Here is a 916,247-nt window from a genome sequence, read left to right as displayed (position 1 = left end):
TCTCCATGTTCGGCCTGGCCCACCGCCTGCTGGGCGACCGGGCCCGGCCGGGCGAGCTCTACACGGTCCTGCGCGGCCTTCCGCACAACGTGACCACCGAGATGGACCTGGCCCTGTGGCGCCTGGCCGCCCGGATCCGCAAGGACGAGCAGGCGGCCTCCCTGCTGCTGACCACTCCCGCCGCCGAGCTCGCCGCCCGCTTCCACGCGGGTTCGCTGCCCGCCGTCGTGGACGGCGGCCTGCGGGAGTTCCTGCGACGGTACGGCGTGCGCGCGGTCGCCGAGATCGACCTCGGGGTGCCCCGCTGGTCGGAGGACCCGTCGCACATCATCGGGGTGCTCGCCAACTACCTGCGCCTGGACGACCCGGCGCTGGCCCCGGACGCGGCGTTCGCCAGGGGCGCCGCCGAGGCGGCCCTCATGATCAAGACGCTGTCGGCCCGCGCGGGCGGCCTGCGCGGGCGGGCGGTCCGCTTCGCCCTCGGCCGGGTCCGCGCCCTGGCGGGCCTGCGCGAGCTGCCCAAGTTCCTCATGGTGACGACGTTCAGCGCCATGAGGTCCGAACTGCGCGCCGTCGGCGCGGAGCTGACGGCCAGGGGCGTCCTCGACTCCCCCGACGACGTCTTCTTCCTCACGCTGAAGGAGGTGCGCGCCGCGCTGGCCGCCGGGTCCGCCCCGGACGAGGCCACCCCTTCCCCGGCCGCCTCTTCCCCGGCCGTGCCGCGCGCGCTCGTCGCCGAACGGCGCCAGGAGGCCGCCCGCGAGTGGCGTCGCAGGCACGTACCGCGCGTCATCCTGTCGGACGGCACCGAGCCGGAGGCGGTCTCCGCCTCCTCCTCGGCGGACCGCGCGGCGGACGGCGTGCTGACCGGCACCCCTGCCTCGGCCGGTACGGTGACCGGCCGCGCCCGGGTGGTGCTCGACCCCGCCGGGGCGCGTCTCGAACCCGGAGAGATCCTGGTCTGCCCGTCCACCGACCCCGGCTGGACCCCCCTGTTCCTGACCGCCGGCGGCCTGGTCATGGAGATGGGCGGGGCCAACTCCCACGGCGCGGTGGTCGCCCGCGAGTACGGCATCCCGGCGGTCGTCGGCGTCGCCCGGGCGACCGAGCACGTCGTCACCGGCCAGGAGGTCACCGTGGACGGCGCCTCCGGCACGGTCGCCGCGGCCCCGCCCGCGCCGAGGGATATGGAGCGCCAAAGGATCACTTAAGGCGCCGTTAAGCCCTGCTCTGCCAGCATTTCCGGCCGTACGGAGTTCCCATCCACGGCCGGTCGTGCCGCACAGAGGAGTGATCGAGTGTCGAGACAGCGCATCCTGGCGTCTCTCGCGGGTGTGGCGGCCGCGGGCGCGCTCATGGTCGTCATGCCGGCGTCCCCCGCCTCCGCGGCGGACTGCGCGACGGCGTGGAGCTCCGCGAAGGTGTACACCGGCGGCGCGACCGTCTCCTACAAGGGTCGCAACTGGTCGGCCAAGTGGTGGACCCAGAACGAGACCCCCGGCGCGACCACCTCCGGCGTCTGGGCGGACAAGGGCGCCTGCGGCGGCGCGACCGCCCCGGCGCCGGGCCCGACGTCCGCCCCGGGCTGCAACCACCCGAACTGGGCGGCCGGCAAGACCTACAAGACGGGCGACGTCGTCCGTTATACCGACGGCAGGTACTACCGGGCCGAGCACGACAACCCCGGTTACGACCCGGTCATCAGCACCTGGTACTGGGAGCCGTACACCTGCAGCGGCACCTCCACGCCCACCCCCGCCCCCACGCCGAGCGGACCCCCGGCCCCGTCGGGCTTCGTGGTCAGCGAGGCGCAGTTCAACCAGATGTTCCCGAACCGGAACCCCTTCTACACCTACCGGGGGCTGACCGCGGCGCTGAGCGCCTACCCCGGCTTCGCCAAGACCGGCACCGACACCACCCGCAGGCAGGAGGCCGCCGCCTTCCTCGCCAACGTCAACCACGAGACCGGCGGCCTGGTCCACGTGGTGGAGCAGAACACCGCCAACTATCCGCACTACTGCGACCGGAACCAGCCCTACGGCTGCCCGGCCGGCCAGGCCGCCTACTACGGTCGCGGCCCGATCCAGCTGAGCTGGAACTTCAACTACAAGGCGGCCGGCGACGCCCTCGGCATCAACCTGCTGGCCAACCCCAACCTGGTGCAGACCGACGCGGCGGTGGCCTGGAAGACCGCCCTGTGGTACTGGAACACCCAGAAGGGTCCGGGCACGATGACCCCGCACGACGCCATGGTCAACGGCCGCGGCTTCGGCGAGACGATCCGCAGCATCAACGGCGCGCTGGAGTGCAACGGCGGCAACCCCGCCCAGGTGCAGAGCCGGATCGCCTCCTACCAGAAGTTCACCCAGATCCTGGGCACCACCCCGGGCTCCAACCTGAGCTGCTGAGACCTCCCCCTCACAGCAGGGTTCTCCGGGCAGGGCGGAAGGGCGCGGACCGTCGGTCCGCGCCCTTTCCCGCGCGGCCCCGGTCCGGCGCTACCGGATGGGCGAGGGCCGTCCCTGCTCGTCCTCGGAGCGCTCGGTGTCCCCGCCGCGCTGGGGCGCCTGGTAGGCCCACTGCCAGAGCAGCTCCAGCGGGCCCCGGTCGAAGCGCCGCAGCCAGAGCGAGGCCAGCGTCATGAACAGCAGGCAGATGCCCGCCCAGGCGACCGGCACCCACCACGGCCGCAGGCCGTCCAGGCGCTCGGCCAGTCCGAGACCCCAGCCGTAGCAGAGCACGGCTCCCGCCAGGTTCTGGAAGACATAGCAGCTCAGCGCGGTCCGGCCGACATCGGTCAGGCCCCGCCGCAGCGGGCCGGGGGCGCCGGTCATCCGGTGGGCGACAGTGACGACCAGGCCGAGCAGGCCCAGCGCCACCACCGGAGGCAGCAGGTAGCGGTCCACCAGGAACCAGCCCTCTCCGGCGAAGGAGGTCAGCAGGTTCAACGGGACCCCCGCGCCGAGCCCGGCGATCATCAGCCTGCGGCGGAGCGTGCCTCCCCGCTCGGAGCCCTCGAACACCCCGGCCCGCATCAGCCGCGAGCCGAGCAGGAACAGCACGATGCCCATCGGGACGATGAACACCGCCTCCAGCCGGTAGAAGCCGAACAACTCCACCCGGGTGAGAACCTGATCGGCGTAGCTCCCCCGGGAGAACAGCGTGCTCTCCTGGGCGGCCTGCCCGGCCGCCGTGTCCTCCGCCGCGAGCAGGGCGGCGGTGAGCAGGCCGACCACCACCGCGAACACCGATCCCACGCCGACCATCCAGGCCCGGACGGCACGGTCGCTCCGGCCGATCAGGTAGGCCACGATCATCGAGGTGATCGCGTAGCCCATCAGCACGTCGAACTCGAAGATCAGGAAGTAGTGGATCACCCCTTCGGCGAACAGCAGGGCCGCCCGCCACAGGTACCAGCCCGGCCAGGGCGTGCCGCGCCGCTGCGCCGAGCGGTACTGCAGCTCCAGGCCGGCCCCGAACAACAGCGTGAGCAGGGCCAGGAACTTGCCGTTGGTCAAGAACCGCAAGAAGGTCTCCACGGCGCCGGGCTGGGCCAGCGCGCCCAGGACTCCCGCCGGGCCACCGGGATCGGTGAAGATCCAGATGTTCGTGCCCAGCGTGCCCAGGATCGCGACGCCCCTGAGCACGTCCAGCACGTCGATGCGTTGATTCGTCACGTTCCCACGATCGCCCCGGGATCGGCGCGGGACATCGTCGCACGGACCCAGACGGGCCGTACATCGATGGATGTACGGCTTCCGCCTTCGGTCGGTCCCCGCCCCGGGGCGCCCCCGTCAAGGCGGTGGAGCGGCCCGGAGACGACGGCAGGTCAGAGGTGCTCGCCGAGGAAGACGGTGACGGCCTCGACGGCCTGGGTGACATACGGCTCGGCGTCGTAGAGGTCGATGTGCAGCCGGGCGTCCAGCCAGACGAGCCTCTTGGGCTCGTCCATGCGCTTGTAGGCCTCCTCGGCGCCCTCCGGGGAGCAGAAACGGTCGACGACGCCGTGCACGATCAGCCCCGGCTTGGGGGACAGGAAGTCGGCGCCGGTCATGTTGTCCACCGTGACCAGCTCGCGCAGGGAGGCCCGGGTGACCTCGTTGCGCCAGTGCGGCGAGGCGCTCCGGGAGGTGCCGTAGTAGGCGAACGGCTCGTCGCCCGGCATCGCCGCCTCCCCCTCCTCCGCGACGACCGGCATGTATTCGACCGGGCCGCCGAGGTCCTGCCGCTCCAGGACCTCGGTGAAGGAGGCCAGCGCCCCCTGGTAACCGGCCGGGGACATCCCGGCGCGCATGGCGTAGGGGTTGTTGTAGGCCCCGGCGATCCCGGCGAAGACCTTCACCCGGGGGTCGAACGCGGCGAACCGCAGGGCGTAGCCCCCGCCGAGGCAGATGCCGATCGCACCGATCCGGTCGCCGTCCACCTCGGGCCGGGCGCGCAGCAGCGAGACCGCGGCCCGCAGGTCGTGCAGCTTGCCCTGCGGATCCTCGTGCCGGCGCGGCTGCCCGCCGGACTCGCCCCAGTTGCGGTGGTCGAACGCCAGCGTCGCGTATCCGGCCTCGGCCAGCCGCGCGCCGTACACGCCGGTCACCTGGTCGCGGGTGCCGGTGAACGGCCCGGTGAGGACCAGTGCCGGGTGCGGCCCCGGTCCTTCGGGCACGCGCAGGTCGCCGACGAGCGCGACCCCGTCGGCGGTGAACTCAACCGTCTCGATCATGCCTCCCAGTCTGTACGGCCCGCGTCCCCGAAGCGAGCCGGGACACCCGCGCCTGTGGACGGCGACGGGCATCCGGGCAGCCCTGTGGACGGACGCGGGCCGTACGGAGCCCTCCCGGAGGGCCTTCCTAGGAGTCGAACCCGAGACCCATCCGGTCCAGGGTGCGCAGCCAGAGGTTGCGGCGGCCCTGGTTGAGATCGGCCCGGGCGATCGACCAGCGCGTCATCTGGATCCCGGCGGATCGGACCGGCTCCGGCGGGAAGGGGATCGGCTTCTCCTTCACCATCCGCAGCTCGGTCCGTTCGGTCCGCTCCCCGCTCAGCAGGTCGAGCATGACGTTGGCCCCGAAGCGGGTCGCCCCGACGCCCATGCCGGTGTAACCGACGGCGTAGGCCAGGCGCCCGCCGTGCGACGTGCCGTAGAAGGCACTGAAGCGGCTGCAGGTGTCGATGATCCCGCCCCACCTGTGGGTGAAGCGCAGACCGGACAGCTGGGGGAAAGTGGCGAAGAAGTGCTCGGCCAGCTTGACGAAGGTCTCGTCACGCTGCTCGTACTCCGGTTTGATCTTTCCACCGTTGTAGTAGACCGCGTCGTAGCCTCCCCACAGGATGCGGTTGTCGGCGGTCAGCCGGTAGTAGTGGAACTGGTTGGCCGAGTCGCCGACCCCCTGCCGGTTGCGCCAGCCGACCGAGGCCAGCTGCTCCGCCGACAGCGGCTCGGTCATCAGCGCGTAGTCGTAGACGGGCACGAGGAAGTGCTTCAACCTCCGCAGCAGCGGCTGGAACACGCCGGTGCCGAGGGCGACCCTGGCCGCCTTCACGGTGCCGTAGGGGGTGATCAGCTCCATGCCCGCGAAGTCGTCCTTGATGGAACGGACCGGCGTGCGCTCGTAGATGCGCACGCCCGCCTCCAGGCAGGCGCGCCTCAGGCCCCACGCCAGCCGGGCGGGGTCGAGCATGGCGCAGCCGTCACGCTCCCACATCCCTCCGACGTAGGTGGGCGAGTTCACCTCCGCCCGTACCTGATCGGCGTCCATCACGTCGAACCGCACACCCAGCTCGCGGGCGACCTGTGCGCTCTCGTGCATCTCGTCGAGCTGCCACGGCGCGGTCGCGACGTGCAGTTCCCCGGTGCGCTCGTACCCGCAGTCGATGCCGTAGCGGGCGACGGTCTCGCCGATCTCGTCGAGGTTCCGCAGACCCATGTGCTCCAGGACCGAGATCTCCTCGGGCCAGCGTTCCAGCCCGTTGGCGATGCCGTGGGTGAGGGTCGCCATCGCGAACCCCCCGTTGCGGCCGGAGGCCGCCCAGCCGATCCTGCGCCCTTCGAGCAGGATCACATCGAGCGACGGATCGCGTTCCTTGGCCATCAGGGCCGTCCACAGCCCCGAGAAGCCGCCGCCGACCACCGCGAGGTCGGCCGTGGTGTTTCCGAAAAGCCGCGCCTGCGGCTCCGGTTTCGCCGGACTGTCGAGCCAGTACGGCTTGCGCTCCGCATCAGTCAGTGCCTTCAGCGGATCCACAATCTCACTTCCCAACGTGAGTGTTGAACATCTCCATTAATTGATTGCTCGATCAGTCAGTTGATCGGGCGCGGGTTCCCCCCGCCTGATTCCGATCTCGCCTCCCTGTTCCTTGTCGCGGTTGGTACGCCGACGCCCCGCGCCGTGCGGCGCGGGGCGTCCGGGGTCTCAGGTACGGCGCCGGCTCGCGATCGCGTTGGCGATCGCGATGGCGACACCGATGCCGAAGATGAGCGTGCCCATCACGTTGACCTGCGGCGGAATACCCACCTTGACCGCGCCCATTATCCACAGCGGGAACGTCAGCGTCGAGCCGTTGACAAAGCTCGTCACGACGTAGTCGTCGATGGACAGCGCGAAGGCCAGCATGGCTCCGGCGAGCACTCCCGGCATGATCGCCGGAAGGGTGACCAGTCGGAACGTGGTCCACGTGCCCGCCCCCAGGTCCCTGGCCGCCTCCTCCATCGAGGGGTCGAGCCCCACCACCCGGGCGCGCACCGTCACCACCACGAAGGACAGCGAGAACAGCACGTGCGCGACGGTGATGGTGACCACACCCCGCGGGGTGTTCCCCGAGACGAACAGGGACAGCAGCGAGGCTCCCATGACCAGCTCGGGTGTCGAGATCGCCGCGAAGACCAGGAAGTTGCTCGTCCCCTGGCCGCGGAAGCGGTGGCGTCCCAGAGCCAGGCCCAGGGCGGTGCCGATCACGGTGGTCAGCACGGTGCTGACCACCGCGACCTGCAGGGAGTTGACCAGCGCCTCGGTGAGGGAGCTGTCCGCGAACAGCTCCCGGTACCAGCGGAACGTGAAGCCCTGCCACGAGGTGTTGGACTTGCTCTTCTTGTCGTTGAAGCCAAAGATGATCATCACGGCGATCGGCGCGGTGAGCCACGCGATGATCAACCAGGTGTAGCCGTGCAGGAGCCTGTCGCCGAACTTGCCTCTCATCGGGCTGCCGCCTCCAGCACGTTCTCGGTGCCGAGCGACCGGGCGTAGGCGAAGATGCCCACCAGCAGCACCGCCATCAGCGTGAACGACAGGGCCGACGCGGTCGGGTAGTCGTTGTTGGTCATGTACTCGGTCTGGATGATGTTGCCGATCATCGTGTTGCCGGTGCCGCCGAGCACCCGGGCGTTGACCGGGTCGGCCGTGGCCGGCACGAAGGTCATCAGCACGCCCGCGAAGACACCCGGCAGCGACAGCGGCAGCACCACCTTGCGGAAGGCCGCCCACCGCGAGGCGTACAGGTCGTAGGCGGCCTCGATCACCCGCGGGTCCACCCGCCCCAGCGCCACGTAGATCGGCAGGACCATGAACGGCAGGAAGTTGTAGGTCAGTCCGCCGATCACCGCCACGTCCGTGGCCAGCACGTGGAAGTCCCCGGGCAGCAGTCCCGCCGACTTCAGCGGCCCGAACAGGATGCCGTCGTCGGCCAGCAGGAAGCCCCAGGAGATCGTGCGCAGCACGAACGACACGAAGAACGGCAGCAGCAGCAGGAACAGGTACATCGACTTGCGCCTGCCGCCCTTGAAGGCGATCCAGTAGGCCACCGGGTAGGCCAGCAGCAGCATGATCACTGTGGCGGTTCCGCCGTAGATCAGCGACCTGATCAGCTGCACGTGGTACTGCCCGACGGCGTCGGCGTAGTTGGAGAAGCTGAGGGTCTGCTGGAAGCCCTCGAGAATGTTGCCGGTCGTCAGCGAGACCGAGGCCATGGCGGCGATCGGGACCACGAAGAAGATCGCGAACCAGATCCAGGCCGGCAGGGCCAGCAGGTACGGCGCGACGGCCGCTTTGGCTCTTCTCATCCCCTAGCCCTGGGTGACGGCCTGGAACATGCCCTGGAAGGCCTCCTGGTCGGCGGGCTGGGCGGGCGAGACGTAACCGTGCAGCTTGGTGTAGTCGGCCTCGGACGGGAAGACCAGCGGGCTCTCGACCATCGCCTCGAGGGCCTTCTTGTCCTCGCCCTTGAGCCCCGCGGCCTTGGCCGTCAGGAGGTCCTTCACCGCGGGCACCGGCGTGACGTACTGGATGTACTCCGTCAGCTCGGCGGCGACCTCGGACCTGTAGAGGAAGTCCATCAGCATGAGCGCGTCGACCGGGTTGGCCGCGCCCTTGGGGATCATCATGTTGTCGGTCCAGATGGTGCCGCCCTCCTCGGGCACCACGAACGCGACCGGTTCCCCGGCGAGCTGACGCTGGAAGACGTCACCCGACCAGCCCATGGTCAGCCACACGTCGCCCTTGGACACCGCGTCGATGTAGTCCTGGTCGTAGTACTTGCGGACGATGCCGCCGTCGCGCTGCTCCTTGAGCTTCGCGGCGGCCTTCTCCCAGTCGGCCTTGGTGGCCTTCTCCGGCTCGATGCCGAGCGCGAACAGGCCGAAGTTGGCGATCTCCTGGGAGTCGGCCATCATGCCGACCTTGCCCTTGTACTTGGGGTCGAACAGCGCCTGGATGCTGGTGATCGGCTCCTTGACGTACTTGGTGTTGTACGCGATGCCGGTCAGCCCGGAGGTGTAGGGGATGGAGTAGGTGTTGTTCGGGTCGTAGGCCGGGTTCTTGTACTTCGGCGCGGCGTTGGCGGCGAAGTTCGGCAGTTGCTTGTGGTCCAGCGCGACCAGGTAGCCCAGCGCCTGCATGCGGGCGAACTGCATGCCGTTGGTCATCACGACGATGTCGTAACCCAGCGGCTGCCCGGCCCGCAGCTGCGGCTCGGACTTTCCGAAGAACGAGGCGTTCTCCTCGATGACCTCGAGGTACTCGAACGCGATGCCGGTCTCCTGCTGGAACTTCTTCAGCGGGCCCCGGTCCTCGGGCATGTACTCCGGCCAGTTGGCGAAGACGACCTTGCCGTTCTTCTGCTTGCCCGACCAGAAGCCGGCGACCTCCGACGGCTTGGGAGCGGCCTTCTTCTGGCCCTGGACGCCGCAGGCGCTCAGGGCGAGCCCTGCCGCGGTGAGCCCGGCGAGCCGGAACACGTCACGGCGGCTGGCGGCACGGCTGCGCGTCATCCCGCGCAGGAACGCGGGGTCGATGAAGGGGGAGTTGTGCGGGGTGTTCATCGGGGGAGGTCAACTTCCAATCGCGTAGGAGTGCTGCGGCTGCCAGGACAACCACACCGAGTCACCGCGCTCGGCGGTACTGCTGCTGTCGTGGGCGTTCTGCTGGAAGACGGTTACCTCGGCGCCGCCGGGCAGACCGACCACGTAGCTGTTGTAGGTGCCCAGGTAGACCACCTCGGAGACGGTGCCGCGCACCGCGCTTACCTCCCCCGCAGGCTCCTCGGTGGAAATCATGATCTTCTCGGGACGGACGGTGATCGCGACCGGGTCCCCCGCCCGGTGCGCACCGCCCGCCACCAGGACTCGGCCGTCCTCGCCCGCCTTCAGTACGGCGTGGCCGTCGGCGACCCGCTCGACCTCGCCGGTGAGCAGGTTGGAGGTGCCGATGAACCCGGCGACGAACGTGGTCGCCGGCCGCTCGTAGATCTCGCGCGGCGGCGCGAGCTGCTCGATCAGGCCGTTGTTCATGACGGCGATGCGGTCGCTCATGGTGAGCGCCTCGCTCTGGTCGTGCGTGACGTACACGAACGTGATGCCGACCTCGCGCTGGATGCGCTTGAGCTCGATCTGCATGGCCTGGCGGAGCTTGAGGTCCAGCGCGCCCAGCGGCTCGTCCAGCAGGAGCGCGCGGGGCCGGTTGACCAGGGCCCGGGCCAGCGCGACCCGCTGCTGCTGGCCGCCGGACATCTCCCGGGGGCGGCGTTTCTCACGCCCGGTGAGGTCGACGATCTCCAGCATCTCCCCGACGCGCCGCTTGATGTCGGCCTCGGCGACCTTCCGGCGCCGCAGGCCGAAGGCGACGTTCTCCCATACGTTCATGTGCGGGAACAGCGCGTAGGACTGGAACACCATGTTCACGTCGCGCTTGTTCGGGGGGACGTCGGTCACGTCCTGGCCGCGCAGGCGCACCGCGCCGCGCGACGGATCCTCGAACCCGGCGATCATGCGCATGGTGGTGGTCTTGCCACAGCCGGAGGGGCCGAGGAGCGAGAAGAACTCGCCCTCGGCGATCGACAGGGTGACTCCCTTGACCGCCTGGACGACCTCACCGTGGGCGAGGTACTCCTTGACGACTCCGTCGAGCTCGATGGCGGGCACCTGGGGTGCGGCGGAGGGGGCCGTGGCCCCCTCCGCGCCCGCCTGGGTTTTGGTCATACCAGGCTTATCCCTCTGTTCGCGGCTATTCGCCGATGTAGTGCATTACGTGCTTGACACGCAGGTAGTCATGCAGACCGAAGACCGACAGGTCCTTACCGTAACCGGAGTGCTTGAAGCCCCCGTGCGGCATCTCGGAAACGAACGGGATGTGGGTGTTGACCCACACGACGCCGAAGTCCAGCTTCTTCGACATCCGCATCGCCCGGCCGTGGTCGGAGGTCCACACCGAGCCCGACAGGCCGTACTTGACGCCGTTGGCCTTGGCGACCGCGTCGGCCTCGTCGGAGAAGGTCTGGACGGTGATGACCGGGCCGAAGACCTCGTTCTGCACCATCTCGTCGTCCTGCTGGAGGCCGTCCACGACGGTGGGGGCGAAGAAGTAGCCCGTGTCGCCGATGCGGTGGCCGCCGGTCAGGACCTTGGCGTGGCCGGGGACGCGGTCGAAGAACGCCGCGACGCGCTCCAGCTGGGCGGCGTTGTTGAGCGGGCCGTACAGGGCCTCCTCGTCCGACAGGTCGCCGGTCCTGGTGTTCGCGGCGGCCTCGACGAGCGCGGCGGTGAACTCGTCGTGGACGTCCTCGTGGACCAGCACGCGGCAGGCGGCGGTGCAGTCCTGACCCGCGTTGTACAGGCCCGCGGTGGCGATGGCCTCCGCGGCGGCCCTGAGGTCCTTGACGTCGTCGAAGACGACGACCGGGGCCTTGCCTCCGAGCTCCAGGTGGACCCGCTTGAGGTCGTCGGCCGCGGTCTTGGCCACCGCCATGCCCGCACCGACCGAGCCGGTGATCGCGACCATCTGCGCGGTCGGGTGGCCGACGACGAGGGCGCCGGTCTCGCGATCGCCGACGACGACGTTGAAGACGCCCTTCGGCAGGATCTCACCCATGATCTCGGCCAGCTTGACCGTGGAGACCGGAGTGGTGTCGGACGGCTTGAGCACGACGGTGTTGCCAGCGGCGAGCGCGGGAGCGATCTTCCAGACGGCCATCATCATCGGGTAGTTCCAGGGGGTGACCTGGCCCACGACGCCGATCGGCTCGTGCCGGATGACGGAGGTGTGGTCGGCGAGGAACTCGCCCGAGGTCGGCCCCTCCAGCGTGCGGGCGGCGCCGGCGAAGAAGCGGAAGTGGTCGGCGGCGACCGGCGTCTCGTCCTCGGCCATCCGGGCCCGGGGCTTGCCGGTGTTGCGGCACTCGGCCTCGTTCAGCTCGTCGGCACGCGCCTCGATCGCGTCGGCGACCTTCAGCAGCAGGTTGGCGCGCTCGCCCGGAGTGGTCTGGCTCCAGGACTCGAACGCGGCGGCCGCGGCGGCGTAGGCTGCATCCACGTCCTCCGCGCCGGAGATCGGCGCCCGGAGATACGCCTCTCCGGTGCACGGGTCGATGATGTCGGAGAACCGGCCGCTGGCAGCCTCCACCAGCTCACCGTTGACGTAGTTGCGAAGACGGGTGAGCTCAGGGTTCTCAACCGGGGTGGTCACCGTCGACCTCCTAGGACATGGGGGCTGAGTTGTCGCGACTCTTACAGAGCAAGAGCCTCGCGACAAGGGATTTCGTTGTGAAGATACCAAATTGCTACGGAATCGCTTGACATGACGGTCAAAACTGACAACATGTCGCACCGTAGATGCAACATGACAGCCATCTCCCCGAAACATGACGCCAGGGAGCGCGGATGACGACGCCACCCAAGGTACGCCGCGAGAACGACGCCAAAGCCGGCACCGTCGTGCTCGACGAGATCTCCAAGAGGATCATCGAAGAGCTGCAGGGCGACGGGCGCAAGCCGTACGCGGCGATCGGCAAGGCGGTGGGCCTGTCCGAGGCGGCGGTCCGCCAGCGCGTCCAGCGCCTGCTGGACGCGGGGGTGATGCAGATCGTCGCGGTCACCGATCCGCTGACCCTCGGGTTCTCCCGCCAGGCCATGATCGGCATCAAGTGCGAGGGCGACCTGGAGATGGTGGCCGACGAGCTGTCGGCCATCGAGGAGATCGACTACGTCGTGCTGACCGCCGGCTCCCTCGACATCATGGTCGAGGTGGTCTGCGAGAGCGACCAGCACCTGCTGGAGATCCTCGGCAAGATCCGGGCGATCCCCACCGTGCGCGCCACGGAGACCTTCGTCTATCTCAAGCTCCACAAGCAGACCTACTCGTGGGGCACCCGCTGAGCTTCCCGAGACCGCCGGACCGGCGGCCTCACCCGGTGGTGTAGCGCTCCAGGACCTCGGCCATCTCGGCGAGGAACCCGTCGACCTGGCTGACGGAGTAGCCCGTCCTGAACACCACCGTGCCGAACTTCGCCTCCCGCACGTCGTGCGGGGTGAGCGGCTGCTCGGTGGTCCCCCGCAGGGTCGCCACGAGCCGGTCGAGGAAGACGTCCACCTCACCCTCGTCGTAGCCCATGCCCAGCCGTCCGGGCCGGAAGGCGACCCGCTCGACCCTGACCGCCTGCTCCTCGCGTCCGGCGACCGCCAGGCTCGCCGGGAGCGGAGGCTTCGGCCACAGATCCCGGGGACGCCCGGACTCGGCGGCCGGGGCCGCGGAATCCCGGATCTCGGGAGAACCGATCGGGGAGGGACGCGTCTCGGCCTCCCGGAACCCGGGGGCTCCGGCCTCGGCCTCTCCCGGCCCGGCGGCGCGGGCCCCGGCGGCCGGGGCCTCGCCGTCGCGCGTTCCGGCCACCCATATCTCGTCGGTGCGGGCCGTGTCCGCAGGAGACCCGTCCTCCCGCTCTCCGGCATCCGCGGGCCCGTCGGTCCGCGCGTGAGCCGTACCGGCCCCGCCGGCCCGGACCTCACCCGTCTGCGGCCCGGCGGGGGTCCCGGCGGTCCGCTCATGGGGGACCTGCGGCTCGGGGACCTCTGCCGCCTGTGCCCCGCTCACCCGGACCTCGCCCGTCCAGGGGCCGCCGGCTCGGGGCTCCGCGGCGGGAGCGACCGCGGAGGCCCCCGTGGAGATCCCCGCGAAGGACTCCGCGGCGGGGGGCCTCGCGGCGCCGGCCTGCTGGGCCGCCCGGGTCTCGACCGCCACGATGAAGGCCTCCAGCGCGAAGTCCACCGCGGTCTCGTTGTAACCGCCCAGCTTCGTGCGGAAACGGGCGTCACGGATCTCGTCGGCGGTGATCGGCTCACCGACCGGCGCCCCCCTGCCGAGCGTGCCCTCGATCCGGCGGATCAGCGCATCCACCTGGTCCGGGTCATAACCGGAGCGCACGCCCAGCACCCGTGGAAAGCGGTTCAACCCCGCATCCTTTCCGTCCTATTCACGTCAGACCCACCATTCTGAGGGGACTCGATCGGGAAAGCGAGTGTTCACGGTAGGGTGACGGGCCTATGCAGCTCTCCGGTGTGTCCTTCCGGTACTCCCGCCGAGGTCCCTGGGTCCTGCGGAACGTCGACCTCGACCTGCACGCCGGATCCGTCGTGGAGGTCACCGGCCGCAACGGAGCGGGCAAGTCGACGCTCCTGCGGCTCCTGGCCGGGATCGTCCGTCCCTCCCGGGGCTCCGTCGCCGGCCGGCCTCCGGTGGTCGGTTACGCCCCCGAGGTGTTCCCGGTGGACCAGCCCTTCACCGTCGCGGCCTACCTGGCCCACATGGCCCGTGCCCGTCGGGTCTCCCCCGCGGCCGGTACGGCTCTGGCCGAGCGGCTGGGCGCCGCCCGCCTGCTCGGCCTGCCGCTCGGCGACCTGTCCAAGGGCAGCGCGCAGAAGGTCGGGCTGATCCAGGCGCTGCTGGCCCCGCCCGGCCTGCTGATCCTCGACGAACCCTTCGCCGGGCTCGACGAGCAGACCCGCGCGGAGCTCCCGGAGATCATCGAGGAGGTCGCCTCCGGCGGGGGCGCGGTCGTGGTCAGCGACCACCAGAACCAGTTGCGGGGCTTCCCCGGCGCGCGGCGCTGGCTGGTCGCGGACGCCGCAGTCGCCGCCCTGGACGGAGAACGGCCACCGCGAGCCGGCGCCGAGGCCGGGAGGGCGGCGTACCCGGTCATCGGACGCAACGGCGATCGGGCGCCGAAGCCGGACGCCGAAGACGACGGCGAGCGGGAGCGGCACGCGGTCATCGAAGTGATCGTCGATGCGGACGAGGCCGACGAGGTCGAGCAGAAACTCCGCGCCGACGGCTACCTCACCCGGCGGACCGCATGACCCGTCACACCCGGCCCGGAACGCCCGGCGGCAGGAGACCCCGAGTGATCGTCCCCATCATCCGGCCCTGCGGCGGAGGTCCGGCGGCAGGGGGACGTCGATGATCGCCCTCGTCCGGTTCAAGCTGGCCGCCTACGCCCGGTCCCACCGGCTGCTGCAGCCCGCGATCGGCCTGTTCGTCATGATGGTGATCTTCTACTCCTCGACGGTCCCCCCGGGCAAGGAACTGGCCTCCTACGCCGACTCCGCGGGATTGCTGATCGTCGTCTTCGCCTGGGCCGCCCGGGGCCTGCTCGACACCGAGCCCCCGGCGCAGCGGCTGGTCTCGGCGACGTCGGCCGGAGGCTCGCGCCGGGAGGTCGGCGCGGGATTGCTGGCCGCGCTGGCCGTCAACCTCGGGCTGGCGGCCGTCGCGGTCACCCTGCCCCTTCTCCAGGGCTTCGCCGCCGCCCCGTCCGCGGGTGACCTGGCCCGGGGCGCGGGCCTCCATCTGCTCGGCCTGAGCGCCGGGACCGCACTGGGGGCGCTGACCAGCAGGCCGATCCTGCCCTCCCCCGCGGCCTCGATGCTGGCCCTCTTCGGCGGCTATCTCGCGCTGCTGCTGGTCAGCCTCACCCCGGCCGGCGGGTTCACCGTGCCGGTCATGCCGTGGATGCGCGCCGCCAACGCCGGAACGCTCGACGGGATCCTGCTCCCGATCACGGCCGCGACCCTCTTCTGGTCCGCGGCCGGCGCGGCCGTCTACGTACGGCTGCGCCGTACCCGGCCGTAGGGCTCCCGCGCAGGGCTTCCGCCGCCGGGACCGCTTGACGCGGGCGCCGGGGGCGGCGTGACACGATGGACGGCGGTGAGGCCCCTTGCGTCCCCGTCCGTGGCCGCCCGGCGAAAAGCGCTTGTGGCCTCGCCGGGACGCGCCCTAGGCTGCGGCCAACGCGTTGACGGAGACAAGTAGTCCGGAAGACCACGCGGGCCGGAGAGAGCCGCCGGAAGCTGCGAAGGCGGTCCCGCGCCTATCGGACGAAGACCCTCCCGAGCGCGGGGAGGAACGGCTCCGCCGCCCGAGTGCGATCCGGGACCCGATGCCCCGCCGGCCGGCCCCCGTCACCGGGCCAGAACGAGGCCGCCGCCTCCCCCGTCCGGCACCGCGGACACCCCGCCACGGCGCGGGCGCCCGCGGACCCGCCGGGGCCGCGGCGGCGGCGAAAGTGCGGTGGCACCGCGAGTTGCCCTTCTCGCCCGCACTCCCAAGGGGTCAGCTCATGCTCCGTGAGGGAATGTGATGATCCGTCGAGTCCTCGCCGCCGACCTGCCCGCGCACGTCGGCCGTACCGTCCGGCTCTCCGGCTGGCTGCACCGCCGCCGCGACTTGAAGTCCGTCTCCTTCCTGGTCGTCCGCGACCGCTCCGGACTCGCCCAGGTCGTGCTCCGCGAGCCGGTGCCGTACCCGGAGGAGACCGTCCTGCAGCTCACCGGCACCGTGGTCGCGAACCCGCAGGCCCCCGGCGGCGCCGAGCTGACCGGGCCGGTGATCGAGGTGCTGTCGGAGGCGGTGCAACCGCCGCCGTTCGACCTGTACCGCCCCGCGGTCCCGGCCGCGCTGCCGACGGTTCTCGACCACGCCCCGGCCGCGCTGCGCCATCCCCGGCTGCGTGCGCCGTTCGAGATCGCGGCGGCCGGAGTCGCCGGGTTCCGCGCCGCGCTGGACGGGCTGGGGTTCGTCGAGACCCAGACCCCGAAGATCGTCGGGACCGCCACCGAGTCCGGGGCGAACGTGTTCGGCATCGACTACTTCGGCCGCCCGGCCTTCCTCGCCCAGTCGCCGCAGTTCTACAAGCAGGCGCTGGTCGGCGTCTTCGAGCGGGTCTACGAGGTGGGTCCGGTCTTCCGGGCCGAACCGCACGACACCGCCCGGCATCTGGCGCAGTACACCAGCCTGGACGCCGAGCTGGGGTTCGTCCGCGACCACCGGGACGTGATGGCCGCGCTGAGGCAGGCTCTGGCGGGCATGCACGCGGCGGTGTCCGAGCGGGCCGGGGCCGCGCTCGCCCTCCTGGGAGTCCCGCTGCCCGAGGTGCCGCAGGAGATCCCGGCGATCCACTTCACCGACGCGCAGGAGCTGATCGCCCGGCACACCGGCGAGGACCCTCGGGGAGAGCCCGACCTCGCGCCGGCGCACGAGCGCTGGCTGGGCGAGTGGGCGCGGCGCGAGCACGGATCGGAGTTCCTGTTCGTCACCGGTTATCCGATGGTCAAGCGCCCGTTCTACACCCACCCCGACCCCGAGAGGCCCGAGTTCTCCAGGAGCTTCGACCTGCTCTTCCGGGGGCTGGAGCTGGTCACCGGCGGGCAGCGGCTGCACCGGCACGCCGACTATCTGGCGGCGCTGGCCTCGCGCGGCGAGGACCCGGGGGCGTACGCGGGCTATCTGGCGGCCTTCGCCCACGGCATGCCCCCGCACGGCGGCTTCGCCATCGGGCTGGAGCGCTGGACCGCCCGGCTGACCGGCGCGGCCAACGTCCGGCAGGCCACGTTGTTCCCGCGCGACCTGCACCGCCTCAGCCCGTGACGACCTACTTCTTCTTCTCCAGGCCTTCCAGCTCGAGCCTGGTGTCGGCGAAGGGGATGTACGGGGCGGCCTCCTTCGACATGTGCAGGTAGCCCACCGTGTCGGCATCGACCCAGTAGCAGCGGGTGCCCTCGCCCTCGGCGAGGTTCTGGCAGGCGGCCGCGGCGGGGGACAAACCGGGATTCACCGGGACCCAGTCCGTCCTCGCCCCGGCCGGCTTCCCGGCCTTCTCCGTCAGCCAGTCCAGGGCGCCCTTGAGGTCGCTCACCTGGGCCTGCGATCCGGTGGCGGTGACCTGCTGGCCTGCGGTGACCCCCTCACCGCTCCGGTAGGTCACGGTGAGCTGCTTGCCGGTGGCCTTGTGATGCGTTCCGTCCGGGATCACATCGTCCCCCGCGGCGGGCACGACGGAAACGCGATCCATCGTGAACAGCCTCTCGGGGAACGGCTCGGCGAAGGAGCCGGGCGCCTTGGTCGCCTCGGTCGCCTCGGTCGCCTCGGCGCCGGCCGTCAGGTCGGTCTCGACGGTATAGGTGCATCCCGCCAGGACGCCCACTGTGAGCGCCGTGAGGGAGATTCTTGCGATGTTCACCCTCTGAGGATCCATCAGCGCACTTGTGGGGGACTTGGATCCCTCTGGTAACCGGCGTCCCGCGGCGTCCTGTTCGGGAGACTCCGCGGAGCCGCTATTCAGCGGCGGCGAGTTGACCGCAGGCGCCGTCGATCTCACGGCCGCGGGTGTCGCGGACCGTGACCGGGACGCCGTGGTGCTCCAGGCGGCGGACGAAGGCCCGCTCGTCCTCGGGGCGGGACGCGGTCCACTTGGAGCCCGGGGTGGGGTTGAGCGGGATCAGGTTGACGTGCACGAGCTTGTTCCTGATGAGCTTGCCGAGCAGGTCGGCACGCCACTCCTGGTCGTTGATGTCCTTGATCAGGGCGTACTCGATGGAGACGCGGCGCTTGGTCTTCGCGGCGTAGTCCCAGGCCGCGTCGAGGACCTCGGCGACCTTCCACCGGGTGTTGATCGGCACCAAGGTGTCGCGGAGCTCGTCGTCGGGGGCGTGCAGGGAGAGCGCGAGCGTCACCGGCAGTCCTTCGGCGGCCAGCTTGCCGATGGCGGGGACCAGGCCGACGGTGGAGACCGTGACGCCGCGGGCGGAGATGCCCAGACCCGAGGGCGAGGGCTCGACCAGCCGGCGGACGGCGCCGATCACGGCCTTGTAGTTGGCCAGCGGCTCGCCCATGCCCATGAAGACCACGTTGCTGACCCGGCCGGGACCGCCGGGGACCTCGCCGGCCGCCAGGGCGCGGGCGCCCGAGACGACCTGCTCGACGATCTCGGCCGTCGACATGTTTCGGGTCAGGCCCGCCTGGCCGGTGGCGCAGAACGGGCAGTTCATGCCGCAGCCCGCCTGGGAGGAGACGCACATGGTGGTGCGGTCGGTGTAACGCATGAGCACCGACTCGACCAGCGCGCCGTCGAACAGCCGCCACAACGTCTTGCGGGTGGTGCCGCCGTCGGTGGTCAGCTCCCTGACCGGGGTGAGAAGCGTGGGGAACAGCGCGGTGCCGAGCTTCTCTCGCGCCGTGGCGGGCAGGTCCGTCATCGCGGCCACGTCGCCGTTGAGCTTGTCGAAGTAGTGCCGGGAGAGCTGGTCGGCGCGGAACGGCTTCTCACCGAGCTCGGCGACCGCCGTCCGGCGCTCGGCCATGGTCAGGTCGGCCAGGTGGCGCGCGGGCTTGGCCCGGCGGGGCGCCACGAAGGTGAGCTGGCCGGGGGCGGGAGTCCCGGTCGGGCTGGCGGTCGACACGTGCGAAGCCTTCTCTCGACGATTGCGCGAATACTCGAAGCGGTGCTCGGCCCTGATCTAGAGTCCGGATGTATGGCGACATTCCGCTCCGCAGGGGCGCGGGGAGACGGCGTCGAGGTCGTGCTCACCGACGTCAATCCCTACGGGAGCCGGACCCTGGTGGTCGAGCGCGACGAGATCTCCTCGGTAGCTTACCTGTGCGCGCCCACGGGGACGGTGCACGGAGCGGTATGGCTGGCCAACCACGTGCCGGCTCCGCCTGCCATCGACCTGAACCGGCTGAACTCCGAACTCCCCCCGGTGGCGCCCCGGGCGAACACCCGGCACCCCTCCGGACGGCCGCCGCTGGGAACGCTGCGGCCCCTCTGGTTCGAGGAGGGCGACGGCGTCGCCCTCTACGAGAACGACGAGCTGCTCGCCGTCATTCCTGGCTGGGCCGACATGAGGCGGGCCATGCCGGGCTACTCCCGTGACGCGATCGGCGAGACGCCGTTCGCCTGGTCTCTGGAGGAGGCCCGCGAAGGGCTGGTGCCCCGCCTGGAGGCGGCCCGCGCCTACTGGCAGTGGCGGGGCGGCGACGGCGCCTGGGCCTCGTTCCAGCAGTTCGTGATGGGTCACCTGGACCGGGCCGTCGGCGCCGCGGGCCGCTTCTGGGACGCCGGCGGGGGACGACTGCCCACCGTGGGCATCACCGAGCGGCCTCCGGAGCGGGGCCGCGGGCACACCATCCTGTCCACGGTCGGGATGAGCTGCCAGCGCATGCCCACCGTGGAGCAGTACATCGACCGGCCGGACGCCTACGCCCGGGTCGAGCTCGCCGTCGCCACCCCCCGTGACCCGCGCGAGGCGGCCCGGCTGCTGGTCTGGCTGGGGCAGTACCCGTGGCACTCGGTCACCTGGCTCGGCCACGGCCACACCGCCCGGTGGTATCACCGGCCGGAGACGTTCCCGCTCGGCTCCGGCTACAGCGGCGTCATCATGCTGACCGGGATGCCCGGCCTGCCGGACCTGTCGGGCTTCACCTTCGGCGGGGACGCCGTGCAGTGGCTCTGGCTGGTGCCGGTCACCGAGGACGAACTGGAGCTGGTGGCCGCCGACGGGTACGAGACGCTGCTCCCCCGCCTCTCCACAGGCCGGCTCACCCGGGCGACGGCGTAGGGCCACCCGCCGGACCATTCGTACGGGACCGGAAGCGTGTGAGCAGGGTCAGGTGAGCAGGGTCAGCAGCGCCCAGACCGGGACCAGAGCGGCGACGAGGGAGTCGAGACGGTCCATCATCCCGCCGTGGCCGGGCAGCACGCTGCCCATGTCCTTGACCCCGAGATCCCGTTTGATCACCGATTCGACCAGGTCGCCGAGCGTGGCGAAGACCACCACGACCGCACCGATCAGCACGCCCTTCCAGAGCTCCGCCTCCAGCAGCCACACCGTCAGCCAGCCGCCCACGGCCATGCAGGCCAGCGCCGAGCCGGCGAAACCCTCCCAGGTCTTCTTCGGGCTGATCACCGGGGACATCTTGTGCCTGCCGAAGGAGATCCCCGCGAAATACCCGCCGATGTCGCTCGCGACAGTGGTGGCGATGAAGACCACCACCTGGTCCGGCCCCTCGGCCGGATGCTTGAGCAGGAGCGCCACGAACCCGGCGAGCATCGACGGGTAGACCGTGACCAGGATCGTCGCGCCGACGTCGCGGACGTAACCCTCGGTCCCCAGGAACATCCGCCAGATCATCAGGGCCACCACGGTCGTCGCGAAGATCCCGAGCAGCCATCCGGGCCCGCCCCAGTAGGCGCCGCCGACCATGGCCACCAGGCCGGCGAGCACCGGGACCATGGGGACCCGGGCGTCCCTGGCCGCGAACGACCGGACGAGCTCCGTCACCCCGACGCCCACCGCGGCGACCACCACGATCAGGAAAAGCCACTTGAACGGGGAGTAGAGGGAGCCGATGACGGCCGCTCCCAGGCCGACGCCCACCGCGATCGCGGCGGGAAGGTTCCGGCCGGTACGGTTACCGCCCGCCGCTGGTTCCACAGGTCCTACTCTCATACGCAAAATCCTTGTCCCGCGCGTCAAAGCCCGCGCAGGACAAGGATCATGGCTCAGACTTCGAGCAGCTCGGCTTCCTTGTGCTTGAGCAACTCGTCGATCTTGGCGACGTGCTTGTGCGTGAGGTCGTCGAGCTCCTTCTCCGCACGACGCACCTCGTCCTCGCCGGCCTCGCCGTCCTTGACCATCTTGTCGAGGGCCTCCTTGGCGTGGCGGCGGATGTTGCGCACCGAGACCTTGGACTGCTCGGCCTTGGTGCGGGCGACCTTGATGTACTCCTTGCGGCGCTCCTCCGACAGCTCGGGGAAGGCCACCCGGATGACGTTGCCGTCGTTGCCCGGGTTGACACCTAGGTCGGAGTCCCGGATGGCGCGCTCGATCGCGCCCATGGACCCCTTGTCGAAGGGCTGGATGATGACCATGCGAGCCTCGGGGACGTGGAACGAGGCCAGCTGCTGAATGGGGGTGGGGGTCCCGTAGTACTCAGCGGTGATCTTGTTGAACATCGACGGGGTGACGCGGCCCGTGCGGATGCCGGCGAAGTCGTCCTTCGCCACCGCGACGGCCTTGTCCATCTTGTCCTCGGCTTCGAGGAGGGTTTCGTCGATCACAGCGGCTCCCTGTCTTCTACGTCACTCACCGTTCCTCGCGCGCTTCACGGCCCGCTGTCGTGCCGGAGGCGGGCCTCCGGTGAACACGTGTCGCGTACCGCTCCGCTCGCTCCGTCGGGCTCGCACCTGTATGCCGGGCACTCACCCTCCTCACTCACATCACGGGCCGCTCCTCCGTCGCGTACCGCTCCGCTCGCTCCGTCGGGCTCGCACCTGTATGCCGGGCACTCACCCTCCTCACTCACATCACGGGCCGCTCCTCCGTCGCGTACCGCTCCGCTCGCTCCGTCGGGCTCGTGTCCTATTTTCCTGCCGGGCTCACCAGCGTGCCGATTTTCTCACCACGCACGGCCCGCAGGATGTTGCCCTCGCCCATGAGGTCGAAGACCACGATCGGCAGTCCGTTGTCCATGCACAAGCTGATGGCCGTGGCGTCCATGACGCCGAGGCCGCGGGTCAGCACCTCACCATATTCGAGATGGTCGAACCTGACGGCGTCGGAATTCTTCCTGGGGTCGGCGTCGTAGACGCCGTCCACCTGGGTGCCCTTGAGAAGCGCCTCCGCGCCGATCTCCAGCGCGCGCTGGGCGGCGCAGGTGTCGGTGGAGAAGAACGGTGAACCGAGCCCGGCGCCGAAGATGACCACGCGCCCCTTCTCCAGGTGGCGGATGGCGCGGCGGGGCAGGAAGGGCTCGGCCACCTGCTGCATGGTGATGGCGGTCTGCACCCGGGTGTCGATGCCCCGCTTCTCCAGGAAGTCCTGGAGCGCCAAGCAGTTGATGACGGTGCTGAGCATGCCCATGTAGTCCGCGCGAGCCCGGTCCATGCCGCCCTCGGAGAGGGCGGCGCCGCGGAACATGTTGCCTCCGCCGACCACGACCGAGACCTGCACGCCCTCACGGACGGCTTCGGCGATCGAGTCGGCCAGGTGGCCGACCACCACGGGATCGATGCCCATCGGCTCGCTGCCGGCGAAAGCCTCGCCGGACAGCTTCAACATGACGCGCTTCCAGCGAAGCATGCCCGAATACGACGAAACCGCCGACGTAGCGGGTCCTGGATTCTCCTGCACGACGGCGGCCTCCTCGTAGGGTGTTCTGCTGAGAGAAGCTGGGTTAAGCCTAAGCCTGGCCGACCTTGAAACGGACGAAGGCCTCGACCGTGACACCGTTCTCGGCGGCGTACTTCTCGATCGTCTTCTTGTTGTCCTTCACGAAGGCCTGCTGGAGCAGGGTGAAGTCCTTGTACCAACCGTTGACGCGACCCTCGACGATCTTGGCGATGGCGGCCTCGGGCTTGCCCTCCTCGCGGGTCATCTCCTCGAAGAGCGCGCGCTCCTTGTCGATGACGTCCGCCGGAACCTGCTCGGCGTTGAGGTACTTGGGAGCCATCGCGGCGGCATGCTGCGCGATGTCCTTGGCGACCTCGGCGTTGGCGGTGTCGAGCTGCACGAGAACGCCGACCGTCGGCGGGAGCTGCGGGTCGCTCTTGTGCATGTAGGCGCCGACGAAACCGCCCTCGAGAACCGCGAAGCGCCGGACCTCGATCTTCTCGCCGAGCGCGGCGTTGGTCTCGTCGAGCAGCTCCTTGACGGTCTTCTGACCGTCGATCTGCGACTCGAGCAGGGTCGGCACGTCCGCCGGCTTGGTGGCCAGGACGTGTGCGACGACCTGGGCCGCGACCTCCTGGAAGCGCTCGCCCTTGGCGACGAAGTCGGTCTCGCAGTTGAGCTCCAGCAGTGCGGCGGTGGAGTCGCCGTCCTGCTTCAGGGCGACCAGGCCGTTGGACGCGGTGCGCGCCTCGCGCTTGCCGACGTCCTTGGCGCCCTTGAGGCGCAGGAGCTCGACGGCGCGGTCGAAGTCGCCTTCGGACTCCTCCAGCGCCTTCTTGCAGTCCATCATGCCGGCCGCGGTCAGCTCACGAAGCCGCTTGACGTCGGCCATGTTCACGGAAGCCATTGTCTTTTCCTCGTGGGAATCATCACTGATCTCAGAAGTCGGCATGAGATCGGTGTCTGGGTGGATCGGGTGGGCGCCCCGCAACGGGCGCGCCCACCCGGAAAGAGCCTTTCGAGTCGTACGGCTGCGCGCCGTACGGAAGGACTAGGCCTGCTCGGCCTCGTCGGCCGGAGCGGCCTCAGCCTCGGCGTCGTTCTCCGCGACCGGGGCGGCCTCAGCCTCGGCCTCGTCGGCCGGAGCGGCCTCAGCCTCGGCGGGGGCGGCCTCAGCCTCGGCGGCCGGGGCGGCAGCGCCCTCGAGGAGCTCCTGCTCCCACTCGGCCAGCGGCTCGACGCCACCGGCGACGGCCGGCTTGTCGTCGCCGCCACGGCCGGCGCCGGCACGGGCCATGAGGCCGGCGGCGACGGCGTCGGCGACGACGCGGGTCAGCAGGCCGACGGCGCGGATGGCGTCGTCGTTACCCGGGATCGGGTAGTCGACCTCGTCCGGGTCGCAGTTGGTGTCGAGGATCGCGACGACCGGGATGTTGAGCTTGCGGGCCTCGCTGATCCCGATGTGCTCCTTCTTGGTGTCGACGACCCACACCGCGCTGGGCACGCGGGACATGTCGCGGATACCGCCAAGGGTGCGCTCCAGCTTCTCCTTCTCACGGCGGCGCATGAGGAGCTCCTTCTTGGTGAGCCCCGACGCGGCGACGTTGTCGAAGTCGAGCTCCTCGAGCTCCTTCAGGCGCTGAAGCCGCTTGTGCACGGTGGAGAAGTTGGTGAGCATGCCACCCAGCCAGCGCTGGTTGACGTACGGCATGCCGACGCGGGCGGCCTGCTCGGCGATGGCCTCCTGGGCCTGCTTCTTCGTGCCGATGAACATGATCGTGCCACCGTGCGCGACGGTCTCCTTGACGAAGTCGTAGGCACGGTCGATGTAGGACAGCGACTTCTGCAGGTCGATGATGTAGATGCCGTTGCGCTCGGTGAAGATGAAGCGCTTCATCTTCGGGTTCCAGCGACGGGTCTGGTGACCGAAGTGCACGCCGCTCTCGAGCAGCTGCCGCATGGTGACGACGGGGGTGGACATGTGATTGTCCTCCAGATCGGGGCGCCCATCGCTGGGCGCGGTTCCGGTTGACGCGACAGCCCTCGGCTGTCGCCCTGATGCCCCCGGACCGCTCCCGCCGAACTCTCGTCCGGACCGGGGGAACGGCCCCTGATGGGGCATGCGAAGTCGGCCCGCCAGTGACAGGCCATCGGAAATTGTACCCGTAGCGGCGCCGCCCCCCGACCTTTCGGGGCGAGCCACGCCCGGGAGCGGGGTCAGCCGTCGGCGGGGAGCCCGTGCGGCCGACGTTCGACGCGGGGGAACAGCGTGATGTGGGCCTCGGCGACCCGCGCGCCCGACGGGGCCTCGCTCCGGCTCCTGGCACTGAGCAGGTAGGGGCCGAGGAGCTCGTCGATCCGCGCCATGAGCTCCTTCATCTCGGCCGCGTCGAGGAACAGCGCGGAGCGGGCGAACGTGCTCGCCTCCTGCCACTCCGGCGACTCCCGGTCGAAGTTGCGCAGCGCCCGGGTGGCCGCGGCCGCGGCCTCGTCGCGGACCACCTGGATCAGCGCGTTCTTGGCCTCCCGCACCTCCGGCTGGTCGTCGATCTCGGGGCTGACGGTCCAGCTCGTCCGGACCCCCCGCCACAGGCGCTCCCTGCCGTCCCCTCGCGGCGGCGCGTCCTCGACGAACCCGTACTTGGCCAGCATGCGCAGGTGGTAGCTGGCCGCACTCGGAGTGACCCCGACGACCTCGGCGACCTCCGTCGCGGTGGCGGCGCCGTCCGTCTGGAGTTTGTTCAGGATGGCGAGCCGCGCGGGGTGGGCCAGCGCCCGCATCGCCCTGGGGTCGCTGAGCGGCTGCTTCTCCTTGGTCATGCGCCAACCGTACCCACCATCCAAATATGAAGCATTGCCTTCACAACTCTGAAGAGTTACCTTCATAAATATGAAGCGAACCCTTCAGAAAGACCCGTGAGATCCGATGCTCCAGCCCACCCCCTTGCGCAAGCAGCGCGACTACCGGCTGCTGCTCTCCGCCCGAGCCGTCTCCGAGACCGGCACCGAAGTCTCCCGGCTGGCCGTACCGCTGACCGCGGCCACCCTGCTCGACGCCTCGCCCGCCCAGATGGGAGTGCTCACCGCCGCCGCCTCGATTCCCTATCTGCTCATCGGCCTCCAGGCGGGGGCGCTGGCCGACCGGACGCGACGGCACCGGCCCACCATGGTCGCCTGCGAGGCCGTCTCCGCCGCCGCCGTGCTCACGATCCCGCTCGCCTGGCTCACCGGTCTGCTGACCGTGACATGGCTGATCACGGTCACCTTCCTCGTCGGGACCTGCTCGGTGGTCTTCCGGGCGTTCAACTTCCCGCACCTGGTCTCGGTGGTGCACGAGAACCAGCGAACCCAGGCCCTGGCGGGGTTCCAGTCGGCCTACTCGGTGGCCGTCGTCGGCGGGCCCGGTCTCGCCGGAGCCCTCGTCCACCTCATCACCGCGCCGTTCGCGATGCTGGTCGACGCGGTGTCCTTCCTGGCCTCGGCCTTCCTGATCCGGAGCATCAGGGCTCCGGAGACCCGCACCCCGACCGAGCCCCGGGGCATGTGGACCGAGATCCGTGAGGGACTGGCCACGGTGACCCGGCATCCGGTGCTCCGCGCGCTCTGCGGCGCAGGAGTCACGATCAACTTCTTCGGCAGCGCGTACACGGCCCTCTTCGTCGTCTACGCGATCACCGTCCTCGGCCTTCCCGCCGGCATGATCGGCGCGCTCACCGCCTTCTTCGGCGTGGGCGGCCTGCTCGGTGCCGCTGTCACCGCGCGCCTGGCCAAACGGATCGGCGAGAACCGCATGCTGGTCTACGCGGCGCTGCTCTTCCCTCTCGACTTCGTGACCGCCGCCCTGGCCTCCGGACCGGTCTGGACGAAGTTCGCCCTCATGTCGGCCAGCGCCCTGATCACCGGCATGGCCATCGTCGCCTTCGCCGTCTGCTTCGGCGCCGTCGTCCTCCGTGAGGCCCCCGCCCACCTGCATGGCCGGGTCAACGCCACGACGACCTTCGCCCTCCAGGGCATCGTCGCCCTCGGCGGGCTCACCGGCGGCCTGCTCGGCGAACTGCTGGGCCTGCGGCCGGTCCTGTGGGTCTGCGCGGCGGGAGTGCTGCTGACGATCCCGATGCTCTGGCGCTCCCCGCTCAGTCCCGTCTCCGAATGGCGCGCACGAGCCGCCGCCCGGGCAGAACGCAAGCGGCCGCTGCCCCGTCTCGGCACCGAGTTCCGCCTGTACGGCGGCGGGTCTGCCTGGTACGACGATGAGCTCTCCCGCCGCGGCAGGAGGCTCGTCCGCGACGACAGCGCCCTCACCCGGTGCGGCAGCAGCCCGTCCACAGCGCCGTCCGACCATCCACAGAATCCCGATCGGTTCCTCACGCACATGCAGTCGATCTCATCCTTGCGAATGTGACTCCTCGACCCTTCGTCATGCTTGCCCTCCTGTCCTCCCTCCCGGCCGCCGTTCCCGTCCTGGCGGCCGCCACTCCGGCGCCGGCCGCCACGGCCCCGCCTCCCTCAGGGAGAGCGCCGGCCCCAGCGGCCCACCGGGAAGACCTCCTCACCGCCTCCGCGAGGACGGCGGCACCCCTGTCCCGATGGAGGTGGCCCCTCACCGGCCGCTCCCGGGTCCTGCGGGGTTTCACCCCTCCGCCACAGCCCTGGCTGGCCGGACACCGAGGCGTCGATCTCGCCGCCTCCCCCGGGGCGCGGGTCCACGCGGCGGGCCCCGGCAGAATCGGCTACGCGGGACCGCTCGCCGGACGCGGAGTCGTCACCGTGATCCACCCCGGCGGCCTGCGCACGACCTACCTGCCGGTCCGTACGTCGGTCCGGGCCGGTCAGGACGTCTCCGCCGGCGAGGTGATCGGCGTGGTCGAGGACGCTTCCGGGCACTGCCCGGCCGGCTGCCTCCACTGGGGCCTGCTCCGGGAGCGCGACTACCTCGATCCGCTGCTCCTGCTCGGCCTCGGCAAGGTCCGCCTTCTGCCGGTCTGGCCCGCCGGGCCCTCCTGACACGGCGGCCGCCCGTCCAGCCGCCGCCGTCTCAGCGCCACAGCAGTCCGGCCCCAGCCGGTCCGGCCGGGGCCGGTCCGATCAGGGCCGGTCCGGCACGCCCCCGGGGCGCAGGCGCCAGCCTCGGGGGACGCGCTCGACGTATCCGGCCGCGGCCAGGCCGCCGAGGCAGGAGAGCACGGTCTCGAGATCGACGCCCGCCGCCACCGCGATCGTCGCCGGACCCGTCCCGGTCCGTGCCGGCACGGCCTCCAGCACCCGGCGGGTCTCCGGGGCGAGCAGGTCACGGGGGAGCACCGGACCCCGGGGATCGGGGGCGAGGTCGTCTCCGATCACACCGACGAGCTCGGCCATCTCCGCGGGAGTGGTGACGCAGGTCGCCATGCCCTGCCGGATCAACCGGTGGCATCCTGCCGAGGTGTCGGAGGTCACCGGCCCGGGCACGGCCGCCAGCCTGCGGTTGAGCTCTGCGGCGTGACCGGCCGTGTTCAGCGCCCCGCTGCGCACCGCCGCCTCGACGACCACCGTGCCCCGCGCCAGCGCGGCGATGAGCCGGTTGCGGACCAGGAAGCGGGGCCGGGTCGGCCGCATGCCCATCGGGCATTCGCTCACCAGCAGGCCCTGCCCGCGCACGGCCGCGAACAGGTCGTGGTGCGCGCTGGGGTAGGTGACGTCGGCGCCGCAGGCGAGCACCGCGACGGTGGGCGCGCCACCTGCGAGGGCGCCGCGGTGCGCCGCACCGTCGACGCCGTACGCGCCTCCCGAGATCACCCCGTATCCCCGCTCGCTCAGCCCGGCGCCGAACTCGGCCGCGACGTACGTGCCGTACGGTGTGGCGGCCCGGGAACCGACGATCGCGACCGAGCGGACGCAGGAGAAACGCAGGTCCGCCTCGCCGCGCAGCCACAGGGCATGGGGCCGGGACTCCCCCAGGTCGTCCAGCTGGGTCGGCCATTCGGAGTCTCCGGGGATGATCAGCCGGGCCCCGGCGCGCTCGCCCCCGGCCAGGTCCCGGACGGGATCGGCCTCCGCCAGCCGGGCCCGCCATGAGGCCACGATCCGGCCGAGCCGTTCCGCCGCCTCTCCCGGATCGGCCGCACCCCGGTGGCGGAGGCTCCCGAACCACCGGACGACCCCGGGATCCAGCCGCCCCTCGCGGACCTGCGCGACGGCGGCCTCGGGTCCGCACGCGGCCACGAGCCTGCCCATCACCGCGTCGTCGGGCTCTGCCAGCCGCATCAGTGTGACCCGTGCGAGCCGGTCGTTCATCGTCCCTCCCCGGACCGCCGCCCGAACCCGGCGTCGATCCCGCCGCTCATCGCTCCTCCCCCAGCCACAGCCCGAGCGCGGCACTGGTCTCCTCGACTCCCGGCCTCGCCCGGTCCGTGAGGTCGGCCAGGGTCCAGGCGACCCTGAGCACCCGGTCCAGGCCCCGGGCGCTCAGCACCCCGCTGTCGAGGCATCTCAGCAGCGGGGCCATCGCCTTCCCCGGCAGGCGGTATTCGCCGTGCAGGACGCCGGTGGGCATCTCCGCGTTGCACCGCCAAGGCGTGCCCGCGAACCGCTTGGCCGCGCGCTCGCGAGCCAGGAACACCCGTTCGGCCACGACCCGGCTCGGCTCGATGAACCGGCGGTCGGCGAGCAGCTCCCGGCGGGTCGCCCGCAGGATGGAGACCTTGACGTCGATGCGGTCCAGCAGCGGACCGGAGAGCCTGGCCAGATAGCGGCGGCGGGTCATGGGGGTGCACCGGCACGGGTCGTCCTGGCGGGACGGCTGCGCGCACGGGCACGGGTTGGCGGCCAGCACGAGCATGAACCTGGCCGGGAACGTGATCGACCCCAGCGACCTGGACACCGTCACCCGGCCCGACTCCAGAGGCTGGCGGAGCGCGTCGAGAACGTTCATGGGGAACTCGGGAGCCTCGTCCAGGAAGAGCACGCCCCGATGCCCGAGTGTGAGTTTAAGTGTCTAGGGGGATGCGGAAATTCCGTCCACACAGGGATATACATGTTCGGTTCGACGGAAAAGTGGATACTTCGAGTGTCGGCAGTGACATGGAGCAGTCAAGCAACTACCATCTGACATCTAGGTCCTACCTAGCGTGGGGAGTCCAGACGGCAACATCGCCGGCAGCGCAATCCCCACCGCGCGATAGGCCGGCGATGTTGCCCCCCAGAAGGGGGAAGGGCGGGGCCCCCGACAGGGTAGATGTCGGGGGTCCCGCGTCGTTCCCGGAGGCAAGTTGCCCTCGGGAGCTATTGTGAATCCTTCTCGGGTTCAGTGTTGATCGCTCCCAGAACAAAGCTTCCAACCTGGGGCTCTGTGTAGATCAGTCCCTCTTCACGCAGCTTCGCTGTGACCTTTCTCGCCGTTCCGCGAGCTATGCCGAACTCCTGGACGAGGTCCGTCTCTGATGGGAACTGGCCCGCCGGTTGATAGGTCCCGTCAGCGATCCGGGCGCGAAGCTCATCCGCGACCCTCACCCATACTTTCCTACTCGGCGTCGTCACGACGGCACCGTAAACGAGCATGCACGTGCCCTGACGTGCATGTACGTCCATGTACGAGCATGGACGAGCATGGACAAGTACGCCTCCCCGGGAAGGGTGCGCGGCCAACGCCGCGCCAGGTCAGCGGACAACCTGGACGCTACGCCTCCACCGGATGGCGTCTAGGGGAGAAAGCCCCCGGAGACGCGAGAAGGCCCGGCCAAACGGCCGGGCCTTCTCGCCTTGCGACGGGATCTACATCAGCAGATGCATCCCACTGTACCCACGACCCGCGCCGTCGTCACGCCTCCCCAACCGGCCCGGAGTACCCCAGCTTGGTCGTCTCCGCGGGGACGACGATGTCGCACACCTCGACCGGCCGGCCGTCTGCCAGGTAGGTGCGGTCGATCGTGAGGACGATGGAGCCGGGTGCGATCCTGAGACGTCTCGCTTCCTCCGGCAGTGCGGCCCGCGCGCCGACGTCCTCGACCCAGTCGTCGACGATGACGCCGATCTCTGCCATCCGGTGGGTGACACCCATCCCCGCGAGTGGACCATCCTCGGGGAGCGCAACGATCGTTCCCTTCGTGAGGCTCAAGGGCTCATACGAGTCCGACAGCATCCACGGCTCATCGTCGGCGGTGAACACGTACCGGGTGTGCATGACGTCCGGCATGCCCTCCTGCGGCTCGTCCAGGGCCAGGCGTGCCCGCACCTCAGACGATGCCTGTTCGGTGGCGGACTCGTACTCCCAGCCTCCACGACGGCCCTGCTGCTCCAGCATGTCCGTCCGGAACGGCGAGCCCGAGCGGCGTTCGCGGTGCCAGGACCGGGTGAGGCGCCGCACGGTGCGCCGCTCCCGAACGAACACGCCCGCGCCCGTCCGGGAGATGACGTGCCCTTCCTGGGCGAGCTGGCGGATCGCTTCCCGCGCCACTCCCTCGGCGACGCCGTACTCGGCGGCGATCTCGTGCCGCGCGGGCAAGCGAGCGCCTGCCGGCAGGTCGCCGGAGACGATTCGTCGCCGTATGTCCGCGGCGATCTGGAGAAAACGCGGCTCGTTCACGCCCCCAGCTTGACAGGCCGGATATCCAGCTAACAAGCTGGACGTACGACTAGCGAGCCGGATATCCGGATCGCTCTCCCCTGGTGGTGATGCATGGCGACCTGGACACAGGACTACCCCCCGCTCCCCGGCTCGGTGGACGCCGCCGTCCTGCACGCACGCACGATCGCAGAGCAACACCAGCCCAGCCGGGTCGACGACGCCGCAGAGATCGTCCGAGCGCTGTTCCGTGACGCGCTCACCCGCACCGGGCCGGACGGCAACATCAACCTGATCACAACCGTGGACATCGGCCTCATCCGCTTCGAGGTCCACGACCCCAACACCCCCACCGGGGCAGTACTCGACCCGGACGTACACCGCCTGGCCTCCGCCCGCGCCGACTGGTACGGCTCCACTGGCACGCGCGCCGGACACATGGTGTGGGCTGAGCTGGGCGCACGGCGGGCGGTGGCGTCATGACCGGCCCCCGTGACTGGCGCAAGGGCGACCCGACCCCCAAGGAGTGGGCGCGGTCCATCACGGCGGGCTGGGACGATGTCTGGCCGCGGCCGGCGCTCAAGCCTGTACTCGTCCACGCTGGCCCCACAGAGCCGCCCTGGCGCGAGGTATGGCTGCCGTGAAGCCCGGCCGCACTCCCGCCCGATGGAGACCGGCACGGGCGGGAGACCGGGTCACCGTCGTCAACCTCCTGCACAGCCACGCACGCAGCAGGGCCGCCGGATCAGCACTCCTCGGCCAGACCGGTGTGATCCTGCGCCGGGTACGTGACGGCGTCCTGGTCGAACTCGACGAGTGCCCTCGCGCCCTCGGTGGGGTGTGGCGCTGGTACCTGCATCTAGAGGACCTGATCGTGGAGTGCGTAGAGGAGATTCCGTGGCGTCCCCGCCGTCACGGCGTCGGTATCGGCGCAAACCGCATCCGCCACGTCATCGCGCTTCCTCTGAGCGGATCCCCAGGGACTATCTCCGCCTGCGGAGAGCCGGCCTCTCCTGTCGTGGCCGCCGGGTGGGTGCCGCCGTTCTCCGCCGACCTGACAGACGCCTGCCCTGAGTGTGTGCGCCTGCTGGCTGCGGAGCCATAGACCCCCGTCCGCCGCGTGCCTTGGAAGGGTGCCGCGGCGGGCGGGCTACCACGTGGCCTCGCCTCCGAAGCTTGGAGGGGCGGGGAGCCGAGGCCACTCGTCCGGGAGGGGCAATCCCGGGCATGCAGGAGCGGCCCCCACCCCGATCGGGGTGGGGGCCGTAGTCGTCAGGAGATGCAGTGAATCAGCTCTTGAGCCGGCCGGTGGCTTTGGCCCAGTCGAGGACGTCGGAGAGCCACCACCAGTCGCGCCCGGAGATGGCGCCGGCGGGGTCGGGGAACTTGGCGACATTGACCCACTCTTTCGCCGAGCGGCGACGCCAGGCCACGACGGTGTTCTCTGACACGCCGAGGTGTTCGGCGATGCCGTCGACGCCGACGGGGATCCAGGGCGTGGTGGGGCGGGTCATGGCGATCAGTGTACGCACGCACGGGGCGCATGTCATTACCATGCGGCGCATGTTCAAAGTCTACGCATGTTCAAGGTTGACGGGTGTATGCCCAAGGCATACGGTTGAGTCATCAGCACGGCTCCCCCGGGAGAAATCCCAGGCAGTCCGCAGGGTGGGTGCTGCTCTGGTCGTCCCGCCCGTCATCCCTGGCTACCCGCTTGGGGCGGGCCGGCCTGAGGAGGACCAGACCCCCTCCGAGACGCAGAAAACCCCCGCCCGGCGGCTACCGGACGGGGGCCCCTCTACAGCCCCGCACCTGCTCTGAACAGGACACGGAACCGATGCAAGACGTACACCAGCAGCCCCATCCTGCGCCAGTCGCACCGGCAAACCCGCGCCGCATGTGGCGGACTCGCGCCGAACGGCAGGCGGACGCAGCCCGCGCCCGAGCCGTCGCCGAGCGCGCCAGTATCGAGGCCCAGCGCGCCCGTGACCAGCGGGAGATGGAGCACCTCGAAGCCGAGCGGGAGATGCTCAAGGTCCGCGCCGAACTGGACGCTGAGCGTGGCCGGCTCGCTGACCAGGAGAGCGACAAACGTAAAGCCAAGAGCCGTCTCCTGCGCTCCCGCATCAGCCTCGCCGTGGTCCTGGCCACCGCCAACGTCGGCGTCAATGCCACCGCGGTTCTCGGTCAGGTCCTCGCCCTGGTGTACGGCCAGCACTGGAGTTGGTGGGCCGCCGCTCCTGTTGCAATCGTCGTGGAAAGCGTGGCGGTCAATGTCGGCTACTTCGCCCACGACAAGCTCATCAAGGGCTACAACGCGTTCTGGCTGCGCCTCATGTCGTACGGCATCGGCGCCGGCGTCGGCCTGTTCAACTACACCCACAACAAGGGCCTGACCGAGACTGGCGAATTCGCCGGCGTGTTCGGCGTCGCCTCCCTCTTGTCGCCGGTGCTGTGGCAGATCTACTCACAGTGGCGCCGATGGGAGGACATGCGCGCTCAAGGGCTGCTGGAGGAGCGGACACTGCACTTCCCGCTGCTGCGGTGGGTCATCCCCAGCCTGCGGGCGGAGACGTGGGAGGCGTTCAAGTACGGCGTCGCCGAGGGTATCCGCTCCCCCGAGGCGGCGCTGGCCGAGGTCCGGGCGAGGAACGCCACGGGAAACGCGCGCGACCTGATCCGGGAAACGCAGCAGGCCCTCATCGACACCCAGCAAGACGCACTGCGCCTGGCGCTGACGCACCTCGCCTGGGTCTACGACGACCTCGATGGGGCGGACCCCGTAGGGAGGGCCGCGCGGGAACGCGTCGAGCAGATCACGAAGCGCTTCCAGCCCTTCATCCCCCCGTTCGTACCGGGCTCCCTGGTTGCCGATCCGACCCCCGCGGGTGGGAACGAGACGGGAACGGACCCGGAACCGAAGAAGCCCTCTGAGCAGGACAACAGCGACGCAAGGGACCGCGTCAGGGACGTCATCCGCAACCGCAGGGTCGTTCCCACCAAGACCGCGATCGCGGGCGAGTTCGGGTTCTCCGAGAGCTGGGGTTACGACCGCGTGAAGGACGTCAAGGACGAGCTCTCTGCAAAGGGTTGGACGTTCCTCAAGGACGGCTCTGCCGTACCCCCGCCTCGTTCCCGCCGCGGTTCCGGCACGGTTCCGGCCAACGGCGCCGATCTCCGCGCCAATTGAGACCCCATCTGGAGCTGTGGATCATGTTTGAGATTGCTCTCATCCTTGCGCTCATCGTGACCGGCCCCACGCTCGTCCGCATCGTGGTTGCCGCGGTCGTGATCCGGCGGAGCGAGTAGCCGTGTACGAGCAGCAGACGCGACCGGAGTCGGTGCCGCGGATCCTGTGGGGGCTGGTCGTCCTGGCCGCCCGGGTCGCCTACATGGCTGTGCGGTGGGCGACCTGGGCGGCAGCGTGGGTGTGGCGTCGCCTGGTGTGGCCGCGGCGGGACCAGCTCGCCCCGCTCGCTCTGGCTGGGGTCGGCATGGCGCTCGGCGCCGCCGGACACCGGGCCGGCGTGCCGTGGTGGGTGACGCTGCTGGTCGCTTCGGTCGCTGTCGCCGTCCTCCGCGGTCTGCTGCACCGTCGCGGAGTCGACCCCGTACACCAGGACTCGATCACCGGCGCCGCCGCCCTGTACGCGCTGTGGGCGACGACCGCCACCGGGTGGGGTCTCAACGTCCACACGCTGCGAGCGTGGATCGCCATCACGGCCCTGGTCGTGGCGGCGTGGGCGCTGCACCCCACCCCGCGCGCGTGGCGGGCACTACGGGCACGCTGCCGCGCATGGGCCGCCCAGATCCCCGCCGTCCTGGCCGGTCTCGCCATGGCCGGTGTCGTCGTCACCGGCATCACCATGCAGCCCGGCGGGCGGGTCCTGTTCCACCTCAGGCTGCCGCTCGGCGTCACCGAGTCCCGGCTGACCAGCGAGCGTGAGCGCATCTGGTCCGGGATGGGCTGGCGGAAAGACTCCATCGAGATCCGCCAGGACCCCGACCACAGCGCCGCAGACCGAGTGGTCCTCGCCTATCAGGCCAAGCAGGACGTGGCACGTCACCAGGTCATATGGGACCCGGCCAAGGCTGCCGGCTCAATCCTGCAGGCGCAGTGGTGGGGCGTCGATCAGGACGGCCACGACGTGTTCGTGCCGGTCTATGTGCCGGGAGCCGGTTCGACCCGCGGCCTCTACCAGGGAGTCCCGAGCAGCGCGAAGTCGAACCACCTGCGGATGATCGCGGTCAACGGGGCGCCGTGTGACTCCACCATTTACCTGATCATCGACCTGAAAGCGCAGGCGGCGTCCTTGCGGGGGTTCCTGCCTCGGACGGCGTGGCTGGCCACGACCGAGGAGGAGGCCACGATCCTGCTGGAGGCTGCCGCCGAGATCATCCGCAGGCGGGGCGCACTGCTAACACCTGAGCACAACGGCGTGCTCCCACCCACCCCGGAGCACCCGGCGATCATCATCCTTGTCGACGAGTTCGCGCCGATCTGGGGAAAGAAGGTCCGCAACCAGCGGGCGGTAGAGGCCGGCCTGATCGTCACCCAACAGGGGCGGGCACTCGCCGTCGGCATCGAAGGCGCTGCCCAGTACCTCTCCGAGAACGCGATCCGCCCCGACCTGAGAGCCCTCTTCGACTCCCATAACGCCTGCTACCGAACAAAGAAGAAGGAAGACGCCCAGTTCACCATCCCGGACTGGCGTGACGTCAACACCACCAGGCTCCCCACCGGCTCGTCGTATCTGACGCTCGCCGGGGAGGAGTACCCGCGCCGGCTGGACGCCCCGGAGGTCACCGAGGCGATCCTGACCGCCACAGCCCGGGAGACCGCGGACATCGCCCCCGACCTGGAGGCGTCCACCGCCGACGGCCTACCCGGGTGGGCGGACCGGTGGTCCCGGCTGCCGGAACACCTCCTTGCCTACTGCTCGGACGCCCAACGAGAGCTCGCGACCGCGGCCCCGCCGGCGGGCGTGACTCCTCTCCGTAGGACCGCGGCCTCCGCTCCCCCGCGGCGGCTGATGGTGTCCGAACGGATCGACGTCACGGCGCCGGCGGACATCGCCGCGGACGTCCGCGCGTCCGCCGGCGTGGATCCGGCGCTCGCGGCGATGGCTGCGGTGTTCACGGACGCCAGGGGAGCGGACGTCCGAACGGGCGATGTCGTCGCCGCGGCGGCCGACAAGGGGAGAGGCCGAACCTACGCCACCGACCGGCTTGCGGCGTGGCGAGGGGAGGGGCTGATCGCCCCGGCGGGGAGGGGGGTGTGGCGCCTGTCCTGCCCCCCTGAGGGGCTCTTAGGGGCCGTTACGGGGGTGGAGGCGTCCCTTGGGGGGCGTCGGCGGGGTGACGGATCGTGACCCCGCTCGGCGTCTACCCCTCCCCTCCCCCACACCCCCGCGGGGAGGGGGCTCCACACGCGCGCACGCACGCGGGGGCGCGGGGGGATGTCCGGCGGACAAGTTCCGCGGACATTCGGCGGACATCCCGCGGACAACACACCGAACCAGATTCGATCACGGAGGGTGACATGAATGCGGACACGCTCGCCACCATCACCGACCTCATCCACGGAGACGACTGGATGCGCCTGGCCCTGTGCGCCGAGGTCGACCCCGACCTGTGGTTCCCCGAGCAAGGCGAGTCCAACAAGGACGCCAAAGCCATCTGCGCCAGATGCGAGGTCCGCACCGAATGCCTCACCTACGCCCTGGAACTCGGCGATGAGTTCGGCGTATGGGGCGGCCTATCCGGGACTGAACGCCGCCCCCTGACCCCCGCCGCGCTCGCGGCCTAACCCTTGGAGGAAACCATGATGCGGAGACTGCTCGACCGGATCCGGCCGCGGACCGGCGTCATCGTAGACGACCCGCACCCGATGCTTCTGGACGACGTCCTCGCCGCGTTCCAGGCCGAGGGATGGCTGACCATCTGGACGCTACGAGACCGCCTAGAGGAGAGGCACCCGGACGTGTACGGCGGATGGATGGCAGACGAGCTGAGGACCGCCCTACGTACCCACGCGATCACCGCCGTCAAGTCCGCCACCCTGGACGAACAAGGCATTGTGCGGGAAACGCTCGGCGTCTCTCGCGACACGGTCCTCGCTGCGGTCCTGAGGTCCCGCTGATGGACGCCGGTCTCATCGTCCTCGCGCTCCTGACGGCCTGGTACCTGATCTCCTGCCTGGTCTACCCGTTCAAGCCGTGCCCGATCTGCGGTCGCGGCGGCGAGGTGAGATCCACGTCCTACCCGGGCGCGTTCGGCAACTGCCGCATCTGCAAAGGCAGCGGCCGGCGGCGGAGGACGGGCGCCCGGCTGTTGGGCCGTGGACGTTGACCCGCCCGGTCCTGGTGCTCTCCCGGTACCGGGACCGCCCCACTTGATTCGATCTTGAGAGGACATGATGGGCCACCTACTCGGCTACGCCCGGGTCTCCACCGACGACCAGGACCCGGCACTGCAGCACGACGCGCTCACCGCCGCGGGCTGCGACCGGATCTTCTCCGATGTCGCCTCCGGGGCGAAGGCCGAACGCCCGCAGTTGGCGAAGTTGCTCGACTACGCCCGGGAGGGCGACACGGTGGTGGTGTGGAAACTGGACCGGCTCGGGCGGTCGCTGCCGCACCTGATCGAGACCGTGGGCGCGATGCGGGACCGCGGTATCCACTTCCGGTCGCTGCAGGAGGCGATGGACACCTCGACGCCGGGCGGGAAGCTCATCTTCCACATCTTCGGAGCGATAGCGGAATTCGAGCGTGATCTCATCCGGGAGCGGACGAACGCCGGTCTGGCCGCAGCGAGGGCGAGAGGGCGCTTTGGTGGACGGAAACGGGCGATGACGCCTGTTCAGGTTGACCTCGCCCATGAGATGCATGCCTCGAAGAAACACACCCTTGCGGAGATCGCACGGACATTCGGGGTGTCTCGGGCAACGCTGTATCGGGAGCTCGACCGCCGGGTGCATCAAATCTCATCGGAGCCCGATGGGGTGAGACGTTGATTTCGGACACGGGTTCCGTACGCCTCGGTGCGAGTAGCCGACGCCCGGGTGTCCACCTGTGCGCAGTCGAGCGTTTTCGTACATGCCGATAGCTCGGATTATCGGCACGCCTACACGATCTTGGTTGGGTCGGGACTGCCGGCCCCGCCGTACCTGGTTGTAGAGAGAGGGGCCCGCTCGGGTCCCTTGGAGAGGGGAGCGACTCATGGAGACCACGTTGGAGACGGGCGTCCCAGACCTGAGGGACACGCCGCTCGGTGAGCTGACCGGAGTGGAGGCGATCCTTGCTCGGGTGCTTGGTGAGGACCGACGCGTGGAGGTGGCGGCGTTCAACAGCTCCGTGTGAGGCGAGGCGTGTGCGGCGCTCCTGCCCGGGAGGGTGGGGGCGCCGCCTGTGTTGGCGCTCCAACTACTTGAATTAGAGGGGTCGTTTATCTTGCACATGACCCCATGGCATCGATACATTAAAGGGGTCGGAAAATAAAGCGATGAGGGAGTGGGCATGAGCGACATCACCGTCACCACCGAGAACGACAAGGTCCTCACCCACACCCCCTACGACTCCACCTTCGTCGCCAAGGCCAAGACCATCGGCGGAAAGTGGAACGCCACCGCCAAAGCGTGGGCCTTCGACTCCCGCGACGAGACCCGCGTCCGCGACCTGCTCCGCGAGGTCTACGGCACCGACGGCAACCCCGTCGAGGGAGCCGACCTGGTGACGGTCCGGGTTCGCCTCGCCGACCACGAGAGCAGCAAGTACGAGTCCCACGCGACTTTCGCCGGCCGCCGCATCGCCAACCGGCCCGGACGGGACATGCCCGTGAAGCTCGCCGCGAACGTCGTCCTCATCGAGGGCAAGCTCCCCGGCTCCGGCGGCTCGGTCCGTTACCCGCAGATCAGCGCGGGCAACGACGTCATCGTCGAGGTCCGCGACATCCCCCGCGCATCCCTCGCCCTGGAGCACGAGACCAGCTACGAGATCGTCGGCGAGACCAGCAACGTGAACATCGACGCCCTGCTCGCCGAGCGGGAGGCGCTGCTGGCCCGACTGGCGGAGATCGACGAGCTGCTTCCCGAGCCGGAGGGCACCGAGGTCTCCACCCGCGAGGCCGCGAAAGCACTCGGCGTCTCGGTGCGCACCGTGCAGCGGTGGGCCGCCTCCGGCAAGGTCGAGGCCAGCAAGAACGCCGCCGGGCACTGGGTCGTCACCATCACCGTGACGCAGTCGCCCGCCTGAATGGGCCGCGCGGAGGGCCGCCCGTCGAGACGATCCCTCCGCGTACAAGCAGACAAACCATGGTCATTGTTGCGATCCTCGCTGGCCAGGCCAGCGCCACAGGGCCCAGGGCCCCGAACACACCTAGGAGTACCCCATGGCACGCGTCAACGTCTACAGCCGCGACCCCTACGAGGAGAAGACCCTGCTCGGCTGGTTCGACCCGAACACCTGCGTCGAGCAGATCGACGAGGACACCTACTGGGACGGCAACAACCACCGCGGCGTCATCTCTGGCGGACAGGTCGGCTACGAGCGCCTGTACCGCACCAAGGGCGGCCGGTGGGTCCGCTACTACAACTTCACCGCCGAATTCAACGGCCCGGAGTACTACGAGTTCCTCGACGACGAGGCCGCGCAAACCTGGCTGCTGAAGAACAGCAGCGACGGCATCGTCGAGAAGTACTTCGGTGAGCTGGAGGAGGAGCGCGGCCCGGGCCGGCCGGTGACAGTGGGCGGCAAGCCCATCAAGATTCGCCTCGGTGAGGACTTGGAGAAGCGGGTAGATGCTGTCCGCCAGGAGGGCGAGTCTCAGGCGGCGGCGATCCGGCGGCTGCTGGAGCAGGCACTGACGCAATGAGAAAGCCCCGCCTACGGGCGGGGCTTCATCCCCGCCAGAGCGGGGCCGACTGTCTTTTCAGACAGGGCCACGGATCATCCCCGCGTGCGCGGGGCCGAGGTGGTTCCGACCGTAGCACCACCGCCCGACATCCGTCCCCCGTACGCTCGATACCAGACCCCAGAAGAGGAGCCGTGGACCGCGCCGAGCACTCCTGCAACCCTCCGGTGGACCCGATCCACGGCCCGGACGAGTGGATGTGCCCCGCCTGCCGGAGGGTATGGGAGCGCCGCGAGGGGTTCAGCGTCATCGGCGGCGAGGAGTTCTTCGACACCTGGTTCCAGCCCCGAGACGAGTAGTACCTCAGACAGCAGTACGGCCCCCGCACCCGTAGGTGCGGGGGCCGTACGCGTGCCAGGGGTCAAGCTTCGGCGAACTCCGCCTTACGTGCAGGCGGGAAGTCGTTCTCCGCAGGCTCGTAGTTCGGCCAGCCGGCCGTGTGGCATCCGGCCGCGTGGAGCGCGCACCGGACGTTGGCCATGAAGAGACGGTCTGCGTCCTGCAGAGTGGATGCCTCGATGCCCAGCAGGATGGACATGGTGCGCTCCGTCAGGCTGGCGGTGATGTCTGGGTCGCCGACGATACCGACGTCGCCCGACATCTGGAGTTTGATGAGCTCGTCCAGGACCCGGTCAGAGAAAGCGTCGAACGCGTCGTCGGTGTCACCTGGTCCCTTGCAGACGAAGCCCAGATCCATGATCAGATAGTGGGTCATGCTGCTCCTCACCAGCAGGTCACTCGGTTCAACTGACCTAGTAGGTTTCTCAGGTAGTTCGGGTCGGATGGCGTACCCGCCATGGTCTTCTTGCACTTGCGAGGGCACGGACAGTACATCTTGTAGTGACCGTTCCCTCCTAAGGTGACGGTCCAACCTTTGGCTTCGGCCTCCTTGAGGACAGCTTCGAACTCCTTGGTCTTGTGTCGTGGTCTGCCCACTTATGTCACCTGTCGAGGACTTGAGTGTACGTACCGGCCCAACCCCCGTATAGACCGCCCCCGCCACACTTTGGCATGCAGGAGGACGCTGAGCTCGCATTTCCCGTTGTCAGCTAGGCAAAGCTGGAGCGCCGACTATCGATGTGTCGGTTCGGTAGATCTTTGCGCCGCTACGGGCGGAACGTCTCCAAGCACGACGAAAACGCCCGCCCCTCCAAAGAGGGACGGGCGCTGGGTATGGCTGCGGAGCCCCAGGCCATCGGCCGGACGACCAGGGGCTCCACTGAGCAGGGTAGCGGGTCAGTCGGGGTGACAGACGAAGGAGCACAACTCCGAGCCGGAGACGAGGCAGTCTCCGTTGCAACCGTGACCGCATTCGGACGGGTCATCGCCGGGCGCCGGAATCAGAACGCGCGGGTGGAGTTCCGCCCGCCACGCCCGCTCCTCCCTCCGACGCTCTACCCGCACGGCGCGGGGCCCGTTGCAGCACATACAGGGGATGCCGTAGTAGGCGCCGGAACCGAGCATGCGGGCCATCGCGCCTCCCGTTTTGTCCTTTTTCCCAGATCCGGGAAAAAGGGGCTGACCTGCCTTTTTGCCGTATCTGGCAATAAGACGCCCCCACCCCCGGGGTGATGGGGGCGGGGGCACGCAACAGCCCGAGGGCTGGCACTCGACCGCCAGAAGCGGACGAGGGGATGAATGCGGGGAGCTGACCCCCGCCGGATCTCGATACGGCCTGGCCGCGCGTAGCGCTGTGCCGTCCCGCCCGACGCCTCACGACGCCAGGGTTCTCCCGGTGTTGGCAGCACCCTCAGGTGCCGTTACTCCTCACCCGGCAGAGACGTCACGATCAGGCTACGTCAGTACGGGGCGCCGTGGTCGCCCCGGTAACCCGGCGTCCGACCGTCGTTCTTGTTCGGCACCAGGTACACGCCGACCGCGGTGAGCGCAGCGATACCCAGGTTCACCCACTCGTTGTCGGTGACGACGGAGTCATCGACGATGGCCTCGGCGGCGACGACGGTCGCGCCGAGCGTGGCCAGGACGCTCTTCCAGTACTTGGAGATCTGCATGTGTTGCCCCTCCTCAGGGACGGCCCGCCACGGTGGCGGGAGACAGGGGTTACCGCTTCTCAGTTGCGGATCAGTTGGTCAGGCGACCCGGAGCAGCACGGCCCACGTGTCGTTCCCGACGAGGCCGTCAACGTCGATACCGGCCGCCTTCTGCAGGCCGCGGATACCGGCCTCATGGGCGCCGGTGAACGTCATGTCATCCACGCCGTCCAGGCCGGCGTAATCCCGGGCCAGCAGCAGGTAGTGCATGGTCTTGACGTGGACGCCCTTGCTGCCCTTCTTCAGGAGCGGGAGCTTCTTCACCATCGCCTCCGTGGGGTTTGTGGACTTCGGGCGAGGCGCGCCGGCCTTCACCCACGCGTAGAGCTGCGGCCCGGGGCAGGAGGTGCTGTAGCCGTCTCGGTGCCCCTTGATCTCGTTGCCAGCGCCGTACTTGCGCAGGTACTCGATCGCGTCCCGGAGACCGTCCAGGAGCGCGTCGGTGGGCTCCGTCAGCCCCTTCGACCCGATGAGGGCGCACACCGCGTAGTGGCCGGAGTTGAGGCCGGGCCCGTTCGCCGCGCTCATCACCCGGGCACCACGGCCTTCCCAGACGACACCGTGCTCGCAGACAAGCAGGTTGTACGCAATATCGGACCAGCCGTTGCCGTCCATGTGCTGGCGCTGGATCGCCCGGATCTTGTTGCGGCAACCGGTCGCGCACTTCACCGCCGGCACGCTCGTCACCGGGGACCCGACGTAATGGACCTTGACACCGCGGGCAGACGACAGCCGGGTCACGGACTTCGGGCCACGAGCACCCCAGCCCGATCGGGACACGAACTTCATGGCCAACCTCCTTGCGGGGTAGCGGGGGTTACTTCATGAGGCCGAGCACCAGGGCAACCAGCAGGCTCGCGGCGGTGAGCATCACGCCGACGATCGCGATGATCTGCCGGGTCCGCTCTGCGAGTTGCGGGCGGGTGACGGCGTCCCGCTCCAACGCGTCCAGACGCTTCTCTGCGGCGTCGTTGCGTACTGCGGAGACCGCCCGGTCCTCGTCCACGCGCCGGACCAGCTCGGCGTGCCTGGCGTCAACGTGGTCGAGCCGCTGAATGACCAACGCGACCTGGCCGTCTAATTTGGCGAACCCCTCTTTCAGGAGCCCCCTCAGCTCAGCTAGGGCGACATCGACTCCAGGCTGCTCGGTCACACCGGCGCTCCTTGCTATAGGGGTACGGCCCGAGGCCGATCGAAGAAGAAGGGGGCGCCGCCCGCGCGTCCCTTTGGGTGGAGTTTCAAGCCCCGCGCGGGCGGCACCGGTTCAGGAGGAGATCTGGTCGCTGTTTTCAAGCGACGTGATCAACGCGACCACCGCCGTGTTCAAGGACTGCACGGCGTTGACCAGCGATTGGATGTGCGACTGGTCATACGACGCCGGAGCGGACGACACCGACACAGACGGGTCGGAGACCGCGGCCCCGCGCCGGTGTCGCATCGACCACACCACGCCGGAGGAGTCGACCGCGTACGGCTGCCCTCCGGAGGCGAAGATGTGACAGCCGGCCGCCGCCGCACTGGGGGTGGCCATGTTGTGGAGGATCCACCCAAGCGTCGCCTCCGTTAGGGGCTGGCGCTGCTGGGTGGCCTGCTGCTCGCCCATGGCCCGCTGCAGGTCTCGTAGGTCCTGCATGGGGTCGCCCGGGTACCGGTTCTCACTCAACGTCGGCTCCTTCGAGGATGAGTCGGGCAACCTCTTTGCCGTGCTGCTTGCTGGTGGGGGTGATGCCGACGCCGATGATCCGGCGGGTCCTCCACGAGGCTTCGTGCCATTCGTTGTCGAGGTAGATCCGCGCCGCATCCCCCAAGCTGTTGGGAGTGAAGCTCGGCTGTGCGCCGAGCGCAACGGTGATGGAGTCCACCCGCAGCGCACCCGGGGCGACCGTGGCCCAGTAGGCGGCGTAGTCCTCCAGCGTCTGCTGTACCGTCACGCTGGATTTGGAGAGGGTGCGGTCCAGTCGCGGCCAGCCGGCCGCCAGGTGCGCGCTCGCCTCATGCACCGCCGAGACGAGCGGCGTGGACACGGTGGAGGCGTCCCCGGAGGAGGGGGTGCCGCCGCGGGCCCGCCACCGGGTGGCGCCACGCAGGGCGTCGATCTCCTCGCGCCACTCCAAGATGTCACCGCCATGCCGGCCGTCGGAGAAAACATGCAGGGCTGGTGATTGCTGGCCGAGCTGGTCCGCCCACACCCAATGCCGCTCGATGCCGGAGGATCCGGCGGTGATGTTGATGCCCCACTCGAAGCCGTCGTCCAGCTCGGCGAGCTCGACCAGGCGTTGGCCGTAGGTACCGCCGTCGCTCTCCCGGTAGCTGATGGTGCGCAAGGCGCCGGACACGCCGGACTGCAGGATCAGTCCGAGGTCCGCGTAATCCTGGGAGGCCATGTGCTCGATCAGGTCTCGGGCGATGTCGACCTGGTCTTGGCCGGTGTAGGTGAGGTCGTCCTGCAGCTCGACGTGCAGCAGGTACGCCTCCAGCGTGGAACCGCGGAGCTGGATGGAGGGGGTGCCCTCCCCGGATCGACCGACGGTCGCCCCGGTGATCCAGTACTCACCCCACGGCTCTCCGGCCCGCCAGATGTCGCACACGATGACGCCTGGCCCTGCGGTGAGGGTGGAGGCGTCTCGCGGGATGATGGAGGCGACGACGTCAGCGACCGTCCGATTCGGGATGTCGATCTTCGCGCTGAGGCTGCCCGGCTGCAGGATCCGCTTGTCGAACGACACGTCCGACAGGTCCAGCGCGCCCAAGAACTGTCCGTCCAGCAACCGCCGGAACTGGTAGGAGTACAGGGCGGTGCCGCGGCCAGGCGTGTAAGCCGGATACTCCGGCGGCGTCGGCTCCGTCGAGGCCGCCGACGGCACCACGATCGTGAACGCGTGCGAGACGAACGCGCTCGGAGTTGGGACGAACGTCGCCTGGCCGAGTGCCGTAGACGACGACAGTGCCCGCGAGGCGAGCACCGCCGACGTCCACACCGATGCCTGTTCGTCGACCAGCTCCGTATACCCGGTCGGTACCGTCCACGAGATCGACGCAGGCACCGACTCCAGGCCCGCCGCGTACCGCAGATCAAGGCCAGACCCGGTGCCCGGGGTGGCAGGGGGCGCGGTCGGGCCGCTGTCGGAGGTGATGACGATGTCGTCGAGGTCGCCGGCGCCGCGGATCGCGACGATCGTCACCACACCATCGGCGGTGGATGTCTGCCCGACCCCGTACACCTGCTGCTCGGAAGCGGTAGCGACCCGCCCCCAGACTTTCGTGCCGGCCCACGAGCCGCCCGCGCGCGAGGACAGCAGCTCCCAGCCGCCGGAGATGGTGAGCTGCGAGAGGCTGCCGCCGTCCACCGAGTGGATGGCCAGCAGCACATCCCCCTCCCGGGCCTCTCCACGGATGACGCCGGCCGACCCGGAGGACACCACCGTGACGGAGGTCGAGCGGACAGAGGCGACCATCACCCACCTCCAAGCGGTGTCAGGTGCGTGCGTCGCGCCACAGGAAGTCGGCGCCCTCGGCGCCGCCGGAGTCCGCGCTGTAGGTGATCGTGTTCGTGCCGGCGGCCAGCACGAACTCGCTGACCGGAACGGAGGAGCCGGTCAGTGAGGAGATGGAGGACACGCCATCGATGTCGGCGGTACCGGCGTCGGTGTCGATGTCCAGGCGTTGCGAGCTGGTCAGCGACAGCTCGAACGCGAGCGTCCGCGTGCCCGCCGCGGTGTCGCACGTCAGGGCCGGGTTGGTGACCGGCCCCTCAATGCGGACGATCGGGTGGGTGGCGGCGTTGCCGGCGTTGCTGAGGTCCGTCGGAGTGTCGAGCGGGACCGTAGTCCCGTGCCGGGTGAGCCCGTACAGACGCGGATCGGAGCAGGCGATCAGCAGCCCGACCGTGGGGGCGCCGACGTTGTAGTCCCCCTCCATGGGCAGATCCCGGTCAATGACCGCGCCATACGCCAGCAGCGGCGACCCGTAACCCTTGATGACCAGCGGGAGTTCGGTGCCGTCCTCGTCCAGGCCGGTGACGAGCGCGAAATCGTCGATCAGGTCGTCGATCGCAGTGGGGTCGGTGATCGAATCCAGTTGCAGGCGGATCGTCACGATCCGCTGGTTCGCCAGCTTCCGCGCTGGCCAGGCCCCATGCCGGCTCGGCCGCTCAACGTTGAGGTTGTTGACGCCCGGCAGGGACGCCCACCCTTGGACGGACTGCACCCGGTAGTCGGTGCCGGCCCCCCACAGGGTGCCGTTCCACTCGATTTGCCCCGCCGCGGTGATGTTCTCGCCCGGCAGGATCGGCGTGGTGACCGTCAGTGCAGGCCACTCGGCTTCGGTCTCGAAGGCGCTCAGGGTGAACTGCTGCTCATACGACAGCGTCAGCGCGGGCCACTCGGCCTCGGTCTCGAAGGCGGCGAGCAGGACGCGTGCATCCGGCGTGGTGATCGTGAGCGCAGGCCACTCGGCCTCAGTCTCGAACTCCGCCAGTGTGATGGAGGCCGAGATGGGGTGTGTGGCCGGGCCGACGATACGGGCCGGGGCGGGATATGCGCGGCCGAGACGAGCCACCGGGCCTCCCTCCTACCAGCGTGAGGCGCGATGTGCCGCAGTCGGATATGGCGGCGGGAGGGTGGGCGGGTTCGGCAGGATCGGCCCCAGCCAGTCCACATCGCTCCAGGCCACAGAGTCGATGTGTGCAGTCCCGCCGAATGAGACGTTGTAGCCGAAAAGCGCCTGGCTCCACGTGCCGGTGGTGATCGCGGTGGACGCGTCCGTGATCGTTTCGCTTGGGGTGAGCGAGTCTGCGTCGTTGTACAGCCGCACGGTGCACGATGCCGGGGATGATGCCGGGGTGGAGACCTGTATCTCCAGACGAATCCACTGGCTTGTGGCGGCGGCGACCGCGCCAGTCGCCTGCAGTGAGTCCGACGACCCGTTGAAGTATTTGATCTCCACGAGTCCGGAGGCATTCGGGCGGGCCGAGAAATACCTAGTACCGAAGATCATGCGCATCGACTCGATGCTGCTGGGGTTGGACCACGATGTGGCACGGATGTACATGCGCGCCCACCGCGTGCCCGATCCCGACATAGCCAGGGCGCCGTACCCGTTGCTGCCACACGAGCCGGACAGGGCACCATGCGCAGCCTGGGCGTTGGCGTAGGTCAGGCCGCTGACCTCGTTGAACGCATCCCCTGACGCCCCGCCGGAGTTGCCGACGCTGACGGCGACACCGTTGGTGCCGCCTTCGAAGCTGTTGCTGCCGCCAGCCACTAGTGACCCTCGCGCCAGTACAACTGTGCGGTGACGTTGACGGTCGCGGCAGCCGTGACGACCACAGCCAGCCGGCCGGACGCTGCGACGACGATCTCGTCACCCAAGGGGATGTACTCGCCCCAGCCGGCCTGAGGGTGGATCTCCTGCGCCCACACGACCTCGCCCGCGGTCGGCTCGGCCGTCCACGTCCCGGATGGACCCTTGAGGCAGGTGACCGTGGATGACGGACTGCCCGGGTCGAGCTTGTTCGGCCCGTAGTTCGACGTGAGCGAGCTGCCGCCGGTCCCCGCGGAGGACTGACGCATCAGCACCGTCCGCACCGGCTCCGCCGTCGAGGACGTGCCCTTGAAGGAGACGCGAATCCCGTACACAACGGTCTGCCGGTTGGCGTCGTTGGCGATCTGCAAAATCGTCTTGAGAGCGGTACCGGACGCCACACCCTCAGCGATAGCGGTGTACCTGGCCATCTAAGGCCCCCTTTACATGCGAAAACCCCCGCGCACAGGCAGGGGCAGAGAGTCGTCAGAGATGGTCAGGCAGTGCCGCGGAGCTTCTCGCGCCAGATGCCGTCAGCGTGGAACGTGATCTGGAAGTCGCCGTCCGAAGTGGGGTACGCCTGGCCGAACCAGCGGTAGAGCACGGCCCGGTTGCTGAGGCCGGGCACGTAGACGAGTAGCCCCTCCGCGGTGATCGTCGTCGCCGTCCAGAGGAGTGTGGAGAACTTCCAGCCGACTTTGTTCGCAGTGGCCAGCACCGCGAACGACGTGACGGTCATGTTGATGCCGCCCGCCGTATAGCCGGGCCCGCTGGCCTCATTGGCGTTGAACGGGCTACTACCGTAGGCAGGGTTGGTCGCATCGAAATCAATCGTCCCGCTAGACACACTGCCCGTAAACAGCGCGCCCTTGTTGGTTCCCGCAGTGGTGTCGCCCAAGTCCAACGCGATGTCGTTGGACAGGGCCTTGATGTAGGTGTCGCTGAACCAGCCGTCCTGCAGCGCCACAGGTTCCCCCTATCTGAGGTTGATGCGGACGTGCTGCCGCTCACGGCCGTCCGAGGTGGTCTCGCGGACGATGTTGTGACCGAGCTGGTCGGTGACGTGCTGAACGCGAGTACCGTCCTCACGCCGGCCCTCGTGCACCTGGTCTCGGGTGAGCCACGTCGGCTCGGTCGTGATGACGTCCGCGGTACGGCCCTGGCCGAGCGGCGCACCGCCACGCAGCCACTCACCGAACGTCTGGCCTGAATTCGGGTCCCAGGGCATGGCTGAGCCCGCCTCCTTTGCTGGGTTGGTTGCGGGCTCAGCCGCGGGACATTGCCTTGAAGTGCAGCCGCTCGGCGACGAGATCTGCGTCTGCCTGCTCACGGACCACCAGGTCCCCCTGGACGGTCACCATGGAGCCCGGCCTTCCGCCGCCGCCGTACTGGCCGCCGGCGGACTCCCCCGCCGGAGCAGGGGCCGCACCGCTGCCACCAGACCAGGAGCCGGACATCTGCACCGGCCGGGAGACACGCGAGCTATTGACCGTCGAGGACCGCGCCCCGCCGATCGTCATGGCCGTGCTCGATATGAGGTTGCTGACCGATGACGTGTTCGACACCGAGGACGGGACGAGCGTCTGACCCATGATGTTCGCCGTCGCGGAGAGAACCTCCAGGCCACGCGCCCGCTTCGCCGGAGACAGCGGAATGTAAGCCTCGGCGCCGGCCTCCCCGAACACAACATCAGGACCGGACCGTCCGGACAGCCGATGAGGAGACCGGACGATCATCGCCGGAGCGCTGGCACCCAGGTCCCGGATGCCGCCCGCCGCCATGTACTCCGTACCGGAGACCGAGGAGATACCGCCCCATGCCTTCGGTTTCGACCCGGGCAAAACCGGTGCGGTCGACCCCTGCGCCTGCAGGTAGTACGGGATCGCGATCGGCTTGATGTTGAGCAGGCTCTTGAGGAACGCGTCGAGCTGCTCTTTCGCGGCCTTCGTGTCCGCCTCGATCTTGATCTCTTTGGACTTGATCTTGTCGAGGACTTCCTTCAGGTCCTGGCCGCCGCGCATCGCCTTCTTGGCGTCCTCGGCAGAGAGCCCATACGCCTGCGCCAGCAGGAGAATCTGAGCCTTAGCCTCGGTCGACTTACCTGCCAGCTCGGCGAGCTTCGGCAACTGCTCCGCGATCACTCGGGAACCCTCGGTCTGCTTACCCGACAGCGTTGCCGCACCGTCAGCAGCCGTCTTGATCGCCGTGATGTAGCCGGAGAACGCCTCGCGTGCGCGAACCACCGCGTCCCGCTGCTGATCGTTCATGCCCTTGCTGACCGACAGCTTGCCGTTCGCAGCTTCGATCGCCACGGCTGCGTCCTCGTAGGACTTCTTCACATTGGCCATGGCCTGCAGCACGTCCGTGCGTGCGGTGAACGCATCCATCGACGTCTGGAACCCGTCGAGCTTCTGCTTGGCCTGATCAATGCCGGCGGCGGCCTCGGTGGAGGCGTGCCCCGCAACCCGTACGGACTGGCTGTACAGCGGGAACAGCTCCTGTAGCTTCTCGACCGGCACGCCGGCCTTGGCCGCCTCCTCCGTCATCTGGGCGAACGCGGCCTGCGCGCCGGCCAGGTTTCCGGAGGACACCATCCCGGCGAGCGTCTGGTCCATGTCAGCGAAGCGCTGCTCCAACCGGTCGACCGCAGAATCAATCCCGGGCAGAACCGCGCCGAGCTCGGTGAACGGGTGATCTATCAGCCGCTCATACAGCGAGGGGTCGTTCAGCTCCCGCAGGCCGTCACGGAACCCTTCGGCCGCCGTGCCTGCCTTGTCGAACACGCCGACCCACTGGTCCTCCAGGTCGCCCGCCCACTTGCCGGTCTGCCCCAGCTCGGTGAGGGCCAGCGTCAATCGGTCGATGCCCTTCGACTGCCCCTCGATCGCGCTGACAGCACTACCGACGCCCTGCAGGACGAGGACGCCGGCACCGATGCCGAGCATTGCCTTGCCGAGCGCGGCAACCTTGCCAGTGGTCTTGCCTGCGGCGCCGCCGAGAAGCCCGACGTTGTCCGCGAGGCCCTTCCATGCGGAGACCGCGGACAGGCCGGCATGCGCGACCTTGATAGCAACCAGGGCGACAGCGATTGCCTGGATATGGCCCGGGTCCATACCAGCAACGAGCTGAGCCAGCAGGTTCAGGCCGGCCATGGAGCCGACACCGAGGGGGGCGACAGCCTCGACGATGTTGCCCAGCGCGCTCGCGAGATTCTTGATCAGCTCCCACGCCTGGGGGGCATTGACCTTCACGAACTCGATGAACTCGGCGAACTCCGGACTGTTCTTGAGGCTCTGTCCCCACTCCGAGAACGCAGCGGTAGCGGACTCGATCCCTCCGACCACGGTCGGCGCGAAGGGCAGGAAGGCGTCGATGATCCCGGCAACGCCGGTCGTGATGTTGCCGAACGACCGGCCGAGACCGATGATCGCACCCGGCAGAACAGTGTTCAGGTTGAACGCGAACTGCGTCCAGAAGGGCCCTGCTAGCGCCTTCTCCGCTTCTGTCAGCAGCGTCGAGAATGCGGCCGAGCTGGACTGAACGAACGGCGTCAATCGCGGCAGGGTCTGTTCCATCAGACTGAGCCCCTGCGAGATGACGGGCAGGACGTCCGGTTGCAAGGCTCGCTGCCAAGCAAGGTAGGCGTCCCCGAAGTCCTTCATGTCCTTCAGGAGCGCCCGCTCGGCCTTGGACAGCTTGGCCATGGCCTCGGCGAGCTTGTCCAGGCCCCCGCCGCCGCCCCCGCCGCCTCCGCCGGATGACTGCGCGCGGAGCTGCGCGAGTTGCATCTCCGCCTGAGCAACACGGTCTTGTGCCTGCCGGAGCTGGTCGAGGCCCTTCTGGTACTCCTTGGTGCCCTCGACGCCCTTCTTGTTCGCCTCCGCAGTGTCCTTCTTCGCCCTGGCGGTGCGGACCTCCTGCTCCTCCGCCCGCTGCTGCGCCTGCTCCAGGGAGAGCATCGCCCGCTCGATCTCCAGCGGGTCTGCGCCCTCGGCTTGGAGTTTCGCAAGGCGCGCCTCGGCCTCGCGGACGGCGAGCGCAGCGTCTTTCTGGCTGAGGACAGACCTCTCCAGCGAGAAGTTCATGTCCTCCAGGGCCCTACGCCCGGCTTCGCGCGCCCGGGTCAGATCCTCCTGCGCCTGCTTCTCGTCGCGCTGAGCGTCGGCAAGCCGCTTCTCCGCTGCTTCGAGCTGCATGGCCTGGACCGCGGCCTGAGCCGCAGACTGGCCAGCGCCGCCGGTTGCCCCGCCAGCCGCCTTTGCCGCGCTCTCCTGCGCTTTCAGAGCTTCGTTGACGCGACCCAAGCTCGGAACGGCCACCGCAGCGAAGCTGGCTGCTCCCAACCCCGCTGCGGCAAACGCGGAACCGAGCGCGGTCACGCCTACCGCGACCGTGGTCACGGCAGGCAGTGACGCGAGCGCACCCGCAACCGCGGCGATGCCCGCGAGAGCTCCGCCGACGTCGGCGTTGACGTTGACGTTCGCGGTCCGGCCGTCGACCTTGGAGACCTCACCGTCCAGCGCCCGCAGCTCCGACAAGGCCGTACCGAGATCGGCGCGGACGTTGATGTCCACCTCAGACCGCTGCAGCGCCTCCAGCTCGCGCTCGATCTCGGCGAGCTGCGCGCGGGCCGCGTCGGCGTCAATGTCGATGCCGATCCGCTTGTCCGCAAGGGACTCCATCTGGGCACGCAGCTCAGCGAACTTGATCTCAGCGGGGGTTGAGTCCGCGTCAATTTCGATCTTCGGGAGTGCGCGGGTCGCGGCCTCCAGGCGCTGCCGCATCCGATCCGCAGACGCGCCGGTCTCGACCATCTTCCGGCCGAGGTTGGTCGTCTCCTTCTGCGCCTGCCCCATCCCTGCGACGAAGCCGGCCACACGAGCACGGAGATTGATCGACACTGAGCGGTCGGCCACGACGACTCCCTCCGTTAGGTCACGAATCGAGTCGTTTCGGCCGCGCCAGGGCGTCAAGGCGTGTCATGCTCACGGGCGAATCGGGGTCCATCTGCAGCGAGAGGAAAAGCGCATGCTCCGCAACGCCGACAACCGCGAGGGTGGCCCCGGCGACCCGAAGACCGTCCGTGAGTGGTGGACGCACTTCAAGGGCTGGCCAGCGAAGATCCTCATTTTGTGCGTCGCGGTGATCCTGTTGGCTGGGCTGTATACCGTGCTCACGCAGGCGATCCGCTAGGAGATCCGCTTGACGATCCACATCAGTGCCCGCTCGCGGATGGTGCCCTTTTTCGTGTGCTCGTCCTGGGCGCGGATTGTCGCGTCGCAGGCGTGGCAGCGCCGTGGAGGCGGCACCTCGTAGACGTGGACCGGATCCCCGTCACGCATCGCCGTAGTCTCCGACAGTGGCAGGGTGCACCCGGGACATCGGTCTGCCCGCTCCTGCAGGTACGCGCGAGCCCACCACAGGTCCTCATCCAGCCAGCGCGGCTCCCACGTCGTCACCGCCCGGACGAGTAGCCCGCCCTCGTACACGTACTCCGTTACCGCCTGCGCCTGCCTGCCGAGTAGCTCGCTGCGCGGGACGCCCCACGCAGCGGCTACTTCGAGTTCTTCTTGGAGTTCTGGAGCACTGCGGAGGCGGCGAACGAGAAAGGGATGTCAATGTCCCTCTTGTTTACGCTGAACGCGGCCATGGCCAGCGCATCCCACTGCGCCTGCGTGAGGGCGTCAGCGAGTTGCCCGGCATCCTCAACCGTCATGGTCGGGGAGACCGCACATGCCGCCACCAGGGCCGGCGTAAACGTCGCCCAGTTCGTGTCCTGGTTCTTCTCTTTGTCCTCATCGGTCGGCGGATGCTGCGCGACGAGATCGCTGTACCCCTTGGACGACAGTCCGCGGAACCGGAACACTGTCGTGTGCTCCCGCATCTGCTCCTGCAGGTCCATGATCTGTTGGGCGACAGCCGCAGCCTCCGCACCACCGCCCGCGAGCGTGCCCTCAGAGGGCCGATCGCGGGCGGCTTTCAGAGCACGCTCCAACTCCTCAAACTCTGCCTGTAGGTCGCCCCGCAGGCAGATCGGAACGGTCTTTTCGGGCCGTTGGATCTGGCCGAGAATGTCAGAGATATCGGGGGTCCTGGCGCTCATCAGGCAGCCACCGTGGCCTCTCGCGTGTAGGTGCCCGACGGGAAGAGCTTGATCATGGCGCGGTCGTAGGTCTCCGCCTCCGGCGCCAGCTCGCTGGGCTCTCCACAGGTGACGGTGTAGACGGCCACCTTCTGGCCAGCCGAGTAAGCGGTCGCAGCGGCGACACCGCGGCGGACGACGAGGTAGCCGTCAGTGCCGTTGGTCATGTCGGACCACATGCGGTCGGAGGCCGCGGAGGAGTCCCGGAAGAACGTCAGGTCGATGCCCGCCTTGGTCCGGCCAGGCCCTTCGAACGTCTGCGTGGAAGCCAGCGTGTCACCGGTGACGGCACCCTGCTCGATGCCGATCTTCAGGCCATCAGCAGTGATGGTGTTTTCGCAGGTGATGTTGCCGGAGTCGGTCAGCTCCGCCACGGTTGGCGCGTTGATGTTCGCGATGGTGGAGACGAATGTGACCTTGGTGTTTCCGTCGCTCAGGCGCTTGCCCATGGCCTGCTACTCCTTGTCTTCCGAGGCAGGCCGAGACGCCGCCTTCTTGCTGGACTGAGAGGTGCCGGGCGTGGTGGCCGGCTGGGGGTCTGAGGTCTCGCCGAGCTCGGAGACTGGGTCGAGGACCGTGTAGCCCTCGCGGTGCTGCCAGAACGGCAGCATCCGGGGACTGATCTCGAACTCACGCTCGTATGGGTCGCGCATGCGGATCTTGTCCATGGATCAGATCCGCTTCACCGTGAAGGTCACCGACGTCGTCGCGCTCCACGTCAGGGCGATCAGGCCGTCCGACGGATCGACATAATCCGCGTACATGGGGATCGCCTTCGTGGCGCCGTTGGCGACGGTGTAGACCGGATCCGGATTGGCCTGGCCATACCTGGTGGTGCCGGGCGCTGCGATGGTGACGGTCATCGAGGATCCGGACCCGTTGGTCACTTCGATCCACACGTTCGTGTCTGGGGTGATCTTGTCTCCGGAAGCGGCCGACCTGCTGGTGAAGGTCGTGCCGGCCGAGGTGATCGCCTCAGCGGTGTAGGTAGCCATGCGGGCTCTCCTCAGGGCATGAAAAAAGCCCGCACGCTGGCGGGCTAGGAACAGGTACGGAGCGGGTTAGGCGGGGTCGCTCCGGGTGAGCCACTGCGACGTGGCGATGAATAAGACCTCGGACTCGTCATCCCGGCGGACCGGCTGCGAGCCCTGCTGAATGGCTGGCCACACGCGGCGGCCGGACACGGTCGGGACGGAGCCGAGGAGTGCGGCGGTCATCTTGTCGGCCATCCACGCCGCCTGCTCCGGGGTGGAGCCGACGCAAGTGACCTGGTAGAGCAAGTCAGTCGGCCCCGCGTTGAGCAGGTCTCGGTGGAACGCCGACTTCATGCCGGAGTTCGGGTAGACGACCGCGTACGCGGGCTCCGCCCCCGTAGCAGCCTGCGCGAGGTACACCTTGCGGGCCGCGGGAACACCAGCCTGCATGAGCGTGATCAGCGCGGTGACGAGCGGGCTGGACGCGAGCGTCACAGCAACCCCCGAGCGATGTCGTCGAGGGCCTTGAGGAGCTTCGGCTCCTGCGCGTTCGCAGCCTGCATCCCGTCCAGGTGCGGCGGCTGATTCACGCTGCCGAACTCGAACCCGCGCCCCATGCCGCCCTGCGGGAGACGGGACTCCGGCCCGACCTCCCACTCGATGTCCGCCGACGACGCCATCTGCTCGGCGGTGATCGCCCTCGGGTAGTGGCGTCCGTGCCGGCCTGCGGACTGGCGGGCATTATCCCGCCACTGGTCCCGCAGAGCTTGGGCGTGCTCTTTCACCACCGGGTAGGTGCGGCGAGCCGCATCCTGCTTGGCATTCTCGAACACGCCGATGAGGCTGTAGAGCTCGGTGGCGTCGATATCGGCCATCAGCCCTCCTTGTCCTCGACGAGGATCCGCCGCGCCGTGCTCGTGCCGTTGAGGCCGATCGCGATGACCTCCAGCGGCCGGTCTTCCAGCCACGCATCATCGGACGCGGTGACGGTGAGACGGTCCTCCCGCCGGATCTCCGGTGTCGCGTCCCACGGCAGGACGACCGTGTACTGGTGCAGGGTCACCTCGTGCTCACCCCACTCCGCCTCACGCGGAGAGCGGGGCTTGACCCTGCACGCACCCGTGTACACGGTCTCCCACGCCTGCGTGAGTTCGCCAGTCTCCTCATCCAGGGCCGGGTCGCCGTCTCTGCGCTCTACCGTGCAGGTGTCGCGCATGAGCTGCTCGGCCGCGATCCGGCCGCGGGAGAGGACTCCTTCGACGCTCACCGGTAGCCGCACCCCCAATACCAAGTGGAGGTGGCCACCGCGGACGGGCGGACCCGCACCGCGTACGCCGACGGCGGATCCCCGAGGAAGGCGCGTAGCTGCGCCTCCTCGCCGGGCAGCAGCCCGGAGGCGGTCTCCAGTGCGTCGGAGGCGTAGGTGACGGAGTAGTCGTCGATCTGCTCGGAGCGGACTCCGGTCTCCATGCCTCCGCCGGTGGAGGTGCCGAGCCGGGCTGCGATGGCGCACACCAGCTCGATCAGTTCCTCGGGGACGGTGGCCAGTCCGTGGGTGTAGGTGACGTTGACGTCTTTGTACCAGGCCACGCAGGTGACGCGGTCGCGGCCGTCCCACTCCCAGTCGGTGATCTCGTCTCCGCCGTCGGCAGCGAGTTTCTCGATGGTGGTGACTGCGGTGATTGGCGCACCGGGGAGGGTGACCACTCCACCGTCCACGGGGAGGCGGACGGTGGAGGTGGTGGAGGTGATCTGCTGTCCTGCGGCCCGCCGCACCCGGGCCGTAGCGCGGGCCAGCATTGCTTCCTCCTGCCCCGAGGGCAGGCTGTAGCCGTACCGGGCCGCGTCGGCTTGGGAGGCGAGCGAGGCCATCAGGTGCCTCCTAGGAGACGATGACCAGCGGGCACTTGGCCACGCCGGTCAGCGTGCCGGCCGCCGCGGGGAAGGTTCCGGCCAGCGAGGACCCGAACGTGAACCCGAGCGCGAGCGAGCCGGTGTGCACGCCCGCGGTGGCGGTGACGATCGGCGCAGCACCAATGAGCGTCTGCACGGTGGTGGCGGTGGTGGAGGTCGCGGCGATGTACCAGCCGTCCTCCTCGATGGTCTGCGCCTCGGACAGGGCCAGCTTCTTGGCGGTGTTCGCGGCCCATGCCGCGCTGCCCTGGTCGGCGGTCTGCGACAGGAGAGTGCCGTCCGGGTCGTAGAGGGCGTGTGCCCACGCGGTGAGCGTCGCCGCCGCGGTGTTGCCGCTGACGAAGGTCAGGCTGGTGACGACGTCGCCCTTGCGCAGGAACACGCGGGTGCCGATCGCGACGCTGGTGCCGGTCGCGGCCAGGTCGCTGGTGCAGGAGTAGACCGGGATGTTGGTGCGGACGAACGTGTCCTGGTCCACGCCGGGCAGGGCGTTGTACGGCCAGTCGAAGACCGGCGAATCGGCGAGGGTACGCGGGTAGCGTCCGTGGACCGTCACTGGTCCTCCTTGGCGTTTGCGCCGCCGCGGCGGCTGGGCTTCTTCTCGGGCTCGACCGCGGGCGCGGGCGGCTGGACGGGAGTGACTGGGAACCCGCGCCGGCGGAAGTACGCCAGCGCGGCCCGGTGGGCGGTGCTGTCGGCGGTGGCCACGCCCTTGGCGAACGTGACCCCGCCGATCTCACCGCTGAACCCCTCTTCGGGGGCGGTGACCTGGTACCGCACGGTCAGACCTTGATCTTTCGGATGACGCCGCAGCTCTTGGTGTTGCGGAGCACGCAGGCGACCGGGCCCATCTCGATCTCGCCGGACTTGACCGCGCCGGCGGTGCTGAAGTCCGGCATCCACGTCTGGACGAGCGGCACGCCGGCCATGCTCGCGCCATGAAAACTGTCCAGGCCGAACGAGACGGCGTACAGGTCGGTGAGGTTGGTGATGGTCGAGCCGCCGCCGCCCTCGTCGGCGTCGGCCGAGTAGGTGGAGATGATCGGGCCGGAGCCGGTGGCGTTGTCGCCGATGTCCACCAGCCGCCACGGGCCGTAGGACTCGACCTGGCGGCCGAGGTCGTCCTTCTCGGCGGTGTACATGCCGGCCCACCGGGCGATGGAGCGGATGCGGGAGATGAGCTGCGTGTTGCCGAGCAGCGCCTTGACGCCGGGCGGCAGAGCGCCGGGGGCTCCCAGGTCGCCGCCGCCGGTGGTGGACGGGACGATGCCGGACAGGAACTCGTCCAGGCGGGCGAGCGCCTCCATGGCCTCGGCCTGGGTGTTGATCGTGGCGATCGACCAGTCGAGGTAGCCGGCGGTGACGCCGTTGTCCAGCGGGTCGTACTCGGTGGCGGTGCCGGTGAGGATCTTGTCCAGGCCGTCGAAGCCGTTGTCGTCCACGGCGGTGTCGCCGTTGATCAGCTCGTGCTGGAATTTCATCCGCACCGAGGTGAGGAGCTGCTGCATCTGGAACGCGACTTCGTTGGTCGCGGCCTGGCCGAGCCTCGCCAGCGACCGGTCGATACTGAAGGCGCCGCCGAGGGGCTTCAGGTCGACGGTGTAGCGAGCGCGGGTCGCAGCCGACGCCGTGTACTCCTGGTTGTAGCCACGGAACGCGGCATCGCGGGCCGCGGTCAGGCGGGTGTAGCCGTAGGTCAGGGACCCGCCTCCCGTACCGGGGGTGACGGTGTCATCGAAGACGATCTGGTCGAGCAGCCACGAGTACCGGCGCAGGTTGTCGATGACGGAGTAGTTGATGTCATCGGCGGAGTTGATCTGCGCCTGCGCAAGAGTGACAGGCATGTAACTCTCCTAATTAGGAAGGCGAAAGCGCCTTAGTGACGGCCTCGGAGAGGCTCTTGGGACGGGTCGGCTTGGATGGCTTTGCGCCGCCGTCGCCGGAGCCCTTGAATCGCTTGCCATCGCCTTGCGCGGGCACAGCCAGGTAGGGCTTGTTCTTCAGGAGGTCTTCGATCGCGTCGGCGACCTCATCGGCGTCGACGTTTCCGTCGGCGTCCACCTCGAACTTGGACAGGTCGAGGAAGCTCAGTGCGTCACGGGGGTCGTTCAACTTGCCGGCCGCGGCGGCACGGATCTCCGCACGGATGATCCGCTCGTTCGCGCGGGCAAGCGCGGACTGCTCGGCCTCCCGGCGAATCTCCTCCGGGTCCGGAGCCTCGTCGGCGTCCTTGTCTGCGGCCTTGGGCTTGGCCCGCTCGGCAGCGCGGCGAAGCTTCGCCAACTCGGCCTCTGCCGCGTCAGCGCGGGCCTTCTCTACGCGAGCCTTCTCTGCAGCGGCTTTACGCTTGTCCTTCTCCGCCTGCAGCGCCTTCTCGCCGGCGGGACCGAGGGGCTTGTCCTCGTCGTCCGGCTCTTCACTGGTCTCGGTGTCCTCAGACTCGGTCTCCTCGGTCTCCTCGACATCGTCGGCGTCTTCGGAGCCGCCCAGGATCGGCCAGATGGGGTCGCCATTGCGGCGCAGCCCGAGAGCCGTGAGTCCAGTGAACGGGTGGACGGGAAGGTCAATCAGGGACATGCGAATCTCCCGTTGCGGGTGGGGGTAGAACCTGGCGTTGCGCCAGGTCAGACGATGTACGCGAAGCGTTTGAGTAGCTGGATAGCCAGCTCCCGGTCTCCGGCGGCGTCCTTGTAGATCTGCTCTGGAGTCGGGCGCGGGATCTGGCTGCGTCGGTACCGCTCGCCGCGCTGCTTCTTCAGCTCGCCGAGCCTGCGCCCGGCCAGACCTCGAACGGTGGTGCCTTCGGTGGTGATCGACCGGCCCGCGGCGGTCGTCATACCACGGCGGGCGTTGACGACCTGGCCGATGTCCGCACCGTCCCGGATCGCCGCCGCGCCAGCGTTGGTGAACGCCTTGTTCTGCTGTTCCGGAGTCATGTTGCGAAACAGCTCGGCAGGGTTAGGCGGGAGCGGCGACGAGTCGGTGTTGAACCTCGGGGTCATGCCGCAGTCACACCGCGGGTGACGAAGGAACCCGGTGGACCATGAGTACTCCTTGCCGGCGAGGATGATGCACCGCCCGCATGCCGGGAGCGTCACCGTCCGGATGTAAGTCACCCACCGGCGTTCAGTGGTCATGCCAACACTCACAGCGGCTCGACCCGCGTCAGCGACCTGCGTAGAGGTCAGCAGGGTCAGCATGGACCGCCCCCGCCTGAATGCCTCCAGGAGGCTAATCCCATCCCGTAGGAGGCTCTTTACCAGCAGGACCGGCAGGAAGAGCAGCGACGCCAGCGGCCGGCCGTCCGAGGCGACCCCTGCGAACGTGGACGCGATCAGCAGCGGCGCCGTGATCGACCCGCCTTGGGCCTCTGCCAGCTCCTCCAAGTAGGCCGGAGCCTGCTGTGCGGCGGCGAGCTGTGCTTGCGTCGTCGCTGTCACCACCGCGGGCCCAACGCCAGCCTGCCAGGACTCAGTCAGCCGGTCCCGGTCGAGGAGGTCCCACTGCCGCGCCGCGGCGACGGCTGCAGTGGAGGCGAGCGCCTTCTGCCTCCGGTAGTGGGCCTGCGCCACCTGCTCGGCGGTCGCCATGGCCTACACCTGAGCGGGGACGGGCTCCTCGGCCTCGTCCTCGACCATCTCGCCCGGGGTGGGCTTGGGGTTGAGCGCCTGCATCATCGGGTCGGATTCGGCTTCCTTCTCTCGCATCTTCATGACGCGGTCGACCTCGGTCGGCTCCAGCCCGTACTGTTCAGCGATCCATTCCAGCGGGAACCCGATCTGCCGCATCTTGACCAGCGCATCCACCTTCTGGGCCAAGGCGCGGAACTGGATGTCGGCCCATACGACCGTCCCGGACCGGCAAGCCTTGGCTTTCTCGGCGTTGTCCTGGACGAGTGCCATCAGCGCGTAGACCTCGCGGACGGAGGAGTCGACGTAGACGATCCGCTCGCCCGTCTTCGATACGAGTCCGGACTCAGCCGCGGTCAGTGCTTCCGCGCTGAGGTTGGCGAGCTTGCCGATCAGATAATGCGGCGGGGTCCGGGTCTGTGCGGCGACATGCTCCACACCGCGTTCGATGACATTTGAGTACGCAGCCAAGTCTGCTGGCGACCACTGTGCGACCCGGGCATGCTCGCCTGGCACCCACATGATGCGCTCGCTGTTGAGCGTGTCGAGTTCCACCGGACGCTGTCCGATGACTCGCCCATCGGAGTTGAGGACCGGCACCTTCGGGATGTCGGCGCCGAGGACGATGCGCTGCGGCAGTGACGCGTAGTCGAGGGCGTTCATCAGGTACGCCCATGTCAGGTTGATGGCGTCCTGCATGGCGATGACGCCGTCGATGTCGGAGACCGGGTCGTCATCCAGCAGCGTCTGGCTGCGGAACTCGACCATCGGCACCTGGCCGAGCGGGTTCGGTAGCGGCCATACGTCGTCGTTGCCTTGCCGCGGTTCCCAGCCGCCCCATGCGGAGGCGTTCACCAGCCCGGCGGAGGGGACGATCAGCCCCGACACGGTCAGGCCGGTCGTGGCGGACTTTGACCGCTGGAACTTCCACACGGTCTTGGGCTGGTAGAGGGTGGCGTACTCCATGGTGTCGTCGGCCCACAGCTTCAACGCTGCGGACCGGCGGCCGGTGTCGGAGTCGTAGCCGACGATCGCCTGATCGGGGCGCTCCCACGTCACCCGAGGGACGCCGTCCTCTTCCGGGTCGCTCCACACCAGGCAGTACGCGCGCGAGGATGCCAGCATGGTCACGAACGCCTCAGAGGAGCCGCGTTCGCAGTCCGCGGCCTTCCACGCCTGTGTCAGGTCCTTGTCCGCCGCCCGGGAGCCCTCATTGAGGCGGATCCCGAGGACGTTCATGCGCTCTGCGGGAACCGCCACAACTGGGGCGCACCAGTTGTCAGCAAACCCAGCAAACCGGTTGGCGAAGTAGTCCCGGAACTCCGGTGAGGCGTAGCAGAGCTTGTGCTTGCCGCGGTAGTAGTCCAGGCGCCGCTGAACCGGCTCCCGCCGGCGGTGGAGTTCCTCGGCGAGCCGGTTGAGGACCTGCGTGGCCTTGATCGCGTCCTCGGACATCTGGATCTCGGCCACGCGGTCACCTCCTGCGTAGTCGCGTCGAGGACGCCGTGTAGAGAATCGACTCGGTGATCGTGAACAGGCCGGCGGCCAAAGAGTCGCCCGCGGCCTCGTGTGCGAGGACGGAGCACACGGCGAGGTCGATCTTCTGCCCCTGTGACGGTTTGGCCAGCACGTACCGCTGCCCCGGTCGGGGTGCTTTCCGTGCGTTCTTGATGTGCGTGGCGGTCGTCGAACAGCCGTCATGGGAAAAGGTCGAGTCGGCCTTTGTCACGTCCACGTGCAGCCGCTGGGTAGCAGCGTGCATCTGGGTGGGCCGGTAGGTCTCCCACCGGACGACGACCTTGTCTCCGTACTTCTCCACCCAGCCGTCGATCTCGGACTTCCAGTCGGGCGGATCGCAGTACATGCGGACGACCTTGTATCGGGCCATCAGTTCGTCCACTGCGGCAGCGACTTCGAGCCGCGGCACCTGGCCGTTGTGCTCGGCAGGGTTCCAGAACGTCGGCTGGTCGTCGGGGCCGAATGCCGGCGTGAACTGGTAGCCGTCCGCGGTCTCAGCGCGGATGCCTGTCCAGTCGTCGGAGTCGGAACCGTCGAAGCCGAGGACAACCGGTGTCCCGGGTGGGACGTTCCGGATGCTCGCGCGTGCGTCCCAGACGTCTCCGTCCAACCATGCACCCTGACCGTAGACGATCTTGTTGCCGAAGAAGCGCTCCGCCTGCGCCGGGTCGAGTTCCATCAACTCGCCACATTCGGCCTCGATCATGTCGACGCTCGCGTGCGGAGAACCGGCGTAGTTGTAGCGGAGGATCTTCCGCCGCTCGGCCTTGTTCTTGAACGACCAGTTCGCCGGCGGCGGCTCATAGAACCGGAAAACGTCCTTGGCTTTTCCCTCGAACGTGCGCTGCGCCGTCGACTGCTCAGACGGGTCGAAGCAGTTCGTCGTCTCCATCGACCGGCCACCCATGCCGGCCGCGCCGCGCCGCATCGTTTCGGCGACCTTCACCAGCTTGTTCGTCGCGTTGTACAACTGCGACTCGTCTTGCAGGCAGAAGATCAGCGGGTTGCCGAGGCGGGACATCGCGCTGGAGGTGACGACCTCGATGATGCCGTCGTTCGGCAGTCGGATGAAGCCCTCGCGGACTTTCATCTGCTCCGCCAGCCGTGGACCCTTCGCCATCGACTGCAAGGGCCGGTAGACGTTGTCGACCTGGTCCTCAGACGTCGCCAGAAGCTGAATCAGCGGCGTCGGCCATGGCGTGCCCATCGGCTCGCCAGGCTCATACGAGTACGCCCACCCACACCCGCACCCGTGATCGGCGCAGGAGTATGTCTCCCCGCCCTGCGCCCAGCCGGCGAACACGACCGGCCCGACGGCCTCGGCACAGACGATCGAAGCCGACCACGGGCCTTTGCCGGTCTTCTGAGGGGCGATGATCTGCGATCGCCGGTAGAAGAACGCCGCACCTCGGGTCGGAACACCGTTCCTGTCCACCGCTTTGGCGCCCGGCTTGACCCGGTAGTGGTTGAGCGTGCACCAGAGCTGCCAGTCGTACATCCGGAACTGGCGGCCCTTGCTGAATCCGTCCGGGACGATGCAATGGCGCTGGATCCACGCCGGAACGATGAACAGCGTCGGGAAGTCGACGACGTACTTCTCAGCCGCCTGCGCCATTGGTCACGACCTTGAACCGCGACCGCACATCCTCAGCGTCTTCGGCAGGCTCGTCGTCCTTGTCCTGCCGTTTGGCGGCAAGGTCATCTTCGGCGATCTTCCAGCCGTTCTCCTTCAACCCTGCCGGCGTCAGCCCGATCTGGTCGGCGAACCTCACGACGACGTTGCCGAGCGCCGCCGAGGCGTCCTCAGCTTCCATCCGCACCGACCAGCGCACCCACATCGCGACCGTGCGCCACCGCCACGGCTGCACCGACCACGCCGCGGCCTGAGGCGTCGCCCACGCCTCTTCCCACACCTCAATCTCACGGTCGAGCGGGTCTGGCAGTGGAAACTCTGGGACCCCGCCGCGGTATCCCTCAGCGGGCAGCGCGGTGAACACCACGCCCCGCTGTTCCGACCGGCCGGACTGCTCGTCAGGCTGCGGGCCTGAACGATTCCGGGCGCCTCCACGGGCCATATTCGATCACTCCTCAGCCGCCTTGCGCGGCATCAGGCATCCGGTCACCTTGCGTAACCGGACAGAACGTCTGAACCCTTCACACCTTCGAGCGACCTCCCCCGCGGTCCGCTGTGAAGATCGGGGAGGGGGTCATCCCCCGGGGTGTGGTGACGTTGCGTCACGTGGTCTCGTGTTGCTCTCGTCCATCGAGGCTGTGGTGTACGACCACCCATGCGATGGATCCGTCACTGCGGGGCACGGGCTGCTCTTCGGTGCCGCATATGCAGTCCTTGTTGAGGTCGTGCTCTATGAGGTCATCGATGGGGGTGAGGTGGATGGTGTTGCTCACTGTGCTGCCCACCCGCCTGGTTGGTCTCGTGCGGTACGGCGTGAGTGGTGGGCGTGGGCCATGGCTCTGAGGTTGGTGGGGTCGTGACCTCGTGGGCCCTTGGGTCCTAGCCCGTCGATGTGGTCTACGTCTGTAGCTGTGGGCCTGGCGTGTATCGGTAGGGGCAGGCAGTCCTCGCACTCACATGTGGGGTGGGTGCGGAGGTATGCCTTGCGTGTGCGCTCCCATGCCCTGTCGTATCCACGCTGTGAGGCTGTGCCCCGTGCTCTGTCTGCTGCTCGCCTGTGCTCATCGCATCTGCCCTCTGCTGTGAGGGTGGGGCAGCCTGGTGTGGAGCAGACCTTGAGTGCTCTGGCCATCAGGTGTCCGTGATGGTGATCCATCCGTGGATGGCGGGTTCGGTGTCTCCACTCATCTCAAGGATGATCTTGTAGTACCAGGCTCCGGGAGACTCGGTGATCGTGGTGGGGATGTCGATCCTCACCTTGCCCTCGGATGCGGACGTGATGGTGATGCCGTCTCCCTCGGACAGGGCAACAGCCGAGGCGGCGTTGTCTGCCACGTGGGGAGACGGCTTGATCACAGCGGTGACGTCTGCGGTTGTGAGGTTGACGGCTGTATCGCTGGCGGTGATCTGCCAGATCCGGTAGGTGTCGGCGCCCTGGGGGACGTCGACGTTCACGATGGCCGCCATGCTCGCCCCCTCCTATACGAGTGATCCGCCGTAGCCGTTGTAGATGACGGAGCCGCCGAGGTGGAGTGGGAGTTCGGCCGGCTGGGCGCCTCCGGTGACGGTGAGCGCCATTGCGGTGGTCTGCTCTGTGGCTCTACCGAGGAGCGCCGTCTTCGAGACGGTGAGGGGGCGGGCGGTGTCCGTTGTGAACGCCTGCCCGACACTGAGCGCCTTCGTGACGATCACAGCTTGCGCGGTGGAGGTCTCGACAGCCCTACCGAGCGCCACGGCCTTGGAGACGGTCACAGCGCCGGCCGTGGTCGTCTCTGTCGCGCGGCCGAGAGCGATGAGACGGGCGGCGATGACCGGCTGTGCTGTGGTGGTCTCTGACGCCCTGCCGATCGCCAGGCTCTTGGAGACCGTGAGCGGCCGAGCGGTAGTCGCGTCGACCGCCTGGCCGAGCGTGATCGTCTTGGAGACGGTCACCGGGTTGGCGGTATCGGTCTCCGTGGACCGCCCGAGGGCGAGCGTCTTGGAGAGGGTGACCGCCCTGCCGGTGTCGGTCTCGGTGGCGCGGCCGAGAGTGACCGTTCCTCCGCCACCCGCAGCACTCTTGATCGCAACCGTGTATGCGTCGGAGTCGAACGACGCGACCGTGGTTGCGGTCTGGGAGCCCGTCGCCGCAGATGAGGACAACTGCTTGGAGACGGCGCACGCCGAGGTCCATGTGGTCGCCTGAGTGTCCGCGATCTCCGTATAGCCCGCGGGCGGTGTCCAGGTGACGCCGGAGACATTGGACGGGTTGCCGCCCCAAAAACGCAGCTCCAGGTCATCGGATCCTGTGGGGGTGACCGACGCGGACAGGTGGCTGCTGCCGGGCGCGTTGTCGGAACGCGCCTCAACGAGGACGGGTGTGGTGTCGGCGCCCTGGACGGCGACGACGATGACAACGGCGTCCGCTACAGCCTGCGTCCAGTCATAGGAGGCGGGCTCACTGCCACCGGCGACTTTGTAGGCGAGGACCGTGTGCAACGAGTTGTTGCCGTGGTCCAGGCTGTCCAGGACCGTCCACCCGGAGGGAGCGACGATTGAGGAGAACGCGCCGAAGTCGTTCGTGAACGACGCGACCAGGAGGTCGCCGGACGCGGTTCCGGTCGGTTTGGTTACGGTGATCGTCGTGGACGTGCCCGTCGCCGTCGATACGGACCGGACGGAGGCAGCCATTACGCGGCCCTGGCGAACCCGCCGGACGGGATCGTGACGGTGACCGTGGTGCCGTCCGTCGTCAGGGTGATGTCGTGGTGGGTCAACGGGATCAGGTCCGCGTCGGTACCGCCGGTGGTGTCAGGGTCGTAGCAGATCACGATCTTGCTGAGCGTGTTGTTGCTGGCGCCGCCGAGGCTCGTGTACGTCAGGTCATCGCAGTCGATATCCACCCGCTCGTTGGTGTCGTCAACCGTCACCGTGACACCACTGAGCGTTTTGCGCACGTAGTTCGTGGCGTCGGCCTCGTCGTTGCTCGCCGCGAGCAGCGCCGACAGGGTGTCGTGGTCCCGGAGCGTCGCATCCGCCTGCAGCCCCGAGGTCTTAATGAGGACCGCGATCAGGGCGTCGTTGGTGGCGGGCAGGCCCCCGTAATATGCGATCTTTCCGAGTGCAACGTTGAAAACGCCGTCGGCCATGGTCGCGGCCTCCTCCGTGTAGTGGGTGAGGCCGCGGGCCTCTCAAATGGTGTGGTGCCAGGCGGGCGACTGATGGCGTGGACCTGTCGCCCGCCCGGACGCGTGAGGGGTAACGAGGGGTCAGATCCACTGGTTGCTGATGGCGACGGCGATGAGCCCGGCGAGCGCGGCGACGCTGGCCAGCCACACCAGGGCGTGGTGCCACCAGCGGACGTCGATGTCGCTCTCGTCAAGGAGAAAGTTGAACGCGCCGAGACATCCGCAGCCCGCCACACATGTGGCGAGGACGTAGACAATGCCGAAGGCGATGGTGAGGAACATGGGGGTCTCCACAGGGGGTCTGTGTCGGGGGTGCGGCCCGATCCTCCGGACCCCCGAGGGGAGGACCGGGCCGCACGGCGCTACCGGTGACGGGGAAGAAACCGGTGCGCAGCGCCACTCCAGCGGAGGGCGCGATCAAGGGGTGAGAATCAGGCAGCCGGGCGCAGGGAGGCGCGGAGTTCGTCGCGCGCCTCCGGAGTGGCCGGTACGGGATCTCCGAGGTGAAGACAGCGGGCGATCGTCGCTAGATCGTTCCAGTCGTACCAGGCGGTTTTGCCGTACTTCAGGAGCCGGCGGGCCCGGTAGCGGGATGCCCAGACGCGGACAGTTGGCTCCGGCTTGCGGAGGCGCTTGGCGGCGTCGGCGATGGTGATTCGCTCGGACCTCTCCTGCATGCTGGGCACCTCCCAGACATGCGAATGGCCCCCGGCGACAAGTCGTCCGAGAGCCAGAAGTCCCACGATCACCTCCATTTGTAACAGGTCATAGGACGAAACGCTAGTTTCGGCTCATGCGCGGCGAGACCTCGTGTCGTCGCCTGCTCCGGCGAGGACGGTGCGACGGCGAGCACCGGCCTTCTTCACCACAGCTTCCTGTGCCTTCGTGAGGTCCCGGTATGCGTCGCCGGTGTACTCGTTGCCGCACCGCTTGCAGGTGGCGCCGGCGAACTGGCCGTCGTCGTCAAGGGCTTCGTACAGGTCGCAGAATCCGCAGTCGCAGGGGACGCCGGACATGTGGCGGGGCTTGGGCCGCGTGTCGGTCAAGAAGGAGCGGCATCGCCAGGTGAGGTTGAGAATCTCGATGCCGGCGTCAGCTCCGGACAGGTTCATGAACACGTCGGCGTAGCCCGCGGTGCGATGGACGAGACCTTTCGTGCCGGGCGGGAGGGCGGCGGCCTCACGTAGGGAGACGGCGCGCATCATCGGCTCCTCAGGGAGTGCGAGCAGGACGTCCAGGTGGGTGGCGAGAGTTGTCCACGCCTGCGTGAGTGCTACTCCGTCCCGCCGGTAGCGGGATGTGTCGGTGTCGAGCTCCACCAGGTTGGCGACCGCACGGACTCGCTCTTCCCATGAGACCAGGACGGCGAGGACCAGGCGGAGTAGTTCGTCCGCGGGCAGGGAGACGGGGACCGGCGCGGACTTGGAGACGGACACGACCGGGCCTGCCGAGGTCTGGCCGGACTTGTCGAGGCACGAATGGACGCGGATGAACAGTTCAGGCAGGTCGGATAGTGCTTTGGCGATGGTGAGCCGGCAGGAGTCACAGAACGCTCTCGGGGTGAGCGCGGGAAGCCTGGTCGTTTTGCCATCCGCCGTCTCGATGCGGGGGTTGGCGCACCGGTCGGCGCGGGCGCACTCCCGCAGGTCGTCGCGATAGTCAGACGGAGCGGAGTGGATCCAGTATCGGGACAAACGGGCCTCCCTGGTCGTACTCTGTGGGGAGCCCGTGGCGATGGGATGTGTATGGCGAGAGCGGCCTCATGTGCAGTGGGGCCGCTCTTCGCTTGTCAGCGTTTCGGCTGGTCAGTTGATTCCAGGGTGGGGGTGCTCCACCAACGGGAAAGAACGATCAAGGTGTCATTTCCCCGGGCGTCCACTCCAGGCGTTGCGGATCCCACACCATGCCGAGCGCCTGGCAGTTCAGCCACTCGGCACGCAACTCTCCGTACACCTTGCGGACTCGTTCGATGTCCCATCCACCGACGGACAAGCAGCCGAGACCGATAGGGCGGGGACTCCAGCGGTGCTCGATCCGGCGCGGATGCCCGTCGTAGTCGCGGGGAAGCGAGCAGATCTCCCGTGGGTTGACGATCGTGTGGAAACGACCGGGCCGCGCTTCGTACTGGCGTTCGTCGGGGTCTCCGGGGTACCAGTCGAGTGTGTGCCAGAAGCGAGTCTCGACCGGCCCTGCCTCGACCTCGAACTCTTCGACGTCGTCGGCGAGCTCGTACGCTTCGGCGTCCTCGCGGCGGGCGAACACGCGCCTCACCTCATAGTCGGAGTACGAGCCGTAAGTAGCGAGATAGACCTTCACGACGACGTTCCTTCCGGTGCCCACTCGGGGAGGTAGCCGCCACAGTGGCGACGGCCGGAAGCGAGGAACCGCACGACGATGTCCAGGACGGCCAGCTCGCGGAGCGCATCGCCGTAATCCCTTGCCTCGGCCGCGGTCGGGACTACACGGAGGGCGAAGAGCGCCGCGACGCGGTCACGGATCTTCCGGGTGTCGTCGTGTAGGTCGAGGATCGCCGACTCGGCCTCGCAGCGGGCGAATCGGTCGCGGGCGCGTGCCTCCTGGTCGTCCCAAATAGGACCGGACATGCCGCTCCTGCGGGCGGCATGGCTGACGTCCAGGTCCTCCTGGGCGTCAACCCTCTCTGCCTCTATCGTGCGGCGGAGCCAGGTGATCAGGTCCTCGGTCACGGATTCTCCTCCCCGGGCTGAGTGTCGTCGTGGCGGTACAGGCAGTGTGAGCAGCGTGGGCAGTGCGGGTGATCCGGTTTGCCGCAGTCCACGTCAGGCTGCCAGTGGCAGCGCTCGCAGTTCGAGCAGCGTTCCCGCGGCTGAAACCGCACGTCGCGGAACGCCTCACCGTCGATGACCCCATAGTCGTCGTGGCGCTCCCAGACGCGCCCGCAGACGGGACAGATCCACTCGCCTAGACCGGGGGCCTCATCGGCGGCCGGGACAAGCGTCGCGCAGGAATGCACGCTCACGGCGTCTCCTCAGGTGCCCACGGTGGTCTCGGATCACATGCCGCGACCGGGCACATGTCGGTGCGGTGAGCCCTGTCCACCGCTACGACTGTGTGCCCTCTCGGCGGGGTGAACTGGTTGCCATCCACGCCAGCGCCGCCCTGGAACAGCCACGAGCCGTTGAGGCGGCAGTACGGGCAGCGGGCGACGGTGCCGTCATCATCAACCTTGCGCCACGCGAGCAGTTCCTCAGGATCGTCCGGGGGGCGGCGGACCCATGCCCGGTGGCACTCCGGGCATCTCCACTCGTCGGGGGTGCCGGGTCCTACCGGCGGCTGACAGTCGTGTCCGCTCACGACGACGTTCCTTCCGGTGCCCACTCGGGGAGGTAGCCGGGACGGTCCGCGTACGGCAGGGCGAGGAGGCGGACCGTCGGGCAGGGCAGCTCGTGCTTGTCGTGCCAGCAGAAGTCCGGGTGCTGGCCGGGCATCGCACTGTGCAACCCGATGATGCGCAGCTCGGCCTCGCATCGGGCGATCACGTCGCGTGGGTCGTTGGCGGCGATGTGGTCGGCTTCCTCCTTGTTGAGGGTGCCGCCCGAGTAGCACCCGCAAGAGATCGCCATGCGTCCGCCGTCGCCCGTGTCGATGAAGCAGTCGGTGCGGCTGACCGCATTACCCACGCTCCAGTCGAGGGACCCGGCGGCCTCAGTGAGGGTCTTGCGTGCGGTGATCTGCTCACGCAACCAGGTGGTTAGGTCGGTCACCTCTCCTCCTTCGGAGGTACGGGAGACGGCTCGGGCAGGGTGACGACGACCTCGATCCCGATGATGTTGCCGTGCTCGTCCAGGTCGACGTTCACGACAGGATCGGCGCCTTCGAGAGTCTTGGCGACGGGCCCCCAGTCCTTTGTGAGGTTGAAGTACCAGGCGCCGGCCTCGGGGTCGTGGGTGTAGGTAGCGGTGCGGGGAGGTAGGGCGTCAGACATCGAGCTCGCCGCCCTTCACGCCGGCGACGAACGCCCGCCACTCGGCTTGTGTGAAGGCCAGCTTGGGGCCGTCAGGGTCCTTGGAATCACGGACCAGCACAGGGCCGCGATCGGGGCGGGCGACCTCCACGCACTCGTTGTTGGTAGAGCTGAGACTGCTCTTCACCCAGGAGACGTCGTCCGGGCAGTGCGTGGTCACGTGGTTCCCTCCGGGAAGTCGAGGGCGGCGAGGACTTCGCGGCCTGCGTCGGCGAACGCGGTGTCAGCCATGGAGTCGCCCCAGTCGTCGGCGGGGGCGAGATCGGCCCATCGGGTGGCGAGGTCTCGGACGCGGACGAGAGCCGTCTCGGCCTGCTCGGCGCGAGCCTGCCAGTCTTGGGCGATGCCCTGCTCACACTCGGCTGCCTGCTGAGCGAGATCGATCTGCCCGGACATGACGTGCTGGTGTTCGGACAGCGTCTTGATGACCTCGTGGGCAGTCTCCAGGTCTGCCCGGAGACCGGCGGTCTCGGCCACCAGGTCCGCGTACTCCTGGCGGGTCGTCTTGAGCTGGCCGCGGGTGATCTCAAGCGCAGACGGAGTCGTCTCCAAGTCGGCGCCTGGCTGGTAGCCGCCCGCGCGCTCGTACCGGGCCCGGGCCTCCCTCACAGCCTCGGCGAACCCCTCCGGGTCTCCCCCAGCGAAGTACTCCAGGACAAGGAGTTTCTCCTCCGAATGGAGGCTGTCGATCAGGGCGCTGATGTCGCTGCTCATACGGCCTTCACCACCACGTACTCGCAGTCGAACCGGTTCTCCAAGGTGTCCTTGGCTTCACGTCGGCGGGCCTCACGCATCGCGGACCTGTACCGCCAGTACTTTGGATACGAGTACAGGAACCGGGTCATCTCCTTGGTGCGGGTGTCGTCCCAGTAGGTGATTGAGAGGATCTGCCAGCGCTGGAAGAGGATCACGGGGTGTCTCCGGTAGAGGGGGCGGGATCGGTGAGCAGGAACGTGCCTCGGGACTCCAGAGCGTCCAGGGCGGAGCCTGGCCAGGAGGCGATCGAGTTGAGGCCGAGGATCGCTTCGGCGATCCGGTCGGCGTACTGGGGTGCGACGCCGTGGGGTGAGCACCAGCCCCGCATGTCCAGGGCGAGACGGACCACGCGGGCGAGGGCCTGCTCCAGAGCGTCAGCGCGCTCCTCTGCCTGCTCAGCGCGATCCGTGGCCGCGTCCAGCCTGCCGTCCACCGTCATCAACAGGTTGAGGGTCCGGTCGTACTCAGCGCGGGACGCGGCCAGTTCTGCGCTGGTGGTCTCCAGCGTGGCGAGGAGCTCGTCACGCTCCACCTCGACGTCCCGGCAGACTGCGGTGCATTCGCGGAGCGCGGCGATCCGCTTGGCGATCAGTGGAGCAGCAGCCTCCACCGCAGCGCGGGCCAACACCTCCTCGAACTCCGCTTGCGTGGACGTGACCGCGTCACACCACGCAGCCTCCACAGCGCGGGCAGCGGCCTGTACGGCCTCAGCGGGGATCTCCAGCTTGCTAACTACATGCTCGTTAGCATGCTCGTTAGCAAGTGAGTGAGCATGCGCGGGCTCGGACGGGATCTCCCGTACCGGGAACGGGCGGTCGGTCAGCCGGCCGAGGAGGTTCAGGGGGTCGTCGCGGTCAGTCATCACGGGTCTCCTTCTCCCAGCGGAAAACGATCTCCTCGTCGCGGCCGACGACCTGGACGGCGTCATCCCAGTCCGCGCGGTCGCCGAGCTCGTACTGGATCACGGAGATCAACCGGTTGATCTGGCCCCAGTTGGTCGGGTTCGGCAGCGTGTACTCCACCCAGGTTTGGGTGACCTCACGACGCGAGTAGTCAGCCACGGGGAGCCTCCTCGTCGTTGGTGAGCTGCAGCAGGAACGCCGCGTGGCAGTGGTCCGGCTCCCCTTCCGCCGGGAGCGGGCACCAGCAGGCCAAGTCCCGGCCGGCGATCTCGCCCAGGCGGAGCATCAGAGGCGGCTGCTCGATCAACCAGGCGGCGTACAGGTCGACGGCCTGCTCGGCGGTCATCGGGGCGATAGCGGCGAGGACGGCGGCTCCGCCGGGGACGGTTTCGGCGATGTACGGCCATAGGTCGGAGTCGCGGTGGATCTTCTCCCCGGCCTTGAACGGGTTGCCCCAGATGGTGGTGCGGTCCACGATGACCGCGCCTTCAGGGAGCCGGTAGCCCTTCGTACGGCGACGCTGGAGGCGGCGCGGGCCGGTCTCTCGTACCGGGGACTCAGCCACGGCGGGCCTCCGTCATGGCGAGAGCGCCAGCGACGGGCAGCCCGTTGACGGTCATGAGGGGCGCTGCCTTTTTCGCGATCTTCAGCGCGGTATCCAGGTCGAATCGGTGGGTCGCCAGCCACTCGTCATCCCTCGACGACGGCCTGGGCTCGTAGTCCTTGACGCCGTCTGCGTTGAGGGCGAACGGGCCGTCCATGACGGCCCAGATGTCGCCTCCGCGCCATTCGACGGTCAGCGTGTAGGCGTGGACGTTGATGTCGTCCGACGGGAGACAGGACACGTCGTAGCGGGTGACGCGCACCTCGGGTTCGGGGGTCATGGTGTCCTCCAGGATGTCGAGTAGGGAGTCGGGGTCGGGCCCCGCCGGCGCGTGGGGTGCGGACACGGAGCCGCGGCGACGGCGTGAGGCCGAGCGTCTTGCGGCAGTCCGGGCCTACGCCGATCACACGGGAGATCGGATCCGTGAGCGGGTGCTTGCACACCCGACACCGGCCCCGATCACGCGGGGCCGGGACGTCGTCGGCGGGGAACGGGATCATGCGGGGATGCGGTCCGGGATCTGCTCGTAGGCGGCAGCGAACTCCTCGGCCGTGCACGCCCACAGAGACCCATCACCGCCCCGAACCAGCCAGTCGTCGGCGTCGAGGTAGTTCCATTCGCCGTCCGTGTCGCGGGCCGCGGCCTGGCCGGTGGCGGGGTCGTAGTAGAGGCGGGAGCCGAGTTCGTCGGATCCGGCGAGGTAGTGGAGTTCGGAGAGGTTGTTGCCGTCCCATTGGACGGCGTACACGTCGACGGAAACGGTGCGGTAGCGGGCGGTCACTGCCCCTCCCCAGAGGCAGCAGGGACGGGGCGGCGGTCGATGGCCTTGGCCCACTTGGTGTCCTGGGCTGCGAGTTCAGCGCGGATCTGCTCCTCGATCTCGGTCAGGTTGGCGGTGAAGTAGCTCATAATCGGCGGGTCCTTTCGGACTACAGGGCGCGCTTGTCGGTGCGGAACCGGTCGAGGAGGGCGAACAGTTCGGCGCGGGCGTTGGGGGTGAGGAATGTGACGCGGGTCCATCCCTGCCTGTGGGGGCCGCCGTCGGTGACGACGGTGACGCGCTCCAGGTGGTCGGGGACGGTGTCGGGGGTGATCGGGTCGGTCATGAGTTCCCTTTCTGGGCTGATTCTGGATCATGAGTTCGGGACTGAAGGGCTGTAGGGTCCTGAAACAAGATCAGTCGTGCGGGTCCTGACTCGTGGACCGATCCGGCGTCTACGTCAGCGAGCGGCGATTCTGGCGGCCTTCCCGGGCCACTCCAACCCCGCCGCTCACCTCACCCTCACCCGTGTATCGCCGCACACCCGGCAGCGCTGCGTCACGATGCGGCCGATCGTCTCGACGGTCTCCCAGCGGTGACGGACGTGCATCACGAGGACTCGGGCGTCTCGGGCGGCAGCGGCAGGATGTCGCCGTTCAGGTCGCGGTCGTCGCCGTTCATCAGCGAGTCGTCCATCACCCACGCGGCCCGGTGCTTGGCGTCCTCGCCGAACTCGCGCCCGATCCAACCGAGCAGTCCGGCGAGGTTGTAGGCGTAGGTGCCGAGCAGCAGGTTGGCCAGCAGGATGTCCTTGTCCGTGGCGGCCCAGGTGTCGCGGCCCTTGCTGTGGATCTCCTTGCAGATCCGGTCCGACGCGTCGGCCTGCTGAAGCAGTTCCCGGCGGAGGTCGTCAGCGGAGGCGGCGTACATCAGCTCGCGGGTCTCGGTGGTCTCGCTCATCGCGCGGCGTCCTCTCGGGGGTCGGTGCCTACAGGGGCAGGAGCGGCGGGGTCGCGGTACCAGAACCACCGCTTGCCGGCCTTCTCCGGTGAGCTGACGTGCTTGCGGGGTTCCCTCGACATGCACAGGCCGTCGTGGTTCTCCTCGCGCTCGCACACGTCGCCGTGCTCGCTCACCGCGCCGCACTCAGTGGGGGTCATCGGAACGCCGCCTTCCCGTTGATCACGCGGGCCACGTTGAGGGCGTACCGGTCGGCGCCGCCGCGCTGCTGCGTCCACCAAGCGGCGCTCTTCAGCAGCTCGGCGAGCTGCGCTCTGAGCGGCTCGGACATGCCCTGCGTGGTGGTGACCGCCCACGAGGTGCCGCAGTGCTCGCAGTCGCCGGGCGCGAACAGGGAGCCCTCGGGAGGCTGGCAGGGGTGCGAGTGCTCGCACCGGAGCTGACGGATAGCGGAAGCGAGTTCTTCGGCGGGGCTCATCAGGTCTCCTCGTGGGGGTCAGGGGCAGGGGTGGCGCGGGCGAACCAGCACAGGACCGCCATCGCGTTGGACAGCTCGCAGTCCTGACGCGCCTCGATGCGGCTGATCGTCGAGAACGAGACGCCGATCTGGACGGCGGCGGCCCTCTGGGACAGACCACGCGCACGGCGGGTCTCGCGCAGCAGGAGCGGCAGCGAGGCGAGGACCTCGATCAGTGCGGCGTACGGGCTCGGCTTTCCGGCGCTCACGCGACCTCCTCAGACGCAGGGACAAGCGGGGTGATCGACAGCCGGTACATCGCGGTCACGTCCTCGATCCGGGCGATCGTCCGGGCGATCCGGTCACCGCACGAGGAACAGGCGAACGTGTACGCGCGGTCCTGTCCGCCTTGGGTGGTGGGCCGATAGCGGGCCAGCAGCTCGGTCGCCGGCGCGGTCTCACACCAATCACAGACCGGGCGGGCCGGGCGGGGCCGCGTCACGACATGCCCCGGCTGGGAGACCAGCCGTCGCCCGCCATGTCGGCGATGCGGCTGTAGTGGCCTTGGAAGGCAGCGGTGATCGTCGCGGTCGCGCCCTGTCGGTGCTTGTCCACGATCAGGTCGATCTCGCCCGCCCGTGGGGACTCGCGGTCGTAGGCGTCGTCACGGTGGAGCAGGACCACGATGTCCGCGTCCTGCTCCAAAGATCCAGACTCACGAAGGTCGGACTTGAGGGGACGCTTGTCGGTGCGCTTCTCGCAGTCCCGGTTGAGCTGGGAGCCGACGACGATCGGGACGTCCATGTCCTTGGCCAGCAGCTTCAGGTTGCGCGACAGGTCCGAGACTTCCTGTTGCCGGCTCTCGCTGCGGCGCCCTGACGACATGAGTTGCAGGTAGTCGACGAACACGATCGCGGCCGGCTCTCCGGTGCGGCGCATGCTCGACAAGCGGGCCCGCAGGTGGGCAATGGACGTCCCGGAGTTGTCGTCGATGATCAGGTGGTCGACGGCGGTCAACTCGGCGGTCTTCTTCGCAACGCGCCGCCAGTCATCATCGCTCAACGTCCTCTGCTGCAGGTTCTGCAGAGTGACCTTCGCCTCGTGGGCGACGATCCGGGTCAGGAGTTCGTCCTTGCTCATCTCCAGGGAGGCGAACAGGACCGGCTGGCCGAGACGGACCGCGACGTGCAGCGCCATGTTGACCATGAACACCGACTTGCCCATGCCCGGTCTTGCGCCGAGAACGACGAGCTGGCCGGGGCGGAGCTTCGTCACCAAGCCGTCGAGGTCCTTCCATCCGGTCGTCACGCCGATGTCCGGTGCTTCGGACTCCAGGCGGTCGAGGAAAGGGCTGATCAGCTCTGACAGCGTCGAGGCCGTCGACTTCTCCGTAGTCCCGGTGACCCGGTCGAAGATCTTGCGGGCTTCCTCTGCCAGGTCCTCTGCGTCGATGTCGCCCTGATGGCCGAGCGCGGCGAGCCGTGCCCCGCTCAAGATCAGATCGCGGCGGAGCCGCTGATTCTCTAGGCGTCGCAGGTTGAAGCCGATGTCGCTGACGACCGGGACGATCTCGACCATGTCCATCAGCGTCAACGGGTCGACCAGCGCTCCGCCGTCCTTGTGCCGCTCCAGTTCGGCCTTCACCGACAGCGGATTTACCGTGATCGACTGGTCGACCAGAGACACGATCGCTTCGAACACGACCTGATGGGACGGGCGGTGAAAATGCCCGCGGGTGAGGGACTCCACAACCAGTGCGGCAGCAGTCGGCGACTGCATGGCTGCGCCGAGGGCACTCATCTCCGCTTCCAGATCGTGCGGCAAGGTGTCGTTCACCGGCCGCCCCTCCGGTCTTCGCCCTCCAGGATCAGTGTGGTCGCGCCGTCGCGGAGCCGGGAGGTGAGGCGCTCGCCGAGGGTCTCGGTCAGCTTCCGCACGTTCGAGGTGATCACGGTGGGGCGGGCGTGCTGCCAGCGCTCATCGATGACGCCGAATAGGCACTCCCGTTCCCAGTCGTTGACGCGGGCGGAGCCGAGGTCGTCCAGGATCAGCAGGTCGAGGGTCCGCATCACGCGCAGCATCTCTCGGTCGACAGGCGGGGCGATGGCGTCGTGCCAGTCGGCGCTGGTGGCGAACTTCCAGCTTCCGATCCACCCGGCGACGGTCAGGCGCTCCAACGCTTCCCACGCGGACCAGGTCTTGGTGCGGCCGACGTCGCCGATCATCACCAGGTTCGCGGTGCCGCCGGCCAGCACGTCACGGATCCACTGCTCGATGCGCGGGTCCAGGTCGCCCTGAACCTGCAGCCGGGCAGGTCGGGCGTTGCGGACCGCGGCGATCCGACGGGCAAGCCGCTCTGCGTGCCATTCGTCGTCAAGGTTTGGTTCATTGCTCATTTCCACACGTCCTCTTCGCTGTAGGGGCCACCGGTTGCCATGGGGCCGGAGCCTCCGTGGGTGCCGGTCGGACGGAGTTGACGGACGTTGCTGTCTCGGTCCTGGATCTCTTGCGCCTTGTCGACCCAGTTGCGCCAGGCCGCAAGCCAGTCGCGGCAGAGGCGCTCTTTCTCGATCGCGTGGTTGATGAACCGGAAGGTCTGCCGGTCGAGATCGACCGTGTAGCCCTTTTCGTCGGCCCAAGCCCGCATTTCGGGGGTGACGGCGAAATCAGCAGGGACGGGGGTCTCGGGCTTGCGCCGGGACTTGGCGGGCTTCTTCGGCTCCTCGCTCGCGCGCCGCGAAGCGGCGTCTTCTACACCGAAGAGAGAGCCATCCGAGAGATCAGCTTCTTCACTAACCTCACTCCCCCTATACATATGGGGTGCCCCCCGGGGGGCCACCTGAGAATCCTCAGCAGGACCCCCGGGGGACATCCTGAGATCGGCCTCCTGAGGCTCAGGGTGCCGATTTCTAGGACCCTGAGAATCCTGCTCAGGGTCGTAGAAATCGGCCACCTGAGAATCCTCAGCAGGACCCCCGGGGGGCATCCTGAGAGGAAAGTTCTCAGCAGGGCCCCCGGGGGGCATGCTGAGAGGCTGGCCGTTGAACGCCGCAACATAGACCGCCGTCCGGTGCTTCTGCCCGCGGACGATCTGCACGAGGAACCCGGACTCCAGCGCGGTCTTGACCTTCTCCCCCACCTTCCGGGGGTCACGGCCGAGCAACTCGGCGAGATCCACGCGCGGCACCGAGACGCGACCGCTCGCATCCATGTGCAGCGCGAACGTCATCAGCAGGACGCGGATCGAGTCCGTGATCTGCTTCGTCTTGATGACGGTGCGCAGCCAGTGGGCGCGGGCGGTGCCGTCGCTCAGGGGGCCGGTGATGTCGTCGTTCACCGAGGCGGGGTGCCTTTCGTGCTGGTGGATCTCCTACAGGGGCAGCGGGAGCGGGCCCTGTCTTCGTTCGGGCGCGCGACAACTCCTTTCGAACGCGCTTTCCCGTACAGAGTTCAGGATATCACTTGCTGGATAAGTTGCGGGATATATCATCAGGGTGTGGTAACCCGAACATGAGACCCTGAAGGAGTGGATGACGACGTGAGGACCGAGCTCGAAAAGGCCGCCGAGATGTTCGCGGAGGCGCCCAAGAGACTTCGCGCCGCCATCGTCAGCGCCGGCGAACGGGGGGAAACCTCCCTGGAGATCGCCAAGACGATCAACTTCGCCTACTCGCCCGACTACGTCGCGCGGATCATCCGTGAGGCGATCGGCCCCCGGAAGCCCGGCCGGCGCGCTGCTGCGGGTGACTGACTCCCCAACCTGCGAGATCACGACGCCTCCCGTGCGGCCTGCCGACGACGCCTGTTGTTCTTCGCCCACGCCGCACGGATCGGCTCCCCCGCCGCATCGCATGCCTCGCACCGGCACCCGTACTCCATGAACCCGGTGACCGTCCCGTGGTCGATCAGCTCAGGGTTGGCGCGGGCCTGAGCGATCCGCTCCAGCCGCTGCCGTGCCTTGCGCGCCTTGCATTGCAAGCACCGGCACCGGGTCTCGTGCGGCGACCAGCCCAGCCGCATGCGGCGGCGCTCGTTCTCCGACCAGCCGCCGCAGATCCCGCCGGGGTCGTCCGTCTCCTTCAACGCCAACACCCACTGGCTGCACTCGGCGCGCACCGGGCAGTCCTCGCAAATCTGCCGAGCCCGCCTCTCGTCAGCGGGAGTACGGGCGGACATGATCGCGCCCTGGCCTCCGCACGGGGTGTCACGGTGCCATTCCGGCACCGGTGCCGGCAGGTTGAGCGGCATGTACTCGAACCGGGTCGTCATGACGCCCTCCGAACACCGGTGGGGGTCTCCTGCGGGTCGTCGATGTCCTGCCACGCCGCCGGCGACAGCCAGCCTTTGGCTGCAGCGAGGCCACGCAGCCGTTGAGCAACATCGGGGTCCACCCCGTAGGCGGTCGGGTTGGACTTCGTCAGCCGCCGATACGCCTCACTGATCTTCCGGGCGGTGCCGGCGGTCACCCGGGCCGGAGGACAATCCGACATGAGCGCCTGCACCCGCTTGCGGCTCACCCGGCTTTCCCTGGTGATCACCCGCTCCGGGTAGCCCATCGCCGACAGAGCGCGCACCCGCCGGCACGTCCCCAGCGACGACGTCAGCCCCGGACGGTTCAAGTCGCCGGCCTGGACGGCGAGCAGCGCCGCGTGGGTCTTCGGCCGGACCGTTTTCGTCCCGCCGTACAGCAGTTCCTTGACGGTGTTCACGCCGACGCCCGCCGCACGGGCGATGGACGGGACATCCATGCCGCGGTCTCGCAGCATCGTCACGTGCTCCCGGGCCGCTCGCGCGTCCTCGTCCGGCCGGTGGGTGCCGATGATGACAGCGACCCGCTGCCGGGCACGGTTCTTGGTGCTCGCGGCCCGGCACTTCCCGCACCGGCAGCCCTTCCCGGGCTGGTCGTTCTCGTCCGGGCCGTGTGTGTAGCGGAGGTGGTGACCGTGGGGGCGGCTCATGACGCCTCCGCCAGCAGCGCCTTGCCCGCCTTGGTCTTGCGGTACGACTGGCGCTCGCTTTCGGTCTTGCCGCCCCAGATGCCCTTCGATCCGGTCTTCAACGCGTACACCAGACACTCGGTGAGGACCGGGCATTCGGTCTTGCAGAACGCGATCACGGCGGCTTCCCGCTGCACTGCAGTGTGCGGGCCCTCACGATCACGGCCCGGACCGAAGAACAGCTCAAGGCCCATGCCGCGGCAGGCGGCTCGCTTCTGCCACTCCGCTGAGACGCGGGGGGTCGACTGCTTGGCGGTCATCTGTCCTCCTTCGGGAGTCGTGCTCGAATCCATGCCTTCATCAGGCCGTCGTTTCTGGTGTGGCGGCCCCCGGAAAGGAGCCGCACCTGCATGTGGGCCCGCAGATGGTCGATCCAGTCGGTGACGTCGTCGGGCTCGCCACGGAGTTCGATCTCCACCCAGCCCTCCCCTCGCGGAGCGGGCGGGTAGCCGCGCCGGTCAGCCAAGCGGAGCCTCCTCGCCGAGGCCGGCGAGCATCCGCACGACCCGGGCCGAGGACTCCAGCGTTGCCGCAACCGCCTGCGTCACCTCGTCATGCACCGCGGGCCGCATCGACAGCAGCGTCCGAGACGCATCCGCAGCGAACCGCTCCAACTGGTGCTCGCGGTGGCCGGCGAACTCCCGGGCCACCAGTTCGGTGACCGCGTCACGCAACGACGGCGGGGCAGGGGCGTCAGGAGACATCAGCGGCCTCCCGCAGCGTGTCCACGAACATGCGCGCGGGCCGCTCGTACGGCTCCCGCGGGCACAGCGTGAGCTGGCCGGGCGGGTCCGGAACCGGAGTCGGCTCATCCGGGCCGGGGTCGTCCTCGGGCCGGAACATCAGGCACTGGTAGCGGTCAGCCAGGCTGTACGGGTCGCTCTCCAGCCACTCCGCCGGCGTCTTGCCGGTCAGCGCGACCAGGATCAGCGGGCACGCGTTGGCGTAGTCATCCCGTCGAGCAGGCGCGTCATGAACGCACCGGCCGCACCAGTTACCCATCCACGTGTAGCCCTCAGTCCCGTTGGAGAACGGCGACCCTTCGCGGGCGCGAGCATCGGCTTCGTCGAACGTCGGCAGGCTCACAGCAGGGGTCCTCTCTCGTGGCGGGTCTCAGGGGCGGGGAACAGACCGTCATCGACGGTCTCGGGGCAGTCGTCAGCGTGCGCGTTGTCGCCCTCGAACTCAGCGACGGAGCAGCAGTACGGGCGGGTCACGCGACACGCTCCAGTGCGTCGATCGGCTTCAGCGTGATCTCGTGGCCGAGCGCGGTCAGATACCGGTCCGCAGTGGCCAGCCACATCCCCGGACCCGCGGTCCGTTCGATCCGGCTGACCACCACCTGGTGAATGAACAGGCGCTCTCCCATACGGGACTGGGTCAGCCCTGCGGCCCGGCGCAACTCCGGAAGGCGCATCACCACGTCGAGCAGACCGCCAGCCACATGCTCGTGACGGGAGACGACGGCCCGGTAGCCGAGCACTCCCGCCCACGCGATCACGCTCCGGACCTTCGGAGAACACCGGCCGGTCTCCCACCGGTAGAGGGACCGGTCAGCGATACCAAGAGCCGCGGTGATGTCGAGTTCGTGCAGGTCCCGATCGCGGCGCGCGTCTGCGAGCTGGACGGTTACGGGCTTCACGTCTCCTCCTTGGGGAACACGTCGTACAGGTCAGGGGCGGAGGCGGTCTGCAGGATGTGGTGGACCAGCCACACACCCCCGACAGCCACCGCGAGAGCGGTCGCCCGCGGGTACAGGCGCAGCAGATACGTGGCGGTCCCGTCGGGGATCTCGCGGTAGAGGGCGTGGCACTCAACGGCGATGCCGGCCGCGGCCAGGCCCGCCCACACCCAGCGGTGCCGAGACCGGGGCGGGCGGGTCACGACGTCCCCCAAGGAGGTGTGCCGAGGCCGTCCCAGTCCCTCAGATCCGCGAGGAGACGCTGCACGGGGTCCACGGCTCCCCGGCCCGCCCGGCGGAACCTCTCGGCCTCCCGAGCCGCTTCCAACGCCTTGCGGGCACGGCGCTCCCGAAGGGCCAGCAGCACGGCCCCGGCCGTAGCCGCGACCACCAGGGTCACGGCTACGGTGCGGGTGGACGAGGCAGGGCCGATCACGGCGTCACCGCCGACACGATCAGGCTGAGACCGGCAGCGATCATTGCCGTAGCCAGAGCCGAGACCCCCCACAGCAGGGCAGCGTCCCGCCAGCCCATCTCATGCACCGTCATGACGACCGCGACGAGGAGCGGGGCCGCGACGAGCACCGCACCGAGGGCGATCACGACGACTCCCGCGGGAGCTCATCCACAGTCGCCCGGGTCACGCACGGCCAGCACTCGGAGTGGTCGTGGCTGTCGACGCAATCCACCGTCTGGGAGTCGCCCGGAGCGCAGCACTCGCGGCAGATTGAGTACATGTAGGCGGAGCGGCACACCTCGCCGAGGTCGTCGACTATGACGGTGTCGGCGTCGTCGTCGTGGGTGTGGTGGCCACAGTCGTCGTAGATCTTGAACTCGGAGTGGATGTCGCTGACCTTGGCGAGCTTGGCCCGCAGGGCTGCATTCTCCCGCCCGAGGGCCTCGAACCCTGCGGTGTCCCGACGGGTGATCTCGGTCAGCCGCTCCACCTCAGCGCGGAGCTGGTTGATCTCGGCCTGCTGCTCCAAGAGCTTCTGTGCGGTGCCGACGTGATCGGGATAGCTAGCCACGACCGGCCTCCCCGGAGGAGTCCGCTCCCCCAGAGACAGCGGCGGCCTTAAGACCTTCCAGCCACTCCACGAACCACTCGGCAGGGACAGCGCGCGTTCCTCCCGTGGGGCGAACGCTCTTGATCTCGCCAGAGTCGAGCATCCTGTGGATGGCGGACTTCGACAGGCCGGTCTCAGCGACAAGGTCCACCACCCTCATCAGGGCGGGCAGCTTGGCGAGGCGTGCCGCGATGACGGTGCCACATCCGCATGTGGTCTCGGTGCTCATCGGGTCTCCTTCGGGGCGTACGGGGGCCGGCCGATCCGGATGAGGGCGGGCCGGGTGATCGCGGTGTCCACGACGGGACGCCGGCGAGCGGCGGACACGGCGGAGGCGAGCGCTGCCCAGCCCGTGAGAGAGCCGTGACGGGCGTGACGGGCCTTCCGGCGGGCGAATAAACGCATCAGCGGGCACCGCCCTCACGCGCGTTCTGAGCGTTGTGCAGGCTCTCCAGAGCGGCGAGATTTTTCATCGGATCCGCCGCCAGGTCTGGTGCCGCCTCGAACGCCGACGGGCGGGGCTCGGCCTGGCCGAGGATGTCGCCCATCGCCTGCTCAAACTCGGTGATGGTCCGCTTCATCCACTCCTGCGTCCGCTGCTCCTCAGCCCGCAGGGTGGCGATGCGCTCCTGCGCGGTCTTGCGGACGTTGTCGACCTCGGCGCGGACCAGCGCCTGCATGCGAGACACGACGTCGGGCGAGTACGACAGGCGGGGCTGGTCGACGGCGGGCATGGACTGCGTGTTCATGATCACTTCTTTCGGGGTGAGGGGTGGAGCCGCCCGCCCCAGCAGGCGGCTCCAAGAGGGGTTAGGGGGTCAGGGCTGGCTACTCGGCTACGTCCCAGGAGCCGTCGAGGTAGTTCGCGCGCCAGTCGACGTAGATCTCTTCGCCTGCCTGCTCGCGCTCCTTCTCCGACATCTCGGACCAGTCCTCTTCGGAGATCTCGGTGTCGATGACTTCCTCGCGATAGCTGTTGATGGCGTAGGAGAAGCCGAGGCTGACCCTCAACTTCACGGTGTTCTCGCTGCTCATCTCGATCTCCGGTCGGTGTTAGGGGGTCAGGTCAGACGGGGAGCCGTACCGCGGGTCGGCTTCCTGCGCGGCGATGCACTCGCGGCAGATCCCGCACGGGTCTCCGGCCTCGGTCGGGCACGGCATGGGCTGGTCCCACGAATGAGCTAGGAACCCGAACTGGTACGCCCACGCGGGCTCCGTGCCGATCTCCTCGTGATGAGGCCGGCACACAGCTCGGATGTTCGCGGGGTCGGTGATCGACCCCCCGCGTGCCCGGGTCAGGACCTCGTGCGCGTCGTTCGCCTCACGGGTGCAGCCAGGCACCTCACACAAGATCAACCCGTGCCCGTACTTGTCCTTCAGGACCTCACGACGCTTACGGTTCTCCGCCTGCCGCTTAGCCGACTGCCGCCGGATCGGCGTCCGCGCAAGACTCGACTCACCACGGGACATCGGCGACTTCGCCTTCAACGGGGTGTTTCGCTTCAGCGACCCGCCGCGCTTCACAACTGCCCCCCGGCGAGCTGCATCTCAGCCCGCGCGGTGGACTGGATCGTCCGCCCGACATCGATCCGGGCGTGCAGGGCCTTGATGTGTTCCTTCTGGAGCCGCACCGCCGCCGCGGCCTTGCCGTGGACCCGCCACAGAGCGTCGGTCTCCGCCGTCGCGATCTGCTTACGGTCCTCCACCGACCCGACCGCCGACTTGAACACCGCAGCGAACGCCACCTTGTAGTCACCTTCGGCCTCGACCGCGATGAACTCCAGGTCCGCGAGTTTGTTCACGGCGTCGTCCAGGTCCCGGGAGAGCTGGCCAAGCTGCTTGACGATCGTGAGCATCTCCGTCATGCCGCACCGTCCGTCGCCCACGGCCCGCCGTTGTCCTTCTCGGTGGACCGCTCAACGGGCTGCGGGTTGGAGGTGACGTCCTTGACGAGCTTGTTGTGCTCACGCTTCTGCGGGCCCGTCATCGTGCCGACCGCGGCGAGCTGCTCGTCAGTCACCTTCGAGCGGGCGATCGTGCCGTCCTGGTTTCGGGGCAGGCCATCGGCCGGCGCGTGCAACGCCGTCTGCTTGTCCTCGATCGCGGCCATCAACCGGTTTGCGGTCACCGAGTCGATCCGGTCGCCGCGCATCGCGTTGACCACGTCCTGCCGGAAGCTGGTGACGTTGTCCTTGGTCGCCTCGGCGAGGCGCTTCTCGAACACTTCCACCCACTGCGAATCCACGATGATCCGCGCGTTCGCCGCCTGCCTGGCCGGAGCCGCCCGCCGTCCCGCGTCCGCGATTGGGCTCTCTGACGCCGGGTCCTCGCGCTCGCCCTTCTTCCACAGGTCCAGCGCCACCCCGAACCGCATCGCGGCGTTCCGTATGGCATCGCCGATCAGGACTTTTACGGCGTCGTGCTGGTTCGACGGCACCGACCCGTAGCCGGGCCGGGTCATCCCGCACACCGTCAACCGGATCCACATGCCGACCGGGTTGCCGAACTCGTCGGTGTCCACGGCAGGCAGCCCGTCCTCACCGAGCGCAAACGGCTCCCACGACCACAGCGGGTCGACTTCAAGGAGGCGCTCGGTGGCGTCGGCGTGCCCGACGTAGTCGATGTGGCGGTGCTGGTTGGAGACGTAGGCGTTGCAGCCCCCGCAGCGTTCCTTGCGGTGCCCAGGCTCCGTGCAGTGCTTCTTCGGGTTGGAGCAGTCCTTGCAGTAGACACGGGGCAGCTTGCCGATCTGGTCTTCCCGGAACGGCGCCCGCAGCATGCGCAGCCCGTCGAGTCGCTCAGCTTCAGTCGTGGTCACTCCGGCTCCTCTCGTGGGCCGTCGGTGTCGTGGATGTCGTCGGCCCACTCGGCGTAGCGGTCGAGACGGGCGTTCAGGTCGTCCGGCAGGGAGCCCTGTACGGGCTGTCCGGGCTCCTGGAACACGACCGGCGGGACCTCGCGGCGGGACCTCACGACGCCTCCGCCCGAACAGCGACCGAGTCCGGGAAGTCCGTCACCGTCGCGGCGATGCACAGCAGCGGCACCAAATCCCGGTACACGAGCACCTGGACGCGGGTCCGCTTGGCGACCTCTCGGACCGCGTCATGCCGTGCCAGCCACGCCCCGAGGACCTGCGTCCACCGATCGGAGGCGCGGTCGTAGCGGTAGCCGAAATGGGTGCCCGCCACGTTGCCTGTGGGGCGGAACACCAGGACGACGTCCACATCCCCACCCGGGCGGGTGTGCTTGGCCGCGATCGACCACACGCCCCGCGGGGTCGTGAGGGTCTGACTGCGTCCGGCCTCAGCGATGTCCCGGGCGCTCACTGGCCTGCCTCCTCAGAGGCAGCGGACCCGGCGACGTCGAGCCAAGCGCGGGCGTCCGGGGTCGGCATCCCGTCCCAGTTCTGGCGGTCTCCGGCGATTGCACCTACGCCGGTCGCGGCGGCCAGGGCGAGCGTCGCGTGGATCTCGGCGAACCGCAGGAACAACTTGATGTCGTCTCGGTCGGCGCCAGCGTCGGCTTCCTTCGCCGTGGCAAGCATCTCCTCAGCGGCGCGGTAATGATCAGGGCCGGTCATGCGCGGGCTCCGTTCTCAGCGGGGAAGGACAGGACCGCGGCGACGTCGCGCATCCACTGGATGACCTGCTCGTCCGTCGGGTCCTCGTCGGAGATCCACCACGCGATGTAGTTGGCGAGGTCTTCGCCCTCCCACTCGCCGATGTGCGGCATCTCCCACCGCTCCAGACCGGCGACCAGCAGGTACAGGGCGGCGTGTCCGCTCTGGTACGCCTCGGTCTCCAGGACCGTCCAGTGCGGGTCCGTCCACACGCCCGGCGGCAGGCCGACCGCATAAGCGACCGCCCCGGACGGGTCGACCATCCCGGTTACGTCGTCCTCGTAGTTGTGGCGGCACAGGCCGTACTTCTCGACCAGGCCGGCGGCGTTGCCGATGACCTCGGCCAGCGTCAGGGTTCCGGTGCTCACAGGACACCGTCCCGGGCCTCGATCATCTCGGTGACGGTCCGGTACAGGTCCGGGAAGTGGAACTTCATCCACTCGTACGACTCGACCTGCAGCTCTACGTCGTGGGCGGTCTCGGGTAGTACCTTGTTCATGGCTTGCTCCTCAGTGACTTGAGGGGTGGGCGCGGGCCCGGTTGCTTTCATCAGCCGGGCCCGCGGCATGTCAGGGGGTGGGGGCCGGGTCGCCGGCATCCAGCGCGGCGAGCTCGGAGCAGCGGGCCATCAGCCCGGCGATCGCGTAGACCGTCGCGTCATCCAGGGATCCCGCGCGGGGCAGCGGCATGTCAGCGTCACGGCGGGCCATCACGCACCACCGAACGGCAGTTCAGGCCAACCAGGCGGGTCCATCCGCAGCCGAGCCTGAGCGGCCATCTCCAGCCGGATCTTCGTGGACTCGTACAGCCGGTACAGCGCCTCGATCCGGTGGCCGAACACCTCGTACGCGCTGCCGGTGTGCCAGAAAATCGCCTCATAGTCGACCTTCGGCTTGCCGTTCTGGCACAAGACCCCGCCCTGGCGGAGGACTCGCGTCAGCTCCGCGACCGGGACCTTCACGCCGAACCGCTGCCGGATCAGGACGACCGTGTCCGCGAGCGGATAGGTGACCGGCTCCGTCGGCTTCGGCGCCTCGATCTCCGCGACCGGCTCTGCCTCACGCGCCTTGGTGAAGTGCCGTTCAATGAGATCGGCGACCTCGCGCTGGTAGGCGACCAGGACCGGGCGGGCCTCTTCACCGACACGCCGCTCGTCGATCGTGGCCAGCAGCATCAGGAAGGTGCGGACATCCACGCTCGCCATCCCGCGGACCTTGCCGTCCGCGCCAACCGTGGGGGTCTCCCCCACAGTTGCCCAGGACTTCGCCTTGAGCTTCTGGAGCTGCCAGGAGTAGTCCAAGCCGATGTGCTCGACGGCGGGCTTGAGAATGATGCGGGGCTTACCATTCTCCTCGACGGCGAGGATCTCGCGGCCGTGGAACGGGATGTGGACGATCTCGCTCATGCCGCACGCTCCTCGCCGGAGGCGCCGGTGGGCGCAGGTGCGTCATCCACCTGACCGAGAAGGATGATCTTTGCGAGGCGTGCGAGGACGATGGGATCCGTGATGCGAGGCGGCAGGCCGCACGCCGCGCGGGACTCCGCAATGTGAGCACGGAACGCGGGGTCGGTGTGCCACTGCTCGCTAGGCAGGCTCATCCAACTGGGCTTGGCGTTCTTCTTGGCGGACGCCATCAGCCGTTGCCCTTCTCTCCGCTCGGGATGATCTCGAAGAGGTCCTCAAACTTGAGTCCAGGCAGGTGCCAGATAGCTGCGCGGATGAACTGGTGACTCGGCTCGACCTCGTGGCCGCGGGCGCGGCTGATGGTGGAGGTGCTCAGTCCGAGGAGTCGGGCGCATTCAGCGTCAGAGACGAGGCCGCGAGCACGGGTGTGCCGCTCCCACTCCGATGTCCTCAGCCTGAGCCGGAGGTTGGGCCGCTTGGCCCGTTCGGTTGTGCGCATGCATGCAACATACTCCGGTGTGTGCATGCATGCAACAGATCTGGATAGATCGTTTATGCAGGTAGACCGGCAAATCGGGTCAAATTGGACCGCGCCAAGCCACTGACAGCGCATGCATGCACAGTCATGGGGTTAGTCACATATCCCTCCACCTGCATGGATGGAAAAGGAAGGGCATGCTAACGTGCGTGCGTGCGTACAACTACCTGGGACCGAGACGCCTTCCGGTCCGCCCTTGAGGAAATTTGCAAGCATGCGCACCTGTCTCAGGCGGACCTCGCCCAGCTAGCAGGCCGCAGCCGGTCACAGATCAATCGCTGGACCCGATCAGAGAACCAGCCGGCCTATGAGGCGCTAGCTCAACTAGCAACCAACCTTGCAGCCCGGTTCCCCCACCTTGCCGACCTCACCCGTCGACTGGTCTCGGCGGCCGGCTACGACCCGATGCCCTTCATTGACGCCACCGACGCCACGCCAGTTGACCGCCCTGGAGGGGCAGGCAGCGAGACCATTGACGACCTGTGGGCAGCGGCGCGGGAAGGAGGCAAATCCCTTGGAGAGATCCTCGTAGAGCGCGGCCTAGCGCGACCAGAGGATCTGACCTTGAGCGACCAGAAGCGGAATGATCCCATTGTCACCCAGATCTACGCCCTCGACCTTCCCGAGCAAGAGAAGGACGAGATGCTGAAGGCGTACGCGCTCATGCGTCGGAGCACGTTCAAAGAGGAAGCCGAAGCAAAAAAAGGGCCGCGAGAGTAAACCTCGCGACCCTTTGATGCGTCTCCCCGCGCTATGTTGTTGGCGCTTCTTCGGATATCCGCTATGCCCCGTACCCGTTAATGATCTGGAACGGTCCAGTGTCATTGCTGGAGTAGGTTGCGGCGGCGTCCAGCTTGGCCAGAGCTTCGGCCCTCCACTTCAAGGTCACCAGCTCGTTGGCGCTCAGTACCTGCTGCCCCATCGTCTTCGCATGCTGGTGTGTCGCCGCCTCGATACGGTCCCCCAGACGGTCGCGCGACTCGTCAGCGAGTCGCGCGTGGCGTTCGATCCATTCCTTGATCTGAACGCCAAGGTAGCGGGTTGATGCCGTTATCGTGAGTCCCAGCGCGATGATGGCCGTACCGACGAAGATCCGGTTCGACATGAGGCCGATGGTCATCTCGGCGATGAAGAGGATCCATGCTGCCCAGCAAAGGCGGGTAATGGTTGCTCCGGTCGGGTGAACGTTGATCACAGGTGTCCCGCCCTTTCAACTACAGCAGAGCTGTAGCTTGCCGCGATGTCGTCCCCACGCACGCGATAGAGGACTCACTGTAGATGCCCAAGTGGCCGAATGTGAATAGGACTTAAGTCCCTATTGGGCGAGAGCGAATCTTGGTTCACCTGCGCGTTCAGGTAAAATCACGCAGAGTAGTTTAATGTTGAACATTGCGCCCGATATGCCCGACTGGTCCGAGTCGCGACACGCGAGGGGGTAAGCAATGCGTAACCTTAAAGAAAGGGTCAAATGAGCCTAGACCCTCCAAACAACCTGCAACCTACCCTCATCCAGGAAGTTACGCCCCTTCACGGCACGATGTACCACCACCCGGTCGATAAACCCCGACAGGAGCGACCGCTTCAGCGCCACAGGCACGTCCTCCCTCCCCAGCCACGCCCGCGCCTCCTCTCCCGTTTTCGGCGCGTCCTCCCACACCAGCACCGCCCGGTGGTCCTCCCTCGCCAGCCGCGCCCGATTCACCTGCAGCCGCCGATCTACCGGCTCTCGAGCGGCCAGCCACTCTCTGCGAGTCATGCGGCGCTCCCCCAGGTCGCGCGCCAACTCATCAAGCTCGGCCTCATCTCGCGCAATCTCCTCCAGGAGCGCGCTGGAGACAGCATTGCTCTGTCCCGCCTTCAACTGCCGCATGAACTCCGGGTCGTCCAGCAGCGAGGCCGCGGTGGCGTACAGGTACTCCTCCAACGTCGCCGCCAGGATGATGACCTTCCCACACCCTGGCCGGCCCGGAGTGTTGTCGCATACATACCGGCGCTGCCCCGCCCCGTTGGGCTTCCCGACGAGCCTGTAGTGGCCCTCACAGTGCCCGCAGTACAGCAAACCGGTCAACGGATAGCGTCCGTTGCGTCCGGGGCTCAGACGCCTGCTGGGGTCCATCAAGAGGGTTCGTAGGCGAGCCGACTCCTCTGGAGTGATGATGCCGGGCCAGACCGCGTCGGCGACTACCTCCCCGATCAGGGAGCGCTTCGTGACATGCCGCGGCCGGGGCTGGTGCTCGCGCTGTCCAGCGATCCGCGCGGAGACCATCATTCGCTTGAGGGTCTGAACCGACCACTGCCGGCCCGTCACCGTAGTGATACCGCGGCGGTTCAAGTCCTTGGCGACACCTCCCAGCGTCTCCCCCAACAAGAGGCGCTGGGCAACATTTCGGATGATCGCCGCTTCTTCTTCCACGATCGTGATCCGGTCCTCGGCGTAGCCGTACGGGCGAGTCCCTCCGCCGGAGACCTTCCCCGCCTTCGCGAGCTCCTGATGTTTGCGGGCCACCCGCTCACTCTTCTGGTCGGATTCATAGCGGGCATAGGAGCCATGCATCCGGGCGATCATTCGGCCGGCGGCTGTGGACAGGTCCAATTCTCCGGCCTGCACCGTCTGGACCCTCGTCTCTCGATCTTCCACCAGCTTGATGAAGTCCTCCAGTTCCGAAGGGGTGCGATGAAGGCGGTCGTTATGCCAGGCAATGATCGCATCCACTTGATCGGCTTCGATGTCGGCAAGCATCTGCCTGTAGGCCGGGCGAGGCTTCCCGGAGTAGGCCGAGATGTCGTTGTCGGTATAGATCCCGGCGACCTGCCAGCCGAGCCGGTCAGCGAGTTGGCGGCAGTCCTCTTCCTGGCGCTGGACTCCCATGCCGGAACCCTCCCTGTCCTCGCTGATACGGACGTAGATTGCAGCGCGGATGCCGGAACCTCTGGTCATCGGTCTAATGTACCTCTGCTCACACTCGGGTGCGCCAGGGAGACGGCGCCCGGCCGGATGACCCCGCTGCCGCCGCCGACCACGGCCGCGATGGTCGCCGTGTGGTGGGGCGAGACGAAAGGCGGACGCTCCAGCAGCGGCCGATCCACCGGCAGCGTCCCGGCGACCGAGTGGATCGCGGTCACCTCAAGGGCCTGGTCCCGGTCGAGGCGCGGCAGCAGGGTGGGCAGCCGCTCGGCGAGCATCGTCTTGCCTGTGCCCGGCGGGCCCAGCATCCAGAGGTTGTGGCCCCCGGCGGCGCAGACCTCCAGCGCGCGGCGGGCGAACGGCTGGCCCGCCACGTCGCCCAGGTCGGGGACGGCCTCGGCGGATCCCCGGTCGTCGGGACCGGCCGCCCCACATGGCGGAGGGCTCGCGCCGGCGGGCGGGACGGCCCCGCCGTCACATCGCAACCACTCCACCAGCTCACCGAGGGTCGTGACAGGGACCACCGTCACCTCCGGCACCAGGCTCGCCTCGGCCGCGTTGCGTGCCGGGACGACGATCGTGCGGGCACCTACGGCGACCGCCGCCAGCACGGCGGGCAGCACGCCCCGCACGGGTCTGAGCGAGCCGTCGAGTCCGAGCTCGCCGAGGAAGAAGGGCTCGGCGACCCTCTCCCCGGGCACGAACCCCGCCGCGGCGAGCAGCGCCACCGCGATCGCGAGGTCGAAGGTGCTGCCACGCTTCGGCAGACTGGCGGGGAACAGGCTCACCGTGATGCGGGCGTCGGGCCAGGGGCAGCGGCTGTTGACCATGGCCGAGCGGACCCGGTCCCGCGCCTCGCTCAGCGCGGTGTCCAGCATGCCGATGAGGTGCATGCCCGCCATGCCGCTGCCCACGTCGGCCTCGACGTCGACGACGTGGCCGGTCACCCCGACCAGGCAGACGCAGCGGGTGCGCGCGACGGCCACTCACACCACCCCCGCGGCGGCGCCGGCGGCCCACGACGGTCCGGAGCCCACTCAGCACACCCCCCGCTCGTGGCGGATGGCGAAGTCTCCGGCGAACCGCTCCAGCGCCACCACGTCGATCCGCACCGAGTCGAACCGCTCGGCCTGCGTGCTCAACCACCGTCCGGCGAGCCTGCGCAACCGGGCGAGTTTCACCGCGGTCACCGCCTCGAAGGCGGTCCCGTGGCTCCGGCCGGAGCGGGTCTTCACCTCCACCACGACGAGGTCCCGCCCGTCGCGGGCGACCACGTCGATCTCACCGTCCGGGCACCGCCAGTTGCGATCCAGGACCTGCATGCCGTGCGCCTGCAGGTAGTCGACGGCGATCTGTTCACCGTGCTTGCCGAGCTCGTCCTTCGCGGCCATGGAACCACCTCCGGTTCCCGACCCTGGCGCAGCCCGCTGCCCCGGAAAGAAACCGAATCCGCTTCTGTGGACACCCCGCCGGGGACGGCTTCAGCTGTGGAGAACCCGGGATGCTCCACGACCGCCGTGACCGGGCGGGTCGCCACCGGGAGCGGCCGGAACCCGGCCGCGGGAGCTCGGGGCGCCGGGAGCCGCCCGCTCAGCCGGAGAAGCCCTCCTTGGGCATCTCCAGGTCGGGCTTGGCCAGCTCCTCGACGTTGACGTCCTTGAAGGTGACCACGCGGACGTTCTTGACGAACCTGGCCGGTCGGTACATGTCCCAGACCCAGGCGTCCTGCATCTTCACGTCGAAGAACACGTCGCCGTTCTCCGCGGTGCGGACGTCCAGGTCGACGGAGTTGGTGAGGTAGAAACGCCGCTCGGTCTCCACGACGTAGGTGAACAGGCCGACGACATCGCGGTACTCACGGTAAAGCTGCAGCTCCATCTCGGTCTCGTACTTCTCGAGATCCTCTGCGCTCATCCCGTTCCTCCTGTCACACGCCTTCCCAGCCCGCCCGATCAGGCGACACCGGCCCCCACCTCATTCTTGCCCATCTCCATGCCCCGTCCCGACCGCTCCACCGTCGCAGAGCCGGGAGACGGGGCGGGGCACCAGCCCCGCGCGGGGTACGGGCTCCGCGACGGCCCGCCGCGTCCGGGCTGCCGCCCGGCGGGCAGGCCCGGCGTCGCTAGTCACCCTTGGTGAACTTCTGGTTGAACGTCTCCGGGGTGGAGAGCACGGCCGCCCGCGAGAACGGCCAGTAGATCGCGACGGCCCGGCCGATCACGTCGTCCTCCAGGATCGCGCCGTTCGCCTCCTGCTCCTCGTGCCCGCGGGAGTCGTAGGAGGCCGAACGGTGATCACCCATCACCCAGAGCCGCCCCTCGGGGACGACCTTCTCGAAATCGTCTCCCGAGGGGAAGTCGTCGGGGTGCAGGTAGGCCTTCTCGTCGAGCGGCACCCCGTTGACGGTGATCCGCTTCTGCGCGTCGCAGCACTTCACGGTGTCACCGCCGACCGCGATGACCCGCTTGATGGTGTCCTTGCCGTCCCACCCCTTGAAGACCACCACGTCACCGCGCTCGGCCGCGCCGTGCAGCTTGTTGACGACCACCCTGTCGCCCTCGATCAGGGTGTTCTCCATGGACTCTGAGGGGATCCAGAACGACTGGAAGACGAAGGCCTGCAGCAGCAGCGCCACCACGACGCCGGAGACGAGCAGGAAGAGTGTCTCGCGCAGGCCGCCCTTCCGGGAGGGCTTGTCCTGCTTGCTCTCGGGTTCGACAGTCATGAGGTACGGCTACCGCCTTGCACGCCGGCGACGACGCCACAGCACCAGCGGGACGGCACCCGCGACGCCCCCGAGGAGGGGGACGGCCCCTCCCAGGGCGGCCGCGGCGCCCAGCGCCGGCTGGCTGAACGTGTCGGGAATGGGGAGAGTGGTGGCCCGGGAGAAGGGCCAGACGATGACGAAGGCCCGGCCGATCACCTGGTCCACCGGGATCGTGCCGCCACCCGGGTCGCTCTGGTGCTCACGGGAGTCGAGAGAGACCTGGCGGTGGTCGCCCATGACCCAGAGACGGCCCTTGGGGACCTTGATCTCGAAGGATTTCTGGGACGGCACGTCACCCGGATAGAGGTAGCTCTCCTCGTCGAGGGGAACCCCGTTGACCGTGACGCGGCCCTTGTCGTCGCAGCACTTCACGGTGTCACCGGGGACACCGATGACGCGCTTGATGTAGTCCTTCTCGCCGGGCACCACGCCGAAGGCGGTGCCGACCGCGTGGAAGAACGCCGCCACCGGATTGGACGGCTCCTCGAACTGCACCTCGCCGTCCCAGGAGTCCACTCCCGAGAAGACCACCACGTCGCCGCGCTCGATGTCGCGGACGTGGTAGACGAGCTTGTTGACCAGGACCCGGTCGTTCTTCAGGAGGGTGTTCTCCATCGACTCCGACGGGATGTAGAACGCCTGGACGATGAAGGACTTGATCAGGAACGCGAGGACCAGCGCGACGACGATCAGGACCGGGAGCTCCCGCCAGAAAGAGCCCTTCTTCTTGTCCTTGCCGCCTTTGGCCGTCTTCTTGGTGTCTTCCGCGACCACGTCCACCTCGTCCTCGACAGGTCGACGCGAGGCTGCGTCGCACGCCTGGTCTTCGCTAGTCATCTCTGACGAGCCTAGATGATGACCGGAGTTCAGCGGCCGAGCCGGTGGTTAAGGACTCTTCCCGATTCCATCAGGTTTAGCGGGAAGACTACCGGGTTCTCCCCGCAAGACGATCATCCTCGGAGAATGTCCGCCCGCGTCCCGGCAGGTGCGGACGGCGATCCGGCCGCCGACTCCCCAGCCCTCGCCGCCTCCGGCCGGGCGGTCAGACGGAACATGATCGAGTCGGGCCCGACACGCCGCTGGCCCGCCCCCTCGCGGGAACGGGCCAGGACGGAGCCGTGGGCGCCTTAGCGGGCTTCGCGCTTCTCGCGGATGCGGGCGGCCTTGCCGCGCAGGTCACGCATGTAGTAGAGCTTGGCGCGGCGGACGTCGCCACGGGTCACGACCGCGATCTTCTCGATGACCGGGCTGTGCACCGGGAAGGTGCGCTCCACGCCGACGCTGTAGCTGATCTTGCGGACGGTGAAGGTCTCACGGGCGCCACTGCCCTGGCGGCGCAGGACGAAGCCCTTGAAGACCTGGACACGGGAGCGGTTGCCCTCGATCACTCGGACGTGCACCTCGAGCGTGTCACCGGGACGGAAGTCCGGGACGTCGCTGCGGAGCGTGGCCTTCTCAAGCTCGGTGATCAGCGTGTGCATGACAGTGGTACCTCATTTAGGCGAGCACGCGGAGGTCCACCCGGCCGCGACGAGGCGGCATCGCGGTGGACGCACATGCTGGGCTGGCTTTGTCTTGGGAGCCGGGCTCACGGGCCCGGCGGCGCGCGCCGGCCTGCGGGCAGTCGGCGGCAACGGTTCAGTGTGCCACATTTTCGCCGTCCACCGGAAATCCGAGCCCGGCCAGGAGCGCGCGGTCGTGCTTGTCGAGCCCCTCCGAGGCCAGCGCGGAGAGCAGTTCCGGGCGGTTCCTGGCGGTACGGCGCAGCGCCTCGTCCCGCCGCCACCGGGCTATCTTCCCGTGGTGCCCGGACAGCAGGACCTCCGGCACCTCGTGCCCCCGCCACTGGGGCGGCTTGGTGTAGACCGGGCCCTCCAGCAGGTTCTCCATGGCGCCCGGAGCGAACGAGTCGTCCACGGCCGAGCGGGCGTTGCCCAGCACCCCGGGCAGGAGCCTCCCGACGGCCTCGACCATCACCAGCACCGCCACCTCGCCCCCGGCCAGCACGTAGTCGCCGATGCTGACCTCGTCCACCCTCAGGCGGGAGCCGTACTCGGCCATGACCCGCGAGTCGATGCCCTCGTAGCGCGCGGGGGTGAACAGCAGCCAGGGCTCGGCGGCGTACTCCATGGCGAGCTTCTGGGTGAAGGGGACTCCGCTCGGCGTCGGCACGACGATCCGCGGACGGGCGGCGGGGTCGGTGGCCAGGACGTCGTCGAGGGCGGCGCCCCACGGGTCCGGCTTCATGACCATTCCGGGACCGCCGCCGTAGGGCGTGTCGTCCACGGTGTGGTGCACGTCGTGCGTCCAGTCGCGGAGCTGGTGCAGGCGGATGTCGAGGGTGCCGCGCTCGCGGGCCTTGCCGATGAGGGAGACGTCGAGCGGGGCGAAGTACTCGGGGAAGATCGAGATGATGTCGATACGCATGTCAGACGATCTGGTCCGGATCCAGCAGGCCTGCCGGGCCGTCCACCAGGAGCGTGCCCTGCTCCAGGTCGATCTCCGGGACCAGCGCCTTCACGAACGGCACGTAGACATCCCTGCCGGCGCGCCGCACGACCAGCAGGTCCTGGCCGTGGTGGAGCACGTCGACCACCTCGCCGGCCCGCTCGCCGTCGGGGGTGACCACGGTGAGGCCGATGAGCTGGTGGTCGTAGAACTCGTCGGGGTCGTCGGAGGGCGGGATGTCGGCCGAGTCGATGACGAGGGTGGTGCCTCGCAGCTCCTCGGCGCGGTTCCTGTCGTCCACGCCCTCGAAGCGGACCAGCAGGATCCCGGAGTGCCAGCGCCGCGACTCCACGACGAGCGGGCCTGCGGAGGCGGGGTCGGTGGACAGGGCCGAACCGGGCGCGAAACGCTGCTCCGGGTCGTCGGTACGCACCTCCACGGTCACGTCGCCGCGGAGCCCGTGCGGGCGGCCGATCCGGCCAACGACAAGCTGCACGCCCGTCTCCTGAAGTCATCGTGTGCGAAAAGAAGCGGAAAGAACGCAAACGGGTCACCCACGGCGTGGGTGACCCGTCCGCTCGATGGATCGCGTGTCAGCGGACCTCGTCCAGGTCGAGCAGGTCGACCCGGACGTACTTGCCGTCGCCAAGCGCGTTCACGACGGTGCGGAGCGCCTTGGCCGTACGGCCACCGCGGCCGATGACCTTGCCCAGGTCCTCGGGATGGACCCGGACCTCAAGCACGCGCCCGCTGCGGATGCGGCGGGCCCGGACCTGGATCTCGTCGGGATGTTCGACGATGCCCTTCACCAGGTGCTCGAGGGCCTCCTCGAGCACCTCAGGCCTCGCCTTCCGGCTTCTCCTCGGCGGCGACCGGCTCGGCCGGGGTCTCGGCGGGGGCCTCCTCGGCCTTCACGGCCTTCTTCGCCGACTTCTTCGGCGTGGTCGCGGCGGCGTCGAGGGAGAGGGTCTCCTTGGCCGCGGCCTCGTAGGCGGCGTGCCGGTCCGGCTTGGGCTCGGCGACGAGCTTCGGAGCCGGGGCGGGCTCGCCCTTGAACTTCTGCCAGTCACCGGTGATCTTGAGGAGCTTCATCACCGGCCCGGTCGGCTGCGCGCCGACACCCAGCCAGTAGGCCGCCCGCTCGGCGTCGATCTCGATGCGCGAGGGGTTCTCCTTCGGGTGGTACAGGCCGATCTCCTCGATCGCCCGACCGTCACGCTTGGTGCGGCTGTCGGCGATGACGACACGGTACTGCGCGTTGCGGATCATGCCGAGCCGCTTGAGCTTGATCTTGACTGCCACTGGTGTGGTCTCTCCTGCATTAGAGCGTGGGCGAGCGGCGTCTCATCGAGTGGGGCACGAGGAGCGGACCGCTACAGGGACAGGCACGACCGGCGGGGGTTAGAGGGCGCCCGCGTGGTCGGGATGTTCCAACATGTCATTGTGCCAGACACACGGGGGTGCCCCGCCACCCGATCGCACTCTCCCGTGGCTCCGCCGGGAAAAATCTCGGCAACGCGGGCCCCCGGCGACCTCCGCCCCGCCCGTCGGCCCGCCGTACGGCTCCGCGGCGCGCCGGACGGCCCCAGGAGAGGCGGCGGGAGAGGCGGCGGAGGTTTCGTGCACGCCCGCCGCCCGCCCGTCCTACTTGGGACGGACTCCCAGCAGCTCCAGCGCGGCCACCACGATGAACCCGATGATGATGATCATCCAGATCAACCGGGCCCGTCCGTGGAACCTGCCGTCGTTGTCGTCGCTCACTTCTGTCCCGGGAACTTGAACTTGGAGGGGTCGAAGCCGGGCGGCAGCTCCAGGCCGGGCGGGAGCTGGCCGGCGCCCAGGTTGCCGAGGGCTCCGCCGACGTTGGGGGCCTTCTCCGCGCCGCCGGACGCGCTCTTGCCGAGCGCGGCCTTACGCGGGTCGCCGCTGACGCGCCGGCCCTTGGCCGCCTTCTTCTGCGCGGCCTTGCCCTTGCGACCGCCCGGCATGCCGGGGATGCCCAGCCCGCCGGCCATCCGCTTCATCATCTTCTGCGCCTCGAAGAAGCGCACGACCAGGTTGTTGACCTCTGTCACGGTGACGCCGGAACCCCTGGCGATGCGCTCGCGGCGCGAACCCTTGATGATCTTCGGGTCCTGGCGCTCGCCCGGCGTCATGGAGCGGATGATGGCGGCGATGCGGTCCAGGTCGCGGTCGTCGACCTGGTTGAGCTGGTCGCGCATCTGCCCCATGCCGGGCATCATGCCGAGCAGGTTCTTGATGGGGCCCATCTTCCGGACCATCATCATCTGCTCGAGGAAGTCGTCCAGGGTGAAGCCCTCGCCCGAGGTGAGCTTGTCCGCCATCCTGGCGGCTTCTCCCTCGTCGAAGGTCTTCTGGGCCTGCTCGATCAGGGTGAGGATGTCGCCCATGTCGAGGATGCGGGAGGCCATCCGGTCCGGGTGGAAGGCGTCGAAGTCCTCGAGCTTCTCACCGGTGGACGCGAACATGATCGGCTTGCCGGTGATGTGGCGGACCGACAGGGCGGCGCCGCCGCGGGCGTCGCCGTCGAGCTTGGTGAGCACGACCCCGTCGAAGCCGACGCCCTCCATGAAGGCCTGGGCCGTGGAGACGGCGTCCTGGCCGATCATGGCGTCGACGACGAACAGGACCTCGTCCGGCGAGACCGCGTCGCGGATGTCCGCGGCCTGCTTCATCAGCTCCTGGTCGATGCCCAGGCGGCCGGCGGTGTCGATGATGACGATGTCGTGCTGCTGCCGGCGGGCGTGGTCGATCGACTGGCGGGCCACCGCGATGGGGTCGCCGACGCCGTTGCCTGGCTCGGGGGCGTAGACCGCGACCCCCGCCCGCTCGGCCATGACGGCGAGCTGCTGGACCGCGTTGGGACGCTGGAGGTCCGCGGCGACCAGCAGCGGAACGTGGTTCTGCTCCCGCAGCCAGCGGGCGAGCTTGCCCGCCAGGGTGGTCTTGCCGGCTCCCTGGAGACCGGCGAGCATGATGACGGTCGGCGGGTTCTTCGCATAGCGGAGCCGCCGGGTCTCACCGCCCAGGATCCCGATCAGCTCGTCATTGACGATCTTGACGACCTGCTGGGCCGGGTTCAGCGCCTGGGAGACCTCCGCCCCGCGGGCGCGCTCCTTGACCTGCGCCACGAACGTCTTGACGACGGGCAGCGCGACGTCGGCCTCGAGCAGCGCGATGCGGATCTCGCGGCAGGTCGCGTCGATGTCGGCATCGGAGAGCCGACCCTTGGATCGAAGGGAGGAGAAGACCGATGTGAGCCGGTCGGAAAGCGTCTCGAACACGTGATTGGCCAGCCTCTGCGCTACAGGTCTGCGACTCGACCTCCCAGCCTATCCGCTGGAAGGTACGCCCGGTGCCCCGGTGCGGGGGTGTCCGCGCGGTCGCCGCGGGCGGAGAGGCCGGATCATCCCGCCTAGCGGCCCCAGCCGGGAACGGCCATGCGCACGGTCAGCGCGTGCTCCACCAGGGTGATGAGCGTGGACTTCACCGCGTCGCGGGAGCGCGCGTCGGTCCGCGAGATCGGGATGCCGGGATCGAGCGTCAGCGCCTCCCGCACCTCCTCCTCCGCGTGCGGGTAGCTTCCGTCCCAGCCGTTGAGCGCCACGACGAAGGGCAGCTGCGCCTCCTCGAAGTAGTCGATCGCCGGGAAGCTGTCGGCCAGGCGGCGGGTGTCGACCAGCACGACCGCGCCGATGGCGCCGCGGACCAGGTCGTCCCACATGAACCAGAACCGGTGCTGGCCCGGCGTGCCGAACAGGTACAGGATCAGGTCGCGGTCCAGGGAGACCCGGCCGAAGTCCATCGCCACCGTGGTGGTGGTCTTGTTCGGGGTGAGACCGAGATCGTCGATCCCGGCGCTCGCGTCGGTCATCACCGCCTCCGTGGTCAGCGGGAGGATCTCCGACACAGCGCCCACGAACGTGGTCTTCCCCACACCGAAGCCACCGGCGACGACGATCTTGGTCGAGGTGAGGCCGCCGGGGCGGCTAGAGCCTGCGAAGTCCACTGAGCACCCTTTCCAGCAGGTTGAGATCCGGCTTGCCCGCGTTCAGCTGGGGCTGATGGAGCTGGATCAGGCCCTCAGCCGCCATGTCGGCCACCAGGATCCGCGTGACGCCGAGAGGAATGCGCAGCATCGCGGAGATCTCGGCGACCGAACGCACATGCCGGCAGAGAGCGCTGATCGCCTGGTACTCCGGCGTACGGGTAGACAGATCGTGATGGATCGACGTCGCCGAGGAGACCAGTGCCTCCATGGCGAGCTGGGTCCGGGGAGCGGTGCGTCCCCCGGTCACGGCGTACGGCCGGACCAGCGAGCTCTGCTCCGCCGGCGCCGGCTGCATGTGATGTGAAGGACCGCCCTGTTGCCGGTGGGCGTTGTCCATCGACTCGTAGGGCGGCCCGCTCAGCGGGCCCCCCTCATCGGTCCAGCCGCGGCCTGCCACGGCACCCTCCTAGGACAGTATCCATTGCGCACCCTCACCGGGGATGGGATGCCTGGAGCTCGGCGCGAACGGCCGGTGTCAGCACCTGTCCCGCCCGTTCGACGAGCAGGGTCATCTGGTAGGCCACCAGACCCATGTCGCAGTCGGCGGCGGCCAGCACCGCCAGGCAGGAGCCGTCGCTGATCGACATGATGAGGAGCAGTCCTCGCTGCATCTCCACCACGGTCTGGGTGACCGCCCCGCCCTCGAAGACCCGGGATGCGCCCTGGGTCAGGCTGATCAGGCCGGCGGCCACCGCGGCCAGCTGGTCGGCCCGGTCCCGGGGGAACCCGTCCGAGAACGCCAGCGGCAGACCGTCGGTCGACACCACGACCGTGTGCGCAACGCCTGGGACGTTGTTCACGAAGTCGGTGATCAGCCAGTTGACCCCCCGAGCGGCCTGGCTCAGTTCACGCACGCGCCTTCCTCCTTGCCGATCCTGCCGGACAGCTCACCGGTTCTCCCTGTCTGTTCCGGCGCCCCACGCGGGGCCGGGATACGTCTGGTCCTCGCCGATCTCGCCCTTGGCCACCGCCCTGCCCTGCCGTACTCCCCGCTGGAAGCTCGCCAGCCGGTTGCGCACCGCGTCCGGGGAGACGACCGGCCGCGGGGCGTGCGCCTGGGGGGCGCCCGCCGGGTCGGAGGGGGCCGCGCCGGGCACCAGGTTCGCCTTGGGCACCCGCTTGGGCAGCCCGGATCCGGTGAGCCCGCCGAGCGTCGGCTCGCTCGCCGCCCGGGCCGCCTGCCAGCCCGCATCCGCGGGAGAGGACCAGGCGTCCGGCTTCACCGGGGCCTGGACCGTCGTGGTCTCCCGGAAGTCCTCGCTGCGGTCCTGCGGCGCGGACGCCGGGGCCGGGGAGGGCTCGTAGGGCTCGGCCTTCTTGAACCAGTCGGACTCCACCGCCGCGAAGATCGGCAGGAACTCCTCCCGCTCCTCCTCCAGGGGGAAGGAGTCGTGTACGACGGGCAGCGGGCCCGTGCTGTCCGCCTCGGAGGCGAACCGGCGCGACCCCGGCGGCACGGCCGAGGGGTCCGGCCACGCTCCGCTGTCGCCGCGCATCGGCCCCGTCGGCCAGGAGGGCCCCGGCTCCTCCGTGAAGGTGTTCGGCCAGCCGGGACCGGATCCGGGTGCGGGCACGTGGCCCGGCCAGGGGGTGTCGACCGGGGCCTGGCCGAAACCTCCGCCCCCGGAGAAGGACTGGAAGGAAGCGGCCCCCTGCCCCGCGTCGAAGGAGTTGAAGTCCTGCCGGGCCGCTTCGAAGGAGGAGAACGCGGGCCGGGCCGCGTCCAGGGAGACCGGGCTGGTCAGCACCGGCGGCCGGTCCATCGAGGGGAACGAGGACGCCGAGGGCATCGAGGGCATCGAGGACGGGGCCGCGCCCCAGTCGCCGCTCTGCGGGCCGGGCTGCATCCCGGGCATCTGCATCCCGGGCATCTGACCGCCGACGGTGGCGAGCAGGTTCTCCGGGAGCAGCACCATGGCGGTCAGGCCGCCGCTGTCCTGCTGGCGGAGCTGTACCCGGATGCCGTGCCGCAGCGCGAGGCGGCCGACCACGAACAGGCCCATGCGGCGGGAGACCGAGACGTCCACGACCGGGGGGTTGGCCAGCCGCCAGTTCGCCTGCGCGAGCTCCTCCCCCGTCATGCCGATGCCGAGGTCGGTCACCGAGATCATCACGCCGCCGCCGTCGATGCGGTTGCTCGACACGACGACCTTCGTCTCCCGGGGGGAGAAGGAGATCGCGTTCTCCACCAGCTCGGCGATCAGGTGCACGACGTCGTTGACGGACGTGCCGGCCACCGAGACCCCGCCGGAGAGCCGCAGCTCCACCCGCTCGTAGCTCTCGACCTCCGACAGGGAGGCTCGGACCACGTCGATCAGCGGGATGGGCTGGCTCCACCGGCGCGCGGGCTCCTGCCCGGCGAGGACCAGGAGGTTCTCGCTGTTGCGGCGCATGCGGGTGGCCAGGTGGTCGAGGCGGAACAGGCTGCCGAGCCGGTTCTCGTCCTGCTCGCCCTGCTCCAGGCTCTCGATGAGCGCCAACTGGCGCTCGACCAGGGTCTGGCTGCGGCGGGAGAGGTTGACGAACATGGCGTTGACGTTGCTTCGCAGCGACGCCTCCTCGCCCGCCAGCCGTACGGCCTCGCGGTGGACCTCGTCGAAGGCCCGGGCCACCTCGCCGATCTCGTCGTCGGAGACCACCCCGATCGGGGGGACCTCCTTGGCGGTGACCTCGCCGCTCTCGCGCATGGCCTGCACGGTCTCCGGCAGGCGGCTGCCGGCGATGGACAGCGCCTCTGTGCGCAGCGTGCGCAGCGGCTTGACCAGCGAGCGGGCCACGACCACGGTGATGGCGAGGACCAGCAGGAGCAGCAGTGCGGTCAGGCCGCCGGCGATCAGGGCGCCGCGCTGCTCGGACTCCTGGAAGGCGCGGCTCTGCGCGATGACGGTGTTGGCGATCGACTTCTCCACCACGCGCATCCGATCGACGGCCTCGGAGGAGGCGTCGAACCAGACCGTCTGGTCGCCGGAGCCCGTGCCGCTCGCGTTGACGCGCACCAGCGGGGCGCCCTCGGCGGCCAGCGCGAGCGCGCGCAGGCGGATGAACTCCGCACGGTCGATCTTCTGCCCGGTGACGGTGTCGTCGTAGAACTGGCGCTGGGCGAGCGAGGCCTCGGCGCGGAAGACCGCGAGTTCGCTGTCGCGCTGCGCGCGCGCCGCGATGAAGGCGTCGAGGCCCTCAGGGGTGAAACTCTTGCCGACCAGCGCGACGGCGAGGTTGGCCCGCTCCTGCGACGCCTGCTCCTTCGCCCTGCCCAGGGCGGCGAAAGCGGAGGCGCTGCCGCTGAGCTCCTGGTCGGCGTCACCCTGGATGATCTCGTCGTGGATCACCAGGAACTCGCGGATCGCCTCCGAGTAGACGTTGATCATCGGCAGCGGAGGCAGCGAGGTGTCGGTCGCGGTGGTCCGCATGCTGGGAAGCTCGGTGATGCGACTGCCCATCCGGGCGATCTGCTCCCGCTCGCGGTCGGCGAAGTCGCCGCCGCCGACCAGGATGTCGATCCTGTCCGAGACGGACTTGGCCAGCTTGTCGACGACGTCGTACTGGTCCTTCAGCCGCTGCCGGCCGGCCTGCGGCCGGCCCTGCGCGACGAACCGGGCGCTGAGGTCGCGTTCGAGCTGGAGCCCGTGCACCAGATCGCTCAGGTCGGCGGCCAGCTCCGCGGTCGTGCGCACCTGCTCGTACTCGGCGGCCGTGCCGATGGCGGTGACGACCCGGAGCACGCCCAGGACGATCGCGGCGGCGGTCGGGATGGCGATGAGCGCCACCAGCCGCGAGCGCACCCGCCAGTTCCTGAGCGCGAGCTTCCCGCCTTTCCTTCCGACTCCCCTCCCCTTGGGATCCGGAATCTGACCGCCCTCCGGCGGCGCCCCCTGACCGTCGTCCCGGGCGGGCACCCACCCGTTTCCGCGTTCGGTGGGGATTGACGCTGTCCTCACTGGCCTCCGCTGCCTCTCCTCGGATCGTCTGCTTGGAGGGGATCGCGTCACGGAAAGGTGTGAGTGACGCCGACGCATCCATGGGGTAGGGGTTATTGGAGCACAGGCGGATGACTTCGGCCAATAGCGCATGAGTCACAATTCATCTGTAATCGCCCACATCGCACTTAAGTGGACATTCGCCTCGTGAGCCCGTCGCGCGAATCGAGAGAACGTTCTCTTGACACCCCTTTGGCCGGGCACTAGACAAACCCCAGCCATCATGCGTTTGCAGGTGCGCGGTAAGTAAGTCCGATTATGACCTATTTGGCCCATAAGGCCGATATTTGTAATTTGGTCGATCTTCTCCGCTACTCTGATCCGCGGTCGGCATACCCCTATGACATGTGCATCCCGGGGCGATCTCCATGCCATCCGAATGATGTTCGGCGAGATCCGGCCCGGACGATCGAAAGCAGCTAAGGAGACCCCCCATGAGGTTCAGGCTTGCGAGCCGGGCAGCTGTCGTCGGCCTCGCCGCGATGTTGTCGCTCGCCGCGTGCGGCGGCTCGGACCCCGAGACCACGGCCGCCGCGGCCGGAGGCGACGGGCCGGAGAAGACGACGCTCACCATCGGGCTGCTCCCCATCCCCGACGACGCGGCCGTCTACATCGCCAACGAGAAGGGCTTCTTCAAGGAGGAGGGCCTCACGATCAAGCCGGAGGTCATCACCGGCGGCGCCGCGGCGATCCCGGGCCTGATCAGCGGCACCCTCGACGCGACGATGACCAACTACGTCTCCACCTTCGTCGCCTCCGAGAAGGGCAACAAGCTCAAGATCGTCACGGACTTCTACCAGGCCGGGCCGAACGTCTTCAACCTCATGGCCGCCAAGGACTCCCCCATCGCCTCCGTGGCCGACCTCAAGGGCAAGAAGATCGCCGTCAACACCCTCAGCAACATCGGCACCCTGGCCGTCACCGCGACCCTCAAGGTCAACGGCCTGACCGCCGACGACGTGGAGTTCGTCGAGCTGCCCTTCCCGAACATGACCCCGGCGCTGCAGAAGGGCGACGTGGACGCCGCCTGGATGACCGAGCCGTTCCTGACGGGCGCGCAGAAGGAGTTCGGCGCCAAGAAGATCGCCGACACGATGACCGGCCCGATGGCCGACTTCCCCATCGCCGGCCTCGCCGTCACCGCCGACTTCGCCGAGAAGAACCCCAAGACCGTCGCCGCGATCCAGCGCGCCCTGGCCAAGGCCCAGCAGCTCGCCGCCTCCGACCGCAAGGTGGTCGAGCAGATCCTGCCGTCCTACACCAAGATCAACGCTGAGACCGCCGCGGTCATCACCCTCGGCACCTTCCCGACCAGCATCAACGAGCAGCGCCTGCAGCGCGTCGCGGACCTGATGGTGGAGCACCAGTACCTCAAGAGCCCGATCGACGCCAAGACGCTCCTCGTCGGTTCCGACGGGTGATCAGCAGCGTCGCCGGCAGCCGAGTGCTCTGCGGCGCCCTGGGCGTCGCGGGGCTGCTCGCCGCCGCTGAACTGGCCGGCCGGGCCGGCCTCGTCGACCCGGCCGTCCTTCCTCTGGCTTCGACGATCCTGGCCCGGACGGTCGAGCTCGCCACGGACGGGGAGTTCCTCGCCGACGTGGCCGCCACGATGCAGGCCTGGGCCCTCGGGCTCCTGCTCACCGTGGCCGTCACGGTCCCGGCCGGGCTCGCGCTCGGCAGCCTTCCCCGGGTCGAGGCCGCGGTGCGGCCGCTGATCGAGTTCCTCCGGCCGATCCCCTCGGTCGCGCTCATCCCGCTGGCGATCCTGCTCTTCCCCGACAGGCTCGACATGAAGATCGCGGTGATCTTCTACGCCTCCTGCTGGCCGGTGCTCATCAACACGATGTACGGCCTGCTGGAAGTCGACCCAGTCGCCAAGGAGACCCTGCGAAGCTTCGGTTTCGGCCCGCTGGCCGTCCTGTGGCGGGTCTCCCTGCCCAGCACGGCCCCGTTCATCGCCACCGGGGTCCGGCTGGCCGCCGGCGTCGCGCTCATCCTGGCGATCAGCGCCGAGCTGATCGGCGGCGGATCCTCCGGGATCGGGACCTACGTCGTCGAGGCCGGCAGCAGCTTCGACGGGCTGGAGTACATCCTCGCCGCCACCGTGTGGGCCGGAATGCTCGGCATCGTGACCAACAGTCTGTTCATCGGAGCCGAACGGCGGCTTTTCCGGTGGCACACCGCACGCGCGGAGGGAGCCCGGTGATGCGCGTGATCGCCCGGCTGTGGCTGGTTCCCGTCGTCGTGCTCCTGTGGGAGCTCGTCACCCGGCTGTCGGACTCCGGCTTCTTCCCGCCGCCCAGCGTGATCGCGGTGACGATGCGGGAGATGTGGCTGACAGGTCCGGCCTCCCAGCTCTGGCTGACCGACCTCGTGCTGGAGAACTTCCCGCCCAGCCTGGCCCGGCTGTTCGCCGGATGGGCCCTGGCGGGGGTCGCCGGCATCGCCCTGGGGATCATGATCGGCCGATCGAGGGCGCTGTCCCGCTTCGTGGACCCGCTCATCCACTTCGGCCGGGCCATCCCGCCGCCCATGCTGCTGCCGTTCTTCATCGCGGTGCTCTCGCTCGGCGCGCAGACACAGCTCGCCACGATCGTGTTCGGCGTGATCTGGCCGGTCCTGCTCAACACCATCGACGGCGCCCGCGCCGTCGACCGCCAGCACATCGAGACCGCCCGGGTCTTCCGGCTCTCCCGGAGCCAGCGCCTGTGGCGGGTCATCCTGCCCTCCGCCCTGCCGAAGATCTTCGCCGGGCTGCGGCTCAGCCTCTCCCTGGCCCTGATCCTGATGGTCATCTCCGAGCTGGTGGCCAGCACCAGCGGGATCGGCTACCAGCTCCTGCGTGCGCAGCGCGACTTCGACCTGCCCGCCGTATGGGGCACCATCGTGCTGCTCGGTGTTCTGGGATACCTGCTCAACTCGGTCTTCCTCGCGGCCGAGCGACGCGTCCTGTCCTGGCACCGCGCGGCCAAGCAGACGACCTGAGGACCTGCTGTGCTTGAGATCTCGAACCTGAGCCACACCTACGGCAGCGGCCCGTCGGCGCACACCGCCCTCGGCGGCATCGACCTGAGCGTCGCCGAGGGCGAGCTGGTGTGCATCGTCGGCCCCTCCGGATGCGGGAAGTCCACCCTGCTGCGCTCCGTCGCCGGGCTCATCACCCCCACCGGGGGGAGGATCCTGCTCAAGGGCGTCCCGGTGAACCAGACACCGGACGACCTCGCCGTGGTCTTCCAGGACTACAGCCGCTCCCTGTTCCCCTGGATGTCGGTGGCCGACAACGTCTCGCTGCCGCTGCGCCGCAGGGGCCAGGACAAGCGGCAGCGCCGGGAGTCGGCCATGGACGCGCTGGAGCAGGTCGGCCTGGCCGACGCCGCCGCCAAGTATCCGTGGCAGCTCTCCGGCGGCATGCAGCAGCGCGTGTCCATCGCCCGCGCCCTGGCCTACCGGCCCTCCCTGCTGCTGATGGACGAGCCCTTCGGCTCCGTGGACGCCCAGACCCGCGAGGACCTGGAGGACCTGACCCTGCGGGTCCGCGGCCACCACAACATGACCATCCTGCTCATCACCCACGACATCGACGAGAGCGTCTACGTCGGCGACCGCGTCGTGGTGCTGTCCAAGTCGCCGGGCGGGATCGCCGGCGACCTGCGGGTCGGCCTTCCCGGACCGCGCGACCAGATCACCACCAGGGAACACCCCGAGTTCGTGCGCCTGCGCGCCGAGGTCGGACGGCTGGTGCGCGGCATGCGCAGCCATCCGGCCGCGGCCTCCTGAAGGCCCCGAACCTTTTACCGGAGAGAGGATTGCGGATGAGCGACCCGCAGGGACCCGTCTGGGACGCGATCGGCGGGGTCTCCCGCTTCGCCGCCCTGGCCACGATGGCCGAGCTGGGCTGCGCGGACCACCTGGCCGAGGAGCCGCTGAACGTCGAGGAGCTGGCCCGGCGGTGCGGTGCGCACGCCCCCTCGCTGGGCCGGGTGCTCAGGCAACTGGCCTCGATGGGCATGGTGCGGACGGTGGGACCCGGCGTCTACGAGCTGACCGAGGCCGGTGCCACCCTCCGCACCGACGCGCCCGCCTCGCTGCGGCCCGCCGTACGGATGATCGCCGAGACGGGGTTCTGGTACGGCATGGGCACGGTGCCCCGGACCGTGCGCGAGGGCAGGTCGGCCTTCGTCGAGCGGTTCGGCCCGCTGTACGGCTACCTCAAGGAGAACCCCGGGGCCGGGCGGCTGTTCGACGACTACATGGTCGCCCGGGCGACGCCGTTCGCCGAGGCCGTGGCCGGCCGCTACGACTTCTCCGGCGTGCGCACCCTGGTCGACGTGGCCGGGGGCAGGGGACACGTGCTGGCGGCCGTCCTGAAGCGGCATTCAAACGTCCGCGGAGTGCTCTTCGACCAAGAAGAGGTGGTCCCGGGCGCGCGGACGCTCATGGCGGAGGCCGGTCTTGAAGACCGGTGCGGATTCGTCGGCGGCGACTTCTTCGTCTCCGTTCCCGCCGGGGCCGACGCCTACATGCTGGGCAGCGTGATCCACAACTGGTCCGACGAGGACGCGGTGCGGATCCTGTGCAACGTGCGGGACGCCATGGCGGAGGACGGCAGGGTCCTGCTGGTGGAGTTCGTGGTTCCGGACGACGACGGCCGCCACATCTCCAAGGACGTCGACATCCGGATGCTCGCCCTGTTCGGCGAGGGCATGGAACGGAGCACCTCGGAGTACGGCGAGCTGCTCGGCAAGGCCGGGCTCCGCCTCAGCCGTCAGATCGGGCTGACCGGAGGATCCAGCATCATCGAGGCCCTGCCCGTGTGAAGGACCCCTCGCCGAGACCGGGGCCGGGAGGTCTCATGCTCCCGGCCGCCCGTCTTCAGGAGACGCTCCAGGAGGCCCTGTCGTTGAGGAACCTGACGTCCATGTCGGTGATCCTCTGCTGCCCGGCCGCCATCTCCGCCAGCTCGCCGGCGGTGAGCACCTCGGCGATGTCCGCGAACCCCAGCGGTGCCCGCTCCTCCACCAGCGCGAGGGTCCGTTCCATCGGCATCTCCCGGTTGGCCAGGACCAGCGGGGTGGTGGCCGTCCTGCGCTCCTCCTCGTAGGCGGCCAGGCCCTCGACCGGCCCGTGGGCCGCCAGGGACCGCGCGAGCACCCGCGCGTCGAGCACGGCCTGCGAGCCGCCGTTGGATCCGACCGGGTACATGGGGTGGGCGGCGTCGCCGAGCAGCGTCACCCGGCCCCGGCCCCATGACGGCAGCGGGTCCCGGTCCACCATCGGGTACTCCAGGATGCGCTCGGCCCCGGCGAGCAGGCCGGGCACGTCCAGCCAGGGGAACTTCCAGCCGGCGAAGTACGGCAGGACGTCCTCCAGGCTCCCCTCGCGGGACCAGTCGGCGGCCGGAACCTCCCCGCCGTCGCCCACCTTCACCTCCGCGACCCAGTTGATCTGCCGGCGGTCGGCCGAGACGGGATAGGCCACGAACTTGCACGACCGGTTCGAGCCCGCGACGGCCAGCGTGCTCCCGTCGAGGAACGGCTCGCTCTCGGTGATCCCGCGCCACATCCGCACCCCGGACCACAGCAGCGGCCCGCCGCCGGGATGGAGACGCGCCCGCACGGCCGAGTGCACGCCGTCGGCGCCGACCAGCACGTCGGAGACGAGTTCGAGCGGCTCGCCGGTACGGACGTCCCGGAGCGAGGCGACGACCCCCTCCGGCTTCTCGGCGACGTCCTCGAAGCGCAGCCCGGTCCGCACCGCCGCCGGGCCGAGCCGCTCGCGCACCGCGTCGAGCAGCAGCATCTGGAGCACGCCCCGGTGGACGGAGTACTGCGGCCAGCGGTAGCCCGCCGCCCTGCCCCGGGGCAGGGCGAGGATGGTGCCGCCGAAGCGGTCGGTGTAGGTCTGGAAGCTGGTGGCGACGCCGATTCCGGCGAGCCGTTCGGCCAGGCCGAGTTCGGTGAGCTCCCTGACCGCGTGGGGCTGGATGTTGATTCCCACCCCGAGGGGGCGCAGTTTCCCTGCGGACTCGGCGACCGTGCACCCGATCCCGGCGGCGTGCAGGCTGAGCGCGGTGGTGAGGCCGCCGATGCCGCCGCCGATGACCAGAACGTGCATGCGCTCCCCCGATACATATCGCGGATTCGAAACAAATCGATCGTCGCGATCGTAACGGTGCTTGAACGGTTTCCGCTTTACGGCCACGGCCCCTCCAGGGCGCCGCACATAAGGAAGGAAGATAACAGTGATTTAAAGCGACCGAAATTCAATCCGGCTTCAGGTGACGGCGAACGCCTCCACCCCGTCGCCCGCCTCGCGCGATTCCGGTTCACGCGGGATTGCCGGCCACGCGTCGCGGAACGGTCCGCCCCGACTCGAATGATCATATTTCTCCGCGCCCATGACCGGCGCGCGGCGGAACTACAGGCGGATTCAGGAACCGGAGGCCGGAAGAGGCCCCCATGCCTTCCAGCTCGGCCTATCCCCGCATTCTCCGCCCGGCGGCGTCATCGTCACGCTGAAGCCCGGAGCAAGCGTCCCATATGACAAAAAAGCACCTGTGATCCGCTGCCGACTTGGGGCTACGCTGATCCGCCGTCGGCCCGCCCCCACCGGATGGCGCGATTCGCCGGACCCCGGCGGCGCGACCCACAGCCAAGGAGAGCCATGAGGATCAGCCGCCGCGTTCGCGCCGCGATCGGGATCATCGCCCTGTCCGCACTCGCCGCGTGCAGCGGTACGGAGTCCCCGCCCGCCGCCGGAGGCGACAAAGCCGCCGGGCCGGAGAAGACGGAGATCACGGTCGGCGTCCTCCCCGTCCCCGACAACTCCGCCGTCTTCATCGCCCAGCAGAGGGGCTTCTTCAAGGAGGAGGGCCTGAGCGTGAAGACGGAGATCATCCAGGGCGGGGCGGCGGCGATCCCCTCGCTGCTCAGCGGCACCCTGGACGTCAGCATGACCAACTACGTCTCGGCGTTCATCGCCGCCGGGAGGGGCAACAAGATCAAGATCATCACCGACCTCTACCAGGCCGGGCCCGACGTCTTCAACATCATCGCCGCCAAGGACTCCGCCATCTCCTCGGTCGCCGATCTGAAGGGCAAGAAGATCGCGGTCAACACCCTCAACAACATCGGCACCCTGGCCGTCACCGCGACGCTGAAGGCGGGCGGGCTCACCGCCGAGGACGTGCAGTTCGTCGAGCTACCGCTGCCGAACATGAGCGGGGCGCTGCAGAAGGGCCAGATCGACGCCGCCTGGACGACCGAGCCGTTCCTGACCGGCGCGGCGAAGGACATCGGCGCCAGGAAGATCGCCGACACGATGACCGGCCCGCTGGCCGGCTTCCCGATCGCAGGACTCTCCGCCACCTCCGACTTCACCGAGAAGTATCCGAAGACGCTGGCCGCCTTCCAGCGCGCGGTGGCCAAGGCTCAGCAGATCGTCGCCGCCGACCGCAAGGCCGTCGAGGAGGTCCTGCCCACCTACACCAAGATCGACGCGGCGACCGCGGCGGCCATCAGGCTGGGCACGTTCCCGACCGGCCTGGACCCGCAGCGGCTGCAGCGCGTCGCCGACGTGATGCTGGAGCAGAAGTATCTCGAGACCGCGATCGACGCCAAGACGATCGTCGCAGGCTCCGGCGGCTGAGCCGGCCGATCCGTGCCGTCCCGGGCGCTCCGGCCACGGCCGGGCCCCAGGACGGCGCGGATCAGACGCGGATGGTGAGGACGTGCTCGACCAGGGTGATCAGGGTCGACTTCACCGCGTCGCGGGAGCGCGCGTCGGTCCGCACGATCGGGATGTGCGGGGAGATCGTCAGAGCCTCCCGCACCTCCTCCGTGCCGTGGAGGTGGTCGCCGTCGAAGCCGTTGAGCGCGACGACGAACGGCAGCCCGGCCTCCTCGAAGTAGTCGATCGCCGGGAAGCTGTCGGCCAGGCGGCGGGTGTCGACCAGCACGACCGCGCCGATCGCACCCTTGACCAGGTCGTCCCACATGAACCAGAACCGGTGCTGGCCCGGTGTACCGAACAGGTACAGGATCAGGTCGCGGTCCAGGGAGACCCGGCCGAAGTCCATCGCCACCGTGGTGGTCCGCTTCGTCGGGATCTGCGAGAGGTCGTCGACCCCCGAACTGGCCTCCGTCATGACCGCTTCCGTGGTCAGCGGCATGATCTCGGAAACCGCGCCGACGAAGGTCGTCTTGCCGACACCGAAGCCGCCGGCGACCACGATCTTCGTCGACGTCATCCCGGCGTCAGAGCCTGCGAAGCCCACTGAGCACCCTTTCAAGCAAGTTGAGGTTCGGCTTTCCGGCATCCAGCGACGGATGGTGGATCTGCACCAGGCCTTCCGCCGCCATGTCCGCGATCAGCACGCGGGTCACGCCCAGCGGCATGTGCAGCATGGCCGAGACCTCGGCGACCGATCGTATCTGCCGGCACAACGAGGTGATCGCCTGATACTCCGTGGAGAGCATGGAGGAATCCACACCCGGAGCGGTCGCCGAGGAGACCAGCGCCTCGAGCGCGAGCTGCGTCCGAGGAGCGGTCCTTCCCCCGGTGACAGCGTACGGGCGAATCAGACGATTCCGCCCGCTCTTGGCCTGAGGCGGCGGCTCGTTCATCGGATGCTATCCCTCCTTTTCGGGTGTTGTCCTGAAGTTTCAGAGTGACGTTCGCCTACCGCTGCGACGCCTGAAGCTCGGCGCGCAGGGCCGGAGTCAGCGCCTGTCCGGCGCGCTCCGCCAGGAGCGTCATCTGGTAGGCCACCAGCCCCATGTCACAGTCGGGCGAGGCCAGTACGGCGAGCGCGGAGCCGTCGCTGATCGACATGGTCAGCAGGAGCCCCCGCTGCATCTCGATCACGGTCTGCACGACCGGGCCGCCCTCGAAGACCCGGGCGGCCCCCTGGGTCAGGCTGACCATGCCGGCGGTGATCGCGGCGAGCTGGTCGGCGCGGTCCTTCGGGAACCCCTGCGAGTAAGCCAGGGGCAACCCGTCCGTGGAGACGATCACCGCGTGGGCCACACCCGGCATCTCCTTGACGAACTCGGTGATCAGCCAATTGAAACCTCGGGCGGCCTGACTGAGTTGGTGGTTCACTGCTTCTCTCCCTCGGCGGCGTTGGACCGCTCGTTCATCTCAGCGCGGCCCTGCCGTATGCCTTGCTGGAAACTGGACAGGCGATTGCGCACCCGCTCGGCCGAGACCGGCGGCATCGGAGCCACCGGCGCGGCCGACGAGGCGGGGGCCGCGCCGGGGACCAGGTTGGCCTTGGGCACCCGCTTGGGCAGGCCCGCTCCGGTCAGGCCGCCCTCCGCGGGCTTCCTGACCGCCTCGGCGGCGGCCCAGCCCTGGTCGGCCGGGGTGCTGTTCCAGGCCTGCGGCTCGGCGGATGCGGCCGCGGGCCGCGCCGGGTCCGCTTCGCCCTCGCCCTCCGGCCGCCCGGAGCCCGGCCCGTCCGCCGGGACGCTGCTGCGGAACCAGTCGGACCCCACCGCGGCGAAGATCGGCAGGAACTCCTCCGGCTCCGGCTCGGTCACCGGCACCTCGACCGCGGGCAGCGCCTGGGTGTTCTCGGCCTGTTCGAACCGGTGCGGCGCCCAGGAGTCCGCCGCCGGCACCTCCGGCCAGTTCGGCGGAGCCTGTTCGGGAAGGGGGCGGACCGGCAGGGACTGCGCCGGCGGAGACTGGGCCGGCGGCATCGGCGGCGCGACCGACGTGAAGGGCGAGGACCACAGGCTCTCCACCTCCGAGGCCGACACCACCGGCTTGGACCACAGGTCCGCGACCGACGGCGGAGGAGCCGGCGCCTCCGGGGCCGAGGGCGGAGGCGGTGCGGTGTTCCGCACCGCCGGAGGCGTGCCGAACGGCGTGTCCTCCATCGGAGGCATCCCGAAGGGAGGACGCTCCTCCATCGGAGGCATCCCGAAGGGAGGACGCTCCTCCCGGGGCCGCCCGACCGGCGGGAGACCCGCCGGCGAGGGACCGGCGAGGCCGGTCTCCCCCTGCGGAGGGCCACCGAAGGAGCTGAGAGAGCCGAAGGACGAACCCGCCGAGGACATCGATCCGAACGGGTCGGGCCGCAGGCCCTCGGCGAACGGGTCCGAGTCGAGCGAGGGGGCCAGGGCCCGGACGGCGGAGGCCGCCAGGGCCATCTGCGGCGCCATGGACTGCGCGACCACCTGGGCGGGCAGCAGGACGACGGCGCTGAGCCCGCCGGTCTCCGGACGGCGGAGCTGGACGCGGATGCCGTGGCGCTGGGCCAGGCGGGCGACCACGAACAGGCCCATGCGACGGGAGACCGACAGGTCCACCGAGGGCGGTTCGGCCAGGCGCCGGTTGGCCTCGGCCAGCTCCTCGTCGCTCATGCCGATGCCCTGGTCGGTGACCGCCACGATGACGCTGCCCATCTCGTTGCCGTTGCTGGTCACCGTGATCTTGGTGTCCTGCGGCGAGAAGAAGATCGCGTTCTCGACGAGCTCGGCGATCAGGTGGACGATGTCGTTGACCGCCTGCCCGATGATCAAGGTGCCGGACTCGACCCTGAGGGTCACCCGTTCGTAGTTCTCGACCTCCGACAGCGAGGCCCGCACCACGTCGCCCAGCGGGACCGGCTCGCTCCACCGGCGGCTCTGCTCCTGGCCGGCGAGGACCAGCAGGTTCTCGGAGTTGCGGCGCATGCGGGTGGCCAGGTGGTCCAGCTTGAAGAGGCTGGCCAGCCGGTCCTCGTCCTGCTCGCCCTGCTCCAGGTCGTCGATGAGGTCGATCTGGCGCTCCACGAGCGACTGCGTGCGCCGGGAGAGGTTGACGAACATCGCGTTGACGTTGGCCCGCAGCCGGGCCTCGTCGCCCGCCAGCCGTACGGCCTCGCGGTGGACCTCGTCGAAGGCCCGGGCGACCTCCCCGATCTCGTCACGGGACAGCACGCCGATGGAGGGCACCTCCACCCGTGCGGCCGCCTCACCGGACTCCCGCAGCACGCGGACGGTCTCGGGCAGCTTGCTGCCGGCCACCTCCAGCGCCTCACTGCGCAGCCTGCGCAGCGGACGCACCAGCGTGCCCGCCACCCAGGTGGTGATGAACAGGATCAGGACCAGCAGGACCAGGATCGCACCACCGGAGATCATGGCGCTGCGCTCCTCGGCGGACTCCATCTCCTGGCTTCGCGCGACCACCGCGGCGGCCATGTCGCGCTCGACGGCCCGCATGCCGTCCACGGTCGCGCTGGAGGCGTCGAACCAGCTCCGGATGCCCACGTTGCCCAGGCCCTTGTTCTCGCGCATGCGCGACATGACGAGGGCGCGCGTGGCGTCGGCCCGGTCGATCTTCGGGCCGCTGACCGCCTCGCGCAGGCGCTTGATCTGGGCGGCGGAGGCGGTCGCCTGGAAGGCGGAGAGCTCGCTCTGCTGGCTCTTGTACGCGCCCAGGAAGTCGGCCGGGTCGTCGAAGTCGAAACCGCCCTCCAGCCGGGCGACGAGCAGGATGCCCCGCTGCCTGGCGACCTGCTCCTTGGCGCGGGTCAGCGCGCCGAGGGCGAGGGCGTCGGCGATCAGCCGCTCGTCGCCGCCGCTGCGGCCGAGGTCGTCGTGGAGGGTGACGAAGTCGGCGATCATGCGCGAGTACATGCCGAGGGCCGCGCGGGGGAGCACGCTCCCCTCGGTGATCAGTTTGCGCAGGCCGTTGAGTCCGTGCAGCCAGCGGCGCACCTGGGAGGCCTCGCTCCGGACGCGGGCGGCGTGCCCCTCCCCGCCGGCTGCGGCGACCGCCTTCAGAACCTCGGTGCCGGCCCGGTCGACCACCTCACGCTGCTTGCGGACCTGCGTGAGCCGGCTGGCCCGGCGGTTGTCGGCGATGTACCAGGCGGTGAGATCGCGTTCCTCGGCCATCTCGTGGGCGAGGGTGCCGAGTCCCTCGACGAGTGCGGCGACCTCGGACATCCGGCGGTACTCGGTGGCGGTGGACAGCGCGGTGGTGAACTGGAATCCGCTCAGCAGTACGGCCGCCGCGGTCGGCAGAAGGATCAGCGCGACCAGGCGGGGACGCACACGCCAGTTCGCCGGCAGCAGGCGGCTGCCCGCTCCTGCCATGCGACGGGTGCGGCGGTCTTGGGTCATCACTGGCCTACGTAACCCCTCGCCGAGTAGGGAAGCGGCGGAAGCAATTTGAGCACATCCTTTATGTCACTACGAATGGAGTAGATATCTACAAATCCCTACAAAAGGGACTTAAGTGCCGTAATGGGTGACAGTTCTATGCGGGCCGGAACGAGTCCCTCGCCTCCGGAGCCTGGTGTTTGATCATCAGATGGCGGGTCACCGAGTACTCCTGGACCGCCTCCTGGCTCATGTCCTTGCCGAAGCCGCTGCCCTTCACCCCGCCGTGCGGGGCCTCCGAGGCGATCGGCAGGTGGTCGTTGACCCAGGTCACGCCCACGTCGAGGCGGTGCGAGACGCGCAGCGCCCGGGACACGTCCCGGGACCAGACGGAGGAGGCCAGCCCGTAGGGGGTGTCGTTGGCCAGCCGTACCGCCTCCTCCTCACCGTCGAAGGGCAGGGTCACCAGCACCGGGCCGAAGATCTCGCCCTGGACGATCTCGCTGTCCTGTCGGGCCCCGTCGACCAGCGTCGGCGGGTAGAAGAAGCCGGGCCCCTCCCCCGGAGCGCCGCCGCACAGCACCGCGGCGCCCGAGGCCACCGCGCGCTCGACGAAGCCGTGCACCCGGTCCCGGTGCCCGGCGGAGATCAGCGGGCCGATGTCGGTGGCCGGGTCCCAGGGGTCGCCCGCCGTGATCCCCGCCAGCGTGGCGTGAAGCGCTTCGACGGCCTCGCCGTACACCTCCCGGGCGATGTAGACACGCGTGGCGGCGGTGCAGTCCTGGCCGGTGTTGTAGGTCGCGCCCAGCGCCACGCCCCTGGCCATCTCGGCCAGGTCCGCGTCGCCGAAGACCAGCGCCGGGGCCTTGCCGCCGAGCTCCAGGTGGACCCGCTTCAGCGCGCCCGCGGCCCCGCGCATGACGGCGCGGCCGGTCTCGGTGGAGCCGGTGACGCTCACCATGTCCACACCCGGGTCGGTGACCAGCGCCTGGCCGGCCTCGGCGTCGCCGAGCACGACCTGGAGCAGCCCGTCCGGCGCGCCGGCGCGGGCGAACAGCTCGGCCAGCCGGAGCGTGGTGCCCGGCGTCCGCGGCGCGGGCTTGATCACCACCGCGTTGCCCGCGGCGAGCGCGGGGCCGACCTTCCAGACCGCCATCACGAGCGGGAAGTTCCACGGGGCGATCGAGGCGACGACGCCGACCGGGCGGCGGACCAGCACCGAGGTGTAGCCGGAGCTGAACACCCCCGCCCCGGTGCCGTCCAGCGAGCGGGCCGCCCCGGCGAAGAAGCGGAGGTTGTCGACCGCGAAGGGCAGTTCGCCGTCGCGGAACACCGCCGCGGGCTTGCCGGTCTCGGTCACCTCCAGCCGGGTCAGCTCCTCGGCGTCGGCCTCGACGAGGTCGGCCAGGCGCAGCAGCACCCTGGCCCGCTCGGCCGGGGTCGCCGCGCTCCACTCCGCGAACGCCGTCCGGGCCCGCCGTACGGCCGCCGCCACCCCGGCGAGCGGCGTGGCGGCGGCCTCGGCGACGAGTTCGCCGGTCGCCGGGTTGATCAACTTGCTCATGGAACGTCCTCGTTCGTGCTCGGAAACGTCAGGCGCCGGCCTGCTCGATCAGGTCGGCGGCCTTGCGGAGGCCGTCGCGGCGGCGGATCTCCTCTCCGGCCGCGGCCAGGCGCTCACGCAGCCCGGTGTCGCCCAGAAGCCGCTCCAGCGCGCCGGTCAGCTCCTCGCCGGTGAAGGAGTAGGTCGCCAGGCGCACGCCGTAGCCGAGCTCGTGCATGCGCTGGGCGTTGTCGTACTGGTCCCAGAAGAGGGGCAGCAGGATCATCGGCTTGCCGAAGTGCAGCGACTCGGTGGTGGTGTTGTTGCCGCCGTGCGTGATGACCAGGTCCACCATCGGGAGGACCTTCGTCTGCGGGACGAACTCGGCGCCCCACATGTTGTCGGCGAGCTTGATCTCCTCGTGCAGCGGGCCCTTGGAGACGATGAAGCGGTGCGGGGTGGTGGCCAGGATGTCGATCACCCGCTGCATGAGCTCCACGTCGGCCGAACCCAGCGAGCCGAGCGAGAAGTAGACCAGCGCGCCCTCGCCGCCGAGCGACTCCGGCAGCTCGAAGCCCTCGTCGGTCTCGCGGACGGAGGAGTCCAGGCGGTGCCAGTTGGCGCCCAGCGGGCGGATGCCGGTGTAGTCGGCGATCTCGGGGAAGACGTAGAGGTTCTGGTCGCCCTCGTGGATGAAGTCCAGGTCGGGCAGGGGCGCGGTGCCCTGGGCGACGCACCATTCGTTGAACGCGGTCCAGATCTCGCGGTGGGTGCGGTCGTACTCGGCGCGGAACGCCTGCCATTCGGAGCGGTCGTCGGCCGGAAGGCCGGAGAAGACCGGAGGCGCATTCTCTCCGCGGATCTCCAGCGGATTGCAGGAGACGATCCTGACGAACGGCTTGCCCGCGGTGAGAAGCGCCGGGAAAGTGATGACGTTGTCCTCGACGATGACATCCGGCTGAACGCGCTCGATAATCGCCTTGAGCTGCGGTTCGCAGTACTTCACGCCGTCGATGAGAGCGTCCCAGATCGGCTTGGTCACCGTCTCCAGCTGCTCGGCCGTCGTCTTACGGTATTCGGGGGCGGTGTCCCGGATGAAGTCCTTCCAGAACTGCCCCGCGTCCTGCTCCTCCTCCGACGGGGGGGCGAGGTCGACCAGGTCCTCCTCGAAACCGAGCGCCTCCAGCTTGCCCTTCCACGACGCCTCCGCCGCGAAGACGACCCGGTGACCGCGCTTGCGCAGAATGTCGCCGATGCCGATGCAGTTGTTCGTCGGCCCGTAGGCGCTCTCCGGCATGAACAGGATGGTGAGAGACATCGCGGCCTCCAGGTCTCGGGGACTGTTTCTGTTGAATATGGTTTTAAAACTTCATCTAGCGGAAATGCCGGACAACGGTCACTATGGACCCCGGCATAAATCTTGAGTGTGAATGAACGGGGAAATATGGCGCGCAAGAGCCGGTCGGATCGGCGTGTGGATCTCATCGACGCGGCGCGCCGTGCCATCATCAGGCACGGCACGGACGGGGTCGGTCTCAACCATGTCGCCGAGGAGGCGGGGCTGACCTCCGGGGCGGTGCTCTACCACTACCCCAACCTCAGCGAGCTGCTGGTGGAGGCCCACCACGCCGGCATGGAACGCTTCTACGAGCTGCGCCTCAAACGGATCAGCGGCATGCGCGACCCCGCCGAGAAGCTCGTCGTGACCATCCGCTCGGGTCTGCCGCACGGCCCGGACGACCCGGACGTCCGGCTCCTCAACGAGCTCGGCGGCGCCGCCTCCCGCAACCGGATGTACGCGCTGCTGCTCACCACGCTCTACGACCGTCAGGTCTCGATGTACCAGAGCATCCTGGAGACCGGAAGCGTGCTGGGGATCTTCACGCTGACCGACGACTCCCAGGTCGTCGCGCGCAACCTGGTCGCGCTCGAGGATGCGTACGGTTACCGCATAACGGCCCGCCACCCGGTGATCGGACCGGAGGAGGCGGCGGAGCTCATCCTGTCCTACGCCCGGACGGCCACGGGCAACGCGTTGAAGACGTCTCATTGAGGGACCAGCACCCCGTCCCCGGGTGCCCAGGACAGCACCACGCGGGTGCCCGCCCGCACCTGGGTGGCCCCCTGCGTGGCCACCAGGACCGGCTCCGCGCGACCCGGGACGACGACCGAGACGTGCGAGACCCCGCCGTAGAAGCTCACGTCGGCGACCTCGCCGCGCAGCGCCCCTGCGCCCCCCGGCCCGCCGCCTGACGCGCCGCCCGGTCCGACGCCCAGCCGGAGCCGCTCGGGCCGTACGGCCAGCAGCGCGGGAGTTCCGTCCGGCAGGTCAGAGGCGCCCGGCAGCACGCCCAGGCCGTCGGCGGCCAGGCCGGCCGAGCACGCCCGGCCCGCGAACAGGTTGCTGGCCCCCACGAAACCGGCGGTGAACGGGGTGCGCGGGCGCTCGTAGAGCGCCACCGGCTCGTCCACCTGCTCCACCCGGCCGGCGTTGAAGACCGCGATCCGATCGGCGAGCGACATGGCCTCCTCCTGGTCGTGGGTGACCACGACGAAGGTGATGCCGACCTCGTGCTGGAGCCGCTTGAGCTCCAGCTGCATCTCCGCGCGCACCTTCTTGTCCAGCGCCGACAGCGGCTCGTCGAGCAGGAGCAGGCGCGGCCGCTTGACGATCGCGCGGGCCAGCGCGACCCGCTGGCGCTGGCCGCCGGACAGCTGCTGCGGTCGGCGCCCGGCCATCGCCGAAAGGCCCACCTTCTCCAGCACCTCACCGACCCGATCCCGGATCTCCGCCTTCGGCAGCTTCTCCCGCTCCAGGCCGTAGGCGACGTTCTTGGCTACGGTCATGTGCGGGAAGAGCGCATAGGACTGGAACATCAGGTTGACCGGGCGGCGGTGCGCGGCCTGGCCCAGCAGGTCGGCGCCGTCGAGGGTGACGGTTCCCGCGTCCGGCGACTCGAACCCGGCCAGGATGCGCAGGAGCGTGGTCTTGCCGCAGCCGCTGGGGCCGAGCAGCGCGAAGAACTCACCCTGGCGGATCTCCAGCGAGACGTCCGCCAGCGCCGTGACGTCGCCGAACCGGCGGCTGACACCTGTGATCTGCAGCATCAGGAAAGGGACTCCGTCAGTCGGGTCATCCGCTGGGCCACGATCACCACGGTGAAGCTCACGGCGAGCAGCAGCGTGGCCAGCGCGTTGATCTCCGGGGTGACCCCGAAGCGGACCATTGAGTAGATGACGATGGGCAGGGTCGGCTCGGTCGGCGCCGCGGTGAAGAACGCGATGACGAACTCGTCGACGGAGAGCGTGAAAGCCAGCAGCGCGCCGGCGGTGATGCCCGGCGCGAGCTGGGGCAGGGTGATCCGGAAGAACGTGGTCACCGCATTCGCCCCCAGGTCGCGGGAGGCCTCCTCCAGGGAGGTGTCGCAGTGCGTGAGCCGGGTGCGGACCACCGCCGCCACGAACGCCATGCCGAAGACCGTGTGCGCCAGCAGCACCGAGTGCAGGCCCAGGGTCATCTTGACGGAGGCGTAGAACACCAGCAGCCCGATGGCCAGCACCAGGTCGGGCAGGACCGCCGGGAGCACGCCGATCGCGTCCAGCACCTTCGACCTGCTGTGGCGCGCCAGCCCCACGGCCAGCAGGGTGCCCAGCACGGTGGACAGGACGGTCGAGCCCGCGGCCACCACCAGGGTGTTGACCAGGCCGTCGCGGATGCCGGCGTTGCCCGCCAGCTCGCCGTACCACTTCAGGCTCAGGCCCTCGAAGGAGTACGGCGAGTCGCCGGAGTTGAACGACATCACGACCAGCACCGCGATCGGCGCGTACAGGAAGAGGTAGGTCGCGTAGAACGGGACGTACAGCAGGCGGGATCTACGCACGACGGGCACTCCAGGCCTGCAGGAGCAGCAGGACGACCAGTACGGCGAGCAGCGCCAGCGCGAGCGTGGAGCCGAAGGGCCAGTCGCGCGCCTTGAGGAACTGGTCCCTGACCAGGTTGCCGACCATGATCGACCGGCCGCCGCCGAGCAGCTCGGGGATGATGAAGTTGCCGAAGCTCGGCACGAAGACGAACAGGCACCCGGTGACCACTCCGGGCAGCGTCAGCGGCAGCGTGACCGAGACGAAGGTGCGCGCGGGCCGGGCACCGAGGTTGGCCGAGGCCTCGCGGAGCTGCGGGTCGAGCCTCTCGATCGCCGCGTAGAGCGGGAGGACCATCAGCGGCAGGTAGGAGTAGACCAGCCCGGTGACGATCGTGCCCTGGTTGTAGAGGAACTCGAAGGGCCCCAGTCCCAGGCCCTCCAGCGTGGAGTTGACCAGCCCGGGACCGCTGAGCAGCACGATCCAGGCGTAGATGCGGACCAGGAAGTTGGTCCAGAAGGGAAGCACGATCGCGACCAGCGCGACGGTCTTCCACTTCCGCGGCAGCTGGGCGATCAGGTACGCCGTCGGGTAGCCGACCAGCAGGGCGATCACCGTGGCGATGGTGGCCAGCTTCAGTGAACTGGCGATGACGCCGAGATAAAGCGGGTCGAGCAGCCGCGTGAAGTTCTCCCCGGTCACCTCGTAGACGACGCCGCCGAAACGGCCCCGGCGGAAGACCGTGTAGCTGAGGAGCAGCGCCAGCGGGACCAGCAGCAGGACGATCAGATAGGCCAGGCCGGGGCCGAGGAAGGCCAGCCTCCCCGGCGCACGCGACCGGCGCGACCGCGGTGCCGCGGTCGCGCCGGAGACGGTGGAACGTGTCACTGCTGCGCCGCGACCTCGGTCGCGAGCTTGGTGAACTTGACCGAGTCCTCACCCAGGTCGATGATCGACTCGCCCTGGAGCAGGTCGGCCGGGGTCATCTGCAGCGGCGTGTTCTTGGCCTTGAGGTCGGCGTCGACGATGTCCATCGCGGCCTTGTTCGGCACCTTGTAGAGGATGTTCGAGGCGGCCCAGCCGTGGACCTTCGGGTCCAGGATGTGGTTGATGAACGCGTGCGCGGCCTCCTTGTTCTTGGAGGACTTCAGCACCACCATGGTGTCGACCCAGAGGTCGCTGCCCTCCTTGGGGATCACGAACTTGACGTTCTCCTCGGAGGTCGGGCACCAGCCGTCCCAGGCCACGACCATCGCGGCCTCGCCCTTGGTCAGGCGCGCACCGAACGTCGTGTCGTCGTAGGCGAGCAGGTTCGGCTTGGCCTCGAGCAGCTTCTCCTTGGCCTTGGCCAGCTCCTCGTCGCTGCGGGTGTTGACCGAGTAGCCGAGCACCTTGAGGGCGGGCAGGGCCAGCCAGCGCTCGGTGGTCATCATCGTGACCTTCTTCTTGGCCTCGGCCGGCGGGTTGAGGATGTCGTTCCAGCTGGTCGGCGGCGTCTTCACCAGGTCGGTGCGGTAGCAGATGCCGGTGGTGCCCCAGGTGTAGGGAACCGAGAAGGTGTTGCCCTTGTCGTAGGAGAGCTCCTTGGCCTCGGGGTAGAGGTTGGCCAGGTTCGGGATCAGCTCGGGGTGGATCGGCTCCAGCAGGCCGGCCTCGTTGAGGGCCTGGGCGTACTGGCCGGAGACGAAGGCCACGTCGAGACCGGTGTCGGCGCCCGCGGTGAGCTTCGCCATGATCTCTTCGTTGGTGGCGTGCAGAGTGACCTTCAGGTCGACCTTGAGCTTCTCCTTGATCTCCTGGGGCAGCTCCTTGGGCGTGTAGCCGTCCCACACCGAGATGGTGACGCTCTGCTTGGACAGGTCGGCGTTCGGGTTGAGCTGCGCGGAGGAAGCGCTTGCGGCGGGCGCTGCCGGGTCGGCGGCCTCCCCGCCGCACGCCGAGACCGCGAGCGCGAGACCGGCGGCCAGAGCGGCAGCCGGAAGACGACGGGTGTACCGGGAACGGGACACGGCCGCTACTCCTTCAAAATTCAGATTATGGGATGGTTCGGCCGTTACGGACACGACAGACCAAAGCAGGAGTGTTGCAGGCAACATCAACATCGGCAACACTTTTCACGACATCGTCACATGGAAGTTCGATCTGTTTCTTGAACCCACGTTCAGCATGGGAACTGCTCTCCACGGTGCCCCGCGCCGGCGACGGGCGGACCGCCGCACTCGTCGGCGCCCTGACCTCGGCCGTCCCCCCTCCGTACGCCGTCCGGCTCTTCCGTCCGCTCCCCGAGGTGCCGCCCGGGGCGGCCGAACGCGGCTTCGACAGCGACCAGACCAACCACTCCGTGATCGTCGGCGAGACCCTCGTCGTCAAGTGGCTCACCCCTCCCGCCCCGCTCCCCCATCCGGCTCCCGAGATGTTCGCCCATCTGGTCTCGGCCGGCTTCACCGCCACGGCGGAGCCGTACGCGGCCCTGTCCCGTGACGGGGAGCTCCTCGCCCTGGTGACCGCCTACCTGCCGGACGCCCGCGACGGCTGGGAGTGGTGCGTGGACGAGGCCGCCGCCGGCCGTACGGCCTTCACCGGCGACCTGGGCGTGCTCGCCGCCGACCTGCACGTCGCCCTGGCCACCCCCTCCGCGGTCTTCACCGACCCGGTACGGCTCTCGCGACCCCGCCCCGCCTGGTTCGCCCGCGCCGAGAGCGCGCTCCGCGAGGCCCTGGAGCTGACCGACGGCGAGGACGGCGAATGGCTGGCCTCCCGCGCGAGCCTCCTGACGAGCGCCTTCGGCACCCTCCAGGACCACGGCGCGACCCCGCTGATCCGCATCCACGGCGACCTGCACGTGGGCCAGATCCTCCGCTGGCGGGACGGGTACGCGGTGATCGACTTCGACGGGAACCCGACGGTCTCCGACACCGACCTCTTCCAGCCCGCCGCCCGCGACCTCGCCCAGCTCTCCACCAGCCTGGAACACGCCGGCCAGGTCGCGGTCAGACGCCGGGGCGCCGACTCCGCCGTGATCGGGGAGTGGGCGGCGGAGGCGACCCGCTCCCTGGAGGACGCCTACAGAGGGCGCCTGCTCGATCGCGGGCACTCCCACCTGCTCCACGGCGGGCTGCTGCGGGCCTTCGCCGTCGAGCAGGAGTGCCGCGAACTCATCTACGCCGCCAGGCACCTGCCCCGCTGGCGCTACGCTCCGATGGGCGTGCTGCGCTCCTGGTACCGCTGACCCCACAAGGAGAACGTGTGAACCCCGAGCTGTATCTCGCCGACCTGGAGTCCAAGCCGGAGGCGCTGACCCGGCTGGCGGACGCCCTGGAGGGCGCCGACCCGTTCGAGGGGGTCCCGTCCGGGATCCGGCGGGTGCTCTTCCTCGGCATGGGCAGCTCCCGCTACGCCTCCCGGGTGGCCGCCCTCGGCCTGCGCGCGGCGGGGTTCGACGCGGTCGCCGAGTACGCCTCCGCCGCGACCTCCTACCCGGCGACCCCGGACACCCTCGTCGTCGCCGTCTCCGCCACCGGCGGCAGCCGCGAGACCCTCGACGCGGTCGCCCGTTACCGCGGCCGGGCCCCCGTGGCGGCCGTGACCAACCGCCCGGACTCCGCGATCGCCGAGGGCGCCGACCTGGTGGTCCCGATGCTCGCCGGCGAGGAGCGCGGCGGCGTCGCCTGCCGGACCTTCCAGCACACGGTCGCCCTGCTCATGGTCCTGCGCAACCGCCTCACCGGCACCGACACCGACGTGCCCGCGCTGCTGCGCCGCGCCGCGGAGGCCACCGGCGACCTGCTGGACCGGCGCGGCCAGTGGCTCCAGGAGGCGGCGGACCTGCTCGACGGCCCGCACGGCGTCTACACCGTGGCCCCCGCCGAGCACCTGTCCTCCGCGGAGCAGTCGGCCCTGATGTTCCGCGAGGGCCCCCGCAGGGCCGCCACCGCCTGTGAGACCGGTGACTGGTCCCACGTCGACGTCTACCTCACCAAGACCCTCGACTACCGTGCCCTGGTCTTCCCCGGCTCCCGCTACGACGAGCAGGCCATGGACTGGATCCGGCAGCGGGGTTCGGCCGTCCTGACCGTGGGCGGCGAGCTCTCCGGCGCCGAGGCCGCCGTCCGCTACCTCCACGACGACGACCCCGGCGTCCGCCTGCTCACCGAGACCCTCGTCGCCGAGCTCGTCGCCGCCCGGTGGTGGCTCAGCCGGTCGCGGGCCCCCGAGGCGGCAGCCTCCGCATGACGCCGTGGGCCGCGCTCCGCCGGTTTCCTTCACGGGACCGTCGTTGACCGCGCTCCGGTGAGGCCGGCGCCGCCGGCGGGGAAAGCCGTCAGGGCAGGGAAAGCAGGTCGCAGAGGCGGCGGCACTCCTGGAGGAACCTGCTGCCGCCCTTCTGCCCGGCGTATCCGGCGACCAGCGCGGCCGTCGAGGGCTCGCCCCGGGCAGCGGTCCACCCGGCGACGTCGGCGGCCAGCGTGACGGCCTCGATGTGGGCGATCTTCGCGCGTTCCCCCGGCCGGGGCATCAGGACCCGGAGCAGGCGGGTCAGGACCGCCCACACCTCGCGGTACGCGCCCTGCCGGGCCGCCTCGCTCAGCGCGGCGACCAGCGGGCGCGGCTCGAACCCGGCGTGTTCGATCAGCTCGGCGAGGTGGTCGCCGAGTTCCGCGGCGGGCAGATCCCCGCGGGCGGCCAGGCCCAGCAGCGCGGTGATCCCCCGCGAGGGATCGCCCCGGAGCAGGAGGAGGGCCAGCGCCAGGCCCGTCGCCTCCCCCGCCGGGCCCTCGGCGTCCGGGTCGACGAGCACGGCCGGACCGTAGGCGTGGCCGCTCGGGCCGTTCCACTCGTTGAGCAGGTACGAAATCTGGTAGGCGGCGACGACCTCCCGGTGGGAGGGCAGGACGGCGGGCCACCATGGCAGGAGGGCACAGGTGTCCTGGATGCCGCCGCGTGGGCGCGGTTCCCCGGACAGCAGCTCGTCGACCAGGGCCAGCCCGGTGGGTTCCGCCGTCACCCGTGCCGTCGGCCGCATCCGCGCCCCGTCGCGCGGGGGCTCCCGGTCTCCGGAGGAGTGCCCGGTCCCGTGCTCCGGTGAGGACCAGCGCACCTCGACCAGCGGGTCGGGCAGGCCGCCCGCGGCCATCCAGCGCGCGGCCGTGCGGCCCGCCTCCGAGCGCAACCGCCCGGCCCGCTCGGCGACGGCGGGGTCGACGGCGCGGGGCAGCCGGAGCAGGGCCTGTTGCAGGTCGGCGGGGAGGGGTTCGGCTCCCGCCGCCTCGCACGCCTCGATCCTGGCGACCAGCTCGTCCGGGTCGAGGTGACCGTTGGCGCGGGTCGGGGTGGCCAGCAGGAGCGGGGGCAGGGCGCCGGCCTTCAGCGCGGTGAGGATCTCGGCGAGCCTCCGCAGCACGAACATGTGCGGCGGCGCCACCTGACCCGGCTTCGGAAGCCGGCGCCGCCCGGGAGCCAGCGTGGGCATCCCCGCCTCGGACAGGCTCCGGCGCTCGTCCCGGGGGTGGGCGAACTCCCAGGCGGTGGTGGTCAGCCAGGGCTCGGCCGACGTCCAGGCCTGTGTGCCGTGCAGGTGCGGCTGATCACCGTCCAGCCACCGGGGCAGCAGGACGCGGAGTTCCTCCGGTTTCTCTCCCGCCAGCCGGACGAAACCGGCCAGCCACCGCTCGCACGCCTGCCAGCCGTCCAGGTCTCCCGTCACCAGGGCTTCGGGCGTGTCCGGCGGCGCGGGCAGCGGCCCGGCCGGGACGGGTGCAGGCAGCGGCGGCGGGCCGGACGCCGGTGGGGCCGTGTTCCGGCCGGACGCTCCGCCCCGGCCCTCGGGGAGGGGCACGCCGGGGCGGGGCGGCAGGAGATCCGAGGCCTCCGCGAGGGTCTCCCGGTCTTGGGGGGCGAGGCGGTCGCCGTACCGGAGGGCCAGCCGCGCGGCACGTTCCCGGATGTCCGGCGACGGATGGGACAGGGCCGTGGCCAGCGCCGAGACCGGAGGCGGGGCATCGGCGGTCCCTCCGCGCAACGTCTCCTCCAACCAGGAAAGCCCCGTCCGCACCAGCTTGACCTCCGGCCGGCACAGCAGCGCCGCTGCGGCCTCGGCAACGTCATCGGCGTCCAGGTCGCGGCCCCGGAGCTGGGCCAGCGCCAGCGTGGCGACCGGGCCCGGGGCCGAGGGCAGCAGCCGCAGGTAGTCGACGACCCAGGGGGCGGTCTCGGCCGGGGCCGGGTCGAGCGCGTCGTGCAACCGGACGAAGAATCGCAGGTCGGGGCCGGAACCTCCGCGCAGGAACCGGCTCGCGCAGCCCCCCAGCAGGGTCTCGCGCCGCACCGCGCCCCGGGCGGCCAGCTCGGGCAGCATGCCCGGCCAGAACCAGTCGTCGCGCAGGAGCCGGCCCACCCCCTCGACCTCGAAGATCCTCGGGATCAGCGCGTCCAGCAGCGGGTCCTCGGCGATCCGCTCGACCTGCGTCTGCGGAGAGGCCTGGATGTACTGCCGCACCCAGGCGAGAAGCAGCGGGTCGTGCACCGGGGGCTCGGTCCCGGTGCACCTGAGCAGCTCCAGCGCCAGCACCGCGCCGGGGTCGGCCTCGTTGCGGACCGCATGCGTCAGCCGTACCGCGATCTCGGCCCGGACGTCGGCGGGGCGCGAGGCGATCATCCGTGCCAGCACGTCGACGTCGTGCTCCAGGAACCAGGAGGTGGCGAACTCGCGCCGGTTCAGCCAGGCCGTCAGCGCGCTCGGGGTCATCGTGCCCGCCCCGGCCAGTCGCAACGGCAGGGCCCGGCCCCCCAGGAGGTCCCTTCGGGTCGGGGAGGGCATCAGCCACCCCGTCGCCTCCCGGTGAGCCTCCCGCCTTTCCCGGTCGGACCGTCTGGCCCGTTCCAGGACCGTCCTCAGATGACCCGGCAGCTCCCCGGCGATCCGCCTGCGCTCGGCGTCGTCGAGTCTCTTCAGCCGTTCGGCGAGCTTCTCGACGTGTTCGGCGTCGATGAGGTCGCGGACCTCGTCCCAGGCGGTCACCGGGCCGCGCCTGCCGCCGGGGGAATCCCCGCGCGCCGGGTACGGCCCGCCTGCCCGGCGGGGAGGCCCGCCCACGCTGCGATCGTCATGCGCCGCAGAGTAGACGCTGTCACCGACACGCCGGCAGAGCAGGGCTGACGATCCGCGCCCGTCACAGGCGGCGCAGGCCGCTGAGGACGCGTTCGAGGAGACCGAGGTCGGGGCCGTTCTCGCGGACCTGAGGGTGGTAGACGCGGACCAGGCCCTCGGCCTCCATGTCGGAGATCAGGACCCGGGCGACGCCGAGCGGGACGCCGAGGAGCGCGGAGACCTCGGCGACCGAGCGGACCTGGCGGCACAGCTCGCTGATCGCGCGGTACTCACGGGTGAAGGACATGCCGAGGCCGCCGGAGGTCGCCGAGGAGACCAGTGCCTCCATGGCCAGTTGCCTGCTCGGGGCGGTCCTGCCGCCGGTGACGGCGTACATCCGGACCAGCGAGCTCTCCTCTTCCTCCTGCGGCCCTCCGTACCCGGGTGATTGCGGTCCTCCGTACCCGGACGCCGGGCCGTACCCCGGTGGACCGGCGGCAGGAACGTAGCCCGGCGGACCCGTGGGAGGGCCGTAGCCCGGCGGACCGGCGGGCATGTCGCCGCCGGGACCGGCGGCACCTGCGGCACCGCCTCGCGGATCGTCCCAGTAGGAGCCTGCCATGTCTCAGCTCTCCCGGTTCGGGAGCTCGTTGCGGGCCCGGCGCACACCCTGCTGGAAACTCGACAACCGGCTGCGCACCCGATCGGCCGAGATCGGCTGCCCGGGCAGCGGCGGCCGGACCTGCGCCTGCGGCACGGGGCCGGCCGGGCTCGCGGGAGTCACCGAGCCCGGCACCAGGTTGGCCTTGGGGGTGCGCCGGGGCAGGCCGGAGGAGGTCAGGCCCCCGTAGGCGGGGTCGCTCGCGGCCCTGGCCGCCTGCCAGCCGCTGTCCGCCGGGGACGACCACGTGTCCCCGGCCGGGGGCGCGGACGCCGCCGGGGCGGCGTCTCCGGGTGGGACCTGCTCCTCGTCCGCAGCGCGGTCGACCGTACGGAACCAGCCGGACTCGACCGAGGCGAAGATCGGCAGGTACTCGCCTCCGGAGTCCAGCGCCGAGGTCTCCACCCGGGGCAGCGGTCCGGTCTCGGCCGACTCACCGGAGGTCAGGAAGCGCTCCGGCGGGCGGGACACCTCGCGGGAGCTCGTCATGAAGCGGTCGAACGGCCCGAGCTCCTCGCCGGGACCGGCGGCGGAACGGCCGAGCGGCCCGGACTCCCCGTAGGGAGCGGGGGGACGGTCGAACGGCCCCGCCCCGTCCCGGGGAGCCGGCGTGGAACGGTCGAGCGGACCGGGGGGCGGAGGGAGGCGGTCTCCGCTCCGGGTCCCGGCACGGGCCGCCGGGTCCCACACGCTGGGACCGGTCGCACCGGGCGGCCTCGTCTGGGAGGGCACGGCCTGCGCGGCGGGGGGGACCGCGGCCGGCGCCTCCCGGAAGGGCGGCCCGCTCGCGAACGGGGAGCCCGGCGCCGCGCCGAACACGGATCCGGGGGCGGCGGGAGCGGTGGGGACGGCCGGGCCGGGCAGGGGGGCGAGGAGGGACTCGGGGAGCAGGACCATCGCGGTCAGGCCGGAGTCCTGGGGGCGGAGCTGGACCCGGATGCCGTGCTTGAGCGCCAGGCGGCCGACCACGAACAGGCCCATCCGGCGGGCCACGGAGGCGTCGGCGGCCTGGGGGGAGGTCAGCCGCGCGTTGACCTCGGCGAGCTCCTCGGGGGTCATCCCGATGCCCTGGTCGGTCACCGAGATCATCACTCCGCCGCCGTCGATCCGGCTGCTGGAGACCACGACCTTGCTCTCCCCCGGAGAGAACGCCACGGCGTTCTCCACCAGTTCGGCGAGCAGGTGGACCACGTCGCTCACCGCCGGTCCCGCGACGGCCGCCTCCGACTGGATCCGGGTGACCACCCGGTCGTAGTTCTCCACCTCCGACAGGGCGGCCCGGACGATGTCCATCACCTCGACCGGCTGCCGCCAGCGCCGCGCCACCTCCTGCCCGGCGAGGACGAGCAGGTTCTCGCTGTTGCGGCGCATGCGGGTGGCCAGGTGGTCCAGCTTGAACAGGTCGGCCAGGCGGTTGTCGTCGCGCTCGCCGCGCTCCAGCCGCTCCACCAGGGTGAGCTGGCGCTCCACCAGCGTCTGGCTCCGGCGGGAGAGGTTGACGAACATCGCGTTGACCGTGTTGCGCAGCCTGGCCTCGTCTCCCGCCAGCCGTACGGCCTCGCGGTGGACCTCGTCGAACGCCCGGGCCACCTCGCCGATCTCGTCGCGGGAGAGGATCCCGATCGGCGGCACCTCGGTGGCGAGCTCGCTGTCACCCGACTCCCGCACCCGCTGGACGTAGGCGGGCAACCGGTCCCCGGCCACCTCCAGCGCCTCCCTGCGCAGCCGCCGCAGCGGCCGGACCAGCGAGCGTGCGACACCGGTGGTGATCAGCAGGACGGCCAGCAGCAGCCCCGCCACCGATCCGGCGACCAGCAGGGCGCGGTTCTGCTCGGCGTCGCCGAGCTCCTGGCTGCGGATGACGATCCCCTCGGCGTGCCGCTGTTCGACGGCGCGCATCCGGTCGATCGTCACCGACACCGCCTCGTACCATTCCCGGGCGTCGTCCTTCTGGGCCAGGTCCAGTCCCTTGAGGGATGCTCCGGAGGAGGCGCGCAGCAGGACGAGCTCCCGCAGGAAGTCGGCCCGGTCGGCGGTGAGCCCGTTGACGGTCTCGTCGAAGAAGCGCCGTTCGGCGGTGCCCGCCTCCGCCGCGAAGGCCCGGCGCTCGTTCTGCTCGGAGGAGAGCGCGCCGAGGAACTTCTCCATCTGCTCCTGCTCGAAGCGCCCCGTGACCAGTACCACCGAGAGCAGGGCCCGCTGGAGGGAGAGGTTCTCCTTGGCCCGGGCGAGGGCGTCCAGGGTGAGGGCCTGGCCGAACAGCAGGTCGTCGGAGCTGCCCTTGCCGAGCTCGTCGTGGAGGGACAGGAGGTCGGCGATCACGAGGGTGTAGGCGTCGACGGCGGCGTCGGGCAGCAGCTTCCCCTCCAGCGCCTGGTCGCGCAACGGCGCCAGGGCCTCCAGCCGGGCCAGCGCGGCCCGGATCTCGTCACCGGTGCGGCCCCCCGCCGCGTCACCGAGCAGGACGCCGCCGTCCCGGACGCGGGTGGAGACGGAGTCCACCGCGTCCATCTGGTCGCGCACCCCCTTCACGCCGCGTTCCGGGCGGCCCAGGGCGATGAACCAGGCGGTGCGGTCACGTTCCTCGGCCAGCTCGTGGGTGAGGGCGCCGATGTGGTCCGAGAGCCGGGCCAGGTCGTTGACCCGCTGGTAGTCGGCGGCGGCGCTCATCGACGCGACGACCTGGACGCCGCCGAGCAGCACCGCGGCGGCGGTCGGGATCAGGATGAGCGCGACCAGCCGGGAACGCACCCGCCAGTTGCGCAGGCGGAGTCCGCTGCCCGCGTCCCGGGTTCTGTCTGTACTCACCGAACTCACCGACGACTGCCTCTCGGCGTGAACTCGCTGGCCGAATTAGCCGCACTAACGACAATTCGAGCACACCTCTACCAGTGAAGAACACCGACCATAGCCACCCAAATGCCTCCTGTGCCACGGGCAGCCTGAGAACCTGGAGCTCCATTTGGCGATTGAAACTTAAATTGCGGATGACCGAATACCCGCTTAGGTATTTTCCATACCCTTATGACCGTTTGTACCGTTCCACATCCGCCCTCCGCCGTAACGCAACAGAGGCGCGGCGGTCTCCAGAAGATCACAACATTGTTATTCCGGATAAAACCGTCTTATCGTTCCCCCTGCGCCCGTACCCTCACGGAATCCGGGCGCCGAGCTATGGAGGAGACAGTGACCTCACCCGACGGCGTCGCGATCGAGGTCCGTGGCCTGTGGAAGATCTTCGGTCCCCGCGCGGACCGCGTCCTCGGCGGCCCCGACGCCGAACTCGACCCCGACGCGCTGCGGGAGAAGACCGGATGCGTCGCCGCGGTCAGGGATGTGAGCTTCTCGGTACGGCCCGGCGAGGTGTTCGTCGTGATGGGCCTGTCCGGCAGCGGCAAGTCGACCCTCGTCCGCTGCCTGACCCGGCTGATCGAACCGACCGCAGGGGAGATCTCGATCTCCGGTGAGGACGTGCGCGCCGCCTCCCCGGCCCGCCTGCGGGACCTGCGCCGGCACCGGGTCAGCATGGTCTTCCAGCACTTCGGCCTGCTGCCGCACCGCAGGGTCGTCGACAACGTCGCCTACGGCCTGGAGGTGCAGGGCGTGCCCCGGGCCAGGCGGCACGAGCGGGCGCGGGCGATCCTCTCCCTGGTCGGCCTGGACGGCTTCGCCGAGGCCAGGCCGGACCAGCTCTCCGGCGGCATGCAGCAGCGGGTCGGCCTGGCCAGGGCTCTGGCCGTCGACCCCGAGGTGCTGCTCTTCGACGAGCCCTTCAGCGCGCTGGACCCGCTGATCCGCCGCGACATGCAGGCCGAGGTCGTCCGCCTGCACCGCGAGGTGGGCAAGACCATGGTGTTCATCACCCACGACCTGTCCGAGGCGCTCAAGCTGGGCGAGCGCATCGCGATCATGCGGGCGGGCGCGATCGTCCAGCTCGGCACCGCCGAGGATCTGGTCGGCGCCCCCGCCGACGACTACGTGGCCGACTTCGTCAGGGACGTGCCCAGGAGCGAGGTCCTGTCGCTGCGCTGGATCTGCCGCGCTCCGGCCGACGACGAGCACCTCGACGGCCCCGTGCTGCCCGCGGGGACGGTCATCCGCGACGCGGTCCCCGCCGCGCTGGAGTCCGCCCGGCCGATCCGCGTCGTCCAGGACGACGAGCTGGTCGGCGTGGTCGACCGCCTCGACATCCTCGCCGCCATGGCCGGTCACCCGGAGCCCGCCGTGCCGGGACCGCGCCCGCCGCGGGGCCCGGCCGCGGGCGGGATGGTTCCCGGAGCCGGAGCATGACCTCCCACGCGCCCCCCGCCCCGCCCGTCCAGGCGCCCCGGCCTCCCGCGCCCTCCGCCCGCCGCCGGGCCGTGCGGCCGCCGCGCTGGGTGCTCCCGCTCGCCGGGATCGTCGCGGCGACCGCCGCCTACCTCGCCTTCCGGGGGACCGCGACCCTGCCCCACGACGCCGAGGCCGCCCCGTTCCAGCTCGTCAACGACGTGCGGGCCTGGGTGGACGCCAACCGCAACCAGAGCCCGGTCTTCCTGTTCTTCGTCAACTACGTTCGCCTGTTCGTCGGGGGCCTCTACGACCTGCTCCACCTGGCGCTCTCCGCCCCCGGGTGGACGGGCCTGACCGGGATCGCGGCCGGGCTCGGCCTGCTGGCCGGCGGGTGGCGGATCGGACTGATCGCCGCGCTGGGATTCGGCTCGTTCGGCGTCCTGGGCGTGTGGGAGGCGAGCGTCGCCACGCTCGCGCTCGTGCTCACCGCGGTCCTGCTCTCCCTCGCCGCCGGCCTGCCGCTGGGGATCTGGGCGGGCCACTCCCCTCGCCTGCGCCGCCTGCTCGACCCGGTCCTCGACGTCATGCAGATCATGCCGACCTTCGCCTACCTGGCACCTATGGTGCTGTTCTTCCAGATCGGCCCCGCCTCGGCCGCGGTCGCCACGATGATCTACTCGATCCCGCCCGCGATCCGCATCACCGCGCTGGCGATCGGACAGATCTCCCCCACCGCCGTCGAGGCCTCCTTCTCCATGGGCACGACCCGCGGGCAGACCCTGCGCAAGGTCGAGTTGCCGATGGCGCGCGCCACCATCGGCCTGGCCGTCAACCAGACCATCATGATGGCGCTGTCCATGGTGGTGATCGCGGCGCTGATCGCCGCCCCGGGCCTGGGGTCGGACATCATCCGGGGGCTGACCCGGGCCAACGTGGGCGTGATGCTCCCGGCCGGCCTGGCCATCGTGGTCATGGCGATCGTGCTCGACCGGGTGACCACGTCCGCCGCGGCACGCCCGCCGTACGGCGCCGCGCGGAGCCGGACCGCCTCCCGCGCCCGCTGGGTCTCCGCGGCCGCGGCGGCCCTGGCCGGTCTCGCACTGGGCCGCGTCCTGCCCGCGGAGTTCCCCTCCGACTGGGTGCTCCGCCTCGCCGGGCCGGTCAACGAGGCCGTGGAGGCGGCCAAGTTCTCCTGGTACGGCGTGACCGAGGCGATCCGGAACCTCACCACAGAGGCACTGCTCAACCCGCTGCAGTCCGTGCTCACCGGCGCACCCTGGTGGCTCGCCGCGGCGGTCGTGCTCGCGGTCGCGTGGCGGGCCGGTGGACCCCGGCCCGCCGCCGTCGCCGTGGGCTGCCTGCTCGCCACGGCCCTGATCGGCCTGTGGCAGCACACCATGGAGACGCTCACCACCGTGCTCGTGGCGGTGGCGCTGACCCTGCTCATCGGGGTGCTGCTCGGCATCGCGGCGGCCCGTTCCCCGTGGTTCGCCGCCGTGCAACGTCCGCTGCTCGACGCCGCGCAGACCATGCCCGCCTTCGTCTACCTGCTGCCCGCGCTGGCGCTGTTCGGCGCGACCCGGTTCACCGCCGTCTTCGCCTCGGTGATCTACGCGGTGCCCCCGGTCATCCGCCTGGTCGAGGACGGGATCAGGAACGTCGCCCCGGCCGCGGTCGAGGCCGCGCGCTCCTGCGGCTCCACCGGATGGCAGCTGCTGCGGAAGGTGCGGCTGCCGATGGCCCGCCGGGCGATCATGCTCGCCGTCAACCAGGGCATCGTCATGACGCTCGCCATGGTCGTGGTCGGCGGGCTGGTCGGCGCGGGCGGCCTCGGCTACGACGTCGTCTCCGGCTTCTCCCAGCGCGCCGACTTCGGCATGGGTTTCGCCGCCGGGGCGGCGACGGTACTGCTCGGCATCATGCTCGACCGGATCACGCAGGGCGCCGACGCGCGCCCCTCCCTCCGCACCACCACCTGAAAGAAGAGGATCGCATGAGGATCGCACACCGGATCCGGCTGCTCGCCGGCGTGCTCACGCTGGGGCTGGCCGCCGCCGGCTGCGGCGGGGCCACGGTGGACACCGGCACCGGTTCCGCGCAGCCGTCCGCGGGCGCCGCCGGATCGTCGGCGCCCGCCGGAGGCGGCACCGTGAAGATCGCCATCAACCCGTGGGCCGGCTACGAGGCCAGCGCCGCGGTGATCACCCATCTCCTGGAGGAGAAGCTCGGCTACACGGTCGAGAAGAAGGAGCTCGCCGAACAGGTCTCCTGGGAGGGCTTCGAGACCGGCGACGTCGACGTCATCGTGGAGAACTGGGGCCACGCGGACCTGAAAAAGACCTTCATCGAGGAGAAGAAGGTCGCCGTCGAGGCCGGCTCCACCGGCAACAAGGGGGTCATCGGCTGGTACATCCCCAAGTGGATGGCCGACGAGTACCCCGGCATCACCGACTACAAGAACCTGAACAAGTACGCCGAGCTGTTCAAGACCTCCGAATCCGGCGACAAGGGGCAGCTGCTCTTCGGCGACCCCTCCTACGTGAGCAACGAGAAAGCGATCATCGAGAACCTGAAGCTGAACTACAAGGTGGTCGTGGGCGGCAGCGAGGCGGCCCTGATCGAGTCCGCCACCCAGGCCCAGCAGCAGAAGAAGCCGCTGCTGTTCTACTTCTGGGACCCGCACTGGCTGTTCAACAAGGTCGAGCTGGCCCGGGTCAACCTGCCGCCGTACACCGACGGGTGCGACGCCGACCCCAAGAAGGTCGCCTGCGACTACGCCGAGCTGGACCTCGACAAGATCGTGAGCAAGAAGTTCGCCGAGACCGGCGGCAAGGCCTACGAGCTGGTCAAGAACTTCAGCTGGACCAACGAGCACCAGAACGCGGTGGCCAACGACATCACCAACAACGGCATGTCCGCCGAGGACGCGGCCAAGAAGTGGGTCGACGCCAACCCGACGGTCTGGGCCGCCTGGATCCCGAAGTAACGTGACCCGGCCCGGCGGGCGGCCACCGCTCGCCGGGCCCTCCCGGAGGCCGTACGGCTCCCGCGTCCCGGCCGGTGCGGACCGGATGGCCGCGGCCCTCCACCCTGGAGGTACATGATGAGACGTGGCACCACACTCGCCGCGGGCCTCGCGGCGCTGCTCCTGCTCACCTCGTGCAGCGGGCCGCAGGCCGCCCCGGAGAAGACCGGCGGCACCGTGCGGATCGCCGTCAACGACTGGGTCGGCTACCGGGCCAGCGCCGCGGTCCTCGGCGAGCTCCTGGAGGAGAAGCTCGGCTACGAGGTGAAGACGGTGGAGCTCACCGAGGCCCAGTCCTGGGAGGGCCTCGAGAAGGGCACCGTGGACGTCATCGTGGAGAACTGGGGGCGCGAGGCGGAGAAGAAGACCTACATCGAGGAGAAGAAGGTCGCCGTCTCCGCCGGACGAAACGGCAACAAGGGGATTATCGGATGGTATGTCCCCCAGTGGATGGTCGAGAAATATCCCGACATCACCGACTGGCGGAATCTCAATAAGTACGCCCACCTGTTTCGGACCAGCAAAACAGGTGATTTAGGACAGATCCTTGACGGGGACCCGTCCTACGTCACCAACGACGAGGCCCTGGTGCGCAATCTCGGGCTCGACTACAAGGTCGTCTACTCGGGCAGCGAGGACGCGCTGATAAAGGCCGCCAGACGCGCCACGGAACGGCGCGAAGCGCTGCTCATGTACTTCTACGAGCCGCAGTGGCTGTTCACCCAGCTGAAACTCGTCAAGATCAACCTTCCTCCCTACGCGATCGGCTGCGACGCCGACGCCGCGAAGGTCGGGTGCGACTACCCTCCCTATCTGCTCGACAAGATCGTGAGCAGGAGGTTCGCCGACACCGGCGGCAAGGCCTACGAGCTGGTGCGTAACTTCGTCTGGACGAACGACCAGCAGAACGCCGTCGCCAACGACATGGCGGACAACGGGCTCAGCGCCGAGCAGGCGGCCCGCAAGTGGATCGAGGCCAACGAGATCGTCTGGAAGGACTGGGTGCCCAGTTGAGCTACGACTACGTCATCGTCGGCGGCGGTTCCGCCGGCTGCGCCCTGGCCGCCCGGCTGAGCGCCGACCCTTCGGCCCGGGTGCTGGTGCTGGAGGCGGGCCGGTCCGACTACCGGTGGGACGTGTTCATCCACATGCCGGCCGCGCTGATGTTCCCCATCGGCAACCGGTTCTACGACTGGAAGTACGAGTCCGAGCCCGAGCCCCACATGAACGGCCGCCGCGTCTACCACGCCCGCGGCAAGGTGCTCGGCGGCTCCAGCAGCATCAACGGCATGATCTTCCAGCGCGGCAACCCGCTGGACTACGAGCGGTGGGCGGCCGACCCCGGCATGGAGTCCTGGGACTACGCCCACTGCCTGCCGTACTTCAAGCGCATGGAGAATTGCCTCGCCGACCCCTCGACCGGCTTCCGCGGACACGACGGGCCGCTGACGCTGGAGCGCGGCCCGGCCTCCGGCCCGCTGTTCGAGGCGTTCTTCGCGGCGGTGCAGCAGGCCGGGTACCCGCTCACCGACGACGTGAACGGCTTCCGCCAGGAGGGCTTCGCCGCCTTCGACCGCAATCTCCACCGGGGCCGCCGGCTGAGCGCCGCCCGTGCCTACCTGCACCCGGTGATGGGCAGGCCCAACCTCACCGTGCGGACCCGGACCCACGTCTCGAAGGTCATATTCCACGGGAAGCGGGCGGTCGGGGTCGAGTTCGACGGAAAGCGCGTGCGCGCGGGCGAGGTGATCCTCTGCGGCGGCGCGATCAACTCCCCCCAGCTCCTGCAGCTGTCCGGCGTCGGCGACGCGGACCTGCTCAAACGGCTGGGGATCGAGGTCGTGCACCACCTGCCCGGGGTGGGCGAGAACCTCCAGGACCACCTGGAGGTCTACGTCCAGCACGCCTGCCTCAAGCCCGTGTCCATGGCGCCGTCGCTGGCGATGTGGCGGCGGCCGTTCATCGGCGCGGACTGGCTGCTGCGGCGTTCGGGGCCGGGGGCGAGCAACCACTTCGAGGCGGGCGGTTTCATCCGCTCCAACGACGAGGTGGCCTACCCGAACCTGATGTTCCACTTCCTGCCGATCGCGATCCGCTACGACGGCTCCGCCCCGGCCTCCGGCCACGGCTACCAGGTCCACATCGGCCCGATGTACTCCGACTCGCGCGGCAGCGTGCGGATCAGGAGCGCCGACCCCCGCGACAAGCCCGCCCTGCGGTTCAACTACCTGTCCACCGCGCAGGACCGCCGCGAGTGGGTCGAGGCGATCCGCAAGACCAGGGAGATCCTCTCCCAGCCGGCCTTCGCCGAGTTCGACGGCGGCGAGATCTCTCCCGGCCCGTCCGTGGAGAGCGACGAGCAGATCCTCGACTGGGTCGCCCGCGACGGCGAGACCGCCCTGCACCCCTCGTGCACCTGCCGGATGGGCACCGACGAGACGGCGGTGGTCGACCCGGCCGACATGCGGGTCCACGGCGTCGAGGGCCTGCGCGTGGTGGACGCCTCGGCCATGCCGTACGTCACGAACGGCAACATCTACGCACCCGTGATGATGCTGGCCGAGAAGGCCGCCGACCTCATCATCGGCAACACCCCCCTGCCCCCCGAGCACGTGGAGTTCTACCGCCACGCCGGGTGAGCCGTCCGTCCGCGCCTTGCCCGGTACGGCTCCGCGGAGCCGTACCGGGCAAGGGTCAGACCGACATGCCGTAGGCGGCGCGCACCCGCAGGACGTGCTCGACCAGCGTGATGAGCGTGCTCTTGACGGAGTCGCGGGAGCGGGCGTCGGTGCGCACGATCGGGACGTGCGGGGCGAGCGCGAGGGCCTCCCGCACCTCCTCCTCCGAGTGCGGGAACTGCCCGTCCCAGCCGTTGATGCCGACCACGAAGGGAAGCTTGGCCTCTTCGAAGTAGTCGATCGCCGGGAAGCCGTCGGCCAGGCGGCGGGTGTCGATCAGGACCACCGCGCCGATGGCGCCGCGGACCAGGTCGTCCCACATGAACCAGAACCGGTGCTGACCCGGCGTACCGAACAGGTACAGGATCAGGTCGCTGTCCAGCGAGAGGCGGCCGAAGTCCATGGCGACGGTGGTCGTCGTCTTGGTCGGCGTGAGACCGAGGTCGTCGACCCCCGAACTCGCCTCCGTCATGACGGCTTCCGTGGTCAGCGGGAGGATCTCGGACACGGCGCCCACGAATGTGGTCTTGCCGACGCCGAACCCGCCCGCGACGACGATCTTCGTCGACGTCAGGCCGCCGCGGTTAGAGCCTGCGAAGTCCACTGAGCACCCTTTCGAGCATGTTGAGATCCGGTTGTCCCTGGTCGAGGCGCGGCTGGTGGAGGCGGACGAGTCCTTCGTCCGCCATGTCCGCCACCAGCACACGGGCCACGCCGAGCGGGACCCTCAGCAGCGCCGAGATCTCGGCGACCGACCGGAACGAGCGGCAGAGCCTGATGATGGCATCCTGCTCGGGGGTGAGCAGCGCCAACTCCTCGTCCATGATGGCCGAGGAGGAGACCAGTGTCTCCATCGCCATGTGATAGCGCGGCTCGGCGCGACCGCCGGTGACCGCGTACGGACGGAACAGGGGCTCCTCGTCCCCGGTTCCGTCAACGCCCAGCAAGGCCCTCTCCTCGTCCAGCCGCCGAGCGCGCTCCCGCCCGGGTGGCGGGCGCGGTCGCGATCCTGCTCATCATCGCCCCCGGGAGGACTGCAGCTCGGCCCGGAGCGCCGGGGTGAGCACCTGGCCCGCCCGGTCCACGAGCAGGGTCATCTGGTAGGCCACCAGGCCCATGTCGCACTCGGGAGAGGCCAGTACGGCGAGCACGGAGCCGTCGCTGATCGCCATGACCAGCAGCAGGCCGCGCTCCATCTCGACCACCGTCTGGGTGACGGCACCGCCCTCGAACACGCGGGACGCGCCGACGGTCAGGCTGAGCAGCCCCGCCGCGACGGCGGCGAGCTGGTCGGCGCGGTCGTCGGGGAACCCCTCGGAGCTGGCGATCCGCAGCCCGTCGGCCGACACGACCACCGCGTGCGCGACACCGGGCGTGCCGCGGACGAACTCGGTGATCAGCCAGTCGAACCTGCGGGCCTCATGGCTCAGAGTAGTCACTGGCCCTCCTCCTTTTCCGCCATGTTCCTGGCGGTGTCCTCATATAGTTCCGCGCGGCCCCGCCGCACGCCCTGCTGGAAGCTCGACAACCGGTTACGCACCCGCTCCGGGGAGATGGGCGGCATCGGCGTCACCGGCGCGCTGGAAGCGGCGCCGGGCACCAGGTTGGCCTTGGGGGTTCGCTTGGGCAGGCCTGCGGCGGTGATGCCGCCGAGGCTGGGGTCGCTGGCCGCCTGAGCGGCCTGCCAGCCGGCGTCGGCCGGGGTCCGCCAGTTCTCCGGCTCGCGGACCTGCGTCTTCGCCCTGGCCGGCACCGGCTCCCTGAGCGGAGCCGGGCGCGCCTCCTCGACCGGCGCGGGGGCCGAGACGCCCGCCACGGGGGCGGGCTCCTCGGCCTGAGCCTCGGCCGCCTCGGCGACCGGCTCGGCGGCGGCCGGCTCGTCCTCCCAGCCGGAGTCCTCGACGAGGTCCTCCAGCTCCTCGACGCTCTCCGCCCGGCGGAACCAGGCCGACTCGACGGAGGCGAAGATCGGCAGGAACTCCTCCTGCTCGGGTTCGAGCGGGGAGACGCCGACCGCGGGCATCGAGGCGGTGGCGGGGTCGTCGTGGGATGCCTCTCCCCAGGCTGAGAAGGAGCTGCCGGGGCCGTCCACGGAGGCGCCCATGCCGCCGGCGCCGTTCAGTCCCCCCAGTCCCCCGGCCTGGCGCTTGGGAAGAGCCGGCGCCTCGCCGAGCGGGGCGGGCGCGCCGAGCGGCGCCGCGGGGAGCGGCTGCCGCTGGTCCGGGATCGGGTGGCCGGCGGGGATCGAGCCGAAGGAGGGCGCCGGCGGCACCGAGCTCTGGCTGAAGGAACTCTGGCTGAAGGAGCTCTGGCCGAAGGACGCATCGGCGAAGGAACCCTGGCCGAAGGAACCACTCTGTCCGAGAGAGGCGTCGGCGAAGGAACCCTGGCCGAAGGAGTTCTGCGAGGCGGGCGGCTCGACCCCCCACGACGGGTTCGGGACCTGCTGGGCGGCCGCGACGATGAGCTCCGGCGGGAAGAGGACCATGGCGATGAGGCCGCCGGCCTCCTGCGGACGGAGCTGGACCCGGATGCCGTGGCGCAGAGCCAGGCGGCCGACCACGAACAGCCCCATCCGCCGCGACACGGACACGTCCACGACGGGCGGGTCGGCCAGGCGCCGGTTGGTCTCGAGCAGTTCCTCGCCCGTCATGCCGATGCCCGCGTCGCTGACCGCGAGCAGCGCGCCGCCGCCCTCGATCATGCTGCTGGAGACGACGACCTGACTGGCCCGGGGGGAGAACTGGATGGCGTTCTCCACCAGCTCCGCCACCAGGTGGACGATGTCGTTGGCGGCGCTTCCGGCGACCGAGATCGCGCGGTGCACCTTGACCTGGACCCGCTCGTAGTCTTCGACCTCCGACAGCGAGGCGCGCACGACGTCGACGAGCTTGGCCGGCTGGCTGCGCCTGCGGGTCGGCTCGTGCCCTGCGAGGACCAGGAGGTTCTCGGAGTTTCGGCGCATGCGGGTGGCCAGGTGGTCGAGCTTGAACAGGTCGGCCAGGCGCCCGCCGTCCTGCTCGCCCTTCTCCAGACCGTCGATGAGCGAGATCTGCCGCTCCACCAGGGTCTGGGTACGCCGGGAGAGGTTGACGAACATCGCGCTGATGTTGGAGCGGAGCTCGGACTCCTCGGCCGCGAGCCGTACGGCCTGCCGGTGGACCTCGTCGAAGGCCTTGGCGACCTCCCCGATCTCGTCCCGGCTGTCCACCGAGATGGGCGCGACCTCGGGCGTCCGGGTGTCCCCGGAGACCCGGAGCTGGCGCACCACCTCGGGAAGCTTGAACCCCGCGACGTCCAGCGCCTCGACGCGCAGGCGGCGCAGCGGCAGGACCATCGAGCGGGCGATGATGACGGTGAGGCCGAGGACCAGCAGCAGCAGGGCCAGGATCAGGCCCGCCGCGATGATCGCGTTGCGCTGCTCGGTGTCCTCCAGCTCACGGGCCCGGGTGACCACGTCGGTCGCGACCTCGGTCTCGACCTTCTTGATCCGCTCGAGGACCACGGTGTTGTCGTTGAACCACTGCTTGACCTCGTTGAAGTCGGTCAGCAGGCGGCCGCTGGAGTGCGTGTCCCTGGCGAGCGCGATCGCCTTGGACTTGGTCAGCTCGGAGCGGTGCACCCGCTCGTCGACGAGGGCGGTGCTGAGCCGCTGACCGTTGCTGGCGCCCGCCTCGATGGCGAACTCGGTCAGACGCTCCTGCAGCCGGGACCGGGAGGCGATGAACTCCTCGATCCCCTGCTCGTTGACCAGCGTGGGCGCGTAGTACCCGGCCAGCAGGCGGGTCCGCTGCTTGGAGATCTCCTCCTTGGCGTAGGCCAGCGCGCTGAGACCGCGGGTGTTTCCGATGATCTCCGAGTCGTCGCTGACCAGCGTGAGCTCCTCGTGGAGCTGCAGCAGCGGGTTGACCAGGTCGTCGTAGCTCTCGGCACGGGCCGTACCGGGCAGCTGGCGCTTCTTGTTCAGGCTGTCGAGCTGGTATCCGGCGTCCCTGGCGGCCTTGACCGCTCGCGGACCGTAGGAGTCGTCGATCGCCTGCAGGTCCAGCCGGACCTGCTTCACGAGCTCGTCGACCGTCTTGCGCTGGGCGTTCGCGCTGGTCTCCAGGCTCTTGTTCGTGCTCTGGAAAGCCGCCCAGGTGCTCCTGTCCCGTTCCAGTCCCATGGCCTGCGCGAGATCGCGCAGGTGCCCGGAGTACTCCGCCGCGGACGCCGTGCGCTGGTACACCGCGACGCTGTCGATGGAGGCCACCACACGCGTTCCGGCGAGCACGACGCCCACCGCGGTCGGCACCAGGATCAGTGCTGTAAGGCGCGACCGCACACGCCAGTTGCGCAAACCGAATCGGGCGGCAGGCCGCTTGCCGCGGTCGCGCACCGATGCGTGCTCGCTATCGGTAGGTCCCGTCGTCACCGCTCTCGCTACCCTTCACCATCACGACATAAGTGGTCATCATCAGACCACACACTCACGGGACAGAACCGACAAAACCGACAAAACGGACTTAATCGTTACAGAGGTGACTAGAGACTGATTTCCGATGGTTATCGCAACGCTGTCAGTACTTGATCACGCACCTGTGCACGCTGGGCCTCGTCCGTAAGCGGACGCCCCGCCCTGTCGACCACGTAGAAGACGTCCACCGCCTCTGCGCCGAGAGTCTCGACGCGCGCGGCGCGTACGTCAAGACCACATTCGCCAAATGCTCTGCCAATTCGCCACAATAGCCCCGGTCGGTCGTGAACGCGTACTTCCACCACAGTGGCCGTGGTGGACGCGTCGTCGACCAAGGTCACCCGGGGCGGCGCGACCGGCACCCGCGCGGGCCGCAGGGAACGGGCCCTGCGGGCCAGGCGCTGCTCGATGTCGAGCCTGCCGGCCAGGACCAGACGCAGGTCGGCCTCCAGCGTCGCCGGATCGGGCGGCGTGCCGTACTCCGGGACGACGGAGAACTCGATCACGGCGGTGGACCCCGCGGAGGCCGCGGAGGCGGACCGCACCACCATGCGGTGGGCGGCGAGGACCCCGGCCGCGTGCCAGAGCAGCCCGGCCCGGTCCGGCGCGACCACGGTGACCGCTCCCCCGTTGACCCGGATGGCGCCGCCGCCGTGCCGGGCCAGGGACGCCTGCTCGGCGGAGAGCGAGGGCGCGGGCGGAAGCGGGGTGCCCGACAGCACCGAACGCGTCCGGCGCACCAGGTCGGCGACCAGCGAGGCCTTCCAGGCGTTCCAGGCGGCCGGGCCGGTGGCGTTGCCGTCGGCCACGGCCAGGGCGGCGAGCAGTTCGAGTACCTCCCGCGAGCCGACCGCCTCGGCCACCCGGGAGATCGTCACCGGGTCGTCGAGGTCGCGGCGGGTGGCGGTCTCGGGCAGCAGCAGGTGGTGGCGGACCACGGTCTCCACGGTCTCCACGTCCGCCGGGGGCAGGCCCATCCGGGCGCCGATGTCCCGGGCGACCACCGCTCCGGTGGCGGAGTGGTCACCGGGGTAGCCCTTGCCGATGTCGTGCAGGAGCGCGCAGATGAGCAGCAGGTCGGGACGGGAGACCTCGCGCGTGAACGCGGCGGCCCCGGCCGCGGTCTCGATCAGGTGGCGGTCGACGGTGTAGCGGTGCACCGGGTTGCGCTGCGGGCGGTGCCGTACCCGCTCCCAGTCGGGCAGCAGCCGCACCAGCACGCCCGCCTGGTCCAGTTCCTCCCAGACCGGCACCGCCGCGCGCCCGGCCCCGAGCAGCGCCACCAGCGCGTCCCGCGCCTCGTCCGGCCAGGGAACCGGGAGCGGCGGCGACTGGCTGGCCAGGGCGTTGACGGTGGCGGGGGCGAACGGCAGACCCGCCTCCGCGGCGGCGGCGGCCGCGCGGAGCACGAGCACGGGGTCCTTGCGCGGATTGACGCCGCGGGCGAGCACGACCTCGCCGCCGTGTTCGACGACGCCGTCGGCGAGCGGGCGGCGGCCTCTCGGGGCGGGACCGGACAGCAGCCGGTCCACGGTGCGCCAGGTGGTGTCGAAGGCGTGCGCGATCGTCCGGCCCGCCTCGGCGAGCCTGCGCATGAGCGCCTCGGCGTCGAGCAGGCCCAGGGCCCCGGCGACCGCGTCCTGCTCCTGCAGGACCAGCCGGTCGGAGCCGCGGGCGGTCACCAGGTGCAGGCCGTGCCTGATGTCGAGCAGGAGTTCGTAGGCCTCTCGGACCCGGGGGCCGGGGGCCGAGGCGACCCAGGCCGCGGCCACGGCCTGCATCGCCTGCACGTCGCGCAGGCCGCCGCGGGCGTCCCTCAGGTCGGGTTCGAGCAGGAAGGCCAGTTCCCCGCCGGCCTCGGTACGGCGGTCCGCGGCCTCACGCAGCTCGCCCAGGCGGCGGCGCGAGTCGGCCCGCCACTCGGCGAGCACGATCTCGCGCGCGGCCCGCGTCAGTTCGGGGTCCCCCGCCACGTGCCGGGCCTGGATCAGCCCGAGCACCGCCTTGAGGTCCTCCCGTGCGACTTTGGCGGCCTCGCTCACCGTCCGCACCGAGTGGTCCAGGCCGATACCGGAGTCCCAGACCGGGTACCAGACCCGGTCGGCGACCCGGGCGACGTCCTCGCGGCCGTCGTGGAGCAGGACCAGGTCCAGGTCACTGCCCGGGGCGAGCTCCGAACGCCCCAGGCTGCCCACGGCGACGAGCGCGATCCCGCTCAGGGCCGCGCGCTCGTCCGTTCCTCGCGTTCCCCCGTCGCGCCCGTACGGCGTGCCGCAGGCGGTCCGGAGCAGATCCGTCAGCCAGCGGTCGACGTCCGCGGCCCGCTCCTTGCGGGCCGCGGCGTACGAGCGGGTGTCGCCTCTCACCGGTCAGAGCGCCTCGGGCCCGCGTTCCCCGGTGCGGACCCGGATCACGGTGTCCACCGGGACGGACCAGACCTTGCCGTCACCGATCTTGCCGGTCTGCGCCGCCTTGACGATGACGTCGATCACGTCGTCGGCGTCCTCCTCCTCGGCGAGCACCTCCAGCCGGACCTTGGGGACCAGGTCCACCTGGTACTCGGCGCCCCGGTAGACCTCGGTGTGGCCGCGCTGGCGGCCGTACCCGCTGGCCTCGCTGACCGTCATGCCCTTGACCCCGAACTGCTCCAGGGCCGCCTTCACGTCATCGAGCTTGAAGGGCTTGATGACCGCGGTGATGAGTCTCATGCGTCCACCTTCTTACCAGCCGGAGCCGCAACCGGGCCGTTGGGGGAGGCCACACCCGAGGCGTGGAAGGTGCCCAGGTCGTAGCCGGTCTCGGCGTGCGTGGTGATGTCGATGCCCGCGACCTCGTCCTCGGCGGTGATCCGGAAGCCCATCACCTTGTCGATGATCTTGCCCAGGATGAAGGTCACGATGAACGAGTAGGCGCCGACCGCGACCGGGCCGAGCACCTGCAGCCCGAGCTGGGTCCAGCCGCCTCCGTAGAGCACGCCCTTGTTCTGGCCGTCCAGGAAGGGGTAGGCCGCGACGAAGCCGAGCGCCACGGCGCCGATCACCCCGCCGACCAGGTGCACGCCGACCACGTCGAGCGAGTCGTCGTAGCCGAGCTTGTACTTCAGGCCCACCGCGTAGGCGCAGGCGATGCCCGCGAGCAGGCCGATCGCCATCGCCGCCCAGGGGTCGACGAAGCCGCAGGCCGGGGTGATGGCGACCAGGCCGGCGACCGCGCCGGAGGCGGCGCCCAGGGAGGTGGCGTGGCCGTCGCGGAACTTCTCCACGACGAGCCAGGCGCCCGCCGCGACGGCGGTGGCGATCTGGGTGTTCATGAACGCCAGGCCCGCGGTGCCGTCCGCGGCCAGCTCGGAGCCGGCGTTGAAGCCGAACCAGCCGAACCACAGCAGGCCGGCGCCCAGCAGGACCAGGGTGAGGTTGTGCGGGCGCATCGGCTCCTTGCGCCAGCCGGCGCGCTTGCCGAGCACCAGGGCCAGGGCCAGGGCCGCGGCTCCGGCGTTGATGTGCACGACCGTGCCGCCGGCGAAGTCCTCGATGCCCAGCTCCGTCAGCCAGCCCCCGCCCCACACCCAGTGGGCGACGGGGAAGTAGACGATCGAGGCCCAGACGATGCTGAAGACCACCCAGGCGCCGAACTTGGCCCGGTCGGCGATCGCACCGCTGATGAGCGCCACGGTGATGATGGCGAAGGTCAGCTGGAAGGCGGAGAAGACCATCATCGGGAAGGTGTCGTTGTAGGCGACCTCGTTGACGCCCATCAGCCCGATGTTGTCGAGTCCTCCGACGATCTTGTTGAGGAAACCCTCGCCGTCGACGGGATCGAACGCCAGCGAGTACCCGAAGAGGACCCAGGTGATCGTCACCGTGATGATGCTGACGAACGACATCATCATCATGTTCAGGACGCTCTTGGCCCTGGTCATTCCCCCGTAGAAGAACGCGAGGCCCGGGGTCATGAGCAGCACGAGCGCGGTGCTTATGAGCATCCAGGCAGTGGAGCCGCTATCGATCTTCATTCGACGCGACCCTCCTTCCGATTGGCGTGTGGCCGGTTGCACAAGGCGCAGTAGACGCTTCCAGGGCTCCTTCGACCGGCCGCGCACTGACGTTCCTGCCGGGAGGGCCCGGCCGTTCCCGGCCCGGGCCGCTCTCCCGTACGCCACAGCGTGTTCCCCGGTGGTTTCGGGCCACGACCTTGCGTGTTTCACATCTGTGAATCTCGGCGGAGTGGCGTTTCAGCCTTGTTTCGGATGCCTCACAGCCATGGTTCAGGATGACCGGAAACCGGCCCCGGACATGCGAGAACCCGGCACGGCTCTCCTCGGGGCCGTACCGGGTCCGGAAGGTCAGGCGGCCGTGGCCATCTTGCGCAGCCGGGCCAGGGCGTCGCGCTCGATCCTGCGGGCGCGGTCGCGGCCGATGCCGTAGCGCTCCCCGACCTCGGTGAGCGTGTGCTCGCGGCCGTCCATCAGGCCGTAGCGCCAGCGGAGCATCTCCCGGGTCTGCCCCTCCAGGCCGGTCAGCCACTGCTCCAGGCGCTCGCGCTCCAGGATGTCCATGGCCTGCTGCTCGGGGTCGGCCCACGTCTCGTCGGCGATCATGTCACCGAGCTCGGTCTCGTCCTCGTCGCCCACACCGAGCTGGAGGGAGACCGGGTCGGAGGCCCAGCGGCGCAGCTCGCGGACCCGCTCGATCGGCAGCTCCAGCACCGCCGCCAGGTCGGCGTCGGTCGGCTCGACGTCGAACTCGGCCAGCATGTCCCGGCGGACCCGCATCAGCCGGGTCATCTGCTCTCCGGCGTGGGTGGGCAGCCGGACCGGCCGGGCCTGCTCGTGGATCGCGCGCCCCACGGACTGGCGGATCCACCACGTGGCATAGGTGGAGAACTTGTAACCGCGCCGGTAGTCGAATTTCTCCACCGCGCGCACCAGTCCCAGGTTCCCCTCCTGGACCAGGTCGATGAGCGGCATTCCCCGCCCGGAGTATTTGCGCGCGACCGCCACCACAAGACGTAGATTGGCCTGGATGAATTCGTCCTTGGCCCTTTGTCCGGAAATAGCGAGTCGTTCAAGCTCCTCGTCTGCGGCGTCCGCGATCCGCGGCTCCGTCAGCCCGCCGTCCAGCAACTGCTCCGCGAAGAGGCCGGCCTCGATCCGCTTCGCGAGCTCGACCTCCTCCTCCGCGGTCAGCAGGGGGACCCGCCCGATCTCCGCCAGGTAGGTCCCGAGCAGGTCCCGGTCCGAGACATGCTGCTCCTGCGTGCGATTCCCCGTCGGCCTTGCCATTCGATGGCACCTCGTTCCGCCTGCTTATGACGTCCCGCCCGCTCGCCCAAGGCCCCGCGCGCACGGACACGTCGCTTGCCCAATCAACGCCCGGGCCAGGGCAAAGATTCCCTAAAGAACTACGCCCGCAGAACGGTTTCGTTTTCCTCCTCAAGGAGGATGCCTCCGGCGACGGCGGAATCAGTCGACCGGGCGGAATCCGCCTCAGACGAGGCGGCGGCCCTCCTTCCACACCTGCGTCACCAGGGGTACCCCGGGCCGGTAGGCCAGGTGGACGTAGGACGGAGCCTCCAGGATGACCAGGTCGCCCCGGGAGCCCGGCCGGAGCGTGCCGACGTCCGTGCGGCGCAGCGCCCAGGCCCCGCCCCGGGTGGCGGCCCTGATCGCCTCCAGCGGTGTCATGCCCATCTCCCTTACGGCCAGCGCCAGGCAGAACGGCATGGACGAGGTGAACGAGGAGCCGGGGTTGCAGTCGGTGGCCAGCGCGACGGTCACCCCCGCCTCCAGCAGCCGGCGGGCGTCCGGGTACGGCGAGCGGGTGGAGAACTCCGCACCCGGCAGCAGGGTCGCCACCACCCCGGCCGAGGAGAGCGCCTCGACGTCGGCCTCGGTGAGGTGGGTGCAGTGGTCGGCGGAGGCGGCGCCCAGTTCGGCGGCGAGCTGCACTCCGGGCCCGTGGCCGAGCTGGTTGGCATGGACCCGCGGCAGCAGGCCGGCCTTGATCCCGGCGGACAGGATCTCCCTGGTCTGGTCGGCGTCGAACGCGCCGCGCTCGCAGAAGACGTCCACCCACCTGGCGTACGGCGCGCAGGAGCGGAGCATCTCCCCGGTGACCGTGCGGACGTAGTCGTCGGCGGAGGGGGCGTCCGGGGGGACGACGTGCGCGCCGAGATAGGTCGTCTCCTCGGTGAAACCCCGGGCGATCTCCAGGGAGCGCCGCTCGTCTGCCACCGTGAGGCCGTACCCGCTCTTGATCTCGACCGTGGTCGTGCCCTGGGCGAGCATCTCGGCGACCAGGGCCGCCGTCCGCGCCGCGAGGAGGGCGTCGCTGGCCGCGCGGGTCGCCGCGACCGTGGTGCGGATGCCCCCGGCGGTGTAGCGCTCCCCCGACATGCGCGCGGTGAACTCCGCGGTGCGGTCACCGGCGAAGACCAGGTGGGCGTGGCTGTCCACGAACCCGGGGATCACACAGCGGCCGTCGACGTCCACCCGCTCGTCCGCGCCCGGGTCGTCCCCGGACGGGCCGGTCCACACCACCCGGCCGTCCTCGACGACCAGGGCGGCGTGCTCGATCTCCTCCCGCCCGGGGTCCCCGGTGTACAGCAGGCCGATCCGGTCGAACAGCGTGCTCATCGGTGGTTCACCGCTCCTCGTCCGCCGCGCCGGCGGCCCCGTGCGTTCCGGCGGTCTCCCCCGCCGTCATACTCGCTCCTTGCGCGCTTCGGCGACCGCTCCGGCGATCAGCGCGCCCACGTCGCCCAGGACGTGGCGGCCCTCTGCGACCACCTGCCGCCCGCCCGAGACCACGGAGTGCACGTCGGAGGCGGTGGCGGCGAAGACCACGGTCTCGGCGGCCGGGCCGCCGCCCGCCGTGCGGGCCGAGTCGAGCCGGACCGAGACCAGGTCGGCCCAGGCCCCCGGGCAGAGCGTGCCCGCGTCGGGGAAGCCCAGGGAGGCGTGACCCGCGGCGGTGGCGGCCTGGAGCAGCTCCGCCGCCCGCCAGTGGCCGCGCCGCTCGCTCGCCAGCCGTTCGTTCAGCTCGACCGCGCGGGCCTCCTCGAACAGGTCGACCACCGCGTGGCTGTCGGAGCCGAGCGTGATCGGCGCTCCCGCCTCGAACATGGCCCGCGCGGGGCCGATCCCGTCGGCCAGGTCGCGCTCGGTCGTCGGGCACATGCACACGTACGTCCTGGACTGGCCGAGCAGCGCGATGTCCACCTCGGAGACGTGCGTGGCGTGCACGGCGGTCGAGCGGGGGCCGAGCACGCCGTGCTCGTGCAGGACCTGGACGGGGGTGGCGGAGTACCGCTCCACGCAGGAGGCGTTCTCGGCCCGCTGCTCGGAGACGTGGACGTGCAGCGGGACCGCGTGGTGGTGGGAGAAGGCGACGATCGTGGCCAGGTGCTCGGCGGGAACCGCGCGGACCGAGTGCACGGCCACGCCGATCTCCACGTCGGGCTGCCCGGCGTAGGCGGCGGCGAGCGCCTCCGCCCGCACCGCCCACCGTTCGGCGTCGCCGTCGCCGAAGCGGAGCTGGGGCCCGGCCAGCGGCTCGCCGACCCCGCCGGTCAGGTAACAGGTGTCCAGCAGCGCGATCCGCAGGCCCGCCTGCCGCGCGGCCGCCACGAGCGCGTGGCCCATGGCGTTCGGGTCGTCGTACGGCGTGCCGCCCGGCGCGTGGTGCAGGTAGTGGAACTCCCCGACGCAGGTGATCCCGGCCAGCGCCATCTCGGCGAAGGCCGCCGTGGCCAGCCGGAGGTAGGCGTCGGGGTCGAGCGCCTGGGCCACGCCGTACATCTGCTCGCGCCAGCTCCAGAAACTGCCCTGCTCCGCCTGGGCCATCCCGCGCAGCGCCCGGTGGAAGGCGTGGGAGTGGGCGTTGGCGAGCCCGGGCAGCGTGAGCCCGGCGAGGCGCGTCGCGCCCGGCGGGGGCTCGGCCACGCCGGGTGTGATCGCGGCGATCCGCGAGCCCTCGACCTCGACGAGGACTCCCGCGACCGCCTCGCCCGGCGGCAGCCAGGCCAGCTCGCACCAGTAGGTCAGCTCTGGCACAGGTCCTCCAAAATGGCGGCGAGGGCGGCCACTCCCAGGTGGCAGTCGGACGCCTCCGCATGTTCTTCCGGAGAGTGAGAGATGCCCGTTGGATTGCGGACGAACACCATCGCGCCGGGAACCCCTGCCGCTGCGAGGATTCCGGCGTCGTGCCCGGCGCCGGTCGGCAGCACCGGCACCGGTGCCACCGCTCCCGCCGCCCCGCCGGCCGCGTCCCGAGCACTCCGGGGCGGCCTCCCGCGCCCGTCCGCCGCGTCCGGGGGCGCCGTACGGCGGGCGACCGCCTCCGCGGCGACCAGGGCAAGCCGGTCGCGCAGGACGGCGTCGAAGTCGACGGCCGGGGTCCAGGACTCGTTGCCCACCTCCGCGCCGGAGAACGCGGTCAGCTCGGCGACCAGGGTCCGGACCGCGGTCTCGTCACCGCCTCGGGCGTCGAGCCAGGCGCTGACCAGGCCGGGAACGGCGTTGGCGTTGCCGGGTGAGACGCGGAGCCTGCCGAAGGTGGCCACCACGCCCCCGCGCTCGGCCAGCTCGCGGGCGTGCAGCACGGTCCGGGCGAAGGGCAGCATGGGATCGTCGCGGTCCTGCAGGCGGGTGGTGCCCGCGTGGTTGGCCTGGCCGCGGAAGTCGAACCGCCAGCGGCCGTGCGGCCAGATCGTGCTCGCCACGCCGACCGGGGCACCCGCGTGGACGAGCCCCCGGCCCTGCTCGACGTGGAGCTCCACGAAGACGCCGACGTGCCCGAGGGTCTCGTCGTCCCGGCCGAGCGCGCCGGGGTCGCGTCCGGCCCGGCGGAGCACCTCGGCCATGGAGTCGCCCTCGTCGTCGGTCAGGCCGCGGGCGCGGTCCGGATCGAGCGCCCCGGTGAGCAGCCGGGAGCCCGTGCACGGGACGCCGAACCTGGCGCCCTCCTCATCGGTGAAGCAGGCGATCCCCAGCGGCCTGGCGGGCTCGAAGCCCTTCGCGGCGAGCGCGTCGAGGGCGGCGAAGGCCGACACGATCCCGAGGGGGCCGTCGAAGGCGCCGCCCTGCCGCACCGAGTCGAGGTGACTGCCGGTGACCACCCCCGGGCGGTCCGACGGGTCGCCCCACCAGGCCCACAGGTTGCCGTTGCGGTCCTCGCGCACGGCGAGGCCGCGCCGGGCGGCCTCCTGCCGGAACCACGCACGCAGCTCCAGGTCGGCGGGCGACCAGGCGTCGCGCAGGTAGCCCCGGGTCCGGTCGTCGCGTCCGAGGTGCTCGATGGCACCCCACATCTCGTCGAACACCCCTCCATTATGTGAATGGAGTCATTCATCCGCTACCCGGCCCGTCCCGACCGGCGCAGGCCGCCCCCGGCCGCGGACCGGCGGATGCCGTACTCAGCCGGCGGGCCCCGCCGACGGGCGGAGGGTGATCTCGGTGACGTGGGCGTCCGGGGAGGCGGTCACCGCCGCCAGCACGGCCCTGGCCACCGAGTCCGGACGCAGGTACTTCTCCGGCTGGTAGTCGCCGTTCTCCTGGGCGCGGACCCCGCGCTGCATGTCGGTGTCCACCCGTCCCGGGTAGACCGTGGTCACCCGCAGCCCAGGCTCCTCCAGGCGGAGCACGTCGGCGAAGGCCCGCAGCGCGAACTTGCTCGCGGCGTACGAGGCCCAGGTCGGGTTGGCCCGCTGCCCGGAGCCGGAGTTGACCAGCACGACGTGGCCGCCGACGGCGCGCAGCGCGGGCAGCAGCAGCCGGGTCAGCTCCGCGACCGCGACCACGTTGACCTCCAGGGTGCGCCGCCACACCTCGGCCGGGGTCTCCTCGACCCGCCCCAGTCTCACCACGCCGGCGCTGTGCACGAGCACGTCGAGCCGGTCGAGCCCGGCGACGTCGGCCTCGGTGACGGCGGTCAGCTCCACCGGCCAGGGCCGGGCGCCAGGCAGCTCCACGCAGAGCTTGTCCAGGGCCTCCCGGTCCCGGCCGCCGAGCAGCAGGTCGTGCGTGGGGGCCAGAGCGTGTGCGACGGCGGCCCCGACCCCTCCTGAGGCTCCGGTGACCAGCGCGGTCGGGCGTTCGAACATGCGCCCAAGCCTATTGCCCCGGCCGGAAGACCTCCGGTCCGGGGCGCTCCGGGGTGAGCGCGTAGACGTCGTACGGGTAACGGCGGTCATCCGGCCGGACCCTGGCCTCGCCGGGGGCGGCCTCCGGGATCACGCACCGGTACCGCTCCCCGTCCTGACGGAACCACCAGGGCCTCATCGGCATCTCCAGCCCGGACCGGTGGATCTCCTCCGGCGCCTCCTCCTCCGCGCACCGCCCACCGGGCGGATAGCCGAACACGGTCAGCGGCTCCCACCCGCCCTCCGCCTCACGAACGAAACCGAGCGGGGCGCCGCCGTCGTCACGCCTGATCTCTCACATGATTGACATGGTACGCAAATTTGAATAAAAACTTGAATATGTCCTCTACGCGTGTTCTCCTTCTCGGTGTGCTCCTCGACGGTCCCCTGCACGGATACGAGGTACGGCGCCGCCTGGAGATGTGGGCGGCCGACGGATGGGCCAACGTGGCCTACGGCTCGATCTACCACGGCCTGGGCAAGATGGCGGACGAAGGACTCCTGCACCGCGTGGAGGAGGGGAGAGGCGGCAAGACGCTCTACGAGATCACCGAGGCCGGCCGGGCCGAGTTCATGGTGCGGTTGATGAACCACTGGTGGGAGATCAAACCCATCGTGGACCCCTTCCAGGTCGCGCTGACCTTCATGGACCGCCTCTCCCCCGCCGACCTGGTCGTCGCGATGGAGGCCAGGTCCGCGCAGCTGAAGGCCGCGATCGGGATGCTCGGACGGGCCATCGAAGCCAAGCGCGCCCACGGAGCCCCCCGGCACATCGACGAGATTCTCCGTCTCAACGCGGCTCAGCTGGAGGCCCAGCGGAACTGGATCGGCGACGCCCTCGAACGGGTCAGGCGCGGCGAGCTGCCGTAGCCGCGGCCCGCCGTCCGGAAAACCACTTGCCCTTCCCGCAGGGGGAGGGTTCATGCTCGACATCCCCCGACACACGGAGATAAAATGATCATCGAAGCGCACGGCCTGCGCAAGACCTTCGTCGCCAAGCGCGGGCGGGGCAAGACCGAGGAGGTCGAGGCGGTCCGGGGCATCGACCTGTCGGTCGACGAGGGCGAGATTTTCGCCTGCCTCGGCCCGAACGGCGCGGGCAAGACCACCACCGTCCGGATGCTCGCGACCTTCACCGCCCCCACCTCCGGCACCGCCAGGGTGGCCGGGTTCGACGTGGTGAAGGAGGCCGCCAAGGTCCGGGAGAACATCGGCTACGTCGGCCAGGGCGGCGGGGTCGACGACAACGCCCCCGGCCGGGTGAGCCTGGTGATGGCCGGGCGGATCGCCGGGCTCTCCCGCGCCCAGGCCGCCGCCCGGGCCGACGAGCTGATGGCCTCTTTCAGCCTCGCCGAGATCGCCGACCGGCCGGTGAAGACCCTCTCCGGCGGCCAGAAGCGGCGCTTCTCCCTGGCCATCGGGCTGGTCAACCGGCCGCCGCTGGTCTTCCTGGACGAGCCCACCACCGGCCTCGACCCGCAGAACCGCGCCAACCTCTGGGACGAGATCCGCGCGCTGCGCGACGCGGGCACCAGCGTGCTGCTGACCACCCACTACCTCGACGAGGCCGACGCGCTCTGCGACCGGCTGGTCATCGTCGACCACGGCAAGATCGTCGCCGAGGGCACCCCGGAGAAGCTCAAGAAGGAGGTCTCCGGCGACGTCGTCACGCTCCGCCTCGACGACCTGGAGGGCGCGCGCAAGCTGCTGGCCGCGCAGCCGTACATCACGGAGACCCAGGTGGAGGGAGAGTCGCTGCGCGCCTACCTCGACGACGGCGAGCACAACCTGCCCACGCTGCTGCGCGCGCTGGAGGCCGGGAACCTGGCCATCCGCTCCATCGCGCTCGACCGGGCCACGCTCGACGACGTCTTCCTCAAGCACACCGGCCGCTCCCTGCGCGACGCCGCCTGATCTCTCCCCACCCTCACGAGGAGTCCCCCCATGCTTCGACACACCATGTTGTTCACCGGCTACGAGCTCGGCGTCCTGCGCCGCAACCTGGCCTGGCCGATCATCGGCATCATGCAGCCCATCCTCTATCTGCTGCTGTTCGCCCCGTTGCTGACCAGCATCGCCCCGAACGGGAGCCTCTCGGAGGCGCTGGTCATGTTCACCCCGGCCGCGCTGGTGATGATCGCCCTGTTCGGCTCGATGTTCGCCGGCTTCGGCATGATCAACGAGACCCGGAACGGGGTGCTGGAGCGGCTCGCGGTCAGCCAGGCCTGGCGGCCCGCGATCATCCTCGGCCGGGTGGTCAAGGACATGATCATGCTGGTCCTCCAGTCACTCCTGGTCCTCGGCGTGGCGGCGCTGATGGGGCTGCGGATCAGCCTGACCGCGATGGGCCTCATGCTGCTGCTCATGGCGGTGACCGGCCTGTTCTCCGCCAACCTGTCCTACGGCCTGGCCCTGGCGGTGCGCGACGAGAACGGCATGTCGCAGATCGTGCAGTTCTTCCTGCTCCCGCTGATGCTGCTCTCCGGCCTCATGCTGCCGATGTCGCTGGCTCCCGAGTGGATGCAGACCGTGGCGAAGTTCAACCCGCTCTACTACGCGGTCGAGGCGGGCCGCGCCATGTTCGTGGACGACTTCACCCACAGCACCGTCCCGGTCGCCTTCGGCCTGTTCCTGGTCCTGGGCGTGCTCACCCTGACCTGGTCGGTGCGCTCGCTGCGGAAGCTGGCGGGCTAGCCCGTCCCGCGCCGCCCGGCCGGCGCCGATCGCCCGGCGCCGGTCAGGCGGTGAAGACCCCGGCCTGGTCGGTCATGCGCTCGTACTCCTCCAGCCGGGCCTGGGTGCGCAGCGGCGCCGCGTCCGCCATCGCCTCCACCAGCACCATGGCCAGGGCGAGGGGCGCCGCGTGGGAGTCGAACACCAGCCGCTCGCCGACCGGGGCCGCCAGGACCGCGTCCGCGGCGAACGGCACGTCCTCCCGGTCGGTGATCACCGCGGTCCGCAGGCCCAGTTCCTGGGCGTTCTTCAGGGCCTGTACGGCCTCGGCCGGATAGCGGGGCAGGACCACCGCGAGCAGCCAGCCCGCCCCCGCCCGGCGCGCGGTGTGCAGGCCGTCGGCCAGCTCGGAGCCGCCGTGGGTCAGCAGCCGGACGTCGGGGTGGATCCGGCGGGCGTAGTAGGCGAACGTGGTGGCCAGGCCGCTGGAGACCCGCAGGCCCAGCACCGGGAGCGGCTCGCACGCCGCCAGGGCGGCGCCCAGCTCCGTGACGGCCGACGGGTCGGCCAGCCCCTCCCGGACCGCGCGGAGGTTCCCGATCTCCACGTCGATCGCGGTCTGCAGCTCGTTGGCGCGTGACGCCTCCTGCCCTCCGACGACGAAGGGGCGCAGCGCCTGCCGGAGCTCCGGGTATCCGGCGAAGCCGAGCACCATGGCGAACCTGGTCACCGAGGGCTGGCTCACCCCGGCGCGCTCGGCCAGCTCCACGCTGGACAGGAAGATCGCCTCGGCGAGGTGGTCGCCGAGGTAGCGTGCGATCCGCCGCTGCACCGGCGAGAGCCGCCGCCCCTCCAGAAGCCGATCGAGTCCGCCGCCCACGTCCCCTCCAACCGATCGACCGCTCGTGATCATTCCCGGCCGGAGCACCGGGAACGCCCCACCGTACCCAAGCGCCCGGTCCGATCGCCCTCCCGTCTCACCGCGGGCGTCCGCCCTCCGGAGCCGGGACCGCGCGGGGTCCCGGCCCGTCCTGCTCCGCGGTTCCGTCCTCAGGACTCGCGCATCGGGATGCGGACGTCGCGGGCCCCGGCCACGGTGACGGCCTCGTCGTAGCCGGCGTCGACGTGGCGGATCACGCCCATGCCGGGGTCGTTGGTGAGCACCCGGGTGAGCTTCTCGCCGCCCAGCCTGGTGCCGTCGGCGACCGTGACCTGGCCGGCGTGGATGGAGCGGCCGATGCCGACGCCGCCGCCGTGGTGGATGGAGACCCAGGCGGCGCCGGAGGCCACGTTGAGCATCGCGTTCAGCAGCGGCCAGTCGGCGACGGCGTCGGAGCCGTCGAGCATGCCCTCGGTCTCGCGGTACGGGCTCGCCACGGAGCCGCAGTCGAGGTGGTCGCGGCCGATCACCAGCGGGGCCTCGATCTCGCCGGAGGCGACCATGTCGTTGAACCGCTCGCCGGCCAGGTGGCGCTCGCCGTACCCGAGCCAGCAGATGCGGGCGGGCAGGCCCTGGAAGTGGACCCGCTCCCCGGCCATCCGGATCCACCTGGCCAGCGGCTCGTTGTCGGGGAACAGCTCCAGGATGGCCCGGTCGGTCTTCGCGATGTCCGCCGGGTCGCCGGAGAGCGCGGCCCAGCGGAACGGGCCCTTGCCCTCGCAGAACAGGGGCCGGATGTAGGCGGGCACGAAGCCGGGGAAGTCGAAGGCGCGGGTGTAACCGGCCAGCTGCGCCTCCCCCCGGATCGAGTTGCCGTAGTCGAAGACCTCGGCGCCCGCGTCCTGGAAGCCGACCATCGCCTCCACGTGCCTGGCCATGGACTCGCGCGCCTTCATGGTGAAGCCGGCCGGGTCCTTGTCCCGCTCGGCGGCCATGTCGTCGAAGGCGATCCCCAGCGGCAGGTACATCAGCGGGTCGTGGGCCGAGGTCTGGTCGGTGACGATGTCGATCTCGGCGCCCCGGCGCAGCAGCTCGGGCACGGCCTCGGCCGCGTTGGCCTCGACCCCGATGCTCAGCGGGCGGCGCTGGTCGCGCGCCTCGTAGGCCAGGCGGAGCGCCTCGTCGAGGTCGGCGGCCTTCACGTCGAGGTAGCGGTGCTCGATGCGCCGCTCGATGCTGCGCGGGTCGCAGTCGACGCAGATCGCCACGCCTCCGTTCATGGTCACGGCGAGCGGCTGGGCGCCGCCCATGCCGCCGAGCCCCGCGGTCAGGGTGATCGTGCCGGCGAGGGAGCCTCCGAACCGCTTGGCGGCCACGGCGGCGAAGGTCTCGTAGGTGCCCTGCAGGATGCCCTGGGTACCGATGTAGATCCACGAGCCGGCGGTCATCTGCCCGTACATGGTCAGGCCGGCCGCCTCAAGGCGGCGGAACTCCTCCCAGTTCGCCCAGTCGGGCACCAGGTTGGAGTTGGCGATGAGCACCCGGGGCGCCCACTCGTGCGTGCGGAAGACCCCGACCGGGCGGCCGGACTGCACGAGCAGCGTCTCGTCGCCCTCCAGGGTGGTCAGCGTGCGGGTGATCGCGTCGAACGAGCGCCAGTCGCGGGCCGCCTTCCCCGAGCCGCCGTAGACGACGAGCTGCTCCGGGTGCTCGGCCACCTCGGGGTCCAGGTTGTTCTGGATCATGCGGAGCGCCGCCTCCTGCGGCCACCCCTTGGCGGTGAGCGTGGTGCCGCGCGGCGCGCGGACGGTCCGGCTGCCGGTCATGCCTGAGCCTCCCCATCGACCTGAATGAATGCATTCATATTTGTCACTCGAAGGCCACAGGTCAACCCGGAGACGGGCATCCCGGGCCGTCTGCCCGGGATGCCCTTCCGGTCGCGATCCCGGCCGCGCCCCGCACGGGCGGGCGGGGACCCGGGCCGGAGCGCCCGGCGGGCGCTCCGGCGCGAAGGAGAGGCTTCGCAGGATCGGGAGTTCCCGGTTTCCGGCACGGCCAACCGAGCCGCCGGACCGCCTTGCCCGAACCGCCCCGCTAACGGCCCCAGGAATTTGCCAGGAGTCTACGTAGCCCGCCGCGGGCGGGGCGGGTCCTCAGGTGGAGAGGAGGAACTGGGTGGCGGCGAGCTCGCGGTAGAGGTCGTCCTCGTCGAGCAGCTCGTCGTGGGTGCCGACGGCCCTGACCCGGCCCGCCTCCATCACCACGATCCGGTCCGCGCCGGTCACCGTGGAGAGCCGGTGCGCGATCACCAGCACGGTCGTCTCCCTGGCCACCTCGGCGATCACCTCGCGGAGCCGGAGCTCGTTGACCGCGTCGAGCTGGGAGGTGGCCTCGTCCAGCAGGAGCAGCCGGGGGCGGCGCAGCAGCGCCCGCGCGATGGCCACCCGCTGGCGCTCACCGCCGGAGAGCATGATGCCGCGGTGGCCGACCTTGGTCTCCAGGCCCTCGGGGAGCCGGGCGACGAGGTCCTCCAGGCGGGTCAGCGCGAGCACCCTGCGCAGCTCGTCCTCGGCCACGCCGGGTGCGGCGAACAGGAGGTTCTCCCTGAGCGAGCCGTCCAGCACGGGCGCGTCCTGCTCGACGTAGCCGAGGGCGGCGCGCAGCTCGGCCAGCGGCCACTGCCTGATGTCGCGGCCGTCGATCGAGATCGTCCCGCCCTGCTGCTCGTAGAACCGCTCCAGCAGCGCGAAGACCGTGGACTTGCCCGCTCCCGACGGGCCGACGAGCGCGGTCATGCCACCGGCCGGGACGGCGAAGGAGACGTCCTGGTGCACGACCGGCCGATCGTCGCCGTAGCGGAAGGCGACGGAGTCGAACCTCACCCCGGCGGGGGCCGCGCCGGGAGCGGGAACCGTCCCGGCCACCTCCTCCACGGGCAGGGCCTCGATCTCCCGGATCCGCTTGACCGCCGCGAGGCCGCTCTGCACCTGGGTGGCCCCCTGGACCAGCTGACCGACCGGCGCGACCAGGTAGAACAGGTAGAGCAGGAAGGCGATCAGCGAGGAGACCTCCATCGCCCCCGAGGCCACGCGTGCCCCTCCGACGCCCAGCACGGCCACGAAGGCGAGCTGCGCGGCGACCCATGCGGAGATGCCCGCGATGGAGGTCCACCAGGCGACGGCGACCCCGCGGTCCCTCGCCTCGCGGGCCGCGGCGCCCACCACGGCGATCTCCCGGTCCTCGGCGCCGCTGGCCTTGACCGTGCGGAACGCCTGGAGCACCCGGTCGAGCACCGCGCCCATCTCGCCGACCGACTCCTGCGCCTGGACCGAGGCTCGCTGGATGCGCGGCATGACCAGGCCCACGAGCCCGCCGACCAGGATGAGGACCGCCAGCGTGATGAGCAGCAGGACCCCGTCCATGAGGGCCATCATCACCACCGCGCCCACCAGCATGAACACCGCGCCGACCGACTCGACGATCCCGTCGGTGAACACCGCCCGCAGCAGGGTGGTGTCGGAGGTCACCCGGGAGAGCAGATCGCCCGGCTTGAGGCGGTCCACCTCGGAGACGCGCAGCCGCATCATGCGGTCCACCAGGCGCCGTCTCGCGGAGAACACGATGCCCTCGCCCATGCGTTCCAGCACATATCTGCCGAGTGCTCCGACGGCCGCGCCGAGGACCACGGCCACCGTCAGGCCGAGCACCGGCCCGGCCAGGGACTGCTCCTGGCCGAACGCGTCGACCACCAGCTTGGCCAGGAGCGGCATCGCCAGCCCGGCCAGCGCGCTGACGAGGCTGAGCACTCCGCCGAGCAGGAGCACGCGCCGGTGCGGCCGGACGTAGCCGAGCAGCAGGCGCCACGGCGCCGGCTCCCGCGCGTCCCCCGGCCCGGCGTCGCCCCCCGGTGCCGTCACGCTCCCGAGCGCTGCCGGACCCCCGGCCTCTACAGCGCTCCCGGGCTCCTCGATCCCGGATGCCGGTGCGGTCACTGTCATTCCCTCCGAAAGGACGCGACCGGCCCCCGGTCGTCGTTCTTCCTGTCTACTGCGCACGTCTTCTCCCTGAGCGTTTCGCCGGGTTTCATAGACCAAAGTCGATATTGTCAACATAGGTTGACGATTGCCTTTGTGTCAACCCAGGTTGACTACTCGATGCCCCCGGCCCGGCGGGAAGGCGGCATACAGGTGGAGCGCACGGCGCGGGAGGGGCGGCGCACGGGGAGGGAGGTGAGCGGGGAGGGAGGTGAGCGGGGAGGGAGGTGAGCGGGGCCGCCCGGGAGCGGGACGGGCGGGCGCGATACGGCGGCCGGCCGGAACGGCGGGGAGCGCCGGACCGCCCGCGGGAGGGGTGCGGCGGCCGGCGCTCCGGAGGCGGAGCCGTACGGCTAGGACGGGGTGAGGACCAGGCAGGCGTTGCTGCCGCCGAAGCCGAAGGAGTTGGAGAGCGCGGGGGCGGCGGGGATCCGCCGCGGGGCGCCGTGGACGAGGTCGATCAGATCGGTGGCGGGACCCGAGGTGAAGTTGGCGGTCGGGGGGACGAGCCCCTCGCGGGCCGAGAGCAGCGCCATGACGGCCTCGAAGGCGCCCGCTCCGCCGACCAGGTGCCCCGTCACGCCCTTGGTGGAGGTCACCGGCGGCGTACGGTCCCGGAGACGGCCCGGGGAGCGGCCGCCGAAACAGGCGCGCAGGGCGAGGGCCTCGGCGTCGTCGTTGTGCGGGGTGGAGGTGCCGTGCGCGTTGACGTGGCCGATGTCCGACGGGGCCAGGCCGGCGTCGGCCACGGCGGCGCGCATGCAGTCGGCGGCGGCGGAGCCGTCCCGGAGCGGCGCGACGATGTGATGGGCGTCGCAGTTGGCCGCGTAACCGCTCACCTCGCCGTAGACGCGGGCGCCCCGCGCCTCGGCGAGGTCGGCGCGCTCCAGGACGAGGAAGGCGGCACCCTCGCCCATGACGAAGCCGTCGCGTTCCCCGTCGAAGGGGCGCGAGGCCTCGGCGGGCGCGTCCAGCCGCTCCGACAACGCGCCGACCTTGGCGAACGCCTCCATGACCAGCGGGGAGAGCAGCGCGTCCAGGCCGCCGGCGACGGCGGAGCCGACCGTTCCCGAGCGGATCGCGCGCAGCGCCTCGCCGATCGCGGTGGCGCCGCTCGCGCAGGCCGTGTTGAAGGTCAGGCACGGGCCGCGGCAGCCGTACCGGATGGCGATGCGCGCGGCCGTGGAGCTGGACATCAGCGCCGGTACGGCGTGCACGGGCACCTTCTCCCGGCCGAGCGTGTGCCCCACGATCAGACTCTCCAGCGTGGCGAACCCGCCGCCTCCGGTTCCCACGTAGACCCCGCAGCCCTCCGCGGGCGGCTCTCCCGCGTCGGCGACGGCGTCGATCGCGGCGGCCAGCCCGATCTGCGCGGTGCGGTCGAGGGTGCGCAGCTCCCGGCCGGTGAAGTAGTCGAGCGGCTCGAACGGGGCGAGCGGGCACCCGATGGGCACCGGTCCCCCCGCGAGTGCGGGGACCACGGTGGCGAGCGGCTTGCCCGCGAGCACGGTGGTGAAGGCTTCGGCGACGGTGTTGCCCGCCGGGCTCTTGACTCCGAGGCCGGTGACGACGACACGCGCCGTCGCGCCCGCTCCCGGCCCGCCCGCTCCCGGCCCGCCCGCTCCCGGGTCGCGCGTCACCGAGCCGCCAGCGCGGTGTGCAGGATTCCGGCCATGTCCGCCACGGTCCGGGCGCCGGCGAAGTCGGCGGGTTCGAGCTGGATGCCCAGTTTCTCCTCGATGATGACGGCGATCTCCACCCATTCGAGGCTGTCGATCTGATGGTCGGCGATGGTGGCGCTGGGCTTCACCTGATCGCTCGGCACGCTGAGCACTTCGGCGATCGCCAACCGGACGACGGATGTGGCTGAATCGAGGCTTGTCATTCGCCCACCTTCGGAAAGATCGGTCCACTCGCGCCCCTGCAGTCTCCGGACTATGCATTCCAGACAGATGTTCTGTCTAGGGCCCCGGAGGCGAAATTCCCCGGGCTTCCGCTCATTTGTCGATGAGCCGGAGCCCGCGGGACGCCGGCGGGAACGGTCGCCTCACCGGTCGTCCGCCAGGCGGGCGGCCCTGGCGTAGAGATAGCGCTGCTGCGGGAAGGCCATCGTCCGCCGAGCCGCCTCCAGGTAGGAGTCACGGGCCGCCGCACGGTCGCCCGACATCTCCAGCAGGTGCGCTCGGACCGCGTGCAGCCGGTGGTCCCCGGCGATCCTCGTGTCGGCCTCGAGCTTGTCGACCAGGTCCAGCCCTTCCCGCGCGCCCCGGGCCATGGACACCGCCACGGCGTGGCTCAGCGCCACCACGGGGTTGTCGGAGATGCGCATCAGCAGCTCGTACAGTGCCGCGATCTGCGGCCAGTCGGTCGCCTCGGCGTTCGGCGCCTCGTCGTGGAGCGCGGCGACGGCGGCCTGGAGCTGGTACGGGCCGGTCGCCCCCCTGCCGAGCGCACCGGTGACGAGCGCCACGCCCTCGGCGATGCGACCGGCGTCCCAGAGGCCCCTGTCCTGCTCGGCCATCGGGATCAGCGCACCGTCCGGCCCGGTGCGCGCCGGCCGGCGCGCGTCGGTGAGCAGCATGAGCGCGAGGAGTCCCGTCACCTCGCCGTCGCCCGGCAGCAGCCGGTGGACCGTACGGGCCAGCCGGATCGCCTCGGCCGACAGCGCGGTGCGCTGCAGGTCCGGCCCCGAGGTGCTGGCGTAGCCCTCGTTGAAGATCAGGTAGAGCACGTGCAGGACCGCGTCGAGCCGTTCGGCGCGCTCGGCGCCCGAGGGCATGCCGAAGGGGATGCCGCTGTCCTTGACGCGCCGCTTGGCCCGGCTGATGCGCCGGGTCATGGTCGCCTCGGGGACGAGGAACGCCCGGGCGATCTCCGCCGTGGTCAGCCCGCCCACCGCCCGCAGGGTGAGCGCGATCTGCGAGGCCGGCGAGAGCGAGGGGTGGCAGCACATGAACAGCAGGATGAGCGTGTCGTCGGAGTCCGACGCCGGCCTGCCGGCCGCGGGCTCCGGCCAGTGGCGGGGCGGCTCCCAGCGGGCGACGGTGTCCTCGCGGTGCCGGCGGGCCTGCTCGCTGCGGAGCAGGTCGGTCATCCGGCGGGAGGCGACCGTGATCAGCCAGCCGCGCGGGTTGTCCGGGACGCCCTCCCGCGGCCACTGTACGGCGGCCGCGAGGAGGGCCTCCTGCACCGCGTCCTCGGCGGTGTCGAAATGTCCGTAGCGCCGTACCAGCGCGCCGAGGACCTGCGGAGCCAGCGGGCGCAGCAGGTCCCCGGCGCCGTCCGCGGCCCGGTCCCCGGTCATGTCACCGCCACCGTCCCCGATCACGCCGGCGGTCAGGCCTCCAGCTCGTCGTATCCTCCGACGACCGGCCGCACGTCCACGTACCACTCGCGGTTCAGGGCGGCGCCCTCCGGATGCGGCGTGTCCGCCAGACGCGCGGCGATCGCGGTCGCCCGGTCGAAGCTCTCGCACTCGACGATCGTGTAGCCGGCGAGGACCTCCTGGGTCTCGGGGTACGGCCCGTCCGTCACGACGGGGGCCCCGTTCCGCAACCGGATCCTCCTGGCGTGCACGGGGGCGGCCAGGCCCTGGCCGTCGACGAACTCCCCCGACTCGGCCAGGTCCTTGTTCCACGACTCCATGAACGCGTGCATCGCCGCGACGTCCTCCGCGGACCAGGTCACGGTGTCGGTGGGCTTCCCGGCCAGCATGTCGTAGTCGCGCTGCGAGCCGTACATCATGATCATGTACTTCACGGTGTCTCCTCTCCACCGGCGCCCTTGGCGGCGCCTCTCACCGGAGACGTCGGAGACACCCGTCCGGCCCGGACATCCACCCGCCGCCGAATCACAAACTATTTTCGGCCGTCCGCGCGCTCAAGGCACGGGGACCGGCGGAGGTCCGGGGGCGTCAGCGGACGCGGCGGCGGATGCCGTACTCCCGGCGCATCTCGGCCACGGCGTCCAGGATCTCGTCCTGGGTCTTGAGCAGCTTCGCCTCCGCCTCCTCGGTCCGCCCCTCGGCGGCCAGGCGGCGGTTCCCGGTCCGGTGGCCCATCTGGCGCTTCGCCCGGGCCTTCAGCTCCCGCAGGTTGAGTTTCTCCATGAGACTCACGGTTCCCACCCTTTCGTCAGGATGCACCGGCATCTGCCCCAAGCCTGGGCAATCATGTGTCTTCGGGCATCCTCAACCCGGAACGCGGCCTTCACGAGCGCGCCCCGGCCCGTCAGTCGAGATCGGGGACGTCGGAGTCGTACTCGGCGTCGCCCTCCTCGGCCCGGCGGAGTTTGATGTCCTCCACCCAGGCGGCGGCGAACAGGCGGATGCGGCGGATCCGCTCCTCGTCCAGGCCGTACGCCTCGAACTCCTCGTCGGCGATGAGGTCGACGAACTCCAGCCGCATCACCAGCTCGGCGAGGGAGAACTCCTCGTTGTGCAGGCGGGCGAGGCGCTCCAGCTCGCGGAAGCCGTACAGCTCCGAGACGGCGGCGACGTCGATGACGTCTCGGGCGAGACTGCGCTCGTGCAGGGCCCGCATCTTGAGCCCGACGGCGTCCTCCAGTCCGATGACGGACAGGTTCCCGAAGGTGACGGGCCCGTTCTGCAGGGCTTCCCGCAGCAGGTCGAACCCGCAGCTCTGCCCGGTCACCGGGTCGGTGACGACCAGCCGGCCCGCGCGGGGCGTCACCTCGTGCACGACGACCTCCAGCCCCGCCTTCCGGAAGGTCTCGGCCATGCCGTCCGCGACGTCCGGCAGCGGCCTCTCGTCCGCCGTCGCGAAGTCGAGGTCCCTGCTCGGCCGGTCGGTGAGGCCGTGCACCCTCATGGCATGGCCTCCTGCGAGCACCAGCCCGAACCGGTCGCAGGCGGGCAGCGCGATCTGCAGGATCCGCTCCTGGAACGGGGGGAAGCCCATCACGCCCCCAGGGCGGAGATCCTGTCTTCCCAGGCCCTCCGGTAGCTCTGGCCGAGTCCTCTGCGGAGCAGAGGCCAGTCGGCGACCAGGATGTCCGCGTTCAGATACCGTTCGGCGTCGGCACGCCCGCCACCGGTGATGACCGTGCGGTACATGCTCATCCGGAGCCGCAGGTCCGCCAGGTCGAACCGGGTCAGACCGGACCAGACGAGGTGAGGGGGGAGGGAGACCACTCCCGTGGCGGGGCCTCGCAGGTCGGCGAGGGAACCGGGGACCCTCCGGCCCACGTCCTCCCAGCGGGACAGGAGTGTGCTCACGTGTTCCAGTATGCCTGCCCGGCACGGATCCGAAAGGGTGGTCCGGATCGTCACCGGCGGGTGCGCAGGCGGGTGGAGGGGAGGTCGTGACGGCCGGAGACGAACTCCTGGAAGGCGATCTTGGCGCGGATGACCGGGCGGCGCCAGCGCTCCTCACGGCGTACGGCGCGGGCCATCCTGCCGGGGTGGGGGCGGCGCGAGCCGGGGGCGAAGAACCAGTGGGCCCAGGGTGAGCCGGGGCGGGCCAGCCGGATCGCCCCGGGGATCAGCAGGACCGGGACGAACAATCCGACCAGGCCGGTCCAGATCTTGCCCTTGAGCAGGGTGACGACCGCGAGCAGGAGGTTGACCACGATGAGGCCGACCGTCAGCCAGGTGCCCTCAGGGGTGCCGTCGGAGTCCTCCCAGCCCAGCGGGCGCAGACCGAGCAGGAGCAGGCCGGTGACCGCGATCGCGACGAACACCGCGTCGACCGAGGTGCGGCCCTCCTCCTCCCAGTAGACGTCGTGCAGGTGCAGGATCAGCGCGAACTCGTCGAGCACCAGGGCCGCGCCGACGCCGAAGACGGCGGCCGTCACGGCGTACCAGCTCTGGGAGACGCCCGACACCAGCAGCCCGGCCACGCCCCCGAGCAGGCTCAGCACCACGCCGAACACCACGTGGTGGATGTGCATCTCACCGACGTTGACGTTGCGGAACCAGCCGACCTTCGCGCGGATGAGCCGGACGTTGATCCGGGTGAAGACGAAGGCGAGGATCAGCGCGACGAAGAAACAGAACAGCGGCAGCCGCCCTGTATCCATGATCCGTTGCTGGAACCACTCCCCCATTGCATGTCCAGGTTATGGCCTTAGACCGGGCCCGCGCACAGCCCGCGTAGTCTGCCGGCGTCGCAGGGCAGGCCGTTGTAGCGGAGCACCTCGTGCAGGTTGGCGTCGAGGATCCACGCGGCCCGGGCGTCGGCGCGGCGATGGACGTCGAGAGGCGTGAACTCCACGGTGGCGCGTTCCGAGCCGTCGGCGCCGAGCAGCGGCCTCCGCCACCGGCCCGTCGGCGGGCCCTCGGGGCGGACCCTCCGGTCATCCTCCGCGCGGTCCTGCGACCGCGCGCCTCCGGCCGGGGTGAGCGAGTCCATCCTGTCTCCTCGGTTCGTCGTGACGCTCCCGCCCGAAGCCACCGTCAGCCGCGCGGCAGGAGGAACCCGCGCAGCAGCGCCGCGGTGCCCTCCAGATGCTCGGCCACCGCGCGGCCGGCGGCGTCGGGGTCGCCGGTCAGGATCGCGGTCACGATCGCCTCGTGCTGGACCGCGGCGTGCTCGATGTTGCGCTGGAGCACCGGGATGGCGTTGAGCAGGTCGGTGACCCGCAGCCGGGCGTCGGCGCAGGTGGCGGCCAGCAGCGGGGAGCCGGTCAGCTCGGCGATGGCCAGGTGGAAGGCGGTGTCCAGGCGGCGGTAGTCGTCCGGGCTCGCGGAGTTGACCTCCGCCAGGCGGTGGCGCAGCATGTCCCGCCGCTCCGCGGTCAGCTCCCCCGCCAGCGCGGCGGCGGCCAGCACCTGGGCCGCACCGCACTCGACGGCCAGCCGGAAGGTGAGCGCGTCGGCCAGCTCGTCGGCGCCCATGTCGGCCACGGCCTTGCGCAGGTCCTCGCTGCGGGGCGGGGGCGGGGTGTAGGTGACGAACGCACCGCCGTACCGGCCGCGCCGCACGTCGAGGTAGCCCGCCTCCTGCAGCGCGCGGATCGCCTCGCGCAGGGTGACGCGGCTGATCCCGAGTCGTACGGCGAGCTCCCGTTCGGGCGGAAGCTTCTCGGCGACGACACCGAGCTTGATGGCCTGGAGCAGCCGCTCCACGGTCTCCTCGAAGGCGTTGCCCGACCGGACCGGCCGCAGCACGGCCGTCAGTCGTGCCGACTCGTCCACTGTCTCCCCTCCGGCCCTTGACAACTCAACCTTGGTGCACATCAATGGTCTGACACTAGCCCAATAAGACTCCGGCGAGGAGGGCGCGTGGACCTCAGCGAGCTTCGCGACGAGGTGGCGGCGGGACGGATCGACACGGTGCTGCTGGCGGTCGCCGACATGCAGGGGCGGCTGCAGGGGAAACGGCTGTCGGCGCGGTACTTCCTGGAGGAGGTGCTGGAGCACGCCTCCGAGGGCTGCAGCTACCTGCTCGCGGTGGACGTGGACATGAACACGGTGGACGGCTACGCCATGTCGTCGTGGGATCGCGGGTACGGGGACTTCGTGATGCGGCCCGACCTGTCCACCCTGCGCCGCGTACCCTGGCAGGAGGGCACGGCCATGCTCATGGCCGACCTGGTCTGGGAGGACGGCACGGACGTGGCGGCCTCGCCCCGGCAGATCCTGCGGGGGCAGCTCGCCCGGCTGGCCGAGCGCGGCTGGCTGGCGTTCGCCGGGACCGAGCTGGAGTTCGTGGTCTACAACGACACCTACGAGGACGCCTGGCGCAGGGCCTACCGCGACCTGACGCCGGCCAACCTCTACAACGTCGACTACTCCCTGCTCGGCACCGCCCGGATCGAGCCGCTGCTGCGCCGGATCAGGCTCGGCATGGAGGGCGCCGGCATGTACGTCGAGTCGGCCAAGGGCGAGTGCAACCTCGGCCAGCACGAGATCGCCTTCCGCTTCGCCGAGGCCCTCACGAGCTGCGACAACCACGCGATCTACAAGAACGGGGCCAAGGAGATCGCCGCCCAGGAGGGCATGTCGCTCACCTTCATGGCCAAGCCGAACCAGCGGGAGGGCAACTCCTGCCACATCCACCTCTCGCTCAGGACTCCCGGCGGGGAACCGGTCATGGCCGGGGCGGGGCCGTACGGGCTCTCGGAGACCGGGCGGCGTTTCATCGCCGGGCAGCTCGCCTGCCTGCGCGAGCTCACCCTGCTGTACGCCCCGAACATCAACTCCTACAAGCGGTACGCGCCGGGCAGCTTCGCCCCCACGGCGGTCAAGTGGGGGGTGGACAACCGGACCTGCGCGATGCGGCTGGTCGGGCACGGGCCGTCGCTGCGCGTCGAGAACCGGGTGCCCGGCGGTGACGTCAACCCCTACATGGCGGTGGCGGCGATGATCGCGGCCGGGCTGCACGGGATCGACAACGAGCTGGAGCTTGAGGACGCCTTCGGCGGGAACGCCTACGACTCCGGCGCCGAGACCGTGCCGCCCACCCTGCGGGACGCCCTGGCGCTGTGGGAGGGCTCCGGGCTCGCAGGACGGGCCTTCGGCAAGGAGGTCGTGGCGCACTACGCCAACAACGCCCGGGTCGAGCAGGCCGCCTTCGACGCGGCGGTCACCGACTGGGAGCTGCGGCGCGGATTCGAGCGGATGTGAGCATGAAGATCGTGAATCCGGCGACCGAGGAGGTCGTCGCCGAGGTGGAACTCGCGGACACCGCCGAGGTGGACCGCGCGGTGGAGCGGGCCAGGGCGGCGTTCGCCGCCTGGCGCAGGGTCGCGCCCGGCGACCGCGCCCGGCTGCTGCGCCGGTTCGCCGCGCTGGTGGACTCCCGCGCACAGGAGCTGGCCGCCCTGGAGGTCTCCAACGCGGGCCACACCGCCGGAAACGCCCGCTGGGAGGCGGGCAACGTCCGCGACGTGCTGGACTTCTACGCCGGGGCGCCCGAGCGCAACCACGGCAGGCAGATCCCGGTGCCCGGCGGGCTGGACGTGACGTTCGCCGAGCCGCTGGGCGTGGTCGGGGTGATCGTGCCGTGGAACTTCCCGATGGTCATCATGACCTGGGGGGTCGCCCCGGCCCTGGCGGCGGGCAACACGGTGGTCGTCAAGCCCGCCGAGCAGACGCCGCTGACCGCGCTGCGCCTGGCCGAGCTGGCGCTGGAGGCCGGCCTGCCCGAAGGGGTGCTCCAGGTCGTGCCGGGCGAGGGCGAGACGGCGGGCGCCCGGCTGGTCGAGCACCCGGACGTGGCGAAGATCGTGTTCACCGGATCGACCGAGGTCGGCAAGCAGATCGCCGCGACGTGCGCCGGGCAGGTCAAGCGGATCACGCTGGAGCTCGGCGGCAAGAGCGCCAACATCGTCTTCGCCGACGCCGACCTGGAGCGGGCCGCCGCCACGGCGCCGTACGCGGTGTTCGACAACGCGGGCCAGGACTGCTGCGCGCGCTCCCGGATCCTGGTGGAGCGCTCCGTCTACGACGAGTTCATGGAGCGGCTCTCGCGGGCGGTGCTCGGCGTGAAGGTCGGCGACCCGCTCGACGAGGCCACCGAGATGGGCCCGCTGATCAGCGCCGCGCACCGCGACCGGGTGGCCTCCTTCGTCACCGGCACGCCGTACCTGCAGGGCTCGTGCCCGTCCGGGCCGGGCTTCTGGTTCCCGGCGACGGTGCTCACCCCCGAGGTGACCGATCCGGCCTTCACCGAGGAGATCTTCGGCCCGGTGGTGTCGGTCGCCCCGTTCGACGGGGAGGCGGAGGCCGTGCGGATCGCCAACGACACGCGCTACGGCCTGAGCGGGTCGATCTGGACCCGCGACGTCGGACGGGCGCTGCGGGTGGCGCGGGCCGTCGAGGCGGGCAACCTGAGCGTCAACTCCCATTCGTCGGTGCGCTACTGGACGCCCTTCGGCGGCTTCAAGCAGTCGGGGCTCGGCCGCGAGCTGGGCCCGGACGCCCTGTCGGCGTTCACCGAGACCAAGAACGTCTTCATTTCGGAGGAGTAATGCAGCGTCTGCAGGACCGGGTGGCCGTGATCACCGGGGCGGGTAGCGGGATCGGCCTGGCCACCGCGCACCGCTTCGCCCAGGAGGGCGCCCGGGTGGTGTGCGTGGACGTCGACGAGACGGCAGGGGCGAAGGCCGCCGCCGAGGTGGGCGGCCTGTTCGTGAAGGCGGACGTCACCAGCGAGGACGACGTGGCGCGGATGTTCCAGACGGCGTTCGACGCCTACGGCAGCGTGGACATCGCCTTCAACAACGCGGGCATCTCCCCGCCTGACGACGACTCGATCCTGGAGACCGGCATCGACGCCTGGCGCCGGGTCCAGGAGGTCAACCTGACCAGCGTCTACCTGTGCTGCAAGCACGCGATCCCGTACATGCGGCGGCAGGGCAAGGGCTCGATCATCAACACCGCGTCGTTCGTGGCGGTGATGGGCTCGGCGACCTCCCAGATCTCCTACACCGCCTCCAAGGGCGGGGTGCTGGCCATGTCGCGGGAGCTGGGCGTGCAGTTCGCCCGGGAGGGCATCCGGGTCAACGCGCTCTGCCCGGGACCGGTGAACACCCCGCTGCTGCAGGAGCTGTTCGCCAAGGATCCCGAGCGGGCCCAGCGCCGCCTGGTGCACATCCCGCTCGGCCGGTTCGCCGAGGCCTCCGAGATCGCCGCCGCGGTGGCGTTCCTGGCCTCCGACGACGCGAGCTTCATCACCGGATCGGAGTTCCTGGTGGACGGCGGCATCTCCGGCGCCTACGTCACCCCGCTGTAGAGGCCGGACCCGAGAGAGCTGCGACCCCGGACCTGGGAGAGGCGCCGTGTCCCGTCCCGTCATCGGTATCACCTGCTACGTCGAGCCCGCGCGCTTCACCGTCTGGGAGGCGACCGCCGCGCTGCTGCCGTACGGCTACGTCGAACACGTGGTCCGCGCGGGCGGCCAGCCGGTGATCCTCCCCCCTGCGGGCGACCCGGCCGTGCTGATCGGCCGCCTGGACGGGCTGATCGTGGCCGGGGGCGGCGACATCGACCCGGCGCGGTACGGCGAGCGGCCACACGAACGGACGGGCTACGTCCGGGACTTCCGCGACGAGGCCGAGCTGGGGCTGGTCCGGGCGGCCCTGGCGGAGGGCCTGCCGTTCCTGGGCGTCTGCCGGGGGCTGCAGGTCCTCAACACGGTGCTGGGCGGCACCCTGCACCAGCACGTGCCCGATCTCGTCGGCCACGACGGTCACGCCCCGGCCCCGGGCCGCTTCGGCCGCATGCCGGTGCGGCTCACGCCGGGCAGCCGGATCGAGAAGATCCTCGGCCCCGGGAGCGCCGACGTGGCCCACTACCACCACCAGGCCGCCGACCGCCTGGGCGAGGGCCTGACCGCGACGGCGCACGCGGAGGACGGCACGGTCGAGGCCGTGGAGCTGGCCGGCCACCCCTTCGCGTGCGCGGTGCAGTGGCATCCGGAGGCCGACGACGAGTGCGCCCTCTTCGCCGCCCTCGTCGACCACACCCGCGCCTGACCGTCGGCCTTCCCTTCATCCGGCGACCGTCCCGGGGTCTTCCGGGACCCTGACCCGGCCGGGCCCGGTTCTCACATCGCGGTGCCGCCGGAAGGCCGCCGGAAGGCCACCGCACGCCTTCGCGCAGGCGGTGCGCCCGTGATTCCTATCGCCGGCGCAGGGGACATGCTACGGTTTCACGTGTAAGAAATTTCTTTCACGTGAAGGAGCGGCATGACAGCGCCTCGGCCGACAGGAGACGACCTGGTCGAGATGCTCGCCGCGCTGGCCAACCCGCTGCGGCTGCTCATCGTCGCGAAGCTGACCGGCGGCCGCGACTACGTGAGCCACCTGGCCCGGGAGATCGGGGTGAGCCGCCCCCTCCTCCACATGCACCTGCGCCGGCTGGAGGCCGCCGGCTTGATCACCGGCACCCTCGAACTGTCCGAGGACGGCAAGGCCGTGAAGTACTACGAGGTCACGGATTTCGACCTGCGCCTGACCGCGTCGGCGCTGGCCGAGGCGGCCGAGACCCTTACCAGACCGGACCCGGAGAAGGGTCCCGCACGCAAGGAGCAGTCCCGATGAACCTCAGCGCGGCCGAGACGACCTGGCCCGGCACGGTCCTCACCCTCGGGCTGGTGTTCCTGGCCACGATCTTGATCATCGCCGTCATGGCGAGCCTCCAGGAGTTCCGCAAGCTGAAGGTCTCGGCCGCCCGGGAGGAGGAGCTGCGGCAGCTCGTTCGCCGCTACGAGCACCTCGCCGAGAACACCCTGGACGCCCAGCAGCGGGTGGCCGCCGACCTTGCCGAGCTGCGGTCGCGGGCGGCGTCGATCGAGCAGATCCTGCGGACCGTCGATTGACCGGCCCGGCTCCGGCGCGCACGCCGAGCCCACCAGTTCAGGAGAACATGATGAAGGCAATCGTCCAGCGCAGGTACGGCCCACCCGACGTCCTGGAACTCGAAGAGATCGACAGACCGGTGCCCAAGGACGGCGAGGTGCTGGTGCGCGTCCGCGCGGCCGCCGTCAACGCCGCCGACCTGTTCCTCATGAGGGGCCTGCCCTACCTCATCCGCGCCTCGGGATACGCCCGGATAGGGCCGGCGGGCCGGGTCCGGGGCAGGGACCTCGCCGGTCAGGTCGAGGCGGTCGGCGGGAGCGTCACGCGGTTCCGCCCGGGTGACGAGGTCTACGCCGAGGCCGAAGGCGCCTTCGCCGAGTACGTGTGCGTCCCGGAGGCCTCCCTGGCGCTGAAACCGGCCAACCTGACGTTCGAACAGGCGGCCGCGATGCCGCTGTCGGCGGGCACCGCCCTGCAGGGGCTGCGCGACAGGGGCCGGATCCGGCCGGGGCAGCAGGTCCTGATCAACGGAGCGTCGGGAGGCGTGGGCACGTTCGCCGTGCAGATCGCCAAGTCGTTCGGGGCGGAGGTGACCGGCGTGTGCAGCGCGAGGAACGCGGACCTGGTCCGTTCGATCGGCGCCGACCACGTCGTCGACTACACCCGGGAGGACTTCACCCGGAGCGGCCGGCGCTACGACCTCGTCCTCGACCTGGTCGCCAACCACCCGCTGTCCGGATTCAGACGGGTGCTGACCCCGAAGGGGACCCTCGTGCTGTCCTCGGGGAACGGCAGCCGCTGGTTCGGACCCATGGGCCGCATCCTCAGAGCGCTGGCGATGTCGCCGTTCACCGCCCGGAAGCTGCGCCCGCTCGTGGCGAAGCCGAACGGCGAGAACCTGGTCTTCCTGAAGGAGCTCGCCGAGTCCGGGGAGGTCACGCCGGTCGTCGACAGGACCTATCCGCTGAGCCGGACCCCCGAGGCGGTCCGCTATCTCGAACAGGAGCACGCGCGGGCGAAGGTCGTCATCACCGTGTGAGACGTGGATCGCGGCGGAATCCGCTCCGAGGACCGCCTGGCCGCGCTGGCCGCACGCGCCGGAGCCGTGCACGCCGTACGGCCCGGCGCGGCGGACGGCGGTCCCGCCGGGCAGGACCTGCGTGCGCAGGCCTGACCCCGGCCGGGGACCGGCGACATGGAGGCGGTTCGCCCCGCCGGAGGGATTTCGCGCAGTGGGTCCGGGCCGTTAGGCTGGCCGCGACACCGATGAACCCGTGCGGGAGAGCGTCCTGACATCCAGGCCAGGACCCCTGAAGGAGCAAGCCCTCCCCGCGAACCTCTCAAGGCAAAGGACCGTGCGGGTAGGTGCCCTCTGGAAAGCAGGTCTTCGAGGCCTCGCCGAAGGTGAAAGTCCGGTAAAAACTGGGCGAAGCTCTCAGGCAACCATGACAGAGGGGGAGGATGCTCTCATCCGACCCCTGTCTGAGGTGCGAACATGTCCCGACCCACGCCGCTGCGCGGCGTCCACGAGGCTCTCGGCGCGACCCTGACCGACTTCGCGGGCTGGCTGATGCCGCTGCGCTACGGCAGCGAGTCCGTCGAGCACAACGCGGTCCGCCAGGCGGCGGGCCTGTTCGACCTGTCCCACATGGGCGAGATCTTCGTGACCGGGCCGCAGGCCGGCGAGGCCCTCGACTACGCGCTCGTCGGCCACCTGTCCGCGCTGGAGCCCGGCCGCGCCCGCTACACGATGATCGTGAACGCCGAGGGCGGCGTGCTGGACGACCTGATCGTCTACCGCCTCGCCCCCGAGGAGTTCATGGTCGTCGCCAACGCCTCCAACTACGCCGTGGTCGCCGCGGCGCTCGCCGAGCGGGCCAAGGCGTTCGACGCCGCCGTGGACGACCGCTCCGACCGGTACGCCCTGATCGCCGTCCAGGGACCGCGCTCGGCGGAGATCCTCGCCATGCTCACCGACGCCGACCTCGACGGCCTCAAGTACTACGCGGGCCTGCCCGCCACCGTCGCCGGCCGCCCGGCGCTCATCGCCCGCACCGGCTACACCGGCGAGGACGGGTTCGAGCTGTTCATCGAGAACGGCGACGCCGAGCCCCTGTGGGCCGCGCTCACCGACGCGGGCGAGCCGTACGGCCTGCGCCCGGCCGGGCTCTCGGCGCGCGACACCCTCCGCCTGGAGGCGGGCATGCCGCTGTACGGCAACGAGCTCTCGGCCGGCCTCACCCCGTTCGACGCGGGCCTCGGCCGTGTGGTGAGGTTTGACAAGCCGGGCGACTTCGTCGGCCGGTCAGCCCTGGAACCGCTCAAAGACGTCCCGCCCTCCCGCCGCCGGGTGGGCCTGGTCGCCACCGGCCGCCGGGTGCCACGGCACGGCTACCCGGTGGTGGCCGACGGCACGGTCGTCGGCGAGGTCACCAGCGGGGCGCCCTCCCAGTCGCTGGGCAGGCCCATCGCCATGGCCTACGTCGACAACGACCGGGCAGAGGGTCTGGCGGTGGACATCCGGGGCAGCCACGAGCCGGTCGAGGTTGTCGACCTGCCTTTCTACAGGAGGAACAAGTGAGCAGCATTCCCGACGAACTGCACTACACCAAGGAGCACGAGTGGGTCGCGGGCGTCGACGACGGCCTGACCCTCACCGTGGGCATCACCGCCTACGCCGCCGAGGCGCTCGGTGACGTGGTCTACGTGCAGGTCCCCGAGGTCGGCGCCTCGGTCGCCGCCGGTGACGCGGTCGGCGAGGTCGAGTCGACCAAGTCGGTGAGCGACATCTACGCCCCGGTCGGCGGCGAGGTGATCGAGGTCAACGCGGCCGTCGTGGACGACCCGTCGCTGGTCAACAGCGACCCGTACGGCGAGGGCTGGCTGTTCCGCGTCCGCCTGGAGGGCGACGTCGACGACCTGCTCTCCCCCGAGGAGTACACCGCGCTCACCTCCGGTAGTGAGTCCTGATATTTCCCCTCTTTCGCTGTGATCGTGCGCGCCACCGGACGCGCACGATCACGGCGACTTAAGGACCCGATCAATGGCGATCAGCGTCTTCGACCTCTTCAAGGTCGGCATCGGCCCCTCCAGCTCCCACACCGGCGGGCCGATGGCCGCCGCCCACAAGTTCGCTCGGAGCCTCGACCACGACGGCCTCCTGGACAAGACCGCGCGGGTCGAGGCGATCCTGTACGGCTCGCTCGGCCTCACCGGCAAGGGCCACGGCAGCGACAAGGCCGTCCTGCTCGGCCTGTCCGGCGAGAAGCCCGAGCTCGTCGACGTCGACGGCGTGGAGGACCGGCTGGCCGCCATGAAGGCGTCCGGCACCGTCCACCTGTACGGCTCCCGCGAGATCCCCTTCGTCGTCGGCGAGGACCTCGTCTTCGAGCGCAAGATCTCCCTCCCCGGCCACCCGAACGGCATGCGCTTCACCGCCTTCGACGACTGCGGGGAGATCCTCAGGCAGAAGGTCTACTACTCAGTCGGCGGCGGCTTCGTCGTGGACGAGAACGCCACCGGCGCCGACCGGATCAAGGCCGACGACACCGTGCTGCCGTACCCCTTCACCACCGCCGCCGAGCTGCTCGCCCACTGCCGCGAGACGGGCCTGTCGATCTCCGGTCTGATGCTGGAGAACGAGAAGGCCTTCGGCCGTACCGACGCCGAGATCCGCGCCGGGCTGCTGCACCTGTGGCAGGTCATGTCCGAGTGCGTCGACCGGGGCATCGCCAAGGAGGGCGTGCTGCCCGGCGGGCTGAAGGTCCGCAGGCGCGCCAACCAGCTCCACCGGCAGCTCCAGACCGAGTCCCCGGAGAAGGACTCCCTGCAGACGATGGACTGGGTCACGCTGTTCGCCCTCGCCGTCAACGAGGAGAACGCCGCCGGCGGCCGGATCGTCACCGCCCCCACCAACGGCGCGGCGGGGATCGTCCCGGCCGTGCTCACCTACTACGACCGGTTCGTGCGCAAGGCCGACGACGACGGCGTGGTCCGGTTCCTGCTCACCGCGGGCGCGGTCGGCGTGCTGTTCAAGGAGAACGCCTCCATCTCCGGCGCCGAGGTGGGCTGCCAGGGCGAGGTCGGCTCGGCCTGCTCGATGGCCGCCGCCGGGCTCACCGAGGTGCTGGGCGGCACCCCCGAGCAGGTGGAGAACGCCGCCGAGATCGGCATCGAGCACAACCTGGGCCTGACCTGCGATCCGGTCGGCGGCCTGGTCCAGATCCCGTGCATCGAGCGCAACGCGGTCGCCGCGATCAAGGCCATCACCGCCGCCCGGATCGCGCTGCGCGGCGACGGCCGCCACTTCGTCTCACTCGACAAGGCGATCAAGACGATGCGCGACACCGGCCGCGACATGCTGGACAAGTACAAGGAGACGAGCCGCGGCGGCCTCGCCGTCAACGTCATCGAGTGCTGACCCCTCCTCCGCGGCACGGCAGCACGAAGTTCACAATCCCGTCCAAGAGTGTGCGGTCCTCCGGATATCGTTTATGACCTGCTTCGGAGCTCAGGAGGTCTCGGTGACGACGGGAGCCCACCCGGTGGTCCGCTTCCTCCGCGACCACTGGCTGTTCGCCGCCGCGCTGCTGCTCGGCGGCGGCCTGCGCGTCCTGGCCGTGCTGGGATACCGCCCCGCCCTGTGGTTCTGGGCCGACTCCTTCGCCTACCTCGGCACCGCCCTCGACCCCCGGCCCATGGAGTCGCGCCCCTCCGGCTACTCGCTGTTCCTGTGGCTGCTGGGCCCCCTCGAAAGCGTCCAGGCCGTGGCCGTGGTCCAGCACCTGCTCGGCCTGACCTCGGCCGTCTGCGTCTACCTGCTGCTGCGCCGGCTGGCCGGCCTGCCCGGCTGGGGCGCGACGCTCGCCACCCTGCCCGTCCTGCTGGACATCCACCAGATCCAGCTCGAACACCTCGTCATGGCCGACCTGCTCTTCCAGTTCCTGGTCGTGCTGGCGGTCACCCTTCTGCTGTGGCGCCGCCGCCCGCCCGTCTGGATCGCCCTGCTCGCCGGGGTCCTGCTGGCCGCGGCCACCACCACCCGGACCATCGGGCTGCCGCTGGTCGCCGTCGTGCTGGCCTGCCTGGCGCTGCGCCGCGCCGGATGGCGGGCGCTGCTGGCCACCGCCACGGCGAGCGCGCTCGTCCTCGGCGGGTACGCCGCCTGGTTCGCGTCCGAGCACGGCGAGTACGGCCTCACCCGGGGCAGCACCTTCCTGTGGGCGCGCACGATGACCTTCGCCGACTGCGCGAAGATCCTGCCCACCGGGCCGGAGGCCGCGCTCTGCCCCACCGAGCCGCTGAGCGAGCGCCGGCCGCCCCCGGTCTACATCTGGGGCGCCGACTCCCCCATCGGCAAGGTCCGGGGCGGCTGGGCCGAGCGCGACGCGCTCGCCGGCGACTTCGCCATTCAGGCGATCAAGGCGCAGCCCCTGGACTTCCTCCGCGCCGGCCTCACCGACCTGGCGCACGTCTTCGACTGGAACCGCCGGGTCTACCCGACCGAGGGCGACCAGAGCGCCTACGTCTTCCCCGACACCGCCTCCTCCCTGCCCGACGCCACCGCCTCCCGTGGCCGCACCGCCGAGGAGATCGCCCTCGCCTACCAGAAGGAGTCCGGCGAGCCCTACCTCGCCGAGCCCTACGCGGGCTGGCTGCTCGCCTACCAGGAGCACGGCTTCCTGCGCGGCCCCTTCCTCGGCGTCATCCTCGCCATCGGCCTGATCGGCGTCCTCACCCGGCTGCGGACCTCCGCCGAGGGCCCCTTCGGCGGGCGCTCCGCCGATCTCCGGGAGACCTCCGGGGACGGATTCTGGTCCGAGGACCCCGGCCCCCGCTCCGAGGCGGGCGCCCACCGCGCCCACGACGACGCCTCCTCCCCCGCGGAGCGGACCCCCTGGGCCCTCGGCGGCGCGGTGCTGGCGCCGTGGGCGGCCGCCGTCACGCTGATCGCGCTGCCGATGTTCATCGCGGCCTTCGACCACCGCTACGTGGTGCCCGCCGTGCCGCTGGCCTGCCTGGCCGCCGGACTCGCCTTCGGCACGCGCGTGCCGTACGGGACCGGGTGGGGGCGGGAGCCGTACGGAGCAGGGTCCGAGAGTCCCGGACGGGAGCCGCGGCCGGAGTCGGACGAGCCGGTCCCGCCGCCGATGACGGCGCCGTCCCGGGCGTCAGCGGCGGCGGACGTGCAGACGGACCAGCGCCCCCAGCTGCTCGTCCCCAAGCGTCCGGCGGACCCTGTCGACGGCGTCCTTGTTCATCCGATCCACCAGAGCGCCGATGTCGGCGGCGGGCCCGCAGCTCACCGTGATCCTGACCCGGTCCCCCTCCAGGGCCCTGACCCGGATCCTGCCGAGTCCTTCGACTTCTTTAAGCGCGACGCCCAGCATCGCGGTGCCGCTCCCGCTCAGGCTCCCCCACCGCCCCCAGCCCAGGGAGCACAGCAGCCAGCGAACGGATACCAGCGCCAGTACTACAAGTACTAGCGCCACCACCCACCCCGGCCACGGGTCCTCCGCCAGCCGGGCGGGAAGCCCCCGGTCCAGGATCGGCTGCCCCGCCGGGTGGCCGGGCAGCTCTCCCTGCCCGCGCAGGAAGGCGTACAGCCCGCCCCCCGCCAGCACCGTCCCGGTGACGGCCAGCCCGATCCGGTTGCCCAGGTAGACCTTCATCAGTTCCCCCGCCCGCGCAGCCGCACCACGACCTCACCGCCGTACATCGCCCCCACGCCGGCCAGCCGGTCCCCGACCGCGGCGCCGACCTGGCGGAGGAGCTGGCCGGTCCGCTGCGCGTCGGTGATCACGACGACCTCGACCTTCCGGGACCCCAGACGCACCCGCGCCCGCCCCACCCCGTCCACCGACTCGGCCGCGGCCCGCAGCGTACGGCGCAGCCCCGCTCTGGTCATGCCGATCACCGTCAGCGGATCGCCGGTCTCCAGCGGCACCAGCCGGGTCCGTCCCGGCACCGCCGCCAGCGTCACCAGCAGCAGGCCGGCCACGACCACCAGCACCGAGGCGACGGCCACGTCCGGATCCGACCAGCTCAGCGCACCGACTCCGGACGCGAGCTTCTGGTACGGCACCAGCCCGAAAGGCGAGCCCGTCAGCAGGCCGACCGTCGCGCCCACCGCCGCCGACAGCGACACCGAGACCGTCAGGGCGACCGCCACGCCCGCGGGGCTCCGGTTCGGCCGGAGCATCCGTACCGACCTGCGGCGGACCGAGCGGGGACGCTCTTCCAGCGTGCTGCTTCCCGCGCCCGCCAGGGTCCCCTGGAGAGTAGTCATCACCCGGTCAGGTGTAGTGCCCGGCGGCACCCTCCGCAGAGAAGCGGCTCGGTCGCTTGCCGGAACCCGGGCCCGGCCCGGCGGAAGAATTTACCGATGACGATCAACGTGAGCAATATTCATATTCGGCCGGGCGGAGTTATCCTGCCCCCATGGACGACCGTCAGCGCTACGACCGGGCCACCGCGCACCTGGATCCCCCCTTCGCCGTGCTCGACCTCGCGGCCCTGCGCGCCAACGCCGCCGACATGGCACGGCGGGCCCGCGGCAAACCCATCAGGGTCGCCAGCAAGTCCATCCGCTCCCGTCCCGTCCTGGAACGCGTGCTCGCGCTGGACGGGTTCGCCGGGATCATGGCCTTCACCCTGCCCGAGGCCCTCTGGCTGGTCTCCACCGGGCTGCGGGACGTGCTCGTCGCCTACCCCACCGCCGACCGGACCGCGCTGGCCGCCCTGGCCGCCGACGCCCGTGCCGCGCAGGAGATCACGGTGATGGTGGATCGTTCCGAGCACCTGGACTTCATCGAGTCCGCGGTGGCCGACGTCCACAACCGCCACGAGATCCGGATATGTCTGGACATCGACGCCGGGTATGTCGCCCTCGGCGGCAAATTCCGGGCAGGCGCCCTCCGCTCCCCCATCCGCGAAGCCGACCAGGCGGCCGACCTCGCCGCCGACACCGCCAAACGCCCCGGTCTCCGCCTCGTCGGACTCATGGCCTACGAGGCCCAGATCGCCGGCGTCGGCGACAACCCACCCGGCAGGCCCGCCCTCACCCACGTCATCCGCTGGATGCAGACCCGCTCCCGCCACGAACTCGTCATGCGCAGAGGCCGCATCGTGCAAGCCGTCCGGCAGATCTCCGACCTCGAATTCGTCAACGGCGGCGGCACCGGCAGCATCGGCACCACCACCCGCGAAAAGGCCGTCACCGAGCTCGCCGCCGGATCCGGCTTCTTCCACCCCCGGCTCTTCGATTTCTACCGAGGCTTCACCGGCCACCCCGCCGCCCTCTTCGCCCTCCCCGTCGTCCGCCGCCCCGCCCCCGGCGTCGTCACCGTCCTCGGCGGCGGCTACGTCGCCTCCGGCGCCCCCGGCCCCGACCGGCTCCCCCAGCCCTACCTGCCCTGCGGCCTGCGCTATCACCCCGACGAGGGCGCCGGCGAGGTCCAGACCCCCCTCACCGGCCAGGCCGCCGAAGACCTCCGCCTCGGCGACCGCGTCTGGTTCCGCCACGCCAAAGCAGGCGAACTCAGCGAACGCTTCGCCACCCTCCACCTCATCGACGGCGACGTCGTCGTCGACGAGGTCCCGACCTACCGGGGCGAGGGCCGCACGTTCCTCTGACGCCCCGGCTCACCCGCGGCGGCGACGCCACAACACGACCGCCGCCCCGACCACCAGCACGGCCCCCACGCCGACCAGCACCGGCGCCAGCCCCGGCCGCTCATCCGCCCACAGATCATCCGGCTCGCCCTCCGGCTTCACCGGCCGGGGCGCGATCCCCACCGCATCGCTGATCCGCTCCCCCAGAGAGACCACGAACTGCCTCGCGTTCGACTCCGCCCTGGCGACGGTCCGCCGCGCGACGTTGCCCGGACTCACCCGGTCCGCGATGGCGTCGACCGTCCGGGCCAACTCCGCACGCGTACGCTCGATCCGCCGCTCCAGCTCCGCGGGATCGGTGTCCGCCATGGCTCTCCTCTCATCGCCCTTGACATTGATCAGTCTGTCAGGTCCAGCGCGCCGACGACACTTCGGACAGGCCGCTAAGTTGACCAGAGAACCGTTCCATGGAGGAAAATCATGAAACTCGAACCAGGCGACGCCGCCCCGGACCTCGCCCTCCCCGCCGCCGACGGCACCGTCGTCTCCCTGGACGCCTACCGCGGCAAGCGGGTCATCCTCTACTTCTACCCCGCCGCGATGACCCCCGGCTGCACCAAGCAGGCCTGCGACTTCCGCGACAGCCTCGCCTCCCTGACCGCCGCCGGCTTCGCCGTCCTCGGCGTCTCCAAGGACACCCCGGCCAAACTCGCCAAGTTCGCCGAGCACGACGCCCTCACTTTCCCCCTGCTGTCCGACCCCGGCCTGGAGGTCCACAAGGCCTACGGCGCCTACGGCGAGAAGACGATGTACGGAAAGACCATCGTCGGCGTCCTCCGCTCCACCTTCGTCATCGACCCCGACGGCAAAATCGAGAAGGCCCTCTACAACGTGAAGGCCACCGGCCACGTGGCCCGGCTCCGCCGCGAACTGGGACTCGACTGAATACAGTTCTTCACCGTTTGGTACGGCCTGCGCGTGCCCCAGGAAATGACGCATGAATTCTCTGGCCTTGGGGCATGCAAGACAAACTCGATCGACGCATGCCGGCCGAATACGAGTACACCCCGGAAATGCCGGCCGAGGCGGCGGCCGACTCCCTCGGCATCGCCGACACCCTCCGCCGCCCCGGCACCACCATCGCGGGCGGGAACCACACCCGCACCAGCCGCCGTCTGAAGCGCTTCGGGATCGGCACCTCACACTTCTCGGGACAGGCCGGCGACCGAGAGCGGCGATCGCCGAGGCGCCTGCGTCCGGCCGAAACCCTCCGCATACGACCCGAGGGCTCCCCCAGGACCGGCCCCCGGTGCTCCGGCGAGCGCTTCAGGAAGCAGGCGTGCCCTACCGCTGCAGTCCATGTAAGATCGAGGGCGTGTGAGAAGGAACACCTCTCACGCTGCACGTCGGCCACATCAGTGGAGACTGGCTCGACAAAAGAATAGAGAGCCTGCGACGCCTCTGTCCGAACCGTCATTCACAGACGGAGGATTCCGCAGGAAAGAATAGGGGTTGTAGCCCAGCGGCAGAGGCGACGTCTTTAGGTGGCGTAAAGCGCGGGTTCGAGTCCCGCCAACCCCACGGAATCCCGAGAAGTCATACGGTAAGCCTTAAATCGATTACCACCAGCACAACTTTCTCCCCTCAGGACGACCTGTTCGTCAAACGCCACGGTCTTCACAGAAGATCTGCATCGTGATCCGCGGTGATACGTGAAGCGGTCAACCTTCTTCGACGGAGATTCCTAGAAGAGGGACACACCGCCGCATTTCCCCAGGCGGACGGCGATGAGGACGTCGGCCCCACCGCCGGGGACGGCGCTGGCTTGTCCCTGTCTTTCTGGAGCGCCGCGTCTTTCTGGAGCGCCGCGCGGAGGTCAGGAGGACGGCGAGGGCGTCGGCGCGGTGGGGGCGGGCGCCGGAGTGGCGGGGCCGGCTTCCGGGCTGCGGAGGGTGCATTTGAAGCCGCCCTCGATGGGTTCGCAGAAGCGGGGCAGGTGGGAGCCGTCGCCGCGGGGCATCCGCATGCGGGGGCCTTCCCGGTGGCCGCGCTCGCCGTCGGGGTTCCAGCGCTCGCGCCAGGGGGCGCGGTCGCCGTCCTGCGGGCCGCGGCGGTCGTCCATGCGGCCGGGGCGGTCGTCCATGCGGCCGGCGATGTGTCCGGCACGGTGGCGGTCGCCGATCCTGTCGAGGACGGCGACGGTTCCACCGCCCAGGAGGGCGCCGACGAGGGCGGCGGCGATGATCTGGAAGGTCTTGCCGCGGGTGGTGCGGGCATATCTGCCTGACCTGGGCGGCCGAGGTGCCGTGGCTGTCGTGGCTGCCGTCGCGGTCCAGCCGGGGGCGCTCCAGCCGGGGCCTCCGGGGCCGTAGGGCCCGTAGGGTCCGGCGGCCGGGCGTGGCCCGGCGGGGCCGGGTGCCGAGGGGCCCTGCTGCTCCCCGCTCTGGCCGGTGGCCGGCAGTGCGGTCGTGTCACCGTCTCGGACCGCCGGGTCGCGCGGCGCGTCCTCAGAACCGCGCGACCCGGCGTCGTTGTGATCCGCCATCACAAACATTCTCCCTTTACTCACCCCGGAGGGTGCTCCCGGAAACCATGGTGTCGTAGGGGGCGTAAGTGCCGCGTAAGCGGCGGGCGGTGTGCGACCTGGGTCGTAGGCGGGTCTCCGCCTTTTGGGGGAAGGGCGCTGATCTGCGGATACGTATGGTGGAGGTGTGTTCGGGAGATTTCGCGACTGGGGTCGGCGCCATCCGTGGATCGTGGACGTCTTGTGGCTGACGCCGTTCGTGGTGCTCTGCCTGATCGTCCTGGCGTCGTATGCCTCCGGGCCGGGGGCCGGTTCGGGGGTTCTGCCGTTCTGGTGGTACGTGGTGCTGGGCGCGGTGCTGGTGGCGCCGTTGTTGTGGCGCCGGCGGTGGCCGCTGACGGTGTTCGGGGTGGTCTCGGCGACGAGTTTCGTCCAGTGGGTGTTCGGTGTGGAGGCGACGCCGTTCAATCTGTCGGTGCTGGTGGCGATGTACACGGTGGCGTCGTGCCGCGGGGTGCGCTGGGCGGTGGCGGCGGGTCTGGTGGCGGAGCTGGGGCTCGCCCTGGCGTTCGGGCAGGTCACGAGGGATCCGGACTTCGAGACGTGGGCGAGCATGTCGGTGTTCGTGGTGGCGATCTGGATCTCGGGGATCTACGCCAATACGCGCCGCCGTTACCTGGAGGGCCTGGAGGAGCGGGCGGAGCGGGCGGAGCGTGAGCGGGATCAGCAGGCGCGGCTGGCCGCGGCGGCGGAGCGCGCGCGGATCGCGCGGGAGTTGCACGATGTGGTGGCGCACAACGTGAGTGTGATGATCGTCCAGGCGGACGGTGCGGGGTATGCGATCGATCAGGACCCGGAGCAGGCGCGTGAGGCGGTTCGGGTGATCTCGGCGACGGGGCGGCGGGCGCTGGCGGAGATGCGGCGGATGGTGGGGGTGTTGCGGGCCGATGACGGGGGTGTGGAGGAGTACGCCCCGCAGCCGGATCTGTCGCAGTTGGACGGTCTGGTGGAGCGGGTGCGCGCTTCGGGGTTGCCGGTGGAGCTCCGGGTGGTCGGGGTTGTGCGGGAGTTGCCGGAGGGTGAGCAGCTGACGGTGTACCGGATCGTTCAGGAGGCGCTGACCAATACGCTCAAGCACGGCGGTCCGGGTTCCGGGGCGGTGGTGGAGATGGAGTACGGCGTGCGTGAGCTGGTGGTGCGGGTGTGCGATGACGGCCGGGGAGCGGCGGCTCGGTCACGGCCCGGCGGGCATGGTCTGGTGGGGATGCGAGAGCGGGCGGCGATGTTCGGCGGGACGGTGGAGGCGGGGCCTCGTCCGGGGGGTGGGTTCCAGGTGGTGGTGCGGCTGCCAGTCGGAGAGCCGGGCGGGAGCCGGGCGGCATGACGGAGCGGTCGGGGATCCGGGTGGTGCTGGTCGACGATCAGGAGTTGCTGCGGACGGGGTTCCGGATGGTGTTGCAGGCGCAGCCGGACATCGAGGTGGTGGGGGAGGCGGCGGACGGCCGGGCCGCGGTGGAGGTGGCGCGGTCGGGTGGAGTGGACGTCGTGCTGATGGACGTGCGCATGCCGGTGATGGATGGGGTCGAGGCGACGCGGTTGATCTGTGCCGGGGTGGAGGGGCCGCGGGTGCTGATCCTGACGACGTTCGATCTGGATGATTACGCGTTCGCGGCGTTGAAGGCGGGGGCGTCGGGTTTCCTTCTGAAGGATGTGCCTCCGGCGGATCTGGTGAGTGCGATCCGTTCGGTGCACAGCGGGGATGCCGTGGTGGCGCCGAGTACGACGCGGCGGTTGCTGGAGCGGTTCGCGGTGCATCTTCCGTCGCCGGGCGGGGTGGAGCCGTCGGCGTTGTCGGGCTTGACGGCGCGGGAGCGGGAGGTGCTGGTGCTGGTGGCACGGGGGTTGTCGAACGTCGAGGTGGCGGCGCGGCTGGACTTGGCGGAGGCGACGGTGAAGACGCATCTGGGGCGGGTGCTGGCGAAGCTGGGGCTGCGGGATCGGGCGCAGGTGGTGGTGTACGCCTACGAGTCGGGGCTGGTCGTTCCCCATTCGGCGGGTTAGGCGGTCGGGCGGGTCGTCGTGGTGGTGCCTGGGCGGGTCTGGCGGGTCGTCCGCCGCGGATGGGTCGTCCGAATGGACGAGGCGGGTCTCCCCCGCTGGTCGCACGGGGGGTACGGGGCCGGTCGTTCGGTTGAGGCGAAGTCCGTCCGTGAGTCCGATGGATCGCGTTTTCCCTGGCAATAGCGTCTATCTCGTCAGATCGCAGCCGTTACTGAGGAGAGATCGACGTGACCATCACCGGAGAGGTCGGCGCGCGGAGCGCTCGGGGGGATGTGGCGCCCGCCGTGGTCGCCAGAGGGCTGACCAAGGTCTACGGTCAGGGTGACGCGGCCGTGCACGCCCTCCGAGGGGTGGACGTCGCTTTCTCGACGGGGGCCTTCACCGCGATCATGGGTCCTTCGGGGTCGGGCAAGTCGACGCTGATGCACTGCCTGGCGGGACTGGACACGGTCAGCGCGGGGCGGGTGCACATCGGTGACGTGGAGCTGACGGGGCTCGGCGACAAGCAGCTGACGCTGCTGCGCCGGGAGCGGATCGGTTTCATCTTCCAGGCGTTCAACCTGCTGCCGACGCTGACGGCGGAGCAGAACATCCGGCTCCCGCTGGAGATCGCGGGGCGCCAGGCGGACCAGGAGCTGTTCGACCGGGTCGTGGAGACGGTGGGCCTGCGGGACCGGCTGGCGCACAAGCCGACGGAGCTGTCGGGCGGGCAGCAGCAGCGGGTGGCGGTGGCCCGGGCGCTGATCAGCAAGCCGCAGGTCATCTTCGCCGACGAGCCCACGGGGAACCTGGACTCGCGGAGCGGGACCGAGGTGCTGTCGTTCCTGCGGACGTCGGTGCGGGAGCTGGGGCAGACGATCGTGATGGTGACGCACGATCCGGTGGCGGCGTCGTACGCGGACCGGGTGGTGTTCCTTCGGGACGGCCTGCTGGTGAGCGAGCTGGCGCAGCCGACCCCGCAGTCGGTGCTGGACACCCTGATGAGACTGGAGGCCTGAGTTGCTGAAGACGACTCTGGCCGGATTGCGGGCGCACAAGGTGCGGCTGCTGCTCACCTCCCTGGCGATCACGCTGGGGGTGAGCTTCATCGCGGGCACGTTCGTGCTCACCGACACGATCGAGGCGGGTTTCCGGCAGAAGTTCGCGGCGGCGGCGGACAAGATCGATGTCGCGGTGCTGCCGCCGGAGCGCGAGGGGCGCGAGCAGCCGCCCGTCCGGGCGGCGCTGCTGGAGAAGATCCGTGCCGTCGAGGGCGTGGCGGACGCCCAGGGCATCGTGCGGGGTACGGCGGCGCTGGTCGGAAAGGACGGCAAGGCCGCGGGTGACTTCCCGACGTCGGGGATCTCGATCCCGGAGGGCCGGCTGAACCGGACCGAGATCGTCAGCGGCCGGGCGCCCCGGGGGGCGGCGGAGGCCGTACTGGACGAGAACACCGCCAAAACGCGGGAGTTCGCGGTGGGTGACACGATCACGGTGCTCGACTCGGAGAACGCCAAGCACGAGTTCGCGCTGGTCGGGTTGTTCGACATCGGGGTCGACCAGGGGCTGGCGTACACGGGGGCGGTCGGTTTCACGGTCGAGACCGCGGCCAGGATGACCGGGGAGAAGGACTTCCAGGAGATCGACGTGGTGGCCGCCGACGGGGTGGACGCCGAGGCTCTGCGCAGGTCGGTCGCCGCGGCGGTGGGCGCCGGGGGTGAGGTGAAGACCGGTGCGCGGCACGCCGAGGACCTGGCCGCGGCCAACGGTGCGGACACCACGGTGCTGATGGTGGGCCTGCTGCTGTTCGGTCTGGTCGCGATGTTCGTCGCGGCGCTGGTGATCTACAACACGTTCAACATCCTGGTGGCGCAGCGGACGCGTGAGATGGCGTTGCTGCGCTGCATCGGGGCCACCCGCAGGCAGGTGTTCGGCTCGGTCGTGCTGGAGTCGGCGGTGGTGGGCGTGATCTCGTCGGTGCTCGGCCTGCTGGCCGGCCTGGGGCTGGGTGCGGGGGCGCTGGAGGTCCTGGGCCGGACCGGGCTGGAGGTGCCCTCCGGTGGTGTGGCGCTGACCTCGCGCACGATCGCCGTCGGCTTGGTGCTGGGCGTGCTGGTGACGGTGGCTGCGGCGCTGCTGCCGGCGCGGGCGGCGACGAGGGTGGCGCCGATCGCGGCGCTGCGCTCGCAGGTGGAGGAGCAGACCTTCCGGACCGGCGTGCTGCGGAGTGTCTTCGCGGGGCTGTTCCTGCTGGCCGGGGGCGGCGCGACGGCGTTCGGGGTGAGCATGGATCCGGGTGAGGCCGCGCTGTACGTGGTCATGCTCGGCGGTGCTCTCACCTTCCTGGCGGTGCTGATTCTGGGGCCGGTTCTGGTCAGGCCGCTGAGTGCGTTCGCGGGGTGGCTGCCCCGCAAGCTGTTCGGGGTGCCGGGCAGGCTGGCGGTGGACAATTCCCGGCGCAACCCGAAGCGGGCGGCGACCACGACGGTGGCGTTGACCATCGGGGTGACGCTGATGACGTTGATCTCGGTGCTCACCTCGACGTCGCGTGCCACGTTCGGCGCGAAGCTGGACGAGCAGTTCCCGGTCGACTACATGGTGCAGGCTCAGGGCGGCCAGGAGGCCGGTCTGCCCCGGGCGCTGGCGGAGGAGCTGCGGGCCAGGCCGGAGCTGGCCTCGGTGGTGGCGCTGCGGGCGACCACGGCGAAGGTCGGTGACAACGGCGAGGAGGTGGTCGGCACTTTCACCCCTGCCGAGGGTTTCGCGCCGAAGGCCGAGACGGGTTCGTTCGCCGGTCTGGGCCCGGGTGCGGTGGCCCTGAGTGACGAGGTCGCCAAGACGCTGGGGGTGAAGGTCGGCGGCACGGTCGCGGTGAAGACGACGGAGAGCGGCACGGTCCGGCTCGAGGTCGTGGCGACGTTCTCCGCGGAGAGCAGCGTGCTGCCTCCGGTGACGGTCGCGGAGAGGGAGTTCGAGGGATACTTCGGCCGGCTCGGCGACAGCCAGATCATGGCCAACGCCAGAGACGGCGTGGCGGAGGACAAGGCGCGCAAGGCGGTCGAGGCGGCGGCGCAGCCGTACCCGACGGCGAAGGTGGCCAGCTCGACGGAGGTGCGGGGCGAGTTCGACGAGGCCCTGGACATGATGTTGATGATCATCACGGGTCTGCTGGGCCTGTCGATCCTCATCTCGCTGCTGGGCATCGCGAACACGCTGTCGTTGTCGGTGCACGAGCGGACCCGGGAGTCGGCGCTGCTGCGGGCGCTGGGGCTGACCCGGCCGCAGCTGCGCGGGATGTTGTCGATCGAGGCGCTGGTGCTGGGCGTGATCGGCGCCCTGGTGGGTGTGGCGCTGGGCGTGGTGTTCGGCTGGGCCGCGACGAACACGATGACGACGGGAGTCATCTTCCGGCTCCCGGTGGCGCAGGTGCTGGCGTTCGTGGCGCTGTCCGGTCTGGCGGGCGTGGTGGCCGCGGTGCTGCCCGCCCGCAGGGCGGCCCGCGCCTCGATCGTGGGATCGCTGGCGAGCGGCTGACCGGAGGCGGGACTGCCGGGGCGGCCGCTATCGGGGGCGGCGCCCCGGCCACTGTTCTGCCACGGTCTCGGGGTTGAGGAGGGGGCGGATGGCGATCTCGCCGGTGGCCTTGTCGATGACGATGCATCCGGCGCCGACGGTGTCGGGCAGGACGGCGGGGTCGTCGGGTTCGGGTTCCTTGGGCCAGGCGACGTAGCCTTCCTTGAAGGCGTATATCCCGATCTCGAGGGCGTCGTCGAGGGGGCGGACGCCGTTGATGTATTCCTCGGCGACGGCTCTGGCCTGTTCGAGGTTCACAGTCTCCTCCCGTCTCTGTCGATGACCGCGCAGAAGACGCCGGTCACGGAGTCGTAGGGCGGTTCGACGGCCATGTGGCCCCGCTGGGCGTCGATCCAGATGACCTCGCCGCCGGAGTTGACGGCGTTCCACGCGTGGCTGCCGCCGCTCGGCCACCGGGTGACGATGAGGGCGGCCGAGCCGTGCCCGCCGGCCAGCAGCAACTGCGCGATGGGGGTGTAGGCGCGGCGGCCGTGCCCGATGTACTGGAGGCGGTGCCCGAGCCAGCGTTCGGCCCGGGCCGGGCCGCCGCTCTCGCCGGTGAGCAGCGGTTTGCCGATGCGGTCGTATTCGGGGTACCGGGGCGCGGCCGCGGTCGGCGCGCCGTACCAGGTGGCCAGGACGGCGAGCGCGCAGTCGAGGGCGTTGGCCGCCCGGAACGGGTCGTCGGCGGCGCCGGTCCCGTTGATCAGCCGGATCCACATGCCGCGGGGGTCGGGGAAGCGCCTGGGCCGGCCCCGGTCGTCGGGCGGCACGGCGCGTTCGATGTCCGTCTGGGCCTGTTGCAGCGGCGGGGTGAGCCCGCCGGTCACGCCGTACGGCCGGTAGCGGTCCAGCGGCGGCGGCCGCCATGGTTCGCGCTCGGGTTCCCTGGGCGGGGCGACGACCACCGGAGCCGGGGTCTCCAGCTCGAAGTCGCGCCACCGCTTGCCGTCCGAGGTCACGACCGGGTTGTAGACCCCCGCGGGCAGAAGCCATCGCGTCATACGAATCCCCCTTGTCCCACCCGTTTCGCTGCCCGATGGTAGGCCGCTCACCTGCACGGCGGGGCGGAGTTGACCAGATCGGGGGGAGGAGTCTTCCCGGGTCGGATCAGGCGACCGTGACCTCGACCGCGTGCCAGCCGGTGGCTCCGTCCGGGGCGACCGGGGCCTTGGCGGCGGTCTGGGTGTAGCCGGTGGCGTCGGTGGCGCGTACCTCGATGGTGTGCCTGCCCGGGGCGGCGTCCCAGTCGTCGATGACCCACTGCCGCCAGGTGTCGGCCGTCGGCGCCTCGGCGAGCCTGGCCTGCCGCCACGGCCCGCCGTCGATCCGCACCTCGACCGCGTCCACGCCCTTGTGCTGGGCCCAGGCCACGCCGGCGATGACCGTACGGCCCGGCGGCAGGGTCGTTCCGGGCTTGGGGAGGTCGATGCGCGACTGCGTCTTGACCGGTCCCTTGGCGGCCCAGCCCTTGGGCGTCCAGTACGCCTCGTCCCGGTCGAACCGGGTGAGCTTGATCTCCGTCACCCATTTGGTCGCCGAGACGTAGCCGTACAGCCCGGGGACGACCTGCCGGGCGGGGAAGCCGTGGTCGACGGGCAGCGCCTCGCCGTTCATCGCGACGGCGAGCAGCGCGTCCCGGCCGTCCATGACGACGTCGACCGGGGTGCCGCAGGTCCAGCCGTCGTCGGAGGTGCTCAGCAGCATGTCGGCCTCCCGCTGGACACCGGCCTCGCGCAGCAGGTCGGCCAGGCGGGCGCCGAGCCAGCGGGCGTTGCCGATGTACGGCCCGCCGACCTCGTTGGAGACGCAGCAGAGGGTGACGTCCGCCTCCACCAGGGGCCGTCTCATCAGGTCGGCGAAGGTCAGCTCGACGGGCCGGTCGACCATGCCGTGGATCTTCAGGGTCCACTCTCGGGGGTCGACCCGGGGGACGATGAGGGCGGTGTCCACCCGGTAGAAGTCCCGGTTGGGGGTGAAGAAGGGCGACAGCCCTCTGATCTTGAGATCGGCCCCGGCGGGGACGGGCCTGGCGGAGGTCGAAGGCGTCGGGAGCGCCAGTCCGGCGCGAGCCGCGTCCACCTCGGTGCCCCCCGACAGCAGCCGCCCCGCAGCCCCGGTGGCCCCGGCCACGACCACCCCGCCGAGCAGCCCGGTCAGCAGCCCGCGCCGGTCGAGGGAGTAGCGCTCCTCCCCCGCCTGCATGACCGGCGGGACCGGCGCGGTTTCCGGGTCCCCGCCGAACCACGGGCGGGGGGAGCCGGGACCGGAGGCGAGGGAGCGGCGGACGAACCTGGGGCGGATGAGCCTGGAGAGGGCCACCATGCCGGCGGCGGTGCCCGCGAGGGCCGGGACGGCGTCGGCCGGGCCCGCTCCGGGGCGGGTCAGGACGGCCAGGAGGCCGATCCCGCCGAGGCAGGCCAGGACGGCCTGGCCGTACCGGGTGTCGCGGGAGGACAGGACGCCGACCCCGGCGGCGAGGGCGGCCAGGACGGTCAGGACGCCCGCGAGCAGGACGGTCTTGTCGGCTTCGCCGAAGGTCCGGATGGCCCAGTCCTTCAGCCAGGGCGGGGACAGGTCGACGGCCGCGTCGCCGACCGCCAGGACCGGGAAGGCGCCGGGCTTCACCACTCCCGCGGCCAGCAGGGACACGCCTGTCGCCACCGCGCCCGCGACCAGGCCGACCAGCGCCGCGGCCCAGGCGGGTACGCGCCTGTTGCTCTCCATGGTCTCGACGCTACGCCCCCCGGGGCACCGAGGTTCTTACGCGCCGATTACGTCAGCCGAGGACGTCGGCCAGAATCGAGGCCAGCGCGCGGAAGGCGCGGCCCCGGTGGCTGATCGCGTCCTTCTCGGCGGGGGACATCTCGGCGGTGGTCCGGGTCTCGCCGTCCGGGACGAAGATCGGGTCGTAGCCGAACCCGCCGGTCCCGCGCGGGGCGTCGATGATCACGCCGTGCATCGTGCCCTCGGCGACCCGCTCCTCGCCCGAGGGCAGGGCCAGCACCGCCGCGCACGCGAAGTGGGCGCCGCGGCGATCCTGCGGCACGTCGGACACCTGGGCGAGCAGCAGGTCCAGGTTGGCCTTGTCGTCGCCGTGCGTGCCGGACCAGCGGGCCGAGAAGATGCCCGGCATGCCGTTCAACGCGTCCACGCACAGGCCCGAGTCGTCGGCGATCGCGGGCAGGCCCGACGCCTGGGCGACGGCGTGGGCCTTCAGCAGGGCGTTCCCGGCGAAGGACAGCTCCGTCTCGGCGACGTCGCCGATCTCCGGGAACTCCTCCAGCCCCACGATCTCGACCGGCACCGAGGCGTCGGCCAGGATGCGGCGGAGCTCGGCGATCTTCCCGGTGTTCCGCGTGGCCAGGACGGCCCGGCGGGCGGGCCGTCCCGCGTCCGCGGGTCCCGCGAGGCCGCTGTGCCCGGTCACGCCAGGGCCTCCTTCTGCAGGCGGGTCAGCTCGGCGCACCCGGTGACGCCGAGGCCGAGCAGCTGGTCGAGGGCGGCCCGGTTGAACGGCTTGCCCTCGGCGGTGCCCTGGACCTCGACGAACTCGCCGGAGCCGGTCATCACGACGTTCATGTCGGTCTCGGCGGCGACGTCCTCGGTGTAGCAGAGGTCGAGCAGCGGGACCGACTTGACGATCCCGACCGAGACCGCCGCGACCGAGTCGACCAGGGGGTCGCCCTTGCACATCTTGCGCTCGCGCATCCAGCGCACCGCGTCCACCAGCGCGACGTACGCGCCGGTGATCGCGGCGGTGCGGGTGCCCCCGTCGGCCTGGAGCACGTCGCAGTCGATCACGATCGAGTTCTCGCCGAGGAGTTTGTAGTCGACGCAGGCCCGCAGGGAACGGCCGATCAGGCGGGAGATCTCGTGCGTCCTGCCGCCGATCTTCCCGCGGACCGACTCGCGGTCGTTGCGGGTGTTCGTGGCGCGCGGCAGCATGGCGTACTCGGCCGTCACCCAGCCCAGGCCGCTTCCCTTGCGCCAGCGTGGCACGCCGTCCTGCACGGAGGCGGCGCAGAGCACCTTGGTGCCGCCGAACTCGACGAGCACCGAGCCCTCGGCGTGGGCGAGCCAGCCGCGGGTGATGGTCACCGGGCGGAGTTGATCGGGGGTACGTCCGTCTGCACGAGCCATGGGAATCACCCTAGGTCATATACCGCCCCGCTCCGTGCCAGCTCGACGCGCCCGCCGAAACCTCCCCGGGAGGCGTCGCCGAGGATCCGGTCGGGGTCGTACCAGGGGACGAGGTGGGTCAGCACCAGGGAGTCCACGGCGGCCTTCGCGGCGTGCTCGGCGGCCTGGCGGCCGTTGAGATGCAGGTTGGGGGGCAGTCCCGGCTCGTCGAGGTAGGAGGCCTCGCACAACATCACGTCGGCTCCGGCCGCCAGCCTGACCAGTTCGGAGGACTCGCCGGTGTCGGCGGAGTAGGCCACCGAGCGGCCGCCGTGGGAGATCCGGAAGCCGAAGGTCTCGACCGGGTGGTTGACCCGCGCCGCGGTCACGGCGAACGGCCCGACCTCGAAGACGCCGGGCGTGAGCCGCACGAAGTCGAAGGCCGTCTCCAGGCCCGGCTCCTCGGGCATGCCGTAGGCGGCGGCCAGGCGGCGGGGCGCGTCGGCGGGGGCGTAGACCGGGATCTTGCCGAACGGGCCGTGCGGGGAGTAGGTGCGCACCACGTGGTAGGGGCACAGGTCCAGGCAGTGGTCGGCGTGCAGGTGGGACAGGCAGATCGCGTCCACGTCGTAGAGGCCGATGTGCCGCTGGAGGGCGCCCAGGGCGCCGTTGCCGAAGTCCAGCAGCATCCGGAAGCCCTCGGCCTCCAGCAGGTAGCAGGATGAAGGGCTGTCCGGGCCGGGGAAGCTCCCCGAGCACCCGATGATCGTCAATTTCACGGCGGCCTCCTGTTCGTCACGACGCCGGGCGTCGCGCTCGGGTGCGGGGTGATGCACCCTCACATGTTCGGTACGGCGCTGCGCCCCGGCTCGCCCCCTCGCGGCCGGAGCGCGTTCACCGGCGGTGTCCGTTGCTCACGGCGTCCCCCACCGCCGCGAGTTCGACCTCCTGGATCTCCGGCCCGAGGAAGCGCCGCCCGAGCTGCGCGAACAGGTCGGTGTCGCCGGTGGCGCGGAACCGGTGGCGGGGCGTGCCGGTCGCGGCGGCCAGGCCCCGGTCGTGCAGGATCCGGAAGACGTCCTTGGCGGTCTCGTCTGCACTGGACACCAGGGTGACACCGTCTCCCGCCACGTAGGAGATCGCCCCGGTGAGCAGCGGATAGTGCGTGCAGCCGAGAATGAGCGTGTCGCAGCCGTCGGTCAGGACGGGCTCCAGGTAACCGCGGACGGTCTCGATGAGCTCCTCGCTCATCGTCTCCCCGCGCTCCACGAACTCCACCAGCCGGGGTGCGGCCACCCCGGTCAGCGTGACGTCGGGGGCGGCGGCGAAGGCGTCGTGATAGGCCATCGACTCGATCGTGGCCCTGGTCCCGATCACCCCGACCCGGCCGTTGCGGGTGGCCCGCACGGCTCGCCGGGCAGCCGGTTGGATCACCTCCACGACCGGTACGTCATAACGTTCCCGGGCGTCCCGCAGCACCGCCGCGCTGGCACTGTTGCACGCGATCACCAGCATCTTGACGTCGTGCTCGACGAGGTGGTCCATCACCTCCAGCGCGTAGGCGCGGACCTGCGCGATCGACTTGGGCCCGTACGGCTGCCGCGCGGTGTCGGCCACGTAGAAGACCGATTCGCCGGGCAACTGATCGATGATCGCCCTGGCCACCGTGAGGCCGCCCACACCGCTGTCGAAGATTCCGATACTCGTTTGCGACACGGTTCCCAAGGTTAGGCGAGCCGGAAGGAACGCTCATGGTAAGAATCCTCACAACGAGCGTTCCGGTGTCGCAGTCCCTCGCGGGCGGGGTCAGCCCCGGCCGACCCGGGCGAGCTGGCGGGACTGGGCGACGAGCCTGCCCGCGGAGTCCCAGACTTCGACCTCCTCGTCGAACCAGCCGTCGCTGATCATCCGGCCGCTGCCGAGCAGGGTGAGCCAGCCGGGGGCCGGCAGCGCGCGCAGGTGCCAGGTGAGGTCCACGGTCGGCGCCCAGCCGCGGGCTCCGGCGGAGAAGACCACGGGCGGCAGGGCGTCCACGGCCAGGGCGAGGACGTAGGGGTCGGGGTCCTGCGGCTCGGCCATCCGGAAGTAGGCGCGGCCCTCGGGGCGGCCGGTGGGGTTGCCGTCGAGCCAGCCGATGGTGGGCGGGTCGAACGCCATGTCGATCTGGGCGTTGAACGTCATGTTCGACTCGGGCTTGGGGTCGGGCAGCTTGACGCAGTCCTCGACGGGCGGCATGGCGGCTGACGGCCCGTCCGTCCAGTCGGGGGCCACCTCGGCGAGGGTGGCGGTGGTGACGAGCGTCTCGATGAAGGACGTGTCGCCCTGGATCAGGGTGGCGCGGGTCATCGTCGCGGTGCGGCCGGTCTTGATCTGCTCCAGCCGTACCCGGGCCGGTCCGGCTTGGGGGGCGCGCAGGAACTGCGCGCTGGTGGTCACGGGGTGCTCGTGCGGGGAGGCGTCCACGACGGCGCGCAGGATCACGGCCATCAGGTAGCCGCCGTTGAGCGGCCCGCCGATCGAGTAACCGGGGTCCAGGCACACGTCGTAGGTGCTCTCGTCGACCCGGATCGCCTGCGTCGCCTCGTCGAACTTCGTCATCTGCTGTCCACTGCCTCGTCTCACCCTGCGGACCGGGCGCCGGACGGCCGGGCCGCCAGACTCCCGGCGTGCCCGTGGGCACCGTCCCGAATCTTATTCTAGTCGGACCACTCTATCCATCCCGGACGGCTCGCGCCCCCCGACCTCCGGCGCACCGTCTCCGCTCTCACGCCCCGCACTCCATGAAACCGGTCGAATCATCTATTAAAGATTCTTTCAGGACTTTCCATGCTGATGGTGATGCCGACTCGCGTCACGCGGTGTCGCCGCGTCGTTCCCCTCGGCCAGAAATCTCGTACGGCGGCGGCCGATCCACGCCGAAGACGCCGGTCAGCGACCCGCGAAGGAGCGATTCGCCCTTAGACGCAGCAAAGAGGCAGTTAGTTCAATGCAAGCGGTTCGCTAGAAAGATGCACTAACTTCTACGTATCCGCGAAGTCCACCTTGTGAGTGAGCATGCCTGCCAACAATCCCCCCGACCAGTTCCCCGGATCGGGCCAGCAGCCCGACAGGACGATCGCATACCGTCGGAACGAGGGTGCGCAGCAGCACAACCAGCCGCACACCCAGGCCTACCCCCAGCCGGGCTACCCCCAGAGCCAGCCCGGATACCCCCAGCAGGGTGGCGGCCACCCACAGGGTCAGCCCGGATACCCCCAGCAGGACGCGGGCGGGTACCAGCAGGCCCCGCCTCCCTACCCCCAGCAGGGCCAGCAGCCCGGCTACCCGCAGCAGAACTACGGCCAGCAGGCCTACGGTCAGCAGAACTACGGCCAGCAGAACTACGGCCAGCAGAACTACGGCCAGCAGACCCACCCGCAGCAGCCGTACGGCCAGCAGGCCTACCCTCAGCAGGGCGCCGATTTCCTGGGCTCCGGCCAGCCGCCCGTCCCCGCGCGCAAGAGCCGCAAGGGCTGGCTGGTCGCGGTGATCGCGGCGCTGGTCGTCGCCCTCGTCGGCGGCGGCGGCGTCTACGCCGTCAGCCTGCTCAGCGGCGGCGGCGCCCAGCCCCATGACGTGCTGCCCGGCAACGCCATCGGCTACGTCCGGATCGACCTCGACCCGGCCGCCAACCAGAAGCTGGCGCTGTACGACATCGCCAAGAAGTTCACCGTCACCAAGGACTCCTTCACCGGCGACGACCCGCGCAAGTCCTTCTTCGACATGGTCAAGAAGGACAGCGAGAGCCTGAGCAAGGTGGACTTCGCCGCCGACGTCGAGCCGTGGCTCGGCTCCCGCATCGGCGCGGCCGTGACGCCGGCGGGCGGGCAGAGCGAGAAGCCCGACGTCGTGATCGCCGTCCAGGTCACCGACCAGGAGGCCGCCAGGGCCGGGATCGCCAAGCTGATGGGCGAGGAGAAGTACGGCATCGCCTTCCGCGACGACTACGCGCTGCTCGCCCAGACCCAGGCCCAGGTCGACGCCGCGGCCAAGGCCGCACCGCTGTCGGAGAACGCCAACTTCACCTCCGACCAGAGCGACCTCGGCGAGACCGGTGTCGTCTCCCTCTGGCTGGACGCCGGCAAGGTCGCGGAGCTCGCCCCCGAGATGGCCGCGCAGGACCCCGCCACCCTCGCCAAGATCAAGAACGTCCGGGTGGCCGCCGCGCTCCGCTTCGACGGCAGCTACGTCGAGTTCGCCGGCGTCGCCCGCGGCGGGCAGGACCTGGGCGTGGAGGCCGAGCCCTCCCAGATCGGCAGGCTCCCGGCCTCCACGGCCGCGGCGGTCTCGATCTCCGGTCTCGGCGAGATGATCAGCAAGCAGTGGACCGAGCTGATGAAGACGGTCAACCAGACCGCCGGCGACCAGTCCTTCCAGCAGTTCGTCGACCAGGCCCAGCAGCGGTACGGCCTGGCGCTCCCCGCCGACCTGGCAACCCTGCTCGGCACGAACCTCACCCTGGCCCTGGACGCCAACGGCCTCGACGGCGACGCGCCCAAGTTCGGCGCGCGGATCGCCACCGACCCGGCCAAGGCCCAGGAGGTCGTCAGCAAGATCGAGAGGTTCCTCGCCGACTCCGGCACCGCCGTGCCGCAGATCGCCAAGGTGCCCGGTGACGGCGTCCTCGTCCTGGCCAGCTCCCAGGAGTACGCGGCCGAACTCGCCAAGGAGGGCACCCTGGCCGACAGCGAGAGCTTCCAGCTCGCCATCCCCAACGCCGGCGAGGCGACCTTCGCCGCCTACGTCGACCTCGACAAGATCGAGAAGCTCTACCTCGGCAGCATGCAGGGCGACGAGAAGGCCAACGCCCAGGTCCTGCGCGCCGTCGGCATCAGCGGCTCCCAGAACGGCGGCGACGCCGACTTCTCCCTGAGGGTCCTGTTCAACTGACGGTCCGCACCGAGGCGGCCATATGAGAGAAGGGCGGGCGTACCATCCGGTACGCCCGCCCTTCCGTCACCGGAGCCGACTCACCCGGGCCCGGTATCGCAGTGCCGGTCCACGGCTCGGGCGTCACCTCAGAAACTGCCGCGCGCCCCGCAGTTGCGTCCGCAGGCGCTGCCGGGTCATGGCGCATTCCAGGCGCACATCCAGCGGGCCGGGCACACCGGTGTCCACTCGCCGGCCGGAAGGCAGGAGTCCGGCGTCGAGACCGTCGCGCCGGGCGATGAGCAGCCCGAGCTCGTATCGGCTCACGGCATCGGCTCCTGCGACGTGGTGGATGCCGGAATACTCGGACGCGGCGAGTTCCAGGAGTGCCGCAGCGAGATCGGCGACGTGGACGGGGCACCGCACGTCGTCCGTGAACAGCGCGCCTCTCGATCCGGGAGCGGCCAGTGAATGCACCAGGGCCTCGTGCGGGGAATCCCCGTCGCCGACGATGAGCGATGTCCGGGCTATCACCGCGGTCGGCACGAGCGCGTGCACCGCCGTCTCGGCGGCCGCCTTCGCCGCGCCGTACGGCGTGATCGGATCCGGGACGCATGTCTCGTCGTAGCGAACGGCGGCGCCGGAGAAAACCGCGTCGCTCGACACATGGACCAGACGCCCACCCGCCGACGAGGCGGCCAGAGCCACGTTCGCGGCGCCGACCGCCGTGGTCGTCCAATCGGCCTGACGGTACGCGGCATTGATGACCGCCTCCGGGCGGAGCGCGGTGACCAACGAGCTGACATCCTCTTGCCGACGCACGTCGAGCGGCGACCATGTGATGCCCGCGGCCTCGCCCGGGCGGGTCAGATAGGTCGCGGCGACCTCATGCCCTCCCGCCAGGCATTGCCGGACGAGCTCTGCGCCGAGAAAGCCGCTGCCACCGACGATGAGGATTCTCATAGCCGGTCACCGTAGTCGACCCATCGTCCTGCGGCGGCTGCCGCTTCCCCCGCCCGGCCGGGACGAAGCCACCGGGCGGGGGGACCGGTCACAGAGCGGTCAGGCCCAGAGCTGGCCTTCCAGCCGCTCCTCGGCCTCGTCCAGGGTGCCCTCGTAGGCCCCGGTGGACAGGTACTTCCAGCCGCCGTCCGCCACCACGAACACGATGTCGGCCCGCTCCCCGGCCTTGACCGCCTTGGCGGCCATGCCCAGGGCGGCGTGCAGGGCGGCCCCGGTGGAGACACCCGCGAAGATGCCCTCGGCGGCCAGCAGCTCCCGTGTCCTGCGCAGGGCGTCGCCCGAGGAGACGGAGAAACGGGTCGTCAGCACGTCGGCGTCGTAGAGCTCGGGGATGAAGCCCTCGTCCACGTTGCGCAGGCCGTACACCAGCTCGCCGTAGCGCGGCTCGGCCGCGACGATGCTGACGCCGGGGACGTGCTCGCGCAGGAACCGGCCGACGCCCATCAGGGTGCCGGTGGTGCCGAGCCCGGCGACGAAGTGGGTGACCGACGGCAGGTCCGCCAGGATCTCCGGGCCCGTCGTCTCGTAGTGGGAGCGCCAGTTGGCCGGGTTGCCGTACTGGTAGAGCATCACCCACGAGGGGTTCTCCGCGGCCAGTCCCTTGGCGACCCGGACCGCCTCGTTGGACCCGCCGGCCGCCGGGGAGGAGATGATCTCCGCTCCCCACATGCGAAGCAGCTGGCGGCGCTCCTCGGAGGTGTTCTCCGGCATCACGCAGATCAGCTTGTAGCCCTTGAGCCGGGCGGACATCGCCAGCGAGATGCCGGTGTTGCCGCTGGTGGGCTCCAGGATCGTGCAACCGGGCCGCAGCAGCCCGTCCTTCTCGGCCTGCTCGATCATCCACAGGGCGGGACGGTCCTTGATCGAGCCGGTCGGGTTGCGGTCCTCGAGCTTGGCCCAGATCCGCACGTCCTCCGAGGGCGACAGGCGGGGCAGCCCGACCAGGGGGGTACGGCCGACCGAGTCGATCAGCGATTCGAAACGCATGAGGGGTGGCTTCCGCTCCGTGTCAGCGCGAGCCGCCGGCGACCGCCGGCAGGACGGTGACGGTGTCGCCGTCGGCCACCGGGGTCTCCAGCCCGCCGAGGAAGCGCACGTCCTCGTCGTTCAGGTAGACGTTCACGAAGCGGCGCAGCGCCCCCTGGTCGATCAGGCGCTCCTGCAGACCGGGGTGGCGGGCCTCCAGGTCACCGATCAGCTCCTCCAGCGTGGCGCCCTTGGCGTCCACGGCCTTGGCGCCGTCGGTGTACGTGCGCAGGATGGTCGGAATGCGAACCTCGATGGCCATCGCGAGTCAGTCTCCTTGTGTCGTCGGGGGACGCCCACCGGATCAGAACACCGGCGGGCGAGGGGGGATTCCAGGACTGCGGGTCAGCGACAGTCGTAGACGACGGAGAACGGCGTGTGCCCGAACAGGAAGTTCTGCACGGGGGCGAGACCGGCATGCCGGACCCGGACGCCGGGACGCGCGCACACGACGTCCTCGAGGGTCGGGTCGGAGGTCGGCATGGCAGTCAGTTTACCCAAAGCGGTCGTTGTCCCTTACGGCCGTATCACGTGGCGGACGTCACTCCGGGAGGATCTTGACCTCCTCCTCGGTCACCACCCCGTCGACGATGCGGTAGGACCGCAGCTCCACGCTCTCCGCCAGTTCCTCACGCGTGGAGACCAGCACGTAGTGGGCGTTCGGCTCGGAGGCGTAGCTGATGTCGGTGCGCGAGGGGTAGGCCTCGGTCGCGGTGTGGGAGTGGTAGATGACCACCGGCTCCTCGTCGCGGTCGTCCATCTCACGCCAGACCCGCAGCTGCTCCATGGAGTCGAAACGGTAGAACGTGGGCGACCGCTCGGCGTTCTCCATCGGGACGAACCGGACAGGAGTGTCGGAACCCGCGGGACCCGCGATCACCCCGCAGGCCTCGTCCGGGTGGTCGGCCCGGGCGTGCGCGATGATCTGGTCAACCAGTTCCTGCGAGATCGTGAGCATGCCTGGAAGTTACCAAAGGGCGCGGACCAGGCTGTCCTGGAGGTAGGTGAGCCAGTCGTAGGTGAGATACGCCGGATAGCGGGGATCCTCCTCCGACATCGCCGTGAGCTCCTCGTGGGTCTCCTCGGTCACCTCCAGCCGGGTGCCGAGCGCGAGCCGCACGTCGTTCAGCGCCCGGACCCACGCCTGCGCCTGCTCCCCGGTGAGCTCCACCCGGCCGGGCGCGGCGCTGTCGAGCATGGTCTGCGCGTCGGTCCGCTTGGCGTCGCGCAGGGTCGCCTCGGTGTAGCGGCGGAACTCGGCCGACGACTCGTCGTCCTCGTAGGCCGAGGGGAACAGGCGGGCCAGCACCGGATCGGTGGGCCGCTCGGACGGGCCGATGCCGAGCGCGCGCTCCAGCGGATCGTCACCGGTCGATCCCGGCTCGATCAGGTCGAGGATCTGCGCCATCAGCGAGCGCAGGACCGTGACCTCCGCGGCGTCGAAGTCGGCGATCACCACACCCCCGGGTCCCGCAGTGAACCCGCTGCTCATCGGTGATTCACGACTCCTTCTGCACGGTGGCCCACAGACCGTAGGAGTGCATGATCTGCACGTCGCGCTCCATCTCCTCACGCGTGCCGCTGGAGACCACGGCCTTGCCCTTGTGGTGCACGTCGAGCATCAGCTTCTCCGCCTTCTCCTTGGAATAGCCGAAGACGGACTGGAAGACGTACGTCACATACGACATCAGGTTGACCGGGTCGTTCCAGACGATGGTCAGCCACGGCAGATCGGGCCGGACGTCCATCGACGGGCGTTCGACCTCCATCGGAGCAGTGCTACCCACATTCCCCAGTCTGCCTTACTCCGGGCCTAGTCTTCGAGTCGTGACGACGACCATGAGCACTGCGTTGCTGACGGATCACTATGAGCTGACGATGCTGCAGGCGGCGCTGCGCAGCGGCGCCGCCTCGCGGGGCGCCGTTTTCGAGGTGTTCGCCCGGCGGCTGCCCGGAGCGCGGCGTTACGGGGTGGTCGCCGGCACCGGCCGGGTGCTGGAGGCGCTGGAGCACTTCCGGTTCGGCGAGGACGAGCTCGCCTTCCTGCGGGACAACCGGGTGGTGGACGCCCCGACCCTGGACTTCCTCGCCGGTTACCGCTTCTCCGGCCGGGTGTACGGCTACCGCGAGGGCGAGTGCTACTTCCCCGGCTCCCCCATCATGACCGTGGAGGGCACCTTCGCCGAGGCCGTGCTGCTGGAGACGCTGATCCTGTCGATCCTCAACCACGACTGCGCGATCGCGGGCGCCGCCTCCCGGATGGTCTACGCCGCCGGAGGGCGGCCCATCATCGAGATGGGCTCGCGGCGCACCCACGAGATGTCCGCGGTGGCCGCCGCCCGTGCGGCCTACCTGTGCGGGTTCGCCGCCACCTCGAACCTGATGGCCGGCCGCGTGCACGGCGTGCCGACCGCGGGGACGGCGGCCCACGCGTTCACCCTGCTGCACGACTCCGAGGAGCAGGCCTTCGGCGCGCAGCTCGCCTCGCTCGGCACGGGTACCACCCTCCTGGTGGACACCTACGACGTGGCGCAGGCCGTACGGACCGCGGTGGAGCTGGCCGGGCCGGAGCTGGGCGCCGTCCGGCTCGACTCCGGCGACCTCGCCGAGGCCGCCCGTGAGGTGCGTGCGCAGCTCGACGCGCTGGGCGCGCACCGCACGCGCATCCTGGTCACCAGCGACCTCGACGAGCACGCCATCGCGGCGCTGGCCGCCGCCCCGGTGGACGGCTACGGCGTCGGGACCTCCCTGGTCACCGGTTCCGGCTCGCCCACGGCCGCCCTCGTCTACAAGCTCGTCGCCCGCGAGGACGCCGCCGGCGTGATGCGCCCGGTGGCCAAGAAGTCGGTCGGCAAGCCGAGCCGGGGCGGGCGCAAGGACGCCTTCCGTGAGCTCGACGAGACCGGCACGGCCGTCGCCGAGCTGGTGGTGACCTCCGGGGACCGGCCCGCCGGCGCCCGCCCCCTCCAGGCAGAGCTGGTCCGCGACGGCGAGATCGTGGGACGGGAGAGCCTGGAGGACGCCCGCGCCCGGCACCGCCGCACCTTCGCGGAACTCCCTGCCACGGCCCACCAGCTCTCCCGGGGCGACGTGGCGCTGCCGACCGTGTTTGACTAGCCTCATGGCAACCGCTCTGATCATCGTCGATGTCCAGAACGACTTCTGCGAAGGCGGCAGCCTCGCGGTGGGCGGCGGCGCCCGGGTGGCCGACGCCATCTCGCGGCACACCGCCTCCCATGCGTACGACCACGTCGTGGCCACCCGCGACTTCCACGTCGACCCGGGCGACCACTTCGCCGCCGAGCCCGACTTCGTGCTCTCCTGGCCTCCGCACTGCGTGGCCGGGACCCCGGGTGCGGACTTCCACCCCGCCTTCGACACCGCACGCGTCGAGGAGGTGTTCAGCAAGGGCGCCCACTCGGCCGCCTACAGCGGTTTCGAAGGGGTCTCCGCCGACGGCGCGCGCCTGGCGGACTGGCTCGCCGAGCGCCACGTGCACGCGGTGGACGTCGTGGGCATCGCCACCGACCACTGCGTGCGGGCCACCGCCCTGGACGCGGTCGAGAACGGCCTGGCCGTCCACGTGCTGCTGGACCTGACCGCCGGGGTCTCCCGCGGGACCACCGAGGCGGCCATCGCCGAGCTCGACTCCGCCGGAGTCCTCCTGAGCGGCGCCCCGGTGGTCGCCCAGAGCTCCTGACAGGACGATTCGAGAGCCTCCCCGGAAACTCCCGCCGCTCGTAGGCGCCGATCCGCCCCGCGTCGATCCGGCCGGCCCTCCCGCCCGCGGACCGGAAGCCCTGTCGCCGGGATCACGCCGCGGGATCCGGCCGTGCCGGGTATCCGGACGATCACTCCACGACAATGAAGGGGCAAACACGGTCACCACCCGCTGGAACAGGAGTATGACGGAGAGTCGCGACCCTCAACCTCACGGTGGTGACCTCGTATGCTCCTGCTCGGCGTCCTGTGGCTGTTCCTGGCCCCGTTGGGCCTCTGGCTGCTCGTCCGCGGCCGCGGCCCGGCCCGGATGGGTGGCATTCTCGCGCTCGCCGGGCTGGAGGCCGCCACGCTCTGGCTCGCCCCGGGAGCCGCGCCCCCGGCCCCGCCCGCCCGTCCGGCGGCCCAGCCCGCACCCGGCGTGCCGGGAGGGCCCGCCTGCTCGGCCCTGCCGCCCGTTCCCGAGCGGGTGAAGCTGACCAGGCGGAAGAACGAGCTGCGCGCCGTACGGCTCTCCTGGACGGCGGCGGCGGACGAGTGCGGCACCGCGATCGTCGTCCTCCGCCACAGGAATCACAGGATCAAGCTGTGGCTGCACGAGCGGGCGGCGGGGCCCCCGCCGGCCGGGTCCCACACGCTTCCGGTGACCGTGGCCGACGGGACGGCCTCGGCCGAGCTCCGGCTCGTCCCGCCGCTGCCGGGCAGGAGCGAGCTCACCGCGGTCGACGGCCGCACCGGCCGCCCCATCGCCCTGCGCTGATCCGCACCGGCCCGGACGCTCCCGGGGCGCCCGGCCCCGGGGTCTCCCCCCGCCGCCCGGCTACCGGGAACGCTGGGTGGCCCACTGGCGGATCCTGTCGATCCGCTCCTGCACCTGCTCCGCGGTGGCCTGGGCGATGGCGGGTCCGCCGCAGGCGCGGCGGAGCTCGGCGTGGATGACGCCGTGGGGCTGGCCGGTGCGGTGGTTCCATGCGCCGACCAGGCCGTTGAGCTCCTTCCGGAGATTGGCGATCAGCTCGTGCGGGGCGATCTGGGGCTCCTTCGGCTCCGGCTTGCTCCGCTTGGCCTTGAGCTGGTCGGACTGGCGCTTGCTCAGCAGGGTCCGGACCTGGTCGGGTTCGAGCAGGCCCGGCAGGCCGAGGAAGTCCTCCTCCTCCGGGGAGCCCGGCTCGGCGGCGGCGCCGAACTCGCCTCCGTCGAAGAGCACCCGGTCGAAGGTGGCGACCGCCTCCAGGGTCTCGAACGGCAGCTCGTCGCCGACGACGTCGGGGTTGTCCTTCTTCCGGTTGGCGTCCTCGACGAGGAAGTCGTCGAGCCCCTCCTCGGGCGGCTTCCGGTCGAGCACGTGGTCGCGCTCGGCCTCCATCTCCCCGGCCAGGCCCATCAGGGTCGGCACCGAGGGAAGGAAGACCGAGGCGGTCTCGCCGCGCTTGCGGGCCCGGACGAAGCGGCCGACGGCCTGGGCGAAGAACAGCGGGGTCGAGGTGCTCGTGGCGTAGACCCCGACGGCCAGGCGCGGGATGTCGACGCCCTCGGAGACCATCCGGACCGCGACCAGCCAGCGTTCCTGCGACGCCGAGAACTGCTTGATCTTCTTGGAGGCCTCGGGGTCGTCCGAGAGCACGACCGTCGCGCCCTGACCGGTGATCGTGCGGATGTGCCGGGCGTAGGCGCGGGCCGTCTCGTGGTCGGTGGCGATCACCAGCCCGCCGGCGTCGGGCACGCCCCTGCGGACCTCGGTCAGGCGCCGGTCGGCCGCGTGCAGCACCTGCCGGATCCAGTCGCCCTTGGGGTCGAGCGCGGCCTTCCACGCCTGGCCGAGCTGGTCCTTGGTGAGCGGGGTGCCGAGCGTGGCGGCGATCTCGTCGCCCGCCCGCGTCCGCCAGCGCATCTCACCGGCGTAGGCGAGGAAGATGACCGGCCGGACGACGCCGTCGGCGAGCGCCGGGCCGTACCCGTAGGAGTAGTCGGAGACGCTGCGCCGCACGCCCTCGCCGTCCTCGGCGTAGGTCACGAACGGGATGGGGTTGATGTCGGACCGGAAGGGGGTGCCGGTCAGCGCCAGGCGTCGCGCGGCGGGCTCGAAGGCCTCGCGCACGCCGTCGCCCCAGGACTTGGCGTCGCCCGCGTGGTGGATCTCGTCGAAGATCACCAACGTCTTGCGCGCCTCGGTGCGGGCGCGGTGCAGCGCCGGGTGCATCGAGACCTGGGCGTAGGTCACCGCCACCCCGGTGTAGTCGCGGGAGGTCGCGCCCTGGCTGTTCTTGAACTCGGGGTCGATCGCGATGCCGACTCTGCCGGCCGCGTCGGCCCACTGCTGCTTGAGGTGCTCGGTGGGAGTGACGATCGTGATCGCCCGGATGATCCCCCGGGAGAGCAGGTCGCCGGCGATGCGCAGCGCGAAGGTCGTCTTGCCCGCGCCCGGCGTGGCGACCGCCAGGAAGTCGCGCGGCTCGCGCCTGCTGTAGAGGTCGAAGGCCTCCTGCTGCCATGCGCGCAGCTTCGGCGCGGTCCCCCAGGCGGCGCGGTCGGGGTAGGAGGGGGACAGATGGGAGGCGGCGAAGGTGCTCATGCGCCTCTCCTCACCCGCAGGCCCGTCGGGACGTTCGCAGCACCGCTGTTTCTGATGGCTCGCTCGCTTCGCTCACTCACAATTTCCCCAGACTAATCGCCGCCGCCGACAACACGTGCCGATCGCCCGAGATCGCCGCCGAGGACCTCTCCTCGCGTCATGGTCCTCCGGCCCGGTACGGCCGCGCCCGCCCGTCTGCTTCCGCGGCACCGCCGTTCCGTCACGCCCTGCGGATCCCGGCGATCACCTCCTCGATCCCGGCGTGCGTGCGGGGGCCGCCGGGCTTGGCCACCGCGACCACGACCACCGGAGACCCGCCGGGCCCGGTGAGGAAGACCACACGCAGATGCGCCGGGCCGTTCACCACGTCGCGGTACTCCGCCCTGAGGGTGCGGCTGTGCCCGGTCCACCCGCCGGCGCTGATCGGCCGGTCGTCGTCGACCTCCACCTCGTCGCCGTGGAGCAGCAGCCTGCCGTACAGGTCGGCGAGCTCGGCCGTGGCCGCGCGCGGGTCGGCGGCCGGCTCCCCCGGCCCGACCATCACCGTCACCGCCGCGCCGTCGCCGGCCACCGAGGTGAACCCGGTGACCGGCGGCACCGCGCCCTGCCGCCACCCGGCGGGCAGCGGGTAGCCGACGCCCGCGGCCCGGTCGGTCACCCGGCCGGAGGAGGGATCGGGAGAGGACACGATCCGTAGCACCAGGGCGGTGGCGCCGGCGGCCACCGCGACGCAGACCGTCAGGGCGAGCAGGCCGAGCAGGGGGCGGCGCAGCCGGCGCGGGATCCGGCGCCGGGGCGGCATGGCGGGCGTGCCGTACCAGCGGGCCGAGGGCGGCAGGTCGTCCTCGCCGGACGCCTCGGGCGGCCACGCACGGCCGGGCAGTGCGGAGCTCCATCCCGCCTCCCGGGACGGCCGCGCCCGGCCCGGAGGCTCCTGCGGCGGCCGCGTCCGGCGAGGCGGTTCGTCCACGGATCCTCCTCCCGGCGGTCACGGCCCTCCCGTCCTACCATGCCCCGCGAGCGTGGATCCGGCCATAGCCGATCACCGGTATGGGGAGGATCAGGAGGCGTCGCGCATGCGGCCGGCGACGGCCACCCCGAGCGCCCCGACGACGGCCGTCATGGCGACGATCGCGGTGTAGCCGGTGGCGATGTCGTCGTGACCGATCAGGTTGACCAGCACGCCGCCGAAACCGATGGTCAGCGAGCTGCCCAGGGTGTCGACGACCTGGATGGCCGCGGAGTTCGCGCCCTGCTCGGCGTCGGGCGACTGGCGCATGGTGGTGATGCTGACACTGGACATGCTGACGCCCATGCCCAGGCCGGCGAGCATCCAGGCGAAGGCCATGATCCAGCCGGTCAGCCCGGGGATCAGCGCGAGCGGGGTCAGCAGGATGCCCGCGGTGACCGCGAAGGCGCCGAACCGCACCAGCCGGGGACGGTCCCATTCACGGCGCGCCTGAAGGTGGGAACCGCTGCTCCAGCCCAGGGCGCCGATGGTGAGCGCGACTCCGGCCTCGGTGAGAGAGAAGCCGAGTTCCTTCTGGAGCACCAGCGGGATGAAGGCGTTGACCCCGAAGAAGGCCGCGGACAACACCCCGCGCATCATGATCGTGGTGGGCAGGCCCTGACCGAACCTGAGCGCCTTCGGCGGCAGCAGCCGGGGCAGTGCGGCGGCCAGAGCGGCCAGTCCCACGGCGGTCACGATCCCGCCCGGCACCGGATCGGTGTGCAACCGGTCCGCCCCGTACAGCAGCGCCCCGGCGCCGACGGCCGTCGCCAGCGCCGCCAGAGTCATCGGCAGCGGCCTGGACCGGGGCCCGGTGCCGCCCGCGGAGACCTCGCTTCCGCCTCCGCGCAGCGCGGGCAGCAGCATCACCAGGGCGGGGATCACCAGCGGGACGATCCCGTAGAAGACCCAGCGCCAGCCGACCGTCTCGGCGATGAGCCCGCCGACGCCGGGACCGACCAGCGCGGGGAGCACCCAGGCCGTCGAGAGCGCAGCGAAGATCTTGGGCCGGGCCTCGGGGGCGTAGACCCGGGCGATCATGACGTAGATCGCGACGACGGCGAACCCTCCGCCCAGCCCCTGTACGGCGCGGGCGACGATGAAGACCTCCTTGGACCAGGCCGCGCCCGCCAGGACCATGCCCACCACGAACAGGGCCACGCCGAGCAGGAACGGAACCGCGTGCCCCCGGCGGTCGGACCAGAGCCCGGCGGCCACGTTCGCGAACAGCCCGGCGATCAGGAACGCCGAGAAGCTCATGCCGTACAGGTTGAGCGCGTTGAGATCCGCGGAGGCCGCGGGCATGACCGCGCCGATGGACATGCCCTCGAAGGCGATCAGCGTGACGACGAGCAGGATGCCGAGCGAGGCCGTGCGGTAGCTCGGACCGAAGATCCGGGGCGGTTCGTATGGAGCGTCAACTGTCTTCGGTGCTGTCACCCATCAAGGGTAATGTCCGTCCTGTTCTCCCGGTACGCGACCCACGACTCCTGCATCCGGAGCGCCTGACCGCCGGTGAACTCGGACATGCAGGCGTCGTGGGAGTAGTCCATGAAGTTGTGGATCGGGTCCGGGCCGTTCCCCGGGCAGGTGTCCTTGCCGGCCGGGCAGCCCACCGTGGGGTGGGCCTCGGGCGGCGTGTCGGCGATCGCGTCCCCCGGCGCCCGGCAGCCGTTCTCGAAGGTGTGCAGCAGCCCCAGCCAGTGGCCGATCTCGTGGACTCCGGTGTAGCCCAGGTCGAAGTCGCGCAGGGCGCCGCCGGGCAGGCTGCGCCAGTCGACGACCACGCCGTCGAGCCGGGGCTCGTCGTCGTACCAGTGCGGGTAGGTGGAGTAGCCGAGCACCAGCCGGCCGAGTTGCGCGATGTAGAGGTTGAGCGTCTCGGCGCCGCCCCTGCGCATCTGCTTCATCTCCCGCTCGTGGGAGAGCGGGTCGTGGAACCACCGGGGATTCTCGGTCCGGGTCAGGCCGGCGAGCCGGAACCGGATGCCGGTGTCGACCCCGCCGAGCCGGCCGCCGTAGGCCTGGTTGAGAACGGTCATCTGCGCGTGCACCGCGCTGTCCGGGGCGCCCTGGAGACCGTCGGTGATCACGTGCACCCAGGTCGGGACGGTGAGCGGGACCGGAGTGTTCCGGCGCAGCGCCGACCGGCGGGCGTCCAGGTCGGCGATCATCTCGGCGACCTGCTCGCGGCCGGGGGCGTGGGGCTCGGGTCCCCGCCCCGGCGTCGCGGCCCGCGCGGAGATCACGCACTCGCCCGTACCGGTCGCGGGAAGGGCCGTGCGCACGGCGGGCGATCCGAGCCCGGAGGCCGCCACTGCCGCGGAAGCCCTCGGGGGCGTGTCAGGCGCGGTGGCCGGACCGGCGGGCGCGGCGCCCACGGCAAACAGGCATGCCGAGACAACGGCGATCGCACGCGAAACCATGACTCCCCCGATAAGCCATCTGACCTGGCCGGATGCCACTTTTCAGTGACATCCCGACCGTAGCCTCATCGGCGGCGATCACCCGTGAGCAACACTCACTCGTTGTTGCTGTCTTCTCCCTTGGGGAGCCCTTCGTAGATCTCCTTGCACTCGGGGCAGACCGGGAACTTCTGCGGGTCGCGGTTCGGCACCCAGACCTTGCCGCAGAGCGCGCGCACCGGGATGCCGCTGAGCGCACTCTCCATGATCTTGTTCTTCTCGACGTAGTGGGCGAACCGCTCGTGGTCGCCGTCGCCGTGCGACAGGTCCGGCCGTACGTCGCTCTCAGGAAGGATCTTCGTGCTCACTCTGTCGATTTTATGCTCGCGCCGCCGCGGGCCTCTCACCGGCACGGGCCCCCGGGCATGAGTACGGCTCCCGCCGGGCGGCGGGAGCCGTACCGGGCGGGAGCCGTACCGGAAGGCGGCGGAAGGTCAGCCCATGTGGACGGGGGCGCCCTCGGTCTTGCGGCCCGCCTTGACGACCAGCGCGAGCAGCGCGGCGAGGACCGCGACGCCGGTGCTGACCTGGAAGCCGAGCTGCATGCCGTCGAGGAAGGAGGAGTTCACCACACCGGTGATCGCCTGGGCCACCGCCTCGGGCGTGCCGGGCTGGACGGGAGCCTCGGCGAAGGACGCGGCCTGCGCCATGCCCGCCATCTGCTCCGGAGGCAGCGCCGGGAGCTTGGCCGCGCTCCAGTAGCCGGGGAGCACCTCGCCCACCTTGCCGGCGACGATCGCGCCGAGCACCGCGGTGCCCAGCGACCCGCCGACCTGCATCGCCGACTGCTGCATGCCGCCGGCGACACCGCTGAGCTCCTCGGGGGCGTTGCCCACGATGATCTCGGTGGCGCCGACCATGACCGGGGAGAGGCCGAAGGCGAGCAGCACGAACGGGATCGCGCTGGCCACGTAGCCGTCCTCCAGGCCCAGCCGGGACAGCAGGAACATCGCCGTGGCGGTGATCAGCATGCCCACCGCGATCGGGATCTTCGGGCCGAGCTTGCTGATCGCCACGCCCGCCAGCGGCGAGGCGACGATCATGCCCGCGCTCATCGGGAGCATGCGGATGCCGGCGTCCAGCGGCTTCAGGCCGTGCACGCCCTGGAAGTAGAAGGTGAGGAAGAACATGGCGCCGAACATCGAGAACGCCATGAGCACCATCAGCACGGTGCCGATCGAGACCGACAGGTTGCTGAACAGGCTGAGCGGGACCAGCGGCTCGGCGGCCCTGCCCTGCCACCAGACGAACACCGCGCCGAGCGCCACGGCCCCGGCGATGAAGGCGAGCGTCTTGGTGTCGCCCCAGCCGTACTCGGGGGCCTTGATGATCGCCCAGATCAGGCAGAACATGGCGCCGGAGAGCAGCACCACGCCGAGCCAGTCGACCTTGGACAGGGACTCGGCCCTGCTCTCCTTGACGACGAGCATGCCGACGATCAGCGCGACGATGCCGACCGGGACGTTGATGAAGAACACCGACTGCCAGTTGTTGTCGTCCCCCACCAGCAGGCCGCCGACGATGGGGCCGGCCGCGCTGGACAGGCCGATCGTGGCACCCCAGACGCCGATCGCCATGTTGAGCTTCTCGGCCGGGAAGGCGGCGCGGAGCAGGGCGAGGGCGGCGGGCTGGAGCAGGGCGCCGAACAGGCCCTGGAGCACGCGGAAGGCGACCAGCATGCCGATGGAGTCGCTCAGGCCGATCGCGAGCGAGGTGAGCGCGAACCCGGCGATGCCGATCATGAAGATCCGCTTGTGGCCGAACAGGTCGCCGAGCTTGCCGGCGGTGATCAGGAAGACCGCGAGCGCCAGGAGGTAGCCGCTGGTCACCCACTGCAGGTCGGACAGGGACGCCTTGAGGTCCGCACCGATCGCCGGGTTGGCGATGGCGACGACGGTGCCGTCGAGCATCACCATCATCACGCCGAGCGAGACCGCCAGCAGCGTGAGCCAAGGATGACCCTGCCTTGACGATGCGCCCGGTCCGGCCGGCGGCGATGCCGCCACCGTCTTGGGATGTGCCATGGAAGGGTCCCCCTCGTTGGTCCGATACGTCCCACCTTGGGACGTCAGCTCGGGTAATTTATGTCAGACGGTGACAGATGACAAATCGTTTTATGAGGCAGTCCATGACTTGTGGCAGACTGTGAATCCTATGTTGCGAGGAGGTGACGACCATGAGTCAGCCCGGCCTGCGGGAGCGCAAAAAACAGAGGACACGCCTGGCGCTGATCGACGCCGCCCTCGACCTGTTCGCCGTCCAGGGTTACGAGGCCACCACCGTCGACCAGATCGCGGCCGCCGCGGACGTCTCACCCCGCACGTTCTTCCGCTACTTCGCCACCAAGGACGACGTCGCGCTCTCCCTCCCCGTCGACGGGCAGGAGGTGCTGCTTAGGGAACTGGCGGCCCGTCCCGCCGAGGAACCGCCCTTCGTCGCGCTCAGCAACGCCATGCGCGCGGTCGTCACCGAACTGCAGGAGGGGGACCTGGCCGAGACCAGGAGGTTCCTCAAGGCTCGCGAGCTGGTCGAGAGCACCCCCGCGCTCTTCGCCGGGAGCGTCCGCCGGATGATGGAGAACGAGCAGCGGCTGATCGCCGAGGTCGCCCGGCGCGAGGGCACCTCCCCCGACGACCTCCTGCCCCACTTCGCCGTCTCCCTGTTCACCGCCGTGGCCCGGGTGGGGTTCGAGTCCTGCCACCCCCAGAGCGCCCAGGACCTGCCCGCCTTCGGCGAACGCCTGGAGCAGATCCTCGCCCTGGCCGAACGATCCCTGCGCCCAGGATGGGACCGGCTGCGGTGATGGGCGGTGCTGACGGCGACGCTGACGCGTCGCGGGGTCAGTTCATCGAGGGGTCGTCGGGGCAGGTCGCCACGTAGGCGAGCTCGCCGCGCTGGCGGCGGAGCACCGCGCGCCACAGGGACTCGGGATCGTCGTGGAAGGTGTCGCCGGGCTCGGCGTCCACCACGTACCAGGCGCCCTCGCCGATCTCGGCCTCCAGCTGCCCCGCGGTCCATCCCGCGTAGCCGGCGAAGATCCGCATCTGGGCGATCTCTCCGGCGAGGATCTCCGGCGGGGCGTCGAGGTCGACGGTGCCCAGCCGGGAGACCGCGGAGGTGCCGGTGTGCAGTCGCCGCCAGCCCAGGGGCTCCTGCCCGCTGGGAACCGCGGCCAGCGCCAGCGCGCTGTCGGTCTGGACCGGCCCGCCCTGGAACAGCACGGGCGGGCCGGTGACCAGGGCGTCCCAGGTGGGCAGCACCTGGATCACCGAGATGTCACTCGGCCGGTTGAGCACCACCCCGAGAGTCCCCCCGTCGAGATCGTGCTCGAGGATCAGGACCACGCAACGCCGGAAGTTGGGATCGTCGAGCTTCGGTGTGGCAACCAGCAGCCCGCCAACATAGATCGCCTCCGCCATCCCTCCATCATGAAGGGTGGAGCCCCCGTTGCGCCGCCCCACCCCCCATCTCGCATTCCCGAACCTGCGACCAGCGCGCGGTTTCTCACGGAAAGCGATGAAACGGAGTGCTACGCCTCGGTCATGCCGGTGCGCGCCCGCCCCCCGGCCGACTCGCGCACGGCCGCCGCGACGGCGCCCGCCACGTCCGGGTGGAACACGCTGGGGATGATGTAGTTCGGGCCGAGCTCCTCGGCGGTGACCACCGCGGCCAGCGCCCGGGCCGCGGCCAGCAGCATCTCCTGGCTGACCACGCTCGCCTGGGCGTCGAGCAGGCCCCGGAAGACGCCCGGGAAGGCCAGCACGTTGTTGATCTGGTTCGGGTAGTCGGACCGGCCGGTGGCCACCACGGCCGCGTGCTCGCGGGCGTCGTCGGGCGACACCTCGGGCTCGGGGTTGGCCAGGGCGAAGACCACGGCGTTCTCGGTCATCGTGGCGATGTCGTCGCCGTTGAGGATGCCCGGGGCGGAGACCCCGATGAACACGTCGGCGCCCTTGACCGCGCCGCGGAGGTCACCGGAGTATCCGTCGGCGTTGGTGTGGTCGGCGATCCACCGCAGCGAGTCGTCCAGGTCGTCGCGGCCCAGGTGCACCGCACCCCGGTAGTCGCAGACGATCACGTTGCGCGCACCGGCCGCGAGCAGCAGGCGCAGCACGGCCGTACCGGCCGCCCCGGCGCCGGCGAGCGTGATGCGGACCTCGCCCAGGTCCTTGCCGACCACGCGCAGCGCGTTCGTCAGCGCGGCCAGCACGCAGATCGCGGTGCCGTGCTGGTCGTCGTGGAAGACCGGGATGTCCAGCAGCTCGCGTAGCCGCCGCTCCACCTCGAAGCAGCGCGGCGCCGAGATGTCCTCCAGGTTGATGCCGCCGAAGCCGGGGGCGATGCAGCGGACGATCTCGACGATCTTGTCCACGTCCTGGGTGTCCAGGCAGATCGGCCAGGCGTCGATGTCGGCGAACCGCTTGAACAGCGCGGCCTTGCCCTCCATGACGGGCAGCGCGGCGGCCGGGCCGATGTTGCCCAGTCCGAGCACGGCCGAGCCGTCGGTGACCACCGCGACGCTGTTGCGCTTGATCGTCAGGCGACGGGCGTCCTCGGGGTTGCGGGCGATCGCCATGGAGACCCGGGCGACGCCGGGCGTGTAGGCCATGGAGAGCTCGTCGCGATTGCGCAGCGGCACCTTCGACTTCATCTCGATCTTGCCGCCGAGGTGCATGAGGAAGGTCCGGTCGGAGACCTTGTGGATGACGACGCCCTCGACGACGTCGAGTTTGTCGACGATGGCCTGGGCATGGTCGGTGTCACGCGCGGCGCAGGTGACGTCGATGCGCAGGGTCTCGTGCCCGGCGGTGGTCACGTCGAGGGCGGTGACCACACCTCCCGCGGACTCGACGGCATGGGTGAGCTGGCTGACGGCCTTACCTCCGGCCGGCACCTCCAGCCGCACGGTGATGGAGTACGACACGCTCGGCACTGTGGCCACAGTCAATCTGCTCCTTTGCGACTGACCAGGTTCGGGATCCCTCCATCGTGCCACTCCCGGACGGGTGTCCGCGCCGGGGAGCGTCAGCAGAGAGCTGTCGATGCGGTCACGATCAGCTCCACGCAGGCGTCCACGGGGATGCTCGTGCTGTCCAGGACCATGTGGTACAGGACCGGCGAGGAGGGGTCCGCCCGGTAGAAGTGGCGGACGTAGGCGGCGCGCGCCCGGTCGTTGTCCTCCACCAGTCTGCGCGCCTGCCGGGCGTCCAGCCCACCGGCCTCCGCCGTCCGCAGGATCCGCCGGCTCTGCGGAGCGTCCAGCCGCACGTGCAGGGCGCCGGGGTGGTCGGCCAGGACCAGTGCCCCGGCGCGGCCGAGGATCACTCCGCCCTGCTCCAGCGCGATCTGCCTGACCACCCCTTCGGTGTGGGTGACGAAGTCCTCCGGGGGCAGGGGCATGGAGCCCGGGAGGTAGACGTCCACGCCGCCGAACGTGGCTGTCGGGAGCCGTACGGCCCCCGACAGCAGCCAGCCGAGCCCGTGCTCGGAGCGGTCGTCATGGGCGAGCGCCTCCTCCAGCGTGCAGCCGAGCTCCTCGGCCACCGCACCGGGAATCGCCCGGTCCACGAAGGGCACGCCGAGACGCTCGGCCACCGCGGGACCGATCACGCTGCCGGCGGTGCCGTACGTCGCGGAGATGGTGACGACCCGCATATCTTCTTCATTCCCGCGAAGGCACGCCCGTACGACACCTTTGTCCCGCGACCGCGTGAAAACTCAGAACAGGGCGGAGGCGAGGTTCCTGCGGGCCTTGGCGACGGACGGGTCGTCCGCCGGGAGCGTCTCGAACAGGCCGAGCAGGTGCACCCGCACCCGGTCGCGGTCCTCGCCCGCGGTCCGGCGCACCACCCCGACGAGGCGGTCGAAGGCGGCGTCCACCTCGCCGGAGAGCATCTCGAAGTCGGCCGCCAGGAGCTGCGCCTCGAGGTCGGCGGGATCGCCCAGGCGGCGCTCCACATCCGCGGGGTCGACATCCTGGGTCCGCCGGATCAGGCCGAGCCCCGCCAAGCCGAGCCTGGCGTCCTCGTCCTTGGGCGAGCGTGCCAGCAACCTCTGGTAGGCGGCAGCGGCGGCGTCGAGGTCACCGGCGTCGACGGCGCGCTCGGCCGCGAGGATGTCCGGGTCCACCGGGAGCTCCTCCGGCCGTCCCTCCGCCTCGGCGTCCTCCGAGGGCGGCGGCAGATACTGGGCCAGGGCCTCCATCAGCTGGGACAGCCAGTCACGCAACTGCGGCTCGGTGGCGATGCCGGGCACCACCGCGACCGGCTGGCCCTGGAAAATGGCGTACAAGGCGGGCACGTTCTGCACCCGGAGCGCCTGGGCGATCTGCTGGCTGACCTCGACGTCCACCCGGGCCAGTGTCCACCGGCCCGCGTTCTCCGAGGCCAGCTTCTCCAGCAGCAGGCTGTACTGCCTGGCCTGCTCGGCACGGGTGACCGTGAGTTCGAGCAGCACCAGGCTGTTCATGGAGCGCTCGACGACCTCGGTCGCAAAAGTGGCGTCGTCGACATCGATGACCTGCGCCGGAACGCCTCCGGCCTGCTGCGCGACGCTCTCCCGCCGTGCCTGCGCCTCCAGCGCCTGCTTGCGCGCGCCGAGGTCCACGGCGCCGTAGAGCGATCCGGGTCGAGTGAAGTCCGCTGGGCTCATGGCTCCAATCCTGCCGCATCACAGACCCGTCACGGTCCACGGCACCTCGGGGCCTCCACCGTGGACCCGCGAGGTAGCGCTTAACCAGCGGAGGAACGCCCGCAGCCCGCTCGGGGGCGCCGGTGAACCGCCTCAGGAACGCCCACACCTGCTCGGGGGCGCCGGTGAACCAACCGAGGAACGCCCGCAGCGAAGCGAGGACGTGACGAGGGCGGGAGCCGGTTACCGGCCCCCGAGCCGCGACGCGCCCGCGTCGCCATGAACACAGCCCCGAGCCGGCCGTGCGCACCGCGGCCCATCGCACCATCAGAAGCGGGCGGGCTCGGTGTAGACACCCCACACTCCGCGCAGGGCGTCGCAGATCTCGCCCAGCGTGGCCTCGGCACGGACCGCGTCGAGCATCGTGGGGATCATGTTGCCCTCGCCCCGGGCGACCTGGACCAGGGCGGACAGGGAGGCGTCCACGGCCGCCTGGTCACGGGCCGCGCGGCGATCGGCCAGGACGCGGTTCTGCTCCCGCTCGACCTCGTGGCTCACCCGCAGGATCTCCAGGGGTTCGTCGATGGAGGCCGTGTGGCAGTTCACCCCGACGATCCGCTTCTCGCCCTTCTCCAGCTTGCGCTGGTAGTCGAAGGCCGCCTCGGCGATCTCCGACATGAACCAGCCGTCCTCGATCCCGCGCAGGATCCCGGAGGTCATCGAGCCGTCGGAGCCCATCTCCCTGATCTTGGCGAAGATCGCTTCCGCCTCCGCCTCGATGCGGTCGGTCAGCGCCTCGACGTACCAGGAGCCGCCGAGCGGGTCGGCCACGTTGACGACCTCGGTCTCCTCCATGATCACCTGCTGGGTGCGCAGCGCGATCTCGGCCGCCTTCTCCGTGGGCAGCGCGAGGACCTCGTCCAGCGCGTTGGTGTGCAGCGAGTTGGTCCCGCCCAGCACGGCCGCGAGCGCCTCGACCGCGGTGCGGACCACGTTGTTGTACGGCTGCTGTCCGGTCAGCGAGACCCCGGCCGTCTGGGTGTGGAAGCGCAGCCACTGGGCCTTGTCGGTCTTGGCTCCGTAGACGTCGCGCAGCCACCGGGCCCAGATCCGCCGGGCCGCCCGGAACTTGGCGATCTCCTCGAAGAAGTCGATGTGCGCGTCGAAGAAGAACGACAGCCCGGGGGCGAAGACGTCGATGTCGAGTCCCCGGGACAGGCCCAGCTCCACGTAGCCGAACCCGTCGGCCAGGGTGAAGGCCAGCTCCTGCGCGGCCGTGGAGCCGGCCTCGCGGATGTGGTAGCCCGAGACGCTGAGGGGCTTGTAGGCCGGGATCTCGGCGGCGCAGAACTCCATCAGGTCGCCGATCAGCCGCAGGTGCGGCTCGGGGGCGAACAGCCACTCCTTCTGCGCGATGTACTCCTTGAAGATGTCGGTCTGGAGCGTGCCGTTGAGCCGGCCCACCGGGACGCCCTGCCGCTCGGCGGCGACGACGTACATGCAGAAGATCGGGACGGCCGGCCCGCTGATCGTCATCGAGGTGGTGATGTCGCCCAGCGGGATGCCGTCGAACAGCAGATCCATGTCGAGCGCGGAGTCGATCGCCACCCCGCAGTGACCGACCTCTCCGAGGGAGCGCGGGTCGTCGGAGTCGCGGCCCATCAGGGTCGGCATGTCGAAGGCCACGCTCAGCCCGCCGCCGCCCGCGCCCAGGATCATCTTGTAACGCTCGTTGGTCTGCTTGGCGTTGCCGAACCCGGCGAACTGCCGGATGGTCCAGGCCTTGCCCCGGTAACCGGTGGGGTGCAGGCCCCGGGTGAAGGGGAACTCCCCGGGCCAGCCGATGCGCTCGAACCGCGGGTCGTCCCCGGAGGGCCCGTAGACCGGCTCCACCTCCAGTCCGGAGAGGGTCCGGAACTCGGACTCGCGCTTGGCGGCCCTGTCGAACCGCGCCTGCCAGCGTGCCCGTCCCGCCTCGATCTCCTCGGCGTTCATCGCCTGCTCCATTCGTCCGGCTTGTGGCCTCGGAAAAATACTAGGACGTCCTAGTATTTCTTGGCCAGGGCTCCCGGGGGGCGTTCCTGCCCCGGCCCGGGACCGCGACACGCCGTCACGGCTCGCCCGGGGAGGGAGCGGCCGGGCGCCGGCCCGGGATCCCTCAGTCCTTGAAGTCGCCCGCGGCCACGCGGAGGGTCCTGAGCAGGTCGAACATCTGCGCCAGCTCGGCCTCGCCGTACATCGCCATCGCGAAGTCGGCGCCCATCAGCGCCTCGGTCGCCTGCTCCACGACCTCCCGGCCACGGTCGGTGATCTCCGCCAGCACCCCCCGGCCGTCCCGGGGGTTGCGCATCCGCCGGACCAGCCCGGCCCGCTCCAGGCGGTCCACGGTGTTCGTGACGCTCGTCGGATGCACCATCAACCGCTCGCCGATCCTGGACAGCGGCAAGGCTCCCGTCTTACTGAAGGTGAGCAAAACCAGCGCCTCGTACCGTGCAAAGGTCAAGTCATGCGGTTTGAGTAGCGTGTCCAGTTGCGCCAACAGGATCTGATGCGCTCTCATGATCGAGGTGACTGCGGCCATGGCCGAGGACGGCCCGAAGCGAGCACGCCACGTGTCCGCGGCGCGTTCGATGGGGTCGAACGGCAAGTTCAGCTGACCGGTAGCCACAGGGCTACGGTAGCGCGGCCTCGTCCCACTTCATCCGTATACGTACAGCAATCACAACGATGGCTTCGCCGAGAACCCGGGCATCAAACGTCACACTCAGTTATGGTTCCCACATCGAATGGTGAGGCCGTGGCCAAGAGCCACGCGGACTCAGTCCGGCCTGCGGGGGAAGCGGGCCGGGCCGGATGCCCAGGGGACCGGCTCCGCACATTCACGGCACGGGGGGTGCTTGATGAACGACAGTCCAAACACGTTCGGATGCCATACCGATCTCGGCTCGGCCTTCCGCCCGGCCGACGCGGCGTGGGCCCGGCCCACGCCCCACGGTGCGTGATCACAGGGGCGTTTCACGCGAGGAACTCCAGCAGAGCGCGTTGGTGGCGGTCGCCGTCCTGCTCGTGCTCGGTGTGGTCACTGCGTGGAGCGTCCTCATCCCAGGCGTCAGCGCGTGGGAGAACATCGTCGTCGCGCTCATCGGCTCGCTCCGGCTCACCGGACCGGTGGCCGCCGCGTTCGCCGCCTGGGTGGCGGTCCGCAGGCGGCGCGGGACCGGCAGCAGGGCCCTGACCACCTGGCAGGCGGTACGCGCGCCGCTGGCGATCCTCGTGGTCGTCATGGGCTCCTTCACCGCCACCGTACTGGTCCTGGCGGTCAGGACGATGCTCACCGAGCAGGCGGGGCGGCTGCTGCCCAGCGGACTGATCATGAGCGTGGCAGGGCTGGCGCTGTACGTCACCATCGGCTGGGTGACGGGCTGGCTGCTGCCCTGGACGATCACTCCGGCCCTCGCCGGCCTCGGCTGCTACGCGCTGTTCAGCTGGCTCGCCGGCAGGTCGGCCTGGACCGACCGGCTCGTGCCCGCCACGCGGGAGCCGTACGACCTGTTCCAGGGTCTGAGCTCGGCGGCCTTCACCGACCAGACGCTCTGGCTGGTGAGCGTCAGCGCCGCGCTGCTGCTGGGCTGGGCCGCGGTCGTGACGCGCCAGGCACTCGTCCTGGCCGCCGCGCTGCTCGCGGTCCTGGCCGCCGGGGCCGGCGTGGCCAGGCTGCTCGCCGAGCCACAGCCCATCGCGTCGGAACGGGTCGTCTACAGCTGCCAGGAGTGGCCGATCAGGGTCTGCGTGCACCCGGGGATGCGCACCGGGCTGGACGAGCTCGGGGCGGCCTTCATCAAGATCGCATCCCGGCTCGCGGGGACGCCGGGGGAGTTCTCCCGGGTCGAGCAGCGTCCCCGGCACGACGACGCCTCTCTCGCGCCGGGCGCGGTCCCGGTGCACGTGGACGACCTGGCGACCGGGTTCGCGGACCGGGCCGCCGGCGAGTTCGTGGAGAGCCTGGCCGAGAAGTGCGACGACACGCCGTCGGGCGGCTACCGCGACATCGTGACCGCCTGGCTGCGCGGCGAGCCGCTGCCCGGCGGGCCGCTCCCCGAGCACCAGTACGCCGCCGCGTGGTTCTCCGGCCTGTCCGAGACCCAGCGCCGCGGCTGGCTCCGCCTGCACTACGCCGACTTCGTCGGGTGCCGCCTGCAGGACGCCCACTTCGGCGGGCAGGCGGCCGAGGCCGGTCAGATGGAGGAGCCGGACCGGCCGGAGAGATCGGAGCGGCCGGAGCGCAGGAGCCGGGACGACAAAGCCCCGCGCGGCGAGGCCCGCGCGACGCCGCAGACGGGAACGCGAGCGACACCGTCGGCGACACCGGGCGGGAAGGCCCCCGCCGCGCCCCGGACGGGGACCCACGGCAAACACGCGGAGAAGGCGGGCGGAGAAGCGTCGCGGCAGTGACAAGATCAACGTAGGCTCGATGTGAGAAAGCGGGCGCCGGGGGAAGGAGAACGCCGTGAAGGCTCCCCTGGAAGCATCCCCCGAGGCCCCCTCGGCGCCCCGCCGCCGCCGCTGGCGCTTCCTCGCCGCACTCCTCGTCGTCGCGGTCCTCCTGATCGTGGGAGGCCGGCTCGCCTGGTCGTGGCTGAACCCGTTCGGCGAGACCGCCGTCGACCGCAGCCAGCCCGTCCTGCTGCAGTCCATCCACAACCTCAGCCGTTTCGAGGCGGCCACCGGCAACTTCCAGGTCGTCGTGGACCTGGAGAAGGACGCCTCCTTCCTGCCCGACGCCATCAAGGGCACCCGGACCCTCTTCGTGGGCGCGGGGGGCGTCGACGCCTACGTCGACTTCGGCGGCCTCTCCAAGGGCGCGCTGACCGTCTCCCCCGACCGCACCGAGGTCACGGTGCGGCTCCCGCGCGCACAGCTGGAGAAGCCCAACCTCGACAACAAGCGCTCCTACGTCTACGCCCAGCAGCGCGGTTTCTTCGACCGGGTCTCCGACTTCCTGTCGTCCTCCCCCGCCGACCAGCAGGAGCTCTACGTCCTCGCCGAGAAGAAGATCGCCGAAGCCGCCCAGGCGAGCGACCTGCGCAACCGCGCCGACCAGAACACCAAGGCGATGCTCCAGGGCATGCTGACCACCCTCGGCTTCGACAAGGTCACCATCAAGTTCGCGGACGAGCCCTGAGTTCCGCCCCTGCCCCGGTCCTCCTCACCCGGCCCCCGGGGGCCCGGCTCCCCGGCCGGGAACCGCCCGCGGCCCGTCAGCCGAGGGTGTCCAGCAGTTCGTCGGCGGCCGAGTAAGGGTCGAGGCCGGCGTTCAGGACGCGTCCGGCGAGCGCGTCGAGGCGCCGGTCCCCGTGGAGGTCGGCGAAGCGGGAGCGGAGCGCGGTGAGCGCGATGGCCTCGATCTCGTCGCGCGCCCTCGCGCGGCGGCGGCTCTCCAGCTCGCCCGACTCCTCCAGGTGCCTCCAGTGCCTGTCCAGAGCCTCGAGCACGTCCTCGCCGCCCTCGCCCCGGTAGGCCACCGTCGGCACGATCGGCGGCTTCCAATCCCGCTCCACCAGGGCGGTCATGTTGCGGAGCTCGCGGATCGCCGCCTGGGCGCCCTCGCGATCGGCCTTGTTCACCACGAACACGTCGGCGATCTCCAGGATGCCCGCCTTGGCCGCCTGGACGCCGTCGCCCATGCCCGGGGCGAGCAGCACGATGGTGCTGTCCGCCAGGGAGGCGATCTCCACCTCGGCCTGGCCGACCCCTACGGTCTCGACGAGGACGACCTCGCACCCGGCGGCCTCCAGCACGCGCAGCGCCTGCGGCGTGGACCAGGACAGGCCGCCGAGGTGACCCCGGCTGGCCATCGACCGGATGAACACCTCCGGATCGGTGGCATGGTCCTGCATCCGCACCCGGTCGCCCAGCAGCGCCCCGCCGGTGAACGGCGAGGACGGGTCGACCGCGAGCACGCCGACCTTCATGCCCCGCTTGCGGAACGCCTGGACCAGCATGCCGGTCGAGGTGGACTTGCCCACGCCGGGGGAACCGGTGAGCCCGATGATCCGGGCCCGGTTCGGCCGGTCGGCGCAGAGCCTCGCGGTGATCTCCCGTAGCAGCGGCGAGCCGTTCTCCACCAGGGAGATCAGCCGGGCCACGGCCCGGGGCCTTCCCTCACGCGCCCCTGCGATCAGCGCATCCAGATCCATGCCACCCTCTCGATCATGGCCGGGGCCCGGGCCCGCCGGACCCGGGCCGGAACGTCCGCAGGCGGGACCCGCAGCCCGTCTCGAACGGGCGCGGAGTCCCGCCGCCGGGCTCAGGACGTCAGGCCGAGGGGACCCGGATGATCAGCGCGTCGCCCTGGCCGCCGCCGCCGCACAGACCGGCCGCGCCGAGCCCGCCGCCCCGGCGCCTGAGCTCGTGGGCGAGGGCGAGCACGATGCGCGCGCCGGAGGCGCCGATCGGGTGGCCGACGGCGATGCCTCCGCCGTTGACGTTGACCTTCTCCAGGGAGACGCCGAGCTCCTTGGCCGACTCCAGGACGACCTGGGCGAACGCCTCGTTGATCTCGAGCAGGTCGAGGTCCTCGGCCGAGAGCCCCTGCTTGCCCAGGGCGTGCTTGATGGCGTTGGCCGGCTGGGCCTGCAGCGAGTTGTCGGGCCCGGCCACGTTGCCGTGGGCGCCGATCTCGGCCAGCCACTCCAGACCCAGCTCCTCGGCCTTGGCCTTGGACATCACGACCACGGCGCAGGCGCCGTCGGAGATCTGGGAGGCGGAACCGGCGGTGATCGTGCCGTCCTTGCTGAAGGCGGGGCGCAGCCGGCCCAGGGCCTCGACGGTGGTGTCGGCCCGCACGCCCTCGTCGTCGGAGACGACCACCGGGTCGCCCTTGCGTTGCGGGATCGAGACCGGGACGATCTCGTCGAGGATGCCGTTCTTGATCGCCGCGGCGGCGAGCTGGTGGGAGCGGGCGGAGAACTCGTCCTGCTCCTGGCGGGTCCAGCCGAGGCGGGCGTTGTGCCGCTCGGTGGACTCGCCCATGGACACCTGGTCGTAGGCGTCGGTGAGACCGTCGTGGGCCATCGAGTCCACGATGTCGGCGCCGCCGTACTTCACGCCTCTGCGCAGGCCCGGCAGCAGGTGCGGGGCGTTGGACATGGACTCCATGCCGCCCGCCACGACGATGTCGAACTCGCCCGCCCGGATGAGCTGGTCGGCGAGAGCGATGGCGTCCAGCCCGGACAGGCAGACCTTGTTGATCGTCAGAGAGGGCACGGTCATCGGGATCCCGGCCTTCACCGCAGCCTGGCGGGAGGGGATCTGACCCGCTCCGGCCTGCAGCACCTGACCCATGATCACGTACTGCACGGCCTCGGGGGCGACGCCGGCGCGCTCCAGCGCGGCCTTGATGGCGATGCCGCCGAGCTCGGCGGCCGTCAGGCTCGACAGCGAGCCGAGGAGCCGGCCGATGGGGGTACGAGCTCCGGCGACGATGACGGAACCAGACATAGAGGGGGCCTCCCTGGCAGGAAGTGGGGCGACTTTGCCACCATACCCATGAGTACTCAAGCCATTGCCATGGAGGTTGGCTCTATGTTCATGCGCATCGATCATGTGGGAATCGCCTGCCACGACCTGGAGGAGAAGATTGCCCTCTTCGAGAGGACCTTCGATCTGACGGTGGTGGCCCGGGAGGTAAACGAGGAGCAGGGGGTCAAGGAGGCGATGCTGCACATCGCCGACGGCGAGGGGGGCGGCTCCTACATCCAGCTTCTCGAACCGCTGGGCCCCGACACCCCCGTGGGGAAGTTCCTGGCCAGGCGCGGAGAGGGCGTGCACCACGTCGCCTTCGGCGTCCCGGATGTCGCGCGGGCGCTGGAGGAGATCGGCGGCCGGGGCGTCCGCCTCCTCGACGAGAAGCCGCGCCACGGTTCCATGGGTTCCTCCATCGGATTCCTGCATCCCAAGGATGTGGGCGGAATGCTCACCGAGCTCGTCCAGGCCCCGGAACAGCGGGCCTAGCAAAGTCAAATACAAGAAAGGTTCATGCGTAACAAGTCACGCACATAGTTGGAGGGGGAGGCCAACAAGGCAACGGCGGAGTACGCTGGCCTATCACCGGACGCGGATCCCGCCACGGCTCCCGCCTCGGATGCCAAAACCCTCGTCCGGCCCGTGTAGCCGTCTCGCCAACCCAGGATCGAGCCTCCATGCAGTCCGACATCGACGCCCAGCTCAACAACTTCTTCGAAGACGCTCCCGCTCGGGAATTCGACGTGGTGCTCCGTGGCTATGACCGGCACCAGGTCCATGACCACCTGAAGCAGATCGACAGCGAGCTGCGCCAAGCCCGCGAGCAGGTTCAGGGCCTGCAGCGGGATCTGTCCGACTCCCAGCGCCAATTGCAGGAGCAGGAGCGCCCGACCTACTCCGGGCTCGGTGCCCGGATCGAGCAGCTTCTCCGTCTCGCCGAGGAACAGGCCACCGAGCTGGTCCAGGCCGCCCGATCCGAGGCGAACGAGATCAAGGCCGCCTCCAAGGTGGAGGCCGCCGACCTGCGCGCCGCCGCCGAGAACGAGGCCGCCGAGAAGCGCGCCCTCGCCACCCGCGAGGCCGACGACATGCGCAGCACCGCCGAGCGCGAGGCCGAGGAGATCCGCTCGACCGCCCGCCGCGAGGCCGACGAGCTCACCTCGACCACGGAGCGCGAGGTCGCCAAGCTCCGCGCCACCGCCGACCACGAGGTCGCCGAGAAGCGCGCCGACGCCGAGCGCGAGATCGCCAAGCTGCGCACCACCACCGAGCGCGAGGTCGCCCAGCTCCGCGCCTCGACCAAGCGCGAGCGCGACGAGGTCCTCACCACGGCCAAGCGCCAGGCCGACGAGATGCGGGCGCAGGCCCAGCGCGTCCTGGAGGAGTCCGAGGCCAAGCGGGCCCAGGACGAGGCCGAGTTCGAGATCCAGCTCGCCGCCCGCCGCGAGGAGGCCGAGCGCCAGGAGGCCGAGCGCCACGCCACCGCGCAGGCCGCCACCCAGAAGCTGGTCGCCGAGGCCGAGCAGCGGGCGGCCACCGCCGAGCAGCGGGCCACCAAGGCCACCCAGCAGGCCGAGCAGACCCGCCGCGAGGCCGACACCCACGCCAAGCAGCTGATGGCCAACGCCCGCAAGAACGCCGACCAGATCGTCTCCGAGGCCAAGGCGAGCGCCGAGTCGATCGTCTCCGAGGCCAAGGCCGAGGCCGAGCGGAGCCGCTCGGTCGCCCAGCGCCAGGTCGACGAGCTGACCCGCCAGCGTGACAGCATCACCAGCCACCTGGCGCAGCTGCGCCAGCTGCTCGGCGGCGCCCCGCTCCCGGCCGCCGAGCCGGAGCCCGCGGTCACCGCGGCCCCGCCCAAGCCGGCCATCGCCGCCGCCAACGGCAACGACAAGCCCGTCCCGGCCGCCGCCAAGGCGGACAGGGCCGACGACGACGCGGAATGGTGGCAGGAGTAGGCCGCCGTCGTCCGAGGCGATGACGACGACTGCACAGGAGCCTGGCGACCTTCACGGTCGCCAGGCTCTTCTCGTGTCCGGCCGGTCCAGGCCGGGTTCCTCCGGCCCGGCGGGGCCTCGGCCGGGAACCGCTCCGCGACCGGTCGGAGTCAGAGGATGCGGTCCTTGAGGAAGTCGGAGACCGCGCGGTTGAAGGCCTCGGGTTGTTCGATCGCGCTCAGGTGGCCGGCCTTCTCGATCACCGTCAGACGGCCGTCGGGGACCGCCTCCGTCATCGCCTCCGCGTCGGTCAGGGGCGACAGCTCGTCCTCCTCGCCGACGATCACCAGCGCGGGGACCTTCAGCGCGCGCAGCGTGTCGAAGGAGTCGGGACGGACCGCCATCGCCCGCTGTGCCCAGGCGACGGCGCCCGGCGGGGCCGACTGCACCAGGCCGCGGACGCGGCCGAACACCATCGCGCGGCGCTGTCTGGTGGTCGAGCCGATGAGCGCCGGGAGCACTTCCTCGACCAGGATCGAGGAGCCCCGTTCCAGGACGGCGGCGGCGATGCGCTCGCGATTGCCCCTGGCCGCCTCGGAGTCGGCGGTCGCCTTGGTGTCGGCGAGGACCACGCCCAGGACCCGGTCGGGGTGGCGGCGGCACAGCGCCATCGTCACGTAACCGCCCATGGACTGGCCGCCGATCACGGCGCGGTCGATGCCCTCCTCGTCGAGGAGGCGGACGACGTCGTCGGCCATCAGGTCGAGCGACGGCTCGTCCTCTCCGAGCAGGGAGCCGCCGAAACCGCGCAGGTCCGGAGTGATCACCTTGCAGGTGGTGGCGAGGCCCTCGCGCTGAGCCAGCCACATGGTCGACGACATCGGGAACGCGTGGAGAAGGACGACCGGAAGTCCCTCGCCCGCCGATCGTGTGTACAGGCGCACGCAGTCCACCGTAATCGCGGACTACCGATCTGACACCCCTTGACCGCCCACCGGTTATGAGGTCGCGGTCACTCCCCCGTCGACGAAGAGCACCTGGCCGGTCATGTAGGCGGAGGCCGTACCGGCGAGGAAGAGGGCGGGGTGGGCCATCTCCTCCGGGGTGCCCCAGCGGCGCATGGGGACCGTCCGGACGGTGGCCTGGTTGGAGGCCGGGTCCTCCCAGAGGTTCCGGTTGAGGTCGGTGGCGGTCCAGCCGGGGCACAGGGCGTTGACCCGGACGCCGCTCTCGGCCCACTCCAGGGCCAGGCTCTTGGTCAGCGCGACCAGCCCGGCCTTGGCCGCGGCGTAGGGGGCCAGGAAGGGTGCGCCCTTGGCGGCCACCGAGGCCACGTTGATCACCGAGCCGGAGCCGCGTTCGAGGAGGTGCGGCGCGACGGCGTGGCAGACGGCCACGGCCGAGTCGAGGTTGAGCCTCATGAGCTTGTCCCAGCCGGACAGCCGCAGGTCCTTGAAGGGCACGAGGAAGTTGGAGCCGCCCGCGTTGTTCACCACGACGTCCAGGTGCCCCAGGGCCTCGATCGCCCGCCGTACGGCGTCCGCCGCGGCGTCCCGGTCGGTGAGGTCGCACGGGATCACCACCGCCCGCCGCCCGAACGCCTCGACCTCCTTGGCGACCTCCGCCAGCGACTCCGCCGACCGGGAGACGAGCGCGACGTCGGCGCCCGCCTCGGCGAACGCGACCGCGATCGCCCGGCCGATGCCCCGCGACGCCCCGGTCACGAACGCCTTCCCGCCGGAAAGATCGAACGCCTGCACGGCCGCCTCCTCATCGTTCGCGACGCCGCACCGCGCGGCTCGGACCGAACAAGATTCTACGAGTCGGCGACCTCGGTGGGGAGGGGGTGGGCGGCCGGGTTCACCCGCAGGACGATCTCGTTCAGCACGATCCGCACGTACGGCTCGCCCACCCACAGGTGCTTGGCCCCGTCCACCCCGACCACCTCCGCCTGCGGCACCCGCGCGAAGCGGGCGCGGGCCTCCTCGGGCCGGAGGTAGTCGTCGAACTCGGGGACCAGCGCGGTCACCGGGCGGCCGAACTCCGCCCACGCGTCGAGGTCGGCGTCGTCCGCCCGGTGCAACGGCGGGGAGAGCAGGATGGCCCCCTGGACCAGCGGGTCGTGCCCCCATTTGAGGGCCAGCTCGGTACCGAAGGACCAGCCGAGCAGCCAGGGGATCGGCAGGTCGTGGAACTCCGCGTACTCCAGCGCGGCGGCGACGTCGAACCGCTCCCCCTCGCCGCCCTCGAAGACCCCCGCCGAGGTGCCCCGCTCGGAACTGGTGCCGCGGGTGTTGAAGCGCAGCACCGCCAGGTCCGCGAGGGCGGGCAGCCGGTTGGCGGCCTTCTTGTACAGGTGGCTGTCCATCATGCCGCCGTGCGTCGGCAACGGGTGCAGGCAGATTAGCGTGGCCACCGGTGGCCGCTCCGGCGGAAGCGCCAGCTCGCCCACGAGCGTCAGCCCGTCACCCGTGTGCAGCTCGATCGGCTCGCGCCGCGCGGGCAGTACCGTCGAGGCCCGGATCTCCATCTCGTCCCTTCCCTAGCTGCTTGCTTCACCGGCGACCCGGCGCACCGGTCCTCAGTACCGGCTCCGGCCGGGACCGCGTCTGACCCGGTTGCGCCAGCACGCCGTGTGCCAGTGCCTGCGCTCGTCCTCGCCGCCCGTCCAGGCCGGCCAGCTCACCAGGTGCGGCAGGCCTGTCCTGATCTCCTGGTCGCAGCCCGGGCACCGGTAGAGCTTGCCGGTTGCGGCGCCGGTGACCCGGCGCACGTGCCAGTCGCCGTCGGGCCACTCCTCGACCTCGCCCACGCCGGGGACCTGCCCGACGGGCCGGGAGGAGCCCCGGCCGCCGCCCCGGTCGAAGGGGTCCATCCGGCGGGCTTTGCGCGGGCTCACGACGACAGGTCGCGGATGCTCCGCACCCCGGCCGTGACGAGCTGGTCGAGCAGCGGCGCGGGGGCGAAGGACGGCTCGCGGTACTCGGCGTAGAGGGCGCGCAGACCGTCGCGGACGGTCGCCAGACCCAGCCGGTCGAGCGTCTCGAACGGCCCGGCCGGGTAACCGCACCCGAGCTTCATGGCCGTGTCGATGTCCTCGACCGAGGCGTAGCCGGATTCGTACATCCGCACGGCGTCGTTCAGATAGGGGTAGAGCAGGGCGTCGACCACGAACTCGGCCCTGTCCTTGCACGGCACCGGGGTCCGGCCGAGGATGCGCAGCAGGCCCGCGGCGACCCGAGCGGTCTCCGGCGAGGTGAGCGCGGTGGAGGCGACCTCCGCGATCTGGTCCCCGACCAGGTGCAGGCCGACCAGGCGGTCGGGGTGCGGGAGCCGTACGGCCTGCTCGACCACGGGCGTGCTGGACAGCGCGACGACCAGCTCGGCGTCCTCGACATCGACGATCTTGAAACCGGCCCCGGAGAGCTGGGCGGCGAACCCCCCGGGGTCCTCGCCGAGGACCGCGATCGACGCGGCCGACGGCTTCTCGTGGGGCGACGGGGACTGCGGCTCCTCGGGGCAGTGGAAGCCCTGCCCGGACTTTCGCCCGAGCAGCCCGGCGGTGACGAGCTCGCGCAGGACCGGCGCCGGGGCGTGCCTGCGGTCGCGGGTCTCCCGGAACAGGACCTCGCAGATCTCGTAGGAGGTGTCCAGGCCGATCAGGTCGAGCAGGGCGAAGGGACCCATCGGCAGGCCCACGCCCAGCTTCATCGCGGCGTCGATGTCGTCGCGGCCGGCCAGGCCGTTCTCCAGGAGGGCGGCCGCGTGGTTGAGGTAGGGCAGCAGGAGCCGGTTGACCACGAACCCGGCGCGGTCGCCCACGGTCACCGGGGTCTTGCCGAGCCGGCGCGCGAGCCCGGCCACCTCGTCGGCGAGCCCCTCGTCGGTGGTCACGGTGCGGACCACCTCGACCAGCTTCATGACCGGCGCGGGGTTGAAGAAGTGCATGCCGATCACCCGGCCGGGCCGGGTGGTGGTGGCCGCGATCGCGGTGACCGAGAGCGAGGAGGTGTTGGTGGCCAGCACCGCCGACGGCTTGCAGACCCGGTCGAGGTCGGTGAACAGGGCCCGCTTGTAGTCCATGACCTCGGGGATGGCCTCGATGACCAGGTCGGCGTCGCCCAGGTCCTCCAGGGAGGTGGTGAAGGTCACCCGGCCGATGATCTCCGCCCGCTCGGCCTCGGTCAGCCTGCCGCGCGCCAGGGCCCGGCCGGTGGAGCCCTCCAGGTGTCCCCTGCCGCGCTCCAGCGCCGCGGGGTCGGCCTCGACCCCGGTCACCGCCAGCCCGGCGCGGGCGAACACCTCGGCGATCCCCGCCCCCATCGTGCCCAGACCGACCACGCCGACCGTCTCAAAGGTGCCCGCCATCGACTCTCCCCATCACGCCGCGAACTCGCTGCCATACGAAGACTGCCCGGCTCCGTACGGCACCAGTCTCCCAGAGGCGGCCCGCCCTCCCCACAGGCCGGGTGCCCCATCCGCTCCTCCTCTTTCAATATCAGGAAAGTACTTGAATGAGAGTTGAGTATCGCCTAGCGTTTAAGTAGATGAGCGAGGAGGGACCATGGGAGAGAACCTCACACCCGAAGACGCCCTGCGGCACATCGGCGACGTCGAGCGGCGCGCGCGCAGGCCCGCTCGGACGACGGGGCTGATCCTCCTGGTCATGGGCTTCGCCAGCGTCCCCTACTGGCTGGTGATGTCGCTCGGCCCCGACTGGTCCAAGTTCGCGGCGATGATTTCATGGCTCACCATGACGATCCTCATCGTCATCCTCGGGCACCGCTGGTCCCAGCTGGCGCAGGACCGCAAAGTCACCTGGATCAACAGGCCCACCGGGCCGGTGACGGTCACCTCCCTCGCCCTGACCGCCGTGATGACGGCGGGGGCGCTCCTCCTCCCGAAGGACCCCGGCGCCGGCTGGATCACGCTGGTCGTCGTGCTGGCGGTCTGCACGAGCATGCCGATGTTCTACGCGGCCTGGCGGATTCTCCGGGCGGAGAGGTGAGCGGGAACGGCTCCCACCCGCGCCACCGGCTGGACGACCTCATCCACGCGCCGGTCCGGCTGTCGATCATGGCTGCCCTGGCCGCCGCGGACAAGGCCGAGTTCCGCTTCCTGCGGGACACGATCGAGGTGAGCGACTCCCTGCTCTCCAAGCACATCATCACGCTGGAGGAGGCGGGTTACGTCGAGGTGGAAAAGGTGTTCGTGGGCAAGCGCCCGCGCACCTGGCTCTCCCTCACCGACGCAGGACGGCACGCCTTCCAGGATTATGTCTCCGTATTGAAGCGACTGACCGAGGGATCCCCCTGATGATCGATATAGATGATCTCCACAAACGGTACGGCGACAAAATCGCCTTGGACGGGGTCTCGTTCTCCGTCAAGCCGGGCGAGATGTTCGGCTTCGTCGGCGCGAACGGCGCGGGCAAGACGACCACGATGCGCATCCTGATGGGCGTGCTGGCCGCCGACTCCGGGCAGGTGCGCCGGGACGGCCGGGCGCTGGCCTTCGAGGACCGGCGCCGGTTCGGCTACATGCCCGAGGAGCGCGGGCTCTACCAGAAGATGAAGGTCGCCGAGCAGGTGCGCTACTTCGGGCAGCTCAACGGCCTGTCCCCCAAGGAGGCGGCGAAGGCGACCGGGGACCTGCTGGAACGGCTCGCGCTCACCGGGCGCGCCGGCGACGAGGTGGGCGCACTCTCCCTGGGCAACCAGCAGCGCGTGCAGCTCGCCGTCGCGCTGGTGCACGATCCCGAGGTCCTCGTGCTGGACGAACCGTTCTCGGGACTGGACCCGATCGCCGTGGACGCGCTCGCCGAGGTGCTCGTCGAACGCCGCACGGCGGGTGTGCCGGTGCTCTTCTCCAGCCACCAGCTGGACCTCGTGGAGCGGCTGTGCGACTCGGTCGGCATCATCTCGGCCGGCCGCATGGTGGCCAGCGACACGGTGGAGGCGCTCCGGGCGCGGGAGGGACGCCGTCTGCTGAAGGTGGTGGTCCGGGGTGCGGCCCCCGACTGGACGACCGGCTTGAGCGGAAATATCACGAAAAACGGTGACGAGGTGCTCTTCGCTGACGCGAACGGCAGCGACCAGGAGATCCTGCGGGCCGCCACGGCGGCGGGAACGGTGGAGCACTTCGGCTGGGAGCGGCCCACGCTCACCGAGATCTTCCGGGAGGCAGTGGCATGAACGGGCTGTGGCTGGTCGCGCGGCGGGAGATCACCACGCGCGGCCGTACGAAGGGGTTCGTCGTCGGCCTGGTGCTGAGCGCGGTCCTGGTCGGCGCCCTCGCCGTCCTCCCCCGGCTCTTCTCCGGCCCCGACTCCTTCACCGTGGGCGTCGTCGACTCCCCGGCGCTGCAGTCCGCGCTCGCCGGGGTCGCCAAGGACGCCGAGGTGACCGCCGAGCCGTTCGCCGACGAGGCCGCGGCGCGCAAGGCCGTCCTCGACGGCGACGTGGACGCCGCCGTGGTGGACGACCGCAGGACGCTGGCCGACGGGGAGGTGGACCGGGAGCTCGGCGCGCTGCTGGAGAGCGCGCACCAGGCGGCGCAGACGCAGAAGCAGCTCGCCGAGGCGGGCCTGGACCCGGCCAAAGTCTCCGCGGCGATGCGGGTCACCCCGCTGGAGCAGGTCTCCGTCGGCGCCGACACCCGCTACGAGGATGTGCGGACGGGCATCGCGTTCCTCCTGGTCATGGTGCTGTTCTTCCTTCTCCTGCAGCCGTCGATGTACGTCGCCATGGGCGTGGTCGAGGAGAAGGGCAGCCGCATCGTCGAGATCCTCCTCACCTCGATCCGCCCCTGGCAGCTGCTCGGCGGCAAGATCCTGGGGCTGGGCATCCTGGCTCTGGCCAATCTCGTCGTGATCATCGTGGCCGGTCTGGGCGCCGCCGTCGCGACCGGCTTCTCCGCCGACCTGCCGCCCGGCATGACCGGCATCGTGCTCGGCACGCTGTTCTGGTTCCTGCTCGGCTACGCCTTCTTCGCCACCATGGCCGCCGCGCTCAGCTCGCTGGTCTCCCGGCAGGAGGAGGTCAGCAGCGTCATCAGCCCGCTGACGCTGCTGATCATGGCCACCTACTTCGTGTCCTACTTCGCGGCCGTCGAGCCCGGCAGCGGGGTGGCCCGCATCCTCTCGCTCATCCCGCCGTTCTCCACGATGGTCATGCCGGTCCGTACGGCCGGCGGCGGGGTGCCCTTCTGGGAGATCGGACTCGCGGCGGCCCTGATGGCCGTGGCGACGGCGGCGATGCTCGCGCTGGGCGCCCGCGTCTACGAGCGCGCGGTCCTGCGCACCGGCGCGCGGGTCAAGCTCTCGGAGGTCGTGCGCTGACAACCGCGCCGTCCGGTGCGGTGAGACGACCGGCCGTCCTCTTCGCAGGGCGGCCGGTCCCGTCAGGCCGGTAGGGTGATGCTCCATGCGGCTGGTCATCGCGCGTTGCAGCGTGGATTACGTGGGAAAGCTCACCGCCCATCTCCCGATGGCGCCCCGGCTGATCTTGATCAAGGCGGACAGCAGCGTGTCGATCCATGCCGACGACCGCGCCTTCAAGCCGCTGAACTGGATGAACCCGCCGTGCAAGCTCCGTGAGGACGGCGGCACCTGGACGGTGACCCACGGAAAGACCGGCGAGAAGCTGATCCTCACCATGGAGGAGATCCTCCACGACTTCAGCCACGAGCTGGGCGTGGACCCCGGTCTGATCAAGGACGGTGTCGAGGCGCACCTGCAGGAGCTGCTGGCCGAGCACATCACCACGCTGGGGGCGGGATACACGCTGGTCCGGCGGGAGTACATGACGGCGATCGGGCCGGTGGACATCCTCTGCCGCGACCACAACGGCTCGACCGTCGCGGTGGAGATCAAGCGGCGGGGTGAGATCGACGGGGTCGAGCAGCTCACCCGCTACCTGGAACTGCTCAACCGCGACCCGCTGCTCGCCCCGGTCAGAGGCGTCTTCGCCGCCCAGGAGATCAAGCCGCAGGCCCGCGTGCTCGCCGCCGACCGGGGCATCGACTGCGTGACCCTCGACTACGACGCGCTGCGCGGCATCGAACCGGAGAACCCCACCCTGTTCTGACCGTACGGAGCTCCGGCCGCGCGGCGCGCCCGCCCGGCCCTCCTCCCCGCCCCGGGCCCGGGCCCGTGTCCTCCGAACGGAGGACAACCGGTTCCACCGGCCGTCGGTACCGCGTGAGCCGTAGCCGGACGATGCTCGGAGCATGACGACAGCGGTGAGAGTGCGGGGCCTGACCAAGCGCTACGGCGACGTGCAGGCGGTCGACGGAATCGACCTCGACATCAGGGCCGGGGAGGTGTTCGCGATCCTCGGCCCGAACGGGGCCGGGAAGTCCACCACGGTGGAGATCCTGGAGGGCCACCGGCGGCGGGACGGCGGCGAGGTCAGCGTCCTGGGGACCGACCCGGGCAGGCCCACCCGCGAGTGGCGCGCCCGGGTCGGGGTGGTGCTGCAGACGGCCAACGACGTGGCCGAGGCCACGGTGCGGGAGACGGTCCGGCACTTCGCGGGCTACTACCCCAGCGCCCGGGACCCGGACGAGGTGATCGAGCGGGTCGGCCTGACCGACAAGGCCGGCAAGCGGATCCGCCAGCTCTCCGGCGGCCAGCGGCGCCGGGTGGACGTGGCGCTGGGCGTGATCGGCGGCCCCGAGCTGCTCTTCCTGGACGAGCCGACCACCGGGTTCGATCCCGAGGCGCGCCGCCAGTTCTGGGAGCTGATCCAGGGGCTGGCCCACCAGGGCACCACGATCGTGCTGACCACCCACTACCTGGACGAGGCCGAGGCGCTGGCCGACAGGGTGGCGGTGATCGCCAAGGGCCGGATCGTGGCCGAAGGCGATCCCGCGACCCTGGGCGGGCGGGCCACCGCCGAGGCCACGGTCCGCTGGGCGGGCGGTTCCGTGGAGACCGGCACCCCCACGAAGACCGTCCTGGAGCTGACCCGGCAGTTCGACGGCGAGATCCCGGAGCTGGCCGTGACCCGGCCGTCCCTGGAGGACGTCTACCTCCGCCTGATCGAGGGCTGACCTCCGCGCACCCGGCCCCCGCGCGACACCACACCCGCCCAGCCGGGAGCCGGCTCGCGGCCCGGCCCCATACGACATCCACCCCGCCTGACCGAGGAACGATCCCCATGACCCAGATCGTCGCTCCACCCGCCGTTCCGGCGGCCCCCGCCGAACTGCCCTCCGCGATCAGACTGAGCCTGTCGCGGGCGGCCATCGAGACCCGCATGTTCTTCCGCGAGAAGGACGCGGTGATCTTCACCTTCTCCTTCCCGATCATCCTGCTGGTGATCTTCGGGTCGATCTTCGCGAACGACCTGGAGGGCACCGGCCTGAACGTCTCCCAGCTCTACGTGGCCGGATTGATCGGCTCCGCGACCATGACGGGCTTCCAGAACCTCGGCATCGGCATCGCGATGGACCGGGACGACGGCACGCTCAAGCGGCTGGCCGGCACCCCGATGCCGCCCTCCGCCTACTTCGCGGGCAAGGCGCTCAACACCCTGCTCGTCTCCTTCGTCCAGGTGGTGATCCTGCTGGCCATCGGAGTGGCCCTGTTCGGGCTGGAGCTGCCCGCGGAGGCGTCCGGCTGGCTGACCTTCGCCTGGGTGTTCGTGCTCGGCGTGCTCGGATCGTCCCTGCTCGGCATCGCCGTCAGCAGCCTGCCCCGGTCGGGCAAGAGCGCCAGCGCGGTGATCGCGATGCCGTTCGTGGTGCTGCAGTTCATCTCCGGGGTGTTCATCCCGATCAGCGAACTGCCCGAGTGGCTGACCCGGATCGCGTCGTTCTTCCCGCTGAAGTGGATGTGCCAGGGATTCCGATCGGTCTTCCTGGGCGACGGCGGTGCCACACTTGAACTGGCCGCATCATACGAACTCGACCGAGTGGCGCTGATCCTGGGCGCCTGGGTCATCGGAGGGCTCCTGCTGTGTCTGACGACCTTCCGCTGGAAGAGCCGCCGCGACGGATAGGGACCCACCCGGACGTACCGCGGGAACCCCTGCCGGACCGGAGGGGCGGCCCGGCAGGACGGGCGCCGATCCCGCTGCTGCGGCCCGGCCGGCCCGCAGACCCGGCCGGACCGCACGTCTGGGAGTCGCTGCGCGGCTGGGAGGTGCTGCTCGCCGCCACCACGCTCGTCCCGGCCGCGTTCGTCGCGCTGGACGGCTCCGGCTCCTCCGGCAGGTTCCTCTCCGCCGGGCTCATGGCCGCGATCCTGCCCGTCTACGTCCTGGTCGGCCGTCCGGCGATCGTGCGCGAGGACCGGCGGCGCGGGATCGTCTACCTGGTCCTCCTCGTCGCCTTGTTCGTCCCCGCCGCGCTCATCGAGCCGACGATGACGTTCGCGCTCTTCGGCCTCTGCCCGCAGTGCTTCATGGTGCTGCAGGCCAGGACCGCCGTGGCGATGGTCGTCGTGCTCAACCTCGCCCCGGCCGCCCGCTTCCTCGTCTCCGACGACGGCTGGGCGGGAACCTTCAACTTCCTGACCGTCACCACAATCGTGATCTTCTTCTCCGCCGTCTTCGGCCTGTGGATCGAGCGGATCATGGAGCAGAGCGAGGAGCGGGCCGCGCTCATCCGGGAACTGGAGGCCCAGCGGGCCGAGGTGGCCCGGCTCTCCGCCGAGCGGGGAGCCCTGGCCGAGCGTGCGCGGCTCGCCGGGGAGATCCACGACACCCTGGCACAGGGGTTCACCAGCATCATCATGCTGATCCAGGCCGCCGAGGCCCAGCCGGACCCGGCCCGCCACCTGGCGCTGGCCGTACGGACCGCACGGGAGAACCTCGCCGAGGCCCGCACCCTGATCGCCGCGCTCAGCCCCGCTCCGCTGGACGGCTCCACCTTCGACGAGGCCCTCAAGCGTCTCACCGCCCGGCTGGGCGAGGAGACGGGGATCACGGCGGCCGCCTCCGTCCGCGGGGCGTCCCGGCCCCTGCCGCCGCCCACCGAGGTGGTCCTCATCCGTGCCGTCCAGGAAGCCCTGGCCAACGTGCGCAAGCACGCGGCGGCCGGCCGGGTGGACGTCTCGGCGACCTACGGGTCCGATGCCGTGAGGCTGAAGATCCGCGACGACGGGCGCGGCCTCACCCCCGGCGCCGGCGGCGGGTACGGCCTGCGGGGCATGCGCGCCCGCGTCGAGCAGGTGGGCGGGCGCCTCACCCTGACCGGCACACCCGGCGGGGGCACCACCCTCGAGATCGTCGTTCCCACCGGCCCGGGCACCCCCTCGGGGGAGACCGTCACCGGAACCGCCGTCACCACCGGGCAGGGGGCATGACCTTGCTGCGCCTGATGATCGTCGATGACCACCCGGTGGTCCGCGAGGGCCTGCGCGGGATGCTGGAGGCCGATCCCGGGCTCACCGTGGCCGGCGAGGCCGCGTCGGGGGACGAGGCGGTCGTGCGGGCACGGGAGCTCGTCCCGGATGTGATCCTGATGGATCTGCGCATGCCGGACGGTGACGGGGTCAGTGCGATCTCCCGCATCCTGGCGGACCGCCCGGGGAGCCGGGTGATCGTGCTGACCACCTACGAGACCGACCAGGACATCGTGCGCGCGGTCGAGGCCGGGGCCGCCGGGTACCTCCTCAAGGACACCTCCCGGGCGGACCTGCTGGCCGCGATCGCCGCGGCCGCGCGGGGCGAGACCGTGCTCTCGCCGTCGGTGGCGACCAGGCTCGTGACCCGGATGCGGGCCCCCGCGACCGGATCGCTGTCCCGGCGCGAGATCGAGGTGCTCTCCCTCGTGGCGGGAGGGCTGACCAACGCGGAGATCGGCAGGGAGCTGTTCATCAGCGAGACCACGGTCAAGACGCATCTGCTGCGGGTCTTCGGCAAGCTCGGCGTCTCCGATCGCACCGCCGCGGTCACCACCGCCCTGGACCGGGGAATCCTCATCAGGTGAACGGCCGGGCCCTCAGGCGGGCGACCAGCCGCCGGACCGGCGGCACGGACCCGGTGCGACCTCCGGGGCGCCCCGCGTAAGTGATGGTTTACTGCACAACGGCCGCGGTCTATCGTGGGCGCACCGTGCCCGTCCGGTCCGCCGTGCCCCGCGGGGTCGCGGCGAGCGCCCTTCTCCGGGCATCCGCCACGCGACAGGAGGCCCGTGATGTCCATGACGACAGAGCAGCGCACCTTCGACTCCCTCGACCCCGCCACCGGCGCCGTCGTCGGCACCCATCCCGTCCAGGACGCCCGGGCCGTACGGGCCGCCGTTGCGGAGGCCGAGCGCGCCGCGGAGTGGTGGGGCGGGCTGGGGTGGGCCGAGCGCAGGCGCAGGCTGCTCGACTACAAGGCGGTCGTCACGCGGGACATCGCCCGGATCGTCGGCACGGTCCACCGGGAGACCGGCAAGCCGAAGGCCGACGCCACCCTCGAGGCGATCCTGGCCATCACCCACCTCGACTGGGCGGCCCGCAACGCGCGCAAGGTGCTCGGGGCGCGCCGGGTCTCCCCCGGGATGGTCGGCGCCAACCTCGCGGCGACGCTGGAGTACCTGCCGCTGGGCGTGGTCGGGGTCATCGGCCCGTGGAACTATCCGGTCTTCACCCCGATGGGCTCGATCGCCTACGCGCTGGCGGCGGGCAACGCCGTGGTGTTCAAGCCGAGCGAGCTGACCCCGGGCACGGGCGTGCTGCTGGCCGAGCTGTTCGCCGAGGCGGTGCCCGAGCAGCCCGTCTTCCGTACGGTGACCGGCCTGGGCGAGACGGGTGCCGCGCTCGCGGGGGATCCCGGGGTCAAGAAGATCGCGTTCACCGGTTCGACGGCCACCGCCAAGCGGGTGATGGCGGCGTGCGCGCAGAACCTGACGCCGATGGTCGCCGAGTGCGGCGGCAAGGACGCGCTGATCGTGGACGCCGACGCGGACGTGGCCGCGGCGGCGGACGCGGCCCTGTGGGGCGCGATGTCCAACTCCGGGCAGACCTGCGTCGGCGTGGAGCGGGTCTACGTGGTCGACGCGGTCTACGACGCCTTCATGCGGGAGCTGACCGGGCGGGCCCGCGAGGTCCGGGCCGGCGAGGACTACGGCCCGGTCACCATGCCCGCGCAGCTCGACGTCATCCGGCGGCACATCGACGACGCCGTCGCGAGCGGGAAGGCGGTCCTCGGCGGGCCGGAGTCGGTCCGCGCGCCGTACGTCGACCCGGTGATCGTGGAGGACGTGCCCGAGGACTCCCCCGCGGTCCGCGAGGAGACGTTCGGACCGACCCTCACGATCAAGCGCGTCGCCGACGCGGAGGAGGCCCTGGAGAAGGCCAACGCCACCGCCTACGGCCTGGCCGGAACGATCTTCTCGGGCGACCGGCGGCGGGCCGTGGAGCTCGCCCGCCGGATGCGGAGCGGGATGACCGCGATCAATTCGGTCATCTCCTTCGCCTCCGTCCCCGCCCTGCCCTTCGGCGGCCTCGGCGACTCCGGCTTCGGCCGGATCCACGGCGCGGACGGGCTACGGGAGTTCGCCCGGCCCAAGGCCGTCTCCCGCCAGCGCTTCGCGCTGCCCGGAATGAACCTCACCTCCTTCACTCGAACGCAAGCCGAACTTGACCGCGTAGTCAAGCTTGTGACGTTCTTACATGGCCGTCGGAAGCAATAACGCCCTGACTCTTCCCCAAAAAGGATCTTGCACCCATAATGGTGGGTTCCGGTATCCAGGATCATGGGGTGGATGTGATAGAGCGTGAATTTGTCAAGCCCTCACCCGCAGCGAGGACTTGACGTGGGTGGGCGTCCATACAGAGGAATGTCCGCAGAGGAGCGGTTGGCGGAGCGTCGCGAACGGCTGATCAAGGCGGCCTACAACCTCTATGCCAGAAACGGTTTCCCGGACACCACCATCGAGAAGCTGTGCACCGCCGCGCGCATCTCCAACCGCGCCTTCTACGAGTGTTTCAGCGGCCGCGAGGAGCTGATGCAGGTGGTGTACGACAGGTGTGTCCAGGACAACCTCGTCGCGGTCTCCAAGGCCGTCGAGCAGGCGCCCAACACGCTGCTCGGCCGCATCGAGGCCGGCGTCGCCGCCTACATCGAGTTCGTCACCGAGGATCCGCGCCGCGCCAGGATCCTGCATCTGGAGGTACGGCGAGCGGGCGACTGCCTCACCACCTCACGCCAGGAGGCCGTGGCGGGCTTCACGCAGATCATCGAGACCGGCCTCCTGCAGACGCCCGAGGAGGCCGGGACCGACCCGCACCTGCTCGTGCTCGGCATGATCGGTGCGCTCCAGGAGCTTCTCATCGAGTGGGTTCTGGCCGACGAGCCGCCTTCGATCGACCAGTTGATCGGCACCGCCGTGCATATCTACCGACGGTCGCTGGCGATGTGACCGGCCCCGCCCGGCGGAGACCTCGCCGGGCGTCCGGGCACCGGCCCGGCCCTGAGGCCGGGAGGGCGTCAGAGCCAGCCCTTCTCCTGGGCGACCCGGATCGCGGTGATCCGGTTGCCGGCTCCCAGCTTGGTGATCGCGCTGGACAGGTAGTTGCGGACGGTGCCCTCGGTGAGGTGGAGCGAGGCCGCGATCTCTCCCACCGAGGCGCCCCGCGCGGCCAGGGCCAGCGCGTCCCGCTCCCGGTCGGTCAGCGGGCTCTCCCCCGCCATCATCGCCGAGGCGGCCATCTCCGGGTCGAGATAGCGCCCGCCGGAGTGCACCCTGCGGATCGCCTCGGCGAGCTCGGCGGAGGAGGCGTCCTTGGGGACGAAGCCGCGCACCCCGGCCGCCAGCGCCCGGCGCAGGTAGCCGGGGCGGCCGAAGCTGGTCAGCATCAGCATGGCGTGCCCCGGCAGGTTCTCCGCGACGCTCAGCCCGTCCATCCCCGGCATCTCGATGTCCAGCACGATCACGTCGGGCGCGTGGTCCCGTACGGCCGGCTCCACCAGATCCCCTCTGGCCACTTGGGCCACGACCTCGATGTCCGGCTCCAGCCCGAGCAGCGTGGCCACCGCCTCCCGGATCAGGTGCTCGTCATCGGCCAGCAGCACCCGGATCACCGGACCTCCTCCGGCGGCACCGCGGCCCGCGTCGCCCGGGTCATCGCACTCCCTCCAGCGGGACCGTCGCCCGCACCCTGAACTCCCCGGAGCGGTCCGCCCCGGCCGTGACCGAGCCGCCCCAGGCGGCCACCCGCTCCGCCATCCCGGTCAGGCCCGTGCCTCCCCGGCCACCCGTCCCCGACACACCGTCGTTGGTCATCTCCAGCACCGCCGTCCCGCCCTGCAAGGTGATCGAGATCCGGCAGAAGGTCGCCGCGCTGTGCCTCAGCACGTTGGTGGTGCCCTCGCGGACCAGCCAGGCCAGCAGCGTGGCCAGCTCCTCGGGCATCTCCTCCGGCGGGACCTGGAGCATGCACCGGATCCCGCCCGCCTCCAGGACCGCGGCCATGCTGCGCAGTTCGGCGTCGAGGTCCACCGTCCGGTAGCCGCGCACCGCCGTACGGATCTCCTTCAGCGCCTCCCTGGCCAGTCCGCGCACCTCGTCCATCTCCGCGGCGGCCCGTTCGGCGTCGGCTCCGACGAGCCTGACGGCCACCTCGCTCTTGACCGCGATCGCGGAGAGGCTGTGCCCGACGAGGTCGTGCAGGTCGCGGGCGAAGCGGAGCCGCTCCTCCGTCACCGCCAGCCGGGCCTGCGCCGCCTTGCCTGCCTCCGCAGCCCGGACCACCTCCCAGAACCAGAGCTGGAAGCGGTTCGCCCACGGGATGCCCATGGACCCTCCGACGTAGGCGCCGACCGCGCCGCCGAACGCGTCCGCGTCCGGGTAGATCGCCAGGGCGGCCGCAGAACCCGGGTCCCCGGGCCACAGGAGGAAGAGGCCGACCGCGGTCGAGCCGAGGCTGGCGGCCAGGGTGCCGGACCGGCTCAGCAGCAGCGCCGCGCCCGCCGCCCAGGCCGGTGCGATCAGCCCCCAGGACCAGAAGTGCCCTTCCTGGGTCGCCAGCACGGCCAGTGCGATCGCGCCCGAGGCGGCGACCTCCCGGTTCGCGGCGACGCCGTCCATCGCGGCTCTGATCATGCGCAGCTGGAGCAGGGTGAAGGGGACCAGCGCCAGCAGTCCCAGCGCGGAGAGGGAGAACAGGTCCACTCTGGCGCCTCGGGAGAGCCAGCCGAGGGGGCCGGCCCACGCCAGGACGATGCCGATCCCCAGCATCCACGCGGTCAGCCGGCGCAGCCGCTCGATCTGGGAGCGCCTCTCCCGGCGCAGGAGCCTGCCGAGCGGGCCGGCGCCCGGGGCGGGCAGCCGGGACAGCGGCCGGGACAGCGGCCGGGACACGGCCGAGGGGACGAGGCGCCGCGCGCGCCCCGTCCCCTTCTCATCAGCGTTCGTTGACATGTGGCAACAACGTTAGCCGTGCCGGGGTTCCCACCGGAACAGCCACCTGGCCAGCAGCGCACCGATCACGATCCAGCCGAGCATGATCCCGATCGAGGGCAGCGCGCCCACCCACTGCTCGACCATGGTCAGCTTCTCGCCGCCGCCGGTGAAGTGGTTCGCGCCCAGGAAGCCGGTGCGCATCATCTCCACGATCGGCGTGACCGGGAGCAGGCCCGCGACCACGGCCAGCGGGCCGGGCAGCGCGTCGGCGGGGAACGCGACCGGCGCGGCGACCATCATGACGAGCAGCACCGGCAGCACCGTGACCTGCGCCAGCTCGGCGTTGGGCGTCATACCGGAGAAGGCCGCCGCGATCAGGCCGAACACCGCGACCCCCAGGACGGCGGCGAGCACCACCAGCGGCACGTTGGCCGGCAGGATGCCCTCGAAGCGGTGGACCCAGATCCCCAGCAGCACCACCTGACCGAGGAAGATCACCAGAGCGCTGAGCCCGCTGCCCGCCATGACCGCCGCCGCCGACGGCTGGCCCCCGCGCAGCCGCTTGAGCACCAGCTCCTCGCGGCGGGACGTGAAGGCGTTGACCAGGTTGACGAAGACCGCGAACGCCAGCATCAGCCCGGGCACCCCGGTCAGGACGAACACCCTGCCGCTCACACCGGCGGTCTCCCCCACCGGGAACGTGCTGTAGACCGCGGCTATCAGGATCGGCATCAGCATCACGTTGAACAGCACGGTGGTGTTCCTGCCGACCAGCGTCAGGTCGAGCCGCGCCAGCCGTACGGCGTGCAGAACATCGGTCTTCATTACTCGCCACTCCTCATCCGCATCCGCCGCGCGGGCCGGCCGCCCTCGCGTACCGCTCCGCCTGCCATGTCGATTCCGTCGCGCTTCACGGCTCAGACCTCTCCCACGACCCGCATGAAGACGTCCTCGAGGGTCCCGCGGCGCACCGCGAGCCGTCCCAGGGTCTCGCCGCGCGTGTCGGCCCAGGCCAGCAGCGGCCGGAGCGCGGCGTGCGCGCGGGTCGCCGTGTCGGTCCCGGCCAGCGTGTAACCGACCTCCGTGCCGCCGCCGTCGTAGGTCAGCACCGGGGCCACGCCGTCCAGTGTGGGCAGGTCGCCGAACGTCCAGGAGACGCCGGGGAGCCGGAAAGTGATCATGTCGCCGGAGGTGGCCACCACCTCGTCGACCGTGCCGTGGGTGTGGATCCGGCCCTCGTGCATGATGGCCAGCCGGTCGGCCAGGCGCTCGGCCTCCTCCAGGTAGTGCGTGGTCAGCAGCACGGTGGTGCCCGCGTCCCGCAGGTTCTCCACGACCTTCCACGTGGTACGGCGCGCCTCGGGGTCCATCCCGGTGGTCGGCTCGTCCAGGAAGAGCACCTCGGGCCCGGAGAGCACCGCGAGCGCGAGGTCGAGCCTGCGCTTCTGGCCGCCGGAGAGCTGCTTGACCTTGACCCTGGCCTTCTTCTCCAGGCCCACCAGCTCCAGCGCGCCCATGATCGCGCGGTCCACCCGGCGGACCCGGCCCATGAGGGTGAAGCCGCCCGCCAGTTCGGTGCCGCCGGAGAGGGTGACCGGGCGGCCGGCGTCCTCGCTCAGGCCCTTCCACAGGCCCACGGTCTCGGCCACGGTGAGGTCGCCGAGGAAGCCGCCCTCCTGGAGCATGATGCCCACGCGGGGGCGGAGCTCGCGGTGCTGCTTGACGGGGTCGAGGCCGAGGACCCGGACGGTGCCGTCGGTGGCGGGCGTGTAGCCCTCCAGGACCTCCATCGTGGTGGTCTTCCCGGCCCCGTTGGTGCCGAGCAGGGCGAAGATCTCTCCCCGCGGGACGGTGAAGGAGATCCCGCGCACGGCCTCGAAGTCGCCGTACTTCTGTCGCAGCCCGCCGACCTCGATCACGTTGTCGAGGCCGTCGAGCACCGCGCCGGTCGCGTCCGCAAGCTGTGGTGTCCTCATGGGGAAAATCCTCGTCCACCCGCCCGGCCGCAGGTAGTCGCCGATATCACCGGAGGGACATGGATCGTGCAGGTGATCGGAATGACAAATGTCATACCGGGCGGCCGGGCCGGAGACGGGGCCTCCGGCGGGCCCGTCCCCGGCCCGGTCCCGGGGTCACCGGCGGGGCGGCAGTACCGGCCTGCGCCGGGACGGACGGGTCGCGGCGTCGGGCGGGCTCGCCGCGGGGCGCTCCGCCAGGGCGGCGAGCGCCAGCCGTACCGCCTCCTCGATCTGCGGGTCCCGTCCGGCGGCCCAGTCGTCCGGGGTGATGTCCACCTCGACGTCCGGATCGACGCCGTAGTTCTCCACACCCCAGCCGAGCCCCTCGAACCAGAAGGAGTACCTCGGCACCGTGATGGCCGTCCCGTCCGCCAGGCGGTGGTCGTCGTCGATGCCGATGACCCCACCCCAGGTGCGGGTGCCGACCACCGGCCCGAGCTTGTGGATCTTGAAGGCGGCGGTCACGATGTCGCCGTCGGACCCGGCGTTGTAGTCGGTGACCGCGACGAGCGGGCCGCGCGGCGCGTCCTCGGGATAGGTGATCGGCGACAGCCCGCGGGGCAGGTCCCAGGCGATGACCCGGCGCAGCAGCTTCTCGATGACCAGCTCGGAGGTGTGGCCGCCCCGGTTGCCCCGGACGTCCACGACCAGCCCCTCGAAGGTCATCTCCCGGCGCAGGTCGCGGTGGAACTGCGCCCAGCCCTCGGCCACCATGTCGGGGATGTGCAGGTAGCCCAGGCGCCCGTCGCCCAGCTCGCGGACGTGCGCCCGGCGGGCGGCCACCCAGTCCTGGTAGCGCAGCCGCCGGTCGTCGCGGAGCGGCGTGACGACCACCCTGCGCCCGCCGCCCAGGGTCAGCTCGACCGGCTTGTCCGCGGCGCCGACCAGCAGCCGCGCGGGACCCTCCGGCGGCACCGGGCGGCCGTCGACCGCCAGCAGCGTCTCCCCCGGCTGGACGGCCGCGCCGGGCGCGGCCAGCGGGGATCGGGCGCGCACGTCCGACGACTCGCCGGGCAGCACCCGCTCCACCTGCCAGCGGCCCTCACCGTTCCTGGACAGGTCCGCGCCGAGCAGGCCGACCGGGTCGGAGCCGGGCGGACCCCAGGGCGCGGGGACGACATAGGCGTGCGAGCTGCCGAGCTCGCCGACAACCTCCCAGAGCAGGTCCGCGAAGTCGTCGTCGGTGGAGACCCGGTCCACCAGCGGCCGGTACTCCTCCAGCACCGCGTCCCACTCGACGTCCGCCAGGTCCTCCACCCAGAAGTCGGCCCGCATCCGGCGGCCCATCTGGGCGTAGGCGTGCCGCCGGTGGACCACGGGGTCGACGGTGACCCGGATCCGCGACAGGTCCACGGTCACGTCGTCGTCGCCGTTCTTCCCGGTGGCGGAGCGGACCGTGAGCGCGCCCTTGTCGCAGGCGACGAGGCGGGTCCCGTCGCCGCTCACCCGGTACCAGTCGAGCTTGTCGACCAGTTCCTCGCAGGTGCGCTTGGCCAGGTCGTAGCGGTCCAGGGCGGGCCTGGGCGGCTCCGCGCCGAGCTCGTCCCGGTCCTCGCCGAGCTCGCCGGCCAGCGGTTCGCGCAGCCAGACGAACCCGCCCTTGACCGCGCGCAGCGTCGAGTAGCGGCCCTCGGGCACCGGCACCTGCACGACGCGGGAGGCGATCCCCTCCACGTCCACGGTGAGCGCGGCGCCGTCCTTCTTCCCGCCGTCCTTCTCTCCGCCCTTCTCCCCGCCGTCGCCGTCCTGCTCGGCTGCGGGCCGCCCGTCGGTGCTGGGCGCGAAGGGCGAGGGGGTGGAGGCCGCCAGAGGGACCAGGTAGGGGCGGTAGCCGTACGGGAAGGACATGTCGAAGGAGTGCGCGTCGTAGACCGGGTCGAACCCGCGGCGCGACAAGAACGCCAGGTGATCGGCGGTGAAGGCGGGTGAGACGTCCACGAAGCGGCCGTCGGTCACATCGTGGATCACCCGGTCGGTCACCCGGGCCAGCCGGATCCGGCGCAGCGGGGTGGCCTCCGGGTGCGACCAGGCGAGCCAGGCGGAATCGGGCGACCAGGTCATCCCGTCGATCTCGCCGTTGGCGCGGGCCAGCTCGACGACCTCTGCCGACGCCACGTCCACCAGGAGGAGCCGCCCGTCCCTGGCCGCCACCGCGACCGTGGCGCCGTCGGGCGCGGGGGCCAGGTCCCCGACCTCGCCCAGCCTCCCGCCGGCGATCCTGCGGGTCTCCCCGCCCCCGGCCGGGCCGATCTCCAGGCCCTGGTCCACCCCGTCGTCGAAGACCCACACCACCTGGTCGGCGCCGAGCATGCGGGGCTTGCCCGAGGCCGGCCCGGAACCGAGCTGCCGGGCCGGGCCGTCCCGGTGGGTGAGCCAGTGCACGGTGCCGCCGACCTCCACCGCACTGGCCCGTCCGGTCGCGTCCACGGCCAGGTCGTGCAGGTCGCGGCCCGCGTCCACCCTCCTCGGCTGCCGTCCCCGCAGCGGGGAACCGGGCCGGACGTCCAGCTTGCGGGTCTCGGCGTCCAGGCCGTCGAGGATGTAGAGGTCGCCGGCGTTCTGGTAGACGATCCGGGTGCCGTCGGTGGTGGCGTGCCGGGCGTAGAAGGCGTCGTGGTCGGTGTGGCGGCGCAGGCCGGTGCCGTCGAGCTCGGTGGAATAGAGGTTGCCGACGCCCTCGTGGTCGGAGAGGAAGACCAGGCGCCCGCCGACCAGCATCGGGCTCGCGAAATGACCGTTCAGCCCGGCCGCCAGGCGGATGAAGTCACCGTCTCCGCGCCTGACCCACAGGCGCCCCGCCGTACCGCCCCGGTAGCGCTTCCAGGTCCCCGGGTCGCGGGCGAGGGAGGCGGTGAGCAACGCCACCGTGTTCTCCGGGCTCCCCGGGCCGTGCGGGTTCCCGGCGACCGCCAGATCGGTGACGGGGCCGTACGGCAGCCGCTCGGCCTGCCCGCCGTCCAGCACGTAGGCGAAGGTCATGGAGGCGAAAGGCTGGCCCGTCGCGCTGATCGCGAGGACCCGGCCGTCCGGGGTCCACCCCCGGGTCCGGGTCCGGGAGTCGCCCCAGTGGGTCAGCCGCTCGGCGGATCCGGTCTCCAGGTCCGCCAGGAACACCTCGGGGTCGCCGTCACGCAGGCTGGTCCAGGCGACCTTCGTGGCGTCGGGGGACAGGCGGGGGTGGCTCGCCGGAGCCCGGTCGGCGGAGAGACGCCAGGCCCGTCCTCCCTCCGCCGGTGCCGCCCAGACGTCATCATCGGCGACGAACGTCAGCGTCCCACCGGAGATGTGAGGAAAACGCAGGTAAGAACCAGAAAGCATCGTTGAAGCATATTGCCCGCCATGGGATTGATCAGGGGATTTTTTGGCCGGATACCCTGGCCCCATGACGCGAGCTGACAGAGACAACCCGGTGGTGCTCTCCAAGATCTACACCCGCACCGGGGACGACGGCACCACGGCCCTCGGCGACATGAGCCGCACCCGTAAGACCGACCCGCGTCTGGCCGCCTACGCGGACGTGGAGGAGGCCAACGCCGCTCTCGGCGTGGCGTTGTCTCTCGGCACCCTCGACGAGGACGTCGCCGCCGTCCTCCGCCGGATCCAGAACGAGCTGTTCGACGTCGGCGCCGACCTGTGCAGCCCGGTCACGGAGAACCCGGAGTTCCCCCCGCTGCGCGTCGAGCCGTCCTACGTCGAGTGGCTGGAGGCCCGCTGCGACGAGTTCAACGAGCGCCTCACGCCGCTGCGCAGCTTCATCCTCCCCGGGGGCTCCCCCGCCGTCGCCCAGCTCCATGTGGCCAGGACGGTCGTGCGCCGCGCCGAGCGGACCGTCTGGTCGGCCATGGAGGCCCACGACGACGTCAACCCGCTGACCGCGAAGTACCTCAACCGGCTGAGCGACCTGATGTTCATCCTCTGCCGGGTGGCCGCGGGCGGCGACGAGATCCTCTGGAAGCCCGGCGGCACCCGCTAGGCGACGTCGAGGTGGGCGCTGGGCGGGGCGGACTCCAGCCAGGCCACGAAACCGGTCAGCGCCCGGTAGCCCGCGGCCAGTTCGAAGCGGAACTCGCCGCTCTCGCACTCCAGGGCCGTCACCCCCTCCAGGAAACCGAAGAACTCGCCGGTCCCGATGCGGCGGCGCCCGGAAACCACGAGGCCGCGCCTCGCGATCACGTGGCGCGGCCTCGGTAGCAGACCTATGAGCGGGATCCAGTTGAGCCGGTCCCCGGTGTATCGGGCCACCCCCACCCGCCAGCCCCGGCGACCGGGCAGCGGGCGCAGACAGCACAGCACCGAGCTGCGGGAGCGGGTGAGGATCAGCACGCGGGAGGCCAGAAGGGCGACGAGCAGCGCCGCAACGATGAGTACGTCGAGTACTGCCATGTCCGCCGCCCCCAGAAACCACACCGCTCAGAAGCAGAACCTATCCGACTTCCTCGCCTGCCGCGCGCAGCCGGGCCCTGGCACGCTTGGCCTCGGCGGCGGCGTCCGCGTTCTCCTGGTCGGCCTCGACGGAGGCCTGCGCGCGGTCCAGCGCGTTCTTCGCCCTGGCGACGTCCACCTCGGAGCCGAGCTCGGCCACCTCGGCGAGGATCGACACCTCGTTGTCGGCGACCGAGAGGAAGCCGCCGTGGACCGCGGCGACCAGGTCGGGCTCGCCGCCGCCGCGCTTGACCGTCAGCACGCCGCCCTCGACGAGGACGCCGAGCACGGGAGCGTGCTGGGGCATGATGCCGATCTCGCCGTCGACGGTCTTGGCGATCACCATGTCGGCATCGCCGGACCAGATCTCCCGCTCCGGGGAGACCACGCCTACTCGCAGCTTCGCCACTTTCTCTGCGTTCCTTTCGAACCAGGTGCCGGTACGGCGTCGGCCGTACCGGCACCGAAGGCGACTAGCGGGCGAGTTCCTTGGCCTTGGCGATGGCCTGCTCGATGCCACCGACCATGAAGAACGCCTGCTCGGGCAGGTGGTCGTAGTCACCGGCGCACAGACCCTTGAAGGACGCGATGGTCTCGTCCAGCGGCACGAACTCACCCGGCTGGCCGGTGAACGCCTCGGCGGCGTACATCGGGTGGGACAGGAAGCGCTCGATGCGGCGGGCCCGGTTGACGGTGACCTTGTCCTCCTCGGAGAGCTCGTCGATACCGAGGATCGCGATGATGTCCTGCAGCTCCTTGTACTTCTGCAGGATCCGCTTGGTCTCCTGGGCCACGCGGTAGTGCTCCTCGCCGATGATCTGCGGGTCGAGGATCCGCGAGCTGGAGTCGAGCGGGTCCACCGCGGGGTAGATGCCCTTCTCCGAGATCGGCCGGGACAGAACGGTCTGCGCGTCGAGGTGCGCGAACGCGTTGTGCGGGGCCGGGTCGGTGATGTCGTCCGCGGGGACGTAGATCGCCTGCATCGAGGTGATCGAGTGACCGCGGGTCGAGGTGATGCGCTCCTGGAGAACGCCCATCTCGTCGGCGAGGGTCGGCTGGTAACCCACCGCGGACGGCATGCGGCCGAGCAGGGTGGAGACCTCGGAACCGGCCTGGGTGAACCGGAAGATGTTGTCGATGAACAGAAGCACGTCCTGCTTCTGCACGTCACGGAAGTACTCCGCCATGGTGAGGGCGGAGAGCGCGACGCGCAGACGCGTGCCCGGCGGCTCGTCCATCTGGCCGAAGACGAGCGCGGTGTCCTTGAGGACGCCCGCCTCCTCCATCTCCAGCCAGAGGTCGTTGCCCTCACGGGTACGCTCGCCGACGCCGGCGAAGCACGAGGTTCCGGAGAACTTCAGCGCGACTCGGCGGATCATCTCCTGGATCAGAACGGTCTTGCCGACACCGGCGCCACCGAACAGACCGATCTTGCCACCCTTCACGTACGGGGTGAGCAGGTCGATGACCTTGATGCCGGTGGGCAGCATCTCGGTGCGCGACTCGAGGGTGTCGAAGGCCGGGGAGGGGCGGTGGATGCCCCACTTCTCGGTGATCTTCAGGGAGGCGGTCGGCACGTCCAGGGACTCGCCGAGCGCGTTCCACACGTGGCCCTTGACGACGTCGCCGACCGGCACCGAGATCGGGTGGCCGGAGTCGGAGACCGCCGCACCGCGGACCAGGCCGTCGGTGGGCTGCATCGAGATGGCCCGGACCAGGTTGTCGCCCAGGTGCTGGGCGACCTCCATGGTCAGGGTCTTGGTCTCGCCGCCGACGGTGACGTCGACGTTCAGCGCGTTGAAGATGTCGGGCATCGCCTCGACGGGGAACTCCACGTCGACGACGGGACCGGTGACCCGGGCGACGCGGCCCACGCCGGTCTCAACAGTCTCTGCAGTCATTTCACTCTTTCCCCGCTGCGGCGTCAGCCAGCGCGTTCGCGCCACCGACGATCTCGCTGATTTCCTGGGTGATCTCGGCCTGGCGAGCCTGGTTCATCTGCATGGTGAACACGCGGATGAGCTCGTTGGCGTTGTCGGTCGCCGACTTCATGGCCCGGCGGCGCGCGGCGTGCTCCGAGGCCGCGGACTGGAGCAGCGTGCTGAAGATGCGCGACTCCACGTACCGCGGGAGCAGCGAGTCCAGCACGTCGCCCGCGGTGGGCTCGAACTCGAAGTACGGCAGCGGCGTCTCCGGCTTCTCGGTGGTCTCCACGACCTCCAGCGGCAGGACGCGCTTGACCGCGACCTCCTGCGTGAGCATGGAGACGAACTCGGTCGAGACGACGTGGATCTCGTCGATCCCGTCCTCGGCCGAGAACGCCGTGATGAGCGTGTTCGCGATCTCCTTGGCGTCGGCGTAGGAGGGGTTGTCGGAGAACCCGCCCCACTGGCCGCCCATCTCCCGGCCGCGGAAGCTGTGCCAGGTGATGCCCTTGCGTCCCACCACGTAGGGCACGGGCTCGACGCCCCTGCCCCGCAGCAGGCCGGCCAGGGCCTCGGCCTCGCGCAGGATGTTGGCGTTGAAGCCGCCGCAGAAGCCGCGGTCGCTGGTGACGATGAGCACGCCCGCCCTGCGGGGGTTCTCCTTCGCCACGGTCAGCGGGTGGTCGACGCTGCTGCTGTTGCTGACGACGCCCGTGACGGCGCGGGTGATCTCCCGCTCGTACGGCACGGCCGCCTGCATCCGCTGCTGCGCCTTCACGATGCGCGACGAAGCGATGAGCTCCTGGGCGCGCGTGATCTTCGCCGTGGACTTGACCGACTTGATCCGCCGCCGCAGCAGTCTTAGCTGGGCACCCATCGGCTACTTCTTCTCGTCCGTGCGGATCTGCTTGGTGATCTTCTCCTGGCCGACCTTGTCGGCGCCGAGCGCCGCGACCGGCTCCTCGTTGACCAGCAGCTCGCCCGCGGAGGTCTCGAAGCCCTTCTTGAACTGGGTGATCGCGTCCTTGAGCGTGGTGACCGTGTCGTCCGACAGGTCCTTGGTCTCGCGGATGGCGTCGAAGACACCCTTGTTCTCACGGCCCAGGTAGTCGAGGAACTCCGCCTCGAAGCGGCGGATGTCCTCTACGGGCACGTCGTCGAGCTCACCGGTGGTGCCGGCCCACACGGAGACGACCTGCTTCTCCACCGGGAACGGGCTGTACTGGGACTGCTTGAGCAGCTCGACCAGGCGCTGGCCGCGCTCCAGCTGGGCGCGGGAGGCCGCGTCCAGGTCGGAGGCGAAGGAGGCGAAGGCCTCCAGGTCGCGGTACTGCGACAGGGACAGCCGCAGCGTTCCGGCGACCTTCTTCATGGCCTTGATCTGGGCCGAACCGCCGACTCGGGAGACCGAGACACCGACGTTGATCGCCGGGCGCACGCCCGAGTTGAACAGGTCGGTCTCGAGGAAGCACTGGCCGTCGGTGATGGAGATGACGTTGGTCGGGATGAACGCCGAGACGTCGTTGCCCTTGGTCTCGATGACCGGAAGACCGGTCATGGAGCCGCCGCCCATGTCGGCGGAGAGCTTGGCGCAGCGCTCCAGCAGGCGGGAGTGCAAGTAGAAGACGTCGCCCGGGAAGGCCTCGCGGCCCGGCGGGCGGCGCAGCAGCAGGGAGACGGCGCGGTAGGCGTCGGCCTGCTTGGTCAGGTCGTCGAAGACGATGAGGACGTGCTTGCCCTGGTACATCCAGTGCTGGCCGATGGCCGAGCCGGTGTAGGGGGCGAGGTACTTGAAGCCGGCCGGGTCGGAGGCCGGGGCGGCGACGATGGTGGTGTACTCCATCGCGCCCGCCTCCTCGAGGCGGCCCTTGACCTGGGCGATCGTCGAGCCCTTCTGGCCGACGGCGACGTAGACGCAGCGGACCTGCTTCTCCGGGTCGCCGGAGAGCCAGTTCTCCCGCTGGTTGAGGATGGTGTCCACCGCGATCGCGGTCTTGCCGGTGCCGCGGTCACCGATGATCAGCTGGCGCTGGCCGCGGCCGATCGGCGTCATGGCGTCGACCGCCTTGAGACCGGTCTGCAGCGGCTCCTTCACCGGCTGGCGCTGGACCACGGAGGGGGCCTGGAGTTCGAGGGCACGCAGGCCCTCGGACTCGATGGCGCCCTTGCCGTCCATCGGATTGCCCAGCGGGTCGACCACGCGGCCGAGGAAGTTGTCGCCGACCGGCACGGAGAGGACCTCTCCGGTGCGGCGGACCGACTGGCCCTCCTCGATCTTGCTGAAGTCGCCCAGGATAACGACACCGATCTCCCGGACGTCCAGGTTCAGTGCCAGACCACGCGTGCCGTCCTCGAACTCGAGCAGCTCGTTCGCCATCGCCGAGGGAAGGCCGGAGACATGGGCGATGCCGTCGCCGCAGTCGACGACGGTCCCGATCTCCTCGCGCGCGGCGCCTTCCGGCTCGTACGCCTGGACGAAGCGCTCAAGCGCGTCCCGGATCTCGTCCGGCCGGATCGTAAGCTCCGCCATCTCTCTTCTGTCTCCCTATTCGCCTAGCCGGCCAACCGGCGGCGGACTTCTTCGATTCGTCCCGCGATGGTGGTGTCGATGAGGTCGTCCCCGATGCGAACGGAGAACCCACCGAGCACTCGCGGATCCACCTCGACGTTCAGGTGAACGTCGTGGCCGTACGAGGTGCGAAGCCACGCGGCGAGGCGCTGCTTCTGCTCCTCGGAGAGCGCGACGGCGCTGCGCACCACCGCGACGAGACGCTGCCGCTGAGACGCGACCAGGCTGCCGAACTCCTCCAGCCCACCGTCCAGGCTACGTCCTCGCGGGTGCACCACGATCTGCGTAACCAGACGGAGGGTCGTCGGGGCGACCTTCGCACCGAGCAGCGTGCCGAGCAGCTCCCGCTTGCCCTGCGCGGGCGCGGCCGGGTTGGCCAGCATCCGGTGCAGGTCCAGGTTTCCGGCGACGATGCGCCCGAACCGGAACAGCTCGTCCTCGACGTCGTCGAGCCTGCCCTGCGCCTCGGCCTCGGCCGCCGCGGCGACCACGCCGAGACGCTCCAGCGAGTCGGCCAGGTCGCCCGAGCGCGCCCACCTCGCGGAGACGGCCGCCACGGCCGTCTCCAGAGCGGCGGCGCTGACCTTGCCCTCCAGCAGGACCCGGAGGATCTGGGCCTTCTGCTCGGCCGGGCGCGCGGCGTCGGACATGCTCCGGCGGAGCCCGTGCTCACGGTCGAACAGGTCGGCGACCGAGAAGAGCTCGTCGGCCAGCGTGCCGAGGTCGGCGCTTCCCGCCACGGCGTTGAAGCGTTCTTCGACCTCGGCCAGCGAAGCCCTGCTCAGACCCCTCATCGGTCGCTCACCGCTCCTCGTTCGCTGTGCAGCCCGCTCGTGCCTCGCGAGCCGCGCCGCTCACTGCGTCGGGTTCGCTCCATCATCAGCGGACCGCCGCGCTGCTCGACTCGAGCTCCTCCAGGAACCGGTCGACGGTGCGGCGCTGGCGCGCCTCGTCCTCGAGGGACTCACCGACGATGCGGCTCGCCAGGTCGGTCGAGAGCCGGCCGATCTCGGAGCGGAGCTGGGCGAACGCCTGCTGGCGGTCGGCCTCGATCTGGGCGTGCGCCGCCTCGATGAGGCGGCGGGCCTCGGCCTGCGCCTCCTCACGGAGCTCGGCCTTGATCTGCGCGCCCTGCTCGCGGGCCTCTTCACGCAGGCGGGACGCCTCGTGACGGGCCTCGGCGAGCTGCTCCTTGTACTGCGCGAGCAGCGCCTGGGCTTCGGCCTGGGCGTCCTGCGCCTTCTGGATGCCGCCCTCGATCGCCTCGGTCCGCTCGTTCAGAGTCTTCTGAATGCGCGGGGTGAGGATCTTGCCGACGACGATGAGGACGACAGCGAAGGCGAAGATGCCGACGACCAGCTCGTAGGTGTGCGGGATGAGCGGGTTGTTCCCCTCCGCCGCCACGAGCGAAGCTGCTGTGATCATTGGTGCAGCCTTCCGTCAGAGATATTCGGGTCTTACTGGCCGAACATGAACGGCGCGACGAGACCGATGAGGGCCAGGGCCTCGGTGAGGACGAAGCCGAGCAGCATGTTCTGGCGGATCAGGCCGTAGGCCTCGGGCTGGCGGGCGATGGCCTGCACACCCTGACCGAAGATGATGCCGACGCCGATGCCGGGGCCGATCGCGGCGAGACCGTAGCCGATGGAACCGAGGGAGCCGGTCACCTCAGCGAGGACGTTCGTCATTGTTCTTCCTTTACTGGTCGGCCGGCGGGGTATCGCCGGTCTGGATATTCGAGGTGGGTCTTAGTGCTCGGCGTGGAGCGAGTTGCCGATGTACATCGCGGCGAGCATCGAGAAGAGGAACGCCTGCAGGAACTGGATGAACATCTCGAAGCCCGTCATGGCGATCGTCATGACGACACCGATCACACCGAGCGGGGCGCCCAGCGGGGTGAGCTTCTCGAAGAGGAACCAGAAGCCGACCAGGCTGAAGAACGCCAGGATGATGTGGCCGGCGAACATGTTGGCGAACAGTCGCACCGCGTGCGTGAAGGGCGCGATGATCATGTTGGAGAGGAACTCCAGCGGAGCCATCAGCACGTAGATCGGCTTGGGCAGGCCCGGCGGGAACATCATGTTCTTGAAGTAGCCGACCAGGCCCTGGTGCTTGACACCCAGGTAGATCTTGAGGATGTAGATGCTCAGGGCCAGCACGATCGGGAAGGCGATGTGCGAGGCGACCGGGAACTGGAAGACGGGGACGACACCCATCAGGTTCCAGATCCAGACCATGAAGAAGATGCTCAGCAGCAGGCCCATCCACCGGTCGGCGTCCTTGCCGAGGAACGGCCGGGCGACCTGGTCGCGGACGAACATGTAGCCCATCTCGGCGACGTTCTGCACACCCCGGGGCACGATCTTCGGGTTGGCGAAGGCGGCCCAGCAGAAGGCGATGACGATCACCGAGCTCAGCAGCGCGAGGAGCACCGGCTTGGTGAACCAGGTGACGCCGGCGATGATCGGCGGAAGGTCGAAGAGTTCCAGCCCCGGAGGCGTGAACTTGTCCTCGGGAGCGGTGAGGAGCGTCAGCGTGCTCACGCGGCGGTCCCTTCAACGTGGTAGTGGATCGAAACGGCTTCGTCGGCGAGTCGGCCGCAGCCGAGGACTAGCGGCCGTACTTCCGGTAGACCAGGTAGACGGCGAGAGCGACACCGAGAATCAGCCCGATCGGAGTGAAGGCGACCACGCCCGTCCACTTGGACAGCAGCCAGCCCGCCCCGCCGTAAAAGATCATCCCGGAGAGCAGATAGCTGGGGATCGACCAAGCGGCGTCGGCGAAGTCGCGGCCGTCGTCCTCGGGCCGGATTTTCTTCTCGCTCATCGCGGCCACGACGATAGCAGGCATGGTGAGGGCTAGTCATATCGGGCCCCACCCCACCCGAGGAGATCTTAATCCTCATCGGGGATCACCTTGGCCCGGGACCTTACCCTCCGGGTCGACGTAGAGCATCTTGAGCTTCATGAAGCCGCGCATCTCGCCGACGGTCCAGGCCAGGGTGCAGACGATGGCGGCCCAGCCGAAGGCTTTGGGCTCGAACGCGGTGGCGTCCTCGAAGGCCTTGAGCATCGCCATGACCGCCAGGATCTTGACCGCGTAGGTCACCACCGCGGCGGTCATCATCATCATCGGCGACACGCGGCTGGCGTAGGAGACCGCGACCAGCCCGAGGGTGAAGAAGACCGAGACGACCAGCAGGCCGATCGCGGCGCCCAGCGCGCCCTTGCCGCCCGCCAGCAGGGCCGCGACCACGACCACGGCCAGCCCCGCCAGAGCCGTGGGAACCACGGCCCCCTTCAGGAGGCGCACGTCGTTGGCCTGCATCGGCACTCCCAGTGACAGTTATCAAGCGAGCGATTGCTACCTAGCAGGCCTCGTACTGTTCAACGCCTGCTAGTGAAAGCTATCACAAGCTCTTGGAAGAGCGCCTTTACCTGCCGTTTCAAGTAAACGATCAAGCGGTTTCCGGGAGGTGGTCAGCGCGGCGTCTCACCGGTCGGGAAACGTGTCCCGGGAGCGCTGAGTGACAGGTCGGACAGCGCCGACAGCTCCGCCGTGTCATCGCCCACCGACGGCGCGCCGGGGAGCGGAGGCTCGGGGAAGGCCGGGCGGAGGGGCTGCTGAAGCGGAGGTTCCGCGGGAAGTGTGTGAGCCCCCCGCGCGGACGAGGGCTCGGGAGCCTGCGGGGCGGCGGCCTGCTCATGGGCGGGCCCGTCGCCGGGACGGGTGTGACGGCCGGCGGCGTGCGCTCCCCCGCCGTTGCGGCGCAGGCGCGGCAGCGCCATCGCCACCAGCCCGCCGACGGCCAGCAGCACGGTGAGCGGGAACAGGACCAGCGGGACGCCCTCGACGGACATCGCCACGACCGCGAAGGCGAACAGGAACGTCCACGCATACATGATCAGGACGCTGCGGCGGTGCGAGTGCCCGATGTCCAGCAACCGGTGGTGCAGGTGGCCGCGGTCGGGGGCGAACGGCGACAGGCCGTTGGACGTGCGCCGGATCACCGCCATGATCAGGTCGAGCAGCGGCAGCACCAGGATCGCGACCGGCACCAGCATCGGCAGGATGACGGGGAAGCGGTTGATGCTGCTGGAGTCGAGCGGGGTGACGGTGATCATCGTGGAGGCGAGGACCAGGCCGATCAGCATCGCCCCGGTGTCTCCCATGAAGATCTTCGCCGGATGGAAGTTGTGCGGCAGGAAGCCCAGGCACATGCCGATCAGCACTGCGGTGACCGCGGCGGTGACGTTGATGCTGGTGTTCCCGAAGTCCTTGGACAGCGCGACGGAGTAGGTCCAGGTGGCCATGGCCGCGATGCCCACGATCCCGGCGGCCAGCCCGTCCAGCCCGTCGACGAAGTTGACCGCGTTGATCATGACGACGATGACCATGATCGTGATCAGCGGGCTCAGCGTGGAGTCGAGGACGTAGAGGCCGCCCATGCTGGTGGGCAGCGGGATCCAGGGCAGGCTGACCCCGAAGGCGACCAGCACGCCCGCCGCGCCGATCTGGCCGGCCAGCTTGATCAGGGCGTCCATGCCCCACCAGTCGTCCAGGAAGCCCGTCAGCGTGATCAGGCCGCCCGCGAGGATCAGTCCGAGGACGATCTTCCCTCCGCTCGCGGCCTCCTCCATGAGCTTCCCCCCGGCGTACGGCAGCTTGGCGGCCACCAGCAGGCCCGCCACCAGCCCGCCGTACATGGCCAGGCCGCCCAGGCGCGGTGTCGGGATGGTGTGCACGTCCCGGTCGCGGACCTCGGGCATCGCACCGATGCGGATGGCGAAGACGCGGACCAGCGGGACCAGAAGGTAGGTCGCCGCAGCCGCGACGAGCGCCATCAGTAGGTATTCGCGCACGGACCTAGTTTCCCGGATAGTCCGGCCAACTGTGACCGGAAAACGGCACAGAACAACTCATAATTAGCTGGGATATGCGGGATAGGCGGCTGTCAGCGCCGCCACGCGCTCCCCGACCTCCCCCGCCGAGCCGGGGTCGCGGACGGCCCGGGCCACCAGCGAGGCCAGCTCTTTCATCTCCTCCACGCCCATCCCCTGCGTGGTCACGCAGGGGGTTCCCACCCGGATGCCGGAGGTCACCGTGGGCGGCTCGGGGTCGTAGGGGATCGCGTTGCGGTTGAGTGTGATCCCCGCGGCGGCGCACCGCTGCTCCGCCTCCGCACCGGAGACCCCGGTATCGCGCAGGTCGACCAGGGCCAGATGACTGTCGGTGCCGCCGGAGACCGGCCGCATGCCCTCCGCGGCCAGCGCGTCGGCCAGCGTCCGGGCGTTGTCCACCACCCGCCGCGCGTAGTCGGCGAACTCCGGCTGGAGCGCCTCTCCGAAGGCCACCGCCTTGGCCGCCACGGCGTGCATGAGCGGACCGCCCTGGACGAACGGGAACACCGCCCGATCGATCTTCGTCGCCAGCTCGGCCGTGCACATGATCCCGCCGCCGCGCGGGCCGCGCAGCGCCTTGTGCGTGGTGAAGGTCACCACGTCGGCGTACGGCACCGCGGACGGCAGGGCTCCTCCCGCCATCAGCCCCACGGTATGCGCGACGTCGGCGAGCAGCCAGGCGCCCACCTCGTCGGCGATCCCCCGGAAGGCCGCGAAGTCGATCTCTCTCGGATAGGCCGTGGCGCCACAGATGATCATCTTGGGCCGGCGGCGCAGCGCCAGCTCCCTGACCTCGTCGTAGTCGATCAGCTCGGTGTCCCGGCGCACGCCGTACGCCACGATGTCGAACCACCTGCCGGAGAAGTTGACCTTCGACCCGTGGGTGAGGTGGCCCCCGTGCGGCAGCGCCATGGCCAGCACGGTGTCGCCCGGTTGGAGCAGTGCGGCGTAGGCCGCCAGGTTGGCCGAGGCCCCCGAGTGCGGCTGCACGTTGACGTGGTCGGCGCCGAACAACTGCCGGGCCCGGTCGACGGCGAGCCGCTCGGCCCGGTCGACGACCTCGCACCCGCCGTAGTACCGCCGGCCGGGATAGCCCTCGGCGTACTTGTTGGTGAGCGTCGAACCGAGCGCGGCCAGCACCGCCGGCGAGGCGAGATTCTCGCTCGCGATGAGCTGGATGCCGCCGCGCAGGCGGTCGAGCTCGTCGAGGAGCACCTTCGCCATCTCCGGATCCTGCCTGAGCAGAAGGCCGAAATCTGGCCCGTAGTACGGCGCAGAGCTCAATTGCCTCACTCCGTTCGGCGGCTCGGGCTGATGACCCACCTCCCCACTGTAAGCCCGGCGGCCCTCGTTATCCCATGTCAGGGCGGGATCAGGAGAACGCGTGTGGAGCTCCTGCGTCGGCCGGCACCCAGCGGGGCGTGTCGGCGGCCTGGTCGCTGATCGAGGTGAGGATGGCCTGCCGGTACTGGCCGAGGCGGGCCCGCCACTCCGCCAGGTCCTCCACGTAGCGGTCTCCCACCGGGGCGTCCCAGACATCGCGGCTCTTGGCCAGCTGGTAGGCCCTGTCGAGGGAGGAGGTCAGCGTCTCCAGCATGGGCAGCACCTGCTGCCAGAGCACGACCAGCCGCTGGTATTCGGGGTTGAACTGCCACGCCGTGGCCGTCTCCGGGGACGGCACGCCGGACCTCCTGCCCTGCGGCGGGGTCTCCCCCGGCTGGAGCGGCTGGGGGGCGGGCGGGTCTGCGTACATCCGAAGGCTCCTCACGCCGACTCTGGACCTGACGACGGACCCGACGGACCCGACGGACCCGACGACGCGCCGGGGGGCGGGATGGGCCTGCCCGGGTCGCCCGGGTCCACCTCCCCCGCCGGGCCGTCCGGCCGGACGTCCATGGGCGTCCAGGGGCCCCGGCCCCATGTCTCCCCGTCGGGGACCTGGACGCCGGGCATGTCGAGCGGCTCGATCTCGCGCACGTTGTCGACCAGTGTCCTGAGCGCGTCCAGGTCCAGCCGCCCGGCCTGGGCCGACACCACGTCGCTGCCGTCGTTCGCCCACCTCGCCACCGCCTCCTCCGGCGTGCCGGAGCCGCCGGGGGCCGTCCCGCCGGTTCCGCTCCGGCCTTCCGCACCCGTGTCGCCGCCCGTGCCCGGCGGCTGCACCGTCTGGCCGGGAGCCGGTTCGGCCGTTTCGAGAACGGACGACTCGGGCTTGGCGGAAGGAAGGGGATCACCGGGCTCGACCTGACCGGGCCGCGTGTCGGCGCCGTCCGCGACGCCGTCCACGGTGGGCATGTCCATCGGCGGGATGTTCTCGATGTCCTTCAGCAGCGCCTCGACCTCCTCCGCGGTGGGCGGGTCGAGCGGGATCTGCAGCACCTTGACGCCGTCGACCTCGACGACTTGGGGCCGCAGCTCGCCCGTCTGGTCGATGTCGTCGGGATGGTTCTTCTCCGGCGTGTCCAGCGGGTCGTCACCCGGCGTCCCGCCGCCGTCCCTGGGCGGGCGCTCGTCCCCCTTGGAGTCGGCGTCCGGCTTGGCTTCCGGCGCGGAGTCGGCGTCCGGCTTGGGGTCGGGCCTCGTCTCCGGCGCGGAATCCCTTTCCTGCCCCGCGTCCGGCTTGGGGTCCGGTGCCGGGTCCTGCGCGCCGGAACGGCCGTCACCCGATGCCCCGCCGCCGTCCCTGGGCGAGCGCTCGTCTCCCTTGGAGTCGGCGTCGGGCTTGGCGTCGGGCTTGGGATCCGGTGCGGAATCCCTCTCCCCCGAATCCGGCTTCGGCGGATCGTCGGCGGACTGGTCCTCGATGCGGGGGTTCCCGCCGGAGTCCGGGACGGCGGGTCTCAGATCCTCGGCTTTCGGGGGCTCCGGTTTCGAGGCGTCCCGTTCCGGAGCCTCCGCTTTCGGGGCGGGCGTCGCGGGTTCCCCGGTCCCGGGCGCCGGGGCGGGAGTCGTCTTCTGCTCGATCTTCTTCTCCAGCAGGACCACCCGCGCCGAGACGTCCTTGACCATCGCGTCGCACGCCTCGGCGATCTGCACGGGACGGTGGGTGGACTGGGCGGACAACCCGTTCTCGCTCATCAGCCGGGTTATCCGGCCCTCGATCGTCCGCATCTGCCCGGCTGCCCGCTCCACCTCGGACAGCAGGTCGCGGACCAGCTCGGGGTCCATTCCGTCGAACTTGCCCATGGGCGTCTCCCGGGTGTCGGCCCACTTCACGGTACCGGTGAGACCGCCACGCGTCACGGTGATACCCAGCCGGCATAGCCGGCGGGAACAAGGCGCAGTCCCTGAGGTCGATGCACGGAATGTTCACGTTGATACCAGTGCGCCGTAAAGTATCGGCAGGTCACATGGCGGCCTCGTGAGACGCCAGTTCGATTGGGGACAGCCAGATGCGTCGTGCTCTCCGCTTCCTGCTCATCACCGGCGTCACCGGGATCCTGATGGGTTCCTGCGCTGCGGGGGCGCTCTACGCCTTCCAGGCCAGCCTCGACAGCGAGATCGCCCGCATCCCGGACGCGCTGCCCACCAGCGAGGCGGAGCGCCCCACACCCGAGGCGGGTGTCGGCGAGAACTGGCTCCTCGTCGGGACCGACAGCAGATCCGAGGCGGCGACCACCGGCGAGGACGCCGGGAAGCGGCTGTGGCAGCCCGGACAGCAGCGCACCGACACGATCATGCTGATCCACCTCTCCGAAGGTCACAACCGGGTCTGCGTGGTGTCGATCCCCCGGGACGCCTGGGTCACGGTCCCGGGCAGGGGCAAGGCGAAGATCAACGCTGCTTTCTCCTGGGGCGGGCCGTCCCTGCTGATCAGAACGGTGGAGAAGGCCACCGGCGTCCGGATCGACCACTACGCCGCGATCGACTTCCAGGGGTTCTCCTCGGCCGTCGACACGATCGGCGGGGTCGACGTCGACATCGCCAGGACGGTGTACGACCCCCACCGGCGCGTGACCTGGCAGGCCGGCCGCCAGCACCTCAACGGCGACAAGGCGCTCCAGTTCGTCCGCCAGCGGGCCAACCTGCCGGGCGGCGACTTCGACCGGATCAAACGCCAGCAGGCCCTGCTGAACTCCATCGCCGACAAAGTCCTCAGCGCCGAGACGCTGACCAACCCCGTCAAGGTCAACGACCTGCTGCGCGCTCTGACCAAGGCCTTCAGCGTCGATGCGGGGGTCACCACCGGGATGCTCAGGTCCCGGCTGATCGACCTGACCGGTCTCCAGTCTCTGGACTACGTCACCATGCCGGTGAAGGGCACCGGCATGGAGCGTTCCCAGAGCGTCGTCTACCTCGACCCGGCGGGGGTGCGCGCCCTGAGCGAGTCGATCAAGGACGACCGCGTCGACGACTACGTGCAGGAGAACGGGAGCGGCAACGCGGTGGACACGGTGAGCTGACCCGGCCGTACCCGGCCGGGCCGGTCTTCGGAGGCGGTCAGTCTTCGGAGGCGGGGTCGGCGTCCGTCGCCACGTAGCCGATCACATCGCGCAGCTTCTCCACCGGGACCGCGCCCCGGCGCAGCAGCCTGGGCACGGCGGTGGTGAGGTCGAGGATCGTGGAGGGGACCTCGTCCGCGCAGGGCCCTCCGTCGAGATAGACCGAGACCGAGTCGCCGAGCTGCTTCTCCGCGTCGGCGGCCGTGGTCGCGGCGGGGGCTCCGGAGCGGTTGGCGCTGGAGACGGCCATCGGACCCGTGTCCTTGAGCAGGTCCAGGGCGACCGGGTGCAGCGGCATGCGGATCGCCACGGTGCCCTTGGTGTCGCCCAGGTCCCACGAGAGCGAACGGTTCACCCGGCAGACCAGCGTGAGGGGACCGGGCCAGAAGGCGTCCACCAGGTCCTGGCCGTACGGCCCGAGGTTCTCCACCAGGGCGTTGGCCGCACGCACGGTGCCGACCAGGACGGGCACCGGCATGTCCCGGCCGCGTCCCTTGGCCTCCAGCAGGCGGGCGACGGCCGACTGCGTGAACGCGTCACCGCCGATGCCGTAGACGGTGTCGGTCGGGAGCACCACCAACTCGCCACGCCGTACGGCTGACGCCGCGTCGGTCAGTCCCGCGGCGCGCTGCTCCGCGTCGGTGCAGTCATAGCGTCTGCTCACGGCGTTCGATCCTCATTCCTGGCCGAAACGGGCGGTGACGAAACGATCCCTGCGGGCGAGGTCCTGGCGGCTGCGCACGTCGCGCCAGCCGTTCTCCTCGGAGAAGATCAGGTAAACCGGGGTTCCCTGCTCGTCGGCGTGCTCCACCGCGACGAACCCGCCGGGCCGCAGCAGCCGCCTGGCGGTCCGCTCCACGGCCCTGACCTCGTCGAGGCCGTCGCTGCCCGAGCCGTACAGGGCACGACGCGGGTCGTAGTCGCGCACCTCGGGATCACGCGGGATCGCGCCCGGAGGGATGTACGGCGGATTGGAGACGACCAGGTCCACCTGGCCGTCGAGCTCGGGCAGGGCGTCGGCGAGGTCCGCAGGGTGCAGGTGCACCCTGCCCTGGCCCTGCTCCATGATGTTGCGCTTGGCCCACCGGTAGGCGTCGGGGTCGACCTCGACCGCGTGCACCGTGGCCAGCGCGACCTCCTGCGCGATGGACAGCGCGATCGCGCCGGAGCCGGTGCCGAGGTCCACGACCACCGGGGCGGCCACGTCCATCTCCCGCAGCCGGTCGATGGCCCAGCCCGCCACCACCTCCGTCTCCGGACGCGGGACGAAGACACCCGGTCCGACCTCCAGGGAGAGGTAGCGGAAGTACGCCCGGCCGGTGATGTGCTGGAGCGGTTCGCGGGCCTCGCGCCGGGCGACGCCCTCCCAGAACAGCGCGTCGAAGTCCGCGTCCGCCACGGTGTGCAGCTCGCTGCGCCGCACGCCGTGGACGAAGGCGGCGATCTCCTCGGCGTCGGTGCGCGGCGACGGCACACCCGCCTCGGCGAGCCTGGCGGTGGCGAGGGCGATCTCGTCCAGCAGAAAGGTCATGGGCGCGTTCTATGAGTGGGCGGCGAGCTTCTCCGCCATCTCGGCGTCGAGCAGGGACTGGATGACGGCCGACAGGTCCCCGTCCAGCACCTGGTCGAGGTTGTAGGCCTTGAAGCCGACCCGGTGGTCGGAGATGCGGTTCTCGGGGAAGTTGTAGGTCCGGATGCGCTCGGAGCGGTCCACCGTGCGGATCTGGGACTTGCGCTCGGCCATCGCCGCGGCGTTGGCCTCCTCTTCGGCGATGGCCTGCAGGCGCGCCCGCAGGATGCGCATGGCCGACTCCTTGTTCTGGAGCTGGCTCTTCTCGTTCTGGCAGGAGGCGACCACGCCGGTCGGGACGTGCGTGATGCGTACCGCCGAGTCGGTGGTGTTGACGCTCTGCCCGCCGGGGCCGCTGGACCGGTAGACGTCGATGCGCAGGTCGTTCGGGTCGATCTGGACGTCGACCTCCTCGGCCTCCGGGTAGACCAGGACGCCCGCCGCGCTGGTGTGGATGCGCCCCTGGGACTCGGTGACCGGCACGCGCTGCACGCGGTGCACGCCGCCCTCGAACTTCAGCTTCGACCAGACGCCGTCGTCGCCCTTGGCCTTCACCGCGACCGTGACGTCCTTGTAGCCGCCGAGGTCGGAGTGGGTCATGTCGATGATCTCGGTCTTCCAGCCGACCCGCTCGGCGTAGCGGAGGTACATCCGCAGCAGGTCGCCGGCGAACAGCGCCGACTCCTCACCGCCCTCGCCCGCCTTGATCTCCATGATGATGTCCTTGTCATCGTTGGGATCGCGCGGGACGAGCAGATGCCGGAGCTTCTCCTCCAGCTCGGGGACGCGCGCCTCGAGCTCCTTGGCCTCCTCGGCGAAGGCCTCGTCCTCGGGGGCCAGCTCCTTGGCCGTGGCCAGGTCGCTCTGCACTCCCTCGAGCTCGCGGTAGGTGGTGATGATCGGGGTCAGCTCGGCGTAGCGCCGGCTGAGCGTGCGCGCCTGCGTGGGGTTGGCGTGCACGGCGGGATCGGCGAGCTTGAGTTCCAGCTCGGCGTACTCACTGAGCAGCTCGTCGAGGTTCACCGCACGTCCTTCTTCCTTGAGAGCCCTTCAAGCCTGCCTCATCACCACGAACGCCGACCCGGGCACACCCCTCGCGGACGAGGGACGGTGTCGGGCCGGCGTCGGGACGAGGGCTACTGGCCCGTGGACTTCTTGCCGAAGCGCTTCTCGAAGCGCGCCACCCGGCCGCCGGTGTCCAGGATCTTCTGCTTGCCCGTGTAGAACGGGTGGCAGGCGGAGCACACGTCGGCGTGGATCGTGCCGCTCTTGGCGGTGCTGCGGGTGGTGAAGGAGTTACCGCAGGTGCAGGTCACCTGAGTGGTGACGTACTCCGGGTGAATGTCGGGCTTCATAACGTTCGTCCTCTCCAATGCGCGGTCGCCGGGTCGCCACATCTCTCGCCGCTACGGCGTGCGCGCTGGAGCACACTGAGGTGCGCGCGGGCGGGAACCGGAACCGCTGCGGTTCGGCTACCAGTGTGCCAGATGCTCAAACCATTCCAGGCCACGGGACATTCCCAGGCGGCCGTTACCTGCATCTGTAGACGCGTCACGCGCGTCCCACTAGGCTCCGGTGCCCAAACTGTACCTTTTCCCACTTTTTTACCCGAGTAAGGGGACCATGATGAGGAAGGGAATGCGGCTGCTGCTGGCGGCCGCAACGGGGGCTGCCGTCTTCGCCAGTGGTACGGCGACAGCGTTCGCCACCCAGAACAAGACCGCTGCGATGGCCTGCGACCTCGTCGCCGCCGACGTCACCGCGCTGACCGTGGACGACCCTTACGTCCCGCTCAAGGAAGACGCCACCATCACCTTCGAGGCGACCCTCAAGGACGCCTGGAAGCTGGATGGCGGAACGCCCAAGAAGGTCGAGAGGAACATCACCGCGGTCAAGGCCGAGTTCCAGCGGGTCGGCGAGACCGCCTGGAACGCCGCCACGATCGGCGACCTCCCCGCCGTTCCGGCCCCGCCCGCCACCGGTGACGCGACGCTCCCGGCGGAGGCGGTCAAGCTCAAGGGCAGCTTCAAGATCACCAAGGACAACAAGGACGGCAAGTGGCTCGTCCGCCTGCTGGTCAGCCGCGGCGGCGACACCAAGGAGAGCTGCAAGGAGGTGACGGTCGACCCGCAGGTCAAGTTCGTCTCCGCCTCGGTCACCGACCCGGTCGTCATCAGCACCAGCGGTGACACCGAGGTCAAGGTCCGCGCCAACGTCATCGGCGCGTCCACGGTCAAGGGCAAGCTCTACAACAACGACGGCGGCGACTCGGTCGACATCACCCTGGAGAAGGGCAGCAGCGCCAACACCTGGTTCGTCGACACCTACTTCGACTCCTCCTTCTCCACCGGGTACTGGACCCTCGACCTGGAGGCCTCCCGAGGCGGCCAGGCCCTGGAGGTCAAGAAGGCCGACACCTTCTCCGTCCAGAGGGGCGCGTCCAAGAAGGCCAAGTCCAAGATCTCCTTCGACGTGACCGCGAACAAGGTCAAGAAGGGCAAGTCCATCCGCCTGTTCGGCAAGGTCTACCGGGGCAGCTCGGCCTACGCCGGCAAGATGGTCGGGCTCTACTACAAGAAGAAGGGCGGCAGCTGGAAGTTCGCCTACTACGTCAAGGCGACCGGCAGCGGCCAGTACAGCAAGACGATCAAGCCGAAGTTCGACGCGTACTGGCGAGCCAACGTGAGCGGCACCAGCAAGACCTACGGTGCCACCTCCGGCTACGAGTACGTCGACGTCCGCTAGCGGAACAGCGGGCGGCAAGGCTGTACGGCTCGCGTCCCCAACCCCGGGCGCAAGCCGTACAGCCGCCGGACAGGCGGGAAACAGAGACGAAGAGACAAGGGAAACGCCCGGTGGCCTCGGCCACCGGGCGTTTCCCTTGCGCCGGGAGAGCGATCAGTCGCGGTCGGAGCTGACCGTCGTCTTCTGCACCTGGAGCAGGAACTCCGCGTTGGACTTGGTCTCCTTCATCTTCTCCAGGAGAAGCTCCAGAGCCTGCTGCATGTCCAGGGCGTGCAGCACGCGCCGCAGCTTCCAGACGATCTGCAGCTCGTCCTTCGACATGAGGATCTCCTCCTTGCGGGTGCCGGACGCGTCGACGTCCACCGCGGGGAAGATCCGCTTGTCGGCGAGGCCGCGGTTGAGCTTGAGCTCGGCGTTGCCGGTGCCCTTGAACTCCTCGAAGATGACCTCGTCCATCTTGGAGCCGGTCTCGACCAGCGCCGTGGCGAGGATCGTCAGCGAGCCGCCGTTCTCGATGTTGCGGGCGGCGCCGAAGAAGCGCTTGGGCGGGTAGAGCGCCGTGGAGTCCACACCACCGGACAGGATGCGGCCGGAGGCGGGGGCCGCCAGGTTGTAGGCCCGGCCCAGACGGGTGATCGAGTCGAGCAGCACGACGACGTCGTGGCCCAGCTCCACCAGGCGCTTGGCCCGCTCGATGGCGAGCTCGGCGACCGTGGTGTGGTCCTCGGCGGGACGGTCGAAGGTCGAGTGGATGACCTCGCCCTTCACCGACCGCTGCATGTCGGTGACCTCTTCCGGACGCTCGTCGACGAGGACGACCATCAGGTGGCACTCGGGGTTGTTCCGGGTGATCGCGTTGGCGATCGCCTGGAGCACCATCGTCTTGCCCGCCTTGGGCGGGGAGACGATGAGGCCGCGCTGGCCCTTGCCGATCGGGGCGACCAGGTCGATGATCCGGGTCGTCAGGATGTTCGGCTCGGTCTCCAGACGCAGGCGCTCCTGCGGGTAGAGCGGCGTGAGCTTGTTGAAGTCGGGCCGCTGGCGGGCCTGCTCCGGGTCCATGCCGTTGACCGTGTCGAGGCGGACGAGCGCGTTGAACTTCTCGCGGCGCTCGCCGTCGCGCGGCTGGCGGACGGCGCCGGTCACGACGTCGCCCTTGCGCAGGCCGTTGCGGCGGATCTGGGCCAGCGAGACGTAGACGTCGTTGGAGCCGGGCAGGTAACCGCTGGTCCGGACGAACGCGTAGTTGTCGAGGATGTCCAGGATGCCGGCGATCGGGATGAGGACGTCGTCCTCGCCGACCACGGGCTCGCTGCCGTCGAAACGGTCCCGGCCGCGGCGGTTGCGCTCCCGGAACCGGCCACGGCGTCCGCGGCGCTCGTCGTCCTCCGCGCCGGCTCCGTGCTGGTCGCCGCCCCGGCCCTGCGGGCCCCGGTTCTGGTCGGCGCGCTCGCCGCGGTCGGCGCGGTCGGTGCGCTCGCCACGGTCGGTGCGCTCGCCACGGTCGGTGCGCTCACCGCGGTCGGTGCGCTCACCGCGGTCGGTGCGCTCACCGCGGTCGGTGCGCTCACCGCGGTCGGTACGGTCGGTGCGCTCGCCGCGGACCTGGCCCGCGTCGGCGGCGCGCTGGTCGGCGCGGCCCTCGCCGCGCTCACGGCCCTCGCCGCGCTCACGACGCTCGCCACGGCCGCGACGCTCGCCGCGCTCACGACGGCCCTCGCCGCGCTCGGGGCGGCCCTCGGGCTGACCGGCCTCGGTCTGCTGCTCCACGACGGGGGCGGCGGCGACCGGCTCGGGGGCCGCCACCGGCTCGGGCGTGGGCTCCGCGACGGGCGCGGCGGCCCGGGAACGTTCCCTGCGGCTGCGCGCGGGACGCTCGGCGGCCGGTTCGGCGGCGGCAGGGGCCTCCTGGACCGCGGCCGGGGCCGGGGCGCTCTCCGCGGAGACGCCCTGCTTCTCCTGGATGGCCGCGATCAGTTGGCTCTTGCGCATCCGCCCGGTCCCGCTGATACCGAGACCGGACGCCATGGCCTGCAGCTCGGGCAGCACCATGGCGGACAGGCCTGTGCCGGAGCGACGACGCTTGGTCGCGGCGCGGGTGGGGGTGTCGCCGGCCGCCGGCTGAGTGCCATTGGCGTCGGAGAGGAGTTCGGTGGTGTCGCTCACTAATGGGTCCTTCCCAGGGGTCGGGCGTGGCCACGATCGGCCAATCGTCCCGGTGGTGCGATCGACCCGGTGGGACAAGACCGGGTCGGGTTGCACGTCGCGATCCTCGACGGCCCTTGAGAGCCGCCGCCACTGTCGGGGAAGGGCGCACCCATGCCGTCACCATCGAGATTCGCCGACGGTGGGGCTTGGAGGACACCCCCCGGATTGCTACCGGCAACCAGATGTCGAGATGGTTCGAACGCGCATGTCCCTGAAACGCCGCCTCTCGCTGCCCCAACCGAATGTGGGCCATTCGGAGGCGACGGATTCGGGGAAACCACTGTGGCGCTCACACCCCGTGGAACAGGGCATGGTGCGACGATGTGTGGCTGACAAGCACGCGCCCGAAACGGGGGCACCTGGTGCGGCTCTCAGCCTAACATCACCAGCACACACAGCTATTCCCTGAAGGTCGAAGAGGCATCAGCGTGTCTCGGGAAAGGCAACGCGCGCACCGTGGGTTTCGACATCCAGTGGCTGGATGTGCCAGTCAGTACCCACTTCCGGTGCGATCAAATCCTGCGTATCCGCTGTCGAAAACGCAAGAACCGTGGGACCCGCCCCCGAGACGACCGCGGGCACCCCGGCGCCGCGCAGGCGTTTCACCAGATCGGCGGTGTCCGGCATGGCGGGCGCGCGGTAGTCCTGGTGCAGCCGGTCCTCGGTCGCGGCCAGGAGCAGCTCCCGTTCCGGCCGCCCGGTCAGCGCCGCGACCAGCAGCGCGGCCCGGCCGGCGTTCGCGGACGCGTCGGCGTGCGGCACGTCCTTGGGGAGCAGCCCCCTGGCAACCTCCGTGGACAGGCGGTTCCTGGGGACGACGGCCACGGGCCGGATGCCGGCGTGCGGGACCAGTTTCACCATACGCGGAACCCCGGCCTGCTCCATCCACGCGATCGTCAGCCCTCCCGCGATGCAGGGGGCGACGTTGTCGGGATGCCCCTCGATCTCGGTCGCCAGCGTGAGGGCGTAGCCGTCCGAGAGCACGCCCCCGGAGTCCTCCCGAACACCCGCGGCTCCGACGGACTCGGGGTAGGCCAGCGCCCGGGCCGCGAGGACGCCGGCGCAGATCGCCGACGAGGACGACCCGAGACCGCGCCCGTGCGGGATCCGGTTGCGGCAGACCAGCCTGATCCCGGCCGGCTGCCGTACCGCGAAGGCGTCGAAGGCGGCGCGCAGCGCCCGGACGACCAGGTGCCCCTCACCGGTGTCGAGCTCTCCCTCGCCCTCCCCCGTCACCTCGACGACCAGGCCCGGCGTCGAGGTGATCTCGACCTCCACCTCGTCGTGGAGGCCGAGCGCAAGCCCGAGCGAGTCGAATCCCGGCCCCAGGTTGGCGCTGGTCGCGGGGGTCCGGACGACGACCCTGCCGCCATGGATATTGATCATTCATCTCCTTGTGGCTCGCCGTGCCGCGCCGGCAGGCGAGGACGGGACCGGGTCAGGCGAGCTCGAGCGCGGAGGCCGCAGCGTGGGCGTCGATGGGGATCGTGAGCGGGGTGGGGGCGCCGGAGATGGCCCAGTCGGGGTCCTTGAGACCGTTGCCCGTCACGGTGCAGACGATGCGCTGGCCGGGCTCGACCAGGCCCTGCTCGTGGGCCTGGAGCAGGCCGGCCACGCTCGCCGCGGAGGCGAGCTCGACGAACACGCCCTCCTCCTGCGCCAGCAGCTTGTAGGCGGCGGCGATCTGCCGGTCGGTGACGGCCTGGATGACGCCGCCGGACTCGTCGCGCGCGGCCTCGGCGAGCTGCCAGGAGGCGGGGTTGCCGATGCGGATCGCGGTGGCGATCGTGTGCGGGTGGGTCACCGGGGCGCCGTTGACGATCGGCGCGGAGCCGCTCGCCTGGAAGCCGAACATCCGGGGCGTCTTCGTGGCGACGCCGTCCCCGGCGTACTCGGTGTAGCCCATCCAGTAGGCCGAGATGTTGCCGGCGTTGCCGACGGGGATGCAGTGGATGTCGGGCGCGTCGCCGAGGGTGTCCACGATCTCGAAGGCGGCGGTCTTCTGGCCTTGGAGCCGGAACGGGTTCACCGAGTTGACCAGCGCGATGGGGTAGTTCTCCGAGAGCTTCCTGGTCATCTCCAGGCAGTCGTCGAACGAGCCCTCGACCTGCAGCAGCCTCGCGCCGTGGACCAGCGCCTGGGCCAGCTTGCCCATCGCGATCTTGCCCCGGGGCACGAGCACGGCGCAGGTCAGGCCCGCGCGGACCGCGTAGGCGGCGGCGGAGGCGCTGGTGTTGCCGGTTGAGGCGCAGATGACGGCCTTCGCGCCGTCCTCGACGGCCTTGCTGATGGCCATCGTCATGCCGCGGTCCTTGAAGCTGCCGGTCGGGTTCAGGCCCTCGACCTTCAGGTAGACGTCGCAGCCGGTCAGCGCGGAGACCCGGTGCGCCGGGACGAGCGGCGTGCCGCCCTCCAGGAGGGTGACGACGGGCGTCGCCGTGGTCACCGGAAGTCGGTCACGGTACTCCTCGATGAGGCCACGCCACGCCCTGGTCATGATTGCTCCTCCCGCGCACGGCTGGCGGTGCGCGTTCTACCTGCGGTGTTGGGCACCGAGTCTACGGGCAACCGTCTGGCCCCCGGGATCCGATGTCCACCAACTGGACATCTCAGGCGTCCTCCAGGGAAGGCTCTCAGAGAACACTAAGGAACCGCGGGTAAGGTCGACAGGTCTTGACGAGCGGGAACGCGGACAAGGGGCACGACATCATGACGGGCGGAGCGGCGATCGGCCTGCCCTCGGGACGGTACGACCACCACCCGGCGCCGGGTCCTCCCGCGATCCGGCACAACGACTACTCCCCGCTGGACCCGCCCGCGATCGGCGCCTGGGCTCCCTCCCTGCCGGTGAGCGTGGTCATCCCCGCGTACGGCGGGCAGCACCGCCTCGACCTGACCCTCGCCGCGCTGGCCGCGCAGACCTATCCGGACCACCTCATGGAGGTGATCGTGGTCGACGACGGCAGCGAGCCGCCGCTGCGCCTGCCGGAGATCGTCCCGCCGGCGACCCGGATCGTCGCCGCGGCCCCCGGAGGCTGGGGCATCGCGCACGCGTTCAACAGCGGCGCCGCCCTCGCCGACGGCCGCATCCTGCAGCGTCTCGACGCCGACATGCTCGTCTGCCGCGAGCACATCGAGGCGCTGGCCCGCTGGCACCACCTGGCCGGCCACCTGGTCACCATCGGCGCGAAGAGGTTCGTCGAGGAGCCCGCGCTGACACCCGCCGGGATCCACGAGGCCGTGCGCGCGGGCTCGGTGGAGTCCGTCGTCGACCTGTCCGGGGCGCTCAACAGCTCCACCGAGCAGACGATCGCCCGCACCAACGGCCTGCGCAGCAGCCGCAACCCCTACCATGTGTGCACCGGGCCGACGATCTCGATGCACCGGGAGGTCTTCCGCGCCGTGGGCGGTTTCGACCCCGCCGTGCCGCGGGGCGAGGACACCGAGCTCGCCTACCGGCTGGCCCAGCACGGCGTGGTCTTCATCCCCGACATGGAGGCCCAGGCGGTGCATCTCGGGCTTCCCGCGCAGCGCCGCGACCGGCAGCGGGCGGTCCGCGCGGTCGCCCCCTATCTGGCCCACCGGGTGCCGCTCCGCCGGGACCTGCGCAAGGACCGGGGACGGCAGTGGCTGGTGCCGTACGTCGAGGTGGTCCTGCACGTGGGCGAGGCGACCGAGGAGCAGGTGCGCAGGGCGGTGGGGGCCGCTCTGGAGGGATCGGTGAGCGACGTGGTGGTCACCCTGGTCGCCCCCTGGTCGCGGCTGCCGGAGGGGCGCCGCCGGGTGCTCGACGACCCCGCCTTCGAACTGCGCCTGATGCGCGAGCACTTCGCCCACGACGAGCGGGTGCGGCTGGCCGACGAGGTCTCCCCCACCCCCGCGCCGATCCCGTTCCGCTACACGGGCCCGGTCTCGGTCCCGCTGGGCCGCGACTGCCTGGAGCGGATGATCGGCGCGATCCAGGAGGACCGGTCGGGGCTCCTGGTGGTCGACCTCTCCGATGACGGCACGGCCGCGCTGGAGCGGACCGAGGCGCTGGGCCGGGCCCGGCTGCTCGGTGCGGACGATGTGGTCGCCTCGATCAAGGACACCCACGGTGTACGGCACGGCACGCGGGCGGAGTTCTGGCCGCCCCAGCGGCCCGCCGCCGGGAGGCCTGCGACGAGGAGGCCGGAAGCGGCCGGGCGCGCCCCCGCGAGCCGGTCCGCGGGTCCCGCGCCCGGGGAGCCGCGCTCCCTGCTGGCCCGCCTCCGCGACGCGATCCGCGCGGACTAGCTGCACTGACCGCAGAGGTTGGGTACGGGCGCCGGACCGCGGCCCGGCGCCCGTCACGCCGGAGCGGTGACGGGCGTGTCGTCCTGCTCGGACAGGGGCGCGACGCGGTGCCGTACCGCGAGCCCGAACGCCACGACGAGCAGGCCCGCGACGCCCGCGACCACGAACGGCGCGGCGGGCCGCCAGGCGTCGTAGAGGTAGCCGCCGAGGCCGGAGACGGTGAGGATGCCGACCGCTCCGCAGAGGGTCTGCACGCCGTAGGCGGAGCCCCGTACGGAGGCGGGGGCCTGCTGGGCCAGGAGCGGCCCGGCGGTGGTGATCACCGCGATCTCGCCCAGGCCCACGAGCACGGCCGTGACCATCATCCCGGAACCGAGCGGGTCGGAGACCAGGAGTGTGGACAGGTACGCCGCGGCGGCGAGGGCCTGGGCGAGGATGACCACGTCCTGGCGGCGCATCCGGTCGCCGAGCCAGCCGAACAGGGGGGCGGCGAGCATGGCCGTGGTCTGCGCGATCCCGACCACGGCCCCGGCCCTGGCCAGCGCCTCGGCGCCGGACAGTCCGCCCTCGGTGCGGGCGTGGTCGGCCACCCACAGGGACATGAACCCCGCGACGACGGCCAGGTCGGCGCGGGCCACGAACCCCGCGGCGTACGACAGGGCGACCCCGGGGTCGCGGGCCAGCGCGAGGCCCTCCCGGACCAGCCGGACCAGCCGGACGCGCTCGGCGGCGGCGCTCACCCGCCGCTTCGAGAGGGTGAACCACATCAGGACGCCGACTGCCAGGACGACCGCCGCGATGATCAGGAACGAGAGCCGGGCCGCGGTGACGGGGGCCGTCCCCCCGTCCTCCAGGATCTTGGGGAGCCGGACGAGGGCCAGCACCGCGACCATCGCGCCGAGCCCGCTGAACAGGCCGATCAGGCCGTAGGACCGCCCCCGCGAGGAGTCCCGGACGTAGTCGATGGCCACCGTGGAGAGCATGCCGCTCAGCGCGGCGACGCCGAGGGCGAAGACCACCCGCAGCGCGACGAGCACGGTGGTGTTCCCGGCGAAGGGGAACAGCGCGGCGCCGAGCGCGCACAGGACGAAACCGGCCAGCACGACGGGCCGCCTGCCGTACCGGTCGGCCAGCGCGCCGTACCAGGCCAGGCTCGCGATCATCGCGATCTCGGCCGCGACCCCGAGCAGACCCACGATCTTTCCCTGGTCGCCCTTGGCCACGCCGAGGACGCCGCTGAGGATGTACGGCTGCGCGGCGGGCAGGAAGGAGATCACCGCCGTCGCGGCGAACGCCATGGACAGACAGGCCCACATGTTGCCGCGGCCGATGCCGTCGGCGAGGTCGAGACCGAGGACGCGGCGCGGGGGGGAGGCGGCCATGGCGTGATCTTGCCAGCTCGGTGGTCACTTCTCCAGTGTTCAAGTGGCTATGATCACGACAGTTCAAGAAATGTTGTCATTGGAGCGGCACGTGACCGAGCAGCCCCCCATCGGCATCCAGACGCACATCCCCAACATCGCGCGAATGTACGACTACTTCCTGGGCGGCAAGGACAACTTCCCCGCCGACCGGGAGGCCGCCGAGAAGGCGCTCGCCGTCATCCCGGAGATCCGCCACAGCGCCCGGTCCAACCGCGCCTTCCTCCAGCGCGCCGTCGGCTTCCTCGCCGAGCAGGGCATCGACCAGTTCCTCGACATCGGCGCGGGGCTGCCCACCCAGGACAACGTCCACCAGGTCGCCCCCGGCGCCCGGGTGGTCTACGTCGACAACGACCCCACGGTGCTGGTCCACGGCCGGGCCATCCTGGGCAAGAACGAGCGGGTGTCCATCGTCGAGGGGGACCTGCGCCGTCCCAAGGAGATCCTCGACAATCCGGACGTCCGCGCGGCGATCGACTTCGGGCGGCCGGTGGCGGTCCTCCTGCTGGCGATCATGCACTTCATCCCGGACGAGCACGGCCCCGAACGCATCATCGCCGAGTTCCGCTCGGCCCTGGCGCCCGGCAGCTACCTGGCCATGTCCCACGTCGTGATCGACGCCCGGCCCGAGGCGGCCGAGGGGATCACGCAGGTCTACGACCGGGCGTCCTCGCCCTTCGTGCCGCGGACGAGCAGGGAGGTCATCCGGTTGTTCGACGGCTTCGAGCTGGTCGACCCCGGCATGGTCAACCTTCCCGAGTGGCGTCCCGCGCCCGGCGACGCGGTGCCCTACCGGAACGTCGGCGACTACTTCCTCGGCGGGGTCGGCCTGGTCACCGGCGACGGGTGATGACCCGCTTCACGGAGGAGAGCAGCCCGTACTGCACGACCTTCCGGGCCGCCGCGAGTTCCTTGCGCAGCGCGCCGACCTCCCGCCTGAGCTCCACCGCGCTCTTGCGCCAGCGGCCGGACTCCTCGCGCCACCGCAGCACCTGACCGCGGAGCCGCTCGACCTCCTTGGTGAGCCGGGCCACCTCGGCCTCGGCCTCGGCCCGCGCCCGGTAGGCGCTGCGGCGGCCGGTGAGCGGGCGGGCCTCGGCCGTGAACCCGTAGGTCTGGCCGTCCACCCAGAACGTGCCGAAGGTGTCCTCCACGGCGTCGTCGAGGTCCTCGTCCTCCCGCAGCACGATCGCCGCGCGGGCGAACGCGGCGGTGCGCTCCAGCCTCGCCGCGACGACCTCTCTGCCGGGCCCCTCCGCCAGCAGCACCGAGACCAGGCCGTACCCCCCGTCCCCGGCCAGGTCGAGCAGCCGGGCGAGGCTGTCCTCCCCCGGCACCCACCCCGCGGGCAGCCTGAGCCGGTACGGCGCCGCGCCCCGGGCGCCGGAGGCCGTCCGCACCCTGGGCTCGTGGGCGTAGTGGCCCCGGATCAGCACCAGGTCGAGGTCGGGGTTGCGCAGCGGGGCGCGGCCCTCGGCCCGCACGTCGTCCCAGGGACCGACGATCGTCACCGCGACGTCGGGGACCGTTCCCGCGAGCACCGCGTCCACGGTGGCCCGGACCTCGTCGTAACCCGGCCCCCGGTCGCGCCCGGCCTCGACGACCACTTCCAGGTAGGGGACCTTCCAGTTCCGGTTCGGGTGGGAGCGGAGCCAGCGGTAGGCGGGGATGCGGTCGGCGACGAACGCGTGGCTCACCCGGTCGATCGGGGCCTTGCCGCGCATCCGCATGGTCGGGCCGAGGTGGAAGGCGCGGGCCAGCGGCTCGGGTACGAAGACCGCGCCCGCCTGGGCCAGCCGGTAGCCCATCTCGGTGTCCTGGCCGAGGATGAGATCGGTGTCCATCGGCCCCGCCTGGGCCAGCAGGGCGGCGTTGACCGAGGTGGCGCCGCCCACGTGGAGGCTGAACGCGCGGCCCGGGTTGTCGGTGAGGCCGTCGGTCCGCTCGATCAGGTCCACCAGCCAGGCGTGCGGCTCGGCGGGCTCGAAGAGCTTGGCCAGGTCGTCGGCGGCGGCGACCACCTCGGGCGCGGGCAGCGCGGCCGGGGTGAAGCGCAGGTATCCGGTCACCACGAGGTACGGCGCCGCGTGGTGCCAGCGCATGTGGGCCTCGACCGAACGGCGGTCCAGGACGACGTCGGAGTCCAGCCAGTGGATCACGTCGCCGCCCGCCTCCCGGAGCCCGGCGTTGCGGGCGTGGGCCCGGCCCGGGACGGGGCAGGTCACCAGGCGGGTGCCGGGCGGGCGGAGCTCGGGCAGGCGCAGCGGCGGCTCGCTGCCGTTGTCCACCACGATGACCTCGGTGAGCTCGGCCGGGTAGCTCTGCCCGGCCAGCCCGGCGAGCGCCAGGTCGAGTTTGTCCTGGTCCCCGTAGGCGGGGATGACCACGCTGACCCGCAGCGACGGAGTCCAGGCCCCCAGCTCGGGCGGGGTGAGGCTGCGGTAGTCGTTGCCCACGATGCGTGCTGTCATGACATTTCCAGAATCAGGCTGGGGCGGAATCCCCGCCACTGGTTCGACGCGACGCGCAGGAAGTGGGCGAGGGGGAGCCTCCAGGTGTGCTCGGCGCCCGCCGAGCGGCGCAGCACGTACCCCAGGCCGTGGGTGCGGTAGATGCGTGCCCCGGCGGAGCCGGCCGCCTTCAGGAAGGCCGCGTCCACCCCTGCGGACAGGGCGGGGAAGCCCCCGCTCCGGCGGAACCGCTCCCGGTCCAGCAGGATCGTGCCCCCCGCCACGTGGTCGGACCAGACCTCGCTGGTGTAGTCGGTGCGCCGGACCGTGACGTCCAGGGGCTCCAGGTAGAAGAACTCGGCCGCGGTCCCCACGATGTCCGCCCCGGAGTAGGAGCGGGCGAGCAGGAGGTCGGACAGGTGCTCGGGACCGTACCAGTCGTCGTCGTCCCACTTGGCGACGTAGTCGCCGGACGCCAGGGCGGCGGCCAGGTTGAGCACCTCCCCGAACGGCGTCGCGGCGCCGGCCTCGACCACGGTGACGGGGAGGGGGCAGCTCCCGAGCGCCCGCCGTACCGCCTCGTGGCCGGCGGGGACGCCGTGCAGGCCCAGCAGGACTTCGGTCTCCACCCCGCGCTGCCGGGCGATCTGGGCGAGCGCGGTCTCCAGCAGATGCGGGCGCATGCTGGACATCACGACGCTGACCTTCGGCGTGCCCGTCCGATCGCCCCCCGCCCGCCTCCGGTGGGCGAGGCCGTGGCGGCGCAGCCGAACGCTGTGCTCCTCGCGCCGCAGGTCCGCCGTGCAGCGCGGTGTGGCCTGCGAGGTCTCGGCGAGCCAGCCGCCGTCGGCGAGGAGCTCCGCGAGCACGGGATCGGCCCGCACGGCCCAGGAGGGGACCTCCTCCGCGTGCAGCGGCACGCCGGCCGCGGCGAGGTCGAGCAGCCCGGGGAGGGACCGCGCCCCCTGCTCCGCGTCCTCGGGCCAGCGCACGCGCAGGCCGCGCAGCGAGCGCAGCTCTCCCGCGGGAACCTCCGGGAGAACCGCCCACCGGCCGTCCGTCCAGCGCAGGTCGGCGGTCCCGGCCGACGGGGTCCGCACGAAGCCCTGGGGGCTCGGACCGGCCTCGTGCGAGCCGAGGCCGATGACAGCTGCCATGGGGATGGTTCCTGACTACGCGGCGTCTCGCGCGGATTCGTCACTGTACGAGCGCCAACTTTAGCTAAGCCCAGAATCACCCAATGCCATGATCCACCAGACCCTTCTTTACCTATTTCACAGCACTTCTCCAGGTTCCTTCAAGGACAAAACATCCCTGAAGCCACTTCACTCGACTAAAATCACGCAAGTCTCACCCTGTCGGCCGCGCCCCGCGGTCCGGGGTCCCGCCGCCTCCCCCGTCCCGAAAGGTCCGTTCATGCGTTCTATGACGCCTCGTCGTCTTGGCGTGATGATCGCGGCTCTGGGGGCCGCCGGAGGCTCGGCTCTCCTCGCGCTGGTCCTCACCGGCGCCCTGGACGCCGCCACCGCGGTTCAGCTCGCCCTGGCCTTCGCCGCGCTCGGCCTGCTGGGCATGAACCTGCTGGCCGTCCGGCGGGCCGACGGCAAGGTCCTCCGCCTGGACCGCAAGGTCGTGGCCCTGAACCAGCGATTCGAGCCCGCGCGCGCCGACATCAGGGGGCTCCGCTCCGACCTGGCCCGGCTGACCGCGGCCGTCGACCGGCTGGACACGTCCGTACGCCAGGTGGAGACCCGCACCGCCACGAGCGCCACCAGCATCCTGGGCGCGCTCGGCGAGGACCGGATCGAGGCGATGAGCCGCAGCTCCGCCCATGCCGGCCTGCTCCTGGAGATCGGTTCCGAGCTTCGCGAGCGCGTCGCCCCGGCGATCTACCGGCTCTCCCGCGAGCTCGACCCCGGACCGGACGAGGACCCCGGCGTCCGCGGGGGGCGGCATGGGTGACCAGACGACCGACCGGCTGGTCTCCTCCCTCCTGAAGGACCCCGGCGCACTGCTCCTGTGCCACGTGGGGTTCGACGAGGCCCCCTGCGCCCGGGCCGCGGGCCGCCCGGAGGTCACGATCGTGGACCTCGACACCGTCCCGGTCGGCGCGCCCCTCGGAGGGTCCCCCGTCGCCCGGGTCGCCGTGCTCGCGCGCACGCTCACGGACCTGCGCCGGGCGGTCACCCTGCACGCGCTGCTGCCCAAGGCCCTGCGCACCACCGTCATGGTGGCCCGCACGCCGCACCTGCGCCACGCGCCGCTCGCCGCGGCCTCCGCCCACGTCAACTGGCGCACCGTCCAAGATTGGCGGGTCACCCGCGTCGGCGAGCGCTCCTGGTCGGTGGACGCCCGGTTCTCCGGCCACATGCAGGCCGGGCAGGTCCTGCTCACCGCGGCCCGCGCCTTCACCCCGGGCCGCCCGGACACGATGCCCCAGCCGGTCGCCGCCCTCGCCGGGAGCGGGGTCGCGCACTGGCGCCCGGCCGACCCCAACGCCACGCTGGCGGACGTGACCGGTCCGGTGCCCGCCCGGCCCGCCGCCCCGGGCTGCGATCTCGCGCTGCGGACCGTCGGTGACGGGACCGGCGAATGGTCCGACCCGGAGGTGACCGCCGCCGAGCGGCCCGGACCCGGCATGACCGACTGGGCCAGGTTCGGCCGGCCGGGCGGCCGCGATCTCGGCGCGGGCCTCGACCTGTCGGGCCCGTCGGCGGTGCCGCCGGTGGACGAGCGCTCGGTGAACCCGGCCGGCTTCTCCGCCGCGCCGGAGCTCGGGATCGCGCGCCTCACCCAGGAGTCCGGCCGCTGGCACGTCGTGCTCGACGGCGTCGGCCTGGTCGCCTTCGCCGCGTCCGGCTGCGTCACCGATGACGACGTCGCCCGGCTCCGCCCGCTGCGCGGGATCTCCGTCGACTGGCGTCCCGCCCACACCGGCCCCGTCGCCGCCGCCCGCGTCATCACCGGCCTCGCCGCCGCCGGAGTCCCGCTGACCGGCCCGGGCGTGCCCACCTGGGCGGCTCCCCTGCTCGGCGGGCGGCTCGCCGAACTGCTCGGAAGCGCGACCCCCGAGCGACTGGCCGACGACCTCCACCGGCAGGAGCACAGCGTCGAGCTGCGCCGCTGCGCGTTGCGCACGCACGGCAGCCGGGCCCGGTGGGAGCAGCTCGCCGCCGAGGCCGGCCTCCCCCGCCCCGCCGCGCCCTCGGTCTCGGTGCTGCTGGCCACCCGCCGGCCGGACATGGTGCCCTTCGCCCTGTCCCAGGTCGCCCGGCAGCGCGGCGTCGACCTGGAGCTGGTGCTGTCCCTGCACGGCATCTCCGCCTCCGCCCCCGGCGTCGCCGAGGCCGTCGCCGCCTTCCCCCACCCGGTGACCGTGTACGAGGCCGACGCGGGCCTGCCGTTCGGCACGGTGCTCAACGAGGCGGCCGCCCGGGCCTCGGGGGCGTTCCTCACCAAGATGGACGACGACGACTGGTACGGCCCCGACCACCTGGCCGACCAGCACCTCGCCCTCCTGTACACCGGCGCCGACCTGACCGGGACCCCGGCCGAGTTCGTCTACCTGGAGCAGATCGACACGACCGTGCAACGCCACTGGAACACCGAGACCTGGCAGAACTTCGTCGCGGGCGGCACCCTGTTCATGCCCAGGAACGTCTTCGAGGACGTCGGGGGCTTCCGGCCCATCGGTCTCACCGAGGACGGGCAACTGCTGCAGGCCGTCCAGCAGGCCGGCGGGCGGATCTACCAGGGCCACGGGCTCGGCTACATCCTGCGCCGCCAGCCGTCCTCCGGGCACACCTGGAAGGCCCCGATCGGCAACTTCCTCGACCGGAAGACGGTCCGGCAGTGGCGGGGCTTCCACCCCGGCCGGCTGATGGAACCGGACGGCCCCCGATGACGGAACGGCCTCCCCTGACGGGACCGCCCGGACCGGGACTCCCCGCCGCGGGGCGGCTCCCGGCCGCCGGCGGCCAGCCGCGCGTCCGGCTCAACGACCACGGCTCGCTCACGCCCCCCGAGCTCGGGTGCTGGACGCCGAGCCGTACCGTCAGCGTCGTCATCCCCGCCTACCGCTGTCAGGAGACCCTCGACCTCACACTCGCGGCGCTCGCCGGGCAGAGCTACCCGGCGCACCTGACCGAGGTGATCGTCGTGGACGACGGCGGCGGGCCCGCCCTGCGGCTGGGCGAGATCCGTCCGGAGAACACCCGGATCATCCCCAGCCGCCCGGGCGGCTGGGGCCGCGCGTGGGCCTGCCAGACCGGCGCCGACGCGGCCGGAGGCGAGGTGATCCACTGGCTCGACGCCGACATGGTGCCCTTCCGCGAGCACGTCGAGGCCCAGCTGCGCTGGCACCACCTCGCCGACTACCTCGTGGTGCTCGGCTCGCTGAAGTTCGTCGACCTGGCCGCGGGCCTGCCCTCGCCCCGGGAGGTCCACGAGGCGGTCGCGGGCGACTGGGCGGAGAAGCTCCTCGACCAGAACGCCACCGAGCCGCACGGCTGGGTCGAGGAGTTCCTCGCCCGCACCGACGACCTGCGCGACTGCCCGATCGACGCCTACAACGTGCACTGCGGGGCCACCGCCTCGGTCACCGCCCGGCTGCTGCGGGCGGCCGGGGGGATGGACACCTCCCTGGTCCTGGGCGAGGACACCGAACTCGGCTACCGGCTCTCCCAGAGGGGCGCGGTGTTCGTCCCCGAGGCCCGGGCGCGCAGCCGCCACCTGGGGCTGCACACCGTCGGCACCCGCGAGGCGGAGGTCAAGCGGCACAACTGGCCGCTGCTGGCCGAACGGGTCCCCGAGCTGCGCTGGCTGCGGACCCATCCCAGCCGCCGCAGGCTGGTGCCGTACGTGGACGTGGTGGTGAACGCCGCCGGCGCCCGCTACGAGGACGTCCGCGCGACGGTGGACGGCGTTCTGGCCTCGACCCTGCCCGACGTCGCGGTGACGCTCGCCGGCCCCTGGAGCACGCTCACCTCGCACCGGCGTTCCCCGCTCGACGACCCGCTGCTGGATCTGCGGCTGGCCCGCGCCACCTACGAGCACGACGGCAGGGTCTCCTTCGCCGAGGAGCCGGGCGAGGACTCCGCGCCCGCGATGTTCCGGTTCCTGCTGCCGGCCGGCTGGGTGCCGGGCCCCGACAGCCTGCGGCGGCTGACCGCCGACGCGGACACCGACTGCGCGGGCGTGGTCGACGTCGTCCTGGACGGCCACGACGACCTGGTGACGGCGCGACTGGAGCGGACCGCCGCCATGACCCGCGCCCGGCTGCTCGCCGCCGAGGGCGAGGCACTGGACGACGTGGTCCACGTGACGTTCGGCGTCCGCTGGACCAGCGGCGAGATGTGGGACTTCCTGCCGGCCTCGGCCGCCGCGAAGCCCAGCACCTCGCGCTCGAACGCCGAGACCGACCGGCTGCGGGGTGAGGCGGCGAGGTGGAAGGCCGAGGCCGCCCGGTGGAAGGCCGAGGCCGCCGGGCACCGCGAGGAGGCGGCGAGGTGGAAGGCCGAGGCCTCCCGGTGGCGCCGGTCGGCCGTGCAGTGGCGGCGCGAACTGGCCCAGTTGCGCAGGCTCCGCCACCGCTGGCGGCGCAAGCTCACCGAGCGCGCCCCGTTCCTGCGCGCCGTCGGCAGGACCGTGCGCCGGTCCCGGATCACCGATGACGGCTGAGGTCCGCGCCACGATCGGCGAGGTGCTCGCCCCCTCCCGGCTGGCGAGCGCCCTGGTGGCCTGCGCGGGTTTCCCCCGCCCCGCCGAGACCGTCGGCCCCCTGCCGCCCACCGCCCGCCTGCTCGACCTCGACCGGCCGCAGACGCCCCCCTTCCCCGTGGAGGCCGTGACATCGTCCTCCCTTCCGGCGGGAGCGGTTCCGGAGGTCTCCGCGCAGGAGGGGACCGGGCCGTCCCCCTCCCTGGTGGACGGGGTGGCGGTGATCGTCAGGACCCCCGCAGACCTGCGCCGGGTCGCGGCGGGCACGCTCCGGCTGCCCTCGGCCCGGCTGCTGGTGGTGCACGTCGTGGAGGCCCCGCAGTGGCATGGCCCGCCCTCCCCCGTGGCCGGCACGGGTTTCGCCACCCGGGCCCTCGACTCGCTCCGGCTGGCCGCGCACGGTGAGTCCGGCTGGATCGCCGAGGCGCGCTTCCGGGTGCCCGTCCCGGTCGCGGCCGTCCTCACCTCGATGGCGGGCGCCCCGGTCCCGCGGGCGGGCGAGCGGCCGTCCCGCCCGCCCCTCTCCGTGGACGAGCTGGTGGTCAACCCCGCCGGGTTCTCGGCCGCGCCGGAGCTGGGCGTCGCCGATCTCGTACGGCGCGCGGACGGCTGGGAGGTCGTGCTCGACGGCGGGCCGGTGACAGCGTTCCCCGGCCGGGTCACCGATGTCGACGTGGCCCGGCTCCGCCCGCTGCGCGCCGTACGCGTCGAATGGGCCGACGGCGAGCCCGATCCCGTGGACGTCGTCGTCGCCCTGGCCGCCGCCGGGGTTCCGCTGCTCACCTCGCGGATCCCCGCCGAAGCCCGCTCCGCGCTCGGCGAGGAGACGGCCCGCCTGATCGGCGCCTCCTCCCCCGAACTGCTCTCCGACGACCTCCGCCGCGAGGAGCACAGCATCGAGCTGCGCCGCACCGCCCTGCTCGCGCACGGCCGCCGCGCCCCGGCCCGCCCCCCGGAGGTCTCGGTGCTGCTGGCCACGCGGCGGCCGGAGATGCTGGGCTTCGCGCTCTCCCAGATCGCCCGGCAGCGCCTGGTCGACGTCGAGGTCGTACTCGCCGCCCACGGCTTCTCCCCCGGTGACGTCTCCGGGGCGGGGCCGTACCCGGTGACCGTGGTCGAGACGGACGCGACGACGCCCTTCGGCGAGGTGCTCAACCTGGCCGCCGCCCGGGCGGGCGGCGACTACCTCGCCAAGTGGGACGACGACGACTGGTACGGCCCGCACCACCTGGCCGACCTGCACCTGGCCCGCCTCTGCACCGGGGCCGAGGTCACCGGCACGCCGGCCGAGCTGTTCTACCTCCAGGAGGCCGACACGACCGTCAGGCACCGGTGGGCCGGCGAGACGTGGCAGCCCTTCGTCGCGGGCGGCACAATATTCATGCCCCGGGACGTCTTCGGCGCGGTCGGCGGCTTCCGGCCCATCCCCAGGACGGTCGACGGCCAGATCCTCCAGGCGGTACGGCAGGCCGGGGGGCGGATCTACCAGACTCACGGCCTCGGTTTCATGATGCGCAGGGGCGAGCCCGGCCGCCACACCTGGCAGGAGCCGGCCGAGTGGTTCCTGGAGCGGGCCGTCGAGCGGTGGGACGGCTTCCGTCCCACCGCCACCCTCACCGGCTGACCGGGGCTCCGAACACGGCGCCGAAGGGTTTCACGGTCGTGCCGCGGCTCTTGCGGGTGGCCAGCCAGTCGAGGAAGGCGCCCAGGACGGCCGGAGAGGTCGAGTAGACGCCGCAGTCGTCGCAGACGCGGTGGAGCACCAGCGGCAGCAGCCCGCCGCCGCCCTTCTCTGCGTTGTAGACCTGCTGCTTGAGCTGGCGCAGCACGGTGGTGTCCCGGATCGAGCCGGGGGTGCGGACGCGGAAGGGGTCGCGCGGCGGAAGGGGCTCGGCGGCCGGGCAGGCGGGGCAGTCCCACAACCGGAGCCCGCCGACCGTGCGGGCCGCGCTGTAGCCGCACTGCCGGGCGGTGCGCATGGCGTCGGCGTCGACCGCGCCGAACGGGTAGGCCAGCGTGGTGACCCGGTGGCCCATGGCCAGCAGCGCCTTGCGGTCGTCGCAGATCTGCTCGCGCCGGCGCTCTGGCGTCAGCTCGGTCAGGCGGGTGTGGTCGAGGGTGTGCCCGCCGATCTCGTGGCCGGCCTCGGCGATGGCCCTGAGCTGACGGCGGGTCAGCTTGCGCTCGCCGCCGAGGGTGGCGCTGTTGACGTAGAAGGTGCCCCGCATGCCCCGCTCCCGGAGCATGTGCGCGGCCAGTACGTGGGTGGCGTCCCCGTCGTCGAAGGTGAGGGCGACGACCGTCTCCGGCCTCTCCGGCGCTCCGGCGCCCGACGCGTGAGCCGGGGCGCCGGGGGCGAGGAACAGGAGCAGTGCCGTCAGCGTCCCTGTGACGTACGCGGGGGTCTTCACGGCGGAGGCGTCCCTTCAGGGTCGGAGCGCAGGCGGTCGGCCCGGGAGCCCGGCGAGACGGCCTGACAGGACCATCGGTACAGCAAAGCACCATACCGGCGCATGACAGGCGTCTGACCATTCCCATACCAACCGCTCATACGGTTCCGGACCGCCGCGCCGGGCGGATCGCACGAACAGCCTGGATCAGGGCGTGTCGACCGCAGAAGGATCGGCGGTGCGAAATCCAGCGATGCCCCGTGATTTCGACCATCAAGATCTACGCAAGGTCTGGCATGGATACGCTCACGCCAGGCACCGTCCTGTGGCCGAGGACCGCCCCCGTGGCCGAAGCTTCTCGCGTCCGAGGGCCTCGGGCACGGCCAGAAGGAGTGAAGATGGCGCTGGTGCGAGGAGACTCCCCGAATTCGAACGAGGCCGTGCCGCCGGGCGCGGATGTCCCCGGGACCCGGAGAAGAGGCGCCCACCGCAAGGTGGACCGCGGTTCCGGCGTCATCGGCCGGAGCACCTCCCGGATCGGGGCGTACGGCGAGAACGCCGAGTTCGAGGGGGTGCGCGGCACCTCCAGACACAAGGACCGCGCCGGGATCGTGGGCACCAACGAAGCGGGTGGAGCCGCCGTCTACGGTGACGGCGCGGTGGGCGTCCAGGGGATCGGCAAGCAGTGGATCGGCGTCTACGGCGAGACGCAGGCCGCCCCGAGCGTGGGAGCCGCCGGGGTCTGGGGCGAGGGGAAGAACGGGGGCGACGGCGTGAAGGGTCACGCCAGCGCCTCGGGAAAGGCCGGGGTCGCGGGGGTTCATCTCACGGGCAAGGGGCCGGGCGTCTACGGAGAGGGCAGTCCCGCCGGCTTTTTCAAGGGCGTCGTCGAAGTCACCGGCGGGATCGTCTCCGCGGGCGTCGACGTCACCTTCCGGATCCACGCGCTCGAGCGCGAAGTGGCCCGGCTGCTGACCAGGGTCGCGGCTCTCGAGTCGTACGCCGGTGGCTCCGGAGGCGGGAGCCCGGCCATCGACGCGGAACTGGCGCTCACCGGCGGACCGTTCAGCGCCCTGCGGGTCTTCGGCTGCGGGTTCGACCCGGGCGAGCCGGTAGAGATCACGGTCGAGTCGGTGAGCTCTCCCGCCGGGCCCGCCACCTCCTCCCGCGCGCAGACGGAGGCGGACGCGGACGGGAGGATCGACCACACCGTGGGCGTCCTGTGCCCCGCGGGCCTGCGGACGACGCACAGCGCGCGGGTCCGGGGGGCGGCGAGCGGCAGGATCTCGAACGTCGCGGGGAGATCCTGCTGACGGTCTCCGGCAGGTCCCGCGGCGTCCGCATCGCGTTCTACGGCGGGAGGCGGGTACCGCCGGTCATGGACGCGGCGTCGCGCGGGGCCACCTGCGACGCCGTACCGCCCGTGACGGAGGCGCTAGGAGGCGTCCTCGCCCTCGACCCGCATGACGCTCACCACGTCACGCACGATCTCCAGCTCCCGCAGGCCCTCGATCGTCGCCGAGAGCGCGGCGTCGCTGGCCCGGTGGGTGACCAGGACGAGCTGGGCGTCGGCGCCGAGCCCTTCCTGGCGGACCGTCTGGATGGAGACGTCCTGCTTGGCGAACATGTCGGCGACCCGGGCGAGCACGCCCGGCTTGTCGGCGACGTCGAGGGAGACGTGGTAGCGCGTGACGGTCTCGCCCATCGGGTGGACGGTCAGGTCGGCGTAGGTCGACTCCTCCGGGCCGCGCGTGCCGGCCAGCCGGTTGCGGCCCACCGCCACGATGTCGCCCAGCACCGCGCTCGCGGTCGGCGCGCCGCCCGCGCCCGCGCCGTAGAACATGAGCTGACCTGCGGACTCGGCCTCGACGAAGACCGCGTTGTACGCCTCGCGGACCCCGGCGAGCGGGTGCGTCCTGGGGATCATCGCCGGATGGACCCGGACCCCGAAGGAACGCCCGTCGTCGGAGCGGGCGCAGATCGCCAGCAGCTTGATGACGTAGCCCATCGCCTTGGCGCTGGCCACGTCCGCCGCGGTGATCTCGGTGATGCCCTCGCGGTGCACGTCGGCGGCCGTCACCCTGCTGTGGAAGGCGATCCCGGCCAGGATCGCGGCCTTGGCCGCGGCGTCGAAGCCCTCGACGTCGGCCGTGGGGTCGGCCTCGGCGTAGCCCAGCGCCTGGGCCTCCTCCAGCGCGTCGGAGAAGGAGGCCCCGGAGGAGTCCATCTTGTCGAGGATGTAGTTGGTGGTGCCGTTGACGATGCCCAGCACCCGGTGCACGTGGTCCCCGGCGAGGGATTCGCGCAGCGGCCGGATCAACGGGATCGCGCCCGCGACGGCGGCCTCGAAGTACAGGTCCACGGCGTTGTCCCGGGCGGCGCCGTGGATCGTCGCGCCGTCCTCGGCCAGCAGCGCCTTGTTGGCGCTGACGATCGACTTGCCGCTGTTCATCGCCGCGAGGATGAGGGAGCGCGCGGGCTCGATCCCGCCGATCACCTCGACGACGATGTCGACGTCGTCGCGCGTCACCAGGGCCTCGGCGTCGGTGGTGAACAGCGCCGGGTCGACCTCGACGTCGCGGGCCCGGCCCAGCCGCCGCACGGCCACGCCGGCCAGCTCCAGGGGCGCCCCGATCCGGGCGGCGAGGTCGCCGGCCTGCTCGCGCATGAGCCGGATCACCTGGGAGCCGACCACGCCGCAGCCGAGGAGCGCGACTTTCAGCGGTTTGCCTGAGGTCTGTTTCACAGCTGCCCTCTCAACAGGTCGTCCTCGGTCTCCCGCCGGACGATCACACGGGACACCCCGCCGGCGACCGCGACCACGGCGGGCTTGGGGAGGTAGTTGTAGTTGCTGGCGAGCGAGCGGCAGTAGGCGCCGGTGGCCGCGACGGCGATCAGGTCGCCGACGGCCAGGTCCGCGGGGAGCCACAGGTCGCGGATGACCATGTCGCCGCTCTCGCAGTGCTTGCCGACCATGCGCGAGAGCATCGGCTCGGCCGCGCTCTCGCGGGAGGCCAGGCGCGCGGTGTAGTCGGCGCCGTAGAGGGCGGTACGGACGTTGTCGCTCATGCCGCCATCGACGCTGACGTAGGTGCGCAGGCCCTCGACGTCCTTGATCGTGCCGACCTCGTAGAGCGTCACGCCGGCGGGCCCGGCGATGGCCCGGCCGGGCTCGACGGTGAGCTTGGGGACCGGCAGGCCGGCGGCCTGGGCCACCCTGGCGACGATCTCGCGCAGGCTGTCGGCGATCTCCTTCACGTCGAGCGTCTCGTCGCCGTCGACGTAGGCGATGCCGTACCCGCCGCCGAGGTCGAGCTCGGGCAGGGCGACGCCGTGCTCCTGCTTGATCTGCACCATGAGCTTGGCCAGGCGCCCGGCGGCCACCTCGAACCCGGCGGTGTCGGTGATCTGCGAACCGATGTGGGAGTGCAGGCCGACCAGCTCGAGCTGGGGCAGGGCGAGGATGCGGCGGGCGGCCTCGGCCGCGGCGCCGCTGCTCAGCGAGAGGCCGAACTTCTGGTCGTCGTGGGCGGTGGCGATGAACTCGTGGGTGTGCGCCTCCACGCCCACGGTCACCCGGATCATGACCTTGGGCCGCTTGCCGTGCCTGTCGGCGAGGAACCCGAGGCGGGCGATCTCCTCGAAGGAGTCGACCACGATGTGCCCGACGCCGACCTCGACGGCCCGCTCCAGCTCGGCGAGCGACTTGTTGCTGCCGTGCATGGTGATCCGCTCGGGCGGGAAGCCGACGCTCAGCGCGACGGCGAGCTCGCCGGCGCTGCACACGTCGAGGCCGAGGCCCTCCTGCATGATCCAGCGGGCGGCCTCGCGGCAGAGGAAGGCCTTGCCCGCGTAGTGGACCTCGCCGTCGGCGAACGCGGTCCGGTAGTCGCGGCAGCGGGAGCGGAAGTCCTCCTCGTCGACCACGTAGAGGGGGGTGCCGTGTTCGGCCACCAGGTCTCTGACGTCCACTCCGCCGATCGTGATCGCGCCGCCGGAGCGGCCGGACGTTCGCGGCCAGATCGTCGGGTCGAGCGTGTTCAGATCGGCGGGCGCGTGCGGAGGACGGTCCTCGGGCAGCACCTCGGCATGCCGGTCACCGGCGGGGTGGACGAATCGACTCACCCAAAGGAGGCTATAGGACCGGCTGATCCCCATGGGACGGATGCCCATCTGGCGAGACAGGATCTTCCATGAACCCGCGAACTTTCCACGATTTATACAAGATATACCGCATATTTTGGCGTCACAGGAGCATCTGACGGTCGAGAACGGGTGGCGCCGGGGGACCTCGGGGAGAACCCCGGGAGAGCTTCTCCGACTAGGAGACTTCCTTCTCCGTCGCATCCGTCTCCGTCCCGTAGGCCAGCGACCGGCGCAGGTCGTTCAGCAGGTACGGCTGGACGTCGCGGAGCGCCGCCGCGGCCAGGCAGTCGGCTTGTAGCTCCAGCCTGCGGGACCACGCCTCGTCGAAGACCTCCGACCCGTCCTGGGCGGAGATGCCGACGACCGCCTGGACGTGGTGGGCGCACTCGTGGGCGAGGGTGAACATCATGGGAAGATCTCACGGCCGTCCGGGGAATCAGGGTCGTCCTCGACCAGAACGTTGACGATCCCCTCTCGCCCGCAGCAGATCCCGGCCCAGTCGAAGTCCTCGGCCCCGCAGGCCGCCTCCTCAGAAGAGCCGACCAGCTGTACCTCTTCGGGCTCTCCATAGCCGATCCCGGCCGGTTCCGGCGCGGACCTCCACGTACACCTCGGCCGGCACGTCCCACACCAGCCGCTCGGCGCAGGCGACTCAGCCCGAATCGCGCGAACTTCTTCGCTTCTTCCCAGCCTTTCCGCACACCTCGATCGACTCATGTTCCGGCACGCCTTCGCGCCACTCGGCTCAACACCGCTACGGACGACCAGCCCCGTAGTATTCCCTCCGGTAATACCCCGTGGCCATGCTAGTTATCTGAATTTTCTTCCCCGATGACGGGGCGTGAATAAACTTCCCTGCCCCCACATAAATTCCGACATGACCAAGTCCGGAGAAGAAGACCAGATCCCCGGGCCGAAGGGAGCTGTAATTCACACGGCGAGTGTCTGCGTACTGCCCGTAGGTAGTCCTTGGAAGTGTTACCCCTCCCGCAGCCCACGCTTTTTTGGTCAGTCCCGCCGAGTCGAAGCAGGAAGGGCCGGTACCACCATAACAGTAGTCCTTTCCTAGCTGCTTGTAAGCATAGCTAAGCGCCGCTTGAGCGTCTGAGCCTGAGGTCACAACCACGTTCGCTGCCTGCGCCGTTGTGGTTGATGCCATCGAGATTGCGATGGTAAGCGCAATTAATGCGAAACGACGAACCTGCATGTTTCCTCCCGAAGATGACCGGAGACCAATTACGCCACATTGAACCCATTTCACCCCTGAGGGCCGGGCCGCTGGTCACGGCATGATCGCGAGTTGACGGTTCGTCCTCGGAAGTAGAGAAGCTCCTGGTAGACGGGTTGATCACCACAACCAACGCCCGCTACAACCAGGAGCTTCGGGTGCTGTTCTACCGTGCTGCCGTCGATTTGTCGCGTTCAACGCTGAACTACGTCGCCGGGCTCATCCGCCGCCACCGCAAGGCCATCGGATCGATCTGGCGGCGACTCAACCCCGGCCAGCAGGCCCTGCTGGTGCTGGTCCACCTGCGCAAAGATGAGACGTTCGCCGAGATCAGCGCGGGATTCGGCGTGTCGGCGACGACGGCCTGGCGGTACGTGCAGGAGACCGTCATGCTGCTGTCAGCACGCTCGCCCAAGCTCACCCAGGCCTTACGCAAAGCCAAGCAGGACGGGCTGACCCACCTCATCTTGGACGGCACGCTCATCCACACCGACCGCGTGCGGGCCGACCGTCCCTACTTCTCCGGCAAGCATCGAATCCACGGCATGAACGTGCAGGTGATCGCGGGCCCGGACGGGACGATCCTGTGGACCTCCGGCGCGATGCCGGGCAGCATGCACGACCTGACCGCGGCCAGAGTATGGGGCATCCTGCGCGAACTGGAGAAGGCAGGGATCCTCACCTTGGCCGATAAGGGCTATCAAGGGGCCGAGGCCACCGTCGTCATCACCCCGTACAAGGGCCGCAACAAGCCGCAGTCCCAGAAGCAGGCCAACCGATCACACGCCAAGCTCCGCGGACCCGGCGAGCGCGCGAACGCGCAGCTCAAGTCATGGAGAATCCTCCGGAAGCTGCGCTGCAGCCCCAGCAAAGCCGGCCACCTCGCCAAGGCCATCGCCGTCCTACAGAACCACCGTGTTGCTCAGGGCGCCCGAGGATGAAATGCATTCACTTACCTCTCGTTCCAAAATGAACATGACAGCCAGTCCAGATGACGCCCTGCCCACCACACCACTGGCACCGGTACGACGTAGCGCCTGCCGACCCATACCGAGGTTTACACGCTTCCAGCCTTATCCGCACACCTCAAAGAACTGGATTTCCGGGAGATAGCGCTGCCATTCCTGTGAGGTCAGACTCCGGTCGGCCCGTTCGCAGACCGCCGCCGCAGCCCGCTCACCGGTGAGAGGGTGCCTCCGCACGATGCCCTCCGGAGTCGCGCTGTACAGCGTTCCTCCGTCCGCGCTAAACGCCATTGAGGCGTTCGCGCCGAAGCCGTACTCCGTCAAGCCGTCGAACAGGACACCAAGAGGTTGTCTGCTCGGTACGTCCCACAACCGGATCCGGTCACCGAACTCGTACGAGGCGAGCGTGCGCCCGTCGGGTGACCAGACCAGGAACTCACTGTCGCCTGCGGCGGGGAGCTCTCCGGCGGTCGAGGTGAGGCCGGAATCCCACAAGGAGATCCGGCCGCCCGGCCCGTTGAAGGCCGCGAGTCCGCCATCAGGGCGGAAGACGTACGGACGTGAGAGATTACCCAGCCCTTCGGGTCGCGGGCGCCGTACGCCGTTTGCCGGGTCGAGGAGTTCGGGGACGAGACCTGCCACAAGAAGCTTCCCGTCTGGGTGGAAGCTCATGGGGCCTCCACTCTCCGTATCGGCGAGGATGACGGAGCCGGTCCTGAGATTCCGCAACTCGACGGGGAGCATGCCGTCCGCCCCGGTGGGCGAGACCGCCAGCGTGCCGCCATCCGGGCTGAAGGTCACGCCGTCGACACCCGTGGCACGCCGGTCGGAAACCTCGAAGAGGACGAGCACCCTGCCCGAGGCGGTGTCGGCAACCTTCACGCGCCTGCCTGCCGTGTCCGCTGTGGCCACGCGCCTGCCATCCGGACTGAAGGCGAGCACGTTGGCCCGGCCGGCGATGGACGGTGCAATCTGCTGAGCGCTGCGGATGTCCCAGAGTCGCGTGTCAGCGGCCGTGCCCATCGCAAGGATCTCCCCGCCCTGTTCCAGGAGTGCAGTGCCGTCCGATGCACCCCTGGCCACCGGTGTGTCGAACAGCAGTGAGACGTCATACGTATGGACTCTCCCCCCGTCCGTGATCACGCGTATCACCCGGGCGCTTTCGTCGAGCCGAAAGGCGTTGGGCAACTCGGGGAGATCCCTCGCCACAACGATCTGTCCGTCGGTGCGCCGCTGGACGACCAGCCCTCCGAGCAGACCCCAGTGCGCCATGAACCGGTCACTGAAAACAACTCGCCGTCTGTCCGTCCCACCGAGGTAGTCCGTCATCGGCGCGCCCGAGGGCACGCGCCTCATCAACACGCGCATCTCCTTCGACTCTGATGTGACGAAGGCGAGAGCACGGCTGTCCGGACTGAACTCGACGTCTTCAAGGTGCTCCTTGTGGGGCAACCAAGATGCGGGGATACGCTTGCCTTCACGCAGATCCCACAGCTCGGTTCTGCCTCCTCCTGTGGAGGCCACCACTCCCAGGCTGCGGTCGGGGCTGACCGCGTCCAGCCCCGCACCCGATGCCACCTGGAGTCGCGCACGACCGGCCACGTCCCACCATCGGGTCGCGTATTCGCCTTCGGGTACGGCCAGCAGCCGTCCCGAGCGATCGAAGGCCATCTCACCCGGGTGGAATTCCCCGGTTCCAGCCGCAAACCCGCCGTCAACGGGCTTGCCGGTGGTGACATCCCACAACCGCACGTTCCGATCGTCCTGGAGGGCCAGCGTCCTGGTGTCGGGGCTAAGCGCCGCCTTTACAACCGTTTCGCCCACGCCGGTGAAGGCGTGGAGCCGGCGATGCGCCTGCACGTTCCAGAGCTGTACCCGGCCGTCGTCGACGGCCGCGAGCACGCCACCGTCGCGGCTGAGGGCGTAGACCGTGGCTGGGCTCGCGTGTGGATCGGCGAAGAAGTCGATCATCGGCTGGGACAACGACTCGTACAGCGCCCCGCGCGACTCGGGCAACGAGGGGGCGAGCCGCCAGGCCGCCGCGCTCAGCAGCATCGCGAGTCTGGGGTCGGCCTCGCGCATCCCCGCCGCGCGCAGCGCCAGTGACCGGGCGGTCGCGTCATCGCGCTGGCGGTCGGAGACTCCGCGCCGGTACTCGGCCAGCCCGAGCCCGCCCAGCGCCACGACGAGAAGGACGGCGAGCGCGGCGGCGAGCAGGCCGCGGCGCCGGGAGCTCCGCCGCGACTGAGCGGCCGCCGCGTCCAGGAACGCACGCTCCAGGTCGAGCAGCGTGATGTCCCTGCGTTCGGTGGCGGCCCAGCGCAGCGTCCTGTCGAGGTTGGAGCCGTGCAGCAGGTCCCCGGGTTTGCGGCCGTGCTCCTCCCAGAACAGGGCGGCCTCGGTCAGCCGCCGGTGGACGGGCAGCCCCTCGCGGTTGCCGGCCACCCACTGCCGCAGCCGCGGCCATGCCTGGACCAGGGCGGGCCTGGACAGGGTGTACGCCGCGTTCTCCGCGGTGATCAACCCTGCCGCGCCGTACAGGGAGAGCAGGGAGTCGACGGCCTCGGAGCCGGCGAGCTCCGACCGGGGAACCTGCCTGATCGTCCCGTCGGCGCCGATCATCCGCAGGAAGACGTCGGGTGCGGCCGCGCGCTCCCCCTCGGAGAGCTCCTCGAAGAGCTCCTCTGCGACCGTGCCCAGGTCGGGGTCGGCCTCCCCGGTGAGCGGGGCCGCGGCGTTTCCCCCCTCGGCCAGCAGGCGGTCGCCGTCCGGGCCGCCGAGCAGGGTGAGCAGCAGGTCTCTGGCCGAGGGCCGGTCCGCGGGGTCGGGCGAGAGCGACGCCGACACGAGGGTGCGGAGGGGTTCCGCCAGGCCGCTCGGGTCGGGGCGGAGATCGAGCACCGCCGTCGCGAGCGCCGCGGGCTCCTCACCCTGTACGGCGTCGCGCCCCGAGGCGGCGAACAGCACCACCAGCCCCCACGCCCAGATGTCGGCGGCGGCCGTGGCGCCGCGGCCAGTCAGGATCTCGGGCGCCATGTAGGCGGGCGTGCCCATCACCGGTCCGGTCGTGGTGGGGCCGGCCTCCCGCGCCACACCGAAGTCGATCACCCGTGGCCCGTCGGGGCCGAGGATGATGTTGTCGGGCTTGAGATCGCGGTGCACCACCCCGGCCTGGTGGATGGCGGTCAGCGCGGTGGCGGCCCCGATCGCCAGCCGTTTGAGCGCGTCGCCCTCGTACGGCCCCCGCTCGCGGATCACCTGCCGCAGGCTGGGCCCGGGGACGTATTCGCTGACGATGTACGGCTGCGCGACGTCGACCCTCGCCTCGATGACCCTGGCGGTGCAGAACGAGGCCACCCGCCGGGCGGCGGCCGCCTCCTTGGCCAGCCGCGCCCTGGAGACGGGGTCGTCGGTCCTGGGCACCTTGACGGCGACGCGCTCTCCCGTCTCGTCGTAGGCCTCGTAGACCACGCCCTGACCGCCGGCGCCGAGCCGTCCGGCCAACCAGTAGCGCCCCAACCGGTACGGGTCAGAGGGAGTGAGAGCATCCATCAAATATGGGATTCTGGCCTATTAAATGATCATTTGTCTTCCTGTCGAGGAATCCTCATGGAATTTCGCATCATGGGCGCGCTCGAAGTACAGGACGGTGACACAGATCGCACTCCGACCGCGCCCAAGCACCGGGACCTGCTGACGGTGTTCGTGCTGAACGCCCGGCGGCCGCTGACCGTGGAGCGGTTGCGCAAGCTGCTCTGGCCACGCGAGGAGGGCGAGCGTTCCGACTCCCTGGTGCGCGGGTACATCGGCCAGCTCAGGCGGCTGATCGGCAACGACGTGATCACCACGGTCTCCGGGACCTACACGCTGGCCATCGATCGGGACCAGCTCGACGTCGACCGTTTCCGGCGGCTCGTGGCCGGCGGGACGCGTGAGGAGCTGGCCGAGGCACTCGCCCTGTGGCGGGGGCCCGCCCTGGCCGACGTCGACCCCGATGCCGAGCGGTGGACGGAGACCGGGAGGCTGCGCGAGGAGCTGGAGGAACTGCGCCTGCTGGCGCTCGAACGCCGGATCGGCCTCGACCTGGACGCGGGCCGCCACCGTGACGTCCTCACCGAACTGCGTGAGCTGGTGGCAGGGCATCCGCTCTGGCAGCGCTTCCGCGGCCAGTACATGCTCGCGCTCTACCGGAGCGGCCGCCGCGTGGACGCCCTGGCCGTCTACGCGGCGCTGCGCGAGGAGCTCGACGGCGGGCACGCCATCGAACCCGACCCCGAACTCCAGCTGCTCTACCACCGGATGCTCCACGACGACGCCTCCCTGCACGTCTCCGCGGGCCCGCCGGTGCTCCTGCCTCCCGACGTGACCTGCTTCACCGGCAGGGAGAACCTGATCGACCGGGTGGTCGACGGCCAGGTCGTCGTCCACGGCCCGGCCGGGGCGGGCAAGTCGGCGCTCGCCGTACACGCCGCGTGGCGGCACCGGGACGCCTTCCCCGACGGCATCCTGTACGCGGACCTGCGCGAGATGTCCTCGCCCTCGGCGGTGCTGGAGGACTTCCTGCGCTGGCTCGGCTGCCCCGCCCAGGCCGTCCCCGGCACCGTCGGGCAGCGTGAGCGGCTGCTCCGCACGTACGCGGCCAACCGGCGGCTGCTCGTGCTGCTCGACAACGTCTCGGACGAGAGCCAGGTACGGCCGTTGCTGACAGCCTGTCCCACGCTGGTGACGAGCCGGTCCACGCTCGGCGGGCTCACCGGTGCGACCCGGGTGCCGGTGGGCGTTCTCGACGACGCCGCCGCCGAGAGTCTGCTGGTGAGGCTGATCGGTCCGGGCAGGGGGGATGTCTCGGAACTCGTCCGAATCTGCGGCGGCCTACCCGCAGCGCTGCGCATCGCGGGGGCCCGGCTGGCCGCCCGGCCCGACTGGACCGCCGGCTACCTGGCGGGCCTGCTGGAAGACGAGCACAGCCGGCTCGACAGGCTGAACACCGGTGACCAGACCCTCCGCAGCGTGCTCGCCATCGGCTACGACGGACTGCCGGAGACGGCCCGCCGTACGCTGCGATCCCTCGCCGTGTTGTCCGCCCCCGACGTCGCCGACTGGGTGCCCGGGCGGTTCGGGGGTGAGGCCGAGACGCTGGTGGAAGCGGGCCTGCTGGAGACGCACGGGATCGACGTCGCGGGTCAGGCCCGCTATCGGATGCACCATCTGACCCGGCTCTTCGCCCGGGAGCTCCCGGACGGGCGGGCCTCCTCCGACATCCTGGCCGATCTGTCCGCCGTGGCCATGGCACGGGTGCAGGCCTCGCGCTTCCCGCTGGTCTCGGGTGATCTGCGCACGGCGTCCGCCACCAGGGACATCCGCGAGTCGGTCGAGTGGCTGCTCGCCGAGCGGGCGTTCCTGGTGGGCCTGGTCGCCGACCTGCACGGGGCAGGGCTCGACGACGAATGCCGAAGGCTCGGGCACCTGCTCACGCCCTTCTTCGAACGCCACCGTTTCCTCGACGACTGGCGCCGCGTGTGCGATCTCGCGCTGCAGGCGGCCCGCCGGGCGGGGAACGCCCGAGGCGAGGCGCTGATCCTGCGCGACCAGGGTGACCTACACCGCGCGGAGCGCAACTGGAGTCTGGCGCACGATCGGCTCAGGCTCGCGCTGAGCATGTTCCTGCGGCACGGCGACAGCGGAGACGTGGCGCGGACCAGGCGCAGACTCGGCCGGGTCCAGCTGGAACTGGGCGAGATCGACAGGGCCGAACGCGCCCTCACCGGCTGTCTCGGCTCCGTCGACAACCCCAGGGACACCGCCGAGACCCTCCACGCGCTCGGCGCCCTGCTGGCGCGCACCGGACGCACGGACGAGGCGGCGGACCGGCTGGCCGAGTCGGTCCGGCTGTTCGCCGGGCTGGCCGACCGGCACCGTCAGGCCGACGCGCTGGTGAAACTGGCCGCCGTACGGCTGGCGCAGGGCCTGGCACCCGGCGCCCGGCAGGCGGCGGAGCAGGCACGGGGCATCGCCGTACGCCTGGGCGACCGGCTGCTCGGCGCGCACGCGCTCCTGGCCCTCGCGCGTGTCAACCTCGCAGAGGGGACCGGGGACCTCGCACGCGACCTGGCCGGAGATGCTCTCAGGATCTTCGATGAGATCGGTGACGACCACGGCGGAAAGGAGGCGCTCAACCTGCTCCGCGGGACCTGACAGAACCTCAACATCTCCTCAACGCGCCCCGGCCTACCTTCCTGTCAGCACGGTCGGCAGAGACCGCCGGACACCTTCGCGAGACTCCGGGCGGGACCTTCCGCGGAAACCGTGCCACGACGCCGACCTCACACGGATGACAAGAAGGAGAACCACACATGCGAATCACCAAAACGCTGGCCTCGGTCGTGCTGACCACCGCCATCCTGGGCGCCGGTGCACCGGCCGTCGCCCACGCGGCGACGACGGGGCCGTCCGTACGCGTCGCGGCGGCAGAAGCGGCGGTCTCCGCCGGCGCCGCCGTCACCGTGAACATGGCAGGCCCGGCGACGCCGGCGGAGACCGCCTCCCGGAACCCGTGCAAGAGGGTGAAGAACTGGAAGGCCCGGCTGGCCTGCGAGGCGGTGAAGCGCGCCGGCGGCCTGTGGGCTCTCAACAAGCTGGAGAGCGCCGCCCGCAAGGGCTGGAACGAGTTCTCAAGGACCTTCGAGAGCCTTCCCTGGGTGATCTACAAGCTGCTCAAGAACTACAAGAGGGGTCTCTACTGCTTCTGGTCGCCGTTCTGCTAGACGGATCCAGATGACGTGAGCGTGTCCGTCCCCGGTGCCGGAGCGCCGCTCCGGCACCGGGACAGCGCAGGGCGAGCGATATGGCCCGATGCAGGCCGTAACCGGTCGTCCGGCGGGAGCAGGCGGCACCTCGTCACAACCGGGCAGGCGCCTCCAGGCCGAGCGCTCCCATCGCCTCGGCCAGCACGTCCCGCACGGCCCGCGCCAGCCGTACCCGGGCCACGTGCAGCGCCGACGGCTCCTCGTCCCCCGACGGCAGTGCCGGGGCCCGCTCGAACGCGTCGTGGTAGGCCAGCGCCAGGTGCTCGGCGTAGGCGGCCCATCCGGGGTCCCGGCTCGCCCGCCTGCCCGGGAGCTCGGCCAGCAGCCTGAGCACCGCCCGGTCGAGACCGTCCTCCAGCAGCTCCGGCCGGAACCGCCCGCCCACGCCCAGCTCGGCCGCCCAGCGCTGTACGGCGACCGCCCGCGCGTGCGCGTAGCCCACCACGAACCCCGGGTTGTCCCACGTCCAGGGCGAGTCCGCCCACGGCGCCCGCCGGGCCTCTCCCCCCGGCCCGGTCGGGTCCACCGCGTCTTCCGCCCTCCCCCCGGGCCTCGCCGCGTCCTCACCGCCCGCGTCACGCTCCGCGGCACCCGCGCCGCGGGAAAGACCGATCTCCTCCACCAGTTCCCCGGGCACGGACACCGCGATCTCCAGGAAACCGTTGGCCCGCACCCGCACGGCCGCCACCCCGCCCAGCGCGCGCAGCCGCCCCGCCAGTTCCTCCGGCGGCACGCCCCGGCGCAGGGCGGCCGGCGAGACGTACAGCGCCTCCGCCTCCCACGTCCCCTGCGGCACCGGCGGCATCCCGAGAACCTCACCGATCCGGCCGGGGGTCGCGGCGGACACGGCCCGGCCGTCCTCGCCCATGATCAGCCGGGCCCGGCTAGACGAACGCGTGTGGCTCGGCCGGGCCGTAGTCGACGAGCTGGGCCGAGCCCAGCAGCCAGCGATCGCGGTCGCGCAGCCGGACGTAGCCGTACCGGTCGGCGGAGAAGACCTTGATCCCGTCATTGCGGCACTGCCGCATCAGCACCTCGTCCCAGCCCTCGGAGACGTCGGCGAAGCCGATGGAGCGCAGCACGGTCCTGCGGGCCAGAAGGGTCGCCCCGGCGACCTCGGGCAGGTAGGAGTACTCGGCGGCGGGCTGGCGCAGCACGGTCGCGGCCACGTCGCGCAGGTGCGCGAAGTAGGCGGCCTTGCCGACGATGTCGGCAGTGCTGAACAGGAAGGCCCGGGCGAGGTCGGTCAGGTAGTGCTCGCCGTAGGCGTCCTGGCCGTCCATGACCGCCACCAGGTCGCCCTCGCACAGGTCCAGGGCCCGGTTGAGAAGGCCGCCGACGGTGAGGTCGGGCTCCGGGCGGCGGACCACGACGTCCACCCGGTCGGGCATGGCGGCGCGCGCCCGCTTCCCGGCGTCCTCGGCGTCCGACAGCAGCACCAGCTGGACGACGCCCTTCTGCGGCGCGACCTGCGCCAGCGTGCGATCGAGGTCGCCCCGGTCGATCATGATCACCGAGATGTCCAGCGTCGCGCGGGCGCTGGGCAGGCCGATCGCGTCGAGCAGCTCGTCGGTCTTCTGCGTCATCGTGCCCGAGGCGTACGCCCGGCGGAGGGCGACGTGGGCACGGCGCGCGTCGGCCTCCTCATCACCCGGAGCGTCGCCCGACATGACGATCGGGGTGCCGCAGGCGGCCAGCTCGGCCATCCGCCAGAGCTCGGTGCCCGGCGGGCAGTCCACCGCCTTGGGCCAGCGGTAGGAGGTGAGCACGTCCGGATAGGACAGGTGGGCGGGCAGGAGCTCCTGCAGGGTGAGCACCCGGTCGAACCGGTCCCCGGCCAGCGGCAGGGGGTTGTGCACGCGCGGCTGGATCCCGAACGGCAGCAGGCCCAAGGAGGGCTCGCGGCGGCCGGGGCCGCGCTCCGAGACCGCACCCGCCAGGGCGGTCCCCCACGCGCCGACCGAGGCCGGCAGCGCGGTGACGATGTGCTCGAACAGCCCGGCCGCGGCGGCGACGTCGGCGACCTCGCCCTTCGTGTGCCAGAAGACGGTACGGATGCCCCGCTCGGCGCACCATGCCAGCAGGGCGCGCAGGCCCTCTCCCGGCTCCTTCAGCTCCCCGGCCCACGGCCCCTGCTCGACCGACTCGACCAGCAGCAGGTGCGGCACCTCGGCGGCCAGCACCCGGGCGAAGTCCTTCGGCGTGAAGCCGGTGGTCTGCCGCCACTCGTAGCGCAGCAACGCCTCGGCGTGCGGATCGGCGACGACCGCCGCGGTCAGGTGCGGGCGGGTGTTCGGACCGGTGGGCACCCGGAAGGGCTTGAGCTTGACCGAGACGCCGCCGACCGTTCTGGTGGACGTGGTGGCCTGAAACGCCGCCCCGGGCACCTGCCTGGCCTCGGCCTTCGCCTGCGGGACGGGCTGGCGCTTGGGCGCCGCCGGACGCTTGGCGGGCCTGGCCGCGCCGCGCAGGCCGCGCGCCAGCCGTACCGGGTTGCTCTTGCCCGTCTTGATGGCGTCACCGAGCCGGGACCAGCGCGCCACCTGGACCGACGAGAGCTTCCACCGGGCCACCTCTGCCTGGTAACGCTGCTCGGCCAGGTCCCTGCGGAGCTTGTCCTCGGCGGCCTGGACCGCCTCCAGCCGCTCCTCGGTCTCCCTCAACCGGTCCTGGAGGCCGCGCAGTTCCTCGGCCGCGCGCTCCGCCTCGGCGGCCTTCGCCTGCGCCGCGTCGAGCAGCCGGGCCAGTTCGGCGGCCCGTTCCGCCTGAGCCACGGCCTCCCGCAACGCCTGCCGCGTACTCTCGAGTTGCTCGCCCGCCACGTCGTCCTCCGATTCCTGAACCAGGGGCAAAGGATACTCTTTGGTCAATCGCGACACGGAGGAGTCAGCACGGTGCAGTGGCCGACGTTCAATGTGAGGCCCTACGTCTGCGGCGGCCTCGGCCACCTCGACGAGGCCGCCCTGGCGGCCCTGCAGGCGGCGGGACCGAGGGTGCGGCCCGCGCTGCGTACCCGCGAGGCGGCGCTGTTCAGTTCCGCGCCGCTGCCGCCGTACCGCAGGAGTCCCGAGCGCGGGGGCGCCGGGCAGGGGCACGCCGACTCCCGCGACGCCGAGCCCAGGGACGCGGGCACCTGGGCCTTCGCCTGGGGTGAGCGGCGGCCCGCCGGGAAGGACGTCCAGGGGTCGTGGATCGCCGTCGCGGAGACCTACGAGACGCCCGGGCTGATCGACGACGGCGACCGCGTCACGCTGCACGCCGGCGGGCTCGGCCTGGTGGACGTCTACTACCTGGTCTCCGGCGGGGCGGTCTACTTCTCCTCCCTGCTGGAGCCGCTGCTCTCCCTGGCGCGCACGCCGTACGAGATCGACTGGGAGGCCTGGGCCTCGATCGTCCAGCTCACCTTCCCGCTCCGCGACGACACACCGTACGCGCAGGTCAAGCGGCTGGCCGGAGCGAGTGCCCTGGTCTTCGACAAGGGCAGGGGCGCGCTCTCGACCGACCGGCGGCTGCCCCGCTGGCTGCGCGAGGAGCCGTACGAGGCGGGGCGGAGCGCCGGGGAGATCCTGGAGATCCTCCACGAGGTCTACAAGGAGTTCGACGGACGCCCGCTGCTGGTCCCGGTGAGCGGCGGCTACGACTCGCGGCTGCTCTGCTCGGTGGCCGTGGCACGGGGCGCGGACGTGGAGTCGTGGACGACCAGCCCGGACGACGGCACCGACACCGACATCGCCTTCGCCAAGGCGATCACCCGCGAGCTCGGAGTACGGCACCGCGTGATCGGCCAGGACCCCGCCGCCTATCCGGACGACGCCCTGGCGGTCGCGCGCAGGCTGGAGTTCCTGACCCCGCACCACGCCTGGTACGCCCCGTTCGCCCGTGAGGTGCACCGGGCCGGGCGGACCCTGGTGGACGGCCTGGCCGGTGGGCCGCTGCTGAAGAACTTCATGGTCAGCGGGGCCGCGCTGACCGCCTCCACGCAGGCGGAGCGGAAGGCCGCGCTGCTCGGCTCGCTCGCGCTGGGCGCCCCGTCGGTGCCGTTCCTGTCCGAGCCGGCCGCCGAGTGGATCACCTCGACGGTGGGCGCGGCCTTCGCCCAGGCGACCTCGATGCTCAACGGCCACCGGGCCGAGTTGCCGCTCTCGGTGCTGCACACCCGCACCGCCCGGGGCATCGCCCGCTCCGCCGTCAACCTGGTCGGCCCCGAGGTGTCCTTCGTGGCGCCGTTCATGCACCCCGACTTCTTCGACGCCGCGCTCTCGGTGGGGGTGGCCCGCAAGGACGGCGGCCGGTTCTACCGCGAGGTCCTGCACGCCGCCAATCCCCGCGTGGCGGCGCTGCCGTCCACCAATGTGGTCAAGCAGCCGCTGCAGCGGGTTCCGCTCCGCTCGGCCGCCGCCCCCGCCCGCGTCTACGGGCACGAGATGCTCACCAGGGTCGCCCGGGCGGTGCCGTCGATGCTGTCGGAACCGCTGCACGCGGTGGTCGCCGAGGGGCCGGACGCGCTGGCCCGGTTCAACGGCTGGAACGACCGGTTCTGGGTGCGGAGCCTGGTGCTGTTCGGCGCGTGGCTGGGCGACTACGCCGACCGCCTGCCCGACCCCACCCCGCCCTGGGACTGATCGCGCCGGGGCCGCATCAGCCCCGCGGCCGCACCGGGAGCGGCGGAGGCGCGACCGGCTGGGGACGCGGATCGGCGAGGTCGTGGGCGGACCGGGCCAGCCAGACCACCATCAGGGCGCCGACGGCCCCCGCGGCGTCGTAGTAGGTCTCCCCCGCGCCCCCGAGCAGCGAGCCCACCGGCGCGAGGGCGAACACCATCAGCAAGGAGGCGATGCCGTACAGGACGGTGGCCCGCCGCCAGCGGCCGTCCCGCCACTGCGCCCGCAGGACCAGCACCGTCCAGACCAGGCCCGCCAGGCCGCAGACGAAGGGCAGCTCGCCGGACACTGACCCGCCGACGGCCTCCAGCACCCCGACGACGGCAGCGCCTCCATACCCCAGCACGCCCAGGCCCACGCCGCACCGGCTGCGACCAGGACGGCCACCCCCGGCCACGTCACCGCGGCGTCTTCGCCCGCCTCCGCGAACAGCGTCAACCGCCACAACGCGCCGAGGTCGCCGGCGGCCGGCGCGATCACGGCGGCGACCGCCACCGCGGCGACGTACAGACTCATGACGAACAGGGCGGGGACACCGAAACGGTGGCGACGGAGCACGCAGCACTTCCCGAGGGGGCGAACGGGATCGAACGCCTCACCCTACAGCCGGTGATCATCGGGGTGCGCGCGTCGACCGGTGACCGGTTCGGCGAGTACGGCTGCGGCCCTTCGAGATCGGCCGGCCGGGGCCCTCGGCCGGCGGGCTGTCCGCCGGCTCCAGCTTGCCGGCCTTCCGGTGCCGGACGCTCGGCGTGCACCTGCCCCCTCGGGAGGGCGTGACCTCCACCCAGCGCCTGCTTCCGGGCTCCACGCACCCCTCCGTTCCGTCGGCCGGAGTCTGGTCCCGCGGGCGCCTGCGCCCCCTGTCTTCCCGCCTCCGTCTTCCTGATCGATCACGCCTCCCGGGGTGCGCCCGGCTGGTAGTGTTCGCCCGGAAAGCGCCACAACGGCGGGCCCGAACCACGAATTCGGTCCGGCCGGGGGCAGGGAGCCCGTAGGGATGACGGCTCCCCCCAGCGCGGTCACCAGACAGCATCAGCCGGGACACCCGGTGACTTCGTCCTGCCCTTTTTCACCGTGAGCGAGAACGCGATGAATCCATCCCCCCGTCCCGAGTCGGTTGCCGAGGACTTCGTCTCGGCGGATCCGCAGTGGTACAAGCGGGCGGTCTTCTACGAGGTGCTGGTCCGGGGGTTCAAGGACTCCGACGGCGACGGCACCGGAGACCTCCGCGGCCTGATCGGCAAGCTCGACTACCTGCAGTGGCTCGGCGTGGACTGCCTGTGGCTGCTGCCGCTGTACGAGTCGCCGCTGCGCGACGGCGGCTACGACATCTCCGACTACATGAAGATCCTGCCCGACTTCGGCGACCTCGCCGACTTCGTGGAGCTGGTCGAGCAGGCCCACAGGCGGGGCATGCGCGTCATCACCGACCTGGTGATGAACCACACCAGCGACCAGCACCCCTGGTTCCAGGCTTCCCGGCACGACCCCGAGGGCCCCTACGGCGACTTCTACGTCTGGAGCGACGACCCGTCCCGTTACGCCGACGCGCCGATCGTCTTCGTCGGCGCGGAGGAGTCGAACTGGACCTACGACCCGGTGCGCAGGCAGCACTACTGGCACCGTTTCTTCCACCACCAGCCGGACCTGAACTACGACAACCCGGCTGTCCAGGAGGCCATGCTGGAGGTGCTGCGGTTCTGGCTGGACCTGGGCATCGACGGCTTCCGCCTGGACGCGGTGCCGTACCTGTTCGAGCGCGAGGGCACCATCTGCTCCGGTCTGCCGGAGACCCACGCCTACCTGAAGAAGGTCCGCGCCGAGGTGGACCGGCTCTACCCGGACCGGGTGCTGCTGGCCGAGGCCAACGGCTGGCCCGAGGACGTGGTGGAGTACTTCGGCGATCCCTCGGTGGGCGGCGACGAGTGCCACATGGCCTTCCACTTCCCGCTCATGCCGCGCATCTTCATGGCGGTGCGGCGGGGCGACCGCGAGCCGATCTCCGAGATCATGTCGCGGACCCCGAAGCTGCCCGAGACCGCCCAGTGGGGCATCTTCCTTCGCAACCACGACGAGCTGACCCTTGAGACGGTCACCGACGACGAGCGCGACTACATGCACGCCGAGTACGCCAAGGACCCGCGCATGCGGGCCTACCTCGGCATCCGGCGCCGCCTGGCCCCGCTGCTGGAGAACGACCGGGACCAGATCGAGCTGTTCACCGCGCTGCTGCTCTCGCTGCCGGGTTCCCCGGTCATGTACTACGGCGACGAGATCGGCATGGGCGACAACATCTGGCTGGAGGACCGCGACGCGGTCCGCACCCCGATGCAGTGGAGCCCGGACCGCAACGCCGGATTCTCCACGGCCGACCCGGGCCGCCTGTACCTCCCGGCCGTCATGGACCCGATCTACGGATTCCAGGCGGTCAACGTGGAGGCGCAGCAGAAGAGCGAGTCGTCGTTGCTGCACTTCACCCGGCGGATGCTGGGGATCCGGCGGCGGCACCCGGTCTTCGGCACCGGCGCCTACATCGAGCTCTGGTCGGACAACCCGGCGGTGCTGACCTTCGTCCGCGAGGACTCCGGCGACGTGATGCTGTGCGTCAACAACCTGTCCAAGCACCCGCAGCCGGTCCAGCTCGACCTGCGCCGCTACAAGGGCATGACCCCGATCGAGGCCCGCGGCGGGGTGCCGTTCCCGGTCGTCGGGGATCTGCCGTACCTGCTGACCCTGCCGGGTCACGGTTTCTTCTGGTTCCAGCTCGCCGAGCGGTGACCGTTCCCCGGCCGGCCTGCGGGACGGCCGGGGATCAGCGCTACCGGGCGGTGACGGGCACCTGGGCGCGGGCGGCTCCGGCAGTGCGGCCGGGGATCAGCGCTACCGGGCGGTGACGGGCACCTGGGCGCGGGCGGCTCTGCGGGCGGGGATCAGCGCCACCAGCAGGGCCGCCCCGATCACCGTGCCGGCCGCGGTCGCGAGGACCGGGGCGGACGGGGTACGGCCGATGCCCGCGCCGACCCCGCTGGTGTGCCCCTGCAGGTCGATCAGGCCGGCGACCACCGAGGCTCCGGCCACCGTTCCCGCCACCACGCCGAGCACGACCAGCAGCCCGGTCCCGGTGACCAGGGTGGCGGCCACCTGCCGCGGGGTGAGGCCCATGGCCTTGAGGACCGCCAGGTCGAGCGCGTGGTCGCGCAGGCCCAGGGCGCTCGCGGTGAGCAGGTTGGCCAGGGCCAGCAGGGCGAGCACGACGGTCAGGGCCACGATCACCAGCCGGATGACCACGAGCCGCTCGGCGGGGTTGACCGTCCGCCGTACTTCCAGTGCCTCGCCGGAGGCGGTCAGCAGCCGGGCGCGGACCGCGGCGGGGTCGGCGCCCTCTTTGAGCACCAGGCCGTAGAACTGGGGCGGCACCGCGTCCTTGGCTGCGAGGCTGTCCATCCCGAGGGAGAGCACCTCGCCGTCGTGGTCGGGTTCCACCACCCGGCCCACGATGTGGACGATCAGCGGCGTGCCGCCGACCGTCATCCGGACCCGGTCGCCGATCTCGGCGCCGAGCAGGTCGAGCAGGCCCTGCCCTGCGACGGCCTCGCCTCGGGCGGAGAACATCCGCCCCTCCACGACGGAGAAGGGGTACGGCTCGCCGGAGGTGCCGAGGGCGCGGGCCAGCACGCTGCGGGTCTGCTCCGGTTCCAGCGCGGAGACCTCGCTGCCGGGGTAGACGGCCAGCACGTCGGGGTCGGCTCCGGCGATGCGGGCGGCGTCCTCGGCGGGGAGCCGGCCCGGGTGGACGGTGAGGGCCGCGGCCTGGCCGACGCGTTCGGGGTGGCGGAGGAAGTCGTCGAGGGTGGCCCAGCAGCCGAGGCCGATGGTGATCATCATCATCGGGACGGCCAGGCCGACGATGCTGAGCACGGCGGGCGTCCTGCGAGTGAAGGCGTCGCGCGTGCCCAGGACGAGGGCGGGCGGGAGCCGTACGAGCAGGGCGAGCCGGGCCAGCCGTGACAGGTGTCCCCGCGGCGGGGCGGCGGGGGCGGAGGGGATGGGCGGGGTGCGCCCGCCGCGCCAGGCGGGCAGGGCGACCGCCGCCAGGACCACCGCGGCGGTGCCTCCGGTGATCGCGAGCAGCGGGACCGGTGAGAGCGGCAGGATCGGCAGGCCGTCCAGGGCGAAGGTCGTGACGAGCCGTCCGCAGACCAGGCCGAGGACGATGCCGAGCAGGCCGAGCGCGCCGTGTTCGGCCACGAGCAGGGCGAAGACCTGGCCGCGCGTGTAGCCGAGGGACTTGAGGGTGGCGATGTCGCGGGTCTGGGTGAGCACCCGGCCGCCTGTCGCGTTGGCGATGGCCAGCGCGGCGGCGACCAGCCCGGCGGTGCCGAAGAGGGCGAGCAGCAGGCCGAGCAGCCGGTTGTCCAGTTCCATGGAGGCGCGGACCTCCCGCCAGGTGGACATGCGCTGGATCTGCTCGTCGAGCAGGGTGACGGCGCCGTGGACGGCCGGCAGCGTCTCCTCCCCGTCGGCGAGCCGCAGGCCGGTGACCGACTCGCTGCGGCCCGGCGCGGGTTCGATCCGGGTGAGGGTCTCCGGCAGGGTCCAGGCCAGGCCGGGCGTCCATTCGGGATAGAAGCCCTGGTCGGCGCTGTCGGCGAGGCCGACGACGATCAGGGGGTGGGAGGCGCCGTTGAGCGCGGTGACGGTGAAGGGCTCGCCGATCCGCAGGCTCAGCGCCTCGGCGAAGGACCGCTCGACGACCACGCCGCCGGTGTCGTCCGGGCGCAGCCAGCGGCCCTCGCGGACGAGCGGCGCGGCCACCCGGGGCGGCTCGGCCGCCGTCCCGCGCAGTGCGACCGGCGACTTCTTGCCGCCCAGCGCGAGCGTCACGGGCGCCGTCCGGTACGGCCCCGCCACCTGCTCCACACCCGGCAGCCGCGACAGGGCCGCGACGTCGGGCGCCTCCTTGGTGTGGATCCACACGTGCGCGCCCCTGGTCTGCGCGAACAGCGCCCGCCAGGGGTTGGTCCCGTCCTCCAGCAGGGTCGCCGAGGTGATCAGCGCGGTGACGATCCCGGCCACCGCGAGGACCGTGAGGAGCGCCTGCCCGCGCCGGGCCCGCAGGTCCGCTCTGATCCAGCGCGCCGAGGCCCGGACCGTGCTCATCGTCCCGCTCCGCTCATAGCCCTGCCCCCGGTCCTGCCGCCGGTCCTGTCCCCGCTCCTGGCTTCGGCCCCGCATCGGGCGCGAGCGGGCGCACGCGTCTTCACCGGACGTCAGCCCCTCAGCTCGACCACGTCGCCGGCGGTGCCCCTGGGGCGGCGGCGGGGGGCTCTGACGGCGCCGTCGTCGACGATCTGGCCGTCGAGGAGGGAGACGACGCGGTCGGCGAGACTGGCCACGCGGGCGTCGTGGGTGACCAGGACGATCGTCTGGCCGTCACGGTGGACCTCGCCGAGCAGCCCCAGCACGTCGCGCGTGTTGCGGCTGTCCAGGTTGCCGGTGGGCTCGTCGGCCAGGAGCAGGCTGGGCCGGTTGGCCAGGGCGCGGGCCAGGGCGACCCGCTGCTGCTCACCGCCGGCGAGCTGGGCGGGGGCGGCGTCGGCGCGGCCGGTGAGCCCCAGCGCGCCCAGCAGGTGCTCGCGGCGTTCACGGGCCTCGCGCGGGGACGCCCCCGCGAGCAGCGCGGGCAGCTCGACGTTGTCCGCGACGGTCATGTTGGTGACCAGGTTGAAGAACTGGAAGACGAAGCCGATCTTCTGCCGGCGGAGCAGCGCCCAGGCGCTCTCGCCCAGCGTGTCGGCCCGCTTGCCGTCCAGCCAGATCTCACCGCTGGTCCGGACGTCCAGGCCGCCGAGCATGTGCACCAGCGTGGACTTCCCCGAGCCGGAGGGGCCCATGATCGCGACGAACTCCCCCCGCTCCACCCGCAGGTCCACCCCTCGTACGGCAGGCACCGGCACGCCGCCGTTCTGGTAGATCTTGACGAGGTTGACCGTGTTGATCACGGGATCCGCGCTCACTGGTCCTCACTCACTGTGTCGGGTCCGCTCCTGCTCACCGGTCGCCCGTCCTCCCGGCTCAACTGAGATCCTCCTGGCAGCGTTCGAGCCAGTCGAGGTCCGCCTGCAGGTGCAGCATGGCCCCCTCGATCAGCAGGAGCGCGACCCGGTCCTCTCCGGGGGTCCGCTCGGCGATCTCGTTGAGGTCGCGCATGAGCCCGAGGTAGTGGCGGCGCTGACGGCTGATCAGCGTCATCCGGTCGGCGATTCCGGTCATCGGGGCCAGCACGAGCTTCATGAAGAACTCGTCGCGGACCCGCGGTCCCTCGGAGGGCTCGTCGGCCCAGTCGTCGAGGGCCTCCCGGCCCGCGGCGGTCAGGTAGTAAACCTTCTTGTTCGGCCGGTTGGACTGCTCGACGTCCACCGCGCGCACCAGGCCGTCCTTCTCCAGACGGCCGAGCGTCACGTAGATCTGCCCGATGTTCGGTGAGGGGTAGGCACTGCCAAAGATCTGTTCAAGCGCCTGTTTGAGCTCGTATCCGTGGGCAGGTTCCTTCGCGAGGAGCGCCAGCAGGAACGGCCGCACGCTCACCTCCTCCTCGTGCTCACGTTATGTGAGCGTTACGGGCTTATCCGTTGACGTCCACATTAGCGCTGTGCATAACATGAATGCAGATACCTAACACGTATGTAACCGCCTCGAAACCTGGAGGTCACAGGTGCGCCGACCGCTCGCCACCGTGCTCATCGCACTCGTGCTGGCGGGGTGCGCGGCGGGGACGGCCGGCGAGGCGGGGAGCGGGCCGCAGCCCGGCGGAAGTGGACCGTTCACTCTGGTGACCGGACGGGACACGACGGCCTACCTGCAGCCCCTGCTCGACCGATGGAACCAGGCACACCCCGGGGAACGGGTCACCCTGCTCGAACTCCCCGAGGCGGCCGACGAGCAACGCGCCCAGATGGTCGCCAACCTTCAGGCGAAGAGCGACCGGTACGACGTCCTCGGCCTGGACGTCGTCTGGACGGCGGAGTTCGCCGACGCCGGCTGGATCGTGCCGCTGGACCGGAGCCTGTTCCCGCTCGACCGGTTCCTCCGGCCGGTCGTGGACACGGCCGTCTACCGGGACAAGCTCTGGGCGGTGCCGTACACCAGCAACGCCGGTCTGCTCTACTACCGCAAGGACCTGCTCGAGAAGGAGGGCTTCGCTCCGCCCCGGACCTGGGCGGAGCTGCGCGAGCAGGCCCGGGCTCTGCACGACAAGTACGGCATCGGCGGCTACGCCGGGCAGTTCCTCGCCTACGAGGGCCTGACCGTCAACTTCGCCGAGGCCGTGCAGTCGGCGGGCCACGGGCAGATCCTCAGCCCGGACGGCACGCAGGTCGTCCTGGACGACTCCAACGCGAAAGCCGCCCTCGACTTCCTGACCGGCGGGTTCAGAGAAGGATGGATCCCGCCGGAGTCGCTCTCCTACAAGGAGGAGGAGTCACGGCTGGCCTTCCAGGAGGGCAGGCTGGCCTTCGCCCGCAACTGGCCGCACGCGTACGGCCCGGCCGCCCAGTCGGAGCTCGCCGGCAGGTTCGCGGTCACCAGGCTCCCGGGCCTGCGGGGTCCGGGCTCCAGCTCGCTGGGCGGGGTCAACCTCGCGCTCAGCGCATACTCCAAGCGGCAGAAGTCGGCGGTGGAGTTCATCCGCTACTTCACCGGCCTGGAGAACCAGCGGCGGGTGCTCGCCGAAGGCTCGTTCCCGCCCGTGTGGGCGGAGCTGTACGACGACCCCGTGCTGATCAAGCGTTTCCCCTACTTGCCGGTCCTCAAGCAGAGCATCCTCTCCGCCCGGCCGAGACCGGTCAGCGCCAACTACGACCAGGTGAGCCTGGCGATCGCCAGCGCGGTCTCCAACGCGCTCACCCCACCCTTCGAGGAGTCGAGCGACGCCGTCGTCGCCTCCATGAGAACCCAGCTCGGCGAGATCATCCGGGCTCAGTGAACCCGGGGGCGATCCTCCCGGCGAGCCGTCATCCCCTCTCCCGCTGAGCACTTCAGGGATTCACCCACGCACAGGAGGTCTGTTCACCATGCGCAAAACCATGGCCATAGTCACGACGGCAGGGCTGGCGATCGCCCTCGCCGCATGCAGCGGCGAGTCCGGGACGACGCCTCCGGCGGCGACCGGCAGCGCCTCCGCCCCCGCCGGGGGCAAGACGCTGGAGGGGACGACCATCGAGGTCGCCGCCAAGTGGACGGGCCCCGAGGAGGCCAACTTCCAGAAGGTCCTCGACGCCTTCTCGGCCAAGACCGGCGCCAAGGTCACCTACACCTCCACCGGCGAGGACACCGGCGCCTTCCTCGGCCCGCGGATCCAGGGCGGCAGCCCGCCGGACGTCGCGATCCTGCCCCAGCCCGGCCTGGTCCAGCAGTACGCCGACCAGAAGGCGCTCAAGCCGCTCACCGCCGAGGTGACCAAGCAGATCGACGAGAACTACACCCCGTACTGGAAGGAACTGGGCTCAGCCGACGGCCAGGTCTACGGCGTGCTGGTGAAGGCGGCCCACAAGTCCCTCATCTGGTACCGCGACCAGGCCTTCTCCGACGCCGGGGTGCAGCCGCCGACCACCTGGGACGAGCTCGTGCAGACCGCCCAGACGGTGGCCGACTCCGGTACCGCGCCGTTCGCCCTGTGCGGGGCCTCCGGCTGGACCCTGACCGACCTGTTCGAGAACGTCTACCTGTCCACCGCGGGCCCGGAGAACTACGCCAAGCTCTCCAAGCACGAGATCCCGTGGACCGACCCGAGCGTGACCACCGCGCTGGAGAAGATCGCGCAGCTCACCGGCAAGAAGGAGTTCCTGCTCGGCGGGAACTCCGGTGCCCTGCAGACCGACTTCCCGACCTGTGTGACCCAGGTCTACGGCCAGGACAAGGCCGCCATGGTCATCGAGGCCGACTTCGTGGGCACCACGGCCGAGGAGTCGGGCGCCAAGCTCGGCGAGGAGGCCAAGTACTTCCCGTTCCCGAAGGCCGGCGAGACCGAGCCGGTCGTGCTGGGCGGCGACATCGCGGTGGCGCTGAAGGACTCCAAGGGCGCGATGGCGCTGCTGGAGTACCTCGCCTCCAAGGAGGGCGGTGAGGTCTGGGCCAAGCTCCCCGGCTACCTGTCGCCCAACCGCAACGTCTCCCCGGACAACTATCCGAGCGAACTGACCAAGCAGCTCGCCCAGACGATCATCTCCGCGGGCGAGTCGGTCCGCTATGACATGTCCGACCTCGCGCCCAGCGCCTTCGGCGGCACCGACGGCAAGGGCGAGTGGAAGCTCCTGCAGGACTTCGTGCGCGACCCGTCCGACATCAAGGGCGTCCAGAGCAAGCTCGAAGCCGAGGCCGAGAAGGCCTGGAAGTAGAGGGGACAGGCCGTGACCGACCGGTTAGACGGCCCGCAGGGCCCGCGGGACGGCGGCGACGCCGCCCGCGGGGCCTCTCCCGGACCGCACGAGACATCCAGCGACACCCCCTCACCCCCGGCCGGGCCGGTCCCCGGGGACGACGACGGGCACGTGCACCCAGCGCTGTCCGACGTCCGTTCCGAAGACCCGTCCGCCCCGGCGGCCAAACCTGAGATCGCCACCGCCGGACCGGCCGCTCCGGAGGCGGCGCCCCGCGGGGCCTCCCGGCTCGGCCCGCCGCCGGGGCTGGCGATCTGGTTCCTGCTCCCGGGCATGCTGCTGCTCGGCGCGATGGTGATCTACCCGATCATCTACTCGATCTACCGGAGCCTCTACGACGCGAACGAGCGCTCCTTCGTCGGCGTGGAGAACTACACGGCGATCTTCACCGACGCCTCCACCCTGACCACCATCAGGAACAACCTGATCTGGGTGGTGGTCGCCCCCCTGCTGGTCACCGTGATGGGCCTGATCTTCGCGGTGCTCACCGAGCGGATCCGCTGGGCGACCGCGTTCAAGCTGATCGTGTTCATGCCCATGGCGGTCTCCCTGATGGCCTCCGGCGTCATCTTCCGCCTGGTCTACGAGCAGGATCCGGACCGCGGCGTGGCCAACGCCGTGATCACCTCGGTCCGGGACGTCTTCGGCTCCGGCTCCGGCTACCCGGACGCCAGGCCGAGGGGGGGCGACGCCGCCCCGGTCGTCGCGCAGGGCGGCGCGGTGGTGACCCGGCAGCCCGCCCGGCCGGGACAGGCGGTGCTCATCCCGCTGGTCGGCATCAAACCCGCCGACCTGACCGCGGCCGCGGCGGCGGCACCGGCCCGGCCGGGCCCCGGCGAGCTGGCCGGGACCGTCTGGTCCGACTTCACCCAGGGCGGCGGCGGGCAGGCCAACCAGGTGGACGGCAACGAGAAGGGCCTGGCCGGGATGACGGTCGAGGCCGTGCAGGACGGCGCCGTCAAGGCGACGGCCACCACCGAGGCGAACGGGACCTTCCGGTTCGCCGGGCTCGCCCCGGGCGACTACGTCGTACGGCTCCCGCAGCCGAACTTCGAGGCGCCCTTCAACGGCCTCAGCTGGCTCGGCCCGACGCTGATCACCCCGGCGATCATCGGCGCGTTCGTCTGGGTGTGGGCGGGGTTCGCCATGGTGCTGATCGCGGCGGGTCTGTCGGCCATCCCGCGCGACGCGCTGGAGGCCGCCCGCATCGACGGCGCCACCGAGTGGCAGGTGTTCCGCCGGATCACCGTCCCGCTGCTCTCCCCCGTGCTGCTCGTCGTGTTCGTCACGATGATCATCAACACGCTGAAGGTCTTCGACCTGGTCTTCGTCATCGCGCCGGGATCGGTGCAGCCGAACGCCAACGTGATCGCACTGGAGATGTGGCGGGTCTCGTTCGGCGGCGGCGGGAACCAGGGACTGGGCAGCGCACTGGCCATCTTCCTGCTGATCCTCGTGCTCCCCTTCATGATCCTCAACATCCGGCGGTTCAGGAGGGACAACCAGTGACGACCTCCACTCTCGGCACGCCGCCGCGCAGCGGCCTCGGCCGGATCGTCGACCGGGTCGGCGGCGGCGCGGTCCAGGCCCTGCTCGTGCTGGTCGGCGTGTTCTGGCTGGTCCCCACCCTCGGCCTGTTCGTTGTCTCGATGCGGCAGGAGACCGCCAACAACTCCAGCGGCTGGTGGACCGCGTTCACCAAACCGGCCGAGTTCACCCTGAAGAACTACACCGACCTGCTCGCCACCGGGTTCACCGCCTCGTTCTGGAACACCGTGTTCATCACGGTGCCCGCGACGGTCCTGGTGATCGGCATCGCGGCGATGGCCGCCTACGCCTTCGCCTGGATGGAGTTCCCCGGCAGGGACGCGCTGTTCCTGGTGGTGGTCGGCCTGCTGGTGGTGCCGATCCAGATCGCGCTCATCCCGATCGCGAAGCTGTACGGCACGTTCGGCATCTTCGGCTCCATCCCGGGCGTGGTCCTGTTCCACGTGGCCTTCGGGCTCCCCTTCGCCATCTTCCTGCTGCGCAACTTCTTCGCGGGCATCCCCCGCTCGCTCCTGGAGGCGGCGCGGATGGACGGCGCGGGCGAGTGGAAGATCTTCTCGACGGTGGTGTTCCCGCTGGCCAAGCCGGCGGTCGCCTCACTCGGCATCTTCCAGTTCCTCTGGGTCTGGAACGACCTGCTCGTCGCCCTGGTCTTCGCCAACAGCGAGAACCAGCCGATGACCAAGGCCCTCCAGTCCCAGATGCGGCAGTTCGGAACCAACGTCGACATCCTCGCGCCGGGCGCCTTCCTGTCGCTGATCATCCCGCTGATCCTGTTCTTCGCCTTCCAGCGCTACTTCGTGCAGGGAATGATGGCGGGCTCGGTGAAGTGATCCCGATGACGTGACCCTGATGACGTGACAGGTGAATCGGGACGTGCCCGGCGGTGGGGCGAACGCCCCACCGCCGGGCGCCGCGGGGGCGGTTCCGGTACGGCGTGGCCGCACTCCCAGTGCCCGCCGTACCGGAGCCTCGGGGCCGCGCGGGACCGGCTTCGCGGAGTGACACGTACCTCCCCGTAATGTCGGTAGATCCCGATAGGGTGCCGGGCATGGCCGGACGACCGCTGAACGAACTCGTTGAATCCGGGTGGGCCAAGGCCCTGGAACCCGTCGCAGACAAGATCGCCGAAATGGGCGACTTCCTCCGGAAGGAGGTCGCCGAGGGCAGGCAGTACCTCCCCTCCGGGGACAATGTGCTCCGCGCCTTCAAACAGCCCTTCGACCAGGTCAAGGTGCTGATCGTCGGCCAGGACCCCTACCCGACGCCGGGGCACCCGATCGGGCTGAGCTTCTCCGTCGCCGCCGACGTGCGGCCGATCCCGGGCAGCCTGCGCAACATCTACAAGGAGCTCACCGAGGACCTCGGCCTGCCGATGCCGAGCAACGGCGACCTGACCCCGTGGGCCGAGCACGGTGTGCTGCTGCTCAACCGGGTGCTCACCGTCATGCCGGGCAAGCCCGCCTCGCACCGGGGCAAGGGCTGGGAGGCCGTCACCGAGCAGGCCATCAAGGCGCTGGTGGCCCGCGACAAGCCGCTGGTGGCGATCCTGTGGGGCAAGGACGCCCGCTCTCTCGTGCCGATGCTCGGTGACGTGCCGACCGTCGAGTCGGCCCACCCGAGCCCGCTCTCGGCGCGCAGCGGGTTCTTCGGCTCGCGCCCGTTCAGCCGTGCGAACCAGCTGCTGGAGAAGCAGGGCGCGGCTCCGGTGGACTGGAAGCTGCCGTAGGCTGATCGCACCCGCGCGGGGCACTAGGATCCTTGACCATGAGCGATGAATTGGGCACCGAACGCTATCTCCGTCTCACGGTCGAGCTGACCGTGGAGGTCCAGGACATCGGCGCCCTCCAGGCCGCCGCGCTGAAGGAGATCGAGCACCCTGACGCCGATCTGGACGACGACGAGCGCAGGGAGCAGGCGGAGATGGTCTCCGCCGACGAGACCGGCGCGACGGCGCTGCAGTGGCTGATCGAGCCGGACCACGTGCTGGGGCTGATCGAGCACGTTGACCAGGTTGAGCCCCGCGAGGCCGTGCTGGGCGTCGAGCCCTCCGACGGCCCCTCCGACGAGGACGACGAGCACGACCACGACCACTGATGGCGAAGACGAAGGGCCGGACCCCACCGCCGGGGGCCGGCCCTTCTCGCGTCCCGCGCCCGCCGTCCGGTTCCGCGGACCGTGCCCTCAGCGCTTGCGGCCGACCCCGCCCCAGCCGAGGATCGCCATGCGCTCCAGCGCTCCGGGGGAGATGAACGTCGTGTTGTCCAGGAGCTCGAAGTCACCGAAGAAGTGCTTGATCTCGTCCACCGTCCGCGGGACCACTCCCGAGTTCGCCCGGGAGTAGACGCCCTTCACCGTGTCGGTGTCCTTGGCCCGCCGCTCGGCCATCGACAGGTGGGTGATCACCAGGAAGCTGCCCGGGGCCAGCATCTCCCGCACCTTGGCGACCTCGGTGTAGGGGTCGTCGAGGAAGTGCAGGATCGCGACCATGAGGACCGCGACCGGCTCCTCGCGGTCGATCAGGCCGGTCTCCGCCGCCTTGGCCCAGACGTCCTCCGGGGCGCGCAGGTCGCCCTCGACCATGGCGACCGTCGGAGCGCCTGCCAGCAGCGCCCTGCCGTGCACGCACACGACCGGATCGTTGTCGACGTAGACCGTGCGAGCCGCGGGATCGGTCTCGTGCGCGACCTGGTGCACGTTCTTCTGGGTGGGCAGGCCCGCGCCGATGTCGACGAACTGGCGGATCCCCTCCTCGGCGGCGAGGTGGCGCACCGCGTTGCCGAGGAACTCCCGGTTGAGCTGCACTCCCTCACGCGACTCGGGAAACGCCTTGAGGATCTGCCCGGCGGCCGCGCGGTCGGCGGCGAAGTTGTCCTTCCCGCCGAGCATGTAGTCGTAGATCCGCGCGACGTTGGCCGTGCTCACGTCGATGCCGTAGGGGTTCCGATCGCTCACTGCCGCCACCTCACCCTGACACCGCCGCGTTCACCCCAGGCCGACCCTGTAGATCGTCTGTGCCGCCGATCGTAGCTCACGGAACGCCCATCCGAACTCTGTTCGGACATTCTCCGTCCATGACCTGAACTCCCGCGAAACAGTCGGCCGGGGACCGGTCACTCCAGCGAGACCAGCGGAGGGGGGTAACCCGGCACCGGGAAAGGCGACCGCCACGGCTCGTGAACCGCCTTCTCCGGAACGCCGGCCAGTTCGGGCAGGTGGAGACGGACGTACTCCCCCGCCGGGTCGAAGCGCCTGGCCTGCCGGAGCGGATTGAGGATCCGGTTGGGCCGGGTGTCGTTGCCGGTCCCCGCGACCCACTGCCAGTTTCCGCAGTTGCTGGCCACGTCACCGTCGAGCAGCAGTTCGGCGAAATGTCCCGCGCCCACTCGCCAGTCCACCCGCAACCGCTTGACCAGGAACGACGCCACGATCATCCGGGCCCGGTTGTGCATCCAGCCCTCGGAGAGCAGCTGGCGCATGCCGGCGTCGACGATGGGCACGCCGGTCATGCCCTCCTTCCACGCCTGCACCGCGTCCTCGTCGTCACACCACCGCGTCCCGCGGGGCCGGTAGTCGTCGCGGTCGAGGCGCGGGAAGGCCAGCGTCACCTGGTGGTGGAAGTCGCGCCAGCACAGTTGCCTGACGAAGGCTTCGGCCCCGCCCGCCAGCGACTCCAGCTCCAGCGGCGACAGGCAGCCGAACCGCAGGTAAGGGCTGAGCCTGGAGGTGCGGTTCCCCGCGAGGTCGTCGTGCCCTTCCGCGTAGTCCTCCGCGCACCACTTCAGCCATCGCGCCATCCGCTCGCGCGCCGCCGTCTCCCCGCCGCGCGGGAACCCGTGCCTCGCCTCACCCTTGCGGAGCCCGTACGGCCCCAGCGGCGGAGACTCCGCCCGGCCGGCGTCCAGCTCACCGGGGACCGGCACCTTCTCCGGGGCGTCCAGCACCCTCCTGCGCTCCGCCCGCGTCCAGACCCTCAGGTAGGGCGTGAAGACCCGGTAGTGGTCGCCTCCTCCGGAGGGACGCAGGGCGTCCGGCGGCACGATCGTCACTCCGGGGAAGGCGCGGAACCCCATCCGGTGCCGCGCGCACTCCTCGGCGAGCCGGCGTTCCCTGCTCCGGGCGGGCGCGTCGACACCGGCGCTGACGTAGACGGCCTGGGCGGAGAGTTCGCGCGCCAGCCGAACGGTCTCCGCGACCGGGTCGCCCCGGCGGACGGCCAGCTCCCCGCCCCGCTCCCGGAGCGAGGTCCGCAGGTCGGCCAGGCACTCGGCCAGGAAATCCGCCCGGGGACCCGCCGCCGTGCGCGGATCCGCCACGAACACGGGGACGACCTGCCGGGCGTCCGCGCACGCGGCGGCCAGCGCCGGGTGGTCGTGCACGCGGAGATCATGGTTGAACAGAACGACGACGGTGTCCATCACACGTTTCTTCGTACGGCCTCCGCCCGCGGTTGCATCCGCGGCCGGGCCGATTCCGAAAGAATGTCCGGGGGCGGGCGCACGCCTGCCCCCGGCGTGCGGATGAACGAGAGCGGATGGACGAGCGACCGGCCACAGAACGACCGACCGCAGAGGACGAACCGGGCTACGGCATCGGTGCCGTCGCGCGGCGGCTCGGCGTGCCCGCCCCGACTCTCCGTACCTGGAACCTGCGTTACGGCCTCGGTCCGAGCCGCCGCAGCCCCGGCGGGCACCGCCGCTACGACGTGGCCGACCTGCGGCGTCTGGAGGAGATGAACCGGCTGATCAGAACCGGCGTGCCCGCCGCCGACGCCGCGAAGCTGGTCCTGAGTCCCCGTTTCTCCCCGGAGACGGCCACGCCGCCCGGCCGGGAGAGGCCCGCTGGAGAAGAGCCCGTTCACGGGACACCGGTCCACGGTGCACCCGCCGGGAACGTCCCCGGCGGCCTCCCGGTGCCGGAGCCCCGGCATGACGCCTCCGCACCGGAGCCCCGGCATGACGTCCCCACGGCGGCGATGCTGGCCCGGTCCGCGATCGCGCTGGACGGCCCCGCCCTGTCCGGCTGGCTCGGCGCCGCGCTGACCAGGCACGGGATCGTGTGGACCTGGGAGAACCTGGTGCTGCCGGTCTTCGAGACGATCTGCAGGCGCCAGGCCGCGACCGGCGCCGCCGTCGAGGTCGAGCACGTGTTCTCCGACCGGCTGCTGGCCGCCCTGATCCCGCTGGTCAGGGCGCCCCGGACCCCGGTCAACGACCGGCCGGTGCTGCTGGCCTGCGCGGAGGACGAGCAGCACAGCCTGCCGGTCTACGCGCTGGCCGCGGCGCTGACCGTCGAACACCGGATCGAGACCCGCGTCCTGGGGGCCCGGACACCCCACTCCGCGCTGGCCGGGGCGATGCGCCGCCTGGGCCCGGCGGTGGTGTTCGTCTGGTCGCAGCTCCCGGCGACCGGCGACCCCGAACCCCTCACCCGGTTGCCCGCCTCGCGCCCGGCGAGCCGGATCGTCGTGGGCGGCCCCGGGTGGCGGGACGGGCTGCCGCCGTCGGTGCCGCACGTCACGTCGTTCCACGACGCCCTCTCCGTGATCTCCTCCGCCCTGCGCTGACGCCCTCCCCCATCTCCTCCGCCCTGCCGCGGGGAGGCCGGCTGCATCCGGCCCACGCAGAGGAGATCACCGGCCGACCACTTGTGATCATGAGCATGAGCAGGTATGAATAAGTTTTGAGTAGGTTTCTATCGAGGGGGGGTCGTCATGACCGCGGAAACCCTGAACGTGCGGCTCGCCGCCGGTGACGACGCGGCGCTCGCGGAGTGCCTCCGCGCCCACTCGGCTCTCATCCGCTCCTACCTGCACCGTTTCGTGCCGTCGCAGGAGATCGAGGACGTGCAGCAGGTGGTCTTCACCGAGATCTGGCGCTCCCGCAGCCGCTTCGACGCGGACAGGAGCCTGCCCGCGTGGTTGCTCTCCATCGCACACAACCGGGCGGTCGACCACCTGCGCGTGCGGAGCCTGCCGACCGTCCCGCTGGACGCGGTCGCCGACCCGCCCGGCGCGGACGGCAGAACCGACGGCGACGGCCTCGCGGACCGGGACCTGGTCCGCCGGGCGCTGGCCGAACTGCCCGCGCCGCAGCGCCAGGCCATCGAGCTGGCCTACTACGGCGAGCTGACCCAGCGAGAGATCGCCGAGCGGCTGAGCGTCCCGCTCGGCACCGTCAAGGCCCGCACCTCCCGCGGACTGCGCCGGCTGTCGGGCATCCTGGCCCCGGCGGCATGAAGGGCGGTGTGAGCGGTATGGACACCCTTATGAAGCCCGATGCGAACTATGTGCCTCGCAATCCCATGCCGGCTTCCGGGACCGCTGCATCCCGCAATCCCATGCCGACTTCTGGGACCGCTGCATCCCGCAATCCCATGCCGGCTTCCGGGACCGCTGAGGTCCGGCCCCGGGTCGCGGTCTCCAGTTGCCTGATCGGCGAGCCGGTGCGCTTCAACGGTGGACACAGCCGCGACCGGTTCCTCAGCAGGGAGCTGGACGCCTATGTCGACTGGGTACCGATCTGTCCGGAGATAGCCATCGGTCTCGGGGCTCCCCGCGAGAGCCTCCACCTGGAGCGCTCGCCCGACGGTCCCCACCTGATCGGCAGAAAAACGCGGGCGGACCACACCGCCAAGATGGCGGCCTTCGCCACCGAGCGGGCGCGCGACCTCGACGTGGACGGCTACGTCTTCAAGGCCAAGAGCCCCAGCTGCGGAATCCACGGCGTGCCGCTCTACGCCGGAGAATCGGCCGTGGACCGCAGGAACCGGGGCCTGTTCGCGGCGCGGATCATGGACGACCATCCACTGCTGCCGGTGGAGGACGAGGGGCGGCTGAACGACCCTCTGCTGCGCGAGACCTTCGTCGAACGGATCTTCGCCCACGCCCGGCTGCGCGCCTTCCTGGACAGCGACTGGACCCCGCGCGACCTGGTCGCCTTCCACACCCGCCACAAGATGCAGCTCCTCGCCCACGATCCCGTCGCCTACGGCGAGGCGGGCCGGGCGGTGGCCATGGCCGGCGTGCTCAGCCGCCGGGAGCTGGCCGCCAGGTACGGCCACGCCTTCCGCACGGCCCTCAGCAGCAAGGCGAGCATCGGCCGCCACGTCAACGCGCTCCAGCACTGCGCGGGCATGATCGGCGAGTCGCTGGACCCCGTCCGACGAGCCGACCTGGCGGAGACCATCGCCTCCTACCAGGCCGGCCTGGTGGCACTCAGCGTGCCGGCCGCCCTGCTGCGCCACGACGCCCGGGGTGAGGGAGCGGACTGGGTCCGGGAGCAGACCTACCTCGCGCCGTATCCGGAGGCGCTCCGTCTCCGCAATCACGTTCCCGCCTGAGCCGCCGGTTCGGCCACCACATCCACCGTCCGGCATCCAGGGTCAGGGCGGTGAGCAGGACCGAGCGGACCACGAAGGTGTCCAGCAGGACTCCGAAGGCGACGATGAACCCGAGCTCGGCCAGGACCACCAGAGGCAGCACTCCGAGGACCGCGAAGGTCGCCGCGAGCACCACCCCCGCCGAGGTGATCACTCCGCCGGTGGCGGACAGCCCGATGACCGCGGCCCTGCGGGTGCCGTGGACCCCGGCCTCCTCCCGGATCCTGGTGATCAGGAAGATGTTGTAGTCGACGCCGACCGCCACCAGGAAGACGAAGGCCAGCAGCGGCACCCCGGTGTCCACGGCGGCGAAACCGAACACCTCGGTGAAGATCACACCGCTCACGCCCAGCGCCGCCGCGAAGGACAGCACGACGGTGGCCATCAGCAGCAGCGGCGCGACCAGCGCTCGGAGCAGGATCACCAGGATCACGAAGACGACCGCCAGAATCAGCGGGATGACCACCCGCAGGTCGCGTTCGGAGGCCAGCTTCCCGTCCAGGTTGACCGCCGCGGCGCCACCGATCAGCGCATCCGGGATCTCCCGCAGCCGCTCGACCGCCGCGTAGGCGGCAGGGCTGTCCGGCGCGTCCTTCAGCGCCCCGCGCAGCAGAATCTGGCCGTCCGCAGTCTCCGGCTTCCCGCCGCCCGGCCGGCCGGTTTCCGGGCCCCGCTCCCCGATCCGGTCCACGCCCCGGTCGGCGGCCACCGCCGAGGCGACCCGTTCGGCCTGGCCGACGGGGGCGAGCACCACCAGCGACCCCTCCTGCCCGGTGCCGAAGTCCCGGTCCAGGACCTCCGCACCGCGCACGGACTCCGGCGCGGTCCGGTAGGCGTCGGCGTCGGCCAGCGGGCCGACGGTCGCGACCGGCAGCGTCAGCGCCATGGCGCCCAGGACCGCCGCCGTGCCGATCCAGACGATCCGGGGGCGGACGGCGATCGCCCGGCCGATCCGGTCCCACAGGCCGGAGCCGGTCTCCGCCGCACCGCCGTACACCGGGACCTTCGGCCAGAAAACCCCGCGCGGGAAGATCACCAGCAGCGCGGGCAGCAGGGTGAGCATGGCGGCGAGCGCGCAGACGACGCCCACCGCGCAGACCGGGCCGAGACCTCGGGTGGCGTTCTGGTCGGCCACCAGCAGGCAGCAGAGCCCTGCCGCCACGGTGGCGGCGCTCGCCACGATCGCCGGGGTGGCCCGGCGCAGCGCGACGGCCATCGCCTCGTGCCGGTCCTCGTGTACGGCCAGTTCCTCGCGGTAGCGGGCGACCAGCAGCAGCGCGTAGTCAGTGGCGATGCCGAAGACCAGCACCAGCAGGATGCCTCCGCTCTGCCCGCTCACGGTCAGGCCGGCGTACTCGGCCAGCAGGTAGTTGCCCGCCCGCGAGCAGGCGAGCGCCACGCCCGCCGCGAAGAACGGGATCAGCCAGAGCAGCGGGCTGCGGTAGGTGATGAGCAGCACCAGGACGACCACGGCGGAGGTCGCCGCCAGGAGGGTCGCGTCGATCGACCCGAAGACCTCGATCGCGTCGGCGCTCTGCCCCGCCGGGCCGGTCACCAGGGCTCGATCCCCGATGATCCCGCGGATCCGCTCGACCGCCGTGGTCAGCACGTCGTAGTCGCTCCCATCGAGCGGCACGACCACCTGCACGGCTCCGCCACCGGGGGCCGGGACCGGCGGCGGCACCTGCCCGGCGACCCCCTCCACCTCGGCGAACCGCTTCGCGTCGGCGGCCGCCTCCGCGACCGGCCTGCCCTCGTAGACCACGATCGCCGGGATCCGGTCACCGGCCGCGGAACCGCGCTGCGCGTTCTGCACCATCGTGGACTCGGCGCCGGCGGGCAGGAACGACGACGGGTCGTTGCGCTGGACCTCCTCCAGCCTGCCGCCCAGCATCCCGGCCCCGGCCGCCACCAGCAGCCAGACCGCCACCACCACCCAGGCGCCCACCCGCCCGCACACCGAGGTGCTCAACGATCGCGTCATCGCCCGATTCCCCGCTCTTTCTCGAAGGCCCGCCTTGACCTGTCGGGCATTCCTTCGGGCCTTCCCCACCCTCCGGTTGCACGACCACCGGAGGGATCTTCCGGCGGGGACGAGACCGGCCGGAGGCAACGGTCCGTGATCCGATCGGGCGGCGGGCGGCGATCGCTTTCAGGGCCCGGAGTCCGGCCACAGTTTGGGTGGGTTCTCGGGCAGAGGCTCTCGTCTTGGATGCCCGACCCCCCTTGAAGATCGAGCAGGTGAACGATCTCGTGGTTCAGGATGAAGGCGGCGAGAACGCGATGGAGCGGCTTGGGGACGTTCTCATCCAGCAGCCTCACGCGACTGCAGCAGGTCGGGGATGTGCCGCCCGTCGCGATAGAACGGCCTCAGCACATCCACCACCTCGCGGACGACGATGTTCGCCTTCCTCTCTACGCCGGGCTCTCACCCCGAACCCCCGGTGACCGCGGAAGAGGCCAGGACCATCCGTGCCCGCTACGACCTGCCGTGAGACCCGGCGGGACAACGCACCCCAGACTTTGGTCAGCGATCCCGCTCGCCCGTCTCGCCGAACAGGTCGTGCACGGTCTGGGCGGTCGCCGCGCGGACCACCCAGGACTCCAGCCGGGTCAGGTCGGTGCAGGAGGTGATCCGGGCACGGGCCTCGCCGGGTACCTGCAGGCCGCGGGCCTCCAGCACCAGCAGCACCATCCGGGCCGCCTCCTTGGCCTCGCCTTCCGCTATGCCCTCGGCTTTGCCCTCGGCTTTGCCTTCTTCCCGGCCGCGGCCGTAGTGCTCGCGGGCGAAGGGGCTGTAGACGGGCCAGTCGGTGGACGTCATGATCTCCTCCAGGAGTCGCCGCACCTCGGGCGCGGACATGCTGTAGGCGTGTTCATAGTACTTCGGAGCGTGGTCGGCGGGCACGTCCGCCATCGCCGCGGCGAACGCCTCGACGACTTTTCTTTCGCGGCCGTGCACCATGACGGCCAGCGCCGCCAGCTCAGGCTGGGCGGCGGCCTGCCGGGGGTCGGTGATGGCGGGGATGTCGGCGGGTCCGAGCACGCAGGCCTGCAGCCGGTAGCCGGTCAGGCCCGAATCGATCGGCCGTCCGTAGTGGGCGGCGGTGCGGGCGTCGGGACAGACGACCAGGACGGTCGCATCGCAGCACAGCTGCAGCCAGAGCGCGGCGGCGTAGCGGGCGAGCTGGCGGGGGTCCTTGGAGGTGTCCTTCTGGATCTCGACGAGGATCCCGTGCAGGGGGGCGGCGGGCGGGCCGAGGGTGAGGACGAGGTCGGCCTCGATGTCGTCGGAGGGCCGGGTGTTGAACGTCGGGTTCTCCACCCGGACCAGCGGCGTGACGGGCAGGTCGCATCCCAGCAGGTCACGCAGGACCTCCACGGCCAGCGGGGGGCGGTCGCGGAACAGTCGGATGAGGGAGTCATGTTGGGGAGACGGCACGACACGCAATGTAACGCATCGAACACGTGTAGCAATCGAATTCGTGATGAGTCATGCGCGCCCAGGCCGGACGGCGACGATCAGGCCGACCGGTCGAACGCGCCGGCCTTGACGCCACCGACGAACGCTCTCCACTCGGCGGGCGCGAAGACCAGCTTGGGCCCGTCAGGGTTCTTGCTGTCACGGACAGCGACCACCCCGGGCAGGTTGTCGGCGACCTCCTCGACCCAGCTCCGGAACCACACCGGCCCGCCCGGATGGGCGGCGATGCGCTGGTAGAGCCGCGTGAACGACACACCATTCGCCTTCCCGAAGAGCAGGTCCAGCCGTTCGGCGTCGGACTTCGACGGCGTCCTGGTGGCCTTCTCCAGGCGGCTGACCTGGGTCTGGGTGCAGCCGAGACGGGCGGCGACGGCGGCCGGGGCCTGCTGCCGGTGGACCTGCTCGCGACCGCCTGGGACCGCCGCGACGGCGGCGGGGCCGGCGGGTCGGTCTGGTTCCGGATGGCGGCGCCGCCCCCGGAGGAGTCGGACCCGCCTCCAGCGAACGCGCCTGCCTGATCACTTTTGGTGAGGTGAACCGAACAGTGCCGCACCCCCGGCGGGTGCTGGGAGTGAGGCCGGGATGACCGATGGAATCGGGCGCCCGGCCTTCGCGTTGTCCCGTCTCACAGGTCCGGTCAGGTCCGGAGCACCGCCAGGGAGCGGGCGGGGAGGGTCAGGTCGGGGTCGAGCCGCACCCCGGGGTCGGAGGCGAGCACCATCTCGGCGGGCTCGGTCTGCAGGGTGACCGGGGAGTTCCCGAGGTTGGCGGCCACCCGGAAGGCGCCCCGGTGGACGACCAGCCACGAGCCGTCGTGCTCCACCCGGACCCGGTCGAGCCGGGGATCCGACAGGTCGGGGTGGGCGCGGCGCAGGGCGATCAGGGCCCGGTACCAGTCGAGGTGGGCCCGGTGGGCGTCGTCCTCCAGCTCGCTCCAGTCGAGTTTGGAGCGCAGGAAGGTCATCTCCTCCCCCGGGTCGGGCGCCTTCTCCGCCCAGTCGTCGTAGCCGAAGCCCACGAACTCCCGCCGCCGCCGATCGGCCTCCCCCTCCCGCAGCGCCGGCTCGACGTGGTCGGTGAAGAACAGGAACGGCGTGCGCGCCCCCCACTCCTCGCCCATGAACAGCATCGGCGTGAACGGCGAGGTCAGCAGGAGGCCGGCGGCCAGCCGGAGCGCTCCGGGATCCATCCTGTCGCCCTCGGCGCGGTTGCCGATCTGGTCGTGGTTCTGCACGCAGACGACGAACCGGTGGCCGGGGACGTGCCGGGCCGGGCGGCCGTGGCTGCGCCCTCGGAAGGCCGAGTAGGTGCCGTCGTGGTAGTAGGCCGAGGTCAGCACCTTGGCCAGGGACTGCGGCAGCGCCTCGGCGAAGTCGTCGTAGTAGCCGTGCCGCTCCCCGGTCACCGCCGTGTGCAGGGCGTGGTGGACGTCGTCGTCCCAGGCCGCGGCCAGGCCGTACCCGCCGGCCTCGCGCGGGGTCATCAGCCGGGGGTCGTTCAGGTCGGACTCGGCGATGAGCGTCAGCGGGCGGCCGAGCGTGGCCGCCAGCGCGTCCACCTCGGCGGCCAGCTCCTCCAGGAAGTGCGTGGCGCGCTTGTCGTGCAGCGCGTGCACGGCGTCCAGCCGCAGCCCGTCGATGTGGTAGTCGCGCAGCCACTGCAGCGCGTTGCCGATGAAGTAGCGGCGCACCTCGTCGGAGCCGGGACCGTCCAGGTTGACCGCCTGTCCCCAGAAGGACGACGCGGAGGAGTGGAAGTAGGGGCCGAAGGGGGCGAGGAAGTTGCCGGAGGGGCCGAGATGGTTGTAGACGACGTCGAGGATCACGCCGAGCCCCTGGCGGTGGCAGGCGTCCACGAAGCGTTTGAGCCCGTCGGGGCCGCCGTAGTTGTCGGTGACCGCCCACAGGTCGACCCCGTCGTAGCCCCAGTTGCGCCCGCCGGGCACCGGCGGCACCGGCATGATCTCCACGAAGCCGACGCCCAGCGCGACCAGGTGATCCAGCTTCTCGATCGCCGCCTCGAAGGTCCCGGCCGGGGTGAAGGTGCCGATGTGCAGCTCATAGATGATCGAGCCGGGCAGGCTGCGGCCCGTCCACAGGCCGTCGCTCCAGGCGAACCGGTCGTGCTCGTAGACCCGGCTCGGCCCGAAGATCCCCTCGGGCTGCCAGCGGGTCCGGGGGTCGGGCAGCGGCTCGCCGCCGTCCAGCCGGAACCGGTAGTCCGTGCCGTGCCCGGCCCCCGGCACGTCGGCAGACCACCAGCCACCCGGCCCCCGCCGCATGGGATGGCGCGTCCCCGCGGCCTCCACCTCGACCGAGCCCGCCTCCGGCGCCCAGACCTCGAACATCCGTCATCCCCTTTCCAGAAGCGCGACCGGGTGGTGCGAGAGCAGGTGGGCCAGGGGGACGCGCCCGGTGTGCTCGGCGCCGGAGAGCAGATCCCGCCAGCGCCCGGGCGGAAGTGTCAACGTGCGTCCTCCCCAGCCCCCGCGCCGCTCCAGCCCGACCGGGAGCCGGGTCGCCACCGCCACCGCCTGATCCCCGCGGGCGAAGGCGATCGCGTGCTCGTCGGCCTCCATCGGGAGGTACGGCGCCGCGGGATCGAGCCGGCGCCGGAGGTTGAGCGCCTGTCTCGTGACGAGCAGCTTGGCCGCGTCCCAGGGCGAGCCCTCCCCGTTGCCCGGAGCGCCCTTCCCGTCTCCGGGCCCCGCCCCCGTCTCCGCGAGCATCCGGCGGCGGAGCGCGAAGTCGACCGGGCGCCGGTTGTCCGGGTCCACCAGGGAGAAGTCGGTGATCTCGTTCCCCCAGTAGACGTCGGGCACACCGGGGATCATGAGCTGGACGAGTTTCTGGCTCAGCGAGTTGGCGCGCGCGTAGGGCTCGATCGAGGCGGTGAACTCCGCGATCGAGGGCCCGCACTCGCCGATCGCCCGGTTCACGAAGGCCCGCAGCCCCTCCTCGTAGGACGGGTCGGGGGTGGCCCAGGAGATCGACGTCTTGGCCTCGCGGGCCGCCTTGAACAGGTAGTCGAAGAACCGGTCCGCCCCGATCGGCCAGGCGGCCATCAGGTTCTGCCAGGCCAGGTAGTCCAGGCACGGGTCGAAGGAGACCTTGGCCGACCACTCCCCGACCGCCTGCGCCCATCTGCCGGGCAGTTCCGACAGCACGGCCAGCCGGGCCCGCACGTCCTCCGAGCGCTTGGTGTCGTGGGTGGAGAGCGTGGTCATCGTGGCCGGGGGCATCTCCCGGCAGAACGCGTGGAACTCCTCCACCCGCCCGCCGAACCGGTCCGGCTCCCCGCCCACCTCGTTCAGGCAGGACAGCGGGTACCACCGGTAGAGCGCGGTGTCCTCCACCCCCTTGGCCATCACCGGCCCGCAGATCTGCTGGAAGCGCACGACGGCCTCCGCCGGGCCGCGCAGCACCCGCTCCACGGCCTCCGCGACCGGGGCGTCGTCCGGGAGCCGGGTGGCCGCGATCGCCGCGGCCTCCTCGACGATCGCCGACGAGGTCGCGGGCACGGGCTCCCCCGGTGTGGTGTAGGCCCGGTAGACGGGCATCGCGGCCAGCAGCTCGGCCAGCACCTCCCGCCCGACCCCGCTGACCGCGCTCAGCCGGTCGAGCTCGGCGCCGAAGAACAGGTCGAGGACGTGCTTCTTGGATGAGTAGACCACCTCGGCGTAGTCGCGCGGGGCTCCGGTCTCCCGGACGAACAGGTCGGTCAGCGGCCCGGCCGCCGACGGCTCCACGAACAGCCCGGTGATCCGGTTGAGCACGTCGTAACCGGTGGTGCCGTCGCAGTCCCAGTCGGCGGGCAGCCGCTCCTCACCGACGAGGATCTTCTCCGCCACCGTCCAGACGCCGGACGCGGCGCGCAGCCGGGACAGGTAGCCGCGCGGGTCGGCCAGCCCGTCGGGGTGGTCCACCCGGAGCCCCTGGACGAGCCCTTCCTCCACCAGCGAGAGGATCACCGCGTGGGTGGCGTCGAACACCTCCGGGTCCTCCACCCGCAGCCCGATCAGCGAGGAGACGTCGAAGAACCGCCGGTAGCCCGGCCCCTCGCGCCAGTCGACCAGCCGGTAGTGCGTGTCGGGCAGGGGGAAGACGTGGTCGTGGTAGCGCAGCACGTCACCGTCGGCGACGGGCTCGGTGTCGTCGCCGATCACCGGCATGTTCACCCTGCCGCTCGACCAGTCGATGTCGAACCACGACGCGTACGGCGAGGCCGGGCCTCCGGCGAGCACCGACCACAGCTGCGCGTTGCCCGACTCCGGCACCGGGACCGTCATGTGGTTGGGGACGATGTCCAGGATGATCCCCAGCCCGTGTGCGGCCAGCTCGGCGGCCATCGACCGCAGCCCCTCGGCGCCGCCGAACTCCTCCCGGATCCGGGAGTGGTCGATGACGTCGTAGCCGTGCCTCGACTCCGGCACGGCCTGCAGGATCGGCGAGAGGTAGACGTGGCTGACCCCGAGCTCCCTCAGGTAGGGGGCGAGCCCGGCAGCCTCGGCGAACCCGAAGTCGGGGGTCAGCTGGAGGCGGTAGGTGGCCGTGGGCCGGTCAGACACGGCGCATCACCCTCATCGAGCGCCCGGCCACCGGGGCCCTCTCACCGGCCCGGCAGAGCCGGGTGTCGACCGTGATCGGCATGGCCGTGTCGATCTCCGTCAGCCACATCTCGCCGTAGTCCTTCGGAATCGTGAAGTTGATGACGTCATGGTGCGCGTTGATCAGCAGGAGGAAGGAGTCGTCGGTGATCGGCCGCCCCCGCCGGTCCGGCTCGGTGATGGCCTCGCCGTTCAGGAAGACCGCCAGCGACTTGGCGTAGCCGACGTTCCAGTCGGCGTCGGTCATCCTCTTGCCCTGCGGGGTGAGCCAGGCGATGTCGCCCAGCTTGTCCTCGGAACCGCGCACGGGCCTGCCGTAGAAGAAGCGCCGCCGCCGGAACACCGGATGGTCGGCGCGGAGCTTGGCGAGCTTGCGGGTGAACTCCAGCAGCAGCCAGTTCTCTCTGATGTCCGACCAGTCGACCCAGCTCAGCTCGTTGTCCTGGCAGTAGACGTTGTTGTTGCCCTGCTGCGTGCGGCCGAGTTCGTCGCCGTGGGAGAGCATGGGCACGCCCTGGGACAGGAACAGCGTGGTCAGGAAGTTGCGCTTCTGCTGCTCGCGCAGCGACTCGATGGCGAGCGTCGAGGGCCCCTCCGCGCCGCAGTTCCACGACCGGTTGTCGTCGCTGCCGTCCCGGTTGCCCTCGCCGTTGGCCTCGTTGTGCTTGTGGTTGTAGGAGACCAGGTCGGTGAGGGTGAATCCGTCGTGGCAGGTGACGAAGTTGATCGAGGCGGCCGGGCGGCGGCTGTCGTCCTGGTAGAGGTCGCTGGAGCCGGTCAGCCGCGAGGCGAACTCCGGCAGCGCGGCCGGCTCGCCGCGCCACAGGTCCCGGATGGTGTCGCGGTACAGGCCGTTCCACTCGGTCCAGCGGGCCGGGAAGTTGCCGACCTGGTAGCCGCCCGGTCCGACGTCCCACGGCTCGGCGATCAGCTTGACCTGCGAGAGCACCGGGTCCTGCTGGACGAGGTCGAAGAAGGCGCTCAGCCGGTCCACCTCGTGCAGCTCTCGGGCGAGGGTGGCGGCCAGGTCGAAGCGGAAGCCGTCGACGTGCATCTCGGTCACCCAGTAGCGCAGCGAGTCCATGATCATCTGGAGCACGTGGGGCGAGCGCATCAGCAGGCTGTTGCCGGTGCCGGTGGTGTCCATGTAGTACCGCTTGTCGTTCTCGACGAGCCGGTAGTAATGGTCGTTGTCGATCCCGCGCATGCTGAGCGTCGGCCCGAGGTGGTTGCCCTCGGCGGTGTGGTTGTAGACCACGTCGAGGATGACCTCGATGTTCGCCTCGTGCAGCGCCTTGACCATGGCCTTGAACTCCAGCACCTGCCCGCCGCGCTGCCCGCTGCTGGAGTAGGCGTTGTGCGGGGCGAAGAAACCGATGGTGTTGTAGCCCCAGTAGTTCGTCAGCCCCCGCTCCACGAGGTGCTGGTCGATGACGAACTGGTGCACCGGCATGAGCTCGAGCGCCGTCACGCCGAGCGCGGTCAGGTGGTCGATGATCTCGGGGTGCCCGATGGCCGCGTAGGTGCCCCGGATCCGTTCGGGGATCTTCGGATGATTGATCGTGAGGCCCTTGACGTGCGCCTCGTAGATCACGGTGTCGTGGTACGGCGTGGCGGGCGGGCGGTCGTGCCCCCAGCCGAAGAAGGGGTTGACCACGATGGAGCGCGGCACGAACGGCGCCGAGTCCGCGTCGTTGCGGCTGTCGGGCCGGCCGAAGCGGTAGCCGTAGGCCGCCTCGTTCCACTTCACCTCCCCCTCGATCGCCTTGGCGTAGGGGTCGATCAGGAGTTTGGCGGGATTGCAGCGCAGCCCGCGCGACGGATCATAGGGGCCGTGCACGCGGTAGCCGTACCGCTGTCCGGGACCGATGCGCGGCAGGTAGCCGTGCCAGACGTATCCTTCGCACTCGGTGAGGGGGACACGGGTCTCTTCGTTCTCGTCGTCGAACAGGCACAGCTCGACGCGTTCCGCGGCCTCGGAGAAGAGCGCGAAGTTGGTCCCCGCGCCGTCGTAAGTGGCCCCCAGCGGGTACGGGTCCCCCGGCCAGATTTCGATCATTTCACCGCCCTTCAGCGGTGTGGAGATATGCCCAGCGATCCCCGGGCCATACCTCCTTTCCCGGCACTGGTGCGACGGACCTCATCGGGGACCCGTGAACCCGGCGCGCGCCGTTCCCCGGGCCCCGGATCCGGATCCGCTCCCGGGTCCGTCCCGTCAGTTCTTCCGCAGGGCGTCCAGGACCGGCTCGTAGACCCGCAGTCCGGCGCGGTGGACGAACGCCTCGGCGGCGCGCAGGTGGGCGGAGGCCCGGTCCTCGTCGCCGTCGAGCAGGGCGAGCCGCGCCAGGCAGAGGTCTGCCACCGACCAGCCCAGCAGCCGCCCGGCGCTCGGGGCGATCCGGCCGTAGAGGGCCCGGCCGGCGTCCGCCTCCCCGAGCCGGGCGCAGATCTCGCTGAGGGCGTCGGCGACGAACCGGTAGGCCAGGTCGGGCAGGACGGCGGCGAAGCCGTCCCGGGAGAACCCGGCGAACTCGGCGCGCGCCTCCTCTTCCCGGCCCAGGTCGAGCAGGGCCAGGCAGCGCAGGATCCGCCAGGGCCGCTGGCCGGGGCGGAGGCCGAGGATCTCCTCGGCCAGCTCCAGCGCCTCGCCGGGCCGCCCGGCCGCCCGCGACGCCAGGAAGCGGAACGTCTCGCGGCGCAGGTGCGCGTCGCCGCGGCCGAGCGCTCCTTCCGGGTACACCGCGCCGGACTCCTCCGCCGCCGCGAGCGCGTCGGCGGACCGCCCGCTCAGGTAGGCGTGGACCGCCGCCTGCCAGGCGGCGAGACTGACCATCGCGGGGAGCCGCAAGCGGTCCGCGGTCTCCCGCAACCAGGCCAGCGCCCGCTCCGCCCCGCCGGTCACCCCCCGGGCGGTCAGCTCGACGTACTCGGTCTCCCGCCCGACCCACTCGGTCGCCAGGTCCCCGGTGCGCACCCCGATCCCGATGATCTCGTCGATGACCTCCCGCCTGAGGTCGTGGTCGTGACCGGTCCGCAGCAGCAGCTCCTGCACGATCAGCGCCCGGGACAGGGTCCGGTCGTCCCCGGTACGGCGGGCCAGCCGTACCGCCTCCGCGGCCAGCTCCCGGCTCCGTTCCACGGGCCGCCCGGTGGACCCGATGAACGCCGAGGCGGCCAGGAGCCGGGCCCGCCAGGGCGAGTCACCGGCCAGGTCCGAGGCGAGCGCCCGGTCGATGCGCTCGGCGAGCCGCTCGACCTCGGTGACCTCCTCGTACATGGCCAGGTAGATCTGGTCGGACAGGCCCAGCGCGGCCCGTGCCAGCCTGTTGTCGTCGCCGAGCCCTTCGGCGATCTCCGCCGCGCCCTCGAGCGAGGCGCGCGCGGCGACGCTCGCCCCCGCCGCCGCCTGCGCCTCGGCCAGGTCGAGCAGGAGGTCGCAGCGGAGGGCGTCGTCGGACCTGGGCAGCCGGTCGACCAGCGCGAGCGCCCGCTCCAGGTGCTCCACCGCGTCCTCGTGGGCGAACTGGGCCGTCGCCTGGGCCGCGGCGCGGCGGGTGTAACCGATGGCCTTCCCCGTCATGGGCGCGCTCAGGATGCCCTCTCGGCAGTGGTGGGCGATCTCGGTGAGCCGGGTACCGCTCCGCTCCTCCAGCACCTCGGCGATCCGGGCGTGCAGCCGTCGCCGGCGCAGCGGCGGCAGCGCCTCGCGCAGCACGTCGCGGACGATGTCGTGGACGAACCGGCAGACCGGCCCCTCGCCCTCGGCCAGCAGCCGGGCCCGGACCGCGGCGTCGAGGATGTCGAGGACCTTCTCCTCGGGCAGCTCCACGACCCGGAGCAGGATGTCGGTGGCCGCGTTCCTGCCGAGCAGGGCCGCGGTGCTCAGCACCTCCTCGGTCTCCGGCGGCAGGCCGGCCATCCGGCCGCGCACGACGTCCGAGAGCGCCGCGGGGGTCTCGCCCAGTTGCAGGACCTCGCCCAGGAAGAACGGATTGCCCGCCGTCAGCCTGGCCATCTCGGCCGCCCGGCCCGGATCTGCTCCCGCCCTGCCGAGATACTCCCTGATCTCGCCCTCGCCCAGGCCGCGCAGGAGGAGCCGGCGCACGTGCGGGAGCCGTACCAGCACGCCGAGGGCGTGCTCCAGCGCGCCGCCGGGCCGCACGTCGGTGTCGCGGTAGGTGGCCACCACGGTCAGCCCGGGGCAGAGCCGGGTCGTGGCGAGGAACTCCAGCAGCCTCAGCGAGGAGGCGTCGGCCCACTGGAGGTCGTCGAGCACGACCAGGACCCTGCCGTGCTCGTTCAGCAGGGCGGCGAACGCCTCGTAGAGCTGGAACTGCCCGTCCCCGGAGAGCCTGCCGAGCCCGCCGCCGGACCCCACCAGTTCCGCTGCGGCCTGCGTCCACGGCCAGAACGGCGGCGCGCCGGTCCCGTCCCAGCAGCGGCCCCAGACCACCCGGTGCCCCCGGCTCCCGGCCTCCTCGGCCGCCTGCTCGGCCAGGCTCGTCTTGCCGATGCCGGGCTCCCCCGCCAGCAGCACCACCCGGTGGCCGTCCCCCGCGACGGCCCGGTGCAGCGCCTCCGCCTCGGCCTCTCTGCCGACCAGCCGGGAGTTCTCGCCCGCGCTCGCGGCCGGGGGCGTCAGGGCGGGATCCTGTTCAAGGATGCGCCGCTCCATCTCCCGCGACCGGAGGTCGGGGTCGAGCCCGAGCTCCTCCACCAGCAGCCTGCGCCCCTCGGCCAGCACGGCCAGCGCGTCGGCCTGGCGTCCGGCTTGGTAGAGCGCGTGCGCGGCGAGCACCCGGAGCCGCTCCCGCAGCGGGTGGGCGGCGACCAGCCGGCCCAGCCTGCCGGTGAGCGAGGAGCCGCGCCCCAGCGCGAGGCCGGCCTCGGCGAGATCCTCCTCCAGCGTCAGCCGGAACTCGGCCAGGTGGGTGATCTCCTCCTCGGCCCAGGACGCGCCGGAGAAGTCGGCCAGCGGCTCCCCCCGCCACTCGTCCAGCGCCAGCCGGAACTCCTCCCCCGCGCCTTCGTGGTCGCCGGCGGCGGCCCTGCGCCTGCCCTCGGCCGCGTGCCCGCGCGCCCTGGCCAGGTCGAGCGCCGTGTCCGGGATGTCGAGGGCGTACCCTCCGGGCCTGCTGACCAGGATCACCGGGGGCGTGTTCCGGCTCCTGCCCGGTTCGAAGACCCGGCGGAGCTTGGAGACGTAGGCCTGGACGGTGTTGACCGCCCCGGGGGGCGGGCCGTCCTCCCAGAGCACGTCGATCATCCGGTTCGGCGAGACCGGGCGGGGGGCGGCGAGCATGCACAGGGCCAGCACCGCCCGCTGCTGGTAGGGGCCGATGTCCAGCGGCGTCCCGTCGTCGGCGATCACGCCGACCGGCCCCAGCACCCTAAAGTCCATCCCGGCCCCTCACTTCCGAACTGCGCCGATGCTAGCCGTCGGACCGGCTCCACCACCGGAGCCCAGGCCGACCGCGGCGGTCGGCCTGGGCTCCTTCACGCACCGGCGCGCTGTGCCGGCGGCCGCCGGCTCTTCGGGGATCAGCCGCGGCCGGGCGGGTTCCAGGTGCCGACCTGGGGCGGGAGGTTGTTGCCGTACGGCGTGCCCGGCGGCACGGGAGTGCCGTAGGGAGACGGGGCCGGCGCCGGGGGCGCCGTGCCGCCGGCTCGTCCCGGAGCCGGGGGGAACGCGCCGGCCTGGAACGGTGCGGGCGGGAAGCCGGGAGCCGGGGCGGCGAGGCGGCGGGTGGTCCGGCGGCGGCGCGCGATGAGCAGCCATCCGACCATCAGGCCCGCGACCAGGATCCCGGCGGAGGTCGCGGTGATCACCATCGGGTCGCGCAGCAGGCTCTCGGCCGCGACCGGCTCGGCGTCGATGGAGGCGTCGGGTCGCGGCGAGGACGACGGGGCGTCGGCGGCCCCGGGGGCCGGGGTCGCGGCCGGAGAGCCCGTCGCGGCCGCGTCCTGCTTCACCGTGGCGGGGGACCTGTCCCGGCCTGCGGCGATGGCCTCCTTGGCCTCGGCGATGTAGCCGGCGGCGTACGGGTGCAGCGGGTAGAGCGTGAGCGTCTCCTGGAAGCCCACCAGCGCGGAGCTGTACCGGTCGGCGAAGAAGTCGTCCAGAGCGGCGTCGTAGGCCCGGGTGGCCGGCGACTCCTGGGGAGTGACCCCCTTGGCCGCGAGGAAGCCGAGGATCTCTCCGACGGGGAAGAACACGCTCTGGTTCTCCTGCCGGTCGGTCCCGCTCTCGTTGAGGTACGTGGCGGAGACCAGTGCGATCACCTTGCCCTCTGCGTTGAAGACCGGACCGCCGGAGTTGCCGCCGTAGATGGGGGTCTGCGCCTGGATGTAGGGGATCTTCGCGGTGGTCTCGCGACGGGCGCTGTAGACGCCCTCCGTGATCGCGGGATACAGGCGGGACTTCTCGGTGAGGCCCGTGTCGCGGTTGACCGTGCCGGGGAAGCCGACGGCGTAGAGCGTGTTGCCGACCCGCACGTCGCCGTCGACACCGAGCGGCACGGTGGGCAGGTTGCGGGCGTTGGCGAGCTTCAGCAGGGCGACGTCCTTGCCCGGGCCTCCCGTGCCGTCCGCCCCGACCAGCTCGACCGGCAGACGGGTGGAGGTCGCGTTCATGCCTCCGCCCGGGAGCGGCAGGACCACCTGGTACTTCACGTTCACGTCCGTCACCCGGAGGTTCTCGGTGTTGAACGTGTCGTAGACCTTGGTGACCAGGTCCGTGAGCTCCTTGTCCGGCTCGACCGCGCCCATGAGCGACTTCAGCTCGGCCGCGACGTCCTTCTCCGTGACGTCGGCCAGGCCGTGGGCCGCGAACCCGGCCCGGATGTCGGCCTGGCTGCTCTGCACGCAGTGCCCGGCGGTGACCATGTACCCGTCGGGGGTGATCCACCAGCCGGTGCACGACCCGGCGAACGTGACGTCGTCGGCGCGCTGCGGCTCGGTCGTACCGATGTACGTGCCGGGGCCGTCGGCGATCTTGCGGAACACCCACTTGGCGATGCTCAGCTGGTCGGAGGGGATCCGCCCCTCGCTCGCGTGCTTGCGTCCCTCCTCGACCAGCGCCTTGAACGCCTTCTTCGGAGCGGCGGTGGGCACCGTGACCCGGCCCGAGTAGGTCGTCTCGATCAACTGCACGGCGGGATTGGCCCGGGCCGCGATCCGCGTCGCCGGAGGCGCCGGGTCGGCCTCGGCGACCGCCCCGCCGAGCGATCCCATCGTCGCCGTCACGGCCAGTGCCGCCACCGCGATCATCCGTCGCGCCGAGTCTCCGCCCACGTCTCCCACCTTGTCCACATCCGTCCCTGCTTGTCGGGAACGGTCCTCCGAAGTGTGCGGGAGGGGACTTGACCTCGACTTGGAACTTGGTGAACTCCCAGCTCAGCATGGCGTTGGGACGATGCGGCCCGTCCGGCGGGCGCAGGCGTGACCCTGTAGGACGATGGAGCCGTGAGTTTCGAACTGGCCGTATGGCACGAGCCCAAACCGATCACCAAGGAGCAGGCGGAGATCGTCTTCCGGGCACTCCGCCGAGGTGAGCCCGGAGCCGTCACGGCTCATCCGGGGGTCGCCGCGTTCGCCGGGCGCCTGGCCGGGGCCGAGCAGGTCTCCCCCGAGTACGCCCTGGTCACCGTCGCCCTGGAGCGGTCCGACGAGGTGGCGGGCGAGGCCTTCTCCCTCGCCCGCGAGTGCGAGCTGGTCTGCTACGACCCGCAGCGCCGCCTCGTGCACAACCTCGCCCCGCTGGGGGTCTACCGGGGGATGCAGATGCACACGGGCGACGGGATGATCCTGACCGACCCCGACCTCCAGCTCGTCCACGACGCCCTCGCCACGATGGCGCCCCAGAACCCGTTCACCGCACTGGTCGTCTTCGGCGAGCACTTCGTGCAGTCGTCCCCGGAGATCACCGGTTACGAGCTGGAGTACAAGGACAGCGTCCGGAACCTGATGTTCCGGACCCACGTCCCGGAGCTGGAAGCGGTGCAGCGGGCCTTCGCCGAATACGCCACCGGCGGGCGCGCCTTCCTCGAGCGCCACGAGTGGAGGCGCGTCTGATCGGTCCGGAGGCTCCGACCGGGGGTGCTCGCGGTCGTGTGGGGTTCGTGGTTGTGCGGTGCTCGTGGTTGTGCGGTGCTCGCGGTCGGGCGGGGTTCATGGTCGTGCTCCGCCGGCACCGCCGAGGCACCCGTCCCGAGGTCTCCATGCCGACCACCGGGCGGGGACACCTCAGGAGGGCAGGAGTGAACGCCGCGCTAGGCTCCCCTCGTGCCCTCCCGTACTCGTGGGGTCCCGCCGCCTCAGGTCAGGGAGCCGGTCGCGCCCAGGCTGCCCGCGTCGCTCACCGCGGCGGTGCTTCCCGATCGCGACCTTGAGGATGACGGGATCTATCGGGCACTGGATTTCAAGGGCGTCGACCTGTCGTTCCGGCGGACTGAGGCGGCCGACTTCGAGGGCTGCCGCTTCTCCGACACGAGGCTCTCCGGCACGGAGCTGCACAGGGCGGGTTTCATCGATGGGGAACTGGAACGCTGCGACCTGTCGAACATGGTGGCGAGGACGTCGACGCTGCACCGCGTCCGGATCTCCGCCAGCCGGTTGACCGGCATGACCTGGTCCGGGTGCGCGCTCCGGGACGTGGTGTTCGACGGTTGCCGCGCGGACCTGACGAGGTTCAGGTTCTCGACTTTCAAGAACGCCGTCTTCCGGGACTGCACCATGCCGGAGGCCGACTTCCAGAACGCCGACCTCCGCGGGGTCCGGTTCGAACGCTGCGACCTGACCGGAGCCCAGTTCTCGAACGCCCGGATGGAGGGCGCCCGCTTCGCCGACTGCACGCTACTGAAGATCAACGGAGTGACCGGCTTCAGAGGTGCGGTCATCGGAAGCCGGGACGCCCAGGGGCTGGTCTACAGCCTGGCCGGCGCGATGGGCATCGTCATCGGGGATTAGCCGGTCCCGTCCTCATCTTTGCGTACCCGCTCCGAAGCCGTAGGCGCCTCGGCGGTGCCGGCGGACACCGGGCCGAGACGACGCGGGCGGTCATTCCCCGGGGAATCGGACCCCGGCCTGGGCGCGGACCTCGTCCATGAGGCCCATCACGTCCAGCGTGGCCTGCCAGGGCACGAGCGGGCTCTCCAGCAGCCCTTCCCGCAGGCAGCGCATCGCCTCGGCGGCCTCGTGGTTCATGCCGTTGCCCGCGTAGGGGACGCGGAAGGTCTCCGTCTCGCCGTCCGTCCGGTACAGGGTGAAGGTCTCAGGACGGAAGAACAGGTGCGGCAGCTCGATGCGTCCGAGCGGCCCGGAGACCGACGCCGTGACGGGGCTGTGCGTGGTGATCCCGCAGGAGAGCATCGCGACCGCGCCATCGGCGTAGCCGAGCAGCATGCCGGTGTTCTCGTCCACGCCCTCGGGGGTGAGACGCGCCCACGACTGCACCTTCTCCGGGGCGCCGAGCACCATGTGGGCGAAGGAGACCGGATAGACACCCAGGTCGAGCAGGGCTCCGCCGCCCAGCCCCGGGTCGCGGAGCCGGTGGCCGGGCTCCACGGTGACGGAGATCCCGAAGTCGGCGTGGACGGTGTTCACCGGCCCGATCGCGCCGCCCTCGACCAGTTCGACGAGCTTGCGGATGGCCGGGTTGCACCGCATCCACATGGCCTCCATGAGGAACAACCCGCGTTCCCGCGCGAGATCCACCAGTTCGGCGGCCTGGGCGCGGTTGAGGGTGAAGGCCTTCTCGCACAGTACGGCCTTGCCCGCCTCCAGGCAGAGCTTGACCGCGTCGTAGTGGGCGTTCTGGGTGTTAGCGACGTAGATGACGTCCACGTCGGGATCGGCCGCCAGCTCGGCCCAGCTCCCGTGGGCGCGGGGGATGCCGTACCGGTCGGCGAAGGCCTTGGCCGCCTCGGCCGATCGCGATCCGACCGCGGCCACCTCGGCGTCCGGCAGCAGTTCCAGGTCCTCGGTGAAGGTCGCGGCGATGCCGCCGGTCGCCAGGATGCCCCACTTAATCGTGCTCATAGGGACATATCTCACCATGCCCGGCATCTGTGTGGAAACGCTCCCACGAGCGTTTCCGCACCGCACGCCGTACGGCCCCCGGAGAGGCGGGCCGTACAGCGGGCCGGAACGGTCAGCCGCGGGTGTCGGCGAGCAGCGCGTTCAGCACCAGGTTCGGGTGGTCGCGCAGGACTCCGCGCATCCGCCACTCGTCGGTGAACAGCGCCAGCAGCGCCCCGTCGAGCGTGCGGGTGAAGACCTCGACGCCGCGCTGGCGGGCCAGGATCGGCGCGGACTCGGCGTCGGTGAGCCGGGCGATGCTGAAGTCGAGCCGGTCCATGGCGATCTCGGTGTTGAACTCCCCCGCCAGCCGGTGCTTGACCACGTCGAACTGCATCGGGCCGACCGCCGCCAGCACCGGCGACTGGTCGCCCCGGATGTCGGAGCGGAGCACCTGGACGACGCCCTCGGCCTCCATCTGGTCGATGCCCTTGCGGAACTGCTTGGCCCGGCTGGAATCGCGGACCCGGGCGGTCCAGAAGTGCTCCGGCGCGAAGCTCGGGATCTTCGGGAACTCCACCGGCGGGCCGTCGTAGAGGGTGTCGCCGGGGCGCAGGGCGGTGGCGTTGACCAGGCCGACCACGTCGCCGGGGAACGCCTCGTCGATGGTGGCGCGCTCCTGCCCGAAGACCGACTGGGCGTACTTGGTGGCGAAGGGACGGCCGGTCGCCGCGTGGGTCAGCACCATGCCGCGCTCGAAGCGGCCCGAGCAGACCCGGACGAAGGCGATCCGGTCGCGGTGCGAGGGGTCCATGTTGGCCTGGACCTTGAAGACCAGGCCGGAGAACGGCTCTTCCAGCGGCCGCGGGTCGTCGTTCACGTCCGGGCGCGGTGCGGGCGACGGGGCGATGTCCACCATGGCGTCCAGCAGGCGGCCGACGCCGAAGTTGGACAGGGCGGCGCCGAACAGCACCGGGGTCGACTCGTGGGCCTCGAACGCCTTCTGGTCGTGGTCGGAGCCGATGGCCGACAGCAGGTCGGCCTCGTCCTTGGACCGCTCCCAGTCCTCACCGATCTCGGCGAGGGCCTGCTCGGGGGTGAGCTCCGTCTCCAGCGCCTTGGTGGCGCCACCGGGGGTGCGGGTGTAGCGCACGGCCCGGTCGGCGATCCGGTCGATCACCCCGTGGAAGAAGCCGCCGGTCCCGATGGGCCAGGTGATCGGGGTGGGCCGCAGGCCGGTCTTCTCCTGGATCTCGTCCAGCAATTCCAGAGCCTCGCGGCCGGGCCGGTCCCACTTGTTGACGAACGTGATCACCGGGATGCGGCGGTGGCGGCAGACCTCGAACAGCTTCAGGGTCTGCGGCTCCATGCCCTTGGCCGCGTCCAGCAGCATGACCGCGCAGTCGACGGCGGCCAGCACCCGGTAGGTGTCCTCGGAGAAGTCGGCGTGGCCCGGCGTGTCGACCAGGTTGAACATGTGCCCGCGGTACTCGAAGCGCAGGGCGGCCGAGGTGATGGAGATGCCTCGGGCCTTCTCCATGTCCATCCAGTCGGAGGTCACCCCGCGCCGCCCGGCCTTGCCGTGCACGGCCCCGGCCTCGGTGATCGCCGAGGCGTGCAGCGCCAGCGCCTCGGTCATGGTGGACTTTCCGGCGTCGGGGTGGCTGATCACCGCGAACGTGCGGCGTCGTGCCGCCTCCTGCGCGATCGCGGTCATTCCGTTTCTCCTTGTCCTGCCATGGGCGTGCCCGTGCGGTGTCCGGGGTGCCGAAACAGCTTACGCGGCGCCACGGCGGTCAATTGATGTGGCAACACTTTCTCAGGCCGCTTGCGCCACCACGGCGCACAGTGGATCGTTGGAAGATCTCGGTTCGACCGTGTCCGTATCGACTGTCCGAAAGCGACTCGCTCGTGCAATTCGATGTTCCAGTGGTGTGCAGGGTTCCGGTGGAGTGCCGATGATCACACTCCGCTATGCGGCCGGTTCCGACGTCGGCAAGGTCCGCCAGGGAAACGAGGACGCCGCGTACGCCGGGGCCCGGTTGCTCGCCATCGCCGACGGGATGGGCGGGCACGTGGGCGGGGAGGTCGCCAGCTCGGCCGCGGTCGCCGCCGTGGCACCCCTGGACCACGAGTGCCCCGCCGACCTGGTCGCCGCCGCGGAGGGCGGGGTCCGCCGCGCCAACCAGCGCCTGCGCGAGCTGGTCGATCAGGATCCGAGCCTCACCGGGATGGGCACCACGCTGACCCTGATGCTCTGGGACGGCCCGCGCGTCGCCCTGGCCCACATCGGCGACTCGCGCGCCTATCTGCTCCGCAACGGCGATCTCTACCAGATCACCTACGACCACACGCTCGTCCAGACCCTGATGGACGACGGCCGGATCACCGCCGAGGAGGCCGCCAGGCACCCGCACCGGTCGATCCTGCTCCAGGTGCTGGACGGCAGCGAGAACATCGAGATCGACCTGTCCCTGCGGGACGCCGAGGTGGGAGACCGCTACCTGCTCTGCTCCGACGGCCTGTCCGGCGTGGTCGACGCCGCTCAGCTCCGCGACGTGCTGGCCACGGTCGACGACCTCGACGCCGTGGTCCGCCGGCTGATCGAGCTCGCCTGCGAGGGCGGCGGACCGGACAACATCACCTGCGTCGTGGCCGACGTGGTCGACGAGCCCGGTGCGGTCCAGGACGTCCCCGTGGTCGTCGGCTCCGCCGACCCCTCCTCCTGACCGGGTGAATCCTGGCCGGGACGGGGTGCTGACGCTATCGTCGGTTATCCGTGCTCCTCATCGATCATTGCTCCGGAGGGACGCCGCCGTGTACAAGGAATTCGCCATCGAAGCGGTCGTGTGGCTCATTCCCGTCGTCATCCTCATCGGCCTCGCCTACATGATCACCGCCTAGCGGGGGCGGCGAAGCTGCAGCACGGCCGGGGGACGGGTCTCCGCCTCCCCGGCCTCTTCACGCCCTCGGTCCCCGCCGGCCCCATCCCTGAATGAACATTTCTTCGGGTGTCGGGAACTATCTCCTTTACTTGCGCTTTATCTCTATATAGTCAGGCGCATGCGCTCGGGGGAGCGCGCTTCACCACACCACAGGGGGATCCCACACGCCGATGGGCCGGTTCGTCGATGCCGCCTCAGCCTTTCCCACCGTCCTGTTCAGCTTCCTTCTCATGGTGGTCGTCGCCTACTGGGTCCTCGCGCTGTTCGGCGTGACCGGGCTCGACGGCGACGAGACCGCCGACGGCGCGGAGACGGCCGGCCTGTCCGGTCTCCTGTCGGGCCTCGGACTCGGCGGCGTACCGGTCGCCGTGACCGTCTCGCTGCTGGTCGTCATCGCCTGGTTCACCAGCCTCGCGGGCTCCACCCTGGTCACCGGCACCCCGGCGCTGGCCGCCGTGCTCGTCGCCGTGCTCGCCTGCGCCTGGCTCGGCACCCGCCTGCTGACGCTGCCGCTGCGGCGCGCCGTACCGAAGGAGCGCGTCCCCTCCCGCGCCGACTTCGTGGGCCGCATGTGCGTCATCCGCACCGGCCGGGTGTCCCGGAGCTTCGGCCAGGCCGAGGTCACCTCCGCCGACGGCTCCTCCGCTCTCATCCAGGTCCGTCAGACCGGCGACGACGTCTTCCTCGCCGGCGGCACCGCCCTGATCTTCGCCTACGACAGCGACGGCGAATTCTTCTGGGTGACGCCCTACGACGCGGAACTCGACCCTGATCGTCCTATCTAGCGAAGGGCTCCATGGACGTCATCTCCACCGGCCTCGGCGTACTCCTCGCCGTCGTCCTGCTCGTCGCCATCGCGCTGGTGATCATGATCAGCCGCCTGTTCAACAAGGTCGAACAAGGCAAGGCGCTCATCGTCTCGAAGGTCAACAAGGTGGACGTCACCTTCACCGGGGCGGTCGTCCTCCCCGTGCTCCACAAGGCGGAACTCATGGACATCTCGGTGAAGACCATCGAGATCGAACGGTCCGGCAACGAGGGGCTGATCTGCCGGGACAACATCCGCGCCGACATCAAGATCACCTTCTTCGTCCGGGTCAACAAGACCGTCGAGGACGTCGTGAAGGTCGCCCAGGCCATCGGCACCGCCCGGGCCAGCGACCAGGAGACGCTGCAGGAGCTGTTCAACGCCAAGTTCTCCGAGGCGCTGAAGACCGTGGGCAAGCAGCTCGACTTCGTCGACCTCTACACCCAGCGCGACCAGTTCCGCGACCAGATCATCCAGGTCATCGGCACCGACCTGAACGGCTACAGCCTGGAGGACGCGGCGATCGACCATCTGGAGCAGACGCCGCTCAGCAAGCTCGACCCGGCCAACATCCTCGACGCCCAGGGCATCCGCAAGATCACCGAGCTGACCGCGATCGAGCACGTGCGGACCAACGAGTTCCAGCGGCACGAGGAGAAGGAGATCACCCGCCAGAACGTCGACGCCCGGGAGGCCATCCTGGAGCTGGAGCGCCGCCAGGCCGACGCGGAGATCAAGCAGAAGCGCGAGGTCGAGACCATGCGCGCCCGCGAGGAGGCGGAGATCGCCCGGGTCCGGGCCGAGGAGCGGCTCAAGGCCCACGCCGCGGACCTGCGCACCCAGGAGCAGCTCGGCATCCAGCAGGAGAACCAGGCCCGGGAGATCGCGGTCGCGGCCAAGAACCGCGAGCGGGTCATCGCCGTCGAGAGCGAGCGGATCGAGAAGGACCGCATGCTGGAGGTCATCTCCCGCGAGCGCGAGACCGAGCTGTCGCGCATCTCCAAGGACAAGGAGGTCGAAGGCGAGAAGCGCTCGATCGCCGAGGTGGTCCGGGAGCGCATCGCGGTCGAGAAGACGGTCGCCGAGCAGGAGGAGAGCATCAAGCGCCTGCGGGTGGTCGAGGAGGCCGAGCGGACCCGCCAGGCCGTGATCATCCAGGCGGAGGCCGAGGCCCAGGAGAACCTGGTCAAGGACATCAAGGCCGCCGAGGCAGCCGAGGCCGCCTCCAAGCACAAGGCCCGCGAGGCCCTGGTGCTGGCCGAGGCGCGCCAGCAGGCCGCCGAGCTCGACGCCCGCGCCAAGATCCGCCTGGCCGAGGGCGTGCAGGCCGAGGCCGCCGCGACCGGCCTGGCCGAGGTGCAGGTGGCCGAGCGCAACGCCGCCGCGATCGAGAAGGTCGGCCGGGCCGAGGCCGCGGTCGAGCGGGAGAAGGCGCTGGCCGCCGCCGAGGGCGAGCAGGCCAGGGCGCTGGCCGAGGCGGCCCGGATCGGCGAGCGGCTGAAGGCCGAGGCCGAGGGCCTCACCGAGAAGGCGGCGGCGATGGCCGCGCTGGACGACGCGAGCCGGGGCCACGAGGAGTACCGCCTCCGCCTCGACATGGAGAAGGAGATCCGCCTGGCGGGCGTCACCTCCCAGGTCAAGCTCGCCGAGGCGCAGGCCATGGTGCTCGCCGCCGGTCTGGAGAAGGCCAACATCGACATCGTCGGCGGCGACAGCGTCTTCTTCGACAAGCTGGTCGGCTCGGTCACCATGGGCAAGGCCGTGGACGGCTTCGTGGAGAGCTCCGGCATCGCCCGTACGCTCGCCGGGCCGTATCTGGACGGGTCGCAGAGCCTGCCCGCCGACCTGACCCGGGCCCTCGGCTCGCTGGGCAGCGGTGACGTGCGGGACCTTTCGCTCTCGGCGCTGCTGGTGAAGCTGATGAGCGAGACCGGCCCCGAGGGCGCCCGGCTGCGCGAGCTGCTCGGCACCGCGACCGCCGCGGCTCCGGCGGTCACCGTGGTGCCCACCGCGACCGTGGCGGCCGTCACCGCCGACGTCCCGGCGGCCGACAACGGCTCGGCCCCCGTCGCCGCCACGGGCCGGGAGTGACGCCGGAGGTGACCGTCACAGAGACCACGAGCACGACGGGACGGGCGCTGGACGCGGGCACCTACGAGGTGCTCCGCGCCCGGCTCGCCGAGCAGGCGGCGGAGCTCGCCCGGCGGGCCGAGACGCTCAACGCCCGGCGCCTGGACGTCTTCGGCGGGACCGAGCTCCGCCTGATCGGCACCGAGCGGATCCGCACCGAGAACAACTGCGTGCCGCGCGACATCGTCGCCATCGGCGATCTCTTGCTCTTCGGCTACAACGTGTTCATCGGGCTGAAGCCGGAGACGACCGTCGGGGACGTCTTCTCCGTGCACAGGTTCAGCCGCGACGGGGACGCCGTCCGCTTCGACACCGACACCGACACCGACACCGACGCCGAGCCGTTCTTGCGCCACCCGCAGTTCGAGCGGGACTTCGCCGAGCTCTACCGGTACTACCGGCAGACGCGGCTGCTCCAGCTCCGCCGGGTCGAGGGCAGGCTGCTGGCCGTCTTCCAGACCGGCCCGCAGGACATCCGGGTGCTGCGCTGGCAGGTCGGGACGGACGGCTCGCTCGCCTATGTCGACGACCGCGGCGAGCGCGACCACGTCTTCCCCGCCTCGTACGACTTCGAGTGGACCCGGACCACCCGCGACGACCACGTGCTCGGCCGCCACCCGCACATCTCGATCCGGGGAGAGGTGTTCGTCGAGACCGTCGGCGGCGATCTCACGATCAAGATCGAGAACAACACGGAGACCGGCGAGGGCGTCTACCGGGAACCGGTCGCCGAGCCCCTGCAGAGCCTCGCCGACGCCGACGTGTGGCACGCCGGGGTCGGGCCCCTGATCCTGCTGCGCATCCGGCCCTACAACGAGACCGAGTGGCGGCACCTGGTCTTCAACACCCGGACCAAGGACGTCGTGCGGCTGGACGGCATCGGCCAGGCCTGCCGGCGGCTCCCCGAGGACCAGGGCATCGTCTTCCCCGGCGGCTACTACCTGTCCACCGGGGTGAGCAAGACCTTCGACACCGACGTCACCGACCTGGAGTTCGAGCGGGTCATCCGCTCGGTCAACGGCGAGGACGTGCTCTACGTGTTCCACGCCCGGGCCGAGGGCCGGTCGCTGCTGCTGCCGTACAACGTGATCCGCAAACAGGTCGCGACGCCGATCCCCTGCCACGGCTACTCGCTGTTCGACGACGGCACGCTGGTGGTGTTCCGGGCGACCTCGGAGGAGCCGGTCCGGGTCCATCCGATGCAGGTGTGGCAGACCCCGTACATCTCCGACGTCTACGCCGCCGCCCAGCCGGTGGGGACCGGTCCGCTGGAGCGGATCGGCAACGCGGAGCTGGTGCGCGGCATCTCCGACTGCCTCTCGGTGGCCCGCATGGTGGAGGAGATGGCGCCGTCGGCCGCCGTCTTCGAGTCCCTCATCGCCGCCTGCACCCGCGTGTTCGACCACTACCACTGGCTGGGCGACCACGACCTCCGCGGGCCGCTGACCGACGTCAGGGCCACCGCCGAGCAGGTGCTGGACGAGTTCGAGAAGATCCGCTCGCTCACCGGCCAGGCCGAGGAGGCGCTGGAGGCCGCCGCCGCGGAGATCACCTCCCTCATGCGGCGCTCGCACGGCGAGCCGGCCCGCTCCGCCACCGAGTGGGTCACCCGGCTCGCCGGACTCCGCCAGGCCCAGGGCCGCCTGGTCACCCTCCGCGAGCTGCGCTACGTCGACACCGGTCGGATCGACCGGCTGGACGCCGAACTGGAGGGCGAGCTCGGCAGCGCGGCGCAGCGCGCGGCCGGCTTCCTGCAGGGCGAGGACGCCTTCGCCGGCTACCGCTCCGAGGTGGAGAAGCTGACCGCGGAAGCCGGGGCCATCGCCACCACGGCCGAGGCGGCGGGGGTCGGCGAGCGCCTGGCCGCGCAGTCCCGGGGTCTGGAAGTCGTCATCGAGGTGGTCGGCACGCTCGACCTCGCCGACGCGGGAGTCCGCACCGCCATCCTGGAGCGGGTCGGCGAGGTCCTCGGCGGGGTCAACCGGGCCCGGGCCATCCTGGACGCGTGCCGGCGCGAGCTGCTGGCGACCGAGGGGCGCGCCGCCTTCGCCGCCGAGTTCGCCCTGCTGGGACAGGCGATCACCGGTGCCCTCGCGGTGGCCGACACCCCCGACCGGTGCGACGAGCAGCTCGGCCGGCTGACGCTGCAGCTGGAGAACCTGGAGTCGCGCTTCGCCGAGTCCGACGACTTCCTGGCGAAGCTGGGCGCCCGGCGCGAGGACGTCTACGAGGCGTTCTCCTCCCGGCGGCAGGCGCTGCTGGACGAGCGGGCCCGCCGGGCCGAGCGGCTGGCCGGCTCGGCGGACCGGATCCTGTCGAGCGTACGGCGCCGCGCGGCCTCGCTCGGCTCGGCCGACGAGGTCAACACCTACTTCGCCTCCGACCCGATGGTGGCCAAGCTGCACGCGGTCGCCGGGGAACTGCGCGAGCTGGGCGAGGCGGTCCGCGCCGAGGAGCTCGAGGGACGGGTGAAGTCCGCCCGCCAGGAGGCCGGGCGCACCCTGCGCGACCGCCTCGACCTCTACGGAGACGGCGGCGAGACCATCCGGCTGGGCCGGCACCGGTTCGCGGTCAACACCCGGGCCGCCGACCTGACGCTGGTCCCGCACGGGGACCGGATGGCGTTCGCCGTCACCGGGACCGACTACCGCTCCCCCGTCCTGGACCCGGTGTTCGAGGCGAGCCGGCCGTTCTGGTCCCAGCTGCTGGTCTCGGAGTCGCCGGAGGTCTACCGGGGCGAGTATCTGGCCGCCTCGATCCTGGCCGCCGCCGAGGCGGGGACGCCGGTCGCGGACGGTCCCGGCGGCTTCGCGGTCTCGCTCGACGCGCTGCACGAGGCGGCGGTGGCCGAGGGCGAGCTGCTCGGGATCGTCCGCCGGGCCGCGGAGAGCCGTTACGACGAGGGCTACGAGCGCGGCGTGCACGACCACGACGCCACGGCGATCCTGGACGTCCTGCTCCGCCTGCACGCCGGGGCCGGGTTGCTCCGCTACCCCCCGGACGTCCGGGCCGCGGCCCAGTTCTTCTGGGCCTTCGGGACCGGCGAGGCCGAACGCGCCTCCTGGACCACGAGGGCGGTCTCGCTCGCGCGGGCACGCGCCCGGTTCGGGCGCGTGGAGGAGGCGGACGAGACCTGCCGCGCCCTCGGAGCCGCGGTCGCGGCCTTCATGTCGACTCTGGACGCTGGGGACATCGGGGACGCGGGGAGCGCCGGTGGCGTCTGCGGGCTCGCCGGGGAGTACCTGTTCGAGGAACTGGCGGGGGCGCCGGCCGGGTTCGTGACGGGCGCCGGGGCCCGCGGGCTGCTGGAGCGCTTCGACCGGTCGCTGGGCGCCGCACGCGCGGAGTTCGCCGACGACCTGCGCGCCCTCGCCGGTGACCTCCCCGCCCGCAGACGGCTGGCCGAGGCCTGGCTGGGGGCCTTCGAACGCTCCCCCGAGCTTGCGGAGGCGGTGGCCGTACTCCTGTGCGAACTGCCCCGCTACGACTCGTCGGCGGCGCTGACCGCGACCGCCGAGGGCCTGCTCGGCGCGCACCCGCGCGTCACCGGACGGAGCCTGCCGGTGCGCCTGGACGAGTTCCTCGCCAGGACCCGGCGGTTCGGGGCCGAGCGCGTCCCCGCCTACCGGGACTACCTGCGGCGTCGCAACGAGCTGGTCGCCGCCGAGCGCACGCGGCTGCGCCTGGAGGAGTACCGGCCGAAGGTGATGAGCTCCTTCGTCCGCAACCAGCTGCTCGACGAGGTCTACCTGCCGCTCATCGGTGACAACCTGGCCAAGCAGCTGGGCGCGAGCGGCGACGCCAAGCGGACCGACCAGATGGGTCTGCTGCTGCTCGTCTCCCCGCCCGGCTACGGCAAGACGACTCTGATGGAGTACGTCGCCAGCCGTCTCGGACTGGTCTTCGTGAAGGTCAACGGCCCGGCCCTCGGCCACCTGGTCACCTCGGTGGACCCGGCCCAGGCCCCCGACGCGACCTCGCGCCAGGAGGTAGAGAAGATCAACCTCGCTCTGGAGATGGGCAACAACGTCCTGCTCTACCTCGACGACATCCAGCACACCTCTCCGGAGCTGCTGCAGAAGTTCATCTCGCTCTGCGACGCCCAGCGTCGCATGGAGGGGGTCAAGGACGGCCGGAGCCGCACCTACGACCTGCGCGGCAAGCGCTTCGCGGTCTGCATGGCCGGCAACCCGTACACCGAGTCCGGCCGGCGGTTCCGCATCCCCGACATGCTCGCCAACCGCGCCGACGTCTGGAACCTCGGCGACGTGCTCTCCGGCAGGGAGGAGGTCTTCGCGCTGAGCTACATCGAGAACGCGCTCACCTCCAACCCGGTCCTCGCCCCGCTCTCCACCCGGGACCGCGACGACGTCCGCCTGCTCGTACGGCTGGCGCAGGACGACCCCGCCGTCCGCGCCGACCGGCTCTCCCACCCCTACTCCCCGGTCGAGCTGGAGCAGATCCTCGCGGTCCTGCGCGGGCTGCTCCGCGTCCGGAAGGTGGTCCTGGCCGTCAACCGGGCCTACATCGCCTCGGCCGCCCAGTCCGACGCCTCCAGGACCGAACCGCCGTTCCAGCTCCAGGGGAGCTACCGGAACATGGCCAAGCTGGCCGCGCGGATCGTGCCGGTGATGAACGACGCCGAACTGGAGGCGGTCATCGACGACCACTACCTCGGCGAGGCCCAGACCCTCACCTCCGGAGCCGAGGCCAACCTGCTCAGGCTGGCCGAGCTGCGGGGCACGCTCACCGCCGCGCAGGCCGGGCGGTGGGCCGAGGTGAAGGCCGCCTACGTGCGCTCCCAGGCGCTCGGCGGCGCCGAGGACGACCCGATGACCCGGGCCGTCGGCGCCGTCGGCCTGCTCGCCGACCGGGTGGGCACCGCCATCGACCGGGCCGCCGACCGGCTCGTGCCGGAACGGTGACCCGTGACCCTCGACCTCGGCGGCCTGTGCGGCCGTCCCCGCACCGGGCCCGTCCCGCACCTCCGGATCCAGAGGCGTCCCCCAGAAAGGCCGCATCGATGACGACCAGACGAATCATCGGAACGTTCCTTCCCGCGCTCCTCGCCGGGCTCGTCCTCGCCGGCGTCCCCGGCACCGCCGAGGCCGCCGGGGCGCGGTACCCGGTCAAGGACGCCCCCCTGCTCACGCACAACCCGCTCTACAAGGGGGGCGTCTTCAAGCAGGTCGCGTGCGAGGAGCCGGAGATCGAGGACAGCAGGGCCTCCGTCAAGCGCTACACGCTCGCGATCGTGAGGTGCCTCGACCGCGTCTGGTCCGCCGAGCTGCGCAGGCGGGGCCTGGCGTTCCGCAAACCGGTGGTCAGGTTCGTCTCCGAGAAGGGCCGCGCCTGCGGGAAGAAGTGGCCGGAGGACACGATCGCGATCTACTGCCGGTCGGAGCGGAGCCTGAACTTCCCGATCGGCTCCGACCTGCTCGACGACGAGTCGGACCTGTTCCTGCTGACGGTGGTCGCCCATGAGTACGCCCACCATGTGCAGAGCCTCTCGGGGATCACGAAGGGCAACCAGCGGCTGGCCTACCGGAACAAGAAGGAGCTGAACGAGCAGTACCGCAGGCAGGAACTGCAGGCCGAGTGCCTGACCGGGGTCTTCACCGGTTCCGTCTGGGAGTCGCTGGCGCGCACCGCCGGCGACTGGCGGCTGCTGCTGGCGAGCCAGAGGATGACGGGTGACGACTACGTCGAGGGCGGTGTCCGCGACCACGGCAAGGGCGCGAACATCGTCTACTGGATGGACCGCGGCTTCAGGGCGGTCTCTCCGTCGGCGTGCAACACCTGGACCGCCGCGTCCGCCCGGGTGGCCTGACCGGGGGACGCGGGCGGGCTCAGGGCGTCAGCTTCCGCTCGGTCGCGGCCCCCACGACGAAACGCTCGGCGCCGACCGGATAGGGCCCGAAGTCGGCCACGACACAGGTGATGTTGTCCGGTCCGCCGCCGCGGTTGGCGAGGTCGATGAGCCGGTGGGCGGCCTCGTCGGGATCGTCGATCTCACTGAGGGTGTTGAAGAGGGTCTCCGGGCCGACCACGGCGGTCAGGCCGTCGGAGCAGACGAGGTAGCGGTCGCCCGCGTGGGCCTCGCGAAGGGTCAGATCGAGCTCGCCGTCGCCGGTGCCCTCCAGCACGCGCAGGACCATCGACCTGCGCGGATGCTCGGCCGCCTGCTCGGGGGTGATCCGGCCGTCGTCGACCAGCGACTGCACCAGGGTGTGGTCGTGGGTGATCTGGTAGAGGGCGCCGTCGCGCAGCATGTAGGCACGGGAGTCGCCGACGTGGGCCAGGGCGAACATGTCGCCGTCCCAGAGCAGCGCGGTGAGGGTGGTGCCCATCCCGCGCAGCGCGGGCTCCTGCTCGGCCATCTCGCGGATCATGCGGTTGACGTCTTTGGCCACCGCCTTCAGCGCCGCCTTGAGGTCGGCGCCGCTTTCCGGAAGGCTGTCGTCCATCGCCGCCACGGCGGTGACCGCGAGCGAGCTGGCGATCTCTCCGCCGACGTGGCCGCCCATGCCGTCGGCGATGGCGAGCAGGCGCGCGCTCGCGTAACCCGAGTCCTCGTTGGCCTCTCGGCGGACTCCGACGTCGGAGCGGGCGGCATAGCGCAGTGCCGGTCCTTCGTTTTGTGCCATGAAGGCAGTAAAGCACTGGTTGAAGCACTTCACAAGCAAAGCTGTTGTAGACCATTTCAGCACAGTCAACTACTGTGGGTCGGTATGGAGGAGAGCCAGGAGATCACCGTGAACGCGGGCGACATCGCCCGGTTCGCCGATGTGGGCCGGGCGGCGGTGAGCAACTGGCGCCGCCGCCACGAGGACTTCCCCCAGCCGGTCGGCGGAACCGCCTCCAGCCCGCTTTTCTCCCTGTCCGAGGTCACCGCCTGGCTGCGCGGCAACGGCAAGTCCTTCGAGGTCTCCCTGGGCGACCTGGTCTGGCAGCGGATGCGGACCACGGTCGACGACCTGCGCCTGGGCGAGCTGGTCGGCCGGGTCGGCGCCTTCCTGCTGTTCCTGCACCGCGACCCCTCCGGCTGGCGTGACCACGGCGTGCGGTCCCTGTCGGGCGACCCCGGCGCGCGTCCCCTCTCCGAGCTGGTGGCGGCCGCCACGACCGACCTGCCGGGTGCACCCGGGTTCCGGGCGGACGACCGTACGCTGCTCCGGCTGACCGCCCGGCTCGCCGCGGAGAACGGCCCGCTGGCCGCGTTCGAGTTCCTCTGCGCGCGCTACGTGGAGGCCCACTCCCGCCAGCTCTCGGTCACCAGGGATGACGTGGCCGCGCTCATGATCCGGCTGGTCGGTGGGGACAGCGGGGGCGCCGGGCCCGTGCTCGATCCGGCCTGCGGCGTCGGCACCCTGCTCCTGAACGCCGCCGCCCCGCTCGGACAGGAGATCAACGAGACGAACGCCCTGCTCAGCGCGGTACGGCTGCTGCTGCGCGGGGCGCCTGCCCGGATCGTGGCCGGTGACTCGCTCCGCGAGGACGGCCTGGCCGGCGAGCTCGCCGCCGCGGTGGTCTGCGACCCCCCGTTCAACGAGCGGGCCTGGGGTTACGAGGAGCTGGCCGGTGACCCCCGCTGGGAGTACGGCCTGCCGCCGCGCGGCGAGCCGGAGCTCGCCTGGGTGCAACACTGCCTGGCCCACGTGCGGCCGGGCGGCCTGGTGGCGGTCCTGATGCCCGCCGCGGCGGCCAGCCGCCGCCCCGGCAAGCGGATCCGGGGCAACCTGCTGCGCGCCGGGGCGCTGCGGGCCGTGATCGCCCTGGCCCCGGGCGGGCCGGACCTGTGGGTGCTCCGCCGCCCCGACGGCGGGCGGCCCCCGTCCCAGCTGCTGATGGTGGACGCCGGCGAGGACCTGTCGATCGTGGAGCCGGCCTGGCACGCCTACGCGGCCGACCCCGAGGCCGAGCTGTCCGGCGAGAGCCGTACGGTGCGGATCATCGACCTGCTCGACGACGAGGTGGACCTCGCTCCGGGGCGGCACCGCCCCCAGCAGGGCGGGCCGGACTTCGTGCGCGACTTCACCGGCGCGCTGGACCGCTTCCGGGAGGCCTCGGCCACGCTGCCGGACGCGCCCCCGGCCCTGGAGGCGCTCACCGAGCGGCAGGAGCTGCCCACCACGACCGTCGGCGAGCTGGTCAAGGCGGGCCTGGTCACGATCCTCCAGGCCCCGCCCAAGATGACCGCCGGCTCCGGGCCGGTGCCGGTCCTCACCGCCGAGGACGCCGTCGCGGGCACGGCCCCCTCGGGGGGCACGGTCCTCGACCCGGCGCTGGTCATGGTCAGGCCGGACGACATCGTGACCACCGCGCTGGGCGCGGTCCGGGTGGTCGAGCGGTCCGGCGCGGCGCTCGGGCCGCAGCTCACGCTCTACCGGGTGGACCCCGAACGGCTCGACCCCCACTTCCTGGCCGGCTTCCTCCGCTCGGCCGACGCCTCCCGCGTCCATCCCAGCTCCAGCCGGCTCGACGTGCGCAGGGCCCGGGTGCCGGTGCTGCCGGTGGCCGAGCAGCGGCGCTACGGCACCGCCTTCCGCGAACTGGCCGTGCTGGAGGACAGGTTGCGCGAGACGGCGGCACTGGGTGAGACCTTGATCCGGCTAGGCTTTGATGGACTGGTCGACGGTCACCTGAGACCGTGCGACCAACGGGTGTAGCGCCCGCAGGTCCGCAGGGAGGGTCGATGGTCATCGGCGACCGCTACGTTCTCGACGACCTCCCCCTCGGGCAGGGAGGGATGGGGGCGGTCTACGCCGGCCACGACGAGCACCTCGACCGCAGGGTGGCGGTCAAGTTCCTGCGCCTGCTCACCGGCCCCGACGAGGAGCTGAAGCGGCGCTTCCTGCGCGAGGCCCGCATCCTGGCCCGGTTGGAGCACCCCGGCGCCCCGGTCCTGTACGACTTCGGCACCTTCGAGCAGCGGCTGTTCCAGGTGATGCAGTTCATCGAGGGCGTCACCGTGGCCGACCTGGTCAGCGAGCACGGCCCGCTCCCCGTCCCGTGGGCCGCCGCGATCGCCGCCCAGGCCTGCGCGGTGCTCTCGGCCGCGCACGCGCTCTCCATCTGCCACCGCGACCTCAAACCGACCAACCTGATGCTCTGCCCCGACGGGAGCGTCAAGGTCCTGGACTTCGGCCTGGCGATGTTCCGTGAGGCCGGCTCCGCCCAGTTCACCCGGGTCGGGCAGATCCTCGGAACCCCGTCCTACATGGCCCCCGAGCAGATCCAGCGGGGTCTGGCCGGCCCGCGCAGCGACCTGTACGCCCTGGGCTGCGTGATCCACGAGATGCTGACGGGCGAGCAGCTTTTCACCGGCCCCACCGAGTACGTCGTGTTCGAGCGCCAGGTGAAGGAGCGCCCGCCTCCGGTCCCCGGCATCCCGGACGACCTGAACCGCCTCCTGGCCGACCTGCTGGAGAAGGATCCCGACCGCCGCCCGGCGGGCGCCGACGCCCTCTACGAGCGGCTGCAGCCCTTCGCCGTGGACCTGCCCATGCTCCCCGGTTTCCTCACTCCGCCGTCGGTCCCCAGCCCGGGCCGGATGTACGCCCGCGTGCTCGGCCGCGTCCTGGCCTGACGCCCGGCGGCATCCGCCGGAGGTGGCGTCGTGCTCCCGGTCGCCGTCCGGGGCCGGTCAGATCGCTCCGGCGAGGCCGCGCACGGCGAGGCCCAGGCCGAGCAGGACGACGACCGCTGCGGTGCCGACCGGGGCCAGGGCCGACGCGCGGGCCGCGAGACCTCCGCCCGCCGTCGCGAACCGGTCGAGCCGCCCGGCGAGCCTGACCAGCAGCAGGCCGGTGGCGGTGAGGGTGACGGCCATGCCCACGCCGTACGCCAGGACGAGCGCGGCCCCGAACCAGGTGCGCCCGAGCGCGATCGAACCGAGCAGGACGACCAGCGCGGACGGGCTGGGCACCAGCCCTCCGGCGATCCCCATCCCCACCAGCCCGCGCCGGGAACTGGCGGGCGAGGCCGCCGCCGCGCGTCTCCCGGTGGTTCCGCCGGAAGACCCGCCGTCCGGTTCCGGAAGCGCCGTCCGGCCGGTCGGGTGAGCCGCGTGGCCGTGCCCGAAACGCCCGTGTCCGCGCCCGTGCCCGTGTCCGTGTCCGAAATATCCGTATCCGTGGCCGGGCGCCTCTCCGGTGCGGCGGGCACGCCAGGCCGTCCGGAGGAGGCGGACGCCGACGGCGGTGATCAGCAGGCCGCTGACCAGGCCGAGCCAGGCGAGTACGACCTCTCCGGTGAGGAAGGAGAAGGTGCTCAGCAGCAGGCCCACCACGAGGACGCCCAGGGTGTGGGTGACGGTCACGGTGGCGCCGACGGCCAGCGCGTCCCGGGGACGGCCGTGCCGCCCGGCCAGGTAGGCCGCCATGACGGTCTTGCCGTGGCCGGGGATGAGCGCGTGCCCGGCGCCCAGGAGCACGGCGATGCCCACCGCGAGCAGGCCGAGCGGGACCGTCGGCGGCCCGGTGCCGACCAGCCCGGTGAAGGTCCGGTCCAGCGCGGCCAGCGCGTCCCCGGCCGGTCCCCAGGAGATCAGCGGGGGCACGGCCCCTGAGGGCCCGGTGCCGGGGCCGGTTCCCGTACCGCCCCCGGCACCGTCCCCGGCCGCGGGCCCGCCCCCGGTCCGGACGCTCAGCCGTACCGCCCGCTGGTCGAGCGGGGCGGCCAGCAGGTCATCGGGATAGCTCCGCAGCCGCCCGCTCACGCTCGTCTCCGGCACCGGCGGCTCCGCCAGCCGTACCCCGCCCTCCGCGACCGCGGTGATCTCCCGCCAGCCCAGCCGGTCGGGGAGGAATCCGTCCTCGAACCCGATCGTCTCCGGCGCGGTCACGGGAGCGGAGAGGTGGCAGGTCAGACGGCTGGTCTCCAGACCTCCCCGGCCCGGTTCGTAGGCGAACCCCGATGGGCCGACCCGCCAGGCGAGCGCCGTCCCGTTCACGGTCAGCCGCTGCGCGGAGGCCAGTTCCGCGCAGCGGGCGGCGCCGTACGCCGACCGCTCCCGCGGCGACGCCGTCCCCGACCCGTCACCGTCCACCGCGGAGCGGGCCTGCAGGGTGGGCAGCTCGGCGCTGTCGACGACGGCGAGGTTCTCCACCCGGTCCGGAGTGATCTTCAGGCCGTTGTGGTGGTTGACGGTGAAGTCGCCCAGCGGGTGCGCGACGACGTGCGGGGACACGGCGGCGGCGCGGGGAGGCGTGACGGCGGCCTGCGACGCCGAGGCCGCGAGCACCGCGCACAGCGTCGCGAGGCCGGAGGCGGCCGCCAGGCGGAGAGCCGTTCTACCGGTCATGAGAACCTCGCGAGGGCGGGCAGGCGGGGAGAGAAGGCGGGGTTGGCGGCGCGGGCCTCGGCGGCGGAGCGCTCGGCCCGCCGGGTGAGGCCCAGGGCGCGCTCGATCTCGGCGCGGTGGTGCAGGAGCAGGGCGTTGCGCCAGCCGGTCGAGGTGGCCTCCCGCGCGTACGGCAGCGCCTCCCGGCTGCGGCCGTCGCGGTGCAGGGCCCAGGCCAGGGCGTCGGCGGCGACCGCGTTGGGGGCGCGGGCGTACTCGGCCCTGGCGTGCTCGACGGCCCGGGCGGGAGAGCCGTGGTCGGCCTCGTACTCGGCCCAGGTGAGGTCGTCCCGCACCCCCGCGCCCGCCATCAGGTCCCGCTGCGCCCGCAGCAGCGTCCACTGCCCCGACGGGTCCCCGCCCGAGGCCCGGATCACCTCGGCGTACTCGATCACGTACTGGGCCAGCGGGAGCCGCCCCACCACCGTCGCGTACAGGTCGAGCGCCTCGGCCGTCCTGCCGCCGAGCGCGGCGGCCCTGGCGGTCCCGGCCAGCGCCGGGGTGAACTCCGGGGCGGCTCGCAGCGCCAGGCGGTACTGCTCGGCGGCGCCGGCCAGGTCGCCGGAGTGCAGGGCGAGCTCGCCCAGGTGGTAACGGCAGTAGGCGACGTCGGCGGGGGCGAAGGCGTCGCCGAGGGCGCCGGCCAGCAGGCGGCGGGCCCCGGCGCGGTCGCCACGCAGCTCGGCGGCGTAGGAGGCCCGGGTGAAGGCCGCGACGCCGGGCCGCAGCTCCATCATCCGGTCGATCGCCCGTTCCGCCTCGCCGTACCGGCCGAGCTGGGTGAAGGCGTCGGCCAGCACCGCGTGGGCGCCCGGGCCGTAGAGGTTGGCGGCGGCCGACAGGCGCGCCAGCCGTACCGCCTGGGTGAAGTCGTGACGGGCGGCGGCGAGGGCCGCCTGACCGGTCAGTGCGGCGAAGTTGCCCGGGTTCAGCGTGGCGGAGCGGGCCAGCGCCTGCTCGGCCTTGGCGTAGAGGGACGGGTCGGCGGTGAGGCGGGCCTGCTGGACGTAGGCCGCGCCGAGGCCCGCCCAGGCCTGGTCGTCGCCGGGCAGGCGGCGCAGGCGGCCGGTCAGCGCGCTGATCGTGTCCCGCAGCGAGACGGCCGAGACGGGCGCCTCCACGGGCTCGCGGGCGACCGCTCCCCGCGCGGGGGAGGCGGCGGGAGGCGCCGGCTCGCCGGGGACCAGCGCGGCCCCCGCGGTCAGCGCCCCGGCCAGCACCAGCACGGCGATCCCCGCCGTTGCGGAAGTCTTCACGGTAATCTCCCTGGATCTCCCCGGCCGGAGAGGGCGGAACACGGACGGCTCCGCCCCCTCGCCGGATCAGTTCTGGTTGACCGAGGTGTTGCCGGGCAGCGGGATGTACGGGAACGTCGCGCCGAACGGCTTGTCGTTCGCGTCCACCCTGTCGCCTGCGGCCAGCGCGTCGACGAGCTTGCCGGTCTGGGCGGCGCCCGCCATCACCTGCAGGGAGATGTCGACCACGTCGTCACCGAGGCGGCGGCCGTTGGGGTAGCCCTGCGGGTCGCCGCCGATCACGCCGAGGCGGCTGGGGTCCTTGCCGGGCGGGATGGACATGTTCAGCCGCAGCATCTCCGAGGCGCGCAGCTTGCCCGCGTCCTTGTTGAGGGTCTGCGAGTTGAGGTCCACGTCGATCGGGCCGTTGCCCTTGGCGATGCCGGTCAGGAAGATCTCGACCAGGTCGTTGCGCGGGGTGGCGGGCGCCTTGATGCCGTAGATGGACTGCAGGAGCCTGGCCACCTCGGGGTCGGTGACGCGGTTGACGACGGCCGGCAGGTCGGCGTCCTTGTCCGGGCTGACCGAGTTGAAGGCGTCCTTCAGCCCGGCCGGGAGCACGACCTCGTTGACCAGCGGCTGTGCCAGGCGGGAGACCTGGACGAATCCGTTCGGCCCCTTCTTGTCCACGGTGGACCAGACCCCGATGACCGGGTTGCGCCTGGCGTCGCCCTTGAGCGCGAGCTCGTTCTTGGGCAGTTGCAGGCCGAGCGTGTGGACGTTGTAGCCCTTGGTGGTGTCCTGGCCGACCTCGGACAGGTCGCCGCCGTAGAGCAGGTCGAAGACCCGCAGGTCGAGGAAGAACGCCTCGTCCGACTGGCCCGCGAACGCCTTGCCGCCGCCCTTGACGCCGGTGACGGACTGGGCGCGCAGGGTGGCGTAGTCGGGCATCGAGGCGGGCCCGACGTTGCTCGGCGCCACGATCCCGTCGGAGACGAGGGTCTCGCTGCCCTTCGGGGTGACCCTCGTGAGCGTGTACCGCTGCCTGAACAGCAGGTTCTCGTCGTTCAGCGAGGTGACGGGGCCGTTGTTGTACAGGAAGGTGGTGTTCCCGCGCTTGTCCTGGTTCTGGAAACGCCACTGGTAGGTGATGTCGGGTTTCGCGTCACCATTGCTGTCGATCTTGATGTTGTAGCGGGAGTTGGTGTCGAACTGGTAGAAGTTCGGCCCGCCGTTCGGCTCCTCGAAGGGGATGAAGTTCGCCAGCAGCGTCACCGTGTCCGGCTTGTCCGGGCTGACGAAGGCGTAGACGTCGGTGTTGTCGTTGCGGGGGTCTCCCGCGGTCATCGGGGCCTCACGGTGTGAGGACGCCGTGCCGGTGTCGGCTCTGAGCAGGGTGAACGAGGAAGCGATCAGCGCTCCCGCCACGCCCAGGCCGACCAGGGCGCGCCGGTTGGTCCGGAGCTCCATGTCGTGGGTCCTTTCGGCTGCCGGCCACGGACGTGACCGGCCTCGGGATGGAAGAAAAAGGATCCGGCCGGGTTCCTCGACGTGTTGTTCGTCCCCGGAGCGCCGCTGGATTGCCCCGATTTCCCGCGAGAGGCCGTAACCCCCCGGATTCACCGCCCGCAAGGTGATCCTCGGGTCGCCTCAAGCTGATTCTCACGCTCCCCTCGTAGCTTTCCCGCAGTCGGACGGGCTCCGAGGGGACAGGGCCCGGCCCCTCGGCGCCGTCCGGGCGCGGCCGGTGGCGGCCCGGAGCGGAAGGACCCGACGGTGGTGCAGCCGCGCGGGACGTCCACCCGCCTCACCGGCGAGTCTGTCGGTGGGGCCGGGCAGGATCCCGCCATGAGCGAATTGACCGCGACTGAGGCTTTTGTCGCAGAGAACCAGATCATGGAGCTGATCGCCCGGGAGCGCGCTCTCCGGGAGCGTGCGAACCCGTCACCCCGGCCCGACGACTTCGACTGGAAGGTGTGGCGGGTGCTGTCGCACCAGGCCGACCAAATACAGCATGAGGTGAGGCGGCGGCTCCGCCAGGCGGAGGAGACGACATGCCGGGCGGCGGCGATCCGCCTCGCGCAGCCCTCCCCGTCGCGTTGCGCCGAGGAGCTCGACATCGCCCTGTCGCGCTCAGGGACGTGGAGTCCGGCGGAGATGGCCGCGCTGCTCACCGCCCTGCGCTCCTGTGATCTCAGCTGGCATGACGACGCATGGCTGTCCCTGCTCCTGGATCGGCTCCTGGAGTTCGAGACCGGGGAACGGGCGGCGCTGCGGGAGCTGGTCAGGCCGCTGATCCGGGCGGTCGCCCAGAGCAGCATCGAAGCCGGGAAGCGACGGCGGCTGCAGCGCTCGATCACCCGGATCCTGCACACCGGCCCGGGCACGCCGCTCCACGCCCTGGCGCCTCTGGACGACTGGGCCGCCGCCCTGTACGACCATCTGGGCGAGACGCCGCCCGAGCACCTCGTCCACCTGCTCAACCACCTCGGCGCGCTGCACGCGCCGCGCCCCTCCGCGTCCTGGCGCGCCCGGTGCCTGGAGCTTCTCCGCCCCGCCGACGCCCAGGACCTCGTACGGCTGGCGCTCGGAGCCTTCGACCGGGTCACCGAGCAGACCACCGTCTGGGACGCGGTCCTTCGCCTGATCGTGTCGGACCCCAACGTGGACACCGCCCGGGGGGTCGTCTGGGCCGGAGCCCTCCTGGGCGCGGACGACCTGGTCCCGGTCCTGTCGGCGCTGGCCGTGCGGACCTCGGGGGCAGAGCGGCAGGTGCGGGAGGAGCTGCGGCTGGCCGGAGCCGCGATCAACGCGCTCGGCGACTGCGACGACCCGGCGGCCGTGGGCGCGCTGGGACGGCTGCAACAGGTGATCCGGCATCGCTCGCTGCGCAAGCAGATCGGCGTCGCGCTCGCCGCGGCCGCCGGACGGGCCGGGCTGACCCCCGGCCAGCTGCTGGAGCGGAGCGTGCCCGCACACGGCTTGGCCGCCGACGGCACCAGGTCGTGGCGGCTGGACGGGCACACCGTGATCCTGAGCGTCGCCGACGCGCGCACCGTACGGCTCTCCTTCACCGCACCCGACGGCGCCGCGCTCCGCACGCTGCCCGCGGCGCTCCAGGAGTCCCGCGCCGACGAACTCGCAGCCGTCAAGGCGGTGCGCAAGGAGGTCCGGCAGACCCTCGCGGCCGAACGGACCCGCATGGAGGGGTTGTTCACCGCCGACCGCGCCTGGCCGTACGGGGAGTGGATCCGCCACTACCGGGACCACCCGATCACGGGGGTCGTGGCGCGCGGCCTGATCTGGCAGGCCGACGGGGTCTCCTTCCTCGGCGCCGACCTGTCCGGTCCTGGCGGCCGGATCCTGCCCGAGCCGGACGAGGAGACCCGGATCCGGCTCTGGCATCCCGCGCGCGTCCCGCCGGCGGAGGTGACGGCCTGGCGGGAGGAGATCGCCGAGCGGCGCATCCGCCAGCTGTACAAGCAGGCCTTCCGGGAGGTCTACCTCCTCACTCCGGCCGAGGAGGACACCCGCGTCTACTCCAACCGCTTCGCCGCCCACATCGTGGACCACCCCCGGCTGTACGCGCTGGTCAAGGAGCGCGGCTGGCAGACCACCTGGCTCGGCCCCTTCGACAGCGGTTCCGACGCCGAGGCCACCAGGGAGCTGGCCGAAGGCGCCTGGCGGGCCAGGTTCCACTACGGGCTCGCCGCCGTCGACGCCCACCAGGCGACGCTCGCCTCCACCGACCAGCTCCGCTTCGACCGCCGCGACGGGCGCGCCTGGCGGGAGACGGAGCTGGCCGAGGTGCCGCCGCTGGTGTTCAGCGAGGCGATGCGGGACGTGGACCTGTTCGTCGCGGTCACCTCGATCGCCGCCGATCCCCAGTGGACCGACCGGGGCGAGGAGCGCTACCAGGACTACTGGCGGGAGGCGTCGTTCGGCGAGCTGCCCGCCTCGGCCGAGGTGCGCCGCGACGCGCTGGCCCGGCTGCTGCCCCGCCTGGCCGTCGCCGACCGCTGCACCCTGACCGAGCGCTACCTGGTCGTCCGCGGCGACCTGAGAACTTACAAGATCCATCTGGGCAGCGCCAACGTCCGCATGGAGCCGGGTGACGTCTATCTGTGCATCGTCACCGCCCCCAAGCGAGGCAGGCTGTTCCTGCCGTTCGAGGACGACGAACGGCTCACCCTGATCCTGAGCAAGGCCCTGCTCCTCGCCGACGACCGCAAGATCACCGACGAGAGCATCCTCCGGCAGATCGACCGGGGGCTCGTCTGACGGCGGACGGATCGACATGGCTGGTCAGGACGTAACTTTTCCGGCATTCTTCTCACCGGTATGGGAACCGCGACGAGGGTGCCGCAGACGCGGAGCATGGACGGGGAAGAGCTCTCCGCGGACCATGCCTGGGAAACGCTGCGCAAGTACGGCCGGTGGCATCTGGCCCGTGACTCCTACACCCGGTTCCGGTACGGCGACGGCCTCACCAACTCCCGCGCGCTGGCCTTCCAGGTCTGTCTGTCGATCATTCCGGGCGCCATCGCCCTGGTCGGGCTGAGCTCGGTGGTCGACCAGGAGCATCTCGGCCAGGTCCTGGAGCTGACCCTGAGCCACCTGGCCCCCGGGCCCGGTGTCGAAGCCGTCCGGGACGTGCTGGGCGACAGCCACCGGCAGGCCAGCAGGACCGGCGGCGCCCTGGCCCTGTGGCTCGGCCTGGCCACCGCGCTGGCCTCCCTCACCAGCGCCATGGCCCAGGTCGAGCGCGGCGCCAACCGCATCTACGGCGTCGAGCGGGACCGCCCGTTCCACCGCAAGTACGGCAGGGCCCTGGTGATGGCGCTGACGGCGGGCGCCTTCATGACGGCGGGCTTCGTCGCGATGGTCGGCGGCGGCGCGATCGGCCGCGCCCTGGCCGAGACCTACCGGTGGGGTGAGGGCACGCAGAACGCCTTCGCGCTGGTGCGCTGGCCGGCCGGTTTCCTGCTCGCCCTGCTCTCCACCTCCGTGCTGTTCCGCGCCGCCCCGCGCCGCAGGCAGCCCGGCCACACCTGGCTGGCCTTCGGAGCCCTGGTCGCCCTGGTCCTGTGGACGGTCTTCACCCTGCTGCTGGCCCTGTACACCGAGAGCAGCGGCACCTTCGGCGCCACCTACGGCCCGCTCACCGCCGTGATGGCCCTGCTGCTGTGGTCCTTCCTCAGCTCGATGGCCCTCTTCCTCGGCCTGGCCTTCGCCGCGCAGCTGGAAGCCTGCCGGGCCGGGGACGCCACTCCGTGCGGGCCCGACCCCGGCCCCACCGCAGAGGAGGAGCGCGAACCCCTGGTGGGCGCCGTGGGCGCGGCGGTCATCGCGGCCGTACGGGCCATGCCGCGGCTGTGGCGGAGGGGACGGCGCGGGTAGGAACCCGCGCCGGGGTACCCTCCGCGGACCAGCCGCCGCAACGGGCCGGGCTAGAAGCGGAACCGGGCGACCAGGGCGCTGAGCTCCTCCGACATCCGGGCCAGCGACGCGGTGGCCTCCTGCGCCTGCGTGATCGCCTGGGCGGTGGCATGCGCCGAGTCGGCGACCCCGGTGATGTTGACGGCGATCTGCTCCGACGAGCCGGCGACCGCGGTGACGTTGCGGTTCATCTCTCCGAGTCGCCGCCGACCTGGGCATCAGCGTCCCGGAGGAGCTGTCGGTCGTCGGCTTCGACGACAGCCCGCTGGCCGTGCAGGTCCGGCCGGCGCTGACCACCGTACGTCAGGACATCGAGGCAAAGGGCCGGGCCGCGGCCGCCGCACTCACCGAGGCGATCACGGACGCCCGGGCCGGCAAAGCCACCACGCCACGGCACGTCCTGCTCCCCACCGAGCTGATCACCCGGGGCAGCACCGCCCCTGCGCCGGCCTGACCGCGGTGGTCCTCCCGCTCCCCCCGAGACCCGGTCGCCCGGTTCCGGCTTCGCCGCCCGGACGGGGATGCCCTCCGGACGCGGCCGGCCGGATCCGCTCCGGCCGGCGGCCCGGGTGCCGCCATTCGCAGTGGAGCGGCGATCGGATCTGCGGGCACCCGGATCGGCGCCATGAGGCCGATGAGGGCGACGCGTCCGTCGGACGCCCGTCGCACTTCGGGCTCAGACGTCGCCGAAGAAGGCACCCAGCAGCCGGTTGACGGGTTCGGGGCAGTCCAGCTGCGGGAGATGACCACAGCCTTCCAGCACGTGGAGGCGAGCCTCGGGCAGCAGATCCGCGAAGCGCTGAGCCCGCTCGACGGGCTGGACGGTGTCTTGCCTGCCCCACACCACCAGCGTCGGGATCCGCGTGTCCGGCATCGCACGCTCGGTCCGGCTCCAGTCCAGGCCGCGCTCCAGCAGGTAGGTGGCGCGCAGGTTGTCGTGGAAGGTCATCGGCGCCCACCACTCGTCGACCAGCTCATCGGTGACACGCTCGCGGTTGGCCATCATGGCCTCCATCGTGGTGCGCACGGTGGGCTTGCCGGTGCTGAACTTGATGGCCAGCTCGCCCAGGACGGGGATCTTGAGCGCTTCCCACTGCCAGGTGCCCGGTAGGTCCAGGCCGGTCGCATCCAGCAGCGCGAGCTTGCTGACGCGTCCGGGATGGCGTTGCGCGAACGCCAGCGCCCACCCGCCGCTCCAGGAGTTGCCCGCCAGCGCCGCCCGCCGCAGGCCGACCGCGTCCATGAAGACACCGACGGCTCTGGTCATGCCGTCGAGGTCCCAGGTGAAGGCGCGATCGTGAAGACGGGTGTAGCCCTGACCGGGAAGATCGACCACGTAGACGGTGTGCCGGCCGGCGAGCGCTCGCACCTGTTCCTTCCAGCCGACCACGGAACCGGCTCCCGGTGACAGCAGCACGACCGGGGAGCCGGAGCCGGCCCGGATGTAGTGGAATCTGGCCAGCGGGGTGTCGGCGAACCGCGAGCCGGCCTCGCGGAGGAAGGGCGAGGAGAAGGAGCGGCCCTCTTCGGCGGGCATATATCCGTAGGCGCCGTACAGCATCACAGCCATGAGCAGCGCCAGCGCCGCCGCCACCCCCCTGATCAGGCGGCGCTTCAAACGCCGGCCCCCGGGCGTCGGCCGGCGGTCGTTCTCGCCGTCGTGGACGGGGTCGGTGCTGCCGCTGCCCGGTGCTTTCCTCTCGCGGGCGCCGGCGGTTCTCTCCGGAAGCGATGTCATGGATGCCCTTCCTCGCGTTGCCTGTCCTCGCGGTGCGAGCCGGAAGGTCGCACCGCAAACCGAAGGACGCATCGCCGTGCGGATTCGTGACATCCGGCATCGGCCGGCGGGCCCGGGCGCCTGGGTCCCGGTGAGGTCCGTAGAGGATGCCCGCATACGGCTCGCACCGCATGTTCGTCGAAGGGATTCGGGGGCGTCGGCCGTAGCCGGCTGTTCGCCTACTTCCGCCCCGGATGGGACCACGATGCGCCGGCCAGAATGGCCGCCAGGGGCAGTACCGCGATCAGGAACGCCGTCCGCAGGTCGAGCGCGGCCCCGAGTGCGGCGAGCGCCGCGGGCGCCGCCAGGATCGCGGTGCCGGAGGCGAGTGCGCCGTACGCCGCCGACTGTGCCGCCGTGAGCCCGGGCACCTGGACCAGCCGGGCGAGCGTCACCGGGTAGAGCGGCGCGATCCCCAGCCCGGCCGCGAGGAGCCCGGCGGTGACCGGTGCAGGCGCGCCGGTCAGAGCGACGGCCAGGGTTCCGGCCGCCGCGAGCCCGCACCCCAGCGGGACGACCGGGACCTCGCGTTCGAGCAGACGCGGCGCCGCAAGCCGGCCGGCCGCCATCCCGATCAGGAACGCGGTGGCCGTCACGGCGGCCGCACCCGTGGTCAGTCCGGTGTTCTGAAGCCGGGTCGTGGCCCAGATCGTGAAGCAGAACTCCATGGACACGGCCACCACGATGGCGGCCCACGCCCCCGCCGCCCGCCGCGCCGTGGGCAGGCCGGGGCCATCGCCGCCCCTCTGCGCCGCAGGAGAGGAGCCGCGCGCCCTGCCTGCGGTGTCCGCGTCCGGCAGGGAACTCCGCGAGTCGGCGGGCGGTCGCCGGTCATGGGCGCCGGACGTCGCCGGCGTGCGGGACCGCGAGTCGGCGGCGAGGAGCAGCAGTGGCGGGACGGCCAGCAGGAGAGCGAGCCGGCCGTTCGCGCCGACGGCGTCGAGGGCACCGATGACGGGCGGGCCGAGCAGGGCGCTGACGCTCGCCGCCGCGTTGGCGCGGGCGAGCCGGGCGGCGGCATCCGGGCCGTGCAGCAGGGCGGGGGTGACCAGGACGATCCCGGCCGCGCCGAGGCCCAGCAGGAGCGCACCGGCCGCGGCCGCCGCCTCGACGGATGCGACGGCGAGCAGCGCCGCCCCGGCGGCGGCGACCAAGGCGGCGGTGAGCAGCGCCGGCCGGGGGCCCGGCCGCAGCATCAGCGGTCCTGCGGCCCCGACGGCCAGCAGGCCGGCCCCGAAGGACGACGACAACCAGGCCAGCTCGCCGGGGGCTGTGCCGAGGTCGCGGGCCAGCAGCACCAGGCACGCGCCGAGGCTGTTGACGGTGAACCCGAGCGCCGCCTGCGCGAACCCGACCTGCCGGACGACCCGCCGCTCCTGTGCGACCGCCTCCCGCGCGGTGCCGGCTCCCGCCTTCCGCCTCCCGCGCTCTTCCCGTCCCGCGGGCTCGTCTCTCCCGCCGCTCCCCGCTCCTGCGCTCATCGCCTCTCCGTTCGCAGGTCCGTCGTCCTCCGCCCGGATTCGGTGCGCAGCAGGTGGGCGAGCTGCCCCAGGTCGAGCAGGCGCAGGTCTCCGTCGAGACCGCGCAGCGCCGCGGTGAGCATGCCGGCCGCCCGCCCGGCGGCGAGCCCCGGCTCGCTGTCCTCCACGACGAGGCAGGCGGCCGGGTCGGCGCCCAGGAGATCCGCGGCTCGCCGGTATCCCTCGGGGTCCGGCTTGCCCGCGCGCACGTCGTCGATGGTGAGCAGCAGCGGCGGGTCGATCCCGGCTCTGCGCAGCCGCGCCTCGGCCAGCCGGCCGTCGGCGCTGGTCACCACGGCCCACGGCAGCCCGAGGCGGTCGAGTTCGGCGAGCAGGCCGTGCGCTCCGGTGGCGGCGACGTCGGACGGGTCGTCGTACTGAAGGGCGTGCTGCCGCCGGGCCGCCTCCGCGACGCCGTCCTCGCCGAGTCCCGGCAGGAGTCGCCGGACCGTGCTCGCCGCCGGGCTGCCGTGTGCGAGGGCGAGCACCGTCCGCGCGTCCACGCCGTACTCGCCTGCCCACGTGATCCAGGCGCGTTCGACAGATGCGTCGGAGTCGACGAGAGTGCCGTCCATGTCCAAGAGCACCGCCTCGACCCTCCTCAGGTCCAGTCGTCGCACAACCTCCCCTTCCAATAAACTCGTTGCACGAGGATAAAGAGGCGGTGGCACTCATGACAAGCGCTGCAGGTCGCTCGCCCTCCGTCCGCGCCCGGGACGCCCGCTGGCGTGGTGCGCTGGCGGTACTGGAAGAGATGCGCCGGGAGCCGGGCGTCACCCGGGCGAGCGTGGCGCAGCGGCTCAGCCTGACCACCGGATCGGCCACCGAGATCACCGCGCGGCTGCGCGAACTGGCGCTGCTCGCCGAGACCCCGGCCGCCTCCTCAGGACGGGGGCGGCCGACGACCGTGCTGTCTCCGCACCCGGACGGCCCGGTCGTCATCGCGGCCGACGTCCGGCAGGAGGACTGGCGGGTCGCGGTCGCGGCACTCGACGGCAGGCCGCGCGTCATCGAAGCGGGCACGCACGCCAGCCGCGAGCCCGGCCAGGTGATCGACGTGATCGCGGGGGCGGTGCGACGCGCCTGTGAGCACCATGGCGGCCGTGTCCGGGCCGTGTCGGCGGCCGTCGCCGCGACGGTCCGGCACGGCGGGGTCGTGCAGTCCGCCGCGCTGGGCTGGGACGCGGTGGATCTCACCGCGCTGGTGCCCGATCCGCGTCTTCCGCTGTTCATCGGCAACGACGCGACGCTGGCCGGTGCCGCCGAGGCCCGCTACGGTGCCGCCACGGGTGCCGGCACGGCGCTGCATGTCACGATCGAGGTGGGAGTGGGCGGCACCCTGGTCGTGGACGGCCGTCCCGTCGTGGGCGCGACCGGTGCCGGCGGCGAGTTCGGCCACCTGCCGTTCGGCGACCCCGCGCTGCGCTGCCCGTGCGGCGCGACGGGGTGCTGGGATCTCACCGTCGACGGGCGGGCCATCGCCCGCCATCTCGGGGAGCCGCCGCCCCGCGATCCGCGCAGCTACGCACAGGAGGCCGTGGGCAGAGCGACGGGGGATGCGCTCGTACGGTCCGCGGTGGGCCGAGCCGCGAGCGAGTTCGGCCGCGGTCTCGCCGGGCTGATCAACGCTTTCGACCCTGACATCGTCACGATCGGCGGCTTCGCCGAGCCGCTGTGCGCCACAGCCGCTTCGGAGTTCGGCGCGGCCCTGACCGACGGGCTGATGCGGTTCCGCCGCCCGTCTCCGCCGCCCGTGGTGGCCGCCTCGCTCGGCGGAGACGGCGCGCTGCACGGGGCTGCGGTTACCGCGCTCGACAGCCTCCTCACGGAGGAGGGCCTCAGCGCGTGGGCTGCCGAACGCGCCGGTTGAGCACGCCGCCCGCCCGGTGCTTCCCAAGCTTCCGCGGTGAGTGCCCTGACCGGAACCGCGGACGCGGATTCGGCCCGTAACGCACCTCGGGGGAAACGCCGGTGTACACCGGCATGTAACCGTTCAGCGGTCACAGGTAGCGTGGCCGGGGCGACCGCTGCTCATGCATGTTGTGACCTGCTCCGACTCTGGGTAGGGCGACGGGTAGCGCACGCGATGCCGCACCAGGGTCATCCATCGCATCGACCCGGGCACCTGCGGGAAAGCGAGGCAGGGGCGATGACTTTCCCACCGTGGCCGAGCAATGAGGCCGAGCGGGTTCAAGAACTGCAGGAACTGCACGCCCTGGACGTGGTTCTGGAGCCGGACTACGGCGCCATCGCCACCGCGGCCGCCTGCGCCTGCCGTACCCCGATCGGCTTGGTCAACCTCGTCGACGCCGACCGGCAGCACTACAAAGGACGCCACGGCCTCGACCTGGCCGGCCTCGACCGGCGGCTGGCGTTCTGCCCCTGGACCATCTGCGGCCGTGAGGTGCTGGAAGTGCACGACGCCGTGACCGATACACGCTTCCGCCGCGACCCGACCGTCACCGGCGAGCCTTATGTGCGCTTCTACGCCGGTGCACCCGTCATCACCAGCCGCGATCACGCGCTGGGTACCGTCTGCGTGGTCGACCACCGCCCCCGCAAGCTGACCGCCGTGCAACGCCAGACCCTGTCCACGCTGGCCACCGCCGTCGCGCATCTGGCCGAGCTGCACCACCACGCCCGCGTCTCCGAGCAGGTCCAGCGGCGATCACGCGAACTGGATGAGCTGAAAGACCAGTTCCTTCGCACCGTCAACCATGAGTTGCGCACCCCGCTGACCTCGATTCGCTCCTACCTGCAAATCGTCCAGGACGGCGGCCTGGACGAGACCACCGAGCAGAAGTTCCTGCGCGTCATCGACCGCAACAGCGTCCGTCTCGGTGAACTGCTGGACCGGCTGCTGCTGATCGCCAGCCTCAACGCCCGTACCGCTGCCTTCACCCCCGAAACGGCCGACCTGGCCGACCTGGCCCGCCGGGCGAGCGCCGCCCTGGCCGAACAGGCCCGTGCCGGCAACCTCACCGTGGCCGTGCACGCCCCCGTCGCGGTGGCGGTCTGCGCCGACGCCTCCCAGACGCAACAGGCGATCGAGCAGCTGCTGGACAACGCCGTCAAGTTCACCCCGCCGGGCGGCCACATCAAGGTCATCGTGCACGCCGGCCCGGTTCCGGCGGTGGAGGTGCGCGACACCGGCATCGGCATCGACCCGGACGAGATCGAACGCGTCTGCGACGATTTCTACCGGGGCTTGGGCGCCGAGGAACGCGCGATCAGCGGCACCGGGATCGGCCTGTCCATCGCCGAGAAGATCGCCCGCATCCACGGCGGCGACGTGCAGATCGACAGCCGGCCCGGGTACGGCACCCGGGTCCGGCTGACCCTGCCCGCCCCGGCCCCATGCACATAGCACGCCAACGGAGCGCGTACGGAGGCGTCTCGGGGATCGCCCCGAAAACGATGGCGCTCGCGAGAGGGCAGCGCACCACCCGCGACTCATTCGCCGCGGCGGGCGCGCGGGGCTAGGGGTCGAGCGGAAGAGAATCCTTGGTCATCTCATGAATGGCCGTGGTCACGTCGGGGAAGATCGTCAGATGGCTGCGCAGGCCGGTGATGGTCAGCAGCCGCTGCATGATCCCCCGTGCTCCGGCCAGGGCGAACCCGGCACCACGGGTGCGGCAGTGGTTGAAGGCCGCGATCAGTTCGCTGAGACCGGTGGAGTCGCAAAAGCTCACCTCGGCTATATCCATGACCAGAGCACGCAGATCCGCCTGTTTACGGAGCGGCTCCAGGTGCGCCCGCAGTATCGGTGCCGAGCTGATGTCCAGCTCTCCGCGCACGTGCATGACGGTGATCCCGCCGGTGGCGGCATCGGTGTCCACGGACAACCGGGCGCCACCCGGGGAAAGAGCCATCGGGGGGCCTCCCTGAACAGGTGGGTACGGATCCATCGTTCTACCGCGGAATCCCATCGTTTAACGCTCCGGCCGCCGCCGGTGCCGGGCAGACCGCCCTGGACGCCTTCGCCGGCCGGTGCGGGGAAGGCGGCGGGCGGCGGCGGGCGGCAGGGCCGTCCTCCCGTCACAGACGGGCGCCGGCCCGGTGAGAGGGTTCCGGATCGGCCTCGGGCAGGGTGATGGTGAAGCAGGCGCCGGGGTCGGCGGGGGCGTAGGTGACGTCGCCGCCGTGGGCGCGGGCCAGCTGCCGGGTGATCCACAATCCGAGGCCGACCGATTCGGGGGCGGTGTCGGCGCTGCTGAAGCGGGAGAACAGCGCCTCGCGCTTGTCCTCGGGCACGCCCATGCCGTGGTCGCGCACCTGGATGGCGACGTGGCCGCCGAGGGTGGGGGCGGCGCTGATGACGATCGGAGGCTCACCGTGGCGCAGGGCGTTGGTGGTCAGGTTGATCAGGATCTGTTCCAGCCGCTGCGGGTCGGCGTACACCTTCACGTCGTCGTCCATGTCGACGGTGACGGGGCCGTGCAGGTGGGCCAGGGCCTCGTCGATCGCGGCGCGCAGCGGGACGGGCTGCAGATCCAGCCGGAGGTGGCCTTCGGCGTCGACGCGGTCGGCATCCAGCAGGCTCATGGCCAGGCGGCGGATCCGGCCGGTCTGCCGCAGCGCCATCGTGATGAGCTCCCGGCGCTGTTCGGAGGGCAGGTCGTCGATGTCGTCGTAAAGGGTCTCCAGGGTGAACTGCACCGAGGTCAGAGGGGAGCGCACGTCGTGGGCCAGGGTCGAGGTCAGCGCGGCCCGCCACCGCTCGGCGCGATGCAGGGCGGCGCGGTCGCGGCGGTGGTGGTCGACCTGGCGGGCGATCACCGCGGCCACGGCGACCAGCGTCGGGATGAACAACACCGCGCTGGTGAGCACCGCCGATGGGCGGCCGGCGGCGACCAGCGGGGTCAGGTAGGCCAATAACGCCACCGGCGCCACCGCCAGCGCGGCGCGAGCGGGAAAGTGCAGGCCGATCCAGACGAACACCAGCACGAAGAACGGGGCGGCATTGGCGACGGTACCGCCGGCCGCCCACATGGAGGCGGATAAGACCACGAAGGCGGGCAGGGCCAAGGCCAGCGGCGCCCATGGGTGCAGCCGCCGCCAGATCGACCACCATCCGGCCGCGGCCGCGGCCGCCTGCAGCGCGGCCAGACCGCCGAACAGGAGCCGCTGGTCGGCCGGGACCGACAGCGCCTTCACCATGGTCAGGGCAGTGCCCAGGGTGAACAGCAGCGCCATCTGCCGGGCGGCATGGCCCGGCCCTTCTCCGAGTACGGACCACTGCCGAACCATGACCGCCTCCATCGCTAGTCCAATAACCTCATACCCCTCTCACGGGAACAAAAAGGACAAACGTAAGCTGGTTTGAGATGCCAGCCGCTTCAGCGGCGGCGATGACGACGCCCGTGCCGAGCCGGTCTCCACACCGCCCGTGAGAACACCGTCCTGAGAACGACGGCGGCCTCAAGGGGCCGACGCACCGCCCACGACCGACCACCTGTGCCGGTCTCTCACCCGGGCCGGTGGGATCCGACCGGCTCCGGCCCGCCGCTCTCCTCGGCCTCCGGCCCGCCGCTCTCCTCGGCCTCCGGCCCTCACCGGGCGTGAGGAGATCTCCCGCAGGCCGGCCGCCGGCGCGTAAGCCGCCGCTCAACGGCTCTTTTCCGAGCACCGGTCCTCGCGGACCGGGTCGGTGCCCCGGCTCCGGCGCCTGCCCGGTTATCTGCCGTGCGGGTCGGACGCGTTGAGCACCTCGACGACCCGGTCGTAGTCACCCCGCGCCTCGCCGTAGCGCAGGAACTTCACGCGTTCGACCTGGATCTCCTTGGCGTCCGGCTGCGTCCGGAGCAGCTCGACGACCTCCGCCACGAACTCCTCGAGCGGCATCGCGAACGCGCTGTCCTCCTGACCGGGCAGCAACGAGGTGCGCACCGACGGCGGTTCGAGTTCCACGATCTTCACGGTCGTGTCGGCGAGCTGCAGCCGGATCGACTCGCTGAGCATGTGGATCGCGGCCTTCGACGCGTTGTAGCTCGGCGTGACCTTGAGCGGTGCGAACGCCAGGCCCGAGGAGACGGTGACGATGGTGGCGTCCGGCTGCTTCTGCAGGTGCTCGACGAACGCGGCGATGAGGCGGATCGGGCCGAGCAGGTTGGTCGTGATGACCGACTCGGCCGAGGCGAGGAACGACTCGGGCCGGTGCCAGTCCTCGATGCGCATGACGCCGGCCATCGTGACCAGGACGTTGAGGTCCGGGTGCCTGGCCAGCACCTCCTTCGCGGCGGAGTCGACGCTCGCGGGATCGGTCGTGTCGATCTGAACGGTGTCGATGCCCGGGTGCTCCGCGGCGATCCGCTCCAGCAGGTCGGCGCGGCGTCCGCCGACGATGACCGTGTTCCCCTCGGCCATCAGCTCGACCGCGAGGGCCAGGCCGATGCCGCTCGTGGAGCCCGGGATGAAGATGGTGTTCCCTGAGATCTGCATGCGTCCACTCTGGGCCGCGGGCTCCGGCGGGTGCAGAGAGCGCTCATCGGGGGATCGGCGATCCCTGGTTCGCGGTCGTCGGCTCTCGGGTCCGGGACGGATACTGAACGCATGGACCGCAGAGCACTCGCCGACTTCCTCCGCCGCCGCCGGGAGGCACTGCAGCCGGAAGACGTCGGCCTCCCCGCCGGCGCACGCCGCCGGGCCCCCGGCCTGCGGCGCGAGGAGGTGGCGGCCCTCGCCGCGATGTCGGCCGACTACTACACGCGGCTCGAACAGCAGCGCGGCCCCCAGCCCAGCGGACAGATGCTCGCCTCCCTCGCCCGTGCGCTGCGCCTGACCGGCGACGAACGCGACTACCTGTTCCAGATTGCGGGGCACAACCCTCCGGTGTCGGTCGTGGCCGCGACGCACGTGGCTCCCGCCCTGCTGCGGGTGCTCGACCGCCTCGACGACACCCCGGCGCTCATCCTGTCCAACCTGGGCGAGACGCTGGTGCAGAACCGGATGGCCGACGCCCTGTTCGGCGACAAGTCCGGCCACACGGGCCTCGCCCGCAGCGAGATCTACCGCTGGTTCACCGATCCCGCCGAACGGCTGCGCTACCCCGACAACGACCGCGACAGGCAAAGCCGCGCCCAGGTCGCGAACCTGCGTGCCGCCTACGGATCGATGGGGCCCCGGTCCCGGGCCGGCGAGCTCGTCCGGGCGCTGCAGAAGGCGAGCGCGGAGTTCGCCGAGCTGTGGGACCGGCACGAGGTCGCCAAGCGCTTCGCCGACCACAAGACCCTCATCCATCCCGAACTCGGCCCCATCGAGCTGGACTGCCAGGTCCTGTTCACCGAGGACCAGTCCCAGGCACTGCTCGTGCTCACCGCTCCCCCGCGCACCGAGGGCTACGAGAAGCTGCGACTGCTCGCCGTTGTGGGACAGGAGCACTTCGCCGCGTCCCCGCGAAGCCGTTGACGACCCGCCCGAAGAGGGGGCGGACAGGTGGGCCGGAAAGGGGCACGCCACCGGTCAACGGCCGTTTCGAGGCTTGAGAGGTCGTCTCGGCACTGATCTTGGGGCAGCGGTTGCTCGGTGTCGTCCTCCGACGCGGCAGGCTTCGGCGTCGGTTCGGGGACGCCGAATGGGCTTCCCCGCCGGGCTGGTCTGATGTCCCCGCTCCGCTGCTCCTCGCGGGCCCCTCCCTCGTTTCCGGGCGACCGCGCTCCGGGGTAACCGCCCTGGTAAGACACCGAGCCGCGACGGGCATGGGAACGAAAAGTCGCGGTTGGCAGGCCGGGCCCGCTGTTCTCCGATCAAGATGGCGGGGTTGGTCGGGCCGGTTCGGAGGGGCCGCAACGGAGGTGGTCGCGGACCGGGGGCGGTCACCGAACTCGTACCCTCCTGGGTGGTCGATGAGGTGATCAGTTTTCGTCGTCGACCGGCTCGTCCAGATCGCACGCGCCGCTGTGGCCCATGTGATCTGAACAAGCCGGTCGTCCCTGGCCGGTTCTCCTTCACCGTCGCGCTTCGCGCACTCGTCCGCAGGATCGGCCGCGCCGCCGCCTGCGGTTCGTCCGCAGCCTTCGAAGAGATCGGGGGCAGCCCTCGACTCGTCCGACGCTCCCGAGCGAAAATCCGTGAGCGCAAAGGCACTTCGGCCCACGCCCGCACCGTCCGGGAAACGCCGCCGAGCAGGACCGTTTGCACGATCACCGTCCGGCCACCCCACGCAACCGAGCCGTAACCCACCGGCGCTGGTCACCGGAGGACGGGCACCGGGGCCCGCGCCGTCTTCTTCGGGAAGGCGGCGCGGGCGGCCCGGCCACCGCCGGCTCACCGGGTACGGCTACCCCGTGAAGGAGAGCGCCTGGGAGCCGAGGAAGGAGCTCTCGTTCCCGGCGCTGACGAAGCAGGTGACGACGGTGCAGTCCACCGTGCCGACCGGGGTGCTCGCCGGCGGGGTCACACCCTGGAAGCTCTTCCGCACCACGAACGTGGAGCCGACGGACCCGTCAGCGCCCACGGTGACCGTCTTGGCGGTCGCCTCGTTGCACGCGAGCTGCTCGGCGACAGTCGCACACTGCACGACACTGAACTGCTCACCCGCCGTCGCGCCGGTGATCGCCACCGTGACGGTGTCGCCGTCCGACAGGCCCGCGGCCGGCGTCACCGAGAAACCGGGAGCGGCAGCCAGGGCCGCCGGCTGCGACACGAGGGTCAGCGCACCGGCCGCGACAGTGGCGGCGACACCGAGCTTGACGAGGAAACCGGTCTTCTTCTGCATTTCCTGACTCCTTTTATTTGGCGATCGACTCGCTCTTGCAAGGACAACTCTGCTCCCTCGGGGCCCGGCGGGAAAGGAAAGACGAGGTCAGCAAGTTGCCCAAGCGGATCCACTTCTTGTCAACAGTCCAGTTGCGATGCGGGGGTGACGACCGGTAAGGGGGTGCGCAGGCTGCGGCGGTGTGCCGCCACGACCTCCCGCTCCCCTCCGGCACCGCGCCGCCGCCCGCCCCACGTCGCCGCCGCGCGATCGCGCCCGCCCGCACCCCTAAGCCCGGCGGCACGACCCCAGAACGGAATGCGCGGCGTTGTGCGCTCCATGCCCGTGGTGTAGTACTCGAACATGAGCGGAACGCAGAAAGTAGAAGATTTCCTGGGCAAGCTCGACCATCCCATGAAAGCGGAGATGGAAGCCATCCGGGAAATCATCATCAAAGCGAACCCGAAAATCGAAGAAGACGTGAAGTGGGGAGGCCCCAGCTTCGCCTACAAAGAGGAAATGGCCAGCCTCAACCCGAGGGTGAAGGACTACGTCCCCGTCATCTTCCACAAGGGGTCCCTGCTCAAGGACGAGTCGGGCCTGCTGGAGGCGGGACCCAAGGGGCGGGCCTACGCCAAGTTCCGCAGCATGGCCGAGATCAAAGCGGGCAAGGCCACGCTGGAGAAGCTGGTGAACGACTGGGTGAATCTGATGGACGAGTAGGACCGCGCCGATCGGTGATCGCGCGGGTCCCGCGGCGAACCGGCACGCCTGGGAGAAGGCCCTGAACGGCGGGATGCCCGCCCAAGGGCCTTCTTCTCGTCCCGCCATGTGCAGGTCGTGGCGGCGTGATCGGTGGTGACGGGCAGCGTGTCGTTGCCGAACGGTACGTGCTCGACGTGCTCAAGATCTTGACATGTCTCTCGCATTGAACATGAGTGAGCTATTTTCATCTCGTGTGATCAAGGATGCGTCAGCCTGACAGCGAGGAAGCACGGTGCCCGGTGCAGCTCATTGTGAGCGGCCTCGTTTTATTGTGAGCGGCCTCGTTGATTTCTCGCAGCTCCAGGGATCGGCCGCGGTTCGATCAGCCGTTCCAGGACGAACCCGGCGGTCAGTAGCCCGCCCAGGAACGTCTCCAACGGCACGCGCTGGAAGCGGATCGAGAGCGGGCTGCCGGTGAGGGAAGTTCAACCCAGTCGTCGGCGTGGTGCGAACTCCCGAAGTGGGCCAGTCGGCGGCCGGATGGGTCGTCGAGACCGCAGCCGCCCGCCATAACCGGCTCACCGCCCGGCTGCGTGAGGCCGGGCTGGGTGCCTTCGTCGGTCTCGGCTTCGTCGACCTGGACGACGAAGCCGAGCACCCGGTCATCACCGCTGGCCGCCACCGAGCACGTCCGATGACAGACGATCACCCGCATGATCACCGTCCGCAACCAGTGGGAGCACGCCCTTACTGGATCACACCAGCACGTTGACCTGAGGCTTCGAGATGGAACGATCTCAGTGATCCGGCACTCAGTGTGCCCGCACGTCGGGGTGAGGACCCTCCACCTCGCAATCGGCGGTTTCGCGACGAGTGCCGAAGGTCAGCGGAGGAACTGGTAGTACAGGTGCGTCACACCGTTGCCAGGCGTGACGCGGATGGGTGTGAGTTCCTTCCAGCCTGGCCCGATGTGGTCCCACAGCCGGATTCCGGCGCCGAGCAGCACCGGTGCCTGGTGCAGATGCAGTTCGTCGAGCAGTCCGGCGGCGATCGCTTGCTGGACGATGCTCGCGCCACCCGACAGGAACACGTCGCGCCCCTCGGCGGCCTCGACGGCTTGCTTGATTGCGGATTCCAGCCCTTCGGTCACGAACGTGAAGCTGGTGCCGATCCGGTGCAAGGGCTCACGCTCGTGGTGGGTGACCACGAACACCGGAACGCGAAACGGCGGCTGCTCGCCCCAGGGCTCTTCGCCGAAGTCGAACATGGTACGTCCCATGACATAGGCGCCGGTGTCGGCGAACTCTTCGGCGACCAGGTCCGAGGAGACCGTGTGGTCGCCCCCAGTCATGCCCTGGCGTTCCCGCCAGGCTGCCAGGTGGAACACCCAGCCGTGCACCCGGTTGTGTACGGGGAACCACTGCTCGGGATCACTTCCCCCGACGTACCCGTCGACCGAGATCGACATCGCGGCAACGACCTTGCTCATTGGATACTCCGATTACGTAGTAGTACGGCGGCACTCCGGCGGCCTGCCGACGCAGAACCGAGCCCACATCGGAGGCGACACGCTACGTGTCGTTTATCCGTGATGTCAATACGACACGTTCCGTTTCCCGTAGGGTGGTGAGCGTGTCCGTGCCTCCGAATCCGCACCGCCGCAGCGAAGCCAGCCGTCGCGCCATCCTCGAGGCGGCGTTACGGCTGTGCATCGAGTCCGGCTATGGCCAGCTCACGATCGAGGGCATCGCCGCGAGCGCCGGCGTGAGCAAGAAGACCATCTACCGGTGGTGGCCGTCGAAGGGAGCCGTGGTGCTGGAGGCACTCGACGACTTGGCGACCACGGTGGTCGACTACCCGGACACGGGTGATCTTGTCGTGGACCTGCGTACCCAACTCACCGCCGTCATCGCTCTGCTCTCGCCCGCGGATCGCTCCGCGGTTGTCGGGCTGATCGCCGAGGCCCTCCAGAATGCCGATCTGGCGCACGAACTCCGGGAACGGCTCATCGCACCCCGCATCGCGCAGTTCAAAGAGCGCATGCGCCGAGCGCAGCTCGAAGGACAAATCGCCACCGACGCGGACCTGGATATCGCGGTGGACCTGCTGTACGGACCTCTCTACCACCGGCTCGTCTTCCACCTGGGCATGCCCGATTCTCGCCAACTCGGCGAGTTGATCGAGCACGCCTTGCGAGCGCTCAACACGGCACCCCGATCCGGCGAAACTTCGGCAACCATGCCGCCCGCACCTCATGCGCGTCACTGAGGATCGGTAGCTTGCAGGGGCGTCCTGGCCCGCTCCTGGCTTGGTGTGCCGGGTCACCCCGGATCGGTCGCTCAGCCATGTCGGAGAGGTCATCGCCCCTTGCCTCGCTTCCCGGGAGAGCGTCTGGCCGATGGGGTGGATGGCTCCGCTGCGGCGGTGACGGGCGGGGATGCCGGTTGTTGCCGTACCGGTGTCCGGACAGGTCACCGTACCCAAGAAGTGGAGCCGGTGGGCCGACCATGCCTGACGAGCGCCGATCGGCGGGACTGGTGAAGTGCACCTTTTTCATCGTCGGGCGACCTCGTAGTTCTGCAGGACGGCGACGACGGCCTTGCACAGGTGCCCGGCCTTGCCGGGACTGCGGCGGAGCTTGCGCAGGATGCGCCAGCTCTTGAGCTGGGCGTTGGCACGTTCACCCCGGCCGCGCAGCCGGGCGTGGGAGCGGTTGGCCCGCTTCTGGGAGACAGGCTTGTTCCTGTCCCTTGTACGGCGTGACCACCGGGCCTTCCGCGCCCTGATAGCCCTTGTCGGCGAGCGTGACGATGCCGGCCCGTTCCAGCATGCGCAGGATGCCCCGGATGCGGGCGGCGGTCAGGTCATGGATCTTGCCCGGCAGGACGCCGGGCGTCGGTCGACTCGAGCCATCTGCGGGCGATGAAAGGTGGTGCGTCCACCGGCCCGTTCCCGATGGACCGGGGCAAGACCGGCAGCAAGCACCACGTGATCGTCGAGGCCCGCGGCATCCCGTTGGCCGTCACGCTGACCGGCGGCAACCGCAACGACGTACCCCAGCGATCCCACTGATCCGAGCGGTCCCGCCGATCCGAGGCGAATGCGGCCAACCGCTGCGCCGCCCGAAGCGCCTCTACGCTGACCGCGGCTATGCTCACGAGAGCTACCGCGACCAGGTCCAACGGTTCGAAATCACCCCGCACATCGCCCGACGCGGCACCGAACACGGCTCCGGGCTCGGCGTACACCGCTGGGTCGTGGAAGGCGCCATCGCACTGCCGCACTGGTTCCGCCGCCCACGCATCCGCCGGGAGATCCGCGACGACATCCACCAGGCCCTCATCACACTCGGTTGTGCCGTCATCTGCTGGCGACGACTGAGGACCCCGCTCTGATCCCAGCCCGAAGTAAGGGTAAATCCCATGTCGCGAACTCGCGCCGAGGACAAGGAGGTGGAATGCTCGCTAACCCGTCGGCGCTGGCGGCCGGAAGGCGTCATTCGGTCGGACGGCGCTGGGATGGAACCGTTCTCGCCGTGGGCAATACCGCAGCCGCTGAATGTCGTGTCGAGCGATGGGAGAACGTCGTCGCGGTGGCAGCTGGCAACGTCCATACCGCGACGAACACGGGCAGGTCCCATACGGTGGGACTCCGGTCGGACGGCACGGTGCTGGCAACGGGGTGGAATGGCGATGGGCAATGCGATGTCGCCGGATGGCGAGGCGTCACGGCCGTGGCCGCGGGCTGGCGCCGCACGCTCGGGTTACTCGCGAATGGTCGGGTGCTAGCCGTTGGCCGGAGTTCAGAAGGACAGTGCAACGTGCAGTCCTGGCGCGAGATGGTCGTCCTCTCGTGTGGTGACTGGCACTCGGTCGGCGTCCGGTCGGACGGTTCTGCACTGGCCGCAGGGAACGACCGACGAGGGCAGTGTGCCGTTGAAGGGTGGCGTGACCTAGCCGCCATTTCGGCCGGACATCTCCATACCGTCGGCCTCAGAGCCGACGGGCGGGCAGTAGCGACCGGAGACCGGGCAACTGGAGCGTGCGAGGTCGATGGGTGGGAAGACGTGGTGGCGCTCGGCGCGGGCAGCTATCACACCGTCGGGGTCACTGCGTCCGGACGGGTCCTCGCAGCGGGAGACAACAGCTACGGACAGTGCGAAGTCGGCGATTGGCGCGACATCGTCGCCGTGGCGGCCGGTTCAACGCACACCCTTGGCCTGCGTGCCAATGGCGCAGTCGTGGCCGCGGGGAACAACGCCGACAGGCAGTGCGAAGTCGATGCCTGGTCCGGAGTCCAGCCTCCATAGGCCTCCGGCCGCGCCAACGCGAACTGACATGCCGCCGTTCCCGAGCCCCACAGACCTCATTCTGATTCCAGCCCCAAGAGGTGAACCGGATAAGGCATCAGGACTTGTTCGGCGAGGGCTGTGCAAATCCTGCACATTACTCACCGACTCTAGAGTATCCGGCGCCCCGGAAGAGTCCGTCAGACACGATTTGCGTCAACCTGGCATGCAGCATCCATTAATGCCGGGAGAGTCTCGAGCCAATCAAACAGCATTCAATAGCCAACTCCGAATGCTGTTTGCATGAGTATACGGCCTTGCAGATCTGTCCCGGATGCTCGATAAGAGAGGGCATTCTCAAGCCAGAGCTTTGCTCGGCCATCTCAGTGCGCGTTTGAGAGGTGATCGCGGAGTCGTCCCAGCCGTTCGGCTGATGCAACGCTTCATCCGTGGAAACCGATGACGAGATCTCCAGAGCATGTGCTCGCCTGCACCCCGTCACCTTTCAAGAAGATCCCGATCGGGGGCCGATGGGGCTCTCCGCCGTTTCGTGACCGCAATGTCGCAGGCAGAACCGCAGCCGTGGTGTGCGAGGACGCCGGCATCTCCGCCGTGGGCGTCGATCACGGAGCCCTTTTCAACCTGACGGAGCTGATCAGCGTGGGCGCAAGGAGGCTGGGTCGAGGTGAGAGGAGGCTCCCGGTAAGACAGCAGTCGACCAAGATCCGATGCCCCAACCGGGAGCCTCGTTGCTGTCATACCGTGCCGCGATTCCGCTGCCTGACCACACCCTCGTCCGCCTGGCCGAGCTGATCCGCGCCCACCGTGCCGAACGGCGCTCCCGATGGCGTCGCCTCGGCCCCGGGCAACAAGCCCTCCTGGTCCTGGCCCACCTGCGCGGGCGGTGATACCTACGCCCGCCTGGCCAGCGGGTTCGCCATCGGCACCACCACCGCCTGGCGCTATGTGCATGAGAGCGTCGACCTGGTCGCCGCCCTGGCAGACGACGTGCACACCGCCGCACACAAGGCCTCCCGCCTGGCCTACGTCATCCTCGACGGCACACTCCTGCCGATCGACCGGCCGGCCGACGATGCGCCGTACTACTCCGGAAAACATCACCGGCACGGGGTCAACGTCCAGTTCCTCGCCGATCCGGCCGGCCGTCCGGTGTGGGCCTCGCCCGCGCTGCCCGGCGCGGTGCACGATCTGACCGCGGCCCGGCGGACCGGCCTGATCGACGCTCTGACCGGCGCCGGTGTCCAGGTCTTCGCCGACCGGGGTATCAGGGTGCGGGCGGCACGATCCGGACCCCATTCAAGCGCCACCGGCACCGGCCGCGCCTGTCGCGCCACCAGAAGTCCGTCAACCGCTCCCACGCCCGTATCCGGGCGATCGGGGAACGCGCCGCCGCCACCCTGAAGGCGTGGAAGGTGCTGGTCCGGCTCCGCTGCTGCCCACGTCACGCCACCGTGATCGTCCAGGCCATCCTCGTCCCGCAACTCATCGAAGAGGACCGCTACTCAGGATGAAGAACACTCCAGACCACAGTTGTTGATCATGTTCGGGAAACGGTGGCGGTCTCAAGGGATCAACCGAGCCGCCACCTAGATCAACTTTGATCCCTGGTCGCACGTTTCGTTAGCAACGCCCCCTCAATGCTCCCAGGTGGAGAGTGACGTAGCCGCCAGTACGCGCCACCCAGCAGGGCGAGCACTATCGCACTGATGGCGATGTCGTTGAGCAATGCCTCCGTTGCTGACACCAGGCGTGAATGGGGGTCGTAGTTCGGAACGAAGTACGCGAAGACGGCCGCCGAGACCAGCGCGGCGGCCCATGCGGTCAGGACGTGCCGCTGATTCCAGCCGGCGCGACGGGACCACACAACGATCACCGCGGCGGCAGCTGTGGTGACCGCGACCTGCAGGCTGACCGCGGCCCAGTCGTGGGGGTCTGCGACGAAGCGGGCACCGAACACCAGTATCCCGGCCCACAGGGGATGCGGGCTGCGTCCGGCTACCGGCCGAGGCCGGCGCCGCCACCGGGGCAGCAGCGCAGCGCCGATCAGGGCCAGCACCGTCAGCGCCGCGAATGCCAGTTGCAGCGGGCTGGCCAGGAATCCTTTGCGGCCGTTCTCTTCGTCGAAGAAGATTATCGAGCAGCCCAGGACGAACAGGACAACCATCACGATGAGGCCTGGGCGGCCCAGCCACGGCTGGTGACGCCGGGCCGGAGCCAGATACGACTCGACGATCGCGATCGGGGCGCAGATGCTCAACGCGATGTGATTGCCGACGTAGGTCAGTGCGCTCCCGGCGCTGAACCCCAGCAGCGGCACGGTGGTGGCCCGGGCGGCCTCCACCTCATCGGCGTAGGCGGTGTTTTCGGTGAAGCCGAGGTTGAACAGCGCCTGATCAACTAGCCCGGCCTGAAAGATGCCGAATGCGGCCGCTAGCAAGACGATCGCCGGCCAGCCTCCGCCGACCCGGACGGAGACCTCACGGATGAGTACCGCGGCTGCCCCGTACAGCGGGGCCAGGACCACGACGACAAACACAAACCCAGCGGCGGAGAAGCCACCCCAGGAACACTCGCCCGCCCACGGCGCCAGCACCATGAGCGCCAGAACCGGGGCCCACCGGCGCCATCGCGGCAGGGCGGGGCCTGGAGGCGGGCCCGTCACGGGGAACTCCGTCGTGCCAGTAGTCATGGCGCGACGATAGGACCGCCACGCCCGACGGTGAATCGAACTTTGGTCTACCAGGAGTGTTCTTCATCCTGAGCAGCGGTCCTCTTCGATGAGTTGCGGGACGAGGATGGCCTGGACGATCACGGTGGCGTGACGTGGGCAGCAGCGGAGCCGGACCAGCACCTTCCACGCCTTCAGGGTGGCGGCGGCGCGTTCCCCGATCGCCCGGATACGGGCGTGGGAGCGGTTGACGGACTTCTGGTGGCGCGACAGGCGCGGCCGGTGCCGGTGGCGCTTGAATGGGGTCCGGATCGTGCCGCCCGCACCCTGATACCCCGGTCGGCGAAGACCTGGACACCGGCGCCGGTCAGAGCGTCGATCAGGCCGGTCCGCCGGGCCGCGGTCAGATCGTGCACCGCGCCGGGCAGCGCGGGCGAGGCCCACACCGGACGGCCGGCCGGATCGGCGAGGAACTGGACGTTGACCCCGTGCCGGTGATGTTTTCCGGAGTAGTACGGCGCATCGTCGGCCGGCCGGTCGATCGGCAGGAGTGTGCCGTCGAGGATGACGTAGGCCAGGCGGGAGGCCTTGTGTGCGGCGGTGTGCACGTCGTCTGCCAGGGCGGCGACCAGGTCGACGCTCTCATGCACATAGCGCCAGGCGGTGGTGGTGCCGATGGCGAACCCGCTGGCCAGGCGGGCGTAGGTATCACCGCCCGCGCAGGTGGGCCAGGACCAGGAGGGCTTGTTGCCCGGGGCCGAGGCGACGCCATCGGGAGCGCCGTTCGGCACGGTGGGCGCGGATCAGCTCGGCCAGGCGGACGAGGGTGTGGTCAGGCAGCGGAATCGCGGCACGGTATGACAGCAACGAGGCTCCCGGTTGGGGCATCGGATCTTGGTCGACTGCTGTCTTACCGGGAGCCTCCTCTCACCTCGACCCAGCCTCCTTGCGCCCACGCTGATCAGCTCCGTCAGGTTGAAAAGGGCTCACGAAAGCGGCGGTGAGCGGTGGATTCCGCGATCCCGGAACACGGCGGCAGAGCCCGCCGGGCGCATCCGCTCACCAGAACGTAGACGATGGCCGCGAACACCGCCGTTGGATCGTCCGTGGATGCGTTCCTTCAGCTACTGGTCCCCGACGGGTTTCGGGCGCTGTTCCAGTACGTGATCCCGCCGGCAGCCGCCCGGCCGCCATGGCGGGTATCGTCCGGAATGTGATCGATCATCAGACCGCCGATGTCGGCGGCATCCGGCTCTCCTATCAGTCGGTCGGCCCCGAGGACGCCTCGCCGCTGCTTCTGCTGCACGCATTGGGGGAGTCATCGGCGGATTGGGGCGGTGTGGCGGACGCCTTCGCCGTCCACCGGCGGGTATACGCCCTTGACCTGCGTGGCCACGGTCAGAGTGGCTGGCCGGGAGAGTACTCGCTGGAGTTGATGCGCGACGACGTTCTTGAATTCATGGACGGGTTGTCGCTCGACCGGGTGGATGTGATCGGGCACTCGATGGGCGGGATCGTGGGATATCTGCTGGCTCAGGCGGCTCCCTCGCGGGTGCACCGGCTCGTTTTGGAAGATGTCCCGGCACCGTTGCCGCGTGAGCAGAGCATCACGACCCGACCGGACGGACCTCTGCCCTATGACTGGGCGATGGTGCAGGCGATCAAGGCTCAGATCGACGACCCCGATTCCATCTGGTTGGAGCAACTCAGCCAGATCACGACACCCACGCTTGTCATCGGGGGCGGACCGGAAAGTCCGATACCGCAGGAACGGGTCGCCGAGTTGGCGCGCCGCATCCGCAGCAGCCGACACATCACGATCCCTGCAGGTCACCTGATTCACCAAGCCGAGCCGGAGGCCTTCACCGACGCCGTGCTGGAGTTTCTGCTGTCGGAAGCGACTTCGCGGCCCTGAACGAGGTGTGTTCCGGCGATGGCAGCCAAGATCATCCGGTCGATGCACCCATGGGCGATCTCACGCCTTACCGCCAGACGAGTCACGTTCCGAGCCAGTCGATCAAGAGCGGGGGTCGCGTTCGCATGTCATCACCGCTAGATGTGTCAACCACTGGTTAGGCCAGACAGAGCGGGCAGGTCGCGTTGATCGCTAAGTTGATCATGCTGTTCACCACGATCACCAGCAACTTGCCAACCGCAGGAGCAGAAAAGATCGTGAGCAAGGAGGACGACCGTCTCTCAGCTCCGCGGCCCCGTCGTAGAAGTCGAGCAACGCGGTGAGGTGCCGGATCATGTACTCCTGCGGGAGCTCCGCATCCGGAAGCAGTTCGCGGACCGCGGCTGGGATCTCCCCGTCGGACACTGCGAGAGCGGTCAGCATCACCGATCCCATCCACCGCAGCAGCGGTGCCGCCACCGCGACGACGGCGGGCTCCAGAGTGGTGACCGGATGCTCCCACACGGTCTGAGGGTGGTCTCGGTACGCCGGGTTCACCTCCTCGTCCCCGGCTAACGCGCGCTGGAACGCGGCCAGGGCATCAGGGTCGGCACAGACCAACTCGCACTGCCGGCCTGCCCCGGGCACACCTCAGTCGCCTCACTGGTCCGCCACGTTCGAGTCCCTGGCGAAGCACCTGCACGCTGGCAATCAGGACGTGATCCCGCCGCCCGCTGGCGCACAGGATCCCCTCAGGCTGTAAGAAATAGCGCGGTTCGCTCACTTCCCTGTTAGTGGCGCATTAAGGGAAGGGGGGCGCATGATCGAACCTGGTCCCCGGGACCGGTTCACCGTCTTGTACAGCTCTTGCTATTCGAGCGTGTACGCGTACGCGGTCAGCCGTGCGGGGCGGCAGCTCGCGGAGGAGGTGGCGAGTGAGACATTCTGCGTCGCGTGGCGGCGGATCGACGACGTGCCGGATGAGGCGCTCCCATGGCTGCTCGGCGTTGCCCGCAACGTACTGCGCGAGTCCTACCGAGCAGAGGCTCGGCGTCAGTCGCTGGAGGACGAGCTGTCGGCTTGGGGCTCGGCCACGGAGCTGACGGCGCGTGATGTCGCCGAGTCGGTGACCGAGAGGGCAGCAATTTTGCGGGGGCTCGCTGCGCTCTCCGATGAAGATCGTGAACTGCTCACGCTGGTCGCCTGGCATGGGCTGCGAGCCGTGGACGCGGCGAAGGTCGTCGGCTGCTCCACCGCCACGTACTTTGTCCGGTTGCATCGCGCCCGGCGCAGGCTGAAGCGTGCGATGGCCGCAGAGACCGACGCGATCACCGGCGCCGTGTTCTCCTCCGAATCGCTGGAATCTGCAAAGGAGTCAACCCGGTGAAGAAGACCGACGTGATGAAGTCGCTCTCTGCCACTCGTCCCGCCTCGCTCAAGCCGGTGGACGATCCGGAACGGCTCGACCGGATCATCGCCGCCGCGACCACGCGGCCGTCCACGGTCTCGGCGGGAGCGGACGCGCTGCTGACGCAGACCGCCTCGCCGGAGCGTGTTCCGGCACGGCGGCGGCTCCTGCTCTCTCCTGGCCGCGCTCTGCTCGGCCTGGTCGCGGCCGCCGCCGCGGTAGCGGTCGTCGCCCCTGCGATGCTGTCCGACAACACGATCTCTGTCGCGCCTCAGCCCGGCACGTCGGTGTCCGCGACGGCCGGACCGACCGCCCGGCAGATCCTGCTCGCCGCTGCCGTCGCCGCGGAGAAGGCCCCTGCGAGCGGCGACTACTGGCGCACCGCGACCGTCAGCCAGTGGATGTTGACCGACCCCACGCGCAGCTATGTGCTCGAGCGCAGCCGGTCCCTTGAGACGTGGCGGGCGAAGCGGCCGGATCTGCAGTACTGGCGCATCTGGCAGGATCTCGGCGTCAAGCCCGCGACCCCGCAGGACGAGGCGGCCTGGCGGGCTGCGGGGGCGCCCACCAGCTGGCGATACCCCAAGAACATGAAGACGGAAAACCTGTTCTCCGTCCCGTTCAAGCCGCTGAAGGCGGCGGCAGGTGAGCGAACCGCCGAACGGCTTTACGGCAAGTGGAAGGGCTCGGCCGGTGACCTGGCAGGGAAATCGTTGACCTGGAAGGAAGTGCGCGCAATCCCGGGCGAGCCCGAGGCGCTCCGGAGCTACCTAGAAGAGCGCATCGGCCGGCTGGAGCTGACCGGATCCATGATGGACGTAGAGGAGGCGAGGGCGTACATCCTTCTGCGGGACTGTGTGGACATCATCAGTGGTCTGCCGGCCTCGCCCGAGGTTCACGCATCCGCGTACCGGATCCTTGCCTCCCTGCCCGGCATACGGGCCGAGGGGGAGATGACCGATCCGCTGGGCCGGCGCGGGCAGACGCTCACCTATCAGGAGGAGATAGAGCCGGGCCTGTTCTCCAAGGTTCAGCTCGTGGTCGACCCCAGCACCGGCCTGCTTCTTGCCGAGGTGAGGACGAACACAACCAAGCTCGCGAACGGGCGGCAGGCGGAGCTGCGTCTCTCCACCTCGTTCCGGGCAATCGGCTGGACCGACGAACGCCCAGAATTGCCCACGCATCGGAACTGAGTCGCTCACCGATCCGCGTGCGAGGGCCGGAAGAGGGGCCGGCGGTGCATCGTGGCGCCGAGGCGGCATCGTCTGAGGGGGAGGTTGTCCCGTAGCTCGTAGAACTTGAAGTGGCGGTCCCCGCCTCGGGGCCTACCTGGTGGTAGGTCTCGGGCAATCGCCAAATCACTCCGAGCAAGGAGACCGGGACCGTGAGCAAGACCTACCAGACCAAGCGCCAGCGTGTTCAGAAAGTCACCGAAGACGTGGCCGTCCCAACCAGCGTGGGGTCCTCGCCCTGAAGTGTGGACACCTTGAGTGCCGGATCATGGAGATCTGGAGACCAAGGAGTTCTGCATGGCCATGAAGGCCTACTCGGCCGAGTTCAAGGCCGACGCCGTCGCGCTGTACCTGTCGGACCCGGCCCGGACCTACGCATCGGTGGCCGAGGACCTGGGCGTCAACCGCGAGACGCTGCGTCTGTGGGTACAGCAGGCACGCGCGGCCGGTACCACTCCGACCGCGGCGGCACCGGCCCGGCCGGCAGCTGCCGAGGTCGCGCTTGAGCAGGAGAACAAGCAGCTTCAGGCCCGGATTCGGGAGCTGAAGACCGAGCGCGACATCCTGCGCCGGGCGGCCGAGTATTTCGCGGGCGAGACCAACTGGTGAGCCGCTTCCAGTTCGTCGCCGACCACGCGAGCGCCTTCGGCGTCAAGCGGCTGTGCCGGGTGCTGGAGGTCTCCCGCTCGGGCTTCTACCGGTGGCGGGCCGCCGCCCCGCTCCGGGCCGCGCGAGCGGCGGCCGACGCCGACCTCGCGCACCGGATCAAGAAGATCCACGCCGCGTTCGACGGCACCTACGGCAGCCCGCGCATCACCGCTGAGCTGCGGGATGCGGGCGAGGCGGTCAACCGCAAGCGGGTGGCGCGGGTGATGCGCGCGCACGGTGTCGTCGGGGTACACCTGCGCAGGAAGGTCCGCACCACGGTGCCCGAACCGGCCGGGCAGGCGGTGCCCGACCTGCTGGAGCGTGACTTCACCGCGTCCGCGCCGAACACCCGCTACGTCGGCGACATCACCTACCTGCCGACCGGCGACGGCCGGTTCCTCTATCTGGCGACGGTGATCGATCTGCACTCGCGTCGCCTGGCGGGCTGGTCGATCGCCGACCATATGCGCACCGAGCTGGTGATCGACGCGCTGCGGACCGCGGCCGCCACCCGGGGCGGCACCCTGGCCGGGGCGGTCTTCCATGCCGATCACGGGCGCAGTACGCCTCGGCCGCCTTCGCTGCCGTGTGCGCCGAGCTGGGGGTGCGCCGGTCGATGGGCGCGGTCGGCTCCAGTGCGGACAACGCCGCCGCGGAGGCGTTCAATGCCACGCTCAAGCGCGAGACGCTGCAGGGCGCCAAGAGGGCGCCTGGTCCCGCACCGAGGTCTACAGGCTGCGGTAGATGTCACGGCGATTGCCGACGGCCAGGACCCACACGATCAGTTGGCCGTCCTCGATCGTGTATACGACACGATAGTCCCCCACCCGGAGCCGCCACCGGGCGTCATGTCCTTGAAGAGCCTTGGTGTCGAAAGCGGCGGTGTCCCCGCTGTCCATCGCCTTCTGCAGTTCGGCGAGGCGGTACAGAATCCGCAGGGCGTCCGGGCGAGGAATCTTGAGCATGTCCCGTTGGGCGTGCGGAGTGAACCGCGTGATGTATCCCAAGGAGATCAAGCCTGCTGGGCGCGGAGCAGAGCGGCCATCTCCTCGAGAGAGACGGATCCCGCCGTGCCTTCGGACTCCGCTTCGTCAGCCAGCTGATTGAGCCAGGACTCTTCGACCTGCTCTGCGATGTGACGCAGACGCTGGTACTCGTGGATGTCGATCACCACCGCCTCTTGCTTGCCGCGTCGAGTGATGATTGTCGGGGTCTCATCCCGACGAGCTCTATCGATAACATCCGCCAGGTGGCTACGGACATCTGCCATGGACTCGATCACCGGCTCGCTCATGTCATGAATGTATCAGATGTACATCAGCTGATGGCGGTGATCGCGGCCCGGGTCGAGGACGCGCGGACCTCGGCCTGCTGCCGGGCATCCAGCGGGCGGTCCGCCGCGAGGATCTCGTAGGGCTGGTACTCGCTCACCGTCAGGGACCCCTTACCGGTATGCCTCGATCCACTCGGAACCTTCGGGCGGTGGATCCGGCAGCGGAAGGTCGAGGATGCCGATCGCCTGACGGTGCCGTCCCCGGACACAGATCGCAACGATCCCGCTCCCCGCCCGCAGCTCGACCCCTTTGACCGTGACCTCGACGCCCAAGACGGTCGTCCGGAACGGCATCGCCAGATTGTCCTCGATCATGACGTGGAACCCGGAGAGCCACTCATCGTCGTCGTAGGCGTCAACGGTGGCCTGCTCGACCAGCGCGTCCGACTGCGCCTCACTCAACTCCGCCACGGCGCCAAGCGTAACCTCCGGCAGCCATCACGATGATCGCTTCTGCAGACCTTCAGGTCGAACCACCCGACCGAAACTCAAACGCTAAAAAGCGGGACAAGCATTGGCTTGTCCCGCCTTAACGCACTATGCGTGCCCCCTGCAAGATTCGAACTTGCGCTCCCGGCTCCGGAGGCCCCTCCCCGATCAAGCCATGATCTGCAATTTCTCCCGGCTCCTCGGGTTCTTGGCCCGCATATGGCTCGCGCCGCATGTTTTGGATCACTGGGATCACCTACTGTCACCCGAATGATAGAGGCGGCGCAGAGATCATCCCCACGAGCGTAGGGACGACTGCTCGCGCGGCTGGGAGAGGTCACGGTCGATCAGCTCGCCCCCACGAGCGTGGGGAGGACTTCGAGTCCCGGCCCGTCGAACGGGCCAAGGACGGCTCACCCCCACGGGCGTGGGGAGGACATCGCCGTCGTGCTGCCGCAGACCTCGCAGCTCGGCTCACCCCCACGAGCGTGGGGAGGTGTCGACGACGCGTGAAAACTGACTCTCAGGCGACGGCCGAAATCTGACCCCTCCGCTGTCATCGTGGAGGGTGATCAAGGTGGAGGACTGGGCGGAGACCCGCCGGTTGCACCGGGCCGAGAACATGCCGATCAAGGCGATCGCTCGGCGGATGGGCATCTCGAAGAACACCGTCAAGCGCGCGCTGGCGGCCACAGAACCGCCGAAGTACCGGCGGGCGAGCAAGGGATCGATCGCAGACGCGGCCGAGCCGCAGATCCGCAAACTGCTGGAGGAGTTCCCGGACATGCCGGCCACCGTGATCGCCGAGCGGATCGGCTGGCAGAACTCCCTGACCGTGCTCAAGGACCGCATCCAATTGCTGCGGCCGCACTACAAACCCGCCGACCCGGCCTCGCGCACGACGTATCAGCCCGGGCAACTGGCCCAGTGCGACCTGTGGTTCCCGCCGGTGCGGATCCCGGTGGGCGCCGGACAGACGGCGATCCTGCCGGTGCTGGTCATGGTCAGCGGCTACTCGCGCTGGCTGATGGCCCGCATGCTGCCCTCACGCGCGGCCGGGGACCTGTTCGCCGGGATGTGGGCCCTGCTGACCGCTCTGGGTGCGGTGCCCAAGACGCTGGTGTGGGACAACGAGAGCGCGATCGGGCAGTGGAAGGCGGGCCGACCGCAACTGACCACCGAGGCCAGCGCGTTCCGCGGAACGCTGGGCGTGGCCATCCACCAGTGCCGACCGGCCGATCCCGAGGCAAAGGGCCTGGTCGAACGGGCCAACGGCTATCTGGAGACCTCGTTCCTGCCGGGGCGCTCCTTCGCCGGCCCGCACGACTTCAACGCCCAGCTGACCGACTGGCTGAATCGCGCCAACGCGCGTCATCACCGGCGCATCGAGTGCCGGCCGATCGACCGCCTCGACGCCGACCGGACCGCGATGGTCACGTTGCCGCCGGTCGCCCCGGTGACCGGCTGGCGCAGCTCGACCCGGCTGGCCCGCGACCACTACGTGCGCATCGCCTCCAACGACTACTCGGTCCACCCGTCGGTCATTGGCCGGCTGGTCGAGGTCGCCGCCGACCTGGAGCAGGTGGTCGTGACCTGCGGCGGTCGTCTGGTGGCCCGGCATGAGCGGTGCTGGGCCGCCCACCAGACGATCACTGATGCCGGTCACGCCGCCGCGGCGGCGGCGATGCGCCGCTCGGTCAACCAGGCCGCTCGGCCCGCGGCCGAGCTGGAGGTCGAGCAGCGGCGGCTCAGTGACTACGACACGCTGCTGGGCATCGAGGGGGTGGCCTGATGGCCGCTGCTGCGACCGGCTCGCGCAACGTCGCCGCTGAGCTGGCCTATCTGACCCGGGTGCTGAAGGCGCCGTCGCTGGCGGCGGCGGTGGAGCGCCTGGCCGAACGCGCCCGGGCCGAGTCCTGGAGCCATGAGGAGTTCCTGGCCGCCTGCCTGCAGCGTGAGGTCGCCGCCCGCGAATCGCACGGCGGTGAGGCTCGCATCCGCGCGGCGCGTTTCCCGGCGCGCAAGGCGCTGGAGGACTTCGATTTCGATCATCAGCGCTCTCTCAAGCGCGAGGTCATCGCTCATCTGGGCACGTTGGACTTCGTGGTGGGCAGAGAGAACGTGGTGTTTCTCGGCCCGCCCGGCACCGGCAAGACGCACCTGTCGATCGGGCTGGGCATCCGGGCCTGTCAGGCTGGTCACCGGGTCGCGTTCGCCACCGCGGCCGAATGGGTCGCCCGCCTGGCCGAGGCACATGCCGGCGGCCGGTTGCAGGACGAGTTGGTCAAGCTCTCCCGCATCCCGGTGTTGATCGTCGATGAGGTGGGCTACATCCCGTTCGAGGCCGAGGCGGCGAACCTGTTCTTCCAGCTGGTGTCCAGCCGTTACGAGCGGGCGTCGCTGATCGTCACCAGCAACAAGCCGTTCGGGCGCTGGGGTGAGGTGTTCGGCGACGATGTGGTGGCCGCGGCGATGATCGACCGTCTCGTCCATCACGCCGAGGTCATCAGCTTGAAGGGAGACAGTTACCGGCTGAAGAACCGTGATCTGGGCAGGATTCCTGCGGCCGAATCCGGCAACGACCATTAGCGACAATCCGTGACCAACATCAGCGTCAGGGGGTCAACTTTCAGTCGTCGGTAGGGGGTCAGAGTTCGAGCGTCGTTGACAGGAGGACGTGTTCCAGGCGACATCCTCGCCGGAGTTCTGCGGCTCACCCCCACGGGCGTGGGGAGGACGACGACGTGGCCGCTGTCATCCGCCCGGCGGACGGCTCACCCCCACGGGCGTGGGGAGGACGTCCGCACCCGCCGCGGCGGACTGCACCTGTACGGCTCACCCCCACGGGCGTGGGGAGGACTTCTGCACCGAACTCAGCATCTCCCGCTCCACCGGCTCACCCCCACGGGCGTGGGGAGGACTCGCCCGGCCGCGCCGGGAGCGTGGCACCCGGCGGCTCACCCCCACGGGCGTGGGGAGGACGGGTGGGGCCGCGCGGCGCGGTGCTGCTCTTCGGCTCACCCCCACGGGCGTGGGGAGGACTTCTCCCGGATGCGCCCAGACAGCTCCGTCGCCGGCTCACCCCCACGGGCGTGGGGAGGACCTGGCGCCGAGCTGCAATAGGGCCGCCTCGGTCGGCTCACCCCCACGGGCGTGGGGAGGACTTGACGAATCGGTCGGCCATCTCGGTGCAGACCGGCTCACCCCCACGGGCGTGGGGAGGACGGTCCGGACATGGCCGGCTCCAACATCCTGTTCGGCTCACCCCCACGGGCGTGGGGAGGACAACATGAGCCACCAGGCGAACTACCTGGGGAACGGCTCACCCCCACGGGCGTGGGGAGGACGAGCTGGACGAGCAGCGCTTTCAGGCGTACGTCGGCTCACCCCCACGGGCGTGGGGAGGACCCCTCAGGACCGCGGCTCGTACGCACGTCGGCCGGCTCACCCCCACGGGCGTGGGGAGGACTGCCCGGCGGCGCCGACTCCTGGGCCGACCCCGGCTCACCCCCACGGGCGTGGGGAGGACGCGTTGGCGTCGTTCCCACCGCTGCTGGGCGGCGGCTCACCCCCACGGGCGTGGGGAGGACTCGGCCGCCACGCTCACGGAGGTGTACGCGGCCGGCTCACCCCCCACGGGCGTGGGGAGGACGCCCTCAGTAGATGGCGCAGTCGATACCCGTCCGGCTCACCCCCACGGGCGTGGGGAGGACTCCGCGCTGGAGTGGTCCGACCTCGCCGAGGGCGGCTCACCCCCACGGGCGTGGGGAGGACGGATGCCCTGCGCCTGCAGCACTTGGGCGGCCGGCTCACCCCCACGGGCGTGGGGAGGACATCAGCCCTTCCCGGCCCCATCGAGCCACCGTCGGCTCACCCCCACGGGCGTGGGGAGGACGTGGGCGGAGAGCGTGCGCACGTAGGCGTCGGCGGCTCACCCCCACGGGCGTGGGGAGGACGTGGCCCTCGCGGCCGGGTTCGTACTGAGCATCGGCTCACCCCCACGGGCGTGGGGAGGACGTCAAAGAAGGCGTCGTCGCCGGTTTGACCGCCGGCTCACCCCCACGGGCGTGGGGAGGACGGCCGGGAGGCGCCGGGCCAGGGGATCGGGTTCGGCTCACCCCCACGGGCGTGGGGAGGACCTCAGGGCGTAGAGCCGGGCGGCCTCGGCGACCGGCTCACCCCCACGGGCGTGGGGAGGACGATCTGACGCAGAAGCGGGACGTCATCACATCCGGCTCACCCCCACGGGCGTGGGGAGGACGTTCGCAGTGAGGGCGGCAACGACCTGCCCCGCGGCTCACCCCCACGGGCGTGGGGAGGACACAGCAGGGGCGGGGAAGTCGCGCTTCTTGACCGGCTCACCCCCACGGGCGTGGGGAGGACCGCTTGCCGGACATCAGCAGGGACAAGAAAGCCGGCTCACCCCCACGGGCGTGGGGAGGACTTCGATAGCCTCGACAACCCCGAGTCGTCGTTCGGCTCACCCCCACGGGCGTGGGGAGGACGCCACCGCGCGCCGGCCGGGACCACCGAGGGCCGGCTCACCCCCACGGGCGTGGGGAGGACGGCTGGATCGCCGGTATGCGGGTTCAAGGTTTCGGCTCACCCCCACGGGCGTGGGGAGGACCCCGCTCTCCCTGAGGGGAGGGCGGGGGCCTGTGGCTCACCCCCACGGGCGTGGGGAGGACCAGTCGGGGATGATGGGCGCGCTGTCGCGGACCGGCTCACCCCCACGGGCGTGGGGAGGACGTGCAGGCTCTCAAAAACCGTGACGAGGATCTCGGCTCACCCCCACGGGCGTGGGGAGGACACTTACCGACCTGCTATTTCACAATCGCACTTGGAGTTTCTGACGAGCGAGACGCACCGTTCAGGCCGTCAGCAGTGAACCTAATCAACTGCAGGCCGTCGAAGTCGATCACATGGCGTCGGCGTTGGCCTGCCGTACGGATCGCGAATCCCTGTTCGGTGTCCGCCGGATGGACGAGAACCGCCAAACCCTCACCCACGCTTGCGCTGACCGCCGACCAGAGTTCGTCTCGAACCCGAGCGGATACGGTGCCCACGAAGAGCCCGGGGCAGGGCTCGATGAGCCAGCGGGAGAGGGCTCCTCCGACGTGGTCGGGAATCGCGGTTGTGGAGATGACAACCATCGAAGCCATCGGCTACTCCAGGGAAAAGTCGAGGGTCTCGGACCCATAGTTCACACCTGCGGCAAGCGCGCCCGCCTGGGGGTCCCATAGGTGCACGAGATCACTGCTCCGCTCGACCGTCGAAGCTTTTTCGGCGATGGGATCGATGAGTGTCTGGATGTCGGCGACGATCTGTGGCATGAGCTTGAACGCCCTGAAGTCTTCCCGGAGGCGTCTCCGGGCCTCCCGTTCGGGATCTTCGGAGGCGTGCAGGGAGAAGGCCAACGGAATGGTGATCCGAGCCTTGTACAGGTCGGCGACATCGTAGACGAAGGCCATCTGGGTGCCGCTGTGGACGAATCCCAGCGCCGGAGAGCAGCCGAGCGCCAGGACCGCTGCATGGACGACGCCGTACATGCAGGAGTTGGCGCCGGACAGTGCCTTGTTGACGGGGTCCTGCTCGTCCCAGGCATCCGGGTCGTAGTTGCGTTTGAAGCGCTTGATCCCGTACTTCGTCGCAAGTAGCCGGTACAACGCTTTGACGCGCTGCCCTTCCATGCCGCGGAGCTGGGCGAGCGACACCCTGGCCGGGGTGGACGCCGAGCCGAAGCGCGCCTCATACATCCGAACCGCAACCTCCAGGCGGCTGTCGTCATCCGCCCAGGCCCGGACCTGTTTCTCCAGCCATGCCGTGGTCAGCGAGGCGGGCATGATCCCGGAGTAGCTCCGTACTCCGCCGGCCCCGACGCACACCAGCGAGGTGCCGTGCCGGGCGATCGTGGCCATGGCCGGCTGGGTGATCGACGTGCCGGGCCCGAGAAGTATGCACGCCAGCGCTGCGGTCGGGATGTAGACGCGGTCGGTTCCGCGGGAGGACTCGACCTGTGCGCAGACACCGGTGTCGTCCTGGACGATCCGGACCGCCTCGGTGTACAGGAACGACAGCGAGTCCGAGATGCGAGGCAGCATCGCCAGGGTGGGAGCGGCGAGTTTACGCCGGGCGGCAGTGGTCATCGTTGTGCCAACGCGAGGCTGAGGAGTCCGCACCCGTAGGTCTTCCCTCGGCCGACGCCCTGGAGCACGGCCGCGCGCAAGGTGTCGGAGTCGGTCACCGTCGCGCTGCCGTCGAAGCGCACAGCGGCGTGCCGGACCGTGCCCTTGGCCCGGATGTCCTGCTGCGACTGCGAGGACACAGCGGCGACGGCCAGTCCGTTGGCGGCGGCACGAGTCACCCACCATTCCTCTGCCGCGGCACCCCGCAGAGCCTCGATCTTCCCTGCTTTGGGTCCGGCATTCTTGCCCAGTCGCTTGGAGGGGTTGGCGATGATGCGGTAATGCACCAGAACACCTGGTTGGAGCCGCGACAACAACCCGTTGAGCTCGCGTAGAGCGATCTCCCCATAGCCGTCGGGCAACCGGGAGAGGTCCGGCTTCATACTGCTTTGAACCAGGATCTGCAGGCCGCTGCGGGTGTCCTCCACCCGGAACAGCACCCCGGTCTGGGCTCTGGCCCGCTCGCCCATCTCGTCGGGCATCAGCATCATCATCCGCTTATGGAGCCGGTCGGGGTCGGCCAGGTCGTTGTTGACATCTCGTCGCCGCAGGTCAGGCAGGATCCGAACCAACCAGGCGGTCACGACTCCCCCTCGATGTAGGCGATGAGGCTGTCCCAGAACGCTTCTCCGGTACGGCACAGCTCTCTGGGCAGCGTCCGGGTGGTGATGCTGACCGTCCGGATGCGGTAGCGGCGGTCGTAGCGGTTGAAACTCTCGGGAACGTCAGCCAGCTCGGCGACCGCGTCGGCGGCATCCGTGGCGCCTTCGACGACGAACTCCGCCGTGGGCTCCTCCTTCTCCCGGAGCCGGCGGGCGAGCGGCACCCTGGTCTCAAGGTGGATCACCGGATCGTCGACCCGGCTCAACAGCAGCGGCTGGTCCGGCGGGCAGGAACGCCGTCCGAGGTAGGGCTGCCAATGAGGCTGGCGGAGCGCCTGGACGAGCTCGTCCAGGCGCTGCTCGGGACCTTCGACCGCGACGGTGAACACCGCATCCGACAAGTACTGGCGTCTGGTGACTACCGTCGCCGTGTCGCGAGGCCGCTGCGTGCCGTCCGGCCGCGGAACTCCGCGGGGCAGTCCGCCCCCGATGGTGTGGAAGTCGATCATCTGCACGCCGGGGCGGTCGATGCGGACGGTGAAGCGCAACGCCTCATAGGCCTCAAGGGAACGGCCCCTCCCTACTCCCTCGGCGGAGGCGAGCAGGCCGATGAGGCCTGAGCGAGTCGGGAAGCGCAGGCTGTCGCGCTGGGTGAAGACGCTGTGCTCACCCCAGGACTGCAGCGGAGCGGCCAGCCGCAGCACCAGACCGCTCATGCCGAGGTCTCCCGGTGGGCGGCCGTTACCGCACCGTCGATCAGCTCGGCGAAGGAGTCCACCTGCTCCCCCAGGCCGTCCAGCGGCTTGTCCTCGATGCACGCGTACTTGCGGTGGATGACGCCGGTGGTGCCCCACAGTTTCTCCAGCCGTCCCGCGTGGTGGGCCAGCTGTCGACGGGAAGGGCCGGCGATTCCGTGCTCCGGACGGACCGGGGCCTCGAAAGCCGCCGCGAAGGAGATCGGCCGATCGGCGCGCACCGCAATGTGCACCAGATCAGGCAGCGTATTGGCGGCAGAGGCGGTCTGCTTACCTGTCGGCAGCGAGGAAACGAAGGCCCGCAGAAACTCGCCAGTGAGCTCTCGTGCCATCACCTCATCGCCGCCCAGGTTGGTCAGGAGGCCGGCCAGGTCAAGGCTGGCGTACCGGTAGAACACTCCCGCGCTGAACTCGGCGCTGTTCATATGGCCACTGCCGACCGCGTCCTCAGGCAGGCAGTCGTCGACCGCTGTGAAGAAGTCGATCTCCGGGGCTACCTCGTGCGTGGTGAACGCGTGCGCCACCTGGACGACACCGTCGACACCGGCCCCGGGCAGTTCGGCCAGCATCCGGCCGAACAGGTTGATGACGCCGTTCCGCTCCGACAGCACAGCGGCCACCCGCTCGACGGGCAGGACCGGCTTGGGCTTCTTGACGCCCACGGTCTGCTCGATCGCCTCTCGGTGCTCCTCGGCCAGGTCGGCCAAGGCGTCGAGCGCGGCCTTGGGCAGGTACAGCAGCACCGAAGTACCGCCCTTGTCTTCGAGTTTGAGCCCTTCCTTCTTGTTCGCCGACAGGGCGACCTGCGCTCCCGCGGCCAGCGCGGCCTCCTCGCTCCAGCCGCGTTCCTGAAGCCGGGCGGCCACCTCGGCCGGGACCCGCCGGGTCCGCACCGCCGGGTTGCCGATGGCCCGCTCGACGTCCAGGCGGACGGCGCGCTTCCAGCACTGGCTGGAGACGCGGGTCCGGGTGGCTCCGCCGTACACCAGGCTCTTGGGCGACCCCAGGTCATCGCGGTTGAGGTTGGCGAAGGGCACGGTCTGCAGCACGTGCACGTCGAGGTATCGGGGGGTGGTCACTGGTCCTCGCTTTCTGAGCCGTTGTCATGGGTCGTACTGTTCATGGCGCGGTAGAAGTCCTGAAGCCACCGTTTGGTCACTCGGTCGCGCCCGTGCCCCCAGGAGCTGAGATCGACCAGGAGCCGGCCCCAGTCGGGCGTGATCTCCTTCGCCGCCAGTTGGCGGACCAGGCCGGGCAGGTGACGGTGCAGCCCTGCCAGATCCTGTCGGCACAGCAGGTGCAGGCGCTCCTCCACCGTGGTCGGGTTGAGCTTGCCATCCCGTACGGCCAGGCCCAGCGTGCCACCGATGCTGGTGGTGGCCCGTTTCGGCTCTTCTTGAGCGTCGGCCGCCTGCGCCGATACGGCGGGCTCGGCCTCTGGTTCTTCTTCCGATCGTCTGGAGGGCTGGGCGGCGATCAACGCCGCCACCGAGTAGTAGGCGCTTTCGACTGCCGGGCCGGGTCGGACCGGCAGCCAGGGCACGACGACGGCGTGAGCCTTGCGCACCATGGCGTCGTCCACCGGCCGCCCCAGCCCTCTACGCAGGCCCGAGCGGCGCCCCGGATCGCGACGGACCACCTTGTCGAGGTGGTTCACATACTTGTCGGCCGTACTGATCGACGGGATCACGCTCACACCGGCTCCTTCGTTTTACTCCTCGTGGTCGCCTTGCCTCGGGACGCCCCGACCGCGAAGATCAGTCCTCGCTTGAGCTCCACGGCCCGTTTGGCCCGCGGCAGGGCTCCCGCACTGTCGGTCACCTCGTCGTAGACGTCCAGCGCCAGCTGCAGGAAGTCACCCGCTGCGTGATCGAAACCGCGTTCACGCACCCGCCGCCAGAAGATCCGCTCGGCACGCGCCCAGTAGCGGAATGACCCCTGCGCCGGCCAGGGGCCTTCGGAGACGTCCTTGCGTTGAGGCTTTCCGTCCCCGTTGGACGGATCGTTGATCGCGATCCAGGCGTCGCGTAACGCCCACCGCAGGTGCCGCTCCACTTTCTCGGCCGCCTGCCGCATGTCGCTGATCGCCAATGCCACCTGCGTCTCGTTGGCCAGCGCCAGCAGCGCCGGCGTCACCCCGACGGTCCATTCCTTGTCCCGGGTCTGGCCGTCCTGGTCGAAGCCGAAGGCCCGTACCCGCAGCACCGGCAGCAACAGCCCGCACAGGTCCTCGACCGCGGCCAGTACGGCGGGCCGGCGGCGATGGTCGTCACCGGCGTCTTCCAGTAGCAGTGCGTCGAAGTCCCGCCACAGCGCCCGGCTGGCATCGGCCTGGCGGGCGTAGAAGTCGCCGTCCTTGTTCTGCTGGTAGACCAGGTACGGATCCTCAGCCGGAAGCTCCTTGTCGCGCCAGGCCCAGGTGATCCAGGCGTCGACGACCGATTCACCGCTGTCGGAACGCTCCAGCAACACCGCATGCTGGAAACGGCCGGTCAGCACCCCGCCCAGACCGCTGGGCCGCGGTGGCACCCCCAGCGAGTCGGGCAGATCGTCGGCCTCCCACGGAGCGAGATCGACTCCACCGGTGTCGTATCGGTAGGCCGGAGGAATTCCGGCGACCAGCGACTCGAAGACGTTGCGCCCCAGCGGGTGGAACGAGATGGTCCTGCGCAGCGGCCCGGCCTTGCTGTTGCCGCCGGAGGTCCCCTCGACCACCCTCGGCGTGCACTGGCCGGACGGGCCGTAGTACAGCTGCGTCAGTAGGTGAAAGACCGCCTCCTCGGCGGGGAGCGGGTGCGGCTCCAGGGCGGTCGCGTGGTTGAACCAGACCTGGTTGTTTCCGGCCGGCCGGAACACGACGAGCTTGTTCACACCTGAGCTGGTCTTGCACTGCTCCCGCAGCCGCGGGTCCTGCAGCCACGGTCGCCGCGCATCGAAGAGATCGAAACGGTCGGCATACCGGGCGAAGTACTCCTCCACCGTCTCCCGATCGAACCGTCCACGCTCCAGGATCTCCGCTTGGAGATCGCCCCACCTCTCGGGGCTCAGCGTCACGTCATCCAGGCCGGTTATCCGCGCAGCGATCACCGTGAGCACCCGCCACAGACCGGACGCGCCCGGAGGCGGCGAGGCCTCGATATCGGTCAGCTCATGCGCCTGCTCGAACAGTTGCCGCAACCCCGCACTTCGACGGGCTTCACCTGCTCGGACGGGTAACCAGTCACGAGTCACCAGGTCATACGTCATCGCACCCCTTCCTCATGCGCGTCCACGACTAGTCAGTCGGCCGTAGCGGGAAATTCCGATAGGCCCAGTTCCTTCGACAGCCACACCTCCCGGTCGCCGAGCCGCCCGGAGCCGTGTTCATCAGACACCCGGATCACCACGAGATCACTGAGATGCGGATTGTCCGCCCACGTCGGCGGTGCTGTGTTGTCGGACGACAGGCGGCGCAACCACGTCCCCGGAACCGGGACCGTGTTGCTCATCACCAGGCGGACCTGCTCCTTGGTGAACCATTTCCTGCCGTCCCTGCCTCCGGCCTCGGCGACGGGAAGTTCCTCACCGCCGAGCATGAGACGGCCGCCCGTGTCGGGGGTGCAGCAGACGACCCGTCCGGAGTCGGCACCCAATCGGGTCGAGAACTCGTTCACGAAGTCGTCTCCGCTGAGCTGGCTCAGATCATCGATTCGCCCAGGCGCCGGAATGGCAGCCATCTGCGCATACAGGTCCTTGGTCTGTTCATCGGCCAGCCGTTCCACGTCGTCATCGGTGATCGGCGAAATCTCGTTACCGAAGCTCTCGTCGTACACCTGATCGACCAACCCCTGGACGGCGTCGGGAATGGCCACCACGTCACCGGGGAGGTTCGCCAGCGCATCATGGGTACGGTGCAGCAGTGCCTTCGGATAGACGAAAGGCCAGGCTCGCGGCACGTCCAGGGTGCCTTGCGCATCAACGGGCGTCAGCACCACCAGTCGCATGTCCTTCGCCCAAGCAGGCCGTACGGGATCATGCAACGTGTGCCGATGGCAGCGGCCCGCACGCTGCAGCAGCAGAGCGATCGGGGCCAGGTCGCTGACCATGACGTCGAAGTCCAGGTCCAAGGACTGCTCGATCACCTGCGTCGCCACCAGGATCGCCGCTCGGGGCCGACGGTCGCCGGCGTCCTTGCCGAACCACCCGACCATCTCCTGAGTGATCTCCTCACGGCGGTGCGCCTCGAACCGCGAGTGCAGCAACCTGATCACCGGGGCGTCCGCGCCCTGTGATTCCGGTTGCTGGGTCCACTCCCGCAATGCCAGGTAGGTGCGCTGGGCCTCGGCAACGGTATTGCAGATGACCGCCACGCAGCCTCCATCACGGACCAATGGGCCGAGGACTTCGCGAAGGGCTGCGGACCGGTCAGGGCGCCCGTCCGAGTCGATCGGGACGCGTCGGGTCTCCACGTACAGGGACCGGTTCCTGCTCTCCACCGGTACGGCCTCAGCAAGCTGCGGGCTCACGTAGATCCACCCGGGATAGACCGCTTCAGGGACCTGGCGATCGCGGCAACCCGCACCTGCGAGGTATGCCTCAGCCAGGCGTCGCCCGACCGCCACCGGCAGGGTCGCCGACAGCAGCACGACCGGCACCTTCAATGCACCCAGCCACTCCAGGAGCACCTTGAGCAGGCCCTGCATGTAGGCGTCGTAGGCGTGCACCTCATCGATGACCAGGACTTTCCCGACCAGGCCCAGCATCCGTAGCACGTTGTGCCGCCCCCGCAGGACGGCCAGCAGCGCCTGGTCGATCGTTCCCACCGCGAGGTTGGCGAGCAGACCGCGTTTGCTGCCCCGCAGCCACCGGCTCGCCATGGGGTCACGCGTCAGGACGCCGACCGCATCGCCCTCGGGGGAATACGCCGCGTTCAGCCAGGCCATGCCATGCAGCAGCGTCAGCGAGTCGGCCCCCTCGACACGGCGCCTGCGGAAGTCGTCGACGCGTCTCAACATCTGGTCCGAGGTGGCCATCGTCGGAAGCCCGACGAAGTAGCCCGGCATTCCTGCTGCCTCACCCATCAGCCGTCCCCCGTGCAGCGCGGCCTCGGTCTTGCCCTCCCCCATCGGCGCCATGATCAGCAGTAGCCCCGGCTCGCCGCTGATGAGAGCAGGCAGCCGTTCACTGATGGAACGCTGCAGGCCGTTCGGCTGGAACGGGAAATCATCGCTGAACCCGCCCGGCTTGAACGTCAGCCGACCGAGCCCCGCCTCCTTCAACAAGCCCGCAGTCGCAGCTCGGCTACGCGCCAGGTGACGCCCGAGACTGTCAACGTCACCGCGTTCCGGCAGGCCGGTATTGATCTGCGCGCGAAGGAATGCGTCTTGGCTTACCAGCCAGTCCGCGAGGATCACCAGCCCGCAGGCAAGCGCTCCACCCGCGGCCGACACCTGCGGCGGCGGTTCGGGGTATCCCGTCAGCTCATGCACCACAGCGGCGATGACCTGGCGCTGTTCCTCCCATCGGCCTCCTCCTAGCGCAGGCAACGAACCGAGAGGATCAAGGAACTCGCGATGATTGAATGAGGAGAAGGCTCCGTGATGACCACCCAGCAGCTGAGCGATCCGGATGGCCGGGGATGTTTTCCGGCCTGCCTTGTAACCGTTCGATGACAGCAGCTTCCCTAGCCAGACATGAGCCGCGAAGGCATGACCTTTCGACTCAGCTTCCACTTCCGGGTATCCAACAAGTTCACGGGACCCGTTTTCGTCCTGAACCTGAAAGCAGGACATGCACTTTCCAATATCGTGCATACCTGCCCAATATGCCATTAACTGGCGTGCATGCCCCTCATCGACTCCCAGGCCCACAGCCAAGGAGACACGCAGGCCGGGCGAGAGATAGCCGTCCCACAAGGCCTCTGCCGCAGCGGCAGCGTCAAGGAGGTGACAGATCAACGGGTACCTCCCAGGAAGCCCCCGGGACTTCCCCCATAGCATCAGGTCGACGTTCGGCGAGCCACCCATTCGAGCACTCCACTTTTGGAACACAAGGTCGATAAAAACCGGAATTCGACTAGATCATCAAGTGCGACATCACTGTAGAGGGGCGGACCGACATTTCCGGAGAGATTGACTAATATGAAAGTTTTTCTCAATAGACGGGATGACCTCTTGCAGGATCTGGACATTGGAAAAATGAAGTCTCCGCTGTAACGTCGCAGGTCGCGAAGTGTCCTCCCCACGCCCGTGGGGGTGAGCCGGTGCGTCTCGGCAGCAAGCCGTATGCGTTCAAGTCCTCCCCACGCCCGTGGGGGTGAGCCGCTCGTCCTCGGCTCCGGCCCCGAACTCCGACTGTCCTCCCCACGCCCGTGGGGGTGAGCCGCGCGCCCGCCGGGACGCCGAGCAGCAGTTCGGGTCCTCCCCACGCCCGTGGGGGTGAGCCGTGACCAGGGCGTCAGCCAGGGTGGCCAGGCCGGTCCTCCCCACGCCCGTGGGGGTGAGCCGGCGCCCGACGCGCGAAACGACTGAATGGTTTAGTCCTCCCCACGCCCGTGGGGGTGAGCCGCCACCGGCACCGTGGACGAGTCGACGTGGCGGTCCTTCCCACGCCCGTGGGGGTAAGCCGATGCCGATTCGATTGACGAGTTCCAGGCGCACGTCCTCCCCACGCCCGTGGGGGTGAGCCGGCCCAGGTCGAACTGATGCGGTCGCTGAACGTGTCCTCCCCACGCCCGTGGGGGTGAGCCGTCATGGTGAGCACCTTGGGTCAGGTCGTGGAGGTCCTCCCCACGCCCGTGGGGGTGAGCCGGGTGAGCCCGGACCGGCCGGACCTACGGGCCCGTCCTCCCCACGCCCGTGGGGGTGAGCCGGAGTGGTAGAAGTCGCCTGTCTCGCTGCTCAGAGTCCTCCCCACGCCCGTGGGGGTGAGCCGGACTCCATCGAGATCCGTCAAGACCCCGACCAGTCCTCCCCACGCCCGTGGGGGTGAGCCGTCGTGAGACCCAGCGGTAAGCCTTACTGCCATGTCCTCCCCACGCCCGTGGGGGTGAGCCAGTGTTAGGCATCGGGCCTTTTGCTCCTTAGCGGTCCTCCCCACGCCCGTAGGGATGGTCCGCTGCTTGTCCCTGCGCCCCGGCCAGCGCCCACGTCGGCCCCGGCGCTCGCGGAGATGGTCCGGGGTGCTCGGTGACACGGAGGCGATAGAACGTGTCGGCGCCGCGCTCGCGGGGATGGTCCGCGCCTGGCAGCCGGATGCGACTCGCTGCTGAAGTTGGCCTCACAGGTACGGGGCATACGCGAGGCGATCCCTCAAGGGGACGGGCTCTCAGGACGTTCATGCAGATCACACCGCATGAGTCAGCCATACGGCCGCCACTTTCCTGAAGCGGTGACCGTCCCTCTGACTATGAACTCATATCGACAGTACTGCGGGCACCGTTCAAGAGATGCTTGCCGTCGTGTTGACGGATGGCGGGAACATGGGCTGAGTCCATCGCATCCAGCACCCTGATGGAGAAGGCTTCTGATGCCAGGACTCGCACTTCATCAGTGGTAACCCAGCGGAAAGCGCGGGACTCATCGGTCTCCGTGAGGGCGCCGGCTACTGCTCGGCAGCGGAAAACCAGCGCGACGATGCCGCGGGGCATGTTCTTGTAGACGCCAGTCAGTGCGACGGGCTCGACCTCCAGACCGGTCTCTTCCCACACCTCGCGGATCAAGCCGGATTCGATGTCCTCATCTCGTTCGAGGATGCCTCCGGGCGCCTCCCAGTGGCCGTTGTCCCGGCGCTGGATAAGGAGAGCTCTCCCCTGGTCGTCGATGATGACGCCGGCCACGCTGACGGAGTGCATGTGCTCGTAGTCCATCAGCAGTCCCTCCCACGTAGCCGTCGTTAGACTCGACGCTACACGTATGTACGAGTTGAGGAGTTGGCCCGTGGCGGAGCTGCCGTTTCCGGAGCTGGACGCGCACAGCGACCGGGCCGTGTTCCGCCAGATAGCCGACCACATCCGGGACGCGATCGAGCGCGAAGCCCTCCACGAGGGTGACAAGCTGCCCTCCGAAGCGCAGCTCATGCAGCACTACGGCGTGGCTCGGATGACCATCCGGAACGCCCTCCAGGTCCTCCAGAGCGAAGGGCTCACCGTCGCCGAGCACGGCCGCGGCGTCTTCGTCCGCTCCCGGCCGCCGGTCCGCCGGCTCGCCTCCGACCGGTTCGCCCGCCGCCATCGTGAGCGGGGCAAGGCGGCCTTCATCGCGGAGACCGAAGAGGCCGGCGGGAAGCCCTCCGTCGACTCCATCAAGGTCACCGAGCAGGCCGCCCCTCCGGAGGTGGCCCAACTCCTGGGCCTGGCGGCTGGCGCTCCCGTGATCGTGCGGTCCCGCCGATACCTGATCAACGGACAGCCGGTCGAGACGGCCGTCTCCTACCTGCCCGCCGACATCGCCAAGGGCACGCGGATCGAGCAGCCCGACAGCGGCCCCGGCGGCATCTACGCCCGACTGGAGGAGCTGGGTTACCGCCTCGACCGGTTCGTCGAGGAGATCCGGTCGCGTATGCCGTTCCGTGAAGAGGTTCGCGCGCTGAAGCTCGCGCCCGGTGTCCCGGTCTTCAACCTGGTCCGTACGGCCTACGCCGCCGACAGCCGGGCCGTCGAGGTGTGCGACACCGTCATGTCGACCGACGCCTACGTGCTCTCGTACGAACTTCCTGCGCGATAGGCCTTGACCAACTCGTCTAGAGGAGTCATAAAGAAAGGGCAAACTCCTCTAGACGAGTAGACGCCTAGCCCATATTGGTCTCCGTGGAGGAGCGAGCAACGAAAAGCGGCCCCGGTGCTGGCACACCGGAGCCGCGAGGACGGGTCAGCCCACTTCACCGGAAGGAGATCCGACCCGATGTCCCACATCTTCGCACCTGCTCTGCGAAGCGTTCACGCTCAGCCGACATCCGTCCTGGCCGCTCAGGTGGTCAAGCGCGGTGCCTGCGTAGGCGCCGCCGACCCCGACGCCTGGTTCCCGCCCGAGCCCATGCCGCACGGCGGCGAGCCGACCGAGGCGGTCAAGGCGCGTCGCGCCGAGTACGAGGCCACCGCCCGCCGACTCTGCGGGGACTGCCCGGTGCGGGCGGAGTGCCTGGAGCTCGCGCTGCGAGAGGAGCACGACCTGCCCCGCACCTGGTTCCACGGCATCCGCGGCGGCACCGCCCCCTGGGAGCGGCAGAACATCGTCTACAACCGGCGCCGTACGGTCCGCCGCCTCGCCGCCCGCCAGGCCGCTCAGTCCTCCGAGGCGGTGGCGTGATGGAGATGCTCGTCATCCTGACCCTCGCCAAGCCAGCTCACGGCGGGCTTCGGCAGCTCACCCTGACCAGGACCATGACCGTCGCACCGGGGACCACGCGCGCTGACCTGCTCGGCTGGATGCTCGACCAGTGCCTCGCCGAGCATCCGCAGATGCAGGGCGGCAACATCGTCTTCTTCTGCGCCGAGGCCAATCACCTGCCATCCCAGCTCAAGGCGGTGAAGAGTTGATGGCCTCCCCCAACCCGCTGCTGTGGCACACCGCCCAGCCCGGTCGGTTCCGCACCAAGGCCGACAAGCTCGCCGCCGCCGCCCGTGCGGCCGCCGCCGTACGGGCCTACGACACCGACCCCGACGTGGTCGCCTACCGCATCGAGCGGCTGCGTACCCGGGTCGATCGGCTGATCTGGACCGGGCTGATCCTGGGTCTGGCGTTCACCGCCGCCAACGTCCAGCAGTTTGCCGCCCAAGACGCCACCAACAGCGACATCGCCTGGTGGATCGCCTGGCTGCTGGACCCCATGGTCTCGTTCGTCCTGGTCGGCGTGCTGCTCGGTGAGCAGATCATCGCCCGGCACCAGATCGTGGCGGGCCCGTGGGTGCGCCGGACCAAGTGGACGACGCTGGCGCTGACCTACGGCATGAACACCTGGTCGGCGTGGGCCGCACTGGACTGGTCGCTGATCCTGCTGCACAGCGTGCCCCCGGCGGTGGTGTTCTGCGCGGCCGAGGCGGTCACCACGCTCAAGCACCAGATCACCGAGGCCGTGCACAAGGCGTACGGCCTGGCCGCTGATCGTACGGTCGCCGCGCGTGCGGCGGCCGTACGTACGGAATCGATCCGCGCGGCCGTCCGCACGGTCCCTCCGCACGCGGCCGAACTGGCCCATCCGCATGGTCCTCCTGCGGAAGACCATGCGGATGCCGAGCGCGCAGGCCGTGCGGACCCTGAGCCAGGGCATGGGGACCGGCCGACCGCGCCGGATGCCCAGGCCGCCTACCGTGCCGCCACGATCGTGCAGCTGCGCGAGGAAATGCTCACGGCCGCCGCTAACGGCGAGAAGTACCAGGTCACCTGGCGGGACGTCGCCGAGCGGACCGGCTACCAGAAGCGCTGGTGCGAGGGAGTGCTGGCCGAGGCCCGGCGCGGCCTGCTGGCCGCGCCGGGCACCGAGCAGACGGTCTCTGCTGAACCGTACGGCCCGCATGAGGCTCCGGCCGAGGCCCGCACGGACCGCACGGTTCGCCCCGTCGACCGCACAGTGCCCGGCCGCACGGACGGCGGGCAGCGCGGCGAGGACCGCACGGTAGCCAGTCAGGAACTGGCGGAGGTGGCGGCGTGAGCACCTCCCAGATCCGTACGACTCTGCAAGTGTGCTTCGTCGACCGGCCGAACCAGGCGTTCACCGCTCGCGCGGTCTACGAGCTGACCGACCCCTACGCCGTGCAGCTGCACTTCCCCGCCCCGGGCGGGACCAGCGCCGTCATCTGGACCTTCGCCCGGGACCTGCTGGTGCGGGGCCTGGACGAGGCCGGGCGGTGGCCGCTCGGCCAGGGCGACGTCTCCATCGGCCCGGCCGAGACCGGCGACTACGTCGAGATCACGCTGTTCCCCCACGGCCCCGCACCGCGCAAGCTGTTCGCCCGCCGCGATGAGCTGACTTCTTTCGTCGCGCAGATCTACCGGCGGGTGCCGAACGGCCGCGAGGACGAGTGGATCGACTGGTCGGCCGCCTGGTCGCGGCTGTACCGGGAGCTGGGGAGGGCGGCATGAGCGCTCCCTGCGTGGTCGAGGGCCTGACCTTGTGGCCCGTCGAGGCCCCGGACCAGCCGCTGATGGCAGTCGTCTCCTACCGGGCCGATGATCCGTACGCGGTCCGGCTGGCCTTCCTGGCCGGTGACGGCCGCGAGACCTTCGACTATCTGTTCGCCCGCGAGCTGCTGATCGACGGCCTGGACCTCGACCAGTGTGAGCCTCTCGGCCTGGGTGACGTCCGGGTGGGCCCGGCCCCGGCCGGGGACTGGCTGGTGCTGTCGCTGCCTGGCGTCGACGGCGAGTGGTTCGAGCTGTACGCGACCCGCGCCCACCTCGCCGGCTTCGTCGAGGCGACGCTGGGCGTGGTCCCGATGGGCCGCGAGCGCGAGCTGGTCGACGTCGACGCGGTGATCGCCGCGATCCTGGCGGAGGTGCGGTGATGGCGCTGACCGTCTCCAGGCCACTGCAGCGGGAGTTTCCCGGCAGCGCCAGGCAGGTGCCCGCCGCCCGTGCCTGGGTGCTGGGCTGCCTGCCCGCCGGGTGCCCGCGTGCCGACGACGTCGCCCTGGTCCTGACCGAGCTGGTCACCAACGCGGTGCTGCACAGCACCTCCGGAACGGCCGGTGGCGGCTTCACCGTGCGGGTGGAGGCCGCTGCGGCCGGGGTCGAGCTGACGGTGACCGACCAGGGCCCGCGCCTGGTGCCGGCCCGGCGTGAGCCGGAGGAGTCCGGGCGCGGCCTGGAGCTGGTGCTGCATCTGGCCGACGGCTACGAGGTCACCGATGTCCCGGCTGGGCGCACCGTCTGGTGCCGTCTGGACTGGCCGCCGGTCGGCGAGGGGGCGTCGTGAGCGGCCGGTCCCGCCGTCGGGGCGTGGCCGGCCGCATGTACATCGAGCGTGGCCGCCCGGTCCTGGCTCTGGTCGGCTGGGCCGGGCGCGGCCCGCGCAACGTACTCATCCTGCGCTGGGAGTCCGGCGAGCTGGTGGTGCGGCCCTTCCGCGGGCTGCGCCGCCCCCGTCCCCAACTGCCCTGCTCTGTTCCCGGCAGCCGAGGTGCTGCCGAACCGTCCTGATCGGAGGACCCCACTCATGATCCTGCTGGCCATTCTCACCGGCGCGATCATCGCGCTGATGTGGGCCCGGCAGACCCGCTGGTACGAGCTGATCCTGCTGGGCGGATGGGGCCTGCTGGCCTCCACCACCCCGCTGGGTCAGATCCCGGCGGGCTGGCTGGCCTCGCTGAGCACCATGATCGGGACGTGGTTCTCATGACCACACCCGCCCCCACCCCCGGCCAGGTTGCCCGCCGTGCCTGGCAGATCCGCCCCAGCCTGCTCGAACTACTGGCCGTCGCCGCCGTGCTCGTCGTCGCCCGCCTGTGGCTGGGCTGGTCGCTCCTGCCCGGTGCGCTGTTCATGGCGGCGCTCCTCACCACCGTCGCGGTCACCACCGCCGCCTCGGAACTGCAGGAGGAAGCCGAGACCGCCCGGCCGCCCGAGACCGGTGGAGGCGACGATGCTGCTGTTTGAGATCGCCTTCGCCGTCGTGGTGATCGCCGGTATCACCCGCATCGCCGTCCGCGCCAACCGTCCCGAGCGGCTGCGGCGGGCTCCACGCCCCGTGCGCCGCCGGTCGTGGCTGGTCAAGGCGTGGAACGCCTCCGGGGCGCCGGTCATCAACGGCACCACGCTGGGCGATGCCTCGGCCGAGCTGACCGGCAAGGCCGTGGGCGCCACCGCTCGCGGCGGTGCCCGGCTGACCGGCCGGGCCGCCCGCTCGGCCGCCCGGCGTGCGGAACGCCGCTGGCAGGCCCGCCTGGACGGCGACGATGCCCCGCGTGGCCTGTGGTGGCGGCTGCCGGGCACCGCCGGGCCGCAGGACGCGCCTCAGCCCGAGGCGGACGCGCCCCCGGTCGATGGGGCGGCGTCTGAGCCCCGGCGGCGTGGACTGCGTTTCTGGCGTCGCCGTACCGAGCCCGAGCAGGCCGCCACCGCATCCGGACAGAGCCCGTCCGTCTCGGAGCAGGCTCCGGCCGCATCCGGACAGGGCTCTCAGGTCCCAGAGCAGGGTGCGGAGCCGCCGCAGCGGTGTGCCCGCTGCCGGGCCACCACTACGCAGACCCGCTACATCCAGCCGTACGGCGCGTGGCTGTGCCGCCCATGCCTGCGCGACCTGGAGCCGCTCTCCGACCAGTGGCCGGCCGCGGAGCCCGCCTCCGGCCCGCGCGAGCCGCAGCGGCCCGCTCCGGCGGCCGTCCCGCACTCCTCTGCACGCCCGCACGGGCACCCCATCACCGTCTCGACCAGCACCGATTCCGTCCCCGGCGCCTCCGGCGCCACCGTGAAAGGACCGACCATGACCGAGACCGCCGCCACCGTCACCAACGTCGCCGCCCCGGCTGACTGGGCGCAGACCATCACCCGCATCACCGAGCACACCCCGGCCGACGACACCGAGCTGCTGCAGCTGATGGCCGGGGAGGTCGCCGGGGTGTGCGGCTACGCCGACGCCCTGGGCGCGCTGCACGAGACGTGCGTCAACACCGTCGGCCTGGACCCGTCCTCGGTGCAGGGCCTGGCCGAGTACTCCACCTCGGCCACCGAGCTGGCCGCCCGCATGGTCGAGGCGCACCGGCAGTTCCTGACCACCTACGCCGAGGTCATGGAGGCCGTGGCCCGCGGTGTGGTCCTGCCCTACCAGGGCCGCTGGTTCACCGGCGCGGCCTGACCCGACCGGTTCCCGGCCCGTCTTCCCCCGGGCCGGGAGCCCTCCGGCATCCATCCGCCCCGTTTCAAGGAGTCGCCTTCCATGGCCCGCCACGCCCGTCCGCCCAAGCCGCCGCTGCGCCAGACGATGTTCGCGCGCAGCGCCTCCGAGCGCTGCGCGGCCCCGCCGCACTTCGGCCACGCGCCGCTGCGGCGCGGCGCCTCGGCGGCCGGGACCGGCGTGGGCGTGGTGCGCGCCGGGGCGGGCGTCCTGGCGCGGGCGGTGCGCTGGGTGCGGGCCAAACCGCTGGAGCGGGCCCCGCTGCCGATGGCGACCGGCCTGTACGGCGCCGGCGGCCTGGCCGCGCTGGTGGAGCTGCCCGCCGCCGGGATCGTGCCGGTGACCGCGGGCGGTGCGCTGGCCGCCTACGCCGCCGTCGCCCGCTCCCACCCCGAGCACGCGGGCAAGACCGGCGCCCTGGTCACCGCTTCGGGTCTGTGGTTGGCGCTGGCCGCCGAGCTGGGCCCGGCCGCCGGGCCCGGCGGCATGCTCACCTGGGCGTACTGGAGTTTCGCCACCGCCGCCTACGGCCTGTACCGGATGGATGCGGCCACCCGGGCCGCGATCGCCGAGCGCCGCCGCCGCGCCGAATGGCACCGGCTGGCCGCGCACTTCGGCATCGGCGGCTCCCACCTGCTGCGCACCGAGCCCACCCGGCTCGGCGAGCGCCTGGTCGTCGACGTCCAAGGCACCGGTCGGCGCGCCTCCTCCATCGCCCACTCCGACCTGGCCGAGCGCGTCGCCGAGTACTACCGGCTGCCCATCACCCGGGTGAAGGTCGAACCCGACAAGATCGCTGGGCGGATCCGGATCACCATCCGGCTGATCGACCCGTGGGCCGACGCCATCGCCCACCCGCGGCTGGACGCCGATCCCGAGATCGAGCTGCCCGAGACGGCGACCGTGCGCGAGCCGCTGGTCATCGGCATGGATCCGGAGACCGGCCGGCCCCTGGTGCTGCCGGTGTGGACGAGTGACGGCGCCCGTCACACGATGATCATCGCGATGCTCGGGTCCGGTAAGACCGTCCTGCTCAACGACATCCTGGCCGAGCTGACCGCCGCCGACGACGCCTGTGTGTGGGGCATCGACCTGCGCAAGGGCAAGGACCTCAAGCGCTGGGCTCCGGCGCTGGACCTGCTGGCCCTGCCCGGCGAGCGGCGAAAAGCCGTACGCATGCTGCAGCTGGCCGCCCGCATCATCGAGCACCGCGCCGCGAGCAACGACAACAAGGTCTTCCAGCCCTCTCCCGGCCGCCCGCTGATCACCATCGTGATCGAGGAGATGTCGGCGCTGTTCGGCGAGAACGACGCGCTGGCCCAGGCCGCCAAGGCCGCCGCGGCCGCGATCGCCACCGCGGGCCGTTCCGAGGGCGTGGAGCTGATCCTGATCGGCCAGCGCGGCACCATCGGCCAGATCGGCTCCACCGACATCCGCACCCAGATCGAGAACATCGTGATGCTGCGCCTGTCGCGCCGTACCGAGATGGCGCACGTGGCCGGCGAGCTCGGCTTGGAGCTGCCGGACATGGCCCGCTACGGCGAAGGCAGGAAGGGCGTGGCGCTGATCGCCGACCTGGACGGCTCTCACAGCGCCGGGCGCACCTTTTGCCTGGACGACCTCGACGACGTCGCCGCCCTGGCCGCCGAGCGCCGTCCTTCGGTCCTGGAGCCGGAGCTGCTGGAGCGCATCGGCCCGGCCTACGCCCGGCTGAAGAACCCTGCCACCGCCAACGCCCCGGCCCGCTCCGCCGACGCCTCGGCCACCGGATCGCCGGCCTCCCCCGATCTCGCCGTATACGACCCCTCGGCCGACCCGGAGGACGCCATGACCGATGCCGACCTGATGCCCGATGCCGACCTGATGCCCGATGCCGCCGCCCAGCTGGCTCAGGCCGCGCACAGTCGCGAGCAGACCCGCCGCTACCTGGCCGCCCTGCCCGACCTCGGGGTCCCCGACGCCGAGCTGGCGCAGCGCCTGGCCCAGGCAGCCGAGGCCCGCCGTGCCCAGGCCGCCGAACAGACCGAGATTGCCCCGGCCGTCCTGACCCGCCTGATCGACCTGCTCAAGCAGGACGGCGGCACCACCGTCCGCCAGGTCGAGGCGGCGCTGGAGGAGATGGGCCTGTCGCGGATGGGCGCCTGGCGCTCGCTGGACCGGCTGCGCCTGGACGGCTTCGCCGAACTGCGCGGCCGGGGCCGCGGCAGCCGCTGGCACCTGATCGGCCCTCGTCCCGACCGCAGCCCGGCCGCCGCTCCGGGCAGTGCCGAAGGCGACGCAGCGTGACCGGCTTCAGGGGCCGTGGAATGTCCCGCGGGAATGTCCCAGACCTCGCCGGACGGCCATGTATAGAGGCCTGCTCGGGACATTGGGACATTTCCCCGAGCCTTCTCCCCGCCCGTCGTCGCCGATCACACCCCGTCACCGAAACGGAGAACTGATCATGCGCTATCTCTCTCGCGCGATGGTCCTGGCCGACACCGAGGAGCTCGGTCACGAAGGCGCGATGATGTGCGGCCGGTGCCGCGCCACCGGCTTGGACGTCCGCTCGTTCGCCCCGCTGATCGGCGCCACGCTGATGCTCGGCGTCCGGCCGCCGGCCGCCCGGGGGTGGACCCCGTACCCCGACGACCGGCGCTTGGTCGACGACCTGATCGACCTGGCCGACCTGGTCGCGGCCCGCGCAGGCGCCGCCATGGCCCTGACCCGCTCGGCCGGAGCGGCCCGCGCGCATGCTGTGGCGATGTTCGCCGAGGCTGCGTGCGCCGACCCGCCCCGGCAGCAGGACATGGCCTCCTGGGCGGCCGTCATGGGTGACTGCGATGCCGCGCTGGAGGTCCTGCAGGCGCTGTTGCACCGGCTGCGGGTGATCTACCAGCGGCTGATGGCCGCCCCCGAGCAGCTCGGCGAGACGTACGCGGCGGCCTACCGGTTGGTCTCGGCGGGCCGGGTGCTGCCCTACGACGGCCGCTGGCTGACCAGCACCACCTGACCCCACTGTTCCCCGCCACTCGACGAGGAGACCGCCATGGACGCCACCGGCGCCCGGACCGGACCGGCGCCATGACCCGGTCCCGGATGACGCAGCAGATCGCATCACGCACCACACAGGGAAGGTCGACAACGCCCGTGAGCATCGCGGTCATGAACTGGGTGTGGCAGCACTCGCCCACCTCCGGCAACCAGCGCCTGGTCCTGCTCGCCCTGGCCGACGCCTGCTCGCGCGACGACGGCACCGGCTGCTGGCCGGCGGTGGCGACCGTCGCCGCCAAGGCCAACATCAGCCCGCGCAGCGTCCGTCGGATCATCGGCGAGCTGGAGGCCGCCGGGCATCTGAAGGTGAACCGCGGCGGCGGGCGGAACGGGACGAACGGCTACACGCTGGTTCTCCGCGCACCGGTGACGACCATCCCGGAGCCTGTGGATAACCCTGGGGAAAACCTCGCCGACCCCGGACAAGATGTCACCCCTGACATTTCGTCCGGGGTGACACGGGCGATCGCAGGGGGTGACACCGGTGACAGGGGAGGGGTGACACGGCTGTCACCCGATCCACCAGAGAACCACCAGGAACCACCACCGGCGCGGGCGCGCGCGCAGCGGCTGCGCCTCGTCGGCGGCCGGACACCGGGCGGCGGAGGGGAACCGGTGATCCCGGAAACCGTCACTCCCCCGGTCCAGGAGGTCCTGGCCGCGCTCGGCCCCGGCTGGCCGCTGTCGCTCCGCCAGATCGACCGCCTGGCCCCTCGCATCGCGGCCGCCCTGGCCGGCGGCTGGACCGCAGCCGCCCTCGCTGAGCACCTGGGCGCCAACACCGCCGGGGTGCGCAACCCGTACGCCGTGCTGGCCTCCCGCCTGGGCGACCTGCCCGACCCATCGCACCGGCCATCCGTGCGGCCCGGTCCGCCCGATCGCAGCGTCGCCGAAGCGTTGACCGCCACCTGCCCGCACGGCGCCCCCAGCCCCGCCGGGTGCGCCTTCTGCCGGCGCGGCATCGCCCTGCGGGAACCCTCGTGAGGGGCCGCGGCTCCGCTCCACCTGCCGTACCCGGCCGGAGCCCGCACAGCCGCCGCCAGGCGGGTCCCGCACCTGCCCGTTGTTCACGACCGGCCCCGACGCCAAAGCCGCCAAGCATCACCGCCGGGACCGGTCACTCCCCCAGCCAGAAGACCGAAAGGAGCCTGCCCATCATGACCCACCGCACCGCGTCCCCGTCCAGCAGACACGAGTGGCTGACCGTCGAGGAGGTCTGCCGCGAACTGCGCGTCTCCCGCCGGGCCTGGGACCGCTGGCGCGCCAACCGCACCGGCCCGAAGGCCGTACGGCTGGCCGGGAACGGCCCGATCCGGGTCCGGCGCGACTGGCTGGACTCCTGGATCGAGGGTCAGGAACGCGCGTGAAGAGCTATGACGTGCGGTTCTGGAAGATCCAGACTCGCAAGGGCAGGCGCAAGCCGTACGAGGTGCGCTGGGTCGTCGCCGACCGCCCGTTCAGCCAGTCGTTCGTGACCGGCGCGCTGGCCGACTCTTTCCGTGCCCAGCTCATCACCGCAGCCCGGAACGGGGAGGCGTTCGACTCCGAGACCGGCCTGCCGGATTCCATGCACCGGGAGAAGCAGGCCGTCACCTGGTTCGAGCACGCTGTGGACTACGTGGCTGCCAAGTGGCCCAAGGCGGCGGGCAACTCGCGCCGCTCCATCATCGAGGGCGTGCTCGCCGTCACGCCCGTACTGGTGCGCGACCTGCGCGGCGCTCCCGACACCGACACGCTGCGGGAGGCGATCCGCTGGGCGGTCATCCCCTCCCGCGACCAGGAACAGCAACCGGAAGAGGTGATCCAGGCGCTGGTCTGGCTGCGCAAGGCGTCCCTGCCGATCACCGCCCTGACTGAGCACAACGTCGCGAGCAGGGTGCTGGCCGCCTGCGCCACTCGGTTGGACGGCGCTCCGGCCGCGCCCGAGTACCACCGGCGCCGACGACGTATTCTCTACAACTGCCTGCAGTACGCGGTGAATCAAGGGCGCCTTCGGGAGAACCCCCTCGCCCTTCAGACGCTGCGCAAGGAGTGGACTCAGCCGGACGTCGACAGCGCCGTCGACCCGCGCGCCGTGGCCAATCCGCGGCAGGTCGCCGACGCGCTGGTCGTCTGCAGCTACGTCGGCCGCAGGCAGGGGCCGCGCTTCGTGGCCTTCTACGGGTGCATGTACTACGCGATGATGCGTCCGGCTGAGGTCACCCGGCTGCGCCGGGCCGACTGTCACCTGCCTGAATCGGGATGGGGGAAGCTCATCCTGGAGGCCTCCGCTCCCGAGGTCGGCAAGGACTACACCGACAACGGCGAGCTCCACGACGACCGCTCGCTCAAGGGACGGTCGAAGAAGACGGTGCGGCCAATCCCGATCCCGCCCGAGCTGGTGACGCTGCTGCGCCAGCACATCGAGCGGTTCGGGGTCGCCGCGGACGGCCGGTTGTTCCGCTCCGAGAGTGGACGGCCAATCCCCAAGTCGGCCTACACCAAGTTGTGGAAGAAGGTGCGGGCCCTGGTTCTGCCCCCCGAACAACTCACCTCCCCGCTGATGGCTCGACCGTACGACCTGCGCCACGCCGGAGTCACCTGGCGGCTGTCGGCGGGCATCCCGGCCGCCCAGGTTGCTGAGTGGGCCGGTCACAGCGTCGAGGTGCTGCAGCGGATCTACCACCGCTGCATGTCCGGCTACGACGAGGTGTGGATCGACCGCATGGACCGCGCCCGGAAGGGAAAATGATCAATACTCCTGGTGAGCGTCGGCAGCCCTGCTGGCGCTCACCGGAGTCAGCCCTCCATGTCGCCGGCAGTCTGGACGAGTCGGGTCATGACCTCCACCGGTAGCCCAGGGTTGGCGGCCGCGGAGAATGCGACATACCTGTCGGGATCATGCAGCAATGCCGTGATCCGAGGAACGGGCAGGCGTGGGTCCCGGGCCATGGCCGCCCGGACTTCCGGCGCCTCGTCCTGGCTCAGCCGCTCGATGACGTGCGCGGGTGTCTGCGGATCCAGCACGACCAGGCGCCGTTCGCGCGAGTGCGGTGAGTCGGCGAAACGGGCCAAGCCCGCTCGCGGAAAGCATGGTCGGCCGGTCAGTTCGCCTTCCGAATAGCCGGCACCGCCCAGGACCACCCGTAGCAACAGGTCGGCGGGTGCGTCCGGGTGGTGTTCGGCCAGCAGGAGTCGGACCGCCGGATCGTCATCGTGGGCGAGTCGCTCGATGAGGTCCGGCCCGAGTCCCGGGTTGCAGGCAACGCTACGGCGCAGCACCACATGGGCCGATCGGGCACAGCGGGCCATCGCGGAGGCGTCGGTGAACCGGTCCCGGATCCACGACAGCGGGACATGCACCTGATACAGCTCGGGGTCATACGCGATGGCCGCACGCTCGGCTTCGGTGAATTCCGGGCGGAGCGAAACCATCAGGCGCACCCGCGGATCCGGATCGGCGGACAGCTCTTCCACCAGATCGCGGTCCAGATGCGGGTTCCCGGCGACCAGGTGGCGGCGTCCGGGGTCATCGCTGCGGGCGTAGCTTTCGGCCATCGCCCTGGGCAACGGCGCCTCACCCGCGATCTGCGCCGCATCGTCACCCGCGAGGATCGCATCGAGCAGTTCCGGCCGCTCCCGGTACGCCCTCAAGCGGGCCTGACGCCGTACCACCGGGTCCGCGTCCGCGAGGAGAACCGTCTTGGCATGGTCAGCAAGCCGGTCCCAGCCGGAACACACCGTTTTCCGCACCTCGGGTTCCGGATCCGCCGCGAGCGCGGTCAGAACGAAAGCGGGAGCATGCCAACTCTGGGCCAGCTCACATCGGACCTCGATGCATGGGTCACGCGCCATCAGAGTGTACGCGGCGTCGGTCAACGGCGTGGCCCGGTCGTGGAAGCGGCGCCACTCGGGTCCTGCGGCCAGGGCCCAGCGCACACGAAGGACGGGATCGTGCACGAGCCTGGACCGGACCTCCGCCGAGACATGCGGATTGACCGCGAAACACGTCCTGACCTTGGCGTCGCGGTGATCGATGAAGGCGTCCACCACCTGCTCCGGCAGATCGGCTCGCCACGCCAGGTCCGGTAGCACGTCGGCCAGCACCGCGGACTGGAGCATGCAGAGCATGAGATGTGGCGGCAGTGCGGAGTTGGTGGCCAGGCCCGACAGCACGTACACCGTTCTCCTTACTACCGACGTGAGCAGCGTCAGCGGGAGCTGGAGGAGTTGACGATCATGTCCCACGGCTGTCCCACAGCGTTCGTCATCCGGCATCTCCGGCCGTCGCAGGATGACAAGACCGGGTCGCTGTCGGAGCAAGCGAAAGGCCAGGTCAGACGATGTCTGTCCTGGCCTTCGGTTGGTGCCCCCTGCAAGATTCGAACTTGCGCTCCCGGCTCCGGAGGCCGGTGCTCTATCCCCTGAGCTAAGGGGGCCAACGAGTGATTAGATTACCAGCATCCGGAGGGGAACCGACACTCAGCGCGTGAAGTAAGTGATCTGCCGTCGCAGCGGGGCTCAGCGGGGGGACGGCCGGACCGCGCCGCGGTAGCGGGCGCGGTAGTAGGGGGAGGACGCGAAGTCGGTGGTCTTGACGACGTCACCGGTCTTGGGCGCGTGGACCATGACGCCGTTCTTCACGTAGAGACCCACGTGGGTGGGCGCGCCGGTGCCGCCTCCGAAGAAGACGAGATCGCCGGGGCGGAGCCGGGAGAACGGCACCCGGCGCCCCTGCCTGAACTGGTCGCCGGTGTAGTGGGTGAGCACGGCTCCCGCCTTGGACCAGGCGTGCAGGGCGAGGCCGGAGCAGTCGAAGCCGCCGCGCGTCGGTCCGGTGCTCGAACCGCCGCCCCAGACGTACGGCGTGCCGAGTCGGCGGAGCGCGGCGGCCACCGCGATCCGGCCGGGCGAGAGGCGGGCCGGACGTGAGGGGTTCGTCTCGGTCCGCGGACCCGGCCGGGCGGGATCGGCCGCCGGCCGTGGCACGGGATCTGCCTGCGGGCGGGTGGATCCCGTCGCCGGCCGCGACCCCGGTCTCGGACCCTCTTGAGGTCGCCTGGGTTCCGCCGCGCGCTCCTCCTCCGGCGAGGGCTTCGGATAGGGCCCCGGGTAGGGCGGGTGGGCGTCGGCGGGCCCGTAGGCGAGGCCGGGAGGCCCCGCCGGCCGGAACCCGGAGGAGCCCGGCCGTCCTGCTCCGCAGTCAGTGACGATCAGGGCCCGCACACCCTCGGGGAGCCAGCTCCAGAGGCCCTCCGGCAGCCGGGAGAGCACCGGCGGGCAGGACCTGCGCGCCTCGGCGACGCCGGCGCCGTCCGGGGTGGTCATGGCGTGGACGCCGTCCGGAGCCGCCATGGCGAGGACGGCTGCGGCGACGAAGGCAGTGATCACGTTTGGGCCTCCCGGGCTCGATGGATGATCGAGGCCCCAGGATCGGCGGAGCGGGATGATCAGGACGGAGCCGAGTCCTGTTCTGGGGAAAACCTGTCGCCTGTGGACAACTCCGTGTACACATCCGGCGAAACCCGCGCGGGATCGACGCCGAGGAGTTAGCTTGGCGGCCGTGGGAGAGCTTCTGGGCAAGGTTCTGGTGGTGGATGACGACGAGGTCATCCGACAACTCATCGCGGTCAACCTGACTCTGGAAGGGTTTCAGGTGGAGACCGCCTTCGACGGGCAGAACTGCCTGGACCGGGTGATGGACGTGAAACCCGACGTGATCACCCTGGACGTCATGATGCCCAGGATGGACGGCTGGATGACCGCCAGCCGGCTGCGGAGCGACGACAGCACCAGTCACATCAAGGTCGTCCTGATCACCGCCCGCGCCCAGGAGGAGGACAAGCGGCGCGGGCTCGGCATCGGGGCGGACGCCTACCTCACCAAGCCGTTCGACCCGGCCGAGCTCATCCAGGTCGTCCGCGATCTCGCGGTGTCCGCCCGCGGCGGCTGACCGGTCACGGCGGCCCGCCTGCGACCCCCTCCGGACCCCTGTGCCTTCAGCGGCTCAGATCAGGCCCTCCCGCCGGGCGACGGCGGCGGCCTGGGTCCGCGAGGAGACGCCGAGCTTGCCCAGGATGTTGGAGACGTGCACGCTCACCGTCTTCTGCGCGATGAACAACCGCTCGCCGATCTCGCGGTTGGGCAGCCCCTCCGCCACCAGTGCGAGCACCTCCTGCTCCCGGCCGGTCAGCAGCCCCGGCTGGGCCGGCGTGAACCGCGCCCGGCGTCCCAGCTCCGCCAGCGCCGCGCCCAGAGGCTTGGCCCCCAGCGATTCGGCGGCCTCGACCGCCCGCTGCCACTCCACCAGCGCCCCGGCGCGGTCGCCGGCCGCCAGCAGCGCCTCCGCCAGTCGCCAGCGTGAGCGCGCGACCTCGTAGACGAAGCCGAAGTCGAACGCCTCCACCACCGCGCGCCAGGCGTCGACGTCGAGGCGGCCGTGTGCCCGGTGCCACTCGGCCTCCGCCCGCGCCAGCCAGGCCACCCCCTCGGGCCCCAGCGGGCCCCGGATGCCCGCCGAACCCGGGCCGACGACGGTGGGCACCCTCGCCCGTTCCAGGAAGGCGTCGGCTTCGGCGGCGCGTCCCAGCTCCGCCAGCGCCCACAGGCCCGTCGCGGCGAGCCGCACGACGCCGGCGTCGTGCGGGTAGAGCGCGTCGAGCGCCGCGTGGACGTGGCCGAGCGCGCCCTCGGGGTCGCCCCGCCAGAGCGCGTGCTCGGCGGCCAGGCCGTGCCCCATGTAGGAGACGAACACTTCCGACCAGAAGGGCTCTATCCAGGAGAGGCGCTCCTCCACCGCGGGCAGGCCCCGGGCTACCTCGACGAAGAGCGCGAAGGACGAGAGCGTGGCCTCGGCCGGGGTGCCCGCGCGGATGCCGAACCCGGCGGCGATCTTCTCCGCCGCGTCCCACTCCCCCGCCACGTAGTGGATCAGGAAGCGGAGGAAGCGCAGGTCGGTGCCGAACGTGCTCCAGTCGAGGCCGGTCTCGTGCGCCAGCCGCAGGCCCCGGTCCGCGGTGACCGCGGCTTCCTTCAGGTCGCCGCTCTCGTACTGGACCCGGGCGAGCTGGAAGATCGCACGCAGGTCGATGGCCAGGTCACCGGAGCGCTCGGCGGCCGCGCACGCCAGCAGCTCCTTGGCGCGGGGGATGTCCGCGGCGAGCGCGGCCAGGGCTCCCAAGGTGATCAGCGCGCTGGTCTCCGCGTCGGTGGCGCCGCTGGCGCGGGCGGTCTCCAGGGCCCGGACGGCGAGCGGCTCCACCTCGTCGTGCCGGTCGGTCCAGTAGAGCGCGCGGGCGTAGGTCGCCAGGGCGCGGGCGAGCATGGGCGCCTCACCCGCCGTCTCGACGGCCGCCTGGGCGGCGGCGATCGCGCCGGCCTCGTCGTCGGCGTCGATGAGGCAGTAGGCCAGCCGCTCGTTCACCTCCGCCGAAGAGGGCAGCCTCCGCAACTGGGAGATGGCCCGGTGGTTGTCACCGCTGTCGGCCGCCGCGGCGGCGCTGCGCATGGCGAGGCGGACGTGGTCGGTCCCGGCGAGCCGTTCGGCGTCGGTGACCCGGTCCCAGAGTCCGAGGGCCTGCTCGAAGTGGCGGTGGGCCTCGGCGGGGGCCCCGAGGCGCTCGGCCCGGCGTCCGGCCTCGACCGAGGCGGCCAGAGCTCCGGCCAGATCGTGGCATGCCAGGTAGTGGTAGGCGAGCTCCGCCGCGGAACCGCTCCGCGCGGTCAGCAGCCGGGCGAACTCGGCGTGCAGGCGGGTCCGTTCCCCGGGGAGCAGGTCGGTGTAGACGGCCTCCTGGAGCAGGGCGTGCCGGAAGGAGTAGCCGTACTCTCCGGAGGGGCGCAGGAGCCCTCGCGAGACGATCTCCCGCATGGACTCCTCGAAGGCCAGGTCGTCCAGGCCGGAGGCCTCCTGGAGGAGGTCGTGATCGACTCGCCGTCCGGCGACGGCCGCGCCGCGCAGCACCCGCTGTGCGGGGTCGGAGAGCATCTCGGCGCGGGAGAGCAGCAGGCTGGCCAGGCCGTCGGGCATCAGGCAGCCGCCGAGCGCGGCCTCCAGCAGTTCCTCGGCGTAGAAGGGGTTGCCCTCCGCGCGGTCGACCACCTGGTCGATCATCCGGGTGTCGGTGCCGCCCAGCACGGCGACGTAGTCGGCCATCTCGCCGCGGCCGAGGGGGCTCAGCTCGACGGAGGTCACCGAGGGGAGGCGCTTGAGCTCGGCGAGGACGCGGCGGAGCGGGTGACGGCGGTGGAGGTCGTCGGTCCGATAGGTGCCGACCAGGCAGACGTGCTCGGTCTGGAGCATCCGGCTGAGGAAGACCACCAGGTCGCGGGTGGACTGGTCGGCCCAGTGCAGGTCCTCCAGGATCAGCAGCACCGGCTGGGTGGACAGGAATCCGAGCATCGAGCCGAACAGCTGCTGCTGGGTGAGGCCGGAGGCGCTCTCCGGACCGCCGTCGGCGCCGCCGGGCAGCAGCCTGCCGAGGACGGGGCGCGCGTCGAGCGCGGCGCGCAGCTCCCCCTCCGCACCGCGCAGGGCGTCGGCCAGCGGGAGGTACGGCAGCGCGTCACCGAGCTCGGCGCACTGCCCTGCGAGCACGGCGAAGCCCGCCTCCCTGGCCCGCTCGGCCAGCTCCGTGACCAGCCTGGTCTTGCCGATGCCGGCGTCGCCGCCCACGAGGGCGACGCCCGGCATGCCCCGGCCCGCGGAGTCCAGCACGGCGACCAGGCGATCAAGCTCCAGCAATCGCCCGACCAGAGTGCTCTGCACTTTCTGTGACCCCACGTCGGCGAGTATGCCACGGACCTCTGTCATCGAACTGATCCGAATCGCCACAGACCTGCAACAACCTCCCATCTCGACCACGGCCCGCGTCCGGCGGGCCCGCCTCCGCCCCACCCCGCCCGTCCGGAGACCGTCCGGAGACCGCGCGGGACCACGTGGGGGCATCCGGCCGGACAACCGCCGGGGAGTCTCCCGGGAGGACCGCCCGGGGAACACGATTGGCCCGGAGGAACCGCCCGTGATTGGCCTTCGCCCCGAGGGTCGGGACCCTCCTATGGTCGAAGGCATGGTCTCGATGCCCACACTCCTGGTGTTCGCGGCGGCTTCCCTGGCCCTGGTCCTGGTTCCCGGCCCCAACCACCTCTACATCGCCGCCCGCGGCATCGCCCAGGGCCGGGCGGCGGCGGTGGCGAGCGCGTTCGGAGTGGAGGCCGGCACGCTGGTGCACATCGCCGCCGCCGCGGCCGGGCTCTCCTACGTGGTCGCCCGGTCGGCGTTCCTGTTCAACCTGATCAAATGGGCGGGGACCGCCTACCTGGTCTATCTGGGCGTCCGGGCGCTGATGAGCAGGCGGGAACCGGAGGTCCGCCAGACCGCTCCGCAGCCGCTGCGCGCGGTCTTCCTCGAGGGGATGGTCGTCAACGTGCTGAACCCCAAGGTCATCTTGTTCTTCCTCGCGTTCCTGCCCCAGTTCGTGGACCTGGAGGCCGGGGCGGTGCCGCTGCAGATCGTCGTCCTGGGCGGCACGCTGCTGCTCCTGGGCCTGATCTCCGACATGGTCTACGCCGCGGGCGCGGACGTGCTCGGCAGGAAGCTGCGGAACAAGGCCGGCCGGCTCGGTTACGTCAGCGGCGTCGTCTACCTGGGTCTCGGCGTGGCGACCGCGCTCTCCAGCCGTTCCAGCTGATCACCGGCCGCATCTCCCGGACCCGCCGTCCGGGCGCCGCCGCCCGCCCCCGGTCCGTCCACCTGGTCGCAGAGGTCTCCCACCAGGCGCGCCAGCGCGCCGGGAGCGGCCAGCATCCCCAGGTGCCCGCGTCGCGGGACCAGGATCAGCCGCCCGTCCCGACAGGCGCGCAGGAAGGTGCGCTCGTCCGCGCGGAACGGATCACGGGCCCCGTTGACCAGCCAGACCCGCCCCGGATAGGCGGACAGCGCCGCGAGCTGCCCGTGCCCGGTGACGGCCTCCACGACCTGCGGCATCACCTCGCAGGACAGGCCGCCCGCCACCATGGCCTCCCCCGCCGGGCCGGGCAGCGCCCGGCGCAGGCCGTACGCGCTGATCCGGTCGGCGAGGGACGGGTCCCACGCGGACAGGGAGGCGATGAAGCGATATATCCCGGCATGGCGGCCGGGGAGCGCCGTGCATCCCATCGCGACCAGCCCGGCCACCCGTCCGGGGAACCGCTCGGCCGCGGCGATCCCGACGTAGCCGCCGAGCGAGAGCCCGGCCACGAACGCCCGCCCGCCGACTCCGTCGATCGCCTCGGCCACCGCCGAGGCCGCCGCCTCCATCGCGAACGGCTCGCCCCGCCTGGTCCCGTGCCCCGGCAGGTCCACGGCGACGGCGGGCCGGGCGAGGCGGGACATGACCGGACCCCACATGGTCGCGCTGACCCGGATCCCATGGACGAAGACGATCGGCAGCATGAGTGACCTCCTGACCCGAAAGCAACGCACCGTTGCGTTGCTTTACACGCTACCCTGAGAACCATGGCACCGCGCAAACAGCAGGAGATCTTCCAGGCGACGCTCGGCCTGCTCGCCGAGAGGGGATACGAGCGCCTGACCGTCGAAGGGGTGGCCGAGCGGTCGGGGGTCAACAAGACCACGATCTACCGGTGGTGGCCCTCCAAGGCCGCCCTGCTGGCCGCCGCGCTGGTCGAGGCGGACGTGCTGGCCGTGGACACCCCGGACACCGGGAGCCTCAGGGGTGACCTGGAGGCGCTGGTCCGGGGGATCGCCGCACTGCTCACGCAGGCCCCGGCGGCGGGCGTCGCGGTGGCCGCGCTCGGCGCCGCCGTCCACCACCCGGAGCTGGCGGAGGCGGCACGGCGCTTCTTCGCCGACCGGTTCGCCCGCGAGGAGCAGGTCTTCGAGCGGGCCAGGCGGCGCGGAGAGCTCCGCGAGGACGCCGACCCGATGCTGATCATGGATCTGCTGGGGGGTGCGGTGTGGCTGCGGGTGGTCTTCCGGGGCCTCGCCCTCGACGACGGCTTCGCCGCCGAGGCGGTGCGGGCCGTCCTCGACGGCTCGGCCTGACCGCCTCGGGGTCAGCCGGAGAGCGCGGCCGTGATCCGGTCGAGGATCGGGTACGGCATGAGCCCGTAGGCGTAGAAGTCGACCGCGTCCGCCCCGGCGGCCCGGACGGCGCGGACCTTGGCGGCGAGGCGGTCGGCGGAGTCGGTGTCGGGAGGCCCGGGCCGGAGCACGACGCGCAGCTCCCTGTCCTTGCCGGTCGAGCGGCGGTAGGCGCCCACGTCGTCGGCGACCCGGGCCGCGTCGCGGGCGTAGGCGAGGACGCCGATCGAGGGCACCAGGTCACCGAGGGCGACCAGGTCCACGCCGGCCTGCCAGGAGTCGTGCGCGGCCAGGATCGGCGAGGGCAACCCGTCGGCGTAGCCCTTCACCGCGCCGGTGCCGTCCAGGAAGACCAGCTGGGACCCCTCTCCGGCCACGGCCGCCGCGGTCTCGGAGACCAGGGACGTCACCGTCTCGGACCGCGCCCGCGCGTAAGCGACCACCTCCGGCCCCGCGTAGGCGGTCAGCGCCGCCCTGGTCACCTCCCCCTGGGCGGGCGGGTCGCCGTCGAGCACGCCCCCCACCACCCGGGCGCACTCCTGGCGCGCGGCCTCGGCGTCGACGCCGAGGTCGGCGGCGCGGCGCAGGCAGAACTCGCAGAAGCAGAGGCCGATCAGGAACAGGTCCATCGGGCCGAGGGGGACGAAGCTCCGCTCGTGGTGGTAGCCGTGCCCGAAGGTGCCGAAGTGCAGGCCCTCGGCGACCACGCTGTCGACGCCCTGCCTGGCCACGCCCCGCGCCAGTGCGACCGCGTAGCGGCGGACGTCGGGGTGGGAGGGGCACAGGTCGGCGAGCGAGCCCCGGTCGCCGAAGCAGTTGCGCACCGTCACCTCGGGGTGGGCCTCGCCGAGGGTGACGCTGTGCAGGAAGACGGTCCAGCCGTGCATCCTGAGCCCGCGCTCGGCGGTGGCCCGGCGCAGCGCGGTCAGCGGCTCCTCCCCGGCCCCCGGCTGGACGGGCGGGACCAGGCGGAGCCCGCCGAACAGATCCTCCGGCGGGGTGAAGTGCACCCCGTCCCTGCGGATCGTCACCCGGGACGACCCGTGCGGGGTGACGTCGCGGGTGCGGTGGTAGGCGGCGGCCACGGTCACACCGGTCACGCCGTAACCGGCGACGCGGTCGAGGACCGCCTGCGGTCCCTCGCCCCGCACGTCCTCGACGTAGACGTACATCGAGCTGTCCAAGCCGCCGTCCTCCCCGCTGTCGGTCAGACTCTAACGCGCCTTGTAGGCCACGAAGTCGATCTCGACCAGGATGTCCATCAGGTCGGACCCGACGGTCGTGCGGACCGGGTAGGGCTGGGTGAAGTAGGACTTGTAGACCTCGTTGTAGGCGGCGAAGTCGCGCTTGAGGTGCTGCAGGTGCACCGTCGACTTCACCACGTCGTCGAAGCCCAGACCGTGCGCGGCGAGGATCGCGCCGAGGTTGCGCATCGTCTGGTGGGTCTGCTCGGCCACGTCGGCGCCGACGACCTCACCGGTCGCCGGGTCCAGCGGGCCCATGCCCGAGGTGTAGACGAAGTCGCCGATCACGACTCCCTGGGAGTAGGCCCCGACCGGCGCGGCGCCGTCGTCGGTCCGCAGCTCACGCTTGCCGCTCATTCATCCGCCCTTGCTAGAAGAAGGTGCTGATCAGGTCGACGACCAGGTAGTCGTCGTCCACCACCGGCATGACCCGCCACTTGTCGAAGGCGGTGCACGGGTGGGAGATCCCGAACGACACCAGGTCCCCCGGCCGCACCGGGGAGTCCGGCGCGAGCCGCAGGACCGTGTGCTGGTCCTGGACTTTGAGAACGGTAGCGCCCTCGACGGCGCCGCGCGGAACCGGCAGTCCCTCGTCGAAGGGGGCGTCCCGCTTGCCGAACCCGACGACGGCCAGGCCGGGCTCGGGGACGGACAGCACATGCGCCCAGATCTCCAGCGCGGGACGGAGCTCTCCCTCGATCCGGGTGTACGGCGTGCGCTCGCGGTAGTAGCCGTCGTCGTGGGAGACGTAGGCCCCGCTGCGCAGCATGACCACGGCCTGGCAGGCGGCCAGTTCCCGGCCGATCACGTCGAACCACTGACTGCCGCCCACCGACAGGATCGGATTCCTGACCCGCAGGTGCTCCACCGCCTCCATCAGCCGGTGCAGGTAGCGCCGGACCTCGGCCGCGGACTTCAGCGAGCCCTCGTACCCGGCCACGCCGGCCAGTTCCACGCCGGGCGCGGCCTGGGCCGCGGCGGCGACCTCCAGCAGGTCCTCCAGGGTGCGGCTGCCGGCCCGCCCGCCCTCGTGCCCGAGCTCGGCCAGCACCCGGAACGGCCGGGATCCGGCGTGCCTGGACAGCGTCTCCACCCCGGCCACCGAGTCCACGAAACAGAGGAACTCGAACGACGGGTCCCCGGCGAGCCGCGCCGCGAGCGCGTCCAGCGCCGCCGGGTCGAAGATCTGGTTGGCGAGCAGGACGCGGGAGACGCCGAACTCGCACAGGGTCAGCGCCTGGCTGGGGGTGGCGGCGGTGAGTCCCCACGCCCCCGCGTCGAGCTGGGCCCGGACGATCTCGGGCGACATGGTCGTCTTGGCGTGCGGGACGAGCGTCAGCCCGTGCTCGCGCGCGAAGGCCGCGAGCGTGGCGATGTTGTGCCGCAGCGCGTCGCGGTGCGCGACCATCACCGGGAAGGTGAACGCTCCGCCGAACAGCGACTCGCCCACGACCCTGCCGGGATCGGTGATCCCCTTCAACGACGTCCCCCTTCGTCCGCCCGGCGGCCTCCGCCGGCCCGTCTCCCGAGGACCTTATCCGCATGCCGGAGACGGCACCGGAGATCGTTCCGGTTCTCCGCGAACCGTGCTCGCGACCACGTGAACCGCGCGCGGTGGCGCCGTGGGCCACCGCGGGAGCCGGCCCGGTCCGCCCGGCACACGATTTGGGCCCCCTTGACCCTTGACTACGACATGTCAGGAGTGGTGGCATCTTCATCTAGTTAGGAACCTTTCCTAACTAGTTACCGCAGAGAGGGGATATCCGTGCCCGCACGATCCCGCCTCCGCCGTTCCTGGACCGCCCTCTCCCTGGCGCTGGCGATGAGCACATCGGCGCTGGTCCTGACGGCCTCGCCCGGCTCCGCCGCGGACTCCCTGCTCTCCCAGGGGCGTCCGGCCTCCTCCTCCTCGAACGAGGACTCCACGCTCGTCCCGGCCGCGGCCTTCGACGGCAGCACCTCCACCCGCTGGGCCTCGGCGGAGGGCGTCGACCCCCAGTGGCTCCGCGTGGACCTCGGCCGCTCCGCCGCGATCTCCCGGGTCAAGCTGACCTGGGAGGCCGCGTACGGCAAGGCCTACAAGATCCAGACCTCGGACGACGGCTCGTCCTGGGCGGACGTCTACTCGACCACCACGGGCGACGGCGGCGTGGACGACCTGACCGTCTCCGGCACCGGCCGCTACGTCCGGATGCACGGCACCGTCCGGGGCACCCCCTACGGCTACTCGCTGTACGAGATGGAGGTCTACGGCAGTACGGGCGGCGCGACCCCGACCCCGACGCCCACCCCCACCGCGGGGGGACCGGGCGTGCCCTTCGGCAGCCACCGCATCCCCTACGCCTCCGGGATGCTGCGGCCCAGCGGGAGCCAGGCCACGCTCGACCAGAAGGTGGTCGACTACTACAGACGGTGGAAGGCCGCGTTCGTCAAGCAGAACTGCGGCAACGGCTGGTACCAGATCATCTCCCCCGACGCCGACCACCCCTACGTCGCCGAGGCCCAGGGCTACGGCATGGTCATCACCGCGACCATGGCCGGAGCCGACCCCGACGCCAAGAAGATCTTCGACGGCCTGCTGAAGTACGTCCTCGCCCACCCGTCGTCGATCACACCGGGGCTGCACGCCGCCGAGCAGGACACCTCCTGCAGGAGCGTCAACGGCGGCGACTCCGCCACCGACGGCGACCTCGACATCGCCTACGGCCTTCTCCTGGCCGACCGGCAGTGGGGCAGCTCGGGCGCCTACGACTACCGGCAGCTCGCGATCAGGCACATCAACGCGATCAAGGCCGGCGAGCTCAACCCGACCACCAAGCTGCTGAAGCTGGGCGACTGGAGCTCCTCCGGCGGCGAGCACTACTGGATCAGCCGGCCCTCCGACTGGATGATCGACCACTTCCGGGCCTTCCGCAAGGCGACCGGCGACTCGACCTGGGACACCGTCCGGGCCAACCACCAGAACCTGATCGCGTCGCTGCAGTCGACGTACGCACCGGGTACCGGCCTGCTGCCCGACTTCGTGGTCGACACCAACGCCACCGCCCGGCCCGCGCCCGGCGAGGTGCTGGAGGACCCCAACGACGGCGCCTACTGGTGGAACGCCTGCCGTACCCCGTGGCGCATCGGCGACGACGCGGTGACCAGCGGCGACGCCAAGTCGCTGGCAGCGGCGCGGAAGCTGAACAGCTGGATCAAGGGCAAGACCGGCGGCGACCCGAACAGGATCGCCATCGGTTACCGGCTCGGCGGCTCGCAGATCAGCGGCGGCAGCGACCCGGCCTTCTTCGCCCCGTTCGCGGTGGCGGCGATGACCGACCCCGGCAGCCAGGCCTGGCTGGACGCCCTGTGGAACAAGATGCTCGCCACCCCGATCGACACCGGCAGCTACTTCGCCGCCAGCATCCAGCTCCAGACCATGATCACCGTGACCGGCAACCACTGGGTGCCCTGACCTCTGCGCCCCCTCGTGGCGGGAGCCCGCACCCGGCTCCCGCCGCCCGCCGGTACGGCTCCCGCCCCCGTCGGTGGAAGCCGTACCGGCCCCGTCCCGGCGGCCCCGTCCCGGCGGCGCTGTCCAGACGGCCCTGTCCCGCGTCAGTCCTGGATGAGCCCGACGCGGTACGGCTCCTCGCAGGCGCCCCCGTCCGGGGCCGGTCGCTCGGCGAGCAGTTCCCTGGCCTGTTCCCTGGCCAGGTTCCAGCCGTTCCACGGATCCGCGCGGTCGAGCCGGTTGGCCTGGATCACCGCCCGCAGCACGCAGCCCCGGGCCGGTTCGGGCAGCCGGTCCAGCGCCGGTACGGCCTCCGCCCCGAGGTCGCCGAGGTAGGCCTGGTCCAGCCGGTCCACGCCCCGGACGCTGAGCTGGGACTCGGCGACCCGCAGGTCCGGGTTCCAGATCGCGAAGGCCAGCAGGCCCGCCCCCGTCATCACGACCACGCTCCTCGGCAGCCACCCGGCGGCGCGCCGGGTGAGCCGTACCGCGCCCGCCACGAGGACCAGCGCGAAGATCCCGCCCAGCCACCAGATGGCCGCCCCCACCGACGCCCGGAGCCGGGTGTAGCCGTAGGCGTCGACGTAGAGGTCGAGCCGGTACATGGCCGAGACCAGGATCACCACCGTCAGCCCGCACAGCAGGCCGAGCAGCCCGGCCATCAGCCACCGGTCGCGCCCCTCCAGCTCGACCGCCCCCGAGGCGAGCGCCACGATCGCCAGCACGAACACGCTGACGACGACGAGCTGGAAGAAGCCCGAGCGGGCGTACTCGGCGTAGGTGAGGTCGGTGGCCGCCACCAGCCACCGGGCGCTGCCGAACAGCGCCGTCAGCTGCATCGCCACGAACGTGACGAACAGCAGGTTGAGCGCGATCAGCGGGATCATCCACAGGCCGCGGCCGACGCGCAGCCGCAGGTCCGGCCCCTTGGGCTCGGCGACCGGGCGCAGGCCGACCAGCACCGACGAGGCGACGACGGCCGCGAAGACCACGAAGACCACGATGCGCAGCGGCAGCGACTCCGCCCAGTCCTGCCCGGTGAACACCCTCTCCACCGCCTTGGCGAACACCGCGTCGGCCGAGGCGAACAGCGCGCCGAAGATCGCGACCAGGACCACGGTCAGGCCGGCCCCGATCAGGCTGGGCACCAGTCTGCGGCGGATCGGCATGCCCTTCAACGGGGCGGCCAGGAACCACGGCACCGGCAGCAGGCCGAGCAGCACCGAGATCCCGCCCCTGAGCACCCCGAGCCAGCCGCGCCCGGCCCCCGACAGGGCGAGCGCGGCCATCACGAACGCGGCGAGCAGGAGCAGCCCGACGAGCCAGTCGGCGTCCCGGAAGATCGCCACCACGACCAGCCCGTACGCGATCGCCCCCATCCCCGCCGACCAGAGGGTGAGCCGTCCGCGGACGACGGGCAGCGCCGCCGCCCCCATGGCCCCCGCGACCAGGACGAACCCGAGCCCCACCGAGCTGTAGGGCAGGACGACCGCCGCGAGCAGCCCCACGGCCGCGCAGGCCGCGAGCAGCCACCGGGGGGTGTCCGGAAGTTCCGGCCGGGGAAGCAGCGACGGCGCCACGTACCCTCCCGGCGGTCCCCCGTATCCCCCGTGGCCGGCGGGCGCGCTCCTGTGCGCCGGCGGCGTCCGGTACACCCCCGCCGGCTCGCCCGTCCCCGGGACGGTACCCGCGACGCCCGGCGCCGGGCCGCCCGCCCGCACCCGCGCGCCGGCGACCGGCGTCTCCTCCTCCGCGCCGGCGCCCTCCCCTCCGGACTCCGGTGCCTGCTTCCCCGGCACCGGTACGGCCGCGCGCGGCGGGACGGGCTCCGCCGCGCGCTGCTCGGTTCCGTGCTCGACGCCCTGCTCGACCGGCTGGTAGCCGCTCCAGATGCCGCTGGGCGCCGTGGTGGCCCCGATGACCGTGCCGATGAACGCCCCGATCGCCGGGGCGAGGAGGCCCAGGGTGAGGCCCAGCCTGAGTTCCACGGCCCCGACGGCGAGGCCGAGGAGCACCCCGACGCACAGCCCGATGAACCCTCCGACGAAGAGCCCGGCGACGGCCCCCCACCAGCTCCGGATCGGGATCTGCCGATCGCGCGGGGGGTTCTCCGTCCCGGTCTCGCGCCGTATCCGGGCGAGCGCCGGTTCGGCGGGAGCCCCGTACGGCGGCGGGGGCGGCCCCGCGGCGACCGGAAGCTCCGGGAAGGTGAGCGGGGCGGCGGACGGGGTGACGGGGGACCGGGTGGCAGGGGACGGGATCGCGGCCGGGATCGCGGCCGGGATCACGGGTCCGGACGGCTTGCCGGGATCACCGGCCGGACCGGGAGCGGGGTCCGCGGACGTCGCGGGCCCGGGCGGATCGGCGGGATCGCCGGTCGATGCGGCGGGGTCCGCTGGCGTCACGGGCCCCGACGGGGGCGCGGGGTCGGCGGAGACCGCGGGCTCGGGCGGGGGCGCGAGGTCGGCGGACCCGGCGGACGCCCGGGACACCGGCGCATCCGTCCGGTCCGGGGGATCCGGGGATGGGGCGAGAGATTCACCGGGAGGCGAGGTGTCCATCGTGATCCTTTCGGGGAGGTCGACCGCGATGCTGCAGCCGACGCCGTCTTCGACACGGATGGAGCCGCCGTGGAGCTCGACGATCTCCTTGGTGATGGCGAGGCCGAGCCCGGCTCCACCGCCGTCGGCCGCCCGGCCCGCGTCCAGGCGGGAGAAGCGCTCGAACGCCCTGCCCCGGTCCTCCTCGGGGATCCCGGGCCCCTGGTCGGTCACGCGCAGCCGCACACCCGCGCCCTCGGGCCTCGCGGCGAGCACCACGACCCCGCCTTCCGGGCTGTGCCGTACCGCGTTGTCGAGCAGGTTCGCCAGCACCTGGGCCAGCAGGTCGGCGTCGGCCAGGACGACCAGCCCGGCGGGCACCTCGCACCGGGCCGTCACCCCGTCCCGGGCGAGCACCGCCTCCCGCAGCGCCTGGTCGCACAGGGGGCCGAGCTCGACGTTCTCCGGCTCGATCAGCCGGGCCCCGGACTCCAGCCGCGACAGGTCGAGGAGCTGGGCGACGAGGCGCCCGAGCCGCTCGGTCTGGGCCAGCGCCGTGCCGAGCGTCGCCGGGTCGGGCTCGGAGACCCCGTCCACCACGTTCTCCAGCACCGCGCGCAGCGCGGTGATCGGCGTGCGCAGCTCGTGGCTGACGTTGGCGACCAGCTCCCGGCGCTGCCGGTCCACCTCGCCCAGGTCGGCCGCCATCGCGTTGAAGGCGCGGGCGAGCTCGCCGACCTCGTCACGGGAGGTGGCCGTGACCCGCAGGCCGTACCGGCCCTTGGCGATGGTCTGCGCGGCGGCGGCCATCTCGCGCAGCGGCTTGGTCATGCCCCGGGCGAGCAACTGCACCATGACCAGCGCGAGCGCCACCGCCACCGCCACGCGCACGTCCCTGGTGTAGCCGGCGTTGATGCCGACCTCGTTGACGACGAACGCCACCACCACGGCCAGCAGGATGACGATGCCGAGCTTGACCTTGATCCGGCCCAGGAAGTCGAGAGGTCTCAAATGTCTGCGCATTTCATTGTTCGAGTGGCGGAGAGGCGGATCAGTTCGTCCTGATTTAACCGACACGTCCGGATTTCTGGCCGGAGGACGCACCGCGATCGGGCAGCCGGCCGCGTGATCAGGGCCGGACGAGGGCGTAGCCGACTCCGTGGACCGTGCGGACGACCCCGGAGCCGAGCTTGCGGCGCAGCGCCCGCACGTGGCTGTCGACCGTCCGGGTGGCCGCGGCCTCGGAGAAGCCCCAGACGTCGGCGAGCAACCGCTCCCGCTCGAACACCTGCCCCGGCCGCTCGGCCATCCGGTGCAGCAGGTCGAACTCGGTCCGGGTGAGCTGGACCTCCGTGCCTCGCACGTAGACCCGGCGCTCGGCGGTGTCGATCTCGACGTCCCCGATCCGCAGCACCGTGTCGTCCACGGCGAGCTGGGAGGCCCGCTCCACCCGCCGCAGCAGCGCGTGCACCCGGGCCACCAGCTCGCGCATGCTGAACGGTTTGGTCATGTAGTCGTCGGCGCCGACCCCGAGTCCCACGAGCAGGTCGGTCTCCTCGCCCAGGGCGGTGAGCATGAGCACCGGCACCGGGCGGGCCGCCTGCATCCGCCGGCAGACCTCCAGCCCGTCGAGGCCGGGAAGCAGGCGGTCGAGGACCACCACGTCGGGCTCGGCCTTCGCGTACGCCGCGAGCGCCTCCTCGCCGTCCCCGGCGACGCGCACGTCGAAGCCCTCCGCGACGAGCCGGTGCCGTACGGCTCGCGCGATCGTCTCGTCGTCCTCGACCACGAGGACGCGTCGTTGCTGCGGGGTTGCCATGCCGCGAGCTTAGGACCGGTCCATGCAGACGGCTTGCGGGGAATTGTGAAGATTCCGCGCAAGCCGTCCGCGATGGCCGTGCGTCAGGCGGCGGGCCGGATCTCAGGACAGCCGCTCACCGGGAGGCGTTCACTTCCGTCCCCGCCGTCGTCCCCGCCGTCAGCCGAGGATCATCCGACGGCCGACGACCCGGTAGCCGAGCCGGGCGAACGACGCCGCCATCGGCGCGTTGTCGACGTCGGTGTTGTCGTTGACCTGGGGCTCTCCTTCGGCGCTGAAGATGTGCAGCGCCTCGGCGACCAGGTCGTCGGCGTAGCGGCGCCCGCGGTGGGCGGGGTCCACGCCGATGTAGCCGATGGTCGCGGACATGCTGTTGCGGGTGGGCATCACGACGCCCACCAGCTCGCCCGCGGCGTCGTGGGCGAACCGCCAGCGCCCACGGCCGCCGGGGAAGTCGAGCAGCTCCTCCAGCGCCTCCCGTGCGGTCTCCTCCGGCCCTTTCTCCTTCAGAGCGCGCTGGTCCCAGTCGTCGAGGCTGCCGACGAGGATCCGGGCCAGCAGGTCCAGGACCACCGCGTCGTCGTCCGCCGGGGTGAAGGTGAGCCGGGTGGACCGGGGCGGCAGGCCGTACTCGGGGAGCCAGCGCAGGTTCAGCCGCTCGACCCGCTGCCGCAGCCCGGCCTTCTCCGCGGCGGCGATCCGGGCCTGCGCGTCGGCCAGCGCGTCGGGCCGCTCCCGCCAGTCGGCGGGCAGGAACAGGTGGTAGTCGGGGCGGTCACCGGAGGGCGAGGAGTAGTCGGGCGTGACCAGCTCGGCGTAGGCGGCCCTCAGCAGGGCGGCGCCCGCCTCGATCCCGTCGGGCCCGGCGCCCGGGTCGAACAGGTCGAGGCTGAACGGGTGCGCGTGGTCCGGCGGCCCCCAGAACCCGGCCCGGGCGACCACCTCGTCGCCGCGCAGGGCGACCCAGAGCCAGTCGTGCCGGTAGCCGAGCTTCTCGAAGGGGAGGCTCCGGGCGCCCACGCCGGAGGCCGGCGGGGTGGCGTAGCTGTGGAACAGGTCGAGCTCGTCCGCCTTGAGCGGACGGAAAACCAGATCAGACAAGTGGAACTCCGTAAGAGCGGGTTGCGCTCTCCGGTCTCAGGCGATCTGCCGCCCGAGGTGGGAGCGCGTCATCGGGATGAACATCTACTCCTCACCTCCTCGCGTATCGAAGGGAGCCCCATGCTATCGATCATGGGTTCCGGCTTCAAGAGGACGTCGAGGGAGATCACCGGCCCTCGGAGCCTTCTCCAGGAACCAGCGATTATTGGTCCATATCCCTCTCAGTGACTATCTTTCTTTGCGCGACACGACAGCGAACGAGGTGAGCAGGATCGACACGCAGGTGCTGGCGGGCCGTTACCGCCTGCTCAACCCGCTCGCCGAGGGCGGTATGGGCACGGTGTGGCTCGCCGCCGACGAGACGCTCCGCCGCGACGTGGCGGTCAAGGAGGTACGGCTCCCGCCGGACCTCCCCCCTCTCCAGCGCCAAGACGTGTTCGCCGCCGCGCTGCGCGAGGCCAACCTGGCCGCCCGGCTCAAGCACCCGTCCATCATCACCATCCACGACGTGGTCGTCGAGGACGACCGCCCGTGGATCGTCATGGAGTTGCTCACCGGCGAGTCCCTTGAGCGGACCGTCACGGAGCGGCGGCCGCTCCCGCCGATCCAGGCGGCCCGGGTCGGCGTGGGCATCGTCAGCGCGCTGGCCGCCGCGCACGCCGCCGGAGTGCTCCACCGGGACGTCAAACCCGGCAACATCTTCCTCACCCGGACCGGCAAGGCCGTCCTCACCGACTTCGGCATCGCCGTCGCCGAGGGCGATGCCACCTCGGGGCAGACCAGCCGCCTGGTCGGCTCCCCCAACTACATCGCCCCGGAGCGGCTGCGCGGCGAGCGCGGCGGACCCCACTCCGACCTGTGGTCGCTCGGCGCCACCCTGTACTTCGCCGTCGAGGGCGTGCCCCCGCACCCCGCCGAGACCCCCATCTCGGCGCTCAGCAAGGTGCTCACCGAGCCGCCCCGCCCGCCCGAGCGCGCGGGCGCGCTGGGACCGCTGCTGATGCGCATGCTGGACCCGCTGCCCGTGGCCCGGCCCTCCTTCGAGGAGGTCTCCCGGGTGCTCGGGGAAATCGCCCTCGACCGTCCGGCGTCCGCACTCTCCGCAACGGCGGACCACCGCGTCCCGTCGTCCCCGGCCCCCACCGGACCGGACCGCACCTCCCCGGCGGTCCACCCGGCCCGCGGCCCGCGCAGGGGCCGGGCACTGCTCTGGGCCGCCGCGGAGGTGGCGGCGGTCGCGGCGGTCATCGGGACCACCATGGCCGTGGTCCATCTCACCGGCGACCGTACGGCGGAGGCCGGGCCGGTGGAGCTCAGCGAGAAGCCCGGCGCCTTCGCCACCCCGGTCGACCTGTGCACGCTGGTCACCGCGGAGCGGGTCAGGCAGCTCCTGCCCGCCCTGACCGGCGGGGGAAAGCCCAACAACAAGGGCGGCTGCGAGTGGACCACCTCCGGCAAGGGGCTCTCGGTCGACCCCGCCGGCCTGGACAAGCAGTGGGGCAAGAGCCCCCGCCAGGCCCACGAGCTCTTCGTCAACCGGCGCAACGGCACCATCCCCACCGGTCAGATCGCCTGGAGCTGGCCGGAGATCTCGGCCGGGTCCCGCTCCGCCAGGAACACCGGCCCGCTGCCGGTGAAGCCCGTCGGGGAGGAGTCGTTCGGCTACGACGTCTACGAGAACCGCAAGACCGGCAGGCTCGAACAGAGCTACGTGACGCTCCGCGTCGACAACCTGGTCGTCGAGGTCGGCTACACAGTGGTGGACGGGACCAAGGACGGCCCGGCGATCCGGAGCGGCGCCCACACCGCCGCGACCTGGATCGCGGAGGCGTTGAACAAGCAGAAGGCGACGGGATGAACCAGGCAGACACGCCCCGGCGGCAGGGCAGGCACGCCGGGCCTCAGCCAGACCAGGGAGCCTACGGCGGGCAGATGTCGCTGGAGCTCCTGATCGAGCGGGACGGCCCGCTGTCCCCCGCGCGGGCCGCCATGATCGGCGTGGCCGTGCTGGACCAGCTCGTGAGCCTGCACAACCACGGGATGCCGCACGGGGACGTGCGGCCGGGATCGGTGCTGGTCGGCCCGCACGACCAGGTGCTCCTGACCGGTCCGACGCTCAGGTCCCCGGCCTACACCGCGCCCGAGGGCAACGCGAGCCCCGCCGCCGACCTGTGGTCCCTGGGCGCGACGCTCTACGCCGCCGTCGAGGGGAACCCGCCCTCCCCCGGCGCCCCGATCCGGAACGCCGGCCCGATCGCGCCGATCCTGTTCCGGTTGCTCTCCGGCGACCCCGCGCTCCGCCCCGACCCGGGCACGATCCGGGGGGAGCTGATGGGGATCTCCCGGCACGCCCCCGCCCTGCCCCCGGGGCTTCCGCCCGACGCGACGCTGGTCGCCCCCCGGCCCGCGGCGCCACCGCCCGACGCGACGCTCGTGGCCGCGCAGCCTGCGGCGTCCCCGCCGCCCGACGCGACGCCGGCCGCTCCCCAGCCCTTCCCCCCCGGAGAGGCCGTGCCGCCGGACGTCCACCGGCGGACGGCGTCCTTCCCGGCTCCGCCGCCCGTGCCGCAGGAAGGTCTCGCACCCCCCTCGCCGGAGGCCGCCGCACCCGCCTCACCGGACATGACGATGCCCGTGCGCGTGGACACGCCGGCGGGCACCGGCGTGCCGGCCCCCGGCGCGGCGGGTCACGGCGCGGCGGGTCACGGCGCGGCGGGTCCTGGGACAACGGATGCCGGGGCGACGGCCCCCACCTCGCGTGATCTCGTCCCGTTCGCCTCTCGCCCCCTCCGGGACGAGCCCTCCGCGAGCGTGCCGGCCGACTCCACCGCCCCGACCGAACGGTCGGTGATCCGCCAGGGCGTGCTGGTGCCCCGCTCGGTCGTGGCGCTGACCGGCGTGCTGCTCGCCGGCATGTCGATCGCCGTCGGCGTGCTGCTCGCCCCGGTGCTGGCCGGTTCGGACGAGGACCAGGCCGCCGCCCGGCCCACCGCCGGGGCCAAGGCGCGCTTCGCCGCCGCGCCGCGCGCGTGCGGCCTGCTCACCGACCAGCAGGCGGGCGAGCTGGTGCCCGGCTTCCGCAGCTCCGAGGTCGAGCTCGGCGAGTGCAACTGGCTCAACCAGGATTGGCGCAAGCCCAACGTCGAGAAGTACGACCTGCGGGTGCGGCTGGTGCCCCAGAAGCAGGACGCCTCGGGGATCGCCCGCGCGAAGGAGTATCTGGCGGGAAAGAAGAAGGACACCGTCGACAAGGGGCAGTTCGCCACGCCCAAGCCGCTGCCGCCGCAGGACATGGCCGGCGTCGGAGAGGAGGCGTTCATCTCCGCCGCGCACGTTCCGATCACCATGTACGGCGGGTCGTACCGGGTGACCGTGATCGTCCGGGTCAGCAACATGATCGCCGAGGTCGAGTACGAGCGGGGCGGCGTCAAGACGGACCCCGACGGCGAGATCGCGGGGAACGCCGGGAAGGCCGCCCGCTGGGTCGCCGAGGCCCTGAACGCCAATGGCTGACGCGCCGTTCCCCGTACTCGCGGACCGCTACCGGGCGGTCGAGAAGCTCGGCGAGGGCGGGATGGGCACGGTCTGGCGGGCCCGCGACGAGTTGCTGCACCGCGAGGTCGCGATCAAGGAGGTCCGGCTCGCCTCCCACCTGCCCGCGGCGCACCGGGCCGAGATGCGCGAGCGCACGCTCCGCGAGGCCAGGGCCGCCGCACGGCTCAGCCACCCGGCCATCGTGGCGGTGCACGACGTCATCGCCCAGGACGACCGGCCCTGGATCGTGATGGACCTGGTCCGGGGGCACTCCCTGGAGCAGGCGATCCGCTCCGGCGGCCCGCTCCCGCCCGGCCGGGTGGCCGCGATCGGCGCGGCCATGCTCGACGCGCTGGCCCTCGCGCACAGCCGGGGCATCATGCACCGCGACGTGAAGCCCGCCAACATCATGCTCAGCCAGGACGGCGGCGTGCTGCTGACCGACTTCGGCATCGCCACCCTCGAAGGCGACGCCCAGCTCACCTCACCGGACGCGCTGGTCGGCTCTCCCGGCTACATCGCCCCGGAACGGCTGCGCGGCACCGGCGACGGCCCGGCGGCCGACCTGTGGTCGCTGGGTGCGACGCTGTACGCCGCCGTCGAGGGCAAGGGCCCGTTCCACCGCGGCACCCCGGTCGCGACGCTGGGCGCGGTGCTCACCCAGGAGACCCCGTACCCCGGCCGGGCCGGCGGGCTGGCCCCGGTGCTGCTGGCCATGCTGGCCAAGGACCCGCGTGACCGGCCCGGCGAGAGCGCGCTCCGCTCCGCCCTCCGCCAGGTCTCCCTCGGCCGGTCCGCCGGGCCGCTCTCCCCGGCGGCCGAACCGCAGGCGGCCCCGGCACCGAGGCGGCGCCGTACCGGACTGATCGCCGGGGCGGGACTGGCGGTGGCCGCGGCCGGGACCGCGGCGGCGGTGCTGCTCACCATGAACGGCACGGAGCCGCCCGCCGTGGTCCCCACCGGCCCCGACCCCCGCGCCGGGCGCTTCGCCACCGCGCCCGAACTGTGCTCCCTGCTGACCGACGCGCAGGCCCGGGCCGTGGTCCCCGGTGCCGCCGCATCCGAGATACCGGCCAGCCATCAGCGCGGCCTGGAGGCGTCGTGCGTCTGGGACAGCCTCGACAACGACCCGGAGCTCCGCGTCTCCCTGACCCTGCACGGCCCCACTCCGAAGAAGACCGGCCCCGAGGCCGCGCACGAGTTCTTCACCGCCGAACACAGCAAGACCAAGTCCGACGCCGGGAAGGGCGTCTTCGGCTCGACCGGTCCGCTCAGAGACGTCGAAGGCATCGGTGACGAGGCGTTCGCCTACGACACGAACGTCCTGGATGACCGGATCCACAGCACGGTCCGCTTCCGCACCAGCAATCTGCTGGTCGAGGTCGGCGTGTCGATGACGGGCAAGCGCCCCACAGCCGAGCTTCGCCGCCGGGCCCTGCGCACCGCCAAGCTCGTCGCCCGGAGCCTGGAGCGGCGGGGATGACCGACCCGAACCTGCTCGCCGGGCGCTACCGCCTGCTGGAGCGCCGCGACCACACCGGCACGAGCTGGCGCGCCCGGGACGAGGCGCTGCACCGCGACGTCACGATCTCCGAGGTGCGGCTCCCGCCTCCGGGCCCGCACCGCGACTGGCTGATGGGCCAGATCCGCGCGGCGGCCGACCTCCGGCACCCCGGCGTCGTCGCGCTGCACGACGTGATCCCGGCCTCCGACCGGATGTGGCTGGTCCTGGAGTCCGTCGAGGGGCGCTCGCTGATGCAGACCGTCCGCGCCGAGGGCCCGCTGCCCGCCGGGCGGGCGGCCGAGGTCGGCCTGAAGGTCCTGGACGCCCTGACCGCCGCCCAGGGACGAGGTCTCCGCCTCACCGCGACCCCGGACACCATCCTGCTCACCCCGGACGGCCTCGTCGTCCTGACCGGCGTCGCCGCTCCGGCTCCCGCCGACGACCTGCGCGACCTCGGCGCCGCCCTGTTCACCGCGGTCGAGGGGCACCTGCCGGGGACCGGCTCCGGCATCCGCACCGCCGACGGCACCCCGCTGGCCTCCCCGGAGACCGGCTTCACCGGATCGGGCCCCCTCGCCCCGCTCCTGGACGGCATGCTCGCGGAGAACCCCGCCCACCGCCCCGACGCCACCTCCGTCCGGCTGGCCCTGGAGAGCCTCGCCCCCCGCCCCGCCTCCTCCCGCCGCAAACCCCTCCTCATCGCCGGACTCGCCGTCGCCTCTGCTCTCGTGGTCACCGGCGGAGTGCTCTGGAGCATGTCCGAAGCTCCTTCCCCTCCCCCGGCTCCGGCGGCCAGCGCGGCCCCCTATGTCGATCCGGGCCCTTTCAGCAAGAAGCCCTCGGTATGCAAGCTGTTCACCCCGCAACAGCTGGCACAGCTCGAAGTGGAGAAGGAACCCGGCGAATGGGGGGACGGCTGCGTCTGGGGGCCCATGAACTCGGACGACCCGGCTTCGCTGCAGCGCCATCTCTCCCTCAACCCGAAGCTGTACTCGGGAGCGGATGAGGCCGCGCGGGCTTTCGCAGCCCGCTTCGCCCACGGCACCCGGTCCGCGGGCAGCCAGAACGGAAGGACCCAGACCGCCCCGCGCAAGGCCGCCGGCCTGGGGAACGAGGCGTTCTGGGGAGAAGTGATCACCGATGCCTATTCGGTGACGGTCGTCGTCCGCATCAACAATGTGATCGTCGACCTCCAGTACCAGCGCAACGCAGGCGAGCCGACGCAGGAAATCAGCCGGCGGGCCCTCACCGCGGCCGGTTGGGCGGTCGAGGCGCTCACCCGCGCCAGCTGACACCGGCAGAAAGAACCAGGCCGCAGAGAAAACGAGATATATCTCAGATGGAACCGGGGCGGTGGGTCCATGCGTTGGACTGGCGACGCAGAATGGCACCAGGCGGGGCGTGGGCTCCGCGTTCGGAGGATGTCGAGAATGTCACCCGTCCAGAAGTACGCAATCGGGGCCGGAGCGGCCGTCCTGCTCACGTGGATCTTCCTGCCGAACTGGATCGCCATGCTGGTCTTCCTGGGCGTCGTCGCCGCCCCGGTCGTCGGCTACCTGATGCTCGACCCGTCCCAGCGCCAGCGGCTCAAGCGGGTGCGCAGGCGCGGCATCGGCCGCTGACCGGCCACGCGGACCGGCGGTGAGGGCCCGCTCCGGCGGGAGCGGGCCACCTCTTCCCGTGTCCTGGGCGTGCTTCACGGCCTGATCACCGCAGCGAGACCGCGGGGACGGGCCGGGGCGGTACGGCGGGCTCAGGCCGCCGCGACGGCGATCTCGCCCTCGACCCGCCGGGTGACCTTGCGCTCGAAGACGAACGAGAGCAGCGGCACGGTGCCCGCGAGCATCACGCCCAGGATGTACTGCCACGACCAGCGGGCCTTCATGCCCAGGTTCATGGTGGCCACCAGGTAGAGCATGTAGAGGAAGCCGTGGATCGGGGAGACGATCTTCGACGGGCCTTCGATGTCGAAGCCGTACCTGAGCACGATGCACACGGTCAGGACCAGCAGCATCACGCCGACGACGTAGGCCAGGACTCGGAAGGGCTTGAGGGCGGATTCCACGGTTGTCTACCTCGGTCTGGGGTTGGGACGGTCAACGATATGCGGGGTCAGACGGCGGCCGGTCTGCTCTCGGGGTCGGGTTCGGTCTCGGGTTCGGTCTGGGGGTCCGCCGTGGGACCGGGCTCCGGACCCGCCGTGCCCTTGCGGACGGCGTCGCGGATGAAGTGCCACCACATGAAGACCGCGAACAGGCCGAAGATCCACCACTGGGCGGCGTAGGCGAGGTTGCGCCAGGTGAGCACGCCCTCGGTGGTCGGCGGCACGACCGGGACCGGCCTGGCCGCGACGGCCGGGGGCGGGGTCTGGGCGGTGGCGATCACGAAGCCGTCGCGCAGCTTGACGCCCCGCCACAGGTTGATCAGCTCGGCCGACGACACGGTCTGCACCTGCCCCTGCGGCACCTGCCGGACGCGCCGCACGCTGTCGGTCGGCTCGGAGGCCTGCAGACGGCCGGTCACGGTCACCCTCCCCTCCGGTACGGCCGTCGCCGGATCCTCCGCAGAGGCGACCCAGCCGCGCACGACCGGGATCGACGTGCCGTCTCCGAGGTCGAGCGCGGTCAGGATCCACAGTCCGTCGTCCCGCCCGGTCACCAGGAGCTGCCGGTCGGCGTCGAAGGTCCCCTCCGCCGTCACCTGGCGGCGGATCGCCTCGCCCGTCAGGTGGCGACCGGCGCCGGAGAGCGTGCCCACCGCCACCGGGGCGGGGTCCACGGCCGCCTGGGGCCTGCCGGAGTCCTCGAAGACGCCGAGCTGCCAGCGGCCGAGGAGCCCGCACACGACGAGCGCTCCGACCGCGAGCAGGTGGAGCACCGCCACGCGCGGGGAGAACAGGATCCGGAGCATGACACCACGCTATCCGCCCGTACCCGCGGTCCCGTCCCCAGGACCGCGCCTCACCCGCGGGTTCCCCGTGGCGGCCGGGCCCGCCCCTTCCCCCGGCGGCACCCGGATTCACTGCGTGTCCGCGGGGCATCGCGCTCCGTCCCGTTTCCTGCCTGATTCGGCATGGATGGTGGCTGGAATGCCGAACCCGTGTTGAAAAGTCACCCCATATCGCTAAAGTCGACCCATGTCTGAGCAACCCCAGATCGATCCGGCCGGAAACACGCAGCAGTTCCGCGCGTTCGCGCAGCGGAACGAGCCCGAGGCCGCGCCGGAGAAGCGTTCGCCCGTCCTGATGATCGCGATCGCACTCGTGGTGGTCGTCGTCATCGTCGCGGTCGCCGCCTACTTCGTTCTCTGAGAAGTACCCCCAAGAAAGGCCCGGCCCGCCGGGCAGGCCGCCCCGGCGGGCCGTACGGCCTCCCGGGACCCGGATCTCCGCCAGCGCCGAAGGCTCCGCCCTCGGCGCTTTTCGCGCTGTCCCGGTTCCCGCCGGCCTCTTCTGCGCGCATGCCGTACCGACCGGTCGGTGTGACGTGGTTCACTGCGAGCGAGGTATGGACGACCCCAGGACGCGCCGATTACATTGGACTTTGCGTCCAATAAGGAGAGCGGATGAGCACTCGCCCCGGGATAACCATCATCGGCTCCGGCTTCGCCGGGATCGGCATGGCCATCAAGTTGAAAGAGGCCGGATACCACGACTTCGTGATCCTGGAGAAGGCCACGGACCTCGGCGGCACCTGGCGGGACAACACCTACCCCGGCTGCGCCTGCGACGTCCCCTCGCACATGTACTCCTTCTCCTTCGAGCTCAACCCCGGCTGGTCGCGGATGTTCTCCCCGCAGACCGAGATCTGGGAATACATGCGCGACTGCGTGGCGAAGTACGGCCTGACCCCCCACTTCCGGTTCGGCAAGGAGGTCGTCGGGCTGGAGTACGACGACGCGACCGGCGCCTGGCAGGTCAGCACCGACGACGGTGAGACGTTCACCACCAACGCGGTCGTCTCGGGCATCGGCGCGCTGCACGTGCCGTCCTTCCCGCAGATCCGGGGCCGCGAACGCTTCCGGGGCCCGGCCTTCCACTCGGCCGAGTGGGACCACTCCGTGGACCTGACGGGCAAGCGCGTCGCGGTGATCGGCACCGGCGCCTCGGCCATCCAGTTCGTCCCGCGGCTCGCCGAGCGGGCCGCGCGGCTCACGGTCTTCCAGCGCACCGCCCCGTGGATCCAGCCCAAGCCGGACTTCGAGCTCTCCCCCCGGGCCAGGCGGATCCTCACCCTTCCCGGAGCCGCACGCGCGCTGCGCAACTCGATCTACTGGGTGCTGGAGGCCCGGGCACTCGGTTTCGCCGTCGACCCGCGCCTGATGAAGATGCAGGAGGTGGTGGCCCGGCGCCACCTGGCCAGGCAGGTGCCCGACCCGGAGCTGCGCGCCAAGCTGACCCCCGACTACACGATCGGCTGCAAGCGCATCCTGCTCTCCAACGACTACTATCCCGCGCTGAGCAGGGACAACGTCGAGCTGGTCACCGACGGGGTGACCGAGATCCGGGAGAACTCGGTCGTCGACTCCACCGGCCGGGAGATCGAGGTCGACGTCATCGTCTACGGCACCGGGTTCAAGGTCACCGACGCCCTGAACGAACAGCGGATCATCGGCCGCAACGGCCTGAAGATCCAGGATGCCTGGCAGAGCGGCATCGAGGCCTACTACGGCATCACCACCGCCGGCTTCCCCAACCTGTTCTTCCTGCTCGGCCCGAACACCGGCCTGGGCCACAACTCGGTCGTCTTCATGATCGAGTCCCAGGTCAAGTACGTGATCGACTGCCTCCGGCTGCTCTCGAAGAGCAAGGCCAGGGCGATGGACGTCCGGCCCGAGGCCCAGCGCGCCTACAACGACCGCCTCCAGGAGCGCCTGAACGCCCTGATCTGGAGCGAGGGCGGCTGCAAGAGCTGGTATCTCGACGAGCACGGCGTCAACCGCACGACCTGGCCCGGGTTCACCTTCGAGTACTGGGCGCGGACCCGGAAGGTGAAGCCCGAAGCCTACGAGCTCATCCGCTGAGCGTGCCGTACGGCTCCGGGAGCCGTACGGCACGCCCGCCCGGCACGGCTAACGCGCCGGGGCCACGACCAGGGCACTGCCCCCTCCCCTGCGGGACGGCTCGGCGACGGCCTGGAGCCTGCCGCGGCCGAGGAACTCGACGGCGGTGGCCGCACCGATCTCCGGGTTGAGGGCGAAGCTGTGGCCCCTGGCGGTGAGCTCTGCGCCGTAGCGGTCGATGAAGCCCTGCTCGGCCTGGGTCTGGGCGGTGTTGCGCTGGGTGGCCCGGGGCGCGGCGAGGGCCTCGGGCAGGGACATGCCGAGCTCCCAGCGGTTGACGAGGATCTGCAGCACGGTCGTGATGATCGTCGATCCGCCGGGCGAGCCGAGGGCGAGCAGCGGCTTGCCGTCGGCGAGGACGATCGTCGGAGCCATGGACGAGCGGGGGCGCTTGCCCGGGCCGGGGAGGTTGGGGTCGCCGGGGGCGGGACCGAAGGTGAAGTCGGTCAGCTCGTTGTTGAGCAGGAAGCCCCGGCCCGGCACGACGATGCCGTTGCCGCCGGTGGACTCGATGGTGATGTTGTAGGCGACCACATTGCCCCACCGGTCCGCCACGACCAGGTGGGTCGTCTCCGGCCCCTCGGCGGGTGTCTCGCCAGCGGGGGAGGCCGGAGACGACGCGGCCGGGCACGGCTCGTAGGCGCCGTCGGGGTTCCCCGCCGGGGCCGGGTGGGCCATCGCCCGCTCACCGATCAGGCAGGCGCGTTCCTTGGCGAACCCGTCGGACAGCAGCTCCCGCAGCGGCACGCCGGGGACGTCGCCGACGTACTTGCCCCGGTCCGCGAAGGACAGCCGGGACGCCTCCAGATACTCGTGCATCCCCACCGCGGGCAGCGCCTCCAGGATGTTGAGCGCCTCGCCGACCGTGGAACCGCCCGAGGACGGGGGCGCCATGCCGTACACGTCCATGCCCTTGTAGGTCATCTTGGTGGGCGGGCGTTCCAGGGCCCGGTAGGCGGCCAGGTCCGTCAGCTCCATCAGGCCCGGCCGGACGTTCCTGGTGGATCCCGGCGTGACGGGCGGGTTCTTGACGGTTCTCACGATCTCGGTGCCGAGGCCCCCGCCGTACAGCCAGCGCCCGCCGTACCTGCCGAGCAGGCGGTAGGTCTCGGCCAGCTCGGGGTTGCGGAAGGTGGAGCCGACCGGGGGCGGCGCGCCGCCGGGCAGGAAGAGCCGGGCGGTGGAGGTGAAGTCGGCGAACCTGGCGGCGTTGGCGGCGGTCTGGTCGTGGAAGGTCTGGTCGACCGTGAAGCCCTTGCGGGCCACCTCGATGGCGGGCTTGAGCGCCTGCCGGAGCGAGAGCGTGCCGAACCGGCGCAGCGCCAGCTCCCACTGGGCCACGCTGCCCGGGACCCCGGCCGAGAGCCCGCTGGTGACGGCCTGCTCGAACGGGATGCCCTCCAGGGAGGTCGCGGTCATCGCCCTCGGCGCGGTCTCCCGGCCGTCGATCGTGTGGATCCTGCCCCGCCGTGCGTCGTAGTAGACGATGAACCCGCCTCCTGCCAGCCCCGCCGAGTAGGGCTCGGTGACGCCGAGCGTGGCCGCCGACGCGACCGCCGCGTCCATGGCGTTGCCCCCGCGGCGCAGCACCTCGAGCGCGACCCTGCTCGCCTCCGGATCGACGGTCGAGACCGCCCCTCCGTACCCTTCGGCCACGGGTTTCTTGTCTGTCGGCGGCGACGCCACCGCCGGGGGTCCGGAGAGAAGGACGGAGCTCCCGGCCAGGATTCCGGCGAGCGGTACCGCGATGCGACGAATGATCATTATGACCTCCTTCGGACAGCTTTACCCAGCGTGGCCGGGTTGTCAGCCTTCTACCTCCGGGGATGTAGCACGGCCTGCCCCGCAGGGTGGACGCGCAGGTCAGGCGAGCGGCATAGGGTGCTGGGCGTGCGAATCCGACCCCGCTGGACCGACCGGATGCTCCCGCCGGTGCTGGGAGCCGTCCAGGTCGCGTTCAACCACGGGGCGCAGGGCAACCAGCCAGACCGCCTCCCGGCCGACCCGCTCGGCATCGCCCTGCTGCTGGCCGGGCCGCTCGCCCTGTACCTGCGGCGCAGCCACCCGATGCTCGCCCTGGCCGTCACGTTCGCCTCGACCTTCGTCTTCGTGGCCAGGGGCCACGCCTACGGACCGATCTTCTTCAGCCCTCTCATCGCCCTCTACTTCGCCGTCGTCCTCGGCCACCGGCGCACCGCCTGGACCGTCTCGGCCGTGGCCTACATGTTCTTCGTCGTCTACACGACCTGGCTGGCGCCCGTCCCCAGCCCGGGCCTCTGGCACGACCTCGCGATAGCCGCCGTCCTGGGGGTCGTCCTGGCGGTGGGCGAGTTCGCCCGGGCGAGGAGGGAGCGGGCGGTCGAGCACGTGCGGGTGGTCGAGGAGGAGTCGCGGCGGCAGGCCAGCGAGGAGCGGCTGACCATGGCCCAGGAGCTGCACGACGTGCTCGCCCACAACATCTCGCTCATCCACGTGCAGGCCTCCACCGCGCTGCACCTGATCGACGACCACCCCGAGCAGGCCCGCACCGCGCTCACCACGATCAAGCAGGCCTCCAAGGACGTGCTGACCGAGATGCGCTCGGTGATCGGCGTGCTCCGCGACGGCGCGCCGCGCTCCCCCACGGCCGGGCTGGAGGACCTGCGGGAGCTGATCGAGCGCAGCGGCCTGGCCGTCACCGTGGAGACCGCCGGCCGGGTCAGGCCGGTTCCGGCCGGCGTGGACCGGGCCGGTTACCGCATCGTCCAGGAGTCCCTCACCAACGCGCGCCGGCACGCCCAGGGCTCGACCGTCGCGGTCCTGCTGGAGTACGGCCCGCGCGAGCTGCTGATCCGGGTCACCGACTCCGGAGGGGAGCTCCCGGCCGAGGTGACGGGCGGCGGCAACGGCATCCCCGGCATGCGCGAGCGGGCCGCCGCCCTCGGGGGCACGCTCACCGCCGCGCACCACGGCCGGGGGTTCCGCGTCGAGGCACGGCTGCCGATTCCGGAGGAGACACCATGATCAGGATCGTTCTCGCCGACGACCAGGCGCTGGTCCGGGCCGGGTTCCGGGCCCTGCTCGACGCCCAGCCGGGAATGACGGTGGTGGCCGAGGCCGCCGACGGCGCCGAGGCCCTGGAACTGGCCGCGCAGCACCTGCCGGACGTCGTCCTGATGGACATCAGGATGCCCGGCATGGACGGCCTGGAGGCCACCCGGCGGATGCCACCCGGGCCGAGGGTCGTCATCCTGACCACGTTCGAGCTGGACGAGTACGTCTTCGATGCCCTGCGCAACGGCGCCAGCGGCTTCCTGGTCAAGGACACCGAGCCCGCTGAGCTGATCCAGGCCGTCCGCGTCGTCGCCGCCGGCGACGCCCTGCTCTCCCCCGGCGTGACCCGCCGCCTCATCGCCGAGTACGCCAGCCGCGCCAAGCAGCCCGGCTCCTCGCTGGACCTGTCCCCGCTCACCGACCGGGAGCGCGAGGTCCTCGCCCTCGTCGGCACCGGCATGACCAACGACGAGATCGCCGGGAAGCTCTTCATGAGCCCGGCCACCGCCAAGACCCACGTCAGCCGCACCATGATGAAGCTGCACGCCCGCGACCGCGCCCAGCTCGTCGTCATCGCCTACGAGACCGGCCTGGTCCGCCCCGGCTGGGCCTGAGGCCGCCGCGCCCCGGCCCGGCGCCGTACCGCCACCCCCACGACCGCGGGTGACTCCAGGTGAGCAAAGTGTGACTGTTCGCTCCCGTCGATCGCGGTTAGCGTTCAGCCCGTGGGGACCTGGGCCGCGATCCCGGCCGCTCGCTGAGCGTGGAGCCGGTCGCGCTGTTCGTCGGGGGGCTCGTCACCGGCCTGGTGGCGGGCACCGCCTCGTGTACGGCCGTGCAGGGCGGCCTGCTCGCGGGGCTGACCCCTGGGGCGTCTCCCGCCTCCCTCGGGGGCGTCCGCTCGCTCTCCGGCCGTGCCCGCCGCCCGCCCCCCGACCGGCGGCGACCCCCGCCCCCGGTTCCCGGCCAGTGCTGTCACGCGCCCGCCGGCCTCTCCGGCCCGAAGGCCGTCGCCCTCTTCCTCACCGGAAGGCTGGCCTCCCACCTCGCGGCCGGGGTGCTGCTCGGGCTGGCGGGCTCGGCCGTACGGCTGGCGCCGGGCGCCCGGGCGGTGCTGCTGGTCGTGGCCGGGCTCGCGGTCATCGGGTTCGGCCTGCGGACGTTCGCCCGCGGACCCGTCCGTCCCGTTTCCCCGGCCGGATCGGCCGGCCGCGCCCAAGCGCCGCCGGGCACCCGGCGGGCCGTGCTGCTCGGTGCGGCGACGGTGCTGCTGCCCTGCGGGGTCACGCTCAGCGCCGAGGCGGTCGCGGTCTCCAGCGGTTCCGCGCTGGGCGGGGCCGCGGTCATGGCGGGGTTCACGGCGGGCACCGCGCCCGCGTTCGCGCTGCTCGGGCTCGCGCTGCGCCGGGTCGCGACCACCCGGCTGGCGGCCCTGGCCGGGGTGCTCGCGCTGGCCGCCGGGGTGTGGACCGTCGCCACGGGACTGCGCCTGGGCGGCTGGCTCCCCGGTCCGGCCGTCTTCGCCGCGACGACGTCCACGGCCGGCGCCCCGACCGGGACGGGGCCGCGGCCGGTCCGGGCCGACGGCGTGCAGCGGATCGACATCTGGGCGACGGACCGCGGATACCGCCCGGGGATCGTGACAGCCCGTGCAGGCGTGCCCGTGGAGATCGCCTTCCACCTCGCGGGGAACCCCGGCTGCACCCGGACGCTCACCCTGGCAGGCCGCGACGAGACGCTCCCTGCGGTGCTCCGGCTCGGCCCGCAACCTGCGGGAACGCTGCGCTACAGCTGCTCGATGGGGATGTACGCCGGCTTCGTCGTCTTCTCCTGAACGTTCCCGGAGAAAGAACTCCTGATTACGCTCCGCTTACACTCGGTTACATGCGACCCTGTGAATTGTCAGCGAGGAGGATGACATGGGGTGGTGGCCAGGTGAGCCGGAGACGACCGCGGTCCAGGTGCCCGCTCCCCGGGGCGCCGAGCACGAACAGGGTGGCGAGCGCGACACCGACGATCCGGCCGTCCTGCTTGTGGCGGCGCAGAAGGGTGACGCGCGCGCCGCGCACCTTCTCGGCCGCCATCACGCGCAGCGGGGGGACCGTTCGGCGGCACGGCACTGGTGGGAGCGGGCCGCCGCCGCGGGCAGCACCGACAGCGCCTACAACCTCGGCGTCTGGCACGAGAAGCACGGCGGCCTCGACGAGGCCGTGCGCTGGTACGAACGGGCCGCGGTCACCGGCGACACCGAGGCCGCGCTGAACCTGGCGACGCTGCTGATGGAGCAGCTCGGGGAACTGGCCGCCGCCCGGCGGTGGTTCGAGACGGCGGCCCTGACGGGCTCCCGGAACGCCGCCCGCCGGCTGGCGCTGATCCACGAGGACGAGGGTGATCTGAAGACCGCCGGGGAGTGGCACCGGCGGGCGGCCCTGGACGGCGACCTGGCCTCCGGCCACGACCTGGGGTTCCTCTCCTACGCCGCGGGCGAGGAGGACGAGACGCTGCGCTGGTGGGAGCTGGCCGCGCGGGGCGGGCATGCCGACGCGGCCTACCACCTCGGCCTGCTCCTGGCGGCCAACCGGGATCCGGAGGGAGCCGAGGCGTTCTACCGGCTGGCCGCGGGCAGCGAGCATCCCGGGGCCGCCTCGCAGCTCGGTGGGATCGCGCTCTCCCGGGGCGATCTGCGCACCGCCCGCGCATGGTTCGAGCTGGCCGCCCACGCGGGGCGGGTGGACGACCAGCGCACGGCCGGGTTCGTGTGCGTGGAGCTGGGCGACGTCCAGGCGGCCGGTCACTGGTTCGGCCGGGCCGCGACCGGCGGCGATCCTGAGGCGGCCTTCGATTTCGGACTGCTGCTCATCGCGGAGCTGGGCGACCTGCGGAGCGGGGAGCACTGGTTCCGCCAGGCGGCACAGGCCGGGCACCAGCGGGCCGCGGCCGAGCTGACCTCGCTTCTCGCCGCGACCGGCTCCGCGCACACGCCGGAGCCCCGCCCGGCCGAGCCGGGACCGTCCGCCCCGGTCTGGGCGCGGACCGCCGAGCCCGAGCTCGTCGCCCGCGCCGAGCTGGCGGCCGACGCGGTGGCCCGTCGGGGCGGGGTCCCGCTCAGGGCCGGGGAGCTGGCCGAGATCCTCGGCACCTGGGACCTGGTGACCCGGCCGCTGCTCGACCAGGCCGTCGCGGTGAGCTGGCTGACCACACGGAGCGGGCTGCATCCGGGCGCGATCGAGCACCTGGCCTCGGTGCGGGCGACGCTGCTCCGGCCGGGCAGCGCCCCTTGGCCGACGCCGGCCGAGATCGAGCACGTCCTGGTCACCGCCCGCGACCTGCGGGCACGGCTCGGCCTGCGCTGAGCGACGGCGAAGGCGCCGGGCGGCAGGCCGCCTCCGCTCGGCGGCGGTCTCCCGGACACCCGGGGCCCCGAATGCGCGCGTTCCCGAACACAGGGTCTCCCTGAACGGCGAGCGCCCCACACCCGGAAGGGCGTGGGGCGCTCGCCGTACCGCGGCCGGGCCGCGGGCCGTACGGTGATCAGGCGGAGATGACCTCGGAGACCGGCGTGAACGGCAGGCCGAGGGCGACCGCGACCTGCTCGTTGGTGAGCAGTCCCGCGTGGGTGTTGAGACCCGGGGCGAGGGCGGCGTCCTGCTGGAGCGCGGCCTTCCAGCCCAGGTTGGCGAGCTTGACCGCGTACGGCAGGGTCGCGTTGGTCAGCGCGTAGGTGGAGGTGTTGGCCACCGAACCCGGCATGTTGGCCACGCAGTAGAAGATCGAGTCGTGGACCCGGTAGGTCGGCTCGGCGTGCGTGGTCGGGCGGGAGTCCTCGAAGCAGCCGCCCTGGTCGATCGCGATGTCGACGAGCACGGAGCCCGGCTTCATGCGGGAGACCAGGTCGTTGGAGACGAGCGTCGGAGCCTTGGCGCCCGGGATCAGCACCGCGCCGATGACCAGGTCGGCGTCGAGGACCTCCTTCTCGATCGCGTAGGAGGTCGAGACGAGGGTCTTCAGGCGGCCCTGGTAGATGGCGTCGATGTAGCGCAGGCGGTCGACGTTGAGGTCGAGGACGGTGACGTCCGCGCCCATGCCGACGGCGATCTGCGCGGCGTTGAGGCCGGAGACGCCGGCGCCGATGACGACGACCTTGGCCGGGGCCACGCCGGGCACGCCGCCGGGCAGCACGCCGCGTCCGCCGTTGAAGCGCATCAGGTTGTAGGCGCCGACCTGCGGGGCGAGGCGGCCCGCGACCTCCGACATCGGGGCCAGCAGCGGCAGGGTGTTGCCGACCTGGACGGTCTCGTAGGCGATGCCGGTGACCTGCTGCTGGAGCAGGGCGTCGGCGCAGGCGCGGCCGGCCGCGAGGTGCAGGTAGGTGAAGAGCACCTGACCGGCACGCATGCGGTGGTACTCCTCCGCGATCGGCTCCTTGACCTTGAGGATCATGTCGGCCTCGCCCCACACCTCGTCGGCGGTGTCGAGGATCTTCGCACCGGCGGCGAGGTAGTCCTCGTCGGGCAGGTGCGAGCCGAGGCCGGCGCCGCGCTGGAGGTACACGTCGTGGCCGTGGCGGACCAGCTCGTGCACGCCTGCGGGGGTGGCGGCGACGCGGTACTCGTGGTTCTTGACCTCGGCGGGCACGCCGATCTTCATCTGGGTTTCCTTCCTGGGGTTGCGACGGGAACGGGTTAGAGCCGGTTCCATGCCTCGGTGAGCACGGAGCGGAGAATCGACTCGATCTCGTCGAACTCCTTGGGACCGCAGATGAGCGGGGGCGCGAGCTGGACCACGGGGTCTCCGCGGTCGTCGGCGCGGCAGTACAGGCCCGCGTCGAAGAGGGCCTTGGACAGGAAGCCGCGGAGCATGCGCTCGGACTCGTCTGCGCTGAAGGTCTCCTTGGTCACCTTGTCCTTGACGAGCTCGATGCCCCAGAAGAATCCGGAGCCGCGCACGTCGCCGACGATCGGCAGGTCGTGGAGACGCTCGAGGGTGGCGCGGAAGACCGGCTCGTTACGGGTCACGTGGCCGAGCAGGTCCTCGCGCTCGAAGAGGTCGAGGTTGGCCAGGGCCACCGCCGCGGAGACGGGGTGCCCGCCGAAGGTGTAGCCGTGGGCGAACATCTCGGTGGGGTTCTTGAACGGCTCGAAGAGGCGCTCAGAGGCGATCATGGCGCCGATCGGCGAGTAGCCGCTGGTCATGCCCTTGGCACAGGTGATGATGTCGGGGACGTAGTCGAACTTCTGTCCGCCGAACATGGTGCCCAGGCGGCCGAAGGCGCAGATGACCTCGTCGGAGACGAGCAGCACGTCGTACTCGTCGCAGATCTCGCGCAGGCGCTGGAAGTAGCCGGGCGGGGGCGGGAAGCACCCGCCGGCGTTCTGCACCGGCTCGACGAAGACGGCGGCCACGGTGTCCGGGCCCTCCATCTCGATGGCCCGGGCGACGCGCTCGGCGGCCCAGTAGCCGTACTGCTCGGGGGTCATCCCGGCCACGCCGGTGATCTCGTCGGCGCGGTAGTGGTTGGTGTTCGGCACCCGGACCGAGCCCGGCACCAGCGGCTCGAACATCTGCTTGAAGGCGGGGATGCCGGTGATCGACAGGGCGCCCTGCGGGGTGCCGTGGTAGGCGATCTGGCGGCTGATGACCTTGTGCTTGAGCGGCCTGCCGGTCAGCTTGTAGTACTGCTTGGCGAGCTTCCACGCGGTCTCGACGGCCTCGCCGCCGCCGGTGGTGAAGAAGACGCGGTTGAGGTCGCCGGGGGTCTGCTCGGCCAGGCGCTGGGCGAGCTCGGCGGCCTTGGGGTGCGCGTACGACCACAGGGGGAAGAACGCCAGCTCCTGGGCCTGCTTGGCCGCGGCCTCGGCGAGCTCGCTGCGGCCGTGGCCGGCCTGGACGACGAAGAGCCCGGCAAGGCCGTCAAGGTAGCGCTTGCCGTGGACGTCGTAGACGTAGGCGCCCTCACCCCGAACGATCATCGGGACCTCGGCGTCCGCGTAGGAGCCGTGCCGGGTGAAGTGCATCCACAGGTTGTCCTGCGCGGCCTTCATGACCGAAGCCACGTCGGTGTTCTCGGGGTACGTCATCGCTATCTTCCCTCAGTGAGCTGGGCTTCCCACAGTGTGCATGCCAAATGTCCTTTTGCCAAGTGAAAACGTGGGTTCATGGTGTAAGAACCTCGGAATCCGCAAAACGCTCATGTAACGACGACGAAATCCGCGACACCGGCTGCGGTGGATCGAGCTCCTGCCGGGCCGGGTTCCACCCGGCGGAATCACGAGGACGCGGACGGGGACCGCCCGGCCGCACCCGGGGGTGAACGCGACCGCTCACCGCCTGTGCTCCAATAGGCGGGACCACATACTGAGATGCGAGGGAACGTCGTGACTCCTGACGAGATCGAAGGCGCCGTCACCGCGGGTCTGCCCCGGGCGATCGAAGACCTCAAGCGGCTCGTCTCCATCCCTTCCGTGGCCTTCCCCGGCCATCCGGACGAGCCCGTGCACGCGGCCGCCGCGGCCACCGAGGAGCTGCTGCGCAGCGCCGGGCTCCCGAACGTCCGGCAGATCCCGGTGGAGGGGAGCTTCCCGGCCGTGTACGCCGAGGCCCCGGCGCCCCCCGGCGCCCCGACCGTGCTGCTCTACGCGCACTACGACGTCCAGCCCGCGGGCGATCCGGCGCTCTGGCGCACCCCCGCCTTCGAGCCGACGGAGGTCGACGGCGCGATCTACGGCCGCGGCGCCGCCGACGACAAGTCCGGCGTCATCTCCCACGTCGCCGCGCTCCGCACCTTCCAGGGCCGGTTCCCGGTCGGCGTCAAGGTCATCATCGAGGGCCAGGAGGAATACGCCGGGGAGCGCCTGGAGGCGTTCGTCGAGCGCAACCCCGAGCTGGTCAGGGCCGACACGATCATCGTCGCCGACACCGGCAACCCGCGCGTGGGCGACCCGTCGGTCACCACCTCGCTGCGCGGCATGGGCGCGTTCACCATCGAGGTGCGCACCCTGGAGGAGTCGCTGCACAGCGGCTCGTTCGGCGGTGCCGCCCCGGACGCCCTGGCGGCGCTGATCCGGATGCTGGCCGCCCTGCACGACGACCACGGCGACATCCGCGTCCCCGGCCTGCCGCGCGGCACCTTCCTCGGCGCCGGCCCGTCCGAGGAGGAGTTCCGGGCCACGGCGGGCGTGCTGGACGGCGTCTCGCTGGTGGGCTCCGGCTCGCTGGCCGACCGGCTCTGGGCCTCCTACGCCATCACCGTCACCGGCCTCGACGTGCCGACCGTCTCGGGCGCGATCAACGCGGTCCAGCCGGTCGCCCGGGCCCGCGTCACGGTACGGGTCCCCCCGGCGGGCGACCCCAAGACGACGATCGAGGCGGTGGTCGACTTCCTCGACCAGGTCGCCCCGTGGGGCGCCAAGGTGAGCTTCACCGACTACGTGCTCGGCTCGGGCTTCCTGTCCGACACCGGCGGCTCGGCCCGCTCCGCACTGAACCGGGCCATGGAGCGCGCCTACGGCCGCCCGCCGCGCGACGTCGGCGCCGGCGGCTCGATCCCGCTGGTCTCCACGCTGGTCAGGCAGTTCCCCGCCGCCGAGATCCTGCTCTTCGGCGCCGAGGACGACGCCGCCTCGATCCACGCGCCCAACGAGCGGGTCGTCGTCGAGGAGCTCCGCCGTACGATCCTCACCGAGGCGCTCTTCCTGCAGGAGTACGGCTCCGCGACCGCCGGCTGACGTCCCGGAGCAGCGCGAGGCCCCATCCCTTCCGGGATGGGGCTTTTCCATGTGATAGTTTTTGTACTGACCGGTCAGTTCAAACAAAGGAGGCCCGGTGCCCGAGGGGGTCCCGCTGCACGCCCGCGACCTGTCCCTGAGGAGCGAGCGCGGCTGGGTCTACCGCGACGTCGACCTCGACATGGATCCGGGCGACCTGGTCGCCGTGGCCGGGGAGACGGGCAGCGGGCGGACCAGCCTGCTGCTCACGCTGGCCGGCCGGATGAAGCCCACCGGAGGCACTCTCACCGTCGCCGGGCACACGGGGCCGAGGGCGATCCGGCGGGTCGCCGCGCTCGGGCTGATCGACGGGGTCAACGACCTGGAGCGGGCGCTGACCGTCCGCGAGCACGTGCACGAGCGGGTGCGAGGACTGTTCTGGAACGCCGGGAGCGCCCGGCGCGCCGGGGCGGCGATGGAGCGGGCGGGGCTGGAGCTGTCCCCCGAGGACCGGACGCTGATCCGCGACCTCGGCCGCGAGCAGCGGGTGCGCCTGGGGATCGCGCTGGCCCTGCTCGACGAGCCCGGGCTGCTGGTCCTCGACAACGTGGACGCCGGTCTGGCCGCCGACCGGAGGGACGCGCTCTGGGCGACCCTGGGCGATCTGGCCGGGCAGGGGCTGACGGTGGTCGCCTCCTGCACGGAGAGCCCGCTGCTGCGGACGGTGCACCTCACGGTCCCGGACGGGCCGTCCGCGGAGGAGCCGCCGGCAGAGGAGTCCGCGCCGGAGGAACCCGCCGTTCCGGTGGATCTCCTCTGGCTGGCGGGCCGCGACGATCCGGTGCGGGCGGGGGCCTCACCGGATCGCCAGGACGAGGATCCCGGACCGGGCGACGACGACACCGACCGGGCCGAACCGGACGGCGACGCCGAAACCGACGGGACCGGACCGGACGGCGGCGGAGACGGGCCCCCGGCAACAGCCGTAGGGGCCGGGGAGAGGCAGGAGGAGGAGCGATGAGACCGGTGCGGCTGGGAAGGCTGGAGCTGCGGCGGTTCACCCGGTCGCGGCTGACCCGGGCGGCGCTGGCGGGCGTGGTGCTGCTGCCGCTGCTCTACGCCGGGCTGTACCTGTGGTCGTTCTGGGACCCGCAGGGGAACATGGAGAACATCCCGGTGGCGCTCGTCATGGAGGACCGGCCCGCGAAGGCGGGCGACAAGACGATCGACGCGGGACGGGATCTGGTCCGCGAGCTCCAGGAACGCGAGGTGTTCTCCTGGCACCGGGTCAGCGCCCGGGAGGCCGCCGACGGCGTCAACGACGGCAGCTTCTACCTCTCCCTGACCGTCCCCGCCGACTTCAGCGCCCGGCTCGCCTCACCGTCGAGCGACGGCACGCCCACCCCCGCCGAACTCGGCGTCACCGTGGACACCGGCCGCAGCTACATCATGGGCACCATCTCCGACGCGGTGTTCGCCGAGGTCAAGGAGGCCGCGAGCCGTACAGCGATCAAGGACTACTGGGACAGCGTCTTCGTCTCCTTCGGCGAGTTGCACGACGCCACCGCCAAGGCCGCCGACGGCGCGGACAAGCTCCACGACGGCAACCTCAAGGCCCGTGACAACACCGGCAGGCTGGGCGAGGGCGCGACCACCCTGCGCACCGGCCTCGGCCAGGCCAGGGACGGCACCCGCCGGCTCACCGTGGGCCTGAACGACGCGGACACCGCCACCGGGAAGCTGTCGGCCGGCGCGAAGACACTGGCCAAGGGCCTGGGAGACGCGGACACGGCCACCGGGAAGCTGTCGGCCGGCGCGAAGACACTGGCCAAGGGGCTCGGAGACGCCGAAAGCGGTTCCCGGAAGCTGGGCAGGGGGCTGGTCACGCTCAAGGACGGCGCCCGGCAGGTCGCCGACGGCAACGCCCAGGCGTACCGGCAGGTCCACGCCCAGACCGCCAGGCTCAACCAGCTGGCCGACGAGTTCGTCCCGGCGCTGGAGGCCAACGGCGCGCGGCTCCAGGCTCTCGCGCGGGCCGTCGAGAAGGGCGCGGACCTGGTCGCCCGGGGTGTGGGCGGGCTGCCCGCCGGGCTCGGCCAGGAGGCCGGGCAGTCCCGCCAGCAGGCGGAGCGGCTGCTCGCCATGCTGGAGAACGACCCCGACGTCGATCCCGGCCTGCGCGCCGCCGCCGAAGGGCTCATCCGGTCCACCCGGCAGGTCGAGGACGGGGTGGCGAGCGCGTCCGCGGGCGGCGACGGCTCGGCCCTCGCCCAGCTCCAGCAGGACGCGCGGCGGATCTCGGAGACCGCGGGCCGCATGGCGGCGCTCGCGCCGGACGCCGGGCGCATGCTCGACCAGGCCCGGGACAAGGTCAACCAGCTCGACGAAGGACTCGGCAAGCTGGCCGACGGCTCGGCCAAGGTCCATGAGGGGCTCGGCTCGGCCGCCACCGCGAACGCGCAGCTCACCGCGGGCATCGCCAAATTGGGCGACGGCTCCGCCCGGCTCTCCGGCGGACTCGCCCAGCTCGACGGCGGCATCACCAAGCTGAGCGACGGCTCCGCCCGGCTCTCCGGCGGACTCGCCCAGCTCGACGGCGGCATCACCAAGCTGAGCGACGGAGCCGCGAAGGTGGACACCGGAGTCGGCAGGCTGAGCGAAGGGGCCGGGAAGCTCGACAACGGGCTCGACCGGCTTTCCGACGGGCTCGGCAAGCTGGCCGACGGCTCCCGCGAGCTGAGTGAGAAGCTCGGCGACGGGGTGCAGGAGATCCCCGACTACGGCCGGGACGAGCGCGAGAGCCGTACCGGCATGATGAGCGAGCCGGTCACGCTGGCCAGCCGGGTCGTCAACGAGGTGCCCAACTACGGCACCGGGTTCGCGCCGTTCTTCGTCCCGCTGGCGCTCTGGGTCGGCGCGATGGTGACCTACATGGTCCTGCGCCCGCTCAATCCCCGCCTCCTGGCCGGTACGGCCTCCGCCTGGCGGATCGCGGTGGCCGGGTGGCTGCCCGGCCTGGCCCTGGGCGCGGCGCAGGTCGGCGTGCTGCTGGCGGTGCTCAGGTTCGGGCTCGGGCTGGAGGCCGCGCACTGGGCCGGGGTGGCCGGGCTGCTGCTGCTGACCACGGCGGCGTTCGTGGCGATCGTGCAGGCGGTCAACGCCCTGCTCGGCGCACCCGGCCGGGTCGCGGTGCTGGCGCTGCTGATGCTCCAGCTCACCTCGGCCGCCGGGACCTACCCGATCGAGACCTCACCGGGCTTCTTCCAGACGATCTCGCCGTGGCTCCCGATGAGCTGGGTGGTCAGCGCGCTGCGGCGGCTGATCAGCGGCGGCGACCTGACCGTGGCCTGGCAGGCCGGCGGGGTGCTGGTGCTGTTCACGGCCCTGGGACTGACGCTGAGCGGCTACGCCGTGCACAAGGGCCGCACCTGGACGATGCGGCGGCTCCACCCCGAACTGGCGCTGTGACTACCGTTGGCTGCATGAAGGAGAGCGGCCGTCGGGCCGGGACGAGGCTCAAGGTGTTCGCCGCGGCGGCGGAGCTGATCGCGGAGCAGGGTTACGCCGCGACCACGGTGGACGCGATCGCCGAGCGGGCCGGGGTGGCCAAGGGCACGGTGTTCTACAACTTCGGCACCAAGGAGGCGCTCTTCGGCGGCCTGCTCGAACACGGGATCGGCCTCCTCTCCGGGGCCCTGTCCGGGGCCGCGACCGGGGAGAGCGCGCTGGACGCCCTCGACTCCGTGGTCATGGCGCAGTTGCGGTTCTTCGAGGAGTACGGCGCGTTCGCCCGGGTGCTGCTCGCCGAGATGTGGCACGCCGCCTGGCAGGAGGCGGTGGCCCGGCTGCGCGCGGACGCGCTCGGCGTCTACGCGGACGTGCTGCGCCGGGCGGTGGCCGAGGGCACGGTCCGGGACGACCTGGACGTGGAGACCGCGGCGACCGCCGTGTTCGGCATGGTGCTGACCGTGGCGATCGAGCGGCGGGCGCTGCACCCGGACCGCCCGATCGAGCGGGTCCACGCCACGCTCGTCGACCTCCTGCACGGCCGGGTCGCCGGATGAGCGCCCGGAGCCGGAAGGTCACCACCGCGGCAGGGATCGGTGGGACCGCTACCGCTCGCGGACCGGCAGGTCGTAGGTGCGGCGGACGCTCGACGGCTCGGCGCCGAGGTCGGCGCCGTAGACGTGCAGGGAGATCGCGGTGATGTCACCGACGTTGTGCACCTTGTGGATGTCCCCGGGCGGGGCGAAGCCGCTGACGTCACCGGTCCGGTTGGCGACCCGGCCGATCTCGACCAGGTGGTCCCCCTCGTCCCGGTAGAGCGTCTCGTACTCGATTCCCTGCAGCACGCCGAAGACGCACCAGGCGATGTGGTCGTGGGGCCGGGTCCGCTGGCCGGGCCGCCAGACGACCGCGATGACCGAGAAGCCCGCTTCGGTGTGGAGGGTGTGCCTGATGTAGGTATCCGGACTGCCGGCCTGCTCCTCGGCGGTCAGGATCTCGGGCGCGGGCAGCCTCTCACGCAGCGTTTCCGCGACGGCGAAGGCCGTGGCACGCGGCTCGGCCGGCCGGTACGCGACCTCCCGGATCCCCGCGACGAGTTCTGCCAGACCGGGGCGGGCGAGCGTCATGATTCCCATACCTCAAGCGTGCGCCCGATCAATACATAAGGTCTAATGCCTATCCTTCCGCTGATCGATAGATAATGTTGATACATGCTCGACATCGTGCGGCTTCGCGTGCTCGCCGCCGTGGCCCGGCACGGCTCCGTGACCAGGGCCGCCAGGGAACTGCACTACTCGCAGCCCTCGGTCAGCCACCACCTGGCCAAGCTGGAGGCCGAGGTCGGGACCAAGCTCGTCCAGCGGGCGGGCCGGGGCATCCGGCTGACCGAGGCGGGGCGGCTGCTGGCCGAGCGGGCCACCGAGATCGTCGGCCGCGTCGACTCCGCCGCGGCCGAGCTCTCCGCCCACGTGGGCCTGCGTGCGGGCCGGGTACGGCTGGCCGCCTTCCCCTCGGCGCTGGGCACGTTCGTGCCGGGGGCCGCGGCGCGGCTCGCCCGCGAGCATCCCGGCCTGGAGCTGGGCCTGACCGAGACCGAGCCGCCCGAGGCCCTGCGCATGCTCCGGGCGGGCTACGTGGACGCGGCGGTCATCTTCCGCTACGACGACACGGCCCCGGAGGGCGACGGCATCCGCCTGATCCACCTGCTGGACGACCCCAGCTACCTGGTCACCACCGGGCCCCCGCCCGGCGGCACCCCGGCGCCCGGAGGGCCGGGCGCACTCCACGGCTCGGGCGAGCCGGCCGGTGTCCCCTCCCCCGGAAAGCCCGGCGACATCCTGCTCGCCCACCGCGACACCCGGTGGATCGCCGGTTGCGACCGCTGCCGGAGCCACCTGCTCGACCTGTGCGCGCAGCGCGGCTTCGAGCCGGAGATCTCCTTCACCAGCGACGACATCGTGGCGGTCCAGGCCCTGGTCGCCGCGGGGATGGGGGTGACCGCGCTGCCCGGCCTGGCACTGCAGGCCCACCGCCACCCCGCCGTCGGCACGGCCGAGATCCCCGGCTCGACCCGCCACGTCTACGCCGCCACCTACGGCGAGCCCCCCGACCCGCCCGCCACCACCGCCCTGCTCGCCGCCCTGGCGGCGGTGACCTGATCCGGTTCGCCCCGCCGCCCGCGAGCCGGAAAACCTGAGGTGATCAGGGAACGGCCGCGCCTACGATCCTGGTATGCCGGATCTCGCCGCCCTCGCCCTCTTCACCGCCGCGACCCTCGCCCTGCTGCTCGTGCCGGGCCCCGCGGTCATCTACATCGTGACCCGCAGCGTCGCCCAGGGCAGGAGCGCGGGGATCGTCTCGGTGCTCGGCATCCACCTCGGCTCCGTGGTCCACGTGGCCGCCGCCGCGCTCGGCATCAGCGCCCTGCTCGCCGCCTCGGCGACCGCTTTCACGATCGTCAAGTACCTCGGCGCGGCCTACCTGGTCTGGCTGGGCGTCCGCAAGCTGATGAACGGCCGGAACGGCGCCGAGGCCGCCGAGCCGCCGGTCGCCAGCCGTACCCGGATGTTCTGGGAGGGCTTCGTGGTGAACGTGCTCAACCCGAAGACCGCGATCTTCTTCCTCGCCTTCCTCCCCCAGTTCGCCGACCCGGACGCCGGTCCGATCGCCCCGCAGATCGTTCTGCTGGGCGCGATCTGGATCATCCTCGGCCTGGCCAGCGACGGCGCCTTCGCCCTGCTCGCCTCCGCCCTGGCCGGCCGCCTGCGCCACTCCGCCCGCGCCCGCCGCCGGCTGGACGTCACCAGCGGCGTCGTCTACCTCGGCCTGGGCGCCACCGCCGCGCTCACCGGCGAGAACAGCCTCGCCAAGGCCTGAGGAGCGGCGTCCCGCCCGGCCGGCCGCACCACCGCCGATCCGGAGGTCAGGGGCGCGGGGACGTCCTTGTCCAGCCCTTGCTCCAGCCTCGGCTGGAGCGGCCGGTCGCCCCCTGGCACTTCGGGCAGACCAGGCGCACCTCGTCCGCCGCCCCGCCCGACTCCGGGAACGCGTCCGTCCACGCCACATGGTGGAACCGGCGCAGCCGCGACCGGCTCAACGCCAGGCCGCACAACGTCTGGTTCGTCCCCGGGCGCCAGGCGTGCACCTCACCGGCGGGCATTCGCGTGCCGTCGTCGTCGATCCACTCTCCCGAGGCCGCGACCGAGGGCTCGCCCCGTGCCGGCATCTCGCCTCCCCCTCCCGTCCGCCGTCCGGACCCGGACGGCGCCGTCGCAGACCCCCTTCCCGCACGACACCGTTCCATTCGAACCCGGCCGCCCGACCGGGGAGGTGCCGCGCCCGGTGCCGGGGAAGGCGGAGCCGTCACAGACGGAAGGCCGCAGCCAGGTCCGCCCGCTCGCGGACGAGGGCCGTGAATCGTCCGGCCATCAGGTCGTAGCCCTTCTGGTCGGGGTGCAGGTCGTCGTAGAGCCGGTCGGCGTCCGACGGCCCGAGCAGTTCCAGGCCGTCGACGAAGTACAGGTGGGGGTCCGCCGCCGCGCGTTCGGCGGCGACCTGCTCCAGCAGGCGGCGGGTCATGCCGAGGGTGAGTGCGCCGGTGTCGAGGTCGAGGCTCCGCCGCGCCGCGCGGAAACGGGTCCCGTCGTGGACCGTCGGCCCGGGGGTGTCCTCGTGGATGGGGCAGGCGACGGCCGAGATGAGGATGATCGGGGTGGACGGATGGCCGTCCCTGATGGTGTCGAGGAATCCGTGGACGGCGGGCATGAAGGTGCGCGCGCGCATGCTGTCGGCGTTGACGATGTTGATGCCGACCTTGAGGGAGATGACGTCGGCTTCGACGTCCCTGATGGTCCGGGCGGCGAAGGGGTCGAGCATGGCGTTGCCGGCCAGCCCCATGCTGGTCAGCCGGACGCCCAGGCTCCGGGCGGCGGTCTGGGGCCACGGGCCGAGCGGGCCGTCCGCCTCCAGGCAGTGGCTGATCGAGCTGCCGTAGTGGAGCCAGCGGACGGCCGTCGAGGGCGCCGGGGAGAGCGGGGCGTCTGAGATGGCGCCGTGGAGCTCGACCTGGGCGGTGTGCGGCAGCCAGACCTCGACCGTGCGCGCCTGACCGCCCTCCGGTCGCCCGAGGTCGAACCGTACGGCCGACACCTCCCCGGGCTCGATCTGGATCCGGTCGTCCACCAGCCGGACGACGTCCCCCTCGTCCACGTCGGCGCGGCAGACGGCCTCGCCGCCGGCGACCGCGGCGAACCCGGCCGGGTGCTCGCGGGAGTCGGCTCCCTCCGGGAGGGCACGGGTGATCTTGACCGTCAGCGTGATCCGGGAGGCGCTGGTCAGCGCCCGCAGGTGCACCCCGGCGGCGGCGGACGCGACCCACATGGCGGAGTGGGTCGGCTCCTGCCCCCGGCTGCGCCTCGACAGCCTGAGGGGGATGACGCCCGAGGGCGTCGGCTCGACGTCGACGGCGCCGGCGAGGAGGCCCGCCAGCCCTTCCGCGTCAAGGGCGTGCTCTCCGGCCATCTGCTGACCCCGTTTCCGGACGAGCGCCTGGCGGTCAGGCGCCGGTGACCATGATCGTGCCGGAAAATGCTCGCACAGTCCCCCGTGCCGCGTCGACGGGGTCCGGCACGGCGGCCACCGCCTCCTCGCCGGGCCGGACCGGCGTCCAGCGGTCGGACGGCGGACGCGTCAGGCCGGCCGATGCGGCCTGCCAGCCGGAGGTCCTCCACGGCCGGCGACGAGGGCGCGGGCCGTCGGCGCCCGGGCCCTCAGTGTCCCTCAGTGTGATGTGCGGTCTTCGCTGAGCGCATCGGAGCGGCGCTCTCGCAGCGCATCGAGCAGGTCGGGGACCTCGCTCAGTTCCCGCAGCTCGACCTGACACTTCTCACACGAGAGGAGATGCTGCTCGAATGCCTGGTGCTCTTCTTCGTCGAGCACTCCGAGGGCGTATGCCGCCACGTCTTCATGCACGTTGTGCGCGGGGGCGGACATCAGCTCGCGACACCTTTCTCCTTCAGGATCCCGCGCAGAGCTCGGATTCCGTAGTAGAGCCGGGACTTGACCGTGCCGGGCGGAATCCCGAGGATCTCCGCCGCTTCACCAATCGTACGGTCCCGTAGGTAAGTGTGCTCGATCGCCTCCCGATGTTCCTGGGACAGCTCTTGCAACGCCTCGGAGACGATCATCGCCTCCAGGGATCGCTCGGATCCGTCGGGGGTGGAGACGGCGTCGGGCTCGGCAGGCTCGACCTCCTGCGGCCGGACCCCGCGCCTGCGGCGGTCGTCGATGATGATGCGGCGGGCGACGGTCAGCAGCCAGGCCCACAACAGGCCACGTTCGCGCCGCAGCTTGCCTGCGTTCTGCCAGGCCCGCAGCAGTGTTTCCTGGACGACGTCCTCGGCCCATTGCAGGTCGTTGCCCGTGGCCTTTCTCACGTAGCGGAGCAGGGAGGCTCCGAACTCCTGGTACAGATCCTCGACCAGGATGCGGTCATCGTTGGTTTTCACGCTCTCCAGCCGGCTCGTGGGGGGATGGCAGGGCACATCTTTACACCATCGTTAACATCTGCACCACTGGGCCGGTGGACGAAGTACCGGTTTTCAGCCGGTCAATCGCGTCGAGAACGAAAATAAGAAGCAAATGAGGTTCGCGGAAATGCGGCACGCTCATGAACCGCCGGGAAGCGGGCGGGCGCGACGTCGTCCCCATCCCGGGGGAGGCCGGAGCGGATCCTCCCCTCAGGCGGGTGCGGACGCCGTCACGCCCCCTCACGCGGCGGGAGCGTGAGGGCTCCGTCGACGCGGCGGGGGACGGAGAGGGGGTTGTCGTCGCGCAGCTCGGGCGGCAGGAGCTCGGCGGGCCAGTCCTGGTAGGCCGTGGGAGTGAGCCAGCGGCGGATGGCGGCGGCGCCGACCGAGGTGTGGGCGGGAGCGGTGCTGGCGGGCCAGGGACCGCCGTGGTGCATGGACCAGCGCACGGCGACGCCGGTCGGCCAGCCGTTCCAGATCAGCCGCCCCGCCTTCCTGAGCAGCACCTCGGAGACCTCCCGCGCCTCGGCCGGGTCCGTCGCGTGGATGGTGGCGGTGAGCGAGCCCTCCAGCCGCTCCAGTACGGCGGGCAGCTCCGCCGGGTCGCGGTAGGTCACCACGATCGAGGCGGGGCCGAAGCACTCCTCCGCCACCCCGGGCAGGGCCGCGGCGAAGTCGCCGAGGCCGGTGGTGAACACCTTCGGCGTCACGGCGAAGGCGCCCTCGCCGGGCCTGCCCTCGGCCAGCGGAGTGAGCGTGGACAGCCGCTCCATGCCGTGCAGGTAGCCGTCCCGGATCCGCCCGGTCAGCATCGGCCCGCCGGTGGTCGCGGCGACCGCCTCGGCGAGAGAGGCCAGCAGCCCGGCGTCGTCGGGCACGAACAGCAGGCCGGGGTTGGTGCAGAACTGGCCGGTGCCGAGGGTGAGGGAGGCCGCGAAGCCCTGGGCGAGGCCGTCGCGGCGGACCGAGGGGAGCACGACCACCGGGTTGACGCTGCCCAGCTCGCCGTAGAACGGGACGGGGTCGGGACGCTCGGCGATCAGCGCCTGGATCGCCTTGCCGCCGGGAATGGAACCGGTGAAACCGACCGCCGCCACGGCCGGGTGCCGGGCCAGGTGGCCGCCGGCCTCCAGGCCGTGGACCAGGCCGAGCAGCGCGGGATCGGGCAGGGCGCCCCGGATGACCTCCGCCGACAGCTCCGAGGTGCGCGGGTGTCCGTCATGGGCCTTGACCACCACGGCGCACCCGGCGGCCAGCGCCGAGGCGACGTCGCCGCCCGCGACCGAGAAGGCGAAGGGGAAGTTGCTCGCCGCGAAGACGCCGGCCACGCCGGGGAGCGGATGGTTCATCCGGCGCAGGTCCGGGATCGGGGGTTCGGCGCTCGCGTGGTCGATCACGGCTTCGAGGTGGGCGCCGTCGCGGAGCACCCCGGCGAAGAGCCGGAACTGCCCCGCGGCGCGGGCGATCTCCCCGCGCAGCCGTACCTCGCCCAGGGCCGTCTCGGCGTCGGCGGCCCGCCAGAGCTCCTCGGCGTTCTTCTCCAGCGCGTCGGCCACGGCCTCCAGTGCCTGCGCCCGCGTGACGTCCTCCGCGCCGGAGAACTCCCGGGCGCGTTCGGTGGCGGGCAGCGCCCGCCAGGCCCGGCCCGCGGCGTGGGCGGCGCGGACGACGGCGTCCACCTCCGCTTCCGAAACCGGGGCGAAGGGGGCGCCGCTGGACTCGCCGGTTCGGGGGTCGTATGAACGGATCAACGGAGAGCCTTTCTTCGCTGGGTGTGCCACCCATAAGGTAAGCGCTTTCCTTACCTTCTTCCACTCCGCAGACCGTAAGGGCTACCACCCGCCGGCGGCCATAACGGGACGCCATAGTCCTGCGGCTCCGCCGGACGCCCGCGCGCGGACCGGCGAAGCCGCACAGGCGGTCAGGCCTCGGCGGCCTGGACGGTCTCGCGTGCCCAGCGGTAGTCGGCCTTGCCCGCCGGGGAGCGGACCATCTCGTCGACGAAGGCGAAGGCCCGGGGGATCTTGTAGCCGGAGAGCCTCGTACGGCAGTGCGCCTTCAGTTCCTCCGGCGACGGAGCCGTCCCGGGGCGCGGCTCGATCACGGCGGCGACCTTGCTGCCCCAGCGCTCGTCGGGCACGCCTGTGACGACCGCGTCGAAGACCGCCGGGTGGCCCTTGAGGACCGCCTCCACCTCCTCCGGGAAGACCTTCTCGCCGCCGGTGTTGATGCAGGCCGCGCCGCGGCCGAGGACCGCGATCGCGCCGTCCTCCTCCACCGTGGCCATGTCGCCGGTGAGCAGCCAGCGGGTCCCGGCCGCGTCCGTCACGAAGGTGCGCCGGGTCTTGCCCTCGTCCTTGTAGTAGCCCAGCGGGATCCGGCCGCTCTTGGCGACCGTGCCCACCTCCCCGGATCCGGGTTTGACCTGCTCCAGGACCTCGTTGAGCACCACCAGCCCGGAAACCGCGTTGGGCTGGAAACGCGACCCTGACTCCGGTGTGGAGCCGGGGACGGCGGAGGCGGTGTAACCGGACTCGGTGGAGCCGAAGTTGTCCAGGATCATCGTGTTCGGCAGCAGCTCCTGGAGCCGGTCGCGGACCGCGCCGGTCAGGATCGCCCCGGCGGAGCTGAGGATCCCCAGCGACGAGACGTCGTAGGAACCGGCGGCCAGCTCCTCGGCGATCGGGCGGGCCATCGCGTCGCCGATGACGTTGATCGTGAAGACCTTCTCCCGCTCGATCGCCCGCAGTACCTCGGCCGCGCCGAACTTGCGGACGTAGACCATGGTGCCCCCCATCCACCAGGTGATGAAGGTGCTCATCTGGGACGCGCCGTGCATCAGCGGGGCCGCCGCCAGCATGATCAGAGGTCCGGAGTTCCGCGCCTGCTCGACGACCGCCTCGGGACTCGGAAGCGGGTCGCCGTACGGGTTCCCGCCGCCGAAGGCGAAGAACAGGTCCTCGGTCCGCCACATCACGCCCTTGGGCATGCCGGTGGTGCCGCCGGTGTAGATGATGTAGAGGTCGTCGCCCGAGCGCTCGGGGAACCCGCGCGTCTCCGGCCGGGCGGCCAGCGCCTCCTCGTACGGCACCGCCCCCGCGACCTCCGACGGGCCGCCCACCGCGATCAGGTGCCGCAGCGTGGGGGCCTGCGGAGCGACCGCCGCCACCCGGTCGCCGAACTCCACGTCGAACAGCAGGGCCTCGATGTCGGAGTCCTGGTAGAGATAGAGCAGCTCGGCCTCGACGTAGCGGTAGTTGACGTTGACCGGCACGGCCCGCAGCTTCAGCGCCGCCAGCATCCCGGCGATGTACTCCACGCCGTTGTAGAGGTGGATGCCCACGTGCGAGCCAGGCCCGATCCCGTTGGCCGCCAGGTGGTGCGCGAGCCGGTTGGCGTGCGCGTCCAGTTCGGCGTACGTCAGGCGGCGATCGCCGCAGACGACGGCGACGCGGTCCCCGATCGCGTCCGCGAGCCCTTCGAACAGATCTGCGTGGTTGAACTCCATCGGGGGGACTCCTGTCTCGAACGACCTTATGGTTTGTCGCTGCCGACCATCCACATCGCGAAGAACTGCGCGCCTCCCCCGTAGGCGTGACCGAGGGCCCGCCGTGCCCCGTCCACCTGGTGCTCGCCCGCCATCCCGCGGACCTGGAGCGCCGCCTCGGCGAACCTGATCAGCCCGGACGCGCCGATCGGGTTGCTCGACAGCACGCCGCCGGAGGCGTTCCACGGGATGTCCCCGTCCAGCTCGGTGGCCCCGGACTCGGTGAGCTTCCAGCCCTCCCCCTCGGCGGCGAAGCCGAGGTTCTCCAGCCACATCGGCTCGTACCAGGAGAACGGCACGTAGACCTCGGCCACGTCGATCTCACGGCGCGGGTCGGTGATCCCGGCCTGCCGGTAGACGTCCGCCGCGCAGTCCTTGCCGCCCTGCGGGTTCACCGTGTCGCGCCCTGCCCGGAAGATCGGCTCGGAGCGCATCGCCGTACCGAGCACCCAGGCCGGGGTCCCGGTGACCGCCTTCTCCGACGACAGGACCATCGCGCACGCGCCGTCGCTGGACGGGCAGGTCTCCAGGTAGCGGATCGGCTCCCACAGCATCGGGGTCGACTCGACCATCTCCCGGCTGATGCCGGGGATGCGCAGGTGGGCGTAGGGGTTCTTCAACGCGTTGAGCCGGTCCTTGACCGCCACCAGCGTGCCGATGTGGTCCGGAGCCCCGGACCTGCGCATGTACTCGCGGATGTGCGGGGCGAAGTAGCCGCCCGCGCCGACCACCAGCGAGGCGCTGAACGGCAGGTGCGTGGACAGGGCCCAGGTGGCGTTGGACTCCGACTGCTTCTCGAAGGCGACCACCAGCACCCGGTCATGCACGCCGCCCTGGACCAGCGAGGCCCCGACGAGCGCGGTGGAGCCGCCGACCGAGCCCGCGGTGTGCACGCGCATCATCGGCTTGCCCGCGGCGCCGAGCGCGTCGGCCAGGTACGCCTCCGGCATCATCACGCCCTCGAACAGGTCGGGAGCCTTGCCGATGACGACGGCGTCGATGTCCTTCCAGGTCAGCCCGGCGTCCTCCAGCGCCCGGGCCGCCGCCTCGCGGACCAGGCCGGCGATGGAGACGTCCCGGCGCTTGGTCGTGTAGTGCGTCTGCCCGATCCCGATCACCGCACAGGCCCTACCCATGGTCGCTCACCACTCCTCGTTCACTCCGCGGACCGCTCATCCCTCGCAGGCCGCTGCGCTCACTCGATCGGGTTCGCTCCGCCCCATGGTCGCTCACCACTCCTCGTTCACTCCGCGGACCGCTCATCCCTCGCAGGCCGCTGCGCTCACTCGATCGGGTTCGCTCCGCCCCATGGTCGCTCACCACTCCTCGTTCACTCCGCGGACCGCTCATCCCTCGCAGGCCGCTGCGCTCACTCGATCGGGTTCGCTCCGCCCCATGGTCGCTCACCACTCCTCGTTCACTCCGCGGACCGCTCATCCCTCGCAGGCCGCTGCGCTCACTCGATCGGGTTCGCTCCGCCCCCATCACGCCTCCATCACGGTCACGAGGTTGTGCTGCAGGCAGGGGCCGCTGGCGGCGTGCCCGACCGTACGGCTCGCGCCGCCGTCGAGGATCCGCCGGGCCGCCTCACCGATCCGGATGAGACCCGTGGCCATGACGGGGTTGGCGGCCAGCGGGCCGCCGCTCGGGTTGACCACGGTGGAGGCGGGCAGTTCCAGCGCCTCGCGGAGGATGGGCTCCTCGTGGCTGAACTGCGCGTGCAGCTCGGCCACATCGACATGACCCTTGCCGGCCCCCGCCGCACGTGCGGCTGCGGCGGCGGAGGCCGACCGGGCGAGGTCTCTCATTCCCAGATAGTGGGGGTCTATGCGGTGGGCGATGCCGGTGATCCAGGCGGGGCGCTCGCACAGCTCCCTCGCCCGGTCCCCGGCGGCCAGCACCACCGCGGCGGCGCCGTCGGTGAGCGGGGCGATGTCGTACGGCCTCAGCGGCTCGACCTCGAAGGCGTCGCCCGAGGGGTCCGGCAGGTCGAGGGCGTAGGGATTGTCCCGGCCGGCGGCACGGCTGCGCCGTACGATCTCGTCCAGCTCGGCCCGGTCCGCCCCGCTCGCCGAGGCCTGCAGGGCGGCGTAGGAGACCTGGTCCAGGCCGAGCGGCGCCAGGTAGTAGGGGTCGAGCTGGAGGGTCATGATCTCCCGCAGCTCCCCCTGGGAGGACTTGCCGAAGCCGTAGACCAGGGCCGTGTCGACGTCGCCGTGCTGGAGCCGCACCCACGCCTCGTACAGCGCCCAGGCGGCGTCCATCTCCACGTGGCTCTCGGAGATCGGCGGCCAGGCGCCGAGCGCGTCGAGCGCGGAGACGAACGAGAACGGCGCTCCGGCGAGGTAGTCGCAACTCCCCGAGCAGGTGAAGCCGAACGTGCGCAGGCCCGAACGCTCCCTCACCTCGTCGAGCACCGGCAGGATCAGCTCGGACTCGCCGAGCCCCTCGTCGACCGCACTGTGCCGGGTCTGGGCGAAGGCCACGATGGCCACGTCTCGCATCCGCTGCTCCTACAGCTCGGCGTCCGGCTCGCCCGTGGGGGCGAACCACTTGACGTTGGACATGGACGCGGTCCGCTCCTCCTCGGGGACCCAGACCGCCCGCACCCGCATGCCCTGCCGCACCTCGTGCGCCGGGATGTCTCCGACCAGGGCGATCATCGGGATGTCCGAGCCGTCGAGGAGGATGTAGGCAGAGACGAACGGCACCTGGGGGGCGCGCGGGTCGGGGAGGTTGTTGATCGCGAAAGTGGTGATCGTCCCGGTGTCCGGAAGCTCGACCTCCTCGGTGACCGCGACGCCGCACTCGGGGCACGACAGGCGGTAGGGCACGTAGACCTTGCCGCAGGAGCCGCACCGGCAGCCGAGGAACACCCCGCGCGCGACGCCGTCGAGGAAGCGGGCGAGCGCCTTGCCGGGCTTGACGCGGTACGTGGAGCGGACCGGGGACACGATCCTGGTGACCTCGGGGACGAAGCTCTCGATGTCGGTGATGTGCCCGGTGCGCTCGGTCTTCCAGCGGGGGCGGACGCGCAGGCCCGGGCGCATGGCGCGGGCGTCGCCCGCGTCCACGGCGTGCAGCAGCGAGGTGTCCGCGCCGTCCAACCGGATCAGCGCCCAGGCGAACGGCCGGTCCAGCGGGTGGGCCCGGCGGGGCTCGCCCACCCAGGACCAGCTCTCGACCGTCCCTGCCGGGCCGACCTCGGCGAACTCGCCGGTGACCGCCTCTCCGGTCTCCGGGTCGTACTCCAGCGGGGGGACGAGCGTACGGCCGTCGGCCGTGCGGACCCCGACGATGCGCCCGTCCCGCAGCTCGGTGAGGAAGCGCCCGATCACCGGACCGGTCGTGCGGGTGTAGCCGCCGGGGAACTCCAGGACGTGCTCGGCGACCAGGTCCCCGGCCCGCTCCTGCGGTGCGGCGGTCACATCCGATGGTGCGTCAGATGGCACGGTCATGCCCCTCCCAGTACGGGTCGCGCAGCTTGCGTTTGAGGAGCTTGCCGTTGGGCTCGCGCGGCATCTCCGTGATGAAGTCGATGGACCGCGGCCACTTCATCTTCGCCAGGCGGCCCTTGAGCGAGCCGAGGATCTCCTCGGCCAGCTCGGGGGACGGGATCGATCCGGCGGCGGGTTCGACCACGGCCTTGATCTGCTCGCCCCACTCCTCGTCCGGGATGCCGAACACGGCCACGTCGGCGACCTTCGGGTGGACCATCAGCTCGTTCTCTATCTCGGCCGGGTAGATGTTGGCGCCACCCGAGATGATCATGTCGGCCTTGCGGTCGCAGAGGAAGAGGAAGCCCTCCTCGTCGAGGTAGCCGATGTCGCCGACGGTGAAGTGGTCCTTGAGCCGGTTGGCCTCGGTCTTCGCCCTGTCGCCCTTGTACTCGAAGCTGACGCCCGCCATCTTCATGTAGATCGTGCCGGGGGTGCCGGTCGGGACCGGCTCCAGGTCGTCGTCCACGATGAGCAGCTCGCTGATCGGCCAGGCGGTGCCGACGGTGCCGGGGTGCTTCTTCCAGCCCTCGGGGGTGGCGAGAGTGCCGCCGCCCTCGGTCGCCGCGTAGTACTCGTAGATGCAGTCGCCCCACCACTCGAGCATCGCCCACTTGACCGGGACCGGGCAGGGCGCGGCGGCGTGGATCATCCACTTGAGCGAGGAGAGGTCGTATTTGCGCTTGACGTCGTCGGGGAGGGCGAGCAGGCGCTTGAAGTGGGTGGGGACCATGTGGGAGTTGGTGACGCGGTACTTCTCGCAGAGCCGGAGCAGTTCCTCGGCGTCCCACCGGTCCATGTAGACGAGGGTGTGGCCCATGTGCAGCGCCGTACCGCCGAACTGGGTGACCGCGGTGTGGTAGTTGGGCGAGGTGACCAGGTGGGCGTTGTCCTTGCCGGGGGTGATGCCGAACATGGCCAGCAGGAACGTCATCAGCTCGGCCGCGTCGTCGGGGTCCAGGCCGTTGAGCGGGCGGCGCACGCCCTTGGGCCTGCCGGTGGTGCCGGAGGTGTAGTGCATGGTGGCGCCGGCCGTGCGGTCCGCCGGCGTGGTGTCCGGCTGACCGTCGGTCAGCTCCGAGACGGGGCGAACCCCCTCGACCCGGCCGAACGCGAAGACGCGGTCGGCGGAGATGCCCGACTCTGCGACGCCGCGCAGCCCTTCCTCGGCGTGGCGCTCGTCCAGGAAGAACGCCCGGGACTCGCTGTCGGCGACGATGTAGCCGATCTCGGGGCCGGTGAGATGCCAGTTGATCGGCGTGTAGTACCACCCGGCCTGCAGCGCGGCGAGGTAGAGCACGAGCCCGTCGGCGCCGTTGGGGACCAGGCCGCTGATGCCGTCACCGGGTTCGAGGCCGAGCCCGCGCAGACCGTGCACGAGACGGTTGGCCCGCGCGAGCAGGTCACCGGCGCGGTGCTCGGTGCCGTCCGGGTCCACGGCGGCGATCCAGTCCGGATCCGCCTTTGCCAGCCGCCAGAAGCCGAGCGTGCCCATCGGAGATCCCTTCGACTCGAAAGGGTCCGGACCGCCGGAGTGAGGCATGCCCCTCGGAACGCGACAGGACTCCGGCAGCGCGGAAGGTGGCGAACGGGAACGTGTTCTCGTTCGCAGGGGCAGAGTAACCCCCGGGAGCGTCACCGAGCAAGCGCTTGATTACAGAAGGAATCACAGGTAGCGGCTTTACCTTCCCATCACCACCGGCATCGTGATCGTTACGCATAGCGCATGAAAAGTAAGAAAAAAGTCAAGTTTCGTCACGAATGTAGCTAAATGTCCTAAACCACCGCTTTGCTAAGTCAGGATTGCTACGCGAGACGGCGTTCCCGAGACGGGCTCATGTTGGCCCTCCGCCGTCTCCTCTCTGGGGGAAGATCATGCGTTTCACCAAGTCCCTGGCCGCCGCGGGCGCTCTCGGCCTCGCCGTACTGACCGCCTCCCCGGCGCTCGCCGACGGCGCCGAGGAGACGGTGACCGAGTTCGCCGCCACCGCGCCCGAGGTCCAGAACGACGGCGGTGCGCCTGACTCCGGGGCGGAGTCCGAGACCCCGGCCGACACCCTGGCCGAGCCCGAGGCCGAGCTCAAGCCGGCGCCCAAGCCGGAAGCCGAGGCGGAAGCAGAGCCCGAGCCCGAGCCCAAGCCGGAAGCCGAGGCGGAAGCAGAGCCCGAGCCCGAGCCCAAGCCGGAAGCCGAGGCGGAAGCAGAGCCCGAGCTCAAGCCGGCGCCCAAGCCGGAAGCCGAGGCGGACGAGGAGGCTCCGCTCAAGGGGGTGCGGTTCTTCGATCTCGCCTCGAACGCCGTCCACGCCGGCGAGAAGGTCGGCTACAAGGTCATCGCCCACGAGACCCGCGCCACCTCCGCCCGGATCAGCTCCCCGGCCTTCTCCGGCGTGCACACCGTCGTACTGGCCGGCGGGAAGGCCATCGGCACGGCCTCGACCTGGGACGACCTCAAGCCCGGCGAGTACCCGGTCACCGCCGAGGTCTTCCTCGGCGGGAAGTTCCTCGGCTCGGCCGAGACCTCCCTGACCATCACCGCCAAGCCCGTCGAGGAGGCGCCGTTCGCCGCCCCCTCCGTCGCCGTGACCTCGGGCGCCGCCCACTCCGGCGAGAAGGTCGGCTACAAGGTCGTCGCCGACCGGCGCGCCACCGGTGCCCGGATCAGCTCCCCGGCCTTCTCCCGCGTGCACACCGTCGCGCTGGCTGGCGGGAAGGCCACCGGCACGGCCTCGACCTGGGACGACCTCAAGCCCGGCGAGTACCCGGTCACCGCCGAGATCCTGCTCGGCGGGAAGGTCGTCGGCACCGCGCAGACCCGCCTGTTCGTCAAGGCCAGGCCCGTCGTCAAGCCCGTTCCGGTCAGCAGCCTGAACCTGGAGCTGGAGCCGCGCAAGATCCGGCCCGGGCAGAGCTACTACGCCGGCATCACGACCAGGCACGTGGAGCCCGGCGCCGTGGTCACCGTCGAGGACCCGGGCGGCAGGCACTACCGCGTCCGGCTCGACCGCTGGGGCACCGGACGGGTCCTGCTGACCGTTCCGGGGGACACCGACCCCGGCACCTACAAGGTCGTGGCCTACCTGCCCGGCGGCCCGGGCGACTCCGCCAAGCTGACCGTCGTCGCGGCGCCGCGTCCTGCTCCGGCGGCCAGGCTCTCCCTGGCGCTGCACCCGCACACCGTCGTGGCCGGCGGCCACTTCACCGCCGTCGTCTCGACCAGGTTCGTGGCGCCGGGCACCCGGGTCACCGTCTTCGACCCGGCCGGCGAGCCGTTCACGGTCAAGATCGGCCGGGACGGTGTGGGCGCCCGGCGGCTGCACGTCCCCTCCAGCACCTCGGAGGGCGCCTACTGGTTCACCGCCAAGCTCCCCACCGGCCAGAAGGCCGCGGCCCTGCTGACGGTCAAGGCCCCGGTCCGGCCCAGCGGCGACTTCACCCCGCGGGGCGGCGCGCAGACCGGCGGCGGCCTCGCCGAGAGCCCCGCCGGCTCCGGGGCCCTCACCCTCGGCGGCACCCTGGTCGCCGGTGGATCCGGCCTGGCGCTGTACGGCCGCCGCCGCGGCCAGGAGAGCTGACCCGGCCTTGTCCCGCACCGCATCCATGAGCCGCATCGCCGCCACCGCAGGAGCGGCCCTGGCCATCTTCTGCGGCGTCCTCGCCGCCGGATCCGCGCTCTCGGACGGGCCCGCCTCCGGCGGCACCCCGCCCGCCTCCGAGACCGCCTCCCGGCAGTCGGGAAAGCCCTCCTTCGCGGTCGTCCCCGCCAAGGCGATGACGGAGTCGGAGCCCGTCCGCCTGGACATCCCGGCGATCGGGGTGAAGGGCGCGCCGATCGACCCCGTGGGCCTGAACGCCGACCAGACCGTCGAGGTCCCGTCGCTGGGGCGGCCCGGCCTCGTCGGCTGGTACCGGCACCGCCCCACCCCGGGCGAGAAGGGCCCGGCCGTGCTCCTCGGGCACGTGGACGCCTACGGCAAGCCCGCGGTCTTCTCCCGGGTGCACACCCTGAAGCGGGGTGACACCATCAAGGTCAAGCGCGAGGACGGCAAGGTCGCCGTCTTCACGGTGGACGGGCTGGAGCGGGTGGACAAGGACGAGTTCCCCACCGCCAAGGTGTACGGCGAGACCGGCGCGCCCGAGCTGCGGCTGGTCACCTGCGGCGGGGCCTTCGACCGGGCGACCGGCCACTACGAGGACAACGTCATCGTCTACGCCCATCTGGCGGCGTGAGCCGTAGCGGATCTAGGATGACCTAACAAGCGCTTGTCTAAAACAGCGGAGGTCGTCCGTGGAACTGCTGCCGATCAGCACGCCGCACTGCCGGATCGAGCGTGACGGGCACGTCGTCGTCGTCACCATGGACCGGCCCGAGGCGAAGAACGCCCTCTCCACGGACATGCTGGTCGGCCTGGCCGAGGCGTGGGCCTACGTCTCCGACGAGCCCGGGGTCCGGGTCGCCGTGCTGACCGGCGCGGACGGCACCTTCTGCGCGGGCGCCGACCTGAAGGCCATGGGCAGCCCGTCCGCCGACCCCCGGGTCAGGCAGCGGGCCGCGGAGATCCCGGACTTCCACTGGAAGGGGCTGCTGCGCGACCCGGACACGCTGCCGAGCAAGCCGATCGTCTGTGCGGTGGAGGGCTATGCCGTGGCCGGGGGCACCGAGCTGCTCGTCGGCACCGACCTGCGCGTGGTCGCCGAGTCGGCCACCCTCGGACTGTTCGAGGCGCGCCGCGCCCTCTTCCCGATGGGCGGCTCGGCCATCCGGCTTCCCCGCCAGATCCCCTACGCCTTCGCGATGGACCTCCTGCTGACCGGCCGGTCCGTCACCGCGCAGGAGGCGCTGGCCATGGGCCTGGTCAACCGGGTCGTCCCGGACGGCCAGGCCCTCGCGACCGCCCTGGAGATCGCCGCCCAGATCGCCGAGTGCGGGCCACTGGCCGTCCAGGCCATCCTGCGCACCTACCGCGAGACCCTGGGCCTGCCCGAGGCCGAGGCGCTGAAGGTCTCCGACGGCATCGGCTGGCCGGTGATCGGCTCCGAGGACGCCAAGGAGGGCTCCCGCGCCTTCAAGGAGAAGCGCCCGGCCGTCTACCGCGGCGAGTAAGGCCACCGCCCGGCCGCCCCTTCGGCGCCTTCTCCCCTTCGCGCTCCGGCGGACCCCTGTCCCCGCGCCGCCGGATCCGCCCGCCCGCGCCGCCTCCGGCGTGGGTGAGCGGTCACACGCCGCCACCTGTCATGACATACCAAATTTCAATCTGTCAAAGCCTTGAAAAGGCAACACAACCGATTCATGATCCTCCACATGGGCTGTAAAGATCATGTGCATCCCACGTCACTCTTCCGGCGGCACGACGCCCGCCCCGACGTGAAGGAGATCATGTGTCCCCCACCCCCCGACGCTGGAGAACGACCCTGATCGGAGCCGCAGCCGCCCTGGCACTCGTGCTCCCGCAGAGTGTGGCGCAGGCCGCGCCCGACCCCGGAAAGATCGACGAAACCGTCCTGGCGGATCTGGCCGAGGACGGCAAGGCCACCTTCTGGGTGCGCATGAAACGCGGCGCCGACCTCAGCGTGGCCCGCCGGGCCACGACCAAGGACGAGCGGACCAGGCAGGTCTTCCGCGCCAAGACCGAGACCGCCGCCTCGTCGCAGGCCGGTCTGCGCAGACTCCTGGCCGCCGAGAGCGCCGGTTTCACGCCGTTCTGGATCGTCAACGCCGTCCGGGTGACCGGCGACGCCAAGCTGGCCGCGGAGATCGCGAAGCTGCCCGAGGTGGAGCGGGTCGAGCCCATCCGCGTCGCCAGGATCCCCGAGCCGCTGCCCGGCAAGGAGGCGGCGAAGACCGACGCCGCCGAGTGGAACATCGACCGGGTCAACGCCCCCAGGGTCTGGGAGGAGCTCGGCGCCCGCGGGGACGGCATCGTCGTGGCCAACATCGACACCGGCGTGCGGTTCGACCACCCCGCGCTGGCCGCCAAGTACCGCGGCCGAGGCGCCGACGGCACCCTCAGCCACGACTACAACTGGTTCGACCCGGCGGGAGTGTGCCCGGGCCGCGTGCCGTGCGACAACAACGACCACGGCACCCACACCATGGGCACCATGGTGGGCGGCGAGGGCGCCAACGTCATCGGCGTCGCCCCCGGCGCGAAGTGGATCGCCGCCAAGGGCTGCGAGACCAACACCTGCACCGACGCCTCCCTCCTGGCCGCCGGGCAGTGGGTGCTCGCGCCCACCGATCTGAACGGCCGCAACCCCCGTCCCGACCTGGCCCCGGACATCGTCAACAACTCCTGGGGCGGCGCCGGGTTCGACCCCTGGTACAAGGAGATCGTCGAGGCGTGGGTCACGGCCGGCATCTTCCCTGCCTTCTCCAACGGCAACCTCGCGAACGCGGGCTGCAACTCCAGCGGCTCCCCCGGGCAGTACGTCTCCAGCTACAGCGCCGGAGCGTTCGACTCCGCCAACGCGATCTGGAGCTCCTCCACCCGAGGCGCCGGCGAGAACGGCGAGATCAAGCCCAACCTCGCGGCCCCCGGCGTCAACGTGCGCTCGTCGGTGGCGGGCGGCGGCTACGGCGCCTTCTCCGGCACCTCGATGGCCTCCCCGCACGTGGCGGCCACCGTGGCGCTGATGTGGTCGGCCTCCCCCGGCCTGCAGGGCGACGTCGCCGCCACGCGCGAGCTGCTCGACGGGACCGCGGTCGACGTCGAGGACACCCGCTGCGGCGGCACCGCCGCGGACAACAACGTCTGGGGCGAGGGCCGGCTCGACGCGTTCGCGGCGGTCCGGGCCACTCCGGCCGACCCGCTCGGCACGCTGGCGGGCACCGTCACCGCCGCCGGCGCGCCGGTGGCCGCGGCCACGGTCACGGTCACCGGGCCGCTGAGCCGTGCGGTCGCCACCGCGCAGGACGGCACGTACACGCTGCCCCGCCTGCTGGAGGGGGAGTACCGGATCACCGTCGCGAAGTTCGGGTACGACGACGTCACCGCGACCGTCGCGGTGGTGGCAGGCGAGACGGTCACCAGGGACGTGACGCTGACGCCGCGGCCGTCGGGCACGGTGTCGGGAACGGTCACCTCCGGGGGCGCGCCCGAGGCGGGCGCCACGGTGGCCGCGGCGGGCACCCCGGCCGCCGCGGTCACCGACGCCGCGGGCCGCTACCGGCTCACGCTGCCGCACGGCGAACACGAGCTGAAGGTCACCCCGGCCTCCCGGTGCGCGGACGGCCTCACCGTGCCGGTCACGGTGAGCGCCGACCTGACCAGGGACATCGACCTGCCGCGCCGTACCGACGCCTTCGGGCACACCTGCACGGGCGCCGCCCTGCCCTACGTGGCGGGCACCGAACGGCACCCGCTCACCGGGGACGACGCCGCCCAGCCGGTCGCGCTGCCGTTCCCCTTCCCGTTCTACGGCGGCACCCACACCGGCGGCTGGATCAGCAGCAACGGGTTCGTGAGCTTCACCGCCTCCAGCACCTCGGCGGGCAACGGGGCGCTGCCGTCCGCCGGCACGCCCAACGCGGCCCTCTACCCGTACTGGGACGACCTGGTCCTGGACGACCAGGCCGGGGTCTACACCGCCACCGTCGGGACCGCGCCGGAGCGCACCTTCGTCATCGAATGGCGCAACGCCCGGTTCTACTCCGACGCCGCCCAGCGCATCTCGTTCTCGGCGCTGCTCGGCGAGGACGGTTCCATCGGGTTCCGCTACCGCGGCATCGACAGCGAGCGCGACTCCGGGACCAGCGCCACGATCGGCATCGAGAACGCCGCAGGCACCGACGCGCTGCAGTACTCCCACGACAGCGCCGCGCTCGGCGACGGCCAGGGCCTGGCCTTCACCGCGAGCCGCCACGGACTGCTGTCCGGCACCGTCACCGACGCCAACGACCGCGAGCCGCTGGCGGGCGCGACGGTGAAGGTCAGGACCGCGGCCACCGCCCTCACCACCGGGCAGGCGGACGACGTGGCGACCTTCACCACCGGGCCGGACGGCAGGTTCCTCGGGCAGATCCCGGCGGGCGACCACCAGGTCGAGGTCTCCAAGGAGAACTACGGGACCTTCACCCGGGAGGTCACCGTCACCGCGGGGGCGCGCACCCGGGCCGACACCGCTCTGGCCACCGGCCGGGTGACGGCCTCGGCCGGCGAGCTGACGCTGGTGATGCCGGCCGAGGCCGTCAGGACCGGCACGGTCGAGCTGCGCAACCTGGGCGCGCCCGCCGCCTACACCGTCACCGCCGATCCCGCCCAGAGCTGGCTGAGCGTGACGCCCGCCGGCGGCGAGCTGGGCTCGGGGGCGTCGGCGACGGTGAGGGTCACCGCCTCCGCCGCGGGCGTCCAGCCGGGCACCGTCCGCACCGGCAAGGTGCTGGTGCGCTCGGCGAGCGGCCGCAACCCGCAGATCGAGATCGCGGTGAAGGTCGTGGTGCCCGGGCACCAGGTCGCCGTCGACGCGGGCGGCGCCAGGCCCCTCGTCGACGCCTCCGGTGACCGGTGGACCGCCGACCGGCAGTACGGCACGGGCGGTCACGGCTACGTGGGCCGCGGGAGCAGGACGCACACGACCAGCAGGACGATCAGGGGGACCACCGAGCAGGAGCTGTTCCGGCGTACCCGCGAGGGGATGCTGGAGTACCGGTTCGACCAGGTTCCCCAGGGCGTCTACACCGTCGAGCTGGGCTTCGCCGAGACCCGGTCCGTGCGTGAGGGACAGCGCGTCTTCGACGTCATCGTCGAGGGCCAGCTCGCGATCCCCGCCCTGGACCTGGCACTGGAGGCCGGCACGTACACCGCCGTCACCCGGCAGTACACGGTGAAGGTCACCGACGGCCAGCTCAACGTGCGGTTCGCCGAGCGGACCGGCGACACCCTCGTCAGCTTCGTCCGCATCTCCGAGCGGCCGGACAGGACCGTCCCGTGACCGCCGGACCCGTCCCGCCCCGACGGGGCGGGACGGGTCCGGACGGCGGCTCCGGCTCCGGCGGGTCAGTCGCCGGTCAGCCGGTCCAGGCGCTCCATGGCCTCGACGTACTGCTCGACCATGCCGAACACCACGTCCCTGGCGGGCTTGACCTGGTTCATGGTCCCGATGATCTGCCCGGCCGGGAAGGTGGCCAGCTCCGCGGCGTCGGACCGGCCGATCCTGCGCAGGGCGTCCGAGACCAGCATGAACTGCAGCGGCATCGGGAGCGTGCCCGGCGACTCGGCCGACTCCCAGGCGTCGGTCCACTCGTTCTTCAGCAACCGGGCGGGCTTGCCGGTCCACGAGCGGGAGCGGACCGTGTCGCGGGAGGTGGCTTCCAGGATGCGCTGCCTGGCCATCTCCGGGGTGTCGGCCTCCTCCACGGTCAGCCAGATCGACCCGGTCCACACGCCCTCGGCGCCCAGCGCCAGTCCCGCCGCCATCTGGCGGCCGTCGCCGATGCCCCCGGCGGCCAGCACGGGCACGTCCACGGCGTCCACGACCTGCGGGATGAGCACCATCGTGGAGATCTCACCGGTGTGGCCGCCGGCCTCGGTGCCCTGCGCGACGACGACGTCCACGCCGACCTCGACCTGCTTGACCGCATGCCGGGGGGTGGAGGCCAGCGCCGCGACCTTGACCCCCTTGGCGTGGGCCATCTCGACCACGTCGGCGGGAGGCGGGCCGAGCGCGTTGGCGAGCAGCGCGATCGGATGCCTGAGGGCGACCTCGACCTGTGGCCGGGCGGTGGCGTCGGTCCAGCCGAGCAGCACCCTGCCGGCGTCGGAGTCCGCCGACAGCGGTGGAACGCCGTGGGCCTCCAGCAGCTCGTCGACGAACTTCCGGTGCCCCTCGGGGATCATCCCCGCGAGGCGTCCCACCAGGTCCTCGGCGGAGTCGACGCCGAGGTCGGCCCCCGCGTAGGAGGCGGGCATGACCACGTCGACGCCGTACGGCCTGCCGTCGACGTGGTCGTCGATCCACTTGAGCTCCATCTCGAGCTCTTCGGGGGTGAAGTAGAGGGCGCCGAGCACGCCCATCCCGCCGGCGCGGCTGACCGCGGCGACGACATCCCTGCAGTGGCTGAACGCGAAGATCGGAAATTCGATCCCGAACATGTCCGTGACCCGTGTCCGCATATGTTCACCGTACGGCGCACACAAGGAAAACTGCAACGCGTTCTAGTCTAGAACATTTCGTCTGATACCGGCGGGTAATAACGATAGGAACGTGTTTCAGCGAGGCATCCGGCGCCAGATCGCCCTCGGCAGTACGCGCATCACCGCGAACACCGCCCGCAGCATTCCGGGGACCCACACGATCTCCGCACCCGACCGCAGTCCGCCGATCACCGCGTCGGCGACCTGGCCGGGGGTCGAGGACAGCGGGGCGGGGGACATGCCTTCGGTCATCCGCCCGATCACGAAGCCGGGCCGCACCACCATGACCCGCGCGCCCGAGCCGTGCAGCGCGTCGCCGAGCCCCTGGGCGAAGCCGTCCAGGCCCGCCTTGGCCGAGCCGTACACGAAGTTCGCCCTGCGCACCCGCACCCCGGCCACCGAGGAGAGCACGACGAGCGTCCCGTGCCCCTGATCGCGCAGCCGCCGCGCGGCGTGCAACCCGATGGAGACGTGCCCGCCGTAGTTGACCGCGACCGCCTCGGCGGCGGCCACCGGGTCGGCGTCGTAGACCTCCTGGCTGCCCAGCACTCCGAAGGCGGGGATCACCACGTCGAGGTCGCCGACCAGCTTCACCGCCGCCTCGATCACCTCGCCGTGCGTCTCGGGCCGGGCGGCGTCGAAGTCCAGCAGGTGGACCTCGGCGGCTCCGATCACCGGCGGCACGCCGCCGGCCGCGTCCCGGGCGGCGAGCACCACGTGGCGGGCCCCGTCGCGGACCAGCCGCTCGACGATCGCCAGCCCGATCTCGCTCCGCCCGCCGAGCAGCAGCACGGTGTCCACCGCGCCCAGGGCGTTCCTCACAGCCTCACATCCCCTCACCGGATAGACGCCGACGGCCCTTCCGGCCCCGGCGGATCACAGCCTCAGCCTTCTCGCCAGGTCCGTGCGGAACACCCCGCCGGGGTCCGCCCCGTCGCGGATCTCGCGCCACCGCGCGAGCCGCGGGTACATCGCGGCCATCATCTCGGCGGGCATCCGCGAGTCCTTGGCCAGGTAGACCCGCCCGCCGGCCTCGGCCACCTGCTCGTCGAAGGCGCGCAGCAGCGCGGCCAGGCCCCGCCGCCCCGCCGGTATGTCCAGCGCCAGCGTCCAGCCGGGCATCGGGAACGAGAGCATCCCCGGCGTGCCGGGACCGAACCGCTTGAGCACGGCGAGGAAGGAGACCACGCCCTCCGCCGAGAGCCGGGACACGATCCGCCGCAGTGTCGCCTCCTGCCCGAAGGGGACCAGGAACTGGTACTGGACGAAGCCGCGTGAGCCGTACACGCGGTTCCAGCCGTCGACGAAGTCCAGCGGGTGGAAGAACGGCGCCAGGTTCTGCACGAAGCTCCCCGGCCGGGACTTGAGGTACCAGGCCTCGTTGAACGCCCGGACGGTCACCGGGTTGAGCAGGCCGTCCGGCGCCCATCGCGGCGCCCGGAGCAGGGCCCTGGGGGAGAACTCCAGCGGGTCCGCGCCCCGCGGCAGGTCCCCGCGCGCGGCGTGGTCACCGCGGGTGAGCACGCTGCGGCCCATCCGGCCGCCCCGGGCGAGCAGGTCGATCCAGGCGACCGTGTAGCGGTAGCGGTCGTCGGTGGCGGTCATCGTCTCCAGCGTGTGGTCCAGGTCGCGGGTGCGCTCGACGTCCACCCGGACCCGGGAGGTCTCGATCGGGACGCACCGGAACCCCGCCTCGGTGATGATCCCGGTCAGGCCCATGCCGCCGACCGTGGCCCAGAACAGCTCGTCCTGCGGGGTCAGCCTCCGCAGCTCGCCGTCCGCCGTGGCCAGGGTCAGTGAGCGCAGGTGGGCGCCGAAGGAGGAGTCGACGTGGTGGTTCTTGCCGTGCACGTCGGCCGCCACCGCCCCGCCCACGGTCACGTGCCGGGTGCCCGGGGTGACCGGCACGAACCAGCCCCGGGGCACCAGCGCGGCCATCAGGTCGTGCAGGCTCAGCCCGGCGGCGGCGGTGACCAGGCCGGTGGTCTCGTCCAGGGACCAGGAGGTCAGCGCGGTGCAGTCGACGACCAGTCCCCCGGCGTTCTGCGCCGCGTCGCCGTAGGAGCGGCCCAGGCCCCGTGCCGCGACGCCGCGATCCGGCGCCCCGCGCACCAGCTCGGCGACCTGCTCGGCCGAGCGCGGCCTGGCCAGGCGGGCGGGTGTCGGCGCGGTACGGCCCCAGCCGGTCAGGAAGGAGGTCATGGCGACGAGGGTACGGCAGCGGTCATGTCAGGTAGATCCCGGTGACGAGCAGCGCCATGAGGATCAGGGCGAACACCTGGGTGGGCCGGTCCCGCAGGGCGAGCTCCTCCGGCTCCTCGCCGATCCCCCGGTCCACCAGCAGGTTGTGCCGGAGCACGATGAGCAGGAACGGGACGATGCTGAGGGCGTAGAACGGCCCGGGATGGTCGTTCAGCGCCCACAGGCAGTAGGTGACGATCATCGCACCCGACGCCATCGTGCGGACCTGCGCGAGATAGGCCGGGCTGTAGGCGGCCAGGATGGCCCGGGTGGAACCGTCCCGGGAGGCCCGCAGCTCGGCCTCCCGCTTGCCCGCCACGAGCTGCAGCGAGCCGAGCGAGATCACCACGAGGAACCAGCTGGTCACCGGGACGTCCACGGCCACCGCCCCGGCGAACGCGCGGATCACGTGGCAGCCCGCGACCGCGACCAGGTCCACCACCGGCTGGTGCTTGAGCCAGAAGGTGTAGGAGAAGGTCAGCGCCAGATAGCCGGCGACCACGGCGGGCAGCCGCCAGTCACCGGGCAGGGCGGCGACGGCCGGAGCCAGCAGCACGAGCGCGACCCCGATGAGCCGGGCGGCCATGACCGGGACCAGGCCCGCCGCAACCGGCCGGAACCGCTTGCGGGGGTGTCGCCGGTCGGCCTCGACGTCCGCGGCGTCGTTGAGCAGGTAGGCGCCGCTCGCCGCGATGCAGAAGGCGGCGAAGGCGACCAGGGCGCCCAGGACCCCCTCCGCGGAGCCCAGCACGCCCGCCGCCGCCGGGGCCGCGAAGACCAGGGCGTTCTTCACCCACTGGCGCGGGCGGCAGGCCCGGACCAGCGCGGCGGGGGAGAACCCCCGCCGCGCGCGTACGGCCGCCGGCGGATCCGCGGGCGGCCGTACGATCACGTTCTCCTCGCCGGTCACGCCTTGCCGGCGGATCCGCGGGCCACGAAGATGCCCGCGACCAGCAGGACGATACCGATCAGGAGCAGGATCACCGGGATCGTCACCTTGATCATGGTGATCTGGCTCTTGCTGTCGGTGGCGTTCTTGACGAGCTCGTTGACCGTGTCGGGAGTCATCTTCGCGGTGGCCGAGAAGGCGGTGACAGGGGTGCCGGTGCCGTCCTGGGTCTTCAGGACCTCGTTGCGCTGCTGCTCCTGGCGCACCGGAGAGCCGGTCGTGGGCTCGATCCAGTACGTGTTCCTGCCCTCGTAGACGCGGTCCACCTGCACGTCGCCGGTGGTCTCGGTCAGGCCCATGATCGAGGCGGGCACGGTCCGGGTCTCGGTCTTGGTCGGCGGGATCGTCTGCTCGAACTTGTAGACCGGCAGGCCGTTGACCTGGTCCTCACCGGCGAACTTGGCGTCGAACGCCATGCCCGTGGTGGAGTTGAAGACCTTGTAGGTCTTCTGCTCGACGTCGAAGGGCCACTTGTAGATCTGACCCTCAAGCTTGATCGGCTTCTTGTCGATGTTCACCGCGCAACAGGTGATGCCCTCGCCGGTGAACTTGTTGAAGGCGCTGCGCCGTTCGCTGATCGAGACACCCGGGTTGTTGTTCGTCACGTCGTTGGCAACGGTGAACTCGTCCCAGACGACCCGGTCGCCCTCGGCCTGGGTGACGTCTCCGCGGGTGGTCACCGTGATGCCGAGCGTTCCGGTCATCACCTTGAGGTCCTTGGCGCTGAAGTACTGAGCGCCCTCGGCCTCCAGCTTGCTGACCCCGTACTGCGCGGCGGGCGCCGCGATGAGGCTGCCACCGATCTGGAACCGCACGAGCGGTGCCAGGACGATGAGGAAGGCCCCGACGGCTAAGAGAACAACTCCGACTACTCGGCGCATTGATCCTCCTGAGGAGCTTCCCGCTAAGCAGGTGTCATGGGGGGTGAAATGTACTTAAATCACTTCCTACTGGCCAGTATGTTAGTGACGCCGATCACCCACGTCATCAGGGATGCGGAAAAGTGACCGAAACAGGTTCTAGGTCGAAACCGGCCGTCGGAAACGGATCTCCGGTGACCGGCGGTCACCTGGACGCCCTCGACGGCGTCCGCGCGGTCGCCTCGTTCCTGGTGCTCGCCTTCCACGTGGCGGCCGAGTCCGGCGCCATGCTGCAGGAGGGGTTCACCGGGGCCCTGCTCTCCCGCGGCGACGTGGCCGTGCCGATCTTCTTCGCCCTCTCCGGGGTGCTGCTCTACCGGCCCTTCGCGGCCTCGGCTCTGACCGGGAAGCCCTCGCCCCGGGTCCCCGCCTACCTGTGGCGGCGGGCCGTGCGCATCCTGCCCAGCTACTGGCTGGTCGTCGTCGTCGCCATGTTGCTGTGGTCGTGGGACCACGTGTCGGACGGCTGGACCTGGCTGATGCTCCTGCTCCTGGGCCAGAACTACGCCGTCGACCCGTGGTGGACCGGCCTGGCCCCCAAAGGACTGGCCCAGATGTGGAGCCTGTCGGTGGAGATGGCGTTCTACATCCTGCTCCCGATCTTCGCGGCCGTCCTGGCGGCCCTCGCCCGGCGCGCCGGCGACGACCCCGACCGGCGGGCCGTACGGCTCCTGGCCGGCCTCGGGGCGCTCGCCGCGGTCTCGTACGCCTGGACGCTGCTGTCCCACTATCCGCAGCACCGGCCCGGGCTCAGCCTCTGGCCGCCCCGCGCGATGTGCTACTTCGCCGCGGGCATGGTCCTGGCCGTGGTCATGGCCTGGGCCGCCGCCCGGCCGGACGGCCCCGCGGGACGGTTCAGCCGCGGTGTCGCCTCCTCCCCCGGCTCCTGGTGGCTGGTCGCCGTCCTGGCCTACGCCGTCGCGGCGTCCCCGGTGACCGGCAGCCGTTTCCTCGGCGTCGACGACGTCTGGGCGGATCTGTCCGAGCTGGCGCTCTACACCGTCGTGGCCTTCTGCCTGCTCGCCCCGGCCGCGCTGCTGCCGCCGGAGGACTCCCCCGTCCGGCGGCTGCTGGGCAACCGGGTGATGCGCTTCCTCGGCCGGGTCTCCTACGGTGTGTTCCTCTGGCAGTTCGTGGTGCTCTACGGCTGGTACGAGTTCACCGGGCAGGAGCCGTTCTCCGGCGGCTTCCCCGGCAACCTGGCGGTCGTCGCCCTCATCACCCTGTGCCTGGCCACGCTGTCCTACCGTCTGGTGGAGAAGCCCCTGCAGCGGCTGAACTCCCTGGTGAGGCGCTGAGCTTCGGGGAGCGCTACTCGGGCGTCGCGACGCCCAGCGCGACGCCGGTCATGCAGACCTGCGCGGTCGGGTCGTCCACGACGATCCGCATGCCCCGGCCCGTCCCCGTCGCCGGGAAGTGGATCAGGCCGCCCCGCGTCTCCCTCAGGTTGAGCATGATCCGCTCCTGGCCGATCTCGACGGTCGCCGAGACCGGCTTGCCGGAGGCGTAGGACAGCGCCCCCGCCCCGTCCGGCTGGCCCGAGGAGACCGCGCCGGGCACGGCCACCACGCCGTCCACCGCCGGCAGGCAGGGCTGGCCCTGCGGCGCCGGCTGGAAGAAGCCGAAGACGCTCATCCGCACCAGCCGCCCGTCCTCGCCGAAGACCCTGGCCTCGTGGCTGGGCTCCGGATGGGCCATCCTGGCCCGGACTCCCGGGCGTGCCAGAGGGGTGAGCAGGCGGTTGCTGAGCCGCCGCACCCCGTTCACCGCCAGCACGATGTCCTCGGGAACCGGGGTCGGATAGATCACGACGTCGTCCGGCGCCCGGTCGAGCTCGGCCGCGACGGTCTCCAGGTAGCTGCGGACCCGCTCCCCGCTGAGGGTCGCCCGGTAGGCCTCGATCGAGACCAGTGACGCCGCCAGGTACGCGCCGGCGGCCAGCCCGGACACCAGCACCAGTGCGGACCCGGCGGGCAGCGGACGGCGGTAGACCTCCGCCTCTCCGCGTACCGGCAGCAGTGCCAGGCCCAGGACCACCGCGAAGACGACCACGGCGTCGGCCACGTAGCGGGTCTCCGCACCGATCAGCGCCGTGAAGCTGCCCCGGGCGATGATCGTGGGGATCGCGTCGGCGAACAGCAGGTAGCCGCCCAGGATCAGCCAGGCACGCGACGCCCGGCGCCGGTAGGCGACCGTGGCCGCCACCAGGACCGCCAGCGCCAGCCAGGCGGTCACGACCATGACGTCCGAGGGGCCGGACAGCCCTCCGACCGGGGTGACCGGGCCCCAGGTGATCGGACCGCCGACCGCCCCCGTGGGGAAGGTGCGGCCCAACATGATCCCGACCAGGTCCGCCGCCACCTCCGGTTTGGGGACCGCCGCGCCCTCCCCCGGCGCCGTGTCCCGGCGCGCGAGGTAGAGCGCCGTGTAGCCGGCGGCCAGCGCCACGTAGGCCCCCCAGAGCCGCCGGTTCCGTCCGGCCTCGCGGAGCATGGACCGGATCCAGCCGGCATCCCGCTCTCCCGGGAACGCCGTGGTCACGGCGAACACCAGGAAGACGACGAAGATCCCCTTGGTGCTGAAGGCCATGCCCAGCACGGTCCACGCCATCGCCTGCCAGCCGTACCGCCTCCCCTCGCCCCGCGCGAAGCGGACCTGGGCGGTCAGCGCGAGCACCATCGCCAGCTGGAGGGGGACCGCGTTGAGCGCCGACGCCCACCAGCCGAACGGCGGGACCGTCAACGGGCTGAACAGCAGCACCGCCAGCGGCGGCAGGATCGCCGGGCGGGTGCCGAACAGCAGCCGCAGCAACCGCAGCGCCAGCACGCTGAGCAGTGCCTGGGCCAGGAACGTGACGGTGGCGACCAGCAACCAGTCGTATGGCGCGATGCGCGAGAGCACCCAGGTCAGCGCGAGCGCGCCCGGCATGAAGTGCCCCTTGTGGACACGCGTCACGAAGTCGAGGGTGAGGCCGTTCTCGTAGGCGTTGCCGACGAAGAGCAGGTCGTCCTCGACGAAGTAGGAGTCCTTCAGGATCAGCGCGCGCAGGACGAGGGAGACGCCGATGAGCAGGGACGCCCCGAGCACCACCGGCTCCCGCAGGCCCGACGCCCAGCTCGGCAGCGTGATCCGCAGCGTCGGCGGCTGCGAGCGTTCCACCTGCGTGGCCCCCACCTGACGGTCCCCTTTTGATTTCCATGATGTAGAAGATCGCTCCGGTTGCCCAGCCTATGAGCCCGGCGAGACTGCCCACAATACGGTGTTATGCTCCGGCGCACCCGATTCATCGCGGCGAGGAGCAGCACCTTGGAGACTCCGCAGGCACCGTTCCGTGCCACCCTCGGCCGGTCGGTCCGGCTGCTCGGCGCCTTCCGCAAGGAGCAGAGCGACCCGGACTTCTTCTACGGCATGCTCGCCCGCGACACCGTCGCCCAGCTGGCGGTCCACGCCGAGCTGGACGGCGCGCTCGTGGCGGACGTCGGCGGCGGTCCCGGCTACTTCACCGACGTGCTGCGCGCCGCGGGCGCCCGGCCGGTGTGCGTGGACTGCGACGCCGGGGAGATGATGGCCCGCCAGGGCGCGGCCCCGGAAGGGGCGGTGCTCGGCAGCGCCCTGGACATCCCGCTGGCGACCGGCTCGGTGGACGTCTGCTTCTCCTCCAACGTCCTGGAGCACGTGCCCGACCCCTGGCGGATGGCCGACGAGATGGTCCGCGTCACCAAGCCCGGCGGCGTCGTCTACCTCTCCTTCACCAACTGGCTCTCCCCCTGGGGCGGCCACGAGACCTCCCCCTGGCACTACCTCGGCGGCCACCGCGCCGCGGCCCGCTACACCCACCGGTACGGCAAGTCCCCCAAGAACGTGTACGGCACCAGCCTCTACCCGGTCTCGGTGGGAGCCGCGCTGCGCTGGGCCCGGCGCCACCCCGACGTGCAGATCCTGGACGCCCTGCCCCGCTACCACCCCCGCTGGGCGACCTGGATCGTCCGCGTCCCGGGAGTTCGCGAGATCGTGAGCTGGAACCTCCTGCTCATCCTGCGCCGTCGCTGACCTTCCCCGGGGCCTCCTCCGGCAGGGCCGCGCCGAGGGCGACGGCCGTCAGGCAGGGCCGGGCGGCCCCCGGGTCCACCGTGACGCGCAGGTCTCCCCGGTGGACCGGAACGGGGAAGAACACCTGCCGGTGCTCGGGGGCCAGCACGAGCCGGGTGTCCAGCGCGCCCGTGCGCACCGTGACGCCGACGGGCTCGCGGACCCGGTAGTTGATCCTGGCGACGTTGCCCGGATGCTCCGCACGCAGGCCGAAGGTGACCGAGCCGCCGCGGTCCAGCGGGAAGCAGCGGGGCCCGCCGTCGGTCCGCTCCGCGGGCACGACGAACCCGCCGAAGATCCGGACCGGCCGCAGCCGCCCCTCCTCGTCGAAGGTGACGCCCCGGTAGGCCGGCCCCGGACGACTGATCCGCCGCCGCAGTTCCCCCTCGGCCAGCGGGCTGAGCGCCCGGGACGTCAGCCGGTTCTCGAAGGCCTGCCAGGGGAAGAGCATCGTGTCGGGCACCAGGGCCGGATACACCTCGACCCCGCGGCCGAGCGCGGCCAGTTCGGCGCGGGCCGTCTCGAAGTAGGCGCGGTTCCGCTCGCCGGGCAGCCCCTGGGCGAACCCCGTCGCCGCCACCAGGGCGAGCGCGACGTAGGCGCACACGGCGGGCACGGTGAACGCCGAGACGGCGCGAGCGCCGGCCTCCGGTCCGGGCCGTGACCCCCGCCACGGCATCAGGGCGAGCGCCAGGCAGACCGCGACCAGGGGAATCGCGTCGGCGATGTAGCGGCTCTCGAAGGCGTGATGGGCCGAATCCGGTCTCCCGAACATGATCAGGAGGCCGTCCGCGACGATGAGGTAGCCCGCGCCCAGCGCCCAGGCCCAGGCGGCGGCAGGACGCCTGCGGCAGGTGACCACCACGATCGCGACCAGGACCGTCCAGGCCACCACGATCTCCACCACCCCCGGAGCGACCAGCGGGCCCGCCGTGGTCTCCGCTCCCCAGGTCACAGGGCCGCCGACGAGCAGCGTCGGGACCGTGGCCCCCAGGAAGGCGGCGGAATACTCCATCGCCCGGTGAAGCCCGGGAAGGGCCCGCCCGATCCCGCCGCCACCGGACGCCAGGCCGTAGACCACCAGGTATCCCCCGGCCAGGGCCAGATGGACCAGCCACAGGACCGAGTGCCTGCGTACGGCGCCGAGCACGCCGCGCTCCTTCGCCGTCAGCAGCACGGTGAAGGCGAACACCACCGCGGGTATGACGACCGCCTTCTCGAAGAAGAGCAGTCCCGCACAGGTCCACCCCAGCCCGGCGAACGCGTGCCGCCACCTGCCGGTGCGGATCAGCAGGACCTGGGAGCTCAGCGCCATGAGCATCGCGATCTGCAGGGGCAGGATGTTGATCGCCGCCGCCAGCCAGGTCCCGGCCTGGAAGTTCGCCGGGGCGAACAGGAAGAAGGCCAGCGGGACGAGGATGAGCGGCCTGGTTCCGAACATCAGCCGCAGCAGCCGCAGCAGCGCCAGGGCCGCACCGGCGCGCAGGACGAGGATCACGATCGAGACCAGCGTCCAGTCGTACGCCGAGACGGCCGTGATCGCCCGGACCAGGGCCAGGGCTCCGGGCATCAGGTGGCCGATGTGCACCCGTGACAGGTCGTCCCAGCCGAAGGTCTCCTCGGCGGCCCTGCCGATGAAGACGATGTCGTCCTCGGCGAAGTAGGACCGGCCGAGCAGCCACCACGTGAGACCCAGTCCTCCCGCCAGCACGAGCAGCGCCGCGATCGCGAACGCGTGCCGTCGGACCGATGGGATCGCCGCCCAGCGGGGCAGGCGTAACTCGATCTCGACGGACCCGTCGTTCACACCGTCTCCGTCTCCGCTGTCTGCACCTGTTGTCCTGCGGGCCGCCGTCCGGCGGGTCCCGGCCCGCGCAGCCGTACGGCGAGCAGTCCCAGGGCCGCCGCCAGCATGCAGAGCGCCCCCGGCAGCACGTCCCGGACCGCGAGCGTCCACCGGACGAAGGCCTGCGCCTCGGCGATCGCGGACGCGGTGTCCTCGGGGGACATGACCAGATCGGCCTGGAGGCTCACCCTGCGCTCCGCCCCGTCCGCGGTGCGCAGAGTCTGCCGGTGGCGCTCCTCGGCCTTCACCGTCAGGCCGCTCTCCGGTTCGACCCAGAGCGTGCGGGTCACCTCGGCGTACCGGGCGGCGCCGACGGTACGGCGCTCCGGCAGCCCCAGGGCGCGTCCGGGGAACTCCATGGGCGTCTCCTCGACTCTGACCGGCCCCAGCGTGTAGCCGTAGCGGTAGGTCCGCACGCCCCGGATGTCCTCCTCCCGCTCGAAACGGAGCAGGACCTCCCGATGCAGCACCGTGTCGTACATCGGGTAGGAGCGCGGCTCGGCGCGGAAGGGCAGCCGGAAGGCCAGGCCCGTCTGCCGCGGCCGGGCGTCGCCGTCGACGTACCCTCCGCAGCAGTCGACCGCCAGCCCCGTTCTCCGGTCGAATGCCGTCCGCCGCTCGTGGTAGTCGATCCGCCTGCCCCCGCCGGTGTCGAGCGAGGTGAACTCCATCCACACCGCCACGTCCTCCCGCCCGGCGCCCACGTCACCGCGCAGGGTGGTGGTGGACACCAGCGGGACGCCGGCGCGGGTGACGAGTGTGCCGGTGTCGAAGTAGGTACCGTTCTGCGCGGTCATGCGGTAGGTCCGGTTCTGCTCCAGCGGCAGCACCAGGACGCTCTCGTAGACCTGGAAACGCAGCAGCCCCGCGAAGGTGAGCAGGAAGGCGCCCACCGCCAGGAGCGCCGTCCAGGGCACCCGCGCTCCGGTCATGAGCCCACCGCCGACCGCTCCGGCCTCCGCACCGGAACGGGGGGCCGGGACTGCGGCGGGACGCTCCGGCGGGCGGGGACCGAGGCCATCCACCAGCCGAGCGTGACCAGGCAGAGCATCTGGGGGACGATCCCGGTCAGCACGCCATGCTCGGCGTGACCGAGCAGCCGACCGGCGGCGAGGGACACCCCGGCCAGGGCGAGCGGGACCGCGAACGTCCACGTCGCGGTCACCGCGTCCGCGACGCCGGGCAGCAGGCCTCCCCGCGCGTGCCGGGCCTGGGCCACCGCCTCCATCCATGCGTACAGGACCAGCGCCGCGCACACGATCCCGGCTCCGGCCGGGCCACCGGTCCACAACCCCACCGCCGGGGCGAGCGGCCAGATCCAGACCGCGCGGACGGCGGCGGGAGCCGTTCCCGCCGGATGCGGGACCGTACGCCGCGCGGGCACGCAGGCCGTCACGACCACCAGGAGCACCAGCGCGAGACCGCCGGCCAGAGCCTGCCGGTACATGGCGTCCGGCTCGAAGCGGATGGTGACCACGCCCGCCGCCGCGGGCACCTCCCATGCCTGCCGCCAGCCGTCCACCCGGGCCGGGATCAGCTCCCTGCCGTTCAGGTAGGCCCTCCAGCCGCGGTTGTGGTTCTCGTTGACCACCAGGTAGGAGGGCTCGGTGGTGGCGACGCGCACCCGCCGCTCCGCCTGCCCCCACGCCTCGACACCGGCCGGGGCGGCGCGTGTCCCGGCGACGCCGTCGGTCGCGGACGGGCGCAGCACCATCGACTCGATCCGGAAGGCGTCGAGGAAACCGGCGCCGACCCGCGCCGGCCCGGCCGTCAGCTCGACCGGGGCGCAGGAGCGGTAGTCCACCGGGCGGCCGTTGAGCACATCGCCCAGCGTCCCCCGCACGATCTCGGTCGGCACGGCGTTGCCGTTCACGGTGAGCGCCGGGCCGTACCCGCAGGGCAGCCGGAGCGGGAAGGACTCCAGCGGGCCGAGCGGCTTGACCCCCGGGATCCGGAGCTCCGCGACCTCGATCGGCCGCGAGGCGGACGCGGTGAACCCGATCTCCAGCTTGTCGGCGCGCAGCGGCGCGAAGGTGATCGCGTCGTCGGAGCCGATCCATCCGCGCACGGTACGGCCGCCGCCTCGCACGGTCACCCTGACCGGTGGCCGTCCCAGATAGGAGTCGGGGAGGACCACCTCGAGCCGCGAGACCGTCACGGCCTTGCCGAGCTCGACCGTCAGGGTGGGGTTCGGATCGACCGGATTGGCGTACCACAACGTGCTCAGATCGCCGTCCATGGCCGAACGGCCGATCACCGCGGGGTGGTCGGTGGCCGTGGAGGAGGCCGTCACCTTCGGGAAGATCCTGGGCAGGGAGGTGAGCCGCCGGGCCGAGACGGGATCGGTGAGCGTGGCCCGCCCGGTGACGACACGCGGGCCGCCCGTCCTGACGGTGAACGCTCGCTCGAAGCCGAAGCCGTCCTCGCCGTGGATCTCCAGATGCGGCGAGCACGTCCACGTCTTGGACCCCCGCATGCAGGCGGAGGCGGATCCCTGGCGGGTGAGGAGCACCGAACCCGGATCGCGTTCGCCCCCCGGCGGCACCGTGATCCTGCGCACCGCGTTCACGCCGGGGACGGAGACCTCGGTGATCCCCACGCGGTTGCCGAGCACCGCGCCCACGCCGCCGCCCAGCTTGGTCACCCGGATCCGCAGCCAGGGGCTCCTGCCGGCCGGCGGCGTGACGGACTGCGGAGCGGTCGTCTCCAGCACCGGGACCCGGCGGGTGCCCGCCGCCGTCTCCAGGGCGATCTCGGCGACCGGCGGTCCGACGGACCTCTCGAACGCCACGGTGATCCGGGGGATCTCGACGCTCTCGACGAAGCGCACCTCCAGCCACTGGTCGACCACGCCGTTCCAGCCGTCGGAGCGCCAGCTCGTGCGCAGGTCGCCGTCGATCGCCGCGTACGGCTGCCTGCCCGGGTCCCGCCGTTCCGCGGGAGCGGTGATCGACGATTCCGAGGAGGAGGCACGGATGTCCACGATGCCCGAGTAGTCCGCCGTCGCGGTGGCGCTCCCCCAGGCGGGGTCGGTCACGTCGGAGGGCTTGCCGCGTTCCAGGGGCTGGTCCTCGGTCAGCGTGGCCGAGGCGGAGCGGCGCACGTCACCGAAGACGAGCTCGCGGCGGCGCAGGGTGTCGGTCATCACCGTGTCGCGCGGCGAGACGATCTCCGCTCCGGGGTCGTCACCGACCAGCACGGCCGCGTCACCGGCCAGCAGCCCCTCCTCGGCCATGGCGAGCACCGCCTCCGGCGCCCCGGTCGCCCGGAGGGAGCCCTGGCGCGGCACCGTGGAGACCAGCGGTGCGGGGTCGGGGACCGCGTAGACCTCCAGCGCCGGATAGGCCTGGTCGAACCAGCCGGAGGCCACCGGGTTGCTCGCCGTCCCGGCTTCGGGCCCGAAGGAGGCGACGTGCCGGAGCCCGGTGCTCTCGGCGAGGGTCTCGTGGACCCGCGCGGGCCAGGCCGTACCGAGCGTCTCCCGCGCGAGGTCGTTGCGGACGAGCAGGTGACTGACGCCGATCCGGCGCAGCGCGTCGGTGAGACCGGACGAGCCCTTGCCGGTGGCGAAGCGCTCGTCCACCGCCTGGAGCAGCCGGGCCAGGCCGGGAGACCCCCAGGGGACGTTGGTGTGGGTGGCCCAGCGCACGGTCAGCAGCGACTGCATGGGTTCGTCGATCGGGCGTCCCCATACGTACTCTCCCCGTCGCGAACCCGGTACGGCGAGCACCATCCCGTCCCCGGTGCGCTCGTTGAGCCACGCGGCGGCCTCGTGCCAGTAGCCGGGCACCTCGGTGAACGCCCCGGCGGGGGTGACCCCGGCGAAGGCGACGGGCGTCGCGGTGAGCAGCAACGCTCCGGCCGTCGCCCCCGCCACGGGCCTGCGCAGCCGTACGGGGGCGGCCAGCGGGAGCGCGGCCAGGCCGAGCGCGAGCGGAAGCCGTACCAGGGCGTCGAACTTGTGCAGGTTGCGGAAGGGCGCGAGCGGGCCGTCCAGCAGCTCCCGCACCTGCTCGGTCCAGGGGTGCACCAGCGCGTCGGCGTGGCCGAAGGAGACGATGACCACTCCGGCCAGCGCGGTGAGGGCGAGGAAGGCCCGCTCCGGGGTGGCCCGGACGGCGATGCCCGCGGCGCCGAGCCCGGCGACGAGCGCGGTCAGCGCGATGAGCCAGGGCGCGGTCGACTGCTCGAACGCGGCCGGCAGCCACGCCCTGCCGTCCACCGGCAGGAACGCGATCCAGCTCGACGTGCCGCGCAGGATGTTGAGCAGCGAGGTGACGTGGGTGGTGGCCGAGGCGGTCTCGATGAAGGGCAGGAAGGAGAAGATGTACCGGCCCATCACCAGCAGCGGCGCCAGCCACCACATCGACACCGCGAAGATGCAGGCGAGCCACCAGACCAGCAGCCGCCTGCGGCGCGGCCCCCTGCCGCGGGTGAGCAGGTACAGCAGCGGCACGACCAGCACCGCCAGCTCCGCCACCGCGTTGATCCCGCCCGCGAACACGAAGGCCACCGCCGACAGCGCCGCCGCCCTGCGGGGGCTGGTTCCGGCCCGCGTGGCGCGCACGAGCGGGAGCAGGATCCACGGCAGCACCGCGCTCGGCTGGAACTCCGAGGAGTTGATGCCGATCAGCGTGACCGCGTGCGGCGCCAGCGCGTAGGCCAGGCCGGCCACGATCCGGGTGCCGGGCGTGCCGATCTCCATGGCCCGGGCCAGGCGTTCCACGCCGAGGAAGGCGGCGCACAGGATCACGGTCATCCACAGGCGCTGGATGTGCCACGGGGGCATGTCCAGCGCCTGGAACAGGGCGTAGAACGGTCCCATCGGGAAGAAGTAACCGTGGGCCTGGTTCTGCAGGTGGCCGAAGAACGCCCCGTCCCACAGATGCAGCGCCCGCGTCAGGAAACCCAGCGGGTTGAGCGCCATGTCGAGCTTGGTCTCGGAGATGATCTGCCCGGGCGAGGTGTTGAACGCCACCGCTCCCAGCAGCAGGCAGCCCGCGAGAAGACGCAGCCGATGCCGCAACCGGGTGGAGGCGGTATCCGTGCGGTCAGGGGTCAAAGCGAGACTCAAGTGGGGTCGGTCTCACCCACGGCGAGACGGAGGTCGGGGGTCCGGTTCAGCGGGCGGCCTGCGCCCGCGGGCTGGCGTCGACGATCGACCGCAGTGAGTTCTGCGGTGATTAGTCCGGTTATCGTAGCGCCGGTTCGCCCCCACGTGAACTCACCCGCCCACGCACGGCACGCCTGCTGGATCTCCGCGCGCCGTACCGGATCAGCCAGTTCCCCGATCGCGCGGTCCACCGCCTCGGCCAGCGACTCGCCCTCGCGGACCAGCCAGCCCGTCACCCCGTCGCGGACCGAGTCGCGCAGTCCCGCCACGTCGTAGGCGACCGTGGGCACGCCGAAGGCCGCCGCCTCGATCACCGTCAGCCCCCAGCCCTCGAACTCCGAGGCGGTGACGTTCAGCAGGGCCGAGCCGAGCACGGCGTTCTTCTCCGGCTCGGAGAGGAAACCGTGCAGGTGGACGCGGTCGGCGACGCCGGACTCGGCGGCGAACGCGGTGAGGGACTCCAGCTCCGGCCCCCGCCCGACGACGTGCACGCGCAGCCCGGGACGGCTCTCGCGCAGTTCGGCGGCGAGCGCGATCACGCGCTCGACCCGCTTGTGGCCGACCAGCCTGCCGAGGTAGACCACGGCGGGGTCGCCGTCAGCGGCCTTCCGCGCCACCGGCCGGGCCGCGGAGCCCCCGTTGGGCACGACCTGGATCGGCGCCCGCCAGCGCAGGCGCGTCCGGAGATCGTTCCTGGACGACTCGGAGACCGTGACCGTCAGGCACCGCCGGTAGAGCAGGCGGGCCAGCGGTCCCTCGACGAGGCAGCCGATCCTGGCCAGCCAGGCGGGGAAGAAGGCGTAGAACTGCCGGTCGTGCACGTGGTGCACCAGGCAGATGACCGGCGTACGGCGCCGCACGACGAGCGGGGAGAAGAACGGGATGCCGTTCATCGAGTCGATGACGAGGTCGAACGAGCGGCGGCGGAACAGCAGCCAGATCGGAACCAGCAGGTAGACGAGGTAGCGGTTGCCCATCCGGTGCAGCGCGATGCCGTCGAGGCACTCGGACCTCTCCTGGCCCGGCTCCCTGCTGGTCACGAAGTCGACCGTGGCGCCCTGGGCGAGGAGGTAGCGGCTGACCTGCCAGGCGTACTCCTCCGCGCCGCCCGCCACCGACTGCCGCGGCTCCCGGAAGTTCAGCACCGCCACCCGGACCCCGCGCAGCGGGGCCTCGGACGCGCCCGCGGCCTCGACGCTCAGCCGGGGCCGGGGCGGAGCCGGCGTGCGCGGCGCGGCGTCCGCCTTCCCACCGGTTAAGGCCACGTTTTCTCCTTCGCTTCGATGGCGACGCATGCCTGGATCAGGGCATGGCGAAGCCACGGCCCCGTGCTGTTCAGTGATGACGTGCGGTGATACAGATCAGCCGGATCCGGCCACGCACGGTTGATGGAGAAGTGTCCGAGGGGCCGTCAGCCGACCCCCCGGATCACTTGTCGCCGTAGTTGTACAGCGGCCGGTTGGGCGGCTCCGGCGTGGGCGCGGCCACGTTGACTACTGCCACGGAGGCGCCGACCGCAAGAACCGCTCCGACGGCCAGTGCTGCGAGCACTCGTATCACTGGTCTCTCCTCCCAGGTTCGGACAGTGTGCCGAGAGTAGAACGTGATCCACCTCATAAGCCATAGGCTTAGTAAAAACGTGACAAAGTAAGTTACCGTCGGGTACCGCTGGGAACTGGGAAAATGCCAGCTCAACGACGGTCGTCGAGGCGCAGGAGGCGCAGCTCTCGCCCCTGAAACAGCATGACGCCGCCATGGAACGCGTTATCGCTCATGTGTACGAGAACGTAGCGCACGCCGAGCCCCGCCAGCGCCTCCGCCCGCTCGTCCGGTCTCCCCCTCAGGACCGCTCCCACCCTCGTGACCAGCGGATCCTCCGCCGCGACCGCTATCCGGCCCCCTCCGGGCAGCCCCACGAGCAGTTCGTCGTTCCAGATCACCCTGCGCGCGAACAGCTTGCTCGCAGGATCGAGGATCACCCGCCCGCCGTTCCACCCGAACGCCCGGTGCGCCCCCCACGGCAGCGACAGCAGCGCCCCCGGAGCCGGGTCGGCGTTCACGATCGCCTGGACCCGCCGCCACTCGTCCGGGTAGTCCACCGCGGCGAGCCTGCCGAACGCCCCCATCGCGAAGGCGGGCAGCACGAGAACCGGCACGGCCGCCGCGACCGCCGCGACCGCCGCGACCGCCCGCGTGCCCGGGACCGGGCCGGCGGGCGAGCCGGGAGCCCGGTCCACGGCCCCGTCCATGACACCGCCCATGACGACGCCGCCCAGTCCCACGGCCTGGAGGAGGGCGAAGGACGCCAGGTGGAGCTGGCCGTCCCTCAGCGGCCCGAACCCCGGCCACCAGCCGATCAGCACCTTCATCGCCCCCGGCGCGAAGGCCCCCAGGCACGCGATCGCCAGTCCGGCCCCCGCCGCCACGGCCAGCCCGGTCCAGTACGGCGGAGCGTCCCGGTCCCGCCCTCCGGCCGGGGGCCGCCGCGTCCGGGCGCGGAGCCGTACGAATCCCCAGACCGCGACCGCGGCGAGCACCAGCCGGACACCGGCCGACCACCAGGAGCCCTGGCCGGGCACCGTCGCGTGGGCGTTCCAGATCCCGCCCAGTCCGAGCAGGCTGCCGAGCACCCCGAACGGGCCGTCGGCCCTGGCGGCGAACGCGTCGACCCCCTCGGGGTCGGTCGTGGCCTCGCTGAGCAGCGCGGGAATCAGCCAGGGCAGGCTCAGCCCGCCCAGGATCAGCGCCGCCTCCGCCGCCCGCCGGACCCTCGCCGCCGCGGCGCAGGGAGCCGTCGCCGCCGTCGCGAGCACCGCCACGGCGGAGACCAGTATCGCCTGGAACCCGCCCACAGCCGCGGGGAGCAGGGCGACCGCGAGCCGCAACCGCCCGCCGAGCGACGCCGCCCGCACCGCCCAGGGCAATCCGGCGACCCCCAGCAGCAGCGCCCACTGCCCGAGCAGGAGGCGCTGGGCGAGGTAGGCGTTCCAGGCATAGAAGGCCGCCGCGGCCAGGCGGGGTCCGAGCCGGCCGGTGGGCACGAGCGCCGCCGCCCCCGACGCGGCCAGCACGAAGATCCCGAGCAGGATCGCCTTCTGCACCGCCTGCGCGGGCGCGATCTGCGAGAGCAGCGCGACCACGAGGTCGCTGGGGACGGCTCTGGGGAATCCCTGCCCGGGGAGGGTGAGCGGAGGGTCCGGCACGAACACCATGTCGTAGCGGAGCACGAACCCCGGTCCCAGTGCGGGTCCGAGGGCCAGCGCTCCGAGCAGCAGCCCGAGCAGGGCGGGTGCGGCCGCCGCCCCGACCCGTGCTGTCCGCATACCGCGAGACTTTACGGCAGCCCCGGGCGCTCCCGGGGCCGCCGTCCGCAGGCGGCTACTTGCCCGGCTCGGGGTCGCGGGGCAGGCCGAGCATGCGCTCACCGATGATGTTGAGCTGCACCTCGGTGGTGCCTCCGTAGATCGTCATGGCGCGCGTGGCCAGCACGGCGCGGTTCCAGTAGCCGGGGTCGCCGAGCTTCATGTCGGCCGCGACCACGGCGGAGGCGCCGAGCAGCCCGACCGCGCACTCGGAGACGTGCTGGGCGTGCGAGGTGGACACCAGCTTGCGGACCGAGGCGTCCGCGCCCGGCTCGCCGCCGGTCAGCTGCTTCAGCGTCACCCGCAGGCCGAGGGCGTTGATCGAGTGCCCCTCGCACACCACCCGGGCCACCTCCTGGCGCTCGGCCGGGGTCAGCTCGCGGCCGAGCCGCCCGGCCAGGCCCAGCAGGTCGGGCACGGAGGCGCCGGTGCCGCCCGAGCCCGACGAGAGCGAGACGCGCTCGTTGGACAGGGTGTTGCGGGCGACCTTCCAGCCCTGGCCGACCTCGCCGACGACCAGTTCGTCCGGGACGAACACGTCGTCGAGGAAGACCTCGTTGAACAGGTTCTCGCCGGTCATCTCGGTCAGCGGCCGGACGGTGACGCCGGGCGCCTTCATGTCCACCAGGAAGTAGGTGATGCCCTCGTGCTTGGAGCCCTCGGAGGAGTTGCGGGCGATGCAGATGCCCCACTCGGCGATGTGCGCGACCGAGGTCCAGATCTTCTGGCCGTTGAGCTTCCAGCCGCCCTCGACCTTCTCGGCCTTCATCTGCAGCGCGGCCAGGTCGGACCCGGCTCCCGGCTCGGAGAAGAGCTGGCACCACATCATCTCGCCGCTGAGCGTCTTGGGCAGGAAACGCTCCTGCTGCTCGGTCGTGCCGTACATCGCGATCGACGGCACGACCCAGGCCCCGATGATCATCTGCGGGAGCCTGACCTTGGCGGCCTTGAGCTCCTGGAAGATGAGCACCTGCTCCAGCGGCTTGGCGTCGCGGCCCCACGGCCGGGGCAGGTGCGACATGACGAACCCGCCCTCGGCCAGCGCCCGCTTCTGCTCCTGGCCCTCCAGCTTCGCGATCTCGGCGATCTCCGCGCGGACCGACTCGCGCAGCGCGGCGGCGTCCTCGGGAAGCTCGATCTCCATCTCGCGGGTGACGCCGCTCAGCGCGAGCGAGGCCACCGACTCGGCCCACTCGGCGCTCGAACCGAGCAGGGCCCGCAGGGTGAGCGCGCGGCGGTAGTACAGGTGCACGTCGTGCTCGTAGGTGTAGCCGATGCCGCCGAAGATCTGGACCGCGTCCTTGGCGCACTGCACGGCGGCGTCCGGCGCGACCACGCCCGCGATCGCGGCGGCGTAGGCCAGCTCCTGGCCGGCGCCCGCTGCCGCGCCCGCCCCGCTCACGCGCCACTCCGCCGCGCGGGTGGCGTCCCAGACCGTGGCGCGCGCCTGCTCCAGCGCCACCAGCATCCGGGCGGCCTTGTGCTTGACGCCCTGGAACTGGCCGATCGGGCGGCCGAACTGCACGCGCACCTTGGCGTACTCGGCGGCGGCGGTCACGCACCAGGAGGCGACGCCCGCGGCCTCGGCGCCCAGCAGGATCGCGGCGAGGTTCAGCACGTCCGGGCCCTGCAGCCCGTCCAGGACCCGCCCGGCCGGTACGGTGGCCGCGTCGAACTCGACCTTGGCCACGCCGCGGGTGATGTCCAGGGACCTGACCGGCGTCACGGTCGCCGCGGAGGCGTCCACCGCCACCCACTCCTCACCCCGGTCGGTGCTCACCGGGAGCACCAGGACGTCGGCCAGCGCGCCGCCGAGCACGGTCCCGGCGGCACCGGTGACCGTCAGCGCGCCGTCCTCGCCCCGGGTGCCGGTGATCGAGCCGGAGAGCGCGACCGCGCCGGTCAGCGTGCCGTCGGCGAGGCCGGGCAGCAGCTCGGCGTGGGCCTTGCCGTCGGAGGCGAGGATCGCGGCGCTGGCGAACACCGTCGGGACGTAGGGGCCGGGGGCGACCCGCTCGCCGAGGGCCTCGACGGCCACGGCGGTCTCCAGCAGGCCGTACCCGCTGCCGCCGTGCTCCTCCGGGATGTGCAGCCCGAGCAGGCCCTGGTCGGCCAGGCCGGACCAGAAGCCGGGACGCTCCTCACCTTCGGCCGCGATGGCGGCCCGTACGACCTCGGACGGAATGTTGCGCTCGGCCCAGCCGCTCACCGACTCGCGGAGCGCCTCGTGCTCCTCGCTCAACCCGATCGCCATGACAGCCTCCAGAAACGGTTCAGTGGCAGAACCATATTCTAGAAGCTACTTCCGTCACAACGCGCGGGCACTCGCGATCAGGGGGGCGATGTCCGCCCACAGCCGCTTGCGGGTGTCCGGCACGGTCACGAAGAGCATGGCGGGCTTGCGCTGGCCGATGTCCAGCAGCGCGAGCGCCGCCTGCGAAGTGCGCTTCTTGTCACCGATCAGGTAGGTGACCTTGTAGCCGAGCACCCACCCCTTGCCGTTCACCAGCCGCTGCGAGGCGGTCCAGGTGACCTCGGCGCCGGCCGGATGGTAGTTGCGGACGGTCCACTCCACCGCGGTCAGCGCCACCTTCCGGAAGTCCGCGTCGGTCTCCAGCTCGGCCCTGGGCTTCTCTCCCGGCAGCAGGGCCGAGACCGCCATCGTCCGCGGCAGCCGTTCCCCGCCCACCTGCTGGCCCGCGGTGAACGGCGACATCGCCGCGGAGGTCCACGGCTCGCCCAGCCTGGAGTAGGAGATCGCGGCCTTGCCGTCGGTCACGGTGCCGAGCACCGGGCTCACCGTGCCGGGCAGCGCCTTGAGCGGGGTCGCCCTGGGCAGCTTGGGCAGCACGACCTCGGGGACGGCCGGCGTCGGCGTGCCCGTCGCGGCGGGGGCGGCCCGGCGCGTCTGCACGGGATCGGCGGGGGTGTCCCCGGAGAACAGGGCGAAGATCAGCAGGACCGTCAGCGCGGTCGCCAGCGCGGCTCCGAGGCTGTAGACCGTCTTGACCGGGATGTCCCCGATCCTCCTCAGCAGCCTGGCACCGAGGCCCGGCCGGCCGGCCGTCGCGGGTGCGGGCGGGGCACCGACGCGGAACGGTCCAGTGGTCTCATCGGCGCCCGGCCCGGCGGCGGGCGCTCCGCCGGCCGCGACGGGGGACGCCTCCTCCGACGCGGGCGCAGGAGACCCGCCGGCCCGGAGGGGGACAGGGGCCTGGGCCAGCAGGGCGGACACATCGACGGTCGTCTCGGACAGCTCCTCGGCCGGCGCGGGGGACTCCTCGGCCAGCGCGGAAGGCTCCTCGGCCGAGGCCGGGGGAACCTCGGCCGGCGCGGAGGACCCGTCGGCGGGCGGCTCGGACGGCTCCCCGACGGATGGGAGCCGGGGCACGAGGACGGTCTCCTCGCCGTCCCCGATGGGGAACCGGCGGGGCACGCGAGGAGTGATCAGTGTGCCGTCCTCAGCGGGAATGACGGGCATGGGAGCCGTGGGTGCGTCATAGGAGGGAACATGCCCGTCATGAGAGCGCCCGGAGGGGGTACCGCCGACGTCCGCCATGGCTGCCAGGCTATGCGACCTGCGGTGGTCGATGTACATAATCTCCGCAGACTTCTCCCAGGTGAGACGCATTATCCCAGGTCGCGACATTCCCCCCTTCCCTGAACAGAATGTCATTCTGTATGGTCGCGCTCATGAGGGGCTTCTACGAGATCGCCGCCGCCGACCCCGGACGCACCGCCGTCGTCGAGGGCCTCACCACCGGCGCGAGCGGTGCCACGCTGACCTACGGCGAGCTGCACGACCGGGTCAACCGGGTCTCCCACGGTCTGCTCGCCAGGGGCGTCACCCCCGGCGGCACCGTGGTGACGGTCCTGCCCAACGGCGTCGACGCGATCACGATGATGCTCGCGACCTACCAGATCGGCGCCTACCACGTCCCGGTCAACTGGCACTACACCGCCGATGAGATCGGCTACATCATCACCGACTGCGAGGCGCGCGCGGTGGTCGGCTGCGCCCGCTACGCACGGGGCGTGCCGGGCGGGTTCGAGGAGGTCGAGACCCTCGCCGCGGACCGGCCCGCCACCCCTCCGGCGGAGCGCCGGGCCGGGTCGATGATGCTCTACACCTCCGGCACCACCGGCAGGCCCAAGGGGGTGCGCCGCCGGCTGATCGAGCTCAGCCCCGAGGACCTCTACCCGATCCTGATGCGCAAGAGCTGGCGGCACTTCGCGCTCCCGCCCGACGGCGTGCACCTGGTGCTCTCCCAGCTCTACCACTCCGCCCCGTACGGCCAGGCCATGATGGCGCTGCAGTACGGCCACACGGTGGTCACGACCGAGCGGTTCGACGCCGAGGGAGTCCTGGAACTCATCGAGCGCCACCGGGTGAACAACGCGTTCATGGTGCCGACGATGTTCCACCGGCTGCTGGCGCTCCCCGAAGAGATCCAGAAGAAGTACGACCTGTCCTCCCTGACCCACCTCTACCACGGCGCCGCGCCCTGCCCGCCCGCCACCAAGCGGGCGATGATCGACTGGCTCGGCCCCGTGCTGTGGGAGTACTACGGCTCGACCGAGGCCGCCGTGGCCACGATGGTCTCCTCCGAGGAGTGGCTGGCCAGGCCCGGCACGGTGGGCCGGGCGATCGACGGCATGGAGTTCACCATCGTCGGCGACGACGGCGAGGAGCTCCCCCCGGGCGAGCCCGGCCTGGTCTACATCGGCGGCATCAACCGCTTCGAGTACCACCGGGACCCGTCCAAGACCGCCTCCGCGATGCGCGGACGGCTCTACACCCCCGGTGACATCGGTTACCTCGACTCCGACGGCTACCTGTTCCTCTGCGACCGCCGTACCGATCTGATCATCTCCGGCGGGGTGAACATCTACCCCGCCGAGATCGAGGCGGTGCTCCTGGAGCACCCCGCGGTGACGGACGTGGCGGTGATCGGCGTGCCGGATCCCGAGTGGGGCCACCGGGTCGTCGCCCTCGTCCAGCCCGCGCCGGACGCCAAACCCGGCCCGGACCTCACCGCCGCCCTGCTGGAGCACTGCGCCGGCCGGCTGGCCCGGCTCAAGCACCCCCGGGTGGTCGAGTACCGCGAGCGGCTCCCCCGGACGCCCACCGGCAAGCTCAGCCGTACCGATCTCCGGGAGACGTATCTTTCGCCATGAGCGGGGAAGGTCTGTCCGCATGGAGAGACCACCGGCACCTCTCACTCTGCTCGTCGCCCTGCTCACGGCCGCCTTCCTGGCGCTGGCGAGCTGCAGCGCGGACCCGGACGCCTCCCGTACGGCCGCCGCCTCGTCCGGCGCCGTCACCACCACCACCGCCCCCGCCCCCGTCACGGAGAACGACCCGTCGGCCCTCGAATCGGCCTACGAGAAGGTCATCTCCGCCGTGCTGCCGTCCATCGTGCAGATCAACACCAGCACCGGCCTGGGGTCGGGCGTCATCTACGACACCTCGGGCCACATCGTGACCAACGCCCACGTGGTCGGCCGGGCCGGGGAGTTCGAGGTCACCCTCGCCACGGGCGGCGCCCCGCGCCGGGCCAGGCTGGTCGAGTCCTTCCCGCTCGGCGACCTCGCCGTGATCAAGGTGGACGACCCGGCCGGCCTCAGGCCCGCGAAGTTCGGCGACTCCGGAAAGCTGCGGGTGGGCCAGATCGTCCTGGCCATGGGGAACCCGCTCGGCCTGGGCAGCAGCGTGACCAACGGCATCGTCTCGGCGCTGGGCCGTACGGTGACCGAGCCCTCGGAGTCCGGCTCCCCCGGCGCCACGATCACCGGAGCCATCCAGACCTCCGCCGCGATCAACCCGGGCAACAGCGGCGGCGCGCTGGTCAACCTGTCGGGTGAGGTCATCGGCATCCCGACCCTCGCCGCCACCGTCCCCGAGCTGGGCGGCGGCGCGGCCCCGGGCATCGGCTTCGCGATCCCGTCCAACACCGCGACCGACATCGCCGGCCAGATCGTCAAGAGCGGCAAGGTCACCAACACCCGGCGGGCCGCCCTCGGCGTCACGGTGCAGACCGTGGCCGGCCCCGACGGCAGGCCGGCGGGCGTCGGCGTCGTCGGGGTGACCGAGGGCGGGGGCGCGGCCCGGGCCGGGGTCGAGCCCGGCGACGTGATCGTCTCGATCAACGGCACCCAGGTCCCGACCACGCAGGCCCTGTCCGAGCTGCTGGCCACCCTCGAGCCCGGCGACCGGGCCGCGGTGGAGCTCCTGCGCCCCGACGGCTCCACCACCGGCGTCACCGTCCCCCTGGGCGAGCTTCCCACCAACCCGTCGGGGTGAGCCCGGGTCCTCTCCCGGCCCCCGCGTGAACGAGCCCCCCGGCGACCGATCGACACTCCGTCCTACGAGCGGTGACACATGAAGCGATACGCGGCCGAGTTCGCCGGCACGTTCATCCTGGTCTACCTCGCCGTCGGCAGCGCCGTGTTCGGCATCGACAAGATCGGTGCCGTCGGGGTGGCCCTCGCCTTCGGCCTGGTGCTGCTGGCCCTGGCCTCCGGCATCGGGCCGATCTCCGGCTGCCATCTCAATCCCGCGGTGACCCTGGGCATGCTGGTGGCCGGGAGGATGTCTCCGGGGGAGGCCGGCGGCTACGTCGTCGCCCAGGTGCTCGGCGGCATCTCTGGGGCGTCGGTGCTCAAGCTGACCCTGAGCGTCGGGGAGATCACCGACCAGACGAAGGCCCTGGGCTCCAACGGCTTCGGCGTGACCGTCAACAGCACCGGCGCGTTCCTCGTCGAGGCGCTGCTCACCATGACCCTCGTGCTGACCTACCTGATGGTGACCGAGCGCGTCGCCCTCCGGGAGGCCGCCGCACCGGCCGTCGGCCTGGCACTGGCCGCGATCCACCTCGTGGGCATCCCGCTCACCGGCACCTCGGCCAACCCCGCGCGCTCCGTCGGCCCGGCCCTCCTGATGGGAGGGGAACGGCTCGAGCAGCTCTGGCTGTTCCTCTCCGCCCCCCTGGTCGGCGGCGCCGCCGCGGCGTTCCTCGCCACCGCCGTCCACCGGATCCACGGCCTGGGCGAGAACGCGCCCTGACCGGGCTGCTCCACCGCTTTTCCCGCGCGACGGCTACGTCCGGCACGGGCGAGGCCGCCGCCGGCGCGTTCCCGGCGGCCCGCCGGAAGGACGTCCCCGCCGCGGCGGGGCTCCCGCCGAGACCGGCGGGCGGAGCCTAACCCCGGCCGTGCATGAGGGCGTTGAGCTCGCCGAACGCCAGTTCCCCGGACAGCGCCTCGTAGGTGCCGGTGCCGTACAGCTCCCGGGCGGTCCGGCGGACGACGGCGTAGGCCGCCGCGGCGATGGAGGAGCCGGTGCTGACCCGGGCGACGCCGAGGGCGGCCAGCTCTCCGACGGCCGGGGCGCCCGGCCCCACCAGGATGTTCAGCGGCGCGTCCACCCCCTGGACCAGTGCCTCCACCGTCGCGGGGTCGGTGACGAAAGGCACGAAGATGCCGCTGGCCCCGGCGGCGAGGTAGGCGGCGGCCCGGTCCAGGGCCGCTCGGAGCCGGGTCTGCGGGTCCTCGGCCGGGTGCCCGTAGACGTCCACCCGGGCGTTGATGTAGAGCGGGATCCCCATGGCGTCGGCGGCCGCGCGGGCCGCGGCGAGCCGGGCGGCCTGCTCCTCGACCGGCCGCAGCGACGGAGCCCCGTCGCGGACCGTGTCCTCGATGTTCACGCCCACCGCGCCCGCCTCCAGCACGCCCCGGACGGTGTCCGCGACGTCCTCGGGCTTCTCCCCGAAACCGCTCTCGATGTCGGCGGTGACGGGGACGTCCACGGCGGCGGCGACCCGGGCCACGAGGCCGAGCGCCTGGTCCCGGCCGAGCAGGTCGCCGTCGGGCGCGCCCAGGCTCCAGGCGACCCCGGCGCTGGTGGTCGCGACCGCCCTGGCCCCCGCCTCCTCCACCAGCCGCGCGCTGGCGACGTCCCACGCGTTGGCGAGGACCAGCGGCTCTCCACTTTTGTGCAGAGAACCGAAAAGAACCGCTTTGTCATGAAGAGTCATCATGCTGATCAGTAAATCAGCATGTGTCGTGTACGGCCCGGCGGTTTTCGGACGTGACCGGCACCGGGCCGCCTCCGGCGCCTCGCGAGCGAGCCGGTGCGGCCGTACCCGGTTGGGAGGACCCGCCCTGGCCGATGCCGGAGGGCGGGCGGGCGGTGGGATCCGGCATGCGTTCATGCGAGCGGAAGGGATCCCGGCGAGGGGTCACGAGGGTTTCGGAAGCGGATGACGTTACGAATCCCCTGGTGAATGGGCAACCAGTGGGTTTTCGCCACAATTGTCACTATATTTCGGATCTTGCTGCTGTATCGTGCTGCCGTCGATTCGGCGCGGTCAGTACGGGGGCCGCGTTCGCCGCCGCCAGTTTCGAGGCCGTCGCGGCCGTCGACCGAAGATGATCACGGCCGGTCGAGTGCCGCACGAGCAGGCCGACCGGCCGATCGACGATTGGAGCACTGTGCGAGGAAGGTCTTCTCTGCTCGCCGCCGCCTTCGCGGCGGTGGCGACGCTGTTACCCGTGTCATCGGCCGTCGCGGCGGCCCCTGGAGACGGAGTCAAGCCGACCCCGACGGCTTCGGGAACCCCGACCGCCTCACCGACTGCGACGGCGTCGGCGACCCCGGCGCCCGCGAAGGGCCTCATCGCCTGGGCCCCCTGCGAGGAGGAGCCCTCCGCCGAGTGCGGCAAGCTGGCGGTGCCGATCGACTGGTCCCGGCCGAACGGGCCCACCATCGATCTCGCCGTCGCCCGCCGCAAGGCCACCGACCCCGCGGCCCGCGTCGGATCCCTGGTGATCAACCCCGGCGGTCCGGGCGGGTCGGGCGTGGAGGCCGCCTACGGCGCTCCCGGCTTCTTCACCGAGGAGCTGCAGAAGCGGTTCGACATCGTCGGCTTCGACCCCCGGGGTGTCGGCCGCAGTCACCCGGTGATCTGCTCGGCCTCGGTGTTCAACGAGATGCCGTACGCCGTGATGAAGAGCCAGGCCGACTTCGTCAAGTGGACCGCCTACGCCAAGAAGCTGCGTGCGGACTGCCGGGCCCGCACCGGCCCGCTGTACGACCACGTCGACTCGGTCAACGTCGCGCGCGACCTGGACGCCCTGCGCGCCGCGCTGGGCGAGGAGAAGCTCACCTACTACGGGATCTCGTACGGGACGCTGATCGGCCAGATGTACGCCGAGCTGTTCCCGAACCGGATCCGGGCCATGGCCCTGGACAGCAACATGGACCACAGCCTCGGCGTCAAGGCCTTCCTCGACTCCGAGGCCGCAGCCGTCGAGGACGCCTTCGACCAGTTCGTCGGCTGGTGCGACCAGGAGCCCGGCTGCGCCCTGCACGGCAAGGACGTCCGGGCGGTGTGGGAGAGGATCCTGGCCAAGGCGCGCAGCGGCCGGCTGTACTACCCGGGCGTCACCGACCGCCCGATGACCGAGATCCAGGTCCTGTGGCAGGGCGTACTGGGCAACGAAGGGCCCGCCTGGCAGTTGCTGAGCGAGATGCTTCGCGCTCTGGACGGCGGGGAGCCTCCGTCGTGGGTGCCCCCGCTGCCCGGCAGGCAGCCCGTTTCGGGGGACGTCGCCCACCTGCCCACCGCGATCCTCTGCCAGGACTACACACTGCGGGTGCGCAACTACAAGGAGTACGCCTGGCTGCTGCGCAGCTCCAACCGCCGCGCCCCGGACATGCGCTACAACCCGATGCCGATCGAGGACCTGCCCGTCTGCCTCGGTCACCCCACCACCAACCCGCAGCACCGGCTGCGCTACACCGGCAGCGCTCCGATCCTGCTGGGCAACTCCCTGCACGACCCCTCCACCCCGTACTCCTGGTCCGCCAACGTGGCCCGGCAGCTCGGCTCCAAGGCGCGCCTGATCACCTATGAGGGCTGGGGCCACCGCATCTACGGCAAGGACGAGTGCAGCACGGTGCCGATCGACAACTACCTGATCTCGCTGACCCTGCCTCCGGACGGCTTCCGCTGCCCCGTGGGCGGCAGGGTCGAGACCATGGTCAAGAAGCAGCAGACGCAGAAGCAGCAGCGCGAGCTGTGGCCGACGGACAAGCTGCCCTGGGGCGCTCCGCTCCTGAGCTCCTCCCGCCCGCAGCCGGCCACGGCCGCCGCCGGCGCGTCCAGGACGTCCGGCTGAGCTCCGGCCGGTTCTGACGTCGCATCCTTCGAGGGCCCCTCGGCGAACCCGCCGAGGGGCCCTCGTCGTGGTGTCGGGAAGCGTGACGGCGACCGTCGCGCCGCGATCCGCGCACGACCCCTCCTGCATGAAGGCCGCTCCGCACGCCGATCAATGTATAGAAACATTGACATGATGTCGGCTCCGGTTTACCTTCATCCATGTCGACTATTTTTTACATGAGGGCGGCATCCGTACGAGGACAGAGGAACGCGCGCCCGCCTCCCGGCACCGCCCCGCGACGTCTTCCGGCTCCCCGTCACCGGGGGCTGAGCCCGGGACCGCGTCCCGCACCGACGCTCCGAGGCCGGGGAGAAGCATCTCCCCGGTCTTCCGCAGCACGCCTGAAACCAGGGAGAGACCATGGGTTCACCCAAGCGCGTGGCCAGACTCGCCGGAGTCTTCTACCTCGCCGTCGCCGTCTTCGCGCTCTTCGCCCAGATGTACGCCCGCGCCACCGTGTACGTGCCGGGCGACGCCGCCGCCACCGCCGGCAACATCGTGGCGAACGCGACCCTCTTCCGGCTCGGCTTCGTGGCCGACCTGGTGACCGCCACCAGCTCCCTCCTCGTGGCGATGACGCTCTACCGGCTCTTCAAACACGTCAACAGGAACGCCGCAGCCGCGATGGTGGTCTTCATGGCCATCGGCACGGGGATGATCCTGGTCAACCTGATCTTCCACTTCGCCGCGCTGCTGGTCGCCACCGACGCCGCCTACGCCGTCGCCCCGCAGGTCGGCGCCTCCGACACCCTGGTCCTGCTGCTGATGGACATGCACCGGTACGGATCCGTGATCAGCGGGATCATGTTCGGCCTGTGGCTGCTGCCGATGGGGTACCTCGCCTACACCTCGGGCATGTTCCCGCGGGCCCTGGGAGTCGTGCTGATGATCGCGTGTTTCGGCTACGAGGTGGACACCCTGACGACTTTCCTCCTGCCCGGTCTCGGGGAGACCTTCTCCCTGATCGTCCTCGCGCCGGCCGTGGTCGCCGAGTTCTGGATGATCGGATACCTGCTGGCGATCGGAGTGAGAACCGCCGCTCCGGCGTGACCGGCGCCGGTCGCCGCCTGAACCCGCGTCCTCGCGGGAAGCCGGCCGTTCGTCCCGGTCGCCGGGCGCCTACGCGGCATCTGCGACAACGCCGAAGGGCGGCCGGGCGGCGAGGTGCCGACCGACCGCCCTTCGGCGATCTGCTCCGCGCGTTTCGAACGCGGAACGGGGGTGGAGGTGGCGGGAATCGAACCCGCGTCCTTCAACTCCAAGGCAGGGCTTCTCCGGGTGCAGCCTGTTGTGCTTTTCTCAGCCCCGGCGATCACACAGGCAAGACGCCGACGGGCTCAGCCACTGTCAGTTTTCCCGCTCGACCCCGTGGCCGGGTCTCGCGGTTGAGCCTCCTAGCGATGCCGGATCCGGGCCGGAGGCGCTCCCGGGCCGGCAGAAGTCACTCGCTGCTTAGGCGGCGAGGGCCAGGTTGCCCTGGCTCTTGACTTCGGAGTGCGTCTTATTGGCACTTATTGGTCGCGGTCACAGTGTTAACGAGGTTATGTCCGCAGTCCTCGACCCGCTTCTCCTGACTTGCAAAGCCAAAGTCGAAACCAGTCACCCCCCTGTTGAGTTGTCAACCCGCTCCTCGCGAGGAGGACCGGGCTATCCGAAGATACCGGTTACAACAGCACCTGCGCCAACTCCATTCCCGCCGGGGGCCCCGGAAGGTAAAGAATCCTGGAACTTCCCGGGACATGCCGAAACCCCGGGAGCGCGGCATGTCGCACGCGCCCCCGGGGCCGACCGGCAGGGTCGAGCCGGTCCGGACGGCAGGGCCTCCCCCGAGATGAAGCCCTGATCTCATCACGGCGACTGAGTCCGCAACCCCCCGAGCGGTGCTCAGTCACTTGGGAAGACGCGAACGAGGCGCCCGATGGTTGCTCCGGGTGATGAGAATTTTTCACAGTGCTGCTCCGGGGCCGATCCGGAGGGTCGCGTCCGAGGTCAGACCCCGGCTCGCAGGTTCTGGAAGAACCGGCCCGCGACCGCCGCTCCGGCACCCGGATCGCTGCTCTCCACGAGCACGGCCACCGCCACGTCCCCCTGCCAGCCCACGAACCAGGACAGCGGCTTGCCGGCCCGCGAGGCGGCGGCGGTGACGCCGTGCACCGGATCGCCCGGAGCCGCGGCGGCGCGGGCCGAGCCGGAGGTCACAGCGGTGCGCATGAGGGAGCGCAGGGTGGTGACGGTCTTCTCGTCGAGGCCGACCGGAGGGACCGGCTTGGCCGGCTGGTCGGTCTCGGCCGGCAGGGTCGGCGTCTTCGGGTCGATGACCAGGATCGGCGGGCGCCAGGTGCCGGAGGCGACCGCCCCGGCGACCAGGGCCATGGACAGCGGGCTGACCGAGACGTTCTGCCCGGCGATGGCCTTCGCCGTGGCCGCGTCGTTCTTCAGCGGCTGCATCGAGCCGCTGAAGGACTTCAGCGGCAGGGTCCACGGCGCCCCGATGCCGAACTTCTCGGCGCTGGCGGTCAGCTCTGCCGGACCGACCCTGCGGGCGAGCGAGGCCAGCGCGGTCACGCAGGCGTTGGCGAAGTTGCCCTGAAGGGTCGGCTCGCTCCCCGCCGGCGGCAGCGGCTGGCGGAAGCGGGCCCCTCCCACGGTCCGATCGGCTGGGCAGGCGATCTTCTGCTTGAGGTTCACCTGGGCCTTGAGCAGCCCCTCGACGGCCATGATCGAGAAAGTGGTCCCGGCGGGGAACTCCCCGTCGAGCGCGTCCTCCTCCTGGTGGTACTCCTTGGTGCTGCTCACGGCCCGCACCTCACCGGTGGAGCCCTGGACCGCGACCACCATGCCGCGCGCCCCCGTGGCCAGCGCGGAGTCGGCGGCCTGCTGGACCCGCCGGTCGAGCGTGGTGCGCACCGGCGCGGCCGTACGGCCCGGCCGCCACTTGGCGAGCTCCGTCACCGTCTCCAGCGTCTTGAGGTCCACAGTGACCACGCTGGTCTCGGTCGAGCCGGTCAGGTACTCCTGGTAGGCCTTCTGCAGGCCGTCGCGGCCGACCGTGTCACCGGCCCGCTGCGGCCCGCCGAGCAGCAGCTCGGTCTCCGGCGTGACGGCGGTGACGGTGCCGACGATCTGCTTGGGAGAGGCGGGTGCGACCGGCTGCTCGCGGATCGAGAACTGGATGCCCCCGATGGCCTCCAGCTCCGGGCGGAGCTGGGCGAACCGGGTCCGGCCGAAGGTGACCAGCGGCACCTGGTCGTTGGGGACGGCCGACATGATCCGGCTCAGCAGCCGGTCCTTCGGGAAGCCGGTCACCTTGGACAGCTGCTCGCAGACCTTCTCCGGGTCGTTCAGCTTGGCCGGGATGACACTGGCGACGTGCAGGTTGGCGAGCTCCTGCAGCGGGTCGCGGTCCTGGGCCTCGATCGGGTAGCGGTCCTCGGGATCGACCTTCACCGCGAAACGCTGACCTTCGCGCAGCTCGGGGTGGAGCACGCCGGGCGACCAGCGCACCTTCCACTCCCCGTCCACCAGGTGGAGCGGGAGCCTGCCGTCGTACTCCCACAGGGGATTGTTCTCCCCCAGGTCGACCTCGGCGGCGAAGTCGGCCTGGACCTGGTCGCCCGTGCGGCTGATCCCCTTGAGCGCGAACCGGAACGAGGCCGCGTCGAGGTGGATCTTGGCGTCCTCCAGGGCTCTGCGGACCTTCTGCGCGTCGCCGTCGGTGCGCCGGGCGGCCGTGGCGTAGTCACCGGTCTGCCAGCCCACCAGGAAGTCGCGGACCGCCTCGTGCGCCGAGGGCTCCTCGAAGCACGCCGACAGCATGGGGGCCGTCACCGCCAGCGTGAGCGCCGCGGCGACGGTCCGGCGAGTCCTCCCCGTCACGGTCATCTGTTCCGGTGCCTGAGCACGCGGGCCATCTCCCGCTTGGCCTGCTTCTCGGCCAGCGTCTGCCGCTTGTCCCAGTCCTTCTTGCCCTTGGCGAGGCCGAGCTCGACCTTGGCCTTGCCGTCCTTGAAGTAGAGCGAGAGCGGGACCAGGGTGAGGCCGCCCTCCTTGGTCTTGGCGACCAGCTTGTCGATCTCCTTGCGGTGCAGGAGCAGCTTGCGCGTGCGCCGCGCCGCGTGGTTGGTCCACGTCCCCATCGTGTATTCGGGGATGTGGATGTTGATCAACCACGCCTCGCCGTCCTTGACCGTGGCGTACCCGTCGACGAGGGAGGCGCGGCCCAGGCGCAGCGACTTGACCTCCGTGCCCTGCAGCACGAGGCCGGCCTCGTAGGTGTCCTCGATGTGATAGTCGTGCCGGGCACGCTTGTTCTGGGCGATGACCTTCCGCCCGGTCTCACGTGGCATGCCTTCGAGCCTACCGGGACACCTCACACACGCAGGTAACGGCGGAGCGTGACGAACGAGGCGAGCACACAGATCAGGACGCCGAAGACCATGGTGAGGCTGATCACCGAGGCGACGGTCTCCCAGGTGAGCTGGCTGTTGCCGAGATAGCCCTGGACCCCGTCGAAGAGGAACACCTTGGTGACGATCAGCAGCACCGCCGCCAGCACGCCGCCGATCAGGCCGGCGATGACGCCCTCCATCACGAACGGGAGCTGGATGTAGAGGTTCGAGGCGCCGACGAGGCGCATGATGCCCGTCTCGCGCCTGCGGTTGTAGGCCGAGAGCCGGACCGTGTTACCGATCAGCAGGGTGGCGGCGATCACCAGGAAGCCGGCGATCACCAGGGCGAACCCCCGGATCTTCTCCATGAGCCCGAAGAAGTTCTCCAGGAGCTTCTTCTGGTTGACCACGTTGGAGACCCCCGCGGCGCCCTCCAGCTGCTCGATCACCGCGCCGTAGGTCTCGGGGTCCTTGAGCTTGACCCGGAAGGACTCGGGCATGTCGTCGACCTGGATCGCCGAGAGCAGCACGGTGTTGCTGGCGTACTGCACCTTGAAGTTCTCGTAGGCCTTGGCCGCGTCCTCGAACTCGACCTGCTCGACCTGGGGCATGCCCTCGATCAGCGCCCGGAGCGCCGTCTGCTCCTCCTCGTTGACGCCGCCGCTGCCCTTGCACTTGGGGAACGGGTCGTTCTTCTTGCACAGGAAGACCGAGACCTCGACCTTGTCCGCCCAGTAGTCCTTCATGCCGGAGATCTGAGAGTTGACCATCAGACCGATACCCAGCAGCGCCATGCCGATCGCCACCGTCACGATGACCGCGATGGTCATCGTGAGGTTACGGCGGAGGCCGATCCAGACCTCGGAGAAGATGAAGTTTGCCCGCATGCTCTTCCTGTCGCTTTCGCCGATCCCGGTTCAGTACGCCTGGCCGTACACGCCACGCGACTGGTCTCGGACGATCTTTCCGTCCTCCAGTTCCACTACGCGCTTGCGCATGGAGTCGACGATGGCCGCGTCGTGCGTGGCCATGACGACGGTGGTGCCCGTCCGGTTGATCCGGTCGAGCACCTTCATGATGCCGATGCTCGTCGCCGGGTCGATGTTCCCGGTCGGCTCGTCGGCCAGCAGGATCATCGGCCGGTTGACGAACGCGCGGGCCATCGCCACGCGCTGCTGCTCGCCACCGGACAGCTCGTCGGGCATCCGGTGGGCCTTGCCCTCCAGGCCGACGAGCTCGACGACCTCGGGCACGACCTTGCGGATGAACCGCCGGGGCTTCCCGATGACCTCCAGAGCGAACGCCACGTTCTCGTAGACGTTCTTGTTCGGGAGGAGCCGGAAGTCCTGGAACACGCAGCCGATCCGGCGGCGCAGGTGCGGCACCTTGAAGTTGGACAGTCGGGCGAGATCCTTGCCGGCCACATGGATCGCGCCCGAGTTCGGGCGCTCCTCCTTGAGGACCAGGCGGAGGAAGGTCGACTTCCCGGACCCCGAGGGGCCGACGAGAAACACGAACTCGCCCTTGTCGACGTCGACGCTGACGTGGTCCAACGCGGGCCGGTTCTGGTTCGCGTAGACCTTGGTGACATTATCAAAATGGATCACGGGCGCATCACGGCATGTCAGTCTAGGGGTTAGGACGGTCGCGGTGGTGGCAGAGGACCACTTCCCGCCTCTCGCCGGCCGGGGGGCGCCGATCTTTACCTCGGTCGACGTTCCGGTTGGCCGGAGCCCAGTCTAGGGGGAAGACTGGCATGGAAGGTCCATAACGGAAACAAAACGATTCAGCGCCCGGTAACGACCGCATAAAGTGGTTACGACTCCGAAGGCGAGGACACGATGAGCTGTGACGATCTGGTCTGCGCGCGGTGCGCACACCCCGTCTCGGAGGGCCGCTGCCCCCTGTGCCGGGCCAACCGCGACCGCATGCACCACGGCGGACTGGGCGGGATGACCCCCGCCCTCGTCTCCCTGGTGCTGATCACGTTGTTCTTCCTCACCCTGGCCCTCAAGCACCTCACGGGGGCCTGAGGAGGCCGCTGGGAGGATTCTAGGCCTCCTCGCCCGCCTCTTGGCGGCGGGTCCACCGGATCTCCGCCTCGATGAACTCGTCGAGGTCGCCGTCCAGCACCGCGCTCGGGTTGCCCGCCTCGGTGCCCGTCCGCAGGTCCTTCACGATCTGATAGGGATGCAGCACGTAGTTGCGGATCTGGGTGCCCCACGAGGTGGTGCTCTCGCCCCGGATCTCGTTGAGCGCCGCCGCCTCCTCCTGCCGCTTGCGCTCCAGCAGCTTGGACTGCAGGACCGCCATGGCGGTCGCCTTGTTCTGCAGCTGCGAGCGCTCGTTCTGGCAGGAGACCACGATGCCGGTGGGCAGGTGGGTGAGGCGGACCGCCGAGTCGGTGGTGTTGACGCCCTGGCCGCCCGGGCCCGAGGACCGGTAGACGTCGACCCTCAGGTCGTCCTCGTTGATGTCGATGTGGTCGGTCGTCTCGACGACCGGGACCACGTCCACGCCCGCGAAGGAGGTCTGGCGACGGCCCTGGTTGTCGAACGGGCTGATCCGGACCAGCCGGTGGGTGCCGTGCTCGCCGCGGAGGGTGCCGTAGGCGTAGGGGGCCTTGACCGTGAAGGTGGCCGACTTGATCCCGGCCTCCTCGGCGTAGGAGGTCTCGTAGACCTCCGTCGGGTAGCCCTTGCGCTCGGCCCAGCGGAGGTACATCCGCAGGAGCATCTGGGCCCAGTCCGCGGCGTCCACGCCGCCGGCCTGGGAGTTGATCGTGACGACCGCCTCGCGCGCGTCGTACTCGCCCGACAGCAGGGTGCGGACCTCGAGGGCACCGATGTCGCTCCTGAGGGACGCCAGCTCGCGCTCGGCCTCCTCGCGGGTGTCGGAGTCGTCCTCCGCCTCGGCGAGCTCGTAGAGGACGGAGAGGTCCTCCAGCCGCTGCCCGAGGGTCTCGATCCTGTTGACCTCGCCCTGCAGATAGGAGAGCTTGCTGGTGACCTTCTGGGCCCGGTCCTGGTCGTTCCACAGGTCGGGCGCGGCCGCCTGGTCCTCCAGCTCCTCGATCTGCTTGCGGACGGCGTCGAGGTCCAGCACGTCCTGAATGCTGTTCAGCGTGCCGGTAAGCTCGTTGATCTCTTCTGCCGGATCGTTGAGTGCCACGTCTGTAAAGGGTACGCGACCGCCACACCCCGTTGTGTACGGCTCAGGCCCGCGTCGTGGCTAGGCTTGGCGCCGCGGCGGGACCGCCGGGGAGAGGTCATCGGGAGGCGAGGGTGCGAGGACACGGACGGCGAGGTCTGCTCGCGTTCGCGCTCGCCCTGACCACCGTGGCCGCCGGGGCGGCGGCCTGCTCCTCCGGGGGCGACCCGGCCGCCGGGAGGAGCCCTTCGGCCGGCGGCCCGGCCTCCGCTCCCGCCCCGCCCGCCCGCCCGCTGGTCACCCTCGCCGAGGCGGCCGGCGCGCTGAAGGACATCCTGTCCGCCGACGGGATCCTGGGCTCGGCCGTCCCCCGGCTGCCCGCCGACCGCAACCACCTGCTCAGGCAGGCCGCGGACGGCCACCTGGCCCTCACGCAGGCCGCTCTCCGGAGTTCCGAGATCATGCGCGAGGACCCGCCCCGCTACACCTGGGGCGAGCCGCGGCTGCTGGTCCCCCGGCTGGAGCAGGGACCCGGCTGGTTCGCCGCCGTCGTGGACCGCCGCGAGGAGGGGGGCGAGAGCCGCCCCGTGATGCTGACGGTGACCAGGCAGGGCGAGGACGACTGGCGGATCAGCTCCCTCTCCCTGCTGGATTCGGCGATTCCCGGGATCGCCCAGGACGCCGAGGGCTACGCCACCGCCCTGGGCGGGGACGACCCCGGCGTGCAGATCAGCCCGCGGCTGATGGCCCCGCTCCACGCCACCACGGCGGAGGAGGGCTCTGCGGGGTTCGCCGCCGGCCTGATCGCCGAGGGCCCGCACACCACCGCCCACGCGACCGAGATCACGGCCACGCGCGCGGAGGAGAAGGACAGCTGCCTCGGCTACGGCTCGATCTTCGCCGCGGCCGGCTACCCGGTGCACGCGCTGCGCACCTCCGACGGCGGGGCGCTGATCGCCTACTCCCTGATCAGGACGACGACCTGGACGGCCAAGGTCTACCCCTGCGCGGAGCTCATCGCGAAGCTGCCCGAGCAGGAGCGGCTGCCGGACTCCTCCCCCCTGAAGGAGGTGCGGACCGTGGAGACGCAGCAGTACGTGAGCACGGTCCCGCCGAAGACCAGCCGCGAGCTCGCCCGGGTCATCGGCTACGCCGGCGGCATCACCAAGGTCACCAGTTCCTGACTCCGTCCGCGCACCCGCCCGCGCACCGAGCGGTCGGTGACGGGGCCGGGCCGGCTGTCCGCCTTCAGCCTGCCGATGTTCGAGCACGTCGCCGAGCGGCGCCGCCTGGTGCGGACGCTCCTGGGCGGCGCCGCCTGGTGCGGACGCTCCTGGGCGGCGCTGATCCGGCGGGGACCGGAACCGGCCTGACCGCGGAGCCGGAACCGGTCTTGCACGACCGCGGAGCCGGAACCCGCCTCAGGCCTCCGCGCGGGGCAAGCTGGTGGAGGCCACCAGTGTGCGGACCGCTCGCAGCGCCACCGAGAGCGTCGCCAGATCGAAGTTGTCGCTCTCCCAGATCTCCGAGAGCGTCTGCCTGGCCCGCGCGACCGCCGCCCAGTTCGCGTCGGCCCAGCGGGCGAGCCGCTCCTCCGGCGCCAGCCCCGACTCGCTGTGCACCAGGACGTCGCGGGTGAGCGCGGCGTGCGCGGCGTAGAGGTCGTCGCGAAGGGCGGCCCGGGCCATGGAGTTCCACCGGTTGTCCCGCGGGAGCGCGATGACCCGCTCCCGCAGCGCGGAGAGCTGGAGCCGGTCGGCCAGGTCGAAGTAGACCTCGGCCGCCTCGTTCACCGGGCGGCCGGTGGTGTGGGCGATCTCCACCAGGTCGAACGTCGAGTAGGCCGGGACCATCGCGGAGACCCGCTCGGCCAGCTCCTCGGGCACGCCGCGGGCGATGAAGACGTCGCGGCGCTCCTCGAAGGCCAGCAGGTCGGAGCCGGTCAGCAGCTTGGGCAGGTGCGGCAGCAGGCCGTTCATGCCCTTGGCGAAGAAACCCACCGTGGAGGCCAGGTCCAGCGGCGGCCGGCGGTTGCCGAGCAGCCAGCGGGCCCCGCGCTCGCACAGCTTGCGGGCCTCCAGCTCCATGGCGATCTGGGTGGCGGTGTCCACCTTGTTGTCGAGCCCCTCGACGGCCAGCCAGAAGCTCGGCAGGTCGAAGACCTCGCGGGCGACGAGGTAGGCGCGGGCGATGTCCGGGGTCGAGGCGCCGCTCTCCTCTCCGGCGCGGAACATGAAAGTGGTCCCGCTGGAGTTGACCATGTCGTTCACCACGCAGGTGGTGATGATCTCCCGGCGGAGCGGGTGGTCGTCCATCGCCGAGCGGAAGCGCTCGCGCAGCGGCGACGGGAAGTACGACACCAGCCAGGAGGCCAGGTAGGGGTCGTCGGGCAGGTCGGAGGCGAGGAGCTCGGCGTCCACCACCAGCTTGGTGTAGGCCAGCAGCACCGAGAACTCCGGCGCGGTCAGCCCGAGTCCGGCCTGGCGGCGCTCGGCGAGCGTCTTGTCCGAGGGCAGGAACTCCAGCTCCCGGTTGACCAGCCCGGCCCGCTCCAGCCTGCGCAGGTAGCGCGAGTGGATGTGCAGCATCTCGGGGGCCTGCGCGCGGGCGGCGGCCAGCACCACGTTCTGGTCGTAGTTGTCCCGCAGGACCAGCCGGGCCACCTCGTCGGTCATGTCGAGGAAGAGCTGGTTGCGCTGCTTGTCGGTGAGCTCGCCCTCGCGGACCACCCGGTCCAGCAGGATCTTGATGTTCACCTCGTGGTCGGAGGTGTCCACACCCGCGGAGTTGTCGATGAAGTCGGTGTTGACCAGCCCGCCGTTGAGCGCGAACTCGATCCGCGCGAGCTGGGTGAAGCCCAGGTTCCCGCCCTCGCCGATCACCTTGCAGCGCAGCTCGGAGGCGTTGACCCGCAGGCCGTCGTTGGCCTTGTCGCCGACGTCGGCGTGCGACTCGACCGAGGCCTTGGCGTAGGTGCCGATGCCGCCGTTCCACAGCAGGTCCACCGGTGCCCTCAGGATGGCGCTGATCAGGTCGTTGGGGGCCATCGCGGTGACCCCGCCGGCGATGCCGAGCACGGCGCGGGCCTGCGGCGAGACCGGGATCGACTTGGCGGTGCGCGGCCAGACGCCGCCGCCCTCGGAGATCAGCTCCGTGGAGTAGTCCTCCCACGAGCTGCGCGGGAGGGCGAAGAGCCGGGCGCGCTCGGCGTAGCTCCGCGCGGCGTCCGGGTCGGGGTCGATGAAGATGTGCCGGTGGTCGAAGGCCGCGACCAGCCGGATGTGCTGGGAGAGCAGCATGCCGTTGCCGAACACGTCGCCCGACATGTCGCCGATGCCGGCCACGGTGAAGTCGGTGCTCTGGATGTCCACGCCCGTCGTGCGGAAGTGGTACTTGACCGATTCCCAGGCGCCTCGGGCGGTGATGCCCATGGCCTTGTGGTCGTAGCCGATCGAGCCGCCGGAGGCGAAGGCGTCGCCCAGCCAGAAGCCGTACTCCTTGGCCACGCCGTTGGCGATGTCGGAGAAGGTCGCGGTGCCCTTGTCGGCGGCGACCACCAGGTAGGTGTCGTCCTCGTCGTGCCTGACCACGTCGGCGGGCGGGACCACCTTGCCGTCCACGAGGTTGTCGGTGATGTCGAGCAGGCCGGAGATGAACATCCGGTAGCACGCGACGCCCTCGGCCAGCACGTCTTCCCGCGCTCCCGACTTCGGCGGATTCTTAACGACGAAACCGCCCTTGGAGCCGGTGGGGACGATGACGGTGTTCTTCACCATCTGCGCCTTCACCAGTCCCAGGATCTCGGTCCGGAAGTCCTCCATCCGGTCCGACCAGCGCAGCCCGCCCCGGGCGACCTTGCCGAAGCGCAGGTGCACGCCCTCGACCCTCGGCGAGTAGACGAAGACCTCGAACCTGGGCCGGGGCAGCGGCAGCACGCTGATCGAGGGCGAGTCCAGCTTCAACGAGATGTACGGCTTGCGCTCCCCGCCGGCGGCCCCGTCACCGGAGCCGGGCCCGGACGACGTGCCGGGGCCCGTCGTCTGGAAGTAGTTGGTCCGCAGCGTCGCGTTGATCATCTCCAGGTAGGCCCGGAGGATGCGGTCCTCGTCCAGGGAGGCGACGTCGTCCAGCGCGCCGAGGATCTCCTCGTGCAGCGCGTCGGCCAGCTCCGCGCGGACCTCCCCCGGGCGGCGCGGGTCCAGCCTGGCCTCGAACAGGCGCACCAGCAGCCGCGCGAGCCGTACGTTGCCCAGCAGCACGCGCTCGATGTAGTCCTGGCTGAAGGTCGTCCCGGCCTGACGCAGGTATTTGGCGTAGACCCGCAGGATCTCGGCCTGCTCCCAGGTCAGTCCGGCGGCCAGGACGAGCCCGTTGAAGCCGTCGCTCTCCACCCGGCCGCGCCACAGCGCATCGAACGCGTCCTGGAAGAGCCGCTTGAACTCGTCCCTGTCCACCTCCCCCGAGGGGGTGTAGCGCAGGCCGAAGTCGTAGATCCAGGCGTCCTTGGTCTCCGGGTTGTCGTCGCGGTCGATCTCGTAGGGGCGCTCGTCGACCACCTCGACGCCCATCCGCTGCAGCAGCGGCAGGACGTGCGAGAGCGAGACCTGGCCGCCGAGCCGGTAGAGCTTGAACCGGCGCTCCCCCTCCGGGGCGTCGTACGGCTCGTAGAGGTTCATCCCGATCTCTTCGGACGACCTGGCGAGCGCGTCCAGCCGGCGCAGGTCCGCGACCGCCACCCGGGGCGGGAAGTCTGCCTTGTAGCCCTCGGGGAACGCGGTGGCGTACCGGCGGATGAGCCGGGGCGCCTCCTCCTCCGAGCTCAGCTCCGTGATGGCCGCGGTCAGGTCGTCCTCCCACGAGCGGGTGGTGGCGGCGAGTCTGCCCTCCAGCTCCTCCAGGTCCACCCCGTCGGCCGTCAGCGGCCTGCCCCGTTCACCGCGCACGACCACCTGCAGCCGGGCCAGCGCCGACTCGCCGATCATCGCGCTGTACTCGGACGACTTGCCCTTCAGCGCCTTGACCAGGAGCTCCTGCATCTTGATGCGGATCTTGGTGGTGTAACGGTCGCGCGGCAGGTAGATCAGACACGAGACGTAGCGGCCGTAGTCGTCCGGCCGGAGGAAGAGCTTGACCTGCTTGCGCTCGCGGAGGCGGAGCACGCCGAGGGCGATCGGCAGGAGCTGGTCCATCGAGGTCTGGAAGAGCTCGTCCCGGGGGAAGGTCTCCAGGATCTCCATGAGGTCCTTGCCGTCGTGGCTGTCGGCGGCGATCCCGGCCCGGTCGAGGACCGCGGCCAGCTTGCGCCGGAGCACGGGGATGCGGGAGATCGACTCGTTGTAGGCCGCGTGGGTGAACAAGCCCAGGAAGCGCCGCTCGCCGATGACCTCGCCCTCGGCGTCGAAGACCTTCACGCCCACGTAGTCCAGGTAGGCGGGGCGGTGCACGGTGGCGCGGCTGTTGGCCTTGGTGATGATCAGCATGTTCTGCTTCTCGCGGGCCTTGGCACGCACCTCCGGCGGGAGCGCGGCGAAGCTGCCGGAGCCCGTCTTGTCATGGCGCAGGATGCCCAGCCCGGTCCCGGGGACCGCGTGCAGCTCGTCGCCGTGCTCCCCCCGCTCCAGGCGGTACTCGCGGTAGCCGATGAAGGTGAAGTGCCCGTCGGCCAGCCAGCGCATCAGCTCCAGGCTGTCCTCCACTCCGGCCAGGTCGAGCGGGGGCGGGTTGACCGACACGTCCTCGGCGGTCTGTACGGCGAGGGCCCGCATCTTGACGAAGTCCTCGACGGTGTAGCGCACGTCCGACAGGACCCGCTGGAGGTCGCTCTCCAGCTGCCTGAGCACCGCCGGGTCGGACTGGCGGTCGATCTCGAAGTGCATCCAGGACTCGGCGAGCATCTGCCCGGTGACGTCCTCCTGGTCCCGGCCGAGCAGCCTGCCGGTCATGTCCCTGCGCACCCGCATCTGGGGGTGGACCACCAGGTGGACGCCGATCTCGTGGCGGTCGAGCTCCATCGTCACCGAGTCGACCAGGAAGGGCATGTCGTCGGTGACCACCTCGACGACCGAGCCGCCGGGATCCCAGCCGTGCTCCTCCAGGGTGGGCGTGTAGGCCCGCACCAGGGCCCTTCCCTGGGGGCGGTTCTCGGCGAGCTGCCGCTGGGCCGTGGCCGGGCCGTAGACGTCGACCGGGTCGCGGTCCAGCAGGTCCTCTGGCGCGACATGCCGGTAGTAGAGCCTCAGGAAGGCGAGCACCTCCTCGGCATTCCTGTGGTCGCCGCCGGGTGTGTGCGCGCACATCTGCGCGGCACTTCTCAGCAGCTCGTCCTTGGCCTCGTCGAGCGGCATGTCGCTCTCACTCCTTTGTGAGGGGTTTTGCTCTTTTTGTCCGGGCCCTACATCAGGCTGTAGTGCCCGCAGAAGAGAAGGTGATGCCCCGCACTCGCGCGCCGGGCATCGTTGGCGGCGCGGCGTGCCCGTCGCCGACGGGCAAAGCTTCGGCAAGCCGCCGCGGATCATCGTGTGACCCGTGACAGACCGCCGTCACCCGCGGGGGACCGGGGGTTCCATGGTCACAGACGGTGAGTCCTCGCCAGGAGGGGGCGGTGGCACAAGCATCCCACACGAGGGATTCGCGGCCACCGAACAACCGCACCCCCTCGTCGTGGAAACTCCGCCCTCCAGGCAGGCCCCGCGACACAGCACCTCCACTGGCCGTCCGTTCGGTCCTCGTTGACCGGGATACGGCACCGCTCCTGATACCACCCGAAAAGCGGTGGAACGTCAACGTGACGTCCCGTCACCGCCAGGGGCCGCGGCCCACCCCCTCACCATCCGTCACCACGGCCCGCCGCCGCCTCCCGGATCGCCCGCCGCCCGCCGTCCGGATTCTGAAGAAACCTTGCGCCGCCTGGGACCGCCCTTTGTTTCCCAGCCGGTCCGGTATGCCCGCACAAAAAGGAAGGTCATCCCGTCACTGCCTGCGACGACTGGCGCCTGCCCGCCCGGGTCCGGGATTAACACGCCTGCCATCGCTAGCATCAAAAACTTGTCGGGACCAGCCCTTTCGCACCACCGAAAGAGGTGGACCCCCTTATTGAAGAGATCGTCCAGCAAATGTGGAAACGAGCCGACCACGAGGCCGCCGGTCAATTTTCGGCCTCAATGAGAATCACCGACATGGGGGAATCTTGACCGCATTCGGGTTGATCGCGGAAGCAGCGCCCGTCCACGGAGAATCCGATGACCGCGACCGTCAGGGATAGCCGGGCGCCCCACGGCGCGGATGGAGCGGACACAGGCGTCGTGGAAGCCGGCGGAGCGGGCACGGGCGGCGCCGCGACCGCGCTCCTGCCCGACGTGCGGTGGTCGCCGGGTCCGTGGGGAGCCGCGTCCGCCAGGAGGGCCGCGCGGCGGGGCCGGCGCGGGCGGCGGCCCGTCTCACCTCCCGGACTGCTCGGCGTCGACCTCGCCTGCATGGCCGCGGCGGTGGCCCTCATCGGCGGCGGCGACACCGCCGTCGTGGCCGCGACGGCCCTGCTGGCCGTGCTGAACGGCGCGCTCGGGCTGTACCGCCCCCGGCTGGCTCCTTCCGTCCTGGACGACCTCCCCTCCGTGGCCGGGGGCGGAACGGCCGCTGCGGTGCTGGCCGCGGCCCTCGGCGTGGGAGTGCCGCCCGCGGGCGGGCTCCACGGCTGGATTCCGCTCGTGTTGCTCTACACCGCTCTCGCGTGCGGCGGCAGGTGGGCCGGTTACGCGGCCGCCCGCGGCCGGCGGCTGGGGCCCGGGGCGAAGCCCACGCTCCTGGTGGGGGCCGGCGGCCACGGCAGCCGGCTCGCGGCGGCCATGCTCGAACACCCCGAGTACGGGCTCGCGCCGATCGGCTTCCTGGACGACCGGCCGAGCGTGGAGCCGCCGCCCCTGCCGGTGCTCGGCGGCACCGCACGGCTGGCCGAGACCCTGCTGATCCACCGCGTCCGCGTGGTGGTCATCACCTCGGTCCCCTCCCCCGGGCCGGAGACCTGCTCCCTGACCCGCGTCGCCGGGAATCTCGGCTGCGAGGTCTTCTTCGCGCCGGAGCCGGGTGACCTCCTCACCGACTTCCTCCCCCTGTCCGACCACATCAGGAGCTTTCCCGTCCTGCGGATGCGGCCCGCCCCGCAGGCCCGGCCGACCTGGCCGCTGAAACGGCTCATGGACATCGTCCTGGCCCTGGCGGGCCTGGTGGCCGCCGCGCCGGTGCTGGCGGTCTGCGCGCTGGCCGTACGCCGCGAGGGCGGGCCCGGCGTGCTGTTCCGGCAGCACCGGGTGGGGCTCGGCGGCCGCTGGTTCGAACTGCTCAAGCTGCGCACACTCAAGCCCTCCGACGCGCACGAGTCCGCGACCCGCTGGAGCATCGCCGACGACCGGCGCATGGGCCCGGCCGGCAGACTGCTGCGCCGGACCTCGCTCGACGAGCTGCCCCAGCTCTGGAACATCCTGCGGGGGGAGATGAGCATCGTCGGGCCCCGGCCCGAGCGCCCCTTCTTCGTCGACCGGTTCTCCGCCTCCCTGCCCCACTACGGCAGCCGCCACCGCGTCCCGGCGGGGCTCACGGGCTGGGCCCAGATCCACGGGCTGCGCGGGGACACCTCCATCGAGGACCGCGTCAGGTTCGACAACCACTACATCGACACCTGGTCACTCCTGTCCGACATCAAGATCATCATCCGTACCGTCGGATCCGTGCTCCGCCCCGGTGGAAGCTAGCCGTGCGGGCGTCCCGATGATCGCGCGATGGGCGCGGCGGGGGCCGAGCGCCCTCGCCGCCGCGACGGTGCTCCTGGTCTGCGTCCCCCAGGAACGCGACGACCTGACCACCGCATCCGACGTGACGCTCGCCGACCTCGCCTCGGTCGCCCTGATCGCGACGGCCGCGGCCGCCCTCCTGCCCGCCGGGCGCCGGCTGCCGGGGCGGGCATGGGTGACCGTCCCGCTGGTGGTCGCCGCCACCGCGGCCACCCTCGCCTCGCAGGACGTCATGGCGAGCCTGCCCGGGCTGTTCCGCTACCTCCAGGTGTTCGTGCTGATCCCGCTGGCCGTCATCGTGGCGCTGCGGGACCGGATGGACCTGTGGCTGGTGGGCGGCGCGGTCGCCGGGGCCGCCCTGCTCCAGGGAGCGGTCGGCTCCTGGCAGGCCCTCAGCGGGACGGGCGCCTCCTACGCGGGAGAGAACATCCGGGCGGTCGGCACCTTCGGCGCCACCGGCGTCATGGGCATGGCGACGGTCACCAGCTACGGGCTGATCGTCCTGCTCGCGCTCGGCCTGGCCCTGCGCGGCCGGCGACGGGCGGCGGCGCTGGCCGCGGCGGCCCTGCTGGCGCCGGCGCTGGTCCTGTCGCTGAGCCGGGGCACGTGGCTGGCGGTACTGTGCGCCGCGCTCGCCATTCTGGTCGTGCACGGCCCGCGGGCCGCGGCCCGCGCCGGCCTGCCGGTCGCGGCCGCCTGCGTGCTGTTCGCCGGCGCGACGGCTCTCATGCCGGGCTCCGGGTCGGACACCGCGGGATCGCACACCATCGGGCAGCGGATCTCCTCGATCGGCTCGTCGATCACCGCACCGGACCGATCCGTCAGCGACCGCTACGGCCTGTGGGAGGCCGCCGCCGGAATCTGGCGGGACCACCCCGTCACCGGGGCGGGCCCGAGGAGGTTCCCCGCGCTGCGCGACTCCCACGCCCCCGTCCACCTGTCGTCGGGGAGCGACACCGCCGACCCGGTCAACGGCTTCCAGCGGCAACCGCTGCTCTCCCCGCACAACATGTACCTCCTCGTGCTCAGCGAGCAGGGTCTCGTGGGCGTCACCGCCTTCTGCCTCTTCTTCGGATGTCTGACGATCTGGTCGGTCCGGCGCGCCGGCCGTACCCGGTCCTTCTCCGGCCGTGCGGCGGGCCTGACCGCGGTGGGCTTCCTCACCTGGCAACTCACCGACTTCGCCTACTCCGACATCGGCGGCCCGCCGACGCTGGTCATGTCCGTGATGCTGGGGATCACCCTGTGGTGGGCCACCGCGGCCGGCCCCCGGGCCGGCGGTGCTCCGGCCGCTCCCGGCGCCGGTGCTGCCTCCCGTTCCCGGACCGGGGCCGGCTCCCCCGTCCCCGTCCCCTCCGGGCGGTCCCGGTGACCCTCGCCAAGCCGCCCGTCGGCCGGCACCGGGACCGGCTGCCCCGCCCCCGTCCCGCCCACTCCCGCCCCACCCGCTCCCGTCCCCTCCGGGCGGCCCCCGCGCCCCCGGCCAAACCGCCCGCCGGCCGGCACCGGGCCCCCCTGCGGAGGCCCTTCCTGCGCGCCGTCACCGTCACGGCGGCGCTGGTCGCGCTCGGCTCCGCCCTCGGGTTCGGCCGTGACCTCCTGCTCGCGCGCTTCTTCGGCGCGACCGGGAGCACGGACGCCTTCCTGGTGGCGTGGACCGTGCCGGAGACCGTTGCGCCGCTGCTCATCGAGGGGGCGATGGCGTTCCTGCTGATCCCGGTCTTCAGCCGGGCGGTCGAGCAGGGCGGCGATGTCCGGCAGGTGGTCTCCGCCACGCTGCCGCGCGTCCTGACCGGTCTCGTCCTGGCCGCCGGGATGACGGCGCTCGAGGCTCCGCTGATCGTCGAGGCGCTGGCGCCCGGCCTCACCGACCCCGGGCTCGCCGTACGGTGCACGCGGATCACCGCGGTCACCGTCCTGATGTTCGGGCTGGCGGGCTATCTGAGCGCGGCGCTCCGCGCCCACCAGGTGTTCGGTCCTCCCGCAGCGGTCAACGCCGCCTACAACGTGCCCGTCATCCTCTTCATCGTCGCCCTCCACGAGCCGCTGGGCGTGGTCGGCGCCGCGCTGGGGGTGGCGTGCGGCGGCGCCCTCATGGTGGCGGTCCAGGCCCCCGCGTTCCTGCGGCACGTCGGGCTGCCCCACCGGGGGACGACCGGGGCGGCGGTCTCGCTGGCGGCGTTCGTACCGATCGCCGCGTTCACCCTGTCCCGCCAGGGTCAGGTCTTCGTCGAGCGCTTCGTCGGCTCCTCGCTCCCCCCTGGCTCCATCTCCCACCTGAACTACGCGCAGAAGATCGCGCAGGTGCCGATGACGCTCTCGCTCATCGTCGCCACGGTGACCTTCCCCGCGCTCGTGCGGAGCATGTCCTCCGGGGACGCCGGCGCGGCCCGCCGCCGGATCACCGGTGACCTCGCGCTGACCGGGGCGATCACACTGTCCGGCTCCGCCTTCCTCGCCGTGTTCGCCCCGGAGATCGTCGCGCTGCTCCTGCAGTACGGGGCATTCACCGAGACGGACACGGCCGCGACCGCCCTGATCGTGCGGGTCTACTCGCTCGGCCTGCTCGGTCACACGGTCGTCGGCGTCCTGGGCCGGGTGTTCTTCTGCGCGGAGCGGCCGACCTGGTACCCGGCGGCCGCGATGGCCGCCGGCCTGACCGTGACGGCCGCCCTGGCCGCCGTCACCGCGCCCCGCTGGGGGACCGCGGGGATCACCGCGGCCAACGCGGCGGGCATCACGCTCGCCGCGGCAATGCTTCTGGCGGGCCTGCGGCGGGGCGGCCCGGTGCCGTTTCCTCCGGCGCGCGCCGTCCTGCCGGCCCTCGCCCGCCCGGCGCTCGCCGCCGCGGCGGCCGCCGGGGCCGGCTGGCTCGCCCGTCCCGTCCTGGCGGGACTGCCCGCCATCGTCGCCCTGACCCTCGGCGCAGCCGTGGTCGGGCTCGTGTTCATCGTCGTGGCGACAGCCACCGGATCCAAGGAGATCGCGAAAATGATCGGCTTCACACCAGGAGGGGAGCGGCCATGACCGGGCAGCCGGAGGCCATGCCGTACATCCTGATGTACCACTCGGTGCAGGAGTACGGGAGCGACCCGCTCCTCATCACCGTCTCCCCCCGCCGGTTCGCCGCGCAGATGGCCTGGCTGAGGCGGCGCGGGCTGCGCGGGGTGTCGATGCGCGACCTGTTCACCGCCGAGGCGTCCGGCCAGGCGCGGGGGCTGGTCGGTCTCACCTTCGACGACGGGTACACCGACTTCGCCACCGAGGTGGTGCCCGTCCTGGTGCGGTACGGCTTCACCGCGACCGTTTTCGCCGTCGCCGGGCACCTGGGCGGGCACAACGTCTGGGACGGGGACGGCCCGCGCAAGACGCTGATGACCGCCGACGAGCTCCGCCAGGTCTCCCGCGCGGGCATGGAGGTCGCCTCGCACACCGTCAACCACATGTTCCTGGAGATGGCCGACGACACCGAGCTGGACCTCGAGCTGAAGGAGAGCCGGGCGATCCTGGAGGACGTGCTCGACCGCGACGTCACCGGCTTCGCCTACCCGTACGGCCTGGCGGGCGCCCGCGAGGTGGACGCGGTCCGCGCGGCCGGCTACTCCTACGCGTGCGCGATCTGGCGCTCCCAGCACAGCGGCCGGCACGCGCTGGCGCGCACCTACATCGGGGACGGGGACGGGCCGCTCCGGCTGCGGGTCAAGCGCGCCCGGCACCACCTGCGGTGGGGGCGCACCCGATGAGAGTCCTGCACGTCATCACCGGCCTCGCCGCCGGAGGCGCCGAGCAGCAGCTGCGGGCCATGCTGCCGCACCTGGCCGCCCGGTGCGAGGTCGCCGTGCTCACCGGTGCGGGCGCCGTCGCCGAGGCCGTGGAGGCCGAGGGCACTCCCGTGCACCGCCTCGGCATGCGGGGCAACCTCGACCTGCGCGCGGTGGGCCGGCTGGCCCGCCTGATGCGGGCGGGCCGCTACGACGTGGTCCACACCCACCTGTACCGCGCCTGCGTGTACGGGAGGGTGGCGGCCCAGCTCGCGGGCGTGCCCGCGATCGTCGCGACCGAGCACTCGCTCGGGGAGGCCCGGATCGAGGGGCGCCGCGCGGGCGCGGGGGTCCGCGCGCTGTACCGGGTCACCGAGGCCATGGGCGACGTCACCGTGGCGGTCTCCCGGGCCGTGGCGGACCGGCTCACCGGGTGGGGGGTTCCGCCCTCCCGGATCGAGGTGATCCCGAACGGACTCGACGGCCAGGCCTTCCGCCACGACCCCCGGCTCGGCGGCCAGGCCCGGGCCAGGCTGGGCATCGCACCGGGCGCGTTCGTGGTCGGCGGCGTGGGACGGCTGGAGCCAGGCAAGCGCTTCGACGTCCTGGTGAGGGCCCTGCGGGGCTTCGAGGAGGCCGTGCTCCTCCTGGCCGGGGAGGGTTCCGCACGCGGAGCGCTCGAAGACCTCGCCCGCGACCTCGGCGTCGAGCGCCGGGTGGTGTTCGCCGGCGAGTCGATGGACGTGCCCGCGCTGCTGTCGGCCATGGACGTGCTCGCCTCCCCGTCGCAGGAGGAGACGTTCGGTCTGGCCGTCATCGAAGGGCTCGCCTCCGGGCTGCCCGTGCTCTACGCCAGCTGCCCGGCCCTGGACGAGCTGCCTCCGGACGCCGCCCCGGGAGCCCGGCGCATCCTGCCCGACCCGGACCACCTGCGCACCGAGCTCCGCACGCTCGCCGCCACCGGCCCCCTGCGGCTGCCGCCTCCCCGCGCCGTCGCGCACTACGACATCCGCCGTCACGCCGCCCGGACCGAGGCCCTGTACGAGCGGGTGCTCGGGCAGGGTCTCCCGGTCGCGGGGCGCCACACAGAACAGAAGGAGCTGCGATGAGCGATCCTGCGGTGACCGCGGCCGGTCCGCGGCGATGGTGGCCGCTGGCGGTCGCCGTGATCCTGGGGGCCCTGGCGGGTCTGGGCTTCTCGCTGGCGAGGGGGCCCGTCTACACCGCCGACGCCTACGTGGCGGTGGTCCCCGCCGACCCGGGCGGTAACGCCCTGGCGGTGAACTTCGCCCAGGCCTACACGCGGATCGCCACTCAGCCCTCGATCCTGGCCGCGACCGTGGGCGACGACGCGGCCCTGCCCGCCGTGGCCGAGCGGCTGCGGCGCGCGGTGCGGGCGTCGGCCTCGCCGGACGCCCCGCTGGTGGGGCTGAGCGCGTCCGCCGACGACCCGCGAGAGGCCGCGGACCAGGTCAACGCCGTGGCGGGCGCCCTGATCGCCTACGCCAACCGCCAGGCGGCCAGCACCCGGGTGCGCCTCGTCACCTTCACCAAGGCCCTTCCCCCGGCGGTGCCCTCCTCTCCCCTGCCGGTGCTCGCCGCCGCGGTCGGCGCGGCGGGCGGCGTCCTGGTCGGCGGCCTGGCCTGCCTCGCGCCGCCGTTCCCGATCCCCGCCGTCCGCGACCTGCCGCTCCTGCGGAACCTGGCCCGGCTGCGACCCGCGTTCCCCGGGCGAAGCGCCCTGTGAACGGACCCGGGAACGATCGGGGGGCGGGCCCCGGCCGGGACGCCACCCCGTCGGTGCTGCACGTCACCCAGCCCGTGGAGGGCGGGGTGGCGGCCTACGTGGCCGCCGTCGCCGCCGACCAGGCGCGGCGCGGCTGGGACGTGGCCGTCGCCTGCCCCGGACGGGGGTGCCTGCCCGTCGACCTGGCCGCGCTCGGCGTCCGGTGGCTGGAGTGGGACGCGCGCAGGTCCCCGGACCCGGGGCGCCTGCCGGGCGAGGCCCGGCGGCTGCACCGCCTGGTCGCGCTGTTGCGTCCGCACGCCGTCCACCTGCACTCCTCGAAGGCCGGGCTGGCCGGTCGCATGGCGCTGCGCGGCGCGGTTCCCACGCTCTTCCAGCCGCACGGCTGGTCCTGGCTGGCCGCCCGGGGAACGACGGCGCGGGCCGCCCTGGCCTGGGAGCGCGCGGCCGCCCGCTGGACCGGCCTGCTCGTGTGCGTGGGCGAGGGGGAGGCCGCGCTCGCCGGGGAGCGGGGCCTGAAGGGAGAGGTGGCGGTCGTCCGCAACGGGGTGGACCTGGACCGGTTCCGCCCGGCCGGCGCCGGAGCCCGTACGGCGGCCCGCGCGCGGCTCGGCCTGCCCGAACACTCCCCCGTGGCGGTGTGCGTCGGGCGGGTCACCCGCCAGAAGGGTCAGGACGTGCTGGCCGAGGCGTGGCAACGGGTTGCGGCGGAGTGCCCCGGCGCCCTCCTGGCGATCGTCGGCGACGGCGACCTCCGGCCCGTCCTGCGCGCGACCGCCGGGCCCGGCGTGCTGTTCGCCGAGCCCGTCCGGGACGTGCGCCCCTGGTACGCCGCGGCCGACCTCGTCGTGCTCCCCTCACGCTGGGAGGGCTTGCCGCTGACCGCGCTGGAGGCGCTGGCGAGCGGCCGGGCGCTGGTCGCCTCCGACGTGCCCGGCCTGTCGGAGGTGGTCACCGGCGGGGTCGGCGCGCTCGTCCCGCCGGAGGACGCCGCCGCCCTCGCCGGGGCGATCGCCGTACGGCTCCGTCATCCCGCACTCGCCCGGAAGGAGGGGGAGGCCGGCGCCGCCCGGGCGGCGGACTTCGACCTGCGGTCGTCGCTGGACCGGCTGGCCGCGCTGACGTGCCGGGTCGCCGGGACCGGAAGCGTCCCCGGCATCGGGGCGGGGCGCGGCGGCGGCGGGGTGCTGTCCAGGTATCGGCGGAAGACCTCCGAGGAGTCCGGGTTCGCCGGGCACTGCCAGATCCCGTGCGGGCAGTAGTCGGAGATCGAGTGGTAGGCGACGTCATGCGCGGAGATCCACTCCAGCATCTCCCGCACGTACTCGGAGCGGTCGCCTCTGCGGAACAGCCCCCACTCCGGGAACGAGATCGGCTTGCCGTGCGCCCGCGCGAAGTCCACGTGGTACCGCATGCCGTACGGCTGGCCGACATAGTCGGCGAAGGTCTCGCCCGGCGGCTGGTCGTAGGTGTCCATGCCGATGATGTCGACCACGTCGTCGCCGGGGTAGCACTCCGGCCACGGGATGGCGTCAGGACCGCGGCTCGGTGCGAAGTCGAAGCGGAATCGCTGCCCCTGCACCGAGCGCATCGTGGTGACGATCCGCCGCCAGTAGGCCTTCCACGCCCGGGGATCGGGGGCGCAGCGGCTGGAGTAGGTCGTCCCGTTCATCTCCCAGCCCAGCACGATGATCGTGTCGGCCGCGCCGCCCGCGACCAGCCGGGTCGCCAGCGTCCGGAAGAAGAGGTCGAACGCACCGCCCGCGCCCGCGCCGAGGAGCGCCGCGACCGCGGGGTCGGGCAGTCTGCCCTCGTTCGGCGCCACCATGGGCACGTTGAGCGCCAGGACCCGTCCCGGCTTCTCCGCGCGCCAGCGGGTCCAGGGGCCCAGGATGAACTCCGGCCCCTGGAGGGCGAGCCAGTTGTCACCGGGAAGGTAGGTCCGGCCGACGGTCGCCTCCCGGCCACCGAGCCAGGACTCGAAGGCGGGCAGGCGCTCGGTGCCGCGCGCGTCGGAGGCGAGGAAGACGCCGAAGGGGACGGTCCGGGCGGACGGATCCCGGCTGGTGTCGGCGATCGTGCCGGGCAGGCACAGCGCCGCCAGGAAGGCGGCCGCGACGAGCAGTCTGTGGACGTGCGCCTTTCCGATCCTCATTTTCTCTCATCCCCGTGCGCCCGTTTCTGCGGTGACCGCGGTCCGGCGGGCCTCGACCCACCATATAGAACCGCACGGGAATATACATGGCGCCGGATTTCAGGTCGCGGATCAAGAGGGAATGCCGCTATTGGCGACATTCCGCAGGCAGGTCTTCCACCGGAAGGACGACCTCAGCGGCCCACCGGCGCGCCCGGCCCAGCGCAACGGAGTGACTTCATATAATAAGCGGCCAATATCGACGACCAGATCCCTGAAGTACATGGCGGGCACATTTAATGAACGCGACCAAATCGGCAGAAAACAACAAGCTGCACGAAGAACGGATCCGGGTCGACGCGGGCACACCGGCCCTGATCCTCCGCCTGGACGACAACGTCTTCCATCACGGCACGCTGGCGGCGATCCGTTCACTGGGCCGTGCCGGAGCGGAGGTTCACGCGATCCTCGAAGGACCGCACGCGCCGGCCTCCCGCTCCCGCCACCTGACCCGCGCGTACCGCTGGCCGGACGGGCCGAGGACCCCCGAGGCCCTGATCGCCGCGCTGGAGTCGATCGCGGCGCGCATCGCGCGCCGCGCGCTCCTCATTCCGATGGACGACGCGGGCGCCATCTTCGTCGCCGAGCACGCCGCCGAGCTCCGCGCGTCGTTCCTGCTGCCCGGGCAGGTATCGGAGCTGCCCCGGCGGCTCGCCGACAAGGCGGCCCTGTCCGAGCTGTGCGCGGGCCTGGGCATCGCCCAGCCCGAGACCCGTGTGATCAGGAGCGAGGCCGACGTGGCCTCCGCGATCTCCCTGCTCGGGCTCCCGCTGATGGCCAAGTGGGCCCAGCCCTGGCTGCTGCCCTCAGGGGCCGGGCTGCGCCCCACCACGCCGGTCCGCACGCCGCAGGCGGCAGCACGGCTGTTCGGGCAGGCCGCCGGGCACGGCAGCGACCTGCTGTTCCAGCGCTTCGTGCCCGGCACCTCCGGCTCCGACTGGTTCTTCCAGGGCTACTTCGACGAGGGCTCGTCGTGCCTGCTCGGCGGGGCGGGCCGCAAGGAGCGCTCGTACCCGCCCCGCGCCGGCCTGACGACGCTGGGCAGGTGGCTGCCCAACCCCCGCGTCGAGTCGGCGGCGCACCGGATCGCCGCCGCCCTCGGCTACCGCGGCATCCTCGACCTCGACTTCCGCCACGACGCCGCCGCGGACGTCTATTACCTGCTGGACTTCAACCCCCGGCTGGGGGCGCAGTTCCGGCTGTTCACCGACGCGAACGGCCTCGACCTCGTGCGCGCGCTCCATCTCGACCTCACCGGCGGGCCCGTGCCGGAGAGCCGGGCGGCGTACGGGCGAACGTACCTGGTCGAGAATTACGATCCTTTTCCCGCGTTCCACGACCGGCGCTCCAGAGAGCTGACCTACGCGGGCTGGCTGCGTTCCGTGCGCGAGGCCGACGAGTTCGCCTGGTTCTCCGCCGATGACCCCAAACCCTTTGTGGCGATGACGAGACAGACCTTGAAGCGAGGCTTTACCCGCATCGCACGTCGTCGCCGGAATTCCCCCGCCGGGTCGCGTTAGGCTTCGGCGGTGCTTCGCGGCCCGGACCGATTCGGCGGGCCCGCTCCCCCCTTTTTTCGATACATCCCTGTCTTTCGGGACATCTCTGACGATCGAGGAGAATTCATGCGTGCGCCGATGATCGACGTCGCCATTGTCGGAGCGGGCCCGTACGGCCTCTCCGTGGCGGCCCACGCCACTGCGGCCGGGCTGGACGCCCGCGTCTACGGCCGTCCGATGGAGGCCTGGGAGCGGCACATGCCACGCGGGATGCTGCTGAAGTCGGAGCCGTTCGCGTCGAATTTGGCCGACCCCGGCGGGAACTACGGGCTGGAGGCCTACTGCCGGCCGAGAGGGTTCTCCTGCGCGTACGGCGAGCCCATCCCCGTGGACACGTTCGTCGACTACGGCAGGTGGTTCCAATCGCAGGCCGTCGGGGAGGCGCTCGATCCCTCCCAGGTGACCAAGGTCCGCGCGGAGGGGGAGCTGTTCGTCATCGAGTTGGAGACGGGGGAGACCGTTCCGGCCCGGGCGGTCGTCCTGGCGCTGGGGTTCCTGCCCTTCGCCCACCGGCCCGCCGCGCTCTCCGGGTTGCCCGCGGAGGTCTCGACGCACAGCTCCGAGCACCACGACCTGTCGCGGTTCGCCGGCCTCGACGTCACGGTGGTGGGCGCCGGGCAGTCCGCGCTGGAGACCGCGGCGCTCCTGCTGGAGGCGGGGGCGCGACCTCGGGTGGTGGCCCGGGGGGACTCCCTGCGCTGGAACAGCGTGCCCGACGTGAGCCGGCCGGCGCTCCGGCGGGCTCTGGCCCCGCTGTCCGGGCTGGGCACCGGCTGGCGCTCGTGGGTCTGGTCGGAGCTGCCGGACACGGTGCGCCACCTGCCGGCGGGGACCCGTCGGCGCATCGTCCGGACGACCCTGGGCCCGGCGGGATCGTGGTGGCTGCGCAGGCGCTTCGACGGGCACGTCCCGGTGGTCCTGGGACGCACCCTGGCGGCCGCTGCGCACCGCGACGGCGTGACCCTGACGTTGCGAGACGGAGCGGGCATGGAGGGAACGCTCCGCACCGACCACGTGATCGCGGCCACCGGCTACATGGTGGACGTCGGGCGGATCGGCATCCTCGACGGCAGGCTCACCCGCGCGATCCGCCGCACCGGGACCTCGCCTAAGCTCTCGCGGAACTTCGAGACGTCCGTCCGCGGCCTGTACACCGTCGGGCTGGCCGCGGCCGACACCTTCGGCCCGGTCATGCGGTTCGTGCACGGCGCGGGGTTCGCCGCACGCCGGGTCACCCGCGGCCTGGTCTCCTCCCTGGGCGTCCGGCCGTCCACCGGTGCCGTGGGGGGGCGGCCCGTGGAGCACGCCGCCCGCTGAGCCGGAGGCTCCCGAGCGTGATGCGAATGTGACCAACCAGACGGACCGGCTGCTCGTCTCACCTGGCAGGTTGCACAGAACTCTCGGGGAGAACACCATGAAGCCCGCTCAGGCCGGACGGACGCTGGACAGGCGAGCGCTCCTGCGGATCGGCGGCGTCGCCGCCCTGACCGCGGGAGCGGGGCTGCCGGCGCGGGCCGGGATCGCCGCGGAGAACTCCGCGGCGGCCGGGACGGCGGCGCGGACCGCTCCCCGTCCGTCTGACTGGAAGGCTCTGGAACGCGGGCTGGACGGCAGGCTCGTCCGCCCGGGCGACGCGGCCTACGACGCCGCGCGCCGGCTGTTCAACCCCGCCCACGACACGGTACGGCCGGCGGGGGTGGCCTACTGCGCCGGCCCCGCCGACGTGGCCGAGTGCGTGAACTTCGCCCGCCGCATGGGCGTGCCGCTGGCCGTACGGTCCGGGGGGCACTCGTACGCGGGCTGGTCCACCGGGACCGGCCTGGTCGTCGACGTCTCCCCCATGAACAAGGTGAGCCACGCCTCGGACCGGGCGACCGTGGGGGCGGGGGCCAAGCTCGTCGACGTCTACGACCGGCTGGCGGCGCACGGGGCGAGCATCCCCGCGGGGTCCTGCCCCACGGTCGGGGTGAGCGGCCTGGCACTGGGCGGCGGGATCGGCGTGGTCGCCAGGAAGTACGGCCTGACCTGCGACGTGATGGAGTCGGTGCGGATCGTCACGGCCGACGGCCGGCTGCTGGAGTGCGATGCGAACCACCACCCCGACCTGTTCTGGGCCTCGCGCGGCGGGGGCGGCGGCAACCTGGGGGTCGCGGTCTCGTTCGGCTTCCGGACCCACCGCGTGCGCGAGGTCACGGTGTTCTTCCTGCACTGGCCGTGGGCGAAGGCGGTCAAGGCCCTGCGGGCCTGGCAGGCGTGGGCGCCGTCGGCCCCGGACGAGATGTGGTCCACCCTGCACCTGAGCCGCGAGGGCGGGACGGACGTGCAGATCGCCGGGGTCTACCTGGGCGGCAGGGCGGGCTGCGAGCGGCTGCTCGACCGGCTCATCGACCGGATCGGCCCGGTCTCCTCCAGCTCCGTCCGCCGGACGTCCTACCACCAGGCCATGATGATCATGGCGGGCTGCTCGGACCTCTCGGTCTCCCAGTGTCACCGCGGCGGCTCCCTGCCGGGCCAGACACGGGACGGCCGGCTGCCGCGGGATCGCTTCACGGCCAAGTCCCACCTGGCCTACCGCCCGATCTCCGAGACCGGCGCCAGGACGCTGGTCGCCGAGGTGGCCAGGCCCGGCAGCCACACGGTGCTCCTGGACGCCCTCGGCGGCGCGGTCGGCCGCGTCCGCCCGGACGCCACCGCCTTCCCGCACCGGGCCGCGCTGTACAGCGTGCAGTACTACGCCCACCGCGCCGGGGCGGCCGGGTGGGCGAGGAACGCGCACGCCGCGATGCGCCCGCACTTCGGCGACCACGCCTACGTCAACTACATCGACCCCGAGCTGCGGGGCTGGCGCGGTGCATACTACGGCGCCAACGCCGACCGGCTCGCCCGGATCAAGGCCGCCCGCGACCCCGGCCGCCTCTTCCGCCTCCCCCAGGGCATCTGACCCGCCGCCCGCCGATCCGCCCGGCGGACCTCGGCGGAGGCCGTCCCGGCCGTCCCGGGGCGGTGTCCCGGGACGGCCGGGGCAGGGGTGCGGGTACCGTGTGGCGACCGGACCCGGAGGAGCAGTGATCACGAAGGCGCGCATCGCGTGGGCCGCATGCGCCCTGACCCTGGTCCTGGTCGCGCTCTCGACGGTCCTGGCCCGTTTCAACGGCTATCCCCTGATCGTCCAGAGCCACCAGCTGGTCGTGGTGGCGTGCGCGCTGGCGGGCGGGCTGATCGGGGCCCACCGCCCGGAGCACCCGGTGGGCCGGTTGCTGGCGCTGAGCGCGTTCTGCTTCGCGCTCTACGAGTGCTGCGGCCAGTACGCCGTCTACGGCGTGCTGACGCGGGCCGCGGACGCCCCGGGCCGGGACCCGCTGCCCCTCGCCGAGGCCATGGCCTGGCCGCAGACCTGGCTCTGGATCCCGGCCAACTTCGCCCTCACCCTGGTGCCGCTGTTCTTCCCGGGCGGCGCGCTGCCCTCGCCGCGCTGGCGGCCTTTCGTCCGGGCGACGGTCGCCCTGGCCGCGGCGGCCGCGGCGGTGAGCGCCCTGCGTCCCGGCCAGAACGAGCAGGTCGGCATCGGCGCAGGGGTGCCGAACCCGCTCGGGGTCGCGGCGCTGGCCGGGCCGGCTCAGACCGCGGGAACGGCCCTGGTCGCCCTGCAGGGGGCGGTCTTCCTTGTCGGCGGGCTGAACCTGCTGGTGCGGGCGCTGCGCAGCACCGGTCGGGAGCGTGCGCAGATCAAGTGGCTGGCCTACGGGGTCGGGCTCGCCCTGCTGGTGGCCAACGCACGGCTGGCGGCGGGGTTGACCGACGGTGATCCCGACCGCATCTACCCCCCGATCCACTCGGCCTGGGAGCTGACCGGCGTGCTCGGCGCGGTGCTCATCCCCACCACGGTCTGCATCGCGATCCTGCGCCACCGGCTGTTCGACATCGACCTGGTGATCAACAGGACGCTGGTCTACACGCTGCTCTCGGCCTGTGTGACCGGCGGCTACGTCCTGGTCGTCGGCTACCTCGGCGCGGTCCTCCCCTCCGCGGACCTGCCGGTCTCCGTGCTGGCCGCCGGGCTCGTGGCCCTCGCCTTCGCACCCCTCCGGCAGCGCCTGCAGGGCTGGGTCAACCTGCTGACGTACGGCGAGCGGGACGACCCGCACGCCGCGCTCACCCGGCTGGCCCGCCGCCTGGAGGCCAGCGAGGAGCCGGACGCGATGCTCTCCGGGGTCGCGCGGTCGGTGGCCGAGGCCCTGCGCCTGCCGTACGCGGCGGTGGAGACGGCGGCGGGTCTGCGGCACGCCTACGCCCGCCCCGGCGGCGTCCGGGGCGGGCAGGCGGAGGACACGGCCGCGGAGGACACAGCCATGGAGGACACAGCCACGGAGGACACAGCCACGGAGGACACGGTGAGGAGCCGGGAGGACCGCCTCTCCGGACGCGGTGCCGCGGCGCCCGGGGACGACGGCCTGCTCCGGCTGCCGCTGGTGTACGACGGCGAGCGGGTCGGCGACCTCATCCTGGCCCCCCGCGCGGGCGAGGGCAGGTTCGGCTCACGTGACCTGGCCGTCCTGACCGATCTCGCCCGGCAGGTGGCCGTGGCCGTGCACGCCGCGCGTCTCTCAGCCGACCTGCGCCGCTCCCGGGAGCGCCTGGTGATGACCCGCGAGGAGGAGCGCCGCCGCATCCGGCACGACCTGCACGACGGGCTCGGTCCCACGCTGGCCGCGCTCACCATGCGCGCCGAGACCGCCCACGACCTGGTCGAGGACGAGAAGGTACGCCGGCTGCTGGCCGAGATCGTCGACGACGCCCAGGCCGCCATGGCCGACGTGCGCGCGCTCGTGGACGGGCTGCGCCCACCGGCGCTCGACGCCCTGGGGCTGCTCGGCGCGCTGCGCGCCCACGCGATCCGGCAGGCTCCCAGTCTGCGCGTCGCCGTGCACGCCCCCGACGAACTGCCCGCCCTGCCCGCCGCCACGGAGGCCGCGGCCTACCGCATCGCGGCGGAGGCGCTGGCCAACGTCCGCAGGCACGCCGGGACGGCCGAGGCGGGGCTGCGGATCGAGGTGGCCGGAGCGGCGCTCGTGCTGGAGATCCTCGACGACGGCGGCGGGGTACGGCCCGGCGGTCGGCTCGCAGGCTGGGACGGCGCGGGCGGGACCGGCGGGGTACGGCCCGGCGGTGACGGAACCGGGGCGGACGGCATGCGGGAAGGCGTCGGCCTGGTGTCGATGCGGGAGCGCGCCGCCGAGCTCGGGGGATCGTGCACGGTCGAGGATCGCGCGGAGGGCGGGACCCGCGTCAGGGTCGTGCTCCCGACGCGCATGGAAGGCAGTGCCGGTGACCGGGCCGTACCGCTCGCGCGACCGGGGCGGAGCACCGGTGACCGGGGGCGCGCCCCCGCTGCGTGTGGAGGGGAGCATCCGTGATCAGAGTGCTGCTGGTCGACGATCACGCCGGTTTCCGCGCCGGGCTGCGGGCCCTGCTCTCGGCGGTCGAGGGCGTCGAGGTCGCCGACGAGGCGGCCAGCGGCGAGCAGGCGCTGGCCCTCGTCGGCCGGGCGCAGCCGGACGTGGTGCTGATGGACCTGACGATGCCGGGCATGGGCGGGATCGCGGCGACCGAACGGCTGGTCCGCGACCACCCGCACGTCCGGGTGATCGTGCTGAGCATGTCGGACGACGACGACTCGGTGTTCGCCGCCATGCGGGCCGGGGCCCGCGGCTACGTCCTCAAGGGGGCGCGCAAGGCGGAGCTGGTCCGGTCCGTGCAGGCGGCCGCCGACGGAGAGGCCATCTTCGGCCCGGCGATCGCCGCCCGGATGGCGGAGTACTTCGCCATCCGGGGAGGGCCCGCGCCGGAGGCGACGGCGCTGCCCGAGCTGACCCGGCGGGAGCGCGAGATCCTCGGCCTGGTCGCCGGTCATCTCACCAACCCGCAGATCGCGGCCCGGCTCGGGCTGAGCCAGAAGACCGTGCGCAACCACGTTTCGGCGATCTTCACGAAGCTGCGGGTGGCGGACCGGGCCCACGCGATCATGCGGGCGAAGGACGCCGGCCTGTGAGCTCCCCGTCCTTCCACTCCGCCTCCGGCATCCGCAGCACGCGGAGCGCGATCCAGCCGTAGGCGGCCAGGTGGAGCAGGGCTCCGGTGGACTGCACGGCGGGCGGCTGCTCCATCGTCACGAACGGCACGACCGTCCCCACCGCCGCCGCGACCGGCGCCCACCGCGGGGCCAGGCGCGTCGCGGCGAGCCCGATGAGGAGGGTGAACAGCCCGATGTGGAGCAGGAAGCCGGGCAGCAGCATGCCGTACAGGAACCCCCACAGCTCGCCCGCCTGGGCGGTCACCTTCTCCGCCTGGGCGTCGGGCAGGACCTGGGCCAGGGCCAGGTCATAGAAGTCGGTGGTGAACAGGGTCAGCCCGTGCCCGGCACCGACCAGCCCGAGCGCGGCGCCGATGGCGCCGGTCCGGGGGGCGCGGTACTTCAGCAGGTGCGCCATGCCCAGGACGGCCGGGATGAGGCTGAGCGTCGCCCAGATGTAGAGCAGGGCGCTCACCTGCACGGAGGTCGCGTTCTCACGGAAGACCGCGGGGGTGTGGTCGGCCCCCGGGGGCGAGGTGAAGAAGGCCAGGAACTCGAAGGCGGGCCAGGCGAGCAGGGCGATCCCGGCGACCACCCGGCGGAACGAATCAGGATTTTTCATCATGCAACGGAGTAGATCCGTCGACTGTCCCAGGCCGCCCGGGCCGTTGTCCGGTTCCGGCCGGGAGGAATGTCCCGGCCGGAGGACACCGGACGCGGTCGCCGGAGAAAGACCGGTCAGCAGGCGTCGTAGACGTAGCCCCGCTTGCCGGCCGTACGCAGCGGCACGTCGCGCAGCATGACCGAGAGCCTGGCGCCGAACTTCCCGCAGGTCCTGGTGAAGTCCGCGCGGCGGTACTCGACGACGATGACATTGGAGCCGTACTCGCCGACGTAGGCGCCGCACTCGTCGTACCGGCCGCACTCCTCGGCGACGGCGAAGTCGAAGCCCGCCTTCCTGCCCTCCCTGACGATCTCGGCCGAGTTCTTCTGCGCGATCGCCAGGCCGCGGCTGTGGGCGGCCGAGGTGAGCAGCCCGGCGAAGGCGAGCGCGTGCCCCTGCTTGATCAGGCCGTCCGAACGGGAGTAGGTGTCCAGGTTGTCGATCTCGACGGCGTCGTACTTCCGGGCGGCGCAACCGGCGATCCAGTCCCCGACGATTCCGGCGAGCGCGGCGCGCTTGGCCGGGGTGCGGACGTCGAACATCAGCTCGCCCCAGTCCTCGTCCTCGACGTAGGCCCCGCGGGCGTCCTTCAGCAGGAGGTCGTCGTGGTTCCTCTTCCACCAGCCGATCTCGTGGGGCTGCGTCTGGAAGCCGTTGACGTAGCAGATGTTGTAGAGACCGGAGGCCGGCCGCTCGGTGCGGTCACGGGAGACGACCTTCACTCCGGCCGGAGGGGTGTACCCGCCGCCGAGCTGGTAGTCCGCCCTGGCGTTCGCGGGCGGGAGGACCGGGGCCGCGGCGCCGGCCGTACCGGCGGAGAGCGCCGCACCGAGGAAGGTCGTCGCGCCGAGGAAGGCGGCCAGTGTCACGGAGCCTCGGCGAAACCTGCGGGTTGCCGCTCGGCGGAAGAGCACGGAGGGTTCTCCTGTCCGGAGTCGGAGCCCGCTCGCCCCGTACGGCAGGCATGCCGGCAGGGCGGCGACCGGGCGCGGGCGGATCGCGTCGCACCGGGCGGGCGGTCCACCCGGCTGCGGTCGAACAGGCTCCGCAGTATGCCGATTCCACGGGCTGGAGTGCAGCCGGCCACCCCTTTAGTGACATACATCACTTTTAGGCCTCGACCGAGCCGGCGGCGGTGTCCGGAGCGGCCTCGCCCGTGCCCGCCCTCCCATGAGGGGGACGGCACGGATGAAAACCGGTGGACCCGGCCCGGGCTCCGTCGGCAGGATCGACGGGCATGCGGAACTTCCCCGTCTTCCGGTTGCGGGTGACCACACCCCGCCTCGAACTGCGCCTGCCCTCGCTCGGCGACCTGGACGACCTCGCGGACCTGGCCATCGAAGGAGTGCACGACCCGGAGCTCATGCCCTTCCTCTTCCCCTGGACCGACGCGGAGCCCGCCAGGCGCGCGAACAGCGCGATCCAGTTCCACTTCCGCCAGTGGGCGGCCTGGACCCCGGAGAAGTGGACCTGCCCCTTCGCCGTGGTCTTCGAAGGCCAGGTCGCCGGGGTCCAGGAGGTCGCGGGCGCCGACTTCGCGGTCACCCGGGAGGTCTCCACCGGCTCCTGGCTCGGGCGGCGCTTCCACGGCCGGGGCATCGGGACCGAGATGCGCGCCGCCGTCCTCCACCTCGCCTTCGACGGCCTGGGCGCGCTCACCGCGGCCTCGGGGGCGTTCACCGACAACCACGCCTCCCTGGCGGTCTCCCGCAAGCTCGGCTATCGCGACGACGGCGTCGACGTCCACAACCGCCGGGGCGAGCGTGCCGAGACCCAGCGGCTGCGCCTGTCCCGGGACGACTGGACCACCCCGCCGGGATTCGGGATCCACGGCCTCGGCCCCTGCCTGCCGTTGTTCGGCGTCGGCCGTACGGAAGGGACGTGACCGCGCGGGCGCCCCGGACGGTCCCCGCGCGGTCACGCGCCCTCATCCGGTCACGCGCCCCCCGTCACAGCAGGACGGTCTCGTCGGTGACCTGCTGGCCGACGTCCCAGTGCTCGGCGATCCGGCCGCGGTCGATCCGCCAGATGTCCACCGAGACCGAACTCGGCAGGCCGGGCCCGAGCGTGACCAGTCCGTAGGACCAGACGTGGTCCTCCTCGGCCACCAGCTTGCGGATCTCCAGCCGGAAGTCCGGGAAGCGGTCGGCGGCCTGCTCCCGGAAGCTCTTGACCGTGGCCTCCGGCCCCGTCCCGGCGCCCGGGTGGTGGTTGGCGAAGTCGTCGGTCAGCAGCGTCCGCGCGCGGTCGAAGTCCTTGTCGTTGTAGAAGACCCGGCAGAACTCCTCCACCAGCGCCTTGTTCGAGGCGAGGCCCGCGCGGGCGACGGTGATGCGGCGGCCGGTGGAGCGGCCCGTCTCCACCTCCTCGACCAGGGCGACGGCGTAGTCCTCGGCGCTGATGGAACTCCCACCGCCGGCGTCGGTGAGCAGCCGGTCACCGCCCAGGCGGTAGTCCCCCGTGCGCTCGCCCGGCGCGATCTCGGCCGGCGGCGAGATGTAGGTCCAGTCCAGGTCACCGGCCTGCTCGCGGACGAACTCCAGCAGCGCGGCCTGGGACAGGGCCTCGGCCTTGTAGAGATCGGGGAACCCCGGGGTGTCGACGAGCCGCACGCCCGGCGCCGCCTCCAGGCTGCCCGCTCCCCCGACGATCACCAGTCGACGCACCCCCGCCGCGCGCATCCCCTCCAGCACGCCGCGCCCGGCCGCCAGCAGCGGGCCGGACGGCTCCGAACCGTCGCGCGGCGGCGCGATCGACACGACCACGGCGTCGTGACCGGCGGCGAGCGCGGCCACGGCCGAGGCGTCGGCCGCGTCGACGACCCGCGTCCCGCCGGCGCCGCTGCGGGTCGCCCCCGTGACCTCGTGCCCCCGGTCCCGCGCCTCGGCCGCGATCCGGCTCCCGATCATGCCCCCGGCCCCGATCAGCAGAATCCTCATGACACACCTCCTGGGAAGTCGCTTGGGCCGACGGTATCTATCGGATACTGGTTACTTCAACGTGCTCTTGGTACCCTTTGGAAACTATGATGGACGGAGACGCGTTCAACCCCGAGTGCCCCACCCGGCTGGTCCTCGACCGCATCGGCGACAAGTGGTCGGTGCTGGTCGTCCTGAGCCTGCGCGACGGCCCCCGGCGGTTCACCCAGCTACGCGACATGATCGGTGGCGTCACCCCCAAGGTGCTCACCCAGACCCTGCGCGCCATGGCCGCCGACGGCCTGCTGACCCGGCAGGTCTTCGCCGAGGTCCCGCCCCGCGTGGAGTACGAGCTGACCCCGCTCGGTCAGTCGCTGCAGGCTCCCATCCGGGCCGTCACCGACTGGGCCGAGGAGCACGTGAACGAGGTCATGGCGGCCCGCGAGGCGGCCGTCGGCGGCTGACCGCGCCTCCCGGAGGAGCCCGCCGACCGTACGCCGTCAGCCGTACAAAGCAGGCAGATCCACCAGGAGGATCCGGCCGTCCTCCCGCGCGGCCGCCGTGAGGTCGGTGTCGAAACCGGCGCCGCTGTAGCAGGCCAGGACCGTGCGGGAGGTGTCGTAGCCCTTCGCGGCGAGCAGGTCCCGGGCACGGCGCAGGCGCGCCAGGTGCCCGACCCCCATGACCTTGTCCCATTCCGCCTCGCCGAGTGAGCGGACCGCGCGCGGCTCGTTCGGGTAGGCCGGGCCGAGGACGGCGACGTCCACCTGGATCTGCTTCCTGGTGGCCGGGTCCACGACCGTGCCCGCCGAGACCTGGCCCACGCCGCCCTCGAACACCTCGCGCGCATGGCGCAGCGCGAACTCCCGGCACAGGGCCTCGAAGTGCGGGCCCATCACCTTGGACAGGAAGCGCTGCCGGGACCGGTCCCAGACGTCCCGGGCGTGGCCGAGCCCCAGGTCGGTCCATTCGGGACGCATGATCGCCTGATAGAAGGAGATCAGCGGCTCGGTGATCCGGTACTGCGAGGCGGACTTGAAGGCGTCCTTCTCCTTGGCCAGGAGGCCGCAGTCCTCCAGCACGTTGATCGGATGGGCGATGTCGGAGGACTTGTAGCCGATGTGGCCCGCAATCCCGCCCCAGGTGCTGTTGCCCTCGGCGACTGCGGCCAGGACCGAGTGGTAGAGCGCGGGATCGCGGATGTCGCTCTCCTCGGCCAGGAGGTAACGGCCCTCCCGGAAGATGGCGGTGTGGCGATTGAGGACGGTACGGATCACCCAGCCGTCGAAGTCCTCCAGGGAGACGGGGATGTCGCCGGCGACGAACTCGTCCCGGTAGGCGGGCGTCCCGCCCACCACGGCGTGTACGAGCGCGGCCAGCCGGGGGTCGGAGATCCCCCAGAACCGCGCGGCCTCGCGGAAGCCCAGTGGCTGGACCAGCAGTTCCAACCGTGCCCGACCGCGGAGCGGGGCCTGGCCGGACAGGATCCTTCCCATCACGGAGAGCGCGGAACCGCAGATCAGGACCCGGGCGAGGCTGCTCCCCCGGTGGGTCCGCCCGCGCAGGTCGATCTCCTGTTTGAGGATCGACGGCAGGGCCGGTTCCGCCTTCATCAGATACGGAAACTCATCGATGATCAACGGGAGTGGCCGGTCTCCGGGGAGTGAGAAGAAGAACTCCAGCGCGTCCCGCCAGTCCGCGAAGGGGTAACCCACCGGCGACCCTCGGTGCCGGGCCATGGCCATGCCGAACAGCCGGAGCGACTCGATGCTCGTGCCCTCGGTCGCCTCGAAGTAGAAACCGCCCGTCGCCTCGGCCAGCGCCTTGAGCAGGAAGGTCTTACCCTGTCTGCGCCGGCCGCTGACCACCCCGAAAGCCACCTCGGCCTGCGTTCCCCCGGCGAAGGAGGACAGCGCCTCCCACTCCTGCTCACGACCGAAGACATGCTCGGGCTTCATGACCATGAACGACCTCGCACAATACTGAAGTACATTTCACTGGAATATACTTCAGCGATTTGCGGAAGGTAGAGCGATTCCGCACCGAAGGTGGAACAGCGCCCGATCGGTGATGTGAACCAGAATCCCTCATACCGGGTGATACGGGCATCGCCTCTGGTTCTCAGCGGGCGGCGCCGGGCGGGTGGTATACTGATCTTGCATCCCGGGTGAGCACTCCCCCGGGATTCTGCGTTCATGCCCTCTCATCGCGCGCTTCTGACCGCGGCCTTCCCCTTCTTCCTGTCCATGAGCGCCGGCGTCATCGCCCAGCTCGTCGGCACCGCCCTGCTCGGGCACCGGGAGACGGCCGCGCTGGCCGCCTTCTCGCTCGCCGGCGCCGTACTCAACCCCGTCACCGCCGCGATGGCCGCCGGGCTGCGCGGCATGGCGCCGTTCGCCGCGCACCGCCGGGCCGTGCTCCGGCGGCGCGCGGGACCGCGTCAGGACTCCGGAGTGAAGCAGTACAGCACTTCGGGGTTGGCCATGGCGTCGAGGTTGGCGGCCTTCTCGGGCGGGACGCCGAGGAGGATCTTGCGGACGGGGACCTCCAGCTTCTTGCCGCTCAGGGTGCGGGGGATGCCGGGGACCTCGGTGATCTCGTTGGGCACGTGCCGGGGGGAGAGCTCGTCGCGCAGGGTCCTGCGCAGGCGCATGACCAGGTCGTCGGTGAGCTCGGCGTCCTCGGCCATGGTGACGTAGAGCAGCAGGCGCCCCTCCTGGCCGAGCTGGCCGGTGTCGATCACCAGGCTGTCGGCGATCTCCTCGAAGCGCTCGACCACGCGGTAGAACTCGCTGGTGCCCATGCGCACCCCGCCCCGGTTCAGCGTCGAGTCGGAGCGGCCGTAGATCACGCAGCCGCCGTCGGGGAGGATCTTGATCCAGTCGCCGTGCCGCCAGACGCCGGGGTAGTCGGCGAAGTAGCTCTCCCGGTAGCGCGAGCCGTCGGGGTCGTTCCAGAACATGACCGGCATCGAGGGCATCGGCTGGGTCAGCACCAGCTCCCCCACCTCGCCGGTCACGGCCTTGCCCGACGGGTCGAACGACTCCACCTTCGCGCCCAGGCAGCGGCACGGGATGACCCCGGCGTCGACCGGGAGCAGCGGCACCGCGCCGACGAAGCCGGTGCACACGTCGGTGCCGCCGGAGAACGAGCCGAGCTGGACCTCCGGCAGGGCGTCGTGCACCCAGGCGAACCCCTCCGGAGGCAGCGGCGAGCCCGTCGAGCCCAGACCGCGCAGCCTCTCCAGCCCTCCGGGCTTCAGGCCCGCCTTCATCGAGGCGACGATGTACGGCGCGCCGGTGCCGAAGTAGGTGACGCCCTCCTCGGCGGCCAGCCGCCACAGGGCGTCGGTCCCCGGATGGGTGGCCGAGCCGTCGTACAGCACCACGGCCGAGCCGACCAGCAGGCCGCCGATGAGGTAGTTCCACATCATCCAGCCGGTCGTGGTGTACCAGAAGAAGACGTCGTCGGGGCCGAGGTCCTGGTGGAAGGAGAGCGCCTTGAGGTGCTCCAGGACCACGCCGCCGTGGCCGTGCACGATCGGCTTGGGCAGGCCGGTGGTGCCGGAGGAGTAGACGATCCAGAGCGGGTGGCCGAACGGGACCGGCTCGAAGGCCAGAGGCTCCTCGGCGGAACGCAGCTCCTCCCAGCTCACGGTGGGGTGGCCGGCGGGCTCGCCGTCCCGTGCCCCGCCCGCGGGGGCCGCCGCCGACGCCCCGGCCGCGCCCGCCGTACCCCCCGCGCCTCCCGTGCTCGCCTGGCCCGGCGCGGGCATGCGCACCCGGGCGGCGAGGGTCGGGAGGCTGGCAGCGATGTCACCGGCCACCGCGGCCCGGTCGAAGTGCTTGCCGTTGTAGTCGTAGCCGTCCACCGCGATGAGCACCTTGGGCTCGATCTGGGTGAAGCGGTCGATCACGCTGGGCGCGCCGAAGTCCGGGGAGCAGGAGGACCAGATCGCCCCCAGCGAGGCGGTGGCGAGGAAGGCGACCAGCGTCTCGGGCACGTTCGGGGCGTAGGCGGCGACCCGGTCGCCCCTGCCCACCCCCAGCCGGGCCAGTCCGGCACGGACCCGCGCCACCTCGCCGGCCAGCTCGCCGAGCGTGAGCGTCCGCCGCCCGCCCGACTCGTCGCGGGAGACCACCGCGAGCCGGTCGGGCTCCGACGCGGCGCGGCGCAGCGCGTTCTCCGCGTAGTTGAGCGTCGATCCGGTGAACCATTCGGCGCCGGGCATCGTCCCAGATATGACGGGCCCGTCACCACGCGCCCCGGCCACCCCGAAATAGTCCCAGAGCGAGGTCCAGAACTCGGCCGGAGCGTCCACCGACCACTGCCACAGACCCTGATAGTCGACCGGCCGCCCGAGCCACTCCATGTATCGGGTGACCTTCGCGTTCCTCACGATCTCCGGCGTGGGTTCCCAGAGTCGCGTACCTTCCTCAACCATGCTCCCATCCTCGCGGGGGCCCGCCCGGATGTCATCCCCGGGGGCCCACATACGGCGGCCGGGCAGGTGTGGGCGGCCCACGTGGCGGCGGTGCGGCGGCGGCGGCGTGACCGCGCCCGTACCCGACACCCGTACCCGATGCCCGCCCCGCGCCCCGGGCGGGCTCAGGAGAGCCGGGAACGCAGGTGCTCCACCGCGGTCCGGGCCGCGGTACCGATCACCGCGTCGGCGCGCGGCTGGTTCTGGGCGGTGCCGTACGAGCGGGTGAAGACCGCGACGGCGTAGCGCCCGCCGTCGGGATATTCCACGACACCGGCCTCGTTGCGGAGTGTGGGCAGCGTGCCGGTCTTGCCGCTGACCGCGACGTCGTCGTAGGGAAAGCCCGAGGCGAGCCGGTGCGGCCAGACCTGCAGGCCCAGCAGGCGGCGCATCCACCCGCAGGAACCGGGCGAGGCCGCCTCGTCCCGCCAGATCATGGCGAGCAGCCGGGCCGTCTCGCGGGGCGTGCTGCGGTTGGTGCGGGCCGGGTCGAGAGCCCGCAGCCGGGAGATCACCGCCGGATCGGTCGGCATGTCCTGCTGGCCGGAGTCGGTCACGATGCTCGCGAACAGCCCGGCGCAGTCGTGCTCCACCCACGTCCGGGCCAGGCCGAACCCGGCCAGCATGGCGTTGACCGCGCCCAGGCCGACCCGGCCGACCAGGGTGTCGGCGGCCGTGTTGTCGCTCACCGCGATCATCAGGTAGGCCAGGTCCCGCAGGGAGGCCGTCACGTCGTCGGCCATCGCCGACACCCCGGTGGGCCCGGGAGTGTGGCGGTCCGCCATGACCGTGACCCGCTCGGCCGGGTCCAGCAGCCCCCGGTCCGCCTGGCGGAAGAACTCCACCATCAGCGCGATCTTGAAGACCGACGCCAGGACCACGGGCTCGTCCCCGCCGCACGAGACCTCCGCACCGGTGTCCACGTCCACGGCGTGCAGGAAGCCGGTCACGCCCGCTGAGCGGAACAGCCCTCCGAGATCCGGCGCGTCGTCCATGGCGGTCATGCCAGGAACCCGGAGGCGGGCCTGGCCCGCACCTGCCGCACCGGCGCCGCGCCGTCGTCCGTCATGCCGGCACCCTCCTTCAGCACCCGTACGGCCACCGCCCCGAAGGCCGCCGCCGCCGGGCCGGCCTCCCCACGCCAGGCGGTCGAGAGCCGCCAGGTCAGCGGGGAGCCCAGCAACGGCCTCCAGCGTAGGCCCGGCAGCTCCACCCTGGGCCCGAAGGCGACGGCCGTACCGGCCATGACCAGGCCGAGAGTCTGCGCCTCGTGGACCTCCTCCGGGACGAACCCGTGGCGGCGGCACTCGGCGAGCGTCTCCTCGTGCAGCCCCGGCTCGCCGGGGAACAGGACCAGCCGCCGGCCGGCCAGGTCGGCCAGGTGCACCGAGGCCACCGCGGCCAGCGGATCCGAGGCGGCCAGCACGACTCCCGGGCGCTGGACGAGCACCGGGCCGAAGCTCAGGCCGGGGGCGGTGATCGGGTGGCGGAGCACGCCCACGTCCAGCGCCCCGGAGGCGAGGGCGACGGCCTGGTCGGCGCTCCACATCTCCGCGGGCGCGAGCCGTACCTCGCGGTCCGCCTCCTCGAAACCGGCGATCAGGGCCGCGATCACCGCCGAGCCCAGATCGGGCGGGACCCCGACCCGCAGGACCGCGCCCTCCCCCCGCCCGGCGAGGGCGCGCAGGCGGTCGACCCGGGTGAGGATCTCCCTGGACTCGGCCAGGATCGCCCGTCCCGCCCCGGTCAGCCGGACCTGGCGGCTGGAGCGGTCGAACAGCCGCACGCCCAGCTCCTCCTCCAGCCGCCGGATGCGCTGGCTGAGCGGCGGCTGGGCCATGCCGAGCCGCGCTGCCGCGTTGCCGAAATGCAGTTCCTCCGCGACGACGGTGAAGTAGTACAGGTGCTTCACCAGGTCCATGAACAGGGATCATACCATTTCAGATATAGATTTCTGACTCATATCAGTATTGGACATAAATGCGACCCTTCTGTTCTCCTCTGCTGGCGAGGAGAAGGGGGAACGAGCATGAGACCGAAGATCCTGATCGCGGCGGTGCTGGCGCCGGTCGCCGCGATCGCCGGGGTCGTCTGGGCGCTGCGCACCCAGGGCTCGCCGGAGGAGACCGCCCGGACGTTCCTGGCCGCCTGGGCCCGGCAGGACTACCCGGCGATGCGGACCCTGGCCATGGAGCCGCCGGACGACTTCGACCGCTGGTACCGGCGGTTCCGGACCGATCTGAAGCTGTCGGGGGCCGGCTTCGAGGTCACCGGGAGCGCCGATGCCGAAGCGGGTGCCGAGGTCCGCTTCCGCGCCCGGCTGGAGGGGCCCGTGGACTGGTCCTACGACGGGTCGCTGACGCTGGTCGAGCACGAGCGCGCCTGGCGGGTGCGGTGGACCCCTGCCGCCCTCCACCCGGAGCTCCGGTCCGGGCGGCGGCTCAAGGCCGTGGTGGTCGGAGCCGGGCAGGCGCCGATCCTCGCCGCCGACGGCACCCGGATCGACACCGCCTCCGCGCCCGGCTCGGTGCGGCAGCTGGTCGACGGGTTGAAGGAGACCTACCGCGACCGCCTCACCGGCACCTCGTCGGCCCGGATCGACCTGGTGGAGGGGGGCGCGAAGGTCGCCACCCTCGCCGCCTTCGAGGCGGAACCGGGCCGGGAGCTGCGGACCACCATCGACCTGCGGGTCCACCGCGCCGCGGCGCAGGCCCTGCGGGACGTGGACGGGCCCGCCTCCCTGGTCGCGCTCCGCCCCTCGACCGGCGAGATCCTGTCGGCGGCCAACAAGCCCGGCGGGTTCAACCGGGCGCTGCTGGGCCACTACCCGCCGGGATCGACGTTCAAGGTGGTCACCGCCTCGGCGCTGGTGGCCGACGGCATGACCGCCGGGGAGCGGGTGGCCTGCCCGGCCGAGCAGAACATCGGCGGCTTCCCGTTCCACAACGCCGGGTTCAGGGACTACGGCACTCCCTCGCTGCGGGAGGCGTTCGCGCACTCGTGCAACACCACGTTCGGGCGGCTGAGCGTCGACCGGCTCGGCGGGCGGCGGCTGGGCAAGGTCGCGGCGGACTTCGGGTTCGGGGCGCCGGTCGAGCCGGGGGTGCCGGCCGTACGGGCGAAGTTCCCCGCGCCGCAGGACGACACCGACCTCGCCTCGGCCTCGATCGGTCAGGGCCGCGTGCTGACCAGCCCGCTCAACATGGCCACCGTGGCGGCGGCCGTCGCCGACGGCTCCTGGCGTCCGCCCCGGCTGGTGGACGCCGCCCTGCTCCCGCCGGGCGAGCCGAGGAGGCTGGAGCCGGAGGTGGTGCGGGCGCTGCGCACGCTGATGCCCGCCGTGGTGGTGGAGGGCACGGCGAGGGCGGTCACCTTCCCGCCCGGTACGGCGGGCAAGACCGGGACCGCGGAGTACGGCTCGGGCGAGGAGCCGCCCTCGCACGCCTGGTTCATCGGCTACCGGGGCGACCTGGCCTTCGCGGTGATCGTCGAGGGCGGCGGCTCGGGTTCCGGGGCCGCCGCGCCGATCGCGGCCCGGTTCCTGGCGGAGCTCGGCGACCTGTGAGGCGGAACGGGGCCTACCCGGCCTTGCGAGCGGGCGAGGTGAGCCCGGCCACGGCGGCCACCACCTCGGAGGGGTTGGTCAGGTCGGGCAGGACCACGTCGGCGCCGGCCTCGTGCAGCTCGGCCGGGAGGGACCGCCCGGTGGCGACCGCGATCATCGCGGCCCCGGCGATCCTGGCGGCCTGCACGTCCCTGGCCGAGTCGCCGATGAGCACGGTGTTGCTCCCGTCGAAGGCGGCGCCGTACTTGCGCTTGGCCCGGCCCTGGGCCACCTGGAGCAGGGTGGCCTTGGGGTAGACCTCCTCGCCGTAACCCCCGACCTCGACGTCCACGTGCTTGTGCAGTCCGAACGCGGTCAGCTTGTGCACGGCGTTGCTCTTGATCGTCCCGGTGAGCACCGACTGGACGGTGCCGTCGAGCCGGGAGACGGCCTTCAGCGCCTCCTTCGCGCCGGACATCGCCCGGCCCTCCCCGGACAGGCGTCCGCGGCGGGCCGCGAAGGCCGCGGCCAGGGCGTCCAGGAACTTCGGCAGGTGTTCGTCCTCGGCGACGATCCCGTTGATCGCCAGCGTCTCGAAGACGATCTCCGAGTCGGGGCGGCCGTTGTGCTGGGTGAGCTTCACCAGGGGACGGCCGGTGACCTGGCGGAAGGCGTCGGCGTACGCGTCACGGGTGACGATGGACACGTCGACCAGGGTGAGGTCGATGTTCCACAGAACGAGGCGGTTGATCGTGGCCTCCGGGACTGGGCGGGGATGCCAGGGTACGGCCATCGCCGCACCCTGGCCGCCACTGATGCCTAAATCATCCGGTTTAGGCGTAGTCGATGGCGTTCGCGAGGGTGTCCACGACCGGCACCCCGAACGCCTCCAGGTCCCTGCGGCTGGTCATGCCTCCGGTGTAGAGCACCGCCCGGGCCCCGACGTGCTGGGCGGCGTGCGCGTCGTCCACGCTGTCGCCGATCACGAGCACGTTCTCCGGGGCGACGCCCAGCGCGGCGAGGTGGGCCGCCATCGACTCGGCCTTGTGCCCGCCGGAGGCGGTGTTCAGCAGCCCGTCGACCCGGGTGAAGTGCCGGTCGATGCCGTACTCGGCGATCTTGGCGACGAGCATCTCGTGCCGCCACATGGACAGCAGCGACTGGCTGCCGCCCTCCCGCTCCCAGCTCCGCAGGGTGGACTCGGCGTCGGCCGCCAGACCGCACTCGAGCATCAGCCGGTGGTAGTGCTCGTGGAAGCCCTGGTCCATCCGCTCCCACTCGCCCTCCTCCAGCGGACGGCCGAGCATGCGCTCGTAGGCCGTCCAGATCGGGCGGGTGTAGACCTCGCGGAACCCGTCGACGTCGTAGGAACCCATGCCGTACGGCTCGAAGACCGCGTTCGTCGCCGCCACCACGGCGTCGATGTCGTGGAAGAGCGTGCCGTTCCAGTCCCAAACAATGTGTCTCATATACCCACGACTGTACCTAAGCCGCCCAGCTCAGACGCCAGATTCATCCCCTCAGCCGACTAGGTCGGGGATCTCCTGGGTGGCGTACCACAGCAGCTCGTGGGCCTCGGCGCCGTCCACGGTGAAGCGGGCGTCGTCGTCGCCGCCGTCGGCCGCGGGCAGCGCGGCGAGAGCGGACTCGACGTCGTCGACCGCCGCCGGGTCGTCCACGTGCACCGCGGCGATCTTCTCCACCGGGACCGCCCGCGCGAGCCGTACCCTCGCGCGCTCCCTCAGGTCGGTGCCCATGCTCACGTCGTCGTCCGGCACCTCGGCGGCGATCACCACCCGGCGGGCGCCCGCCTCCACGCCGTCGGCGCGATCGGCGGCCAGCATCCGCAGGGAGGCCCGGGCCGCCTCCGTCAGGGCGACGTACTCCAGTTCCTCGGTGTCACCCGAGGCGTACCACTCGGTCAGCGCGGGGGTCACCGCGTAACCGGTCAACGGGGCCGGGCCGAGCTCCTTGGCGGTGACCACGCGGGCCAGCGCCGGGAGCGTGCACGGCAGGTAGACGCGCATCTTGCCTCGATCTGTCTTCTCCGACGGTGTTCTCCGACGATGGCACCGCTCCGGCGCCGATCATCCACCGAGTGTGCCAGTCCCGGCACCCCGGCCGCGAGGTACGGCGCCGCCCGGCGAGCCGGATCCGGGCGGCGCCGGGCCTCACAGCGCGGGCATGGCCCGCAGCGGGACGCTGAACAGGGTCTCCAGCTCGGCGATGGTCGCCTCCGGGTCCCGGTGGTGCACGCCGACGATCCCCAGGGCGCGGGCGGCCGTGACGTTGGCCTCGATGTCGTCGATGAACACGCACTCCGCGCCGGAGAGCCCGACCACGCCGAGGGTGTGCTCGAAGATCCGCGGCTCCGGCTTGCGCATGCCGACCTCACCGGAGATGACGATCTCGTCGAAGAGCCCGTCCCAGGCGTCGCGGGGGTAGTCGTTGGCCCAGGAGTTGGACAGCAGGCAGGTCTTCAGCCCGGCGGCGCGGGCGGCGGCCAGCATGTCGTACATCGGCTGGACCGGCTGGAATCCGGCGAACATCCTGGTCAGCAGCCCCTCGGCGACCGGCGGCACGCCGTCCACGGTGAGCAGCCGCTCGGCCAGGTCGCGCTCGAAGTCCAGGGCGGAGATCTCGCCCCGCTCCAGCGCGTGGATCGTGTTCTCGCCGCTCGCCGAACCCTCGTACGCGTGCATGATCAGCTCGCGCATCACGTCGCGGTAGCGGGTCGCGTCGATCCGCTCGGCGACGATCCACTCCTCGATCGCCTCGTGCAGGCCCGTGGTGAGCACGCCGCCCCAATCGATCAGCACACCCTTGAGCATCCCGCCTCCTCGTCTAGAACCTGTTACAGGGTAGGCGAGCCGCCGGGTGCGGGGTCAGCGGGCCTTGCGGTTGATGAGGGAGGCCACCTTGCGGTGCTCCGCCGAGCGCAGCGTCCGCTCCGCATCGGCCGGGTCGGCGACCGGGGCCTTTTCCAGGATCCCCCGGGCGGCCTTCAGCGTCAGCAGCCGCCGTACGGACGCGTCGAGCCGGTCGGCGGAGATCCTGCCGGACTTCACCGCGGCCAGCACCGATTCGTACGCCTTCGGGTAGTCCGGCGGCATCAGCAGCAGGTCCGCCCCGGCCAGGACGGCCCGGACGGCCACCTCGCCGTCGCCGTACTTCTTGCGCACGCCCTGCATGTCCAGCGCGTCGGTGGAGATGACCCCGTCGAAGCCGAGCTCCTGGCGGAGCAGCCCGGTCAGGATCGGCTTGGAGAGCGTGGCCGGGTCACCGGACGGGTCGAGCCGGGGCATGACCACGTGGGCGCTCATGATCATGTCGATGTCCTCGCCGATGGCCGCGGCGAACGGCGGCGCGTCCAGCTTCTCCCACTGGGATCGGGAATGCTTGATCACCGGGAGACCGGAGTGGCTGTCCACGTTGGTGTCGCCGTGACCGGGGAAGTGCTTGGCGGTGGCGGCGATCCCGGCGTCGTGGAAGCCCCGCACCGCCGCGGCGACCATCGGCGCGACCTTCTCCGGGTCGGAGCCGTAGGCGCGCGGGCCGATCACGGGGTTGCGCGGGTTGAGGTTCACGTCGGCGACCGGGGCGAAGTCGAGGTTGACGCCGAGCGCCCGCAGCTCGGCGCCCGTGGTCTTGGCGGCCATGCGCGCCAGCGACGGGTCGCCGGTGGAGCCGATCACCGAGGCGCCGGGGAGCTTGGTGACCAGCGGAGCGAGGCGGGAGACCTGGCCGTTCTCCTGGTCGGCGCCGATCAGCAGCGGGATCCCGGGAGAGGCCTTCTGCAGGCCGTTGGTCAGGGCCACGAGCTGCCGGACGCTTTTGACGTTGTCCGCCCAGGGGAACAGGATCACGCCGCCGGGGCGGTATCTGGCGATCGTCTCGGCCGGGGTGTCCACGCCGAAGCGCGCCTGGTTCTCCCCCGAGGACGTGCCGGCCGCCGGGCCGTACAGGACCGGCATGAACAGCTGACCGACCTTCTCCTCGACGCTCATCCCCGCGAGCACGGCCTCCACCTCGGGAGAGGCGGACCTCTCAGGGGGCGCGGTGGAGGGCGCGGCGGCGCCGGAAGGCGCGGGGGAGGACGCCGCGGCCGTGGGGGCCACGGGCGGCCCGGCCGGCCCCGGAGCAGGCGCGCTGGCCGCCCCCGACCCGGCGGCGCACCCGGCCACCATCGTCGCGATCACTGCAAGACCAGCCGTGCGCATGCTCCGAACCATGCAGACCACGCTATCCGCGCGGGCGACCGGGCGCTCCGATTACCGGCGTGTCGGGGGCCGGGGCGTCCGCTTCCGGCCCCGGTCGCGGCGCCCGTCACCACGCCGGACCTGCGGCGGCGGTCACAGCGCCAGTTCCGCAAGGCCCTGCAGGTGGGCGCGGGCGGCGGCGCGCGCCCCTGCCGGGGAGGTCGCCGCGCGGGCGGCCTGTGCGGCGAGCAGGCACTGGTCCCGGGTGTGCCGGGCCAGCGCGGCCCGTACGGCGGGCAGCGAGGAGGCCGTCATCGACAGCGACGTGACGCCGAGGCCGACCAGCACGCAGGCGAGCACCGGGTCGCCCGCGGCCTCCCCGCAGACCCCGCACGGCTTGCCCCGCCGGGCGGCCCCGGCGGCGGTCAGGGCGACCAGGTCGAGCAGGGCGGGCTGCCAGGCGTCCTGGAACGCGGTCAGCGCGCCCACCTGGCGATCGGCGGCGAAGGCGTACTGGGCCAGATCGTTGGTGCCGATCGAGAAGAAGTCGGCCTCCGCGGCCAGGTCGGCGGCGCGCAGGGCGGCCGACGGGATCTCGACCATGACCCCCGCGGACGGCAGCCCGGCCTCCCGGCAGGCGGCCACGAACCGCGCCGTCTCCTCGACGGTGGCCACCATCGGCGCCATCGCCTGGACTCTGGCGGAGGTCTGCGCGGCGGCCCGCGCCAGGGCGGCGAGCTGCTCGCGCATCATCTCCGGATGCGCCTGGAGTAGCCGTGATCCGCGGATCCCCAGCGCCGGGTTCGGCTCCTGCCCCTCCACGGGCAGGAAGGCCAGGGGCTTGTCCGCCCCCGCGTCCAGCGTCCGCACCACCACCGGGCCTCCGGGGAACGCCCTCAGCACCTCCGCGTACGCCGCCTCCTGCTCCCGCGCCGACGGCGCCTCCGTCCGGCCCAGGAAGAGGAACTCGGTCCGGTAGAGCCCGACGCCCTCCGCGCCGTGCGCCAGCGCGCTCTCCACGTCGCGCGGCCCGCCGATGTTGGCCAGCAGCGGGACCGCGTGGCCGTCCGCGGTGGTTCCGGGCCCGGTGGCGGCCGCGAGCACGGCCTCGCGGGCCGCGGCGGCCCTGCGGACGGTCTTCACCTCCTCCTCCGACGGCGAGAGCCGTACCAGGCCCGAGGCCCCGTCGACGAGCACCGGCGTGCCCGCCGCGATGGCGGTGGCCCCCGGGCAGGCCACGACGGCCGGCACGCCCATCGCCCTGGCGATGATCGCCGTGTGGCTGGTCGGCCCGCCCTCCTCGGTGACGAAGGCGGCCACCACGTCCCGGGAGAGCAGCGCGGTGTCGGCCGGGGCCAGGTCCCGGGCGACGAGCACGTACGGCTCCGCCGCGCGGACCGGCGCACCGGGCACCGGCAGGCCTTCGAGGACGGCGACCGCCCGGTCCCTGACGTCGTCGAGATCGGCGACGCGCGCGCCGAGGTAGCCCCCCGCGCCGGCGAGCATCTCCCGGTAACGCCCGAACCCCTCGTAGACCGCGCGGGAGGCGCTCGCGCCCGCGCCGACCAGCTCGGCCACCTCCGCCGCCAGGCCGGGGTCGCGCGCCATCAGGGCCTGGGCGTCCAGGACCTTCTGCGCCTCGCCGCCCGCCAGCGCCCCCCGCCGCTCCAGGTCCCGCGCGACCTGCTCCAGCGCGTCCGCTGCCCTGGCCCGCTCCGCCTCGGCGTCCCCGCCGTGCCGGGCGCCGGGCGGGGGCACCGGGATCGCGCGGACGACGACGTGGCCGGCCCCGAAGCCGACGCCGGGGCTGACCCCCACGCCCGTGAAGGTGCTCACGGGGCCGAGGCGATGTCCGCGAGCCGGTCGAGAAGTTCTTCGGCGCCCTCCCCTTCGGCCCTGATCACCACGCTGTCGCCCTGCCGGACGTCGAGGGAGAGGACGCCGAGGATGCTCTTGGCGTTCACCGGCTGCCCGCCGGCCTTGGCGACGGTGACGTCCAGGGCCGACTTGGCCGCGGTCTGCACGAACGTCGCGGCGGGGCGGGCGTGCAGACCGACCTCGGCCTTGACGGTGACTTGGCGCTCGGCCACGGGTCCTCCTGAAGGATCGGCTCGGCGGTCTAGACCGCCGGTTGCTCATATGGTCGGCGGGGCCGGTCGGCACCCGCCGGGCCCGCCACCGCCGGATCCGCGTCAAGGCGGCCGGCCGTGATGCCCATGCACCTCATACCCGCCGCCCCGGGCGCAATCCCGGCGATCGCCGGCCTCTCATCTCCACTGGAACAACTCGTCGCCCGCTCCCACGGTTCCCTCTGCGAGCCCGGTGACGGATCCCTCGGAGGCGTCCAGCGCCACCACCGGGCAGACCGGGGAGCGCCCTCCCGCCTCGACCTCCGCCGGGTTCCAGGCCACCACGGGCTGGCCGGCGCTGACCCGGTCGCCCTCCGCGGCCAGCAGTTCGAACCCCTCGCCCCGCAGTTGCACGGTGTCGATCCCGAGATGGACGAGGACTCCCCTGCCGTCGTCCCCCACGACGACGAAGGCGTGCGGGTGCAACTTGACGATCTTCCCGTCGATGGGCGAGATCACCCGGCCGGGCTCCCTGGCCGGGTCGATCGCCGCCCCCGGACCGACCAGCCCCCCGGAGAACACCGGATCGGGCACCGCCTCCAGGCCCACGGCCGCCCCCGCGACCGGGGCCAGAACTGTGGTCATCACACCCCCTCGGCGGTCCCCGTCACCGCGGGGACGGCCCGGCGTCAGTCAGCCGATGACGTCCTCGATGTCGCTGGCGATCGTGTCGGCCTCGGGGCCCACCACCACCTGGACGACGTTGCCCGCGGCCATGACCCCGTGGGCGCCGGCCGCCTTGAGGGCGGCCTGGTCCACCTTGGAGGCGTCGAGCACCTCGGTCCTGAGCCGGGTGATGCACGGTTCGATCGCGATGATGTTGTCCGCGCCACCGAGGCCCGCGATGATCGCGTTGGCGTCCGCCGCCATGTCGCCCTCCTAGCGTTACCGGTCACGCGCCCCAGGCCGTGACCCGGCTACAGGTCATGACCAGGCTAAACGACACCGCGATCTCAGTCCGTCTGGGTGACCTTGTTGAGGCCGCGCGGCGCGTCGGGGTCGATTCCCAGCCTGCGCGCCAGGGCCTCGGTCAGCAACTGCCCGGGGACGACGAGACCGAGCGGGGCGACCCATTCCGGCAGGTCCGGACCGTTCAGCGCGGCCGTGCCCGCCGCGGCGAGCGCGGTGCCGCCGCCGACGGTGAAAGCGGCGGCGCCGGCGCCGGTGACCCGCTCGGCGAGCGCCACGGTGCCGGCCAGGGTCGGGCCCTCACCCGCCGCGACCAGGACGGCCGGGGTGTCGGAGTCGACCACGGCGATCGGGCCGTGCAGCAGGTCCGCGTAGGACAGGCCCATGGCGTGCAGGTAGCAGGCCTCCTTCAGCTTGAGCGCGGTCTCCAGCGCGGTGGAGAAGGCCAGGCCGCGGCCGGAGACCACGACGCCCGGCTTGTCGGCCAGGCCCTCGACGACCGCGTCCAGCTCGCCCGGGTCGCCGATCAGCTTCTCCACGGCGTCCGGAACCCGCCGCAGGTCGGCGGGGTCGACGTCCGCGCCCAGGCCGAGGGCGAGCACCGCCAGCGCGGCGAGCTGCGTGGTGTAGGTCTTGGTCGCCGGGACGGCCTTCTCCTCGCCGGCGAGTGTGCACAGGGCGAGGTCGGCGGCCTGGGCCAGAGGACTCTGCTCGCCGCCGTTGGTGATCGCCAGGGTCTTCGCGCCGCAGTCCTTGGCCCAGGCGAGGGTCTCGACGATCTCCTCGGTCCGGCCCGACTGGGACAGGCCGACCGCCAGCACGCCGTCCAGGTCCAGCTTGCGCCGGTAGGTGGTGGCGATCGACGGGGCGGCGAGGGTGGACAGGCGGCCCGCGTGTGCTTCGGCGAGGTAACGGCCGTAGACTGCGGCGTTGTCGGAGGTGCCACGGGCGATGAACAGCAGCTGACGAGTCTGCCCCGCGAGCCGCTCCACCTCCCCGATCCTGGGGAGAAGGGCGTCCAGCGTGGCCTGCAGCGCAGCGGGCTGCTCGGCGATCTCGCTGCGCATCTTGGTCGTCATCTCGCGCTCATCCTTCGGTTGGGACAGGCGCGATCGGGCCGTTATCGATCCGTCGCCGGTCCGTACGTTGACACCCTTTTCCGGCCTGTGGTCTAGTCCGGACTAGACCAGTGCAAACCATAACCCATCGGACATAGTGGAATCGAGAGGGGAGGAGACCCGTGGCCCAGATCGATCCGGACAGTCCCGTGCCCAAGTACTTCCAGCTCCGGGAGATCCTGCTCGACCTCATCGAGAGCCACGAGCTGGCCATCGGCACGGCGATCCCGTCCGAACGCGAGCTCTGCCAGCGCTTCGGGCTGTCGCGGATGACGGTGCGGCAGGCGGTCGACCACCTGGTCTCCGAGGGCCGCCTGCAGCGCGTCGCGGGCAAGGGCACCTTCGTGGCCCGGCCCAAGATCGAGATGGCGCTCCGGCTGACCTCCTTCAGCGACGAGATGCGCGCCCGGGGCATGGAGCCCGGCTCCCGCGACCTGGACCGCCGGGTGGTCAGGGCCAGCGCCCACCTCGCCCGCGAGCTCGGCATCCAGCCCGGTGACGAGGTGCACTTCATCGAGCGGCTGCGCACCGCGGCCGACGAGCCCATGTGCATCGAGCGATCCCACATCCCGGTCGCCCTCGCGCCCGACCTCGGCGACCACGACCTGACCGGCCGCTCCCTGTACACCATGCTCGAAACCCACTACGGCCTGGTGCTCGACGCCGGCGAGCTCACCATCGACGCGGGGATCGCCGACCCCGACGACGCCGACCTGCTGAAGCTGCCGCGCGGCGGCGCCGTGCTCCTGCTCCAGCAGCGCTCGTTCGCCGGGGGCGTCTGCGCCGAGCTCGGGATCTCCACCTACCGCGCCGACCGTTACCAGCTCCGCACGATCCTGGAGACGCCGGCACGCCGCAGCTGACCTCCTCCTCCCGCCCCCACCCCCTGGAGGAAAGTCCGATGAGTTCCACCTCAGCGGATGCGGGGCTCCCGGCCCCGCCTCCGCCCGGCTCCGCCGCGATGGGCGTGCTCCAGCGCCTCGGCCGCTCCCTGATGCTCCCGATCGCGGTCCTGCCCGCAGCCGGCCTGCTGCTCCGGCTCGGCCAGGACGACCTTCTCGGCAGGAGCGACAACGCCCTCCTCGACGACGTCGCGCGGGTGCTCGGCACCGCCGGCGGCACGCTCTTCGACAACCTGCCGCTGCTGTTCGCCGTCGGCGTGGCCATCGGCTTCGCCCGCAAGGCCGACGGCTCCACCGCGCTGGCCGCGCTCGTCGGCTACCTGGTCTTCCACGCCGTCAGCATGAACATGTTCTTCACGCTGTTCGACGACGCCCTGAAGGGATCGATCACCACGCAGGTCTTCGACCCGGCCGACCCGGGTGTGCCCACCGTGGTGCTGAACCTCGGCGCGCAGAACCCGACCCGGGTGCTCGGCGGCATCGTCATGGGCATCGTCTCCGCCCTGCTCTGGCAGCGCTTCTACCGCACCAAGCTCCCGACCGCCCTGGCCTTCTTCAGCGGCCGCCGCCTGGTCCCGATCATCACCGCCTTCGCCGGGCTGGTGCTCGGCGTGCTCTTCGGATTCGTCTGGCCGGTCCTGGGCGGCTGGGTCCGCGCCTTCGGCACCTGGCTCGCCGAGAACAGCACGCTGGGCGCCGGGATCTACGGCATGGTCAACCGCGCCCTGCTCCCCCTGGGTCTGCACCACATCGTCAACAACGTCGTCTGGACCCAGGTCCCCGAGTGCGTGACGGAGGCCGGCAAGCAGCTCGCCGGCGACCTGGTGTGCTTCAACAACGGCGTGCAGGGCTACGGCGGATTCGAGGCCGGGTTCTATCCGGTCCTCATGTTCGGCCTGCCCGCCGCGGCGCTCGCCATCTGGCGGGCCGCCCCGGCGCACCGCCGCACCGCGGTCGGCTCCATCATGATCTCCGCCGCGCTCACCGCGTTCCTCACCGGGATCACCGAGCCGATCGAGTTCGCCTTCATCTTCGTGGCCCCCGTCCTGTTCGTGGTGCACATCGTCCTGACCGGCGTCTCCCTCGCCGTGGCCTCCGCGCTGGGCGCCAAGCTCGCCTTCAGCTTCTCCTCCGGGCTGATCGATCTCGGCCTGTACGGCACCGCCGCCAACGCGCGAGGGGTCCCGATCATCATCGCCATGGGCCTGGTCTACGCGGTGATCTACTACGCCGTGTTCAGCTTCCTGATCAGGCGCCTGAACATCATGACTCCAGGCCGCGAGCCCGAGCCCGACGCGGAGTCCGGCGAGCCGGCCGCCCCTCCCGCCGGACCCGCCTGACCTCTCCGCCGCGGCCGGACTCCGGCCGCGGCGGCCCCGCTCCCCGTGTAGCCCGTCGCCCGCAGTGGTACATACCGGCTACCCCCCGCACGTCACCACGGGCGCGGGGGTTCCGGAATGAGCACGGCAGCCGTCGATCGCGGGCCATCGGCATGGTCGTCCGCCTTCTCCGTCCTGCAGCGCGTCGGGCGCTCGCTGATGATGCCCATCGCGGTCCTGCCCGCAGCGGGCCTGCTGCTCCGCTTCGGCCAGGACGACCTGCTGGGCCGGAGCGACAACGCCTTCCTCGACCGGGTGGCGAGCGTCTTCGCCGCCGCCGGCGGCGCCCTCTTCGACAACCTGCCGCTGCTGTTCGCCGTCGGCGTGGCCATCGGCTTCGCCCGCAAGGCCGACGGCTCCACCGCGCTGGCCGCGCTCGTCGGCTACCTGGTCTTCGACCGTGTCTCCAGGACCCTGTTCTTCGCCGCCTCACCGGACTCCGCGGTCCACAAGAAGGTCGCGCTGAGCGTCACCGGCCCCGACGGGCAGCCCACGCCCCTGCTCAATCTGGGAGCCCAGAACCCCACCGGCGTCCTCGGCGGCATCATCATCGGCATCACCGCGGCCCTGCTCTGGGAGCGCTACTACCGGATCAAGCTCCCCGCGTGGCTGGCCTTCTTCGGCGGCCGGAGGTTCGTTCCGATCGTCACCGCGGTCGCCGCGCTCCTCCTCGGAGTGCTCTTCGGCCTGATCTGGCTCCCGGTCGGCGACTGGCTGGCGTCGATGGGCGACCGGCTCTCCGCCCACGGCGCCGAGGGCGCCGGCCTGTACGGCGTGGCCAACCGCCTGCTCATCCCGATCGGCCTGCACCACTTCCTCAACACGATCGTCTGGTTCACCCTCCCGGAGTGCCAGGCCGGGGCCGACGGCGCCACCCGCAGCGCCGCGGGTGACCTGAACTGCTACTTCGCGGGGCAGGACGGGGCCGGGATCTTCATGACGGGTTTCTTCCCCGTCATGATGTTCGGCCTGCTCGGCGCGGCCGTCGCGATGTGGCGGGCGGCCCCGCCGCACCGGCGCGCGACCGTCGGCGGCATCATGCTCTCCGCCGGGCTCACCGCGTTCCTCACCGGGATCACCGAGCCGATCGAGTTCGCCTTCGTCTTCGTCGCTCCGGCCCTGTTCGCGGTGCACGCCCTGCTCACCGGCGTCTCGATGGCCCTGATGGCCGAGTCCGGGGCCCGCCTCGGGTTCACCTTCTCCGCCGGCGGCATCGACATGCTGCTCAACGCCGGCAAGTCGAACACCCACGGGCTCGGTCTGATCATCGGATTCGGCCTGCTCTACTTCGCCGTCTACTACCTGCTGTTCACGGTGCTGATCAGGCGGCTGGACCTGGCCACCCCGGGCCGCGAGCCCGAGGACGACGGACCTTCCGGTACGGCCGCCACCGGGCCGGACGCGCCCGGAGACGCCCGCAAGGGGAGCGACGGGCGCACCGGCCGTGACACCCGGTAGCGCGGTCCGGCGCATTTCGGCCATCCGAAGGAACCCGCGGGCGGCGCCGTAACCCGGCCCCGCCCGCGGCCACCGCTCCAGCTTCAGGGGACCTTCTCCCCTCGGCGGGACGAAAAGGCGCCGGTTCCGGGAAAGTTGGCGCGGAACGTATCTGGGTGGTGGACCGGAAACTCCTAGATGTGTCAGGTCCCCCGACGAGAATCGGAGTCGCCATGTCACGCCCTCCACGGCCGGTGCCGCTCCCCCGGATCGTGTCCTCCCTGCCGGCCGAGCCCCCCTACGACGACGAGCGCCCGCCCGGCTGCCCGCCGGCCGCCCCGCCGTACGTGCAGGGGACTCTCGCCCTCGCCTGCGAGCCGGAGCCCGCCGAACTCCACGCCCGGCGCCCGCTGATCTGGGGACCGCCGGGAGCGGTCCCGGACGAGCGGCGGCTGCGGGCCCTCGGGCAGGCCTTCGCCGAGATCCTGGCCGGCCGGCGACCGCCCTCCAGCGTCTCCCGCCACACGACCGACCGGACCCAGGCCGAGCTGGTCCGCGCCGGGAAGATCTTCGACTGCGCGCGCCCGCCCCGGGCCGGAAGGCTGCACATGTCCCAGCCCAGAGACGGGGTGGTGGAGATGTGCGTGCTCGTGCGCTGCGGTGAGCGGCACCGCGGGCTGGCCCTCAGGCTGGAGCGCAGGGGCGTGCAGTGGCTCTGTACCGAGTTCGAGACGACGCCTTGAAGACGCCCTGAGGGCACCCTGAGCCGGGGTCCCGGTGCGGGGGCCTCCCCCGGTCGCCGTCGCCGTGACGCGCGCCGTACCGCGGCCCGCAAGCGCGAGGGCCCGCACCCCGGCGCGGGGTGCGGGCCCTCGGGCCACGAGGTCAGGCCTGGACGTGCTTGGGGTCGCCGTGGCAGCGCTTGTACTTCTTCCCGGAGCCGCAGGGGCACGGGGCGTTGCGCTCGACGTTGCCGTAGGCGTCACGCTCCTCGCGGGTGCTGACCCGCGTCTGCTCCACCTCGCCCCGCTCGCCGGGCGCGGTGTACTGCAGCTCGGAGGGACGCTGGGGACCGCGCAGGCCGCGCGCGATGATGGAGCGCACCTCGGCGGTGGCCTCGTCCTCCTCCTCCTCGTTCTCCTCGACGATCGGGTTGGTCTGCACCTCGACCTCGAGGTTGAACAGGTAGCCGACCGACTCCTCCTTGATGCCGTCGAGCATCTGGGAGAACATGTCGAAGCCCTCACGCTGGTACTCGATCAGGGGGTCGCGCTGCGCCATCGCGCGCAGGCCGATGCCCTCCTGGAGGTAGTCCATCTCGTAGAGGTGCTCGCGCCACTTGCGGTCCAGGACCGACAGGATGACCCGGCGCTCCAGCTCGCGCGTGGCCTCCGCGCCCAGCTCCTCCTCGCGGCGGTCGTAGGCGGCCAGCGCGTCGGCCTTCACCTTCTCGTCCAGGAACGCGGCGGTGAGCTCCTCGCGGCCGCCCGCCTCCTCGACGATCTCGTCGATGGTGAGGCTGATCGGGTAGAGCTGGCCCAGCGCCTTCCACAGCTTGTCGAGGTCCCACTCCTCGGAGAAGCCCTCGGCCGTGGCGGCGGTGACGTAGTCGTCGACGACGTCGCCGACGAAGCCGCGGATCTGCTCGTGCAGGTCGGCGCCCTCCAGCACCCGGCGGCGCTCGGCGTAGATCACCTTGCGCTGGCGGTTCATGACCTCGTCGTACTTCAGAACGTTCTTGCGGATCTCGAAGTTCTGCTGCTCGACCTGGTGCTGGGCGGAGGCGATGGCCTTGGAGACGATGCCCGACTCGATCGGGACGTCGTCCGGGATGTTCAGCCGCGTCATGATCATCTCGACTCGGGCCGAGTTGAACAGGCGCATGAGGTCGTCCTCGAGCGAGAGGTAGAACCGCGACTCGCCCGGGTCGCCCTGACGGCCGGAACGGCCGCGCAGCTGGTTGTCGATGCGGCGCGACTCGTGCCGCTCGGTGCCCAGGACGTAGAGACCGCCGAGGTCGACGACCTCCTCGTGCTCGGTCTTGACGGCCTCCTTGGCCTTCTCCAGCGCTTCGGGCCAGGCCTTGTCGTATTCCTCCGGGGTCTCGACCGGGTCGAGGCCGCGGTTGCGCAGCTCCATGTCGGCGCGGAACTCGGTGCTGCCGCCGAGCTTGATGTCGGTGCCGCGGCCGGCCATGTTGGTGGCGACGGTGACGGCGTGCCTGCGGCCCGCCTCCGCGATGATCGCGGCCTCTCGCGCGTGGTTCTTGGCGTTGAGGACCTCGTGCTTGACGCCCCTGCGCTTGAGCTCCTTGGACAGCCGCTCGGACTTCTCCACGCTCGTGGTGCCGACCAGGACCGGCTGGCCCTTGTCGTAGCGCTCCTTGATGTCCTCGACCACCGCCATGAACTTGGCGTCCTCGGTCTTGTAGACCACGTCGGCCTGGTCCTTGCGGATCATCGGCTTGTTGGTCGGGATCGGGACGACGCCGAGCTTGTAGGTCTGGTGGAACTCGTTGGCCTCGGTGGCCGCGGTTCCGGTCATGCCGGAGAGCGTCTTGTAGAGGCGGAAGTAGTTCTGCAGCGTGATCGTGGCGAGAGTCTGGTTCTCGTCCTTGATCTTGACGCCTTCCTTGGCCTCGATGGCCTGGTGCATGCCCTCGTTGTAGCGTCGTCCGTGCAGCACGCGGCCGGTGAACTCGTCGACGATCAGGACCTCGCCGTCGACGACGATGTAGTCCTTGTCCTTCTTGTAGAGCTCCTTGGCCTTCAGCGCGTTGTTGAGGAAGCCGACCAGGTGGGTGTGCTCGGGCTTGTAGAGGTTGTCGATGCCGAGCCAGTCCTCGACCTTCTCCACGCCCGGCTCCAGGATGCCCACCGTGCGCTTCTTCTCGTCGACGACGTAGTCGCCGGTGCTCTCCTCGCCGTCCTTGCCCTCGGCGCCCTTGCGGAGGCGGGGGACGATCTTGGCGAACTCGGCGTACCACTTGCCGGACTGCTCGCCGGGACCGGAGATGATCAGCGGGGTCCTGGCCTCGTCGATGAGGATCGAGTCGACCTCGTCGACGATGGCGAAGTTGTGGCCGCGCTGGACGCACTCTTCCAGCGACCACGCCATGTTGTCGCGCAGGTAGTCGAAGCCGAACTCGTTGTTCGTGCCGTAGGTGATGTCCGCGTTGTACTGCTTGCGGCGATCGTCCGGCGGCATGTTCGCCAGGATCACGCCGACCTCGAGGCCGAGGAAGCGGTGGACGCGGCCCATCTCCTCGGCGTCGCGCTTGGCCAGGTAGTCGTTCGTCGTGATGACGTGGACGCCCTTGCCGGAGATGGCGTTGAGGTAGGCGGGGAGCGTACAGGTCAGGGTCTTGCCCTCACCGGTGCGCATCTCGGAGATGTTGCCCATGTGCAGGTTGGCCCCGCCCATGATCTGCACATCGAAGTGGCGCATGCCCAGCACGCGCCGGGAGGCCTCACGGACGGTGGCGAAGGCTTCGGGAAGCAGATCGTCGAGGGACTCGCCGTCGGCGTGGCGCTGCTTGTACTCCGCGGTGAGCGCGCGCAGTTCGGCGTCGGTCAGGCTCGTGAAGTCGTCCTCGATGGAGTTGACCTGGTCGGCGATCCGCTTGAGCTTACGCAGAAGCTTGCCTTCGCCTGCGCGAAGAATCTTGTCGAGAAAGGCTGGCACTTTAGGTAAAGCTCCTCGCAGGTCTTCCGCGGCCTTCAGGGGCCTGGATGAGGACGAGACATGGTTCTCCGCTGCCATCGTAGGCGGTTCCACCACCAGACACAGCCACCATGAAAGACGCGCTTACCGCCCGCACGGTTCCCAGTGCCCGGTTTTGAGGAGTACCGCACCTAGTGAGGGGTATGCGACACCTATCGCACCTCGCGCTGGAAAAACCCGCGAGCCCCTCGCCGTCCACGAGGAGAAACGACCCATGGCGGAGAAACCCGACGTCGGCCACGGAGGCCGGGCATCGTCCTGGCTGGCCGTCACTGTGAGCCTGCTGGGCTTCACCATCGGCGGGATCGCGCTGACCGCCGGCCCCAACTGGTTCGTGTTCTGGATGGGCGCGGCCGTCTGCGCGCTGGGCGGAATCCTCCTGGTGGCCTTCGGCGTCTTCAAGGACGTCATCCTCGACTCTCCGCGCGCCCCCTTCGGCCGCACGGAAGGCGTCCTCGACTAGGAGGGGCCCGGGCGCGCCCCTGGCGCTCCGGGTCCCCGGCCACGGCAGCCCTGCCGGGACCGCCGGCGGGGCCGCCGACCGCGCGTCCTCCCTTCCGGCGGTCACCGCCATGACACCGGTGTAGCGCTTTTGTCGGTGTGAACCGCTACTCTCGGCCCATGCCGACCCGCCGCGCGACAACGCGCCGCCTCCCCCTGGAGCAGCCGTGACCCTCACGCTCCCGGCCGACGAGGCCCGCCGGATCATCCTGCGCGCCCAGGGCTTCCTGGGCGCCGACGCCCGCCGCGGCGGCCCACCCGCCGCCCTGCGCCGCCTGGGCGCCGTGCAGCTCGACACGATCTCCGTGCTGGCCCGCTCCCACGAACTCGTCGCCTACGCGCGCCTGGGCGCCGTCGGCAGGCAGAACGTGGAGCGGGCCTACTGGGACGAACCGGCCCGCACCTTCGAATACTGGTGCCACGCGGCCTGCATCCTGCCCATCGAGGACTGGCCGCTCTACGCCTTCCGGCGCCGCGCGTTCCGGGAGCGGAGATACCGCTGGCACCAGGTCCCCCCGACGGTGGACAAGGTCCTGGAGCAGGTCCGCCAGAACGGCCCCGTCACGACCGCCGACATCGGCGGCGCCAAGAACGGCGGCCCCTGGTGGGACTGGTCCGACTCCAAGATCGCCATCGAGTGGCTGCTGGACACCGGCGAGGTCGTCTGCACCCGGCGCGTCGGCTGGCGCCGCGTCTACGAGCTGGCCGAACGCGCCGTCCCCGGCCACCTCCTGGGCGAGGACCTCTCCGACGCCGAGTGCGTCACCCGGCTCGCCGGCGTGGCCGGCCGTGCCCTCGGCATCGCCACCCGCGCCGACCTCGTCGACTTCCTCCGGCTCAAGGCCCCGCACGCCGCGCTCCTGGACGCGGCTCTGCTCGACGGCGGCGCCGGGCTCGTCCCGGTCCGGGTGCACGGCTGGCCCGAGCGCGCCGCGAACGCCTGGGCCGACCCCGCGGCGCTGGAGAGCACCCCCCGCGGCCGCCACCGCACGACCCTGCTGTCGCCGTTCGACTCCCTCATCTGGGACCGGGCCCGCACCGCCCGCGTCTTCGGCTTCAACCACCGCCTGGAGGCCTACGTCCCCAAGGACAAGCGCGTCCACGGCTACTTCACGATGCCCGTCCTCGCCGGCGGCCGTCTGATCGGCCGCGTCGACCCGGCACGCGAGGGTTCCGCCCTGGTCGCCCGCCAGATCGGCCTGGAGGCCGGGACCGACCCGCGCAAGGCCGTCGTGCCGCTGGCCGAGGCCCTCCGCGAGGCCGCGGCCTGGGTCGGCTGCGACACCGTCCGCATCGACCGGGCGGAGCCCTTCCTGCGGGAGGCGATCCTGTCCGCCATCCCGTGAGCGGCGGCCGGGAGTCCGGCCGCCGGCTCACGGGATCGGACGGCGGTCAGGTGATCTCGAGCATCCGCTCCCGCACGGCGTAGACCACGGCTTCCATCCGGGAGTGGAGCTGAAGCTTGTCCAGGATGTTGCGGACGTGGTTCTTCACGGTGTTCTCGGAGATGAACAACTGCTTGGCGATCTCGCGGTTGTTCATCCCCTTGGCCACCAGGCGGAGAACCTCCATCTCCCGGTCGGTCAGCCGGGGGACGGGCAGCTGGGGGGGCCGCTCGGCCTCCTTCCGGCTCATGGTCGCGAACTCGCTGATGAGCTTGGCGGCCATGGCCGGATTGATCAGGGACTGCCCTTCGTGAACGCCTCGCACGACCTCGGGAACCTCGTCGAGCTGCACGTTCTTCAGGAGGTACCCGGTGGCGCCCGCCTTGATCGCCTCGAAGAGATCCTCCTCCTCGTCGCTCACGGTCAACATGATGATCCGGACGCTGGGCGCCGAGGCCTTGATCTCCCTGGTGGCCTCGATGCCGCTCTGCCGGGGCATCCGGACGTCCATGAGCACGACGTCCGGTGTCAGGCGGTCGGCGAGCTCGACCGCTTCCTGACCGTCGCTCGCCTCGCCGACCACCTCGATGTCCGCCTCTGCGGCCAGTGCCATCTCCAGGCTGCGGCGGATCAGCGCGTGATCGTCAACGATCAGCACACGGATCGGGTCGCCGCGCCCGGCAGGGCGGGTCGCCTCGTCGGGTTCCGTCACGCCTCCTCCTCGGGGGGCCAGAGCCGTTGGACCGCCATGATTACACGGGTTTCGCGGTCCTCGGGTTGGTCGGAGAGGGTTTCAGAGCACCGCGGTCAGGGCTCGACGAGCCGCAACACGCCGTAGTTGTAGCCTTGCCGCAGGTAAACGACGCTGGGATGTCCGCTCTCCTTGTCTCGGAAGAGATAGAAGTCGTGCCCGACGAGTTCCATCTCCAGGAGCGCCTGGTCGATGGTCATCGGCTCGGCCTCGTGGAACTTCTCCCGGACCACCAGGGGCCCGTCACCCTCCATCTCGATCGGGACGATGGTCTTGTCTTCGGGGAGGTCCACGTCGACCTCCAGATCCCGTTCGTCAGGCTTGCCCCGGACCGGGGCCGGCTCGGCCTCCAGGGACTGGGCGAGCGCGGAGGCGGTCAGCTCGGCGACCGACGGGGGGCAGTGGTTGCCGTGGTGGATCTTGCGCCGGTCGGCGAGGCGCCGGAGCCTTCCTTCGAGCTTGCCGAGTGCCAGGTCCAGGGCGACGAAACGGTCGTCTGCCGAGGCCTCCGCCCGCACTGCGGGGCCGCGGGAGTGGATCGTGAGCTCGACCCGCTCGCGCTGGTCTGGGATGCGCGGGTTGCGCTCCTTGGAAACCTCCACGTCAACGCGGATGAGCTTGTGGTCCAGACGCTCGATTCTGGCCAGCTTGGTCGTCACATGGTCGCGGAATCGGTCACTCACTCCGGTGTGCCGACCCTTGACGATGATGTCCATGCACAGCCCCCCTTCGGCTCTCGACGGTGGAACAGCGACACCCGCTCGGCCGACCTGGTCTTCGTCCCCACATCCGCCTGCTGAGGGTTTCGCAGCTCTCTGCCACTACTGCCCTTCTCTTCTGGCGAGGAACATCTGGCTCCCCGGGAAGGCAGGACTTACCTCTAAGCCGCACCGTGATCGACCGACAAAGAGTCGTCTTACGTGGACCGTTTCGCCTGCGGCTGGCATCGGCTAACCAGACCGACCCCCTTGCGGGAGTCAGTCCGGCGCAACCACGGACCCGAGCGGGTGCCATGCTCCGACGCTATCCGCATCCCGGCCGAATGTCAGCCTGGCGATCGGCGAGAGGATCACTTTGTGTGATTTTCTTAGGATTTCTTCCTAGCCGGGGATGACCGCTTTGTACGCGCGGCGCCCCTTACGTGAAGGGTTCTCGCGTCCGCAGAGCCTCTCCGAGCACCTGATTGGGACATGAAGACGCGACTGCACGGGGAGACCGATAACTTAACCGGTCTTTACCCTCCGTCACCTTCACGCGGCCGGCCTCTCCGGCGTGTCGCGGCGAGCGTCACCGCGAGCGGAGCCTGCGTCCCCGCCTCCCTCAGAGCCCGGGCCGCCTCGGCGAGGGTCGCGCCGGTGGTGACGACGTCGTCGACGAGCACGACCACGCCGGCGCCCTCCCAGGAACGCGCCAGGAGGCCGTCCCACCCGGCGGCGACCTTGAACGCCGAGGCCAGGTTCTCGGCCCTCTGGAGGGAGCTCAGCCCCGCTTGGTCGGCCAGGCGGCGGCGGTGGGCCAGCATCCCGGCCACCATCACCGGCCAGCCGGCCTCCCGCAGGTAACCGGCCGCCAGCTCCGCCAGCCGCGTCACCGGATCGTGCCCGCGCCGCCGCAGGGCCGGGCGGGCGCTGGGCACCGGGACGAGGACCACGGGGTGGCCGCCCACCGCGGTGCCGACGGTCAGCGCCAGAGCCCCGGCCAGCGGGCGGGCGAGAGCCGTGCGGCCGCGTTCCTTGTAGGAGATGATCGCCCGGCGGGCGGCGCCGGCGTACTCGGCCGCGGACCAGCATTCGGGAAGGCCCGGCGGAGCCGGGACCGGCATCCGGCAGGCGGGCTCGCCGCGGATCTCCTCGGCGCAGGACGGGCAGACGAGCGCGCCGGGTGCGTCGCATCCGGCGCAGCGGGGCGGCAGGACCAGGTCGAGCAGAGCGGTCGTCACAGGTCCAAAGTGCCAGGTCCCACCGACAAAACCGGGGAACCGCCCGCTCTCCGGGGACCGCTCAGCCCAGCGGGAAGGCGGGGTGGGCCGGGCCGTCCTCGGTGAAGCCGGTGGTGCCGTTCTCATCCTTGACCAGGGGCTGCCACTTGGCCGAGTCCCAGTAGAGGATCTGCCGGTTGCCCTCGTCGTCCACGGCGCCGGCCAGCAGGGCGCGGTCCAGGGCGGTGATGCTCTCGATGTGGGCGTAGAAGCCCAGGGGCTTGGACTCCCCGGTCAGCGACGCCTCCAGCAGCTCGGACTTGCCGGTGAGCACGTAGAGGGTCTTGCCGTCCTTCCAGGCGAGGTCCTTGATCTCCTGCTTGTCGTCGACGCGGTCCACCGGCCACAGGTTGTCGATGCGGCTGCCGGCCCCCTCGCCGACGACGGTGCCGATCCTGACCTCCTCGTCGCCCCGCGCGTCCCTGACCGCCACCGCGACGTGCACGCCGTCGCGGGCGACCTTGAGCGCGGTGACCTCGACCTCGTCCAGGTCGTGCGCGGAGACCCGGAACTGCTTCACCTCCCGCTTGACCTCGTCGTAGTAGTGCCGCAGCACCACCGAGGTCCCGGGCGCCGGATGGGTCACGGTCCACAGCGAGTGGTAGCGGTCCCAGGAGGGCGGGACGAGCTCGTTGCCGGTCGCCCACTCCTGCCACTGCCCGTCCTGGACGAGCGACACGACCGAGATGCTCTTGCGGTCCCCGGAGAGCGCCGCCACCTGCTTCAGTGCGTGCCCGCTGACCGCCGGGCGGATGCGCGAGCCCTTCTTCGCACCCGCCTCGCCCGCCACGGGCTCGCCGACGTTCTCCTTGCCGAGCTGCCGCAGGGTGCCGTCCTGCAGGTAGAGGGGACGCACGTCCGGCGGGGTCATCCACGGATCGAACCCCAGTTGCTTCTGGGCGTCGATCACCAGCGAGGAGCCGGGGAAGTAGGACTCGCCGTTCACCCGGACTTCGAAGCGCGAGCCGCTGACGATCTCGGAGAGCGTCCAGGAGAGCTGGGCGGACATCGCTGCGATGTCGTCGGGGCTCGCCCGCCTGGTCAGGTTCACGACGACGTGGTCGTTCTCGGTGGTGACGTCGATGAGCTGGGTGCCCTGTGCGAAGGCGGTCTGGACCGCCCCCTCCAGCGACCCGCTCGCCCCCTCGAGCAGTCGCTCGACCGTGGCCTTGGCCAGGGTGGAGGCGGGGTTCACGGGCAGCCGGACCTGGTCGATCACCAGGCTCTTGCGCTTGGAGTCGAGGAAGTAGAGGTTCGCCTCGCGGTAGGCGCGGTCGGCGTCCGCCTTCGACAGCAGCAGCCCCTCGGGCCCCGCGTCGATCCGCCAGCGCTTCCTGGCGTCCCTGACCAGGGTGAAGGGCTCCCTCAGGTCGCCGTCGCTCGGCCGGTAGAGGCCGTCTTCCTTGATGGTCGCCGTGACGGTGCCCTTGAGCGTGACCCGGACCTCGGCCGTGCCGTCGGGGACGGGCCGGTCGGCCTCGATGCCGTCCTGCTGGTAGATCGTCACCTCGCCCGACGGCTTCCATCGCCCGGCGAAGCCGTCGGTGAGGTACTGGCGCGCGATGGTGCGCCCGGGATCGCCGGTGCTCGCCATCGCGGCGAGGAACCCTCTGACGATCTTCTCGGGGTCCCACTCGTCGTTCGGCGGCATGGCGATGCTCCGCGCGTACGGCGGGTCGAGCGGGTTGCCGCGGCCCTCGTCCTCCACGGCGCCGGCCCTGACTCCGGTGGGGATGACGGAGCAGGACGCCGTCGCGCAGACCAGTGCGAGGGCCGCGAGGGCCAGGGCAGCGGCCCTCAGGGTCCTGACGGCCCTCGCACCCGTCCCTGTCACGGATCCCGTCCTACTCCGCATCGCGTCCCCCGTCGGCCGCCGCCGGCGCCAGCATGGGCGTCATGTGCCCCCGCCACGTCCGCCGCATCTCCACCTCCGGCGGCACCAGCGGCAGCGGCGACCCCTTCAGCTCCGTCCCGGCCGTCCGGGGTAGCGAGAGCCGGAACTGCGAGCCCTCGCCCGGCGACCCCCACGCCTGGAGCCAGCCGCCGTGCAGGATCGCGTCCTCGCGGGAGATGGCCAGGCCGAGCCCGGTGCCGCCGATGGTCCGCGCCCGGGAGGGGTCGGCCCGCCAGAACCGGTCGAAGACCATGTTCTCCTCGCCCGGCTTCAGGCCCACCCCGTGGTCCCGTACGGCCACCGCCACCGCGTCCCGGTCGGCGCCGACCGAGACGACGATGTCCCGGCCCTCGCCGTGCTCGATCGCGTTGAACAGCAGGTTGCGCAGGATGCGCTCGACGCGGCGGCTGTCCATCTCGGCCATGCAGGGCTCACCGGGCAGGCGCAGGTCGAAGCGGGTGGAGTGGCGCTCGGCGAGCGCCTCGGAGTCGGCGACCGCGCGCAGCACCACATCCCTGACGTCGACCGAGTCGACGTCGAGCGTGGCCGCCCCCGCGTCGTAGCGGCTGATCTCCAGCAGGTCGGCGAGCATCGACTCGAACCGCTCCAGCTGGTTCTGCATCAGCTCGGCCGAGCGCGCGGCCATCGGGTCGAAGTCCTCGCGGGCGTCGTAGAGCAGGTCCGCGGCCATCCGCACGGTGGTCAGCGGGGTGCGCAGCTCGTGCGAGACGTCGGAGACGAACTGCCGCTGCACCTGGGAGAGCTCCTCCAGCTGGTGGATCTTCAGCGCCAGGTTGGCGGCCATCTCGTTGAAGGAGGCGGCCAGACGGGCGAGGTCGTCCTCGCCGCGCACCTTGAGCCGCTCGTCCAGCCGCCCGGCGGCCAGCCGCTCCGCGGCCTGTCGCGTGAGCCGTACCGGCGTGACCACCTGGCGGGTGACCAGGAAGGCGATGGCGGCGAGCAGGAGCACCAGGCCGACGCCGACCACGACGAGCATCTGCCGGACGGAGGTGAGGGTCTTCTCCTCCTTGTCCAGCGGGACCAGGTGGTAGATCTCGTATCCGTCGTCGACCAGGGGGGCGCTCGTGGTGTCCAGGCGCGTGCCGATCACCAGGCCGGGAACCGGCCGGCCCCCGCGGTCCTTGTAGTAGAGCTCGCTGTACCAGGAGCCGTTCTCGCCCGCCTCCTTCGTGAGCACCTCCTCGCGCATCTTCTCCGTCACGCTGCGCTCGTCGATGTTCATGGTGCCGAAGAACGCGCCCGGCAGCCTCCTGTTACGGATGATCACCGAGTAGCGGCCGGCGGAGCCCGCCCGGTTGGCCAGCTCCCCGGTCACCCGGCCGAGCGGGCTCTCCTCGCCGGACTGGAGCGTCTTGCCGGCGTCGCCGGACTGCTTGGCCGCCTCGCTCTCCGGCTGGGTCAGGAAGCCGAGGACCGCCCTGCGGTCGGCCTGCGCCTCGCTCGTCGCGGCCCGCTCGCGGTCGTTCAGCACGGCCGTGCTGATCTGCTGCTCCAGGAACACCCCGAGCACCGCGACCACCGCTATGGAGATGACCAGCGTGCTGGTGACCACGCGCAGCTGGAGGGACCGCCAGAAGACCCGGCGCAGCCGGCCGGCCGCGCGCCGGGTACGCCGCCGGGCACCCCGCGCCAGCTGGCGGGGGGTACGGCGGCGCTTCTTCGCGGGGGACATGTCGGGGTCCGGGGGAAAGGCCGGGCTCAGCTCAGGCCGGGCCGGCCTTGTAGCCCACGCCGCGGACCGTCACCACGATCTCCGGGTGCTCCGGGTCCTTCTCGATCTTGGCGCGGAGCCGCTGGACGTGCACGTTGACCAGCCGGGTGTCGGCCGCGTGCCGGTAACCCCAGACCTGCTCCAGCAGGACCTCGCGGGTGAACACCTGGCGGGGCTTGCGGGCGAGCGCGACCAGCAGGTCGAACTCGAGCGGCGTGAGGTTGATGGTCTCCTCGCCGCGCTTGACCGAGTGCCCGGCGACGTCGATGGTGATGTCGCCGATCTGCAGGATCTCCGGCGTGGGCTCGTCGGTGCGGCGCAGCCGCGCGCGGACCCGGGCCACGAGCTCCTTGGGCTTGAACGGCTTGACGATGTAGTCGTCGGCGCCGGACTCCAGGCCGAGCACCACGTCGATGGTGTCGCTCTTGGCCGTCAGCATGACGATGGGGACACCGGACTCGGCGCGGATCCGGCGGCAGACGTCGATGCCGTCGGCGCCGGGCAGCATCAGGTCCAGCAGGACCAGGTCCGGCCGGGTGTCGCGGAACGCGTCGAGCGCCTTGTCCCCGTCGGAGACGAAGGAAGGTTCGAAGCCCTCTCCGCGCAGCACGATGCCGAGCATCTCGGCGAGAGCGGCGTCGTCGTCGACGACCAGCACGCGTCCTTTCATGGCCCCTCATTCGTTTTACGCAGGTAGGGAGTTTCCACGGCAAACCGCACGATTACTGAAGGTTACCCTTGCCCAACCACCGGATGACACAATCAGGTGGTCGGCGTCCGGATGCCGAATTTTAGGCCCGCGCGGCGCGAAGTGTGCGGCGGCGCCCCCGGATGGCCGCTTCCGGACTCGGCGACCTCGGACGCCGAGCGAGAAGGCGGTCACCATCACAGTCTGCGGTAAACGCCGCTCCTCGGCCATCCCTGCGGCGTATCCCACCCGTCCCGGGCGCGAAACCCCTTCTGATCCCCTCGAACAATCCCCCCGAACAGCCCAATCAGCGGCCCCTCATGCCAGGATTGGGATATGTCAGACGGTCACGGCTTCAACCCCGACACGCCATCGGGCTGGGCGTCCAACCAGCCTCCGCCCTACGGCGGCCAGGGGCCGGCGCCGTGGGCCACCCCCGGCTCCGGCGGCACCGCCCCGCAGGGCGGTCCCGCGCAGGGTCCGGGAAACCCGTACGGCGGGCCGCCCGGCCCGTACGGCGGGCCGCCCGGCCCGTACGGCGGCCAGCAGCCCTACGGCGGCGCCCCCGGCCCGTACGGCCAGCAGCCCTACGGCGGCGCACCGGGCCCCTACGGCCAGCAGCCCTACGGCTACGGAGCCCCTTCCTACGGCGCCCCGCCGGCGCTCAAGCCCGGCATCATCCCGCTTCGCCCCCTCACCCTGGGCGACATCTACAACGGCGCGGTGCAGTTCATCCGGGGCAACCCCAAGGCCACCCTGGGCCTGGCGGCGCTGGTGACCGCGGTCTCCCAGCTCCTCGTCCTGGCCGTGCAGATCCCGGCCCTGGGCGCCCTGGCGGACGTCATCGTCACCAACCCCGCCTCGGTGGCCAACGACCCCTCGCAGCTCTTCGGCGCCTTCGGCGCCTTCTTCCTGGGCACCCTCGTCGGCGCCGTCCTCCAGATGATCGCGATCATCGTGCTGAGCGGCATGCTCACCAGCGTGCTGGGCCGCTCCGTGTTCGGCGAGTCGGTCTCCATCGGGCAGGCCTGGCGGCTGACCCGCGGCCGGGTGCTCCCCCTGCTGGGGCTGGCGCTGCTCCAGGTCGTCATGGTCTTCGGCATCATGATCGCGCTCGTCGCGGCGGCGAGCGCGCTGATCGGGGTGCTCATCGCGACGAACGCCCCGGCCGCCCTCGCCGTCGTGGTGGGCCTCGTCCTCGGCGTCGGCGGCATCGTCGGCGCGGTGTTCCTCTACACCAAGCTCAGCCTCGCCGGGCCGGTGATCGTCCTGGAGCGCGCCGGCGCGTTCACCGCGATCAGCAGGTCGTTCCGCCTGGTCAAGGGGGACTTCTGGCGCGTCTTCGGCATCCTGCTGCTCACCGCCGTCATCGCCGGCCTGGTCGGCGCGGCCGTGGGCGTGCCGTTCTCCCTCGCCGGCCAGTTCGCGGCCCCCACCGATGTCTCGGAGATCCAGGCGGGGCTCACGATCTCCCTCGTGCTGGGCGCGCTGGGCGGCATCATCGCCGGGACGATCACCAACCCCTTCTCCGCCGCCGTCACCGCGCTGCTCTACGCCGACCGGCGCATGCGCAGCGAGGCGTTCGACCTGGTGCTCCAGACCGCCGCCACGGACCGTCAGCGCGGCGTCCACGGCCCGGCCGCCGAGGACCTGTGGCACCCCTCCCACGCCGCGGGCGCCCAGCCCTACGGCTACGGGACCCCGCCCCAGGGCCATCAGGGCTACGGCTACCCGCCCCAGGACCCGGGAGCCTGGCCCCGGTGATCTCCGACGTCCCGGTCGACATCACGCGGGAGGCCGCCCAGGAGGCGGCCGCCCGCGAGCTGGCCAAGTCGACCTATCCCAAGGAGTCCTGGTGGGACCGGCTCCTCGAAGGCGCGAGGGACTGGCTGGGCGACCTGATCGACTCCGCCTCCGGCGTGCCCGGTGGCTGGTTCTCGATCATCCTGCTGATCCTGATCATCCTCGGCGTCGCCCTCCCGGTCCTGTCGATGGCGCGCAGGGCCACGCGTGCCCGCACCGGCGACGGCGGCGGCGAGCTGTTCGGCGGGCCGTCCCGCACGGCGGCCGAGCACCGGGCCGTCGCCGAGGCCCACGCGGCCGCGGGCCGCTGGTCCGAGGCGATCAGGGAGCGGCTGCGGGCCATCGCCCGTGACCTGGAGGACCGGGCCGTCGTCGAACGCCTGCCCGGCCGCACCGCGGACGAGCTGGCCGCCGAGGCCGCCCGGGTGCTGCCCGGCGCCGCGGCCGAGCTGGCCGAGGGCGCCAGGCTCTTCGACGACGTCACCTACGGCGACCTGCCCGGCACGGCGGAGGGCTACCGGCGCATGGCCGCCCTCGACGAGCTCCTCCGCCAGGCCAGGCCGGTGCTGTCGGGAGCGTCCCGATGACCGCTGAGTCGTCCGTCTCCGTACCCGCGCCCGCGAGTGCGCCGACGTCGCCGCGCGCGCAGGACCTCTGGCGGCGCTGGCGGGGGGTGCTCGGCGTCCTGGCCTTCATGATCGTGCTCGCCGCGGTGACCGTGCTGGTGTCCCGGCCGCGTCCCGGCGGATACCTCGACCCCGAGGCGACGACCCCGGCCGGCGCGCACGCCCTCGCCCAGCTCCTGCGTGACCAGGGCGTCGAGATACGGCCCGCGCGCAGCGTCGACGAGGCCAGGGAGCTGGCCGCTCCCGAGTCGCTGCTGCTGGTGACGAGGACCGAGTTCCTCGCCGCCGGGTGGCTGATGGACGACCTCGCCACGCTGCCCGGCGACCGCCTGCTCGTCGAGCCCGTGACCGAGGCGCTGCAGGCACTCGCCCCGGGGGTCTCCGCGGGCGCGCTGACGGACGTGGAGCCGCGCGCGCCGGGCTGCACACTGCCGGCCGCGGTGAAGGCGGGCGGCGCCGTGACCGGCGGCGTCTCCTACAACCCCCCTCCCGGGGCGTCGAGCTGCTACGGCGGCGGCCTGATCGGCTACACCGACGGCGGCAGGACCGTCACCGTCCTCGGCTCCGGCGAGTTCATGACCAACCGGAGGCTGGCCGAGGAGGGCGACGCCGCCCTCGCGATGAACCTGGCCGGCTCCCGGCCGGTCGTGGTCTGGCTGGCGCCGACGTTCCCGCAGGCCGGTCCGGCCGACGGTGAGACCTCCTTCGCCGACCTCGTCCCCGCCGGGGTCAAGTGGGCCGCCGTGCAGCTTCTCGTGGCCGTCGTGCTGGTCGCGTTCTGGCGGGCCCGCAGGCTCGGCCCGGTGGTCGCCGAGCGGCTGCCGGTCGTCGTGCGCGCGGCCGAGACCGTGGAGGGCAGGGGACGCCTCTACCGGTCCCACGGAGCCCGCGACCGGGCGGCGGCGGCTCTGCGGGCCGCGGCCCTCGACCGGATCGTCCCGCGTCTCGGGCTGGCCGGAGATGTCACTCCCGCGGGGGTCGTGGCCGCCGTCGCCATGCGGACCGGGCAAGATGCTCAGCAGGCGGGGGCCGTACTGTACGGCGCGGCACCAGGAGACGACGCGGGGCTCGTGGCCCTGGCCCGGCACCTCGACACCCTGGAAAGGCAGGTACGAGACTCGTGAGCGAGCGGAGCGAGCGAGCCATGAGCACAGCAGCGTCGCGAACGCGGCCGACGGAGGAGGGCTCGTGAGCGAGCGGAGCGAGCGAGCCATGAGCACAGCAGCGTCGCGAACGCGGCCGACGGAGGAGGGCTCGTGAGCGAGCACGTCAGCACGGGGGAGAAGAACGCGTGACCATGCCTGGTGCGGGGCCCGAGCCCGGTCCCCAGCAGACCATCGCCTATCCGAGCCGGCTGCCCGGCGCGGAGCGGAGCGCGGGCGGCGACACGGCCCGCGCCTCGCTCGCGTCGCTGCGCACCGAGGTCGCCAAGGCCGTCGTGGGCCAGGACGCCGTGGTCACCGGCCTGGTGATCGCGCTGCTCTGCCGGGGCCACGTGCTGCTCGAAGGCGTCCCCGGCGTCGCCAAGACCCTGCTCGTGCGCACCATGGCCACCGCGCTGTCCATGGATTTCAAGCGCGTGCAGTTCACCCCGGACCTGATGCCGGGCGACGTGACGGGCTCGCTGGTCTACGACGCGAAGACCTCGGAGTTCGAGTTCCACGAGGGCCCGGTCTTCACCAACCTGCTGCTCGCCGACGAGATCAACCGCACGCCGCCCAAGACCCAGGCCGCCCTGCTGGAGGCCATGGAGGAGCGGCAGGTCAGCGTCGAGGGCGCCGCCCGCATGCTGCCCGACCCGTTCATCGTGGCGGCCACGCAGAACCCGATCGAGTACGAGGGCACCTACCAGCTTCCCGAGGCCCAGCTCGACCGGTTCCTGCTCAAGCTCACCGTGCCGCTCCCCTCGCGCGAGCAGGAGATCGCGGTGCTGGAACGGCACGCGCTCGGCTTCGACCCCAGGGACCTGTCCCAGATCAAGGCGGTGACCTCGGCCGATGACCTGGCCGTGGGACGCGCGGCGGTCGCCCAGGTGCACGTGGGCCCCGAGGTCCTCGGCTACGCCGTGGACATCGCCCGGGCCACCCGGCAGTCGCCGTCCCTGCGCATGGGCGTCTCCCCGCGAGGCGCGACCGCGCTGCTGGCCGCCTCCCGCGCCTGGGCCTGGCTCTCCGGCCGCGGCTACGTCACCCCGGACGACATCAAGGCGCTGGCCCTGCCCGCGCTCAGGCACCGGATCCAGCTGCGCCCCGAGGCCGAGCTGGAAGGAGCCACTCCCGACGGCGTCCTCGACGGCATCCTCACCGCCGTCCCCGTACCGCGCTGATGGCGCTCACCGGACGCACGGGGCTGCTGGCCGCCGTGGGCGCGCTCGCGGTGCTGTTCGCCCCGCAGCCGGGCGCCGCCGTGCTCGGGCTGCTCCTGCTCCTGGCGGCGCTGGTCACGGTGGACCTGCTACTCGCCGGGGCCGTCCGCCCGCTGCGGCTGGAGCGCTCCGGGGAGCGCAGGGTACGGCTCGGCGACTCCGTCGAAGTGGTCCTGACCGTGGAGAACCCCGGGCGGCGGCGGGTGCGCGGCCGGCTCAGGGACGCCTGGTCCCCCAGCGCCCGCGCGAAGCCGCGGGAGCAGCCGCTTGACGTCCCCGCCGGGGAACGCCGCCGGGTGGTGACCACGCTGGTTCCGCTGCGGCGGGGCGACCGCGAGTCCGCCGGGGTCACGATCCGCTCGGTCGGGCCGCTGGGCCTGGCCGCGCGGCAGGGCTCGCACGCCGTGCCCTGGGCGGTCCGGGTGCTGCCGCCCTTCCTCAGCCGGACCCACCTTCCCGCCAAGCTCTCCCGGCTGCGGGAGCTGGAGGGCCGCAACCCCGTGCTGATCCGCGGCCAGGGCACCGAGTTCGACTCCCTGCGGGAGTACGTGGCCGGCGACGACGTGCGCTCCATCGACTGGCGGGCGACGGCCAGGCGCAGCGACGTCGTGGTGCGGACCTGGCGTCCGGAGCGGGACCGGCGCGTGCTGATCGTGCTCGACACCAGCCGCACCTCGGCGGGGCGCGTCGGGGTGGACCCCGCCTCCGGCGACCCGTCGGGCTGGCCCCGTCTGGACTGGTCGCTGGACGCAGCGCTGCTGCTCGCCGCGCTCGCGACCCGCGCCGGCGACCGGGTGGACTTCCTCGCCCACGACCGCGCGGTCCGCGCCTGGGTGACCGGAGCCTCCCGCACCGAGCTGCTGTCGGTCCTGGTCGACACCATGGCGCCGATCGAGGCGGAGCTGATCGAGGCCGACTCGGAGAGCATGGTCACCGCAATCATGGCCAGGGCCTCCCACCGCTGCCTGGTGGTGCTGCTCACCGACCTGAATCCGGCCGCGATGGAGGAGGGCCTGCTCCCGGTGCTCCCCCAGCTCGCCTCCCGCCACCTGGTCCTGCTCGCCGCCGTCTCCGATCCGCGGGTCGCCGCCATGGCCGAGGGCAGGGAGACCTTGGAGCAGGTCTATGACGCCGCGGCGGCCGAGCACCTGCGCGGCGAACGCCGGCGGATGACCTCGCGGTTGCGCAGCCACGGTGTCGAGGTCGTCGACGCGCTCCCCGAGCAGCTCGCGCCCGCCCTCGCCGACGCCTACCTGGCGCTGAAGGCCGCAGGGCGGCTCTGAGGGGCCGGGCCGCGGGCGCCTGAGCCGGGGCCGGGGAGATCCCTCGCCCGGCGACTCCGGAGGCGGACTCAGGCGGGCGCGTAGTCCGGTGCGACGCCCAGCCCCGCCAGCCACTCGCGCATGCCGGGCACGCCCGAGGGGTCGGCGACGACTCGGGCCGCGTACTCCGTCACCATGACCTCCTCGCCGTCGTCGAACAGCAGCCGGGCGGGGCCGGACCACGAAAGCGTCCACCGGGCCTGCCCGTGCTGGACCAGCGTGGCCTCCAGCGCCTGCCCGAGCACGCCCGGGAGCAGCGTGCCGGAGGGGTTCCAGCCGAGCCGCCTCAGTTCGGCCTCCAGCTCGGCGTGCCGCCCGCGGGCGAGCGCCTCGAAAGCGGCGTCCAGATACGGCCGGTCGGTGCCCATGACCCGCTGGCCCGCGACGGACAGGTCGTGCAGCGCCTCCTCGTTGCGGACGGCGTACATCCCCCGCTCGGTCAGCTCCTCCCAGGAGACCGGCCGAAGCCCGGACAGCGCCTGCGGGCTCCAGAGGGTCTGCTCCACGGCACCGGCGGCGGCACCCGGATCGGCGAGGAGCGCCGACGCGGGCCGGGAGTCGGGCGGGTGCCCCGGTTCGGGAAGCAGGGCGATCGCCGCGAGCCGGTCTCCCAGGCCGGGGTGGGAGTCGTACGGGGAGAGCTCCTCCGGCTGTTCGCTCGCCCGGGCGACCTCCGCCTGCCTGGCCGGATCGCCGAGCACCGCGTGGAATCCCTCCAGCACGCGAGCGGGGCGGTTGCCCCCCGCACCCACCAGGGTCAGGTAGCAGTCCGCGAACAGGTCCCAGGCCAGCGCCGTCGAATGGATCTTGCGCAGCGCGCCCGTCATCGCCTCCCGGCCCGCGATCATCACCGCGAACTCGTCGGCCTCCAGCTCCTGCCGGCGCGAGACGGCCTGCGAGACGCGCAGGTAGAGCTTGCCGTACCAGGCGAACAGGCGCTGGACGATCGGATGGTTGCCCAGCCCCTCCACGGTCGCGAGCAGGGCGACCCTGCCCCGGTAGACGGGCGCGCCGAGACGGGTGTGCGCCTCGCTGTAGTGACCCAGTTCGTGCCCGAGCACCGCGCGCATCTCGTCGACGGTGAGGACCTGCAGCAGCGGCAGGCCGATGTACATGCGGCGCCGGGTCGCCCGCAGGCCGAGGAACCGGGTGTCCTCGGACACCGCCGCGTTCACCTCCGCGACGAGGCGGATCTCGTCGGGCGCCGGGGTACGGACGCGCAGGGCCAGTTCCTCGACCGTCCGCCACAGCTCGGGCTCCTGCTCCCGGGAGACGGCCACGCCGGGCTCCTCACCGTGCTTCCTGCGGCTGACCACCCACAGCGCCCGGACGAGCGCGCCGGCGGCGAGGGTCAGCAGGATCGCGACCTTCAACCCGGTGGCGTGGAAGTCGACGAAGAACAGCCAGACGTCGAAGAGGACGGCCGCCGCGAGAACGAGCCCCACCAGAACGTAGAAGCCGGTCAGCAGGGCGAAGGCCAGCATGGCGCGCAGAGCGGTGGTCACGGAGGTCTCCACGGTCGGCGGACAGCGTGGAGTGACTTTAGTGGAAAGACAGACAAAAGGGATAAACAGCCCCGAAAGGGCTCAGGCCGCCGGGACGACGTCCGGAGCGCGCTCGACGTCGCCGCTCTCCCCCGCCCGGACCGCCCGCCGCCCGAAGTAGATCACGTAACCGAGGAAGGCCGCCTCGGCGATCACTCCGATGCCGATCCGCGCCCAGGTCGGCAGCGGGGACGGGGTGACCAGCGCCTCGATCAGGCCGGAGACGAACAGGACCACGACCAGGCCGAGCGCGACGCTGACGATCACACGCCCCTGCTCGGCCAGCGCCTGGCCGCGCGGGCGCGGCCCGGGGTCGATCACGGTCCAGCCCAGCTTCATGCCCGCGCCCGCCGCGAGGAAGACGGCGGTCAGTTCCAGCAGCCCGTGCGGGATGATCAGACCGAAGAAGATGTCGCTCTTGCCCGCCGCGGCCATCAGGCCGCCCAGGACCCCGACGTTGAGCGCGTTCGCCAGCAGGACGTACAGGATCGGCACGCCCAGCAGGACCGAGAACGCGATGCACTGCGCCGCCACCCAGGCGTTGTTCGTCCACACGTGCGCGGCGAAGGACCCCGCGGGGTTCTCGCTGTAGTAGTCGGCGAAGTCGTGTTCGACGAGCTGCCGGATCTCCTCGGGGGTGCCGAGCGCCGCCTGCACCTCCGGGCTGCTCGCCACCCACGCCCCCGCGACCACCGCGACCACGGCCGAGGCGAGTGTCGCCCCCAGCCACCAGCGCCAGGACCGGTAGGCGGCGACGGGGAACGAGACCGTCCAGAACCTGACGAACTCCCGCCAGGCGGGCGCGTGCGCTCCGGTGACGGCCGACCGGGCCCTGGCCACCAGGGACGACAGTCTCCCGGCCAGGAGGGGGTCGCGGGACGACGATCGCACGATGGACAGGTGCGTCGCGACCCGCTGGTAGAGCTCGACCAGCTCGTCGACCTCCGCCCCGTCGAGGGACCGGCGCCGCCGCACCAGGTGCTCCAGGCGGTCCCAGGTCGGCTGGTTGGCGGTCACGAAGGCGTCGATGTCCACGTCCCGAGCCTATTGGCCGCGCTCCGGAACCCGCCACGCGACCTCTCGCCCCCCGGGCCGGGGCGGGAGCCCGGCATCCCGGTACGGCCGGCACGGCGGTAGGGTCGATCGTGTGTCCGATCTGGTAACCGGTGACGCAGTCGTCGTCGACGTGCAGACCGCGCAACTGCCGGTCCGGGCGGCCGCCTTCCTGGTCGACCTCGTCGTGCAGGGCGCGGCGATGGCCGCCGTCCTCCTCATCGTGTCGAACACGACCACCGTGACGGACTCCTCGCTGGTCCAGGCGTTCCTGATCCTGTTCGTCGTGCTGGTCTTCGTCGGTTACCCCGTGCTGACCGAGACACTGACCCGGGGACGCACCCTCGGCAAGCTCGCCCTCGGGCTGCGGGTGGTCGGCGACGACGGCAGCCCGGAGCTGTTCCGGCAGGCGCTCTTCCGCGCGCTGGCCGGCTTCGTCGAGATCTACGCGCTCAGCGGCGGCCCGGCCGTCATCTGCTCGCTCCTGTCCCCGAAGGGCAAGCGGCTCGGCGACGTCTTCGCCGGGACGATCGTGATCTCCGAGCGCGGCCCGCGCGCCGTGGGCCCGCCGCCGCAGATGCCGCCGCAACTGGCCGGCTGGGCGACGACCCTGGAGCTCTCCCAGCTGCCGGAGGACCTGATCCACACCGCCCGGCAGTACCTCACGCGCCGCCACGACCTCTCGCCCGCCGCCGAGTACGAGATGGGCAACCGCATCGCGGCCCGGACCGCCGCCTTCGTCACCCCGCCCCCGCCGCCCGGCGTGCCGCCGTACGCCTACCTCTCCGCGGTCCTGGCCGAACGGCGCCGCCGCCACCTGGACCGCCTGATGCGCCGTGCCGCCGCGCGTCACGGCGCTCACCCGCACGGCCCGGCGCAGCCGTCCTCCCCCGACTTCCTTCCGCCGTACGGCCCGGCCCCGCAGCCGCGTACGGCCGCGCCCGCACCTCCTGCCGGGCTGCCTGCGCCCGGCGGCTTCACCCCGCCCTCCTGAGCCGCGAGCACGCCGTACGGCTTCGCGGCGGCCTCCGTCCCGGGGCCGGAGGCCCGGACAATGAGACGGGGGAACGACGGGGCGGGCCCGCCGTTCCCCCGGGACTCTCGGGGAGGCGCTACCAGTGGCCGTGGCCGCGGTAGGACTCCTGGGTCTGCACGTTCAGCCGGTTCACGCGGACGTGACGGGCCGGATCGGTACGCCGGTCACTGATCTTGACGACGTCGAACCCCTTGTGGAAGTCGCTGCCGTAGATGTGACCGTTGTAGTAGTAGGCCGACCAGATGCCGCCCCCGCCGGGGAGGGACTCGGGCCCGCGCTCGAAGAAGCCGATCTCCTGCGGGTTGGCCGAGTCGGTGAAGTCCCAGATCGAGATGCCGCCCTGGTACCAGGCCTGGACCATGATGTCCTTGCCCTTGACCGGGATCAGCGAGCCGTTGTGGGCGACGCAGTTCTCGTTGTCGGCCTGGTGGCGGGGGATCTTGAAGTAGCTCTTGAAGACGAGCTGGCCGTCGACGATGTCGAAGATGGCGTCCGCGCCCCGGTTCGGGCCGGTGGCCTCGTTGCAGGTGGCGCCGCTGCCGCCGCCGAGCTCGTCGGTGAAGACGACCTTGGTGGCCGAGTTGTTGAACGTCGCCGAGTGCCAGAACGCGAAGTTCGGGTCGGTGACGCGGGCGGTCACCACGGGGTTCTCCCGGTCGGAGATGTCGAAGAGCACGCCGTCACCCATGCAGGCGCCCGCGGCGATGTTCTTCTCGGCGTAGACGGTGATGTCGTGGCAGCCGCTGGTCGGCAGCAGCAGGCCCGGCTGGGTCTCGTTGCCGCCGTCGGGGAAGACCACGGGGGTGGCGACGACGGCCGCGTCCGTCGGCTTCCTGAGCGGCACCTTGATGACGGAGATCTTGTCGTGCGGGGGCTGGCAGTCGGGGAGGGTGACGTCCGGCCGGTAGGAGGAGACGTAGAGGTAGACGTTGCGCCGGTGGTCGCGGCCCTTGCCCGGGACCAGGGTCAGGGTGTGCGAGCCGCAGTTGGTCTCGACGGACTTGATGTACTTCGGGTTGGCCTTGTCGCTGATGTCGAAGATCCGGACGCCCTCCCACGACTCCTTGACCGTCGCGGACTGCGCGGTGCTGCTGCAGGAGTCGTTGTTGCGGGAGGAGTCGACGGCGCCGAACAGCAGGTTCCCGTAGACCGCCACGTCCATCTGCGAGCCGGGGCACACGACGGAGCCGACGGCCTTGGCCTGCTTCGGGTCGCGGATGTCGTAGATCGAGAAGCCGCCGTAGTTGCCGACGTAGGCGTATCCGTCCTGGAAGGCGATGTCGGTGTTGATCGTGTTCTCCAGCCCTGCGGGCTTCGGAACCGTGGTCACGTACGACACGTTGGGGCTCGTGACGATCTGGTCAGGCGGCGGGATCTCCGCTGCCTGGGCTGACGCGGTGGGCGCGAGTAACGCGACTGCGGCCGCAACCATGATGAGGGTACGACCGGTTCTTCGTGGGGTGAACACTCGGAGCCTCCTGGGAGAACGGAGAGAAGGCGCACAGAAACGACCCAAATTGTCAGCCCCGCCGATCAGATCAGCCAGACATCAGGGTGTAAGGAGAAACATCTAGATTGACACCTTTACCGTGACCGCCGGCGGCTATACGGTTTACAGCCGTCGCGCCCCCGCCGTACCGGGCGTGGGCGGCCATCCGCCGGACCACGGCCGTCTCCTCCGCCGAAAACTCCGGATCGCCCGTCTTTACCCGGCGGATCGTCAAAGGCTAGGTTGCTGGGCACGGACCCTATCCGCGAAGGAGGCCGGGTGCGCGCCGCGCTCATCCTCACGGCCATCGCCGCGCTGTCCCTCACCGTGTCCCTGTCCGGCTGCAGTTCCGGGGCCGACCAGCGGCCCGCCGCCGGATCGACCGTGCCGGTCGTCGTTCCCGGCAGGCCCGGCGAGAGCGCCCGGACGGCCGGGCCGCAGGAGGCCGCCACGCTCGTGCCCACCCCGACGGCCAACGCCGTGGACGTGAAGTACGCCCAGGACATGATCGTCCATCACCGGCAGGCCCTCGACATGGCGGTCCTGGCCCCCACCCGGGCCCGGTCGGCGAAGCTCAAGACCCTCGCCTCGCGCATCCAGGACGCGCAGGCGCCGGAGATCCAGTTCATGACCTCCTGGCTGCAGGAGCAGAGGCAGCGGCTTCCCGGCCACCACGCCGGCCACGCCGGAATGCCCGGCATGGCCGCCCCGGAGCAGATGGAGGCGCTGAAGGCGGCCACGGGCGAGGAGTTCGACCGGCTCTTCCTCCGGCTGATGATCGCCCATCACCAGGGCGCCATCACGATGTCCAGGCAGGTTCTCACCGGCGGCTCGCACCTCAGGATCCAGGAGCTCGCCGGCGACGTCACCGCGGGCCAGAGCGCCGAGATCCGTCACATGCTCGCCATGCAGGCGGCCCCGTAGGCTCGCGTGGCCGCCCGGTCCCGGGCTCCGGTCTACGACCCCGCCCGCCAGGAGCGGAGATACCGCTCCTGCTCGCCGGTCAGCTCGTCCACCTCGATCCCGGCCGCGGCCAGCTTGAGCCGCGCCACCTCCACGTCCAGCTCCTCGGGGACGTCGTACACGCCCGGCGGCCGTACCGGGTCCCGGGCCAGCCAGGCGACCACGAGGGCCTGGGCGGAGAAGGACATGTCCATGACGGCGGCCGGATGCCCCTCGGCCGCCGTCAGGTTGACCAGGCGGCCCTCGGCGAGCAGCAGGAGCCTGCGGCCGTCGGCGAGGACGTACTCGTCGGTGTTCGGGCGCACCCCGTGGTGGACGGCCTGCGCCAGCCCGTCCAGCGCCCGCACGTCGATCTCGATGTCGAAGTGGCCCGCGTTGGCCAGGATCGCACCGTCCTTCATCACGGCCAGGTGCTCGCCCCTGATCACGTCGCGGTTGCCGGTGACCGTGACGAACACGTCCCCCTCGGGCGCCGCCGCGGCCATCGACCGCACGTCGTAGCCCTGCAGCGAGGCGTCCAGCGCCTTGACCGGGTCGATCTCGGTGACGACCACCCGCGCGCCGAGCCCCCTGGCCCGCTCGGCCACGCCCCTGCCGCAGTAGCCGAACCCGGCGACCACCACGGTCTTGCCCGCCAGCAGGGTGTTGGTGGCGCGCATGATGCCGTCGACCGTGGACTGGCCGGTGCCGTACCGGTTGTCGAACATCCGCTTGGTCCTGGTGTCGTTGACGGCGACCACCGGGAAGCGCAGGGCCTGCTCGGCGGTCATCTGCCGGAGGCGGATGACACCGGTCGTGGTCTCCTCGCACCCGCCGCGGACCCCGTCGAGCAACTCGGTCCGCTCGGTGTGCAGGATGTTCACCAGGTCGCAGCCGTCGTCGAGGACGATCTCCGGGGCGATGTCGAGCGCCTGGTGGATGTGGCGGTAGTAGGTCTCCCGGTCCACCCCGGCCCGGGCGTGGACCGTGACGCCGTACTCGCCCAGCGCGGCGGCCACGTCGTCCTGCGTGGAGAGCGGGTTGGAGGCGGCCAGCGCGATCTCGGCGCCGCCGGCCCGCAGCGTCCCCATCAGCACCGCGGTCTCCGCCGTGACGTGCAGGCACGCGGCGATCCGCAGACCCTCCAGCGGCCGCTCGGCCGCGAACCGCGCCCCGATCGCGGTGAGCACGGGCATCGCCCGCGCCGCCCAGCCGATCCGCCGCTCCCCGGCCTGCCCCAGCGCGCTGTCCACATCTCCCCCTTGATAGCCCGAAGGCCCCCGCGGCTCGCGCGGGGGCCTCGGTTGCGACGGCCTGACAGCGGCCTAGTAGCGGTAGTGGTCGGCCTTGTAGGGGCCCTCGACCGGGACGCCGATGTAGTCGGCCTGCGCCTTGGTGAGCTCGGTGAGCTTCACGCCCAGGGCGTCGAGGTGGAGGCGGGCGACCTTCTCGTCGAGGTGCTTGGGGAGCACGTAGACGCCGACCGGGTAGTCCTCGGTCTTGGTGAACAGCTCGATCTGGGCGATCACCTGGTTGGTGAACGAGTTCGACATGACGAACGACGGGTGGCCGGTGGCGCAGCCCAGGTTCATCAGGCGGCCCTCGGCGAGCACGATGATGGCGTGGCCGTCGGGGAAGGTCCAGGTGTGGACCTGGGGCTTGACCTCCTCCTTCACGATGCCGGGGATCTTCGCCAGGCCGGCCATGTCGATCTCGTTGTCGAAGTGGCCGATGTTGGACACGATGGCGTTGTGCTTCATCCGGGACATGTGGTCGGCCGTGATGATGTCGAAGTTGCCGGTCGTGGTGACGAAGATGTCGGCGATCTCGACGACGTCTTCCAGGGTGGTGACCTGGAAACCGTCCATGGCCGCCTGGAGCGCGCAGATCGGGTCGATCTCGGTGACGATGACGCGGGCGCCCTGGCCGCGCAGCGCGTCGGCGCAGCCCTTGCCGACGTCGCCGTAGCCGGCCACGACCGCGACCTTGCCGCCGATCAGCACGTCGGTGGCGCGGTTGAGGCCGTCGATGACCGAGTGGCGGCAGCCGTACTTGTTGTCGAACTTCGACTTGGTCACCGAGTCGTTGACGTTGATCGCCGGGAAGAGCAGGGTGCCGGCCTTGAACATCTCGTAGAGGCGGTGGACGCCGGTGGTGGTCTCCTCGGTGACGCCCTTGATGCGCGAGGCGATCTCGGTCCACTTCTTCTCGGCGGTGACGGTACGGCGGAGCAGGTCGATGATGACCTTCCACTCCTCCGGGTCGTCCTCGGCGACGCTGGGTACGGCCCCGGCCTTCTCGTACTCGGCGCCCTTGTGGACGAGGAGGGTGGCGTCGCCGCCGTCGTCGAGGATCATGTTGGGGCCGTCGCCGCCGGGCCACATGAGGGCCTGCTCGGTGCACCACCAGTACTCTTCGAGGGTCTCGCCCTTCCAGGCGAAGACCGGGACGCCCTTGGGCTCGTCGACGGTGCCCTCGGGGCCGACGACGACGGCCGCGGCGGCGTGGTCCTGGGTGGAGAAGATGTTGCAGCTCACCCAGCGGACCTCGGCGCCGAGCGCGACCAGCGTCTCGATGAGCACGGCGGTCTGGATGGTCATGTGCAGCGAGCCCATGATCTTCGCCCCGGCCAGCGGCTGCGCGGCGGCGTACTCCTTGCGGATGGCCATCAGACCGGGCATCTCGTGCTCGGCGAGCTGGATCTCCTTGCGCCCGAAGGCCGCAAGGGAAAGGTCGGCGACCTTGAAGTCCATGTGATTACCCCTCTACCGGAAAGTCAACGCCTGCGAGTCTAGACGCGCCCCTGGGCCTGCCGCACTCCACTAGCCGTTAAAGTGACATAAGATTGTCAGAATGCGCATCACCGAGGCCGCCAGGCGACTGGGAATGTCCCCCCGGATGCTCCGCTATCGCGAGGCGCTGGGTCTGCTCCCGCCGGTGAGGGAGCAGGGGGCGCACCGCCGGTTCGGCCCCGACGAGCTCGCCGCCGTGGCCCAGGGCGTGGAGCTGGAGCGGCGCTTCGACATCTCCCCCGGAGAGCTCGCCTTCGCGTTGCGGGTGCTCAGCGAGCCCGCGGTGGCGCAGGCCGTACGGGACCTGGGCCTGCGGATCGGCCGCCTGCAGGCCCCGCGCCGGGCCCTGGACTTCGAGAAGGAGAAGGCCCTGCGCCTGCTGGGCCGCGCCGGGCCCGTCCGGCCCGCCCACGGCACCGGCCGCGCCGACCCGGCGGGCCGCGCGGGGAACCACCCGCCGGATCGCGCCCAGGAGTGACGACAGCGTCTTCCGGGGCCGGGAGGATTCACCTCATGGATGTCACCACCAAGCCGAGCCGTGCCGAAGAACGGCTGGCCGCCCTCGACATCGGGCGCGCCGTCTCTTCACGGCTCACCGATGTCGCCGTCGCCGCCGTTCTGGCGGTCGCCGCGCTCCTGCAGGTCGCCGCGGACCACACGGCCACCGCCCTGCCGTCCGCCCTGCTGGCCACCGCCCCGCTGGCGATCCGCCGCTCCCACCCGTGGCCGGCCGTCGCGCTGACCTTCCTCGGGGCCGTCGGGCTGGTGCTGGCGGGCGTGTACGAGCCCCCGATCGCCGTCGCCGTCTCGGGTGTGCTCTCCCTCTACACGATCCTGCGCCGGCTCAGCCGCCCTGCCGCCTGGACGCTGGTGGTGTGCCTCGGCGGGGCCTTCGCGGCGATCGTCATGGCCACCGCGTACCTCTGGTCATGGCCGTACCTCTGGAGCGGCCTCTGGAGCGGGGGCCTCGTCGTGGTCCTCTTCACCGGCGTGGTCGCGACGACGGCGCTCCTGGCGGACGTACGGCGGAGCCGTACGGAGATCAAGGAGGTCAGGGCCGACAACCTGGAGGTCCTCCAGGAGCAGGCGGCGATGGCCGAGCGGGCGAGGATCGCCCGGGAGATGCACGACATCGTGGCCCACTCGATCTCGATGGTCGCCGTCCAGGCCGAGACCGCGCCCTACACGCTCCCCGGCCTCGACGACCGGGTGAAACAGGAGTTCGCCGAGATCGCGACGAGTGCCCGGAGCACCCTCACCGAGATGCGCCGCCTGCTCGGCGTGCTCCGCGCCGACATCACCACCGCGCCGGAGACCGCGCCGCAACCGGGGCTGGCACGGCTCCCGAGCTGATCGGGCAGCACGACGGCGAGGTCGACCTGGACGTGGTCGGCGAGCGGGTCCAGGTGCCGCAGGCCGTGGACGTCTCGGCCTACCGGATCGTCCAGGAGGCGCTCACCAACGCCCGCGTTCACGCGCCGGGGGCCCGGGTCTCCATCGAGCTCGCCTACCGGCCGAACCTGCTGGTCCTGCGGATCGCCGACGACGGCCCGGGCCCGTCCGGAGAGGACGCCGGCGGGCACGGACTGGTCGGGATGCGCGAGCGGGCGCTCGCGTTCGGCGGCTGGTTCACCGCCGGGGCGGGCCCGAACGGCGGCTTCCTGATCCAGACGGGACTCCCCCTCGAATGGCCGTCGGGGACCGCCTGCCGGCCGGACCCGGAACGGCCTCCCCGGAGCCCTCGCAGACCTCCGCGGCGCCCGGACCCCGGTCCTGCGGCGATCCGGTCCGCGTTCTCGTGGCCGACGACCAGCCGATCGTGCTGCGCGGGTTCGCGGCGGTGCTCGACGCCCAGCCGGACCTCACCGTGGTGGGCACCGCCCCGGACGGCGCGCAGGCCGTGCTGCTGGCCCGGGACACCCGTCCGGACGTCGCCCTGCTGGCCAAGCTCGGCCTGCGCGACCGCACCCAGGCCGTGATCCACGCCTACGAGACCGGCCTGGTCGTGCCGCAGTCCTGAGGCGGCCGGACACGGCCTTGGCCGTGCCCTGATGGACCCGGCCTCCGGACGCGGAACCGCCCCGGTCGGAGGGAGGAGAAACCCTCTCCGGGGCGGTACGGCGTGCGGCGGTGCCGAGCGGGGTCAGGCGGTCCCGGAGGGGGCGCCGCCGTTGGAAGCGGCGGTCTCGCGGTAGAGGTCGGGCTCCAGGTAGATGACGCGGGCCTCGGGGACGGCGGCGCGGACGCGGCGCTCGGCCTCGTCGATGCCGCGGGCCACGTCGGCGGCGGTGTCGTCATGCTGCACCGCGATCTTGGCGGCGACCAGGATCTCCTCCGGGCCCAGGTGCAGGGTGCGCATGTGGATGACCTTGCTGACCTCGGGCGAACCCTGCAGCGCGGCGCAGATCTGCTTCTCGACCTCGGGGCCGGCGCCCTCGCCGATCAGCAGCGACTTGGTCTCGATCGCCAGGATGATCGCGATGATCCCGAGCAGGGCGCCGATCATCAGGGTGCCGATGGCGTCCCAGACGGGGTCGCCGGTGACCACGGCCATCGTCACGCCGAAGAGCGCGAAGATCAGGCCGAGCAGCGCGCCGAGGTCCTCCAGGACGATGACCGGCAGCTCGGGGGACTTGGAGCGGCGGATGAACGAGATCCAGGACTGGTCGCCGCGGACCGCGTTCGACTCCTTGATCGCGGTGCGGAAGGAGAACGTCTCGGCGATGATCGCGAAGATCAGCACGCCGAACGCCCACTCCGGCCTGTCGAGCGGTTCCTTACTGCCGAGCTTGTGGATGCCCTCATAGATGGAGAACAGCGCGCCGATCGTGAACAGCACGACCGCCACCACGAACGCGTAGAAGTAGCGTTCCCGGCCGTAGCCGAAGGGGTGCTCGGGGGTGCGCTCCCGAGCGGCCCGCTTGCCGCCGAGCAGCAGCAGCGCCTGGTTGCCCGAGTCGGCCACGGAGTGGATGCCCTCCGCGAGCATGGCCGACGAGCCGGTGAAAGCGAACGCGACGAACTTGGCCGCCGCGATCGACAGGTTGGCGGCCAGTGCCGCGACGATCGCCTTTGTACCGCCGCTCGCGCTCACGGCAGCCTCCACTCAGTCAATTCCGGAAAAATCAAGACAGAATCCTATTAGGAGATTCTCGCCTTGAGTTCGTTGATCGCCGACACCGGGGTCGGATCGATGCCGTACCCCAGCGCGAGGTACGTACTCGCGTAGTCGCCGAGCCCGATCAGCGTGGCCAGCCGCTCCAGCGGGTGCAGGCCCTCCGCGGCGACCTCGGTGACCGGCACGCCCCGGTCCTGCGCCATCCGCACGGACGCCTCGCGCCGGCGAGCCACCTGCGGGTGCTCGTCCACGTCGCGCAGCACGAACAGCCGCAGCGTCCTGCCGGCCTCTTCGGCGAAGATGTCCCGCTCGGCCAGCGGGCCGTCGAAGGCGACCACCTGGTTGTGGCTGACCTCCGGGATCTCGCCCCAGATCGCCGGATACTTGGCGTTCTCGTTGAGCTGGCAGGCCCACCGGTAGGCGGCGACCGCGGCCGGCCGGGAGGAGGCCCAGATCATCGGCACCGTCCCGGCCAGCTCCATGGCCAGCGACTTGCCGGGGTTGATGAACGTCTCGCTCGCCGGACGGCAGCGGTGCGAGATCTCCTCCAGCCTCCCGGCCGCCGCCTCGAACACCTCCTCGTCCGCCTCGACCAGGCCGAGCCCGGCCGCGGCGACGATGAGCGGGACCGAGAGCGCCCAGACCCCGGCACGCGGCTGCCCTCCTGCGGCGATGGGCACGAACACGGCCCCCGCCTGCCGGGCGATGTCCTCCAGCGACGAGCCCGCGGCGCCCACGGCGAGCAGGTTGCAGCCCCGGCGCACCGCCTCGGCCGCCACCGCGAGCGTCTCCTCGGTGTTGCCCGAGCAGGAGACCGCGATGACCAGGTCGGTCGCCCCGACCCAGCCGGGCAGCCGGTAGGAGCGCACGGTCACGATCGGCAGCGGGGCGCCGTTGCCGCACACCGCCTCGAGGACGTCGCCGGCGATGCCGGACCCGCCCATCCCCGCGACCACGATGGCCCGGGGACGGCCGTCCCCGGCCAACGCCGGCACGCCCGCCTCGCGGGCCGCCCGGTAGGAGGTGCGGATCTGGGCCGCCGAGGCGGCCACCGCGCGCAGCATGCCTTCCGGGTCGGCCTCCTCCAGCAGCTTGAGGTCATCGAGCCGGTCGGCGTCCCAGTTCACGGCTTGCGCGCCTCGTCGACCAGCAGGACCGGGATGTCGTCGCGGACCGGGTAGACCAGCCCGCACGCGGCGGAGGTGCAGGCCAGCTCATCCGCCTCGGACTCGGCGCGCAGCGGGGACTTGCAGCTCGGACAGGCCAGGATCTCCAGCAGCCAGTCGTCGATCTTCACTCGGTCAGCTCCTCACGGCAGCCAGGACTTCGTCCCTGATCGCTGCCATCTGAATCTCGTCGGCCGCCTCGGCGTTCAGCCGGAGCAGCGGCTCGGTGTTGGACGGACGAAGATTGAACCACCATCCGGGACCGGACACGGTCATGCCGTCCAGCTCGTCGAAGGTGACGCCGTCGCGCCCGGCGAAGGTCTCGCGGACGCGGGCCGTCGCGGCGGCCTGGTCGGCGACGGTGCTGTTGATCTCGCCGGAGGCGGTGTAGCGGGCGTAGTCGGCCAGGACCTCCGAGAGCGGCCGGTCCTGCTCCCCCAGGGCGGCCAGCACGTGCAGCGCGGCCAGCATGCCGGAGTCGGCGAACCAGAAGTCGCGGAAGTAGTAGTGGGCGGAGTGCTCGCCGCCGAAGACCGCGCCGGTCCTGGCCATCTCCGCCTTGATGAAGGAGTGGCCCACCCGGGTCCGGACCGGTGTCCCGCCGCGCTCGGCGACGATCTCCGGGACGCCCTGCGAGGTGATCAGGTTGTGGATGATCACGGAGCCGGGGTGCTTGACCAGCTCGCGGGCGGCGACCAGGGCGGTGATCGTGGACGGCGAGACCGACTCGCCGCGCTCGTCGACCACCCAGCAGCGGTCGGCGTCGCCGTCGAAGGCCAGGCCGAGGTCGGCACCGGTGTCGATCACGGCCTTCTGCAGGTCACGCAGGTTCTCCGGCTCGATCGGGTTGGCCTCGTGGTTGGGGAAGGTGCCGTCCAGCTCGAAGTAGAGCGGGACCAGCTCGACGGGCAGCTTCGGCTCCTGGCCGAACACCTCGGGGACCGTGTGCCCGGCCATCCCGTTGCCCGCGTCGACGACGACCTTCAGCGGGCGGATGCCGGTCAGGTCCACCAGCGTGCGCAGGTGCCGGGCGTAGCCCGCCAGCACGTCCTGGCCGGTGACCGTGCCGCCCCCCGGCCCGGCCGCCCCGTCCTTGAGGATCTCGGCGGCCCGGTCGCGGATCTCGGTGAGCCCGGTGTCGCCGCCGATCGGCACGGCGCCCGCGCGGCACATCTTCATCCCGTTGTAGCGCGCCGGGTTGTGGCTGGCGGTGAACATCACACCGGGCAGCCCGAGGCTGCCGCTCGCGTAGTAGAGCAGGTCGGTGGAGCCCAGGCCGGCGTGGACCACGTCGGCGCCCCGCGAGGTCGCCCCCCGGGCGAAGGCCGCGGCCAGCGGCCCGGACGAGGAGCGCATGTCGTGGGCGAGCACGAGCCTGTCCGCCCCGATCACCTCCACGAAGGCCGCGCCGACGGCCTCGGCGGCGTCCTCGTCGAACTCGTCCGGCACGACGCCGCGCACATCGTACGCTTTGAAGATCTTGGCGAGGTCGCCCACTCCAGCTTCGCCCCCTGTGTCGTCTCTGCTGGATCCCAAGCCTAGGGGGTCAGCGGTCGCGCTGGGGCTGAGCCGAGCGGAGCACCCGCAGATGTCCGCGCCGCCCCACCTCGACCGCCTGGCCGACCGGTTCGGCGCCGCCCGCCGGTGCGGGCCGGGCGGCCTCGCGTACCGCGTTGGCGAGGGCCTCCAGGTCGTCCGTGCTCGGCGAGGCGCCGTCGGTGGGAAGGCGGACCACCTCCCAGCCGCGCGGTGCCGTCAGACGCTCGGCATGCTCGGCACACAGGTCGTAGCAGTGCGGCTCTGCGTACGTAGCCAAGGGCCCGAGAACAGCGGTCGAATCGGCGTAGACGTACGTGAGCGTGAAAACGGCAGGCTGACTGCACGCGGTGCGGGAACAGCGGCGGACGGGGCTCACGGTGGTGACCGTATCCGGTAAGCGTCCGGGGCGCCACTATCTGAGCACTCTTAACGAGCGTGTCGCCACAATTCGGACACGTGTCACGGCTTCCACCCGCCTGTACAGGCTTGCGCCCGCCCCTCCCTGCCCCCGGGACGGACGTCTAAGCTTGGCCCGTGAGTCCGGCACCCAGAAGACCCCGCCCCCCACGCAGGCGCGACCGCCACGGCCGCGGCATGCGCGGCCCGCTGGCCCCTTCCCACGTGCCGATCGCCAAGGCCCGGAGCGAGCGCTTCGACGACCTCGTCCTGGACGCCGTGGACCGGCTCAGGCCCCGCTGGGGCCGGCAGCTCGCGGCCGTGGAGTTCGCGGTGGAGGAGGTGCCGCCCGCCGACGATCTGGGTGACGGCCCCGGGCTGCTCACCGGCGAGCCGATCCCGTTCGGCCGGGCCGAGCCCGCCGCCGACGACCACCCCGCGGTCGTCATCGTCTACCGCCGCCCGCTGGAGGCGCGGGCCCACGACCGCGACCAGCTCGGCGCGATGGTCCACGACACCGTGGTGGAGCAGGTCGCCGGGCTCCTGGGGCTCTCACCCGAGGCCGTGGACCCGGGCTACGGCGAGCGCGACTGATCCGGCCGGGGCGGATCCCGCTCAGGGCAGGACGATCGAGGCCGACTCCGTCACCGGCGGGATCAGCGCCCACATGCGGGCGGCCGCCAGCGGCTGGACGGTCAGCGCGAGCCCGTCCTTGAGCTTCTCGTCCATCACCCGCCCGCCGTACACCGGCCCCGAGCCCGGCAGCGGCAGCACCACCACAGCGAAGGCGCCGTCCGTCCCGGGCAGCTTGACCTCCTTGACCCGGGCGGCGGCGATGCTCAGCTCGAACGGCTCGAGCGCCTCGCCCGAGCGCGGCAGCACCTGGACGCTCACCTTCCCCGCGGTCTCCGGCGCGGCCAGCAGCAGCCGGGAGCTCCTCTTCCCGCCGGTGCGGTTGTCGGCGACGACGCTTCCCAGGTCGATCGGGGCGGCCCCGGCGGTGAAGGCCACGTCGGGCTTCTTCCCCGTCCCGGTGACGACCAGCCCGGCCACGATCGGCGTCTCGGAGGTGAGCACGAGGGTGGCGGGCTGGCCGGCGATGCCGGTGGACAGGTCGACCGCGGCGACGGACCCGGCGGGCACGTCGACCAGCTCGCTGCCCTTGAGCGCGTAGGTCCCGTCCGGGGTCAGCGCCCTGACCTCCACCAGGGTGTCGACCTCGGCGGGAGAGGCGACCAGCAGCTCGCGCCTGCCGCCGCCGCCGGGGACGCCCGGCACCACGACGCGGGTGGCCGGGGGCGCGGAGACCGGCAGCCAGTCGACGCCCCGCCCGCCGTTCATGATCGCTCGGGCCGCGGCGGTGACCCTTCCGGAGAGGGTGCGCACCTCGACCGCCATGACGAGCGACGACGGGGCCAGGTCCTTGAGGTTCACCGTACGGCTGCGGCCGGGTTCGAGGATGAGGGTGCCTCCGGTGTCATCGGTCACCGGCCCCTCGCCGGAGTAGACCAGCACCTCCACGACGGCCGGGGCGAGGTCGGCGTTGGCCAGGTGGAGGGTGACGTCGGCCGCGGCCGGTCCGGGGCCGACCAGCCAGGTGCTCGCGGCCGGCTCCACGCACCGGATCCCGGCCAGGCCCCGCTGCCCGCCGGACGTCTCCCTGCGGGTCTGGGCCGACTCCAGGCCCGCCGCGCCGCTCCCTGCGGCGGTCACCGTCACCGGGCCGGTCTTGTCCGGGACCTCCTCGTACCAGGGTCGTCCCGGCGCGTCCACGGTGCCCAGGACCTTCTCCTCGGCGGCGACCGTCGTGGCGCCGGTGCCCGCGGCCTCGCCGCCCGGCGGGGTGACGACGCCCACCTGGGCCCCGGCGGGGGCGGGGCAGACGGTCGTCACGGAGGCGACGGGCACCTTCCTGGGGCCGGGAGCCTGCCCGGCGGCCGGGGCGGGCCGGGTCGCGGACGCCACGCCGTACAGGGCGGACAGGGCGACCAGCACCAGGACGAGCAGGCTGAACCGGTTCTCGATCAGGGACTTCACCGGGTCGCCATCTCCCTCGCGGTCTGGGGGAGTTCCTGCGGGACGATCTCGCGGTCGGCGGCCCGCGAGCCCGGCGCGGCCAGGACCGCCACCAGCAGCACGAGCAGCCCCTGGATCCACAGCCAGCGGGAGCGCCAGGGATCTCCCTGCGGGAGCGGAGGCGTCGCGACCGGCTGGGTCAGCCGCCAGACGCCGAGCCGCCGGGACAGGCTCATCCTGGCCAGCGCGGGCTGGGAGTCCAGGGCGCGGCCGACCTCCGGGCTCACCGGATTGACCACCACCACGAACCTCACGCCGTGCGCGGCCAGCACGCGGGCGTCGTCGCCGCCGCGGCCGGAGGCCAGCCCCGCCGCGGCGACGCCGACCCGGTCGCGGGGCCCGGCCGGGGAGGGGATGTCGGTCTCGCCGATCACCGGGGTACGGCCGCTCAGCACGGTGAAGGTCAGTCCCCCGGCTCCGCCGTCCTCGGAGCGCAGGAGCAGGATCCGCCGGCCGTCTCGGGCGCCGTCGGCGGCCAGCGCGGGTATCACGTCGCGCACGTTCCCGCTGATCGGGCCGGTGACGCCCTCGGTGACCCACATGCCGGCCGCGAGCAGCGGCGTGGAGAAGGCGACCACCGCGACCAGCAGCGCGGCGATCCGGCGCAGCCCTCCGGCGGCGCGGAACTCGACGATCCGGTCGGCGGTGAGCGCGGCGACCACCAGCATCCCGGTGGCGGCGAAGGCCAGCGGCACGCCCGGCCAGGCCGGAGCCTCGGTGTCGCCGTTGATCGAGGTGACCGGGGTACGGCTGACCAGGATGGCCACCAGCACCCCGAAGAGGGCGACGCCCCAGCCGATCGCGATGACCATCCGGTTGCGGCGCATGAGCAGCGCCGCCAGGCACGCGGCGATGAGGCCGCCGGTCACCCAGAGCGGCGGCATGCCGGGTCCGCCGGGACTCAGCAGCAGCAGGGACTCGGCGGGCAGCGCCGGATCGACCAGGTCGGGCCGGTGAAGCCCCGCCTCCAGCAGCAGCCGGCCCGGGTCGGCGACCACCTCGGCCAGCCAGGGCAGCAGCAGCGCCACCGGCACGCCGAACGCGATCGTCACCGAGACGCCGACGCCCCGGCGGGGGAAGGCCAGCGCCGCCAGCGCCCCGAGGAGCAGGGTGAGCGGGTAGACGAGCGGGGCGAAGGCCGTACCGATCGCCAGAGCGAGGCCGAGGGCCCAGGCGGCGCGGCGGGCCCGGCGGTGCTCGGCGGTGAGCACGGCGGTGGCCAGGGCCGCGTAGACGGGCAGCAGGACGAAGACCACGGCGGTGCCGAGCCGCCCGGCGGCGACCGCCCCGGTGGCGACCGGGAGCAGCGCGTAGGAGGAGGCCAGCCAGACGCGGGTCCACCGGCCGGGGATCATCGACCGGGTCGCCGCGTAGGCGGAGAAGCCGGCCAGCGGGACGCAGCCGAGCAGCAGCACGGAGACGGCCAGCCAGGTCTTGCCGAACAGCAGCGAGGAGAGCGCGGCCAGCACCGCCACGTACGGCGGGGCCCAGCCGTCGCTGCCCAGGCCGCCCTGGTGGTAGCCCTCGGTGTAGAGGGCCCACAGGTCCGCCGAGCCGCCGATCACCGGGACCAGCGCGCCGCCGCCCAGCCGGGCCCCGCCGACCAGGCCGCGCTCGGCGATCAGCGTGATCAGCGCGAGGGCCAGGAAGAGCAGCACGCCCGGGTTGCCGAAGACGCGCCGCATCATCCCGGCGTCGTCGGTGAGCAGCTCGTCCCCGTCGTCCTCCCCCGCGGCCCCTCCGGCGTGGTGCCGTCCGGCGGACTCCACGAACCCGGAGCCCGCCAGATAGCTCTGGACCCGGTCGGCCAGCCGCCGGTAGCCCGCGCCCGGCGGGGTGAGAAGCCGTTCGATCGCGGCGTAGTGCTGCCTCCTGCCCGCGGCCCGGGCCCTGCGGGCCCTGATCATCCGTATCGGGTGGACGAGGATCGAGCCGAGCGCGACGATCTCGTCCAGCGCGTTGGCGGGCTGCTTGGCCAGCAGGAACAGGAGGGCGCGGAAGGACGACCCGGCGACGTTGCGCAGCAGCGCCCGCACCAGGGGCCAGAACGGCAGGTTCGCCAGGACCACGAAGATGGCGTTGCGGCGGTCCAGCCTGCGGGGGTGGTCGCCGCTGACGGTGATGCGGCGCCGTCGCCGCGAGGCGGCTTCGGCGTGCCAGGCGACCGCCCGGGTGACGTTCTGCACCCGGTGCCCGGCGGCCCTGACCCGCCAGCACAGGTCCAGGTCGTCCCGGAAGATCGGCAGGAAGGGGTCGAGCCCGCCCATCTCGTCCCAGACATCGCGGCGGATCAGCATCCCGGCGGTGGAGACCGAGAGCACGTCCCGGACGCCGTCGTACTGCCCCTGGTCGAACTCGCGGGGCTCCAGCCCGGTGTCCCTGCGGCCCGTCCGGTCGACGGTGACGCCGACCTCCAGCAGGAGCCGCCGGTCCAGCCAGTCGCGGAGCTTGGGGCCGAGCACCCCGGCCTTCGGGTCCTGGTCGGCGGCCCGCAGCAGGGTCTCCAGGGCCCGCGCGTCCGGCGCGCAGTCGTCGTGGAGCAGCCAGATCCACTCCCGCCCCCCGACCGGCTCCAGCCGTGCCAGCACCTCGGCGACGGCCTCGCCGAAGCCCGTGGACCGGGGCAGCGTGAGCACGGCGTTGGGGCCGAGCGCGTCCTTCAGCAGCGCGGCGCTGCCGTCACGGCTGCCGTTGTCCGCCCCGACGACCCGGTCCACCGGACGGGTCTGCCGGAGCAGCGCGTCGAGCGTCTCTCCCAGCCAGCGGGCTCCGTCATGGGAGACCACGATCGCGGTGACGGTGTGGCGAGGGTGGCGGGGGTCGGTGCTGGACATGCGTCCCGGAGTTCAGAGGGGGGCGATCAGGGCGACTACGATACGGCACCTTATATCCGGCCATGTCCCTTGAACGAAACCCCCAACGGAAAAAGGCCACGCGGCCGTCGGCCGCGTGACCTCATCGAGATATCACCGAGCGCCCCGCAGGGCGCCTGAGATGTCCTTCACACTCCCGGCACGCCGTCTCAGACGGCCTGGCGCTTGATCCGGCGGCGTTCCCGCTCGGACAGCCCTCCCCATATGCCGAACCTCTCGTCATGTTCAAGTGCGTACTCAAGACACTCCGCACGCACCTCACAGGACCGGCACACCTTCTTGGCCTCCCGAGTGGATCCTCCCTTTTCAGGGAAGAACGCCTCCGGATCGGTCTGCGCGCACAGCGCGCGTTCCTGCCAGCCAAGCTGCTCTTCAGCGATGCTGTCCTGTGCGATGACCAGGTCGGCCACTGCACACCTCCCTGCCGCCCGCCCGCAATGGAGCCCCCCTTATGGACGCCTCCCCCTTACCCTCCCGGAGAGAGGCGTAACAACACGCTTGTAATTACACGCGTGCGCCTGGTGTGACGTCAAGCGGCATGCCGGTATCCGGGGAAAGACCTGCCCTCCCCGGTATACAGGCTCCTGCCTGCGATGGCGGCGATCTCCTAGGCGATCGTGACGATCGCCTGGGGTGTTCAGTGCTCTCTTCGGTCGGAACCGTACCAGGACGTGTTCTGATCCTGACCGGGGCCCACCCTTTCTCTATCCCCGTTTTCCTCTGCCATTGCCTGACCCGAACGCTCCGGCGTGTAGATCGCCGTGGGGTCGATGGGCTGGGAATCCCAGGTCGGGGAAGCGGGGGCGGCAGGCGCGGCAGGGGCCGGCCCGCTCAGCGGGTCACCCTGGTAGGCGCTCGGGTCGAAGCGGAGCGTCGCCTCGGCGGGCGGTGTCTCCCAGGACGGCCCGCTTTGCGACGTCTGCGGGTGCCCGAAGGAGGAGTCGTAGCCGCCCTGGTCATAGCCGCCCTGGTCGTAGCCGCCCGTCTGGGAGGCGGTGTACTCCGGCACCCGCAGCGGAGGCTCGGCGCCCTGGGACTGCTGCTGGTAGTTCTCCGCCTGCTGGTAGGCGTGGGCGATCTGCTGGGAACGGGCGTCCACCGGGTCCGGCGCCGGGTAGTGCGGCTCCGGCTCGTTCTGCCGGGCGAACTCCGCGCCGGAGTAGCCGGTCAGAGGCTGGCCGTAGTTCTCCGGCGGCTGCGGGAAGGAGGACCGGTCCTGGCCGTCGAAGGGCAGGCGCGGCTGGCTGTCGGCGGGGGTGTACGGCTGGGCGGCGGGAACCTGCGGCTCGTAGAACGGGACCTGCTGCTCGGGCTGGGCCTGCGCGTACGACGGGAGCGAGTCCGGCTGCTGGCCGTACGAGGGGAGCTGGGGTTCCGTCTGCGCGGGGGTGTAGGCCGGGAACTGGGAGTCCTGCTGACCGTAGGACTGGGAATCCTGCTGACCGTAGGACTGGGAATCCTGCTGACCGTAGGACTGGGAATCCTGCTGACCGTAGGACTGGGAATCCTGCTGACCGTAGGACTGGGAATCCTGCTGACCGTAGGACTGAGAGTCCTGCTGACCGTAGGAGGAGAACGAGGGCCCCGACTGCTGGCCGTAGGAGGAGAGCTGGGGGTCGGTCGGCGACGGCGTGTAGGACGGCTGCTGCTCGCCGTACCCCTGCTGCTCGGCCGGGGCGGAGTAGGCCGGGGCCGGCGGATCGTAGGCGCTCATCGGCGGCTCGTACGACGTGGCCGGGGCCGGGGGCTGGACGTCCGCCGCGACGTACGGGCTCGGGGTGTAGACCTGCGGTTCCGGCTGCGCCGGTGCCTGGCCGTAGCCGGAGTGCTGGGCGCCGTAGGACGGGCCCTCGGCGGAGGCGCCGTACGAGGAGTCCTGGGCCGGGAAGGCCGGGGCGGCGTAGACGTCGTCCGGCCGGGGGGCGTAGGCGTTCTCCTGGGAGGCGAAGCCGCTGCCCGGCTGCCGGCCGTACGGCTCGGCGTGTCCCGGCGCGGGCGGGAGCGCCGGCTGGCCGTACGGCGCACCGGGGGCCTCCTGCTGGAAGGCGGGAGCCGCGGGCTCCTGGTGGAAGGCCGGGGCCGGGTTGCCCTGCGGGAAGGCCGGAGGCTCCTGCTGGAAGGCGGCGGCACCCTGCGCCTGGCCCTGCGGCGCGTAGGGCGCCTGCGCCTGGCCCTGCGGCGCGTAGGGCGCCTGCTCCTGGGGCTGGGGGGCCTGGAACGGGGCCTGCGGCGCCGGGGCGGGCGCGGAGGAGGGCTGGTAGTGCTGCGGGTTCCCGCCCAGGCCGCCGTCGGGGCGGAACCCCACGGATCCGCCGACCTCCGGGGCGGAGTGGAAGCCGCCCGCCCGGGGCGCGGCCGGCATGGCCTTCGGCAGCAGGTACAGCAGGGCGAGGGCGGTCAGCCCGAGGAGCGGGACGTGGACGAGGAGGAACTCCACCTTCTCCAGGAAGTCCGTCGCGCCGGTGAACACCCCGCCCAGCAGGCCGATCACGCCGAAGAGCACCGCGAGCCCGAGCGTGCCCACCGCCACGTAGACCATCGGCTTCAGCCGGCGGATCGCCGGGCCGAGGTCGCCGGCCAGCAGCACCGCCCCGACCAGCAGGGCGACGGTCACCGGCGAGGTCAGGTTCGACAGATAGCCGGCCGCGCGGACGGCGAAGGACGCCTCACCGAATGACGACCCGCCGAAGAGCAGCCGCTCGATGCCGACGAGAACGCTTCCGGACGCCGTGGCGACCATGAGCCATGCGGCCGGCTCTCGAAGTCGTCCGGCCTCGACATTGATCACAACTACCCCCATAGGGTCCTCGGGTAAACCCGGGCCAAGTTTTGCACATGGCCGACTTTGCTGTCGGTGGACCCAGGAAGCACATGAATCTCGTAAGTGTCTCATCAACCACGATTAATGAACACTTCGGACACGTTCTGAGCGGGCTCTGCCTGCTCAGAAGGCTCAGGTAACGATCACGGAAAGATCGTCCCGTCCCGTCGGCTCCCCTTCGAACAGCCCTGTCGCCCGGTGGTGGGAGACTGGTCGTCATGCGCATCGTGTCCCTCGCCGGCGGCATCGGCGGCGCCCGTTTCCTGCGCGGCCTCCGCGCCGCGGCCCCCGACGCCGAGATCACCGTCATCGGCAACACCGGTGACGACATCACCCTGTACGGCCTGCGGGTCTGTCCCGACCTCGACACGGTGATGTACACCCTCGGCGGCGGCATCAACGAGGAGCAGGGCTGGGGCCGCGACAAGGAGACCCACACCGTCAAGGAGGAGCTCGCCGCCTACGGCGTCGAGCCGCAGTGGTTCGGTCTGGGCGACCGCGACTTCGCCACCCACATCGTGCGCACCCAGATGCTCGACGCCGGATACCCCCTCTCCCAGGTGACCGAGGCGTTGTGCGCCCGCTGGCAGCCGGGCGTGCGGCTGATCCCGATGAGCGACGACCGGACCGAGACCCACGTCGTGATCACCGACGATCGGGGCCGTCGGGCCGTGCACTTCCAGGAGTGGTGGGTCCGCCTGCGCGCCTCGATCCCGGCCGAGCAGATCATCCTGGTCGGCGCCGACGAGGCCCGGCCCGCCCCCGGCGTGCTCCAGGCCATCGCCGAGGCCGACGCCGTGATCATGCCTCCGTCCAACCCGGTGGTCAGCATCGGCACGATCCTGCAGATCAAGGGCATCCGCGAGGCCCTCGAGGGCAAGACCGTCGTCGGCGTCTCCCCCATCGTCGGCGGCGCCCCGGTGCGCGGCATGGCCGACGCCTGCCTGGCCGCGATCGGGGTGGAGACCACCGCCCAGGCCGTCCTGGAGCTGTACGGGTCGCCGCTGGTGAACGGCTGGCTGGTCGCCGAGGAGGACGCCGGGGTGAGCCTGGACGGCGTCCAGGTCCGGGGCCGCCCGCTGATCATGCACGACGTGGAGGCGGCCGCCGCCATCGCGCGCGCCGCCCTCGGCCTGGCCGCCGAGCTCGCGGGCACGGAGGACGCACGGTGAGCGGGATCCCGAACCCGGGGTCGGACGCCCCCGCCGAGGCCCGCATCGAGGTCTTCGCGGCCGGCGGCATCCCCGAGGTGCGCGAGGGCGACGACCTCGCCGCGCTGGTCGCCGCGGCCTGCCCCGGCCTGCGCGACGGCGACATCCTCGTGGTCACCTCCAAAATCGTGAGCAAGGCCGAGGGCCGGGTCCGCCGGGCCACCGGCCGCGCCGAGGCGATCGAGGACGAGACCGTGCGCGTCGTCGCCCGGCGGGGCGAGACCGTGATCGCGCAGACGTCCCACGGCTTCGTCATGGCCGCCGCCGGGGTGGACGCCTCCAACACCGAGCCGGGCACCGTCGTGCTGCTGCCCGCCGACCCCGACGCCTCCGCCAGGGCCCTGCGTGCGGGCCTGCGGGAGCGGCTCGGCGTCTCGGTCGGCGTGGTCGTCTCCGACACCTTCGGCCGCCCCTGGCGCAACGGCCAGACCGACCTGGCCGTCGGCGTCGCCGGAGTGCCGCCGATGCTCGACTACCGGGGTGGCCGCGACGGGCACGGCAACGCGCTGGAGGTCACCCTGACCGCGGTCGCCGACGAGCTCGCCGCCGCCGGTGACCTCGTCAAGGGCAAGCTCGCCGGCACCCCGGTGGCGGTCGTCCGCGGCCTGGCCGGTGCCACCGCGGAGGAGGACGGCCCGGGCGTCGGCGAGATGATCCGCCCGTCGGAGGAGGACATGTTCCGGTACGGCTCCCGCGACGTGCTCTTCGCCCGCCGTACCATCCGGGAGTTCTCCTCCGAGCCGGTCGACGGCGCGAGGGTCCGCCGCGCGGTGGACGCCGCGATCGCGGCGCCCGCCCCGCACCACACGACGCCGTGGCGGTTCGTGCTGCTGGAGTCGGCGGAGGTCCGGGAGAAGCTGCTCGACGCCATGCGCGAGGCGTGGATCGCCGACCTGCGCGGGGACGGCTTCTCCGAGGAGTCGATCGCCAGGCGGATCAAGCGCGGCGACGTGCTGCGGGACGCCCCGTACCTGGCGGTCCCGTGCCTGGTCATGGAGGGCTCGCACACCTACCGCGACGAGCGCCGCAACGCCGCCGAGCGGGAGATGTTCGTGGTCGCCACCGGCGCGGGCGTGCAGAACTTCCTGGTCCAGCTCGCGGTGGAGGGCCTCGGCTCGGCGTGGGTCTCCTCCACCATGTTCTGCCGTGACGTGGTCCGCGAGGTCCTCGACCTCCCCGCGACGTGGGACCCGATGGGCGCCGTCGCCGTCGGCCACCCCGCCGCCCCGCCCCGCAGCCGCGCCCCCAGGAAGGCCGCCGACTTCATCGTCACCCGCTGACGGCCGGGCACCGGGACCGCGGGTCCCGGTGCCCGAACCGTCCCAGCCGCTCTGCGAAACACGGGGTCACAGGCCCGGAGACAAGATCTGGATCGACCGCAGCCGATCCACGCTGCCGACGGGCCCCGCTCACCGGTACCCCTCCGACAACCAGGTCGAGTCCTACGCCGGCGGCTGGAAGCAGTGCGGGCCGTTCAACCGCGTCAAGAGCGACTACGTCCACAGCTGGCACTACGCCATCCGCGGCTGCATGCGCCCCGCCGACGGCCGCCCGTCCGTGTGCGGGAGGTGGATCGTCGACCAGTGACCCGCCGGACGGGTTACGAGGCCGTGCGGCAGGTGGGGTGGCACAGCCGGCGGGCCAGGGCGGAGAGGAAGACGTCGATGATCTCGCCGGGCTCCCGGGCGACGTGGAGCGATCCGTTGGTGGCCGAGACGACCTGGGAGAGGAGGGAGCGGTCGAGGTCGTCGCCGAAGGCGAGGATGACGATCTGCACCGGATAGGCCGGGTCCCACTCCTGCCGGAGCTTCTCGACCAGCTCCGTGCCGGACAGGCCCCTGCCGTCGTCCTTGCCCGCGGTGATGACCAGCAGGGTGTTGTTCATCCGCTCGTCGTAGGCGCCGGTCACCTCGCGGAACCCGGCGAGGATCGAGTCGTGCAGGGAGCTGCCCTTCTTGGGGTCGGCGCGCAGGGTCCGGGTGAGCTCCTCCAGGCGGCTTCGGCGGATGACCTGCCCGCCGTCCGGCTCGGTGATCGGGCCGATCTTCACCCGTTCCCGCTGGTCGTCGCCGGAGCCCTTGGCGTCGGCGAACTCCCACATGCCCATGTGGGTCGAGTCGGGGAAGAGCTGCAGGCCCAGCCGGGCGGCGTCGAGCGCGACGGTGAGCCGGGTCTTGCCCTTCTGTCCCTTGATCTGCTCGGCCATGCGCTCGGAGACGTCGGCCAGGACGAGGATGTTGGTCGGCGGGGCCAGCCTGCTCCAGGCCTCCAGCGCCTCGTCGATCCTGGCGGGCAGGATGGTGGGGCGGGTGCGGGGCGAAACGGTGGGGATCTCCGGTCCGGGCGAGTAGGGACCCTGGCTGCCGTCGGCCGAGCGGAAGCCCGCCCGCCGTACCGCGTCCTGGGTCTCCGGGGAGCGGAGCCAGGCGGCGAAGGCCCGCGACCCGCCCGCCTTGGCCGGGTCACCGGAGGTGACCACGTAGGGGTAGTCGAGGTTGATGGTCCCCTCGCGGGGGTGGAGCGCGACGAGCGGGTCGGCGGAGGGCTGCCGGTTGTGGAACCACACGGACTGCTCCGGGACGATCACGACCGGGCGCTGCCAGAAGGAGCGCTCGTCCACCGCCTCGACCATGCTCCGGTAGTCGGGCGCCGCTCCCGCCTGGGCCCAGCGCACGAACGCGGTGAGCGCCTGGTCGGCTTCGGGCCCGGTGCCCACCACGTCCCGGGCGGCGGCCACGGTGGCGATGCCGGCCCCGGCGAGCGACGGGTCCGGGACGCGGACCACGTCGGGCTCGTTCTCGTTGGGCTTGACCCGGCCCCGGGTGGTCGCGGGGAAGACCATCCGCCAGTTCATGTCGGTCTCGCCGACCGCGAAACGGTCGGCGAGGGACTTTCGGGTGGCGAAGACGAGGGGCGAGGTGGCCACCACGGTCTCGGTCCCCGCCAGGTCCTCGGCCCCCTGCTTGCGCGCGAGGCGGATCCACGCGGAGGAGTCGGAGATCCAGCCGTCGGGGCGGGCCGCCAGCACGCCCGCGGTGCCGCCGATCAGCGTGCGCAGCACCGTGGCAGGCGGCTGCTCCGTAACCTGTACCAGCACGCACCGCCCCTCGACCTCGGTCTTGGCGGCGTTGAACCGCCCGGCCGCCTCCATCACGGTCGGTGCGACGTCCACCGCGGCGGCGACGTCGACCAGGATCGGATCGCCGCCGCAGGGTCCGTTCGCGCGGTCCACGGCCAGCACCGCGGCCCCGGCCAGCGCCACTGCCAGCGCGATCGCGGTGAGCGTGAGACGTTGGCGCGCCTGCCGGCGACGCCTCTCGGCGCCGGCGGCCACGCGGTGTCGACCGGGTGAGGAAGACAACGCTGGACCTCTCGTCAGGGGAGTGATGATTGTCCCAATGAACCCCTCACAGAGCGCAAGTCCATATAGAACTTGTTATAGACGATCTAGCGGCACAAAGTTACGCACACTTTGACAAACTCCGTCGCTCGCCCTGGCCGCGGCCAGCCGTTCCCCGTCCGGCACGCCGTACGAGGTGGTCCGCTGCCGGAGCGGCCGCCCGGTCGGGGCGACCATCGCCGCGATGTCGCTGATCGTTTTGAACGAGCCGTTCTCCGACCCGGCCATCCGGCTGATCGTCTCCTCCATCAGCGTGCCGCCCAGGTCGTTGACCCCGCCCTGCAGCACCTGGCGGCACAGGTCGTCGCGGAGCTTCACCCAGGAGCACTGGATGTTGGGGATCACGCCGTGCAGCAGGATGCGGGCCAGCGCGTGCACGGCCCGGTTCTCCCGCGCGGTCGGGCCGGGACGCGCGATTCCGGCGAGGTAGATGGGGGCGCTGTGGTGGACGAACGGCAGCGGCACGAACTCGGTGAACCCGCCGGTCTCCTCCTGGATGCGGCGGATGAGCCGGATGTGCCGGACCCAGTGGGCGTGGGTGTCCACGTGGCCGTACATCATCGTCGCCGTGGTCGGGATGCCCAGCCGGTGGGCGGTGGTGATGACCTCGACCCACTCGGCGGCGGGCAGCTTGCCCTTGGTCAGCACCCAGCGCACGTCGTCGTCGAGGATCTCCGCCGCGGTGCCGGGCAGCGAGTCCACCCCCGCCTCCTTCGCGGCGGTCAGCCAGTCCTCGACGGACAGGTTCGTACGGCTGGCGCCGTTGACGACCTCCATCGGGGAGAACGCGTGGACGTGCATCTCCGGGACGCGCGCCTTGACCGCACGGGCGATGTCGAAGTAGGCGGTGCCGGGCAGGTCGGGGTGGATGCCGCCCTGCATGCACACCTCGGTCGCCCCGGCCTGCCAGCCCTCCTGCGCCCGGTCCGCGACCTGGTCGAGCGAGAGGGTGTAGGCGTCGGCGTCACTGCGGCGCTGCGCGAAGGCGCAGAACCGGCAGCCGGTATAGCAGACGTTGGTGAAGTTGATGTTCCGGTTGACCACGTAGGTGACGTCGTCCCCCACCGCCTCCCGGCGCAGGCCGTCGGCGATCCGGCACAGCTCGTCCAGGGCCGCGTCGTCCGCCCCCGCGCCGTCCGCGTCCCCGGCGAGCCCGAGCAGGGTCAGGGCCTGCGCCTCGGTCAGCCCGGCGGGGTCGCTCTCCGCCCGGCGCAGCGCCTCACCGGCCTCCCCCAGCCGCGACATGCCCCCACCGGTCCCCGAAGCGACTGGGAGGCGGTCCTTCAGGGCCTCCCAGTCGCCGTAGACGTGGTCGAAGTCGTCGCGGCGGTCGGCGGAGCGCCCCTCGGCGTCCACCGCCGTGTGCAGGTCGGTGCGGCCGAGCGAGGCCCAGCCCCCGTTGACGCCCCCGTTGACGCCCCCGTCGGGCTCCTGCCAGGGGCGGCCGACGATCTCGGCGTCCTCGCGGGCCAGGCCGGTCCGCGGGTCGGCGAGGGCGGCGACGTGGGCGTTCAGGCGGGGGTCGAGCCAGGGCTCCCCGGCGAGCACGTACTCGGGGTAGATCGTAAGGCGCTCCCGCAGCGTGAACCCGGAGGCGGCGGTGCGGGCGGCGAGCTCGTCGATCTGCGGCCAGGGACGCTCGGGGTTGACGTGGTCGGGGGTGAGCGGGGAGACCCCGCCCCAGTCGTCGATCCCGGCACGGATCATCAGGTCGTACTCGGACTCGACCAGGTTCGGCGGGGCCTGCAGGCGGGCCTTCGGCCCCAGCACCAGGCGGGCCACCGCGATCGTGGCGGCCAGCTCCTGCAGGTCGGCGTCGGGCATGCCGCGCATCGCGGTGTCCGGCTTGGCGCGGAAGTTCTGGACGATGACCTCCTGGAGCCCGCCGTACTCGCGGGCCACCTTCCGCAGTGCGAACAGCGACTCGGCCCTGTCCTCGATCGTCTCGCCGATGCCGATCAGGATGCCGCTGGTGAAGGGGACGTTGGAGCGCCCGGCGTCCTCCAGGACGCGCAGCCGCACGGCGGGATCCTTGTCCGGGGAGCCGTGGTGCGGCTGCCCCTTCTCCTCGAACAGCCGGCGCGAGGTCGTCTCCAGCATCATGCCCATCGACGGCGCGACCGGCTTGAGGCGCTGCAGGTCCCGCCAGGTCATGACTCCGGGGTTGAGGTGCGGCAGCAGCCCGGTCTCCTCCAGGACCCGGATCGCCATCGCGCGCACGTAGGAGAGCGTGTCGTCGTAGCCGTGCGCATCCAGCCACTCGCGGGCCTGGTGCCAGCGCTCCTCCGGCCGGTCGCCCAGCGTGAACAGCGCCTCCTTGCATCCCATCGCCGCGCCCTGCCGGGCGATCGCAAGGACCTCGTCCGGGCTGAGGAACGCGCTGTCGAGCTTGTGCGGTGCGGTGGCGAACGTGCAGTATCCGCAGCGGTCCCGGCAGAGCCGGGTCAGCGGGATGAAGACCTTGCGGCTGTAGGTGATGGTCCCGGGCCGCCCGGCGGCCTGCAGACCCGCGTCCCTGACCCGCCCGGCGTGGCCGAGCAGGACGTCCAGGTCCTCTCCCCTGGCGTGCAGCAGCACGGTGGCCTCGGCCTGGTCGAGGGTCTTGCCGTCACGGGCGCGGGCCAGTGCCCTGCGCATCGCGGCGTCGGTGGGGTTAACGCTCATGAGCGCACATTACGGCGCTCCGGCCACCGCATCGGTCCCGGGTCCGGGTCCGGTGGCCGATCCGGGTGCCGACGAGGCGGGATTCCCCCCGCCGGGAGCACGGCGCCCGCAACGAGCGTGCGGGGACGGCCGGCTCAGAAGGAACGGTAGTCGCGCGGGGCCATCCGCGGACCGCGGGCCGGGGGCCGACGGCCGGTCAGCGCCAGCAGCCTGCTGACCCGGTGACGGTGACCCCGGTAGGGGGCGAGCAGCCGGAGCATCCCGGCGTCGTCGGTCCGCTGCCCGGTCAGCGACCAGCCGACCAGCGACGGCAGGTGGTAGTCGCCCACCGAGAGCGCGTCGGGGTCGCCGTGCGAGCGCTGGCGCACCTCCGCCGAGGTCCAGACCCCGACGCCGGGCAGCGCCCGCAGCAGCCGGTCCAGCTCCGCGCTCTCCCCCGCCGCCTCCAGCTTCGCCGCGTGCCGGGCGGCGTTGGCGATCGTCCTGGCCCGTACGGCCTCCGCCCCGGCCCGGTGCCAGTCCCACGACGGGATCGATCGCCACACCTCGGGCTCGGGGAAGACCCGCATGCCCTCGGGGACCGGCCCCGGGGCGGGCTCGCCGTACCTGGCCAGCAGCCACCGCCACGCCCGCCGGGCCTCGTCGATCACGACCTTCTGCTCCAGCACGGCGGGCACCAGAGCCTCCAGCACCCGCGCGGTGCGCCCGATCCGCAACCCCTCGTGCCGCCTGACCGCCCGGCGCACCGCCTCGTGCCCGGGGGCGAACCCCGACAGGTCGTCGCCGGCGCCGAGCAGTTCGGGCAGCGTCTCCAGCAGCCACTCCGCCCCCGGCCCCCACGCCGAGCCCAGGACCTCCCCGTCGCGCCGGGAGATGCGGAGCGATCCCGGCCCGCCGGGGGTCCGGCAGGTCCGCCAGATCGCCCCGTCGGGCGTGGCGCGCCAGGTGGGGTCTCCGTTCCCGCGCCGGTACGGGCGCAGGGTGAGCGCGATGTCCAGCGGCCCGTCCGGTCGCCAGCTCCGCTCTCTGACGGCCGGCCGTCTGGCGCCCTCCGGTCCTGCCGACGGCGCCGTGCCGTACCGGAGATCCACCCGGCGCTCAGACGTCGCTGGAGAAGCGGACCGCGCACTCGGGGAGCACGACGCCCGGCCAGACGCGGCTGCCGGCGAGGAGCTCGTTGCCGGGACCGATCACCGCGCCGTCACCGATCACCGCGTCGCGCAGGACCGCGCCGGAAGCCACGCGCGCCCCGGTTCCGACGACCGAGTCGGCCACGATCGCCCCGGCCTCGATGACGCAGTCGTCGCCCAGCACGCTCCCGGTGACCTTGGCTCCGGCCTCGACCACCGCGCGGGCCCCCACCGTCGCCCCCTCGGCCACCTTGGCCTCGGGGGAGATCACCGCGCCGGGCAGCGCCAGGAGGTCTCCGGCGGGGCCGGGCAGGGCGGGTGAGGCCAGGCGCCCGAGGACCAGGTCGCGGGAGCCCTTGACGAAGGCGGCCGGGGTGCCGACGTCGAGCCAGTAGGAGGCGTCGGCGTAACCGAGCACCAGGGCGCCGGCCTCGATCAGGCCGGGGAAGGTCTCCCGCTCGACCGAGACGACCTCGCCCTCCGGGATGGAGTCGATGACTGAACGGGTGAAGACGTAGCAGCCGGCGTTGATCCGGTTGGTGACCGGGTTGGGGGTCTTCTCCAGGAAGGCCGTCACCCGGCCCTCGTCGTCGGTCGGCACGCAGCCGAAGCGCGAGGGATCGTCGACCTCGGTCAGGTGCAGGGTGACGGCGGCGCCCCGGCCGACGTGCCAGGCGACCTGGTCGGCGATGTCGTGCCCGGACAGGATGTCGCCGTTGAGCACCACCACGGGCGCGTCCGGGCCGCAGGTCAGCGCCTCGGCGGCGTTGCGGATCGCGCCGCCGGTGCCGAGCGGGGTCTCCTCGGTCATGTATTCGAGGGTGAGCCCGAACCGCGAGCCGTCCCCGAACGCCTCGCGGAACATCTCGGCCCGGTAGGACGTGGCGAACACGATGCGGCGGACGCCGGCCGCGCGGGCCTGGGCGAGCTGGTGGGCGAGGAAGGGAACCCCTGCGGTGGGAAGCAGCGGCTTGGGCGTGCCGAGCGTCAGCGGGCGCAAGCGCGTCCCCTGCCCCCCGACAAGAAGAATCGCCTCGAGTTCCGGCACAGAGGTCTCCGTCATCTCCGTGAGGTTAGCCCACTATTCGACAGCTCGTTGATACGAGAGCAGATGGGCTTCGGCTGAAGTCTCCCACGTGAACTCCCTGGCCCGGGCGATCCCGGCGGCGGAAAGGGTCTCCCGGCGTGTCGCCGACTCCAGCAGCGCCCGCAGCGCGGCGGCGATGGCGTCGGCGTCGGGCTCGGTGTAGGCGACCGCGTCGCCACCCACCTCGGGCAGCGAGGCGCGCTGCGTGGTGAGCACCGGAGCGCCGCAGGCCATGGCCTCCAGGACCGGCAGTCCGAAGCCCTCCCCCCACGAGGGATAGGCCACCACGAGCGCCCCGCCGAGGAAGCCGGACAGGTCGCCGAAGGGCAGGTAGCCGGGGCGGACCACGCGCACGGCCGGGGAGACCTCGTCGACCGCCGCGTCCACGTCGGCGTCGTGCACGCCGCCGCCCAGCACCAGCGCGGGCGGATCGGCGAGGTCCGCCACGGCGCCGGCGAACCCGCGGATCAGGTTGGGAACGTTCTTACGGGGCTCCAGCGCGCCGAGGAAGGCGACGTACGGTGTGCCGTGCAGGCCGAGCCTCTCGGCCACGTGCTTGAGCTCCTGCTCGGAGGGGCGGTGGAACAGCGCCGGGTCCACCCCGTGGTAGGCGACGTCGATCCGGGTCGGGTCGGCGCCGAGCACCCGGATCAGCTCGTCCCTGGTCGCCTTGGAGGGGACGACCACCCGGGCGGCGCGCCGTACGGCGGTGCGGGTGGCGTTCCTGAAGAAGGACGCCTTGCCCGCGCTGTGCTGCGAGGGCTCGGTGAACCAGGTGACGTCGTGCACGGTCACCACGATCGGCAGCCGGGAGCCGAGCGGGATCGAGTAGTAGGGGGCGTGGATCACCTGGGCGCCGGCCTGCTCGGCCAGGAGCGGGAGCCCGCTCTGCTCCCAGGCGAGCCGGGCGGCCCGGTTGGTGATCGAGGGAGGGCCGGACATGATCCGGGCGCCGGGCGCCAGCCTGGCGTACCGCTCGGCGTCGGCGCGCTGGCAGGCGACGGCCAGATCGGCCCCGGCCCGGTCGAGCGCTGCGACGAGCCCGTCGACGTACCTGATCAGCGCACCGCGATCGGCCGGCACCGCGGCCGCGTCGACGAGCACACGAGGCGTCACGAAGGTCGCTCCCCTCAAGGACCACGGGGAACCGTTCTCCCCCGTCTCCACTTCACCCTATTGCCACAGCCTCCCGCAGAGTGGTCTGAATCACATGACTTTTCGCCGAACGGAATCGGTTCCGGAGTCGGCGGCACGGCGCGCCGCCAGCCCGGCCGCGGCGGCGCAGAGCAGGTCGCCCAGGACGATCACCACCCGGGAGCAGAGCGCCGCCGCGATGGCGGACCCGCGGTCCAGGACGGGCGCCAGCACGGCCACCATGGCCACCTCGCGCACCCCGGCCCCGGCGGGGACGACGAACGTCATGATCCCCAGGCACCACGACAGGGCGAAGGCCCCGACGGAGAACACGGCCGTCGACAGGCCCGAGGGGCCGAGCTCGTAGACGACCGCGGCCAGGTGCAGGCCGTACGCGGTCCAGCCGAGCAGCGCCCAGCCCAGCGCGGTGAGCATGCCGCGCCGGGTGAGCGGGCGCTCCAGCGGCTCCCGGCCCAGTTTCCGCAGCCCGAACCCGATGACGGCGTTGACCACCCTCGGCTCGAACGCCACCCCGAGCACCGGGAGCAGCAGGAACATCCACGCGTACGGCACAGCGGCCCCGGGCAGCGCGGCCAGCAGCGTCACCGCGGAGACCAGCAGCCCGCTGCCGAGCTGGACCGGCATGGTCAGGAAGAACGCCGCCGCGCTGCGCGGCCGGGGGACGCCCAGCTCGCGGCCCATCTCCATCTGGGCGAGGACCGGCCAGAGCGAGCCGGGGATGTATTTGCCGAGCTGGCCGACGAAGAAGACCCTGGCGGCCGGGCGGAGCGACAGCGGCGAGCCGAGGTCGGCCAGCAGCGCCCGCCACGTCATCATCCCGCCGCACAGCGCGGCGACCACCGCGACCAGCGAGAGCGCAAGCGACGGCCACGACAGCCGGGCGAACCCCGCCCGCACGGCCTCCCACTGGCTCGCCACCGCCCAGGCCCCGAACCCCAGGGCCACCAGCAGGAACGCGAGCCGGACCAGCCGCCTGACCGGAGAGGGGCGCGCCGGGACCGGGCCCGCGGGAGGTCCGGGGACGGGGTCCGGAGAGGCGGGGGCCGCGGGGCCGGGGGAGGCGGCGCTCACAGGACCCGGACCGGGTCGGGCGGCTGGGGCAGGCCGGGGCCGGCCGGCCGGCGGGTGCTCTTGGTCGCGATCCACAGGTAGGTCGGCACCACCGGCAGCAGCGCGCGCAGCACCGCGCGGGGCAGCCGGGAGAGCACGCCCTCGGCCACCCGGCCGACCACGCCCGGGAACAGCTCCGACCCGGCGAAGGCCGCCGGGGTGGCGAGCACCGGGAAGGTGTAGTCCCAGACCCGGAACCCCCGGACCATCCTCCGCAGGCCGCGGCGGGTCCGGTAGCGCTCGTAGTAGCTGTCGGCCCGGCCGGAGAGGCGCACGTAGCGGTCGGCCAGGGCGGGCGGCAGGTAGGACAGGAACGGCAGCTTGTAGTGCGGCTCCATCACCCCGAGCCGGTTGCCCAGCCCCAGGTAGAGCACGCCGTCGTCGCCGAGCACCCGGCGCATCTCGGCCATGATCGCATCGGGGTCGACCACGTGCTCGTAGATGTGGTTGAAGACCAGCACGTCGATCGAGCCGTCGGGGAAGGGCAGCGCGGTGCCGTCGGCGCAGACGAACTCGACCCGCTCCCCGAAGCGCGCGGCTGCCTTGCGCAGGCCGGGCACGTCGATGTCGACGCCGAAGGTCCTGGCCGCGCCCGCGGCGGCCAGCTCGTCGGCGATGAACCCGGCCGAGCAGCCGATGTCGGCGACGGTCAGGCCCTCCAGGATGTTCTCGTCCCGGCCGAGGAAGTGGCCGAGAACCGCCACGATCTTCGCGGCCTTCCTGCGGCGCTTCGCCTCGTCCAGCATCGCCGCCTGGAACTCGGAGTATTCGAGCTGCGCCTGCCGCTCCGTGCTCGTCCTGCCCGCCATCAGTCGTCCACCGCTCCTCGTCCGCCTCGAACGGTGCCCAAGAGTACCGGCGCGCCGGAAACCTACCGCCGAGTAACGTCAACGTCGTACTCTTGGCCAATGTTCACCCGACTGCTCGGCCGGCTGCGATCGAGCCGCCTGCTCCGCGTGCTGCTGGCGCTGGTCGCGCTGGCCTTCGTCGGGTACGGCCTGGCCCGGAACTGGGACGACACCGTCTCCGCCCTCTCCCGGCTGTCGTGGTGGTCGGTGCCGGGAGCGCTCGCCGCGGTGATGGCCGGAGTCTGGATCATGATGGTCGCCTGGCAGCGGGTCATCGCCGGGCTCGGCTCCGCGTTCCCGCTGCGGGTGGCCGCCCGCGTGCTGTTCGTCGGCCAGCTCGGCAAGTACGTCCCCGGCTCGGTCTGGGCCTACGCCGCGATGATGGAGCTGGGCCGCGACCACGGCTGCCCGCCCCGGCGCACCTTCGGCGGCACCTCGATCGGTCTGGTGATCTCCCTCGGCTGCGCGGTCGGCCTGGCCGCCGCCACCCTGCCGTTCACCGCCCAGGAGGTGGCGGAGAGGACCTGGTACCTCGCGCTGGTCATCCCGGTGATCGTCGTCTGCATGCACCCGCGGATCCTCGCCTGGGGCCTGAACCTTGCGCTGCGGATCGCCCGCAGGGAGCCCTTCGACGAGGTGCTCTCCGGCCGCACCCTGCTGGGCGTCACGGCCTGGACGATCACCGGCTGGCTGGTGTACGGCACGCACCTGTGGCTGGTCATGGGCGACCTGACCGGCGACTTCTCGCTCTATCTGCTCGGCGCCGGAGCCTACGCCTTCGCCTGGGCCACCGGCCTGCTGTTCGCCTTCATCCCGGCCGGGGTGGGGGTGCGCGAGGGCGCGATGGTGCTCGTGCTCGCGCCGACGATCGGCACCGCCAACGCCCTCGTCGCCGCCGTGGTCTCCCGCCTGGTCTTCACCTTCGCCGACGTGGCCTGGGCCGGGATCGGGTTCCTGCTGGGCCGCGGCGTTCAGCGTCCGATCGAGAGCAGGGCCCCGACGTACGCCTCCCAGTAGGGATCGGGGTCGACGGCCTTGACCCCGGCGCGCAGCCGCTCCGGCTCGCCCGGCTGGTAGAAGCGCGTCAGCGCCTCGCGCAGCGCCTCCACCGACCCCGGTTCGACCAGCAGCCCGTCCACTCCGTCGGTGACGTGCTCGGCGAGCGTGCCGACCCGGGTGGCGATCACCGGCACGCCCTGCTCGTGGCCGAGCCACACCTGCTGGCTGGCCGTGCCGCTGCGGTAGGGCAGCACGAGCGCGTCCACGTCCTCGAACAGCGCCGGCACGTCCTCGGCCGCGACGTAGCCGGGCCGCAGCTCCACCCGCTCACCCAGGCCCAGTTCGGCCACGAGCGCCCGCGTCTCCTCCACCCCGCCCCAGAACTCCCCCGCCACCCGCAGCGAGATCCCCGGGGGAAGCGCGCGGATCAGCAGGTCGAGCCCCTTGTACGGCCGGACCAGCCCGAAGAACAGCAGCCGGCCCCGCGCACCCATCGGCCGGGACCGCCCGAAGGCGCCCTGGGGCGCCTTCACCGGCAGGTGGGGGGCCATCTCGGCCACCGTCACCGGCACCCCTGTCAGTCCGCGGGCCAGCGTGGCCTGCGCCTCGGAGTGCGCGAGCACCCCGTCCACCCGGCGCAGCAGCGCCCTCATCAGCGGCGTGTCGTACGGCTTGCGCTCGTGCGGCAGCACGTTGTGGCACAGTGCGACCACCGGGACCCGGCGGTCGCGGCCGTGCAGGCCGTACAAGATGCCGAGGTAGGGCGGGACCTGCACCGGGCTGAGCACGGCGAGGATCACCAGGTCGGCGGTGCGCAGCCGGCGCCCGCACTCGGCCCAGCCGTCCGGACGGCGCCAGTCGAGCAGCCTGAGGGACTTCGGGAACGGCTCTCCGTCGGGGCTGTCCACGGTCTGCCGGCCGGGATAGAGGAAGGAGGGGTACTGCGCCTTCCACGACTCGATGACCACGTCGTGCCCGGCGGCCTTGAGCCGGTGGGCCAGCTCCGTGGTGTGCGCGGCCCCGCCGCCCTTGTAGGGGTAGGTCGGCCCGACGATCGCGATCCGCATGCCTACTCGCTCCGGGAGCGCACGATGAGGTCGGCCAGGAGCGCCAGCGAGCCGATCAGCAGCCCGGTCACGAAGATGATGATCGTGTTGTTGGCCAGGTAGAACGGGGTCTTGATGTTGTCGTAGACCCCCTTGGCGAGGCCGATGCCGACCAGCCAGATCGCCGGCGGCATGAGGACCTTGAGCGGGTTGAAGTACATCACCATCCGCAGCACCTGCAGGATGTAGCGGTAGGCGTCGGAGACGAAGCTGAACTTCGACTTCCCGGCCCGCTTGCTGTACTCGATCGGCAGGTAGTAGACGTCGTGCTGGTTCGACAGGAACGACAGCGTGATCGTCGTGACGCAGGAGAACCCGGGCGGCAGCAGCCGGAGGTACGGCCGGGCGACCGACTTGCGGAACGCCCTCAAGCCCGAGTTGAGGTCGGGGATCTTCTGACCGGCCAGCAACTCGGCGATCTTCCGGATGACCAGCTTGGCCGGGACCCGCAGGAACTTGTGCGAGCCCTCCTCGGTGGTCCGGGCGCCCACGACCTGGTCGATCGTGGGGTCCTTCTCCAGGATCTGGACCAGCTCGGGGATGCGCTCGTTCGGGTAGGTCATGTCCGCGTCGGTCCACACGACGATCTCGCCGCGCGCCTCCTGCGTGCCGATCCTGCGAACCGTGCCCGAGCCGCCGTTGCGGTGGAAGGCCCTGATCCGCATGTTGGGGAACCGCGGCGCGGCCTCCTGGAGGCGGGCGAGGGTCTGGTCGGTGGAGCAGTCGTCCACGGCCACGAGCTCGTAGGTGTAGCCGCTGCCGTCCATGGCCTCGCAGATGCGCTCGACCTCGTCGATGACGTGGTCCTGCTCGTTGTAGCAGGGCAGGACGATCGTGACGTACGGCGTTGCGTCCACGGCTGGTTCACTCTCGGGGGTCTCGGGCGTGCTCACGACGGGCGAGGATACTCTGCCCGGCTTGGCCCCGTATCCACATCACCCCGTTCGGCCTCCCCCGGCACCCGCCGGGCGGTCGTCACCCGGCGGCCTCGACGGGGAACACCCCCAGCACGCCCGGCAGGGTCTTCAGCACCCTCGCGATCTCACCCGTCCCGGCGGGCTCGATCGGGCGGGAGAGCTTCACGTAGAAGGTCTCGTACAACTGGTCCGGCCGGAGAGCCCTCCCGGGGAAGGTCTGGTCCGGCCGGCGAGGCCCTCTGGAGACCGTGCCCCCCGACTCGTAGTGCCGCATCAGTCTCATGAGGTGCCCGTGGTCCTGCAGGTAGATCGTCTCGACTCCCGGCAGGTCCCACAGCCGGGCGACGATCACCTCCTTCTCCGCCTCGGTGGCGGCGCCCTCGACTCCGGCGGGCCGGTTCTCCGTGCACTCCTTCTCCAGCCGGTCGGCCGTCGCGCACAGGACGATCTCGACATCCGCCTTCCCCGCCCAGAAGTCCGCAGGGGCTCGCAGCACCGTCTCGACCTCGGGGAACGCCTTCAGCCGCGCGGCCACCGCGGCGAAGTCGCCGCTCCGGCGCAGCGTCCCCACGAGGGAAGGCGTGAAGACCGCGCCGGCGATCATCTCCTGCTCGCCCATGGCGACGTAGCGGGCCGACACGGCCCGGCGGACCGCCGCCTCGTCCTTGAAGACGACCTCGGCCAGTTCGGGCATCGCCCGCATGCGGTCCGCCACCTTCAGGTAGTCGGCCTCCGTGGCCTTCTCCCTGCCGGGGCAGCGTCCCGCTCCCGGCCCGTAGCCGCCGCACAGGGCGACGGAGAACCGCAGCTGCTCGGGGAGGGCCGTCTCCGGCGGGGGCAGCGGGCGCAGGGAGCGCTGGTGGAGGTACCAGCCGCCGGCCGCGGCCGCCCCGAGCACCGTCAGCACCGCGGCGCAGACGGCCAGCAGCCGGGCGTACGGCCGCAGCCAGATCTGGAGTCTCGGCTCCCGGTCGGGGTCGCCGGAGCCGAAGGAGAGCTCCTCGTGGCCGGAGGACGGTTCACCGTGATCGGGGAACGACATGGGGCGACTATGCCAAACCCCTCAGGGAATGACCATCCACACGTCGACCGAGAGGGACCAGGTGCCGTCGGGGGCCTTGACCAGGGAGCGTTCGTCCTGGCGGGTGCGCAGGGCCATCACCCGGACCGGAGCGCCGTACGGCGAGAGCTGGCCCGGCTCGGCGGCGAGCAGGACCGGGGTACGGCCCGCCGCCCGGATGCGGCCGGTCAGGCGGGTGACGTCGGCCGAAGCCGGAAGACTGGTGCCGGGGACGACCTCGACCCCCGCGGCGGGCACGCCGCACATGCCCCGCACGAGCTGGGTGAACCGGTCGGCGGTCACCCGCTCCACGAGCAGGACCGAGGCGTTCTCCGGGAGAGCCGCGCACATGGCCTCGACCGCCGCGCGCTCCCCCCGCCCGACCGGGGTGAAGGCGGTCCCGGCGGAGATCGCGGCCGGAGGGACGAGCAGCACCACGGCGCCGAGCGCGGCGAACCGGGCCGAGGAGGCGGCGGACAGGGGCCCGAGCCGGGCGGCGAGCGGGGCCCGGGCGGCGGCGCCGTACTCCTCCCTTCGGGTTTTCTCCCCGAGCAGGCGCAGGCCCCAGACGGCGAGCAGGATCATGCCGGGGATCACCACGGGGACCAGCCGCCGGGCGGCGAACGGGTGGTCGGGGGTGATGGCCGGGCGGTAGAGCGTGGTGACCGTGGTCCAGCCGATGACCATCAGCGGGAGCAGCCACTCGGGAGCGGTCCCCCTGACCAGTCTCCGGGCCAGTACGGCCCCCGCCAGCGTGGCGAGCACCACGGCGGGAAGCCCGGCGTACCAGACCACCCAGTACAGCGAGTCCTCGTAGTAGAGCCGGGAGCCGTCCGGCGGCAACCCGTTCGCCTGCTGGGTCTTGACGATGAACTCCGACGTCAGCCGGTCCTCTTCGGTGGTGGCGTGCCGGGTCACGGTCTGCAGCCACGGCCGGATCGCGAACAGGCCCGTGACGCCCGCGACCGTCCCCGCCGCGAGGCCGGGCAGCCACCGGATCCGGGCGATCCGCCGCAGAGGGGCCGCGAGCCGGGGGGCGAGCGCGGCGGTGGCCAGGGCGAGGAGCAGCACGGCGGCGCAGACGGCCAGCAGGGGCCGCAGCGAGCCGGAGAGGTAGGTCAGGTACGGCCGGGCGAGCAGGCAGGCGGCGGCCAGGCCGAGCCCGGCCCCGGTCACCAGCCCGGCCAGCAGCGGCCCCCCGAGCCGCGCGTTCAGACGCAGACCGGTCCCTTCCCGGCCGGAGGCGTCGGGTGAATCCGCCCCGTGGGCACCCGGCGCCGTCTTCTCGCCGTTCCCCACCCGGCGCAGGGCGATCAGCAGGCCCGCGTAGGCCAGCACGGGCAGCACGTCCCGCAGGCCGTCGATCCGGACCAGGACCGCCAGGCCGAACACCAGCCCGGCCAGCCCGGCCCCGATCCCGGCTCCGGTCTCCGGGGCCGCGCGCAGGCGGGAGACGGCGTCGAGCAGCAGGGCCATGCCGCCGAACAGCAGGATCAGGGACGGGATCTCGCTGAAAGAGGTTCGCGAGGTGTACAGGATCGGCAGGCTCACCGCGAACACCGGCGCCGCGACCGCCGCCCAGCGGGCCCCGGCCAGCCGGGCCACCACCCCGGCGAACACCAGTACGGCCAGGGCGCCCAGCACCGGCGGGGCCAGCAGCAGCCCGGGCAGGCCCCCCAGCCAGTGGCCGACCGCGTGGAGCATCGGCGGCCCCGGCATGAACTGCGGCACGACCGCGCCGCCGTGGTCGTAGAAGCCCACGCTGCCGAACCGGAGCGCCGGGTCCGGCCCGCCGAAGGCCGCCTCGCCGTACGGGATCGGGAGGGAGCCGTGATCCGCCAGCCAGGCGGAGTACTGCGCGTAGGTCGCGGGGTCGCGGCGGACGATGAGCTGCTCGCTGTGGAAGGCGGTGTTGAAGACCCACGAACCCATGGCGGTGGCGATCACCCCGGCCGTCTGCCGGGCGGTCGCCCCGGGGATCGCCGGCAGGCGGCGCAGGCCGTACCGGCACAGCAGCACGGCGGCGGCCAGGCCCAGCGGGACCGCGGCGAGCGGCCGGAACCAGCCGAGCAGCAGCAGCGGGAGCCCGGCCAGCAGCCAGCCCGCGAGCACGAGCGCGGGCGCGGCCGAGACCGCGGCGAGCACCCGCCCCGCCGAGGGCCTCCGCGCGCGATCCAGCAGGCCGGTTCCCATGATTGCCACCGAGGGTAGCGGCAGCCGCCGTCCCGGACGGAGCCGATAACGTACGCGGGACGCGCGAAGGGGGCGGCGAGTGGGCGGACTGGTACGGGCGCACCGGTGGTTCCTCGGGGTGCTGGGAGCCGGAGCCGTCCTGCGGGTGGTCACGATGCTGGGCTACCGGCCGGCGCTCTGGTTCCCCGACTCCTACACCTACATCGTCACCGCGCTGCGCCCCCGCCCCGACCTGGTCCGCCCCGCCGGATACTCGATGTTCCTGCGGCTGCTGGAGCCGCTGCACAGTTTCGCCGCCGTCGCCCTGGTCCAGCATCTGCTGGGACTCGGGGTGGGCGTGCTGGTCTACCTGACGGCCCGGAGGCTGGGCGTCGCCGGGTGGGCCGCGGCGCTCGCCACCGTCCCCGCCCTGCTGGATGCCTACCAGATCGAGCTGGAGCACCTGCTGGTCTCCGACACCCTGTTCACCGTCCTGGTCCTGGCCGCGGCCTGCCTCGCCGTCTCCCCGCGCCTCGGCCTGCGGACGGCGTGCGGGATCGGCCTGCTGCTCGCGGCGGCGACGCTCACCAGGACCATCGGCCTCCCGCTGGTCGCCGTCTTCGCGGCCTGGCTGCTCTACCGTGCCCGGGGCCGGGTCCTGGCGGCCGGGGTGATGCTGGCCGCGGCGGCGCTTCCGGTCCTGGGGTACGGGGCGTGGTTCTACGCCACCTACCAGCGGGTCGGCATCGTGGGGGCGAACGGGGTCTTCCTCTACTCCAAGACGATGACGTTCGCCGACTGCTCGGTGATGGACCCCCCGCCGGACCTGGCGGTGCTGTGCGACCCCCGCCCGCCCGCACGGCGGCCTCCCGCGCAGGAGTACATCTGGAGTCCGGACTCCGCTCTGGTCAAGCTGCCGGGCATCACCTTCACCGACGAGACCGACACCCTGGCCGGGAGGTTCGCCTCGCTGGCCATCCGGAGCCAGCCGCTCGACTACGCGGCCTCGACGCTCAAGGAGCTGGCCCGCTCCTTCACCTGGTACCGCCCGGTCTACCCGGACGCGGAGATCTACGCCTACTACCGGTTCCCGGCGGTGCCGCCTCCGCCGCCGGGCCGGTATCCGGCCACGGTCGGGGCGGAGTTGGCGCACCGCTACGAGCGGGGGCCGATCGCCACCGTGATCGTCGAACCGTACGCCGATTGGATGCGGGCCTACCAGGACGCCGTGCGGCTGCCCGGCACGGTGCTGCTGGTGATCCTGGCGCTCCCCCCGGCGCTGGCGGGCCTGCGGTGGCGGCGGGCCCGGACGGGCACGGCGGCCGCCTTCCCGGAGGCGACGGGCTCTGAGCCGACGGCCCGGGACCCGGCGGCCTCGGATCCGGCGGCCTCGGATCCGGCGGCCGGGGGCTCGGGAGCGGTCCCGGCGGCGTGGGCGTTCCCCTGGGTGACGGCGGTGGCCCTGCTCGTGGTGCCGCCGGCCGTGGCGGAGTTCGACTACCGGTACGTCCTGCCGGCCGTACCGGCCGCCTGCCTGGCGCTCGCCCTGGCCGCAGGCAGACCTTCTTTCAAGAACATTCCATGAAATGTCCGAATTTGAGTATGCTGGGCGGCCGGATCATCACGGCGGCAATCCAGGGGAGTGTCATGGCCAAATTCAGCCCATCACGACTCCCCGCGCTCGCCGCATGACCTACTCTTTGGGCGCAATGAGCGAGCTTAGACGCAGCGTGTTGCCGCCAGGCGAGGAGATCGCATGAGCGACCACCGGCATGTCGCCGTGAAGGACCGCCGACCCGAACCGGGCCGCCGGGCCTCCCGACGCGCGGGCGGTGACGGCGGACCTCCCCCGGAGGAGTACATGCCGAAGGGCGCATCCCCCCGCGGCAGAGGCGGCAGGAGCCGGATCGGCGTGGGCGGCTGGGCCAGCATCGGGCTGACCGGCCTCCTGGTGCTGGGGACCCTCGGCGGTTACAAGATCTACCGTGACACCCTCGGCAACATCAAGGGCGTCCAGGTCGACAAGAACCTCAGCGAGAACCGCCCGGTCAACCAGACCGGGGCGCTCAACGTGCTGCTGGTCGGCTCCGACACCCGCGAGGGCGACAACCTGAAGTACGGCCAGAAGATGGCCAATGCAGGCAAGCGCACCGACACCATCATCCTCATGCACATCTCGCCCAACCGCGACAAGGCGACGCTGGTCAGCTTCCCCCGCGACTCCATGGTGGACATGCCCGCCTGCAAGAGCGAGAACGGCACCCCGGTCGCCGCGCGGCGCGACATGATCAACTCTGCCTACAACGTGGGCGGCATCACCTGCACCATCGACACGATCGAGGCCCTCACCGACATCCGCATCGACCACTTCGTCGAGGTGGACTTCACCGGTTTCAAGAACATCGTGGACGCCCTGAACGGCATCAAGATCTGCCTCAAGCAGCCGGTGGACAGCAAGAAGGCCAAGCTCACCCTCCCCGCCGGCTGGCACAACCTCAACGGCGAGCAGGCCCTGGGCTACGTGCGGCTGCGCGACTACGGCGACAACAGCGACATCCAGCGCATCAAGCGCCAGCAGGTCTTCCTCACCAAGGTGGTGCAGAAGGCGACCAGCAGCGCGCTGCTCACCGACCCCGCCAAGCTCCTCGACTTCATCAACCAGGCCGCCAAGTCGGTCCGGATGGACGAGGAGCTGGCGAAGGACACCCAGACCCTGATGGACATCGCCTCCAGCGCCAAGGCGCTGACCGCGAGCGGCGTCAAGTTCATCACCGTCCCGTGGGGCCCCGACCCCGCCGACAAGAACCGCGTCGTCTGGCGGCAGCCGCAGGCGAGCGAGCTGTTCGAGTCGATCAAGAACGACACCGAGGTCATCCCCGCCGCGAGCCCCAGCAGCGGCCCCGCCAAGCCGGCGGTCAAGCACGAGCAGGTCCGCGTCCAGGTCTTCAACGGCACCGACAAGCCGGGGCTGGCCACGGAGGTCGCCGGCAAGCTGGCCGCCCAGGGGTTCGTGGTGACCCACGTCGGCGACGCCCGGCCGGCCGCCGGGAACCTCCCCACGACCACGGTGCGCCACGGCAAGAAGGACGCCGAGCAGGGCCCCGCCTACGCCGACGCGCTGGCCGCGCGGCTCTCCGGCGACAAGCTCGCCCCCACCGTCGGCAAGATCAAGCCCAGCACCACCACGAAGTACACGCCGGCCACCCCGATCACCGAAACCCCCGCCGGCCCGGTCGTCCAGCTGGTCATCGGCGACGACTGGAAGGGCGTCCGGGTCCCCACCAAGATCCCCGACTCCCTCAAGGACTCCGTGGTCGACACCAAGACCGACCCCTGCCAGTGACCCGCGTTCTGCACGGGTCCGCGCCGGACGTGCGGCCCCATGCAGAGGGAACAATTACAATTTCCCGCTAACCGGTTCAAACGTTCCCGCTCGTGCGACAGGCGGCGCGTCATCGGTTTAGGGTGGTCAGGTCGGTGAGGCGAACCCCACACGGCCACCATCCCCCGGGGCGTCCTCGCCAGCGTGTCCGACGACGTTCTCCGTCTCCGGCGGAGAACGGCCCTTCCCGTCTCCGACAGATAGCTGAGCATTCCCCTCGTGAGCGACATCCGATCCCCCTTCCCGGTTCCGGCCCCCAGGGACGACGACGCCTCCGGCGGCGTTCCCGCCGGGCCTCCCGCCGGACAGGGCCGGAAACCCGCCCCGTGGCCGATGCCCGAGCACGCGCAGCCCTCCCCCTCGGCCCGGCCCGAGCCCGCCTGGCCCGAGCTGCCGGGCTCCGAGCCGGCCGTCTCCGGGCGGGAGAACCGCCGGGAGCACGAGGAGGAGGCGCCCGGCGAGGTCACCGCGTGGGGGTACCCGGTCTACCAGGAGCCCCGGCCCTCCGGCCCGCTGGACGTCAGCGGGTTCCCCGGCCCCCAGGCCGCCGCTCCGCAGGCGGTTCCCGGCGAGCGGCCCTTCTCCTACTGGGAGAGCTCTCCCGCCCGGGAGCCCGAGCCCGCCTCGTGGGGCGGGGCGTGGGGACGCCACCCCGAGGAGGAGCCGCGCCCGGCGGAGGAGCCCGAGGCCCCCCCGGCCAGGAAGAAGCGCGAGCCGTACCTCGACAACGTGAAATTCGTCCTGATCACCCTGGTCGTGGCCGGGCACTCGCTCGTGCCCACGTTCGAGGCGCACTCGGCCAAGTCCGTCTACCTGTTCATCTACACGTTCCACATGCCGGCGTTCGTGCTGATCAGCGGTTACCTCGGCCGGAACTTCTGGAACTCCAACGCGAAGATCAACAAGCTCGTCGACACCATGCTGGTGCCGTACGTGATCGTGGAGATCGGCTACGCGCTGCTCCGCCTCGGGCTGGGCCAGAAGTGGACGTTGACGATCATCGACCCGGCCTGGCTGAACTGGTACCTCCTGGCCCTCGTGCTCTGGCGGATCTCCACGCCCATCTGGCACCGGATGCGGCAGCCGCTGCTGGTGGCAGTGATCATCTACATGGTGGCCGGGTTCTCGGAGATCTCCGGCGACTTCAGCCTCGACCGCTTCTTCGGGCTGCTCCCCTTCTACGTGCTCGGCCTCATGCTCAAGCCCGAGCACTTCGACCTGCTCAAGCCGCTGTGGGTGCGGATCACGGCGGGGATCGTGACCGCGGCCGGGGCGGCCACCGCGATCGTCATCGCTCCGCACGTCAGCCTCCAGCCGGTCTACTTCCGCTACAGCTTCAAGAAGATGGACATGAGCTGGTGGGTCGGGCTCGGCGTGCGCGGAGCCATCCTGGTGGCGGCGCTGGTGCTGTCGGTGGCGCTGCTGGCCCTGGTGCCCCGGCGCGAGACCTGGTTCTCCGACCTCGGCACCCGCACGCTCTACGCCTACCTGCTGCACGGCGTGGTGGTGCTCATCGCCAAGGACCAGGGGTGGCTGAGCTTCCCGTGGCTGTACGGCCCGCTGGGCGTGCTGGCCATCATGTCGAGCTCGGTGGCGCTGGCGATCGTGCTCTGCCTGCCGGAGACCCGCACGGCGTTCAAGTGGCTGCTGGAGCCCCGCCTGGTCTGGCTCTACCGGCGCCCCTCCGGGCCTCCCGCCGGGAAAGGCGCCCCCGCCGGAGCCCAGGAGAGTTCAACGGCAGTTACGCGGTAATTAACCCGGCACATCCGGTGATGACGGAAGCACCGCTCAGCATCGGGATATGCGGGTATGCGTAGGGACGATCGTTCATCACCCTGAAGACGCCCGGATCATGCATCGGCAGATCCGGGCGCTCGTCGAAGCCGGGCACGAGGTCACCTACGTCGCGCCCTTCACCGACTGCAACGTCACCCCGGAGCCGGGGATCCGGGCCGTGGACGTGCCCCGTGCGGCGGGCCGCCGCCGCTGGCGCGCGTTCAGGGCCGCCCGCCGGGCGCTGCGGCGCGGAGTCGACGGCGCCGACCTGCTGATCGTCCACGACGTCGAGCTGCTGCTCCGGTTGCCCAGGCGTCGTCCCGTCACCGTCTGGGACGTGCACGAGGACACCGCCGCCGCGCTGGCGGCCCAGAGCCGCCTGCCCGGAGCCCTCCGCCTGCTGCTGCCCGCGCTGGTCCGCCGGATCGAGGCCCGCGCCGAGCGCCGCCTCCACCTGATCCTGGCCGAGGAGTCCTACCGGGAGCGGTTCGCCTCCGCCCATCCCGTCGTCCGCGACACCACCTGCGTACCCCGGCGTCCGCCCGCCCCGCCCGGCCGCAACCGGGTGGTCCACGTGGGCCGGCTCTCCCGGGCCAGGGGCGCGGCGGAGCTGGTCGAGCTCGCGCGGCGGCTGCTGCCGCACGGGATCCGGCTGGACCTGATCGGCGCCGCCGACGCCGAGATCCGGCCCCTGTTGCGGGACGCGCAGCGGGAGGGCCTGCTCGACTGGTACGGGTACGTGCCCAACAGGCACGCGCTGCGGATGGCGGAGGGCGCCGTCGCCGGGCTCTCGCTCCCGCACGACCTGCCCGGCCACCGGCAGCCGGTGCCGACCAAGGTCGTCGAGTACATGGCCCGGGGCCTGCCGGTGGTCACCACCCCGGTCCCGGCCGCCGCCGATCTGGTCGACCGGGTCGGCTGCGGCGTCGTCGTGCCCTTCGAGGACGTGGACGCGGTGGTGGCGGCCGTTCTGGCGCTGCGGGAGGACCCCGGGGAGGCCGCGGCGATGGGCGCGCGCGGCCACGCGGAGGCGGCGCGGAACCACGACTGGCGGGGTCACGCGGAGGAGTTCGTCCGCCACCTGGAGCAGTGGGCCGGCAAACCCGTGACGGGAGGCCGTGAGATTGGTCTACTTGAACCATGGCACGCCATCTGATCCAGGGACGCGATGTGGCCATGCCGGTGCGCGTCCGGGATGCCACGGTCTGCACTGCCTCGTACCTCGTGCGAGCCGACGCGGCCCGGGCGGTGATCGCCTATTCGGGTCTGGACGTGGCCGAGGTCCTGCCGGGCAGGGCCGTCTGCTCGCTGGCGTTCGTCGACTACGTCGACGGTGACCTGGACGCCTACCACGAGTTCGGGGTCGTCTTCCTGGTCCGGCCGCCCGAGGCGGGCCCGGCGCCCCGCCGGGGCCTGCTCGCGGGCCTGGCGGAGCTGCGCCGCTCCGGCGCCGGGACGTTCGTCCACTGGCTGCCCGTCGACCAGGGCTTCACCCTGGAGGCCGGGCGGACCATCTGGGGCTTCCCCAAGGAACTGGCCGGCATCGACCTGCGCCTGGCCTCGCCGTACAAGCGGTGCATCGTCCGCAAGGACGGACGCCTGGTCATCGACCTGCTCATCAGGCCCGGCATGCCGGTTCCCCGCTCGGCGGGCCGCCTGGACGCCTACAGCCACCTGGACGGCGCCACCCGCCGCATCCCCTGGTCCTTCTCCCCGCGCGGCGTCCGCACCCGCCCCGGCGGCGCGCTGGTCCGCCTGGGCAACCACCCCGTCGCCAAGGAGCTGAGCGAGCTCGGCCTGCCCAAACGGGCTCTGGTGACCGCCACGATCGCGCACACCGCCATGTCCTTCGGCGAGGCGAAGCAACTGTAGGAGCGCGCTCAGCCGTCGGTCTCCAGCAGGGGCAGCTCGTCCCTGGTGGGCAGGGACTGCCAGTCGCTGGGGCCGGAGGCCGCGAAGGCGGCCAGCAGGCCGCCGCGGCGCAGCCGGTCGGCGGGGTGCAGGCTCTCCAGCAGGGCGCTGAGATACCCGGCGACGAAGGCCGGCCGCGAACCGGTGGGGTCGACGACGGGTGCGGTGAGGCCGGGCGCGTCGTGCCGGACACCGTTCACCCGGGCGCTCGCGCCACGGGTGCCCCGGTTCACAACGACCTCCCGGTCTCCGTTGAGGGCCGGTTTGACCAGGTCCAGCTCGCACTGGCGGACGAACAGCACGTCGGCGGCGCGCGCCAGCGCGCCGAGGATCTCCTCGGCCTCCCTCAGGTCGGGCCAGAGCCGCTCGTCGTAGTCGATGGCCACGGAGATCGTCACTCCCGCGGTCCGGGCGGCCCGCACCGCGGCGTTCAGGGCGTCACGCGCGTTCAGCGCGGCGGTGGCGCCGCTGACGTGCAGGAGCCGGGCCTGGGTGATCCGGTCCACGGGGACGTTCCCCTGGGCCAGACGGACGGCCGTGGGGTAGTAGGTGAGCCTGGCCTCCTGGCCGGTGCGCGACTCCTTCAGGATCATCCCGGTCGGGACCCCTTCGGCCACCCGGGCGTCGGAGATGTCCACGCCCTCTCCGCGCAGCGCCGACAGGATCCTGACGCCCAGTTCGTCCCCGCCCACCTTGCCCAGCCAGCTCACCGTGTGGCCGAGCCTGGCCAGCCCCACGGCGACGGCGAGTTCGGCGCCGGTCACGTCGAGCCGCGCCTCGTGTTCGTGGCGGATCCGGCCGCTGGTGACGACGCCGAAAGCCTCGCCGAGGGTGTAGACGTCCACGCCGAAACCCCTTCACGGCACCCGTACGGAAGATCAGACGATGGGCGGGCGACCCAGGCGGAGCATGCGCCAGGCCGTCTTCCAGCCCATCGGGCGGCGCTCGCCCGCAGGCTCGCTCAGTCCTTCCCGGAAGCCCTTGAACCAGGCACGCAGAGCCGGTCCGGAACGCTCCCTGAGCAGAGTGAGGACCACCCAGTTGAGAAGATAGAGGACGGCGAGGGACCAGGGCAGGTTGCGACGCGCCAGCCAGACGCGGTTGCGTGCGTTCAGGCGGTAGAAGTCGGCGTGCCGGGTCGGGGGGACCTGCGGGTGGTACATGACGGTCTGCGCGTCGTATTCGATGCGGTAGCCCTCACCGAGCAGGCGCCAGGCCAGGTCGGTCTCCTCGTGGGCGTAGAAGAACCGCTCGGGCAGCCCGCCGACCTGGAGGAAGGCGGAGCGGCGGATCGCACAGGCGCCGCCGAGGAAGGTGGTGACCGGGGAGGAGCGCTCGGGATCTCCCGCACGCAGCCGGGGGACGTGGCGGCGCTGGCCGACGCCGCCGTCGGGGTCCATCACGCGGAAGGAGACGACCGCGAGGTCGTGCTCGGTGGAGAAACGCTCGCGCAGGTGGGAGACGACGTCCATCGCCCCGTACCAGCCGTCGTCGTCGAGGAAGAGCACCACATCGCCGGAGCACTCCTCGACGCCGCGGTTGCGCCCCGCCGGGATGCCGGCGTTGTGGGACAGGCGCACGGTCTTGATCGAGGCCGAGGAGCCGGGCGGCACGGTGGCCGAGAGCTCGGGGACGTCCGCGCCGTTGCCGACGATGACCACCTCGACGTCGCCGTCGTCCTGGTTCAGCGCGGACTCGACCGCCCGGTCCAGCTCCGGGATCCGGTTGCCCATGGTGAGGATGACACACGAGATCTTCAACGGGTCATCGCCTTGACGCGTCGAGAACACGTGCGGAACATACTTTCATGATCACCGAGTCTGCTGGGGCGGGCAATTCTGGCGGACGTGCGGAGCTCTGATTTACCAGAGGACAAGCGTATCGGAACCGTCAACGAACACCCACCGAACAGTGAAGTGCTCGCACCTACGACGCACCGAGACGCTGTCCGGTTCCTCATGAAAGCCGCCTGGATGCCAGAATGCTGACCAGGTGCAGGACCATCTGGAGCGCCGCGACCGCGACGCAGGCCACCGCCAGCACCCTCGTCGCGGCCAGACCCCCGCTCACCAGGTCCCAGAGCGCGGCAGCCACGACCAGGAGCGAGAGCTCGACCGCCTGGACGATCCGATGGAACCGCAGCGCCGCCGCGGCCTTCCTCGCCAGGCTCAGACCGCGCGAGTGGAACTGCTCCGCCGAGGACTCGGTCGCCGCCACCAGCCCGGAGCGGGCCCGGGCCACGTCCACCAGGTCGGTCTCCGCCTTGATCAGGATCGCGCCGAGCGCCGCGGCGAAGCCCGCCACGGTGTACCAGTCGGGAAGGATCTCCGAGGCCCGGAAGCCCAGCCCGATCAGCAGGGCCGCCTCGGCGAAGTAGTGGCCGACCCGGTCGAGGTAGACGCCGGTGATGGAGGTCCGCCCCGTCCACCGGGCCAGCTCGCCGTCGGAGCAGTCGAGCAGCAGATAGACCTGGACCAGCAGGGCCGCGCCCACCGCCGCCCAGAGACCGGGCAGCGCCAGGACGCCGCCCGCCGCCAGACCGCACAGGATCATCAGCCAGGTGGTCTGGTTGGGCGTGATCGGCGTCTTGGCGAGGAACCAGGTGACGTAGATCGACAGCTTGCGCATGTAGAGCACACCGGCCCAGTGCTCGCCGCTGTTGCGCTCCATCGTCGAGTGCGGCTGGGCCACCGCGCGGAGCTCAGCGACCGACGGCCCGGACATAGTCCTCCACCCGATCCCTGGTCTCCGACTCCGACAGGCGCAGGTGCTCCAGGATCGTGTAGCGCCCGGGGCGGGTCGAGGGCGCCAGCATGACCGCCGCGGTGAACTGCTCGGCGGTCAGCCCGACGTCCGTGGGGCTGACCGGCAGTTCGTGCCCGCGCAGGCACTCGACGACCTGGTCCAGTCTCCGCGAGTCCCCGCGGAGGAAGAAGCAGAAGGCGGCGCCGATCCCGGCGAGCTCGCCGTGATTGGAGGTGCCGGGGAAGAGCTGATCCACGGCATGCAGGATCTCATGGTCTCCGCCGCTGGAGGGACGGGATGACCCTGCGATGACCATCGACATCCCGGACAGGATGAGCGCCTCGGCCAGCACGGTCAGGAAGGCGTCGGACTCGATCGAGTCACGCCTGCCGATCACCGCCTCCGCCGAGGTGCGCGCCATCGAGCAGGCCAGGCCGTCGATGGGCTCGCCCCGCTCGACGTTGCCCAGCTGCCAGTCCTCGATCGCCGACAGGTTGCTCACCACGTCGCCGACCCCGGAGCGGACCAGCGACGGCGGGGCGTCGTGCACGAAGTCGAGGTCGACCACGATGGCCAGCGGCATCGGCACGCCGAAGGAGCCCTTGCCGCTCTCGTGGGTCAGCGACGCCACCGGCGAGCAGATCCCGTCGTGCGACAGGTTGGTGGCCACCGCCACCATCGGGATCCCCGCGAGCGAGGCGGCGTACTTGGTCGCGTCGATCGTCTTGCCGCCGCCGATGCCGACGACCGCCTCGTAGGCCCCCTTGCGCAGGTCGGCGCCGAGCGTCACCGCCGCGTCGACCGAGCCGTCGGGCACCCGGAAGATCCGGGCCTCGCCGAGGGAGGGAGCGATCATCTCCGCGATCCGGTCACCCTGTCCCGCGCCCACCGCCACCGCCACCCGCCCGGAGGTCGCCACCCGGCTGTCGGCCAGCAGCGAGCCGAGCTGCGCGATGGCGCCCCGCCGTACCTCCACGGTCAGCGGGGCGGGCAGCATCCTGGCTAGTATCGGCACGCGATCTCCCGCGCCTTGGCGAGGTCGTCGTGGTTGTCGACCTCGACCCAGGAGACGTCTCCGATGGGGGCGACCGCGATCTTCTCCCCACGGGCGACCAGTTCCTGGTAGCCGTCCTCGTAGTAGAGCTGCGGGTCGCGCTCGAAGGTGGCCTGGAGCGCGTCGGCCAGGCGGGCGCCGACGCCCGGGCGGATCAGGGTCGCGCCGATGTACTCACCCGCGGCGGAGGCGGGGTCCATCAGCTTGGTGATCTGCTTCAGGTGGCCGTTCTCGTCGAGGGTGACCTTCATCTCCTCGTCGGCGAGCTTCTTCACGTCGTCCACCGCGAGCAGGATGTCGCTCGTGACCGGCGCCGACAGGAGCGTGTGCTCGACCGAGACCGGGTGCACGGTGTCGCCGTTGACCAGCAGCACGCCCTGGTCGAAGTAGTCTCGCGCGCACCACAGGGAGTAGGCGTTGTTCCACTCCTCGGCCTTGTCGTTGTGCACGAGGGTGAGCTTCACGCCGTGCCGCCGCTCCAGCTCGGCCTTGCGCTCGTGTACGGCCTGCGCCTGGTAGCCGACGATGACCACGACGTCACGGAGGTCGGCCGCGGCGAGGTTCCGCAGCGAGATGTCCATGATCGTGGTGTCACCGTCGACCGGCACGAGCGCCTTGGGCAGCGTGTCGGTGTACGGCCGCAGGCGTCGTCCGGCCCCGGCGGCCAGCACCATTCCCAGCAACGTGCACTCCTCGTTCGAATGAGACCCTCGGCGGGCACTCCTGGCCCCAAAGGTTAGTTGCCTTTGGACCCTGATCGTGTAATCCGGGGTTTGCCGGGCGTTCTCAATCGTCTGCTCCGAGCTCCGCGGAGTCCACCCCCGAGCGCGGGACGGCGAGCCAGCAGGTGAGGCTCTCCCAGCCGAAAAGCCCCCACAGGTAGAGCGTCAGGAGCGCGAGGACCGCCGTCATCTGCTCGGTGAGCCCGCCGAGCGCGAGCAGCAGCATCCGCCCGTCCCAGCCGAAACCCGCCGCACCCAGCCAGGCCGGCGGGTGCAGGCGCTGGCGCACGCGGTAGACGACGTCGTAGTGGTGGAAGGCCAGCGCGCCCAGGAACAGGAAGGTCAGCCACGGCGGCACACCGTGGGTGAAGCCCGCCACCGCCGCGAAGCCGTACTCGGTGAGGCGCAGGATGGGCGGGACCAGCCAGTCGAGCCGCCCGCCGTGCGGGTGCGAGCTGCCGGGGCCGGCCAGCAGCAGCACCACGGCCGGGGCGAACGCGGCCAGGCCGTCGGCGTCGGCCACGCCGACGCTCAGCAGCACGCCGGTCACGAACGCGCCGACGAGCACGGGCGGCAACGGCGGCAGCTCTCCCGCCACCAGCGCGCCCATCGCCCGCGCCGCCGGCCCGTCGTCGCGGTAGGCCGTGACGGCGCCGCGCGACGCCGGTCTCAGACGCGCGGGGAACCACCGGGAGTGCGGGAGCCACGAGGATCGAGGGCGCTGCGGGAAGTCGGCCGTCATGCCATCGACCTGCCCATCCTGCCGGCGAGCGTGTAGAGGGCCGCGAGGCCGCCCCAGCCCAGGAGCGCGATGAACGTCACCCTCGCGTCGGCCACCGCCGCGGTCACCGCGATCAACGCCATCCGCTCCCCGATGGGCAAGATGACGATCTTCTTGAACCAGCGGGTGAGAGCACCCCGCTCCAGGCGTCGCGAGAGCCGTACGACGGCGCCGCTCTCCTCCGTCCGGGGGCTCCCCGGACCGGTCCCGGACGACTCGGGGAACCGGACGCCGGGCTCTTCCCTGGACGGCGCCTGCGCCGGTATCAGCGGGCCGCCCGCACCGGGCCGGGCCGCCGGCGCGGCGGCCCCGGACCGGACGGCACGCGCCCCGCCCGCGTCCTCCCTGGCCCCGGCGTAGGAAAAGTCGATCATGTGACGGAGCGCCTGCAGGATCAGCGCAGCCACGGCCAGCGGCCAGACGCCCCAGTCGTCCGCCCCCTGCCGGCCCGCGACCGCGGTGTGGCCGAAGGCGAGGCCGGCGTAGACGGTGTACTCCTTGACCCGGTCGGAGGTGGCGTCCAGCCACGAGCCGAGCGGCGAGAACGTGCGGGTGTAGCGGGCGAGCTGGCCGTCCACGCAGTCGAGCACGAACGACAGGTAGAGCAGGACCGCCCCGGCGACCATCTCCGCCCGGGTGCCCGCGGAGAACCAGACCGCCGAGAGCACGGCCAGGCCCGTGGAGATCCCGGTGACCGCGTTCGGCGTCAACCGCAGCCAGGCGGCCAGCGTGACCAGGTATCTGGACCAGGAGCTCACGAAGTAGGTGGCGAAGAAGCCGTCGTCGGTCTTGACCGCGGCGTCCAGCCAGACGCGGTTCACGTCCACCTCGGCCACCCGGGCGAGAGCCGCGTCGGCGGCGCCCTGACCGGCCACCCGGTCGCAGTGGAGGCGTCCCAGCTCGGCCACGCGGACGGGCACGCCGGCGCGGACCAGCCCGGCCAGGAGGAGGTCGCCGGCCTCGACGCCGTCCACCGGACCCAGCCTGCCCGCCTCGACCAGCCCGGCCAGGCGCTCCGCGGTCTCGGCCAGGTCGCCGAGATCGTCCTCACCGACCTGGAGGGCGCCCCTGAAGGTGCCGTTGGCTTGTCTGACCCGGTGCAGGAAGGTGCCCGCGGCGGCCACCCGGCCATTCTCGACGCGGACCGGCGGGCGCAGCGGGCCGGGGACGCCTCCCCCCTCCGGGGAGCAGTCCACCACCGCCCCGGTGCCGTACGCGGGGTGGTCCAGGAGCCCGGCGAGCGCTTCGGTGTGGGCCACCAGGTCGCCGGCGAGCACGGCCACCGGGCCGTCTGCGCCGCGCGCCACCCGGGCGACCCTGCGCAGGTCGTCGGAGATCCCCCGGGAGCCGTCCGACCCGATCAGGTAGGAGCCGTCGGCGTCGCGGACGACATCGCCGGCCCTGGTCAGCACGTGCACCTCCCGGACGGGGAACGCCGAGAGCTGACCGGTCAGCCGGTCGAGCAGGGTGCCGTCGGGGCAGCGCAGCCTCGCCGCCGCGGTGGTGGCGAGCACGACGGCGGAGGTCCGAGGGGTGCGGGGACCGGGGGAAAAGGATAAGGATGATGCGGTGTCATGCAAACGGGGCTCCTTCGTATCCGACGGGATCACCGCGCGAATCGGGAGTGCGCACCCAGCGTAGCGAGATCCTGACGCAATATCACGGGAGCGCGGCCGACGGCCGGTCCGGTGGCGCGGCGCGCGATCGGGCGGCGAACCGCTACTCTTCTCACCCGGAGCGCCCTCGATCGCCCCGGGCGCCCCGGGGTCCGCTTCCCGGGGCCCGGGTCCGCGGCGGGGCATCCGCCCGGGCGGTCGCGGCAGGTGAGGCGGGCCAGGAGACAGATCCCCGCCCGGACCTCTCGGAGGAAGCCCGCCTTGACCGCTCTTGAACCACGCCGCCGTGCCGTCGGAGTCGTCCTCGCGGGCGGGGTCGGCCGGCGGGTCGGCCAGGACACCCCCAAGCAGCTCATCGAGATCGCCGGGAAGACGATCATCGAGCACACGATCGCCGTGTTCGACGCCGCCCCCGAGATCGACGAGGTCGTCGTGCTGATGGCTCCGGGCTTCACCGGCGAGGTGGAACGGCTCGTCGCCCGCAACGGGTTCACGAAGGTCGGCCGGGTGCTGGAGGGCGGCGCGAGCCGTACCGAGACCACCTGGCGGGCGCTGGAGGCGCTGGACGGGCAGGACTGCGACGTGCTCCTGCACGACGCCGCGCGCCCCCTGCTGGAGCCGCGCATCATCACCGAGTGCGTGGCCGCGCTGCGGGTGCACCCGGCGGTGGAGGTGGCGATCCCGAGCTCCGACACGGTCGTGGTGACCACCCCGGGGCCGCACGGGGAGGTCGTCAGCGAGGTGCCCGACCGGTCCCGGATCTGGCGCGCCCAGACGCCGCAGTGTTTCCGCCTCCCGGTGATCCGGGAGGCCTACGAGCGGGCCTTCGCCGACCCCGGGTTCGGCGGGCGGCAGGCCACCGACGACTGCGGCGTCGTGCTGCGCTATCTGCCCGACGTGCCGATCCACATCGTGCCGGGCAGCGAGCGCAACATGAAGGTCACCCATCCCGTGGACGTCCTCATCGCCGAGACGCTCCTGCGCCTCGGCGACGGGTAGCGCCGGCGGACGTCAGCGGCCCGGCTTGCCGAGGCTGGGAGGGCTCGTGAGGAAGCCCCAGCCCCAGGAGACGTGCATGGTGGCGTAGACGAGCGGGAGCCGCGCCAGCGCGGCCGGGGGCAGGCCGCTGCCGGTCACCGCGGACCCGGCGAGGATCGCCGCGACGTAGCCGCCGGGGACCAGCAGGCCCGGCCAGAAGAACGGTGAGACCAGCAGGCCCGCGAGCATGGCCAGCACCGCCGTCGGCGGGGCCAGGTAGCGCAGGTTGATCGTGCCCTCGTGGGTGCGGGCCACCACGCGCCGCCAGCGGCCGTAGTGGAAATACTGCTTGGCGAGGGCGGACAGGTTCGGGCGCGGCCGGTAGGAGACGCGCATCCGGGGCTGGAACCAGACCAGGCCGCCCGTCTGGCGGATGCGGTGGTTCATCTCCCAGTCCTGGGCGCGCTGGAAGTGCTCGTCGTAACCGCCGACCCGCTCCAGCGCCTCGCGGCGGAAGACGCCCAGGTAGACGGTGTCGGCCGGGCCCGCGGTGCCGCCGGTGTGGAACCGGGCGCCACCGACGCCGATCTTGGAGGTCATCGCGCGGGCCACCGCCTGCTCGAAGGGTGTGACACCCTCGGCGGCCATGATCCCGCCCACGTTGTCGGCGCCGGTCTCCTCCAGCGTCTCCACCGCGACCTGGAGGTAGTCCTCCGGGAGCATGGCGTGGCCGTCCACCCGCGCGATGATCCCGTTGCGGGAGGCGGCGATGGCGGCGTTGAGCGCGTTGGGCGTGCGGCCGGTGGGATTGGGGACCACGGTCACCCGGGGATCCTCGGCCGCGATCGCGTCCGCGACCTCCTGGGTGCGGTCCTGGGACGGCCCGATCGCGAGGACGACCTCGATCGGCCCTCCGTAGCGCTGGGACAGGACCTGGCGGACCGCCTCCCGCAGATGGCGCTCCTCGTTGAGCACCGGGATGACGACCGAGATGGGGGGCCAGACGCGCGTCTGTGAGGACGGCGCCGGCACGGGCGAGTCGGGGAACTGCTTCATGGCGTCGCTCACGCTACTGTACGAAGGGGTACCTCATCGACCCAGTTGAAGCCGAGGGGGGGCGGATGCGCGGCTCGGAAGACGACGAGTCGGGTGTGCGCGTGGGCGGCGACGCCTACGGAGGCGTCCGGGTGGTTCCCAGGCGTGACCGCAGGTCCGCCAGGAGCGCTCGCTCCCGGAGGCGCAACCTGATCGTCGCGGGGGCGCTCTCCGCCGTGGTCCTGGCCGGCTCCGGAGCGGCGTGGTCGCTGCCGAACTACGCGGCGAGCAAGATCGGGTCGGTCGACGCGGGCGTTCCCGGTTCACAGTCCACCGGCGCGATGAACATCCTGCTCGTCGGCGTGGACAAGCGCGACAACCTCACCCGCAAGCAGCAGAACCAGCTCAAGCTCGGCCGGGAGAGCGGCCAGCGCACCGACACCATGATGGTGATCCACCTGTCGGAGGACCACCGCAAGATCACCGTGGTCAGCCTGCCCCGCGACACCTGGACGACCGTCCCCGGCAAGGGCGATCACAAGATCAACGCCGCCTACCAGCTCGGCGGCCCCAAGCTCACCACGCGCACGGTGCAGAACGCCACCGGGCTGACGATCCACCACTACGTCGAGGTCAACGTGCTCGGTTTCATCAACGTGGTGGACGCGCTCGGAGGCGTCTCGGTCTGCACCCCGGTCGCCATCGACGACCCGAAGACCGCCCTGCAGCTCCAGCCGGGCACCTACTCCCTCGACGGCGTCAAGGCCCTCGCCTACGCCCGCACCCGGGCCACCGCCCGCTCCGACCTCGACCGCATCGACCGCCAGCAGCAGGTCATCTCGGCCCTGCTGAGCCAGGCGCTGAGCGGTGACACGATGACCAACCCGGTCAAACTCGCCCGCTTCGTCGACACCACCCTGGGCACCCTGCGCGTGGACGACGCCCTCCGCGAGAACCTCCTCGGCCTGGCCGACCAGCTCAAGAGCGTCTCCACCGACGACGTGGCCTTCGCCACCGTCCCGATCGCCGACGTCGACTACCGGACCCCCACCGGCGAGTCCGCCGTCCTCTGGGACAAACCCGCCGCCCGCGAGCTCTTCCGCCGGATCGCCGCCGACGAGCAGCTCACCGGGCCCTCCAAGACCCCCGCGCCCAAGGCCAGCGCGACGCCGTCCCCCTCGGGCACCCCGCTGACCGTGCCGCCCTCGCGGATCTCCGTCAGGGTGCTCAACGGCACCCTGATCACCGGGCTCGGCGCGCGCACCAGGCAGGAGCTGCTCAAGGCGGGTTTCCTCGTGCCGGAACCGGCCGGGGACACCCAGCGCAGGGACCACAAGGAGACCATCATCCGGCACGGCCCGGGCCGCGAGGATTCCGCGCGGACCCTCGCCGCCGCCCTCCCCGGAGCCGACGTCCGCCTGGCCGAGGACCTCGGCGACCGGATCGAGGTCATCACCGGCCAGAAGTATCCGGGGGTCAAGAAGGTCACCGTCGAGGAGGCCTCCCCCACCCCGTCCCCGTCCACCACGCCGACGGCCAGGACCGCGACACAGAACATCTGTAAAAAGTAGTTCAAAGGGCATAACGCCCCGTTCTCCGGGCAGGTGAGAACCGACGGAGGTGATGATCGTGATTCCGGCGTTCGACGTTCAGACATGGCAGAACGGTCCGTGCGTAGTCATCAGGGCGGCGGGCGAGCTGGACATGAACGTCGCCCCCCGGCTCACGGCCGAGGTCGACCGGGCGCTGGAGGGCCAGATCCGCCCTTGCCTGGTGATGGATCTGACCCAAGTGCCCTTCTGCGACTCGGTGGGGCTGGGCACCCTGGTCGGTGCGCTCACCAGGATGAAGGACTCCCAGGGCCGCCTGATCCTCGTCCTCACTCCAGGCATGATCACGCGCCTGCTCTCGATCACCAGCCTCGACCGCCATTTCGAGACCTGCGGCACCCTGCACGAGGCCTTCGACGCCGCCGCCTGAGCCCCGGCCCGGCGTCTGACACCTCGTAACCGTTTCGCAGTGGATCCGCCTATCTCGTCGGCCGGTATAAATGCCACGATCACCGCTATCCCCCCGTCAAGCGCTGATTGTGGAAAGGCGCACACGATTGAGCATCACTGAGAAGCAGGCCGGACCGGCCGACCAGGCCGAAGGCATCAGCCGTCTCCGCAGGAACGCGGTAGGACTCGTCGGCGTCATCTTCATGGCGGTCGCCACCGCCGCCCCCATCACCGCCATGACCGGCAACGTCCCCATCGTGATCGGTTTCGGCAACGGGCTCGGGGTTCCCGCGGCCTACCTCGTGGCGACTCTGGTCCTGACGGTCTTCTCCGTCGGCTACGTGGCCATGGCCAAGCACATCACCTCCGCCGGGGCCTTCTACGGCTACATCTCCCACGGTCTCGGCCAGGTCGCCGGGATGGTCGCCGGGCTGCTGGCCACCATGGCCTACGTGGTCTTCGAGGCCTCCATCATCGGCTTCTTCGCCTACTCGGCCAACGACACCTTCAACAGCCTCACCGGGGCCGACATCCACTGGCTCTGGTTCGCCTTCCTCGGTCTGGCCCTGAACGCGCTGCTGACCTACTTCGACATCAACCTGACCGCCAAGGTCCTCGGCGTCTTCCTCATCACCGAGATCGCCATGCTCGGCCTGACCGCCGTCGCCACCCTGCTCAACGGCGGCGGGCCGGACGGGCTGATGGCCGACACCCTCAACCCTGCCAACGCCTTCACCACCACGGGCGTGACGGGCGGAGCCGTCGGCCTGGGCCTGTTCATGTGCTTCTGGTCGTGGGTCGGCTTCGAGTCCACCGCCATGTACGGCGAGGAGTCCCGCGACCCCAAACGGATCATCCCGATCGCGACCGTCGTCTCCGTGGTCGGCATCGGCCTGTTCTACACCTTCGTCTCCTGGATGACCGTGGCGGCCAACGGCGTCGGGGCACCAGAGATCGCGGCGAAGGAGTTCGCCGGCATCTTCTTCATCCCGACCGGCGAGCTCGTCGGCCAGTGGGCCGTCGATCTGTTCAAGGTCCTCATCCTCACCGGCTCGTTCGCCTGCTCGATGGCCTTCCACAACTGCGCGTCCCGCTACCTGTACGCGCTCGGCCGCGAGGACCTCATCCCCGGCACGCGCCGGACCCTCGGGGCCACGCATCCCAAGCACGGCTCGCCGCACATCGCCGGGTTCGTCCAGACGGGCATCTCGGTCGTGATCGTCCTGGCCTTCTTCTTCGCCGGGATGGACCCCTACCTGCACGTCTACACGCTGCTCGCGGTGCTGGGCACGCTGGCCATCCTGATCGTGCAGACCATGTGCTCGTTCGCGGTCGTCGGCTACTTCCACGTCAGGAGGAAGCACCCGGAGACCGCCTCCTGGTGGCGCACCCTGCTCGCCCCGGTGGCGGGCGGTCTGGCGATGGCCTACGTGGTGCTGCTGCTCTTCCAGAACAGGGAGACCGCGGCAGGGGACGCCTCCAAGTCCCTGTTCTTCACGCTGATCCCGTGGATCGTGCTCGGCTTCGCCGTGCTCGGCGCCGCCCTGGCCCTCTACCTGCGGGCCAGGAACCCGGAGAAGTACGCGATCATCGGCCGGATCGTCCTGGAGGACACCGCCGAGCGCGATCCGGCCGAGGAGGTGACCGCCGGCCGGGCCGAGCTGAGGGGCGCCGAGCTGAAGGACACCGTCGACGGCTGAGACTTCTGAGACCTCCTCTTCCCCGGAGGTCTCCCGGCGCGACGCGCGCCCGGTCCTCGCGGAGGACCGGGCGCGATCGTTTGCGAGGACCGGGAGCGGGCCCGTGGCGGCCCGCTCCCGCCGGGCGGCTACCGGAGGTCGGCGATGACCTCGTTGGCCGCCCTCTCCCCCTCGGTGGCGCCGCCGTTCATGAACCCCTGGAAGTCGTAGGAGCAGTGCTCCCCGGCCAGGTGGACGTTGCCCTGCCGCGTGCCCTCGTAGCCCGCGTACCGGTGCAGGTAGCCGACGGGCCAGTAGGAGTAGGCGCCGAGCGCGTAGGGGTTCCTGTGCCAGGCCGACAGCTGGGCCCGGCCGTTCCACTCGGCCTTGGTCCCGGGGAAGACCTTGTCGATCTGGGTCAGGACCGTGGGCACCAGGTCGCGGACGTAGGCGTCGGCGTGGGTGGGGAACGGGGTGGCCGGGTTCAGCGCGAACGCCGCGTCGCCGCCGCCGTACTGGATGAGCACCCCGGTCGTGCCCGCCTGGTCCTTGGTGGTGTCCCAGCACTGCTGGAACGGCAGGTCGGTGAAGCAGTCACCGGCCGACACACCGGGCCAGGGGCCGGTGCCCAGCCAGGTGCGGCTGGAGAACTGCATGTTGAGCTTGGTGACGTAGCCCATCCTGGCGTCGCGCAGCAGGTTCGTCATCCGGGCGTCGAAGCCGGCGCGCGACAGGTCGAGGCCCTGCAGGATCGGCAGCGGCACGGTGATGATCGTGTGGTCGGCGGTGACGGTCCTGGTGGTGCCGCCCTCGTCGAAGGTGAGCGTCTGCGTGCCGTCGGAGTTGGCCCGTACGGCCAGCAGCCTCCAGCCCAGCTGGAGCGCGCCGGGCGGCAGGGACGCGGCCATCGCCTGCGGAAGCTGGTCGTTGCCGCCGACGATGTGGTAGCGCTCGTCGGACAGCCCCCACACGTTGAAGTGCCCGGGGTTGGGCTGGTAGCCCATCAGCAGCACCAGCGCGAGGGAGGACTGGTTCACGGTCTCGGCGCCGTACTCCACGTTGTAGGCGACGTCGAGGAAGCGGCCGAGGTCGGAGGCGTAGCCGCCGGGCACGCGTGAGTCGATCCACTCGCGGATGGACATGTCGTCCAGCGCGGTGCCCTCGGGGGTGGTCTGGTTCCACATCACCTCCCCTGCGGCCATCAGGTCGGAGTGCAGCGCCTGGTAGACGTCCTTGAAGTCCTCATCCGCCTGGGAGCGGGGGTAGTAGGCGCCGTTGACGTGCAGGATCTCCTCGGCCCCGTTCGGCCCGGCCCCGGCGAAGTTCCTGGTGGGCAGACCGAACCGCCGGCACAGCTCCAGCATCTTCTTGTGCTCGACGTCGATCAGCTCCCCGCCGATCTCGGAGGTCTGTCCCCCGGCCCAGAGCGTGCGCTGGGAGAACATCCGGCCGCCGACCCGGGAGGGGCTCGCCTCGTAGACGACGGGTGCGGCCCCGGCGTCCCGCAGGGTGAGCGCCGCGGTGAGACCGGCGATGCCCGCTCCGATCACCGCGACGCGGGCGGGCTTGAGCGGCCTCGCCTGCGGCGTGACGGTGTCGGCGCGGGCGCTGCGGGCCTGTGCGGCCTGCGTACCGAGGACCGTCGCGCCGAGACCGGCCAGCGCGGCCCGCCGGAGCAGCTCGCGCCGGGCGATGCCGCCGGGCTCTGCCGCCGCCTCGGCGCGCAGGCCGCGCAGCTCGTCGACGGGGAGGCCGAGGCGGCGGGCGGCGTGGTGGTCGGCGGCGATGCGCTGGAGCGCGCGGAGCGAAGACGTTCGCGGCATGGGGGGTGCCTTTCTGATCGTGTTGCCGATCAGCTTGCGGACCCGGCACCATCTCGGACAATCCGCAGCAAGTAACCGTTGGGCACGATCTGGCGACACTGTGTCGCACACTTACCGGCCGGGCGAATCCACTTCCCGACGGGACCGTTTCCTGGAACGCTTCATGACGGAGCGTTCGGGTTGCCGCTCCGCAGGACGGACGGGAGCGTGATGGATCCTCTCCAGGCCGGCGATCCGGAGCGGATGGGCCCCTACCGGCTGCTGGGCCGCCTGGGCACGGGCGGCCAGGGCACGGTCTACCTCGCCGAGGGCCCCTCCGGGACGCCGGTGGCCGTGAAGGCCCTGAACGCCGCGTCGAGCTCCGACCCGGTCGGACGCCGGCGTTTCGCGAGCGAGGCGGCGCTGATCCGGCAGGTGTCGTCGTTCTGCGTGGCGGAGGTGCTGGACGCCGACCTCGACAGCGAGCGGCCCTACATCGTCAGCGAATACGTCGAGGGCCCCTCCCTGCGGGCCGCCGTGAGCGCCGAAGGTCCGCGCGGGGGAGGCGCCCTGCGGCGTCTGGCGATAGGCACCGTCACCGCGCTGGCCGCCATCCACCAGGGCGGCGTCGTGCACCGGGACTTCAAGCCGCCGAACGTGCTGCTCGGCCCGGACGGGCCACGAGTGATCGACTTCGGGATCGCCCGGCTGCTGGACACCGCCACCACGACGACCGGCCAGGTGATCGGGACGGTCGCGTACATGTCACCCGAGCAGGTGTCCGGCGCCCGCGTCGGGTTCGCCTCCGACATGTTCGGCTGGGCGGCGACGATGGCCTACGCGGCGAGCGGGCGGCCGCCTTTCGGGCAGGACTCCGTTCCCGCGGTCATGTACCGGATCCTGCACGCCGACCCCGAGCTCCCGGCACTCCCGGACGACCTGGGACAGGTCGTCCGGGAATGCCTGTCCAAGGACCCTGAGCTGCGCCCGGCCGCACGGGAGGTGCTGCTGCGCCTGATCGGAGACGACGGGACGGGCGGCGGAGGACCCCCTCCCACCCGGTGGGAGACGCGGACCCGGCCCGCCGTACCGCCCTCCTCCCCCGACGGGCAGACCACCGCCGTCTCGGGAGAGACCGCCCTCCTCCCCGGAGAGCCCGCCGCCGGAGCGGGGAGCACTCGGCGCCTGCGGGCGGACCCCGCCCTCCCGGGCGGGACGCGGGCGCGGCGATGGACCTGGGGGGCGGCCGCCGTGCTGCTGGCGCTGCTCGTCACAGTCGCGGTCGTCACGCTGCGGCCCGGGAGCGGGGACCCGGCCACCGAGGTGGCGGGCGCGTCGCTGTACCGCGACGACTTCAACGAGCGGACCGGGTGGGACGGTTACACCTTCAACCCCGACGCCCCGGCGGAGGAACGCACCTACAGGGGCTACGAGATCGACCGCGGGGTCTTCTCGCTCCGAGCCGACTCCTCCTACCCGTCCAATCCCGTGCTGTCCCCGGTCCCGGCCAAGACTCCGGTCGCCCTGTCGTCCGCCGAGCGCGACGTGCTGATCGGGGCGACCGCCCAGGTGCGGGAGGGCTCGACCGGGACGGGTGCGCTCGGGCTCCTGTGCTGGTGGGACGAGAACGTGCCCAACGGATACCGGTTCCTCCTCGGGCTCGACGGCACGGCCCGGATCACCAGGACCGCGCGAGGCAACCGCCTGGACGTGGCGCCCGCCGTACAGACCGACGCGCCGGGTGTGGGGCAGACGGTGCGCCTGCAGGCCGCGTGCCGCCGGACCGACGCCGGCGCCCGCCTCACCCTGTGGGTCGACGGGGCCCAGGTGATCGATGCCACCGACTCCCAGGCCCTGCCCGACGCGGGCAACAGCCAGGCGGGTCTGGTCGCCCAGGTGCCGGAGAGCGGCGCCGGCGTCCTCACCGTGTCCTTCGACGACTTCAGCGTCCACCGGGCGCGGTGACGAGCGCGCGGACGGGAGCCGTACGACCGCCAGAGGCCATCCGGCTCCCACCCCGCGATGCGGACGGCCGATGAGAAAGTCCAGAAAATCTTGTAGGACGTGTCGATCGGGCGGCCTGCCGTTCGACGCGTCAGCAGAGGCCGGGATGGACCGGCCGGAGACGGAAGGATCACCACGATGCGGTTCCTCATGATGACCACGGACGACAGCTCCTCCGCGGGCAGCCCTCCGGACGAGCGGACGATGGCGGAGATGGGCAGGTTCATCGAGGAGATGAGCAAGGCCGGGGTGCTGCTGGCGACCGGCGGGCTGGACCCCCAGCCCACCCGGATCGAGTCCTCCGGCGGCAAGGTGACCGTGACCGACGGCCCGTACACCGAGGCCAAGGAGGTCGTCGTCGGGTTCGCGCTCATCGAGACGCGTACCAAGGAGGAGGCGATCGAGCTGTCCAAGCGCTTCTGGCAGATCGTCGGTGACGGCAGGGGCGTCATCCACCAGGTGTTCGGCCCGGAGGACCTGGCGCCCGGACAGTGAGCCCCGGCGAGCCGGTCCCCGGATGAGCGCGGAGCAGGGGTGGCGGGTCCGCCCGAGCTCCGCGAGCTCCATGGGCTCCGCGAGCTCCGTGGGCTTGCGCCGCGGGCCGCGCGGGTGCTCTCATCGTCCGCGTGACGGCCTCTGACACCCATCGGGCGATCGACGCGGTCTGGCGGATCGAGTCGGCCCGGATCATCGCCGGTCTCGCGCGGATGGTGCACGACATCGGCCTCGCCGAGGAGCTGGCTCAGGACGCCATGGTCGCGGCGCTGGAGCAGTGGCCGGAGTCGGGCGTGCCGGACAACCCGGGCGCCTGGCTCATGGCCGTCGCCAAGCGCCGGGCCGTCGACCGGATCCGCCGGCAGGAGCGCCTGGAACGCAAGCTGGAGGAGATCGGGCACGGCCTGGAGAGCGAGGACCCGGCGCCGGAGTTCGACGCCGTCCTCGACGCCGAGCCCATCGAGGACGACATCCTCCGGCTGGTGTTCACCGCCTGCCATCCCATCCTGTCCGCCCAGTCCCGTGCCGCGCTCACGCTGCGGATGCTCGGCGGCCTGTCGACCGAGGAGATCGCGCGGGCGTTCCTGGTCCCCGAGCCGACCGTCGCCCAGCGGATCGTCCGCGCCAAGCGCACGCTCTCGGAGGCGGGCGTGCCGTTCGAGGTGCCCGAGGGCGACGAGCGCGCCGGGCGGCTGGCCTCCGTCCTGGAGGTCGTCTACCTCATCTTCAACGAGGGCTACGCGGCGACCGCCGGCACCGAGTGGATGCGCCTGGACCTCTGCCGGGAGGCACTGCGCCTGGGCCGCATCCTGGCCGAGCTCGCCCCTCAGGAGGGCGAGGTCCACGGACTCGTCGCGCTGATGGAGATCCAGGCCTCGCGCTCCCGGGCGCGCACCGGCCCGTCCGGCGAGCCCGTCCAGCTCCTCGACCAGAACCGCGCCCTCTGGGACCGGCTGCTGATCCGGCGCGGCTTCGAGGCGCTGCTGCGCGCGGAGAAGCTCGGCGCGCCACCGGGCCCGTACGTGCTCCAGGCCGCGATCGCCGCCTGCCATGCGCAGGCCCCCACCGCCGAGGAGACCGACTGGGCGCGCATCGCCGCCCTCTACGAGGTGCTCGTACGGCTGACGCCGTCACCGGTCGTGGAGCTCAACCGCGCGGTCGCGCTCGGCATGGCGTACGGCCCGGAGCGCGGGCTGGAGCTCGTCGACGCGCTCGTCGCGCAACCCTCGCTCAAGAGCTACCACCTCCTGCCGTCCGTGCGCGGTGACCTCCTGGCCAGGCTCGGCCGCCTGGAGGAGGCCCGCGCGGAGTTCGAACGCGCGGCCTCCCTGACCCGCAACGCCCCCGAACGCGCCGTGCTCCTCAGCCGCGCGGCCGCGTGCACTCCCGGCTGACCTGCGATTCCATCGTCGCGGACGGCCTGTGCGGAGGCCGGAGAAAAATCTCGGAGAAAAATCCGGGAGCGGTGTCGATCCGGCGGCCGGCCGTACGACGCGTGGGCGAAGAGGAAAACAACCGGCTCCCGAAAAGGACACCGTCATGGCCGCCACGCAGACCCTCACCACCCGCACCACCGCCGCCACCGCCGCCGTTGAGATCTCCGGCCGCCGCCGTACCCTGCGCCGGGTGCTGTGGGGCGCGCAGATCCTCATCGGGCTGTTTCTGATCGTCGCCTCGGCGCTGCCGAAGTTCGCCGGGCAGGCCGACGCGGTGGCCACCTTCGAGCTGATCGGCTGGGGCCAGTGGTTCCGCTACCTGACCGGCGTGGTGGAGCTGGCCGGGGGGATCGGCCTGCTGGTCCCGCGGCTGGCCGGGGCCGCCGCGACCGGGCTCATCGGCCTGATGGCCGGGGCCGCACTGACCCAGGTCCTGGTGCTCTCACCGGCCTGGGCGCTGCTGCCGGTCGCCTTCGCCGCGGTGTTCGCCCTGGTGGCCTGGGACCGCCGGGAGCAGACGCGCGATCTGGCCGGCCGGCTGCTGCGCCGCTGACGTCCGCCGCACGCGTCACGGACAGACGACCCGTGCCCCCCGTGGGGGCCACGGGTCGTCGGCGTTTCCCGGGCGCCTGGAGATCGGCGAGCAGCGAGGTCCGGAGTCCGCCCGGAAACCGTCCCGCAGGCGTTCGGGTCTCTTCACGCGGGGCGGACGAGCCGGTTCTCGTAGGCGAAGATCACGGCTTGCACGCGGTCGCGGAGCTCCAGCTTCGTCAGGATCCTGCCCAGGTGCGTCTTCACGGTCGCCTCCGCGAGATGCAGCCCGGCGGCGATCTCGGTGTTGGACAGGCCGCGGGCCACCTCGACGAGCACCTCCCGCTCGCGGGGGGTGAGCCGGTGCAACCGCTCGTCGACCTCCGGGAGGCCGCCGGCGGGGATCTGATGGGCGAAGTTCTCCAGCAGGCGACGGGTGATTCTCGGGGAGACCACCGCGTCACCGCGCGCGACGCTGCGGATCGCCGCGAGCAGTTCCTCCGGCAGGACGTTCTTGAGCAGGAAGCCCGACGCCCCGGCCCTCAGCCCGGCGAAGGCGTACTCGTCGAGGTCGAAGGTGGTGAGGATCAGGACCCGGGTCTGCGGGCAGTGCCGGACGAGCCGGCCGGTCGCCTCGATGCCGTCGGTGCCGGGCATGCGGACGTCCATCAGGACGACGTCGGGACGCAGCCGCCGGGCGAGCAGGACGGCCTCGGCGCCGTCCCCGGCCTCGCCGACCGCCTCCATGTCCGGCTGGGCGTCGAGGACCATGGTGAAGGCCATGCGCAGCAGCGGTTCGTCGTCGGCGAGCAGGACGCGGATCGTCATGCGGCGCCGTCGCCGGACGCGGCGAGGTCGAGGGTGGCGCGGACCCGCCAGCCGCGGCCGGGCAGCGGCCCCGCCTCCAGGGTTCCGCCGTACGCGGCCGCGCGTTCCCGCATGCCGAGGATGCCGTGCCCGGACGACGGGTCGGCGCGGCGGGCGCCGCCGTCGTCGGTGACCTCGACGGTGACGGCGTCACCGGAGCAGCGCACCCGGACCTCGGCGCGGGTGCCGGAGGGGGCGTGTTTGAGGGTGTTGGTCAAGGCTTCCTGCACCAGGCGGTAGACGGTGAGCTGGGCGGCGGCGGGAACGGCGGCGGGCTCGCCCTCGATTTCGAGGGAGGTCGGCAACCCGGCCGCGCGCATGCGGCCGGCCAGGGGCTCCAACTGCCCCATGCCGGGCATCGGGTGGCGCAGTTCGTCCGGCTCGTCGGCCCGCAGGACGCCGAGGGCACGCCGCATGTCGGTGATGGCCTGCCGTCCGGTGTCGGCGATCTGGCGCACTGCCGCGGTGGCCCTGTCGGGCGAGCGGTGCTGCGCGAAGACCGCGCCGTCGGCGAGCGCGACCATGACGGACAGGTTGTGGGTGACGATGTCGTGCATCTCGCGGGCGATGCGGGCCCGTTCACCCGCCACCGCGAGCCGGGCCCGCTGGTCGCGTTCGCGTTCCAGACGGACCGCGCGGTCCTCCAGCGCGCCGAGATGGGCGCGCCTGATGCGGATGTTCGTGCCGGTGACCGCCACGGCCACGGCCACGGCGGTCAGGAAGACGACCGGGCGGAGGAACCCGCCCTCCGGCGTCGACCAGCGCGCGGCGGCCAGCAGGATGCCGCCTTCGAGGACGCACGCGGCCGCGAGCGTGCGGCGCCAGGTGGACCGCGAGGCGACCGTGTACAGCGCGACCAGCAGCGCCACGTCGGTGAGCGACTCGACGTCGGCGAGCCACTGGGCGAAGGCCGCGGCGGCCACCGCGAAGAACACCGTCAGCGGCGCCCGGCGCCGCCACACCAGGGGCGCCGCCAGAGCCGCGTGCAGGATCAGCGGCCCGGGAGGGCTCTGGTAGACCGCGCTGCCGAAGCCCGCGCCCGTGAAGAAGACCAGAGCCGCCAGCAGCGCGTCCCATGCCGTGGGCGGCAGGAGGGCGGCCGTCCGCAGCGGCGCCCGCGCCGTCCGGACCGTCCGCGGGTCGGCGGAGACCGCGCCTCTCACGAGGCGGTCCCGCTCCGGAAGAAAAGGCGGCGCACCCGATTCATGGCGCCCAACATAGCCGCCTCCCGCCGCAGGACGGGCTCGTGGCCGGACGGTCCGGGCCGGGCCGCGTCATCCTCAGGTCGTACACGGCCCGCACGGAGGGGCCACGCGACGCGGACACCTCCGGCGGAGAAGCTCCAGGTCGGAGGCCGTACGGCAGGCAGCTCCGGCGCCGGTGCGCGCGTCGCGCCGGGCGCGCGCGAAACCCGACCGGAGGCTGACGCCCCGCACCGGCGCCACGGCCTAGCGTCATGACCGCAGGGCACGGCGTACGGACATCCGCGGGCACCGCGGACCGCCGAGGCCGGTTCATCCGGCCGCGCCCCGGACCTTCGGGACGAGGGAGCCCTTTCCATGCGTGGACTTTCGATGCACGACTTTTCGATGCACGGCTTTTCGATGTGGAGCTCTTCGATGCACGGCTTTTCAACGCGGGGCCTTTCAGCGCGGGGGCGGAAGACGGCCGCTCTCGGGATCGCGGCGGTCCTGGCGGGCGCCGTCGTGGCCGGTGCGCAACCGGACGCCGGAGCCGCCTGGGCCGGCACCGGAGGCCCCGGCCCGGCGCGGGGCGGGACGGCGGAGTCCCAGCAGCGGGAGATCGAATGGCATCGCTGCCGGAACGGCGCCGACGACCCGGCCGGCAAGCAGCTCGACGACGCCGGGGCCCGGTGCGCCGAGATCACCGTGCCGCTCGACTACAGCCGCCCGGACGGCCGGACGATCAAGATTGCGATCTCCCGGCTGAAGGCCGCCGACCCCCGGCGCCGCCGAGGGGCGCTGCTGTACAACCCCGGCGGTCCGGGCGTGCCCGCGACGTCCCTCGTGGTACCGGTCGCCCAGGCCGCACCGCAGGTCGCGGCCCGCTACGACCTGATCGGGATGGACCCCCGGTTCGTCGGGCGCAGCACCCCGCTGACCTGCGCGTGGCCCGCCGTCTCCATCGGCTCCGCCGGGCCGGACCGGCGCAGCTTCGACCGGGGCGTGGCCCTGGCCAGGGATCTGGCGGCCCGCTGCGCCCGTCACCGGGACGTGCTGCCCCACGCCTCCACCCGCAACACCGCCCGGGACATGGACATGGTCCGGGCCGCCCTCGGCGAGGAGAGGATCTCCTACCTCGGCTCGTCGTACGGCACCTACCTGGGCGCGGTCTACCTGCAGCTGTTCCCCCACCGCGCCGACCGGGTCGTGCTCGACAGCGCGCTGGACCCCGATCTGTACGGCCCCGACCTGATGAGGACGACGGGACCGGCCGCGACGGCGGTCCTGAAGGACTGGGCGTCCTGGGCGGCCCGCCGCCACGGCCGCCTCCGCCTGGGCGCCACCGCCTCCGAGGTGCTGGCCACCGTGGACCGGATCAACCGGGCCGCCGCCCGCAACCCGCTGCGGGTCGGCCGCCACCGCGTCGGCAGCCGCGTGCTGCCCCAGCTCCTGTGGAACGTCACCGCCGGGGACAGCGACGAGGCCTACGCCCGCTTCGCCGCCGACGTGCGGGTCCTGCGCGACGCCGCCCGAGGCTCCGAGGTCACCCCCACCCCGGTCCTGGAAGCGGTCCTGGCCGACCTGTCCGCCCCGGACGCCGACGGGTACTTCAGCGTCCAGACCGCGATCCAGTGCGCGGACCGGGCCGTGTCCCGCGACCCCGAGGCCTACTACCGCGACATCCGGGCCCACCGGGCCGACGAGCCGCTGTTCGGCCCGCTCACCCGCAACATCACCCCCTGCTCGTTCTGGCCGGCCCGGCCCGCCGAGCCCGCCACGAAGATCCGCAACGACGTCCCGGTCCTGATGGTGGGCGCCACCGGCGACCCGGCGGCGACCTACCCGGGCCAGCGGGCCATGCATCGGGCCCTGACCGGTTCTCGCATGGTCACCCTGCGCGGCGCCTTCCGCCACACCGTGTACGGCGGACTGTTCGCCCCGCGGAACGCCTGCGTCGACCGGGCCGTCAACCGCTACCTGGCCGACGGCGTCCTGCCCGCCCGCGACGCCACGTGCTCCTGAGCGCCCGGCAGGCCCGGTCGCGCTCGGTTCAGGTCGTGCGCTCGGAGACGAACACGAACTCGCGCCCCGGGCGGTCGGGGGCTTCCCGCACATCCAGCACTCGATAGCCGTGGGCGGCCAGGCTCGATTCCACCTCGTCGCGGCTGCGGAACCGGAGGGTCGAGTCGGAGGTGACCACCGCACCGTCCGACAGGAACCTGTAGGTGTGGCGGAAGGAGACGAACGGAAGGCTCACGTCGGTGACCTCGCGACGATGCTCCACCGGTCCGATCTCCGGGATGTCGAGGGTGATCTGAGCGGCGTCGGCGGCCCACTCCTCCCAGGCCCGGCGTTCGGGCCGCCTGGTCTCGAACACGAGGTGGCCGTGGGGGCGGAGGGCGGCGTGGATGCCCCGGAGCGTTCGCGCCCAGTCGTCATCGGTGAGGAAGACCTGCGCCACGTTGCCCGTCATCACCGCGAGGTCGGCATCGAGCGCCGGCACCGTCGTGGCATCACCGTGGACCCAGGTGATCCCCGCGGTCCGGTCCTTCGACCTCGCGACCTCAAGCGATGCCTCGGCGGGATCGACGCCCACGACGGCGCGGCCGCTCTCGGCGAGCAGGACGGCCAGGCACCCCGTCCCGCAGCCGACGTCGAGCACGCGGTCCGCGCCCAGCTCATCGGCGATGTCGAGGTAGGCCGCCAGATCGTCGCGGTCTCCGTCGAAGGCGTCGTAGACGCGTGCGAGGCGCGGGTGGGCAAAGATCGCATCGGGCATCAGGCGACCATATCCGCGGTCGAGCACTCCGGCGACGGATTTCCGGCCGCCTTCCGGCCCGGGAGCCCTCTCCTCGCCGGGTTCCCCGGTTCTCCGGAGCGCCTCCCACGACAAGGACCGTCCCTGTTCCGCATCTCACGGAACAGGGACGCGACAGAGCCGTCCGAGAGGTCGTCCCGAAGGCGGAAACCCAGGGAACGATCTCAGCGAAACACGGTTCTCCCCTGCTCAGGGCCTACTTCAGGAGCTGGCGGGCCATGACCATGCGCTGGACCTGGTTGGTGCCCTCGTAGATCTGGGTGATCTTGGCGTCGCGCATCATGCGCTCGACCGGGAACTCGCTGGTGTAGCCGTACCCGCCGAGGAGCTGGACCGCGTCGGTGGTGATCTCCATGGCGGCGTCCGAGGCGGCGCACTTGGCCGCGCTGGAGAAGAACGTCAGGTCGGCCTGGGGCTCTCCGTGCGCGGCCAGCTCGGACTTGGCGGCGGCGGCGTAGGTGAGCTGCCGGGCGGCCTCCAGCTTCATCGCCATGTCGGCGAGCATGAACTGCACGCCCTGGAACTCGGCGATGGCCTTGCCGAACTGCTTGCGCTCCTTGACGTAGCCGATCGCGTAGTCCAGCGCGCCCTGGGCGATGCCCAGCGCCTGGGCGGCGATCGTGATGCGGGTGTGGTCCAGGGTGGCCAGCGCGGTCTTGAAGCCGGTGCCGGGCGCGCCGATCATGCGGGAGGCCGGGATGCGGACGTCCTCCATGATGACCTGGCGGGTCGGGGAGCCCTTGATGCCGAGCTTCTTCTCCTTCGGGCCGAAGCTGACGCCCTCGTCGGCCTTCTCCACGACGAACGCGGAGATGCCGCGCGCGCCGGCGCCGGGCTCGGTCACGGCCATCACCGTGTAGTACTCCGACACCCCGGCGTTGGTGATCCACATCTTCGCGCCGTTGAGCACGTAGTGGTCGCCGTCGGCCACCGCGCGGGTCTTCATCGCGGCGGCGTCGCTGCCGGCCTCGGCCTCGGACAGGGCGTAGGAGAACATCGCCTCGCCCCGCGCGACCGGCGCGAGGTAGCGCTGCTTGAGCTCCTCCGACGCCGACAGCAGCAGCGGCACGGTGCCGAGCTTGTTGACCGCCGGGATCAGCGAGGACGACGCGCAGGCCCGCGCCACCTCCTCGATCACGATCACGGTCGCGAGCGCGTCGGCGCCTGCGCCGCCGTACTCCTCGGGCACGTGTACGGCGTGCAGGTCGGCGGCGACCAGGGCCTTGTAGACGTCCCAGGGGAACTCCCCCGTCTCGTCGGCCTCGGCGGCCCTGGGGGCGATCTTCTCGTCAGCGAGGGCGCGAACGGTCTCCCGGAGCATCTGGTGCTCTTCGGGCAGCGCGTAGAGAGGGAAGCTCATGCGAAAATAGTAGGACGTCCAACAAAGGGTGGACCGATCCACCGGTGTGATATGCACCGCTCTGCATTTACGCAGGTGGCAAAGTGGGAGTCAAAGGATGCCGGTACCCTGTCGGCGATGGATAGGGCAGAACCGAAAGGATCCGCAGTGGCTTACCGCCTGACCGTGCTGGGGACCGGATATCTGGGCGCCACGCACGCGGCGTGCATGGCCGAGCTGGGCTTCGAGGTGCTCGGCCTCGACGTCGACGCCGACAAGGTCGCCTGTCTGCAGGCCGGGGATCTGCCCATCCACGAGCCGGGACTGCAGGAGATCCTCCGCCGCAACCTGGCCAACGGCCGCCTGCGCTTCACGACCTCCTACGAGGAGGTCGCCGCCTTCGGCGACGTGCACTTCGTCTGCGTCGGAACCCCGCAGAAGAAGGGCGAGTACGCCGCGGACGTCTCCTACCTGGACGCGGTGATCGAGTCGCTCGCCCCGCACCTGGAGCGGGAGTGCCTGGTCATCGGCAAGTCCACGGTCCCGGTCGGCACCGCCGAGCGCCTCTCCGAGAAGCTGACGCGGCTCGCGCCCGCCGGCGAGGCCGCCGAGCTGGCCTGGAATCCCGAGTTCCTGCGCGAGGGCTTCGCGGTCAAGGACACCATGCACCCCGACCGGGTCGTGCTGGGCGTACGGTCCGAGAAACCCGAGAAGATCATGCGCGAGGTCTACGCCTCGATGCTGGAGCACGGCACCCCGCTGGTCGTCACCGACTACCCGACCGCCGAGCTGGTCAAGGTCGCGGCCAACGCCTTCCTCGCCACCAAGATCTCCTTCATCAACGCGATGGCCGAGGTCTGCGAGGCCGCACACGCCGACGTCAAGCAGCTCTCGCTGGCGCTCTCCTACGACGATCGGATCGGCGGCCGGTTCCTCAACGCCGGGCTGGGCTTCGGCGGCGGCTGCCTGCCCAAGGACATCCGGGCGTTCATGGCCCGCGCCGGAGAGCTGGGCGCCGACCAGGCGCTGACGTTCCTGCGCGAGGTGGACGCGATCAACATGCGCCGCCGGGCACGCATGGTGGACCTGGCCCGCGAGCTGACCGGGGGCTCCTTCAGCGGCTGCACGGTCACCGTGCTGGGGGCCGCCTTCAAGCCCGACTCCGACGACATCCGCGACTCCCCCGCCCTGGACGTCGCGGTCAACATCCGCCGCCAGGGCGGCCGGGTCACGGTCTACGACCCCATCGCCCTCGACAACGCCCGCCGCGCCCATCCCGAGCTCTCCTACGGAGAGTCCGCCATGGAGGCCGCACGCGACGCCCATGTCGTGCTGCTGCTCACCGAGTGGCAGGAGTTCCTCGATCTCGACCCCGAGGAGCTCGGCGCCGTGGTCGCCGACCGGAAGATCGTCGACGGCCGCAACGCCCTCGACTCCGAGGCCTGGCGCGCCGCCGGCTGGCACTACCGCGCCCTCGGCCGCCCGTAGCCGGCGGCTCAGGCTCGTCCGCGGCAGGCCCCGGCACGACCCGTCACGTGACGACCGGGGGCCGTCCTCTTCCGGCGACCCGTCCGGGCGGCGCCCCCGAGAGGGAGGCCGCCCGGCGGAAAGCAGCGACACCAGCGGGAGGAACCAGATCATCCTGCGCATGGCCGCTCCGCCCCCGGCGGGTCTCAGACGTCGAACTCGCCGAGCCGTACACCGCCGACGAACGCGTCCCATTCGGACTGGGTGAAGAAGAGCTTGGGCCCGTCGGGGTCCTTGGAGTCGCGCAGCACGTACAACGGGCCGAGACCCGCCTTGTGGCCGGTGCCGGCGGCGTCCACCACGGCCACCTCGACGCAGTTGCCGCCCCCGTCCCCGGCGTCGCCGCCCGGGACGGCCCTGCGCCAGACGGCCCCGCTCAGGTCCGCTTCCATGCCGTCATCCCCTCGTCGTCAGGCCGCCGCCCGCCCGCGGGAGATGACCTCGGCGCGGAGCTCTCGGAACCGGCGCGGCCCGTGTCCACGGTAGCGGCCCGCCGCGACGCCCGTCATGCCGAATTCGGGGATCGAGGAGCGGATGGGAGGATGGGGGGCATGTTCGTCCTGGAACTCACCTATATCGCCCCCCTCGAAGAAGTCGACGCCGTACTCGACGAGCACGTCGCGTGGCTGGACGAGCAGTACGCCGCCGGGTTCTTCCTGGCATCGGGCCGCAAGGTTCCCCGCGACGGAGGGATCATCCTCGCCACCGGCCTCGACCGGAGCGCCGTCGAGTCCCTGGTCTCGACCGACCCCTTCGCCGTCGCCGGAGTATGCGCCTACCGCGTGACCGAGTTCGTCATGTCGAAGACCGCCCCCGCGCTGGAGGCGTACCGCCAGGGATAGAGGGTCCCGCAGCCGGCGACCTCAGCCGCCCAGCCGGGCCGCCTCCTCGCGGAGCCGGGCGCCCTTGGCATGGGCCTGCTCCTTCAGCTCCTCCTGGAACCTCTCCATCCTGGCCCGCAGCTCCGGATCCGCCGAGGCGAGGATCCGTACGGCCAGCAGCCCGGCGTTCCGCGCCCCGCCGACGGCGACGGTGGCGACCGGGACGCCGGCGGGCATCTGGACGATGGACAGCAGGGAGTCCATGCCGTCGAGGTACTTCAGCGGGACGGGCACGCCGATCACCGGGAGCGGGGTCACCGAGGCGAGCATGCCGGGCAGGTGGGCGGCTCCCCCGGCCCCGGCGATGATCACCTTCAGCCCGCGTTCCGCCGCCCGCGTGCCGTACTCGATCATCTCCACGGGCATGCGGTGCGCGGAGACCACGTCGGCCTCGAACGCCACGCCGAACTCGGCGAGCGCCTCGGCGGCGAGCTTCATCACCGGCCAATCGGAGTCACTGCCCATCACGATGCCGACCGTGGCCATGCGCTCTCCTCCTCCGGACGGGTGTCCGGCCCTGCTCCTCGCCGGACGGGTGTCCGGCCGTGTCGTGTGCGTTGACTGCCTGCCCGCGGCCGGAGCCGGGGCCCACGTTCTCAGATCACGTGTAGACGCCGTCGGCGAGGTAGGCCGCGGCGTGCCGGGCGCGGGCCCGGACCTCGTCGAGGTCGGTCCCGATCGCGGTGACGTGGCCGATCTTGCGGCCGGGCCGTACGTCCTTGCCGTAGAAGTGGACCTTGATCCCCGGGTCGTGGGCCATCACGTGCTCGTAGCGGGAGAAGACGTCGGGGTCCTCGCCGCCGAGGAGGTTGGCCATCACCACGACGGGGGCGGTCAGCGCGGGCGAGCCGAGCGGGAGGTCGAGGACCGCGCGCAGGTGCTGCTCGAACTGGGAGGTGCGGGCGCCGTCGATGGTCCAGTGGCCGCTGTTGTGCGGGCGCATGGCCAGCTCGTTCACCACCAGCCCGGACGAGGTCTCGAACATCTCCACGGCCAGCAGCCCGGTGACGCCCAGCTCGGTGGCGATCTTCAGGGCGACGCCCTGGGCGACCGCGGCCCGCTCGGGGTCGAGACCGGGGGCGGGGGCGAGGACCTCCACGCAGATGCCGTCCTTCTGCACGGTCTCCACGACGGGATAGCTGACCCCCTGCCCGTGCGGGGAGCGGGCGACCAGCACCGCCAGCTCCCGCTCGAACGGCACGAACGCCTCGGCCAGCAGCGGCACCCCGCTCGCCACGACCTCCGCGGCCTCCTCCGCCGACCGGCAGACCCAGACGCCCCGGCCGTCGTAACCTCCGCGCACGGCCTTGAGCACGACCGGCCAGCCGTTCTCCGCGGCGAACTCCGCCACCTCGGCGGTCGTGGAGACCCGCCGCCAGGCCGGGCAGGGGGCGCCGATCGCGGTCAGGCGCTCGCGCATCACGGCCTTGTCCTGGGCGTGCACGAGCGCCCGGGCCCCGGGGTGCACGGCGACGCCGTCCTCGGCGAGCGCGGCGATGTGCTCGGTGGGCACGTGCTCATGGTCGAAGGTGACCGCGTCGCAGCCCTTGGCGAGGTCGCGCAGGTCGGCCAGGTCGCGGTAGTCGCCCAGCCGCACGTCGGCGATCACCCGGGCCGCGCTGTCACCGGGGGAGTCGGCGAGCACCCTCAGCTCCACGCCGAGGGCGATGGCCGCCTGCTGGGTCATCCGGGCCAGCTGGCCCGCTCCGATCATGCCGACGACGGGACCGATGGGACCGGTTGGGGAAGCGCTGCTCACGTCCGATGAGCTTACCGGCCCCGGGTACGGCGGCGGGCAACGGCGCAGGCCCGACGGTCCGCGGCCGGTACGGCGGCCAGCGGACACCACCGGGAGAACGCGGCCGTCAGTCCGTGGAGAGGTCGGCGAGGGCCCGGCGGAAGGCGACGGTGGAGAGCCTGCCGCGGGCGGTGACCTCGGTGACGGCGAGCACGACCTCGGTGCCGGTCAGCTCGGCGGCCCTGGTGCTCCCGGTGAACCCGCGCAGGTCGTCCTTGCCGTAGATCGGGCGGGCGAGCGAGGACCTTCCGGAGCCCGGCCGCTGCCGGTACTCGACCTCCAGGGCGTGGAACACCAGCGCGCCTCCCTCCGGCAGCGCCAGCGCCCGCTGCGGGCCGACGAGCAGCCGGACGTCGGCGGTGAGCCGGTCCGGGCGGACCTTCTCCGGCCGCTCACCGAACTCCCTGAGCAGGTCAGCGGCGGCGTCGCCCTTGGGGAACCTCACCCCGCTCACCCCGGCGGGATCGGTGAGGTAGGTCAGGTAGCGCTGCGGCACCAGCCGGGCCCGCACCCCGGTGGAGGGGTCGTCGCCGGGCACCGCGCTCGCGCCTGTCCCCGCGCCCGGCTCCGGGACGTCGTCGCCGTCCACCGGGACGGGGCCGGCGGCGAGCCGCCAGTGGTCGCCCTGGTGGACGAAGAGGAAGTAGGCCGGGCCGGGCTCGCGGGCCAGGGCGACGAACCAGCGGTCGTCCCCGGTCGCGGCGGGCAGGAAGAACTCGGGGTCGGTGTACTCCTGGCGGGCGGGAGCTGGGCGGCCGTTCCGGGTCGCCTCGCAGGCACGGCCGCCCAGCGTACTCTCCGCCCAGGCGGTCAGTCTCTCCACCGCCGCGCAGTCCTGGTCCCGCCAGGCGTCGTCGAGCTGCCGCAGCAGCCCGAACGCCTCGGCGGCCTCTGCGCGCCCGACCGTGCGGGCGGATGCCTCCGGCGGCCCGGTGTCGGGGACCGCGACCTGGCTCTCGCTCCGCACGCCGCAACCGGCCAGCGCGTACAGGCTCAGGAGCAGGGCGAGCAGTCGGCGGAGCAAGGGGTGGTCCCGGGGGGTTGTGGCCGTCACGTGCGGCGATCCGTCTGGACCGATCGCGGAAGGCGGGCTTCCCCGGGCTTCCCGCGATCTACCCGACCAGGGTAACGTCAGATTCCCTGATTTATCCGTTGTTGCGTGACATTTATAGAAATGTTCTTGAGCAACGAGGTTGTACCGACCTGGCCGGCTCCCGCACCCACCTCGTGGCACCACCGGTAGCCTGGTACGAGTGCCCGAGATCCTCCCGCCGGCGGATCCGCAGCCGACCCTGAAAGGACCGTGCAGGAGACGTGCAGTTTCTTCGACACGCCTATGAGCGGTTCTCCGTCCTGGCGCGCGAGCTGGCGAAGTTCGGGGCCGTCGGGGCCATCGCCTTCGTGATCGACTTCGGCGCCACCAACCTGTTCCGCTTCGGCGTCGGCTGGGGCCCGCTGACCTCCAAGGTCGTGGCCACGGTCATCGCAGCGACCTTCGCCTACCTGGGCAACCGCCACTGGACCTTCCGGCACCGGGAGCAGACCGGACTGGCCCGCGAATACTTCCTGTTCTTCCTGCTCAACGGCGTCGGCCTGCTGATCTCGATGCTGGTGATCGGCTTCGTGACCTACACGCTCGGCCTGCAGGACCCGATCAGCTACAACATCGCGTTCATGATCGGCACAGTCCTGGGCACGCTGTTCCGCTTCTGGTCGTACAAGCGCTGGGTCTTCCTCGCCGCCGAGGCCGTCACGGCGGAGGTCCCCCGCGAACTGCCCGACGAGACGACGAGGATCCACTGACCGTACGGCGCCGCAGGTCCGCGCGACGGGACCGCATCGGCCCGCGGCTCAGGCCGGGCCTCTGACGACCCGGTTCCTGCCGGGGTCGCCGACCGGGCGCAGGAAGATCGCGAAAGCCGCGGGGCGGGGCCGTACCAGCTCCAGGCGGCCGCCGTCGGCGGCGGCCAGCGCCCGTGCGAGGGTCAGCCCGAGACCGGTCCCACCGGCCCCGCTCATGTTCCGCTCGAAGACGCGGGGGGCGATGTCCTCGGGGATGCCCTTCCCCTCGTCCGCGATCTCGATCACGATCGACTTCTCGGTGTTGCTGGTGGTCACCGTCACCGGCCCGCCACCGTGCTTCAGGGAGTTCTCCAGCAGGGTGGAGACCACCTGGCTGATGCCGCCGCTGGTGCCCAGCGCCTTGAGCTCGCGTGTGCCGGCCAGCACCAGCTTCCGCCCGACCCGGCGGAAGGCGGGCCCCCACTCGATGAACTGCTGGTCCAGCAGCGCGTCGAGCTCGACCACCGCGGTCTGGGCATGGCGCTGCCGCCGGGCCGCGGCGAGCAGTTCGTCGATCACCGCGGTGAGCCGCTCGGCCTGCACGATCGCGGCCTCGCCCTCCTCCTTGACGACGCTGGGGTCGTCCGCGGCCGCCACGATCTCCTCCAGCCGCATCGTCAGGCCGGTGAGCGGGGTGCGCAGCTGGTGCGAGGCGTCGGTCGCGAACTCGCGCTCCCTGGCCAGCAGGTCGGCGATCCGGGTCGCGGAGCGGTCCAGCACCTCGGCCACCCGGTCGAGCTCCTGGATGCCGTAGCGGTGCTTGCTCGGCCTGGCCTCCCCGGAGCCGAGCCGCTCGGCGATCATGGCCAGGTCCCGGAGCGGGAGCGTCAGGCGGCGCGACTGCACCACGGCGAGCCCCACCGCCACCGCCATCGCCACCGCGGCGAGCACCACGATGAGCAGGAGCCAGGCGTGGACCTGCTGCTCGATCTGGGTCCTGTCACGGCTCACCACGACGTAGACGCCGCTCTCCGACTGGGCGTCCGCACTCAGCCGGTTCTCCTGCTCGGGCTCGGTTCCCACCGCCGTCACCTGGGGGGGCGTCCCCCCGGCGTAGATCTGGATGTGGCGGTCGGGATACTTTCTCTCGAGCTGGTCGGGGTCGATCGGCTGCTCTTGGATCCGGGCGTACTCCACGTCGTTGAGCAGGCTCTTGGCCTCCCCGGAGAGCTCCTGGGTCGCCTCCTCCTGGATCAGGCGGTTGACCGCCACGCCCAGCGGCACGCCGAGAAGCAGCACCGCGATGACCGCGACGAGCAACGTGGAGGAGAGCAGACGGCGGCGCATCTCCTACTCGCGCTCGAACCGGAAGCCGACCCCTCGGACCGTGGTGATGTAGCGCGGCTTGGCGGCGTCGTCGCCGAGCTTGCGGCGGAGCCACGAGATGTGCATGTCCAGGGTCTTGGTGGAGCCCCACCAGTTGGTGTCCCACACCTCGCGCATGATCTGCTCGCGGGTGACCACCTTCCCGGCGTCGCGGACCAGGACGCGCAGCAGGTCGAACTCCTTGGTCGTCAGGTGCAGCTCCTTCTCGCCCATCCATGCGCGGCGGGAGTCGGCGTCGATGCGCACGCCCTGGACCACGGGCGTCTCCGACGTGCCGCGGCGCAGCAGGGCGCGGACCCTGGCCAGCAGCTCGGCCAGGCGGAACGGCTTGGTGACGTAGTCGTCGGCCCCGGCGTCGAGGCCGACGACGGTGTCCACCTCGTCGACGCGGGCGGTGAGGATCAGCACGGGCGTGCCGTGCCCTTCGGCGCGGATGCGCCGCGCCACCTCGAGGCCGTCCATCTCAGGCAGGCCGAGGTCAAGAACGATCAAGTCGATGCCACCCGACAGAGCCCTCTCAAGGGCTTGCGGGCCGTCGGGGCTCACCTCCACCTGATATCCCTCACGGCGCAGCGCGCGCGCCAGTGGTTCGGAGATCGAGGTGTCATCCTCGGCGAGAAGTACGCAGGTCATGTTGAGAGCGTAGGACCTTAGGCGATCGTTTCCCGGGCATAGCGCGCGGTTTGACTCGCCGTTGACCTATCTATTGACCTGGGCAAACACTGATAAATCCCGGATAGTCATCCCGCACCGGTTCACGAGGAGGGGGTACGGCGTCCGCCTTGGGACGTCCCGCAACGGTCAGGGCCGCCAAGAGCGTTACCGACAAAACAGAACACGCCCGAACGGAACGGATCCGACGGGCGTGTCTGGGCGATTCTCTCAGGAAGCCGACGGCGGTTCCGCGTAGCGGGCCAGATAGAGCTGCTCGCCGAGAGCGTCGATGAGCGAGAGCTCCGTCTCCAGGTAGTCGATGTGATGTTCCTCGTCCGCGAGGATCTCCTCGAAGAGGCGGGCGGAGGTGACGTCGCCCTTCTCCCGCATCAGGATGATCGCCGGCTTGAGGCGCTTGACGACCTCCAGCTCGACGTCGAGGTCGGCGCGGAGCTGCTCGGCCACGGTCTGGCCGATGTGCAGCGTGCCCAGCCGCTGGTAGTTGGGCAGGCCCTCCAGGAAGAGGATGCGGTCGGTCAGTTTCTCCGCGTGGCGCATCTCGTCGATGGACTCTTCGCGGGTGTACTTCGCGAGCTTGGTGTATCCCCAGTTCTCCTGCATCTTGGCGTGCAGGAAGTACTGGTTGATAGCGGTCAGCTCGGCGGTGAGCTGCTCGTTCAGCAATTCGATGATCTGCTTGTCGCCCTGCATAGGCGGGCTCCTTGCTATGCGGTCGCCAACTCTTCAGACCGCTTCAGGATCGCACAGATCTTGCGCACGCAAGAAGCACAGTCGCCTCCGGCGCCGGTGGTGTCGCGGATTTGCCGAGCGCTCTTCGCGCCCGCGGCGATGCAGTCATGCACCTCGTTCTCAGTCACCGCGCGGCAGACACACACATACATGGCGAGGAAGGGACCTCTCAAAGAGAATAACACATAGGTAAGGCACACCTAAGATAACCGACTTCGGTAAGGCTTGCCTATGTGACCTGAGACACAAAGTCGCAGCTCAGCGGGGAGGTCCTTCAGGACACGCGGAACGTTAGGGTCGCCCTCCGGCGGGAAGCGCACCCCGCGGGGAACCGGAGCCCGCTCTCCCGGCGGCTCCGGCCCGCCCTCCCCGAGGTCAGACCCCCCGCAGGACGTACGGCTGGACGACCCCCAGGCCCCGGGCGGGCCTGCGCCGGATGCGGTGCGCCTCCAGCCCCGGCACCCCCTCGACGGCGCCGGCCATCTCCCCGTCGACCACGACCGTCCCCGGCCGGGCGATGGCCGTCAGCCTCGCCGCCAGGTTGACCGTGGTCCCGAAGACGTCGCCCATCATCGGCAGTACCGGGCCGTAGGCCAGCCCGGCCCTGACCTCGGGACCCGCCCGCCCGCTCGTGTCGACGAGCTCCAGCGCGATCACCGCGGCCGTCCGCGGCTCGGCCGCGGTGAACAGCACCTCGTCGCCGATCGTCTTGACCAGCCGGCCCCCGTGCGCGGCGATCACGTCCGCGGCCCGGGACTCGAACCCCTCGACCAGCTCGCCGAGGCCGTACTCGTCCAGCTCCCGGGAGACCCGGGTGAAGGAGACCAGGTCGGCGAAGCCCACCGCGAGGGTCAGCCGGGTGGGCAGGACCTCTTCGTTCATGTCGGTGATGGCGAGCAGCCGGGTGCCGGCGGCGGCCAGCTGGGAGCGCCAGACGTGCACCAGGACCTGCTCGAAATCGGGCAGCAGCCGCTGCGCGGTCGCCATGACCGCGGCCATGTCGGCCTCGGTGGGCGGACGGCCCGGATCGAGCATGGCACCGATCATGATCTCGGCCTGCCACTGCGCGAGCCTGGCCGTCGTCTGGCCGAGCGCCCTGGTCATCCGGATCACCGTCCGCTCGTCGAGCAGGCCGCTGTCCATCATGTCCCGGACCCGCCGCAGCGCGGCCACGTCGGCGTCGGTGAAGGCCACCGCGTCGTCGGCCAGTGTGGCGAACCCCAGCGCGCGCCAGATCCGCTCGGTCAGCGCCTGGGGGACCCCGGCGACCTCGGCCACCTGGAGGCGGGTGTAGCGGGGCGGCGGGCCGACGAAGAGCCGCTCGATCTCCTCGGCCGTCGGGCGTCCCGCCGGTTCGTCTCGGTCCATCTTCTCCCCCCGGCCCAGGAGGTTACGCCACCGCGCCGACGGCGGCGCCGGGGCGCCGCCCTCGGTTGGTTCACCGGCGCCCCCTCGGGGGTTCAACTCCCGTCCGCCTGGCCGTCGGCGACGTCGTCGAGGGCCTGGAACAGCTCGGCCCGGACGTTCTGGAGGTCGGGGATGTCGCGCAGGACGATCCGGCCCTGGTCACCCGCCGACTCCACGACGAGCGTGCCGCAGCCGAGGATCCGCTCCAGCAGGGTCTGGTCCGCGCTGACGGTGTTGACCTTGCTCATCGGGATGTCGTCGTGGGACTTGCTCAGCACGCCGGTACTGATCGTGAACCGGTGCGAGGTGAGCACGTACGAGGTGTTCCTCCACTGGAGGTACGGCACGAACGACCACACGGCGAGCAGCCCGACGGCGACCGCGGCCACCGCGGCGCGCGCGTAGCCCTCGTAGGCGAAGCCGGGCATGAAGAACATCGCGGCGCCGGACGCCGCGGCGATCAGGAGCAGCGCCAGGAGCGGGACGACGAGGCGCTTCCAGTGCGGGTGGAACGACCGGATGCGCCGTTCCCCCTCCGTCAGGTGGTGATCGGGGAGACCCATGGGGCAAATCGTGGCACGTCCTCGCCCGCCCCGTCAGGGGGCGTACGGCGGGCGCACCCCCTCCGGCGGGGCGGGCGTCCCGCCGGAGCCGGGGGCGGCCCGGCTCACGAGCCGTCCGGGCGCACGTGGACGACGTCGCCCGCGCTGAGCGTGTGCTCCTGCCCGCCGGACTCCACGACCAGGTGACCGGCCCGGTCGACGCCGGCGGCCCGCCCGGTGAGCACCCGTTCCCCCGGCAGCTCCACCCGGACCCGCCGTCCCACCGTCGCGCTCGCCCCGAGGTAGGCGGCGCGCAGCCCGCACGCGTCCGCGTCGCCGTCCGCCTCCGACCACTCCCGGTAGTGCGCCTCGATCTCCCGCAGCACCGCGCGGAGGATCGGGTCGCGGTCGGCGCAGGCGGCGCCCTCCAGGACGAGCGAGGTGGCCGTCTCCACGGGCAGTTCCCCTGCGCGCAGGCTCACGTTGAGCCCGACGCCCACCACGACCGCGCGGTCCACCCGCTCGGCGAGCACCCCGGCGAGCTTGCGCTCCCCGATCAGCAGGTCGTTGGGCCATTTCAGCCGGACGTCCACCTCGGCCACCCTGCGCACCGCCGAGGCGGTGGCCAGGCCGACCAGCAGCGGCAGCCAGCCCTGCCGCTGCGGCGGCGGGTCGGGACTGAGCAGGATCGAGAACGTCAGGCTGGACCGGGGCGGCGCGGACCAGGTCCGGCCGAGCCTGCCGCGCCCGGCGAACTGCGACTCCGCGACGACCACGGCCCCCTGACGGGCACCGTCGCGCACGGCCTGCGCGAGGTCGGCGTTCGTCGAGCCCGTCCTGTCGACGACGGTGATGTCCGACCACAGGCCACCCGGACGGACCAGGGCGCGGGTGAGCGCCGCCTGGGAGAGCGGCGGGCGGTCGAGGTCGGTGAAGGGGGAGTCAAGCACCCCTCCATCTTCCCTCCCCGCGCGGCCACCTGCCGCCCAAATGGGGCGATGACCAGCGAATACCGCGATCATATATTGAATCGATAGGCAGACTCCGGCTGTCCCCACCGGCCGGAGATGACAGAAAATGGTCACATGAGCAAACGTCTTGACCCGCGCAACTGGGCGAGCTGGAAGCCCTTCGGGATCGGCGAGCGCAAGCCGAACAACTACCTGGAGCTGGTCAAGGCGTTCCGTTCGGTGAAGGGCAACCGCCGCTACGCCTGGCGGATCCTCACCCGGGGGACCTGCGACGGCTGCGCGCTGGGCACCAAGGGCATGCGCGACTGGACCATGGACGAGATCCACCTGTGCAACATCCGGCTGCGGCTGCTGCCGCTGAACACGATGCCCGCACTGGACGTGTCCCTGCTGAAGGACGTCTCCGGCCTGGAACGGCGCAGGAGCGCCGAGCTGCGCGACCTCGGGCGCCTGCCGTACCCGATGCTGCGGCGCGCGGGCGAGGCCGGGTTCACCCGGATCGGCTGGGACGAGGCGCTGGACCTCGCGGCGCCGCACCTGCGCGGCTCCCGGCTCGGGGCCTACCTGACCAGCCGGGGCATGCCGAACGAGAACTACTTCGCGGCCCAGAAGGCCGTGCGGGCGCTGGGCACCAACTCGGTGGACAACGCCGCCCGCATCTGCCACTCCCCCTCGACCGTCGCGCTGAAGGAGACGATCGGCGCGGCCGCGACGACCTGCTCCTACACCGACTGGATCGGCTCGGACCTGATCGTGTTCATCGGGTCCAACCCGTCGAACAACCAGCCGGTCGCGATGAAGTACCTCTACCACGCCAAGAAGGCCGGGACCCGGATCGCGATGGTCAACGCCTACCGCGAGCCCGGCATGGACAAGTACTGGGTGCCGTCCAACGCCGAGTCCGCGCTCTTCGGCACCAAGATCACCGACTACTTCTTCGGGGTGAACGTCGGCGGCGACATCGGCTTCCTCAACGGCGTGCTCAAGCACCTGATCGAGAACGACTGGGTGGACCGGGCCTGGGTCGACGCCCGCACGACGGGATTCGAGTCCGTACGGCAGGCACTCGCCGGGCAGTCGTGGGAGTCGCTGGAGGCGCTGTCCGGGACGAGCAGGGAGAGCATGTTCGAGCTGGCGAAGCTGCTCGGCGAGGCGCGCTCGGCGGTGCTGGTCTGGTCGATGGGCATCACCCAGCACTCCTACGGCGAGGACAACGTCCGCTCGATCGTGAACCTGGCGCTGGCCCGGGGCTTCGTCGGCCGGGACAACTGCGGCCTGATGCCGATCCGCGGGCACAGCGGCGTGCAGGGCGGCGCCGAGATGGGCGCCTACGCCACCGGCCTGCCCGGCGGCCTGCCGATCACCGAGGAGAACGCCCGCAGGTTCGGCGAGCTGTGGGGCTTCGAGGTGCCGGCCGAGCCCGGCCTGACCGCGACCGACATGATCGACGCGGCCCACGCGGGCGAGCTGGACGTCCTGATCTCCAGCGGCGGCAACTTCCTGGAGGTCCTGCCCGACCCGCACCACTGCCGCGAGGCCCTTTCGCGGCTGAGGCTCCGGGTGCACATCGACATCGTGCTGTCCTCCCAGATGCTGGTCCCGCCCGCAGCGGAGGCCGGCCCGGACGCCGCGGTGCTGCTCCTGCCCGCCCAGACCCGCTACGAGATGGCCGGGGGCGTCACCGAGACCTCCACCGAGCGGCGGATCATCTTCTCCCCGGAGATCCCCGGGCCCCGGATCGGCGAGGCCCGGCCCGAGTGGCAGATCTTCACCGAGCTGGCCGCCCGTGCCCGCCCCGAGCTGGCCGACCGGCTCCGCTACGCCGGAACCGCCGCGATCCGCTCGGACATCGAGCGGGCCGTGCCGTTCTACGAGGGGATCTCCGGACTGTCGGAGTTCGGGGACGACGTGCAGTACGGCGGGCGGCACCTGTGCCCGGAGGGCCGCTTCCCCACCGCCGACGGCCTGGGGCGCTTCTCGGCGGTCGGGCTGCCCGCGCTGGAGCGCCCGGACGGCGCCTTCATGGTCGCCACCCGGCGCGGCAAGCAGTTCAACAGCATGGTCCACGAGCGCCGCGACGGCTTCAACGGCGCCACCCGCGAGGCCGTGCTGATGAGCGCGCACGACGCCGACCGGCTCGGCCTGCCCGACGGCACCCCGGTGGAGCTCCGCTCGGTCACCGGGGGGCGAGCCTTCCGGGGCCGGGTCCTGCGCGCCCCGCTGACCCCGGGCAACCTGCAGATCCACTGGCCCGAGGGCAACGTCCTGCTCGACGCCGCCCGCCGTTCCCCGGCCGCGAGGATCCCCGACTACAACGCCCTCGCCACGGTCACGAAACTCCCCTCGTGACCGCCGGGCATCCCGCGGATCGCCCTGCCCCGCACCGCGTTCCCGGAGCGCCCGCGGCGGGGGCCGGGCGGCCGGGGCCGGTCAGCCGGACGCGGGTCCGGGAGTTCTCCGGTGAAACCGTCCGGGACCGCCGCGACGACCTGGCCACCGAGGAGCCGCTGGAGATCCGGATGCGGGCGGGCGGCGAGCGCCGGACCGTCGCGGTCACCATGCGGACCCCGGGGCACGACTTCGAGCTGGCCGCCGGGTTCCTGCACGGCGAGGGCGCCGTGGCGCCCGGCGCGATCACGTCGATCTCCTACTGCACGGACGACGACGTGCCGCCGGAGGCGCGCTACAACACGGTCACCGTACGGCTGCGAGGCGAGCGGCTGCCCGCTCCGGCCTCCCTGGACCGGCACTTCGTGACGTCCAGCGCCTGCGGCGTCTGCGGCACGGCGAGCCTGGAGGCCCTGAGGGACCGCTGCCCCCCGCTGCCGGTCTCCGACGGCCCGCACGTCCCCCCCGAGGTCCTGTACGGCCTGCCGGACACCCTCAGGCGCGCCCAGGGCGTGTTCGGCAAGACCGGCGGGCTGCACGCGGCCGGGCTGTTCACCCCGGACGGCGGCCTGGTGGCGCTGCGCGAGGACGTGGGCCGCCACAACGCGGTGGACAAGCTCACCGGCTGGGCGCTGCTGGACGGCCGGCTGCCGCTGACCGGGAACGTGCTCATGGTCAGCGGCCGGACCAGCTACGAGATCATGCAGAAGGCCCTGGCGGCGGGCATCCCGATGGTGTGCGCGGTCTCCGCGCCGTCCTCGCTGGCGGTGGACCTGGCCCGGGAGTTCGGCATGACGCTCGTCGGCTTCCTGCGCGGCGAGCGCTTCAACGTCTACTCCCGCCCGGACCGCGTCGGCTGACGCCGGCGGGCCGGGGCCCGCGCCGGCGGTTCAGACGCCGGCCAGGGCGGCGAGCTCCGTCCTGGAGGCGACGCCGAGCTTCGGATACGCCTTGTAGAGGTGGTAGGCGACCGTTTTGGGACTGAGGAAGAGCTGGGCGGCGATGTCGCGGTTGGACAACCCGTTCCCGGCCAAGCGGACGATCTGCAGCTCCTGCGGCGTGAGGCGGACGAAGACGTCGGCCTCCCGGCCCCGCGGCGCCGGCGCGCCGGCGGCGCCGAGCTCGGTCCGGGCCCGCTCGGCCCACGGGACCGCCCCGGCCCGCTCGAAGACCTCCAGAGCCGCCCGGAGGTGGGGGCGGGCCTCGGTCCTGCGCCGCGCGCGCCGCAGCCATTCGCCGAACAGCAGCCGGGTGCGGGCGTGCTCGAAGGCGCGGCTGTCCCGTTCGTGCAGGTGCAGCGCCCGCTCGTAGTCGCGCTCGGCGGCGTCGTCGGGACCGGTCAGTGCCCGGCATCGGTGCACGAGCGCGTCGATCCACGGCTGCCTCATCCGGCGGGCCCACTCTTCGAACGGTTCGAGCGCCGCCTCTGCGGCGGTCTGCCTGCCGAGCCGTACCGCCGCCTCGACCTGGTCGGGCGCGCTGCGCACGCCCGGGATCTGGTGACGGCTGGGCCCCTGGGAGAGCGATTCCAGCCGGGCGAGGGCCGCCTCCACCCGGCCGCGGCCCAGGTCGAGCAGGGCCAGCGCCCAGTGCGCCCAGGACACGGCCACCCCGCCGGACCGGGCGGACTCGGCGAGCACCTCGTCCGCGGCGGCGCGGCAGCGTTCCTCCTCGCCCTCGACCGCGGCGAGGTAGGCCGTGACGCCTCCCGCGTGGCTGGCCCACTGGCGCTGCCCGGTGTCGCGGGCGATGCGCAGGGCCTCCGCCGCGCTGACCACCGCCTGGCGGTGCCGTCCGAGGAACAGCTCGGCCTCGGCGAGGTAGGTCAGGCCGGAGGGCAGCCAGCCGATCGCGCCCTGGGTGCGGCTCTCGGCGACGAGTCCGGCGGACAGCTCGCAGGCCACGGCGTCCTGGCCGACCAGCAGCGCGCAGCCGGTGATCGAGACCAGACCGCGCGGCCCACCCGCCCGGCCCGCGTCGCGCGCTGCGGCGATCACCTCCGGCAGGGCCGGGAACCCTTCCGTCCCCCGGCCGATCGCCATCGCGGTGTCCCAGCGCAGGAGCCAGACCAGGGACATGAGCGGATCGTCCGGCGGCAGCTCCAGGATGCCGAGCTGGTCGATGCTCGCGGCGATCAGCTCCCGGTCGAGCGGGAGGAACCAGGCGGCGTGGCACGCCTCCATCAGCATCCAGAACGCCCGCCCGGGGACGCCGCCGGCGATGGACGCGGCTCCCTCGGTGAGCAGGACGTGGGCGCCGCGCAGGTTCCCCTGCGCGAACTCCGCGCTGGCGCGCACCTGGCCGAGCCGCGCTCGGAGCATCGGGTCCGGGGTGCGGCGAGCGGCCCGTTCGGCGAGTGCCCGGGCCCGGTCGTGCTCGCCCGCGTCGACCGCCGCCTCCGAGGCCAGCACGAGTCTGCGCGTCATCGCCTCGGGGTCCGTGGTGAGCTGGGCGGCGCGCTCGTAGGCCGCGGCGGCGGCGTGCCCGCTCCGCCCGCCCGCCCGCTCGGCGGTCCGCTCCAGCTCGGCCGCCACGCGCTCGTCCGGGCCCGTGGTGGCGCTGGCCAGGTGCCAGGCCCGCCGGTCGGCCCGCTCCGGCCCGTCCAGCACCCCGGCGAGGGCGGCGTGGGCGGCCAGCCGGAGGCTGAGCGGCGCGCCGTGGTAGACCGCGGCGCTGACGAGCGGATGGCGGAAGCCGACGCTCCCGTCGCGCAGCGCGACCAGCCCGGCCCGCTCGGCCGGCTGCAGATCGGCCACCGACAGGCCGAACGAGGCGCCCGCGCGCAGGATCACGTCCAGGTCGCGGCTGTCCTCGGCGGCGGCCACCAGCAGGAGCGTCTGGGTGGCCTCGGGCAGGGTGGCGACCTGCCGGTGGAACGCCTCCTGGACCCGGCTCGTCAGGGGGACCGGTCCCGGGCGGATGCTCCCGCCGGGCCGCTCGGCAGCGAGCAGGGCGGGCAGCTCGATGAGGGCCAGCGGGTTGCCCTCGGTCTCGGCGAGGATCCGTTCCCTCGTCCTGACGTCCAGGCCGCCGCCGTACTCCGCCAGGAGCTGATCGGCCGCCCGCCCGTCCAGCCCGCGCAGCCGCATCTCCCCGATGCCCGGCGCGGGGAAGGTCCGGTCGCCGTCACGCGCGGCGAACAGCAGGACGATGCCCTCGCCCTCGATCCTCCGGGCCACGAACAGCAGCGCCTCCGCCGAGGCCCGGTCCAGCCACTGCGCGTCGTCGACGAGGCAGAGCAGGGGGACGTCTCCGGCGAGCTCAGACAACAGGGACAACACGGCCAGGCCGACGAGGAACCGGTCACCCGGCTCGGCGGGCGCCAGCCCGAACGCACCCCGCAGCGCCTCCCGCTGCCGGTCGGGCAGGGTGTCCATGCGGTCGAACGCGGAGCGCAGAAGCAGGTGCAGGCCGGCGAACGGCAGCTCGGCCTCGGATTCGACCCCCGTGCCGCGCACCACCCGGACGCCGCGCGCGGACGCGGCCGCATAGTCGAGCAGCGCGGTCTTCCCGATGCCGGGCTCCCCCCGGACGACCAGAGCCGCGCTCTTGCCGGTGCGGGAGTCGGCGATCAGCCGATCGATTGCCGACTGCTCTTCGGCACGCCCCCGCAGCATGCGGATAACCCTACCTAAATCACCCCAGATTGACCGACCTGAATACCGAAGCACTGCCGATTCGGCAGGCAACGGTCCCGGTCTAGCGTTGGACCCACCTCGCCAGGCCGGTGGTCGAGGGAACCCGCATCGAGCGCGATATTACTGGAATGAAGCATTCCGTTCTGATATTATCGGAACAGATCGATCCGCTCCGAACGATCCGAGGAGAATCCGATGAGCACCGAGATCCGCCCCTTCCGCATCGACATCCCACAGGCCGATCTCGACGATCTGCAGGAGCGGCTGACCCGCACCCGCTGGGCCGAGGAGCTGCCGCCCGGCCCCGGCGAGGAGAAGGAGCAGACCGGTCCCGTCCCGCCCGGCTGGGAGTACGGCGTCCCGCTCTCCTACGTCAGGCGGCTCGTCGAGCGCTGGCGTGACGGCTACGACTGGCGCGCCTGGGAAGCGAAGATCAACTCCTACCCGCAGTTCACGACCGAGATCGACGGGCAGACCGTGCACTTCCTGCACGTCCGCTCCCCCGAGCCCGGCGCCACACCGCTGATCCTCACCCACGGCTGGCCCAACACCGTCGTCGAGTACCTGGACCTGATCGGCCCCCTCACCGACCCCCGCGCCCACGGCGGCGACCCGGCCGACGCCTTCCACGTGGTCGTCCCGTCCATCCCGGGCTTCGGCTTCTCCGGGCCCACCCGGGAGCGGGGCTGGAACCGCCACCGCGTCGCCCGCGCCTGGGCCGAGCTCATGCGCCGCCTGGGTTACGAGCGCTACGGCGCGCACGGCAACGACGCCGGCGCGCTGATCTCACCCGAGGTCGGTCGCGTCGCCCCCGAGCAGGTGATCGGCGTGCACGTGACCCAGTTGTTCTCCTTCCCCTCCGGGGATCCGGCCGAGTTCGAGGGCCTGTCGGCCGAGGACATGGCGATGCTGGCCTTCCTCCAGGCGTTCAACGCGGAGATGTCGGCCTTCGCCCAGCTCCAGGCGACCAAGCCGCAGAACCTGGCGCATGCCCTGGCCGACTCGCCCGCCGGCCAGCTCGCCTGGATCGGCCAGCTCCTCGGGGAGGCGGTCGATCCGGACGTGGTCCTCACCAACGCCACGATCTACTGGCTGACCAACACCTCCGCCTCCTCGGCCCGCCTCTACTACGAGGACAACCACATCGAGCACCCGGCCGAGCCGACCGCCGCCCCGACCGGCCTGGCCGCCTTCGCCTACGACTTCAAACCGGTACGGCGCTTCGCCGAACGCGACCACGCCAACATCGTCTCCTGGAATGAGTTCGAGCGCGGCAGCCACTGGGCCGCCCACGACGCCCCCGACCTCCTCATCGGCGACCTCCGCCGGTTCTTCGGCGGGCTCCGCTGACGGACGCGGAGCCGCAGGGCGCCTGCGGCCCGGACCGTACGAGAAGGCCGCTCCCGCCCGTCCGGGAGCGGCCTCCGGGCAGGGGTCAGCGGCCCTGCAGGGCCTTGACGTTGTCGCCGAACGTCCAGTTCTTCGACCCGTCCCAGTTGATGGACCAGGTCATCAGTCCCTTGAGGTTGCCGTTGAAGGCGTTCCAGCTCTGGGCCACCAGGGAGGGCGACATGTGGCCGCCGCCCGCGCCCGGCTGGGCGGGCAGGCCGGGGACCTGCTTGTCGTAGGGGACCCTGATCGTGGTGCCCTGGATGACCAGGCCGTTGTTCAGGCAGGTGGTCTGGGCGGTGAAGCCCTGGACGGTGCCGGCGGAGTAGGAGTCGCCGGAGCAGCCGTACATGCTCCCGTTGTAGTACTGCATGTTCAGCCACCACAGGCGGCCGTTGTCGGCGTACTTCTTGATGATCGGCAGGTAGGCGCCCCAGATCGAGCCGTACGTCACGCTGCCGCCGGTGACGTAGGCCGTCTCGGGGGCCATGGTCAGGCCGAAGTTGGACGGCATCTGGGCGAGCACGCCGTCGATGATCCGGATGAGGTTGGCCTGCGACGGGGAGAGCTGGTTGATGTTGCCGCTGCCGGTGAGGCCGGTCTCGATGTCGATGTCGATGCCGTCGAAGTTGTACCTCTTCAGGATCGGCACGACGGTCGCGACGAAGCGGTCGGCGACGGCGCTGGAGCTGAGGTCGATGCCGGCCGTCGCTCCGCCGATGGACATCAGGATCGTGGCGCCGGCGGCCTTGGCCTGGCACATCTCGGCCGGGGTGGCGACCTTCACGGTGGAGTCCATGCCGTCCTCCCACAGCACGGTGCCGTCGGAGCGGATGACCGGGAAGGCGGCGTTGATGACGTTGTAGCCGTGCTGCCGGATGCGGGGGTCGGTGATCGGCGTCCAGCCGAACGGCGGGTGCACACCGTTGGTCGCGCCGTCCCAGTTCTCCCAGTAGCCCTGCAGGACCTTGCCCGTGGGCCGGGACTTCACCGCGCAGGTGCTGTCCGTGGGCGTGGGCGTGGGCGAGACGGTGGGCGTGGGCGAGACCGTGGGGGTCGGCGAGACCGTGGGAGTGGGCGTGGCGGTCGGGGTGCCGCCGGGCCCGTCGAGGCTGACGTCGTCGGCGTAGTAGGTGCCCTGGCCGTACCAGCCGTGCAGGTAGACCTCGGCGGTGGTCTGGTTCGCCGCGGTGGTGAAGGAGACGGTGAGCTGGGTGTAGGCCGCCGCCGACGGGGTCCAGCGGGAGCCGCCGCCGGTCACGCCGAGGTACACGTAGTTGCCGCGGACCCAGGCGGTCAGGGTGTAGGCGGTGCTCGGCCGGACGGCCACGGTCTGGGCGCACCGGGCGGTGTCGGAGCCCCCGGCCGCCCCGGCGAGCGCCTTCGTGCCCGAGCGGACCGGGGAGCCGGTCACCGATCCCAGTCCACCGGTGCAGGACCAGGGGGAGAGGGTTCCGCTCTCGAAGCCGGGGTTCTCGAGCAGATTGGCCGCGTGGGCCGATGTCTGCACCACGAGGATGCCCGCGAGCGCCAGCAGCAGGGACACGGCGAGGGTCAGCGGGCGGGATATCCGTTTCATGGGGGCAGCCCTTCTGTCACCCGGCCACGAGAGGTCGCCGGGAATTGACGGGGAGCCGCGATGACGGAAGTCGCGATCCGTAGATTCTCCGAATTATCGGGATAAGCCAGCCAGATGTCCATGCCACATCCCCAGGGGCGACGCGAACCCGGCGCCTGACGGACCGACCCCACCGCGGGCCGCCGTACGGTCCCGCACCGGCGGGAGACCGTACGGCGCCCGCAGGGTCAGCCGGTGTTCTGCAGGCCGGCGGCCACACCGTTGACCGACAGCAGCAGCAGCGTGGACAGGCGCTCGCGCTCCTCCTCGGGCAGGGGCTCCTCCGCGCGGAGACTGGACAGGGCGCGGAGCTGGAGGTGGGAGAGCGCGTCCACGTACGGGTCGCGCAGCTGGACCGCGCGCGACAGCACCCGGCGGTTCTCCAGCAGCCGGGTGTGGCCGGTGACCTCCAGCACCAGGCGGCGGGTCAGGTCGTACTCGGCGAGGACCTGCTCCATGAAGTCGTCCCGGCCGCCGAGCGCCAGATAGCGGGAGGCGATGTCGCGGTCGGTCTTGGCCAGGGACATCTCCACGTTGTCCAGCAGGGAGGCGAACAGCGGCCACTCGCGGTAGGCGGCGCGCAGCCCGTCCAGCCCGCTCTCGGAGACGACCGCCTGCAGGCCGCTGCCCAGGCCGTACCAGCCGGGCAGGTTGACCCGGGTCTGCGCCCAGGCGAACACCCATGGGATGGCCCGCAGGTCGTCCAGGGAGCGGGGCGCGCCCAGGCCGCGTCGGGCCGGACGCGAGCCCAGGCGCAGCGAGCCGATCTCCTCCAGCGGGCTGACCAGTGAGAACCACTCGGGGAAGCCGGGTGCCTCGGTCAGCGAGCGGTAGGCCTTCTCCGAGGCTGAGGCGACCTGCTGGGCCACCGTGCGGAAGCGCCCGGCGGCCTCGGCCGTACGGGCCTCGACGGTCGGGGTGGAGGCGAGCAGCACCGCGGAGGTGACCTGCTCCAGATGGCGGCGGGCGATGGCCTCGTGACCGTAGCGGGCGAAGATGACCTCGCCCTGCTCGGTGACCTTGAACCGGCCGCCGACCGAGCCGGGGGCCTGGGCGAGCACCGCCCGGTTGGCCGGCCCGCCGCCGCGGCCCAGGGCGCCTCCCCGGCCGTGGAAGAGGGTCAGCTGCACGTCGTGCTCGGCGGCCCAGGCGGCCAGCGCCTCCTGCGCCTCGTACAGCTTCAGGGTGGCGGCGGCCGGGCCGAGCTCCTTGGCGGAGTCGGAGTAGCCGAGCATGACCTCCAGGCGGCGGCCGTTCACCGCGAGCCGGGCCTGGATCGCGGGGATCCGGAGCATCCCGGAGAGCACGGCGGGCGCGGCCGCCAGGTCGGCGCCGGACTCGAACAGCGGGACCACGTCGAGCGTGGGCGCCCGCTCGCCCAGGGCGTGCCGGGCCAGCTCGTAGACGGCGGCGATGTCGTCGGCGGAGCGGGTGAAGGAGACGACGTAGCGGGAGCAGGCGGTCACGCCGAACCGTTCCTGGATCCAGCCGATCGTGCGGATGGTGGCCAGCACCTCGTCCGTGCGCTCGGAGGTCTCGCCCTCGGCGATCTCGGCCAGCGCGGCGGCGTGCACCTGGGAGTGCTGGCGCACCTCCAGCTCCGCCAGGTGGAAGCCGAAGGTCTCGGCCTGCCAGATCAGGTGCTGCAGCTCGCCGTAGGCCTGCCGCCGCGCCCCCGCGGCCGCCAGTGAGGACTGGACGACGCGCAGGTCCGTCAGGAACTCCTCCGGCGAGCGGTAGGCCAGGTCGAGGCCGCGCTGCCGGGTGGCGGCGATCCGGGCCGCGACGTACAGCAGCCACTGCCGGTGCGGCTCCCGCGGGGAGCGGGTGGCCATCTCCGAGACCAGCTCGGGGTGGTCGTTCTCGGCGGTGGCCAGCGCGCCGCGCAGCTCAGGCGAGGCCGGGGTGTACTCGGCCGTCACGGTGAGGCTGCGGCCGATGCGCAGGGTGGCGTTCTCCAGGGCGATCAGCACGTGCTCGGCCTGGATGAGCAGCGCGTCGCGGGTCACCTTGGCGGTGACGTTGGGGTTGCCGTCGCGGTCGCCCCCGATCCAGCTTCCGTAGCGGATGAACGGGCGGGCCAGCGGCTCGCGGGTCCCCGTGCCCTCGCCGAGCGCGGCGTCCAGCGCGCGGTAGACCTGCGGGACCATCCGGAACAGCGTCTCGTCGAAGGCCGCCATCGCGGTGCGGACCTCGTCCAGCGGGTCGAGCTTGGTGTGCCGGAGCTGGGCGGTCCGCCAGAGCAGGTCGATCTCCTCCAGCAGCCGCCGCCGGGTCTCGGCGCGCTCGGCCGCGCCCCGCTCGGGGCTGTTGTAGGCGGCGAGCTGACGGCTGACCCGCTGGATCGCGGTGACCACCGCGCGTCTGCGGGCCTCGGTGGGGTGCGCGGTCAGCACCGGGTGCAGCCTCAGCCCGTCCACGAGCTCGGAGACGCGCTCGCCGCCGAGCTCCTGCACGGCCTGGGCCAGCGACTCGGGCAGCGGCTCCTCGCCGGTGTCGCGGACCCGGAGCGTGCGGATGCGGAAGTGCTCCTCTGCGAGGTTGGCCAGATGGAAGTAGCAGGTGAAGGCCCGGGCGATCTTGACCGCCCGGCTGATCGGCCACTCGGCGACCATCGCGGTGATCTCGTCGACCGAGATCTCCCGGCGGCGGGCCGCGATCACGGCCTTGCGGAGGCGTTCGACATCGGCGAGCAGGTCGTCCCCGCCGTGCTCGGCGATGACCTGGCCCAGGAGCCCGCCGAGCAGCCGCACGTCCGCGCGGAGCTCGTCGGGCATCTCGGTTACGGCGGAAGAACGTTCTGCCTGATGGGGCGCGCTGGCGGACATGTCTGCCAGGGTATCGAGAGCCATTTCGGCTGCGGAGGCCGGTCTCACCTATTGGACTAGACCAATCGTGAGCAGCTCAGGCAGCCCTGGAGATCGCCCCGAGGATCTCCGGATACCGGGCGAACCCGAGGTTCCCGGCGATCCTCCGCCCGCCCCAGGCGATCAGGGCCCCGTACGGCACGGCGAGCGCGACGACCCAGGGGAGGCCGAGCAGCATGGGCAGCACGACGGGCAGCGAGAGCAGGCTGGTGCCGATCATCGCGCCGAACGACGCCAGGAAGGCCACGCCGCCCTGACCCGGGGCCGCGCCGGTGAAGGCGTTGAGCCGCTCGGGGACGGTGTACGGCAGGAGCACGCTCGTCAGCGCGCCCACGCCCAGACCCACGCCCAGCACGCCCCAGGCGGTGAGCATGGCGGGCAGCGCCCAGCCGGCGTTCCCGGCGAGCATGCCCGCGACCACCGACAGCACGGCGAGCGCCGGGACCGCGATCGTCGCCACGGCCAGGTGCCGCCCGGCGAGGTCGGTCCGCCAGTCGCGGGCGGTGCCGTACGCCACGGAGTTCATCCACACCGAGCGGCCGTCGATGCCGAAGGAGTTGCACGACTGCAGACCGATCATCAGAGCGCCGAGGCAGGCGGGGCCGATCGCGAGTGCCGGGCCGGGCGAGGTTCCCTCCTGTCCGTTGAGGGAGAAGGCCATGATGCCGGTGACCGCGAGGGCGGCGAACCAGCCGACCCGGCCGCGGGGATCGCGGCGGGCGTACTTGAGCTCCTTGGTGGCGACCGCGGCGAGCTGCCCGTCGGGCAGGACGCGGGCCAGCAGCCCCCGGGAGTTGCGCACCGAGGCGGCCTCGGTGGAGGCGTCCGTGGTGACCAGGGCCCTGCGCAGCGCCATGATCCACAGCCACCCGAGCCCGGCCACCAGGACGGCGAGGAAGGCGAGCTCGGCCAGGGCCGCCGGACCTCCGTCGGCGATGGCGTGCGCGGCCATGCCCGGCGGGGTCCAGCGCAGCGCCGAGGCGACGTTGTCCAGCAGTGCCAGCGGATCGCCGGCCAGGCCCCGGTTGAGCAGCAGGTTGGGGAGCTGGGCCCCCAGGATGACGAAGATCACCGAGATCGCGAGCACGTCCCGGCCGCGGCGGCTGCGCAGCATCCCGGAGAGCGAGGTGGTGACCAGCCGGGAGACGACGATGCAGAGGGCGAACTGCAGCAGCACGGCGACGACGCCGACGAGCACGCCGCCGGCCCCCTTCGCCAGGCCCACGATCGCGCCGGAGGTGACGACCAGCGTGGTCAGCGGCCAGACGCCGGTCACCGCGGAGGCGAACATGCCGGCCGCGAGCTGGCGGGTCCGCAGCGGCAGCAGCGCGAGCCGGGACGGGTCGAGGGTGTCGTCCAGGCCGAAGGCGAGCAGCGGGACGACCGTCCAGCCGACCAGGAGGGCGGTGAACAGCACGGTCCCGACGTCGGCCGCGACCCCGGCGGGCGCCATGCGCAGCATCGCCATCACGAAGAAGCCGAAGGAGGCGACGACCAGCGCGGCGAGCACGGTGAAGACGAATCCGACCAGGCGGGTGCCGTCACCGCGCAGGTTGCCGGCGATCAGCCGGAGCTTGAGACGGGCGAAGAGCAGGGGACCGACCCGCACGCTCCCCGCTCCCCCGTTGCCCGTGCCCGGCGGCGGCCCGCCGGGGCTCGCCGCGGTCCCGTCCGCGCTCATGCCGGCGTCGCCCCCAGCCATGACAGCCCCTCCTCCCCGTTGCCGTTCGCACTCGCGCCGACCAGGCCGAGGAAGGCCTCGTTGAGGCTCCGGCCGCCGCGCACCGCCTCCAGCGGGCCCTGCGCGACGATCTGGCCGCGGCTCATCACCGAGACCCAGTCGCACAGGCGCTCCACGAGGTCCATGACGTGGCTGGAGAAGACGACGGTCGCCCCGGAGGCGGTGTAGCGCCGGAGCACCTCGACCAGCGTGTTGGCGCTGACCGGGTCGACGCCCTCGAACGGCTCGTCCAGGAAGAGCACCTTGGGGTTGTGCAGCAGCGCGGCGGCCAGGCCGATCTTCTTGCGCATGCCGGTGGAGTAGTCGACGACGAGCTTGTCGGCCGAGTCCGCCAGGTCCATGACCCGCAGCAGTTCCTCGGCGCGCCGCTCCACCTCGGCCTTGGGGATGCCGCGGAGCTGGCCGTTGTAGGAGAGCAGCTCCCGGCCGGACAGACGCTCGAACAGGCGCAGGCCCTCGGGCAGGACACCGATGCGGCCCTTGACCGTGACCGGGTCGCGCCAGACGTCGGCGCCGTCGATGTGGATGAGCCCGGCGTCCGGGCGGAGCAGGCCGGTGACCATGCTCAGCGTGGTGGTCTTGCCCGCGCCGTTGGGACCGACCAGGCCCGCGAAACTGCCCCGGGGGACCACGAGGTCGACACCGCCGACGGCCACCTGCTGCCCGAATCTCTTGAACAGGCCCTGCGTCCGTACGGCATCCGCAGTGTCCACCATGTCCGTCATGGCACCTACTTTGTCATATTTCCGTTTTAGTGATCTTAAGTCTCTCCATCGCAACGAACGGCCGCCCCCGATAGTTCGGCATGTCAGAAGACGGTTACCCTGCTGGACATGAGCGAGCCGATGAGGCCTGCGCGCATGGGGAGCGGAGCGGTCCGCGAGGCACGAGCGGCCCGTGCAGCGAATGAGGAGTGGTGAGCGACCGATGAGCGGAAGCGAACCCGACGCAGTGAGCGGAGCGGTCCGCGAGGCACGAGCGGCCCGTGCAGCGAATGAGGAGTGGTGAGCGACAGATGAGTGCTGAGCCGGTGTCCGCGGGGATCGACATTCACACGACGGCGGGCAAACTCGCCGATCTGGAGCGCCGTCTGGACGAGGCCGCCCACGCCGGATCCGCCCGGGCGGTGGAGCGGCAGCACGCCAAGGGGAAGATGACCGCCCGCGAGCGCGTCCTCGCCTTTCTCGATCCCGGCAGCTTCGTGGAGTTCGACACGCTGGCCAGGCACCGGTCCACCAGCTTCGGCATGGAGAACGAGCGTCCGTACGGCGACGGCGTGGTGACGGGGCACGGCACCGTGGACGGCCGCCCTGTGGCGGTGTTCGCGCAGGACTTCACGGTCTTCGGCGGGTCGCTGGGCGAGGTCTTCGGCGAGAAGATCGTCAAGGTCATGGACCACGCGCTCAAGACCGGCTGCCCGGTGGTCGGCATCAACGACTCCGGCGGGGCGCGCATCCAGGAGGGAGTCGTCTCCCTCGGCCTCTACGCCGAGATCTTCAAGCGGAACGTGCACGCCTCCGGGGTGATCCCGCAGATCTCCCTGATCATGGGCCCCTGCGCGGGCGGCGCGGTCTACTCCCCCGCCCTCACCGACTTCGTCCTCATGGTCTCCGAGAAGTCGCACATGTTCATCACCGGCCCGGACGTCATCAAGACGGTCACCGGCGAGGAGGTGACGTTCGAGGAGCTCGGCGGCGCCCACACGCACAACTCCAGGTCGGGCGTGGCCCACTACGAGGCGAGCGACGAGGCCGACTGCCTGGAGTTCGCCCGGGCGCTGCTGTCCTACCTGCCGTCCAACAACATGGACGAGCCCCCGGCCTTCGAGGCCGACCCGGTCCTGGAGGCCACCGAGGAGGACGTCGAGCTCGACGCGCTGATCCCCGACTCGGCCAACCAGCCGTACGACATGCACGAGGTGATCGCGCGCGTCCTGGACGACGGCGAGTTCCTGGAGTTGCACGCGCAGTTCGCGCCGAACATCCTGGTGGGCTTCGGCCGGGTCGAGGGGCGCCCGGTGGGAGTGGTGGCCAACCAGCCGATGAGCTTCGCCGGCACGCTGGACATCGCGGCCTCGGAGAAGGCCGCACGGTTCGTCCGCACCTGCGACGCCTTCAACATCCCCGTCCTGACGTTCGTGGACGTCCCGGGCTTCCTCCCCGGCACGGACCAGGAGTGGAACGGGATCATCCGCCGGGGGGCCAAGCTGCTGTACGCCTACGCGGAGGCGACCGTGCCGCTGGTCACGGTGATCACCCGCAAGGCGTACGGCGGCGCCTACGACGTCATGGGCTCCAAGCACCTCGGCGCCGACGTCAACCTCGCCTGGCCGACCGCCCAGATCGCCGTGATGGGCGCCCAGGGCGCGGTCAACATCCTCTACCGCCGCGAGCTGGCGGCGGCCGACGACCCGGACGCCGAGCGGGCCCGGCTCGTCACCGCCTACGAAGACACCCTCGCCAACCCGTATCTCGCGGCCGAGCGCGGGTATGTGGACGCGGTGATCCGACCGTCCGAGACCCGCGTCCAGATCGTCAGGGCCCTGCGCGCGCTGCGCAACAAGCGCGCCACGCTGCCCCCCAAGAAGCACGGCAACATTCCGCTGTAACGGTCCGGAAAGGAGGCCGCATGAGTGAGCGAACCGGCGAACGCCGCTCACCGGCGAGCGGAGCCGACGAAGGAGGCCGCGTGAGTCATTTGAGGATCGTCCGAGGGGACGCCACCCCGGAGGAGATCGCCGCGTTGGTGGTCGCCCTCGCCTCGCGTGCGACTCCGCAGGCGGAAGCCGTACGTAAGCAGGCCAATTGGCATAACCCTTCACACCGCATGCGAAAGTCGCTTCCAACTGGACAAGGGGCGTGGCGGTCGAGCGGGCTGCCAAGATAGATCCTAAGAACATGGTGTCAAGTTGCGCGAGAGTTGGGACCATCTAAGAAATGGGCGCATATAGTCAGCCGATCAGCTAGTCACGAGGCCTGGAGGACGACATGGCCATCCTTGACCTCACCGCTCACCCCGTCGCCGCGAAATACGCCGTCCTGGTCGACGTGGGATATCTCTATGCCGCGGCGGGCGAGGTGCTCCTCGGCGCCAAGGAGCGCAAGGAATACCGCGTCGCCGCCGACGAGCTGATCCAGGCGTTGCAGAAGCACGCGGAGACGCGCATCCACGGCGAGCTGCTCCGCATCTACTGGTACGACGCCGCCCGCGACCGCGTGCCGACCGTGGACCAGCGTGTCATCGCCCAGCTTCCCTGGGTCAAGGTCCGCCTGGGCAACCTCAACGCGCGCGGCCAGCAGAAGGGCGTGGACGCGCAGATCCGGAGCGACCTGGAGGCCCTGGCCAGGCACCACGCGGTGAGCGACACGATCCTGCTGGCCGGGGACGAGGACATGGTCCCGGCGGTCGAGGCCGCCCAGGCCTACGGCGTGCGGATCCATCTGTGGGGCGTCGAGCCGCCGTACGGCACCAACCAGGCCGAGCGCCTCGTCTGGGAGTCCGACACCGTCGAGATCCTCAGCGCCGACTTCCTGCGCGACTTCTTCAGCCGCGCCCCGCAGCCCGTCCCGGTCCCCCCGGCCGCCCCCTCCCCCGCCCAGGTCTTCGCCGGCCGGACCCCCGCGGCGATCAAGCCCAAGATGCCGGCGGGCCAGGTCACCAAACTCGGCCCGAACCGCCCCCGCGTCGAGGAGGTCGGCGAGCACGTCGCCCAGAAGTGGATCCTCACCCGGGGCCGCGACAACATCCGCGACCTGCTCCCGGGCCCGATCCTGCCCACGGTGATCGACACCGAGCTCCTGATCGAGGCGGAGAAGGAGCTCGGCCACTCCCTGCGCCCGTTCCCCGAGGCCCGCGTCTGGCTCCGGGACGGCTTCTGGGCCCGGGTCTACCGCGAGTTCGACCTGGGGGTCGGCATCTCCTCCAAGTGACCTCCACGGCGCCCGGAGCCTCCTCCGCGGCCGTGCCGGAGGTCCCGGCCGCGAGTCCCGCCCAGGCCCGTGACGGTCGGGTCCGATTTCCGCCAGCCATGCCTTCTGCGCTGCGGATAGCGTTGTTCACATGTTCGCCGGAAAGCTCGACTTCGACTCCTGTTACCGCGCGGTGGCCGCGCGGGACGCCCGGTTCGACGGGCGGTTCTACACGGCGGTCACCTCCACCCGCATCTACTGCCGGCCGATCTGCCCGGCGCGCACGCCCGCCTCGCGCAACGTGCGCTTCTACCGCCACGCCGCCTCCGCCGAGGCCGCCGGATTCCGGCCGTGCAAGCGCTGCCGCCCCGAGCTCAGCCCCGGGGACCCCGGCTGGGACCACCGAGGCGACCTGGTCGGCCGGGCACTGCGGCTGATCGAGGAGGGCGTGGCCGACGACGCCGGGATCACCGGGCTGGCCGGGCGGCTGCACATCACCGAGCGGCATCTGCACCGGCTGTTCACCGCCGAGCTCGGCGCGGGACCGCTCGCGGTCGCCAGGACCAAGCGCCTGCTGCTGGCCAAGCAACTGCTGACCGAGACCGGCCTGCCGATCACGGACGTGGCCTTCGCCTCCGGGTTCGGGAGCGTGCGGCAGTTCAACGCGACCATGAAGGAGACGTACGGCTTCACGCCCGGCGAGCTTCGGGCCACGGCGGGCCGGGCCGTCACCGGCAGCGCGCTGACGCTCCGGCTGCACCGGCGGGAGCCGTACGACGCCGGGACGTTGATGCGCTTCCTGCGCGGCCGGGCGATCCCGGGCCTGGAACGCGTCGACGGTCCGGACGGCACCCCTGCCGGAGGGGGCGGCAGCCGGGGTGACGGCCGCGAGAACACCGTCCCGGACGTGGAAGGCGGCTGGAGCTACACCCGCGCCGTGCCCGGCGGCGTGATCACCCTGACGCCCCTTCCCGGGCATGTCCGCCTGGACGCGCGCCTGGACGACACCCGCCACCTGGCCCGCGTCGTCGCGCGCTGCCGCCGCCTGCTCGACCTCGACGCCGACCCGGAGGCGATCTCTTCGGCCCTCGGCGCGACCGCGCTGGGCCCGCTCGTCGAGGCCCGCCCGGGCCTGCGGGTGCCCGGTGCGTGGGACGGCTTCGAGCTGGCCGTCCGAGCCGTGGTCGGCCAGCAGATCTCCGTCGCCGGAGCCCGCACCCTGCTGGGCCGCATCACCGCCCGAGCCGGCCGCCCCGCCGTGCCCACCGCCGTGCCCACCGCCACGGCGTCTCCTCCCGCCGATCCCGCGCCGGAGGGGGAGGTCGCCCGGCTGTTCCCCGCCGCGGGGCAGCTGCTGGAGGCCGACCTGGACGGGCTCGGGCTGACCGGGCGGCGGGTCGCCACGCTGAAGGCGCTCGCCGGACGGGTCGCGGACGGCGAGATCGACCTGGACGGGGCGCAGGAGCCCGCCGAGACCGTGGCCCGGCTGCTGGAGGTGCCGGGGATCGGTCCGTGGACGGCCGGCTACGTCGCGCTGCGGGCCCTGCGGGACCCGGACGCCTGGCCGGAGGGCGACCTCGTGCTCCGGCGGGCCATGGCGTGCCTCGGCATCCCCGGCGACCACACCGAGCGGTGGCGCCCCTGGCGGGCCTACGCCGCCCTCCACCTCTGGAACTCGCAGTGAACTCCGCCGGCCGGCGTTCCCCCACGGAGCCCGGAACACCCCGCGCGGCCCGGCACTCCCGTTCCCGGCGGGCCTCGGAACCGGGCCCCGCCCACGACCTCACGACCTCACGACACGGAGACACGACCATGATCGAGGCACAGATCCTCCCCACCCCGGCCGGTCCGCTGGCGCTCCTCTCCCACGAGGGCGTCCTCGTCGCGGCCGGCTTCACCGCCGACCCCCACGAGATGTTCGTACGGCTCTCACCCGCGCTCCAGGCCCGCGGGCTGACCCGGGTCGACGACCTGGGCCACGCGGCGCAGGCCGTACGGGACTACCTGGACGGCGACCTGAAGGCGCTGGACGCCGTACCCGTGAGCCAGCCCGGCACGCCCAAGCGGCAGCGGCTGCTGACGGCCCTGCGCGAGGTGCCGCCGGGGAGCACGATCCACTACGCCGAGCTGGCCGAGCGAGCGGGCCTGCCCAGGACGGCGGCCAGGGCGGCGGGCTCGGCCTGCGCGCAGAACCTGATCGCGCCGTTCGTGCCATGCCACCGCATCCTGCCCTCCACCGGCGGCTTCGGCGGCTACTACTACGGCACCCCGGTCAAGCAGTGGCTGCTGGCCCACGAGGCGGGCACCGGCTGACCCGGCCGCGTCAGCCGGTGTCCGTGACCGTGCTCTGCACCTCGCCCACCGGGACGTCGCGGGTGGCGCCGACCTCGACCGGGTCGTAGGCGAAGGGCACCACGTCGTCCTCGACCTCGACGGGCCAGACCGCGGTCACCGTCAGCTCGTAGACCTCGCGCGGCTGGTCGGCCGAGGCCCGAAGGTAGCGCACGCCGCAGGTGAACTCGGCCCCCTTGGCGTACGGCCTGCCGCCGGGGCCGCACTCCTCCTTCACCTCGGCCCGGTCCGCGGTCGTCCCCGGGTCGATCCGGACGTCCTGCAGGGTCGCGGTCACGGTCGCGCTCATGAAACCCGGGATCGTGGCCGTCACCGAGCGGGTGGTCTGCCCGACGCCGTCCAGCCAGACCCAGGTCGGCAGGTTGACGTAGCTCTTGACGTCCGGACTGAGCTTGACCTTCGGCTCGGGCACGGTCAGCGCGGCGCGGGCGATCTCGACGAGCTCGGCGATGGTGATCCCGGCGGGCGGGGTGCTGCCGGGCGGCACCCACATGAAGGGGTTCAGCTCGCCCACGCAGGACTCGCCGTCGGGGTCGGCCGAGTTGTAGGCGGGCGCCCACCACCGGCCCTCCTTGCCGAGCTTGTCCTTGAACTGCTCAAGGAACTTCTGGAACTTCTCCTCGGTCGGGTCGGGGGTGAAGCGGAACCACCAGGCCCGCACCTCCTCCTGCGACCTCAGCATGTCGGCGGCGTTCTTGCCCGGCTCGTACCAGCAGGGGCGCTTGATCCGGTAGCCGTCGCTCCTGCCGCCCCTGAGCCCGGTCCCGGTGATGACGATCTGAGAGTTCTGCAGGCGGACGCCGGCCGTACGGCCGTCCTGGAACCCCTCACCGCCGGGCGGGTCCCCGGCCGGACCGAACACCAGGATCCCCGCAAGGGCCCACTCCGTGATCATCGAAGACATCCCTTCGCGCGCTCGTTGGGGGGCAGGGCGTAGCGGAGGTTCGTGATCCGCCGGACGCCGTCGTCGTCCTTGCGCATGCCCGCGGCCTGGAAGAAGGGCTTCCTCATCCACGCCTCCTGCTCCGGGACCGCCTTGCCCGTCCGGGCGTCCACGGCCCGCATCCCCGACATGTCGACGCACACGTCGAGCTGCGACCCGCGGCCCGTGACCGAGCTGACGTCGAACCCGTACAGCCGCACGGTCCCGCGCAGCTCCCGGCCGTCCTTCACATATCCGTGGACCCACTCGTAGCCCTGGCGGCTCGCGTTCCTGCTGAGCACCCCGAGGTAGTCGTCGTCGGCTCCGCCGGAGGCGATGGCCCGCAGGGACCCGACGTAGTAGTCGCGGAAGGCTCCGACCATGTCGGCGGCGCCGGCGGCGTCCGGATCGGGCGACTCCGGCGGCTCGACCACGACCCGCACGCCCGGGGCCGCCTGGACGGTCTCGGTCTCCGGCCCGGTCCCGCCGGACTGCGAAGACCCCGGGGACGCGGCCGGATCGGCCGGGCCGGTCGCATCCCCGGGACGCGGCGTGTCCCCGGGGCCGGGCGCGGCCGACGCGTCCGGCGCCCGGCCCGCCGGGACGAATGGCTCGGCGGCCGACGGGGAACATCCCGTCAGCCCGGCCATCGCCAGCGCGGCCACCGCACCCACGCCGATCACGCTAGAAGCGCCCGCCGTACGGAACCACCGATATGCACGGATCGGCATGGCCGCCCTCCCGCTCCCGTCCTCGTCTCCCGCCCCGCTCACCGCGAGGGCTCCTCTCACCGGCCCGTTCATGCCGACGGCGCCGAGCGCATCCGCCAGGTCGGCAGCAGCTCGTCGATGAGCGCCTCGGTCTCCGGCGCCATCCCGCCGCCGTACGGATGGGAGGCGGCCCGCCGGTGCAGCGCCTCGGCCACCGCCCGCAGCCGTACCGGGTCGCCGGTCATCTGGGTCGCCCGGAGCAGGTCCCGCCAGAGCCCCTCGTCGTCGGCGGCCAGCAGCAGCCCGGCCCGCACCGCGGCCACCGCCTGGTCGGCCTCGCCGCGCGCCAGCCGTACCTCGCAGAGGCGGTGCGCCGCGTCCGCGACGCTCGCCGTCACGTCGTACTCGAGGTCGTCGGCGGCGAGCCAGGAGTACCGGCCGCGCGGACGGCCGTTCAGCATCGGCCCGCGCACCAGGCCCAGGGCCTTCTCCAGCAGTACGGCCCGCGCGGCGACGTCCGCGTGCGACTGGCGGACGAGGTCGCGGAAGAGCATCCAGTCGGTCCGCACCTCCGGGCCGAGCCGGAGCCTTCCGGAGTCGTCGGCGACGAGGTTGGGCCGCCCTGCGGAGTCGGTGCCGAGCCAGGCGCCGACGCGGGCGATCGTGGCGTCCCTGACCACGGCCTGCACGCCGCGCGGCCACAGGACGCCGCCGAGCACGACCGGGTGCACGCCGCCCGGATGCGTGGCCAGGTAGACGACCATCTCGACGGCGAGCGCGGCCCGGCCCTCCTCCATCGGCGGCGGCCCGGCGATCTCGACCGGGCCGAGGATCCGCACCTCCACCGAGGGGGTCCGGGTGACGGGCTCGGGCTCGTCGGGCAGGGGCTCCCCCTCGAACCGCCCGGCCGTCCGGAACAGCTCGGCCAGTGCCCGGTACTGCCGCCGGGGCAGCAGGTGCGCCTCGACCTCGAACCCGAGCGCGTCCACCGTCGCCCTGCCGTCCTCGCGGATCTCCAAGGTCCAGGTGGCGTGCGGGACGTCACCGGCGATCACGTACCCCGCGGCGGTCCGCACGCCCTTCCTGGCGAGTACGGCCAGCCGCCGCGCCTCCTCGGGGCTCGGGGCGATGGCGGACAGCAGGTAGCGTGGCGACCAGACGGGGTCGGCCGCGCGGCCGTGGATCCGGCCGGTGAGCACCCCGGTGCCGTACCCCTCCGCCGGCGCCTCGGCCTCCAGCTCGGGCAGGACCTCGGCCAGGCTGCCCGCGCACCTGATCCGGTCAGGGGCGATCACGGCCAGCTCCTCGCCGAAGCCGACGAGCGTGACGCGCATCCGGTCCGACCAGCGGTTGGTGGCCAGCTCGACGGCGAGCGCGGCGAGTGCGGCGGTGGTCCGGACACCCTTGAGAGCGACCAGCCCGTGGGCCGCCTCGAGGTCGACGAGCACCCGGCCCTCGCCGTTCGAGCCGATGGAGACCAGCCCCGGGTAGGGCGCGGGCGCGTCGGCCAGCGCCTGCTCGTCGAGCATCCTGCCCTCGTGCGCGGGGAGCCGCCAGACCTGGCCGTCGTCGTGCGCCACCCACGGCTCGGGGGCGTCGGGGTCCGGGGGGTGGATCCACAGGTCGAGGTGGCGCGGGGACAGGTGGACGGCGTAGACCGTGGGCGGGACCCGCCCGCCGGCCGCGAGGGACCGGCCCAGGAGCCGCAGGCCGAGGTCGAGCATCCTGCTGCCCGGCGCGTCGGCGCCGAGCCTGAGCGCCAGCTCGGCCTGGGCCGCGTCGTCCCTCGGCCGCGTGATCCTGCGCCCGAACGCCCGGTGCCAGAGCTGCTCCCTGCGCCGGCGCCCGAGGGCCACCAGCAGCCCGGCCGCCGCGAGCGAGGCGCCCGCCAGGTAGTCGAGCGGTCCGAGCCCGGCGTCCCGCGAGCCGCTGTCCGGAGCGGCCACGTCCCGTGGATCACCGCCCGGATCGGCGGCGTCCCGCGAGTCGCCGCCCGAACCGCCGGCGTCGCCCGTTCCACCGCCGGAGCTGGCGGGGGTCCGCCGGTCGTGCGCGGCGGGGCCGCCCGGAGCGGCGTGGGAGGTGTCCGCCTCCCTGCCGGGCAGGACCGAGGTGTCGAAGCCCGGGGTCGACGACTCTCCGGGCAGGCCGGGTCTGTCCGGTGACTTCTGTGGCAGGTCCGCCTCGCCGGGGCCGACGGTCTGGGTGCGGCCGTCGAGCTCGGCGGGCTTGCCCGGATGGTCCTCCAGGGTGGCCGCACGGGGCTGGGCGGCGGGGACGATGTGGACGTTCCTCGCGTCGTCCGGCATGTCGAGCACCCAGCCGGGCCTGATCAGGTCGGCCATGTGCAGGCGGCTGCCGTCGGGCTGCTCCTTGTGCTGGTTGAGCCGGTAGATCTCCGGATAGCGACGGCCGTCGCCGAGGCACTTCTCGGCGATCTCCCACAGGCTCTCGTGGTGCCGCCCGTGCGGCGGCTGGACCACGTAGACCTTCTTGGCCTTCTCCACCGGGGTCAGCGGCGCCCTCTCGCCCATGGCCGGCGGTGCGGCCAGCGTGGCGGAGACCGGGGCGGGCCGGGCGGGCGGAACGGACGGCCTCATCATCGGCACGGCCACCGCCGAGACGGTGAACAGCAGCAGGGCCGCCGAGACCAGCCGGTTGGCCAGCGCCTGGGTCCCTCCGGAGAGGGGGACCCTGGCGGGCATGCCGACCCGGCGGAGCCCGGCGTAGAGCTCGACGATCACGCAGACGACGAGCTGGAGCCAGGCGAGCCAGACCAGCAGCACCAGGATCGCGATGATCGTTCCTGTGCCGACCTGGCTGTTCAGCACGTCGAGATCGAGCAGTTCGGGAGAGAGCGGCGGCCCGGCGAGCCGGAGCAGCGCGTAGGGGACCCCTCCGACGAGCGCGACCAGCATGACCAGCGCGGCGGACCCGGCGAGAAGGTCGCCGGCCGTGCGCCGGGGCTTGATCCGCATGGGCTGTCGCGTCGGCATGCGTCTCCCTCCGTGTCCAGGCTGGCCGCCCGTCATCGGCTGGGCCAGCGGTTCGTCACAATCGGTCTGGAAGTCCTCGCCGCAGGGCGGGACCCGTGATCGTCCGGCGGGAGGCGCGTCTCCCGGACGGGCTCAGGACGCGCGCCTCCCGCCGAGTGATCTCCCCGGTAGGCGCCCGGTTTCCCGGGACGCGCCTGGCGACCCCCTCATCACGCCTCCTCTCCGGTGTCCGGTCCGGCGACCGCCGTGGCCTCCATCGCGGAGCCCGGGAAGCCCAGGGCCGCGAGGAAGAACGCCTCCCAGCGGACGGAGACGGTGACCTCCACCTCTTCCTCGCGGCGGTCGCATCCGGTGAGCGCGACGTCTCCGGCGGCGTGGGCCGAGACGATCTCCTCAGCCTCGCCGCAGGCGGCGTCTCCCTCCAGCAGCCGGACCCGGCCGGTCCCGCGCAGGTGCTCCACGTCGATCTGGTCGGCGGCCGCCCTGGCCGCCTGCTCGGCGATGTCGGCGGCCCGCAGCCGGGCGTTGATCGCGGCCCCGCCGTCCACCAGCAGCCCAGCCAGCAGGAAGACCGCCACCGAGAAGAGCACGGTGAAGACCGCCATCGACCCCCGGTCCGGGACCGCCGGGCGGGGACACCCGGAAGCCGGGGGACGGGGGGAACCCGGGCAGCGCATGTCAGTCGACCCTCCGGAACTGCTCCAGCGGGACCACCGAGTCGCCCCGGATCTCCTTCACCGCGCCGAAGCCGAGGAAGCCCAGATCCAGGGAGCACGTCACCTCGACCCTGACCCGGCCACCCTCCCGCCAGTCCGTGCCCGAGAGGCTGACCCGCGGCTCGCACGCACCCGACAGGGAGTCGCGCGCCGTGTCGGCGGCGGCGGCCTCGGCGTCCGACCGGACACGCTCGACGGAGGCGGCCCGCGCCGCGTCCCTGGCCGCGCCGTTGACCTCGCCCTGGGCCTCCACCATCCGCCCGGCGCCGACCAGGAAGAGCAGGAACAGCAGGAAGACCGGGGCCAGCAGCACCGTCTCGGCCGAGAGCGACCCCTGTTCGCCGCGACCTACCCGCATTCCCCCTCCCCTCCGTCGTCGGGGCGGAAGCACTCGACGGGGCCGCCGGAGCGCGCGGTGACGGTGAACGTCGTGGCCGGCAGCAGCGGGACGACCTGGACCGCGGTCGCGGTGACCTCGACGCCGCGCCGGCCGCTCTCCTCCCAGGCCGTGACGACGGCTCCGCCGAGGAGTTTCGGACCGACGGCTCTGAGCACCTCGCCGGCCCGCGACTCGGCGTCCTCCCGCCACGACTCGGTGTCGACCCTGGCCAGCCGGGCGCCCTCCCGCGCGGCGGCGTCGGCCACCTGGCGGCCGTGGAACCACAGGGCGAACTGCACGACGAGCAGGATGACGACCAGCACCACCGGCATGATCATCGCCAGCTCGACGGCGGTGGCGCCCCGCTCGCGGTCACGGCTCCCCGCCACCGCCGTCACCGCCCCCGCCCCCGCCGAACTGGTTGGAGATCTCCGTCTGCTTGCTCTCGACCAGAGTCCTGATCAGCGTGGCGAGGCCGAGGGCGACGCCGGCGATGATGGCGGTGATGATGACCCACTCGACGGCCGAGGCTCCTCGGGTGGGGGCGTTGCGAGCCCTGTCGAGCCGCACGCTCAGCAGGGCGGTCGCGTAGACGATCCACGGATGGTTCAGCATGGTCAGGACCCCAACATCTTCATAGCGGCCGGGTAACTCAGGAAGATCACGAATCCTGCGCAGAGCAGGAGCTGGGCGACGAGCATCGACTGGGACCGCTCGCCCGCCTGTCCCTCCACCTCGGCGAGCTCGCGCCGCCGCAGGGTCGCGGCGCGGGCCGTCAGGGAGGCGCGGACTTTCGCGCCGTCGTCGGCGACCAGGCCGAGCGCGGCGGACAGGTCGCGCAGCTCGTCCACGTTGATCTCGTCGCCGAGCTGGCCGAGCGCCTGCCAGGGGGTGATGCCGACGATCCGGGCGTTGCCGAGCGCCTCGCGGATCCGCGCCATCGACCAGTTGGCCCCCTCGTCGGCGTCCCCGGTGCCCGCCGTACCCGCCGTGCCCACGGAGACCGCCATCATCAGCGCCTCCGGCACCCCGCGTCCGCCGGCGAGGTTCATCGCCACCAGGTCGAGGAAGGCTCCGACCGCGTGCCGGAAGTCACGGCGCATCCTCGCGGCGTCCCGCCTGATCTGCAGGTCGGGCAGGAAGAAGAAGACCACGGCGAAGCCGAGCGCCGCCCAGAGCGGGACCGTCGGCGAGACCCCCCACCCCATCACCGCCAGCCAGCCGACCAGCAGCGGGAAGGCCAGCAGCCCGGAGACCGCCAGCAGGACCTTGGTCGACAGGAAGCCCTCGAACGATCTGCCGAGCAGCGCCAGGTCCGCCCTCGCCGAGCGGACTTCCCAGCCCCGGGCCGCGTAGAGGCGGGCCATCCGCTCGCCCAGCCCGCGCCGGAAGGCGCTGACCTCCTCGTCGGGCAGGATCAGCGGCAGGCGCGGCACCCCCTCGCCCTCTCTGGCCGCGTCCAGGGCCAGCAGTCGCGTCACCAGGCCGGGCCTGGCCGGGAACAGTGCCCGCACCAGCAGGAACAGGCCCAGTCCGAGCCCGCCTCCGGCGAGCAGCGCCTCGGTCATCGCCTTCCCCCTTCTCCGGGCTGCGCCTCGGCCGCCGCGTGGCTCGTCCCCGGAAGCGGGCCCAGCAGGCGGGCGGGCTTGTCGAACCGGGCCAGGCGCCGCATCCAGGCGAACCCGGCGCCGAAGAAGCCGGCGACCACCACGAGGACGGCCTGGCCGAGCGCGTCGTCGTACTCGGCGACGTAGTCGGGGTTGAACACGACCAGCGCCGCCGCGAAGGCGACGGCCGTACCGACCACGATCTGCACGCTGCGCCGGGTGGAGCGGCGCTCGGCCTCGACGCGGCGGCGCATGTCGAGCTCCTCGCGCGCCGAGACGGCGAGCGCGCCGAGCACGTCGCGCAGGCCGGGACCGCGCAGCCGGGAGTTGAGGATCAGCGCCGCGACGACCAGGTCGGCCGAGGGGTCGTCGAGCTCGTCGGCGAACAGCCGGAGCGCGTCGGGCAGCGGCATACGGGTGTGCAGCCGGTCCACCAGCGCGCGCAGGTGCGGCCGGAGCATCGGGGAGGCCGCGCGGATCGAGGACGGGATCGCCTGCTCCAGGCCCGAGGCCCCGGCGATGGTGTCGCGGAGCGACTCCGTCCAGGCGGCCAGGCCCTCCAGCCGCCGCATCGCCGTACGCTCCTCGGCCGCCCCGCCGGCCAGGCCGCGCCAGCCCAGAGCCAGCAGGACGGCGCCGGCCGCCATGACCGGCCACTGCGTCACCAGCAACACGAGCACCCCGGCGACCGCGCCCACCCCGGACCGGGTGGTCAGGGCCCGGAGCAGCTCGCGCCGGCCCGTCTTCCGGCCGGGTACGGCGGGCCGGGGACGCACCCCGTACAGGGAGAGCCCCAGCAGGAACAGGCCGGCGCCGATCGCCGCCCCGGCGATCAGGACCAGCGGGTCGAGCAGTCCGGACGGGAGGAAGGTCACATCCACCCCCCGGGGTCGTAGCCGTGGTGGGCGAGCTCCTCCAGGCAGGAGAGGGGGGCGTGCGGCAGGACGCGCCCGTCCGGGGACATGGCGAAGACCTCGGAGGACAGGACCCTGCCGTCCACCCCGGCCACCTCGCGCACGCTCGACACGAAGCGGCGCAGCGTGCCGCCCACCGCGTAGTCGTTGCGTTTCTCGATGAAGACCACGAAGTCGATCGCACCCGCGATCAGCATGTGGGTGGCCTCGACCGGCAGGCGCTCGCGGGCCTGGAGCGCGTAGGTGGCGATCCTGTTGAAGACCTCCATCGAGGAGTTGGCGTGGATCGTGGAGAGCGAGCCGTCGTTGCCCTGGGTCATCGCGTTGAGCATGGTGACGATCTCGTCGCCGAGGACCTCGCCCACGATCACGCGGGACGGGTTCATGCGCAGGGAACGGCGCACCAGCTCGGCCATGGAGATCTCGCCCTGGCCCTCGGAGTTGGGCAGGCGCTGCTCGAAGGCGACCACGTTGGGGTGGAGCTCTGGGAATTGGTCGAGGCCGAGCTCCAGCGCGCGCTCCACGGTGATCAGCCGCTCCGACGGCGGGATCTCGTTGGCGAGCGCGCGCAGCAGGGTCGTCTTCCCGGCGTTGGTGGATCCGGCGATCATGATGTTCTTCCTCGCGGCCACGGCGGCCGAGAGGAAGCGGCCCAGCTCCGCGGAGAGCGTGCCGTTGCCCACCAGGTCGCTGAGGAAGACCTTGCCCAGCCGGGAGCGGCGGATGGAGACGGCCGGGCGGACCGTCACGTCCATGACGGCCGAGAGCCGGGAGCCGTCCGGCAGGCGCAGGTCGAGCTGGGGGTTGGCGGTGTCGAAGGGCCTGCTGGACAGGCCGCTGTAGGCGGCGAGGACCTGGATCAGCTCGACCAGCTCCTCGTCGGATTCGGCGACGGGCTCGCGCATGAGCTCCTGGCCGTCGGCGTAGCCGACGAAGACGCGGTCGCAGCCGTTGATGTCGATGTTCTCGACCTCGGGGTCGTCGAGGAGCGGCTGCAGGCGGCCGACGCCGAACAGCGCCGCGTGGATCCCGGCGGCGAGTGCCTCCTCCTCCTCGGCGGTGGGCGGGGTGCGGCCGACGCCGATCTCGCCGCGCGCGAACTCCTCCAGCACCTGCGCGATCAGCGCGCGGGCGAACTGGCGCTCGTCCTCGCCCGTCATCGGGGCCAGGCCGGAAGCCTGGTCCAGACGGCGCTGGTGGGCCAGCCGGTCGCCGACCTCCTGCCGGAACCTCTTCACCAGGGAGTGGTCGATGCTCACGGTCTCGTCTCCGGGGCTGCGGCCGTACGGCCCGGCGCGGCCGGCAGATCCCGGAGGCCGGGGGCGACCTGGGCGGCCAGCCGGCCGGCGAGCTCGCGGGCGGTGCGGATCAGCAGCGAGCGGTCCAGGCGCCCGCCCCACTGGCCGCGCAGGAGCTCGGCGCCCTTGGGGTCGTGCGCGAGACCGGCCACGAAGGCGACCTGCCTGCCGGTGGCGGCGACGATCCGGCGGACCTCGTCGATCGTGCCGCGGTACTGCCGGGGATCGGAGATGACCACCACCGCGACCCGCGGCCCGGTGGGCATCACCTGGAGCCGCTCGCGCAGGTGGGCGACGTGGTCGAGGCTCGCCCGCGTGAACAGGACCGTCAGCTCCGCCTCCGCGATCAGCTCGCCCAGCTCGGGGTGGCCGCCCAGCCGCCCGCAGTCGGCCAGCACGTCGGCATGGGGCAGCGCGGCCAGCGCCCGGCCGAGGGGGCCCCAGAGCCAGGTCAGCCCGGCGGCCTGCTCACCGTGGGTGAGCCCGGCCAGCACGTCCAGCCCACCGACGATCTTCTGGGCGTGCTCGTGGATCAGTCCGGGGCTCAGCCCGCGGCGGGCCGTGGCCCCGAGGGTGAGCAGGCCCCTGGCGGGGTTGAGCACACCCCCGTCGGCGGCGGGGAGCCGGTAGGCGAGGTCGCCTCCGGCGGGGTCGCACTCCGCCAGCAGGACCGGCCGGGGCCAGATCGCGCCGAGCGCCGTGGCCGCCGTGGTCACGCCGGGCGCGCCCTTGTCGGCGGCCAGCACGATGAGCGCCACCTCAGCGCTCTCCCGGCAGCTCGGTCACGGCGACCTCGCCGTTGGAGGCGTGGGCGGCGATCGTCGGCGCGATCGAGCTGTCCACGATCACCGTCACCCGGCCCGGCGATCCACCGCGGCCGTCGCCGACCTGGTGGACCAGGGCGCGCTCCGCCAGGACCCGGCCCTCGTCGCCGGCGCTCCGGCCCGGCACGTGGACGACCTGGACCCGGTCGCCCGCCTCCAGGGTTCCCGGCGTCTGCCCCGGCTTGAGCGACAGGCCCACCTGCGCCTTGCCCGGACCGAGCTCCTTGCTGGACGCGGCCATCATGCCTTCGATCAGGAGGGTGCCGGGCACCAGGGTGACCAGGGTGTAGTTGTCGCCTTCCGCGAGGCTCCTGTGCTGGACGAAGGGGACGTATTCGATGCCCGTGTCGGCGATCTGGACCTCTTTCATCGCCTCCAGGGGGACTTTCTGACCCGGGCCGACCTGCTGGACGATCTGGATCGCGGAGACCCGGTCGCCGCTGCGCAGCACCAGCAGGGTGGTGGCGAGCGCGCCGCCCAGGATGAGCAGGAGGGCGAGGGCGGCCAGGGCGGGTTTCCGCTCGCGGGGGGAGACGGGGAGTTTGCGTGAGGCCGGTCCCGACAGGGTGCTCGCCGAACCTGGCCGCTCGGCGTTGACCGGGACACGGCCCGTTGGCTTCTCGCTGGTCCTCATGGGCGGGGGTCTCCCAGAGTGATCATATTTTTGGGGATTACGGACGAATTTACGCCATTATGTGCACCCTGCCGACTGGATGCCGGAGAAAAGCGAGGTCCAATGCTCGTTCGGTAGCAACACATCTGTCAACGCCGATCTACCGAGAGCTTACGAATCCGGCAGGTGACACGTGACTTATCTGGGTGATAAGGACACGAATAAACTTGCGCACCAACCGTCACACCCCTTTCAAGGGCGATTCACGGCTTCCGATACGGTGCCTTCACACTTCCGTCAGGCGGCCGTGCGGAAGACTTCACCCTGAACCCGTTCAAAATGTGCCATCCTTGATCCCATGGCCACGTGGTTCAGGCGCCTCCCACCGGATCCGGAAGAACGCGCTTCGCAAGGACAGGCGCGGAGAGGCCCCGGACAGGAGGAGCAGGAACGGAAAGGGCGCGGGCGGGAGGGAAACGGCGGGGAAGGCCGCCTGCACCTTCTTCTCCGCACGGCCGCCGAGCGCCTGGGCCGCCGGGGCGCCGAGCGCCTCGCCGCCGCTCCGGCCACGGAAAAGGTCGTCGGAGGCCTGCACCGGGCGGCGACCGGATTGGCCGAGGTCACCTCCGAGGTGAACGCCTACGCCGAACTCCTGGAGGAGAAGGCCGACGAACTCCGGGCCAGGACACGCACCCGCAGGAAATCCACAGGTTCCGGCTGAGTTTTCCACAGGCCCGCCCGGATAATCCCCAGCCGCCCAGAAGCTCAGCAATCACCTCATATCCCCACACGAATTGCCATACCGGGCCGAGATGGGAAGATGGTTATCCACAGGCTCGCACGTTTTCCACATGCCGCCCCGAACCGGTCCGGAAGCCCCTCCTTTGCCGCGAACATCTCTTCCCAGGCGGCCTCCGGTCGCTAGGTTGGATCAGGGTGCCCGACCCCCCGAGGAGAGCGGCGATGCGGATCATGCTCACCGTGCTCAGCGAGCACGCCGACCGCGATGTCATGGTCGAGGGTGACGAGACGACCACGGTGGCGCGCCTGGCGGAGGCGCTCGCCGGGCAGACGGGCGAACGGCCGAGCAACGTGGTGCGGCTGACCCGCAGCAAGGCCCCCTACGGCCTGGGAGAGACCGCCGAGACCCCGTCCCTGTGGCTGGACGGGCGCGAGCTCCCGCCCGAGGCCCCCGCACTCGGCCTGCTGCGCGACGGCGACCTGGTGACCCTGGACCGCCGTCTGGCCGCCGCGACGCTCGCCGAGGAGCCCGGAGGCATCGTGGAGGTCCGGGTGGTCGGCGGGCCCGCCGCCGGGTCGGTGCACCGGCTCAGCCTCGGCGTCCACGTCATCGGTTCCGGTCCCGCCTGCGCGGTGGCCGTCCACGACCCCCTCCTCCCGGCCGAGGCCGCCGTGGTCAGGCTCACTCCCGACGCCATCACCGTGGAGCCCGCGGCGGCCGCCGCGCCGACCGTGGCCGAGCTGGACGGCCGGCCGCTGGAGACGGCCGTGGACTGGCCCGAGCACGCCCTGCTGACCTGCGGCTCCTCAGTGCTGACGCTGAGGGCCGTGGAGCCGCCGGACGCCCATCTGGACGCCCAGCCCGACGGCGGGCTCTCCTACAACCGGCCGCCCCGGCTCCGGCCGCCGGAGAACCGGCGGCGGCTCGAGGTCCCGGCCGAGCCGGTCCGGGCCGAGACCATGCGGTTGCAGTTGCTGACCGCCCTCCTGCCCATGGGAGTGGGGCTGGCCCTGGCCTGGGTGCTCCAGATCTGGTACTTCCTGCTGTTCGCCCTGATGAGCCCCTTGATCATGTTCGGTCAGTGGTGGAGCGACCGGCGGCACGGCCGCAAGCGCTACCGCCAGTCGATGAAGGACTACCGCGAGCGCATGGCTGCCTTCGAAACCGTCGTGGAGCGGGCCCGCGCCGCCGACGAGACCGCGCGCCGGACCGCCGCGCCCGACCCCGCGGAGGTGCTGCTCACCGCGACCGGCCCCCGGCGGCGGCTCTGGGAGCGCCGCGACCACGACGCGGACGCGCTCCGCCTCCGCCTCGGCCTCGCCGACCTCCCCGCCGACCTGGAGTTCGTTCCGGAACGCGGCGCCCCGATGGACGCCCCCGTGCCCGCGCCGCCGACCTGCCGGGCGGTGCCGGTGGCGCTGGCGATGCGGCGGCTCGGGGTGGCCGGGCTGACCGGCCCTCGACAGAGCACCGCCGGCCTGGCCCGCTGGCTGGTGGGCCAGGCCGCCGCCCTGCACAGCCCGCGGGACCTGGCGATCGTGGTGCTGTCGGCGCACGGTGACGGCGCGGAGCGCTGGAACTGGGTCCGCTGGTTGCCGCACTGCGCCCCGCACGGCGGCGAGGACTGCGTGGCGCTCGTCGGCGCCGACCCGGAGGCCGCGGCCCGCCGGATCGCCGAGCTGACCACGCTGATCGGGGAGCGCCTCGGCGAGGACGGCGCGCCGCTCAAGGCGGGGCGCTCCCCCGCGGGCTGGGGCGATCTGGGCGGCTGGGACGGCTCGGCCGCGCCGCGTGGGTCCGGGGAGTTCACCCCCGTCTACGACGAGCGCCCCCACGACGTGCTGGTGATCCTGGACGGCGCCCAGGTCCTGCGCGCGCTGCCCGGAATGCCCCAGGTGCTCCGCCAGGGCCCCCGCGCGGGCGTCTACACGCTGGCGATGGACGACGACCAGCGGCTGCTGCCCGAGGAGTGCGCCACCGTCGCCCAGGTGTCCCCGGACGGCCGGTTGCGGCTGCTCGGCGGAGGGCTGGACGGCCTCGGCGCGATCCTGGCCGACCAGGTCCCGGCCTCCTGGTGCGACCGGCTGGCCCGCGCCCTGGCCCCGATCCGCGACGTGAGCCGCGACGACCCGGGCCTGGCCCTGCCCGCCTCCGTCCGCCTGCTCGACCTGCTGCGGCTGCCCTCGGTCTCGGGCACGGCCCTCGCCACGCGATGGGGCCGGTCCACCGCGGCCGTCATCGGGGCCGGGCCCGACGGGCCGTTCTCCGTCGACCTGCGCGCCGACGGACCGCACGCGCTCATCGCGGGCACCACCGGCGCGGGCAAGTCCGAGCTGCTGCAGACGCTGATCTGCTCCCTCGCGGCGGCCAACCGGCCGGACGAGATGACGTTCGTACTGATCGACTACAAAGGCGGCGCGGCCTTCAAGGAATGCGTACGGCTCCCGCACACGGTCGGCATGGTCAGCGACCTGGACGGCCACCTCACCCAGCGGGCCCTGGCCTCCCTGGCCGCCGAGATCCGGCGCCGGGAGCGGCTGCTCCTGGCCGCCGGGGCCAAGGACGTCGAGGACTACCACGAGCTGCGCGACGCCCAGCGGGCCCGCGCTTCCAGGGATCTGATGGTCGCGGGGGGCTCCTCGCAGGTCACGCCGTTGCGAGGACGGGGAGAGGAGCTGGCGCCGCTGCCCCGGCTGGTGCTGGTGATCGACGAGTTCGCGGCGATGGTGGGCGAACTACCCGACTTCATGGCCGGCCTGGTCGACATCGCCCGCCGGGGCCGCTCCCTGGGCATCCACCTGATCCTCGCCACCCAGCGGCCCGGCGGCGTGGTCACGGCCGACATCCAGGCCAACACGTCGCTGCGGATCGCGCTGCGGGTGACCGAGGCCACGGAGTCCACCGACGTCATCGGACGGCCGGACGCCGCCCACATCCCCAAATCCGCCCCCGGCCGGTGCTACGTGAAGTCGGGGGCGGGAGCCGCGACGGCCGTGCAGACCGCGCGGATCGGCGGGCGGAGCCCGGGAGAGCACCCGGGCGGCCGGCAGGGACAACCCGCCGGGCGAGGCGGGACCAGGGCGCGGGTGACCGAGATCGGCTGGCGCGACCTGGGCCACCCGCCGGCCGCTCCGGAGGGGGGGATGGACGGCTCCCCCGTCACCGACCTGTCGCTGCTCGCCGACGCCCTGACCGAGGCGGCCCGTGTCGCCGGGATCCCCGCCCAGCCCAGCCCCTGGCTCGACCCGCTCCCCGACCTCGTGGTCGCCCCCGGACTCCCGGCTCCCTCGTCCGGCGCGGACCGCACGACCGGTGCGACGCCGCACCGGTCGGGCGGACCCCCGCCCGGCGGGGCGGGAAACGAGGAGGTGCCGCCGCTGGTGTTCGGGGTGACCGACCTGCCGTGGGCGCAGGACCGGCAGGCGCTGGCGCTGGACCTGGCACACGGCGGGCACCTGCTGCTGGCCGGGGCCGCGCGGAGCGGGCGCTCCACCGCGCTGCGCACGCTGGCGGGGGCGATCGCGGCGGGCGCGTCCCCCGAGGACGTGCACCTGCACGCGATCGACTGCGGGTCGGGGGCGCTGCTCCCGCTGGTGGCGATGCCCCACTGCGGCGCCGTCGTCACCCGTGACCAGCTCGACCGGGTGGAGCGCCTGCTGGCCCGCCTGCGGGCCGAGGTGGGCCGGCGCCAGCAGGTGCTGGCCGAGGCCGGATACGCGTCCCTGGCCGAGTTGCGCGCCTCGGCGGCCGCCGGGAGCGGCCGGCGGCTGCCGTGGCTGGTGCTGATGCTCGACCGGTGGGAGGGCTTCGTCGCCGCGTTCGAGGGCTACGACTACGGTCGGCTGATCGACTCGCTGCTGCAACTGCTGAGGGAGGGGCCGGCGGTCGGGCTCCGGGCCGTGGTGACCGGCGACCGCTCCGCACTGCTCGGGCAGATATCCACGGTCTTCGAGGACCGGCTGATCCTGCGCCTGGCCGACCCCGCCGACTACGGGCTGGCCGGGCTTCCCCCCAAGGACCTGCCCGCCGTCCTCGTCCCGGGGCGGGCGCTGTCCCTCGGCGAGCACGGTATGGCCGAGAGCCAGGTCGCCCTGCTCGACGCCGACCCCTCCGGGCCGGCCCAGGTCGCCGCCCTGCAGTCCCTGGCCCGTACGGTCCCCGCCCGGTTCCCGGGGACCGCCGCGGCGGGCGGGGGGAAGGAGACCACCGGACGCGCTGCGGGAACCGGCGGGGAGCCGGCCGGATGGGTCTGGGCCGGGGAGCCTCCGCTGCGGGTGGACGCGCTGCCGAGGCGGATCACCGCGGCCCAGGTCATGGACCTGGTGCCGTCGTTCGAGCCGCCCTCGCCGCTGTGGGCGCTGTTCGGCGCCGGAGGCGACGCGCTGGCCCCGCTCGGCGTCGACCTGCTCGCCCAGGGTCCCGCCGCGGTCGTCGCGGGCCCTCCCCGGTCGGGCCGCTCCTCGGCCCTGCTGACCGCCGCCCACTCCCTTCTCGCCCAGGGGACGCCGGTCGCCCTCGTCACCCCGCGACGCAGCCCGCTCTGCACGCTGGTCGACGAGCCCGGGGTGCTGGCCGTGCTCGACGCGGGCGGCGACCTGGACGGGGCCCTCGCCGGCCAGGAGCGCTACGTCGTGATCGTCGACGACGCCGAGTTGGTCTCCGCCGACTCACCGCTCGGCACGGCGCTCGAACGGGTGGTGCGGACCGGCCGTGACGGCGAGCACGGCGTCGTCATCGGTGGCGCGACCGGCGACCTGACCACCGCCTACCGGGGCTTCGCCGCCGAGGCCCGGAAGTCCCGCACCGGTCTGCTGTTGTCGGTGCAGAGCCCCGCCGACGGCGACCTGTTCACCGTCCGGCTGCCGCGCGGTGCGGTCGGCGGCCCTCCGGGCCGCGGGCTCCTGGTCGCCCTGGGCACGGTCACCCCGATCCAGACGGCGCTGCCCGGGTGATGGCGCCCCCGCCCTGACGACGCCCCGGACAGCCGTCATGGTGCCGCCCCCGCCTCTCACCGCGGGAACGACACCATGACGACCGGGTTCAGCGGGTGGCGGACTCGATGTTGCCGCGATAGGTGTTGATGACCCGGGAGGCCTCGGAGAGCTCCTCCGACATGCGCTGGAAGGCGGCGCGGTAGCTCTGCCAGGCCTCGCTGAAACGCTGGGCGCCCGGGCCGGTCCAGGCGGTGCCGACCTTGCCTGCCTCGCGGTCCAGGGCGGCCATGGTGGCCCGCACCTGATCGGCCTGCTGAGTGAACTGCGTGGCCATGTTCTGCATTTCCGCCGGGTCGCCGCCGAGCAAGCTGTGGCTCATGCCGCCTCCTTCAGAGTCGGTGTCAGGGGGGACGCCAAACGCACTCACGATAGGTGGGTAGATCAGTCCGATATCTGGGTTATACCTATCGGCTATGGCCACGGCTAGCTACCGTTGCTTTTTTTATGGATTTATCTCCATAGGAGGAGTCGCAAGTGATGCGGGAAATCGTGGTGACCGGCGGAGGCACCGGAATCGGATACGCCTGTGCCGCGGCGTTCGTCGCGCAGGGGGACCGGGTCACCATCACCGGCCGGCGGGAGCACGTGCTCAAGGAGGCGGCCGAGCGCCTGGGCGGCCCCGACCGGGTGGACTTCGTGGCGTTCAACGCGGCCAACCCGGTCGCCGTGGGTGAGGCGCTGGTCAGGCTCCCCGGCCGGGTGGACGTGCTGGTCAACAACGCGGGCGGCAACACCAACCTGGACCGCGCGACCGCCGGTGACGATCTGATGGACGTGGCCGAGAGCTGGTGGGCCAACCTCAACGCCAACCTGATGTCGGCCGTGCTGGTCACCAGCGCGCTGATCCCCCGGATGGCCGACCAGGGCAGGATCGTCACCATCGGCTCGATCGCCGCCAGGGGCACGGGCTCCGGCTCGTACGGCGCGGCCAAGGCGGCCGTGGAGGCGTGGACCGCCGATCTGGCCGCCGAGCTCGGGCCCCGGGGCATCACCGCCAACGTGGTCTCCCCCGGTCTGGTCGTGGACACCGGGTTCTTCCGGGGCCGCCTCACCGAGGAAGGTGTGCGGCGCCGGGTGGAGGGCACCAGGAACGGGCGTGCCGGCACGCCGGAGGACGTGGCGCAGACGGTGAGGTTCGTCTCCTCCCCGGAGGCGCGGCACCTCACCGGACAGGTCGTCCACGTCAACGGCGGCGCCTACCTCGGCAGGTAGGACCGTCCCGTTCCCGCAGGCGGGAGCGGGGCCGGGAGCCGCTCCGGGTCGTTTCGCCGGGCGGCCCGGACCGATCGCCGCCGGCGTCCGTCTCAGCCTGTGAGACCCCAGCGAGAGCGGGCGATCAGAGGGCGCTTACACTCCGTGGGAGGCCCGCCAGCCCCCCATGTCCGCCGTACTGAAGGGATTCACGTCGGTGCAGAAGGTCCTGATCGCCAACCGTGGTGAGATCGCCGTGCGGATCGCCCGCGCCTGCAAGGACGCCGGGCTGGCCAGCGTCGCCGTCTACTCCGACCAGGACCTGGACGCCCTCCATGTCCGCGTCGCCGACGAGGCGCACGCCCTGACCGGGCAGACCCCCGCCGAGACCTACCTCGACATCGCCAAACTGCTGCGCGTCGCCGCCGCGGCCGGGGCCGACGCGGTCCACCCCGGTTACGGATTCCTCGCCGAGAACGCGGAGTTCGCCCAGGCCGTGATCGACGCGGGCCTGACCTGGATCGGCCCGCCGCCCGCCGCGATCACCGCGCTCGGCGACAAGGTCCAGGCCCGCCACATCGCGCAGAAGGTCGGCGCACCGCTGGTCGCGGGGACAAAGGACCCCGTCTCGGGCGCGGAGGAGGTCGTCGCCTTCGCCGCCGAACACGGCCTGCCCATCGCGATCAAGGCGGCGTACGGCGGCGGCGGGCGCGGGCTCAAGGTCGCCCGCACCATGGAGGAGATCCCGGACCTTTACGAATCGGCGGTCCGCGAGGCCGTCACGGCGTTCGGCCGGGGCGAGTGCTTCGTCGAGCGCTATCTGGACCGGCCCCGGCACGTGGAGACCCAGTGCCTGGCCGACGTCCACGGCAACGTCGTGGTGGTGTCGACGCGCGACTGCTCGCTGCAGCGCCGCCACCAGAAGCTGGTCGAGGAGGCCCCTGCGCCGTTCCTGTCCCGGGCCCAGCTGGAGCTGCTCTACAGCAGCTCCAAGGCGATCCTGCGGGAGGCCGGTTACGTGGGTGCGGGCACGTGCGAGTTCCTGGTCGGCCAGGACGGCACGATCTCCTTCCTGGAGGTCAACACCCGCCTGCAGGTCGAGCACCCGGTCACCGAGGAGGTCTCCGGGATCGACCTGGTCCGCGAGATGTTCCGGATCGCCGACGGCGAGGAGCTCGGCTACGGCGACCCGGAGCTGCGCGGCCACTCCATCGAGTTCCGGATCAACGCCGAGGACGCCGGACGGGGCTTCCTGCCCGCGCCCGGGACCATCACGCGCATGACCGCCCCCTCCGGGCCGGGCGTGCGGCTGGACGCCGGGTACGAGGCCGGGATGACCGTGCCGCAGTCGTTCGACTCGCTGGTGGCCAAGCTGGTCGTGACCGGCGCCACCCGGCGGCAGGCCCTGGAGCGCGCCCGCCGCGCGCTGGCCGAGTTCGAGGTCGACGGCATGCCGACCGTCCTCCCCTTCCACCGGGTGGTCGTCGAGGACCCGGCCTTCGTCCCGGCCGACGAGAACGAGCCCTTCTCCGTGCACACGCGGTGGATCGAGACCGAGTTCGACAACACGATCGCGCCCTACGCCGGAGAGTCCGGTCAGGAGGAGGAGCCGGCCGAGCGCGAGCGGGTCGTCGTCGAGGTGGGCGGCAAGCGGCTGGAGGTCGTGCTCCCGGCCGGCCTCGGCACGGCGGGCGCGAGCCGTACCGCCCCGGCCTCGACCCCCCGGCGGCGCGGCGGCTCTGCGGCGAAGAAGGCGGTCGCGAGCGGAGACGCGCTCGTCAGCCCGATGCAGGGCACGATCGTGAAGGTCGTCGCCGCCGACGGGGACACCGTCGCCGCCGGGGACGTCGTGGTGGTGCTGGAGGCGATGAAGATGGAGCAGCCGCTCACCGCGCACAAGGCGGGCACGGTCACCGGGCTGGCGGCGGCCGTCGGGCAGACCGTCACCTCGGGCGCCGTGATCTGCGATATCAAGGATGCCTAATTCATGTCATCAGTAGGGCATTTCGTGGAATGTTCCTAAGTGATGGTTGGGCTCGGCAGCAGATACGGGTGTGAAGGAGATACGGTCGGATAGTAGGGAACTCTGACGTCCACTCATTCGTCCTAACTGGACGAAGGAGGCTATCTGCCGTGACTGCCACCCAAACCATGCCAGGTCGTCTCGGTGCCGCGATCATCGCGATGCTCGCCGGGGTGCTGGCCGTCTTCGTGATCGCTCCCACGGCTCACGCCGCGGCCCCCGACCCCGCCTCGATCGCCTCGCAACTGGAGAGCGGCGGCCGTTTCTACCACGACCCCGCCGCCGGCGTGCCCGGCGCCTCGCTGGACGCGATGCGCTCGGCGGCCCAGCGTGCCTCCAACGTCTACGTCGCGGTGCTGCCGAAAGGATCGGTCAAGGACCAGTCCGAGGCCCGGACCTTCCTCACGGCGCTGAACCGCGAGATCGGCGGCGAGGACGTCGTGGCGGTGGTCAACGGGACGCAACTGCTCTACAGCACCGACATCCCGGGGCTGAACCTGGACCGGGCCTTCCAGCAGGCCAAGCAAGAGTCGAAGGGCACGACCGAGGGCGTCGTCAACTTCGTGCGGCTGGCCGACGCCGCCGCCGCGAACCCCGGTGGCGCGGCCGCCCCCGAGTCCGGCTCCTCCGGGGGTTCCGGCCTGGGCGTGCTGATCGGCATCCTGGCCCTGGCCCTGGCCGGCGGCGGGGGCCTGTTCCTCTACTCCCGCAAGAAGAAGCAGCAGCGCGAGGCCCGCGAGGCCGCCGAGCTGGCCGCGGTCACCAAGACCGTGGACGAGGACGTCACCAAGTTCGGCGAGGAGATCACCGCGCTGGACATGGACGTCAAGATGCTCGCCGACGGAGGCGACCACCAGGAGGACTGGACCCGCGCCCTCGACTCCTACGAGCGAGCCAAGGCGGAGCTCGCGGCGGTCAAGCGTCCCGACGAGCTGCGCGGCGTGACCAGCGCGCTGGAGGAGGGCCGCTACGCCCTCGCCTGTGTGAAGGCGCGCGTCAACCACGAGCCGCTCCCCGAGCGGCGCTCGCCGTGCTTCTTCAACCCGCAGCACGGCCCCTCGGCCCGCGACGTGCGCTGGGCCCCGCCCGGCGGCGCGGTCCGCGACGTCCCGGCCTGCGCGGCCGACGCGGAGGCCGTCGAGCGCGGCTTCGAGCCGCAGACCCGCCAGGTCATGGTCAACGGCCAGTCCCGCCCCTACTACGACGCGGGCCCGGCCTACCAGCCCTACGCCTACGGTTACTACGGCGGCTTCGGCGACGTCATGACCGGCATGATGGTCGGCACGATGCTCGGCGGCATGATGGGCGGCTGGGGCATGGGCGGCTACGGGATGGGCTACGGCGCCGGCTACCAGGAGGGCGCGTCCGACGCCGGTGGCGACGCGGGCATGGGCGGCGGAGACTTCGGCGGCGGCTGGGGCGACTTCGGCGGCGGTGACTTCGGCGGGGGCGACTTCGGCGGCGGCGACTGGTAGCCGCACCGGCCACGGCCCGGAACCGGGCGGCGGGCGCGTTCCCCACGGGGAGCGCGCCCGCCGCGCTTCAGCTCCGGACGACCGAGGTGCTGTCGCGGACGGTCATGCGCGGTTCGAGGAGGGTCCCCTCGGGCGCGGTGTGGCCTTCGAGCTTGTCCATCAGCAGCCGTACCGCCTGGCGGGCGACCTCCTCGGCCGGGATGAGCACCGAGGTGAGCGCCGGGCTGGAGCGCTCCGCTATGTCGTCGGGGCAGATCGCGACCACCGCGACGTCGTGCGGCACCCGCCTGCCGTGCTGGCGCAGCGCCCCGAGCACGTGGTTGACCGCGGCCTCGTTGTGCACGACCAGCCCGGTCAGCCCCGGCCGCTCGGCGAGCAGCCCCTCCACGGTCGCCGCCACCTGCTCGAAGGTCTCCTCGCAGGGCAGCGCGACCCCGGTCAAGCCGTGCCGGGCCACGGCCTCGGTGAAGCCCTCCCTGGTCCTGCGGGCGAACCCGGTGCCCCGTTCGTAGACCACCGCGGGGGCGCCGAGCAGCGCCACCTCCCGGTGCCCGCGCTCGGCCAGATGCTCCACGCAGAGCGCACCCGCCCGGGCGAAGTCGAGGTCCACGCAGGTCAGCCCGGTGGTGTCGGCGGGAAACCCGATGAGCACACTCGGCTCGGCCAACCGGCGCAGCAGCGGGACCCGGGGGTCGTGGAGCTCCACGTCCATGAGCACCAGCCCGTCCACCAGCGCGCTGGCGGCGGCCCGGCGGATGCCGTCGGAGCCCTCGTCGGCGGTGAGCAGCAGCACGTCGTGGTCGTACTGCCGGGCGGCGGTGACCACGGACGTGGCGAACTGCATCAGCACCGGGACGTGCATCCCGGCCCGCAGCGGCAGCACCAGCGCGATCACGTTCGCCCGCCTGCTGGCCAGCGCCCTGGCTCCGGCGTTGGGGTGGTAGCCCAGGACGCGCACGCTGTCGAGCACCCGCCGCCTGGTGTCGGCGGAGATCGCCCGCTTCCCGCTGAGCACGTACGAGACGGTGCTCACCGCCACCCCGGCGTGCCGGGCGACCTCCGTGATCGTCACGGTCCGGCCACTCATGCCGTCTCCTTACCCGGGAACGGGGAGACCCCGTCGTCGGACGTCCTCATGCGCCCTCCACGGGCTCGGCTGCCTCGAAGGTGAGGTGGGAGACGGTGATCCCGGCGTTCTCGAACACCAGATAAAGATCGTGGACGCCGCGGGCCTCCGCAAGCGCGGCGCGGACGGGGGCGAGGTCGTACCGGCCGGCGCGGGGGACGGGGAGGGCCGCGGCGGCCGGGCCGTACAGGGGGTCGTCCAGCCGGAAGGTGAGCACGCCTCCCTCGGTGCTGGTGGCCCCGACCGTGCAGGCGGCCGCCCCGGCGCCGAAGTCGATCTCGCGGAAGACGATCCACGCCCCCTCGACGTCCGACCGCACGGCGTCGCCGGAGACCCGCGAGGCGTCTACGAGCGTCACGCCGTCGTACTCGTCGTGGGCGGCCGCGGTGACCGGGCCGGCGAGGGCGTCGCGCGGCGGGATGTGCTCGCCCTCGACGTGGAACGGCGCGCACAGCCGGATGTCGCGGGCGGAGCGGCCGATCATGATCTTGTGGGGTGCGTCCTCGACCACGAACCGGTCCCTGGTCACGTCCCAGAAGGCCAGTTCCCGGGTGTCGAGGGTCCAGGTGACCGTCTCGCTCTCGCCGGGCGCCAGCCGCACCTTCGCGAAGCCGCGCAGGCGGCGCAGGGGCTGCTTGACCCGGGAGCGCCGCTGGTGGGTGTAGAGCTGCACGACCTCCACGCCGGGCCGGGAGCCGGTGTTGGTCACGGTGGCCGAGGCGGTGACGGTGTCCCCCTCCACCGAGACGACCGGGTCGCCGTAGTCGAAGCTCGTGTAGGACAGGCCGTGACCGAAGGGGTACAGCGGAGTGCCCCGGTAGTACTGGTAGGTGGCGTCGGCGGCGATGATGTCGTAGTCGAGCAGGTCGGGCAGCTCGCACGCCGAGCGGTACCACGTCTGGGTGAGGCGGCCCTCGGGGTCGGCGTCGCCGAAGAGCACCTCGGCCAGGGCGTGGCCGTACTCCTGGCCGCCGTGCGAGGACCACAGCACCGCGGGCAGGTCCTCGGCCGACCAGGTCATCGGGTAGCCGCTGCTGATGACCATGACGGTCCTCGGGTTGGCCGCGCGCACCGCCGTGACCACGGCCTCCTGCGCCCGGGGCAGCGCGAGGTCGTGGCGGTCCTCGGTCTCGCGCCCGTTGACCAGCGGGTGGTCGCCCACCACGACGACCGCCACGTCCGCGGTCGCGGCCAGGGCGGCGGCGGCCTCCGCGCCGCTGACGACCACCTCCATGCTCAGCCAGGCCGCCGCGTCCGCGTCGTCCGTCAGCCGGAGGCCCCCGTCCTCCAGCCCGACGTACCGTCCGGTGGAGATGTGCCGCAGCGTGAACGTGCCGCGCGGCCGGTCCTCCAGCCGGAAGGTCTGGCGCACCTCCCAGCCGTTCGGCCCCGGCTGGTCGTTGACCAGCACGCCGGAGTCGTCCACGGACAGATGGCGTCCGGTGACCACGGCCCGCAGGGCGTAGGAGCCGCCGCCCCAGTCGAGCAGGTCGAACAGGCCCGGCTCCGCGCCGACCCCCAGCGCCCCGCCGCCGGGGTCGGCGACGACGTACCCCGCGGCGCCCCCGGCCTCGACGGCCAGCGTGATCCGGTCCACGGCCTCGCAGAACACGGTCTCGCACCGCTCGGCGATCCCGGCGCGCGCGGTCACGGCGTAGGGCAGCGTGCCGGAGTACCAGTCCTCCATGAGGGTGTCGCCGAGCTGCCCGATGACCGCGACCCGCCGCACGTCGCGCAGCGGAAGCAGCCCGTCGTTCTCCAGGAGCACGATCGAGCGGCGGGCGGCCTCGCGGGCCAGTTCCTGGTGCTCGGGACAGTTGACGACGGCCTCGGTGATGTCGTCGTACGGCGTGGCGGGGTCGAACTCACCGAGCCGGAACCGGACGGACAGCGCGTGCCGCACCGCCGTGTCGAGTTCCGCCTCCGCGAGCAGGCCCAGCTCCAGCGCCTCCCGGATATGCCCGAGCGTCGCCTCCGCGCGGTCGTCGTCCTGGGTGAAGCTGTCCAGGCCGGCCCTGATCGCGTGGGCGTAGGCCTCGGCCGGGTCCTCGTAGTACCCCTGCAGGCCGGTGAAGTTGCCGGGCGCGTAGGCGTCGCTGACCACGAGCACGTCGTCGGAGGCCCACTCCCGCAGCACCTCGTTGATCAGTGGGCTGAGGTGCGCCGGGCGGCCGTTGACGAGGTTGTAGGAGGGCATCACGGCCACGGCCGCGCCGTGCTCCAGCGCGGGCCGGTAGGCGGGCAGCTCGTACTCGTGCAGCACCCGGGGCGGCAGGTTGCTGGAGGTGACGCAGCGGTCGGTCTCGTTGTTGTAGCCGAGGAAGTGCTTGAGCGTGGGCGCGGTCTTGAGGATGGTGGGATCGCTCCCACGAAGGCCGGACGCGTACGCCGTCGCCATGACGCCGGTCAGCCAGGGGTCTTCGGAGTAGCCCTCCTCGTTCCGGCCCCAGCGCGGGTCGCGCAGCGGGTTGACCACCGGGGCCCACACGTTCCGCCCGGCTCCGGTCGGGTCTTTGTGGTGGAAGGCCAGGACCTCGTCGCTCGTCGCCTCGCCCACCCGCCGGACCAGTTCCGGCTCCCAGGTGCTGGCCAGCCCCACCGCCTGCGGGAAGACCGTGGCCGGGCCCAGCCAGGCCAGGCCGTGCAGGGCCTCGGTGCCGGTGCGGAACATCCCGACGCCGAGGCGCTCGACCGGAGCCTGGTACTGGTGGAGCAGCCCGATCTTCTCCTCCAGCGTCAGCCTGCCCAGCAGGTCGGCGAGGCGGGCGGGGAGCGGGAGCTCCGGGTCGCGGAACGGTTCGTTCATGGGGGACCATCCCTCTGGATGAGCGTCGAAGCGCTTCGACAACGGGCGGCTCGCGCCTCTCGTCGAAGCGCTTCGATAATCGGTCCGGAAAAGCTCCGCTCGTTACACGCGTGTTTCGAACGGAGCTTGTCCTGAAGGGTGCCCGGCTGTGAGGCCGAGGTCAAGAGAGACCGGAAAAGTCGTCGGTTTCCGGCTTGTCCGGCCGACGGGACACGTCAGGAGACACTGGGCAGGCGGCCGGAGTCGACCGAGTCGAGCACCCGGGCCGCACCGCCCAGGGCCGCCGCGTCGTACCCCAGGGTGGAGGCGACGACCCGGCAGCCTCCGGCCTCCGGGGCGATGGTGCGCCCGCGCATCTCCTCGGCGACCGCAGGCAGCAGCCACGGCGCGAGCGGCACGTAGTAGCCGCCCAGGATGACCACCTCGGGGTTGAGCAGGTTGGCCAGGACGGAGACGCCCTTGCCCAGGTGGTGGCCGACGGAAGTCAGGAGGTCGAGGGTACGGCGCTCGTCCGCGCGGGCCAGCCGTACCACCTCCTCCAGCTCGATCTCGACCTCGGCCGGGGAGAGTGCGGCGTGCTGCAGCACCGCGCCGATCCCGGCGACGGCCTCCAGGCAGCCGAGCCGCCCGCACCGGCACTCGGCGCCGAGGGGGTCGAGCTGGATGTGGCCGATCTCGCCGCTGTAGCCCCGTCCGCCCCGGCGCAGCCGCCCGTCCATGACGATCCCCGCGCCGACCCCGATCTCACCGGTCAGGTAGACGAGGTTGGCCGTCCCCGCCTGGGAGCCGAAGCGGTACTCGGCCAGGGCGGCGAGGTTGGCGTCGTTGTCGATCTGGACGGCGAAGCCGGGGTCGCGCAGGGCCTTGGCGAGGTCACCGGCCAGGTCGGCGTCGCGCCAGCCGAGGTTGGGCGCGATGAGCACCGTGCCGTCCGTGCCGACCAGGCCGGGCACCCCCACGGTCAGCCCCAGGACCTGGCGCTCCTCCTTGGCCATCCGGCCGGTCACCCGGCGCACGAGCGCCGCGACGGCGGCGACGGCCTGGCTGACCGTGCTGGTCGCGCCCGGGAAGGATCGCCGCCAGGACAGCAGCCGCTCCCCCGACAGGTCCACCGCGACCGCGGTGACGTAGTCGACGTTGATCTCGACCCCGATCGCGGCGTACGGCGAGCCGTCGAGCACGAGCATCGTCGCCGGGCGGCCCACCCGGTTCTCGGTCAGCCCGGTCTCGCGCACCAGACGGCGGTCGATGAGGTCGGCGACCAGGCTCGACACGGTCGCCTTGTTGAGCCCGGTGGAGGCCGCGATGTCCGCCCGGGAGCACGGCGCGTGCTCCCGCACGAACCGCAGCACCACGGCGAGGTTGGTGGCCCGGACGTCGGCGAAGTCGGCCGGCTGCGGGTTCGTCGTAGATGTGATCAAGGTCAATCCCGTCCTGATCGGCCCAGGTGATGTCCGTGGACGCCCCCGGCTGGCCCCATCATGCCCCACCCGCCCCCGGGTCCGCGATCGCCGAGCCCTTGTGGCGGGAGTCGCCCTCGACTAATTTGTTTGGTCGAAAGACGAACTAACTCTATCGCGACCTGTCCTTCACCGACACCCCCGATCCATGACCTACGAAGGGAACGCGCCGTGAACAATTCCCCCGAGGGCGCGACCACCAGCCGCCGGGGCTTCCTCGGCCTGGTCGGACTCAGCACGCTCGCCGCCGCGAGCGGCGGCCTGCTCAGCGCCTGCTCCACCCCCAGCGGCCCCCGCCCCGGCAGCGGCGGCGCCACGGCCGCCGCCGCCGAGAAGCTGACGTCCCTGACCCCGACCTACACCGCGTTCCCTGGCATCAAGCCGGACCTGCCCGGCACCGTCTCCACCCTGCCGGGCGTGCCGGACGTCAGCGGCGGCTTCACCAAGTATCCCGCCACTCCCGTCGCGGCGCTCGCCCAGAAGGCCGGCAAGGGCGGCACCTACACCGCGATGACCCCGCTGTGGGGCCCGCTCCCGCCCGGCCTGGACGACAATTCCTACTTCCAGGCCGCCAACGCCGACATCGGCGCGACCGTGCAGTTCCAGATCACCGACGGTACGGTCTACGCCGACAAGGCCATCGCCCGGCTCGCCTCCGGCGACCTGCCGGACATCATGTGCATCCCGAGCTGGGAGATCGAGAAGATGGCGGACTTCAACACCGCCGTCGACAAGGCCTTCGAGGACCTCACCCCCTACCTGCAGGGCGACAAGGTCAAGCCGTACCCGCTGCTGGCCAACCTGCCGACCGCCGCCTGGCAGTGGTCGGTCTGGAACAACAAGCTGATGGCGGTGCCGTTCCCCACCGAGCCCTATCCCTTCGCGCTGCTCTACCGCAAGGACCTGTTCGACGAGAACGGCTGGAACACCAATCCCAAGACCGCCGACGAGCTCTTCGAGCTCGGCAAGGAGATCACCGACGCCAAGGCCAAGCGCTGGGCGTTCGGCAGCATCCACGAGATGATGTGGCCGACCTTCCGCATCCCGCAGGAGTGGCGCTACGAGGGCGGCAAGCTCGTGCACAAGTACGAGACGCCGGAGTTCGAGCTGATGCTGGCCTTCATGCAGAAGGTCTTCAAGGCCGAGCTCGTCCACCCGGAGGTCGTCGGCAGCAAGGGCGCCAACGAGAAGGATCTCATGGCGTCCGGGCAGATCCTCATCTACCGCGACGGCCTCGGCGGCTGGAAGGAACTGCTCCAGCAGCACCGGGGCAAGAACCCCGGCTTCGCCATGAACGCCTTCCCCGTCTTCGCCCACGACGGCGGCACGCCGTTGATGTACCACGGCACCGCGGCGGGCCTGTTCACCTTCGTCAAGAAGGGCCTGCCCAAGGAGAAGGTGGAGGAGATCCTCTCCATCCTCAACTGGTGCGCGGCGCCGTTCGGGACCAAGGAGTACGAGCTGTCCAACTACGGCGTGGAGGGCAGGCACTTCAACCGGGGCTCCGGCGGCATCCCCGAGCTCACCGACCTGGGCCGCAAGGAGGTCGCCTTCACCTACGGCTTCCTCGGCGGGCGCCCGCTCTACGTCGACTGGCCCTATCCCGACGCGGTCAAGCTCAACGTGGACTGGCAGAACGCCAGCTTCCCCCACCTGGAGAAGGCCCCCTTCGACGGGATCCGGGTCCAGAAGCCCTCGAAGATGTCCGGCCTGCAGGTGCCGACCGAGGACAAGTTCACCGACATCATGCGCGGCCGGCGCCCCGTCAGCGACGCCAAGCAGATCGTCGCCGAGTGGCAGCGGGACGGCGGGAACGAGGCCCGCGACTTCTACATGAAGGTCCTGCAGGACAACGGCCGTGCTTAACGACACCGTGAACACCGGACCGGCGGGTGACCTGACCTCACCCGCCGGCGCCGGCGCTCCCGCAAAGGGTAGCAAGGCCGATGAAAAGACCCGGCCGGTCTCCCGGCCCTCGCTGGGAGCCCGCCTGAGGCGCGACTGGCAGCTGCTGCTGATGACGGTCCCGGCGATCGGCCTGCTGCTGGTCTTCCACTACGTGCCGCTGCTCGGCAACGTCATCGCCTTCCAGGACTACTCGCCCTACGTGGGAATCAAGGACAGCCCCTGGGTGGGCCTGTCCAACTTCCAGTGGCTGCTGCTGGACGAGAGCTTCTGGGACGCCACGCTCAACACCCTGTCGATCACCGTCTTCCAGCTGGTCTTCTACTTCCCTATCCCGATCATGCTGGCCATCCTGCTCGACAGCGTGGTGCGGCCCCGGCTGCGCCTGTTCATCCAGGGCATCGTCTACATGCCGCACTTCTTCTCCTGGGTGCTGGTGGTCACGCTCTTCCAGCAGATGTTCGGCGGCTCCGGGCTGATCTCGCAGACCCTGCGGGAGAACGGCCACAAGGGCATCGACATCATGACCAACCCCGACGCGTTCATCGCGCTGGTGACGGCCGAGACGGTCTGGAAGGACGCCGGCTGGGGGACGATCATCTTCCTGGCCGCGCTGGCCGCGATCAACCCGAACCTCTACGAGGCGGCGGCGGTGGACGGCGCGGGCCGATGGCGGCGGATGTGGCACATCACGCTCCCGGGCCTGCGCCCGGTCATCATCCTGCTGCTCATCCTCCGGCTGGGCGAGGCGCTGAACGTCGGTTTCGAGCAGTTCTTCCTGCAGCGCGACGCGGTCGGCCGGGACGCGGCCGAGGTGCTCGACACCTTCGTCTACTGGCGCACGCTGCTGACCGGGGAGTGGAGCTACGGCGCCGCGGCGGGCCTGGTCAAGGGCCTGGTGGGCCTGGTCCTCATCCTCATAGCGAACAAGGTCGCCCACAGGTTCGGCGAGCAGGGAATCTACAAGAAATCATGACGACCACACCCGCCTGGGCCGAGCGGCCGAGCCGCGTCGGCGCCCTCCTCAAGGGCATCATCCTCACACTCATCGCACTCTCGGTGCTCTTCCCGATCTACATGGTCGTGCTGACCAGCCTCTCCACCCAGGAGACCGTGACGGCGGCGGGCGGGCTCGTCACCGTGCCCGGTGAGCTCTCCTTCGCCGCCTACGCGGAGCTCTTCAGCGGCGGGGTGGTGACCCGGTCGGTCATGGTCAGCCTCGGCGTGACCGCCGTCGGCACCGCGATCAGCCTGAGCGTCACGGTGCTGGCCGCCTACGGCCTGTCCCGGCCGGGCTCGCTGCTGCACCGGCCGATGCTCTTCCTCGTCCTGCTGACCTTCCTGTTCGGCCCCGGGATGATCCCCAGCTACCTGCTGATCAGCTCGCTGGGACTGACCGACTCGTACTGGGCGCTGATCCTGCCGGGCGCGGTCACCGCGTTCAACCTCGTGGTCATGCGGGCCTTCTTCATGAACATCCCCGAGGAGGTCTCCGACAGCGCGCGCATCGACGGCGCGAGCGAGTTCCGCATCCTGTGGAAGATCGTGCTTCCCATGTCGAAGGGGGTCGTCGCGGTCATCGGCCTGTTCTACGCGGTCGGTTACTGGAACTCGTTCTTCAACGCCGTGCTCTACCTGAACGACAGCGCCAAGTGGCCGCTGCAGGTGGTGCTCCGCCAGTACGTCCTCCAGGGGCAGGCGCTGATCGTCGGGCAGAGCAGCGTCTCCACGATCGGCGGCCAGGCCCTCCCGCCCAGCCTGGCCATCCAGATGGCCATCGTGGTGGTCGCGCTGCTGCCGGTGCTGTTCGTCTACCCGTTCGTCCAGCGCCACTTCACCAAGGGCGTCATCATCGGCGCCGTCAAGGGCTGACCCCTCCGGCGGCCCGCGCGCCCGGCGTCACGGTGTCCCCGCTCCGGCTGATGGTGCCGGGTCAGGAGGTCTTCCGGTCGGCGCGTTCGCGGGCGAGCTCGGCCTGCAGCTCGCGGACCTGCTGCTGCAACTCGAAGATCCGGCGCACGGCGGCCAGGGTCATGCCCTCGCCGACGAGCTGGATCGCGCTCTGCACGGCGCCGATCTCGTGGCGGCTGTAGCGGCGCTGGCCACCGGTCGAACGGGACGGGCGGACCACGTCGTGCTCGTCGAGGCGGCGCAGGAACGCCTGCTGGACCTGGAGCATGTCGGCCACCTGTCCCACGGAGTACAGCGGCGCGTGCTCGTCGTCGAACGGCAGCCGGACCATCCCCGCTCCTCTCCGTGAAGGGCCCCGAAGGCCCATCTGATCATGCCCTGTGAGAACCCCCCGCGTCCCGTACGGTCCCCGGACGTGCAGGAGGGTCCGCGGAGCCTCGCCACGACCCCCGAGAGGCCCGGAGACCTCCGAAGACGCCGAGGTGGGCGCCGGAAACCCAGCGCCCACCCCCGTCTCGTATCCGTCAGGCCTTGATGGACTTGTGCTGTTCGGCCCGCTGAATCTCGATCTTGCGCGGCTTCGCCTTCTCGATCACCGGGATGCGGACCGCGAGCACGCCGTTGGAGTAGGCGGCGTCGATCTTCTCGCTGTCGAGGTGCTCCGACAGGTAGACGCGGCGGGTGAAGGTGCCCATCGGACGCTCCCGCACGAACATGCGGTCGTCCTCCCCCTGCTCCTCCTCGCGCCGGGCGCTCACCGAGAGGACTCCGCGGTCGACGGTGACCTCGATGGAGTCGGGGTCGATGCCCGGAAGGTCGAACTTGAGAAGGACGTCGTCCTTGCGGCGCACGCCGTCCAGAGCCATGGCCCCGCCCGCGCGCGCACCGCCGTCGCCCCAGCCGAGGGTCTGACGCGCGATCCGGTCGAACTGACGGTCGAACTCCTGCACGAACGGGTCGATCGACGTCAGCAGCATCGGTGAACCACCTCCGTTGATCCAGGCAGACTACCTCTGCCCTTCCTTCCAGAAAACCTCCTACTTCATTTATAAGTTCCTTCCGCTGAGAATGCAAGGCCAGAAGGTGCGACGCCCGCGGGGACCTTCACACGCACGCCCGGCTCATGCGGCCCGGGGTCCGCCCTGCTCGGGCTCCGGGCGCAGGAACGGGTACGGCCCGCGCCTCGCGGACGGGAGGCGCGGGCCGTACGGGACGAACCACGGGAGCGCCGGCTGCGGCGGAACCGCGCCGGAGCCGGGCTAGCGGGTCAGGATCAGGTCCTTGATCCGTAGATCGCCCCTGGCGACCAGGTAGACGTCGTGCCTGCCGGAGACCCGGGCGAGCGGGGCGGTGGCCGTACTCCACCGGTAGATCCCGCCGGTGGCGGGCACCGCGACCGCGCCCAGGAGCCTGCCGGTCGGGGATCCGAGGCGGACCTCCACCGACGAGGCGGCGCTCGCGGCGACGCCCAGAGTGATCCCGGTGACGCCCCGGCCGAGGTCCGCGCCGGAGAACGCGATCCACTCGCCGGAGGCCGCCTCGACGGCGTCCCCTGCCGCCTTGGTCTCGTCGACCAGCTCGATGCCGGCGTAGTCGTCGAAGTCGGCCGCCCGGGTGGCCCTGGTCAGGTCGCGGTCGGGGATGCGCTCGCCGCCGACCCGGATCGTCGTGCGCTGGTGGATGCGGTCGGAGGCCGAGCCGACGAGCACGTCGTGGGCGGACGCCTCGACCGCGAAGCGGCCCCGGGTCACGTCCCACAGCGCCAGGTCGGCCTTCTTGAGCGTGAACGTCACGGCCTTCGACTCGCCCGGCGCCAGGTGCACCCGCTCGAACCCGCGCAGTTGCCTGAGCGGCTGCTCCACCCGGGAGGAGTGCTGGCGGGTGTAGAGCTGCACGACCTCGTCACCGGCGCGGGAGCCGGTGTTGGTCACCTTCACCTTCACCTCGAAGCCGTCGCCGCGCGGTGTGGCGCGCAGCCCCTGGTAGCCGAAGGTGGTGTAGCTCAGGCCGTGGCCGAAGGCGTACAGCGGCTTGTCCTCGGAGTACAGGTAGGTCGAGCCGGTCTTGATGATGTCGTAGTCGAGGATGTCGGGGAGCTCGGTCCCGGCGCGGGGCCAGGTCTGGGTGAGGCGACCGGCCGGGTTGGCCGCGCCGTACAGCACGTCGGCGAGGGCGTGACCGGTCTCGGCTCCGGCGTGGGTGGTCCACAGGATCGCCGGGACCTTCTCCGCCAGGCGGTCGATCGTCGTCGGGTAGCTGTTCTCCAGGACCACCACGGTGTTGGGGTTGGCCGCGTGCACGGCCTCGACCAGGGCCTCCTGGCCCTCGGCGAGGTCCAGGTCCGTGCGGTCGTGGGCCTCGCGGCCGTTGATGAACGGCATGCTGCCGACCACGACCACCGCCGCGTCGGCGTTCTTTGCCGCCGCGACGGCCTCGTCGATCCCGCTGCGCACGGTCTCCTTGGTGAAGCGGGTGGCGTTCTCCGCGGTGGTGAGCGAGAGCGCGCCGTCGGCGGCGGCCCTGACGTAGACGTTCGGGCCGAACCACGACTCGGCGGTCTCGTATCCGGCGTAGCGCAGCAGTGTGGACCCGTCGGCCTGGGCCTCCAGCGTGAACTGCTCCTGCACGAACCAGCCCGTGGGCTGGTCCTGGGTGTTGGCCAGGGTGGACCAGTTGGCGCGGCTGACGTACTTGCCGTTGGCGACGCTGCGCAGCGTCACGACGCCCTCGCCCCAGTCGAAGACGTCGAACTGCTCGGCCTCCCCCGCCGTGGTCCCCGAGAGCCTCAGGTCTCCGCCCGGGCCCGTCCCGGCGGTGATGTACCTGCCGCCGGCCTTGAGCGCGATCCGGTCGGCGCCCTCGGTCGCGACCGTGGCCGCGGCGCGCTCCTTGATCCCGTCGAGCGGGGTGACCTGGTAGGGCAGCTTGCCGGAATACCAGTCGGTGTAGAGGGTCCTGGCCAGCGGGCCGACCACCGCGACCTTCTTCGACGCCTCCAGCGGCAGGGTCCGGCCGCCGTTCTTGAGCAGGACCATCGCCTCGGTGGCGGCCTGCCGGTTGAGCCTGCGGTGCTCGGGACTGTCGACCACCGACTTGGTGATCTTCCCGTACGGCCCGCCGTCCGGGTCGAACTCGCCGAGCCGGAACCGCACGCCGAGGATGTTGCCCACCGTCCGGTCGATGTCCTTCTCGGTGATCAGCCCCTGCGCCAGCGCGGCGTTGACCGAGGCGACGGTCGGGCCGCCGTCGGTGTTGTCGACGGTGAAGCTGTCCACCCCCGCCTTGATCATCGCGGCGGCGGCCTCGGGCTGGGTGGCGAAGTACTTCTGCGAGGCGGTCAGGTTGTTCGGGCCGTTGGCGTCGGAGACGTTGAACAGCGTCCGGTCGGTCCACCTGCGCACGCTGGAGTCGAGGTCGGTGACCGTGGCCGGCCGGCCGTTGACGAGGTTGTAGGAGGTCATCACGCCGGTGGCGGCGTCGGCCGAGATCGCGGCCTTGAACGCCGGGATCTCGTACTCGTTCATGACCCTGGGCCGCAGGCTGGAGTTGGTGGTGTCCCGGCGGACCTCGTTGTTGTTGGCCATGTAGTGCTTGAGCACCGGGGCGGCCTTGAGGTGGTCGGGGTCGTCGCCCTGGATGCCCCGGCCGTACGCCGTGGAGATGGCGCCGGTGAGCAGCGGGTCCTCGGAGTAGCCCTCCTCGTTGCGGCCCCAGCGCGGGTCGCGCAGCAGGTTGACCACGGGCGCCCACAACTGAAGGCCCCACACGCGGGGGTTCTCGGAGTGGTAGCCGCGGGCCTCGTCGCCGACGGCGGAGCCGACCTTCCTGACGAGGTCCGGGTTCCAGGTGCTGGCCAGGCCGACGGCCTGCGGGAAGACCGTGCCCTGGGCGGTGACGACGTTTCCGCCGTTGTCGACGTCGGTGGACCAGGCGACGCCGTGCAGCGCCTCGGTGCCGGTCTTGAACAGCCCGATGCCCAGCCGGTCCACGGCGGGCTGGTACTGGTGGAGCCAGGAGACCTTCTCCTCCAGGGTCAGCCGGCCGAGCAGGTCGTCGATCCGCTGCTGGAGCGGGAGCGAGGGGTCGCGGAAGGGGTGGTCGGCCTCCGCGTGCGCCGGGGCGGCGCACAGGCCGAGAGCCAGCGCGAACACGGCCGCCGCCGCGGCGGGTCTGGACGGGGACAGCCGTGACACGCGCAGGGGCGTGCGCGGGGACATGCGTGAGGACATGCGTGAGGACATGCGTGGGGACACTGCGCCTCCAGGTCAGGGGTCGAAGCGCTTCGATGACGGGGCGTCGTCCGCCCCCGAGCTGCGGACGGGCTCCGGTCACCGGGCCGGTCCGGCCGGTCACGTCCCGGGCCGGACCACGGCCGGGGGTTCACTTGATCGCGCCCACGGTCACGCCGCGGGTGAGGGTGCGCTGGAAGATCAGGAAGAAGACGACGGCCGGGAGCACGCCGAGCAGCGCCGAGGCGCTCGACATGGTCGCGTCCATCATCTTGTCGCCCTGGAGCACGCCCAGCGCGACGGGCACGGTCTGGTTCTCGTTGGAGATGAGGAAGACCAGGGGGAGGAAGAACTCGTTCCAGGTCCAGATGAAGAAGAAGATGAGCAGCACCGAAAGGGTCGGACGGCTGACCGGGACCACGATCCGCCACAGCGCCCGCCACTTCCCCGCCCCGTCGATCGCGGCCGCCTCCAGGATCTCGTGCGGGAACCGGCCGAGCACCGAGGCGAGCAGGTAGGTCCCGAACGCGCTCTGGATGACCGTGAAGATGATGATCACCCCGAGCCGGGTGTCGTAGAGGCCGACCTCCTTGGCCAGGTAGTACAGCGGGTAGACCAGCGCCTCCTGCGGCAGCGTGTTGGCCACCAGGAAGACGACCATGATCCAGGTACGGCCCCGCACCCGGCCGACGCCGAGCGCGTAGGCGTTCAGCACCGAGAGCACCACCGCCAGCACCGCCACCGAGGCGCTGATCAGCAGGCTGTTCCACAGCTTCCCGCCGAAGTCGACGCGGTTCCAGAACTCGATGATGCCGTCGAGGTAGAGCCCGTCGGGCAGGCTCAGCGGCCCGTTGGCGGAGTAGTCCTCCGGTGAGCGCACCGCGTTGAGCGTGACGATGGCGAACGGCACCAGCATCACGACGGCCAGCACGGCCAGCGAGACCAGGACCGAGTACTTCCGGATCATGATTCCCTGTCCTGAATCCGCAGGAAGAACACCGTGACCACGATGATCACAAGGGTGAGCACGGTGGCGATCGCGGCGCCGTACCCGACGTTGGCCTTCTCGAAGAAGTTCTGGTAGCTGAAGTACGACGGCACGAGCGTGGCCCCGCCGGGGCCGCCCCGGGTGAGCACGAAGATCGGGCCGAAGACCTTGAGCGCGGCGATCGTGCAGGTCAGCAGGACCACGTAGATCTCCGGTCTGATCTGCGGAATCGTGATGTGCCAGAACCGCCGCCACCACGAGGCCCCGTCCATCTCCGCGGCCTCGTACAGCGCGGGGTCCACCCGCTGCAGGCCCGCCATGAAGATGACGACGGGATAGCCGATCTGGAACCACACCAGGATCAGCATCACGCTGGGCAGCGCCCAGTCCGGGTCGCCGAGCCAGCTGCGCGGCTCCATGCCGAACAGCCCGAGGAACGCGTTGAGCGCGCCGAACCGGGGATGCATGATCCATCCCCAGACGATGCCGGCGATCGCGACCGGCAGCACCTGCGGCAGGTAGTAGGCGGCCCGCAGCAGGCTCGCCGTACGGGGGCCGAACCTCTTGCCCACGTAGTCGAAGAGCGTCGCGGCGAGAACCAGCCCGATGATCGTGGGCACGATCGCCATCGCGACGATCAGCGCGGTGTTGTTGCGGAACGACGACCAGAAGCGCTCGTCGGCGAACAGCCGCGTGTAGTTGTCGATCCCGAGCCATCTCGGGTCGCCGATCCCCTGCCACCGGGTGAAGGAGATCCCGATGTTCATCAGGAACGGCACCACGATCACCACGGTGAACAGCACCGCGCTGGGCAGCAGGAACACCCAGTAGCCACCGGTACGGCGGCGCCGGGGGCGCGGCTCCGGCTCGCGGACCGCCTTCGGCCGCGCGGCCGGAGCGTGCACTGCCATGAGTCTGTCTCCCGTCCCGCCTCAGTCGCCGATGTCGGCGAGGTTCTCCTCGTACGGCGCCGCGATCTCGTCGAGCACCTCGGCGGGCTTCTTGCTGCCGTTGATCAGGTTCTGAACCCCGGCCACCAGCACGTCGTAGTAGCCCGGCGCGGGCCAGTCGGGGTAGAACGCCAGCCCGTCACCGGTCGAGAGCGTGTTGAAGTTCTCGATCAGTTCCTTGCTCTTCGGGTCGGTGATCGCCGACGCGTCCGCGGCCACCGGGATGCCGCCGGAGTTGCCGAGCAGGTTCTGGATCTCCTTCTTCATCGTGATGTCGATGAAGTCGTAGGCCAGGTCCTTGTTCTTGGCGTTCTCCGGGACCACCCAGATGTTCCCGCTCGACCCGGCGCTCATGGTGTTGCCCGGCCAGAGGAACGAGCCCCACTCGAAGTCCTTGATCTCGCTGGCGAACCTGCCGTACCACCACGAGCCGGTGACCACGATCGGATACTTGCCGCCGATGAAGGAGACACCCATGTCCTCGGCCTTGATGGCGGCCGAGTCCTTGGCGATGTAGCCCTTCTTCACCCAGTCGGCCATGGTCTCGGCCGCGTAGGTGAACTCCGGCCCCTTGAAGTCGACCTTGCCCTTGTAGAGCTGGAAGTTGTCGACCCACGGCCGCTGCGCCTTGCTCAGGGCGAGCTGGTAGAAGATCTGCTGCGCCGGGTACTCGGCGCCGCCGACCGCGAGCGGGGTGACCCCGGCCTTGACGAAGGCGTCCATGGCCGCGGTGAACTCGTCGAACGTCTTCGGCACATCGACCTTGTGCTTTTCGAACAGGTCCTTGTTGTAGTAGACCATCACGTACTCGGCATAGTTGGGGACGCCGTACCAGTTGCCGGCGCCCATGACGCCGCGCTCGTCATACCTCGCCGTGGTCTGCAGCGACGGGCTGAGCAGCTTGTCCCAGCCCCGCTTGGTGACCTCGGGGGTCAGGTCGGTCAGCAGCCCCTGCTTGGACAGCAGCCCGGCCGTGGCGTTGCCCTTGTTGTACTCCATCACGTCCGGGGCCTCGTCCGAGTTGAGGATCATGCCCGCCGACTGGCGGATCTGCTCGAACGCCTTCTCCTCGAACTGGACCTTCACCCCGGGGTGCGAGGCCTCGAACTGCTTGATCGCCTCGGCCCAGGCCTTGCCCATCGCGCCGTCGGCGCTCTCGTAGTGCCAGAGCTTCAGCACCCGGGGCCCGTCCGCGGCGGGCTCGCCCGCCGCCTGCTCGGTGCTCCCGCACGCGGCCAGCGCCGCCAGCATGGTCGCCGCGGCCACCGCGGCCACGCCGGTTCTCACCTTGAACATCGCTCTCTCCTCTGGGGGGATGATGACGGCTCAGCGGCCGGCCCGCTCGACGCGCGTGACGCGCGCGGGACCGTCGGCCCGGATCCCGTCCGCGGTCACGGTGACCGTGGTGTCGCCGCCGGCGTCGGAGATCAGGGCGGTCCCGGTCTCCGTGCCGTAGCCGACCAGGATGATCTCCCCGAACGGCCCGTCGCCCACGGCGTCGCCGGGCTCGGCCAGGACGGGGATGAGCGCGCCGTGCCGTGCGAACAGCGGGATCCGCTCCAGCGGCGCGGAGACCGTGACGTAGCGCCCGCCCGCGAGCACCTCGCCGGTCCAGTGGTCCACCCAGTCACCGGCCGGCAGGTAGACCCTCCGGGTGCCTTCCGGCGAGGTCATCGGGGCCACCAGCAGGTCGCGGCCGAGAAGGTACTCCAGGTCGGCCCGCCAGGCGACCGGGTCGTCCGGGTAGTCGACGCACAGCGCCCGCATCATCGGCGCCCCGGTCCGCGCGGCCTCGACGGCGGCGGTGTAGATGTACGGCATCAGCCGGTAGCGCAGCCTCAGCGCGGCCACGGCCTCGGCCTCCACCTCGGGGAACTCCCACGGCTCGCGGCTGGTGGTGCCGTGCAGGCGCAGCAGCGGGGAGAAGGCGCCGAACTGGGTCCAGCGGACGTACAGGTCGTCGGTGGGGCGGCCGGTGAAGCCTCCCGCGTCATGGCTCCAGAACGGGATGCCGGACAGCCCGTGGGCCAGGCCGCCGCGCAGCGTGCTGCCCATCGCGGGGTAGCTGGTGTAGGTGTCGCCGCTCCACTGGGCCGCGTGCCGCTGGCCGCCGAGGAACGACGAGCGTGCCCAGACCATGCCGTGCCCGGCGACCTCGCGCGTCACCTCGGAGACCACGTCGTTGAACAGCAGCGTGTAGACGTTGTGCAGGTCGGTTCCGGTCATCCCGTTGGCCGCGACCGCGTCGTGCGGCACGCCCTCGGCGAAGTCGGTCTTGAAGATCTGCACCCCCTGCTCCAGCAGTGGGCGCAGCAGCCCCCGGAACCACTCGACGGCGGCCGGGTCGGTGAAGTCGACGATGCCGCAGGCCGGGTAGGAGCCGTGCCAGGAGTCGGCGACGTAGACCTCACCGTCCTGATTCTTCAGGAAATATCCGGCTTCGGCAGCGGCGGGGAAGGCCGGGCTCAGGTGGGAGATGTACGGGTTCATCCAGAGGCAGACCTTGAAGCCCATCTCCTTCAGCTCCGCCAGCATCCCGGCCGGGTCGGGGAAGTTCGCCTCGTCCCAGCGTAGGTCGGACCAGTGCCCGTCCGTCTGCCAGTAGGTGTCCAGGTGGAGAACGTCGCAGGGGATCCCGCGCTCGCGGATGGTCCGCGCCCGGTTCATCACCCGCTCCTGGGTGTCGACGAAGAACCCCGAGGAGATCCAGGTGCCGAACGCCCACTTCGGCGGGAGCAGCGGGCGGCAGGTCAGCTCGTCGAAGCGGTCGAGCACCTGCGGCGGGGTCGGCCCGGCGATCACGTAGTAGTCGATCAGGTCGTCCGGGACGACGATCTGCACGCAGCTGTGGGTGGACTGGCAGACGTCGAACTCCACCGGCGTGCCGCTGTCGACCAGCACGCCGTACCCCCGGCTGGACAGGTAGAACGGCACGTTCTTGTAGGCGCGCTGGGACTCGGCGCCGAAGGCGTCGAAGTTCCACATGACCGGCCGCTGGCCGCGCTTGTCCAGCGGGGTGAACGACTCGCCGAACCCGGTGAACGCCTCGTCGGCGGGAGCGGCGAAGCTCTCGTGGTAGCCGGCGACCTCGCCGCCGGCGAGGGAGCGGCCGAACGGGAGGGTGCGCAGCCGGCCGCTGATGTCGGTGTGGCCCGGGTCCTGCTCCAGCAGGGTCCCCCCGGCGGCGTCGGTGAAGCGCAGGTGCCACGGGGAGAGGGTGATCTCCGCCCGGAGCGACCCCGCGTCGACCACGATCGTCCCGGGCGTTCCGGACGCCTCGGGCGTGCTCTCAACCCGCGCCCCGGCGAACGTGCCCGGGGTGACCATGGAGATCGCCCGGGCCGACCGGGTCCGCGCGTCCGCGTCCTGACCGAGCCGTACCCGGATCACCCCCTCACCGGCCGCGTTCACCTGGACCACCAGTGTCTCCCCGGCGGAGGTCGAGGCCTTCAAGGTCACTCCGGCCGCGTCGGCCGCCACCGGTTCCGCCGCCGTCAACGCCGACAGCCCGCCCTCGCCGTGCGAGCGCACGGGCAGTTCCGGCGGGTCGGCGACGAAGTACTCGTGCGCGATCAGAGGGGGACGGTAGGGCATGGGTGCTCCAGCGCTTCAGGCTTCCAGTTCCTGAATTAGTTTTGCGTCCAAACCAACAAACGTCAATGGCAGCGTCTCGCCGGGGAGCACCCGGGCCCGCTGGGAACCGCAGACGACCAGCAGCGGAGCCCAGGCCGTCACCACGGCCTCCACCCGGCCGGGCTCCCAGGTCAGGCGCTCGACCGTCCCGCCGCGCACGGTCAGCCCGCGCGCCTCGCCGGACGGCCACGCGCGCGGGCGGGCGGGCAGCAGGTCGACCCGGCCGTAGCCGGAGGGCGGCAGCGAGGAGCGGACGAGCATGGCGGCCACCAGCGCGGGCAGCCCTCCGCAGACGTCCACGTTGAAGATCGCGTCCCGGTTGTGGGTGGAGACCAGGTTCTCCTCGCGCCAGTACCGGGTGGCCAGCAGCGTGAGCGCCTCGTGCGCCTCCTCCGCCAGCCCGAGCGCCGCCGCCGCCAGGCCGAGCTGCACCAGCCCGAACGCCATCTCGTCGCTGTCGGACCCCCGCCACCACGCCAGCCGCCGCCGGACCGCGAGGACGGCCGCCGCCGCCAGCCGCGGATCGTCGAAGGCGGGATCCCGCTCGTACCAGAGCGGGTAGAGGTGCGAGGCGTGCCGGTGGGCGTGGTTGTCCGCCACGGGGCTCCCCGCCGCGGGGCCCCGGGCGCCGTCCGCCGCGGAGTCCCTCGCGCCGATCCACTCGGCCAGTTCCCCGCCCGGCGCGATCCGGTAGCCGGGGAGGCGGTCCAGGAGCCGCTGCCACCTGGCGTGGCCGAGGCCGAGGCGCTCCCCGGCGTGGACGAGGTTGCGCAGCAGGTCCCGGGCGACCGCGACGTCCATGGTCGCGTTGACGCACGCCTGGGAGTCGCCCCCCGAGGGGGTGTTCTCCGGCGAGTAGGACGGCGCGAAGTCGCCGCTCGCGGTGAGGAAGTCCTCGTAGAACAGGGCCGCCTCGGTCATGAACGGCCAGGCCCGCTCCCGCAGGAAGGCCAGGTCGCCGGTGTGGGCGTAGTGGTCGTGGTAGAGCCTGGCCAGCCAGCCCGCCCCCGCCGTCCAGAAGGTCAGGCACCAGACCGGGCCGAAGTGGTTGTGCAGACCGTGCGTCGACAGGTGGGCGGGGACCAGGATCCCGCGGCAGCCGTACAGCCTGCGGGCGTTCTGCCTGAAGTCCTCCATCAGGCCCTCCGCCAGGTCGAACACCGGGAGCATGAGCTCCGGCGTCCCGGTGGCCGCCAGCCCCGCGACCGCCGAGGCCAGGTTGCCGTCCATGGTGAACCCGCTGCGCCAGGGCGGGTCGTACGTCCCGCTCCACACCCCCTGCAGGGTCGGGGGCAGCTCCCCCGAGCTGGAGATCACCGCGTACCGCCCCGCCCGGAACAGCCGCTCGACCCTCGCCCCGGCCTCTCCTTCCGGCCGGCTGACGCCGGAGGCGGGGTTCTCCGCACGGCGGCCGAGGCGGACCGACGAGCGGGCGAACAGGTCGCCGTGGACGGCCGCGTGCTCGCGGAGCAGGAGGTCGAAGCCGCCGGGGATCTCCTCGATCGGGCGCGGCCGGCTGCCGTGGACCACCGTCCTGGCGAGGACGGTCGCCTCGCCCTCGATCACCAGGCCGCCGGCCGACGGCTCGGCGGCCCCGGAGACCCGGCACTCGACCGTGTATCCCCCGGCCGCCCCCGGCCACCGCGCGGAGAACCCCGCCTCCAGCGTCAGCCGGCCGGGACCGGCATCCACGGTGAACCGGACGGGAACCGGCGGCTCCTCCCCGATCGGGGCCAGGCTCAGCAGCCCCCCGGCCCCCGAGAAGCGGATCACCACCGCGTCGGCCGGACGGGAGACGAACACCTCCTGCCGGGCCCGGCCCCACTGCTGCGTCACCAGACCGGTGGCGAAGTCGCAGCTCCTGCGGTAGTCCCCCGGCACCGCGTCCGGCGTGGCCGGGGAGAAGGCCAGGGTGGCGGAGGGGACCAGGGGGTCGATCCAGCGGGTGTCCGCGTAGCCGGCGTGCTCTCCGGCGGCGAGTTCCACGACCCGCCCGGCCGCCTCGCGCGGGCGCCCGCCGTACAGCAGGGCGCGCAGCTCCGGCAGGACGGGGGCGGTGTGCGGGGGCGCCAGCGGCTCGGCGACCGGCAGGAACAGGCGTTCGTGGGAGAGGGTCACCCGGAGATCGCCGGACCCGCCGGACGCCTCCGGCCCGCCGTACACGAGAGCGCCCTGGCGACCGTTGCCGGTGATCAGCGCCCGTTCCCAGTCCCCGGCGGCATCCCTTGAGACGAATCCATGGTCCATGGATAATTAGTTTAGCTATCATCCGAACAAAGGAACCAGAGTGCGCTGGCCGAACGGGCTTGAGGGGCTGTGTTACGGCGGGGACTACAACCCCGAGCAGTGGCCGGAGAAGGTCTGGGAGGAGGACGTCGCCCTGATGCGGCAGGCCGGGGTCAACCTGGTCAGCGTCGGGGTGTTCTCCTGGGCCCGGCTGGAGCCCGTCGAGGGCCGCCACGACTTCGGCTGGCTGGACCGCGTCCTCGACCTGCTCCACGAGGGCGGGATCAAGGTGAACCTGGCCACCCCCACGGCCTCCCCGCCGCCCTGGTTCTCCCTGGCCCACCCGGACGCGCTCGCCGTCACCGCCGACGGGACCCGGCTGACCCACGGCAGCCGCGACACCTACTGCGTGGCCGCCCCGGCGTACCGCGACGCCTCCGTCCGCATCGCCCGCACGCTCGCCGAGCGCTACGCGGACCATCCCGCGCTGGCCATGTGGCACGTGCACAACGAGTACGGCACCTGGTGCCACTGCGATCACGTCGCCGCCGCCTTCCGCGCCTGGCTGCGGGCACGCCACGGCACCCTGGAGGCGCTCAACGACGCCTGGACCACCTCGTTCTGGAGCCAGCACTACTCCGCGTGGGAGCAGATCATGCCGCCCCGCGCCACCCAGTACCTGCCCAACCCCTCCCAGGTCCTCGACTTCCGCCGGTTCCTCTCCGACGGGATGCTCGCCCATTTCCGGGAGCAGAAGGCCGTCCTGCGCGAGCTCACCCCGGACGTCCCGGTCACCACGAACTTCGTCTTCGGCGACTGGGTACCGGTGAACCAGTGGGACTGGGCGGAGGAGGTGGACCTGGTCGCGATCGACCACTACCCGTCGGAGAACCCGCCCGAGGAGACGGCCTTCGCCGCCGACCTGGCACGCGGCTGGGCGGACGGCGGGCCGTGGCTGCTGATGGAGCAGGCGGTGGTGACCTACACCGGACCCCGGATGGTCGCCAAGCGGCCCGGGGAGATCACCCGGCTGAGCCTGTCGCACGTCGCCCGGGGCTCACGCGGGGCGATGTTCTTCCAGTGGCGGGCCTCACGGGGCGGGGCCGAGCTCTGGCACGGCGGGATGGTCCCGCACGCCGGCCCGGACACGCGGATCTTCCGCGAGATCCGCGACCTCGGGGGGCTCCTGCCCGCCCTGGCCGAGGCCTGCGAGGCGACGGTCGAGGCGACGGCCGCGATCCTCTGGGACCCCGAGGCGGGCTGGGCCCTGCAGGCTCCCGGGTTCCCCTCCACCGAGGTCGGCTACCTGGAGGCGGTACGGCAGGCGCACCGGGTGCTGTACCGGCACGGCGTCACCGCCGACTTCCGCCGCCCTTCGGCCGACCTGTCGGCGTACGAGACGGTGATCGTCCCCAGCCTCTACCTCATCTCCGACGACGACGCCGGCAACCTGCGCCGCTACGTGGAGGGCGGCGGGACCCTCGTGGTCTCCTTCCTCAGCGGGATCGCCGACGAGCACGGGCGGATCCGGCTCGGAGGCTACCCCGGGGCCCTGCGCGACCTGCTCGGCGTCCGGGTCGAGGAGTTCCTGCCGATCGGCGCCCCGGTGACGCTGGACACCGGCGAGACCGCCTCCGCCTGGACCGAGCGCGTCCACCTGGCCGGGGCCGAGGCGCTGGCCAGGTACCCGGACGGCACCCCCGCGATCACCCGTTCCGGCCGCGTCACCTATCTGTCCACCCGCCTGTCCGACGAGGCCTACGCCCGTCTGCTCGGGCTCGGTCCCGCCGCCCCGGTCGAGCTGGTCCGGCGCGGCGAGTGGCTGTTCGCCCTCAACCACGGCGACGAGGAGCGGGCGGTGCCCGGTAATCTGCTGCTGCCCCCCGGCGGCTACGCGGTGGTCAAGGTGCCCCGGTCCTGAGCCACGACACCCGGTCGCGACGCTGTAGCCGAGGTTCAAGCAGAAGTCCAGCGGGATGAAATGATCCGCTGGCAGGCTCGGGGCCGTCTTGAAGGAGGCTTCCCGTGCGCCGTTCCATCCCCCTGGCACTTCTCACCGCGACCTTCGCGTTGTCGGGGTTCACCGCCGCTCCCGCCCACGCCGGAACCGACCGGACCGGTCAGGTCTCGGCCGGTCCGTGCAAGCCCGGCCAGGGCCCCAACCTCCGGGGCCGTGACTTCACCAAGGGCGCCCAGCTCCCCGACAACCTGCGCTGCGCCGACCTGACGGGGGCGAAGCTGGACGACATCGAGTTCGTCCAGGAGGACATGACCGGGGCGATCCTCCGCGGAGCCTCGCTCAAGCGGACCCGGTTCACCCAGGCCACGCTGAAGTACGCCGACCTGCGTGAGGCCGACTTCACCGAGGCCGACCTCGGCCAGATGCACGCCGACCACGCCGACCTGCGGGGCGCGATCCTGATCGACGCCGAGGCGGGGCAGGCCGAGTTCCCGTACGCGGACCTGACCGGGGCCACCCTGACCCGGGCCGTGCTGACCCAGGCCAACTTCACCAGCGCCAAGCTCGTCGACGCCGACCTCAGTGAGAGCACGCCCGGCCAGATCAAGGGACGCAAGGCCGACTTCACCCGGGCCAAGCTCGTCGACGCCAAGCTGGGCCAGGCCCGCCTGAACTACGCCGTCTTCAAGGACGCCGACGTGACCGAGGCCGAGTTCACCCAGGCCGAGCTGGCCGGAGCCGACTTCACCGGCGCGACGGTCCAGGACGCCTCCTTCACCCAGGCCGACGACGTGAACCTGAAGGGCTCCAAGGGCACCGCGACGGGCGTCGAGACACCCACCGCCCCGCCGTCCGCCGAATACGAGCCCGCCGAGGACGAGGCGACCGAGCAGGCCCCGCAGGCCTCCGCCGGGAGCGAGGGCCCCTCCGCCGGACTCGTCATGGTCGTGCTCAGCGCCGTGGGCCTGGCCCTCACCGTGGTGGTCTGGGGCGTCAGCGCCCAGCGGCGGGCCAGGCGCAACGCCCGCTTCTCCCTGATGCGCCGGGGCGCCGAGGAGGACATCACCCGGCTCGGCGAGGAGATCGACCGGCTCGACTACGAGTTCCAGATCAGCGGGCGCGGCGGCATGACGGCCGACCAGGACTGGCGCTACGCCATCGACGCCTACGAGGCCGCGAAGAACGCCCTGGTCATGGCCAGGGGCGAGCAGGATCTGCACACCGTGGCGCGCGCCGTACAGGACGGCAGGAACGCCCTGGCCCGCCTCCGCGCCAGAGTCGGCTGAGCCCCCGGGCCTCCGGTCGGACCGGGGTCAGATGCCGGTGGGGGTCATCGGCTGCATCAGGCGGCGGGCCGCCTCGGTGACGGAGCCGGACAGGGACGGGTAGACCGCGAAGGTGTGGGCGAGCTGGTCCACGGTGAGGCGCTGCTGGACGGCGACCGAGACCGCCAGGATCAGCTCGGAGGCGCGCGGGGCGACCACCACGCCGCCCAGGATGATGCCGGTGTTCGGACGGCAGAACAGCTTCACGAAGCCGTCGTGGAAGCCCTGCATCTTCGCGCGGGCGTTGGTGGCGAGCGGGAGCTTGACCACGTTGGCCTCGATCTCCCCGGCCTCGATCGTCTTCTGCGCGACCCCCACGGCGGCGATCTCGGGGTCGGTGAAGATGTTGGAGGCCACGGTGGCCAGCCGGAGCGGCTGCACGGCCTCCCCCAGGGCGTGCCAGACGGCGATCCGGCCCTGCATGGCGGCGACCGAGGCGAGCATCAGCACGCCGGTGCAGTCGCCGGCCGCGTAGACGCCGGGGGCGGAGGTGCGGGAGACCTTGTCCACCTGGACGAAGCCGCCCCGGTCGAGGGTGACCCCGGCCTCCTGGAGGCCGATCCCGGCGGTGTTGGGGACCATGCCGACGGTCATCAGGCAGTGGCTGCCCTCGGCGGTCCTGCCGTCCTCCAGCGTGACGACCACGCCGTCGGCGGTGCGCTTGACCGACTCGGCGCGCGAACGGCCCATGACGTTCATCCCGCGCCGCCGGTAGACCTCTTCCAGGACCTCGGCGGCGTCGGCGTCCTCGTTGGGCATCATCCGGTCCCGCGAGGAGACGAGGGTCACCTCGGAGCCGAGCGAGCGGTAGGCGCCGGCGAACTCCGCGCCGGTGACGCCGGAGCCGACCACGATGAGGTGCTCGGGCAGCTCCCTCAGGTCGTACATCTGCCGCCAGGTGAGGATGCGCTCCCCGTCGGGCTCGGCGGTGGGCAGGATGCGCGGGGTCGCGCCGGTGGCCACGATCACGACGTCGGCCCGGATCGTCCGGTCGCCGGCCCGGACCACCTGCGGGTCCACCAGCCGCCCGGGAGCCCGCACGACCTCCACGCCCTCGGCCGCGAGACGGGCCGCGATGTCGGCGGACTGCGCCTGGGCCAGCTCCTTGACCCGCCGGTTGACCAGCGGCATGTCGGCGACCGGGCTGCCGGCGTCGCCGTCGGGCCCTCCGGTGTAGTGCACACCGAGCGCGGCGGCGTCGAGCAGCGCCTGCTTGCGCACGGAGGTCGCGATCAGGGTCTTGGACGGCACGCAGTCGGTGAGCACGCAGGCCCCGCCGGGACCGTCCTGCTCCACCACGGTGACCTGGGCCCCCAGTTGGGCCGCCACCAGGGCCGCCTCGTATCCGCCGGGCCCGCCACCGATGATCACGATCCTTGTCACGTAGCCCATTGTCCCGCATCTGCGGACCGGGCCACCGCCGGGTCCCCCTCACTACGCCTCAAAACCACACAACCCAGTACCAAATCCCTGTAGACCGCGCGCATCCGGAGAAAAACCACGGCATACCGCGGCGGGGTGAGCTTCCGGCGATCGTGGATTAGGCTTGCATGCCGTGCCTGTCTACGCCGCCTACGGCAGCAACATGGACCCCAAGCAGATGGCCCAGCGGGCCCCCCACTCCCCGATGCGGGGGTCGGGCTGGCTCCAGGGCTGGCGCCTGACCTTCGGCGGAGGCGACCCCGACCGGGAGGGCGCGCTCGCCACCATCGTCGAGGACGCCGCCGAAGAGGTCTTCGTCGTCCTCTACGACGTCCCCGAGTGGGACGAGACCTCCCTCGACCAGTGGGAGGGCGCGATCCGGGGCACCTACCACAAGGTGCGCCTGCGGGTGCAGACCCTGGAGGGCGAGGTCGTGGCCTGGTTCTATGTGCTCGACGGCTACGAGGGCGGTCTGCCCACGGCGCGTTACCTCGGCGCTCTGGCCGAGGCCGCCGAGAACGCCGGGGCCCCCGACGACTACGTCAAGGCGTTGCGCGGCCGTCCCTGCACGTCCCTGGGCGGTTAGGGCCTGTCCCTGGCGTGATCGGCGGCGCCCGACGAGTACGCTCGGTGAGGTGAGCAATGACCCTTATGCACTCGCCACGGACGCCGCGACCGCGCTGAGGAGCGCCACCGGAGTCGACTCCTTCGACGTCGCGCTGGTGATGGGGTCGGGCTGGGTCCCGGCCGCCGACGCGATCGGCGAGACCGTCGCCGAGATCCCGGTGACCGACCTGCCCGGTTTCACACCCGCCGCCGTGGCCGGCCACGCGGGCCGGATCCGCGCCGTGCGGACCGCCACGGGTGCGAACGCGCTGATCTTCCTGGGCCGCACCCACCTCTACGAGGGCCGCGGCGTCGAGCCGGTCGTGCACGGCGTGCGGACCGCGATCAAGGCGGGAGTCCGCACGGTCGTGCTGACCAACGCCGCGGGCGGGCTGCGCCCGGAGACCCAGCGGGTCGGCGAGGCGATCCTGATCAGCGACCACATCAACCTGACCGGGTCCAACCCGCTCAGCGGGGCCACCTTCATCGACCTCACCGAGGTCTACTCCCGGCGCCTGCGCACCCTGGTCCGCGAGGTGGAGCCCGGCATGGCCGAGGGCGTCTACATCGCCTTCCGCGGCCCGACCTACGAGACCCCGGCCGAGATCCAGATGTGCAGGACGCTCGGCGGCGACATGGTCGGCATGTCCACCGTGCTGGAGGCCATCGCGGCCCGTGAGGGCGGAGCCGAGGTGCTCGGCATCTCCCTGGTCACCAACCCGGGCGCCGGCCTGGTCGGCGAGCCGCTGAACCACCAGGAGGTGCTGGAGGTCGGCCGCGCCACGGCCACCCGGATGGGCGACCTCCTCGCCAAGGTCGTCGGCAAGCTGTAACGCCCGCATACGGGACCGCTCCCCGCCGGACGGGGAGCGGTCCCTCGATCGGGCCCCAGGGACAACCGGCGGGGGCGCGGGTCCCCCGCCCGGAGCGTGAGGTGACGGATGAGCAGCGATCTCGTACGGCTGGCACAGGCCTGGCTGGCCCAGGACCCGGACCCGGAGACCCGGGCCGAGCTGGAGGCACTCCTTTCCAGCGGCGACGAGGCGGCGCTGCGCGACCGGTTCCAGGCCAAGCTGGAGTTCGGCACCGCCGGGCTCCGCGGCGAGCTGGGCGCCGGCCCCAACCGGATGAACCGGGTCACCGTCATGCGCGCCGCCGCCGGCCTGGCCGCCGTCCTCGGCCCCGACCGGCACGTCGTCATCGGCTACGACGCCCGGCACAACTCCGACGTCTTCGCCCGCGACACCGCCGCCGTGCTCACCGGCGCGGGGCTCCAGGCATCGCTGCTCCCCGCGCCGCTGCCCACCCCCGTGCTGGCCTTCGCCGTGCGCCACCTCGGTGCCGACGCGGGCGTGACCGTCACCGCCAGTCACAACCCGCCCCGCGACAACGGCTACAAGGTCTACTGGGGCGACGGCTCCCAGATCGTGCCCCCGATCGACGCGGAGATCTCCGCCGCCATAGACGCCACGGGCCCGGTCTCCGAGTTGCCCCTCGGCTCGCCGGAGGACCCCGCCTGGACCGACCTGGGCGAGGAGATCGTCGCCGCCTACCTGGACGCGGTGACCCTGCTGCCGCTCGGCGACGCCCGCGACCTGCGGGTGGTCTACACCCCCCTGCACGGCGTCGGCGGCCTCACCCTCACCTCCGCCTTCCTCGCCGCCGGGTTCGAGAGCCCGGTCTCGGTGGAGGCCCAGGCCGACCCGGACCCCGACTTCCCGACCGTCGCCTTCCCCAACCCGGAGGAGCCCGGCGCGATGGACCTCGCGCTGGAGCTGGCCGGGCGCATCGGCGCGGACCTCGTGCTGGCCAACGACCCGGACGCCGACCGCTGCGCGGTGGGCGTGCCCCTGCCCGGCGGCGGTCACCGGATGCTCACCGGCGACGAGGCCGGCGCCCTGCTGGGCGAGCACGTCATCCGGCAGACCTCCGGCGACCGGCTGGTGGCCACCACCATCGTCTCGTCGTCCCTGCTCGGCAAGATCGCCGCGGAGTACGGCGTGCGCTACGCCGAGACCCTCACCGGCTTCAAGTGGATCATGAAGGCCGGCTCGGGCGACGCGGACGGTTCCGGGCGGCAGGGCGGCGGCAGCGGCCTGGTCTTCGGCTACGAGGAGGCGCTGGGCTACAGCGTCGGCTCCGACACCGGCCTGCCCGTGCACGACAAGGACGGCATCGGCGCGGCCCTGACCGTCGCGGGGATCGCCGCCCAGGCCAGGCGGGACGGCCGGACCCTGCTGGACCTCCTGGACGACCAGGCCCGCCGGTACGGCCTGCACGCCACCTCCCAGCTCTCGGTCCGGGTGAGCGACCTGTCGCTGATCACCGGCGCCATGGCCCGGCTGCGCGCCACCCCGCCGGTGGAGCTGGGCGGGCGCAAGGTCGAGTCGGCCGAGGACCTGAGCCTGGGCGCCGGAGGCCTCCCGCCCACCGACGGCCTGCGCTACCTGCTCTCCGGTGGCACCCGGGTCGTGGTCCGGCCCTCGGGCACGGAGCCCAAGCTCAAGTGCTACCTGGAGGTCGTGGTCCCGGTGACCGAGGAGGTCGCCGACGCGCGGACGCGGGCCGCGGAGGACCTGTCCGCCCTGAAGCTGGACCTCGCGGCCCTGCTGAACCTGGAGAGCCTGTAGGAACCGCGGGGACGCACCAGCCGTACCGGGCCGATCCCGGTGACCTCCGGCACGGGCGCCTTCTCCTCGCGGTCCGGCCGTCCCTGCAGGACGTCCCCTGGCGGCCTCCCCAGCCCAGGAGCGACGACCCCGCGCGGGGATCGCGGCCGGGAGGACCGGCGATGATTGCCTCAACCGATGATTGCCTCAACCATGGGCAAACCGACGGAGAGGGTTTCACCGCTGATGGTCTCCTGGCTGAGAGTCTCACAACTGAGACTCTTGGAGGGGAATGGACCGCTTCATCGAGAAGGCCTCTGAACTGGGAAAACTCCAGCGAGTCCTGGCCAAGGTGGAGGGCGGCCGGGCCGGGAGGCCGGGGCGGGCGGTCCTGATCCGGGGAAGCCGCCGGGTCGGCAAGTCCAGGCTGGTGGAGGAGTTCGTCAGGCGTTCGGGAGTGCCGTGCGTCTTCTACTCGGTCGCCCGGGGAACCCCCGACCGGCAGGTCCGGGAGTTCCTCTCCGCGGCGGCCGCCTCCGATCTCCCCGGTGCCCCGTCCCTGGCCGGGCGCTCCGCCGGGTCGTGGGAGGAGGCGCTGGGGATCGTGGCGACCGCCGTTCCGCAGGACACGCCGAGTGTCATCGTCCTGGACGGGCTTCCCCTCCTGCTGGAGGGCGACCCCGGTCTTGAGAGCACGCTGCAGGTGGCGTTCGCCCGGGAACTGTCACGCCGCCCCGTGATGCTCGTCCTCATCGGCTCGGATCCGGCGGTAATGGAGGCGGTCAACCAGCCGGGCAGGCCCTTCTACATGCGGGCGGTCGAGATGGCGGTCCACCCCCTCACTCCCGCCGACCTCGCGGCGGCCCTGGAACTGCCCGCGGCCGAGGCCGTCGACGCCCACCTGGTCTCCGGCGGCCTGCCGATGATCTGCGCGAGATGGCCGCGGGGGCTCGGCGTCCGGCAGTACCTCCGCCAGGCCCTGGCCGACCCCGCCTCGGCCCTGGTGGTGACCGGCGAGCGCATCCTCGCCTCCGAGCTGGCGCCGGACGCGCAGGCGCGCGCCGTCCTGAACGCCGTCGGCTCGGGCCTGCGCACCCACTCGTCGATCGGCCGTGCGGTGCCGGAGGTCCCCCGGGCCTCGCTCAACCGCGCCCTGCAGCTCCTCGTGGAGAAACGGCTGGTCTCCGCGGACCTCCCGCTCGCCACCCGGCCGTCCCGCGAGACCCGCTACCGCGTCGCCGGCACGCACCTGGGGTTCTGGCTGTCCTTCGTCGGCCCCCGGCTCCCTGAGATCGAGCGGGGCCGGGGCGACCTCACCCTCGCGCGTCTGCTCCGCTCGTGGGCCCCGTGGCGGAGCGCGGCCGTGGCGCCACTGGTCCGGGAGTCCCTCCGGCGGATGGAGGGACTCCCGGCGAAGGCCGGCGCGATCGGCGGCTACTGGACCCGCACCGGTGACCCGGAGATCGACGTCGTGGGAACGGACCGCGGGCCGGTCGGCGAGCGGATCACGCTGGTCGGCTCGATCACCTGGCTGGAGGAGCGGCCGTTCGACCGGCGCGACCTGAGCGAGCTCATCGTCCGCCGCTCCAAACTGCCCGGTGCGGGCGCCGACGTCCCGCTGCTGGCCGTCTCGCGGAGCGGCACGGCCACAGCGGAGGTCACCCTCGTCACTCCCGAGGACCTGGTGAACGCCTGGCGCCCCCGGGAGAGCTGATCCCCGGACTCTCCCGGGCGCCCGGCGTCCGCAGGGCGCCCCGGCGGCCCGTCAGGAGACGACGACGGCCGCCGCCACCAAGACGAGCGCGACGCCGAGCGCGGCCAGCGCGCTGAGGGCCCAGCCGACCTGCATCCCCCCGGACACGGTCCCGGCCTCTGCGGCCCGGGCCTCTGTGCTCCCGGGCTCGGCGGCTCCGGCCTGCCTGGCGGCTCCGGCCCGCTCGGTGATCTGCTCGGCCACCCAGTCGGCGTGGGTCCTGCCCGCCAGCGCCTCGGCCGCGGCCTGCTCCCCCTTGGTGCGCGCCGGCTCGGTCGCGAAGCGCCCCCTCCCCGGGGCGGCGGGCTCCCCCCGCCGCGTGGCCGACGCCCGTTCCCGGGCCGTGGTCTGCGGCGTCCAGCAGCGGACGACCCGGTCCCCGGAGGAGATCGTGATCGCGTGGGAGACCGTGACGTCGTCTATGCCCGTCCACGGGACGAAGACGTTCCTGAGCGGGTTGCGCACCAGCACGCCGTCCTCGGTGAGGACGACCGCCGGGCGCAGGCAGGTGACGAAGACCAGCGCCGTCAACGCCCCCAGCACCGCCCCCGCCACCAGCGAGGACGGCCCGCTGTAGCGGACGACCAGGTCGACGGCGTTGGCCGCGGCGAACGCCATCCAGACCCAGCCCAGGATCAGCGCGAGCTTCGACCGGAACACCTGTCTCATCGGCCCGCTCACGTGACCTCCTCCGTCGGCCGCGCTCGCGCCGCTGCTGTGCCCATGGCTCGCTCGCTCCGCTCGCTCACGTGACCTCCTCCGTCGGCCGCGCTCGCGCCGCTGCTGTGCCCATGGCTCGCTCGCTCCGCTCGCTCACGTGGCCTCCTCCGTCGGCCGCGCTCGCGCCGCTGCTGTGCCCATGGCTCGCTCGCTCACGCCTGCCACTTGAGTCGTGCGAACCCGGGCTTGATGACCCCGTTGATGAGCGCGAGCCGGTCGTCGAACGGCAGGAACGCCGACTTCATGGCGTTGATCGTGAACCACTGCATGTCGTCCCAGCCGTACCCGAACGCCTCCGACAGCTTGGCGAACTCCTCGGAGACCGTGGTCCCGCTCATCAGCCGGTTGTCGGTGTTGACCGTCACCCGGAAGTTCAGGCGGCGGAGCAGGCCGATCGGGTGCTCGGCGATGGAGGACGCGGCCCCGGTCTGCAGGTTCGAGGTCGGGCACATCTCCAGTGGGATGCGCTTGTCGCGGACGTAGGCCGCCAGGCGGCCGAGCTTGGCCTCGCCGTCCTCGGACACCGTGATGTCGTCGATGATCCGGACGCCGTGGCCCAGCCGGTCGGCGCCGCACCACTGGATCGCCTGCCAGATCGACGGCAGGCCGAAGGCCTCACCGGCGTGGATGGTGAAGTGCGCGTTCTCCCGCTGGAGGTACTCGAACGCGTCGAGGTGACGGGTGGGCGGGTAGCCCGCCTCGGCCCCGGCGATGTCGAACCCCGCCACGCCGACGTCGCGGTAGCGGACCGCGAGCTCGGCGATCTCCATGGACCTGGCCTGGTGGCGCATGGCGGTGAGCAGCGTGCCCACCCGGATGCCCCGGCCCTCCGAGCCGATCCTGAACCCCTCCAGGACGGCTTCGATGACCTCCTCCAGGCTCAGCCCCGCGGAGGTGTGCTGCTCGGGCGCGTAGCGCACCTCGGCGTAGACCACGCCGTCGTTCGCGAGGTCCTCGGCGCACTCGGCGGCGACCCGGACCAGCGACTCGCGCGTCTGCATGACCCCGACCGTGTGGTCGAACGTCTCCAGGTAGCGCTCCAGGGAACCGGAGTCGGACGCCTCCTGGAACCAGGTCCTCAGGGCGTCCGGGTCGGTCGTGGGCAGCCGGTCGTAGCCGGTCTCGCGGGCCAGGTCGACGATGGTCTCGGGCCGCAGACCACCGTCGAGGTGATCGTGGAGCAAGACTTTCGGAGCCTGGCGGATCTCTTCGAGAGTAGGTAGCTGGCTCATCTCGCCATCCTAATGTCAAGGGTCCGATCAGCGGTTTTGCAAGATCCGCCGAAAGTCCCGCGGGCTATTCGTCGCGGTTGACCGTCTCGGGGGAGAAGGCGGGCAGGCAGACGGCGACGTACTCCGCACCCTCGGTCCCGCAGCTGTAGCGGATCTTCTCCCCCGGCTCGCACGCGATGGCCTGCCCGGCGTGGACCTCGGTCACACCGCCGTCGTGCTCGACGAGGACCGTGCCCCTCAGCACCAGGGTGTACTCGGCGAACTCCGGCGCCTGGGCGGGCTCGTCCCATCCGGCCGGGGCCGTCATATGAGCGATCGAGACCCGGTCGTCACCGCTGTTGACCCGGCCGACGTACTCGTCGATGACCTTGCCGCCGGGGACCGGAATCCGTGTCGCACTATCGATTTTCCGTACCATCAGGCCATTTTGCCACCGGCCTCCGTGGGCCGCTCAGTGGGCCACGTCGATGACCAGGCGGTTCGGCTGCTTCTGCTCCAGGACCCGGAAGCCCGCCTTGTGGTCCAGGACGATGCCCACTCCCACCACGGCCTCGAAGTCACCGGTCTTGACGACGTTCTGCACGTTGCCCAGCCCGGCCTGGAAGATCGGCCCGCCGGTCCAGGTCGGCGCGCCCGCCTCGGTGTGCGCGTTGGCCGGGGTGATCGTCACCTGCAGGTAGGCCCCGCCCTTGACGTCGATCGGCTCGCCGGACCCGTCCTGGACGAGCTCGGGCACCCATTCCACTCGGTACCCGGGCAGATCACCCTTGAAGTCGACCACCACCCGGTCGAACCCCCGGTGCTCGGCGAAGCGCGTCCCGGTGACGATCGGCGGTGCGGCGGGGCTCCGCTCGACTTCGACCTCATTGGTGCCCGTCGGCGGCGCCAGCTCGTTCGGCCCGGGCGACGGCGGCGGCTCCGGCGTGGAGGAGCCGTCCGGCGCAGGGGTGGCCGTCCCGGCGGCCGTGGCCGTAGTGGACGGGGCCGTAGTGGACGGGGCCGCGGAGGGAGCCGTGGCGGACGGGGCGGGAGAGGCGGTGGCCCGGGTGGCCGGGTCGCCGCAGCCGGCCAGCAGCGCGAGGGGAACGAGTGCGAGGGCGACGCGGGAACGGTTCATGTGGGCCTCCTGCCTGGTAGGACGTCCAATACCCAGGAAAGGTTCAGCCACATCCGCGTGTCCGGAGGTGGTCATCCCGGTACCCGGGAGTGACGTTCCCGGGACGTGGGACCGCCGCTCTGGTACGGCTCGGCACCCGTGGCGCCGGCCCTCCCGGAACGCGGAACCGCCGCCGCGGGGACCCCGTTCCCCCACGGCGGCGGGCCCGTGTCCGCCGCGGATCCCGGATCTCCGCGGCGGGCACGGACGTCCTCAGACGGCCTCCAGGACCTTCTCCCGCGCCGCGGCGGCCGTACGGGCTCCGCGCAGGCCGGTGAGGGCGATCCCGAGGCCGAGCAGGCCGAGGATGACGGAGACCGTGATCGAGGCGCGGAAGCTGCTGAGCGGGTCCGGGCCGGCGCTGGAGGTCAGCACCGCCGTCACGATCGCCAGCACGACCGCGCCGCCGACCTGGCCGGAGGTGTTGAGCAGGCCGGAGGCCAGCCCCTGCTCGTCGTCGGCGACGCCGTTGGTGGCCTGGATGTTGAGCGAGGGGAAGGACAGGGCGAAGGCGATGCCCAGCAGGATCATGCCCGGGATGACCAGCGTGGTCAGGTCGGGGTCCGCGTCGACGCGGAGGAAGAAGGCGTATCCCCCGGCCAGGGCCGCCGAGCCGATCACGATGAGCCGGGCGGTGCCGAAGCGGTCGGCCAGGCCGCCCATCTTCGTGGAGGTGACGGCGACCAGCAGCCCGGCCGGCAGGAAGGCCAGGGCGGTCTCCAGCGCGGACCAGTGCAGGAAGTTCTGGAAGTACTGCATGGCGACGAACTGGAAGCCGACGTAGGAGCCGAACAGGATCACCAGCCCGAGGTTGGCCCGGACGAGAGGGCCGGAGCGCAGGATGCCGAGCCGTACCAGCGGGTGCCTGACCCTCCGTTCGGCCACGACGAAGACGGCCAGCAGGGCGGCGGCGGCGAGCAGGGAGCCGATGGTCCGGGCCGAGCCCCAGCCCGCCTCGGGAGCCTCCACCACGGCGTACACCAGCAGCAGCATCGAGGCGGTGATCGTCACGGCGCCGATGAGGTCGTAGCCGCCCTCGGCCCGTTCCTCGTGCTGCTTGGGCAGGAACTTCAGGGACGCGACCAGGGCGATGACCGCGACGGGGACGGGCATGAGGAACGTCCAGCGCCAGCCGAGCTCGGTCAGCAGGCCGGAGATGACCAGGCCGAGGGAGAAGCCGCTGGCGCCGGAGGCGGTGAAGATGCTGAGGGCCCGGTTGCGGGCCGGGCCCTCGGCGAAGGTCGTGGTGATGATGGACAGGGCGGCGGGAGCGGTGAAAGCGGCGCTGATGCCCTTGACGAACCGGGCCGCGATCAGCAGGGCGCCGTTGTCGACCAGTCCGCCGAGCAGGGAGGCCACGGCGAAGACCGCCAGCGCGACCAGGAAGACCCTGCGCCGGCCGAGCAGGTCGGCGGTCCGGCCCCCGAGAAGCAGCAGACCGCCGTATCCGAGCACGTAGCCGCTGACCACCCACTGCAGGGAGGAAGTGGACAGGCCGAGATCCGACTGGATGGACGGGAGGGCGACGCCCACCATCGAGACGTCCAAGGCGTCGAGGAAGACAACTGCGCAGAGAACTGCGAGCGCGGCCCACAGCCGGGCGTCCCAGCGCTCGTCGTGTGTCGAGGAGATCATGTCGCCCGACAATACATGCAAGCGCATCTAATGCAAAAGCATTTAATGACGATGCATTTAATGTCCGCGCATGGTACGATCCGCGGCATGAGCGAGGAGTCCGCTGTCCGTGCGTGGCGTGAGGTGCTGGCCAGGCACGCGTCGGTCACGTGCGCACTGGAGCGGGAGCTCTCCGACAAGTACGACCTCGGCGTGAGCGAGTTCGAGGTCCTGGAGCGCATGGTCGAGGGCGACCAGGAGAAGTACCGGTCTCAGGAGATCGCCGCCGCGGTGCACCTGAGCCAGAGCGCGTGCTCACGGGTGATCGCCCGCCTGGAGAAGGCCGGTCTGGTGCGCCGTGCGATCTGCGAGGCCGACCGGCGCGGCGTCTTCGTGGTCATCACCGAGGAGGGCCGGGCACGCCACGCGGCGGCCCTGCCCGCCCACCGCGCGGTGGTCGTCGCCGCCTTCGACTCCGGCGCGTCCCCCCCGCCGCCCTGCGCCCTGGAGGCGGTCCATGCGGCGGAGACGGCCCACGCCCCGGAGACGGCGCGCACGTCCTGAGACGGGTCCGCCCTCCCCACCGGCCGGCGGGGAGGGCGGGCGAGCCACCGGGCGGGGCTCAGGCGGTGATGCGGTCGATCACCAGCGGGAGCAGGTCCTCGTCGCCGGAGTCGGCGACCGTGTAGGCGCCCTCCAGCGCGGCCAGCGCCCGCTCGAAGCGGGAGGTCTCGTCGGCATGCAGGGTCATCAGCGGCTGGCCCTCCCGGACCAGGTCGCCCGGCTTGGCGTGCAGCATGATCCCGGCGCCGAAGGAGACCGGATCCTCCTTGCGCTCCCGGCCCGCGCCCAGGCGCCAGGCCGCCAGGCCCACGCCGTAGGCGTCGAGCCTGGTCAGCACGCCCGAGGCGGGTGCGTTGAGCTGCATGGTCTCGGCGGCCTTCGGCAGCAGGGCGTCCGGGTCGCCGCCCTGGGCGACGATCATCCGGCGCCAGGCGTCCATCGCCGAGCCGTCCTTCAACGCCTCCTCCGGGTCCTTGCCCCCGTCCACGCCCGCGGCCTGGAGCATCTCGCGCGCCAGCCGCACGGTCAGCTCGACCACGTCCGCGGGGCCGCCGCCGGCGAGCACCTCGACGGACTCGGTCACCTCCAGCGCGTTGCCGATCGCGCAGCCCAGCGGCCGGTCCATCGCGGTGAGCAGGGCCACGGTGTTCACCCCGGCGTCGGTGCCCAGCTCGACCATGGTGGTGGCCAGCTCACGGGCCCGCTCCACGGTCTTCATGAACGCGCCGGAGCCGACCTTCACGTCCAGCACCAGCGCGCCGGTGCCCTCCGCGATCTTCTTGGACATGATCGAGGAGGCGATCAGCGGGATCGACTCGACCGTGCCGGTCACGTCGCGCAGCGCGTAGAGCTTCTTGTCGGCCGGGGCGAGCCCGTCGCCGGCCGCGCAGATGACCGCGCCCGCCTTGTTCAGCACGCCGAGCATCTCGTCGTTGGAGAGCAGGGCCCGCCAGCCCGGGATGGACTCCAGCTTGTCCAGCGTGCCGCCGGTGTGGCCCAGGCCGCGCCCGGACAGCTGGGGGACGTAGCCGCCGCACGCGGCGACCAGCGGGGCCAGCGGCAGGGTGATCTTGTCGCCGACGCCGCCGGTGGAGTGCTTGTCGGTGGTACGGCCCGGCAGCGCGGACCAGTCCATCCGCGCCCCGGACCGGATCATCGCCTGGGTCCACTCGGCGATCTCCCGGCGGTTCATGCCGTTGAGCAGGATCGCCATCGCGAGCGAGGACATCTGCTCGTCGGCCACCACACCCCTGGTGTAGGCGTCGATCACCCAGTCGATCTGCTCCCGGGACAGCTCCCTGCCGTCCCGCTTGGTGACGATGACGTCGATGGCGTCCATGATCAAGCCCCCCGGCTCAGGTCGTCGGGTCCGAAGGCGTACGGCAGGATCTCCGCCATCGGCTTCGGCCCGTCCACGGTTTCCACGAGCAGTTCGTCGCCGCCGAACTCGAACAGCAGCTGACGGCATCGCCCGCACGGCATGAGCAGTTCCTCGTGCCCGTCCACGCAGGTGAAGGCGACCAGCCGGCCGCCCCCGCTCGCCCGGAGCGCGGAGACCAGCCCGCACTCCGCGCACAGCCCGACGCCGTAGGAGGCGTTCTCCACGTTGCAGCCGGACACGATCCGCCCGTCGTCCACCAGCGCGGCGGCGCCCACCGGGAACTTGGAGTAGGGCGCGTACGCGTTGGCCATGGCCCGTACGGCCTCCGCCTTCAGCGCGGCCCAGTCGATGGCGGCGTTCGTCTTCTCGGTGCTCACTTGGCCTGTCCCTTCCGGTACGGCAGGCCGTCGGCGGCGGGCATGCGCAGGCGCTGGGCCGCCAGAGACAGCACCAGCAGCGTGGTGATGTGCGGGGTGACGGAGGTGAACTGCGCCGGGATGCTGTCGGTCAACGCGAAGATCACGAACACGATGACCGCCGCGGAGCCGGTGAACACCGCCGCCTGGGCGCGCTTCTGCTGCACGAGCTGGTAGACCGCCACCGCGGCGATCAGGATGGCCACCAGCAGCAGGAGCGCGTGCACGGACTCGCCGCCCCGGCGCAGCTGCAGGCCGTCGGTGTAGCCGAACAGCGCCGCGCCGGCCGCCAGGCCGCCGGGCCGCCAGTTGCCGAAGATCATGGCGGCGAGGCCGATGAAGCCGCGCCCGCCGGTCTGGCCCTCGCGGTAGGCGCTGGAGGCCACCAGCGACAGGAACGCGCCGCCCAGGCCCGCCAGCGCGCCGGAGACGACGACCGCGGCATATTTGTAGGTGTAGACGTTGACGCCCAGCGACTCCGCGGCGACCGGCCGCTCGCCGCAGGAGCGCAGCCGCAGGCCGAACGCCGTGCGCCAGAGCACGTAGAACGTCAGCGGGACCAGCGCGACCGCCAGGATGGTGAAGAGCGAGACGTTGGTGGTCAGGCCCCGCAGGATCCCCGCCAGGTCGGACAGCAGGAACCAGCGCTGGGCCTCCAGGTCGGCCAGCGGCTCGCCGACCCACGGCAGGCTCACGACCCCCGGCTTGGGCACGGGCGGCGACTGGGTGTCCCCGCCGCCCGGCATCTCGGCGAAGGTCACCTTCGACAGGAACTGGGTGATGCCCCCGCCCAGGATGGTGATCGCGACACCGGAGATGATGTGGTCGACGCCGAAGGTCACGGTGGCCACCGCGTGCAGCAGGCCGCCGACGGCGCCGCCGATCGCCCCGGCGAGCACGCCCGCCCAGGGGTTGGCGAACTGGATCGCACCCCAGGCCCCGGCCCAGGTGCCCAGGATCATCATGCCTTCCAGGCCGATGTTGACCACGCCGGCCCGCTCGGACCACAGGCCGCCCAGACCGGCCAGGCCGATCGGCACGGCCAGCGCGACGGCGGCGTTGATCGCGCCCGCCGAGGTGAGGTCGACGGCGCCGGTGAAGAACCGGGTGACCGAGAGCAGGAGGACCAGCGCGCCGATGCCGATCAGCAGGAGCCGCCAGGTGAGCTTGAACGTCCCGGCCTTGGCCCGCTCCACCGGAGGCTGGCCCGTCTTCAGGCCGCTTGCGCTCATGCCGACGCTCCTTCGACCCGCGGCGGGGTCCCGCCCGCCAGTTCCTTGCTCACCCGGCGCTGCTCGGCCGTGATCTGGTAACGGTGGACCAGCTCGTAGGCGATGATGACCGAGAGCACGATGGTTCCCTGCATGATCGCCACGATCTCGGGCGAGATCTCGTGGAGCTGGAGGATGCTCGACGAGGTGTCGAGGAAGGCCCACAGCAGCGCGCCGAACGCGATGCCGACCGGGTGGTTGCGGCCCAGCAGCGCGATCGCGATGCCGGTGAAACCGAGCCCCGTCGGGAAGTCGAGGCTGTAGGAGTAGGACGAGCCGAGCAGCTGCGGCATGCCGATCAGGCCCGCCGCCGCGCCGGACAGAATCATCGCGGTCACGACCATCTTCTTGACGTTCACGCCGCTGGCGACCGCGGCCGACTCCGAACGGCCGGTCGCCCGCAGGTCGAAGCCGAACCGGGTCCGGCTGAGCAGCACGTGGTAGCCGACGCCCACGACGACCGCCAGGATGATCAGGCCGAACACCTTGGCCTCGGTCCCGGGGATGATCGCCATACCGGCCACCCGGCCGGACTCGGGGATCGGCTTGGTTCCGATGTTGTTGCTGCCCGCGACCTCGACCGCCAGGCGCTCCTTGTTGAGCAGCCACGCGCCGAGCGCGGTGGCGATGGCGTTCAGCATGATCGTGGAGATGACCTCGCTGACGCCGCGCTTGACCTTGAGCAGGCCGGCGATCGAGGCCCAGCCGGCGCCGACCAGCATCGCCACGAGCAGGATCAGGGCGATGTGCAGGGGAGCGGGCAGGGTGACCGCGCCGCCCACCGCCGCGGCCACGAGCGCCGCGAGGCGGTACTGGCCGTCGACGCCGATGTTGAACAGGTTCATCCGGAACCCGATCGCCACCGCGACCGCGGACAGGTAGTAGGTCGTCGCGTAGTTCAGCATGAGCACGATCGACCGCGGCTGCGTGCCGTAGTCGGCCATGACGCCCAGCGTCTCCAGGGGCGGGTCGCCGCTGACCAGCAGGACGACCGAGGTGATCAGCCCGGCGAACACGATGGCCAGCAGCGGCGCGGCGAGCGAGAGGAGGCCGGTCAGCCGTACCCGCCCGAGCAGGCGGTCGGCGAAGCTCGACTCAGCGGATTTCATGCGATGGCTCCGGGGGCTCCGGGATCTCCGGGTACGGCGTGCGTTACGTAGGTGTTCATGCCGCCTCACCGGCACCCGTCATGGCCGAGCCGAGCTGCTCGGGCGTCACGTTCTGCGGATCCACGTCGGCGACGATGCGCCCGCGCAGGATCACCTTCAGCGTGTCCGACAGGCCGATGAGCTCGTCCAGGTCGGCCGAGATCAGCAGGACGGCCAGGCCGGCCGCGCGGGCGGCGCGCAGGTGGTCCCAGATCGCGGCCTGGGCGCCCACGTCCACGCCACGGGTCGGGTGCGAGGCGATGAGGAACACCGGGTCGCCGCTCATCTCCCGGCCGACGATCAGCTTCTGCTGGTTGCCGCCGGACAGGGCTGCGGCGTCCACGTCGATGCCGGGGGTGCGGACGTCGTACTGCTCGACGATGCGCCGGGTGTCGGCGCGGGCTCCGGCGCGGTCGATCCACGGACCCTTGACGTTGGGCCTGCGGGTCTGGTGGCCGAGGATTCGGTTCTCCCAGAGCGGGGCCTCCAGCAGCAGGCCGTGCCGGTGCCGGTCCTCGGGGATGTAGCCGACGCCGGCCTCGCGGCGGCGGAGGGTGGACCAGGCGGAGATGTCCTCCTCGCCGAGGCGGATCTCCCCCTCGGCGGGGCGCATTCCCATGATGGCCTCGACGAGCTCGGCCTGGCCGTTGCCCTCGACGCCGGCGATGCCGAGCACCTCGCCCTTGCGGATGTCGAAGGTGACGCCGTCCACGATGCAACGCTCGTCCGGCGAGTGCACCGACAGGTTCCGCACCGAGAGCGCCACCACGTCGGTGACGGTGGACTCGCGCGTCTCCGGGCTGGGCAGCTCGCTGCCGACCATGAGCTCGGCGAGCTGCCGGGCGGTCACGGCCTTGGGGTCCACGCTCGCCACGGTGGTGCCGCGCCGGATGACGGTGATGGCGTCGGCGACCGAGAGCACCTCGTCGAGCTTGTGCGAGATGAAGATGATCGTCAGGCCCTCGCGGACCAGCTCGCGAAGGTTGCCGAAGAGCTCGTCCACCTCGTGCGGGACGAGCACCGCGGTCGGCTCGTCGAGGATCAGGATGCGGGCGCCCCGGTAGAGGACCTTGAGGATCTCCACCCGCTGCCGGGCTCCGACGCCGAGGTCCTCGACCAGGGCGTCGGGGTCGACGCCCAGACTGTAGGTGTCGGAGATCTGCTTGATCTTCTTGCGCGCGGCGCCGAAGTCGATGGCGATGCCGCCCTTGCGGGGCTCGCTGCCGAGGACCACGTTCTCCAGCACGGTCAGGTTGTCGGCCAGCATGAAGTGCTGGTGGACCATGCCGATGCCGGCGGAGATGGCGTCCGAGGGGGAACGGAAGGCGACGGCCGCCCCGTTGACGCGGATCTCTCCCTCGTCGGGGCGCTGCATGCCGTACAGGATCTTCATGAGGGTGGACTTGCCCGCGCCGTTCTCTCCGACGATGGCGTGCACGTGCCCCTGCTCCACGGCAAGGGCGATGTCGCGGTTGGCCACGACGCCGGGGAACCGCTTGGTGATCCCCGCGAGCTCGACGGCCGGTGTCGAGGTGCTGATGACGGCCTCCTCCATACGGATGGCCCGATTACGTAACGTGATGGGGAAAGTAGGGCGAAGGGCCCGGGGAATCGTCCGCCGGGCCCTTCATCTGGTCAGGTCATTCCTTCGGAACGGTGATCTCGCCGGAGACGACCTTCTGCTTGTACTCGTCGAGCTTGGCCTTGATGTCGTCGACCTGGCCACCGGTGGTGGAGTAGTCGACGCCGCCGGCCTTGAGGTCGTAGACCGTCGTGCCCGCCTTGGCCGAGCCGGCCGCGGCGCTCTTCAGGAAGTCGAAGACCGCGACGTCGACCTTCTTGATCATGGAGGTCATGACGACGCTCTGCACGTCGGCGGCGGCCGTCTTGGCCTGGTCCGAGTCGACGCCGATCGCCCAGCCCTTGGCGGCCTTGGCCGCCTCGAACACGCCGCCGCCGGAACCGCCCGCGGCGTGGTAGACCACGTCGGCGCCCGCGTCGAACATGCCCTCGGCCGCGGTCTTGCCCTTGGCCGGGTCGGCGAAGCCCGCGAAGTCCGGCGGCTGGGTCAGGTACTTGACGTCGACCTTGATGTCGGACTTGACGGCCTTGGCGCCCGCGACGAAGCCCGCCTCGAACTTCTTGATCAGCGGAACCTCGACGCCGCCGACGAAGCCCACGTGGTTCTTGGTCGACTTCAGCGCCGCGGCGGCGCCGACCAGGAAGGAGCCCTCGTGCTCGGCGAAGACCAGGTTGGAGATGTTGGGACCGGTCGCGGCCTCGTCGTCGACGATGGCGAACTTGACGTCGGGGAACTCGGTGGCGACCTTCTTCAGCGGACCGGAGTAGGCGAAGCCCACGGCGATGATCGGGTTGAAGCCGCCCTGGGCGAGCAGACGGAGCCGCTCCTCCTTGGCCGCCTCGGTCTCGCCGCTTCCGGCCTCCAGCTCCTTGGTCTCGGCCAGGCCCAGCTCGGCCTTGGCCTTGTCCAGACCGGCGGCGGCGGCGTCGTTGAACGACTGGTCTCCGCGGCCGCCGATGTCATAGGCGAGACCGACCTTCGCGCCGCTGCCGCTCGTGGCCGCGCTGGTCGCGCCACCGGTCGGGCTGGCGGACGTGGTCGGCTCCTCGCCTCCACCACACGCGGCGGCGCCCATGAGCATGCCGCCGGCCAGTGCGGTCGCGGCCAGCCTGCCGAATCGGTTCTGAAGCAAGATGGACTCCCTTCGCGTTCTCAGTGCACGCGCGAAGAGACGCACGGCAACCCTGCACGGAAGATAGTTGTTCGGTGAGCACGGACCAAACCGGCGCACAGCTCCGCAATAGGTCCGTTACCCAGCTCACGCCACCCTGTGACAAGCGAAGGCGGCCGACGCTACCAGCGGGTAGGATCGACCGCCCCCTCAAGAGATCAACCGGGAGGCCGTCGGCCCGGCTCGCGGACCGTTCACACCCTTGCCCCGACGGAAGGCGACTATCTCGTTACGCGATGCACTTTTTACTGGTTAGCGTGACCGCGACGGCGTAAGGGGAAATCCACCCACCGGTGCTAGTTGTCCAAATTCATCAGGACGGCGGGCTCGCTGGTGGCGGGTCGCTGCCCCTCCCAGAGCGCGGTCAGCGCGGTCGCCACCATGAAGCGCACGCCGGTGGCGATGCAGGTCTCGTCGACGTCGAAGGTGCCCTGGTGGATGTCACCGGAGTGGGCCTCACCCGGCGTGCGCGTGCCGAGGCGGGCGAAGGCGCCGGGGACGGATTCGAGGTACCAGCCGAAGTCCTCGCCGCCCAGGCTCTGCTGGGTCGGCACGGAGGCGCCCTCGCCGAGCACGCCCTCCGCCGCCTCGATCAGCATCTGCACGCTGATCTCCTCGTTGATGACGGGCGGGACGCCGCGCACGTAGTCCATCTGCGCCTCGACGCCGTAGGCTCCGGCGACCGACTCCAGCAGGGCCTTGATCATGTCGGGGGCGGCGTGCCACGCCTCCTCGTCCAGGCAGCGCACGGTGCCCTCGGCGACACCGTCGTCCGGGATCGCGTTGGCCGCCGACCCCGCCTCGACCCGGCCCCAGACCAGGCTGAGCGAGGAGCGGGGGTCGATCCGGCGGGAGAGCGCGGCGGGCAGCTCAGTGAGGATCTTGGCCAGCGCGAAGACCAGGTCGGCGGTGAGGTGCGGCCGGGCGGTGTGCCCGCCGGGGCCGCTGACCCGGACGGTGACCCGGTCGCAGGCTGAGGTGATCGGGCCGGTCTTGAGCCCGACCTTGCCGACGTCCACCCGGGGGTCGCAGTGCAGGCCGAAGATCCGGTCCACGCCGCTGAGGCCGCCCGCGGCCATCACCTCCAGCGCCCCGCCGGGGAGCTCCTCGGCCGGCTGGAAGAGCAGCCGGACCCGGCCGGGCAGCAGCCCGGCCTCCGCCTGGCGGGCGAGGAAGAGCCCGGCGCCGAGCAGGATCGTGGTGTGCACGTCGTGACCGCAGGCGTGGCAGACACCGGGGACCGTCGAGCTGTAGGGCACGTCCTTCTCGTCGGACACGGGCAGCGCGTCGATGTCGGCCCGCAGCGCCACGGTCGGCCCGTCACCGCTGCCCACCTCGCAGATGAGGCCGGTGCCGCGCGGCAGCACCGAGGGGGCGAGGCCGATCGCGCTCAGCCGGTCGGCGATGTGCTGCGTCGTGCGGTACTCGGCGAACGCGAGCTCGGGATTCATGTGCAGGTCACGGCGGAAAGCGATCAGTCCGCCCTCGACCTCGGCGAGGAACGCGTCGAGTTCCCCTCGCAGATTACGCCCCCGCATCGGCCACCGTCCTATCCGCGCCAGTTCGTTGGAGTCCTCGACGCATGTGCCACTGCCCAGAATCGCCCGACCCATGAGGCAGCCCCAAAAGCGATTACCGCACGGAGGGGCCGGAGTGGGTGTCACGGGCCACGGCAGTGCGGACGACAACACGCCGGCGTGGAGGCGGCAGGCCGGTATGCGGCCGCCGGCGCGCCGGATGTATGACACCGACTTTATCTCTCTTCAGGAGGAGCTCGCCGACATCTCCACCAAATGTTTTGTCGCCCCCTGCCCTTCTTCCGCCCCTCCTGACCCGGAAGAACCATGGCGCATGATCCGAATTGTTCAGGAGCGGTAGCCGTACCGGAGGGCGTGGTTCAGCCTCTGACCTCGTCCGCTCGGTTGAAACCTCGCTGAACTGGCAACTTGCGTGACTTCAGGTGCCACTCATCGAACCCGGCGGATGGATGTCAGAGAGAAGAACGCGTGGTTCACTCCGCATATGATCACTAATATCCCATTTGGGGAGAAGCACTCTAGGTTGAGCATCTTCGAACCGAACGAGGGAACCCTGGTGGTCACCCCCTCGTTGTCGCTTCCCCAGGACGAACTGCGCAGGATAACCGGAGCACGCTGCTACGAGGAGCGGCTGCTCTTCCTGCTTCTCACCCTCAAGCGACCGGGCGTGAGACTCGTCTACCTCACCTCGGCGCCGGTGGATCCGGCGATCGTGGACTACTACCTCGGGTTCCTGGACGACCCGCGAGAGGCCCGCGAGCGCCTCGAAATGATCAGTTTGGGTGATCCCCGGCCCTGCCCCCTCACCGAGAAGATCCTGCACACCCCCGGCGCCCTTGACCGGATCCGGGAGGCGCTGGACGGCGCGGAGGACGCCTGGATGGTCCCCTTCGTCGTCAGCGAGGCCGAGGAGCGCCTCTCCGCCCTGCTCGGGCTGCCGGTCTACGGCCCCGCCACCTCGCTGGCCTACCTGGGCTCCAAGAGCGGCGGCCGGCTGGTCGGGGAGGAGGCCAAGGTGCCGCTGGCCCGCGGTTTCGCCGACCTGCGTTCGCTGACCGAGGTGGAGCACGCGGCGCGCGCGCTGGGCGGCGGCAGGTTGATGGTCAAGCTCAACAACAGCTACTCCGGCCTGGGCAACGCCGTCGTGGTCAAGGACGACCGCCCGCTCACCGCCTGCCACACGAGCTTCTCCGCCGCCGACGAGGACTGGACGACCTTCGCCGAGAAGATCGCCGAGCGGGGCGCGGTGATCGAGGAGTTCATCGAGGGGCGGCCGCTGTACTGCCCCAGCGCGCTGGCCAGGATCACCCCCGGCGGCGCCTACGACGTGGTGGCCACGCACGAGCAGGTCCTCGGCGGCCCCAACGGGGACGTGTACCAGGGGTGCGCCTTCCCCGCGCGCCCCGAGTACCGCGCCGAGGTGGGCGAGTGCGCCGAGCGGATCGCCGGGGTCCTCGCCGACCGGGGCGTGGTGGGCCTGTTCGGGATGGACTTCTTCGCCGTCAAGACCGACGGCGGCTACCGGGCGCTGCTGTGCGAGATCAACCTGCGCATCGGCGGCACCACCCATCCCTTCGGCGCCGCGCTGCTGACCACCGGCGCCGTCTACGACCCCGGCACCGGCACGCTCAGGTGCGGGGAGCAGTCCAAGTACTACGTCGCCACCGACAACTGCGCCGCCACCACCCTGCGGGGCCGTACCCCGGGGGAGATCGTCGAGACGGTCCGGGCGGCGGGCCTCGGCTTCGACCGCGAGGCCCGCACCGGGAACGTGCTGCACCTGCTCGGCGCGATCCCGGAGCACGGGAAGCTCGGCTTCACCAGCATCGGGAACTCGGCGGAGGAGGCCGCCGAGCTACACCGGCGGACGCTTCGCGCCCTGTGCCCGACCCCCTAGACGGCGCAGGCCGCGCACGCCGATCGCCGCGAGCACGATCGCCAGGACGATGTTGACCGCGATCAGGATGCCGTGGACGACGTAGAAGGACCGGGGATGGCCGTCCTGGAGGTTGAAGCCAAGGCTGACCCACTCGAAGATCATGAAAGCGGCAAGGGCCAGCAGAAATCTGGCGATCTTTCGTGATATTTGCATTATGTCGGTATCCCCTCGCGTGCTCCGCCCCCTGGCCGGGGATGTGCAAACCCATGCGAATCGGTACGAAGCTACCCTGAGGCCACTATGGGGACGAAACATATCGCGCCCGTTGGGGCCCTGCTCTCGGTGATCGCCTTTCTGGGCGCTCCCGCCTACGCGGAGCCTCCCGCGCACACCCGTTCTCTCGTACGGCCGGCGCCCGCCGCCGGGACCGAACCCACCGGGGCCGAGCCCGTCGGAGGCGTACGGCTCGGCGGCCGGGGCCTGGTCCTTCCCACCGGGGTCAAGGCCCCGCCCAGGACAGCTGCGAAATCCTACGTGATCGCGGACGCGGACACGGGCGAGGTGCTCGCCGCCAAGGACCCGCACGGACGCTATCTCCCGGCGAGCACGCTCAAGGCGCTGACCGCCCTGACTCTCATCCCGAAGCTCGACAAGGCCACCAGGATCAAGCCGAGCAGGAACGCCGTCAACCAGGAGGGCAGCGCGGTCGGGCTGGTGCCCAAGCCGCTCTACACCGTGGAGGACTTATTCAAGGCGCTGCTGCTGGTCTCGGGCAACGACTCCGCGATGGCGCTGGCCGAGGCCAACGGCGGCCTGCACAAGACGCTGGCGGACATGAACGCCGAGGCCAAGCGGCTCCAGGCGCTCGACACCGTGGCCAAGACCCCGAGCGGTCTGGACAAGCCCGGCCAGAGCAGCTCGGCCTACGACCTGGCCCTGATCGCGCGCGCCGGCCTCGCCAACCCTGATTTCCGTCGATATATCAGCTTAAAAACTGACAAGTTCCCAGCACCCAAGGGCTACTACGAGATCGGCAACCACAACAAGCTGCTCTGGCGCTACAAGGGCATGATCGGCGTCAAGAACGGCTGGACCTCCAAGGCCCTGGGCAGCTTCGTCGGCGCGGCCCGCCGGGGCGGGCACACGGTCATCGTCGCGATCATGCGGCACGAGGGCTACTTCTGGGGAGACGTCGCCGACCTGCTCGACTGGGGCTTCACCGCCCGCGGCAAGGTCGCCCCGGTCGGCCACCTGGTGGACCCGGTCCCCGAGCCCGCTCCCCTGCCGACCGCCGACGCCGCGGCCCAGAGCCCGGCGCCCGCCGCCGGGGACGCCGACGCGGCGCGGCCCGTGCAGACCGGGGAGGAGTCCGCCTCTCCGGCTCCCTATCTGCTCGGCGCCGCCGCCCTCGCCGCCCTCGCCTGGTCCGGTCACCGCCTGCGCCGCCGCCTGCGCCGGACGGGATCGCAGAACTGACCGCCCCGCGGCCGTCCGGTGCGAGGGCGGACGCCTCGCATCAGACGATCTTCGGCGGGTCGGACGGACCGCTGAGGGCGTTGCCGGGGACGGGGGTGGGTTCGGGGGGCGGGCCGAAGGAGGCGGTGGCGGTCCAGGCCGCGGCGTACATGATCACCCGAGCGGAGAGGTTGATCCACACCAGCAGGCCGACCATCACCGCGAACGCCCCGTAGATGGGGTTGCCCAAAGTGAACGAGAGGACGAACGCGGCGAGCTGCTTGAGCAGCGCGAAGGCGACCGCGCCCAGCAGCGCGCCGCGGAGCACCGTCCGGAAGGGCTGCGTGGACCGGCCCAGCCAGCCCAGCAGGATCAGGAAGACCACGGTGTCGGCGGCCACGCTGACCGCCAGGCCGGCGAGCCAGACCGTTCCGGTGGCGAGGAACGACTGCGACAGCCCCAGCCAGCCGGCCACGGTCGTGCTGGCCTGCGTGGCGAAGCCGCCGACCACGACCGAGACGATCATCGTGATGCCGACCAGGATCAGCGCGGACAGGTCGCGGAGCTTGCCGAGGGCGAAGTTGAGCGGCGGCTCGGTGGTCATGGACATCTGCCGCAGGGCGCCGCGCAGGGCGTCGATCGCGCCGAGGCCGGAGTAGAGCAGACCGAGCAGGCCGATGATCCCGGCGGTGGTCTTGGACTCGGCGATCTCCTTGATGGGGAGCTTCGAGGCGAGGCCGGGAAGGTAGCCGTTGATGGCCTCCGTCAGGGTGGTGTCGGCGTTCTCCTGCGAGGAGAGGAAGAAGCCGAAGACCGCGAAGGCCAGCACGATGATCGGGAAGAAGGACAGGAACGCGAAGTAGCTCACCGCCCCGGCCAGCCGGTCGCCGAACTGGAGCTGGTAGCGCTGGACGGTCCGCAGCACGTGGTCGAACCAGGACCACCTGACCCGGTCGGACTCGACCCGGCCATGACCCCACTCACGGAGCGCCTGGATCCGCTCTCCCAGTCCGGCCACCCGCGCCTCCTCCCGGCCGCCGCCGACGCATGCACCGTTCTCACGCGTTGTCCGGGGACGCCGGGACGGAGAAGACCACCGGGCACCACCGCGTGTGACCGTTCCGGTACCCGGGGCCATCGTCGGCAAACAGTCGCTATCCGGTCATCTGCGGCAGGTCCGGCCGCATCCGGCAGGACCCCGCCCCGGCGCCGGACCGGGTCGTGCGGGGAGGCTCCCCGTCCGGCGGCGCCGTACGGGAGGGAGCCCCGTGCCCGGTCCCGGGCGGGGGCGGGGGAAGCGTCAGGGGATGGGCAGGAACCCGGCCCGCTCGCGGACCTTCTCCATGGTCTCGGCGGCCACGGCACGGGCCTTGGCGGCCCCGGCGGCGAGCATCCTGTCGAGCGCGGCCTCGTCGGCGAGCAGCTTCTCCGTCCGCTCCCGGATCGGCGCGAAGGTCTCCTCCACGGCCTCGGCCACGTCCTTCTTGAAGGTGCCGTAGCCCTGTCCCGCGTAGCGCGCCTCCAGCTCGGGGATCGGCGTGCCGGTCAGCGCGGACTGGATGCGCAGCAGGTTGGCGATGCCGGGCTTGTTCTCCTCGTCGAAGACGATCTCGGAACCGGTGTCGGTGACCGCGCGCATGATCTTCTTGCGCAGCGGGCCCGGCTGCTCCAGCAGGTCCAGGATGCCCGCGGGCGAGGAGGACGACTTCGACATCTTGGCCGTCGGGTCCTGCAGATCGGTGATCTTCTCGACGCCCTTGACGATGTGCGGCTCGGGCAGCGTGAAGGTCTCGCCGAAGCGGTGGTTGAAGCGCTGCGCCAGGTCGCGGGTGAGCTCCAGGTGCTGCTTCTGGTCGGCCCCGACCGGGACCTTGTTCGCCTGGTAGAGCAGGATGTCGGCGGCCTGCAGGATCGGGTAGGTGAACAGGCCGACCCCGGTCGAGCCCTCGCCGTATCGCGCCGACTTGTCCTTGAACTGCGTCATCCGCCCGGCCTCGCCCATGCCGGTCAGGCAGATCAGGATCCAGGCCAGCTCGGTGTGCTCGCGCACGTGGCTCTGGACGAAGACCGTGGAGCGCTCGGGGTCCAGGCCGACGGCGAAGAGCTGGGCCGCGGCGATCCGGGAGCGGCGGCGCAGGACCTCCGGCTGGTAGTCCACCGTGATCGCGTGCAGGTCGACGACGCAGTAGAAGGCGTCGTAACCCTCCTGCATGGAGACGTACTGCCGCACCGCGCCCAGGTAGTTGCCCAGGTGGAAGGAGTCGGCGGTGGGCTGGATGCCGGACAGAACACGGGGACTCGCCATGAGAGGTAATTCTGTCAGGTGTCGGGAGTGGTCGGCCCCTCCTCCGGGGAAGACATGCCGATGCCGGGGGAGGAGTCCGCGCCGGAGGAGCCGGGCTCCCGGGCCGCCCGCGCCCCCTCCTCCGCCGGCCCCGCCGGGCGGCGTTTGATGCGGACCCGCGCCACCCTGCGCCCGTCCATCTCCGTGACCGACATCTCGAAACCGGGGACCTCCACCAGCTCTCCCCGGACCGGCAGATGGCCCAGGGTCGCCATCACGAACCCGCCGAGGGTCTCGTAGGGGCCGTCGGGCAGCCTGATCCCGGCCTGCTCGGCCACTTCGCCGAGATTGCTCAGCCCGTCGAGCTCGATCTCCCCCGCGGGCAGCACGACCTGCTCGTCCTCGATGTCGTGCTCGTCGCGGATGTCACCGATGAGCTCCTCGACGAGGTCCTCCAGGGTGACGATGCCCGCCGTGCCGCCGTACTCGTCCACCACGATCGCCAGGTGGTGGCCCTCGTCGCGCATCTCCGAGAGCGTGGTCAGCACCTGCTTGCTGGTGGGCACCAGCTTGACCGGCCGGATCGGCACCACCTCGCTGATCGGCTCGATCGATCCGGTCAGCACCGGGTCGAGCAGGTCGCGGATGTGCACGAAGCCGATGACGTCGTCGTAGGTGTCGCGGTAGACCGGGAACCGGGAGTGCGGCATGGCCGCGGCCAGCACCGCGGCCTCGGCCAGCCGGGTGTCGGCGGCCATGAACTCCACCTCGGTGCGGGGCAGCATCACCTCGCGCAACTGCCGCTTGCCGGCTGCGAAGACCTCCGCGATCAGGCTGCGTTCGTCCTCGGTCAGCTCCTGGTGGCCGACGACCATGTCCCGCAGTTCCTCGGTGGAGATCTCCTCCCGGTCGGCCTCGGGATCGCCGCCGAGGAGCTTGACCACGCCGTCGGTCGACTTGGACAGCGCCCAGATGATCGGCCGGGAGAGCACGGCCATCCGGTCCAGGAACGGCGCGACCAGCAGCGACAGCCCTTCCGCCCGCTGCCGGGCCAGCCGCTTGGGCACCAGCTCACCGAGGACGAGTGAGACGTAGGAGATGGCGAGGGTCACCAGCACCAGCGAGATCGGGGCGGCGGCGCTCTCCGGGAGACCCCAGCCGGCCACCGTGGGCACGAGGTCCTCGGCGAGGGTGTCGGCGCCGAACGCGGCCGACAGCATCGTCGCCACGGTGACACCGATCTGCACGGCCGACAGGAAGCGGTTGGGGTCGCGGGCGAGCGTGGCCGCCCGGGCGCCCCTGCGCCCCCGGGCGCTCAGCCTGCGGACCTGGCTCTCCCTGAGGGAGACCAGGGCCATCTCCGCGCCCGCGAAGAATCCGCCGATCAGCACGAAGAGCAGGACCAGAGCGATGTTAGCCAGGACACTGTTCACGAAAATGTCTCCGTCGCGGCCGTCGCCCGTTCCGGCTGAACCTGTATGTGGTCTGACAGCATATGCTGGCAATAGTCTTACAGAAGTAAACATCTATAAACATGACCAAACAGGAGGCTCCGTGAAACTGCTGGTCACCGGGGGCGCCGGCTACATCGGAAGCGCCGTCGCGGCGCAACTCGTCGAGGCGGGCCACCAGGTCACCGTGCTGGACGACCTCTCCACCGGCCACGCCGACGCGGTCCCGCCCGGCGCGCGCTTCGTCGAGGGCTCGATCACCGAGGCCGCCGCCCTGCTGGAGGGAACCGACGGCGTGCTGCACTTCGCGGCGAAGTCCCTGGTCGGCGAGTCCGTGCAGCAGCCGGGACTCTACTGGGCGCACAACCTGGGCGGCACCCTCGCCCTGCTGGAGGCCATGCGCGCCGCCGGCGTCGGCCGGATCGTGTTCTCCTCCACCGCCGCCACGTACGGCGAGCCGGAGCGCTCCCCGATCCTGGAGACCGACCCGACCCGCCCGACCAACCCCTACGGCGCCTCCAAGCTCGCGGTCGACACCGCGCTCACCGCCTTCGCCGGCCTGTACGGCCTGGCCGCGGTGAGCCTGCGCTACTTCAACGTGGGCGGCGCCCACACCGCCGCCGACGGCAGGGTCTACCGCGAGCGCCACGCCGTGGAGACCCATCTGATCCCCAACATCCTGGCCGTGGCGCTCGGGCGGCGCGAGTCGGTCAGCGTGTTCGGCACCGACTACCCGACCCCCGACGGGACCTGCGTGCGCGACTACATCCACGTGGCCGACCTGGCCCGGGCCCACCTGCTGGCACTGGGCGCCTGCGCCCCGGGAGAGCACAAGATCTACAACCTGGGCAGCGGGACCGGGTTCTCGGTCCAGGAGGTGCTGTCGGTCTGCCGCGAGGTCACCGGCCACGAGATCCCCGCGGCCGTCGCCGAGCGCCGCGCGGGAGACCCGGCGGTGCTGGTCGCCTCCTCCGAGAAGATCCAGCGCGAGCTCGGCTGGAAGCCCGAGCATCCGGCCGTCCGGGACATCGTCGCCGACGCCTGGGCCGCGCTGCCCCGCTGAACGCGGGTGCGCGCGGGCCCGCACCGGCGCCTCCCTCCACGGGGAAGGTCAGCGCACCGTCATCCGGGCCACGTTGTTGCGCGGGCGGCGGTCCCCGACGTCCCCGGAGTAGACGCTCGCCTCCGCGGTCACCGTACGGCCGCGCGCGCGGAAGGCGAAACTGAGCCTGACCTGCTCGCCGGAGCCGAGGGTGCGCAGCCTGCAGCCGACGTAGGCGGGGCGGGGCAGGCAGCGCGCACCGTGCGCCGACACCAGGCGCGCCCGCCCGACCCGGAAGAGGGCCAGCGCGTCGCGGACGGCCCGCGGGCCCCGGTTGCGGACCACCGCGCCCATCGTGACGGTACGGCCGGCCCGGGAGCGGTCCGTCAGCCGGATCGCCAGGTCGGCGCCCTCGTCCACCAGGGTCAGCAGGCGGACCGAGTCGTTGGCGGGCCGCCCGTCCACCACCTCGGAGAAGATGGTGGCGCTCGCCGGCAGCGGACCGCGTGCGCCGGGGCGGACCAGGCCGGTGATCCTCACCTCTCCGGTGCTGCCCGCCGGGATGTCGGCGCCGGCGGCGCAGACCACCTCGCGTGCGTTCCGGCCCGGCCGGCACTCGGCCACGTCGGCGTTGAGGATGTCCACCCCGGCCGGCACCCGGACGGTGAGCGTCGGCAGCACCGCGTCGCCCGGGCCCGCGTTGCGGACCCTCACCCGGTAGACCAGCGGCTGCCCCGGCTGCGCCCGCCCCGGTGAGACGTCCATCCGCACGGACAGGTCCGCCCCGCCCGGGTCCGGCTCACGGGCCTGCGCCCGGGCCGTCCCGGGCACCGCGACGAGAGCGAAACCGACCATCCCCGCGACGACCCGCGCCGCACCACGCCTCATGAACACCGATCCCCCGACCATCAGTGGTCAATTGAACGCGGAGATCACGCCCTCCCGGCCGACCGACACGCCACGTCCTGTTCTTCTGGTCGTCCCGTGACCACCGGGACCCCGGACGCGGGAGGGCCCCGGAGCCGCAGCGGACTCCGGGGCCCTCCCGCCCGGCCCTGTCGTGACAGCGCCGGGACAGTCCTGCACGCTCAGATCAGGCCGAGCTGGCGGACGGCGTCGCGCTCCTCCTCCAGCTCGCGCACCGAGGCGTCGATGCGCTCGCGGGAGAAGGCGTCGATCTCCAGGCCCTGGATGATCTCCCACTTGCCGCCGCGCGAGGCGACCGGGAAGGAGGAGATGAGGCCCTCGGGCACGCCGTACGAACCGTCGGAGGGGATCGCGGCCGAGGTCCACTCGGTGCCGTTGACCCAGTCGAAGACGTGGTCGATCGCGGCGTTGGCGGCGGAGGCGGCCGAGGACGCGCCCCGGGCCTCGATGATCGCGGCGCCGCGCTTGGCCACGGTCGGGATGAAGGTGTCGCGCAGCCAGGCCTCGTCCACCTGCTCGGCGGCGATCTTGCCGCCGACCTCGGTGTGGAACAGGTCGGGGTACTGCGTGGCGGAGTGGTTGCCCCAGATGGTCATCTTCTTGATCTCGGTGACCGGGACCTGGAGCTTGGCGGCGAGCTGGGAGAGCGCGCGGTTGTGGTCCAGGCGGGTCATCGCGGTGAAGCGCTCGGCCGGGACGTCCGGGGCGTGCTGCTGGGCGATGAGCGCGTTGGTGTTGGCCGGGTTGCCCACGACGAGCACGCGGATGTCGTCGGCCGCGTTGTCGTTGATGGCCTTGCCCTGCGGGCCGAAGATGCCGCCGTTGGCCTCCAGGAGGTCACCGCGCTCCATGCCCGCCTTGCGCGGCATGGCGCCGACCAGCAGCGCGACGCTGGCGCCGTCGAACGCCTTGTTCGGGTCGTCGGTGATCTCGATGCCGCTCAGCAGCGGGAACGCGCAGTCGTCGAGCTCCATCGCGGTGCCCTCGGCTGCCTTGACCGCCTGCGGGATCTCCAGCAGGCTCAGCTTGACCGGGACGTCGGCGCCCAGCAACTGGCCCGACGCGATGCGGAACAGCAGCGCGTAGCCGATCTGACCGGCGGCGCCGGTGACGGTGACCTTTACGGGAGTCTGGGCCATGACCTTCCCCCACTCGAAGGATGAATTCTGACGGTCGGATGTTACTCCCCGCTTCCCCCCGGTCCTGCGTCGAGTGCCCTGATCCGCCCTCCGGGCATGGCGAGCAGCGCCCCGAGGGCGAGGACGGCGCCGGTGACGGCGAGCCAGGGGATGACGGTGGCCGTCGCGGCGGCGTGCGCGGCCTCCGGCCCGTGCAGCGGCGCCCGGTCCTGGACGACCGAGGCGTAGAGGGTCCCGGCCAGGGCCAGGGCGACGGAGCCGCCGATCTGCCGGAAGAAGGTCAGGTTCGCGCTGGCCGTACCGATGAACCGGGGCGGGACCGAGTACTGGACCGCCACGGTGAGGCCGGAGAGCATGGGGCCCATGCCCAGGCCCAGCAGCGCCATCCACCCCGCGAGCGCCGGCCCGGAGGTGTCCGCCGTCAGCCCCGCGCAGAGCAGCGAGCCGACCGCGATCAGGAACGCCCCCGCCACCAGCCAGGGCTTGTAGCGCCGGGTCTTCGAGATGAGCGCCCCGGCGGCCATGCTGCCGGCGACCATCCCGAGCATGAGCGGGTAGATGCGCAGCCCGGAGTCGGTCGCGCTGAGCCCCATGGCCTCCTGGAAGTAGCGGGGCAGGAAGACGACCCCGGCGTAGAGGCAGAACGCGGTGAGGAACGAGGCCGTGTTGGCGAGGGCGTAGGTCCGGTTGCGGAACAGCTCCAGCGGGATGATCGGCTCCGCCGCGCGGCGCTCGACCAGGACGAACACCACCAGGCCGGCGGCGGCGCCCGCGATCGGCCACAGCACCGGGCCGCTGGTCCACGAATGGCCGTCCAGTCCCTTCTCGGTGAGCCCGACCAGCAGCGCGCTGATCGCCCCGGTGAACACGGCGATGCCCAGGTAGTCGGGGCGGGCGCCGCGTCCCTGCCCGGGAGCGTACGGCAGCCGCGCCACGACGACCGCGACGACGACCAGGCCGACGGGCAGGTTGACCAGGAAGGCCCAGCGCCAGCTCGCGGTGTCGGTGAACACCCCGCCGAGGAACGGCCCGGCGATGTAGCTCAGCGCCATCACGGCGCCGAGCGCGCCCTGCACCCGGCCGCTCCGGTTCGGCGGGAACAGGTCGATGACCAGAGCCAGCGAGAGCGGGAGCAGGGCACCGGCCCCCAGCCCCTGCAGGCCGCGGAAGGCGATGAGCTGGGTCATGTCCTGGGCGGCTCCGCACAGCACGGAGCCGGCCAGGAACAGCGCGATGCCGATGAGGAGCAGCGGCTTGCGGCCGTAGGTGTCGGAGAGGCGGCCGTACAGCGGGACGGTGATCGTCGAGGTCAGCAGATAGGCGGTGACGACCCACGTGTAGAGGTCGGCGCCGCCGAGCTCCTGGACGATCTGCGGCAGGGCGGTGCCGACGATCGTCTGGTCGAGCATCGCCAGGAACATCCCGCCGAGCACGGCGAGCAGGAGCAACCCGTTCTTCGGTCGGGTCTCCACGGGAGGATTCAATACGTCGGTAGGCACATGTGGATATTGACCTGTCGAATTTTACATGTCAAACGATAACTATGATGAGGGCATGTCCCTTCGCATGGCGCTCCTCGGGCTGCTGACCGTCTCCGGCCCGTCGAGCGGCTACGACCTCACGAAGCTCTTCGAGAGATCCGTCAACCACGTCTGGCAGGCCCGGCACAGCCAGATCTACCCGGAGCTCAACAAGATGGCCGCCGGAGGCCTGGTGGTGATCGAGGAGGAGGGCCCGCGCGGCCGGAAGACCTACGCCGTCACCGAGGAGGGCTCCCGACTGCTGCGCGAGTGGCTGCTGTCGGCGGGGCCGTCCCGGTCGATCCGCGACGAACTGGCGCTGCGCGCCTTCCTGCTGCCCACGCTGGAGCCGGAGGAGGCGGTGATCGCGCTCCGGGACGCGGCGCGGATCTGCGAGGCCAAGCTCGCCGAGCTGGAGGAGATCTGGAGGACCAAGACACAGGCGGGCAAGGGGAACTTCGGCAGGTACGCCCTGGATCTGGGCATGCGCCAGACCCGGATGTTCCGCGACTGGGCCCGGGAGACCGCCGAGGAGATCGAGCGGTCTATCCGCAGCTAGCCATGGCCGGGAGGGCGTTCTCGCGGCTGGCGAAGTCGACGTTGGAGAAGTGCTTGTCGAGCAGGTCGCCGATCACGCCCCGCTGGTAGAGGTCCGCGATCGCGGCCTGGACCGCCTTGCAGCCGCGCTCGTCGCCCTTCTTCAACGCCACCGCGTAGCGCTCGTCGGTGAGCTTCAGGCCGACCACCTTGTAGCGGATGGGCTCGCGGTGGGCGAACCCGGCCAGCAGCAGGTCGTCGCCGGGCACCGCGTCGACCTCCCCCGCCATCAGCATGTTCATGCACTCGGTGTAGGTCTGCACGGGGACGAGCGTGAGATCGTTCACCGCCTCCTGCACCCTGGTGACCGAGGCGCTGCCGGCCGGCTGGCACAGCCGCATGCCCTCCAGACCGGCCGCGGTCCTGATCGCGGAGCCGTCCTTGACGAGCACGTCGACGTGGGCGAGGTAGTACGGCCCGGCGAAGGTGACGTCGTCCTCGTCGTTGATCGAGTAGGTCGAGACGACCAGATCGAGGTCGCCGTCGGCCAGCAGCCTGGGCCGCTCGTCCCGGCTGGTGGCCCGGATGGTGACGCCGCTCTCGGGCACCCCCAGCGCCTTGGCGATCTCCGTGACGAGATCCACCTCGAACCCGCTCCACCTGCCGTTGCTCTTCAGCGCGATGCCCGGCAGGAAGTCGCGCATCCCGACGGTGAGTTTCTTCGTCGCGGCGGCCCTGTCCACCACGGAGGTGAGCACCGCCGGGGTGGACCCGCCGGTCGGTCCGGGGGTGGTCTCGGCGCCGGAGAGGAACGGCGGCCGCCAGCCGGTGGCGTAGACGGCCGTGGCGCTCCCCGTCAGGAGGGCCGCGGCCACGGCCGCGGCGATCCAGCGGCCCCGGCGCGCACGCCTCGGCGGCCCGGAGGGGGCCTCGGACAGGGCCGGCCGGGTCTCCTGCCAGCTCGGCGGCCCGACCTCCGTGGAGGGCCCGCCGTAGGCCGGGAGCTCCCGCGGGGTGGGGTAGGCGGTGGGCCGATCGTGCGGGAGCGGCGTGGAACGCTCCTGCGGGGGCTCGTTCCACGCGGGCCCCAGAGGCCCGTCCTGGCGGGTGGGGTACTGCGCCTGCGCACCCGTGGAGCCCCCGGCGAGATGACCGGTGGAGGGGGTGGAGACACCCGTGTGCGGGTCACGGGGGCCGGGGAGGGGCAGGGACGTGCCGGTGTGCGAGGGGAACCGCATGACGCTGGTCGCCTCGCCCGGTTCCGGGCTGGCGACCTGGGCTCCCTGGGTCAGCACCGCGGGCGAGGCCCCCGCGGTCTCGGGGTGGCCGAGCAGCCGGAGCAGGATCTGGTCGGCGGAGGGCCGCGCGGCGGGGGACTTGGCCAGCGCCGAGCGGACCACGCTCCGCAGCGGATCCGGCATGGAGCTGACGTCCACCTCGTGGTTGAGGATGCGGTTGAGCACCACCGCGATCGAGTCGCCGGCGAAGGACATCTCCCCGGTCGCGGCGAACGCGATGGTCGCTCCCCAGGCGAACACGTCGGTGTAGGGGCCGACGTCGTCACCGGCGATCTGCTCCGGGGCCATGTAGGCGGGAGTGCCGATGGCCCGGCTGGTGATCGTGCCGGTGGAGTCGAGGATGCGCGCGATGCCGAAGTCGACCACCCGGGGCCCGTCGGCGGCCATGAGGACGTTGTCCGGCTTGAAGTCGCGGTGCACGATCGAGGCGTGGTGGATCGCGGTGAGCGCGGTGGCCGTGCCGACCGCCAGCCGCTGCAGCGCGCCGCCCCGCAGCGGGCCGCCGGTGTCGACGAGCTCCCGCAGCGACCTGCCCTCGATGTACTCGCTGGCGATGTAGGGGGTGTCGCCCTCGAGGTCGGCGGCGACGACGCCCGCCGTACAGAACGAGGCGACCCGCTGGGCCGCGCGAGCCTCACGGGCGAAACGGGACCTGGCGGTCGCGTCACCGGAGAACTTCACGTGCAGGAGCTTGATCGCCACCCGCTCCCCGGCGTCGTTCATGCCGAGGTAGACGATCCCCTGCCCGCCCTCGCCGATCCGCCCGACGACGCGGAACGGCCCCAGCTGGCGCGGCTCCCCCGCTCCCAGTGGCTCGATCTGCGGCATCTTCGTCCCCACGTGCTCGTCAATCCCCGACAAGCCAAACTTTACGGCCCGCCGGTCCCCGATCCCTACGTGTTACCTCGACGTGACCCTGTTGCCCCCTCGCCGTCCCCTCGCCGCCCCCTCGCCGCTCGGCGAGCGCGAGAGTCGCATCCGACACACCAATGCCATCCAATTGCTGACAATCACCCCCATTTGGCGCTGCAAGTGCTTGGATCGCTACCGTTGAGTCCCCCAACCAAGCGGAGCAAGGCCCCCATGTGGCGATATGTCGGTTTTCGCGAGTTCGTCCAGCGCGATCAGCGTTCCCTCGTGGGCACCGCCCTGCTCCTGACCGGCAGCCACGAGCAGGCCATCCGCCTCGTGCTGCAGGCCGTCCGCACCGTCGGCCTGGCCTGGCCGCCCGCAGCCTGGGAGAGCCCCGGCGAGCACGCCCGCGTCGCGCTCTACCGCGCCTTCCTGCGCAGGCCCACCGCCGCCGGAGCCACCGCCCTGGTACGGCTCCCGCCCCGCCGCCGCCTCCTCGTCGTCGCCTGCCTCCACAACGGCAGGGCCCCCGCCGAGCTGGCCGACATCCTCGGCCTCACGGTGGAGACCGTGGAGGCGGAGATCGCCGAGGCGGTGGACGCGCTCACCAAGGGCGACCGGAAGCGGCTGACCAACAGGTTCGCCGCCCAGGCGGGCGAGGCCTCCGTACCGGACCTCTCCGCCCGGTCCGTCACGGCGCTGCGCCGCCGCGCCAGGCGGAAGGTCCTGCTGACGGCGATCGCCCTCGTCCTGGTGGCCGGCTCCATCGTCGCGCTGACCCCGCAGGGCCAGGTGTGGACCTCCGCGCTGGCCGCCGGGGAGAGAGCTCCCCAGGCCCCGGCGACGCCGGGGACCGCCGCGCCCTCCCCCGCAACCGCCACTGCCTCCCCCGGGCCGTGGAAGATACCCCCCACACCCTTCGTGATCCGTTACGCGGTCCCCGGCGAGTGCCCTGACGGCACTCCCGAGATGCCCTGGACCGGCAAGATCCTCTGCTCGGGCTGGACACTGGCGCTGATGTCCGATCACAACCCCGCGCAGTATCCCGACCTTCCCAAGGTGAACTGCGAGCCCGGCCCCTGCGAGACCACGGTGGCCGTCCCCGACGCCGTCCAGAACCTGGGGCACGAGATCGACGGCTACCGGGAGCTCAGCCCGGTCGTCAGCCGTGACGGCCGGCGCATCGCCTACCTCAGCGCGGCCGAGCGCAGGTACGTCGCCCACGACCTGCCGACCGGGACGAAGCGGTACCTGTCCCCCGTGATCACACCCGCCGACATCGAGCACGGCCCGTCCGTCCGCGTCTCCGCGGACGGGCGCCGCTTCACCGTGGATCTGGCCGCCGGGCGGCTGCGGACCGACTTCGCCACGGGGAAGACCGCTCCGCCGTCCCCCGGAGAGACGACGCCCGTCGAGAAGGCCGGACGCTGGCTCGACGGGAAGTACTCCGTCTGGGAGGGCTCTCCCACCGGCAGGTACGCCGCGGCCACCGTATCGGGAGAGGCCCGCAACGACGTCCTTCACATCGTGGACGCCTCCGCGCGGCGGGTCGTCAAGCGCGTGCCCCTGCCCCCGCTGGGAGAACCCGTCTCGGGTGATGTCGTCGGCTGGCTGAACACCCGGGCGGTCGTCGTCGAGCTGACCGGCCGGGCCAGCCGGGACATCCTGGGCTTCTACCGGGTCGACGCGATCACCGGCCGGACCAGCCGCCTGCCCGGCGTCCCCGCCGAGGACCGGGTCGTCATCGGCGCGGCCCCGACCCCGTGACGGCCGGGGCGACGGCCGTGGCCCTTGGAAGGAGCGGCCGGGAAAAGCAGAGGGCCGCCCCGTGGGACGGCCCCGCGCTATGACCGTGGTCAGGCCATCTTCTTCTTGAGGTTCTCGTCCAGGGCCGCCAGGAAGTCCTGGGTGGTCAGCCACTTGGCGTCGCCGCCGACGAGCAGGGCGAGGTCCTTGGTCATCTGGCCGCCCTCGACGGTCTCGACGCAGACCTGCTCCAGCTTCTCGGCGAAGTCGATCACCGCGGGGGTGCTGTCGAGCTTGCCGCGGTGGGCCAGGCCCCGGGTCCACGCGAAGATCGAGGCGATCGGGTTGGTGGAGGTGGGGTTGCCCTTCTGGTGCTCACGGTAGTGACGGGTCACGGTGCCGTGGGCGGCCTCGGCCTCGACGGTGCGGCCGTCGGGGGTCATGAGGACCGAGGTCATCAGGCCGAGCGAGCCGAAGCCCTGCGCGACGGTGTCGGACTGCACGTCGCCGTCGTAGTTCTTGCAGGCCCAGACGTAGCCGCCCTCCCACTTGAGCGCCGCGGCGACCATGTCGTCGATCAGGCGGTGCTCGTAGGAGATGCCGGCGGCCTCGAACTCCTTCTTGAACTCGGTCTCGTACACCTCGGCGAAGATGTCCTTGAAGCGGCCGTCGTAGGCCTTCAGGATCGTGTTCTTCGTCGACAGGTAGACCGGGTAGTTGCGGGCCAGGCCGTACCGCATGGAGGCGCGGGCGAAGTCGCGGATGGACTCGTCCAGGTTGTACATCGCCATGGCGACGCCGGAGCCCGGGAAGTCGTACACGTCGAGCTCGATCGGCTCGGAGCCGTCCTTCGGGGTGAAGGTGAGGGTCAGCGTGCCCTCGCCCGGGACCTTCAGGTCGGTGGCGCGGTACTGGTCGCCGAAGGCGTGACGGCCGACGACGATCGGCTTGGTCCAGCCGGGGACGAGCCGCGGCACGTTGGACATGATGATCGGCTCGCGGAAGATGACGCCGCCGAGGATGTTACGGATGGTCCCGTTCGGGGACTTCCACATCTTCTTGAGGCCGAACTCCTCGACGCGCGCCTCGTCCGGGGTGATCGTGGCGCACTTGACGCCGACGCCGTACTGCTTGATCGCGTTGGCGGCGTCGATCGTCACCTGGTCGTCGGTGGCGTCGCGGTGCTCGATCCCGAGGTCGTAGTACTTCAGGTCGACGTCGAGGTAGGGAAGGATCAGCTGGTCCTTGATGAACTGCCAGATGATCCGGGTCATCTCGTCGCCGTCAAGCTCGACGACGGGACCCTCTACCTTGATCTTGGGCATGCGTGTGGTTCCCCTTCTGAACTAACAACTGGCCAGACAGTCCTTTTGAGGCTCACTGGCCGTCGAGGCTATCGGACGGGCGTCCGCACCCTGCGGGCCACCCGGTCATCCGACTTATAACGGCATGAGCGACGGGTACTCCAGCACGAGGGAGCCACCCATCAGCGCGATGCCGAGGACCGCGAGAGTGACGACGTCGGTCGCCTTCTTCCGTACGGCCAGCCGCCCACCCCCGGCCAGCCGCAGCACGGCGCCCAGCGCGATGACCGCGCCGAGCGCGAACCCGCCCCACTCGGGATCGACCAGGGCGGCATAGGTCACGGCGAGGACCGCACCCGCCAGCACCAGCGGGTACGGTCCCCAACGATCGTCGATTGCGCTCATGTTCACCGTTCGTCGATCGGCTTCCACTTCTGGTCGCGCTCACCGATGTATTCGCTGTCCGGGCGGATCAGCCGGTTGTCGGCGTGCTGCTCGATGACGTGTGCGGTCCATCCTGACATGCGGCTGACCGAGAACACCGGAGTGAACAGGTCGGTCGGGATGCCGAGGTAGTGGTAGACCGTCGCGGCGTAGAAGTCCACGTTGGGGTAGAGGCCCTTCGTCTCGAAGACGACCTCCTCCATCTCCTTGGACATCCGGTAGTAGGTGTCGTCGCCGGAGGCCTCGGCCAGTTCCTGCGACATCCGGCGCAGGTGCGTGGCGCGCGGGTCCTCGGTCTTGTAGACCCGGTGCCCGAATCCCATGATCTTCTCGCCGGCGGCGAGCCTGTCGCGGACGGCCTGGGCCACGCCCTGCGGGTCGAGCGACTCCAGGGTGCGCATGACCTGCTCGTTGGCGCCGCCGTGCAGCGGGCCCTTGAGGGTGCCGATCGCGGCGACGATGGCCGAGTGCATGTCCGACAGGGTCGCGGCGCACACGCGCGCGGCGAACGTCGAGGCGTTCATCGTGTGGTCGGCGTGCAGGACCAGGCAGGCGTCGAAGATCTCCACCGCGCGGGAGTCCGCGGCGCGGCCGGTGATCTGCAGCAGGAAGTTGGCCGCGATGCTCAGTCCCGGATCGGGGTCGGGGATCGCGGCGCCGGTCCGGGCCGCGTGGTAGCGGGCCACGAGGATGGGCTGCTGCGCGGTCAGCCTCGCGGCCTTGTGCAGGTTGGCCTCGGGGCTGTTGGAGCCCTTGTCCGGATCGTCGGCGCCGGCCAGGGAGACCAGCGTGCGCAGCGCCTCCATGGGCTCCTGCTTTTCTGCGATCTCGGGGATGTTGGCCTCGACGAGGGCACCGAGGGTGCGCCCGCGGACCAGCTCCGCCCCGTAGGCGGCCAGCTTCTCCCGGTTCGGGAGCCCGCCGCACTGCAGCAGGTGAGCGGTCTCTTCGAAGGTGGTGCGGCCGGCCAGATCGTGGATGTCGTAGCCACGATAGAAGAGGCGACCTGCCTTGCCGTCGATGTCACTGAGCGCTGTGGACGCGGCTACGACATCGGCGAGGCCTTTGGTGGGCTTGTCCGCCATGAGTGTTTCCTCCGCTTATCTTCGCTCGAAGTCTACCCGTGAGCAGGGGAAACCCTGGAGAGAGGTCCAGACCAATTTCACGAATGATTCTGCTTCTGGCAAAGGCGATTCCCCATCCCCTCGTTTGGGTAAGCCGGAGCTGTAGTAACAGTTACGGCGGGCTACCTGGGGAGGAACTGCCGTGGAGGGGCCGTTCATACGCATCGAGGACACCGGCGAGGTGGTCCCGTTGCGCCCCGAGATCACGACCATCGGGCGCGGCCGGGGGGTTGACATCCGGCTCACCGATCCGAGTGTCTCCCGGCTGCATGCGGAATTCGTCCGGCGCGGACCCTACCTGTACGTCGTTGACCTGGGCTTGTCCCGCAACGGCACACGGGTGAACGGCAGGCCGATCGCCCGGAGGGTGCTCGACGACGGCGACGTCGTCTCCTTCGGCGCCGCACGAGGCAGGATCGGCGGCGTCCCCCGCGAGGACTTCGCCCCCGAGGTCGAGCTCCGCCGCGCCGCGGCCCCCGAGCTGACCAGGCGGGAGGTCGACGTGCTGACCTCGCTGTGCCGGCCGGCGCTGTCGGACGAGGCGTTCGTCGCCCCGGCCACCGCGCGGGAGATCGCCGACGACCTGGTGGTGACGGAGGCGGCCGTCAAGCAGCACCTGCTCCGCCTCTACCAGAAGTTCCGGATCCCGGAGGGCACCAACCGGCGCACCAGGCTGGCCAACGAGGTCGTCGCCCTGGGACTGGTCAGGCCCACTCCGGTGGTGCCGTCGCAGCGCGCGACCGGCACCCCGGAGTCCCAGCCGGCGACGACCACCACCGCGGGCCGCCGGGCGTCCTGACTCACGCCTTCTCGGCGGCCTCGACGACGTTGGCGAGCAGCAGGGCCCGGGTCATCGGGCCCACCCCGCCGGGGTTGGGCGCGACGAAGCCGGCGACCTCCCGGACATCCGGGGCGACGTCGCCGGCGATCTTCCCGTCGACCCGGGAGACGCCGACGTCGAGCACGGCCGCGCCGGGCTTCACCATGTCGGCGGTGATCAGGTGCGGCACGCCCGCGGCGGCGACGACGATGTCGGCGCGGCGGGTGTGGGCCGCCAGGTCCTGGGTGCCGGTGTGGCAGAGCGTCACGGTGGCGTTCTCGGTGCGGCGGGTGAGCAGCAGGCCGAGCGAGCGGCCCACGGTGATGCCTCGGCCGACCACGGCGACCTCGGCGCCCTTGATCGGCACGCCGTACTCCTGCAGGAGCAGGACGATCCCGTGCGGGGTGCAGGGCAGCGGCGCGTCGACCATGTGGACCAGCCGCCCCAGGTTGATCGGGTGCAGGCCGTCGGCGTCCTTGGCCGGGTCGACGCGCTCCAGGATCGCCTGGGTGTCGAAGTGCCGGGGCAGCGGGAGCTGAACGATGTAGCCGGTGCACTCGGGGGAGGCGTTGAGCTCGTCGATGACCTCTTCGAGCTCGGCCTGAGTGGCGTTGGCGGGCAGGTCCCTGCGGATGGAGGCGATGCCGACCTCGGCGCAGTCGCGGTGCTTGCCCGCGACGTAGATCTGGCTGCCCGGGTCGTCGCCCACGAGGACCGTGCCGAGTCCGGGGGTGATCCCCCGCTCCTTCAGCGCGGTCACCCGCGCCGCGAGGTCTGCCTTGATCTTTGCTGCGGTGGCCTTGCCGTCCAGAATCTGCGCGCTCATGAACCCAACTTTCTCATGAGATCATCCGCGCCCGGCCGCCCGCCACCTCCCTGAGACCGCGGGCGGCCGTCCGCACCGGGTCAGCCGCGCTCGGCCTCCCGCTGCTCGATGATCCTGCGGGTGAAGGGGATGATCTCTACGGCCTTCACGCCCATGTACGCAGAGCCGAGCGCGAGCACCACCAGGGTGATCGGGCTCTGCCAGAACCCGCCGATCATCACGAGGACGGGCAGGATGAAGTCAAGCATGGGCATGTGAGGTCTCCAGCGGGCCATGGGAAAGAATGCTCCAGGCTAACCACAGGACAAAGCCTCGTAAGCCGGAACAACCTGCTCATTTCGCCACTCTCTTGTCACCCGCATCAGAGCGACCCGGTGGGAGAGCGACACCAGCAGTATCGGCGGACCGGCCGCCCACCGTAGGGGTTCCGGAAAATCGGACGGGAGAAATCGAGGCCCGCCTGCGGACAGGCTGCCGGAGAGCGTGCCCCGCGGGCGGCCGCCGGACGGCGGACGGAGGGCGGACGGAGGGCGGACGGACGCCCGGAAGACGCACGGGCACCGGGACCGGGGAGACGCACGGGCGCCGGGAAGACGTACGGCGCCGCCTCACGACCGGAGGCGGCGCCGTACGGGAGCGGGTGTCTCCTAGTGGAAGAAGTGCCGGGTCCCGGTGAAGTAGAGGGTGATCCCGGCGGCCTCGGCCGCGGCGATCACCTCGTCGTCCCGGATCGAGCCGCCGGGCTCCACGATCGCCTGCACCCCCGCCTCAGCGAGGATCTTGAGACCGTCGGCGAACGGGAAGAACGCGTCGGAGGCCGCCACCGACCCCGCCGCGCGCTCACCCGCGCGGGAGACCGCGAGCTGGGCCGAGTCGACCCGGTTGACCTGGCCCATGCCGACGCCCACGCTCGCCCCGCCGGAGGCGAGCAGGATCGCGTTGGACTTCACCGAGCGGCAGGCCTTCCAGGCGAAGGCCAGGTCGGCGAGGACCTCGGCGGAGGCCGCAGGGCCCGCCTTGAGTTCCCAGCTCTCGGAGGCGTCGCCGGGGGCGTCCACCCGGTCGGCCGTCTGCACCAGCAGGCCGCCGTCGATCCGCCGGAACTCGGCCGGGTTGGCCGGGCCCTGCGGACAGGACAGCAGCCGGATGTTCTTCTTCTCGGTCAGTACGGCCAGTGCCTCACCTGTGAAGCCGGTGGCCACCACGACCTCGGTGAACACCTCGGCGATCTGCCGGGCCAGCTCCCCGGTGACCTCGCCGTTCACCGCGATGACCCCGCCGTAGGCGGAGACCGGGTCGCAGGCGTGGGCCTTGCGGTGCGCCTCGGCCACGTCGGCGCCGACCGCGATGCCGCACGGGTTCTGGTGCTTGATGATCGCGACGGCGGGCTCGGCGAAGTCCCACGCGGCCCGCCAGGCGGCGTCGGCGTCGAGGTAGTTGTTGTAGGACATCTCCTTGCCGTGCAGCTGCTCGGCCCCGGCCAGCCCGCCGGTGCCCGCGCTGTAGAGGGCGGCGCGCTGGTGCGGGTTCTCGCCGTAGCGCAGCGGCGTCGACAGCTTCCAGGAGGCGCCCATGTAGGCGGGCCAGGCGTCCTCCTCGGCCGCGTACACGTTGGCGAACCAGGAGGCCACGGCGGTGTCGTAGGCGGCGGTGTGGGCGTAGGCGGCGGCGGCCAGGCGGCGGCGCTCGGTGAGGGTGAAGCCGCCCTCGGCGACCGCGGCGAGCACGTCCCCGTAGGCCGCCGGGTCGACGACGATCGCGGCGGTGCCGTGGTTCTTGGCCGCGGCGCGGATCATCGCCGGGCCGCCGATGTCGATCTGCTCCACGCACTCGGCGTCGGACGCGCCGGAGGCGACGGTCTCCTGGAACGGGTAGAGGTTGACCACGACCAGCTCGAACGGGTCGATCTCCAGCTCCTCGAGCTGCGCCACGTGGTCCGGGTTGCCGCTGTCGGCCAGCAGGCCGGCGTGCACGCGCGGGTGCAGGGTCTTCACCCGGCCGTCGAGGCACTCGGGGAAACCCGTCAGCGCCTCGACCGGAGTCACCGGGACGCCGAAAGACGCGATCTTCGCGGCGGTGCCGCCGGTGGAGACGATCTCCACACCCGCGGCGTCGAGCCCGCGTGCCAGCTCCTCCAGCCCGCTCTTGTCGTACACCGCGATCAACGCGCGCCGGATGGCGATGCGGGTCACTTCCTGCTCCTCCTGTTTGCTTCCGGTTGTCCGGGGCGCCCGGCTCGTCCGCCGGGTCGTTCCAGTTGTTCAGACCGCTCGGGGCCGTGCGGCGTCCGGCCGGCCGGGGTCCCGGGGACGCCCGATGCGGACGGTCCTGCCGGTCACCGTCCAGCCCTCGCGGGCCATCCGCCCGACGGTCTCGACGAGCAGCCCCCGCTCGACGGCCTTGATGCGCTCGTGCAGGGTGTGCTCGTCGTCGCCGTCGTAGACGCGGACGGCCTCCTGGGCGACGATCGGCCCGGTGTCCACCCCGGCGTCGGCGAGCATCACGGTGCAGCCGGTGACCCGCACGCCGTGGGCGAGGGCGTCGCGGACCCCGTGCGCCCCGGGAAAGGACGGCAGCAGCGCGGGGTGGGTGTTGAGCACGGGGAAGGCGGTCAGCGTCGGCGCGCCGAGGATCTTCATGAACCCGGCGCAGACGACCAGGTCCGGCCGGTACTCGGCGATCCTGGCCGCGAGCGCCAGGTCCCACGCCTCGCGGGCCGGGTGGTCGGGGATCCGCTCGACGAAGGTCGGCACCCCGGCGCGCTCCGCGCGGTCCAGCCCCTCGATGCCGTCACGGTCGGCGCCCACCGCCACGATCCGGGCGCCGTACCCCTCGTCTGCCACCGCGTCGAGAAGGGCCTGTAGGTTTGTTCCAGAGCCGGAAACGAGAACCACAAGCCGAGCGGCCTGGGATGACACCGACGCACTCTCCATTCCGACGGGTACTCACGCCGCTGCAAGGGTATCGGCCTGTCGGCTCACGTGATGCAAGGAGGTCCTGCAGGTGACGACACCCGTCCAGCTACGACCCGCGGAGAAGGCGGGACGACGGGCGCTCTGGCTGGCGTTCGCGGCGATCGTGCTGACGTTCATGCTCCCGCTGGCGGGGCTGTTCGTGGCGGTCTTCGCACTCGTCGTCTCGATCCGTGCGATCCCCGCGCTCAGGTCGGCGGCCAAGCCCGTGGGCGCGGCCGTCGCGGGCATCGTCATCTCCTCGGTGGCGCTCCTGATCTCACTCGCGGTGCTCGCGCTCCAGCTCTACCTCAGCGAGGAGCTCGCCGCCTACGCCGAATGCAAGATCGGCGCCGGCACCGTCGCCGCGCAGAACGAGTGCGTGGACCGGCTGGAGCGGGCCATGGAGGAGCGGTTCCCCGTCGTCGGGCCCGGCCAGCTGCAGTTCCCGTTCCCTCCCTGACCTGACCTGCCCGGGTCCCCTCGGCACCGGCCCCTCCCGCAGGGGGGCGCCGGGCCGCGCGCGGCCTCCCCCGCCGCGGTTCAGGGGCGCGGGCCCTCACGCCCGCCGGTCACGAGGTCGGGCACCGCCTCCATGATCCGCTGCCGCATCGGGCGCCTGGACAGGGCGGCGAGCACCTCGTCGACGAGCCGGCTCAGCGGGAACGACAGCTCCGCCTCCAGCCCGGCGGCCGCGGCGGCGGTGGCCGCCCACTCCGCCTCCAGCACCGGCACGAGCGCCTCGGCCTCCGGCGTGAGGCGGACGATCCGCTGACGCGCGTCCTCGCCCGGCGCGACGGCGACGAGTCCCGACCTGGCCATCTGGGCCACCGTCTGGCTCGCCGCGGAGTGGGTCACCCCGATCACGCGCGCCAGGTCGCGGATGGAGCTCGGCCCCGAGGCGGCCAGGGCCCGCACGACCGGCGTGAACCTCGGGCGGAACCCCTCCAGACCGAGATCGGCGTAGACGGCCGCGACGTCGCCGTCCAGCAGTTCCAGCAGGTGACGCAGGCGCGTTCCGAGCAGTCCGGGTCCGGACGCGAAGGGCTCCATTCCCATAACATAACAGCGCTGTTGCATATCGCGATATAACAGTACTGTTGTATATCTGCGGAAGGAGCCCTGCATGGCGGACCGTTATCCCCCGATCGAGCCGTACGACCACGGGATGCTCGACGCCGGCGACGGCAACCTCGTCTACTGGGAGGTCTGCGGCAACCCGGACGGCAAGCCCGCCCTCGTCGTCCACGGCGGGCCGGGCGGCGGATGCTCGCCCGGCCACCGGCAGTACTTCGACCCGGACCGCTACCGGGTCGTCCTGTTCGACCAGCGCAACTGCGGGCGCAGCACGCCGCACGCGAGCGACCCCGCAGCGGACATGAGCCTCAACACCACCGAGCACCTGCTCTCCGACATGGAGCTGCTCCGCGAACACCTGGGCGTCGACCGCTGGCTGCTGTTCGGCGGCTCGTGGGGGTCCACGCTGATCCTCGCCTACGCCGAGCGCCACCCGGAGCGGGTGTCGGAGATCGTCATCCCCAGCGTCACCATGACCCGGCGATCGGAGATCGACTGGCTCTACCGCGGCGTCGGCCGGTTCTTCCCCGAGGAGTGGGAGCGCTTCCGGGACGGCGTGCCCGAGGCCGACCGCGACGGCGACCTGCTGGCGGCCTACTCCCGGCTCATGGAGGATCCCGACCCGCGGGTGCGGGCCAGGGCCGCGGCCGACTGGTGCGCGTGGGAGGACGCGGTGATCTCCCTCGAACCGAACGGCGTGCCGAACGCCTACAGCGACAGCCCGCCGGACGACCTCCTGGCGCTCGTCCGGATCTGCGCGCACTACTTCTCGCACGGCGCGTGGCTGGAGGAGGGCGCCCTGCTCCGCGACGCGGGACGGCTGGCCGGCATCCCGGCCGTCCTCATCCACGGCCGCCTCGACCTGAGCGGTCCGGCCGGCACCGCCTGGGAACTGGCCCGCGCCTGGCCCGACGCGAAGCTGGTCATCGTCGACGACTCGGGGCACACCGGCAGCGACGCGATGCGCTCGGAGATCCTCGGAGCGCTCGACCGGTTCGCCCGCCGGTGAGCGGCCCCGCCCCCGTCTCAGAACACGCCGGCCGTACGGCGGGGCGGCCGGGTCAGTCGCGGTCCCACGCGTAGGGATCCAGGTAGATAACATGACCGCCCTTGTCATCGGTCTCGTCGACGATGTCGCGCCGGGGCGGGCGGGGCGGCTCGCGGCGCCGGAGCTTCGCCGGGTTCTCCGTCACGGCCGAGGCGTGCTCGTCCTCCCAGTCGTCCCGGATGACCGGGATCGGCTGGGTGTCGCACTCGGTGGCGTCCAGCCAGTGGCCGGGGAGCGCGCGGGGCCGGTCCTGCTCGGCGAGGCCGGCCCTGCCCGCCACCGATCCGGCGGCCCTGGCCAGCTTCGCTCCCGCCTTGCGGACGGGGGCCGTGGCCGTGCCGACCTTGGCCGCGGCCCTCGTGACGGCGGTGTTCTGGCCCCGGAAGATCAGCCACCAGTTGGCCAGTCCGGCCGAGATCCCCGCGGCGACGCCCGTCTCCAGCGTCACCGAGAGCATGACCTCCCATGCCGCCGGACCCATCACGGCGAGCCTGGCCCCGCCGAGCGAGCCCCCGGACAGCGCGGCCAGCAGACCGGCCACGCAGCCGGTCGCGGCGCCGCAGACGAACCCCCACAGCGGCGCGCCCTCGTAGGAGGGCGAGGGGGCGACCCTGACGAGCAGCACGCCCCCCACGGCCCCGGCCATGAACGGCACCGCGATCACCGCCATGATCCAGGGCGGGGTCGGCCCGGCCTCCGGCAGCGCGCCCAGGAGAGGCAGGCTGGGCACGGTGCCCAGCTGGACGCCTGTCGGGGCGATCAGCGTGCCGGTGCCGACGGCGAACCCCGGTCCCGCGATGTAGGACATCCCCCAGACGAACGCGTTGAGCAGGTAGAGCCCCTGGCCCAGCAGGAGCAGCAGGCCGCCGACGAAACCCGGGGACAGGACCTCGGTCAGCTCCCGGATCTGCCCGAAGCTCACCGCGAGCGCGCCGAGCACCAGGACCGCCCCGCCCGCCAGCATGATCCCCACCGCGGCGGCCGTACCGACCACGACCGACCGCACCCGCTCGGGCAGCAGGCGCAGCATCGACCGCCACGGCCCGATCGCGCGTACGGTGGCCAGCGACCCGGCGAGGAAGGCCAGCGACAGGTGGCTGACCAGCACGTCGCCGATGAACGGCTGGGTGATCTCGTTGCGGGCGACGAGCGCGATCCCCCCGGCCAGCAGCGCGTACGGCGCCGCCAGCGAGACCCCCGCCTGCCCGATCAGGACCAGCTGGGCCCGGCGGCGGGCGTTGGCTTCGTCCTTGGGGCTGTTCTTGGGCAGCCGGGCGGGCAGCCGCAGCCGCAGGTCCGCGTCGCGGGCCATCCAGATCCCGGCGCGGTAGAGCAGGAAGGCCGGCAGGACCATGAGCCCGAGGGGGATCAGCCCGATGGAGCCGCCGGGGATCGCGAACCCGGCGTGGTGCGCCGCCAGCCAGAGCTGCGCAGCGGTGCGGAACACCCCGGGCAGGCCGGGGCCGAGCGCGTCCCGGGGGGCGGCGATCCAGCCGACCAGGGTGAGCGTGGTGAGCACCGCCAGGCCGACGCCGAGGGTCCAGACCGCGGCGAGCATCCCGGAGACGGGGAGCGGGCGACGGATGTCGTCGTCCTCACCCGCGACGCCGGGCAGGGGGATGCGGCTGAGGACGCTGCGCGGAGCTGTCCGGAGCTGGTCGAGAAGGGCCGTCACAATACCTGATGGTCTCAGGATCATGGCTGTGGACGGGCCTTCATCGGCCCGCGTGTCGCGCCCCGGCGGCGGAAGGCGGCCGGCGGGCGGGCCCGGGGACGCGGGAGACGAGGGCCGGCACGGCAGAGGCGCCCGGCACGATGCCGGGCGCCCCTGTCACTGCCCCTGCCACGATCGCTGTCACGGTCGTCGTCGCGGCCGCCGATCCGCTAGCGGGACTTCATGACCTCGCGCATGAGGCGGGCGGTCTCGCTGGGGGTCTTGCCGACCCGCACGCCGACCTTCTCCAGCGCCTCCTTCTTGGCCTGCGCGGTCCCGGCCGACCCCGACACGATCGCACCCGCGTGCCCCATGGTCTTGCCCTCCGGCGCGGTGAACCCCGCCACGTAGGCCACCACGGGCTTGGTCACGTGACGCTCGATGTAGGCCGCGGCCCGCTCCTCGGCGTCCCCGCCGATCTCACCGATCATCACGATCGCGTCGGTGTCCGGATCGGCCTGGAAAGCCTCGAGCGCGTCGATGTGCGTGGTCCCGATCACCGGGTCGCCGCCGATGCCCACCGCGGTGGAGAACCCGAAGTCGCGCAGCTCGTACATCAGCTGGTAGGTCAGCGTGCCCGACTTCGACACCAGACCGATCCGGCCGGCGGTGGTGATGTCGGCCGGGATGATGCCGGCGTTGGAGGCACCCGGCGAGGCGATGCCCGGGCAGTTGGGCCCGATGATGCGGGTCTTGTTGCCCTTGGCGGTGGCGTAGGCCCAGAACTCGGTGGTGTCGTGCACCGGCACGCCTTCGGTGATCACCACGCACAGGCCGATCCCGGCGTCGACGGCCTCCTTGACCGCGTCCTTGGTGAAGGCCGGCGGCACGAACACCACCGACACGTCGGCGCCGGTCTCACGCATGGCCTCGGCCACGGTGCCGAAGACCGGCAGGCCCTCGTGGACGGTGCCGGCCTTGCGGGCGTTGACGCCACCGACGACCTTGGCGCCGGAGGCCAGCATGCGGCGGGTGTGCTTGGTGCCCTCCCCACCGGTCATGCCCTGAACAATGATCTTGCTGTTCTCGGTCAGCCAGATAGCCATTACGCACCCACCGCAGCCAGCTCGGCGGCGCGCTTGGCCGCCTCGTCCATCGTGTCGACCAGCTCGACGCCGGGAAGCTTGGCGTCGGCCAGGATCTGCCGCCCGAGCAGGGCGTTGTTGCCGTCCAGCCGGACCACCAGGGGACGGGTGATCGCCTCGCCGCGGCTCTCCAGCAGCTGGAAGGCCGAGACGATGCCGTTGGCGACCGCGTCGCAGGCGGTGATGCCGCCGAAGACGTTGACGAAGATCGACTTCACTGCGGGGTCGGAGATGATGATCTCCAGACCGGCCGCCATGACTTCGGCCGAGGCGCCGCCGCCGATGTCGAGGAAGTTGGCGGGCTTGGGCTGGCCGGGGAAGGCCTCGCCCGCGTAGGCGACGACGTCGAGGGTGGACATGACCAGGCCCGCGCCGTTGCCGATGATGCCGACGTTCCCGTCGAGCTTGACGTAGTTGAGGTCCTTGGCCTTGGCCGCGGCCTCCAGCGGGTCCTCGGCGGCCTTGTCCGCGTAGGCCTCGTGCTCGGGCTGGCGGAAAGAGGCGTTGTCGTCGAGGGTGACCTTGCCGTCGAGGGCCTTCACCTGGCCGTCGGCGGACAGGATCATCGGGTTGACCTCGACCAGGGAGGCGTCCTCGTCGACGAAGGCGGCCCAGAGCTTCTCGATGAGCTCGGCGGCGCCGTCCAGCGCCCGCTCCGGCAGGCCGCCGGCCGCGGCGATCTCACGGGCCTTGGCGCGGTCGACGCCGGTGAGCGGCGAGACCGGGACCTTCGCGACCTTCTCCGGGGTGCTGTGCGCGACCTCTTCGATGTCCATGCCGCCCGCGGCGGAGCAGATCGCGAGGAAGGTACGGTTCGCACGGTCGAGCAGGAAGGAGAAGTAGTACTCCTCCGCGATCGCGCTGGCCTCCTCGATCAGGACCTTGTGGACCGTGTGGCCCTTGATGTCCATGCCAAGGATGTCGGTGGCCTTGCGCTCGGCGTCGGCGGCGTCGTCGGCGACCTTCACGCCGCCCGCCTTGCCGCGGCCACCGGTCTTGACCTGGGCCTTGACGACGACACGGCCGGTCAGCTCCTCGGCTGCCGCCCGTGCCTCCTCCACGGTGTGCGCGACGATGCCGCGCGGCACCGGGATGCCGTACTCCGCGAAGAGCTCCTTCGCCTGATGTTCGAACAGGTCCACGAGGGTCCGTCCTTGCTTGTCCGGCTGGTGTACAGATGTCGGCGGGCCTGCTCCACGATCTCGGCGGGAGCCAGGCGATTTTTGCGCCAATGAAGCCTAGCCGCCCGAAGGACCGGAGGGAGTCACCGGGGCCAGGTCACGCGGGCCGGTCGTGTTTTCCCGGCGCGTCCTTCTCCCCTCAGGCCTCCCCGCTCCCTCCGGGAACATCCGGGACGGGCCCCGGCGGCGCTTACACGCGGGCGGGGACGGCGCTCCGCACCCACTCGACGATCTCCTGCGTGGTCGCCCCCGGCGTGAAGACCCGGGCGACCCCCATCCGCTCCAGCTCCGGCATGTCGGCCTCCGGGATGATCCCGCCGCCGAACACCACGATGTCGTCCGCGTCGTGCTCCTTCAGCAGCTCGATCACCTTGGCGAAGAGGGTCATGTGCGCCCCCGAGAGGATCGACAGGCCGATGGCGGCGGCGTCCTCCTGGATGGCGGTGCGCACGATCTGCTCGGGAGTCTGGTGCAGGCCGGTGTAGACGACCTCCATCCCGGCGTCCCGCAGCGCCCTCGCCACGATCTTCACGCCCCGGTCGTGCCCGTCCAGCCCGGGCTTGGCGATGACGACGCGGATTCTCGACACGGCATCCATCAACAGACCTCCTCGTCTGCGCCGCACCCACGAAGTGACGGCTGCCCGCAGCGTAACCGCCCCGGCCCTGCCGGACGTCACCGATGACGGCATAACACCTCGCGACTCCGATTTTTCCTAAAATAGGACACCGTGACCTGCGGGAGGCCGCAGGAGGTCTCCCGGCACTTCCGCGCCGGACGGCCTGTCCGGCGGCCGCCCTCCCCGCCACCCGCCGACGGCGTCACGGGTGCCGGCCTCCCGCATGCCGTACGGCTCACGCACGCGCAAAGCGGGACGCGGAGTTGTTGGCTCGAGGCGTAGTCGCGCGGGCCGCGGTGACCTAGGTTGGCGGATCTTGACCCCTGGTGAGGGAGATCCCGATGAGACGGTGGGCCACTCTGGTCGCGGCGGTGCTGGTCGGTTCGGTGCTGCCGGCGGGGACGGCGCAGGCGGAGCGGGCACCGTCCCCCGTGACGAAGCTCAAGCAGCAGTTCGCCGAGCACAAGGGGCTGCGCATCGCCGACCTCGGCCGGGTCTACAAGGACGGCAAGGCGGTCGTCACCATCTGGCGCAGGGGCAAGGTGGAGTTCGACGCCTCCGGGGTGTACGCCACCGACACCACCGGGCGCACCGAGGCGGGACGCGGGGCGATCAGGGAGTTCGAGAACCTGACCGGGCAGAACGTCGGCTCGACCCGGGTGATCTGCTTCCCGAACGAGGCGTACCTCTCCGGGCCCGGCTACGAGACGTGGCTGCCGGAGGGGAAGAAGTGGCTCGGCCTGATCGGTCCGGAGAACATCAAGCAGACCGAGACGTTCCCGCAGATCGTCAACGTCTTCGAGCCCGCCACCCTCGGCACCCTGCTCTCGCACGCCGCAGTGAAGCGGAAGCTCGGCTCCGGGACCTACCTGCAGGGAGCGGTCTCGCTGCGCACGCTCTACAAGGTCTCCCCCTCCTTCCGCGACCGGCTCGCCGGGCCGCCCAAGGGCCGGAGCGCGAAGATCCCGGTCGGTTTCCGGCTCTGGCTGGACCGCTCGAACCTGGTCCGGCGCCTGACCACCACCTGGAAGCAGCCCGCGGGGAAAACCCCCACCGTCACGGTCGCGGACACCCGCTACACCGCCTGGGGCTCCGACGTCACCCTCACGCCTCCGCCCCCGGAGGACACCGCCGACGCGGGCCGGGTCGGCGGCGACTTCTCCCCGCCCGCCACGCTGCCGGTCGGCTGACCCGCCTCTCGTACGGCAGCCGCCGACGCCCGTGGCCCGCGTCCGGCGACCGCGGAACCCATGAGGGCCCGATCTCGATCCTCGGCGGATGACCGACCGGCCGTGACGTCGTTCTCGGCGGGGCCTCCCGCCGAGAACGATCCGTCTCTCAGGTTTTCGCCTGCCATGTCGTGGTTTAGGCAAGAATCTCACTCAGCTCTCCGCGATGGCGCGGGGACCGGAGGACCCATCTTGGAGGACCCCTCGATGAGGCGGATGATCGCCACTCTGACCGGTGCCGCCGCGGTGGCACTGGTCGTTCCCGCGCTGGTGGCCCCGGCGAACGCCGATCCGGCGAACACGACCCCGGCGAGCGCGCCGACCGACCCGGTGTCCGCGCTGAGAAAGCAGTTCAGACCCGGCCACGGGGTGAAGCTGGGCGAGCAGGCCAAGCTCATCGGCGAGGGCAAGACCGAACGGGTGATCTTCAGTCGGCGCGGCGGCGTGCTGGAATTCGGCGGCAAGGGCGTGGCGGCCTCCGACCTGACCAGCACCTTCAGCCTGCCCGGCACCGACAGGAAACTCGCCGAGGAGTTCAAGGACCTGTTCGCCCCCTCCAGGACGATCACGGTCAAGGGTGTCTCCTACACCTCCAGCGCGTTCTACGCCGAGGCCATGCCCGAGGGCAAGAAGTGGCTGCGCACCCCGGCCGAGCCGGTCTCCCCCGGCAACCCCGCCCAGCAGATGGTCAACCCCCTCGAACCCGCCACGCTGAAAGCGGTCCTGGCCCGCACGACGGCCAGGCGTGCCGGCGGAACGTGGGACGGCACGCGGACGGTCGTGCACTCGGGCACGATCACCTTGGGCGAGCTGTACCGGCTCTCCCCCACCGTCCGCGGGCTGCTGGGCGCCAAGCCCTCGGCCAAGTCCGCCGCGCTGAAGGTGAGCTGGCAGCTCTACATCGGCTCCGACCAGCTCGTACGGCGCGCCGTCTCCTCCTGGACGCAGTCCACCCGCGGGCTGACCAGCGTGGACCTCACCTATCTCAACGACAGCCGCTACTCCGGCTGGGGTGTGAAGTCCTCCATCAAGGCTCCGCCCGCCGCCCAGGTGGCCGACTTCGACGAGCTCGACCTCGAGGGCGGGAACGACGACCCCTTCGCCCGCATCCTCGGGACCGGGAACTGACCCGCGGAACCGACTCGGCGTGACCGGCGCGGAGCCCGCGGGAGAAGGTCCCGCGGGCTCCGCGCGTCCGCTCCGCCGCTGCCCACGCCTCCGCTCCGGCTCATGCCCCCGCCGCGGCCCCGCCCGGAGCGGACCGGCCGCGGACCGCGAGAGCACCGCCGTCCAGCAGGTCGAACGCGTGGTTGACGATGGTTTTCAGGTCGTCGGCGGCTTCGCCGGCGACCCACGCCGTCAGCGCGGTGTCGAAGGCGCCGAAGGCGGTCGCCACGATGAGCGCCGGGCGCATGTCCGAACCCGGATCGACCCCCATCCGCCTGGCCAGCTCCGCGGTCATGTCGGCGCGCCAGCGGACCTGCCGTTCGAGGTAGCGGCCCAGCAGGGCGTCGGTGCGCAGGGTGAGCCTGGTCAGGCACAGCGATTTCTCCGTGTGCTCCCGGAAGCCCTCGGTGAAGGCGGTCAGCACGTTGCGCACCGCCGTCGCCGGGGCCTCGTCCGCGGGACGGGCGGCGAGCTCGGTGTGCAGTCTGTGCCCGAGGTCCCCGATGAACTCGATGACCACGTCTTCCTTCGACTGGAAGTACCGGAAGAACGTGCGGCGGGAGACCCCGGCCGCCGCCGTGATCTGGTCGATCGTCGTCTTGTCGAAGCCCTGGAAGGCCAGCAGCTTGAGCGCGGCCTCGGTCAGCTCGTCACGGACGAGCTGACGTTTGCGTTCGGCGAGACTCACAGCGGGATCCTACCCGGTGCAGCATTCGACACATAGAGACGTCATTGACACAAAGTGTCAGTAGCAACATCATGCGTCTATGAATGCGAAGACACCGGCCCGGAGCTCGAAGCGGTGGACCGCCGACCTCATCCCGGACCAGACGGGCAAGACGTTCCTGGTGACGGGCGCCAACAGCGGTCTCGGTTACGCGACGACCCGCGACCTGGCCCGGCGCGGTGCGCACGTGGTGATGGCGGTGCGCAACGAGGCGAAGGGCCGCAGGGCGCTCGAGGAGATCCGGGCGGGCGCCGACCGGCCCGTCAGCCTGGAGGTGCGCCTCGTCGACCTCGCCGACCTCGACTCCGTCCGGAAGTTCACCGAGGGCCTGCACGCCGACGAGGTGGGCATCGACGTGCTGGTCAACAACGCGGGCATCATGATGCCGCCCCGGTCGCTCAGCCCCCAGGGGCACGAGATCCAGTTCGCCGCCAACCACCTCGGCCACTTCGCGCTCACCGGCCTGCTGCTGGAGGTGATCGCGGCCGGCCGGGACGCCCGGGTGGTGACGGTCAGCTCGAGCCTGCACAGGCGCGGCAGGATCCACTACGACGACCTGACCGGGGAGCGCGACTACGCGCCGACCTCCTTCTACGCCCAGTCGAAGTTCGCCAACGTGCTCTTCGGACTGGAGCTGGACCGCCGGCTGAAGGCCGCCGGGATGCCGGTGCGCAGCCTGCTGGCGCACCCCGGTTACTCCGACACCAACCTGCAGAGCACCGGCCCGACCGGGCTGATGAAGTCGGTCATGCGCCTGAGCAACCGGCTCTTCGCCCAGCACGCCGACATGGGCGCCCTCCCCCAGCTCTACGCCGCCACCGACCCGCAGGCCCGCAGCGGCGAGTTCATCGGCCCGGACGGCTGGGCCGAGAGCAAGGGCCATCCGACGGTCGTGCAGCCGGTCAAGCCGGCGACCGACCCCGCCGACGCGCGCCGGCTGTGGGAGCTGTCCGAAGAGCTGACCGGTGTGCGGTACGGCCTGCCACCGGCCCCCTAGACCGCATCCCGTGGATCACGGCGCGGGATGGTCCGCGACGAGGGCGGTGCCGGCGGGCCCGGGCTTCGAGAGTCCGCCTCCCGGGGCGGCGAGGATGTCAGAGCTTCTCCAGCGGGGCATAGGCCAGCACCAGCGTCTTCGCCCCGCCGCTACCGAAGTCGATCTTCGCCTTGTCGCCGTCGGCCGAGACGACCGTGCCCAGGCCGTACTGGTCGTGGGTGACCCGGTCGCCCGGCTTCAGGTTCGGGATCTGCCGTCCTCCGGCCTTCCTGCCCGCGGGGGCCGTACGGGAGGGCTCCCGGCGGGCGGTCGCCGCGCTCCAGGCGTTCTTGCCCGGGTCGCTGCGCCAGTCGACCAGGTCCGAGGGGATCTCGGCGACGAACCGGGAGGCCGGGTTGAACGACGGGGACCCCCACGAGCTGCGGACCGCCGCCCGCGAGACGTAGAGGCGACGCTCGGCCCTGGTGATGCCGACGTAGGCCAGGCGACGCTCCTCCTCCAGTTCCTTCGGCTCGCCCATGGAGCGCATGTGCGGGAAGACGCCGTCTTCCATGCCGGTGAGGAAGACCACCGGGAACTCCAGCCCCTTGGCCGTGTGCAGGGTCATCAGCGTGACGACGCCCTGCCCCCCGTCGCTCGCCGGGATCTGGTCGGCGTCGGCCACCAGCGAGACCTGCTCCAGGAACTCCACGAGCGTGCCCTCGGGGTTGGCCTCCTCGAACTCGGAGGCCACCGAGATCATCTCGTCCAGGTTCTCCAGGCGGCTCTCGTCCTGCGGGTCTCCGGAGGCGGCCAGCTCGGCCCGGTAGCCGGTGCCGACCAGCACCTCCTGGGCCAGCGCCGACGGAGACACGCCCTCGGCCTTGAGGGTCAGCTCGTCCAGGAGCGCGACGAACTCCTTGATCGCGTTGACCGAGCGGGTGGCCATGCCCGGCGCCTCGCCGGCCCGGCGCAGCGCCTCGGCGAACGGGATCCGCTCCCGGGCCGCGAACGCCTCCACCATCGCCTCGGCCCGGTCGCCGATGCCCCGCTTGGGCACGTTGAGGATCCGGCGCAGCGAGACCACGTCGTTGGGATTGGCCAGCACCCGCAGGTAGGCCAGCAGGTCGCGGACCTCCTTGCGCTCGTAGAAGCGCACCCCGCCCACGACCTTGTACGGCAGGCCGGTCCGGATGAAGGTCTCCTCGAAGACACGCGAGGCGGCGTTGGTCCGGTAGAACACGGCCACCTGACCGGGGATCACGTCCTCCTCGTCGGCGAGCCGGTCGACCTCCTGGGCGACGAACATGGCCTCGTCGTGCTCGTCGTCGGCGACGTAACCCACGATCTTCGGGCCGGCGCCCTGGTCGGACCAGAGGTTCTTGGGTTTGCGGCTCTCGTTGCGGGAGATCACCGCGTTGGCGGCCGACAGGATCGTCTGGGTCGAGCGGTAGTTCTGCTCCAGCAGGATCGTCCGCGCGTCCGGATAGTCGCGCTCGAACTCCAGGATGTTGCGGATCGACGCGCCGCGGAAGGCGTAGATCGACTGGTCGGCGTCGCCCACCACGCACAGCTCCGCCGGGGCGATCCCGGCCGACCCCTCCCTGACCAGGTCGCCGTCGGCGGTGCGCAGCTCGGGAGTGCCGACGAGCTCGCGGATCAGGGTGTACTGGGCGTGGTTGGTGTCCTGGTATTCGTCGACCATGACGTGCCGCCAGCGGCGGCGGTAGTGCTCGGCCACGTCGGGGAAGATCTGCAGCAACGTGACCGTGAGCATGATGAGGTCGTCGAAGTCCATCGCGCCGGCCTCGGTCAGCCGCCGCTGGTAGTTCTTGTAGGCCTCGGCGAGCGTGCGTTCCAGGTGCGTGGCGGCCCGGTCGGCGGCCGTCTCGTAGTCGATCAGCTCGTTCTTGAAGTTGCTGACCTGCGCGGAGAAGGAGCGCGGCGGGTAACGCTTGGGGTCGAGGTCCATCTCCCGGCAGACCATCGCCATGAGGCGCTGGGAGTCGGCCTGGTCGTAGATGGAGAAGCCCGAGGGGAAGCCCAGCCGCGCGGCCTCGCGGCGCAGGATCCGCACGCACGCGCTGTGGAAGGTCATCACCCACATCGCCGCCGAGCGTGGCCCGACGAGCTTGTCGACCCGCTCCTTCATCTCCTTGGCGGCCTTGTTGGTGAAGGTGATCGCCAGGATCTCCTGCGGCCGCACGTCCCGCTCGGCCAGCAGGTAGGCGATGCGGTGGGTCAGCACCCTCGTCTTGCCCGAACCCGCCCCCGCCACGATGAGCAGGGGGCTGCCGTGGTGCACGACGGCCTCGCGCTGCTGGGGGTTGAGCCCGTCGAGCAACGGGTGGGTCAGGGAAGAGGCTGGGATCGACACGCCCCCTAGGTTAAGGCGGGTCACCGACAACCGGGTCCAGGCGCGGGAAGGAATGCGGTCGGACTTTCCCGCGGTTGTGACCATTGATCGGGACGGGAAGACAGGAAAGGCCTCGCATGCTGCCTGAGAACGAGATCAACCGGGTGCTCGTGGTGACCGCGCACCCGGATGACGCCGACTTCGCCGCGGCGGGAACCATCGCCCGGTTCACCGATCGAGGCGCCGAAGTCGTCTACTGCGTCGTCACCGACGGCGACGCGGGCGGTTTCGACCGCGAGCTGGACAGCGGCGGCATGGCCGGGCTCCGCCGGTCCGAGCAGACGGCCGCGGCCAAGCTCGTGGGCGTGCACGACCTGCGCTTCCTCGGTTACACGGACGGGACCGTGGAGCAGAGCCTGGACCTGCGGCGCGACATCACCCGGGTGATCCGCCAGGTCCGTCCCGACCTGGTGATCACCCACACTCCCGAGCGCAACTACTCCTTCATCGCGCCCAGCCACCCCGACCACCGCGCGGTCGGCGGCGCGACCCTCGACGCCGTCTACCCCGACGCCCGCAACCCCTACGCCTTCCCGGGCCTGCTGGAGGAGGGCCTGGAGGCGTGGACGGTCCCCGAGGTCTGGCTGAACGGCGGCGAGAACCCGGACCACTACGTGGACGTCACCGCCACTTTCGACCGCAAGCTCGCCGCGCTGCGCGCGCACGCGAGCCAGACCTCGCACATCGAGGGTTTCGAGGGCTTCCTCCGGACCCGTTTCTCCTCCCTGGCGAAGAACGCCGGTCTCGGCGAGGACCGCTACGCCGAAGCCTTCAAGCGGGTCCCCACCGCCTGACGCCCACGGCCCGGGCGATCGTCCCCGTGTCCGGGAAGGGGTGCCGCCGCCCGCGCCCGGGCGTAGGACATGCTCTTGTGCTGTGAGCACCATCGCCGTCTCGCCCGCCACCGCCGCCGTCGTCGTCCTCCTCGCCCTCGCGGGGGCCGCCGTCGCCCTGCTCGGCCGCCTCGGCCACGCCCGGGCCGTGCTCACCGCCTGCCTGCGCGCCGCGGTCCAGCTCGGCGCGGTCTCCCTGGTCATCGTGTGGGCCGTCGAGCGGCCGCCGGCGGCGGCGGCGTTCGTGCTGGTCATGTACGGCGTGGCGAGCCTGACCGCGGGACGCAGGATCACCTCGGGGCGCGCGGCCTGGTGGGCCGCCGTCCCCGTCGGAGCGGGCACCCTGCCGGTCTTCCTGCTCCTGGCCGGAACCGGGACCGTCCCGCCGAAGGGCATCACCCTGATCCCGATCGCCGGCATCCTGCTGGGCGGCTGCCTGACGGCCACGGCGCTGGCGGGACGGCGGGCGGTGGACGAGCTCGACCGGCGGCGCGGCGAGGTGGAGGCCGCGCTCGCGCTGGGCTTCTCCGGCCGGGACGCGGCCCTGGAGATCTGCCGCCCGGCGGCGGCTCAGGCGCTGGTGCCCGCGCTGGACCAGACGCGGACCGTGGGCCTGGTCACCCTGCCGGGGGCGTTCGTGGGCATGCTCCTGGGCGGGGCCGACCCGCTCCAGGCGGGCGTGGTGCAGCTCGTCGTGCTGGTCGCGCTGCTGGCCGCCCAGGCGGTGGCGGTGCTCCTCACGATCGAACTGGTGGCACGGGGCCGCCTGACGGAGACCGCCCCTCCCTCGTGAGCCCGCCCTACGGCGTCCGGCCCGCCTCCGGGGCGGGTGCCTCCCCCGGCGCGATCCGCGCGAACAGGTAGCCGAGGGAGTTGGTGGCGAGGTGCAGGAGGGCGGGGGCGGCCAGACCGCCCCTGCGGCGCAGCGCGCAGAACAGCGCTCCGGCGAGCCCGGTGGAGAGCACCGACCCGGCCACCACCCGCGCCGTCTCCGCCCGGGACGCGCCTGAAGGCGGACCGCCCTGCGGGGACTCCCCGGAGGCGAGAGCGCTCAGCGCGGGGTTGGCGGCGGCCATGTCGATCGCCGGGAGGACGTGCCAGAGGCCGAACAGGGCCGAGGAGACCGCGGTGGCCGCGGGTTCTCCGTGGGACCGGGCGAGCAGGCCGTGCAGCACGCCGCGGAAGCCGACCTCCTCCAGCAGGACCGTGCCGAGCGGCACCTGGAGCAGCGCCTCCTCCAGCGCGCGGGCGCGCGAGAGCGAGAGCGCGCGCTCGTCGCGGAAGAACCGGCGGGTGGCGGGGACGGCGATGCCCGCGCCGTAGGCCGCGGCGACGGCCGCGGCGAGCGCCCCGCCGATGCGCAGACCGCGCGCGCCGTCCCGGAACCCCAGTTCGGGCCAGGAGAGCCCGGACCTTCGGGCCAGAGCGACCAGGACACCGGTGGCGGCGGCCGAGGTCAGCGGAGCCAGGCGCGGCGCGAGGCGGTTGTTGGCCAGGTTGGCCGCCGCCAGCACGGCCACCGCGCCGGCGAGCGGCGCCCCCGTCCGCCGGTCCGCGCTCACGGGACGGCCGCGCCGTCCTCCGCGCAGGAGCATGTCGTCTCCCCCTCCCCGTGAGGAATCATCCCGCGGCCCGCCGCCGCCACCCCGCCGGGAAACGCAGGCCGCGCCGTTCCCTCACGGTGAGCCCTCCCCAGATCCCCTCCGGCTCACCCGCCCGCACGGCGTAGGCCCGGCAGTCGTCCATCACCGGGCAGCCCGCGCAGACCGCCTTGGCCCGCGACTCCTGCTCGGCCGACGGCGCCGGCGGGAAGAACAACTCGGGGTCGCTTCCACGGCAGGCTCCCCGTACGGCCCAGCCGATCTCACGGACCGTCCTCCGCATGAACATCACCCCCTGCTGGATAACCGGCCCTCAGACTAGGCGGGCGAGAGCCGCGCGGCATCAGCCTTCCGGTGGATTCCGGGATCACCGTGCCGGCGTACTCCCCGCTTCCGGCGGGCGGCACCGTCACGGCGGCCGGCCCCGGCGGGCACGGGCCGTCACCCGCGGGTCCGCACGGCTCAGGGCCGGGGCCAGGTGTGGACGGGCTCGTTGCCGTGCATGTGGTCCATGTAGAGCAGGGTCATGCGGCGCAGCGCCTCGTGCCGGTCGAGGTCCCCCAGCGCCTCCACCGCCTCGATCTGCCAGCGCGCCCCGGTCATGCCGGTCGCGCACCGCCGCTCGATGATGCCGAGCAGCCGGTCCCTCGGTCCCGGGTCCACACCCCACAGGTCCAGCCCCTCGTAGGCGAGCGGGAGCAGGTGGCGCAGGACCAGCTCGGCGGCGGGGATCTCCCCCACCCCCGGCCAGTAGAGACCGGCCCCCATCCCCCGGCGGGCCGCGGTGAGCAGGTTCTCCTCCGCCGCCGCGAACGCCATGCGCGTCCACACCGGGCGCTCGTCATGCGGCAGGACCCGCATGAGCCCGTAGTAGAGGGCGGCGTTCGCGGCGATGTCGGCGACCGTCGGGCCCGCCGGGAGCACCCGGTTCTCCACCCGCAGGTGCGGGACGCCGTCCACGGTCGCGTAGACCGGCCGGTTCCACCGGTAGACGGTCCCGTTGTGCAGGGTCAGCTCGTCCAGCTGCGGGGTCACCCCGCGGGCGAACTCCTCGGCCGGGTCGGTGTCCTCGCACAGGGGCAGCAACGCGGAGAAGTACCGCACGTTCTCCTCGAACAGGTCGAAGACCGAGGTGATCCACTGCTCGCCGAACCACACCCTCGGCCGCACGCCCTGGGCCTTCAGCTCGGCGGTACGCGTGTCCACGGCCTGCTGGAACAGCGGGATCCTGGTCTCGTGCCACAGCCGCCTGCCGAACACGAACGGCGAGTTGGCCGCCACCGCCACCTGCACGCCCGCGATGGCCTGCGCCGCGTTCCAGTGCGCGGCGAACTCCTCGGGGCCGACCTGGAGGTGGAGCTGGGTGCTGGTGCAGGAGGCGGGGGCGATACTGTCGGCGTAGGTGTCGAGGACCTCGTCGCCCTCGATGAACAGGTGCAGGTCCTCGCCCAGGGCCGCGAAGATCTGCTCGTTGAGCAGCCGGTAGCGCGGGTTGGCCGAGAGCGCGCCCTCGTTGAGGTCGCCCTCCCGCAGCGTGGGAAGGACGCCGATCAGCAGGGTGTGCCCGCCGACCGTGCGCGCCCGCTCCTCCGCCCGGTTGAGCCGGTCCCTGACCCCGTTCTCCAGCCGCACGGCGCCGTCCCCTTCGAGGGACTCGGGCTCGACGTTGATCTCGACGTTGAACTGGCCCAGCTCGGTGGCCCAGTCGGGCTCGGCGATGGCCGTCAGCACCTCGGCGTTCCGCATCGTGGGCTCGCCGCGCTCGTCCACCAGGTTCAGCTCGATCTCCAGCCCGGCCTTGGGCCGGTCGAAGTCGAACCGGGAATCGTGCAGCATCCGGGCGAGGACGTCAAGGCACCGGCGGATCTTGTCCCGGTACCGCCGCCGGTCCTCCCGGCTGAACACCATGGCGGGAACATCGCGACCCATATTTCGCAGAGTCGCACATAAGACGCGGGCCGTACAGAACCTAGACCAGGCGGCGGGCGGTGGCCCAGCGGGAGAGCTCGTGACGGTTGGAGAGCTGGAGCTTGCGCAGCACGGACGAGACGTGCGTCTCGACCGTCTTGACCGAGATGAACAGCTCCTTGGCGATCTCCTTGTAGGCGTAACCCCGGGCGATCAGGCGCAGGACCTCGCGCTCGCGCTGGGTCAGCGAGTCCAGCTCGGGGTCGATCGGCGGGGCCTCGCTGGAGGCGAAGGCGTCCAGCACGAACCCGGCCAGCCTCGGGGAGAAGACGGCGTCCCCCTCGGCCACCCGGCGGATCGCGTCGGTGAGCTCCCGGCCGCTGATGGTCTTGGTGACGTAGCCCCGGGCGCCGCCGCGGATCACGCCGATGACGTCCTCGGCCGCGTCGGAGACCGACAGGGCCAGGAAGCGCACCTGCGAGCCGGAGCCCAGGACGCGGCGGAGCACCTCCTGCCCGCCGCCGCCGGGCATGTGCACGTCGAGCAGGACGACGTCGGGCTGGAGCTCGGCGATCGTCCGCACCGCGGACTCCACGTCCTCGGCCTCGCCGATCACCTCGATGGAGTCGCCCAGCTCGGCGCGGACCCCCGAGCGGAACAGCCGGTGGTCGTCGACGATCAGAACCCTGATGTTGCCCATGTGATCCCTCACCGCTCCTCGTTCGTTCCGCGGGTGATCCCGCCCCGCCGGCCCCGTACGGCCCGCGCGTGTCCGGCGCGGCGCCGGGCGGGGCGGCGGATCACGAGCTCTCCAGCTTCATGGTCAACATCACTTCCGTACCCTCGCCGGGCTCGGTCCGCACCCGGGCGCTGCCCCCGTTGCGCTCCATCCTGCCGATGATCGACTGGCGGATGCCCATCCGGTCCTCGGGCACCTCGTCCATGTCGAAGCCGACACCCCGGTCCCGGACGAAGACGGTGACCTCGCCCGGCTCCACCTCCGCGTAGACGGAGACGACCGGCGACTCGGAGTATTTCGCAGCGTTGACCATCGCCTGACGCGCGGCCTGCATCATGGCGGACAGTTCGGGCGTCAGCGGGCAGTCTCCCACGCAGACGACCTCGATCGGCACCCCGTGGGCGTCCTCCTCCTCGGCCGCGGCCCGCCGCACGGCCGCGGCCACCGAGGCGTCGGCGTCCTGCTTCGGCTGGTAGAGCCAGTTGCGGAGCTCGCGCTCCTGGGAGCGGGCGAGCCGCATCACCTCGCGGGAGTCGTGCGCGCTGCGCTGGATCAGCGTCAGCGTGTGCAGCACGGAGTCGTGCACGTGCGCGGCGAACTCGGCCCGCTCCTCCTGCCGGATGCGCTCGCGGCGCTCGCGCTGCAGTTCCTTCCACAGGCCCGCCAGCCAGGGGGCCGCGATGAGGGCGACGCCGCCCACGACCACCAGCGTGAACACGATGCCCTGGCTGGCCTGGTCCAGCTTGTCGTTGGCGGCGAGGAACCCGATCATGCCGATGACCACGAGCACCAGGCCCGCGAACGTGCGGACCCGGCTCTTGCGCGCCTGCCCGACGGTGGAGTCCATCCAGCGCTGCCGCCGGTCCGGGTCGGCCTGCTGCCAGAGGATCAGCGAGCCGATCCCGCCGACCGCGATCGGCCACGCGCCGATCCCGCCGGTCGAGGCGCCGGTGAGCCAGCGGAGCGCCAGCAGCGCCAGGCCGATCGCACCGTAGGCGGTGACCTGGCTCCAGTCCCGCGCGGGCTCCCGGCCCTCGTACGGCGCGCGCGGGGTGAACATCCACAGCGCCGCGTAGACCACGGCGCCGATCCCGTCCAGCACGGTGAGCAGCACGAAGGCCAGCCGCAGCACGACCGGGTCGAGCCGGAGCTGGGCCGCGACGCCCTGGGCCACCCCCGCCACCAGCCGCCCGTCCACCAGCCGCAGGAGCCGGGGGAAGCCCGCCTCGTCGATGGTCGTGGGCACCGCGTCATGAGGTGTCGTGTCCGCGGCGGCGGGTCCGCGCGACGTCTGTCGGTCAGTCATAGCCCTGTCATCGTCACACGGCCGCGACACCGGGCGCATCGGGAGTTCCCCTGGCCCGCCCCTGAGAAGGCGCCCCCTCCTCCGGGACCGCTCAGGGGTCTCCCGGATGCGCCCGGGTCCGGGGAAGGGCCACGATGGGACCATGACCGAAACCGGGAACGCCCAGGACCCGGCGAGCACTCCGCCCGACTCGCCGCCCACCACCGCCGCCGGCGGGCCCCGCAGGCTCGGCCGCAGCGACACCGGGCGCATGCTGACCGGGGTCTGCGCGGGCCTGGGCCGTTACGCCGGAGTCGACCCGGTGCTGTTCCGGGTCGGCTTCGCGATGCTGGTGCTCGCCTCGGGCGTCGGCGTCATGCTCTACATCGCCGCGTTCCTGCTGATGCGGGAGACGAGCGGCGCCCCCGGTCACATCGAGCAGTGGACCCGGCGCGACTTCGACGGCGAGACCGTCATGGCCCTGCTGACCGGTGTCTTCGGCTTCGGCCTGGTCATCAACGTCAGCTCCGGCGGCATCGGGACCGCCAGCGTCGTGGTGGGCACCACGTTCGCCGTCGCCCTGCTCGCCGCCCACTCGCGCGGCGTCGACCTGGTGGCCCTGGCCAGGACGCTGCCCGAGCGGCTGCGGAGCGGACGCCACGACGGCCCGAAGGCCGCCCGGCCGGAGCACCGGCCCGGCGCCTTCCACCCGCCCGCCCCGCCGTCCGGCGTCCCCGCTCCCGTCCCCCCGGTCATCACGGGCCCGCATCCCGGGACCCGTCCTCCGGCCGGGCCGTACGCGGATCCTCCCGCCCCCGCCGAGCCGTACCCCCCGGCCGCCGCTCCCGCCGCCGGATCCGTCCCCGCGCAGGACCCCGCCGAGCGGACCCGCATCGTCGAGGAGGCGATCTCCGCCGCGCACGCCCGCATGGCCGCGGCCCGGGCCCGCAGGAACGCGGAGACGGACGCCGGGACGGTGCCCGCCGCGTGGGAACGCCCGCGTGAGGAGACGCGCAGCGCGGCGCCGGATCCCTACGCCGGGGTGACGGCCTCCTACGACTCCTCGGGCGAGCCGTTCGCCCCCTACGGCCCCTACCGGCCGCTGGACCCCCGCCGGGGCCCGGCCCCGCAGACCCCCTACGACCTCGCCGCGTACGGCGCGCGGACGCCGGCACCACCCCGGCCGAGGCCGCCCAGGTCGTTCATCGGGACGATCACGATATTCCTGGCCATGATCGTTGGAGGGATCATCATGGCGGTCCAGTCCGCTTCGGGATCGGTGAACATGACGGTCGTCGGAAGCGCGGCGCTCATCACCATCGGCGGCGGGCTCCTGGTCGCGGCCTGGTTCGGCCGGGGCGCCGCCCTGGTCGCGGCGGGCACCGTCGTCGCGCTCACGCTGGTCGTGGGATCCGCCCTGGGCGACATCCCGAAGAAGTTCGGCACGTACGACTGGGCCCCGACCTCGATCGCGGAGCTCGCCGGAAGCTACACGGTGGGGGTCGGCGAAGGCACCCTGGACCTCGGCGAGCTGACGTTCGCGCCGGGCTCGCGGACCGTCGTCGAGGCGTCGGTCTCGGTCGGCGAGATCACCGTGATCCTGCCGCCCACCGTCAGGGTCGAGGTCAGCGGATACGCCAAACTCGGCGACGTCAAAATCGACCACTCGGTGCAGGGAGGTGCCGACATCCGGCACGACAAGACTCTGGAGCCTGAGATCACGCCCGAGGGCGAGGTGGCGACCATCGTGCTGACCGTCAAGGCCGGCGTCGGGGACGTGGAGGTGCGCCGTGCGGCCTGACCTCCAGCGCGAGACCGGTCCGGCCGTGCGGAGCCGATGGCACCGCACGGACTGGATGGCCCTGCTCAGCGGCGCGCTCTTCATCACCGTCGGGATCCTCTTCATCGCCGTTCCGGAGCTGAACCCGGTCGTCATGCTCCCGGTCGTCCTGGGCGGCCTGGCCTTCGCCGGCTTCATCGCCATCATCGCCCGCTCCGTCCGCCGCTAGCCTGTTCTCACGGTCACAGGCGTTAGAATCGGGTGATGATAGCCCTGGAGTTCGTCAGCACCGTCCGCGCGACCCGCAGCGGACCGGTCGACACGCTCTCGGACGTCGCGGGGATGACCGCGTGGGGCCGCGAACATGCCGGGGAGCTGGGCCTCGACAGCGGTTTCACCGCCACCGAGGAGCTGCGGCGCGAGGTGGTCGAGCTGCGGCAGGCCGTACGGGCGCTGTTCGCCAGGGCGGTGGCGCCGGGCCCGGCGAGCGCCGCGGACGCCCACCGCCTGCCCGGGTTCGCCGACGCGCTCGACCTGGTCAACGCCGCGGCGCTGGCCGTGCCCACGGCGTCCCGGCTGGAGTGGCCCGCTGACGCTCCTCCCGTGGCGATAAGCGTCCCGGCGGGTGGGGCGGGCGAGTCCGCCCGGGTGCGCGCCGCTCTCGCCGCCTCGGCGATCGCCCTGCTGGCCGGAGCGGAGCGCGAGCAGCTCCGGGCCTGCCCGGCTCCGCGCTGCGTGCTGTATTTCGTGAAGGAGCACGCCCGCCAGGAGTGGTGCTCGACCGGGTGCGGCAACCGGGCCCGCGCCGCCCGCCACTACCACCAGCACAGGGCCCGGTGACGTCGGCACCGCCGTCGGCGCGGGGCCCGGCGGCGCCCGCTCAGAGCCTGCGGGCGAGGGTCTCGCGCCCCCAGCGGAGCAGGTGGTCGTGGACGGCCGCGACGGCCCGCCGGGTCATCGCCCCGTCCCGGACGGCGAGGAACAACGTGTTGATCGGCGGCAGCTCCGGCTCGGCGAGCGGGACGAGCGCTCCGGCGGCCAGCTCCTCCTCGCACAGGTAGCGGGGCAGCACCGACATCCCCGCGCCCGCCGCGACGGCCCCGAGCACCCCGCGCAGGTCGGGCATGACGAGGACGGCGGACATCGCGGGACGGGCCCCGAAGACGGTCCGCCAGTAGCGCCGGATGACCGGGAGGTCCTCCGCGTAGGCGACCACCGGGATCCCGGCCAGCCGGGCCGGTTCCGGAACCCGCGGGACGACCGGCGCGGCCCCCGCCCCGGCCTCCGCGGCCCCCGGCGGACCGCCCGTCGGGGGGAGCCCGGCGCGCCCGGCCCATGCGGGGGCGGCCACCAGGACGAACTCCTCGTCCAGCAGGGGCGTCGCGTGCACCCCGCGCCGCCGGGGGCGGACCGCGGAGACGACGAGGTCGAGCGTGCCGGCGGCGAGCCTGTCGAGCAGGTCGTCGGCGAGGCCGAGCTCGACGCGGAGCTTCACGCCCTCGCCGAGCAGCGGGACGAGCGCGCGCGCGACGCGGGTGGAGAGAAGCTCCGCGGGGCCGCCCAGGTGGACCGCGCGGGTGAACGCCTCCGGCCCCGGCCCGACGCCGACCGCCTCCTCCAGCGCGTCCAGGGGGGCCGCGAGCCGCCGGGCCAGTTCCTCGGCGGCGGAGGTGGGGGCGACCCCGCGGGGAAGCCGGTCGAACAGCTTGCTCTCCAGCACCGCTTCCAGCGTCCTGACCTGGGCGCTCACCGCCGGCTGGGAGAGCCCGAGGGTGTGCGCCGCGGCCGTGACGGACCCCGTCCGGTAGACGGCGAGGAAGGTGCGGAACAGATCCAGCGACACAGCCATACATCGATTTTCCCATCAGATTCCTGATATCTGATGAGGTGTTCGGTTATTTGTTTCAATAGCTCGTCAGAGGCGATCCTCACGTCATGACGAAACGCATCCTCACCGTCCTGACCAGCCACGGGCAACTCGGCGACACCGGCCGGACGACCGGCTTCTACGTCTCGGAAGCCGCCCACCCCTGGGAGGTCTTCCACTCCGCCGGGTTCGAGATGGACCTGGCGAGCATCGCGGGCGGCGAACCGCCCCAGGACGGCTACGACCCCGACGACCCCGCCCAGGTGAAGTTCCTGGAGACGTACGGCGAGCGGCTGCGCTCCACCCCGCGCGTCGCGGACGTCGATCCGGCCCGCTACGACGCGGTGTTCTTCGCGGGCGGCCACGGCACCATGTGGGACTTCCCCGACGACAAGGACGTCGCGGCGCTGACCCGCGCCGTCTACGAGAACGGCGGAGTGGTGGCCGCGGTCTGCCACGGCCCGTCCGCCCTGGTGAACGTCACGCTCTCCGACGGTTCCCTGCTGGTCGCGGGCAAGCGGGTGGCCGCCTTCACCGACTCCGAGGAGGCGGCGGCCGGCCTCGCCGGGACGGTGCCGTTCCTGCTGGCGAGCACCCTCGCCGAGCGCGGCGCCCTGCACTCCGGGGCTCCCGACTTCACCGAGCACGTCGTGCGCGACGGGCGGCTGGTGACCGGCCAGAACCCGGCGAGCGCCGCCGGGGCGGCCAGGGAGGTCGTCGCCGCCCTGAGCTAGCCGGACCCATCCATAGTGATCTAAATCACACATTTATAACGGCAAACAGCCAATCAATCCGTTAGATTGTTCTCAGCATCTAACGGATTGAGCCGTTAGAAATGATGATGGGAGTGCGGCGGATGACCTTCAAGACCGGCCACGTGGGCCTCAACGTCTCCGACCTCGACACGTCCAGGGACTTCTACCGGGAGGTCTTCGGCTTCGAGGTCGTCGGCGAGTCGAGCGAGGAGGGCCGCCGCTACGCCTTCCTCGGCCTCGACGGCACGCTCGTGCTGACCCTCTGGCAGCAGAGCGAGGGACGCTTCGCCACCGCCCTGCCCGGCCTGCACCACCTCTCCTTCCAGGTCCCGGACATCGAGGCGGTGCGGCGCGCCGAGACGGTCATCCGGGAGCTCGGGGCCGCGATCCACCACGACGGCGTCGTCGCGCACGGCGAGGGGGCGTCCTCCGGGGGTGTGTTCTTCGAGGACCCGGACGGGATCCGGCTGGAGATCTACGCGCCCACCGGCGCCGGCGATCTCCTCGCCCCCGCGGGAGCCGCCCCCACCTGCGGGTTCTTCTAGACCGGCAGAGTCTGGACGGAGAAGCCATGACGCACGCGGGAGAGGTCGCGGTCCAGCGGCGGGCCGGGGTCAGACGGGCCGGGGAACTGGGCTCGGCGCGGACCCGTCCGGAGATCCCGGAGGTGGCGGGCGAGTTCCTGCGGGCGCAGCGCATGCTCGTCGTCGGGGCCGCCGACGCCTCGGGACGGGTCTGGGCGAGCACGCTGACCGGTCCCGCCGGATTCGCCCGGCCGTACGGCGAGCGGACCGTCGTGATCGACGCGCTGCCCGGCGCGCACGACCCTTTGGCGGGGGTGTTCGGCGGGCCCGGTCAGCGTGCTCCCGGGCCCGCCGGGACGGGCGGCGGGCATGGGAAGGGCAGCGCGCCCGGGACCGGCGGCGGGCACGAGATCGGGATGCTCGCCATCGAACCGGCCACCCGGCGGCGGATGCGGGTCAACGGCCGGGCCCGCCGCGACGGCGACCGGCTCGTCGTCCGCACCGAGCAGGTCTATGCCAACTGCCCCAAGTACATCCAGACCAGGACGATCACCGAGGAGCTCGTCCCGGCGAACGTCCGGGCGCGGACCGGCGAGGTGCTCACCGCCGGGCAGCGCGCGCGGATCGAGCGCGCGGACACGTTCTTCGTCGCCACCCGCGCCGAGGGGCTCGGCGCCGACGTCTCCCACCGGGGCGGCACCCCCGGATTCGTCAGGGTGCTCGGCGAGCGGCGGCTGGTCTGGCCGGAGTACGCCGGGAACATGATGTACATGACACTCGGCAACCTGGAGCTGGACGAGCGCTGCGGCCTGCTCTTCCCCGACTGGGAGAGCGGCGACGCGCTGCACCTGACCGGCCGGGCCCGTGTGGACTGGGACCCGCGCGGCGTCCCCGGAGCCGAGCGGCTGGTCGGGTTCGACGTGGACGGCGTCGTCCACGTCGGCGGGGCGATCCCGCTCCGCTGGACGTTCGGAGACTACTCCCGGCACAACCCGGCCTCCGGCTCCCACGATCCCGGGGCGCCGGGGGACCGGATCGCCTCCCGCGGGGCCTCCCGCCCACCCGAACGGGAGGGGGAAAGCCTCTAAAGCCTCGAAGCAAGGGCTTGACCGGCGTGAGCAGGGGCGTACGTTCGCATTTATCAGCCGGCTCCCACTTCTCCTCAATCCCCTCGTGGGTGCACCTGGAGGACGTATGCCCCGAATCACCGTCACCGTCGACGGCATCCGCTACGAGGAGGAGGTCGAACCCCGCCTCCTCCTGGTCCACCTGCTGAGAGACCGGCTCGGCAAGACCGGCACCCCTGTCGGCTGCGACACCGGCAACTGCGGCGCCTGCACCGTGATGCTCGACGGCAGGAGCGCCAAGAGCTGCTCGGTGCTGGCCGTGCAGGCCGACGAGTGCGACGTCGTCACGATCGAGGGTCTCGGCCGGGACGGCGAACTTCACCCCATGCAGGAGGCCTTCCGCACCGAGCACGCGCTGCAGTGCGGATACTGCACCCCGGGCATGGTCATGGCCGCGATCGACCTGCTGCGGGACGATCCCGACCCGTCGGAGGAGGCCATCAGGCAGGGCCTGGAAGGCAACCTGTGCCGGTGCACGGGCTACTGCAACATCGTCCGCGCGGTACGGCGCGGCGCGCAGGAGATGTCCGGCGAGGAGGTGCGCACCTCATGACGGAGCAACTCGACGCCGGCCTGGTCGCCCGGCAGATCGCCGAGAGCGGCCGGCTCGGCGCCCCCGACGGCGGTCACGAGGTCGGCCGGGCCCGCAGGCGCAAGGAGGACGCCCGGCTGATCACCGGCCGGACGACGTGGACCGACAACATCCAGCTCCCGGGCATGCTGTACGTGGCGTTCCTGCGCAGCCCGATGGCACATGCCCGGATCACCCGGGTCGACGTCTCCGCCGCGCGGGCCCAGCCCGGCGTGGTCGCCGCCTACAGCGGGCGGGACGTCGCCGGGGAGCAGGGCTCGCTGCCGTGCGCCTGGCCGGTCAGCGAGGACGTCGTCATCCCCGACCACCCGCCCATGGCGGTGGACGAGGTCCGCTACGTCGGCGAGGCCGTGGCCTGCGTGGTCGCCACCGACCGCTACAGGGCCGCCGACGCGCTGGAGTCGATCGAGGTCGACTACGAGCCGCTGGAGGCCGTGCTCGACATGACCGAGGCGCTCGCCGAGGGCGGCCCGAAGGTCCACGAGACCGGCAACCAGGCCTTCACCTGGAAGTTCTCCGGGGGAGACATCGAGGCGGCGTTCCGCGACGCCCCCGTGGTGATCGACCGCACTTACGTCCAGCAGCGGCTCATCCCCACCGCGATGGAGCCCCGCGCGGTCGTGGCCACCACCGACGGCGGCGCCTTCACCCTCTACTCCGCGACGCAGATCCCGCACGTCCTGCGCGTCATGCTGGCGCTGACCACCGGCATCCCCGAGCACAGGCTCCGCGTCATCGCCCCCGACGTGGGCGGCGGCTTCGGCTCGAAGCTCCAGGTCACCGCCGAGGAGGTGCTCTGCCTGCTGCTGACCCGCCGGCTCGGCAAGCCGGTGAAGTGGACCGAGTCCCGCTCCGAGGGCAACATGACCGTGCACCACGGCCGCGACCAGATCCAGCGGATCTCCGTCGCGGCCGATCGGGACGGGCGGATCCGGGGCGTGCGGGTGGACCTGCTCGCCGACATGGGCGCCTACCTGATGCTGGTCACGCCGGGCATCCCGATCCTCGGCGCGTTCATGTACAACGGCATCTACAAGATGGACGCCTACGACTTCACCTGCACGGGCGTCTTCACCACCAAGATGCCGACCGACGCCTACCGGGGCGCGGGCCGCCCCGAGGCCACGTTTGCCATCGAGCGCGCCGTCGACGAGCTCGCCCACGAGCTGAACCTCGACCCCATCGAGGTACGGCGCCGCAACTGGATCACCCATCAGGAGTTCCCCTACACCACGATCGCCGGGCTGACCTACGACTCCGGCAACTACGAGGCCGCCACCGACCGGGCGCTGGCCCTGTTCGGCTACGACAAGCTCCGCGCCGAGCAGGCCGACCGGCGCGACCGGCGCGACCCCGTCCAGCTCGGCATCGGCGTCTCGACCTACACCGAGATGTGCGGCCTGGCCCCGTCCCGGGTGCTCGGCTCGCTCAGCTACGGGGCGGGCGGCTGGGAACACGCCACGGTCCGGATGCTCCCCACCGGCAAGGTCGAGGTCGTCACCGGCACCTCCCCGCACGGCCAGGGACACGAGACCGCCTGGAGCCAGATCGTGGCCGACGCGCTGGGCGTGCCGTTCGACGACGTCTCCGTCCTGCACGGCGACACCGCGATCGCGCCCCGGGGAATGGACACCTACGGCTCGCGCTCGCTCGTCGTGGGCGGCGTCGCCGTACTGCGGGCCTGCGAGAAGGTGCGGGACAAGGCCAGGAACCTGGCCGCGCACCTGCTGGAGGCCGCCCCCGGCGACATCGAGTTCGCCGCCGGGGAGTTCCGGGTCCGGGGCACCTCCGAGGGCAGGACCATCCAGGAGCTCGCGCTCGCCGCCTTCGCCGCGCACGACCTCCCGGAGGGCTTCGAACCCCGGCTGGACGCCGACGCGACCTTCGACCCGGAGAACTTCTCCTTCCCGCACGGCACCCACCTGTGCGCGGTCGAGGTGGACACCGAGACGGGTGCGGTCAGGATCCGCTCCTACGTGGCCGTGGACGACGTGGGCTCCGTGGTGAACCCGCTGATCGTCGAGGGCCAGGTGCACGGCGGCATCGCGCAGGGCATCGCCCAGGCCCTGTTCGAGGAGGCTGTCTACGACACCGAGGGCAACCTGCTCACCACGACGATGGCCGACTACCTGATCCCGTCCGCCGCCGACCTGCCGGAGTTCGTCACCGACCGGACCGAGACCCCCGCGACCAGCAACCCGCTCGGCGTCAAGGGCGTCGGCGAGGCCGGGACGATCGCCTCCACCCCGGCCGTGGTCAACGCGATCGTCGACGCCCTGCGCCCGTACGGCGTGCGCGACGTCGCGATGCCCTGCACCCCCGAGCGGATCTGGCGGGCGCTCGGCGGAGACGGCGCCGCGGCGGGATGGGCGGGCCCGACCGAGCCCGAAGGAGGAGCGCGATGATCCCCGCGGCGTTCGACTACATCCGGCCCGCCTCGCTGGACGAGGCCTGCCACGTGCTCGACGACGCCGGCGAGGAGGCCAAGGTCCTGGCCGGAGGCCAGTCCCTGCTGCCGCTGCTGCGGCTGCGGCTGGCCTACCCGGCCGCGCTGGTGGACCTCGGACGGCTGCCCGGGTTGCGCAGGGTGGAGGACCGCGGCGACCACGTGTTCATCGGCGCGCTCACCACGCACGACGAGGTGCTGCGCTCCCCCGTGGTCCGCGGGCACGTCCCCCTGGTCGCGCTGGCCGCCGCCACGGTCGCCGACCCCGCGGTACGGCACCGCGGCACCTTCGGCGGCTCCCTCGCCCACGCCGACCCCGCCGGTGACCTGCCCGCCGTCGCCCTCGCCCTGGACTGCGTGTTCGTCGCCAGATCGGCCGGGGGCGAGCGGGAGATCCCGGCGGCCGAGTTCTTCGTCGACTACCTGGAGCCGGCGCTGCGCCCGGGCGAGGTGCTGCTCGGCGTGCGGGTGCCCAAGCTGGGCGAGGGCTGGGGCTTCCACTACGAGAAGTTCCACCGGACCGCGCAGGCGTGGGCGGTCGTCGGAGTGGCGGCCGCCGTACGGACCGTCGGAGGGAGCATCGAGGAGGCCAGGATCGGCCTGACCAACATGGGCCCGACGCCGGTGCGGGCCCGGGCGGTGGAGGCGGCGCTGCGCGGGGTGACCCCCGCCCGGCCGAACGGGAACGGCGCCGCAGGAGGTTCCCGCGACCCGCTCAGGGACGCCTGCGGCGAGGCCGCCGAGGGCACCGCGCCCCCGGTGGACCTGCACGCCAGACCGGACTACCGCCGTCACCTGGCCCGGGTGCTGACCTACCGGGCGGTGCGGGCGGCGGGCGCCTGAGGCGGAACCGCCGGCCGGGCGTCCGTCTCCCGGCCGGCCTCCACTCTGGCGAGGCCGCCGTGAGTGGTCGTAATGTCACAGCTACAGCGGTGGCGCGAGGACGGCCGGCCGTCCGACCGGCCGAGAGGAGCGGATCGATGGCGATGCGGTTCGAGCACGAGTTCACGGTTCCGGTACCGGTCGAGCAGGCTTGGGCGGTGCTCCTGGACGTCGAGCGGGTCGCGCCCTGCCTGCCGGGGGCCGTGCTCGACACCGTCGACGGCGACTCCTTCACCGGCCGGATGAAGGTGAAGGTCGGCCCGATCACGGTCACCTACCGGGGCGAGGCCAGGTTCGAGGACGTGGACAAGGACGCGCACGCCCTGACCGTCAAGGCATCCGGCAAGGAGGCGCGGGGCTCCGGCACGGCCGGCGCCACGGTCACCGCCCGCCTCCACCCGGAGGGGGCGGACACCCGGGTCACCGTCGGCACCTCCTTCAACGTGACCGGCCGCCCCGCCCAGTTCGGCCGGGGCGTGATGGCCGAGGTCGGCGCCAAGCTGATCGACAGGTTCGCCGCGAACCTGTCCGAACTGCTGGCGGAGAGTCCCGGCACCGCGGCCGAACCCTCCGCCGCGGGGTCCGCCTCTCTCAGCGCCGTGGAGTCCGGGCCCACGGCGGCCACGGAACCGGCGGAGTCCGTGGAGCCCGCCTCGGCGGAGCCCACCTCCCCGGCCTCCCTCACCGTGGTCCCCTCGCCCCGCGAGGTCGCCCCGATCGAGGAGATCCGCGGGCAGGACGCCCACCCGGCCGGCACCGCCCGCACCTCCCGGACCCCCGACGAGGAGGCCCTCGACCTCCTGGAGGTGGCGGGCGTCCCGCTGCTCAGGCGGGCCGCCCTGCCGGCCGCCGCGCTGCTGGGCGTCGCCCTGCTCGCCTGGCTGCTCCGCCGCGCCCTGCGCCGCTGACCGCACCGCCGGATGGCGGCTGCCAGGGCGGTCCGGGTGGGATCCTCCGGCTCCGCGGGGCGCGAAGACCGCCCGGGCCACTGACAGCAGACGGCAGTGACCCGGCCCTACCGTTCGGGCATGGCCTTCTACCGCAAGCGGCTCCGCGTTCCGGCCCCGGTCGTGATCGCCGGTCGCCATGTCAAGCGCTACCACGTCAACCTCGACGGTTCCGAGATCGACGAGACCCTGCAGAAGGCGGCCTACGCCTTCCTGCCCGACCTGTTCCCCGAGCCCGACGGCACCCCGCCCGCGACCTTCACCGTGCTCCATGAGACGGCCGACGGCGTCTTCCTCAACGCCTACAGCTGGTACTGGGACAACGTGCTGCACTGCCGTACGGCGGCGGCCGGGATCCCCTTCCTCGGCAGTCCCGACGAGGACCGCACCCACTGGGCCGAGCTCGCCAAGCCGCTGATCGGCTGCGTCTGGGAGCTGCCGCCGATCGAGCACGAGCGCTCCTCCTGGGTCCGCCACATGCTGGAGCCGGACCGCCCCGACCTCGACGCCTACCTCGCCGACCTCCTCCCCGAGGGACCCGTCGGCTGACCGGGTCCCTCGGCCGGCGGCGCGCGGGGTCAGGAACCTTCCCTGCCGGGTCCCCCCTGGGCCGGGACGGGGAGGGTGATGGTGAAGGTGGAGCCGCTCCCGGGGGCGCTGGCGGCGGTCAGGGTGCCGCCGTGGGCTTCGACGATGGACCTGGCGATGGTCAGGCCCAGGCCGGCGCCCTGGACGGCCTGGTCGGTGGCCGAGCGGGTCCGGTAGAAGTGCTCGAAGATCCGGGGAAGCTCGGCGGCGGGGATGCCGGGGCCTGTGTCGGTGACCTCGATCGACACCGTCTCGCCGACGGCGGAGGCACGCACGGTGACCGGTGCGCCGGGCGGGGAGAACTTGATCGCGTTGGAGATCAGAGCGCTCAGCGCCCGCACCAGATGATCGCGGTCGGCGTCGACGCGCCGCCCGTCGGGGCCGACACGCACCTCGACGACGGAACCGTGCTCGCGCGCCTCCTCCGCGACGGCCCCGACGGCCTGCTCGACGAGCTCCCGCACCGGGACGGGGACGGGATCGACGGCCAGCTCGCCGGTGTTCACGGTGTTGACGGTCAGCAGGTCGTCGACCAGATGCTGCAGCCGCATGGCGTTGTTCTCCATCGCGTGCAGCATCCTCTCGTAGTGACCGGGCACCGGACCCTCGTCGGCGAGCATCTCCAGATAGCCGATGATGGTGGTCAGCGGGGTGCGCAGCTCGTGTGAGACGGTGTCGATGAAGTCGTTCTTGGCCTGGTCGAGCTCCTGGAGCCGGGCGACGGTGGCCTGCTCCCGCTCGTAGGCGACCCGCAGCGCCTCTTCCGCGTTGCGACGGTCGGTGATGTCGTGCAGGAAGGCGTTGAACACCCACTCGCCACGGTCGCGGACGGCCCAGATCACCAGCTCGACCGGGAACTCCTCGCTGTTGTCGGAGCGCCAGGCGGTGATCTCGAACCGCTGGTTGAGCAGCTTCGGCCGTCCCGTGGCGAGGAAGCGGTCCAGGCCCTGCCGATGGGCGGCCCGGTGGCGGGGCGGCACGATCGTGTCGGCCAGCGGCCGGCCCAGCGCCTGCTCGCGCGAGAGACGGAACATGCGCTCGGCGGCGGCGTTCCAGCCGGCGATGCGCCCGGAGGCGTCCATCGCCACGAACGCCTCCACCGACGTCTCGATCATCTGCTCCAGCCGCCGGCGGCCGGCCTCCATCGCCCGCTGAGCCTGCTGCCGCTCGACCACCCGCCCGAGCTGGTGGCCCAGGTTCGCCATCACCCGCATCAGCGGCGCGTCCGGCGGCGTCACCTCGTGGGAGAAGAACTCCAGCACCGCCGCCACCTTGCCGGCGACCATGACGGGGAACGCGAACGCCGCCCCCACCCCGAGGTCGAACCCCTCCTGCGCCCGGACGAAGAGAGGGTCACGGGTCACGTCGAGGGACCACACCGGCTCCCCGGTGACCGCGACCCGGCCGACGATGCCCACCCCGGGCCTGAACCTGGCGCGGGAGGTCACCTCGCGCAGCACCGGGAACTCCTCCTCGGCGCCCACCCACACCCCGGAGGAGACGAACCCCCCACCGGAGCCGTCGGGCACGCACAGGTGGCCCAGCGGCCATCCGGTCAGCTCGCACACCGCCGCCACCGCCGCCCGCGCCGCCGGTTCGAGCTCGTCGGCGGCGCTGACCACCGGTGTGATGTCGTCGAGTAGCGCCACCAGCGCCGCCTCACGTTCCGTTTGCGGCATCCACCCTCCCCTCCCGGAACTCCCCGCCCGGAGCCCGGTCCGTGAGATGAATGCTACAGAGAGCGATGGGACGAGATGGGAGGGTGTGGCCGGAGGACGACCGATCAACCACAAACATAAAAAATGGGCCATCACTCAATAAAAAAGACAATCCTCCATCTAATCACGGGAATGGTGCATAGGGTGATCAATGCACCCGAATGCAGTGTGATCGTCATTACCTACAACGACGCCGCGCGGCTTCCGAGAGCCGTGCGATCGGTGCTCGACCAGTCGTTGCGGAACCTCGAAGTGATCGTCGTGGACGACGCGAGCACCGACGACACCGAGCAGGTCGTCCGTGAGCTCCAGGAAGGCGACCAGCGGGTCCGCTACCTGCGCATGGAGGGCAACAGCGGCGGATGCGGAGCGCCGCGCAACGCCGGGGTGGCCACCGCCCGCGCGCCGTACGCCATGTTCCTCGACAGCGACGACCGGCTCAGCATGCACGCCTGCAAGAGCATGCTCCTGGAGATCGAGCGGACCGGCGCAGACTTCGTCACCGGGCAGATCACCCGGTTCTACGAGGCGAGCCGGAAGAGCAACCGCTACTACCCGGAGCTGTTCGCCCGGCGCAGGACAGTCGAGGGGATCGCCGAGGACCCTCGGATGTTCCTCGACTCCTTCGCCACCAACAAGCTCTACCGGACCGAGCTGCTGCGGCGGATCCCGTTCCGCGAGGACATGCACTTCGAGGATCACGTCTTCACCGCGAAGCTGTACTGCGCCGCCCGCCGGTTCGCGGTGGTCCCGTGGACCGTCTACCTCTGGCACCGTGCCCGGGACACGGGAGACGGCCGCCTGTCGATCTCGCTCCGCTTCCGCGAGATGCACAACGCCCGGCAGCGGATCAGGGCGGCGCACATCAGCGACGAGATCCTCCGGGAGCGCGGCTGCGGTCACCTGGTCCCCGAGCGCCAGCACCGGTTCCTCCGCCAGGACCTGCGGGTCTACCTCAATCCGCTGCCCTCGCGGGACCGGGCCTGGGCGGCGGAGTTCGTCTCCGTCGTCCGGCCGTACCTGGCCGGGGTCGATCCCGCCGTCTTCGACCGGATCGACCCCGTCCTGCGGGTCTGTTGCACGCTGATCCTCGACGGACGGGTCGACGAGCTGATCGTGGCCGCCCGGTCCCTCAACGGGCCGAGGGCCGTGCCGCGCTCCGCCGTACGGGAGGGCGGGCGCACTTACTGGGGCACCGTCCCGGACCGGAGGATGGAGATCACTTCGCTCCGGCTGGCCGAGCTGCCCTACACCGCGGCCCGGCTCAGGCACGAGGCCTCCTTCACCTGCGACGGGACGAGGCTCACCCTGTCGATCAGGACCTACGACCCGTTCGGCGTCCTCGCCGCCAACCCGGGCTGGACCGCGTTCCTGGAGTTCAGGTCCCACCGGGTACGGCTGGCGCCCCGCGAGCAGCCCGACGGCAGTCTGCTCAGCGAGGCCACGGTCGACCTCGCCGGGCTCAGGCACGGCCGTCTCGGCTTCGACGGCCGCTATGACCCGAGGATCGCGATCGTCCGCCCCGACGGCCGGGTCACCTCCGACCTGCTGCTGGTGGATCCGGCCGCCGAACCGGTCGTCGCGCCCGTCCCCTGGCACACGGTCACGGTGCGGGCCGAGGGATCGGCCGCGGTCCTGCGGCTGTGCTGGCGGCGGGAGGGCCTGTTGCGCCGGGTGCCCAGGCTGGTGCGGGCCAGGGCCGGGCTCGTCAGGAGGCTGAGCACCCCCGGACTGAAGCTCCGGGTCTACAAAGGACTGATCAAGGTCGTGCCGCCCCGCAGGGACCTCGCCCTGTTCGAATCCGACGTCGGCGCCGGCTACACCGGCAGTCCCCGCTACGTCTACGAGGAGCTGAAGCGGCGCGGCGCCCCGCTCCGCATGGTCTGGTCGGTCGCGAAGAGGCGCCGGAACTTCCCCGCCGACGCCCCGCTCGTGCGCCGGATGAGCTGGCGGTACATCTGGACGATGGCCCGGGCGGGCTACTGGGTGGACAGCCACGGCCTGCCGCTGGACTACCCCAAGCCTCCGCGGACGCGCTACCTGCAGACCTGGCACGGCCAGGGCATCAAGTCGATCGGCTTCAACTCGCCGGACCTGCGCTCCGACTTCCCCGGACCGCGCGCGCAGTGGCGGGCGGCCGTGGCGCGCTGGGACGCGCTGGTCGCGCCGAGCGCCGAGTTCGAGCGGATCTTCGTCCCGTCCAACGAGTACACCGGCCCGGTGCTCCGCTATGGTTCGCCCCGCTGCGATGTGCTCGTTCACGGTGATCTCGCCGCCGTCGCGCGGGTGAAGGACCGCCTGGAGATCCCGCCGGGCCGCAAGGTGCTGCTCTACGCCCCGACCTACCGGGACCAGGCGAAGTGCTCCGGCCAGTCGATCCGGGCCGACCTGGAGATGATGGCGGAGGCCCTCGCCGGGGAGTGGGTGGTCGTCCTGCGCCCGCACCCGGTCGAGCGCTACCGGGTGCCCCAGCACCTGCGCCACTTCGTCCGTCCGGCCGGGTCGTATCCGGAGATCAACGATCTGATGCTCGCCTCGGACGCGCTGCTGACCGACTACTCCTCGGTGATGTGCGACTACGCGGTCACCGGCAAGCCGATGCTCTTCCTCATCGACGACTGGGACGAGTACCGCAGGGTGGAGCGGGGCGTCTACCACGACCTGCCCACGATCGCTCCGGGCCCCTGCCTGACCACCACCGAGGAGCTCGTCTACGCGCTGCGCGACCTCGACGGCCTGGCCGCCTCGTTCACCGCCAAGTACGCCGCGTTCCGCGCGATGTGGTGCGCCGACGAGAAGGGGCATGCCAGCGCCCGGGTGGTGGACGCCTTCTTCGGCCCGGTGGGAGGCCGGACCCCGGAGCGGCACCGCCCGCCCGCCGCGCGGCACGCGGTCCGGTTGGCCGTACCGGGATGGCTGCGGTGAGCCCCGGTCGGGTGGGGAGCCGGGAGCGAACCCGACGCAGCGAACACAGCGGCAGGCCGAGGCACGAGACCGTCCGCGGAGTGAGTGAGGAGGCGTGAGCGACCCATGAGCACAGTCCTGTTCGCCTGTATGGACGCCGACACCCTGGGCGGGATCCAGCGGGTCACGCACACCGTGGCCCAGGGTCTCGCCGGTCGGGGGCACGACGTGCACGTGGTGGGGCTGCACCGGGCGGAACGCCCGTTCCGTTACGTGGAGCGGCCCGCCTACCACCGCCACGTGATCCACCGGACGCTCATGGGGAAGGTCTCCGGGCCGGCCATGCGGCGTGAGCGACGGCGGCTCGGGGAGCTGTTCGACCGGCTGGCTCCGGGCTTCGCGGTGATGACCTCACCTGGCGTGGTCACGCGGCTGAAGAGCCTGCTGCCCGGGCACCTGCTCCCGATCGGCCAGTACCACGGCTCCTACCAGCACGCGCGGGGCTCCTGGCACCTCGGGTCGGTCCGCGGGCATTACGGCGGGCTGGAGAAGGCGGTGTTCGTCAGCGAGGACGACGCGTGGCTGTTCTCGGAGCACGCGCTGCTGCCCAACGTCTGGTCCCTGCCGAACCCGCTGCCGGACTGGCCTTCACGGGCGGCCGGACTGACCGGTCACCGGGTGCTCGGAGTCGGCAGGCTGGAGGGGGTCAAGCGGTTCGACCGGCTGATCTCGGCCTTCGCCCTGGCCTGCCGGGACGCGGCGGAGAGCTGGGAGCTGCACCTGATCGGCGAGGGCGACGAGCGGGAGCGGCTGCGTGCGCACGCGCTGGCCTGCGGGGTGGCGGACCGGGTGGTGTTCCGGGGGGCGGTCCCCGCGGCGGAGATGGGACGCGAGTACCTCTCCGGGTCGGTGCTGGGCCTGTCCAGCGAGCACGAAGGGCTGCCGCTGGTGGTCGGGGAGGCCGCCTCGTACGGCGTGCCGTCGGTGGCGTTCGACGTGTCGGGCGGGGTGCGCTCCCTGGTCCTCGACGGGGAGACCGGGCTGCTGGCTCCCCCGGCCGACGTGGACGCGTTCGCGGCGGCGCTGGCCGGGCTGATGGGCTCGGTGCGCGAGCGGCGGCGGCTGGGAGCCGCCGCCCGCGCGCATGCCCGGGAGTTCAGGCTGGAGCGGGTCCTGGACCGCTGGGAGGCGCTCTTCGAGAACGTCACCCGCTGACGGACCCGCTGACGGGGACCGGCTGCTCGCGGCGGGGCACGGGGATGCCCGCCAGCTCTAACTCCCCGCTGGTGAGCCTGGCCGCCAGGGGGTTCGGCTCGCGGAGCCGTACCAGCCGGTCGAAGGCGACCCGCTTGGCCCGCGCCAGCTTCCGCTTGGCCGCGGTGTGCTCGTAGGCGATGATCTGCGAGCGCTCGGCCTTCGGGGCCCCGCTGAGCTCGTAGCCGAAGGACTCCAGCCGCTCGGCGAGCACGGTCTCGCACAGCGAGATCTCCTGCGGGGACAGCCGCGACTTCCACGAGCCGGACCGGGTGGTCGTCACCTTGTCGTGGGTGCGCTTGTGCCAGGTCTTGCGGGCGGGCACGGCGACGCCCGCCACCCGGTCCGGCTCGCACATCGCCGGGTCGTACTCCTCCCCGAGGAAGTCGCACAGCCCGCGCAGCGACGTCTCCGGATCGCGGGTCAGGTCCTCGTACCGCAGCTCGTGGTAGCTGTCCTCGGGAAGCCGGGGCGCGCCGTACCGGGCGAAGTCGATCGCCTCGGCCCAGACGGAGATCGCGCTGTAGACGTTCCCGGTGTGCCAGGGCATCTCCTTCAGCGAGGCCACGCAGTCGCGGCCGTCCCTGATCAGGTGGACGAACTGGGCGTCCGGGAAGAGCCGGAGCAGCACGTCCGCGCTCTGGAAGTACCCCGGCCGCTTGTCGCCCCAGCGCGGCTTGCCGAACCGGGCCGCGTAGGCGCGCAGCACGATGCCCAGCGCCGAGCCGAGCGTGGGCGGGCCGGTGGCGATCTCCCTGGCCACCTCGGCGGCGTCCAGCCCCAGGTCCTGGAACCGGTGCTGCCTGCGGCCGACGACCCACTCGGCGAGCTCGCGCCGGCAGATCGGGTCGGCCAGGTCGCCGAAGCGCAGCCGCCGCTGGTAGGCCGCGACCATGAACCGGGTCTCCGGCGGGATGGCGATGCGCGGGTGGGCGTGCGTCATGAGCTGGAGCAGCGTCGTCCCGGAGCGGGGGCAGCCCACGATGAAGATCGGGCGGTCGGACTGCATCGTCAGGCCTTCACCAGCTCGCCCAGCTGCCCGGTGGTCAGTTGCGCGGCCACCGGGCCGGGCTCACGCAACCGGTTGATCCGGTCCCTCAGGTCCTTGCGCCGGCGGGCCGCCCGCCGTTTGGCCGCGACCCTGGCCACCTCCGCGGCGTGGGCCTTCTTCGCCTCGGGCGCACCGGTCAGCTCGTAGCCGAAGGATTCCAGCCGCTCGGCGAGCACGGTCTCGCACAGCGAGATCTCCCACGGCTCCAGCCGCGACTTCCACGAGCCGGACCGGGCGGTGGTCACCTCGCCGTGGGTGTTGCTGTGCCAGACCTTGTGCTGCGGGATCGCCATCTTCGCCACGTGGCTCGGCTCGCTCATCGCGGGGTCGTACTCCTCGCCGAGGAACGCGCACAGCTTGGCGAGCTCGGTCTCCGGGGAGGCGGTGAGGTCCTCGTAGCGCAGCTCGTAGTAGCTGTCGGCCGGCAGCCGCTTGGCGTGGCGGCGGCCGAAGTCGATGGCCTCGGCCCAGTTGTTCACCGCGTGGAAGACGTCCTTGCCGTACCAGGGCATCTCCTTCAGCGAGGCCACGCAGTCCCGGCCGTCCCTGATCAGGTGGATGAACTGGGCGTCGGGGAACAGCCGCAGGATGAGGTCCACGTAGTGGTAGTAGCTCGGCCGCTTGTCACCCCAGCGGGCCTTGCCGTACTGCTCGGCATAGGACCGGAAGGCGATGCCGATCGCCGAGCCGAGGGTGGGCGGCCCGGCGACGACATCCTCGACGAACCGGTCCCCGTCCAGCTTGAGCTCCTTGAACTTGGTGTCCTTGTCGCTCACGATCCACTGACCCAGCCGACGCCGGTTGGCCTCCTCCCGCAGGTCGCCGAAGCCGAACCTGCGGTAGTAGCCGGGCACCAGGAAGCGGGTCTCCGGCGGCACCGCGATGCGCGGGTGCGAGTGGAGCATCAGCTGCAGCATGGTGGTGCCGGAGCGCGGGCAGCCGATGACGAAGATCGGCCGGTCGGACTGCATTACAACGAACCCCCGTGGAGAAATCGATCAGACAGGTGTGCCGGTCGCGGCGGGCCGGTCAGGCAGGCAGGCGCGGGGCGGCGGACGGGATCGGCGCGGCGGGCGCCGCCGTCCGGGTGTACAACCACAGCAGGTAGATCAGGAAGATCTCGTTCAGCAGGAGCAGGGCGCCGGCGGCGGTCGAGACGGGCAGCAGCGCCCGGCTGCCGAGCAGCGGCGCCACCACGAAGACCGCGGCGTGGAACTCGATGCCGCTCATCAGGTGCGGGCGGACCCGATGGCGGCCGAGTGCCCGGCCGAGCCTCCGGTATCTCCGCAGCACCTGCCGGGCGCCCCAGGGGGGCTGGACGGTGGGGTCCTCCCCGACCTGCGACTCGATGGAGTCCTCCAGCGACGCCCCGGCCGGCGTGATGGCCCCCGTCTCCGCGGCGTCACGCGGGAGCCGGTTCTCCCTGACCGCCTCGCGCACCCGCCTCATCTGCGGGGCGTTCACGTAGCGGAAGAGGTCCAGCACCGTCACCCCGGCGCCGAGCAGGATGTAGGAGAGGTCCCCGGTGGCCGCGTACTGGCCGAACGCCAGGCCGGTCGCGCAGCAGATCTCCCGGATCCGGTCGCCCACGAAGTCGATCCAGAGACCGAAGACGGTCCCGGTCCCCTTGAGCCGGGCGATCTTCCCGTCCATGCAGTCGACCATGAAGCTCAGGTAGAACAGCGCGGCCCCCGCCACGAGCTGTCCCGCCGCGAACCAGACCGCCGCCCCCAGGCCGAGCGCCAACGAGAGGCAGGTGAGGCCGTTGGGCGTGACGGCCGTGTGGTTGGCGACGTGCACGGTGAGCCGGCACGCCACCGGATCGACCAGGAAGACCGTCCACCACGAATCTCTCTGCTTGCGCGTCGCGTGAACGTCGTCCAACGAGTAGGCCCTCATACAGGCCAGGATGGCGACACCACACCCACCGGCATTGACTGTCTGTAACTAACGGAAGGTCTCCATGCCAGTTCTTGACCATCCCGGGCCGGTGCGCCACGACCGTTCCGGTGGGTTCAGCGTGTTCCGGCGAGGACGGACTCGTCGCGGCGGACCGGGATCCCGGCCAGCTTCAGCTCCTCGGCGGTGAGCCTGGCCGCCAGCGGGTTGGGCTCGCGGAGCCGTATCAGCCGGTCGAGGGTGGCCCGCTTGGTTCTGGACAGCTTCCGCTTGGCCGCGGTGTGCTCGTAGGCGAGGATGTGCGAGCGCTCGGCCTTGGGGGTTCCGCCGAGCTCGTAGCCGTAGGCCTGGAGCCGGTCGGCGAGGACGGTCTCGCACAACGAGGCCTCCCACGGCTCCAGCCGCGACTTCCACGAGCCGGACCGGGCGGTGGTCACCTCGCCGTGGGTGTTGCTGTGCCAGGTCTTGTGCTCCGGTACGGCGACGCCCGCCACCCGGCTCGGCTCGCACATCGCCGGGTCGTACTCCTCGCCGAGGAACGCGCACAGCCGGGCGAGCTCGGCCTCGGGGTGGGCCGTGAGGTTCTCGTAGCGCATCTCGTGGTAGCTGCCCGCAGGGAGCTTGGCGGCGCGGCGGCGGGCGAAGTCGATCGCCTCGGCCCAGACGGAGATCGCATGGTAGATCTCCTTGTTGTACCAGGGCATCTCCTTCAGCGAGGCCACGCAGTCGCGGCCGTCCCTGATCAGGTGGACGAACTGGGCGTCCGGGAAGAGCCGGAGCAGCACGTCCACGCTCTTGAAGTACGACGGCCGCTTGTCGCCCCAGCGCGGCTTGCCGAACCGGGCCGCGTAGGCGCGCAGCACGATGCCCAGCGCCGAGCCGAGCGTCGGCGGGCCGGTGACGATCTGCTCGGTCACCTCGGCGGCGTCCAGCCCCAGGTCCTGGAACCGGTTCTGCCGCCGCCCCACCAGCCACTCGGCGAACTCGCGCCGGCGGGCCGGGTCGGCCAGGTCGCCGAAACGCCGCCGCCGCTGGTAGGCCGCGACCATGAACCGGGTCTCCGGCGGGATGGCGATGCGCGGGTGGGCGTGCAACATCAGCTGCAGCATGGTGGTGCCGGAGCGCGGGCAGCCGATGACGAAGATCGGCCGGTCGGACTGCATCACAACGAACCCCCGTGGAGAAATCGATCAGAAGGTGTGCCGGTCGCAGGGCGCCGGTCAGGCGGGACGCGCCGTACCGGTCAGGCGGGTACGCGCTGCGCGTCGTGCGGAGCCGGCGCGGCGGGCACGGCGGGCGCGGGCATCCGGGTGAACCGCCACAACCGGTAGATCAGGTAGACCTCGTTCAGCAGGAGCAGGGCGCCGGCGGCGGTCGAGACGGGCAGCAGCGCCCGGCTGCCGAGCAGCGGCGCCACCACGAAGACCGCGGCGTGGAACTCGATGCCGCTCACCAGATGGGTGCGGACCCGGTAGCGGGCGAGGAAGGGGCCGATCAGACGGTATCCCCCGAGCAGCCCCCGCAGGCCCCGCGTCCGGGAGGCCGCCGAGGCCTCGATCAGCGAGGTGGCCTCCGCGAGCACCGCGGAGACCTCCGCGCGGGTCACCGAGACCTCCCCCGGAGCCGCCGCGGCCTCGTGCGCCGGCCAGCTCTCCCTGACCGCGTCGCGCACCCGCTTCATCTGCGGGGCGTTCACGTAGCGGAAGAGGTCCAGCACGGCGACCCCCGTGCCGAGCAGGATGTAGACCAGTTCACCGGTGGCCGCGTACTGGCCGAACGCCAGCCCGACCGAGCAGCAGACCACCCGGATCCGGTCGCCCACGTAGTCGATCCAGAGACCGAAGACGGTCCCGGTCCCCTTGAGCCGGGCGATCTTCCCGTCCATGCAGTCGACCATGAAGCTCAGGTAGAACAGCGCGGCCCCCGCCGCGAGCTGTCCCGCCGCGAACCAGACCGCCGAGGCCGTACCGAGAATGAGCGAGAAACGGGAGAGCCCGTTGGGTGTGATGGCCGTGTGGTTGGCCACCAGCAGCGTGATCCGGCACGCCACCGGGTCGACCAGGAAAACGGTCCACCAGGAGTCTTTGGCTTTGCAGGTGGCACGGACGTCGTCCAGCGAATAGGCCCTCATAGCTGCCAGCATGGCGACGGCCGGCCCTCCCGCATTGACTCTCTGTAACTACCGGAAGGTCTCCTTTCCACTTCTTGACCCTCGGCGGATGTCCCCCCTCTCGGTTTGGGGAGCTCATGATGCTTCAGCGCGTTCCGGTTTACAGCTCGGTGCCGGGAATGTCCCTTCCCTCACCCCTCGGCCGAAGGCACCGGCGGTGACCCCGGCGGCGGTGAGGCGGCGGTGAGGCGGCGCAGCGGAGGCCGGCGGGCCCTCCGCTACACCGAAGCGTTGTGCTGGACCCTCCACTCGGCCCGCGCCGCCTCCAGGTCTCCCACCGCCCCGATCCGGTCCAGGAACCCGGGGAAGGCCCAGTCGGCCTCTTCCAGCCACATCGTCGTCGAGTCCCGGTGACGGAGGAACTCCTCGATGTTGGCCGTCACCGTGTCGACGTAGGACCGGCACACGAGGGCGCGCTCCCGCTCGGGCCAGTCGCTCGCCCTCTGGAGGAGCCCGTGCGCGTAGGAGCGCATGATCGATGCGCGGTAGGTGCTGTCCCAGCGCTTCAGGAAGCTCGACACGACCGCTTCGGGGTCACGGCGCAGGTGCACGTAGAGCACGTCCCGGCCGTCGTAGCGCAGGGCCAGTTGCCCGAGGAACCAGGAGAGACGGTTGTCGGCCTCGATGTGCCGTCCCGGGTACGCGAACCGGTCCTCACCGCACATCTGCGACAGCGTCTCGTGCCCTGCGGTGAAGTTGTCGAGATGCTCGCAGGCACGGATGAACGTCGTCGTCCCGCAACGACCGGTGCCGAGCACGAATATGTTCATTCCAGCGCTCCTTCCATTCAGGTGAACACCCGGCCGGCCCGGGTGAGGGTCCGGTCTGCTCAGATGAAGACCCGGTCGACGACCCTCGCCGCGGCACCCCCGTCGTCGAGGGGGCAGTGCCTGGCGGTGAAGGCGGCATAGCGCTCGGCGTACTCCGCGGCGACCGCGTCGAGCCCTCTGAGCGCCTCGATGACCTCGTCGGTGGTGCGGAGCAGGGGGCCCGGCGCCTCCGCCTCCAGGTCGAGGTAGAAGGCCCGGCCCTCGCCCCGGTAGTGCTCCAGGTCGTAGGCGTACAGGAGGATCGGGCGGCCGGTCACCGCGAAGTCGGCCATGGCCGAGGAGTAGTCGGTGACGAGGACGTCGGCGGCCAGGTACAGCTCCCGGACGTCCGGATAGGCCGACACGTCGAGGACGAACTCCCCGTCGGCGCGGGACACCGCGTCCGCGGTGTCGGGATGCCGACGGACCAGCAGCACGTGGTCGGATCCGAGCCGCTCGCGCATCCGGTCGAAGTCCAGCCGGAGGCCGGACCGGACGCGGCTCCTGCCGTCGAGCGCGTCCCCGCGTCGGGTCGGGGCGTAGAGCACCGCTTTCCTCCCGGGCGGCAGGCCGAGCCGTTCCCTGACCCGCTCGGCCAGTTCCTCCCCGCCCGGCCGGACCAGCACGTCGTTGCGCGGGTGACCGGCCTCCAGCACCGTCCCCCGGAACCGGAAGGCACTCGTCAGGATCGGTGTGCACCAGGGGCCGGGCGAGAGCAGGTAGTCCCACTGCTCGATCTTCCTGGCCAGTCGCCTGCGGAGCTCCGGCGCGGCGAGTGAGACCTCCTCCGTGTCGAACCCGATTCGCTTCGCCACGGAGCCGTGCCAGGTCTGCAGGACCGTCTGTCCCTGTCTGCGCTCGAACCAGGACGGCAAATGGGTGTTGGTGACGACGTAGCGGCAGCGGGCGAGTGCCTCGTAGTGCTCCCTGCCGTGGAACCGGACCGGGGTCACGTCGGGGGGCAGCTCCACCTGCCCGTCCCTGACCACCCACAGGAACTCCAGGGCGGAGCCTCTGCGCCGCAGTTCCTCGTAGACGGCCCTCGGGTTGTCGGAGAACCGCCTGCCGGAGTAGCTGTCGAACAGCACGGCCTGCCGCAGCGGTTCCTCCCGCCACGCGGGGTAGCGCGTCGTCCGCAGCTCCTGCTGGTTCGTGGCGCCGCGTTCCTCGTCCGTCAGGTCGTCGCCGACCGTGAGCAGGATTTTCCCCGTCTCGTCCGCATCGAGCGCGAACGTTCGCGCGGCGGTGCCGTGCCGTACGTTCCCGTGGCCCTCCAGGGGGAAGTCCCGGCCGGGCGCCCGGAGCGCCAGCCTGTACCTCCCCGCAGGCAGCGGGAGCGTCCCGGCGAGGGAGGAGACCGCGCCGGGAGTGAGGACGGTCTCGAAACGGGTGCCCGCGCAGTGGACGGGGAACAGCCGCTCGTCGCGCCGGTCGGTGGAGGACACGACGAGACGGACCGGCGCCCGGTCGGCGCCGGCGAACGCTCCGGCGAGCAGCAACCGCGCATCGCCGGACCATTCCGCGCGCTCCAGGACGGCCGCCGGAGGCTGCACCCGCACCACGAACTCACCGGCAGGTGATGCGGTCATGACGACCTCGCGGTCGCCTTGCGTGTGCCGGGCCTCCGGAAGACCGTCGGCGATCGGCATCGCCTCGCCGTCGACGATCCGGATCCGCCACTCCACCCTCATGTCCAGGGCCGCGGCCTCCTGACAGGCAGGATCGAGCCGGGGCACCCGCGGGGGCAGCACGTCCCGGAGATCGAGCTCGGCGTGGAAGGAACCGCCCCGGCTGTGGACCGGATAGGACAGGACGGATCCGCCGGGTTCACGGGTGAGCTGGAGGACAGGCGCGGCCAGGCCGCCGGGCGCGTGCCCGGTCAGCCGGAGCCGGCCGCCGGTCACCGTCCGGCCGGTGAGCCGCAGCCGTTCCGGCTCCACCCGGAGGGTGAAGTCGCCTCCGGTCCGCTCCGTGATCAGACGTATGCCCGGCCGTACCTCATGGACGCTCTCGACGTCACCCGCGCGCAACCGCTCGCGCCGCACCATGCCCCGGTGGATCACCATCAGCTCGACATGCCAGCTCGACGCCTTCTTGGCGCCGATCTGGGCCGGATCGATGACGAGGCGGAACCCTCCCCAGTCACGCCGTTTACGGCTGTTACGGGAATATCCGATCGAACCCGCCTGCACGGCTGCGACCGGTATACGGATCTGCCGCCCGGTGTCCGGCTGGACCAGGGAGGCGAATATCTGCTGATGGATCCGCTGGGACGGGCGGAGGTGACGGAGGGTGGCCCGTCCCTCGACCACCAGGCGGCCGTCCTCCCAGCGCAGCTCGTCCACCCGCTGCCGCAGGGTGAGATCGCCGCGCAGGCGCGTCGCCTCCGCGGGCAGGTCGCGCACCGGCGTGTCGAGGTGGTAACGGGTGCCCCGGCGTACGGCCTGCGGCTCGGCGGTCCGCTCCCAGGCGAGCTGTTCGAGCGCGTCGTCCATCCTGCCGTGCCGTACCAGGTGCCACAGGACGCGGCGTGTGGCGGGGATGGAGGTGAGAACGCCGGGGTCGACCTCGTCGAGGTAGGCCGCGGCGAGCTCCGTGAACCGCCGCCGGAAGGCGTCGTCACCGTGCTGGAGCGCCGGGAAGAAGAGCGGGAGGTCGTGGTCGAGGACGGTACGGTCCCAGGTGGGAACGTGCTCGGCGTAGTCGCCGCCGAGGAGGAAACCGCGTACCGACCGCACGGCGGTGAACCGGTCCTCGATGCCCTTGACCTGCGCGCGGTCCTGAGTGATGGAGAGCTGCTCGCCCTCCCGCTCGCGCCACAGGTAGACGGGGGTGGTCAGCACGTCCACCGTTTTGGCGAGGAAATGCGCCCGGAGGGCGACCGCGATGTCCTCGTAGAGCACCCCCTCGGGGAAGCCCATGCCGTGCTCGTCCCAGAACGAACGGCGCCAGAGCTTGTTGGTGACCAGCCGGTCCCGCAGCAGGACGGGGTGCTCGGTGACGTGGGTGCGCCGGAGCGGGCGGGCCGCGATCTCCCGGTACATCGGCGCCTGCCGTACTCCCCGCCCGCCGAAGCGTTGAACGTTCCCGGCGACGAGGTCGGAGCCGGTCTCCAGGAGGCTGCTCACCATGGTCTCCAGCGCGTGCAACGGCAGCAGGTCGTCGCTGTCGAGGAAGGCGGCGAACTCTCCGGAGGCCCGCCGCAGCCCCGCGTTGCGTGCCGCGCCGAGACCGCGGTTGGCCTGGCGGACGAGCAGGAAACGGGGGTCGTCCGCGGCGTACCTCTGGGCGATCTCGGCGCTGGCGTCGGGCGAGCCGTCGTCGACCATGACGACTTCGATGTCACGCCAGGTCTGGGCCGCGAGTGACTCCAGGCACGCCTGGAGGTAGGGCTCGACGTTGTAGATCGGCACGATGACACTGATCAGGGGCATCCTTCACCCCCTCTGTCCGAGAGGGCCGCCCCGCTCCGCATCCCACGGCTGAGGGGCGCGGGGTGCGGCTCCGACGTCCGACACGGCTGAAGCCCCGGTCTCCCCGTCCACCGATCGATGACGGGACCCGCCCATCCCGACCAGTCGCAGTCCCTTCCCGAAAGCCCGGGGCAGGAGCCTCGATGTGCCGTCGATCCGCCACCGTGGCCGCCCCGTCCGCTGTTCCCGTGCCTCCCTCTTCCACCGCCGTGCCCGGTCCTCCCACTTCTCCGCCCGCTGGCGCCACCGTTCGACCTCCGCGGAGAGCGCAGCCGGGGAGACGGGACGCTCGTCACCGGCGGGAAGGATCCCCCACTTCCGGCCGTCCTCCCAGACCGTCCCGAAAACCTCATGGATCATGTCGTCCAGACCGTCACCCGGCGAGATGAGCATCTGGGCACGCCGGACGGCCGCGGTCCGCTCCAATCGGGCCCTCACCACCGCGTCCGCGTTCTCGTCCAGCGCCAGGCAGACCAGACCGAACGCTCCGTCGTCGGCGAACTTCACAAGTCGTCCCAGTGAATCCGGACCGGGCAGCCAGCCCGCCGGGCACGTGAACCGGAAGGGAGTCGGGAAGGCCGTCTCGGCGGCCTTCTCCACGAAGCGAACACGGCTCTCCCCTCGATAGGTCTCCCTGATGAGACGGAGGTCCAGCAGCGGGGCGTCCAGCGGGGAATGGCGCCCGTCGGTGAGCAGGTGCCAGGAACCGACAAGGCTGACGGAGATGTCGGACATCCATCCCAGGAGAAGGCCGTTGACGGTGGCCCGTACGTCCTCCAGCGATTGGCCGTCGGCGACGACCACCGCCTCGACGGTGGGGACGAGGTACTGCCGGCCGGAAACCTTCGGCGGGCGGTACTGGCGGTAGGGGATCCGTTCGGCCATGAAGGGCTTGGTGTACCGCTTGACCTCGTCCTGCCGGCGCATCACCGTGGAACTGCCCAGGTGGCGGCAGTGTGACTCCCGATCGGCGACGAAGACCGCGCCGGCCTGTGCCAGGCGATAGCCGATCTCGGTGTCCGACCCGCGCAGCAGCGAGGTGTCCATGCCACCCGCCGACCAGTACAACCGCCGCGGCAGGGACACCGTCGCTCCGACGTGGAGCCGGAAGACACCCAGATCCGCCTGGCGGAGGTCACCGGTCCTGTCCCACACCTGCTCGGTCCACTGGGGGGCTCCCTCGTCCTCACCGAAGAGTTCGTCCATCGCCCCCGCAGCCACGGCCGCGTGCACGTCCGAGGCGCTCATGCTGCCAGGGACGTAGTCGTTGAACCGAAGCCGTCCCAGAAGCACCAGGTAGTCGGCCAGATGATGCCATCGCATCTGCGCCTCGACGTGTTCCCGGCACAGCACCAGGTCCGCGTCGAGCCGGTGGACGACGTCGCCTTCCGCCGCCGCCACCCCGCTGTGGAAGGCGTTGGCGATGCCCCAGCCGGACTGGGGACGGATGACACGGGTGTTCTCGGGGACCGTCTCGGGGAGGCGGAGCGGCTCTTCCTCTCCGTCGTCGACGACGATGACCTCGGTCAGGTGGCTCGGATAGCTCTGTGCCGCCAGGCTCGCGAGAGTGAGCTGAAGGGTGTCATCGCACCGGTACGCCGGGATGACGATGCTCACGGTGCGCCGAGGTGACCAGGAGCCCAGCTCCGGTGGGGTCAGGCAGCCGAAGTCGTTCAACCGGATCAGCGGCTTAGGCGTCTCTACCGTGTCCGCGCTCGTAAACGGGATGTGCATCACTGCCGTCCTTCTCTATCGGCGGCATTACCTTTCGCGAAGGAATGTCCTTCTCCTACTTCGGAGCCGCCCGTTTCCATCAGGGGATTGGCATAGAACCCCCGCCATTGCCGAACGTAGTTCCCCAAGAATGTGGTCAGCGGCTCCTGCCATGTGTGTCCCGATACGAGCCGCCGGCTGACGATGTAGTTGAAACCGTGGGTGCGATAGATCCGCCCTCCGGCGGAGGAGACCGACTCCAGCAACTGGCCGTCCACGGTGCGCGGGATCGGCCGGAACCCGCCCGCCTCGTCGAGCATCGCCCGTGAGACCAGCATGGAGCTGCCGGCCACGTGGTTGGTGTAGACCTCCGTCTTGATCTCACGGCGGATGGTGACGTCGATGGGTTCCAGATATACGAACTCGGACGCGGCCCCCACCAGGTCGGCGTTCGAATAGCGCTGGGCGAGCAGCAGGTCCGACAGATGGTCCGGGCCGTACCAGTCGTCGTCGTCCATCTTGGCCAGGAACGTTCCCTGGGCCCGTCGGACAGCCCGGTTGAGCACCTCACCGAACACCCGGTCCCGGTCCTCCTCGACCACCGTGATCGTCCCCTGGTACGAGGAGATCGCCCGCGCGACACCGGGCAGGTTCCGGGGGAACCCGTGCAGGGAGAGGACCACTTCCACATCCACACCTCGCTGCCGGCCGATCTGCTCCAGCGCGAACCCCACCATCTCCGGCCGCTGCGTGCACAGGATCACCGAGACCGGGGACGGCTCCGGAACCGGCACGTCCCGCGACCGGGCGAGCCTCCGCCATCGGGGCCCCGTCCCGTGCAACATCAGCGCCGATCGCCGCAACCGGATGCTGAACTGTTCACGAGCCAGCGGATCGGCCAGATCCTCCAGGCCGGAGCAGCTCATCAACTCCGCCAGTTCCGGTCCCAGCACCCGGTGCCATACCGGCCCGGGATCGGCCAAGACAGGCACGCCTGCGGCCGCCAGCCCGCAGACGACCCGGGCGAGGCCGACGGAGGCCGGCCGCTCCCGTTTGAGGTCGACCTCGACACCCGCAAGCCCCCGCACCCGGGCGACGTCCATCTCCGTGAGAGCGCCGGATGGCGCGATGCGGGCGATGACATCACCGTGCACGGCTATCTCGTAGGTTTCGCTCTCGTCCCGGAGTTCGCCGATGGGCCCTCCCGCAACCGAAGCGAAGCCGATGGGGCAGACCGACAGCTCATCGACCGGGGGAAGGTCATCCGGACCGAGCAGGGGAACCGGCTCGGTCCGGCGCTCCGCCCCGGACCGATCCTCGGCGCCGTGCAGGAGCTCGGCTCGATCGATCGGATGGACGTCGTCCACCGGGCTTGACGGAGCACCGGGCTCCACCGTTCTCAGGAAGAGGTCGCAGCCAGGCGCCGTCCGTCTCTCGGGGATCGGACCCGCCGGAGGGGCGAGCGTGACGTTGGGATCCCCCGGACGCCAGTGACACGCTCCGACACCGGCCAGCGCGACCACCGGCGTGTCCGCGGCGCTCCGTGAACGGCCCGTCAGGCCACGGGACACCGCTCTCAGCACTTCGCCTGCCGGCGCCGGCGCGCTGAAGCTCACCTCGGCCCACCATGAGCCGCCCTCCTCCCTGCGGATCCGGACCTCGAGCAGGTTGCTCCAGGCGCGTGCATTGCCGAGGACCGGCACGGGCGGATTCCGCCAGTCGGGATATTCCGAGATGACCACGGTGACCGTACGGGCGCGCGGCAGGAGTCCCGCCATGGGGACCGCTCGCCGCAGGTCGGCGGGCGTCCGTGCCACGAGGACGAAGCGTCCCGCACCGGGTGCCGCGAACGGGTGGTCCGTCGGCGCGCCGTCCAGGTCCGTCCAGGCCCCGTCGACGCCGCCGGTGCCCTTGATCAACCGTGTCAGCGGTTCGGGATCCCCCCCGAACCCGATGTGGCAGCCCAGAGAGAGGCCGGAACCGGTGGACCAGGCACTCATGCAGAGCTCCTGACGAACACGTCGAGCCCTTTGTTCCTCCTGTGGTCAGAGCGGATCAGTTCGGGGAACTCCGCGGCCCAGCGGTCGCTCACCGCGCTCTCCTGCTCCCTCCCGGTGTCGTCGAGGAAGATCGCAACCTGGTCGGCGCAACGGGGCAGGAGAAGCGGAAGGGCGGGATAGCGTGCGAGAGGTCCCGTGGCACCGGGAGGCCCGTCGATGAAGAGCAGGCCGATCTCCGTCAGGTCCTCCAGGGCGTCGAGTGAGTACCACTGCCAGGTCTCGTCTCCGCTCCTCCACTCCTGCAACGGAGCGAGGCGCACATCGACGACCTCCGACAGGCCGTGGGCCTCGACGAGAGCCCGGGAAGCCTCCGCGTAGCGCGGGTCGTGTTCGAGCGCGATGATCGTCGCCCCTGTCCGCTCCGCCACATAACCCATCCAGACGCTGGACGACCCGCTGCCGCACTCCACGATCACCTTCGGCTCGGCCCGGAGGATCCATTCGATCATCGGGCGCAGCGCGTCGGCGGAGACCGCCCAGCTCACGAGCGGCGGGAGCGGTGCCCTGGGGCTGATGAGAGCCCGCAGGTCGACGAACGCCTCGGTCTGGGCATAAGTGTCGCGAACAGTGCGTTCCACGGCACGGAATTTCCTGTCCACCAGCCCGAACTCGCGTTCCAACCGGGCCGTAGACTTCTCCACGGCTCCGAGTTGTTCGGCGTGCCGTTTCCTCTCCACACTCTCCAACGCGTCGAGCTTTCTTCTGACGTGATTCAGCTCGACGCGCACCTGCTTGGTCTGCTTCGCGCTCCTCTGGTGCTCCTTGAGATTCCTCCGGTAGTCCCTGAGGAAGGACTCCACTCGGAGGAACGCCAGCAGACCGGCCGACAAGGCGACCACGGAGACCGCGGACGTGAAGAACCGCTGCTCGATCACGCCGAGCCCGTAGGCCAGCACCAGTGACAGCGCGGTCGCGGCGTAGAGCATCACCGCCATGCGTTTCCGGCTTCTTACCACTTCCAATGACATGCATGCCTCCGGATGCCTTGTATTTCCTGCACTTCCTGTACACGCCGATCGACGGGGAGGGCTCCAAGGGCTCGGCCGAGAACCGGTTCTCCTACCGCCCGCCCACATCCCGGAGACACCGGAACCGGTCCCATCGGCGCCCTGTACGTCTGCGCCAAGACCCCAGATGTCCGTCAAATCCGATATGACATTCCAAAGAACCGGGTGAATCCCTGAGGAGACCCTTCACACGAACCCCTTCACGAGCACGTCCACCCGGCTCCGGGCAGAACGAATCAAGAGCCCCCGGATCGGCGCGCATGCGCGCGGCGAGTCACTTGAGAGCGCGTGAACACGCGCGGGGAACTCCGGCTGCCACCGATCCCTCCTGTCCGGAAGTCCGCAGGACCGCCGCAGGTCCGGCGGGACCGATCCGGGCGCACCGGTTGTCCGGAGTCAATCGGCACTCCGGTGAGGAGGAGCGGTACGAGGCGTTCCCGTCAGCGTTCCCTGGCAGGGGAATATGATGATCGCTCCCGCCGCCGGTCCCCTGACGGCACTTTCACGCGGGAGGGCGGGAAGCAGCCGGTCGTTCCGCTCCGGCAGCGCCTCGTCCCCGATTCCGCCGAGGGCCGGCCCGCGGGCACCCGGTCTCGATCCGCCCAGGCGTCGCCGGACGGCCGCGCGAGCAGGTCCGAACACTCCTCGAACCCGATGCGGCGTCCCAGGCCACCGCCGGGTGCGGGCCTCCGGAAACTCCTCACGCGCATCCTCCACGAGCACGCCCGCACCTCTGATTCGATGAACCCGATCCCCGGCAGGGCTGAACGACCGAAAAGAAATGAAGGAATCCTGCCGCCGCCCGCGCGATCTTAAATCACCGGACGACGACGGGACAAAAATATCGACATTCTTGCCCGACCGGACGTGGCTTTACCCCGAATTTGCCCGTACCATTGATCGGTCGAGTCGGGATACCGGAGACCGACGCACACCGCAACAGAATGGGACTTGTCGGATAATGATCCACCGTTTATCCGGTCGACGCCGAGGACCTCAGCATCCGGAAGGGTTCTGACGGCAGTCCACCGGATGCGGACCGGCCTTTCCGTTGTTGATACGGGCGTTCCAGCCGCCGCTGGTCAACCAATACTCCGGCCAGGATGCGAGATCAGGGGCGGTCTTGTCCGCGTCACCCCGGTAGACCGCTATGACCGTGTATCCCATCTTCGCTTTTTTCAGGACGACTTCCGACGAAGCGGGAAGGGGCAGGCCGCTGCCCGTACCCATTGCCTCGCAATCGAGGTAGTGGGCGATCTGCGGCGTATTCCAGCCGTACACGACACAGGGATGCCGGTAGCCGATGTCCCTGAACTTCTCCGCGAGGAGTTTCATGCCGGCGCGGGCAGGCTTGACCGGAGTGACGTTCGCCACCAGGTAGTCGGTCTGCAGGAACAGGTAGCCGCCCATGACCAGACAGGCGCACGCCACCGCGTATCCTGCCCGGAGCCGCCGGCGAAGGGCCGCGAGCACGGCCAGGAATCCCTCTGCGACGACAATCGCCCAGAGCCCGTATGCGGCCAGGAGGTACCGCGGGGCGACGAGACCGGGGTAGTAGAGATAGGCGCCCGCGATGCACGTGCCGACGACGGCCGGGACGATGACAGTGACCCGGTGGCCCCGCCTCCACCCCGCCGGCAGCCCCACCGATGCGAACAGGACGGTACCCGCCAACCATACGAGCACTCCCGCGGGAACCGGACCGCAGCTCTCGGCTGTCACGCAGAGCGTCGGCCCGTCCAGGGCCCTCACGTTGTGCTCAACGAGCCACTGAGGCGCCCCGAAACTCCGAGTCGCCGCATCGAGCCGTTGCACCACGCCGCCGTACTTCAGCACCGCCTCCACGACCCACTGCCCGAATCCGATCACGGAGCCGAGGCCCAGTGCGACGAGCGCGGCGAACGCCGGCCGGCGCCTCCGGGAGAACAGGAGAACGGCTGTCGCCCCTGCGAGGGAGGCCGAGACGACCAGCGCGTCAGAGAGGCGGAACATCGGCAGGACGGCCGCGACGAGCGTGATCATGACCAAGGGGATCCGCCCCGCCCGGCCATCGGCGGTGACGACGCGCAGCACCAGGCCGACGAGAGCCACGGAGCCGAGCGCGGTATACAGGTTGGGCATGATCTCATTGCCGTAGAACACCGTCACCCAGCAGCCACCGAAGACCGCCGCCGCCACCGGAGCGGCGTATCCCCGTCGCACGGAGAGCCAGATGCGGAACGCCCCGAACAACGCCAGGGCGGACACCGCTGTCATGTACACCCTGAGGATCTCGATCGAGTCGGTGATCATGACTACCGGTGCGACGAGGAACGGCGTTCCCCAGCCCCGGGAGGCGTGGAAGTTGATCGGCTTCTCGTTGTTGGAGAACTGGCTGACGTACACCGCCTCGTCGTATCCGAAAGCGACCCCGGGGGTGACCAGCAGAAGCTGGGCGGCGGCGTAACAGAGCGCCACGACCGCCAGCAGGACGACCGGCCCGGTCCCGCCCTCTCCCCCCACCGGTGCCGGGTCGCCTCCCGCTCCCGCGCGGGTCCGGTCGAGCAGGCGGCGAACCTGCATACGGGGGCTTTTCTGCTTCAGGACGTGCATCGTGCGGAAGCCTCTCTGCGAAGTGGTCAGAGATCGGGTCGTCCCGCACCGGCCCCCGGTGGGACGCCGGGATCGATCTCGCCGTTGTTGACACGCGCGTACCAGCCGTCCGAGGTCAGCCTGCGTTCCGGCCAGGAGGCGAGGTCGGCGGAGTTCCTGTCCGCGTCGCCCTTGCAGAGCCCTTGCAGAGCACGGACACGGAGTATGCGTTCGCCGCTTTCACCGGCACGTGTGCCGGGACGGGAAGCGGCTTTCCGGCGGGCGCGCCGGCCGCCTCCCCTGCTCGGGCGGCCTCCCGTCACGGCCGCATCACGCGAGCAGCCGGGACTCCCGGACGGCGGGCTTGCGGGCCTCGATGACGAACCCACTCGCGATCACGGAGGCCGCCGGATGACGCGCCATCACCACGTCCAGGATCTTCAGTGGGGAGAGCAGCCACATCAGCGGCACGAACGCCCGGTAGAGCCGTTCGCTGCCGAAGGAGAGGGCGAGCGCGAGCCATTCCTGGAGGACCCAGAGCAGACCGGAGGTGGGCCCGCATCCCACCCGGACGTCCAGCACCTCGAAACGCTGGAAGCGCCGTTCCAGCCCCACCTTCGTGTAGCGCTGGTAGTCGTCGGGGGACGCGTGGAACGGCACGATGAACGGCATGTAGCAGAACAGCCTTCCGCCCGGGGCGAGCACGCGCCACATCTCCGCGATGTGGGCGTCGGGGTCGGGCACGTGCTCCAGTACGGCGATGCTGGTGATGCCTGACAGCACGCCGTCGCGCAGCGGCAGGCGGGACAGGTCCGCGATGAGGTCCACGTTCGCGTAGGACCCTCCGTCCACGCACAGCATGCGGGGGTCGTACCGCTGCGTCCCGCAGCCCAGGTCCGCGACCAGCTCGCGGTCGAGGTCGAACCCCCGCAGGAAGGACCGTACGGACCCGCTCATGTACACAGGCGACAGCAGGCTGATGGCCAGGGGGTAGAGAGACCCGAACCGCTGCTTGACGCTCTCCTTCACGTGATTCAGGGGGTCCTGGCGGAGCTCCGTGTCGCTGAACCCGGCGAACTTGAGCTGGGCCCCGTTCCGGGAGCCGGATACGCCGCAGCCGGGGCATTCCAGCGAATCCGACAGCGGCCCATGGCAGTCCGGACATCCCAGGACGTCCTCCAGCCGGACCAGCCTGCTGGCGGGATCGGCCACCTTCTTCATCTCCGACTCCTCGTGTGGAACGCTGACGACGACATCTCCGGATCACCGGAGGGCGGCCCGCTCATGGACGGTGCGCGCGGAGCATCAACGACACGCCGGGCAGCGACCGGACCGGCAGATAGCGCTCGGCCCTCACTATCGAGGCCAGGACCGCGTTGACCAGCGGTGAAGTGTCGATCACGTCGCACTCGGTCGACTTCCGCCTCCTCAGCGCGACGACGGGCCGCAGCAGGACGTTCCAGCTCCAGAGGTCGTCGACGACGAGTCCGGCCTTCTCGATGAGACCGGTCAGGGTCGGCCGGTCGTAGCGGCGGTAGTGGCCGCTCGCCTCGTCGTGGGCGGACCAGAGCGCCATATCGCAGGGAACCGTGATCAGGGCGATCCCGCCGGGCCGCAGCACCCGGGCGATCTCGGAGGCGGCGAGGTGGTCCTCGTCGATGTGCTCCAGCATGTCGAGGGCCACTGCCAGGTCGAACGCGCCGGAGTCGAGCGGGAGGTCCCTCGCGTCGGCTCTGATCGCGTTCACTCCTCTGGCCCGGGCGATCTCGACGCCCGCCTCGGAGTAGTCCACCGCGAGCGCGTCCCAGCCCTTCTCCATCAGCACCCGGGTGTTCCCGCCGCCGGCCGCGCCGATGTCCACCGCCCGGCCCGGCCGGCCGATCCGCTGGAGCTCCCGGGCGAGGATGACGCGGCGTTCCCGGTACCACCAGTGACGGTCCTCCACCGCCGTGGTCAGCTGGATGTCGGATGCGTCCACTGCTCCCCCTGCTCAGGTACGGATGACACGGATGTGGCCCGCCGGACATGTCGCCACCACTCCTGGTGGTCGCGGTACCACTTCACGACCTCGGCCAGCCCTTCGCCGAAGTCCACCCGGGGCTCGTAGCCGATCGACCGGATCTTGCTGCTGTCCACGGAGTAGCGCAGATCGTGCCCGAGCCGGTCGGGGACGCGCACGACCATGTCCCAGCCCGCGCCGAGGAGTGCGAGCAGCCGCTCGGTGAGTTCCGAATTGGTGAGCTCGACGCCCCCGCCGATGTTGTAGACCTCGCCGGGGCAGCCCTTCTCCAGTACGAGCTGGATGCCCCGGCAGTGGTCGTCGACGTGCAGCCACTCGCGGACGTTCCGGCCGTCCCCGTAGAGCGGGACGCGGCGGCCGTCGATCAGGTTGGTCACGAAGAGCGGGATGACCTTCTCGGGGTACTGGTACGGGCCGTAGTTGTTGGAGCAGCGGGTGATGCGGACGTCGAGCCCGTGGGTGCGGGCGTACGCCCGGCAGAACAGGTCGCCGGAGGCCTTCGCCGCCGCGTAGGGCGAGTTGGGCAGCAGCGGCTGCGACTCGTCCCACGAACCCTCGGCGATCGAGCCGTACACCTCGTCCGTGGACACCTGGACGAACGTGCGGACCCCGGCCTCCAGCGCCGCCTGCAGCAGCCGCTGCGTACCGAGCACGTTCGCCGTGACGAAGTCGCCCGCGTCGGCGATGGACCGGTCGACGTGGGACTCCGCGGCGAAGTTCACGACCGCGTCGTGACCGGGGACGACCTCCGCGAGGAGGCGGGCGTCGGCGATGTCCCCGTGAACGAAGGTGTAGCCACGGTGATCGGCCACGGGGGCGAGGTTGGCGAGGTTCCCGGCGTAGGTGAGCTTGTCGAAGACCGTCACGCGGGCGTCCTCCCAGCCTGGATAGGAGCCCTGCAGCAGCGACCGCACGTAGTGGGAGCCGATGAACCCGGCTCCGCCGGTGACGAGGACTCTCATGCACGCACCTGGATCCTGCTGTGGTCGCCGACCATGAGCCCGTACGTGTTGGGCGTTCCGTCCGCGCGGCTCACCTCGACGTTGCGGCCGATGAGCGAGTGGGCGAGCCGCGAGATCCCGTGGATGGAAGAGTCGTCGAGCACGATCGAGTACTCGACCTCTGCGTCCTGGATGACACAACGCGGCCCGATGGAGGTGAAAGGGCCCACGTATGAAGACTGGATCTTGGCGTCGGCCCCCACCACGACCGGGCCGCGCAGGACCGAGTTCTCCACCACGGCACCGGGTTCGATGACCACCCGTCCGGTTATCTCGCTCAGCCCGTCGACCGTCCCCCTGTTGGCGGGCTCGACGGCTTCCAGGACCATGCGGTTGCACTCCAGCAGGTCCTGCAGCCGTCCGGTGTCCTTCCAGTAGCCGGAGACCATGTGCGACTGCACGGAGCGTCCTCTTTCGATCAACCACTGGATCGCGTCCGTGATCTCCAGTTCGCCCCGCGCGGACGGCCTGATCGCCCGGACCGCCTCGTGGATGGCCGGTGAGAAGGAGTACACCCCCACGATGGCCAGGTCGCTCCGCGGATCGACCGGCTTCTCCTGCAGGGCGACGATCTCACCTGCGGGGCCGAGCTCGGCGACTCCGTAGAACTGGGGCTCGGCCACCTTCGTCAGCAGGATCTGCGCGTCGTATCCACCGCGGCGGAAGGCGCCCACCAGATCGGAGATGCCGCCGACGAGGAAGTTGTCCCCGAGGTACATCACGAAGGGGTCGTCTGCGAGGAACTCCCTCGCGATCAGCACGCAGTGCGCCAGGCCGAGCGGAGCATCCTGGGAGATGTAGGTGACGTCGAGGCCGAACCGCGAGCCGTCTCCCACCGCCTGGCGAACCTCTGCGCCGGTGTCGCCGGTGATGATCCCGACACTGGTGATGCCGGCGTCCCGGATCGCTTCGAGGCCGTAGTAAAGGACTGGTTTGTTGGCGATGGGGACCAGTTGCTTGGCGGAGGTATGGGTCAGCGGACGCAGCCTAGTGCCTCTGCCGCCCGCCAGAACGAGCGCTTTCACCTTTTCCATCCCCTCTGCACCGGAATGTGATCGGCAGCAACGACCGACCACCGTTCAGATTGTGGGAGGGGACGGAAGACCCGGTCCGCGTGTTTTGCGATCCGCCGACCGAGCCATTACCAACGCTATACCTTCCTCCGGTCACGGAAAGTCCACGACTTATTAACGGCATAGCCGCCCAGAGCGCTCACCGCCATGACGGCGAACTGCGCGGCGAGGACCTGCATGCCGACGAGCTCCACCAGGACGGGGAGTCCCACCAGAGACATCGCGAGAAATCCCAGTCCAACCGCGTAGAAGCGCAAGTAGCCGGCTATCCATGAGCCGCCGGCGGCGCGGAAGACGGCGATCCGGTACCAGGGGTAGACGATCACCACGGTGGCGAGATGGCTGGCCACGACCAGGAAAAGATAGGGAACCCGGTTCCCAAGAACCATCAACCCTAGGGCAAGGAAGCTTAAATAGAACGCTACTGTCATGACACCACCCATCAAGTATGTGATGCGCTGTCCAAGGAGCACCGAAGCGAAAGGGCGCACTCGCGGCCCCGATGCCTCGACAGGAACGGCCTGCACATCGATTTCGGTCATTCGACAGCATCTCCAATGGTGATCGAAACGGTCATCCTGCGGAACGTGAGGATCGTACAGGACCCCTGAGATCAAATCCAATGGTCAGGAGATTCACATGAATATCTCGGTGGTAATCCCGTGCTACCGCTCAGCGAAGACGATTCCGGATCTGGTTTCCAGACTCGTTCCGGTGTTACGCGACATCTCCGTCCGGCACGAAATCATTCTCGTGGTCGACGGAAGTCCCGACGGCACGTGGAAGGTCGCGAAAACGCTGACTCGCCAGATCGACACCGTCCGGGCGATCCGCCTTTCCCGTAACTACGGCCAGCACAACGCGCTGGTCGCCGGCATCAGGGAAGCCCGATTCGACGTGGTCGTCACGATGGACGACGACCTCCAGCACCTCCCGGAGCAGATCCCCCTCCTGATCTCGGCGTTGGAGGGTGATCGTCTGGACCTCGTCTACGGTGTCGCCCACCAGGAAGAGCACGGATTCCTGCGCAGTTTCATGTCACGTTCGGTGAAAACCAGCATGGCCTGCGTCCTGGGGGTCCGCAACGCGCAGAAGGTCAGCGCTTTCCGTGCCTTCAGGACCTGCCTGCGTGACGGCTTCCAAGAACTCTCCGGATCGCACATCTCCGTCGACGTGGCTCTCTCCTGGAGCACCACCAGGGTGGGCGCGGTGAGCGTGCACATGGACGAACGCAGGTTCGGACGGTCCAATTACACCGCCCGCCTGCTGTTCCGGCATGCGGCGAACATGTTTCTCGGTTACAGTACTGCGCCTCTGCGCGTGGCAAGCTATCTGGGATTTCTCGTCGGGCTCATAGGATTTCTGCTGGCCGGTGCGGTCCTGTGGCACTTCCTCACGGGTGACACCACGGTCGCCGGATTCACCACGATCACCTCGATGATCGCAATTTTCTCATCCGCTCAGCTGATATCCATCGGGGTGCTCGGAGAGTACATAGGCCGCATCCACGGAAGCGGCGTGGGGAGGCCGACCTACGTCATCCGGGAGAGAGTGGACCTGTCGACCGCCGTGGAGGTGCCGGCCCAGACGAGTGGCTCCCCTCGCTGACTTTGACGCACGATGGGGACGGTGCGTGTGTTTGACGCACGATGGGGACGGTGCGTGTGCCGGCGGGCACGAGCGCGGGCGAGGTCGTCGCCGCCGGGTGTCCGCAGGGCCGCCGGCCGGTTCCTGCGCAACCCCGGCGGCCTGGGCGCCCGGGCCGGGGGACGGGCGCCGTCGGATTGTCTGCGGCTACGCCGCCGGTTCGTCTGCGTACTTTGAGGAACTCTACGTACTTTGAGGAACGCGGCATGAGTACGCCCGGACGGCTTCGAGCACGCGCGCCGTATCGGATTCACTCAGGTCCGCGAACAGGGGAAGCCGTACCAGGCGATCGGCCATCTGCTCGGTGACAGGGCATCCCGCAGGTCCCGGACGGCCGTACCGCACGCCGGCCGGAGCGGCGTGCAACGACTGGTAGTGGAAGGTGGCCTGGACGCCGCGCTCCGCGAGGTGCGCGATCAACGCCTGCCGGTTCGCCAGGTCGGGCAGGAGGAGGTAGTACAGGTGCGCGGGGTGCGCGCACTCATCGGGAACCACCGGCTGCGAAACCTCGTTGGCCGCCGCCCAGTCCGCCAGCCCTCCGTGGTAGGCGTTCCACACGGCGTGCCGGCGTGCCTGGATCGCGTCGAACGACTCCAGTTGCGCCGTCAGCTGCGCGGCCAGGAGGTCGGAGGGCAGGTAACTGGAGCCGATGTCGACCCAGCGGTACTTGTCGACCTGCCCCCGGAAGAACTGGCTGCGGTTGGTCCCCTTCTCCCGGATCACCTCGGCGCGCACGACGAGCTCCGGGTCGTTCAGGATCAGTGCGCCGCCCTCGCCGCACTGGATGTTCTTCGTCGCGTGAAAGCTCTGAGTGGCCATGCGGCCGAACGATCCGAGAGGCCGACCCTTGTAGGACCCGCCCAGACCGTGGGCGTTGTCCTCGATCACGGTGAGACCGTGGCGCCGTGCGACCTCGCCGATCGCGTCCATCTCGCAGGCGACACCCGCGTAGTGGACGACGACGATGGCCTTCGTCCGTTCCGTCACCGCCGCTTCTACGAGCCGCTCGTCCAGGTTCAGGGTGTCGGGCCGGCAGTCCACGAACACCGGGACCGCCCCGCGCAGGGCGAACGCGTTCGCCGTCGAAACGAAGGTGAACGAGGGCATGATCACCTCGTCGCCGGGCCGGAGATCGAGCAGGAGCGCCGCCATCTCCAGGGCGTGCGTGCATGAGGTGGTCAGCAGCGCCCTGTTCGCGCCCGTCGCCCCCTCCAGGAGCCTGCTCGCCCTGTGGGTGAACGGGCCGTCCCCGGAGGTACTTCCTCCGTTTAGCGCCTCCGTAAGGTATTTAAGCTCGTTTTGCGCAATACATGGACGATTAAAGGGAATCGTCTGGATGGTTTTTACGCTCACGTTGGCAGTGAACGACGACGACCTTTATCCCGCACGCCGCATTGACGATTTTTTACCACTCCGTTGACGTTCGCGGACCGGAGCGGACGCCCCCGAAGCGCCCTCCGATCCCAGCAGGTAGATCATCTTGTGGGCGATTCCGTGATCTCCCGCCGAGGGCGCTCCGGACGGTACGGCGACGCCGAGCGAGACCGGTCATCGTTCTTCACAGAACATCGTGACACTTCAGTCCCAACAGGCATCAACCATCTCGATAGGATCCCATCCGACCGACGTCGATTGACCCGGAGCCTCCCTCATGAAGTCCTCTATCCGAATCATCCTCACGGGCAGCTGTGCCCTGGGACTGCTGTCAGCGCCGGCCGCGGCATGGAGCGCGCCGATGGCCGCTCCCAAGCCGACGGCCACCGCCAAGCCCTCGCCCAAGCCCTCCTCGAAGCCCAAGCCCAAGCCCGTGGACTGCGCGAAGGTCAAGTGCATCGCGCTGACCTTCGATGACGGCCCGGGCAAGTACGCCGACAAGCTGCTCGCCACGCTGAAGAAGCACAACGCCAAGGCCACGTTCTTCCTCGAGGGCCAGTACGTGAAGTCGCGCGCCAAGCTCGCCAAGCAGATCGTCGACGCGGGCCACGACATCGGCAACCACAGCTACGCCCATCCGAAGTTCACCGAGATCTCCATCGACGGCATCCGTTCGGAGATCCAGAAGACGCAGGACATCGTCAAGCAGGCCACCGGCAAGTATCCGACGACGATCCGCCCGCCGTACGGTCTGCTCGACGATGACACCAAGGCGGTCGCCACCGAGATGAAGATGCCGATCGTCCTGTGGAACGGCGGTTCACGCGACTGGGCGACCAAGAACGAGAAGGCCATCTACGACGAGGTCCTCAAGAACGCCAAGCGCGACGGCGTCATCCTCATGCACGACTGGGTCCTGCAGACCGTCACAGTGATGCCGAAGCTCCTGACCGCGCTGGAGAAGCAGGGCTACCACATGGTGGCGGTCTCCTCCCTGCCCGGTGTGAAGAGCCTCAAGCCTGGCGACATCTACCCGGCCGGCGCCGCCGAGGACAAGGACCTGTCCGCCGACTCCCCCACCGGCGATCCGGATGACTACGCGGAGTCCTCCAACGACGGCAACTGAGCCGGCGGCAGTCCAGGGCGCCGCACCGGCGGCGCGACGTGGCGGTGGTGATCGCGCGAACGCCGATCACCACCGCGAGATGGAGCAGCACGAACGGCGTCGGCGCGCCGACGCGCTCGTCGCCTTTCTTGATCGCGCCTGTGTCACCGGTGATCAGCACCTCGTCGCGCAGGGCATGGGCGTCCCGGAACCAACGATGTCCCGCGGCAGGGTAAAACAAAAGAAGATCTACGAATGCAGTGCCGGCATGAAGCTTTAGGTTTAGCGATGTTTTAGGGGCCCGATATACCCCTTGCAAACCGACGACATCCGGCTGGGCCGTACTGGGCCAGCACCTCACCTCGGAGGTAGCATGCTCGACAGTGCGCATTTCGACCACCGCCTCGCCCACTTCCAGCAGTGGCAGGAGACGCCGTGGGGACGGCTGCGCTATTCGATCGTCGAGGCCAACCTCGCCCGCCATCTCGGCGGTCACCCGCTGCGCGTACTGGACGTCGCGGGCGGCAACGGCCGCGAAGCCGTCCGGCTGGCCATGCGCGGCCACCACGTCACCATCCTGGACACGGCACCGGTCTCCCTCGCCGAGGCCGAGCAGCACGCGTCCGCACAGGGAGTCGCCGACCGGATCGAGGTTCGCAAGGGTGACGCGTGCGACGTTCCGGAACTGTTCCCGGACCAGGACTTCGACCTGCTTCTCTGCCACAACCTGCTGCAGTACGTCCCGGATCGCGCCGCCGTGGTCCGGGCGATCGCGCAGCGGCTCAGGCCGGGCGGCCTGCTGTCGGTGCTCGGCCCGAACGCCGTCGCCGTCCCGCTCGAGACCGCCGTCCGCGAGCTCGACCTGGACGCGGCGCTGCGCGCCCTGGACGCCACGAGCAAGCACAACCCGGTGTACGCCGCGGACACGCCGCTTCTGACCGCGGACGAGATCGGCGGTTACTTCCGCGAGTCCGGCCTGGAGATCGTCGGCCACCATGGTGTGATCAACGTCTGCCACCTGATCGCGGACAACGAGATCAAGCACGACCCCGAGTTCTTCGCCCGGCTCGAGAAACTGGAGCATGCGCTGGCCGGCCGGGCGCCCTATCCGTCCACCGCGCGGCTGTTCCACCTGGTCGGACAGCTTCCCGGGTAGTCCGGAAGGTCCCTGAGGGCGTCATGCGGCACCCGGGCCCGGGTGCCGCCGAGCCGGGTGAGTCCCGAATCGACCGGACGGCGGGGGTCGAGGGCGACGGCGCGGTGGTGGAGTCCGACGCGCGGCGCCGCCCCGTCACCACCCCGGGCGGCGGACTCATCCGGCCCGGCCGGCTCCCGATCCCCAGCGGTCCTCCTCAGGACTTCGCGGGCTCCGTCCTCCGCAGGTCCGTCGGCGGAGCCGTCCGACGGGATCTCCGGACGATCCTCCTGCCCAGGTTCTGCATCGGCAGTTCGACGTAGCGGTAGGTGGCCCAGCTCAGTCCCAGGACCAGCGCCACGAACCCCGCCGTCAGTCCCAGCTGCGCCGCCGTCCCCATGCTCCGCACGTCTCCGAGTACGGCGTGCGCGAGCCGGAGCATCGGGTGGTGCAGCAGGTAGACCGAGTAGCTGACCAGGCCGAGCCAGACCAGGAAGCGCGGAAGGCGGCGCTCGCGCAGGGCCATCGCTCCCGCGAAGGTCGCCCCGGCCAGCGCCATCGTGGTGATCCACACCCCGGGCTGGACCCACCACCAGCCCGCCTGTACCGACCAGACCGGGGCCAGCGCCACCAGCACGGCCGCCGCGGCCACCGGCAGCAGGCTCCCGGTGCCCTGCTCCCAGCGCCGGACCGCCGTCCCGGTGAACATCACCGCCAGGATCGCCGCGCCCAGCCACGGGACGTAGCTGCCGAACAGCAGCAGCGCCACGGACATCAGTCCCAGTGCGGAGGCGGCCGCCTTGCGCAGCCGCCCGGTGAGCAAGCAGGCCAGGCCGACGACGAACACGACGCCCGAGACGTACGCGGGCCAGAGTCCCGACAGCGGGGGCGCGGCGAGCACCATCCCGATCCCGACCGCCACCACGCCGAACCCGACCGCGAAGGTCCCGCTGCGCAGGTGCAGACCGCGCACGAACAACGCGGTGACCAGCAGGTAGAAGACCATCTCGTAGGAGAGCGTCCACATGGTGTCGGCCAGCCCGCCCAGGTGGACCACGTCCAGCAGCATCGTCAGGTGCGCCGAGACCGAGGCGACGTCACGCGGCACCTGCTCGCGGACCGGCAGCCAGAACGCCGTCACCAGGACCGCCGCCGCGACCAGCAGGTAGATCGGGTAGAGGCGGAAGATCCGGCTGATCCAGAAGGCCCGCACGTCTCCGCGCCCCTCCAGCGAGACCGGAATGATGTATCCGCTGACCAGGAAGAACACCAGCACGCCGTACATGCCGAGGTTGAACCAGTACGGCCGGAGCTGCGGCATGAACCACGGCAGCAGGTGCTCCAGCAGCACCGCGACCGCGCCCAGGCCGCGGAGCGCGTCCAGCCAGGCCAGCCGGGTGGCGCCCGCGGATCGGGCGGTCGGAGCGAGAGCGGCGGTCGTTGACACCCGGCCTAACTTACCCGGCCCCACTTCACGAAACAGGACCAACGCCTATCCCATGCGGAATACAGCCGAAGCGCCCACAGAGTGATGGCTCACGCTCCGGAAAGAGCGGCGCGGCCCCGGAGACCCCGGAACCGCGCCGCCCGTCGTCCTACTCCCACTCGATGGTGCCCGGCGGCTTGCTCGTCACGTCGAGCACCACGCGGTTGACCTCGCGGACCTCGTTGGTGATCCGGGTGGAGATGCGGGCCAGCACGTCGTACGGCACGCGGGACCAGTCGGCGGTCATCGCGTCCTCGCTGGAGACCGGGCGCAGCACGATCGGGTGGCCGTAGGTGCGGCCGTCGCCCTGCACGCCCACCGAGCGGACGTCGGCGAGGAGCACGACCGGGCACTGCCAGATCTCCCGGTCGAGGCCGGCCCGGGAGAGCTCCTCGCGGGCGATGGCGTCGGCCTCGCGGAGGATCTCCAGGCGCTCGCGGCTGACCGCGCCGACGATGCGGATGCCGAGACCCGGACCGGGGAACGGCTGGCGCCAGACCATGGCGGCGGGCAGGCCGAGCTCCTCCCCCGCACGGCGGACCTCGTCCTTGAACAGCGCGCGGAGCGGCTCGACCAGCTGGAACTCGAGGTCCTCGGGAAGGCCGCCGACGTTGTGGTGGGACTTGATGTTGGCGGTGCCGGTGCCGCCGCCGGACTCGACCACGTCGGGGTAGAGGGTGCCCTGGACCAGGAAGTCGACCGGGCCGTCGGCCATGATGGCGCGCTGCTCGTCCTCGAAGACCCGGATGAACTCGCGACCGATGATCTTGCGCTTCTCCTCGGGGTCGGTGACGCCGTCGAGCGCCTTGAGGAAGCGCTCCTGGGCGTCCACGACACGGAGCTTGACACCGGTGGCGGCGACGAAGTCGCGCTCGACCTGCTCGGCCTCGCCCTTGCGCAGCAGGCCGTGGTCGACGAAGACGCAGGTCAGGCGGTCACCGATGGCGCGCTGCACGATGGCGGCGGCGACCGCCGAGTCCACGCCCCCGGACAGCCCGCAGATGGCGCGGCCCTCCGGGCCGATCTGGGCGCGGACCGCCTCCACGGCGTCCTCGACGATGTTGAGCATCGTCCAGGAGGGGCGGCAGCCGGCGGCGTCGAGGAAGTGCTTGAGCACGGTCTGGCCGTGCTCGGAGTGCAGGACCTCGGGGTGGAACTGCACGCCGTACAGGCCCTTGACCGGGTTCTCGAAGGCGGCGACGGGGGTCTCGGCGGTGAAGGCGGTGACGTCGAAGCCCTCGGGGGCGGCGGCGACGCTGTCCCCGTGGGACATCCAGACCGACTGCTGTGCGGGGAGCCCGGCGAAGAGCACACCCTCCCGGGACACGTCGAGGCGCGTCCCGCCGTACTCCGCCACGCCGGTCCTGGCCACCCGGCCGCCGAGCGCCTGGGCCATGGCCTGGAAGCCGTAGCAGATGCCGAAGGTCGGCACCCCCGTCTCGAACAGGCCGTCGGGCACCGCCGGGGCGCCCTCGGCGTAGACCGAGGAGGGCCCGCCGGACAGGATGATGGCCTTGGGCTTCTTGGCCATCATCTCCGCCACCGGCATCGTCGAGGGGACGACCTCGGAGTAGACGTGGCATTCGCGAACCCGTCGCGCGATCAGCTGCGCGTACTGCGCGCCGAAGTCGACGACCAGGACAGTGTCGAACAACGGGTCGAACTCTGACACCAAGACCCCCAAAGAAACCGCAGCGGTGGTCTCAGTCTATCGGCGCCCGCTTCGGGGGTTGCGTGTGGAGTGGCGTTCCCCGGCCGGGCCGACCCGGGCGGGAAGGAGGACCCCCGGGGAGGGGGCGTCACTCGTAGACGGGCAGGGCGGGCAGCCTGCCCGCGAGCAGGGCCTCGGTCTGCTCGCGCAGGCCGTCGGCGTAGCCCGGATGGGTGAGGGCCAAGAAGCGCTCCTCGCGGATGGCGTCCACCGCGGCCGCGGCCACCTCGGCCGGGTCGATGCCCCGCTCCACCAAGCCGTCGATCATTTCGACGGAGAACGCCTCGTCCTCGGTCCGCTCGGCGACGAGCAGGTTCTCCGGCCGGACCCGCTCCGACCGGTTGATCGCGGTCCGCACGCCTCCGGGGCACAGCGCGGTCACCCGGAGCCTGGAGCCGGCCATCAGCAGGTCCTGGGCCAGGGATTGGGACGCGGCGAAGGCCGCGTACTTCGAGACGGAGTAGCCCCCGGCGAGAGGCGCGGCGAACAGCCCGGCCACCGAGACCGTGTTGACGATGTGGCCCTCGCTCTCCTGGGCGATCATGCGGGGCACGAAGGCGTGGATGCCGTGGAGCGTGCCCCACAGGTTCACCCCGAGCAGCCAGGCGAAGTCCTCCGGCGCGCGGGTCCACATCTGGCCGCCCTGGAACACGCCGGCGTTGTTGCAGAGCACGTGGACCGCGCCGAGCTCGCCGAAGGCCCGGTCGGCCAGGTGCCGTACGGCCACCGCGTCGGAGACGTCGGTGATCTGGGTGAGGGCCGCGACGCCGGTGGAGGTCTCCAGCCGGGAGGCGGTCTCGGCCAGGCCGCCGGGATCCACGTCGGCGAGCATGAGGGACATGCCCTCCGCCGCCAGCCGTGCGGCGAGCGCCCGGCCGATGCCGCTTCCCGCCCCGGTGACGACCGCGACTTTACCCGCCAGCTCCCGCATCCCGGCCTCCGTCGTTGCTTACCTAGCGCTAGGTTGGCACTCCAAGCTAGCGTGAGGAGCATCGCACGTCGAGGAGGTCATCATGCCCAGGACCGGGGTCATCATCACCGGCGGCGCGTCGGGAATCGGACGGGCCTGTGCGCTGGCGCTCGCCGAGACCGGGCGGCCGGTCGCGATCTGGGACCGCGACGAGGCGGGCGCCAAGGAGGCGGCTTCCTTCGCCGCGATGAACGGCGCGACCGCCGTCGGCGTGGCGCTCGACGTCACCGACTCCTCGGCCTTCCCCGCAGCGGTCACCGCCACCCGGGACGCCCTCGGCTCGATCGGCGGCCTGGTCCACGCGGCCGGGATCGCCGGCCCCAGGGCGGTCAGCGATCTCGACGAGAGCGCCTGGGACGCGGTGCTCGACGTCAACCTGCGGGCCCACGCCCTGCTGACCAAGGCGGTCCTGGACGACCTTCGGCAACATGAGGGCTCGGCGATCGTGGGCGTCTCCTCGATCGAGGGCCTGGTCGGCCAGGCGTTCGTCCCGGCCTACTGCTCCTCCAAGGCGGGCCTGCTCGGCCTCACCCGGTCCATGGCCCACGAGCTGACCCCGATCCGGGTCAACGCGGTCTGCCCCGGCTACATCGACACCCCGATGCTGACCGGCGCGACGGGCGGCGACCCCGGTTTCATGGAGGCGTTCAGGAAGAAGGCGATCTCCGGGCGCCTGGGCCGCCCCGAGGAGGTCGCGGCGGCCGTACGGTTCCTGATGAGCGACGAGGCGTCCTTCATCACCGGCACCCACCTGGTCGTCGACGGTGGCGCCACCGCCGTCGACCGCTGATCCCGGCGCCGCCCGCCGCCGGCACCCGCACGGATTCGTTCCCGCGGGGGAATGATTTAATTTCCTCCTCCTTTCCCTGAAATCAGCCGATCCATTGCGGGGAACCGATCCGCGGTGTTTCCCACATGGCCGTGCACATGTAAACCGGGCGGACGGCAACACATCCGGCTGCGGACGCGAAGGAAAACCCCGCCTCCCCTTCCAGGCGTCGTTAAGGTGAGACGGCAGCTCCCACGGGGAAGGGGACCGGAAGATGAGCATGGCCATCGCGGTAGCGGGATGCCGGCGCGAACTGCCCCCGGAGTTCCCCCTCGAATATCCCGAGAACTCCGGCAACATGATCCATGCCAACGCGCCCTTCGAGATGTTCGACAACTGCGTGTACCGCCTGGACAGCCAGTGGAGGTCCCTGACCGGCGCGTCCACCTTCGCCGAGTTCGTCAACCGGCACTGCACCCACCTGGTGTTCACCATGGCGAACACGCTCAAGCTCGGATCCGACGACGCCAGCCCCTTCGTCCGGCTGCGCGGCCTCCTGGACCAGATCGACAAGCCCGTCGTCATCTTCGGTCTCGGCGTCCAGTCCCAGACCGACGACCTGACCGGTGCGACGCTGCCCGCCGAGGCGATCAGCCTGATGCGGTACCTCCAGGACCGGTGCGCGGTCATCGGGGTCCGCGGCGACACGACCAGACGGGTGCTCGAGCAGATCTGCGGGGTGACCAACACGAAGGTCGTCGGCTGCCCCTCCCTTTTCTCCCGGCCGGCAGAGCTGGCCCGGGTCCGCCGGGCCCTCAAGGACGGCAGCGGCCGTCCGGCGTTCTGCGGCACCAAGTTCCGGCAACCGCTGGAGGCGCGACTGCTCCGCAACGCCATCCGGGACGACGTGTTCCTGGTCGAGCCGTCGAACCGGCGCAACCACCAGTTCTACGTCGACGTCAGCCGCGGCCACCCCAAGAGCAGGCTCCCCCCTTTCCTGAAGGACTACCGCGCAGACCATCCGGAATGGACCCGCAGCCGACTCGAGAACTACTACCAGCGCAGGTACCGGCTCTTTCGCGACACCAAGTCCTGGTACCGGTTCAACCACGAGTCGGTGTCGTTCACCTACGGCAGCAGGTTCCACGTCAACATGGCGTCGGTGCTCAGCGGCAAACCGGCGCTGTGGCTGACCCACGACGCCAGGACCCGCGAGCTCACGGACTTCCTGCACCTGCCCGCCGTACCGATCGAGACCGTCCAGGACATGGGCGCCGGAGAGATCCGGTCACTGCTCGACTACGACGATTTCTTCGATCACATCGGCGGCCTTTTCGACAACTTCAACGAATATCTCGCCGCCAACGGGCTGCCCTCCGTGAAACGCGTCGGGATCTGACGCGAGCGGTCCGTCCCACCGGCCGCCCCGGCGCGGGACGGACCGGATGAGACGGACCGGAGCCGGTCTCAGAGCACCCGCGGGAGCAGGCCCAGCGGCGGGGAGCCGAGGTCCAGCATGGCGGCGTGGAAGCGCTTGAGGGTGAAGCCCGCGCCCCACTCGGCCCTGGCCCGCTCACGCAGGTCCAGGATCTCCAGCTTCCCCCAGGTGTAGCGGCCGTAGGTCGGATCGAAGGTGGCCCGGCGGGCCTCCGACAGGGCGGCGGGACCGGCGATGTGGGTGTCGGCCTCGAAGCGGCGGGCCCCCTCCTCGACGGTCATCGCGCCGGTGTGCACGCCGATCGCGCAGGCCATCCGGGTCACCCGGATCAGCGCCTCCAGCCAGACGCCGATCTCGAAGCGCGCGTCGTCGGGGGCGAAGCCCTCCTCGACGCAGAGCTCCTCGGCGTAGTGCGCCCAGCCTTCGGCGAACGCCAGGGACATCAGCGTCCGGCGCACGTCGGAGGGGGCGTGGCGCAGCGCCCGGCCGTGGGAGAAGTGCCCCGGGGCGACCTCGTGAACGTTGATCGCCGGCAGCGTGGTCGCGCTGAAGACCTCCAGCCACTCCTCGATCTCGGACTCCGGCCAGGAGGGGTCGGGCGGGGTGATGTGGTACCACGACGGGGCCTCGGGTTCGCCCGGCGCGGCCCAGCTCATCATCGCCATCGCCCACCGGCGCGACTCCGGCGCGATGCCGACCAGGCACTCGCCGTCGTGGTAGGGGACCAGGTCCTTCTCCCGGGTGAAGGCGATCGCCCGCTCGGTGCCGGTTCGGGCGGCGTCGAGCACGCCGTCGATGCCCGGGTGGTCGCGGACCAGCTCGCGGCAGACCTCCAGCGGCGGCCTGTCTCCGTGACCGAGCTTCGCGCACGACTCGGCCAGCCGTGCCATGAGCCGGTCGCGCTCGGCGTCGGCCCGCTCGGCGAGCCGTCCCAGGTTCACCGGGAGCCCTTCGTCGGCGCCCATCAGCCGGGCCAGGCCCGCCGAACCGAGAGAGGCGTCGGGAGAGCCGGAGCGCGCAGCCTCCTCGATGTGCTCGACCAGGCGGGCGTGAGCCTTCAGCGCCGCCTCACGCGCCGACTCGTCGGCGTCCTGCGGCACCCCGGCCGACAGGCCGCGGACGGCTCCCAGCAGCGCGGTCGCGACCGGCGCGCTGAGCCGGTCGAGCGCGGCGATCGCGTTGTCCACGGCCTCGGGCCAGCGGGAGAGGTGGGCCCGCCGGGCGGCCGCCCGCTCGGCCTCCGGGGCGTACTCCCGGTCGTAGCAGGCCAGGTCCAGGCCCTCCATGTGCTCCATGGGACTGCGCCGGTGCAGCTCCAGCTCGCCGTACCGGACGCCGGCGGACTCCTCGAAGATCTGCAGGTGGGCGGCGTCGTAGGGGTCGCCGGGGAGCGGGCCCCGGCCCAGCGCGGCCAGCCCGGCGCGCACGCCCTCGGGTGACAGGTCCTGGATCGTCCCGTCGTACTCGTGCCGTCCGGCCATCTCCCGGACATTGGCGACGGCCAGGTCGCACACCGCCCGCAGGCGGGAGTCGAGTTCGGTCATACGGCCGACGCTATCCCAGGACGGACCTGCATGATCGGCCGCAGGCCCGCCGGACTCCCGGCCGGTGCGGAAGGGGCGGACGGCTTCTCCGCCGCCCCTGCCGCGGCGATGACTTTGCCCTAAGGTGACTGTCAGCCATTTTGGCCATAATTAAACAAAGTTAACAGTATAACCGAAAAGGAGAAAACGGTGTTACCCACCACCCGCACGCTGCGCATCGCAGCATGCGCCGTCGCGACCCTCGCCGCCGTCGCCGGGACCGCGACCCCCGCGGCGTCCGCGTCCGCTCCCGCCGCCGGGGCCTACGTCCTGGTCAACGCGGCCAGCGGCCTGTGTCTCGACGTGCCCGGCAAGAGCACCGCCGACGGCGCGCAGCTGGCGCAGCACGCCTGCAACGGCGGGACCAACCAGACCTGGACGCTCTCGAACGTCTCCGGCGGTCAGCGCCTGACCGCCTCCCACAGCGGCAAGTGCGCCACCATCAAGGACGCCGGCGCCTCCGCGGGCAAGGCCGTGGTCCAGCAGGCGTGCGCGACCGGCGCGTTCCACACCTGGCGGCTCGACCTCGTGAGCGGATCGGCCTACCGCGTCGTCAACCTCGGCAGCGGCAAGTGCCTCAACGTCAAGGACGGCTCCACCGCCGCCGGGGCCGCGGTGCAGCAGAACTCCTGCGACGCCGCGGCCGGCAAGCGCTGGACGCTGAAGGCCGCCGGGTCCGCCCCGGCGCCCGCTCCGACGGCCACCGCCAAGCCCACGCCCGCCCCGACCGCTACCGCCAAGCCCACGCCCGCCCCCACGGCCACCACCTCGCCGCTCCCCGGCTGGCCCACCGCGAACGGGCAGCAGCCGGTCACCGAGACCATCGCCGTCAGCGGCCTGCGCGACGGCGGCATGAAGCGCTTCTACGGCTCCGGCGCACTGGGCGGCGACGGCCAGAACGAGGGCCAGGCCCCGCTCTTCAAGCTGGCCGACGGCGCCGTCCTGCAGAACGTGATCATCGGCTCGCCCGGGGCCGACGGCGTCCACTGCGTCGGCACCTGCACCCTGAAGAACGTCTGGTGGGAGGACGTCGGCGAGGACGCCGCCACCTTCAAGGGCACCTCGGCCGCCCAGACCATGACCATCGACGGCGGCGGGGCCCGGGCCGCCTCCGACAAGGTCTTCCAGCACAACGGCCCCGGCACGATGGTGCTGAAGAACCTGCGGGTGGAGAACTTCGGCAAGCTCTACCGCTCCTGCGGCAACTGCTCCAAGCAGTACGCGCGCCACGTCGTGGTCTCCAACGTGCAGGTGACCGCCCCCGCCAAGTCCCTGGTCGGGATCAACCCGAACTACGGTGACACCGCGAAGCTGTCGGCGATCACGATCGTCGGCGACTCCGGCAGGAAGATCTCGATCTGCGACAGGTACAAGGGCGTCACCAGCGGCGAGCCGAGCAAGACCGGGAGCGGCCCCGACGGCGTGAGCTGCCGGTACACCGCCTCCGACGTCGCCTACCGCTAGGGCGGTGAGCGGATTCCTTCCACGGGAGTGTTGACCGGCAGGATGTTAACGCTCACATCACCGTTCTGACCCGGTGACGCCGGACCGCCCCTTCCCGCTCACGGCGGGCGGTACGGCGTCACCGGCCCGGCCGGTCGGGCGCACCCGTCAGGAGGGCCGCCGACCGGACGGGGCTCCGGCCCCGGCTGGATGAAGGCCCGTAGAGGCCCGTGACGCTCACGGCGGGCCGGGGACGGTCCGGGACGGCTGGCGGAAATGTCGGTGGGATCTGACACCGTGCCCGCCATGGCGCAACCTCTCAAAGAGCTGATCGACACCGGTTCCGTGCGCGTGCTCGCCGACGGGGTGGCCACGGCCTGGGCCCCGTTCCCGCGCGACCGCTTCGTCGCCGAGGCATGCGCCGGTCTGGACGGCCTGGAGCTGAAGGACCGCGTCCGGCACGTCGCGCGGGCGCTCGACGCCGGGCTGGCGCTGCCGTTCCCCCGGGCCGCGGAGGTCCTGCGGGAGGCCGCGTCCCACGCCCGGCTGGACATGTGGAGCGGCTGGCCCGCCACCGAGTACGTCGGCCTGCGCGGGCTCGACCACCTCGACGAGGCGATGGCGGCGCTCGCCGCGCTCACGCCGTACGCCACGGGGGAGTTCGCGGTCCGGCCCTACCTCGACCGCTACCGGGACGACGCGTTGAAGGTCATGTACGGCTGGGCGGAGTCCCCCGACGAGCACCTGCGGCGGCTGGCCTCCGAGGGTTCGCGCCCCCGGCTGCCGTGGGGCTCGCGGGTGCGCTGGCTGATGGAGCCCGGCCCGACCCTGCCGATCCTCGACCGCCTCCGCGACGACCCCAGCGAATACGTCCGCCGCTCGGTCGCCAACCACGTCAACGACCTCGCCAAGGACCACCCCGGCGTGGCGGTCGAGCTGCTCGGCCGCTGGCGGTCCGAGGGAGGCTCCCACGTCGAGAAGGTGCTGCGCCACGCGGTGCGCGGCCTGCTGCGCGCCGGACACCCCGGCGGCCTGGAGCTGGTCGGCGTCACCCCGGGCGGCGGGTCGGTCGAGGCGCTGGTGCTCGACGGCGAGCGGGTGGCCGTCGGCGACCGCCTCCGGTTCACGGTCACGGTCTCCGCGGGGTCCCCCGGCCCGCTCGTGCTCAAGTACGCCGTCCGGCGCGACGGCTCGCGGCGGGTCTTCCATCTCGGCGAGCGCAGCGCCGAGGTCGCCGGCCAGGTCCTCACGGTGAGCAAGTCCCACTCGTTCCGGCCGGTGACCACCAGGACCGAGCCGCCCGGCCCGCGCGTCCTGGAGATCATCGTCAACGGCACGGTCCGGGCGAGCGCCCCCTTCACCCTGACCGAGGCGTGAGGGGGGCGCGAGCCAAAACCGGTCGAAATACGCGAGGTCGGGCTGGGAGGATTCCCGCATGGCCCTGCGCATCACCACCCTCGCCGAACGCCCGGAGCTCGTCGGTGCCATGTGGGCGATGGAGAACTCCTGGCCGGAGTTCATGTTCCACGACCCGATGGCGGCTCTGTTCTACGACGTCTGCGCCGAGGCCTACCCGGAGTTCGTCCTGGTCGCCGACGACGACGCCGACCCCGGCACACCGGTCGCCAAGGCCTTCAGCGTGCCCTTCACCTGGACGCGCGACGAGCTGCCGGACGGCGGCTGGGACAGCGCCATCCTGTGGGCCTGGGACGCCCGGCAGACGGGGGTGAAGGCCGACCGGGTCACCGCACTGGAGATCACCGTCCGGACCGATCTCCTGGGCACGGGCCTGTCACCCGTCATGCTGGGCGCGCTGCGGGACAACGCGGCCCGGCTCGGGTTCACCGAGCTGCTGGCCCCGGTACGGCCGAACGCCAAGCACCTGGAGCCGCGCACCCCGATGGCGGAGTACGCCTTCCGGACCCGGCCGGACGGACTCCCCGCCGATCCGTGGCTGCGCGTGCACGTCCGGGCCGGCGGCACGATCGTGAAGGTGGCGCCGCGGTCGATGACGATCTCCGGCACGCTCGCCGAGTGGCGGGAGTGGACCGGGCTGCCCTTCGACACGAGTGGACGGGTCGAGGTGCCCAAGGGCCTCTGCCCGGTCCACGTGGACGTCGAGCAGGACCACGCCGTCTACGTGGAGCCCAACGTCTGGGTACGGCACCCGCTGAGCTGAGCCCGGCGACCGGTCACCTCGGGGCCCGGAGTCCGGCTCAGGACGACTCGCGGACGACCAGGGTGGCGGTCCACGGATCGATCCGGCCCGGCTCCGTGGAGCCGTCGGCCTCCATGAGCTCCTCAAGCCGCCGCACGAGCATCGACGGCATCATGGAGACGTCGATCCTGACCGTGGTCAGCCTCGGGCGCAACAGCGCCGCCAGCGGCAGGTCGTCGCAGCCGACGATTCGAAGGTCGTCGGGGACCGCCAGCCCCGCGTCGCGCAGCACGGCCATCAGCAGCATGGCGTATTCGTCGTTGTAGGCGAACACGCCGTCCACGTCCCGCCACAGGTCGAGCAGGGCGGCGGCGCCGTCCTCGTGGAAGGGGAGGTCGGCCCTGGTCACCGGGACCCCGCGGGCCTGCGCGGCCTGCAGGACCCCGGCCAGCCGATGCTCGCCCATCTCGCGCAGGCCGATCTCGGTGGGAACGATCGCGGCGAGCGTGCGGCAGCCGCGGTCGATGAGATGCCCGGCCGCCACCTCCCCCAGCAGGACGTGGTCGAGCACGACGCTCGGGACCAGGGCCGAGGGCCGGTTCCCGATGGCGACGACCGCTCTGACCCCGGCCGAGCGCAACACGTCCACGGCCTGGCGGCTGAGTTTTCCGGCCCCGGCCAGCACCGCGACCGGCCGCAGCTCGGCCCAGGCACGGGCGGCGGGCACGCCCCTCAGACGGCGGGCGCCGTACTGCACCAGGGTGTAGCCGCGCTGGGAGAGCTCCCGGTCGAGCTCCTCCAGGACGCCGACGGCCAGCGGGCCGTACGGAAGGTCCTCCATGGAGATCACGACCAGCCCGCTCCGCCCGGTTCGCAGCGTCCGCGCCCCGGCGTGCGGGACGTATCCGAGCTGCTCCGCGGCCTGACGCACGCGTGCCCGGGTCTCGTCGCTGATCCTCGCGCCCGGCCGGTCGGTGAGGACGTAGGAGACCGTCGCCTGGGAGACCCCGGCCAGCCGGGCGACGTCGAGGCTGGTGGGGGGCCGCGTGGAGGGGTTGGCGTTCATCGCTCCCATTCTGTGCTGTGCGGGCGGCGTACGCCTCACGGCGGCCCGACGGCTCGGACGCGTCCGGGGGGCGCCGCTCGGACACCGTCCGACGACCGGCCCAGGTGCCGTCGCCGCGCTACTCCGTGGCCGTGGTTTTTGCGGGACGGTCGAGCAGCAGGTCGGCAGCGCGGGCGAGGACCTGGGCTCGGGTGCGGTCACCGTGGTCGGCGGCGAGGAAGTGCTCGCCGATCGCTACGCAGAAGGCGAGCAGGCTACGGGCCTCGACTTCGTCGTCATCGGGACAGAAGGTGCCGATCATCTCTCGCAGCAGGACCATGCGCCGGTTGTCCACCCGCCGCAGGCGCTCGGCGACCGCCTCGTCGCGCCGCGCCCAGTCACGGATCGCCAGGTCGATCGGGAGCAGGCGATCGCTGGAGAAGGTGAGCACGCCCGCCCGCTGGATCTTGGTCTTCGCATCGCCGCCCTCGCGCTCGATGCGGTCGATCACCTCGTCGGTGCTCTCGCGCTCCCAGACCTCCAGCATCGCCTCCAGCAACGCGTCACGGTCGGCGAAGAACCCGTAGAACCCGCCTTTCGTGACGCCGAGCCTCTTCGCCAGCGCCTCGATGCGGACGGCGTCCGGGCCGCCGGCGGCCAGCGCCTGCAGCCCTTCCTCGACCCACCTGTCACGCGGCGTGCGCGTCAGGCCCGCCATGTGCCCCATCTCCTTATATACGCCACCGTATAAATGGTCTAGCCTGGTTTTATACGGCATCGTATACATGAACGGAGACAGTGACGTGTCCGTCGGTTTCATTGACAGCGCCATAGGGGCCTCCGCCGTCCCCGAGTCGGTCCGCGCGCTCAGCTCGTTGCCCGACATCGACTACGCCGACCGGTTCACCCTCTCCACCGACGCGGACGCGCCACCGGAGCGGTGGGCCCGGGCGATGTTCGGCGACGTCCCCAGTGCTGCGGAGCTGCTGATCTGGCGCGGCCTCCTCGGCCTCCGGCTCAGCCCGGGGCGGTCGCCGGCCACCGTGGCCGGATGGCGGATCGGCGCCCGCGGCGACGATTGGATCCGGCTCGAGGCGGCATCCTGGTTCCTGACCGGCAACCTCCTGGTCCAGACAGCCGAGGGGCGGGTGTCGCTGGCGACCTTCCTGCACTATGACCGGCGCCTGGGCCGTGGCGTGTGGCCTCCGCTGGCCGTCGTCCATCGCCGGCTGGCGCCCGGGCTGCTCCGCGACGCCGCGGCCCGGGTAGCGATCGACCCTCCCCGCGCATAGAAAGAACGATCCCGCGAAGCGGCCGCGGCGGCCGGGTGCGGCGGGATGGCGGCGCGACGTCCGGTTGCCGCCCGCCGCGCCGCCGGCGCCGTTACAGAATCTTGCTCTTGTCGTCCCGGTTCACCGGATGCTATCAACTGCTTATACGTATAACCATCGCGTCGCCCCCCTGTGAACAGCGCGAAAGGATTCCCTCACGATGCCGACGAGCCGCGCATGAGCGCCCTCCGCACTCCCCCCGCCCAGGCCCGCAAGGACGGCCTGCCCAAGCTCCTGACCGTCCTGGGCGTCTCCAACGCCGCCATGTTCGCCCTCTACCTCGGCGTCGGCGGCCTGCTCGTGCAGACCCAGATCGCCGAGATCGACCCGGCGAACAAGGTCTCCAACGTCGCCATGGTCGCCGGGGTCAGCGCCATCTTCGCCACGGTCTTCAACCCGATCGGCGGCATGCTCTCGGACCGGACCCACTCCCGGTGGGGGCGGCGCAACCCGTGGATCCTCGGCGGGGCCGTCGCCGCCCTGGCCACCATGCTGCTGATGAGCCAGGTCTCGACCATCCCGATGATCCTGCTCGGCTGGTCGCTGGCCCAGGCGATGATGAACCTCTACCAGGCCGCGCTGACCGCGATCGTCCCCGACCGGGTCCCGGAGGAGCGGCGGGGCACCGCCTCGGCGGTCATCTCCGTGGCCACCTCCGTCGGCATCATGGTCGGCACCCAGGTCGCGGCGTTCTTCGTGGCCAGCATCTCCCTCGGCTACCTGGTCTTCGGCTCGGCCGTGGTGCTCGGCGCGCTCCTGGTCGTCTCCCTCACCCACGACCCCCGCCCGGGTGAGTACGAGGTCGCCGAGCGGCCCAAGGTCTCCTTCGCCACCTCGCTCGGGGACTTCGTCTCGGCGCTCGGGCACCGCGACTTCATGTGGGTCTTCCTCGGCCGCGCCCTGATGATCCTCGGCTACTTCATGGTGATGCTGTTCACCCTGTTCATCTTCCAGGACTACATCGGACTGCCCAAGGAGGAGGCCCCGCAGGCCGTCGCGACGGTCACCATCGTCTCCACCCTGGCCGCGATGGTCGCGGCGGTCGTCTGCGGTCCCCTCTCGGACCGGCTGAACCGCCGCAAACTGGTCGTGACCGTCGCGGGCCTGGTGACCGCCGTCTCGATGCTGCTCCCGCTGCTCTGGCCCAGCATGACCTCGATGCTGGTCTACGGCGTCATCCACGGAGCCGCGTTCGGCGCCTACGGCGCGGTGGACATCGCCATCGTCACCCTGGTGCTTCCCAGCAAGGGCGACGCCGCCCGCGACATGGGCATCCTCAACATCGCCAACGCCGGCCCGCAGATGATCGCGCCGTTCATCGCGGGGTCGATCGTGACCGCCTTCGGCGGCTACGCCGCGCTCTGGGTCGCCGCGATCGTCATTTCGCTGGCGGGGGCGGTCGCCGTACTCCCGATCAAGTCAGTCCGATAGGAAACAGGTCAAGCCATCATGAAGAGGAGTCCCCGATGAGACTGAACACGCGCGAGTGGGGATCGGGCGACCGGGTCGCCGTGCTGATCCACGGCATCATGGCCAGTTCCCTGTGCTGGTGGCGGGTGGGCCCGGTGCTGGCGGAGCGGGGCTACCGGGTCGTCGCGGTGGACCTGCCCGGGCACGGCGCCAGCCCGCGCGGCGCGGATCCCGCGGCCTACTCCCCCCGGGCGCTCGCGGACTCGGTGCTGGAATCGGTGCCCGCCTCACCCGAACTGGCGATCGGCCACTCACTGGGCGGCCTGACGCTCGGCCTCGCGGTGGAGCGGCTCAAGCCCGGCAGGGCGATCTACTCCGACCCGGCCTTCCGGCTGCCGGTGCTCGACGGCGTGCCGATGACTGACATGTTCGCCCAGGCCAAGGAGGCCACCCGCGAGCAGATCGCGGCCATGCAGCCCGGTTTCCCCGCCGACGAGGTCGACGTCGAGCTGGAGATGCTCAAGGACTGGGACACCGGGACCGCGCTCGCGCTGGGCCCGTTCTGCGGCCTGGACTTCACCCCCGAGCCGGTGGTCCCGTCCATGGTCCAGCTCGCCGACCCCAGCTTCCTCGTCCCTCCGGACTTCGCCACCGAGCTGAAGGAGAGGGGATTCGAGGTCCGGACCGTCACGGGCGCCGGGCACACCGTGCACCGCCACCTGTACGACGACTTCATGGCCTCCATCGACGACTGGCTGTGACGGCCCCGCCTCCCGTACGGCCTGTGCGGTCATCGGGGCTACGGGAGGCGGCCGTACGGGGGCATTGCCGAGGCCTCCCAGATCATCGCCCGAGGAAAAGCCTCCTCCTCGGCGGGACTCCAAGGCTACGCATCGACCTGCCGGTAGGCGGTGGGCTGTCCCCTACCGCCGAGTCGCCGGACCAGCCCGGTGTTCCGGAGTGCGCGCAGGGCCTTGCGGATATTGGGTGCGGTAAGCCCGAGAATGATCACTCCACCGCCTGGCAGGTTCGCCAGGGCGCTGGGTGTTGACGTCAACGACGAGGGCAGACCACCCGCCGCCGGCTTCACCTCCACCGGAGCTCCGTCGCCTCCGGAGGTCCGCAGTTCTGCGATCAGGCCCTGCAGGTTTTCGACCATGTAACCAAATGCAACGCAACCCCAGTTACATTCACCCCCAACTCGGCTACATTTCCTCGGGATACAGTTACATTTACCGCTGCTTCAGTTACATTTTCGTGGATCAGACGGTCAGGTGACGTCCACGATGGGCAGGCGGAGCGCGCCGGGGGCGGCGGCCGGGACGGCGGGGTTCTTGGGGGCGACGGGCGCCAGCCGCACGTAGGGCGAGCCCGGGGCGGGGCGGGTGTCGGGCTCTCCCCGGTTGGGCCACAGCGCCATGGCACGCTCGGCCTGGGCGGTGATGGTCAAGGAGGGGTTGACCCCCGGATTGGCGGAGACGGCCGAGCCGTCGGCGATGTGCAGGCCCTCGTGGCCGTAGACGCGGTGGTAGGGGTCGATCACGCCGGAGGCGGGCGAGTCTCCGATGGCACAGCCGCCCAGGAAGTGCGCGGTGGCCGGGATGTCGAACAGGTCGAGCCAGGAGCCTCCGGGCATGCCGCCGATCTCCTCGGCGGCGTGCCGGACGAACGTGTGACCGGCCGGGATCCAGGTGGGGTTGGGCTCGCCGTGGCCGGGCCGGGAGCGGAGTCTCCAGCCGAACGGGCCCCTGCGGGCCGACAGGGTGATCGAGTTGTCCTTGGCCTGCATGACCAGGGCGATGATCGTGCGCTCGGACCACCTGCGGTGGTTGAAGAGCCTGGGGACCAGGTGCGGCCGCCGGGCGGCCTCGCCGAGGAACTTCAGCCAGCGCGGGGCGCCCCTGCCGTCCGTGGAGCCGTCGATCAGCAGGCTGCGGAGCAGGCCCATCGCGTTGGAGCCGTCGCCGTAGCGGACGGGCTCGATGTGCGTGTGCGCGTCGGGGTGGATGGAGGAGGTGATCGCCACGCCGTGGTTGAGCTTCTCCCCCTTGACCCCCACCCGCTCGAAGCCGAGCAGCGCCTCGGAGTTGGTCCTGGTCAGCGTGCCGAGCCGGTCCGAGAGCCGGGGCAGCGCGCCGGAGGCCTTCAGGCGGTGCAGCAGGCGCTGCGTGCCGTACGTCCCGGCCGCGAAGATCACCTGTTCGGCGGTGAGCGTGCGGCGCAGCCAGGGTGATCCGGTCTTGCGGACCTCGACGGCGTACCCGCCGCCCGCCCCGCCCTCGACCGCCCCGCGCAGGGGCCGGACCGAGGTGACGGTGGTCTCGGGGTGGATCCGGGCCCCGGCCTTCTCCGCGAGGTAGAGATAGTTCTTGATCAGCATGTTCTTGGCGCCGTGCCGGCAGCCGGTCATGCACTCACCGCACTCGGTGCAGCCGCTCCTGCGCGGTCCGGCCCCGCCGAAGTAGGGGTCGTCGACCTCGACCCCGGGCGTGCCGAAGAAGACCCCGACCGGGGCCCGGTGGAAGGTCTCGCCCACGCCCATGCGCTCGGCGACCTTCCGCATGACCTCGTCGGCGCGGGTGAGGGTCGGGTTGAGCACCACACCGAGCATGCGCTTGGCCTGGTCGTAGTACGGCGCCAGCTCGGCCTTCCAGTCCGTGATGCCCGACCACTGCGCGTCGGCGAAGAACGGGTCCAGCGGCTCGTAGAGGGTGTTGGCGTAGACGAGCGAGCCGCCGCCGACCCCGGCGCCCGCCAGAACCATGACCCCGGTGCCCTTCTTCCCGCGCAGCACGTGGATGCGCTGGATTCCCTTGAGCCCGAGGCCGGGCGCCCAGAGGAAGTCGCGGATCCGCCAGGAGGTCTTGGGCAGCGTGCTCTCGTCGAAGCGCCGCCCGGCCTCCAGCACGCCGACCTTGTAGCCCTTCTCCGTCAGCCGGAGCGCCGAGACGCTCCCGCCGAACCCCGACCCGATCACAAGCACGTCGTAGTCGAACACCTCGCGGGCCTTCCTGGTGGACACCGGTTACTTCAGGTGGAGCTTCTTCATGGTCTTGAGCAGGCCCGCGAGGGTGTCGGCGTACTTGTCGTAGGTCATGCCGAGGATCGGCTCGAAGCCCAGCCAGGAGGCCTGGCTGGCGATGTTCTGTGCCTCGGTGTACTTCAGCAGGCCCTCGGCCCCGTGGCGACGGCCCAGGCCGGAGGACTTCATGCCGCCCATGGGCGCGTCGTAGGAGGCGTAGGCGGAGCCGTACCCCTCGTTGACGTTGACCGTCCCGGCCTTGATCCGGGCCGCCAGCGCGCGGCCGCGCGCGACGTCACCGGTCCAGACGGAGGCGTTGAGGCCGTAGACGGTGTCGTTGGCCTTCTCGACGGCCTCGTCCTCGTCGGCGAAGCGGTAGATCGAGACGACCGGTCCGAAGGTCTCCTCGCGGCACAGGTCCATGGTCTCGTCCACGTCGGCCAGGACCGTCGGCTCGTAGAACAGGGGGCCGAGGTCGGGGCGGGCCTTCCCGCCGGCGAGCAGCCGGGCGCCCTTGGCCACGGCGTCGTCCACGTGCGCGCCGACCGCGTCGAGCTGGCGCCGCGAGGTGAGCGAGCCCATCTGCACGTTCCAGTCGAGGCCGGAGCCGAGCCTCATGTTCTTGGCCTGCCGGACGAACTTCTCCGTGAACGCGTCGTACACGGCGTTGTGGACGTACAGGCGCTCGATGGAGATGCACAGCTGGCCGGCGTTGGTGAAGCAGGCCCGCAGCGCGCCCTGCGCGGCCACGTCCAGGTCGGCGTCCTCCAGCACGATCATGGGGTTCTTCCCGCCGAGCTCCAGCGAACAGCCGATCAGCCGCTTGGCCGCCTCCTCGGCGATCTTCCTGCCGCCCCGGGTGGAGCCGGTGAACGCCACGTAGTCGGCGTCGTCGAGCAGCGGGTCGCCGATCTCGGCGGGCTCGCCGAGCACGACCTGCCAGATCTCGCGGGGCATGCCGAGGGAGACCAGCAGGTCGATCGTCCACAGGGTGGAGAGCGCGGTCTGGGTGTCGGGCTTGTGCACCACGGTGTTGCCCGCGAGCAGGGCCGGGACGACGTCGGTCACGCCGAGGGAGAGCGGGTAGTTCCAGGGGGAGATCAGCGCCACGACCCCCTTGGGGTGGCGGGTCTCGGTGACCCTGGTGGCGAGCGGGAAGATGCCGGAGCGCCGCTTGGGCTCCAGCAGGCCCGGCGCCCGCCGCGCGTAGTAGAGCGTGCAGCCCGCGACGTCGAGGACCTCCTCGAACGCGTGCCGGCGGGCCTTGCCGGTCTCCCACTGGACCACGTCGAGGATCTCCTCGCGGCGGTCGAGGAGGGCGTCGTGCAGGCGGAGGAAGGGCTTGACGCGCTCCCGCACCGGCAGCGCGGCCCACGCCCGCTGCGCCTCGCGTGCCCCGGCGTGGGCGGCGCGGACGTCGTCGGCGGTCGAGACGGGCAGCTCGGCGAGGATCTCGCCGGTGAACGGCGCGGTGATCGCCTGGGTCTTCCCGCCCGAGCTCACCTGCCGGACGACGCGCTCGATCATGCTCGGGTCGAGCGTCCGGGTCGCACCTAGAGTCGCAGCCATGGTGGAAAGGGTATGCGGCGGAACAAGCCTCTGGCTACTGGCCGGTAGCCGTTTGAACCGAGCACGGGACCGATCCGTCATGAGGGCATGAGGACATCGAATCGCATGGTGATCGGCACAGGTGCCCGGGCGAGATCCCTGACGGGGGGCGCCGTCGCCCTCGCCCTGCTCGCCACGGCGTGCACCCCCGCCGGAACGCAGCCGGGTGCGGCGACGCCGGTGAGGCTGGGGAATGTGAAGCTGGTCGCCTACAGCGGTTGCGACGACATGCTGGACGGCCTGAGGGCGGCGGCGGCCAGGCAGGTCGGGCCGTGGGGGTTCGGCAGGCCGGACCTCATGTACCGGACCACCATGGAGAGCGCTCCGAACGCGAGGGCCGACGCGGCCAGCGGCAAGCAGGCCGGGGCGCCCGAGCACTCCACCACCAACACCCACGAGGCCGGGGTGGACGAGCCGGACCTGGTGAAGACCGACGGCAACCGTGTGATCACCGTGAACCGGGGTGTGCTGCGCGTGGTGGACACCGCCACGAAGAAGGTGACCGGCACGCTGAAGCTGGTCGACCCCGAGCAGGCGTGGGCCCCGGCGGACCTGCTGGTCAGCGGCGACCGGGCACTGGTGCTGTTCTCGGGCGGGGGGATCATCCCCTTCGGCGCGACGGCCAAGATGGCTCCGAGCCCCGGGCCGCGCTACACGATGGTGGACCTGTCCGGCGAGCCGAAGGTGCTCGGCTCGATCACCCCGGACGGCTCGCACGTGGACGCCAGGATGGTCGGCTCCACCGTGCGGCTCGTGGTGCGCAGCCAGCCCCGCATCGAGTTCCCCGACGCCGGTCCCGACGCCACCGACAACGAGCGGACGCGCAGGAACGCCGAGACCGTCGCCAAGGCGCCCATCGAGGCGTGGCTGCCGAAGTTCGAGGTGACCGACGCCGCCGGAGCCACGGTCAAGAGCGCGGTCGAGTGCGAGAAGGTCAGCCACCCGCAGGAGTACACCGGCACCTCGATGCTGACCGTGCACACCCTCGACCTGGGGCAGGGCGCCGGGGCGCTCTCGCAGAGCGCTCCGATCAGCGTGGCCGCCGACGGGGACACGGTCTACGGCACCGGCTCCAGCCTGTACGTGACCAGCAACCCGCGCTGGTGGTGGCCGCGTCCGACCGAGCCCTTCATCCTGGAGGAGGAGGCCGCGCCCTCGCCCGGGGAGACCTCCTCCGGTTCCGGGGGAGCCGCGCCGGAGGTCGAGCCGACCCCGGCGGAGGAGACCGTTCCCCCGAAGGTCGAGCCGACCCCGGCCGAGGAGACCGTCACCCCGGTCCCGAACCCGGATCCCGAGCGCACCGGCGTCCCGGACCCGCCCACCGCCGGGTCCGCCGAGACCCCGGTGGAGCCGCCGGAGGAGACCGAGGTTCACCGGTTCGACGTCAGCGCTCCGGGCGCGCCCCGCTACGTCGCCTCGGGCAAGGTCCCGGGCAGGCTGCTCAACCAGTACTCGCTCTCCGAGCACCAGGGGCACCTGCGGATCGCGACCACCGCCGAGACCGAGAAGAGCAGCTCCAGCACGGTCTACGTGCTCAAGGCCGACACGCTGGGCAAGGTCGGCGAGGTCGGCGGCCTGGGCGAGGGCGAGCGGATCTACTCGGTCCGGTTCATCGGCCCGGTCGGCTACGTGGTGACCTTCAAGCAGGTGGACCCGCTCTACGTGCTCGACCTGCGCGACCCCGCCGCACCGCGGAAGACCGGCGAGCTGAAGATCACCGGCTACTCCGCCTACCTGCACCCGGCGGGCGACGGGCGGCTGATCGGCATCGGCCAGGAGGCGAGCGAGCAGGGCCGCACGCTCGGCACCCAGGTCTCCCTCTTCGACGTCGGCGACCCGGCCGCCCCACGCCGCCTGTCGCAGTTCTTCCAGAAGGACTCCGGCTCGGAGGCCGAGTGGGACCCGCACGCCTTCCTCTACTGGGCGAAGACCGGCACGGCCGTGCTGCCGCTGAACACCTGGACCGGCACCGAGCAGACGGAGGGCGCCGCCCTGGTCCTGAAGATCGATGACTCCGCCGTCGCCAAGACGGGCACCGTCGTCCACCCCCGGCCCAAGCCCGTGGAGAGCACCCGCTTCGCCCCGTACGACCCGGGCATCCGCCGCTCGATCGTGATCGGCGACAGCCTCTGGACGGTCTCCGACCTCGGCCTGAAGGTCAGCGCCATGAGCGACCTGGCCGACCAGGCCTGGATCCCGTTCGACTGATCTCGCCCGGTACGGCCCGGCTCCCGATCACGCGGCGGGGCCGTACCGCGTCCCGCCGCCCCGGAGCGCGCCGCGTCCGGGGCGGCGGCGTGATCCGAGCCGCCCGCAAGCCGGATCCAAGACGGACACCGGAGACTGCCGGTCCATGAAGGTTCCGGTCATACTCCAGCACAGCATGGTGGAATGCGGCGCCGCCTGCCTCGCGATGATCCTCGCCGCACACGGGCGGCGCGTCCCGGTCCACGTCCTGTCCGAGGAGATGGGCATCGGCCGGGACGGGGTCAGCGCGCTGACCCTGGTGCGCACCGCCCGGGCGCACGGCCTGACCACCCGGGCGGCCTCCGTGCCCGTGACGCAGGTCCCCGAGCTTCCGCTGCCGGCGGTGGCGTACTGGCGGAACAGCCACTTCGTCGTGGTCGAGCGGATCTCCTCCGGCCGGATCGGGATCATCGATCCCGGGCTGGGACGCGTGGGCCTCACCCCGCGGGACTTCGCCGAAAGCTACAGCGGGGTGGCGTTCGCCTTCAGCCCGGGGGCGGACTTCCGCACGGGCCGCGTCGGCGACCGGACGAGCTGGTGGTCCCGGTATCTCCGGGCGGTCGTGAGCCGCCATCGCGGCCTGCTGGCGCTGCTGATCCTGCTCAGTCTGGCCCTGCAGGCCCTGGGCCTGGTGCTGCCCGCCGTGACCGAGACGGTCGTGGACCGGGTGCTCACCGCGGGCGAGACGGACCTGCTGACCCTGCTCGGGCTGGGCACGGCGGTGACGGCCGCCGCCCAGTTCGCCGTCGGCGCGGCGCGGTCCTGGGCGCTGGTCGCGTTGCGGACCCGCGCGGACACCACCCTCCTGGATGAGCTGGCCCGGCGCCTGCTCTCGGTGCCCTTCCGCTTCTTCGCCCACCGGGGCTCCGCCGACCTGGTCTCCCGGATCTCCGGGGTGACCCTGCTGCGCGAGATCCTCACCGGCCAGGCGCTGACCGCCCTGCTGGACGGGCCGCTCGCCGCCGGTTACCTCCTCGTGGTCACCGTACGGTCGCCGCTGCTGGGCACGGTCCTGCTGGCCTTCGCGGCGGCACAGATCATCCTGCTGACCACGACCCACCGCCGACTCGCCGACCTGACCCATCGGGAGATGGAGGCCCGCAACGAGGCCCAGGGGCAGCTGATCGAGAGCGTCCGCGGCATCGAGACGATCAAGGCGGTGGGCGCCGAGGAACGCGTCCTCGGCCGCTGGTCACGGCTGCTCGGGACGCAGATGCGGCGGGCACGGCGGAACGGGACGGCTCAGGGCCTGCAGGACTCCGCTCTGGCGGCGTTGCGGTTCGGCACCCCCCTGGCCCTGCTCTGGGCGGGAGCCTGGCAGGTCACGACCCATCAGCTCAGCCTGGGCGCCATGCTCGGCCTGCTGGCCCTGGCCGCGGCGGCCCTGGCCCCGCTGGCGGCGCTGACCGGCGGCCTGCGCGGCGCGCAGCTCGCCCGGGTGCACGGTGAACGGCTGGCCGACCTGTGGAACACCCGGCCGGAACCCGCCGTCCAGGACGGCCCTGTGAACGATTCCGGTTCCGGCCGGAGCGGTCCGGTGGAGATCGAGCTGCGCGGGGTCGGATTCCGGTACACGCCCGAGAGCCCCTGGATCCTGCGCGGCATCGACCTGAGGATCCCTCCCGGCCAGAAGATCGCCCTGGTCGGCCGGTCGGGCTCCGGCAAGAGCACCCTGGCCAGGGTGCTGCTCGGGCTGCTCGGACCGGCCGAGGGCGAGGTCCGTTACGGCGGGATCCCCCTGTCGGAGGCGGACGCGGGCCGGCTGCGCCGCCGGTTCGGGGTGGTGACGCAGGAACCGGCCCTGTTCACCGGGACGATCCTGGACAACATCACCCTGGGGGACCCGGACGCGCCCCTCGCCCGGGTGCACGAGGCGGCGCGGCTCGCCCACGTCCACGACGACATCGCCGCCATGCCCATGGGCTACCGCACCCACCTGACGGAAGGGGGCGGCGTGTCCGGCGGGCAGCGGCAGCGCATCGCCCTGGCCAGGGCCCTGCTCACCCGCCCGGACATCCTGCTCCTGGACGAGGCCACCAGTCATCTCGACGCCGACAGCGAGGCGGTCATCGACGCGAACCTCGGGACGCTCCCCCAGACCCGCATCGTGATCGCCCACCGGCTGAGCACCGTCCGCGACGCGGACCTGATCGTCGTGCTCGACGGCGGCCGGATCGCCGAAACCGGTACCCACGAGGAGCTGCTCCGGCTGGGCGGCCACTACGCACGGCTCACCGGGAGGCAGGTCGGCGGCGGGTCAGCGGTCTTGCATTCCTTCACAAGTCGCTCCCAAGACGGCCCTGACAGCCTCTCGATCAAAGAAATCCCGAAGTGGAGGGGGCGCTCGTGAACGACAGCGCACGCAACCGGATCGAGGACATCACGCCGCTGGGCGACGAACTCGACGAGAGCGCACTGCACGGCATCAGCGGCGGTGTGCCCAGGCTCATCGCGATGACCCACGTCGACCCGCCGGGTTACTGCGCGATGGACTGAGCCCGCGGTCGAGAGAGCCAACCCCTTCCGGAGAGAGGAACGAGGCCATGAACCGGACCGAACTGCACGACCTCGCACCCGTCGGCGACGAACTCGACGAGAGCGCCCTGCACGGCATCAGCGGCGGCCAGCCGCGAGAGCTCTGGGGGACCTACGTCAGCCCTCCGGGCGTCTGCCTCAGCGACGACTGACCGGTCGTACCAACGGACGGCCCTTCCACGGAGAACAGGAGGAACAACGCCATGAACCGGACCGAACTGAACGACCTCGCACCCGTCGGCGACGAACTCGACGAGAGCGCCCTGCACGGCATCAGCGGCGGCCGGCCGCGAATCATCGTCATCAGCACAGGGTGCTACATCGACCCCCCGGGCGTCTGTGTCGAGGACTGACCGGCCGGTCGTACCAACGGACGGCCCTTCCACGAAGAGCAGGAGGAACAACGCCATGAACCGGACCGAACTGAACGACCTCGCACCCGTCGGCGACGAACTCGACGAGAGCGCCCTGCACGGCATCAGCGGCGGCCGGCCGCGAATCATCGTCATCAGCGTGGGGTCCACTCAGATCGACCCTCCGGGTGTCTGCGTCGAGGACTGACCGGCCGGACGTCTGTTTCCAGGACTGATCGCGCAGAAGAGACCGGGCGTCCTCCGCGGAGGGCGGTGAAGGGTGTCACGGCTTCCATCGAGGGAGGCCGGCCGCACCGTATCCCGGCCTGAGAGGCACCGTCGCGGGGAGGAGCCACTGTGGCCCGCCAGACCTCCCCGTGACCTCCCCAGCCTGTCCCCGCTCGATGCCCCCGCTCGATGTCCCCGCTCGATGCCCCTCCTCAACGTCCCCGCCCCCGCCCGGCCCCGTATCCCCGCCTCTGACGGAGGAATCCCGTGTCCATCCCGCACGTCCTCGTCCTCACCGGTGACGAGGACCCCCACGCCGTCCGGGTCACCGGCCTGCTCGCCGGACGCGGCGCCCGCGTCACCGTCTTCGACCACCGGCTCTATCCGGCGAGGGCGCACGTCGAGCTGGCCTACTCCGGCCGGGGCCTCACCCGGCGCCGGCTGCGCACCGAGACCGAGACCGTGGACCTGAACGAGCTGACCGCCCTGTGGTGGCGGCGCCCGACACCGCCGGCTGCGCATCCCGAGCTGACCGACCCCGCCATCGCCGGGTACACCGCCCAGGAGAGCGGAAGCCTGATCTCGGATCTGTGGGAGCACCTGCCGTGCCGCAAGGTGCCCGCGGCCGAGTCGGTGCTGCAGCGGGCCAGGCGGAAGTCCTCCCAGCTGATCATCGCGGCCGAGCTGGGCTTCACCGTGCCGGACACCCTGATCACCACGCAGGCCCGGGAGCTGTGGGACTTCCACGACCGTCACGACGGCCGGATCGTCACCAAGCCGTTCGGCAGGTCGTGGGTGGAGAACCTCCGGAGCGGTGACACGGTGTCCCGCTTCTGCGAACCCGTCTCCCCGCGCGACCTGGCCTACGCGGACGCGCTGCGGTTCTGCCCGGTCATCGTGCAGCGGTACGTACCCAAACGCCTGGAGCTGCGGGTCACCGTCGTGGGCGGCCAGATCTTCGCCGCCGAGATCCACTCGCAGGCGTCCAACCGGTCCCGCCTCGACTGGCGCCGCTACAACACCGACGTCACCCCGCACCGCGTCCACCGGCTGCCCGACGAGGTCGGCCGGCGCTGCCTGGCCATGGTGGACCGCCTCGGCCTGCTGTACGGCGCCTTCGACCTGATCCTCACATCCGAGGGCGAGTACGTGTTCATGGAGATCAACCCCAACGGCCAGTGGCTGTGGATCGAGGAGCTGACCGGCCTGCCGATCAGCCAGGCCGTCTGCGACCTGCTCCTGGAAGGACCCGAAGCATGAGCCCGGAGACCGCGACACCTCTGGAGACCACGGCGCCGCAGGAGGCCCCGCGCCCTCCGGAGGGCACGACACCGCCGGAGGACACGACCGTGACCTCCGGCCTTCTCGGCGACGCCCTGCGCTGGCTGCAGGAGCTGGGCGGGATCGCGCCGGAGGAGGCGCGCGAGCGGCTCGGCGGGCTGCGGGCGCGGCATCCCGGCGCGGACATGCGGCTGGTGTGGCAGCGCGAGGCCGCCACCGGCGACTACCACTACGACCTGCTCCTGCCGTCCGCCGGCGGCACCGTCTCCCTGGCCTTCGCCCCGGACCGGGCGATCCCCTGGCCGCTGCGGGGCAGCCAGCGCTCCGGCGAGCAGGTCGTCCTCCGCGTCAACGGCTCCGACGTGGAGATCGAACAGGTCGTCTCCCTGCTCGACGTGCTGTGGGAGGACGCCGGCCTGGCCGTCCGCCTGCTCAACGCCTGCCTGGTCGAGCAGGAGGTGGCGGCCTCCGGCGCCGACCTGCCGGACGGGGAGCTGCAGGCCGCCATGGACGCCTTCCGCCGCGCCCGGGGACTCCTGACCGCCCGCGCGACCGAGGAGTGGATGGCGGAGCGCGGCCTCGGCCGGGCGCGCCTGGAGCAGATCGTCGCCGTCGAGGCGAAGGTGGCCGAGCTGCGCCGCCGGGTGACCGGTGACCGGGTCGAGGACTTCTTCGCCGAGCACGGCGCCGGGCTGGACGTGCTGCGCGTGGTCCGCCTGCGCTACGGCGACCGGGCCGACGCCGACGCCGCGGCGGCCCGGCTCCGGGAGCGGTCCCGGGAGGCCGCGTCGGAGGAACTGGGCGCCTTCGCGACCGGCCTGGCGACGGAGGCGGCGCTCGCCGGCCTGGGGACCTGCCGGATCGAGGGGAACCCTCGGCAGGACCTCGCCACCCTGCACGGCGCGGACGCGCGCGAGGCGCGGGCCGGAGCGGTCCTCGGGCCCGACCGGACCGGCGACGGGGGGTTCGGCGTCACCGTGGTGCTCGCCGTGGAACCCGCGACGCTGAACCCGTCGATGAGGAGCATCGTCGAGCGGCGGCTCTTCGACGACTGGCTGCGCGAGCGGCGCCGGCACGCCCACGTGCAGTGGTTCTGGGGGAGTACGGCACGCACCGACGCGCTCGACGCCGTCCTGAAGGCCTGACGCCGCGCCCCGCGGGGGGCCGCCGGCGCGCCACCGGTCCCCCGGCCCTGCGGCGGTCGGCGCCACGGCCCCTCTTACACCTACATATCAACCTTTACAAGATCTTGTCATAACACTGGACCGATGTTACTTCTTGCGCAGCGGGCGCGATCCACGCCCGCCATGGCCAACGACGGCCATCTCTCCGCAGGAGGCCCGGTGTCGAGCAAGCCTCGGTTACGCATCACCGTCATCGCCGCCGCGACGGCGTCCCTTGTATTCCCCGCCCTCGCGCTCCCCCTCCCCGGCGTCGCCCAGAGCGGCCCCGGGAAATCCCCCGACGTCCACGACTTCCAGGCAGAGCAGCACGGCAGGCCGGACCTGGACAACCGGCGCGGCTCGGTCGCGCCTCCGGCCGCGCTGGCCAAGGCGGCCGGTGCCGTGACGGTCCGCTGGAACGCTCTCGGCACCCCGGCCGTCGTCACCGGCTCCGCGCCACTGGCCGAAGGGCTCGGTTCCGACCCCGAGCAGGCCGCCCGCGCCTACCTGAAGGCCAACGAGAACCTCTTCGGCCTCGACGCCGCGGCCGTGGACGCACTGGAGAAGGTCGCGGCCAACCCGATCGGGGACGGCCACGCCGTACTGCTCCGGCAGAAGTTCGGCGACCTGCCGGCGGGCGTGGACGGCCAGGTGGTGGTCGGCGTGGCGGGCGGAAAGGTCTTCCACGTCACCTCGACGCTCTCCCGGTCCACCGCCGCGCCCCCCGCCGCCGTCCTCACCGAGCAGCAGGCGCTGGAGGCCGCCGCGCGGGACGGCGGGATCGACCTGGCGACGGCGACCGTCAAGAAGGCCACCGCGGTGGCCGTGCCCGCGCCCGACGGCACGCGCAGCGCCTACCAGGTGGTCCTGATCGGCGGCGGCTCTGCCCAGGACGGCGAGCCCGCCGCCTACACCACCCACGTGGACGCGGTCAGCGGTGAGATCCTGACCCGCGAGAATCTGGTGGACCACCATGCGGACTACGGAGCCGAGCCGGACAACCCGCAGTGGGAGGTCTTCCCGGCCAATCCGCCGGCCGACTACTCCTCCGCCGACACCCGCGACCGGTGGTGCTACATCCCCGGGCCGGGCTGCGACTACGTCGTCGGCGGCGACCCGGCGACCGGCAAGGCCTGGGACGTCGACCACGCCACGAACGCGCCGACGAACACCAGCATCGGCAACGCCGCCCGGACCTTCGAGAACCGCGCCAGCGGCGACCCGTTCACGGTGGGCACCCGGAGCAACGCGGCCACGCCGAGCCGGAACTACGTCTACCCGTGGACCAACAAGTGGTACACGGCCAAGTGCGACCCGGCCGTCTTCGACCAGCCGGGCGAGGCCGACCTGGAAGCCGCCATCGCCAACCTGCACGGCATGCACAACCGTATGCACGACTGGTCCTACCGGCTCGGCTTCACCGAGACGGCCTGGAACATGCAGGACGAGAACGGCGACCGCGGCGGCCTCGGCGACGACCCCGAGCAGGGCAACGCCCAGGCGGGCGCGCGGGTGCTGAGCGTGCGCGACAACGCCAACCAGATCACCGGCCCGGACGGGGTCGCACCGATCACCAACATGTACCTCTGGCAGCCGATCGCGGGCGCCTTCTACGCACCCTGCGTGGACGGCGACTACGACATGTCGGTGATCGGTCACGAGTACACCCACGCGATCTCCGGCCGCATGATCGCCGGTCCGAGCGCCGGATGGAGCGGCGCGCAGCCCGGTGCCATGAACGAGAGCACCTCCGACCTGTTCGCCATGGAGTACCTGGCCGAGTACGGCTTCCGCCCCGCGGGCGACACGCCGTACGTGACCGGCGGTTACGTCACCGGTGACAAGAGGGCGGGCATCCGCAACTACGACATGTCGAAGTCCCCGCTGAACTACAGCGACATCGCCTACGACCTCGTCGGCCAGCAGGTCCACGCGGACGGCGAGATCTGGTCGGCCACCCAGTTCGACGTGCGCGAGGCGTTCGTCAAGCGGTACGGCAAGGGCACCGCGGCCGTCCAGAAGGCGTGCGCCGACGGGAAGCTGCCGGTGGGCAAGTGCCCGGGCAACCGGCGCTGGGCGCAGCTCTCCTTCGACGCGCTGCTGCTGATGGCCTCCGGCGCGGTCAGCTACGTCGACCACCGGGACGCGCTGCTCGCGGCCGACGCCATCCGCTTCGGCGGGAAAAATCAGGACATCATGTGGCGGGCTTTCGCCGAGCACGGTCTCGGCGAGGGCGCGGCGAGCCTGAACCAGAACGACCCCGACCCGACCCCGAGCTTCGTCGACCCGGCCGGCAAGAACGGCAAGCTCCGGCTCAAGCCGCTCGCCGACGCCAAGGACGCCGCGCTCCGGCTCTACGTCGGCCACTACGAGGGCCGCGCCGTACCGGTCGCCGACACCGACCCGGCGACCGAGCTCGGCGACACCGTGGAGATGACCCCGGGCCTGTACGACTTCCTGGTCGTCGGCAACGGCTACGGCCACACCCGGGTGAAGTACGCGGTGCTGCCCGGCGTGACGCTCCCGCTCCCGCTGCCCCTGGCCAAGAACCTCGCCTCGGCGTCCCTGGGCGCGGCGGCGAGCGGTGACGGCGTCAACCACGCCAGGCTGATCGACGAGACCGAGGCCACGAACTGGGCCTCGCTCACCGGCGCGCCCGCCGGCAAGTCGGTCACCGTGGACCTGGCCGGGACCGATCCGGTCAAGGTCCGCCGGGTCCAGGTCAGCGCCATGCTCCGGCCCAACATCGGCGACGCCGCCGACCCCGGCGGCCAGAACCGCTTCAGCGCCCTGCGCGCCTTCGAGGTTCTGGCCTGCGACGCCACCAAGCAGGACTGCTCATCCCCGGCGTCCTTCTCGGTCGTCTACACCAGCCCGGCCGACGCCTTCGCCACGCGCCTGCCGCGTCCCCGGGGCGCCGACCTGATCGTGAAGTCCTTCAAGATCCCGACCACCACCGCCACCCACCTGACCCTGCGCACCGTCTCCACCCAGTGCACCGGCAACCCGCTCTACGCCGGAGAGCAGGACAACGACCCCAACTCCGCCACCGACTGCGCCACCGCCAGCCCGGCCCGCGACCACGTCCGCGCCGCCGAGTTCCAGGCGTTCACCCGGTAGGAGCCCACGCCGTACGGCTCCCGCCCGGGAGCCGCGCGGAGAAGGCGCTCCACCGTCGTCCCGTCAGGACGACTGCTCGACGCCGGAGGCCCGGAGTGAGCCACGCCTCACTCCGGGCCTCCCCCGTTCCAGCGCCGACGGCCTCGCCGCCGGCGGGATGAGGTCAGCGGATGTGGAAGGCGGGGTTGCGGGCCTTGAAGGTGCACTCGCCCACGAACTTGACCGTCTTGCCGGGTGCGACCTTCTTCCACCCGGTGCTCTCCTGCTTCGAGCCGCCGCCGAACGCATTGGCGCACCAGTACACCAGTCGCGCCTCACCGGTCGCGTTGCCGTTGTTCCAGCACTTTCCCCAAACGGTGGTGTCACCGGTCCCGGGCGCGTTGCAGACCACCCTCGCGGCCCTTTCCGAGGTCGCAGCCGTCCCCGCCGCCTGGGCCGTTCCGCCGAACGACACCAGCATGGAAATCGTGCCCGCCGCGACCGCGAGCGAACGGATCATCTTGGCCATCATTGGTTTCCCTTCATATACGGATCACGGGGAGCGGTGATCGACGAAGCGCCCCGCACCCCGTCTCGGACCGTCCCGGAGGTACGGAGCCCCGCGACCTCCGCCATGCTGGCAGGCGGCCGGACAGTCGGCCAAGCGATCTTTGTCCAAAGCTGCGGCCTGGACTTTTGGACAATCAGGACCGCAGGTCAGCCCGGTGCGCCCGTCCACATGACAGCCGCGGGAGGCCGGGGGGAGCGGCGCGCGTTCCTGTCGGCGGGACGATCCCAGCGGATGCGGAACTCCCGCGGAACTCCCGGGGAACCGCCCCGGGTCACGGGGTCCGGTCTCCTCCGGGGTCTAAACGGGGTCGGGGGTGGCGACGGGGACGATCTCGGGAGCGCCCAGGCGGATGGCGTCGGCCTCGTGGTCGGTGTCCTGCTCCTGGGAGAGGCGCTCGGCCTCGATGCGCTTGGTGTAGTACTCCACCTCGCGCTTGACCTGCTCGGCGTCCCACCCCAGCGGTTCGGCGAGCAGCTCGGCTGCCTCCTGGGCCACGGCCAGACCGCGGTGGAAGGTCTCGATGGAGACGTGGGTGCGCCGGGCCAGCACGTCGTTGAGGTGCCGGGCGCCCTCGTGGGTGGCGGCGTAGACGATCTCGGCGCGCAGGTAGTCGTCGGCCCCGGCCAGCGGGCGGGCCAGCGACGGATCCCGCTCGATGAGCACCAGCACCTCGTCGATCAGGGAACCGTACCGCTGCAGGAGGTGCTCGATCCGGGCCACGTGCAGGCCCGACGACTGGGCCATGCGGTGCCGGGAGTTCCACAGCGCCTGGTAGCCCTCCGCCCCGGCGAGCGGGATCCGGTCGGTGCACGAGGGCGGGACCCGCTGGTCCAGGCCGTGGGCCACGGCGTCCACCGCGTCGCGTGCCATGACCCGGTAGGTGGTGTACTTCCCTCCGGCGATCATGACCAGTCCGGGCACCGGGTGGGCCACCACGTGCTCGCGGGAGAGCTTGGAGGTCTCCTCCGACTCGCCGGACAGCAGCGGCCGGAGCCCGGCGTAGACGCCCTCGACGTCGTCGCGGGTGAGCGGGACCGAGAGCACCTCGTTGACGTGCTCCAGGACGTAGTCGATGTCGGAGCGCGAGGCCGCCGGGTGGGCCCGGTCCAGGTCCCATCGGGTGTCGGTGGTTCCGATGATCCAGTGGCGGCCCCAGGGGATCACGAACAGCACCGACTTCTCGGTGCGCAGGATGATCCCGGTGAGCGAGTGGATCCGGTCGCGCGGCACCACCAGATGGATGCCCTTGGAGGCGCGCACGTGGATCTGCCCCCGCCCGCCGACCAGCTCCTGGATGTCGTCGGTCCACACGCCGGTGGCGTTGACCACCTGCCGCGCCCGCACCGCCAGCTCGGTCCCGGCCTCCAGGTCGCGCACCCGGACCCCGGTGACCCGCTCGCCCTCCCGCAGGAAGCCCACCACCTGAGCCCGCGAGGCGACGTGCGCGCCGTAGGTCGCGGCGGTGCGCAGCACGGTCATCACGTAGCGGGCGTCGTCCACCTGCGCGTCCCAGTACTGCACCGCTCCGGAGAAGGCGGTACGGCGCAGCGCCGGGGCGAGCCGGAGCGCCCGCCGCCGCGACAGGTGCCGGTGACCGGGCACGCCGCGGGTGAACCCGAAGGAGAAGCCGAGCGAGTCGTACATCACCAGACCGGCGCCGACGTAGGGCCTCTCCCAGCCCAGGTGGGTGAGGGGGAAGAGGAACGGCACCGGCCGTACGAGGTGCGGGGCGATCCGCTGCAGCAGCAGTGCGCGCTCCTGCAGAGCCTCCCTGACCAGGTCGAAGTTGAGCTGCTCCAGGTAGCGCAGGCCGCCATGGATCAGTTTGGAGGAGCGGGAGGAGGTGCCCGAGGCGAAGTCGCGCGCCTCCAGCAGCCCGACGCTCAGCCCCCGGGTCGCCGCGTCGAGCGCGACCCCGGCGCCGACGATCCCGCCGCCGATCACCACCACGTCGAGCTCGGCGACCCCCATCTGCTCCAGTGCGGCGGACCTCTCGGCAGGGCCGAGCCGTGCGGTGCCCATTCGCGCCGTCATGCTGATCTCCCCGAGGTGCGCGGGTCATCCTGTGCGACCCGTCCCGGGGTTCCGGAAGCGGGCTCTGAGGTATCTACCCTTTCATGCCGGGCAGCACTACCCGCTGGTAATGAACGGAGGGAAGATCAAGGCCATATCCGGGCGAGACCGCTCCGCCACCCGTCGCGACCTGCACGGACGGCACGCGGTCAGACGCGGACGACCTTGACGCCCGCGTCGGCGAACCGGGCGGCGGCCTCGTCGGACAGGCCCGTGTCGGTGACCAGGGTGCCGATCCCGCCGAGCGGGCAGATTCGCGCGAAGGCGCGGCGGCCGACCTTGGAGGCGTCGGTGACCACGACGACCTCGGCGGCCCGGCCGATCAGCAGGCTGTTGACGCTCGCCTCGCCCTCGTGGTGCGCGAAGGCCCCCGCCCCGGCGTCGATCGCGTCCACGCCCAGGAAGGCGATGTCCAGCGAGACCTGCTCCAGCACCGGCGAGGCCAGCGGGCCGATCAGCTCGTAGGACTGCGGCCTGGCCACCCCGCCGGTCAGCACGATCTTCACGTGCTGGCGGACGGTCAGTTCGGCGGCGATGTTCAGCGCGTTGGTGACGATGGTGAAGCCGGCCTCCGGATCCGCCCGGACCGCCAGCGCCCGCGCGACCTCCGAGGTGGTCGTGCCGCCGTTCATCCCGATGATCGCGCCGGGCGCCGCCATCGCCGCGGCGGCCTCGGCGATGCGCTGCTTCTCCCCCGCGTGCCGCGCGGTCTTGTAGCGCAGCGGCAGGTCGTAGCTGACGCTCTGCGCGACGGCCCCGCCGCGCGTGCGCATGAGCATCTGCTGCTGGGCGAGCTGATCGAAGTCGCGCCTGATCGTCGCGGTGGAGACCTCCAGCGACTCGGCGGCCTGCTCGACGGTCAGCCGGCCCCCCTGGGCGAGAAGTTCGAGGATCGAGTTCCAGCGCTCGTATCGGCTCACCGCAACAGGGTGACACAACGAGCGATCAAAACCTATTGGTGCGCAATCCTGCTTAATCCTGCTATAAATCAGTCAGAAACAAACCTTATCGGGAGGCTTGCCGTGACCACCCACACCGAAGCAGAGATCGCGTCCCAGCCCGCGTGCTGGCGTCGCGCCGTCGGCGCGGTCCCGGCCAGCGCCCTCCCCCGGCCCGGCGAACGCGTGGCCGTGGTGGGCTGCGGTACCTCCTGGTTCGTCGCCCAGGCCTACGCCGTGCTCCGCGAGCGCGCCGGCCAGGGCGAGACCGACGCGTTCGCCGCCTCGGAGGCCCCGGCCGGCCGCTCCTACGACCGGATCCTCGCGCTGACCCGCTCCGGCACCACGACCGAGGTGCTGGAGCTGCTGGAGGGCGCCGACACCCGGACCACCGCGATCACCGCCGACCCGGCCACCCCGGTCATGACCCTCGCCGACGAAGTCGTCGTCCTCGACTTCGCCGACGAGAGGTCGGTCGTGCAGACCCGGTTCGCGACCACCCAGCTCGCCCTGCTCCGCGCGCACCTCGGCGAGGACCTGACCGGTGTGATCGCCGACGCCGAGCGCGCGCTCGCCGAGCCGCTCTCCCCGGACCTGCTCGCCGCCGAGCAGTTCACCTTCCTGGGCCGCGGATGGTCGTACGGCCTGGCCCTGGAGGCGGGGCTGAAGATGCGCGAGGCCTGCCGGGCCTGGACCGAGGCCTACCCGGCGATGGAGTACCGTCACGGCCCGATCAGCATCGCCGGGCCCGGCCGCATCACCTGGATGCTCGGCGAGGCCCCGCGGGGGCTGCGCGACGAGGTCGAGGCCACGGGGGGCGTGTTCCTGGAGAGCGGCCTGGACCCGATGGCCGAGCTGGTGAAGGTCCAGCGGGCGGCCGTCGCCCGGGCGCTGGCCCAGGGCCTCGACCCGGACGAGCCGCTCCATCTGACCCGATCGGTGATCCTCCCCTCCGGGTGATCGCCGGGAACGAGAGGATGACGCCATGACCATCACACTCGCCGATGCCCGCATCGTGACCCCCGAGGGCGTGCACGACGGCTGGTTGACCATCGAAGACGGCCGCATCTCCCATGTCGGCAGGGGAACCGCCCCGGGACCGGGCCACGCCCTCGGCGGCCGGTACGTCGTGCCGGGCTTCGTCGACATCCACAACCACGGCGGAGCGGGCGGCTCCTTCCCGACGGGCGACCAGGAGCAGGCGGGCCGGATCGCCTCCCTGCACGCCCGGCACGGCACCACCACCCTCGTCGCCAGCCTGGTCACCGCCTCCCTGGACGACCTGACCAGGGCCACGTCCTCTCTCGCCGACCTGTGTGAGGACGGCGTGCTGGCCGGGATCCACTTCGAGGGCCCCTACATCTCCAAGGCCCGCTGCGGAGCGCACGATCCCGCCCTGCTCCGCGAGCCGTCGGTGCGGGAGTTCCGCCGGTTGCTGGCCGCCGGGCGCGGTCACGTGCGGATGCTCACCATCGCCGCCGAGCTGCCGGGCGCGCTGGACACCATCCGGGATGCCGCCGCCGCCGGTGTGATCGCCGCGCTCGGGCACAGCGACGCCGGCTACGAGCAGACCATCGCGGGCATCGAGGCGGGTGCCCGGGTCGCGACCCACCTCTACAACGCGATGCCCCAGCTCGGGCACCGCGACCCCGGCCCGATCGCCGCGCTGCTTGAGGACGGGCGGGTCACGGTCGAGCTGGTCAACGACGGCGTGCACGTCCACCCGGCGATGCTCCGCCTCGCCCTCCGGACGGCGGGCCCGGGCCGTACGGCGCTCATCACCGACGCGATGGCCGCGGCCGGAGCCGGTGACGGCTCCTACGACCTCGGCCCGCTGAAGGTGAACGTGGTGGACGGCGTCGCCCGGCTGGCGAACGGCGACGCGGCCGGCTCCATCGCCGGTTCCACCCTGACCATGGACGCCGCCTTCCGGCGCGCGGTCCGCGAGCTCGGCCTCTCCCTGTCCGAGGCCGCCGAGGTCACCTCGCTCACCCCCGCCCGGGTGCTGGGCCTGGACGACCGCCTCGGCTCCGTCTCCGCCGGCCGCCAGGCCGACCTGGTGGTCCTCACCGAGGACCTGGAGGTCGCCGGCGTCATGCGACGCGGAACCTGGATCACCGAACCCTGACACGGAACCCGGAGCACCGAACGCCGATGCGCGACACCTGGGCCGCGGAACCCCGATGACCGCCTCATCGCCCGCCACCGCCGGCACGATCCTCACCGTCACGCTGAACCTGGCCCTCGACGTCACCTACGTGACGGGCGAGATCGACTGGGACGGCGTCAACCGGGTGCGCTCCGTGCATCGCAGAGCGGGCGGCAAGGGTGTCAACGTCGCCCGCGTGCTGGCCGCCCTCGGCCGCGACGTCCTGGTCACCGGCCTGGCGGGCGGCCCCACAGGGCACGCCGTCCGGGCCGACCTGGCCGCGGCGGGCCTGCCCGCCGCCCTCACCCCGATCGCCGGCGAGTCCCGCACCACCCTCGCCGTCTCCGGCCTCGGGCCGCCCGCCCGGCGGACGGCCCTGTTCAACGAACCGGGACCCGTGGTGTCCGACGGGGAGCTGGCCGGGTTCCTCCAGGACTTCCAGGCGCGGCTCCGCCTCGGCGGGGTCGCGGCCGTGGTGGTCTCGGGAAGCATGCCGCGCGGCGTGCCGGCCGGCTTCTACGCCACCCTCGCCCGCCTCGCCCGTGACCGCGGCGCCCCGGTGATCGTGGACGCCGACGGGGCGGCGCTCCGGCACGCGCCCGCCGGGCGGCCGGCGATCGTCAAGCCCAACGCCGAGGAACTGGCCCGCGCCCTGGTGACGCCCGCGGGCGCGGATGCCGGCACGGCTTCGGACCCGGACGGCACGGGCGGGGAAGGATCCCGCCGGGCCGGGCCGCACAGCCCCCGGGAGGTGCTTCTCGGCGCCGAGGCGCTGCGGGCCGCCGGGGCCGGAGCGGTCGTCGTCTCCCTCGGCGCGGACGGGCTGCTGGCCGTGACCTCCGAGGGCGCCTGGCGGGCCGCCATGCCGTACCGCGTCGAGGGGAACCCGACCGGGGCCGGGGACGCGCTGGTCGCGGGGCTGGCCCTGGGCCTCGTGGAGGGCACGCCCTGGCCGGAGCGCTTGCGCCGGGCGGCCGCCCTGGGGGCGGCGGCGGTGGCCGCCCCGGTCGCCGGCGACGTCGACCGGGACGTCTTCCGGAGGATCCACCCGGAGATACGGGTCGAGCCGGTGCACCGCTAGCCGGCCCGCCGAGGAGCCGCATCCACACGCATCCATCTGGTGGAGCACAAGTCCGCCCGGTGAACCACGAGCGAAAGAGGCCTGCCATGCCCGTCGTCGGCATCGGTGACATCGTCCGGGACGCCCCGGCCGGCGTCGGCGCGTTCAACGTCGTCCAGCTCGAGCACGCGGAGGCGATCGTCGCCGGCGCGGAAGCCGCGGGCACCCCGGTCGTGCTGCAGATCAGCGAGAACTGCGTGCGCTACCACGGCGCCCTCGCCCCGATCGCGACCGCCTCCCTCGCCGTGGCCAGGGCGTCCTCGGTGGAGGTGGCCGTCCACCTCGACCACGCCACCGACCGGGCGCTCGTCGAGGAGGCGGTGGGGCTGGGGCTCGGGTCGGTCATGTTCGACGCCTCCGCGCTGCCCGACGAGGAGAACGCGGCGCTCACCGCCGAGGTCGCCGCCTGGTGCCACGGGCGGGGCGTGTGGGTGGAGGCCGAGCTCGGCGAGATCGGCGGCAAGGACGGCGCGCACGCGCCGGGGACGCGGACCAAACCGCACGAGGCCGTGGACTACGTGGCCCGCACCGGCGTCGACGCCCTGGCCGTGGCGGTCGGCAGCTCCCACGCCATGACGACCCGCGACGCCGTTCTCGACCTGGCGCTCATCGCCGAGCTGCACGCCGCCGTCCCGGTCCCCCTGGTGCTCCACGGCTCCTCGGGCGTGCCGGACGACACCCTGCGCGCCGCCGTACGGCACGGCATGAAAAAGATCAACATCGCCACACACCTGAATCGGACCTTCACCCGGGCGATCCGCGAGCACCTGGCCGCCGACGAGCGGGTCGTCGACCCCCGCACGTACCTGAAGACGGGCCGTACGGCCGTCGCCGCCGAGGTCACCCGGCTCCTCGGAGTGCTCGGAGGCTGATCACCGGCCGGCCGGAGCCCGGTCCCCCGCGGCTCCGAGCCGGAGCCGCACTCCCCGGAGAAGACGCAAGGGGTGCCCGGTCCCCTGGGACCGGGCACCCCTTGCGGGCGTCTTCGCCCGCGGGTCAGCGCTGCTGCGGGGCGACGACGACCTCGACCCGCTGGAACTCCTTCAGGTCGGAGTAGCCCGCGGTGGCCATCGTGCGCCGGAGCGCGCCCATCAGGTTCATCGAGCCGTCGGCGGCCGAGGAGGGGCCGTGCAGGATCTGCTCCAGCGTGCCGACCGTGCCGAACTCGACCCGCTTGCCGCGCGGCAGCTCGGGGTGCTGCGCCTCCGAGCCCCAGTGGAAGCCCCTGCCGGGCGCCTCGGTCGCGCGGGCCAGCGGCGAGCCGACCATGACCGCGTCGGCGCCGCAGGCGATGGCCTTGGCGATGTCACCCGAGGTGCCCATGCCCCCGTCGGCGATGACGTGGACGTACCGGCCGCCGGACTCGTCCATGTAGTCGCGGCGGGCCGCGGCCACGTCGGAGATCGCGGTGGCCATCGGCACCACCACGCCGAGCACGGTGCGGGTGGTGTGCGAGGCGCCGCCGCCGAAGCCGACGAGCACGCCGGCCGCACCGGTCCGCATGAGGTGCAGCGCCGCGGTGTAGGTCGCGCAGCCGCCGACGATCACCGGGACGTCCAGCTCGTAGATGAACTGCTTGAGGTTGAGCGGCTCGGCCCGGCCCGAGACGTGCTCGGCCGAGACGGTGGTGCCGCGGATCACGAAGATGTCCACACCCGCGTCGATGACGGCCTTGTGGTGCTGGACCGTGCGCTGCGGGGAGAGACGGGCGGCCGTGGTCACCCCGGCCGCGCGGATCTCCTCGATCCGGCGGCCGATCAGCTCGTCCTTGATCGGCTCGTTGTAGATCTCCTGCAACCGCCTGGTCGCCGCCTCGCCCTTGAGCTCGGCCACCTCGGCCAGGAGCGGCTCGGGGTCCTCGTAACGGGTCCACAGACCCTCGAGGTCGAGCACCGCGAGGCCGCCGAGCCGGCCGACCTCGATCGCGGTCTTCGGGGAGACCACGCTGTCCATGGGGCTCACCACGAGGGGAAGGTCGAACCGGTAGGCGTCGATCTGCCAGGAGATCGAGACCTCCTCCGGGTCGCGGGTCCGCCGGGACGGGACGATGCCGATCTCGTCGAGCGCGTAGGCACGGCGGCCGTTCTTGCCGCGGCCGATCTCCACCTGAGTCATATGCCTGTCTTTCCCAATTTCATGCGGGTACGGCTCCCGCCGCGTCGGGGCGGAAGCCGTACGAGGAAACCTAGCGACGGTGGTAGTTCGGGGCCTCGACCGTCATCTGGATGTCGTGCGGGTGGCTCTCCTTGAGGCCCGCGGCCGTGATCGGCATGAGCTCGCACCTGGTGTGCATCTCCGGGATCGTGCGGCAGCCGGAGTACCACATGCCCTGGCGCAGACCGCCGACGAGCTGGTGGGCGACCGCGGCGACCGGGCCGCGGTAGGGGACCTGGCCCTCGATGCCCTCGGGGATGAACTTGTCCTCGCCGCCGACGTCGGCCTGGGCGTAGCGGTCCTTGCTGAAGGAGGCGCCGCCGCGCTCGCGGTTGCGCACCGCGCCGAGCGAGCCCATGCCCCGGTAGGACTTGAACTGCTTGCCGTTGATGAAGATCAGCTCGCCCGGGGACTCCTCGCAGCCCGCCAGGAGCGAGCCGAGCATCACGGTGTCGGCGCCGGCCGCGATGGCCTTGACGATGTCGCCGGAGTACTGCAGGCCGCCGTCGCCGATCACCGGCACCCCGGCGGGGCCGCACGCCAGCGAGGCCTCGTGGATCGCCGTCACCTGCGGGGCTCCCACGCCGGCGACCACGCGGGTGGTGCAGATGGAGCCGGGGCCCACGCCGACCTTGACCGCGTCGGCGCCCGCGTCGACCAGCATCTGGGCGCCCGCCCGGGTGGCGACGTTGCCGCCGATCACCTCGACCCGGCTGTTGACCTTGATCTTCGCGATCATGTCGGCGAGGCCCTTGGAGTGGCCGTGCGCCACGTCCACGATGATCGCGTCGACGCCGGCCTCGATCAGCGCCATCGCCCGCTGCTCGGCGTCACCGCCGACGCCGATGGCCGCCCCCACGACGAGCCGGCCATCGGCGTCTTTGGTGGCGAGCGGATACTGCTCGCTCTTGGTGAAGTCCTTGACGGTGATCAGCCCGCGGAGCCGTCCGTCCGCGTCGACCAGCGGCAGCTTCTCGATCTTGTTCTTCCTGAGCAGGTCGAACGCGTCGTCCCTGGAGACCCCGACCGGCGCGGTGACCAGCGGCATCGCGGTCATGACCTCGCGCACGGAACGGCTGTGGTCGCTCTCGAAGCGCATGTCGCGGTTGGTGACGATGCCCACCAGCACCCCGCGGCTGTCGGTCACCGGGACGCCGGAGATCCGGTAGGTGGCACACAGGCGCTCGACATCGGCGAGCGTGTCGTCCGGCGAGCAGGTGACCGGGTTGGTGACCATCCCGGCCTCCGAGCGCTTGACCAGGTCGGCCTGCTGGGCCTGGTCCTCGATCGAGAGGTTGCGGTGCAGGATGCCGATGCCGCCCTGGCGGGCCATGGCCACCGCCATCCGTGCCTCGGTGACCGTGTCCATCGCGGCGGAGACGAGCGGGATCCGCAGGGTGATGCCGCGGGAGAGCCGGGTGGCCGTGTCCGCCTCACCGGGCTGCAGGTCCGAATATGCGGGCACCAGGAGCACGTCGTCGAACGTGAGCCCCTGCTCGGTGAACTTGGCCATCATTCTCCTCGCGAGGGGACTGCCGGATTCAACCGGCAGGGGAATCGCTTCCCTGTTGTGGTTCCTGTTGTTCGAAACGGTCAGGGCGTGGCCGTCGCCCGCCCCTCCTCGAGGAGAGCGGGAAGCCGCTTCCTTCAGGGAGTGGAGGAGTCACCTGCAACCCTCCTGCCACGACACGCTCTGGCGGGAATCTGGGTGGGCAAAAGCACCGGCCCCTCGGCACAGTTTAGGGTCTGTCTCCCGGCGCGCCGAACGGCAGGGTGCGAAGCGCAGAACGGCAGGGCGCGAAGCGGAGAATCGGGAGACCGAGCGGTCGGTGACCCGCTCGGTCTCCCGGTCACCGGCACCACCACGGGCCGCCTGTGCCGCCGGACCCCCCTCCGCGTCCTGGCGGCGACGTCACCCGCTTACGATGCCGACGCTGTGTTAATCGTGCGTTACCTTCCGTTGATGCGCAATGGTCAAAGGTGCAATTGCACGAAGTTGCATCCCGGCTACACAAGTCGGTGCAAGTCCCGGACATCGGCGGCCCGCCGGGTTATCCTCGCGGCAGTCGCGTCACTTCAGGAGTCCCCCACCGATGCGCACCGACACCTCCGACTCCCTGGAGGCACTGGGTCTCACCCCGGCCCAGACCTCCTTGTACAACGCGGTGCTCCGCCTGCACCGTGCCACCTGCGCCGACCTCGTCGAGGCCACCGGCGGCTCACCCGAGCTGCTCGGCCGCGAGCTGGGCACCCTGGTGAGGCTGGGCGTGGTCGACGAGCAGGCCGGCGAGTACCTCGCCCGGCATCCCGCCGCCGCCCTCGGCCACCTGATCGCCGACCGGCTGGACCACCTGGCCGAGGAGAGCCGCAGGATCGACACCGTGCTCGGCTCGATCCGCGGTTTCATCCACCAGTACGACGCCGGGCGCGACTACCAGAGCGGGCAGTTCCCGGTCGAGCTGGTCGGCGGAGCCGACGAGCTCTACGAGAGCGTGATCGGCATGGCTGTCCAGGCGCCGCCGCTGGAGCTGCTCTCGGCCGTCCCCGACCTGCGGACGATGAGCGACTTCAACCGTCGCTACGCCGACCAGTGGATCTCAGCCCAGCGCGGCGGCCTGCTCTCCTGCCGGACCGTCATCCCGGTGGGCGCGCTGGAGATGCCCGGCCTGCGGGAGAAGCTCATCCGGTTCGAGGAGGCCGGGGCGCACATCCGGACCCTGCCCTCGGTGCCGAGCTGGTTCCTGGTCGCCGGCGCCGGCACCGCGGGCATGCCCGCACAGTGGGGCGGCGCCCTGGCCGAGAACGCCTACAACTTCCACCTCGTCCGCGCCTGTGTCGTGGTGGCCTCGCTGCGCACGCTGTTCGAGGAGCTGTGGGCCCGCGCCGCACCCCTGCCGTGGTCACGCCCCCGCGACGGCGCGGTGCGTGTGCTCCGGCTGGCCGCCCAGGGGGTCAGCGACGAGGTGATCGCCCGGCAGCTCGGGATCTCCGTCCGGACGGTCCGCGCCCGCTTCGCCGAGGCGATGGCCGAGCTGGGCGCGCAGTCCCGGTTCCAGGCCGGGGTGGAGGCGGCGCGGCGGGGGTGGCTGGCGTAGGCACCCGTTCTCCGAGACTCCGGATACCCTCAGCTCGGGGGGTTCGGGGTATGGCGAGCGCATCGAGGCCATAAAGTGGGATCGTGCTGGAAGACGGCCCTCGCGACCCGTTCGCGAACGACCCCGACGACCCCGCCGCGGCGCTGGGCGAGCCCGACGACCCCGAGCCGCTGACGGCGGCTGAGCGCGACGAGGCCGTGACCGACCTCGCCGACGTGGAGATCTTCCGCTCCTTGCTGGAGCCCCAGGGCATCTCCGGGCTGGTCCTCGACTGCCCCGAATGCGGCGAGCAGCACTATTTCGACTGGGACCTGCTCCGCGGCAACCTGCGCCAGATGATCGACGACGGCCAGCCGCAGGTGCACGAGCCCGCCTACCAGCCCGACCCGACCGACTACGTCAGCTGGGACTACGCCCAGGGCTACGCCGACGGTGTGATCGACACCGAGGAGCAGCGCTGATCGACGTCGTCGATCAGCGCCGAGAGCAGCCGGACGGCCTCGTCGGTCACCGCGACGGGTTCCCTTCGGGAGAGGGCTCCCAGGATCGCCTCGGTCTCGGCCAGGGCCGGGTCCTCTTCCGGTCCGTACCGCCGGGCCGGGCGTCGGGGATGAACCGCTGTCAAGCTATCGACTCCAGCTCCGCCATCGCTCGTAGCCGGGCGAGGGCCCGGTGCTGGGCAACGCGAACCGCACCTGGTGACATGCCGAGTACATTACCCGTCTCCTCCGCGGAAAGACCCGACACGACCCTGAGCATCAGCAGTTCGCGCTGATTGTCGGGGAGCCTGGAGAGCAGCCGGCGCGCGTGCTCGGCCTCGATGTAGCGGACGACGGTCTCCTCCGGCCCGGGGCCCTCGTCGGGCCCGTCCGGAAGGTCCTGGGTGGGTACGGCGGAGCGCACGGAGCTGCGCAGCGCGTCGGCCACCTTGTGGGAGGCGATACCGAAGACGAAGGAGGCGAAGGGGCGTCCCATGTCGCGGTAGCGGGGCAGCGCGGACAGCACCGCGATGCATACTTCCTGGGCCACATCGTCCGCGATGTGGTACTGGCCGGAAACCCGGCCCAGACGTGCGCGGCAATAACGCACCACCATCGGGCGCAACTGCGTCAGCAGGGATTCGATCGCGGTGCGATCCCCCTGAACAGCGAGGCTCGTCAGATCTCTGAGGTCATCCCCGTGAGAGGCCCCGTCAGATCTCGTCGCAAGCCTTACCCCACTTTTGGCGTCGGCGACGCATCCCTCGGTCACGTTAGGCATGATGCCCACACCGGTCGGGCCTGTCGTCATAGCGAACGGCTACGGATTGGTCACATTGAGACGGAGATAGCAGAGTGTGACCGTATGGCGACACTGGGGCTTTTAATACGCCCCGATATTTCATGTGATCAACATATATGTCGGCTATTTGTTATAAGTCGGTTCTCACTTCCGTATGGTGGCGGTGACGCTTAGCAGCCCCTTTTGGTTTACCGCAAAACAAAACGACCCGCCCTTCTTCGAGGGGCGGGTCGTACCGGACCGGGCCGGAGACCGCGCGGAGCGCCGGGAGGGGACCCGGCCGCTCCGCGCGGACCGTTGCGACTCAGTGGCCGTGGCCGTGACCGTGGCCGTGACCGCCGGCGGCCGGGGCCTCCTCCTCGGGCTTGTCCACGACGAGAGCCTCGGTCGTCAGCAGCATGCCGGCGATGGAGGCCGCGTTCTGGACGGCCGAGCGGGTGACCTTGACCGGGTCGATGACGCCCTGGGCGAGCAGGTCGCCGTACTCGCCGGAGGCGGCGTTGAGGCCGTGGCCGACGGGCAGCTCGGTGACCTTGGCGGTCACGACGTAGCCCTCGAGGCCGGCGTTCTCGGCGATCCAGCGAGCCGGCTCGACGAGCGCCTTGCGGACCACCGAGACACCGGTGGCCTCGTCGCCGGTCAGGCCCAGGTTGTCCAGGACCTTGGCGACGTGCACGAGCGCGGAGCCACCGCCGGAGACGATGCCCTCCTCGATCGCGGCGCGGGTGGCGGAGATGGCGTCCTCGAGGCGGTGCTTCTTCTCCTTGAGCTCCACCTCGGTGGCCGCGCCGACCTTCAGCACGCAGACGCCGCCGGAGAGCTTGGCCAGGCGCTCCTGGAGCTTCTCGCGGTCCCAGTCGGAGTCGGACTGCTCGATGGCAATCTTGATCTCCTTGACCCGGTCCGCGATCGCCGAGGCGTCGCCGGCGCCGTCCACGATCGTGGTGGCGTCCTTGGTGATCACGACACGGCGGGCCGTGCCGAGCACCTCGGTGCCCACGTGCTCCAGCTTGAGGCCGATCTCCTCGCTGACGACCTGGCCGCCGGTGAGGATGGCGATGTCCTGGAGCATGGCCTTGCGGCGGTCACCGAAGCCCGGCGCCTTGACGGCGACGGAGGTGAAGGTGCCACGGATCTTGTTGGTGACCAGGACGGCCAGAGCCTCGCCCTCGACGTCCTCGGCGATGACGAACAGCGCCTTCTTGGTCTGGGCGACCTTCTCCAGCAGCGGCAGGAAGTCCGCGACGGAGGAGATCTTGCCCTGGTGGATCAGGATGTAGGGGTCCTCCAGGACCGCTTCCATCCGCTCCTGGTCGGTCACCATGTAGGGCGACAGGTAACCCTTGTCGAACTGCAGACCCTCGGTGAACTCCAGCTCCAGGCCCATGGAGTTGGACTCCTCGACGGTGATGACACCGTCCTTGCCCACCTTGTCGAACGCCTCGGCGATCAGGTCGCCGATCTTGGCGTCCTGCGCGGAGATGGTCGCGACGTTCGCGATCTCCTTCTTGTCGGCGACCGGGCGGGCGGACTCGATCAGCTTGTCGCTGACGGCCTTGGCCGCGAGGTCGATGCCGCGCTTGAGGGAGAGCGGCTGGGCACCGGCGGCGACGTTGCGCAGACCTTCGCGGACCATCGCCTGGGCGAGGACGGTCGCGGTGGTCGTGCCGTCACCGGCGATGTCGTTGGTCTTGGTCGCGACTTCCTTGGCCAGCTGGGCGCCGAGGTTCTCGTACGGCGCCTCCAGCTCGACCTCGCGAGCGATGGTCACACCGTCGTTGGTGATGGTCGGCGCACCGAACTTCTTGTCGATGACGACGTTGCGGCCCCGCGGGCCGAGGGTCACCTTGACGGCGTCCGCAAGAGCGTTCACACCACGCTCGAGCGCGCGGCGCGCGTCCTCCTCGAACGACAGGATCTTCGGCATGACAGTCCTCCCTAAAGTACGTCGGCGCATCAAAGCCCCGGGCGCTGGCTACAGCGGCCCGGGGCTCGATGCGTCATCTCGGTGAAGCGTGAATTACTTCTCGATGATGGCGAGCACGTCACGGGCGGAGAGCACGAGGTACTCCTCGCCGCCGTACTTCACCTCGGTGCCGCCGTACTTGCTGTAGAGGACAACGTCGCCCTCGTTGACGTCGAGCGGAACGCGCTTGGTGCCGTTCTCGTCCCAGTTGCCGGGGCCCACCGCGAGGACCTTGCCCTCCTGCGGCTTCTCCTTGGCGGTGTCCGGGATGACCAGACCGGAAGCGGTGGTCTGCTCTGCCTCGAGCGGCTGGACCACGATGCGGTCGCCGAGCGGCTTAACGGGAACCTTGGTGGCGGTCGTCACGTCGGACCTCCCCTTCAGATTTGAATGATCTAGAAGAGGCGACCAGCGGTCTGCCGTCGCGGGTGTCAGACCTGCCTCGTCGCATGTATTTGGCACTCTCACCGGGAGAGTGCCAATGGAACAGTATGCAAGGAGGCCTTGACAGTCAACACGAACCGCCCCGCTGCGCTCCCGGCGAACGCCCGATCCCTCCCTGCGCGCCGCGGCACGGTCACACGGACCACCGCCCCGGCACCCCCGCGCAGGGTGCGGGCGGGAGCGCGCCGACCTCACCGGCCGAGACGGATCCGGCGATCCCGCCGGGCGCGGAGAACGCGGGACCGCCGGGCCGGAGGACCTCAGTACGAGCCGCCGGCGAGGTCGGCGACGAGGCCGGGGCGGGACGGGGTCCAGTCGAGCGCCTTCCGGGTCCGGGCCGCGCTCACGCTCTGGCCGAGGGCGAGCGCCTCGGCGAAGGCCGGGCCGAAGTCGCCCGCCGCCTCTTCCACCGGCCAGGCCTCCGCCTCCGCGCCCCCGAGGCCCGCCGCCTCCGCCGCGGCCTTCGCGATCGCCGGCAGCGGCACGGCTTCCTCGCCCACGCCGTGGTAGATCGCGCCGGGCTCGCCCCTCTCCACGACGGCGGCGAACAGGTCGGCCAGGTCGCCGACGTGGACCGTGGGCCAGGTGGGCTCCCGGCCGTCCGCGGAGACGTAGCGGCCCCGGCCCTGCTCGGCGGCCTTGGCGGCCAGCAGGGCCGGGATGCCCCCGCCTTCGCCGTACACGATGCCGGGCCTGACCACGACGCCGCCCGCGCCGAGGACCCGCCGCTCCGCACCCGCCCGGAACCGGACCAGGGGGATGGGGTTCACCGGGCTCTCCTCGTCGGCGGCCCCGGCACCGAGCACCCAGATGCCGCTCGTGTAGACCAGCCGCGCCCCGCCCGCCAGCAGCGCGTCGAGCGCCGCCAGCTCCACCGCCTCGTCGCCGGTCGGAGCGGAGGCGTGCACGATCACGTCCACGTCGCCCGCGGCGAGGGAGGCGGGGTCGGTCACGTCGCCGTGGCGCACCTCCGCGGCCCCGGGCACGACCCTGGCCTCACCCGGCTTCGGCCGGACCAGCGCCACCACCCGGTGACCGCGCTCCGCGAGCCGCTCGGCGACCGCCGAGCCGATGTAGCCGGTCGCGCCCAGCACGAGAACCCTCATCGTCTCCACCTCGAACATTTCGACACCAAAGCTTGCGATAGCGAAACGTTAAACCCGCCTTCCGGTAGATGTCAAACATTTCGATGCCGAAACTTTGATATCCTGGAGGGGTGAGCGATGCGGTGGACAGGATCCTGGGCCAGTGGGCCTCCGTACGGCCCGGCCTGGACGTCTCGGCCATGGCCGTGGTCGGGCGGGTCTCCCGCGCCTCCCGCCTGCTGGAGCGCGGCGTCAAGGCCTACTTCGAGGAGCACGGTCTCGAGGCGTGGGAGTTCGACGTGCTGGCGACCCTGCTGCGCGCCGACCGGACCCTGTGCATGAGCGATCTGGCCGGAGCCGCCATGGTCAGCTCCGCCGCGCTCACCAACCGCATCGACCGCCTCGTCGCCAAGGGCCTGGTCACCCGCGCCACCGCGGAGGACAACCGCCGTCTCGTCCTGGTCACCCTCACCGACGAGGGACGCCGGCTGGCCACCGGTCTCCTCGACGGCCACGTCGCCAACGAGCAGCGCCTGCTCGACGGCCTCACCCCCGCCGAGCGGGACCAGCTGGCGGCCCTGCTCCGCAAGCTCCTGTCCTCCCTCGGCGACACCGGTCTCTGAACTCCGGGCGCCGACGCGCTCCCCGGGCCGGAGGCCGGGGCGCCGGCCCGCATTCCGGTAGCGTCGGGCGACGTGGACCTCGACGCATTCCGGCGGCTGCTGACCCCGCACGGCCGCACGGCTCTGGAAGCCGCGGCGGAGACCGTGGGGGACGATCCGGTGGCGGCGGTGACCCGGCTCAGGAAGACCTTCGACGCCGGCCTCACCTCGGCGGCGCTCACCCAGGCCACGCTCAGGCACCGCGCGCGGGAGAAGTTCGGCGCCGACGCCGCCCTGATGTACTTCACCCCGGGCGGCCTGGAGCAGGCCACCCGCCGCGAGGTCGCCGACCACCGCGCCCGGCGGATCGTCCCCGGTTCCCGGGTCGCCGACGTGTGCTGCGGCATCGGCGGGGACCTGCTGGCCCTGGCCAGGGCGGGATGCGTCGTGGAGGCCGTGGACGCGGACCCGCTCACCGCCGCGGTCGCCCAGGCCAACGCGGACGCCCTCGGGTTCGGCGACCGCGTCAGGGTCCGTACGGCCGACGCCGCAGCGGTCGACCCCGCCGCCTTCGACGTGCTGTTCGCCGACCCCGCCCGCCGAGGCGCCCGGGGCCGCGTCTTCGACCCCATGTCCTACTCCCCCGCCTGGCCCGAGGTGCTCCGGATGGTGGCCCGGGCGCGGTCGGCCTGTCTGAAGGTCGCCCCCGGCATCCCGTACGAGTTCATCCCCGCCGGGGCCGAGGCCGAGTGGGTCTCCTACCGCGGCGACGTCAAGGAGGCCGTCATCTGGTCCGGCGCCCTGGCCGGCGAGACGGAGCGGCGGGCCACGATGCTGCCGTCGGGCACGACCCTGACACCCGACCCGGAACTCGGCGAGGCCGGGTCCGGCCCCGTCGGCCGCTACCTCTACGAGCCGGACGGCGCCGCGATCCGGGCCCACCTGGTCGCGGAGATCGCCGCGCTGGTCGGCGGACGCCTGCTCGACCCGCACATCGCCTACATCACCGGGGACACTCCCGCCGAGACCCCCTGGGCCTCCCGGTACGAGGTCCAGGAGGTGATGCCGTTCTCGCTGAAACGGCTGCGTGCGGCCCTCCGGGAACGCGGCGCGGGAAACGTGACGATCAAAAAGCGCGGCTCCGCGGTCGACGTCGAGCGGCTCCGCAAAGACCTGCGACTCTCGGGCGACAAACCAGCCACAGTGGTTCTCACCCGGATCGGCGACAGGCCATTCGCCCTCCTCTGCTCTTCTCACCAGGCATTTTGAACGGTAAAGAACGCCAATCCGCACAATCACGATCTTTTAAATTCATCCCCGGACCACCATGATCCAGAAGCTAGGGTTGCCGGGCGGGAATTCTTCCCGCCTGCGGTTCGACCGCGTTCTCCAGCAGACCGGACCAACCCCACCGCGCGGCTGACCGTCGGCGTATGAAGGAGCTTTCGGTGGATCACTCCAACCACACCGCCCTGCTTCAGGCGAGCGAACAGACCATGATCCCGGATCGGATGCGCGAGATCCTCGCCCGCGCCTCCCGGGACCACATCTACGAGCAGCGCACGCAGGGCGCCGTCCTGGACGAGATCCGGCAGCGACTCGAAGGCATGGAGTGGTTGCTGCGCGAGGTCAGGGAGCGCGAGCTCGGAGCACTGAACGGCGCGATGGAGTCCGTCCACGGCCGCCTGGACGACATCGCCGTCCGTCCCCCGTCCTGGGCCGAGAGTCTCGCCCAGCACGTCGAGATCGTCCGCGACCACGTCGACACCGTCGGCGAGCGCGTCGGCTCCACGGGAGCCGACGTCGGAGGCCGGCTGAGCGACTCCGACAAGCGCCTCGGCCAGCTCCAGGCGAGCATGGAGGCCGCGGCCAACCGGTTCACCCGCCTGGACAAGTCGGTGGCCGACCTGTCCGAGCGCGCCGAATCCGTGGAGAACGGCCTGCTCGCCATGGCCGCGAGCGTGCAGGAGGTCGTCGAGACCGCCGCCGACCGTCTTCTCTCCGCGGTCGAGCGGGTGAACGACAAGGTCGATCACGTGGTGGCCCGGATGGACGACCGGGTCGACGGCATCGAGAGCCGCATCGACCGCGTCGACGGCCACCTGATCGGGCTCGACACCCGTCTGGCCTCGGTGGACGGCCACATCGAGACCGCGGACGGTTGCCTGGCCGACATCGACACCCGGATGAGCGGCGTCGAGAGCCACCTGGACGGCGTGGGCGCCCGCCTCGGTTCGGTGGACACCCGCCTCAGCGCCGTGGACACGCAGCTCGGCTCCGTGAACGCCCAGCTCGGCGCGGTGGACACGCAGATCGGCGCCGTGGACACCCGCCTCGGTTCCGTGGACACGCAGCTCGGCTCGGTCGACTCCCGGCTCGGCTCGGTGGACACCCGTCTGGACGGCCGTTTCGACACCGTGGACGAGCGCCTCGACGACATCGAGGGCCGCATCACGAGCCGCATCGACATCGTCGACTCCCGCCTGTCCGCCCTGGACTGCCGCGCGGAGAAGACCGGCGAGCAGCTCGAAGCCGTCGACGACCACGTCGAGGCCGTCAACCAGCGGATCAGCCAGCTCCCCGCCACCCTCAACATCGGCGACGTCCACAAGCAGATCAGCGAGCTCATCTCCGCCCAGGGCGGTGACCAGAGCAGGCGCTTCGACACCCTGGACGACCGCCTCGCCCAGGCCGAGGCCGCCCTCGCCCCGCTGGCCGACATGCTCCGCGCCCAGCCCGACCGCGAGCAGCTGGCCGAAGCCCTCGGCGAGATCGTCGAGCCCGCCCGCACCGACCTGACCCGCCGTCTCGCGGCCCTGGAGGAGACCATGCTCGCCCTGGCCGAGGCCCTCCTGCGTCCCACCCGCACCAAGGACTGAGTACGGCCTGCGGGGCGCCCCGGCGGGACCGGGGCCCCGGCGGGGTCCATCCGGCGCTCTCACCCGTCGGCGACGGTGCCTCCGGTGCCGCCGCCCGGGCCGGAACGGCCGTCGTCCCGCGGGACCCCGGCCCGGTGGCGGACGCGGCAGGCGGGGTCAGGCGGTGGGGAAGGGGCCGGTGTACTCGGTGTAGTCGGAGACGCCGTCGCCGTTGAGGTCGACGCGGATCTCGTCGACGTAGCCGTCGCCGTCGTGGTCGAGGTAGACCACGTCGGTGACGCCGTCGCCGTCGGTGTCGTAGCGCTCCTCGTCGGCCACGTAGTCGCCGTCGGTGTCGATGAGCTGGGCGTCGGTGCCGCCGTCGCCGTCGTAGTCGACGTAGTCGGTGGCGGTGACGTCGAAGTCGCTCATGGCGTGCTGTTCCGTTCTGCTCGGGGTGGGTTCGTCAGATAAGAGTGAAGACGGCGGGGATTTGTTACAGCCGCCGCCGAGATTTTTTCTGTGCCCGTCCGGGGTGGCGCGCGTGGCGCCGGAAGACGCAACCCCTCGCGCCCGGCAGGCCCGAGCGGCACAGGCCCGCTGCGACGAGCCCCGGAGACTCAGAGGGCGCAGGCTCCGGCTTCCCGGCAGATGTTGGCCCGGACCACGCTCAGCAGCGAGGAGAGCGTCTCCACCTGCTCCGGGGTCAGGCCGTGCGTCAGCCGCCGGTGGACCTCGGCCGCGACGCGTTCGATCTCGGGGCGGAGCGCGTCGCCTTCCGGGGTCGTGCTCACGATGCTGATGCGCCCGTTGGACGGCGACGGGCTCCGGCTGACGAACCCGCTGCGCTCCAGGCGCTGCAGCATCTTGGTCATCGTGGACACGTCGATGCCGAGGATCCTGGCCAGTGCGTTCTGCGACTGCGGCCCGTTCTCCCACAGCGCGGACAGCGCGCGGTCCTGGCCCGGATAGAGGTCGATCTCCGCGAGCAGACCGGCCAGCAGCACCCGGTGCCCCCGCGCGGTCTGGGCCATCAGGCAACTCAGGCCGTCGCCCTCCTCCCCGCACTCACCCGTCCAGGCCGCCGCCTCCTTGCGCACCACCGACTCCGCCATGCCAGGCCTCCCTTTCCCGGCTTCAGCCTACCTGTTGCATGTTGGCCGGCCAGGTAGTACAACTAATTCTTGGTCGGCCAAGTTGGTCGCCCAAGAAAGGATGAGACCAATGCCGTTCACCCCGTTCGATCTCAACGGCCTGCGACTTCCCAACCGCCTCGTCATGGCGCCCATGACGCGTTCACGCGCCTATGTGGACGGGATCCCCTCCTCGCTGACCGCCCTCTACTACGCCCAGCGCGCCTCGGCCGGGCTGATCGTCACCGAGGGGATCCAGCCGAGCCACGCCGGCAAGGGATACATGAACACTCCGGGCCTGCACACCGACGAGCAGGTCGCGGGCTGGCGCGAGGTGACCGACGCCGTGCACACGGCGGGCGGACGGATCTTCGCCCAGCTCATGCACGCGGGCCGGATCGGCCACCCCGACAACACCGGCCACGTTCCCTTGGCCCCCTCGGCCGTACGGCCCGCGGCGCAGATCTTCACCCCGACCGGCCCGCAGGACGTCCCGGTCCCCGTGGAGCTGTCCACCGGCGAGGTCGAGGCGACCGTCCAGGACTTCGCCGACGCCGCGAGGCGGGCCGTCGAGGCCGGGTTCGACGGCGTCGAGCTGCACGGCGCGAACGGCTACCTCATCCACCAGTTCCTCTCGCAGAACGCCAACCTGCGCGACGACCGCTTCGGAGGGTCCGCCGAGGGCCGGATCCGGTTCGCCGTGGAGACCGCCCGGGCGGTCACGGAGGCGATCGGCTCCTCGCGGGTCGGCATCCGGATCTCCCCCGCCACCGGGGCCCAGGACCTGGTCGAGGACGACGCGCACGAGGTCTACCCGGCACTGGTCTCCGCCCTCGCCGAGCTCGACCTGGCCTACCTTCACCTGCTGACGGGCCCCTCGGACGAGCTCAACGCGCGGATCCTCGAGCTGTGGCCGAACACGCTCATCGTCAACGACCCGTCGGCGGCCCACCCCGCCGAGGCGGTCGAGCGCTGGTTGAGCCGGGGCGCCGACCTGGTCTCGCTGGGCCAGTACTTCCTCGCCAACCCCGACCTGCCGCTCCGCCTCCGGCTCGGCGCGCCGCTCAACGAGCCGGACCTCAGCACGGCCTTCGGCGGCGACCACCGCGGCTACACCGACTACCCGCCGCTCGCCCTGCACCCTGCCGGGAACCCGGCCTGAGACGGGTCCCGGGACACGGCCCGGGACGGGGGCGCTCAGACGTGAACGGTGGTGATGGGCATGGAGGAGTCGGCCGGGATGTCCAGCAGGGACGGGGTCACCCCGGCCGCGACGAGGTCGGAGCCGAGGGCGGCGACCATCGCGCCGTTGTCGGTGCAGAGCCCGGGGCGGGGCACGCGCAGCCGTACACCGGCCGCGTCGCAACGCTCCTGGGCCAGGGCCCGCAGCCGGGAGTTGGCCGCCACCCCGCCACCGATCAGCAGGTCCTGCACGCCGTACTGCCGGCACGCCGCCAGGGCCTTGCGGGTCAGCACGTCGACCACGGCCTCCTGGAACGAGGCGGCCACGTCGGGCACGTGGATCGTCTCCCCGGCCTTCTGCCGGGCCTCCACCCACCGCGCCACGGCCGTCTTCAGCCCGGAGAAGGAGAAGTCGAGGGTCCCGTCGTCCAGCTTGCCGCGCGGGAAGGCGACGGCGGTGCCGGACCCGTCGCGCGCGGCCCTGTCGATGTACGGCCCGCCGGGGAAGGGCAGGCCGAGGACCCGGGCCACCTTGTCGAAGGCCTCGCCCGCCGCGTCGTCCACCGTGGAGCCGAGCGAGACGACCTCCCTCGCGACGTCCGGGACCAGCAGCAGCGACGAGTGCCCGCCCGAGACCAGCAGGGCGATGCACGGCTTGGGCAGGGCCCCGTGTTCGAGCTGGTCCACGGCGACGTGGGCGGCCAGGTGGTTGACCCCGTAGAGCGGCACGCCCAGGCCGAGCGCGTAGGCCTTGGCCGCGGCCACCCCGACCAGCAGCGCCCCGGCCAGACCGGGGCCGGCCGTCACCGCGACGGCGTCGATGTCGGCGAAGCGCAGGCCCGCCTGCTCCAGGGCCCTCTCGACGGTCGGGGTCATCGCCTCCAGGTGCGCCCGGGAGGCCACCTCGGGCACGACCCCGCCGAAACGGGCGTGCTCCTCGACGCTGGACGCGATCGTGTTGGCCAGCAGGGTGTGGCCCCGGACGATGCCCACGCCGGTCTCGTCGCAGGAGGTCTCGATCCCCAGGATCAGAGGTTCGTCACGCATTGAGGTCCTTCTTCATCGTGATCGCGTCGGTGCCGTCCTCGTAGTAGCGCCGGCGGACGCCGAGGGGCTCGAAACCGAACCGCTCGTACATCGCCTGGGCCGGCGGGTTGTCGGCACGGACTTCGAGGAAGACCGAACGGGCGCCGCGCCGTACGGCCTCCGCCAGCAGCTCGGTCAGCATGACCGCGCCGATCCCGGAGCGCCGGTGCGCGGCCAGGACGGCGATGGTCTGCACGTCGGCCTGGTCGCCCGCCGCGGCGAGACCGGCGTAACCCACGATCTCCCCGTCGACCAGGGCGACGACGTAGTGCCGGGTCCGGGGCTGGTCGTCCAGCTCGCCTCGGAGCATGCCCTCGGTCCACGCGTCGGCGGGGAAGGTCTCCCGCTCGATCAGCATCACCGCGGGCAGGTCCTCCGGCGTCATCCGGCGCAGCGTCGCGCCCGCCGGGCCGGCCGTCCGGGCGCCTGGCGGCCGGTTCACTGCGAGACCTTCTTCGGGGCCGAGGGCTCCTGGGCGTCGGGGCGGCGCAGGTAGATGGGACGGGGCGGGCTCAGCACCGGGTGGGTGCCGCTCGCCACGACCTCCGCGACCTCCTGCGCACCGCTCCCGGCGAGCTGCTCGACGGCCAGCGCGGCCAGCGCGCCCGCGAACGGGAACTCCGGCACGTCCAGCAGGCGGGAGGCGCCGACGACCTCGGCGTACATCCGCGCCCCCGCGCCGGCCAGCGGCAGGTCGGCGGGAAGGTCCTGGGGCTTGTCCACGGCGGGCCCGGAGAGCCGGGTGCGCGCGTCGGCGTAGTGGCCCCAGAAGACCTCCTTGCGCCGCGCGTCGGTGGCGACCAGGAACGGTTCGGAGAGCCCAGTTCCGTAGGCGACGGCGTCGAGCGTGCACACGCCGTACACCGGGACGCTCAGGGAGGTGGCGAGGGCCTGGGCGGTCACCAGGCCGACCCGCAGTCCCGTGTAGGGGCCGGGACCGGAACCCGCGACGATGGCGGTGACGTCGGCGAGCGCCGCTCCGGCCTCCGCCAGGACGCGCTCGATCGTGGGCACGAGGAGCTCGCCGTGGCGGCGCGCGTCCACCGCGGTCGACTCGGCGAGGACTCTTTCGCCGTCATGCAGCGCTGCGGTGACGGCGGGGGTTGCGGTGTCAAAGGCCAGGACCAGCACGGTCACCAAGCCTAGACCCGACGGGCGGTGCGAGCCGCCCTGAAGGCCGGTGAGACCCGAACCGCCGGCGGGTCGCGGGGCGCTCCACGGCCACCGTGACAACCAAAGCACATAAAATACATGAAATATCTACCAACAACCGGAGAAAGCGGATAAACATCCGGACTGCCAACAAACTTGCTATATGCCCCTGATTGCCAAATATCTAGACATACATGTATAAACCTCGTTCAGTACTTGATCGCAGCCGGGGAGGCCGTTTGGGCGCCTGTCGTGACGTGCGGATTCTGGGACCGGTCGAGGTCGATGTGGACCGCGTGCTCGTGACGATACCGGGGCGACGCCAGCGCATCGTCATGGCTCTGCTCGCCCTGAACGCGGGCCGCGTGGTCCCCCTGGACGTGATCATCGACGCCGTGTGGGGAGAGAGCCCCCCGGCCTCCGCGCGCAACCAGATAGCGATCTGCGTGACGCAGCTGCGCCGCGCCCTGCAGGGCTCCGACGAGGAGCTCATCGCGGCCGTCCCGCCGGGGTACCAGCTGCGGTCCGACACCGTGACGGTCGACCTGAGACTCGCCGAAGACCTCGTCAGGGCGGGGCACCGGGCCAGGGAGAACGACGACGCCAAGACCGCGGCCGAGTACCTGCGCGCGGCGCTGGACCTGTGGCGGGGGGAGACGCTGAGCGGGCTCGCCAGCGAGACGATGGCCGCCGAAGCCACGAAGCTGGAAGAGTGGCGCCTCACTCTCACCGAGGAGTACATCGACCTGAAGCTGGCCCTGGGCCTCGGCTCGGAAGTGATCACCGAGCTCACCGTGCTGGTCGGCTGCCACCCGTTCCGCGAGACGCTCCGCGCCGCGCTCATGCGGGCCCTGTACAGCGCGGGCCGCCAGGCCGAGGCCCTGGAGGTCTACCGCGAGGGCCGCGCGATCCTCGCCGAGGAGCTGGGCGTCGATCCCGGGCCCGAGCTCCGGTCGGCCCATGACGCGATACTCCAGGGGGAGCCGGCCGCGCCCGCTCCCCCTCCGCCCCGTCCGGGCCCTCCCGTGGCCGTCGCCCAGCTCCCGTCCAACATCGCCGGGTTCGTCGCCCGCGAGCGGGAGCTGGCCACGATGGACCGGATCTTCGCCGAGTGCCGGGCCGCCGGGGTGCCGACCTGCATCGTGGTGACCAGCATGGGCGGGGTGGGCAAGACGGGCCTGGCCATACGCTGGGCTCACCGGGTGGCCGAGCATTTTCCCGACGGGCAGCTCTTCATCGACCTGCACGGCTACACCGAGCAGGCCAGCCCGCTCGCTCCGGAGGCCGCCCTCGACCGGTTCCTGCGCGCGCTCGGCGTCCCCGGAGAACGGGTGCCCGCGACCCTGAACGACCGGGAAGCGCTGCTGCGCAGCCTCCTGGCCAACCGGCGGGTGCTGTTCCTCCTGGACAACGCGCGCACGTCCGCGCAGGTCCGCCCGCTGCTGCCGGGCGCACCCGGCTGCGCCGTCGTCGTCACCACCCGGGACCAGCTCACCGACCTGGTGGTACGGCAGGGCGCCCGTCCGCTCCGGCTTCCCACCCTGACCGAGGAGGAATCCGCGACGCTCCTGGACACCATCGTGGGCGCGGAGCGGATGAGCGACGACCCCGCGGCGACGGCCAGGATCGCCGAGCTCTGCGACGGGTTGCCGCTCGCCCTGCGGATCGCGGGCGCCCGGCTCCTCGCCCGCCCGCACTGGACTCCGGCGACCCTGGCCGCCCGGCTCGACGACGAGCAGCGCAGACTCGCCGAGTTCAGCCACGGCGAGGTCGGGCTGCGGGCCAACTTCTCGCTCAGCTACCAGGGACTGCCCCGGCCGGCGGCGGAGCTGTTCCGGCTGCTGGGGCTGCTCGACGCGCCGGACTTCGCCGACTGGGTCGCCGCGGCGCTCCTGGGCACCGGCCTCGCCGAAGCCCAGGACCACCTGGAGGATCTCCTCGACGCGCAGCTCGTCCACACCGTGGGCCGCGACCCGGCCGGTCAGCTCCGGCACCGCATGCACGACCTGGTCCGGCTCTACGCCAGGGAGCGGGTGCTGGAGGAGGAGCCGGAGGAGCGCCGGAGGGACACGGTGACCCGGGTGCTCCGGTGCCTGCTGACCCTCGCCCACGAGGCGAACCGCAGGGAGCGGGGCGGCGACTTCGCCATCGTCCGCGGCACGACGCAAGCGTGGTCGCCGCCGGACACGCCGGTCGACGACCTGCTCGCCGTCCCCCTGAACTGGCTGGAGAGCGAGCGGCGCACCCTGATGGCGGGCGTGGCCCAGGCCGCCGGAACCGGGCTCGGCGAACTCGCGTGGGAGCTGGCCCATGCCGGGATCGTCCTCCAGGAGACCCGTAACTACCACGACGAATGGCGCGCCGCCCACCGGTCGGCCCTCGACACGGTCCGCCGTACGGGGAACCGGCTGGGCGAGGCGGTCATGCTGTACGGCCTGGGAGGGCTGGAACCGTACCGGAGTGAGTCGTCCGATCCGCTCGACAGGGCGCTCGCGCTCTTCGGCGAGCTCGGCCACTCCTACGGACACGCGCTGGCCCTGCGCAACCTCGGCCTCGTCGACCACTTCGCGGGCCGGCACGAGGCGGCGCTCCTCCGCTACGAGGCCGCGCTGCCCGGGCTGCGCCAGGCCAGGGACCGCTCCACGGAGGCCCACGTCCTGGGCTGCATGGCACAGATCGCGGTCGCGCGCGAGGATTTCGAGACCGCCGACGCCCGGCTTCGGGAGGCGCTGGACATCTGCCGGGAGATCGGCCACCAGCGCGGCCAGGCGCAGGCCCTGTGGCGCCTGGGCGAGTTGCACCTGCGCCGCGACGAACCCGTCCAGGCCGCGGAGCGGTTCACCGCCGCGCTGGAACCGGTGCGCCATCTCCGCGACATCCTCGGCGAGGCGTACGTCCTGTGCGGCCTGGGCGAGACGCAGATCTCGCGGAAGCGCTTCGACGATGCCCGTCAGACCCTCGCGCACGCCCGGCGGCTCGCCATGGACTCGGGGGAGTCGGTCGTGTGCGTCAGAGCGTGCTACTCCCTGGGCCGCGCCCTGGCCGCGAGCGGTGATCGCGACGCGGCGAGGAAGCTGTTCGAAGAGGCCCTGGCCGTCGGGAACGGCACCGCCCCGCTGTGGGAGAAGCGCGCGCTGGCCGCTCTCGACGACCTCTGAACCCAGCGGCCTCCTCCGGGCTCCGAATGGAGCGGGGAACGCAAGAAGCCCCGGACCGGCCGGGGCTTCGGTCGGGGCGGGGGCCCCGGTCAGATCCACTTGTCGTTGTCGGAGCGGCCCCCTCCGGGGGGGTACGGCAGGGGGAAGTGGGGCGGCGTGTCCCAGCACTTCGAGACCTCCGGCAGGCACGCCGCGGAGGCGTCGGCGGCGGACGTGTCGATCCCGGCGACCCCGAAGGAAGCTCCGCAGGCCATGGCGGCGAGCAGCACCTGAATCTTACGAAGCACGATGTGTCCTCTTTCCCCGTTCCGTAGTGACGAGACACACCATAGAAAGAACCGATTTCTTCGCTATTTTCACGCACCGCCCGGTCGGAAAATCGGGAAGGCTCCTGCCAGAGACAGGAGCCTTCCTCATATTCTCGGATTCTCCGGTGCGGTCAGCGCCGTCCCTGCCGCAGGGCGGCGATCACTAGAACGGCCGCCACGGCGGCTCCCGGCACCGCCCATGCCCACGCGTGCCCGGCCCCGACGAGCTGCACGACGCCGACCATGACAACCATGAACACCGCAGCCAGCCCGCCGGCGTACTTCGCCGGAAGCTCGACCCTCCGCCCCGCCCTCTGTACGGCCAGCACCGCCTGGACCGAGCCCACGATCAGCAGTGCCAGTCCGACACCCCAGATCCACATGGCGGTGCCGACGACGGCGAGTCCGCCGCCGAGCACCAGCGCGCCGGCAGCCGCGAGGAACAGCCCTCGGCGAACCGCGGCGGGGTTTTCCTCTACCGATCTGATCATTGCTTTCTCCTTCGTCATCCGACGGGTGCCTTCGCCTCTTGGCCGGCTGCGACGATGCCGAGCAGCGCTTCCTCCCTGGGCAGGAAGCCCAGGCGGTTCATCATCATGTGCGACTGGTGGAAGACCAGGTGTTGCGGAGTGAGGCCGACGCGCATGCGGTGGGCCCGGACGAGCGAGTCGTCGATGACCTGGCCCCAGCGGCGCAGCCACGGATCCACCGTGCTGTCGGTGAGCAGCGAGGCCGCGATCGAACGCACGCCCCGCGGATCCCGTTCCGCGCTCCGCCGCAGTTCCGCCTGGAGCTCGGGGGCGTGCCGCGCCAGGTCGGCCGTCCACCAGGCGAGGTGCCGATCCCAGTAGCGCTCCCAGCTCACGGCCTGCCGCCGCCGGTCGGCGGAAGGCATCACCGGCTCGGGGCTGAGGTCCCCCGGACGGCCCTCGATCAGCGCCCGGACGGCCTCCCGCAGCAGGAGCACCGCGAACGCGGCCCGTTCGGGGACCTTCCTGAACCGGGTCGTGGCCCAGATGGCCAGATCACTGGAGAACTCGAAGACCCGTTCGGCCAGCTCGACACCCTGCGGTCCGCCGTACTTGCCGTATTCGGGCTCGTACAGTCCCGAGGCGAGACCGGTGCCGGAGTCGCCGAGCATCCGGCGCATGGGGATCGAGGCCAGCCAGACCGCGTCATCGTCCACCGCGGCCACCATGGCGTCGGCGTGGCGCTGGACCCGGGCCAGCGACCGGTGCATCCGGTCGACGGTCTCCCTCGGGCCGAAGACCCGTACTCGCAGGTGGGGCCCGGAGGGGTCGGTGTAGCGGATGAAGAACCAGCGGAACGCGCCGTGCGCCCGCGCCTCGGCGACCAGCGGCGGCAGCACCTCGGTGACCAGCAGGTCGCTGGCGGCGAATCCGCCGGTGTACAGCCGGACGAACCACCACTCAGGCGTGTCGAGCATCGGTTCGCCCCCCGTCGGAGCGCGGGCGTTCCCAGCGCAGGTACGACACGTGCTCCACGGCGTGGCGGCCGTCCGGGCCGGGCAGCCAGTAGCCGTGCCGTCCCGGCAGCGACTCGGCCAGCGACATCGCCACCACGCCGTCGACGGCCAGACCGGCGGCGGCGTGCAGCGAGTGGGGGCTGCGGAAGTCCAGGAGCACGGGTTTGCGCTTACCGTGTTCCATCGAGATGCCCGGGGTCTCCAGCGAGAGGAAGACCTCCTCGGGGATGCCGAGCCGCCGCCGCCACCGGTCGGCGCGGTGGAAGTAGCCGGCCGCGGGCTCGCCGCGCTCCGGCCGGGGGAAGTCCGCGGGGCGGATCCGCCAGGTCGCCCGCTTGGTCACGACCCTCCCGAAGCCCTGGCGGGCGGTCGTCTCCACCTCGCCGGCGGGCTCGGTGATCCGATCGGAGGGGCTGCGCGCGCAGGACAGGCCGCTGCCCTGCACCCACGGGTCGCCGATCACCATCAGGTAGCGGGCCGGGCCCAGGACCAGATGCTGGGGCACGACGCCCAGGTAGACCGGGGCCACCGGGCGGCCGTGCGGATCCAGCAGCGTGAGCGTGCCCGCCGCGGCGTCGTGGACGACGGACAGCTCGCTGACCGCGAGCGTGTCGCCGCCGTCGGCCAGCGGCAGCTCGCTCGGCCAGGTGAGCGCGGGGATCGCGCCGCAGCAGGCGTACTGCAGACCGTTGACGTCGGCGGAGATCACCAGCTCGCGTGGCTGCGCCTCCGGGAAGTTCCCGCTCGTCCAGGCGCGCAGCCGGTCGGCCAGCCCGTCCGGGCCGTCGAGCACGGTGCGGAAGCGCGCCACCAGGCCGCCGGAGCCGGGGTTGAGCTGGTTGACCACCAGCCGGTGGCCGCCGCGGTGGAGCGCCTGCTCGGACTCCGCCGCGAGCTGGTAGGCGACGGCCACGGTGGGCGGCGCCGAGCTCGGCCCGACCGGCAGCCAGGCCCGCTCGGTGGCGCGTCCGCGGGTCTGCGCGTCGGCGCGGATGGCCGCGTAGAGCCGCCGGGTGAGATCGGGGGTGTTGGAGACCTCCATGCAGAAGCGCAGGGCGTCCGGGCAGCGCCCGCCGGCGCCGTACCGCTCCACGAAGATATCGACGAGCATGTCGTACATGTGACTGCGGAAGATCATCGGCCGCATGCGCTCGGCCAGCTCACGCAGGTCGGCCTCGACGTGATCTCCGAGGGAGGGGACGTCCACGATCGTCTCGGCGTCGTCATAGACGGCGAAGCCGGTGCGATCCTCGGCGACGCCCAGCCGCTTCAGCTCCGTCTGCGCCCGGTCGGCCATCGCCTCCAGGGTGCGCACCCGTCGCGGGCCGTCGTGGTCGGCGAGCGCCAGCGCGTCGGCGTGCAGCCGGCGGAGCGTGTCCGCCATGGCCGCGGCGTACTCCGTGCCGACCCGCCGCACGTTGTCGGCCACGGCGAGCAGCGGGGCCGGGTCCCCCCGCACCCACGGGGCGACCACCCGCAGCATCCCGGCGTCCAGCAGCCGCTGCAGCGCCGCGAAGGGATCGGCTCCGCCCAGCCGGATCATGTACTCGGCGGCTCCGGCCCGGCCTATCCCCGCCAGCGACTGCATGACCTTCCGGTAGACGGAGATGTCGATCATCTCGTCGGTGCGCCACGCGAAGGCGTCCCCGATCCGGTACGCCGACACCAGCGCCCTCGGCTCGCCGTCGATCGTGCGCACCGCCTCGATCGGTTCCAGGTCGAAGGCGGTGACCAGCCGCTCGTCCCTGACCAGCGCCTGCAGCCAGGCGAAGACGTGGGTCTGGGAGAGCGCGGTGTTGCTCCGCCCGCCGCTGCGCCTGCCGTCCATGCCGATGCCGGTGAAGGTGGAGAAGGGGCTGGTCTTCCGTGCCGCCCGGACCGCGTACGACAGCACCGAGCGGGAGGTCTTGCTTCCGGGGTGGAAGGCCTCGACGTCGACGTGCTTGAGCAGGTCGGCGCTGGCGTGGGCGATCCCGGTCGACAGGGCGGGCTCGGCGAGCAGGTCGCGCAGGCGCGACCCGGCCGCGGCGGTCTCCCGCTCGTAGACGCCGGGCAACCGGTCGAGCAGGCGGGCGCGGGCCAGCGCGGTCGCGGACCAGCGGCGGAACAGGCCCGCCTCGTCGGAGGGCAGGGCCCCGGCGATCCGCTCCAGCTCCGCCTCTCCGACGCCCACGGGCTTGTCACTGCGGGTGGCCCGCCTGACCTTCAGCACGGTACGGCGCAGCCCCGGATCGTGGTCGAGCAGCGGGACCAGCCGGTAGAGGGTGTCGCTGACCTGGTCGGCCACCTCGGCGAGGAACGCGTCGCACTCGGCGATCCCGTCGAGCAGCAGGCCTGTCTCGGCCAGGCCGAAGCCGACCGCCTCGACCGGCAGCCCGCACACGCGGTCCACCCGGGGGCCGGAGAGCTCGGGGCCGGCGGCCACGGGGGCCGGAAGGGTCACGGTCATCCGAACAGCCCCCCGATCATGGACCACAGGTTGTTGAGGACGAGGACCGCCAGACCGGCCGCGTAGAGGAAGCACAGGCCGCCGAAGAGCAGGTAGCCCGCCCGCTTCCATCCGCCCAGCCCGTGCATGCTCGACGGCAGGGGGCTGCGCAGCACCACGTGCGCCAGGTAGGCGAACGCCCGGCCCCGCAGGTTGACCGCCCTGACGGCCGCCGCGGCGGCGTGGTAGCCGTCCGAGGGCAGCAGGGGGTTGAGGTTGACGATGGTGAGCAGCGCCTGGAAGACGAGCAGCACGTAGGCGATGTCGCCGACCGTCCCGGTGACCGTGAGGGCGACCACCCCCGTGACCCCGAACCAGACCTGGTCGCTGAAGGGTCCGGCGAGCGCGATCATCACCCGGCCCGCCCTGCTCCTGATCCGGTAGGCGTCGGTCCTGTCGACGTAGGCGACCGGCATGAAGTAGAGCATGAGCCCCACCCCGGCCTCCCTGATCGGGGCGCGGAGATACTGGCAGGCCAGCGCGTGCGCGGCCTCGTGGAAGACGACCTGGACGATCAGGATCGGCAGGGCCACCCACCACAGCGCCGGGTAGGCGTGGCCTTCGGGGTGGGTCAGCGCGTAGCCGCCGATCAGGAGACCGGCCAGCACCAGCGCCAGCACGGCGCCGGTCAGCAGCCGCGCGGGGATCCGGCGCAGCAGTGCGGCGACCGGTTCCATGACGTGTTCGATCCGGCCGGTCAGCTTGAGCCTGGGCATGTGCTCGCGCAGTGAGAAGCGCAGGATCCTGGACTTGCGGTCGGGCTCCCGCGGCTCGACGGTGAGCACGCCCGCCTGACGGAGGTCTCCCAGGAAGCCGTCGATGCGCTCGCGCAGGTCCGCACGGTCGCCGGCGAGCCGGTCCGTGATGGCGGCGCCCGTCCTGCTCCCGTCGAGCAGACCGAGCATGCGCGCGCCCGCGGGGGTGAGGGCGACGTAGCGCCCGGTGGCCGGGTTGAACAGCAGTGGCCGGTCGTCGATACCGGTGATCACCTCGACGTCCGGCTTGAGTTGGAGAGGGATGGTGCGCATCCAGTCGGTGTCCGCAGCGACCGTGCCATGCGCTGCGGTTCCGGCGGGGTTATGCTGGGTGGCGGATCGCATAGTGCGCCTTTCTGGTCTTCGTGCCGAACGTGCTGCCTTCACGCTCGGCGCGTGTGTAGTCGGAGCCGGCCGCCTGCGCCGACAGTGCCGGGACCTGTGGCGGGTCCCGGCACTACGTGTTCCTCGATGCGGCTAGTTGCCGGTGCTGGAGAAGGACGACGCGGTGCTGGCCGAGGAGCCCGGGCAGCTCGCGGTCCCGCCGGTGAACGCCGTGTTGGCGGTGGTGAAGCCGGCCGAGGTGACCTCACCGAGCTCCTCGGCGCCCACCTCCTCGGCGGCCAGGTCGATCCGGTCGATGTTCGGGTTCTGGTCGGTCATCTTCTGTGCCTTTCGTCATGTGGGAATCGGATCCGGGAGCCGGATGCCACGGGAGCGCTGCCTTCGTTCCCGGGGCATCCGGCCGGGCGTCTCAGCCGCCGCTGCTGGAGAAGGTCGACGCGGTGCTGGCCGAGGAGCCCGGGCAGCTCGCGGTCCCGCCGGTGAACGCCGTGTTGGCGGTGGTGAAGCCGGCCGAGGTGACCTCGCCGAGCTCCTCGGCGCCCACCTCCTCGGCGGCCAGGTCGATCCGCCCGGCGTCCGGGGCCTGGTTCTGGTCGGTCATCTGGCTCTCCTGTCCGGTTCAGCCGAAGGACGACGCGCTGGAGGCGCTGGACGAGGTGGACGCGGGGCAGGAGGCGGAACCGGCGCAGCCGGCGCTGCTCCAGGTGCCGAGCAGGTTGGTGTCGGCGAGCTCCTCCACGGAGAACTCCTCCGGCTCCTCCGCGTAGAGGTCGATGTCCTTGTCGTCAGCCATTTCGTTTCCTTTCTTCTTCAGCCGAGCGAGGAGACGCTCGACGCGCTGGCCAGGGGGCAGGAGGCGGAACCGGCGGTGCCGACGCTGCTGAGTGCGCCGACCGCACCGAGCTGGTGGGCCTCGTTGAGTTCCTCCGCCTGGAAGTCGGAGGGCTCCTCCGCGTAGAGGTCGATGTGCTTGTCGGTCATCCCGACGTCCTTTCTCTGGGGGTTTCCTGATCTGCCGGGAAGTGTCGGACGGACATGGCAGAACAGGGTGTTCAGGCCGTGCTCGCGGTGCTCAGTGAGCCCAGCAGCGTCGTCTCGCTGAGCTGGTACAGGTAGAGCTCGTCGTCGCCGATCTCCTCGGCGAACAGGTCCATGTCCATTTCCGTCACCTCCTCAGCGGTTCACACGGTCAACGCGGTCTGTCACCCGTAGCTGCTGGCGGTGGTCGCCGAGCTGGCCGAGCTGACCGGGCAGGAGGCGGAGCTGGTCGAGGAGGCGGTGCTGAGGGACGCCAGAGCGGTGTCGCCGGGGAGGTCCTCCGCCTGCAGTTCGGCCAGGTCCTCGGCGTAGAGGTCGACCGACTCGTGGGGGTTGTGGGTCATGTGCCCACTCCTTTCTCGTGGTGTTTCTCGGTTTCCCGTACGGCGGGCGCCGTACGGAGGTCTCAGGGGCGCGGGTAGCCGAGGGAGACGGCGAAGAGCTGCCGCTGCCGGTAGCCGTCCAGGTCCACGAGCGGGCGCAGACCCGACTGGAGGAATCCCGCGAAGACGCTGCCCACCAGCCCGTACGCGCTCGCGTGGATCAGGGCCGTGTACGCGAGCCCGGACGCCCTGGCCATCAGCGACCGGTGGCCGTGGGCGCCGTGCCGGGACAGCGCGGTCGACAGCGACCCGGTGACGGCCAGGATGACGGGGCTGGCGGCGTACTCGATCTGCAGCACCATCTCCTCCGCCGCCCGTCCGTCCGCCAGGCCGGCGAGCGGCACCAACCGGGCTCCGTCCTCGTCGGCCCGGTAGACGGCCTGTTCCAGTCCGGCGACGGTGCGGGCGGCGACGAGCACGCCGAGCTCGTGACCCGCCGCGCAGTCGTCGGGCCAGCCCTCCCGGTCCGTCCGGAACGCCGCGGCGAGGCTCGCCGCGATCACCTCGACCGGCACCGCCCTGTCGGCGTAGTCACGGATCGAGACACGGTTGGCGAGGATCTCCTCCAGCGGCCTGTCCGCCGGCGGGGCCGCTACCGGTCGCACCTGGGCGAGGTCCGGCCCGGCCCCGCGCGGGCCCACCGGCCGGACCGGCCCCGTCCCGGGGGCCGGCCCCCTCAGCACGTCCTCGGCCGTCAGCCGGCTCTCCTCGCGCAACCGCGTGAAGATTCCGATGTGGTCGCGTAGGACGGTCATCGCGCCTCCTCCGTCATCGGGTTGACCGCGAGGACCGCGGTGATCGGTTCTGTGTCAAGGTCGATGGACAGCAGCCCGGCGAGCGCGGCGTCGTCCCAGCGCGGCACCACGCGGGTGGCGATGCCCCGCTCGGCCGCGACCAGGCGGAGCTGGGCGAGGGCGACGCCGCCGTCGAGGTGGACGACCCGCCAGGCGAAGGTGGAGTACTTGGACGCCACCCGGTTCAGGGCTCCGGTGATCACGATGGTCGCCTCGGCGTCGACCAGCCCGGCGATCGGCTCGTACGGATCGGCCCAGACCAGGTCGGCGAGCCGGTGGCTGTCGACGCGGTAGCCGTACACCGCGGGGTCGAGGCCGTCGACGTCACGGGCGATCACGTGAAGCTGCGCCGAGCCGAGGTTGCCCCCGGTCGGGGCCCAGCGCTGGACCTTGTGGGAGCCGGTCGCCCCGTCGTCGCGCAGCCCGCCGGCCCGCCGCAGCAGCGCGCCCAGAGCAGCCGCGTCCAGGTGCCGGCCCGCGGCGACCAGCGTGCCGGCCGGCACGGGCCCGGAGCCTTCCGGTCCCGGAGCGTCGGGCAGCGGGACGTGCCGCGCGGACGGCCAGCGCTTGCACTCGATCTGGAGCGCGATGTTCCCCGGCCGGTAGTGCACCTGGTGGTCACGGGGGTTGGTGAGCCTGCGGGGCGGGAAGGCCACCGACTCCTCGTAGGCGAGCGCGGCGGGCGCCTCGGGCTCCGGCGGGCCGCCGTCGCCGCAGCGCGGGCAGCCGGGCAGCCCCGCGAGCGGGTAGGAACGCTGGTGCCAGCCGGTCAGGTCGATCCTGACCAGGCCGTGCAGCGTGTGCGTGGAGCCCACCCTGGACAGGAGCGCGACCGCCTCCGCCGTGACGAGCGCCGCGGCCAGGTCCGCGGCCAGGTCCGGGTCCGGCTCCGACGGCTCGGGGACCTCGCGCGCCTCTCCGGTGTCCCGCTGCGCGGCGACGCACTCCGCACAGGCGGTGAAGGAGGTGTCGACGTACGGCCCCAGCCAGGCGACGCCGCCGTCCAGCCGCAGGGGCAGGATCGGCACGCCCGGATCGGTGGGGAGGTCCCCCGCCAGAACGAGCAGGTCCGTTCCCTTCCCTTCCCCGTCCCAGGACGTCACGGTGCCGATCCCGCCGTCCAGGAGCGCCCGCCGTACGGCCGCGGCGAGCCGCGGGTCGGCGACGGCGAGGGAGACCCGTGCTGCGGCGAGCCTGCGGGCCGCCTCGCCCCCGGAGACGTTGACCCGGCTGGAGTCGATGGACCGGGACAGGAAGACCGCGCTCGGCTCGGGCGTGTCCTGCGGCATCTCCGGCCCCGCGGCGTCCTCCAGCATGCCGCAGGTGTAGAGCAGGGAGACGGCCTGGTGCAGGTGCGCCGGCGGCAGGTCCAGGTCGGCGGCGAGTTCGGCCACGTCCCTGCGCCCGTCGAGCTCGGGCAGGAGCCGGGGGATCAGCGTCCGGGCCGCGGCGCCGCGCAACGCCTGCCGGGTGGGGGTGCCCTCGACGAGCAGCCCGTCGGGGAGGGGCAGTGTCACCAGGCCGGGGGCGAGGCGCGGGCGGCGGGGCATGCGGAACTGCGGGTCGGAGGCCACCGCGTGGCTCATCGCCTCGGCGGGGATCAGGCTCGGTTTGGCCATCGGTCGTCCTATCCGTGGGTCGGAGCGAGCAGCTCGGGCAGTTCGTTCGCGAGGTCCCGCCACGTCGACTCCCGCTGGTCGGGCGTGGTGCGGCAGCGGCGGCAGCCGTGCACGCCGACGACCGCGGACCGGCCCAGGGTGCCGTCCAGCAGGTGGAAGTGGCGGACGTGGCCCGCTTCGGCGGCGCCGCCGTCGTCGAGGACCGACTCCACGAGCTGCACGGTGAGCAGGGCGGCCAGCTCGACGTGGTGGGGCAGGTACCCGCCGGGTCCGAGGGCGGGATCGGCGGTGTAGGCGTCCGCCAGCCTGCCGCTCAGCCGGTGGCCCGGGTCGTGCTGCCGGCGCCGGTCCTGGAAGCAGCGGGCGCAGGCGCCGTGGCCGGGGGCGACGACCGGTCCGACCCTGAGCCGGGGGTGTTCCGCGACGACCGGGAACCACGGCGTCCGGTGGGCGAAGGAGGCGCCGTCGAGCGTCTCCTCCAGCCTCGGCGCGGGCCGGAAGGCGGCGAGCACGCGGACGCGGGCGTTGGGCCAGAGCGAGGAGTCGAGATAGCCGTGCTCGTCGGCCGGGGTGACGGCCGCCGCGCCGAAGCGCTCGCGCACCCGCTCGGCCACGGCGGCGCCGAAGGCCCCCAGGGTGATCATGTGAAGCTCGTGCATCGTGTCGTCCTCCTCTCAGGCGAAGGGCTGGGGAAGCGGGTTGAGATCGGCCTCGGCGTGCACCGGGTAGCCGAGGCGGGCCGGTGCCTCGTAGAGACGGGGGTGGGCCGTGTAGCGGGCCGTGTGGATGAACGAGAGCGGCATGAGCTGCGGGATGATCACCCGGACCACCCGGAAACCGACGTCCCGGGCCTCGTCCGTGGTCATCTCGACGGCGATCACATCGCAGCCCGCGGCCTTGAGCCGGTCCACCAGGAGGCGCAGGTCCCCGTCGGGGGTGCCGGTGGACAGGTCCGGCATGCCCGACAGAGCCCGCCGCTCCCTGCCGTCCGTCAGGAAGGCGAAGTCGCCGATCCGGTCCGGCGCTCCCATGTAGGAGGCCCCGTGGAAGACGTTGAGGAACTCGTCGGGATCCTCCGGCCGGGGACGGGGAACCTGCATGGCGATCCTGGACGACGCCGACTCCCGCATGATCTTCCCGATCGAGGTGACCGGGTCCAGGGCGGTGTTGCACATCACCAGCTGGCCCAGGACCTCGTTGTCCGGCGTCAGGTCGATGGAGTAGATCGTCGGGATGCCCAGGTCGGTGGTCGCGTCGTAGAAGAGGGTCCGCACGTGGCTGGCCCGGTACCGCTCCGCGTACGGCGCGAGCCGTTCGGGGATCTCGTCCAGCTCGATGCGCGGCCAGGGGATGCGCTGCAGCCAGGTCAGGGCGATGGAGTCGCGCTCCACCACCTCGCAGATCGCTCCGACGAGCGCCGCGGCGAGATCGGAGTGGGCGGCGCAACCGGTCGAGATCGGCATCGTCAACCGCTCGGCGGCCGACTTGGCCCTGATGTGCATCCAGACCATCACCGCGGGCACCCAGACCGGCCGGTTCCCGGTGAGCGACCAGCCGCGGGCCCAGCGCATCGGGCCGGCCGGGTCGGGCGCGGTGACCAGGCTCTTGGGATGGGCCAGTTCCCGGGGCGCGCAGCGCGGGACCGTGCTGAGGTCCAGCGCCTCGTCCCCGAGCTCCTGCGCGGTGGCCCAGGTCAGGGCCGACTCGTCGAAGACGCAGCTGGAGTAGCGTTCCAGCGACTCGGCGACGCAGAGCCGACCGGCCCGTTCGGTGCTGAGGGCGCCGCCGGCCCCGTCCATGCTGCCGCGGATGTCGGATCCGGCAGCGGACTCGGCGATGTTCGCCGCGACCGCGGTCAGGTCGCCCAGCGAGGCGGCGAAGATGGGGAAGCGGGGTTCTCCCGGATGGTTGGGCAGCTGCTGCACGCGGCTGACCAGGCCGTAGGAGCCGACCAGGCGGTCGAGGTCGGTGAGTGCGCCCAGGGGCTCCGCGGTTCCGGCGGTCATCGCTTCTCACCGTCCGTCCAGCTGAACAGGGTGACGGCCACCGTGGCGGCGACGATCGCCACTCCCGCCATCACCAGCCACGCGGTGACGATCGATCCTCCGGGTACCCCGACCAGGTCCTGGCGGAGCGCGTCGGCGAAGTAGGAGGTGGGCAGGCGTTCCGCGACGGCGCGGACCGTCTCGGGGAAGATCTCCATCGGCAGGAAGACTCCGGAGAACATCAGCAGCACCGGCATGACCAGCGCCAGCACGCCGTTGGCGAGCTCGGGGTTGCGCATCCGGGCCGCGACCATGTAGCCGAGCGCGAAGAGCATCGCCAGGCCGAGGACGCAGCTGATCAGCAGCCTGCCGATCGCGGAGGG

832 protein-coding genes, 2 tRNA genes, 1 other RNA gene, 15 pseudogenes, 3 CRISPR repeat arrays and 2 riboswitches (2 of these 855 only partly in view) are annotated in these 916,247 nt (G+C 71.4%); of the genes and pseudogenes, 316 read left to right on the top strand and 534 right to left on the bottom strand.

Annotated features, from left to right (window positions below):
- Together HS041_RS12630 and HS041_RS12625 are read left to right on the top strand one after the other, a co-directional pair.
- A protein-coding gene (locus tag HS041_RS12630; RefSeq protein WP_196440656.1) for a PEP/pyruvate-binding domain-containing protein crosses the window boundary here: on the top strand, window positions 1-1,211 show its 3' portion. The gene continues 1,561 nt to the left of window position 1, outside the view; 1,211 of the gene's 2,772 nt are visible here — the last part of the coding sequence; its start codon lies beyond the left edge, outside the window; its stop codon occupies window positions 1,209-1,211.
- Window positions 1,212-1,298: 87 nt separating this feature from the next.
- Window positions 1,299-2,408 carry a glycoside hydrolase family 19 protein gene (locus tag HS041_RS12625; protein ID WP_307845256.1) on the top strand — a complete coding sequence of 370 codons (1,110 nt, stop codon included), beginning with the start codon at window positions 1,299-1,301 and terminating at the stop codon, window positions 2,406-2,408.
- A 90-nt stretch (window positions 2,409-2,498) separates the two neighbouring features.
- Here the strand turns inward: HS041_RS12625 and HS041_RS12620 are convergent, their stop codons facing one another.
- The 8 genes from HS041_RS12620 to HS041_RS12585 form a co-directional block, all read right to left on the bottom strand.
- Complete coding sequence (locus HS041_RS12620; RefSeq protein ID WP_196440655.1) at window positions 2,499-3,677, bottom strand: DUF418 domain-containing protein; 1,179 nt, start codon at window positions 3,675-3,677, stop codon at window positions 2,499-2,501.
- A gap of 152 nt (window positions 3,678-3,829) precedes the next feature.
- Window positions 3,830-4,717 (bottom strand): alpha/beta hydrolase, encoded by an 888-nt coding sequence (locus tag HS041_RS12615; RefSeq protein ID WP_196440654.1) that lies wholly within the window; start codon window positions 4,715-4,717, stop codon window positions 3,830-3,832.
- Between the two features lie 127 nt (window positions 4,718-4,844).
- On the bottom strand, window positions 4,845-6,239 hold the full coding sequence (locus tag HS041_RS12610; RefSeq protein ID WP_196440653.1) for an NAD(P)/FAD-dependent oxidoreductase: 1,395 nt from the start codon (window positions 6,237-6,239) through the stop codon (window positions 4,845-4,847).
- 168 nt (window positions 6,240-6,407) lie between these two features.
- Window positions 6,408-7,190, bottom strand: a complete 783-nt coding sequence (locus HS041_RS12605; protein WP_196440652.1) for an ABC transporter permease — start codon at window positions 7,188-7,190, stop codon at window positions 6,408-6,410.
- A complete protein-coding gene (locus HS041_RS12600) occupies window positions 7,187-8,050 on the bottom strand; it encodes an ABC transporter permease (RefSeq protein ID WP_196440651.1) in 864 nt (287 codons plus the stop codon). Before HS041_RS12600 ends, HS041_RS12605 begins: the two co-directional genes overlap by 4 nt.
- A 3-nt stretch (window positions 8,051-8,053) precedes the next feature.
- Window positions 8,054-9,307, bottom strand: a complete 1,254-nt coding sequence (locus tag HS041_RS12595; protein WP_196440650.1) for an ABC transporter substrate-binding protein — start codon at window positions 9,305-9,307, stop codon at window positions 8,054-8,056.
- 9 nt (window positions 9,308-9,316) lie between these two features.
- Window positions 9,317-10,462, bottom strand: a complete 1,146-nt coding sequence (locus tag HS041_RS12590; RefSeq protein WP_196440649.1) for an ABC transporter ATP-binding protein — start codon at window positions 10,460-10,462, stop codon at window positions 9,317-9,319.
- Window positions 10,463-10,487: 25 nt separating this feature from the next.
- Entirely contained in the window at window positions 10,488-11,945 is a 1,458-nt protein-coding gene (locus tag HS041_RS12585; RefSeq protein ID WP_196440648.1) for a gamma-aminobutyraldehyde dehydrogenase, read from the bottom strand.
- 194 nt (window positions 11,946-12,139) lie between these two features.
- Here HS041_RS12585 and HS041_RS12580 point away from each other — a divergent pair, with 194 nt between their 5' ends.
- Window positions 12,140-12,634: an Lrp/AsnC family transcriptional regulator gene (locus tag HS041_RS12580; RefSeq protein WP_196440647.1), complete on the top strand. Its 495-nt coding sequence runs from the start codon at window positions 12,140-12,142 to the stop codon at window positions 12,632-12,634.
- Window positions 12,635-12,662: 28 nt separating this feature from the next.
- On the opposite strand, the gene HS041_RS12575 is transcribed toward HS041_RS12580, so the two are convergent.
- The gene (locus HS041_RS12575; protein WP_196440646.1) at window positions 12,663-13,706 is read right to left on the bottom strand and encodes a DivIVA domain-containing protein; all 1,044 of its coding nucleotides are present in this window, start codon (window positions 13,704-13,706) and stop codon (window positions 12,663-12,665) included.
- 92 nt (window positions 13,707-13,798) lie between these two features.
- Between HS041_RS12575 and HS041_RS12570 the strand changes: the two genes are divergently transcribed.
- The 3 genes from HS041_RS12570 (at window position 13,799) to aspS (ending at window position 17,177) form a co-directional block, all read left to right on the top strand.
- Window positions 13,799-14,611 carry an ABC transporter ATP-binding protein gene (locus tag HS041_RS12570; RefSeq protein ID WP_230878534.1) on the top strand — a complete coding sequence of 271 codons (813 nt, stop codon included), beginning with the start codon at window positions 13,799-13,801 and terminating at the stop codon, window positions 14,609-14,611.
- Between the two features lie 100 nt (window positions 14,612-14,711).
- The gene (locus HS041_RS12565; RefSeq protein ID WP_196440645.1) at window positions 14,712-15,383 is read left to right on the top strand and encodes a hypothetical protein; all 672 of its coding nucleotides are present in this window, start codon (window positions 14,712-14,714) and stop codon (window positions 15,381-15,383) included.
- 507 nt (window positions 15,384-15,890) lie between these two features.
- Window positions 15,891-17,177, top strand: coding sequence for an aspartate--tRNA(Asn) ligase (gene aspS / locus HS041_RS12560; protein WP_196440644.1), 1,287 nt, complete (start codon window positions 15,891-15,893; stop codon window positions 17,175-17,177).
- 4 nt (window positions 17,178-17,181) lie between these two features.
- On the opposite strand, the gene HS041_RS12555 is transcribed toward aspS, so the two are convergent.
- Both HS041_RS12555 and rlmN read right to left on the bottom strand, forming a co-directional pair.
- Window positions 17,182-17,769 (bottom strand): hypothetical protein, encoded by a 588-nt coding sequence (locus HS041_RS12555; RefSeq protein WP_196440643.1) that lies wholly within the window; start codon window positions 17,767-17,769, stop codon window positions 17,182-17,184.
- A gap of 94 nt (window positions 17,770-17,863) precedes the next feature.
- Window positions 17,864-18,988 (bottom strand): dual-specificity RNA methyltransferase RlmN, encoded by a 1,125-nt coding sequence (gene rlmN / locus HS041_RS12550; protein WP_196440642.1) that lies wholly within the window; start codon window positions 18,986-18,988, stop codon window positions 17,864-17,866.
- A gap of 72 nt (window positions 18,989-19,060) precedes the next feature.
- Between rlmN and HS041_RS12545 the strand changes: the two genes are divergently transcribed.
- A complete protein-coding gene (locus HS041_RS12545) occupies window positions 19,061-20,146 on the top strand; it encodes a suppressor of fused domain protein (protein WP_196440641.1) in 1,086 nt (361 codons plus the stop codon).
- Window positions 20,147-20,194: 48 nt separating this feature from the next.
- On the opposite strand, the gene HS041_RS12540 is transcribed toward HS041_RS12545, so the two are convergent.
- The 6 genes from HS041_RS12540 to HS041_RS12515 form a co-directional block, all read right to left on the bottom strand.
- Entirely contained in the window at window positions 20,195-21,037 is an 843-nt protein-coding gene (locus tag HS041_RS12540) for a phosphatidate cytidylyltransferase (RefSeq protein ID WP_196440640.1), read from the bottom strand.
- A 53-nt stretch (window positions 21,038-21,090) separates the two neighbouring features.
- A complete protein-coding gene (gene frr / locus HS041_RS12535; RefSeq protein WP_196440639.1) occupies window positions 21,091-21,648 on the bottom strand; it encodes a ribosome recycling factor in 558 nt (185 codons plus the stop codon).
- 301 nt (window positions 21,649-21,949) lie between these two features.
- Window positions 21,950-22,669 carry a UMP kinase gene (pyrH, locus tag HS041_RS12530; RefSeq protein ID WP_196440638.1) on the bottom strand — a complete coding sequence of 240 codons (720 nt, stop codon included), beginning with the start codon at window positions 22,667-22,669 and terminating at the stop codon, window positions 21,950-21,952.
- 100 nt (window positions 22,670-22,769) lie between these two features.
- Complete coding sequence (tsf, locus tag HS041_RS12525; protein ID WP_196440637.1) at window positions 22,770-23,606, bottom strand: translation elongation factor Ts; 837 nt, start codon at window positions 23,604-23,606, stop codon at window positions 22,770-22,772.
- Window positions 23,607-23,750: 144 nt separating this feature from the next.
- Window positions 23,751-24,680, bottom strand: a complete 930-nt coding sequence (gene rpsB, locus HS041_RS12520) for a 30S ribosomal protein S2 (protein WP_196440636.1) — start codon at window positions 24,678-24,680, stop codon at window positions 23,751-23,753.
- Window positions 24,681-24,916: 236 nt separating this feature from the next.
- Window positions 24,917-25,519: an ArsR/SmtB family transcription factor gene (locus HS041_RS12515; RefSeq protein WP_230878533.1), complete on the bottom strand. Its 603-nt coding sequence runs from the start codon at window positions 25,517-25,519 to the stop codon at window positions 24,917-24,919.
- 106 nt (window positions 25,520-25,625) lie between these two features.
- Between HS041_RS12515 and HS041_RS12510 the strand changes: the two genes are divergently transcribed.
- Window positions 25,626-27,101: an MFS transporter gene (locus HS041_RS12510; protein WP_196440634.1), complete on the top strand. Its 1,476-nt coding sequence runs from the start codon at window positions 25,626-25,628 to the stop codon at window positions 27,099-27,101.
- On the top strand, window positions 27,098-27,703 hold the full coding sequence (locus HS041_RS12505; protein ID WP_307845255.1) for a murein hydrolase activator EnvC family protein: 606 nt from the start codon (window positions 27,098-27,100) through the stop codon (window positions 27,701-27,703). Before HS041_RS12510 ends, HS041_RS12505 begins: the two co-directional genes overlap by 4 nt.
- Before the next feature lie 81 nt (window positions 27,704-27,784).
- On the opposite strand, the gene dprA is transcribed toward HS041_RS12505, so the two are convergent.
- From dprA to HS041_RS12485, 5 genes and pseudogenes are all read right to left on the bottom strand, one after another.
- Window positions 27,785-28,972 (bottom strand): DNA-processing protein DprA, encoded by a 1,188-nt coding sequence (gene dprA, locus HS041_RS12500; RefSeq protein WP_196440633.1) that lies wholly within the window; start codon window positions 28,970-28,972, stop codon window positions 27,785-27,787.
- Between the two features lie 46 nt (window positions 28,973-29,018).
- On the bottom strand, window positions 29,019-29,297 hold the full coding sequence (locus HS041_RS39255; protein WP_374058841.1) for a magnesium chelatase subunit ChlI family protein: 279 nt from the start codon (window positions 29,295-29,297) through the stop codon (window positions 29,019-29,021).
- 66 nt (window positions 29,298-29,363) lie between these two features.
- Window positions 29,364-29,651: pseudogene (locus tag HS041_RS39250) on the bottom strand (ATP-binding protein); the annotation flags it as partial.
- 308 nt (window positions 29,652-29,959) lie between these two features.
- Window positions 29,960-30,214, bottom strand: coding sequence for a GntR family transcriptional regulator (locus HS041_RS12490; RefSeq protein ID WP_307845254.1), 255 nt, complete (start codon window positions 30,212-30,214; stop codon window positions 29,960-29,962).
- 280 nt (window positions 30,215-30,494) lie between these two features.
- Window positions 30,495-31,259, bottom strand: coding sequence for a GntR family transcriptional regulator (locus tag HS041_RS12485; protein ID WP_196440631.1), 765 nt, complete (start codon window positions 31,257-31,259; stop codon window positions 30,495-30,497).
- A gap of 93 nt (window positions 31,260-31,352) precedes the next feature.
- Here HS041_RS12485 and HS041_RS12480 point away from each other — a divergent pair, with 93 nt between their 5' ends.
- Together HS041_RS12480 and HS041_RS12475 are read left to right on the top strand one after the other, a co-directional pair.
- On the top strand, window positions 31,353-31,721 hold the full coding sequence (locus tag HS041_RS12480; protein WP_196440630.1) for a hypothetical protein: 369 nt from the start codon (window positions 31,353-31,355) through the stop codon (window positions 31,719-31,721).
- Complete coding sequence (locus HS041_RS12475; RefSeq protein ID WP_196440629.1) at window positions 31,718-31,882, top strand: hypothetical protein; 165 nt, start codon at window positions 31,718-31,720, stop codon at window positions 31,880-31,882. Before HS041_RS12480 ends, HS041_RS12475 begins: the two co-directional genes overlap by 4 nt.
- 645 nt (window positions 31,883-32,527) lie before the next feature.
- Here HS041_RS12475 and HS041_RS12470 read toward each other — a convergent pair.
- Complete coding sequence (locus tag HS041_RS12470) at window positions 32,528-32,752, bottom strand: hypothetical protein (RefSeq protein ID WP_196440628.1); 225 nt, start codon at window positions 32,750-32,752, stop codon at window positions 32,528-32,530.
- Between the two features lie 383 nt (window positions 32,753-33,135).
- Here HS041_RS12470 and HS041_RS12465 point away from each other — a divergent pair, with 383 nt between their 5' ends.
- From HS041_RS12465 to HS041_RS12420, 10 genes are all read left to right on the top strand, one after another.
- The gene (locus tag HS041_RS12465) at window positions 33,136-34,428 is read left to right on the top strand and encodes a hypothetical protein (protein ID WP_196440627.1); all 1,293 of its coding nucleotides are present in this window, start codon (window positions 33,136-33,138) and stop codon (window positions 34,426-34,428) included.
- A 121-nt stretch (window positions 34,429-34,549) separates the two neighbouring features.
- The gene (locus HS041_RS12460) at window positions 34,550-36,610 is read left to right on the top strand and encodes a hypothetical protein (protein WP_196440626.1); all 2,061 of its coding nucleotides are present in this window, start codon (window positions 34,550-34,552) and stop codon (window positions 36,608-36,610) included.
- Between the two features lie 170 nt (window positions 36,611-36,780).
- Window positions 36,781-37,047 carry a WhiB family transcriptional regulator gene (locus HS041_RS12455; protein ID WP_374058836.1) on the top strand — a complete coding sequence of 89 codons (267 nt, stop codon included), beginning with the start codon at window positions 36,781-36,783 and terminating at the stop codon, window positions 37,045-37,047.
- Between the two features lie 15 nt (window positions 37,048-37,062).
- Window positions 37,063-37,380, top strand: a complete 318-nt coding sequence (locus HS041_RS12450; RefSeq protein ID WP_196440625.1) for a hypothetical protein — start codon at window positions 37,063-37,065, stop codon at window positions 37,378-37,380.
- Window positions 37,380-37,589: a hypothetical protein gene (locus tag HS041_RS12445; RefSeq protein WP_196440624.1), complete on the top strand. Its 210-nt coding sequence runs from the start codon at window positions 37,380-37,382 to the stop codon at window positions 37,587-37,589. The genes HS041_RS12450 and HS041_RS12445 overlap by 1 nt, the downstream gene beginning before the upstream one ends.
- Before the next feature lie 64 nt (window positions 37,590-37,653).
- Window positions 37,654-38,253 (top strand): recombinase family protein, encoded by a 600-nt coding sequence (locus HS041_RS12440; protein ID WP_304609516.1) that lies wholly within the window; start codon window positions 37,654-37,656, stop codon window positions 38,251-38,253.
- Window positions 38,254-38,458: 205 nt separating this feature from the next.
- On the top strand, window positions 38,459-38,599 hold the full coding sequence (fxsA, locus tag HS041_RS12435; RefSeq protein ID WP_196440623.1) for an FxSxx-COOH cyclophane-containing RiPP peptide: 141 nt from the start codon (window positions 38,459-38,461) through the stop codon (window positions 38,597-38,599).
- Between the two features lie 156 nt (window positions 38,600-38,755).
- On the top strand, window positions 38,756-39,490 hold the full coding sequence (locus HS041_RS12430; RefSeq protein ID WP_196440622.1) for a helix-turn-helix domain-containing protein: 735 nt from the start codon (window positions 38,756-38,758) through the stop codon (window positions 39,488-39,490).
- Window positions 39,491-39,626: 136 nt separating this feature from the next.
- Window positions 39,627-40,109 (top strand): ribbon-helix-helix domain-containing protein, encoded by a 483-nt coding sequence (locus HS041_RS12425; protein WP_196440621.1) that lies wholly within the window; start codon window positions 39,627-39,629, stop codon window positions 40,107-40,109.
- A gap of 173 nt (window positions 40,110-40,282) precedes the next feature.
- Entirely contained in the window at window positions 40,283-40,447 is a 165-nt protein-coding gene (locus HS041_RS12420; protein WP_196440620.1) for a hypothetical protein, read from the top strand.
- A 62-nt stretch (window positions 40,448-40,509) separates the two neighbouring features.
- On the opposite strand, the gene HS041_RS12415 is transcribed toward HS041_RS12420, so the two are convergent.
- The 12 genes from HS041_RS12415 to HS041_RS12360 all read right to left on the bottom strand — a co-directional run bounded on the left by HS041_RS12415 (window position 40,510) and on the right by HS041_RS12360 (window position 52,416).
- Window positions 40,510-40,863: a hypothetical protein gene (locus tag HS041_RS12415; RefSeq protein ID WP_196440619.1), complete on the bottom strand. Its 354-nt coding sequence runs from the start codon at window positions 40,861-40,863 to the stop codon at window positions 40,510-40,512.
- A gap of 1,084 nt (window positions 40,864-41,947) precedes the next feature.
- The gene (locus tag HS041_RS12410) at window positions 41,948-42,160 is read right to left on the bottom strand and encodes a hypothetical protein (RefSeq protein ID WP_196440618.1); all 213 of its coding nucleotides are present in this window, start codon (window positions 42,158-42,160) and stop codon (window positions 41,948-41,950) included.
- Between the two features lie 78 nt (window positions 42,161-42,238).
- Window positions 42,239-42,988 (bottom strand): peptidoglycan recognition protein family protein, encoded by a 750-nt coding sequence (locus tag HS041_RS12405; protein WP_196440617.1) that lies wholly within the window; start codon window positions 42,986-42,988, stop codon window positions 42,239-42,241.
- A gap of 28 nt (window positions 42,989-43,016) precedes the next feature.
- The gene (locus HS041_RS12400; RefSeq protein WP_196440616.1) at window positions 43,017-43,352 is read right to left on the bottom strand and encodes a hypothetical protein; all 336 of its coding nucleotides are present in this window, start codon (window positions 43,350-43,352) and stop codon (window positions 43,017-43,019) included.
- A 111-nt stretch (window positions 43,353-43,463) separates the two neighbouring features.
- Entirely contained in the window at window positions 43,464-43,862 is a 399-nt protein-coding gene (locus HS041_RS12395) for a hypothetical protein (RefSeq protein ID WP_196440615.1), read from the bottom strand.
- Window positions 43,855-45,654 carry a hypothetical protein gene (locus HS041_RS12390; RefSeq protein ID WP_196440614.1) on the bottom strand — a complete coding sequence of 600 codons (1,800 nt, stop codon included), beginning with the start codon at window positions 45,652-45,654 and terminating at the stop codon, window positions 43,855-43,857. The genes HS041_RS12395 and HS041_RS12390 overlap by 8 nt, the downstream gene beginning before the upstream one ends.
- A 19-nt stretch (window positions 45,655-45,673) precedes the next feature.
- Window positions 45,674-46,756 carry a phage tail family protein gene (locus HS041_RS12385; RefSeq protein ID WP_196440613.1) on the bottom strand — a complete coding sequence of 361 codons (1,083 nt, stop codon included), beginning with the start codon at window positions 46,754-46,756 and terminating at the stop codon, window positions 45,674-45,676.
- Between the two features lie 12 nt (window positions 46,757-46,768).
- Complete coding sequence (locus HS041_RS12380) at window positions 46,769-47,461, bottom strand: hypothetical protein (RefSeq protein ID WP_196440612.1); 693 nt, start codon at window positions 47,459-47,461, stop codon at window positions 46,769-46,771.
- Window positions 47,461-47,901 carry a hypothetical protein gene (locus tag HS041_RS12375; RefSeq protein WP_230878532.1) on the bottom strand — a complete coding sequence of 147 codons (441 nt, stop codon included), beginning with the start codon at window positions 47,899-47,901 and terminating at the stop codon, window positions 47,461-47,463. The genes HS041_RS12380 and HS041_RS12375 overlap by 1 nt, the downstream gene beginning before the upstream one ends.
- 95 nt (window positions 47,902-47,996) lie before the next feature.
- Entirely contained in the window at window positions 47,997-48,467 is a 471-nt protein-coding gene (locus tag HS041_RS12370) for a hypothetical protein (RefSeq protein ID WP_196440610.1), read from the bottom strand.
- A 9-nt stretch (window positions 48,468-48,476) separates the two neighbouring features.
- On the bottom strand, window positions 48,477-48,728 hold the full coding sequence (locus tag HS041_RS12365) for a hypothetical protein (RefSeq protein ID WP_196440609.1): 252 nt from the start codon (window positions 48,726-48,728) through the stop codon (window positions 48,477-48,479).
- Between the two features lie 37 nt (window positions 48,729-48,765).
- Window positions 48,766-52,416 (bottom strand): coiled-coil domain-containing protein, encoded by a 3,651-nt coding sequence (locus HS041_RS12360; RefSeq protein WP_196440608.1) that lies wholly within the window; start codon window positions 52,414-52,416, stop codon window positions 48,766-48,768.
- 112 nt (window positions 52,417-52,528) lie between these two features.
- Here HS041_RS12360 and HS041_RS12355 point away from each other — a divergent pair, with 112 nt between their 5' ends.
- Window positions 52,529-52,693, top strand: a complete 165-nt coding sequence (locus tag HS041_RS12355) for a hypothetical protein (RefSeq protein ID WP_196440607.1) — start codon at window positions 52,529-52,531, stop codon at window positions 52,691-52,693.
- Here the strand turns inward: HS041_RS12355 and HS041_RS12350 are convergent.
- The 46 genes and pseudogenes from HS041_RS12350 to HS041_RS12135 form a co-directional block, all read right to left on the bottom strand.
- Window positions 52,690-52,842, bottom strand: coding sequence for a hypothetical protein (locus tag HS041_RS12350; RefSeq protein WP_196440606.1), 153 nt, complete (start codon window positions 52,840-52,842; stop codon window positions 52,690-52,692). The two genes, HS041_RS12355 and HS041_RS12350, sit on opposite strands and share 4 nt — an antisense overlap.
- A gap of 212 nt (window positions 52,843-53,054) precedes the next feature.
- Complete coding sequence (locus tag HS041_RS12345; RefSeq protein WP_196440605.1) at window positions 53,055-53,603, bottom strand: hypothetical protein; 549 nt, start codon at window positions 53,601-53,603, stop codon at window positions 53,055-53,057.
- Window positions 53,603-54,091: a phage tail tube protein gene (locus HS041_RS12340; protein WP_196440604.1), complete on the bottom strand. Its 489-nt coding sequence runs from the start codon at window positions 54,089-54,091 to the stop codon at window positions 53,603-53,605. The genes HS041_RS12345 and HS041_RS12340 overlap by 1 nt, the downstream gene beginning before the upstream one ends.
- A 6-nt stretch (window positions 54,092-54,097) precedes the next feature.
- Complete coding sequence (locus HS041_RS12335) at window positions 54,098-54,310, bottom strand: hypothetical protein (protein ID WP_196440603.1); 213 nt, start codon at window positions 54,308-54,310, stop codon at window positions 54,098-54,100.
- Window positions 54,311-54,313: 3 nt separating this feature from the next.
- Window positions 54,314-54,637 carry a hypothetical protein gene (locus HS041_RS12330; protein WP_196440602.1) on the bottom strand — a complete coding sequence of 108 codons (324 nt, stop codon included), beginning with the start codon at window positions 54,635-54,637 and terminating at the stop codon, window positions 54,314-54,316.
- A 66-nt stretch (window positions 54,638-54,703) separates the two neighbouring features.
- Entirely contained in the window at window positions 54,704-55,111 is a 408-nt protein-coding gene (locus tag HS041_RS12325; RefSeq protein ID WP_196440601.1) for a hypothetical protein, read from the bottom strand.
- Entirely contained in the window at window positions 55,108-55,491 is a 384-nt protein-coding gene (locus tag HS041_RS12320) for a hypothetical protein (protein WP_196440600.1), read from the bottom strand. The genes HS041_RS12325 and HS041_RS12320 overlap by 4 nt, the downstream gene beginning before the upstream one ends.
- Window positions 55,491-55,883, bottom strand: a complete 393-nt coding sequence (locus HS041_RS12315) for a DUF6093 family protein (protein WP_196440599.1) — start codon at window positions 55,881-55,883, stop codon at window positions 55,491-55,493. Before HS041_RS12315 ends, HS041_RS12320 begins: the two co-directional genes overlap by 1 nt.
- The gene (locus HS041_RS12310; RefSeq protein ID WP_196440598.1) at window positions 55,880-56,488 is read right to left on the bottom strand and encodes a hypothetical protein; all 609 of its coding nucleotides are present in this window, start codon (window positions 56,486-56,488) and stop codon (window positions 55,880-55,882) included. The genes HS041_RS12315 and HS041_RS12310 overlap by 4 nt, the downstream gene beginning before the upstream one ends.
- Window positions 56,489-56,498: 10 nt before the next feature.
- Window positions 56,499-57,086: a hypothetical protein gene (locus HS041_RS12305; protein WP_196440597.1), complete on the bottom strand. Its 588-nt coding sequence runs from the start codon at window positions 57,084-57,086 to the stop codon at window positions 56,499-56,501.
- A complete protein-coding gene (locus tag HS041_RS12300) occupies window positions 57,083-57,310 on the bottom strand; it encodes a hypothetical protein (protein ID WP_196440596.1) in 228 nt (75 codons plus the stop codon). The genes HS041_RS12305 and HS041_RS12300 overlap by 4 nt, the downstream gene beginning before the upstream one ends.
- 2 nt (window positions 57,311-57,312) lie before the next feature.
- Window positions 57,313-58,374, bottom strand: a complete 1,062-nt coding sequence (locus tag HS041_RS12295; RefSeq protein ID WP_196440595.1) for a major capsid protein — start codon at window positions 58,372-58,374, stop codon at window positions 57,313-57,315.
- 13 nt (window positions 58,375-58,387) lie between these two features.
- Window positions 58,388-59,107, bottom strand: a complete 720-nt coding sequence (locus HS041_RS12290; protein ID WP_196440594.1) for a hypothetical protein — start codon at window positions 59,105-59,107, stop codon at window positions 58,388-58,390.
- A gap of 47 nt (window positions 59,108-59,154) precedes the next feature.
- A complete protein-coding gene (locus tag HS041_RS12285; RefSeq protein ID WP_196440593.1) occupies window positions 59,155-60,120 on the bottom strand; it encodes a VG15 protein in 966 nt (321 codons plus the stop codon).
- Between the two features lie 3 nt (window positions 60,121-60,123).
- Complete coding sequence (locus tag HS041_RS12280; protein WP_196440592.1) at window positions 60,124-61,629, bottom strand: phage portal protein; 1,506 nt, start codon at window positions 61,627-61,629, stop codon at window positions 60,124-60,126.
- A gap of 4 nt (window positions 61,630-61,633) precedes the next feature.
- Entirely contained in the window at window positions 61,634-63,292 is a 1,659-nt protein-coding gene (locus HS041_RS12275; protein WP_196440591.1) for a hypothetical protein, read from the bottom strand.
- Complete coding sequence (locus HS041_RS12270) at window positions 63,276-63,677, bottom strand: hypothetical protein (RefSeq protein ID WP_196440590.1); 402 nt, start codon at window positions 63,675-63,677, stop codon at window positions 63,276-63,278. Before HS041_RS12270 ends, HS041_RS12275 begins: the two co-directional genes overlap by 17 nt.
- 764 nt (window positions 63,678-64,441) lie before the next feature.
- Complete coding sequence (locus tag HS041_RS12265) at window positions 64,442-64,777, bottom strand: hypothetical protein (RefSeq protein WP_196440589.1); 336 nt, start codon at window positions 64,775-64,777, stop codon at window positions 64,442-64,444.
- Window positions 64,778-64,789: 12 nt separating this feature from the next.
- Complete coding sequence (locus HS041_RS12260; protein WP_196440588.1) at window positions 64,790-65,980, bottom strand: hypothetical protein; 1,191 nt, start codon at window positions 65,978-65,980, stop codon at window positions 64,790-64,792.
- Window positions 65,980-66,438 carry a hypothetical protein gene (locus HS041_RS12255; RefSeq protein ID WP_196440587.1) on the bottom strand — a complete coding sequence of 153 codons (459 nt, stop codon included), beginning with the start codon at window positions 66,436-66,438 and terminating at the stop codon, window positions 65,980-65,982. Before HS041_RS12255 ends, HS041_RS12260 begins: the two co-directional genes overlap by 1 nt.
- Window positions 66,439-66,558: 120 nt before the next feature.
- Window positions 66,559-66,759 (bottom strand): hypothetical protein, encoded by a 201-nt coding sequence (locus tag HS041_RS12250; protein WP_196440586.1) that lies wholly within the window; start codon window positions 66,757-66,759, stop codon window positions 66,559-66,561.
- Between the two features lie 149 nt (window positions 66,760-66,908).
- A complete protein-coding gene (locus HS041_RS12245; protein ID WP_196440585.1) occupies window positions 66,909-67,220 on the bottom strand; it encodes a hypothetical protein in 312 nt (103 codons plus the stop codon).
- A 48-nt stretch (window positions 67,221-67,268) separates the two neighbouring features.
- Window positions 67,269-68,171 (bottom strand): hypothetical protein, encoded by a 903-nt coding sequence (locus HS041_RS12240; RefSeq protein WP_196440584.1) that lies wholly within the window; start codon window positions 68,169-68,171, stop codon window positions 67,269-67,271.
- 157 nt (window positions 68,172-68,328) lie between these two features.
- Entirely contained in the window at window positions 68,329-68,793 is a 465-nt protein-coding gene (locus HS041_RS12235; RefSeq protein ID WP_196440583.1) for a hypothetical protein, read from the bottom strand.
- The gene (locus HS041_RS12230) at window positions 68,790-69,182 is read right to left on the bottom strand and encodes a hypothetical protein (protein ID WP_196440582.1); all 393 of its coding nucleotides are present in this window, start codon (window positions 69,180-69,182) and stop codon (window positions 68,790-68,792) included. Before HS041_RS12230 ends, HS041_RS12235 begins: the two co-directional genes overlap by 4 nt.
- Complete coding sequence (locus HS041_RS12225; RefSeq protein WP_196440581.1) at window positions 69,179-69,475, bottom strand: hypothetical protein; 297 nt, start codon at window positions 69,473-69,475, stop codon at window positions 69,179-69,181. Before HS041_RS12225 ends, HS041_RS12230 begins: the two co-directional genes overlap by 4 nt.
- A 331-nt stretch (window positions 69,476-69,806) precedes the next feature.
- Window positions 69,807-70,220: a DUF6221 family protein gene (locus tag HS041_RS12220; protein ID WP_196440580.1), complete on the bottom strand. Its 414-nt coding sequence runs from the start codon at window positions 70,218-70,220 to the stop codon at window positions 69,807-69,809.
- Window positions 70,217-70,441 carry a DUF2283 domain-containing protein gene (locus HS041_RS12215; protein WP_196440579.1) on the bottom strand — a complete coding sequence of 75 codons (225 nt, stop codon included), beginning with the start codon at window positions 70,439-70,441 and terminating at the stop codon, window positions 70,217-70,219. Before HS041_RS12215 ends, HS041_RS12220 begins: the two co-directional genes overlap by 4 nt.
- Complete coding sequence (locus HS041_RS12210; RefSeq protein WP_196440578.1) at window positions 70,434-70,640, bottom strand: DUF397 domain-containing protein; 207 nt, start codon at window positions 70,638-70,640, stop codon at window positions 70,434-70,436. Before HS041_RS12210 ends, HS041_RS12215 begins: the two co-directional genes overlap by 8 nt.
- Entirely contained in the window at window positions 70,637-71,194 is a 558-nt protein-coding gene (locus tag HS041_RS12205) for a hypothetical protein (protein ID WP_196440577.1), read from the bottom strand. Before HS041_RS12205 ends, HS041_RS12210 begins: the two co-directional genes overlap by 4 nt.
- Window positions 71,191-71,391 carry a hypothetical protein gene (locus HS041_RS12200; protein ID WP_196440576.1) on the bottom strand — a complete coding sequence of 67 codons (201 nt, stop codon included), beginning with the start codon at window positions 71,389-71,391 and terminating at the stop codon, window positions 71,191-71,193. The genes HS041_RS12205 and HS041_RS12200 overlap by 4 nt, the downstream gene beginning before the upstream one ends.
- A complete protein-coding gene (locus HS041_RS12195; RefSeq protein WP_196440575.1) occupies window positions 71,388-72,098 on the bottom strand; it encodes a hypothetical protein in 711 nt (236 codons plus the stop codon). Before HS041_RS12195 ends, HS041_RS12200 begins: the two co-directional genes overlap by 4 nt.
- On the bottom strand, window positions 72,091-72,297 hold the full coding sequence (locus HS041_RS12190) for a hypothetical protein (protein WP_196440574.1): 207 nt from the start codon (window positions 72,295-72,297) through the stop codon (window positions 72,091-72,093). Before HS041_RS12190 ends, HS041_RS12195 begins: the two co-directional genes overlap by 8 nt.
- The gene (locus HS041_RS12185) at window positions 72,290-72,703 is read right to left on the bottom strand and encodes a DUF4326 domain-containing protein (protein WP_196440573.1); all 414 of its coding nucleotides are present in this window, start codon (window positions 72,701-72,703) and stop codon (window positions 72,290-72,292) included. The genes HS041_RS12190 and HS041_RS12185 overlap by 8 nt, the downstream gene beginning before the upstream one ends.
- Window positions 72,696-73,088 carry a hypothetical protein gene (locus tag HS041_RS12180; protein ID WP_196440572.1) on the bottom strand — a complete coding sequence of 131 codons (393 nt, stop codon included), beginning with the start codon at window positions 73,086-73,088 and terminating at the stop codon, window positions 72,696-72,698. The genes HS041_RS12185 and HS041_RS12180 overlap by 8 nt, the downstream gene beginning before the upstream one ends.
- Before the next feature lie 37 nt (window positions 73,089-73,125).
- A pseudogene (locus HS041_RS40415) lies at window positions 73,126-73,242 on the bottom strand (DUF6011 domain-containing protein); the annotation flags it as partial.
- Window positions 73,239-73,523, bottom strand: coding sequence for a hypothetical protein (locus HS041_RS12175; RefSeq protein ID WP_196440571.1), 285 nt, complete (start codon window positions 73,521-73,523; stop codon window positions 73,239-73,241). The gene HS041_RS12175 and the pseudogene HS041_RS40415, both read right to left, overlap by 4 nt.
- Window positions 73,520-73,651: a hypothetical protein gene (locus HS041_RS39245; RefSeq protein WP_255529556.1), complete on the bottom strand. Its 132-nt coding sequence runs from the start codon at window positions 73,649-73,651 to the stop codon at window positions 73,520-73,522. The genes HS041_RS12175 and HS041_RS39245 overlap by 4 nt, the downstream gene beginning before the upstream one ends.
- Window positions 73,652-73,671: 20 nt before the next feature.
- Window positions 73,672-73,848: a hypothetical protein gene (locus HS041_RS12170; RefSeq protein ID WP_196440570.1), complete on the bottom strand. Its 177-nt coding sequence runs from the start codon at window positions 73,846-73,848 to the stop codon at window positions 73,672-73,674.
- Between the two features lie 263 nt (window positions 73,849-74,111).
- Window positions 74,112-74,462, bottom strand: a complete 351-nt coding sequence (locus HS041_RS12165; RefSeq protein WP_196440569.1) for a hypothetical protein — start codon at window positions 74,460-74,462, stop codon at window positions 74,112-74,114.
- Complete coding sequence (locus HS041_RS12160; RefSeq protein WP_196440568.1) at window positions 74,459-74,662, bottom strand: hypothetical protein; 204 nt, start codon at window positions 74,660-74,662, stop codon at window positions 74,459-74,461. The genes HS041_RS12165 and HS041_RS12160 overlap by 4 nt, the downstream gene beginning before the upstream one ends.
- Window positions 74,659-74,940 (bottom strand): hypothetical protein, encoded by a 282-nt coding sequence (locus HS041_RS12155; protein ID WP_196440567.1) that lies wholly within the window; start codon window positions 74,938-74,940, stop codon window positions 74,659-74,661. Before HS041_RS12155 ends, HS041_RS12160 begins: the two co-directional genes overlap by 4 nt.
- On the bottom strand, window positions 74,940-75,188 hold the full coding sequence (locus HS041_RS38240) for a helix-turn-helix domain-containing protein (RefSeq protein ID WP_196440566.1): 249 nt from the start codon (window positions 75,186-75,188) through the stop codon (window positions 74,940-74,942). The genes HS041_RS12155 and HS041_RS38240 overlap by 1 nt, the downstream gene beginning before the upstream one ends.
- A 229-nt stretch (window positions 75,189-75,417) precedes the next feature.
- A complete protein-coding gene (locus HS041_RS12145; RefSeq protein WP_196440565.1) occupies window positions 75,418-76,755 on the bottom strand; it encodes a replicative DNA helicase in 1,338 nt (445 codons plus the stop codon).
- Window positions 76,752-77,315, bottom strand: a complete 564-nt coding sequence (locus tag HS041_RS12140; protein WP_196440564.1) for an ATP-binding protein — start codon at window positions 77,313-77,315, stop codon at window positions 76,752-76,754. The genes HS041_RS12145 and HS041_RS12140 overlap by 4 nt, the downstream gene beginning before the upstream one ends.
- Entirely contained in the window at window positions 77,312-78,256 is a 945-nt protein-coding gene (locus HS041_RS12135; protein ID WP_196440563.1) for a hypothetical protein, read from the bottom strand. The genes HS041_RS12140 and HS041_RS12135 overlap by 4 nt, the downstream gene beginning before the upstream one ends.
- Window positions 78,257-78,445: 189 nt before the next feature.
- Between HS041_RS12135 and HS041_RS12130 the strand changes: the two genes are divergently transcribed.
- A complete protein-coding gene (locus HS041_RS12130) occupies window positions 78,446-78,670 on the top strand; it encodes a hypothetical protein (RefSeq protein WP_196440562.1) in 225 nt (74 codons plus the stop codon).
- Between the two features lie 17 nt (window positions 78,671-78,687).
- Here the strand turns inward: HS041_RS12130 and HS041_RS12125 are convergent, their stop codons facing one another.
- From HS041_RS12125 to HS041_RS12015, 25 genes are all read right to left on the bottom strand, one after another.
- Entirely contained in the window at window positions 78,688-79,188 is a 501-nt protein-coding gene (locus HS041_RS12125) for a WhiB family transcriptional regulator (RefSeq protein WP_196440561.1), read from the bottom strand.
- Window positions 79,185-79,877 carry a helix-turn-helix domain-containing protein gene (locus HS041_RS12120; RefSeq protein ID WP_196440560.1) on the bottom strand — a complete coding sequence of 231 codons (693 nt, stop codon included), beginning with the start codon at window positions 79,875-79,877 and terminating at the stop codon, window positions 79,185-79,187. Before HS041_RS12120 ends, HS041_RS12125 begins: the two co-directional genes overlap by 4 nt.
- Window positions 79,874-80,176 (bottom strand): WhiB family transcriptional regulator, encoded by a 303-nt coding sequence (locus HS041_RS12115; RefSeq protein WP_196440559.1) that lies wholly within the window; start codon window positions 80,174-80,176, stop codon window positions 79,874-79,876. Before HS041_RS12115 ends, HS041_RS12120 begins: the two co-directional genes overlap by 4 nt.
- Window positions 80,173-80,382 carry a hypothetical protein gene (locus tag HS041_RS12110; protein WP_196440558.1) on the bottom strand — a complete coding sequence of 70 codons (210 nt, stop codon included), beginning with the start codon at window positions 80,380-80,382 and terminating at the stop codon, window positions 80,173-80,175. The genes HS041_RS12115 and HS041_RS12110 overlap by 4 nt, the downstream gene beginning before the upstream one ends.
- Window positions 80,375-80,620 carry a hypothetical protein gene (locus tag HS041_RS12105; RefSeq protein WP_196440557.1) on the bottom strand — a complete coding sequence of 82 codons (246 nt, stop codon included), beginning with the start codon at window positions 80,618-80,620 and terminating at the stop codon, window positions 80,375-80,377. Before HS041_RS12105 ends, HS041_RS12110 begins: the two co-directional genes overlap by 8 nt.
- Entirely contained in the window at window positions 80,610-81,002 is a 393-nt protein-coding gene (locus HS041_RS12100) for a hypothetical protein (protein ID WP_196440556.1), read from the bottom strand. The genes HS041_RS12105 and HS041_RS12100 overlap by 11 nt, the downstream gene beginning before the upstream one ends.
- Complete coding sequence (locus HS041_RS39240) at window positions 80,999-81,133, bottom strand: hypothetical protein (protein WP_255529555.1); 135 nt, start codon at window positions 81,131-81,133, stop codon at window positions 80,999-81,001. The genes HS041_RS12100 and HS041_RS39240 overlap by 4 nt, the downstream gene beginning before the upstream one ends.
- Window positions 81,130-81,558, bottom strand: coding sequence for a helix-turn-helix domain-containing protein (locus tag HS041_RS12095; RefSeq protein ID WP_196440555.1), 429 nt, complete (start codon window positions 81,556-81,558; stop codon window positions 81,130-81,132). The genes HS041_RS39240 and HS041_RS12095 overlap by 4 nt, the downstream gene beginning before the upstream one ends.
- Window positions 81,555-81,800, bottom strand: a complete 246-nt coding sequence (locus HS041_RS12090) for a hypothetical protein (RefSeq protein WP_196440554.1) — start codon at window positions 81,798-81,800, stop codon at window positions 81,555-81,557. The genes HS041_RS12095 and HS041_RS12090 overlap by 4 nt, the downstream gene beginning before the upstream one ends.
- 229 nt (window positions 81,801-82,029) lie before the next feature.
- Window positions 82,030-82,200: a hypothetical protein gene (locus tag HS041_RS12085; RefSeq protein WP_196440553.1), complete on the bottom strand. Its 171-nt coding sequence runs from the start codon at window positions 82,198-82,200 to the stop codon at window positions 82,030-82,032.
- Window positions 82,197-82,625 carry a hypothetical protein gene (locus tag HS041_RS12080; protein WP_196440552.1) on the bottom strand — a complete coding sequence of 143 codons (429 nt, stop codon included), beginning with the start codon at window positions 82,623-82,625 and terminating at the stop codon, window positions 82,197-82,199. Before HS041_RS12080 ends, HS041_RS12085 begins: the two co-directional genes overlap by 4 nt.
- Window positions 82,618-82,893, bottom strand: coding sequence for a helix-turn-helix transcriptional regulator (locus HS041_RS12075; protein WP_196440551.1), 276 nt, complete (start codon window positions 82,891-82,893; stop codon window positions 82,618-82,620). The genes HS041_RS12080 and HS041_RS12075 overlap by 8 nt, the downstream gene beginning before the upstream one ends.
- 175 nt (window positions 82,894-83,068) lie before the next feature.
- A complete protein-coding gene (locus HS041_RS12070) occupies window positions 83,069-83,413 on the bottom strand; it encodes a hypothetical protein (protein ID WP_196440550.1) in 345 nt (114 codons plus the stop codon).
- 79 nt (window positions 83,414-83,492) lie between these two features.
- Window positions 83,493-83,699: a DUF7167 family protein gene (locus HS041_RS12065; RefSeq protein ID WP_196440549.1), complete on the bottom strand. Its 207-nt coding sequence runs from the start codon at window positions 83,697-83,699 to the stop codon at window positions 83,493-83,495.
- A 485-nt stretch (window positions 83,700-84,184) separates the two neighbouring features.
- The gene (locus HS041_RS12060; protein ID WP_196440548.1) at window positions 84,185-84,529 is read right to left on the bottom strand and encodes a hypothetical protein; all 345 of its coding nucleotides are present in this window, start codon (window positions 84,527-84,529) and stop codon (window positions 84,185-84,187) included.
- The gene (locus HS041_RS12055; protein ID WP_196440547.1) at window positions 84,526-85,482 is read right to left on the bottom strand and encodes a hypothetical protein; all 957 of its coding nucleotides are present in this window, start codon (window positions 85,480-85,482) and stop codon (window positions 84,526-84,528) included. The genes HS041_RS12060 and HS041_RS12055 overlap by 4 nt, the downstream gene beginning before the upstream one ends.
- Window positions 85,479-85,637, bottom strand: a complete 159-nt coding sequence (locus HS041_RS12050) for a hypothetical protein (RefSeq protein WP_196440546.1) — start codon at window positions 85,635-85,637, stop codon at window positions 85,479-85,481. Before HS041_RS12050 ends, HS041_RS12055 begins: the two co-directional genes overlap by 4 nt.
- Window positions 85,634-85,990, bottom strand: a complete 357-nt coding sequence (locus HS041_RS12045) for a hypothetical protein (RefSeq protein WP_196440545.1) — start codon at window positions 85,988-85,990, stop codon at window positions 85,634-85,636. Before HS041_RS12045 ends, HS041_RS12050 begins: the two co-directional genes overlap by 4 nt.
- On the bottom strand, window positions 85,987-86,244 hold the full coding sequence (locus HS041_RS12040) for a hypothetical protein (RefSeq protein ID WP_196440544.1): 258 nt from the start codon (window positions 86,242-86,244) through the stop codon (window positions 85,987-85,989). Before HS041_RS12040 ends, HS041_RS12045 begins: the two co-directional genes overlap by 4 nt.
- Window positions 86,241-86,651, bottom strand: coding sequence for a DUF6197 family protein (locus tag HS041_RS12035; protein WP_196440543.1), 411 nt, complete (start codon window positions 86,649-86,651; stop codon window positions 86,241-86,243). Before HS041_RS12035 ends, HS041_RS12040 begins: the two co-directional genes overlap by 4 nt.
- The gene (locus tag HS041_RS39235) at window positions 86,648-86,782 is read right to left on the bottom strand and encodes a hypothetical protein (RefSeq protein ID WP_255529554.1); all 135 of its coding nucleotides are present in this window, start codon (window positions 86,780-86,782) and stop codon (window positions 86,648-86,650) included. The genes HS041_RS12035 and HS041_RS39235 overlap by 4 nt, the downstream gene beginning before the upstream one ends.
- A 70-nt stretch (window positions 86,783-86,852) precedes the next feature.
- Window positions 86,853-86,993 carry a hypothetical protein gene (locus tag HS041_RS12030; protein ID WP_196440542.1) on the bottom strand — a complete coding sequence of 47 codons (141 nt, stop codon included), beginning with the start codon at window positions 86,991-86,993 and terminating at the stop codon, window positions 86,853-86,855.
- The gene (locus tag HS041_RS12025) at window positions 86,993-87,688 is read right to left on the bottom strand and encodes a phage antirepressor N-terminal domain-containing protein (protein WP_196440541.1); all 696 of its coding nucleotides are present in this window, start codon (window positions 87,686-87,688) and stop codon (window positions 86,993-86,995) included. Before HS041_RS12025 ends, HS041_RS12030 begins: the two co-directional genes overlap by 1 nt.
- Complete coding sequence (locus HS041_RS12020; RefSeq protein ID WP_196440540.1) at window positions 87,685-87,918, bottom strand: hypothetical protein; 234 nt, start codon at window positions 87,916-87,918, stop codon at window positions 87,685-87,687. The genes HS041_RS12025 and HS041_RS12020 overlap by 4 nt, the downstream gene beginning before the upstream one ends.
- Window positions 87,918-88,187 carry a hypothetical protein gene (locus HS041_RS12015; protein ID WP_196440539.1) on the bottom strand — a complete coding sequence of 90 codons (270 nt, stop codon included), beginning with the start codon at window positions 88,185-88,187 and terminating at the stop codon, window positions 87,918-87,920. The genes HS041_RS12020 and HS041_RS12015 overlap by 1 nt, the downstream gene beginning before the upstream one ends.
- A 192-nt stretch (window positions 88,188-88,379) precedes the next feature.
- On the opposite strand from HS041_RS12015, the gene HS041_RS12010 reads away from it, so the two are divergent.
- Window positions 88,380-88,946: a helix-turn-helix transcriptional regulator gene (locus HS041_RS12010; RefSeq protein ID WP_196440538.1), complete on the top strand. Its 567-nt coding sequence runs from the start codon at window positions 88,380-88,382 to the stop codon at window positions 88,944-88,946.
- Window positions 88,947-89,007: 61 nt separating this feature from the next.
- Here the strand turns inward: HS041_RS12010 and HS041_RS12005 are convergent, their stop codons facing one another.
- The 17 genes and pseudogenes from HS041_RS12005 to HS041_RS11925 all read right to left on the bottom strand — a co-directional run bounded on the left by HS041_RS12005 (window position 89,008) and on the right by HS041_RS11925 (window position 104,200).
- Window positions 89,008-89,421, bottom strand: coding sequence for a hypothetical protein (locus tag HS041_RS12005; RefSeq protein ID WP_196440537.1), 414 nt, complete (start codon window positions 89,419-89,421; stop codon window positions 89,008-89,010).
- Window positions 89,422-89,700: 279 nt separating this feature from the next.
- A complete protein-coding gene (locus HS041_RS12000) occupies window positions 89,701-91,164 on the bottom strand; it encodes a recombinase family protein (RefSeq protein ID WP_196440536.1) in 1,464 nt (487 codons plus the stop codon).
- 20 nt (window positions 91,165-91,184) lie between these two features.
- Window positions 91,185-92,117 (bottom strand): annotated as a pseudogene (locus tag HS041_RS11995) (ATP-binding protein); the annotation flags it as partial.
- A gap of 51 nt (window positions 92,118-92,168) precedes the next feature.
- Window positions 92,169-92,522 (bottom strand): YraN family protein, encoded by a 354-nt coding sequence (locus HS041_RS11990; RefSeq protein ID WP_196440534.1) that lies wholly within the window; start codon window positions 92,520-92,522, stop codon window positions 92,169-92,171.
- Between the two features lie 199 nt (window positions 92,523-92,721).
- Window positions 92,722-93,045: a DUF2469 domain-containing protein gene (locus HS041_RS11985; protein ID WP_067184127.1), complete on the bottom strand. Its 324-nt coding sequence runs from the start codon at window positions 93,043-93,045 to the stop codon at window positions 92,722-92,724.
- Window positions 93,046-93,253: 208 nt separating this feature from the next.
- Window positions 93,254-93,856 carry a signal peptidase I gene (gene lepB / locus HS041_RS11980; protein ID WP_196440533.1) on the bottom strand — a complete coding sequence of 201 codons (603 nt, stop codon included), beginning with the start codon at window positions 93,854-93,856 and terminating at the stop codon, window positions 93,254-93,256.
- Between the two features lie 9 nt (window positions 93,857-93,865).
- Window positions 93,866-94,735 carry a signal peptidase I gene (gene lepB / locus HS041_RS11975; RefSeq protein ID WP_196440532.1) on the bottom strand — a complete coding sequence of 290 codons (870 nt, stop codon included), beginning with the start codon at window positions 94,733-94,735 and terminating at the stop codon, window positions 93,866-93,868.
- 290 nt (window positions 94,736-95,025) lie between these two features.
- The gene (gene rplS, locus HS041_RS11970) at window positions 95,026-95,379 is read right to left on the bottom strand and encodes a 50S ribosomal protein L19 (protein WP_196440531.1); all 354 of its coding nucleotides are present in this window, start codon (window positions 95,377-95,379) and stop codon (window positions 95,026-95,028) included.
- A 157-nt stretch (window positions 95,380-95,536) separates the two neighbouring features.
- A complete protein-coding gene (gene trmD, locus HS041_RS11965) occupies window positions 95,537-96,325 on the bottom strand; it encodes a tRNA (guanosine(37)-N1)-methyltransferase TrmD (protein WP_196440530.1) in 789 nt (262 codons plus the stop codon).
- 1 nt (window position 96,326) lies between these two features.
- Entirely contained in the window at window positions 96,327-96,842 is a 516-nt protein-coding gene (gene rimM, locus HS041_RS11960) for a ribosome maturation factor RimM (protein WP_196440529.1), read from the bottom strand.
- A gap of 97 nt (window positions 96,843-96,939) precedes the next feature.
- Window positions 96,940-97,182, bottom strand: coding sequence for an RNA-binding protein (locus HS041_RS11955; protein WP_184945466.1), 243 nt, complete (start codon window positions 97,180-97,182; stop codon window positions 96,940-96,942).
- 1 nt (window position 97,183) lies between these two features.
- The gene (gene rpsP / locus HS041_RS11950; protein ID WP_196440528.1) at window positions 97,184-97,648 is read right to left on the bottom strand and encodes a 30S ribosomal protein S16; all 465 of its coding nucleotides are present in this window, start codon (window positions 97,646-97,648) and stop codon (window positions 97,184-97,186) included.
- Between the two features lie 455 nt (window positions 97,649-98,103).
- Complete coding sequence (gene ffh / locus HS041_RS11945; protein WP_196440527.1) at window positions 98,104-99,651, bottom strand: signal recognition particle protein; 1,548 nt, start codon at window positions 99,649-99,651, stop codon at window positions 98,104-98,106.
- A gap of 131 nt (window positions 99,652-99,782) precedes the next feature.
- Window positions 99,783-100,376 (bottom strand): GTP-binding protein, encoded by a 594-nt coding sequence (locus HS041_RS11940; protein WP_196440526.1) that lies wholly within the window; start codon window positions 100,374-100,376, stop codon window positions 99,783-99,785.
- On the bottom strand, window positions 100,357-100,815 hold the full coding sequence (locus HS041_RS11935) for a DUF742 domain-containing protein (protein WP_307845253.1): 459 nt from the start codon (window positions 100,813-100,815) through the stop codon (window positions 100,357-100,359). The genes HS041_RS11940 and HS041_RS11935 overlap by 20 nt, the downstream gene beginning before the upstream one ends.
- A 34-nt stretch (window positions 100,816-100,849) precedes the next feature.
- The gene (locus HS041_RS11930; RefSeq protein ID WP_307845252.1) at window positions 100,850-101,272 is read right to left on the bottom strand and encodes a roadblock/LC7 domain-containing protein; all 423 of its coding nucleotides are present in this window, start codon (window positions 101,270-101,272) and stop codon (window positions 100,850-100,852) included.
- 33 nt (window positions 101,273-101,305) lie between these two features.
- A complete protein-coding gene (locus tag HS041_RS11925) occupies window positions 101,306-104,200 on the bottom strand; it encodes a sensor histidine kinase (protein ID WP_196440525.1) in 2,895 nt (964 codons plus the stop codon).
- Window positions 104,201-104,829: 629 nt separating this feature from the next.
- Between HS041_RS11925 and HS041_RS11920 the strand changes: the two genes are divergently transcribed.
- Genes HS041_RS11920 through HS041_RS11900 form a run of 5 tightly spaced genes read left to right on the top strand, consistent with a single transcriptional unit; the run spans window position 104,830 to window position 109,212 of the window.
- On the top strand, window positions 104,830-105,816 hold the full coding sequence (locus tag HS041_RS11920) for an ABC transporter substrate-binding protein (protein ID WP_196440524.1): 987 nt from the start codon (window positions 104,830-104,832) through the stop codon (window positions 105,814-105,816).
- Window positions 105,813-106,601 (top strand): ABC transporter permease, encoded by a 789-nt coding sequence (locus tag HS041_RS11915; RefSeq protein ID WP_307845251.1) that lies wholly within the window; start codon window positions 105,813-105,815, stop codon window positions 106,599-106,601. The genes HS041_RS11920 and HS041_RS11915 overlap by 4 nt, the downstream gene beginning before the upstream one ends.
- Complete coding sequence (locus tag HS041_RS11910) at window positions 106,601-107,380, top strand: ABC transporter permease (protein WP_196440523.1); 780 nt, start codon at window positions 106,601-106,603, stop codon at window positions 107,378-107,380. Before HS041_RS11915 ends, HS041_RS11910 begins: the two co-directional genes overlap by 1 nt.
- Before the next feature lie 9 nt (window positions 107,381-107,389).
- Window positions 107,390-108,172 carry an ABC transporter ATP-binding protein gene (locus tag HS041_RS11905; protein ID WP_196440522.1) on the top strand — a complete coding sequence of 261 codons (783 nt, stop codon included), beginning with the start codon at window positions 107,390-107,392 and terminating at the stop codon, window positions 108,170-108,172.
- 35 nt (window positions 108,173-108,207) lie between these two features.
- Window positions 108,208-109,212 (top strand): methyltransferase, encoded by a 1,005-nt coding sequence (locus tag HS041_RS11900; RefSeq protein ID WP_196440521.1) that lies wholly within the window; start codon window positions 108,208-108,210, stop codon window positions 109,210-109,212.
- A 55-nt stretch (window positions 109,213-109,267) separates the two neighbouring features.
- On the opposite strand, the gene HS041_RS11895 is transcribed toward HS041_RS11900, so the two are convergent.
- Entirely contained in the window at window positions 109,268-110,509 is a 1,242-nt protein-coding gene (locus tag HS041_RS11895; RefSeq protein WP_196440520.1) for a flavin-dependent oxidoreductase, read from the bottom strand.
- 549 nt (window positions 110,510-111,058) lie between these two features.
- Here HS041_RS11895 and HS041_RS11890 point away from each other — a divergent pair.
- Entirely contained in the window at window positions 111,059-112,042 is a 984-nt protein-coding gene (locus HS041_RS11890; RefSeq protein WP_196440519.1) for an ABC transporter substrate-binding protein, read from the top strand.
- A 61-nt stretch (window positions 112,043-112,103) separates the two neighbouring features.
- Here the strand turns inward: HS041_RS11890 and HS041_RS11885 are convergent, their stop codons facing one another.
- From HS041_RS11885 to HS041_RS11860, 6 genes are all read right to left on the bottom strand, one after another.
- Window positions 112,104-112,643, bottom strand: coding sequence for a GTP-binding protein (locus HS041_RS11885; protein ID WP_184945481.1), 540 nt, complete (start codon window positions 112,641-112,643; stop codon window positions 112,104-112,106).
- A 7-nt stretch (window positions 112,644-112,650) separates the two neighbouring features.
- Entirely contained in the window at window positions 112,651-113,019 is a 369-nt protein-coding gene (locus tag HS041_RS11880; RefSeq protein WP_196440518.1) for a DUF742 domain-containing protein, read from the bottom strand.
- Between the two features lie 55 nt (window positions 113,020-113,074).
- Window positions 113,075-113,497 carry a roadblock/LC7 domain-containing protein gene (locus HS041_RS11875; RefSeq protein ID WP_196440517.1) on the bottom strand — a complete coding sequence of 141 codons (423 nt, stop codon included), beginning with the start codon at window positions 113,495-113,497 and terminating at the stop codon, window positions 113,075-113,077.
- Window positions 113,494-116,511 carry a sensor histidine kinase gene (locus HS041_RS11870; RefSeq protein ID WP_196440516.1) on the bottom strand — a complete coding sequence of 1,006 codons (3,018 nt, stop codon included), beginning with the start codon at window positions 116,509-116,511 and terminating at the stop codon, window positions 113,494-113,496. The genes HS041_RS11875 and HS041_RS11870 overlap by 4 nt, the downstream gene beginning before the upstream one ends.
- A 136-nt stretch (window positions 116,512-116,647) precedes the next feature.
- The gene (locus HS041_RS11865; protein ID WP_196440515.1) at window positions 116,648-118,054 is read right to left on the bottom strand and encodes an aminobutyraldehyde dehydrogenase; all 1,407 of its coding nucleotides are present in this window, start codon (window positions 118,052-118,054) and stop codon (window positions 116,648-116,650) included.
- A gap of 28 nt (window positions 118,055-118,082) precedes the next feature.
- On the bottom strand, window positions 118,083-119,351 hold the full coding sequence (locus HS041_RS11860) for a glycosyltransferase (protein WP_196440514.1): 1,269 nt from the start codon (window positions 119,349-119,351) through the stop codon (window positions 118,083-118,085).
- A 156-nt stretch (window positions 119,352-119,507) separates the two neighbouring features.
- Here HS041_RS11860 and HS041_RS11855 point away from each other — a divergent pair, with 156 nt between their 5' ends.
- Entirely contained in the window at window positions 119,508-120,086 is a 579-nt protein-coding gene (locus HS041_RS11855; RefSeq protein ID WP_307845250.1) for a TetR/AcrR family transcriptional regulator, read from the top strand.
- Here the strand turns inward: HS041_RS11855 and HS041_RS11850 are convergent.
- The 4 genes from HS041_RS11850 to HS041_RS11835 are packed head-to-tail and all read right to left on the bottom strand — an operon-like array spanning window position 120,080 to window position 123,903.
- Window positions 120,080-121,141, bottom strand: a complete 1,062-nt coding sequence (locus HS041_RS11850; protein WP_196440512.1) for an ABC transporter ATP-binding protein — start codon at window positions 121,139-121,141, stop codon at window positions 120,080-120,082. The two genes, HS041_RS11855 and HS041_RS11850, sit on opposite strands and share 7 nt — an antisense overlap.
- On the bottom strand, window positions 121,141-121,914 hold the full coding sequence (locus tag HS041_RS11845; protein WP_196440511.1) for an ABC transporter permease: 774 nt from the start codon (window positions 121,912-121,914) through the stop codon (window positions 121,141-121,143). The genes HS041_RS11850 and HS041_RS11845 overlap by 1 nt, the downstream gene beginning before the upstream one ends.
- Window positions 121,907-122,782: an ABC transporter permease gene (locus HS041_RS11840; RefSeq protein ID WP_196440510.1), complete on the bottom strand. Its 876-nt coding sequence runs from the start codon at window positions 122,780-122,782 to the stop codon at window positions 121,907-121,909. Before HS041_RS11840 ends, HS041_RS11845 begins: the two co-directional genes overlap by 8 nt.
- Window positions 122,779-123,903 carry a polyamine ABC transporter substrate-binding protein gene (locus tag HS041_RS11835; RefSeq protein WP_196440509.1) on the bottom strand — a complete coding sequence of 375 codons (1,125 nt, stop codon included), beginning with the start codon at window positions 123,901-123,903 and terminating at the stop codon, window positions 122,779-122,781. The genes HS041_RS11840 and HS041_RS11835 overlap by 4 nt, the downstream gene beginning before the upstream one ends.
- A 140-nt stretch (window positions 123,904-124,043) precedes the next feature.
- Between HS041_RS11835 and HS041_RS11830 the strand changes: the two genes are divergently transcribed.
- Window positions 124,044-125,123 (top strand): hypothetical protein, encoded by a 1,080-nt coding sequence (locus HS041_RS11830; RefSeq protein ID WP_196440508.1) that lies wholly within the window; start codon window positions 124,044-124,046, stop codon window positions 125,121-125,123.
- 17 nt (window positions 125,124-125,140) lie between these two features.
- Entirely contained in the window at window positions 125,141-126,127 is a 987-nt protein-coding gene (locus HS041_RS11825; RefSeq protein WP_196440507.1) for an SIS domain-containing protein, read from the top strand.
- Window positions 126,128-126,215: 88 nt separating this feature from the next.
- Here HS041_RS11825 and HS041_RS39985 read toward each other — a convergent pair whose 3' ends face one another.
- From HS041_RS39985 to HS041_RS11810, 3 genes are all read right to left on the bottom strand, one after another.
- Window positions 126,216-128,912, bottom strand: a complete 2,697-nt coding sequence (locus HS041_RS39985) for a DUF7824 domain-containing protein (RefSeq protein ID WP_196440506.1) — start codon at window positions 128,910-128,912, stop codon at window positions 126,216-126,218.
- Window positions 128,913-129,063: 151 nt separating this feature from the next.
- A complete protein-coding gene (locus tag HS041_RS39980; protein WP_307845249.1) occupies window positions 129,064-129,603 on the bottom strand; it encodes a DUF742 domain-containing protein in 540 nt (179 codons plus the stop codon).
- A 3-nt stretch (window positions 129,604-129,606) separates the two neighbouring features.
- Window positions 129,607-132,450 (bottom strand): sensor histidine kinase, encoded by a 2,844-nt coding sequence (locus HS041_RS11810; protein ID WP_307845248.1) that lies wholly within the window; start codon window positions 132,448-132,450, stop codon window positions 129,607-129,609.
- Between the two features lie 366 nt (window positions 132,451-132,816).
- Here HS041_RS11810 and HS041_RS11805 point away from each other — a divergent pair, with 366 nt between their 5' ends.
- The 5 genes from HS041_RS11805 (at window position 132,817) to betA (ending at window position 139,578) form a co-directional block, all read left to right on the top strand.
- Window positions 132,817-133,932 carry a quaternary amine ABC transporter ATP-binding protein gene (locus HS041_RS11805; protein ID WP_196440504.1) on the top strand — a complete coding sequence of 372 codons (1,116 nt, stop codon included), beginning with the start codon at window positions 132,817-132,819 and terminating at the stop codon, window positions 133,930-133,932.
- Window positions 133,929-135,893 (top strand): ABC transporter permease, encoded by a 1,965-nt coding sequence (locus tag HS041_RS11800; protein ID WP_196440503.1) that lies wholly within the window; start codon window positions 133,929-133,931, stop codon window positions 135,891-135,893. The genes HS041_RS11805 and HS041_RS11800 overlap by 4 nt, the downstream gene beginning before the upstream one ends.
- 14 nt (window positions 135,894-135,907) lie before the next feature.
- Complete coding sequence (locus HS041_RS11795; protein WP_196440502.1) at window positions 135,908-136,900, top strand: ABC transporter substrate-binding protein; 993 nt, start codon at window positions 135,908-135,910, stop codon at window positions 136,898-136,900.
- Window positions 136,901-137,014: 114 nt separating this feature from the next.
- Window positions 137,015-137,953: an ABC transporter substrate-binding protein gene (locus tag HS041_RS11790; protein WP_230878530.1), complete on the top strand. Its 939-nt coding sequence runs from the start codon at window positions 137,015-137,017 to the stop codon at window positions 137,951-137,953.
- Entirely contained in the window at window positions 137,950-139,578 is a 1,629-nt protein-coding gene (betA, locus tag HS041_RS11785) for a choline dehydrogenase (RefSeq protein WP_196440501.1), read from the top strand. The genes HS041_RS11790 and betA overlap by 4 nt, the downstream gene beginning before the upstream one ends.
- Before the next feature lie 55 nt (window positions 139,579-139,633).
- Here the strand turns inward: betA and HS041_RS11780 are convergent, their stop codons facing one another.
- From HS041_RS11780 to HS041_RS11720, 13 genes are all read right to left on the bottom strand, one after another.
- On the bottom strand, window positions 139,634-140,221 hold the full coding sequence (locus HS041_RS11780) for a GTP-binding protein (protein WP_307845246.1): 588 nt from the start codon (window positions 140,219-140,221) through the stop codon (window positions 139,634-139,636).
- Entirely contained in the window at window positions 140,202-140,564 is a 363-nt protein-coding gene (locus HS041_RS11775; RefSeq protein ID WP_196440500.1) for a DUF742 domain-containing protein, read from the bottom strand. The genes HS041_RS11780 and HS041_RS11775 overlap by 20 nt, the downstream gene beginning before the upstream one ends.
- Before the next feature lie 69 nt (window positions 140,565-140,633).
- Complete coding sequence (locus HS041_RS11770) at window positions 140,634-141,056, bottom strand: roadblock/LC7 domain-containing protein (RefSeq protein ID WP_068921742.1); 423 nt, start codon at window positions 141,054-141,056, stop codon at window positions 140,634-140,636.
- Window positions 141,053-143,911, bottom strand: a complete 2,859-nt coding sequence (locus HS041_RS11765; RefSeq protein WP_196440499.1) for a sensor histidine kinase — start codon at window positions 143,909-143,911, stop codon at window positions 141,053-141,055. Before HS041_RS11765 ends, HS041_RS11770 begins: the two co-directional genes overlap by 4 nt.
- A 251-nt stretch (window positions 143,912-144,162) precedes the next feature.
- Window positions 144,163-146,439, bottom strand: a complete 2,277-nt coding sequence (locus tag HS041_RS11760; protein ID WP_196440498.1) for a [protein-PII] uridylyltransferase — start codon at window positions 146,437-146,439, stop codon at window positions 144,163-144,165.
- Window positions 146,440-146,442: 3 nt separating this feature from the next.
- Entirely contained in the window at window positions 146,443-146,781 is a 339-nt protein-coding gene (locus HS041_RS11755) for a P-II family nitrogen regulator (RefSeq protein ID WP_196440497.1), read from the bottom strand.
- Window positions 146,778-148,085 carry an ammonium transporter gene (locus HS041_RS11750; protein WP_196440496.1) on the bottom strand — a complete coding sequence of 436 codons (1,308 nt, stop codon included), beginning with the start codon at window positions 148,083-148,085 and terminating at the stop codon, window positions 146,778-146,780. The genes HS041_RS11755 and HS041_RS11750 overlap by 4 nt, the downstream gene beginning before the upstream one ends.
- A 330-nt stretch (window positions 148,086-148,415) precedes the next feature.
- On the bottom strand, window positions 148,416-149,354 hold the full coding sequence (locus tag HS041_RS11745) for a sigma-70 family RNA polymerase sigma factor (protein ID WP_196440495.1): 939 nt from the start codon (window positions 149,352-149,354) through the stop codon (window positions 148,416-148,418).
- Window positions 149,355-149,558: 204 nt separating this feature from the next.
- Window positions 149,559-150,707, bottom strand: a complete 1,149-nt coding sequence (gene hutI, locus HS041_RS11740) for an imidazolonepropionase (protein WP_196440494.1) — start codon at window positions 150,705-150,707, stop codon at window positions 149,559-149,561.
- A gap of 66 nt (window positions 150,708-150,773) precedes the next feature.
- Window positions 150,774-152,126, bottom strand: a complete 1,353-nt coding sequence (locus HS041_RS11735) for a formimidoylglutamate deiminase (RefSeq protein ID WP_196440493.1) — start codon at window positions 152,124-152,126, stop codon at window positions 150,774-150,776.
- Window positions 152,114-153,382, bottom strand: coding sequence for an allantoate amidohydrolase (locus HS041_RS11730; protein ID WP_196440893.1), 1,269 nt, complete (start codon window positions 153,380-153,382; stop codon window positions 152,114-152,116). Before HS041_RS11730 ends, HS041_RS11735 begins: the two co-directional genes overlap by 13 nt.
- 105 nt (window positions 153,383-153,487) lie before the next feature.
- Window positions 153,488-154,174: an SDR family oxidoreductase gene (locus HS041_RS11725; protein ID WP_196440492.1), complete on the bottom strand. Its 687-nt coding sequence runs from the start codon at window positions 154,172-154,174 to the stop codon at window positions 153,488-153,490.
- A gap of 10 nt (window positions 154,175-154,184) precedes the next feature.
- Window positions 154,185-154,433: a hypothetical protein gene (locus HS041_RS11720; protein ID WP_196440491.1), complete on the bottom strand. Its 249-nt coding sequence runs from the start codon at window positions 154,431-154,433 to the stop codon at window positions 154,185-154,187.
- Window positions 154,434-154,552: 119 nt separating this feature from the next.
- Here HS041_RS11720 and HS041_RS11715 point away from each other — a divergent pair, with 119 nt between their 5' ends.
- The 3 genes from HS041_RS11715 (at window position 154,553) to HS041_RS11705 (ending at window position 156,907) form a co-directional block, all read left to right on the top strand.
- A complete protein-coding gene (locus HS041_RS11715) occupies window positions 154,553-155,083 on the top strand; it encodes a PadR family transcriptional regulator (protein WP_196440490.1) in 531 nt (176 codons plus the stop codon).
- Window positions 155,084-155,167: 84 nt separating this feature from the next.
- Window positions 155,168-156,127: an ATP-binding cassette domain-containing protein gene (locus HS041_RS11710; RefSeq protein WP_196440489.1), complete on the top strand. Its 960-nt coding sequence runs from the start codon at window positions 155,168-155,170 to the stop codon at window positions 156,125-156,127.
- Window positions 156,128-156,157: 30 nt separating this feature from the next.
- On the top strand, window positions 156,158-156,907 hold the full coding sequence (locus tag HS041_RS11705; protein ID WP_196440488.1) for an ABC transporter permease: 750 nt from the start codon (window positions 156,158-156,160) through the stop codon (window positions 156,905-156,907).
- Window positions 156,908-156,950: 43 nt separating this feature from the next.
- On the opposite strand, the gene HS041_RS11700 is transcribed toward HS041_RS11705, so the two are convergent.
- From HS041_RS11700 to HS041_RS11640, 13 genes are all read right to left on the bottom strand, one after another.
- Window positions 156,951-157,766: a MurR/RpiR family transcriptional regulator gene (locus tag HS041_RS11700; protein ID WP_307845245.1), complete on the bottom strand. Its 816-nt coding sequence runs from the start codon at window positions 157,764-157,766 to the stop codon at window positions 156,951-156,953.
- 170 nt (window positions 157,767-157,936) lie between these two features.
- On the bottom strand, window positions 157,937-159,592 hold the full coding sequence (gene hutU, locus HS041_RS11695; protein WP_196440486.1) for a urocanate hydratase: 1,656 nt from the start codon (window positions 159,590-159,592) through the stop codon (window positions 157,937-157,939).
- Window positions 159,593-159,919: 327 nt separating this feature from the next.
- Window positions 159,920-161,683: an ABC transporter ATP-binding protein gene (locus HS041_RS11690; protein ID WP_307845244.1), complete on the bottom strand. Its 1,764-nt coding sequence runs from the start codon at window positions 161,681-161,683 to the stop codon at window positions 159,920-159,922.
- Window positions 161,684-162,153: 470 nt separating this feature from the next.
- On the bottom strand, window positions 162,154-163,440 hold the full coding sequence (locus HS041_RS39975) for a beta-ketoacyl-[acyl-carrier-protein] synthase family protein (protein WP_196440484.1): 1,287 nt from the start codon (window positions 163,438-163,440) through the stop codon (window positions 162,154-162,156).
- Complete coding sequence (locus HS041_RS11680; protein WP_196440483.1) at window positions 163,437-163,685, bottom strand: acyl carrier protein; 249 nt, start codon at window positions 163,683-163,685, stop codon at window positions 163,437-163,439. The genes HS041_RS39975 and HS041_RS11680 overlap by 4 nt, the downstream gene beginning before the upstream one ends.
- 162 nt (window positions 163,686-163,847) lie before the next feature.
- Window positions 163,848-165,104, bottom strand: coding sequence for an RNA polymerase sigma factor (locus HS041_RS11675; protein WP_196440482.1), 1,257 nt, complete (start codon window positions 165,102-165,104; stop codon window positions 163,848-163,850).
- Between the two features lie 32 nt (window positions 165,105-165,136).
- Window positions 165,137-165,550, bottom strand: a complete 414-nt coding sequence (locus HS041_RS11670; RefSeq protein ID WP_230879008.1) for a YciI family protein — start codon at window positions 165,548-165,550, stop codon at window positions 165,137-165,139.
- Window positions 165,551-165,713: 163 nt separating this feature from the next.
- Window positions 165,714-165,917 (bottom strand): hypothetical protein, encoded by a 204-nt coding sequence (locus HS041_RS11665; protein ID WP_196440480.1) that lies wholly within the window; start codon window positions 165,915-165,917, stop codon window positions 165,714-165,716.
- 112 nt (window positions 165,918-166,029) lie between these two features.
- Window positions 166,030-166,719, bottom strand: coding sequence for a nucleotidyl transferase AbiEii/AbiGii toxin family protein (locus tag HS041_RS11660; RefSeq protein ID WP_196440479.1), 690 nt, complete (start codon window positions 166,717-166,719; stop codon window positions 166,030-166,032).
- Entirely contained in the window at window positions 166,719-167,036 is a 318-nt protein-coding gene (locus HS041_RS11655; RefSeq protein WP_196440478.1) for a hypothetical protein, read from the bottom strand. Before HS041_RS11655 ends, HS041_RS11660 begins: the two co-directional genes overlap by 1 nt.
- Before the next feature lie 50 nt (window positions 167,037-167,086).
- On the bottom strand, window positions 167,087-167,839 hold the full coding sequence (locus tag HS041_RS11650; RefSeq protein ID WP_230878529.1) for a hypothetical protein: 753 nt from the start codon (window positions 167,837-167,839) through the stop codon (window positions 167,087-167,089).
- 47 nt (window positions 167,840-167,886) lie between these two features.
- Complete coding sequence (locus HS041_RS11645) at window positions 167,887-168,171, bottom strand: hypothetical protein (RefSeq protein ID WP_196440476.1); 285 nt, start codon at window positions 168,169-168,171, stop codon at window positions 167,887-167,889.
- A gap of 44 nt (window positions 168,172-168,215) precedes the next feature.
- Window positions 168,216-168,956, bottom strand: a complete 741-nt coding sequence (locus tag HS041_RS11640) for a FadR/GntR family transcriptional regulator (protein WP_307845243.1) — start codon at window positions 168,954-168,956, stop codon at window positions 168,216-168,218.
- A gap of 87 nt (window positions 168,957-169,043) precedes the next feature.
- Here HS041_RS11640 and HS041_RS11635 point away from each other — a divergent pair, with 87 nt between their 5' ends.
- The 12 genes from HS041_RS11635 (at window position 169,044) to HS041_RS11585 (ending at window position 180,549) form a co-directional block, all read left to right on the top strand.
- Window positions 169,044-170,387: a glutamine synthetase family protein gene (locus HS041_RS11635; protein WP_307845242.1), complete on the top strand. Its 1,344-nt coding sequence runs from the start codon at window positions 169,044-169,046 to the stop codon at window positions 170,385-170,387.
- Window positions 170,388-170,389: 2 nt separating this feature from the next.
- On the top strand, window positions 170,390-171,733 hold the full coding sequence (locus HS041_RS11630; protein WP_196440474.1) for an aldehyde dehydrogenase family protein: 1,344 nt from the start codon (window positions 170,390-170,392) through the stop codon (window positions 171,731-171,733).
- The gene (locus tag HS041_RS11625) at window positions 171,733-172,497 is read left to right on the top strand and encodes a 3-oxoacyl-ACP reductase (RefSeq protein WP_196440473.1); all 765 of its coding nucleotides are present in this window, start codon (window positions 171,733-171,735) and stop codon (window positions 172,495-172,497) included. The genes HS041_RS11630 and HS041_RS11625 overlap by 1 nt, the downstream gene beginning before the upstream one ends.
- A gap of 46 nt (window positions 172,498-172,543) precedes the next feature.
- Window positions 172,544-173,239 carry a gamma-glutamyl-gamma-aminobutyrate hydrolase family protein gene (locus HS041_RS11620; protein ID WP_196440472.1) on the top strand — a complete coding sequence of 232 codons (696 nt, stop codon included), beginning with the start codon at window positions 172,544-172,546 and terminating at the stop codon, window positions 173,237-173,239.
- Between the two features lie 213 nt (window positions 173,240-173,452).
- Window positions 173,453-173,806, top strand: a complete 354-nt coding sequence (locus HS041_RS11615) for an ArsR/SmtB family transcription factor (protein WP_196440471.1) — start codon at window positions 173,453-173,455, stop codon at window positions 173,804-173,806.
- Window positions 173,803-174,084 (top strand): hypothetical protein, encoded by a 282-nt coding sequence (locus HS041_RS11610; protein WP_196440470.1) that lies wholly within the window; start codon window positions 173,803-173,805, stop codon window positions 174,082-174,084. Before HS041_RS11615 ends, HS041_RS11610 begins: the two co-directional genes overlap by 4 nt.
- A gap of 47 nt (window positions 174,085-174,131) precedes the next feature.
- Window positions 174,132-175,103, top strand: coding sequence for an NAD(P)-dependent alcohol dehydrogenase (locus tag HS041_RS11605; RefSeq protein ID WP_230878528.1), 972 nt, complete (start codon window positions 174,132-174,134; stop codon window positions 175,101-175,103).
- A gap of 3 nt (window positions 175,104-175,106) precedes the next feature.
- Window positions 175,107-175,238 (top strand): hypothetical protein, encoded by a 132-nt coding sequence (locus HS041_RS39230; RefSeq protein WP_255529552.1) that lies wholly within the window; start codon window positions 175,107-175,109, stop codon window positions 175,236-175,238.
- A 93-nt stretch (window positions 175,239-175,331) separates the two neighbouring features.
- Window positions 175,332-175,430: riboswitch (glycine riboswitch) on the top strand.
- A riboswitch (glycine riboswitch) is annotated at window positions 175,431-175,526 on the top strand. It begins immediately after the preceding riboswitch.
- A 33-nt stretch (window positions 175,527-175,559) separates the two neighbouring features.
- The gene (gene gcvT, locus HS041_RS11600) at window positions 175,560-176,645 is read left to right on the top strand and encodes a glycine cleavage system aminomethyltransferase GcvT (RefSeq protein ID WP_196440469.1); all 1,086 of its coding nucleotides are present in this window, start codon (window positions 175,560-175,562) and stop codon (window positions 176,643-176,645) included.
- The gene (gcvH, locus tag HS041_RS11595; protein ID WP_196440468.1) at window positions 176,642-177,034 is read left to right on the top strand and encodes a glycine cleavage system protein GcvH; all 393 of its coding nucleotides are present in this window, start codon (window positions 176,642-176,644) and stop codon (window positions 177,032-177,034) included. Before gcvT ends, gcvH begins: the two co-directional genes overlap by 4 nt.
- 73 nt (window positions 177,035-177,107) lie before the next feature.
- Window positions 177,108-178,484 (top strand): L-serine ammonia-lyase, encoded by a 1,377-nt coding sequence (locus HS041_RS11590; protein ID WP_196440467.1) that lies wholly within the window; start codon window positions 177,108-177,110, stop codon window positions 178,482-178,484.
- Between the two features lie 103 nt (window positions 178,485-178,587).
- A complete protein-coding gene (locus HS041_RS11585; RefSeq protein WP_196440466.1) occupies window positions 178,588-180,549 on the top strand; it encodes a hypothetical protein in 1,962 nt (653 codons plus the stop codon).
- 185 nt (window positions 180,550-180,734) lie between these two features.
- On the opposite strand, the gene HS041_RS11580 is transcribed toward HS041_RS11585, so the two are convergent.
- Window positions 180,735-181,352: a DUF6286 domain-containing protein gene (locus HS041_RS11580; protein ID WP_196440465.1), complete on the bottom strand. Its 618-nt coding sequence runs from the start codon at window positions 181,350-181,352 to the stop codon at window positions 180,735-180,737.
- A gap of 152 nt (window positions 181,353-181,504) precedes the next feature.
- Between HS041_RS11580 and HS041_RS11575 the strand changes: the two genes are divergently transcribed.
- Complete coding sequence (locus HS041_RS11575; protein ID WP_196440464.1) at window positions 181,505-182,698, top strand: amino acid deaminase/aldolase; 1,194 nt, start codon at window positions 181,505-181,507, stop codon at window positions 182,696-182,698.
- A gap of 9 nt (window positions 182,699-182,707) precedes the next feature.
- Here HS041_RS11575 and HS041_RS11570 read toward each other — a convergent pair whose 3' ends face one another.
- Window positions 182,708-183,046, bottom strand: a complete 339-nt coding sequence (locus tag HS041_RS11570) for a DUF3618 domain-containing protein (RefSeq protein ID WP_196440463.1) — start codon at window positions 183,044-183,046, stop codon at window positions 182,708-182,710.
- 111 nt (window positions 183,047-183,157) lie between these two features.
- Here HS041_RS11570 and bcp point away from each other — a divergent pair, with 111 nt between their 5' ends.
- Window positions 183,158-183,622: a thioredoxin-dependent thiol peroxidase gene (gene bcp / locus HS041_RS11565; RefSeq protein WP_196440462.1), complete on the top strand. Its 465-nt coding sequence runs from the start codon at window positions 183,158-183,160 to the stop codon at window positions 183,620-183,622.
- A gap of 563 nt (window positions 183,623-184,185) precedes the next feature.
- A tRNA-Leu gene (locus tag HS041_RS11560) sits at window positions 184,186-184,258 on the top strand.
- A 295-nt stretch (window positions 184,259-184,553) separates the two neighbouring features.
- Here the strand turns inward: HS041_RS11560 and HS041_RS11555 are convergent.
- On the bottom strand, window positions 184,554-185,222 hold the full coding sequence (locus HS041_RS11555) for a hypothetical protein (RefSeq protein WP_196440461.1): 669 nt from the start codon (window positions 185,220-185,222) through the stop codon (window positions 184,554-184,556).
- A gap of 166 nt (window positions 185,223-185,388) precedes the next feature.
- Here HS041_RS11555 and HS041_RS11550 point away from each other — a divergent pair, with 166 nt between their 5' ends.
- The 4 genes from HS041_RS11550 (at window position 185,389) to HS041_RS11535 (ending at window position 190,775) form a co-directional block, all read left to right on the top strand.
- Complete coding sequence (locus HS041_RS11550; protein WP_307845241.1) at window positions 185,389-186,585, top strand: sensor histidine kinase; 1,197 nt, start codon at window positions 185,389-185,391, stop codon at window positions 186,583-186,585.
- Window positions 186,582-187,262 (top strand): response regulator, encoded by a 681-nt coding sequence (locus HS041_RS11545; RefSeq protein ID WP_196440460.1) that lies wholly within the window; start codon window positions 186,582-186,584, stop codon window positions 187,260-187,262. The genes HS041_RS11550 and HS041_RS11545 overlap by 4 nt, the downstream gene beginning before the upstream one ends.
- A 227-nt stretch (window positions 187,263-187,489) precedes the next feature.
- A complete protein-coding gene (locus HS041_RS11540) occupies window positions 187,490-188,260 on the top strand; it encodes an ABC transporter ATP-binding protein (RefSeq protein ID WP_196440459.1) in 771 nt (256 codons plus the stop codon).
- Window position 188,261: 1 nt separating this feature from the next.
- The gene (locus HS041_RS11535) at window positions 188,262-190,775 is read left to right on the top strand and encodes an ABC transporter permease (protein ID WP_196440458.1); all 2,514 of its coding nucleotides are present in this window, start codon (window positions 188,262-188,264) and stop codon (window positions 190,773-190,775) included.
- Window positions 190,776-190,802: 27 nt separating this feature from the next.
- Here HS041_RS11535 and HS041_RS11530 read toward each other — a convergent pair whose 3' ends face one another.
- The 8 genes from HS041_RS11530 to HS041_RS11495 all read right to left on the bottom strand — a co-directional run bounded on the left by HS041_RS11530 (window position 190,803) and on the right by HS041_RS11495 (window position 197,534).
- Window positions 190,803-191,072: an SUKH-4 family immunity protein gene (locus HS041_RS11530; protein WP_196440457.1), complete on the bottom strand. Its 270-nt coding sequence runs from the start codon at window positions 191,070-191,072 to the stop codon at window positions 190,803-190,805.
- Window positions 191,069-191,818, bottom strand: coding sequence for a toxin glutamine deamidase domain-containing protein (locus tag HS041_RS11525; protein WP_196440456.1), 750 nt, complete (start codon window positions 191,816-191,818; stop codon window positions 191,069-191,071). The genes HS041_RS11530 and HS041_RS11525 overlap by 4 nt, the downstream gene beginning before the upstream one ends.
- Window positions 191,819-191,924: 106 nt before the next feature.
- Window positions 191,925-193,541, bottom strand: coding sequence for a molybdopterin-dependent oxidoreductase (locus HS041_RS11520; protein ID WP_196440455.1), 1,617 nt, complete (start codon window positions 193,539-193,541; stop codon window positions 191,925-191,927).
- Window positions 193,542-193,593: 52 nt separating this feature from the next.
- Window positions 193,594-194,244 (bottom strand): RdgB/HAM1 family non-canonical purine NTP pyrophosphatase, encoded by a 651-nt coding sequence (gene rdgB / locus HS041_RS11515; protein ID WP_196440454.1) that lies wholly within the window; start codon window positions 194,242-194,244, stop codon window positions 193,594-193,596.
- Window positions 194,241-194,957 carry a ribonuclease PH gene (gene rph / locus HS041_RS11510; RefSeq protein WP_196440453.1) on the bottom strand — a complete coding sequence of 239 codons (717 nt, stop codon included), beginning with the start codon at window positions 194,955-194,957 and terminating at the stop codon, window positions 194,241-194,243. The genes rdgB and rph overlap by 4 nt, the downstream gene beginning before the upstream one ends.
- 5 nt (window positions 194,958-194,962) lie before the next feature.
- Entirely contained in the window at window positions 194,963-195,715 is a 753-nt protein-coding gene (locus HS041_RS11505) for an MBL fold metallo-hydrolase (RefSeq protein WP_196440452.1), read from the bottom strand.
- A gap of 115 nt (window positions 195,716-195,830) precedes the next feature.
- On the bottom strand, window positions 195,831-196,652 hold the full coding sequence (gene murI, locus HS041_RS11500) for a glutamate racemase (protein ID WP_196440451.1): 822 nt from the start codon (window positions 196,650-196,652) through the stop codon (window positions 195,831-195,833).
- 90 nt (window positions 196,653-196,742) lie between these two features.
- Window positions 196,743-197,534, bottom strand: coding sequence for a thioesterase family protein (locus HS041_RS11495; RefSeq protein WP_196440450.1), 792 nt, complete (start codon window positions 197,532-197,534; stop codon window positions 196,743-196,745).
- A gap of 456 nt (window positions 197,535-197,990) precedes the next feature.
- On the opposite strand from HS041_RS11495, the gene HS041_RS11490 reads away from it, so the two are divergent.
- Window positions 197,991-199,865 (top strand): DUF3352 domain-containing protein, encoded by a 1,875-nt coding sequence (locus HS041_RS11490; protein WP_196440449.1) that lies wholly within the window; start codon window positions 197,991-197,993, stop codon window positions 199,863-199,865.
- Between the two features lie 123 nt (window positions 199,866-199,988).
- On the opposite strand, the gene HS041_RS11485 is transcribed toward HS041_RS11490, so the two are convergent.
- The 7 genes from HS041_RS11485 to clpS all read right to left on the bottom strand — a co-directional run bounded on the left by HS041_RS11485 (window position 199,989) and on the right by clpS (window position 203,680).
- A complete protein-coding gene (locus HS041_RS11485; RefSeq protein ID WP_196440448.1) occupies window positions 199,989-200,807 on the bottom strand; it encodes an SDR family oxidoreductase in 819 nt (272 codons plus the stop codon).
- Window positions 200,808-200,906: 99 nt separating this feature from the next.
- On the bottom strand, window positions 200,907-201,854 hold the full coding sequence (locus HS041_RS11480; RefSeq protein WP_196440447.1) for a PLP-dependent cysteine synthase family protein: 948 nt from the start codon (window positions 201,852-201,854) through the stop codon (window positions 200,907-200,909).
- A 22-nt stretch (window positions 201,855-201,876) separates the two neighbouring features.
- Window positions 201,877-202,155, bottom strand: a complete 279-nt coding sequence (locus HS041_RS11475) for a MoaD/ThiS family protein (RefSeq protein WP_196440446.1) — start codon at window positions 202,153-202,155, stop codon at window positions 201,877-201,879.
- Window positions 202,156-202,238: 83 nt separating this feature from the next.
- Window positions 202,239-202,376, bottom strand: a complete 138-nt coding sequence (locus HS041_RS11470) for a hypothetical protein (RefSeq protein ID WP_196440445.1) — start codon at window positions 202,374-202,376, stop codon at window positions 202,239-202,241.
- A 58-nt stretch (window positions 202,377-202,434) separates the two neighbouring features.
- Window positions 202,435-202,851 carry a M67 family metallopeptidase gene (locus HS041_RS11465; RefSeq protein ID WP_196440444.1) on the bottom strand — a complete coding sequence of 139 codons (417 nt, stop codon included), beginning with the start codon at window positions 202,849-202,851 and terminating at the stop codon, window positions 202,435-202,437.
- Window positions 202,852-202,860: 9 nt separating this feature from the next.
- Complete coding sequence (locus HS041_RS11460) at window positions 202,861-203,385, bottom strand: DUF2017 domain-containing protein (RefSeq protein WP_196440443.1); 525 nt, start codon at window positions 203,383-203,385, stop codon at window positions 202,861-202,863.
- Between the two features lie 7 nt (window positions 203,386-203,392).
- Window positions 203,393-203,680, bottom strand: a complete 288-nt coding sequence (gene clpS, locus HS041_RS11455; protein ID WP_196440442.1) for an ATP-dependent Clp protease adapter ClpS — start codon at window positions 203,678-203,680, stop codon at window positions 203,393-203,395.
- Between the two features lie 52 nt (window positions 203,681-203,732).
- Between clpS and HS041_RS11450 the strand changes: the two genes are divergently transcribed.
- The 3 genes from HS041_RS11450 to HS041_RS11440 all read left to right on the top strand — a co-directional run bounded on the left by HS041_RS11450 (window position 203,733) and on the right by HS041_RS11440 (window position 206,373).
- The gene (locus HS041_RS11450; RefSeq protein ID WP_230878997.1) at window positions 203,733-205,010 is read left to right on the top strand and encodes a nicotinate phosphoribosyltransferase; all 1,278 of its coding nucleotides are present in this window, start codon (window positions 203,733-203,735) and stop codon (window positions 205,008-205,010) included.
- A gap of 4 nt (window positions 205,011-205,014) precedes the next feature.
- Entirely contained in the window at window positions 205,015-205,593 is a 579-nt protein-coding gene (locus tag HS041_RS11445) for an isochorismatase family protein (protein WP_196440440.1), read from the top strand.
- Between the two features lie 249 nt (window positions 205,594-205,842).
- Window positions 205,843-206,373 (top strand): hypothetical protein, encoded by a 531-nt coding sequence (locus tag HS041_RS11440; RefSeq protein ID WP_196440439.1) that lies wholly within the window; start codon window positions 205,843-205,845, stop codon window positions 206,371-206,373.
- Between the two features lie 60 nt (window positions 206,374-206,433).
- On the opposite strand, the gene HS041_RS11435 is transcribed toward HS041_RS11440, so the two are convergent.
- The 6 genes from HS041_RS11435 to HS041_RS11410 form a co-directional block, all read right to left on the bottom strand.
- Complete coding sequence (locus HS041_RS11435) at window positions 206,434-208,185, bottom strand: DEAD/DEAH box helicase (RefSeq protein ID WP_196440438.1); 1,752 nt, start codon at window positions 208,183-208,185, stop codon at window positions 206,434-206,436.
- Window positions 208,186-208,405: 220 nt separating this feature from the next.
- Window positions 208,406-209,155: a hypothetical protein gene (locus tag HS041_RS11430; RefSeq protein WP_196440437.1), complete on the bottom strand. Its 750-nt coding sequence runs from the start codon at window positions 209,153-209,155 to the stop codon at window positions 208,406-208,408.
- Window positions 209,156-209,245: 90 nt separating this feature from the next.
- Window positions 209,246-210,634, bottom strand: coding sequence for an MFS transporter (locus HS041_RS11425; protein ID WP_196440436.1), 1,389 nt, complete (start codon window positions 210,632-210,634; stop codon window positions 209,246-209,248).
- The gene (locus tag HS041_RS11420) at window positions 210,631-211,482 is read right to left on the bottom strand and encodes a zinc metalloprotease (protein ID WP_307845240.1); all 852 of its coding nucleotides are present in this window, start codon (window positions 211,480-211,482) and stop codon (window positions 210,631-210,633) included. Before HS041_RS11420 ends, HS041_RS11425 begins: the two co-directional genes overlap by 4 nt.
- Window positions 211,483-211,715: 233 nt before the next feature.
- The gene (locus HS041_RS11415; RefSeq protein ID WP_196440434.1) at window positions 211,716-211,967 is read right to left on the bottom strand and encodes a DUF3039 domain-containing protein; all 252 of its coding nucleotides are present in this window, start codon (window positions 211,965-211,967) and stop codon (window positions 211,716-211,718) included.
- A 126-nt stretch (window positions 211,968-212,093) separates the two neighbouring features.
- A complete protein-coding gene (locus HS041_RS11410; protein ID WP_196440433.1) occupies window positions 212,094-213,683 on the bottom strand; it encodes an MFS transporter in 1,590 nt (529 codons plus the stop codon).
- Between the two features lie 152 nt (window positions 213,684-213,835).
- On the opposite strand from HS041_RS11410, the gene HS041_RS11405 reads away from it, so the two are divergent.
- On the top strand, window positions 213,836-214,462 hold the full coding sequence (locus tag HS041_RS11405; protein ID WP_196440889.1) for a TetR family transcriptional regulator: 627 nt from the start codon (window positions 213,836-213,838) through the stop codon (window positions 214,460-214,462).
- Between the two features lie 37 nt (window positions 214,463-214,499).
- On the opposite strand, the gene HS041_RS11400 is transcribed toward HS041_RS11405, so the two are convergent.
- The 6 genes from HS041_RS11400 to HS041_RS11375 all read right to left on the bottom strand — a co-directional run bounded on the left by HS041_RS11400 (window position 214,500) and on the right by HS041_RS11375 (window position 220,957).
- Window positions 214,500-215,078: a YqgE/AlgH family protein gene (locus HS041_RS11400; protein ID WP_196440432.1), complete on the bottom strand. Its 579-nt coding sequence runs from the start codon at window positions 215,076-215,078 to the stop codon at window positions 214,500-214,502.
- A 110-nt stretch (window positions 215,079-215,188) separates the two neighbouring features.
- Entirely contained in the window at window positions 215,189-216,601 is a 1,413-nt protein-coding gene (locus tag HS041_RS11395) for an NAD-dependent malic enzyme (protein ID WP_196440888.1), read from the bottom strand.
- A gap of 83 nt (window positions 216,602-216,684) precedes the next feature.
- Complete coding sequence (locus HS041_RS11390; RefSeq protein WP_196440431.1) at window positions 216,685-217,314, bottom strand: cytidylate kinase-like family protein; 630 nt, start codon at window positions 217,312-217,314, stop codon at window positions 216,685-216,687.
- A 63-nt stretch (window positions 217,315-217,377) separates the two neighbouring features.
- Window positions 217,378-218,310, bottom strand: a complete 933-nt coding sequence (locus HS041_RS11385) for a tetratricopeptide repeat protein (RefSeq protein WP_196440430.1) — start codon at window positions 218,308-218,310, stop codon at window positions 217,378-217,380.
- 306 nt (window positions 218,311-218,616) lie between these two features.
- The gene (gene icmA, locus HS041_RS11380; protein WP_196440429.1) at window positions 218,617-220,284 is read right to left on the bottom strand and encodes a coenzyme B12-dependent isobutyryl-CoA mutase large subunit; all 1,668 of its coding nucleotides are present in this window, start codon (window positions 220,282-220,284) and stop codon (window positions 218,617-218,619) included.
- Between the two features lie 163 nt (window positions 220,285-220,447).
- Window positions 220,448-220,957 (bottom strand): MarR family winged helix-turn-helix transcriptional regulator, encoded by a 510-nt coding sequence (locus HS041_RS11375; protein WP_307845239.1) that lies wholly within the window; start codon window positions 220,955-220,957, stop codon window positions 220,448-220,450.
- Between the two features lie 326 nt (window positions 220,958-221,283).
- On the opposite strand from HS041_RS11375, the gene HS041_RS11370 reads away from it, so the two are divergent.
- Both HS041_RS11370 and HS041_RS11365 read left to right on the top strand, forming a co-directional pair.
- The gene (locus HS041_RS11370; protein ID WP_196440428.1) at window positions 221,284-222,741 is read left to right on the top strand and encodes a hypothetical protein; all 1,458 of its coding nucleotides are present in this window, start codon (window positions 221,284-221,286) and stop codon (window positions 222,739-222,741) included.
- 55 nt (window positions 222,742-222,796) lie between these two features.
- A complete protein-coding gene (locus tag HS041_RS11365; RefSeq protein WP_196440427.1) occupies window positions 222,797-223,471 on the top strand; it encodes a DUF4230 domain-containing protein in 675 nt (224 codons plus the stop codon).
- A 76-nt stretch (window positions 223,472-223,547) separates the two neighbouring features.
- On the opposite strand, the gene meaB is transcribed toward HS041_RS11365, so the two are convergent.
- Complete coding sequence (meaB, locus tag HS041_RS11360) at window positions 223,548-224,486, bottom strand: methylmalonyl Co-A mutase-associated GTPase MeaB (protein WP_196440426.1); 939 nt, start codon at window positions 224,484-224,486, stop codon at window positions 223,548-223,550.
- A gap of 118 nt (window positions 224,487-224,604) precedes the next feature.
- Complete coding sequence (locus HS041_RS11355) at window positions 224,605-225,789, bottom strand: acetyl-CoA C-acetyltransferase (protein WP_196440425.1); 1,185 nt, start codon at window positions 225,787-225,789, stop codon at window positions 224,605-224,607.
- An 84-nt stretch (window positions 225,790-225,873) separates the two neighbouring features.
- Here HS041_RS11355 and mce point away from each other — a divergent pair, with 84 nt between their 5' ends.
- Both mce and HS041_RS11345 read left to right on the top strand, forming a co-directional pair.
- Entirely contained in the window at window positions 225,874-226,302 is a 429-nt protein-coding gene (mce, locus tag HS041_RS11350; RefSeq protein ID WP_196440424.1) for a methylmalonyl-CoA epimerase, read from the top strand.
- Between the two features lie 188 nt (window positions 226,303-226,490).
- Window positions 226,491-227,771 (top strand): DivIVA domain-containing protein, encoded by a 1,281-nt coding sequence (locus HS041_RS11345; protein WP_196440423.1) that lies wholly within the window; start codon window positions 226,491-226,493, stop codon window positions 227,769-227,771.
- A 149-nt stretch (window positions 227,772-227,920) separates the two neighbouring features.
- Here the strand turns inward: HS041_RS11345 and HS041_RS11340 are convergent, their stop codons facing one another.
- The 5 genes from HS041_RS11340 to HS041_RS11320 are packed head-to-tail and all read right to left on the bottom strand — an operon-like array spanning window position 227,921 to window position 232,118.
- Window positions 227,921-228,694 (bottom strand): alpha/beta fold hydrolase, encoded by a 774-nt coding sequence (locus tag HS041_RS11340; RefSeq protein ID WP_196440422.1) that lies wholly within the window; start codon window positions 228,692-228,694, stop codon window positions 227,921-227,923.
- Window positions 228,695-228,748: 54 nt separating this feature from the next.
- On the bottom strand, window positions 228,749-229,510 hold the full coding sequence (locus HS041_RS11335) for an SDR family NAD(P)-dependent oxidoreductase (protein ID WP_196440421.1): 762 nt from the start codon (window positions 229,508-229,510) through the stop codon (window positions 228,749-228,751).
- 56 nt (window positions 229,511-229,566) lie between these two features.
- The gene (locus HS041_RS11330) at window positions 229,567-230,280 is read right to left on the bottom strand and encodes an alpha/beta hydrolase (protein WP_196440420.1); all 714 of its coding nucleotides are present in this window, start codon (window positions 230,278-230,280) and stop codon (window positions 229,567-229,569) included.
- Between the two features lie 51 nt (window positions 230,281-230,331).
- Window positions 230,332-230,649, bottom strand: coding sequence for an Rv1322 family protein (locus HS041_RS11325; protein ID WP_196440419.1), 318 nt, complete (start codon window positions 230,647-230,649; stop codon window positions 230,332-230,334).
- Window positions 230,646-232,118 carry a 3-hydroxyacyl-CoA dehydrogenase family protein gene (locus tag HS041_RS11320; RefSeq protein ID WP_196440418.1) on the bottom strand — a complete coding sequence of 491 codons (1,473 nt, stop codon included), beginning with the start codon at window positions 232,116-232,118 and terminating at the stop codon, window positions 230,646-230,648. Before HS041_RS11320 ends, HS041_RS11325 begins: the two co-directional genes overlap by 4 nt.
- A gap of 196 nt (window positions 232,119-232,314) precedes the next feature.
- Between HS041_RS11320 and HS041_RS38220 the strand changes: the two genes are divergently transcribed.
- The 11 genes from HS041_RS38220 to HS041_RS11270 all read left to right on the top strand — a co-directional run bounded on the left by HS041_RS38220 (window position 232,315) and on the right by HS041_RS11270 (window position 242,108).
- Window positions 232,315-232,758, top strand: a complete 444-nt coding sequence (locus HS041_RS38220) for a hypothetical protein (RefSeq protein ID WP_230878525.1) — start codon at window positions 232,315-232,317, stop codon at window positions 232,756-232,758.
- Window positions 232,755-233,066 (top strand): winged helix-turn-helix domain-containing protein, encoded by a 312-nt coding sequence (locus tag HS041_RS38215; protein WP_307845238.1) that lies wholly within the window; start codon window positions 232,755-232,757, stop codon window positions 233,064-233,066. Before HS041_RS38220 ends, HS041_RS38215 begins: the two co-directional genes overlap by 4 nt.
- Window positions 233,066-233,944 carry an ABC transporter ATP-binding protein gene (locus HS041_RS11310; RefSeq protein ID WP_196440416.1) on the top strand — a complete coding sequence of 293 codons (879 nt, stop codon included), beginning with the start codon at window positions 233,066-233,068 and terminating at the stop codon, window positions 233,942-233,944. The genes HS041_RS38215 and HS041_RS11310 overlap by 1 nt, the downstream gene beginning before the upstream one ends.
- Window positions 233,941-235,089: an ABC transporter permease gene (locus tag HS041_RS11305; protein ID WP_196440415.1), complete on the top strand. Its 1,149-nt coding sequence runs from the start codon at window positions 233,941-233,943 to the stop codon at window positions 235,087-235,089. Before HS041_RS11310 ends, HS041_RS11305 begins: the two co-directional genes overlap by 4 nt.
- An 85-nt stretch (window positions 235,090-235,174) precedes the next feature.
- Window positions 235,175-235,837: an endonuclease NucS gene (gene nucS, locus HS041_RS11300; protein ID WP_196440414.1), complete on the top strand. Its 663-nt coding sequence runs from the start codon at window positions 235,175-235,177 to the stop codon at window positions 235,835-235,837.
- A gap of 142 nt (window positions 235,838-235,979) precedes the next feature.
- Window positions 235,980-236,804, top strand: coding sequence for an ABC transporter ATP-binding protein (locus HS041_RS11295; RefSeq protein ID WP_196440413.1), 825 nt, complete (start codon window positions 235,980-235,982; stop codon window positions 236,802-236,804).
- Between the two features lie 107 nt (window positions 236,805-236,911).
- Window positions 236,912-237,754, top strand: a complete 843-nt coding sequence (locus HS041_RS11290) for an ABC transporter permease (RefSeq protein WP_196440412.1) — start codon at window positions 236,912-236,914, stop codon at window positions 237,752-237,754.
- Complete coding sequence (locus HS041_RS39970; protein ID WP_196440411.1) at window positions 237,712-239,061, top strand: sensor histidine kinase; 1,350 nt, start codon at window positions 237,712-237,714, stop codon at window positions 239,059-239,061. The genes HS041_RS11290 and HS041_RS39970 overlap by 43 nt, the downstream gene beginning before the upstream one ends.
- 2 nt (window positions 239,062-239,063) lie before the next feature.
- On the top strand, window positions 239,064-239,687 hold the full coding sequence (locus tag HS041_RS11280) for a response regulator (RefSeq protein ID WP_196440886.1): 624 nt from the start codon (window positions 239,064-239,066) through the stop codon (window positions 239,685-239,687).
- Between the two features lie 207 nt (window positions 239,688-239,894).
- Window positions 239,895-241,379: an aldehyde dehydrogenase family protein gene (locus tag HS041_RS11275; protein ID WP_196440410.1), complete on the top strand. Its 1,485-nt coding sequence runs from the start codon at window positions 239,895-239,897 to the stop codon at window positions 241,377-241,379.
- A gap of 165 nt (window positions 241,380-241,544) precedes the next feature.
- On the top strand, window positions 241,545-242,108 hold the full coding sequence (locus tag HS041_RS11270) for a TetR/AcrR family transcriptional regulator (RefSeq protein WP_230878524.1): 564 nt from the start codon (window positions 241,545-241,547) through the stop codon (window positions 242,106-242,108).
- A gap of 68 nt (window positions 242,109-242,176) precedes the next feature.
- Here the strand turns inward: HS041_RS11270 and HS041_RS11265 are convergent, their stop codons facing one another.
- The 5 genes from HS041_RS11265 to HS041_RS11245 form a co-directional block, all read right to left on the bottom strand.
- Window positions 242,177-242,770, bottom strand: coding sequence for a response regulator transcription factor (locus HS041_RS11265; protein WP_196440408.1), 594 nt, complete (start codon window positions 242,768-242,770; stop codon window positions 242,177-242,179).
- 40 nt (window positions 242,771-242,810) lie between these two features.
- Window positions 242,811-244,109 carry a sensor histidine kinase gene (locus tag HS041_RS11260; RefSeq protein ID WP_196440407.1) on the bottom strand — a complete coding sequence of 433 codons (1,299 nt, stop codon included), beginning with the start codon at window positions 244,107-244,109 and terminating at the stop codon, window positions 242,811-242,813.
- A gap of 12 nt (window positions 244,110-244,121) precedes the next feature.
- Window positions 244,122-244,916 (bottom strand): ABC transporter permease, encoded by a 795-nt coding sequence (locus HS041_RS11255; protein WP_196440406.1) that lies wholly within the window; start codon window positions 244,914-244,916, stop codon window positions 244,122-244,124.
- 92 nt (window positions 244,917-245,008) lie between these two features.
- Window positions 245,009-246,067 carry an ABC transporter ATP-binding protein gene (locus HS041_RS11250; RefSeq protein ID WP_196440405.1) on the bottom strand — a complete coding sequence of 353 codons (1,059 nt, stop codon included), beginning with the start codon at window positions 246,065-246,067 and terminating at the stop codon, window positions 245,009-245,011.
- A 156-nt stretch (window positions 246,068-246,223) separates the two neighbouring features.
- Complete coding sequence (locus HS041_RS11245; RefSeq protein WP_196440404.1) at window positions 246,224-249,427, bottom strand: S41 family peptidase; 3,204 nt, start codon at window positions 249,425-249,427, stop codon at window positions 246,224-246,226.
- Between the two features lie 64 nt (window positions 249,428-249,491).
- On the opposite strand from HS041_RS11245, the gene HS041_RS11240 reads away from it, so the two are divergent.
- Window positions 249,492-250,082 carry a cob(I)yrinic acid a,c-diamide adenosyltransferase gene (locus HS041_RS11240; RefSeq protein WP_196440403.1) on the top strand — a complete coding sequence of 197 codons (591 nt, stop codon included), beginning with the start codon at window positions 249,492-249,494 and terminating at the stop codon, window positions 250,080-250,082.
- Here HS041_RS11240 and HS041_RS11235 read toward each other — a convergent pair.
- The 15 genes and pseudogenes from HS041_RS11235 to HS041_RS11165 all read right to left on the bottom strand — a co-directional run bounded on the left by HS041_RS11235 (window position 250,079) and on the right by HS041_RS11165 (window position 263,112).
- A complete protein-coding gene (locus HS041_RS11235) occupies window positions 250,079-250,492 on the bottom strand; it encodes a DUF2550 domain-containing protein (protein ID WP_196440402.1) in 414 nt (137 codons plus the stop codon). The two genes, HS041_RS11240 and HS041_RS11235, sit on opposite strands and share 4 nt — an antisense overlap.
- A 40-nt stretch (window positions 250,493-250,532) precedes the next feature.
- Window positions 250,533-250,940, bottom strand: coding sequence for a F0F1 ATP synthase subunit epsilon (locus tag HS041_RS11230; protein WP_196440401.1), 408 nt, complete (start codon window positions 250,938-250,940; stop codon window positions 250,533-250,535).
- Between the two features lie 64 nt (window positions 250,941-251,004).
- A complete protein-coding gene (gene atpD, locus HS041_RS11225) occupies window positions 251,005-252,432 on the bottom strand; it encodes a F0F1 ATP synthase subunit beta (RefSeq protein ID WP_196440400.1) in 1,428 nt (475 codons plus the stop codon).
- Window position 252,433: 1 nt separating this feature from the next.
- Window positions 252,434-253,333, bottom strand: a complete 900-nt coding sequence (locus tag HS041_RS11220; RefSeq protein WP_196440399.1) for a F0F1 ATP synthase subunit gamma — start codon at window positions 253,331-253,333, stop codon at window positions 252,434-252,436.
- Between the two features lie 3 nt (window positions 253,334-253,336).
- Complete coding sequence (atpA, locus tag HS041_RS11215; protein WP_196440398.1) at window positions 253,337-254,986, bottom strand: F0F1 ATP synthase subunit alpha; 1,650 nt, start codon at window positions 254,984-254,986, stop codon at window positions 253,337-253,339.
- Window positions 254,987-255,009: 23 nt separating this feature from the next.
- Entirely contained in the window at window positions 255,010-255,819 is an 810-nt protein-coding gene (locus tag HS041_RS11210) for a F0F1 ATP synthase subunit delta (RefSeq protein ID WP_196440397.1), read from the bottom strand.
- An 85-nt stretch (window positions 255,820-255,904) separates the two neighbouring features.
- Window positions 255,905-256,450: a F0F1 ATP synthase subunit B gene (locus HS041_RS11205; protein WP_196440396.1), complete on the bottom strand. Its 546-nt coding sequence runs from the start codon at window positions 256,448-256,450 to the stop codon at window positions 255,905-255,907.
- 32 nt (window positions 256,451-256,482) lie between these two features.
- Window positions 256,483-256,713 (bottom strand): ATP synthase F0 subunit C, encoded by a 231-nt coding sequence (gene atpE / locus HS041_RS11200; protein WP_196440395.1) that lies wholly within the window; start codon window positions 256,711-256,713, stop codon window positions 256,483-256,485.
- A 60-nt stretch (window positions 256,714-256,773) separates the two neighbouring features.
- Window positions 256,774-257,568, bottom strand: coding sequence for a F0F1 ATP synthase subunit A (gene atpB / locus HS041_RS11195; RefSeq protein WP_196440394.1), 795 nt, complete (start codon window positions 257,566-257,568; stop codon window positions 256,774-256,776).
- Window positions 257,569-257,635: 67 nt separating this feature from the next.
- Window positions 257,636-257,851, bottom strand: coding sequence for an AtpZ/AtpI family protein (locus tag HS041_RS11190; protein WP_196440393.1), 216 nt, complete (start codon window positions 257,849-257,851; stop codon window positions 257,636-257,638).
- 75 nt (window positions 257,852-257,926) lie between these two features.
- Window positions 257,927-258,352: a Cg1360 family ATP-synthase-associated protein gene (locus HS041_RS11185; RefSeq protein WP_196440392.1), complete on the bottom strand. Its 426-nt coding sequence runs from the start codon at window positions 258,350-258,352 to the stop codon at window positions 257,927-257,929.
- A 386-nt stretch (window positions 258,353-258,738) separates the two neighbouring features.
- Window positions 258,739-259,887, bottom strand: a pseudogene (locus HS041_RS11180) (MraY family glycosyltransferase); the annotation flags it as partial.
- Window positions 259,888-259,950: 63 nt separating this feature from the next.
- Window positions 259,951-261,210 (bottom strand): serine hydroxymethyltransferase, encoded by a 1,260-nt coding sequence (gene glyA, locus HS041_RS11175; RefSeq protein ID WP_304609515.1) that lies wholly within the window; start codon window positions 261,208-261,210, stop codon window positions 259,951-259,953.
- Window positions 261,211-261,298: 88 nt separating this feature from the next.
- Window positions 261,299-261,679: a hypothetical protein gene (locus tag HS041_RS11170; RefSeq protein WP_196440389.1), complete on the bottom strand. Its 381-nt coding sequence runs from the start codon at window positions 261,677-261,679 to the stop codon at window positions 261,299-261,301.
- Window positions 261,680-261,690: 11 nt separating this feature from the next.
- On the bottom strand, window positions 261,691-263,112 hold the full coding sequence (locus HS041_RS11165; RefSeq protein WP_196440388.1) for a hypothetical protein: 1,422 nt from the start codon (window positions 263,110-263,112) through the stop codon (window positions 261,691-261,693).
- A 206-nt stretch (window positions 263,113-263,318) separates the two neighbouring features.
- Here HS041_RS11165 and HS041_RS11160 point away from each other — a divergent pair, with 206 nt between their 5' ends.
- Window positions 263,319-264,329 (top strand): LCP family protein, encoded by a 1,011-nt coding sequence (locus tag HS041_RS11160; RefSeq protein WP_196440387.1) that lies wholly within the window; start codon window positions 263,319-263,321, stop codon window positions 264,327-264,329.
- A gap of 37 nt (window positions 264,330-264,366) precedes the next feature.
- On the opposite strand, the gene HS041_RS11155 is transcribed toward HS041_RS11160, so the two are convergent.
- The 4 genes from HS041_RS11155 to rpmE all read right to left on the bottom strand — a co-directional run bounded on the left by HS041_RS11155 (window position 264,367) and on the right by rpmE (window position 267,293).
- Window positions 264,367-265,032, bottom strand: coding sequence for an L-threonylcarbamoyladenylate synthase (locus tag HS041_RS11155; protein ID WP_196440386.1), 666 nt, complete (start codon window positions 265,030-265,032; stop codon window positions 264,367-264,369).
- 12 nt (window positions 265,033-265,044) lie between these two features.
- Window positions 265,045-265,899: a peptide chain release factor N(5)-glutamine methyltransferase gene (gene prmC / locus HS041_RS11150; RefSeq protein WP_196440385.1), complete on the bottom strand. Its 855-nt coding sequence runs from the start codon at window positions 265,897-265,899 to the stop codon at window positions 265,045-265,047.
- A 9-nt stretch (window positions 265,900-265,908) separates the two neighbouring features.
- Window positions 265,909-266,961, bottom strand: coding sequence for a peptide chain release factor 1 (gene prfA, locus HS041_RS11145; RefSeq protein ID WP_196440384.1), 1,053 nt, complete (start codon window positions 266,959-266,961; stop codon window positions 265,909-265,911).
- Between the two features lie 113 nt (window positions 266,962-267,074).
- Window positions 267,075-267,293, bottom strand: coding sequence for a 50S ribosomal protein L31 (gene rpmE, locus HS041_RS11140; protein WP_196440383.1), 219 nt, complete (start codon window positions 267,291-267,293; stop codon window positions 267,075-267,077).
- Between the two features lie 268 nt (window positions 267,294-267,561).
- Here rpmE and HS041_RS11135 point away from each other — a divergent pair, with 268 nt between their 5' ends.
- On the top strand, window positions 267,562-268,683 hold the full coding sequence (locus HS041_RS11135) for a hypothetical protein (protein WP_196440382.1): 1,122 nt from the start codon (window positions 267,562-267,564) through the stop codon (window positions 268,681-268,683).
- Window positions 268,684-268,836: 153 nt separating this feature from the next.
- On the opposite strand, the gene rho is transcribed toward HS041_RS11135, so the two are convergent.
- From rho to thrC, 3 genes are all read right to left on the bottom strand, one after another.
- Entirely contained in the window at window positions 268,837-270,849 is a 2,013-nt protein-coding gene (rho, locus tag HS041_RS11130) for a transcription termination factor Rho (RefSeq protein WP_196440381.1), read from the bottom strand.
- 465 nt (window positions 270,850-271,314) lie between these two features.
- The gene (thrB, locus tag HS041_RS11125; RefSeq protein WP_196440380.1) at window positions 271,315-272,277 is read right to left on the bottom strand and encodes a homoserine kinase; all 963 of its coding nucleotides are present in this window, start codon (window positions 272,275-272,277) and stop codon (window positions 271,315-271,317) included.
- A gap of 52 nt (window positions 272,278-272,329) precedes the next feature.
- Complete coding sequence (thrC, locus tag HS041_RS11120) at window positions 272,330-273,388, bottom strand: threonine synthase (protein ID WP_196440379.1); 1,059 nt, start codon at window positions 273,386-273,388, stop codon at window positions 272,330-272,332.
- Between the two features lie 176 nt (window positions 273,389-273,564).
- On the opposite strand from thrC, the gene HS041_RS11115 reads away from it, so the two are divergent.
- The gene (locus tag HS041_RS11115; RefSeq protein ID WP_230878523.1) at window positions 273,565-275,166 is read left to right on the top strand and encodes a glycosyltransferase; all 1,602 of its coding nucleotides are present in this window, start codon (window positions 273,565-273,567) and stop codon (window positions 275,164-275,166) included.
- 53 nt (window positions 275,167-275,219) lie between these two features.
- On the opposite strand, the gene HS041_RS11110 is transcribed toward HS041_RS11115, so the two are convergent.
- Entirely contained in the window at window positions 275,220-276,548 is a 1,329-nt protein-coding gene (locus HS041_RS11110; RefSeq protein WP_196440378.1) for an MFS transporter, read from the bottom strand.
- 91 nt (window positions 276,549-276,639) lie between these two features.
- Between HS041_RS11110 and HS041_RS11105 the strand changes: the two genes are divergently transcribed.
- Window positions 276,640-277,437: an SAM-dependent methyltransferase gene (locus tag HS041_RS11105; protein ID WP_196440377.1), complete on the top strand. Its 798-nt coding sequence runs from the start codon at window positions 276,640-276,642 to the stop codon at window positions 277,435-277,437.
- On the opposite strand, the gene HS041_RS11100 is transcribed toward HS041_RS11105, so the two are convergent.
- Both HS041_RS11100 and HS041_RS11095 read right to left on the bottom strand, forming a co-directional pair.
- Window positions 277,421-279,058: a glycosyltransferase family 2 protein gene (locus tag HS041_RS11100; RefSeq protein ID WP_196440376.1), complete on the bottom strand. Its 1,638-nt coding sequence runs from the start codon at window positions 279,056-279,058 to the stop codon at window positions 277,421-277,423. The two genes, HS041_RS11105 and HS041_RS11100, sit on opposite strands and share 17 nt — an antisense overlap.
- The gene (locus tag HS041_RS11095) at window positions 279,055-280,194 is read right to left on the bottom strand and encodes a glycosyltransferase family 2 protein (protein WP_196440375.1); all 1,140 of its coding nucleotides are present in this window, start codon (window positions 280,192-280,194) and stop codon (window positions 279,055-279,057) included. The genes HS041_RS11100 and HS041_RS11095 overlap by 4 nt, the downstream gene beginning before the upstream one ends.
- A gap of 292 nt (window positions 280,195-280,486) precedes the next feature.
- Here HS041_RS11095 and HS041_RS11090 point away from each other — a divergent pair, with 292 nt between their 5' ends.
- Genes HS041_RS11090 through HS041_RS11075 form a run of 4 tightly spaced genes read left to right on the top strand, consistent with a single transcriptional unit; the run spans window position 280,487 to window position 286,379 of the window.
- Window positions 280,487-280,999, top strand: coding sequence for a hypothetical protein (locus tag HS041_RS11090; RefSeq protein ID WP_196440374.1), 513 nt, complete (start codon window positions 280,487-280,489; stop codon window positions 280,997-280,999).
- Window positions 280,992-282,941, top strand: coding sequence for a glycosyltransferase family A protein (locus tag HS041_RS11085; protein ID WP_196440373.1), 1,950 nt, complete (start codon window positions 280,992-280,994; stop codon window positions 282,939-282,941). The genes HS041_RS11090 and HS041_RS11085 overlap by 8 nt, the downstream gene beginning before the upstream one ends.
- Window positions 282,938-284,716 carry a glycosyltransferase family 2 protein gene (locus HS041_RS11080; protein WP_196440372.1) on the top strand — a complete coding sequence of 593 codons (1,779 nt, stop codon included), beginning with the start codon at window positions 282,938-282,940 and terminating at the stop codon, window positions 284,714-284,716. The genes HS041_RS11085 and HS041_RS11080 overlap by 4 nt, the downstream gene beginning before the upstream one ends.
- Window positions 284,706-286,379, top strand: coding sequence for a glycosyltransferase family 2 protein (locus HS041_RS11075; RefSeq protein ID WP_196440371.1), 1,674 nt, complete (start codon window positions 284,706-284,708; stop codon window positions 286,377-286,379). Before HS041_RS11080 ends, HS041_RS11075 begins: the two co-directional genes overlap by 11 nt.
- Here the strand turns inward: HS041_RS11075 and HS041_RS11070 are convergent.
- Entirely contained in the window at window positions 286,369-287,166 is a 798-nt protein-coding gene (locus HS041_RS11070; RefSeq protein WP_196440370.1) for a polysaccharide deacetylase family protein, read from the bottom strand. The two genes, HS041_RS11075 and HS041_RS11070, sit on opposite strands and share 11 nt — an antisense overlap.
- Before the next feature lie 377 nt (window positions 287,167-287,543).
- Here HS041_RS11070 and HS041_RS11065 point away from each other — a divergent pair, with 377 nt between their 5' ends.
- Complete coding sequence (locus HS041_RS11065) at window positions 287,544-288,458, top strand: hypothetical protein (protein ID WP_196440369.1); 915 nt, start codon at window positions 287,544-287,546, stop codon at window positions 288,456-288,458.
- 122 nt (window positions 288,459-288,580) lie between these two features.
- On the opposite strand, the gene HS041_RS11060 is transcribed toward HS041_RS11065, so the two are convergent.
- The 4 genes from HS041_RS11060 to HS041_RS11045 form a co-directional block, all read right to left on the bottom strand.
- On the bottom strand, window positions 288,581-289,891 hold the full coding sequence (locus HS041_RS11060; RefSeq protein WP_307845237.1) for a homoserine dehydrogenase: 1,311 nt from the start codon (window positions 289,889-289,891) through the stop codon (window positions 288,581-288,583).
- Window positions 289,888-291,270 carry a diaminopimelate decarboxylase gene (lysA, locus tag HS041_RS11055; protein ID WP_196440368.1) on the bottom strand — a complete coding sequence of 461 codons (1,383 nt, stop codon included), beginning with the start codon at window positions 291,268-291,270 and terminating at the stop codon, window positions 289,888-289,890. The genes HS041_RS11060 and lysA overlap by 4 nt, the downstream gene beginning before the upstream one ends.
- A 196-nt stretch (window positions 291,271-291,466) precedes the next feature.
- Window positions 291,467-291,700, bottom strand: a complete 234-nt coding sequence (locus HS041_RS11050) for a neutral zinc metallopeptidase (RefSeq protein ID WP_196440367.1) — start codon at window positions 291,698-291,700, stop codon at window positions 291,467-291,469.
- Between the two features lie 345 nt (window positions 291,701-292,045).
- Window positions 292,046-292,450 (bottom strand): C40 family peptidase, encoded by a 405-nt coding sequence (locus HS041_RS11045; RefSeq protein ID WP_230878978.1) that lies wholly within the window; start codon window positions 292,448-292,450, stop codon window positions 292,046-292,048.
- Window positions 292,451-292,677: 227 nt separating this feature from the next.
- Between HS041_RS11045 and HS041_RS11040 the strand changes: the two genes are divergently transcribed.
- Window positions 292,678-293,460 (top strand): transposase family protein, encoded by a 783-nt coding sequence (locus HS041_RS11040; RefSeq protein WP_196440883.1) that lies wholly within the window; start codon window positions 292,678-292,680, stop codon window positions 293,458-293,460.
- A gap of 132 nt (window positions 293,461-293,592) precedes the next feature.
- Here HS041_RS11040 and HS041_RS11035 read toward each other — a convergent pair whose 3' ends face one another.
- The gene (locus tag HS041_RS11035) at window positions 293,593-297,036 is read right to left on the bottom strand and encodes a WD40 repeat domain-containing serine/threonine protein kinase (protein WP_196440365.1); all 3,444 of its coding nucleotides are present in this window, start codon (window positions 297,034-297,036) and stop codon (window positions 293,593-293,595) included.
- 57 nt (window positions 297,037-297,093) lie between these two features.
- On the opposite strand from HS041_RS11035, the gene HS041_RS11030 reads away from it, so the two are divergent.
- Window positions 297,094-299,679 carry an AfsR/SARP family transcriptional regulator gene (locus HS041_RS11030; protein WP_196440364.1) on the top strand — a complete coding sequence of 862 codons (2,586 nt, stop codon included), beginning with the start codon at window positions 297,094-297,096 and terminating at the stop codon, window positions 299,677-299,679.
- Between the two features lie 158 nt (window positions 299,680-299,837).
- Entirely contained in the window at window positions 299,838-300,248 is a 411-nt protein-coding gene (locus tag HS041_RS11025) for a hypothetical protein (RefSeq protein WP_196440363.1), read from the top strand.
- A 133-nt stretch (window positions 300,249-300,381) separates the two neighbouring features.
- Here HS041_RS11025 and HS041_RS11020 read toward each other — a convergent pair whose 3' ends face one another.
- Window positions 300,382-301,137 carry a DALR anticodon-binding domain-containing protein gene (locus HS041_RS11020; RefSeq protein WP_307845236.1) on the bottom strand — a complete coding sequence of 252 codons (756 nt, stop codon included), beginning with the start codon at window positions 301,135-301,137 and terminating at the stop codon, window positions 300,382-300,384.
- 37 nt (window positions 301,138-301,174) lie between these two features.
- On the bottom strand, window positions 301,175-303,142 hold the full coding sequence (locus tag HS041_RS11015; protein ID WP_230878521.1) for a glycosyltransferase family 2 protein: 1,968 nt from the start codon (window positions 303,140-303,142) through the stop codon (window positions 301,175-301,177).
- Window positions 303,143-303,184: 42 nt separating this feature from the next.
- Here HS041_RS11015 and HS041_RS11010 point away from each other — a divergent pair, with 42 nt between their 5' ends.
- The gene (locus HS041_RS11010; protein ID WP_196440361.1) at window positions 303,185-304,912 is read left to right on the top strand and encodes an adenine nucleotide alpha hydrolase family protein; all 1,728 of its coding nucleotides are present in this window, start codon (window positions 303,185-303,187) and stop codon (window positions 304,910-304,912) included.
- 16 nt (window positions 304,913-304,928) lie between these two features.
- Here the strand turns inward: HS041_RS11010 and HS041_RS11005 are convergent, their stop codons facing one another.
- Entirely contained in the window at window positions 304,929-305,297 is a 369-nt protein-coding gene (locus HS041_RS11005; protein ID WP_196440360.1) for a hypothetical protein, read from the bottom strand.
- Between the two features lie 746 nt (window positions 305,298-306,043).
- Here HS041_RS11005 and treS point away from each other — a divergent pair.
- On the top strand, window positions 306,044-307,732 hold the full coding sequence (gene treS, locus HS041_RS11000) for a maltose alpha-D-glucosyltransferase (protein ID WP_196440359.1): 1,689 nt from the start codon (window positions 306,044-306,046) through the stop codon (window positions 307,730-307,732).
- A gap of 102 nt (window positions 307,733-307,834) precedes the next feature.
- Here treS and HS041_RS10995 read toward each other — a convergent pair whose 3' ends face one another.
- The 3 genes from HS041_RS10995 to HS041_RS10985 all read right to left on the bottom strand — a co-directional run bounded on the left by HS041_RS10995 (window position 307,835) and on the right by HS041_RS10985 (window position 311,542).
- On the bottom strand, window positions 307,835-310,114 hold the full coding sequence (locus HS041_RS10995) for an FtsX-like permease family protein (protein ID WP_196440358.1): 2,280 nt from the start codon (window positions 310,112-310,114) through the stop codon (window positions 307,835-307,837).
- Window positions 310,115-310,224: 110 nt separating this feature from the next.
- On the bottom strand, window positions 310,225-310,971 hold the full coding sequence (locus HS041_RS10990; RefSeq protein WP_196440357.1) for an ABC transporter ATP-binding protein: 747 nt from the start codon (window positions 310,969-310,971) through the stop codon (window positions 310,225-310,227).
- A 58-nt stretch (window positions 310,972-311,029) separates the two neighbouring features.
- A complete protein-coding gene (locus HS041_RS10985; protein ID WP_307845235.1) occupies window positions 311,030-311,542 on the bottom strand; it encodes a PadR family transcriptional regulator in 513 nt (170 codons plus the stop codon).
- A 127-nt stretch (window positions 311,543-311,669) separates the two neighbouring features.
- On the opposite strand from HS041_RS10985, the gene HS041_RS10980 reads away from it, so the two are divergent.
- The 6 genes from HS041_RS10980 to HS041_RS10955 all read left to right on the top strand — a co-directional run bounded on the left by HS041_RS10980 (window position 311,670) and on the right by HS041_RS10955 (window position 318,036).
- Window positions 311,670-312,938, top strand: a complete 1,269-nt coding sequence (locus tag HS041_RS10980; protein WP_196440356.1) for an ABC transporter substrate-binding protein — start codon at window positions 311,670-311,672, stop codon at window positions 312,936-312,938.
- A gap of 88 nt (window positions 312,939-313,026) precedes the next feature.
- Window positions 313,027-314,349 (top strand): ABC transporter substrate-binding protein, encoded by a 1,323-nt coding sequence (locus tag HS041_RS10975; RefSeq protein ID WP_196440355.1) that lies wholly within the window; start codon window positions 313,027-313,029, stop codon window positions 314,347-314,349.
- Window positions 314,350-314,361: 12 nt separating this feature from the next.
- Window positions 314,362-315,900, top strand: a complete 1,539-nt coding sequence (locus HS041_RS10970) for an ABC transporter permease (RefSeq protein ID WP_374058835.1) — start codon at window positions 314,362-314,364, stop codon at window positions 315,898-315,900.
- A complete protein-coding gene (locus HS041_RS10965; protein ID WP_196440354.1) occupies window positions 315,897-316,772 on the top strand; it encodes a carbohydrate ABC transporter permease in 876 nt (291 codons plus the stop codon). Before HS041_RS10970 ends, HS041_RS10965 begins: the two co-directional genes overlap by 4 nt.
- Window positions 316,773-316,990: 218 nt before the next feature.
- A complete protein-coding gene (locus tag HS041_RS10960) occupies window positions 316,991-317,668 on the top strand; it encodes a uracil-DNA glycosylase (RefSeq protein WP_196440353.1) in 678 nt (225 codons plus the stop codon).
- Window positions 317,669-317,706: 38 nt separating this feature from the next.
- Window positions 317,707-318,036 (top strand): hypothetical protein, encoded by a 330-nt coding sequence (locus HS041_RS10955; protein WP_196440352.1) that lies wholly within the window; start codon window positions 317,707-317,709, stop codon window positions 318,034-318,036.
- Window positions 318,037-318,123: 87 nt separating this feature from the next.
- Here the strand turns inward: HS041_RS10955 and HS041_RS10950 are convergent, their stop codons facing one another.
- A complete protein-coding gene (locus tag HS041_RS10950) occupies window positions 318,124-318,894 on the bottom strand; it encodes an SAM-dependent methyltransferase (RefSeq protein WP_307845234.1) in 771 nt (256 codons plus the stop codon).
- A gap of 158 nt (window positions 318,895-319,052) precedes the next feature.
- Entirely contained in the window at window positions 319,053-320,357 is a 1,305-nt protein-coding gene (locus HS041_RS10945) for a cryptochrome/photolyase family protein (protein ID WP_196440351.1), read from the bottom strand.
- Window positions 320,358-320,473: 116 nt separating this feature from the next.
- Between HS041_RS10945 and HS041_RS10940 the strand changes: the two genes are divergently transcribed.
- The 3 genes from HS041_RS10940 (at window position 320,474) to HS041_RS38205 (ending at window position 323,280) form a co-directional block, all read left to right on the top strand.
- Window positions 320,474-321,505 carry a MerR family transcriptional regulator gene (locus tag HS041_RS10940; RefSeq protein WP_196440350.1) on the top strand — a complete coding sequence of 344 codons (1,032 nt, stop codon included), beginning with the start codon at window positions 320,474-320,476 and terminating at the stop codon, window positions 321,503-321,505.
- Window positions 321,506-321,652: 147 nt separating this feature from the next.
- On the top strand, window positions 321,653-322,177 hold the full coding sequence (locus tag HS041_RS10935) for an RNA polymerase sigma factor (RefSeq protein ID WP_196440349.1): 525 nt from the start codon (window positions 321,653-321,655) through the stop codon (window positions 322,175-322,177).
- 137 nt (window positions 322,178-322,314) lie between these two features.
- The gene (locus tag HS041_RS38205; RefSeq protein WP_230878520.1) at window positions 322,315-323,280 is read left to right on the top strand and encodes a YbgA family protein; all 966 of its coding nucleotides are present in this window, start codon (window positions 322,315-322,317) and stop codon (window positions 323,278-323,280) included.
- 52 nt (window positions 323,281-323,332) lie between these two features.
- Here the strand turns inward: HS041_RS38205 and HS041_RS10930 are convergent.
- From HS041_RS10930 to HS041_RS10890, 9 genes and pseudogenes are all read right to left on the bottom strand, one after another.
- Window positions 323,333-325,138, bottom strand: a pseudogene (locus HS041_RS10930) (MMPL family transporter); the annotation flags it as partial.
- 708 nt (window positions 325,139-325,846) lie between these two features.
- Complete coding sequence (locus HS041_RS10925) at window positions 325,847-326,761, bottom strand: RpnC/YadD family protein (protein ID WP_307845233.1); 915 nt, start codon at window positions 326,759-326,761, stop codon at window positions 325,847-325,849.
- Between the two features lie 80 nt (window positions 326,762-326,841).
- On the bottom strand, window positions 326,842-327,006 hold the full coding sequence (locus HS041_RS38200) for a DUF397 domain-containing protein (RefSeq protein ID WP_307845263.1): 165 nt from the start codon (window positions 327,004-327,006) through the stop codon (window positions 326,842-326,844).
- 75 nt (window positions 327,007-327,081) lie between these two features.
- Window positions 327,082-327,198, bottom strand: a pseudogene (locus HS041_RS40410) (helix-turn-helix domain-containing protein); the annotation flags it as partial.
- Window positions 327,199-327,440: 242 nt separating this feature from the next.
- Window positions 327,441-329,150, bottom strand: a complete 1,710-nt coding sequence (treZ, locus tag HS041_RS10910) for a malto-oligosyltrehalose trehalohydrolase (protein WP_196440347.1) — start codon at window positions 329,148-329,150, stop codon at window positions 327,441-327,443.
- A 3-nt stretch (window positions 329,151-329,153) separates the two neighbouring features.
- Window positions 329,154-331,370, bottom strand: a complete 2,217-nt coding sequence (gene treY, locus HS041_RS10905; protein WP_196440346.1) for a malto-oligosyltrehalose synthase — start codon at window positions 331,368-331,370, stop codon at window positions 329,154-329,156.
- Complete coding sequence (gene glgX / locus HS041_RS10900) at window positions 331,363-333,468, bottom strand: glycogen debranching protein GlgX (RefSeq protein WP_196440345.1); 2,106 nt, start codon at window positions 333,466-333,468, stop codon at window positions 331,363-331,365. Before glgX ends, treY begins: the two co-directional genes overlap by 8 nt.
- 156 nt (window positions 333,469-333,624) lie before the next feature.
- The gene (locus HS041_RS10895; RefSeq protein ID WP_196440344.1) at window positions 333,625-336,810 is read right to left on the bottom strand and encodes an ATP-binding protein; all 3,186 of its coding nucleotides are present in this window, start codon (window positions 336,808-336,810) and stop codon (window positions 333,625-333,627) included.
- Window positions 336,811-336,950: 140 nt separating this feature from the next.
- Window positions 336,951-338,702 (bottom strand): trypsin-like peptidase domain-containing protein, encoded by a 1,752-nt coding sequence (locus tag HS041_RS10890; RefSeq protein ID WP_196440343.1) that lies wholly within the window; start codon window positions 338,700-338,702, stop codon window positions 336,951-336,953.
- Between the two features lie 171 nt (window positions 338,703-338,873).
- On the opposite strand from HS041_RS10890, the gene HS041_RS10885 reads away from it, so the two are divergent.
- Window positions 338,874-339,482 carry a hypothetical protein gene (locus HS041_RS10885; protein ID WP_196440342.1) on the top strand — a complete coding sequence of 203 codons (609 nt, stop codon included), beginning with the start codon at window positions 338,874-338,876 and terminating at the stop codon, window positions 339,480-339,482.
- Window positions 339,483-339,692: 210 nt separating this feature from the next.
- Window positions 339,693-340,259: pseudogene (locus HS041_RS10880) on the top strand (pentapeptide repeat-containing protein); the annotation flags it as partial.
- 207 nt (window positions 340,260-340,466) lie between these two features.
- On the opposite strand, the gene HS041_RS10875 reads toward HS041_RS10880, so the two are convergent.
- Window positions 340,467-341,447, bottom strand: a complete 981-nt coding sequence (locus HS041_RS10875) for a Gfo/Idh/MocA family protein (RefSeq protein ID WP_230878519.1) — start codon at window positions 341,445-341,447, stop codon at window positions 340,467-340,469.
- Between the two features lie 112 nt (window positions 341,448-341,559).
- Window positions 341,560-343,143 (bottom strand): peptide chain release factor 3, encoded by a 1,584-nt coding sequence (locus HS041_RS10870; protein ID WP_196440339.1) that lies wholly within the window; start codon window positions 343,141-343,143, stop codon window positions 341,560-341,562.
- Window positions 343,144-343,384: 241 nt separating this feature from the next.
- Here HS041_RS10870 and HS041_RS10865 point away from each other — a divergent pair, with 241 nt between their 5' ends.
- The 5 genes from HS041_RS10865 to HS041_RS10845 all read left to right on the top strand — a co-directional run bounded on the left by HS041_RS10865 (window position 343,385) and on the right by HS041_RS10845 (window position 353,139).
- Window positions 343,385-344,155, top strand: coding sequence for a PP2C family protein-serine/threonine phosphatase (locus tag HS041_RS10865; RefSeq protein WP_196440338.1), 771 nt, complete (start codon window positions 343,385-343,387; stop codon window positions 344,153-344,155).
- Window positions 344,156-344,541: 386 nt separating this feature from the next.
- Window positions 344,542-345,156: an OB-fold-containig protein gene (locus HS041_RS10860; RefSeq protein WP_196440337.1), complete on the top strand. Its 615-nt coding sequence runs from the start codon at window positions 344,542-344,544 to the stop codon at window positions 345,154-345,156.
- 11 nt (window positions 345,157-345,167) lie between these two features.
- Window positions 345,168-347,270, top strand: coding sequence for an SPFH domain-containing protein (locus HS041_RS10855; protein WP_196440336.1), 2,103 nt, complete (start codon window positions 345,168-345,170; stop codon window positions 347,268-347,270).
- Window positions 347,271-347,278: 8 nt separating this feature from the next.
- Window positions 347,279-352,234 carry a DNA repair ATPase gene (locus HS041_RS10850; protein WP_307845232.1) on the top strand — a complete coding sequence of 1,652 codons (4,956 nt, stop codon included), beginning with the start codon at window positions 347,279-347,281 and terminating at the stop codon, window positions 352,232-352,234.
- A gap of 98 nt (window positions 352,235-352,332) precedes the next feature.
- Window positions 352,333-353,139 (top strand): neutral zinc metallopeptidase, encoded by an 807-nt coding sequence (locus tag HS041_RS10845; protein WP_196440334.1) that lies wholly within the window; start codon window positions 352,333-352,335, stop codon window positions 353,137-353,139.
- A gap of 19 nt (window positions 353,140-353,158) precedes the next feature.
- Here the strand turns inward: HS041_RS10845 and HS041_RS10840 are convergent, their stop codons facing one another.
- A complete protein-coding gene (locus HS041_RS10840) occupies window positions 353,159-353,956 on the bottom strand; it encodes a PP2C family protein-serine/threonine phosphatase (RefSeq protein ID WP_196440333.1) in 798 nt (265 codons plus the stop codon).
- 84 nt (window positions 353,957-354,040) lie between these two features.
- On the opposite strand from HS041_RS10840, the gene HS041_RS10835 reads away from it, so the two are divergent.
- Both HS041_RS10835 and HS041_RS10830 read left to right on the top strand, forming a co-directional pair.
- Window positions 354,041-355,978 (top strand): N-6 DNA methylase, encoded by a 1,938-nt coding sequence (locus tag HS041_RS10835; RefSeq protein WP_196440332.1) that lies wholly within the window; start codon window positions 354,041-354,043, stop codon window positions 355,976-355,978.
- Window positions 355,979-356,004: 26 nt separating this feature from the next.
- Window positions 356,005-356,898: a serine/threonine-protein kinase gene (locus HS041_RS10830; RefSeq protein WP_196440331.1), complete on the top strand. Its 894-nt coding sequence runs from the start codon at window positions 356,005-356,007 to the stop codon at window positions 356,896-356,898.
- 57 nt (window positions 356,899-356,955) lie between these two features.
- On the opposite strand, the gene HS041_RS10825 is transcribed toward HS041_RS10830, so the two are convergent.
- The 3 genes from HS041_RS10825 to HS041_RS10815 form a co-directional block, all read right to left on the bottom strand.
- Window positions 356,956-358,614 carry a nickel/cobalt transporter gene (locus HS041_RS10825; RefSeq protein WP_196440330.1) on the bottom strand — a complete coding sequence of 553 codons (1,659 nt, stop codon included), beginning with the start codon at window positions 358,612-358,614 and terminating at the stop codon, window positions 356,956-356,958.
- Window positions 358,611-359,909, bottom strand: a complete 1,299-nt coding sequence (locus tag HS041_RS10820; protein ID WP_196440329.1) for a tetratricopeptide repeat protein — start codon at window positions 359,907-359,909, stop codon at window positions 358,611-358,613. Before HS041_RS10820 ends, HS041_RS10825 begins: the two co-directional genes overlap by 4 nt.
- A gap of 66 nt (window positions 359,910-359,975) precedes the next feature.
- The gene (locus HS041_RS10815; RefSeq protein WP_196440328.1) at window positions 359,976-361,358 is read right to left on the bottom strand and encodes a DUF4331 domain-containing protein; all 1,383 of its coding nucleotides are present in this window, start codon (window positions 361,356-361,358) and stop codon (window positions 359,976-359,978) included.
- 378 nt (window positions 361,359-361,736) lie between these two features.
- Here HS041_RS10815 and HS041_RS10810 point away from each other — a divergent pair, with 378 nt between their 5' ends.
- Together HS041_RS10810 and HS041_RS10805 are read left to right on the top strand one after the other, a co-directional pair.
- Complete coding sequence (locus tag HS041_RS10810) at window positions 361,737-364,169, top strand: DUF4132 domain-containing protein (protein WP_196440327.1); 2,433 nt, start codon at window positions 361,737-361,739, stop codon at window positions 364,167-364,169.
- Window positions 364,170-364,229: 60 nt separating this feature from the next.
- Window positions 364,230-365,288, top strand: coding sequence for a YihY/virulence factor BrkB family protein (locus tag HS041_RS10805; RefSeq protein ID WP_230878518.1), 1,059 nt, complete (start codon window positions 364,230-364,232; stop codon window positions 365,286-365,288).
- A 50-nt stretch (window positions 365,289-365,338) separates the two neighbouring features.
- On the opposite strand, the gene HS041_RS10800 is transcribed toward HS041_RS10805, so the two are convergent.
- The gene (locus HS041_RS10800) at window positions 365,339-365,518 is read right to left on the bottom strand and encodes a hypothetical protein (RefSeq protein WP_196440326.1); all 180 of its coding nucleotides are present in this window, start codon (window positions 365,516-365,518) and stop codon (window positions 365,339-365,341) included.
- A 14-nt stretch (window positions 365,519-365,532) separates the two neighbouring features.
- Here HS041_RS10800 and HS041_RS10795 point away from each other — a divergent pair.
- Window positions 365,533-365,781 (top strand): annotated as a pseudogene (locus tag HS041_RS10795) (substrate-binding domain-containing protein); the annotation flags it as partial.
- Between the two features lie 222 nt (window positions 365,782-366,003).
- Here the strand turns inward: HS041_RS10795 and HS041_RS10790 are convergent.
- The 3 genes from HS041_RS10790 to HS041_RS10780 form a co-directional block, all read right to left on the bottom strand.
- Window positions 366,004-367,065: an alpha/beta fold hydrolase gene (locus HS041_RS10790; protein WP_196440325.1), complete on the bottom strand. Its 1,062-nt coding sequence runs from the start codon at window positions 367,063-367,065 to the stop codon at window positions 366,004-366,006.
- Between the two features lie 218 nt (window positions 367,066-367,283).
- Window positions 367,284-368,585, bottom strand: coding sequence for an MFS transporter (locus HS041_RS10785; RefSeq protein ID WP_196440324.1), 1,302 nt, complete (start codon window positions 368,583-368,585; stop codon window positions 367,284-367,286).
- On the bottom strand, window positions 368,582-369,244 hold the full coding sequence (locus tag HS041_RS10780) for an HAD-IA family hydrolase (RefSeq protein ID WP_196440323.1): 663 nt from the start codon (window positions 369,242-369,244) through the stop codon (window positions 368,582-368,584). Before HS041_RS10780 ends, HS041_RS10785 begins: the two co-directional genes overlap by 4 nt.
- Window positions 369,245-369,297: 53 nt before the next feature.
- On the opposite strand from HS041_RS10780, the gene HS041_RS10775 reads away from it, so the two are divergent.
- Together HS041_RS10775 and HS041_RS10770 are read left to right on the top strand one after the other, a co-directional pair.
- A complete protein-coding gene (locus HS041_RS10775) occupies window positions 369,298-370,494 on the top strand; it encodes an ROK family protein (protein ID WP_196440322.1) in 1,197 nt (398 codons plus the stop codon).
- A gap of 279 nt (window positions 370,495-370,773) precedes the next feature.
- Window positions 370,774-371,991, top strand: a complete 1,218-nt coding sequence (locus HS041_RS10770; protein ID WP_196440321.1) for a GAF domain-containing sensor histidine kinase — start codon at window positions 370,774-370,776, stop codon at window positions 371,989-371,991.
- A gap of 112 nt (window positions 371,992-372,103) precedes the next feature.
- On the opposite strand, the gene HS041_RS10765 is transcribed toward HS041_RS10770, so the two are convergent.
- The 3 genes from HS041_RS10765 to HS041_RS10755 form a co-directional block, all read right to left on the bottom strand.
- Window positions 372,104-372,496 (bottom strand): STAS domain-containing protein, encoded by a 393-nt coding sequence (locus HS041_RS10765; RefSeq protein WP_196440320.1) that lies wholly within the window; start codon window positions 372,494-372,496, stop codon window positions 372,104-372,106.
- A 166-nt stretch (window positions 372,497-372,662) separates the two neighbouring features.
- Complete coding sequence (locus tag HS041_RS10760; protein WP_196440319.1) at window positions 372,663-373,874, bottom strand: sensor histidine kinase; 1,212 nt, start codon at window positions 373,872-373,874, stop codon at window positions 372,663-372,665.
- Between the two features lie 426 nt (window positions 373,875-374,300).
- The gene (locus HS041_RS10755) at window positions 374,301-375,065 is read right to left on the bottom strand and encodes an SDR family oxidoreductase (RefSeq protein ID WP_196440318.1); all 765 of its coding nucleotides are present in this window, start codon (window positions 375,063-375,065) and stop codon (window positions 374,301-374,303) included.
- 111 nt (window positions 375,066-375,176) lie between these two features.
- On the opposite strand from HS041_RS10755, the gene HS041_RS10750 reads away from it, so the two are divergent.
- Entirely contained in the window at window positions 375,177-376,031 is an 855-nt protein-coding gene (locus tag HS041_RS10750) for a helix-turn-helix transcriptional regulator (protein ID WP_196440317.1), read from the top strand.
- 871 nt (window positions 376,032-376,902) lie between these two features.
- Here HS041_RS10750 and HS041_RS10745 read toward each other — a convergent pair.
- Window positions 376,903-377,340 (bottom strand): enediyne antibiotic chromoprotein, encoded by a 438-nt coding sequence (locus HS041_RS10745; protein WP_196440316.1) that lies wholly within the window; start codon window positions 377,338-377,340, stop codon window positions 376,903-376,905.
- Between the two features lie 342 nt (window positions 377,341-377,682).
- Between HS041_RS10745 and HS041_RS10740 the strand changes: the two genes are divergently transcribed.
- Window positions 377,683-378,042 (top strand): DUF1801 domain-containing protein, encoded by a 360-nt coding sequence (locus tag HS041_RS10740; RefSeq protein WP_196440315.1) that lies wholly within the window; start codon window positions 377,683-377,685, stop codon window positions 378,040-378,042.
- Between the two features lie 391 nt (window positions 378,043-378,433).
- Here HS041_RS10740 and HS041_RS10735 read toward each other — a convergent pair whose 3' ends face one another.
- Window positions 378,434-378,739: a hypothetical protein gene (locus tag HS041_RS10735; protein ID WP_196440314.1), complete on the bottom strand. Its 306-nt coding sequence runs from the start codon at window positions 378,737-378,739 to the stop codon at window positions 378,434-378,436.
- Between the two features lie 168 nt (window positions 378,740-378,907).
- Window positions 378,908-379,513: a dihydrofolate reductase family protein gene (locus HS041_RS10730; protein WP_196440313.1), complete on the bottom strand. Its 606-nt coding sequence runs from the start codon at window positions 379,511-379,513 to the stop codon at window positions 378,908-378,910.
- Window positions 379,514-379,656: 143 nt separating this feature from the next.
- Between HS041_RS10730 and HS041_RS10725 the strand changes: the two genes are divergently transcribed.
- Window positions 379,657-380,292: a TetR/AcrR family transcriptional regulator gene (locus HS041_RS10725; RefSeq protein ID WP_307845231.1), complete on the top strand. Its 636-nt coding sequence runs from the start codon at window positions 379,657-379,659 to the stop codon at window positions 380,290-380,292.
- 285 nt (window positions 380,293-380,577) lie between these two features.
- Here HS041_RS10725 and HS041_RS38195 read toward each other — a convergent pair.
- Window positions 380,578-380,953 (bottom strand): annotated as a pseudogene (locus HS041_RS38195) (transposase family protein); the annotation flags it as partial.
- On the opposite strand from HS041_RS38195, the pseudogene HS041_RS38190 reads away from it, so the two are divergent.
- The 3 genes and pseudogenes from HS041_RS38190 to HS041_RS10705 all read left to right on the top strand — a co-directional run.
- Window positions 380,914-381,419 (top strand): annotated as a pseudogene (locus HS041_RS38190) (transposase); the annotation flags it as partial. The pseudogenes HS041_RS38195 and HS041_RS38190 sit on opposite strands and share 40 nt — an antisense overlap.
- Before the next feature lie 62 nt (window positions 381,420-381,481).
- Entirely contained in the window at window positions 381,482-382,333 is an 852-nt protein-coding gene (locus HS041_RS40405) for an RCC1 domain-containing protein (RefSeq protein ID WP_196440310.1), read from the top strand.
- 804 nt (window positions 382,334-383,137) lie between these two features.
- A pseudogene (locus tag HS041_RS10705) lies at window positions 383,138-383,844 on the top strand (transposase family protein).
- Between the two features lie 80 nt (window positions 383,845-383,924).
- On the opposite strand, the gene HS041_RS10700 reads toward HS041_RS10705, so the two are convergent.
- Window positions 383,925-384,929 (bottom strand): hypothetical protein, encoded by a 1,005-nt coding sequence (locus HS041_RS10700; protein ID WP_196440309.1) that lies wholly within the window; start codon window positions 384,927-384,929, stop codon window positions 383,925-383,927.
- A 156-nt stretch (window positions 384,930-385,085) separates the two neighbouring features.
- Window positions 385,086-385,868, bottom strand: a pseudogene (locus HS041_RS10695) (transposase family protein).
- Window positions 385,869-386,214: 346 nt separating this feature from the next.
- Here HS041_RS10695 and HS041_RS10690 point away from each other — a divergent pair.
- A complete protein-coding gene (locus tag HS041_RS10690) occupies window positions 386,215-386,916 on the top strand; it encodes an alpha/beta fold hydrolase (RefSeq protein WP_196440308.1) in 702 nt (233 codons plus the stop codon).
- 219 nt (window positions 386,917-387,135) lie between these two features.
- Here the strand turns inward: HS041_RS10690 and HS041_RS10685 are convergent, their stop codons facing one another.
- Complete coding sequence (locus HS041_RS10685; RefSeq protein ID WP_196440307.1) at window positions 387,136-387,420, bottom strand: hypothetical protein; 285 nt, start codon at window positions 387,418-387,420, stop codon at window positions 387,136-387,138.
- 295 nt (window positions 387,421-387,715) lie between these two features.
- Here HS041_RS10685 and HS041_RS10680 point away from each other — a divergent pair, with 295 nt between their 5' ends.
- From HS041_RS10680 to HS041_RS10670, 3 genes and pseudogenes are all read left to right on the top strand, one after another.
- Window positions 387,716-388,282: an RNA polymerase sigma factor gene (locus HS041_RS10680; protein WP_196440306.1), complete on the top strand. Its 567-nt coding sequence runs from the start codon at window positions 387,716-387,718 to the stop codon at window positions 388,280-388,282.
- Window positions 388,279-389,496 (top strand): CU044_5270 family protein, encoded by a 1,218-nt coding sequence (locus HS041_RS10675; RefSeq protein ID WP_196440305.1) that lies wholly within the window; start codon window positions 388,279-388,281, stop codon window positions 389,494-389,496. The genes HS041_RS10680 and HS041_RS10675 overlap by 4 nt, the downstream gene beginning before the upstream one ends.
- 336 nt (window positions 389,497-389,832) lie before the next feature.
- Window positions 389,833-390,889, top strand: a pseudogene (locus HS041_RS10670) (IS3 family transposase); the annotation flags it as partial.
- A 306-nt stretch (window positions 390,890-391,195) separates the two neighbouring features.
- Here the strand turns inward: HS041_RS10670 and HS041_RS10660 are convergent.
- Window positions 391,196-391,453: a type II toxin-antitoxin system Phd/YefM family antitoxin gene (locus HS041_RS10660; protein ID WP_196440873.1), complete on the bottom strand. Its 258-nt coding sequence runs from the start codon at window positions 391,451-391,453 to the stop codon at window positions 391,196-391,198.
- A 174-nt stretch (window positions 391,454-391,627) separates the two neighbouring features.
- Window positions 391,628-391,927, bottom strand: coding sequence for a hypothetical protein (locus HS041_RS10655; RefSeq protein ID WP_196440303.1), 300 nt, complete (start codon window positions 391,925-391,927; stop codon window positions 391,628-391,630).
- Window positions 391,928-392,513: 586 nt separating this feature from the next.
- Here HS041_RS10655 and istA point away from each other — a divergent pair.
- Together istA and istB are read left to right on the top strand one after the other, a co-directional pair.
- A complete protein-coding gene (istA, locus tag HS041_RS10650) occupies window positions 392,514-393,737 on the top strand; it encodes an IS21 family transposase (protein WP_196440302.1) in 1,224 nt (407 codons plus the stop codon).
- Window positions 393,737-394,534, top strand: coding sequence for an IS21-like element helper ATPase IstB (gene istB / locus HS041_RS10645; RefSeq protein ID WP_196440301.1), 798 nt, complete (start codon window positions 393,737-393,739; stop codon window positions 394,532-394,534). Before istA ends, istB begins: the two co-directional genes overlap by 1 nt.
- Window positions 394,535-394,654: 120 nt before the next feature.
- Window positions 394,655-395,535: direct repeats of the CRISPR family, unit length 29 nt; unit sequence CGGCTCACCCCCACGGGCGTGGGGAGGAC.
- Between the two features lie 93 nt (window positions 395,536-395,628).
- Window positions 395,629-396,755: direct repeats of the CRISPR family, unit length 29 nt; unit sequence CGGCTCACCCCCACGGGCGTGGGGAGGAC.
- Window positions 396,756-396,768: 13 nt separating this feature from the next.
- On the opposite strand, the gene cas2e is transcribed toward istB, so the two are convergent.
- The 9 genes from cas2e to HS041_RS10600 all read right to left on the bottom strand — a co-directional run bounded on the left by cas2e (window position 396,769) and on the right by HS041_RS10600 (window position 407,333).
- Window positions 396,769-397,107, bottom strand: coding sequence for a type I-E CRISPR-associated endoribonuclease Cas2e (cas2e, locus tag HS041_RS10640; RefSeq protein WP_196440300.1), 339 nt, complete (start codon window positions 397,105-397,107; stop codon window positions 396,769-396,771).
- 3 nt (window positions 397,108-397,110) lie between these two features.
- Window positions 397,111-398,091, bottom strand: a complete 981-nt coding sequence (cas1e, locus tag HS041_RS10635) for a type I-E CRISPR-associated endonuclease Cas1e (RefSeq protein ID WP_196440299.1) — start codon at window positions 398,089-398,091, stop codon at window positions 397,111-397,113.
- Window positions 398,088-398,714, bottom strand: a complete 627-nt coding sequence (gene cas6e / locus HS041_RS10630) for a type I-E CRISPR-associated protein Cas6/Cse3/CasE (RefSeq protein WP_196440298.1) — start codon at window positions 398,712-398,714, stop codon at window positions 398,088-398,090. The genes cas1e and cas6e overlap by 4 nt, the downstream gene beginning before the upstream one ends.
- Window positions 398,711-399,448 (bottom strand): type I-E CRISPR-associated protein Cas5/CasD, encoded by a 738-nt coding sequence (gene cas5e / locus HS041_RS10625; protein WP_196440297.1) that lies wholly within the window; start codon window positions 399,446-399,448, stop codon window positions 398,711-398,713. Before cas5e ends, cas6e begins: the two co-directional genes overlap by 4 nt.
- Window positions 399,445-400,566 carry a type I-E CRISPR-associated protein Cas7/Cse4/CasC gene (cas7e, locus tag HS041_RS10620; RefSeq protein ID WP_196440296.1) on the bottom strand — a complete coding sequence of 374 codons (1,122 nt, stop codon included), beginning with the start codon at window positions 400,564-400,566 and terminating at the stop codon, window positions 399,445-399,447. The genes cas5e and cas7e overlap by 4 nt, the downstream gene beginning before the upstream one ends.
- Complete coding sequence (gene casB / locus HS041_RS10615) at window positions 400,563-401,183, bottom strand: type I-E CRISPR-associated protein Cse2/CasB (protein WP_196440295.1); 621 nt, start codon at window positions 401,181-401,183, stop codon at window positions 400,563-400,565. The genes cas7e and casB overlap by 4 nt, the downstream gene beginning before the upstream one ends.
- The gene (casA, locus tag HS041_RS10610) at window positions 401,180-402,733 is read right to left on the bottom strand and encodes a type I-E CRISPR-associated protein Cse1/CasA (RefSeq protein WP_196440294.1); all 1,554 of its coding nucleotides are present in this window, start codon (window positions 402,731-402,733) and stop codon (window positions 401,180-401,182) included. Before casA ends, casB begins: the two co-directional genes overlap by 4 nt.
- A 32-nt stretch (window positions 402,734-402,765) precedes the next feature.
- The gene (gene cas3, locus HS041_RS10605; protein ID WP_255529952.1) at window positions 402,766-405,465 is read right to left on the bottom strand and encodes a CRISPR-associated helicase Cas3'; all 2,700 of its coding nucleotides are present in this window, start codon (window positions 405,463-405,465) and stop codon (window positions 402,766-402,768) included.
- A 234-nt stretch (window positions 405,466-405,699) separates the two neighbouring features.
- Window positions 405,700-406,582: a CRISPR direct-repeat array (repeat unit 29 nt; unit sequence GTCCTCCCCACGCCCGTGGGGGTGAGCCG).
- A gap of 289 nt (window positions 406,583-406,871) precedes the next feature.
- Window positions 406,872-407,333, bottom strand: coding sequence for an NUDIX hydrolase (locus HS041_RS10600; RefSeq protein ID WP_196440292.1), 462 nt, complete (start codon window positions 407,331-407,333; stop codon window positions 406,872-406,874).
- 70 nt (window positions 407,334-407,403) lie between these two features.
- Here HS041_RS10600 and HS041_RS10595 point away from each other — a divergent pair, with 70 nt between their 5' ends.
- The 16 genes from HS041_RS10595 (at window position 407,404) to HS041_RS10520 (ending at window position 419,057) form a co-directional block, all read left to right on the top strand.
- Window positions 407,404-408,189, top strand: a complete 786-nt coding sequence (locus tag HS041_RS10595) for a GntR family transcriptional regulator (protein ID WP_196440291.1) — start codon at window positions 407,404-407,406, stop codon at window positions 408,187-408,189.
- Window positions 408,190-408,366: 177 nt separating this feature from the next.
- A complete protein-coding gene (locus HS041_RS10590) occupies window positions 408,367-408,771 on the top strand; it encodes a WhiB family transcriptional regulator (RefSeq protein WP_196440290.1) in 405 nt (134 codons plus the stop codon).
- Window positions 408,771-409,001, top strand: a complete 231-nt coding sequence (locus HS041_RS10585) for a hypothetical protein (RefSeq protein WP_230878515.1) — start codon at window positions 408,771-408,773, stop codon at window positions 408,999-409,001. Before HS041_RS10590 ends, HS041_RS10585 begins: the two co-directional genes overlap by 1 nt.
- On the top strand, window positions 409,001-410,113 hold the full coding sequence (locus tag HS041_RS10580) for a hypothetical protein (protein ID WP_196440288.1): 1,113 nt from the start codon (window positions 409,001-409,003) through the stop codon (window positions 410,111-410,113). The genes HS041_RS10585 and HS041_RS10580 overlap by 1 nt, the downstream gene beginning before the upstream one ends.
- On the top strand, window positions 410,110-410,544 hold the full coding sequence (locus HS041_RS10575; protein ID WP_196440287.1) for an SsgA family sporulation/cell division regulator: 435 nt from the start codon (window positions 410,110-410,112) through the stop codon (window positions 410,542-410,544). The genes HS041_RS10580 and HS041_RS10575 overlap by 4 nt, the downstream gene beginning before the upstream one ends.
- A complete protein-coding gene (locus HS041_RS10570; protein WP_196440286.1) occupies window positions 410,541-410,966 on the top strand; it encodes an SsgA family sporulation/cell division regulator in 426 nt (141 codons plus the stop codon). Before HS041_RS10575 ends, HS041_RS10570 begins: the two co-directional genes overlap by 4 nt.
- On the top strand, window positions 410,966-411,376 hold the full coding sequence (locus HS041_RS10565; protein ID WP_196440285.1) for an ATP-binding protein: 411 nt from the start codon (window positions 410,966-410,968) through the stop codon (window positions 411,374-411,376). Before HS041_RS10570 ends, HS041_RS10565 begins: the two co-directional genes overlap by 1 nt.
- Entirely contained in the window at window positions 411,373-411,600 is a 228-nt protein-coding gene (locus tag HS041_RS10560; protein WP_196440284.1) for a hypothetical protein, read from the top strand. The genes HS041_RS10565 and HS041_RS10560 overlap by 4 nt, the downstream gene beginning before the upstream one ends.
- A 16-nt stretch (window positions 411,601-411,616) precedes the next feature.
- A complete protein-coding gene (locus HS041_RS10555; protein ID WP_196440283.1) occupies window positions 411,617-411,799 on the top strand; it encodes a hypothetical protein in 183 nt (60 codons plus the stop codon).
- On the top strand, window positions 411,787-412,056 hold the full coding sequence (locus HS041_RS10550) for a hypothetical protein (RefSeq protein ID WP_196440282.1): 270 nt from the start codon (window positions 411,787-411,789) through the stop codon (window positions 412,054-412,056). The genes HS041_RS10555 and HS041_RS10550 overlap by 13 nt, the downstream gene beginning before the upstream one ends.
- On the top strand, window positions 412,043-413,254 hold the full coding sequence (locus tag HS041_RS10545) for a hypothetical protein (RefSeq protein WP_196440281.1): 1,212 nt from the start codon (window positions 412,043-412,045) through the stop codon (window positions 413,252-413,254). The genes HS041_RS10550 and HS041_RS10545 overlap by 14 nt, the downstream gene beginning before the upstream one ends.
- An 81-nt stretch (window positions 413,255-413,335) precedes the next feature.
- On the top strand, window positions 413,336-415,579 hold the full coding sequence (locus HS041_RS10540; RefSeq protein WP_196440280.1) for a hypothetical protein: 2,244 nt from the start codon (window positions 413,336-413,338) through the stop codon (window positions 415,577-415,579).
- A 157-nt stretch (window positions 415,580-415,736) separates the two neighbouring features.
- Window positions 415,737-416,285 (top strand): hypothetical protein, encoded by a 549-nt coding sequence (locus HS041_RS10535; RefSeq protein WP_196440279.1) that lies wholly within the window; start codon window positions 415,737-415,739, stop codon window positions 416,283-416,285.
- Window positions 416,286-416,422: 137 nt separating this feature from the next.
- Window positions 416,423-417,310, top strand: a complete 888-nt coding sequence (locus HS041_RS10530) for a helix-turn-helix domain-containing protein (RefSeq protein ID WP_196440278.1) — start codon at window positions 416,423-416,425, stop codon at window positions 417,308-417,310.
- 173 nt (window positions 417,311-417,483) lie between these two features.
- Window positions 417,484-417,693 carry a helix-turn-helix transcriptional regulator gene (locus tag HS041_RS10525; protein ID WP_196440277.1) on the top strand — a complete coding sequence of 70 codons (210 nt, stop codon included), beginning with the start codon at window positions 417,484-417,486 and terminating at the stop codon, window positions 417,691-417,693.
- Complete coding sequence (locus HS041_RS10520; protein ID WP_196440276.1) at window positions 417,690-419,057, top strand: tyrosine-type recombinase/integrase; 1,368 nt, start codon at window positions 417,690-417,692, stop codon at window positions 419,055-419,057. The genes HS041_RS10525 and HS041_RS10520 overlap by 4 nt, the downstream gene beginning before the upstream one ends.
- Before the next feature lie 47 nt (window positions 419,058-419,104).
- On the opposite strand, the gene HS041_RS10515 is transcribed toward HS041_RS10520, so the two are convergent.
- The 3 genes from HS041_RS10515 to HS041_RS10505 form a co-directional block, all read right to left on the bottom strand.
- Window positions 419,105-420,487, bottom strand: coding sequence for a hypothetical protein (locus HS041_RS10515; RefSeq protein ID WP_196440275.1), 1,383 nt, complete (start codon window positions 420,485-420,487; stop codon window positions 419,105-419,107).
- A 182-nt stretch (window positions 420,488-420,669) separates the two neighbouring features.
- Window positions 420,670-420,744 (bottom strand) — tRNA-Arg (locus HS041_RS10510).
- An 82-nt stretch (window positions 420,745-420,826) separates the two neighbouring features.
- Window positions 420,827-421,696 (bottom strand): C40 family peptidase, encoded by an 870-nt coding sequence (locus HS041_RS10505; protein WP_196440274.1) that lies wholly within the window; start codon window positions 421,694-421,696, stop codon window positions 420,827-420,829.
- A gap of 172 nt (window positions 421,697-421,868) precedes the next feature.
- Here HS041_RS10505 and HS041_RS10500 point away from each other — a divergent pair, with 172 nt between their 5' ends.
- Entirely contained in the window at window positions 421,869-422,258 is a 390-nt protein-coding gene (locus HS041_RS10500) for a response regulator transcription factor (protein ID WP_307845230.1), read from the top strand.
- A gap of 54 nt (window positions 422,259-422,312) precedes the next feature.
- Here HS041_RS10500 and HS041_RS39740 read toward each other — a convergent pair whose 3' ends face one another.
- Window positions 422,313-425,087 (bottom strand): helix-turn-helix transcriptional regulator, encoded by a 2,775-nt coding sequence (locus HS041_RS39740; protein WP_307845229.1) that lies wholly within the window; start codon window positions 425,085-425,087, stop codon window positions 422,313-422,315.
- Between the two features lie 286 nt (window positions 425,088-425,373).
- On the opposite strand from HS041_RS39740, the gene HS041_RS10490 reads away from it, so the two are divergent.
- Window positions 425,374-425,994 (top strand): LysE family translocator, encoded by a 621-nt coding sequence (locus tag HS041_RS10490; protein WP_196440271.1) that lies wholly within the window; start codon window positions 425,374-425,376, stop codon window positions 425,992-425,994.
- On the opposite strand, the gene HS041_RS10485 is transcribed toward HS041_RS10490, so the two are convergent.
- Window positions 425,946-426,737 carry an alpha/beta fold hydrolase gene (locus tag HS041_RS10485; protein WP_196440270.1) on the bottom strand — a complete coding sequence of 264 codons (792 nt, stop codon included), beginning with the start codon at window positions 426,735-426,737 and terminating at the stop codon, window positions 425,946-425,948. The genes HS041_RS10490 and HS041_RS10485 overlap by 49 nt on opposite strands.
- A 63-nt stretch (window positions 426,738-426,800) precedes the next feature.
- Here HS041_RS10485 and HS041_RS10480 point away from each other — a divergent pair, with 63 nt between their 5' ends.
- Window positions 426,801-427,349, top strand: coding sequence for a TetR/AcrR family transcriptional regulator (locus tag HS041_RS10480; protein WP_196440269.1), 549 nt, complete (start codon window positions 426,801-426,803; stop codon window positions 427,347-427,349).
- A gap of 11 nt (window positions 427,350-427,360) precedes the next feature.
- Here the strand turns inward: HS041_RS10480 and HS041_RS10475 are convergent, their stop codons facing one another.
- From HS041_RS10475 to HS041_RS10465, 3 genes are read right to left on the bottom strand one after another with little or no spacing between them, the layout of a single operon-like run.
- On the bottom strand, window positions 427,361-428,572 hold the full coding sequence (locus tag HS041_RS10475; RefSeq protein WP_196440268.1) for a hypothetical protein: 1,212 nt from the start codon (window positions 428,570-428,572) through the stop codon (window positions 427,361-427,363).
- A gap of 30 nt (window positions 428,573-428,602) precedes the next feature.
- Window positions 428,603-428,989, bottom strand: a complete 387-nt coding sequence (locus HS041_RS10470; RefSeq protein WP_196440267.1) for a Rid family detoxifying hydrolase — start codon at window positions 428,987-428,989, stop codon at window positions 428,603-428,605.
- A 13-nt stretch (window positions 428,990-429,002) separates the two neighbouring features.
- Window positions 429,003-430,112: an alanine racemase gene (locus HS041_RS10465; RefSeq protein WP_196440266.1), complete on the bottom strand. Its 1,110-nt coding sequence runs from the start codon at window positions 430,110-430,112 to the stop codon at window positions 429,003-429,005.
- A 285-nt stretch (window positions 430,113-430,397) separates the two neighbouring features.
- Here HS041_RS10465 and HS041_RS10460 point away from each other — a divergent pair, with 285 nt between their 5' ends.
- Window positions 430,398-432,086: a glycosyl hydrolase family 8 gene (locus HS041_RS10460; protein ID WP_196440265.1), complete on the top strand. Its 1,689-nt coding sequence runs from the start codon at window positions 430,398-430,400 to the stop codon at window positions 432,084-432,086.
- 143 nt (window positions 432,087-432,229) lie between these two features.
- Here HS041_RS10460 and HS041_RS10455 read toward each other — a convergent pair whose 3' ends face one another.
- The 3 genes from HS041_RS10455 to HS041_RS10445 all read right to left on the bottom strand — a co-directional run bounded on the left by HS041_RS10455 (window position 432,230) and on the right by HS041_RS10445 (window position 437,585).
- Entirely contained in the window at window positions 432,230-435,688 is a 3,459-nt protein-coding gene (locus HS041_RS10455; RefSeq protein ID WP_196440264.1) for a DUF4153 domain-containing protein, read from the bottom strand.
- A 106-nt stretch (window positions 435,689-435,794) separates the two neighbouring features.
- Entirely contained in the window at window positions 435,795-436,484 is a 690-nt protein-coding gene (locus HS041_RS10450; protein WP_196440263.1) for a response regulator transcription factor, read from the bottom strand.
- A 159-nt stretch (window positions 436,485-436,643) separates the two neighbouring features.
- Complete coding sequence (locus tag HS041_RS10445) at window positions 436,644-437,585, bottom strand: GNAT family N-acetyltransferase (RefSeq protein ID WP_196440262.1); 942 nt, start codon at window positions 437,583-437,585, stop codon at window positions 436,644-436,646.
- Window positions 437,586-437,823: 238 nt separating this feature from the next.
- Here HS041_RS10445 and HS041_RS10440 point away from each other — a divergent pair, with 238 nt between their 5' ends.
- The 5 genes from HS041_RS10440 (at window position 437,824) to HS041_RS10420 (ending at window position 444,245) form a co-directional block, all read left to right on the top strand.
- Entirely contained in the window at window positions 437,824-439,443 is a 1,620-nt protein-coding gene (locus tag HS041_RS10440) for a serine/threonine-protein kinase (RefSeq protein ID WP_196440261.1), read from the top strand.
- Window positions 439,440-441,098 (top strand): hypothetical protein, encoded by a 1,659-nt coding sequence (locus tag HS041_RS10435; protein WP_196440260.1) that lies wholly within the window; start codon window positions 439,440-439,442, stop codon window positions 441,096-441,098. The genes HS041_RS10440 and HS041_RS10435 overlap by 4 nt, the downstream gene beginning before the upstream one ends.
- Complete coding sequence (locus HS041_RS10430; RefSeq protein ID WP_196440259.1) at window positions 441,091-442,602, top strand: serine/threonine-protein kinase; 1,512 nt, start codon at window positions 441,091-441,093, stop codon at window positions 442,600-442,602. The genes HS041_RS10435 and HS041_RS10430 overlap by 8 nt, the downstream gene beginning before the upstream one ends.
- Window positions 442,599-443,915 (top strand): protein kinase family protein, encoded by a 1,317-nt coding sequence (locus tag HS041_RS10425; RefSeq protein ID WP_196440258.1) that lies wholly within the window; start codon window positions 442,599-442,601, stop codon window positions 443,913-443,915. The genes HS041_RS10430 and HS041_RS10425 overlap by 4 nt, the downstream gene beginning before the upstream one ends.
- Window positions 443,916-444,053: 138 nt before the next feature.
- The gene (locus tag HS041_RS10420) at window positions 444,054-444,245 is read left to right on the top strand and encodes a tail-anchor membrane protein (protein WP_196440257.1); all 192 of its coding nucleotides are present in this window, start codon (window positions 444,054-444,056) and stop codon (window positions 444,243-444,245) included.
- A 131-nt stretch (window positions 444,246-444,376) separates the two neighbouring features.
- Here HS041_RS10420 and HS041_RS10415 read toward each other — a convergent pair whose 3' ends face one another.
- Together HS041_RS10415 and HS041_RS10410 are read right to left on the bottom strand one after the other, a co-directional pair.
- Complete coding sequence (locus tag HS041_RS10415) at window positions 444,377-444,688, bottom strand: DUF3817 domain-containing protein (protein ID WP_196440256.1); 312 nt, start codon at window positions 444,686-444,688, stop codon at window positions 444,377-444,379.
- Between the two features lie 47 nt (window positions 444,689-444,735).
- The gene (locus HS041_RS10410; protein WP_196440255.1) at window positions 444,736-445,533 is read right to left on the bottom strand and encodes an SURF1 family protein; all 798 of its coding nucleotides are present in this window, start codon (window positions 445,531-445,533) and stop codon (window positions 444,736-444,738) included.
- Window positions 445,534-445,759: 226 nt separating this feature from the next.
- Here HS041_RS10410 and HS041_RS10405 point away from each other — a divergent pair, with 226 nt between their 5' ends.
- Window positions 445,760-445,933, top strand: coding sequence for a hypothetical protein (locus tag HS041_RS10405; RefSeq protein WP_196440254.1), 174 nt, complete (start codon window positions 445,760-445,762; stop codon window positions 445,931-445,933).
- Between the two features lie 254 nt (window positions 445,934-446,187).
- On the top strand, window positions 446,188-447,645 hold the full coding sequence (locus tag HS041_RS10400; RefSeq protein ID WP_196440253.1) for a flavin-containing monooxygenase: 1,458 nt from the start codon (window positions 446,188-446,190) through the stop codon (window positions 447,643-447,645).
- Between the two features lie 48 nt (window positions 447,646-447,693).
- Here the strand turns inward: HS041_RS10400 and HS041_RS10395 are convergent, their stop codons facing one another.
- Window positions 447,694-449,448 (bottom strand): gamma-glutamyltransferase family protein, encoded by a 1,755-nt coding sequence (locus HS041_RS10395; protein WP_196440252.1) that lies wholly within the window; start codon window positions 449,446-449,448, stop codon window positions 447,694-447,696.
- Window positions 449,449-449,574: 126 nt separating this feature from the next.
- On the opposite strand from HS041_RS10395, the gene HS041_RS10390 reads away from it, so the two are divergent.
- The 4 genes from HS041_RS10390 to HS041_RS10375 all read left to right on the top strand — a co-directional run bounded on the left by HS041_RS10390 (window position 449,575) and on the right by HS041_RS10375 (window position 454,070).
- Entirely contained in the window at window positions 449,575-450,687 is a 1,113-nt protein-coding gene (locus HS041_RS10390) for a sensor histidine kinase (RefSeq protein ID WP_196440251.1), read from the top strand.
- On the top strand, window positions 450,684-451,331 hold the full coding sequence (locus HS041_RS10385) for a response regulator (RefSeq protein ID WP_196440250.1): 648 nt from the start codon (window positions 450,684-450,686) through the stop codon (window positions 451,329-451,331). Before HS041_RS10390 ends, HS041_RS10385 begins: the two co-directional genes overlap by 4 nt.
- Window positions 451,332-451,480: 149 nt before the next feature.
- Entirely contained in the window at window positions 451,481-452,551 is a 1,071-nt protein-coding gene (locus HS041_RS10380; RefSeq protein WP_196440249.1) for a sulfite exporter TauE/SafE family protein, read from the top strand.
- 85 nt (window positions 452,552-452,636) lie between these two features.
- A complete protein-coding gene (locus HS041_RS10375) occupies window positions 452,637-454,070 on the top strand; it encodes a tetratricopeptide repeat protein (protein WP_196440248.1) in 1,434 nt (477 codons plus the stop codon).
- A 178-nt stretch (window positions 454,071-454,248) separates the two neighbouring features.
- Here the strand turns inward: HS041_RS10375 and ald are convergent, their stop codons facing one another.
- Both ald and HS041_RS10365 read right to left on the bottom strand, forming a co-directional pair.
- Window positions 454,249-455,364 carry an alanine dehydrogenase gene (gene ald, locus HS041_RS10370; protein WP_196440247.1) on the bottom strand — a complete coding sequence of 372 codons (1,116 nt, stop codon included), beginning with the start codon at window positions 455,362-455,364 and terminating at the stop codon, window positions 454,249-454,251.
- A 35-nt stretch (window positions 455,365-455,399) separates the two neighbouring features.
- Window positions 455,400-456,794: an aspartate aminotransferase family protein gene (locus HS041_RS10365; RefSeq protein WP_196440246.1), complete on the bottom strand. Its 1,395-nt coding sequence runs from the start codon at window positions 456,792-456,794 to the stop codon at window positions 455,400-455,402.
- Window positions 456,795-457,091: 297 nt separating this feature from the next.
- Between HS041_RS10365 and HS041_RS10360 the strand changes: the two genes are divergently transcribed.
- From HS041_RS10360 to HS041_RS10345, 4 genes are all read left to right on the top strand, one after another.
- On the top strand, window positions 457,092-458,441 hold the full coding sequence (locus tag HS041_RS10360; RefSeq protein ID WP_196440245.1) for a M20/M25/M40 family metallo-hydrolase: 1,350 nt from the start codon (window positions 457,092-457,094) through the stop codon (window positions 458,439-458,441).
- 97 nt (window positions 458,442-458,538) lie between these two features.
- Window positions 458,539-459,441, top strand: a complete 903-nt coding sequence (locus tag HS041_RS10355; protein WP_196440244.1) for an ABC transporter ATP-binding protein — start codon at window positions 458,539-458,541, stop codon at window positions 459,439-459,441.
- The gene (locus HS041_RS10350; RefSeq protein ID WP_196440243.1) at window positions 459,438-461,888 is read left to right on the top strand and encodes a YhgE/Pip domain-containing protein; all 2,451 of its coding nucleotides are present in this window, start codon (window positions 459,438-459,440) and stop codon (window positions 461,886-461,888) included. The genes HS041_RS10355 and HS041_RS10350 overlap by 4 nt, the downstream gene beginning before the upstream one ends.
- A gap of 14 nt (window positions 461,889-461,902) precedes the next feature.
- A complete protein-coding gene (locus HS041_RS10345) occupies window positions 461,903-462,484 on the top strand; it encodes a TetR/AcrR family transcriptional regulator (RefSeq protein WP_196440242.1) in 582 nt (193 codons plus the stop codon).
- Between the two features lie 48 nt (window positions 462,485-462,532).
- On the opposite strand, the gene HS041_RS10340 is transcribed toward HS041_RS10345, so the two are convergent.
- A complete protein-coding gene (locus tag HS041_RS10340) occupies window positions 462,533-463,063 on the bottom strand; it encodes a cysteine dioxygenase family protein (RefSeq protein WP_230878513.1) in 531 nt (176 codons plus the stop codon).
- A 75-nt stretch (window positions 463,064-463,138) separates the two neighbouring features.
- On the opposite strand from HS041_RS10340, the gene HS041_RS10335 reads away from it, so the two are divergent.
- Window positions 463,139-464,086 carry a LysR family transcriptional regulator gene (locus HS041_RS10335; protein ID WP_196440241.1) on the top strand — a complete coding sequence of 316 codons (948 nt, stop codon included), beginning with the start codon at window positions 463,139-463,141 and terminating at the stop codon, window positions 464,084-464,086.
- 73 nt (window positions 464,087-464,159) lie between these two features.
- Window positions 464,160-464,804 (top strand): LysE family translocator, encoded by a 645-nt coding sequence (locus HS041_RS10330; protein WP_196440240.1) that lies wholly within the window; start codon window positions 464,160-464,162, stop codon window positions 464,802-464,804.
- Window positions 464,805-464,850: 46 nt separating this feature from the next.
- Here HS041_RS10330 and HS041_RS10325 read toward each other — a convergent pair whose 3' ends face one another.
- From HS041_RS10325 to HS041_RS10280, 10 genes are all read right to left on the bottom strand, one after another.
- Window positions 464,851-465,153 carry a hypothetical protein gene (locus tag HS041_RS10325; RefSeq protein ID WP_196440239.1) on the bottom strand — a complete coding sequence of 101 codons (303 nt, stop codon included), beginning with the start codon at window positions 465,151-465,153 and terminating at the stop codon, window positions 464,851-464,853.
- Window positions 465,154-465,290: 137 nt separating this feature from the next.
- A complete protein-coding gene (locus tag HS041_RS10320; RefSeq protein WP_196440238.1) occupies window positions 465,291-466,448 on the bottom strand; it encodes a GDSL-type esterase/lipase family protein in 1,158 nt (385 codons plus the stop codon).
- Window positions 466,449-466,706: 258 nt separating this feature from the next.
- Complete coding sequence (locus HS041_RS10315) at window positions 466,707-466,919, bottom strand: zf-HC2 domain-containing protein (protein WP_196440237.1); 213 nt, start codon at window positions 466,917-466,919, stop codon at window positions 466,707-466,709.
- Window positions 466,919-467,470, bottom strand: coding sequence for a sigma-70 family RNA polymerase sigma factor (locus HS041_RS10310; RefSeq protein WP_307845228.1), 552 nt, complete (start codon window positions 467,468-467,470; stop codon window positions 466,919-466,921). The genes HS041_RS10315 and HS041_RS10310 overlap by 1 nt, the downstream gene beginning before the upstream one ends.
- Window positions 467,471-467,685: 215 nt before the next feature.
- Window positions 467,686-469,206, bottom strand: coding sequence for an aldehyde dehydrogenase (NADP(+)) (locus HS041_RS10305; RefSeq protein WP_196440236.1), 1,521 nt, complete (start codon window positions 469,204-469,206; stop codon window positions 467,686-467,688).
- Between the two features lie 170 nt (window positions 469,207-469,376).
- The gene (locus tag HS041_RS10300) at window positions 469,377-470,963 is read right to left on the bottom strand and encodes an acyl-CoA synthetase (RefSeq protein WP_196440235.1); all 1,587 of its coding nucleotides are present in this window, start codon (window positions 470,961-470,963) and stop codon (window positions 469,377-469,379) included.
- Window positions 470,964-470,989: 26 nt separating this feature from the next.
- A complete protein-coding gene (locus HS041_RS10295) occupies window positions 470,990-472,138 on the bottom strand; it encodes a thiolase family protein (RefSeq protein WP_196440234.1) in 1,149 nt (382 codons plus the stop codon).
- 348 nt (window positions 472,139-472,486) lie between these two features.
- A complete protein-coding gene (locus tag HS041_RS10290) occupies window positions 472,487-473,506 on the bottom strand; it encodes a thiolase family protein (RefSeq protein WP_196440233.1) in 1,020 nt (339 codons plus the stop codon).
- A 9-nt stretch (window positions 473,507-473,515) separates the two neighbouring features.
- Complete coding sequence (locus tag HS041_RS10285) at window positions 473,516-474,460, bottom strand: Zn-ribbon domain-containing OB-fold protein (RefSeq protein WP_196440232.1); 945 nt, start codon at window positions 474,458-474,460, stop codon at window positions 473,516-473,518.
- Window positions 474,444-475,994, bottom strand: a complete 1,551-nt coding sequence (locus HS041_RS10280) for an acyl-CoA synthetase (protein ID WP_196440231.1) — start codon at window positions 475,992-475,994, stop codon at window positions 474,444-474,446. The genes HS041_RS10285 and HS041_RS10280 overlap by 17 nt, the downstream gene beginning before the upstream one ends.
- 380 nt (window positions 475,995-476,374) lie before the next feature.
- Here HS041_RS10280 and HS041_RS10275 point away from each other — a divergent pair, with 380 nt between their 5' ends.
- The 4 genes from HS041_RS10275 (at window position 476,375) to HS041_RS10260 (ending at window position 483,428) form a co-directional block, all read left to right on the top strand.
- A complete protein-coding gene (locus tag HS041_RS10275) occupies window positions 476,375-478,072 on the top strand; it encodes a hypothetical protein (protein ID WP_196440230.1) in 1,698 nt (565 codons plus the stop codon).
- 7 nt (window positions 478,073-478,079) lie between these two features.
- Window positions 478,080-478,727, top strand: a complete 648-nt coding sequence (locus HS041_RS10270) for a class F sortase (RefSeq protein WP_230878512.1) — start codon at window positions 478,080-478,082, stop codon at window positions 478,725-478,727.
- A 58-nt stretch (window positions 478,728-478,785) separates the two neighbouring features.
- Complete coding sequence (locus HS041_RS10265) at window positions 478,786-479,601, top strand: crotonase/enoyl-CoA hydratase family protein (RefSeq protein WP_196440229.1); 816 nt, start codon at window positions 478,786-478,788, stop codon at window positions 479,599-479,601.
- 275 nt (window positions 479,602-479,876) lie between these two features.
- Window positions 479,877-483,428 carry an NIDO-like domain-containing protein gene (locus HS041_RS10260; protein WP_196440228.1) on the top strand — a complete coding sequence of 1,184 codons (3,552 nt, stop codon included), beginning with the start codon at window positions 479,877-479,879 and terminating at the stop codon, window positions 483,426-483,428.
- Window positions 483,429-483,493: 65 nt separating this feature from the next.
- Here the strand turns inward: HS041_RS10260 and HS041_RS10255 are convergent, their stop codons facing one another.
- From HS041_RS10255 to pgfA (HS041_RS10235), 5 genes are all read right to left on the bottom strand, one after another.
- A complete protein-coding gene (locus tag HS041_RS10255; RefSeq protein WP_196440227.1) occupies window positions 483,494-484,609 on the bottom strand; it encodes an NAD(P)H-dependent flavin oxidoreductase in 1,116 nt (371 codons plus the stop codon).
- Window positions 484,610-484,705: 96 nt separating this feature from the next.
- Window positions 484,706-485,452, bottom strand: a complete 747-nt coding sequence (gene dprE2, locus HS041_RS10250; protein ID WP_196440226.1) for a decaprenylphospho-beta-D-erythro-pentofuranosid-2-ulose 2-reductase — start codon at window positions 485,450-485,452, stop codon at window positions 484,706-484,708.
- A gap of 54 nt (window positions 485,453-485,506) precedes the next feature.
- A complete protein-coding gene (gene dprE1, locus HS041_RS10245) occupies window positions 485,507-486,832 on the bottom strand; it encodes an FAD-binding oxidoreductase (RefSeq protein WP_196440225.1) in 1,326 nt (441 codons plus the stop codon).
- A 22-nt stretch (window positions 486,833-486,854) separates the two neighbouring features.
- Window positions 486,855-487,781 carry a decaprenyl-phosphate phosphoribosyltransferase gene (locus tag HS041_RS10240; RefSeq protein WP_307845227.1) on the bottom strand — a complete coding sequence of 309 codons (927 nt, stop codon included), beginning with the start codon at window positions 487,779-487,781 and terminating at the stop codon, window positions 486,855-486,857.
- Window positions 487,778-488,701, bottom strand: a complete 924-nt coding sequence (pgfA, locus tag HS041_RS10235; protein WP_196440224.1) for a cell envelope lipid trafficking protein PgfA — start codon at window positions 488,699-488,701, stop codon at window positions 487,778-487,780. The genes HS041_RS10240 and pgfA (HS041_RS10235) overlap by 4 nt, the downstream gene beginning before the upstream one ends.
- Window positions 488,702-488,874: 173 nt before the next feature.
- On the opposite strand from pgfA (HS041_RS10235), the gene HS041_RS10230 reads away from it, so the two are divergent.
- Window positions 488,875-490,038 carry an acyltransferase family protein gene (locus HS041_RS10230; protein WP_196440223.1) on the top strand — a complete coding sequence of 388 codons (1,164 nt, stop codon included), beginning with the start codon at window positions 488,875-488,877 and terminating at the stop codon, window positions 490,036-490,038.
- A gap of 13 nt (window positions 490,039-490,051) precedes the next feature.
- Here the strand turns inward: HS041_RS10230 and HS041_RS10225 are convergent, their stop codons facing one another.
- On the bottom strand, window positions 490,052-491,914 hold the full coding sequence (locus tag HS041_RS10225; RefSeq protein ID WP_196440222.1) for a hypothetical protein: 1,863 nt from the start codon (window positions 491,912-491,914) through the stop codon (window positions 490,052-490,054).
- A 132-nt stretch (window positions 491,915-492,046) separates the two neighbouring features.
- Between HS041_RS10225 and HS041_RS10220 the strand changes: the two genes are divergently transcribed.
- Window positions 492,047-492,790 (top strand): class I SAM-dependent methyltransferase, encoded by a 744-nt coding sequence (locus HS041_RS10220; protein ID WP_230878511.1) that lies wholly within the window; start codon window positions 492,047-492,049, stop codon window positions 492,788-492,790.
- Here HS041_RS10220 and HS041_RS10215 read toward each other — a convergent pair.
- From HS041_RS10215 to HS041_RS10185, 8 genes are all read right to left on the bottom strand, one after another.
- Window positions 492,771-494,636, bottom strand: a complete 1,866-nt coding sequence (locus tag HS041_RS10215) for a hypothetical protein (RefSeq protein WP_196440220.1) — start codon at window positions 494,634-494,636, stop codon at window positions 492,771-492,773. The two genes, HS041_RS10220 and HS041_RS10215, sit on opposite strands and share 20 nt — an antisense overlap.
- Complete coding sequence (pgfA, locus tag HS041_RS10210) at window positions 494,633-495,607, bottom strand: cell envelope lipid trafficking protein PgfA (RefSeq protein WP_196440219.1); 975 nt, start codon at window positions 495,605-495,607, stop codon at window positions 494,633-494,635. The genes HS041_RS10215 and pgfA (HS041_RS10210) overlap by 4 nt, the downstream gene beginning before the upstream one ends.
- Window positions 495,604-499,737, bottom strand: coding sequence for an alpha-(1->3)-arabinofuranosyltransferase domain-containing protein (locus tag HS041_RS10205; protein WP_196440218.1), 4,134 nt, complete (start codon window positions 499,735-499,737; stop codon window positions 495,604-495,606). Before HS041_RS10205 ends, pgfA (HS041_RS10210) begins: the two co-directional genes overlap by 4 nt.
- 8 nt (window positions 499,738-499,745) lie before the next feature.
- Window positions 499,746-501,053, bottom strand: coding sequence for a glycosyltransferase family 4 protein (locus tag HS041_RS10200; protein WP_307845226.1), 1,308 nt, complete (start codon window positions 501,051-501,053; stop codon window positions 499,746-499,748).
- A 163-nt stretch (window positions 501,054-501,216) separates the two neighbouring features.
- Complete coding sequence (locus tag HS041_RS39220) at window positions 501,217-501,348, bottom strand: hypothetical protein (protein ID WP_255529966.1); 132 nt, start codon at window positions 501,346-501,348, stop codon at window positions 501,217-501,219.
- A 131-nt stretch (window positions 501,349-501,479) separates the two neighbouring features.
- Complete coding sequence (locus HS041_RS10195; protein WP_196440216.1) at window positions 501,480-503,111, bottom strand: MmpA family trehalose lipid delivery protein; 1,632 nt, start codon at window positions 503,109-503,111, stop codon at window positions 501,480-501,482.
- 55 nt (window positions 503,112-503,166) lie between these two features.
- Complete coding sequence (locus tag HS041_RS10190; protein ID WP_196440215.1) at window positions 503,167-505,404, bottom strand: acyl-CoA dehydrogenase family protein; 2,238 nt, start codon at window positions 505,402-505,404, stop codon at window positions 503,167-503,169.
- Window positions 505,405-505,458: 54 nt separating this feature from the next.
- Window positions 505,459-506,631, bottom strand: a complete 1,173-nt coding sequence (locus HS041_RS10185; RefSeq protein WP_196440214.1) for a hypothetical protein — start codon at window positions 506,629-506,631, stop codon at window positions 505,459-505,461.
- A 212-nt stretch (window positions 506,632-506,843) separates the two neighbouring features.
- Between HS041_RS10185 and HS041_RS10180 the strand changes: the two genes are divergently transcribed.
- The 3 genes from HS041_RS10180 to HS041_RS10170 all read left to right on the top strand — a co-directional run bounded on the left by HS041_RS10180 (window position 506,844) and on the right by HS041_RS10170 (window position 510,216).
- Window positions 506,844-508,328, top strand: a complete 1,485-nt coding sequence (locus HS041_RS10180) for an AMP-binding protein (RefSeq protein ID WP_196440213.1) — start codon at window positions 506,844-506,846, stop codon at window positions 508,326-508,328.
- 19 nt (window positions 508,329-508,347) lie between these two features.
- The gene (locus HS041_RS10175; protein WP_196440212.1) at window positions 508,348-509,454 is read left to right on the top strand and encodes a S1C family serine protease; all 1,107 of its coding nucleotides are present in this window, start codon (window positions 508,348-508,350) and stop codon (window positions 509,452-509,454) included.
- A gap of 78 nt (window positions 509,455-509,532) precedes the next feature.
- Window positions 509,533-510,216, top strand: coding sequence for an aquaporin (locus HS041_RS10170; RefSeq protein ID WP_196440211.1), 684 nt, complete (start codon window positions 509,533-509,535; stop codon window positions 510,214-510,216).
- Between the two features lie 136 nt (window positions 510,217-510,352).
- On the opposite strand, the gene HS041_RS10165 is transcribed toward HS041_RS10170, so the two are convergent.
- Window positions 510,353-511,189, bottom strand: a complete 837-nt coding sequence (locus HS041_RS10165; RefSeq protein ID WP_196440210.1) for an isocitrate lyase/PEP mutase family protein — start codon at window positions 511,187-511,189, stop codon at window positions 510,353-510,355.
- A gap of 514 nt (window positions 511,190-511,703) precedes the next feature.
- On the opposite strand from HS041_RS10165, the gene HS041_RS10160 reads away from it, so the two are divergent.
- Complete coding sequence (locus HS041_RS10160) at window positions 511,704-513,332, top strand: alpha/beta fold hydrolase (protein ID WP_196440209.1); 1,629 nt, start codon at window positions 511,704-511,706, stop codon at window positions 513,330-513,332.
- Between the two features lie 402 nt (window positions 513,333-513,734).
- Window positions 513,735-514,424: a DUF4386 domain-containing protein gene (locus HS041_RS10155; RefSeq protein WP_196440208.1), complete on the top strand. Its 690-nt coding sequence runs from the start codon at window positions 513,735-513,737 to the stop codon at window positions 514,422-514,424.
- A 169-nt stretch (window positions 514,425-514,593) separates the two neighbouring features.
- On the opposite strand, the gene ssrA is transcribed toward HS041_RS10155, so the two are convergent.
- From ssrA to ftsE, 5 genes are all read right to left on the bottom strand, one after another.
- Window positions 514,594-514,981: a transfer-messenger RNA gene (ssrA, locus tag HS041_RS10150) on the bottom strand.
- A gap of 382 nt (window positions 514,982-515,363) precedes the next feature.
- Entirely contained in the window at window positions 515,364-517,256 is a 1,893-nt protein-coding gene (locus tag HS041_RS10145; protein WP_230878509.1) for a penicillin-binding transpeptidase domain-containing protein, read from the bottom strand.
- Window positions 517,253-517,720, bottom strand: coding sequence for an SsrA-binding protein SmpB (smpB, locus tag HS041_RS10140; protein WP_196440206.1), 468 nt, complete (start codon window positions 517,718-517,720; stop codon window positions 517,253-517,255). Before smpB ends, HS041_RS10145 begins: the two co-directional genes overlap by 4 nt.
- A gap of 23 nt (window positions 517,721-517,743) precedes the next feature.
- Window positions 517,744-518,649 (bottom strand): permease-like cell division protein FtsX, encoded by a 906-nt coding sequence (gene ftsX / locus HS041_RS10135; RefSeq protein ID WP_196440205.1) that lies wholly within the window; start codon window positions 518,647-518,649, stop codon window positions 517,744-517,746.
- 30 nt (window positions 518,650-518,679) lie between these two features.
- Window positions 518,680-519,369, bottom strand: a complete 690-nt coding sequence (gene ftsE / locus HS041_RS10130) for a cell division ATP-binding protein FtsE (protein WP_184939289.1) — start codon at window positions 519,367-519,369, stop codon at window positions 518,680-518,682.
- Window positions 519,370-519,603: 234 nt separating this feature from the next.
- Between ftsE and HS041_RS10125 the strand changes: the two genes are divergently transcribed.
- Window positions 519,604-519,795, top strand: coding sequence for a hypothetical protein (locus tag HS041_RS10125; RefSeq protein ID WP_196440204.1), 192 nt, complete (start codon window positions 519,604-519,606; stop codon window positions 519,793-519,795).
- A 19-nt stretch (window positions 519,796-519,814) separates the two neighbouring features.
- On the opposite strand, the gene prfB is transcribed toward HS041_RS10125, so the two are convergent.
- Complete coding sequence (gene prfB, locus HS041_RS10120) at window positions 519,815-520,933, bottom strand: peptide chain release factor 2 (RefSeq protein WP_196440203.1); 1,119 nt, start codon at window positions 520,931-520,933, stop codon at window positions 519,815-519,817.
- 113 nt (window positions 520,934-521,046) lie between these two features.
- Between prfB and HS041_RS10115 the strand changes: the two genes are divergently transcribed.
- Entirely contained in the window at window positions 521,047-522,096 is a 1,050-nt protein-coding gene (locus tag HS041_RS10115) for a DUF8094 domain-containing protein (RefSeq protein ID WP_196440202.1), read from the top strand.
- A gap of 36 nt (window positions 522,097-522,132) precedes the next feature.
- Window positions 522,133-522,285 (top strand): hypothetical protein, encoded by a 153-nt coding sequence (locus tag HS041_RS10110; RefSeq protein ID WP_196440201.1) that lies wholly within the window; start codon window positions 522,133-522,135, stop codon window positions 522,283-522,285.
- Window positions 522,286-522,333: 48 nt separating this feature from the next.
- Here the strand turns inward: HS041_RS10110 and HS041_RS10105 are convergent, their stop codons facing one another.
- Window positions 522,334-527,256 carry an NAD-glutamate dehydrogenase gene (locus tag HS041_RS10105; RefSeq protein ID WP_196440200.1) on the bottom strand — a complete coding sequence of 1,641 codons (4,923 nt, stop codon included), beginning with the start codon at window positions 527,254-527,256 and terminating at the stop codon, window positions 522,334-522,336.
- A gap of 957 nt (window positions 527,257-528,213) precedes the next feature.
- Between HS041_RS10105 and HS041_RS10100 the strand changes: the two genes are divergently transcribed.
- The 7 genes and pseudogenes from HS041_RS10100 to HS041_RS10070 all read left to right on the top strand — a co-directional run.
- Window positions 528,214-529,656 carry a sugar transferase gene (locus tag HS041_RS10100; protein WP_196440199.1) on the top strand — a complete coding sequence of 481 codons (1,443 nt, stop codon included), beginning with the start codon at window positions 528,214-528,216 and terminating at the stop codon, window positions 529,654-529,656.
- A gap of 16 nt (window positions 529,657-529,672) precedes the next feature.
- Complete coding sequence (locus HS041_RS10095) at window positions 529,673-531,067, top strand: O-antigen ligase family protein (RefSeq protein WP_196440198.1); 1,395 nt, start codon at window positions 529,673-529,675, stop codon at window positions 531,065-531,067.
- A complete protein-coding gene (locus HS041_RS10090) occupies window positions 531,064-532,722 on the top strand; it encodes a lipid II flippase MurJ (RefSeq protein WP_196440197.1) in 1,659 nt (552 codons plus the stop codon). Before HS041_RS10095 ends, HS041_RS10090 begins: the two co-directional genes overlap by 4 nt.
- On the top strand, window positions 532,719-533,438 hold the full coding sequence (locus HS041_RS10085) for a polysaccharide deacetylase family protein (RefSeq protein ID WP_230878508.1): 720 nt from the start codon (window positions 532,719-532,721) through the stop codon (window positions 533,436-533,438). Before HS041_RS10090 ends, HS041_RS10085 begins: the two co-directional genes overlap by 4 nt.
- Window positions 533,435-534,565, top strand: a complete 1,131-nt coding sequence (locus HS041_RS10080) for a glycosyltransferase (protein ID WP_196440196.1) — start codon at window positions 533,435-533,437, stop codon at window positions 534,563-534,565. Before HS041_RS10085 ends, HS041_RS10080 begins: the two co-directional genes overlap by 4 nt.
- Entirely contained in the window at window positions 534,562-535,203 is a 642-nt protein-coding gene (locus HS041_RS10075) for a YveK family protein (protein ID WP_196440195.1), read from the top strand. The genes HS041_RS10080 and HS041_RS10075 overlap by 4 nt, the downstream gene beginning before the upstream one ends.
- Window positions 535,200-536,207, top strand: a pseudogene (locus HS041_RS10070) (glycosyltransferase); the annotation flags it as partial. The gene HS041_RS10075 and the pseudogene HS041_RS10070, both read left to right, overlap by 4 nt.
- 23 nt (window positions 536,208-536,230) lie before the next feature.
- Here HS041_RS10070 and HS041_RS40400 read toward each other — a convergent pair.
- Window positions 536,231-537,358 carry a glycoside hydrolase family 26 protein gene (locus tag HS041_RS40400; protein WP_374058834.1) on the bottom strand — a complete coding sequence of 376 codons (1,128 nt, stop codon included), beginning with the start codon at window positions 537,356-537,358 and terminating at the stop codon, window positions 536,231-536,233.
- A 278-nt stretch (window positions 537,359-537,636) separates the two neighbouring features.
- Here HS041_RS40400 and HS041_RS10065 point away from each other — a divergent pair, with 278 nt between their 5' ends.
- The 5 genes from HS041_RS10065 to HS041_RS10045 all read left to right on the top strand — a co-directional run bounded on the left by HS041_RS10065 (window position 537,637) and on the right by HS041_RS10045 (window position 545,005).
- Window positions 537,637-538,917, top strand: a complete 1,281-nt coding sequence (locus tag HS041_RS10065; protein ID WP_196440193.1) for a carboxylate--amine ligase — start codon at window positions 537,637-537,639, stop codon at window positions 538,915-538,917.
- A 105-nt stretch (window positions 538,918-539,022) separates the two neighbouring features.
- On the top strand, window positions 539,023-540,273 hold the full coding sequence (locus tag HS041_RS10060) for an NAD(P)-binding domain-containing protein (RefSeq protein ID WP_196440192.1): 1,251 nt from the start codon (window positions 539,023-539,025) through the stop codon (window positions 540,271-540,273).
- A 97-nt stretch (window positions 540,274-540,370) separates the two neighbouring features.
- A complete protein-coding gene (locus tag HS041_RS10055; RefSeq protein WP_196440191.1) occupies window positions 540,371-541,897 on the top strand; it encodes an FAD-binding oxidoreductase in 1,527 nt (508 codons plus the stop codon).
- Window positions 541,898-542,021: 124 nt separating this feature from the next.
- A complete protein-coding gene (locus HS041_RS39960) occupies window positions 542,022-544,370 on the top strand; it encodes a sensor histidine kinase (RefSeq protein ID WP_196440190.1) in 2,349 nt (782 codons plus the stop codon).
- A complete protein-coding gene (locus HS041_RS10045) occupies window positions 544,367-545,005 on the top strand; it encodes a response regulator (RefSeq protein ID WP_196440189.1) in 639 nt (212 codons plus the stop codon). The genes HS041_RS39960 and HS041_RS10045 overlap by 4 nt, the downstream gene beginning before the upstream one ends.
- Here HS041_RS10045 and HS041_RS10040 read toward each other — a convergent pair.
- Both HS041_RS10040 and HS041_RS10035 read right to left on the bottom strand, forming a co-directional pair.
- Window positions 544,977-545,651 carry a hypothetical protein gene (locus HS041_RS10040; RefSeq protein WP_196440188.1) on the bottom strand — a complete coding sequence of 225 codons (675 nt, stop codon included), beginning with the start codon at window positions 545,649-545,651 and terminating at the stop codon, window positions 544,977-544,979. The genes HS041_RS10045 and HS041_RS10040 overlap by 29 nt on opposite strands.
- A gap of 113 nt (window positions 545,652-545,764) precedes the next feature.
- The gene (locus tag HS041_RS10035; RefSeq protein WP_307845225.1) at window positions 545,765-546,559 is read right to left on the bottom strand and encodes an endo alpha-1,4 polygalactosaminidase; all 795 of its coding nucleotides are present in this window, start codon (window positions 546,557-546,559) and stop codon (window positions 545,765-545,767) included.
- Between the two features lie 368 nt (window positions 546,560-546,927).
- On the opposite strand from HS041_RS10035, the gene HS041_RS10030 reads away from it, so the two are divergent.
- Window positions 546,928-547,575 (top strand): GNAT family N-acetyltransferase, encoded by a 648-nt coding sequence (locus HS041_RS10030; protein WP_196440186.1) that lies wholly within the window; start codon window positions 546,928-546,930, stop codon window positions 547,573-547,575.
- Between the two features lie 64 nt (window positions 547,576-547,639).
- Here HS041_RS10030 and HS041_RS10025 read toward each other — a convergent pair whose 3' ends face one another.
- A complete protein-coding gene (locus HS041_RS10025) occupies window positions 547,640-548,629 on the bottom strand; it encodes an NAD(P)H-binding protein (protein ID WP_196440185.1) in 990 nt (329 codons plus the stop codon).
- An 86-nt stretch (window positions 548,630-548,715) separates the two neighbouring features.
- On the opposite strand from HS041_RS10025, the gene HS041_RS10020 reads away from it, so the two are divergent.
- Entirely contained in the window at window positions 548,716-549,072 is a 357-nt protein-coding gene (locus HS041_RS10020; RefSeq protein WP_196440184.1) for a winged helix-turn-helix transcriptional regulator, read from the top strand.
- Window positions 549,073-549,108: 36 nt separating this feature from the next.
- Here the strand turns inward: HS041_RS10020 and HS041_RS10015 are convergent, their stop codons facing one another.
- The 4 genes from HS041_RS10015 to HS041_RS10000 all read right to left on the bottom strand — a co-directional run bounded on the left by HS041_RS10015 (window position 549,109) and on the right by HS041_RS10000 (window position 555,012).
- On the bottom strand, window positions 549,109-550,566 hold the full coding sequence (locus tag HS041_RS10015; protein WP_230878507.1) for an AAA family ATPase: 1,458 nt from the start codon (window positions 550,564-550,566) through the stop codon (window positions 549,109-549,111).
- Window positions 550,567-551,048: 482 nt separating this feature from the next.
- On the bottom strand, window positions 551,049-553,052 hold the full coding sequence (locus HS041_RS10010; RefSeq protein ID WP_196440183.1) for an acetoacetate--CoA ligase: 2,004 nt from the start codon (window positions 553,050-553,052) through the stop codon (window positions 551,049-551,051).
- 164 nt (window positions 553,053-553,216) lie between these two features.
- Window positions 553,217-554,095 (bottom strand): serine hydrolase, encoded by an 879-nt coding sequence (locus HS041_RS10005; RefSeq protein WP_196440182.1) that lies wholly within the window; start codon window positions 554,093-554,095, stop codon window positions 553,217-553,219.
- Entirely contained in the window at window positions 554,092-555,012 is a 921-nt protein-coding gene (locus HS041_RS10000; RefSeq protein ID WP_196440181.1) for a LysR family transcriptional regulator, read from the bottom strand. The genes HS041_RS10005 and HS041_RS10000 overlap by 4 nt, the downstream gene beginning before the upstream one ends.
- Before the next feature lie 108 nt (window positions 555,013-555,120).
- Here HS041_RS10000 and HS041_RS09995 point away from each other — a divergent pair, with 108 nt between their 5' ends.
- Window positions 555,121-556,656, top strand: a complete 1,536-nt coding sequence (locus HS041_RS09995) for a penicillin-binding transpeptidase domain-containing protein (RefSeq protein ID WP_196440180.1) — start codon at window positions 555,121-555,123, stop codon at window positions 556,654-556,656.
- A gap of 13 nt (window positions 556,657-556,669) precedes the next feature.
- Here the strand turns inward: HS041_RS09995 and HS041_RS09990 are convergent, their stop codons facing one another.
- From HS041_RS09990 to HS041_RS09945, 10 genes are all read right to left on the bottom strand, one after another.
- On the bottom strand, window positions 556,670-557,428 hold the full coding sequence (locus HS041_RS09990) for an HAD family hydrolase (RefSeq protein ID WP_196440179.1): 759 nt from the start codon (window positions 557,426-557,428) through the stop codon (window positions 556,670-556,672).
- A gap of 40 nt (window positions 557,429-557,468) precedes the next feature.
- Window positions 557,469-558,104 carry an HAD family hydrolase gene (locus HS041_RS09985; protein ID WP_196440178.1) on the bottom strand — a complete coding sequence of 212 codons (636 nt, stop codon included), beginning with the start codon at window positions 558,102-558,104 and terminating at the stop codon, window positions 557,469-557,471.
- A gap of 51 nt (window positions 558,105-558,155) precedes the next feature.
- Entirely contained in the window at window positions 558,156-558,662 is a 507-nt protein-coding gene (locus HS041_RS09980; protein WP_196440177.1) for a DUF6912 family protein, read from the bottom strand.
- Between the two features lie 144 nt (window positions 558,663-558,806).
- Window positions 558,807-559,466 carry an HAD family hydrolase gene (locus HS041_RS09975; RefSeq protein WP_196440176.1) on the bottom strand — a complete coding sequence of 220 codons (660 nt, stop codon included), beginning with the start codon at window positions 559,464-559,466 and terminating at the stop codon, window positions 558,807-558,809.
- 54 nt (window positions 559,467-559,520) lie between these two features.
- Entirely contained in the window at window positions 559,521-560,855 is a 1,335-nt protein-coding gene (locus HS041_RS09970) for a glycoside hydrolase family 3 protein (protein ID WP_230878506.1), read from the bottom strand.
- A gap of 132 nt (window positions 560,856-560,987) precedes the next feature.
- Window positions 560,988-562,670 carry a phosphoenolpyruvate--protein phosphotransferase gene (gene ptsP, locus HS041_RS09965; protein ID WP_196440175.1) on the bottom strand — a complete coding sequence of 561 codons (1,683 nt, stop codon included), beginning with the start codon at window positions 562,668-562,670 and terminating at the stop codon, window positions 560,988-560,990.
- A complete protein-coding gene (locus HS041_RS09960; RefSeq protein ID WP_196440174.1) occupies window positions 562,667-562,924 on the bottom strand; it encodes an HPr family phosphocarrier protein in 258 nt (85 codons plus the stop codon). The genes ptsP and HS041_RS09960 overlap by 4 nt, the downstream gene beginning before the upstream one ends.
- A gap of 177 nt (window positions 562,925-563,101) precedes the next feature.
- Window positions 563,102-563,548 (bottom strand): PTS sugar transporter subunit IIA, encoded by a 447-nt coding sequence (locus HS041_RS09955; protein ID WP_196440173.1) that lies wholly within the window; start codon window positions 563,546-563,548, stop codon window positions 563,102-563,104.
- Between the two features lie 48 nt (window positions 563,549-563,596).
- Window positions 563,597-563,833, bottom strand: coding sequence for a PTS sugar transporter subunit IIB (locus tag HS041_RS09950; RefSeq protein WP_196440172.1), 237 nt, complete (start codon window positions 563,831-563,833; stop codon window positions 563,597-563,599).
- Between the two features lie 83 nt (window positions 563,834-563,916).
- Entirely contained in the window at window positions 563,917-564,951 is a 1,035-nt protein-coding gene (locus HS041_RS09945) for an SIS domain-containing protein (protein ID WP_196440171.1), read from the bottom strand.
- 161 nt (window positions 564,952-565,112) lie between these two features.
- On the opposite strand from HS041_RS09945, the gene HS041_RS09940 reads away from it, so the two are divergent.
- From HS041_RS09940 to HS041_RS09925, 4 genes are all read left to right on the top strand, one after another.
- On the top strand, window positions 565,113-565,853 hold the full coding sequence (locus HS041_RS09940) for a GntR family transcriptional regulator (protein ID WP_196440170.1): 741 nt from the start codon (window positions 565,113-565,115) through the stop codon (window positions 565,851-565,853).
- Between the two features lie 38 nt (window positions 565,854-565,891).
- A complete protein-coding gene (locus tag HS041_RS09935; protein ID WP_196440169.1) occupies window positions 565,892-567,232 on the top strand; it encodes a PTS transporter subunit EIIC in 1,341 nt (446 codons plus the stop codon).
- Between the two features lie 117 nt (window positions 567,233-567,349).
- Entirely contained in the window at window positions 567,350-568,729 is a 1,380-nt protein-coding gene (locus HS041_RS09930) for a PTS transporter subunit EIIC (RefSeq protein WP_196440168.1), read from the top strand.
- Window positions 568,730-568,941: 212 nt separating this feature from the next.
- On the top strand, window positions 568,942-569,451 hold the full coding sequence (locus tag HS041_RS09925) for an Rv3235 family protein (RefSeq protein WP_196440167.1): 510 nt from the start codon (window positions 568,942-568,944) through the stop codon (window positions 569,449-569,451).
- A 142-nt stretch (window positions 569,452-569,593) separates the two neighbouring features.
- On the opposite strand, the gene secA is transcribed toward HS041_RS09925, so the two are convergent.
- Entirely contained in the window at window positions 569,594-572,392 is a 2,799-nt protein-coding gene (gene secA, locus HS041_RS09920; RefSeq protein WP_196440166.1) for a preprotein translocase subunit SecA, read from the bottom strand.
- A gap of 253 nt (window positions 572,393-572,645) precedes the next feature.
- Here secA and HS041_RS09915 point away from each other — a divergent pair, with 253 nt between their 5' ends.
- Together HS041_RS09915 and HS041_RS09910 are read left to right on the top strand one after the other, a co-directional pair.
- A complete protein-coding gene (locus tag HS041_RS09915; protein WP_196440165.1) occupies window positions 572,646-572,894 on the top strand; it encodes an HGxxPAAW family protein in 249 nt (82 codons plus the stop codon).
- A gap of 205 nt (window positions 572,895-573,099) precedes the next feature.
- On the top strand, window positions 573,100-574,278 hold the full coding sequence (locus HS041_RS09910; protein WP_196440164.1) for a winged helix-turn-helix domain-containing protein: 1,179 nt from the start codon (window positions 573,100-573,102) through the stop codon (window positions 574,276-574,278).
- A gap of 46 nt (window positions 574,279-574,324) precedes the next feature.
- Here the strand turns inward: HS041_RS09910 and HS041_RS09905 are convergent, their stop codons facing one another.
- From HS041_RS09905 to mtrA, 6 genes are all read right to left on the bottom strand, one after another.
- Window positions 574,325-575,029: a response regulator gene (locus tag HS041_RS09905; protein ID WP_196440163.1), complete on the bottom strand. Its 705-nt coding sequence runs from the start codon at window positions 575,027-575,029 to the stop codon at window positions 574,325-574,327.
- Between the two features lie 95 nt (window positions 575,030-575,124).
- Entirely contained in the window at window positions 575,125-575,784 is a 660-nt protein-coding gene (gene hpf / locus HS041_RS09900) for a ribosome hibernation-promoting factor, HPF/YfiA family (protein ID WP_196440162.1), read from the bottom strand.
- A 518-nt stretch (window positions 575,785-576,302) separates the two neighbouring features.
- Window positions 576,303-577,007, bottom strand: a complete 705-nt coding sequence (locus HS041_RS09895) for a ComF family protein (RefSeq protein ID WP_196440161.1) — start codon at window positions 577,005-577,007, stop codon at window positions 576,303-576,305.
- Window positions 577,008-577,068: 61 nt separating this feature from the next.
- Window positions 577,069-578,880 (bottom strand): LpqB family beta-propeller domain-containing protein, encoded by a 1,812-nt coding sequence (locus HS041_RS09890; protein WP_196440160.1) that lies wholly within the window; start codon window positions 578,878-578,880, stop codon window positions 577,069-577,071.
- A 10-nt stretch (window positions 578,881-578,890) separates the two neighbouring features.
- Complete coding sequence (mtrB, locus tag HS041_RS09885) at window positions 578,891-580,633, bottom strand: MtrAB system histidine kinase MtrB (RefSeq protein WP_196440159.1); 1,743 nt, start codon at window positions 580,631-580,633, stop codon at window positions 578,891-578,893.
- Between the two features lie 31 nt (window positions 580,634-580,664).
- Entirely contained in the window at window positions 580,665-581,342 is a 678-nt protein-coding gene (mtrA, locus tag HS041_RS09880; RefSeq protein ID WP_030509347.1) for an MtrAB system response regulator MtrA, read from the bottom strand.
- Window positions 581,343-581,696: 354 nt separating this feature from the next.
- Between mtrA and HS041_RS09875 the strand changes: the two genes are divergently transcribed.
- The 5 genes from HS041_RS09875 to HS041_RS09860 all read left to right on the top strand — a co-directional run bounded on the left by HS041_RS09875 (window position 581,697) and on the right by HS041_RS09860 (window position 587,437).
- A complete protein-coding gene (locus HS041_RS09875) occupies window positions 581,697-583,124 on the top strand; it encodes a DUF7847 domain-containing protein (protein ID WP_230878505.1) in 1,428 nt (475 codons plus the stop codon).
- Window positions 583,121-583,750, top strand: a complete 630-nt coding sequence (locus HS041_RS38165) for a DUF4129 domain-containing protein (RefSeq protein ID WP_307845224.1) — start codon at window positions 583,121-583,123, stop codon at window positions 583,748-583,750. Before HS041_RS09875 ends, HS041_RS38165 begins: the two co-directional genes overlap by 4 nt.
- The gene (locus HS041_RS09870) at window positions 583,747-584,913 is read left to right on the top strand and encodes a DUF4350 domain-containing protein (protein ID WP_196440158.1); all 1,167 of its coding nucleotides are present in this window, start codon (window positions 583,747-583,749) and stop codon (window positions 584,911-584,913) included. The genes HS041_RS38165 and HS041_RS09870 overlap by 4 nt, the downstream gene beginning before the upstream one ends.
- 173 nt (window positions 584,914-585,086) lie before the next feature.
- The gene (locus HS041_RS09865; RefSeq protein WP_196440864.1) at window positions 585,087-586,115 is read left to right on the top strand and encodes an AAA family ATPase; all 1,029 of its coding nucleotides are present in this window, start codon (window positions 585,087-585,089) and stop codon (window positions 586,113-586,115) included.
- A complete protein-coding gene (locus tag HS041_RS09860; protein ID WP_196440157.1) occupies window positions 586,115-587,437 on the top strand; it encodes a DUF58 domain-containing protein in 1,323 nt (440 codons plus the stop codon). The genes HS041_RS09865 and HS041_RS09860 overlap by 1 nt, the downstream gene beginning before the upstream one ends.
- Before the next feature lie 68 nt (window positions 587,438-587,505).
- On the opposite strand, the gene HS041_RS09855 is transcribed toward HS041_RS09860, so the two are convergent.
- Together HS041_RS09855 and HS041_RS09850 are read right to left on the bottom strand one after the other, a co-directional pair.
- A complete protein-coding gene (locus HS041_RS09855; protein ID WP_196440156.1) occupies window positions 587,506-588,981 on the bottom strand; it encodes a M48 family metallopeptidase in 1,476 nt (491 codons plus the stop codon).
- 81 nt (window positions 588,982-589,062) lie between these two features.
- Entirely contained in the window at window positions 589,063-590,055 is a 993-nt protein-coding gene (locus tag HS041_RS09850) for a stage II sporulation protein M (RefSeq protein WP_196440155.1), read from the bottom strand.
- A gap of 112 nt (window positions 590,056-590,167) precedes the next feature.
- Here HS041_RS09850 and HS041_RS09845 point away from each other — a divergent pair, with 112 nt between their 5' ends.
- Complete coding sequence (locus tag HS041_RS09845; RefSeq protein WP_307845223.1) at window positions 590,168-591,067, top strand: RDD family protein; 900 nt, start codon at window positions 590,168-590,170, stop codon at window positions 591,065-591,067.
- Between the two features lie 118 nt (window positions 591,068-591,185).
- On the opposite strand, the gene HS041_RS09840 is transcribed toward HS041_RS09845, so the two are convergent.
- A complete protein-coding gene (locus HS041_RS09840) occupies window positions 591,186-592,541 on the bottom strand; it encodes an LVIVD repeat-containing protein (RefSeq protein WP_230878504.1) in 1,356 nt (451 codons plus the stop codon).
- Between the two features lie 336 nt (window positions 592,542-592,877).
- Between HS041_RS09840 and HS041_RS09835 the strand changes: the two genes are divergently transcribed.
- Window positions 592,878-593,522 carry a DUF305 domain-containing protein gene (locus tag HS041_RS09835; protein WP_196440152.1) on the top strand — a complete coding sequence of 215 codons (645 nt, stop codon included), beginning with the start codon at window positions 592,878-592,880 and terminating at the stop codon, window positions 593,520-593,522.
- Window positions 593,523-593,554: 32 nt separating this feature from the next.
- Here the strand turns inward: HS041_RS09835 and HS041_RS09830 are convergent, their stop codons facing one another.
- Window positions 593,555-594,793: an adenosylhomocysteinase gene (locus HS041_RS09830; protein ID WP_196440151.1), complete on the bottom strand. Its 1,239-nt coding sequence runs from the start codon at window positions 594,791-594,793 to the stop codon at window positions 593,555-593,557.
- A gap of 72 nt (window positions 594,794-594,865) precedes the next feature.
- Window positions 594,866-596,293, bottom strand: coding sequence for an adenosylhomocysteinase (ahcY, locus tag HS041_RS09825; RefSeq protein ID WP_196440150.1), 1,428 nt, complete (start codon window positions 596,291-596,293; stop codon window positions 594,866-594,868).
- A 100-nt stretch (window positions 596,294-596,393) separates the two neighbouring features.
- On the opposite strand from ahcY, the gene HS041_RS09820 reads away from it, so the two are divergent.
- From HS041_RS09820 to HS041_RS09810, 4 genes and pseudogenes are all read left to right on the top strand, one after another.
- The gene (locus HS041_RS09820; protein WP_196440149.1) at window positions 596,394-596,810 is read left to right on the top strand and encodes a MerR family transcriptional regulator; all 417 of its coding nucleotides are present in this window, start codon (window positions 596,394-596,396) and stop codon (window positions 596,808-596,810) included.
- A 35-nt stretch (window positions 596,811-596,845) separates the two neighbouring features.
- On the top strand, window positions 596,846-597,685 hold the full coding sequence (locus HS041_RS09815) for a sensor histidine kinase (protein ID WP_196440148.1): 840 nt from the start codon (window positions 596,846-596,848) through the stop codon (window positions 597,683-597,685).
- A gap of 32 nt (window positions 597,686-597,717) precedes the next feature.
- Window positions 597,718-598,005 (top strand): annotated as a pseudogene (locus HS041_RS40395) (sensor histidine kinase); the annotation flags it as partial.
- Between the two features lie 14 nt (window positions 598,006-598,019).
- Window positions 598,020-598,352, top strand: coding sequence for a response regulator transcription factor (locus HS041_RS09810; RefSeq protein ID WP_196440147.1), 333 nt, complete (start codon window positions 598,020-598,022; stop codon window positions 598,350-598,352).
- Window positions 598,353-598,475: 123 nt separating this feature from the next.
- Here HS041_RS09810 and HS041_RS09805 read toward each other — a convergent pair whose 3' ends face one another.
- From HS041_RS09805 to HS041_RS09785, 5 genes are read right to left on the bottom strand one after another with little or no spacing between them, the layout of a single operon-like run.
- On the bottom strand, window positions 598,476-599,426 hold the full coding sequence (locus tag HS041_RS09805; protein ID WP_196440146.1) for a cation diffusion facilitator family transporter: 951 nt from the start codon (window positions 599,424-599,426) through the stop codon (window positions 598,476-598,478).
- 47 nt (window positions 599,427-599,473) lie between these two features.
- Complete coding sequence (locus HS041_RS09800; protein WP_196440145.1) at window positions 599,474-600,577, bottom strand: bifunctional phosphoglucose/phosphomannose isomerase; 1,104 nt, start codon at window positions 600,575-600,577, stop codon at window positions 599,474-599,476.
- Window positions 600,574-600,747 (bottom strand): Trm112 family protein, encoded by a 174-nt coding sequence (locus tag HS041_RS09795; protein ID WP_196440144.1) that lies wholly within the window; start codon window positions 600,745-600,747, stop codon window positions 600,574-600,576. Before HS041_RS09795 ends, HS041_RS09800 begins: the two co-directional genes overlap by 4 nt.
- Window positions 600,748-600,751: 4 nt before the next feature.
- A complete protein-coding gene (locus tag HS041_RS09790) occupies window positions 600,752-602,113 on the bottom strand; it encodes a phosphomannomutase/phosphoglucomutase (RefSeq protein ID WP_196440863.1) in 1,362 nt (453 codons plus the stop codon).
- A gap of 49 nt (window positions 602,114-602,162) precedes the next feature.
- Window positions 602,163-602,531: a DUF3499 domain-containing protein gene (locus HS041_RS09785; protein ID WP_196440143.1), complete on the bottom strand. Its 369-nt coding sequence runs from the start codon at window positions 602,529-602,531 to the stop codon at window positions 602,163-602,165.
- Between the two features lie 218 nt (window positions 602,532-602,749).
- Here HS041_RS09785 and HS041_RS09780 point away from each other — a divergent pair, with 218 nt between their 5' ends.
- Window positions 602,750-603,145 carry a metallopeptidase family protein gene (locus tag HS041_RS09780; RefSeq protein WP_196440142.1) on the top strand — a complete coding sequence of 132 codons (396 nt, stop codon included), beginning with the start codon at window positions 602,750-602,752 and terminating at the stop codon, window positions 603,143-603,145.
- A 21-nt stretch (window positions 603,146-603,166) separates the two neighbouring features.
- On the opposite strand, the gene HS041_RS09775 is transcribed toward HS041_RS09780, so the two are convergent.
- The 4 genes from HS041_RS09775 to HS041_RS09760 all read right to left on the bottom strand — a co-directional run bounded on the left by HS041_RS09775 (window position 603,167) and on the right by HS041_RS09760 (window position 610,300).
- On the bottom strand, window positions 603,167-604,588 hold the full coding sequence (locus HS041_RS09775; protein WP_196440141.1) for a DUF5719 family protein: 1,422 nt from the start codon (window positions 604,586-604,588) through the stop codon (window positions 603,167-603,169).
- Window positions 604,585-607,461 carry a glycosyltransferase family 2 protein gene (locus tag HS041_RS09770; protein WP_196440140.1) on the bottom strand — a complete coding sequence of 959 codons (2,877 nt, stop codon included), beginning with the start codon at window positions 607,459-607,461 and terminating at the stop codon, window positions 604,585-604,587. Before HS041_RS09770 ends, HS041_RS09775 begins: the two co-directional genes overlap by 4 nt.
- 188 nt (window positions 607,462-607,649) lie before the next feature.
- Window positions 607,650-607,910 carry a WhiB family transcriptional regulator gene (locus tag HS041_RS09765; protein WP_084779585.1) on the bottom strand — a complete coding sequence of 87 codons (261 nt, stop codon included), beginning with the start codon at window positions 607,908-607,910 and terminating at the stop codon, window positions 607,650-607,652.
- A gap of 227 nt (window positions 607,911-608,137) precedes the next feature.
- On the bottom strand, window positions 608,138-610,300 hold the full coding sequence (locus HS041_RS09760) for a hypothetical protein (RefSeq protein ID WP_196440139.1): 2,163 nt from the start codon (window positions 610,298-610,300) through the stop codon (window positions 608,138-608,140).
- Between the two features lie 239 nt (window positions 610,301-610,539).
- On the opposite strand from HS041_RS09760, the gene cofD reads away from it, so the two are divergent.
- The 3 genes from cofD to HS041_RS09745 are packed head-to-tail and all read left to right on the top strand — an operon-like array spanning window position 610,540 to window position 613,119.
- Window positions 610,540-611,493 (top strand): 2-phospho-L-lactate transferase, encoded by a 954-nt coding sequence (gene cofD / locus HS041_RS09755; protein ID WP_196440138.1) that lies wholly within the window; start codon window positions 610,540-610,542, stop codon window positions 611,491-611,493.
- Between the two features lie 5 nt (window positions 611,494-611,498).
- A complete protein-coding gene (locus tag HS041_RS09750) occupies window positions 611,499-612,812 on the top strand; it encodes a coenzyme F420-0:L-glutamate ligase (protein ID WP_196440862.1) in 1,314 nt (437 codons plus the stop codon).
- 28 nt (window positions 612,813-612,840) lie between these two features.
- Window positions 612,841-613,119 (top strand): hypothetical protein, encoded by a 279-nt coding sequence (locus HS041_RS09745; RefSeq protein ID WP_196440137.1) that lies wholly within the window; start codon window positions 612,841-612,843, stop codon window positions 613,117-613,119.
- Between the two features lie 13 nt (window positions 613,120-613,132).
- Here the strand turns inward: HS041_RS09745 and HS041_RS09740 are convergent, their stop codons facing one another.
- The 7 genes from HS041_RS09740 to HS041_RS09710 all read right to left on the bottom strand — a co-directional run bounded on the left by HS041_RS09740 (window position 613,133) and on the right by HS041_RS09710 (window position 622,887).
- The gene (locus HS041_RS09740; protein WP_307845221.1) at window positions 613,133-614,866 is read right to left on the bottom strand and encodes a substrate-binding and VWA domain-containing protein; all 1,734 of its coding nucleotides are present in this window, start codon (window positions 614,864-614,866) and stop codon (window positions 613,133-613,135) included.
- A gap of 102 nt (window positions 614,867-614,968) precedes the next feature.
- Window positions 614,969-617,569 (bottom strand): bifunctional FO biosynthesis protein CofGH, encoded by a 2,601-nt coding sequence (locus HS041_RS09735; RefSeq protein ID WP_230878916.1) that lies wholly within the window; start codon window positions 617,567-617,569, stop codon window positions 614,969-614,971.
- 161 nt (window positions 617,570-617,730) lie between these two features.
- The gene (locus HS041_RS09730) at window positions 617,731-618,687 is read right to left on the bottom strand and encodes a DNA-3-methyladenine glycosylase family protein (protein WP_307845220.1); all 957 of its coding nucleotides are present in this window, start codon (window positions 618,685-618,687) and stop codon (window positions 617,731-617,733) included.
- A gap of 7 nt (window positions 618,688-618,694) precedes the next feature.
- Window positions 618,695-619,789: a mannose-1-phosphate guanylyltransferase gene (gene manB / locus HS041_RS09725; RefSeq protein ID WP_196440134.1), complete on the bottom strand. Its 1,095-nt coding sequence runs from the start codon at window positions 619,787-619,789 to the stop codon at window positions 618,695-618,697.
- 18 nt (window positions 619,790-619,807) lie between these two features.
- The gene (locus HS041_RS09720; RefSeq protein WP_307845219.1) at window positions 619,808-620,929 is read right to left on the bottom strand and encodes a glycosyltransferase family 4 protein; all 1,122 of its coding nucleotides are present in this window, start codon (window positions 620,927-620,929) and stop codon (window positions 619,808-619,810) included.
- A 90-nt stretch (window positions 620,930-621,019) separates the two neighbouring features.
- Window positions 621,020-622,039 carry a lysylphosphatidylglycerol synthase domain-containing protein gene (locus HS041_RS09715; protein ID WP_307845218.1) on the bottom strand — a complete coding sequence of 340 codons (1,020 nt, stop codon included), beginning with the start codon at window positions 622,037-622,039 and terminating at the stop codon, window positions 621,020-621,022.
- Window positions 622,036-622,887, bottom strand: a complete 852-nt coding sequence (locus HS041_RS09710; protein ID WP_196440133.1) for a class I SAM-dependent methyltransferase — start codon at window positions 622,885-622,887, stop codon at window positions 622,036-622,038. The genes HS041_RS09715 and HS041_RS09710 overlap by 4 nt, the downstream gene beginning before the upstream one ends.
- Before the next feature lie 99 nt (window positions 622,888-622,986).
- Between HS041_RS09710 and HS041_RS09705 the strand changes: the two genes are divergently transcribed.
- Window positions 622,987-623,943, top strand: a complete 957-nt coding sequence (locus HS041_RS09705; protein WP_230878501.1) for a lysylphosphatidylglycerol synthase transmembrane domain-containing protein — start codon at window positions 622,987-622,989, stop codon at window positions 623,941-623,943.
- Here HS041_RS09705 and HS041_RS09700 read toward each other — a convergent pair.
- From HS041_RS09700 to HS041_RS09685, 4 genes are all read right to left on the bottom strand, one after another.
- Window positions 623,898-624,992: a glycosyltransferase family 4 protein gene (locus HS041_RS09700; protein WP_196440132.1), complete on the bottom strand. Its 1,095-nt coding sequence runs from the start codon at window positions 624,990-624,992 to the stop codon at window positions 623,898-623,900. The two genes, HS041_RS09705 and HS041_RS09700, sit on opposite strands and share 46 nt — an antisense overlap.
- Before the next feature lie 2 nt (window positions 624,993-624,994).
- Entirely contained in the window at window positions 624,995-625,924 is a 930-nt protein-coding gene (locus tag HS041_RS09695; protein ID WP_196440131.1) for a glycosyltransferase family 2 protein, read from the bottom strand.
- Window positions 625,925-626,006: 82 nt separating this feature from the next.
- Window positions 626,007-626,990 (bottom strand): hypothetical protein, encoded by a 984-nt coding sequence (locus HS041_RS09690; RefSeq protein ID WP_196440130.1) that lies wholly within the window; start codon window positions 626,988-626,990, stop codon window positions 626,007-626,009.
- Between the two features lie 21 nt (window positions 626,991-627,011).
- Window positions 627,012-629,201: a hypothetical protein gene (locus HS041_RS09685; protein WP_196440857.1), complete on the bottom strand. Its 2,190-nt coding sequence runs from the start codon at window positions 629,199-629,201 to the stop codon at window positions 627,012-627,014.
- 79 nt (window positions 629,202-629,280) lie between these two features.
- On the opposite strand from HS041_RS09685, the gene HS041_RS09680 reads away from it, so the two are divergent.
- The 5 genes from HS041_RS09680 (at window position 629,281) to HS041_RS09660 (ending at window position 636,210) form a co-directional block, all read left to right on the top strand.
- Window positions 629,281-630,765 carry a hypothetical protein gene (locus HS041_RS09680; protein ID WP_307845217.1) on the top strand — a complete coding sequence of 495 codons (1,485 nt, stop codon included), beginning with the start codon at window positions 629,281-629,283 and terminating at the stop codon, window positions 630,763-630,765.
- A gap of 276 nt (window positions 630,766-631,041) precedes the next feature.
- Entirely contained in the window at window positions 631,042-632,523 is a 1,482-nt protein-coding gene (locus tag HS041_RS09675) for an LCP family protein (protein ID WP_230878500.1), read from the top strand.
- Window positions 632,524-632,781: 258 nt separating this feature from the next.
- The gene (locus tag HS041_RS09670; protein WP_196440128.1) at window positions 632,782-634,314 is read left to right on the top strand and encodes an acyltransferase family protein; all 1,533 of its coding nucleotides are present in this window, start codon (window positions 632,782-632,784) and stop codon (window positions 634,312-634,314) included.
- 100 nt (window positions 634,315-634,414) lie between these two features.
- Window positions 634,415-635,494: a glycosyltransferase family 4 protein gene (locus HS041_RS09665; protein ID WP_374058833.1), complete on the top strand. Its 1,080-nt coding sequence runs from the start codon at window positions 634,415-634,417 to the stop codon at window positions 635,492-635,494.
- Complete coding sequence (locus tag HS041_RS09660) at window positions 635,479-636,210, top strand: acetoacetate decarboxylase family protein (protein ID WP_196440126.1); 732 nt, start codon at window positions 635,479-635,481, stop codon at window positions 636,208-636,210. The genes HS041_RS09665 and HS041_RS09660 overlap by 16 nt, the downstream gene beginning before the upstream one ends.
- 8 nt (window positions 636,211-636,218) lie before the next feature.
- Here the strand turns inward: HS041_RS09660 and HS041_RS09655 are convergent, their stop codons facing one another.
- From HS041_RS09655 to HS041_RS39210, 7 genes are all read right to left on the bottom strand, one after another.
- Complete coding sequence (locus HS041_RS09655) at window positions 636,219-637,094, bottom strand: sugar kinase (protein ID WP_196440125.1); 876 nt, start codon at window positions 637,092-637,094, stop codon at window positions 636,219-636,221.
- Between the two features lie 33 nt (window positions 637,095-637,127).
- Entirely contained in the window at window positions 637,128-638,009 is an 882-nt protein-coding gene (locus HS041_RS09650; protein ID WP_196440124.1) for a glycosyltransferase family 2 protein, read from the bottom strand.
- 196 nt (window positions 638,010-638,205) lie between these two features.
- Window positions 638,206-638,973 (bottom strand): CDP-alcohol phosphatidyltransferase family protein, encoded by a 768-nt coding sequence (locus HS041_RS09645; RefSeq protein WP_196440123.1) that lies wholly within the window; start codon window positions 638,971-638,973, stop codon window positions 638,206-638,208.
- Window positions 638,951-639,991 (bottom strand): iron-containing alcohol dehydrogenase family protein, encoded by a 1,041-nt coding sequence (locus tag HS041_RS09640; RefSeq protein WP_196440856.1) that lies wholly within the window; start codon window positions 639,989-639,991, stop codon window positions 638,951-638,953. Before HS041_RS09640 ends, HS041_RS09645 begins: the two co-directional genes overlap by 23 nt.
- 5 nt (window positions 639,992-639,996) lie before the next feature.
- Complete coding sequence (locus HS041_RS09635; protein ID WP_196440122.1) at window positions 639,997-640,731, bottom strand: phosphocholine cytidylyltransferase family protein; 735 nt, start codon at window positions 640,729-640,731, stop codon at window positions 639,997-639,999.
- 103 nt (window positions 640,732-640,834) lie between these two features.
- Complete coding sequence (locus HS041_RS39215; protein ID WP_255529550.1) at window positions 640,835-641,512, bottom strand: DUF5941 domain-containing protein; 678 nt, start codon at window positions 641,510-641,512, stop codon at window positions 640,835-640,837.
- A complete protein-coding gene (locus tag HS041_RS39210; protein WP_307845216.1) occupies window positions 641,509-643,065 on the bottom strand; it encodes a CDP-alcohol phosphatidyltransferase family protein in 1,557 nt (518 codons plus the stop codon). Before HS041_RS39210 ends, HS041_RS39215 begins: the two co-directional genes overlap by 4 nt.
- Before the next feature lie 363 nt (window positions 643,066-643,428).
- On the opposite strand from HS041_RS39210, the gene HS041_RS09620 reads away from it, so the two are divergent.
- Window positions 643,429-644,166, top strand: a complete 738-nt coding sequence (locus tag HS041_RS09620) for an IspD/TarI family cytidylyltransferase (RefSeq protein WP_196440120.1) — start codon at window positions 643,429-643,431, stop codon at window positions 644,164-644,166.
- A 12-nt stretch (window positions 644,167-644,178) separates the two neighbouring features.
- On the opposite strand, the gene HS041_RS09615 is transcribed toward HS041_RS09620, so the two are convergent.
- Window positions 644,179-645,201, bottom strand: coding sequence for a glycosyltransferase family 2 protein (locus tag HS041_RS09615; RefSeq protein WP_196440854.1), 1,023 nt, complete (start codon window positions 645,199-645,201; stop codon window positions 644,179-644,181).
- Window positions 645,202-645,266: 65 nt separating this feature from the next.
- On the opposite strand from HS041_RS09615, the gene HS041_RS09610 reads away from it, so the two are divergent.
- The 3 genes from HS041_RS09610 to HS041_RS09600 all read left to right on the top strand — a co-directional run bounded on the left by HS041_RS09610 (window position 645,267) and on the right by HS041_RS09600 (window position 648,880).
- A complete protein-coding gene (locus HS041_RS09610; protein ID WP_196440119.1) occupies window positions 645,267-646,751 on the top strand; it encodes an LCP family protein in 1,485 nt (494 codons plus the stop codon).
- A gap of 52 nt (window positions 646,752-646,803) precedes the next feature.
- Complete coding sequence (locus tag HS041_RS09605) at window positions 646,804-647,160, top strand: STAS domain-containing protein (protein WP_230878499.1); 357 nt, start codon at window positions 646,804-646,806, stop codon at window positions 647,158-647,160.
- A 127-nt stretch (window positions 647,161-647,287) separates the two neighbouring features.
- Window positions 647,288-648,880 (top strand): APC family permease, encoded by a 1,593-nt coding sequence (locus HS041_RS09600; protein WP_196440118.1) that lies wholly within the window; start codon window positions 647,288-647,290, stop codon window positions 648,878-648,880.
- Window positions 648,881-649,008: 128 nt separating this feature from the next.
- Here the strand turns inward: HS041_RS09600 and HS041_RS09595 are convergent, their stop codons facing one another.
- A complete protein-coding gene (locus HS041_RS09595; RefSeq protein ID WP_196440117.1) occupies window positions 649,009-650,682 on the bottom strand; it encodes a flavin monoamine oxidase family protein in 1,674 nt (557 codons plus the stop codon).
- Between the two features lie 210 nt (window positions 650,683-650,892).
- Here HS041_RS09595 and HS041_RS09590 point away from each other — a divergent pair, with 210 nt between their 5' ends.
- The 4 genes from HS041_RS09590 (at window position 650,893) to HS041_RS09575 (ending at window position 655,149) form a co-directional block, all read left to right on the top strand.
- Complete coding sequence (locus tag HS041_RS09590; protein WP_196440116.1) at window positions 650,893-652,626, top strand: serine/threonine-protein kinase; 1,734 nt, start codon at window positions 650,893-650,895, stop codon at window positions 652,624-652,626.
- Window positions 652,627-652,803: 177 nt separating this feature from the next.
- Complete coding sequence (locus HS041_RS09585) at window positions 652,804-653,160, top strand: YciI family protein (protein ID WP_196440115.1); 357 nt, start codon at window positions 652,804-652,806, stop codon at window positions 653,158-653,160.
- Window positions 653,161-653,291: 131 nt separating this feature from the next.
- Window positions 653,292-654,554, top strand: coding sequence for an RNA polymerase sigma factor (locus HS041_RS09580; RefSeq protein ID WP_196440114.1), 1,263 nt, complete (start codon window positions 653,292-653,294; stop codon window positions 654,552-654,554).
- 145 nt (window positions 654,555-654,699) lie between these two features.
- The gene (locus HS041_RS09575) at window positions 654,700-655,149 is read left to right on the top strand and encodes a DoxX family protein (protein WP_196440113.1); all 450 of its coding nucleotides are present in this window, start codon (window positions 654,700-654,702) and stop codon (window positions 655,147-655,149) included.
- A 143-nt stretch (window positions 655,150-655,292) separates the two neighbouring features.
- Here HS041_RS09575 and HS041_RS09570 read toward each other — a convergent pair whose 3' ends face one another.
- Together HS041_RS09570 and HS041_RS09565 are read right to left on the bottom strand one after the other, a co-directional pair.
- Window positions 655,293-655,955, bottom strand: a complete 663-nt coding sequence (locus HS041_RS09570) for a response regulator (protein ID WP_196440112.1) — start codon at window positions 655,953-655,955, stop codon at window positions 655,293-655,295.
- The gene (locus HS041_RS09565) at window positions 655,952-657,157 is read right to left on the bottom strand and encodes a sensor histidine kinase (protein WP_196440111.1); all 1,206 of its coding nucleotides are present in this window, start codon (window positions 657,155-657,157) and stop codon (window positions 655,952-655,954) included. Before HS041_RS09565 ends, HS041_RS09570 begins: the two co-directional genes overlap by 4 nt.
- A 456-nt stretch (window positions 657,158-657,613) precedes the next feature.
- Here HS041_RS09565 and HS041_RS09560 point away from each other — a divergent pair, with 456 nt between their 5' ends.
- The gene (locus HS041_RS09560) at window positions 657,614-659,200 is read left to right on the top strand and encodes an alpha/beta hydrolase (RefSeq protein WP_196440110.1); all 1,587 of its coding nucleotides are present in this window, start codon (window positions 657,614-657,616) and stop codon (window positions 659,198-659,200) included.
- A 28-nt stretch (window positions 659,201-659,228) separates the two neighbouring features.
- Here the strand turns inward: HS041_RS09560 and HS041_RS09555 are convergent, their stop codons facing one another.
- Both HS041_RS09555 and HS041_RS09550 read right to left on the bottom strand, forming a co-directional pair.
- Window positions 659,229-659,957: a class I SAM-dependent methyltransferase gene (locus HS041_RS09555; protein ID WP_196440109.1), complete on the bottom strand. Its 729-nt coding sequence runs from the start codon at window positions 659,955-659,957 to the stop codon at window positions 659,229-659,231.
- A gap of 235 nt (window positions 659,958-660,192) precedes the next feature.
- Window positions 660,193-661,356: an acyl-CoA dehydrogenase family protein gene (locus tag HS041_RS09550; RefSeq protein ID WP_196440108.1), complete on the bottom strand. Its 1,164-nt coding sequence runs from the start codon at window positions 661,354-661,356 to the stop codon at window positions 660,193-660,195.
- A 117-nt stretch (window positions 661,357-661,473) separates the two neighbouring features.
- On the opposite strand from HS041_RS09550, the gene HS041_RS09545 reads away from it, so the two are divergent.
- Window positions 661,474-662,823: a UDP-glucose dehydrogenase family protein gene (locus HS041_RS09545; protein WP_230878498.1), complete on the top strand. Its 1,350-nt coding sequence runs from the start codon at window positions 661,474-661,476 to the stop codon at window positions 662,821-662,823.
- A gap of 185 nt (window positions 662,824-663,008) precedes the next feature.
- Here HS041_RS09545 and HS041_RS09540 read toward each other — a convergent pair whose 3' ends face one another.
- Entirely contained in the window at window positions 663,009-663,254 is a 246-nt protein-coding gene (locus HS041_RS09540) for a DUF397 domain-containing protein (protein WP_196440106.1), read from the bottom strand.
- A 159-nt stretch (window positions 663,255-663,413) separates the two neighbouring features.
- On the opposite strand from HS041_RS09540, the gene HS041_RS09535 reads away from it, so the two are divergent.
- Complete coding sequence (locus HS041_RS09535; protein ID WP_196440105.1) at window positions 663,414-663,704, top strand: YciI family protein; 291 nt, start codon at window positions 663,414-663,416, stop codon at window positions 663,702-663,704.
- A 21-nt stretch (window positions 663,705-663,725) separates the two neighbouring features.
- Here the strand turns inward: HS041_RS09535 and purE are convergent, their stop codons facing one another.
- The 3 genes from purE to HS041_RS09520 form a co-directional block, all read right to left on the bottom strand.
- Window positions 663,726-664,229 (bottom strand): 5-(carboxyamino)imidazole ribonucleotide mutase, encoded by a 504-nt coding sequence (gene purE / locus HS041_RS09530; protein ID WP_196440104.1) that lies wholly within the window; start codon window positions 664,227-664,229, stop codon window positions 663,726-663,728.
- A 115-nt stretch (window positions 664,230-664,344) separates the two neighbouring features.
- Window positions 664,345-665,502, bottom strand: a complete 1,158-nt coding sequence (locus tag HS041_RS09525; protein WP_307845215.1) for a 5-(carboxyamino)imidazole ribonucleotide synthase — start codon at window positions 665,500-665,502, stop codon at window positions 664,345-664,347.
- 106 nt (window positions 665,503-665,608) lie between these two features.
- On the bottom strand, window positions 665,609-666,595 hold the full coding sequence (locus HS041_RS09520; RefSeq protein ID WP_196440103.1) for a DUF8094 domain-containing protein: 987 nt from the start codon (window positions 666,593-666,595) through the stop codon (window positions 665,609-665,611).
- Between the two features lie 260 nt (window positions 666,596-666,855).
- On the opposite strand from HS041_RS09520, the gene HS041_RS09515 reads away from it, so the two are divergent.
- A complete protein-coding gene (locus HS041_RS09515; protein WP_196440102.1) occupies window positions 666,856-667,344 on the top strand; it encodes a GtrA family protein in 489 nt (162 codons plus the stop codon).
- A gap of 48 nt (window positions 667,345-667,392) precedes the next feature.
- On the opposite strand, the gene HS041_RS09510 is transcribed toward HS041_RS09515, so the two are convergent.
- The 7 genes from HS041_RS09510 to HS041_RS09480 all read right to left on the bottom strand — a co-directional run bounded on the left by HS041_RS09510 (window position 667,393) and on the right by HS041_RS09480 (window position 673,012).
- A complete protein-coding gene (locus HS041_RS09510; protein WP_196440101.1) occupies window positions 667,393-668,670 on the bottom strand; it encodes an ATP-binding protein in 1,278 nt (425 codons plus the stop codon).
- 3 nt (window positions 668,671-668,673) lie between these two features.
- Window positions 668,674-669,342 (bottom strand): response regulator transcription factor, encoded by a 669-nt coding sequence (locus HS041_RS09505; protein ID WP_043620820.1) that lies wholly within the window; start codon window positions 669,340-669,342, stop codon window positions 668,674-668,676.
- A 249-nt stretch (window positions 669,343-669,591) separates the two neighbouring features.
- Entirely contained in the window at window positions 669,592-670,074 is a 483-nt protein-coding gene (bfr, locus tag HS041_RS09500) for a bacterioferritin (protein WP_196440100.1), read from the bottom strand.
- Window positions 670,075-670,088: 14 nt separating this feature from the next.
- Window positions 670,089-670,265 carry a (2Fe-2S)-binding protein gene (locus HS041_RS09495; RefSeq protein WP_084779571.1) on the bottom strand — a complete coding sequence of 59 codons (177 nt, stop codon included), beginning with the start codon at window positions 670,263-670,265 and terminating at the stop codon, window positions 670,089-670,091.
- A gap of 223 nt (window positions 670,266-670,488) precedes the next feature.
- Window positions 670,489-671,481: an adenylate/guanylate cyclase domain-containing protein gene (locus tag HS041_RS09490; RefSeq protein ID WP_196440099.1), complete on the bottom strand. Its 993-nt coding sequence runs from the start codon at window positions 671,479-671,481 to the stop codon at window positions 670,489-670,491.
- A gap of 92 nt (window positions 671,482-671,573) precedes the next feature.
- Window positions 671,574-672,083: a PH domain-containing protein gene (locus HS041_RS09485; RefSeq protein WP_196440098.1), complete on the bottom strand. Its 510-nt coding sequence runs from the start codon at window positions 672,081-672,083 to the stop codon at window positions 671,574-671,576.
- A gap of 104 nt (window positions 672,084-672,187) precedes the next feature.
- Entirely contained in the window at window positions 672,188-673,012 is an 825-nt protein-coding gene (locus HS041_RS09480; protein WP_196440097.1) for a biotin--[acetyl-CoA-carboxylase] ligase, read from the bottom strand.
- 135 nt (window positions 673,013-673,147) lie between these two features.
- On the opposite strand from HS041_RS09480, the gene HS041_RS09475 reads away from it, so the two are divergent.
- Complete coding sequence (locus HS041_RS09475) at window positions 673,148-675,382, top strand: FdhF/YdeP family oxidoreductase (protein ID WP_196440096.1); 2,235 nt, start codon at window positions 673,148-673,150, stop codon at window positions 675,380-675,382.
- Window positions 675,379-676,281 carry a formate dehydrogenase accessory sulfurtransferase FdhD gene (gene fdhD, locus HS041_RS09470; protein WP_196440095.1) on the top strand — a complete coding sequence of 301 codons (903 nt, stop codon included), beginning with the start codon at window positions 675,379-675,381 and terminating at the stop codon, window positions 676,279-676,281. Before HS041_RS09475 ends, fdhD begins: the two co-directional genes overlap by 4 nt.
- A 30-nt stretch (window positions 676,282-676,311) precedes the next feature.
- Here fdhD and HS041_RS39735 read toward each other — a convergent pair whose 3' ends face one another.
- Window positions 676,312-679,038, bottom strand: a complete 2,727-nt coding sequence (locus HS041_RS39735) for a helix-turn-helix transcriptional regulator (protein WP_196440094.1) — start codon at window positions 679,036-679,038, stop codon at window positions 676,312-676,314.
- Between the two features lie 216 nt (window positions 679,039-679,254).
- Here HS041_RS39735 and HS041_RS09460 point away from each other — a divergent pair, with 216 nt between their 5' ends.
- Window positions 679,255-680,409 (top strand): epoxide hydrolase family protein, encoded by a 1,155-nt coding sequence (locus HS041_RS09460; protein WP_196440093.1) that lies wholly within the window; start codon window positions 679,255-679,257, stop codon window positions 680,407-680,409.
- 85 nt (window positions 680,410-680,494) lie between these two features.
- On the opposite strand, the gene HS041_RS09455 is transcribed toward HS041_RS09460, so the two are convergent.
- The 4 genes from HS041_RS09455 to HS041_RS09440 all read right to left on the bottom strand — a co-directional run bounded on the left by HS041_RS09455 (window position 680,495) and on the right by HS041_RS09440 (window position 687,390).
- A complete protein-coding gene (locus HS041_RS09455) occupies window positions 680,495-682,027 on the bottom strand; it encodes a glycosyl hydrolase family 18 protein (RefSeq protein ID WP_196440092.1) in 1,533 nt (510 codons plus the stop codon).
- Window positions 682,028-682,254: 227 nt separating this feature from the next.
- Complete coding sequence (locus tag HS041_RS09450) at window positions 682,255-684,843, bottom strand: phosphoenolpyruvate carboxylase (protein ID WP_374058832.1); 2,589 nt, start codon at window positions 684,841-684,843, stop codon at window positions 682,255-682,257.
- Window positions 684,844-684,970: 127 nt separating this feature from the next.
- On the bottom strand, window positions 684,971-686,635 hold the full coding sequence (locus HS041_RS09445; protein WP_230878497.1) for a hypothetical protein: 1,665 nt from the start codon (window positions 686,633-686,635) through the stop codon (window positions 684,971-684,973).
- On the bottom strand, window positions 686,611-687,390 hold the full coding sequence (locus tag HS041_RS09440; protein ID WP_196440850.1) for an ABC transporter ATP-binding protein: 780 nt from the start codon (window positions 687,388-687,390) through the stop codon (window positions 686,611-686,613). The genes HS041_RS09445 and HS041_RS09440 overlap by 25 nt, the downstream gene beginning before the upstream one ends.
- Before the next feature lie 299 nt (window positions 687,391-687,689).
- On the opposite strand from HS041_RS09440, the gene HS041_RS09435 reads away from it, so the two are divergent.
- From HS041_RS09435 to HS041_RS09415, 5 genes are all read left to right on the top strand, one after another.
- Window positions 687,690-689,282 (top strand): acyl-CoA carboxylase subunit beta, encoded by a 1,593-nt coding sequence (locus tag HS041_RS09435; protein WP_196440090.1) that lies wholly within the window; start codon window positions 687,690-687,692, stop codon window positions 689,280-689,282.
- A 20-nt stretch (window positions 689,283-689,302) separates the two neighbouring features.
- Window positions 689,303-689,560 carry an acyl-CoA carboxylase subunit epsilon gene (locus HS041_RS09430; protein ID WP_196440089.1) on the top strand — a complete coding sequence of 86 codons (258 nt, stop codon included), beginning with the start codon at window positions 689,303-689,305 and terminating at the stop codon, window positions 689,558-689,560.
- A 101-nt stretch (window positions 689,561-689,661) separates the two neighbouring features.
- Window positions 689,662-690,603, top strand: coding sequence for an NYN domain-containing protein (locus tag HS041_RS09425; protein ID WP_196440088.1), 942 nt, complete (start codon window positions 689,662-689,664; stop codon window positions 690,601-690,603).
- Window positions 690,604-690,733: 130 nt separating this feature from the next.
- Window positions 690,734-692,266, top strand: a complete 1,533-nt coding sequence (locus HS041_RS09420) for an Ada metal-binding domain-containing protein (RefSeq protein WP_196440087.1) — start codon at window positions 690,734-690,736, stop codon at window positions 692,264-692,266.
- 128 nt (window positions 692,267-692,394) lie between these two features.
- Window positions 692,395-692,895, top strand: a complete 501-nt coding sequence (locus tag HS041_RS09415) for a methylated-DNA--[protein]-cysteine S-methyltransferase (RefSeq protein WP_196440086.1) — start codon at window positions 692,395-692,397, stop codon at window positions 692,893-692,895.
- 10 nt (window positions 692,896-692,905) lie between these two features.
- Here the strand turns inward: HS041_RS09415 and HS041_RS09410 are convergent, their stop codons facing one another.
- The 12 genes from HS041_RS09410 to HS041_RS09355 form a co-directional block, all read right to left on the bottom strand.
- Window positions 692,906-693,829: a hypothetical protein gene (locus HS041_RS09410; RefSeq protein ID WP_230878496.1), complete on the bottom strand. Its 924-nt coding sequence runs from the start codon at window positions 693,827-693,829 to the stop codon at window positions 692,906-692,908.
- Complete coding sequence (locus HS041_RS09405; protein WP_196440084.1) at window positions 693,826-694,530, bottom strand: hypothetical protein; 705 nt, start codon at window positions 694,528-694,530, stop codon at window positions 693,826-693,828. Before HS041_RS09405 ends, HS041_RS09410 begins: the two co-directional genes overlap by 4 nt.
- A gap of 125 nt (window positions 694,531-694,655) precedes the next feature.
- Window positions 694,656-697,562: a BTAD domain-containing putative transcriptional regulator gene (locus tag HS041_RS09400; RefSeq protein ID WP_196440083.1), complete on the bottom strand. Its 2,907-nt coding sequence runs from the start codon at window positions 697,560-697,562 to the stop codon at window positions 694,656-694,658.
- Between the two features lie 209 nt (window positions 697,563-697,771).
- Window positions 697,772-698,167, bottom strand: a complete 396-nt coding sequence (locus HS041_RS09395; RefSeq protein ID WP_196440082.1) for a pilus assembly protein TadG-related protein — start codon at window positions 698,165-698,167, stop codon at window positions 697,772-697,774.
- A 73-nt stretch (window positions 698,168-698,240) separates the two neighbouring features.
- Window positions 698,241-698,636, bottom strand: a complete 396-nt coding sequence (locus tag HS041_RS09390; RefSeq protein WP_196440081.1) for a TadE/TadG family type IV pilus assembly protein — start codon at window positions 698,634-698,636, stop codon at window positions 698,241-698,243.
- A complete protein-coding gene (locus HS041_RS09385) occupies window positions 698,627-699,046 on the bottom strand; it encodes a TadE/TadG family type IV pilus assembly protein (protein WP_196440080.1) in 420 nt (139 codons plus the stop codon). The genes HS041_RS09390 and HS041_RS09385 overlap by 10 nt, the downstream gene beginning before the upstream one ends.
- Window positions 699,030-699,272 carry a Flp family type IVb pilin gene (locus tag HS041_RS09380; protein WP_196440079.1) on the bottom strand — a complete coding sequence of 81 codons (243 nt, stop codon included), beginning with the start codon at window positions 699,270-699,272 and terminating at the stop codon, window positions 699,030-699,032. Before HS041_RS09380 ends, HS041_RS09385 begins: the two co-directional genes overlap by 17 nt.
- Before the next feature lie 2 nt (window positions 699,273-699,274).
- Entirely contained in the window at window positions 699,275-700,225 is a 951-nt protein-coding gene (locus HS041_RS09375; protein WP_196440078.1) for a type II secretion system F family protein, read from the bottom strand.
- Complete coding sequence (locus HS041_RS09370) at window positions 700,222-701,145, bottom strand: type II secretion system F family protein (protein ID WP_307845214.1); 924 nt, start codon at window positions 701,143-701,145, stop codon at window positions 700,222-700,224. The genes HS041_RS09375 and HS041_RS09370 overlap by 4 nt, the downstream gene beginning before the upstream one ends.
- Window positions 701,136-702,437: a TadA family conjugal transfer-associated ATPase gene (locus tag HS041_RS09365; protein WP_307845213.1), complete on the bottom strand. Its 1,302-nt coding sequence runs from the start codon at window positions 702,435-702,437 to the stop codon at window positions 701,136-701,138. The genes HS041_RS09370 and HS041_RS09365 overlap by 10 nt, the downstream gene beginning before the upstream one ends.
- Window positions 702,434-703,234: a CpaE/TadZ family protein gene (locus tag HS041_RS09360; RefSeq protein ID WP_307845212.1), complete on the bottom strand. Its 801-nt coding sequence runs from the start codon at window positions 703,232-703,234 to the stop codon at window positions 702,434-702,436. The genes HS041_RS09365 and HS041_RS09360 overlap by 4 nt, the downstream gene beginning before the upstream one ends.
- A 1-nt stretch (window position 703,235) precedes the next feature.
- Window positions 703,236-703,934 carry a hypothetical protein gene (locus HS041_RS09355; RefSeq protein WP_196440077.1) on the bottom strand — a complete coding sequence of 233 codons (699 nt, stop codon included), beginning with the start codon at window positions 703,932-703,934 and terminating at the stop codon, window positions 703,236-703,238.
- A 337-nt stretch (window positions 703,935-704,271) separates the two neighbouring features.
- Here HS041_RS09355 and HS041_RS09350 point away from each other — a divergent pair, with 337 nt between their 5' ends.
- A complete protein-coding gene (locus HS041_RS09350) occupies window positions 704,272-704,634 on the top strand; it encodes a hypothetical protein (RefSeq protein WP_196440076.1) in 363 nt (120 codons plus the stop codon).
- Between the two features lie 242 nt (window positions 704,635-704,876).
- The gene (locus HS041_RS09345; RefSeq protein WP_196440075.1) at window positions 704,877-709,607 is read left to right on the top strand and encodes an FtsK/SpoIIIE domain-containing protein; all 4,731 of its coding nucleotides are present in this window, start codon (window positions 704,877-704,879) and stop codon (window positions 709,605-709,607) included.
- A gap of 88 nt (window positions 709,608-709,695) precedes the next feature.
- On the opposite strand, the gene HS041_RS09340 is transcribed toward HS041_RS09345, so the two are convergent.
- Complete coding sequence (locus tag HS041_RS09340) at window positions 709,696-709,968, bottom strand: WXG100 family type VII secretion target (RefSeq protein ID WP_196440074.1); 273 nt, start codon at window positions 709,966-709,968, stop codon at window positions 709,696-709,698.
- A gap of 158 nt (window positions 709,969-710,126) precedes the next feature.
- Here HS041_RS09340 and HS041_RS09335 point away from each other — a divergent pair, with 158 nt between their 5' ends.
- From HS041_RS09335 to HS041_RS09325, 3 genes are all read left to right on the top strand, one after another.
- Window positions 710,127-710,861, top strand: a complete 735-nt coding sequence (locus HS041_RS09335) for an SDR family NAD(P)-dependent oxidoreductase (RefSeq protein ID WP_196440073.1) — start codon at window positions 710,127-710,129, stop codon at window positions 710,859-710,861.
- A gap of 196 nt (window positions 710,862-711,057) precedes the next feature.
- Window positions 711,058-712,824: an acetyl/propionyl/methylcrotonyl-CoA carboxylase subunit alpha gene (locus HS041_RS09330; protein WP_196440072.1), complete on the top strand. Its 1,767-nt coding sequence runs from the start codon at window positions 711,058-711,060 to the stop codon at window positions 712,822-712,824.
- Window positions 712,825-712,973: 149 nt separating this feature from the next.
- On the top strand, window positions 712,974-714,338 hold the full coding sequence (locus HS041_RS09325; RefSeq protein WP_196440071.1) for a hypothetical protein: 1,365 nt from the start codon (window positions 712,974-712,976) through the stop codon (window positions 714,336-714,338).
- Window positions 714,339-714,405: 67 nt separating this feature from the next.
- Here HS041_RS09325 and HS041_RS09320 read toward each other — a convergent pair whose 3' ends face one another.
- From HS041_RS09320 to HS041_RS09310, 3 genes are all read right to left on the bottom strand, one after another.
- The gene (locus HS041_RS09320; protein WP_196440070.1) at window positions 714,406-715,425 is read right to left on the bottom strand and encodes a LacI family DNA-binding transcriptional regulator; all 1,020 of its coding nucleotides are present in this window, start codon (window positions 715,423-715,425) and stop codon (window positions 714,406-714,408) included.
- 46 nt (window positions 715,426-715,471) lie between these two features.
- A complete protein-coding gene (locus HS041_RS09315; RefSeq protein WP_196440069.1) occupies window positions 715,472-718,270 on the bottom strand; it encodes a glycoside hydrolase family 3 protein in 2,799 nt (932 codons plus the stop codon).
- Window positions 718,271-718,485: 215 nt separating this feature from the next.
- Complete coding sequence (locus tag HS041_RS09310) at window positions 718,486-719,691, bottom strand: ROK family transcriptional regulator (RefSeq protein ID WP_196440068.1); 1,206 nt, start codon at window positions 719,689-719,691, stop codon at window positions 718,486-718,488.
- 210 nt (window positions 719,692-719,901) lie between these two features.
- Between HS041_RS09310 and HS041_RS09305 the strand changes: the two genes are divergently transcribed.
- From HS041_RS09305 to HS041_RS09295, 3 genes are read left to right on the top strand one after another with little or no spacing between them, the layout of a single operon-like run.
- Window positions 719,902-721,596: a type 2 periplasmic-binding domain-containing protein gene (locus HS041_RS09305; RefSeq protein ID WP_196440067.1), complete on the top strand. Its 1,695-nt coding sequence runs from the start codon at window positions 719,902-719,904 to the stop codon at window positions 721,594-721,596.
- The gene (locus HS041_RS09300) at window positions 721,589-722,611 is read left to right on the top strand and encodes an ABC transporter permease (protein WP_307845211.1); all 1,023 of its coding nucleotides are present in this window, start codon (window positions 721,589-721,591) and stop codon (window positions 722,609-722,611) included. Before HS041_RS09305 ends, HS041_RS09300 begins: the two co-directional genes overlap by 8 nt.
- Window positions 722,608-723,507: a carbohydrate ABC transporter permease gene (locus HS041_RS09295; protein ID WP_196440066.1), complete on the top strand. Its 900-nt coding sequence runs from the start codon at window positions 722,608-722,610 to the stop codon at window positions 723,505-723,507. The genes HS041_RS09300 and HS041_RS09295 overlap by 4 nt, the downstream gene beginning before the upstream one ends.
- A gap of 61 nt (window positions 723,508-723,568) precedes the next feature.
- On the opposite strand, the gene HS041_RS09290 is transcribed toward HS041_RS09295, so the two are convergent.
- The 8 genes from HS041_RS09290 to HS041_RS09255 all read right to left on the bottom strand — a co-directional run bounded on the left by HS041_RS09290 (window position 723,569) and on the right by HS041_RS09255 (window position 735,593).
- Window positions 723,569-723,877, bottom strand: coding sequence for a MerR family transcriptional regulator (locus HS041_RS09290; RefSeq protein WP_196440065.1), 309 nt, complete (start codon window positions 723,875-723,877; stop codon window positions 723,569-723,571).
- Window positions 723,878-724,070: 193 nt separating this feature from the next.
- Window positions 724,071-724,523 (bottom strand): Hsp20/alpha crystallin family protein, encoded by a 453-nt coding sequence (locus HS041_RS09285; protein ID WP_196440064.1) that lies wholly within the window; start codon window positions 724,521-724,523, stop codon window positions 724,071-724,073.
- A 282-nt stretch (window positions 724,524-724,805) separates the two neighbouring features.
- Window positions 724,806-727,775, bottom strand: coding sequence for a glycoside hydrolase family 3 protein (locus HS041_RS09280; protein WP_230878495.1), 2,970 nt, complete (start codon window positions 727,773-727,775; stop codon window positions 724,806-724,808).
- 151 nt (window positions 727,776-727,926) lie between these two features.
- Complete coding sequence (locus HS041_RS09275; RefSeq protein WP_196440063.1) at window positions 727,927-728,742, bottom strand: carbohydrate ABC transporter permease; 816 nt, start codon at window positions 728,740-728,742, stop codon at window positions 727,927-727,929.
- Entirely contained in the window at window positions 728,739-729,674 is a 936-nt protein-coding gene (locus HS041_RS09270) for a carbohydrate ABC transporter permease (RefSeq protein ID WP_196440062.1), read from the bottom strand. Before HS041_RS09270 ends, HS041_RS09275 begins: the two co-directional genes overlap by 4 nt.
- 21 nt (window positions 729,675-729,695) lie before the next feature.
- Window positions 729,696-731,009, bottom strand: coding sequence for an ABC transporter substrate-binding protein (locus HS041_RS09265; protein WP_196440061.1), 1,314 nt, complete (start codon window positions 731,007-731,009; stop codon window positions 729,696-729,698).
- Between the two features lie 30 nt (window positions 731,010-731,039).
- Window positions 731,040-733,307, bottom strand: a complete 2,268-nt coding sequence (locus HS041_RS09260; protein ID WP_196440060.1) for a TIM-barrel domain-containing protein — start codon at window positions 733,305-733,307, stop codon at window positions 731,040-731,042.
- Between the two features lie 15 nt (window positions 733,308-733,322).
- Entirely contained in the window at window positions 733,323-735,593 is a 2,271-nt protein-coding gene (locus tag HS041_RS09255; protein WP_196440059.1) for a glycosyl hydrolase family 95 catalytic domain-containing protein, read from the bottom strand.
- 40 nt (window positions 735,594-735,633) lie between these two features.
- Here HS041_RS09255 and HS041_RS09250 point away from each other — a divergent pair, with 40 nt between their 5' ends.
- The gene (locus tag HS041_RS09250) at window positions 735,634-737,493 is read left to right on the top strand and encodes a beta-galactosidase (RefSeq protein WP_196440058.1); all 1,860 of its coding nucleotides are present in this window, start codon (window positions 735,634-735,636) and stop codon (window positions 737,491-737,493) included.
- Between the two features lie 104 nt (window positions 737,494-737,597).
- Window positions 737,598-738,818: a pentapeptide repeat-containing protein gene (locus HS041_RS09245; RefSeq protein ID WP_196440057.1), complete on the top strand. Its 1,221-nt coding sequence runs from the start codon at window positions 737,598-737,600 to the stop codon at window positions 738,816-738,818.
- A 27-nt stretch (window positions 738,819-738,845) separates the two neighbouring features.
- Here HS041_RS09245 and HS041_RS09240 read toward each other — a convergent pair whose 3' ends face one another.
- Window positions 738,846-740,240 carry an NAD(P)H-quinone dehydrogenase gene (locus HS041_RS09240; protein WP_196440056.1) on the bottom strand — a complete coding sequence of 465 codons (1,395 nt, stop codon included), beginning with the start codon at window positions 740,238-740,240 and terminating at the stop codon, window positions 738,846-738,848.
- Between the two features lie 172 nt (window positions 740,241-740,412).
- On the opposite strand from HS041_RS09240, the gene HS041_RS09235 reads away from it, so the two are divergent.
- The 4 genes from HS041_RS09235 to HS041_RS09220 all read left to right on the top strand — a co-directional run bounded on the left by HS041_RS09235 (window position 740,413) and on the right by HS041_RS09220 (window position 745,208).
- Window positions 740,413-740,865 carry a gamma-glutamylcyclotransferase family protein gene (locus HS041_RS09235; RefSeq protein ID WP_196440055.1) on the top strand — a complete coding sequence of 151 codons (453 nt, stop codon included), beginning with the start codon at window positions 740,413-740,415 and terminating at the stop codon, window positions 740,863-740,865.
- Window positions 740,866-740,914: 49 nt separating this feature from the next.
- Window positions 740,915-741,718 (top strand): purine-nucleoside phosphorylase, encoded by an 804-nt coding sequence (locus tag HS041_RS09230; protein ID WP_196440054.1) that lies wholly within the window; start codon window positions 740,915-740,917, stop codon window positions 741,716-741,718.
- A 108-nt stretch (window positions 741,719-741,826) separates the two neighbouring features.
- Window positions 741,827-743,515, top strand: a complete 1,689-nt coding sequence (locus tag HS041_RS09225; RefSeq protein WP_196440053.1) for a phospho-sugar mutase — start codon at window positions 741,827-741,829, stop codon at window positions 743,513-743,515.
- 271 nt (window positions 743,516-743,786) lie between these two features.
- Window positions 743,787-745,208, top strand: a complete 1,422-nt coding sequence (locus HS041_RS09220) for an ATP-binding protein (RefSeq protein WP_196440052.1) — start codon at window positions 743,787-743,789, stop codon at window positions 745,206-745,208.
- Between the two features lie 51 nt (window positions 745,209-745,259).
- On the opposite strand, the gene HS041_RS09215 is transcribed toward HS041_RS09220, so the two are convergent.
- From HS041_RS09215 to HS041_RS09195, 5 genes are all read right to left on the bottom strand, one after another.
- Window positions 745,260-745,928: a PH domain-containing protein gene (locus HS041_RS09215; RefSeq protein ID WP_196440051.1), complete on the bottom strand. Its 669-nt coding sequence runs from the start codon at window positions 745,926-745,928 to the stop codon at window positions 745,260-745,262.
- Between the two features lie 191 nt (window positions 745,929-746,119).
- The gene (locus tag HS041_RS09210) at window positions 746,120-747,199 is read right to left on the bottom strand and encodes an adenosine deaminase (RefSeq protein ID WP_196440050.1); all 1,080 of its coding nucleotides are present in this window, start codon (window positions 747,197-747,199) and stop codon (window positions 746,120-746,122) included.
- A gap of 64 nt (window positions 747,200-747,263) precedes the next feature.
- Complete coding sequence (locus tag HS041_RS09205; RefSeq protein ID WP_196440049.1) at window positions 747,264-747,617, bottom strand: cupin domain-containing protein; 354 nt, start codon at window positions 747,615-747,617, stop codon at window positions 747,264-747,266.
- A 33-nt stretch (window positions 747,618-747,650) separates the two neighbouring features.
- Window positions 747,651-748,316 carry an AMIN-like domain-containing (lipo)protein gene (locus HS041_RS09200; protein WP_196440048.1) on the bottom strand — a complete coding sequence of 222 codons (666 nt, stop codon included), beginning with the start codon at window positions 748,314-748,316 and terminating at the stop codon, window positions 747,651-747,653.
- A 252-nt stretch (window positions 748,317-748,568) separates the two neighbouring features.
- Complete coding sequence (locus HS041_RS09195) at window positions 748,569-749,990, bottom strand: MFS transporter (protein WP_230878492.1); 1,422 nt, start codon at window positions 749,988-749,990, stop codon at window positions 748,569-748,571.
- Window positions 749,991-750,077: 87 nt separating this feature from the next.
- Here HS041_RS09195 and HS041_RS09190 point away from each other — a divergent pair, with 87 nt between their 5' ends.
- A complete protein-coding gene (locus HS041_RS09190) occupies window positions 750,078-750,533 on the top strand; it encodes a MarR family winged helix-turn-helix transcriptional regulator (protein ID WP_230878491.1) in 456 nt (151 codons plus the stop codon).
- A 58-nt stretch (window positions 750,534-750,591) separates the two neighbouring features.
- Here HS041_RS09190 and HS041_RS09185 read toward each other — a convergent pair whose 3' ends face one another.
- From HS041_RS09185 to HS041_RS09155, 7 genes are all read right to left on the bottom strand, one after another.
- On the bottom strand, window positions 750,592-751,872 hold the full coding sequence (locus tag HS041_RS09185; protein WP_196440046.1) for a thymidine phosphorylase: 1,281 nt from the start codon (window positions 751,870-751,872) through the stop codon (window positions 750,592-750,594).
- A 2-nt stretch (window positions 751,873-751,874) separates the two neighbouring features.
- The gene (locus tag HS041_RS09180; RefSeq protein ID WP_307845210.1) at window positions 751,875-752,291 is read right to left on the bottom strand and encodes a cytidine deaminase; all 417 of its coding nucleotides are present in this window, start codon (window positions 752,289-752,291) and stop codon (window positions 751,875-751,877) included.
- Entirely contained in the window at window positions 752,288-753,562 is a 1,275-nt protein-coding gene (locus HS041_RS09175; RefSeq protein WP_196440045.1) for an ABC transporter permease, read from the bottom strand. Before HS041_RS09175 ends, HS041_RS09180 begins: the two co-directional genes overlap by 4 nt.
- Window positions 753,559-754,710: an ABC transporter permease gene (locus tag HS041_RS09170; RefSeq protein WP_196440044.1), complete on the bottom strand. Its 1,152-nt coding sequence runs from the start codon at window positions 754,708-754,710 to the stop codon at window positions 753,559-753,561. Before HS041_RS09170 ends, HS041_RS09175 begins: the two co-directional genes overlap by 4 nt.
- 55 nt (window positions 754,711-754,765) lie before the next feature.
- On the bottom strand, window positions 754,766-756,304 hold the full coding sequence (locus HS041_RS09165; protein ID WP_196440043.1) for an ABC transporter ATP-binding protein: 1,539 nt from the start codon (window positions 756,302-756,304) through the stop codon (window positions 754,766-754,768).
- Between the two features lie 85 nt (window positions 756,305-756,389).
- A complete protein-coding gene (locus tag HS041_RS09160; RefSeq protein ID WP_196440042.1) occupies window positions 756,390-757,463 on the bottom strand; it encodes a BMP family lipoprotein in 1,074 nt (357 codons plus the stop codon).
- Window positions 757,464-757,798: 335 nt separating this feature from the next.
- Window positions 757,799-759,040: a M20 family metallopeptidase gene (locus HS041_RS09155; protein ID WP_196440041.1), complete on the bottom strand. Its 1,242-nt coding sequence runs from the start codon at window positions 759,038-759,040 to the stop codon at window positions 757,799-757,801.
- A gap of 523 nt (window positions 759,041-759,563) precedes the next feature.
- Between HS041_RS09155 and HS041_RS09150 the strand changes: the two genes are divergently transcribed.
- Window positions 759,564-760,937, top strand: coding sequence for a peptide ligase PGM1-related protein (locus HS041_RS09150; protein ID WP_230878490.1), 1,374 nt, complete (start codon window positions 759,564-759,566; stop codon window positions 760,935-760,937).
- On the opposite strand, the gene HS041_RS09145 is transcribed toward HS041_RS09150, so the two are convergent.
- Complete coding sequence (locus tag HS041_RS09145; protein WP_196440039.1) at window positions 760,896-761,132, bottom strand: SCO4848 family membrane protein; 237 nt, start codon at window positions 761,130-761,132, stop codon at window positions 760,896-760,898. The two genes, HS041_RS09150 and HS041_RS09145, sit on opposite strands and share 42 nt — an antisense overlap.
- A gap of 87 nt (window positions 761,133-761,219) precedes the next feature.
- Between HS041_RS09145 and HS041_RS09140 the strand changes: the two genes are divergently transcribed.
- Window positions 761,220-762,395 (top strand): D-alanyl-D-alanine carboxypeptidase family protein, encoded by a 1,176-nt coding sequence (locus tag HS041_RS09140; RefSeq protein WP_230878489.1) that lies wholly within the window; start codon window positions 761,220-761,222, stop codon window positions 762,393-762,395.
- 40 nt (window positions 762,396-762,435) lie between these two features.
- On the opposite strand, the gene HS041_RS09135 is transcribed toward HS041_RS09140, so the two are convergent.
- The 3 genes from HS041_RS09135 to HS041_RS09125 all read right to left on the bottom strand — a co-directional run bounded on the left by HS041_RS09135 (window position 762,436) and on the right by HS041_RS09125 (window position 766,091).
- Complete coding sequence (locus HS041_RS09135; protein ID WP_196440038.1) at window positions 762,436-763,392, bottom strand: YihY/virulence factor BrkB family protein; 957 nt, start codon at window positions 763,390-763,392, stop codon at window positions 762,436-762,438.
- A 282-nt stretch (window positions 763,393-763,674) separates the two neighbouring features.
- Window positions 763,675-764,679 carry a tryptophan--tRNA ligase gene (gene trpS, locus HS041_RS09130; protein ID WP_196440037.1) on the bottom strand — a complete coding sequence of 335 codons (1,005 nt, stop codon included), beginning with the start codon at window positions 764,677-764,679 and terminating at the stop codon, window positions 763,675-763,677.
- Between the two features lie 14 nt (window positions 764,680-764,693).
- Window positions 764,694-766,091, bottom strand: a complete 1,398-nt coding sequence (locus HS041_RS09125) for a hemolysin family protein (protein WP_196440036.1) — start codon at window positions 766,089-766,091, stop codon at window positions 764,694-764,696.
- Window positions 766,092-766,212: 121 nt separating this feature from the next.
- Here HS041_RS09125 and galE point away from each other — a divergent pair, with 121 nt between their 5' ends.
- Complete coding sequence (gene galE / locus HS041_RS09120) at window positions 766,213-767,172, top strand: UDP-glucose 4-epimerase GalE (protein WP_196440035.1); 960 nt, start codon at window positions 766,213-766,215, stop codon at window positions 767,170-767,172.
- A 48-nt stretch (window positions 767,173-767,220) separates the two neighbouring features.
- Here galE and HS041_RS09115 read toward each other — a convergent pair whose 3' ends face one another.
- From HS041_RS09115 to HS041_RS09105, 3 genes are all read right to left on the bottom strand, one after another.
- On the bottom strand, window positions 767,221-768,039 hold the full coding sequence (locus HS041_RS09115; RefSeq protein ID WP_196440034.1) for a COG1361 family protein: 819 nt from the start codon (window positions 768,037-768,039) through the stop codon (window positions 767,221-767,223).
- Between the two features lie 200 nt (window positions 768,040-768,239).
- Window positions 768,240-769,217: a malate dehydrogenase gene (locus HS041_RS09110; protein ID WP_196440033.1), complete on the bottom strand. Its 978-nt coding sequence runs from the start codon at window positions 769,215-769,217 to the stop codon at window positions 768,240-768,242.
- Between the two features lie 41 nt (window positions 769,218-769,258).
- Window positions 769,259-770,689: an MDR family MFS transporter gene (locus HS041_RS09105; RefSeq protein ID WP_307845209.1), complete on the bottom strand. Its 1,431-nt coding sequence runs from the start codon at window positions 770,687-770,689 to the stop codon at window positions 769,259-769,261.
- 82 nt (window positions 770,690-770,771) lie between these two features.
- On the opposite strand from HS041_RS09105, the gene HS041_RS09100 reads away from it, so the two are divergent.
- Complete coding sequence (locus tag HS041_RS09100) at window positions 770,772-771,296, top strand: PadR family transcriptional regulator (protein ID WP_196440032.1); 525 nt, start codon at window positions 770,772-770,774, stop codon at window positions 771,294-771,296.
- Here the strand turns inward: HS041_RS09100 and HS041_RS09095 are convergent.
- Window positions 771,283-773,412: a bifunctional serine/threonine-protein kinase/glutamate ABC transporter substrate-binding protein gene (locus tag HS041_RS09095; RefSeq protein WP_196440031.1), complete on the bottom strand. Its 2,130-nt coding sequence runs from the start codon at window positions 773,410-773,412 to the stop codon at window positions 771,283-771,285. The two genes, HS041_RS09100 and HS041_RS09095, sit on opposite strands and share 14 nt — an antisense overlap.
- A 243-nt stretch (window positions 773,413-773,655) precedes the next feature.
- Between HS041_RS09095 and HS041_RS09090 the strand changes: the two genes are divergently transcribed.
- A complete protein-coding gene (locus HS041_RS09090; protein WP_196440030.1) occupies window positions 773,656-775,191 on the top strand; it encodes an RNA polymerase sigma factor in 1,536 nt (511 codons plus the stop codon).
- A gap of 89 nt (window positions 775,192-775,280) precedes the next feature.
- Here HS041_RS09090 and HS041_RS09085 read toward each other — a convergent pair whose 3' ends face one another.
- From HS041_RS09085 to HS041_RS09075, 3 genes are all read right to left on the bottom strand, one after another.
- Window positions 775,281-776,495: an NADP-dependent isocitrate dehydrogenase gene (locus HS041_RS09085; RefSeq protein WP_196440029.1), complete on the bottom strand. Its 1,215-nt coding sequence runs from the start codon at window positions 776,493-776,495 to the stop codon at window positions 775,281-775,283.
- A gap of 114 nt (window positions 776,496-776,609) precedes the next feature.
- Window positions 776,610-776,879 (bottom strand): DUF3017 domain-containing protein, encoded by a 270-nt coding sequence (locus HS041_RS09080; RefSeq protein ID WP_196440028.1) that lies wholly within the window; start codon window positions 776,877-776,879, stop codon window positions 776,610-776,612.
- Between the two features lie 2 nt (window positions 776,880-776,881).
- Window positions 776,882-778,003: a citrate/2-methylcitrate synthase gene (locus tag HS041_RS09075; protein ID WP_196440027.1), complete on the bottom strand. Its 1,122-nt coding sequence runs from the start codon at window positions 778,001-778,003 to the stop codon at window positions 776,882-776,884.
- 181 nt (window positions 778,004-778,184) lie between these two features.
- Here HS041_RS09075 and HS041_RS09070 point away from each other — a divergent pair, with 181 nt between their 5' ends.
- The gene (locus tag HS041_RS09070) at window positions 778,185-778,841 is read left to right on the top strand and encodes an FHA domain-containing protein (protein ID WP_196440026.1); all 657 of its coding nucleotides are present in this window, start codon (window positions 778,185-778,187) and stop codon (window positions 778,839-778,841) included.
- Between the two features lies 1 nt (window position 778,842).
- Here HS041_RS09070 and HS041_RS09065 read toward each other — a convergent pair whose 3' ends face one another.
- The 4 genes from HS041_RS09065 to purN all read right to left on the bottom strand — a co-directional run bounded on the left by HS041_RS09065 (window position 778,843) and on the right by purN (window position 782,621).
- Complete coding sequence (locus HS041_RS09065; protein ID WP_196440025.1) at window positions 778,843-779,688, bottom strand: bifunctional methylenetetrahydrofolate dehydrogenase/methenyltetrahydrofolate cyclohydrolase; 846 nt, start codon at window positions 779,686-779,688, stop codon at window positions 778,843-778,845.
- 80 nt (window positions 779,689-779,768) lie between these two features.
- Complete coding sequence (locus HS041_RS09060) at window positions 779,769-779,942, bottom strand: hypothetical protein (RefSeq protein ID WP_196440024.1); 174 nt, start codon at window positions 779,940-779,942, stop codon at window positions 779,769-779,771.
- 393 nt (window positions 779,943-780,335) lie between these two features.
- Window positions 780,336-781,880 (bottom strand): bifunctional phosphoribosylaminoimidazolecarboxamide formyltransferase/IMP cyclohydrolase, encoded by a 1,545-nt coding sequence (gene purH, locus HS041_RS09055; protein ID WP_196440023.1) that lies wholly within the window; start codon window positions 781,878-781,880, stop codon window positions 780,336-780,338.
- A 69-nt stretch (window positions 781,881-781,949) separates the two neighbouring features.
- Complete coding sequence (gene purN, locus HS041_RS09050) at window positions 781,950-782,621, bottom strand: phosphoribosylglycinamide formyltransferase (RefSeq protein WP_196440022.1); 672 nt, start codon at window positions 782,619-782,621, stop codon at window positions 781,950-781,952.
- Between the two features lie 70 nt (window positions 782,622-782,691).
- Here purN and HS041_RS09045 point away from each other — a divergent pair, with 70 nt between their 5' ends.
- Window positions 782,692-783,102 carry a hypothetical protein gene (locus HS041_RS09045; RefSeq protein ID WP_196440021.1) on the top strand — a complete coding sequence of 137 codons (411 nt, stop codon included), beginning with the start codon at window positions 782,692-782,694 and terminating at the stop codon, window positions 783,100-783,102.
- Window positions 783,103-783,182: 80 nt separating this feature from the next.
- Here HS041_RS09045 and HS041_RS09040 read toward each other — a convergent pair whose 3' ends face one another.
- Window positions 783,183-783,692, bottom strand: a complete 510-nt coding sequence (locus HS041_RS09040; RefSeq protein ID WP_196440020.1) for a MarR family winged helix-turn-helix transcriptional regulator — start codon at window positions 783,690-783,692, stop codon at window positions 783,183-783,185.
- Between the two features lie 73 nt (window positions 783,693-783,765).
- Here HS041_RS09040 and pip point away from each other — a divergent pair, with 73 nt between their 5' ends.
- A complete protein-coding gene (pip, locus tag HS041_RS09035; protein WP_196440019.1) occupies window positions 783,766-784,725 on the top strand; it encodes a prolyl aminopeptidase in 960 nt (319 codons plus the stop codon).
- A 52-nt stretch (window positions 784,726-784,777) separates the two neighbouring features.
- On the opposite strand, the gene HS041_RS09030 is transcribed toward pip, so the two are convergent.
- The 4 genes from HS041_RS09030 to icmB form a co-directional block, all read right to left on the bottom strand.
- Entirely contained in the window at window positions 784,778-786,439 is a 1,662-nt protein-coding gene (locus HS041_RS09030; protein ID WP_196440018.1) for a cell division protein PerM, read from the bottom strand.
- Between the two features lie 209 nt (window positions 786,440-786,648).
- Entirely contained in the window at window positions 786,649-787,524 is an 876-nt protein-coding gene (sucD, locus tag HS041_RS09025; RefSeq protein WP_196440017.1) for a succinate--CoA ligase subunit alpha, read from the bottom strand.
- Window positions 787,524-788,705 (bottom strand): ADP-forming succinate--CoA ligase subunit beta, encoded by a 1,182-nt coding sequence (gene sucC / locus HS041_RS09020; protein WP_196440016.1) that lies wholly within the window; start codon window positions 788,703-788,705, stop codon window positions 787,524-787,526. The genes sucD and sucC overlap by 1 nt, the downstream gene beginning before the upstream one ends.
- A 229-nt stretch (window positions 788,706-788,934) precedes the next feature.
- The gene (gene icmB / locus HS041_RS09015; RefSeq protein WP_196440015.1) at window positions 788,935-789,342 is read right to left on the bottom strand and encodes a coenzyme B12-dependent isobutyryl CoA mutase small subunit; all 408 of its coding nucleotides are present in this window, start codon (window positions 789,340-789,342) and stop codon (window positions 788,935-788,937) included.
- Between the two features lie 362 nt (window positions 789,343-789,704).
- Here icmB and HS041_RS09010 point away from each other — a divergent pair, with 362 nt between their 5' ends.
- Entirely contained in the window at window positions 789,705-790,553 is an 849-nt protein-coding gene (locus HS041_RS09010; RefSeq protein WP_196440014.1) for a hypothetical protein, read from the top strand.
- Between the two features lie 255 nt (window positions 790,554-790,808).
- The gene (locus tag HS041_RS09005) at window positions 790,809-791,720 is read left to right on the top strand and encodes a hypothetical protein (protein WP_196440013.1); all 912 of its coding nucleotides are present in this window, start codon (window positions 790,809-790,811) and stop codon (window positions 791,718-791,720) included.
- Between the two features lie 100 nt (window positions 791,721-791,820).
- On the opposite strand, the gene HS041_RS09000 is transcribed toward HS041_RS09005, so the two are convergent.
- Window positions 791,821-792,447, bottom strand: coding sequence for a TetR family transcriptional regulator (locus HS041_RS09000; RefSeq protein WP_196440012.1), 627 nt, complete (start codon window positions 792,445-792,447; stop codon window positions 791,821-791,823).
- A gap of 79 nt (window positions 792,448-792,526) precedes the next feature.
- Between HS041_RS09000 and HS041_RS08995 the strand changes: the two genes are divergently transcribed.
- A complete protein-coding gene (locus tag HS041_RS08995; RefSeq protein WP_196440011.1) occupies window positions 792,527-793,483 on the top strand; it encodes an oxidoreductase in 957 nt (318 codons plus the stop codon).
- 97 nt (window positions 793,484-793,580) lie between these two features.
- Here the strand turns inward: HS041_RS08995 and pcrA are convergent, their stop codons facing one another.
- Window positions 793,581-795,806, bottom strand: a complete 2,226-nt coding sequence (gene pcrA / locus HS041_RS08990; protein ID WP_196440842.1) for a DNA helicase PcrA — start codon at window positions 795,804-795,806, stop codon at window positions 793,581-793,583.
- Between the two features lie 149 nt (window positions 795,807-795,955).
- Between pcrA and HS041_RS08985 the strand changes: the two genes are divergently transcribed.
- Together HS041_RS08985 and HS041_RS08980 are read left to right on the top strand one after the other, a co-directional pair.
- A complete protein-coding gene (locus tag HS041_RS08985) occupies window positions 795,956-796,672 on the top strand; it encodes a PIG-L deacetylase family protein (protein ID WP_196440010.1) in 717 nt (238 codons plus the stop codon).
- An 82-nt stretch (window positions 796,673-796,754) separates the two neighbouring features.
- On the top strand, window positions 796,755-797,504 hold the full coding sequence (locus HS041_RS08980; protein ID WP_196440009.1) for an ABC transporter permease: 750 nt from the start codon (window positions 796,755-796,757) through the stop codon (window positions 797,502-797,504).
- A 7-nt stretch (window positions 797,505-797,511) separates the two neighbouring features.
- On the opposite strand, the gene HS041_RS08975 is transcribed toward HS041_RS08980, so the two are convergent.
- From HS041_RS08975 to HS041_RS08955, 5 genes are all read right to left on the bottom strand, one after another.
- Window positions 797,512-798,306 (bottom strand): CPBP family intramembrane glutamic endopeptidase, encoded by a 795-nt coding sequence (locus tag HS041_RS08975; protein WP_196440008.1) that lies wholly within the window; start codon window positions 798,304-798,306, stop codon window positions 797,512-797,514.
- A 25-nt stretch (window positions 798,307-798,331) separates the two neighbouring features.
- Complete coding sequence (locus HS041_RS08970; protein ID WP_196440007.1) at window positions 798,332-798,595, bottom strand: WhiB family transcriptional regulator; 264 nt, start codon at window positions 798,593-798,595, stop codon at window positions 798,332-798,334.
- Between the two features lie 179 nt (window positions 798,596-798,774).
- On the bottom strand, window positions 798,775-800,241 hold the full coding sequence (locus HS041_RS08965; protein WP_196440006.1) for a glutamate-cysteine ligase family protein: 1,467 nt from the start codon (window positions 800,239-800,241) through the stop codon (window positions 798,775-798,777).
- Between the two features lie 40 nt (window positions 800,242-800,281).
- Entirely contained in the window at window positions 800,282-800,920 is a 639-nt protein-coding gene (locus HS041_RS08960; RefSeq protein ID WP_196440841.1) for a response regulator, read from the bottom strand.
- Between the two features lie 100 nt (window positions 800,921-801,020).
- Window positions 801,021-802,265, bottom strand: coding sequence for an ATP-binding protein (locus HS041_RS08955; protein WP_196440005.1), 1,245 nt, complete (start codon window positions 802,263-802,265; stop codon window positions 801,021-801,023).
- Between the two features lie 142 nt (window positions 802,266-802,407).
- On the opposite strand from HS041_RS08955, the gene HS041_RS08950 reads away from it, so the two are divergent.
- From HS041_RS08950 to HS041_RS08940, 3 genes are read left to right on the top strand one after another with little or no spacing between them, the layout of a single operon-like run.
- Window positions 802,408-804,045, top strand: a complete 1,638-nt coding sequence (locus tag HS041_RS08950; RefSeq protein ID WP_196440004.1) for a PspC domain-containing protein — start codon at window positions 802,408-802,410, stop codon at window positions 804,043-804,045.
- Complete coding sequence (locus HS041_RS08945) at window positions 804,035-804,253, top strand: hypothetical protein (RefSeq protein ID WP_196440003.1); 219 nt, start codon at window positions 804,035-804,037, stop codon at window positions 804,251-804,253. The genes HS041_RS08950 and HS041_RS08945 overlap by 11 nt, the downstream gene beginning before the upstream one ends.
- A 35-nt stretch (window positions 804,254-804,288) precedes the next feature.
- Window positions 804,289-804,864: a CGNR zinc finger domain-containing protein gene (locus tag HS041_RS08940; RefSeq protein WP_196440002.1), complete on the top strand. Its 576-nt coding sequence runs from the start codon at window positions 804,289-804,291 to the stop codon at window positions 804,862-804,864.
- Between the two features lie 40 nt (window positions 804,865-804,904).
- Here the strand turns inward: HS041_RS08940 and HS041_RS08935 are convergent, their stop codons facing one another.
- Window positions 804,905-805,873 carry a LysR family transcriptional regulator gene (locus HS041_RS08935; protein ID WP_196440001.1) on the bottom strand — a complete coding sequence of 323 codons (969 nt, stop codon included), beginning with the start codon at window positions 805,871-805,873 and terminating at the stop codon, window positions 804,905-804,907.
- 86 nt (window positions 805,874-805,959) lie between these two features.
- Between HS041_RS08935 and HS041_RS08930 the strand changes: the two genes are divergently transcribed.
- From HS041_RS08930 to HS041_RS08895, 8 genes are all read left to right on the top strand, one after another.
- Window positions 805,960-806,625, top strand: a complete 666-nt coding sequence (locus HS041_RS08930) for a type 1 glutamine amidotransferase domain-containing protein (RefSeq protein WP_196440000.1) — start codon at window positions 805,960-805,962, stop codon at window positions 806,623-806,625.
- Between the two features lie 122 nt (window positions 806,626-806,747).
- Window positions 806,748-807,191, top strand: coding sequence for a VOC family protein (locus HS041_RS08925; RefSeq protein ID WP_196439999.1), 444 nt, complete (start codon window positions 806,748-806,750; stop codon window positions 807,189-807,191).
- 26 nt (window positions 807,192-807,217) lie between these two features.
- Window positions 807,218-808,258 carry a pyridoxamine 5'-phosphate oxidase family protein gene (locus tag HS041_RS08920; RefSeq protein ID WP_196439998.1) on the top strand — a complete coding sequence of 347 codons (1,041 nt, stop codon included), beginning with the start codon at window positions 807,218-807,220 and terminating at the stop codon, window positions 808,256-808,258.
- A gap of 106 nt (window positions 808,259-808,364) precedes the next feature.
- Window positions 808,365-808,850 (top strand): (2Fe-2S)-binding protein, encoded by a 486-nt coding sequence (locus HS041_RS08915; protein WP_196439997.1) that lies wholly within the window; start codon window positions 808,365-808,367, stop codon window positions 808,848-808,850.
- Entirely contained in the window at window positions 808,847-811,294 is a 2,448-nt protein-coding gene (locus tag HS041_RS08910) for a xanthine dehydrogenase family protein molybdopterin-binding subunit (protein ID WP_196439996.1), read from the top strand. The genes HS041_RS08915 and HS041_RS08910 overlap by 4 nt, the downstream gene beginning before the upstream one ends.
- Window positions 811,291-812,178, top strand: coding sequence for an FAD binding domain-containing protein (locus HS041_RS08905; RefSeq protein WP_196439995.1), 888 nt, complete (start codon window positions 811,291-811,293; stop codon window positions 812,176-812,178). Before HS041_RS08910 ends, HS041_RS08905 begins: the two co-directional genes overlap by 4 nt.
- A 137-nt stretch (window positions 812,179-812,315) precedes the next feature.
- Window positions 812,316-813,125: an SRPBCC family protein gene (locus HS041_RS08900; RefSeq protein WP_196439994.1), complete on the top strand. Its 810-nt coding sequence runs from the start codon at window positions 812,316-812,318 to the stop codon at window positions 813,123-813,125.
- 120 nt (window positions 813,126-813,245) lie between these two features.
- Window positions 813,246-813,713, top strand: a complete 468-nt coding sequence (locus tag HS041_RS08895) for a hypothetical protein (protein WP_230878487.1) — start codon at window positions 813,246-813,248, stop codon at window positions 813,711-813,713.
- 29 nt (window positions 813,714-813,742) lie between these two features.
- Here the strand turns inward: HS041_RS08895 and HS041_RS08890 are convergent, their stop codons facing one another.
- Complete coding sequence (locus tag HS041_RS08890) at window positions 813,743-815,431, bottom strand: ATP-binding protein (RefSeq protein ID WP_196439992.1); 1,689 nt, start codon at window positions 815,429-815,431, stop codon at window positions 813,743-813,745.
- A gap of 183 nt (window positions 815,432-815,614) precedes the next feature.
- Here HS041_RS08890 and HS041_RS08885 point away from each other — a divergent pair, with 183 nt between their 5' ends.
- Complete coding sequence (locus HS041_RS08885; protein ID WP_196439991.1) at window positions 815,615-818,395, top strand: bifunctional glycosyltransferase/CDP-glycerol:glycerophosphate glycerophosphotransferase; 2,781 nt, start codon at window positions 815,615-815,617, stop codon at window positions 818,393-818,395.
- A 105-nt stretch (window positions 818,396-818,500) separates the two neighbouring features.
- The gene (locus HS041_RS08880; RefSeq protein WP_196439990.1) at window positions 818,501-819,589 is read left to right on the top strand and encodes a glycosyltransferase; all 1,089 of its coding nucleotides are present in this window, start codon (window positions 818,501-818,503) and stop codon (window positions 819,587-819,589) included.
- Here the strand turns inward: HS041_RS08880 and HS041_RS08875 are convergent.
- The 16 genes from HS041_RS08875 to HS041_RS08800 form a co-directional block, all read right to left on the bottom strand.
- Window positions 819,579-820,637 carry a sulfotransferase family protein gene (locus HS041_RS08875; RefSeq protein ID WP_196439989.1) on the bottom strand — a complete coding sequence of 353 codons (1,059 nt, stop codon included), beginning with the start codon at window positions 820,635-820,637 and terminating at the stop codon, window positions 819,579-819,581. The genes HS041_RS08880 and HS041_RS08875 overlap by 11 nt on opposite strands.
- A gap of 2 nt (window positions 820,638-820,639) precedes the next feature.
- Window positions 820,640-821,650 carry a sulfotransferase family protein gene (locus HS041_RS08870; RefSeq protein WP_196439988.1) on the bottom strand — a complete coding sequence of 337 codons (1,011 nt, stop codon included), beginning with the start codon at window positions 821,648-821,650 and terminating at the stop codon, window positions 820,640-820,642.
- Window positions 821,651-821,708: 58 nt separating this feature from the next.
- The gene (locus tag HS041_RS08865; protein ID WP_230878485.1) at window positions 821,709-822,578 is read right to left on the bottom strand and encodes a CDP-alcohol phosphatidyltransferase family protein; all 870 of its coding nucleotides are present in this window, start codon (window positions 822,576-822,578) and stop codon (window positions 821,709-821,711) included.
- 116 nt (window positions 822,579-822,694) lie between these two features.
- A complete protein-coding gene (locus tag HS041_RS08860) occupies window positions 822,695-823,741 on the bottom strand; it encodes a sulfotransferase family protein (RefSeq protein WP_196439987.1) in 1,047 nt (348 codons plus the stop codon).
- Window positions 823,742-823,821: 80 nt separating this feature from the next.
- Window positions 823,822-824,709: a CDP-alcohol phosphatidyltransferase family protein gene (locus HS041_RS08855; RefSeq protein ID WP_230878484.1), complete on the bottom strand. Its 888-nt coding sequence runs from the start codon at window positions 824,707-824,709 to the stop codon at window positions 823,822-823,824.
- 257 nt (window positions 824,710-824,966) lie between these two features.
- Window positions 824,967-825,518: a hypothetical protein gene (locus tag HS041_RS08850; RefSeq protein WP_196439985.1), complete on the bottom strand. Its 552-nt coding sequence runs from the start codon at window positions 825,516-825,518 to the stop codon at window positions 824,967-824,969.
- Window positions 825,519-825,577: 59 nt separating this feature from the next.
- Window positions 825,578-828,991: a bifunctional glycosyltransferase/CDP-glycerol:glycerophosphate glycerophosphotransferase gene (locus HS041_RS08845; RefSeq protein ID WP_196439984.1), complete on the bottom strand. Its 3,414-nt coding sequence runs from the start codon at window positions 828,989-828,991 to the stop codon at window positions 825,578-825,580.
- A 3-nt stretch (window positions 828,992-828,994) separates the two neighbouring features.
- Window positions 828,995-830,764, bottom strand: coding sequence for a glycosyltransferase family 2 protein (locus HS041_RS08840; RefSeq protein WP_196439983.1), 1,770 nt, complete (start codon window positions 830,762-830,764; stop codon window positions 828,995-828,997).
- Window positions 830,764-832,743: a glycosyltransferase gene (locus HS041_RS08835; protein WP_196439982.1), complete on the bottom strand. Its 1,980-nt coding sequence runs from the start codon at window positions 832,741-832,743 to the stop codon at window positions 830,764-830,766. Before HS041_RS08835 ends, HS041_RS08840 begins: the two co-directional genes overlap by 1 nt.
- The gene (locus HS041_RS08830; protein WP_196439981.1) at window positions 832,740-833,738 is read right to left on the bottom strand and encodes a class I SAM-dependent methyltransferase; all 999 of its coding nucleotides are present in this window, start codon (window positions 833,736-833,738) and stop codon (window positions 832,740-832,742) included. Before HS041_RS08830 ends, HS041_RS08835 begins: the two co-directional genes overlap by 4 nt.
- A 1,068-nt stretch (window positions 833,739-834,806) precedes the next feature.
- Window positions 834,807-836,195 carry a hypothetical protein gene (locus tag HS041_RS08825; RefSeq protein WP_196439980.1) on the bottom strand — a complete coding sequence of 463 codons (1,389 nt, stop codon included), beginning with the start codon at window positions 836,193-836,195 and terminating at the stop codon, window positions 834,807-834,809.
- A gap of 516 nt (window positions 836,196-836,711) precedes the next feature.
- Window positions 836,712-837,602: a class I SAM-dependent methyltransferase gene (locus HS041_RS08820; protein WP_196439979.1), complete on the bottom strand. Its 891-nt coding sequence runs from the start codon at window positions 837,600-837,602 to the stop codon at window positions 836,712-836,714.
- Between the two features lie 61 nt (window positions 837,603-837,663).
- A complete protein-coding gene (locus tag HS041_RS08815; protein ID WP_196439978.1) occupies window positions 837,664-838,359 on the bottom strand; it encodes a class I SAM-dependent methyltransferase in 696 nt (231 codons plus the stop codon).
- Window positions 838,335-839,363, bottom strand: a complete 1,029-nt coding sequence (rfbB, locus tag HS041_RS08810; protein ID WP_196439977.1) for a dTDP-glucose 4,6-dehydratase — start codon at window positions 839,361-839,363, stop codon at window positions 838,335-838,337. The genes HS041_RS08815 and rfbB overlap by 25 nt, the downstream gene beginning before the upstream one ends.
- Window positions 839,360-840,436 carry a glucose-1-phosphate thymidylyltransferase gene (locus HS041_RS08805; RefSeq protein ID WP_230878483.1) on the bottom strand — a complete coding sequence of 359 codons (1,077 nt, stop codon included), beginning with the start codon at window positions 840,434-840,436 and terminating at the stop codon, window positions 839,360-839,362. The genes rfbB and HS041_RS08805 overlap by 4 nt, the downstream gene beginning before the upstream one ends.
- 116 nt (window positions 840,437-840,552) lie before the next feature.
- On the bottom strand, window positions 840,553-841,017 hold the full coding sequence (locus HS041_RS08800; protein WP_196439975.1) for a GtrA family protein: 465 nt from the start codon (window positions 841,015-841,017) through the stop codon (window positions 840,553-840,555).
- Between the two features lie 97 nt (window positions 841,018-841,114).
- Between HS041_RS08800 and HS041_RS08795 the strand changes: the two genes are divergently transcribed.
- Window positions 841,115-842,083 carry a glycosyltransferase family 2 protein gene (locus HS041_RS08795; protein WP_196439974.1) on the top strand — a complete coding sequence of 323 codons (969 nt, stop codon included), beginning with the start codon at window positions 841,115-841,117 and terminating at the stop codon, window positions 842,081-842,083.
- Window positions 842,084-842,305: 222 nt separating this feature from the next.
- Here HS041_RS08795 and rffA read toward each other — a convergent pair whose 3' ends face one another.
- A complete protein-coding gene (rffA, locus tag HS041_RS08790) occupies window positions 842,306-843,475 on the bottom strand; it encodes a dTDP-4-amino-4,6-dideoxygalactose transaminase (RefSeq protein WP_196439973.1) in 1,170 nt (389 codons plus the stop codon).
- A gap of 382 nt (window positions 843,476-843,857) precedes the next feature.
- Between rffA and HS041_RS08785 the strand changes: the two genes are divergently transcribed.
- The 3 genes from HS041_RS08785 to HS041_RS08775 all read left to right on the top strand — a co-directional run bounded on the left by HS041_RS08785 (window position 843,858) and on the right by HS041_RS08775 (window position 845,757).
- A complete protein-coding gene (locus HS041_RS08785; RefSeq protein WP_230878482.1) occupies window positions 843,858-844,622 on the top strand; it encodes a polysaccharide deacetylase family protein in 765 nt (254 codons plus the stop codon).
- A 79-nt stretch (window positions 844,623-844,701) separates the two neighbouring features.
- Window positions 844,702-844,881, top strand: a complete 180-nt coding sequence (locus tag HS041_RS08780; protein WP_196439971.1) for a hypothetical protein — start codon at window positions 844,702-844,704, stop codon at window positions 844,879-844,881.
- Between the two features lie 93 nt (window positions 844,882-844,974).
- Window positions 844,975-845,757, top strand: a complete 783-nt coding sequence (locus tag HS041_RS08775; RefSeq protein ID WP_196439970.1) for a methyltransferase domain-containing protein — start codon at window positions 844,975-844,977, stop codon at window positions 845,755-845,757.
- A gap of 196 nt (window positions 845,758-845,953) precedes the next feature.
- On the opposite strand, the gene HS041_RS08770 is transcribed toward HS041_RS08775, so the two are convergent.
- The 3 genes from HS041_RS08770 to HS041_RS08760 form a co-directional block, all read right to left on the bottom strand.
- A complete protein-coding gene (locus HS041_RS08770) occupies window positions 845,954-847,183 on the bottom strand; it encodes an acyltransferase family protein (protein WP_196439969.1) in 1,230 nt (409 codons plus the stop codon).
- Between the two features lie 148 nt (window positions 847,184-847,331).
- Window positions 847,332-848,897, bottom strand: coding sequence for a glutamine-hydrolyzing GMP synthase (gene guaA / locus HS041_RS08765; RefSeq protein ID WP_196439968.1), 1,566 nt, complete (start codon window positions 848,895-848,897; stop codon window positions 847,332-847,334).
- Between the two features lie 124 nt (window positions 848,898-849,021).
- Window positions 849,022-849,864 (bottom strand): SDR family NAD(P)-dependent oxidoreductase, encoded by an 843-nt coding sequence (locus tag HS041_RS08760; RefSeq protein WP_196439967.1) that lies wholly within the window; start codon window positions 849,862-849,864, stop codon window positions 849,022-849,024.
- 82 nt (window positions 849,865-849,946) lie between these two features.
- Between HS041_RS08760 and HS041_RS08755 the strand changes: the two genes are divergently transcribed.
- Window positions 849,947-850,693, top strand: coding sequence for an SDR family NAD(P)-dependent oxidoreductase (locus tag HS041_RS08755; protein WP_196439966.1), 747 nt, complete (start codon window positions 849,947-849,949; stop codon window positions 850,691-850,693).
- Window positions 850,694-850,946: 253 nt separating this feature from the next.
- Complete coding sequence (locus HS041_RS08750; RefSeq protein ID WP_196439965.1) at window positions 850,947-852,071, top strand: polysaccharide pyruvyl transferase family protein; 1,125 nt, start codon at window positions 850,947-850,949, stop codon at window positions 852,069-852,071.
- A 68-nt stretch (window positions 852,072-852,139) separates the two neighbouring features.
- Here HS041_RS08750 and HS041_RS08745 read toward each other — a convergent pair whose 3' ends face one another.
- Window positions 852,140-853,654 (bottom strand): DUF885 family protein, encoded by a 1,515-nt coding sequence (locus tag HS041_RS08745; protein ID WP_196439964.1) that lies wholly within the window; start codon window positions 853,652-853,654, stop codon window positions 852,140-852,142.
- 189 nt (window positions 853,655-853,843) lie between these two features.
- Here HS041_RS08745 and HS041_RS08740 point away from each other — a divergent pair, with 189 nt between their 5' ends.
- From HS041_RS08740 to HS041_RS08730, 3 genes are all read left to right on the top strand, one after another.
- Complete coding sequence (locus tag HS041_RS08740; protein WP_196439963.1) at window positions 853,844-855,157, top strand: pectate lyase; 1,314 nt, start codon at window positions 853,844-853,846, stop codon at window positions 855,155-855,157.
- A 285-nt stretch (window positions 855,158-855,442) separates the two neighbouring features.
- A complete protein-coding gene (locus HS041_RS08735) occupies window positions 855,443-856,513 on the top strand; it encodes a DNA alkylation repair protein (RefSeq protein WP_196439962.1) in 1,071 nt (356 codons plus the stop codon).
- 58 nt (window positions 856,514-856,571) lie between these two features.
- The gene (locus tag HS041_RS08730; RefSeq protein WP_196439961.1) at window positions 856,572-857,315 is read left to right on the top strand and encodes an N-acetyltransferase; all 744 of its coding nucleotides are present in this window, start codon (window positions 856,572-856,574) and stop codon (window positions 857,313-857,315) included.
- Window positions 857,316-857,352: 37 nt separating this feature from the next.
- Here HS041_RS08730 and HS041_RS08725 read toward each other — a convergent pair whose 3' ends face one another.
- Complete coding sequence (locus HS041_RS08725; RefSeq protein WP_230878480.1) at window positions 857,353-858,360, bottom strand: LacI family DNA-binding transcriptional regulator; 1,008 nt, start codon at window positions 858,358-858,360, stop codon at window positions 857,353-857,355.
- Window positions 858,361-858,478: 118 nt separating this feature from the next.
- The gene (locus HS041_RS08720) at window positions 858,479-859,057 is read right to left on the bottom strand and encodes a TetR/AcrR family transcriptional regulator (protein ID WP_230878479.1); all 579 of its coding nucleotides are present in this window, start codon (window positions 859,055-859,057) and stop codon (window positions 858,479-858,481) included.
- 67 nt (window positions 859,058-859,124) lie between these two features.
- On the opposite strand from HS041_RS08720, the gene HS041_RS08715 reads away from it, so the two are divergent.
- The 3 genes from HS041_RS08715 (at window position 859,125) to HS041_RS08705 (ending at window position 861,841) form a co-directional block, all read left to right on the top strand.
- The gene (locus HS041_RS08715; protein ID WP_196439958.1) at window positions 859,125-859,631 is read left to right on the top strand and encodes a hypothetical protein; all 507 of its coding nucleotides are present in this window, start codon (window positions 859,125-859,127) and stop codon (window positions 859,629-859,631) included.
- Window positions 859,632-859,847: 216 nt separating this feature from the next.
- Complete coding sequence (locus tag HS041_RS08710; RefSeq protein ID WP_196439957.1) at window positions 859,848-861,101, top strand: MFS transporter; 1,254 nt, start codon at window positions 859,848-859,850, stop codon at window positions 861,099-861,101.
- Between the two features lie 35 nt (window positions 861,102-861,136).
- Window positions 861,137-861,841 carry an alpha/beta fold hydrolase gene (locus tag HS041_RS08705; RefSeq protein WP_196439956.1) on the top strand — a complete coding sequence of 235 codons (705 nt, stop codon included), beginning with the start codon at window positions 861,137-861,139 and terminating at the stop codon, window positions 861,839-861,841.
- Between the two features lie 125 nt (window positions 861,842-861,966).
- On the opposite strand, the gene HS041_RS08700 is transcribed toward HS041_RS08705, so the two are convergent.
- The 3 genes from HS041_RS08700 to HS041_RS08690 form a co-directional block, all read right to left on the bottom strand.
- On the bottom strand, window positions 861,967-862,239 hold the full coding sequence (locus tag HS041_RS08700; protein WP_196439955.1) for a hypothetical protein: 273 nt from the start codon (window positions 862,237-862,239) through the stop codon (window positions 861,967-861,969).
- A gap of 111 nt (window positions 862,240-862,350) precedes the next feature.
- The gene (locus HS041_RS08695) at window positions 862,351-864,102 is read right to left on the bottom strand and encodes a GMC oxidoreductase (RefSeq protein WP_307845207.1); all 1,752 of its coding nucleotides are present in this window, start codon (window positions 864,100-864,102) and stop codon (window positions 862,351-862,353) included.
- A 3-nt stretch (window positions 864,103-864,105) separates the two neighbouring features.
- The gene (locus tag HS041_RS08690; RefSeq protein WP_196439954.1) at window positions 864,106-865,671 is read right to left on the bottom strand and encodes a succinic semialdehyde dehydrogenase; all 1,566 of its coding nucleotides are present in this window, start codon (window positions 865,669-865,671) and stop codon (window positions 864,106-864,108) included.
- 105 nt (window positions 865,672-865,776) lie between these two features.
- Between HS041_RS08690 and HS041_RS08685 the strand changes: the two genes are divergently transcribed.
- The 9 genes from HS041_RS08685 to HS041_RS08645 all read left to right on the top strand — a co-directional run bounded on the left by HS041_RS08685 (window position 865,777) and on the right by HS041_RS08645 (window position 876,637).
- Window positions 865,777-867,918, top strand: coding sequence for a beta-propeller domain-containing protein (locus HS041_RS08685; RefSeq protein ID WP_196439953.1), 2,142 nt, complete (start codon window positions 865,777-865,779; stop codon window positions 867,916-867,918).
- A 145-nt stretch (window positions 867,919-868,063) separates the two neighbouring features.
- Window positions 868,064-870,307, top strand: coding sequence for a peptidase domain-containing ABC transporter (locus HS041_RS08680; protein WP_196439952.1), 2,244 nt, complete (start codon window positions 868,064-868,066; stop codon window positions 870,305-870,307).
- Window positions 870,304-870,453 carry a hypothetical protein gene (locus HS041_RS08675; protein ID WP_196439951.1) on the top strand — a complete coding sequence of 50 codons (150 nt, stop codon included), beginning with the start codon at window positions 870,304-870,306 and terminating at the stop codon, window positions 870,451-870,453. Before HS041_RS08680 ends, HS041_RS08675 begins: the two co-directional genes overlap by 4 nt.
- A gap of 47 nt (window positions 870,454-870,500) precedes the next feature.
- Window positions 870,501-870,644, top strand: coding sequence for a hypothetical protein (locus HS041_RS08670; protein ID WP_196439950.1), 144 nt, complete (start codon window positions 870,501-870,503; stop codon window positions 870,642-870,644).
- A 51-nt stretch (window positions 870,645-870,695) separates the two neighbouring features.
- The gene (locus tag HS041_RS08665) at window positions 870,696-870,845 is read left to right on the top strand and encodes a hypothetical protein (protein WP_196439949.1); all 150 of its coding nucleotides are present in this window, start codon (window positions 870,696-870,698) and stop codon (window positions 870,843-870,845) included.
- A gap of 55 nt (window positions 870,846-870,900) precedes the next feature.
- Window positions 870,901-871,053: a hypothetical protein gene (locus tag HS041_RS08660; RefSeq protein WP_196439948.1), complete on the top strand. Its 153-nt coding sequence runs from the start codon at window positions 870,901-870,903 to the stop codon at window positions 871,051-871,053.
- Between the two features lie 287 nt (window positions 871,054-871,340).
- A complete protein-coding gene (locus HS041_RS08655) occupies window positions 871,341-872,333 on the top strand; it encodes an MvdC/MvdD family ATP grasp protein (RefSeq protein WP_307845206.1) in 993 nt (330 codons plus the stop codon).
- Complete coding sequence (locus tag HS041_RS08650) at window positions 872,330-873,499, top strand: TIGR04500 family putative peptide maturation system protein (protein WP_196439947.1); 1,170 nt, start codon at window positions 872,330-872,332, stop codon at window positions 873,497-873,499. Before HS041_RS08655 ends, HS041_RS08650 begins: the two co-directional genes overlap by 4 nt.
- A 198-nt stretch (window positions 873,500-873,697) precedes the next feature.
- Window positions 873,698-876,637, top strand: coding sequence for a M36 family metallopeptidase (locus HS041_RS08645; RefSeq protein ID WP_307845205.1), 2,940 nt, complete (start codon window positions 873,698-873,700; stop codon window positions 876,635-876,637).
- 163 nt (window positions 876,638-876,800) lie between these two features.
- Here the strand turns inward: HS041_RS08645 and HS041_RS08640 are convergent, their stop codons facing one another.
- From HS041_RS08640 to HS041_RS08630, 3 genes are all read right to left on the bottom strand, one after another.
- Window positions 876,801-877,148, bottom strand: coding sequence for a hypothetical protein (locus HS041_RS08640; protein WP_196439946.1), 348 nt, complete (start codon window positions 877,146-877,148; stop codon window positions 876,801-876,803).
- A gap of 336 nt (window positions 877,149-877,484) precedes the next feature.
- Window positions 877,485-879,221 (bottom strand): glycerol-3-phosphate dehydrogenase/oxidase, encoded by a 1,737-nt coding sequence (locus tag HS041_RS08635; protein WP_230878478.1) that lies wholly within the window; start codon window positions 879,219-879,221, stop codon window positions 877,485-877,487.
- 188 nt (window positions 879,222-879,409) lie between these two features.
- Window positions 879,410-880,180: a DeoR/GlpR family DNA-binding transcription regulator gene (locus HS041_RS08630; RefSeq protein ID WP_196439945.1), complete on the bottom strand. Its 771-nt coding sequence runs from the start codon at window positions 880,178-880,180 to the stop codon at window positions 879,410-879,412.
- Window positions 880,181-880,282: 102 nt separating this feature from the next.
- On the opposite strand from HS041_RS08630, the gene HS041_RS08625 reads away from it, so the two are divergent.
- The 4 genes from HS041_RS08625 (at window position 880,283) to HS041_RS08610 (ending at window position 884,339) form a co-directional block, all read left to right on the top strand.
- Complete coding sequence (locus HS041_RS08625) at window positions 880,283-881,158, top strand: SIS domain-containing protein (protein WP_196439944.1); 876 nt, start codon at window positions 880,283-880,285, stop codon at window positions 881,156-881,158.
- A gap of 25 nt (window positions 881,159-881,183) precedes the next feature.
- Window positions 881,184-882,326 (top strand): N-acetylglucosamine-6-phosphate deacetylase, encoded by a 1,143-nt coding sequence (nagA, locus tag HS041_RS08620; protein ID WP_196439943.1) that lies wholly within the window; start codon window positions 881,184-881,186, stop codon window positions 882,324-882,326.
- 55 nt (window positions 882,327-882,381) lie between these two features.
- Complete coding sequence (locus HS041_RS08615) at window positions 882,382-883,428, top strand: 1-phosphofructokinase family hexose kinase (RefSeq protein WP_196439942.1); 1,047 nt, start codon at window positions 882,382-882,384, stop codon at window positions 883,426-883,428.
- A gap of 86 nt (window positions 883,429-883,514) precedes the next feature.
- Window positions 883,515-884,339, top strand: a complete 825-nt coding sequence (locus HS041_RS08610; RefSeq protein ID WP_196439941.1) for a class II fructose-bisphosphate aldolase — start codon at window positions 883,515-883,517, stop codon at window positions 884,337-884,339.
- A 124-nt stretch (window positions 884,340-884,463) separates the two neighbouring features.
- Here the strand turns inward: HS041_RS08610 and HS041_RS08605 are convergent, their stop codons facing one another.
- Entirely contained in the window at window positions 884,464-885,573 is a 1,110-nt protein-coding gene (locus HS041_RS08605; RefSeq protein WP_196440835.1) for a GuaB3 family IMP dehydrogenase-related protein, read from the bottom strand.
- Window positions 885,574-885,652: 79 nt separating this feature from the next.
- Window positions 885,653-887,134, bottom strand: a complete 1,482-nt coding sequence (gene guaB / locus HS041_RS08600; protein WP_196440834.1) for an IMP dehydrogenase — start codon at window positions 887,132-887,134, stop codon at window positions 885,653-885,655.
- Between the two features lie 580 nt (window positions 887,135-887,714).
- On the opposite strand from guaB, the gene HS041_RS08595 reads away from it, so the two are divergent.
- Complete coding sequence (locus tag HS041_RS08595) at window positions 887,715-888,716, top strand: helix-turn-helix transcriptional regulator (protein ID WP_196439940.1); 1,002 nt, start codon at window positions 887,715-887,717, stop codon at window positions 888,714-888,716.
- Between the two features lie 83 nt (window positions 888,717-888,799).
- Window positions 888,800-889,177 carry a DUF5319 domain-containing protein gene (locus tag HS041_RS08590; protein ID WP_196439939.1) on the top strand — a complete coding sequence of 126 codons (378 nt, stop codon included), beginning with the start codon at window positions 888,800-888,802 and terminating at the stop codon, window positions 889,175-889,177.
- On the opposite strand, the gene HS041_RS08585 is transcribed toward HS041_RS08590, so the two are convergent.
- From HS041_RS08585 to HS041_RS08565, 5 genes are all read right to left on the bottom strand, one after another.
- Window positions 889,138-889,341, bottom strand: coding sequence for a hypothetical protein (locus tag HS041_RS08585; protein WP_196439938.1), 204 nt, complete (start codon window positions 889,339-889,341; stop codon window positions 889,138-889,140). The two genes, HS041_RS08590 and HS041_RS08585, sit on opposite strands and share 40 nt — an antisense overlap.
- Entirely contained in the window at window positions 889,338-889,976 is a 639-nt protein-coding gene (locus tag HS041_RS08580) for a sigma-70 family RNA polymerase sigma factor (protein WP_230878878.1), read from the bottom strand. Before HS041_RS08580 ends, HS041_RS08585 begins: the two co-directional genes overlap by 4 nt.
- A gap of 325 nt (window positions 889,977-890,301) precedes the next feature.
- A complete protein-coding gene (gene groL, locus HS041_RS08575; protein ID WP_196439936.1) occupies window positions 890,302-891,924 on the bottom strand; it encodes a chaperonin GroEL in 1,623 nt (540 codons plus the stop codon).
- A gap of 93 nt (window positions 891,925-892,017) precedes the next feature.
- Complete coding sequence (gene groES / locus HS041_RS08570; RefSeq protein ID WP_196439935.1) at window positions 892,018-892,329, bottom strand: co-chaperone GroES; 312 nt, start codon at window positions 892,327-892,329, stop codon at window positions 892,018-892,020.
- 338 nt (window positions 892,330-892,667) lie between these two features.
- The gene (locus HS041_RS08565; RefSeq protein ID WP_196439934.1) at window positions 892,668-893,513 is read right to left on the bottom strand and encodes an NAD-dependent epimerase/dehydratase family protein; all 846 of its coding nucleotides are present in this window, start codon (window positions 893,511-893,513) and stop codon (window positions 892,668-892,670) included.
- A 110-nt stretch (window positions 893,514-893,623) separates the two neighbouring features.
- Between HS041_RS08565 and HS041_RS08560 the strand changes: the two genes are divergently transcribed.
- The 3 genes from HS041_RS08560 (at window position 893,624) to HS041_RS08550 (ending at window position 896,973) form a co-directional block, all read left to right on the top strand.
- Complete coding sequence (locus HS041_RS08560) at window positions 893,624-894,115, top strand: MarR family winged helix-turn-helix transcriptional regulator (RefSeq protein ID WP_196439933.1); 492 nt, start codon at window positions 893,624-893,626, stop codon at window positions 894,113-894,115.
- A 72-nt stretch (window positions 894,116-894,187) separates the two neighbouring features.
- A complete protein-coding gene (locus tag HS041_RS08555; protein WP_196439932.1) occupies window positions 894,188-895,363 on the top strand; it encodes a class I SAM-dependent methyltransferase in 1,176 nt (391 codons plus the stop codon).
- 179 nt (window positions 895,364-895,542) lie between these two features.
- Window positions 895,543-896,973: a coiled-coil domain-containing protein gene (locus HS041_RS08550; protein WP_196439931.1), complete on the top strand. Its 1,431-nt coding sequence runs from the start codon at window positions 895,543-895,545 to the stop codon at window positions 896,971-896,973.
- A 156-nt stretch (window positions 896,974-897,129) separates the two neighbouring features.
- On the opposite strand, the gene HS041_RS08545 is transcribed toward HS041_RS08550, so the two are convergent.
- Both HS041_RS08545 and HS041_RS08540 read right to left on the bottom strand, forming a co-directional pair.
- Window positions 897,130-897,384, bottom strand: coding sequence for a hypothetical protein (locus tag HS041_RS08545; protein ID WP_196439930.1), 255 nt, complete (start codon window positions 897,382-897,384; stop codon window positions 897,130-897,132).
- A 188-nt stretch (window positions 897,385-897,572) separates the two neighbouring features.
- A complete protein-coding gene (locus HS041_RS08540) occupies window positions 897,573-898,067 on the bottom strand; it encodes a MarR family winged helix-turn-helix transcriptional regulator (protein ID WP_196439929.1) in 495 nt (164 codons plus the stop codon).
- Between the two features lie 109 nt (window positions 898,068-898,176).
- On the opposite strand from HS041_RS08540, the gene HS041_RS08535 reads away from it, so the two are divergent.
- Window positions 898,177-899,247: an alkene reductase gene (locus HS041_RS08535; RefSeq protein WP_196439928.1), complete on the top strand. Its 1,071-nt coding sequence runs from the start codon at window positions 898,177-898,179 to the stop codon at window positions 899,245-899,247.
- Window positions 899,248-899,282: 35 nt separating this feature from the next.
- Here the strand turns inward: HS041_RS08535 and tsaD are convergent, their stop codons facing one another.
- From tsaD to tsaB, 3 genes are read right to left on the bottom strand one after another with little or no spacing between them, the layout of a single operon-like run.
- The gene (tsaD, locus tag HS041_RS08530; protein WP_196439927.1) at window positions 899,283-900,314 is read right to left on the bottom strand and encodes a tRNA (adenosine(37)-N6)-threonylcarbamoyltransferase complex transferase subunit TsaD; all 1,032 of its coding nucleotides are present in this window, start codon (window positions 900,312-900,314) and stop codon (window positions 899,283-899,285) included.
- Entirely contained in the window at window positions 900,307-900,738 is a 432-nt protein-coding gene (gene rimI, locus HS041_RS08525) for a ribosomal protein S18-alanine N-acetyltransferase (RefSeq protein ID WP_196440833.1), read from the bottom strand. Before rimI ends, tsaD begins: the two co-directional genes overlap by 8 nt.
- Window positions 900,739-900,791: 53 nt before the next feature.
- A complete protein-coding gene (gene tsaB, locus HS041_RS08520) occupies window positions 900,792-901,484 on the bottom strand; it encodes a tRNA (adenosine(37)-N6)-threonylcarbamoyltransferase complex dimerization subunit type 1 TsaB (protein WP_196440832.1) in 693 nt (230 codons plus the stop codon).
- A 278-nt stretch (window positions 901,485-901,762) separates the two neighbouring features.
- Between tsaB and HS041_RS08515 the strand changes: the two genes are divergently transcribed.
- A complete protein-coding gene (locus tag HS041_RS08515) occupies window positions 901,763-904,663 on the top strand; it encodes an AfsR/SARP family transcriptional regulator (RefSeq protein ID WP_196439926.1) in 2,901 nt (966 codons plus the stop codon).
- 89 nt (window positions 904,664-904,752) lie between these two features.
- Here HS041_RS08515 and HS041_RS08510 read toward each other — a convergent pair whose 3' ends face one another.
- From HS041_RS08510 to HS041_RS08440, 15 genes are all read right to left on the bottom strand, one after another.
- Window positions 904,753-904,950 (bottom strand): hypothetical protein, encoded by a 198-nt coding sequence (locus HS041_RS08510; RefSeq protein WP_196439925.1) that lies wholly within the window; start codon window positions 904,948-904,950, stop codon window positions 904,753-904,755.
- Window positions 904,951-905,102: 152 nt separating this feature from the next.
- Window positions 905,103-905,462: a hypothetical protein gene (locus HS041_RS08505; RefSeq protein WP_196439924.1), complete on the bottom strand. Its 360-nt coding sequence runs from the start codon at window positions 905,460-905,462 to the stop codon at window positions 905,103-905,105.
- Window positions 905,463-905,476: 14 nt separating this feature from the next.
- Window positions 905,477-906,418: a thiopeptide-type bacteriocin biosynthesis protein gene (locus tag HS041_RS08500; RefSeq protein WP_196439923.1), complete on the bottom strand. Its 942-nt coding sequence runs from the start codon at window positions 906,416-906,418 to the stop codon at window positions 905,477-905,479.
- Window positions 906,402-908,906 (bottom strand): lantibiotic dehydratase family protein, encoded by a 2,505-nt coding sequence (locus tag HS041_RS08495; protein ID WP_196439922.1) that lies wholly within the window; start codon window positions 908,904-908,906, stop codon window positions 906,402-906,404. Before HS041_RS08495 ends, HS041_RS08500 begins: the two co-directional genes overlap by 17 nt.
- Complete coding sequence (locus tag HS041_RS08490) at window positions 908,903-909,973, bottom strand: PqqD family peptide modification chaperone (protein ID WP_196439921.1); 1,071 nt, start codon at window positions 909,971-909,973, stop codon at window positions 908,903-908,905. The genes HS041_RS08495 and HS041_RS08490 overlap by 4 nt, the downstream gene beginning before the upstream one ends.
- A 204-nt stretch (window positions 909,974-910,177) precedes the next feature.
- Entirely contained in the window at window positions 910,178-910,363 is a 186-nt protein-coding gene (locus HS041_RS08485) for a thiocillin family RiPP (RefSeq protein WP_196439920.1), read from the bottom strand.
- A 91-nt stretch (window positions 910,364-910,454) separates the two neighbouring features.
- Window positions 910,455-910,646, bottom strand: coding sequence for a thiocillin family RiPP (locus HS041_RS08480; protein ID WP_196439919.1), 192 nt, complete (start codon window positions 910,644-910,646; stop codon window positions 910,455-910,457).
- A gap of 18 nt (window positions 910,647-910,664) precedes the next feature.
- The gene (locus HS041_RS08475) at window positions 910,665-910,838 is read right to left on the bottom strand and encodes a thiocillin family RiPP (RefSeq protein ID WP_196439918.1); all 174 of its coding nucleotides are present in this window, start codon (window positions 910,836-910,838) and stop codon (window positions 910,665-910,667) included.
- A 17-nt stretch (window positions 910,839-910,855) separates the two neighbouring features.
- On the bottom strand, window positions 910,856-911,026 hold the full coding sequence (locus tag HS041_RS08470; protein WP_196439917.1) for a thiocillin family RiPP: 171 nt from the start codon (window positions 911,024-911,026) through the stop codon (window positions 910,856-910,858).
- 221 nt (window positions 911,027-911,247) lie between these two features.
- Entirely contained in the window at window positions 911,248-911,427 is a 180-nt protein-coding gene (locus tag HS041_RS08465) for a thiocillin family RiPP (protein ID WP_196439916.1), read from the bottom strand.
- A 62-nt stretch (window positions 911,428-911,489) separates the two neighbouring features.
- Window positions 911,490-912,221: a nitroreductase family protein gene (locus HS041_RS08460; protein ID WP_196439915.1), complete on the bottom strand. Its 732-nt coding sequence runs from the start codon at window positions 912,219-912,221 to the stop codon at window positions 911,490-911,492.
- The gene (locus HS041_RS08455) at window positions 912,218-913,879 is read right to left on the bottom strand and encodes a TOMM precursor leader peptide-binding protein (protein ID WP_196439914.1); all 1,662 of its coding nucleotides are present in this window, start codon (window positions 913,877-913,879) and stop codon (window positions 912,218-912,220) included. Before HS041_RS08455 ends, HS041_RS08460 begins: the two co-directional genes overlap by 4 nt.
- 8 nt (window positions 913,880-913,887) lie before the next feature.
- Entirely contained in the window at window positions 913,888-914,538 is a 651-nt protein-coding gene (locus HS041_RS08450) for a TOMM precursor leader peptide-binding protein (RefSeq protein ID WP_196439913.1), read from the bottom strand.
- Between the two features lie 15 nt (window positions 914,539-914,553).
- Entirely contained in the window at window positions 914,554-915,885 is a 1,332-nt protein-coding gene (locus HS041_RS08445) for a YcaO-like family protein (protein WP_196439912.1), read from the bottom strand.
- Window positions 915,882-916,247, bottom strand: partial view of an ABC transporter permease gene (locus tag HS041_RS08440; protein ID WP_196439911.1) — the final stretch only. Its footprint extends 429 nt past the window's final position; the window shows 366 of its 795 coding nt (coding positions 430-795); the start codon falls outside the window, past its right edge; the stop codon is at window positions 915,882-915,884. Before HS041_RS08440 ends, HS041_RS08445 begins: the two co-directional genes overlap by 4 nt.

This window comes from Planomonospora sp. ID67723, from assembly GCF_015711605.1.
Lineage (GTDB): Bacteria > Actinomycetota > Actinomycetes > Streptosporangiales > Streptosporangiaceae > Planomonospora_A.
Note: the sequence above shows the minus strand (reverse complement) of the source record. Positions and strands in the feature narration are given on the sequence as shown.

Coding starts and splice junctions, on each gene's coding strand:
- HS041_RS11645 (WP_196440476.1), bottom strand. CDS start 168,171: ATGGACTCGCTCACCCCGGCCGGAGGCGCGCGGTCGCAGGACCGCGCG.
- HS041_RS09115 (WP_196440034.1), bottom strand. CDS start 768,039: ATGAGGCGTGGTGCGGCGCGGGTCGTCGCGGGGATGGTCGGTTTCGCT.
- cas3 (WP_255529952.1), bottom strand. CDS start 405,465: ATGCTATGGGGGAAGTCCCGGGGGCTTCCTGGGAGGTACCCGTTGATC.
- HS041_RS08540 (WP_196439929.1), bottom strand. CDS start 898,067: ATGGCGGAGTCGGTGGTGCGCAAGGAGGCGGCGGCCTGGACGGGTGAG.
- HS041_RS08865 (WP_230878485.1), bottom strand. CDS start 822,578: ATGAGGGCCTACTCGTTGGACGACGTTCACGCGACGCGCAAGCAGAGA.
- HS041_RS08635 (WP_230878478.1), bottom strand. CDS start 879,221: ATGACGGCGCGAATGGGCACCGCACGGCTCGGCCCTGCCGAGAGGTCC.
- HS041_RS10165 (WP_196440210.1), bottom strand. CDS start 511,189: ATGATGACTCTTCATGACAAAGCGGTTCTTTTCGGTTCTCTGCACAAA.
- HS041_RS09915 (WP_196440165.1), top strand. CDS start 572,646: ATGGCGGAGAAACCCGACGTCGGCCACGGAGGCCGGGCATCGTCCTGG.
- HS041_RS10295 (WP_196440234.1), bottom strand. CDS start 472,138: ATGGGTAGGGCCTGTGCGGTGATCGGGATCGGGCAGACGCACTACACG.
- HS041_RS09060 (WP_196440024.1), bottom strand. CDS start 779,942: ATGCCCATGCTTGACTTCATCCTGCCCGTCCTCGTGATGATCGGCGGG.
- HS041_RS12340 (WP_196440604.1), bottom strand. CDS start 54,091: ATGGGCAAGCGCCTGAGCGACGGAAACACCAAGGTCACATTCGTCTCC.
- HS041_RS09320 (WP_196440070.1), bottom strand. CDS start 715,425: ATGAGTGGCCGGACCGTGACGATCACGGAGGTCGCCCGGCACGCCGGG.
- HS041_RS11390 (WP_196440431.1), bottom strand. CDS start 217,314: ATGCGGGTCGTCACCATCTCCGCGACGTACGGCACCGCCGGCAGCGTG.
- HS041_RS08495 (WP_196439922.1), bottom strand. CDS start 908,906: ATGACCGTGACCCTTCCGGCCCCCGTGGCCGCCGGCCCCGAGCTCTCC.
- HS041_RS11025 (WP_196440363.1), top strand. CDS start 299,838: ATGCGAATCACCAAAACGCTGGCCTCGGTCGTGCTGACCACCGCCATC.
- HS041_RS12060 (WP_196440548.1), bottom strand. CDS start 84,529: ATGACGGAGATGCTCACGATCGTCAAGCAGCTTGGCCAGCTCTCCCGG.
- HS041_RS09950 (WP_196440172.1), bottom strand. CDS start 563,833: ATGGCGGCGGACGCCAACGCGATCATCGCGGGCCTCGGTGGCGCGGAC.
- HS041_RS10030 (WP_196440186.1), top strand. CDS start 546,928: ATGCGGAACTTCCCCGTCTTCCGGTTGCGGGTGACCACACCCCGCCTC.
- HS041_RS12355 (WP_196440607.1), top strand. CDS start 52,529: ATGCTCCGCAACGCCGACAACCGCGAGGGTGGCCCCGGCGACCCGAAG.
- HS041_RS11890 (WP_196440519.1), top strand. CDS start 111,059: ATGAGGATCAGCCGCCGCGTTCGCGCCGCGATCGGGATCATCGCCCTG.
- HS041_RS09610 (WP_196440119.1), top strand. CDS start 645,267: ATGCGCGGCTCGGAAGACGACGAGTCGGGTGTGCGCGTGGGCGGCGAC.
- HS041_RS09005 (WP_196440013.1), top strand. CDS start 790,809: ATGATCGCCACTCTGACCGGTGCCGCCGCGGTGGCACTGGTCGTTCCC.
- HS041_RS39735 (WP_196440094.1), bottom strand. CDS start 679,038: ATGCTGCGGGGGCGTGCCGAAGAGCAGTCGGCAATCGATCGGCTGATC.
- HS041_RS12335 (WP_196440603.1), bottom strand. CDS start 54,310: ATGGACAAGATCCGCATGCGCGACCCATACGAGCGTGAGTTCGAGATC.
- HS041_RS12390 (WP_196440614.1), bottom strand. CDS start 45,654: ATGGTCGCCTCTGTCCGCTCGACCTCCGTCACGGTGGTGTCCTCCGGG.
- HS041_RS09395 (WP_196440082.1), bottom strand. CDS start 698,167: ATGGCGGTCTTCACCGTGCTCTTCTCGGTGGCGGTCTTCCTGCTGGCT.
- HS041_RS12470 (WP_196440628.1), bottom strand. CDS start 32,752: ATGACCCGCCCCACCACGCCCTGGATCCCCGTCGGCGTCGACGGCATC.
- HS041_RS11580 (WP_196440465.1), bottom strand. CDS start 181,352: ATGACTACTCTCCAGGGGACCCTGGCGGGCGCGGGAAGCAGCACGCTG.
- HS041_RS11165 (WP_196440388.1), bottom strand. CDS start 263,112: ATGGGCAAGTTCGACGGAATGGACCCCGAGCTGGTCCGCGACCTGCTG.
- HS041_RS10480 (WP_196440269.1), top strand. CDS start 426,801: ATGGCACCGCGCAAACAGCAGGAGATCTTCCAGGCGACGCTCGGCCTG.
- HS041_RS12475 (WP_196440629.1), top strand. CDS start 31,718: ATGACCGGCCCCCGTGACTGGCGCAAGGGCGACCCGACCCCCAAGGAG.
- HS041_RS10435 (WP_196440260.1), top strand. CDS start 439,440: ATGAACCAGGCAGACACGCCCCGGCGGCAGGGCAGGCACGCCGGGCCT.
- HS041_RS12595 (WP_196440650.1), bottom strand. CDS start 9,307: ATGAACACCCCGCACAACTCCCCCTTCATCGACCCCGCGTTCCTGCGC.
- aspS (WP_196440644.1), top strand. CDS start 15,891: ATGATCCGTCGAGTCCTCGCCGCCGACCTGCCCGCGCACGTCGGCCGT.
- HS041_RS09110 (WP_196440033.1), bottom strand. CDS start 769,217: ATGGCCCAGACTCCCGTAAAGGTCACCGTCACCGGCGCCGCCGGTCAG.
- icmA (WP_196440429.1), bottom strand. CDS start 220,284: ATGAACGCCGAGGAGATCGAGGCGGGACGGGCACGCTGGCAGGCGCGG.
- HS041_RS11095 (WP_196440375.1), bottom strand. CDS start 280,194: ATGGCAGCTGTCATCGGCCTCGGCTCGCACGAGGCCGGTCCGAGCCCC.
- HS041_RS10835 (WP_196440332.1), top strand. CDS start 354,041: ATGGAGGAGAGCCAGGAGATCACCGTGAACGCGGGCGACATCGCCCGG.
- HS041_RS08875 (WP_196439989.1), bottom strand. CDS start 820,637: ATGCAGTCCGACCGCCCGATCTTCATCGTGGGCTGCCCCCGCTCCGGG.
- HS041_RS09040 (WP_196440020.1), bottom strand. CDS start 783,692: ATGGAGCCCTTCGCGTCCGGACCCGGACTGCTCGGAACGCGCCTGCGT.
- HS041_RS12405 (WP_196440617.1), bottom strand. CDS start 42,988: ATGAAGTTCGTGTCCCGATCGGGCTGGGGTGCTCGTGGCCCGAAGTCC.
- HS041_RS08985 (WP_196440010.1), top strand. CDS start 795,956: ATGCTGCCTGAGAACGAGATCAACCGGGTGCTCGTGGTGACCGCGCAC.
- HS041_RS08920 (WP_196439998.1), top strand. CDS start 807,218: ATGACGCACGCGGGAGAGGTCGCGGTCCAGCGGCGGGCCGGGGTCAGA.
- HS041_RS08805 (WP_230878483.1), bottom strand. CDS start 840,436: ATGGAAAAGGTGAAAGCGCTCGTTCTGGCGGGCGGCAGAGGCACTAGG.
- HS041_RS10840 (WP_196440333.1), bottom strand. CDS start 353,956: ATGGCACAAAACGAAGGACCGGCACTGCGCTATGCCGCCCGCTCCGAC.
- HS041_RS09280 (WP_230878495.1), bottom strand. CDS start 727,775: ATGTCCTCACGCATGTCCCCGCGCACGCCCCTGCGCGTGTCACGGCTG.
- HS041_RS09495 (WP_084779571.1), bottom strand. CDS start 670,265: ATGTATGTGTGTGTCTGCCGCGCGGTGACTGAGAACGAGGTGCATGAC.
- HS041_RS10790 (WP_196440325.1), bottom strand. CDS start 367,065: ATGACATCGCTTCCGGAGAGAACCGCCGGCGCCCGCGAGAGGAAAGCA.
- HS041_RS10555 (WP_196440283.1), top strand. CDS start 411,617: ATGATCCTGCTGGCCATTCTCACCGGCGCGATCATCGCGCTGATGTGG.
- HS041_RS08995 (WP_196440011.1), top strand. CDS start 792,527: ATGAATGCGAAGACACCGGCCCGGAGCTCGAAGCGGTGGACCGCCGAC.
- HS041_RS09925 (WP_196440167.1), top strand. CDS start 568,942: ATGTCACGCCCTCCACGGCCGGTGCCGCTCCCCCGGATCGTGTCCTCC.
- HS041_RS09430 (WP_196440089.1), top strand. CDS start 689,303: ATGAGTGAGCGAACCGGCGAACGCCGCTCACCGGCGAGCGGAGCCGAC.
- HS041_RS12455 (WP_374058836.1), top strand. CDS start 36,781: ATGAATGCGGACACGCTCGCCACCATCACCGACCTCATCCACGGAGAC.
- HS041_RS12410 (WP_196440618.1), bottom strand. CDS start 42,160: ATGCAGATCTCCAAGTACTGGAAGAGCGTCCTGGCCACGCTCGGCGCG.
- pip (WP_196440019.1), top strand. CDS start 783,766: ATGGCGGACCGTTATCCCCCGATCGAGCCGTACGACCACGGGATGCTC.
- HS041_RS09945 (WP_196440171.1), bottom strand. CDS start 564,951: ATGACGACCAAGATGCGCAGCGAGATCGCCGAGCAGCCCGCTGCGCTG.
- HS041_RS10055 (WP_196440191.1), top strand. CDS start 540,371: ATGAAGCCCGCTCAGGCCGGACGGACGCTGGACAGGCGAGCGCTCCTG.
- HS041_RS08700 (WP_196439955.1), bottom strand. CDS start 862,239: ATGGTCGAAAACCTGCAGGGCCTGATCGCAGAACTGCGGACCTCCGGA.
- HS041_RS10590 (WP_196440290.1), top strand. CDS start 408,367: ATGTCCCACATCTTCGCACCTGCTCTGCGAAGCGTTCACGCTCAGCCG.
- HS041_RS10450 (WP_196440263.1), bottom strand. CDS start 436,484: ATGGCAACCCCGCAGCAACGACGCGTCCTCGTGGTCGAGGACGACGAG.
- HS041_RS08795 (WP_196439974.1), top strand. CDS start 841,115: ATGAATATCTCGGTGGTAATCCCGTGCTACCGCTCAGCGAAGACGATT.
- HS041_RS12295 (WP_196440595.1), bottom strand. CDS start 58,374: ATGCCTGTCACTCTTGCGCAGGCGCAGATCAACTCCGCCGATGACATC.
- HS041_RS11085 (WP_196440373.1), top strand. CDS start 280,992: ATGGGTGACCAGACGACCGACCGGCTGGTCTCCTCCCTCCTGAAGGAC.
- HS041_RS10410 (WP_196440255.1), bottom strand. CDS start 445,533: ATGCTCCGGATCCTGTTCTCCCCGCGCGTGGCGGTGCTCCACCTGCTC.
- HS041_RS08850 (WP_196439985.1), bottom strand. CDS start 825,518: ATGAACATATTCGTGCTCGGCACCGGTCGTTGCGGGACGACGACGTTC.
- HS041_RS09285 (WP_196440064.1), bottom strand. CDS start 724,523: ATGCTGCTGACGTCGATCGACCCGTTCGTGCAGGAGTTCGACCGTCAG.
- HS041_RS09540 (WP_196440106.1), bottom strand. CDS start 663,254: ATGGAAGCGGACCTGAGCGGGGCCGTCTGGCGCAGGGCCGTCCCGGGC.
- HS041_RS11555 (WP_196440461.1), bottom strand. CDS start 185,222: ATGGCGGATCACAACGACGCCGGGTCGCGCGGTTCTGAGGACGCGCCG.
- HS041_RS08860 (WP_196439987.1), bottom strand. CDS start 823,741: ATGCAGTCCGACCGGCCGATCTTCGTCATCGGCTGCCCGCGCTCCGGC.
- HS041_RS09875 (WP_230878505.1), top strand. CDS start 581,697: ATGTCAGACGGTCACGGCTTCAACCCCGACACGCCATCGGGCTGGGCG.
- HS041_RS09205 (WP_196440049.1), bottom strand. CDS start 747,617: ATGGTACGGAAAATCGATAGTGCGACACGGATTCCGGTCCCCGGCGGC.
- HS041_RS10185 (WP_196440214.1), bottom strand. CDS start 506,631: ATGCCCGTCATTCCCGCTGAGGACGGCACACTGATCACTCCTCGCGTG.
- HS041_RS11605 (WP_230878528.1), top strand. CDS start 174,132: ATGATGAAGGCAATCGTCCAGCGCAGGTACGGCCCACCCGACGTCCTG.
- HS041_RS09085 (WP_196440029.1), bottom strand. CDS start 776,495: ATGCCCAAGATCAAGGTAGAGGGTCCCGTCGTCGAGCTTGACGGCGAC.
- prmC (WP_196440385.1), bottom strand. CDS start 265,899: ATGACCTTTCTGCTGGACGAGATCGCCCTCGCCACCGCCAGGCTCGCC.
- HS041_RS11870 (WP_196440516.1), bottom strand. CDS start 116,511: ATGACCCAAGACCGCCGCACCCGTCGCATGGCAGGAGCGGGCAGCCGC.
- HS041_RS08685 (WP_196439953.1), top strand. CDS start 865,777: ATGGTGATCGGCACAGGTGCCCGGGCGAGATCCCTGACGGGGGGCGCC.
- HS041_RS10765 (WP_196440320.1), bottom strand. CDS start 372,496: ATGGCTCTTTCCCCGGGTGGCGCCCGGTTGTCCGTGGACACCGATGCC.
- HS041_RS08870 (WP_196439988.1), bottom strand. CDS start 821,650: ATGCAGTCCGACCGGCCGATCTTCGTCATCGGCTGCCCGCGCTCCGGC.
- HS041_RS12275 (WP_196440591.1), bottom strand. CDS start 63,292: ATGGCGCAGGCGGCTGAGAAGTACGTCGTCGACTTCCCGACGCTGTTC.
- HS041_RS08785 (WP_230878482.1), top strand. CDS start 843,858: ATGGCCGCTCCCAAGCCGACGGCCACCGCCAAGCCCTCGCCCAAGCCC.
- HS041_RS08820 (WP_196439979.1), bottom strand. CDS start 837,602: ATGAAGAAGGTGGCCGATCCCGCCAGCAGGCTGGTCCGGCTGGAGGAC.
- HS041_RS11920 (WP_196440524.1), top strand. CDS start 104,830: ATGAGGTTCAGGCTTGCGAGCCGGGCAGCTGTCGTCGGCCTCGCCGCG.
- HS041_RS10180 (WP_196440213.1), top strand. CDS start 506,844: ATGAGGGGCTTCTACGAGATCGCCGCCGCCGACCCCGGACGCACCGCC.
- HS041_RS11865 (WP_196440515.1), bottom strand. CDS start 118,054: ATGAGCAAGTTGATCAACCCGGCGACCGGCGAACTCGTCGCCGAGGCC.
- HS041_RS09440 (WP_196440850.1), bottom strand. CDS start 687,390: ATGGTGGACACTGCGGATGCCGTACGGACGCAGGGCCTGTTCAAGAGA.
- HS041_RS09820 (WP_196440149.1), top strand. CDS start 596,394: ATGCGCATCACCGAGGCCGCCAGGCGACTGGGAATGTCCCCCCGGATG.
- HS041_RS08835 (WP_196439982.1), bottom strand. CDS start 832,743: ATGAGTGCCTGGTCCACCGGTTCCGGCCTCTCTCTGGGCTGCCACATC.
- HS041_RS11190 (WP_196440393.1), bottom strand. CDS start 257,851: ATGAGCGAGAAGAAAATCCGGCCCGAGGACGACGGCCGCGACTTCGCC.
- HS041_RS12615 (WP_196440654.1), bottom strand. CDS start 4,717: ATGATCGAGACGGTTGAGTTCACCGCCGACGGGGTCGCGCTCGTCGGC.
- HS041_RS11355 (WP_196440425.1), bottom strand. CDS start 225,789: ATGTCTGGTTCCGTCATCGTCGCCGGAGCTCGTACCCCCATCGGCCGG.
- ald (WP_196440247.1), bottom strand. CDS start 455,364: ATGAAGATCGGCGTGCCCGCCGAGGTCAAGAACCACGAGTACCGCGTC.
- HS041_RS11885 (WP_184945481.1), bottom strand. CDS start 112,643: ATGACGTCGACGAAGATCGTGGTCGCCGGCGGCTTCGGTGTCGGCAAG.
- HS041_RS12255 (WP_196440587.1), bottom strand. CDS start 66,438: ATGGCCGACGGCGTTTTCAACGTTGCACTCGGAAAGATCGCATATTAC.
- HS041_RS09410 (WP_230878496.1), bottom strand. CDS start 693,829: ATGATCACGGAGTGGGCCCTTGCGGGGATCCTGGTGTTCGGTCCGGCC.
- HS041_RS08580 (WP_230878878.1), bottom strand. CDS start 889,976: ATGCCTAACGTGACCGAGGGATGCGTCGCCGACGCCAAAAGTGGGGTA.
- HS041_RS10420 (WP_196440257.1), top strand. CDS start 444,054: ATGTCACCCGTCCAGAAGTACGCAATCGGGGCCGGAGCGGCCGTCCTG.
- HS041_RS11445 (WP_196440440.1), top strand. CDS start 205,015: ATGGCAACCGCTCTGATCATCGTCGATGTCCAGAACGACTTCTGCGAA.
- HS041_RS12040 (WP_196440544.1), bottom strand. CDS start 86,244: ATGACCGGCCCTGATCATTACCGCGCCGCTGAGGAGATGCTTGCCACG.
- HS041_RS11245 (WP_196440404.1), bottom strand. CDS start 249,427: ATGCTTTCTGGTTCTTACCTGCGTTTTCCTCACATCTCCGGTGGGACG.
- HS041_RS11895 (WP_196440520.1), bottom strand. CDS start 110,509: ATGCACGTTCTGGTCATCGGCGGCGGCATCGGCGGCCTCACCACCGCG.
- HS041_RS09445 (WP_230878497.1), bottom strand. CDS start 686,635: ATGGCTGGGGGCGACGCCGGCATGAGCGCGGACGGGACCGCGGCGAGC.
- HS041_RS10400 (WP_196440253.1), top strand. CDS start 446,188: ATGAGCACTCGCCCCGGGATAACCATCATCGGCTCCGGCTTCGCCGGG.
- HS041_RS09575 (WP_196440113.1), top strand. CDS start 654,700: ATGGCCGCCACGCAGACCCTCACCACCCGCACCACCGCCGCCACCGCC.
- HS041_RS08880 (WP_196439990.1), top strand. CDS start 818,501: ATGAGCACAGTCCTGTTCGCCTGTATGGACGCCGACACCCTGGGCGGG.
- HS041_RS12600 (WP_196440651.1), bottom strand. CDS start 8,050: ATGAGAAGAGCCAAAGCGGCCGTCGCGCCGTACCTGCTGGCCCTGCCG.
- rplS (WP_196440531.1), bottom strand. CDS start 95,379: ATGCACACGCTGATCACCGAGCTTGAGAAGGCCACGCTCCGCAGCGAC.
- HS041_RS11475 (WP_196440446.1), bottom strand. CDS start 202,155: ATGGCCATCGAGGTTCGCATTCCGACCATCCTGCGCACGTACACCGAC.
- glgX (WP_196440345.1), bottom strand. CDS start 333,468: ATGATCGAAATCTGGCCGGGGGACCCGTACCCGCTGGGGGCCACTTAC.
- HS041_RS11860 (WP_196440514.1), bottom strand. CDS start 119,351: ATGTCTCTCACCATCCTGTTCATGCCGGAGAGCGCCTACGGGCCGACG.
- HS041_RS10010 (WP_196440183.1), bottom strand. CDS start 553,052: ATGGTTGAGGAAGGTACGCGACTCTGGGAACCCACGCCGGAGATCGTG.
- HS041_RS10340 (WP_230878513.1), bottom strand. CDS start 463,063: ATGGGAATCATGACGCTCGCCCGCCCCGGTCTGGCAGAACTCGTCGCG.
- HS041_RS11075 (WP_196440371.1), top strand. CDS start 284,706: ATGACGGCTGAGGTCCGCGCCACGATCGGCGAGGTGCTCGCCCCCTCC.
- dprA (WP_196440633.1), bottom strand. CDS start 28,972: ATGAACGACCGGCTCGCACGGGTCACACTGATGCGGCTGGCAGAGCCC.
- HS041_RS12105 (WP_196440557.1), bottom strand. CDS start 80,620: ATGTCTCCTGACGCCCCTGCCCCGCCGTCGTTGCGTGACGCGGTCACC.
- HS041_RS12250 (WP_196440586.1), bottom strand. CDS start 66,759: ATGTTCCTCACCATCGCCTTCGGCATTGTCTACGTCCTCGCCACATGT.
- HS041_RS11330 (WP_196440420.1), bottom strand. CDS start 230,280: ATGGAGATCCGGGCCTCGACGGTACTGCCCGCGCGGCGCGAGCCGATC.
- HS041_RS12155 (WP_196440567.1), bottom strand. CDS start 74,940: ATGAGCCCCGCCGAAGAACTCGCTTCCGCTATCCGTCAGCTCCGGTGC.
- HS041_RS11710 (WP_196440489.1), top strand. CDS start 155,168: ATGATCATCGAAGCGCACGGCCTGCGCAAGACCTTCGTCGCCAAGCGC.
- HS041_RS09200 (WP_196440048.1), bottom strand. CDS start 748,316: ATGAACCGTTCCCGCGTCGCCCTCGCACTCGTTCCCCTCGCGCTGCTG.
- atpE (WP_196440395.1), bottom strand. CDS start 256,713: ATGACGAACGTCCTCGCTGAGGTGACCGGCTCCCTCGGTTCCATCGGC.
- hutU (WP_196440486.1), bottom strand. CDS start 159,592: ATGACCGGCAGCCGGACCGTCCGCGCGCCGCGCGGCACCACGCTCACC.
- HS041_RS10540 (WP_196440280.1), top strand. CDS start 413,336: ATGGCCCGCCACGCCCGTCCGCCCAAGCCGCCGCTGCGCCAGACGATG.
- HS041_RS12020 (WP_196440540.1), bottom strand. CDS start 87,918: ATGGCGTCCGCCAAGAAGAACGCCAAGCCCAGTTGGATGAGCCTGCCT.
- HS041_RS09640 (WP_196440856.1), bottom strand. CDS start 639,991: ATGCTGCCCGCCCCGCTGACCGTGGAGGTACGGCGGGGCGCCATCGCG.
- trmD (WP_196440530.1), bottom strand. CDS start 96,325: ATGCGTATCGACATCATCTCGATCTTCCCCGAGTACTTCGCCCCGCTC.
- HS041_RS10600 (WP_196440292.1), bottom strand. CDS start 407,333: ATGGACTACGAGCACATGCACTCCGTCAGCGTGGCCGGCGTCATCATC.
- HS041_RS10275 (WP_196440230.1), top strand. CDS start 476,375: ATGCGTTTCACCAAGTCCCTGGCCGCCGCGGGCGCTCTCGGCCTCGCC.
- hpf (WP_196440162.1), bottom strand. CDS start 575,784: ATGGACATCATCGTCAAGGGTCGGCACACCGGAGTGAGTGACCGATTC.
- HS041_RS09080 (WP_196440028.1), bottom strand. CDS start 776,879: ATGAGCGCAATCGACGATCGTTGGGGACCGTACCCGCTGGTGCTGGCG.
- HS041_RS11470 (WP_196440445.1), bottom strand. CDS start 202,376: ATGCCGACCTCCGACCCGACCCTCGAGGACGTCGTGTGCGCGCGTCCC.
- HS041_RS12320 (WP_196440600.1), bottom strand. CDS start 55,491: ATGGCCGATATCGACGCCACCGAGCTCTACAGCCTCATCGGCGTGTTC.
- HS041_RS09165 (WP_196440043.1), bottom strand. CDS start 756,304: ATGGAGGAGGCCGTCATCAGCACCTCGACACCGGCCGTCGAGCTCGCG.
- HS041_RS10405 (WP_196440254.1), top strand. CDS start 445,760: ATGTCTGAGCAACCCCAGATCGATCCGGCCGGAAACACGCAGCAGTTC.
- HS041_RS12540 (WP_196440640.1), bottom strand. CDS start 21,037: ATGAGAGTAGGACCTGTGGAACCAGCGGCGGGCGGTAACCGTACCGGC.
- HS041_RS10040 (WP_196440188.1), bottom strand. CDS start 545,651: ATGATGAAAAATCCTGATTCGTTCCGCCGGGTGGTCGCCGGGATCGCC.
- HS041_RS10805 (WP_230878518.1), top strand. CDS start 364,230: ATGGGAACCGCGACGAGGGTGCCGCAGACGCGGAGCATGGACGGGGAA.
- HS041_RS12350 (WP_196440606.1), bottom strand. CDS start 52,842: ATGCGTGACGGGGATCCGGTCCACGTCTACGAGGTGCCGCCTCCACGG.
- HS041_RS09475 (WP_196440096.1), top strand. CDS start 673,148: ATGAGCAAACGTCTTGACCCGCGCAACTGGGCGAGCTGGAAGCCCTTC.
- HS041_RS09560 (WP_196440110.1), top strand. CDS start 657,614: ATGCACGGCTTTTCAACGCGGGGCCTTTCAGCGCGGGGGCGGAAGACG.
- HS041_RS10095 (WP_196440198.1), top strand. CDS start 529,673: ATGATCGCGCGATGGGCGCGGCGGGGGCCGAGCGCCCTCGCCGCCGCG.
- gcvT (WP_196440469.1), top strand. CDS start 175,560: ATGTCCCGACCCACGCCGCTGCGCGGCGTCCACGAGGCTCTCGGCGCG.
- manB (WP_196440134.1), bottom strand. CDS start 619,789: ATGACGGAGACCTCTGTGCCGGAACTCGAGGCGATTCTTCTTGTCGGG.
- HS041_RS08610 (WP_196439941.1), top strand. CDS start 883,515: ATGCCCGTCGTCGGCATCGGTGACATCGTCCGGGACGCCCCGGCCGGC.
- HS041_RS09375 (WP_196440078.1), bottom strand. CDS start 700,225: ATGACCGAGGCGCTGCTCGCCGGAGGCGGGCTCGGACTGGGCCTGTTC.
- HS041_RS11990 (WP_196440534.1), bottom strand. CDS start 92,522: ATGGCCGCGAAGGACGAGCTCGGCAAGCACGGTGAACAGATCGCCGTC.
- HS041_RS09955 (WP_196440173.1), bottom strand. CDS start 563,548: ATGACCACAGTTCTGGCCCCGGTCGCGGGGGCGGCCGTGGGCCTGGAG.
- HS041_RS11170 (WP_196440389.1), bottom strand. CDS start 261,679: ATGTACGCAGACCCGCCCGCCCCCCAGCCGCTCCAGCCGGGGGAGACC.
- HS041_RS12515 (WP_230878533.1), bottom strand. CDS start 25,519: ATGACCAAGGAGAAGCAGCCGCTCAGCGACCCCAGGGCGATGCGGGCG.
- HS041_RS09220 (WP_196440052.1), top strand. CDS start 743,787: ATGGACCGCTTCATCGAGAAGGCCTCTGAACTGGGAAAACTCCAGCGA.
- HS041_RS11800 (WP_196440503.1), top strand. CDS start 133,929: ATGACCTCCCACGCGCCCCCCGCCCCGCCCGTCCAGGCGCCCCGGCCT.
- HS041_RS08445 (WP_196439912.1), bottom strand. CDS start 915,885: ATGACCGCCGGAACCGCGGAGCCCCTGGGCGCACTCACCGACCTCGAC.
- HS041_RS08955 (WP_196440005.1), bottom strand. CDS start 802,265: ATGACTGACCGACAGACGTCGCGCGGACCCGCCGCCGCGGACACGACA.
- HS041_RS09335 (WP_196440073.1), top strand. CDS start 710,127: ATGCGGGAAATCGTGGTGACCGGCGGAGGCACCGGAATCGGATACGCC.
- sucD (WP_196440017.1), bottom strand. CDS start 787,524: ATGGCTATCTGGCTGACCGAGAACAGCAAGATCATTGTTCAGGGCATG.
- HS041_RS11745 (WP_196440495.1), bottom strand. CDS start 149,354: ATGGCAAGGCCGACGGGGAATCGCACGCAGGAGCAGCATGTCTCGGAC.
- HS041_RS10785 (WP_196440324.1), bottom strand. CDS start 368,585: ATGAGCGCAGGAGCGGGGAGCGGCGGGAGAGACGAGCCCGCGGGACGG.
- HS041_RS09935 (WP_196440169.1), top strand. CDS start 565,892: ATGAGTTCCACCTCAGCGGATGCGGGGCTCCCGGCCCCGCCTCCGCCC.
- HS041_RS09420 (WP_196440087.1), top strand. CDS start 690,734: ATGTTCGCCGGAAAGCTCGACTTCGACTCCTGTTACCGCGCGGTGGCC.
- HS041_RS12260 (WP_196440588.1), bottom strand. CDS start 65,980: ATGGCTGCCTCCGTCCGGTCCGTATCGACGGCGACGGGCACGTCCACG.
- HS041_RS10425 (WP_196440258.1), top strand. CDS start 442,599: ATGACCGACCCGAACCTGCTCGCCGGGCGCTACCGCCTGCTGGAGCGC.
- HS041_RS12330 (WP_196440602.1), bottom strand. CDS start 54,637: ATGGCTACCTACACCGCTGAGGCGATCACCTCGGCCGGCACGACCTTC.
- HS041_RS09770 (WP_196440140.1), bottom strand. CDS start 607,461: ATGTCCAGCACCGACCCCCGCCACCCTCGCCACACCGTCACCGCGATC.
- HS041_RS09665 (WP_374058833.1), top strand. CDS start 634,415: ATGCATCGGCAGATCCGGGCGCTCGTCGAAGCCGGGCACGAGGTCACC.
- HS041_RS08485 (WP_196439920.1), bottom strand. CDS start 910,363: ATGACCGACCAGAACCCGAACATCGACCGGATCGACCTGGCCGCCGAG.
- HS041_RS10315 (WP_196440237.1), bottom strand. CDS start 466,919: ATGTCCGCCCCCGCGCACAACGTGCATGAAGACGTGGCGGCATACGCC.
- HS041_RS08760 (WP_196439967.1), bottom strand. CDS start 849,864: ATGCGGGAGCTGGCGGGTAAAGTCGCGGTCGTCACCGGGGCGGGAAGC.
- HS041_RS09290 (WP_196440065.1), bottom strand. CDS start 723,877: ATGGTCCGGCTGCCGTTCGACGACGAGCACGCGCCGCTGTACTCCGTG.
- HS041_RS11205 (WP_196440396.1), bottom strand. CDS start 256,450: ATGATCACAGCAGCTTCGCTCGTGGCGGCGGAGGGGAACAACCCGCTC.
- HS041_RS09225 (WP_196440053.1), top strand. CDS start 741,827: ATGAGCAGCGATCTCGTACGGCTGGCACAGGCCTGGCTGGCCCAGGAC.
- HS041_RS11520 (WP_196440455.1), bottom strand. CDS start 193,541: ATGGAGAGCAACAGGCGCGTACCCGCCTGGGCCGCGGCGCTGGTCGGC.
- HS041_RS10975 (WP_196440355.1), top strand. CDS start 313,027: ATGCGCAAAACCATGGCCATAGTCACGACGGCAGGGCTGGCGATCGCC.
- HS041_RS08925 (WP_196439999.1), top strand. CDS start 806,748: ATGACCTTCAAGACCGGCCACGTGGGCCTCAACGTCTCCGACCTCGAC.
- HS041_RS10745 (WP_196440316.1), bottom strand. CDS start 377,340: ATGCAGAAGAAGACCGGTTTCCTCGTCAAGCTCGGTGTCGCCGCCACT.
- HS041_RS10700 (WP_196440309.1), bottom strand. CDS start 384,929: ATGGTGCTGGCGCCGTGGGCGGGCGAGTGTTCCTGGGGTGGCTTCTCC.
- HS041_RS08705 (WP_196439956.1), top strand. CDS start 861,137: ATGAGACTGAACACGCGCGAGTGGGGATCGGGCGACCGGGTCGCCGTG.
- fxsA (WP_196440623.1), top strand. CDS start 38,459: ATGGAGACCACGTTGGAGACGGGCGTCCCAGACCTGAGGGACACGCCG.
- HS041_RS11750 (WP_196440496.1), bottom strand. CDS start 148,085: ATGAAGATCGATAGCGGCTCCACTGCCTGGATGCTCATAAGCACCGCG.
- HS041_RS11650 (WP_230878529.1), bottom strand. CDS start 167,839: ATGGATACAGGGCGGCTGCCGCTGTTCTGTTTCTTCGTCGCGCTGATC.
- HS041_RS09860 (WP_196440157.1), top strand. CDS start 586,115: ATGGCGCTCACCGGACGCACGGGGCTGCTGGCCGCCGTGGGCGCGCTC.
- hutI (WP_196440494.1), bottom strand. CDS start 150,707: ATGAGCACGCTGTTCGACCGGATCGGCCTGCTGTACACCGGGGACCCC.
- HS041_RS11260 (WP_196440407.1), bottom strand. CDS start 244,109: ATGTCAACGAACGCTGATGAGAAGGGGACGGGGCGCGCGCGGCGCCTC.
- HS041_RS10025 (WP_196440185.1), bottom strand. CDS start 548,629: ATGAGGATTCTGCTGATCGGGGCCGGGGGCATGATCGGGAGCCGGATC.
- HS041_RS08975 (WP_196440008.1), bottom strand. CDS start 798,306: ATGCTCCTGCGCGGAGGACGGCGCGGCCGTCCCGTGAGCGCGGACCGG.
- HS041_RS10955 (WP_196440352.1), top strand. CDS start 317,707: ATGAGCGATGAATTGGGCACCGAACGCTATCTCCGTCTCACGGTCGAG.
- HS041_RS11110 (WP_196440378.1), bottom strand. CDS start 276,548: ATGGCCGCCTCCCCCCCGCGCCGCGTCCTCGGTCTCGACCTCGCCGAC.
- HS041_RS09545 (WP_230878498.1), top strand. CDS start 661,474: ATGGATAGGGCAGAACCGAAAGGATCCGCAGTGGCTTACCGCCTGACC.
- HS041_RS11900 (WP_196440521.1), top strand. CDS start 108,208: ATGAGCGACCCGCAGGGACCCGTCTGGGACGCGATCGGCGGGGTCTCC.
- HS041_RS40400 (WP_374058834.1), bottom strand. CDS start 537,358: ATGAGGATCGGAAAGGCGCACGTCCACAGACTGCTCGTCGCGGCCGCC.
- HS041_RS12030 (WP_196440542.1), bottom strand. CDS start 86,993: ATGGCCCGCCGTGACGCTGACATGCCGCTGCCCCGCGCGGGATCCCTG.
- cas1e (WP_196440299.1), bottom strand. CDS start 398,091: ATGACCACTGCCGCCCGGCGTAAACTCGCCGCTCCCACCCTGGCGATG.
- HS041_RS10730 (WP_196440313.1), bottom strand. CDS start 379,513: ATGAGCAAGGTCGTTGCCGCGATGTCGATCTCGGTCGACGGGTACGTC.
- HS041_RS10080 (WP_196440196.1), top strand. CDS start 533,435: ATGAGAGTCCTGCACGTCATCACCGGCCTCGCCGCCGGAGGCGCCGAG.
- HS041_RS09980 (WP_196440177.1), bottom strand. CDS start 558,662: ATGCGCGTCTACCTGCCGTGCACGCTCCCGGCGCTGGCCCGCGTGGTC.
- HS041_RS08800 (WP_196439975.1), bottom strand. CDS start 841,017: ATGACCGAAATCGATGTGCAGGCCGTTCCTGTCGAGGCATCGGGGCCG.
- HS041_RS39980 (WP_307845249.1), bottom strand. CDS start 129,603: ATGGCAGGCTCCTACTGGGACGATCCGCGAGGCGGTGCCGCAGGTGCC.
- HS041_RS09415 (WP_196440086.1), top strand. CDS start 692,395: ATGATCGAGGCACAGATCCTCCCCACCCCGGCCGGTCCGCTGGCGCTC.
- HS041_RS40405 (WP_196440310.1), top strand. CDS start 381,482: ATGCTCGCTAACCCGTCGGCGCTGGCGGCCGGAAGGCGTCATTCGGTC.
- HS041_RS39245 (WP_255529556.1), bottom strand. CDS start 73,651: ATGAGCTACTTCACCGCCAACCTGACCGAGATCGAGGAGCAGATCCGC.
- HS041_RS11320 (WP_196440418.1), bottom strand. CDS start 232,118: ATGGCGGGCACCTTTGAGACGGTCGGCGTGGTCGGTCTGGGCACGATG.
- nagA (WP_196439943.1), top strand. CDS start 881,184: ATGACCATCACACTCGCCGATGCCCGCATCGTGACCCCCGAGGGCGTG.
- HS041_RS08745 (WP_196439964.1), bottom strand. CDS start 853,654: ATGACCGAACTCGACTCCCGCCTGCGGGCGGTGTGCGACCTGGCCGTC.
- HS041_RS10860 (WP_196440337.1), top strand. CDS start 344,542: ATGGGCCGGTTCGTCGATGCCGCCTCAGCCTTTCCCACCGTCCTGTTC.
- HS041_RS10545 (WP_196440281.1), top strand. CDS start 412,043: ATGCTGCTGTTTGAGATCGCCTTCGCCGTCGTGGTGATCGCCGGTATC.
- casA (WP_196440294.1), bottom strand. CDS start 402,733: ATGACGTATGACCTGGTGACTCGTGACTGGTTACCCGTCCGAGCAGGT.
- HS041_RS11460 (WP_196440443.1), bottom strand. CDS start 203,385: ATGAGCAGCGGGTTCACTGCGGGACCCGGGGGTGTGGTGATCGCCGAC.
- HS041_RS11210 (WP_196440397.1), bottom strand. CDS start 255,819: ATGAGGGGTCTGAGCAGGGCTTCGCTGGCCGAGGTCGAAGAACGCTTC.
- HS041_RS08455 (WP_196439914.1), bottom strand. CDS start 913,879: ATGGCCAAACCGAGCCTGATCCCCGCCGAGGCGATGAGCCACGCGGTG.
- HS041_RS08855 (WP_230878484.1), bottom strand. CDS start 824,709: ATGAGGGCCTATTCGCTGGACGACGTCCGTGCCACCTGCAAAGCCAAA.
- HS041_RS10385 (WP_196440250.1), top strand. CDS start 450,684: ATGATCAGGATCGTTCTCGCCGACGACCAGGCGCTGGTCCGGGCCGGG.
- HS041_RS09815 (WP_196440148.1), top strand. CDS start 596,846: ATGGATGTCACCACCAAGCCGAGCCGTGCCGAAGAACGGCTGGCCGCC.
- HS041_RS11080 (WP_196440372.1), top strand. CDS start 282,938: ATGACGGAACGGCCTCCCCTGACGGGACCGCCCGGACCGGGACTCCCC.
- HS041_RS08650 (WP_196439947.1), top strand. CDS start 872,330: ATGAGCCCGGAGACCGCGACACCTCTGGAGACCACGGCGCCGCAGGAG.
- HS041_RS11755 (WP_196440497.1), bottom strand. CDS start 146,781: ATGAGACTCATCACCGCGGTCATCAAGCCCTTCAAGCTCGATGACGTG.
- HS041_RS12115 (WP_196440559.1), bottom strand. CDS start 80,176: ATGACCGCCAAGCAGTCGACCCCCCGCGTCTCAGCGGAGTGGCAGAAG.
- HS041_RS10195 (WP_196440216.1), bottom strand. CDS start 503,111: ATGCGGACAGCACGGGTCGGGGCGGCGGCCGCACCCGCCCTGCTCGGG.
- HS041_RS08720 (WP_230878479.1), bottom strand. CDS start 859,057: ATGGCGGGCCTGACGCGCACGCCGCGTGACAGGTGGGTCGAGGAAGGG.
- HS041_RS12445 (WP_196440624.1), top strand. CDS start 37,380: ATGGACGCCGGTCTCATCGTCCTCGCGCTCCTGACGGCCTGGTACCTG.
- HS041_RS09590 (WP_196440116.1), top strand. CDS start 650,893: ATGGATCCTCTCCAGGCCGGCGATCCGGAGCGGATGGGCCCCTACCGG.
- HS041_RS11880 (WP_196440518.1), bottom strand. CDS start 113,019: ATGAACGAGCCGCCGCCTCAGGCCAAGAGCGGGCGGAATCGTCTGATT.
- HS041_RS09345 (WP_196440075.1), top strand. CDS start 704,877: ATGCGGATCATGCTCACCGTGCTCAGCGAGCACGCCGACCGCGATGTC.
- HS041_RS12285 (WP_196440593.1), bottom strand. CDS start 60,120: ATGGCGACCGCCGAGCAGGTGGCGCAGGCCCACTACCGGAGGCAGAAG.
- HS041_RS12310 (WP_196440598.1), bottom strand. CDS start 56,488: ATGGCCTCGCTCGCCTCCCAAGCCGACGCGGCCCGGTACGGCTACAGC.
- HS041_RS10735 (WP_196440314.1), bottom strand. CDS start 378,739: ATGCGGGTGATCGTCTGTCATCGGACGTGCTCGGTGGCGGCCAGCGGT.
- HS041_RS12000 (WP_196440536.1), bottom strand. CDS start 91,164: ATGACCAGAGGTTCCGGCATCCGCGCTGCAATCTACGTCCGTATCAGC.
- HS041_RS09145 (WP_196440039.1), bottom strand. CDS start 761,132: ATGCAAATATCACGAAAGATCGCCAGATTTCTGCTGGCCCTTGCCGCT.
- HS041_RS11450 (WP_230878997.1), top strand. CDS start 203,733: ATGAGCACTGCGTTGCTGACGGATCACTATGAGCTGACGATGCTGCAG.
- HS041_RS09535 (WP_196440105.1), top strand. CDS start 663,414: ATGTTCGTCCTGGAACTCACCTATATCGCCCCCCTCGAAGAAGTCGAC.
- HS041_RS11545 (WP_196440460.1), top strand. CDS start 186,582: ATGACGGAGCGGTCGGGGATCCGGGTGGTGCTGGTCGACGATCAGGAG.
- HS041_RS10525 (WP_196440277.1), top strand. CDS start 417,484: ATGACCCACCGCACCGCGTCCCCGTCCAGCAGACACGAGTGGCTGACC.
- HS041_RS11465 (WP_196440444.1), bottom strand. CDS start 202,851: ATGCTCACGATCTCGCAGGAACTGGTTGACCAGATCATCGCGCACGCC.
- HS041_RS09315 (WP_196440069.1), bottom strand. CDS start 718,270: ATGAACGAACCGTTCCGCGACCCGGAGCTCCCGCTCCCCGCCCGCCTC.
- HS041_RS09075 (WP_196440027.1), bottom strand. CDS start 778,003: ATGGCGGACAAGCCCACCAAAGGCCTCGCCGATGTCGTAGCCGCGTCC.
- HS041_RS09350 (WP_196440076.1), top strand. CDS start 704,272: ATGGCCACGTGGTTCAGGCGCCTCCCACCGGATCCGGAAGAACGCGCT.
- HS041_RS08535 (WP_196439928.1), top strand. CDS start 898,177: ATGCCGTTCACCCCGTTCGATCTCAACGGCCTGCGACTTCCCAACCGC.
- HS041_RS11235 (WP_196440402.1), bottom strand. CDS start 250,492: ATGGCAGTACTCGACGTACTCATCGTTGCGGCGCTGCTCGTCGCCCTT.
- HS041_RS09505 (WP_043620820.1), bottom strand. CDS start 669,342: ATGACCTGCGTACTTCTCGCCGAGGATGACACCTCGATCTCCGAACCA.
- HS041_RS09170 (WP_196440044.1), bottom strand. CDS start 754,710: ATGAAATCCGCTGAGTCGAGCTTCGCCGACCGCCTGCTCGGGCGGGTA.
- HS041_RS12345 (WP_196440605.1), bottom strand. CDS start 53,603: ATGAGCGCCAGGACCCCCGATATCTCTGACATTCTCGGCCAGATCCAA.
- HS041_RS08935 (WP_196440001.1), bottom strand. CDS start 805,873: ATGGCTGTGTCGCTGGATCTGTTCCGCACCTTCCTCGCCGTCTACCGG.
- HS041_RS08665 (WP_196439949.1), top strand. CDS start 870,696: ATGAACCGGACCGAACTGAACGACCTCGCACCCGTCGGCGACGAACTC.
- HS041_RS09930 (WP_196440168.1), top strand. CDS start 567,350: ATGAGCACGGCAGCCGTCGATCGCGGGCCATCGGCATGGTCGTCCGCC.
- HS041_RS08545 (WP_196439930.1), bottom strand. CDS start 897,384: ATGAGCGACTTCGACGTCACCGCCACCGACTACGTCGACTACGACGGC.
- HS041_RS09270 (WP_196440062.1), bottom strand. CDS start 729,674: ATGGCAGTGCACGCTCCGGCCGCGCGGCCGAAGGCGGTCCGCGAGCCG.
- rph (WP_196440453.1), bottom strand. CDS start 194,957: ATGGCTCGTGCAGACGGACGTACCCCCGATCAACTCCGCCCGGTGACC.
- HS041_RS11065 (WP_196440369.1), top strand. CDS start 287,544: ATGGCGCTGGTGCGAGGAGACTCCCCGAATTCGAACGAGGCCGTGCCG.
- purN (WP_196440022.1), bottom strand. CDS start 782,621: ATGGAGAGTGCGTCGGTGTCATCCCAGGCCGCTCGGCTTGTGGTTCTC.
- HS041_RS09140 (WP_230878489.1), top strand. CDS start 761,220: ATGGGGACGAAACATATCGCGCCCGTTGGGGCCCTGCTCTCGGTGATC.
- HS041_RS09210 (WP_196440050.1), bottom strand. CDS start 747,199: ATGAGCCAGCTACCTACTCTCGAAGAGATCCGCCAGGCTCCGAAAGTC.
- rimI (WP_196440833.1), bottom strand. CDS start 900,738: ATGACGCCGGAGGACCTGCCCGCGGTGATGCTGATCGAGCGGGAGACC.
- HS041_RS11715 (WP_196440490.1), top strand. CDS start 154,553: ATGTCCTCTACGCGTGTTCTCCTTCTCGGTGTGCTCCTCGACGGTCCC.
- cas2e (WP_196440300.1), bottom strand. CDS start 397,107: ATGGCTTCGATGGTTGTCATCTCCACAACCGCGATTCCCGACCACGTC.
- dprE1 (WP_196440225.1), bottom strand. CDS start 486,832: ATGACCTCCTTCCTGACCGGCTGGGGCCGTACCGCGCCGACACCCGCC.
- HS041_RS10875 (WP_230878519.1), bottom strand. CDS start 341,447: ATGAGCACGATTAAGTGGGGCATCCTGGCGACCGGCGGCATCGCCGCG.
- HS041_RS08480 (WP_196439919.1), bottom strand. CDS start 910,646: ATGACCGACCAGAACCAGGCCCCGGACGCCGGGCGGATCGACCTGGCC.
- HS041_RS38220 (WP_230878525.1), top strand. CDS start 232,315: ATGGGAGAGAACCTCACACCCGAAGACGCCCTGCGGCACATCGGCGAC.
- HS041_RS09255 (WP_196440059.1), bottom strand. CDS start 735,593: ATGGACCATGGATTCGTCTCAAGGGATGCCGCCGGGGACTGGGAACGG.
- HS041_RS12545 (WP_196440641.1), top strand. CDS start 19,061: ATGGCGACATTCCGCTCCGCAGGGGCGCGGGGAGACGGCGTCGAGGTC.
- HS041_RS10005 (WP_196440182.1), bottom strand. CDS start 554,095: ATGACCGCCATGGACGACGCGCCGGATCTCGGAGGGCTGTTCCGCTCA.
- HS041_RS10855 (WP_196440336.1), top strand. CDS start 345,168: ATGGACGTCATCTCCACCGGCCTCGGCGTACTCCTCGCCGTCGTCCTG.
- HS041_RS12365 (WP_196440609.1), bottom strand. CDS start 48,728: ATGCCCTGGGACCCGAATTCAGGCCAGACGTTCGGTGAGTGGCTGCGT.
- HS041_RS10565 (WP_196440285.1), top strand. CDS start 410,966: ATGGCGCTGACCGTCTCCAGGCCACTGCAGCGGGAGTTTCCCGGCAGC.
- HS041_RS09460 (WP_196440093.1), top strand. CDS start 679,255: ATGAGCACCGAGATCCGCCCCTTCCGCATCGACATCCCACAGGCCGAT.
- HS041_RS39215 (WP_255529550.1), bottom strand. CDS start 641,512: ATGACGGCCGACTTCCCGCAGCGCCCTCGATCCTCGTGGCTCCCGCAC.
- HS041_RS12570 (WP_230878534.1), top strand. CDS start 13,799: ATGCAGCTCTCCGGTGTGTCCTTCCGGTACTCCCGCCGAGGTCCCTGG.
- HS041_RS11310 (WP_196440416.1), top strand. CDS start 233,066: ATGATCGATATAGATGATCTCCACAAACGGTACGGCGACAAAATCGCC.
- HS041_RS08660 (WP_196439948.1), top strand. CDS start 870,901: ATGAACCGGACCGAACTGAACGACCTCGCACCCGTCGGCGACGAACTC.
- HS041_RS09175 (WP_196440045.1), bottom strand. CDS start 753,562: ATGAGCGCAAGCGGCCTGAAGACGGGCCAGCCTCCGGTGGAGCGGGCC.
- HS041_RS11305 (WP_196440415.1), top strand. CDS start 233,941: ATGAACGGGCTGTGGCTGGTCGCGCGGCGGGAGATCACCACGCGCGGC.
- HS041_RS08500 (WP_196439923.1), bottom strand. CDS start 906,418: ATGCTCGACACGCCTGAGTGGTGGTTCGTCCGGCTGTACACCGGCGGA.
- HS041_RS11790 (WP_230878530.1), top strand. CDS start 137,015: ATGATGAGACGTGGCACCACACTCGCCGCGGGCCTCGCGGCGCTGCTC.
- HS041_RS09840 (WP_230878504.1), bottom strand. CDS start 592,541: ATGGTTGCGGCCGCAGTCGCGTTACTCGCGCCCACCGCGTCAGCCCAG.
- HS041_RS09100 (WP_196440032.1), top strand. CDS start 770,772: ATGTCCCTTCGCATGGCGCTCCTCGGGCTGCTGACCGTCTCCGGCCCG.
- HS041_RS11910 (WP_196440523.1), top strand. CDS start 106,601: ATGCGCGTGATCGCCCGGCTGTGGCTGGTTCCCGTCGTCGTGCTCCTG.
- HS041_RS11035 (WP_196440365.1), bottom strand. CDS start 297,036: ATGGATGCTCTCACTCCCTCTGACCCGTACCGGTTGGGGCGCTACTGG.
- HS041_RS09195 (WP_230878492.1), bottom strand. CDS start 749,990: ATGATCTCCTCGACACACGACGAGCGCTGGGACGCCCGGCTGTGGGCC.
- HS041_RS10870 (WP_196440339.1), bottom strand. CDS start 343,143: ATGACCGCGATCGCGCAGGAGGCGGCACGACGCCGCACGTTCGCGGTG.
- HS041_RS10845 (WP_196440334.1), top strand. CDS start 352,333: ATGACGACCAGACGAATCATCGGAACGTTCCTTCCCGCGCTCCTCGCC.
- HS041_RS10335 (WP_196440241.1), top strand. CDS start 463,139: ATGCTCGACATCGTGCGGCTTCGCGTGCTCGCCGCCGTGGCCCGGCAC.
- HS041_RS09990 (WP_196440179.1), bottom strand. CDS start 557,428: ATGGCCGTACCCTGGCATCCCCGCCCAGTCCCGGAGGCCACGATCAAC.
- HS041_RS11220 (WP_196440399.1), bottom strand. CDS start 253,333: ATGGGTGCCCAGCTAAGACTGCTGCGGCGGCGGATCAAGTCGGTCAAG.
- HS041_RS10365 (WP_196440246.1), bottom strand. CDS start 456,794: ATGACGTACCCCGAGAACACCGACGTGGCTTCGGTCATGAAGGCCGCG.
- HS041_RS10945 (WP_196440351.1), bottom strand. CDS start 320,357: ATGGACACCGTCGTCGTTCTGTTCAACCATGATCTCCGCGTGCACGAC.
- HS041_RS12205 (WP_196440577.1), bottom strand. CDS start 71,194: ATGAGCAGCGACATCAGCGCCCTGATCGACAGCCTCCATTCGGAGGAG.
- mce (WP_196440424.1), top strand. CDS start 225,874: ATGTTCATGCGCATCGATCATGTGGGAATCGCCTGCCACGACCTGGAG.
- HS041_RS10350 (WP_196440243.1), top strand. CDS start 459,438: ATGAGACCGGTGCGGCTGGGAAGGCTGGAGCTGCGGCGGTTCACCCGG.
- HS041_RS10170 (WP_196440211.1), top strand. CDS start 509,533: ATGAAGCGATACGCGGCCGAGTTCGCCGGCACGTTCATCCTGGTCTAC.
- HS041_RS09985 (WP_196440178.1), bottom strand. CDS start 558,104: ATGAGACACATTGTTTGGGACTGGAACGGCACGCTCTTCCACGACATC.
- HS041_RS11275 (WP_196440410.1), top strand. CDS start 239,895: ATGTCCATGACGACAGAGCAGCGCACCTTCGACTCCCTCGACCCCGCC.
- HS041_RS09550 (WP_196440108.1), bottom strand. CDS start 661,356: ATGAGCTTCCCTCTCTACGCGCTGCCCGAAGAGCACCAGATGCTCCGG.
- HS041_RS12125 (WP_196440561.1), bottom strand. CDS start 79,188: ATGACGACCCGGTTCGAGTACATGCCGCTCAACCTGCCGGCACCGGTG.
- HS041_RS12065 (WP_196440549.1), bottom strand. CDS start 83,699: ATGAGCAGCGAGAACACCGTGAAGTTGAGGGTCAGCCTCGGCTTCTCC.
- HS041_RS11705 (WP_196440488.1), top strand. CDS start 156,158: ATGCTTCGACACACCATGTTGTTCACCGGCTACGAGCTCGGCGTCCTG.
- HS041_RS10490 (WP_196440271.1), top strand. CDS start 425,374: ATGGTCTCGATGCCCACACTCCTGGTGTTCGCGGCGGCTTCCCTGGCC.
- HS041_RS08475 (WP_196439918.1), bottom strand. CDS start 910,838: ATGGCTGACGACAAGGACATCGACCTCTACGCGGAGGAGCCGGAGGAG.
- HS041_RS08505 (WP_196439924.1), bottom strand. CDS start 905,462: ATGATCAGATCGGTAGAGGAAAACCCCGCCGCGGTTCGCCGAGGGCTG.
- HS041_RS12580 (WP_196440647.1), top strand. CDS start 12,140: ATGACGACGCCACCCAAGGTACGCCGCGAGAACGACGCCAAAGCCGGC.
- HS041_RS08895 (WP_230878487.1), top strand. CDS start 813,246: ATGGCCTTCTACCGCAAGCGGCTCCGCGTTCCGGCCCCGGTCGTGATC.
- HS041_RS12450 (WP_196440625.1), top strand. CDS start 37,063: ATGATGCGGAGACTGCTCGACCGGATCCGGCCGCGGACCGGCGTCATC.
- HS041_RS11030 (WP_196440364.1), top strand. CDS start 297,094: ATGGAATTTCGCATCATGGGCGCGCTCGAAGTACAGGACGGTGACACA.
- rpsB (WP_196440636.1), bottom strand. CDS start 24,680: ATGTCCACCCCCGTCGTCACCATGCGGCAGCTGCTCGAGAGCGGCGTG.
- HS041_RS11985 (WP_067184127.1), bottom strand. CDS start 93,045: ATGAGCGCAGAGGATCTCGAGAAGTACGAGACCGAGATGGAGCTGCAG.
- HS041_RS10760 (WP_196440319.1), bottom strand. CDS start 373,874: ATGGTTCGGCAGTGGTCCGTACTCGGAGAAGGGCCGGGCCATGCCGCC.
- HS041_RS08840 (WP_196439983.1), bottom strand. CDS start 830,764: ATGCACATCCCGTTTACGAGCGCGGACACGGTAGAGACGCCTAAGCCG.
- cas5e (WP_196440297.1), bottom strand. CDS start 399,448: ATGAGCGGTCTGGTGCTGCGGCTGGCCGCTCCGCTGCAGTCCTGGGGT.
- mtrB (WP_196440159.1), bottom strand. CDS start 580,633: ATGTCCCCCGCGAAGAAGCGCCGCCGTACCCCCCGCCAGCTGGCGCGG.
- HS041_RS08640 (WP_196439946.1), bottom strand. CDS start 877,148: ATGATGGCCAAGATGATCCGTTCGCTCGCGGTCGCGGCGGGCACGATT.
- HS041_RS11490 (WP_196440449.1), top strand. CDS start 197,991: ATGCCTGCCAACAATCCCCCCGACCAGTTCCCCGGATCGGGCCAGCAG.
- HS041_RS09340 (WP_196440074.1), bottom strand. CDS start 709,968: ATGAGCCACAGCTTGCTCGGCGGCGACCCGGCGGAAATGCAGAACATG.
- pgfA (WP_196440219.1), bottom strand. CDS start 495,607: ATGACCGGAGCGCGGGTGCCCTGGACGGCGCTCCTGGCGGTGGGCGCC.
- HS041_RS38205 (WP_230878520.1), top strand. CDS start 322,315: ATGCCGGCTTCCGGGACCGCTGAGGTCCGGCCCCGGGTCGCGGTCTCC.
- tsf (WP_196440637.1), bottom strand. CDS start 23,606: ATGGCTTCCGTGAACATGGCCGACGTCAAGCGGCTTCGTGAGCTGACC.
- HS041_RS10015 (WP_230878507.1), bottom strand. CDS start 550,566: ATGAAGCCCGAGCATGTCTTCGGTCGTGAGCAGGAGTGGGAGGCGCTG.
- HS041_RS11525 (WP_196440456.1), bottom strand. CDS start 191,818: ATGACGCGATGGCTTCTGCCCGCGGGGGTCTACAACCCGGTCGTGACC.
- HS041_RS08775 (WP_196439970.1), top strand. CDS start 844,975: ATGCTCGACAGTGCGCATTTCGACCACCGCCTCGCCCACTTCCAGCAG.
- HS041_RS08725 (WP_230878480.1), bottom strand. CDS start 858,360: ATGAACGCCAACCCCTCCACGCGGCCCCCCACCAGCCTCGACGTCGCC.
- HS041_RS10300 (WP_196440235.1), bottom strand. CDS start 470,963: ATGGAGTTCAACCACGCAGATCTGTTCGAAGGGCTCGCGGACGCGATC.
- HS041_RS09455 (WP_196440092.1), bottom strand. CDS start 682,027: ATGAAACGGATATCCCGCCCGCTGACCCTCGCCGTGTCCCTGCTGCTG.
- HS041_RS10755 (WP_196440318.1), bottom strand. CDS start 375,065: ATGCAGATCTCAGGGAACACCATCTTCATCCCGGGCTCCACGAGCGGC.
- HS041_RS11480 (WP_196440447.1), bottom strand. CDS start 201,854: ATGCGTTTCGAATCGCTGATCGACTCGGTCGGCCGTACCCCCCTGGTC.
- HS041_RS10085 (WP_230878508.1), top strand. CDS start 532,719: ATGACCGGGCAGCCGGAGGCCATGCCGTACATCCTGATGTACCACTCG.
- HS041_RS11675 (WP_196440482.1), bottom strand. CDS start 165,104: ATGACCGGGGACCGGGCCGCGGACGGCGCCGGGGACCTGCTGCGCCCG.
- HS041_RS08615 (WP_196439942.1), top strand. CDS start 882,382: ATGACCGCCTCATCGCCCGCCACCGCCGGCACGATCCTCACCGTCACG.
- HS041_RS11625 (WP_196440473.1), top strand. CDS start 171,733: ATGCAGCGTCTGCAGGACCGGGTGGCCGTGATCACCGGGGCGGGTAGC.
- HS041_RS10105 (WP_196440200.1), bottom strand. CDS start 527,256: ATGCCGCTCGACGAGGCCAAGGACGAGCTGCTGAGAAGTGCCGCGCAG.
- HS041_RS12290 (WP_196440594.1), bottom strand. CDS start 59,107: ATGTCCCTGATTGACCTTCCCGTCCACCCGTTCACTGGACTCACGGCT.
- HS041_RS10375 (WP_196440248.1), top strand. CDS start 452,637: ATGGGGTGGTGGCCAGGTGAGCCGGAGACGACCGCGGTCCAGGTGCCC.
- HS041_RS12415 (WP_196440619.1), bottom strand. CDS start 40,863: ATGACCCACTATCTGATCATGGATCTGGGCTTCGTCTGCAAGGGACCA.
- HS041_RS09090 (WP_196440030.1), top strand. CDS start 773,656: ATGTGGCGATATGTCGGTTTTCGCGAGTTCGTCCAGCGCGATCAGCGT.
- HS041_RS09700 (WP_196440132.1), bottom strand. CDS start 624,992: ATGCGGATCGCGATCGTCGGGCCGACCTACCCCTACAAGGGCGGCGGG.
- HS041_RS10585 (WP_230878515.1), top strand. CDS start 408,771: ATGGAGATGCTCGTCATCCTGACCCTCGCCAAGCCAGCTCACGGCGGG.
- HS041_RS12565 (WP_196440645.1), top strand. CDS start 14,712: ATGATCGCCCTCGTCCGGTTCAAGCTGGCCGCCTACGCCCGGTCCCAC.
- HS041_RS08450 (WP_196439913.1), bottom strand. CDS start 914,538: ATGCACGAGCTTCACATGATCACCCTGGGGGCCTTCGGCGCCGCCGTG.
- HS041_RS11255 (WP_196440406.1), bottom strand. CDS start 244,916: ATGAAGACCGATGTTCTGCACGCCGTACGGCTGGCGCGGCTCGACCTG.
- HS041_RS12170 (WP_196440570.1), bottom strand. CDS start 73,848: ATGACCGACCCGATCACCCCCGACACCGTCCCCGACCACCTGGAGCGC.
- tsaD (WP_196439927.1), bottom strand. CDS start 900,314: ATGCGTGACGAACCTCTGATCCTGGGGATCGAGACCTCCTGCGACGAG.
- HS041_RS12440 (WP_304609516.1), top strand. CDS start 37,654: ATGATGGGCCACCTACTCGGCTACGCCCGGGTCTCCACCGACGACCAG.
- HS041_RS08845 (WP_196439984.1), bottom strand. CDS start 828,991: ATGCCCCTGATCAGTGTCATCGTGCCGATCTACAACGTCGAGCCCTAC.
- HS041_RS10075 (WP_196440195.1), top strand. CDS start 534,562: ATGAGCGATCCTGCGGTGACCGCGGCCGGTCCGCGGCGATGGTGGCCG.
- HS041_RS08960 (WP_196440841.1), bottom strand. CDS start 800,920: ATGGGCAACATCAGGGTTCTGATCGTCGACGACCACCGGCTGTTCCGC.
- HS041_RS09425 (WP_196440088.1), top strand. CDS start 689,662: ATGGCCATCCTTGACCTCACCGCTCACCCCGTCGCCGCGAAATACGCC.
- HS041_RS11135 (WP_196440382.1), top strand. CDS start 267,562: ATGATGAGGAAGGGAATGCGGCTGCTGCTGGCGGCCGCAACGGGGGCT.
- HS041_RS09675 (WP_230878500.1), top strand. CDS start 631,042: ATGCCGAAGGGCGCATCCCCCCGCGGCAGAGGCGGCAGGAGCCGGATC.
- HS041_RS09570 (WP_196440112.1), bottom strand. CDS start 655,955: ATGACGATCCGCGTCCTGCTCGCCGACGACGAACCGCTGCTGCGCATG.
- HS041_RS11570 (WP_196440463.1), bottom strand. CDS start 183,046: ATGGCGGACACCGATCCCGCGGAGCTGGAGCGGCGGATCGAGCGTACG.
- HS041_RS09595 (WP_196440117.1), bottom strand. CDS start 650,682: ATGCCGCGAACGTCTTCGCTCCGCGCGCTCCAGCGCATCGCCGCCGAC.
- HS041_RS08680 (WP_196439952.1), top strand. CDS start 868,064: ATGAAGGTTCCGGTCATACTCCAGCACAGCATGGTGGAATGCGGCGCC.
- HS041_RS08460 (WP_196439915.1), bottom strand. CDS start 912,221: ATGACCGTCCTACGCGACCACATCGGAATCTTCACGCGGTTGCGCGAG.
- HS041_RS10830 (WP_196440331.1), top strand. CDS start 356,005: ATGGTCATCGGCGACCGCTACGTTCTCGACGACCTCCCCCTCGGGCAG.
- HS041_RS12215 (WP_196440579.1), bottom strand. CDS start 70,441: ATGTCTGACGCCCTACCTCCCCGCACCGCTACCTACACCCACGACCCC.
- HS041_RS10535 (WP_196440279.1), top strand. CDS start 415,737: ATGCGCTATCTCTCTCGCGCGATGGTCCTGGCCGACACCGAGGAGCTC.
- HS041_RS09810 (WP_196440147.1), top strand. CDS start 598,020: ATGGCCGTCGGGGACCGCCTGCCGGCCGGACCCGGAACGGCCTCCCCG.
- ftsX (WP_196440205.1), bottom strand. CDS start 518,649: ATGCGGGCAAACTTCATCTTCTCCGAGGTCTGGATCGGCCTCCGCCGT.
- HS041_RS08595 (WP_196439940.1), top strand. CDS start 887,715: ATGCGCACCGACACCTCCGACTCCCTGGAGGCACTGGGTCTCACCCCG.
- smpB (WP_196440206.1), bottom strand. CDS start 517,720: ATGCCACGTGAGACCGGGCGGAAGGTCATCGCCCAGAACAAGCGTGCC.
- HS041_RS10430 (WP_196440259.1), top strand. CDS start 441,091: ATGGCTGACGCGCCGTTCCCCGTACTCGCGGACCGCTACCGGGCGGTC.
- HS041_RS10570 (WP_196440286.1), top strand. CDS start 410,541: ATGAGCGCTCCCTGCGTGGTCGAGGGCCTGACCTTGTGGCCCGTCGAG.
- HS041_RS10660 (WP_196440873.1), bottom strand. CDS start 391,453: ATGGCAGATGTCCGTAGCCACCTGGCGGATGTTATCGATAGAGCTCGT.
- HS041_RS08470 (WP_196439917.1), bottom strand. CDS start 911,026: ATGACCGACAAGCACATCGACCTCTACGCGGAGGAGCCCTCCGACTTC.
- HS041_RS08715 (WP_196439958.1), top strand. CDS start 859,125: ATGAACGGAGACAGTGACGTGTCCGTCGGTTTCATTGACAGCGCCATA.
- rpmE (WP_196440383.1), bottom strand. CDS start 267,293: ATGAAGCCCGACATTCACCCGGAGTACGTCACCACTCAGGTGACCTGC.
- pyrH (WP_196440638.1), bottom strand. CDS start 22,669: ATGCTTCGCTGGAAGCGCGTCATGTTGAAGCTGTCCGGCGAGGCTTTC.
- HS041_RS10825 (WP_196440330.1), bottom strand. CDS start 358,614: ATGACCGGTAGAACGGCTCTCCGCCTGGCGGCCGCCTCCGGCCTCGCG.
- HS041_RS11610 (WP_196440470.1), top strand. CDS start 173,803: ATGAACCTCAGCGCGGCCGAGACGACCTGGCCCGGCACGGTCCTCACC.
- mtrA (WP_030509347.1), bottom strand. CDS start 581,342: ATGAAAGGACGCGTGCTGGTCGTCGACGACGACGCCGCTCTCGCCGAG.
- HS041_RS11435 (WP_196440438.1), bottom strand. CDS start 208,185: ATGAGCACCTTCGCCGCCTCCCATCTGTCCCCCTCCTACCCCGACCGC.
- HS041_RS11495 (WP_196440450.1), bottom strand. CDS start 197,534: ATGACGAAGTTCGACGAGGCGACGCAGGCGATCCGGGTCGACGAGAGC.
- HS041_RS08690 (WP_196439954.1), bottom strand. CDS start 865,671: ATGGCTGCGACTCTAGGTGCGACCCGGACGCTCGACCCGAGCATGATC.
- HS041_RS10255 (WP_196440227.1), bottom strand. CDS start 484,609: ATGCGGACACGGGTCACGGACATGTTCGGGATCGAATTTCCGATCTTC.
- HS041_RS11185 (WP_196440392.1), bottom strand. CDS start 258,352: ATGCAGGCCAACGACGTGCGCCTCCTGAAGGGGGCCGTGGTTCCCACG.
- HS041_RS10775 (WP_196440322.1), top strand. CDS start 369,298: ATGACAAGCGCTGCAGGTCGCTCGCCCTCCGTCCGCGCCCGGGACGCC.
- HS041_RS09975 (WP_196440176.1), bottom strand. CDS start 559,466: ATGCTCAAGGGTGTGCTGATCGATTGGGGCGGCGTGCTCACCACGGGC.
- HS041_RS10290 (WP_196440233.1), bottom strand. CDS start 473,506: ATGCGAGACGTGGCCATCGTGGCCTTCGCCCAGACCCGGCACAGTGCG.
- HS041_RS10810 (WP_196440327.1), top strand. CDS start 361,737: ATGAGCGAATTGACCGCGACTGAGGCTTTTGTCGCAGAGAACCAGATC.
- HS041_RS08905 (WP_196439995.1), top strand. CDS start 811,291: ATGATCCCCGCGGCGTTCGACTACATCCGGCCCGCCTCGCTGGACGAG.
- HS041_RS10935 (WP_196440349.1), top strand. CDS start 321,653: ATGACCGCGGAAACCCTGAACGTGCGGCTCGCCGCCGGTGACGACGCG.
- HS041_RS09400 (WP_196440083.1), bottom strand. CDS start 697,562: ATGCCGACGCGACAGCCCATGCGGATCAAGCCCCGGCGCACGGCCGGC.
- HS041_RS10320 (WP_196440238.1), bottom strand. CDS start 466,448: ATGGCCGGAGAGCACGCCCTTGACGCGGAAGGGCTGGCGGGCCTCCTC.
- HS041_RS08915 (WP_196439997.1), top strand. CDS start 808,365: ATGCCCCGAATCACCGTCACCGTCGACGGCATCCGCTACGAGGAGGAG.
- HS041_RS08910 (WP_196439996.1), top strand. CDS start 808,847: ATGACGGAGCAACTCGACGCCGGCCTGGTCGCCCGGCAGATCGCCGAG.
- HS041_RS10740 (WP_196440315.1), top strand. CDS start 377,683: ATGAGCGGAACGCAGAAAGTAGAAGATTTCCTGGGCAAGCTCGACCAT.
- HS041_RS10065 (WP_196440193.1), top strand. CDS start 537,637: ATGAACGCGACCAAATCGGCAGAAAACAACAAGCTGCACGAAGAACGG.
- HS041_RS11400 (WP_196440432.1), bottom strand. CDS start 215,078: ATGGCGGAGGCGATCTATGTTGGCGGGCTGCTGGTTGCCACACCGAAG.
- nucS (WP_196440414.1), top strand. CDS start 235,175: ATGCGGCTGGTCATCGCGCGTTGCAGCGTGGATTACGTGGGAAAGCTC.
- bfr (WP_196440100.1), bottom strand. CDS start 670,074: ATGCAGGGCGACAAGCAGATCATCGAATTGCTGAACGAGCAGCTCACC.
- HS041_RS12195 (WP_196440575.1), bottom strand. CDS start 72,098: ATGACTGACCGCGACGACCCCCTGAACCTCCTCGGCCGGCTGACCGAC.
- HS041_RS08735 (WP_196439962.1), top strand. CDS start 855,443: ATGGCGCAACCTCTCAAAGAGCTGATCGACACCGGTTCCGTGCGCGTG.
- HS041_RS08930 (WP_196440000.1), top strand. CDS start 805,960: ATGACGAAACGCATCCTCACCGTCCTGACCAGCCACGGGCAACTCGGC.
- treS (WP_196440359.1), top strand. CDS start 306,044: ATGAATCCATCCCCCCGTCCCGAGTCGGTTGCCGAGGACTTCGTCTCG.
- HS041_RS39235 (WP_255529554.1), bottom strand. CDS start 86,782: ATGAACAAGGTACTACCCGAGACCGCCCACGACGTAGAGCTGCAGGTC.
- HS041_RS11630 (WP_196440474.1), top strand. CDS start 170,390: ATGAAGATCGTGAATCCGGCGACCGAGGAGGTCGTCGCCGAGGTGGAA.
- HS041_RS09970 (WP_230878506.1), bottom strand. CDS start 560,855: ATGCGCACGGCTGGTCTTGCAGTGATCGCGACGATGGTGGCCGGGTGC.
- HS041_RS09995 (WP_196440180.1), top strand. CDS start 555,121: ATGAGACCGAAGATCCTGATCGCGGCGGTGCTGGCGCCGGTCGCCGCG.
- HS041_RS09705 (WP_230878501.1), top strand. CDS start 622,987: ATGTTCACCCGACTGCTCGGCCGGCTGCGATCGAGCCGCCTGCTCCGC.
- HS041_RS12510 (WP_196440634.1), top strand. CDS start 25,626: ATGCTCCAGCCCACCCCCTTGCGCAAGCAGCGCGACTACCGGCTGCTG.
- HS041_RS10330 (WP_196440240.1), top strand. CDS start 464,160: ATGCCGGATCTCGCCGCCCTCGCCCTCTTCACCGCCGCGACCCTCGCC.
- HS041_RS10060 (WP_196440192.1), top strand. CDS start 539,023: ATGCGTGCGCCGATGATCGACGTCGCCATTGTCGGAGCGGGCCCGTAC.
- HS041_RS09585 (WP_196440115.1), top strand. CDS start 652,804: ATGCGGTTCCTCATGATGACCACGGACGACAGCTCCTCCGCGGGCAGC.
- HS041_RS10285 (WP_196440232.1), bottom strand. CDS start 474,460: ATGACCGTGCCATCTGACGCACCATCGGATGTGACCGCCGCACCGCAG.
- HS041_RS09260 (WP_196440060.1), bottom strand. CDS start 733,307: ATGCCCTACCGTCCCCCTCTGATCGCGCACGAGTACTTCGTCGCCGAC.
- HS041_RS08710 (WP_196439957.1), top strand. CDS start 859,848: ATGAGCGCCCTCCGCACTCCCCCCGCCCAGGCCCGCAAGGACGGCCTG.
- HS041_RS10940 (WP_196440350.1), top strand. CDS start 320,474: ATGGACGAGCGACCGGCCACAGAACGACCGACCGCAGAGGACGAACCG.
- HS041_RS11575 (WP_196440464.1), top strand. CDS start 181,505: ATGGACGACCGTCAGCGCTACGACCGGGCCACCGCGCACCTGGATCCC.
- HS041_RS08565 (WP_196439934.1), bottom strand. CDS start 893,513: ATGAGGGTTCTCGTGCTGGGCGCGACCGGCTACATCGGCTCGGCGGTC.
- HS041_RS08965 (WP_196440006.1), bottom strand. CDS start 800,241: ATGGGTCGCGATGTTCCCGCCATGGTGTTCAGCCGGGAGGACCGGCGG.
- HS041_RS10895 (WP_196440344.1), bottom strand. CDS start 336,810: ATGGACTTTAGGGTGCTGGGGCCGGTCGGCGTGATCGCCGACGACGGG.
- HS041_RS11660 (WP_196440479.1), bottom strand. CDS start 166,719: ATGGGCTTCCCCCCGTTCCAGGAGCGGATCCTGCAGATCGCGCTGCCC.
- HS041_RS12480 (WP_196440630.1), top strand. CDS start 31,353: ATGGCGACCTGGACACAGGACTACCCCCCGCTCCCCGGCTCGGTGGAC.
- HS041_RS09295 (WP_196440066.1), top strand. CDS start 722,608: ATGACGACCACACCCGCCTGGGCCGAGCGGCCGAGCCGCGTCGGCGCC.
- HS041_RS11045 (WP_230878978.1), bottom strand. CDS start 292,450: ATGGCATCAACCACAACGGCGCAGGCAGCGAACGTGGTTGTGACCTCA.
- HS041_RS10175 (WP_196440212.1), top strand. CDS start 508,348: ATGGAGAGACCACCGGCACCTCTCACTCTGCTCGTCGCCCTGCTCACG.
- HS041_RS10995 (WP_196440358.1), bottom strand. CDS start 310,114: ATGAGCACGGTCCGGGCCTCGGCGCGCTGGATCAGAGCGGACCTGCGG.
- HS041_RS09760 (WP_196440139.1), bottom strand. CDS start 610,300: ATGGGGGTAGTTGTGATCAATGTCGAGGCCGGACGACTTCGAGAGCCG.
- HS041_RS10750 (WP_196440317.1), top strand. CDS start 375,177: ATGGACCGCAGAGCACTCGCCGACTTCCTCCGCCGCCGCCGGGAGGCA.
- HS041_RS09865 (WP_196440864.1), top strand. CDS start 585,087: ATGCCTGGTGCGGGGCCCGAGCCCGGTCCCCAGCAGACCATCGCCTAT.
- HS041_RS11405 (WP_196440889.1), top strand. CDS start 213,836: ATGAGTCAGCCCGGCCTGCGGGAGCGCAAAAAACAGAGGACACGCCTG.
- HS041_RS12465 (WP_196440627.1), top strand. CDS start 33,136: ATGTGGCGGACTCGCGCCGAACGGCAGGCGGACGCAGCCCGCGCCCGA.
- lepB (WP_196440533.1), bottom strand. CDS start 93,856: ATGACTGTCGAACCCGAGAGCAAGCAGGACAAGCCCTCCCGGAAGGGC.
- HS041_RS12165 (WP_196440569.1), bottom strand. CDS start 74,462: ATGAGCGAGACCACCGAGACCCGCGAGCTGATGTACGCCGCCTCCGCT.
- HS041_RS10325 (WP_196440239.1), bottom strand. CDS start 465,153: ATGCCGGCACGGGGCGAGCCCTCGGTCGCGGCCTCGGGAGAGTGGATC.
- HS041_RS08940 (WP_196440002.1), top strand. CDS start 804,289: ATGATAGCCCTGGAGTTCGTCAGCACCGTCCGCGCGACCCGCAGCGGA.
- HS041_RS10470 (WP_196440267.1), bottom strand. CDS start 428,989: ATGAGCGGCAAGCGTGAGCTGCGGACCGACGACGGCGCCGCGCCGGTC.
- HS041_RS11090 (WP_196440374.1), top strand. CDS start 280,487: ATGATCGCGGCTCTGGGGGCCGCCGGAGGCTCGGCTCTCCTCGCGCTG.
- HS041_RS12425 (WP_196440621.1), top strand. CDS start 39,627: ATGGCACGCGTCAACGTCTACAGCCGCGACCCCTACGAGGAGAAGACC.
- HS041_RS09380 (WP_196440079.1), bottom strand. CDS start 699,272: ATGCTGAACCATCCGTGGATCGTCTACGCGACCGCCCTGCTGAGCGTG.
- HS041_RS10680 (WP_196440306.1), top strand. CDS start 387,716: ATGATCGAACCTGGTCCCCGGGACCGGTTCACCGTCTTGTACAGCTCT.
- icmB (WP_196440015.1), bottom strand. CDS start 789,342: ATGGATGCCGTGTCGAGAATCCGCGTCGTCATCGCCAAGCCCGGGCTG.
- trpS (WP_196440037.1), bottom strand. CDS start 764,679: ATGGCGAGTCCCCGTGTTCTGTCCGGCATCCAGCCCACCGCCGACTCC.
- HS041_RS09645 (WP_196440123.1), bottom strand. CDS start 638,973: ATGTCCGGGCCGTCGGTCGCTGAGCTCCGCGCGGTGGCCCAGCCGCAC.
- HS041_RS09435 (WP_196440090.1), top strand. CDS start 687,690: ATGAGTGCTGAGCCGGTGTCCGCGGGGATCGACATTCACACGACGGCG.
- atpD (WP_196440400.1), bottom strand. CDS start 252,432: ATGACTGCAGAGACTGTTGAGACCGGCGTGGGCCGCGTCGCCCGGGTC.
- HS041_RS11590 (WP_196440467.1), top strand. CDS start 177,108: ATGGCGATCAGCGTCTTCGACCTCTTCAAGGTCGGCATCGGCCCCTCC.
- HS041_RS11485 (WP_196440448.1), bottom strand. CDS start 200,807: ATGAGAATCCTCATCGTCGGTGGCAGCGGCTTTCTCGGCGCAGAGCTC.
- treZ (WP_196440347.1), bottom strand. CDS start 329,150: ATGTTCGAGGTCTGGGCGCCGGAGGCGGGCTCGGTCGAGGTGGAGGCC.
- HS041_RS10485 (WP_196440270.1), bottom strand. CDS start 426,737: ATGCTGCCGATCGTCTTCGTCCATGGGATCCGGGTCAGCGCGACCATG.
- HS041_RS11725 (WP_196440492.1), bottom strand. CDS start 154,174: ATGTTCGAACGCCCGACCGCGCTGGTCACCGGAGCCTCAGGAGGGGTC.
- thrC (WP_196440379.1), bottom strand. CDS start 273,388: ATGACCAGGGCGTGGCGTGGCCTCATCGAGGAGTACCGTGACCGACTT.
- HS041_RS10000 (WP_196440181.1), bottom strand. CDS start 555,012: ATGGACCTGGTGAAGCACCTGTACTACTTCACCGTCGTCGCGGAGGAA.
- HS041_RS09485 (WP_196440098.1), bottom strand. CDS start 672,083: ATGGGTCTCCCCGATCACCACCTGACGGAGGGGGAACGGCGCATCCGG.
- HS041_RS09735 (WP_230878916.1), bottom strand. CDS start 617,569: ATGCGCAGGGCACTGGCCCGCGCCCGTGACGGCAAGACCCTCGACCAG.
- HS041_RS10770 (WP_196440321.1), top strand. CDS start 370,774: ATGACTTTCCCACCGTGGCCGAGCAATGAGGCCGAGCGGGTTCAAGAA.
- rfbB (WP_196439977.1), bottom strand. CDS start 839,363: ATGAGAGTCCTCGTCACCGGCGGAGCCGGGTTCATCGGCTCCCACTAC.
- ahcY (WP_196440150.1), bottom strand. CDS start 596,293: ATGGACTTCAAGGTCGCCGACCTTTCCCTTGCGGCCTTCGGGCGCAAG.
- HS041_RS10960 (WP_196440353.1), top strand. CDS start 316,991: ATGGCCGGACGACCGCTGAACGAACTCGTTGAATCCGGGTGGGCCAAG.
- HS041_RS11440 (WP_196440439.1), top strand. CDS start 205,843: ATGCTCCTGCTCGGCGTCCTGTGGCTGTTCCTGGCCCCGTTGGGCCTC.
- HS041_RS12160 (WP_196440568.1), bottom strand. CDS start 74,662: ATGACCCCCACTGAGTGCGGCGCGGTGAGCGAGCACGGCGACGTGTGC.
- HS041_RS09605 (WP_230878499.1), top strand. CDS start 646,804: ATGATCGTGATTCCGGCGTTCGACGTTCAGACATGGCAGAACGGTCCG.
- HS041_RS08830 (WP_196439981.1), bottom strand. CDS start 833,738: ATGGCGGTGATGCTCTACGCCGCGACCGCGCTGTCACTGGTGCTGGCC.
- purE (WP_196440104.1), bottom strand. CDS start 664,229: ATGGCCACGGTCGGCATCGTGATGGGCAGTGACTCCGATTGGCCGGTG.
- HS041_RS10580 (WP_196440288.1), top strand. CDS start 409,001: ATGGCCTCCCCCAACCCGCTGCTGTGGCACACCGCCCAGCCCGGTCGG.
- lepB (WP_196440532.1), bottom strand. CDS start 94,735: ATGACTAGCGAAGACCAGGCGTGCGACGCAGCCTCGCGTCGACCTGTC.
- HS041_RS09010 (WP_196440014.1), top strand. CDS start 789,705: ATGAGACGGTGGGCCACTCTGGTCGCGGCGGTGCTGGTCGGTTCGGTG.
- HS041_RS10145 (WP_230878509.1), bottom strand. CDS start 517,256: ATGACCGTGACGGGGAGGACTCGCCGGACCGTCGCCGCGGCGCTCACG.
- HS041_RS11615 (WP_196440471.1), top strand. CDS start 173,453: ATGACAGCGCCTCGGCCGACAGGAGACGACCTGGTCGAGATGCTCGCC.
- bcp (WP_196440462.1), top strand. CDS start 183,158: ATGAAACTCGAACCAGGCGACGCCGCCCCGGACCTCGCCCTCCCCGCC.
- HS041_RS08780 (WP_196439971.1), top strand. CDS start 844,702: ATGGAGCAGCACGAACGGCGTCGGCGCGCCGACGCGCTCGTCGCCTTT.
- HS041_RS10280 (WP_196440231.1), bottom strand. CDS start 475,994: ATGGGCACGCTCGGCTTCTGGCGGCTGGCAAAGGCGGATCCGGACTGG.
- HS041_RS09490 (WP_196440099.1), bottom strand. CDS start 671,481: ATGGACCGAGACGAACCGGCGGGACGCCCGACGGCCGAGGAGATCGAG.
- HS041_RS12075 (WP_196440551.1), bottom strand. CDS start 82,893: ATGAGCACCGAGACCACATGCGGATGTGGCACCGTCATCGCGGCACGC.
- HS041_RS11290 (WP_196440412.1), top strand. CDS start 236,912: ATGACCCAGATCGTCGCTCCACCCGCCGTTCCGGCGGCCCCCGCCGAA.
- HS041_RS09690 (WP_196440130.1), bottom strand. CDS start 626,990: ATGTCGTTCCCCGATCACGGTGAACCGTCCTCCGGCCACGAGGAGCTC.
- thrB (WP_196440380.1), bottom strand. CDS start 272,277: ATGATCAATATCCATGGCGGCAGGGTCGTCGTCCGGACCCCCGCGACC.
- HS041_RS09155 (WP_196440041.1), bottom strand. CDS start 759,040: ATGCGGGGGCGTAATCTGCGAGGGGAACTCGACGCGTTCCTCGCCGAG.
- HS041_RS11385 (WP_196440430.1), bottom strand. CDS start 218,310: ATGAGCCCAGCGGACTTCACTCGACCCGGATCGCTCTACGGCGCCGTG.
- HS041_RS09190 (WP_230878491.1), top strand. CDS start 750,078: ATGAGCGAGGAGTCCGCTGTCCGTGCGTGGCGTGAGGTGCTGGCCAGG.
- HS041_RS12265 (WP_196440589.1), bottom strand. CDS start 64,777: ATGGCGGCCATCGTGAACGTCGACGTCCCCCAGGGCGCCGACACCTAC.
- HS041_RS08465 (WP_196439916.1), bottom strand. CDS start 911,427: ATGACCCACAACCCCCACGAGTCGGTCGACCTCTACGCCGAGGACCTG.
- guaB (WP_196440834.1), bottom strand. CDS start 887,134: ATGGCCAAGTTCACCGAGCAGGGGCTCACGTTCGACGACGTGCTCCTG.
- HS041_RS11795 (WP_196440502.1), top strand. CDS start 135,908: ATGAGGATCGCACACCGGATCCGGCTGCTCGCCGGCGTGCTCACGCTG.
- HS041_RS09685 (WP_196440857.1), bottom strand. CDS start 629,201: ATGGGAACCGGCCTGCTGGATCGCGCGCGGAGGCCCTCGGCGGGGCGG.
- HS041_RS09265 (WP_196440061.1), bottom strand. CDS start 731,009: ATGTTCAAGGTGAGAACCGGCGTGGCCGCGGTGGCCGCGGCGACCATG.
- HS041_RS12025 (WP_196440541.1), bottom strand. CDS start 87,688: ATGAGCGAGATCGTCCACATCCCGTTCCACGGCCGCGAGATCCTCGCC.
- HS041_RS12430 (WP_196440622.1), top strand. CDS start 38,756: ATGAGCGACATCACCGTCACCACCGAGAACGACAAGGTCCTCACCCAC.
- atpA (WP_196440398.1), bottom strand. CDS start 254,986: ATGGCGGAGCTTACGATCCGGCCGGACGAGATCCGGGACGCGCTTGAG.
- HS041_RS08490 (WP_196439921.1), bottom strand. CDS start 909,973: ATGCGCACCATCCCTCTCCAACTCAAGCCGGACGTCGAGGTGATCACC.
- HS041_RS11345 (WP_196440423.1), top strand. CDS start 226,491: ATGCAGTCCGACATCGACGCCCAGCTCAACAACTTCTTCGAAGACGCT.
- HS041_RS10155 (WP_196440208.1), top strand. CDS start 513,735: ATGGGTTCACCCAAGCGCGTGGCCAGACTCGCCGGAGTCTTCTACCTC.
- HS041_RS12120 (WP_196440560.1), bottom strand. CDS start 79,877: ATGAGCCGCCCCCACGGTCACCACCTCCGCTACACACACGGCCCGGAC.
- HS041_RS10345 (WP_196440242.1), top strand. CDS start 461,903: ATGAAGGAGAGCGGCCGTCGGGCCGGGACGAGGCTCAAGGTGTTCGCC.
- HS041_RS08900 (WP_196439994.1), top strand. CDS start 812,316: ATGGCGATGCGGTTCGAGCACGAGTTCACGGTTCCGGTACCGGTCGAG.
- HS041_RS08890 (WP_196439992.1), bottom strand. CDS start 815,431: ATGCCGCAAACGGAACGTGAGGCGGCGCTGGTGGCGCTACTCGACGAC.
- HS041_RS10190 (WP_196440215.1), bottom strand. CDS start 505,404: ATGGCGATCGGGTTGAGCGAGGAGCACGAGGCGCTCCGCGAGTCGGTG.
- HS041_RS10865 (WP_196440338.1), top strand. CDS start 343,385: ATGATCACACTCCGCTATGCGGCCGGTTCCGACGTCGGCAAGGTCCGC.
- HS041_RS11240 (WP_196440403.1), top strand. CDS start 249,492: ATGACGCGAGCTGACAGAGACAACCCGGTGGTGCTCTCCAAGATCTAC.
- HS041_RS11410 (WP_196440433.1), bottom strand. CDS start 213,683: ATGGCACATCCCAAGACGGTGGCGGCATCGCCGCCGGCCGGACCGGGC.
- HS041_RS11160 (WP_196440387.1), top strand. CDS start 263,319: ATGCGTCGTGCTCTCCGCTTCCTGCTCATCACCGGCGTCACCGGGATC.
- istB (WP_196440301.1), top strand. CDS start 393,737: ATGGCCGCTGCTGCGACCGGCTCGCGCAACGTCGCCGCTGAGCTGGCC.
- HS041_RS09390 (WP_196440081.1), bottom strand. CDS start 698,636: ATGCGGGTAGGTCGCGGCGAACAGGGGTCGCTCTCGGCCGAGACGGTG.
- pgfA (WP_196440224.1), bottom strand. CDS start 488,701: ATGCGCCGAGTAGTCGGAGTTGTTCTCTTAGCCGTCGGGGCCTTCCTC.
- HS041_RS09185 (WP_196440046.1), bottom strand. CDS start 751,872: ATGGACGCCATCGACGTCATCGTCACCAAGCGGGACGGCAGGGAGCTG.
- HS041_RS08670 (WP_196439950.1), top strand. CDS start 870,501: ATGAACCGGACCGAACTGCACGACCTCGCACCCGTCGGCGACGAACTC.
- HS041_RS11100 (WP_196440376.1), bottom strand. CDS start 279,058: ATGACAGCACGCATCGTGGGCAACGACTACCGCAGCCTCACCCCGCCC.
- HS041_RS11050 (WP_196440367.1), bottom strand. CDS start 291,700: ATGATGTTCACCCTCGCCCACGAGTGCGCCCACCACGTCCAGGCGGTC.
- HS041_RS11250 (WP_196440405.1), bottom strand. CDS start 246,067: ATGAGGACACCACAGCTTGCGGACGCGACCGGCGCGGTGCTCGACGGC.
- HS041_RS12605 (WP_196440652.1), bottom strand. CDS start 7,190: ATGAGAGGCAAGTTCGGCGACAGGCTCCTGCACGGCTACACCTGGTTG.
- HS041_RS11805 (WP_196440504.1), top strand. CDS start 132,817: ATGGAGGAGACAGTGACCTCACCCGACGGCGTCGCGATCGAGGTCCGT.
- HS041_RS09660 (WP_196440126.1), top strand. CDS start 635,479: ATGGCACGCCATCTGATCCAGGGACGCGATGTGGCCATGCCGGTGCGC.
- HS041_RS08730 (WP_196439961.1), top strand. CDS start 856,572: ATGGCCCTGCGCATCACCACCCTCGCCGAACGCCCGGAGCTCGTCGGT.
- HS041_RS09065 (WP_196440025.1), bottom strand. CDS start 779,688: ATGAGCGCGCAGATTCTGGACGGCAAGGCCACCGCAGCAAAGATCAAG.
- HS041_RS09355 (WP_196440077.1), bottom strand. CDS start 703,934: ATGAGGACCAGCGAGAAGCCAACGGGCCGTGTCCCGGTCAACGCCGAG.
- HS041_RS09615 (WP_196440854.1), bottom strand. CDS start 645,201: ATGAAGCAGTTCCCCGACTCGCCCGTGCCGGCGCCGTCCTCACAGACG.
- HS041_RS11295 (WP_196440413.1), top strand. CDS start 235,980: ATGACGACAGCGGTGAGAGTGCGGGGCCTGACCAAGCGCTACGGCGAC.
- HS041_RS11680 (WP_196440483.1), bottom strand. CDS start 163,685: ATGACAAGCCTCGATTCAGCCACATCCGTCGTCCGGTTGGCGATCGCC.
- HS041_RS08755 (WP_196439966.1), top strand. CDS start 849,947: ATGCCCAGGACCGGGGTCATCATCACCGGCGGCGCGTCGGGAATCGGA.
- HS041_RS10395 (WP_196440252.1), bottom strand. CDS start 449,448: ATGATCATTCGTCGCATCGCGGTACCGCTCGCCGGAATCCTGGCCGGG.
- HS041_RS09510 (WP_196440101.1), bottom strand. CDS start 668,670: ATGCGCCGCCGTCTGCTCTCCTCCACGTTGCTCGTCGCGGTCATCGCG.
- HS041_RS09780 (WP_196440142.1), top strand. CDS start 602,750: ATGCGCGGCCCGCTGGCCCCTTCCCACGTGCCGATCGCCAAGGCCCGG.
- HS041_RS10800 (WP_196440326.1), bottom strand. CDS start 365,518: ATGAACCGCAACGTCACCGCGGTCGCCGGCTCGTCGGAGCAGATCGCC.
- HS041_RS09710 (WP_196440133.1), bottom strand. CDS start 622,887: ATGGCGGGCAGGACGAGCACGGAGCGGCAGGCGCAGCTCGAATACTCC.
- HS041_RS09275 (WP_196440063.1), bottom strand. CDS start 728,742: ATGATCCGGAAGTACTCGGTCCTGGTCTCGCTGGCCGTGCTGGCCGTC.
- HS041_RS12015 (WP_196440539.1), bottom strand. CDS start 88,187: ATGCGCACAACCGAACGGGCCAAGCGGCCCAACCTCCGGCTCAGGCTG.
- meaB (WP_196440426.1), bottom strand. CDS start 224,486: ATGGATCTGGATGCGCTGATCGCAGGGGCGCGTGAGGGAAGGCCCCGG.
- HS041_RS12140 (WP_196440564.1), bottom strand. CDS start 77,315: ATGAGCAATGAACCAAACCTTGACGACGAATGGCACGCAGAGCGGCTT.
- HS041_RS08950 (WP_196440004.1), top strand. CDS start 802,408: ATGACCGAAACCGGGAACGCCCAGGACCCGGCGAGCACTCCGCCCGAC.
- HS041_RS11730 (WP_196440893.1), bottom strand. CDS start 153,382: ATGTGGGGTGCCATCGAGCACCTCGGACGCGACGACCGGACCCGGGGC.
- HS041_RS09450 (WP_374058832.1), bottom strand. CDS start 684,843: ATGCCCGACGAGCTCCGCGCGGACGTGCGGCTGCTCGGCGGGCTCCTG.
- HS041_RS10455 (WP_196440264.1), bottom strand. CDS start 435,688: ATGCGCAGACATTTGAGACCTCTCGACTTCCTGGGCCGGATCAAGGTC.
- HS041_RS08970 (WP_196440007.1), bottom strand. CDS start 798,595: ATGCGGAGGACGGTCCGTGAGATCGGCTGGGCCGTACGGGGAGCCTGC.
- HS041_RS10815 (WP_196440328.1), bottom strand. CDS start 361,358: ATGGAGCTCCGGACCAACCGGCGCGCCCTGGTCGGCCTGGGCGTGGCG.
- HS041_RS09870 (WP_196440158.1), top strand. CDS start 583,747: ATGACCGCTGAGTCGTCCGTCTCCGTACCCGCGCCCGCGAGTGCGCCG.
- groL (WP_196439936.1), bottom strand. CDS start 891,924: ATGCCGAAGATCCTGTCGTTCGAGGAGGACGCGCGCCGCGCGCTCGAG.
- cofD (WP_196440138.1), top strand. CDS start 610,540: ATGCGCATCGTGTCCCTCGCCGGCGGCATCGGCGGCGCCCGTTTCCTG.
- HS041_RS09555 (WP_196440109.1), bottom strand. CDS start 659,957: ATGCCCGATGCGATCTTTGCCCACCCGCGCCTCGCACGCGTCTACGAC.
- HS041_RS11670 (WP_230879008.1), bottom strand. CDS start 165,550: ATGATCATGATGTACGGCTCGCAGCGCGACTACGACATGCTGGCCGGG.
- HS041_RS12590 (WP_196440649.1), bottom strand. CDS start 10,462: ATGACCAAAACCCAGGCGGGCGCGGAGGGGGCCACGGCCCCCTCCGCC.
- HS041_RS12070 (WP_196440550.1), bottom strand. CDS start 83,413: ATGAACACGCAGTCCATGCCCGCCGTCGACCAGCCCCGCCTGTCGTAC.
- HS041_RS11850 (WP_196440512.1), bottom strand. CDS start 121,141: ATGCTGCAGATCACAGGTGTCAGCCGCCGGTTCGGCGACGTCACGGCG.
- HS041_RS10125 (WP_196440204.1), top strand. CDS start 519,604: ATGAGCTGTGACGATCTGGTCTGCGCGCGGTGCGCACACCCCGTCTCG.
- HS041_RS10020 (WP_196440184.1), top strand. CDS start 548,716: ATGATGGACGGAGACGCGTTCAACCCCGAGTGCCCCACCCGGCTGGTC.
- HS041_RS08750 (WP_196439965.1), top strand. CDS start 850,947: ATGAGCATGGCCATCGCGGTAGCGGGATGCCGGCGCGAACTGCCCCCG.